Source organism: Candidatus Defluviilinea proxima, assembly GCA_016721115.1.
Lineage (GTDB): Bacteria > Chloroflexota > Anaerolineae > Anaerolineales > Villigracilaceae > Defluviilinea > Defluviilinea proxima.
The window spans coordinates 365,857-1,288,602 of record JADKIW010000001.1; the positions used below are offsets into that span (position 1 = coordinate 365,857).

At 48.9% G+C, this 922,746-nt stretch carries 867 protein-coding genes, 5 tRNA genes, 1 other RNA gene, 5 pseudogenes and 4 riboswitches (2 of these 882 cut by a window edge); of the genes and pseudogenes, 457 read left to right on the forward strand and 421 right to left on the reverse strand.

The window, feature by feature from the left end; all coding sequences use genetic code 11:
• On the reverse strand, positions 1 to 816 hold the 5' portion of the coding sequence (locus IPP66_01745; GenBank protein MBK9923990.1) for a hypothetical protein. Its footprint begins 483 nt before the window's first position; only the first 816 of its 1,299 coding nucleotides appear in the window; it begins with the start codon at positions 814 to 816; the stop codon falls past the left edge of the window.
• Between the two features lie 9 nt (positions 817 to 825).
• Complete coding sequence (locus IPP66_01750) at positions 826 to 1,188, reverse strand: PadR family transcriptional regulator (protein ID MBK9923991.1); 363 nt, start codon at positions 1,186 to 1,188, stop codon at positions 826 to 828.
• A 103-nt stretch (positions 1,189 to 1,291) separates the two neighbouring features.
• On the opposite strand from IPP66_01750, the gene IPP66_01755 reads away from it, so the two are divergent.
• The 17 genes from IPP66_01755 (at position 1,292) to IPP66_01835 (ending at position 15,408) form a co-directional block, all read left to right on the forward strand.
• Complete coding sequence (locus IPP66_01755) at positions 1,292 to 1,768, forward strand: YbaK/EbsC family protein (protein MBK9923992.1); 477 nt, start codon at positions 1,292 to 1,294, stop codon at positions 1,766 to 1,768.
• A 65-nt stretch (positions 1,769 to 1,833) separates the two neighbouring features.
• A complete protein-coding gene (locus IPP66_01760; GenBank protein ID MBK9923993.1) occupies positions 1,834 to 2,295 on the forward strand; it encodes an Rrf2 family transcriptional regulator in 462 nt (153 codons plus the stop codon).
• Between the two features lie 105 nt (positions 2,296 to 2,400).
• A complete protein-coding gene (locus IPP66_01765; protein ID MBK9923994.1) occupies positions 2,401 to 3,399 on the forward strand; it encodes a substrate-binding domain-containing protein in 999 nt (332 codons plus the stop codon).
• 73 nt (positions 3,400 to 3,472) lie between these two features.
• Positions 3,473 to 4,462: a phosphate ABC transporter permease subunit PstC gene (gene pstC / locus IPP66_01770; GenBank protein ID MBK9923995.1), complete on the forward strand. Its 990-nt coding sequence runs from the start codon at positions 3,473 to 3,475 to the stop codon at positions 4,460 to 4,462.
• Positions 4,459 to 5,325, forward strand: a complete 867-nt coding sequence (pstA, locus tag IPP66_01775; GenBank protein MBK9923996.1) for a phosphate ABC transporter permease PstA — start codon at positions 4,459 to 4,461, stop codon at positions 5,323 to 5,325. The genes pstC and pstA overlap by 4 nt, the downstream gene beginning before the upstream one ends.
• 68 nt (positions 5,326 to 5,393) lie before the next feature.
• Positions 5,394 to 6,149: a phosphate ABC transporter ATP-binding protein gene (locus tag IPP66_01780; GenBank protein MBK9923997.1), complete on the forward strand. Its 756-nt coding sequence runs from the start codon at positions 5,394 to 5,396 to the stop codon at positions 6,147 to 6,149.
• Positions 6,150 to 6,310: 161 nt separating this feature from the next.
• Positions 6,311 to 7,576: a nodulation protein NfeD gene (locus IPP66_01785; protein ID MBK9923998.1), complete on the forward strand. Its 1,266-nt coding sequence runs from the start codon at positions 6,311 to 6,313 to the stop codon at positions 7,574 to 7,576.
• A 28-nt stretch (positions 7,577 to 7,604) separates the two neighbouring features.
• On the forward strand, positions 7,605 to 8,543 hold the full coding sequence (lipA, locus tag IPP66_01790; protein MBK9923999.1) for a lipoyl synthase: 939 nt from the start codon (positions 7,605 to 7,607) through the stop codon (positions 8,541 to 8,543).
• A gap of 248 nt (positions 8,544 to 8,791) precedes the next feature.
• Positions 8,792 to 9,544: a hypothetical protein gene (locus IPP66_01795; GenBank protein MBK9924000.1), complete on the forward strand. Its 753-nt coding sequence runs from the start codon at positions 8,792 to 8,794 to the stop codon at positions 9,542 to 9,544.
• Positions 9,545 to 9,705: 161 nt separating this feature from the next.
• A complete protein-coding gene (locus IPP66_01800; protein MBK9924001.1) occupies positions 9,706 to 10,374 on the forward strand; it encodes a hypothetical protein in 669 nt (222 codons plus the stop codon).
• A 190-nt stretch (positions 10,375 to 10,564) separates the two neighbouring features.
• Positions 10,565 to 11,248, forward strand: coding sequence for a hypothetical protein (locus tag IPP66_01805; protein ID MBK9924002.1), 684 nt, complete (start codon positions 10,565 to 10,567; stop codon positions 11,246 to 11,248).
• A gap of 216 nt (positions 11,249 to 11,464) precedes the next feature.
• Positions 11,465 to 12,244, forward strand: a complete 780-nt coding sequence (locus IPP66_01810; GenBank protein ID MBK9924003.1) for a hypothetical protein — start codon at positions 11,465 to 11,467, stop codon at positions 12,242 to 12,244.
• A gap of 148 nt (positions 12,245 to 12,392) precedes the next feature.
• Positions 12,393 to 12,950 carry a hypothetical protein gene (locus IPP66_01815; GenBank protein MBK9924004.1) on the forward strand — a complete coding sequence of 186 codons (558 nt, stop codon included), beginning with the start codon at positions 12,393 to 12,395 and terminating at the stop codon, positions 12,948 to 12,950.
• Between the two features lie 303 nt (positions 12,951 to 13,253).
• Positions 13,254 to 13,616 carry a hypothetical protein gene (locus IPP66_01820; GenBank protein ID MBK9924005.1) on the forward strand — a complete coding sequence of 121 codons (363 nt, stop codon included), beginning with the start codon at positions 13,254 to 13,256 and terminating at the stop codon, positions 13,614 to 13,616.
• Between the two features lie 112 nt (positions 13,617 to 13,728).
• A complete protein-coding gene (locus tag IPP66_01825; protein MBK9924006.1) occupies positions 13,729 to 14,124 on the forward strand; it encodes a RidA family protein in 396 nt (131 codons plus the stop codon).
• A 171-nt stretch (positions 14,125 to 14,295) separates the two neighbouring features.
• Positions 14,296 to 14,916 (forward strand): MBL fold metallo-hydrolase, encoded by a 621-nt coding sequence (locus IPP66_01830; GenBank protein ID MBK9924007.1) that lies wholly within the window; start codon positions 14,296 to 14,298, stop codon positions 14,914 to 14,916.
• Between the two features lie 141 nt (positions 14,917 to 15,057).
• Positions 15,058 to 15,408 carry an STAS domain-containing protein gene (locus IPP66_01835; protein ID MBK9924008.1) on the forward strand — a complete coding sequence of 117 codons (351 nt, stop codon included), beginning with the start codon at positions 15,058 to 15,060 and terminating at the stop codon, positions 15,406 to 15,408.
• Positions 15,409 to 15,491: 83 nt separating this feature from the next.
• On the opposite strand, the gene IPP66_01840 is transcribed toward IPP66_01835, so the two are convergent.
• Together IPP66_01840 and IPP66_01845 are read right to left on the reverse strand one after the other, a co-directional pair.
• Positions 15,492 to 16,505 (reverse strand): fatty acid desaturase, encoded by a 1,014-nt coding sequence (locus tag IPP66_01840; GenBank protein MBK9924009.1) that lies wholly within the window; start codon positions 16,503 to 16,505, stop codon positions 15,492 to 15,494.
• A gap of 27 nt (positions 16,506 to 16,532) precedes the next feature.
• Positions 16,533 to 17,198, reverse strand: a complete 666-nt coding sequence (locus tag IPP66_01845) for an HAD family phosphatase (protein MBK9924010.1) — start codon at positions 17,196 to 17,198, stop codon at positions 16,533 to 16,535.
• Between the two features lie 58 nt (positions 17,199 to 17,256).
• Between IPP66_01845 and IPP66_01850 the strand changes: the two genes are divergently transcribed.
• The 3 genes from IPP66_01850 to IPP66_01860 all read left to right on the forward strand — a co-directional run bounded on the left by IPP66_01850 (position 17,257) and on the right by IPP66_01860 (position 19,983).
• A complete protein-coding gene (locus IPP66_01850; GenBank protein ID MBK9924011.1) occupies positions 17,257 to 17,739 on the forward strand; it encodes a DUF4383 domain-containing protein in 483 nt (160 codons plus the stop codon).
• The gene (locus tag IPP66_01855) at positions 17,726 to 18,862 is read left to right on the forward strand and encodes a hypothetical protein (GenBank protein ID MBK9924012.1); all 1,137 of its coding nucleotides are present in this window, start codon (positions 17,726 to 17,728) and stop codon (positions 18,860 to 18,862) included. The genes IPP66_01850 and IPP66_01855 overlap by 14 nt, the downstream gene beginning before the upstream one ends.
• Before the next feature lie 128 nt (positions 18,863 to 18,990).
• Positions 18,991 to 19,983, forward strand: a complete 993-nt coding sequence (locus tag IPP66_01860) for an alpha/beta hydrolase (GenBank protein ID MBK9924013.1) — start codon at positions 18,991 to 18,993, stop codon at positions 19,981 to 19,983.
• 41 nt (positions 19,984 to 20,024) lie between these two features.
• Here the strand turns inward: IPP66_01860 and IPP66_01865 are convergent, their stop codons facing one another.
• Entirely contained in the window at positions 20,025 to 21,632 is a 1,608-nt protein-coding gene (locus IPP66_01865; protein MBK9924014.1) for an FAD-binding oxidoreductase, read from the reverse strand.
• Positions 21,633 to 21,806: 174 nt separating this feature from the next.
• Between IPP66_01865 and IPP66_01870 the strand changes: the two genes are divergently transcribed.
• From IPP66_01870 to galE, 3 genes are all read left to right on the forward strand, one after another.
• Positions 21,807 to 22,895: a glycoside hydrolase family 43 protein gene (locus IPP66_01870; protein MBK9924015.1), complete on the forward strand. Its 1,089-nt coding sequence runs from the start codon at positions 21,807 to 21,809 to the stop codon at positions 22,893 to 22,895.
• 237 nt (positions 22,896 to 23,132) lie between these two features.
• Positions 23,133 to 23,837, forward strand: coding sequence for a class I SAM-dependent methyltransferase (locus IPP66_01875; protein ID MBK9924016.1), 705 nt, complete (start codon positions 23,133 to 23,135; stop codon positions 23,835 to 23,837).
• Between the two features lie 104 nt (positions 23,838 to 23,941).
• Positions 23,942 to 24,922 (forward strand): UDP-glucose 4-epimerase GalE, encoded by a 981-nt coding sequence (gene galE / locus IPP66_01880; GenBank protein MBK9924017.1) that lies wholly within the window; start codon positions 23,942 to 23,944, stop codon positions 24,920 to 24,922.
• A gap of 93 nt (positions 24,923 to 25,015) precedes the next feature.
• On the opposite strand, the pseudogene IPP66_01885 reads toward galE, so the two are convergent.
• From IPP66_01885 to IPP66_01985, 21 genes and pseudogenes are all read right to left on the reverse strand, one after another.
• Positions 25,016 to 26,471 (reverse strand): annotated as a pseudogene (locus IPP66_01885) (NADH-quinone oxidoreductase subunit N).
• 18 nt (positions 26,472 to 26,489) lie between these two features.
• Positions 26,490 to 27,998, reverse strand: a complete 1,509-nt coding sequence (locus IPP66_01890) for an NADH-quinone oxidoreductase subunit M (protein MBK9924018.1) — start codon at positions 27,996 to 27,998, stop codon at positions 26,490 to 26,492.
• A 44-nt stretch (positions 27,999 to 28,042) separates the two neighbouring features.
• Positions 28,043 to 30,196 carry an NADH-quinone oxidoreductase subunit L gene (locus IPP66_01895; protein ID MBK9924019.1) on the reverse strand — a complete coding sequence of 718 codons (2,154 nt, stop codon included), beginning with the start codon at positions 30,194 to 30,196 and terminating at the stop codon, positions 28,043 to 28,045.
• A gap of 2 nt (positions 30,197 to 30,198) precedes the next feature.
• On the reverse strand, positions 30,199 to 30,501 hold the full coding sequence (nuoK, locus tag IPP66_01900) for an NADH-quinone oxidoreductase subunit NuoK (GenBank protein MBK9924020.1): 303 nt from the start codon (positions 30,499 to 30,501) through the stop codon (positions 30,199 to 30,201).
• Entirely contained in the window at positions 30,501 to 31,022 is a 522-nt protein-coding gene (locus IPP66_01905; protein ID MBK9924021.1) for an NADH-quinone oxidoreductase subunit J, read from the reverse strand. Before IPP66_01905 ends, nuoK begins: the two co-directional genes overlap by 1 nt.
• A 9-nt stretch (positions 31,023 to 31,031) precedes the next feature.
• A complete protein-coding gene (nuoI, locus tag IPP66_01910; protein ID MBK9924022.1) occupies positions 31,032 to 31,550 on the reverse strand; it encodes an NADH-quinone oxidoreductase subunit NuoI in 519 nt (172 codons plus the stop codon).
• Positions 31,537 to 32,661 carry an NADH-quinone oxidoreductase subunit NuoH gene (nuoH, locus tag IPP66_01915; protein ID MBK9924023.1) on the reverse strand — a complete coding sequence of 375 codons (1,125 nt, stop codon included), beginning with the start codon at positions 32,659 to 32,661 and terminating at the stop codon, positions 31,537 to 31,539. The genes nuoI and nuoH overlap by 14 nt, the downstream gene beginning before the upstream one ends.
• The gene (gene nuoG, locus IPP66_01920; protein MBK9924024.1) at positions 32,658 to 35,105 is read right to left on the reverse strand and encodes an NADH-quinone oxidoreductase subunit NuoG; all 2,448 of its coding nucleotides are present in this window, start codon (positions 35,103 to 35,105) and stop codon (positions 32,658 to 32,660) included. The genes nuoH and nuoG overlap by 4 nt, the downstream gene beginning before the upstream one ends.
• Positions 35,105 to 36,355: an NADH-quinone oxidoreductase subunit NuoF gene (gene nuoF, locus IPP66_01925; protein MBK9924025.1), complete on the reverse strand. Its 1,251-nt coding sequence runs from the start codon at positions 36,353 to 36,355 to the stop codon at positions 35,105 to 35,107. Before nuoF ends, nuoG begins: the two co-directional genes overlap by 1 nt.
• Positions 36,355 to 36,861 carry an NAD(P)H-dependent oxidoreductase subunit E gene (locus IPP66_01930; protein MBK9924026.1) on the reverse strand — a complete coding sequence of 169 codons (507 nt, stop codon included), beginning with the start codon at positions 36,859 to 36,861 and terminating at the stop codon, positions 36,355 to 36,357. The genes nuoF and IPP66_01930 overlap by 1 nt, the downstream gene beginning before the upstream one ends.
• Positions 36,858 to 38,087, reverse strand: coding sequence for an NADH-quinone oxidoreductase subunit D (locus IPP66_01935; GenBank protein MBK9924027.1), 1,230 nt, complete (start codon positions 38,085 to 38,087; stop codon positions 36,858 to 36,860). Before IPP66_01935 ends, IPP66_01930 begins: the two co-directional genes overlap by 4 nt.
• Before the next feature lie 3 nt (positions 38,088 to 38,090).
• On the reverse strand, positions 38,091 to 38,603 hold the full coding sequence (locus tag IPP66_01940) for an NADH-quinone oxidoreductase subunit C (GenBank protein MBK9924028.1): 513 nt from the start codon (positions 38,601 to 38,603) through the stop codon (positions 38,091 to 38,093).
• A gap of 96 nt (positions 38,604 to 38,699) precedes the next feature.
• Positions 38,700 to 39,182 carry an NADH-quinone oxidoreductase subunit B gene (locus IPP66_01945; GenBank protein MBK9924029.1) on the reverse strand — a complete coding sequence of 161 codons (483 nt, stop codon included), beginning with the start codon at positions 39,180 to 39,182 and terminating at the stop codon, positions 38,700 to 38,702.
• Complete coding sequence (locus IPP66_01950) at positions 39,173 to 39,526, reverse strand: NADH-quinone oxidoreductase subunit A (GenBank protein ID MBK9924030.1); 354 nt, start codon at positions 39,524 to 39,526, stop codon at positions 39,173 to 39,175. Before IPP66_01950 ends, IPP66_01945 begins: the two co-directional genes overlap by 10 nt.
• 192 nt (positions 39,527 to 39,718) lie before the next feature.
• Entirely contained in the window at positions 39,719 to 41,341 is a 1,623-nt protein-coding gene (locus tag IPP66_01955) for a sigma-70 family RNA polymerase sigma factor (GenBank protein MBK9924031.1), read from the reverse strand.
• 46 nt (positions 41,342 to 41,387) lie between these two features.
• Positions 41,388 to 43,292: a DNA primase gene (locus tag IPP66_01960; GenBank protein MBK9924032.1), complete on the reverse strand. Its 1,905-nt coding sequence runs from the start codon at positions 43,290 to 43,292 to the stop codon at positions 41,388 to 41,390.
• 140 nt (positions 43,293 to 43,432) lie between these two features.
• Positions 43,433 to 44,374 carry a hypothetical protein gene (locus IPP66_01965; protein MBK9924033.1) on the reverse strand — a complete coding sequence of 314 codons (942 nt, stop codon included), beginning with the start codon at positions 44,372 to 44,374 and terminating at the stop codon, positions 43,433 to 43,435.
• A 200-nt stretch (positions 44,375 to 44,574) separates the two neighbouring features.
• Positions 44,575 to 47,622 carry a glycine--tRNA ligase subunit beta gene (locus tag IPP66_01970; protein MBK9924034.1) on the reverse strand — a complete coding sequence of 1,016 codons (3,048 nt, stop codon included), beginning with the start codon at positions 47,620 to 47,622 and terminating at the stop codon, positions 44,575 to 44,577.
• A 180-nt stretch (positions 47,623 to 47,802) separates the two neighbouring features.
• Entirely contained in the window at positions 47,803 to 48,756 is a 954-nt protein-coding gene (locus tag IPP66_01975; protein MBK9924035.1) for a TIR domain-containing protein, read from the reverse strand.
• 40 nt (positions 48,757 to 48,796) lie between these two features.
• Complete coding sequence (locus IPP66_01980; protein MBK9924036.1) at positions 48,797 to 49,009, reverse strand: toll/interleukin-1 receptor domain-containing protein; 213 nt, start codon at positions 49,007 to 49,009, stop codon at positions 48,797 to 48,799.
• Between the two features lie 82 nt (positions 49,010 to 49,091).
• The gene (locus IPP66_01985) at positions 49,092 to 50,612 is read right to left on the reverse strand and encodes an SUMF1/EgtB/PvdO family nonheme iron enzyme (GenBank protein MBK9924037.1); all 1,521 of its coding nucleotides are present in this window, start codon (positions 50,610 to 50,612) and stop codon (positions 49,092 to 49,094) included.
• A 617-nt stretch (positions 50,613 to 51,229) separates the two neighbouring features.
• Between IPP66_01985 and IPP66_01990 the strand changes: the two genes are divergently transcribed.
• From IPP66_01990 to IPP66_02005, 4 genes are all read left to right on the forward strand, one after another.
• Positions 51,230 to 51,685 (forward strand): hypothetical protein, encoded by a 456-nt coding sequence (locus tag IPP66_01990; GenBank protein ID MBK9924038.1) that lies wholly within the window; start codon positions 51,230 to 51,232, stop codon positions 51,683 to 51,685.
• A gap of 15 nt (positions 51,686 to 51,700) precedes the next feature.
• A complete protein-coding gene (locus tag IPP66_01995; GenBank protein ID MBK9924039.1) occupies positions 51,701 to 53,926 on the forward strand; it encodes a tetratricopeptide repeat protein in 2,226 nt (741 codons plus the stop codon).
• Positions 53,927 to 53,928: 2 nt separating this feature from the next.
• On the forward strand, positions 53,929 to 55,638 hold the full coding sequence (locus IPP66_02000; protein ID MBK9924040.1) for a hypothetical protein: 1,710 nt from the start codon (positions 53,929 to 53,931) through the stop codon (positions 55,636 to 55,638).
• Between the two features lie 163 nt (positions 55,639 to 55,801).
• A complete protein-coding gene (locus IPP66_02005) occupies positions 55,802 to 56,767 on the forward strand; it encodes a diguanylate cyclase (protein MBK9924041.1) in 966 nt (321 codons plus the stop codon).
• 12 nt (positions 56,768 to 56,779) lie between these two features.
• On the opposite strand, the gene IPP66_02010 is transcribed toward IPP66_02005, so the two are convergent.
• Together IPP66_02010 and IPP66_02015 are read right to left on the reverse strand one after the other, a co-directional pair.
• Positions 56,780 to 57,205, reverse strand: a complete 426-nt coding sequence (locus IPP66_02010) for a toll/interleukin-1 receptor domain-containing protein (GenBank protein MBK9924042.1) — start codon at positions 57,203 to 57,205, stop codon at positions 56,780 to 56,782.
• Positions 57,206 to 57,339: 134 nt separating this feature from the next.
• Entirely contained in the window at positions 57,340 to 58,137 is a 798-nt protein-coding gene (locus IPP66_02015) for a hypothetical protein (GenBank protein ID MBK9924043.1), read from the reverse strand.
• Positions 58,138 to 58,286: 149 nt separating this feature from the next.
• Here IPP66_02015 and IPP66_02020 point away from each other — a divergent pair, with 149 nt between their 5' ends.
• The 3 genes from IPP66_02020 to IPP66_02030 all read left to right on the forward strand — a co-directional run bounded on the left by IPP66_02020 (position 58,287) and on the right by IPP66_02030 (position 61,905).
• Positions 58,287 to 59,741, forward strand: a complete 1,455-nt coding sequence (locus IPP66_02020) for a hypothetical protein (protein MBK9924044.1) — start codon at positions 58,287 to 58,289, stop codon at positions 59,739 to 59,741.
• Positions 59,698 to 60,906 carry an NAD(P)/FAD-dependent oxidoreductase gene (locus IPP66_02025; protein MBK9924045.1) on the forward strand — a complete coding sequence of 403 codons (1,209 nt, stop codon included), beginning with the start codon at positions 59,698 to 59,700 and terminating at the stop codon, positions 60,904 to 60,906. The genes IPP66_02020 and IPP66_02025 overlap by 44 nt, the downstream gene beginning before the upstream one ends.
• Before the next feature lie 210 nt (positions 60,907 to 61,116).
• Positions 61,117 to 61,905 carry a PHP domain-containing protein gene (locus tag IPP66_02030; GenBank protein MBK9924046.1) on the forward strand — a complete coding sequence of 263 codons (789 nt, stop codon included), beginning with the start codon at positions 61,117 to 61,119 and terminating at the stop codon, positions 61,903 to 61,905.
• Between the two features lie 6 nt (positions 61,906 to 61,911).
• Here the strand turns inward: IPP66_02030 and recO are convergent, their stop codons facing one another.
• The 14 genes from recO to IPP66_02100 all read right to left on the reverse strand — a co-directional run bounded on the left by recO (position 61,912) and on the right by IPP66_02100 (position 77,126).
• Positions 61,912 to 62,676, reverse strand: coding sequence for a DNA repair protein RecO (gene recO, locus IPP66_02035; protein MBK9924047.1), 765 nt, complete (start codon positions 62,674 to 62,676; stop codon positions 61,912 to 61,914).
• Positions 62,677 to 62,733: 57 nt separating this feature from the next.
• On the reverse strand, positions 62,734 to 63,138 hold the full coding sequence (cdd, locus tag IPP66_02040) for a cytidine deaminase (GenBank protein ID MBK9924048.1): 405 nt from the start codon (positions 63,136 to 63,138) through the stop codon (positions 62,734 to 62,736).
• Positions 63,139 to 63,183: 45 nt separating this feature from the next.
• Positions 63,184 to 64,545 carry a bifunctional UDP-N-acetylglucosamine diphosphorylase/glucosamine-1-phosphate N-acetyltransferase GlmU gene (gene glmU, locus IPP66_02045; protein MBK9924049.1) on the reverse strand — a complete coding sequence of 454 codons (1,362 nt, stop codon included), beginning with the start codon at positions 64,543 to 64,545 and terminating at the stop codon, positions 63,184 to 63,186.
• Between the two features lie 143 nt (positions 64,546 to 64,688).
• Positions 64,689 to 64,762, reverse strand: a tRNA-Gln gene (locus IPP66_02050).
• A 27-nt stretch (positions 64,763 to 64,789) separates the two neighbouring features.
• Positions 64,790 to 65,914, reverse strand: coding sequence for a response regulator (locus tag IPP66_02055; protein ID MBK9924050.1), 1,125 nt, complete (start codon positions 65,912 to 65,914; stop codon positions 64,790 to 64,792).
• 22 nt (positions 65,915 to 65,936) lie between these two features.
• Complete coding sequence (locus IPP66_02060) at positions 65,937 to 66,920, reverse strand: dipeptide ABC transporter ATP-binding protein (GenBank protein ID MBK9924051.1); 984 nt, start codon at positions 66,918 to 66,920, stop codon at positions 65,937 to 65,939.
• 24 nt (positions 66,921 to 66,944) lie between these two features.
• The gene (locus tag IPP66_02065; protein MBK9924052.1) at positions 66,945 to 67,967 is read right to left on the reverse strand and encodes an ABC transporter ATP-binding protein; all 1,023 of its coding nucleotides are present in this window, start codon (positions 67,965 to 67,967) and stop codon (positions 66,945 to 66,947) included.
• A 130-nt stretch (positions 67,968 to 68,097) separates the two neighbouring features.
• Positions 68,098 to 70,035 (reverse strand): hypothetical protein, encoded by a 1,938-nt coding sequence (locus tag IPP66_02070; GenBank protein MBK9924053.1) that lies wholly within the window; start codon positions 70,033 to 70,035, stop codon positions 68,098 to 68,100.
• 11 nt (positions 70,036 to 70,046) lie between these two features.
• A complete protein-coding gene (locus IPP66_02075) occupies positions 70,047 to 70,754 on the reverse strand; it encodes a hypothetical protein (GenBank protein ID MBK9924054.1) in 708 nt (235 codons plus the stop codon).
• Positions 70,741 to 71,784: an ABC transporter permease gene (locus tag IPP66_02080; protein MBK9924055.1), complete on the reverse strand. Its 1,044-nt coding sequence runs from the start codon at positions 71,782 to 71,784 to the stop codon at positions 70,741 to 70,743. The genes IPP66_02075 and IPP66_02080 overlap by 14 nt, the downstream gene beginning before the upstream one ends.
• 15 nt (positions 71,785 to 71,799) lie before the next feature.
• On the reverse strand, positions 71,800 to 72,864 hold the full coding sequence (locus tag IPP66_02085; protein MBK9924056.1) for an ABC transporter permease: 1,065 nt from the start codon (positions 72,862 to 72,864) through the stop codon (positions 71,800 to 71,802).
• 133 nt (positions 72,865 to 72,997) lie between these two features.
• Positions 72,998 to 75,058 (reverse strand): hypothetical protein, encoded by a 2,061-nt coding sequence (locus IPP66_02090; GenBank protein MBK9924057.1) that lies wholly within the window; start codon positions 75,056 to 75,058, stop codon positions 72,998 to 73,000.
• Positions 75,059 to 75,150: 92 nt separating this feature from the next.
• The gene (locus IPP66_02095) at positions 75,151 to 76,137 is read right to left on the reverse strand and encodes an ATP-binding cassette domain-containing protein (protein MBK9924058.1); all 987 of its coding nucleotides are present in this window, start codon (positions 76,135 to 76,137) and stop codon (positions 75,151 to 75,153) included.
• The gene (locus IPP66_02100; protein ID MBK9924059.1) at positions 76,134 to 77,126 is read right to left on the reverse strand and encodes an ABC transporter ATP-binding protein; all 993 of its coding nucleotides are present in this window, start codon (positions 77,124 to 77,126) and stop codon (positions 76,134 to 76,136) included. Before IPP66_02100 ends, IPP66_02095 begins: the two co-directional genes overlap by 4 nt.
• 307 nt (positions 77,127 to 77,433) lie before the next feature.
• Here IPP66_02100 and mscL point away from each other — a divergent pair, with 307 nt between their 5' ends.
• The 15 genes from mscL to IPP66_02175 all read left to right on the forward strand — a co-directional run bounded on the left by mscL (position 77,434) and on the right by IPP66_02175 (position 93,596).
• On the forward strand, positions 77,434 to 77,871 hold the full coding sequence (gene mscL, locus IPP66_02105; protein ID MBK9924060.1) for a large-conductance mechanosensitive channel protein MscL: 438 nt from the start codon (positions 77,434 to 77,436) through the stop codon (positions 77,869 to 77,871).
• A gap of 69 nt (positions 77,872 to 77,940) precedes the next feature.
• Entirely contained in the window at positions 77,941 to 80,127 is a 2,187-nt protein-coding gene (locus IPP66_02110) for a UvrD-helicase domain-containing protein (GenBank protein ID MBK9924061.1), read from the forward strand.
• Between the two features lie 61 nt (positions 80,128 to 80,188).
• Positions 80,189 to 80,521, forward strand: a complete 333-nt coding sequence (locus IPP66_02115; protein MBK9924062.1) for a hypothetical protein — start codon at positions 80,189 to 80,191, stop codon at positions 80,519 to 80,521.
• Positions 80,522 to 80,821: 300 nt separating this feature from the next.
• Positions 80,822 to 81,739: an SPFH/Band 7/PHB domain protein gene (locus IPP66_02120; GenBank protein MBK9924063.1), complete on the forward strand. Its 918-nt coding sequence runs from the start codon at positions 80,822 to 80,824 to the stop codon at positions 81,737 to 81,739.
• 368 nt (positions 81,740 to 82,107) lie between these two features.
• Positions 82,108 to 83,511, forward strand: a complete 1,404-nt coding sequence (locus tag IPP66_02125; GenBank protein ID MBK9924064.1) for an MBOAT family protein — start codon at positions 82,108 to 82,110, stop codon at positions 83,509 to 83,511.
• A gap of 37 nt (positions 83,512 to 83,548) precedes the next feature.
• On the forward strand, positions 83,549 to 84,808 hold the full coding sequence (locus tag IPP66_02130) for a hypothetical protein (GenBank protein ID MBK9924065.1): 1,260 nt from the start codon (positions 83,549 to 83,551) through the stop codon (positions 84,806 to 84,808).
• Positions 84,809 to 85,017: 209 nt separating this feature from the next.
• Entirely contained in the window at positions 85,018 to 85,890 is an 873-nt protein-coding gene (locus IPP66_02135) for a dienelactone hydrolase family protein (protein MBK9924066.1), read from the forward strand.
• A 201-nt stretch (positions 85,891 to 86,091) separates the two neighbouring features.
• Positions 86,092 to 86,577, forward strand: coding sequence for a DUF1579 domain-containing protein (locus IPP66_02140; GenBank protein MBK9924067.1), 486 nt, complete (start codon positions 86,092 to 86,094; stop codon positions 86,575 to 86,577).
• The gene (locus tag IPP66_02145; GenBank protein MBK9924068.1) at positions 86,574 to 87,569 is read left to right on the forward strand and encodes an SDR family oxidoreductase; all 996 of its coding nucleotides are present in this window, start codon (positions 86,574 to 86,576) and stop codon (positions 87,567 to 87,569) included. Before IPP66_02140 ends, IPP66_02145 begins: the two co-directional genes overlap by 4 nt.
• 21 nt (positions 87,570 to 87,590) lie before the next feature.
• Positions 87,591 to 88,109, forward strand: coding sequence for a hypothetical protein (locus IPP66_02150; GenBank protein ID MBK9924069.1), 519 nt, complete (start codon positions 87,591 to 87,593; stop codon positions 88,107 to 88,109).
• 145 nt (positions 88,110 to 88,254) lie between these two features.
• Positions 88,255 to 88,860 carry a hypothetical protein gene (locus IPP66_02155; GenBank protein ID MBK9924070.1) on the forward strand — a complete coding sequence of 202 codons (606 nt, stop codon included), beginning with the start codon at positions 88,255 to 88,257 and terminating at the stop codon, positions 88,858 to 88,860.
• 4 nt (positions 88,861 to 88,864) lie between these two features.
• Positions 88,865 to 89,737, forward strand: coding sequence for a CoA ester lyase (locus IPP66_02160; GenBank protein ID MBK9924071.1), 873 nt, complete (start codon positions 88,865 to 88,867; stop codon positions 89,735 to 89,737).
• A 60-nt stretch (positions 89,738 to 89,797) separates the two neighbouring features.
• Entirely contained in the window at positions 89,798 to 91,162 is a 1,365-nt protein-coding gene (locus IPP66_02165) for a hypothetical protein (GenBank protein ID MBK9924072.1), read from the forward strand.
• 172 nt (positions 91,163 to 91,334) lie between these two features.
• Positions 91,335 to 92,657, forward strand: coding sequence for a hypothetical protein (locus tag IPP66_02170; protein ID MBK9924073.1), 1,323 nt, complete (start codon positions 91,335 to 91,337; stop codon positions 92,655 to 92,657).
• 87 nt (positions 92,658 to 92,744) lie between these two features.
• Positions 92,745 to 93,596 (forward strand): DMT family transporter, encoded by an 852-nt coding sequence (locus tag IPP66_02175; GenBank protein ID MBK9924074.1) that lies wholly within the window; start codon positions 92,745 to 92,747, stop codon positions 93,594 to 93,596.
• A gap of 129 nt (positions 93,597 to 93,725) precedes the next feature.
• Here IPP66_02175 and ssb read toward each other — a convergent pair whose 3' ends face one another.
• Together ssb and IPP66_02185 are read right to left on the reverse strand one after the other, a co-directional pair.
• The gene (gene ssb / locus IPP66_02180; protein MBK9924075.1) at positions 93,726 to 94,109 is read right to left on the reverse strand and encodes a single-stranded DNA-binding protein; all 384 of its coding nucleotides are present in this window, start codon (positions 94,107 to 94,109) and stop codon (positions 93,726 to 93,728) included.
• 137 nt (positions 94,110 to 94,246) lie between these two features.
• On the reverse strand, positions 94,247 to 94,450 hold the full coding sequence (locus IPP66_02185) for a hypothetical protein (GenBank protein ID MBK9924076.1): 204 nt from the start codon (positions 94,448 to 94,450) through the stop codon (positions 94,247 to 94,249).
• 78 nt (positions 94,451 to 94,528) lie between these two features.
• On the opposite strand from IPP66_02185, the gene IPP66_02190 reads away from it, so the two are divergent.
• A complete protein-coding gene (locus tag IPP66_02190; protein MBK9924077.1) occupies positions 94,529 to 95,359 on the forward strand; it encodes a pantoate--beta-alanine ligase in 831 nt (276 codons plus the stop codon).
• Positions 95,360 to 95,362: 3 nt separating this feature from the next.
• Positions 95,363 to 96,241, forward strand: a complete 879-nt coding sequence (locus IPP66_02195) for an alpha/beta hydrolase (GenBank protein ID MBK9924078.1) — start codon at positions 95,363 to 95,365, stop codon at positions 96,239 to 96,241.
• A 40-nt stretch (positions 96,242 to 96,281) separates the two neighbouring features.
• On the opposite strand, the gene IPP66_02200 is transcribed toward IPP66_02195, so the two are convergent.
• The 15 genes from IPP66_02200 to IPP66_02270 all read right to left on the reverse strand — a co-directional run bounded on the left by IPP66_02200 (position 96,282) and on the right by IPP66_02270 (position 111,093).
• Complete coding sequence (locus tag IPP66_02200) at positions 96,282 to 97,178, reverse strand: ROK family protein (GenBank protein ID MBK9924079.1); 897 nt, start codon at positions 97,176 to 97,178, stop codon at positions 96,282 to 96,284.
• On the reverse strand, positions 97,175 to 98,407 hold the full coding sequence (locus IPP66_02205; protein ID MBK9924080.1) for a PD40 domain-containing protein: 1,233 nt from the start codon (positions 98,405 to 98,407) through the stop codon (positions 97,175 to 97,177). Before IPP66_02205 ends, IPP66_02200 begins: the two co-directional genes overlap by 4 nt.
• Positions 98,408 to 98,503: 96 nt before the next feature.
• On the reverse strand, positions 98,504 to 98,767 hold the full coding sequence (locus tag IPP66_02210; protein MBK9924081.1) for a cyclic-di-AMP receptor: 264 nt from the start codon (positions 98,765 to 98,767) through the stop codon (positions 98,504 to 98,506).
• Between the two features lie 15 nt (positions 98,768 to 98,782).
• Complete coding sequence (locus tag IPP66_02215) at positions 98,783 to 99,121, reverse strand: cyclic-di-AMP receptor (protein MBK9924082.1); 339 nt, start codon at positions 99,119 to 99,121, stop codon at positions 98,783 to 98,785.
• Positions 99,122 to 99,133: 12 nt separating this feature from the next.
• Entirely contained in the window at positions 99,134 to 100,417 is a 1,284-nt protein-coding gene (locus IPP66_02220; protein MBK9924083.1) for an ArsB/NhaD family transporter, read from the reverse strand.
• A 1-nt stretch (position 100,418) separates the two neighbouring features.
• Entirely contained in the window at positions 100,419 to 100,877 is a 459-nt protein-coding gene (locus IPP66_02225; protein ID MBK9924084.1) for a CBS domain-containing protein, read from the reverse strand.
• Positions 100,878 to 100,910: 33 nt separating this feature from the next.
• The gene (gene nhaA, locus IPP66_02230) at positions 100,911 to 102,083 is read right to left on the reverse strand and encodes a Na+/H+ antiporter NhaA (protein MBK9924085.1); all 1,173 of its coding nucleotides are present in this window, start codon (positions 102,081 to 102,083) and stop codon (positions 100,911 to 100,913) included.
• Between the two features lie 294 nt (positions 102,084 to 102,377).
• Positions 102,378 to 103,970, reverse strand: coding sequence for a H(+)/Cl(-) exchange transporter ClcA (clcA, locus tag IPP66_02235; protein MBK9924086.1), 1,593 nt, complete (start codon positions 103,968 to 103,970; stop codon positions 102,378 to 102,380).
• Between the two features lie 132 nt (positions 103,971 to 104,102).
• Complete coding sequence (ruvA, locus tag IPP66_02240) at positions 104,103 to 104,678, reverse strand: Holliday junction branch migration protein RuvA (GenBank protein ID MBK9924087.1); 576 nt, start codon at positions 104,676 to 104,678, stop codon at positions 104,103 to 104,105.
• A gap of 57 nt (positions 104,679 to 104,735) precedes the next feature.
• Entirely contained in the window at positions 104,736 to 105,218 is a 483-nt protein-coding gene (gene ruvC / locus IPP66_02245; GenBank protein ID MBK9924088.1) for a crossover junction endodeoxyribonuclease RuvC, read from the reverse strand.
• Between the two features lie 50 nt (positions 105,219 to 105,268).
• A complete protein-coding gene (locus tag IPP66_02250) occupies positions 105,269 to 106,024 on the reverse strand; it encodes a YebC/PmpR family DNA-binding transcriptional regulator (protein ID MBK9924089.1) in 756 nt (251 codons plus the stop codon).
• Positions 106,025 to 106,085: 61 nt separating this feature from the next.
• Positions 106,086 to 106,922, reverse strand: a complete 837-nt coding sequence (locus IPP66_02255) for a DegV family protein (GenBank protein ID MBK9924090.1) — start codon at positions 106,920 to 106,922, stop codon at positions 106,086 to 106,088.
• A gap of 135 nt (positions 106,923 to 107,057) precedes the next feature.
• Positions 107,058 to 108,365, reverse strand: a complete 1,308-nt coding sequence (locus IPP66_02260; GenBank protein ID MBK9924091.1) for an MFS transporter — start codon at positions 108,363 to 108,365, stop codon at positions 107,058 to 107,060.
• A 70-nt stretch (positions 108,366 to 108,435) separates the two neighbouring features.
• Entirely contained in the window at positions 108,436 to 109,653 is a 1,218-nt protein-coding gene (locus IPP66_02265; protein ID MBK9924092.1) for an exonuclease SbcCD subunit D, read from the reverse strand.
• 99 nt (positions 109,654 to 109,752) lie between these two features.
• Entirely contained in the window at positions 109,753 to 111,093 is a 1,341-nt protein-coding gene (locus tag IPP66_02270) for a C39 family peptidase (GenBank protein MBK9924093.1), read from the reverse strand.
• 135 nt (positions 111,094 to 111,228) lie between these two features.
• On the opposite strand from IPP66_02270, the gene IPP66_02275 reads away from it, so the two are divergent.
• Genes IPP66_02275 through IPP66_02295 form a run of 5 tightly spaced genes read left to right on the forward strand, consistent with a single transcriptional unit; the run spans position 111,229 to position 114,737 of the window.
• Positions 111,229 to 111,699, forward strand: a complete 471-nt coding sequence (locus IPP66_02275) for a hypothetical protein (GenBank protein MBK9924094.1) — start codon at positions 111,229 to 111,231, stop codon at positions 111,697 to 111,699.
• 9 nt (positions 111,700 to 111,708) lie between these two features.
• Positions 111,709 to 112,035, forward strand: a complete 327-nt coding sequence (locus tag IPP66_02280; protein MBK9924095.1) for a hypothetical protein — start codon at positions 111,709 to 111,711, stop codon at positions 112,033 to 112,035.
• Positions 112,036 to 112,075: 40 nt separating this feature from the next.
• Complete coding sequence (locus tag IPP66_02285; protein MBK9924096.1) at positions 112,076 to 112,975, forward strand: FAD:protein FMN transferase; 900 nt, start codon at positions 112,076 to 112,078, stop codon at positions 112,973 to 112,975.
• Positions 112,976 to 112,992: 17 nt separating this feature from the next.
• On the forward strand, positions 112,993 to 113,736 hold the full coding sequence (locus tag IPP66_02290; protein ID MBK9924097.1) for a hypothetical protein: 744 nt from the start codon (positions 112,993 to 112,995) through the stop codon (positions 113,734 to 113,736).
• 53 nt (positions 113,737 to 113,789) lie between these two features.
• Entirely contained in the window at positions 113,790 to 114,737 is a 948-nt protein-coding gene (locus IPP66_02295; protein MBK9924098.1) for an alcohol dehydrogenase catalytic domain-containing protein, read from the forward strand.
• 11 nt (positions 114,738 to 114,748) lie between these two features.
• Here the strand turns inward: IPP66_02295 and IPP66_02300 are convergent, their stop codons facing one another.
• From IPP66_02300 to IPP66_02310, 3 genes are read right to left on the reverse strand one after another with little or no spacing between them, the layout of a single operon-like run.
• The gene (locus tag IPP66_02300; protein MBK9924099.1) at positions 114,749 to 115,960 is read right to left on the reverse strand and encodes a GAF domain-containing protein; all 1,212 of its coding nucleotides are present in this window, start codon (positions 115,958 to 115,960) and stop codon (positions 114,749 to 114,751) included.
• The gene (locus IPP66_02305; protein ID MBK9924100.1) at positions 115,953 to 116,729 is read right to left on the reverse strand and encodes an NAD-dependent deacylase; all 777 of its coding nucleotides are present in this window, start codon (positions 116,727 to 116,729) and stop codon (positions 115,953 to 115,955) included. The genes IPP66_02300 and IPP66_02305 overlap by 8 nt, the downstream gene beginning before the upstream one ends.
• The gene (locus IPP66_02310; protein MBK9924101.1) at positions 116,726 to 117,892 is read right to left on the reverse strand and encodes a response regulator; all 1,167 of its coding nucleotides are present in this window, start codon (positions 117,890 to 117,892) and stop codon (positions 116,726 to 116,728) included. The genes IPP66_02305 and IPP66_02310 overlap by 4 nt, the downstream gene beginning before the upstream one ends.
• Positions 117,893 to 118,038: 146 nt before the next feature.
• Between IPP66_02310 and ssrA the strand changes: the two genes are divergently transcribed.
• The 5 genes from ssrA to dnaK all read left to right on the forward strand — a co-directional run bounded on the left by ssrA (position 118,039) and on the right by dnaK (position 123,563).
• Positions 118,039 to 118,426, forward strand: a transfer-messenger RNA (tmRNA) gene (gene ssrA / locus IPP66_02315).
• Between the two features lie 43 nt (positions 118,427 to 118,469).
• The gene (locus IPP66_02320) at positions 118,470 to 119,213 is read left to right on the forward strand and encodes a hypothetical protein (protein MBK9924102.1); all 744 of its coding nucleotides are present in this window, start codon (positions 118,470 to 118,472) and stop codon (positions 119,211 to 119,213) included.
• Positions 119,214 to 119,306: 93 nt separating this feature from the next.
• A complete protein-coding gene (locus IPP66_02325) occupies positions 119,307 to 120,989 on the forward strand; it encodes a TIR domain-containing protein (protein MBK9924103.1) in 1,683 nt (560 codons plus the stop codon).
• A complete protein-coding gene (locus IPP66_02330) occupies positions 120,953 to 121,456 on the forward strand; it encodes a hypothetical protein (GenBank protein MBK9924104.1) in 504 nt (167 codons plus the stop codon). Before IPP66_02325 ends, IPP66_02330 begins: the two co-directional genes overlap by 37 nt.
• A 214-nt stretch (positions 121,457 to 121,670) precedes the next feature.
• Positions 121,671 to 123,563 (forward strand): molecular chaperone DnaK, encoded by a 1,893-nt coding sequence (gene dnaK, locus IPP66_02335; protein ID MBK9924105.1) that lies wholly within the window; start codon positions 121,671 to 121,673, stop codon positions 123,561 to 123,563.
• Positions 123,564 to 123,613: 50 nt separating this feature from the next.
• On the opposite strand, the gene IPP66_02340 is transcribed toward dnaK, so the two are convergent.
• Complete coding sequence (locus tag IPP66_02340; GenBank protein ID MBK9924106.1) at positions 123,614 to 124,255, reverse strand: GGDEF domain-containing protein; 642 nt, start codon at positions 124,253 to 124,255, stop codon at positions 123,614 to 123,616.
• Positions 124,245 to 126,020, reverse strand: a complete 1,776-nt coding sequence (gene mutL, locus IPP66_02345) for a DNA mismatch repair endonuclease MutL (GenBank protein MBK9924107.1) — start codon at positions 126,018 to 126,020, stop codon at positions 124,245 to 124,247. The genes IPP66_02340 and mutL overlap by 11 nt, the downstream gene beginning before the upstream one ends.
• Positions 126,021 to 126,085: 65 nt before the next feature.
• Here mutL and IPP66_02350 point away from each other — a divergent pair, with 65 nt between their 5' ends.
• From IPP66_02350 to IPP66_02390, 9 genes are all read left to right on the forward strand, one after another.
• Entirely contained in the window at positions 126,086 to 126,718 is a 633-nt protein-coding gene (locus tag IPP66_02350; GenBank protein ID MBK9924108.1) for a pyrimidine 5'-nucleotidase, read from the forward strand.
• A 59-nt stretch (positions 126,719 to 126,777) separates the two neighbouring features.
• Positions 126,778 to 127,008, forward strand: a complete 231-nt coding sequence (locus tag IPP66_02355; protein MBK9924109.1) for a hypothetical protein — start codon at positions 126,778 to 126,780, stop codon at positions 127,006 to 127,008.
• 163 nt (positions 127,009 to 127,171) lie between these two features.
• Complete coding sequence (locus tag IPP66_02360; protein MBK9924110.1) at positions 127,172 to 128,512, forward strand: S41 family peptidase; 1,341 nt, start codon at positions 127,172 to 127,174, stop codon at positions 128,510 to 128,512.
• A gap of 29 nt (positions 128,513 to 128,541) precedes the next feature.
• On the forward strand, positions 128,542 to 129,279 hold the full coding sequence (locus IPP66_02365) for a zinc metallopeptidase (GenBank protein MBK9924111.1): 738 nt from the start codon (positions 128,542 to 128,544) through the stop codon (positions 129,277 to 129,279).
• 95 nt (positions 129,280 to 129,374) lie between these two features.
• On the forward strand, positions 129,375 to 130,370 hold the full coding sequence (locus IPP66_02370) for a flippase-like domain-containing protein (GenBank protein MBK9924112.1): 996 nt from the start codon (positions 129,375 to 129,377) through the stop codon (positions 130,368 to 130,370).
• Between the two features lie 3 nt (positions 130,371 to 130,373).
• Positions 130,374 to 132,974, forward strand: coding sequence for a DEAD/DEAH box helicase (locus tag IPP66_02375; GenBank protein ID MBK9924113.1), 2,601 nt, complete (start codon positions 130,374 to 130,376; stop codon positions 132,972 to 132,974).
• Positions 132,971 to 133,504 (forward strand): GNAT family N-acetyltransferase, encoded by a 534-nt coding sequence (locus IPP66_02380; protein MBK9924114.1) that lies wholly within the window; start codon positions 132,971 to 132,973, stop codon positions 133,502 to 133,504. Before IPP66_02375 ends, IPP66_02380 begins: the two co-directional genes overlap by 4 nt.
• 49 nt (positions 133,505 to 133,553) lie before the next feature.
• Complete coding sequence (locus tag IPP66_02385) at positions 133,554 to 134,357, forward strand: DUF3298 domain-containing protein (protein ID MBK9924115.1); 804 nt, start codon at positions 133,554 to 133,556, stop codon at positions 134,355 to 134,357.
• Positions 134,358 to 134,437: 80 nt separating this feature from the next.
• Positions 134,438 to 135,226, forward strand: coding sequence for a DUF3298 domain-containing protein (locus IPP66_02390; GenBank protein ID MBK9924116.1), 789 nt, complete (start codon positions 134,438 to 134,440; stop codon positions 135,224 to 135,226).
• Positions 135,227 to 135,295: 69 nt separating this feature from the next.
• Here the strand turns inward: IPP66_02390 and IPP66_02395 are convergent, their stop codons facing one another.
• Together IPP66_02395 and IPP66_02400 are read right to left on the reverse strand one after the other, a co-directional pair.
• Positions 135,296 to 135,973, reverse strand: coding sequence for a hypothetical protein (locus tag IPP66_02395; protein MBK9924117.1), 678 nt, complete (start codon positions 135,971 to 135,973; stop codon positions 135,296 to 135,298).
• A gap of 10 nt (positions 135,974 to 135,983) precedes the next feature.
• Positions 135,984 to 136,568 carry a TIGR00730 family Rossman fold protein gene (locus IPP66_02400; protein ID MBK9924118.1) on the reverse strand — a complete coding sequence of 195 codons (585 nt, stop codon included), beginning with the start codon at positions 136,566 to 136,568 and terminating at the stop codon, positions 135,984 to 135,986.
• A gap of 129 nt (positions 136,569 to 136,697) precedes the next feature.
• Between IPP66_02400 and IPP66_02405 the strand changes: the two genes are divergently transcribed.
• From IPP66_02405 to msrA, 3 genes are all read left to right on the forward strand, one after another.
• On the forward strand, positions 136,698 to 139,184 hold the full coding sequence (locus IPP66_02405; GenBank protein MBK9924119.1) for an ATP-dependent Clp protease ATP-binding subunit: 2,487 nt from the start codon (positions 136,698 to 136,700) through the stop codon (positions 139,182 to 139,184).
• Between the two features lie 120 nt (positions 139,185 to 139,304).
• The gene (locus IPP66_02410) at positions 139,305 to 140,234 is read left to right on the forward strand and encodes a hypothetical protein (GenBank protein ID MBK9924120.1); all 930 of its coding nucleotides are present in this window, start codon (positions 139,305 to 139,307) and stop codon (positions 140,232 to 140,234) included.
• Positions 140,235 to 140,304: 70 nt separating this feature from the next.
• Positions 140,305 to 140,856 (forward strand): peptide-methionine (S)-S-oxide reductase MsrA, encoded by a 552-nt coding sequence (msrA, locus tag IPP66_02415; protein MBK9924121.1) that lies wholly within the window; start codon positions 140,305 to 140,307, stop codon positions 140,854 to 140,856.
• A gap of 59 nt (positions 140,857 to 140,915) precedes the next feature.
• On the opposite strand, the gene IPP66_02420 is transcribed toward msrA, so the two are convergent.
• The 15 genes from IPP66_02420 to IPP66_02490 form a co-directional block, all read right to left on the reverse strand.
• On the reverse strand, positions 140,916 to 142,502 hold the full coding sequence (locus tag IPP66_02420) for a hypothetical protein (protein ID MBK9924122.1): 1,587 nt from the start codon (positions 142,500 to 142,502) through the stop codon (positions 140,916 to 140,918).
• A gap of 158 nt (positions 142,503 to 142,660) precedes the next feature.
• Positions 142,661 to 143,293, reverse strand: coding sequence for a hypothetical protein (locus tag IPP66_02425; protein MBK9924123.1), 633 nt, complete (start codon positions 143,291 to 143,293; stop codon positions 142,661 to 142,663).
• A gap of 135 nt (positions 143,294 to 143,428) precedes the next feature.
• Positions 143,429 to 145,651 carry a 6-phosphofructokinase gene (locus tag IPP66_02430; GenBank protein ID MBK9924124.1) on the reverse strand — a complete coding sequence of 741 codons (2,223 nt, stop codon included), beginning with the start codon at positions 145,649 to 145,651 and terminating at the stop codon, positions 143,429 to 143,431.
• A 114-nt stretch (positions 145,652 to 145,765) separates the two neighbouring features.
• Positions 145,766 to 146,149, reverse strand: a complete 384-nt coding sequence (locus IPP66_02435) for a hypothetical protein (protein ID MBK9924125.1) — start codon at positions 146,147 to 146,149, stop codon at positions 145,766 to 145,768.
• A gap of 68 nt (positions 146,150 to 146,217) precedes the next feature.
• Positions 146,218 to 147,039: an alpha/beta hydrolase gene (locus tag IPP66_02440; GenBank protein ID MBK9924126.1), complete on the reverse strand. Its 822-nt coding sequence runs from the start codon at positions 147,037 to 147,039 to the stop codon at positions 146,218 to 146,220.
• Between the two features lie 234 nt (positions 147,040 to 147,273).
• On the reverse strand, positions 147,274 to 148,053 hold the full coding sequence (locus IPP66_02445; GenBank protein ID MBK9924127.1) for a hypothetical protein: 780 nt from the start codon (positions 148,051 to 148,053) through the stop codon (positions 147,274 to 147,276).
• A 140-nt stretch (positions 148,054 to 148,193) separates the two neighbouring features.
• Positions 148,194 to 149,225 carry an alkaline phosphatase family protein gene (locus tag IPP66_02450; protein ID MBK9924128.1) on the reverse strand — a complete coding sequence of 344 codons (1,032 nt, stop codon included), beginning with the start codon at positions 149,223 to 149,225 and terminating at the stop codon, positions 148,194 to 148,196.
• Between the two features lie 77 nt (positions 149,226 to 149,302).
• Positions 149,303 to 150,274 carry a hypothetical protein gene (locus IPP66_02455; GenBank protein MBK9924129.1) on the reverse strand — a complete coding sequence of 324 codons (972 nt, stop codon included), beginning with the start codon at positions 150,272 to 150,274 and terminating at the stop codon, positions 149,303 to 149,305.
• An 11-nt stretch (positions 150,275 to 150,285) separates the two neighbouring features.
• Entirely contained in the window at positions 150,286 to 150,618 is a 333-nt protein-coding gene (locus IPP66_02460) for a PadR family transcriptional regulator (protein ID MBK9924130.1), read from the reverse strand.
• Between the two features lie 313 nt (positions 150,619 to 150,931).
• Entirely contained in the window at positions 150,932 to 152,590 is a 1,659-nt protein-coding gene (hutU, locus tag IPP66_02465) for a urocanate hydratase (GenBank protein MBK9924131.1), read from the reverse strand.
• A gap of 66 nt (positions 152,591 to 152,656) precedes the next feature.
• Positions 152,657 to 153,487, reverse strand: coding sequence for a hypothetical protein (locus IPP66_02470; protein ID MBK9924132.1), 831 nt, complete (start codon positions 153,485 to 153,487; stop codon positions 152,657 to 152,659).
• Positions 153,488 to 153,582: 95 nt separating this feature from the next.
• Complete coding sequence (locus tag IPP66_02475; GenBank protein ID MBK9924133.1) at positions 153,583 to 153,981, reverse strand: Rrf2 family transcriptional regulator; 399 nt, start codon at positions 153,979 to 153,981, stop codon at positions 153,583 to 153,585.
• Positions 153,982 to 154,186: 205 nt separating this feature from the next.
• On the reverse strand, positions 154,187 to 155,032 hold the full coding sequence (locus IPP66_02480) for a hypothetical protein (protein ID MBK9924134.1): 846 nt from the start codon (positions 155,030 to 155,032) through the stop codon (positions 154,187 to 154,189).
• Between the two features lie 90 nt (positions 155,033 to 155,122).
• Positions 155,123 to 156,577, reverse strand: coding sequence for a DNA repair protein RadA (gene radA, locus IPP66_02485; protein MBK9924135.1), 1,455 nt, complete (start codon positions 156,575 to 156,577; stop codon positions 155,123 to 155,125).
• A 61-nt stretch (positions 156,578 to 156,638) separates the two neighbouring features.
• Entirely contained in the window at positions 156,639 to 157,634 is a 996-nt protein-coding gene (locus IPP66_02490; GenBank protein MBK9924136.1) for a tRNA-dihydrouridine synthase family protein, read from the reverse strand.
• 50 nt (positions 157,635 to 157,684) lie between these two features.
• Between IPP66_02490 and IPP66_02495 the strand changes: the two genes are divergently transcribed.
• From IPP66_02495 to IPP66_02505, 3 genes are read left to right on the forward strand one after another with little or no spacing between them, the layout of a single operon-like run.
• Positions 157,685 to 158,686 (forward strand): hypothetical protein, encoded by a 1,002-nt coding sequence (locus tag IPP66_02495; GenBank protein MBK9924137.1) that lies wholly within the window; start codon positions 157,685 to 157,687, stop codon positions 158,684 to 158,686.
• Positions 158,687 to 158,717: 31 nt separating this feature from the next.
• Positions 158,718 to 159,650 carry a glycoside hydrolase family 16 protein gene (locus tag IPP66_02500; protein MBK9924138.1) on the forward strand — a complete coding sequence of 311 codons (933 nt, stop codon included), beginning with the start codon at positions 158,718 to 158,720 and terminating at the stop codon, positions 159,648 to 159,650.
• A 25-nt stretch (positions 159,651 to 159,675) separates the two neighbouring features.
• A complete protein-coding gene (locus tag IPP66_02505) occupies positions 159,676 to 160,119 on the forward strand; it encodes a dual specificity protein phosphatase family protein (protein MBK9924139.1) in 444 nt (147 codons plus the stop codon).
• Between the two features lie 15 nt (positions 160,120 to 160,134).
• On the opposite strand, the gene IPP66_02510 is transcribed toward IPP66_02505, so the two are convergent.
• Together IPP66_02510 and IPP66_02515 are read right to left on the reverse strand one after the other, a co-directional pair.
• A complete protein-coding gene (locus IPP66_02510) occupies positions 160,135 to 161,049 on the reverse strand; it encodes a homoserine kinase (GenBank protein MBK9924140.1) in 915 nt (304 codons plus the stop codon).
• A 114-nt stretch (positions 161,050 to 161,163) separates the two neighbouring features.
• On the reverse strand, positions 161,164 to 162,228 hold the full coding sequence (locus tag IPP66_02515) for a threonine synthase (GenBank protein ID MBK9924141.1): 1,065 nt from the start codon (positions 162,226 to 162,228) through the stop codon (positions 161,164 to 161,166).
• Positions 162,229 to 162,290: 62 nt separating this feature from the next.
• Here IPP66_02515 and IPP66_02520 point away from each other — a divergent pair, with 62 nt between their 5' ends.
• Together IPP66_02520 and IPP66_02525 are read left to right on the forward strand one after the other, a co-directional pair.
• The gene (locus IPP66_02520; GenBank protein MBK9924142.1) at positions 162,291 to 163,247 is read left to right on the forward strand and encodes a hypothetical protein; all 957 of its coding nucleotides are present in this window, start codon (positions 162,291 to 162,293) and stop codon (positions 163,245 to 163,247) included.
• Between the two features lie 61 nt (positions 163,248 to 163,308).
• The gene (locus tag IPP66_02525; protein MBK9924143.1) at positions 163,309 to 164,148 is read left to right on the forward strand and encodes a hypothetical protein; all 840 of its coding nucleotides are present in this window, start codon (positions 163,309 to 163,311) and stop codon (positions 164,146 to 164,148) included.
• Between the two features lie 184 nt (positions 164,149 to 164,332).
• On the opposite strand, the gene IPP66_02530 is transcribed toward IPP66_02525, so the two are convergent.
• The 6 genes from IPP66_02530 to IPP66_02555 form a co-directional block, all read right to left on the reverse strand.
• Positions 164,333 to 164,575 (reverse strand): hypothetical protein, encoded by a 243-nt coding sequence (locus tag IPP66_02530; GenBank protein ID MBK9924144.1) that lies wholly within the window; start codon positions 164,573 to 164,575, stop codon positions 164,333 to 164,335.
• A gap of 68 nt (positions 164,576 to 164,643) precedes the next feature.
• A complete protein-coding gene (locus IPP66_02535) occupies positions 164,644 to 167,076 on the reverse strand; it encodes an endonuclease MutS2 (protein ID MBK9924145.1) in 2,433 nt (810 codons plus the stop codon).
• Between the two features lie 83 nt (positions 167,077 to 167,159).
• A complete protein-coding gene (locus IPP66_02540; GenBank protein ID MBK9924146.1) occupies positions 167,160 to 168,449 on the reverse strand; it encodes a hypothetical protein in 1,290 nt (429 codons plus the stop codon).
• Positions 168,450 to 168,497: 48 nt separating this feature from the next.
• On the reverse strand, positions 168,498 to 169,235 hold the full coding sequence (locus IPP66_02545) for an ROK family protein (GenBank protein MBK9924147.1): 738 nt from the start codon (positions 169,233 to 169,235) through the stop codon (positions 168,498 to 168,500).
• A 125-nt stretch (positions 169,236 to 169,360) separates the two neighbouring features.
• The gene (locus tag IPP66_02550; GenBank protein MBK9924148.1) at positions 169,361 to 170,581 is read right to left on the reverse strand and encodes a glycosyltransferase; all 1,221 of its coding nucleotides are present in this window, start codon (positions 170,579 to 170,581) and stop codon (positions 169,361 to 169,363) included.
• Entirely contained in the window at positions 170,582 to 171,178 is a 597-nt protein-coding gene (locus IPP66_02555) for a VTT domain-containing protein (GenBank protein MBK9924149.1), read from the reverse strand. It lies immediately after the preceding gene.
• Between the two features lie 518 nt (positions 171,179 to 171,696).
• Between IPP66_02555 and IPP66_02560 the strand changes: the two genes are divergently transcribed.
• On the forward strand, positions 171,697 to 173,373 hold the full coding sequence (locus tag IPP66_02560; GenBank protein MBK9924150.1) for a DEAD/DEAH box helicase: 1,677 nt from the start codon (positions 171,697 to 171,699) through the stop codon (positions 173,371 to 173,373).
• 39 nt (positions 173,374 to 173,412) lie between these two features.
• Here the strand turns inward: IPP66_02560 and IPP66_02565 are convergent, their stop codons facing one another.
• The 3 genes from IPP66_02565 to IPP66_02575 form a co-directional block, all read right to left on the reverse strand.
• Positions 173,413 to 174,984, reverse strand: coding sequence for an ABC transporter permease subunit (locus tag IPP66_02565; GenBank protein MBK9924151.1), 1,572 nt, complete (start codon positions 174,982 to 174,984; stop codon positions 173,413 to 173,415).
• Positions 174,981 to 175,850 (reverse strand): ABC transporter ATP-binding protein, encoded by an 870-nt coding sequence (locus IPP66_02570; GenBank protein MBK9924152.1) that lies wholly within the window; start codon positions 175,848 to 175,850, stop codon positions 174,981 to 174,983. The genes IPP66_02565 and IPP66_02570 overlap by 4 nt, the downstream gene beginning before the upstream one ends.
• A gap of 121 nt (positions 175,851 to 175,971) precedes the next feature.
• On the reverse strand, positions 175,972 to 176,154 hold the full coding sequence (locus tag IPP66_02575; GenBank protein MBK9924153.1) for a hypothetical protein: 183 nt from the start codon (positions 176,152 to 176,154) through the stop codon (positions 175,972 to 175,974).
• Between the two features lie 151 nt (positions 176,155 to 176,305).
• Between IPP66_02575 and IPP66_02580 the strand changes: the two genes are divergently transcribed.
• Complete coding sequence (locus IPP66_02580) at positions 176,306 to 176,644, forward strand: stress response translation initiation inhibitor YciH (protein MBK9924154.1); 339 nt, start codon at positions 176,306 to 176,308, stop codon at positions 176,642 to 176,644.
• Positions 176,645 to 176,690: 46 nt separating this feature from the next.
• Here the strand turns inward: IPP66_02580 and IPP66_02585 are convergent, their stop codons facing one another.
• A complete protein-coding gene (locus tag IPP66_02585) occupies positions 176,691 to 178,148 on the reverse strand; it encodes a hypothetical protein (GenBank protein ID MBK9924155.1) in 1,458 nt (485 codons plus the stop codon).
• A gap of 302 nt (positions 178,149 to 178,450) precedes the next feature.
• Between IPP66_02585 and IPP66_02590 the strand changes: the two genes are divergently transcribed.
• From IPP66_02590 to IPP66_02605, 4 genes and pseudogenes are all read left to right on the forward strand, one after another.
• Complete coding sequence (locus IPP66_02590) at positions 178,451 to 179,644, forward strand: sensor histidine kinase (protein ID MBK9924156.1); 1,194 nt, start codon at positions 178,451 to 178,453, stop codon at positions 179,642 to 179,644.
• A gap of 163 nt (positions 179,645 to 179,807) precedes the next feature.
• On the forward strand, positions 179,808 to 180,452 hold the full coding sequence (locus IPP66_02595; protein ID MBK9924157.1) for a response regulator transcription factor: 645 nt from the start codon (positions 179,808 to 179,810) through the stop codon (positions 180,450 to 180,452).
• Positions 180,453 to 180,512: 60 nt separating this feature from the next.
• Positions 180,513 to 182,150 carry an alpha-D-glucose phosphate-specific phosphoglucomutase gene (locus IPP66_02600; protein ID MBK9924158.1) on the forward strand — a complete coding sequence of 546 codons (1,638 nt, stop codon included), beginning with the start codon at positions 180,513 to 180,515 and terminating at the stop codon, positions 182,148 to 182,150.
• Between the two features lie 67 nt (positions 182,151 to 182,217).
• Positions 182,218 to 182,421: pseudogene (locus IPP66_02605) on the forward strand (response regulator transcription factor).
• A 43-nt stretch (positions 182,422 to 182,464) separates the two neighbouring features.
• On the opposite strand, the gene IPP66_02610 reads toward IPP66_02605, so the two are convergent.
• From IPP66_02610 to IPP66_02620, 3 genes are all read right to left on the reverse strand, one after another.
• A complete protein-coding gene (locus IPP66_02610) occupies positions 182,465 to 184,123 on the reverse strand; it encodes an AIPR family protein (GenBank protein MBK9924159.1) in 1,659 nt (552 codons plus the stop codon).
• Between the two features lie 149 nt (positions 184,124 to 184,272).
• Positions 184,273 to 184,929, reverse strand: a complete 657-nt coding sequence (locus IPP66_02615; protein MBK9924160.1) for a hypothetical protein — start codon at positions 184,927 to 184,929, stop codon at positions 184,273 to 184,275.
• Complete coding sequence (locus IPP66_02620) at positions 184,926 to 185,939, reverse strand: aminoglycoside phosphotransferase family protein (GenBank protein MBK9924161.1); 1,014 nt, start codon at positions 185,937 to 185,939, stop codon at positions 184,926 to 184,928. The genes IPP66_02615 and IPP66_02620 overlap by 4 nt, the downstream gene beginning before the upstream one ends.
• 260 nt (positions 185,940 to 186,199) lie before the next feature.
• Here IPP66_02620 and IPP66_02625 point away from each other — a divergent pair, with 260 nt between their 5' ends.
• Complete coding sequence (locus tag IPP66_02625) at positions 186,200 to 186,412, forward strand: cold-shock protein (GenBank protein MBK9924162.1); 213 nt, start codon at positions 186,200 to 186,202, stop codon at positions 186,410 to 186,412.
• Between the two features lie 94 nt (positions 186,413 to 186,506).
• Complete coding sequence (locus IPP66_02630) at positions 186,507 to 188,150, forward strand: hypothetical protein (GenBank protein ID MBK9924163.1); 1,644 nt, start codon at positions 186,507 to 186,509, stop codon at positions 188,148 to 188,150.
• Between the two features lie 77 nt (positions 188,151 to 188,227).
• Here the strand turns inward: IPP66_02630 and IPP66_02635 are convergent, their stop codons facing one another.
• From IPP66_02635 to IPP66_02660, 6 genes are all read right to left on the reverse strand, one after another.
• On the reverse strand, positions 188,228 to 189,406 hold the full coding sequence (locus IPP66_02635; protein ID MBK9924164.1) for an aminotransferase class I/II-fold pyridoxal phosphate-dependent enzyme: 1,179 nt from the start codon (positions 189,404 to 189,406) through the stop codon (positions 188,228 to 188,230).
• A gap of 10 nt (positions 189,407 to 189,416) precedes the next feature.
• Positions 189,417 to 189,626 carry a hypothetical protein gene (locus IPP66_02640; protein ID MBK9924165.1) on the reverse strand — a complete coding sequence of 70 codons (210 nt, stop codon included), beginning with the start codon at positions 189,624 to 189,626 and terminating at the stop codon, positions 189,417 to 189,419.
• Positions 189,627 to 190,661, reverse strand: a complete 1,035-nt coding sequence (locus tag IPP66_02645; GenBank protein ID MBK9924166.1) for a nucleotidyltransferase — start codon at positions 190,659 to 190,661, stop codon at positions 189,627 to 189,629. It abuts the gene before it with no gap.
• Positions 190,662 to 190,764: 103 nt separating this feature from the next.
• On the reverse strand, positions 190,765 to 191,748 hold the full coding sequence (locus tag IPP66_02650) for an aldo/keto reductase (GenBank protein ID MBK9924167.1): 984 nt from the start codon (positions 191,746 to 191,748) through the stop codon (positions 190,765 to 190,767).
• 198 nt (positions 191,749 to 191,946) lie between these two features.
• A complete protein-coding gene (locus IPP66_02655; GenBank protein MBK9924168.1) occupies positions 191,947 to 193,500 on the reverse strand; it encodes a hypothetical protein in 1,554 nt (517 codons plus the stop codon).
• The gene (locus IPP66_02660; GenBank protein ID MBK9924169.1) at positions 193,497 to 194,018 is read right to left on the reverse strand and encodes a protein kinase; all 522 of its coding nucleotides are present in this window, start codon (positions 194,016 to 194,018) and stop codon (positions 193,497 to 193,499) included. The genes IPP66_02655 and IPP66_02660 overlap by 4 nt, the downstream gene beginning before the upstream one ends.
• A gap of 151 nt (positions 194,019 to 194,169) precedes the next feature.
• Here IPP66_02660 and IPP66_02665 point away from each other — a divergent pair, with 151 nt between their 5' ends.
• The 3 genes from IPP66_02665 to IPP66_02675 all read left to right on the forward strand — a co-directional run bounded on the left by IPP66_02665 (position 194,170) and on the right by IPP66_02675 (position 198,941).
• A complete protein-coding gene (locus IPP66_02665) occupies positions 194,170 to 195,189 on the forward strand; it encodes a fatty acid desaturase (protein MBK9924170.1) in 1,020 nt (339 codons plus the stop codon).
• Positions 195,190 to 195,444: 255 nt separating this feature from the next.
• The gene (locus tag IPP66_02670; GenBank protein MBK9924171.1) at positions 195,445 to 198,219 is read left to right on the forward strand and encodes a hypothetical protein; all 2,775 of its coding nucleotides are present in this window, start codon (positions 195,445 to 195,447) and stop codon (positions 198,217 to 198,219) included.
• Between the two features lie 392 nt (positions 198,220 to 198,611).
• Entirely contained in the window at positions 198,612 to 198,941 is a 330-nt protein-coding gene (locus tag IPP66_02675) for a winged helix-turn-helix transcriptional regulator (GenBank protein ID MBK9924172.1), read from the forward strand.
• A gap of 542 nt (positions 198,942 to 199,483) precedes the next feature.
• On the opposite strand, the gene IPP66_02680 is transcribed toward IPP66_02675, so the two are convergent.
• The 4 genes from IPP66_02680 to IPP66_02695 form a co-directional block, all read right to left on the reverse strand.
• Positions 199,484 to 201,595, reverse strand: a complete 2,112-nt coding sequence (locus IPP66_02680; protein MBK9924173.1) for a hypothetical protein — start codon at positions 201,593 to 201,595, stop codon at positions 199,484 to 199,486.
• Positions 201,596 to 201,762: 167 nt separating this feature from the next.
• On the reverse strand, positions 201,763 to 202,656 hold the full coding sequence (locus IPP66_02685; GenBank protein ID MBK9924174.1) for a GAF domain-containing protein: 894 nt from the start codon (positions 202,654 to 202,656) through the stop codon (positions 201,763 to 201,765).
• A 50-nt stretch (positions 202,657 to 202,706) separates the two neighbouring features.
• Positions 202,707 to 203,585: an HAD family hydrolase gene (locus tag IPP66_02690; GenBank protein MBK9924175.1), complete on the reverse strand. Its 879-nt coding sequence runs from the start codon at positions 203,583 to 203,585 to the stop codon at positions 202,707 to 202,709.
• 8 nt (positions 203,586 to 203,593) lie between these two features.
• Entirely contained in the window at positions 203,594 to 204,232 is a 639-nt protein-coding gene (locus tag IPP66_02695; protein MBK9924176.1) for a thymidine kinase, read from the reverse strand.
• A gap of 231 nt (positions 204,233 to 204,463) precedes the next feature.
• Here IPP66_02695 and ettA point away from each other — a divergent pair, with 231 nt between their 5' ends.
• Entirely contained in the window at positions 204,464 to 206,137 is a 1,674-nt protein-coding gene (gene ettA, locus IPP66_02700) for an energy-dependent translational throttle protein EttA (protein MBK9924177.1), read from the forward strand.
• A 146-nt stretch (positions 206,138 to 206,283) separates the two neighbouring features.
• Here the strand turns inward: ettA and speB are convergent, their stop codons facing one another.
• On the reverse strand, positions 206,284 to 207,231 hold the full coding sequence (speB, locus tag IPP66_02705; GenBank protein ID MBK9924178.1) for an agmatinase: 948 nt from the start codon (positions 207,229 to 207,231) through the stop codon (positions 206,284 to 206,286).
• A 177-nt stretch (positions 207,232 to 207,408) separates the two neighbouring features.
• Here speB and IPP66_02710 point away from each other — a divergent pair, with 177 nt between their 5' ends.
• Entirely contained in the window at positions 207,409 to 207,996 is a 588-nt protein-coding gene (locus tag IPP66_02710; GenBank protein MBK9924179.1) for a TetR/AcrR family transcriptional regulator, read from the forward strand.
• Positions 207,997 to 208,178: 182 nt separating this feature from the next.
• Here IPP66_02710 and IPP66_02715 read toward each other — a convergent pair whose 3' ends face one another.
• Together IPP66_02715 and IPP66_02720 are read right to left on the reverse strand one after the other, a co-directional pair.
• Positions 208,179 to 208,976, reverse strand: coding sequence for a hypothetical protein (locus tag IPP66_02715; GenBank protein ID MBK9924180.1), 798 nt, complete (start codon positions 208,974 to 208,976; stop codon positions 208,179 to 208,181).
• Between the two features lies 1 nt (position 208,977).
• A complete protein-coding gene (locus tag IPP66_02720) occupies positions 208,978 to 209,535 on the reverse strand; it encodes an RNA polymerase sigma factor (GenBank protein ID MBK9924181.1) in 558 nt (185 codons plus the stop codon).
• A 233-nt stretch (positions 209,536 to 209,768) separates the two neighbouring features.
• On the opposite strand from IPP66_02720, the gene IPP66_02725 reads away from it, so the two are divergent.
• The 5 genes from IPP66_02725 (at position 209,769) to IPP66_02745 (ending at position 217,317) form a co-directional block, all read left to right on the forward strand.
• Positions 209,769 to 211,451, forward strand: a complete 1,683-nt coding sequence (locus IPP66_02725; GenBank protein MBK9924182.1) for a hypothetical protein — start codon at positions 209,769 to 209,771, stop codon at positions 211,449 to 211,451.
• A 193-nt stretch (positions 211,452 to 211,644) separates the two neighbouring features.
• Positions 211,645 to 214,065, forward strand: a complete 2,421-nt coding sequence (locus tag IPP66_02730) for a substrate-binding domain-containing protein (GenBank protein MBK9924183.1) — start codon at positions 211,645 to 211,647, stop codon at positions 214,063 to 214,065.
• 45 nt (positions 214,066 to 214,110) lie between these two features.
• Positions 214,111 to 214,557, forward strand: coding sequence for a response regulator (locus IPP66_02735; GenBank protein ID MBK9924184.1), 447 nt, complete (start codon positions 214,111 to 214,113; stop codon positions 214,555 to 214,557).
• Positions 214,558 to 214,596: 39 nt separating this feature from the next.
• A complete protein-coding gene (locus IPP66_02740) occupies positions 214,597 to 216,087 on the forward strand; it encodes a PAS domain S-box protein (protein ID MBK9924185.1) in 1,491 nt (496 codons plus the stop codon).
• A gap of 168 nt (positions 216,088 to 216,255) precedes the next feature.
• Entirely contained in the window at positions 216,256 to 217,317 is a 1,062-nt protein-coding gene (locus IPP66_02745) for a hypothetical protein (GenBank protein MBK9924186.1), read from the forward strand.
• A gap of 97 nt (positions 217,318 to 217,414) precedes the next feature.
• Here the strand turns inward: IPP66_02745 and IPP66_02750 are convergent, their stop codons facing one another.
• From IPP66_02750 to IPP66_02780, 7 genes are all read right to left on the reverse strand, one after another.
• Positions 217,415 to 219,046: a hypothetical protein gene (locus IPP66_02750; protein ID MBK9924187.1), complete on the reverse strand. Its 1,632-nt coding sequence runs from the start codon at positions 219,044 to 219,046 to the stop codon at positions 217,415 to 217,417.
• Positions 219,046 to 219,900: a sulfotransferase domain-containing protein gene (locus IPP66_02755; GenBank protein MBK9924188.1), complete on the reverse strand. Its 855-nt coding sequence runs from the start codon at positions 219,898 to 219,900 to the stop codon at positions 219,046 to 219,048. The genes IPP66_02750 and IPP66_02755 overlap by 1 nt, the downstream gene beginning before the upstream one ends.
• Before the next feature lie 76 nt (positions 219,901 to 219,976).
• Positions 219,977 to 220,858 carry an N-acetylneuraminate synthase family protein gene (locus IPP66_02760; GenBank protein MBK9924189.1) on the reverse strand — a complete coding sequence of 294 codons (882 nt, stop codon included), beginning with the start codon at positions 220,856 to 220,858 and terminating at the stop codon, positions 219,977 to 219,979.
• On the reverse strand, positions 220,855 to 222,090 hold the full coding sequence (locus IPP66_02765; GenBank protein MBK9924190.1) for an acylneuraminate cytidylyltransferase: 1,236 nt from the start codon (positions 222,088 to 222,090) through the stop codon (positions 220,855 to 220,857). Before IPP66_02765 ends, IPP66_02760 begins: the two co-directional genes overlap by 4 nt.
• 49 nt (positions 222,091 to 222,139) lie before the next feature.
• Positions 222,140 to 222,967, reverse strand: coding sequence for an SDR family oxidoreductase (locus tag IPP66_02770; protein MBK9924191.1), 828 nt, complete (start codon positions 222,965 to 222,967; stop codon positions 222,140 to 222,142).
• Between the two features lie 9 nt (positions 222,968 to 222,976).
• Positions 222,977 to 224,572 (reverse strand): phospholipid carrier-dependent glycosyltransferase, encoded by a 1,596-nt coding sequence (locus IPP66_02775; protein MBK9924192.1) that lies wholly within the window; start codon positions 224,570 to 224,572, stop codon positions 222,977 to 222,979.
• Between the two features lie 151 nt (positions 224,573 to 224,723).
• On the reverse strand, positions 224,724 to 226,448 hold the full coding sequence (locus IPP66_02780) for a bifunctional sulfate adenylyltransferase/adenylylsulfate kinase (GenBank protein MBK9924193.1): 1,725 nt from the start codon (positions 226,446 to 226,448) through the stop codon (positions 224,724 to 224,726).
• Between the two features lie 271 nt (positions 226,449 to 226,719).
• On the opposite strand from IPP66_02780, the gene IPP66_02785 reads away from it, so the two are divergent.
• The 3 genes from IPP66_02785 (at position 226,720) to IPP66_02795 (ending at position 232,487) form a co-directional block, all read left to right on the forward strand.
• Positions 226,720 to 228,234 (forward strand): glycosyltransferase family 39 protein, encoded by a 1,515-nt coding sequence (locus IPP66_02785; GenBank protein MBK9924194.1) that lies wholly within the window; start codon positions 226,720 to 226,722, stop codon positions 228,232 to 228,234.
• Between the two features lie 86 nt (positions 228,235 to 228,320).
• Positions 228,321 to 230,354, forward strand: a complete 2,034-nt coding sequence (locus IPP66_02790; protein ID MBK9924195.1) for a hypothetical protein — start codon at positions 228,321 to 228,323, stop codon at positions 230,352 to 230,354.
• A gap of 99 nt (positions 230,355 to 230,453) precedes the next feature.
• Positions 230,454 to 232,487: a hypothetical protein gene (locus IPP66_02795; protein ID MBK9924196.1), complete on the forward strand. Its 2,034-nt coding sequence runs from the start codon at positions 230,454 to 230,456 to the stop codon at positions 232,485 to 232,487.
• Between the two features lie 13 nt (positions 232,488 to 232,500).
• On the opposite strand, the gene IPP66_02800 is transcribed toward IPP66_02795, so the two are convergent.
• The 5 genes from IPP66_02800 to IPP66_02820 all read right to left on the reverse strand — a co-directional run bounded on the left by IPP66_02800 (position 232,501) and on the right by IPP66_02820 (position 237,079).
• Positions 232,501 to 233,529: a Gfo/Idh/MocA family oxidoreductase gene (locus tag IPP66_02800; protein MBK9924197.1), complete on the reverse strand. Its 1,029-nt coding sequence runs from the start codon at positions 233,527 to 233,529 to the stop codon at positions 232,501 to 232,503.
• A gap of 77 nt (positions 233,530 to 233,606) precedes the next feature.
• Complete coding sequence (locus IPP66_02805) at positions 233,607 to 234,635, reverse strand: sulfotransferase (GenBank protein ID MBK9924198.1); 1,029 nt, start codon at positions 234,633 to 234,635, stop codon at positions 233,607 to 233,609.
• Positions 234,636 to 234,653: 18 nt separating this feature from the next.
• The gene (locus IPP66_02810) at positions 234,654 to 235,100 is read right to left on the reverse strand and encodes a hypothetical protein (GenBank protein MBK9924199.1); all 447 of its coding nucleotides are present in this window, start codon (positions 235,098 to 235,100) and stop codon (positions 234,654 to 234,656) included.
• 5 nt (positions 235,101 to 235,105) lie between these two features.
• On the reverse strand, positions 235,106 to 235,576 hold the full coding sequence (locus IPP66_02815) for a DUF3592 domain-containing protein (GenBank protein ID MBK9924200.1): 471 nt from the start codon (positions 235,574 to 235,576) through the stop codon (positions 235,106 to 235,108).
• 45 nt (positions 235,577 to 235,621) lie between these two features.
• The gene (locus IPP66_02820) at positions 235,622 to 237,079 is read right to left on the reverse strand and encodes a hypothetical protein (GenBank protein MBK9924201.1); all 1,458 of its coding nucleotides are present in this window, start codon (positions 237,077 to 237,079) and stop codon (positions 235,622 to 235,624) included.
• A gap of 67 nt (positions 237,080 to 237,146) precedes the next feature.
• On the opposite strand from IPP66_02820, the gene IPP66_02825 reads away from it, so the two are divergent.
• The 4 genes from IPP66_02825 (at position 237,147) to IPP66_02840 (ending at position 249,601) form a co-directional block, all read left to right on the forward strand.
• Positions 237,147 to 239,132, forward strand: a complete 1,986-nt coding sequence (locus IPP66_02825; protein MBK9924202.1) for a diguanylate cyclase — start codon at positions 237,147 to 237,149, stop codon at positions 239,130 to 239,132.
• Positions 239,133 to 239,444: 312 nt separating this feature from the next.
• Complete coding sequence (locus tag IPP66_02830) at positions 239,445 to 243,284, forward strand: PAS domain S-box protein (GenBank protein MBK9924203.1); 3,840 nt, start codon at positions 239,445 to 239,447, stop codon at positions 243,282 to 243,284.
• Positions 243,265 to 243,747, forward strand: a complete 483-nt coding sequence (locus IPP66_02835) for a response regulator (GenBank protein MBK9924204.1) — start codon at positions 243,265 to 243,267, stop codon at positions 243,745 to 243,747. Before IPP66_02830 ends, IPP66_02835 begins: the two co-directional genes overlap by 20 nt.
• Entirely contained in the window at positions 243,713 to 249,601 is a 5,889-nt protein-coding gene (locus IPP66_02840; protein MBK9924205.1) for a PAS domain S-box protein, read from the forward strand. Before IPP66_02835 ends, IPP66_02840 begins: the two co-directional genes overlap by 35 nt.
• A 48-nt stretch (positions 249,602 to 249,649) precedes the next feature.
• On the opposite strand, the gene IPP66_02845 is transcribed toward IPP66_02840, so the two are convergent.
• Both IPP66_02845 and IPP66_02850 read right to left on the reverse strand, forming a co-directional pair.
• Complete coding sequence (locus tag IPP66_02845; protein MBK9924206.1) at positions 249,650 to 250,168, reverse strand: hypothetical protein; 519 nt, start codon at positions 250,166 to 250,168, stop codon at positions 249,650 to 249,652.
• Between the two features lie 113 nt (positions 250,169 to 250,281).
• Positions 250,282 to 250,938, reverse strand: a complete 657-nt coding sequence (locus tag IPP66_02850; protein ID MBK9924207.1) for a YdcF family protein — start codon at positions 250,936 to 250,938, stop codon at positions 250,282 to 250,284.
• A gap of 136 nt (positions 250,939 to 251,074) precedes the next feature.
• On the opposite strand from IPP66_02850, the gene IPP66_02855 reads away from it, so the two are divergent.
• Complete coding sequence (locus tag IPP66_02855; GenBank protein ID MBK9924208.1) at positions 251,075 to 251,650, forward strand: RNA polymerase sigma factor; 576 nt, start codon at positions 251,075 to 251,077, stop codon at positions 251,648 to 251,650.
• On the forward strand, positions 251,647 to 253,158 hold the full coding sequence (locus IPP66_02860; protein MBK9924209.1) for a zf-HC2 domain-containing protein: 1,512 nt from the start codon (positions 251,647 to 251,649) through the stop codon (positions 253,156 to 253,158). The genes IPP66_02855 and IPP66_02860 overlap by 4 nt, the downstream gene beginning before the upstream one ends.
• 144 nt (positions 253,159 to 253,302) lie before the next feature.
• Here the strand turns inward: IPP66_02860 and IPP66_02865 are convergent, their stop codons facing one another.
• From IPP66_02865 to IPP66_02980, 24 genes are all read right to left on the reverse strand, one after another.
• Positions 253,303 to 254,850: a hypothetical protein gene (locus tag IPP66_02865; GenBank protein MBK9924210.1), complete on the reverse strand. Its 1,548-nt coding sequence runs from the start codon at positions 254,848 to 254,850 to the stop codon at positions 253,303 to 253,305.
• Positions 254,851 to 254,928: 78 nt separating this feature from the next.
• Entirely contained in the window at positions 254,929 to 255,924 is a 996-nt protein-coding gene (locus IPP66_02870; protein MBK9924211.1) for a glycosyltransferase family 2 protein, read from the reverse strand.
• A 29-nt stretch (positions 255,925 to 255,953) separates the two neighbouring features.
• Positions 255,954 to 256,805 (reverse strand): hypothetical protein, encoded by an 852-nt coding sequence (locus IPP66_02875; GenBank protein ID MBK9924212.1) that lies wholly within the window; start codon positions 256,803 to 256,805, stop codon positions 255,954 to 255,956.
• Positions 256,806 to 256,895: 90 nt separating this feature from the next.
• The gene (locus tag IPP66_02880) at positions 256,896 to 257,711 is read right to left on the reverse strand and encodes a glycosyltransferase family protein (protein ID MBK9924213.1); all 816 of its coding nucleotides are present in this window, start codon (positions 257,709 to 257,711) and stop codon (positions 256,896 to 256,898) included.
• Positions 257,708 to 259,033, reverse strand: coding sequence for a DUF4910 domain-containing protein (locus IPP66_02885; protein ID MBK9924214.1), 1,326 nt, complete (start codon positions 259,031 to 259,033; stop codon positions 257,708 to 257,710). The genes IPP66_02880 and IPP66_02885 overlap by 4 nt, the downstream gene beginning before the upstream one ends.
• Complete coding sequence (locus tag IPP66_02890) at positions 259,030 to 259,443, reverse strand: hypothetical protein (protein ID MBK9924215.1); 414 nt, start codon at positions 259,441 to 259,443, stop codon at positions 259,030 to 259,032. The genes IPP66_02885 and IPP66_02890 overlap by 4 nt, the downstream gene beginning before the upstream one ends.
• Positions 259,444 to 259,633: 190 nt before the next feature.
• Positions 259,634 to 260,401 (reverse strand): AAC(3) family N-acetyltransferase, encoded by a 768-nt coding sequence (locus IPP66_02895; protein ID MBK9924216.1) that lies wholly within the window; start codon positions 260,399 to 260,401, stop codon positions 259,634 to 259,636.
• Positions 260,402 to 260,552: 151 nt separating this feature from the next.
• Positions 260,553 to 261,698, reverse strand: coding sequence for a glycosyltransferase family 4 protein (locus tag IPP66_02900; GenBank protein MBK9924217.1), 1,146 nt, complete (start codon positions 261,696 to 261,698; stop codon positions 260,553 to 260,555).
• A gap of 12 nt (positions 261,699 to 261,710) precedes the next feature.
• Positions 261,711 to 262,151 carry a hypothetical protein gene (locus tag IPP66_02905; GenBank protein MBK9924218.1) on the reverse strand — a complete coding sequence of 147 codons (441 nt, stop codon included), beginning with the start codon at positions 262,149 to 262,151 and terminating at the stop codon, positions 261,711 to 261,713.
• 3 nt (positions 262,152 to 262,154) lie between these two features.
• Positions 262,155 to 263,222 carry an N-acetylneuraminate synthase family protein gene (locus tag IPP66_02910; protein ID MBK9924219.1) on the reverse strand — a complete coding sequence of 356 codons (1,068 nt, stop codon included), beginning with the start codon at positions 263,220 to 263,222 and terminating at the stop codon, positions 262,155 to 262,157.
• Positions 263,223 to 263,421: 199 nt separating this feature from the next.
• On the reverse strand, positions 263,422 to 264,336 hold the full coding sequence (locus IPP66_02915; GenBank protein ID MBK9924220.1) for a hypothetical protein: 915 nt from the start codon (positions 264,334 to 264,336) through the stop codon (positions 263,422 to 263,424).
• Between the two features lie 227 nt (positions 264,337 to 264,563).
• Positions 264,564 to 264,914, reverse strand: coding sequence for a DUF4260 domain-containing protein (locus IPP66_02920; protein ID MBK9924221.1), 351 nt, complete (start codon positions 264,912 to 264,914; stop codon positions 264,564 to 264,566).
• 39 nt (positions 264,915 to 264,953) lie between these two features.
• The gene (locus IPP66_02925) at positions 264,954 to 265,868 is read right to left on the reverse strand and encodes an SDR family oxidoreductase (GenBank protein MBK9924222.1); all 915 of its coding nucleotides are present in this window, start codon (positions 265,866 to 265,868) and stop codon (positions 264,954 to 264,956) included.
• 15 nt (positions 265,869 to 265,883) lie between these two features.
• Positions 265,884 to 266,666: a carbon-nitrogen hydrolase family protein gene (locus tag IPP66_02930; protein ID MBK9924223.1), complete on the reverse strand. Its 783-nt coding sequence runs from the start codon at positions 266,664 to 266,666 to the stop codon at positions 265,884 to 265,886.
• Between the two features lie 148 nt (positions 266,667 to 266,814).
• A complete protein-coding gene (gene pseB, locus IPP66_02935; protein ID MBK9924224.1) occupies positions 266,815 to 267,825 on the reverse strand; it encodes a UDP-N-acetylglucosamine 4,6-dehydratase (inverting) in 1,011 nt (336 codons plus the stop codon).
• Between the two features lie 117 nt (positions 267,826 to 267,942).
• Positions 267,943 to 268,743, reverse strand: a complete 801-nt coding sequence (locus tag IPP66_02940; GenBank protein MBK9924225.1) for a class I SAM-dependent methyltransferase — start codon at positions 268,741 to 268,743, stop codon at positions 267,943 to 267,945.
• A 1-nt stretch (position 268,744) separates the two neighbouring features.
• Entirely contained in the window at positions 268,745 to 269,566 is an 822-nt protein-coding gene (locus IPP66_02945) for a methyltransferase domain-containing protein (GenBank protein MBK9924226.1), read from the reverse strand.
• Between the two features lie 45 nt (positions 269,567 to 269,611).
• Positions 269,612 to 271,213, reverse strand: a complete 1,602-nt coding sequence (locus IPP66_02950; GenBank protein ID MBK9924227.1) for a hypothetical protein — start codon at positions 271,211 to 271,213, stop codon at positions 269,612 to 269,614.
• 68 nt (positions 271,214 to 271,281) lie between these two features.
• Complete coding sequence (locus tag IPP66_02955) at positions 271,282 to 272,574, reverse strand: ABC transporter ATP-binding protein (protein MBK9924228.1); 1,293 nt, start codon at positions 272,572 to 272,574, stop codon at positions 271,282 to 271,284.
• A 1-nt stretch (position 272,575) separates the two neighbouring features.
• Positions 272,576 to 273,424, reverse strand: a complete 849-nt coding sequence (locus tag IPP66_02960; GenBank protein MBK9924229.1) for an ABC transporter permease — start codon at positions 273,422 to 273,424, stop codon at positions 272,576 to 272,578.
• 22 nt (positions 273,425 to 273,446) lie between these two features.
• On the reverse strand, positions 273,447 to 274,442 hold the full coding sequence (locus tag IPP66_02965; GenBank protein ID MBK9924230.1) for a GDP-L-fucose synthase: 996 nt from the start codon (positions 274,440 to 274,442) through the stop codon (positions 273,447 to 273,449).
• An 85-nt stretch (positions 274,443 to 274,527) separates the two neighbouring features.
• Positions 274,528 to 275,538, reverse strand: a complete 1,011-nt coding sequence (locus tag IPP66_02970) for an NAD(P)-dependent oxidoreductase (GenBank protein ID MBK9924231.1) — start codon at positions 275,536 to 275,538, stop codon at positions 274,528 to 274,530.
• Positions 275,535 to 276,011 carry a winged helix-turn-helix transcriptional regulator gene (locus IPP66_02975; GenBank protein MBK9924232.1) on the reverse strand — a complete coding sequence of 159 codons (477 nt, stop codon included), beginning with the start codon at positions 276,009 to 276,011 and terminating at the stop codon, positions 275,535 to 275,537. The genes IPP66_02970 and IPP66_02975 overlap by 4 nt, the downstream gene beginning before the upstream one ends.
• A gap of 110 nt (positions 276,012 to 276,121) precedes the next feature.
• Positions 276,122 to 276,697, reverse strand: a complete 576-nt coding sequence (locus IPP66_02980) for a TetR/AcrR family transcriptional regulator (GenBank protein ID MBK9924233.1) — start codon at positions 276,695 to 276,697, stop codon at positions 276,122 to 276,124.
• Between the two features lie 134 nt (positions 276,698 to 276,831).
• Between IPP66_02980 and IPP66_02985 the strand changes: the two genes are divergently transcribed.
• From IPP66_02985 to IPP66_03005, 5 genes are all read left to right on the forward strand, one after another.
• The gene (locus tag IPP66_02985) at positions 276,832 to 277,206 is read left to right on the forward strand and encodes a DoxX family protein (protein ID MBK9924234.1); all 375 of its coding nucleotides are present in this window, start codon (positions 276,832 to 276,834) and stop codon (positions 277,204 to 277,206) included.
• 24 nt (positions 277,207 to 277,230) lie between these two features.
• Positions 277,231 to 277,875 (forward strand): NAD(P)-binding domain-containing protein, encoded by a 645-nt coding sequence (locus IPP66_02990; GenBank protein ID MBK9924235.1) that lies wholly within the window; start codon positions 277,231 to 277,233, stop codon positions 277,873 to 277,875.
• Positions 277,876 to 277,890: 15 nt separating this feature from the next.
• Positions 277,891 to 278,517, forward strand: coding sequence for an LUD domain-containing protein (locus IPP66_02995; GenBank protein MBK9924236.1), 627 nt, complete (start codon positions 277,891 to 277,893; stop codon positions 278,515 to 278,517).
• A gap of 23 nt (positions 278,518 to 278,540) precedes the next feature.
• Positions 278,541 to 279,443, forward strand: a complete 903-nt coding sequence (locus tag IPP66_03000) for an SDR family oxidoreductase (GenBank protein MBK9924237.1) — start codon at positions 278,541 to 278,543, stop codon at positions 279,441 to 279,443.
• Between the two features lie 75 nt (positions 279,444 to 279,518).
• On the forward strand, positions 279,519 to 280,436 hold the full coding sequence (locus IPP66_03005) for a VOC family protein (GenBank protein ID MBK9924238.1): 918 nt from the start codon (positions 279,519 to 279,521) through the stop codon (positions 280,434 to 280,436).
• A 12-nt stretch (positions 280,437 to 280,448) separates the two neighbouring features.
• Here the strand turns inward: IPP66_03005 and IPP66_03010 are convergent, their stop codons facing one another.
• Complete coding sequence (locus IPP66_03010) at positions 280,449 to 281,009, reverse strand: hypothetical protein (protein MBK9924239.1); 561 nt, start codon at positions 281,007 to 281,009, stop codon at positions 280,449 to 280,451.
• A gap of 57 nt (positions 281,010 to 281,066) precedes the next feature.
• Here IPP66_03010 and IPP66_03015 point away from each other — a divergent pair, with 57 nt between their 5' ends.
• The 6 genes from IPP66_03015 (at position 281,067) to IPP66_03040 (ending at position 286,377) form a co-directional block, all read left to right on the forward strand.
• A complete protein-coding gene (locus IPP66_03015; protein ID MBK9924240.1) occupies positions 281,067 to 281,834 on the forward strand; it encodes a hypothetical protein in 768 nt (255 codons plus the stop codon).
• Between the two features lie 74 nt (positions 281,835 to 281,908).
• Positions 281,909 to 282,760 (forward strand): MerR family transcriptional regulator, encoded by an 852-nt coding sequence (locus tag IPP66_03020; GenBank protein MBK9924241.1) that lies wholly within the window; start codon positions 281,909 to 281,911, stop codon positions 282,758 to 282,760.
• Between the two features lie 83 nt (positions 282,761 to 282,843).
• Positions 282,844 to 283,665, forward strand: a complete 822-nt coding sequence (locus tag IPP66_03025; protein ID MBK9924242.1) for a MerR family transcriptional regulator — start codon at positions 282,844 to 282,846, stop codon at positions 283,663 to 283,665.
• A gap of 13 nt (positions 283,666 to 283,678) precedes the next feature.
• Entirely contained in the window at positions 283,679 to 284,917 is a 1,239-nt protein-coding gene (locus IPP66_03030) for an amidase (protein ID MBK9924243.1), read from the forward strand.
• Between the two features lie 86 nt (positions 284,918 to 285,003).
• On the forward strand, positions 285,004 to 285,447 hold the full coding sequence (locus IPP66_03035; protein MBK9924244.1) for a hypothetical protein: 444 nt from the start codon (positions 285,004 to 285,006) through the stop codon (positions 285,445 to 285,447).
• A 333-nt stretch (positions 285,448 to 285,780) separates the two neighbouring features.
• The gene (locus IPP66_03040) at positions 285,781 to 286,377 is read left to right on the forward strand and encodes a class I SAM-dependent methyltransferase (protein ID MBK9924245.1); all 597 of its coding nucleotides are present in this window, start codon (positions 285,781 to 285,783) and stop codon (positions 286,375 to 286,377) included.
• A gap of 88 nt (positions 286,378 to 286,465) precedes the next feature.
• Here the strand turns inward: IPP66_03040 and IPP66_03045 are convergent, their stop codons facing one another.
• From IPP66_03045 to IPP66_03075, 7 genes are all read right to left on the reverse strand, one after another.
• A complete protein-coding gene (locus IPP66_03045) occupies positions 286,466 to 287,581 on the reverse strand; it encodes an aromatic ring-hydroxylating dioxygenase subunit alpha (GenBank protein MBK9924246.1) in 1,116 nt (371 codons plus the stop codon).
• A 184-nt stretch (positions 287,582 to 287,765) separates the two neighbouring features.
• Positions 287,766 to 289,256 (reverse strand): NAD(P)/FAD-dependent oxidoreductase, encoded by a 1,491-nt coding sequence (locus IPP66_03050; protein MBK9924247.1) that lies wholly within the window; start codon positions 289,254 to 289,256, stop codon positions 287,766 to 287,768.
• Positions 289,257 to 289,265: 9 nt separating this feature from the next.
• Positions 289,266 to 290,213, reverse strand: a complete 948-nt coding sequence (locus IPP66_03055) for a PD40 domain-containing protein (GenBank protein MBK9924248.1) — start codon at positions 290,211 to 290,213, stop codon at positions 289,266 to 289,268.
• A 146-nt stretch (positions 290,214 to 290,359) separates the two neighbouring features.
• Positions 290,360 to 291,940, reverse strand: coding sequence for an NAD(P)/FAD-dependent oxidoreductase (locus IPP66_03060; GenBank protein ID MBK9924249.1), 1,581 nt, complete (start codon positions 291,938 to 291,940; stop codon positions 290,360 to 290,362).
• Between the two features lie 52 nt (positions 291,941 to 291,992).
• On the reverse strand, positions 291,993 to 293,189 hold the full coding sequence (locus IPP66_03065) for an aminomethyl transferase family protein (protein ID MBK9924250.1): 1,197 nt from the start codon (positions 293,187 to 293,189) through the stop codon (positions 291,993 to 291,995).
• A gap of 425 nt (positions 293,190 to 293,614) precedes the next feature.
• Positions 293,615 to 294,175: a hypothetical protein gene (locus IPP66_03070; GenBank protein ID MBK9924251.1), complete on the reverse strand. Its 561-nt coding sequence runs from the start codon at positions 294,173 to 294,175 to the stop codon at positions 293,615 to 293,617.
• A gap of 15 nt (positions 294,176 to 294,190) precedes the next feature.
• Complete coding sequence (locus tag IPP66_03075) at positions 294,191 to 294,964, reverse strand: fumarylacetoacetate hydrolase family protein (GenBank protein MBK9924252.1); 774 nt, start codon at positions 294,962 to 294,964, stop codon at positions 294,191 to 294,193.
• Between the two features lie 47 nt (positions 294,965 to 295,011).
• On the opposite strand from IPP66_03075, the gene IPP66_03080 reads away from it, so the two are divergent.
• From IPP66_03080 to IPP66_03090, 3 genes are all read left to right on the forward strand, one after another.
• Positions 295,012 to 295,085: transfer RNA gene (locus tag IPP66_03080), tRNA-Val, on the forward strand.
• 420 nt (positions 295,086 to 295,505) lie between these two features.
• Positions 295,506 to 297,383, forward strand: a complete 1,878-nt coding sequence (locus tag IPP66_03085) for a HAMP domain-containing protein (GenBank protein ID MBK9924253.1) — start codon at positions 295,506 to 295,508, stop codon at positions 297,381 to 297,383.
• Position 297,384: 1 nt separating this feature from the next.
• A complete protein-coding gene (locus IPP66_03090) occupies positions 297,385 to 299,877 on the forward strand; it encodes a DUF11 domain-containing protein (protein MBK9924254.1) in 2,493 nt (830 codons plus the stop codon).
• A 93-nt stretch (positions 299,878 to 299,970) separates the two neighbouring features.
• Here the strand turns inward: IPP66_03090 and IPP66_03095 are convergent, their stop codons facing one another.
• The gene (locus IPP66_03095) at positions 299,971 to 300,489 is read right to left on the reverse strand and encodes a hypothetical protein (GenBank protein MBK9924255.1); all 519 of its coding nucleotides are present in this window, start codon (positions 300,487 to 300,489) and stop codon (positions 299,971 to 299,973) included.
• Between the two features lie 166 nt (positions 300,490 to 300,655).
• Here IPP66_03095 and IPP66_03100 point away from each other — a divergent pair, with 166 nt between their 5' ends.
• From IPP66_03100 to gcvT, 3 genes are all read left to right on the forward strand, one after another.
• Positions 300,656 to 301,780, forward strand: a complete 1,125-nt coding sequence (locus tag IPP66_03100; GenBank protein MBK9924256.1) for an LCP family protein — start codon at positions 300,656 to 300,658, stop codon at positions 301,778 to 301,780.
• An 88-nt stretch (positions 301,781 to 301,868) separates the two neighbouring features.
• Positions 301,869 to 302,447, forward strand: coding sequence for a hypothetical protein (locus tag IPP66_03105; GenBank protein MBK9924257.1), 579 nt, complete (start codon positions 301,869 to 301,871; stop codon positions 302,445 to 302,447).
• 126 nt (positions 302,448 to 302,573) lie between these two features.
• Positions 302,574 to 305,702, forward strand: a complete 3,129-nt coding sequence (gene gcvT / locus IPP66_03110) for a glycine cleavage system aminomethyltransferase GcvT (GenBank protein ID MBK9924258.1) — start codon at positions 302,574 to 302,576, stop codon at positions 305,700 to 305,702.
• 104 nt (positions 305,703 to 305,806) lie between these two features.
• Here gcvT and IPP66_03115 read toward each other — a convergent pair whose 3' ends face one another.
• Positions 305,807 to 309,904 (reverse strand): carboxypeptidase regulatory-like domain-containing protein, encoded by a 4,098-nt coding sequence (locus IPP66_03115; GenBank protein MBK9924259.1) that lies wholly within the window; start codon positions 309,902 to 309,904, stop codon positions 305,807 to 305,809.
• Between the two features lie 140 nt (positions 309,905 to 310,044).
• Between IPP66_03115 and IPP66_03120 the strand changes: the two genes are divergently transcribed.
• The 10 genes and pseudogenes from IPP66_03120 (at position 310,045) to IPP66_03165 (ending at position 324,058) form a co-directional block, all read left to right on the forward strand.
• Positions 310,045 to 312,156, forward strand: a complete 2,112-nt coding sequence (locus IPP66_03120) for a hypothetical protein (GenBank protein MBK9924260.1) — start codon at positions 310,045 to 310,047, stop codon at positions 312,154 to 312,156.
• Positions 312,157 to 312,316: 160 nt separating this feature from the next.
• The gene (locus tag IPP66_03125; protein ID MBK9924261.1) at positions 312,317 to 313,036 is read left to right on the forward strand and encodes a hypothetical protein; all 720 of its coding nucleotides are present in this window, start codon (positions 312,317 to 312,319) and stop codon (positions 313,034 to 313,036) included.
• A 271-nt stretch (positions 313,037 to 313,307) separates the two neighbouring features.
• A complete protein-coding gene (locus IPP66_03130) occupies positions 313,308 to 314,432 on the forward strand; it encodes an IS481 family transposase (protein MBK9924262.1) in 1,125 nt (374 codons plus the stop codon).
• Positions 314,433 to 314,692: 260 nt separating this feature from the next.
• Positions 314,693 to 316,498 (forward strand): prolyl oligopeptidase family serine peptidase, encoded by a 1,806-nt coding sequence (locus IPP66_03135; protein MBK9924263.1) that lies wholly within the window; start codon positions 314,693 to 314,695, stop codon positions 316,496 to 316,498.
• A 185-nt stretch (positions 316,499 to 316,683) separates the two neighbouring features.
• The gene (locus tag IPP66_03140; GenBank protein ID MBK9924264.1) at positions 316,684 to 318,681 is read left to right on the forward strand and encodes an alpha/beta hydrolase; all 1,998 of its coding nucleotides are present in this window, start codon (positions 316,684 to 316,686) and stop codon (positions 318,679 to 318,681) included.
• A gap of 164 nt (positions 318,682 to 318,845) precedes the next feature.
• Entirely contained in the window at positions 318,846 to 319,661 is an 816-nt protein-coding gene (locus IPP66_03145; protein ID MBK9924265.1) for a hypothetical protein, read from the forward strand.
• Positions 319,662 to 319,837: 176 nt separating this feature from the next.
• Positions 319,838 to 321,317: pseudogene (gene pap / locus IPP66_03150) on the forward strand (polyphosphate:AMP phosphotransferase).
• A 139-nt stretch (positions 321,318 to 321,456) separates the two neighbouring features.
• Complete coding sequence (locus tag IPP66_03155) at positions 321,457 to 322,314, forward strand: hypothetical protein (protein MBK9924266.1); 858 nt, start codon at positions 321,457 to 321,459, stop codon at positions 322,312 to 322,314.
• A gap of 160 nt (positions 322,315 to 322,474) precedes the next feature.
• Positions 322,475 to 323,194, forward strand: coding sequence for a hypothetical protein (locus tag IPP66_03160; protein MBK9924267.1), 720 nt, complete (start codon positions 322,475 to 322,477; stop codon positions 323,192 to 323,194).
• A 99-nt stretch (positions 323,195 to 323,293) separates the two neighbouring features.
• On the forward strand, positions 323,294 to 324,058 hold the full coding sequence (locus tag IPP66_03165) for a hypothetical protein (protein MBK9924268.1): 765 nt from the start codon (positions 323,294 to 323,296) through the stop codon (positions 324,056 to 324,058).
• A gap of 63 nt (positions 324,059 to 324,121) precedes the next feature.
• Here the strand turns inward: IPP66_03165 and IPP66_03170 are convergent, their stop codons facing one another.
• Both IPP66_03170 and IPP66_03175 read right to left on the reverse strand, forming a co-directional pair.
• On the reverse strand, positions 324,122 to 325,486 hold the full coding sequence (locus IPP66_03170) for a cytochrome P450 (protein MBK9924269.1): 1,365 nt from the start codon (positions 325,484 to 325,486) through the stop codon (positions 324,122 to 324,124).
• Between the two features lie 51 nt (positions 325,487 to 325,537).
• Positions 325,538 to 326,143 (reverse strand): DsbA family oxidoreductase, encoded by a 606-nt coding sequence (locus IPP66_03175; GenBank protein MBK9924270.1) that lies wholly within the window; start codon positions 326,141 to 326,143, stop codon positions 325,538 to 325,540.
• A 197-nt stretch (positions 326,144 to 326,340) separates the two neighbouring features.
• Here IPP66_03175 and IPP66_03180 point away from each other — a divergent pair, with 197 nt between their 5' ends.
• From IPP66_03180 to IPP66_03240, 13 genes are all read left to right on the forward strand, one after another.
• A complete protein-coding gene (locus tag IPP66_03180) occupies positions 326,341 to 327,168 on the forward strand; it encodes a hypothetical protein (protein MBK9924271.1) in 828 nt (275 codons plus the stop codon).
• A gap of 79 nt (positions 327,169 to 327,247) precedes the next feature.
• Positions 327,248 to 327,652, forward strand: a complete 405-nt coding sequence (locus tag IPP66_03185; protein ID MBK9924272.1) for a hypothetical protein — start codon at positions 327,248 to 327,250, stop codon at positions 327,650 to 327,652.
• A 55-nt stretch (positions 327,653 to 327,707) separates the two neighbouring features.
• Positions 327,708 to 328,136, forward strand: a complete 429-nt coding sequence (locus IPP66_03190; protein ID MBK9924273.1) for an NUDIX domain-containing protein — start codon at positions 327,708 to 327,710, stop codon at positions 328,134 to 328,136.
• A complete protein-coding gene (locus IPP66_03195) occupies positions 328,127 to 328,822 on the forward strand; it encodes a Type 1 glutamine amidotransferase-like domain-containing protein (GenBank protein ID MBK9924274.1) in 696 nt (231 codons plus the stop codon). The genes IPP66_03190 and IPP66_03195 overlap by 10 nt, the downstream gene beginning before the upstream one ends.
• 51 nt (positions 328,823 to 328,873) lie before the next feature.
• On the forward strand, positions 328,874 to 329,677 hold the full coding sequence (locus IPP66_03200) for a WYL domain-containing protein (protein ID MBK9924275.1): 804 nt from the start codon (positions 328,874 to 328,876) through the stop codon (positions 329,675 to 329,677).
• Positions 329,678 to 329,780: 103 nt separating this feature from the next.
• Positions 329,781 to 330,305 carry a hypothetical protein gene (locus IPP66_03205; protein MBK9924276.1) on the forward strand — a complete coding sequence of 175 codons (525 nt, stop codon included), beginning with the start codon at positions 329,781 to 329,783 and terminating at the stop codon, positions 330,303 to 330,305.
• Between the two features lie 41 nt (positions 330,306 to 330,346).
• Positions 330,347 to 331,084: a 23S rRNA (guanosine(2251)-2'-O)-methyltransferase RlmB gene (gene rlmB, locus IPP66_03210; protein MBK9924277.1), complete on the forward strand. Its 738-nt coding sequence runs from the start codon at positions 330,347 to 330,349 to the stop codon at positions 331,082 to 331,084.
• Between the two features lie 35 nt (positions 331,085 to 331,119).
• The gene (locus IPP66_03215; protein MBK9924278.1) at positions 331,120 to 332,442 is read left to right on the forward strand and encodes a glycoside hydrolase family 1 protein; all 1,323 of its coding nucleotides are present in this window, start codon (positions 331,120 to 331,122) and stop codon (positions 332,440 to 332,442) included.
• Between the two features lie 283 nt (positions 332,443 to 332,725).
• Entirely contained in the window at positions 332,726 to 333,394 is a 669-nt protein-coding gene (locus tag IPP66_03220) for an adenylate kinase (GenBank protein ID MBK9924279.1), read from the forward strand.
• Between the two features lie 260 nt (positions 333,395 to 333,654).
• A complete protein-coding gene (locus tag IPP66_03225; GenBank protein MBK9924280.1) occupies positions 333,655 to 335,793 on the forward strand; it encodes an RNA-binding transcriptional accessory protein in 2,139 nt (712 codons plus the stop codon).
• An 83-nt stretch (positions 335,794 to 335,876) separates the two neighbouring features.
• Entirely contained in the window at positions 335,877 to 336,326 is a 450-nt protein-coding gene (locus IPP66_03230; GenBank protein MBK9924281.1) for a hypothetical protein, read from the forward strand.
• Between the two features lie 54 nt (positions 336,327 to 336,380).
• Positions 336,381 to 336,809, forward strand: coding sequence for a hypothetical protein (locus IPP66_03235; protein MBK9924282.1), 429 nt, complete (start codon positions 336,381 to 336,383; stop codon positions 336,807 to 336,809).
• Entirely contained in the window at positions 336,806 to 337,795 is a 990-nt protein-coding gene (locus IPP66_03240; GenBank protein ID MBK9924283.1) for a phosphotransferase, read from the forward strand. The genes IPP66_03235 and IPP66_03240 overlap by 4 nt, the downstream gene beginning before the upstream one ends.
• A 49-nt stretch (positions 337,796 to 337,844) precedes the next feature.
• Here IPP66_03240 and IPP66_03245 read toward each other — a convergent pair whose 3' ends face one another.
• Entirely contained in the window at positions 337,845 to 338,006 is a 162-nt protein-coding gene (locus IPP66_03245; protein MBK9924284.1) for a hypothetical protein, read from the reverse strand.
• Positions 338,007 to 338,189: 183 nt separating this feature from the next.
• Between IPP66_03245 and IPP66_03250 the strand changes: the two genes are divergently transcribed.
• Together IPP66_03250 and IPP66_03255 are read left to right on the forward strand one after the other, a co-directional pair.
• Positions 338,190 to 339,980: an ABC transporter ATP-binding protein gene (locus IPP66_03250; GenBank protein ID MBK9924285.1), complete on the forward strand. Its 1,791-nt coding sequence runs from the start codon at positions 338,190 to 338,192 to the stop codon at positions 339,978 to 339,980.
• Positions 339,981 to 340,058: 78 nt separating this feature from the next.
• Positions 340,059 to 341,873: an ABC transporter ATP-binding protein gene (locus IPP66_03255; protein ID MBK9924286.1), complete on the forward strand. Its 1,815-nt coding sequence runs from the start codon at positions 340,059 to 340,061 to the stop codon at positions 341,871 to 341,873.
• Positions 341,874 to 341,922: 49 nt separating this feature from the next.
• Here the strand turns inward: IPP66_03255 and IPP66_03260 are convergent, their stop codons facing one another.
• The 6 genes from IPP66_03260 to amrS form a co-directional block, all read right to left on the reverse strand.
• Entirely contained in the window at positions 341,923 to 344,664 is a 2,742-nt protein-coding gene (locus IPP66_03260; GenBank protein ID MBK9924287.1) for a hypothetical protein, read from the reverse strand.
• 201 nt (positions 344,665 to 344,865) lie between these two features.
• Entirely contained in the window at positions 344,866 to 345,864 is a 999-nt protein-coding gene (locus IPP66_03265; protein MBK9924288.1) for an ABC transporter ATP-binding protein, read from the reverse strand.
• A 6-nt stretch (positions 345,865 to 345,870) separates the two neighbouring features.
• On the reverse strand, positions 345,871 to 346,833 hold the full coding sequence (locus IPP66_03270; protein ID MBK9924289.1) for an ABC transporter permease: 963 nt from the start codon (positions 346,831 to 346,833) through the stop codon (positions 345,871 to 345,873).
• Positions 346,834 to 346,842: 9 nt separating this feature from the next.
• A complete protein-coding gene (locus IPP66_03275) occupies positions 346,843 to 347,922 on the reverse strand; it encodes an ABC transporter permease (GenBank protein ID MBK9924290.1) in 1,080 nt (359 codons plus the stop codon).
• A gap of 60 nt (positions 347,923 to 347,982) precedes the next feature.
• Positions 347,983 to 349,707, reverse strand: coding sequence for a peptide ABC transporter substrate-binding protein (locus tag IPP66_03280; GenBank protein MBK9924291.1), 1,725 nt, complete (start codon positions 349,705 to 349,707; stop codon positions 347,983 to 347,985).
• A 169-nt stretch (positions 349,708 to 349,876) separates the two neighbouring features.
• On the reverse strand, positions 349,877 to 350,992 hold the full coding sequence (amrS, locus tag IPP66_03285) for an AmmeMemoRadiSam system radical SAM enzyme (protein ID MBK9924292.1): 1,116 nt from the start codon (positions 350,990 to 350,992) through the stop codon (positions 349,877 to 349,879).
• A 61-nt stretch (positions 350,993 to 351,053) separates the two neighbouring features.
• Here amrS and IPP66_03290 point away from each other — a divergent pair, with 61 nt between their 5' ends.
• Positions 351,054 to 351,608, forward strand: a complete 555-nt coding sequence (locus IPP66_03290; protein MBK9924293.1) for a molybdenum cofactor guanylyltransferase — start codon at positions 351,054 to 351,056, stop codon at positions 351,606 to 351,608.
• Here IPP66_03290 and IPP66_03295 read toward each other — a convergent pair.
• The gene (locus IPP66_03295) at positions 351,595 to 352,017 is read right to left on the reverse strand and encodes a universal stress protein (GenBank protein ID MBK9924294.1); all 423 of its coding nucleotides are present in this window, start codon (positions 352,015 to 352,017) and stop codon (positions 351,595 to 351,597) included. The two genes, IPP66_03290 and IPP66_03295, sit on opposite strands and share 14 nt — an antisense overlap.
• Positions 352,018 to 352,094: 77 nt before the next feature.
• On the opposite strand from IPP66_03295, the gene IPP66_03300 reads away from it, so the two are divergent.
• Positions 352,095 to 353,351 (forward strand): cysteine desulfurase-like protein, encoded by a 1,257-nt coding sequence (locus tag IPP66_03300; protein MBK9924295.1) that lies wholly within the window; start codon positions 352,095 to 352,097, stop codon positions 353,349 to 353,351.
• An 88-nt stretch (positions 353,352 to 353,439) separates the two neighbouring features.
• Here IPP66_03300 and yicI read toward each other — a convergent pair whose 3' ends face one another.
• The 3 genes from yicI to IPP66_03315 form a co-directional block, all read right to left on the reverse strand.
• A complete protein-coding gene (yicI, locus tag IPP66_03305) occupies positions 353,440 to 355,710 on the reverse strand; it encodes an alpha-xylosidase (protein ID MBK9924296.1) in 2,271 nt (756 codons plus the stop codon).
• A 380-nt stretch (positions 355,711 to 356,090) separates the two neighbouring features.
• Positions 356,091 to 356,165, reverse strand: a tRNA-Arg gene (locus IPP66_03310).
• Between the two features lie 44 nt (positions 356,166 to 356,209).
• On the reverse strand, positions 356,210 to 358,552 hold the full coding sequence (locus IPP66_03315) for a DNA translocase FtsK 4TM domain-containing protein (protein ID MBK9924297.1): 2,343 nt from the start codon (positions 358,550 to 358,552) through the stop codon (positions 356,210 to 356,212).
• Positions 358,553 to 358,726: 174 nt separating this feature from the next.
• Between IPP66_03315 and IPP66_03320 the strand changes: the two genes are divergently transcribed.
• From IPP66_03320 to IPP66_03350, 7 genes are all read left to right on the forward strand, one after another.
• Positions 358,727 to 359,647 carry a ribonuclease Z gene (locus tag IPP66_03320; GenBank protein MBK9924298.1) on the forward strand — a complete coding sequence of 307 codons (921 nt, stop codon included), beginning with the start codon at positions 358,727 to 358,729 and terminating at the stop codon, positions 359,645 to 359,647.
• 129 nt (positions 359,648 to 359,776) lie between these two features.
• Positions 359,777 to 360,073: a hypothetical protein gene (locus tag IPP66_03325; GenBank protein ID MBK9924299.1), complete on the forward strand. Its 297-nt coding sequence runs from the start codon at positions 359,777 to 359,779 to the stop codon at positions 360,071 to 360,073.
• Between the two features lie 167 nt (positions 360,074 to 360,240).
• Positions 360,241 to 360,486 carry a hypothetical protein gene (locus tag IPP66_03330; GenBank protein MBK9924300.1) on the forward strand — a complete coding sequence of 82 codons (246 nt, stop codon included), beginning with the start codon at positions 360,241 to 360,243 and terminating at the stop codon, positions 360,484 to 360,486.
• A gap of 95 nt (positions 360,487 to 360,581) precedes the next feature.
• The gene (locus tag IPP66_03335) at positions 360,582 to 361,232 is read left to right on the forward strand and encodes a hypothetical protein (protein MBK9924301.1); all 651 of its coding nucleotides are present in this window, start codon (positions 360,582 to 360,584) and stop codon (positions 361,230 to 361,232) included.
• A gap of 160 nt (positions 361,233 to 361,392) precedes the next feature.
• Positions 361,393 to 361,722, forward strand: coding sequence for a hypothetical protein (locus IPP66_03340; GenBank protein MBK9924302.1), 330 nt, complete (start codon positions 361,393 to 361,395; stop codon positions 361,720 to 361,722).
• Positions 361,723 to 361,747: 25 nt separating this feature from the next.
• Positions 361,748 to 361,945, forward strand: a complete 198-nt coding sequence (locus IPP66_03345) for a hypothetical protein (GenBank protein MBK9924303.1) — start codon at positions 361,748 to 361,750, stop codon at positions 361,943 to 361,945.
• Positions 361,946 to 362,152: 207 nt separating this feature from the next.
• Complete coding sequence (locus tag IPP66_03350) at positions 362,153 to 362,965, forward strand: hypothetical protein (protein MBK9924304.1); 813 nt, start codon at positions 362,153 to 362,155, stop codon at positions 362,963 to 362,965.
• A gap of 120 nt (positions 362,966 to 363,085) precedes the next feature.
• Here IPP66_03350 and IPP66_03355 read toward each other — a convergent pair whose 3' ends face one another.
• Positions 363,086 to 364,288, reverse strand: coding sequence for a 6-phosphofructokinase (locus IPP66_03355; GenBank protein MBK9924305.1), 1,203 nt, complete (start codon positions 364,286 to 364,288; stop codon positions 363,086 to 363,088).
• Between the two features lie 247 nt (positions 364,289 to 364,535).
• Between IPP66_03355 and IPP66_03360 the strand changes: the two genes are divergently transcribed.
• Positions 364,536 to 366,875 carry a hypothetical protein gene (locus tag IPP66_03360; GenBank protein ID MBK9924306.1) on the forward strand — a complete coding sequence of 780 codons (2,340 nt, stop codon included), beginning with the start codon at positions 364,536 to 364,538 and terminating at the stop codon, positions 366,873 to 366,875.
• Between the two features lie 43 nt (positions 366,876 to 366,918).
• Here IPP66_03360 and IPP66_03365 read toward each other — a convergent pair whose 3' ends face one another.
• Positions 366,919 to 368,598, reverse strand: coding sequence for a methylmalonyl-CoA mutase family protein (locus IPP66_03365; protein MBK9924307.1), 1,680 nt, complete (start codon positions 368,596 to 368,598; stop codon positions 366,919 to 366,921).
• Positions 368,599 to 368,702: 104 nt separating this feature from the next.
• On the opposite strand from IPP66_03365, the gene IPP66_03370 reads away from it, so the two are divergent.
• From IPP66_03370 to IPP66_03380, 3 genes are read left to right on the forward strand one after another with little or no spacing between them, the layout of a single operon-like run.
• Complete coding sequence (locus tag IPP66_03370) at positions 368,703 to 369,230, forward strand: DUF3090 domain-containing protein (protein ID MBK9924308.1); 528 nt, start codon at positions 368,703 to 368,705, stop codon at positions 369,228 to 369,230.
• A gap of 50 nt (positions 369,231 to 369,280) precedes the next feature.
• Positions 369,281 to 369,985 (forward strand): SCO1664 family protein, encoded by a 705-nt coding sequence (locus IPP66_03375; protein MBK9924309.1) that lies wholly within the window; start codon positions 369,281 to 369,283, stop codon positions 369,983 to 369,985.
• A gap of 60 nt (positions 369,986 to 370,045) precedes the next feature.
• Positions 370,046 to 371,083, forward strand: a complete 1,038-nt coding sequence (locus tag IPP66_03380) for a homoserine dehydrogenase (GenBank protein ID MBK9924310.1) — start codon at positions 370,046 to 370,048, stop codon at positions 371,081 to 371,083.
• 55 nt (positions 371,084 to 371,138) lie between these two features.
• Here IPP66_03380 and IPP66_03385 read toward each other — a convergent pair whose 3' ends face one another.
• Positions 371,139 to 371,723 carry a shikimate kinase gene (locus IPP66_03385; GenBank protein ID MBK9924311.1) on the reverse strand — a complete coding sequence of 195 codons (585 nt, stop codon included), beginning with the start codon at positions 371,721 to 371,723 and terminating at the stop codon, positions 371,139 to 371,141.
• A 190-nt stretch (positions 371,724 to 371,913) separates the two neighbouring features.
• Here IPP66_03385 and IPP66_03390 point away from each other — a divergent pair, with 190 nt between their 5' ends.
• The 7 genes from IPP66_03390 (at position 371,914) to IPP66_03420 (ending at position 378,973) form a co-directional block, all read left to right on the forward strand.
• Positions 371,914 to 372,765 (forward strand): ClbS/DfsB family four-helix bundle protein, encoded by an 852-nt coding sequence (locus tag IPP66_03390; GenBank protein MBK9924312.1) that lies wholly within the window; start codon positions 371,914 to 371,916, stop codon positions 372,763 to 372,765.
• A 69-nt stretch (positions 372,766 to 372,834) separates the two neighbouring features.
• A complete protein-coding gene (gene folK, locus IPP66_03395; GenBank protein MBK9924313.1) occupies positions 372,835 to 373,314 on the forward strand; it encodes a 2-amino-4-hydroxy-6-hydroxymethyldihydropteridine diphosphokinase in 480 nt (159 codons plus the stop codon).
• A gap of 10 nt (positions 373,315 to 373,324) precedes the next feature.
• Entirely contained in the window at positions 373,325 to 374,383 is a 1,059-nt protein-coding gene (locus IPP66_03400; GenBank protein MBK9924314.1) for a hypothetical protein, read from the forward strand.
• A gap of 42 nt (positions 374,384 to 374,425) precedes the next feature.
• Positions 374,426 to 375,382, forward strand: a complete 957-nt coding sequence (locus IPP66_03405) for a DUF4129 domain-containing protein (GenBank protein MBK9924315.1) — start codon at positions 374,426 to 374,428, stop codon at positions 375,380 to 375,382.
• On the forward strand, positions 375,379 to 376,524 hold the full coding sequence (locus IPP66_03410) for a DUF4350 domain-containing protein (protein ID MBK9924316.1): 1,146 nt from the start codon (positions 375,379 to 375,381) through the stop codon (positions 376,522 to 376,524). The genes IPP66_03405 and IPP66_03410 overlap by 4 nt, the downstream gene beginning before the upstream one ends.
• Positions 376,525 to 376,625: 101 nt before the next feature.
• Positions 376,626 to 377,582, forward strand: coding sequence for a MoxR family ATPase (locus IPP66_03415; protein ID MBK9924317.1), 957 nt, complete (start codon positions 376,626 to 376,628; stop codon positions 377,580 to 377,582).
• Between the two features lie 80 nt (positions 377,583 to 377,662).
• Positions 377,663 to 378,973, forward strand: a complete 1,311-nt coding sequence (locus tag IPP66_03420) for a DUF58 domain-containing protein (protein MBK9924318.1) — start codon at positions 377,663 to 377,665, stop codon at positions 378,971 to 378,973.
• Positions 378,974 to 378,988: 15 nt separating this feature from the next.
• Here the strand turns inward: IPP66_03420 and IPP66_03425 are convergent, their stop codons facing one another.
• Together IPP66_03425 and IPP66_03430 are read right to left on the reverse strand one after the other, a co-directional pair.
• The gene (locus IPP66_03425; GenBank protein MBK9924319.1) at positions 378,989 to 379,339 is read right to left on the reverse strand and encodes a hypothetical protein; all 351 of its coding nucleotides are present in this window, start codon (positions 379,337 to 379,339) and stop codon (positions 378,989 to 378,991) included.
• 6 nt (positions 379,340 to 379,345) lie between these two features.
• Positions 379,346 to 380,332: a stage II sporulation protein M gene (locus tag IPP66_03430; protein ID MBK9924320.1), complete on the reverse strand. Its 987-nt coding sequence runs from the start codon at positions 380,330 to 380,332 to the stop codon at positions 379,346 to 379,348.
• Here IPP66_03430 and IPP66_03435 point away from each other — a divergent pair, their 5' ends adjacent.
• The 5 genes from IPP66_03435 to IPP66_03455 all read left to right on the forward strand — a co-directional run bounded on the left by IPP66_03435 (position 380,333) and on the right by IPP66_03455 (position 384,614).
• Entirely contained in the window at positions 380,333 to 381,136 is an 804-nt protein-coding gene (locus tag IPP66_03435; GenBank protein MBK9924321.1) for an RDD family protein, read from the forward strand.
• Positions 381,137 to 381,219: 83 nt separating this feature from the next.
• Entirely contained in the window at positions 381,220 to 381,822 is a 603-nt protein-coding gene (locus tag IPP66_03440) for a hypothetical protein (GenBank protein ID MBK9924322.1), read from the forward strand.
• 35 nt (positions 381,823 to 381,857) lie between these two features.
• Complete coding sequence (locus tag IPP66_03445; GenBank protein MBK9924323.1) at positions 381,858 to 382,280, forward strand: STAS/SEC14 domain-containing protein; 423 nt, start codon at positions 381,858 to 381,860, stop codon at positions 382,278 to 382,280.
• Between the two features lie 123 nt (positions 382,281 to 382,403).
• On the forward strand, positions 382,404 to 383,222 hold the full coding sequence (folP, locus tag IPP66_03450) for a dihydropteroate synthase (protein ID MBK9924324.1): 819 nt from the start codon (positions 382,404 to 382,406) through the stop codon (positions 383,220 to 383,222).
• 45 nt (positions 383,223 to 383,267) lie between these two features.
• A complete protein-coding gene (locus IPP66_03455) occupies positions 383,268 to 384,614 on the forward strand; it encodes a hypothetical protein (GenBank protein ID MBK9924325.1) in 1,347 nt (448 codons plus the stop codon).
• A gap of 1,436 nt (positions 384,615 to 386,050) precedes the next feature.
• On the opposite strand, the gene IPP66_03460 is transcribed toward IPP66_03455, so the two are convergent.
• The 3 genes from IPP66_03460 to IPP66_03470 all read right to left on the reverse strand — a co-directional run bounded on the left by IPP66_03460 (position 386,051) and on the right by IPP66_03470 (position 387,522).
• Positions 386,051 to 386,410, reverse strand: coding sequence for a hypothetical protein (locus IPP66_03460; protein ID MBK9924326.1), 360 nt, complete (start codon positions 386,408 to 386,410; stop codon positions 386,051 to 386,053).
• A 4-nt stretch (positions 386,411 to 386,414) separates the two neighbouring features.
• Entirely contained in the window at positions 386,415 to 387,182 is a 768-nt protein-coding gene (locus tag IPP66_03465; GenBank protein MBK9924327.1) for an HNH endonuclease, read from the reverse strand.
• A gap of 67 nt (positions 387,183 to 387,249) precedes the next feature.
• Complete coding sequence (locus tag IPP66_03470; GenBank protein ID MBK9924328.1) at positions 387,250 to 387,522, reverse strand: hypothetical protein; 273 nt, start codon at positions 387,520 to 387,522, stop codon at positions 387,250 to 387,252.
• 270 nt (positions 387,523 to 387,792) lie between these two features.
• On the opposite strand from IPP66_03470, the gene IPP66_03475 reads away from it, so the two are divergent.
• From IPP66_03475 to IPP66_03490, 4 genes are all read left to right on the forward strand, one after another.
• Entirely contained in the window at positions 387,793 to 389,439 is a 1,647-nt protein-coding gene (locus IPP66_03475; protein ID MBK9924329.1) for a penicillin-binding protein, read from the forward strand.
• Positions 389,379 to 390,299: a hypothetical protein gene (locus IPP66_03480; GenBank protein ID MBK9924330.1), complete on the forward strand. Its 921-nt coding sequence runs from the start codon at positions 389,379 to 389,381 to the stop codon at positions 390,297 to 390,299. The genes IPP66_03475 and IPP66_03480 overlap by 61 nt, the downstream gene beginning before the upstream one ends.
• Positions 390,300 to 390,417: 118 nt before the next feature.
• On the forward strand, positions 390,418 to 390,777 hold the full coding sequence (locus tag IPP66_03485; protein ID MBK9924331.1) for a four helix bundle protein: 360 nt from the start codon (positions 390,418 to 390,420) through the stop codon (positions 390,775 to 390,777).
• A gap of 54 nt (positions 390,778 to 390,831) precedes the next feature.
• Positions 390,832 to 391,296: a DUF3592 domain-containing protein gene (locus tag IPP66_03490; protein ID MBK9924332.1), complete on the forward strand. Its 465-nt coding sequence runs from the start codon at positions 390,832 to 390,834 to the stop codon at positions 391,294 to 391,296.
• A gap of 32 nt (positions 391,297 to 391,328) precedes the next feature.
• On the opposite strand, the gene IPP66_03495 is transcribed toward IPP66_03490, so the two are convergent.
• Positions 391,329 to 392,786, reverse strand: a complete 1,458-nt coding sequence (locus tag IPP66_03495) for an MFS transporter (GenBank protein ID MBK9924333.1) — start codon at positions 392,784 to 392,786, stop codon at positions 391,329 to 391,331.
• A gap of 137 nt (positions 392,787 to 392,923) precedes the next feature.
• Positions 392,924 to 393,016, forward strand: a riboswitch (cyclic di-GMP riboswitch).
• A gap of 74 nt (positions 393,017 to 393,090) precedes the next feature.
• Positions 393,091 to 393,179, forward strand: a riboswitch (cyclic di-GMP riboswitch).
• Between the two features lie 31 nt (positions 393,180 to 393,210).
• Here IPP66_03495 and IPP66_03500 point away from each other — a divergent pair.
• The 6 genes from IPP66_03500 to IPP66_03525 all read left to right on the forward strand — a co-directional run bounded on the left by IPP66_03500 (position 393,211) and on the right by IPP66_03525 (position 397,619).
• A complete protein-coding gene (locus IPP66_03500; GenBank protein ID MBK9924334.1) occupies positions 393,211 to 393,852 on the forward strand; it encodes a hypothetical protein in 642 nt (213 codons plus the stop codon).
• Positions 393,853 to 393,997: 145 nt separating this feature from the next.
• Positions 393,998 to 395,233 (forward strand): ribonuclease H-like domain-containing protein, encoded by a 1,236-nt coding sequence (locus tag IPP66_03505; protein ID MBK9924335.1) that lies wholly within the window; start codon positions 393,998 to 394,000, stop codon positions 395,231 to 395,233.
• A gap of 25 nt (positions 395,234 to 395,258) precedes the next feature.
• Entirely contained in the window at positions 395,259 to 395,672 is a 414-nt protein-coding gene (locus IPP66_03510) for an STAS domain-containing protein (protein MBK9924336.1), read from the forward strand.
• A 58-nt stretch (positions 395,673 to 395,730) separates the two neighbouring features.
• Entirely contained in the window at positions 395,731 to 397,008 is a 1,278-nt protein-coding gene (locus IPP66_03515; GenBank protein MBK9924337.1) for a hypothetical protein, read from the forward strand.
• Positions 397,009 to 397,048: 40 nt separating this feature from the next.
• Positions 397,049 to 397,444, forward strand: a complete 396-nt coding sequence (locus IPP66_03520; GenBank protein ID MBK9924338.1) for an STAS domain-containing protein — start codon at positions 397,049 to 397,051, stop codon at positions 397,442 to 397,444.
• Between the two features lie 19 nt (positions 397,445 to 397,463).
• A complete protein-coding gene (locus tag IPP66_03525; GenBank protein MBK9924339.1) occupies positions 397,464 to 397,619 on the forward strand; it encodes a hypothetical protein in 156 nt (51 codons plus the stop codon).
• Positions 397,620 to 397,658: 39 nt separating this feature from the next.
• Here the strand turns inward: IPP66_03525 and IPP66_03530 are convergent, their stop codons facing one another.
• Positions 397,659 to 398,804, reverse strand: a complete 1,146-nt coding sequence (locus tag IPP66_03530; protein MBK9924340.1) for a GGDEF domain-containing protein — start codon at positions 398,802 to 398,804, stop codon at positions 397,659 to 397,661.
• A 106-nt stretch (positions 398,805 to 398,910) separates the two neighbouring features.
• On the opposite strand from IPP66_03530, the gene IPP66_03535 reads away from it, so the two are divergent.
• From IPP66_03535 to IPP66_03620, 18 genes are all read left to right on the forward strand, one after another.
• Positions 398,911 to 399,465 carry a HEAT repeat domain-containing protein gene (locus tag IPP66_03535; GenBank protein MBK9924341.1) on the forward strand — a complete coding sequence of 185 codons (555 nt, stop codon included), beginning with the start codon at positions 398,911 to 398,913 and terminating at the stop codon, positions 399,463 to 399,465.
• 10 nt (positions 399,466 to 399,475) lie between these two features.
• A complete protein-coding gene (locus IPP66_03540) occupies positions 399,476 to 399,652 on the forward strand; it encodes a hypothetical protein (GenBank protein ID MBK9924342.1) in 177 nt (58 codons plus the stop codon).
• 9 nt (positions 399,653 to 399,661) lie between these two features.
• Entirely contained in the window at positions 399,662 to 400,672 is a 1,011-nt protein-coding gene (locus tag IPP66_03545; GenBank protein MBK9924343.1) for a permease, read from the forward strand.
• A gap of 12 nt (positions 400,673 to 400,684) precedes the next feature.
• The gene (locus IPP66_03550; protein MBK9924344.1) at positions 400,685 to 401,425 is read left to right on the forward strand and encodes a TIGR03943 family protein; all 741 of its coding nucleotides are present in this window, start codon (positions 400,685 to 400,687) and stop codon (positions 401,423 to 401,425) included.
• Positions 401,422 to 402,795 (forward strand): Ig-like domain-containing protein, encoded by a 1,374-nt coding sequence (locus tag IPP66_03555; protein MBK9924345.1) that lies wholly within the window; start codon positions 401,422 to 401,424, stop codon positions 402,793 to 402,795. Before IPP66_03550 ends, IPP66_03555 begins: the two co-directional genes overlap by 4 nt.
• Before the next feature lie 85 nt (positions 402,796 to 402,880).
• Entirely contained in the window at positions 402,881 to 403,297 is a 417-nt protein-coding gene (locus tag IPP66_03560; GenBank protein ID MBK9924346.1) for a transcriptional repressor, read from the forward strand.
• A 71-nt stretch (positions 403,298 to 403,368) separates the two neighbouring features.
• On the forward strand, positions 403,369 to 404,307 hold the full coding sequence (locus IPP66_03565) for a zinc ABC transporter substrate-binding protein (protein MBK9924347.1): 939 nt from the start codon (positions 403,369 to 403,371) through the stop codon (positions 404,305 to 404,307).
• Positions 404,308 to 404,359: 52 nt separating this feature from the next.
• Positions 404,360 to 405,169 (forward strand): metal ABC transporter ATP-binding protein, encoded by an 810-nt coding sequence (locus IPP66_03570; protein MBK9924348.1) that lies wholly within the window; start codon positions 404,360 to 404,362, stop codon positions 405,167 to 405,169.
• A complete protein-coding gene (locus IPP66_03575) occupies positions 405,153 to 405,992 on the forward strand; it encodes a metal ABC transporter permease (protein MBK9924349.1) in 840 nt (279 codons plus the stop codon). Before IPP66_03570 ends, IPP66_03575 begins: the two co-directional genes overlap by 17 nt.
• A gap of 43 nt (positions 405,993 to 406,035) precedes the next feature.
• Positions 406,036 to 406,479: an SRPBCC family protein gene (locus tag IPP66_03580; GenBank protein MBK9924350.1), complete on the forward strand. Its 444-nt coding sequence runs from the start codon at positions 406,036 to 406,038 to the stop codon at positions 406,477 to 406,479.
• A gap of 217 nt (positions 406,480 to 406,696) precedes the next feature.
• Positions 406,697 to 407,428 (forward strand): hypothetical protein, encoded by a 732-nt coding sequence (locus tag IPP66_03585; protein MBK9924351.1) that lies wholly within the window; start codon positions 406,697 to 406,699, stop codon positions 407,426 to 407,428.
• 217 nt (positions 407,429 to 407,645) lie between these two features.
• On the forward strand, positions 407,646 to 408,107 hold the full coding sequence (locus tag IPP66_03590) for an SRPBCC family protein (protein MBK9924352.1): 462 nt from the start codon (positions 407,646 to 407,648) through the stop codon (positions 408,105 to 408,107).
• 151 nt (positions 408,108 to 408,258) lie between these two features.
• Positions 408,259 to 409,794, forward strand: coding sequence for a M1 family metallopeptidase (locus tag IPP66_03595; protein ID MBK9924353.1), 1,536 nt, complete (start codon positions 408,259 to 408,261; stop codon positions 409,792 to 409,794).
• A 111-nt stretch (positions 409,795 to 409,905) separates the two neighbouring features.
• A complete protein-coding gene (locus IPP66_03600; GenBank protein MBK9924354.1) occupies positions 409,906 to 411,459 on the forward strand; it encodes a M1 family metallopeptidase in 1,554 nt (517 codons plus the stop codon).
• A 478-nt stretch (positions 411,460 to 411,937) separates the two neighbouring features.
• Positions 411,938 to 412,876, forward strand: coding sequence for a cysteine synthase A (gene cysK, locus IPP66_03605; protein ID MBK9924355.1), 939 nt, complete (start codon positions 411,938 to 411,940; stop codon positions 412,874 to 412,876).
• A gap of 110 nt (positions 412,877 to 412,986) precedes the next feature.
• Positions 412,987 to 413,697 (forward strand): serine O-acetyltransferase, encoded by a 711-nt coding sequence (gene cysE / locus IPP66_03610; protein MBK9924356.1) that lies wholly within the window; start codon positions 412,987 to 412,989, stop codon positions 413,695 to 413,697.
• Positions 413,698 to 414,141 (forward strand): hypothetical protein, encoded by a 444-nt coding sequence (locus tag IPP66_03615; protein ID MBK9924357.1) that lies wholly within the window; start codon positions 413,698 to 413,700, stop codon positions 414,139 to 414,141.
• Positions 414,142 to 414,215: 74 nt separating this feature from the next.
• Positions 414,216 to 415,100 carry an alpha/beta hydrolase gene (locus tag IPP66_03620; protein ID MBK9924358.1) on the forward strand — a complete coding sequence of 295 codons (885 nt, stop codon included), beginning with the start codon at positions 414,216 to 414,218 and terminating at the stop codon, positions 415,098 to 415,100.
• Positions 415,101 to 415,267: 167 nt separating this feature from the next.
• Here the strand turns inward: IPP66_03620 and IPP66_03625 are convergent, their stop codons facing one another.
• From IPP66_03625 to IPP66_03645, 5 genes are all read right to left on the reverse strand, one after another.
• Positions 415,268 to 420,136: a hypothetical protein gene (locus IPP66_03625; protein ID MBK9924359.1), complete on the reverse strand. Its 4,869-nt coding sequence runs from the start codon at positions 420,134 to 420,136 to the stop codon at positions 415,268 to 415,270.
• A 200-nt stretch (positions 420,137 to 420,336) separates the two neighbouring features.
• Positions 420,337 to 421,062, reverse strand: a complete 726-nt coding sequence (locus IPP66_03630; protein MBK9924360.1) for a hypothetical protein — start codon at positions 421,060 to 421,062, stop codon at positions 420,337 to 420,339.
• On the reverse strand, positions 421,052 to 428,362 hold the full coding sequence (locus IPP66_03635; GenBank protein MBK9924361.1) for a M4 family metallopeptidase: 7,311 nt from the start codon (positions 428,360 to 428,362) through the stop codon (positions 421,052 to 421,054). The genes IPP66_03630 and IPP66_03635 overlap by 11 nt, the downstream gene beginning before the upstream one ends.
• A 201-nt stretch (positions 428,363 to 428,563) precedes the next feature.
• On the reverse strand, positions 428,564 to 429,019 hold the full coding sequence (locus IPP66_03640) for a hypothetical protein (protein MBK9924362.1): 456 nt from the start codon (positions 429,017 to 429,019) through the stop codon (positions 428,564 to 428,566).
• Positions 429,016 to 431,484: a hypothetical protein gene (locus IPP66_03645; GenBank protein ID MBK9924363.1), complete on the reverse strand. Its 2,469-nt coding sequence runs from the start codon at positions 431,482 to 431,484 to the stop codon at positions 429,016 to 429,018. Before IPP66_03645 ends, IPP66_03640 begins: the two co-directional genes overlap by 4 nt.
• 307 nt (positions 431,485 to 431,791) lie before the next feature.
• Between IPP66_03645 and IPP66_03650 the strand changes: the two genes are divergently transcribed.
• The 4 genes from IPP66_03650 (at position 431,792) to IPP66_03665 (ending at position 435,185) form a co-directional block, all read left to right on the forward strand.
• Complete coding sequence (locus IPP66_03650) at positions 431,792 to 432,940, forward strand: helix-turn-helix transcriptional regulator (protein ID MBK9924364.1); 1,149 nt, start codon at positions 431,792 to 431,794, stop codon at positions 432,938 to 432,940.
• A gap of 118 nt (positions 432,941 to 433,058) precedes the next feature.
• Positions 433,059 to 433,748 (forward strand): 2,5-diamino-6-(ribosylamino)-4(3H)-pyrimidinone 5'-phosphate reductase, encoded by a 690-nt coding sequence (locus IPP66_03655; GenBank protein MBK9924365.1) that lies wholly within the window; start codon positions 433,059 to 433,061, stop codon positions 433,746 to 433,748.
• On the forward strand, positions 433,745 to 434,503 hold the full coding sequence (gene ribA, locus IPP66_03660) for a GTP cyclohydrolase II (GenBank protein MBK9924366.1): 759 nt from the start codon (positions 433,745 to 433,747) through the stop codon (positions 434,501 to 434,503). The genes IPP66_03655 and ribA overlap by 4 nt, the downstream gene beginning before the upstream one ends.
• Complete coding sequence (locus tag IPP66_03665) at positions 434,496 to 435,185, forward strand: SDR family oxidoreductase (protein ID MBK9924367.1); 690 nt, start codon at positions 434,496 to 434,498, stop codon at positions 435,183 to 435,185. The genes ribA and IPP66_03665 overlap by 8 nt, the downstream gene beginning before the upstream one ends.
• 43 nt (positions 435,186 to 435,228) lie before the next feature.
• Here the strand turns inward: IPP66_03665 and IPP66_03670 are convergent, their stop codons facing one another.
• A complete protein-coding gene (locus IPP66_03670; GenBank protein ID MBK9924368.1) occupies positions 435,229 to 436,365 on the reverse strand; it encodes a galactosyldiacylglycerol synthase in 1,137 nt (378 codons plus the stop codon).
• Positions 436,343 to 436,564, reverse strand: a complete 222-nt coding sequence (locus IPP66_03675; protein ID MBK9924369.1) for a DUF951 domain-containing protein — start codon at positions 436,562 to 436,564, stop codon at positions 436,343 to 436,345. Before IPP66_03675 ends, IPP66_03670 begins: the two co-directional genes overlap by 23 nt.
• Before the next feature lie 183 nt (positions 436,565 to 436,747).
• Between IPP66_03675 and IPP66_03680 the strand changes: the two genes are divergently transcribed.
• Positions 436,748 to 437,299, forward strand: coding sequence for an adenine phosphoribosyltransferase (locus IPP66_03680; GenBank protein ID MBK9924370.1), 552 nt, complete (start codon positions 436,748 to 436,750; stop codon positions 437,297 to 437,299).
• Between the two features lie 35 nt (positions 437,300 to 437,334).
• Here the strand turns inward: IPP66_03680 and IPP66_03685 are convergent, their stop codons facing one another.
• Both IPP66_03685 and IPP66_03690 read right to left on the reverse strand, forming a co-directional pair.
• Positions 437,335 to 437,577 (reverse strand): GIY-YIG nuclease family protein, encoded by a 243-nt coding sequence (locus tag IPP66_03685; protein ID MBK9924371.1) that lies wholly within the window; start codon positions 437,575 to 437,577, stop codon positions 437,335 to 437,337.
• Entirely contained in the window at positions 437,574 to 438,560 is a 987-nt protein-coding gene (locus tag IPP66_03690) for a prephenate dehydrogenase (protein ID MBK9924372.1), read from the reverse strand. The genes IPP66_03685 and IPP66_03690 overlap by 4 nt, the downstream gene beginning before the upstream one ends.
• Before the next feature lie 250 nt (positions 438,561 to 438,810).
• Here IPP66_03690 and IPP66_03695 point away from each other — a divergent pair, with 250 nt between their 5' ends.
• The 6 genes from IPP66_03695 (at position 438,811) to IPP66_03720 (ending at position 444,737) form a co-directional block, all read left to right on the forward strand.
• Complete coding sequence (locus tag IPP66_03695; protein ID MBK9924373.1) at positions 438,811 to 439,338, forward strand: methylated-DNA--[protein]-cysteine S-methyltransferase; 528 nt, start codon at positions 438,811 to 438,813, stop codon at positions 439,336 to 439,338.
• Positions 439,339 to 439,391: 53 nt separating this feature from the next.
• A complete protein-coding gene (locus tag IPP66_03700; GenBank protein MBK9924374.1) occupies positions 439,392 to 440,279 on the forward strand; it encodes a DMT family transporter in 888 nt (295 codons plus the stop codon).
• A gap of 40 nt (positions 440,280 to 440,319) precedes the next feature.
• The gene (locus IPP66_03705) at positions 440,320 to 442,104 is read left to right on the forward strand and encodes a phospholipid carrier-dependent glycosyltransferase (GenBank protein MBK9924375.1); all 1,785 of its coding nucleotides are present in this window, start codon (positions 440,320 to 440,322) and stop codon (positions 442,102 to 442,104) included.
• Positions 442,101 to 443,024, forward strand: coding sequence for a GTPase Era (era, locus tag IPP66_03710; protein ID MBK9924376.1), 924 nt, complete (start codon positions 442,101 to 442,103; stop codon positions 443,022 to 443,024). Before IPP66_03705 ends, era begins: the two co-directional genes overlap by 4 nt.
• 13 nt (positions 443,025 to 443,037) lie before the next feature.
• Positions 443,038 to 443,895: a hypothetical protein gene (locus tag IPP66_03715; GenBank protein MBK9924377.1), complete on the forward strand. Its 858-nt coding sequence runs from the start codon at positions 443,038 to 443,040 to the stop codon at positions 443,893 to 443,895.
• A gap of 176 nt (positions 443,896 to 444,071) precedes the next feature.
• The gene (locus tag IPP66_03720) at positions 444,072 to 444,737 is read left to right on the forward strand and encodes a lysoplasmalogenase (protein ID MBK9924378.1); all 666 of its coding nucleotides are present in this window, start codon (positions 444,072 to 444,074) and stop codon (positions 444,735 to 444,737) included.
• Positions 444,738 to 444,775: 38 nt separating this feature from the next.
• On the opposite strand, the gene IPP66_03725 is transcribed toward IPP66_03720, so the two are convergent.
• Genes IPP66_03725 through IPP66_03735 form a run of 3 tightly spaced genes read right to left on the reverse strand, consistent with a single transcriptional unit; the run spans position 444,776 to position 447,345 of the window.
• Positions 444,776 to 445,513, reverse strand: coding sequence for a hypothetical protein (locus IPP66_03725; protein ID MBK9924379.1), 738 nt, complete (start codon positions 445,511 to 445,513; stop codon positions 444,776 to 444,778).
• A 4-nt stretch (positions 445,514 to 445,517) separates the two neighbouring features.
• On the reverse strand, positions 445,518 to 446,405 hold the full coding sequence (locus IPP66_03730) for a YitT family protein (GenBank protein MBK9924380.1): 888 nt from the start codon (positions 446,403 to 446,405) through the stop codon (positions 445,518 to 445,520).
• A 55-nt stretch (positions 446,406 to 446,460) separates the two neighbouring features.
• A complete protein-coding gene (locus IPP66_03735; GenBank protein MBK9924381.1) occupies positions 446,461 to 447,345 on the reverse strand; it encodes an NAD-binding protein in 885 nt (294 codons plus the stop codon).
• Positions 447,346 to 447,377: 32 nt separating this feature from the next.
• Between IPP66_03735 and IPP66_03740 the strand changes: the two genes are divergently transcribed.
• A complete protein-coding gene (locus IPP66_03740) occupies positions 447,378 to 448,886 on the forward strand; it encodes a phospholipid carrier-dependent glycosyltransferase (protein ID MBK9924382.1) in 1,509 nt (502 codons plus the stop codon).
• A gap of 63 nt (positions 448,887 to 448,949) precedes the next feature.
• Here IPP66_03740 and IPP66_03745 read toward each other — a convergent pair whose 3' ends face one another.
• Positions 448,950 to 449,678: an SIMPL domain-containing protein gene (locus tag IPP66_03745; protein MBK9924383.1), complete on the reverse strand. Its 729-nt coding sequence runs from the start codon at positions 449,676 to 449,678 to the stop codon at positions 448,950 to 448,952.
• 134 nt (positions 449,679 to 449,812) lie between these two features.
• Between IPP66_03745 and IPP66_03750 the strand changes: the two genes are divergently transcribed.
• From IPP66_03750 to IPP66_03830, 17 genes are all read left to right on the forward strand, one after another.
• Positions 449,813 to 450,997 carry a DNA double-strand break repair nuclease NurA gene (locus IPP66_03750; GenBank protein ID MBK9924384.1) on the forward strand — a complete coding sequence of 395 codons (1,185 nt, stop codon included), beginning with the start codon at positions 449,813 to 449,815 and terminating at the stop codon, positions 450,995 to 450,997.
• Between the two features lie 47 nt (positions 450,998 to 451,044).
• Positions 451,045 to 451,638 carry a hypothetical protein gene (locus IPP66_03755; GenBank protein MBK9924385.1) on the forward strand — a complete coding sequence of 198 codons (594 nt, stop codon included), beginning with the start codon at positions 451,045 to 451,047 and terminating at the stop codon, positions 451,636 to 451,638.
• Position 451,639: 1 nt separating this feature from the next.
• Positions 451,640 to 452,449 carry a metallophosphoesterase gene (locus IPP66_03760; GenBank protein ID MBK9924386.1) on the forward strand — a complete coding sequence of 270 codons (810 nt, stop codon included), beginning with the start codon at positions 451,640 to 451,642 and terminating at the stop codon, positions 452,447 to 452,449.
• Positions 452,450 to 452,513: 64 nt separating this feature from the next.
• The gene (locus tag IPP66_03765) at positions 452,514 to 453,911 is read left to right on the forward strand and encodes a hypothetical protein (protein ID MBK9924387.1); all 1,398 of its coding nucleotides are present in this window, start codon (positions 452,514 to 452,516) and stop codon (positions 453,909 to 453,911) included.
• 45 nt (positions 453,912 to 453,956) lie between these two features.
• A complete protein-coding gene (locus tag IPP66_03770; GenBank protein MBK9924388.1) occupies positions 453,957 to 455,663 on the forward strand; it encodes an ATP-binding protein in 1,707 nt (568 codons plus the stop codon).
• A 93-nt stretch (positions 455,664 to 455,756) separates the two neighbouring features.
• Positions 455,757 to 456,446 carry an NUDIX hydrolase gene (locus IPP66_03775; GenBank protein MBK9924389.1) on the forward strand — a complete coding sequence of 230 codons (690 nt, stop codon included), beginning with the start codon at positions 455,757 to 455,759 and terminating at the stop codon, positions 456,444 to 456,446.
• Positions 456,447 to 456,662: 216 nt separating this feature from the next.
• Positions 456,663 to 458,144 carry a hypothetical protein gene (locus IPP66_03780; protein ID MBK9924390.1) on the forward strand — a complete coding sequence of 494 codons (1,482 nt, stop codon included), beginning with the start codon at positions 456,663 to 456,665 and terminating at the stop codon, positions 458,142 to 458,144.
• A gap of 29 nt (positions 458,145 to 458,173) precedes the next feature.
• Positions 458,174 to 458,788: an NUDIX hydrolase gene (locus tag IPP66_03785; GenBank protein MBK9924391.1), complete on the forward strand. Its 615-nt coding sequence runs from the start codon at positions 458,174 to 458,176 to the stop codon at positions 458,786 to 458,788.
• Between the two features lie 1,168 nt (positions 458,789 to 459,956).
• Positions 459,957 to 460,367 carry an IS200/IS605 family transposase gene (gene tnpA / locus IPP66_03790; GenBank protein MBK9924392.1) on the forward strand — a complete coding sequence of 137 codons (411 nt, stop codon included), beginning with the start codon at positions 459,957 to 459,959 and terminating at the stop codon, positions 460,365 to 460,367.
• Between the two features lie 213 nt (positions 460,368 to 460,580).
• Positions 460,581 to 460,904: a DUF4258 domain-containing protein gene (locus IPP66_03795; GenBank protein MBK9924393.1), complete on the forward strand. Its 324-nt coding sequence runs from the start codon at positions 460,581 to 460,583 to the stop codon at positions 460,902 to 460,904.
• Positions 460,892 to 461,104, forward strand: coding sequence for a DUF2283 domain-containing protein (locus tag IPP66_03800; protein ID MBK9924394.1), 213 nt, complete (start codon positions 460,892 to 460,894; stop codon positions 461,102 to 461,104). The genes IPP66_03795 and IPP66_03800 overlap by 13 nt, the downstream gene beginning before the upstream one ends.
• A gap of 697 nt (positions 461,105 to 461,801) precedes the next feature.
• Positions 461,802 to 462,539, forward strand: coding sequence for a hypothetical protein (locus IPP66_03805; GenBank protein MBK9924395.1), 738 nt, complete (start codon positions 461,802 to 461,804; stop codon positions 462,537 to 462,539).
• 475 nt (positions 462,540 to 463,014) lie between these two features.
• On the forward strand, positions 463,015 to 463,629 hold the full coding sequence (locus tag IPP66_03810) for a transposase (protein MBK9924396.1): 615 nt from the start codon (positions 463,015 to 463,017) through the stop codon (positions 463,627 to 463,629).
• A gap of 57 nt (positions 463,630 to 463,686) precedes the next feature.
• The gene (locus IPP66_03815) at positions 463,687 to 465,306 is read left to right on the forward strand and encodes a hypothetical protein (GenBank protein MBK9924397.1); all 1,620 of its coding nucleotides are present in this window, start codon (positions 463,687 to 463,689) and stop codon (positions 465,304 to 465,306) included.
• 48 nt (positions 465,307 to 465,354) lie between these two features.
• Positions 465,355 to 466,443 (forward strand): radical SAM protein, encoded by a 1,089-nt coding sequence (locus tag IPP66_03820; GenBank protein MBK9924398.1) that lies wholly within the window; start codon positions 465,355 to 465,357, stop codon positions 466,441 to 466,443.
• A 110-nt stretch (positions 466,444 to 466,553) separates the two neighbouring features.
• Complete coding sequence (locus tag IPP66_03825) at positions 466,554 to 468,074, forward strand: FAD-dependent oxidoreductase (GenBank protein ID MBK9924399.1); 1,521 nt, start codon at positions 466,554 to 466,556, stop codon at positions 468,072 to 468,074.
• A gap of 124 nt (positions 468,075 to 468,198) precedes the next feature.
• Positions 468,199 to 468,498 carry a rhodanese-like domain-containing protein gene (locus IPP66_03830; protein MBK9924400.1) on the forward strand — a complete coding sequence of 100 codons (300 nt, stop codon included), beginning with the start codon at positions 468,199 to 468,201 and terminating at the stop codon, positions 468,496 to 468,498.
• A 52-nt stretch (positions 468,499 to 468,550) separates the two neighbouring features.
• On the opposite strand, the gene IPP66_03835 is transcribed toward IPP66_03830, so the two are convergent.
• From IPP66_03835 to IPP66_03850, 4 genes are all read right to left on the reverse strand, one after another.
• Positions 468,551 to 468,751, reverse strand: a complete 201-nt coding sequence (locus IPP66_03835; protein ID MBK9924401.1) for an OsmC family protein — start codon at positions 468,749 to 468,751, stop codon at positions 468,551 to 468,553.
• Positions 468,666 to 468,956 carry an OsmC family protein gene (locus tag IPP66_03840; GenBank protein MBK9924402.1) on the reverse strand — a complete coding sequence of 97 codons (291 nt, stop codon included), beginning with the start codon at positions 468,954 to 468,956 and terminating at the stop codon, positions 468,666 to 468,668. The genes IPP66_03835 and IPP66_03840 overlap by 86 nt, the downstream gene beginning before the upstream one ends.
• A 68-nt stretch (positions 468,957 to 469,024) precedes the next feature.
• On the reverse strand, positions 469,025 to 469,291 hold the full coding sequence (locus IPP66_03845) for a zf-HC2 domain-containing protein (protein ID MBK9924403.1): 267 nt from the start codon (positions 469,289 to 469,291) through the stop codon (positions 469,025 to 469,027).
• Positions 469,284 to 469,880: a sigma-70 family RNA polymerase sigma factor gene (locus tag IPP66_03850; protein ID MBK9924404.1), complete on the reverse strand. Its 597-nt coding sequence runs from the start codon at positions 469,878 to 469,880 to the stop codon at positions 469,284 to 469,286. The genes IPP66_03845 and IPP66_03850 overlap by 8 nt, the downstream gene beginning before the upstream one ends.
• A gap of 305 nt (positions 469,881 to 470,185) precedes the next feature.
• On the opposite strand from IPP66_03850, the gene IPP66_03855 reads away from it, so the two are divergent.
• The 5 genes from IPP66_03855 to IPP66_03875 all read left to right on the forward strand — a co-directional run bounded on the left by IPP66_03855 (position 470,186) and on the right by IPP66_03875 (position 473,524).
• Positions 470,186 to 470,575, forward strand: a complete 390-nt coding sequence (locus IPP66_03855; protein ID MBK9924405.1) for an OsmC family protein — start codon at positions 470,186 to 470,188, stop codon at positions 470,573 to 470,575.
• 41 nt (positions 470,576 to 470,616) lie between these two features.
• On the forward strand, positions 470,617 to 471,285 hold the full coding sequence (locus IPP66_03860; GenBank protein ID MBK9924406.1) for a thioredoxin family protein: 669 nt from the start codon (positions 470,617 to 470,619) through the stop codon (positions 471,283 to 471,285).
• Between the two features lie 102 nt (positions 471,286 to 471,387).
• A complete protein-coding gene (locus IPP66_03865; GenBank protein MBK9924407.1) occupies positions 471,388 to 471,963 on the forward strand; it encodes a TlpA family protein disulfide reductase in 576 nt (191 codons plus the stop codon).
• 139 nt (positions 471,964 to 472,102) lie between these two features.
• Entirely contained in the window at positions 472,103 to 472,540 is a 438-nt protein-coding gene (locus tag IPP66_03870) for a DMT family transporter (protein MBK9924408.1), read from the forward strand.
• A 159-nt stretch (positions 472,541 to 472,699) separates the two neighbouring features.
• Positions 472,700 to 473,524 (forward strand): hypothetical protein, encoded by an 825-nt coding sequence (locus IPP66_03875; protein ID MBK9924409.1) that lies wholly within the window; start codon positions 472,700 to 472,702, stop codon positions 473,522 to 473,524.
• A 64-nt stretch (positions 473,525 to 473,588) separates the two neighbouring features.
• Here IPP66_03875 and IPP66_03880 read toward each other — a convergent pair whose 3' ends face one another.
• The 3 genes from IPP66_03880 to IPP66_03890 form a co-directional block, all read right to left on the reverse strand.
• On the reverse strand, positions 473,589 to 475,463 hold the full coding sequence (locus IPP66_03880) for a hypothetical protein (protein MBK9924410.1): 1,875 nt from the start codon (positions 475,461 to 475,463) through the stop codon (positions 473,589 to 473,591).
• A gap of 122 nt (positions 475,464 to 475,585) precedes the next feature.
• Complete coding sequence (locus IPP66_03885) at positions 475,586 to 476,284, reverse strand: hypothetical protein (GenBank protein MBK9924411.1); 699 nt, start codon at positions 476,282 to 476,284, stop codon at positions 475,586 to 475,588.
• Positions 476,285 to 476,335: 51 nt separating this feature from the next.
• Entirely contained in the window at positions 476,336 to 476,872 is a 537-nt protein-coding gene (locus IPP66_03890; protein ID MBK9924412.1) for a class I SAM-dependent methyltransferase, read from the reverse strand.
• A 43-nt stretch (positions 476,873 to 476,915) separates the two neighbouring features.
• Between IPP66_03890 and IPP66_03895 the strand changes: the two genes are divergently transcribed.
• The gene (locus IPP66_03895; protein ID MBK9924413.1) at positions 476,916 to 478,169 is read left to right on the forward strand and encodes an MFS transporter; all 1,254 of its coding nucleotides are present in this window, start codon (positions 476,916 to 476,918) and stop codon (positions 478,167 to 478,169) included.
• 42 nt (positions 478,170 to 478,211) lie between these two features.
• Here the strand turns inward: IPP66_03895 and IPP66_03900 are convergent, their stop codons facing one another.
• The 3 genes from IPP66_03900 to IPP66_03910 form a co-directional block, all read right to left on the reverse strand.
• Positions 478,212 to 480,086: an ABC transporter ATP-binding protein gene (locus IPP66_03900; protein ID MBK9924414.1), complete on the reverse strand. Its 1,875-nt coding sequence runs from the start codon at positions 480,084 to 480,086 to the stop codon at positions 478,212 to 478,214.
• 213 nt (positions 480,087 to 480,299) lie between these two features.
• Positions 480,300 to 481,301, reverse strand: coding sequence for a GHKL domain-containing protein (locus IPP66_03905; protein ID MBK9924415.1), 1,002 nt, complete (start codon positions 481,299 to 481,301; stop codon positions 480,300 to 480,302).
• A gap of 68 nt (positions 481,302 to 481,369) precedes the next feature.
• Entirely contained in the window at positions 481,370 to 482,044 is a 675-nt protein-coding gene (locus tag IPP66_03910) for a response regulator transcription factor (GenBank protein MBK9924416.1), read from the reverse strand.
• A gap of 104 nt (positions 482,045 to 482,148) precedes the next feature.
• Here IPP66_03910 and polX point away from each other — a divergent pair, with 104 nt between their 5' ends.
• From polX to IPP66_03970, 12 genes are all read left to right on the forward strand, one after another.
• Complete coding sequence (polX, locus tag IPP66_03915) at positions 482,149 to 483,876, forward strand: DNA polymerase/3'-5' exonuclease PolX (protein MBK9924417.1); 1,728 nt, start codon at positions 482,149 to 482,151, stop codon at positions 483,874 to 483,876.
• A gap of 4 nt (positions 483,877 to 483,880) precedes the next feature.
• A complete protein-coding gene (locus tag IPP66_03920) occupies positions 483,881 to 484,387 on the forward strand; it encodes a hypothetical protein (protein ID MBK9924418.1) in 507 nt (168 codons plus the stop codon).
• Complete coding sequence (locus IPP66_03925) at positions 484,384 to 484,638, forward strand: hypothetical protein (GenBank protein MBK9924419.1); 255 nt, start codon at positions 484,384 to 484,386, stop codon at positions 484,636 to 484,638. The genes IPP66_03920 and IPP66_03925 overlap by 4 nt, the downstream gene beginning before the upstream one ends.
• A 7-nt stretch (positions 484,639 to 484,645) precedes the next feature.
• Entirely contained in the window at positions 484,646 to 484,867 is a 222-nt protein-coding gene (locus IPP66_03930) for a hypothetical protein (GenBank protein ID MBK9924420.1), read from the forward strand.
• The gene (locus IPP66_03935) at positions 484,864 to 485,334 is read left to right on the forward strand and encodes an isoprenylcysteine carboxylmethyltransferase family protein (protein MBK9924421.1); all 471 of its coding nucleotides are present in this window, start codon (positions 484,864 to 484,866) and stop codon (positions 485,332 to 485,334) included. Before IPP66_03930 ends, IPP66_03935 begins: the two co-directional genes overlap by 4 nt.
• A gap of 40 nt (positions 485,335 to 485,374) precedes the next feature.
• Entirely contained in the window at positions 485,375 to 486,271 is an 897-nt protein-coding gene (locus tag IPP66_03940) for a DMT family transporter (GenBank protein ID MBK9924422.1), read from the forward strand.
• Between the two features lie 134 nt (positions 486,272 to 486,405).
• Positions 486,406 to 487,380: a ribose-phosphate pyrophosphokinase gene (locus IPP66_03945; GenBank protein ID MBK9924423.1), complete on the forward strand. Its 975-nt coding sequence runs from the start codon at positions 486,406 to 486,408 to the stop codon at positions 487,378 to 487,380.
• A gap of 82 nt (positions 487,381 to 487,462) precedes the next feature.
• Entirely contained in the window at positions 487,463 to 487,837 is a 375-nt protein-coding gene (locus IPP66_03950) for a DUF1232 domain-containing protein (GenBank protein MBK9924424.1), read from the forward strand.
• 35 nt (positions 487,838 to 487,872) lie between these two features.
• On the forward strand, positions 487,873 to 488,367 hold the full coding sequence (locus tag IPP66_03955; protein ID MBK9924425.1) for a ferritin: 495 nt from the start codon (positions 487,873 to 487,875) through the stop codon (positions 488,365 to 488,367).
• Positions 488,368 to 488,470: 103 nt separating this feature from the next.
• Positions 488,471 to 489,526 carry a saccharopine dehydrogenase NADP-binding domain-containing protein gene (locus IPP66_03960; GenBank protein MBK9924426.1) on the forward strand — a complete coding sequence of 352 codons (1,056 nt, stop codon included), beginning with the start codon at positions 488,471 to 488,473 and terminating at the stop codon, positions 489,524 to 489,526.
• A complete protein-coding gene (locus tag IPP66_03965) occupies positions 489,523 to 490,632 on the forward strand; it encodes an esterase family protein (GenBank protein ID MBK9924427.1) in 1,110 nt (369 codons plus the stop codon). The genes IPP66_03960 and IPP66_03965 overlap by 4 nt, the downstream gene beginning before the upstream one ends.
• Positions 490,633 to 490,681: 49 nt before the next feature.
• Positions 490,682 to 491,140: an 8-oxo-dGTP diphosphatase gene (locus IPP66_03970; GenBank protein ID MBK9924428.1), complete on the forward strand. Its 459-nt coding sequence runs from the start codon at positions 490,682 to 490,684 to the stop codon at positions 491,138 to 491,140.
• Positions 491,141 to 491,146: 6 nt separating this feature from the next.
• Here the strand turns inward: IPP66_03970 and IPP66_03975 are convergent, their stop codons facing one another.
• Positions 491,147 to 491,977, reverse strand: coding sequence for a pentapeptide repeat-containing protein (locus IPP66_03975; GenBank protein ID MBK9924429.1), 831 nt, complete (start codon positions 491,975 to 491,977; stop codon positions 491,147 to 491,149).
• Positions 491,978 to 492,218: 241 nt separating this feature from the next.
• Here IPP66_03975 and IPP66_03980 point away from each other — a divergent pair, with 241 nt between their 5' ends.
• The 6 genes from IPP66_03980 (at position 492,219) to rsmG (ending at position 497,856) form a co-directional block, all read left to right on the forward strand.
• The gene (locus IPP66_03980) at positions 492,219 to 492,875 is read left to right on the forward strand and encodes a hypothetical protein (protein MBK9924430.1); all 657 of its coding nucleotides are present in this window, start codon (positions 492,219 to 492,221) and stop codon (positions 492,873 to 492,875) included.
• A gap of 11 nt (positions 492,876 to 492,886) precedes the next feature.
• Complete coding sequence (locus IPP66_03985; protein MBK9924431.1) at positions 492,887 to 493,927, forward strand: lamin tail domain-containing protein; 1,041 nt, start codon at positions 492,887 to 492,889, stop codon at positions 493,925 to 493,927.
• 61 nt (positions 493,928 to 493,988) lie between these two features.
• Positions 493,989 to 495,200 (forward strand): bifunctional phosphopantothenoylcysteine decarboxylase/phosphopantothenate--cysteine ligase CoaBC, encoded by a 1,212-nt coding sequence (gene coaBC, locus IPP66_03990; GenBank protein MBK9924432.1) that lies wholly within the window; start codon positions 493,989 to 493,991, stop codon positions 495,198 to 495,200.
• A gap of 1 nt (position 495,201) precedes the next feature.
• Entirely contained in the window at positions 495,202 to 495,933 is a 732-nt protein-coding gene (locus IPP66_03995) for a metallophosphoesterase family protein (protein ID MBK9924433.1), read from the forward strand.
• Positions 495,934 to 496,077: 144 nt separating this feature from the next.
• On the forward strand, positions 496,078 to 497,067 hold the full coding sequence (locus tag IPP66_04000; GenBank protein ID MBK9924434.1) for a DUF4349 domain-containing protein: 990 nt from the start codon (positions 496,078 to 496,080) through the stop codon (positions 497,065 to 497,067).
• Positions 497,068 to 497,145: 78 nt separating this feature from the next.
• The gene (gene rsmG, locus IPP66_04005; GenBank protein MBK9924435.1) at positions 497,146 to 497,856 is read left to right on the forward strand and encodes a 16S rRNA (guanine(527)-N(7))-methyltransferase RsmG; all 711 of its coding nucleotides are present in this window, start codon (positions 497,146 to 497,148) and stop codon (positions 497,854 to 497,856) included.
• Between the two features lie 36 nt (positions 497,857 to 497,892).
• Here rsmG and IPP66_04010 read toward each other — a convergent pair whose 3' ends face one another.
• From IPP66_04010 to xpt, 8 genes are all read right to left on the reverse strand, one after another.
• Complete coding sequence (locus tag IPP66_04010; protein MBK9924436.1) at positions 497,893 to 498,255, reverse strand: cupin domain-containing protein; 363 nt, start codon at positions 498,253 to 498,255, stop codon at positions 497,893 to 497,895.
• Between the two features lie 105 nt (positions 498,256 to 498,360).
• Positions 498,361 to 498,831, reverse strand: a complete 471-nt coding sequence (locus tag IPP66_04015; protein ID MBK9924437.1) for a hypothetical protein — start codon at positions 498,829 to 498,831, stop codon at positions 498,361 to 498,363.
• Between the two features lie 152 nt (positions 498,832 to 498,983).
• The gene (locus IPP66_04020) at positions 498,984 to 500,087 is read right to left on the reverse strand and encodes a serine/threonine-protein phosphatase (protein MBK9924438.1); all 1,104 of its coding nucleotides are present in this window, start codon (positions 500,085 to 500,087) and stop codon (positions 498,984 to 498,986) included.
• Positions 500,088 to 500,096: 9 nt separating this feature from the next.
• Positions 500,097 to 501,998, reverse strand: coding sequence for an FHA domain-containing protein (locus IPP66_04025; protein MBK9924439.1), 1,902 nt, complete (start codon positions 501,996 to 501,998; stop codon positions 500,097 to 500,099).
• Positions 501,991 to 502,887: a hypothetical protein gene (locus IPP66_04030; protein ID MBK9924440.1), complete on the reverse strand. Its 897-nt coding sequence runs from the start codon at positions 502,885 to 502,887 to the stop codon at positions 501,991 to 501,993. Before IPP66_04030 ends, IPP66_04025 begins: the two co-directional genes overlap by 8 nt.
• A gap of 51 nt (positions 502,888 to 502,938) precedes the next feature.
• Positions 502,939 to 504,519, reverse strand: a complete 1,581-nt coding sequence (gene guaA / locus IPP66_04035) for a glutamine-hydrolyzing GMP synthase (protein MBK9924441.1) — start codon at positions 504,517 to 504,519, stop codon at positions 502,939 to 502,941.
• Positions 504,520 to 504,571: 52 nt separating this feature from the next.
• A complete protein-coding gene (locus tag IPP66_04040) occupies positions 504,572 to 504,946 on the reverse strand; it encodes an HIT domain-containing protein (GenBank protein ID MBK9924442.1) in 375 nt (124 codons plus the stop codon).
• A gap of 51 nt (positions 504,947 to 504,997) precedes the next feature.
• On the reverse strand, positions 504,998 to 505,576 hold the full coding sequence (xpt, locus tag IPP66_04045) for a xanthine phosphoribosyltransferase (GenBank protein MBK9924443.1): 579 nt from the start codon (positions 505,574 to 505,576) through the stop codon (positions 504,998 to 505,000).
• 186 nt (positions 505,577 to 505,762) lie between these two features.
• On the opposite strand from xpt, the gene maf reads away from it, so the two are divergent.
• The 5 genes from maf to IPP66_04070 are packed head-to-tail and all read left to right on the forward strand — an operon-like array spanning position 505,763 to position 510,968.
• On the forward strand, positions 505,763 to 506,413 hold the full coding sequence (gene maf, locus IPP66_04050; GenBank protein ID MBK9924444.1) for a septum formation protein Maf: 651 nt from the start codon (positions 505,763 to 505,765) through the stop codon (positions 506,411 to 506,413).
• A gap of 44 nt (positions 506,414 to 506,457) precedes the next feature.
• Positions 506,458 to 508,704 carry a hypothetical protein gene (locus IPP66_04055; GenBank protein MBK9924445.1) on the forward strand — a complete coding sequence of 749 codons (2,247 nt, stop codon included), beginning with the start codon at positions 506,458 to 506,460 and terminating at the stop codon, positions 508,702 to 508,704.
• Entirely contained in the window at positions 508,604 to 509,671 is a 1,068-nt protein-coding gene (rsgA, locus tag IPP66_04060; protein MBK9924446.1) for a ribosome small subunit-dependent GTPase A, read from the forward strand. Before IPP66_04055 ends, rsgA begins: the two co-directional genes overlap by 101 nt.
• 41 nt (positions 509,672 to 509,712) lie before the next feature.
• Complete coding sequence (locus tag IPP66_04065) at positions 509,713 to 510,702, forward strand: DNA polymerase III subunit (GenBank protein MBK9924447.1); 990 nt, start codon at positions 509,713 to 509,715, stop codon at positions 510,700 to 510,702.
• Positions 510,703 to 510,758: 56 nt separating this feature from the next.
• Positions 510,759 to 510,968, forward strand: coding sequence for a DUF2277 domain-containing protein (locus IPP66_04070; protein ID MBK9924448.1), 210 nt, complete (start codon positions 510,759 to 510,761; stop codon positions 510,966 to 510,968).
• Between the two features lie 53 nt (positions 510,969 to 511,021).
• Here IPP66_04070 and IPP66_04075 read toward each other — a convergent pair whose 3' ends face one another.
• The 3 genes from IPP66_04075 to IPP66_04085 form a co-directional block, all read right to left on the reverse strand.
• Positions 511,022 to 511,765, reverse strand: coding sequence for an ABC transporter ATP-binding protein (locus IPP66_04075; GenBank protein ID MBK9924449.1), 744 nt, complete (start codon positions 511,763 to 511,765; stop codon positions 511,022 to 511,024).
• A 101-nt stretch (positions 511,766 to 511,866) separates the two neighbouring features.
• A complete protein-coding gene (locus tag IPP66_04080) occupies positions 511,867 to 512,847 on the reverse strand; it encodes an ABC transporter substrate-binding protein (protein MBK9924450.1) in 981 nt (326 codons plus the stop codon).
• Positions 512,848 to 512,881: 34 nt separating this feature from the next.
• Positions 512,882 to 513,640, reverse strand: coding sequence for an ABC transporter permease (locus IPP66_04085; GenBank protein MBK9924451.1), 759 nt, complete (start codon positions 513,638 to 513,640; stop codon positions 512,882 to 512,884).
• Between IPP66_04085 and IPP66_04090 the strand changes: the two genes are divergently transcribed.
• The gene (locus tag IPP66_04090; protein ID MBK9924452.1) at positions 513,633 to 513,803 is read left to right on the forward strand and encodes a hypothetical protein; all 171 of its coding nucleotides are present in this window, start codon (positions 513,633 to 513,635) and stop codon (positions 513,801 to 513,803) included. The genes IPP66_04085 and IPP66_04090 overlap by 8 nt on opposite strands.
• Before the next feature lie 78 nt (positions 513,804 to 513,881).
• Positions 513,882 to 514,024, reverse strand: a riboswitch (FMN riboswitch).
• A gap of 154 nt (positions 514,025 to 514,178) precedes the next feature.
• Here the strand turns inward: IPP66_04090 and IPP66_04095 are convergent.
• The 3 genes from IPP66_04095 to IPP66_04105 form a co-directional block, all read right to left on the reverse strand.
• Positions 514,179 to 514,370 (reverse strand): 4Fe-4S binding protein, encoded by a 192-nt coding sequence (locus tag IPP66_04095; protein ID MBK9924453.1) that lies wholly within the window; start codon positions 514,368 to 514,370, stop codon positions 514,179 to 514,181.
• 95 nt (positions 514,371 to 514,465) lie between these two features.
• Positions 514,466 to 514,963, reverse strand: a complete 498-nt coding sequence (locus IPP66_04100) for a hypothetical protein (protein ID MBK9924454.1) — start codon at positions 514,961 to 514,963, stop codon at positions 514,466 to 514,468.
• A gap of 105 nt (positions 514,964 to 515,068) precedes the next feature.
• Complete coding sequence (locus IPP66_04105) at positions 515,069 to 515,329, reverse strand: hypothetical protein (GenBank protein ID MBK9924455.1); 261 nt, start codon at positions 515,327 to 515,329, stop codon at positions 515,069 to 515,071.
• Positions 515,330 to 515,496: 167 nt separating this feature from the next.
• On the opposite strand from IPP66_04105, the gene IPP66_04110 reads away from it, so the two are divergent.
• Entirely contained in the window at positions 515,497 to 516,198 is a 702-nt protein-coding gene (locus IPP66_04110) for a hypothetical protein (protein ID MBK9924456.1), read from the forward strand.
• A gap of 48 nt (positions 516,199 to 516,246) precedes the next feature.
• On the opposite strand, the gene IPP66_04115 is transcribed toward IPP66_04110, so the two are convergent.
• Entirely contained in the window at positions 516,247 to 518,931 is a 2,685-nt protein-coding gene (locus tag IPP66_04115) for a valine--tRNA ligase (protein ID MBK9924457.1), read from the reverse strand.
• Between the two features lie 2 nt (positions 518,932 to 518,933).
• The gene (locus tag IPP66_04120; GenBank protein ID MBK9924458.1) at positions 518,934 to 519,398 is read right to left on the reverse strand and encodes a DinB family protein; all 465 of its coding nucleotides are present in this window, start codon (positions 519,396 to 519,398) and stop codon (positions 518,934 to 518,936) included.
• Positions 519,399 to 519,400: 2 nt separating this feature from the next.
• Here IPP66_04120 and IPP66_04125 point away from each other — a divergent pair, with 2 nt between their 5' ends.
• Positions 519,401 to 519,544, forward strand: coding sequence for a hypothetical protein (locus tag IPP66_04125; GenBank protein ID MBK9924459.1), 144 nt, complete (start codon positions 519,401 to 519,403; stop codon positions 519,542 to 519,544).
• A gap of 192 nt (positions 519,545 to 519,736) precedes the next feature.
• Here the strand turns inward: IPP66_04125 and IPP66_04130 are convergent, their stop codons facing one another.
• On the reverse strand, positions 519,737 to 521,329 hold the full coding sequence (locus IPP66_04130; GenBank protein ID MBK9924460.1) for a hypothetical protein: 1,593 nt from the start codon (positions 521,327 to 521,329) through the stop codon (positions 519,737 to 519,739).
• Positions 521,330 to 521,423: 94 nt separating this feature from the next.
• A complete protein-coding gene (locus IPP66_04135) occupies positions 521,424 to 521,849 on the reverse strand; it encodes a hypothetical protein (protein MBK9924461.1) in 426 nt (141 codons plus the stop codon).
• A gap of 107 nt (positions 521,850 to 521,956) precedes the next feature.
• On the opposite strand from IPP66_04135, the gene IPP66_04140 reads away from it, so the two are divergent.
• Complete coding sequence (locus IPP66_04140) at positions 521,957 to 523,243, forward strand: mannanase (GenBank protein ID MBK9924462.1); 1,287 nt, start codon at positions 521,957 to 521,959, stop codon at positions 523,241 to 523,243.
• Positions 523,244 to 523,332: 89 nt separating this feature from the next.
• Complete coding sequence (locus tag IPP66_04145; GenBank protein ID MBK9924463.1) at positions 523,333 to 524,097, forward strand: sulfite exporter TauE/SafE family protein; 765 nt, start codon at positions 523,333 to 523,335, stop codon at positions 524,095 to 524,097.
• A 7-nt stretch (positions 524,098 to 524,104) separates the two neighbouring features.
• Here the strand turns inward: IPP66_04145 and IPP66_04150 are convergent, their stop codons facing one another.
• The gene (locus IPP66_04150; GenBank protein ID MBK9924464.1) at positions 524,105 to 524,458 is read right to left on the reverse strand and encodes a hypothetical protein; all 354 of its coding nucleotides are present in this window, start codon (positions 524,456 to 524,458) and stop codon (positions 524,105 to 524,107) included.
• Between the two features lie 77 nt (positions 524,459 to 524,535).
• Between IPP66_04150 and IPP66_04155 the strand changes: the two genes are divergently transcribed.
• The gene (locus IPP66_04155) at positions 524,536 to 525,072 is read left to right on the forward strand and encodes a YbaK/prolyl-tRNA synthetase associated domain-containing protein (GenBank protein MBK9924465.1); all 537 of its coding nucleotides are present in this window, start codon (positions 524,536 to 524,538) and stop codon (positions 525,070 to 525,072) included.
• Here IPP66_04155 and IPP66_04160 read toward each other — a convergent pair.
• Positions 525,042 to 525,323 carry a hypothetical protein gene (locus IPP66_04160; GenBank protein ID MBK9924466.1) on the reverse strand — a complete coding sequence of 94 codons (282 nt, stop codon included), beginning with the start codon at positions 525,321 to 525,323 and terminating at the stop codon, positions 525,042 to 525,044. The two genes, IPP66_04155 and IPP66_04160, sit on opposite strands and share 31 nt — an antisense overlap.
• 73 nt (positions 525,324 to 525,396) lie before the next feature.
• On the opposite strand from IPP66_04160, the gene IPP66_04165 reads away from it, so the two are divergent.
• The 3 genes from IPP66_04165 to IPP66_04175 are packed head-to-tail and all read left to right on the forward strand — an operon-like array spanning position 525,397 to position 527,025.
• Positions 525,397 to 525,918: a DUF3592 domain-containing protein gene (locus IPP66_04165; protein MBK9924467.1), complete on the forward strand. Its 522-nt coding sequence runs from the start codon at positions 525,397 to 525,399 to the stop codon at positions 525,916 to 525,918.
• Between the two features lie 22 nt (positions 525,919 to 525,940).
• Positions 525,941 to 526,306 carry a hypothetical protein gene (locus IPP66_04170; GenBank protein ID MBK9924468.1) on the forward strand — a complete coding sequence of 122 codons (366 nt, stop codon included), beginning with the start codon at positions 525,941 to 525,943 and terminating at the stop codon, positions 526,304 to 526,306.
• A complete protein-coding gene (locus IPP66_04175; GenBank protein MBK9924469.1) occupies positions 526,303 to 527,025 on the forward strand; it encodes a CPBP family intramembrane metalloprotease in 723 nt (240 codons plus the stop codon). Before IPP66_04170 ends, IPP66_04175 begins: the two co-directional genes overlap by 4 nt.
• Here IPP66_04175 and IPP66_04180 read toward each other — a convergent pair.
• From IPP66_04180 to IPP66_04190, 3 genes are all read right to left on the reverse strand, one after another.
• Positions 527,012 to 528,262, reverse strand: coding sequence for an NAD(P)/FAD-dependent oxidoreductase (locus IPP66_04180; GenBank protein ID MBK9924470.1), 1,251 nt, complete (start codon positions 528,260 to 528,262; stop codon positions 527,012 to 527,014). The two genes, IPP66_04175 and IPP66_04180, sit on opposite strands and share 14 nt — an antisense overlap.
• Before the next feature lie 149 nt (positions 528,263 to 528,411).
• The gene (locus tag IPP66_04185; protein ID MBK9924471.1) at positions 528,412 to 529,113 is read right to left on the reverse strand and encodes an MBL fold metallo-hydrolase; all 702 of its coding nucleotides are present in this window, start codon (positions 529,111 to 529,113) and stop codon (positions 528,412 to 528,414) included.
• A gap of 61 nt (positions 529,114 to 529,174) precedes the next feature.
• On the reverse strand, positions 529,175 to 530,074 hold the full coding sequence (locus tag IPP66_04190) for a hypothetical protein (GenBank protein MBK9924472.1): 900 nt from the start codon (positions 530,072 to 530,074) through the stop codon (positions 529,175 to 529,177).
• Positions 530,075 to 530,109: 35 nt separating this feature from the next.
• On the opposite strand from IPP66_04190, the gene IPP66_04195 reads away from it, so the two are divergent.
• The 4 genes from IPP66_04195 (at position 530,110) to IPP66_04210 (ending at position 531,917) form a co-directional block, all read left to right on the forward strand.
• A tRNA-Pro gene (locus tag IPP66_04195) sits at positions 530,110 to 530,184 on the forward strand.
• Between the two features lie 80 nt (positions 530,185 to 530,264).
• Entirely contained in the window at positions 530,265 to 530,564 is a 300-nt protein-coding gene (locus IPP66_04200; GenBank protein MBK9924473.1) for a hypothetical protein, read from the forward strand.
• Positions 530,564 to 531,316 (forward strand): glycosyltransferase family 2 protein, encoded by a 753-nt coding sequence (locus tag IPP66_04205; protein MBK9924474.1) that lies wholly within the window; start codon positions 530,564 to 530,566, stop codon positions 531,314 to 531,316. The genes IPP66_04200 and IPP66_04205 overlap by 1 nt, the downstream gene beginning before the upstream one ends.
• Positions 531,300 to 531,917: a ribonuclease HII gene (locus IPP66_04210; GenBank protein MBK9924475.1), complete on the forward strand. Its 618-nt coding sequence runs from the start codon at positions 531,300 to 531,302 to the stop codon at positions 531,915 to 531,917. Before IPP66_04205 ends, IPP66_04210 begins: the two co-directional genes overlap by 17 nt.
• A 54-nt stretch (positions 531,918 to 531,971) precedes the next feature.
• On the opposite strand, the gene IPP66_04215 is transcribed toward IPP66_04210, so the two are convergent.
• Both IPP66_04215 and IPP66_04220 read right to left on the reverse strand, forming a co-directional pair.
• On the reverse strand, positions 531,972 to 534,872 hold the full coding sequence (locus IPP66_04215) for a cation-translocating P-type ATPase (protein MBK9924476.1): 2,901 nt from the start codon (positions 534,870 to 534,872) through the stop codon (positions 531,972 to 531,974).
• 267 nt (positions 534,873 to 535,139) lie between these two features.
• A complete protein-coding gene (locus IPP66_04220; protein MBK9924477.1) occupies positions 535,140 to 536,402 on the reverse strand; it encodes a glucose-1-phosphate adenylyltransferase in 1,263 nt (420 codons plus the stop codon).
• Between the two features lie 370 nt (positions 536,403 to 536,772).
• Here IPP66_04220 and recG point away from each other — a divergent pair, with 370 nt between their 5' ends.
• Genes recG through IPP66_04235 form a run of 3 tightly spaced genes read left to right on the forward strand, consistent with a single transcriptional unit; the run spans position 536,773 to position 540,404 of the window.
• Positions 536,773 to 539,304, forward strand: a complete 2,532-nt coding sequence (gene recG, locus IPP66_04225) for an ATP-dependent DNA helicase RecG (protein ID MBK9924478.1) — start codon at positions 536,773 to 536,775, stop codon at positions 539,302 to 539,304.
• A gap of 52 nt (positions 539,305 to 539,356) precedes the next feature.
• Positions 539,357 to 539,875, forward strand: a complete 519-nt coding sequence (coaD, locus tag IPP66_04230) for a pantetheine-phosphate adenylyltransferase (GenBank protein ID MBK9924479.1) — start codon at positions 539,357 to 539,359, stop codon at positions 539,873 to 539,875.
• A gap of 49 nt (positions 539,876 to 539,924) precedes the next feature.
• Entirely contained in the window at positions 539,925 to 540,404 is a 480-nt protein-coding gene (locus IPP66_04235; protein MBK9924480.1) for an ATPase, read from the forward strand.
• Between the two features lie 75 nt (positions 540,405 to 540,479).
• Here IPP66_04235 and IPP66_04240 read toward each other — a convergent pair whose 3' ends face one another.
• From IPP66_04240 to IPP66_04255, 4 genes are all read right to left on the reverse strand, one after another.
• Complete coding sequence (locus IPP66_04240; protein MBK9924481.1) at positions 540,480 to 541,541, reverse strand: hypothetical protein; 1,062 nt, start codon at positions 541,539 to 541,541, stop codon at positions 540,480 to 540,482.
• A 37-nt stretch (positions 541,542 to 541,578) separates the two neighbouring features.
• Positions 541,579 to 541,776, reverse strand: coding sequence for a YwbE family protein (locus IPP66_04245; GenBank protein MBK9924482.1), 198 nt, complete (start codon positions 541,774 to 541,776; stop codon positions 541,579 to 541,581).
• On the reverse strand, positions 541,773 to 544,901 hold the full coding sequence (locus IPP66_04250; protein ID MBK9924483.1) for a transglycosylase domain-containing protein: 3,129 nt from the start codon (positions 544,899 to 544,901) through the stop codon (positions 541,773 to 541,775). The genes IPP66_04245 and IPP66_04250 overlap by 4 nt, the downstream gene beginning before the upstream one ends.
• 91 nt (positions 544,902 to 544,992) lie before the next feature.
• A complete protein-coding gene (locus IPP66_04255) occupies positions 544,993 to 545,442 on the reverse strand; it encodes a dehydratase (GenBank protein MBK9924484.1) in 450 nt (149 codons plus the stop codon).
• Between the two features lie 162 nt (positions 545,443 to 545,604).
• On the opposite strand from IPP66_04255, the gene IPP66_04260 reads away from it, so the two are divergent.
• The 17 genes from IPP66_04260 to IPP66_04340 all read left to right on the forward strand — a co-directional run bounded on the left by IPP66_04260 (position 545,605) and on the right by IPP66_04340 (position 563,449).
• Positions 545,605 to 547,971, forward strand: a complete 2,367-nt coding sequence (locus IPP66_04260) for a hypothetical protein (protein MBK9924485.1) — start codon at positions 545,605 to 545,607, stop codon at positions 547,969 to 547,971.
• A gap of 198 nt (positions 547,972 to 548,169) precedes the next feature.
• Positions 548,170 to 549,054 (forward strand): ABC transporter ATP-binding protein, encoded by an 885-nt coding sequence (locus tag IPP66_04265; GenBank protein MBK9924486.1) that lies wholly within the window; start codon positions 548,170 to 548,172, stop codon positions 549,052 to 549,054.
• A complete protein-coding gene (locus IPP66_04270) occupies positions 549,054 to 550,709 on the forward strand; it encodes a hypothetical protein (GenBank protein ID MBK9924487.1) in 1,656 nt (551 codons plus the stop codon). The genes IPP66_04265 and IPP66_04270 overlap by 1 nt, the downstream gene beginning before the upstream one ends.
• Positions 550,710 to 550,728: 19 nt before the next feature.
• Positions 550,729 to 551,319, forward strand: a complete 591-nt coding sequence (locus IPP66_04275) for a hypothetical protein (GenBank protein MBK9924488.1) — start codon at positions 550,729 to 550,731, stop codon at positions 551,317 to 551,319.
• Between the two features lie 245 nt (positions 551,320 to 551,564).
• Positions 551,565 to 552,164, forward strand: a complete 600-nt coding sequence (locus IPP66_04280) for a hypothetical protein (GenBank protein ID MBK9924489.1) — start codon at positions 551,565 to 551,567, stop codon at positions 552,162 to 552,164.
• A gap of 185 nt (positions 552,165 to 552,349) precedes the next feature.
• Positions 552,350 to 553,006, forward strand: a complete 657-nt coding sequence (locus tag IPP66_04285; GenBank protein MBK9924490.1) for a hypothetical protein — start codon at positions 552,350 to 552,352, stop codon at positions 553,004 to 553,006.
• Between the two features lie 302 nt (positions 553,007 to 553,308).
• A complete protein-coding gene (locus tag IPP66_04290) occupies positions 553,309 to 554,007 on the forward strand; it encodes a CPBP family intramembrane metalloprotease (GenBank protein ID MBK9924491.1) in 699 nt (232 codons plus the stop codon).
• A gap of 86 nt (positions 554,008 to 554,093) precedes the next feature.
• Entirely contained in the window at positions 554,094 to 554,252 is a 159-nt protein-coding gene (locus IPP66_04295; protein MBK9924492.1) for a hypothetical protein, read from the forward strand.
• A 12-nt stretch (positions 554,253 to 554,264) separates the two neighbouring features.
• Positions 554,265 to 555,059 (forward strand): hypothetical protein, encoded by a 795-nt coding sequence (locus IPP66_04300; protein ID MBK9924493.1) that lies wholly within the window; start codon positions 554,265 to 554,267, stop codon positions 555,057 to 555,059.
• Between the two features lie 165 nt (positions 555,060 to 555,224).
• The gene (locus tag IPP66_04305) at positions 555,225 to 555,800 is read left to right on the forward strand and encodes a hypothetical protein (GenBank protein ID MBK9924494.1); all 576 of its coding nucleotides are present in this window, start codon (positions 555,225 to 555,227) and stop codon (positions 555,798 to 555,800) included.
• 173 nt (positions 555,801 to 555,973) lie between these two features.
• Positions 555,974 to 556,663: a hypothetical protein gene (locus tag IPP66_04310; GenBank protein MBK9924495.1), complete on the forward strand. Its 690-nt coding sequence runs from the start codon at positions 555,974 to 555,976 to the stop codon at positions 556,661 to 556,663.
• Between the two features lie 370 nt (positions 556,664 to 557,033).
• Positions 557,034 to 557,612 (forward strand): hypothetical protein, encoded by a 579-nt coding sequence (locus IPP66_04315; GenBank protein MBK9924496.1) that lies wholly within the window; start codon positions 557,034 to 557,036, stop codon positions 557,610 to 557,612.
• Between the two features lie 103 nt (positions 557,613 to 557,715).
• Positions 557,716 to 558,423: a hypothetical protein gene (locus tag IPP66_04320; GenBank protein ID MBK9924497.1), complete on the forward strand. Its 708-nt coding sequence runs from the start codon at positions 557,716 to 557,718 to the stop codon at positions 558,421 to 558,423.
• 322 nt (positions 558,424 to 558,745) lie between these two features.
• Positions 558,746 to 560,176: a carboxylic ester hydrolase gene (locus IPP66_04325; GenBank protein ID MBK9924498.1), complete on the forward strand. Its 1,431-nt coding sequence runs from the start codon at positions 558,746 to 558,748 to the stop codon at positions 560,174 to 560,176.
• A 72-nt stretch (positions 560,177 to 560,248) separates the two neighbouring features.
• Positions 560,249 to 560,755 carry an SET domain-containing protein-lysine N-methyltransferase gene (locus IPP66_04330; GenBank protein MBK9924499.1) on the forward strand — a complete coding sequence of 169 codons (507 nt, stop codon included), beginning with the start codon at positions 560,249 to 560,251 and terminating at the stop codon, positions 560,753 to 560,755.
• 160 nt (positions 560,756 to 560,915) lie between these two features.
• Complete coding sequence (locus tag IPP66_04335) at positions 560,916 to 561,683, forward strand: ABC transporter ATP-binding protein (protein ID MBK9924500.1); 768 nt, start codon at positions 560,916 to 560,918, stop codon at positions 561,681 to 561,683.
• Positions 561,680 to 563,449, forward strand: a complete 1,770-nt coding sequence (locus IPP66_04340; GenBank protein MBK9924501.1) for a hypothetical protein — start codon at positions 561,680 to 561,682, stop codon at positions 563,447 to 563,449. Before IPP66_04335 ends, IPP66_04340 begins: the two co-directional genes overlap by 4 nt.
• A 55-nt stretch (positions 563,450 to 563,504) precedes the next feature.
• On the opposite strand, the gene IPP66_04345 is transcribed toward IPP66_04340, so the two are convergent.
• From IPP66_04345 to IPP66_04475, 27 genes are all read right to left on the reverse strand, one after another.
• Positions 563,505 to 564,335: an alpha/beta hydrolase gene (locus IPP66_04345; GenBank protein MBK9924502.1), complete on the reverse strand. Its 831-nt coding sequence runs from the start codon at positions 564,333 to 564,335 to the stop codon at positions 563,505 to 563,507.
• 147 nt (positions 564,336 to 564,482) lie between these two features.
• Positions 564,483 to 565,088 carry a hypothetical protein gene (locus tag IPP66_04350; protein ID MBK9924503.1) on the reverse strand — a complete coding sequence of 202 codons (606 nt, stop codon included), beginning with the start codon at positions 565,086 to 565,088 and terminating at the stop codon, positions 564,483 to 564,485.
• The gene (locus tag IPP66_04355) at positions 565,085 to 565,705 is read right to left on the reverse strand and encodes a hypothetical protein (GenBank protein ID MBK9924504.1); all 621 of its coding nucleotides are present in this window, start codon (positions 565,703 to 565,705) and stop codon (positions 565,085 to 565,087) included. Before IPP66_04355 ends, IPP66_04350 begins: the two co-directional genes overlap by 4 nt.
• A gap of 15 nt (positions 565,706 to 565,720) precedes the next feature.
• Positions 565,721 to 566,575: a GNAT family N-acetyltransferase gene (locus IPP66_04360; protein ID MBK9924505.1), complete on the reverse strand. Its 855-nt coding sequence runs from the start codon at positions 566,573 to 566,575 to the stop codon at positions 565,721 to 565,723.
• Positions 566,575 to 567,108, reverse strand: coding sequence for a hypothetical protein (locus IPP66_04365; protein ID MBK9924506.1), 534 nt, complete (start codon positions 567,106 to 567,108; stop codon positions 566,575 to 566,577). Before IPP66_04365 ends, IPP66_04360 begins: the two co-directional genes overlap by 1 nt.
• Positions 567,109 to 567,117: 9 nt before the next feature.
• A complete protein-coding gene (locus tag IPP66_04370) occupies positions 567,118 to 567,795 on the reverse strand; it encodes a helix-turn-helix transcriptional regulator (GenBank protein MBK9924507.1) in 678 nt (225 codons plus the stop codon).
• A 40-nt stretch (positions 567,796 to 567,835) separates the two neighbouring features.
• Entirely contained in the window at positions 567,836 to 569,149 is a 1,314-nt protein-coding gene (locus IPP66_04375) for a CpaF family protein (protein MBK9924508.1), read from the reverse strand.
• Positions 569,149 to 569,442, reverse strand: a complete 294-nt coding sequence (locus IPP66_04380) for a hypothetical protein (protein ID MBK9924509.1) — start codon at positions 569,440 to 569,442, stop codon at positions 569,149 to 569,151. The genes IPP66_04375 and IPP66_04380 overlap by 1 nt, the downstream gene beginning before the upstream one ends.
• Positions 569,443 to 569,596: 154 nt before the next feature.
• Positions 569,597 to 570,787, reverse strand: a complete 1,191-nt coding sequence (locus IPP66_04385; GenBank protein MBK9924510.1) for a response regulator — start codon at positions 570,785 to 570,787, stop codon at positions 569,597 to 569,599.
• Between the two features lie 24 nt (positions 570,788 to 570,811).
• Complete coding sequence (locus IPP66_04390) at positions 570,812 to 571,510, reverse strand: response regulator transcription factor (GenBank protein MBK9924511.1); 699 nt, start codon at positions 571,508 to 571,510, stop codon at positions 570,812 to 570,814.
• 10 nt (positions 571,511 to 571,520) lie between these two features.
• Positions 571,521 to 572,711: a hypothetical protein gene (locus IPP66_04395; GenBank protein MBK9924512.1), complete on the reverse strand. Its 1,191-nt coding sequence runs from the start codon at positions 572,709 to 572,711 to the stop codon at positions 571,521 to 571,523.
• The gene (locus IPP66_04400) at positions 572,712 to 573,734 is read right to left on the reverse strand and encodes a hypothetical protein (GenBank protein ID MBK9924513.1); all 1,023 of its coding nucleotides are present in this window, start codon (positions 573,732 to 573,734) and stop codon (positions 572,712 to 572,714) included.
• A gap of 98 nt (positions 573,735 to 573,832) precedes the next feature.
• On the reverse strand, positions 573,833 to 575,413 hold the full coding sequence (locus IPP66_04405) for an amidohydrolase (GenBank protein ID MBK9924514.1): 1,581 nt from the start codon (positions 575,411 to 575,413) through the stop codon (positions 573,833 to 573,835).
• 48 nt (positions 575,414 to 575,461) lie between these two features.
• A complete protein-coding gene (locus tag IPP66_04410) occupies positions 575,462 to 576,316 on the reverse strand; it encodes a ParB/RepB/Spo0J family partition protein (protein MBK9924515.1) in 855 nt (284 codons plus the stop codon).
• A gap of 21 nt (positions 576,317 to 576,337) precedes the next feature.
• Positions 576,338 to 577,111 (reverse strand): ParA family protein, encoded by a 774-nt coding sequence (locus tag IPP66_04415; protein MBK9924516.1) that lies wholly within the window; start codon positions 577,109 to 577,111, stop codon positions 576,338 to 576,340.
• A 32-nt stretch (positions 577,112 to 577,143) separates the two neighbouring features.
• On the reverse strand, positions 577,144 to 578,034 hold the full coding sequence (locus tag IPP66_04420; protein ID MBK9924517.1) for a ribokinase: 891 nt from the start codon (positions 578,032 to 578,034) through the stop codon (positions 577,144 to 577,146).
• A 23-nt stretch (positions 578,035 to 578,057) separates the two neighbouring features.
• The gene (locus IPP66_04425; GenBank protein ID MBK9924518.1) at positions 578,058 to 578,804 is read right to left on the reverse strand and encodes a protein jag; all 747 of its coding nucleotides are present in this window, start codon (positions 578,802 to 578,804) and stop codon (positions 578,058 to 578,060) included.
• 9 nt (positions 578,805 to 578,813) lie between these two features.
• Complete coding sequence (locus IPP66_04430) at positions 578,814 to 579,566, reverse strand: membrane protein insertase YidC (protein ID MBK9924519.1); 753 nt, start codon at positions 579,564 to 579,566, stop codon at positions 578,814 to 578,816.
• 7 nt (positions 579,567 to 579,573) lie between these two features.
• Entirely contained in the window at positions 579,574 to 580,698 is a 1,125-nt protein-coding gene (locus IPP66_04435) for a PQQ-binding-like beta-propeller repeat protein (GenBank protein ID MBK9924520.1), read from the reverse strand.
• Positions 580,699 to 580,713: 15 nt separating this feature from the next.
• Complete coding sequence (gene yidD, locus IPP66_04440) at positions 580,714 to 580,950, reverse strand: membrane protein insertion efficiency factor YidD (GenBank protein ID MBK9924521.1); 237 nt, start codon at positions 580,948 to 580,950, stop codon at positions 580,714 to 580,716.
• Positions 580,951 to 580,993: 43 nt separating this feature from the next.
• Positions 580,994 to 581,344 carry a ribonuclease P protein component gene (rnpA, locus tag IPP66_04445; protein ID MBK9924522.1) on the reverse strand — a complete coding sequence of 117 codons (351 nt, stop codon included), beginning with the start codon at positions 581,342 to 581,344 and terminating at the stop codon, positions 580,994 to 580,996.
• Positions 581,345 to 581,365: 21 nt separating this feature from the next.
• Positions 581,366 to 581,536, reverse strand: a complete 171-nt coding sequence (rpmH, locus tag IPP66_04450; protein MBK9924523.1) for a 50S ribosomal protein L34 — start codon at positions 581,534 to 581,536, stop codon at positions 581,366 to 581,368.
• 102 nt (positions 581,537 to 581,638) lie between these two features.
• Positions 581,639 to 582,331 carry an NAD-binding protein gene (locus IPP66_04455; GenBank protein ID MBK9924524.1) on the reverse strand — a complete coding sequence of 231 codons (693 nt, stop codon included), beginning with the start codon at positions 582,329 to 582,331 and terminating at the stop codon, positions 581,639 to 581,641.
• A 2-nt stretch (positions 582,332 to 582,333) separates the two neighbouring features.
• Positions 582,334 to 582,996 (reverse strand): TrkA family potassium uptake protein, encoded by a 663-nt coding sequence (locus tag IPP66_04460; GenBank protein ID MBK9924525.1) that lies wholly within the window; start codon positions 582,994 to 582,996, stop codon positions 582,334 to 582,336.
• Positions 582,997 to 583,001: 5 nt separating this feature from the next.
• Positions 583,002 to 584,960: an APC family permease gene (locus tag IPP66_04465; protein ID MBK9924526.1), complete on the reverse strand. Its 1,959-nt coding sequence runs from the start codon at positions 584,958 to 584,960 to the stop codon at positions 583,002 to 583,004.
• A 171-nt stretch (positions 584,961 to 585,131) separates the two neighbouring features.
• Positions 585,132 to 587,906, reverse strand: a complete 2,775-nt coding sequence (locus IPP66_04470; GenBank protein ID MBK9924527.1) for a HAMP domain-containing protein — start codon at positions 587,904 to 587,906, stop codon at positions 585,132 to 585,134.
• 2 nt (positions 587,907 to 587,908) lie between these two features.
• The gene (locus tag IPP66_04475) at positions 587,909 to 588,409 is read right to left on the reverse strand and encodes a hypothetical protein (GenBank protein ID MBK9924528.1); all 501 of its coding nucleotides are present in this window, start codon (positions 588,407 to 588,409) and stop codon (positions 587,909 to 587,911) included.
• A gap of 202 nt (positions 588,410 to 588,611) precedes the next feature.
• Between IPP66_04475 and IPP66_04480 the strand changes: the two genes are divergently transcribed.
• From IPP66_04480 to IPP66_04500, 5 genes are all read left to right on the forward strand, one after another.
• On the forward strand, positions 588,612 to 588,884 hold the full coding sequence (locus tag IPP66_04480) for a hypothetical protein (GenBank protein ID MBK9924529.1): 273 nt from the start codon (positions 588,612 to 588,614) through the stop codon (positions 588,882 to 588,884).
• Entirely contained in the window at positions 588,860 to 589,351 is a 492-nt protein-coding gene (locus tag IPP66_04485) for a hypothetical protein (protein ID MBK9924530.1), read from the forward strand. The genes IPP66_04480 and IPP66_04485 overlap by 25 nt, the downstream gene beginning before the upstream one ends.
• 23 nt (positions 589,352 to 589,374) lie before the next feature.
• Positions 589,375 to 590,919: a glycosyltransferase family 39 protein gene (locus tag IPP66_04490; protein ID MBK9924531.1), complete on the forward strand. Its 1,545-nt coding sequence runs from the start codon at positions 589,375 to 589,377 to the stop codon at positions 590,917 to 590,919.
• A 247-nt stretch (positions 590,920 to 591,166) separates the two neighbouring features.
• Entirely contained in the window at positions 591,167 to 591,505 is a 339-nt protein-coding gene (locus IPP66_04495) for a hypothetical protein (protein MBK9924532.1), read from the forward strand.
• 242 nt (positions 591,506 to 591,747) lie between these two features.
• A complete protein-coding gene (locus tag IPP66_04500) occupies positions 591,748 to 592,125 on the forward strand; it encodes a hypothetical protein (protein MBK9924533.1) in 378 nt (125 codons plus the stop codon).
• 196 nt (positions 592,126 to 592,321) lie between these two features.
• Here IPP66_04500 and IPP66_04505 read toward each other — a convergent pair whose 3' ends face one another.
• The 12 genes from IPP66_04505 to IPP66_04560 all read right to left on the reverse strand — a co-directional run bounded on the left by IPP66_04505 (position 592,322) and on the right by IPP66_04560 (position 609,710).
• Positions 592,322 to 593,047: a 1-acyl-sn-glycerol-3-phosphate acyltransferase gene (locus IPP66_04505; GenBank protein MBK9924534.1), complete on the reverse strand. Its 726-nt coding sequence runs from the start codon at positions 593,045 to 593,047 to the stop codon at positions 592,322 to 592,324.
• Positions 593,022 to 593,708, reverse strand: coding sequence for a 1-acyl-sn-glycerol-3-phosphate acyltransferase (locus IPP66_04510; GenBank protein ID MBK9924535.1), 687 nt, complete (start codon positions 593,706 to 593,708; stop codon positions 593,022 to 593,024). The genes IPP66_04505 and IPP66_04510 overlap by 26 nt, the downstream gene beginning before the upstream one ends.
• Complete coding sequence (locus IPP66_04515; GenBank protein MBK9924536.1) at positions 593,705 to 594,388, reverse strand: (d)CMP kinase; 684 nt, start codon at positions 594,386 to 594,388, stop codon at positions 593,705 to 593,707. The genes IPP66_04510 and IPP66_04515 overlap by 4 nt, the downstream gene beginning before the upstream one ends.
• A 227-nt stretch (positions 594,389 to 594,615) precedes the next feature.
• On the reverse strand, positions 594,616 to 596,331 hold the full coding sequence (locus IPP66_04520; protein MBK9924537.1) for a hypothetical protein: 1,716 nt from the start codon (positions 596,329 to 596,331) through the stop codon (positions 594,616 to 594,618).
• Positions 596,332 to 596,470: 139 nt separating this feature from the next.
• A complete protein-coding gene (locus tag IPP66_04525; protein ID MBK9924538.1) occupies positions 596,471 to 598,924 on the reverse strand; it encodes a hypothetical protein in 2,454 nt (817 codons plus the stop codon).
• 40 nt (positions 598,925 to 598,964) lie between these two features.
• The gene (locus tag IPP66_04530) at positions 598,965 to 599,321 is read right to left on the reverse strand and encodes a DUF952 domain-containing protein (protein ID MBK9924539.1); all 357 of its coding nucleotides are present in this window, start codon (positions 599,319 to 599,321) and stop codon (positions 598,965 to 598,967) included.
• Between the two features lie 127 nt (positions 599,322 to 599,448).
• Positions 599,449 to 604,491 (reverse strand): glycosyltransferase family 39 protein, encoded by a 5,043-nt coding sequence (locus tag IPP66_04535; GenBank protein MBK9924540.1) that lies wholly within the window; start codon positions 604,489 to 604,491, stop codon positions 599,449 to 599,451.
• 109 nt (positions 604,492 to 604,600) lie between these two features.
• Complete coding sequence (locus tag IPP66_04540) at positions 604,601 to 606,727, reverse strand: glycosyltransferase family 39 protein (GenBank protein ID MBK9924541.1); 2,127 nt, start codon at positions 606,725 to 606,727, stop codon at positions 604,601 to 604,603.
• A 52-nt stretch (positions 606,728 to 606,779) separates the two neighbouring features.
• Entirely contained in the window at positions 606,780 to 607,493 is a 714-nt protein-coding gene (locus IPP66_04545) for a class I SAM-dependent methyltransferase (GenBank protein MBK9924542.1), read from the reverse strand.
• A gap of 62 nt (positions 607,494 to 607,555) precedes the next feature.
• A complete protein-coding gene (locus IPP66_04550; GenBank protein MBK9924543.1) occupies positions 607,556 to 608,317 on the reverse strand; it encodes a class I SAM-dependent methyltransferase in 762 nt (253 codons plus the stop codon).
• On the reverse strand, positions 608,314 to 608,544 hold the full coding sequence (locus tag IPP66_04555) for a hypothetical protein (GenBank protein MBK9924544.1): 231 nt from the start codon (positions 608,542 to 608,544) through the stop codon (positions 608,314 to 608,316). Before IPP66_04555 ends, IPP66_04550 begins: the two co-directional genes overlap by 4 nt.
• A 2-nt stretch (positions 608,545 to 608,546) precedes the next feature.
• Positions 608,547 to 609,710, reverse strand: a complete 1,164-nt coding sequence (locus IPP66_04560; GenBank protein ID MBK9924545.1) for a glycosyltransferase family 4 protein — start codon at positions 609,708 to 609,710, stop codon at positions 608,547 to 608,549.
• Between the two features lie 211 nt (positions 609,711 to 609,921).
• Here IPP66_04560 and IPP66_04565 point away from each other — a divergent pair, with 211 nt between their 5' ends.
• Together IPP66_04565 and IPP66_04570 are read left to right on the forward strand one after the other, a co-directional pair.
• On the forward strand, positions 609,922 to 611,070 hold the full coding sequence (locus IPP66_04565) for a hypothetical protein (protein MBK9924546.1): 1,149 nt from the start codon (positions 609,922 to 609,924) through the stop codon (positions 611,068 to 611,070).
• Positions 611,058 to 611,489 (forward strand): hypothetical protein, encoded by a 432-nt coding sequence (locus IPP66_04570; protein MBK9924547.1) that lies wholly within the window; start codon positions 611,058 to 611,060, stop codon positions 611,487 to 611,489. The genes IPP66_04565 and IPP66_04570 overlap by 13 nt, the downstream gene beginning before the upstream one ends.
• A 146-nt stretch (positions 611,490 to 611,635) precedes the next feature.
• On the opposite strand, the gene IPP66_04575 is transcribed toward IPP66_04570, so the two are convergent.
• From IPP66_04575 to IPP66_04635, 13 genes are all read right to left on the reverse strand, one after another.
• Positions 611,636 to 612,124 (reverse strand): DinB family protein, encoded by a 489-nt coding sequence (locus IPP66_04575; protein ID MBK9924548.1) that lies wholly within the window; start codon positions 612,122 to 612,124, stop codon positions 611,636 to 611,638.
• Positions 612,125 to 612,741: 617 nt separating this feature from the next.
• On the reverse strand, positions 612,742 to 613,236 hold the full coding sequence (locus IPP66_04580; GenBank protein ID MBK9924549.1) for a hypothetical protein: 495 nt from the start codon (positions 613,234 to 613,236) through the stop codon (positions 612,742 to 612,744).
• Positions 613,237 to 613,409: 173 nt separating this feature from the next.
• A complete protein-coding gene (locus IPP66_04585) occupies positions 613,410 to 613,982 on the reverse strand; it encodes a hypothetical protein (protein MBK9924550.1) in 573 nt (190 codons plus the stop codon).
• A 176-nt stretch (positions 613,983 to 614,158) separates the two neighbouring features.
• Positions 614,159 to 614,638 (reverse strand): hypothetical protein, encoded by a 480-nt coding sequence (locus IPP66_04590; protein MBK9924551.1) that lies wholly within the window; start codon positions 614,636 to 614,638, stop codon positions 614,159 to 614,161.
• A gap of 213 nt (positions 614,639 to 614,851) precedes the next feature.
• On the reverse strand, positions 614,852 to 615,373 hold the full coding sequence (locus tag IPP66_04595) for an exonuclease (GenBank protein ID MBK9924552.1): 522 nt from the start codon (positions 615,371 to 615,373) through the stop codon (positions 614,852 to 614,854).
• A gap of 229 nt (positions 615,374 to 615,602) precedes the next feature.
• On the reverse strand, positions 615,603 to 616,178 hold the full coding sequence (locus IPP66_04600) for a hypothetical protein (GenBank protein MBK9924553.1): 576 nt from the start codon (positions 616,176 to 616,178) through the stop codon (positions 615,603 to 615,605).
• Between the two features lie 10 nt (positions 616,179 to 616,188).
• Positions 616,189 to 616,467 carry a hypothetical protein gene (locus tag IPP66_04605; protein ID MBK9924554.1) on the reverse strand — a complete coding sequence of 93 codons (279 nt, stop codon included), beginning with the start codon at positions 616,465 to 616,467 and terminating at the stop codon, positions 616,189 to 616,191.
• 217 nt (positions 616,468 to 616,684) lie between these two features.
• Positions 616,685 to 617,593 carry a GNAT family N-acetyltransferase gene (locus IPP66_04610; protein ID MBK9924555.1) on the reverse strand — a complete coding sequence of 303 codons (909 nt, stop codon included), beginning with the start codon at positions 617,591 to 617,593 and terminating at the stop codon, positions 616,685 to 616,687.
• Positions 617,594 to 617,800: 207 nt separating this feature from the next.
• Positions 617,801 to 618,286 carry a hypothetical protein gene (locus tag IPP66_04615; GenBank protein MBK9924556.1) on the reverse strand — a complete coding sequence of 162 codons (486 nt, stop codon included), beginning with the start codon at positions 618,284 to 618,286 and terminating at the stop codon, positions 617,801 to 617,803.
• A 26-nt stretch (positions 618,287 to 618,312) separates the two neighbouring features.
• A complete protein-coding gene (locus IPP66_04620) occupies positions 618,313 to 618,462 on the reverse strand; it encodes a hypothetical protein (GenBank protein ID MBK9924557.1) in 150 nt (49 codons plus the stop codon).
• On the reverse strand, positions 618,459 to 619,487 hold the full coding sequence (locus tag IPP66_04625; protein ID MBK9924558.1) for a hypothetical protein: 1,029 nt from the start codon (positions 619,485 to 619,487) through the stop codon (positions 618,459 to 618,461). The genes IPP66_04620 and IPP66_04625 overlap by 4 nt, the downstream gene beginning before the upstream one ends.
• A 161-nt stretch (positions 619,488 to 619,648) precedes the next feature.
• Positions 619,649 to 620,440, reverse strand: a complete 792-nt coding sequence (locus IPP66_04630; GenBank protein ID MBK9924559.1) for a hypothetical protein — start codon at positions 620,438 to 620,440, stop codon at positions 619,649 to 619,651.
• Positions 620,441 to 620,574: 134 nt separating this feature from the next.
• Positions 620,575 to 621,351, reverse strand: a complete 777-nt coding sequence (locus IPP66_04635) for a glucose 1-dehydrogenase (GenBank protein MBK9924560.1) — start codon at positions 621,349 to 621,351, stop codon at positions 620,575 to 620,577.
• 61 nt (positions 621,352 to 621,412) lie between these two features.
• Between IPP66_04635 and IPP66_04640 the strand changes: the two genes are divergently transcribed.
• Both IPP66_04640 and IPP66_04645 read left to right on the forward strand, forming a co-directional pair.
• Positions 621,413 to 622,138 (forward strand): HAD family hydrolase, encoded by a 726-nt coding sequence (locus IPP66_04640; protein MBK9924561.1) that lies wholly within the window; start codon positions 621,413 to 621,415, stop codon positions 622,136 to 622,138.
• Between the two features lie 185 nt (positions 622,139 to 622,323).
• Positions 622,324 to 623,652 carry an NAD-dependent malic enzyme gene (locus IPP66_04645; protein ID MBK9924562.1) on the forward strand — a complete coding sequence of 443 codons (1,329 nt, stop codon included), beginning with the start codon at positions 622,324 to 622,326 and terminating at the stop codon, positions 623,650 to 623,652.
• A gap of 39 nt (positions 623,653 to 623,691) precedes the next feature.
• Here the strand turns inward: IPP66_04645 and IPP66_04650 are convergent, their stop codons facing one another.
• Positions 623,692 to 624,909, reverse strand: a complete 1,218-nt coding sequence (locus IPP66_04650) for a PLP-dependent aminotransferase family protein (protein ID MBK9924563.1) — start codon at positions 624,907 to 624,909, stop codon at positions 623,692 to 623,694.
• A gap of 234 nt (positions 624,910 to 625,143) precedes the next feature.
• Between IPP66_04650 and IPP66_04655 the strand changes: the two genes are divergently transcribed.
• The 8 genes from IPP66_04655 to IPP66_04690 all read left to right on the forward strand — a co-directional run bounded on the left by IPP66_04655 (position 625,144) and on the right by IPP66_04690 (position 632,076).
• A complete protein-coding gene (locus IPP66_04655) occupies positions 625,144 to 625,599 on the forward strand; it encodes a hypothetical protein (protein ID MBK9924564.1) in 456 nt (151 codons plus the stop codon).
• A gap of 41 nt (positions 625,600 to 625,640) precedes the next feature.
• On the forward strand, positions 625,641 to 626,861 hold the full coding sequence (locus tag IPP66_04660) for a hypothetical protein (GenBank protein ID MBK9924565.1): 1,221 nt from the start codon (positions 625,641 to 625,643) through the stop codon (positions 626,859 to 626,861).
• 15 nt (positions 626,862 to 626,876) lie between these two features.
• Positions 626,877 to 627,248: a nitroreductase family deazaflavin-dependent oxidoreductase gene (locus tag IPP66_04665; protein ID MBK9924566.1), complete on the forward strand. Its 372-nt coding sequence runs from the start codon at positions 626,877 to 626,879 to the stop codon at positions 627,246 to 627,248.
• 3 nt (positions 627,249 to 627,251) lie between these two features.
• Positions 627,252 to 627,758 (forward strand): HAD family hydrolase, encoded by a 507-nt coding sequence (locus tag IPP66_04670; protein MBK9924567.1) that lies wholly within the window; start codon positions 627,252 to 627,254, stop codon positions 627,756 to 627,758.
• A 104-nt stretch (positions 627,759 to 627,862) separates the two neighbouring features.
• Complete coding sequence (locus IPP66_04675; protein ID MBK9924568.1) at positions 627,863 to 629,206, forward strand: alpha-amylase; 1,344 nt, start codon at positions 627,863 to 627,865, stop codon at positions 629,204 to 629,206.
• 155 nt (positions 629,207 to 629,361) lie between these two features.
• Positions 629,362 to 629,748 carry a hypothetical protein gene (locus IPP66_04680; protein MBK9924569.1) on the forward strand — a complete coding sequence of 129 codons (387 nt, stop codon included), beginning with the start codon at positions 629,362 to 629,364 and terminating at the stop codon, positions 629,746 to 629,748.
• 113 nt (positions 629,749 to 629,861) lie between these two features.
• Positions 629,862 to 631,280, forward strand: a complete 1,419-nt coding sequence (locus IPP66_04685) for an MBOAT family protein (GenBank protein ID MBK9924570.1) — start codon at positions 629,862 to 629,864, stop codon at positions 631,278 to 631,280.
• 304 nt (positions 631,281 to 631,584) lie between these two features.
• Positions 631,585 to 632,076, forward strand: coding sequence for a VOC family protein (locus tag IPP66_04690; protein ID MBK9924571.1), 492 nt, complete (start codon positions 631,585 to 631,587; stop codon positions 632,074 to 632,076).
• A 154-nt stretch (positions 632,077 to 632,230) separates the two neighbouring features.
• Here IPP66_04690 and IPP66_04695 read toward each other — a convergent pair whose 3' ends face one another.
• From IPP66_04695 to IPP66_04710, 4 genes are all read right to left on the reverse strand, one after another.
• Positions 632,231 to 632,803, reverse strand: coding sequence for an HDIG domain-containing protein (locus IPP66_04695; GenBank protein ID MBK9924572.1), 573 nt, complete (start codon positions 632,801 to 632,803; stop codon positions 632,231 to 632,233).
• Between the two features lie 64 nt (positions 632,804 to 632,867).
• Positions 632,868 to 633,497 (reverse strand): hypothetical protein, encoded by a 630-nt coding sequence (locus IPP66_04700; GenBank protein MBK9924573.1) that lies wholly within the window; start codon positions 633,495 to 633,497, stop codon positions 632,868 to 632,870.
• Positions 633,407 to 633,895, reverse strand: a complete 489-nt coding sequence (locus tag IPP66_04705) for a hypothetical protein (protein ID MBK9924574.1) — start codon at positions 633,893 to 633,895, stop codon at positions 633,407 to 633,409. The genes IPP66_04700 and IPP66_04705 overlap by 91 nt, the downstream gene beginning before the upstream one ends.
• Positions 633,896 to 634,027: 132 nt before the next feature.
• Positions 634,028 to 634,663 carry a deoxynucleoside kinase gene (locus IPP66_04710; GenBank protein ID MBK9924575.1) on the reverse strand — a complete coding sequence of 212 codons (636 nt, stop codon included), beginning with the start codon at positions 634,661 to 634,663 and terminating at the stop codon, positions 634,028 to 634,030.
• A 146-nt stretch (positions 634,664 to 634,809) separates the two neighbouring features.
• On the opposite strand from IPP66_04710, the gene IPP66_04715 reads away from it, so the two are divergent.
• Entirely contained in the window at positions 634,810 to 635,970 is a 1,161-nt protein-coding gene (locus tag IPP66_04715; protein ID MBK9924576.1) for a DUF362 domain-containing protein, read from the forward strand.
• A 60-nt stretch (positions 635,971 to 636,030) separates the two neighbouring features.
• Here the strand turns inward: IPP66_04715 and IPP66_04720 are convergent, their stop codons facing one another.
• The 4 genes from IPP66_04720 to IPP66_04735 all read right to left on the reverse strand — a co-directional run bounded on the left by IPP66_04720 (position 636,031) and on the right by IPP66_04735 (position 641,572).
• A complete protein-coding gene (locus IPP66_04720; protein ID MBK9924577.1) occupies positions 636,031 to 637,917 on the reverse strand; it encodes an ABC transporter ATP-binding protein in 1,887 nt (628 codons plus the stop codon).
• Positions 637,914 to 640,151, reverse strand: a complete 2,238-nt coding sequence (locus tag IPP66_04725; GenBank protein ID MBK9924578.1) for an ABC transporter ATP-binding protein — start codon at positions 640,149 to 640,151, stop codon at positions 637,914 to 637,916. Before IPP66_04725 ends, IPP66_04720 begins: the two co-directional genes overlap by 4 nt.
• 29 nt (positions 640,152 to 640,180) lie before the next feature.
• The gene (locus IPP66_04730; protein MBK9924579.1) at positions 640,181 to 641,044 is read right to left on the reverse strand and encodes an SDR family oxidoreductase; all 864 of its coding nucleotides are present in this window, start codon (positions 641,042 to 641,044) and stop codon (positions 640,181 to 640,183) included.
• A 72-nt stretch (positions 641,045 to 641,116) separates the two neighbouring features.
• On the reverse strand, positions 641,117 to 641,572 hold the full coding sequence (locus IPP66_04735) for a MarR family transcriptional regulator (protein MBK9924580.1): 456 nt from the start codon (positions 641,570 to 641,572) through the stop codon (positions 641,117 to 641,119).
• Between the two features lie 190 nt (positions 641,573 to 641,762).
• Between IPP66_04735 and IPP66_04740 the strand changes: the two genes are divergently transcribed.
• Both IPP66_04740 and IPP66_04745 read left to right on the forward strand, forming a co-directional pair.
• Positions 641,763 to 643,127, forward strand: a complete 1,365-nt coding sequence (locus tag IPP66_04740; GenBank protein MBK9924581.1) for a GyrI-like domain-containing protein — start codon at positions 641,763 to 641,765, stop codon at positions 643,125 to 643,127.
• Between the two features lie 238 nt (positions 643,128 to 643,365).
• Positions 643,366 to 644,493 (forward strand): toll/interleukin-1 receptor domain-containing protein, encoded by a 1,128-nt coding sequence (locus IPP66_04745; GenBank protein MBK9924582.1) that lies wholly within the window; start codon positions 643,366 to 643,368, stop codon positions 644,491 to 644,493.
• A 74-nt stretch (positions 644,494 to 644,567) separates the two neighbouring features.
• Here IPP66_04745 and IPP66_04750 read toward each other — a convergent pair whose 3' ends face one another.
• The 13 genes from IPP66_04750 to IPP66_04810 form a co-directional block, all read right to left on the reverse strand.
• Positions 644,568 to 645,020 carry a YqhA family protein gene (locus IPP66_04750; GenBank protein MBK9924583.1) on the reverse strand — a complete coding sequence of 151 codons (453 nt, stop codon included), beginning with the start codon at positions 645,018 to 645,020 and terminating at the stop codon, positions 644,568 to 644,570.
• A gap of 125 nt (positions 645,021 to 645,145) precedes the next feature.
• Complete coding sequence (locus IPP66_04755) at positions 645,146 to 646,771, reverse strand: GAF domain-containing protein (GenBank protein ID MBK9924584.1); 1,626 nt, start codon at positions 646,769 to 646,771, stop codon at positions 645,146 to 645,148.
• 6 nt (positions 646,772 to 646,777) lie between these two features.
• Positions 646,778 to 647,296, reverse strand: a complete 519-nt coding sequence (locus IPP66_04760) for a GTP-binding protein (GenBank protein ID MBK9924585.1) — start codon at positions 647,294 to 647,296, stop codon at positions 646,778 to 646,780.
• Positions 647,297 to 647,314: 18 nt separating this feature from the next.
• On the reverse strand, positions 647,315 to 648,898 hold the full coding sequence (locus IPP66_04765) for an SH3 domain-containing protein (GenBank protein MBK9924586.1): 1,584 nt from the start codon (positions 648,896 to 648,898) through the stop codon (positions 647,315 to 647,317).
• Positions 648,899 to 648,921: 23 nt separating this feature from the next.
• Entirely contained in the window at positions 648,922 to 649,593 is a 672-nt protein-coding gene (locus tag IPP66_04770) for a hypothetical protein (GenBank protein ID MBK9924587.1), read from the reverse strand.
• A 237-nt stretch (positions 649,594 to 649,830) separates the two neighbouring features.
• Positions 649,831 to 650,502 (reverse strand): response regulator transcription factor, encoded by a 672-nt coding sequence (locus IPP66_04775; GenBank protein ID MBK9924588.1) that lies wholly within the window; start codon positions 650,500 to 650,502, stop codon positions 649,831 to 649,833.
• A gap of 177 nt (positions 650,503 to 650,679) precedes the next feature.
• Positions 650,680 to 651,120: an Hsp20/alpha crystallin family protein gene (locus IPP66_04780; protein ID MBK9924589.1), complete on the reverse strand. Its 441-nt coding sequence runs from the start codon at positions 651,118 to 651,120 to the stop codon at positions 650,680 to 650,682.
• Positions 651,121 to 651,218: 98 nt separating this feature from the next.
• Positions 651,219 to 651,938, reverse strand: coding sequence for a response regulator transcription factor (locus IPP66_04785; GenBank protein MBK9924590.1), 720 nt, complete (start codon positions 651,936 to 651,938; stop codon positions 651,219 to 651,221).
• 6 nt (positions 651,939 to 651,944) lie between these two features.
• The gene (locus tag IPP66_04790) at positions 651,945 to 652,187 is read right to left on the reverse strand and encodes a hypothetical protein (GenBank protein ID MBK9924591.1); all 243 of its coding nucleotides are present in this window, start codon (positions 652,185 to 652,187) and stop codon (positions 651,945 to 651,947) included.
• Positions 652,188 to 652,207: 20 nt separating this feature from the next.
• A complete protein-coding gene (locus IPP66_04795) occupies positions 652,208 to 652,717 on the reverse strand; it encodes an FHA domain-containing protein (GenBank protein MBK9924592.1) in 510 nt (169 codons plus the stop codon).
• Complete coding sequence (locus IPP66_04800; protein ID MBK9924593.1) at positions 652,714 to 654,201, reverse strand: VWA domain-containing protein; 1,488 nt, start codon at positions 654,199 to 654,201, stop codon at positions 652,714 to 652,716. Before IPP66_04800 ends, IPP66_04795 begins: the two co-directional genes overlap by 4 nt.
• A 2-nt stretch (positions 654,202 to 654,203) precedes the next feature.
• Complete coding sequence (locus tag IPP66_04805) at positions 654,204 to 655,112, reverse strand: serine/threonine-protein phosphatase (GenBank protein ID MBK9924594.1); 909 nt, start codon at positions 655,110 to 655,112, stop codon at positions 654,204 to 654,206.
• A 12-nt stretch (positions 655,113 to 655,124) separates the two neighbouring features.
• Complete coding sequence (locus IPP66_04810; protein ID MBK9924595.1) at positions 655,125 to 657,023, reverse strand: serine/threonine-protein kinase; 1,899 nt, start codon at positions 657,021 to 657,023, stop codon at positions 655,125 to 655,127.
• A gap of 133 nt (positions 657,024 to 657,156) precedes the next feature.
• Here IPP66_04810 and IPP66_04815 point away from each other — a divergent pair, with 133 nt between their 5' ends.
• From IPP66_04815 to IPP66_04830, 4 genes are all read left to right on the forward strand, one after another.
• The gene (locus IPP66_04815; protein ID MBK9924596.1) at positions 657,157 to 657,783 is read left to right on the forward strand and encodes a metallophosphoesterase; all 627 of its coding nucleotides are present in this window, start codon (positions 657,157 to 657,159) and stop codon (positions 657,781 to 657,783) included.
• 9 nt (positions 657,784 to 657,792) lie between these two features.
• Positions 657,793 to 658,695, forward strand: a complete 903-nt coding sequence (locus IPP66_04820) for a hypothetical protein (GenBank protein ID MBK9924597.1) — start codon at positions 657,793 to 657,795, stop codon at positions 658,693 to 658,695.
• A complete protein-coding gene (locus IPP66_04825) occupies positions 658,692 to 659,597 on the forward strand; it encodes a dihydrodipicolinate synthase family protein (protein MBK9924598.1) in 906 nt (301 codons plus the stop codon). Before IPP66_04820 ends, IPP66_04825 begins: the two co-directional genes overlap by 4 nt.
• Positions 659,598 to 659,675: 78 nt before the next feature.
• Positions 659,676 to 660,488 (forward strand): lipoate--protein ligase family protein, encoded by an 813-nt coding sequence (locus IPP66_04830; GenBank protein ID MBK9924599.1) that lies wholly within the window; start codon positions 659,676 to 659,678, stop codon positions 660,486 to 660,488.
• Between the two features lie 34 nt (positions 660,489 to 660,522).
• Here the strand turns inward: IPP66_04830 and IPP66_04835 are convergent, their stop codons facing one another.
• The gene (locus IPP66_04835; protein ID MBK9924600.1) at positions 660,523 to 661,194 is read right to left on the reverse strand and encodes a DUF4230 domain-containing protein; all 672 of its coding nucleotides are present in this window, start codon (positions 661,192 to 661,194) and stop codon (positions 660,523 to 660,525) included.
• Positions 661,195 to 661,217: 23 nt separating this feature from the next.
• Here IPP66_04835 and IPP66_04840 point away from each other — a divergent pair, with 23 nt between their 5' ends.
• The 5 genes from IPP66_04840 (at position 661,218) to phnE (IPP66_04860) (ending at position 666,816) form a co-directional block, all read left to right on the forward strand.
• Positions 661,218 to 662,234 carry a PhnD/SsuA/transferrin family substrate-binding protein gene (locus tag IPP66_04840; protein ID MBK9924601.1) on the forward strand — a complete coding sequence of 339 codons (1,017 nt, stop codon included), beginning with the start codon at positions 661,218 to 661,220 and terminating at the stop codon, positions 662,232 to 662,234.
• A gap of 104 nt (positions 662,235 to 662,338) precedes the next feature.
• The gene (gene phnD / locus IPP66_04845) at positions 662,339 to 663,391 is read left to right on the forward strand and encodes a phosphate/phosphite/phosphonate ABC transporter substrate-binding protein (protein ID MBK9924602.1); all 1,053 of its coding nucleotides are present in this window, start codon (positions 662,339 to 662,341) and stop codon (positions 663,389 to 663,391) included.
• 140 nt (positions 663,392 to 663,531) lie between these two features.
• The gene (gene phnC, locus IPP66_04850) at positions 663,532 to 664,293 is read left to right on the forward strand and encodes a phosphonate ABC transporter ATP-binding protein (protein ID MBK9924603.1); all 762 of its coding nucleotides are present in this window, start codon (positions 663,532 to 663,534) and stop codon (positions 664,291 to 664,293) included.
• Positions 664,294 to 664,301: 8 nt separating this feature from the next.
• A complete protein-coding gene (gene phnE, locus IPP66_04855) occupies positions 664,302 to 665,681 on the forward strand; it encodes a phosphonate ABC transporter, permease protein PhnE (protein MBK9924604.1) in 1,380 nt (459 codons plus the stop codon).
• A 1-nt stretch (position 665,682) separates the two neighbouring features.
• Positions 665,683 to 666,816 carry a phosphonate ABC transporter, permease protein PhnE gene (gene phnE, locus IPP66_04860; protein ID MBK9924605.1) on the forward strand — a complete coding sequence of 378 codons (1,134 nt, stop codon included), beginning with the start codon at positions 665,683 to 665,685 and terminating at the stop codon, positions 666,814 to 666,816.
• Between the two features lie 69 nt (positions 666,817 to 666,885).
• Here the strand turns inward: phnE (IPP66_04860) and IPP66_04865 are convergent, their stop codons facing one another.
• Together IPP66_04865 and IPP66_04870 are read right to left on the reverse strand one after the other, a co-directional pair.
• Positions 666,886 to 667,038 (reverse strand): Flp family type IVb pilin, encoded by a 153-nt coding sequence (locus tag IPP66_04865; GenBank protein MBK9924606.1) that lies wholly within the window; start codon positions 667,036 to 667,038, stop codon positions 666,886 to 666,888.
• A 220-nt stretch (positions 667,039 to 667,258) separates the two neighbouring features.
• Positions 667,259 to 667,411 (reverse strand): Flp family type IVb pilin, encoded by a 153-nt coding sequence (locus IPP66_04870; protein ID MBK9924607.1) that lies wholly within the window; start codon positions 667,409 to 667,411, stop codon positions 667,259 to 667,261.
• 228 nt (positions 667,412 to 667,639) lie between these two features.
• Here IPP66_04870 and IPP66_04875 point away from each other — a divergent pair, with 228 nt between their 5' ends.
• The 6 genes from IPP66_04875 (at position 667,640) to IPP66_04900 (ending at position 674,424) form a co-directional block, all read left to right on the forward strand.
• Positions 667,640 to 668,293, forward strand: coding sequence for a YdcF family protein (locus tag IPP66_04875; GenBank protein ID MBK9924608.1), 654 nt, complete (start codon positions 667,640 to 667,642; stop codon positions 668,291 to 668,293).
• A 540-nt stretch (positions 668,294 to 668,833) separates the two neighbouring features.
• A complete protein-coding gene (locus IPP66_04880; protein ID MBK9924609.1) occupies positions 668,834 to 669,094 on the forward strand; it encodes a stage V sporulation protein S in 261 nt (86 codons plus the stop codon).
• A 118-nt stretch (positions 669,095 to 669,212) separates the two neighbouring features.
• On the forward strand, positions 669,213 to 672,845 hold the full coding sequence (locus tag IPP66_04885) for a lamin tail domain-containing protein (protein ID MBK9924610.1): 3,633 nt from the start codon (positions 669,213 to 669,215) through the stop codon (positions 672,843 to 672,845).
• A 61-nt stretch (positions 672,846 to 672,906) separates the two neighbouring features.
• Complete coding sequence (locus IPP66_04890) at positions 672,907 to 673,260, forward strand: hypothetical protein (GenBank protein MBK9924611.1); 354 nt, start codon at positions 672,907 to 672,909, stop codon at positions 673,258 to 673,260.
• Between the two features lie 356 nt (positions 673,261 to 673,616).
• Positions 673,617 to 673,934, forward strand: a complete 318-nt coding sequence (locus tag IPP66_04895; protein ID MBK9924612.1) for a hypothetical protein — start codon at positions 673,617 to 673,619, stop codon at positions 673,932 to 673,934.
• A 184-nt stretch (positions 673,935 to 674,118) separates the two neighbouring features.
• Entirely contained in the window at positions 674,119 to 674,424 is a 306-nt protein-coding gene (locus IPP66_04900) for a hypothetical protein (GenBank protein ID MBK9924613.1), read from the forward strand.
• A 176-nt stretch (positions 674,425 to 674,600) separates the two neighbouring features.
• Here the strand turns inward: IPP66_04900 and IPP66_04905 are convergent, their stop codons facing one another.
• Positions 674,601 to 675,269, reverse strand: coding sequence for a deoxynucleoside kinase (locus IPP66_04905; protein ID MBK9924614.1), 669 nt, complete (start codon positions 675,267 to 675,269; stop codon positions 674,601 to 674,603).
• Between the two features lie 19 nt (positions 675,270 to 675,288).
• Positions 675,289 to 676,116: a DsbA family protein gene (locus IPP66_04910; protein MBK9924615.1), complete on the reverse strand. Its 828-nt coding sequence runs from the start codon at positions 676,114 to 676,116 to the stop codon at positions 675,289 to 675,291.
• Between the two features lie 105 nt (positions 676,117 to 676,221).
• Here IPP66_04910 and IPP66_04915 point away from each other — a divergent pair, with 105 nt between their 5' ends.
• The gene (locus IPP66_04915; protein MBK9924616.1) at positions 676,222 to 676,446 is read left to right on the forward strand and encodes a hypothetical protein; all 225 of its coding nucleotides are present in this window, start codon (positions 676,222 to 676,224) and stop codon (positions 676,444 to 676,446) included.
• Positions 676,447 to 676,517: 71 nt separating this feature from the next.
• On the opposite strand, the gene IPP66_04920 is transcribed toward IPP66_04915, so the two are convergent.
• The 3 genes from IPP66_04920 to IPP66_04930 all read right to left on the reverse strand — a co-directional run bounded on the left by IPP66_04920 (position 676,518) and on the right by IPP66_04930 (position 680,227).
• Positions 676,518 to 677,435: a hypothetical protein gene (locus IPP66_04920; protein MBK9924617.1), complete on the reverse strand. Its 918-nt coding sequence runs from the start codon at positions 677,433 to 677,435 to the stop codon at positions 676,518 to 676,520.
• A 90-nt stretch (positions 677,436 to 677,525) separates the two neighbouring features.
• The gene (locus IPP66_04925) at positions 677,526 to 679,148 is read right to left on the reverse strand and encodes an AAA family ATPase (GenBank protein MBK9924618.1); all 1,623 of its coding nucleotides are present in this window, start codon (positions 679,146 to 679,148) and stop codon (positions 677,526 to 677,528) included.
• A 245-nt stretch (positions 679,149 to 679,393) separates the two neighbouring features.
• On the reverse strand, positions 679,394 to 680,227 hold the full coding sequence (locus tag IPP66_04930; protein MBK9924619.1) for a hypothetical protein: 834 nt from the start codon (positions 680,225 to 680,227) through the stop codon (positions 679,394 to 679,396).
• A 134-nt stretch (positions 680,228 to 680,361) separates the two neighbouring features.
• On the opposite strand from IPP66_04930, the gene IPP66_04935 reads away from it, so the two are divergent.
• On the forward strand, positions 680,362 to 681,894 hold the full coding sequence (locus IPP66_04935) for a hypothetical protein (GenBank protein ID MBK9924620.1): 1,533 nt from the start codon (positions 680,362 to 680,364) through the stop codon (positions 681,892 to 681,894).
• A 6-nt stretch (positions 681,895 to 681,900) separates the two neighbouring features.
• Here the strand turns inward: IPP66_04935 and IPP66_04940 are convergent, their stop codons facing one another.
• The 3 genes from IPP66_04940 to pdxS form a co-directional block, all read right to left on the reverse strand.
• The gene (locus tag IPP66_04940) at positions 681,901 to 682,836 is read right to left on the reverse strand and encodes a hypothetical protein (GenBank protein ID MBK9924621.1); all 936 of its coding nucleotides are present in this window, start codon (positions 682,834 to 682,836) and stop codon (positions 681,901 to 681,903) included.
• Between the two features lie 98 nt (positions 682,837 to 682,934).
• Positions 682,935 to 683,513: a pyridoxal 5'-phosphate synthase glutaminase subunit PdxT gene (pdxT, locus tag IPP66_04945; protein MBK9924622.1), complete on the reverse strand. Its 579-nt coding sequence runs from the start codon at positions 683,511 to 683,513 to the stop codon at positions 682,935 to 682,937.
• Between the two features lie 75 nt (positions 683,514 to 683,588).
• Complete coding sequence (pdxS, locus tag IPP66_04950; GenBank protein MBK9924623.1) at positions 683,589 to 684,476, reverse strand: pyridoxal 5'-phosphate synthase lyase subunit PdxS; 888 nt, start codon at positions 684,474 to 684,476, stop codon at positions 683,589 to 683,591.
• Positions 684,477 to 684,717: 241 nt separating this feature from the next.
• Between pdxS and IPP66_04955 the strand changes: the two genes are divergently transcribed.
• The 7 genes from IPP66_04955 to IPP66_04985 all read left to right on the forward strand — a co-directional run bounded on the left by IPP66_04955 (position 684,718) and on the right by IPP66_04985 (position 690,758).
• Positions 684,718 to 685,134: a GntR family transcriptional regulator gene (locus IPP66_04955; GenBank protein ID MBK9924624.1), complete on the forward strand. Its 417-nt coding sequence runs from the start codon at positions 684,718 to 684,720 to the stop codon at positions 685,132 to 685,134.
• Positions 685,135 to 685,240: 106 nt separating this feature from the next.
• Complete coding sequence (locus IPP66_04960; GenBank protein MBK9924625.1) at positions 685,241 to 686,128, forward strand: slipin family protein; 888 nt, start codon at positions 685,241 to 685,243, stop codon at positions 686,126 to 686,128.
• A 29-nt stretch (positions 686,129 to 686,157) separates the two neighbouring features.
• Positions 686,158 to 686,808 carry an SdpI family protein gene (locus IPP66_04965; protein MBK9924626.1) on the forward strand — a complete coding sequence of 217 codons (651 nt, stop codon included), beginning with the start codon at positions 686,158 to 686,160 and terminating at the stop codon, positions 686,806 to 686,808.
• A 55-nt stretch (positions 686,809 to 686,863) separates the two neighbouring features.
• Positions 686,864 to 687,649 (forward strand): CPBP family intramembrane metalloprotease, encoded by a 786-nt coding sequence (locus tag IPP66_04970; GenBank protein ID MBK9924627.1) that lies wholly within the window; start codon positions 686,864 to 686,866, stop codon positions 687,647 to 687,649.
• A 9-nt stretch (positions 687,650 to 687,658) separates the two neighbouring features.
• A complete protein-coding gene (locus IPP66_04975) occupies positions 687,659 to 687,883 on the forward strand; it encodes a DUF4177 domain-containing protein (GenBank protein MBK9924628.1) in 225 nt (74 codons plus the stop codon).
• 131 nt (positions 687,884 to 688,014) lie between these two features.
• Positions 688,015 to 689,466 carry a glycosyltransferase family 39 protein gene (locus IPP66_04980; GenBank protein ID MBK9924629.1) on the forward strand — a complete coding sequence of 484 codons (1,452 nt, stop codon included), beginning with the start codon at positions 688,015 to 688,017 and terminating at the stop codon, positions 689,464 to 689,466.
• Positions 689,467 to 689,510: 44 nt separating this feature from the next.
• On the forward strand, positions 689,511 to 690,758 hold the full coding sequence (locus tag IPP66_04985) for a GAF domain-containing sensor histidine kinase (protein MBK9924630.1): 1,248 nt from the start codon (positions 689,511 to 689,513) through the stop codon (positions 690,756 to 690,758).
• Between the two features lie 86 nt (positions 690,759 to 690,844).
• Here IPP66_04985 and dnaN read toward each other — a convergent pair whose 3' ends face one another.
• The 3 genes from dnaN to IPP66_05000 all read right to left on the reverse strand — a co-directional run bounded on the left by dnaN (position 690,845) and on the right by IPP66_05000 (position 694,568).
• Positions 690,845 to 691,978 (reverse strand): DNA polymerase III subunit beta, encoded by a 1,134-nt coding sequence (gene dnaN, locus IPP66_04990; protein ID MBK9924631.1) that lies wholly within the window; start codon positions 691,976 to 691,978, stop codon positions 690,845 to 690,847.
• 124 nt (positions 691,979 to 692,102) lie between these two features.
• Positions 692,103 to 693,995 carry a hypothetical protein gene (locus IPP66_04995; protein ID MBK9924632.1) on the reverse strand — a complete coding sequence of 631 codons (1,893 nt, stop codon included), beginning with the start codon at positions 693,993 to 693,995 and terminating at the stop codon, positions 692,103 to 692,105.
• A 99-nt stretch (positions 693,996 to 694,094) separates the two neighbouring features.
• Entirely contained in the window at positions 694,095 to 694,568 is a 474-nt protein-coding gene (locus IPP66_05000; GenBank protein ID MBK9924633.1) for a hypothetical protein, read from the reverse strand.
• 122 nt (positions 694,569 to 694,690) lie between these two features.
• On the opposite strand from IPP66_05000, the gene IPP66_05005 reads away from it, so the two are divergent.
• From IPP66_05005 to IPP66_05030, 6 genes are all read left to right on the forward strand, one after another.
• Complete coding sequence (locus tag IPP66_05005; protein MBK9924634.1) at positions 694,691 to 696,361, forward strand: universal stress protein; 1,671 nt, start codon at positions 694,691 to 694,693, stop codon at positions 696,359 to 696,361.
• Between the two features lie 75 nt (positions 696,362 to 696,436).
• Positions 696,437 to 698,239 carry a M3 family oligoendopeptidase gene (locus IPP66_05010; GenBank protein MBK9924635.1) on the forward strand — a complete coding sequence of 601 codons (1,803 nt, stop codon included), beginning with the start codon at positions 696,437 to 696,439 and terminating at the stop codon, positions 698,237 to 698,239.
• A 6-nt stretch (positions 698,240 to 698,245) separates the two neighbouring features.
• Complete coding sequence (locus IPP66_05015) at positions 698,246 to 698,629, forward strand: rhodanese-like domain-containing protein (GenBank protein ID MBK9924636.1); 384 nt, start codon at positions 698,246 to 698,248, stop codon at positions 698,627 to 698,629.
• 129 nt (positions 698,630 to 698,758) lie between these two features.
• Positions 698,759 to 699,124, forward strand: a complete 366-nt coding sequence (locus tag IPP66_05020; protein MBK9924637.1) for a VOC family protein — start codon at positions 698,759 to 698,761, stop codon at positions 699,122 to 699,124.
• Positions 699,121 to 699,432 (forward strand): cupin, encoded by a 312-nt coding sequence (locus tag IPP66_05025; protein ID MBK9924638.1) that lies wholly within the window; start codon positions 699,121 to 699,123, stop codon positions 699,430 to 699,432. The genes IPP66_05020 and IPP66_05025 overlap by 4 nt, the downstream gene beginning before the upstream one ends.
• 26 nt (positions 699,433 to 699,458) lie before the next feature.
• Positions 699,459 to 700,280 carry a DMT family transporter gene (locus tag IPP66_05030; GenBank protein ID MBK9924639.1) on the forward strand — a complete coding sequence of 274 codons (822 nt, stop codon included), beginning with the start codon at positions 699,459 to 699,461 and terminating at the stop codon, positions 700,278 to 700,280.
• 112 nt (positions 700,281 to 700,392) lie between these two features.
• Here the strand turns inward: IPP66_05030 and IPP66_05035 are convergent, their stop codons facing one another.
• Together IPP66_05035 and IPP66_05040 are read right to left on the reverse strand one after the other, a co-directional pair.
• Entirely contained in the window at positions 700,393 to 701,691 is a 1,299-nt protein-coding gene (locus tag IPP66_05035) for a Glu/Leu/Phe/Val dehydrogenase (protein MBK9924640.1), read from the reverse strand.
• Positions 701,692 to 701,943: 252 nt separating this feature from the next.
• Positions 701,944 to 702,306, reverse strand: a complete 363-nt coding sequence (locus tag IPP66_05040; protein ID MBK9924641.1) for a hypothetical protein — start codon at positions 702,304 to 702,306, stop codon at positions 701,944 to 701,946.
• A gap of 141 nt (positions 702,307 to 702,447) precedes the next feature.
• On the opposite strand from IPP66_05040, the gene IPP66_05045 reads away from it, so the two are divergent.
• Positions 702,448 to 704,556 carry a serine/threonine protein kinase gene (locus IPP66_05045; protein MBK9924642.1) on the forward strand — a complete coding sequence of 703 codons (2,109 nt, stop codon included), beginning with the start codon at positions 702,448 to 702,450 and terminating at the stop codon, positions 704,554 to 704,556.
• On the opposite strand, the gene IPP66_05050 is transcribed toward IPP66_05045, so the two are convergent.
• The 16 genes from IPP66_05050 to IPP66_05125 form a co-directional block, all read right to left on the reverse strand.
• Complete coding sequence (locus IPP66_05050) at positions 704,557 to 705,645, reverse strand: quinone-dependent dihydroorotate dehydrogenase (protein ID MBK9924643.1); 1,089 nt, start codon at positions 705,643 to 705,645, stop codon at positions 704,557 to 704,559.
• A complete protein-coding gene (locus IPP66_05055; GenBank protein ID MBK9924644.1) occupies positions 705,646 to 706,101 on the reverse strand; it encodes a hypothetical protein in 456 nt (151 codons plus the stop codon). It lies immediately after the preceding gene.
• Positions 706,102 to 706,280: 179 nt separating this feature from the next.
• Positions 706,281 to 706,904, reverse strand: a complete 624-nt coding sequence (locus tag IPP66_05060) for an NUDIX hydrolase N-terminal domain-containing protein (protein ID MBK9924645.1) — start codon at positions 706,902 to 706,904, stop codon at positions 706,281 to 706,283.
• Positions 706,901 to 707,446 (reverse strand): NUDIX domain-containing protein, encoded by a 546-nt coding sequence (locus IPP66_05065; GenBank protein MBK9924646.1) that lies wholly within the window; start codon positions 707,444 to 707,446, stop codon positions 706,901 to 706,903. The genes IPP66_05060 and IPP66_05065 overlap by 4 nt, the downstream gene beginning before the upstream one ends.
• A gap of 4 nt (positions 707,447 to 707,450) precedes the next feature.
• Complete coding sequence (locus IPP66_05070; protein ID MBK9924647.1) at positions 707,451 to 708,221, reverse strand: hypothetical protein; 771 nt, start codon at positions 708,219 to 708,221, stop codon at positions 707,451 to 707,453.
• Between the two features lie 26 nt (positions 708,222 to 708,247).
• Positions 708,248 to 709,126, reverse strand: a complete 879-nt coding sequence (locus IPP66_05075) for a GNAT family N-acetyltransferase (GenBank protein MBK9924648.1) — start codon at positions 709,124 to 709,126, stop codon at positions 708,248 to 708,250.
• A 13-nt stretch (positions 709,127 to 709,139) separates the two neighbouring features.
• Entirely contained in the window at positions 709,140 to 709,589 is a 450-nt protein-coding gene (locus tag IPP66_05080) for a hypothetical protein (GenBank protein ID MBK9924649.1), read from the reverse strand.
• Between the two features lie 37 nt (positions 709,590 to 709,626).
• Positions 709,627 to 710,547, reverse strand: a complete 921-nt coding sequence (locus IPP66_05085; protein MBK9924650.1) for a hypothetical protein — start codon at positions 710,545 to 710,547, stop codon at positions 709,627 to 709,629.
• Positions 710,547 to 711,158, reverse strand: a complete 612-nt coding sequence (locus tag IPP66_05090; GenBank protein ID MBK9924651.1) for an orotate phosphoribosyltransferase — start codon at positions 711,156 to 711,158, stop codon at positions 710,547 to 710,549. The genes IPP66_05085 and IPP66_05090 overlap by 1 nt, the downstream gene beginning before the upstream one ends.
• A gap of 156 nt (positions 711,159 to 711,314) precedes the next feature.
• A complete protein-coding gene (locus IPP66_05095) occupies positions 711,315 to 711,995 on the reverse strand; it encodes a hypothetical protein (GenBank protein ID MBK9924652.1) in 681 nt (226 codons plus the stop codon).
• Complete coding sequence (gene pyrF / locus IPP66_05100; GenBank protein MBK9924653.1) at positions 711,992 to 712,861, reverse strand: orotidine-5'-phosphate decarboxylase; 870 nt, start codon at positions 712,859 to 712,861, stop codon at positions 711,992 to 711,994. Before pyrF ends, IPP66_05095 begins: the two co-directional genes overlap by 4 nt.
• 89 nt (positions 712,862 to 712,950) lie before the next feature.
• Positions 712,951 to 713,931: an aspartate carbamoyltransferase gene (gene pyrB, locus IPP66_05105; protein MBK9924654.1), complete on the reverse strand. Its 981-nt coding sequence runs from the start codon at positions 713,929 to 713,931 to the stop codon at positions 712,951 to 712,953.
• A 193-nt stretch (positions 713,932 to 714,124) separates the two neighbouring features.
• Entirely contained in the window at positions 714,125 to 714,535 is a 411-nt protein-coding gene (locus IPP66_05110) for a hypothetical protein (protein ID MBK9924655.1), read from the reverse strand.
• Positions 714,532 to 715,593, reverse strand: coding sequence for a DMT family transporter (locus tag IPP66_05115; GenBank protein ID MBK9924656.1), 1,062 nt, complete (start codon positions 715,591 to 715,593; stop codon positions 714,532 to 714,534). The genes IPP66_05110 and IPP66_05115 overlap by 4 nt, the downstream gene beginning before the upstream one ends.
• Positions 715,593 to 716,693: an amidohydrolase family protein gene (locus tag IPP66_05120; GenBank protein ID MBK9924657.1), complete on the reverse strand. Its 1,101-nt coding sequence runs from the start codon at positions 716,691 to 716,693 to the stop codon at positions 715,593 to 715,595. Before IPP66_05120 ends, IPP66_05115 begins: the two co-directional genes overlap by 1 nt.
• Positions 716,694 to 717,169: 476 nt before the next feature.
• A complete protein-coding gene (locus tag IPP66_05125; GenBank protein MBK9924658.1) occupies positions 717,170 to 718,645 on the reverse strand; it encodes a xanthine permease in 1,476 nt (491 codons plus the stop codon).
• 307 nt (positions 718,646 to 718,952) lie between these two features.
• Here IPP66_05125 and icd point away from each other — a divergent pair, with 307 nt between their 5' ends.
• Complete coding sequence (gene icd, locus IPP66_05130; protein MBK9924659.1) at positions 718,953 to 720,353, forward strand: NADP-dependent isocitrate dehydrogenase; 1,401 nt, start codon at positions 718,953 to 718,955, stop codon at positions 720,351 to 720,353.
• Positions 720,354 to 720,459: 106 nt separating this feature from the next.
• Here the strand turns inward: icd and IPP66_05135 are convergent, their stop codons facing one another.
• Positions 720,460 to 721,725 carry a right-handed parallel beta-helix repeat-containing protein gene (locus IPP66_05135; protein MBK9924660.1) on the reverse strand — a complete coding sequence of 422 codons (1,266 nt, stop codon included), beginning with the start codon at positions 721,723 to 721,725 and terminating at the stop codon, positions 720,460 to 720,462.
• Positions 721,726 to 721,886: 161 nt separating this feature from the next.
• On the opposite strand from IPP66_05135, the gene IPP66_05140 reads away from it, so the two are divergent.
• From IPP66_05140 to IPP66_05175, 8 genes are all read left to right on the forward strand, one after another.
• Positions 721,887 to 723,599: a succinate dehydrogenase/fumarate reductase flavoprotein subunit gene (locus IPP66_05140; GenBank protein ID MBK9924661.1), complete on the forward strand. Its 1,713-nt coding sequence runs from the start codon at positions 721,887 to 721,889 to the stop codon at positions 723,597 to 723,599.
• Between the two features lie 44 nt (positions 723,600 to 723,643).
• The gene (gene sdhC / locus IPP66_05145; GenBank protein ID MBK9924662.1) at positions 723,644 to 724,075 is read left to right on the forward strand and encodes a succinate dehydrogenase, cytochrome b556 subunit; all 432 of its coding nucleotides are present in this window, start codon (positions 723,644 to 723,646) and stop codon (positions 724,073 to 724,075) included.
• A gap of 117 nt (positions 724,076 to 724,192) precedes the next feature.
• Positions 724,193 to 724,549, forward strand: coding sequence for a hypothetical protein (locus IPP66_05150; GenBank protein ID MBK9924663.1), 357 nt, complete (start codon positions 724,193 to 724,195; stop codon positions 724,547 to 724,549).
• 67 nt (positions 724,550 to 724,616) lie between these two features.
• Positions 724,617 to 725,435, forward strand: a complete 819-nt coding sequence (locus IPP66_05155; protein ID MBK9924664.1) for a succinate dehydrogenase iron-sulfur subunit — start codon at positions 724,617 to 724,619, stop codon at positions 725,433 to 725,435.
• 206 nt (positions 725,436 to 725,641) lie between these two features.
• The gene (locus IPP66_05160) at positions 725,642 to 726,130 is read left to right on the forward strand and encodes an SRPBCC domain-containing protein (protein ID MBK9924665.1); all 489 of its coding nucleotides are present in this window, start codon (positions 725,642 to 725,644) and stop codon (positions 726,128 to 726,130) included.
• Between the two features lie 16 nt (positions 726,131 to 726,146).
• Positions 726,147 to 726,596: an SRPBCC domain-containing protein gene (locus IPP66_05165; protein ID MBK9924666.1), complete on the forward strand. Its 450-nt coding sequence runs from the start codon at positions 726,147 to 726,149 to the stop codon at positions 726,594 to 726,596.
• A gap of 56 nt (positions 726,597 to 726,652) precedes the next feature.
• Complete coding sequence (locus IPP66_05170; protein MBK9924667.1) at positions 726,653 to 727,093, forward strand: SRPBCC family protein; 441 nt, start codon at positions 726,653 to 726,655, stop codon at positions 727,091 to 727,093.
• Positions 727,083 to 727,421, forward strand: coding sequence for a helix-turn-helix transcriptional regulator (locus IPP66_05175; protein ID MBK9924668.1), 339 nt, complete (start codon positions 727,083 to 727,085; stop codon positions 727,419 to 727,421). The genes IPP66_05170 and IPP66_05175 overlap by 11 nt, the downstream gene beginning before the upstream one ends.
• A gap of 93 nt (positions 727,422 to 727,514) precedes the next feature.
• Here the strand turns inward: IPP66_05175 and IPP66_05180 are convergent, their stop codons facing one another.
• The 3 genes from IPP66_05180 to IPP66_05190 form a co-directional block, all read right to left on the reverse strand.
• The gene (locus IPP66_05180; protein MBK9924669.1) at positions 727,515 to 728,195 is read right to left on the reverse strand and encodes a hypothetical protein; all 681 of its coding nucleotides are present in this window, start codon (positions 728,193 to 728,195) and stop codon (positions 727,515 to 727,517) included.
• An 82-nt stretch (positions 728,196 to 728,277) separates the two neighbouring features.
• Positions 728,278 to 729,093 (reverse strand): hypothetical protein, encoded by an 816-nt coding sequence (locus tag IPP66_05185; GenBank protein MBK9924670.1) that lies wholly within the window; start codon positions 729,091 to 729,093, stop codon positions 728,278 to 728,280.
• A gap of 65 nt (positions 729,094 to 729,158) precedes the next feature.
• Positions 729,159 to 729,494, reverse strand: a complete 336-nt coding sequence (locus IPP66_05190) for an FKBP-type peptidyl-prolyl cis-trans isomerase (GenBank protein MBK9924671.1) — start codon at positions 729,492 to 729,494, stop codon at positions 729,159 to 729,161.
• Positions 729,495 to 729,705: 211 nt separating this feature from the next.
• Between IPP66_05190 and IPP66_05195 the strand changes: the two genes are divergently transcribed.
• The 19 genes from IPP66_05195 (at position 729,706) to IPP66_05285 (ending at position 744,988) form a co-directional block, all read left to right on the forward strand.
• Positions 729,706 to 730,068 (forward strand): hypothetical protein, encoded by a 363-nt coding sequence (locus IPP66_05195; protein ID MBK9924672.1) that lies wholly within the window; start codon positions 729,706 to 729,708, stop codon positions 730,066 to 730,068.
• A 1-nt stretch (position 730,069) separates the two neighbouring features.
• On the forward strand, positions 730,070 to 730,480 hold the full coding sequence (locus tag IPP66_05200) for a hypothetical protein (protein MBK9924673.1): 411 nt from the start codon (positions 730,070 to 730,072) through the stop codon (positions 730,478 to 730,480).
• A gap of 101 nt (positions 730,481 to 730,581) precedes the next feature.
• Positions 730,582 to 732,375 (forward strand): FAD-binding protein, encoded by a 1,794-nt coding sequence (locus IPP66_05205; protein ID MBK9924674.1) that lies wholly within the window; start codon positions 730,582 to 730,584, stop codon positions 732,373 to 732,375.
• A gap of 8 nt (positions 732,376 to 732,383) precedes the next feature.
• On the forward strand, positions 732,384 to 733,091 hold the full coding sequence (locus tag IPP66_05210; GenBank protein ID MBK9924675.1) for a succinate dehydrogenase iron-sulfur subunit: 708 nt from the start codon (positions 732,384 to 732,386) through the stop codon (positions 733,089 to 733,091).
• A gap of 146 nt (positions 733,092 to 733,237) precedes the next feature.
• Entirely contained in the window at positions 733,238 to 733,831 is a 594-nt protein-coding gene (locus IPP66_05215; protein ID MBK9924676.1) for a hypothetical protein, read from the forward strand.
• A gap of 73 nt (positions 733,832 to 733,904) precedes the next feature.
• Positions 733,905 to 734,747, forward strand: a complete 843-nt coding sequence (locus tag IPP66_05220) for a PhzF family phenazine biosynthesis protein (GenBank protein ID MBK9924677.1) — start codon at positions 733,905 to 733,907, stop codon at positions 734,745 to 734,747.
• Positions 734,748 to 735,014: 267 nt separating this feature from the next.
• On the forward strand, positions 735,015 to 735,899 hold the full coding sequence (locus tag IPP66_05225; GenBank protein MBK9924678.1) for a DUF1003 domain-containing protein: 885 nt from the start codon (positions 735,015 to 735,017) through the stop codon (positions 735,897 to 735,899).
• A gap of 81 nt (positions 735,900 to 735,980) precedes the next feature.
• Positions 735,981 to 736,670 carry a hypothetical protein gene (locus IPP66_05230; protein MBK9924679.1) on the forward strand — a complete coding sequence of 230 codons (690 nt, stop codon included), beginning with the start codon at positions 735,981 to 735,983 and terminating at the stop codon, positions 736,668 to 736,670.
• A 1-nt stretch (position 736,671) separates the two neighbouring features.
• Entirely contained in the window at positions 736,672 to 737,073 is a 402-nt protein-coding gene (locus tag IPP66_05235) for a RidA family protein (GenBank protein MBK9924680.1), read from the forward strand.
• A complete protein-coding gene (locus tag IPP66_05240) occupies positions 737,070 to 738,053 on the forward strand; it encodes a Gfo/Idh/MocA family oxidoreductase (protein ID MBK9924681.1) in 984 nt (327 codons plus the stop codon). Before IPP66_05235 ends, IPP66_05240 begins: the two co-directional genes overlap by 4 nt.
• Complete coding sequence (locus IPP66_05245; protein MBK9924682.1) at positions 738,053 to 738,598, forward strand: 5'-3'-deoxyribonucleotidase; 546 nt, start codon at positions 738,053 to 738,055, stop codon at positions 738,596 to 738,598. The genes IPP66_05240 and IPP66_05245 overlap by 1 nt, the downstream gene beginning before the upstream one ends.
• 16 nt (positions 738,599 to 738,614) lie before the next feature.
• A complete protein-coding gene (locus tag IPP66_05250) occupies positions 738,615 to 739,511 on the forward strand; it encodes an aminoglycoside phosphotransferase family protein (GenBank protein ID MBK9924683.1) in 897 nt (298 codons plus the stop codon).
• Positions 739,512 to 739,574: 63 nt separating this feature from the next.
• Positions 739,575 to 740,180, forward strand: coding sequence for a hypothetical protein (locus tag IPP66_05255; protein MBK9924684.1), 606 nt, complete (start codon positions 739,575 to 739,577; stop codon positions 740,178 to 740,180).
• 2 nt (positions 740,181 to 740,182) lie between these two features.
• Complete coding sequence (locus IPP66_05260) at positions 740,183 to 740,716, forward strand: hypothetical protein (GenBank protein MBK9924685.1); 534 nt, start codon at positions 740,183 to 740,185, stop codon at positions 740,714 to 740,716.
• Positions 740,713 to 741,081, forward strand: coding sequence for a nuclear transport factor 2 family protein (locus IPP66_05265; GenBank protein MBK9924686.1), 369 nt, complete (start codon positions 740,713 to 740,715; stop codon positions 741,079 to 741,081). Before IPP66_05260 ends, IPP66_05265 begins: the two co-directional genes overlap by 4 nt.
• Positions 741,082 to 741,083: 2 nt before the next feature.
• Positions 741,084 to 741,392: a hypothetical protein gene (locus IPP66_05270; protein MBK9924687.1), complete on the forward strand. Its 309-nt coding sequence runs from the start codon at positions 741,084 to 741,086 to the stop codon at positions 741,390 to 741,392.
• A gap of 57 nt (positions 741,393 to 741,449) precedes the next feature.
• Positions 741,450 to 742,685 (forward strand): SH3 domain-containing protein, encoded by a 1,236-nt coding sequence (locus IPP66_05275; GenBank protein MBK9924688.1) that lies wholly within the window; start codon positions 741,450 to 741,452, stop codon positions 742,683 to 742,685.
• Positions 742,686 to 742,719: 34 nt separating this feature from the next.
• Entirely contained in the window at positions 742,720 to 743,097 is a 378-nt protein-coding gene (locus tag IPP66_05280; protein MBK9924689.1) for an STAS domain-containing protein, read from the forward strand.
• A gap of 244 nt (positions 743,098 to 743,341) precedes the next feature.
• Positions 743,342 to 744,988: a diguanylate cyclase gene (locus IPP66_05285; protein MBK9924690.1), complete on the forward strand. Its 1,647-nt coding sequence runs from the start codon at positions 743,342 to 743,344 to the stop codon at positions 744,986 to 744,988.
• A 25-nt stretch (positions 744,989 to 745,013) separates the two neighbouring features.
• Here IPP66_05285 and IPP66_05290 read toward each other — a convergent pair whose 3' ends face one another.
• Together IPP66_05290 and IPP66_05295 are read right to left on the reverse strand one after the other, a co-directional pair.
• The gene (locus IPP66_05290) at positions 745,014 to 745,685 is read right to left on the reverse strand and encodes a cytochrome c biogenesis protein CcdA (GenBank protein MBK9924691.1); all 672 of its coding nucleotides are present in this window, start codon (positions 745,683 to 745,685) and stop codon (positions 745,014 to 745,016) included.
• Positions 745,686 to 745,760: 75 nt separating this feature from the next.
• Positions 745,761 to 746,471 (reverse strand): TlpA family protein disulfide reductase, encoded by a 711-nt coding sequence (locus tag IPP66_05295; protein MBK9924692.1) that lies wholly within the window; start codon positions 746,469 to 746,471, stop codon positions 745,761 to 745,763.
• A 128-nt stretch (positions 746,472 to 746,599) separates the two neighbouring features.
• Here IPP66_05295 and IPP66_05300 point away from each other — a divergent pair, with 128 nt between their 5' ends.
• The 7 genes from IPP66_05300 (at position 746,600) to IPP66_05330 (ending at position 751,912) form a co-directional block, all read left to right on the forward strand.
• Complete coding sequence (locus IPP66_05300) at positions 746,600 to 747,286, forward strand: response regulator transcription factor (GenBank protein ID MBK9924693.1); 687 nt, start codon at positions 746,600 to 746,602, stop codon at positions 747,284 to 747,286.
• Between the two features lie 83 nt (positions 747,287 to 747,369).
• Entirely contained in the window at positions 747,370 to 748,605 is a 1,236-nt protein-coding gene (locus tag IPP66_05305; GenBank protein ID MBK9924694.1) for a HAMP domain-containing protein, read from the forward strand.
• 60 nt (positions 748,606 to 748,665) lie between these two features.
• Positions 748,666 to 749,052, forward strand: coding sequence for a transposase (locus IPP66_05310; GenBank protein MBK9924695.1), 387 nt, complete (start codon positions 748,666 to 748,668; stop codon positions 749,050 to 749,052).
• 20 nt (positions 749,053 to 749,072) lie between these two features.
• Positions 749,073 to 749,477 (forward strand): transposase, encoded by a 405-nt coding sequence (locus tag IPP66_05315; GenBank protein ID MBK9924696.1) that lies wholly within the window; start codon positions 749,073 to 749,075, stop codon positions 749,475 to 749,477.
• An 83-nt stretch (positions 749,478 to 749,560) separates the two neighbouring features.
• Complete coding sequence (locus IPP66_05320) at positions 749,561 to 750,109, forward strand: redoxin domain-containing protein (protein MBK9924697.1); 549 nt, start codon at positions 749,561 to 749,563, stop codon at positions 750,107 to 750,109.
• A gap of 74 nt (positions 750,110 to 750,183) precedes the next feature.
• The gene (gene msrP, locus IPP66_05325) at positions 750,184 to 751,146 is read left to right on the forward strand and encodes a protein-methionine-sulfoxide reductase catalytic subunit MsrP (protein MBK9924698.1); all 963 of its coding nucleotides are present in this window, start codon (positions 750,184 to 750,186) and stop codon (positions 751,144 to 751,146) included.
• 82 nt (positions 751,147 to 751,228) lie between these two features.
• Positions 751,229 to 751,912 carry a sulfoxide reductase heme-binding subunit YedZ gene (locus IPP66_05330; GenBank protein ID MBK9924699.1) on the forward strand — a complete coding sequence of 228 codons (684 nt, stop codon included), beginning with the start codon at positions 751,229 to 751,231 and terminating at the stop codon, positions 751,910 to 751,912.
• A 42-nt stretch (positions 751,913 to 751,954) separates the two neighbouring features.
• Here IPP66_05330 and IPP66_05335 read toward each other — a convergent pair whose 3' ends face one another.
• Positions 751,955 to 753,103 (reverse strand): trypsin-like peptidase domain-containing protein, encoded by a 1,149-nt coding sequence (locus IPP66_05335; protein MBK9924700.1) that lies wholly within the window; start codon positions 753,101 to 753,103, stop codon positions 751,955 to 751,957.
• Between the two features lie 142 nt (positions 753,104 to 753,245).
• On the opposite strand from IPP66_05335, the gene IPP66_05340 reads away from it, so the two are divergent.
• The 7 genes from IPP66_05340 (at position 753,246) to IPP66_05370 (ending at position 758,031) form a co-directional block, all read left to right on the forward strand.
• Positions 753,246 to 753,971: a hypothetical protein gene (locus IPP66_05340; GenBank protein MBK9924701.1), complete on the forward strand. Its 726-nt coding sequence runs from the start codon at positions 753,246 to 753,248 to the stop codon at positions 753,969 to 753,971.
• Between the two features lie 20 nt (positions 753,972 to 753,991).
• Positions 753,992 to 754,606, forward strand: a complete 615-nt coding sequence (locus IPP66_05345; protein ID MBK9924702.1) for a dTMP kinase — start codon at positions 753,992 to 753,994, stop codon at positions 754,604 to 754,606.
• A 10-nt stretch (positions 754,607 to 754,616) separates the two neighbouring features.
• Positions 754,617 to 755,396 carry a hypothetical protein gene (locus tag IPP66_05350; GenBank protein ID MBK9924703.1) on the forward strand — a complete coding sequence of 260 codons (780 nt, stop codon included), beginning with the start codon at positions 754,617 to 754,619 and terminating at the stop codon, positions 755,394 to 755,396.
• 112 nt (positions 755,397 to 755,508) lie between these two features.
• Positions 755,509 to 756,039 (forward strand): hypothetical protein, encoded by a 531-nt coding sequence (locus IPP66_05355; GenBank protein ID MBK9924704.1) that lies wholly within the window; start codon positions 755,509 to 755,511, stop codon positions 756,037 to 756,039.
• A gap of 71 nt (positions 756,040 to 756,110) precedes the next feature.
• Entirely contained in the window at positions 756,111 to 756,794 is a 684-nt protein-coding gene (locus IPP66_05360) for a Type 1 glutamine amidotransferase-like domain-containing protein (GenBank protein MBK9924705.1), read from the forward strand.
• A 13-nt stretch (positions 756,795 to 756,807) separates the two neighbouring features.
• Positions 756,808 to 757,314 (forward strand): ClbS/DfsB family four-helix bundle protein, encoded by a 507-nt coding sequence (locus IPP66_05365; protein MBK9924706.1) that lies wholly within the window; start codon positions 756,808 to 756,810, stop codon positions 757,312 to 757,314.
• Positions 757,315 to 757,356: 42 nt separating this feature from the next.
• Entirely contained in the window at positions 757,357 to 758,031 is a 675-nt protein-coding gene (locus IPP66_05370; GenBank protein MBK9924707.1) for a hypothetical protein, read from the forward strand.
• Positions 758,032 to 758,084: 53 nt separating this feature from the next.
• Here IPP66_05370 and IPP66_05375 read toward each other — a convergent pair whose 3' ends face one another.
• Genes IPP66_05375 through IPP66_05385 form a run of 3 tightly spaced genes read right to left on the reverse strand, consistent with a single transcriptional unit; the run spans position 758,085 to position 761,915 of the window.
• Complete coding sequence (locus tag IPP66_05375; protein MBK9924708.1) at positions 758,085 to 758,468, reverse strand: zinc ribbon domain-containing protein; 384 nt, start codon at positions 758,466 to 758,468, stop codon at positions 758,085 to 758,087.
• Between the two features lie 40 nt (positions 758,469 to 758,508).
• Complete coding sequence (locus IPP66_05380; protein MBK9924709.1) at positions 758,509 to 761,382, reverse strand: PD40 domain-containing protein; 2,874 nt, start codon at positions 761,380 to 761,382, stop codon at positions 758,509 to 758,511.
• Positions 761,379 to 761,915: a sigma-70 family RNA polymerase sigma factor gene (locus IPP66_05385; protein ID MBK9924710.1), complete on the reverse strand. Its 537-nt coding sequence runs from the start codon at positions 761,913 to 761,915 to the stop codon at positions 761,379 to 761,381. The genes IPP66_05380 and IPP66_05385 overlap by 4 nt, the downstream gene beginning before the upstream one ends.
• Positions 761,916 to 762,102: 187 nt before the next feature.
• On the opposite strand from IPP66_05385, the gene lepA reads away from it, so the two are divergent.
• From lepA to IPP66_05500, 23 genes are all read left to right on the forward strand, one after another.
• Positions 762,103 to 763,902: an elongation factor 4 gene (gene lepA / locus IPP66_05390; protein ID MBK9924711.1), complete on the forward strand. Its 1,800-nt coding sequence runs from the start codon at positions 762,103 to 762,105 to the stop codon at positions 763,900 to 763,902.
• 63 nt (positions 763,903 to 763,965) lie between these two features.
• Positions 763,966 to 764,970 carry a flippase-like domain-containing protein gene (locus IPP66_05395; GenBank protein MBK9924712.1) on the forward strand — a complete coding sequence of 335 codons (1,005 nt, stop codon included), beginning with the start codon at positions 763,966 to 763,968 and terminating at the stop codon, positions 764,968 to 764,970.
• Between the two features lie 303 nt (positions 764,971 to 765,273).
• Entirely contained in the window at positions 765,274 to 766,299 is a 1,026-nt protein-coding gene (locus IPP66_05400; protein MBK9924713.1) for a GDP-mannose 4,6-dehydratase, read from the forward strand.
• Between the two features lie 167 nt (positions 766,300 to 766,466).
• Entirely contained in the window at positions 766,467 to 767,255 is a 789-nt protein-coding gene (locus IPP66_05405; GenBank protein MBK9924714.1) for a hypothetical protein, read from the forward strand.
• A gap of 146 nt (positions 767,256 to 767,401) precedes the next feature.
• Entirely contained in the window at positions 767,402 to 768,013 is a 612-nt protein-coding gene (locus tag IPP66_05410; protein ID MBK9924715.1) for a DUF3267 domain-containing protein, read from the forward strand.
• Between the two features lie 306 nt (positions 768,014 to 768,319).
• Positions 768,320 to 768,850 carry a hypothetical protein gene (locus IPP66_05415; GenBank protein MBK9924716.1) on the forward strand — a complete coding sequence of 177 codons (531 nt, stop codon included), beginning with the start codon at positions 768,320 to 768,322 and terminating at the stop codon, positions 768,848 to 768,850.
• Between the two features lie 213 nt (positions 768,851 to 769,063).
• Positions 769,064 to 769,309, forward strand: coding sequence for a hypothetical protein (locus IPP66_05420; GenBank protein MBK9924717.1), 246 nt, complete (start codon positions 769,064 to 769,066; stop codon positions 769,307 to 769,309).
• Positions 769,310 to 769,499: 190 nt separating this feature from the next.
• Complete coding sequence (locus IPP66_05425; GenBank protein ID MBK9924718.1) at positions 769,500 to 769,775, forward strand: hypothetical protein; 276 nt, start codon at positions 769,500 to 769,502, stop codon at positions 769,773 to 769,775.
• A gap of 162 nt (positions 769,776 to 769,937) precedes the next feature.
• Positions 769,938 to 770,222 carry a DUF1905 domain-containing protein gene (locus IPP66_05430; protein MBK9924719.1) on the forward strand — a complete coding sequence of 95 codons (285 nt, stop codon included), beginning with the start codon at positions 769,938 to 769,940 and terminating at the stop codon, positions 770,220 to 770,222.
• 130 nt (positions 770,223 to 770,352) lie between these two features.
• On the forward strand, positions 770,353 to 770,868 hold the full coding sequence (locus IPP66_05435) for a hypothetical protein (protein ID MBK9924720.1): 516 nt from the start codon (positions 770,353 to 770,355) through the stop codon (positions 770,866 to 770,868).
• Between the two features lie 6 nt (positions 770,869 to 770,874).
• Positions 770,875 to 771,243 carry a hypothetical protein gene (locus IPP66_05440; GenBank protein MBK9924721.1) on the forward strand — a complete coding sequence of 123 codons (369 nt, stop codon included), beginning with the start codon at positions 770,875 to 770,877 and terminating at the stop codon, positions 771,241 to 771,243.
• Positions 771,244 to 771,352: 109 nt separating this feature from the next.
• Positions 771,353 to 771,763 (forward strand): DUF1801 domain-containing protein, encoded by a 411-nt coding sequence (locus IPP66_05445; GenBank protein ID MBK9924722.1) that lies wholly within the window; start codon positions 771,353 to 771,355, stop codon positions 771,761 to 771,763.
• Between the two features lie 39 nt (positions 771,764 to 771,802).
• The gene (locus tag IPP66_05450; protein MBK9924723.1) at positions 771,803 to 772,615 is read left to right on the forward strand and encodes a tetratricopeptide repeat protein; all 813 of its coding nucleotides are present in this window, start codon (positions 771,803 to 771,805) and stop codon (positions 772,613 to 772,615) included.
• Between the two features lie 123 nt (positions 772,616 to 772,738).
• Positions 772,739 to 773,080 (forward strand): YrdB family protein, encoded by a 342-nt coding sequence (locus IPP66_05455; GenBank protein ID MBK9924724.1) that lies wholly within the window; start codon positions 772,739 to 772,741, stop codon positions 773,078 to 773,080.
• Positions 773,081 to 773,129: 49 nt separating this feature from the next.
• Positions 773,130 to 774,035, forward strand: a complete 906-nt coding sequence (locus IPP66_05460) for an alpha/beta hydrolase (protein MBK9924725.1) — start codon at positions 773,130 to 773,132, stop codon at positions 774,033 to 774,035.
• 204 nt (positions 774,036 to 774,239) lie between these two features.
• Positions 774,240 to 775,010: a 3-oxoacyl-ACP reductase FabG gene (locus IPP66_05465; protein MBK9924726.1), complete on the forward strand. Its 771-nt coding sequence runs from the start codon at positions 774,240 to 774,242 to the stop codon at positions 775,008 to 775,010.
• A 23-nt stretch (positions 775,011 to 775,033) separates the two neighbouring features.
• The gene (locus tag IPP66_05470) at positions 775,034 to 775,990 is read left to right on the forward strand and encodes an alpha/beta hydrolase (protein ID MBK9924727.1); all 957 of its coding nucleotides are present in this window, start codon (positions 775,034 to 775,036) and stop codon (positions 775,988 to 775,990) included.
• Between the two features lie 347 nt (positions 775,991 to 776,337).
• Positions 776,338 to 776,970 carry a hypothetical protein gene (locus tag IPP66_05475; protein ID MBK9924728.1) on the forward strand — a complete coding sequence of 211 codons (633 nt, stop codon included), beginning with the start codon at positions 776,338 to 776,340 and terminating at the stop codon, positions 776,968 to 776,970.
• Positions 776,967 to 777,359, forward strand: coding sequence for a hypothetical protein (locus IPP66_05480; protein MBK9924729.1), 393 nt, complete (start codon positions 776,967 to 776,969; stop codon positions 777,357 to 777,359). The genes IPP66_05475 and IPP66_05480 overlap by 4 nt, the downstream gene beginning before the upstream one ends.
• 176 nt (positions 777,360 to 777,535) lie before the next feature.
• Complete coding sequence (locus IPP66_05485; GenBank protein ID MBK9924730.1) at positions 777,536 to 778,351, forward strand: hypothetical protein; 816 nt, start codon at positions 777,536 to 777,538, stop codon at positions 778,349 to 778,351.
• Between the two features lie 104 nt (positions 778,352 to 778,455).
• Positions 778,456 to 779,241, forward strand: a complete 786-nt coding sequence (locus IPP66_05490; protein ID MBK9924731.1) for a nucleotidyltransferase domain-containing protein — start codon at positions 778,456 to 778,458, stop codon at positions 779,239 to 779,241.
• Positions 779,242 to 779,300: 59 nt separating this feature from the next.
• The gene (locus tag IPP66_05495) at positions 779,301 to 781,547 is read left to right on the forward strand and encodes a glycoside hydrolase family 3 C-terminal domain-containing protein (protein MBK9924732.1); all 2,247 of its coding nucleotides are present in this window, start codon (positions 779,301 to 779,303) and stop codon (positions 781,545 to 781,547) included.
• A gap of 158 nt (positions 781,548 to 781,705) precedes the next feature.
• Positions 781,706 to 782,644, forward strand: a complete 939-nt coding sequence (locus tag IPP66_05500; GenBank protein MBK9924733.1) for a hypothetical protein — start codon at positions 781,706 to 781,708, stop codon at positions 782,642 to 782,644.
• A gap of 34 nt (positions 782,645 to 782,678) precedes the next feature.
• Here IPP66_05500 and IPP66_05505 read toward each other — a convergent pair whose 3' ends face one another.
• The 7 genes from IPP66_05505 to IPP66_05535 form a co-directional block, all read right to left on the reverse strand.
• A complete protein-coding gene (locus IPP66_05505) occupies positions 782,679 to 783,533 on the reverse strand; it encodes a TIM barrel protein (GenBank protein MBK9924734.1) in 855 nt (284 codons plus the stop codon).
• Positions 783,534 to 783,579: 46 nt separating this feature from the next.
• The gene (locus IPP66_05510; protein MBK9924735.1) at positions 783,580 to 783,972 is read right to left on the reverse strand and encodes a diacylglycerol kinase family protein; all 393 of its coding nucleotides are present in this window, start codon (positions 783,970 to 783,972) and stop codon (positions 783,580 to 783,582) included.
• A 27-nt stretch (positions 783,973 to 783,999) separates the two neighbouring features.
• Complete coding sequence (ybeY, locus tag IPP66_05515) at positions 784,000 to 784,446, reverse strand: rRNA maturation RNase YbeY (GenBank protein MBK9924736.1); 447 nt, start codon at positions 784,444 to 784,446, stop codon at positions 784,000 to 784,002.
• Entirely contained in the window at positions 784,443 to 786,554 is a 2,112-nt protein-coding gene (locus IPP66_05520) for an HDIG domain-containing protein (GenBank protein ID MBK9924737.1), read from the reverse strand. The genes ybeY and IPP66_05520 overlap by 4 nt, the downstream gene beginning before the upstream one ends.
• A 104-nt stretch (positions 786,555 to 786,658) precedes the next feature.
• Positions 786,659 to 787,108, reverse strand: a complete 450-nt coding sequence (locus IPP66_05525; GenBank protein MBK9924738.1) for a GatB/YqeY domain-containing protein — start codon at positions 787,106 to 787,108, stop codon at positions 786,659 to 786,661.
• 123 nt (positions 787,109 to 787,231) lie between these two features.
• Positions 787,232 to 788,185 carry a hypothetical protein gene (locus IPP66_05530; GenBank protein MBK9924739.1) on the reverse strand — a complete coding sequence of 318 codons (954 nt, stop codon included), beginning with the start codon at positions 788,183 to 788,185 and terminating at the stop codon, positions 787,232 to 787,234.
• Positions 788,186 to 788,366: 181 nt separating this feature from the next.
• Positions 788,367 to 789,137, reverse strand: a complete 771-nt coding sequence (locus tag IPP66_05535) for a class I SAM-dependent methyltransferase (GenBank protein MBK9924740.1) — start codon at positions 789,135 to 789,137, stop codon at positions 788,367 to 788,369.
• A 128-nt stretch (positions 789,138 to 789,265) separates the two neighbouring features.
• Between IPP66_05535 and IPP66_05540 the strand changes: the two genes are divergently transcribed.
• Together IPP66_05540 and IPP66_05545 are read left to right on the forward strand one after the other, a co-directional pair.
• Positions 789,266 to 789,835, forward strand: a complete 570-nt coding sequence (locus tag IPP66_05540) for a TetR/AcrR family transcriptional regulator (GenBank protein MBK9924741.1) — start codon at positions 789,266 to 789,268, stop codon at positions 789,833 to 789,835.
• Between the two features lie 14 nt (positions 789,836 to 789,849).
• Positions 789,850 to 790,491, forward strand: coding sequence for a hypothetical protein (locus IPP66_05545; GenBank protein MBK9924742.1), 642 nt, complete (start codon positions 789,850 to 789,852; stop codon positions 790,489 to 790,491).
• A 107-nt stretch (positions 790,492 to 790,598) separates the two neighbouring features.
• On the opposite strand, the gene IPP66_05550 is transcribed toward IPP66_05545, so the two are convergent.
• The 4 genes from IPP66_05550 to moaA all read right to left on the reverse strand — a co-directional run bounded on the left by IPP66_05550 (position 790,599) and on the right by moaA (position 794,583).
• A complete protein-coding gene (locus IPP66_05550; GenBank protein MBK9924743.1) occupies positions 790,599 to 791,729 on the reverse strand; it encodes a DUF362 domain-containing protein in 1,131 nt (376 codons plus the stop codon).
• A 40-nt stretch (positions 791,730 to 791,769) separates the two neighbouring features.
• On the reverse strand, positions 791,770 to 792,402 hold the full coding sequence (locus IPP66_05555) for a LysE family translocator (GenBank protein ID MBK9924744.1): 633 nt from the start codon (positions 792,400 to 792,402) through the stop codon (positions 791,770 to 791,772).
• Positions 792,403 to 792,415: 13 nt separating this feature from the next.
• The gene (locus IPP66_05560; protein ID MBK9924745.1) at positions 792,416 to 793,399 is read right to left on the reverse strand and encodes an aldo/keto reductase; all 984 of its coding nucleotides are present in this window, start codon (positions 793,397 to 793,399) and stop codon (positions 792,416 to 792,418) included.
• 134 nt (positions 793,400 to 793,533) lie between these two features.
• Positions 793,534 to 794,583: a GTP 3',8-cyclase MoaA gene (gene moaA, locus IPP66_05565; GenBank protein MBK9924746.1), complete on the reverse strand. Its 1,050-nt coding sequence runs from the start codon at positions 794,581 to 794,583 to the stop codon at positions 793,534 to 793,536.
• 172 nt (positions 794,584 to 794,755) lie between these two features.
• On the opposite strand from moaA, the gene IPP66_05570 reads away from it, so the two are divergent.
• Together IPP66_05570 and IPP66_05575 are read left to right on the forward strand one after the other, a co-directional pair.
• Positions 794,756 to 795,868 (forward strand): PIN domain-containing protein, encoded by a 1,113-nt coding sequence (locus IPP66_05570; GenBank protein MBK9924747.1) that lies wholly within the window; start codon positions 794,756 to 794,758, stop codon positions 795,866 to 795,868.
• 117 nt (positions 795,869 to 795,985) lie between these two features.
• Positions 795,986 to 797,383, forward strand: coding sequence for a cysteine--tRNA ligase (locus IPP66_05575; GenBank protein ID MBK9924748.1), 1,398 nt, complete (start codon positions 795,986 to 795,988; stop codon positions 797,381 to 797,383).
• A 63-nt stretch (positions 797,384 to 797,446) separates the two neighbouring features.
• Here the strand turns inward: IPP66_05575 and IPP66_05580 are convergent, their stop codons facing one another.
• A complete protein-coding gene (locus tag IPP66_05580; GenBank protein ID MBK9924749.1) occupies positions 797,447 to 797,632 on the reverse strand; it encodes a hypothetical protein in 186 nt (61 codons plus the stop codon).
• A gap of 258 nt (positions 797,633 to 797,890) precedes the next feature.
• On the opposite strand from IPP66_05580, the gene IPP66_05585 reads away from it, so the two are divergent.
• Positions 797,891 to 799,771, forward strand: coding sequence for a DNRLRE domain-containing protein (locus IPP66_05585; protein MBK9924750.1), 1,881 nt, complete (start codon positions 797,891 to 797,893; stop codon positions 799,769 to 799,771).
• 69 nt (positions 799,772 to 799,840) lie between these two features.
• Here the strand turns inward: IPP66_05585 and IPP66_05590 are convergent, their stop codons facing one another.
• The 12 genes and pseudogenes from IPP66_05590 to IPP66_05645 all read right to left on the reverse strand — a co-directional run bounded on the left by IPP66_05590 (position 799,841) and on the right by IPP66_05645 (position 811,786).
• A complete protein-coding gene (locus IPP66_05590) occupies positions 799,841 to 800,611 on the reverse strand; it encodes an ABC transporter ATP-binding protein (GenBank protein MBK9924751.1) in 771 nt (256 codons plus the stop codon).
• Between the two features lie 9 nt (positions 800,612 to 800,620).
• Entirely contained in the window at positions 800,621 to 801,514 is an 894-nt protein-coding gene (gene metF / locus IPP66_05595) for a methylenetetrahydrofolate reductase [NAD(P)H] (protein ID MBK9924752.1), read from the reverse strand.
• Between the two features lie 117 nt (positions 801,515 to 801,631).
• Entirely contained in the window at positions 801,632 to 802,180 is a 549-nt protein-coding gene (gene cobU / locus IPP66_05600) for a bifunctional adenosylcobinamide kinase/adenosylcobinamide-phosphate guanylyltransferase (protein MBK9924753.1), read from the reverse strand.
• The gene (locus IPP66_05605; GenBank protein ID MBK9924754.1) at positions 802,180 to 802,953 is read right to left on the reverse strand and encodes a sugar phosphate isomerase/epimerase; all 774 of its coding nucleotides are present in this window, start codon (positions 802,951 to 802,953) and stop codon (positions 802,180 to 802,182) included. Before IPP66_05605 ends, cobU begins: the two co-directional genes overlap by 1 nt.
• 179 nt (positions 802,954 to 803,132) lie before the next feature.
• Positions 803,133 to 803,855, reverse strand: a complete 723-nt coding sequence (gene cobS, locus IPP66_05610; GenBank protein ID MBK9924755.1) for an adenosylcobinamide-GDP ribazoletransferase — start codon at positions 803,853 to 803,855, stop codon at positions 803,133 to 803,135.
• Positions 803,856 to 804,911 carry a nicotinate-nucleotide--dimethylbenzimidazole phosphoribosyltransferase gene (cobT, locus tag IPP66_05615; GenBank protein MBK9924756.1) on the reverse strand — a complete coding sequence of 352 codons (1,056 nt, stop codon included), beginning with the start codon at positions 804,909 to 804,911 and terminating at the stop codon, positions 803,856 to 803,858.
• Between the two features lie 149 nt (positions 804,912 to 805,060).
• Positions 805,061 to 805,582, reverse strand: a complete 522-nt coding sequence (gene cobO / locus IPP66_05620) for a cob(I)yrinic acid a,c-diamide adenosyltransferase (GenBank protein ID MBK9924757.1) — start codon at positions 805,580 to 805,582, stop codon at positions 805,061 to 805,063.
• Positions 805,583 to 805,629: 47 nt separating this feature from the next.
• On the reverse strand, positions 805,630 to 806,583 hold the full coding sequence (locus tag IPP66_05625) for an iron ABC transporter permease (GenBank protein MBK9924758.1): 954 nt from the start codon (positions 806,581 to 806,583) through the stop codon (positions 805,630 to 805,632).
• A 93-nt stretch (positions 806,584 to 806,676) separates the two neighbouring features.
• Complete coding sequence (locus tag IPP66_05630; GenBank protein ID MBK9924759.1) at positions 806,677 to 807,660, reverse strand: cobalamin-binding protein; 984 nt, start codon at positions 807,658 to 807,660, stop codon at positions 806,677 to 806,679.
• A gap of 109 nt (positions 807,661 to 807,769) precedes the next feature.
• A riboswitch (cobalamin riboswitch) is annotated at positions 807,770 to 807,992 on the reverse strand.
• Positions 807,993 to 808,180: 188 nt separating this feature from the next.
• Positions 808,181 to 809,119 (reverse strand): annotated as a pseudogene (locus tag IPP66_05635) (DUF2029 domain-containing protein).
• Complete coding sequence (locus IPP66_05640) at positions 809,116 to 810,327, reverse strand: NAD(P)H-binding protein (GenBank protein MBK9924760.1); 1,212 nt, start codon at positions 810,325 to 810,327, stop codon at positions 809,116 to 809,118. The pseudogene IPP66_05635 and the gene IPP66_05640 overlap by 4 nt, the downstream one beginning before the upstream one ends.
• Positions 810,320 to 811,786, reverse strand: a complete 1,467-nt coding sequence (locus tag IPP66_05645) for a DUF2867 domain-containing protein (GenBank protein MBK9924761.1) — start codon at positions 811,784 to 811,786, stop codon at positions 810,320 to 810,322. The genes IPP66_05640 and IPP66_05645 overlap by 8 nt, the downstream gene beginning before the upstream one ends.
• A 105-nt stretch (positions 811,787 to 811,891) precedes the next feature.
• Here IPP66_05645 and IPP66_05650 point away from each other — a divergent pair, with 105 nt between their 5' ends.
• A complete protein-coding gene (locus tag IPP66_05650) occupies positions 811,892 to 814,342 on the forward strand; it encodes a ComEC/Rec2 family competence protein (GenBank protein ID MBK9924762.1) in 2,451 nt (816 codons plus the stop codon).
• A gap of 15 nt (positions 814,343 to 814,357) precedes the next feature.
• Here IPP66_05650 and IPP66_05655 read toward each other — a convergent pair whose 3' ends face one another.
• Genes IPP66_05655 through IPP66_05665 form a run of 3 tightly spaced genes read right to left on the reverse strand, consistent with a single transcriptional unit; the run spans position 814,358 to position 816,908 of the window.
• Entirely contained in the window at positions 814,358 to 815,464 is a 1,107-nt protein-coding gene (locus IPP66_05655) for a glycosyltransferase family 4 protein (protein ID MBK9924763.1), read from the reverse strand.
• Positions 815,461 to 815,892: a nuclear transport factor 2 family protein gene (locus IPP66_05660; GenBank protein ID MBK9924764.1), complete on the reverse strand. Its 432-nt coding sequence runs from the start codon at positions 815,890 to 815,892 to the stop codon at positions 815,461 to 815,463. The genes IPP66_05655 and IPP66_05660 overlap by 4 nt, the downstream gene beginning before the upstream one ends.
• Positions 815,893 to 815,900: 8 nt before the next feature.
• A complete protein-coding gene (locus IPP66_05665; GenBank protein ID MBK9924765.1) occupies positions 815,901 to 816,908 on the reverse strand; it encodes a glycosyltransferase family 4 protein in 1,008 nt (335 codons plus the stop codon).
• A gap of 61 nt (positions 816,909 to 816,969) precedes the next feature.
• Between IPP66_05665 and IPP66_05670 the strand changes: the two genes are divergently transcribed.
• From IPP66_05670 to IPP66_05720, 11 genes and pseudogenes are all read left to right on the forward strand, one after another.
• A complete protein-coding gene (locus IPP66_05670; protein ID MBK9924766.1) occupies positions 816,970 to 818,373 on the forward strand; it encodes an aminotransferase class V-fold PLP-dependent enzyme in 1,404 nt (467 codons plus the stop codon).
• Between the two features lie 203 nt (positions 818,374 to 818,576).
• Positions 818,577 to 822,818, forward strand: coding sequence for a DNA-directed RNA polymerase subunit beta' (gene rpoC, locus IPP66_05675; protein MBK9924767.1), 4,242 nt, complete (start codon positions 818,577 to 818,579; stop codon positions 822,816 to 822,818).
• Between the two features lie 101 nt (positions 822,819 to 822,919).
• The gene (locus IPP66_05680) at positions 822,920 to 823,786 is read left to right on the forward strand and encodes an SH3 domain-containing protein (protein MBK9924768.1); all 867 of its coding nucleotides are present in this window, start codon (positions 822,920 to 822,922) and stop codon (positions 823,784 to 823,786) included.
• A gap of 85 nt (positions 823,787 to 823,871) precedes the next feature.
• A complete protein-coding gene (locus IPP66_05685) occupies positions 823,872 to 824,726 on the forward strand; it encodes a hypothetical protein (protein MBK9924769.1) in 855 nt (284 codons plus the stop codon).
• Between the two features lie 45 nt (positions 824,727 to 824,771).
• A complete protein-coding gene (locus IPP66_05690; protein ID MBK9924770.1) occupies positions 824,772 to 825,632 on the forward strand; it encodes an SH3 domain-containing protein in 861 nt (286 codons plus the stop codon).
• Positions 825,633 to 825,772: 140 nt separating this feature from the next.
• On the forward strand, positions 825,773 to 826,672 hold the full coding sequence (locus IPP66_05695) for a hypothetical protein (GenBank protein ID MBK9924771.1): 900 nt from the start codon (positions 825,773 to 825,775) through the stop codon (positions 826,670 to 826,672).
• A 105-nt stretch (positions 826,673 to 826,777) separates the two neighbouring features.
• Complete coding sequence (locus IPP66_05700) at positions 826,778 to 827,875, forward strand: calcium/sodium antiporter (protein MBK9924772.1); 1,098 nt, start codon at positions 826,778 to 826,780, stop codon at positions 827,873 to 827,875.
• 217 nt (positions 827,876 to 828,092) lie between these two features.
• Positions 828,093 to 828,920, forward strand: coding sequence for a hypothetical protein (locus IPP66_05705; GenBank protein ID MBK9924773.1), 828 nt, complete (start codon positions 828,093 to 828,095; stop codon positions 828,918 to 828,920).
• A 203-nt stretch (positions 828,921 to 829,123) separates the two neighbouring features.
• Positions 829,124 to 831,745, forward strand: a complete 2,622-nt coding sequence (gene gyrA, locus IPP66_05710) for a DNA gyrase subunit A (protein ID MBK9924774.1) — start codon at positions 829,124 to 829,126, stop codon at positions 831,743 to 831,745.
• Positions 831,746 to 831,804: 59 nt separating this feature from the next.
• Positions 831,805 to 832,353 (forward strand): annotated as a pseudogene (locus tag IPP66_05715) (transposase).
• Positions 832,354 to 832,536: 183 nt separating this feature from the next.
• Positions 832,537 to 833,148, forward strand: a complete 612-nt coding sequence (locus tag IPP66_05720; protein MBK9924775.1) for a hypothetical protein — start codon at positions 832,537 to 832,539, stop codon at positions 833,146 to 833,148.
• 13 nt (positions 833,149 to 833,161) lie between these two features.
• Here the strand turns inward: IPP66_05720 and IPP66_05725 are convergent, their stop codons facing one another.
• The 3 genes from IPP66_05725 to IPP66_05735 are packed head-to-tail and all read right to left on the reverse strand — an operon-like array spanning position 833,162 to position 836,416.
• Complete coding sequence (locus IPP66_05725; GenBank protein ID MBK9924776.1) at positions 833,162 to 833,941, reverse strand: MBL fold metallo-hydrolase; 780 nt, start codon at positions 833,939 to 833,941, stop codon at positions 833,162 to 833,164.
• 22 nt (positions 833,942 to 833,963) lie between these two features.
• Positions 833,964 to 834,650 carry a hypothetical protein gene (locus tag IPP66_05730; protein ID MBK9924777.1) on the reverse strand — a complete coding sequence of 229 codons (687 nt, stop codon included), beginning with the start codon at positions 834,648 to 834,650 and terminating at the stop codon, positions 833,964 to 833,966.
• 8 nt (positions 834,651 to 834,658) lie between these two features.
• Complete coding sequence (locus IPP66_05735; protein ID MBK9924778.1) at positions 834,659 to 836,416, reverse strand: CapA family protein; 1,758 nt, start codon at positions 836,414 to 836,416, stop codon at positions 834,659 to 834,661.
• 67 nt (positions 836,417 to 836,483) lie between these two features.
• Here IPP66_05735 and IPP66_05740 point away from each other — a divergent pair, with 67 nt between their 5' ends.
• Positions 836,484 to 836,867 carry a hypothetical protein gene (locus IPP66_05740; GenBank protein ID MBK9924779.1) on the forward strand — a complete coding sequence of 128 codons (384 nt, stop codon included), beginning with the start codon at positions 836,484 to 836,486 and terminating at the stop codon, positions 836,865 to 836,867.
• A gap of 77 nt (positions 836,868 to 836,944) precedes the next feature.
• Here IPP66_05740 and IPP66_05745 read toward each other — a convergent pair.
• Positions 836,945 to 837,027, reverse strand: a tRNA-Leu gene (locus IPP66_05745).
• A gap of 68 nt (positions 837,028 to 837,095) precedes the next feature.
• Here IPP66_05745 and ychF point away from each other — a divergent pair.
• The 3 genes from ychF to IPP66_05760 all read left to right on the forward strand — a co-directional run bounded on the left by ychF (position 837,096) and on the right by IPP66_05760 (position 841,572).
• Entirely contained in the window at positions 837,096 to 838,154 is a 1,059-nt protein-coding gene (ychF, locus tag IPP66_05750; GenBank protein ID MBK9924780.1) for a redox-regulated ATPase YchF, read from the forward strand.
• A 91-nt stretch (positions 838,155 to 838,245) separates the two neighbouring features.
• On the forward strand, positions 838,246 to 840,006 hold the full coding sequence (locus IPP66_05755) for a M3 family oligoendopeptidase (protein ID MBK9924781.1): 1,761 nt from the start codon (positions 838,246 to 838,248) through the stop codon (positions 840,004 to 840,006).
• Positions 840,007 to 840,165: 159 nt separating this feature from the next.
• Positions 840,166 to 841,572 (forward strand): hypothetical protein, encoded by a 1,407-nt coding sequence (locus tag IPP66_05760; protein MBK9924782.1) that lies wholly within the window; start codon positions 840,166 to 840,168, stop codon positions 841,570 to 841,572.
• A gap of 67 nt (positions 841,573 to 841,639) precedes the next feature.
• On the opposite strand, the gene IPP66_05765 is transcribed toward IPP66_05760, so the two are convergent.
• The 8 genes from IPP66_05765 to IPP66_05800 form a co-directional block, all read right to left on the reverse strand.
• Positions 841,640 to 842,221: a hypothetical protein gene (locus IPP66_05765; GenBank protein MBK9924783.1), complete on the reverse strand. Its 582-nt coding sequence runs from the start codon at positions 842,219 to 842,221 to the stop codon at positions 841,640 to 841,642.
• 32 nt (positions 842,222 to 842,253) lie between these two features.
• Positions 842,254 to 842,415, reverse strand: coding sequence for a hypothetical protein (locus IPP66_05770; GenBank protein ID MBK9924784.1), 162 nt, complete (start codon positions 842,413 to 842,415; stop codon positions 842,254 to 842,256).
• 28 nt (positions 842,416 to 842,443) lie between these two features.
• A complete protein-coding gene (locus IPP66_05775) occupies positions 842,444 to 842,986 on the reverse strand; it encodes an AAA family ATPase (protein MBK9924785.1) in 543 nt (180 codons plus the stop codon).
• Positions 842,987 to 843,000: 14 nt separating this feature from the next.
• Positions 843,001 to 844,212, reverse strand: a complete 1,212-nt coding sequence (locus IPP66_05780) for a beta-lactamase family protein (protein MBK9924786.1) — start codon at positions 844,210 to 844,212, stop codon at positions 843,001 to 843,003.
• A 196-nt stretch (positions 844,213 to 844,408) separates the two neighbouring features.
• Positions 844,409 to 845,119 (reverse strand): DUF805 domain-containing protein, encoded by a 711-nt coding sequence (locus IPP66_05785; GenBank protein ID MBK9924787.1) that lies wholly within the window; start codon positions 845,117 to 845,119, stop codon positions 844,409 to 844,411.
• A 62-nt stretch (positions 845,120 to 845,181) separates the two neighbouring features.
• Positions 845,182 to 845,766 carry an NUDIX domain-containing protein gene (locus tag IPP66_05790; GenBank protein MBK9924788.1) on the reverse strand — a complete coding sequence of 195 codons (585 nt, stop codon included), beginning with the start codon at positions 845,764 to 845,766 and terminating at the stop codon, positions 845,182 to 845,184.
• Between the two features lie 320 nt (positions 845,767 to 846,086).
• Complete coding sequence (locus IPP66_05795) at positions 846,087 to 846,746, reverse strand: hypothetical protein (GenBank protein ID MBK9924789.1); 660 nt, start codon at positions 846,744 to 846,746, stop codon at positions 846,087 to 846,089.
• Positions 846,747 to 846,929: 183 nt separating this feature from the next.
• Positions 846,930 to 847,556 (reverse strand): hypothetical protein, encoded by a 627-nt coding sequence (locus IPP66_05800; GenBank protein MBK9924790.1) that lies wholly within the window; start codon positions 847,554 to 847,556, stop codon positions 846,930 to 846,932.
• 48 nt (positions 847,557 to 847,604) lie between these two features.
• Here IPP66_05800 and IPP66_05805 point away from each other — a divergent pair, with 48 nt between their 5' ends.
• Both IPP66_05805 and IPP66_05810 read left to right on the forward strand, forming a co-directional pair.
• Complete coding sequence (locus IPP66_05805) at positions 847,605 to 848,147, forward strand: cob(I)yrinic acid a,c-diamide adenosyltransferase (GenBank protein ID MBK9924791.1); 543 nt, start codon at positions 847,605 to 847,607, stop codon at positions 848,145 to 848,147.
• A gap of 124 nt (positions 848,148 to 848,271) precedes the next feature.
• Positions 848,272 to 848,970, forward strand: a complete 699-nt coding sequence (locus IPP66_05810) for a DUF554 domain-containing protein (protein ID MBK9924792.1) — start codon at positions 848,272 to 848,274, stop codon at positions 848,968 to 848,970.
• On the opposite strand, the gene IPP66_05815 is transcribed toward IPP66_05810, so the two are convergent.
• Entirely contained in the window at positions 848,967 to 849,776 is an 810-nt protein-coding gene (locus tag IPP66_05815; protein MBK9924793.1) for a DUF1080 domain-containing protein, read from the reverse strand. The genes IPP66_05810 and IPP66_05815 overlap by 4 nt on opposite strands.
• Before the next feature lie 91 nt (positions 849,777 to 849,867).
• On the reverse strand, positions 849,868 to 850,722 hold the full coding sequence (locus IPP66_05820) for an EamA family transporter (protein ID MBK9924794.1): 855 nt from the start codon (positions 850,720 to 850,722) through the stop codon (positions 849,868 to 849,870).
• Between the two features lie 105 nt (positions 850,723 to 850,827).
• On the opposite strand from IPP66_05820, the gene IPP66_05825 reads away from it, so the two are divergent.
• Positions 850,828 to 851,607 (forward strand): hypothetical protein, encoded by a 780-nt coding sequence (locus IPP66_05825; GenBank protein MBK9924795.1) that lies wholly within the window; start codon positions 850,828 to 850,830, stop codon positions 851,605 to 851,607.
• Between the two features lie 50 nt (positions 851,608 to 851,657).
• Here the strand turns inward: IPP66_05825 and IPP66_05830 are convergent, their stop codons facing one another.
• Positions 851,658 to 852,476 (reverse strand): mechanosensitive ion channel, encoded by an 819-nt coding sequence (locus IPP66_05830; protein ID MBK9924796.1) that lies wholly within the window; start codon positions 852,474 to 852,476, stop codon positions 851,658 to 851,660.
• 117 nt (positions 852,477 to 852,593) lie between these two features.
• On the opposite strand from IPP66_05830, the gene tsaE reads away from it, so the two are divergent.
• The 7 genes from tsaE to IPP66_05865 all read left to right on the forward strand — a co-directional run bounded on the left by tsaE (position 852,594) and on the right by IPP66_05865 (position 859,060).
• The gene (gene tsaE / locus IPP66_05835; GenBank protein MBK9924797.1) at positions 852,594 to 853,067 is read left to right on the forward strand and encodes a tRNA (adenosine(37)-N6)-threonylcarbamoyltransferase complex ATPase subunit type 1 TsaE; all 474 of its coding nucleotides are present in this window, start codon (positions 852,594 to 852,596) and stop codon (positions 853,065 to 853,067) included.
• A 1-nt stretch (position 853,068) separates the two neighbouring features.
• Complete coding sequence (tsaB, locus tag IPP66_05840; GenBank protein MBK9924798.1) at positions 853,069 to 853,731, forward strand: tRNA (adenosine(37)-N6)-threonylcarbamoyltransferase complex dimerization subunit type 1 TsaB; 663 nt, start codon at positions 853,069 to 853,071, stop codon at positions 853,729 to 853,731.
• Positions 853,728 to 854,180, forward strand: a complete 453-nt coding sequence (gene rimI, locus IPP66_05845) for a ribosomal protein S18-alanine N-acetyltransferase (protein ID MBK9924799.1) — start codon at positions 853,728 to 853,730, stop codon at positions 854,178 to 854,180. The genes tsaB and rimI overlap by 4 nt, the downstream gene beginning before the upstream one ends.
• Before the next feature lie 53 nt (positions 854,181 to 854,233).
• Positions 854,234 to 855,559, forward strand: a complete 1,326-nt coding sequence (locus IPP66_05850) for a nucleotide sugar dehydrogenase (protein ID MBK9924800.1) — start codon at positions 854,234 to 854,236, stop codon at positions 855,557 to 855,559.
• Complete coding sequence (locus tag IPP66_05855; GenBank protein ID MBK9924801.1) at positions 855,559 to 856,530, forward strand: GDP-mannose 4,6-dehydratase; 972 nt, start codon at positions 855,559 to 855,561, stop codon at positions 856,528 to 856,530. The genes IPP66_05850 and IPP66_05855 overlap by 1 nt, the downstream gene beginning before the upstream one ends.
• A gap of 77 nt (positions 856,531 to 856,607) precedes the next feature.
• Positions 856,608 to 857,954 carry a lipopolysaccharide biosynthesis protein gene (locus tag IPP66_05860; GenBank protein MBK9924802.1) on the forward strand — a complete coding sequence of 449 codons (1,347 nt, stop codon included), beginning with the start codon at positions 856,608 to 856,610 and terminating at the stop codon, positions 857,952 to 857,954.
• Positions 857,951 to 859,060, forward strand: a complete 1,110-nt coding sequence (locus IPP66_05865; protein MBK9924803.1) for a glycosyltransferase — start codon at positions 857,951 to 857,953, stop codon at positions 859,058 to 859,060. Before IPP66_05860 ends, IPP66_05865 begins: the two co-directional genes overlap by 4 nt.
• Before the next feature lie 37 nt (positions 859,061 to 859,097).
• On the opposite strand, the gene IPP66_05870 is transcribed toward IPP66_05865, so the two are convergent.
• Positions 859,098 to 859,634 (reverse strand): hypothetical protein, encoded by a 537-nt coding sequence (locus IPP66_05870; protein MBK9924804.1) that lies wholly within the window; start codon positions 859,632 to 859,634, stop codon positions 859,098 to 859,100.
• Between the two features lie 108 nt (positions 859,635 to 859,742).
• On the opposite strand from IPP66_05870, the gene IPP66_05875 reads away from it, so the two are divergent.
• The 11 genes from IPP66_05875 to IPP66_05925 are packed head-to-tail and all read left to right on the forward strand — an operon-like array spanning position 859,743 to position 874,078.
• Complete coding sequence (locus tag IPP66_05875) at positions 859,743 to 861,185, forward strand: hypothetical protein (protein MBK9924805.1); 1,443 nt, start codon at positions 859,743 to 859,745, stop codon at positions 861,183 to 861,185.
• A gap of 40 nt (positions 861,186 to 861,225) precedes the next feature.
• A complete protein-coding gene (gene gmd / locus IPP66_05880; protein ID MBK9924806.1) occupies positions 861,226 to 862,185 on the forward strand; it encodes a GDP-mannose 4,6-dehydratase in 960 nt (319 codons plus the stop codon).
• A 38-nt stretch (positions 862,186 to 862,223) separates the two neighbouring features.
• Positions 862,224 to 864,554, forward strand: a complete 2,331-nt coding sequence (locus IPP66_05885; protein ID MBK9924807.1) for a hypothetical protein — start codon at positions 862,224 to 862,226, stop codon at positions 864,552 to 864,554.
• A gap of 25 nt (positions 864,555 to 864,579) precedes the next feature.
• Entirely contained in the window at positions 864,580 to 865,527 is a 948-nt protein-coding gene (locus IPP66_05890) for a glycosyltransferase family 2 protein (protein ID MBK9924808.1), read from the forward strand.
• A gap of 4 nt (positions 865,528 to 865,531) precedes the next feature.
• On the forward strand, positions 865,532 to 866,446 hold the full coding sequence (locus IPP66_05895; GenBank protein MBK9924809.1) for a flippase-like domain-containing protein: 915 nt from the start codon (positions 865,532 to 865,534) through the stop codon (positions 866,444 to 866,446).
• 24 nt (positions 866,447 to 866,470) lie between these two features.
• Positions 866,471 to 868,507, forward strand: coding sequence for a hypothetical protein (locus IPP66_05900; protein MBK9924810.1), 2,037 nt, complete (start codon positions 866,471 to 866,473; stop codon positions 868,505 to 868,507).
• Between the two features lie 29 nt (positions 868,508 to 868,536).
• On the forward strand, positions 868,537 to 869,652 hold the full coding sequence (gene rfbB / locus IPP66_05905) for a dTDP-glucose 4,6-dehydratase (protein ID MBK9924811.1): 1,116 nt from the start codon (positions 868,537 to 868,539) through the stop codon (positions 869,650 to 869,652).
• Positions 869,649 to 870,521, forward strand: coding sequence for a glucose-1-phosphate thymidylyltransferase RfbA (gene rfbA / locus IPP66_05910; GenBank protein ID MBK9924812.1), 873 nt, complete (start codon positions 869,649 to 869,651; stop codon positions 870,519 to 870,521). The genes rfbB and rfbA overlap by 4 nt, the downstream gene beginning before the upstream one ends.
• An 18-nt stretch (positions 870,522 to 870,539) precedes the next feature.
• Positions 870,540 to 870,950: a MaoC family dehydratase gene (locus tag IPP66_05915; GenBank protein ID MBK9924813.1), complete on the forward strand. Its 411-nt coding sequence runs from the start codon at positions 870,540 to 870,542 to the stop codon at positions 870,948 to 870,950.
• A gap of 14 nt (positions 870,951 to 870,964) precedes the next feature.
• The gene (gene rffA, locus IPP66_05920) at positions 870,965 to 872,098 is read left to right on the forward strand and encodes a dTDP-4-amino-4,6-dideoxygalactose transaminase (protein ID MBK9924814.1); all 1,134 of its coding nucleotides are present in this window, start codon (positions 870,965 to 870,967) and stop codon (positions 872,096 to 872,098) included.
• On the forward strand, positions 872,099 to 874,078 hold the full coding sequence (locus IPP66_05925; GenBank protein MBK9924815.1) for a hypothetical protein: 1,980 nt from the start codon (positions 872,099 to 872,101) through the stop codon (positions 874,076 to 874,078). It abuts the gene before it with no gap.
• Positions 874,079 to 874,113: 35 nt separating this feature from the next.
• Here the strand turns inward: IPP66_05925 and IPP66_05930 are convergent, their stop codons facing one another.
• Positions 874,114 to 875,547, reverse strand: a complete 1,434-nt coding sequence (locus tag IPP66_05930) for a methyltransferase domain-containing protein (GenBank protein ID MBK9924816.1) — start codon at positions 875,545 to 875,547, stop codon at positions 874,114 to 874,116.
• A 97-nt stretch (positions 875,548 to 875,644) separates the two neighbouring features.
• Here IPP66_05930 and IPP66_05935 point away from each other — a divergent pair, with 97 nt between their 5' ends.
• The 7 genes from IPP66_05935 to IPP66_05965 all read left to right on the forward strand — a co-directional run bounded on the left by IPP66_05935 (position 875,645) and on the right by IPP66_05965 (position 881,300).
• Positions 875,645 to 876,424 carry a class I SAM-dependent methyltransferase gene (locus IPP66_05935; GenBank protein MBK9924817.1) on the forward strand — a complete coding sequence of 260 codons (780 nt, stop codon included), beginning with the start codon at positions 875,645 to 875,647 and terminating at the stop codon, positions 876,422 to 876,424.
• 29 nt (positions 876,425 to 876,453) lie between these two features.
• Positions 876,454 to 876,765, forward strand: a complete 312-nt coding sequence (locus IPP66_05940) for a hypothetical protein (protein ID MBK9924818.1) — start codon at positions 876,454 to 876,456, stop codon at positions 876,763 to 876,765.
• Between the two features lie 133 nt (positions 876,766 to 876,898).
• Entirely contained in the window at positions 876,899 to 877,495 is a 597-nt protein-coding gene (locus IPP66_05945; protein MBK9924819.1) for a glycerol-3-phosphate acyltransferase, read from the forward strand.
• A complete protein-coding gene (locus IPP66_05950; protein ID MBK9924820.1) occupies positions 877,492 to 878,328 on the forward strand; it encodes a DegV family protein in 837 nt (278 codons plus the stop codon). Before IPP66_05945 ends, IPP66_05950 begins: the two co-directional genes overlap by 4 nt.
• Before the next feature lie 4 nt (positions 878,329 to 878,332).
• Positions 878,333 to 879,445 carry an SGNH/GDSL hydrolase family protein gene (locus tag IPP66_05955; GenBank protein MBK9924821.1) on the forward strand — a complete coding sequence of 371 codons (1,113 nt, stop codon included), beginning with the start codon at positions 878,333 to 878,335 and terminating at the stop codon, positions 879,443 to 879,445.
• A gap of 4 nt (positions 879,446 to 879,449) precedes the next feature.
• Entirely contained in the window at positions 879,450 to 880,406 is a 957-nt protein-coding gene (locus tag IPP66_05960; protein ID MBK9924822.1) for an SGNH/GDSL hydrolase family protein, read from the forward strand.
• 156 nt (positions 880,407 to 880,562) lie between these two features.
• Entirely contained in the window at positions 880,563 to 881,300 is a 738-nt protein-coding gene (locus tag IPP66_05965) for a hypothetical protein (protein MBK9924823.1), read from the forward strand.
• 190 nt (positions 881,301 to 881,490) lie between these two features.
• Here IPP66_05965 and IPP66_05970 read toward each other — a convergent pair whose 3' ends face one another.
• The 23 genes from IPP66_05970 to IPP66_06080 all read right to left on the reverse strand — a co-directional run bounded on the left by IPP66_05970 (position 881,491) and on the right by IPP66_06080 (position 914,097).
• Positions 881,491 to 882,024, reverse strand: a complete 534-nt coding sequence (locus tag IPP66_05970) for a hypothetical protein (protein ID MBK9924824.1) — start codon at positions 882,022 to 882,024, stop codon at positions 881,491 to 881,493.
• 151 nt (positions 882,025 to 882,175) lie between these two features.
• Entirely contained in the window at positions 882,176 to 882,784 is a 609-nt protein-coding gene (locus IPP66_05975; protein MBK9924825.1) for a hypothetical protein, read from the reverse strand.
• 307 nt (positions 882,785 to 883,091) lie between these two features.
• Positions 883,092 to 883,517 (reverse strand): hypothetical protein, encoded by a 426-nt coding sequence (locus IPP66_05980; protein MBK9924826.1) that lies wholly within the window; start codon positions 883,515 to 883,517, stop codon positions 883,092 to 883,094.
• A gap of 30 nt (positions 883,518 to 883,547) precedes the next feature.
• Entirely contained in the window at positions 883,548 to 885,110 is a 1,563-nt protein-coding gene (locus IPP66_05985) for a hypothetical protein (GenBank protein MBK9924827.1), read from the reverse strand.
• On the reverse strand, positions 885,103 to 885,873 hold the full coding sequence (locus IPP66_05990; protein MBK9924828.1) for a GNAT family N-acetyltransferase: 771 nt from the start codon (positions 885,871 to 885,873) through the stop codon (positions 885,103 to 885,105). Before IPP66_05990 ends, IPP66_05985 begins: the two co-directional genes overlap by 8 nt.
• 73 nt (positions 885,874 to 885,946) lie before the next feature.
• Entirely contained in the window at positions 885,947 to 886,804 is an 858-nt protein-coding gene (locus tag IPP66_05995; protein MBK9924829.1) for a GNAT family N-acetyltransferase, read from the reverse strand.
• Positions 886,805 to 886,852: 48 nt separating this feature from the next.
• Positions 886,853 to 887,788, reverse strand: a complete 936-nt coding sequence (locus IPP66_06000) for an NAD-dependent epimerase/dehydratase family protein (GenBank protein MBK9924830.1) — start codon at positions 887,786 to 887,788, stop codon at positions 886,853 to 886,855.
• Positions 887,789 to 887,916: 128 nt separating this feature from the next.
• Positions 887,917 to 891,426, reverse strand: coding sequence for a glycoside hydrolase family 6 protein (locus tag IPP66_06005; protein MBK9924831.1), 3,510 nt, complete (start codon positions 891,424 to 891,426; stop codon positions 887,917 to 887,919).
• Positions 891,427 to 891,612: 186 nt separating this feature from the next.
• Complete coding sequence (locus IPP66_06010) at positions 891,613 to 894,273, reverse strand: cellulase family glycosylhydrolase (GenBank protein MBK9924832.1); 2,661 nt, start codon at positions 894,271 to 894,273, stop codon at positions 891,613 to 891,615.
• 373 nt (positions 894,274 to 894,646) lie between these two features.
• Entirely contained in the window at positions 894,647 to 897,106 is a 2,460-nt protein-coding gene (locus IPP66_06015; GenBank protein MBK9924833.1) for a S8 family serine peptidase, read from the reverse strand.
• A 62-nt stretch (positions 897,107 to 897,168) separates the two neighbouring features.
• Positions 897,169 to 900,027: a CHAT domain-containing protein gene (locus IPP66_06020; protein MBK9924834.1), complete on the reverse strand. Its 2,859-nt coding sequence runs from the start codon at positions 900,025 to 900,027 to the stop codon at positions 897,169 to 897,171.
• Positions 900,020 to 900,628 (reverse strand): hypothetical protein, encoded by a 609-nt coding sequence (locus IPP66_06025; protein MBK9924835.1) that lies wholly within the window; start codon positions 900,626 to 900,628, stop codon positions 900,020 to 900,022. The genes IPP66_06020 and IPP66_06025 overlap by 8 nt, the downstream gene beginning before the upstream one ends.
• A gap of 62 nt (positions 900,629 to 900,690) precedes the next feature.
• Positions 900,691 to 901,272 carry a sigma-70 family RNA polymerase sigma factor gene (locus IPP66_06030; protein ID MBK9924836.1) on the reverse strand — a complete coding sequence of 194 codons (582 nt, stop codon included), beginning with the start codon at positions 901,270 to 901,272 and terminating at the stop codon, positions 900,691 to 900,693.
• A gap of 283 nt (positions 901,273 to 901,555) precedes the next feature.
• Positions 901,556 to 902,857, reverse strand: coding sequence for a lipoprotein (locus IPP66_06035; GenBank protein MBK9924837.1), 1,302 nt, complete (start codon positions 902,855 to 902,857; stop codon positions 901,556 to 901,558).
• A 15-nt stretch (positions 902,858 to 902,872) separates the two neighbouring features.
• Positions 902,873 to 905,224: a hypothetical protein gene (locus IPP66_06040; GenBank protein ID MBK9924838.1), complete on the reverse strand. Its 2,352-nt coding sequence runs from the start codon at positions 905,222 to 905,224 to the stop codon at positions 902,873 to 902,875.
• Complete coding sequence (locus tag IPP66_06045; GenBank protein ID MBK9924839.1) at positions 905,214 to 905,450, reverse strand: hypothetical protein; 237 nt, start codon at positions 905,448 to 905,450, stop codon at positions 905,214 to 905,216. The genes IPP66_06040 and IPP66_06045 overlap by 11 nt, the downstream gene beginning before the upstream one ends.
• 30 nt (positions 905,451 to 905,480) lie before the next feature.
• A complete protein-coding gene (locus IPP66_06050) occupies positions 905,481 to 906,455 on the reverse strand; it encodes a hypothetical protein (protein MBK9924840.1) in 975 nt (324 codons plus the stop codon).
• Positions 906,456 to 906,565: 110 nt separating this feature from the next.
• On the reverse strand, positions 906,566 to 910,015 hold the full coding sequence (locus IPP66_06055) for an AAA family ATPase (GenBank protein ID MBK9924841.1): 3,450 nt from the start codon (positions 910,013 to 910,015) through the stop codon (positions 906,566 to 906,568).
• A gap of 101 nt (positions 910,016 to 910,116) precedes the next feature.
• Positions 910,117 to 911,016 (reverse strand): ABC transporter ATP-binding protein, encoded by a 900-nt coding sequence (locus IPP66_06060; protein ID MBK9924842.1) that lies wholly within the window; start codon positions 911,014 to 911,016, stop codon positions 910,117 to 910,119.
• A gap of 110 nt (positions 911,017 to 911,126) precedes the next feature.
• Positions 911,127 to 911,789 (reverse strand): hypothetical protein, encoded by a 663-nt coding sequence (locus IPP66_06065; GenBank protein ID MBK9924843.1) that lies wholly within the window; start codon positions 911,787 to 911,789, stop codon positions 911,127 to 911,129.
• A gap of 8 nt (positions 911,790 to 911,797) precedes the next feature.
• Complete coding sequence (locus IPP66_06070) at positions 911,798 to 912,583, reverse strand: hypothetical protein (GenBank protein MBK9924844.1); 786 nt, start codon at positions 912,581 to 912,583, stop codon at positions 911,798 to 911,800.
• A 51-nt stretch (positions 912,584 to 912,634) separates the two neighbouring features.
• Positions 912,635 to 913,498, reverse strand: a complete 864-nt coding sequence (locus tag IPP66_06075; protein ID MBK9924845.1) for a zf-HC2 domain-containing protein — start codon at positions 913,496 to 913,498, stop codon at positions 912,635 to 912,637.
• Entirely contained in the window at positions 913,495 to 914,097 is a 603-nt protein-coding gene (locus tag IPP66_06080; GenBank protein MBK9924846.1) for an RNA polymerase sigma factor, read from the reverse strand. Before IPP66_06080 ends, IPP66_06075 begins: the two co-directional genes overlap by 4 nt.
• A 151-nt stretch (positions 914,098 to 914,248) precedes the next feature.
• On the opposite strand from IPP66_06080, the gene mvaD reads away from it, so the two are divergent.
• Positions 914,249 to 915,235 (forward strand): diphosphomevalonate decarboxylase, encoded by a 987-nt coding sequence (mvaD, locus tag IPP66_06085; protein ID MBK9924847.1) that lies wholly within the window; start codon positions 914,249 to 914,251, stop codon positions 915,233 to 915,235.
• Positions 915,236 to 915,316: 81 nt separating this feature from the next.
• On the opposite strand, the gene IPP66_06090 is transcribed toward mvaD, so the two are convergent.
• Both IPP66_06090 and IPP66_06095 read right to left on the reverse strand, forming a co-directional pair.
• Positions 915,317 to 916,993, reverse strand: a complete 1,677-nt coding sequence (locus IPP66_06090; GenBank protein MBK9924848.1) for a DAK2 domain-containing protein — start codon at positions 916,991 to 916,993, stop codon at positions 915,317 to 915,319.
• A gap of 17 nt (positions 916,994 to 917,010) precedes the next feature.
• On the reverse strand, positions 917,011 to 917,367 hold the full coding sequence (locus IPP66_06095) for an Asp23/Gls24 family envelope stress response protein (GenBank protein ID MBK9924849.1): 357 nt from the start codon (positions 917,365 to 917,367) through the stop codon (positions 917,011 to 917,013).
• Between the two features lie 251 nt (positions 917,368 to 917,618).
• On the opposite strand from IPP66_06095, the gene rpmB reads away from it, so the two are divergent.
• Positions 917,619 to 917,804 carry a 50S ribosomal protein L28 gene (rpmB, locus tag IPP66_06100; GenBank protein ID MBK9924850.1) on the forward strand — a complete coding sequence of 62 codons (186 nt, stop codon included), beginning with the start codon at positions 917,619 to 917,621 and terminating at the stop codon, positions 917,802 to 917,804.
• A 51-nt stretch (positions 917,805 to 917,855) separates the two neighbouring features.
• Here rpmB and IPP66_06105 read toward each other — a convergent pair whose 3' ends face one another.
• Both IPP66_06105 and IPP66_06110 read right to left on the reverse strand, forming a co-directional pair.
• On the reverse strand, positions 917,856 to 918,515 hold the full coding sequence (locus IPP66_06105; protein ID MBK9924851.1) for a ribulose-phosphate 3-epimerase: 660 nt from the start codon (positions 918,513 to 918,515) through the stop codon (positions 917,856 to 917,858).
• 9 nt (positions 918,516 to 918,524) lie between these two features.
• A complete protein-coding gene (locus IPP66_06110) occupies positions 918,525 to 919,613 on the reverse strand; it encodes a protein kinase (protein MBK9924852.1) in 1,089 nt (362 codons plus the stop codon).
• A gap of 124 nt (positions 919,614 to 919,737) precedes the next feature.
• Between IPP66_06110 and IPP66_06115 the strand changes: the two genes are divergently transcribed.
• Genes IPP66_06115 through IPP66_06125 form a run of 3 tightly spaced genes read left to right on the forward strand, consistent with a single transcriptional unit; the run spans position 919,738 to position 921,565 of the window.
• Entirely contained in the window at positions 919,738 to 920,682 is a 945-nt protein-coding gene (locus IPP66_06115; protein MBK9924853.1) for a diacylglycerol kinase family lipid kinase, read from the forward strand.
• Positions 920,683 to 920,695: 13 nt separating this feature from the next.
• Positions 920,696 to 921,166 carry a hypothetical protein gene (locus IPP66_06120; protein MBK9924854.1) on the forward strand — a complete coding sequence of 157 codons (471 nt, stop codon included), beginning with the start codon at positions 920,696 to 920,698 and terminating at the stop codon, positions 921,164 to 921,166.
• Positions 921,167 to 921,214: 48 nt separating this feature from the next.
• Positions 921,215 to 921,565 (forward strand): DUF971 domain-containing protein, encoded by a 351-nt coding sequence (locus tag IPP66_06125; GenBank protein MBK9924855.1) that lies wholly within the window; start codon positions 921,215 to 921,217, stop codon positions 921,563 to 921,565.
• Between the two features lie 35 nt (positions 921,566 to 921,600).
• Here IPP66_06125 and IPP66_06130 read toward each other — a convergent pair whose 3' ends face one another.
• Positions 921,601 to 922,746, reverse strand: partial view of a tetratricopeptide repeat protein gene (locus IPP66_06130; GenBank protein MBK9924856.1) — the 3' portion only. Its footprint extends 687 nt past the window's final position; only the last 1,146 of its 1,833 coding nucleotides appear in the window; its start codon lies off the right edge, out of view; its stop codon occupies positions 921,601 to 921,603.

Here is a 922,746-nt window from a genome sequence, read left to right on the forward strand (position 1 = left end):
ATATAAATAAGATATTGGAGTCTGGAGGAAAAACAATTTGATACTTTCCCAATTAGCACCAAAATAAAACACATCTCGCTCATACGAACGGTAAGTCTCTGCGACAAGTTGAAAGGCAAGCAACACACCATACAAAGCCAGCCATGCCCAGGCAGTTCTTGAAAACTGGCGACGGCGCACGCTATACCAGACCAATCCGCATATGAGAATCAAACAAGCAAGTACAGGTACAAAATAATATGGATCAAGTGCAAAGTCAAACACCTTCCATATGACTTTAGAACGGGGCATGAAAGGCAATTTGCCAAGCAGGTAAATTGGACTATAACTTTGTAAAGTCCCGTACAGCAAACCTAGCGGTATCAAACCCCACACCGGGAAACGGCGTGTAAAAGCCCAAACGAACAACACCGGCACGATCAAAACGAAAGCCGCGCGATAGTAAACAATGAAAAACCAATCGTTATCCGATATCACCTGTTCGATCTGGCTGATAAAAAAGACCAAGCCAGGGATCAACACCAACAACACACCCTTCCAAGGTAACGGAGCGTTGGGCATGGCTTCCAACAACCCCACTTGGGCATTGGGGGCGCTAACATGCTCAATCACGACAGTCTTTCCAACATCTACAAGTGTTCTTAACCATAGGAATAACAACCCTAACCCACCCCGTTTTTGATACGCCTCCCGACATTGATCGGTGAAAACGTGGAACATCTCGGTTTCATATGTTGTACGATAAGACTGTGGATATAAACGCAGCAATTGACGATAAATGTGTTGCGAAAATTCTATTGACTGATTCGGTTTCATTATGTCTCCTCAATTGAGCGGGTTTTCAAGCCGCTTGATGCGTGCTACTTTAACGGCTTGTGTCAGCCGTTGGTTCTCCTCCACAGCCAGTTTACGGCCGAGTGCGGTCAGCCGATAATAACGCCGCCGTTCATCGTCCAGGGCGGGGTCGGGGCGTTCGTCCACTTCCACGATCAGGTCTGCGGCTAGCAACCGCTTGATCGTGCCATACAATGTGCCGGGTCCAAGTTTGATTCGCCCGGTCGTTTGGTCTTCCACATCTTTCATGATGGCATAACCGTGTTTATCGCCATCTGCCAACGCAAGCAGAATATGGAATACCGCAGGCGTTAAAGGCTGGCCTGGAACAAAAGCTGAATTGGTGTCGGGCATGGAAACCTCTTTTATATCTACAATGGATATATCTGTTACGGATATATATCAGAAGCAGGGAGAATTGTCAAGCGCCTTAGTTGGGACAAGATATACTTGGCAAATGGAAATTCAACCTCCTGCCAGCATTGCATTGGATTCGCTTGGAATCCCCCATCGCCTCTTTATTCACAGGACGCCTGTCACCAGTTTCGAGGAGGCGGCTTCTGCCCGAGGGCAACGCCCCGAACAGATCGTACGAAGTATCTTGTTTCAAATACGAGATGGAGAATTTGTGATGGTCTTGATGGCGGGACCTGCACAAGTGGATTGGAAGAAATTACGTCAACTCGTGAAAAGGTCACGCTTACGAATGGCGACTGAAGAAGAAGTATTGGAAGTGACGGGATACAGGATCGGGACGGTGAGTCCGTTTGGGTTGAAGAATCAGGTTCGAGTTATGATGGACGCGTCCGTTTTGAGGGAGGAGGAAATTTCCATCGGGTCAGGAGTCCGCAATACGGCGATCCTCATGAAGAGTAGCGATGTCCAAAAAGCATTAGGCCAAGTGGAGATCGTGGAGCTGGCAGAATCTTCTTGACAAAATTCAGTGACTGAATTATAGTAAAGGAGTAAAGTCTATAGAATTGATAGACTTATTAGACTATGAGACTTTCCAAACGCGGTGAATACGGCCTTCGGGCAATGATCATGCTGGCGGGTACCCCCGACTCAGATACCTCCCTGCCTATGGTGCAGATCAAAGAGATCTCGCAACGCGAGCAGATCTCAACGAAGTTCCTTGAGCAGATCCTGCTGACGCTCAAGAATGCAGGGTTGCTCCATAGCAAGATGGGTGTCGGTGGCGGGTATTACCTGGCCAGGCCTGCCAGTGAGATCAGCCTCGGGCAGATCTTCCGCGTGTTAGATGGGCCTGTGGCTCCGATCAAATGCGTGAGCCAGATGGCTTATGAGCCCTGCGGCTGCCCTGATGAACAAACTTGCGGATTACGTATGGTGATGGGCGATGTGCGAAATGCCATTGCTGATATTCTGGATACCACCACGTTGGCCGATGTAGCCAAACGGCAAAGCGCGGTCCGTAAGAAGCTCGGCAGTAAAAAGTAATCACTTTGAGAAAGCCCTGAAATGGGCGCTTTTTCTTGGCTCAAAAGTCTACTAGTACTATAGACATTATAGATTACAAACAAACATAACATAGGAGAGATACACATGCGTAAGCAAACTTTGACAGGGGTGACCATCCTTCTACTATTGGCAGTATTGCTGTCAGCGTGCGGAACTACCGCTCCTGCTGAATCAACCGTCCCTGAGTCTGACGCGAGCACTTCCTCCACTGAAACATTGAGTGGGACCATATCCGTCTCTGGTGCGTTCGCCCTCTACCCCATGATGACCATTTGGGCAGAAGAGTTCACCAAGGTTCATCCCGATGTGCAATTTGATGTGCAAGGCGGCGGCGCCGGCAAAGGCATGACCGATACCATCGCAGGTGCCGTGGACATCGGCATGATCTCACGTAGCATCAAACCCGAGGAAGAATCACAGGGCATTTTCTGGGTGTCAGTGACCAAGGATGCGGTATTCCCCATCGTCAGCGCACAAAACCCATATGCCAACGAGATCCTAGCAAAAGGGATTTCACAAGAAACCTTCGCAAAGATATTTGTCACTGGCGAGATCAAGACCTGGGGTGAAGTGATCGGCAAGCCTGAAGTCACTGACGAGATCCATGTATTCACTCGTTCTGATTCCGCAGGCGCGGCAGAGATGTGGGCAAAGTTCGGCGGCGGCAAAGCACAGGATGATCTCAAAGGCATCGGCATCAATGGCGAACCCGCCATGGTGGATACAGTAATCAAAGACCCGTTGGGCATTGGGTATGGAAACCTGAACAGTGTGTTCGACCTGACCAGCGGCAACGTAATGACGGGCGTTATCATCCCGCCAATCGACATCAACACGAATGGTCAGGCAGATGCAGATGAAGTATACAAGGTCAAGGATGATGCATTCGCCGCCGTAGCAAATGGCAAGTATCCATCCCCTCCCGCTCGTTTTGAGAACCTTGCCACCAAAGGCAAACCATCCGGTCTCACCTTGGCATTCATTCAATGGATCTTGACCGACGGTCAACAATATCTTGAACAGGCTGGGTATGTAAAACTCACACCTGAACAACAAGCAGAGTCATTAGCGAAGATCAAATAGAGACAGTTCAAATTTTTATCACCACAGAGTACACAGCGACGAACTCTCCGTGTACTCTGTGGCTAAGGACCAAATGAGCGAAACACTTTCCCTCAAAACCAAAAACCAAACAGAAGGTCGGGTGATCCGACCTTCCACCCTGGCTCGGGCACGTCAGGATCGAACCGCGAAAAATGTTTTCTTCATTGTCACACTCCTGCCTGTCATTTTGATCGCCATCATCACCATCGCGCTCTTCCTGCGTGCCTTGCCCATCCTCAAAGCCTACCCACTCACAGACCTGCTCTTTGGCGAAGTGTGGAAACCCAGCACGGGGTTATTCGGCTTCAAACCTTTTATCATCGGCACAATTTGGGTCACAGCAGTCGGTGTGTTGTTTGCAGTGCCGCCCTGTTTGCTCGTTTCTATTTATCTTGCAGAATATGCACACGCAAGAACACGCTCCGCCGCCAAACCCATTTTGGATCTGCTTGCCGCCATCCCACCTGTGGTCTATGGCGTATGGGGGCTCCTCGCCATCGTCCCATTTGTGGATGAAGTGCTCGCGCCTCTTTCGGACCGATGGCTTGGTTCTGTTTCGATCTTCTCTGTCAACCAACCGACAGGGTTCGGAATCCTCGCGGCAGGACTTGTGCTTGCCGTGATGATCGCACCGTTGATCATCTCAGTAGTTTATGAAGTGTTCGCCACCGTACCCAATGATTTGCGCAACGCATCGCTTGCGGTCGGCGCAACCAAGTGGCAAACCATTCGCAATATTGTCCTGCCACAAGTTCTGCCAGGGATCATTGCCGCAGTGGTGCTTGCCGCTTCTCGCGCATTTGGTGAAACCATCGCCGTCTTGATCGTGGTCGGCAATGTCACCCAAATCCCCACTTCGATCTTCGACTCAGCGTATCCACTCCCCGCCTTGATCGCCAACAACTACGGTGACATGATGTCCATTCCGTTATACGATGCGGCATTGCTGGGTGCGGCGCTTGTCTTGTTGGTCGTTATCTTGATCTTCAATATCCTTTCCACGATCATATTACAACGAGTAAAGAGGCGAGCATGGGCATGATGAAGAAAAAGCACTGGCAAAGACGTCACCTCGTGGAAACCTTCATGACGACCATCATGCGGGTTTCACTGATAATCGTTGCAGGCGCACTGGGTCTCATCCTTTGGACGATCCTTGTTCGCGGCTTACCCGCCCTCACCTGGGACATGATCTCACAAAGTCCTAAAGGCGGTTTTTACATGGGCAAAGAAGGTGGCGTGCTGAATGCCATCATCGGGTCGGCTTATCTTGCCGTCGGCGGGACACTCCTCGCGATCATCTTCAGTCTGCCCATTGCGCTCTATCTCAAAGCTTATCTCGGTGACTCGAAATGGGGCGAGTACGTCCGTTTATCTTTGGATGTCTTGTGGGGCATTCCATCAATTGTTTATGGCGCGTTCGGTTTCACTTTGATGATCGCCATCGGCATGCGTGCGTCACTGTTGGCAGGCATCATTGTGTTGGCATTGGTCGAACTCCCCATCATGGCCCGCGCCATGGACGAAGTTATTCGCCGCATGCCCGTTGACCAGGAACATGCCGCCCTCGCTCTCGGCTCCACCAAATTGGAAGTAGCACTACGCGTGGTGGTTCGACAAATGTTGCCGGGCATTGTCACAGCCGTTTTGCTGGCGTTCGGCCGTGGCATTGGCGATGCGGCGTCGGTCTTATTCACCGCTGGATACACGGACCGAGTCGTCACATCGTTGATGCGGCCCACGGCTTCTCTGCCACTGGCTGTGTTCTTTCAACTCGGCTCCCCTTACCCTGAAGTACAACAGCGCGGATATGCTTCCGCGTTGATCTTAACGATTATCGTTTTAGCGGTCAGCCTGGGTTCACGCTGGCTTTCATCACGGCTGAATAAATATACGGTGAAATAATATTTGGAATCGGACAGCTTGCTGTCCAATATCCAGAAGCAAGCTTCTGGATTCCAAAAGGAGAATTTATGGACACACACATCCAAGTCAAAAATCTCAACGCCTTTTACGGCAAGCAACAAGCTTTGAAAGATATCAACATCGAAATCCCCAAGAAACAAATCACTGTCATCATGGGGCCATCGGGTTGTGGCAAGACCACATTACTCAAGACCTTCAATCGCTTCTTCGAATTGACAGAAGGCACACAGATCCATGGCGATGTGCTGATCGACGGGCAGGATATTTACGAAAACGATGTGGATGTGACCGAGGTCCGCAAGTGCGTGGGATTACTGGCACAACGCCCCTCGCCACTGCCCATGTCCATTTACGAGAATGTCGTCTATGGCATGCACATTCATAAACTAAAGAAAGACCGCACAGACTATAAAGCGGCGGTAAAACATTATCTTGAAATCGCAGGCTTATGGGAGGAAGTGCATAAGAGATTGCATGATCCTGCCACCAGCCTTTCCATCGGACAACAACAACGACTCTGCCTTGCGCGCGGGCTGGCAGTGGAACCAGAGATCATCCTCGGCGACGAACCTACCTCCGCGCTGGACCCGATCTCATCACAGAACATCGAGGCGCGTTTGTTGGAGTTGAAAAATCAATACACCACCGTGATCGTGACCCACACGTTGCGGCAAGCCAAACGCCTCGCGGACTATGTTATCTACATGTATATGGGTGAAGTGGTCGAATCAGGCCCCGCGCAGGAAGTGTTCAACAACCCGCAACATAAACGCACAAAACAGTATCTTGAGGGATTGTTCTAAGATTAGAGCGATTCGACCCTACGAGATGATTAGCCACAGAACGCTCAGAAGAAAATCCCTGGGCATTCTGTGGCTAACATTTTAAAAGCGTCTTTCCTAAAGCAGTTATAATCATTTGTATGAAACATTTTCGAGTTTTACTTCTGTCTTTGATCTGTTTTATGCTTTTCTCGCAAGTATCTGCGCAATCGGACAAGCCGCTCGCCCTCGTGATGACCGCTGACGGCCCTATTGAGCCCGCGATGTTGGAGTATTTCAAACGGGGAATTAGCACTGCCGAACAGCGCAACGCAGACCTTCTCATTGTTCAATTAAATACCCCCGGCGGGGGCATCGGAACCATGCTCGAAATCGTCAACGCGATTCGTTCGAGCAAGGTCCCTGTGGTGATCTATGTAGCGCCACGCGGGGCGATCGCGGCCAGCGCGGGAGCATTGATCACGATGGCAGGACAGGCTTCTGCGATGGCACCCGAAACGACCATTGGGGCGGTGATCCCGATTGATGGCTCAGGACAAAACCTTGACTCGGATCTCAGGACAAAGGAGATCAACACTCTAAAGGAAAAGATCCATCCCTTTGTGTCACCGCGCGGCGATGCGGCCCTCAAGCTTGCCGAGTCGATGATCGAAAAAGGGACATCGGCTGATGCAAACAAAGCACTCGATGCAAAACTTGTAGACTTCCTTGCCGATGACATTGACGAACTACTGACCAAACTCGATGGCTTGACCGTTCAAATGAGCGATGGACCGCGCACGCTCCACACGGCCAACGCCCGAACAGAACCACTCGATATGAGCTTTATCGAGAGTTTCCTTTTAATGCTCACCAACTCAAACATCGCTTTTCTTTTGCTGGCCATCGGTGTGCAAGCCATACTGATCGAGATCTCGCATCCCGGTGGATGGGCGGCTGGCTTTCTTGGTGTGGTCTGTCTCTCACTGGCGGTATACGGCATGGGCGTGTTGCCGATCAACTGGTTCGGTATGATCTTCCTCGTTACTGCTTTCGTGTTATTCATCCTTGATATCAAAGCGCCCACGCACGGCGCACTGACCGTGGCAGGTGTTGCCTCATTCATCGTTGGTTCGCTGATGTTGTTCAACTCACCGGGCACGCCGCAATTCCAACGGGTATCGGTGCCATTGGTGGTGGGCATGGGCATCTTCCTCGGGCTGATGTTCTTCGGCATTCTACTGCTTGCGTTACGAACCATCCATGGCCCGGTACTGACCGGGGTGGAACAATATATCGGGAAAGCTGGAACAGCCAAAACGTGGAATGAAGCGGGCGGTCAGGTCCAATTGGAATCGGAGCTGTGGAGCGCGGAAAAGGTTGCCGAGTCCGAGCAAATCAGTAAGGGCGATACAGTGGAAGTCGTCGAAGTAAAAGGTTTACGATTGAAAGTCAAAAAGATAAAATAATTGGACGAAAGCGATTCAAACTTAACTTATGCCTGCTACACCTACGAGAGACCGGGTCATCCCCGAAAAAGACGTTCGCCCACTGCGCCGCCCCGAATGGATCAAGGTGCGCGCGCCCGCGGGCGAGAATTACGAACGCGTGCATGGATTGATGCGTTCGAAGGAATTACATACCGTTTGCGAAGAGGCCATGTGCCCGAACCTCGGCGAATGCTGGGGAAGCGGCACCGCAACCTTCTTGATGCTCGGTGACGTGTGCACACGCACCTGCGCCTTCTGCGATATCAAACATGGCAAGCCCGGACTGTTGGACTGGGGCGAAGCGGAACGCGTGGCGCAGGCGGTCAAGTCGATGGAGTTGAAACATGCGGTCATAACGTCTGTGAACCGCGACGAACGACGCGACGGCGGCGCTCCGATCTTTGCGATGGTCATTCGCCGCATTCGTGAATTGCGACCGGGCTGTTCGATCGAAGTGTTGATCCCCGATTTCAAAGGCTCTGTCGAAGCGTTGAAGATCGTGATGGAAGCACGCCCCGAAATTTTGAACCATAACGTGGAAACAGTTCCGCGATTATTCAAGACCGTCCAGCCACAGGATAATTACGAGTGGGCCGCGGCCACGTTATCGAATGCGAAAAAACTCGACCCCGAAGTGTTGACCAAATCGGGCATCATGGTAGGCCTCGGCGAAACCATGGATGAGGTCAAGGCCGTGATGCGTGACCAACGATCGTGGGGCGTGGACATTCTGACGATCGGTCAGTACCTGCAACCAAGCAAAAAACACATGCCCATCTCGCGTTATTACACGATGGAAGAGTTCGCTGAACTGCGTGACTTCGGCAAAGAGATCGGTTTCCAATGGGTGGAGTCGAACCCGCTGGTGAGGTCTTCGTATCACGCGGCGGAACAGGTGAGAGCGTTAAGTGTGGTGCATCGCAAGTTGTATGGGGAGAGTCAGTAGCACTTAGCGGTTAGCTTTTAGCTATTAGCGGATAGCGATTCGTGAGAGTAACTCCTGTCGAGAGGTCGGCGGGAGTTTTTTATTGTTGGTTATTTTCTGCAGGCTTATAATGCTGTTATGGAGTATATAAGATGTTATACAGCAATATTGCTGTATAACATCCCAAATTGGGTGTTTATACGGCGCGCTGTACAAACACTAGTTAGCCGCCTGTCTTTGAAAATTTTCATCTTTGATGTGGAGAAAATATGTATCTTGACATCGTGCTAGTTGATTACCTAAATCCCGATGGGGTATTAACGACCTACCGAATTACTCCAAAAGAGTCTGGTGAGAAAGTCGTTATTGATAGATTGCGAGATATAGATACAAAATTTTCTAGTCATGACTCTATGGACATTGGCGGAGCAAGAATTTACAACACATCATCTTGTTCTATCCAAATCCAGCAAACTAAACTTAGAAAATATAGCCCGATGGATTCAGATGGCTTAATATTCTTTACATTAGAGCATTTAGGCATTCCAGTAGGTTCTCAACGACAGGCGCACGGCGGCTATTACAACTTCATTCTTCCGCCAAGTTTCAGGTTCACAGATTTACATATTGTTGACCCCTATGACAATAACGAACATGCAATCGAAAAGAAAAAGCATTTTCGCAGCGATGTAATTTGGGACACAAGTTGCAACACATCTTTAGCGAAAATGTTTCTTACATCGAGCAGGGGAACTTTTTCCTTTATATTGTTGGGGAGAGCCAAACTTTACGATGGAAATAACAAATCGGAATTTTTGAACGCACAAGAAACCCAATATGCTGTTTCAAGTATTTTTGATTACCATATCATTTCTGCGGATGGCAAAAAAACGCTTACAGACGATATTGCTAAAAAATCTGAATGGTTGGAACTCAAGCCCAATATCATGGGCTTTGGTATTAATCTGAATGCCATTATCAAAGATAGCATTCAAGCATTTCAAAATAAAGTCAAAAAGTAGCCCATAATTGGGGCGGCGGCTAACACCGCGTGCACTGGACAAGTGCGGGCTTTGCCCTCACTTGAAGGGATTCAGCGCCTTTGGCATTTTCTACCTTTGGCTTTTATCTGCTAATTCCCGCACTTGCCAGTAACGCCTGCCGTTAGGCGCTTAGGTATCTAATGGACACAAATCATATTTTCATTCAATTTAAACGACTAGAAAGACATTATCACGTATCGCTAAAACAAAAAGATGTTATTAGTTTTCTTGACTTGTCACATTGTCTGAGAATCTGGGTAGATATGAAAAGCCACATAGATTCTCTTGCCGAAGCCAAAGGTGTTCAACTAAAATTAACAAACACAATCACACAAAAAAGCGTCAAGAATATACTCAAAGGCAGCACATATACATATTTGCCTTTAGGTAGTGGGGTTGAAAGCCCAGGAGTAGAAGTAAGAGGTGTAAGAATTATCAACAAGGCACTCTCACCCGAAGAGGTCAAGAAACTTTATGAAGCGGGACCTCCCATAGCACAATCCACAAAACTTAGATTTTCTGAATGGCTCGCATCTGGCATATACGAAGTGCCATCCAAAGATGAAGCCCACCCACAAATAAGAATTTCGCGTGAAATTCTTATCAAGCGCGTTGCAAATATCTTAGGAGCAAGTCATCCAATTGGGACTGAAGAAGGAGATGAACGGGAAAATAAATTTGACCCTTATATTCTCGAATTGCACAACATTACTTTAGCAGATGGCTACCCAGCTACATACTACCAACTGCTGGAAATAGCAGACGACATATTAAATGCTACTCAGGGTCTATTTGAAAATCGCGCCTAACAAAGCGTGCAGCGGACGGCGGGGAATCTGCGCAAATCTCAAGCAGTTTCCTACGCCTTAGCATTTCTGGCTGGACGGCTTCGCCGTCCCCGCCCCAGCGCAGGTAACGCAAACCATTAGGCAAAAACCTATGCCTTTATTGTGTAAACAGTCATAAAATAGTTATCAAACTAAATTCTAGGAGAGGAACATGCAAACAGATTTTTCAGAATTGCTCCAATTAGTAGAGAACTACCAACCTATGAAAGACTGGGGGTTCACATTGAGTGCAAAACATGAGGGAGACCCAGAATCTTGGCTGGTGTACACATCACAGTGGTGCAAAATTAAGATTTACCATCGCAAAGATTTTCATCAGCAGATGCGTGAAGATTCACTGCACATTTACTATGGTCGAATTCATGCACTGGACGATTCTTCAACAATGGAGCACGAAGGGCAGATGTACTTCTGTTGGTTCAGTCCTAATAACCTTGACTATAGTTTCCTCGATGGAAAATCTCCTGAAGAAGCATTTAAGTCAAGATTTGATACTCCGCAGTTTCTCAGTGATTTATTTGCTCGTGCTAGAGAATCTGAGAACAAAGTTCCTCGGCTGCCAGGCGAATCGCAATTAAGATTTCAGAAGGCAATTTGGGATCAGTATGGACTTCGATTTTTTGAATTGCTGGATATTCGTCGTCCTGATCTATGGGATTCATATATCAGCTTCCTCAAGGAATATGCAAAACTGGAGTTTGCAAAAGAAGAACAAAAAAGAAAAGAGAATGAAGAGAGACTGGAGAAAATGTACTCTGAACGAAAAATAAAAATTTATAGACCCCCATCTAATGTTACTAAAACTCCTGAAATCCCACTTTATAATCGAATATGAAATGATTAGGTTGTTTCATGGTGATTCAATAACGAGTCTTGCAAAAATCGGTTTACCCAACACAACGTGCACTTGACGGGTGGGATTCTGTCGCATTTTCAGGCTTTTTCTGCGCCCTTTCATTTTTCTGGCTGGACGGCTTCGCCGTCCCCGCCCCGGGGCGGGTAACGCAAACCGTTAGGCAGTTACTTGCAAAATTATCACAAGGGAAATCCTATGAAGATCTGTCCTCATTGTAATCAAGAAAATCCAAAAGGCAGAGTTTTGTGTGTTCACTGTGGACGCAACCTGGAAAAAGTAACAAAAACTCGCACAATCATTAATTCGCTTTGGGGAATCATTGGTGGGCTGATACTTGTTTTTTTTGATACAGATATGGTGCTGTCAATTGGACATGTGATACCAATTCCGTACGGATTAAGCTTTATCGGTATTGGCGTTATAGTATATTGCATAGAAAATATCATTAATCAGGTAATGCCGAGTTCGCTACTTTGGACAGATATAAGTGAACAATCTATTCAAACAACCATGGACGAACACCATTTGTCGAAAGCAATAATTTTTGGTTTAATTGCAGGCTTTATTCCTGCTGTCTTCTGGTACAAGATTGCCACTCTAAGTGGATATCATTTCGGCGTTCTTGCAATACTAGTTGGCTGGGCGATTGGCAAATTTGTCACAATCGGTACGAGACAACGGCAAGAGATATCGGTACAAGTCACGAGTGTTATTCTGAGTTTGTCCATGCTGATCTTAACCGAATATTTCATCATCCGCTATTTTTTGGTCCAGTCGCTGGAATTCTCTCGCGTGCCAGTCTTCTTACCTGTGAATACCACAATCTCTTTACTAAGTGAGGTATGGAAAAACGAACCGATTACTATTTTATTTTGGATTATGTCTTTAGGATTGGCGTTTGCTGTTCCCAAAGGCTTGTATTTCAGCAAGCCGTATTCGGAGAGCTATCAAAAAGAGGTAAAGCAAATTCAGTAAAACTGCCTAACACCGCGTGCACTGGACAGGAGGTAGTCTGCGCCATTTACAGGCATTTTTCTGGCTTCGAGTTTATACTGCCCTCAGGCAGAGTCCACGCCCGCCCACACGCAGGTAACGCAAACCGTTGGAGTTCCTTGCAAAATAAATGTTTAGTTCAAAGCAAATTAACGATACTCGAAACCAGCTTTTTGTCCTCGCACAAGAAAAAGACAGACGCGATTTTTTGCGCTATGCCGTTGAGCTTATCGCAAAGATATTGAATCTATATTTTGTGGGAATATATCTTGCAGATGAAAAGAAAGAGTTTATCAATCTACAGGCTGGGAGTGGAGAATTTGGAGAAAAACTGCTCAAGCATGGGCATCAAATCATAATAACTGAAAGCGGAAATTTTAATGAGCAGGCTGGAACTGCCTACTTTCTGAATGAAGTACGTCTGACAGATTTAGAAGCAGGACAAATTTTTGCATGGAAAACCTCAGCCGAGAAAATTTCAGAAGCAAAAGTAGGTGATGGCATAAATTTATTTGGTGGTAGCCCAATATTTCCTCATTCATGGGCGAGCTTATTTTTACCAATTCAACGAAACGGAAATATATTGGGTGTATTGGAAATTACTTTCGATGTCATGCCCAATTTTAGTAATCCAGAAATATTAAAACTACAAGAAATAGCAAATGAAATTGCTTTAAAATTGGCGTAAATATTAAAGGCTCAGTTTCTTGTGGGCAAAAACCTGCCTAACAAAGTGTGCACCTGCCGCTGGGGAGTCTGCGGCAATTTCAGGCAGTTTCCCCGCCTTAGCCTTTTCTGGCTGGACGGCTTCGCCGTCCCCGCCCCAGCGCAGTAAACACCCTTCTGAGTCTTGAAGTAAAACAAGGAGAAGCCAACCATGAAACAAAAACCGCCTTCACAACCGATAAGCGCAAATAAATTAGGTGTAGGAGTTGTAATCGACGCCACCCTCGGTATGGCACTTAACGATAGTGTACCAGGAGCGGGATAAATGCAAGACACCATTATTGTCTACGGTCACCCAACCTGCCCAAACATCGGTCCAGTCAAAGGGCTACTAACACAATCGAAGGTCAAGTTTGAATATATTGATATTCATCAAGATAGCGTTGCCGCTGCTTGTGTTCGCACTATCAATAATGGCAATGAAAGTGTACCGACGCTTGTCTTTCCCGATGGTAGTACTTTGACTGAGCCGACTGTTGGAGAGCTCCAGTCTAAATTGAGATCCTTGGGATATAAAGTTGGTCTTGTCGCATGGTTGATTGGCAACATACGGCTTATTTTCTTTATAGTTGTTGGTGTTCTGATCGCCATTCTGATCACCGTGTTGCGCTCTTTCGGAGTTTTTTAGAAATGCCTTTTGCGAATGATTGGCAATCACATACTCCCACGCCGCCCAACACAGCATGCAGCAGAAAAGACCACCCCTATTAAGCATTACCACAAAGTTGAGAAAAGAAAATATGTCACCTAAAGTTGAAACTTTCACGCCACCCAATACCCCCAATCCTATTGGGCCATATAATCACATAGCAAAAGTTGGCCAATTCATTAGCATAGGCGGCACCGCTGGGGTAAATCCTCAATCAGGACAGCTTGCTGGGTCCGATGTGTATTCACAAACGAAGCAAATCCTTGAATCATTTCAAGTAATGCTCGAGTCTGTGTCATCAGACTTAGATCACATTGTCCACGTAAATATATTTCTCAAAGACATGCGGGATTTTGAAGAGATGAATCGTGCCTATGTTGAAGTGATGAGAAGTCACAGGCCAGCGAGAACTGTAATAGGTGTTAATGAATTGCCAAAACCTGGGGTATTGTTGACAATGAACTTGACGGCGGTTACAAAAGAATAAACATTAAGGCTAGTCTGCAAAAGCAGGCTAGCAGAGTGTTTCCAAAAGATAACGGGGAAACGGACGATCCACGGATGCAAACGATTGGTCGCTTCGCCAATTTCTAAAAAGTGGTTTTTCACCTTGACACAATAGAAAATACGTTCTATTATTCCACAAAGGAGAACAGCCATGAAAAAAGAAATCACCATCACACCCATCCACATTGCAGATCTACTCGCCGAGGGCGAACGGATGCCGGTCTACGTACACATTATTGACCATCCCGATGCGCGCGTGTTGGTTGACACTGGCATGACAGAACTACACCCGGCCGTAGCCGATATGAATCCCCGCCTCTTTCCATTGAACAAGCAGGACCTAGACCTCACTAGCATTGACATCGTCGTCAATACGCATCTGCACTTCGACCACTGCGGTGGCAACCACCTCTTCGCCGGTAAACCGATCTATGTCCAACGTCAGGAACTTGATGACGCGCACAGTAAGGACGATTACACGATTCGCGAGTGGGTTGATGCGCCCGGCGTGCAGTATGTGCCGGTCGATGGCGAGTTCGAACTGCTTCCCGGTCTACGGCTTGTCCCAGCCCCGGGCCATACAGATGGAATGCAAATGGTTGTCGTCGAGACTGACAGTCGTCCGATCATCGTCGGAGGTGACGTGGCGGTGTGGTTCGGCGAACTTGACGAGCCGCACACCGAAGGTCAACTCCGAGTACTCGCACTCAACCCCAAACAGGTTTGGCTCACCCACACAGATGAGCCGTGGCGACCTCATCATGAGGCTTAACTCCCACTGATACCCTCACAGACAAACATCCCTCCGTAGGGAAAAAATACCCCATTTGAGGCATAAAATTCAGATGGTTTTACTACGTTTTGGTGTATGATTGCGCCAATTAATTATTTCCCTGCCTCATGGAGGTTGAGTATGGCTGTAGTAGATATCTCACAAGCAAGCGGACGCGTCCCTGTCACTATATTTCGGTTCCGCGAACGTATCCATTTGGGGAATTTTGCCGAGTTGGAGAATACGGCAAAACAGGCGTATGAAAATGGGACCCGTGACCTTATCATTGACCTGGACAACTCCAACACGCTCACCAGTATCGGCTTACGCGCGCTCGTAGTGATCCACAAGATCATGGCACAGACAGACAATACAAAGCGTCTCAAAGTGGCTGGCGCGACCGCCATGATCAGCGAGATCATGCAAGTGACAGGTATTGCCGAATTTATAGATATTTACGATACGGTAGAAGAAGCCATCGCCTCGCTTTAGAGATTGAATCCTTTCAAGAAATCATATTGAGCGTCCTCCAACGCACAAAAAAAAGGGACTGGTTTTCGCCAGTCCCTTTTTGATTACATATCAACCTTTACGGTCTGTCTCTTATACCTTTTCACTGCTTCCCACCCTACCAACATCTTTTGTTTCTCATCCCACAACCTGAAGAACAACGACTTCAAACTATCCTTGAACGTCAACGGTTCGATCTGGAATTCAGGGTTCTCTGCGTGACATTCCTCAAGCTTGTAGTTCGGGATGCGCGGGCTAAGGTGATGAATATGATGGAAGCCGATGTTACCTGTGAACCACTGCAACAACTTAGGAAGTTTATAGAATGAACTGCCGTCCATGCCTGCGTTGAAGAACTCCCAATCGGCATGACGTTCCCAATACGTGGGATCGAAATTGTGTTGTACATAGAATAACCAAACACCCGATCCACATGCGATCAATAGAATAGGGACTTCCACCAACAGGAAATTCACCCAGCCAACCTCGATCATCAACCATGCGATCACGGCCGCCAACGCAATGTTCGTCCATATCACACTGCTACGTTCGCGCTTGCCAGCGCCCTTCTCCCAGAAGCGATGCGTCATCGTAAAGACAATAAAGGAACCGATGGTAAACAAGATCATCGGACTGCGCATGATGCGATAACCGATCTTCCTATACCACGGCGCGGCCAGATATTCTTCAACGGTCATCGTATACACATCACCGATACCACGACGATCCAGGTCACCGGCAGTAGCGTGATGGATGGCATGGCTGTGTTTCCACTGATAGAACGGTGTAAACACGAACACGCCCAGCACCAGTCCCAGCCTGTCATTTGCCTTTGCCGTTTTGAAGAACGATCCATGACAACAATCATGGAAAATAATGAACAGCCTCACCATAAATCCCGCTGTTGGCACAGCCAGGATCAATGTCAGCCAGTACCCCACTGTAAGACTGCGAACCATCAAGTACCATCCCAGAACAAACGGAATAAGCGAATTTGCCACCTGCCATGCACTCCGCCACGTTTCAGGAAACGCATATTTTGAAACGATCCCCTGCCATTTGAATTTTTCAGTTGCCATAGACATACCTCCAGTTGGAATGTCCGTCTATTGTACTTGATGAATTAGCTCAACTAAGGTCAATTCGGATAATGAACGCAGGATTAAATTTGCGCCTTCGATCACCAACAAAGAGGTAACAGGATTTGGGACCGCGACAACGAAGACCCCGGCTCGATTCGCCGCCTTCACACCGTTGGGAGAATCCTCGAAAATGATCGCTTCATTCTTCTGGACCTGTAACTGTTCCAGCGCCAATAAAAATAGATCTGGGTTTGGCTTGGTTCTACCAACACCCACATCGTCACGACAGATGACCTTGTCAAAAGAATCGAAGATACCAAGCCGTTGCGCGTGAACATCCACCCATGAGTGCGGTGAACTGGAGGCAATGGCAAGCTTGAGGCCAAGTCGCTTTGCCTCGCGGATGTAGTCCACTACCCCAGGCAGAATCGATTCACGCGCAATAGCGGCATGACTCTCCAGCCGATGACGGGAGCGCAGGGAAACAGAATCCAACCGTCCCTTCGAAAGAAGCGAAAGATGTTCCGCCGGGTCAAAGCTTGAGATGCCGTATCCGCCAATGATGCTTCCCCACTCCGAGATGGGGAGATCAAATCCAAATTCCTGATAAATATTTTTCCAAGCAAGGTATTCAGGGGTCTCTGTATCAAGGACGAGACCATCGAAATCGAAGATGAGTGCTTTGATCATAGGGTGCGATTATAAGCGGATAGATGGAAGATAATGAACGTTGATAATGGCCAGCCATATGGCTATAATATCTTCACCAAAGTTGTCCACTTTAAAAATTCAAGGAGCTTTTATGAAAATCAGTTTGATCCAAAAACTCGCATGGGTGTACGCAATTATGTTCGCCATTCTCGGTTCGTTGAGCTTTATTCCGTTTATCAATGATGTGCAGGGATATACGCTTGGGATATTCAAGTTGGAATGGTACGACAACCTTCTACATTATGTGTCGGGCGCATGGGCGGCATGGGCGGCATGGAGGTCACTCAAGGATTCAACGTTCTACTTCAAACTATTCGGCATTATCTATGGGTTGGATGGTGTGACAGGGTTTCTATTTGGGCAGGGATATCTGGATTGCGGCATCTTCCTCTTCGGTTACACCGCGCTGGATTGGAAACTCAAGTTCTTTGCCAACATTCCGCACATTGCCATCGGTGGCATCGCTGTACTCATCGGCTTTGTGTTAAGCAAACGTCTTGCATCAAATGAACAAGCGTAATAGAAAACCCGTAAGACGCGGGCTTGCCATCTTTTTCTGGCTCATTGTTCTCATTGCATTGGGGCCATCTCTCATTAATTTGCCACGCGCATTGATCGCGTGCAAGGTGTGGGAAAAGGTTGAGGAACCAGAATCAACTTTAGACGACGCGGCGATGCGTGATGCAATTGCAAAGATTCCCGATTATTATCGTCCTGAATCCAAAACGTATCTTACGCTTCCTGAGTGGTATATCGTCTATAGCACGGACGAATACGCGGCCTTCCTGCAGAAGAATAGTTCCAGTAATTTTCCATACTTCAAAGCTGTAGGGCAGTATTGGCAAAGTTATGTGGATGTGTGTCATGAGATCAAGGGACGTTATCCGTTCAATGGCGATTCGCAATTCACCGACGCTTTTATCGGCATCAGTTTCACCGCCGAGAATATGTTGAAGGGCGCCTACGAGGGCACCATCGGGCGCGTGACCGATTGGGTCAGTTCCGATAAGCCAACCGAAGAGGAAGTGTACGCGGCGCAAGTGGCGCAAGAGTATGGCGAGTTCCTACACACCACGCCGTGGTATTTCTTCCCGTTCAAAGAAAAACTTCAAGGTGTATGGCAGATCGATCTGTGGGGACAGGACCCGATCCGCAAATGGGAACGCAAGATCGCATTGACCATCGAATATGGTGGCAAGATCTTGTATGCAGGTCTGACCAATCTCGGCGCGCAGGCAACCTATGGTGGCGCAGATGTGGAGAAGATCTATGCGGTCACTTCGGGCATTACAAAGGACATGTTGAACGACAATCTTGAACTGACCGAACAGATAGACGATCAACGACAACTCATTTACATCACCCGCTTCGAATATTTTTCAGACACGGTTCCTGGCTTGCTGAAACGTGGGGTGCGTTTCATTGAGATTGCAGGCAATGACGAAATTCTCTTCACATTGATCGGCTCACAAGATGCGGACTATTCCTTCAAGCACGGAACGTATCTTTTCGATCTCCCGATTCTGACTCAAGAGGGGCTGACTCGTGTTGCAGTGAAAGTCCCCGTCGCTGACATGGCTTCGTTTTTGGATGAGTTGAAAGGGAAGAAGAATATCAAGTTCGAGCATATGTACGATTATTGAAAACGATTAACCACGAAGGGCACAAAGTACACAAAGGTTTAAGGGCTTTGGGCTCGTCTCCTTTGTGACCACACCTGCACTTGCATGCAGGTGCAAGTGTTGTGTCCTTTGTGTTTAAAGGATTTGAAATGAAAAAGATTCTGAGCTATCTTCTCAAAACAATCGGTTGGATATTCGGTCTACTGGTCGCTGTGATTCTGATCTTCACAGCGTTGGCAGGCTTGCGTGAAACAAAGACGCGACAAGAAGCCGCTCCATCTACTGGCAGATTCGTCCAAGCGGGAGATGTGGAGCTCTTTATTCAAGAGATGGGACCGGAAGACGGCCAGCCCATTCTCTTCATCCACGGCACTGCCGCATGGAGCGGACTCTGGCGCGAGACGATGACTCCATTGGCAGAGGCAGGCTATCGCTGTATCGCCATTGACATTCCCCCATTCGGCTTTTCCGAAAGGCCATCCAAGCCTTCCTATGACAACGTTTCTCAAGCAAAACGAATCATTGGGCTGATGGACTCATTGGGAATTGACCATGCCATCCTGTTCGGTCATTCCTTTGGCGGTGGTGCAACACTGGAAACCGCATTGACCATCCCCGAGCGAATCGATGCGTTGATCCTACTGGATGTTGGCGGGTTGAACCTCAATCTTCAGCCTACACCGCCAGACCGCAAGCCCACAGCCATTGATATGTTTTTAGGAACGCCTATTGTACGAAACCCTGTCATTGCCGTCACAGGGACAAATCCGCTATTCACGAAGACATTGATCTCTGCAATGGTTCTCGACCCCGATGATGTTACGAAAGAGAAGATCAAGATATTGCAAGAGCCACTTGTATTGAAAGGCGCAACAAACACATTAGGCGATTGGCTCCAGTCTGTGTTGGGAGTACAGAAAGAGTCGCTAACAATCAACCCCAAGAATTATGCGTCACTCACCATGCCCACTTTGATCGTTTGGGGTGACAGCGACACGGTCATTCCCATCAAAGAGGGAGAATACTTGCAAAGTCTTATCTCAGACTCTGAACTGGTAATGATGAAGGATGTGAATCACATCCCACATCTGGAAGATTTGGATGGATTGATGAAGATCGTGTTAGAGTTCCTGGCAAAATAAAAGACCTCGGAAGTCTTTGAGGCTTCCGAGGTCTAAGTCACTCACTTCCCATACTTCTCGTAGAACGTATTTGTGAACAAACCATCGGGGTCATAGGCCCTCTTCGATGCGAAGAAATCGCCGATCATGGGGTAAGCGCGTTGGAGTTGCTCGGGGGTATAGTGCAATTGATACGGCAGGAAGAAACGTCCGTTCACTTCGGCAGTCAGGTCGATCAATTCACGAGTCACAGTTCCCATCTTCTCGTTGCCTTCAGGCGTCGTTGACTGATTGATATACAGAACGATGGAATACATCTCACCAGGAGCGTAGTTCAGGAAATTACTCTCAGGGTGGATCACTCTCACCGAAGCATTGAGCAGATTTACATCATGTTCCTGAACGATACGGCGAAGCCCATCCACAAATGGAATGAACTGCTCACGAGGGATGAAATACTCATGCAGGATATCCGTCTCGCCTTTCAGATTGTTGAGGATGTATGGAACAGAGTCATGCATCGGCTCGTTGCGGGATACAAAACACGCTTCGCCCTCCGCCATGGCCTGTGTACGTGGCACGACCGTGCAAGACTCCAGCTTTGGCTCGATGTTTTTCTCCATGTACCATTTGATGTTCATCGGCACAGCACCAAGCTTGGAAAAGTTAAAAACAAAACGACGCAATTTGATACCAGACACTTCGCCCAACGGAGGCACGTCTGCTTCACCGATATCCACCTTGGTGTATTTGTAAAAGATCATCTCCTCGAGCAATGAACTCTTTGCTGTGGAAAGATGTCCGTAGAACAGACCCAGATTCGGGTCAGGTAAGATCTCGTTCTCAAAGATCTGAGGAAAATCCTTGTAATTCACAAGTTGACGTTCGGTTTGATAGATATCATTATCCACGATCTCAAGTTCAACATCGAGAATGACCCCGAAGAGACCGTATCCGCCAACGACGAGACTGAACAACTCAGGGTTCTCCTCACGGCTCACATTGACGATGCTTCCATCCGCCATCATCACACGCATCGAACGGATGCTACTCCCCACCGAACCTGCGAGATGGTCCATGCCGTGTGCGTTGACCGAGATCGAACCACCCACCGTGAAAATATCTGATGATTGCATAGCCTTCACTGCATATTTCGGATGCAGAAAACTTTGAATATCGTGCCAGGTTGTTCCACTTTGTACGGTGATGGTCTTCTCCGCTTCATTCAACTCGATCTTATTGAAGCCTTTCATATCCAACACGAGGTTATTCTTGAAAAAAGCATGTCCACCCATGCTATGCTTTACGCCCGCCATCGAGACCTTGAGTTTATTCTCGCGGGCAAAATGCAAGGCATTCTTGATATCTTCCACGCTTGTGATCTTGATAATGCCATACACCGCTGTCCGATTCAAACAACTCACATCATTGATCGTCCCACCCTTCTGTTCCCATTGCAGGCGTTCCCCAGCAGATAACGGCTTGATCTCCACGTTGGTCGGAGAATCCACCACCGCATACTCTGCAAACAGAGGTGGACAATCCTTTACACCCACAGGGTCAGCAGAAAGTCTGTTCACCTGATAGCCCGTCCCAGCAATGGCAGAGATCGCAACGATCGAAGCGACCATTTTTTTCTTATTGATAGGCTTGCCTTGTTCTTGAGTCATCCCTTATGTCCTTTAGAATAATATAGTGAATTCGGGTCCATAATGACGATTTTAGGGCTTGGAAGTGTCAGTGTCAAGCAAGTATAGTAAACAGTCCTTACAGCGAATGCATGAACAAAAAGGGACATAGATAACAGACTTATCTTATAATGGGCGCTTGGAAAGGACAAAAAAATGAAACAATATAAAAATTGGTTGGTTTGTGTGTTCCTACTCTTATCTGCCTGTGCTCCAGCAGTAACAGCAACAGACACGCCGAAGCCAACCGACATCCCACCCACCCCCACAGAGGAAGTCATGGACATTTTCAAAAAGCCGCTTGTCACGAACATGTATACAGCCGACCCTTCGGCACATGTCTTTGACGGCAAGATCTATATTTATCCATCGCATGATCTGGATCACAACAAACCAGAAACAGATCAGGGCGACCAGTTCGACATGGAAGACTATCATGTCTTTTCCATGGAGAATATGAACAGCCTGCCTGTGGATCATGGCGAAGTGTTGAACGTGAAGAACGTTCCCTGGGCCACGATGCAAATGTGGGCTCCCGATGCCACCTACAAGAACGGCAAATATTATCTCTACTTCCCCGCTCGCGATAAGGATCACATCTTCCGCATCGGTGTAGCAACCAGCGATTCACCTGCTGGTCCCTTCACAGCCGAGCCGAATTACATCCAAGGCAGTTTCAGCATCGACCCAGCCGTCTTCATTGACGATGATGGGCAGGCTTACATGTACTTCGGCGGATTAATGGGCGGCCAGCTCGAAAAATGGAGAACGAACGAGTTCAACCCCGAAGGCACAGGCCCGCGAGGCAGTGACGTAGCCATTGGCCCGCGTGTTGTAAAACTCTCAGCAGATATGTTGAACTTCGATGGCGCTCCACAAGAGATCACCCTCCTGGATCAATATAACGCCGCCGTACTGGCGGGCGAAGATGACAAACGTTTCTTCGAAGCCGCCTGGATGCACAAGTACAACGGCATCTATTATCTCTCCTATTCCACAGGTACTACGCATTATCTTGCATATGCCACTGGCGACAATCCCATGGGTCCGTTCAAATTCAGAGGATATATTCTCACCCCGGTCCTCGGCTGGACCACACATCACTCCATTGTCGAGTTCCAAGGCAAGTGGTATCTCTTCTATCACGATGCCGAACTTTCAGGCGGCACCACACACAAACGCAACATCAAAGTCGCCGAGTTGACCTACAACGAAGACGGCACGATCCAGACATTAGACCCGTAAAAAATCATTCTTATAAAACTAAACAAAAATTGGACTGAGTTAATACTCAGTCCAATTTTTGTTTACTACAGAGCGTATAATTCACCAAGATAGTATCTCTGATGGTCACATATGAAAAAACTATACAAGAAACTTATTCCCTACCCCTTACAACATCTATTTAAGAAGATCGCCTATTTTCCCAGCGATTTCATCCAAAGGGTAATCAATCCAAATAGTATGTTGCCGCCCAAGTCTATGATGATGGTAGGGCCTAAGAACTTTATCAAGGTTGGGCAGGAGTTCAGGGGATATTTCGTCGAGATGGCAGGCCTACAACCAGATCACAAAGTACTCGATATCGGTTGTGGCGCAGGGCGAATGGCAATCCCTTTGACGGAATATTTATCTGACCAAGGTGGCTACTGGGGCTTTGATAATAGACCTGATGTGATCGAGTGGTGTCAAGATCATATCTCGGCAAAACATAAGAACTTTCATTTTGTGCATGGCGATGTATATCATGAGCGTTACAATCCAGACGGGAAGTTGCAGGCTCAGGAGTTCAAATTCCCATTCGATGATGGATCTTTTGACCTTATCTTTCTCATTTCCGTTTTCACACATATGCTCCCCTCAGATACGGAAAGCTATACACGCGAAATCTCCCGCGTTCTCAAACCAGGTGGTAAATGTTTCATCACCTATTTTTTGATAACAGACGACCCGAAAAGCCTGAACCGCTCAAGTGTCTCAAATCTCGACTTTATTCATCAAGGAAAAAACTATCGAACGCCAAACAAATCCAACCCTGAATCTGCAGTTGGGTATGACGCGAAATATATCGAGCATATATACCAAGCCAATAATCTAAAGATTGACAAGTTTATCAAATACGGAGACTGGTCTGGCAGGGACGATTATTTGGGGTCGCAGGATATTGTCATTGCGAAAAAGAAATAATCAAAATGATAACCAAAACCCTACCAACCCGTCATGAATCCAGTTTGGGAAACCCTCAATCAGGTACAATTCCAAAAACAAATCTCTTATAAAAAGGTGAAATCATGAAAGTATTTGTAACAGGCGGGGCTGGGTATATCGGCAGTACCGTCGTCCATGAACTAATCCGTGCAGGCGACTCAGTAGTCGTCTTCGACAATCTCCAACAGGGACACCGCGCAGCTGTCCACCCCAAGGCTGAATTCATCCAAGGCGATTTGAAAGATCGCGCTGTCATTGATGCCGCTCTTGCCAAACACAAACCCGATGGCATCATGCACTTCGCATCCAACACGCTCGTCGGCGAGTCGATGGAAAAGCCTTTCCTCTATCTCTCTGACAACGTCCGCAACGCGCTCAACCTCATCGAAAGCGCAGTGGAACATGGTGTGCGCCGCTTTATCCTTTCATCCACGGCCAACTTGTTCGACGACCCTGAAGAAATGCCCATCAAAGCCACCGAGCGTATCGTGCCGGGCAGTCCGTACGGCGAATCGAAATACATTATCGAACGCTTCCTGTATTGGATGGATAAGATCTACGACTTCCGCTATGCCGCCTTACGTTACTTCAACGCCTGTGGCGCGGCTCATGAGGACCTAGGCGAGATGCATGATCCTGAGACTCATCTCATCCCGTTGGTTTTACAGGTAGCGCTCGGCCAACGTGAAAAGATCACTGTCTTCGGCGATGACTATCCCACGCCCGATGGAACCTGTGTCCGCGATTATATTCACGTGCTTGACCTTGCCAGCGCGCACATCCTTGCGCTCCGCGCCCTCGATCAGGGCAGTCGCACGTATAACCTTGGCAATGGACAAGGCTTCAGCGTGGCCGAAGTGATCGAGACCGCCCGCAAAGTGACCGGGCACCCCATCCCTGCCGTGACAGGTGCCCGCCGCCCCGGTGACCCTGCTACCTTGATCGCCAGCAGTGACGCAATCATGGAAGAGCTCGGTTGGGAACCGCGTTACCCGAACCTGCAACAGATCATTGAGATGGCCTGGGCCTGGCATGTGAAGCATCCGAACGGGTACGAAGAATAGCGATAGAAAAACGGGACTGTGATAATCACAGTCCCGTTTTTGATTTTATTTATAGACTTCCGAAGTCTTAAAGACTTCGGAAGTCTGCATTATCTAGAACAATTTCAACAACGCTTCGCTTGCCCATGCGAAGAGGGGTTTCGGCACGAGGCTGATGAGTACAGTAAGAACCGCGGTCAGGCCGGTGGCTAGGCTAAGCCACGTTTCACGTTCGATGGCAGGATCGCCGTCTTTCATGTACATGGTGACGACAACGCGCAAATAGTAAAACGCGGATACAAGCGAGGTCAATACGCCAATGATGGCAAGCCAGATAAAGCCACCATCGATCACGGATCGGAAGAGGTAGAACTTACCGACCATGCCGAGCGTGGGAGGAAAGCCGATCAACGAAAGGATGAAGACTGTCATTGCAGCAGCAAGAGCAGGATATTTCTTGCCCAAGCCAGCATAATCTTCAATTGCAAGCCCTTTACCTTCTTTCTGTTCAAGAGCAATGACCACACCCCATGCACCGAAGTTGGTCACGGCGTAGGCTACGAGATAGAACAAGCCAGCGGCAATAGCGGTGGATGCGATCTGAGAATCAGGATTACCATATGGCACGAAGGCCATGAGGATGTAACCTGCATGCGCAATGCTGGAATATGCCAGCAGGCGTTTGATGTCTGTTTGGGAGACGGCGATGAGATTGCCAACGATCATCGTCACAGCGGCCAGACCCCAGAGCACATCGGTCATATCTGTGGCAATGGATGGGAAAGCTGTGGCAAAGACTCGGAGCAATGCGGCGAAGCCTGCGATCTTGGCGCCAGATGACATAAAAGCGGTGACGGCTGTCGGCGCACCTTGATAGACATCAGGCGTCCACATGTGGAAGGGAACAGCCGCGACCTTGAAGCCAAAGCCCACAAGGAGGAGAGCAGCCCCAATGGTCAGGAGCAGGCCTGAGGTCCCGTTTGAGGCGGATTCAACGATGGCGGCGAGGCCGGTAGCACCGGGTCGCTCCAAAGACCAGGGCAGTGCCGTAGACGACGAATCCCGTAGCAAAGGCACCGAGCAGGAAGTATTTCATGCCTGCTTCTTCTGATTCCACTTTGGGGCGGGCAAACGCCGCGAGAACGTAGAGCGGGATGGAGAGCAATTCAAGCGCGAGGAAAACGATGATGAGGTCGGCGGCTTGCGCCATGAGCATCATGCCTGTGACGCTGAAGAGCAGGAGCGTGTAATATTCGCCGCGTTCGATGCCCATGCGTTTGACATACCCATAAGCAAGGGCGATACCAAGCAAACCGCTGACGAGGAGCAGGGCGTTGATGAAGGTCGAGAAGCCGTCGAGCACAACCATGTTGTTGAAACCGACTTCTTCTTTACCGATCTGTGCCAGAGTAAAACCGAGTGTGATGGCAAGCCCAAGTACAGAGAGTAATGCGGTGATACCTTTGCGGCCCTTCGGAATGAAGAGGTCTACAAGCAGGAGGACACATGCCCAAACGGTGAGCAGGAGATAGGGTGTGAGTACTTCGTAATCAGTTGGTGTTAGGGTCATGGCATTAGCTCTTGGCGGTTAGCCAATGGGTAACATATCAACGAGATGTTGCACGGCAGGGGCCATGAGGTCGAAGAAGGGTTTCGGGTATAGACCGATCCAGAAGATGAAGATGAGCAGGGGCAGGACTGTGATGATCTCGCGCACGTTGAGGTCGCGGATGGCGTGCCCGTGTTTCTTGACTTCTTCCACAATCTCGCCTTGCGGACCGAGGAACATCTTTTGGAACATGTAGAGGATGTACACGGCCGCCATGATGACTCCGAGTGCGGAGAGGATGGCATATACATTATTGTTAATGGCTTTTGAACCAAATGCACCGAGCAAAATGGTGAACTCACCCACGAAGCCGTTCAAGCCAGGGAGGCCCATCGAGGAGAGCGAGACGATCAACATGATCGTACCGAAAACAGGAGTGATCTTCCACAGACCACCATAGACCTTGATCTCACGGGTGTGAGTCTGTTCGTAGATCATACCGACGAGAAGGAACAACGCGCCGGTGCTGAGACCGTGGTTGATCATTTGCAAGATGCCGCCTGCAATACCTTCAGGATTCATCGCAAAGAGGCCGAGCATCACGAAGCCAAGGTGACTGACGGAGGAATACGCGACCAGTTTCTTGACGTCCTTTTGAGCGTAGGAAACCATCGCACCATAGATGATACCGATGGTCGCGAAGAGGGCTATATAAGGAGCGGCTTTGACAGCGGCTTCAGGGAAAAGCGGCAGGTTGAAGCGGACGAAACCGTAGGTACCCATCTTCAGCAGGACACCTGCAAGAATGATGGAGCCAGCAGTCGGAGCTTCGACGTGGGCATCGGGCAACCACGAATGTAACGGCCACATTGGGACCTTGATGGCGAATGCAGCAGTGAATGCAAGGAAGAGCCACATCTGAACATCAGATGGAACACCTTGTGCGATCAGTTGAGGAACAGAAAAAGTCTTTCCGTAAATTCCCAGGTACAGAATGGCGAGCAACATCAAGATGGAGCCAGCCATTGTGTAGAGGAAGAACTTCACTGCGGCATAGATGCGGCGAGGTCCGCCCCAGATACCGATCAGGAAGTACATTGGCACGAGTGTAAATTCCCAGAAGATGTAGAACAGGAACAGGTCCTGCGCGAGGAACACGCCCATCATGCCTACTTCCAAAAGAAGGAAGAAGATCATGAAATCCTTGACGCGGTCTTCAACAGCTGTCCACGTGGAGAGGATCGAGATCGGCGTCAGGAACGCGGTGAGCAAAACAAGCAGGATGCTCAAGCCATCCAAACCGAGATGGTATTGGATGTTCCAGCCAGCGACGGTGATCCAGTCATATTTGGCGACCAGTTGCAATTCCACGTCTGATGCGTTGAATTGTGTTAGCACCCAAAGGGAAATGGCAAACGTCACCAGTGTCGCGCCGAGCGCAGTCCAGCGCAATGCGGACTTTCGGTCACTGGGAATGAAGAACAGGACCAACACGCCCACGAGGGGGAAGAAGGTCAGTAGCGTTAGCGGTTGCAGGAAAAAATTCATGTTCTATCCTCATTACGCTCTTTCAGGGTTGAAAGAGCAAGAGATTACTTCAAAATAATATATCCAACGATAAGGACGACGCCCAACAATACAGACAACGCATACGAGCGCACGAATCCGTTCTGGACCTTACGCATGGTCGCCGATAAAGATTGCGTTGCTGTGCCCAGCCAGTTCGCAATACCGTCAATGCCTTTTTGATCGGCATACTCATTGAGGGCAATACTGCTTACCCAACTGTACGTCCCCGCAATGACCGTCTCATGGACAAAGTCATGCCAGAACTTCCAGTCGATCACATCCGCAAGGAATTCGGATAATTTCGCAAACGGAGTGATGATGATGGCTTGATAGATCTCATCCACATACCATTTGTTTTCCATGCCTGTGAACAAAGCGCCAAGCGGTTTCTTCAATGGGTCGATCTGACCAACCTTGAGTGGGTTGCGTCCGTAGATGAGCCATGAAATAAAGATAGCCGCAAGAGCAAGAAGAGTAGAGATCACAGCGACGCTCATCACGAACTCACCCGGATGGATCTCGATGGTGTGTTCCAGCCATGCTGTCAAAGTATGCAGACCGGGCAAGTTCAACGCCCCACCAACAACGGACAGGAATGCCAGCACCATCAACGGTACCGTCATCACTTTGGGACTTTCCTCTGCATGTGAGGCCGCTTCATGACGCGCCTCGCCAAAGAAGACCATCCAAATCTGACGTCCCATATAGAAAGCAGTGAAGAACGCAGCGATGGTCAATAACACATACACACTGGTGAAACCTTCCTTGAAGGCATCCGCAAGGATTTCATCCTTCGACCAGAAACCAGCGAACGGGAAGATACCAGCGAGTGCCAAAGTCCCGATCATATAGAGCCAGAACGTGACGGGCATGGTCTTGCGAAGCCCACCCATGTTACGCATATCACCAGGGTCGAACACTTCATGATGCTCTTCTTCGTGGTGTTCTTCCTTCTTATTATTTTTCTTTTTGCCTTTTCCATGGTCATCATGATGGGCATGTGCGGCGTGATGATGTCCGCGTTCCATACCGAGGATGACAGAACCAGCTGAAAGGAAGAGCAAAGCCTTGAAGAAGGCGTGTGTAATCAAGTGGAACATGCCAGCGGCAAATGCACCCATACCGACCGCCGCCACCATGAAACCAAGTTGTGAAATGGTCGAGTAAGCCAGCACCTTCTTGATATCATATTGACCGACGGCAATGGTCGCGGCAAAAAGCGCCGTAGCCGCGCCAACCAGCGCAACGATATTTTGCGCTTGCGGTACGAGCGTGTACAACTCCGCCGAACGTGTGACGAGGTATACGCCTGCGGTCACCATCGTCGCGGCATGGATCAAGGCTGAGACCGGTGTTGGGCCCGCCATCGCGTCGGGCAACCAAATGTACAGCGGGATCTGTGCTGATTTACCAGCCACACCCACGAGCATACACAGTGTGATCGCGACAATCACATTCTGACCTTGCTGGGTAGCCGCCAATTCCTTTGCAGCTTCAAAGACATGATCAAATTGGAAACTGTGACCGAGGAACCAGTACATCAAAAAGCCAGCGATGAGGAAACCAAAGTCGCCGACGCGGTTGGTGATAAAGGCTTTCTTCGCGGCATTTGAGTTTGCCCATGAGGGTCGCGCGAGCGTGTCCATCTCATACCAGAAGCCGATCAAGAGGAAGGAGCAAAGCCCCACGCCCTCCCAACCGACAAACAACATCAGGTACGAGTCACCGCTCACGAGCACCATCATCGCGGCAATGAACAGGTTGAGAAAAACGAAGAAGCGGCCGAACCGACCTTCGTCATGTTTGAAGCGGACGTCTTCGTGCATGTATCCGATGGCGTAAATGTGGATGAGAGTCCCAACGCCTGAAACGACCAACATCATCGTGGTGGATAATGAGTCGACGCGGAAAGTCCAATCGAGAGCAAGGTCGCCGATGTGGATCCACTCTGCGAAAGGCACGCTCACAGCGTGACCTCCGCCCGCCGCGACCGAATATGCCAACAGCACGCTGACAACGAAAGCCGCGCCCGAGGCAACGCTTGCTACGGTTCCGATGATTGTTTCACTGAACCTGCGGCCAAAGATGATGTTGATCAGCAAACCAATGACCGGAAAGAACACCAGCCACGGCGCTAAAAAGAAAAATCCTGAAGGAGTTGCTTCGCTTAAGAACATACCTATCCCTTCAAACTGCTCATCTGGTCCACGTCAATGCTGTGCTTGGACTTGAAGATCTCAACGATCAAGGCCAGCCCCACAGCGACTTCCGCCGCGGCAACAGCAATAACGAAGAACACGAAGATCTGCCCGCTCAATGATTTGATGGCACTGCTGAACGCAACGATCGCCAGGTTGGATGCATTCAACATCAACTCTACAGACATGAAAATGATGAGCGCATTGCGGCGAATAAGAACACCGAGCACGCCGATGCTAAATAAAATAGCGGAAAGAATGATGTAATACTCAACAGGGACCATTATTTCTGCTCCCCTTTCTCTTTTTTGGTCAACACAATAGCACCCACCATTGCGACCAGCAACAAAATGGACGTCACTTCAAAGGGCAGAAGGAATTGGCCGAAGAGAGCTTTACCCAACTCAACCAACGCCTCCGGTTGATTCACCGCATCACTTGGCGCAAGGACGTCACCAACAGGGCGGGCCTTAGTCAAAAGGAGGTAGGTCGCTTCGGCAACGAGGATGAGGGCCAGAGATGCAGGGAATAGTGTTTTTCGCCACTCAAATTCGCCAGAAAGTTTCTCGGCGCCGAGCAACATAATGACGAACAGGAACAAGACCATGATCGCACCGGCATACACCGTCACCTGCGACATGGCAATGAACGGCGCGCCAAGCAACAAATAGAAGACTGCCACTGTGACAAAGTTCAACACAAGGAACAACGCAGAGTAAACGGCATTCTTACTAAGCAACATACCCATCGCAGTGGCGATGGCAACGAGGGCAAGAATAAGGAAGAGTATCAGATCACCAGACATGGGCACTCACTAATCCTGTGGATCCTTCATTTCAGGCACCGACCGTGTGAATACACCGGCTTCCACTTTGCGAGGTGTGGTCATATCCACGGTGGGGACGGCTTCCAACAGACTCTCTTTGGTGTAAATGGCAGAGCGTCGGCTCAAGAATGAAAGTTCGTAATTATCACCGAGCACGATCGCTTCGGTGGGACAGGCATCTTCACAAAATCCGCAATAGATACAGCGGAGCATATTGATCTCGTAGGTCGAAGCATACCTCTCTCCAGGAGAGAAGCGTTTTTCGTCCGTGTTCTCAGAGGCTTCCACGAAGATCGCATCCGCTGGGCAGGCTGCGGCACATAGCGAACATCCAATGCACTTTTCGAGGCCGTTGTCATACCGTTTCAAGACATGACGACCACGGAAGCGCGGACGTACTTCGCGTTTCTGTTCGGGATATTGATATGTGACCGGCTTTTCCAAAGCCAGTTTGAACGTGGTACCCAAACCACGCAATAACTCAACAAGGGGATCAAGCACGCTCATGAGGCAGTCTCCTCAAAGTACGATAGATCATTACAACAGTAAACAAACCGATAATGGTGGAAAGGACAGGGATCGCCCAGTAATACACTGGGTTACCATATGTTTCGTAAAGCAGAAGGCCGGTCGCAGTAATGAATGTGATCGCCAGCGAAAGCGGAAGCAATATCTTCCAACCGAACGACATCAAGCGGTCATAGCGAATGCGAGGCCAGGTGGCGCGTACCCAGATCATGACACCCAACAAGATGATGATCTTGATGATCATGTAGATCGGTCCCAGCCACGGGAGTTTGTCAATGAAGGGGCCAAGATAGCCACCGAGATACAGTGTTGCCAAAATAGCGCTGACTGCGATCATCTTCTGATATTCTGCCATGAAGAACAAAGCGAACTTCATGCCGGAATATTCGCTGAAATAACCAGCTGTCAATTCCTGCTCGGCTTCGGGCATATCAAACGGCGAACGGTTTACTTCTGCAAGTGTCGCGATCCAGAAAATGACCGCTCCCACAGGCTGGAGGAAAATATACCAAAGCTTCTCCTGCCCTTCTACGATCTTCGTCAAGTTCATCGAGTTCGCCATGATGATGACAGTGGCAAAAGAAAGTCCCAGCGCAAGTTCATACGAGATCATCTGCGCCGAGGAACGAATACCACCGAGCATCGCATACTTATTGTTCGAAGCCCAGCCTGCCAACACAATGCCATACACCGCAATGGATGCAATGGACATCATGTACAACACACCTACATTGATCTCGGCCACAGACAACTTAACCATACGGCCGAACATCTCGATTGCAGGTCCCCACGGGATAACCGCCGCAATGATGATCGAGGGCACCATTGTGATGACCGGCGCCCAGAAGAACAACACCTTGTCCGCTTTGGCGGGCACAAGTTCTTCTTTGAAGATCAACTTGACCGCATCCGCGATCGGTTGAAGCAAGCCCTGCCAGCCCGCGCGGTTCGGGCCAATGCGCGCTTGAATGCGTGCCAGCCCGCGGCGTTCATACCACGTCAGGTAGGCAAACCCGGTCAGCAATCCCAAGATCACCACCAGCGATTTGATAAACCATTCCAGCCAGAGTGTCCAATCCGATAACATCATTTCACCTTCACCGCAACAGGTTCGCGGATCGCCAAGCCCATCGAACGCGGGATCAACGCCACACCAACCGAGATCGTATCGTCCAGCTTCACAACCACTTCACCGCTCACACCGTTGAAGCTCACGTTCACGGTCTGCCCAGCTTCCACACCCAGATCTTTCGCGGCATCAGGATGCAACGAGATACTCGCATCGCCGATGCGTTCGTGCAACAATTCAGCAGGCAGGATTGTCGTACCACGGTCATACAACTTTGTGACAGGTACCGCCAGCAATTCATTTTCTTTCGGACGAGGAGCCGCTTCTTTCTGGACCTTCGGTATGCTCAGCTTTTCTCCGCGCGTTGCCGCCGCTGACAGTTGTACGCCCATGCCTTGTGTGTTCTCATAGGTCGTGCCGCCGTAATATACATCACCGCGCCCAACGATCGGCCATTGCGGTTTCACTTCAGCGAGTCTTGCATAATTCAAACCTTCGAACGATTTGACCGACTCGGACAAAATATCGAAAACGGCAGAAACCGCTGTCCCTTCGAGGATGACACCCATATGACGCGCGATCTGCGAGGTGATCGAGAAATCAGCCTTCGCGTCGCCCGTCACAGGAACGGCAGGATAGTAGCGTTGTACACGTCGTTCGCCGGAGGTCATTGTCCCTTCGCGTTCGGTGAATGCCTGCGCAGGCAGAACCACATTCGCGATCTCAGTCGTCGCGGTTTCCATCACATCCTGCACAGCCACGAACTCAGCGCCTTCAAGGGCCTTCGCCAGTTTCGGGTCGTCCGCCACTGGGTCAGCACCGACGATATACACGGATTTGCCCTTCAACACCTTTGCGAGGTCTTCTTCCACTTCGAAGCCCATTTCCCATGCGCCCTGATCGTTCGCACGGCTCCACACACCGATGAGCCCGTTGTTGGGTTTACCGATAAAGTTATTATCTTGCAACAACTTCGCACAGGCAGAGGCAACTGCGGCAGAACCTGAAACACCGAGTCCATCACTTCCATAAAGGATGACGGCATTTGCGGCGTTCAGGAATGTATCGCTGATCTTGCTCTTCTTGCCCAGGTCTTGAATGGTCTTGACTTCATCGCCGTACGCATAGCGCACCACATAGGAAGCATATCGATCAAGTTTGGTCTCGCGCGGATTCATCACGATCAAATTCGCGCCACGCTCCGCCGCCTGCTTGACACGCAGATACCAGATCGGCGCTTCTTCATATAAATTGGAGGCCACCACGACAATGGTCGTGCCTGCACCCATCTTGGCGAAGTTCGTCCCCTCCCCCACACCGACAAGCGATGTCAATTCACCGCCAGCCATGTGAGAGTACAGGTACGCCTTGCCTTCCGAATGCTCAGAAAGCGATTTCAAATTGAACAGGTCTTCATTCGAGAGTCTGCCCGAAGCCAGAATGACAAAATTCTTCTTCGCGGCGAGGAAGTTCTCAGCGGCAAGTTTGGTCGCGGCATCCCATGAAGCGCGCACCAATTTGCCATCTTTACGAACCTGCGGGCGAGTGAGGCGTTCCTTACCTTCGGCGTAGTGATACGCGAAGCGGCCTTTGTCACACAACCAGATCTCGTTCACTTCTTCGTTCTGGCGAGGCATCACACGTTTGACAACGATCTTGCCGTCAGCCTTGGCTTCACGACGAGTGTTCAACGTGGTGTTACATCCCACAGGGCATTGCGTACAGATGGAAGCCTGTGCCTGCAATTCCCATGGACGAGCGCCAAAGCGGAAGTCTGCCGTGGTCAACGCGCCGACAGGGCAAATGTCAGAGGTATTGCCCGAGAAAACCGAATCAAATCCGGGGTCCGATAAAGAGACGATCTGGGTGGAGCGTCCACGCTCATCGAAGCCGAGGACCGAGTCCCCAGCGATGTCCGTTTGAAAACGGATACAACGCGCACATTGGATACAGCGTTCGCGGTCGAGATAGATCAATTCGCCCAGCGGCACCATCTTATCCATGTGTTTCTTTTCATCGTAAAGATAGCGGCTCTGGCCAGGGCCGTGCGCCATTGTCAGATTCTGAAGCGGACATTCGCCGCCTTTATCACAGATCGGACAATCAAGCGGATGTGAGGTCAGCAGGAACTCAACCGTTCCGCGTTGCCCGGAAGTTGCCTTTTCAGATTTTGTGAGGACCACCATGCCATCCTCGACCCGGTTGGTACAGGCGGTTTCGAGTTTGGGCATGAATTGGATCTTCGGCGCACCGTTCTCCATGACGAACTGACCGGTGGCGCGGTCGCGCATGGGGCGACCGATCTCGACCAGACACATACGGCACATGCCGACAGGTTCAAGTTTTGGATGATGACAAAAAACAGGGATGTCGATACCGACCATCTTTGCGGCATCAGCCACATACGTCCCTTCCGGGACCGTGACCTGTGTTCCGTCAATTGTGAGCGTGACTTGTTTACTCATTATGCATTCACCGCTTTATCAAAATCTTTTCTAAATCGCTCGATGCCTGTGACAACCGCCATCGTCGAGAATTCTCCGAGCGCACACAGACACTTGCCTTGCATTTGTTTTGCCACATTCAACAACAGATCAACATCCTGTGGCTTGCCATGACCTTCATGGATGCGCTCCGTAAGGTGAGACATCCAGTACGTGCCTTCGCGGCAAGTGGTGCATTTACCGCACGATTCATGGCGGAAGAAATGCATGGTCTTGTTGATGATCCAATCAATCGAGATGGTTTCGTCCACCACAATTACAGAGGCAGACCCAAGGTCTCCACCAATTGTGCGAACGGTGGCATAGTCCATCTGTGTATCAAGGACCTTTTCATCCTCTACAACAATAAGGGAGGATGATGCACCCGCAGGCATGATGGCTTTCACTTTTTTATCGTCAACCACACCACCGCCGTGAGTGTAGATCAATTCACGGAAGGTAGTGCCGAACGGCAGTTCATAATTACCAGGCTTCTTCACGCGGCCAGAAAGTGAGAAGATCTTCACGCCAGCACTGTCGGCAGTTCCGAGACCTTTATACCAATCTGCTCCCTTTTCAAGGATCATTGGTACATTGGTAAATGTCTCAACATTGTTGATAATGGTCGGCTTGCCATACAAACCATACGAAGGCGGGAATGGAGGACGCACACGAGGCTGTCCGCGTTTACCTTCGAGCGATTCGAGCAAAGCGGTCTCTTCACCGCAGATGTATGCACCTGCGCCGAGATGGGTATAGATCTTGAGCGAGTAGTCTGTGCCGAAGAGTTCCTTACCGAGGTAACCTGCTTCTTCCATCTCCGCGATCTTTTCATCGAGGATGGCGGCCACCTGCCAGAACTCACCACGCAGATACACATATGCGGCATTCGCGCCAACCGCATACGATGCGATGGCAAGACCTTCCAAAAATTGGAACGGATTGCTTTCCATGATCTCGCGATCTTTGAAAGTGCCCGGTTCGGACTCATCCGCATTGGCCACCACATAATGAGGCCAGTTCTTGTTGTCAATGAACGACCACTTCATACCGGTCGGAAAGCCTGCGCCTCCGCGACCACGTAAACCGGAGTTCTTGACCACATCGGTCACTTCGTTGGGCTTCATCTTGGTGACCGCATTCTTAAATGCGGCAAACCCGCCGTTCTTCTTGTAGACTTCGAGCTTGTTGATATCGGGGATATCGCGATGACGTAACAGAACGTGTGCCATTACTTCACCTCCCCTGCTGATTTCTTGAGCGCGGCAACCAATTCCATCGTCTTATCCACGGTCATGTTCTCGTGATATTTGATGCCATCCGGTCCCTGTGTTTGGAACATGGGAGCCTTATCGCACGCGGCGAGACAAGTTACTGCTTCGAGGGTCACAACGCCATCGGGTGTCGTCTCCCCCACCTTGATACCAAGGCTGGAGCAGAGATTGTCCATAAACTGTTCAGCACCACGTAATGCACAAGGCAGATCGGTGCAAACCTGCATACGATACTTACCGGCCTTCTCATCATGATACAGGGTGTAGAAGCCAACGATGGCCGCAACATCCGTCTCGGTGATATCGAGTAGTTTGGCAATATCCTGCATTGCAGTTTTCGTGATGTAACCTTCCTCACGTTGAGCAAGGTATAACAACGGCATCACCGCTGAGCGTTTATGCTCTGGCGGATATTTTGACAATATTTGTTTTACTTCTTTAGGGTACGTTTTCGCAAGGCTCATCGGTCAATATCTCCGAGCACAATATCAATGGAAGCCAGAATGGCAACGAGGTCGGCAACAAGAGTTCCCTTTACGATCTTGGGAAGGACCGACAGATTATCGAAGGAGGGCGTGCGCATGTGAACGCGATACGGCTTGGGGCCACCATCACCTTCGAGGTAAACACCCAACTCACCACGCGGTGACTCGACCGCGCTATAAATGGACGCCTTCGGCGCAGGGAAACCTTCCGTCCACAACTTGAAGTGATGGATGAGCGCTTCCATGCTTACACCGATCTCGGAACGTGGCGGGGTGACGAACTTGCGGTTCTCACTCCGCACCGAGCCCATCGGCAGTTTGTTCAAAGCTTGTTCCACGATCTTCAACGATTCGCGCAACTCTTCCACATGGACGATATACCGTGCATAGGTGTCACCTTCCGTGCGGACAGGCACATTGAAGTCATATTGTTCGTAACCCATATACGGACGAGCTTTGCGCAAGTCCCAGTCCACACCAGAAGCACGCAACGTCGGCCCGGTCACACCATGTTGAAGGGCAGTAGCGGCATCCAGATAGCCGATGCCAACCAAACGGTCCAGCAAGATCGGGTTCTTCGTCAACAAAGCTTCGTATTCGTCAATACGCTTCGGGAAGATCTTGATGAAATCGCGCACTGCGGCTTCGAATTCCACAGGCACATCGCGCCAGATACCGCCGGGGCGGATGAACGTGGTCATCATGCGTTGGCCCGAGCACAATTCCAAAATATCCAAAAGCATTTCACGTTCGCGGAATGCATACATGAACATGGAGGAAGCGTTCAAGTCGAGACCAAAAGTACCGATCCAAACGAGATGCGAGATGATGCGTTGTATTTCGGTCAGGATCACACGAATGGCCTGCGCACGTGGCGGCACATCCAGGTCAACCAGTTTCTCAACGGCCATGCAGTAGGAAAGGTTGTTTCCAACTGTGTTCATGTAATCGAGGCGGTCAGTCATCACCTCCGCCTTGATGTACGTCTTGTACTCCATGTTCTTTTCAACACCCGTATGCAAGTAGCCGATCTCTGGGATGGCGTTGACAACCGTCTCGCCATCGAGTTCAAGTAACAAGCGTAATACACCGTGTGTAGACGGATGTTGAGGCCCCATGTTCAATAACATGGTTTCACCGGTAAATGCACGTTCTGAAACCAAGTGTTTATATTGTTCGTAATTGGCTTCTTCTAATTGAGTCATTCCCTATTCCTTTGCATACGGCTTGCGAAGGTCGATCTCTTCGAAGTTGAAGGTAAATTGCGGTTCTTCATAACCAAGCGGGAAGTCCTTGCGAAGAGGATGTCCTTCTGTATCCTCAGGCATCAAGATACGGCGCGGATCAGGATGACCTTCGAACTCAACGCCGAACATATCAGCGATCTCACGCTCACGCCAATTCGCCACTTCATATACACGCGTCGCAGTCGGGACTTTGGGCTGGTCACCGTTTACTGGAATTCTCAACTGTAACGTTAGATTCTTTGCCAGAGAGGACATCTGATAAATGACATGAAAACGCGGGGACTGTTGAGGCCAATAGTCCACCGCGGTCATTGCAGATAACAATTCAAATTCATGGTTGTCGCGCAGGAGGGTTAACGCTTCGATGATCTGTTCAATTGTAAGAAATACATGCACTTCCCCACGGAACTCTTCATAGGTTACGTTGAACTTATCCTGCAAAACCTTTACGATTGGTTCAAGTCTCTTATCCATAATCACTACCCCGTCATTGCGAGGAGGGCGTAGCCCGACGAAGCAATCCCATCATTATCTTGGAGATTGCTTCGGGCTATCGCCCTCGCAATGACGCTATTCCTTCACGATGAACTTCTCGCCCTTGACCTTTTCATGCAAGGTCACCACTGCATGAATCAATGCTTCCGGACGCGGAGGACAGCCAGCTACATACACATCGACAGGGACGATCTCGTCCACACCCTGCACAAGGGCGTAATTATTGAATACACCACTGCAAGAGGCGCAATCGCCCATGGCGATCACCCACTTGGGTTCGGGCATTTGGTCATAGAGGCGGCGGAGCACCGGCGCCATCTTCTTTGAAAGGCGACCGGCCACGATCATCAGGTCCGATTGACGCGGGCTGGCACGCATGATCTCCATACCGAAGCGGCTCATATCATAATGAGCGGCCTGAGCGGCCATCATCTCAATCGCACAACAAGCAAGTCCAAACAACATGGGCCACATCGCGTTCGTGCGAGACCAGTTGACAAGGTCTTCCAGTTTCGCGGTCACGATGCCCATATTGCCAAGTTTTTCTTCTACTCCCATTCGAGAGCTCCTTTCTTCCACGCATAAAAGTATCCAACCAATAAGATAGCGATAAAGACGATCATTTCGATCAATCCAAATATCCCAAGCTTACGGAACGTCACTGCCCACGGCAGGAAGAACACTACTTCGATATCGAAGAGGATGAACAACACAGCCACCATATAAAAACGCACAGGCATACGACGTGTCCCTTCACCGAAGGGAGTAATACCTGATTCATAAGGTGATGCTTTAGCTTCAGACTGTTTTCGTGGACCGAATAAATACCCCAAACCGATTGCTATCAGTGCAACGATGGTTGCCAGCGCGATCATAAGTGCAATTGCAACGTATTCGAGCATTAAAATACCTCAAAACGCCCGCAATAGGCGTGTATTTGTACTTCCTTGCACAACGTGGTCGGGAGTATAACATAAGAGGTTTTTGAGGGCTAGAGAAAGTGCCTCTTTTCACAAAATTGGTAATAATTGTCGGATTGTGTTTTTTTACAAAAAATAAAAGCAGGTCGCATTTGAAACGCGACCTGCTCTTGGTTATCCTAAATAATCCCGCAATTCTCTGCTCCTGGAGGGATGCCGTAATTTACGGAGCGCCTTCGCTTCAATTTGACGGATGCGCTCACGCGTCACATCGAAGTAGCGGCTTACTTCTTCCAGCGTATGGTCCTGCCCATCAAGCAGGCCGAAGCGCATTTCCAGCACTTCACGTTCGCGGTCGGCCAGGGATGTGAGGGCACTGCGTATCTGTTCCCGGAGCATCTGACGGGCGGCCGCATCCATGGGGGAAAGCGCATCTTCATCTTCAATGAAGTCGCCGAGCGAACTAGAGTCCTCATCCCCCACCGGGCCGTCAATAGAGACCGGCTCCTCCGCAGAGCGGAGTACGCGGTCTATTTTTTGCGTGGCCGTATCCAGTTTATGTTGCAGGTCTTGCGAAAGGGGCTTCTCTTCAGAGTGTGCGCGCAAAATGGCCTGCACATCAGAAGCGGGAAGATACCCCACTTCGAGCGCGAGTTCTTCGGCGTTGGGGTCACGCCCCAATTCCTGTGTCAATTGTCTTTGCACACGCAGAATACGGGTAATAGACTCGAACAAATGCACCGGAATGCGGATCGTGCGCGCCTGCTCTGCGATCGAGCGATTAATGGACTGACGGATCCACCACGTTGCGTAGGTGCTGAATTTGAAACCTCGGCGTGGATCAAACTTGGTGACCGCACGCAACAAGCCAATATTCCCTTCCTGTATCAGGTCAAGGAAGTTAATGCCGCGCCCAAGGTATCGCTTGGCGACACTGACCACCAAACGCAGGTTCGCACTGATCAATGCCTGGTTGGCCTCGGTAGCGCGAGCCTTGACCACTTCCATTTGTGCGAGCAATTCCTGTTCATCGGGGAGATGTTGATACATCGTCCGCAGATTGGGCAGTTGATGTTTTTGGTTGATCAGGCTGAGGAGCCACGTCGCATAATTGAACGGGATCAGATAAAAGCTTAGAAAGACCGAGTAGGATTTTCGCGCAAAGTCATCCCAAAGAGGGTCGCTCCCCCATTTGCCGTTGTCCAAGAACGCACGCAAATACGAAGGCACATCCGATTGCCCGCCAGCACGCAAGGCTTGCGCTTCAGTCAACATCAATCCCAGATCGGGCGGCTCGTGATGAATGCGATCAGCATCCTCAAGCAAACGCTCCCACGAGGTATAAAGCTCAGAAAGAATCGCGTGATGAATGGACCCCGCAGGTGTAAGCCCTTTGCGGATGGGATGACGACGAAATACACTCAAGAGACGATTGGCCTCGATCATCGTTGCCAGTCGGAACTCGCTATCAGAATCAAGCAACTTGACCTGCCCGATCTCACGCAAGTACAAGCGGACAGGATCTTCCGATAATTCGGCAGCGATCTCTGGGCGCTTGATATCTAATTCATCATCTTCTAAAAGTTCTTCTTCCTGCGCAAGGGCATTGACATCTGGATCCCCCAACTCATCCCCCGTCAACACATCATCCACCAACCCATTCATTCTGATCAAGAGGCCGCTATCCCCTTTTATCTTTTTACCCGACAACTCCTCATGAGCCTGCGGTGAATGCGGCTCTTGAGGTGATGTAAGATTTTTCTTGGCCAATGCAGGTTGTTTCTTTTTTTCAGCCATAAACCCTTTATTACCTTGACGTTGTACCAAATGAATTGTTACGTAATTAGACCAGTCGCTTCATCGTCATCTTACGCGATGCCTGATCCAGATCTCGCAATAAGCGCGTATTCTGCAACGCCAGTTCTTGATAAGAAGTTGCTCGCAGGTCATCACCTTGCTGTGCTTCTTCTTGTAAGAAACGCAACTGGTTCAGGTTCTCGCCCGCGGCCACGCGCCGCAACTTGATCACACCGCGCAACAACTCTTCCATCAATTTATCTTCCATGCGCTCCACTTTTTCGGTCTCTTTCACCAACTCCAGTGAACGCGCCTGCAAAGATTCGGGCAATGCATCAACGACGAACTCGTGATGCTCCGTCTTATACTGCTCCACCGATTCGCGGATCAACCCAAACAACAACTTATGGTCAGTATAGTCGAAATCCTGCACATCCAACGCTGTCAATCCATATTCTTGCAACAGACGGTCAAGACGGTACAACATCTCAGGTTTATTGAACAAGGCACCGATAACATATTCCTCGACCTTCTTGCTGGACGAGACAGCCACCGTCACTTTAGGCGACTCTTGAACTTGTGCCTGTTGAGTGGCCCTCGGTCGCTTCACCTTCGGACTTTGAGCCTGCGTCCCGGTTAATGCGCTTTCATTTACCCGTAGCATTCGCGCCAACGCCTGACGATACGTATCGCGTTCCAATGGGTTCGGCAGATCCTCGATCAACGGAACGATCTGCGCCGCGATCTGATTCTTCACCTTCGGGTCGTTGACGTTTTGTCCTGCAACGAGCGTTTCCATCACATGCGTAACGATCGGCTTGGCGCTTTCAATGATCCGCGCCCACTCATCTCTATCGCGCGCGACAATTTCATCAGGGTCAAGCTCATCAGGGATGGATGCAACTCGCAGATCGGCCTGCAAACGAGCCTCGTTACGGAGGAGTCCGCGTGCATCGAAGGCAAGTTCACCTTCCTTATCCATCGCGGAGCGCGCTGCATCAAGCCCACGCAACACAGCTTTTTGGCCAGCCACATCTGGGTCGAGCGCAAGGACGATCTTGCGTGTGAACTTCTTGAGCAAACGTAACTGGTCTTCCGTCAACGCTGTGCCCATCGGCGAGACAACATTCTCATAGCCCGCCTGATGCAAGGCAATAACATCGAGGTATCCTTCAACGATCACGGCTTGGTCCGCAGTACGGATCGGCTTGCGCGCTCTATCCAGCCCATAGAGCAAATGTCCCTTTGAAAAGATCGGGGTCTCAGGTGAGTTCAAAAATTTAGGGATATCGTTCGGATCGACGATGCGAGCGCCGAAGCCCGCCATCTTTCCATTCTCATCACGGATGGGGATCATGATACGATGACGGAACTTATCGTAACGTTTGCCATCTTCCCGTTCGGTCAACAGGCCCGAATCGATCAAATCCTGTTCTTTGTAACCGCGTTGGGTAAAGTGTTTGAGAGCATTGTCATAGCCTTGAGGGGCATACCCCAAGCCAAAGGTCTCGATGGTCGCGTCGGTCAGTCCACGCTTCTCGCGTAGATACTTCAGAATTTCTTCATTGGCGAAAAGATGACTGCGATAAAAAACGACAGCATCTTCCAACAACTTACGGAGGTTCTCAAACGCTTCCTTTTGTTGTGGGGTCTCGCGCTGGTATTCCTTGATCTCCACACCTGCGCGCAAAGCCAGCTTCTGCATGGCTTCCTTGAAATCAAGGTTCTCGCGCTTCATCACGAACTTGAAGATGTCGCCGCCCTCATTGCATTGACCAAAGCAACGCCAAGTCCCAGACTCAGGCCAGACCACAAAGGCAGGCGTCTTCTTGTTATCGTGGAACGGACAAAGCCCCGTATAGTTCTTGCCTGCATGGCGCAGTTTTACACCGGCCTCAGAGACGAGGTCGACGATATCAATGCGGGCTTTGATCTCATCAATAGTGGACATAGGATGGTTGAATTATAGACTTGCTTGCAAAGATTAGCAAATCACCCACATCTACCCTATTGAATAGACCTTGATAATCAGCTCATGCTTGAGAATATGAATTTAATGCCTCATCAGATGAAAGGTCGTTATGCCGCTCTTTATAAGCCGCAAGACAAATTATAGATCTCGTGTATCTCGGTCCCTTTCACCTCATACGCAAGAACTCCATTCCCTTCCCAACGGGTAGCTCCCACCAGAATTTCAAGAATGCCATCGTCATTAAGATCTGCGACAAACAGGCTTCGATATGTTAGGGGGAACTGATTCTCAACGTACTGGTCATAATAGTCGCCAACAACGGGAAGTGTCTCTACGGTATTACCAGTCACTTTTCGCATCACAACCAGTGAATAATCTCCGAGCTGAACAGTGTGGCCCGTTGGTTCAACAAAATTAGATGCGCTAATCAACACTTCATCAGTCCCATCCCCCTCCATATCAACACGCAGGATCTGATTGATCTTGATGGTTGGTTCCGAAAAGCCTTTCCCGATCAACCACTGTCTGATCTCTTCCACATAGAGATCTTGGTTGTTTGAAATATCCTGTGGAGTACGAGGCACTGCATTCCAGCCCCCGGTGATCGCTACCGCCCGGCCACCAGCTGGATACGAATCTGTTTCAACCTGATATTGACGACAGGGAGGATTAAGTTTTGGCAAATTTCCTTTGATCGTACCCGTCGGTCCAGTATCCATGAAACCTTGATACGTTTCACCGCCCGACAGGCGCGAAACCGTAGACTCCGGGCTCAACCATTCGCCATTTTCTGTCCCACCCAACAAAATGAACGGACCTGTAAACATTCTCACAAGAGTGGCAGAAAAGGGACGGTCCTTAACCTCCGTAGCAGGAGGAGGACTGGCAGGCGGTGAAGTCGGCAATGCAGTCGCGGTTGATTCGGGGGGTACCGTTGCAGTTTCCGTGTGAACAGGTGCCAATGTTGATTCGGGCATCGGCGTGAATTCCGTGACGGGGGTCCCAACAGGAGCGTTACATGCGGTTAATATCAATAAACAAACTATAAGTATGTATCTCATTGTATGTCTCCTACTAAACTATAACGGAACAAAACAACACAAGGTTCCTATTTTACACAGCAGTTTCGAGATGGTCACTGATAAAAATAAAAGAACGCTGATCTTTGCTTTTTACACCTGCACCGAATTACCAGTGTGAGTGTCGGCATACATCAGCGTTCTTCTGCATCCCAAATTAAATTCGGGGGTAATTACGTCTTCTAGAAACCTTCGAGCTTGCTGAGATCCGCCACACCATCGGCAAGGCTGGCAATCCTCTGCAACAATCCCAGACGAGTTTCGCGCACGTCTTTCTCATCGGCCATGACCAGGATCTTATCGAAGAAGGAAGTGATCGAGGGGATGAGTTTGACGACAACATTAAGGAACGCATCCACTTCCCCGTTGAAGGTTGTGTTCTGAAGGTTGAAGACTTCGAACAGTGTGCGTTCTTCCACTTCGCGCAGGGATTTTTCTTTGACCTTGAAAGTTTCTTTCTGATCGCGCGTGATGCGGACGCATCTTGCGTACCCGGCCAATATCGTGGGCCAATCTTCGCGTCCTACCCAAGCGGACAGTTGCTTCACCGCCCGAGCCGATGCCGCAGGGTTGGCCGCTTTGCGTTGCTCCGCAAGGACAGCATCTACAACATCATATTTATAGCCCATATCATTCAAGACAACTTTCAAACGGCCTGCAATGAAATCGAGAATTTGCTTTTGCACATCGGCAGTGACTTCGATAGGCTGTGTCTTCGCTGACTTCTTCACGGCTTCAGCAAGGTCAAAATCAACATCATGCTCTATGAGGGGTTGAACAACACCAATGGCGGCGCGGCGTAGACCAAATGGGTCTTTTGCGCCAGTGGGTGCAAGACCTGCCGCGAATAAACCAACAAGCGTATCAATTCGGTCAGTTAAGGCAACAATCAAACCAATATCGCTAGGAGGAACTGGGAGATATTGCTCACTAATAGCACTCGCAGTTGACGAATGGATATCAGGAGACCTTCGTGCATACTCGCCACCAATAATGCCTTGCAGGGAAGTCATCTCAGTAACCATCTGCGTAGCCAAATCTGCCTTAGCAAGAAACACAGCACTTGCAACATCTCTCTTCTCCACCTTAATTCCAAGCATATCCGTGAGTTCAGGTGCTAATTTAGTCATGCGCTCAGATTTATCTAACATCGAGCCAAGTTTCGTGTGAAAAGTCAATGTGGAAAGTTTAGGACGATAAGCTTCCAAAGGTTGCTTCAAATCTTCGCGGACGAAGAAGTTCGCATCGGCAAAGCGCGCGCCAAGGACGTGCTCATTCCCTTCACGGACGGTGTTGATGCCAATGTCATCACCGTTTCTAATTGCGATAAATTTCGCCAGTAGGGGCGACCCGCCACGGTCTGACGATGCGCCAGATTGCGAAGAAGCCTTGCCTGACTCATTTCCCGACCCCGCTTGTAGGGTCGCCCCTACGCGTTGTACAGGGAAGTATCTCTGATGTTTCTTCATCACTGAGATGAGTACATCACGAGGCAGAGCAAGGAATTCTTCGTTGAAACCACCCATCACAGCCGTGGGCATCTCAACAAGATTTGCTACTTCATTCAACAAACCTTCTTCAATGATGGCTTCGCCACTGACGAGAGATGCGGCTTGGTTGATTTGTTCAATGATGGAAGCTTTGCGTTCTTCTTTATCTAATGTGATTCCAGCTTCGCGCATAGTGTCGAAGTACGCGTCAGCCGAAGGGATTTTGATATCAGGCGAGCCGTATGGGCGAAGTCCGCGTGAGATATTGCCACTCACAACACCCGCATATTCAAACGGGATGACCATGTCACCGAGCAGGGCCACGTACCAGCGGATGGGACGAGAGAAGGCAATGCCAGATTCATTCCAGCGCATGGACTTCTCGAACTTGATGCTCTCGACGAGTTTGGGCAACGCGTCCACGAGGACTTCGGGGGTGGGGCGTCCTTTTTGCTTGACGACAGCCGCCACGTATTTTCCACCGTCGATCTCACGGGCTTCGAGTGTGGCAGGGTCGAGATTATTTTTCTTGGCAAAGCCGAGCGCGGCTTGCGTGGGCTTGCCGTCTTTGTCGAAAGCTTTATCAGCGGGTGGACCTTTGACGAGGTCTTCGCGGTCTGGCTGATTCGGGGCGAGAGAGTCAATTGAAACGACGATCCGCCTCGGGGTTGTAAAGACGCGCACGTCGCCATGAGCAAGATTCAATTCTTTGAGGAGAGTCGGCACACGGGTAGATAAAAGCGTGTGAGCGATATCCACATCAGAGGCAGGGAGTTCTTCGATGCCAATCTCTAGTAAGAATGACGATGGACCATTGACGGTGGACGATGGTTTGGCTGTGGTCGATGGTCTGTTGTCCGTGGTCTTTTTGAGCAACGGATATTCCAGTCCCTTGCGCTGTTCACCGTAGGAGACTGCCACGCCCTTTGCCAATTCGCGGATGCGTCTAAAAAATGCCTGACGCTCAGCAACAGAAATCGCGCCGCGGGTGTCGAGGATATTGAAGCAGTGCGAGCATTTGAGGACGTAGTCGTGCGCGGGGGCGATGAGACCTTGTGCGAGACAGGCGTCGGCTTCGGCGGAGAAGAGGTCGTACATGGCGCGGACGCGTTCGACGTCGGCGGTCTCGAAATAATATTTGGAGTGTTCGAACTCTTCCTGACGGCGGATCTCGCCGTAGGTGACGCCTGCGCCGTATTCTTCATTCCAGATGGCTTTGGCGTTGTTGAGCGCGATCAGGATGCGTTCGAGCCCGTAGGTGATTTCGACCGAGACGGGGTCGAGCGCCACGCCGCCCATCTGCTGGAAGTAGGTGAACTGCGTGATCTCCTGCCCGTCGAGCCAGACCTCCCAACCCAAGCCCCACGCGGAGATGGCGGGCTGTTCCCAGTTATCCTCCACGAAGCGGATGTCGTGCTGGCGCGGGTCAATGCCGAGGGCTTTGAGCGACTCGAGATAGAGTTCCTGCGGGTTGCCTGGGTCGGGCTTGAGGATGACCTGATACTGGGTGTGCAGTTGGAAGCGGTTGGGGTTCTCGCCGTAGCGCCCGTCATCGGGGCGGACAGACGGCTCGACATACGCCACGTTCCACGGCTCGGGTCCGAGCACGCGCAGGAAAGTGGCTGGGTTCATTGTCCCTGCACCGACCTGGGTGTAGTAAGGCTGTGTGATCAGGCATCCGTGCGATGCCCAGAAGTCTTGTAGTTTGAGGATGATTTCTTGGAAAGAAGATTTCTGCATTTACGATTTCCGATTTGGGATTGAGGATTGTGCGGGGAGATTATAACTGATGGTTAATGGAAGATGGAGAATGGGGTGATGTCCATTCTCCATCCTTTTGCGCTTCATGCGGCAGGAAAAGTTGCTTTTTATTGAATCATTAAGAGGGTTTCTTTTGTTAGTTGTCCAATATATTATATTTTACTCTTCATTCAAAAAATCAGGAAAACCACCTAATGGCGGAGGAGTAGCATTTTTCCTGTATAAAGTCCTCAATAAATTACGATAGTTTTCGCCAGCGTTTATGCTATCACTCAAATCAACATAAAATTTACTTGACGCCCAAGATGGAGCAGCCAATTGCCAAGGCCCCTTATACAAAACAGGGATAAACTTGCGGTGATTATTTTTCGCTAATAATTCACCAGTGATAATATTTCCCTCATACCCTACTCCACCCTCTCGACCATCTGATTTATTTTTATATTTCGGCGTACAGACAACAAGCACATATTCACTTTCACGTAAAGATTTCTCCATAAAATCAGACAAAGGATCTCCTGGCACTGCCGACCACTGATCTAATATTGCATCAACTCCATCAGCCCTCAAACGTGCTGCAAAATTACGTACCCACTTTATAACATCGTCTTCCCAAGCATAGGATATAAATACTTTTGGAGGATTCTCTACACCTAATTTTGGAAGTTTCTTCTTAGGTTCTGTCGTAATTTTTTGCAGAGGAGGCTTTGATGTTTCTTCTACTGGTGGAAAGATAGTTTGATTAAAACCTAAGAATCTCTCAACCGCATCTAAAAAATCCGCAAGAGGGATCGGCTTAAAAAAATAGGCGTCCACTCCAGAATTTCGTATCTCTTCAAGCACTTTGCGTTCAGCCCAACCTGTAATAATGACAGACTTCATAGAAGGGTATCGAATACGAATCTTTCTCATTGTCTCAACACCAGAGATACCAGCTAATCCATAATCCACTACTAGCAAATCAATTTTACGACGAGATGCTTCCAGCAATGCTTCCTCGCCCGAAGGGGCTTCAATGATATTCATTTCATGCCCAAGTGTATTTAAAGTTGCACGGAGGAGGCGAACTACATCACGCTGATCGTCAACTAAGAGAGCACACGGAATAGTCATAGTAACCTTTTTATTTTAACAAGATGATCAGAACTTAGCTTCAATATCCAATGATCTCCAATTCCCAATCTGGTAGGTTGAGCCTGTCGAAACCCTGTCCTGAGATGAGTTTGGCTTTGTCGAGCCATGCGTCCACGCCGTCTTTGATCAGGCGGGAGTAGAGTCCGCGCATATCATCCCCTTGTGGGACGGGGTCACGGTCCGCGTGTGCATGGCAGAGAAAAACCTTCAATGGGCGTTTAGGTTCGTTCATATCCGTCCCGTTTTGGTGATGATGGAAAGATTATACAACCAAACATATGTAGATACTCTCAGCGAGTCCGTACAGTTCTATCTCACGGTGTTGTAAATGATCTTGCACAACGAAAGCCAGTTTCATCATCATAATAATAGTGAAGATCTGCACTGCGATTTGAAACACGCATATAATATTGCACGCTCAAGTACGAGCCTCCGCGTCTGATTCGTCTGCCATCACCAATCAAAGGTCCTTGTGGATCAGGTTCAGTTACGGGAGTAAAGTAATAATATTTTTGATATAGATCTGCAACCCACTCCCAAACGTTCCCTGCCATTTCATAAGCTCCATAAGGACTCTTCCCTTTTTCAAGACTTCCCACTCTAACCGGATCCAAAGAACAGAACTGGTTTAAGTACTGAGAGTTTGCATATTCACACCCTAGAGCATCGCCCCAAGGATAGGAATTATTTGTTTCACCCCGCGCAGCCTTTTCCCATTCAGCCTCAGTTGGCAACCGTGTTCCATTTCCACGCCATTTGCAATAAGTGTCTGCCATATCCCAATCTACATTAATCACTGGATAGTCTACATAATTGGGATTATCGAAATAGTAGCCTAATACATTGGAACCAATATCTTTTGGCTGACGGCAAACCCCGGAATTTACACATTCTTTGTAATGGATATTTGTAACTTCATATTTATCAATATAATATGTGCCTAATACTACTGCATGAACAGGCTGTTCATTTTCATCACCAAACTCTGACCCCATCATAAAAGATCCTTCTGGAACGAGCACCATTTCCACACCTTTATCATCAGTAATCTCTAGCGGAAGAGGAGTCGGCCCCGGCGGGGTAATGGTTAATGTTTTGGTTAATGTCGGTGTAATGGACGGTGGAATTGGGGTATTAGTCCTTGTTCTTGATACAACCGGGCTAACCGTTGTACCAGCAGCGTTAGCCTGTCGACTGGAAAGAACACTTCCTCCATACCAAAGCCCAACAATAGCGAAGAGACCTACTATTGAAACAAGTATTCTTCTCCTGACAGGTTTGACTGCCTTTTTCTCAGCAGATAATGGTTCCTTCGAATTTGATTTCCCATCTTCACTACGTCTATCAACATACCCCGGAGGTCTGCCAACCGGCGGTGGAGCCTCTCGCACATTATGCAGGGTTCTAAGTAAATTATGATATGAACCTTCATCATAAGGGTCACCGCTTAAGTCTATATAATACTTACCTAGCAGCCATGAGGGAGCAGATTCATTCCAAGCCCCCTTACGAAAAACCGGAATGAATTTCCGTTGATTACGGCTCGTATATAATTCACTGGAAATAATATCCCCTTCATATCCCACACCACCTGTTCGGTTATCTGATTTACTTTTATATTTAGGGGTACAGATTACAAGGACAAAATCACTTTCGCGAACAGATCGTTCCATAAACTCTGGCAGTTGATCACCAGGAACTGCTGCCCACTCATCTAATATAGTTTCAATTCCATCTCTTCGCAGACGAATCGCAAAATCACGTACCCAGATCTTTACATCATCTTCCCAAGCATATGAGATGAATACTTTTGGTGGTGTGATTATTTTTTCCATTTAAATCCCGTTATGAGGTGATGTGAAATTATAAGACGGATTTTATCTTTTTACCCTCATTTGGCCAATTGCAATTTATTACTCACGTATAGCTTTACAGATTTCCAATTCCCAATCGGTTTCCAACGGACTCTATCACGGACTCACAGACTTGAGCGGACGGCGTCCGTTATTGTCCGCGAGTCCGTTTTGAAGTCCGTTTGCAGTCACGGGCCGCTTCGCGCGGATTGGAAACGGACGTGTCCCCTTTTGTCAGTGAGGCCGATATCAAGTCCGTTTATGAACATGTCTGTTTTCAAGCAGTGGGGTGATTTGCAAAAGGTGTAAAAAGCGGAGGAAAAGTAAATTTCCCTTCCCATTGCGGGTTTATATTACTGAATCACTATAGGATCAGTACAGGATAACTATAGGATTATTGAACACAGCAAATGAGACGTCTTACCAAGGTGCTCGCATGGGCATTTCAAACAGGGGAGGAAAAAGGCGCTGGAATGGGCGAATTTGCCGTGACCGTGCCACCCTGCCGTGAGGTCCATCCACGCTAGTTAACGGGTTTGATAGGGGGTAGTACCCTGGTATCCGCTTATGCTATACTCGTTTCATAGAATGGAGGAGCCATGATCGAAGCTATTCAACTTCCAATCCTTTTAAAGGCCATCGACTTCATTTTTGATGAAGGACGCAAGATTTTGCAGGAACGGCGCGAGCGTAGGCAAACGCCTGAAGCTACGCCAACAGATGAAAAGGTCCAGGAGAATGAGGCGAAAGAGATCGTGCCTCTCGAGCCTGAACAGGCAGTAGAGATCAAAGAGGAGTTGTCCACTGCCAAGGTGGATGAGTCGCTGTGGCAAAGCCATGAGGCCGAGGTCCAGCACCTTGTCCGCTTGCTGGAAACGTATTCTCGCAACTATCACCTTGCGAAGGAACAATATGCAAAATGGGGAAGTGCGCTCGTCCCTCCCATTATTATGCACAATATGACAGAAGCCGAAAACGCAATGATCGATACCATCAAAAAGCTTGAGGGTGTTTTGTCAAAGGTCTATAAAAAAGACATTCAAGCCACCCAATAGAATAAAGGGTACAACATGGACAAGGAAGAAATCTCTCATCTCGAGAGGCTGATCGAGCTACACAAGAGAAATCTGTATACTCTCGAGGAGATGCTGGCAAAGTTTGGTGTGGATCAGCCATTGCATCTCATCAACAGCGTCACCATGGAACGCGAGGCAATCGCCAGATACACCAAACAACTCGATGGTGTCGCATCAGAGGATAGAGAACGCGAAAAGCCAAATCTACGGGCAAGCCTTCCGAGACGCCCCTATTTTGTAGGCAGGGAGATGGAAGTCCGTACCATCCTTCAGTCTTTACATCCCAATAGCCGAACCTTTATCGTGGGGATTGAAGGACTGGGCGGGGTGGGCAAATCTGCATTGGCTATCGAGGTCAGTCATCTGTGTGTGGAGAACGATCTTTTCGAATCCGTGATCTGGATCTCGGCCAAGGAAACTGTTCTTACACTGCATGGGATCGAGCCAATCATCCCAGAAGCCAAGTCCCTTTCCGATATTCTCATCACGATCGGCACCAGCCTCGGCAGTCCCACGATCGGCAACCTGTCCATTCAGGAACAGATCAAGAAGGCTTATGGGCTTCTCGCCAAACAGTCCACGCTCCTCATTCTCGATAATTTCGAATCGCTCTCAAGGCTTGAGCAACGCGATATCCTCGACTTCCTGCGAAGGTCGCCCATCACTCTGAAGGTGATTGTCACATCGAGAGAAAGAGTCACCGAAGGACAGATCATCCGCTTGCAGGGATTGTCGTTTGAAGAAAGCAACGCCCTGCTGGAATGGGACGCACGGCAAAAGAACATCCAACTCACAAGAGATCAAAATAAATATCTGGTTGATCTGACGGGTGGGCTCCCTCTCGCACTGCTATGGGTACATGGACAGATCGCGGTGTTGGGATACTCGGTCACACAGGTGCTGGATAAGTTAAGCCTCGACGCAGATATTCCCATTCTGCAATACTGCTTCAATCACAGTTGGAATCTCCTGCAACATCACAATGAGAAAAAGTTATTGTTCATCCTCTCGTTACATCCCGAGGCAGTGTCACGAGACGCGCTCAGAGAAATCTCCGGGATCGAGGATGACGACCAATTCGAAACTGCCATCAGCGACCTTCTGCAATTAACCTTGATCGAGCATGAACCCGATAAGGATTACTTCAGCATCCTACCGCTGACACGTCGTTACATCCGCACACAGTTCTCCACCGATAGAAAATTCATCCGCCAAGCCGAGATGAAAACGGCACAATATTATGTGGATCTTCTATCCGAAAAAAGCGACTTCAAGGAATGGCGCGAATTCGACGAGTTGTTGCGAGACCGCAACAACATCCTTGGCGTGGCACAGTGGTGCTACAAGTCCATTCAAAAGAAACCCACGGGCGCCTTGACGAAGAAGACCCAGGATATCGCCGAATCCCTTGTGAAGATCGGCATCCAATTTGGGAGCGTGCTGTGGCAACGCGCCTTCTGGTATGACCGCCTGACTCTGGCACATGCATCCCTGAGCGCGGCCAATCTGCTCGCAGATTGGAAGTCCGTAAGCACATTTGCCCGCAACATCTGTTGGATCTACTTTTATCAAGGGGATTATTTGCGGGCATTGCATTGGGCAGAGGACGCACTCTCCGCGACAACCAAGACCAACGATGAGTTGCTGATCGCCGCCGCAAAACGGTCACTCGGGACCGTGGAACTGCGTCTTGGTAACTTTGACCGTTCCGAAACCCTGCTCAAGGACGTGCTCGCCACAAGTGAAAAGTTCGCCGGTGACGATTATGGGATCTACAGCAAGGGGTTTGCAGAATACGGTCTCGGCGATCTGGAATATGAGCGCGGCAATATTGAAAAATCCAAAGATTGGTATCAAAAAGCCTTGGATACCTGGCAGGACCCAGTCCGCAAAGACCCGATCCGCCACATCAGTCTCGCGTTGAACGGTTTGGGTTTTATCGCCTTGAAAGAACAACGTTTCGCTGATGCAAAACGACTTTTTAGTGAAGCGGTTCAGTCTGCTGAAGAATTTGGGAGGATCGATGAACTTGCAAAAGGACAGCTTGGTCTGGCCTCTGTCAACATTGAGACAAATGCCGATCTAAAGATCGCTTTGATCCTGATCATTGAGGCAATCGAAAGTTTCCAACAACTAGGCATGCAATATGAAATTCAAAAGGCCCAGTCGCTCCGTGAACAGATCCTGAAAAAACAACCTCAAATACTGACCCCTAGCTGAAAATGGATAATGAGCTAAAGATATTTCTACAGTCTTTCAAAGAATTGGAGAATCTGTTCCAGGCCCTTCCAATCGCTGAAACTCAGGTACAACAATTAAAAGCTTCCGTTTCAGGCATTCTAAAGAATGCCAAGAATCTGGCATTGTACGATACGATCACGCACGCCTTGAATGCGCGGGCCGGTAAATGGCTGATCCCCGATAGCCATATCAAAGGTATGGCAAAGGTCGATATTTATGATCTGCGGCAGGCCAATAAGGTCTATGGAGCCTCGGTCGTAGACAGGGAACTGCACAAGTTGGCCTATCAGTTCATGTCGATCTTTACGCTGGATACGGGGGATTTTGTCCGCAGGTCACCGGGCAGTGACGAATTCAGGATATTTTCTACAACCAAAACGCCCCAGGAAATGAAGCGCCTGTTATCGAAACTCTATGTCAAACAGGAAGTGGATTCCCTGCTCACCTGGGACTATGGCACAGGTCTCACAGAAACGGAGGCCGAAAACGAACTACAAAAACAACGAAAGACATACAGGCCGATCGTGCTTCGGCAGACTATTTTGGAAAGTCACTCTGAAATTCCCAGGCGAATCGAAGAAAATAGTAGTCGCCAAAGTTGGAATGAGTTTAACACACCATATGAAAGGCTTATAGATAAAATTCGTTTACTGAAAATGCCTGAAAGGCTCGAACAACAGGCCATTACACAAGTTCAGGTTACGAAAGATATAGTCGAAAGCATCGTAACCAAAGAGGCGCTGACGGGAGCGCTTAATGGTTTGGGAGCAAAATGGTACACCGACAATACAGCCATCAAATGTGTAGCGTTGACCGACATGCTCAATATGCACGAAGGGAATACCCGTTATGGAAGCGCCGCCATCGACCAGGATCTCAGGCGTTTTTCCAATATGCTTTCGACACGCTTTCCCAAGAGTGAAGGTTTCTTATTGTTTCGATCGGAACGAACAGGTGACGAGTTCAAGATAACATCAACGAAAGATAATGTTGCAGAGCTTGAAACCAGATTTCGCAAAGTCTGGCAAAGCGACTTGTACCGAGGTTTGCTCGCATGGAACTACGGTGTCGGAAAGAACGACAGCGAAGCACATGTTGATCTTTATAGGAACAGAGTCAAGGAAACGGAAAAAATGAACGCTTCAACCTCAAACGGCAAATCAACCTTTATCATTGTCCGCCCAGAAAGTGAAGATTACACAAAACTGTTCAGGCTCTCAGAAGAAAAGGCCCGTGTTGTGGAAGGTGACCCCATCATCGACCTGCATTTAACCATACAAGCAATTCGAAACGTCGAGGATTTCGTCACACTGAAAAAACGCATTGAAGAATACGCATCACAACTATCTCCTTTCGAGATCAAGGTTGGCAGTATCGCCCGAATGAACGTGAACAACCAAAAAGGCAGATTATGGTTGTTGGCAGAAAAAAGTCCAACCTTGGAAGGCATCTACAGCGACCTCGATAAGATCGCACGCGATATGGGATATGAAAGCTATCCATATAAAGCTCAGAATTGGTTGCCACATATCAAAATCGTGGATCTATCAGAGAACACATCCCCACAGATCAAAGACCCAACCTTTGGTGCAGGCAACGGGATCACTTTCACGGTTAATCGTTTTGAATGGACCGTGCAAAAGGGGCCCGAACATTGGGATCTGCTGGAACGCTTCGAGTTTTGTCATTGATCGCCTGACGCATCACCCATCGCCTCCTTTCTCGACCGAAAGGAGGTTTTTGTTTTCTATAAATCTGATCTGCCCCACATCTTAATTTCGATCTACGCCCTATAAAAATTGTGCTATTATCTACAGAAGCACCAAAACCAAAAGAGGAATAGGGCAAATTAAAATGGCAACTATACTGGTCGTGGACACCCGCCCGACTGACCGTCAACTTCTTGTCACACTCTTAAGTTCCTTTGGGTATCGTATGCTGGAAGCCAGCGATGGTTCTGAAGCATTGGAACTCGCACGCACCGAACTCCCCGATCTAATCATCACCGATATCGTCATGCCCAATATGGATGGCTTCACACTTGCACGCCGCCTGCGCGCAGAACCTCTTTTAGCGGGCGTGCCAGTGATCTTCCAAACTGTTCATTACCTTGAAGCGGAAGTGCGAAAACTTGCAACATCCAGCGGCATCCGACACATTCTCGGAAAACCAGCCGAACCACAAGAAGTATTGCGTGCTGTACATGAATCTCTCAAACAACCCACTGTGCCCACCAAACTTCCACAAACCGGGCAACTTCAACGGGAGCACCTGCAAATATTGGCAGACAAGCTTTACCAAAAAAATCTGGAGCTGGAAAGCGCCAACGAACGTCTCCGCAACCTTTCATTAACTGACGACCTCACCGGTCTCAACAATCGACGTGGCTTCACGGTTCTTTCTACTGGTTTGTTGAAATTCGCCCGACGATCCAGACATCCCCTTTGCTTGCTATACATTGACATGGACAGTCTAAAAAGTGTCAACAATAAATACGGTCATGCAGAGGGTGATATTGCGCTGACACACTTTGCCCGCATTCTGACAGAAACCTTCCGCGACTCTGATGTGATCGCCCGCATGGGTGGCGATGAATTTGCCGCCCTCACCATTGACTCAACAGAAAGAGGCATCTCCACCATCCAGGCACGCCTGCAAAGCAATGTAGATGCTTACAATCTTGTTTCCGTGCGAGGCTATGCCCTATCCTACAGTCTGGGCGTCATTCAAGTTGACCTCAATACAACCATTACTGTAGAAGCATTACTTTCACAGGCAGATAAAGCCATGTACGAACATAAACATAGTAAAAAGGGATAAGCCTGCGGGAAATTACTGATCCATTCCCCGCTCACGCAAAGCATCAACTAATTTTTTATACCCACCCGGCCGAAATAGATCCACACGCTGAAGATGGCGCAGAGACTCGGGCATATCGCATTGTTCTAACCTTACGGGGATGATAAAGACTTTATCAGTGGGGAAAAAGTTTGCCTTCTCAAGAGCGAGCTTGAGTTCTTCGTGGCGATAGCCTTGTTGTTTTTCGAAGCCACGCGAAAGACAGACGATGACCACATCACACTGGAGAAGGGCATTGCGGATCTCTTTCTGCCAATCCTGCCCGGGTTGAAGTCGCTCCGCATCAAGCCAAACGTTCAGCCTGTCTCTGACCAAACGTTGATACAACTTATGGACAGTGTTCCTATCACTGTGTGCGTGGATGAGAAAGATGTTCGCTTTGTGTATTGACCGCTTCATTCATTAACCAGTTCCTGATCCATGCCATAGCACAAGACCAGATAAAACCACTACGAAAGTGGAAGGGAACAGGCTGAATATTTTATTAGAACACGCGTTCTAAGTCAACGGTACTTAACTCCCCCACAAACTCTCTACGACGAGCGCAATATATCCAGCGGATTTCCTCCGCGTAGGATCATGCGTCCATGTAGAAACAGGCCGAACTGAGAAAGACCGAACCACAGGAGAAAAACAGTCAGGCTGATCGAGGCGCGGTCGATCCACACAGGGACTGAGTCGATTAAATCCGTTATTTGCACACGCCAATCTTTCACTTTAGTTTGATACTCTTCCACAGCAGTGATGAAAACTTGCAGGCTGTTACGTGTTTCGGTCAAGTCGCCACCAAGGAAATAAGATGTGTCATTGACGAAGGTTGAAGCGCGTTTGGCCACATCTTCTGCATTGGCGATCTCGGCATCAAGCGTGCTGGCCGATGCAATCAGATCTTTCAGAGCTTGATCGGGAGCACTGATATCAATAATAGAAAAAGAGCCAAGGGTTTGGAGCGCACTACGTAGACTTTCAAGAGCAGTGCGGGCACTGGTCAATCGCTCGCGGGTGGTTTTCAATTCGGGGAGCAATTTATCATCGAGTGAGCTTTGAATGCCATCGAGAAGATTCTCAGCGCTGGTGGATTGCGCGGCCAATTTTTCAAGCGCAGTTTGCGCCGTATCTACAAAACGCAGAGCGCGCTCAAGCTCTGCACGCGTGGACTCGAGCGTCGTCTCGGCCTGTGCGAGTTCGTTATCAACCATATTTAACTGGGAGACCGTTTCGCGGGTTAATGGTTCGTTATAGATCCATGCCGCACCGATGCCCACCACACTGGCAAGAAGAAATATCGAACTCAGAACGATCAAAGTCCATGCGAGAATTTTTCGAGCCATGCTAACCTCTTTCACTTGCATAACGAACTAGAAAACCTTCTTAAGAAACTTGAATCTCTGTAGCTTGTTCACGAAATTATACATGCACAACCAAACATTCACGCTATAATTCAAATACCGACAATCAGCTCCACCTAAAGGAGATTCTCATGCTCGTGATCATCAGCGACCTGCATCTTGGTGACGGAACGACCGCCGAGTCGATTCCTGCCAGTGCATTCTATTTATTCGCCAAACGCCTGCGGCAGGATGCCCATTTTGCGTCCATGCACTTTGGAAAATATCGCCCAATCGAGGAATTGGACATCATCCTGATGGGAGATATTATTGATCCACTTCACTCAACGAAGTGGCTGTTCCCTCCCAAGGGACAGGAAAAATACGTTGAGGTCAACGGGCAGAAGCACATCAAGATCACGGAAGAGGGCGAGGCAAACTACGTCCGCCCATGGAGCGACCCATCACATCCGTTGTTTGCACCCAAATTACTTGAAGTTACACGCTCCATTTTTGAGTACAACAAAGGCGCATTGGAAGTGATGCGAAAACTCGCCAGCGGTGAATTCATCGAGTTTGACCCCACCGATGAAATGGGACTTCGCAAAGCAAATGGCGGAAAAAGGATTCCGCTTAAGGTCCGCTTTCATTACATGGTTGGCAACCACGATTGGTATTACCACCTCAAAGGTGATGCCTTCGATCAGATCCGTCAAGAGATCATCACAGCCTTGGGGTTGAGCAACCCGCCTACTCCCTTCCCCTTTGACCTGCGCAAGATCAACCCCGATTCGCCCTGGGAGCAGGATGAAGCCCCTGCCATCGAAAAACTTTTTAGAGATTACCAAGTCTTTTGTCGTCATGGTGATTACTACGATTCTTTCAACTTTGATTCTGAACGCGGACGTGATATGGCCACTCTTGGCGATGCCTTCACCATGGAAGTCTGCAACCGCTATCCCGAAGAGTTGAGGCGTATCCCCGATCTCAATGCAAAGATCATTACCAACCTGCAACACATCACCAATGTCCGCCCGTCGTTGGCTACACCTTTGTGGATTTCGGGCCAAATCCAACGGCTTTCCGAAGAAAACATTTTACAGAACGTCAGCGAAAGAGATCTCAAAAATATCTGGGACGGTCTTTCTGATAAGTTCCTCAATCTGCACTTTGTAAGAAGCAAAGATCGCCCGTACCAGATCGATATCGTAGATAAAATGCAGGCCGCCATCAAGATCTCGAAATTGATCTCGCTCGAAACGCTTGACAACTTGATCTACAGAATACAACGAAGAAGGATCTTCGGCGGCGATAATTCCTTCGCGGAGAACGCCCTCAGGGAACCTGCTTTTCTCGATGACACCGCACGGTACATCGTCTACGGCCACACGCATCATCAGGAAACCATCCCTCTCGACTACGACGACCGTGGCGGTAACCAGATCTACTTCAACTCCGGCACATGGCACACCTACTTTGATCTGGCCCGCAAGAACCCTAAAGAAAAAAAGTTCGTACCCTACAAATCACTGAGTTACATCACATTTTATAAAGATAACGAACATGATGACCGCAAATTCGAAACATGGACTGGAGCATACGCCTGACATCCTCATCATCGGCGGCGGCCCCAGCGGACTCTCCACTGCCCTGCATTTACAACGGATCGCTCCGCATCTTACGCCCCGCATCCTGATTCTTGAAAAAGAACAGTATCCACGCTTCAAACTTTGCGCTGGCGGTCTCACCGTCGACGCCGAATCCATCATCGAACAACTGGATCTCAACTTAAACGAAGTACCTCACGTTCTGGCAGATGATGTCCATCTCGATTTCGAGGCACGCGGACTCAACGTCCGCATGCCAAAACGACACGCACTACGCATCATCCGCCGCGATGAATTTGACAATTGGCTGGCAGATAAAGCAAAAAGTAGAGGGATCGAAATCAAAGAAGGGGTAACAGTAAAGAACGTTGTTCCACAAACTGACAAAGTGATCGTGGAAACCGATCAAGGAACCATCTACGCCCAGATCGTCGTCGGCGCGGATGGCTCAAACGGCGTCACAAGGCGCTGTATTTTCCCGAAAGAACCCGTTTACACAGCGAGGGTACTGGAGGTTTTAACTCACCCCCACCGCCCTGCGGGCACCTCCCCCATCCCGCAAATGCGGGATGGGGGAGGACGGGAGGGGGTCGCCTTCTTCGAATTTTCTCCCGTTCCCTATAACATTGCGGGCTACATCTGGGATTTCCCTACACAGGTCAAGGGCGAGCCTATGCGTTGTTGGGGCATTTACGACACAAATCTTCTAGCTGATGGGAAACGTCCGCAACTCAAGGAACCGCTGGCAAATGAGATGCAACGCTTTGGCCTTGATTTAGACGATTACGAGATCAAAGGACATCCCATCCGCTGGTTCAGCCCAGAGAATGAGATGTCTGTGCCGAGGGTTTTGTTGGTGGGTGATGCCGTTGGCGCTGACCCGATCTTTGGCGAGGGAATCAGCATCGCATTGGGGTATGGCAAGTTGGCGGCGCAAGAAATCAGTGAGGCGATTCAGCGTGACGAAGTATCTTTTCGCCGATTCAAGCGTCGGGTAGTAAGAAGCGCTTTAGGTCAGGCATTAGTCGCACGCTGGCTGATCACGTATATCATCTATCCTATGAAGTGGCGCTGGTTCCAGATCCTGTTATGGAGAGTGATGAAACCTGTCGTCTTGCTTGTCGCATGGATGTTTGTGTTGAATTGGGGAAGGCGGTTAAGGTAAATTTACCAAGCCTTTGCCTGTTGTTAACTCAACTATATTTTGTACTTAATGTCGCTTGTTTACAATCAAGAATTAAAAGTAGTGAAACCATATATTGGGTTCATACGTAGACTAAAGTAATAAAAGAGGCATGCAATTACTTACCTTTTTTCTTAAAAGGTTACAAACTAATTGCGCACTCAGGATAAGCCGCTATACTAAAAAAATATTATGGGATTTGCAGACGTTCATATTCACACTATTTATAGTTATGACGCAACCACGACCGTGCGAGGGGTTCTCAAGCAGGCGTCGAGTGTTGGGTTGAATGTCGTCGCGATTACAGACCACGATGATATTCGCGGTGCATTTGACGCGCGTGAGTTGGCTTCGCAATATAACGTGGATGTGATCCCTGGTGTGGAAGTCAGCACACACGATGGTCATTTGCTGGCACTGTTCGTGGAGAAGGTTCCGAAAAAGGGACGATCACTCGAGGAAACTTTGAAGGTCATCGGTGACCTCGGCGGCATTGCTGTGGCTCCGCATCCGTTCAATCAACTGCCTGCCAGTTTGAGTATGGACAATGTGGTCAGCATCCTGACGAAGCCTCATGTTAAAGACGTATTGAGAGGCATCGAGGTCTACAACATGACCACCCAGCCCTTCGACGAGCGCGTGCAACGTCTTTCTGCGTACCTGCCATTCGCGAAAACAGCTGGGAGCGATGCACACGTTTACTGGGCCATTGGCACGGGCAAAACCGAATTCAAAGGCACCACTGCCAAAGAACTCAGGAGTGCACTCGAAAAGGGCACAACCATTCCTCATCCTTATCAAGAGGAAGACCTGATGAGGAAATATATCTTCAATTGGATCAGGCGCATCACGATGCGGCGTTTGGGAGGCTACGTCACTGATGTGGCGGCCACGAACGAGATCAGCACGCAACGGCTGGACTTGAAGTTCACAAGAAAACAGCGAGAGAAACTGAAACAAAAAAAGAGTAGTGCCAAATAATCAGCACTACTCTTTTATTTTCTTCAAAAAGCCCGGGGTATTCAACTCACGTTCCAACAAATAAGTGAAATATCCCTGCATCAGGACTTCCGCCTCTTTCTGGACCTCGGGGCTGGGCCGTGCACGAGAGGCATCTGCGTAGCTCGATCTTTGAAAATGGCGCAGGTACTTGAGCATATCCAGTGAGATGTTCTTTAGGTTGGGAAGTCCATGTCCACATCTTGGACAAATGGCTCCACCCGCGCTAAACGAGAAGAATTGATCTTCGGCTTTGATCTCACGTCCACAATTGGCGCATTCGAAAAGTTGCGGACGAAAGCCAAGATGGTCGAGCAGACGAATCTCATAGTAACGGATGGCCAGCCACGGGTCAGAGCCTGAAGCGAGGCGGGAGAGAGTCTCTGTCAGCAGACGGAAGATAGCTCCATTCTCGGTCTCATCTTCGTAGGTGAAACGATCCAGCAACTCCATCACATACGCGGCTTGGCTCGTGAGAACAAGGTCATCGCGTAGGGACAAATATGCATCCACGGTATCAGCTTGTGTGACGATCAAGGTGTCGCGTCCCTTTGCCAGCTGTAAGCGGACATGTGTGAACGGTTCGACATGCCCGGCCTTGCGTGAGGCGATCTTGCGTGCACCTTTCGCGATGGCGCGCGCCTTCCCGAGTTGACGCGTGTACAGGGTCAACAATCGGTCGGCTTCGCCATAGTCACTATGGCGGAGCACAACGGCATCCACACGAAAAGAACGGAATTTGTTTTCAGGCATGGGGTTCTTCTGTAGGGGCGAGGTCTTCTCGCCCTAGTGGGCAGGGAGACCCTGCCCCTACTTTAACTTCTCCGGCGTGAACGCACCCGGTAAAAGTTCGCTAACTGTTGTTTCCAGGGTAATCTTCCCTGTTCCATCCGCTAGAACGACAATGGTATCAAGGCCGAACTCCGCCATCACTTGGCGGCATCCACCACAGGGCGAACCACCGTTGTTCGTAACTACAGTGATAACTTCAAATTCTTTTTCGCCTTCGGAAACGGCTTTGAAGATGGCGACCCGCTCGGCGCACATGGTTTGTGGGTACGCGGCGTTCTCCACGTTGACGCCGGTAAAGATGCGTCCCGTTTTGGTGCGGAGCGCCGAACCGACTGGATAATTCGAATATGGAACGTAGGCACGTTGACGAGCTGTGTTCGCAAGGTCAACGAGGTCCTGTTTTTCCTGTTTGGTAAGGGTCATGGTTACCGCCTGTCATTGCTTCGGGCTGTCGCCCTCGCAATGACGCTAGTTTTTATTCTTTCTTTCCAACTTTTTGATCGCACGAGCGGGCATACCAACTACAAGCGTATCGTCAGGGACGTTCTTGGTCACGATCGCACCTGCACCGGTGCGAGCACCATCTCCCAAGGTCAACGGGGCCACCAACATAGTGTCCGAACCGATGAACACATCTTCGCCAATGATGGTGGGATGTTTCTTCTCGCCGTCGTAATTGCATGTGATCGTGCCTGCACCGATATTCGTGTTCGCGCCAATGTCCGCGTTGCCGATGTAGGAGAAGTGCCCCATCTTTACACCTTCATGAAGAACCGAATCTTTCACTTCACCGAAGTTCCCCATGTGGACGTGACTCTTCAAGTGCGCACCCTTCCGTAGTCGCGCAAACGGCCCCATATCCACATCATCTTCCAGTATCGCCCCTTCCAGCACAGAGGCGAGTATCTTGCATCCGTTTCCAATGGTCGTATCGCGGATGATCGAGTTCGGTCCGATCACATTCCCTTCGCCGATAACAGTATTGCCGTGAATGTATGTATTTGGCAGGATTGTTGTATCTTTTCCGATGACTACACTTGTTTCTATATAAGTCGAGGCAGGGTCGGTCATACTTACGCCGTTCAACATGTGTTCGCGATTGATACGCATCCGCATGGCGGCTTCTGCTTCGCTGAGATGTACACGTGTGTTGATACCGATGGTTTCGACAAAGTCATCATGCACAACCGCTTGAACAGGCAGACCGTCTTTCACGGCGATCTCGACCACATCTGTTAGATAATACTCGCCCTTTTTGGGATTCTTTTCAATGCGTTTCAACGCATCCCACAACCATGCGGCGTTGAAACAATACGCACCGACGTTCAACTCTTTAATCAGTTGTTGTTCCGGTGTGGCAACGTATTCCTCGACAATGGCTTCCACTGTCCCATCCACTTTTCGGACGATGCGCCCAAAGCCACGAGGGTCATCTGCTCGGACGGTGAGCAGGCTAAAAGGTCCAGAATTGAGGCGTTGGGTCTCCACGAGGCGCTTGAATGTTTCACCACGCAACAACGGCATGTCGGCATATGTTACGATGACCATGTCCGTTTTGCCTTTGAGCAGAGACTCAGCCTGCATGGCCGCATGTCCCGTGCCGAGTTGCGGTTCTTGTAAAACGGTCTCTGCGGAATCAGCGAGGTACTTCGTCACTTCCTCCGCGCCATGGCCAACAACGACAACGGGTTTCTCGGTGGTCACTTGCTTCAACGCTGTGAGCACGTGCCACAACATAGATTTGCCACATAAGGGATGTAAAACCTTGGGGAGGTTGGATTTCATGCGGGTGCCCTGACCCGCGGCCAATAAAACTGCAGTGACTTTCATATCATCTCCTGCCCCCACCCTGCCTCCCCATTTTCCTATGGAAAATGCGGGAGGTGTCACGAAGTGACGGAGGGGGAAATATAAAACAGGCTTCCGTGGTGCGAAGCCTGTTTTAGAAAAGAAGCCCCGCATTTGCGGGAAATTGGCAGGGGCGCCTGGATTCGAACCAAGATCCACAGCTCCAAAGGCTGGTGTGCTGCCCTTGCACCACGCCCCTGTACGGCCGCTATTGTATCATAAGAAATTATTTCTTCTTCAAGGAACCCGTAGGTCGTAATGAGCCTGTCGTCTTGAGGGGTGCTTCGCCCGGCTTCAAGCCTAATTTTTGCGCATCAGCAAATGTGATCACATCTGGGTTGATCGGAAGGTTGCCTGTTTTCTCGACCGCGTTATCCCAGAAGGCGTCCAAGTCTGTAATGGTCTTCTGTTCGCTCGCGGCGGCAAACAATGCATCGACATCCACTTCCGGTTCAGGCTCGGGCACTTCTTCAATAAATGATTGGATAGGCATGGACTCGCCCGCTTCACCCTCAGAGACACCTGATTCAGCGGCATCGGGCATGGTCGTCACCCCAAGCGACTTCAATACATTCTCCACATCGCCACGCACGAACAACATACCTTCCACCGTTTGCATAATGCGATCTGAGTTGGCAAGACCTTTACCAGCCAACAATAAAGCATGTGAACTATCTACAGGGATCAGAAGCAGATCATGATCGCCACCACGGAAGACGTGATAGTTCTCCATATGTTCCTGACGAATAATACGAGAAACCTTGAACGCGGCGGAATAAATTCCCATTAATGCCGCAAGCAGTGAAACTTCCATACTGCTATCGTACAAGTCACCGGCACGCGCAAGGACACGTCCACGATCATTGATGAGGAAAACCGCATCTGCCTTGATCTTCTGTCGGAAACCACCCAACAACTCAGAAAGCGATTGGCGTTGTACTTCAGCATCTTTGCTGGTTTCCATCGGGAAGATCGTACGCACCAATCCAAGAGAGCGTTCCACGGCATCCAGGAAATCAGCCAGCGGAATGGGCTTATCAAATATGGCCACAGCACCAGCGCTCAGCATTTCATCGCGCGCCTTACGTTCCGTCATACCGGAGATGAAGATCACCTTCATATCCGGGTTGCGTACCTTGATCTTGCGCATCAATTCAACACCTGAAATGCCCGGCAGAAGATAATCTGCCACAAGCAAATCTACCTTGCGGCGAGAGGCTTCAAGTAAAGCTTCTTCACCCGAGGGTGCATCGACAATATCCAGTGTGTGCCCCAACGTTTGCAACGTGGAATGGAGCAGGCGGACAATGTCGCGTTGATCGTCAACAAGGAGTACGCAAGGAGCGGTCATATATGGCCTATCTTATCACTTTTTACTCTGCCAACCAGCAAGCAACCCAGTGTTCCGGGTTAGCTTCCTTGAACACAGGCTCCTCCTGCGAACACTTCTCTATTGCCACCGGGCAACGGGGATGAAAGCGACACCCTTTCGGAGGATTCAAAGGGCTGGGTACATCACCTTTCAAAATGACGCGCTGTCTCTTGAGGCGCGGGTTCGGAACAGGGATGGCAGACATCAAAGCCTTGGTGTATGGATGTAAAGGATTACGGAAAAGTTCCTCGCGTGTGGTCAACTCAACCATTTTGCCAAGATACATCACTGCTACGCGGTCTGACACATGTTCGACTACAGAGAGATTATGTGCAATGAACAAATACGTGAGGCCGAACTCTCCCTGCAGGTCTTTTAGGATATTCAACACCTGTGACTGGATGGATACATCCAACGCAGAGACCGGTTCATCACAAACGATAAAGCTGGGGCGCAAAGCCAATGCACGAGCAATGCCGATGCGTTGACGTTGACCACCGGAGAATTCATGTGGATAGCGGCGGGCATGATAATCTTCAAGGCCCACCTTCTTCATCGTCTCGATCATGATGTCCACACGTTCTTTCGGCGTGCCCACTTTGTGAATGTGCAACCCTTCCATAATGGATTCGCCAATCGGCACGCGCGGGTCGAGAGATGCATACGGATCCTGGAAGATGATCTGCATTTCGCGACGGGCCAACTTCAACTCGGAAGGACTCATGGAGAAGATGTTGTTTCCACGGAAGGTTGCCGTCCCTGATGTTGGTTCGATCAAGCGGAGCATGGTACGCCCTACTGTCGTTTTGCCACAACCAGATTCCCCTACCAAGCCAAGCGTCTCGCCTTTGCGTACGACAAAAGACACATCGTCCAATGCCTTGACCTGATTAACCACACGTTGAAGCAGGCCAGCACGCACCGGGAAATACTTGACCAGATTTTTTACTTCAACGAGAACATCCCCTTTATTGTTATTTTCCATTCGCATGCTCCAATGAGGGGATAACTAATTGACCTTTAACGGAGGAGTATGTCCCTCCGCATCTTGATACAACCAACAACGCACTTTGTGTGCGGTCTTTACTTCTGTGAGTTCCGGCTTCTGTTCGGTGCAGATGGTCAGGGCATGTTTCAAACGTGCCTGACAACGCGGTGCGAACCGACATCCGGGCGGGAGGTTGACGAGATTAGGCACAGAACCGGGGATCACATCCAGTCGTTCTTTGATCTCACCAAGAATGGGAATGGAACCGATCAGCCCCTGTGTGTAGGGATGCATTGGTTCATCAAAGAGTGAATTGACATCGGTCTGTTCGACGATCTCGCCTGCATACATCACCGCAACACGCTCAGCCATCTCAGCCACCACACCCAGATCGTGTGTAATGAGAATGACGGAGGTGTTCATTTCCTTGCGCATATCGCGCATCAGATCAAGGATCTGTGCTTGAATGGTCACATCGAGGGCGGTGGTGGGTTCATCTGCGATCAAAAGTTCAGGGACACATGCCAAAGCCATGGCAATCATCACACGCTGTGCCATACCACCGGAAAGCTCATGCGGATATGCTTCCACGCGGCGTTCGGGATCGGGCACGCCAACCATTTTGAGCAGGTTGATAGCACGTTGCCAGCCAGCTTCACGGCCAAGCCCTTGATGGACGTCCAATACTTCGGCCAATTGTTCGCCCACTTTGAAAACCGGGTTCAGTGCAGTTTGTGGTTGCTGGAAGATCATGGAGATACGATTGCCACGCACCTTGATCATTTCATCTTCAGGGAATTTCAACAGGTCTTCGCCATCGAGAAGGATCTCACCTGCATCTACCCGACCGGGCTTTGAGATGAGGCGCATGATCGAAAGGGACGTGACACTTTTGCCACACCCAGATTCGCCGACGATCCCCAACACTTCTCCGGGATACACTTCAAAGTCCACACCATCTACAGCACGGACTACACCTTCTTCGGTGTAGAAGTATGTTTTAAGACCTTTGACTTCTAACAAGGGTTTATCGTTACTGGTCAATTCAAATGCTCCATGTTCGTTAGTGAACGCATTATAGCAAAGTTTTTACGAAGGGCACCGCCTCCCGCTTTCGGGGAGGCGATGTTGCTCGAAACAGAATCAGGCGTCGGGTTGACAGGAAGCGTGCATGTTACTGGCAGGTGCTTCCGTAGTCGAATAATTCCAAGTCCGCCAGAGCGTATTGTGAGGAAGCATCCAAATCGAATCCACAAAAGCCGGTGCGGGCCGCTGCAATTCGGAGACGCATATAAAGCGGAATCGACGGGATCTCGGATGCAAAGATGGATTGCGCTTGTTGATGCGATGTGTACTCAGGCTCGTTCGGCAGAACCTGGAGCGCCTGCGTACATGCGGCGTCAAACTCGGGATTGGAGAAGCCGCTGACGTTGACGCCAACCCAATTGTTGGAGGCTTTGGGCGTCTGCGCGGTGGTGAACCAACTGCATTGCGGTTCTGTCGTGGTGACGCTGATGGCGTACTCGGCAAGATCAAATTGGCGGCCAAAGAGAGGACCGGCCGGGCCTTGTGCGTAAAGATCAGAAGCCGTGAGATAGACCGGGTTCAAGCCAATTCCACATTCTGCCAATGACTGCGTGAAGATCTCAACCACCTGCCTGCGTTGTGTGGCAGAGGTTGTAATGTAGTTCAACACGAGAGGTACGCCGCTGGGAACTTTTGAAACGCCAAGCGATTGACGTGGTGTGGACGGGTTGTTATCGTGATCGATCCAACCGACTTGTTCAAGGATCTGGTTGCCGGAGGCGGGGTCGAATGCATAGATTTGGATATTGCCGTTGTGCAATGGATGATCGAGAGGTAGATAATCATCAGGCACTTTGGAAAGACCGAAGAGAACTGTATCCACCACTTTCTGGCGGTCAAGACAGTAGGCAACAGCCTTACGTGTGCGTGCATCGCCGAAAATATCGGGGCGATCGGCATTGAAACCAGTGGAGTTGTATCCATCATCATATGAGGCAGGGACGATACCCAAGCCGAGCCATTCCATGGTGTTGGTTTGGGCTGTGATCAAACTGGCTTGCCCATCCTTCTGCATTTGTTGCAACAAAGAAACCTGCCCATCGAGGTTGATGGAAGGATCAAGCACATCACAAGTCCCATCTACGAGGGCGGTCATGGCTGTATTCGCGTCGGGCATGAAGAGATAGGTCAACTCATCGAATTTGGGAAGTCCGCTATCGGCGCGGAAGTAATTCAGGTTCTTGACAAGGTGAATTTTTTCACCGGGCTTCCAGTCGTCAATGATATATGGCCCCCATCCGAGCGGAGCACGTGAGGAGACGTCCACTGTGAGAAGGTCAGTTGAGGAGAATTGTTCCCATGCATGTTGCGGCAAGGGTGCCCAGAAATTAGTGTAGTAATCAGCGTCAATGAAACCGGGAATACCCCACCATTGAACGGTCACATTGTCGGCGGCGGCTTCATAGATCTGCGTGCGGTCTGTCAGATATTTGCTGGTCGGTGTGTTTTCGTCTGATGCAAGTTGGAATGAATAGACCGAGTCTTTCGCAGTCAACGGTTCGCCGTCAGACCAGGTGAGTCCTTCAAGCATTACAAAGGTAACGGTCATCTGATCCATTTGAAGACTGCTCGAACCATCATAGGTAACAGCACAGCTATCATTGCGACAAGTGCTGGGGCGCACACGAGTCCCTGCGGCGAGCGACACAACTGCGCCAGTTGCATCCACAACAAAGTCACCGGCTTTCACGGTCACCGGGTTGACTTGCGCATCGCCATCCGCAAGATTGGGTATTTTTTCGAGAATGACCGGCTGATATTCATAGCCCGCCACATCGATCGGCCCATCATACACAGCTGAAAGAACACTACGACCGGCTGAATTCAACCCGCCATACAGATACAACGTAGACGGCTCGGCACCAAGACAAACTGTCAGTGAACGGGGAGCAGGCGTCGCTGTAGGAAGAGGCGTGGGCGCCTTGGTAGGCACATCCACCACGGCAGGGGTCTCCGTGGCCTGCAAACTACACGCCGAAAGGATCAGAACGAACAATATCAACGAACAAACAATTCGAATCTTCATAAAGCCTCCCTCTAGATTGTAGCCTTATTTTGGATTTTTTTGAGGACGAGGAACACAAGAAACAGGATGGACACACCACCAATCCCCAACAGCCATATATCTCCCCCGCCTCTTTTCTGGACCTGAGTTTGATGAGGCGTTACAGGCATGATCTTCACTTCAGCCGCATTTGCTTCGTTCAATACAACATCACCTTTCCATAATCCGCTTTCGCGCAAAATAAAAGCCGTCACTTGCCAGGATTCGTCTTCTGTCAAACTGCCGGGTTTCCAAAACGGCATCGCCACACGAATATAGGCATTCAGTTGTGCCGCGCTGGGAAACTTGCTAATAGACTCGAAACCGATCACAGCCGGAATAGCCGTGGGGATAGTGAAACCATCTTCATAGGGTCGCTTGCCGTGGCATCCACTCTTCCAACAGTTCTGGTCTTCTGCCGGGTAGACCGCGCGAAACTCATCGGTCAACCCTTGTCCCTTATCGCCATGACAGGGCAGGCACGATAGCCAATACACCTGTGCGCCAATATCCGCCTGCGAGGGAGATGCAGGCAATGTCGGTTTGATGAGTCGATCGGGGGTGGCCATGGCAGGCTGAGACGAGGGAGGAGCCGCTGTTCCCATATCGAAGACTAGCCCTGCCAAAAGCAGGGCTAGTCCAACAGGTATCAATACAAAACTAAAAAGCGATCTGGCGCGCACAGACCTACGATTTGCCACGCATACGCGGATCGAGCACATCGCGAAGCGCATCACCAACAAGGTTGAAGCCCATCACATACAACACGAGGGCCAGACCCGGCCAGACGATGATGTACCAATAGGTGCTGAGGCTGGTGATCCAGTTGCGAGCGAAGGAAAGCACTTGTCCCCAATCGGCATACCCTACATCTGTGCCGATACCGAGGAACGATAGCGCCGCAAACGATAGCACCACGTCACCCACTGCAAGTGAAGCCAGCACGAGGGTTGGGAAGATCGCGTTCGGTATGATGTGACGGAAGAGGATACGGCTATCTTTCACGCCGATCACACGGGCCGCCATTACATAGTCGCGTTCCTTGATGGAAAGGATATCGCCGCGAATGATGCGGGCGTATCCCATCCACCCGAACGCTATCAAGGCAATGACAGCTGGATACAAACTCTTTCCTATCCTAGGTGTGAGAATGGTGGCCAGGATCAAGGCCGCAAGGATGAATGGTAAGGTGAGGAAAATATCCACGATACGCATGATGATATTATCCACGGCACCGCCATAATAGGCTGAGACGGAGCCGATGATAATACCGATCAGGAAAGTGGTAATGGTAACGATCAAGCCGGTGCGGAAAGCCGTACGTGTGCCCCATATAACCCCGTAGAACACATCATACTGGCCTTGGGATGTTCCCATGATATGCACCCATTTCTCGGTCCCCATGACTGTCTTCCACCAGAATGGCAGAGGCGGGGCTTTAGTCTTCCATGGAGAACCCATCGGCTGTGGTTCCGATTTGAACCCGTCACGAGGAATCTTGTAAGGGTCGTTAGGGTTGACAGGAGGGGCGATCAACGGAGCGGCAAGAGCGATCAATATAAAGAACGTGATCAGGATAAAGCCCGCGATCGAAGCCGGTGTCTTAAGTAAACCTCTGACGATACGATAGTTTTCGGGGCCAAGAAAGCGTTCCAAACGACCGATCTCGCGTACAGCTACTGTCTCGCGCAAGAGATTATTATCGCCAGTGGGGGCGGTAGTTTCTGACATGATAAAGCTCCTTTATTACGAAAGGCGAACGCGTGGGTCTACCACTGCGTACAAAACATCAACGACCAGGTTGGCAACAATTAAGATAAAGCCGTTGAAGAGGGCGAAACCCAAAGTTGTAACCACATCCAACCGCGCGGCAGCTTCAGCCGCGGCCTGCCCGATGCCCGGATAGTTGAAGACGGTCTCGGTAATGACCACACCGCCCAACAGGCCAACCACTGTAAAGCCAGCCAATGTGACAACCGAGATCATGGCATTAGGTTGGGCATGCTTGAAAATGACATCCCGCTCTGGCAAGCCCTTGGCACGCGCCGTTGTGACATATTCCATACGCAACGTTTCGAGCATTGAGGAGCGCGTTACACGCAGGAAGGTTGCCCAACTAATGTAGGAAAGCGTCAAGATCGGCATGAACATATGGCGAAGGGCATCGATAAAGATATCGAAACGTCCGTTGAGCAAGGCATCAATGGTTAATAACGATGTATAGCTGTGGAACTCTTCGCTTCGTACGATTACATTTGCCCAGTCCGATATCTTCCCAGGTGGGAACCATTGCAAGTTCACGTAAAAGAACATCAACATCAACAGGCCAAATACAAAGGTCGGGAAGGATGTTCCAACAATACTAAAGACACGAGCCGCCTGATCGATAATGCTATTCTGATGAACAGCGGCTTGTACCCCCAGCCAGATCCCTACCAGGATCACTGGACCAACAGCCCAGAGAGTCAAATCCAGCGTATTGGGGAAGCGATGACTGATCAAATCTGAAACTGGCTGTGATGTGGTACGAGAATAGCCAAAGTCTCCATACAGAATGCCGCCTGTTCTTTTTCCAGTGGCGGAATCCACAGTGCCGGTCAACCAAAGCCAATATTGTTCGTACAAGGGGCGGTCAAGTTTGTATTTCTTGATAATCCCTTCGATCTGTTTGTCGTTCTTTGGCACATCACGAACATATAAAGCAGAACGTTCGATTGGGCTCAACACTTGCAACATGGCGAAGATCAAAACTGTTACCCCGAACAACAATAAGGGAACCAATAACAAACGCCTTATGATATACGTAAGCATTATTTCACCTCAAAGGTTTTGTCTTGCGGGGTGCACTGAATTTCAATTCAATTCACCCGGCACGACAAGACATCTTTAGAAGGTGCGGGGAGCAAATTGCTCCCCGCACCTAACTATCTAAAAACGAAACTTATTATTTGATCGTGAAGTTGTAGATGATCACGGCCTTGACGATGCTCGGGCGGCCGATCAGCAAGCGCAGGGCGCCGCCGGTACCGGCTTCGCTACCTTCACAAGCGATGAACTTCGCAACGCCAGTTTGGGCTTCGTCGATCGAGCACAATTTCTTGGCAGGATCATACGAGTTCGTTTCTTCGTTGAAGAAGCGGACCTCACCGACTAACTTGTCAGCCTGAGGTTGATCTTCAGGATTCACAGTTACGATGTCGGCATCACCAGCCTGTAACATGGCGAAGCGGGTGCCCCACTCGTTCACGTTCTTGATATTGACGCGTTCGAGCTTGGCAGGTTCGCGCCAGTAGTTTTCATTGCGGACGAGAACAATTTCTTCACCTGGAGTGATATGGTCAAGAACGAACGGACCAGTACCATTTTCAATCGAGTTGAACTGATTGACATCAGGCTCGTTGGTGTAGAAGTTCTGCCATGTATCGCAGGAACCATCCCAAGCGCCCTTCTCAACAGCCCACTTCTGATTCATCACAGAGCCCCAAGTTTGGGCAATGGTGGCGAGGAAGGGACCCCAAGACTGAGCGAGGGTCATGGTTACGGTGCCAGCGGCATCGTCAGCCACGATCGCGGCCTTGGTCTTTTCGCAAGCTTCCTTGAGCTTGGCGGGATCAAACGCCTGCATCGCGGCGCGATCATCATACACACTGCCGTTTTCAGGATCAACTAAAGCGGCAACATCATCCACGCCGTTGCCGAAGAACGGTTCGGTCAAGAGCCATTGTGGGGAGGAAGTACCACCTTGCAAGATACCGCGTTGGAAGGACCAAGCGACATCGCTGGGGGTCAATTCTTCACCATTGTGGAATTTCACACCCTTGCGGATGTTGAATGTCCAGGTCTTGCCATCTTCAGACACAGTCCAGGATTCAGCAAGCATGGGGACGAACTTATCGGTAGCGCCACCATCGTAGAACACGAGGGTTTCGTAGGTGTTCTGAACGATCTCACCGCTGGCGGTGTCATAGACACGAGCGGGATCGAGGGTTTCAATATCACCATAGGTGACGTTGTTGAAAGTTGTGGGATCCTTGGCAGGGGCAGCCTTGGTGATGGGGTAGTAATAATCACCAGGGAAAATAGGATTGTAAATACGGCCTTCTACCCATTGCTGTTCGTAACCATGGCTGATGCCGCTGGTGAGAATAGCGCCTGGAACCAGGTCATAGTACAACTGATTCATTTCCTTGTAGATCGCATCGCGTTTGGCGGGATCAACTTCGGCAACGCCCTTGTCCAACAAAGCCTTGAATTGTTCCTTCATTTCAGCAGGCATGTTCTGGCGACCACCATAGGAACCGGTGGTGTAGGGTTGGTACCAGTTATGGGGATCGTGAATATCTTCCTGCCAACCAGCGGTCATGATCGGGATCAAGCCAGCGCGTTGACCAGCGAGATAAGCAGGCCACGGCAGACCAAGGATTTCAACTGAGAACAGTTCGTTCACTTCGGCCAGGTTGGAAGCCAAAATTTCGGCAATCGCCTGACGAGTGGTATTGCCCTGGTTGTACAACATCTGGAGGCGGAAACCGGTGGTCCAAACATCGCCTTCGGGATCGTCGCCAGCGGCTACGCCGTCATGATCGAGGTCGGCCAGCTTGAATTCTTCAGCAGCCTTCTCAAGATCGAAGGTGTAGTGAGGGGCATTGAGATCGAAGCCAGGCATACCAGCGAGCGGCAACTGGAGGGCTTGAACACCTTCACCCTGCAAAACGTCGGCGATATAGGTATCCCAATCGAACGCATAGCTGAACGCTTTGCGGATGTGGACATCTGAAAAGAAGTCGGAAGGAATACCATTACCGTCCAACTGGCCGGAGCCAATGTACGGGCTGGTGGGGCCTGAAGGGGCGGCTTCTTCAGTCGCTACAGCTTCGGTAGCAACAGGAGCGGCAACATCTTCAGTTGCGGCGGGGGCCTCGGTCGCAGGAGCAGCGCTGCCGCAAGCGGCCAGCATCATGCTGAAGACAACCAGGAGGCTAAGTAAAGCAAAAATTTTACGCATTGTTTCTTCTCCTCAAAAGTAGTTATTTTGAATACGACACAGTGGACAACTTACATGACATTTCTGGGGGAACATCACCTCCTTTACAAGTATTATGCAACCATATGACAGGCCACAAAATGGCCTGGTTTTACTTCTCTAAAGTCGGGGCGCGATTCAGCACAGATCTTATCGGCAATGGGGCAACGCGTACGGAAGCGGCAACCAGAAGGCGGGTTCACCGGAGAAGGCACATCGCCTTCGAGGATGATTCGTTTCCGGCTTGCATCCGCAAGTGGATCTGGAATGGGAACCGCTGAAAGAAGCGCCTGTGTATACGGATGCAAAGGCTCACGATACAAATCATCGCGATCAGCCAATTCCATCAACACACCCAAATACATCACTGCAACCCGCTTACTGATATGACGCACCATCGAAAGATCATGGGCAATGAACAGATACGTCAAATTGAACTCTTCCTGCAATTCCTCAAGAAGGTTAACTACTTGCGCCTGAATGGACACATCCAAAGCAGAAATGGGTTCATCACAAATAATGAGAGATGGTTGAAGAGCCAAAGCGCGCGCCACACCAATACGCTGACGTTGTCCGCCGGAGAATTCATGTGGGTAACGATTGGCAAACGCAGGATTCAATTTAACCAAATTAAGCAAATGCTCGACGTAATCATCCAATTCCTTGCCCTTGGCCGCGTTATGAACCATCAAAGGTTCACCAACGATCTGACCAACGGTCATTCTTGGATTTAGGCTTGCATACGGGTCCTGAAAGATCATCTGCATCTGACGGCGCATCCAACGCATCTCTTCACTTTTGAGAGATACCAGGTCAGAGCCTTCAAAGACAACTTTACCCGATGTGGGTTTATATAATTGAAGAATGGTGCGGCCAGTAGTGGATTTACCACAACCGGATTCGCCCACAAGGCCAAGCGTCTCACCGCGTTTTATATCGAACGAAACGCCATCTACAGCGTGAACAGCACCCACCTGCCGCTGGAATACACCACGGTAGATCGGGAAGTGCATGACAAGTTCTTCAACATGAAGAATGACATCGTGATTTGTTGCGTTCATGAACGGTTTCTCCCTGTCTTGGTATCCACCCAGCAAGCGACACGATGTTCCGGCGACACATTTTCAAGCACGGGATTTTCCTTCCAGCAACGCTCCATCGCCCAGCGGCAACGCGGAGCGAACGGACAAGCAGTTGGTTTCTGCATCAGAACAGGCGGCAAACCTTCAATGGAATACAACTTGGATCGCTCCGTTCCATCCACACGAGGCAAGCTACCCAGCAAACCGATCGTATAAGGATGCGATGGGTTTGCATAAAGATCGTTCACCATCGCTTCTTCAATAATAAAGCCACCGTACATAACAAGTACGCGCTGGGCTAAACCAGCGACAACGCCAAGGTCATGTGTGATCCAGATGATCGCCATGCCTAGTTCTTCGCGCAAACGTTTGACCAGATCTGTGATCTGTGCCTGGATGGTAACATCCAAAGCAGTGGTCGGTTCATCTGCGATCAAGATCTGTGGGCTACAAGATAACGCCATCGCGATCATCACGCGTTGACGCATACCGCCTGAATATTGGTGGGGATAATCACCGAGTCGTTCCCGAGCTTTCGGAATACCAACCATCTCCAGTAATTCTGTAGCACGGTCACTGGCCTGTTTTTTGGTCATTCCTACATGCAACATCAACGGTTCTTCCAATTGACGACCAATTGTCAACACAGGGTTAAGCGATGTCATCGGGTCTTGAAAAACCATGCTGATCTGTGCGCCACGTATGTGACGAATCTCTTCGTTCCCCATTTGAAGCAAATCTTTCCCGTCAAAAATAGCCTTCCCTGCAGTCACTTTTCCGGGAGGAGATTGCACCAAACCTAAAACAGAAAGCATGGTTACGCTCTTACCGCATCCGCTTTCACCTACCACCCCCAGTGTTTCCCCTTCTTTCAATCCGAATGAAACTCCGTTCACTGCATGCACCGTGCCATCCGGTGTTTTAAAAGTCGTTTCGAGCCCCTGCACATCAAGGATGAAATCGGGCATTATTCATTATTCCTTTTGTAGTGGAGTAATTAGAGAATTCGTTCCAAGTACCAAGCAAACAAATTATACCTACATTCTCCATCGATAGGGCCGTACGGACAAGTTTTTAAAGTTTAAACCTATAAAAACAGTACCCCGGTATGCCAGGAAGCAATACTCCAGTAGGGTATTAAGGAAATGGGGAAAATCTTCAAACACAAACTGTTAAAGCAAATATTGATGAGCGTATCGAAGATATGCTTTGTTGACAGCCCCCTCCCCCAACGGTAGAATAACTTCGTTCGAAATTTTTTCATTGGAGGCATCCATGTTAAAGGAATTCAAGGAGTTCATTATCCGCGGTAACGTGCTTGATCTGGCCGTGGCAGTTATTATCGGCGGCGCATTTGGGAAGATCGTTACATCATTTGTCAATGATGTTTTGATGCCACCTATCGGCCTATTGCTCGGAGGCGTGGACTTCACCAACCTGTTCATTGCGCTGGATGGGAAAACATACGAATCACTTGAAGTTGCCAAAGCCGCCGGTGCCGCTACTGTGAATTACGGTCTCTTCTTGAATACGGTGATTGACTTCCTGATCGTTGCTTTGGTGATCTTCCTTGTCTTAAGAGCTGTAAACAAGTTAAAGAAGCCAGCTACCGTTGAGACGCCTGCCGCACCGACAACAAAAGAATGTCCTCAATGCTTTAGCACGATCTCGATCAAAGCCACGCGTTGCCCACACTGCACATCACAACTTTAAAAACCACTTCATTCAAGGAAAAGTAGAGAGTAGGTTTGTGATAGACTACTCTCTACTTTCTATTTCTCTATGGACTTTCTAGATAAACTCAACACGCAACAAAAAAGCGCGGTCACAGCGGAGAATGGGCCTGTTTTAGTCGTAGCAGGACCGGGGTCCGGTAAGACGCGCGTATTGACTCAACGCATCGCATATCTTGTTGCGGTCGAGGGAGTCCGCCCATGGCAGATTCTCGCTGTCACATTCACAAACAAGGCCGCGAAAGAAATGCAAGAACGAGTCAAACGTTTGCTTCCCGATCAGGCTATTGAGGGAATCATGCTCGGCACGTTCCATTCGATCTGTGCGCGCATCTTGCGCCGTGAAGCGGAGCATCTTCCCATCGAATCGAATTTTGTGATCTTTGATTCGGACGATCAAGAACGCATCGTCAAAAGCGTGATCCGCGAGATGAACATCAACGAAAAGTTGTATCGGCCTGCGAGCGTGCACGCCGCGATCTCACGCGCAAAGAATGAACTCATTCGAGCAGATAATTATCCCACCCCCACGTATAAAGATGAAGTGGTGAAGCGTGTGTATGGCGAATATCAAAAGCGACTGATCGCCAGCAACGCGGTGGACTTCGATGATATTCTCGTGTATACCGCGCGCTTGTTGGAAGAACTACCTGCCGTGCGAGACAAATACGCACAACGTTTTCGTCATGTATTGGTGGACGAGTTCCAGGACACGAACCTTGCGCAATACGCATTGGTCAAGGAACTTGCTTCGCATCATAAGAATATTTATTGTGTGGGCGACCCCGATCAATCGATCTATGCCTGGCGCGGCGCGGACTGGCGCAACATCCAACGGTTTGAGCAGGACTTCCCTGATGCAACGACAATTCTGCTTGAACAGAATTATCGTTCACGGCAAACCATCCTTGACGCCGCGATGGGTGTGATCAACAAAGCACGCAACCGCAAACAAAAACGACTCTTCACTGACCGAGGCACGGGCGATAAGGTCTTCTTCTATGAAGCGCCCGATGATTATGCAGAGGCATCGTTCGTTGTAGATACCATCGCGCAACTTGTCGCATCCCGTCAATATGAGCCGGGCGACTGCGCAGTGATGTATCGCACCAATGCCATGTCACGTTTGTTGGAAGAAGCATTCTTGCAAGCGCGCCTACCCTATCGTTTGGTCGGCGCACAACGCTTCTATGGACGCCGCGAAGTCAAAGATGTGATCGCCTTCCTGCGGCTCGTCCACAACCCTGCCGATGAAGCCAGCCTTGACCGCATCATCAACGTCCCACCGCGTGGCATCGGTGACAAGACGCTCACTACATTACATATGGTCGCGCGTCAAAACAACTTGCAACCTGGCCATGTGCTTCTCGATCTCGCACGCGGCGCGGACTCTTCGTACTGGCCTGCGTTCACAGGCCGTGCAGCACTATCACTTGCCGATGTGGGTGGCATGCTTGCCACGTGGCGTATCGCCGCACAGACGCTCACCATCCCTGAACTCTTCGATCGCATCGTCAACGATATCAACTTCAAAGAATACATCGACGACAACTCCGAGGAGGGCGAAGATCGTTGGGAGAACGTGCTTGAGCTCAAACGTCTCGCCGAGGAATATTCCACGCGCACGCTCGATGAATTTCTCGAGAACATCGCGCTCATCTCCGATCAAGACACCATCGCCGAGGGCAACGTCCCTACGCTTCTCACGCTCCACGCCGCAAAAGGACTCGAGTTCGGCGCGGTCTTCATCGTTGGGCTCGATGACGGCATCCTGCCACACAGCCGTTCGTTCGATGAACCAGAACAAATGGAAGAAGAGAGGCGGCTCTTTTACGTCGGCATCACACGCGCGAAAGATAAACTTTATCTCGTGCGTTCCATCCAACGTGGCGGACGTGGCATGGCCGAAGAGACGTATCCTTCACGCTTTTTAGATGATGTGCCTGCCGATCTGCTTGTGGGAAAGACGCGCACTGGACGCTCCCCATCCTCTTCATTTGGATCGAGCCGCACATCATCCTCCGAATCAAAGTGGGCGCTTCATAACAAGCCGACAACTGCTTCTGTTATCGAATCAAAGTTCCGCGCTGGGACTCGTGTCAAGCACCCGAGTTGGGGCGAAGGCATCATCCTCGACAGCAAGATCCAAGATGACGATGAGATCGTGGATGTGGTCTTCAACAGCGTTGGCATCAAACGCTTATCGGCCAGCCTGGCGAATTTGAAAATACTATAGCAATTCACCCTGGCGGTTTCGATACCTTCGCAATCAACCACCGGAAATAAAGGAAACATCAATGACCGACTCTCCCACCCCTCAACCCAAACGGACCGGCCTCATCATCTGGATGATCGTGTCTCAAATTCTGGCCCTCGGCTCACTTTTGATCTGGGTAGTCATGGCAGGACTCTCCGTCATGGCATTTGACTCAGGCGAAAGCCCGCAAGCATGGGCCTTCGTCATCGCGGTCTGGTCGTACCCCATCATTCCGCTGGTCCTTGTCATTATCGCGTGGATCGCATTCGCCAAACGCAAGAATGTTCTTGCAGGTGTGCTCTCAGGCTTATCCTTCGCCCCACCCTTTTTGTTATACATTTTCATCTGGGCGGCCAACCTGGTCGGCCCCTAATCACAAACGGACGGGATATCCCGTCCGTTTTGTTTTAATCCGAGCGAGTTGTAACCTATTCGTGACAAGTGCTAGTTGACATCACAAAAAAAATTCTATATAGTGATATTGAGTAAACTATACTCAGTGTGATCACAACTTGCGCTTTTTCGAAGATGCAAGAACACAATTTGTGATCGTGGGTATTATATCGAACGGCCGATATGATCCAAGTACATGCAATAAAACGGGTGGAATATGGGCGTATTCTTTCTCGCGCTGTGCTCCGAATCTATCTGCGGTTCCAAATGGAGAACTATCATGTCACAAAATGCCCAAACCGACCTAAAGCCCGAACATCCCAATCTGGCGCAGGGATGCTTGGACAGGATAACAAAAAATGCGCTGACCATTCTGGTTGTCATCGTCGTTGCGGGAATTCTCTTTTCGCTGGCCCGAGCGGCGGTGTATAAGATCCGTCCCTACGAGAGGGGACTCCACTTGAGGGGCGGAAAGTTTATTAATGTAGATGAACCCGGATGGCACGGTCAAATCCCCTTTGTAGATACAGTGATTATCGTAAACGTCATCGAACGCTCAGGGACAATTGACAGCCTGGCCGCGATGACCGCTGATGATGTCACGATGGATGTGTCCCTTCTCTACACCTATAAAGTCATTGACCCTGTACGATATCAACTTGAAGTGTGGGACCCGGACGCGATCGTCGCAGGCTATGTGCAGGGCACGCTCAGAGATGTGGTCAACACCCGCCACATGGACGAGGTGATGCACAGTCGCGCAGAGATCAACGCAGAGGTCATGTCCATCCTGAAAGAGAAACAACAACAATATGGCGTTGAATTCATCCTTGTTCAAATTCAGAACGCCGCGCCGCCTGCCGAAGTGGTAGGAGCGATCAAGAACAGGATGGTAGCCGAACAACTGCAAGAACAGGCGGCGGCCGAGGCCGATCAACAACGGACTCTGGCAGACAGTCAGTTCTACACAGCACAGAAGCAAGCGGAAGGGGAAGCCTATCAAACCACAAAACTAGCAGAAGCCCAAGCCGAAGCCTTGCGGATCATACTTCAAGAATTGGAAGATAAAGGGGCTCTTGGTGAACAATACATCCAAGTGCTGATCGCGCAGGAACTCAAGGACAATAGCAAATGGATCATCAGCGACGGCGATTCAATGCCCGTTATAAACCTTCAAGAACCCACTCCTGCCCCTTAGCAAATACAACATTTCTCAAACGGACGGGACATCCCGTCCGTTTTGTTTTAAACTATTCTATGCCATGTGCGAAGGCCATCGTATTATTGCAAGGCGATGTATGAGGAGATCGAACGATATCTTAAGTGTTTTAAAGTAACACAGTGTTTTTGTAGAGGCGTGTCCATCAAGTCAAAGCAATATCTTAACAACAAATAACGCAAGTTTCACATGGCTATCATTATTTTTCTCAACAAGATAGCATATTTATCATATCTTCGCATACCAGACACAAAAACTATGCTAGACTCGGCGCATCCTATGACTATTATTCCACCTCATACAATAGATGGGGCGTTGAAAAACCGTGAGTATCTGGAGCAAGCCTAATGTTTTTTGCCAGTCATCTTTTTATCCTGATCTTTTTACCTTTGACGTTGCTGCTATATTATCGGCTCTTCAAGTCATCCCGCAACAAGCTATTGTTCCTACTGGTTATCAGCTTGCTTTTTTATACTGCCGCCGGTTGGGAATTTGGACTACTATTGTTTGCCATTTCGCTCCTAACCTACCTATCCGGACAAAAAGGCTGGTACCTGCCCGGGGTTATTCTCAACCTAGGAGCACTATTCGTTTTTAAGTATCTAGATTTTGGTATAACGACTTTTAATCAATTAATGCACGCAGCCGGTTTCGGGCTTATCGCACCACTATTACAATTAGGGTTGCCTCTGGGAATTTCATTTTATGTTTTCAGGCATATAGGTTACCTGCTGGATGTAAAAGCTGGGCGTTATCCTGCTGCGAGTGAAGTCTGGTCATTCCTAACCTTCTCGTTCTACTTCCCCCAAATTAGCGCCGGTCCGATCAGCAGTTACAAAGAGATTACCGTGCAATTTTCCAATTTACCGGAGCACCTCGAACAAGAGCAGGCCACCGCGGGGTTGGTTCAACTGTCCTATGGTTTGGTTAAAAAAGTGTTAATCGCCGATCAACTTGGTTTACTACTGACATCAAACATCAATACACCAGGAAATTTTCCTGGTGTAATCCCAGCATTGTATATCCTGATCACTTACACAGCCCAATTATATTTTGACTTCTCAGGTTATACAGATATGGCGCTGGGCGTCAGCAGTCTATTCGGAATCAAGCTACCAGCGAACTTTAACAGTCCATACCTAGCTCAGGATATTTCTGAATTCTGGAAACGCTGGCACATTTCCCTTTCAACTTGGTTTCGTTATTATTTGTTTTCGCCTATCAGTCGCTTACTTCTAAAAAAATGGGGTCCAACCCATCGCGAATGGGCTCAGTATGCTACAAACTTGACGACCATGGCGTTGATTGGTATATGGCATGGCGCAGGTTGGGGTTACTTGCTATGGGGTATATACCATGGAGTGCTACTCAACTTAAATGTAAGATGGAAACAAAGTCAGATTAAAGTTCCAAACTGGCTCAGTCGCTCAGTTCTGCTTATCAGCCTCTTGTTTGGTTGGGCGCTGTTCATGAGTCCCAGTTGGGCATATTTCCGCCACTTACTAGCTGGGCTAAGTGGTATGCACGGTCTGGGAAGCCCTGATTTGCTTTACCAACTCTGGCAGCATAACGCGACCCTCGTGCTTCTCGCAGCTATACCATTAGCCTTTTCCGGTTACTCTGAAGCCGCCACGTTACTCGCAGATGACCACAGATTTACTTGGTGGCAAATGTTAACCTGGGGACTGCTGACCGCGCTCGCTTTGCTGGCAATTCAGCACGGGTTCGATTTCCTCTACGCCCAATTCTAAAGTACCAAGAAAATATTAGCAGTGGAGAAATAACACAATGAACAAGAAAAAGATATATTGGGTTGTGGCGGCCAGCGTAGTAATCGAAAATCTCTTGGTAACCACGTTTTTTGGAAAAGATCTATCGCGTATAGGATGGATAGATTTCACGGCATTGTTCAATCGAGTTTACCTCGGTACAGTTTTATTAATTCTGCTGATGCTTGTTTTGGATTCAAGTCTGAAGACACATAACTTCTCTATAAAAACAACTCGGTTCTGGTTAATCGGTTTTACCTCAATCTTATTCATTTCATTCTCAATGACTTACTATGCCAATCCGCATGATCGTTTCTCTGTGCAAAGATATTTGTTTTTAGACATCCGTGCTCGCAATATCAAAACTGCCTTATATGAAAAAACCAACTACGACCCGCAAATTATCATTCTCGGCTCATCGCGCGCTTTTACGTTTGCACCTGAATATATCTACCAGAAAACAGGTTACAACGCCTTCAATTTTTCTGTAGAAAGCGCGACCTTATTTGATTATTTTTGGCAACTAAAATATATTCTAAGCAAGAAAAAAGAAGGACAGCGGTCACCACAAGTCTTGGTCATTGATCTTGCCGCCTACATTCCTTCCGGGTTAAACACGGCAACAGCAGCACAAAAAACCTTCGCAAAACAACCTCTTGTAGCGCTACCGTATCTATCTTTGTCTCAGCAAAAAGAGGTTCTTTTCGCATACGGTGAAGATACTATGTCAATCCAATCGGTTTCGGACTCTTTATACTTAATAGCACATCCGTTTTTGACACCCAAAGTACAAGCAATAACCTTTCAGGCAGATGGTTTCGGCATAAGGAAACCCGTCACCCCGGAGGAATATCGCACTACCCTGCAATCGGATTTGAAAGATTACAAATATTCCGGCGCTGGAAATTTTTGTACCGAGCTAGATAGACAGGGAGTAGACCTGTTGGAACAGTTGGTATCCACCGCTGAACAAAATCATATCGGTGTTGTATTGTACCAAAGCCCACTCAACGAAGCCGTTTTACAGAAAATAATCTTAACCGATGATCGCTTTTATCAATGTCAAAAATTATTGACTGATCTCGTGAATCGATTGAAAAGCTCACATAAGAACGTCTGGTTCATTGATCTAATTACCTACCAACCCATTACAAGCATGAAAGAAGATGGATTTTACGATACCATGCACCTCAGGGAAAATGCTTCGCAGGCAGTCATAGACCAATTGCTTCCTAGTATCCAGATGGCGTTGCAATGGTCCAAGATACAAACGAAGTAAGTATCTAAGGATAGATGTGTTTTTTCAAACACTTTGTTTAGAGTTTTAGATACTGGAATAAGACATACTAATCAATACATGCTCAGTTCATCATAAACAATTTTCTGTGTCTCCGTGACAAATTATGCTAAACTCTTGACGCATTTCCCTGAATTCAAACAACTCATTACACAATTCCATAAATACATGGAAACCAGAAAAGGACGATCTTGAAAAAACTCTTACAGCTCATTGTTCTTCCATTATTTATCAGCATCCTGATTGGATGTACATCCCCCACCCCAACACCACAAAGCACATCATCTCCCGCACCTGCTTTGATTATTGAGCCCACGGCAACTTCGGCACCCATCCCAACGCCTGAACTTGTGGAGAGCCCCACGCCTACAACATCCAATTTCACTACGGGACAACATCCATTTACTTCCGAGAAGGCGGGGCGGAGCTATTTACTCTTCCTGCCTGCAGAATACGGGAAGGACCCTCAAAAACAATGGCCGTTGATCCTCTTCCTGCACGGCTCAGGGACGCGCGGCACGAAAATAGAATACCTCAAGCTTGAGGCTTTGCCACAAATTCTCGAGTTCACGCCTGACTTTCCTGCCATTGTTCTCTCCCCACAGTTGAATGATACAAACGCAGAAAGTTATTGGACGCGTGAAAAAGTAGAAGAGTCAGTTTTCACTTTGCTTGATGAAATCCAATCCACCTACATGGTGGACCCAAAGCGCGTCTATCTGACGGGCGTCAGCCTCGGTGCAAACGGGACCTGGGAATATGGACTACGTCACCCCGGTCGCTTTGCCGCACTGGTACCCGTGATGGGCTTCATCGGTGACACATCAGGCTTTCGAGTTCCAGACAATCTATGTGACTTGAAGAATGTCCCTATTTGGGCTTTCCATGGAGCGTTAGATTCCATCGTGCCGATATCAGCGGAACAGGGGCTGGTCGACGCGTTGAAAACCTGCGGAGGCAATGTCCAATTTACTATATACCCAGATGGCGACCATGACATTAGCGGACGGGCCTACACAGAGTCCGAACTTTTTCCGTGGTTATCGTCCCAGTCTCTAAAGTAAGTATCCATCCTAAAATTGCTCTCGCCGCCGTCCTCGGCGCCGAGGACGGCGGCGAGAGCAGAGGTTATCGTCTCAATCTCTAAAGTAAGTACAGTTTGATTTTGTACGGGCTGTTTTATGCTACACTCGCCACATGGAAACACTACTTACCCGTAACGGGCGTTTTATCTTTCCAACATATCCCACACATGAGGATCAACCATGACTTTCCCTCAATCATCCACCCCCCATCATTTCCTCGCCCAACTTGCAGGCGGCTGGACCGGCACATCCAAACTCTGGCTGGAGCCAGATAAGCTCGCGGGTGAAGCGCCGCTCGTCGGCACCATCCAACTCGTCCTCGACGGACGCTTTGCGCTGTTCCTGTATCAATCTGCCATTGATGGCGAAGCGCAACACGGCATGTTCACCTTCGGATACAACACCACCCTCGAACAATACGAAACCAGTTGGGTGGATTCATTCCACAACAACACCGGCATCATGTTCTGCATTGGCTCGGCCCGCGAAAATGGATTCGTTGTCCTGGGCGCTTATCCCGATCCCACCGGCGGGCCGGACTGGGGCTGGCGCACCGAAGTGGAACTGCTGGATAAAGATCATCTCACCATCACTGCCTACAACATCACCCCCGAAGGCGAAGAGGCCAAAGCCACCGAAGCGAAACTCACCCGAGTCAAACAATGAATATCCTTGTTTTAGGTGGCACGCGCTTTCTTGGACGTCACATCGTAAACTCTGCTCTTGCACGCGGACACCAAATCACGCTATTCAATCGCGGCAAATCGAACCCGAACCTGTTTCCCAACATCGAAGTCATTCTCGGCGACCGCGAACATGACATTGACAAACTTTCCGACCGTGCATGGGATGCCGTCATCGATACTTGCGGGTATGTTCCGCGCATCGTCCACGAATCAGCTGTCGGCTTAGAGCGAAGCGTGGGGCGTTATGTGTTCATCTCATCCATTTCGGTATATCCTGATTCCATTTTGAGCAAGATCGGCATCGATGAATCCGATCCTGTTGGTAAATTGGAAGATGAAACTGTCGAGGAGATCACTGGCGAGACCTATGGTCCACTCAAAGCGTTGTGCGAAAAGTTAGTGTTTGACATGTATGGTGACCGTGGATTGGTCGTGCGCCCTGGGCTTGTTGTGGGTCCGAATGATATAAGCGACCGCTTTACCTATTGGCCTGTGCGAATTGCCAAAGGCAGAGATGTGCTCGCGCCTGAAAAACCTGATGTACCTGTGCAGATCATTGATGTGCGCGATTTATCTGATTTCGTCATCAAGTTGATCGAAACAGAAGCCACAGGCATCTACAACGCAACAGGCCCCGAGTACGAATTGACCTTGGGCGCGATGCTTGAAACATGCAAACAAATCAGTGGAAGCGATGCGAACTTCAAGTGGGCTTCCGTTGAGTTTTTGAAACAGAACAACGTCGCCGAGTGGAGCGACATGCCCGTGTGGATTCCAAACAATGAAGAGAGTCAGGGGTTCTCACGCATGAACGTATCAAAGGGGATCAAAGCAGGCCTAAAGTTTCGGCCATTGGAAGATACCGTGCGCGATACGCTCGCATGGGCGAATACACGTCCTGCAGATCATGAATGGCGTGCAGGATTAAGGTCCGAAAGAGAGCAGGAATTACTCAACCTGCTAAATCAATAGTCAAGGAAAACACCTCGCTATATGAACATCTATCGCACAAAACTTCTTCTACTTGTGTTCGTCATTCTCCTCTCTGCTTGCTCCAAATCACAGCCCGTTGCACCGACTACCACTCTCCCACCTCCCACCGCAACCAGCATACCGACAGAAACACCCACTGCAACACCGACCGAAGTTCCGACTGAAACTCCCATCCCTGCGCCAACACAAGACCCGCTCATTTTTGGCGCGATCCTGCAAACCGAAACTCAAGCCTTCTCCCTTGAACCCGTCGCCAATGCCATCTTCACCAAAACCATGGACGGCTTCATCGCAAGCGGCATCATCACGGAATATCAGGTCACACACGTCACCATCTTCCCCGGCAATGGCGGGCTACTCGCCGAGATCTACTTCAACGTCCGCTCGGCCAACGCCATGTGGCTCGAAGATGGCGGCACGCAAGCCGCCGATAATTGGATCAACGACAAGTGCAATCGTTTCGACTTCATCACCACCGACACAGAATTCCAACTCAAAAATCGCAGGATGTGCAGTTGATGTTCAATATTTCATGGGGATGCGATATACACCAAGAGTGAGATCGTCAAGATACGCGAAGCCAAGCCAAGGCCCAATGCTGTTCAGAAGGTACAATTACGGTCGAGTTCGAGAGAACGGCGATGTTTCTTAATAAGGATGAAATATGAAAGCTAAACCCATTCAATTTGTAATTTCAATTATTGCAATTGTTTTAGTTATAGTACACATTGTTTGGCCAGACCTAACAATAGACTTAATCACAGTGGCTTTACTTGTCATTGCAATTATCCCCTGGCTTGGTTCCTTATTCAGAGCTATCGAGTTACCCGGAGGCGTTAAGGTCGAATATCAAGAGTTAGAAAAGGTAACTGACTCAGCTAAAAAGGCTGGGCTTATTAAGCCATCAACAATTAAGAGCGCCAATCGGAAAAAAGGCACGAAAAAGCCTGTTTATGAGGAAATCGCATTTGAAGATCCAAATCTTGCCCTCGCAGGATTAAGAATTGAAATCGAAAAGCGACTTATTGAGATAGCAAAATCACATAACATCAATTCACATCGAACTGGTGTTGGAACACTATCAAGAATTTTGATGGAGAATAATATTCTCACCGGTTCAGAATACTCCGTACTTTCAGATATGGTTGTAATGCTAAATTCAGCAGTACATGGAGCAAAAGTAGATGACCAAGCTGTGAAATGGGCACTGGATAGTGGGAATCAAATACTTCATTCTCTTGATGAAAAGATGGCTGAAAAAGGGAAGTAGTTTTATGCATTCACGACGCGCACTACTGTACATCCCCGGCGATGACCGGCGCAAGATCGAAAAATCAACCACGCTTGGTGTGGACTCTATTTGCATGGATATGGAAGATGGAACCGCTCTCAGCAAAAAGGCGGAGGCTCGCCAGGTCATTGCACAGGCGATGAAGGAATTGAACTTCGGCGACTCGGAGCGATGCATCCGCATCAACAGCATCGGGTCAGGATTCGAGAAGGATGATCTGGCGTCCGCGTTGGCGGCACAGCCTGATTCCATTGTCGTGCCGAAGATCGAAACGGCAGAACAGGTGAAATGGGTCAGCGAGCAGATCGAATCGTATGAACTCTCGAACAAGTTGAATCTCGGGAGTATCCGTTTGTTGATCGGAGTGGAGACCGCCAAGGGAATTTTGAATCTGCGAGAAATCGCGAGCGCAGACAAACGTCTCGAAGCCATCATTTTTGGCGCGGAGGATTATGCCGCGTCGATCGGCGCGATCCGCACGAAGGAAGCGACCGAGGTGCTCTATGCACGGCAGGCTATTGTCACTGCCTGTGCGGCGAACGATCTGCAAGCCATCGACATGGTTTACATTGATTTCAAGGATGCCGAAGGTCTCCGCGCTGAGGCGGAGCAGGGAGCAGGATTCGGTTTCAGCGGGAAACAGATCATTCACCCGAATCAGGTTCAGGGTACGCAAGAGGCGTTCACTCCATCCGATGAAGCGGTTGCCTACGCAAGAAGAATTGTCGAGTCATTTGAAGCCAGTCAAAAAGAAGGCAAGGGTGCATACGCGCTCGATGGCAAAATGATCGACATGCCGCTCCTCAAGAACGCGCAAAAAGTTCTTGATCGTGCAAGGTCTGCAAGGAAGTTGTGATTTAAGTAACTTGTCAGCTATGCGGCGGCTCTGGTAAAGTGAGACCAATACAGGAGCCCTATGCACCAGTTCGTTCAATCTGCAATCGAAGCCGCCAAACAGGGAGATAACGCCAAGGCCTTGGCTTTTCTTAAGCAAGTCTTGAACGCCAATCCAAACGATGTGGATGCGTGGCTGGTATTGGCCGCAGTTGTCGACGATCCTCAACGCAAACGTCAGTGCCTGAAGCGCGTGCTCACACTGGACCCGGTCAACATGGTGGCGCGTGAAGAGTTGGAGGATATGGACCGCGCCGAGATGGGATACCCAGCAGACACCTTCGGTCTGACTCAAGATGGGTCTGCTCCTGTTTCAACAGAATCATACGAGCCTGAAAAATCTTCATCCTACTATTCATACGATCCATCAGCATTCGAACCTGAACCAGTTAAACAAGCACCTCCCCAAACAAAGGCCCCACCGCAAACGCCTGCTCCAAGAAAATCCCAAAAGAAACAGGGAAACGAAAAACCACAGGTATTCCAATATTCGCTCGTCTGGCGTGTTTTCATGTACATTGCCACAGCACTTTTCGGGGCTATCGGTTTGTTGATGCTCTTCAGCCGTGAGTTCAGCGTTGGCATGTCCTTCATTGGCATCTCAGCCTTATTTTTGATCGTCATCATGTTCGTTCTACCAACCGTGGAAATGACCAGCACAGGCATTCGCACTTCGGGCTTGTTCTCAAGCGGTGAAGCCAAATGGGATGAGATCGTCAAGATGAAATCGAATACCATGAAGAGCAGGATGGAACTGACCAAACGAAACAAACAAATGGTGTATGTTTCCTCTCAAGTGACTGGGTATTCGCAAATCGTGGAAACCCTGCGGCAGAAACGCCCCGATCTATTCGGCATGGCACCACGACCACAAGCACAAGTCAGCGCCAGCACTGACGATGGAGCAAGTTATGACAATGGTGCAAGAGCAGCAACATGGTCTGCCCCTGCATTCAAAGGCACAAGGAATTTCAGAAAAAGCTTTTTCATGCAATATGGCATCCTCATATTTATTATTCCATTATGCTTGTTCGCCGTATCCGCCGGAGCAGCCCCATCTGCCGACAATAAAACTTTTTTGGGCGGCATGCTCGTGGCACTTATATGTATCTATCAGTTCTTTGCCACGTTTTTCCAGACCAATAGCGTCAAGATAGCCGGGAACAAATTGACCATTGGATCGCTGTTCACAGAAAAATCATTCAGTGCAAAAGAGATCCGCGATATTAGATTGCAGGCAGTGCGTAGAAGGTACGGCAGTGTTGTGAATTACGTAAATATCACCACGGCCAATGGCAAAAACTACAGCGTGCAGGGATTCACGGACGGCGAAGAGGCGATCTATGGTTCGCTGACCAACTGGTGGGAAGCCTATCGAAATGCATAAGCACTTCTGAAATGGTCCAGGGGATAAGCCTGGAACAGGGGTTTAGATCTCGATCTTGTCATTACAAGGGTGATGATTAGGGAAACAACAATCCCTTAATTTAGAAAGACGACAACGCGTTAACAAAATGTCACATTGACATATGTAATTCATCGTAGAAGGGAATCTTAGAATGGATCAACTCATACAAGCCGCAATGGATGCCGCCAGGCAAGGCAACAAAAAACAGGCTACGGAGTACCTCAGGCAGGTGCTGATGGCCAACCCCAACGATCTGGAAGCGACTCTGTTACTTGGGAGTCTTGTCGATGAACCAGATCGCAAACGACAAATCTACAATCGTGTACTCTCATTAGACCCGGTCAACAAGGTTGCCCGCGAAGAGTTACTCAAACTGGACCGTATGGCCATGGGGAGTTTTCTCGCACAGATGGAACCTCCGCCGCCAGTCGCTCAGCCCAAACCTGTCTCTCCTCCACCAGCACCAGTGCAACAGAAGGAGATAACACAGCCCAAAAAAGCTACGGCGTCAGCACCCATACAGCAAACTGCAAAGCCAATAGAATCATCTCTACGAGAACAAGTTACGTTCGAGACACCGAAACCATCAATCCTTCGCATTCAAAAACCAATCGTATTCAAATATCCAATCGTTTGGCGTATTGTGATGTACCTATTTGTCATAGTTTTTGGCTGTGGAGGGCTCTTGGTCGCATCTGAAAGCTTTTCCGCTGGTCTACCGCTTCTTGCATTAGGTGTATTATTTGGCCTCACGACTTTATCGTTGCCACCCGGTATTGAAGTCAGCGATAAAGGAATACGCGTTATGAAGATGTTAGGCGGCTCGGAAATGCGCTGGGGCGACATGGCTCAGATCAAACCCAACGGAGCAAAACGCAACTTAGTTTTGGTGTCAAGCAAAGGTGAAACACTAAAAGTTTCCACGCAATTAAAAGGATACCCCGCCATTGTTGAGATACTACGCCAAAAGCGCCCTGACCTTTTAGGCATAAAAGATAACCAAGTAGCATCAAACGATCTTGGCGGACCTTCATTTACATCAACACAGATGCCGAAAGAAACAAAGGTCTTTAGGAAAAATTTCTTCGCGCAGTATTCCGTATTCTTCTTGTTAATTCCCCTCTGTCTGGTTGGCGCGTGGGCAACCATTACCATGGAAGAAAAGTTTGCTGGCATAGCCATCGGCCTGATCGGAGCAGTCTTCATTGCATTTGCCTTGTTCAGCACCAACCAGATCACGGTTAAACCCAACAAACTTGTCTTCGAATCCTTTATGGGCGAAAAGACATACACAGCGAAACAGATCAAAGAGATCAGCATGAAAACCGTCCGCGGCCGCTATGGAAGAGCGACGAATTACGTCAATGTACAACCTACTGAAGGCATTGCAGTCGCCGTTGCAGGTTTCTCTGAAGGTGACGAGGTGATCTATGGGTATCTGGTAAACTGGTGGGAAACCTATCGATACAAGTAAAATTGCCTTCCAAGAACTTTGAAACCCATATCGCCCTGAGCCCAATCCTCAGGGCGATATTTTTATCTTCTAACAAGGAAACCTAACTTGATCTCCCTCCTCTACGGTCTGCTTTCCTCTACATCATGGGGCACGGCAGATTTCATCGGCGGGCTGGCAACCAAAAAGACCAGCGCGATCCGCGTTCTCTATCTCGCCGAGATCGCGGGATTCGTTCCATTTCTATTCCTCGCGATCATTTTGCGCGAACCCATTCCCCCCATCAATGACCTGTTGATCAGCGCGCTTGCAAGCATCGTCGGCCTGGCGGGGCTTATCTTTTTATACCGCGCCCTCGCCGAAGGCCAAATGACCACATCCGCACCCGTCTCTGCGTTATTCGCCGCGCTTATCCCTGTCCTCTTCGGCATTTTCACACTGGGACTCCCCTCCCTCGCCACCCTGATCGGATTCGGACTCGCCTTTCTCGCGGTCTGGCTTATCTCCCAAACGGACTCCACAAACTGGCGTTTTCCCCTTCGAGGACTTCGCACCATCTCCAACCTACGCCTGCCGCTACTCTCAGGGCTTTTCTTTGGCTGTTACTTTATCCTCGTCCACAAGGCCACGATCAACGCCTTCTTCTGGCCATTGACCGCCGCACGCTTGGCAGGCTGTATCGCACTCGGACTCTTCGCGCTCATCACACGTCAACCTGCCATGCCCCCGCGCGAAACATGGACGTTCTGCATCCTCAACGGTGTGATAGACATTATGGGCAACGCCTTTTACGTTCTCGCCACCCACACCGGCCGCATCGACGTGGCCGCCGTTCTAGGTGCGCTGTACCCCGCGTCCACGGTCTTGCTGGCCTGGATATTCCTGAAAGAAAAGATCTCTGTAGTGCAGGGAATGGGAATCGTACTGGCATTTATCGCCATTGTGTTGTTTACGCTATAGTTTTCCGCTCTAAAAAAGTAAAGGCGTCCCGCGCATATGCACGGGACGCCTTTTATTCAATTGTACTTTTTGGAGTCGGGAGCTTGCTCCCGTATATACCGCCAGCGAGCTGGCTGACTCCAAAAGGAATTACGCCTCGTAATCCACGGCATCCTCTTCGATGGTCATCATCGGCTCATCTTTGTCTCTCTTGTCGAGGAACTGGAGCGTCAACGCGACCACTTTGGTGAAGTACTTCGTGTCGCCGTCCTTGCCCTCGAACTTCTCCGTTTTGAGCCTGCCTTCGAGGTACACCAGACTTCCCTTCTTGAGGTATTCCTGGCAGACCTCTCCGAGCCGTCCCCACGCTTCGATGTTGACCCATTCGGTATATTCCTTCATCTCGCCGCCAGTCTTCCAGCGCTGAGAAACAGCAAGGCTAAAATGGGCCACCTTCTTACCTGTGGGTGTGTACTTGCTTTCGGGGTCTTTACCCAAACGGCCGATCAGTTGCACACGGTTTAGTGCTGGCATGATCCCCTCACTTTCTGGTTACAGGTTCTTTTAGATGCAGTGTTAAGTGTCATATCAAATCTCCTTTTTTATCTAAAAGCGCATATTTTTTGTCCAGCCATCGAACAGGCTGGATTACGAACAGGGTTATACTTTGATTACGATTGACCCTCAGCAGGCTTCTCAGCCTCAGCCTGGATCTTCTTCAGAACGAGCATGCCCGTTTTCATCTCGACCACGTTGTATCCAGCGGGTAGAGCATCAAGCGCGTTCTCTTTGACCTCTTTCGAGAAGAAGAACATCCTGCCGTTGGAATGCAGGTAGTAGGTAGTACCTTTTGAATTAGTATGTGCGTAAGCCATTTTTTCTCCTTGTTTGAATTAGTTGGAACTTGAGTTTAGCACATATTTTCTATATCTGTCAACACTGGAGAATGGACTATGCGAAACGTCTCAACCTTGGATGAACTACGCTCCGCCCGCCTCTCTTTCTCAGGGACGGTTGGTCTGGTGCCAACTATGGGGTTTCTACACGAGGGGCATCTCTCTCTGATCCGCCGCGCAAGAGAAGAGTGCGACCATGTTGCCGTCTCTATCTTCGTCAACCCGACCCAATTCGGGCCAAAGGAAGATCTCTCGAAGTATCCGCGTGATATCGAACGCGACTTACGCCTGATCGAACCCTACACAGACCTGGTGTGGATACCGTCAGCGGAGATCATGTATCCGAAGGGGTATCAGACCTGGGTGGAGGTAGATGCGATCACAAGTCCACTGGAAGGCTCTATGAGGCCGGGCCACTTCAAGGGTGTGACAACCATCGTCGCCAAATTATTCAATGGAGTTCAACCGCATAAGGCTTACTTCGGCCAAAAGGACGCGCAACAGGTGGCAGTTATCCGCCAGATGGTGAGAGACCTAAACTTCCCGCTCGAGGTTGTGGTCTGCCCCACGGCCCGTGAAGCGGATGGCTTGGCGATGTCGAGCCGCAATGTGTACCTTGACCCCGAACAACGCAAGGCCGCCACGGTGCTCTTCCGCTCGTTGAGTGCGGCAAAGGGTTTATATGAAGGCGGCGAGCGTGATGCCGAAAAGATCAGGGGAAAGATGAAAGAGGTGTTGGCGAGCGAACCGTTGGCAGAACCACAATATGTTTCCTGCGCCGACTACGACACGTTGGAAGAGTTGGCCGAGGTCAAAGGCAAAGCACTGCTCTCGATGGCGGTATTTATCGGGAAGACGCGCTTGATCGATAATTTTGTGCTGGGGTAAGGTATGAAGGCCAATTACTGGGTTCGTCTCGGCATCATGACGGTAGTTTCACTATTGGTCATGTTCGCAGTGACTTTGGTGTGGTTCAGCTACCAACAAACCCAGAACTATCTACACCCAACACGGCAGGCTGTATCGGAAGGCTTGTTGAATGCACAGGGAATGTACCCTCAGCACGTGACTTTGACCACAGAAGATAACGTCAAGCTGGCGGCTTGGTATACGCCCCCGCAAAACGGAGCGGTCATCCTTGTGGCACACGGATACGGCGATAGACGCTCTGAAGAGTACTTTTTGTTGTTTGCCCAAAAGGGATATGGTGTGCTCGCATGGGATTTCCGCGCCCACGGCCAAAGTGAAGGGGATTTTTCCTCGCTTGGATATTATGAAGTCATCGATACCAAAGCCGCGCTGGATTTTGCGCTTTCTCAACCGGGCGTGGAACACATCGGCGCGTGGGGCGGTTCGATGGGCGCGGTGACGATGGTCCGCGCGACGGCCCAATATCCGCAGATCGAGGCGCTCGTAGCAGATAGTCCCTTTGCGGCATTGGAAGATGAAATGAATTTACGGGTCACACTCCCGCCCATGCGACCATTGATCCGCTTTTTCGCTGAAAGAGCGATTGATGTAGGCTTTGATAGGGTTCGGCCGGTGGATGAAATCGGGAAGATCAGTCCGCGCCCGATTTTTCTCATTCAAGGCCTGGCCGATTCCATGGTTCCACTCGATTCAGCGCAACGGTTATTTGATGCGGCGAGTGAACCACGTCAGCTTTGGCTGGAGGAGGGCGTCGGTCATTTGGGGATGTATGGGACGTATGAGGAGAAATATACCCGGCAGGTGATCGGGTTCTTTGATAGGTATTTGTTGGGGAAATAAGAGCATTCCGCCGATAACAAAGGGCGGGGAGACCCCGCCCTTACGTTATTGCTTTTTCTGCTAATGCAATTGCCCCCAACATGCCGGCACGGCTACCAAGACCGGGCGGGACAATATACTGGTCAATGTTCTTTGTAATCGCTGGCGATTGAACATACCCGTTCAGGATCATTTGCACATTCTTGCGGATCAATGGGAGAAGTTCTTCCCGCCCACCCACGCCGCCGCCGATGATGATACGTTGTGGCGAAAGGGTCGTGACGAAGTTCGCGAGTGCCAATGCCACGTAATGCGCTTCCAATTCCCAGGCGGGATGATCGAGCGGAAGTGTCTCTGCCTTCTGGCCCCAACGTTTTTCCAATGCGGGACCAGATGCCAACCCTTCGAAACAATCCTTGTGAAATGGACATGCACCTTCGAACGGGTCACGTTCTCTATTGTGCGGGATCATGATGTGTCCCATTTCGGGGCAGAGCAATCCATGCAGGAGTTTTCCATTCGCAACCACACCGCCGCCGATGCCAGTGCCGACCGTGATATAGATGAATGTGTCGAGTCCCTGCCCTGCTCCCCACGTCCATTCGCCCATTGCTGAGCCGTTTACGTCCAGATCAAAGGCAATGGGAATATCAAAGTTCGATCTCAACATGCCCAACACATTCGCGTTCGACCAGCCGGGTTTGGGCGTCGGGAGGACAAAGCCATAGGTTGGCGAAGCAGGCTCCGGGTCGACCGGACCGAACGTAGCAACGCCCAAAGCGGAGAGTCGGCCAAAGTCTGCTTCTGCTTGTTTGAAGAAGGAGACGGCTTGTCCCAATGTTTCTTCAGGAGTGGTTGTGGGAATTCGGGCTTCGCGGCGAATATCATCGGGCGAGGTTCCCACCACACAGTTGAACTTGGTACCGCCACCTTCGATACCGCCAAAGAGTTTGTTCATGGGCCCCACTTTAGATCTTGTGCATAGGTTGTGAGTATCACTGGCGGGCGACCATCATAATACGTGACTTCTGCCTGCCCACCCACGTACACATCCTGCATGGGCGCGAAGACAATGATGACGAAGCTGGCATCTGGTGCCCAGAGCACTTCGTTGATCAGTTGTAGGCCTTCGGGGTTGAGAACAGTTCTCCCGGTTACACCATCGGGCGCCGAGCGGACGATTTGCAACGGGGCACGGTTGATAAAGCCATCGGGTGAGGGTGCGGCAGAAAAGAAATAATACAACTGACCATCAGGTGCGAGGTAGGGTTCATCGGGCAGGTTGTACGCGCCGCTTCCAGCATCGCTGGGAATCAGAGTGGTGATCGCACCAGTTACAGCATCCACACGCCAGAGACCCGAGCCAAACATACCCAAACTTGGGTTGGCAGAGAATAACGCGGCGCTATCGGGGGTCCATCCCTGTTTGGCGCAACAGAAGATCGCCCCTTCGCCACTGATACGGACCAACGAGTTTGTAGCAGGGACATAAATACCGGAAGAGATACCATCACTATTAGGGATGGCAACTGTAATGAGAATCTTTGTGCCATCGGGTGAATAGTTCTTCGGCACATACATTTCACGTGTCATCCCTGTGGATGCGTCCACTTGTTGCGGCAGGACGGTCGTTGGTGTACCGCCAATGATGGAATAGAGGTTCAAGCCACGCAGACCGTAGGCAATGGTCAACCCATCGGGCGAGAATACAGGATTACTAATGCTGGTGGACATCTGATTGTTCGGGTCTACCACGCCTCCATCCACCAACAGACTGCGGCCGGAGCCATCCGCATTGATGGACAGAAGCTGATTGTTCGCTACGTAAGCCATACTGCCATCGATAGGCGAGACATCAAACGAACTGACATTACTCGGTTCGAATGTGATCTGGCGCGTTGTCACACCATCCCGCTCCACACGAAAGACCTGCGCCAGCCCGGAACCATCGGAGCCGATGTAATATAAACTGCGAGGCAATATCCCAGCGGGTGCAGGGGTGGCACTTGGTGCGTCAGGCACAACCGTGGAAGAAACCGGGGTGAGCGCCTGCAACGTACCCGCTACAATGGTCGCCACTTGATCGGTTGTCGGTTCGCTATCACCTGTTCCAATAGGCAGGGCGCAGGCAAGAGCAGTCGCTGTTAAAACCAAAAGAGAAACAATAAAACGGAAATTTTTGTTCATAAGCACCTCATCAATAATGATTTAACCACTAAGACACGGAGACACAGAGAGTTTCATTTCTCAGTATGTCCGTGTCTTAGCGATGTAAAGAAACTATTACACTTGTTCGAAACGTTCCACAGGGACAACAAAGAGTGTGGCGCGTTTTTCGCCCGAAGGCAATGCAGGCAGTTTCGCACGGATCAATTCAAGGCAGGTTTCCAAGCGTTCATCCACCACGCCCAACAAAAGCGTAACAATACCGCTCCGCATGAATCCACCTGTGGATGCAACACGCGTTACGCGATATTGTTCGGATGTCAACGTCTGTGTGACTTCATCAGCGTCATGGTCTTTCAGAATAAGGACGATCATTTTCATGGTATAGGCTCCACGTTAGAATTCTTCAAAGTGTTCCACAGGCAAGGCAAAAATGGTAGCTCCACCCACAGTAACAGGAACAGGCGTCGGCATGGGAAGAGGCGAACCGTCCAAGGGCATGGTCAGATACTCGATATGCTGTTTACATGTTTCCTGCAAAACCCGAATTGCCATCTCTTCTTTCCCATCACGCAGACCGATCAACAGAGTCGCGTTACGACGGCCGAGAAATCCACCTGCGCTGAAAAGATACACCACAGGCAGGTTTAACTTCTCCAGTGAGCGGGTTGCGTCATCGCGGTCCTGCTCCTGAACAACAGCAAGCATTAACAATTTGATCCCCGGAACATCCATACATCCTCCAAATTAAAACCAATTATATAGGATAGTATACAGGATACTGGCAATTGTACAAGCCAAAAGCATTACAGGCAGGCCACGTTGCATCCATAACTTTGCAGTGATGGGCTTGCGTGTTTTTTCAGAGAGGGTCACAACAATAATATTGGCAGTCGAACCAATGATCGTGCCGTTACCACCAAAGCCCGCACCGAACGCCAGCGCCCACCACAACGGCGCAATATTGACTCCCGTTTCGCCCAAGCCTTGAATGATGGGAATTAAAGCAATCGTGATCGGGATGTTATCCACGACCGCCGAAAGGATCGCCACCATCCAAATCATGGCTACGCCAAACAACACCGGGTTGACATTGGATGCGCCTCGAAACAACCCGACAATTGATTCAAAGACCCCGGCTTTTTCCAACCCGCCAACCATTACAAAGAGCGCTCCGAAGAAGACAAGCACATTCCATTCCACCTTTCGAAGCGTTTCATGCATATCTGGCTGTACTAATAATAGGGCAACAGCGGCGGCCCCCAGTGCCACAAAAGCGGGTTCAATTTGCAAAAGATGATGCACAAAGAAAAACAAGATCGCCGCTCCCAACACGATCAAGAGTTTTTTTGCAGTTTCAGGTTCATTGAGCGATTGCGCTGGGTTCAGTCTCATCACCGCCCGCACACTGCGCGGACGTTTCGACAATTCCTTTTTGAATAAATAGCGCAATAAGAACAACGCTCCTGCCCACACCACTGCGACAACTGGCAGAGAATGGATAAGAAAATCATTGAACGAAAAGCCAGCCGCAGAGCCGATCAAAACATTGGGCGGGTCGCCCACCAAAGTTGCTACGCCGCCAGTATTGGACAGGATCGCTTCTGCCACAAGATAGGGAATGGCGCTCACGCCTAAAATTTCACTGATAAGCAAAGTCACAGGCGCGATCAATACAACTGTTGTCACATTATCGAGGAACATCGAAAGGAGGGTTGTTACACTTCCAAGCAATATGAACAACCGCATGGGCTTCCCCTTGGATGCGCGCGCGGCCAACACGGCCAGATACTGAAAGAAACCCGTTGGCTCAAGCATGGCTACAATGATCATCATGCCCATCAACAAGCCAAGCGTCTCAAAGTCTATGGCTTCGATGGCAGACTTCATATCATAAAAATGGAGGACCTGCCCCAATGTGATCATCAACATGGCCCCGGCAAAAGCAATGATGGTGCGATTGATCTTCTCAATAAAGATCAATGCAAGGCTGACAACGAAGATCAAACCCGCGAATACGGGAGCCACCATCTCAATCCACCTTCTCCCATGCAGAGAGGATGGCTGAGCCAATATCCACGCGAGAGGCCACCCCAACCAAAGTGCCATCCTGGGAAACGACCGGTATATCGTGCAGGTTATGTTGCAACATCAAGGCATAGGCACGTAGTAAACCGCACTCTTCATCCACAGTGACCGCTTCTTTTATCAGCGACTTCACAGACTTAGCCAACGTCTTCGCCGCAGGGCGAGTGGTCTCTACTGCCCCAAAATCATGGACGAAGTCAACATCTTCGATAAATTGCACGAAATCGGGTAATTCCAGGTTAAGAAGATCACGCAAGCTAACCACACCGACCAGTTTATTATTTTTATCCACCACCGGCAAAAGGCCAATGTGCTTTTTGACAATGATCGCGGCGGCTTCGCGGATGGTCGCTGTTACAGGAATGGAAACAACCTGACGTTTCATATGTTTGCTGATATTCATGAAGTCTCCTTGTTTGTCGACACGCCTGATGAGTTAATTAGCCTTGTCAAATGGCCGTATGTTCAAGATCAGAAATCCTGTGATGCCGGCCAATAACGAACTAAGCAGAATACTGATCTTGGTACTTTGGATGACATCCGCTTTATCGAATGCCAGTAAAGTAATAAAGATCGACATGGTAAACCCGATACCACCTAAAAAGCCTGCACCAATAATATGTTTCCAAGTTATATCACTCGATAGCTGGGATATGCGTGTTTTGACTGCCAAAAAACCAGCCACGAAAATACCCAAAGGCTTACCAAAGAACAAACCAGCAAAGACGCCCAGGCTATTGGGAACTGTCAGACTTTCAAACCACCTTCCGCTTAATACAATACCGGTATTGGTCAATGCAAAGATAGGCATAATAATAAAAGCAACCGGCCTATGCAGGAAATGTTGCAATCTATAAGAGGGGGAAGTCTCACTACCATCACCAAACGGGAGTGCAAATGCCAAAAGGACTCCCGCTGAGGTAGCATGGACGCCCGACTGAAGCATAAAGTACCACATCACAGCGCCGGGGATCAGATAAAAGGCCAATCTCTGCACACCAAGACGATTCAAGAGCAATAATCCCGCGAACACAGCCAAAGCCAAAATGAAATAGATGAGCGAAAAGTTCCCCACATAGAACAGGGCAATGATGAGAATCGCGCCCAGATCATCGATGATGGCTAACGCGGTGAGAAAAATCTTCAAAGAAGGAGGTATCCTTTTTCCAAGCAAAGCAAGCACGCCCAATGCAAAGGCAATATCAGTTGCCATGGGAATACCGATTCCATTCTGTGTTACGGTCCCTCGATTGAGCAGAAAATAAAATAGAGCTGGTACAGCCATGCCGCCGATCGCCGCAACAATAGGCAAAGAGGCGCTTTTCAAATCGGACAATTCGCCGATATAGATCTCTCGTTCGATCTCAAGGCCGATCAACAGAAAAAAGATCGCCATCAAGCCATCGTTAACCCAATGCTCAATGCTATATTTCAAAACAATGCCACTGTAATTAAACCCAAGTTTCTGATGCCAGAAATCTATAAAGCTTTTCCCGAATGGCGAGTTGGCAATAACAATTGCCGTGATCGTACAAAGAATCAAAACAATTCCTGAAGATTTCTCGCTCTCAAAAAATTCAACAAAGAGCTTCGTCAACCTTCGATTCATTGGTTTGATGATGGGTCTTATTTTCTCTCGCATTGAAAACACTCCTTTGGCATATAAGTAAAAGATACAATAATCTTGATTTTCATCCAAAGGGTTTACAGATAAAGCATATATCATACAGATATATCTTCCATTCTCCCTTTTACTTCCCCTCCTTAAAATGACCTTCAATCCCACAAATTTTTATACCATAGATGTTTTCGGCTTTGATTAATTCCAGCAGTGACTGTGGTCAGCATCTGCTGGAATTATCATGAAGCGTTTGATTTATCCAAGTCTCCCTTTTGTCCCTGTTTATTTATAAGATGCTTCACAACCATGGCGCAAAATGGACAGGCCATGTGATGCTTCGGGCTCGATCACAGCAGTAATACGCATGTTGGCTTCCAAACGAGTATTGGCCTTGGGAACCCATTCGCGCCGTCCATTTGAACAACGAACGAGAATACAACCAGCAGGCAAGCCTAATGCATGAACGGGTTTTCCATCAAATGGGGCTCCCTCCTGGATCGTAAAGTCCATGACGATGGGCTGTGTTGGATTGGCCTGATCCCCCTCGTGTAAGAGGTCACGTTCCAGTAACACTTCATAGATCGGCAAATCTTTGAGATATTCTGCAACAGCATAGGCAAAGAAACAACTGATCAACAACGGCAACATTTGTTCATAATTACCGGTCATCTCGATAATGAGCACAACGCCTGTCAACGGCGCGCGGACGATTGCTATAAAGTATGCCGCCATCCCAACCACTGCGAACGCGGCGGGCGTCACATTGGCAGAGGGCACAACCAGCACAGCGACCTTCCCCACTGCAAGACCGATCAATGCTCCCAACACCAATAACGGAGCGAAAATTCCGCCCGGCACGCCTGTTCCATAACTGGATACTGTCAACAAAAAGCGGACCGTGAACCACAACGGAATGGCAGTTAAAGCAATCTTGCCGCTCAAAGTCATTTCTGCGAGCGGATGCCCATTACCAATTGCCATTGGAGAAAACCAACCAATCAAGCCGATCAATGCCCCCGTGACGGCCACAGCAAGATATTTATTCTTCATGCGACCATACAACTCAAGCGAAGCAACAAGACTGCGATTGAAAAAGACGCCTAATACTCCTGCAACAATTCCAAGGATTGCGAAAGCAGGCAATGTCTCTATAGGCTGAGGTAAATATTTAGGGACAGAAAAAACAGGAAACGGGTCTGCACCGATGCGTGCAACAACATCCGCTACTGCCGCGGCCAAGAACGCCGCGCCAAACACAATGGGATGAAAGTCGCGTTGTACTTCCTCCAAAACGAACACCAAGCCAGATAACGGTGCATTGAATGCGGCAGCGAGACCGGCGCCTGCTCCCGCTGAGATCAGAGTCAGGCGTTCACGAGGTGACACCTTCAAACCATCTGCGATCGCGGCGCCTACAGCACCTCCCATTTGAACGGTCGGGCCTTCACGTCCCAATGCCAGACCACTACCAATGGCAAGAATTCCGCCAAAGAACTTAACGGGCAGAATACGTGACCATTTCAATTCCCGTATGCGTTGTAATACTGCTTCAAGAAAAGGGATGCCGCTCCCTTTGGCTTCAGGCGCATAACGCCGCACAAGGACGAGGGAAAGAGTGGCGCTAGATACACTGAACAAGATGGGAAATATCCAACCCCATATCGGTTGTTCATGTGATTTTGTTATCAGAAGATTCCGCAAGGTATCTGCACCAGATAACGCACCTCGAAATAAAATAGCGACAATACCAGCACACAACCCCACCAGCGCGGCGAGTGGGAATAAACGACGTCTTTGTTGTCGAAGATAGAGATACTCTTGAATTTCAGAACGCACCACTTCTTCTTCTACTTCAGTCGACTTTTCTTTTGTCATATAAATATCCTTTAGAAAAAATTCTGCTCAATTTTTATACCATAGAACAACATGGCCTTCGGTATCCCCCCGTAAATAAAAAGAGACTATCACCTTGTAAGTGATAGCCTCTTCGCAACAACAAAATACTTCTTATTGAAAATACTGTAACGCCAGCCGCAAACGATCTTCCACATCATCGGGCGCATCTTTCGCAATGGACTGGATCGCGGCTTGTGCCTCGACCACCGAATAGCCCAGTGACGTCAATGCCGCAAGGACTTCGCCATCCTTATCGGATAGTGTTGCAATCTTTCCAAGTGCATCCGTCGGCTTGAGTTTGTCTTTGAGATGAAGCGCCATCTTTTGCGCGGTCTTCTTCCCCACACCAGGAACACGGCTCAACAAGTCGCCTTCGTCGGCAAAGACAGCGCGTTGCACGGCATCCAATGTCATTGTGGATAAGACCGATAATGCAACTTTCGGGCCGACACCATCCACACCAAGCAAGGTGAGGAAGAGTTCCCGGTCAGCTTGTGATTCAAAGCCGTACAACGTCAACGCATCCTCGCGGACAACGAGATGGGTATATAAAAACGCCGCTTCACCAGCCTTGAGCTTGGTCCGCATTGGCGCAGGGACAAAGACTCGCAGTCCCACTCCACCAACTTCAAGGATGAGGGCGTTCTCTTCGATCTGTGAAACTTCACCGCGTAATGTTGCTATCATGGTTTTGATTTTACCGTAAATAAATACTGTAGGGGCGCAGCAATGCTGCGCCCCTACTTATTCGTATCTCTTTGTATTCAAATGTGTAATCGCGATGGCTAATGCATCGGCGGCATCATCGGGCTTGGGGATGGAGTCGAGTTGGAGCAAGGCGCGCACCATTTCCTGCACCTGGCGTTTATCCGCGCCGCCATAACCAGCGACGGCGTTCTTCACTTCTTTGGGGGCGTATTCAAATGCTTCGACCCCCGCTTTTTGTAATGCCAGTAAAACTACACCGCGTGCCTGTCCCACCGCAATACCGGTGGTGACATTACGAGCAAAGAATAATTTTTCAACGGCGGCGGTATCGGGTTTGTATTCCTCGATCAGGTCACACAACTGATCGTAGATCATTTCGAGACGTGCAGAAGCGGTGTCCTCTTTGGGGGTGGAGATCACTCCATAGGAAACAGCGACCAGATCCCCGTTACGCGCGAGGCGCACGAGTCCGTATCCTGTTGTGGCGGTGCCGGGGTCAATTCCTAATGCGAGGGTCATTTAAATAATTGTAGGGACGACCAGTTGGTCGTCCCTACATGTGATCGTTATTAAGCAGTTTCGAGTGCGGCTAAGGCTTCATCCGAAACCTTGAGGTTCGAGTACACGTTCTGCACATCATCGAGGTCTTCGATGGTCTCGAGGCCTTTGAGAACTTGCATCGTATCTTCGGCGCTGAGTTCCATTTCCTGTTTGGGCATCATGCGCAGACCGGCTTCATCAGGTTTGACGCTGGCCTTGTGCAACGCATCGGCCACCAACTTGAACGATTCCACTGGAGCTAATATTTCAATGTTGCCGTTCTCTTCGAGCACATCGTTCGCACCGGCTTCGATGCCAAGCTCGAAAGCTTTATCGAAATTCATCGCCGTGGAAGGGAACGAGAAATATGCGATGCGTTCGAACTGCCAACCCACTGCGCCGGGCTCGGCCATGCTACCGCCCGCCTTCGAAAGAGCGTGACGAAGGTCCGACACGGTGCGATTGCGGTTATCGGTGACAGCTTCAACCATCACAGCCACGCCATGCGCCACATACCCTTCGTATGTGATCGACTCGAACACCACACCGTCTTTATCCTCACCGGCACCGCGTTTGATGGCACGCTCGATATTATCCTTGGGCATGTTCTCAGCCCGGGCTTTATCCACTGCGAGGCGCAAGCGGAAATTAGAATCGATATCACTGCCGCCCTCACGCGCCGCAATGACGATCTCACGCGCCAGGCGTGTAAAGATCGCGCCGCGTTTGGCATCAGCCACGCCTTTTTTGCGTTTGATGGTAGACCATTTTGAATGTCCAGACATTGGAACTCCTTACGTTTACAACCACTATTGTGGAAAATTTACTTGGAGAAAAATTATACCATTACAGGAAAAAGCCCACCCCCAGCGCCCCAGGGCCGGAATGGACAACGATCGCAGGAGGCAACCGATAAATTGGGATCTCGGATACGGGCACTTTGGATTTTAATTCCTGGACCAAAATCTGCGCTTCTTTCTCCGCTTCAACCTGAAGCACACACAAATGAGCATCATCTCCACCTTTGCATTGTTCTGTCGCCACTTCCACGAGACGTGCCAACGCCCGTTTCTTTGTCCGTTGTTGTTCAAAGGACTCGACCTGTCCATCCTTGATCTGAAGGATCGGCTTGATCTCCAATAACTCTGCCAACAATCTCTTCGCCCCGCCAATGCGACCGCCCTTGGCTAGATATTCGAGAGTATTCACAAGGAAGTAGAGCCGTCCGCGCGGGATCATATCGTTGAGTTTGGCAACGATCTCATCTGCAGATCCGCCCGCCTTCGCCATGTCATCTGCCACCAACACCAACGAAGCGAGATTGCACGAGATCGTCAACGTATCCACCACACGGACATCCAACCCCGGGAATTCCTGCGCAGCTGTCTGCGCCGAACGGACCGTCCCGCTCGCTTTACCCGTCGGTGCAACAACGACGATGCTTTCACCTTTCTTCTTTGCATCTTCAAAAATCGGAAAATATAAAGACGGCTCAGGGGCAGATGTTTTAGGAAGGGCTACTGATGCTTTCAACTTCTGCAAAAACACAGCCGTATCAAAATCCTTGTCATCATGATAGGCTTCTTCCCCAAACACTACAATTTGCGGAATCAAAGGAATCCCACGTTTTTCAAGCACTTCATGCGGTAATCCGCAGGTTGTATCAGCGACAATGATGGTCATGGTAGTCTCCAGACTTTATTGTATTCCCCATTAGGCCGGAGACAAATTGTCAAAAGAACTCAATTTTTTATTACAAATCACAGAAGTTTATCTAAATCAAGAAGGGGCAGGTCTGAAACCTGCCCCTTCAAAAAATCACATTGCTTTTGCGCGTTCCGCTAATTGGGTCCGCAATGACTTGATATCTCCATCTACAAAATATAACGCACCGAGATAAAGGAAGAAACACAAGATCCAGGCCGAAATACAAACCACCGTAATCGCAAATTGTTTACTGCCCGTTGAAAAGGCAATCGCACCTGCCAGGGTCGGAGCCAATGCCGCACCGCTATTTTCAATAAAGTATTCCACCGCCTGTGCCGAACTGCGGACCTCAGGCAGGCTGATATCAAAAACTGTGGAAGTAACATTGGGCGAGGAGAATGGCATGAACAACGCAGTGAGACTCATCAGAATGAAGAAAGTGGTTTTATCTTCAATCGGCGTTTGCATGGCGAAGAAAAGAAAGATCGCGCCAAGGATCACGCCCACACTGGAAATGATGATGCGACCTTTGAGCGTGCGTTTGAAGAGCCAGTCGCCGAGCGCACCACCGACGAAGTATCCGCCTGCGAGGATCAACACAACCGGTCCCATTGTGAGCAGAACAGAGTTGTTGTCATAGCCACGTTCGGTCATGAGATAACCGAAGAAGAAGAACGTAATCACATTCCACGGAAAGACTCCCGCAAATCCCTGCAAGAAAACGAACCACATGGTCTTCTTTTTCAGCACATCCTTCAGTGCATCCCAATTGAAGCGGAATTGTCCCATCTCTTCCATGTTCTCGAATTCCGGTTCCGATTGACCGCGCGGCACATCCTTTACGCCAAAGTAGATCAGCGCCGCCATCACGAGTCCCAACACACCTGTCCCAATGAAGATCGTGCGCCAACCTTCCAAATGGAACAGTTTACCGTCCAGGTTGGGCGCGACCATCAAGGCAAGGATCATGCCGAGCAAATAGCCAATCGGCTGTGCCAATTGCAAAACACCATAAATCTTCCCTCGCATTTTGGGGCCAAAATAATCAGCCACCAAACTGTACAGGCCAGGGTAAGACGAGTCATCGATGCCGGTGGAGGAACGGGTCACCAAGAAAGCGGGATAGGATGTAACAATTGAACTCAACCACGTTGTTGCGCCCCAGATAAACGAAGCAAGTCCCAACAATTTAGCGCGCGCATAACGATCATACAGATACCCCCAGATCGGATAGAAGATCGTCCCTACGATCAACGCACCGGTATTGATAAAACCCCACTGCAAATCGTTCAATCCAAATGTTTCACTAACAGGGATCTGCAGTGAACCGATCAGCAGTTTATCGGTCTGATGTAAAAGGACGAAAAAGAAAAACACGACAACAATAAATGTAGGGGACGATACGCGCTTTTTTTCCATGGGTCAGCCTCGGTGTTACAGGGTATGTACTACGAGTTTACGACAAAGAGCATTGCGTGTCACGTGCTAATTATCCATCAATTGTTTCTTCCGAAATAATTTCCTGCGCGAGTTTTTGCAAGGCATCGGCATCTTCGATCTTTGCCGAGTCAAAATACTGTCCCAATAATTCAAGCGGACTCATACTACTGACCACCTGCCCCTCGGGAATACGAACACGCGATTCGATCTGCGGACGTTTAACCAGATGAAACTCAAATGCCTTCTCAGCATGTTTGCGCAACGCAGATTCATCGATCAAAGTATCCAATTCTCTTGGATATTCCACCACGAGCTTGACAATCGCTTCGGACATATCTTTGGGCAACGCATTTTTCAAGATCGCGGTCACGTTCTCGCCGGACGTTAGAACTGCTCTGCGCTCAATGAACGGACGCGTCTCTGTGAGCTTTCTCCACTCAACTTTTGTATCCAGGCCTTTTTCCACATGAGCCATGACATAGAAGCGGTCTTCATTCGCTTCGCCAAAGTCCACACGTTCGATGGAGCCGGGATAAATGACGGGCGGTTGTTGATCCTTATTCACATCCTGTGGCTTGTGGATGTGTCCCATTGCTACGTAGCTGAACTTCGGGTTCTTCACCAAACTTCCTGAAAGCACGAGGTCATTGCCCAGCATCACGAGTCGCTCGCCGCCATACTTCGCGCCTTCAATGGACGCATGCGCGGTAAGAATCACCGGCAATGACAGGTCCGCTTCTTCCAACCAGCCTTCGATCAACTCGCCGATATTCTCTTCAATATGCGCAAACGCTTCAGTGGAGTTAGTCTCTCCTGTTGCGGCCATTAAACCTGAGCGCGTGATCCACGGGATGGCAATCACTTGGACGGGCAATCCCCATAATTGTTCGGGCTTCAAAAAAGACGGTTCATCCAACACCTGCACAAATGGGACTTGTAGTGTCTTGAACTCCTGGATCGCATGCGCACGCCGCGTAGCTGGCGACATATCATGATTACCAACCAAAAGCAAAGTTGGTATCTTTGCCTGCGAGAGTTTCATAATGCGCTTGCCCCACTCGCGTTGGAATGTCGGTGCAGGAGAGCGGTCTTTGTAAGCGTCACCTGCAAAGATGACCATGTCCACTTTTTCAGCAATCGCCGCATCGACAATCGTATCCAACGACTTGAGAAAATCAAGGACGCGTAGAGGCAATCCAGTTTCGGGATCGTGGCGGCCGTAGTTGGCCATGTCAATATGGGCGTCAGCGAAGTGGAGGAGTTTCATATCCCCGATTATACGTCACAGATGGTAGGTCACGCTTTCAGCGTGACGAATTCGTGGCAAAGCACCTTATAAGCAATATGCGTGACCTACAAACAATCTCTACGGTTGAACTCCCAAATCTTGCAACGCCTGTAACCCAGACGGCCAATTGGGATGGAGGCGGAGCGTTTCGCGGAAGTCGTCTATCGCAGACTTGGTATCGCCGATCATGTAGTAGGCACGCCCGCGCCAATAGAGACTTTCCTCAAGAGTTGGCTTGGCGATGGTCTCTGTTAATGTGACATTCGCGAGGTTGATCACATCTTGATAGCGGGTGGAATAGAAATATGCTTTATAGGGGCCTGTCTGGTACCACATCATACGGTACGGGCGTTGGACATCATCCTTGCCAAGAGAGTTGTAAATGGCAAAGGCCTGATCATAGGCTGTGGCCGCATCCACGTATTCAAATAGGTCCACATGGCTTGTCCCTTTGGCGAACCATGCGAAGAACTGGTCAATGCCGCTGGTGTTCTTGATCCGCTCATTGGCAACCTTGAGCGCAGTTTGCGAGGCCCAGGTCGAATCGGCATAGGGGCCGAGAACTTGCAAGAGTTCTGCTTCCCGTTCGGGGGCATAGACTACGATGAAAATATTATTGAAAGAGAGCCATGCTTCTGGTGCCATGAACTCTTCATATTTGATGTGGAAGTTGGGACCGTCGTTCCACGTATCTTGCACGACCACTTCGCCGCGCTCATCATCATACCCAGTGACAAATTGATAATGTCCGAGCCAGGCTACTTTACCGGCGTAGTCTTTTTCGTAATAACCTTTTTCGGCAATGAAAGGGAAGCCAGCCGCAAGAAGATTCTTCGCCAGATCAATATTGCCACCCAGCCGCGACAATGCACGGAATTCGGTTTCGTCATTGACGAAATCCACCAACTCATACGGCATCACATTGACATCGCTTCGTCCCTGTTGGATGAAGTCCAGTTTGGGGTCTGGGATACCGGGTTTGATGGCTTTGGCGATCACATCGCGATCGCCTTTCCAGTCGAGATAACTGAGCGCCATACTCAAGTTGGCAGGGCCGCAATAATTCCAGCGATTGCGTTGGTCAACGTATTTGAAACCTGTCAGCATAACCGAAGCAGGCAAAGGCGTAGATGTGACCGTTGGCATCAGCGTAGGACCGGCTTTGGGAGTTGGAGTCTTCGTGAGCGTAGGCAAAGGCGTTTGAGTCGGAGATGTCCCACTGACAACTGTTTCGGTGGGAGATACGCCCGAAGGTTGAAAGACAGCCTCGTCGGGAGGCTTGATCCAATATTTGATGCTCGACCGCAAACTATCGATGCGCGGCATAACGCGTGAATACACAGGGGGAAGAAAAAAGACGCCAATGCCCAATAGCACAACAATGGGAATTAGCCACTTACGGTTAAAGTATTTTTGCATAGGAAAATTATACTTTCTGCACAATGCGATGTAAACAAAACATGGTGCGGATTCTCAGCAAACGCTCATAAAACAGGCAGTAACTTATCCAGCCCATCAACGACATTTCCCAAAAGACATACAAAAGGAGTTCTTATGCGAAAAAGCACTATTTTCATTTCTTCTGTTCTTACAACGTTTGCTCTGGTCGTTTTGTTTGGGGTGGTCAAGGCCTATCAGAACAACACAATGACGCAGGCTGCAGAAGCTGTAGCTCAACCACCTGCAGTTGTTAACGTGGCAGTACCAACAGATGTTCCCACACAGGTACCGACGATCATTACACCGGAAGAAGCCGCGCAATTGGCCGTTCAGGTTGTAGGGCACGACAATCTCTACAGTGCAGAAACATCCACCTTCAACAATGTGCCAGCTTATCTGATCACATTCACAAATAAAGATGTAGTTTACATTGGCATGGATGGCCAGGTTCTTTCTGTTCAGATCGCGCCCATCATCGTCAATGTGGTATCAGCCCCGCAAAACAATAACAACGGTGGGGGTGGTGGCGGAGGCGGTGGCGGCGAAGACCATACCGAGCACGAAGATCACGATGATGACGATTAAGGGATAACGATGCCTTCCAAACCCAATACTCGTAACTGGAACGATGTGCAAGTGGCCATCGCAACTGGCGCTATTGCCGTAACGCTCGGCTTATGGAATCTGTTCGCCCAGCCCGCTAACACGGTCAACGCACAGGCCGTGCTCCCCACCATCACGCCGCCACCCACCGAACCGCCCATGGCAGTCGGGCCAAGCACCATACCTCAGGCCAAGATCATCTTCACACAAACCGCGCCGAGAAATGTTGTCATCACACAGCAACAACAAAGCCCCAAGAAAAATAATAACAACAACGGTGGCGGTGGCGGGACGGTTACACAAACAAAGACTTCCTAACATGTTACATCGACTTGAATTTCGTGCCATGGGCTGTGAAATGTTGGCGGTCGTGGATGGCGAGTCCGCGCCCCCAACGCTTTCGCATGTGCCCAACTGGTTTGAAGAATGGGAGCAATCTCTCAGCCGCTTTCGCTACGATAGCGAACTCACACGGCTGAATCAAATTCACGAGCAACCTGTCCGTGTGAGCAAAACACTGTGGGATGTGTTCCAATCCGCGCGCAAAGCCGAAGAGTTGACGGATGGACTCGTCACGCCAACCTTGCTAGATGCGATCATCGAGGCAGGGTATGACCGTCCATTTGATATATTGCCGCATCTCTCTTCACCGACAATTGCTTCAGCGTTGACAATTTCTCCTCCGCTGAAAGCGATTGCCTTCGATGAATCCACGCGGACGATCACCCTGCCATTCGGCATGGGACTCGACTTCGGTGGCGTGGCAAAGGGATGGGCGGCGCATCAAGCCATGCAACGGCTGCAAGCCGAAGGCGTTGCCCTGAGCGAGTCGAAGGGTCCAACATTGATCGATGCAGGCGGCGACATTGCCATCAGCGGTCCACGTGCTGATGGGAGTCCGTGGCCGGTCGGCATTGCCGATCCATTCCGCGCGGGTGAGAATATCGAAGTGTTGCATCTCAAATCATGTGGTGTCGCTACATCAGGCAAAGACCGCCGCCGCTGGTTGCGCGACAGCATCTTTCAACATCACATCATTGACCCATCCACCAGCCAGCCTGCTGAAACGGATTTATTAACCGTCACAGTCATTGCGCCCACCGTAATGGAAGCCGAAGCCGCCGCGAAAGCCGCGTTCATCCTTGGCAGTCGCGCTGGCTTGGAATGGATCGAGGCACACCCTGCGTATGCAGGTGCCTTCATTCTCGATAACGGTGAAATGCTATACAGCCAAACCATGGAACAGTATTTACAGTAAGTCGAACGGAGAACTACATGAATCCAAAACAACCTGTTGATAACGAAACGTATGAATCATCTGTCAATATCCAATTTTTTCTTCTAGTCATGCTCGCCATGACGGTCGGCTTGCTAGGCGCGACCATTATCCTGCCCATATGGATGCCCAACATGGCGGGCTCGCTCGCTGGTGAAAGCCCCAAGGTCTATTGGTATCTCTCACGCGCCACAGCATTCGTGTCACTGACCATCCTATGGATCTCGATGGCACTCGGCCTTGGCATGACGAACAAAATGGCGCGCTTGTGGCCGGGTGCACCCGCCGCATTTGCCATTCATGAATATGTCAGTTTGCTAGGGCTGGCCTTCGCGTTATTTCATGGATTAATCTTGCTGGGCGATCACTACATCAACTTCACAGTCGCACAAGTCTTCACGCCCTTCTCAACTGTGGACTACCGCCCCACCTGGGTGGGACTTGGTCAAGTCAGCTTTTACATCTGGTTGTTTGTCGCCTTGAGTTTTTACGTCCGCTCAATGATCGGTCAAAAGACATGGCGCGTCATCCACTATCTGAGCTTTGCCATGTACATCATGGGTCTCGTCCACGGCCTGTTTGGCGGAACCGATAGCTCTGCAAATTGGGCACAATGGTATTACTGGATCTCAGGCGGCAGTCTTTTATTCCTGTTGATCCATCGTATCGTCAACAGTATCTTCGAAAAAGCGACATCTCGCTTGAAGCAGGCGCCGATCCCAGTACAACGAACACAGCAATAATGCGGATGTTACAATTGCCTCGCTCGATCAATATACATCAGCGAGGCAATTATATGAATGCACTCTGGCTTGAAAATAATCAAATTTCTTTGCGAGATATCCCACAACCACGAAAAACCAATGAAGCGTTGATCAAGATCCGCAAGGCCGGTGTTTGCAGTACAGACCTGGAACTTGTCAAAGGATATTATCCCTACACCGGCGTTCTCGGACATGAGTTTGTCGGCGATGTCATCGAAGCAGATGATCCTTCGTGGATCGGTCAACGTGTAGTGGGAGAGATCAATGCGGTCTGCAATCAATGTGAACAATGCTTGAATGGACGTCCCACCCACTGTGAGAGTCGCACTGTATTGGGAATCGTCAATCGCGATGGGACGTTCGCCGAATACACAACTCTTCCGTTCGAGAACCTGCACATTGTCCCCGCTTCTGTGCCGGACGAGATGGCTGTGTTCACCGAACCCCTCGCCGCCGCACTGGAAATTCAACAGCAGATACAGGTCAAACCGACAGATCGAGTCTTACTCGTCGGTGCAGGGCGGCTCGGTCAACTCATCGCCCAAACATTGGCATTGACTGGCTGTGGTTTGCACGTAGTTGCACGGCATAAGTATCAACAAGATTTATTGAAAGCTCGCGGGATCCGAATCATTTCTGAGGAAGAGATACAGCGCTGGAGATGGGATATCGTGGTGGAAGCGACCGGGTCACCGAGTGGCTTTTCTTTAGCGAGGCAGGCCATTCGTCCGCGCGGAACGCTGGTTTTAAAGTCCACGTATAAAGGCGAGATGAACGTCAATTTTTCATCCATCGTCGTGGACGAGATCAACATCGTCGGGTCACGTTGTGGTCCATTTGCCCCAGCATTGCGGTTGATGGAATCCAAACAAGTGGATCCAACTGTTTTGATCGATTCAGAATTTTCACTGGGAGATGCATTAAAAGCATTTGAGCACGCGGCAGAAACCGGCGTGCTCAAGGTGTTAGTGCAACCGTAAGAACTACGGGATTAAACGTTCGCTTTGGGTAAAGTGCGCGGGGCACGTGGGAAGAAGATGGTAAAGGAAGTGCCCACACCCATTTTGCTTTTCACTTCGATACGTCCGTTATGGCCTTGAACGATCTGTTTGCAGATGGAAAGTCCCAGCCCGGTACCAGAGGCTTTGCCTTCGTGTTCGCGCACACGATAGAACTTTTGGAAAAGGTGAGGAAGAGAATCTTCTGGAATTCCCAAACCGGTATCCTGAATACCAATCGAGATCTCATCATCTGTAAAATTACCAGCGATGATCACCGAACCGTTCGGGCGGTTATATTTGACAGCGTTGCTCAACAAGTTGAGCAATACCTGCTTGACCTTGTCACGGTCGGCTTCCATCAACGGCATATCAGAGGGAACATCCACGCGGACTTGAACGCTCATCTCTTGTGCTTTCGACATCATCACATCGCGGGTTTCATAGATCAGGTCCGCTGAGCTGAAACGTGTCTTGCGGAACTGCACGCGTCCTGATTCGAGACGGGCCAGATCAAGGAATGATGATGCCAACGAATTCAAGCGCAAGGTCTCATTATGAATATTGTTGACGATTTGGTCGCGTTGCTCACGAGACATTTCGGGGCGGAGCAACAGATAGGTGGCCGTGCTGAGCGATGCCAATGGCGTGCGAAGTTCATGCACAAACTCAGCGATCAAGTCTGATTGTTGGAACAAGCGAGCATTCTCGATGGCAACTGCGGCTTGCGCGCCTAACACCGTGAGCATGGACTCGTCGGGGTCGGTGAAACGTCCACGCTTTTTGTTGACCACTTCCAACACACCCACCACTTTGTTCTTTGTAATAAGCGGAATGCCCAACAATGACTTGGTGGCATATCCAATGCTCTGTTCCACATCGCTGAAGAAACGCGTGTCTTTGTGCGCATCGTCAATGCGGACGGATTGGCGGTTGGTGACGATCCAGCCTGCAATGCTCTTTTCGAGCGGGACAATGAGTCCGCGCATGGTAGGTTCGTCGATGTTCGTGGCAACCTGAAAGTAGAGTTGACGCGCAGTGTCGTCATAGAGGAGAATAGAAGCGGCCTCTGCATGCGTAATATCCGCCGAGGCGTGCACGATATCATTCAAGAGGGTGTCGAGGTCGAGGGTAGATGCAAGATCGCGGGCAATCTCGATCAAGCGCAGATAACCATCAAGGGTTTGGGTTTTTACTTCAGCCATGTAACGCTCTCTTCACTAATTCAGGTAATATGGTGGCGACATCGTCCATAATGACGACATCAGCTCTTACATTAATATACGTGGGCGAGTTATTGATAACGATCAGGTGTGCGCCACGGTCAACAGCCTGCATGGGCAGGCCAGCCACAGGCAAAACCTCCAATGATGAACCAGCAACAACCATAAGGTCACATTGACGCGCCGCACTTTGTGCTTCGAACCATGCGGTTTGCGGCAATTGTTCCCCAAACAATATCACATCCGGTTTCAAAATTCCATTGCAATTCGGGCATACCGGTATGGTCCCATGATCGATAAAGGGTTGAATACAAATTTGTGACTCAAATCGTTTATAACAACTCGTGCATGAACTTGTTTTCAATGTACCGTGCATCTCGATCACATGTTTCGACCCTGCCTTCTGATGCAGGAAGTCTATGTTCTGCGTAACAATGGTTTGAGGAAAACCAGCCTTCTCTAATTCAGAGAAGGCAAAATGTGCGGCGTTGGGTTGTGCATTAAAGATCCGTCCCGCCAATGGGCGGAACCAGAGAAAAAATCTTTCGGGATGTGTGCGGAACGTACTGAGGGAAGCCACCTCCATCGGTTCATCACGGGACCACAAGCCTGTCCCTTCTGAACGGAAGTCTGGTATGCCTGATGGAGTGGAAATACCTGCCCCGGTCAACACGACCATACGCTTGGATCTGCGGAACAACTCTGCCGCATCTTCAAGCGCATTCTGTCTTGCTTCAGACGAGGAGGTCATCGAGGCAATGCTTCGCGCTCCGATACAAAATCAACAAGCTTGCCGATCTGGCGCGCCGTCAGGCTTTCGGGCTGACACAGGATCGCAGGGGTTTGCATACGTGCGGCTTGCACAAAAAGTTCCGGCGCAGGGGTCAACGTGCCCACGATCTCATGATCGAGTTTGCTTTGCACCTGGCTGGAAGGAAGTTGCGTATCCGAACGGACACGATTGTTCAACACCACATTGACATTCCGCTTATTGACCCCCAATAAAACAATATCTTCGATCAACGCCTTTGTATGGATGATCGTATTTGGAACACCTTCAAGCATAATCAACACTTCATTGCACAACGGAAGGATCTTTGTAGCGAAGGGTTGAATGCCCATACCAAGATCCAGAATTGTAAAGCGGGCAAGCCCAGCAAGTCTGGAAACCAACATTTCGTAATTTGAGATCTGGCTGACTAAATGCATATCCCGCGGACGGTCGGAGGAAACCAAGACCTTTAATCCTGAGGGATGATGCGTCAGTGCTTCACGCGTACGGTCAATTGTCAATTCACTGGCCTTTGAAAGGCTCAATAAATCGACCAACCCCTTGGTAGGCGTAAGACCCAACTCCAGTGCCAAAGCGCCCTGGCCGGGAAGCATCTCAGCCACGATCACTTCACTGCGAGTCTTGTTGAGCAGACCGGCCGCCAGGTTCGCCGCCATGGCAGTGGTCCCCAAACCACCACGGGCGCTCAACACTGCAATCACATATCCCTGATTGGCCACAGGCGTGGCCGCGGCCTTTTCTTTCTTATCACCGGCGCGAGCCAACAATGTCTTTACACGTGCCTGTAATTCAGAGGGATGTGTCGGTTTGGTCAGATAATCGTTTACGCCCACTTCAAAGCCAATCACTTTATCATCAAGCTGTGATTTGGCGGTAAACATCATGATCGGTGTTTCAGAAGTAGCGGGATTCTGGCGCAGGCGACGCGTTACTTCGTAGCCGTCCATATCGGGCATCATTACATCGAGTAGGATCAGGTCCGGGTCTTCTTCGAACGCCTTATCCAACCCCTGCTGGCCGTTGGTAGCCGCACTGATCTGATAGCCCTGACGTTGAAGCATCAGGCCCACCAAACGAAGGGTATCAAGGTCGTCGTCTACAATGAGGATCTTATCAGCCATATTAGGTATTCCTTGTAAAAGTCTTTCAACAGTCTAGCATAAAGCCGTCCCAAGGGCAAGATAAAGTGCATTGCAACACGCTATTATGATGCTATAATGAAATCGCAAAAAGGGACACACCCATATTTGGGGTGCCTCCCAAGCCTGGGGATGACAGGCTTCGACGGGAGAGGCTGGTTCCGGAATGCGAGCCGAGAGGCGCCGAACTCGTAAACTCAGCGCAAACAATCAAGTGCCAATCGCACTTCATACGCTGCTATGCCCCTCGCCGCCTAGTGTGACGAGAACATAACAGTCGGCCTCCATAGATGAGGCCGCGTCCGCCGGCACCGCTCTCCACCGGGTGACGGATCGGGCGAGACAAAGGTGGAGTGCCGCGCATCACGCCGCTACGTGCGCGAAAGACTAGCGGCTGATCGCAGAGAGTTCTTGTCGGACGAGACCTCTGCGACGACTAACCTCGACCGACTACGCTCGTAGATTTCCGAGGGTCGAATCTTTCGGACCCGGGTTCAATTCCCGGCATCTCCACTAACGTACTGCCACAAGGCAGTACGTTTTGCTAATAGGAATCGATATGAAAAAACATCTTCTCATTGGACTTCTCCTCCTGATCTCTGCCTGCCAAACAGCTACTCCTACACCTGAGCCTACTTTTACCCCAACGGCCACGCTTCTTCCTCCTACGCCCATACCTGCTACAAACACCCCCGAACCGACTCCCACCCTCGAGCCAACCGCAACACCACTCCCACGTTTCTTCACCACACAATTTGACTCATCCCTCACGGGCTGGGTTATCTTACAGGCGGGCAATAACGCTGTACCCAATGTTGAAACAAAAGATACCACCCTCCGCCTCCAAATGGACTCTCCGTACACATGGGCCTATGCGTTATATGGCGCCCAAGATTATGGCAACGTACATGTGGAAACAGAATTCATCAACAGCGCAAGCAGTCCGGCGTCTATTGGCTTGGTCTGCCGTTACAGCGACAAAAAGGGATGGCTGGAATACAACGTCTCGACAGACGGAACATACCACGCCCTGTATGGCCGATGGCTGGATACCGGCATCGCCGATTATCTACCCATCGTAGATGGCACATCCAATGAGATCAAACAAAGCGGCGATGTTCAACAGATCGGCATGACCTGTACCGATACAGCCATTCAACTGTACATCAGCGGAACACTCGTCCGCAACGTGGATGTATCCCGTTACGAACTCACCGAAGGCAAAGTAGGCCTCACCGCATCATCATTTGAGAACACACCCGTCATCGCTGTGTTCAATTACGTGACCGTCAGCGAGCCATAGACTTCATTGCTTAGCATAAGATTGATTGAACACAAACATAAGAGTAAAATATCCGGCATAGACTGAGATAGCGCAAATGCATCGGGAGGGTATATGACACGTATTTTTATATCTTACAGACGGCAGGATAGTGGCACTTTTACTGGAAGGATCCACGATCAATTAAAAGCTAGTTTTGGGGTAAGTAACGTTTTTCGCGATGTATACAACATTCCCGCCGGGAGTGATTTCCGGTCTGTATTAAGCAAAGAAGTTGGCAAATGTGACATCTTCCTCGCCATCATCGGCCCCCATTGGGTAAATATCACTGATTCATCAGGCAATCGCCGATTAGACGAACCAAACGATTTTGTTCGCATTGAGGTTGAATCGGCATTAAAGAATCCAAAAACTCTTGTTGTCCCAGTTTTAGTAGATAATGCCAGCATGCCCACAGCGGAGGAATTGCCAGCAAACCTGAAAGAATTGGCTTATCGAAACGCTGTAAAAGTACGGACAGACCCTGATTTTCCACATGACATGGAAGTGCTTGTCCGCCAATTGAAACATTCGAAACCTCGACCAATCTCGCATGCTCTTTGGCCGGTGCTAGTTGCTATTTTGTTACTCTTTGCAGGATTGGTTTTGTTTCCGGGCTTTAAAAATGTACTTACAGCCATTCCCGCTATAACAGATAAAGCAACCGCGATTGAACCACTTTTGTTCACGGCGACAGCACAGGCTAAAAACACTCTTGAAATCGTAGAGACAGCAACTCCCGCCTCGCTGGTTGAGCATGTTGGGGATGGTGAGATACTAGTGGTAGTTGCACAAATTGAACAGACTGGCTCTGAAAATAGAGATATAACCCGTACAATAATAAACGATCTGGGTCAGCGCTTTGAAGTTGAACTTCCTATGGCAAATATCCAGAATATCCGTATTCGGGAATACAAGGATGTCATTAAATCCAAGGAAGAAGCATCGCAAATTGCCGAGCAAACCCAGGCAGTCATTTTGATCTGGGGTGATTACGACAACGATGCAGCAAGAATAACTGTGCAATTGGGATCATTGGCATCCCGTCCCGATCTGCTCATTGACCGCGAAATACTCGACCGTACAGTCACGGTTCGGGTAAAAATGATAGACGAGCACGAGGAGACCCTGGCTTACCCGGTTTTGACCATTCTCTCTTTTTTGCACAGTTCTGAGAACAACTTCGTAGAGACGATTCGGTTGTTCATGGCATTTGATTTATTGGATGCAGTCAGCCCGGAAATGACCGGGAATACGGTCGCTGCACACGTTCACAAGGCATCACAAGCGTTCCTCTCGGAAAAGGAATATGCGATAGCGGAGACCGAACAGGCAATCAAATTGGATGCAAATAATCCCTTGCTTTACATGTTCCGCGCGTTGTTGTGTCAGGAAACAGGTGATTTTCTCCAAAGCAATCTAGATCTGGATTTCGCGTTGCTACGGGCTCCTAAAGGTTGGATCATGCCCTACCATATCAAGGGGGCAGAAAGTTTGATACTGAATGACCCCCAAAAAGGCATAGAAGCCTATTCAAACATAATCGAAGTAAAACCCAACGATTGGCTTCCCTACAATCAACGAGGTTATTTATACATGCTGGCAGGGCAATATGAACTGGCTTTGGGGAATATTGAAAAATCCACCCAAATATATGAACTAGCGCGGCAGGATATCAAAAAATCTATTGAACTGGAACCCGATGCAGAATGGCCTTACATGTGGGCAACATTGATCGCACTGCGACAGGGCGTGTAAATGACATACCCGCCTTAATGCAGCATATTAGTCAATCCAAACAATCTGATTTCATCAAGAATCTGATGACCACAATGTATGGCGAAGAAAAAGCAACGCTGTTAGGGGCATCCATGTCAACAATGGAACAACTTTCCAAGAGACAATTTTTGTATGCAATTGGGAACGCAGATGCTGTTCTTACTGCCATGCCAACTTATGCAGAGATGCATTTACTGAAAGGTCTGAGTTATTGCAACCTGGGTGATTACCAAAATGCAGAGAGCGCCTATACACAAGGTCTGAAAATCGATCCATCATTTACTGTGCTTCACCTCTTGCGTGCAGAAGTGCGCAGTAAAACGGGAAATTCTAGTGGGGTAACTGAAGACGAGGAATTTGTGCAAGATAATGACCTGAAAAACTATCTCTCTTCGGCAAAGCTTGGACTATCTCCTTGTAAGCAATTGGTTCCACCACCCAAGTAAACTTACCAGTGACTGGCTATACAAATTGCCAGCCTGTTTTTTTGATTCGATCACTCCGGCAGGTTAATCCAATCGAATTTCTATATCCTGTTAACAGTTTTCTTGCATTGGGCAGGTAATATATACCCATTGAAAATTATCATCTCGTCATTGCGAGGGTATCAACCTAAAGCAATTTCCAACAGGCGCAATGACAAAATGCAAGGAGCACCCTATGGGCAAAATCATTGGTATTGACTTAGGCACGACCAACTCTGTCGTCTCTGTTATGGAAGGCGGCACACCGACTGTTATCTCAACTGCAGAGGGTGGCAGACTCTGCCCTTCGGTAGTAGCGTTCAATAAGAACGGGGAACGACTCGTCGGTCAGACAGCGAAGCGACAGGCCGTTGTCAACTCAGAAAACACAATTTACTCCATCAAGCGCTTCATCGGGCGTCACTTTGAAGAGACGGATGCCGAGCGCAAGATGGTTTCTTATAACGTTGTACCAGGACCATCCAACGATGTGCGCGTGAAAGTGCCGATCACAAACCGCGAATATTCACCGCAAGAGATCAGCGCGATGGTGTTGGGCAAGTTGAAGGCGGACGCCGAAGCGTATCTGGGCCAGGCTGTTACACAGGCAGTTATCACTGTCCCTGCATACTTCAACGACAGCCAGAGACAAGCCACAAAGGACGCTGGCAAGATCGCAGGTCTCGAAGTGATGCGTATCATCAACGAACCGACTGCATCTGCGTTGGCATACGGTCTCGATAAGAAGAAAGATGAAACGATCCTTGTCTTCGACTTGGGCGGTGGTACGTTTGATGTCTCCGTTCTGGAAGTCGGTGAAGGCGTGATCGAAGTGAAATCCACCAATGGTGATACACACCTTGGCGGCGATGACTGGGATCAGAAGATCGTCAATTGGGCCGCAGATGAATTCAAGAAAGATCAGGGCATTGACCTGCGCAATGACCGTCCCGCGCTACAACGTTTGCGTGAAGCGGCAGAGAAAGCCAAGATCGAGCTCTCGACCGTAATGGAAACCGAGATCAATCTGCCATACATCACTGCCGATGCCAGCGGGCCGAAACACTTACAGTTGAAACTGACCCGCTCCAAATTTGAGCAAATGACCGAAGACCTGCTCGAGCGTTGCCGTAAGCCATTTGAGGCCGCACTAAAAGATGCAGGTATGGACTCAAGCAAACTCAACGAAGTTGTGTTGGTCGGCGGTTCATCGCGTATGCCGATGGTGCAGGATCTGGTCCGCAAGTTGACCGGCGGCAAGGAACCGAACAAAGGCGTAAACCCCGATGAAGTTGTAGCGATCGGCGCCGCTATTCAAGGTGGCGTGTTGGGCGGCGAAGTCAAGGACATTCTGTTGCTCGACGTGACCCCGCTCTCATTGGGCGTTGAGACGATGGGTAGTGTCATGACCAAGATGATCGAACGCAACACGACCATCCCCGTCCGCAAGACAGAAGTGTATTCCACGGCCGCGGACAATCAAACTGCGGTAGACATCCACGTTCTACAAGGTGAACGTCCGATGGCCGGTGACAATATGTCGCTTGGACGTTTCCGTCTCGATGGCATCCCACCGGCGCCACGCGGCATCCCGCAAGTGGAAGTGACATTCGACATCGATGCCAACGGCATCCTGCATGTGACTGCGAAAGACAAAGCAACAGGCAAGGAACAGAAGGTGACCATCACCGCGTCCACGAACCTGAGCAAGAACGACATTGACCGCATGGTGCAAGAATCCAAAGCCCATGAAGCGGAAGATAAGAAACGCCGCGAATTGATCGATGCGAAGAATACAGCAGATAGTCTGGTCTATCAAACTGAGAAGGCTTTACGCGACCTTGGTGACAAGGTCCCATCTGCGGAACGTGGTGAGATCGAAACCAAGATCAACGATGTAAAATCCGCTACACAAAGCGAAGACATCAGCCGCATTCAGAAATCGTCTGAGTCTTTGCAACAAGCCTTCCATGCGTTGAGCCAACAGCTCTACGCACAAGGACAACCTCAGCCCGAAGCACAGGGCGGCCCATCCACACCGCCGCCTTCAAACAATGGTGACGTGATCGATGGTGAAGTGAGAGAGTAAGTAAAGCAAAACAGGCGACCAAATGGTCGCCTGTTTTTTATTGGTAAGAATTATTCTTCTGCCACTACCCACTGATCTCTGCCGTTATCTTTCGCCTTGTATAACGCTTCGTCTGCACGGCGGAGGAAACTTTCCCAATTTTCCTGACCCACATTGAATTGAGCAACACCGATGCTGATCGTCACAGACAGCACATTGTTATTCGCTTCGATCTGCATCTCACGGACTTCTCTACATAAACGAGATGCCTGTTCCGCGGCGGCCTTGGCTCTGCTATTCGGCAATACGATCAAAAATTCCTCTCCCCCGTAACGTCCAATCGTATCTGGTTGACGAATGTGATCGCGCAGTTTTGCGGCCACACTTCGAAGTGCTTCATCACCTGTAGTATGACCGTAGGTATCGTTGATCTTTTTGAAGTGGTCAATATCTAAAATGGAAACAGAAAGTGGCGTCCCATAACGATCCGAGCGGATGACCTCTTCCTGTAATTCCACAATGATCCTGCGGCGATTAGGCAAGAAGGTCAGCGGGTCGGTGTTAGAGACCTCGTCCGCTTGTGCAAGGACGGCCTTCAGCTCAACACCGCGGATTCTCAACTCTCGCTGTGCTTTCTCGTACTCTGCTTCCAACCTTTGATAATCTGCCAGCAGTTTTTGATACTTATCCTTGAATTCATTATTAGCGGGCACCACGCCTCCCAAATTGACGTTCCAACAGATCCACCGATAAGTGGATCATTGTCGGCCGCCCATGCGGACAAGTGCGAGGAGAATCACAGGCTTCAAGATCAGTGAGTAATGCGCGTTGTTCGTCAGTCGTTAGTGATTGTCCGCCTTTGACCGCCATTCGTTTGCAGACACGCGCCGCAAGTTTGGCCTCGATCTCGTTCTGCCACGGAGTTTCATCCTCTTCAAAATCTTCAACCAATGCGCGCAATGCAGTCGCAGGGTTACTTCCCATGAACAAGGTCGGCATTGCCCGCACCTGGAATGTATTCGGTCCGAATTCTTCCACATCAAAGCCAAAATGATTTAACACAGATAATTGCTCAAGCAATAACTTCGCGGATTGCGGAGGCACCGTCACAACTTCAGGGTTCAACAACGCCTGTGACGGAATGTTCATCATTTCGTGTTGCGTCATCAACTTCTCGAACAACACGCGTTCATGCGCGGCGTGTTGGTCAATGAGATACAACCCGTCGGGGCCTTCTGCCACCAGATACGTCCCGCCGATCTGACCGATGAGTCTCATCAGGGGAATACGTTCAAACGACTGTTGTGCCGAACTGACCGTGGACGGTTGACCGTCGGCCGATTTTCCATCGTCTGTGGTCTGTGGTCTACGGTCAATGATTTCTTCATCATGCCCAATCGCCCAATCCAACCCAATGGAAGATTGTCTAGGTTCTTCTGATGGCACTGTCCTCGTCGTACCCCACAGGCTTGGTGCCACGTTCGGGACAGGGGAATATGCAAGCAACGCTTTACGCACAGAGCGCTGTACAAAACTAAAGACCTTATCCGAATCTCTGAACCGCACTTCAGCCTTGGCAGGATGTACATTTACATCCACGGCATGCGGATCAATTTCAAGGAACAATGCAGTTAAGGGGTAACGTCCCACCATCAGCAAGGTGTGATACGCCTGCAACAAAGCCGTGTTGAGCGAGAACTCATGTACCCAACGACCGTTGATGAAGAACGTAATCTCTTTTCGATTGGACCGGGTCAATGAAGTGGGACTGATAAAACCAGTTAAACGATATCCATCTTCTTCGGCCATCACTTCAAGCATTTGTTTGGCAACATCCACACCGTAGAGCGCGGCAAGGATGGCACGACGGTCGCCGTCGCCCGAAGTTTGCAGAGTGGTGTTCTTGCCTTCAGATAATTTGAATCGTTTATCAGGGTATGCCAATGCATAACGTGTTACTAAAGAATCGATTGTGCGTCTTTCGGTCACATCGGTCTTTAAAAATTTCAAGCGGGCAGGTACGTTATAAAATAAATCTTCCACTCGAACGGTTGTCCCCACCGTAGTGCCGACTTTAGTCGGCGTCCCCGCATGTCCGCCCTCTACTTTGATGCGTGCGCCTTCTTTTTCTTTTTGCACGCGCGAGGTGATCGTCATCCGCGAGACAGAGCCTATTGATGCCAGCGCTTCGCCGCGAAAGCCAAGCGTTGAGATGGAAAAAAGATCATCGGAGCGAACCAGCTTCGAGGTCGCATGACGCGTGGCGGCCAGTTCAAGTTCCACAGACGGGATGCCCGATCCATCATCCGCCACTTCGATCAATTTCTTGCCCGCATCTTCCACTGTGATCGTGATCATCTTCGCGCCTGCGTCCAAAGAATTTTCGAGCAACTCTTTCACGACCGAGGCAGGGCGCTCGATCACTTCACCTGCGGCAATCTGTGATGCAACTTCAGGGGCAAGTAAACGAATAGGCATGCGGCGATTATACCCGTCCTTGCTCGTTACAATTCACATCGAAAAGTGCGGGTTATAATCGGCGGATGCGATTTACCACCATCTTCTTCGACCTCGACGACACACTGTATCCAAGTTCTGTTGGCTTGTGGAACGCCATCAAAGAGCGCATGAATCTGTACATGACCGAACGCATGGGCATACCCAAAGAGGATGTTCCCGCCCTGCGCGAACAATACTTCAAAATGTACGGCACAACCCTGCGCGGATTACAAGCCCGCCACAATGTGGATGTGGAAGATTACCTGGCTTATGTGCATGACCTGCCCCTGAAGGATTACCTGACTCCCAATCCTCTTCAACGCAAGATCATCGCTTCGCTCCCGACCCGCAACCTGATCTTCACAAACGCAGACGTTCACCACGCTCGAAGAGTGCTCACGGCTCTCAACCTCAACGATCTCTTCGAGACCATTATTGATATCAATGCAGTTGCACCCTACTGCAAGCCCATGCCCGAATCCTTTGCCATCGCGCAGGAACTCGCCGATGAACCCGATCCGCGCAAATGCGTAATGATCGATGATCTTCCACACACCACCCGCGCCGCATTGAGTGTGGGTATGGCCAGCATCTTATACGGCACCGAGGAGCCCACACCCAATGCCAGCGGCGTCTTTGCAGATTGGAATCATCTGCCGATATTATTAGGCGATTGATATTCAACTGTAGGGGCGAAGCAATGTTTCGCCCCTACAACATAAACAGGAAAAACAAAATGGAATCAAACCGTGTCGTCATCGCCGCTTTGTTATTCATCGTTGCCATCATTGCCATCAACTTTGCCATGATCGTCATTGCGCGCAATTGGGCCAAAGGCGGAAACTCGCGCTGGATGTCAGCAATACGCGATTCGCTCAATAAAAGTACACAAAGCTCCTCGAGCAAATCCATGGATGAACTACGGCAAAAGATGGAAGAATTGGAAAGCAAAAAAAGAGAAGAGTAGCCCGTACATCACTCGCTTTGGGCCGTGCCGTACCAACGTACCACGGTAAGTGTTCTTTCTAACATTTCTCATACGGGGAATTTCATTATTCTTTAATCCCGTCATAGTATCTTTTATCAGCGGTCAGATCATGAGATGTGACCGCCAATTACTGGAGGCATTCGTGAGTAAAACAACAAAGGTCATTTTCGGCATCTTCGCGGCATTTATCCTGTTGACAGGGTCATTTGCGGGAGGCTTTCTAACACGGCATGTACTGGCGCAAGCCAATATTTTTCCCGGCTTTAGCGATACACAATCCGATGTGCCATTCATCCACCCACCCATATCACTAACCCCACAGACAGATAACCCGACCCCATCAACACCGGGTGATACACAGACCGCATTCAAACCATTCTGGGAAGTGTGGAACCTGATCCACTCGCAATACGTGTCGCAACCCGTGGATGATGCCAAGCTCATCGAAGGCGCCATCAATGGCATGTTGCGGACTCTCGATGTAGGCCTTAACTATTACGAGAACCCCGATCAAGTCAAGACAAGTGACGAATACCTGAATGGCAAGGACTACGAAGGAATTGGAGCCTATGTCGATACCAAAGGCGAATACCTGACCGTCATCAGTCCGATCAAGGACTCCCCTGCCGCCAACGCAGGTCTTCGTCCGCGCGATGTCATCATTGCTCTTGATGGTGTGGATATGACCGGCACCCCGCCTGAAGATGTGCGTCAAAAGGTGCTCGGTCCTGCAGGCACAGACGTAACTCTCACGATCGTACGCAACGGCGAACCCAAGCCCTTCGATGTAGTAATCACACGCGCCAAGATCACCACGCCGTTGGTTGAATCAGAAATGCGTGATGATGGCATTGCCTACGTTCGCTTGAATACGTTTGGTGATACTGCCGATAAAGAATTGCGCAACGCGCTGAAAGAGCTCCTCGCCAAGAATCCCAAAGGTCTGATCTTTGACCTGCGCTATAACGGCGGCGGTTACCTCGATCAGGGTATTGCCGTGGCATCCGAATTCCTGCCGTCAGGTAAGGTGGTTGTCTACGAAAAATATGGAGATGGCAATATCATTGAAAGTAAATCTACCGGCGTTGGTGTTGCCACCGATATCCCAATGGTTGTGCTCGTCAACGAAGGTTCTGCATCCGCTTCTGAAATTGTGGCAGGTGCCCTTCAGGATTATAGCCGCGCCAAATTGGTTGGAGTCATTACCTACGGTAAAGGTTCAGTACAAAGCGTGAACATGCTCTCTAACCAGGGCATTGCTGCCATCACCAGTGCTGAATGGCTCACCCCAAACAAGAGACTCATCCAAGACACCGGTCTCACACCGGATGTGTATGTTGAATTCACACAGGAAGATTTCGACAAAAACATCGATCCACAACTGGATGCCGCAGTGGAAACCATCAACGCCATGGTGAACAACACAGCCATTCCAACTTCACAGCCCATTCCAGCCACGGCAACCGCAACCCCGGTCCCGTAATACGCGTAGAGTCAAAAGAAGGAGAAAAAATGTTTTTCTTTGACCCAACCTATCTCATATTCATGGTCCCTGCCTTCATTTTGATGGGCATCACATCATGGTACGTAAGACATGCCTACAACAAATGGAGCAAGATCCGCGCCATCAGTGGTCTGACCGGCGCCCAAGCCGCACAACAACTGGTCTCACGCGCCATCTACACCAGCGAGGGAAGCGCCGATCTCCGAAACGTCCGCGTGCTTGGCATTGGCGGTAACCTCACTGACCACTACAATCCGCAAGACAAAACGCTCTATCTATCCCCCGGCGTTGCGAATACACCCTCCGTTGCGGCGGTTGCAATTGCCGCACACGAACTCGGTCATGCATTGCAGGATGCAGAGGGATACTTCCCGCTTCGTCTTCGATCCATGATGGTGCCTATGGTGAGCATCGGTTCCAACCTCGGTTGGGGTCTCATCATGGTGGGTTTACTTCTTCGTGCCACCAACATCGGCATCGGTCTCGCATGGCTGGGCGTTCTTTTCTTCGCAGGCGGCGCGCTCTTCGCACTCGCAACTTTACCTGTCGAGTTTGATGCATCCGCACGTGCAAAATCGATGCTCACCCAAAGCGGTATCATCCGCACCGATGAAGAAGCGAGTGGAGTCAACGCCGTACTCAACGCCGCCGCACTCACCTATGTTGCCGCTCTCGTCACTGCCGTACTGCAACTTCTTTACTACGTCTTCCTTGTCGGCGGTCTCGGCGGGCGCCGCAGAGACTAATCTTTATCTTTAAACTTCTTGCAATCTCGAAGTTGAAAAGCTATACACAAACACCCGCGAGAAAAACTCGCGGGTGTTTGTGTATAATCCTTCTCATGCGGAAATTCATCTTCATCCTTGTTATCTTTCTTGGCGCCGCGTTTGTGTATCTGAGCTTTGGGGAAATCGAAACTATTCTAACAACCCTTCAAAAGGGAAACGTATGGTTTGTACTTCTTGCTATTTTCATTCAGTGCTTATGGTTCCTTGTATCGGGACTAACGTATCTATCTCTATATCGAGTCCTAGGTATGGACGGCACAATTTATGAACTCTCGCTGATGTCGGCCGCCGCGAATTTCATCAACGTTGTTGCTCCCAGCGCAGGCATGGGCGGTATGGCTGTTTTTATCAGCAACGCGAACCGCAACAACCAATCCGCTGGCAAGGCCACAGTCATAAGCGTGTTGTATATCCTTTTAGATTACATCGCATTTCTCGTTGTCCTTGCACTGGGCTTATTCGTCCTCGCCCGCCGTAACAACCTTAGCCCTACAGAGATCATCGCATCTTTCGTCATGTTGGCAATTGCAGCCACACTTGGTTTTTTTCTATACCTTGGCTCAAAGTCAGCACAGGCACTGGGAAGTGCACTAGCCGGGATCGCACGCTTTATCAATCGTATTGCCCGCCCGTTCATCCACCGCGAATACCTCAGCGAAACACGAGCTTATGAATTTGCTGAAGAAATGGCAACAGACCTCAAATCACTGCCCGAACGTTGGCAGAGTTTGGTCAAGCCATTGGCGTATGCTCTTCTAAACAAAGCCATCATGATGAGCATTCTGGCGGCATGTTTTCTTTCTTTTGCTGTTCCCTTCACGGCAGGCACCATCATCGGCGGCTTTTCCATTTCGTATTTATTTCTCGTTGTATCCCCTACGCCATCTGGCATAGGTATCGTTGAGGGCATCATGCCATTGGCGCTTTCATCACTTCTCGTTCCGTGGAGTCAGGCAGTGATCGTCACACTTGCTTATCGCGGCATCACGTTCTGGCTTCCGTTGGGCGTGGGAGCAATTGCGCTTCGAGTTTTGGAACACGAGAAATAACCCATGCCTATTGTTTCTCTTTTGGATTTCTGGAAACGTGACCCTGATACAGCCCCCAATCTTGTTGCCTGGCAGACGCTTCCCTCTCGCCCCGCACAAACGCATCCTTTTCCGACCGATCTGCCTGATCCCGTTAAACAAACCTTGATCGCCGCTGGGATCCATACTCTCTACTCCCATCAATTCGAAGCATGGACTCATTCCCGCAATCGCGAAAATATTATTCTCTCCACCGGCACAGCCTCGGGAAAAACGCTTGCTTATAATCTGCCAGTCATCGCTGAACTGATTTCCAATCCAAACTCTCGCGCACTTTATCTCTTCCCCACCAAAGCCCTCACGCAAGATCAATTGAATACGTTGACAGGTTTGAACGTTGAAACGTTCGAACGTTTTAACCTGCCAACGGCAATTTATGATGGCGACACTCCTCAAAAAGATCGCTCCCAGATCCGCAAGAACGCGCGCATCGTGTTATCCAACCCCGATATGCTCCACACGGGAATCCTTCCCCATCACACTAACTGGCTTGAGTTCTTCTCCAATCTCAAGTTCATCGTCATAGACGAAGCCCACACCTATCGCGGCGTCTTCGGTTCACATGTTGCCAATGTCATTCGCAGAATTAAACGTATCGCGAACTTCTATGGTGCAAAACCACAATTCATCCTTGCATCTGCCACTATCGGCAACCCCAAACAGCTCGCTGAAAAACTCATCGAAGAACCCGTCCACTTAATTGATAACGATGGCTCTGCACGCGGACCACGTCACTTCATCATCTACAACCCACCGCTGACAGATAAAGCACTCGGTTTGCGAAAATCATCCTTGCTCGAAGGTGTGCGGCTGGCAAGGGAATTGGTCAACAGCAATGTGCAAACGGTGGTATTCGCACGATCCCGAAGAAGTGTTGAGATCATCTTGAGTTATTTACAAGGCGAGCTCACTCCAGACTCCAGCATTGAGTCACCACTGATCCCTTATGATGAACTGCCCAATCCACGATCTTTCGTCCGTGGGTATCGAAGCGGATACCTCCCCAATCAACGCCGCGAGATCGAAAAAGGACTCCGCGATGGCACGATCAAAACTGTCGTGGCCACGAATGCCCTTGAGTTGGGAATCGATATCGGCGGGTTGGGCGCGGCAGTCCTCGTCGGCTACCCGGGAACTGTCGCTTCAGCGAGACAGCAAGCAGGTCGAGCAGGACGCGGTCTTGAATCCGCAGTGGCAGTAATGGTCGCATCGGCGAGTCCGCTCGATCAGTTCATCGCACATCATCCAGAATATTTTTTTGATCGTTCACCCGAGCAGGCATTGGTCAACCCCGATCATTTGTTGATTCTGCTCGAGCATTTGCGTTGCGCGATGTTTGAGTTGCCGTTCCAAAAAGGCGAAGGCTTTGGCGCGTTAGCGGGCGAAACCATTGATGAATATCTCGAGTTTCTACTTTCCAACAACGAAGCACACATTTCACAGGATAAATATTTTTGGATGTCTGATTCGTATCCCGCCGCGAATATCTCGTTGCGCTCGGCATCTCCACAAGGCGTTGTGTTGCAAGCAACCACCGAGGACGGTAGACCATGGACAGTAGGGACCGTGGATGGCGAAAGCGCGTTATGGATGGTTCATCCCGGCGCGATCTATTTGCACGAAGCGCAACAATATTTTGTGAAGGAATTAAATCTCGAGGATCACATCGCACGCATCAAGCCTATCGAGAGCGATTACTATACTGAGCCATTGCGCGGCACAACGGTTGAAGTGTTATCTGAATCTGCACAAACCACTGTTCCCGGGTGCGAGAAAAAATGGGGCGAGTTGCAAGTCACCACGCAAGTGACAGCCTTTCTTAAACGACGCTGGTACACGCATGAGACGTTGGGGCAGGAACCACTGGACTTACCTCCCACCGACTTGCAGACCACTGGCTATTGGCTTTTCCTCTCCGAAGAAACAGTGACGCGTCTGCGCGAAGCTGGAGCCTGGACCAACGACCCGAACGATTACGGCCCTGAATGGTCAAAGATCCGTGAGAAGGTTCGCACGAGAGATGGATTCAAGTGTCAGGTATGCGGAACACCAGAAGCAAAAAAGCAACATGATGTGCATCACAAGATTCCCTTCCGTTCGTTTATCCGAAGTGCCGTAGGTGAAGGTCTGGCGCTTCAACAAGCAACGCAACAAGCCAATCGACTTGACAATCTCATTACGCTCTGTCCTTCCTGCCACAAACAAGCGGAAGCGAACGTGCGCATGCGAAGCGGGCTGGCTGGGCTGGCCTATGTGCTCGGCAATCTTGCGCCGTTATTCTTGATGTGCGATGCAGGCGACCTCGGCACACACATCGAACCTGTCCAAAACCAAGTATTCGGTAGCCCAACAGTTGTGTTGTACGACTCCGTCCCTGCTGGGATCGGGTTCAGTGAAAAGCTTTTTGAGTTACACGACGAACTGGTCGCACGCGCACTTGAACTTGTCGGCGAATGTGCCTGCGAGGATGGTTGTCCCTCATGCGTGGGGCCGGGCGGCGAAAATGGATACGGGGGAAAGCAGGAAGCGCTGGAAATATTGAAGGAACTTTCGAAGAAAGAATGAACATCCGTTTTCTAGTACGCGATGAAATTCCCTTGATCTGGCAAATTGACCGGCGCGAGATCATCAACAATGTCTACTATTTGCGAAACGGGAAGTTGGTGCTTGTCCCTGAATATTATGATATGCAAGGCTGGCCACCCGGCGAAGCGGAACATTACACGCCCATCCTGTTGGACTGTTTCGATCGTGGCGGTACATTTTGGGGAGTGTTCGAAGAATCGAAACTTGTCGGCACGGCAATATTGGAAAGCAAATGGATCGGATCGAAGCGTGACACATTGCAATTGAAATTCCTGCATATCAGCCGTGGACAGCGCAAACAAGGGCTGGGAACAAGACTCTTCCAGTTGGCAGTTGACCGTGCAAGATCGCTTGGCGCAAAGAAATTATATATCTCCGCCACCCCATCGGAAAATACGGTCAATTACTACATGAGGCTGGGATGCGTGCTCGCAACCGAGACAGACCCAGACCTGTTCGCACTCGAACCGGAAGATATTCATCTGGAATATATTATTCTGAAACAATAATCCCCCTCGATGCGTTCTATACAATGAATCACAAGAGGAGAACAGCATCATGAGTCGAAAAACAATTTTGGCGTTTACAGGTTTTATTATCCTGGTCACCTTAGCCTGCAATGCGACCTTTAGTATTGGTAACCCAACGCAGACCGCCCTTCCCCCCACCCCAATCCCACCAACCGCTACAGCCATTCCGCTCAGCGGACAGGTAACCTTGGTAAACATGCCGTTCGTCGAAACTGATCCGGGATCCACTTTCCCGCAGTATACGCTGACCACGTCCACGCCCCAGCTATCGGGTAGTAATGATCCGCGCGTTGTGGCGTTCAATCAGCGACTTTCTGCCCTCGTCCAAAAAGAGGTGGACCAATGGCGACAGGATTTCCGTCAATTGCCTATTACACCTCTTTCCAACGGCAGTTCACTTCAAAACACTTACACGCTGATGGCACAGACAGGCGATTTGTGGAGTTTCAAATTCGATTTCTCCTTCTACGCTGACACGGCTGCGCATCCTGGCTCTTACAGCATCACGGTCAATTATGATCTTGCCTCAGGGAGAGAACTTGCGCTGAGCGATCTTTTTCTGCCCAATTCAAATTATTTGGAGACGATCTCAGCCTACTGCATCACTGAATTGGGAAAACAGCCATTTTTCGACGGCCCATTCACAGACGGCGCAAATCCCGTTGCGGAGAATTACCAAAACTGGAACATTTCCCCGGATGGCTTGATCATCACCTTTGACACTTATCAGGTTGGCCCCGGCGCGGCAGGCCCGCAGATCATCCTTGTACCCTATGAACAAATAAAAAGTTTGATCGCACCACAAGGCCCGTTAAGCAATTTCATTCGGTGACAATTTTGTAACATGAAATTTGAAACGGAATCCCAGCCTCCCACGTTCTACTCAACAGAACAACAAAGAGGAGCAACAAAATGGGATACGGAAAACAGATCGGGTTACTTGTGTTCATAACCATGTTCGTTATTCAGGCGTGCGGGACGACCGAACCAATGCTCGCTAATGCATCCCTACCGGCATCGCCCACTGCAACATCTATCCCACTTGCACAGCAAGTCACGTTAACATCCATCACCTTCAAAGAAGAGGGGCAGGTCCCCACCTATATCATTTCCGCCCAAACGCCCAGATTTACAGGAAGTGACGATGCGCGCGTACAAAAATTCAACGAAAAGGCTGCCGAGCTTATTCAAAACGAAGTCGAGTACTTCCGTAAAAACATTCTGGCACAGGCACCAGCCGTGTCAACGCCAACAGGAAATCTATTTCAGGAAAATTACACGGTTGTTTTTCAAAACGGACGGATATGGAGTCTCAAATTTGATTTTACCGGCTATGCCGACGGCGCAGCACATCCCTATCACTACAGCAAAATATTTAACTATGACATCGAACAGGGAAAAAAATTATCGCTGGAGAATCTATTCCGCCCCGATTCAAACTACCTTGAGGCTGTTTCCAGTTACTGCATCTTTGAACTATCGAAAAGAGACATCGGCTTCTACGGAGGTTTCGAACAGGGAGCCGCACCTACTGCCGAAAACTACCGCAATTGGAACATCACACCCTCTGGCCTACTGATCACCTTCGACGAATACCAAGTCGCACCCTATGCGGCAGGGACACAATCAGTCATTGTGCCGTACGAACAACTCAAGTCAATAGCCGAACCTAAAGGTCCATTAGCAGGGTTGCTTCCGTAGCTTTCCGAAAAAAAGTATCCGATTTAAAAACGAAACTCATCCAAGATCGGATGAGTTTCGTTTTTAGTTTCAAGGCAACAATCGAAAGGAATAGGGAAATCCATGTACTTCCCATTGTCTGCCCTGTATCTCCACTTTCACTTTGACAGGCAATAACTTTGCAGGCACTCCCGTATTGGGAAACCAGATGCGATCCTTGGTGGGCAGGATGAACAATCCATTGTCATCACCAACAGGCGTAAATGTCTCATTGGGTTCCTGCACAAAAACGGACAAGTCCAACTTTACGCAAAGTTCGTTCGCAAGAGCTATAACATCATCCGATGATAGACCGATCTCGCTCACATTCAAGATTTGGTCGCTATCAAATTCACCAAAGACAGCATTCTTCAGATTGTGCCGCGCGATGAATTCAAGAATATTCCCCACCGCATCCTTGAAGTAGATGGATTGTGAGTTCCAGGATTCGGACACAAATTCGTCTCCGCCTTCCGTATCCTTGATGAGCGGAACACGGGATGCAATCCATTCTTTCGATGCGTGGAATTGGTTTTCGGGAATATTGAACGCAAAATGATAAGCGCCATCGAAGTCCGCATCCGCTTGAGTGAAGACTAACGCAGTACTCCCAACTTTTACTTCCAATCTCTCGGTTGACAACTCAACAGGCAATCCGAGCACATTGGAGTAGTATTCTTTTTGCGCGTGCAGGTCTTTTGTGGGGAGTTCAAGGTAGGTTATATCCATTTTTTACCTTTTATTCATCGCTCCTCATCCACCTCTTTACTGCTTCATGAGGATGTTCGTATTTGAGCATGGTATCCAGTAATTTGTTCGGATCTGATTCGCAAAGCAGGGCTTCGCGGTGTTCCTTGAAGATAAAACCTTCGGCAACCGCATGGTCAATGGCGGCAAGCAAGGGAGCGTAATAGTTCTTGATATTCAGCAAGCCAACAGGTTTTTCATGGGCGCCGGTTTGTGCCCAGGTGACGGTTTCAAATAGTTCGTCGAAGGTGCCGTATCCGCCAGGCAGGACGATATATCCATCAGACAATTCGTGCATACGGGCCTTGCGAGCATGCATATCGAGTGGAACATCCATGCGGGTTAACCCGTCATGTGCGAGGGACTTGGTATTCATGGACGGGATGATGACACCGATCACTTCGCCGCCCGCTTCGAGTGCGCCGTCAGCCACTGCGCCCATGAGACCGGTCTTTCCGCCGCCGTAGATCAGTTGGAGCCCTCTTTCAGCGAGGATTCGGCCCATTGTCCGGGCGGCAGATATATAGTCGGAGTGAACCGTATCGGAAGATCCGCAAAAAACGCATATCGAGTTCATAATCCATCCTTTGTATGGGTAAGATTCTTTGTAATTATTGTAACAGTCTTGTAAATAAACTCTAATTATTTTCCTACACGGAGTCTTAGCCCTTTTTGGTACAATGACCACACTTAACAGGAGATAACAATGGCAGGTATGGAGCGTTTTACACAGCGAGCAAGGCGAGTTCTCAGCCTCGCACATCAAGAGGCAGAACGCGCTCGCAATAATAATATTGGAACTGAGCATCTTCTACTTGGATTAATGGAGGAAGAAGGCGGAGTTGCAGGTCGTGTTTTGCGCGAATTGGGTATGACGTCAGAGCGCGTACGTGAAGTGGTCAAGCGTGTTACGAACCCTTCGAGCAGTTTTGATCCCGACCGTGTGGAACTTGCAACCGAGACCCAACAGGTACTCGAGCATGCAGTTGAGGAAGCGCGCCGACTTGGGCATCACTATATTGGCACTGAGCACATTTTGCTTGGGCTGGTGCGTGTGGATAGTACTGCGATGGAAGTCCTTCGGAGACTCGGTGTGACAGCCGAACAGGTCCGCAGGCAGACCCGCCGCGTACTGAACGAATCCGCTTCACCTTCCTCCCCGACGCCTGCGGGCGCAGGAGCGCAGCGTGGTGCGGCGCCGAATCAGAAAACCCCGTTGGTCGATCAACTTGCGACCGACTTGACCACCAAAGCCGAGGAAAAGAAACTCGACCCGGTCATTGGCCGTCAGATGGAAATCGAGCGCGTGATCCAAATTTTGGCACGCCGCACAAAGAACAATCCCGCGTTGATCGGTGAGCCCGGCGTGGGCAAGACCGCCATCGTGGAAGGTCTCGCACAACGCATTATAGATGGCGACGTACCGGCGCCTTTGATGAACAAACGTCTCATGCAATTGGACGTGGGTTCTTTGGTGGCTGGCACGATGTATCGCGGTCAATTCGAGGAAAGACTCAAACGCGTTATTGATGAGTTGAAACAATCAGGCGCGATCCTGTTCATTGACGAAGTCCACATGCTTGTGGGCGCAGGAGCCGCTGGTTCATCTGTAGATGCGGCGAACATTCTCAAGCCCGCATTGTCACGCGGTGAATTACAAGTCATCGGCGCGACCACGATGGATGAATATCGCAAGCACATCGAATCAGATGCCGCTCTCGAACGCCGCTTCCAACCTATTCAGGTGGATGAACCATCTGAAGAAGAGACAATTGAAATCCTCAAGGGAATCCGTGGTGCCTACGAAGAGCATCATCACCTTGTCATTTCCGACGAAGCGCTTGAAGCCGCCGCGCATCTTTCGTCACGCTATGTGACCGAACGCTTCCTTCCCGACAAAGCCATTGACTTGATCGACGAGTCATCCTCACGCGTGCGCATGTACAAGAGTCCCGCCGCAAAAGAAGCAAAGGACTTGTTCGGGCAACTACGATTAGCACGTCAGAATCGTTCGCTCTCGCAAGAGGAAGGCAACAGCGAAGATGTAAAAGAATGGGAAGAACGCGAAGTCGAGCTTGGTGAACAGATCGAACGTCTGCGCACCGGCTGGGACCGCGCGACCAGTCCCGTTGTTTCAGCAGAAGATATCGCCGAAGTTGTGTCCATGTGGACCGGTGTTCCGCTGATGCAATTGGCAGAAGCAGAATCACAACGATTACTCAAAATGGAAGATGAACTGCGTGGCAGTATCATCGGGCAGGAAGATGCCATTGTGGCAATCAGCCGTGCAGTTCGCCGTGCACGTGCCGGGTTGAAAGATCCGCGCCGCCCAATTGGTTCGTTTATGTTCCTCGGCCCCACAGGTGTGGGCAAGACCGAGCTTACCAAGACACTCGCCAAATTCATGTTCGGCAGTGAAGACGCCGCCGTGCAATTGGACATGTCCGAATTCATGGAACGTCACACCGCATCTCGTTTGGTCGGTGCGCCTCCAGGATACATCGGTTACGAAGAAGCCGGTCAACTGACTGAAGCTCTCCGCCGTCGCCCCTACTCCATCGTTGTGTTCGATGAAGTTGAGAAGGCACATCCTGAAGTGCACAACATGTTGTTGCAGATCATGGAAGAAGGTCATCTCTCCGATGCGAAGGGCCGCAAAGTGGACTTCCGCAACGCGATCATCGTGATGACATCCAACATCGGCGCCGATGTGATTCGGAAACAAACCGCCTTGGGTTTTGCGCTCAAACGCGACGAACTGACCGAGGAAAAAATCTCGTATGAAGACATGCGCAAAAAGTTGAACGAATCGCTCAAGCGCGCCTTCCGCCCTGAGTTCATCAACCGTCTGGATGCGACCGTCATCTTCCGTTCGCTCAACAAGGAAGACATCCAAAAGATCGTCTCTCTCGAACTCAACAAGGTTGCTTTACGCCTCACCGAACATGACCTTGTCCTGACGGCTACACCCGATGCTTTGTCCGCGCTGGCAACTTTGGGCTACGATGCAGAGTTCGGAGCGCGTCCTCTAAAGAGGATCATCCAGCAAAAAGTGGAAGACCCGCTATCAGATAAGTTACTGAGCGGCGAATTCCAAAATGGAGATACGATCCTTGTGACGCTTGATCCCGATCATGAGATCGTTCTCGAACGGGAAAACGAACGCGAGCTCGAAGAAGCACCCGTAGTGTAAAAAAGACATAAATAAAAAGAGAGCAGAGATTAATCTCTGCTCTCTTTTTATTTGACCTGTTCTTCAAGTCGGATAGAATCAAACCATAGCCAAAGGAACATCACACAAAAGGAAAACAACATGAAACGCATACACAAATTCATCTCCTGGGCCATCCTTCTTTCCACCTTGTTCGTTGGTCTTACTTCGTGCAATCAAGTCTTTGCTACGCCCACACCAACACCTGTACCAACCAATACCCCTACGCCTACAGCAACGCCCCTCCCCACACTGGTGCCCGGCAATATAGAACGCACCGTAATGGTCAACGATGTGAAGCGTTCCTACATTCTCCACGTTCCATCTCGCATGGACAATAGTCAACCTGTGCCAGTTGTATTTGTCTTCCATGGGTATTCCGACGATGCCCCTACCATACAAACAATGACGGGATTCGATGAGACTGCCGATAAAGAAGGCTTCATCGTTGTTTACCCAGAAGGGGTAGCCTTCTCATGGAACGCTGGTGGCTGTTGCGGAAGTGCAGTCGACAGAAAAATAGATGAGCAGGCTTTTGTTCGTAAAATGCTATCCGATCTGGGAACGATCATTGAAGTGGATTTAAAGCGGATATACGCGACTGGTTTCTCGAACGGAGGAATGCTTTCGTATCGTCTGGCATGTGAGATGCCTGATGTATTTGCCGCTGTTGGGCCAGTGGCAGGAGTACTAACATTCAGTCCATGTGAACCGCAAGAGACAGTATCCCTGATCCACATTCATGCACTGGACGACACAATTGTTCCCTTTGCACGTGCGACCTTTCCCAATTTCCCATCTACAGAAGCTGACATAACAAACTGGGCACGGCTGAACGAATGCGCTGAACCAGCAAAGACCGAGAAACTTCTCAACAATATCCTCACGCATACTACTTACAATTCCTGCAAAAACGAATCAGCTGTGGAATTGTATACCTTTGAAACTGGCAAACATACCTGGCCATCCAAATATGTATGGGATGCATCTCAAGTGTTATGGGATTTCTTCGCCGCACACCCCAAACCGTAAGCTTGTAATACTTTCTTAATAAGTTTCTGCATTCACGTGTTGTCTATCGCTTTAGAAAAGGAGTACTCTTATGAATACAAATCTTCAAACTGCAACACTGGCTGGTGGATGTTTCTGGTGTCTCGAGGCGGTCTTCGATGATGTCAAAGGCGTGCATGGTGTTGAGTCTGGCTATGCAGGCGGCCATACCAATAACCCCTCATACCGCGAAGTCTGCGACGGAAACACAGGGCACGCCGAAGTGGTGCAAGTCCATTTTGACCCGAATGTTGTCTCTTACCGTGATCTGTTGAATGTCTTCTTCGCCATCCACGACCCCACCACTCTCAATCGTCAAGGCGCAGATGTGGGCACGCAATACCGCTCGGCCATTTTCTATCACAACGACGAACAGAAGATGGTTGCCGAAGAACTCATCAAAGATCTGAACTCACAAAAGATCTGGGATAAGCCCATCGTCACAGAAGTAACCCCGCTTGAGAAGTTCTACATGGCTGAGGACTATCATCAAGAGTACTTCGCACGCAATCCATATCAGCCGTATTGTCAGGCAGTGGTCGCGCCGAAGGTATCCAAATTCCGTAAACATTTTCTTGAGCTGCTGAAAAAAGAAACTGTATAAAGGCAGGGGCGACCCTTCATGGTGGATCGAGCAACTCTATCTTGCCAGACGGGTCGCCCCTACGAAGCACACCCGATTACTTCATAGACCCTTGTTTTTGACATCATAAACAAGGGTCTATACCATTCAGGGCGGGAATCCAATTGAGCCACATCAAACGTCTGCCCAACTTCACCGACAAAAATATGATCAACGCTATTCTGACAAAGCATCTCAAGAGCAGGGCTTTGACCAAAATCCATATCATACGGTAGAGACATCGTTTCCCTACCCGTCAACGGCGCAATCCAGATTCCTGCATCGCTTCCCGCAATCCCCTCGATGACATCCGATATATTTACTTTCATCACAGTGGATGAAATTCCGATTCTTGATTTAACTGGAAGCTGATTCGACACCCAATCCATTGCCACTACGTCATCTCTTCCTACGATCACACAGCAACTTGACGGGTACAGGTTGTAGGTAAAGAATGCATTCAGCGCAACAAGGCCGATCATCAATAAGCCAACATAGCGACCCCATGGAAACCGTCCGTGTAATTTCTCTTCCAAGCCAGCCAACCCCAATCCACCCAACAGAGATAGATGCAGGAACAAGATCATTTCTACAAAAGGCCTATCGAGCAATGTCAAGAAATTGCGGGAGGGGAACAGCCACGCTACCGGGACAAATAAACTAACCAGCAACAGACTCACTGAAAGTATGCATGCAAAGATCAATTGAGTGTGCGCTTTCAACGCAAACACAGCCAAGGACAAAACAAGAACCGTCATCCAAGGACCCTTGACTAGATAGGGGTCAAAGACGAGAGTTAATATCTCTTGCTTCTGAACAAAGAGTATCAGCACTACGGTCGCAAGGGTGATCCCAATGAGAACAAGGGTTTGCCATCGTTGCGAAAGTCTTTTCTGCAAACTTGAAGTGATCCACGAGAGGAAGATGATGCCAAAAATGATCAACGATCTGCTATGAGTAAAAACGGTGAGCAGGATACTTAATCCAAGCAAAGGATAAAGTACTCTGCGTTTCTTTACATCTTGAGTTTGCGAGAATAGAAATGCCAGGTTGATCACAAATATGATCAACCCCAAGCTCATCAAGGCGGGATATTTCCCCCAGTCTACGGCATGGGCAGGCATGTACCAACCAAACGCGGCAAGAATGACTGCAAACCAGGCCGCCATGTCTGATCGAGTGACACGTTTGACAGGAAAGAAAAGAGAAAAAGGCATAAACGCCAAAAAGACCTGCCCAAGAACCAGCATGGTTTGTGTGATTTCTATGTGAGATGTTGAAGAAAGAAACGCAGTAAGGAAGTGGAAATTGATGTGGTACTGATTCACGGTCAACCATTGGAAAATCCATGCCGCGTTGTGTTCCATGATATTTTTTATGACCGAGAAATGAAACGCGGAATCAAAGTACGCTGGGAATACTGCATCTGAAATGGATGCGAGTCGGAGAAGAAGAGAGAAGAAAATTGTCAGGGTGAAAATAAGGACGGTTGAAACAGAAGCAGGCTTGAGGTCCGACCGGGTGCGAAGGAGGGAGAAGATGAATATCGCAAGCAGAAGAAGCCCAATCCATATTGTGATTTGAGTCCCCAAAAAGATATACAAAATGGATAATACGGATGCAGGCACGAGCCACCCAACAGAAATGAGGGAAATGTACTCACCTACAGACAGGTTGTTTCCAAAGCTGATTCTCAAGAATAAATAAAATGTAAACGCCCCTATGAATACATAAACCAGCAATTGCCAATGAGCAACAAATATCAGTAAGCCATCTAACAATACGTTCATGGATAGGATGGATTAGGATAGGATGATTGTGTTGAGGTAGGCGTGAGTGTTGGCAACGGAAATTGCGGGGGAGTAGGAGTGGTGAGGAGAAAATCTGGGAATTCTGTTGGCGTCACTGTTGTATCGAATTCCTCAGGGGATGGGCTTGGTATCGGTGTTACAACGCTCAATGTTGGGAACGCCATACCAACCAATGACAGATCACCTACGGCAAGAAGGGTATCATCTTTGATCGTAACAAGCATCAGGTGCAAGATTTGACCGGGCGGCATCATTGGGCCAACGCAATAGACGCTATTGGGAGTGGATGCAACCTTACGGCAAGAGTAGTTACTAACCTCTCCAACATTGTTTTGTGTGATCTGCAAATAATAGACCGGGTAATGATCGGGCAAGAGGAGATTGACCAACAAGTTGCCATCGTTATCGGAGCCAAAAGAGACGACGCACGGTAGGGTCTGGTCATCACTGCAATACGCCAATTTCGCAATGGAAATACTTTGGCCCAGTTTCTGTGAACCCTTTGTCAACCTGCCCCAAGCGAACACAAGTGAGGTAACACAGAGAATCAGCAATACGGCAAATGCGACCAATACAATGCCCCCGGCGGCTAATCGTTTTCGATTCACAGAAGCCTCTGAATTTGCGATGAAAGAAATAAGTGTACAGGCATACGGAGTATTTTATACCAATCGCGGTCACAAATTGCATCTTTATGAAAACGCAATTTGTGACCGCAGATATTAACTGTTGTGATTGGGTGATTACTTATCAGCAGGTTTTGATCTGGAAAGTAGGTTGGCCATGTCCTTCAACCCCATCCACCATTGGTCTTTGGGACGTTGGTAATCGGCATTAATCATACGGTCAAAGTCGCGCATATCATGGAAACGGATCTGTCCGTTTTCAATGCCGATAAAGGCGCTGTTATGTTCGCCTTTCCCGCATTGTTCCACCAAATGCCCCAGACACATGCCGGAGAGACGCGATGCCTGAATACGATCAAAAGGAGAAGGATCACCACCTTGTTGCAGGTGACCAAGGATGGCAGGACGCACATCAAACACATCCTTGCCTTCTTCTTCAAAGAGCGAGCACATGAATTCTGTGGTGTATACCGCGTTGGCATACTCACTGCGGATCACCAATCCCAACCGTTTGCCGGAGTTGAAACCGTTCAACAATTTTTCAACATCGACTTGCATATCGTGGAGTTTGACGCCTTCCTCATGCATGTACACACGCTCTGCACCGGTGGCAATACCGCCCATGAGCGCCAGATAGCCGCAGTAATGTCCCATGACTTCCACGACAAAACAACGCCGCGTGGCTCCAGCCGATTGCTTGATCTTATCCACGGCATCGACGATGCTGTTCAGAGCAGTATCAGCGCCAATGCTGAACTCGGACCCGGGCAGATTGTTGTTGATGGATGCGGGCAAACATATCATCGGGATGTTGAACGACGGGAAGTTCGGGCGATTGTTCCACATCAAGAAGGCTGTTTCGTAGGCGGTCCAACCACCAATGATCAGAAGAGCATCAATACGATTATCTTCAATGACGCGTGCAATGGCATAGAGATCACGTCCCTTTGGAATGTAGCGGGTGGTGCCCAACATGGAACCGCCACGTGTGGCCCAACCACTGACCCGCATCCAGTCCATGTTTTCCACTTCCCCTTTGACCAATCCCTCAAAGCCATTGTGCACACCCAACATGATGTGTCCCTGATCCAACCCCAAACGGACAGCCGCACGCGCCGCTGTGTTCATACCGGGAGAAGGAGCACCGGCGTTCATCACCGCAATACGGAATCGTTGCTTTGCAGGGTCAACAGGATGCGGCAAGGCACGTACCATCGTTTTGAATGTAAGAAATGCATCTTTGAAAGAGCCACTTCGTAACAACATGGCGCCTTCAAAGTCTTTTGCTTCCACTGCTTTGGCTACTGACTGTGTATTTCTCACGCTTTCCATCAAAGGCAAATGGATCATGCGGTTATTGCGGATACCGATCACAACCGGTTCATCTTTTGGGTTGGCAGTGAGGATCGTATTGACAGCTTCGTATCCCATGCGTGTGCCGAGAATACGATCATAGGCGCTGGGTCGTCCGCCGCGTTGGACGTGACCCAACACGGTCACACGTACTTCCTCTTGCAACCGTTCTTCGAGCACACGTTGTACATCACTACTACCGATGTAGTTACCGTCTCTATCGCGTGCGCCTTCAGCCATGATCACGATACTATCGCGGCGACCAGCTTTCCGTCCGGCTTTGAGGCGTTCGATCAGAACATCCTGCCAATTTTCCACATCGGGTGGCGCTTCAGGGATGAGCACCCAGTCTGCACCACAAGCCAGTGCTCCCATCAAAGCGAGGTAGCCGCAGTTACGTCCCATCACTTTGACGACGAACGTGCGTTGATGGCTGGCGGCGGTGCTTGTGATGGCATCCACTGCCTCCGTGATACGATGTAACGCCGAGTCGGTGCCGATGGTCATATCAGTGCCGGTGAAGTCGTTGTCGATCGAGCCAACCAATCCTACGATCAACAGGTTCGGGTATGTGGCGGCCTCTTCAGCTGTGATCTCGCCACTTGCGGCCAATTCGGATACAAGACTCGGCCATTCCTGACGGAAGATATTGGCCCCGGTCAACGAACCGTCACCGCCGATGATGATCAAGCCGTCGATGCCGACCTTGATCAAGTTCTTCGCGGCAACCTTGCGCCCTTCGCGTTGACGGAAATCATCGCATCGCGCGGACCCGATCACTGTTCCGCCAAACTGGAGGATGCCCCCCACTGAATCCCAATCCATCTTGCGGATGTAGTCGCCGTCATCCACCATGCCTTGATAACCTTCATAGATCGCGAAGACTTCCAAGCCTTTATCCAATGCGGTACGCACAATAGATCGTACCGCCGCATTCATACCTTGGGCGTCGCCGCCACTGGTGAGTATTCCAATTCGTTTTGTCATAAGTTCCTGCCAAATATAAGTATAGTCGCGCTGAATTCTACTTCAAAAACGAAAAAGCAAAACGCGACCGTGAAAAGTCGCGTTTTGATGAGTTAGATTTAGGAAAAAACTGAATTAATTTTCAGTCTGTTTGCGTTTGAAAGTTAACAGTGAAACTACACAAATCGCGAACCAACTAGTGACAAGAATAATAATGGATGCTTTTGCGAGCGAAAACCCGAGCAGGGGCGTGCTCTTGAAGGTAGCAAGGAAGGTGAGAAGGAGTAAATCGAGCAAACCACCGATGATGGAAAGGATGCACAAAGTAACCTTCAGCCATCGAACAGAGAGTTTAAATATGAGAAGTGAAACCGGAATGGCCCAAAAGAAGAATCCCCATTCGTCAGCATATTGAATTTTATCGGCTGCGGATCGATAAAAGGGTAGAAAACAAGATGCTCCCAAGCCTATTGATGCAACGATCTGTATAAAACCTATCCATCTTTCAAGCTGTCGCATTTTGTTCCTTAAGCTTAATCTTCACGAAAACATATGAAGTGCGCATCAGAATACGACCCTGCACAGTATCAAGATCGAAGCGGCTTCAATTCCGCAGGTAATGGCTGATCATTAATCCATGCGCGCGTGGTCTGCGTGAATAATTCTGGCGCGGTCAAGTTCCAGTTGTGTTCTTCGGCCAATGACATCTTGCGGTTGTGTACCACCTCATAGGCTTGCGCACCGAGGATGGCGCTTGCCAGATCACGTGCAGATCGACGCATAACGGAATGCTCGTTCTTCCCCACGAGCACCAAAGTGGGAGTCTTTACTCGTTCCAATCCCTGTGGCAGACGGAAGCGCTGGTTTTCAACCATGCAGTTTGTAAATCCAGTTTCGGTCAACTCCTTGAAGGTCTGACTGAATTGTGAGTAATATTTTTCAGGAACCCCTGCTGCGTATTTCATATTTATACGGATCCACCACTCACTGTTTTTGAATGGCGTTACGGACCAACGATATGAAAGCGCAATCAACTTTGGCGTCATTAGGCTTGCACCAAAAATGGGATGCACCAGTGCGCTGCTGATGACGGCATGATCTACCAATTCTGGCGATATGGCAAGTAATGCGACAACGATCTGCGCCCCTTCCGAAAGACCGATCACACTTGCCTTCCTGTCGTGTGCCCGTGTCTGAATGAGTTCAGCGATCCGCTCGGCGCTGTTTTGAATGGTAAAAGGCTTTTCATTCACACTCTTTCCATGTTCTGGCAGATCAGGGACGAGACAGTGAAAATCGCTGAGTTGCTCTACCTGCGGTTGCCACATCCATCCCCCGCCACCGCCGCCATGTAGAAAGATAAGAGTATGTGCATTAATCGTACCGGTTTCCTGAACATAGAGAGCCACGGGATATTTCCTTTCTGATAACCTTAAAGATGCTTTACCGATTTATGCGAACGCAAAAAACAGTTTGCGTTGCATACACTGGACATGTCTCACAGACTCCACAACCAGGCACGGATTCTGCTTGGGAGCAAAGAAAACTCAAAGCCACGCATTCGCGAAATTCTTGTGAATTGCGCGGAATCCCTCACGCTAGTTGCTACACGTTTTGCTGAGTTGCGCATATTGCTGAAGGGATTATTGGATTGAGATTCCATTCTCTTGTAGCCAATGTATTAAGTCTGGCGCAAGGAATTTTGCATTCCCGTTTCCATAGCTATATATGCCAGGCTTTACCAGAACAGCACCTACAAAAATGGTATTCCCTTCGTCACTCATTGTATAACATTCAATCTCAATCGTTGAGTGCTGAAAACCAAAAGCCAACTTAGTTACCCGCCAAATTTTTATTCTCACTACATAGTTTGGGGATGGATGATTTGCGTGATATTCTTGAATTGTTTTTAAAGCTGAAGAAAATTCACTGATTTTTTCTTTGTCATCTATCGTAATAATGTTGCCAATACCATTGCTGTTTTGGTCGATTCTTTGAATTTCGATTTTCTCAATTTGAGAAGGTGATGATGTTTGAGCGAAATTCCAAAATATTTTTGTGTTTTGTTCAACCATTGACGCCAAGATAAATCCAAAAAACAAACAGGCTATTACAAAAAGCCCTATTAGTGCTCTAAAATTATTGAATGGACTAAGATTGAAAAACGGTTCTCCAAGCCTTTCATTATCAGGAAGTCTTATTTTCTTTATTGGGGCAAACTTAGTTTCTTTTACTGTTTTTTGTGTGGGTAACTTTCCAACACGTTCCAACAATATGCTTTGAATAGCATTAAATTCTTCTTGGCTCCATATTTTCTGGTTATTCTCTACCCAAATCGAGATTAATTCTTCGGTGGATTTCTCCCGCATTTTGAGAACAATTACTTGAGAATGTAAGGCATTGATGTTAGATGAATCTTTCATGGTTTCTCAGAATATTTCTATTTGCAAGTCGCCAGCCCAACTATGATTAATATAGTCTGCAGTCTGTACAGCCGTCCAAAGATTGGTATCAAACTCTACAATTATTCCTACACCAGCCCATCGTGAGTTCACACATCGGCTCATTGGCATTGCACCGACTGCTTCACTACCGGCAAACCAAATGCTTCGTAGACCGGTACACCGTCCCATTCGGGGGGGATGGGGAGGCCAAGGGCAAAGGCGGTGGTGGCGGCTGTATCCATGGTGTGGACTTGGGTGGTGAGCACTTTTGGTTGTATGCCCGGACCTGAGGCGGCCCAGGGGATGGTCATATCTACAGGCATGGAGGAGCCGTGTGTTGTATCGTGCCCGCCGTGATCGGCTGTGACGATGACGAGCGTTTCATCGCGCAGGCCTTTGGCATCGAGTTCGGCAAGGATCTTGCCCAAGGCTTCATCGGCGCGGAAGGCCACACTGAGTTGTTGTGGCGACATCCAGCCGTATTCATGTCCCATACCATCTACCAGCGGGAAATGAACAAAGAGCAAACCAAAATCCTGTGGGAAGTCATCGAGCAGACGTTGCGTTACGATCAGGTCGCGGTCATTGACGTAGGTGAAAATATCGAGGCTTGAAGGTTCGGTGATCTGTTGAAGTTTTTCCTTGCCCACGTGCATCACCGTTTGCAAACCTGCCGCATGAGCGAGGTCGAAAATGTCCGTGCCAATGGCAAATCCATTTTTGGGGATGTAATCGTTCCAGTCCACGCCGTGTTTGGAGGGGCAGACACCCACCAGCATGGAAGAATGAGATGGCAGTGTGGAGCTTGGATAGATCGTCTGTGCGTTGAGTGTATAGGCCGAGTTCTGCATGAGGGCTAACAGGTTCGGCATGGGGGCGGCAGAGATGGCGTCGGGGCGGAGACCGTCAATGGACAGGATCAGCACGCGGGTAATTTGAGGCGCGGGCGTGGGAGTTAGAGTCGGCGTTTCGGTGGGAATCGCTGTGGGGGTGGATGTCGCTGTTTGAGTCGGCAAATCCGTATTTGTTGGAAATGGTGATGGGCTTGGAGGCGCAAGGACTGGCGCGGTCACACTTGGGATCTGACAGGCAAGGATAACGATAAGAACAAACGGCAGGAGAATACGCATGTGGGTGTGTAAACGATTCATGCGGTTAATTCTATCCGATTGCATGTAAAAGTCGGAAAATAAAAACGGAGCGGACGATTTGTCCACTCCGTTCATTTTTAGCGTTTCATCCTTATTAGTCCGTACACTGCCTTTGCCAGTTCGATGCCCTGAATGATCAGAGCTACCACAAGCGCAATCGGGACGGAGACATTGAAAATGCCGATGAGTTTTTCGAGGTCAACCGAACTTTCCGGGGGAATGTATCCAAAGACATCAGATGTGAAACCGATAACACCCGGTGTGCGGAGGAGGATAACCGTGATCGCCATGCCGGCTGCTTCAATGAAGATCTTTGCGACGCGGGTGATGAGTGCCCACCTGGCAGTGTAGAGAAGATAGACATCCAAGGCGATCTCAGCGAGGAATACTGCATTGATCCACGGGATGAACTTGGTGAACGTCTCCGAAAATATGGGAATCTGGAACGCGCCGTTCAAAACCGCAAGACCGATAAAGGTAAAGACGATCTCGGCGATCAGGTCACCTCGTTTAACAGTATCGGGATTGGGTTCCTTTGCCAGCGCGGCAGGGTCCCAATCATCTCCATCAGAAAAGTCACCGATCTCTTTCTCAGGCAGAGTGCGTTCAAGGATGGCGAAGACCAATGTCACATTTCCAAATACAGCGATGGCGGCAGAAAGAGCGTTACCCAGCCCCTTGCCTACCACTTGCACAAAATCTGCACCCATCATGGGATAGATCGTTGCGGCCCGAATGCCAGTCAGGATCAGAAGGATGGAAACGACAACTGCCACCACGATCTTCAAAACCATCAGGTACAGCGGGAATAAGCGTGGACCGATCAAAAAGGGATGCAGGTTGTATGTGGATGCGACCTTTTGGGGCGAACCATATTCCTTCAACAATTCGATCTCCATCGCTTCATCACGCGGACGTCCGGCCTGCGTCGAGCGATCCTCGAGCATATCCTCCAGCGTCGACTTCAATTCCTTCTCGATATCTTCACGTCCTTTGAGAAGCGGCAGGTGTTTGCCAACTTCTGCAACATATTTTTCAATAAGATTCATTTTCTCTCTCCTTACGACAACATTTGACTCATGGTCTCGGCCATCACAGACCATTCTTTTTTGAGTTTTGCCAGCACAGCCTTGCCCTGCGTGCTGATCACGTAATAGCGGCGCGGACGGGCTTCATCCACAATACGCCAATCGGACTGTAACAGTCCCTGCGACTCGAGCCTGCGGAGCAATGGATAGAGCGTGCTCTGATCCACCTCAAGCCCTTTGTCAGACAGCGCCTTGAGCAGGGAGTAACCGTACTCTTCCTTGCTCAACTGGCTGAGCACCGCAATGGACAATGTCCCGCGTCGCAGTTCCAACAACATATTCTGTACAAGTTCATCATTTTCCATATTTCACCTATTGGTCATACTATACTGTATATCATACAGTATGTCAAGAGTAAAAGTATAGGGTGATATAAACAAAAAGGCGGACTTTCGTCCGCCTGATCGGGTTATCTATCTTTTCGTCTTCGGTAGTTTTCAAGCCTGCGAAAGAACCTATATATGGGCGGGCCGATCAAGAACGCCGCAAGCACAAACACAAACAGTATTTCCCTCCACCCAATGGCAAAGACAGGTTCGCAGGCGAGTGTGCTGAACACAAGGCTAGACACACCAATCAACAGTTTGTACCTGCTTACCTGCCTCCTTGTATACATCCTCACTTCCCCAACATCGGCATTTTTATTCCGTAACGCTTTGCCGCCTCAATAGCGATTTCATATCCCGCATCAGCGTGTCTTACTACGCCCATGCCTGGATCTGTCGTCAACACTCTTTCCAACCTTCGAGCCGCTTCAGGAGTCCCATCTGCTACGATGACTTGTCCTGCATGTTGCGAGTATCCCATGCCCACCCCACCGCCATGATGGAACGAAACCCAAGTCGCACCTCCGACGATGTTGATCATCGCATTGAGGATCGCCCAATCTGAAATTGCATCTGAACCATCTTTCATCGCTTCGGTCTCACGGTTTGGCGAAGCGACCGAACCCGAGTCCAAATGGTCACGTCCGATCACAATCGGCGCTTTTACTTTTCCACTCGCAACCAATTCGTTGAACATCAACCCAGCTTTAGCGCGTTCACCATATCCCAGCCAGCAAATGCGCGAGGGCAATCCTTGAAACGGCACTTTCTCACGCGCCATCTTCAACCAACGATGCAAATGTGCGTCTTCGGGGAATAACTCCATGATGGCTTGATCGGTCACGTAAATATCTTCCTTGTCACCTGATAACGCCACCCAACGGAACGGTCCCTTGCCTTCGCAAAACAACGGACGAATATACGCGGGCACAAAGCCCGGGAACTCGAACGCGTCATTCACACCGTTATTGAATGCCTGTTGACGGATGTTATTTCCGTAATCAAACACTTCCGCACCTGCACGCTGAAAATCCAACATCGCTCGCACATGCTTGGACATTGAGTCCATTGCCATCTTTTTATATTTCTCAGGGTCGGACTTTCTCAATTCATCTGCCGCAACAACCGATAAACCTGATGGCACATAGAATAACGCCTCATGTGCAGACGTTTGGTCTGTCACCACATCGGGAATGACTCCACGCTGAAAGAGTTCACTGTACACATCCGCCGCGTTGCCGATGAGCCCAATGGACTTGGGAACTTGCTTTTCTTTAAATTCCTCGACAAGCGTCATTGCCTCTTCGAGATTGTCCACCACCATATCCACATACCCAATCGCACGGCGACGCTCTGCGCGTTCGGGGTCAACTTCCACGATCAACCCCACTCCTTCATTCATCGTAATGGATAACGGCTGAGCGCCGCCCATCCCGCCGAGACCTGCTGTTAAAACGAACTTCCCTTTCAACGAGCCCCAACCTTTGAGCTTTGCTAACGCGCCAAAAGTTTCATACGTACCTTGCAAGATTCCCTGCGTGCCGATGTAGATCCACGAACCCGCAGTCATCTGCCCGTACATGATGAGTCCCTTTTTGGCGAGATCATCGAAGTGTTCCCACGTGGCCCAATGTGGAACAAGGTTGGAATTGGCGATTAACACTTTCGGTGCATCTTTGTGACTCTTGAACACAACTACAGGTTTTCCTGACTGCACGAGAAGCGTTTCATCTTCTTCCAAGTTCTTGAGCGATTCAAGGATCGCATCGAACGCTTCCCAATTACGCGCGGCTTTACCTCTCCCGCCATAGACGACGAGGTCTTCGGGCTTCTCCGCCACTTCAGGATCAAGGTTATTTTGGATCATACGATATGCGGCTTCGCTGAGCCAATTCTTGCAGGTGAGACTTGTGCCTCTTGGGGCACGGACAGTTCGAGGTCCAGACATGATACGTCTCCTTATCGAAATAAAAAAATCCTCCCGGCAATTATACGCCGGGAGGATTTTTAGCTAATATTACGAGTCGATCTTTGTCAGACTATTTACGATCTGATCAAAGTCCGGAAGAATATTATCTTTCAATTTATTATTGGTATAAAAGTCAAGCACAACCGTACCTGTGGGCAGGCTGAAAAATACGCCGCGATAATAAATAGTATTTACCTGACCTGATTGCCAACTCTGCTCAATCACTAAAACCTTGGTTCCATTGGCTATCTGTGGATAAGTCGTTGAAATAAACTTAAAACCTTCGAACGGGTTCTTCTTTTTCTTTTCTGCTACAGCCCAATCCTCCAAGCTCCGCATATCACCTTCTTCAAAGATAACATTAAACATAGTAAGGATACCATCCTGGATATGTCCATCGCGAATATCAATTACATCAAGCCGAAAAAACTTGGGATCTATCGACTGGATACGCGTCAAACGATTGGAAATTTCCTGATTTCTCAGAGTTACATCCAAAGTAAATGCTTTGTAATATTCATCTTCATTAGGGCGTACCGGCAACCAACCAGCCGGGATAGCCAATTTGATCTTAGCTTTGTGATCAATGAACTCTGCACTTTTATCTTCATGAAAGATCAGAGATGTCCCTGACATAGATTCTTGAAGAGTAGGAGTGGGAGTAGGCGTCTCCATCGGAATGGTAGGCGTTGAGGTGACAAGACTTGCCTGCTCAGTCTGGCTTTTTGCAACCTGAGCGGTACCAACAATGGATGTTTCGATCGACCCTTGATTTACAACCGGCGCAGGTGATATTGTCTGACCAGGAATAACACAGGCCATAACAGTCAAGACCAGGATCATTCCATATAGATGGATTCGTAACTGGGTGTTTTTCATTTTCATTTCCTCCGTATGACATGAATTTATACTAAAAAGGATTCCTCTCATGAAATCACTGAGAGGAATCCTTTTTAAGAATGCTTATTCCAAGTCTACGCGAGCATTTGGGCAAAGTTGGTGTTCTTGAGTTTGCCCACCAATTCATCCTGAGCATCACACCAAACTGGTTTGATCGGGCAATCATGATCGAACGTACACGCGCCGTTGTTCCCAACACATTCGTTCAACTGGATCGGGCCGTCGATGGCCTCTACAACTTCCAGCAGGGTAATGTCTTTGGGTTCACGAGCCAGTGTTACGCCACCGCGCGCACCGCGCGATGTATGGAGCAAGCCCGCAATGGAAAGCTGGGAAATGATCTTTGCCAAAAATGAAGGCGGGATGTTCTGTTCCTTTGCAATCGTGCTGGTTGCCGAGCGCTCCGAGTTCCCCACGCGCGCTAAATGTAATACAGCACGAACTGCATAGTCTGCCTGACGAGTGATCTGCATAATAAACCTTCCTTCCCATCTGTGAAAAACAGATAATACCTGTCTCTATTACACGATTTTAGAGCCTGTCCAGAACACTGCCAAGTGATAGAGGTCACGGACGAATTATGACCTTTTGCTCCAATTAATGTGCACAGAAACAAAAAAGGTGGGGTATATACCCCACCTTTGAGTTACTAACGGGCCATTACAAAGGCGTGTGGAACTAGTCGGTAATGGTCAGGTTGCCTGCCGCCATCTTGACGATGATCGTCAGTGTGGGGCCTTCGCCGCTTTGGCTGTAGATATTGCCGCTTTCATCCCAATTCGAGCTGTGATTGACGCTGGCGATCGCACTTTCGACCGTCACAGTAGCATTCACACCTTTGGGGATGATTAGTTGCACATCACCTGCACCCGCTTCAACGTTCACAATCCCGTCATTGGCCAGTTTTCCGCCAAAATCGAGTTCGTAACTGCCAGCGCCGCCGGAAAATATCAGCGTGGAAAAGTTTGCGTTGGCGAGCCCGCTCAACGTTACGTTCGAGGCGCCGGTCTCATAGCGCAGGACAGACATCTTGGTGATGTTCGGTTCAGAGAAAGATAAGTTCACATCCGAAGCGCCGTCCTTCACAGTGAGGCTTGTGAGCGAAAGCCCGCCCAACTCGAAGTTGCCGCTGTAGGCACCGGCTTCGATTCGTAAGTCGATGGGCGATGCGCCGAGTTTCAAGTCCCATTCGTTCTTGATATCTTTGGGATTGATCAAGTTCTTGAAATCGCCCTGTTTGATCTCAACACTTCCTTCTTCGTTGACGATCTCGGGCTTGAGTTCATCGAAATTATAGGCGGCTGTACCATCTACAAGATTCTTCGCACCAGCGGACAAGTTCAAACTGCCCGCGCCAAACGAAATATTCAAGCGCGTCTCTTCATTGGACTTTGGGGCTGGTACCGTTATGGATTCCTTTACCTCCGGCCCCGGCTCTGCCTTCTTGGGTAGGTCAACTGTAAATCCACATGCCATGCTTGCGAGGGCAAGCACAAGTATTGCTGAAATGATCTTTACGTTCATGGTGTATCTCCTTCTGTGTCTAATTACGGGGTTGAAGGAGATTGGTTGCAAAAATGTAGGGACGGGCAGTTGCCCGTCCCTACGAAATCATTACGCCATTTTTCTAGGAGGTTTCGACGGCTCGGACGATTTGAGCGCCGCATTTAAAGCATCATGAATGGACCGCACTTCGATGATCTCGATCCCTTTAGGGTAGCCTTCGCCTTTACGAATCGCTTTGGGGACAATGGCTGTTTTGAAGCCAAGCTTGGACGCTTCTTTCAAACGGGCAGGCATTTGACTTGGCATACGCAATTCACCTGCAAGACCAATCTCACCGATCAACACCGCTTCCGCCCGCACCGGGACATCCTTCCACGAGGAGGCGATGGCGGCGGCGATGGCAAGGTCGGCGGCGGGCTCGTCAATTTGCAAACCACCCACCACGTTGACGAAGATATCCTGTTCGCCAAGTTTAAATCCTGCACGGCGCGTGAGCACAGCTGAGATCAACAAGAGACGGTTGAAGTCCACGCCGTTGGCGGTGCGACGTGCATTGCCGAATTGAGTCGGGGATGTGAGCCCCTGCACTTCGACAAGGATTGGCCGTGTGCCTTCCATTGTCACTGCAATGGAGGAACCTGCGGCATTGATCATGCGCTCTGCTAAAAATGCTTCCGATGGATTCGTCACTTCGACGAGGCCGCCTTCGCGCATTTCGAACACACCGACTTCAGCTGTGGCGCCAAAACGATTCTTGACCGAGCGCAACAAACGATACGCCTGGAAGCGGTCACCTTCGAGGTAAAGGACAGTGTCCACGATGTGTTCCAACACACGTGGACCAGCAATTGCACCTTCTTTTGTGACATGCCCGATGATAAAGACAGAAACGCCACTGGTCTTGGCTAGTTCACGCAAATGCGATGAACTTTCACGCACCTGTGAAACGGATCCCGCGGACGAATCCAACTCAGAGAGATAGACTGTTTGAATGGAGTCAACAATTAACAGATCTGGTTTGGTCTCATTGACGTGGTTGAGAATAACTTCGAGGTTGGTTTCAGTAACGAGCAAAAGGTTCGCTGGCAGGGGCACAGCGGAACCCTTTGATGATTTGGGCGGTTGATCATCTCGCTGTGCCCCTACGAGACGTGTCGCGCGCATCTTGATCTGTCGTTCTGATTCTTCACCAGAAACATACAACACGCGTTTAGAGGCCGCCATCTCCATCGCCATCTGCAACATCAACGTGGACTTGCCTATACCAGGATCACCACCAATCAAGACAATGGAACCCGGCACGATGCCACCACCAAGCACGCGCGCGAATTCGCCGATGGGCAAATGAATGCGGTCTTCGCTATCAGAGGAGACATCGCCGATCGGACGGGGAACAGACCGGCCCGTAAGTCCGCGAACCGTTTTTGTCTTCTGCGCTGATTCATCGTGGACAACTTCCTCCACCATGCTGTTAAACGATCCGCATTGAGGGCATTTTCCCATGTATGAAGCGGCAACGCGTCCGCATTCCTGACAGACATATCGTGTTTGTGTTTTTGCCATTTAAACCTCGTAGGGACGACCAGCTGGTCGTCCCTACAGTATAACAGAATTTATGTTCTAATCATGCTGTCATTGCGTAGACTTGATTCAGCAACTCCAAAAATTCCCCCGTAGGACGTTCCTTCAAGATTTCCTTGCGCGAGTCGCGGTCGAGCGTTTTCAACAAAAGATATTGCACAGCATACTTACGGAAGAGACGTTGGCCGTCTTCCTCGCCATAGAACTGAACGCTCTTTTGCAAATGTTCATGGACGGTTTGCTTCAACAACTCAGCAGGGACTTGTTCACGATCCATACGCATGAATATCCACGGATTGGCGATAGCGGCGCGACCAATCATGACGCCGTCACAGTTCGTATGCTGTTTCATGCGCTGGATATCTGCGACGGTTCGTACATCGCCAGAACCGATCACTGGAATCTTGACCAATGACTTCACTTCGGCAATCGCGTCCCAATCCGCATTACCACTGTAACGTTGTTCCTTGGTACGACCATGCACCGCGATCAGTGAACCACCTTCCTCTTCCACGATGCGGGCGATCAACTTGTAATTCTTGTTTCGATCCCATCCCAAACGGATCTTGCCGGTGACCGGCACCTTCAACGCGGACGTGAGCAACTTGAACGTGCGCGCGATCTTTTCCGGCGTTGGCATCATCCCTACACCCGCACCCCGGTCCGCAATGGATTTAGCGGGGCATCCCATGTTGATATCAATAATGTCGGGATTCAACGGCGCGATCTTCAACGCAGCCTTGAGCAATAATTCAGGGTTATCGCCGTAAATTTGAAACGTGATAGGGCGTTCCGCTTCTTCGAAATACAGTCGCTTGGCGGGTTCCTTTGAACGGCTAAGGATCTTTTCCACTTTGACGAACTCGGTATAACTCATCGCCGAACCCAGCGCACGGCAAATGGAACGGAAAGGCCAGTCCGAGTAGCCATCCATAGGCGCGAGAATCGTATCCCCATAGATGGGAACATCACGCACAACGAAGTTAGGAGTCCGAGTTTCGATCATAGAGACGAGAAGTATAACAAAGATTTTATTCAAAAAATCTTTTACAACTGTATAATTCACACATCAAAATTCGGGAGGAACATATGCCAGATGAACGTCTTGAACGCGCCGTTAAATTGGTGAAATCCGGGAAAGTAGACGAAGCCCGTACTTTATTAGAACTCATCATCAAAGATGACCGTACACTCATCCCTGCCTGGCGTTGGTACGCAGAAACCATGCAGAAAAAATCAGACAAAGTGCGCGTTTGGGAGTATTGTCTCCGTTACAACCCGTCAAGCCAAGAGGCGCAACAAGCTCTGGCAAGTTTGAATCCCAACCCACCCACAAAAATACTGGAAGACAAGAAAATCCCTTCCAGTGTTCGCCATACTCCTGTAAGATCACGTTCATCCCAGTGGTTGGTATGGGGAGGCCTGGTACTTTTCATAGCCTTCGCTGTTTTTGTCGCAGTTTCCATAAAAAATTTCACTCCGAAAGACCCCGCAAATTACAAGCACACCCAACCAGTGGAATATTATTTATACGTCCCAGAGAACTATTCCGCAGACAAAGAATGGCCGCTCTTTGTTGGCGTTCATGGAGCAGGCGGTTCCGGTCTGGAATGTTGGAACTTATGGCAATCATCCGCAGACAAAGAGGGATATATCCTCTTGTGCCCTACCATACCGGGCGATTCCAGCGGGTATTATCAGGATGTTGGGGAGAATACAGTCTGGAATGCGATCAACGCAGTAAAAAGAGAGTATCGTGTTAAACCTCGAATGTTCTTGAGTGGCTTTTCAGCAGGAGCATTTTTCATACAAGGATTCGCCTTGCACTACCCGGAATATGTAAACAGTCTCTCCATTCTGTCTGCCGGGGTTTACCTCAACCCCAGGGAGTTTCCATTACTGATCCCAATGCTGGTTGTAATCGGAGATCAAGATGATGGAATAGCAGTTCAAACAAGTAAACTCTTTGTCAACGATCTACAAGCAATAGGGTTTGACATTCATTATGAAGTCCTCCCGAATGTGGGCCACACGGTAACCCAAAAAGGCGTTGACTTGACAATTGACCTCTTCAGGAAAACATCCAGGTAAGCAACGCAGAAGATAAGGAAAACTCAAACAAATGAAATACGCTACAACTTTATGCGCCATCGCTGTACTCTTAATAGGCTGTACTTCAACCACACCGACCCCAACAGCGACACCCGAACCAACACAAATACCCGCTCAAATTCTATTTGATGACTTCTCTTACTCGAACACAGACGAGATGACAGCCAACGGCTGGTTCGTCCGTGATGGAGGCGGATTGCCCGGCGTAACCGGCGCAACCTTCAGCAAAGACAATGTCACCTTTATGGATTATCCAAACCAAACCGGCAATCGTTTTCTCCGCATGACGTCTTCCACCGATGGCACAGGGACGAACACATCTCAAGCGCAAATTTGTCACAGCCGAAAATATCTCGAAGGGACATACGCCGCACGCGTCCGCTTTAACGATGAACCTGTCTCAGGCACCGACGGCGACCAGATCGTTGAAACCTTCTACATGATCACCCCATACGATAGACCTTACAACCCCGACTACAGCGAACTGGACTTTGAGTATCTTGCCAACGGAGGCTGGGGCGGCGCACCAACCACAATGCATGTCACCACCTGGGAAACGGTCCAGATCGAACCGTGGGATGCAGATAATGCCAGCAACGCCACAACAGAAAGTCTATCGGGTTGGCATACATTGGTCGTACAAGTCACAGATGGAACCGTCCGCTATTTTGTGGATGAACAACTCGTCGGACAACACGGCGGCGAATACTATCCTGAAGCGTTGATGTCCATCAACTTTAATTTATGGTTCATAGAGGGCGGCCTACAAAGCGACGACACATTCCGCGAATACGAAGAGGATATTGATTGGGTCTTCCACGAAGCAGGTACTTCGCTCATGCCCGATGAAGTCACAGCAAAAGTTTCTGAGTTACGAAATGCATCCGTCAAATTTCAAGATACCGTCATGACTGGTATCTACGTATCGCCTTGTGACCTCTAAAAAAAAATGTGATACCATGTCGCTTATGAACTTATCACAAATCACAAACGACTTATTTATCGGCAGTATGCCTTCAGTCGATGACTACGATCGACTGCGTGAACTCGGCGTTCGTCTTATCATCAACATGCGCTTCGCACGTGGACCTCAGCCTGATTCTCACCATCAACCCATGTCCACCCTTTGGCTTCGTTCGATAGATAGCCCCTTTTTCCCGATCTCCGTCAAAAAATTAATTCATGGCGCACAAACCGCGCTTGAAACAATTCGCAATGGCGGCAAGGTCTATACCCATTGCGCCTACGGGCGTCACCGTGGCGTGGCCATGGGTGCATGCGTTCTCATCGCGCAAGGACATGCCCCGCTCGAAGCGATGAAACTCATCGCCGAACGACGCTCTGTTGCCGACCCATTCGCGTATTACATCCAACCGCGAATTTTAAAATTTGCAAATGAATGGAATTCGTAGAGACAGACCCCGCCCCTATTTCACTTGGACTTCCGCACCTTTACGACTGATCTTCAATTTATAGACGCGCGAATTTAATCCTGCCTCGGCAAACACTCGCTTCGCCGCCTCCCCGATAGCTGATTCAGCCTTCGAAGAAAATGCGATCAAGCTGGGGCCTGCTCCCGATAATGCCACGGCCGAAGCGCCCGCTTCTTTCATCGCATGCATCGCGTCCTTCGCGCCCGGTATCAACGGGATGCGATACGGTTGGTGCAATTTATCTTCCATCGCTTCGCCCAGCATGGCAAGGTCACCATTACGGAAAGCTTCGGTGACGATCACGGCACGGCTGATGTTATGGATGGCATCCTTGCGATCAATTTGAACTGGCAAAATGGCACGCGCTTGCTTGGTGGGAAAATCAAAATCTGGCAATACCACAGTCACTTGAATGGACGAACGTTTGCTTGTCAGCGTCAACCGCAACGAGACGACGCGATTCTCATGGATGATCGAAGCAACCAATCCGCCGAGCATGGCCGGTGCAACGTTATCGGGATGTCCCTCTGTTTCGATGGCGATCTTGAGGATCTCATCGCGCGAAAACGGATTCCCCAACAGTGCATTCGCCCCGAGCATCCCGGTCAACATCGCCGCCGAACTGGAGCCAAGTCCTGACCCAAGCGGCACACGATTTTTACAGTAGATCTGCATCCCTGTGCAAGGCTTGCCTGCCAACTTGTGGATCAGCAACGCCGCTTCTGCAACAGAATTGGTTTCATCTTTGGGAAGTGTATCTTTCCCATCGCCTTTGATCTTTACACTGATCTTTCCATCCTGTGTAGAGACGAACTCAGTCTCATTCCAAAGGTCGAGCGCAAGACCAAGCGCATCGAACCCGGGTCCAAGGTTGGCTGTTGTTGCAGGGACTTTGACATTGATTTTCATAATATTTTTTTTACCACGAAGGACACAAAGCACACAAAGGAAAATCTGTGGGAAGGCTTTTCGCTCATCCTTCTCCCCCCTTAGTGATCTTTGTGCCCTTTGTGTTTAAATCGTTTATCCCAGAATGACCTCTTCCAACGCATCCAATTTCGGCGGGACGATCTGAGGCTTTTGCATATCCTTCGTGATGATATCGGGGTCTTTCATCCCATGGCCGGTACAAATGGCAACAATGCGCTTGCCTTTCACGTTCAACTTTCCAGTTGCAAGTTGATTCGCCAACCCAGCCAGCCCAGCGACAGAGGCAGGCTCCACCCAAATGCCTTCGAGTTGGGCAAGCAGTTTTTGCATATTCAGGATCTGTTCATCCGTCACTGCCATCATCTGCCCTTTGGATTCTTCCGTGGCTTGCAAGGCTTCTTCACCACGCGCAGGTTTCCCAATACGGATGGCTGTTGCAATCGTCTCAGGGTTATCAACGGGATGCCCCAACACTAACGGAGCCGCACCCGCCGCTTGCACGCCCAACACCTGAGGCAAACCTGTGGACTTGATCTTGTTATATTGTTTGAAGCCCGCCCAATACGAAGTGATGTTACCTGCATTGCCCACCGGCAAACATAACCAATCGGGTGCCGATCCCAACACATCACAGATCTCAAAAGCAGATGTTTTCTGTCCTTCAACACGATACGGGTTGATCGAGTTGACCAACGCAATAGGATGCTTATTCGTGATCGCGACCACCATCGTCAACGCATCATCGAATGAACCATCGATCTGAATGACTTGCGCACCGTAGGCGATAGCACCTGCAAGCTTTCCTGCGGCAACTTTCCCCTGCGGGATCAACACAATGGATTTCATCCCTGCACGGGCCGCATACGCCGCGGCCGATGCCGCCGTATTGCCAGTGGAGGCACAGATCACAGTCTTCGCATCACGCCCCAACGCTTCGCTGATGGCGGCTGTCATACCGCGATCTTTGAAAGAACCTGTCGGGTTGAGCCCTTCATATTTGATGAACAACTCAAAGCCACCGCCCAATTGGCGGGACAAGCTGTCCGCTTTGATCAAAGGTGTATTGCCCTCGAGCAGGCTCACGGTCCGTGTGTGAGGCGGGAGGTCGAGGAGATGTCCGTAACGATCTAAAAGTCCAAGGTAAGGTTTGTCTGTCATAGTCGCCTAGTTTAACATAAAACTTCAACAGCGCTTTAAATTTGTGGATATACTTTGTCGAAATGAAACAACTATTATTTATCGTAACAATTAGCTTATTGGTATCGGCGTGCGGCACAAGCGGAATGCCCACCCTAACATCAACCCCATCCGCAACTTCATCCGTTACCATCCGTGAATCCGTGACAGAGTCCGTTTACCTATCTGCTACTCCCCATCCGCTATCTGTTTTGCCATCCACTACCCCACCTGTCACTCCGTCCGCTACAGTCCGTGAGTCCGTAACAGAGTCCGTTTATCCATCCGTCTGGAAGGAATGGCCCGTCATTCCAGTTTTAATTGACCCAAGCCTGCAAAAAGTCTACGAACGCGGACTGTCTCTCGGCAACGACCCGCACGCCTTCTCCATCTTCGGCGATTGCCAGACACGGCCCGGTGAATTTTTCGGCGTATTCGAAACGGATTCGTCTGTGGTGCAAAGCCTTTCGCCAGAGCTACAAGAAACAATTGCCTATTTCAACGGGTCATTCAACCGCGAATCATCCACCGCACAAGATGGTACAACTCCCGGCGCGCTCTTATGGACTCAATGGCATCGTGGCGAATACGGATGCACGTTTGCAGAGACGCCAGTCGAATGTGAAATTCGCACACATCATCCATCGTTCGTCATCATTCAGATCGGGTCACATTTCGAATCGCGCAACACAGAATACTTGCGAAAAATAATCTTGCAATTGTTGGATGCAGGCGTTATCCCCATCCTTGCCACCAAAGCCGATAACCGCGAAAAGGACGAACGCATCAACCGCGACATGGCCTTGCTTGCTTCTGAATATGATTTGCCTTTATGGAACTTTTGGGCCGCCGTATCCGACCTCCCCAATCGCGGACTCTACACCCGCAGTGACCGCCCGCAACAAGGCGATATTTATCTCACAGAAGAAGCCGCACAAATCCACCGCATGACCGCCCTCGAAACTCTCAACATCGTCTGGCGGGCCGTTACAGGAAAATGAAAAGGCAAGTATTCATTAACATTATACGATTGGGTACAATTGGGATTGGAGGACATGACATATGAAAAACAAAATCAGGGCTTGGTTTAGGGAAACATCATTCCATTACTGGTTGACTGTTATTTTATCAATTCTCGATTTATCTGAAGTCAAGGATGACATTGTGAGTAACGGTAGAGGTCTCCTTGTGGGTTTTTTGGCGGCTTTGTTTAGTTATATTTACAGGGGCGAATATATTGACATTGAGAATATATCATATTACGCGCTGGTCTTTTTTGGTTATTCCTTAGTGTTTTATATAGGGGAAAGGATAATCTATGTGCCATTCAAGATGTACAAAGAGGAAAGGACAAAGGTCTTACAAGATTCGTGGCGTGATATTGAAATCAAATCCTTTCCATTTGGTAGCGACAGCGGATTTTCTGCTGGGATTGAACTAATTAGCCATAAAAATATTGTTGACTTGATGTTTATGAGAAACAATAATACTATTGAAGTTCTCTACAAATACCAAAACGGAACAGAAACCGCTTTTCAAAACAGAGAAGAGCATATGTATTTACCTCTATTGAACATGATAGACAATTCTCTTTTCCTGCCTACTGAAAGGATAAGAAACGTAAACGATAAAGATAATTCTTTCAAAGCTTCGGTTATTCCATTGGTGAAGTGTAATGAAAATGGTGCTTGGATCGTGTCCAATGATGGGAATAATCCAAGTAATATTAGCATCGAGCAAGGAACAAAGTGCAGGTTAATAATCAATATGACGGCAAGCAGGAATCTCATGGGCTCAATGGATTGCGGAATAACCTGTGATTTATTTTATGATAAAGATGAAAAAGGGAACCAGTTTGTAACTGTCGAAGTAGTAAAGCGCAATCCACCATACGAATTATAGGAGATTATTGGTCTTGAAATACACAATCGGATAACTAAATATAACAAAAAGAGAAGCCATCTTTACCAAAATGGCTCTTGAAAAGACATCGTATTATTCAATATGATTTCAAGGGATATTCGGTGTTAAAAATTATAGGGACGACCCAATGGGTCGTCCCTATTCATCCTTCATAACTCCTACTTCATCCTTTAAGCGGCGGTGCATCCTTATCGTACACGAATACCTGAATATCCAAGCCGTCGTTATTCAACAAGTCAATGGCGGGTTTGAAAGTCGCATCTTTGATTCCCTGAATATCCCCGGCCGGCGCATACACGCTCAAACGTGCCTCTTCGTCAGACATCTTAACCGTCTTAACCTCGGCACTTGTGCTTACACTCTTAACCACATCAGTCATTTTTTTGATCGCATCATCCAAAGACATAACTGCTCCCTTATTCACGGCATTATACCCGTTCAGCCATAACTTGTGGCTTTGGGCATTACTTATGGTTACTTCGCCATCTTGGCAACTGTCACACCTGCGCCGCCTTCATTATCCTTCGGTTCCTCGAAAGAAGCCACGTACGGGCTGGCCTTCAACGCTTCCCGCACCGCATCGCGCATTCGGCCCGTCCCCTTGCCATGTACAATCCGTACGAACAGCAACCCCGCAGAAAAAGCCCGTTCCAAATAGCGCTCCAATTCCTCGAGCCCATCATCCACCAGTTTACCGCGCAAGTTAAGCTCCAAACCTGGTGATTTTGTATTTGCAACGATTCGTTCACCGGGCTCTACGTTTTGCCTTTGCGGTTCCTGTTTTTCTTCTGGATTCACCGCCTCGCGGCCTTTTCTCACCAATTCAGACATCCTCGCCCTAATACGCAGGCTCCCGATCTGGACTTCCGCCTCAGACTCACCCAAAGCTGTCACCACCCCTTCAGCCTTCAACGTGCTGACAGTGACTCGTTCTCCCAGAGACAATGGACGATAAACCGTAGACGACCCACTGTCTTCGACCCTCGGTCGTCTTTCCACCGGCGCTTCCACTTTCTCTTCGATCTTCTCCATCTTCTCTTCGATCGAGTTAATGGCATCGAGCGGTTGCTTCGCCTTCTTAAGTTGAGACTTCAACGAGTCGATGTTCCGTTTGAGAACCGCAACTTCGAGTTCGCCTTCTGCCCGGGCTTTTGCCAGCACATCACGACGCTCATCCTCAAGCTTTTCAAGTCGCTGTTGCAATTCGGCGGTTTGTGCTTCCAACTTATCGCGGGCCTTCTCCAGCTTCTGACGTTCTCGCGAGGTACGATTGCGTTCCTTGCGAATATCATCGAGAAGTTTGTCGGCGCGCAAATCGTCGGGGTTGATCTCTCCTTTGGCTGATTCAATGATCGGCTGAGAAAGACCGAGGCGCTGGGCGATGAGGAGTGCGTTCGAGCGACCGGGCAATCCCAACGTCAGTTTATACGTCGGGCGGAGAGTCTTGATGTCAAATTCCAACGACGCATTGACCACAGCTTCAGTAGAATGCGCGAACGTTTTGAGTTCGGGGTAATGCGTAGCGACAAGCGTTGTACATCCCGTTTCGAGCAGATGATTGAGGATCGCACGCGCCAATGCCGCACCTTCTTGCGGATCAGTGCCTGCGCCCAATTCATCAAAAATGACGAGCGAACGTTCATCAATGTATTTGAGAATGCGAATAATGTTCGTGATGTGACCGCTGAACGTGCTAAGCGATTGTTCGATGGATTGCTCATCGCCAATATCCGCAAAGACATTGTGAAAGAACGGCAACTCCGAACCGCTTTGAACAGGGATATGCAGTCCGCTTTGCGCCATGAGAGCCAGCAAACCAACAGTTTTCAACGAGACAGTTTTGCCACCGGTGTTTGGACCAGTGATGACGATAGCACGCGTGCCGGGCTTGGGGTCAATGTCCGTGGGGACAACGGTGCTCGGGTCAAGCAAAGGATGACGAGCACGGATCAAGCAAATGGGCGCCTGACTCTTAGCCTTTGGCTCTTGCTTCTCAGTTTTAGCCAATCGCTGACCGCTAACCGCTGAAAGCTGATGAAGTTTCGGCTCGCTTGCCTTCAACTCCTCCGCATATTTTGCCTTCGCGAAGATCAAGTCGAGCATCGCGAGATTCTCAATGCCATAATTGAGTTCTTCACGATGTTCCCCAACCTGAGCAGAAATTTCATGCAGAATGCGCCGTTCTTCATCGCGCTCCTGCAATTCAAGTTCACGAACCGTGTTATTGAGTTCCACCACCGGCAACGGCTCTACAAACAAGGTCGCGCCGCTGGAGGATTGATCGTGGACAACCGCCTTGATCTGTCCCTTGAACTCGGCTCGCAATGGAATCACGTACCGTCCATCACGTTGTGTGATGATCGGTTCTTGTAACTTGGAGGCTGACTCGGTCAGGTATTTTTGTAAACGTGCCATCAAACGATCATGCGCGATCTTGATCTCACGTCTCAGTGTGGCAAGTTTGGGGGAAGCAGAGTCCAGCACTTCGCCACGATCAGAGAGGACGCGTGTGATCGCATCCACAACTCCATGCGATTCAGGCAGGCCCGCCGCGATCTGGGAGAGACGCGGATACTCATCCGTTTTGCGCTCGAACGTTTTCTTCAAATCACGGCACGAGATTAGCGTGGACTTTACATCCAGCAGTTGTTGCGGGTCAAGGACGCCACCGCGCGCGGCCAGATCAGCCGCCGCACGGATATCGTGTGCGCCACCGATGCCAACATCCTGAACTGAAAACAACTTGCGCGCCTCGGTCGTTTCCGCAAGGCGGGCAAGGGCAAGATCATAGGAATCGGTCGGCTCCAGTGTGCGCGCCAATTCCATCGAAGCGGAAAAATCGCAAAACGACTTCAACCGCTCGCGTATCTTCGGGTATTCCAAAACCTGCAAACTTTTTGCGTCCATTAGATGAATTATAAACCAGAGGCGTTTTTAAACAAAAATGGCAGATGTACCATAGCCATTTGTCATTTGTATTCTTAATTTCCTTACTCGTCTTTTACTTCTTCCAATGATTCAAGCCATTTTAGAAGGTTGAGATGGGCTTTTTCGTTTACACCTATGAACCTCGTCCCCTTATTCATCCAGCCACTGTCCCCTCGCAACTCGTCTATAGTGTCTCTATCACCTTCTGCAATTACAACTATCCACAAGCCAACCTCTTTTTCTAAAATCTCAAGAAGCAAACCGCGATATGGTTCAATACTTAATTTAACTGCATCTACTTGTCTTACGTCTTGAACGATATACCATTTATCTCCTCTTTGAGAAATTGCACGCTCCATATCGGATCTTCTTTTCAAGAGCAACATAACCGGATCACTAAGTACTTCCAGATTCGATTTCCCTTGTTTAGCAAAGTTCCATAGCTCGTTTACGAACATGGATTTTGTTTGACGGATTTCGAATGGTTGTCTAAACTGATCTAGTGAGAGCTTTGTTTCTTTTTCATATAACCTAATAACCGGAACAATAGAAGTGTTATCAAAACCTCGAGTGTGTGATTCCAAGAAAAAGCCAAGCTGTAGCTTTTTCTCGGCCCACACAGTTTTTGTTTTAGCCTTTTCTTGTATATCACCTTCTATACGTACCGTTACGTAATAGTATCCTTCATCAAGGTTTTGTGGTTTCCTTGGAATATAAGAAAAACCGAATTTTTCATATCCTTCTTCAATCTGGTCCCAAACAGTATTGAAATCTTTTGTCCAAGCCAAGCTTAAGTCTTCTTGCGCGTCTTGGCGAATTGAGATGAAGCCATCTTTTGATTCTGTGCTATACCACTCTAGTTTTTGATTTGTTACAGGGAATGATTCTTTCTCATTTTTATTGTTATTACGAAATCGTCTTAAATTAATGTGTACAATCTTTGCATGACAATTTTTCAGCTCGTATGAATAGTCATTTTTGACTGTTAAAATCACCTGGCTTTTATTTGTCAAAGGGGATATTGAAATCCCGATTTTAGAAAACTCACTCGCCTGCGCTTCTTTCGCTTTTATTGTCTTCGCATAAACGAATTTATACAACTTTTTAATTCCGTGAATTATGAGAGCAACTATTATCAGGGATATGACAAAAAAGCCAAAGAACATTCCAGTTATAGCTATATAAAAAGAGATGTCCGTATTTGCCAATCCTTCTGATAAATTTGGGGTATAGAGTTTCCAGACGACAACGAAAGATGTGACACCCGCCGAAAGTATGCGAATAAAAATCTCTCCAGCAATGTTGCCGATCATCCATGACAAGATTTTTTTGAGCTTACCATTTGTATCCATGTTGGGTTCTCCCAAGAACCTATTTTACCCAATACATGATAATAAAGACTATGTACCTTTCCTCGCCGCCAATGTTGAGCCAACGATCCCTGCTTCGTTCAGGAATTGTGCGGTAATCACGGGGGTTTCGATCTTCAACAAGGGAATGTATTTTTCCGAATATTTGCTAATACCACCGCCAATAATGAAGAGGTCTGGCCAGAAAAGTTTTTCCATCTCGGCGAGATATTTGTTCAATCGTTTGGCGTATTTCTTCCACGAGAGGTCTTCGCGTTGACGGGCTGTATCAGATGCACGGTGTTCCGCATCTGTGCCTTTCATTTCTAGATGACCAAATTCGGTATTGGGAAGTAATTTTCCGCGATGGAAGATGGCAGTGCCAATGCCGGTCCCCAAGGTGACGAGGATGACTGTCCCGGGCTGGCCTTTGCCTGCGCCAAATTCCATTTCCGCCAGACCGGCCGCATCCGCATCATTGGTCATGGTACAGTCACAACCCGTGACTTTGGTGAACAGATCATCTGCGTTAAGCCCCACCCATTTCTCTGAAACATTTGCCGCCATCATAACAACACCTGCTTTGATCGGTGCTGGGAAACCAATGCCGATGGGACCCTTCCAATTAAAAGAGCGAGCGATCTCAGTGACGATCTCTGCCACAGGTTGAGGTTCAGCTCCCTTCGGAGTCTTGATGCGGAGTCGTTCCGCGAGCAATGTCCCAGTGGAGATATCCACCGGTGCACCTTTGATGCCCGAGCCGCCTACGTCGATTCCGAGAATATTCATTTTGATCTCCTTGGCGAGGATTTAAGCCAATTTGATTTAACCACAGATGCCTTGGAGGGACAATGCAAATGATTACATTCCATTAACAATTCACATTTAACTATCTGTTAGGAAGGTTATGCAAATTAATAGGATTTACGTAACGCTTTCCGCGAAACCGTGCCTGGGTGCCTGACCGGGATATTCTCCATGATCCATTTATATTGTTCTTCATAGCGGACAATAGTGTTTTGCAAGTTATGGGTCTGAACACGTTCAAGGCTAGCCTGCCCCATTCGATGCCAATTTTCCCTATCCATCAAAAATTGTTTCAGCATGTGCGCCGCGTCAACAGGGTTATTTGATTGAAACAAATATCCATTCTCGCCGGGAACAACTAACTCCGGCAAGGCCCTTGCATTTGCGGCGATGATGGGCTTTCCACATGCCATGGCTTCGAGGGTGGCAATGCTCTGAAGTTCTTCCGGGCTGGGCATGACAAATGCATCTGCACTATTCAATAAAAGAGGCAGATCATCCGGTGTAACGTAACCGATAAAGTTTATACGCTCTTCCAAGCCAAGATCGTGCACTTGTTTTCGCAAAGTCGTTTCATAGAGTCCATACCCGCCCAAGGCGACCTGAAAATCCATATCGTGTACATGGCTCACTGCTTCGATAAGAACATCCAACCTTTTTTCACCATCTAAACGGCCCATGTAAAGTAAAAGAGGCTTTTCGGGGTGAAGATTATATTTTCGGCGAATGCCGATGCGATCAGTTTCAGGGTCCGGGTGGAAGCGGGTTGTATCCACACCATTTGAAATTGGACGAACCGGTATATAAATCTTCTGTCCACGCAAAATTCTGGCGGCAGACTTGGATGGTGTGGTTGTCAGATCAAGGCGATTGAAAACATCCAACATCATCTTCCATAATGGAATTGCTGCAATGCGTTGCAATGCAGGAAAGTCTCTGAAAAACGGCAGGAGATTTTCGGGCAGGAAGTGATTGGTCCCCATGGCTGGGATACCACGACGGCGCGCTTCATTCACAACGGCACTGGCGAGGAAGTAATGGTCCTGAATGTGAATCAGGTCCGGTTGGAATTCATCAAAGAGTTGCTTGACACGCGGCGCAGGAAAAGGAGTGAGATATATGGAAGGATGCAGAATGGAAAAATGAATCGCAGGGACTCTTTCCACGCGGACCCCATTGATCGTTGTGCCATATGAATTCATTTTTTCCGATGGCGTTACAACCATGACCTGATGCCCGCGGGCCGCCAAATTTTCAGCCAGACGAATGGTGAAGCTTGCCTGACCATTTCCATAAGTATAGGTTTGTGAAGCAATGAGGATACGCATTTACATTTCACTTTCCAGATCAAGTTTTCGATGAGACAGATAATAGATCACTGCAATTAACAGAGCTACAGCGCCACCCAATGCCACCCATCGTAAGTTGGTTTCAATGCTTTGGATCAAGGACCCAAAGTAATAACCTGCCAGAACCAGTCCACCAGTCCAAATACATTCTGCCGTGAACAATATGCCAAACCAGAGTTTAAAGGGAACACGTGCCAACCCCGCCGCGACCAGAGTAGGGATAACCAACCCCATCGTCATCTTGGCTACGAAAAGGACTTTATGGATATGAGTATGGATATCTTTTTGAATGCGGGTGATAAAACTTTCTTTAATCCCAAAACGGATTCCATACCGTGTGACCAATTCCATCTTGCCAAAATATCCCAGCAAATACCATAATATGTCAGCTGTCATATTCCCAAGACTGGCAAAAATAAAAACCCAAACCGGGTTCAATAACCCGGCAGAGGCCGCTGCGGCGCCCGTCAGTGTGATGATGGGACCTTCTATGGCCACCATCAGTGCAAGCAAAATATATGCCCAAATACCGAGGGGTTGTGGAAGGGTCTGCGCAATGCCGTAAAAATAATACATATGGGTGAATATAAATGGGAAGGAAACCCGCCCGTAGTGATATACGCTAACAATACTTAAAGTTGCACCAAGAACACAATTTATGCAAAAAAATTCCTTATCTTATGGAAAATAACATCGAATTGTAAAATTCAGATTAACAAGTTATGTGTTCTTGGTGAAGATCAGGTTTTGAGATGTATCTGCTGTATAGCCGACAAAATTGTGGAGCAACGCAGATATACGCACCCGACCATAAATCTGTGTTATACTCCCGCCGCTCTCAATGGAGAGCAATTTTTGGGAAATTGTTTTGATCACTCTGAACGAACGCCCGAAGTACTCTTGATCGGGCTTTTTTGTTGGGCGGACGAGTCTGCAAAGACGAGTCCTGATTGGCAAGAAGGAAGTTAAACAGAGTCATCGGAACATCCCGTATTAGTCTTCTAGTCACTAGTCTTGTAGTCCCTTGTCAAAGCCGCTTTTGCGACTAGTTGACAAGCGACCAGCGGACTAGCAGACTGGGAAAAAGGATAAAGATGACAACTGAATTTACTTCCCTAAACCTGCGTGACGAGGTCATGCAGGCCATTACCGAACTCGGCTATAACGAGCCGACGCCCATTCAAGCGGGCATGATCCCCCTCATGCTCACCGGCGTAGACGTGATCGGCCAGGCCCAAACCGGCACTGGTAAGACCGCCGCCTTCGCACTCCCCATTCTCAACAACTATCAACCGCAAAGAAATATACAGGCCTTGGTGCTCGCGCCTACGCGTGAACTTGCCTTGCAGGTTGCTGATTCCATGGTCGAATATGGCAAGCACCTCAAGGTACGCGTGCTGGCTGTGTACGGCGGCCAGGCATATGGTCCACAGATCAGTAGCATCAAGCGCGGTGTGGATATTGTCGTAGGAACACCGGGTCGTTTGAACGATCTGCTCGAACGCAAAATCCTGGATCTGAGCCACGTCAAAACCGTTGTGCTCGATGAAGCCGACGAAATGCTCAACATGGGCTTTCTCGAAGAGGTTGAAAAGATTCTTGCGACGATGCCTGCGGAACGACAGACTGCGCTCTTTAGCGCCACCTTGCCCCCGCGCATTCGCTCCCTTGCAAACCGCTTCATGCGGGACCCTCAATCTGTCACCATTAAACGAGACAACACCAACGCTTTAGCCATTGAACAGCGCTATTATCTCGTTCACGATAGGGACAAGACCAATGCCCTGACACGTCTCTTCGAGATCGAACCGATCAAGAGCGCATTGATCTTTGCCCGCACCCGCGCAGAGACCGCCACCCTCGCGAACGAACTTGTCGTGCGCGGCATCCCAGCTGAGGCCATTCATGGTGACCTCGACCAGAACGCCCGCGAACGTGTGCTTGGACGCTTCCGTGCCAATCAACTCAAAGTGTTGGTCGCCACCGATGTGGCCGCGCGCGGACTCGACATTGACGACATCTCACATGTCTTCAACTATCACCTACCCGATGACGCTGAAGTGTATATCCATCGCATTGGACGTACAGGCCGCGCAGGGAAAACCGGCGTAGCCATCACATTGCTTTCCCCGAAAGAAAAGCGCCGCCTGCGTGAAGTGGAAGCGCTCACCAAACAGACCGTGACAAAGATGGAACTTCCCACGATCGGCGAGATCCATCGTCATCGCGAAAAAGAGGTTGTTGAAAACCTCAAGATCTGGCTTGGTCGCGGACGTTACAAACGCGAGCTTGAAATGGTCCAAGAGTTGATCGAAGCCGGGCACGATCCGTTAAACATCGCCGCCGCCGCCATCAAGATCGCGCGCGCCGACGAGAAACAACGCCCCATCGACGAAGTGGCCGACGTCAAGGCTGACTTCCCTCGCAAGTCGGAGAAAGAATTTGGTCGTGGCTCGAAGCGAGAAACGTTCGGGCGACGCGATATTCCGATCAAGAGCCCCAGCAACAAGCGTCGTGGTGACTCGTCACATGAAGAGGGCATGATCCGCTTGAAGATCAATAAAGGCAAGTCGAGCGGAATCCGCCCGAATGATATTGTCGGCACGATCGCTTTTCATGCAAACATCCCGGGGTACACCATCGGCAAGATCCGCATTGAGGACACGATCACCTTTGTGGACATCCCCGAAGAATTGCTCGATCAGGTGATGACCCATAACGGAAATTACCGTATCGGCAAAGAAAAGATCAGCCTGACAAAGGCCAAGTAAATCAAAATCCCCGAGACATTCATCTCGGGGATTTTTTGTTTAATTCTGTAGTTGTCTCGCTCTGCCAATGAAAGCGGCTGCGATCAACATAACGGAAAATGGAATGTAGAACGCAATATAGCCATCGCTGTGTGCGCCGATGTAATCCGTGCCAGGGACGTTGTTCATCGGTCCGAGATACCACAAAGTAATGTACAGTATCTCGAAGAGTTTGTGACTGTTGCTCCATACACCAGATGCCAGCGCAAAGGATGGAATGAACAGCGCGGCGGAACACCATGCAAGCAAAGCAACACCGTCACCTGCAAACATCAACTTCAACAAGGCTCCGCTTCCAGCCAATACTGTGACGATAAATCCTGCCAGCCATGTGGCGGGGAGTTGTCGCATCAGCGGCGCAGCGGAAGAGAAGACCATTTGCTGTGTGTTGTTGGTCATCTCGCGGTTGCCCATGCCAGACCAAATGAGGACCGGCCAGACCCATGCCAACGGGAGGATATACGTCCGCACACTTTCGACGGGGCTGACAAGGCTTGCGATGAATAGTCCAGCCGCACCTGCATACCACCACCAACGCTGTCCTTTGAGGAGGAGTTTGAGTTCGGAGATGAGAACACGTATGAAAACGAATCCGCTTTGGGATGGAGCTAGAGGAGTCAAATGCGCAGGCTGAGGCAAAGCTTGAGATGTTGTAGCAACTTGCGGCTTAAGAGTTGAGGCGGTGCTTTTCATCTGCACACTGCGCGGCTTTGCACGTGATGGATCGAAGCGATCGAAGAAGAGCGCACCGAGCAACGTTACAAGGATCGCGAGACCGATATAACCAAAACGCATCGCGATCACGGAGGAAGTCCAGTCGATGCCCGTCCATGTGAATGTGTCGATGATCGTGGTGTCCATGCCACCGAGCATGAAACTGCCATCGTAATCGGGGAAGACTTGTAAGACTTCGCGCGACATGTCCTCTTTGAGCAATGCCATGCCAAGCGGCTCGAGCGCGGGATATGTTTTGACAATTGCTGAATCCATCGTGAACGGGATGATCATGACGAACGCAAAGAAATATACGACATTGCCGAAGCCGCCCGATAAGAACGGGATAGCTTCGAACAACACAGCCACAGCAGCAACCATCGCCATGAGCGGTGTGACGATGAACACGAATGGAGGAAGATAGGTATTGAGATCAACTTGTATGCTTTCGCCGCTGATGAGTTGAATGACGAAACCGAAGATCACGAGGATGACGATCATCGTCATCAAGACCACAAAGTTGCTGAGCCATTTGCCGAGCATATAGAGTGGGCGTGACATCGGCGTGGTTGCCATGATCTGCCCGACGCCCGTTTCACGGTCACGCGCCACCGAGCCTTTGACCACATAGAAGCCGAACCAACCGAGAAAGAACGTAGCGATGATGGACATCATGCCAGCGATCCATGCAGAGTTAAACTCGCCACGGTATTGACCGAGTTGCAGACGCACATTTCCAGCGGCGGTTTGATACCCAAGTAAAACCACCAATCCCAACACGACCAGAAAGCTATAACGACGCACACGTTCTAAAAAATCGGCGCGTGCCAAATGGTAGATGATGCGGATCTGTTTCATGCATTGCCTCCGATGAAATACAGGTAGGCATCTTCGAGGTTCGGACTCACGCTTCTTGCCCCCGCCTCAGGCTGATTCGCACTTACCACTCTGACCGCCACCCCATCACTTCTCCTGATCGTCCCGCTGACGATGTGCGTTTGTTTGAGTGTCACGAGTTCATCACTGGAGACTGTCCACTCCCAGACTTTGCCTTCGAGTTCCTTGAGCAGATTTTCAGGCGCGGACTCACGCAAGAGTTGACCTTTATTCACGAGGGCGATGTGTGTGGCAGTCGCTTCCACATCTGAAACAATGTGCGTGGATAGGATCACGATTCGTTCGCCCGATAGGTCTGACAGCAAATTTCTAAAGCGGACTCTCTCTTCGGGGTCGAGGCCCACAGTGGGCTCATCCACGATGAGCAGTTGCGGGTCGTTGAGTAACGCCTGTGCAATTCCGACGCGTTGTTTCATCCCACCCGAATAGCCACCAAGCGGACGTTTCGCCGCTTCAACAAGATTCACAACTTGCAACAATTCATCAATTCGTCTTTTCGTTGCCTTTGCGTCCAGCCCCTTGATCGCCGCCATGTATTCGAGAAACTCAACCGCAGTCAGATTCGGGTACACACCAAAGTCTTGAGGCAAATATCCGAGCACGGCGCGCATCGTATCTGGTGATTTGACGATGTCCACATCGTTCCACAAGATTTTCCCATCTGTTGGCTTAGTGATGGTCGCCAGCATCCTCATAAACGTGGACTTGCCCGCCCCGTTCGGTCCAAGCAAGCCGAGAATCCCAGGCTTGATCTCAAGGGAAAAGTCTTTCAATCCCCAAAAGTCACGGCGGTATTGTTTGCCGAGGTTTGTAGTAATTAGTTTCATTGAGCATTCTCCGTAAAAGATATTCGTAGTAGTTAGTTTACGGGAAACATGCCGATACGTTGCCTGTCCGAGTGGCTGGTTTTTACTTTCGAGGGATCTGCGCTATTTCACAAGATACCTATTATTGCTTCAGCAGTTGACGTATTCTTCTGTTCTGCCAAAAGACAACAGCAATTAGAATCAGCGTGACAATAGGCCAAATGATGACGAAGACCCACACATTGATCTCTTTGTAGGTGATCCCCAGTATCCCAGCCCAATACACCAACACATCCACACACCAATCGAAGATTTGATCCATCATTATTGATCTCCTTTACAAAGTTGATTAATCAGAGTGTAGACATGTTTCACTTGCAAAGTCTCTCTCGAACTCTCAGGCTTGATAAAGGTTTGACATCTTTTGCTATTTCTTCTAAACTTCCCACACTTCAAATCAACAATGAGATGAAACAATGAACAAAAACAACGCTCGTACAGTTTGGTCATCCAATGACGGAGACCAACGCAAGAAAGAACAACGACCGACAAACACGAAGTCCCTGCCACCCCAGCAACAGACCGCCTACCTGCATCGTGACTCGAAAGGGCGCGGCGGGAAGTCTGTCACATTGATCAAAAATCTCACGCTTTCAGAAGATGACATGAAGTCTCTGGCAAAGAGGATCAAACAGGATTGCGGCGTGGGTGGGACGGTTAAGGATGGAGTGATCGAGATCCAAAGCGAGCAACGGGAAAAGATCGCAGGGATTCTGGAGAAGTTGGGATATAAGATCAAGATCGCAGGTGGTTAAATGAAAAACTCGGAAGTCTTGAAGACTTCCGAGTTTTTTTGTTTGTCTACTTTTTTCTCGTAAAGAATAAACCTACGAACAACCCAACCAGCCCGATCAACATCACGCTACCAACCGCATCGCCAATGGATGGGTACAACGTATCCACAGATCCGATGGGGGTGGTGACCTTTTGCACGTTGGCGAAGCCTGTCGTGTTCCCACCGAACGAGTCAACGCGGTTATATTCCTTGCCATACGCATCCACGACAATGGATACGCCTTGACCTACCTGACGATAGATGCTCATTCCGTTTTCTATGGCTCGGAAAGTAGCCATGCCTGCATGGATGTCTTTCACACCAAGCCAATCTTGTGATGGGACGAAGAGTAAATCCACGTTTTGGGCGCCAGCTTGTTTGATGATATTCGGGAAGTCGGCATCCCAACAGATAACGGCGCTGAGTTTTCCGTAAGGTGTATCCACAGTTTGCAGAACACCATCGCCTTTGAGTGTGCCTTCGAATTGGTTGCCGCCGTACTTGATGTGCGTCAGGAGAACTTCGCCGTTCGGGCCCATAATGTGGACCTTGTTCTCGGCAGGCGATTTGCCCAAATCAAAGGTCGGCAGGACGATGTAGATGTTTTCTTCTTTTGCAATGATGGACACATCGCTCATAAATTGTTCGACTTGATCGCTCATGCCCATCACAGCACCTTCCTGCAAGCTGACAATGTTCGCGCCATCTTTTGCCAAGGCGCGGATCTGGGTCAACTGTTCCGCATGAAGTTCGTTCAGGGCCTGACGAAAGCCTGCTTCATCGTCTTTTAGAAGATTCATCAACTCGGTGAATCTTCCTGATGGGAAAGAGAAGCCAGCAATAACAGCGGTCTGTTCGGGCTGGGGCTTAAGCAGAGTTCGCCCGAAGCCGAAGAGAAAGACAATAAGGAGCAGGCAGGCTGAAGTGAGTGTGAAGCGGGTGAATTTGAATCCGTTTTCCCAAACATGATTCACAAGCCCTGCGAACCATCCCATCACAAAGGTGATTCCCCATAATCCTGTAATCGAGGCGAGTTGCATGATGGGAAGGAAACCGCGTTGGGAATAGGCCGCCGCACCGAATGTTCCAAAGGGACTGCCACTGGAGGAGAAGAAATCCACGGCAGTGTAGGCGATGGGAAAAACGAGGCTAACCCATGCGGCTTTCGGGAAGCGGCGCGCATAGAGACGATCCACCACATAGGGAAGCAAGCCAATGGGCGTGGTGAGGATAAAAAAGATAGGCTCGGCTACGGGATTGATGAGCGCCATCGCGGTAGCGCCATTCCATGAGATGATGGTGGGAATGGCAGATGCGAGCCATAACAAAAGAAAGTTGCGACCGGCTTTGTCGCTATCGCGGAAGAAACGGATGACGAAGACGGGAGTGATCCACGCCGCGAGCGGGATGTTCCATTTGCCGCCGATGAAGAGGCCGAGAACGATGGCGATTGCGAGCCAGAGGTAGCGCAGGTTTTTGTTCATGAGGGAGTCTCCTGGTTTGATAATTCGGTGGTTGAGTAGCCCTGAGCGGTTGTTGCGGAGGGTGGTTCGAAACCACCAGTAAGTAAAGCAATTCTTGTAACAAGATTATTTTGGTTATCTGTTGGTTTCGATACGGGCGGAGAAGCACCGCCCTACTCAACCAACGGAATTGCTTTTGATATTTGGAGTTTATTCATTCCCCTACCCTCGCACATCGGCCATTCCATGCAGAAACGGCAGTCAGGTGGACATTGTCCAGTTGGACAATAGGCCGCGAGGCCTGGCTACAGTAGAATAGGCGCATGGAACAAAACGCAAAGACTGAATCCTTCATTGCCCAACCGTTCTATATCTTCATTTCCATTCTGCTCGGCGCGATCACATTCTTCGGCATCAGGGAATTATGGATATCGGGTTCGCCTGCAAATGCCGCGCTCCTTCTCACGCTCTTTCTTTTTCACATCGGTCTATTCTGGTCGAACATCCGCAATTTTGAAAAACCACGCTGGTGGATGTTCTACTATCCCGTCCAGGTTGTGTTGATCCTCGTGATCGTGAACCTGCCGTTCACCAGCGACATCAACCTGACCTTGCTAGGCTCATCCATTCTGTGCCTGATCGGTGAATCTTTGGGGTTATGGGGCAACACGCGCCGCGCCTTGTATATCGGGCTTTTTCTCTTTGGCTTTATGCTGATCATGTTGTATCTGTTGGTGGGGCGCGCACAGTTTCTTTTTGCTGTTGCCAGCATATTGGTCAACGGTGGGTTCATCGTGTTGTTGATGGTGATGTATAACCAACAGATCGCCGAACGTCAGAAAGCCGTGGATCTGGCAGAATCACTCGAAAGTGCCAATGCGAAACTTGTCGCTTCTGCCGCGAAGATCGAGTCGCTCACACTACAAAATGAACGTCAGCGTATGGCGCGTGAACTGCACGATACGCTCACGCAAGGTGTGGCGGGACACGTCCTGCAATTGGAGGCGGTCAAAGCACACCTCGCCTCGAATCGGATCGAACGGGCCTCTGCCATTGTGGAGCAAGCCATCGTCCGCGCCAGAACGACGCTTGCCGAATCCCGTGCCGCCATTGACGACCTGCGCTCCATGCCAACGGACCTCAAAGAAGCTGTCCGTGAAAAGGTGGAACGCTTTCAACAGTCCGCAGGGATTCCGTGTGAGTTGGAGATCACGGTGAGCGAGAACCAACTTGCCTCGCAAACAACAGAGCACGCCCTAAACATCTTGAGTGAATCGCTGACCAACATCCTGCGTCACGCACAGGCCACACAAGTGCATGTAAAGTTCTTCATCCAGAAACAAACCCTCGAACTCGAAATCCGCGATAACGGCGTAGGCTTCGACGTCACACAACAACCGAGCGGACACTACGGCCTGGTCGGTATGCACGAACGCGCCCGTCTCACAGGCGGAACGCTCGCCATCGAATCAAATCAAAATGGCACGCTCGTTCAATTTGTAGTGGGGAGGTCGTGATGATTTCCAGAAAATCAACCCAGATAAACCAATGTCAAAAAAGCTTTGAACCATGGAGTCACCGAGATACGAAGAAATCAAAAAATCTCTGTGCCTTCGTGTCTCCGTGGTTAGCCAAAACACCTCGTCCGAGTTGTGGGAATGTGTTTGTGAGGACTGCCCCATGATCCGTGTGCTCATCACCGACGACCATCTCGTTGTGCGCGAGGGGTTACACCTCATCCTTGAAACCGCCGACGACATCGAAGTAGTCGGTGAAGCCATGGACGGCGCCGAGTGCTTGCGCCTCGTCCCTGAACTCAAACCCGACCTCATCCTCATGGACCTGCAAATGCCGCGCATGGATGGCATCACCGCCATCGGTCACCTGCGCAAAGATCATCCTGAGATCGCCATCGTTATCCTCACCACCTACAACGAAGACGACCTGATGATCCGCGCCCTGCAAGCGGGCGCACGCGGATATTTACTCAAAGATTCAAGCCGTGAAAATTTACTGGATGCGATCCACGCCGCCGCACGAGGTGAGACGTTGCTCAAGCCAGAGATCCTCGCCCGCGTGCTCTCGCATCAAAATCAACCCAAGCCTGCCTCCACCTCCCAAGCCGACTCTACACTGACAGAGCGCGAGCTCGAAGTTCTGCAGGCCCTATCACGTGGAGAACGCAACAAAGAGATCGCCTACAACCTCGGCATCACCGAGCGGACAGTCAAAGCCCACCTGCAAAGCATCTATCAAAAGTTCGGAGTCGATTCAAGAGCCGCGGCAGTTGCAGTCGGTGCACAGAAGGGATTGTTGGGGGAATAAAAAGCATCTCATCACCAAACGACTTGCTATAATAGAAAAATACTTTTATAGGAGTCTGCCATGCCACATCCACTTGCCGGTCAACCTGCACCACGTGAACTATTGACGAACATCCCGCGCCTTGTATCAGCGTATTACACAGAAAAACCAAACCCAGAAGAAACCGCACAGCAAGTCGCATTTGGGACTTCGGGACATCGCGGCAGTTCCACGCTCGCCAGTTTCAATGAAGATCACATCCTTGCGGTTTGCCAGGCGTTGGTGGAATACCGTCAGCAGGCAGGCATCACAGGACCGCTGTTCATCGGCAAGGATACGCATGCGTTGTCCGAACCTGCAGAAGCGACAGCCATTGAAGTGTTGGCTGCCAACGGACTTGAGATCCGCATTTCGGATGCGTTCATCCCCACGCCGCTCATCTCGCACGCCATATTGACCTATAACCGTGGCCGCACAAGCGGACTTTCCGATGGCGTGGTCATCACTCCCTCCCATAACCCTCCCGAAGATGGCGGCTTCAAATACAACCCGCCAACCGCTGGGCCTGCCGGACCAGAGATCACGAATGTTGTTCAGAAGCGTGCCAATGAGATCATGCGCGATGGCTTGAAAGCGGTGAAACGGATTCCGCTCAAGCGTGCACTTGCAGCACCAACCACGCAGAAGTATGACTACGTTACGCCCTATATCCGTGACCTGATCAACGTGATCGAGATGGACAAACTCGGCGGACTGCGCATTGGCGTGGACCCGATGGGCGGCGCGGCGGTTCACATGTGGGACATCATCGCTGATCTCTACAAACTGAACATCACGGTCGTCAATCGCGCCGTGGACCCAACCTTCTCGTTCATGACCGTTGACCACGATGGCAAGATTCGCATGGATTGTTCGTCGCCGTATGCAATGGCGGGATTGATCGGTTTGAAGGACCAGTTCGATATCGCCTTTGGCAACGACCCGGATGTGGACCGTCATGGGATCGTGACTCCTTCATCAGGTTTGATGAATCCGAATCATTTTCTAGCAGTGGCGATCGATTATTTATACAGGAGCCGCTCCGGGTGGCGTCCAGATGCGCAAGTCGGCAAGACGCTCGTTTCATCGTCGATGATCGATCGTGTCGCGAATGATCTTGGTCGCACGTTGAATGAAGTCCCCGTGGGATTCAAATATTTTGTGGATGGACTCGTGGATGGGTCGTTCGGCTTTGGCGGGGAAGAGAGCGCTGGTGCATCCTTCCTGCGTAAGGACGGCACGGTCTGGACGACCGACAAGGACGGCATCCTGCTCGATCTGCTCGCGGCAGAGATCACCGCGTTGACCGGGCGTGACCCGGGTCTGCATTACAAGGACCTGACCGCGAAATTCGGTGCACCGGTTTATCAGCGCATCGATGCCAAGGCGAACCCCGCGCAAAAGAACGTGCTGAAGAATCTCGCGCCCGAAGATGTGAAAGCGGATATGCTCGCCGGTGAGAAGATCATCGACCGCCTCACGAAGGCTCCGGGCAACGGCGCTTCGATCGGCGGATTGAAAGTAGTGACCGAGAATGGTTGGTTCGCCGCGCGCCCCTCTGGCACGGAGGATGTGTACAAGATCTACGCCGAAAGCTTTGTAGACAAGACACACCTGAACCGCATCTTTTCTGAAGCACAGGAGATCGTCAGTGACGCGTTCAAAGCGGCGGGAGTGTAGACACTACAACGATAAGGCCCCAAGAAAAGAAGATAAAAAACACCTCCTTTTATTTGGAAGGAGGTAAATCGACTCTACGCTGACGGAGCGCGAACTCGAGGTTCTGCAAGCCCTCTCGCGCGGCGAACGCAACAAAGAGATCGCATAAAACCTCGGCATCACCGAATGGACAGTCAAAGCCCACCTGCAAAGCATCTACCAAAAGTTCGGAGTCGATTCAAGAGCCGCGGCAGTCGCCATCGGCGCACAGAAGGGATTGTTAGGGGAATAAAAAAAGGCGGCTGTTACGCCGCTTTTTCATATATCACTGGGTATTATATTTTCACATGACCATTTTCAAGTTGCTTGACCACATATTCTCGAATTAGAGAATTGGTTTGAGTTTCTTTGAAGAATTTGTCATGAGTGTACAAATCCTTTCGCTTTTTTCTTTCAGTTTTTGTTACATCACCAATTAGTGAAATTGCTTTATCAACAACTTTCTTAATGGTTTTAATATCAGTTAAATCTAGTCCATGGAATTCACTGATATATCTAGCAACATTCAAAATATGGAAGGTCGCCCTTGAAACAAATGCGTCTTTCTCGCTTATCGGAAGCTTTTTGCGTTTTTTCGATTGAATTTCGGACTTCATCTGATTTACAGGAAGAAAAAGCTTGTATGGTAAAAGCATTCTTTTTGAAGAAACAACTTTATCATCAAATATTACATCATAATAATCCCCGAAGATCAACGATTTAGTATTCTTTGCTTCGGATGGCTTATCAAGATAATAAGCAAGATAAATTTGGCCAAGAAGTTCGTTGTCCAATCTAAGTTCTTTTGGCTCATATTGGTATTGGTTTTTCTTGCGTTCATAATAATAACCAAGAGACGAAAACTCTTCTTCTAACTTTCTTTGTATTTCATCGTTAGCATGTAAATCCCGTGTATTAACTGGGGTTTGGCTGTTAGTTGTCTCGCTAATTTTCTCCGAGATTTTATTGTCCCGTGTTTCGCAAATCCTTACTAGAAGTAGGACATTCTCAAGCTTTTCTTTATTTTCTTTATAAGCATCAAAAAGAGTATGGGTAGTTTGACCACCGTTAACTATTTGAAAATTTGTCAGCGTTACTCTCGGGGATCTGCTTGGAACAAAATCACATTTTTCGCATACTATTGTGATTCCATTATTCAAATACCAAAATTCGTGATTTGTCTCAGATAAGGCTGTTGCGCGAATTCTTTTATTTATTTTATTTCCAGGTTGGTAAACACGCACATTTTCATTAAACACATCATCAATAACGTTATTTTCATCGCTTGGGTCTTGAATTAATTTAACCAAATCAACTGCTGATATTGTCGCAACAACACCTTTCAATCCTGCATCGCTACGGTCAAAATACTGCTTTTCCACGAAGGTTATTTTTCCATCAACCTTGTTATATTTTCGCTCCAAAATCTTGTTGACAATATCCTCTAAATCCAGATAGTACACTTCGACAACTCGGTGCTTCTCTAAAGATCTCTCAAACCTCTTCTGAGCTGTTTCATTGAGTTTTTGCTTATTAGAACATAAATAAATTTTAAATTTTAATGGCCCCTTTCTAAAGCCATCCCAAATTTCATTTATTTTTTCCCACAAGGCATCGTTCACATCTGTCTTATTCATTTGACCAGAGAAAATACTATCAATTGTTGTAAGGATCTTAGTTAATTCTGTTTCGGGAAATCCTTTGTTAGTGTGATCAAACTCAGCTGTATATTTGTTATTAAAAATATGAACTGTGGTATCGGCAATGTGCACAGAGTCTAGTCCCCCATCCATTGCACCGTCAGTTATTGCTTCTTCTATTTCATCGGCTCCTAAGCCAAGGATTGCATCAAGAGCAAGCCAATCAAAGGCATCGCCATAATCTTCCAGTTCATATTCAGTTTTGTATTTAGTGACTTTTTCATGCAACAGACTGAACGATGCCCAATTTGACATATCTATCTCCCTGCCAGTTTTATATGGCATTAAGTTTTTTACACGGTCGTAAATATATCACTTTTATTATTTATCACCACTACACATCCATCTTTTCTTCTTCCCTCGTCACCTCACCCATTTCCCACAGAGAGAGGGGAACCATACAATTACTTATTCACCTTCCGAAACCGCTGAATACGGGTTTCGATGTCTGAAACGATCTTTTGGGCTTCTGCCATATCGTCTGTGTTCAGGTGTTTGCCTAGTTCTTTGAATAACGGCTCCATTTTCGGGTTGAAGGCATACATCAATGTGGCAAGATCGTTTTCATAAATCCCCACACGTTCAAAACTTCCCTGACGGTATAACGATGGCAATGCAAACAACTTCAACAAGATCAACCCTTCCACGCTGGCACAATGAATTGTGCGATCCATGAATTGCTCGGTCGTAGTGTAATCCGCTTCCACTTTGGCAAACAGGGGATTCTTCGTGAGCAAGATGTCAATTTGCAGTTCTCCGAATTTCCCCCGCGCAAAATACATGTCCTGACTTTCGATCTTGATCTCAGGCAACTTTGTGAGCGAAGGCAATGCCATGATAAGGTCAATATCCTGTGTGTTGCGCCCTTCCACGTAGGTGAGCAAGGCAATGCCGTTTACCAAAACAAAGTCGGTTTTTCGCAGTTCAAGCAAGTCGAAAAACTTCTCAACCTGTTCTGGCAACTCGTCCGCACCACGCATGATATCAGGCGGATTCTTAAAATCAAAAATAACCGCATTACGTAAAACACCACCAATCTGCGGAACACTGTGTATCGTCATTGCGAAAGCATCCCCTCATACACCATGAACTCCCGCAACACCTCAGGCACGATCCACGCGTATTCCTTGCGGAGGTCCGTGTTCATGCGGGAAATGGTCGTGTGCCACGAAAGTGTCTTGACGATGGATGCGACAGGGCGGGAGAGGGCGTAGGCTTTGAGCAGGTCCTCTTTGGAGGCAAATCCCTGCCATTGCTCGAGGTAGCGATGCAGAAGGGCGGTCATCTCAGGCGTAGGCGGGACGTAATCATCCAACCCAAGCGCAATCTCCATGCTCACAAAAAAAGTTCTCAGCGAAACAAAAGGATGGGTCACATCGGCATCACCCCAATCGAAGAAAGTGACGCGTCCGTTTTTGAGGAGGACGTTGCCATCGTGGAAGTCACCGTGGTTAAGCGATTCGGGAATCCCATATGCGGCGAGGTCCATGCAAATTTGCTCGAAGCGTGGCGTCAGCTTTTGGAGTTTGTCGAACTCTTCGGCGGTCAATCCTTTTTCCTGTCCGATCATCAGGCTTTCTTCCTCTCGAAGCAACTGCTGATACAGCGGAGGCAAAACCGCAAGCCGATGATCGGGAATTCCCAAGGCGAGAATTTCCTCCACGTGTTCGGCGAGTCCAATTTGAAGCTCGGCATACTTGACGATCACAGGCTCCCACGGACGGACATCCTTTGTGGGGCGAATGGACGCGCGCAGTTGTTCGCCGCCATCGCGCATCAACATCCACCCGCGGGCTGTATCCACAGCAACGAGCTCAAGCTGGCAATCAGGAAACCATCCTGCCAGTTTTTCGGTCAAAGCGATCTCGTGGAGCGTCTCTGGCGCGGTGGCTTTGAAATACAACTTCCCTGCACTGGTGGGAACATGCAACACCGTTGACCATGAGTAAGCGTGCGGCTGTTCGATCTCACCCGTCAGCTGAATGGATCGGCGTGCGGTCTCAGACCGAATCCATGCGTGGGCTTGTTCTATCCAAGTGGGGTCATGCCAGGGGAGTTGAGGGTTGTTCATTAAAGTTAAAGCTCCTGTTTCATAATTTTACATCTCGAAAACCATGTCCATTTTAAAGGATTTTTCCCGTAAATTCATTGACGCTCACAACACCTCATGTTATCCTTGCCGCAGTAGGATACCAGTAGTTTGCTTTGGAAGTACCAGGTCGGCTCGCGGTAAGTCCGTGAGCCGATTTTGTTTCACCGCCGTTGAGGCGGCTCCGATGCAACACCCAATGAGTACCCTCCAAATTTTTTTCTTGCCATAAGGAGGCAAAAATGTCGGATCGTATCAACGGTACAGTCAAGTGGTTCAACGGAACAAAGGGCTACGGCTTTCTCGAACGCGAGGGCGGCCCGGATGTCTTCGTCCATTTCTCTGCGATTCAAGGCGAAGGCTTCAAGAACCTGCAGGAAGGCCAGAAGGTCGAGTTCACTGTCGAACAAGGCCCCAAGGGTCTTCAGGCCGCTAACGTCGTCGTTATCAGCTAATTGACTGCTCTCTGACAAAAATCCCCGGAACTTTCGTTCCGGGGATTTTTTATCTCCATTGTCGGCACACAAGGCACCCTCTATAATTGCATCAATGAACCGCATCGTCAAACACGCACTCTTCCCCATTGTTTTTTATCTACTCGCCTTCAGCCTGCTCACCTATCCGCTCATCATCGATTTCTCCACACGTTTTCTTACCGATGCCGGCGACGGCCTGCAAAACGTCTGGAACATCTGGTGGATCAACACAGCCGTCGCACAACCGGGCGTCCACCCGTCCATCTGGCATACAGACATGTTGCACTGGCCCTTCGGCACCACGTTGCTCGGCCAAACTCTCAACCCTTTCAACGGTCTCGCCGCCGTGCCCCTGCTCCGCTTTCTCTCGCTGACACAAACTTTCAACACGCTCATCCTCTTTGCCTTCGTCATGGGTGGCGTAACAGCCTACTGGCTCGCATACTACATCACCCGTTCTTTTATCGGAAGTCTCACCGCAGGATTCATCTTCACCTTCTCCAGCTACCATTTCGCACATTACTACGGGCACATGCAACTCGTCTCTTTGGAATGGATCCCTCTCTTCCTCCTTTGTTGGATCTTCCTACTCGACCGCCCACACATCCTCACCGCTCTCACCTCAGCACTGACCTTATGGCTGGTCCTGCTATGCGATTACTATTACTTCTTCTACTGCATCCTCGCTGGCGGGCTGATCGCCCTGTGGCGTATGTTCACTGCAAAGGATGCCCGCCTCTTTTTGAAGAAGGAATATCTTGCATCCTTATCCGTATTCATTGGGATGTCCCTGTTTCTTGCAGGTCCCATTGTCTTCCCGTTGATGTATCTCTCACGGATTGATCCACTTTTGGGCGCCCACAAAGCAACCAACTTCTCCCTAGATCTGTTGTCACTCTTCATCCCAGGTGAAGGCTGGCGCTTCGGCCATTTGACAGAAGCCTACTGGTCCAAGCTCCCGGTGGGTCTAAGCGAAGTCAGTGTCTATCTGGGATACTCGGTCATTATTCTTCTCATTTACATCTGGCACCAACACCGCAAAGTAGAAACCACAAACCAAATTGGCTTATGGTTCATGTTGCTGGGGTTCTTCTTCCTCATGGCCTTAGGCCCCGCTCTTCAAATCAATGGGAAGATCATCTACAGCACATTGATGCCATATACACTACTTGAAAAGATACTCCCCTTCTTGAAACTGTCCGGAGTCCCGGTCCGCATGGTGGTGATGATCACATTGACCGCATCCGTGTTAAGCGCGATAGCCCTGCAAGAATTATTAGCGGGTACGCCACAAAACAAAATCATCGCCACGCTCCTATTGCTCTTGCTCGCTTTCGAATCACTACCGGCAAGACTGCCATCCACTTCAACAGAGGTTCCTGAGTATGTCTCTGCGCTGGCAAAACTTCCCAATGTTGGCGGCGTGCTCGACTTAACATCATCCACAAGATACGTACAGTTATATTATCAAACCGCACATAGAAAACCGTTGGTCTTTGGTTATGTTTCGCGCATTCCTACCAGCCTTGATGAAAAGGAAGCAGACATCAGAAAAGCGGTCAATAAAGAAGACTATGCCCACCTGTGGGACGAGTATCACATCCGCTATATCGTCACGACCAAAGCGATCGAGTACGAAAATCCGTTTGTTTCTGTTAAGTTAGTCTATCAGGACGATGATACAAATATCTACAGGCTCAGCCTAAACGGGGAATAAAAAAAGCGGACATCCTCAGGACATCCGCTTGACCACTTACCCATTCCGCATTCAACATTCCGCACTCTGCATTTGTATTACCCATGCCTCGTCATGAACTTTTCCATGCGGTGCAGGGCTTCTTCGATCTTGCTGTATTCGGTCGCATAACACATGCGTGCAAAGCCTTCGCCACCGGGACCAAACGCATTACCCGGTACGACAGCCACTTGTTCTTCACGCAACAAATTCTCAGCGAAGTCTTCGTCGCTCATGCCAGAGGCCTGGATGTTGGGGAAGGCGTAGAAAGCGCCACGCGGCTCAAAGGTCCGAAGGCCGAGGCGATTGAGGCCCGTAACGAGAAGTCTGCGGCGACGATCATATTCTTTCACCATTTCGTCCACGTAGGAATTTCCATTTTTCAAGGCTTCGAGCGCGGCATCCTGCGCAGTGGTCGGCGCAGACATGATCGTGTATTGATGGACGCGCACAAGTCCTTGAATGATATCGGAGGGACCACAAGCATAGCCGATGCGCCAGCCGGTCATCGCGTAATCTTTTGAGAAACCGCCGAGCAAAATGGTGCGTTGCTTGAGGCTTTCATCGAGCGAGGGGAAACAAACATGCTCGAAGTCATAAACGAGGCGGTCATAAATTTCATCAGACACGACTAGAAGATCATGTTCTTCTGCGATCTTTGCGATCTCGAGCATCACTTCACGGGTGGCGACGGCGCCAGTTGGGTTGGAGGGATAGCCGATGAAGATACACTTGGTACGTGGTGTGAGCACCTTGCGGATGTCGTCAGGGTCCACCATGAAATTATTTGCTTCGCGCGCCATCACTTCCACAGGCACACCGCCTGCAAGAATGACTTCAGCCTGATATGAAACGAAACATGGGGTTGGGATGATGACCTCATCACCGGGGTCGAGGATCGCAACGAACGTGAGATACAACGCTTCTGAGACACCAACCGTAGCAACGACTTCGGTCGCCGGGTCATATTTCACTTTGTAAAAACTCTGGAGATGATCGGAAATCGCCTGACGCAATTCCATCTTGCCCCAGTTCGATGTGTAATGAGTCTCACCATGTTGCAACGAGCGGATGCCCGCATCGAGGATCGGTTTTGGCGTTGTAAAGTCTGGCTCACCGATGCCCAGCGAGATGACGTCTTTCATCGTCGCGGCAATATCAAAAAACCGTCGAATACCCGATGGCTTGAGTCCCGCCACTCGTTGTGAAAGTCGATTTGTATTTGTCACTTCCTGCATTGCGCCTCCATTAGATTGGTTGTACGAACCATTCATCGGGAATTTCCCGGTATGTAATTTCAAATGCCTGTCCATTCGTGGTCTTCACACGAAACCCTTTTTCGTCAGGGCCACGCCAACGTGCAAAGATCTCAGCCACTTCATACTTGCACCCCATCCACGTAATGGAAAGCGGACGCTCCGCAAAAGTAGAATCAGAGCGACACTCAACGTTGTTCATTTATTTTGATACCACCGAACTGTTATCGCCGATGTTCAAGCACAGCGCTTCTTCCTTGTTCGGTTGCCCTTCCACATAACAGTTACTACCAATCAAAGAGTTGATCAGGGCAGTACTCTTTATCTCAGTACCTTCATCCACGATGCTTTCCTGAATAACAGACTGGCTGATCTTGCAATTGGCTCCGATGGATGCATGAGGCCCAATGACCGCATCTGTAATCTCTGCACTTGGGTCTACAAAAGATGGAGCCAGGATCTTCACACTGCCACGCGTCTCATCCTTCGTTATGTTTGCCGCGCCACGCTCTAAAAGGATCTTATTCGTTTCAAGAGTTGCATCGATCGTGCCAGTATCAAGCCAGGTATCGATCTGATGCACACGGATCTTTGTCCCACGCTCGATCATAATGGACATCGCATCGGCAAGAAAGAACTCGTTCTTGATCACAATGTCACGTTTCATCTGCTCTTCGATGGCGGCGATCAGGTCTCTGCCTTCCCTGAAATAGTAACAGCCCGCGATCACGAGGTTATTTTCCATCGTTTGCGGTTTTTCGATGAAACGCTTTACATACCCATCCCCGTTGAGTTCGGCCACACCAAAGCGACGCGGGTCCTCGACAGGCATCACCCAGGCGACAGAATCAGCTGTCTCTGTGGCAAGAAACGAGAAGTCAGTTTCGATCAGGGTGTCTGAAAAGACCATTTGCATTGGCCCACGCAAATACTCACGGGCCAACCACATCGCATGAGATTGTCCCCTCATCTCACGCTGGATGACAAAATGCGCTTTGATGTTCGGATATTTCTCTTCAATGAAAGCGGGGATCTGTAGTTCGCCGAGAAATGGGCTAACAATAAAAACATATTCCAGATTTTCGGGGTTTGGCATGGTCTTGAACATATCAAGCAGATGTTCAAGCGTTGTTTTACCCGCCACACTAACGAGCGGCTTGGGCTTGCTATACGTGTGAGGTCTCATACGAGTCCCCCAGCCTGCCATAGGAATCACGATTTTGAATGTTTCAGCCAAGTTAAAACTCCATACTGCCAAATTTGCCCTGCTATTTTACCAATGAAAAGACGGTAAACAGGTATTATGGTTACCTATTCACCGTCTTTGGTCAGTGGAGTATTTAGGAATGCCCAAGGATCGGATGAGGTCTGTAAGGCTCTTCCAATTGCTTGATATCCTCGTCTGAAAGCTTGATATCGAGCGCGGCGATGGCCTGTTCAAGGTGGTCCATTTTTGTCGCGCCAATGATCGGGGCCGTAATATGAGGCTTGTTCAGCATCCATGCCAACGCGATCTGTGAGGCGGTCAGGCCGCGCACCTTTGCGATCTCCCATGCACGGTCTGCCACTGTGAAATCCTCCTCGCGGAAATACAATCCGTTGGCAAACGGATCACTCTGTGCGCGTGACGTTTCTCCGCCACCTCCGCGTTTGCGATCACCGGCAAAAAATCCGCGTGCCATGGGGCTCCAAGGGATCAGCCCAACGCCCTGATCGATACACAACGGGATCATCTCCCGCTCTTCTTCGCGATAGGCGAGGTTATAGTGATTTTGCATGGAGACGAAACGGCTCCAACCGTGACTTTGAGCTGTGTACTGCGCCTTTAAGAATTGCCACGCGAACATGGATGAGGCTCCGATATAACGTGCTTTGCCCGCACGCACCACATCGTTCAGCGCTTCCATCGTCTCTTCGATGGGAGTGTTGTAGTCCCAGCGGTGGATCTGGTACAAGTCCACGTAATCCATCTGCAAACGCTTAAGTGACTTATCGATCGAATCCATGATGTGCTTGCGAGAGAGGCCGCGGTCATTGATCTCATCACTCATCGGGCTATTGACCTTGGTTGCGACCACAACGGTTTCGCGCTTGACGCCGAAATGTCTGAGAAGATTCCCAGTCACCTTTTCGCTTTCGCCGAGGGAATATACATCCGCTGTATCGAAGAAGTTAATGCCCGCATCGAGCGCACGTTTGATAAAGGGTTTTGCATCTTCTTCTACCAAAATCCAATCACGCCATTGCTTGGACCCGTAGCTCATCATGCCCAAACACAAACGCGAGACCATTATTCCTGTTTTGCCGAGATTGACATATTGCATGAAGACTCTCCTTGTAAAAGTAGTAACGACTCTGCGAGGCATCCTTGTGGGACAGTCGTTTTGCCAAAAAGCGACATAAGCCGCCACTACAAAAAAATCCGCTCATAACGGCGGTTGAATAAGCGCCAGAAGCAAGTGTCGCCACAGCGTCACAGCGATGCTTCTGGATTCCAAAACGAATTGTACTACCGTGATCTACTAGGGAGTGGAATCTTGCAAGGCGAACAGGATCTCTTCGCGGGTGTTCGAGAAGAATCCAAGTGGAAGCTTGAACGGGGTCACTGGTCCAGTTCCATCCACAGGCATGTAATATAGGAATGTTTCGCTCTCAGCACCTTGGTTCTTATCCTGAAAGAGGAACAACATATATGTACCATCAGGGCTTAGAGTGGCGTTGCGATAACAACAGTCACCCACTGGATTGAGATGGGTGGATTCACCTTTGGACATATCATACAGGTACAGTTCGCCATATCCGCTGTTGCGGATGAAGGTGTTCAACAGGAAACGTTGACCGCCATCCCAATGGAAGTAAGGCAAGGCGGGTGTTTTTTGATAGCCTTCGGGAGAGAAATGTTTGCCGGGGAATTCATCGATCACAAGCGGGTCAACCGACTTGCAACGGACGAGGTCCACATCCATGATACGGACGGTATCCCCGACTCGTTGATTGACAATGCTTTGATACTTGACCGCCAAACTTTTACCATCCGCTGACCATTGTGCACCTTTCACAGCGACATCGGCATAGTTAACGCAGGTCTTGTCCCAATTTTGCAGTTCAAAAGCTGTCTTAGCCGTGGATAGAAATTCTTCATCAAATGGCAGGATGATAAGTCTGCGTTCGATGCTGATGGCAACATGACTCCCATCGGGTGAAACACGGAAGCCTTCAAAGTATTCGCCGCTGAAACAACCGACTTTTTTAGGGACAGGCTGGGCTTCTTCGACATTCACTGTGTACACACACTTCCCTTCAACATACAGAAGTTCTTTACCACCGGGCAGCCATTGCAGATCCAGTTTGGGGATGTTGGTGTTGGTCAGTTGCGTGATGTTTTTGCCATCTATGTCCATCAAGTACACTTCGCGATTCGTAGTGAGTGCAATACGAAGTGCACCGCCAACACCGGAGACAACTGGGATGGCAGTTGGCTCAACTGTAGCTTCTATCGTGGGCATGACTGTCGCAGCTTCGGTAGCAGGGGAAGTTGTCGGGGAGGGAAGGTTAGTTGAGGCTGTGGCAGTTGTCAGTGTAGGGGTTGAGGCGTCTGTCTTATTGAGGCCGAAATATCCCCAGAGGGAAAGCCCAATGAGGGCCAGTGCAATGAATCCAGCGATCATCCAATTGCGTGTTTTGGGATGTGGTGTAGGAGCTGGAGAATGTTCGGTAGGCAACTCGTTCTTTATAGGAACGCGAGGAGGAAGTGGCGTGATAAATTTTGCATTCATCACGGTGTCGGCGGGAAGGGCTTCAAGGAAAGCATTCGCAAATTCGGCGGTGGTGGCGTAACGATCGCGTGGATCTTTCTCGAGGGTTTTCTTGAAGATATCGCCAACCCCGGACGGGAGGGTTGGGTTGACATCGAGAATGTTTGGCGCAGGTTCGGTGGCATGCTTGAATGCCATCGCAAGAGGCGTGGTGGCTTCAAAGGGCGCATGTCCGCTCAACATTTCGAACAGGATGACGCCGAGTGAATACTGGTCACTGCCTCCATCCACTTCATCACCACGGGCTTGTTCGGGACTCATGTAGCGGGGAGTGCCAATGATGCCAGAGTGTGTGATACGTGTGGCGGCTTGTGCGAATTTGGCAATGCCGAAATCAGAAATATAGGCGTTATCGTTTTCGTCGAAGAGGATGTTGCCAGGTTTGAGATCACGGTGAACGATGCCTTTACGATGGGCATAATCGAGCGCGTCGGCAAGACGCAGAAGGATATACGCGATCTGTTCAACTGTGAGTTTCCGCTTTGGATGCGCTCGGTGAGCGAGCCGCCCGGCATATAGCGCATAACGTAGAACAACTGGTTGTTGTCAAACCCCACATCATACACAGGGACAATGGCCGCGTGCTCAAGCTTCGCAACGATCTTGGTTTCACGTTCAAAACGTTCGCGCAACATGGGGTCTTCAAGCAATTCGCGTTTAAGGATCTTGAGCGCCACATCCCTTTCAAAGGATGGGTCATAGGCACGGTACACCGTGGCCATCCCCCCGACGCCCAATTCTTCCTTGATCTCGTAACGCTTAAAGGTTTGTGTCAGCATGTCAACTCGTTATGTAGATGCCAAGTATCAGTATAACGAGCGATACGGGGTGTAACCGATACATTTGGATTACAGAAATAGAGGCAAATCCTTTCTTTTTTAATTCAACCCTATGTGAAATACTGTACAATGGGATTGGAAAGGAGTTCCAATGAATATTTCAACTAACACGGATGGGAAAACCTCGTGGAAAAAGATCATCGCCTCTTATTCGACCCCTGACCTGCCTCGCAGTATCTGGCAGTTGGTCAATACGCTGATCCCTTTTTTCGCGCTGTTCTACCTCTCAATACGAAGCGTGGATATATCACTCTGGCTGACGCTTCCTCTCACTCTGCTCACGGCGGGATTCATGGTACGGGCATTCATTATCTTCCACGATTGTGGACACGGTTCATTCTTCAAGTCACAGCGCGCCAATGATCTTGTAGGGATCATTACTGGCATCCTGGCGTTCACTCCCTATTACCGCTGGAAACATGAGCACGCCATCCACCATGCCACAAGCGGTGACCTCGATCGGCGCGGCGTGGGTGATGTGTACACAATGACCGTAGAGGAATATCTCGCCTCCCCCTGGTGGAAGAAGCTCGGATATCGCGTAATGCGCAACCCGATCATCTTGTTATTGATCGGGCCAACCTTTGTATTCGTTGTCGGCGAAAGGATTCCACCCGCTACAGGCAAACGTGAGATCGCCAGCGTCTGGTGGACAAATCTCGCTCTGGCTGTGATCGTCACAGTGATGGGGCTGACCTTCGGCTGGAAGAACTATCTGATCACACAGTTGCTCGTCCTCTTCTTTGGGACAAGCGCAGGCGTATGGCTGTTCTACGTTCAGCACAATTATGAAGGCGTATACTGGGAGCGCCATTCTGAATGGGATTACTTTACTGCCAGCATAAAAGGAAGTTCATTCTATAAATTACCTGTCCTATTGCAATGGTTCACAGGCAACATTGGTTTCCATCATATCCATCACCTTGGCTCAAAGATCCCCAACTACAAACTGCCTAAAGCCTATAACGAAAACCCGATCTTCCACGTAGAACCGTTGACCATCCTCTCCAGCTTGAAATGCCTGAAATGGCGCGTTTACGACGAGGCCAATCGCAGGCTGGCAGGCTGGGAAGCCCTGAAACAGTACCGGCAAAAATCCATGACATCATGAACTCAAGAGCGACCTACAACAGGTCGCTCTTTTATTATTGCTTACATGGGGTTCAAGAGAAAAGAACTCTGATTTCTCCCAAAAACTTTAAATCAACTCGCGGCCACTGTACTGGTCATACTTAAGTACCGCAACAATATAAATTTGCAAAAATGCAAAGCAATTGCAAAAGCATTGCTTCTCAAAATAACATCCGGTCGGTACTATATGAACAGAAGGTTTCCATACTATTATTTTTTTTCAGGAGAATTCAATATGCAAAAAGCACTCAATCAATTCATGCTTTTGTTGGTGATCGTTGCTGTGGTGGCCACCAGCGCCATCCGTACGACAACGGTCTATGCCGACGATGGAAGCACAGACCCCGTAAGCGAAAGCACGCCCACCGACGGAGAACAACCCGTCGCGCCTACGGAAGAGCAATCGCCCGTTGCTACAGACCCCGTCACGGTGCCCGAGATCCTTGAACAACTACCGGAAGACACAGAACTGGTGGTCGTCAATGAAGAAGGCGACGTTGAGCCTCTGGCAACAGAAGCCGCCGCCGAGATCATCGCCACTGCCGACCCGATGTGGTGCCCGGAAGGAGCAACACCCGGAGATGCTAGCTGTACCAGCAGTTACAGCGACTTCGCATCGCTCATCGCCGCGCTCACTGCCGATGCGGCATCCGCCACTCCTGTTTATACCGGCAACGGTGTGATCTGGGTCGAGGATACCTACAATGGCAACGATGATTCGCAGATCATCCTCGATGGCGCAGTACTCACCAACCTCAACAATCACAACCTGACCGTTCAGGGCGGTTGGAGCGGAGGCAATAACACCACGGTCACCGGCACATCCCTCGCCGATGTCTCCATGGTCTTTGTAAATTGGACCGGCAACATCACCATCAATGACTTTGACATCACCGCAGGTGACGATGCAGGCTTTGGCCTGTCCATTCAAAACACTGGGACCGTTACGTTAGACAACGTTTCAGTGAACGGCACTACCGCAAACACCTATGGATTTGGTGACGGCGCTGTGATAGATAGCACCGGTAACGTGGACATCACCAACAGTGAATTCGATAACAACGCAGGCAACGGCCTTACAGTCGCTTCAGGCGGGACCATTGATCTGGATACTGTTTCAGCAAGCTCTAACACGCTGACAGGTGCTTTCCTCGATAGTTGCGGTTATGGCGATGTCACAGCCGGTTTGTGTGCAGGTGCTGGGGCTGTTACCGTCAACTCAGGCGCAAGCATCTTCAATAGCAATGGCTTCAATGGTCTCGTCATTGACGCAGGTGGCGGCATTGACGTTGCAAATATTCAAGCAAACACCAATGGCCTGAATGGAGCCGTGCTAACCAGCGCAGACGAAGACGGTACCGGCAATGTGACCGTTGACCAAAGCGAATTCAATGGCAAGTTCAATGGCACAGGTTTGGATATCCTCACAGACGGAACCATCACCCTGACAAACGTTGACGCCTTCTCCAATAACACTGGGGCTATTCTCGATACAACGTACGATTTTGGCGCGATCAACGTCAGCGATAGCAACTTCGGCACAGACGCCACCACCGGCAACGACTGGACTGGCTTACATGCTGAATCAAGCGACACGATCACACTTCTCAATGTAGTTTCCTCGTACAACGGATCTAATGGCGCCTACCTTGAAGTAGAAGGCGATATTACGATAACCAATAGCTCCTTCGACTCAAATGTCAATTCTAATTTCCCCGAAGATCCCGGGCTTTATGCCAACAGCAATGGTGGCGACATCACATTAACGGATGTCAATGCTGATAACAACATGTATGGTGCAGGTGCTGTGTTGAGCACCGGCGGCAATGGCGCGATCACTGTCACGGGCGGCCACTTCAACGGCAATGGAAGTTTCGGCGTCCTGGCTCAAAACGAGGATGGTGATATTACGCTCAACAATGTCACCGCATCTCTCAACAAGATCAAAGGCGCGTACTTAAATTCCTACGGACTTGGCAATATCTTTGTCAACAACAGTGTCTTCGTTGAGAATGGTTCCTTCGGCATCTACGCTGGCACATTTGAAGGTAACATCAACCTTGACCAAGTCACCGTCACCGGCAATGATGTGACCGGTATCGGCGCGGCTCTGATCACAGAGACCGGCAACATCTTCGTCAGCGACAGCACTTTCAACCTCAACACTGCGGTTGGTTTGTGGGTCGCCACAGGCGGACAGGTTGACCTCGTCAACGTAACCGCTGACGGCAATGGTGTTGAAGTGTATAGCACATCCACTGTTGAATCCATGTGTTTGGGAGATGAAGTTGTCAATATCGTCGTCAATGTAGATGGCGGCGTATTTACCAACAATGGCGAATACGGTCTGATGGTCAAGCCCGGACCGCTGGGCACACTGACCTTTGTCACTCCATCTACTTTCAGCGGAAACACCCTGGGCGATTACCTGCTCGACATCAGTGACCCTGAATCGAAAGATTGCACCCCGGTAGAAGAACCACCCACTGAGACGAAGGAACCGCTCGTTGTGGAAGTCCCCTCCAATGGCGGGACCCCTGTTGAACAGGATTGTGAACTGTACTCCGGCACGATCTTGAAACTGCCGAATGGCACATGGATGAAGGTTGGTTGTCCGTATGAAGGCTTTAGCCTGATCGAAGATCTGTCAGAGGCGGAACTGCCCGGGCAACTGGGAGCAGGCACGAACTTCGCAGGAGGCGTTACTGTCAGCTTGTTGGATGGTGAAGGCAACGTCATCCTGAATGAAGACGGAACGGTTACCATCAACTTCCTGATCCCCGAAGATTCACGAGGCCGAGGATATTCCATCCTGTTCTGGGACCCGACCTTGAATGACGGTGTTGGCGGCTGGGTGACATTGCCACTCTTTGAAGAGGGCACCAGCTTCATGCTCAACCCGGATAACCCTGAAGATACCCGCACGATCATCTCTGGCGTGAAACAGGTTGGGAACGTTGTAACGGTCACGGTTAATTTCTCTGGCGCGTTCATTCTCGTTGAACGATAAAACGAAACGATAAGATAAAAATCCCCACGGCTATACGTCGTGGGGATTTTTTGTATTAATCATATGAATGCAAATTTTCAATAAAAAACGCAAAAACAAAACATGATTAAAAATTACTCATGGAAGAGTTGTGCAATCGTTTGTGTGACGTAGGGGATGCGTCCAGCAGTCTGCGGAGGCACATGATACAGTTGACTTTGTAAGGTGATTTCTCTTCTCCTCCTTGGAAAATGAAAGAGCCGGTCTGGAGGCCCGGCTCTTTCATTTTAAAGTGGCATTGATTATTTTTATCACTGTGAACCGCGCATCCTCATGCCTTGCATTCTTGAACCATGTTACAATGACGTCAATTAGAAGTCATACAACGTCAAATAGACGTCAGGAGAAATTTTATGATCGAAGTGCTTCTAGGTTCCAAAAATGCGGAAAGGGTCTTGTTATACATCTTTACTCGTGATGAAGGTTACGCGCGAGAGATTGCCAGCTTTTATGGCACGGACTTAAAGCCCATCCAAATGCAATTGGACAAGTTCGAAAAAGGCGGCATCCTCGTCAGCCGTTCTATCGGGCGGACACGCCCGTATGAATTCAATCCGCGTTACCCGTTCTTGAATGAGTTGAAAGCATTACTTGAAAAAGCGCTCTCGTTCTACCCTGCTAAGGAGCAGGAAGAGCTTCAAATGAATCGACGCCGTCCACGGGCGAAGGGGAAGACGCTATGAAAAAGATCAAGATTTATTTGAAATAAATTCTTTGATCTTCCTCACCACCACGGACAAATTCTTCAAGACCTTATCTCTCCCAAAGCGGACAGTGCCTTCTTCCACTTGGACTTATCACATTCCCAAACACCGCCCTGACGTAAACGTCTGGGCTACACCTACAAAGCCCGCTCAAGCGGACTGGGAAAAGCCCATCGCCGAGTCTCCACCAAATCCGACGATTCAACTGTTCAATTCGCATCCCAAATTTTCCTTGTCGTATTTGGGGGAGATGTCCAACGGACAGAGGGGGTCAAAACAAACCCCTCTCCCGTCTCCCCCAAGGGGGAGAAGCCCAGACTTCCTCGAACAAAATTATCCTTGGAAGACCGCCATAACCATCAATCGACCAGCCCCCTTCCCATTTGGGAAGGGCGGGGGGATAGGTCACTCGACACGCCGATCAATCACCACCTTCTGGGTGAGGTCCGTTCTCGTCCGCGGATCCGTGACACGAAGCGGTCCGTTGACCAACTCTTCCCTCCCCCGTTTGGATTCTAAAATTAAACAGCTTCTTCAAATGCAACTGTCTCTAGCGCCGCATCGAATATTTTCAACCAATCATTTTCATCAATCACAAGTAACGAATAGCCTAACTTGTTTAGCAGCATCTGAATTGAATCAACAACTTCTTTCCTAACAGCATTAGGAATAGATATTCCTATAACATCAAAATCGGCATCACCTTTGAAAACCTGATAGGCAGAATAGAAAGCCTGCGTATATAAAGATTTTATTGGATAAACGCTCTTTCCTAATCCTTTGGGACGTGATGTTGTTCGACTCTTTAAATGAATGCCTAAGCTAATTGCTGTGCCATCAAGCGAATCCTCATACTTAATATCTGCAATCTCATAACCATGATGAATGCCATCGAATTTTTCTTCGATCGGTAATCCAAAGATTCTTGGCAGACAGATCTCTTTCCTTTTGCGAATCTGCTTTTCAGTAATCATAGTGGCTTTACAATCCTCACAACCTTGAATAGTTGGGGGAGAATCATTACGGTAACATTTTTCCTTGGTTACACCTAACAACCCTAGATATTTTTGATAAGTTCTCCTGCTAGAATACTTGGCTTTTTCTTGCCATAGACCTAGTTGATCTAATCTAATCAGTCCAGGCAGTTCCTTTTTAGGAGATTTTTTCTCGAAGAGCTTTAGAACTAATCCGTTAACAACAAACACTCCACGCCAACTAAATTCATCAAGATTTTGACTTACAAAATCTTCGATTGACTGCAACAGATGATACCCAGGGTAAATTTGAACATGGTTTTCTAATTCAGCAAGTTCTACTTCAGTTCCACATTCGCAAATCAATGGTTCCTCGAACGAAACTTCACGCTTACATCTAGGACAAGCAACACTAAGAACATCATCATCAAATTTCACACTATATGGAAGAAGACAATCTGGACATCTACCTAAACCGCCGCCACAATTCGGACATTCAAATTGAAAAGATACTTGCAAATCAAGCTTTGATTGAAATTCAATCAACTCATGGATAAAATCTAAATCAATTACTGCCTCATTCCGATGTCGATGTGAGTTTAGGATTTCACCTAGGAGTTTTTGGAATAATTCTCTGGCTTTACCATTAAGAGTTTTATCACCCACTATTACATCCACATTTGAGAAATAAGATAGATAACTCAAATAGTTATTTTCAAACTCTGCTGATAGCTCTTCATTCGTTTTACTAATAATGTCTTTGCCTGCTGCTACAAGTAGAGACTTGCTGTAATGCCATGGCGTCCAAATTCTTGCGTATCGTCTTGAAATCCCAAAGCTAGCAAAAAGCTCGCCGTTATCGTTTCGGAAAAATCCAGCAGTTTGCTCCCTATCGGGATCACCTTCAAGCTCTTGATATAAATCAGACTGATCAACATTTCTTGCATATACCGTTACGGTCGGAATATCCAACGGTAGACCAGAAAAAGTTGCACTGCTGGTCTCGCTTTTTTCAATCAGGCGAGTGAATATATCGGCAGTCATATTAGGCACAGCTAGACGAAGTGAAAGCTTTTCCCGAAAATATTTTAGGATTGCTTGTAGGGCAGCCAAATCTGAGCAACATACTATTCCGTGAGAGTACCCATCCAACAACCAAACAAAAGCGTGTTCAAGAGAGTATGTTTGTTCAAATTCTGCATAGCGTTCCGATTCTGGTGGATCCCCAATTTGATATTCAAGCTTACGTTCGTATGCAAAAGGCACTTCCAATAATCCCCAATCGCCAATAATATTCCCATCATCTTCCAAATACACTGCTCGAATCTTTGAGTTAACAAAGATAGCATTTTCTCTTTCTTTTTTAGCTAGTTTTGAAACAATATCTTCGAGTTCATCTGTATATTTTCGTGGAGGCAATTTGACAAGGAAAAACGTTCTCGGCATATTTTTTGGAAATCGTTCTACAAGGTCTTTGAATAAAGCGGACCCCCTAGTAGATGATTTTAAAAACTCCTCTAACGAGTCTTTTCTCATATCCGAAAGACGTTCAACTACACTTGTTGTCGGCAACAAATGAAAGCCAGAGCGTATTCTAGCCTCAGAAAAAGTATCAAGGATTGCTTTTACGAGACGTTTTTTAGGAATTCCAGACGCCATTTTCTACTCCTCTGATAGTACTCTCGAGTACGCCAATCAACTGGTGTTGCAATTTTACCCCCAGACAATAACACTTTATAGCTGTGCATCTGAAAATGCGCTCCTAGTTTATTCGCCCATTATTTCTCTTTGCTATGCATTTAAATTGCAACGACAGAATTCCCTTCCTATTTTGGAAAACCATAGTTAACTAGCAATCCTGCAATAGCCTTTGCTATTTCCTCTAGATAGGATGTGTCATTATCCGAAAAACCATCCTTTTTTTGAGATTCTATACTGAGTACTCCAATTGCTTTGTTATTCCAAATAATTGGCAAAGCCATGAAAGCAGCATATGGCGTAATAGGTCTATCAAGTCCGAAATTATGAAATGATGTATCGTCAGCCATACCTTTTTCTCGGTCAACAATCTTCACAATATGGGGTTTTTGCATTAAGTACACTTTCCCAGCCGTACCTCTTGGCAAATCGATCCTTTCAACTTTTCCAATATTAAATCGTTTTGGGCTTAAAGGTTGATCTGGACTCATAAACCAAAACTTTAATACATCCTTATCTTTTTCATCTGGTAACATTATTGCGCCACCCTGAAATATCTTGACATCCAAATAAACAAACAGTGACTTGAATATTTTCCCAACAACATCTTCTATTCGGTTGCCGTTCTTGTCGTCTAGAGCTCTTTGACATATTCTATTGATTTCCGATAGCATCTCCCAATACAACCTTGCTCGACCTTCTTCTAACATATTAGTAAACTCATTCAATTCTCTTATTCCAAACAAACGTTTTCGCTGGTTTCTAACAAGGGCTATAACATAAGCTAATAAAACAACTATTACCAAAAGCAGGGAAACCAGTTCATAATAGTTAAATTTGATATTCGTTAGCAAAAGCGGGTGTACAGTATTCTTATATAGGTCATACACAAAATTACCAGCCGCACCTGTAATCAACTCCCACCCAAAAGTAACGAGAAGTGCAATCCCAACAGCAGTTCTTAAAGATACTTTTTTCGATGGGTTAAATAAATACCGAAGTTTGTCTAGAAAAGATTCCATAGAAAAATTCCTTCCAAAAGAGGGCTGCTTCAATGAGGTGACTCGAAGTCTTAGAAGTTAAATGACAATTGATTTGAGCCAATAATATCTTTAATTTCTGCAAAATTACTTACAGTAAACTTTGGCTTTGTCATTTCACGTAGTTCCAAATTCCTTTTTCGATCTTGTTCCGATATAGTTGATATTCGCTTTATTGTCTCAATATCCTTAGGGTTATGGTTAATTGTGCCATATTGAGCCCATATATCAAAAATACCAGCTTGCTGCGCCATATACACATCATTTTCAATGCTATCGCCTATAAGATAGGTCTTTGCAGCATCCAAGTGATGTTTCTCAATTAGTGAATAGATTGGTCGTGGATCGGGTTTCTTTAAATTATCAAATCTTTCCTTGCAACGAATTGAAGATTTTGGTTTGCCTGATTTGCGAGCTTCTTGTACATCACTTGGAACGTCTTTAGGTATTTCATAATCGTAAAAAAAGGCTAAACAATCAATGTAGGTGTCTATTTGAAGTTTCTTTAAACGCCTCTCTGCAATATAGCCTGGTGAATTAGTGTATGCGATTACAAAAACATTTTCACTCTTAAGCCACTTGAGTGTATCTCTTACTCCATTATAAAGTGCAAAGTGATGAGACCTGACCCTGCTGACCGCTCCTCTTGCATCTTTAACTGCATCACTAATGACCTTCTCTTTTGACCACCCCAACTCTTCCCAAATATCAAGTTCTTGTATTACAAAACTGTAGTCCAATGTTTTTCTTTTGTTGTAAACTTTTCTAAACGACTCTATTAATTTTTCTTCTTCAATTTGAGTTTTTTTGTGTAACACATGCACCATTGCTCTAAAGCTAGGGGCAAAAGAGTCTATCCAGCTATACAATGTATCGTCTAAATCAGTGAACAAAGCCTTCTTAGTGTTCATGATTACTTTTATTCTGGGTGATCTTCCACTTTGTAGTTTTTTGATAAATCATCTGGCGTTTCAATGTAATGATGTTCTCGGCATACTGCTTTGTATATATCGTGACCACCGACTACATAAATGGTTTCATCCCATTTCGCTGGTCTATCATCAATGAATCTTTGGGTCATTGATGCTGTTTCACCACAAACTGAACAGACTGCATGAAGCTTATCTATTGAATCGGCATAAGCCAAAAGAGCAGACATTGGACCTCGGAATGGTAGTCCTCTAAAGTCTAGGTCAAGACCAGCGACAATCACTCGCTTGCCCAGATTAGCCAGATGGTTACAAACACCAGCCATTTTCTCATCAAAAAATTGTATTTCATCAATAGCAATTACATTGAAAGAATAATCTATTAACTTTAAGAACTCCTCGGAAGATGTTGTTTCTTTGTGAGGGTCTTTGGGTACAACTATGGCATTTATTTTTTCTCCTGTATGACTTATAACCTCGTATTTCGAATACCTTGTATCTCTATGGGACTTAAAAACCTGAACTTTTCTTTTCGCTATTAGAACTCGTCTTATGCGCCTAATCAACTCTTCTGTCTTTCCGCTATACATACAACCACAAATAACTTCAAGGTGTCCGCTTTGTTCCATAGATATCAATTCCCTTAGGTTTATTATATAGCATTTTACGGCATTACTAAGTAAGAGTCATCAGCGGGCTAACAGCCAAAGACAATGCTCCTCGAAACCGAACCCGCCTCCAGTTAAGAATGAGGCGGGTTTTCATCATCCAAAAAAGAATCCATCTGTGCGCTTCGCGGTTAAATCCTTTGTGCCCTTAGTGTCCTTTGTGTTTAAAACATAGAGTAAAATCACCCCACTATGTCAAACGAATCCCTCGTAATCTACTCCATGAACAAAGTGGGGCGACTCATCCCCATCAGCAACAAAATGATCCTGCGCGATATTTCGCTCGGCTTCTACTTCGGCGCCAAGATCGGCGTGCTCGGTCTTAACGGCGCGGGCAAATCTACCCTGCTGCGCATCATCGCGGGCATCGACAAAGACTACATCGGCGAGATCTCGCAAGCCAAAGGCTACACCTACGGCTACCTCGAGCAGGAACCCAAACTCGATGAAACCAAAACAGTCATCGAAGTCGTGAAAGAGGCGGTCGCGCCCATCGTCGAAATGCTCGCGCGCTTCGATGAGGTCAACGCCAAATTCGCCGAACCCGATGCCGACTTCGATGCCCTCGTCGCCGAGCAAGCCAAATTGCAGGAACAACTCGACAAGCACGACGCCTGGAATCTCGACAGCCATCTCGAAGTGGCAATGGATGCGCTGCGCTGTCCGCCAGGCGACACGCCTATCAAAATTTTATCGGGCGGAGAAAAGCGTCGCGTCGCGCTCACCCGACTCCTGCTCACTGAACCCGATGTGCTGCTGCTCGACGAACCCACCAACCACCTCGACGCCGAATCTGTGGCGTGGCTCGAACATCACCTGCGCGACTACAAAGGCACCGTCATCGCCGTCACCCACGACCGTTACTTCCTCGACAATGTCGCAGGCTGGATCCTCGAACTCGACCGCGGCTACGGCATCCCCTACAAAGGCAACTACTCCTCCTGGCTCGAACAAAAACAAGAGCGCCTGCGCCTCGAAGAAAAAGCCGAAAGCCAGCGCCAAAAGACTCTCAGCCGCGAACTCGAATGGATTCGCATGGGAGCCAAGGCGCGTCAGGCAAAGGGACAGGCCCGCGTCACCGCCTACGAAAAATTATTGGGGCAAGAAGCCGAGGCACGCCGCGAAGAACTGGATATCTACATCCCGCCTGGTCCGCGCCTCGGTGATCTCGTTTTTGAATTTGACAAGGTGACCAAGAGCTACGGCGACCGCCTCATTCTCGACGGGTTTTCTGCCTCTATTCCTCCAGGCTCTATCGTCGGGATAATTGGTCCCAACGGCGCAGGCAAGACCACCCTGCTCAAAATGATCACTGGCAAAGAGACTCCCGATAGCGGCTCCATCAAGATCGGTGACACCGTCAAGTTCTCCTACGTCGACCAAACCCGCACCCTCGACCCTGAGAAAACCGTCTACGAAGAAATTTCAGGCGGCGCAGAAAATCTTGAGCTTGGCAAACGCAAAGTCAACTCACGCGGCTATGTCTCATCCTTCAACTTCGCAGGCTCCGACCAGCAAAAGAAAGTCGGCATCCTCTCAGGTGGTGAACGCAACCGCGTCCATCTCGCCAAAACCCTCACCGAAGGCGCCAACGTCCTGCTCCTCGATGAACCCACCAACGACCTCGACGTCAACACCCTGCGTGCCCTCGAAGAAGCCCTCACCGAATTCGCAGGCGTCGCATTAGTCGTCAGCCACGACCGCTGGTTCCTCGACCGCATCTGCACCCACCTCATCGTCTACGAAGGCGACTCAGTGGCAAAGATGTACATCGGCAACTGGTCCGATTACGAAACGATGATGACCGAAAAATTCGGCAAAGATCTCACTCCGCATAGAGTCAAGTATAGAACGTTGAAGAGATAATGTTTCCCGTAGGGGCAAGTCTGAGACTTGCCCCTACATTTTTTCAATCCTGTCGACACCGTCCAGCGTATCCCCCAAACAATCACCAACAACATAATAGTCGTTTACATACAAAATATTCTCGCAGCAGAACTGCTTGCTCAGGATCAGCTTCTATTTTTGTACGCACTTCCAAGTAAATACAAAAGATCAATAGCAAGAAAAGCTGCCGTGATCGCTGTCGTCTGCGACGGATCGTAGACAGGACTGACCTCAACAATATCAGCCGCTACGATATTTAGGCCATCGAGAGCCTTCAAAAACCGACGGACATCGGCAGAGGTGGGTCCACCTGGGACCGGCGTCCCTGTGCCAGGTGCAAACGATGGGTCGAGTGCGTCGATATCAAGTGTTAGATAGACCGGCATATTTCCGACACGCGCCTTGATTGTTTCGGCAAGCACTTCAGGCAGGAACTGCAACGCCTCATTCGCATAAAAGATTTGATAGCCATCACCGGGTACCGGTGGCATATGAGTCCGAATGTATACCTGTGATGAATGAACAGGGTCAATACAGCCCTCTGTTACTAAATCACTGGCGAATGTGCCGTGGTTAATGAAACGAGAACCAGGTGCAATCTGATCGCTACCTATACTGTCTTGGTGGGCATCCAAATGAATCAGCGCCAACTTGCCATGGTGTTTTGCAGCTGCGCGAATGGGGCCGTAAGGTATGGTATGGTCTCCGCCAAGTGTTAGCAAACCAGCCCCTGCTTTAAAGACATCCTGTGCAACAGCCTCAGTCAGTTCCAGCATAAGTTCCATACCGCCGCTAGCCGGTAGTGGGGCAATATCGCCAAAATCAATCAAAGTGAAACGTTCTGTCAGGGAATAATCCCATGGATACACTGGCTGAAATTCGGAGGCATAAACCGATTGCTCCCGAATGGCGCGAGGCCCAAAACGCGCTCCCGGACGGTAGAATGTGCCACCATCGAACGGCACGCCAGCTATCACAAGGTCAGCACCTTGAAGGTTACGCGTATAAGGCAGATTCATAAAGGATGCTATGCCGGCAAAAGGAAGGGATTTTTCTAGTAAATCGAGTACCATCGTGGCTGGTGGTACTGTGTCAGAATTTAGCAGAGAGTTTGACATAATTAACCTCATATTGAAAATTATCACTATTGACAATCTATTTATCCCACTATAAAATAGAACACATAGATTGTCAATAGTGACAATCTATTTTGTAGACATGAGTTCTAGCAACTTCACAAACCGGAGAAAATGATGAGCCGAAAAAGTCTGGTCGATGTTCGGCGCGAGGAAATCTTACATGGTTTCGCCCGTTGCATCGTCAAATATGGACTGGATGTATCGTTAGAACAGATAGCCGCAGAAACAGGTGTAAAGCGAAGTATCATTCGCCACTATATCGGGAATCGCGATGACCTTGTCGAGGCGTTAATCGAACGCATCACACAAGTTTATTTAGAAGATGTACGTGTAAAGTTCGAACAGATTGGCAAAACGCATAGTGAAACGGCATTGCTGGATTACCTGTTCGACACCGAAGCAAATTATGCGGATTGGGATAGGGTAATCATAGATGTATTGGTAACAGCCAGGGAACGTTATCCAAGTGCCAAACAAAGTTTGCAGAATATGTTTAGAGAATCGGTTCGCTTACTGGCAAAGACCCTAAGAGTGTTTTATCCCTCTGCCACACCTAAACAATGCGACAACACTGCTTACACATTATTTTGTCTCGTGACCACACACGAAGCTATGCGGTGGGTAGACTTTGACAAATTCCATGGCACGGCAATTCGAGAGAGCGCTTTGACATTGCTTGACAAGCTAAAAACGGGCTAAATCACTCCTTTCTTTCGATGGCAACAAGCAAGACAAGGTAACAAACAGGCAACTGGTTCGGCTATGAAACGATGATGATGGAAAACATGCCAAAGATTTGTCTCCGCACCGTGGCAGGTAGAAAACATGAAGAGATAAGCAGTGACAGTCACCAAGGTGACTGTCACTTTTTTATTTCACAACTAACGAATACTTTCCGCCAGTTTTACAAGATCATCCTGTGTCTGGTCAATGCCGCCGACCAACTCGAAGATCATCGTATCGTTTTTCCAGCGCAACGTCTTTAGGTAAGGCGTCGGCTCCCAAACGGGACCGTTATCCGTCAGATTCCAAACACCTTCCACATACTCACCTGTCAGGTCACCGATTTGCACGGTTTGAATATCGGCGCTGGCACCTGCAAGATTGCCACCGAGCATATTGTCACATCGTTGGCTGATATCGCCGCAGGGTTGGTAATATTCGAGCGGCTGTTGCCAGAGCGAGAATTCAATATAGTTCGCATTTTGACCAAATGCCTGCGCCACGATGTGATACTTCTCGTCGTAAGAAGCGCCGACAAAAACTCTGCCAAATGGAATCTCCACAGGGCTGAGAACGTCATAGCCTGCAAGTGTCTCCGCTTCCTGAACCGAATATTTGAAAGGAGACTCGGTCGATGTTTGAGCAGGCGGCGTCATTTGCCACGTTTGAAGCGGATAACGATCCTGATCGGCACGAACGAAGAACTGGAAAATGTTTTGTGCGAAGGCACGTCCCTGCGGGGTGAGGAAAGTCAGTGCCAGCAGGATGGCAATAGTCAACATCGTGAATGCAAGGCGCGGTACCCTGCGAGATTTGATTGTGTTCATTTTTACTCCTTGTTGATATTGTTTCTCAACAAGGCTGGCTTTCACGGTCTGCCAAAGATCAATTTGTGAAGCGGGGATTTCATCTTCCACCGCATCTTGTATGATGGATTGGATTTCTTTGTTATCCATGTTAGCTCCTGTCGTAAGTAATTAACTCATTCAGGCGTTTGCGAGCATCTCGTAGCCACCATTTGATGGTGCTGAGCGGACGATCCATTTTTGCGGACATATCCGCCTCACTCATGTTCAGGTAGTACCGCATCACAACAACAGCGCGTTGATCTGGAGAGAGACTATGAATGGCATTCAGGATATTTTCGCGTAGTTCTTTTTGTTCCAACACCTGGTCGGGTCGTGGACTCGGATCAGTCAACCACTTTGCGATTCTCTCGGTCGGCTCATCCAGTTCTTCAAGAGACACACTATGTTGCCTTTTATTCACAGCCTTCAGAGCGTCGTTGACCACAATACGAAAAAACCAGGGATGGAACTCACGCTTCTCATCGAACTGATGGATACGTTGCGCGACTTTGACAAACGCCGTCTGTACCACGTCCTCTGCCAGAGCGCGCTCATTCGTGATCAAGTATGCGGCATGCACCGCCTTTGCCTGATAACGAATTACAAGAGCTTCCAGACCGTTCAAGTTGCCTTGTTTGAGTAAAGATATTGCAATTTGATCTTCCATGCACGGACCTTTCAGGAGAATTCTCTATACTATAATATCCGCCGGCAGGGAAAAAGATAGTAACCCGCCTGCCCTAGCTCCATTAGAGACGGAAGAGGAAGTTGGGAAAGATATAACTCAACGTCAGGGGCAACTCTACAAGTCGCCTATTTTATATCCCCCCAATGTCGCATATAAACATAACCTGTAATTTCGGTATAAACAAGCACTACATAAAGTATGGAAGGAAAATCATGTTTAACAGATTCATCCGTATATTCCTAATCGTATGTTTCACCTTGAACCTGCTGGCTTGCACAAACTCCGCATCACCCACAACATCACCAGCCACTCCAGATGAGGCACCAGTCACATCATCAAACACATCGATTCCCATCAAAAGTACAACAACTGTCGAAACAACAGCCACTACCGTTACTACTACTGAACCAACTCTCACTCCTACGCCGAAGCCGCTATCTGCTCACTGGTACTGGGCATCCAACACTGAAGATATAGTCTTCGCGGTCAACCAGGACGGTGAAGTGCGCGAGATCGGCAATCTACCTGGCTACCAAAAGGAATTTGATGCTTTTCCAGTGGACACCGAACGAGCGATCCTATTCACCGATGAAGGTGCCCAACTCCACGCCTATATGCTCACTCCCGATGGCATACAAACGATCGAACTCCCATACCTGCCAGTGACAGATGACTCTTCCCGTTCCAATTGGACTGTACCTGCGGTATACGGCAAGTATCTCGTCTTTGCTTACACCACCACATCAGGCAGTGCCGGTGACAACGGCACCCAAGCAGACAGCGGACCTCTTGTGTTGATCAACCTGGAGACTCTCACAGCGGAGATCATTGATAAACACGTCAACAACGATGCCTATACAGGCGCATTCCGTGAAATCCGCTCTTGGGCGCACCTTTCGGAAGATGGGCGTTCTTTGCGTTATCTTAATGGTGACAAAAATAGCATGTCCCTGCGTGAACTGGATCTGTCAACAGGAACGGCACGCACGATCTACACTGGGATCAAGCCTCAAAAAACTTCATCAATCCTGGGTTCATTGACAGGTGACCTGTGGTACTTCCGGGGAGACAGGACCCTTATCAATATCCACGGGGACCAAACTCAAGTGCCTGTTGAAACCACGACTTACCACCCCCTACGAGGGGGCAAAGCAATGACATATTCTTACGAATGCGAAGATCGCTGTGAGGTCAAAGTTGTTTCGCCGTTCAATGATAAAGAAGAACTTAAATACACGATCCCATGGTCAACTGCAATAACATCTCACAACCCATTGATGAACCTGCTTACTGAAGACCAAAGTCTGATCTTTACAGCCGTACCACTCAATCGTTTTGTGAATACGCCGTCTATTGTGAATGATTATCCTTCCTTCCCACAATCCGACTCACCAGTCTTTCGTCTTACACTCGACGGTAAGGCACGTCTGATCGGCTTTTACACGAGTGAAACATCTTCAGACATTGTGCCCGCATCCACCGACGGGCGATACCTGTTCCTCAAATCTGTAGACGGATCGTCATACTTCGTCTACGACACAAAAAAAGACCATCCGGTCGCCGAGATCCCCATCGATCCAAATATGAAGGACTACTTCGGCGGTTCAATCTATTTCCGAGAAAACGGCTTCATCATCAAAATTACTGCATCAACACCCGATGGTTCTTATCGCGATTCCTATCTGATGTATTCTTTCCAAACAGAGGAATCATTCTATTGGGAATCTGACACTGAAGTTTTCGATTACTTTCAAGACATCCTCCCAGACAATACTATCATCTGTGAATCGGCTGACATGAATACGTCGGCCAACAGGCTGATACGATATGATCCCCGAACACAAAAATCAGAGACCTTGCTGGAAAACGCTTGGAATCTGATCACAGTCCGCTAGTAACAGTGCAGGCGTCGATTACTTTTGCATCCACATCATCTCAATATGTATTGTCATTCACTTTGTCCAGAGTGAACTCATTCTGTTCTTACGATACACAAGGATGAGAAAGTCCATTCTCACATATTACATAATATAATCACAATGAGTTGAACGCAAGATATGTCAAAGTTCTCAAGAACCAAAGGATGATATGAGCATAGGTCAACTTGCCAGGCCTGGCACCATAGGCTTGTTGGGGAGTGGTCTAGTAAATACAGTACAGAACCAGCTATGGCAGGGTGCCGTAAAAGCCGCCCAGGAACAAGGAGTACGCTTGGTATATTACCCGGCGATCAGCCTCAGTTCCATTCCACCGTTTGATCCTCAATCTAAAGTTCTATTCGATCTGGTAGATGCCAGATATGTTGATGGGCTACTTGTCTGGTATGCCGGGATCGCAGAAGGCATAGGCATAGACCGGGGCGAGTCTGTTCTAGAACGCTATAAAGACATACCGCTTGTGACGATTGGCGGGGGATTCAAAAATTATCCCAACCTTTCGATCGATAACTATCGAGGGGTGTATTCAGCAGTTGAGCACCTGATTAAAGTACACAACTACCAAAATATCGCCATCGTTCGTGGACCAATAGGTCACCCAGATGCCGATGAGCGCTATCGCGCCTATGCTGATGCGTTACAGGCTTACAGCATTCCGATAAATCCAGAGTATGTAGCCCAGTCATTGTTTGAGTTGACAACTGCCTATGAAATGACAGAAAAGGTGATCGCTCAATGGTTTGATGATTCGCATCTCAAAATCGACGCCATCGTTGCATCTTCAGACTACATAGCATTCGGGGTGATCAAAGCTATCGAATCACGTGGTCTACATGTACCCGAAGACATTGCAGTAGTGGGCTTTGACGGTGTCGACGATGCGCAGGCAAACATCCCATCCATTACAACTGTCTATCAGTCATTCTATGAATTGGGTCGCCAGGGCGTGGAAATGCTCCTGAACTTATTGGGCGGACAAAACTTACCCGCCCAATCGATTATGTCCGCACCACTTCTTGTAGGAGAGTCGTGTGGCTGTATTGCAAAATCGCTATCACTATCTAATACCGAATTGGAGTCCCATCCAAAATCCGACAGAAGCGATTCAAACATTCCAGAAGGAGGCGTCCCGGTCACCTTGACTGTTGTTGCGCAAGATTTAAAAATTCCTCTTTCAGAGTTGGAAAATCTGTCAAAACTCTTCAAGAGTGACCTTACATCAAAAACATCAAATCAATTTCTTTCTGCGTTGAGGCAATCTCTTATCCAAACACAGAGTACGCACTTTGATGCAATTGCCTGGCAAAACGCCATCTCTGTATTGCGACAACAGGAACTATCAAACGGTGATATTGGATGGCTGGGAGAGACTCTATTCAATCAGGCACGTGTGCTGGTGACGGAGATCCATCAACGGGTATTCATTCGACAGCAACTTAAGATCAAGCGGCAAGTAGAAAAACTAATGCAAACATCAGAGACATTGATCACATCCTTTGGAGAGCAACTATTCGTAGACACCCTATATGAACGGTTACCCGAGCTTGGCTTTCCAAGTTTTTATCTGTCTTTATATGATGATCCAGATCAACCAGCCATGTGGTCCCATATACTCCTTGCGTACGATAACGGCAAGCGCTTGGATTTACCGCCAGACAAGTTGCAATTCCCAACAGGTCGATTATTTCCCGAGTGCGTGCATCCCGCTCATTCTGTAGCTCCCATTGTTGTGGAACCGCTCTATTTTAGAAACGAGAGACAAGGGCTCTTAGTGCTTGAAGTTGGTCCCATGGAAGGTGTGATCTACGAAAACTTGCGCGCACAAATCAGCAGTGCTCTGCAAGGATCACGACTCACCCAACAGGTATTAACACGAACACATCAATTGGAATCAGCCAACAAAGAGTTGGAAGCGTTCTCCTATTCTATTTCGCACGACTTGCGAGCACCTCTACGGGCAATTGACGGTTTCTCTCGAATGTTGATGGATGACCACGCATCGGTTCTTCCGACGGAAGTAGTGCGTTTGCTGGGGATTATTCGAAACAATACGCATCAAATGGGTCGCTTGATCGATGATTTGTTGACATTCTCCAGGCTGAGTCGTCAACCGGTCAACAAGCAGGTTGTTAACACGGTTGACTTGGTCAAGCAGGTAATGGAAACGCTACAAATCGATGCAGAAAAACGAAAAGTGGAAATCAAGATCGAAGAACTTCCGATCTGTCAGGGTGACCCCATTCTGCTAAAACAGGTTTGGATGAACTTGGTATCCAATGCAGTCAAATTCACACGAGAACGAGATATAGCACAGATACAAATAGGCTGTATACAAGAGAATGGCGAGCAAGTATTTTTTGTAAAAGACAATGGCGCAGGTTTTGATATGCGATATGCAAATAAATTATTTGGTGTATTTCAACGCCTGCATCACAGTGACAAATTCGAAGGGACAGGGGTGGGACTGGCTATCGTGCAACGGATCATCCTCCGCCATGAAGGGCGGATATGGGTTGAGGCTGAACCGAATGTGGGAGCCACCTTCTTCTTTACAATCCAAGCTGTGCCTTAAGGCACACGAACCTGATTATTGAAAGATGGTCACATGATAGAAAACATGGAAGGCGTCGAAATTTTGCTTGTGGAAGATAACGCGAATGACGAGGAATTGACTCTCTATGCCTTAAAGAAAAACAATATCACCAATCAAGTTCAGGTGGTGCGTGATGGGGCAGAGGCATTGGAGTATTTATTTTGCACAGGTGCCTTTGCCAATCGTCAACCCAACAATCACCCCAAAATCATCTTACTTGATCTCAAACTCCCCAAAGTGGATGGGCTGGAGGTTCTGGAGCAAATCAAGGCAGATGTACGCACTCGGACCATTCCTGTTGTTGTTCTCACATCATCTCGGGAAGAACGTGATATAGTGGAAAGCTACCAACTGGGTGTCAATAGTTATATTGTTAAACCTGTTGACTTCGAACAATTTGTTGAGGCTGTACGACATATGGGTCTCTATTGGGTGTTACTTAATAAGACACCCACATATAAAAGTTCTTAACACAATGACTTGTAATCCATTCTTTGGCAGGATAAATACATGCCGCTTCCCTTGCGGGTCTTGATACTTGAAGATTCTGAAACGGACGCCGAGCTGATTTTATATGAGTTGCGCCGTGCAGGATACGAACCCGAATGGCGTCGGGTAGACAATGAGACAGATTATCTACGTTGTCTATCGAACGATCTCGATGTCATTCTGGCGGATTATTCCATGCCGCAGTTTAGTGCACTGCATGCATTACAACTGATGAAACAACAAGGCATGGATATGCCAATTATTGTTGTCACAGGCACCGTTGGGGAAGAAGCGGTGGCAGAGTGCATGCATCAAGGGGCACGGGATTATTTGCTCAAAGATCGTTTGGGGCGTTTGGGTTCAGCAGTCGAGCGTGTTTTGCAAGAAAAGCGTTTGAATGATGAAAAAAGGCAGGCAGTAGCCGCATTGCGCGAGAACGAGGAGAAATACCGTAGTCTCTTCGAGTCATCACCAGAGCCGATCATGCTGATCGGATTGGATGGCACGATCTTGGACTGTAATAAGGCGGCTGAGATCATTGCCAATAACCCCAGGCAGGAAATGATCGGGAAATCATTTCTAAACCTTGGTGTGTTGGATAAGGCCGATGAGCCCATCATCATAGAAAGGTTTACAAAGGTCATAGGGGGGATGTTGTATGACCCATTTCAGATCAAGGTCACCCGAAATGACAATAAGATTCTGTGGCTCGAGATCCATATTGCATTACTAAAAAAGGATGATGCGATCTACGCAATCCAAGTGATCTCTCGTGACATCACGAAGCAAAAACAATTCGAGCAGGAACGTGAGAAATTCATCGCCGACCTTGAAGCCAAGAATGCTGAATTGACTCAATTCACCTACACCGTTTCTCACGATCTCAAATCCCCACTTGTCACCATCAATGGTTATCTTGGCTATATCGAACAGGACGCCGCATCCGGCAACATGGATCGTCTCAAAAAAGATACACAACGTATTCGAGACGCTACCAATAAAATGCACACGCTCCTCACCGAACTGCTGGGACTCTCACGCATCGGACGCATGATCAACGCGCCTGAAAATGTTCCATTTGATGATCTCGTGCAGGATGCCATGGATATTGTCCATGGGCAGTTGGAAGCACGACACATCACGGTTCGATCTCAGCCAAATCTGCCCATCGTCAATGGAGATCGTCAGCGTCTGACGCAGATTCTACAAAACCTGATCGATAACGCCGCCAAATATATGGGCGATCAAACTGACCCGCGCATTGAGATCGGTCAACAAGGCGAAGAAGGAGATATGCCGATCTTTTACGTCAAAGATAACGGCATCGGCATCGACCCAGAGTTTCACGAACGCATCTTCGGCCTCTTCAACAAGTTGGACGCTCAAAGCGACGGCACAGGCATTGGCCTTGCCCTCGTGAAGCGCATCATCGAAATCCATGGCGGCAGGATTTGGGTGGAGAGTGAAGCAGGCAAGGGTTCCACATTTTATTTCACTCTGCCGCGCGGATAACATCAACTGCGGTGCAACTGGTTATAGTGCGGGGAAATTCGGCAAAGACTTCATAATCAGCCAAGGGATTGCAAAGTTACATCATATAGTGTTATGTAACAAAAATCATCTTGCCTTATTGATCGAAACCTGCAATAATCCTAACCATCAAACCAATGGAGGGTATATATGCCGCTTTCAGATCTTTTCAAGAAGCCATCCAATCAACAGTCTCCCAAACAACCATCACAAGAGGAAATATTTGGTTCTCCAGCATTACAGAAGAATCGTGCTGACGCCGCTACCGAGGTGATGGGGATTTTTGATAGGAATTTTCGAGGCCCACAAGGGATACATGCCGGAACAGTTCTATCAACAGGAGCATGGCTGGCAGGCACAAGTCTCCAACGATCATTTGGGCAGGCGCACAATTCTGAGCCAGGAACCATACTGCTTTCAGAAAAGGCCAATCAAGAATGGCCCAAGCTACTGCGCTTGTTCGTATATTACATCAATAAAGGTGGAGTGCAATTAAAGCCAGATCAATTCGCCAGACAGATCCCTGATAACTATAAGCCGCAAAAAACGATCTTGCAAATCCAGGAGGCACATCAGGAAGAATACAATGCGATCATGAGGCACCATGGCTTGGACTACCGAGATGGTGCGCGCGCAGGGATCATCGTTTGCTCGATGCTGTTCAATTATCATTGTGTAAAAAGACAGGATATTGAGCCTCAATTCGCCGCAGGAATTATTTCAATAGGCCTTATTGAAGGGACGAAAACCAGCCCGATGCCGCTGAAAACAGAAAGCCCGAAGGCTCCAACTCCTGTTCAAAACAATGCTCAACAAAATAATCAAACATTTGAATTACTGAAAAGCATTGCATCCAATTCGACTGATGGCTCGGGAACAAGGTTTGTAATCGGAGATGGGATGGCCGCCCTGGAAGAGGCAGAAACTCGTGGGGGACGATATACGTTGGTTCATCCACTCGTAGAAAGTCAGCTTAAGCAGAAAGGCATGGACCCTTACCTGATCTACGAAGCCGCCCTACGCATCGAAATCGAATCAAAGATTCCTCGCATTGATGTTATCGGTGGAAACGTAAATGACTTGATACAAACCTGGAAAGGCAAGCCAGAAGAGCGCATCCCCATTTATGTACGGCTGGCGTTATGGCTGAACACAAATGCAAACAGTCTTGGGTATGAGAGGAATGGGAACAGTTGGATATTGAGACGTTAATTTTTCTTCGTTCAAAATAATATCCATCGAGGCTGAATCAGACCAAGGTCCAGCAAGAAGCGAAAACGGGACGAGGCGAAAGCCCATCCCGTTTTTTTTATTCTTTCAAAAGAAAATCCCCATCGTTGAGTACGCCATCTATGATGGCTTTGATTGCATCCGATTCCAATAACGCATCCAACTCAAATGATTTCAAACGGGTTTGCGTTGTGCGCACCGATGGTTCAAGAAAATCGCCAAACGGCAAGGACGTGCGATACAACTGGTAATACAAAAACCTGCGTGCGTTGCGTTTGAAATCTGCGGGCACTGCAATATTTTCCCCGTTCAAGAACTTTTCGAGTTCAACTTGATAGGCATCAACACTTTGAGGGAAGAACACCGTTGGGTACTGTGTGAAACGCGCCTTGCCTGCACACAACACCGCCGCTCCCATAATAGATGCTTCGAGGCCAATCGTTGAGTTATAGATCATCACAAACTTGGACTTCTGGATCAACTCGTATGAGCTCAACGTTTCAGTGGGACTCACAAAAACGACATTCGGCTCTTTCTGTACATCGCGGCTGGTCACCCATCCCTGAACCGTCTCGCGGCTGGACTTTCGCACACGCAGTTCATCAGGGTGTGCACGGATGACAAACAACGTCTCACGGTGTGACTTGATGACTTCAAGAGCCAGATCCAACCACTCAAACATATCTTCAAAAACCGTGTTGGCATGTGGTTGACTGGTATCAAAGATAACATTCGTAAAGATAGGGACGATCTGTTTGAAGCTCGAAGCTTTTTGCAAAAAGGACTCGTCAAGTCCTTTCATATCAGCCCAGAACTTGACGCCCGCCATCGTGAAGTCACCTTGAAAGCGTTTGGCAAGATAGGCATCGAGTTTGGTGTTTTGTTCTTCGCTCAATTCAAATTCATCAGTGATATGGATGGGATATGCTGTCGCTTCGCCTTCGGTGAAGTAAGCCGTAGCAGGTTGTAATCCCACTTCGTGTGTGATGACTTTGAGTCCGCGTTTCTGGGCAATGTAACGTGCCGTCGCTTCAGGGAAGAATTGTCCGTTGAACACGATCACCGCACGCGGATTTGTCTCATCGAGAAACTTTGTAAATTTTTGCGCCACATTCCATGCGGACAAAATATATTCGCGCAAAAGATAACGAGTGTTTTCATCATCGTCCAAGTGATGGATACGGAGAATCCAACGAAGACCGGGAAGGCATAATGCACCGAGAGGAACGCCTTGCCATTCGAAGGTCGTCAATTCAGGGACAGACAATTTCGCAACGGCATTCGCAATTTCTTCATCACGTTGAAAATCGAACCATTCAGCGCCCGAAGTTTGAATGTTTGAACGTTTAAACGTTTCAACGCCGGTATATAACGCCATCGACTGTGCCACACATGTCTTACACGGCATCGCGTTCTGCGGATTATCTCTGTTGGTTCCCAGTACGCATTTGCTCATACCGGAGTTACACGCGAAATACGCAACAGGGATTCCCTGCAAGCGCAATGCCCACGAGGCCAGCAGGTGAAATCCGCTGTTCCACGAGAGGTCGTCAATACCTGTAGATGCCTTGAAGAAGACAACCGGTGCGCCCGTCGGTTTGAGTTCCTTGCGCGAAACCTCACGCGCAACAGATGCGACCTTTAAATTATTGAGCCTGCGGACGAGTCCGCGCTTGATACGTTGAGTATAGAGTTCGTTCAGTGATTTCATTACCAGTCGTTGTTCTTTTCGTATCCAAGCCGCACTACCAAATCCCCCGCTACATCTTTGAACAATTTCTTATGTTCATCCGTGAAGTGATTCTTCCAGCCGCCTGTTTTCCCTGAGCGGAAGGTGCGACTCTTTTTCGGTTGGATGGTCTCGATCAAGATTGCCAATGCTTTTTCACGTGGCATGGGGATCTTGTAGCCGGTCTTTTCCACTTCATCAAGCATGGCGCTCAACGTGACATCGCGGTTGTTGACCATATCCTCAAAGCGGATGCATAGCACATTCTTTTGCTCGAGCCATTGAAAGACGCCATCGTACCTTTCATGGACGGAAACCATCTTCAAGCCGTCTTTTTCGATACCGGTGATCGCCACCTTGAGCCGTTCCCCAAGATCGGGCAGGGAGTTGTAGTATTCGTACATTCCATGTCCCTCGTGCATATCGGTGGCGAAGAACACTTGTGAGATGAGCAAATCCCTTGGGTCACGATAAATGAAATAGTTGACGCGCCCAGCCCCGGTTAAGAAAGAGGCGTTCTCAGGCGTGGCTTCCACATATCCCCAGCCGATCACACCCGCAGGCACGTTCTTTAAGTCCGCAAGGATTTCCTCCGCTGTGCGCCTTCGTCCTTGTGCCGTGATAGTCCGAACAGGGTCAGCTTCCACAAAGCGATACGGCATGATCTGTGAAAAACCACCAAGGACCTGCAACAACAAATGAGAGCCGCTCTTGGGTTTGGCATTACCAAATACAGGCGGTGCTTCATGAAAAGAAAACCGCTTCCATCGTAAAATGGATTGAGCGGTTTTCCCGAAGGGACGAATTGTGCGGCGGATATTTTGAGAGAGGCTCATAATGTTCCATGTAAGGGCACAGCAGATTATCAAAGTGATGAGGGGCGGTCATGCCGCTGTGCCCCTACATTATATGTTATTCGTTCACAACCCTGCGCAATTTCTTCATCGAACCTTTTTCAGAATCGTAAACTTTTTTCACGCCGTCGCCCAAAGAAGCTTCGGTCACACGGATGTATTTGACAAGTTTCTCAAAACCGCCGGGTTCCACAGAGGCGGCCTGGTCACTGCCCCACATGGCACGGTCGAGGGTGATGTGGCGTTCAATGGAGGTAGCGCCCAATGCGATGGCAACTGCCGAAGGGACAAGCCCTACTTCATGGCCTGAATACCCAATGGGGTTGTTCGGGAATTCCTTGCGGAGTGTTCCGATCATGTTGAGGTTCAACTCTTCTGGTTCGCACGGATACGTGCTTGTGCAGTGCATGATGACGAGGTCATCCTTGCCAACCATTTCCACGCCGCGCTTGATCTGGTCCATGGTGGACATACCCGTTGAAATGATGATGGGCTTGCCCGTCTTGCGGACGTGCTTCAACAAATTGTGATCGGTCAACGAAGCGGACGGAACTTTATAGGCAGGTGTATCGAACTTCTCCATAAAATCTACCGAAGGTTCATCCCACACCGAGACCATCCAGTCAATTTTCTTTTCTTTGCAATAGCGGTCGATCTCGCGGTATTGCTCTTCGTTGAATTCAACCTTGTAGCGATAATCGAGATACGAGATGTAACCCCACGGCGTCTCACGCATTTGTTTCTGCTGATCGAGTGGTGTACAAACATCAGGCGTACGCTTCTGGAACTTGACCGCATCCGCCCCCGCATGCACGGCCGCATCGATGATCTTCTTTGCAATATCAAGGTCACCATTATGGTTGATGCCCACTTCCGCGATCACATACGTGGGATGACCATCACCCATCATTCGATTTCCAAATTTTATTTCACGTGTCATTTGTTCTCCTGTAACTTTTTCAAAATAATTTCGCACAGCTCACGGACTGCTCCGTGCCCCCCGGGTTTACTCAAAACATAATCCGCCTTGCGGATGACCTCCGGGAACGCATCTGCCACAGCCACAGACCAGCCTGCGACTTCGAAACATGGCAGATCATTGAGGTCATTACCCACGTAAACGACGTTCTCCGCTTTGATCTTTTTCTGCTCGAGGACTTCGCGCATCACACGCCCTTTATCCTGCAAGCCCACCCCATGAATTGCCTCCAGCCCCATCTTTTTCGCACGCGCCGCTACAACAGTGTTCGGCTCCGAAGAGAGGATCATCACATCAACGCCATACTGACGTAACTCTTTAATGCGCGGGCTATCACTACGATACGCCGCAACCATCTCCCTGCCATCTTGGTCGGTCCACACATGGTTGTCGGTGATGACGCCATCAAAATCAAGGATGACAAGCTCGATCTTGCGAGGCATGGCCCGGCGACGTTTGTTATCGGGCGTGACCATATCCAGCCCGCCTTGATAGACCAGCGTTTCATACTTGATCCAGTCAGCAGGCGTATCAATATCTACTGTGAAGCGCGGATCAATAACCAACGGATACACTACATCACCCGTGAGCGACTTTTTGTGTGTAATGGTCTTCGTGCGGATCACATCAATGTGCCCCGTTTGCCAATAAGCAGGTGGAAGAATTTGACGTGGCGCATTATAGGGCTCGGCAATGCCTTCCACTTCGAGCAAAGGTTTCATCGGCCTGTCATAGCCTTTGAAACTCCACATCTTATACGGATTTTGACCGGCCGGCACGATGCCACGCACACAATCAGCATCCGAATGATCTGTTAATATTTTGACCGCTTCATCGATCATTCCCACCGGACGAATGGGTGAAGTGGGACGCAATTGAATCACAATATCAGGTTTGTAGCCTTCGATGTCTTCAAGCCACTTCAAAGCATGCTCAAATGCAGGCAGGTCAGGAGTGCGGTCTTGTGCCAGTTCCGCCGGGCGCAAGAAAGGAGCTTCTGCGCCGTGCTCGCGTGCAACTGCCGCGATCTCTTCATCGTCAGTCGAAACAATGACACGCGAAACGCTATTGGCCTGCAGACCTGCCGCTATGCTCCATGCGATCAGTGGAAAACCTGCAAAGTCACGGATGTTCTTACGCGGGATTCCCTTGGAGCCACCGCGTGCGGGGATAAGAGCGATGATATTAGTCATGGTTTTTGTAGACAGGTAGGCAGGTATACATGTTCATGCGTGTACTTGCTCACCAAGCTGTCCAACCTCCATCAACAACGACATTGTTACCGGTCATATACGATGACGCGTCAGATGCGAGGTATAGCAACGCACCATTCATTTCATCCTTTTTAGCCATGCGCCCCAAGATCGTCTTGGCAGAATAATTCTTCACAAAATAATCTTCGTGGTTATTGAATACACCGCCGGGAGTCAACGCATTCACGCGGATTTCTGTTCCTGCATAATAAGCGGAGAGGTATTTGGTGAATCCCATCACGCCTGCTTTAGATACGGTGTAATACACTGGCTTGAACGCTACGCGCTTCCCTTCCTTGACGTAGATACGCTGATCGGGGCCATTGAGTCCGTATGTGGAACAGATATTGATAACACTCCCCTTTTTACCTTGTGCGATCATCGGCTTCACACATGCCTGCGTCACAAGGAACATGCCGGTCAAATTGACGTTCATCGCGGCGTCCCACTGTTCAAGCGGATAATCTTCAAACGCGCCGGGCGTAATTCCTTTGTTCATTGCATCGGGGTCGAACTTAGGGTCGAGTGCAGCACTGTTCACGAGAATATCCAACCGCCCAAATTCGGATAACACTTTTTCCACCATCGCATTGACCGATTCAGGCTTGGTAATGTCGGTGGGAACGGCCAAGGCTTTGTATCCGCTTTTCGTAAGCGTATCCGCTGTCCCTTGCGAAGCTGAAGCGTTCAAGTCCACAACGGCAACCGCCGCGCCAGCCTCAGCCAACGTTTTGCAAAATTCCACGCCGAGCAAGCCCACTCCACCTGTTACAACGGCCACACGACCGGTTAGGTCAAACTTTTCCTGTATCTTCACTTTTGCTCCCTATGGCACCGCAGTATAAATTGAATCTTCTTGAGATTTGTGTGCCACATATAAATTATCTGTCAGTATCTTCACATTGCTCGCGACATTGCCACCATTATCAAACATCGCGAGAACAGCCTTACCATCGTTGATCTCTCCGTGCATTTTCGCCACGCCCTCTTCGAAACCGGGGCGTTCCTGCGCTGTGGCCGAGTCGTAACGATCGGGCAACACATACGCACCACGTCCAGTATACAGATATACAGCGGCAGGTTCGTTGGTATAGATCTTTATATCGTCTGGCAGATCGCGCAAATATTTCATGGCTTCTGAATCGTACCACTGGAAAGATGCGTACCCAAGCCCACCCTTCGATAATTGCGCCACCGTGATGGATTGTTTGTAAATTGAAAAACAAAGCAGTGTGATCGTTGCAATAACCACAAGTACACGTTGTTTGTTCCGCATCCAAATACCGAATGCCACCAGTAAGATCAACAACCCAACGAATACGGGGGAGAGAATTCTTAATTTGAATTTTGTCGCCGCATCAAACATCATCATGGATGCGACGATGGATGCAAGATATGCAAAGATGTACAAGCCGGTCGTGAACGAGATCACCTCACGCGACTCTTTCCCGCCTCTTTCCAACACCGAAGCCTGCCTCGGCTTCGAAATATATTTCCACGACCGGAAGATGGTCCAGGCCAACACAACACCAAGGATAATGACGATCATCCAATCAACGACACCCGCCTTGAGCATTTCCCTGCGCCATGTCTCAACCGGGATAAGAAACTCGGAGAAAACTCGTCTGCCAATCTCGATGTTCTCGGATGTAATCGGATGCCATGCAAAGGTACGGTTCGTGGCATTCTCTGCAACAAACTTGTTGCGCAAGGTCCACGCAAGCGCAAACGGAAGAAAGCCCGCGAGGAAGATCATCGTATTTCCGAAGCGATCGCGCCAGAAGGGATACAAAATAAACAAGGCGGCAATAAACACGGCAACTAAAGCAAGACCTGCATAACGGGTGAGATATGCCATCCCAGTAAAAACCGCGCAAAATACCAACCACCAACGCCCTTTCACACTGCCCTGCCATCCAAAGCGGGCAGGAGGACGTTCAAAGTAAATATCAAACATCCATAAGGCAAATAGGGAAAAGGATATGAACAGCGGTTCGCTCATTGCAGCGGTATGGACTTGTAGCATCTCGCTATTCGTGACAAACAATGCCGCCAGCACAAGACCAGCCATCAAAGAGGGCGTCATACGCCAGACAAGAATCCCCAGCAAGCCGGCATTTAATCCAAACAACAACGCATTGACGAGGCGTGCGCCACGTAATGGGTCGAGGCCGAAAAGGCCAAAGAACGCCAGGACAAGTGAGAAACCGGGGGGGAAATGTGTGACAGGCTGGTTACTGGCTAAATACGCCTCGCGATAGCCGTCCCCTGCAAGGATACTACGCGCACCAGCCACATATGCGATGGAATCATCAGAAAGATTCAAGCCTTCGGGAGTCGCTTTGAGGACGAGCAATGTCCCTAGTATAGCGAGAAAACCGAGGGCAATAACAGAAATGAGACGGGGGTTTAGACGGGTCATTTTTTCAACAGGAGTTACAAAGTATCGCGAAACTGGATAAACAACAACTTTAATAATAACTATGAAAGTTTACTTGCTTATAAGTTGAGCGATAAGAATGAAGAACGCGAAGGCTTTTATTATACACTTCGCGTTCTTCATAAATGCCCTGTTAGTTACTGTTCAAATATCCCTGTTCTTCGAGATACTTGATGATGATATGGGCGTTCTCTTCAGGGGTGGCACCAAATCCCTTGAGCGTGATCTCAGGATCGATCGGCGGTTCGTACGGATCATCTACGCCGGTGAAACCCATCGGCTTGCCATCTTCCATTGCCTGGCGCGCCTTGGCATACAATCCCTTCACATCACGTTCTTCACAGACCTCGACGGGAGTATCCATGTAAACGGTGATAAAGTTATCGCCGACCATCTTACGGGCTTCGTTACGAGTGGAACGATACGGGCTGATCGCGGCACAAATGACCGCGCCGCCAGCATGGACAATTTCGCCAGCCACAAAACCAATACGAAGAATGTTGGTATCACGATCTTCCTTGCTGAAGCCAAGTCCCTTTGAGAGATGTGTGCGGACAACGTCACCATCGAGGATGGCAATCTCACGTCCACGTTCGAGCATCAACGAAGTGAGCACCTGTGTAGTCGCGCTCTTACCGGACCCACTCAAACCAGTGAACCAGATGCAGAAACCCTGTTTATTCTTGGGCGGATACATCTGACGCAAGATCTCAGCGGTCTCTGGGCGGGTGAACCAGTCGGGCAATAACTTGCCCTTTGCAAGATAATCATCGCGCACCTGTGTGCCGGAAATATTGGCGACTTTGGCACCCTTCGGTACGTCTTTTTCTTCCACATAGCGATCTTCATCAGGAAGATAAACCAGCATTTCGAACGGAACCATTTTGACGCCGAGTTCAGTCTCGTGCTTGGTCATCAGCTCTTGCGCGTCATACGGACCGTAAAACGGTTTGCCCGCCGAGTTATTGCCTGGCCCAGCATGATCGCGTCCTACAATGAAGTGGTTTGCGCCATGATTACGGCGAATAATGGCATGTAAAATCGCCTCACGTGGACCGGCCATACGCATGGCAAGCGGTAGAAGGCTGAGCATTGTGTTTTTCTTGTCGTAGTAGTTATCGACCAATGCTTTATAAGTGCGGACACGAGTATAGTGATCCACATCACCGGGCTTGGTCATACCAACAACAGGGTGAACGATCAAAGAACCGTTGACCTGTGCGGCAGCACGTTTGGTCAATTCCTCGTGGATACGATGCAAGGGGTTACGAGTCTGGAAAGCGACCACATTGTCATGTCCCATGTCTTCGAGCATTGTACGCACCTGTGCAGGTGTATGGCGAAGGTTCACGAAATCATGATATTTCGGAAGGTTGATCACCTTCAACGGGCCAGTGATACAAACCTTGCCCCAACGTTGCATCTCAGAAACCATCGGATGACGCGGATCATTGGAACCGTACGCATGTGTGGCTTCTACTTCAGCGTCCCAATGATAAACTTCTTCAAGCGTCATGATAGCAATCGTGTCGTTGTTTGAGTTGCGCAAGACAAGATCCTCGCCAACAGTCGGCAGTTCCTTGGGATCAGCTGTCAGTGTGATGGGAAGCGGGAAGAGAGTCCCATCTGCAAGTCGCATTTCCTTAAGTACGCGCTCATAGTCAGCTTTGCCCATGAAAGTAGTAAGGGGCGAGAATCCGCCAGTGGCAAGCAACTCGAGGTCACAAAGATTACGCATGGTGATCTTGATGGAGGAAAGTTTCGGCGCACGAGCAAGAAGCTCTTCACGTTCTTTCCCTTCTACAACCAGATTCACCAGTTTTCCCCCGTATGGGGTGATCAGTTTTGCTTTTGACATTATTTCTCCTTTATATGGCACAGAATACTTCTGTGAAAATTTCAAACACAAGACGCTATTATAACCCAAAATTCAACAACTGAATTTTAGAAAGGATTTAAAACTAATTTGACGCTCTGCGAAAAACGAATCGCTCAATATGTATCCTACACTATCATGTAACTGATACATACGAACGGGTCGAATATTCCCTGATGATATAATCTATTTTAATAAATATCTTCTCAACTTCACGATTTAATCATCGTATTTTCTGGACTCTCTTCTCAGCATGAAAAACCAAACTACGGATAAAGCACGGTGGGGCACATTCAGCAATTCTCTTTTGCCGATTTTTATCGCCTTAATCTTCTTTGCTTTTACATTCTCCTACTACCCTTTTCGAGAAAAACTTCAGTTCGATACCGACGAAGGATTGAATTTGATGCGCTCGATGTTGGTTGTATTGAAATATCCACTATACAGCGAAATTTCTAGCGACCAACCACCGCTATTTACCCAGGTTTTAGCTCTTGTTTTCCGCATTGTTGGATTTGAAGTAAACCCTGCCCGCATATTGGTCTTATTGTTTTCCACCATGCTCGTCTGGGCGGGCGCTCAATTCTTACAACTCACATCAGGAAAATTAGCTGCTCTTTTATTTTTACCACTTATCATCATAGTGCCTCGATACCTGGGACTTAGCGTGTCTGTAATGATAGGTGTGCCTTGCATTGCATTAGCAATGGTATCCATGCTCTTTATAACACTCTGGCATCTGAAAAAAAATAACGTATATCTGGTAATTTCTGGCTTTGCGTTGGCTTTATCAGCACTTATCAAACTCTTTACCGGTTTCCTAGTCCCTATTTTCTTGATTGGCATTACTATCTCCGCTTTTCTCGAGGAAAGAGAAAACGGGCTCTCATGGAAGGTGTTCCGACCGGCACTCACCTGGACATTATGTTTCGCAGGTTTGGGAACATTGCTTGGATTGATCTTAGTTGGGCCGCAAAATGTATGGTCCATCATTTTTCCTCCTCTTACTGCACCTACTAAAGACATATTCCAAAACGAATCTTTCGCTATCAATACCCACCTTCAAGCCGCTGTTCCGTTATTATTTTTGGGATTTGGCGGCATATTGATCTCATCTCTTAAGCGAAACTGGCTCATCCTATATCCGTTGACATGGGCAATATTAGCTTATAGCCTATTTAGCTTTTACTCACCGGTTTTTTATCATCACCAGTTATTGATCACGATCCCAGCCGCAATGTTGGCCGCTGCAGGTCTTGGAGAAGGGATATATGCGCTCGCTAGCATAAGGCGTTTTCCGGATGTCATAAATATCCGCACCCTATTGGGCGTAACCATCTTGATAGGCTTCGCTTTTGTCTCTATCCATTACACGCCAGTACTGGACAAGGAATTGATGAACAAGCCCCGTATCAGTAACTTCACTTTAAAAGCCACTCTGGGCAAGTTGAAAATCCTTCGTGCAATGAATGAATATGCTGACCAAACAAATTGGGTCGTAACAGATACGCCAATGTACGCATTTCGCATTCACCGTCCAGTTCCTCCTAATTTAGCAACTTTCTCACAAAAACGATTATCCACCGGCAGTCTAACAGAAGAGGATATCCTTTTGGCAATGCGCGAATACCACCCCGAGCAGGTACTCATAGCACGTTTTGAGATCCCTGCCCTTGAAGACTACCTAAAAGAAAATTACACTCTCGTAGCCTCTGAAGAGTTTCTTCGTCTGTTCATCCGCAACGACTTAAAACCGCTCACTGAGTAGATCAACTATATTAGTTTTTTCTCTCATCATATCTTTTTCATGCATCAAAACAACTTTCAAATAAACCCTTGCTCCGGAGATGAAGGATGAAACAAGCAATACAAAAGTTATTTAAAAACGAGACCTTCACTTCCACTTTACTGATTCTCTTCACGACTATCTTCACGTATGGCATCAGCATCCCCAAGCTCGGATACTATTACGATGACTGGTATTTGCTCTGGTCGGGACAGATACGTGGTGCAGAAAGTATTATCTCGTTATTTTCCACGGACCGCCCATTTATGGGTGTTGTTTATTCGTATGTGTATCGTCTTTTAGGGGACAGTATTATCAATTGGCATGTATACGCGCTCCTCTGGCGCTTTATAGGCGGGATGGCATTTTTCTGGATTCTCCGTTTGCTTTGGCCAAAAGAAAAATACATTACTGCCCTGATGACAGTACTTTTCATCGTCTACCCGGGCTTTCTTTCTCAGCCAGATGCAAACACAAAACAAAATCATCTTTACGGGTTTGGCACAGCGCTTCTCTCCATTGCCTTGATGCTTCAAGCCATGAAAACAAACTCCCGTATATGGAAGATCGTCTTCAGTATCCTTTCTCTTATTCTGACCGCAAATTATTTATTTATTTATGAATACATGATCGGATTTGAAGGCACACGCTTATTACTAATCGGATATGTACTATTCCAGTCTGGAGTTAACAAATTCCGTCCGCTAGCCATCGAAAGTATCAAACGCTTCTTACCTTACGCCACAGTCACCGCCGCATTTTTATATTGGCGCATTTTCATCTTCGATAGCAGTCGCAACGCCACTGATGCATCTCGATTGGCCGAGGATTATCTCAGCAACCTGCGCTATATGTCCCTTCGGTTGATTCTGGAAACGACAAAGGATTTTTTAGACACGTCGATTTTTGCGTGGTTTGTAAAACCCTACCAATCATTGGCAGGGGCTACCTATTCGAGTTTAGGTAATGTACTTCTCATTGCATTGCTTGTTATTGCATTGGTTTTGTTCTATAATTCTTTATTCAAAAAATGGTGGGGCTCAGAATATAACGAAGTTGACGCCCCTCGGCTCACAAAAGAATTGCTCGTAATCGGAATCCCTGCCATCATCTTTGCAGTTGTACCGGTCATACTCTCTGGCAGGCAAGTGGACCTGAACGACGCGTATAAAAGCTATGGCCTTCACCCGATCAGCGGCGTAGTGTTGTTCGTTACAGCCATCTTATTGATGCTCAAGCCGGGCTTCCGTAAAATAGCTTTACTGGCCCTTATCGGGATTTCCGTTACCACCCAAGCACTGAACGCAGATTACTGGGCACAATTTTGGACTTTACATCGCAATACCTGGTGGCAACTGAGTTGGCGCGCTCCCGATATTCAAGATGAAACTCTCATTATGGCCTATACGCCAGAAGGATTCCGTACACAACAGGATTACGAAATATGGGGCCCAGTGAACCTGATCTACAATCCTGAACCAGCCAAAGTACCAGCTATCACTGCTGAAGTACTCACTTACGATACCGCCTTCAATGTGCTAAAACACGAGACGATTGGTAATCGGGTTCGTGACATTAGAGTCCGCAGACAATTCGGCAACCTTCTTTTGATCAGTGTTCCTTCAACTTCTTCATGTATGCACGTAATCGACGGATCATTGCCAGTCTATGCCGAAAACGAACCTTTACTCACACAACTAATCGGCGAGAACTCACACATCGACCGCATCATTACAAGTGGAACATCACCAGCCCCTTCCCCTTCCATCTTTGGTTCAGAACCTGAGCACGATTGGTGTTACTACTACCAAAAAGCATCCCTAGCCCGTCAACAAGGCAATTGGAAAGAAGTCAGCAACTTATACGATGAAACTGTTTCCCTCCATTTGAGCCCCAGCGATAAATCTGAGATCATCCCCTTTATCGAAGGGCTTGTGAACGACAATAGATACGATGACGCCTTAGTGCTCTACAATTCAGAACTGCGCGGCTTGATCAAGATCCGATTCCCCTTATGCAAAGCATTCGATAAAAATCCATCCTACAATCCCGCGCCCGGTTATGATTACGAAAAGATATACACAATCTTATGTAACACATAATCGGACGATGTCTGGGCTATTTCAACACAATAGATATTTGCTACACAAAAGTTGTGTACAACTACAAATTGCAAAACGAAACTAAAGGTATCAAAAAAGATGAAGCAAGCTGTGCAAGGTTTCCTTAAGAATGAAAAAAATATTTCCATCCTGTTAATCTTTTTTACGACGGTGATCACATATGGAATTAATATTCCCAACTTAGGGTATTACTACGACGACTGGTATGTACTGTGGTCAGGCCAAATACGAGGTGCGGCCAGCCTTATTCCATTATTCAGCACGGATCGTCCATTCATGGGGGTTATTTATTCTTATTTGTACCGGCTTCTGGGCGATAATCTCCTTGGCTGGCACTTGTATGCATTGTTGTGGCGCTTCATATGTGGATTGGCATTCTTTTGGATTCTTCGCTTGATCTGGCCAAAACAAAAATACTTCACTACTATGATGACGGTGCTGTTCATCGTTTACCCAGGCTTTCTCTCTCAACCCGACGCAAACACCAAACAAAACCATCTCTTTGGCTTTGGAACAGGATTGCTTTCCATAGCCTTCATGTTACAGGCATTGAAAGCAGAAGCACGTCTCCAAAAGTATATTTACAACCTGATCTCCATTACCCTGACCGCAAACTACCTATTCATCTATGAGTATATGATCGGGCTGGAAGGTATGCGTCTGGCATTGCTTGGATTTTTTCTCTTCCAAAATGGACCTACTGAACTACGCCCATTAATCAAGGAAACAGCAAAAAGATGGTGGCCATATCCCATTATCATGTCTGGATTTCTGTACTGGCGTTTGTTCATCTTTCAAAGCAGTCGCAATGCTACTGATGCGTCGCAACTGGCATCCGGCTATCGTAGTGACATTGTCGGCATGTCACTACGTGTAATCTTTGGTACGTTCAAAGACTTTTTGGATGCTACAGTCTTCGCCTGGTTCGTACAACCCTTCCGCTTATATACCAGTGGAACATATACGAACCTTATACTGGCAATCTTGGGAGCATGTCTTGTAATCGCCCTAGTCTGGGCATATTCCCGTGTTTTCAAAAATTTATGGGAAAACGAATCTCATGAGAAGGACACATCCACTTTGATTAGGGATTTCGTATGGCTGGGTGCTTTCATAACGGTGTGCGCTATTACCCCTGTGATCCTCTCAGCACGAGAATTTGACCCCACTGATGCTTATAAAAGTTATGGTCTTCACCCAACTGCTGGAGTAATCCTATTGGGGATGGGTCTCATCATAATGCTCCAGCCAAATTTCCGTAAACTGGTTTTGTTTGTACTTATTGGTATCTCTGTATCAACTCAATTGTTAAATTCCATGAATTGGGCAAAGTACTGGGACTATGAACGTGAATCTTGGTGGCAACTTACCTGGCGCGCTCCTGATGTAAAAAGCAACACGCTAGTAATGGCATATTTCTCAGTTGGTTTTTCGTTTCAACAAGATTATGAGATCTGGGGGCCAATCAACCTTATCTACCGGCCAGATACAGCAAAAGTCCCGTTGATCTCGGCCGAAGTTCTTAACCCGGATACTGCGCTCAACATTTTACGGGGTGACGTCCTTGGTAGAGGCATGCGTGACTTCTCCATGCGACGCGATTTTACAAAATTACTTCTTATCAGTTTGCCATCAGAAGATTCCTGCGTACATGTAATCGATGGCACCTTACCCGTTTATTCTGAATCCGAGGCGTTGCTCGTCAGGCGCGTTGGCGCACACTCAGTGATCAATCGAATTGAAACTGAAGGCATGGCACCCACTCCACCTTTTGCCATCTTCGGAAAAGAGCCAGCGCACAATTGGTGCTATTACTATCAAAAAGCTTCCCTTGCCCGCCAGATCGGTGACTGGAATGAAGTTGGTCGGTTATACGATGAAACGATCAACAAAAAATTTACTGCAAATGACAAATCAGAATGGTTCCCCTTCCTGGAAGGGCTTGTCAACGTGGGCCGTAGTGACGATGCGAAAAAACTGATAGAAACTGAGATTAAAGGAAACGATGCGTTAAGTTTTGAATTATGCGAATCACTTACCAATGACCCCGGTTACCCACCAGAATTTCAGTACAATTACGCTAAACTCCACCAGCTTTTATGTGAACCATAAGGTCACTTTACCATTATCCTGACACATCCATGGATTTTCCATTCATCGCAGATTGACGTGCCGCTAATGCGAGACGTAACGCCATAACACCGTCTTCGAGACGACAAACCGGTTCAGACTCCCCCCGGGCTGTTTCGATGAAGTGACGCGTTTGACTCTCGAAGAGTTGATTCCGCTCGAAGCCTTCGGGGGGAGAAAAGGTTTCGATAACAGGAGCAGGCGGAACGTCCGAATAAGAGGCGAAGGGGGCGGGGAATTTCTGGAGTTGCAGAATACCGTCCGCATTGTCCCAACGAAGCGTACCTTGAGTCCCGACAATTTCCAAAGTGTGACGGGGAGGCCTTTGTACATAGTTGAGATGTACACCACCGATGGCTCCGTTTGAAAATTTGAGCCCGATCTCAGCAACATCTTCAACATCCAGATCAAGCGGGGAAATGTGACCGTTGAATGACCAAAGCGAATCGACTTCGCCGATCAGATAACGCAAATAATCGAGCGGATGTGTGAGCGTGCGAATGACGCCGCCGCCAAGATCGGCACGCGCCGCATAACTTGCACGATAATCCTCCCATGGATGCCACTGCGGAAGATACTCACCCCAATGCGCATGGACAGTTAATACCTTGCCAATGGCGTTCGCTTGAATAAGCTCACGTGCCTTGTTGAGCGTAGGGTGATAACGGAATTGAAACCCAATAAGGATTTTGCTCCCACTTTTTTGCGCGGCTTGTTGGAGAGCATCAAGACGATCAAGCGAATCAGAGATGGGCTTTTCGAGGAGAATGGCACATCCTGTTTGAGCAGCAGGGATCGCAACATCAAGATGCAATGCAGTGGGATTTGCGACTACAACAGCATCAGGTTTGTGTTTATTTATGGCTTCATGAATATCGGTTTCAACGGGATAGCCCGCAAGTTCATCATCGGGCAATGTCGCCTTGCGGGTGCGAAGGAGAACAATATCCTTCTCGCCAAGCGCGATCAGGTTACGAAAGTGACGACGGCCAATGGAACCAAGACCTGCAATTAAAAATTTCATATGTATCCTCTGTAGGTCACAGCGAATTCCAAATGGTCTTTGATAATTAACCGTTTCGCTGTACCCCTATCAATAATTTACCAATTCAAATCCTTTTCATATCCCCACTTGACCAACATCTCACCCGCAACTTCCTTGAAAACAGATTTGTCACGGGCTGTAAATAATCTTTGCCAGTTACCAGCCTGTCCCTTTGGAAGAAAAGATGCGATGCCTTCATTTCGTTTCGCCTGCCATTCCTCATCGGGATTGGATGACATTTCAGCTTTGATTGCCTTCTCAAGTGTTTCGCTGATTTTCTTCACGTTCAAGAACTTCCAGAGTTTTATCATCTCTGCAAACGGACTTGCAAGCAGGTCTTCATAACGCAGGGAATGATAGTTTTCGCCGTACAGTTTTTGGGATTCGGCGTCGGTTTCGGTCAAATCGTTGACCCAGCGCGAGGCAATGTTGCGGATGAAGGTTTCAGTGAAGATCGAGCGAGTCCCATTTGTAAAGGGAGTTTGATCCTTTCGCAAATCGTCAATGATGCGTTTATCTTCTGATGTCAAGAATTTGGATTCTTCCACGAAGTTACGGAAACGTTCTGAGATGAGTACATCCCTCCCGTCACGGACGATGTTGACGATCTTCGCATCGGGATATAACGAATGCATGTCTCGCACAACCTGACCATGAATCACGCTGGAGGGGCTCTTATCCCCCACAATGCTCTTGCCTTCTCGTGCGGCATCACGTTCCATAATGAAATCAGCAGAGGCACGCAAAACCAACGGTGAGAGGTCACGGCCGTGATTCCAGCGGTTGGACTTGCGCGTCAGCCATTCTTCGATCTCAGCAGAATCCACTAATGATTTCAACAACGGCTTACGTGTGAAGAAGTGCGCCTGATAGTTGCAATGCACTTCGGGGTGCAGACGCACGAGGCGCATGAGGAGTGTTGTCCCTGAACGGGCATGGCCGAGGATAAAGAACTTCTCGCGCGGGAAGAACTGCTTGATCTCCGCCACTTCTTCGGGCGTGATGGCAGGAATGGGGTTGCGGGTTTTATTCTTTGATTCGCCCTTGAGGAGAATACGGGCGGCGGATTTAAGGCGGGAAAGCATCAGTAACGAAACTCCAAGTTATCTCTTCCAATTCAGCATGATCAACCCAACTAAACAGACAAATATTCCAACAATATTGATCCATGAGATTTTATTTCTAAACAGGAAAACCGCTACAGGGAGCAAAATCAACGATGCAACTACATTGACCAACACTGCAGCGATTCCCAAATTCCAGCCTGCGCGGTAGGTGAGCAGGAATCCGTATTCGATGCCGACGACGGCGATGGCAAGTCCGATGCTGGCCCAGTTGAGTTTGACAAGCTCGGCTTTGATTCCGTTCGTGGCAGGGAAGAAAAAGAATCCGAGCAAGGTGACAACGAAGGCAACGGCATAGGTTACCAACAAGGAAACCGTAAAATTGACATTCGACGGTGTACTCTTGGCTGTAAAGTGATAGAGTGCACTGGAGCAGATGGCGAGGTGATGGAAAAAAAAAGAGGGCATATTTGATCGTTTATTCATACGTACTACTTATTAATCGTTGTCAATACAAAATAGAATAGCAAAAACGTCAATGACAGCAATAAAATTCCAGAAATAAGGTTGCCAGTGAAGTTTTCAGGAACTTTTCTTTCAAGAAATGAAATTTCGGGCCTTGTAGGGTTATAGAAAACAACTAGAGACTTATTCTTAGGATACTTATCAACGACAGCGCCTGACTTTTCAAAATTAGACGCAAAAGAATCTTGTCCGACATAAATTTTTTTAGACATAAAAGTATGACCATCGACATGATATTCATAAGAAGGTCCCTTACCGCCTAAAGGAATAGGGACACTAACAACATCAGAGGATATTACCCGCCCAACTGTTTGAGGCCAATCCTGGCTAGAAGCCCATTCAAAGAAACTACGAGTTAGTAAAATAGCACGGCGAACAACATGATAGCCAAGTACTGCCAAAACAAAATATAGGTACAAAGAAGCATTACGAGGCATATAATCTCTTAGTGAATTTATTATACTAAAGTATGCAATTGGCTCTCAGAGATCAAATATCCTTGAAAGTGCTTTTAAAATAAATTCTGCTGTTCTCTTTCCAGAGCTTGCGTCGGTAAATGTGATTTCATCTTCGATGAACTTCCTTCGTTCCACCGAATCAATGGTGCGGTCTTTCAGATACAGATTCAACGCATCACGCAGTTCAGTTTCATCCGTTGCCACACGGCCAGCCTTCGCCCAGCGGAAACGTTGATGCGTAGGCCAATCACCGATCTCTTTCAGCGAGAGCGAGAATTTGTTCGGTTTATTCCACCCGCCAGGGACGTCGATCGTCGCGGCGATCATGGGGGTATCGTGCACCGCTGTTTCCACTAACATCGTTGAATAGACCGTGACAACCACATCGGAGTACGCCATCATGGAGGATTTTTCGTCCATGTCTTCACCGCCGTAATAACCAAGTGAACCACCCAATGCCACAGGCTGGACAACATGCACATGCGGGTATTTCTTTTCTAACTCAAAGACCTGCGCACGTTCATCTGCAAAGATCTTCGGCTTATCTTGAAAATGACTCGGGTGTAAGCGGATCAATAACTGCGAAGGCTCTGCCAATGCATCGGATGAGACCAATTTCGCTAGCGCCTCGATGTTCGGGAAGTTCGGCGCAAAATGGACAAAACTGCTGGCGTACGAAATCAACTTGCGCTTGGGGTCAAGCCCATGCAACTTGAAATATTCATCGCGCGGCATGAGCCATTGCTTGCGAAAGTATCCGTCATAGGATGGGATGCCGCCAATGTTCACATGCTCGGGGTTCCAATCTGAGCCTTTGACAAGTTCCTCTTTTTGCAACTCAGACCAACAGGTCGCCCATTGTACGTCCGCACCTGAGACGTTATACGATGATGAATTGTCCCAGCCGACGATGACGGTCATGTTGGGGACACCCTGACGGGTGGATTCGCGCAGAAGGTAGCGGTCCATGCGCCAGCCGGGGGTTGAGGCGATGACCATGTCAGGGTTGTATTTTTCAAATAGATCAGTGTACAGGCCCGGGGTAGGCGTGAAGCGGTTTTGCATCCGCACTAAAAGTTTGCGGGCGAAGGAAAAATTCCGCAAAAGAAGAATCGCCAACGCGGAGGGAATCCAAATGCCTAAACGAAATTTCCAACCGTTCTCTGCCCAGACTTCCCAAATGTGACTGTCCATGGCTTCAGTGTTGATGCGGCGCGAACCGCCGACGCGGCGCAAGTAGGCAAGCAACCATTGCCAACGCGGACTGACTTTGCGGGCGTAGTCATTCGCCTGTTTGAGGCGTAGACCTTCGAAGGTTAAGCCAGGTCTCGCAAAGCGTTGTGCTATTTTTTCTTTGGTTTCATCGTCGGTGAGGACGATAACTTCAATACCCGCATCGAGCAAGGTCGAGACAACGTCGCTTTGTAAAAAGTAGATGATTGCCATGCCGTGGTCGGCGGAGATAAAGATACTTTTGGCCATAGGGCTTGTATTGTAGCATGAGGAGGAAAAGATTGATTTTTGATTTTATAAGGTATAACATGTCAGTATGTTCGCGATTACGCCGATTGTCATCTCTGCCTTTATTTCGACTGTAATCTTTGCAATAATTACCATGATCGCCTGGCGACGCAAGCAGGAGCAATTTGGTTTTTATTTTGCAATGATGGCCACTTGCGACACATTCTGGACAGCAATGGTCACACTTGGATATGCAGCGGTGCCAATTTCGCTAAAAGTCTTTCTGGCAATTTTGGACGCATGGGGATATATCACATCTCAAGCATTTTTACTTTTGTTTGCCTTATCCTTCGCAGGGTACGAACGTATTGCCGAAACGAAGTGGATGAAAGCCATAGTAGTATTTTATTCCATCTCCAACATATTGCTGGTTTCCACGAATCCCTGGCACGGGTTATATTGGACAGGCTTCATCCCCCAAGCAGACAATATCGTTGTTTTTGTGCATGGGCCTATGTTTGCCTATACTGTGGTCTCAGGCTATACATTGATCGTATCGGCTCTTGTCATTGTTACCGTGGGTACCTCTCGCGGATCAAGCATTATGAAACGCCAGGCACGGTGGTTGGTAGCCGCACTCCTTGTGGATATTTTTTTAAACATCGCTTACCTTACCAATATCATTGGTTTACCCGGGGTGGATTGGAGCTCTGCAACGTCTTCGCTTTTTGGTCTCTTCGTTTTATGGGCTCTGTACGGTGACAAGTTACTGGATATCACACCCATTGCCCGCAACAAGTTGATCAACAATTTGAGCGATGGCATGATCGTACTGGATCAACAAAACCGTATCACTGACATTAATCGCTCAGCGGCAGAGATGTTTGGCAAAACCGAGGGCACTTTGCTTGGCAAGAGGATTCAAGATGTTCTACCACTCATGCAAACACATGTTGAACAGCCTCTCGGAAACGAAGTGAAATTTGAATTGCATTTTGACGACGGAAGCCAACGTTACTACGACGCGCTCCTTTCACCGTTAAAAGAGACCCTGCCAAATCGAATCATCGGGCGTATGATCATTTTTCGCGACATTACCGAACGCAAGATGAACGAATTACGCCTACTACAGCTTCACAAAGCCGTGGAACAGAGTCCCGTTTCGGTAATGATCACAGACACGCAAGGCAACATTGAGTACGTCAATCCGCACTTTACGTATTTGACCGGGTATGAGCTTGAAGAAGTGCTTGGTAAAAATCCGCGCATCGTGCAATCAGGGAACACTTCGTCAGAAACGTATAAAAATATGTGGGGAACGATCCAGTCTGGCAAAATCTGGCGCGGTGAAATATTAAACAAAAAGAAAAATGGCGAACCGTACTGGGAGGCTGAGATCATTGCCCCCGTTGTGGATGGTATAGGCAGGATCATCAACTACATTACGATCAAGGAAGATATCACTGCCCAAAAAGAATCAGATGCCAAACTGCGCGATGCCTATACCAAACTTGGAGAACAAATGAAAGAAATCCAGGGGCTACAAGGGGATCTGCGCGAGCAGGCGATCCGCGACTCGCTTACCAGGTTACATAACAGACATTATCTAAACGAGACACTCAAACGTGAATTATCGCGTGCCATGCGTGAGAGCTATCCAATCTCCTTCGTGCTATTGGACATTGATCGATTCAAAAACATCAACGATACGTATGGGCATGATGTGGGAGATATCATTTTACGCAAAACCGCAGACCGATTTTCAGAGTTCACGCGTACAGGGGATATCCTTTGCCGTTATGGAGGCGAAGAGTTCCTCGTGGTATTACCTAATACACATGAGCAGGATGCGTTTATCATCGCAGAGCGTTTGCGCTATTCAATTCAGGAATCGACGATCAATGTTGAAGGAAAAACCGTTTCAATCACAATTTCCATTGGCATTTCAGAATTCCCTGCCCACGGACAGCATGAGAATCAAGTGCTTCAAGCCGCAGACAAAGCCATGTATCATGCAAAAAACAGCGGCCGTAATCAAGTGGTGCTCTGGTCAAAAATAAAAACACAGAGCTAGTCATTTAAATTGCCGTGATACATGCGTTTCGTCACAAATCCATTTTGATAAATAGGCGGGTAGAAAATCTTTATGCTTTAGCGATCGGGAATGGGGTATGTTTCAACAACTTAGTTTCATGTGTAGACTAAAATAAATAGAACTAGGCAATTACGGTCAGCTATTACATTTGTCAGCTTAAAGTCACTTTTCAGTAAAACAGTTCAACATATAATGTATAAAAACGAGATTGAAGGTTAGAACAACAAAAGGTGGGGCGAACAATAACCTTCAACAATTAAATGCCGGTTCTTAGTAGATCTGGGAGATGTTATGGATAGAAAAAAAAGCACCCCACGCAAAACCGATCTGAACAAACAGGCAGATAAAGAGGGGCAACTAAAGCTCATTGAACGTCTCAACCTTGCCACCCATGCCGCCCAGATGGGCATTTGGGATTGGGATATTCAGAAAGATCAATTGGTTTGGGATGAACAGATGTACAGGCTTTACGGGCTTAAGTCGGGTGCTTTTGGCGGTGCCTATGAAGCCTGGCTGAAGGGGGTGCATCCTGATGACCGTGCATCAAGCAATGAGGTATCTCGAATGGCGGTGCGCGGCGAGAAGGAGTACGATACTGAATTCCGCGTTGTATGGCCGGACGGAAGTATCCATTGGCTGAAAGCAAATGGTCAGGTTGTTCGAGATCAAGAGGGAAATCCGATTCGCATGGTGGGGGTGAATTACGACATCACTGCCCGCAAGCAAACTGAGGAAAGACTCAAAGAAAGTGAAGAATATCTTCGTTTGGCCTATGAAGCCGGCAATTTGGGGATATGGAAGAATGATCTGCAAAGCGGGGCTTTGGAATTTGATGAACGTGCCAGAATTCATTATGGTTTTGATACTCGCCATACTACCTTGTTGGAGGTGACGAACCGCATCCATCCGGATGATCTGGCACGCGTGGGATCGGAAATTCAATCTGCCACATCCCCTGATGCCAGCGGAAAATTTAACACCGAATATCGGGTTGTCCATGCAGATGGAAGCGTACATTGGCTGTCCGTGGGTGTGAAGGTGCTGTTTGAAGGGGAAGGTGCACAGCGTCATGCTGTCGTTGGATATGGAACCACCCAGGATATTACCCCCATTCGGGAAGCCACTGAACAAGTGCGCAAGAGCGAGGCACAGTTAAGGGCATTGATAACTTCCCTGGATGATATTGTCTTTGAGGTCGATGAACATGGCACCTATCTCAACGTGTGGACCGGCGATGAGGCTAGCCTGTTTCGCCCGCGTGAAGAGGTGATCGGCAAACGCTTCGACGAGGTCTTCGGCGAGGAGGCCAGCCGCCAGTTCTTCGAATATCTCAAACGTACCTTGAATAGCAATTCCCCTCAGACTTTGGAATATCCCGTGGAGATCCACGGGGGAAAGCACTGGTATGCCGCCCATTACAACATCATCCAAGCCCAGGCGGAAACGCCACGGAGTGTTTCCATTCTGGTGCGAGACATCACCAAGCACAAGCGTCTGGAAGAAAGCGCGAGAGAGAGCGAGCAAAAATATACGCTCCTGTTCCAAAAATCTGCCGTTCCAACCATATTGATCAAATTGCCCGAAGTGGTGGTCTTTGATGCCAACGAAGCCTATGAAACACTGACAGGCTTCACCCGCCAGGAAATGTTCGGGAAAACCTCGGTGCAATTGGGACTGTTCAAGCCGGAGCAGCGCAAGGAACTGGTCGCCCGTTTTGACCAAGAGGGAGAATTGAAAAACCGCGAAGGGCGTCTGTACTCCAGAAATGGGCAAGAACATATCGTGGTCATGAATACCACCCCGGTCGAAATTGGCGGAAAGACGTATGCCATCACCACCATGCAGGATATTACCGAACGTAAGCAGGCAGAGAAAGCCCTGCACGAACGTGAACAGAAGCTCAACACGTTACTAAATCTTTTACCCGTGGGGATTTCCATCCTCGATCAAGATCGGAAAGTAACCTATACCAACGATGCTCTTTGGAAAATTCTGGGAACTACCAAGGATGGGTTGGTCCGGGGAGAGTATCGTAATCGGAAATATCTCAGTGCTGATGGTTCTGAGAAACCTATAGAGGAATTTGCCAGCACACGCGCATTTAACGAAAGGATCGAAGTGCACGATGTCGTTACCGGTGTTATAAAAGAAGATACCCAGACGATTTGGACCAGTGTAAGCGCCGTACCTGTGGATTTCCCGGATTGGAAAGTAGTTCTTGTCACGTCCGATATTACCGAGCATAAACAAGCCGAGGAGTTGTTGGAGCGGATGCATAACACAATGGCGGAAGCCCAGAAGATCGCACACATGGGCAGTTTCGAGTACATCGCCGCCACACAGACGACGATATGGTCAGAGGAGGAATACCGTATCTACGGTTTGGACCCCACCGGCCCTTCGCCAACATATGACCAGATGCTCGAAAAGTGCATTCATCCTGATGATGCAGCCTTATTAAATGAGACATTCACGAAAGCGATGCAGAACCATTCGATCTATGAACTCGAACATCGTATCGTGCAACCCAACGGTAGTGTGCGGTGGGTCTACGATCGCTCCCATCCTTATTTTAACAAGCAGGGGGAACTTGTTCGGTACATCGGCATAACGCTGGATGTTACCGAACGTAAAAAGTCAGAGGAGGATCTACGCCAACGCACAGAGGAATTGGAACAACTGCTGGATATGTTGCCAGAAGCGATCTGGATCGCCGATGACCCGGAATGCAAATTTATTCGAGGCAATCGTTTTGCCAATGACCTGCTTGGTGTTTCGGGACAGGAGAACATTTCCCAGTCTGCCGAAGCGCCTGCAGTGGTTTTACGTCAGTTCACAGAAGGACGGGAGTTGAGCCCCGACGAATTACCCATGCAAATGGCGGCCAGGACAGGCAAGCCGCAACTCGATTTCGAACTACGCATTGAGCATCCCGATATAGCCCCCCGCACACTCTTGGGTGGAGCAGTCCCTTTGTTCGATGCTCAGGGCAAAACGCGCGGTGTCATCGCAAGTTTTCACGACATCACCGAGCGTAAACAAGTTGAAGAAGAACTGCGTGCCAACAAAAAACTCTTGCAGGATGTGATCGACAACACAACAGCGCTGGTTTATATCCTCGATCTCGAAGGGCGCTTTCTACTGGTCAATCATAAGATCGAAGCGCTCTTTGGTCTTTCTAACGCGCAAATTATCGGTCAAACGCGCAGTGCGTTCATGCCCGCTGAATTTGCGGTACAGCACCGCAACAACGATCTGGAGATCATCCAGACCGGGCAGGGGAAATTATTCGAGGAAGAAAATCCCGAGACGGATGGACAGCATGTTTACCTGACCAACAAGTTCCCCTTGTTCGATGCACATAATCAAGTCTATGCTGTCTGCGGTATTTCGACCGACATGACCGACCACAAGCGTATGGAAAATGAACTGCGCCGTTCAAACACCGAACTGGAACAATTTGCCTACGTCGCCTCCCATGACCTGCAGGAACCCCTGCGCGCGATGGCCGGCATGGTGCAGCTTTTGGGCCAGCGCTACAAAGGCAGTCTGGATGAACGGGCGGATGAATATATCAATCATGCAGTCGAAGCCTCCCAACGCATGCAAAATCTTATCAATGACCTGCTGAATTACTCACGTGTGGATCGCCGGGGGAAACCCTTTGAGCCCACGCATCTCGAGAACTCTCTAAACACCGCGCTGATCAATTTACAGGGAGCCATTCAGGAAAGCGGTGCACAGATCACACACGAACCATTGCCCATGGTGATGGCGGATTCCACGCAGATGATACAAGTACTGCAAAACCTGATCGGCAATGCAATCAAGTTCCGCGGCGAACAAACACCGCAGATCCATATCGCCGCAAAGAAAGACGGCAGCCGCTGGCAGATCGAAGTGCGCGATAACGGCATCGGTATTGAACCGCAATATTTTGAACGCATCTTCCTGGTCTTTCAACGCCTGCACACGCGCGTTGAATACCCCGGCACCGGCATTGGGCTTTCCTTATGCAAAAAAATAATCGAACGGCATGGCGGGCAGATCTGGGTGGAGTCAAAGCCAGAGCAGGGTGCCACATTCTATTTCACACTACCGGAGAAAAATCATGAACACAGAAAGTCTTAAGCATGTCGAGATCCTGTTGGTGGAAGACAGCCGCGCGGATGTGTTGATCACCCGCGAAGCCTTCGCAGAGTTTAAGCTTCTCAACACATTGCACGTAGTGGAAGATGGCGTGGAAGCACTGGCCTTTTTACGCCGTGAAGGAAAATATGCGTCTGCACCGCGACCGGACCTGATCCTGCTTGATTTAAATCTGCCACGCAAGAACGGACGCGAAGTGCTGGCGGAGATCAAAACGGACCCGGAACTTAAAGCCATCCCTGTAGTGGTGCTGACCACCTCCCACTCCGAACAGGATGTACTGCAAGCATATGACAAGCACGCCAATTGCTATATTGTCAAGCCGGTGGGGTTTGACAATTTTGTCGAGGCTATGAAGACCATCCGCCAGTTCTGGTTCAGCGTTGTTACTCTCCCATCCGAGGTTACCAATGGAAAAGACTCAACTGAAAATCCTACTCATTGAAGATAGCCCTACCGACGTACTCTTACTGCGCGAAGCTCTGGAAAAAGATCCGCTAACGTCTTTTATGTTGAGCGTGGCGGATCGCCTGAGCACCGCGAATGCCTTACTTCAAAAAAGTAGATTTGACCTGATCCTGCTTGATCTGGGATTGCCAGACAGCCAAGGATTGGCGTCATTCACCCGTGCCCGAAAGTTCGCGCCTGAAATTCCCATCATCATCCTTTCAGGGCTCAATGATGAAGTCTTTGCCTTACAGGCCATGCAAGCCGGCGCGCAGGATTATTTAATGAAAGATGCGTACAACCTTACCTCGTGTGCGCGCGCCATTCGCTATGCCATTGAGAGAAATAAGTTGCATAGCAATTTGCGAGAATCGGAACAACGCTTTTCCACCCTGTTCCAATTGAATCCTGTTCCATTGGGGATTACCCACACATCAGATTACAGTATCTTGGAAGTGAATGATGCCTGGATCAACCTGACAGGGTACACACGCGATGAAGCGATCGGGCATACAGCCACCGAGTTGGGGCTTGTCAAACCCGAAGTATTGCAACAAGTCCGCGAAATATTGAGAGACCAGGGGGATGTCAATCAATTTGAAGTCTCACTGCACAAGCGCTCCGGTCAGGAGCGGTTCGTGCTGGTCTCCTCCGGACAGATCCATTTGGGCGGCGAAACGTACATCCTAAACAGCCTGCTGGATATTACCGAGCGCAAGCAGGCAGAAGATGCATTGAAAGAAAGCGAAACACGGTTTTCAAAAGTATTCTTCACCAACCCGGTATCACAATCCATCATCTCACCCAACACCGGGCAGGTTATGGAAGTTAACGACGCCTGTTGTCGCCTGTACGAGTACAGCCGTGAAGAATTGATCGGTACAGCCCCGGAAAGCCTTGATCTATGGGCAAGTCCTGCCGACCAATTGGATGTCTTTGAAGAACTGCAAAAGACCGGTCGCCTGCTCCCAAGAGAAATCATGATCCGCCCAAAATCAGGTGAGATCCGTACCATCCTTTTTTCGATCGAGCAGATCGCCTGGAAAGGAGAGCCGTGTCTGATCTCATCATCCGTCGATATCAGCGAGCGCAAACAGGCGGAGAAAAAATTGCGTGAAAACGAAGTGCTTTTGCGGCAGGTACTGGACAGCATTCCAGATTCAACTTTTGCGCTGGATCGGAACTACCGCTTTTTGATCGGTAACCAGCGCCATCAACAAGAGCTTATCGCCAGCGGCAGCCATCCGTTCCAAGTAGGTGAACAGATGCTTTCACCCGATTACCCGGCAGAAGTCTTGGAATTCTGGCGCGCTGCATACGATCGCACATTTACTGGTGAGACATTCAGTCTGGAAAGTTCATGGGTGGACAATACCGGCCAGTTACACGTCCATGAAAACAGGTTTTCGCCACTGTGTGACGCAACCGGCGCGATCATCGGCACTTTGGTGATTGCCCATGACATTACCGAGCGCAAACAGGCGGAGCGAAAACTGCGTGAAAGCGAAGAGAAATATCGCAGTCTTGTGGAAACGGCCGAAGATGGAATTCTGCTGACTGACCTGAGTGGCAAACATCTTTTCGTAAACAATGCGTATTGTTCTGCTTTGGGATACGAAGCGGAAGATCTGACCAATATGGAAAGAGAAAAAATTGTTCATCCAGACGATCTGCCTCTCCTCAAAGAAAAAATGGCTGAACTGCTTGAACGCGGCACTATTGCTACCGAATACCGTGTGCGTCATCGAGATGGACGTTGGATGTATCGATATACCAAATCCGCGCTGGTCTATGGGGAAGATCAAAAGCCATATGCCTTCCTCTCCATCGTGCGTGATATCACTGAGTTCAAACGGGCAGAACAAGCCCTCAAGGATAGTGAAACCCGTCTCAAGAGCATGCTTGAGACCGCCATGGACGCCATCGTCTCCGCTGATCAGGATCAACGCATTGTTCTCTTCAACGGCGCCGCCGAGCGAATGTTCGGTGTTTCCTCGAAGGAGGCATTAGGACAAACGATCAGCCGCTTCATACCGGATCGTTTCCACGACTATCACCTCCAACAAATGATGGGACTCACTCCCGAGATCGCCCGCCAGATTCCAGCCAACAAGGTCTTCTCGATCAAGGGGTTGCGCGCCAATGGAGAGGAATTTCCCGCAGAGTCCACCATCTCGTATGTGGAAAGCAACGGCGAAAAACTTTTCACAGCCATCCTGCGTGACATCACAGAGCGACAAAAAGCTGATCAGTCCCTACGTGAAAACGAGGAGCGCTTGCGCAAGATCCTGCAAACCACATCCGATGGTTTCTGGCTTGTCGACCTAAATCACAGATTCCTGGATGTCAACGAAGCCTACTGCGCCATGACAGGATATTCGCGCGAGGAATTACTACAGAAGAGCATTTCAGATGTAACTGCTGATGATATTCATTCACGGATCAATACCATAGTGCAGGAAGGCAAAACCCGGTTCGAATCTCGTCACCGCCGCAAAGATGGCAGTATCTTTGATGTTGAGATCAGCGTGAATTCTCTCAAGCAGGGACCCACCATCCTGGTTGGTTTCTGCCGTGATATTACCTACCGCAAAAAAGCGGAAAGAGAGATCGCCATGCTGGCGAGATTCCCCGGTGAGAACCCCAACCCCGTTCTAAGGGTAAACCGTGATGGAATAATTCTAAACGCCAACCAATCCAGCGCATCGATTTTGAAAGCGTGGGGCAGTTCCGCCGGCGAAAAGGTTCCTGAAAATTGGCATTCCCTACTACTGCACACCATTCAAGGCCAACAAATTCAAGTACAAGAGCTCAAATCGGATGGCAGGGTATATATCATGCAGGTCACGCCCATTGCCGGTGAAGAGTACGTCAATATTTATGGAAACGACATCACCGAGCGCAAACGCGCCGAAACCCTGTTAAATCAGCGTCTGGAAGACATGGCACTCATCAATAAATTGAACAACGCCGTCAATCGCCGCGAAAGCCTTGTAAATATAACGGAATTGCTTGCGCAAGACGCTAAAGAAATCTTTGGGAGCCAGAGCACCAGCATTTACCTATTGGACCCCGACAAAAAACGTCTTCTCCTCCAGCACTACACCATGCCACGCGAAACCATTGCCAAGCTCGAGAAGTTGCTCGGCAGGCCGGTCCCTCAAGTTGACCTCCCTGTTGGAGGCGACGATCACTTTAGCCGGGTTTTGGAATCTGAGGATGGTTTTCTCATCACCGGCTTCGAGGGTATCAGCGCATGGCTGGTAGATTTCAGCAATACCAGTTTTCTCCCAGTCAAAGTTCGTCCGCTACTTCGAAAGCTTATTCCAGCTGTGGTCAAACTGTTGAACATAAATTCAGTCGTCACCATCCCATTGAAATCCGGCGAGGAAGTAATAGGGCTGATCGAATTCATCGCAGAGGGGGAATTTACTGAAGGAACCCTTGAAAGACTGCGGAACTTTCGCCACCAATTGACCGAGGTCGTCATCCGCAAACGAGCAGAGGAAGCCCTACGCGAAAGCGAGGAGAAATATCGCAGTCTGGTGGAAGCCTCCGATGCACTGGTGGTCATGATGGATGAAGACGGGCGGATCCACTATCTAAATGAAAAAGCCGCGCACATACAGGGACTTATAGCTAAAGATGTACTCGGAAAGACACTGCATGAGTTGCTTCCCAAAGAGATTGCCGATCTCAACCTGGAACGGGTGCAACATGTCATTTCAAAGAATCAGAATTTGCTTGTTGAGTCGCCTATTAATGGCGGGGTCGCCTGGTACCGCGTCAGCATACAACCCATCCATGATGTAAATGGAAAGGCGGTTAAGGTATTACTCAGCGCAATTGATATCTCGGAGCTCAAAGCCGCACAACAAAATCTACTGGAACTCAACAGCACACTGGAAGCCCGCGTAGAACAACGCACTGCCGAAGTGCTCGACCTGTATAACAATGCGCCAAACGGTTATCACTCACTGGATGCAAATGGCAAGATCATAATGATCAACCAGACCGAGTTGAACTGGCTGGGATACACGCGTGAAGAAGTAGTGGGTATCAAGTCCTTTTCAGACTTGGTTACCCCATCAAGCCAGAAAGCTTTCGCAGAAAATTTTCCGCGCTTCAAAAAACAAGGCTGGATCTCTGACCTAATATTTGAAATGATTCGCAAAGATGGCAGCACTTTCCCCATATTATTGAACGCCACCGCTATTCAAGATGAACATGGCAAGTTCATCATGAGCCGCTCAACATTGGTGGATATCACCCAGCGCAAACAATCTGAAGACGCCTTGCGCGAAAGCCAGGCCAGATTGCAATACTTCTTCGATACCGCCAGCGACCTGATCCAAAGCATGGATGAAAACGGGAAGTATCAATACGTGAACAACGCCTGGTGCCAAACCCTCGGCTACACAGCCGAGGAGGCTATGCACTTGAGCATGTTCGATGTCATTGACGAGAGTCATCACGAACACTGCCGTTCCCTGCTGAATCTTTTGATCACCAACCAACAACCTCAACAATTGGAGGTGCTCTTCAAGACAAAATCCGGTGATACGGTCATTGTGGAAGGTAGTGTCGGCAGCCGCAAAGATATCAACGGACACATCGCCACGAACGGCATCTTCCGGAATATCACCGAGCGTAAAAAAGCAGAAACCGCCTTGCGTGAGAGCCGTGATGAACTAGGCTTCGCCAACGCCGCACTCGAAAAAGCATCACGCATGAAAGACGAATTTTTAGCCAGCATGAGTCACGAATTACGCACCCCGTTGACGGGTATCCTCGGGCTCACCGAATCCTTACAGCTCAACACGTACGGGCATCTAAACGAAAAACAATCGAACGCCTTGAAAAATATCGAGGCAAGCGGGCGTCACCTGCTGGAATTGATCAACGACATCCTTGATCTATCGAAGATCGAGTCCAGCAAGTTCGATATATACCCGGAAATGATCAGCATCGAAGAAACATGCCACGCATGTTTAGCATTCGTCAAGGAACAGGCCACAAAAAAATCCATTCTGCTGGAATATCAAAATGCCAGGGATGCCAAATCCGTATTTGCAGATTCACGTCGCTTGAAACAGATCCTTGTCAACTTGCTGAGCAACGCGGTCAAGTTCACGCCTGATAAGGGGAAGGTCACTCTTTCCGTACGCACTAACCCCGCAAAGGGACAAATCCACTTCGCTGTGGCCGATACCGGTATCGGTATCGCAAAGGAAGACTTGGGTCGTCTATTCACACCTTTCACCCAAGTGGATAGTCGCCTCAACCGTCAGTACGAAGGCACTGGTTTGGGACTGGCATTGGTCTTACGCCTGACAGAGATGCACGGCGGTCATGTTCAGGTGGAGACCGAACCTGGTCAGGGCAGTTGCTTCACTGTTTCTCTTCCCTGGCAATCACAAGTCATGCCGCCTGTTGATACCAATCAACCCCATGCAGATTTGTCAGCAAGGTCAGAACCTAATACACGCGGTGTAATCCTGTTAGCAGAGGATAATGCATCCAATATTGAAACCATCGGTGACTATTTGCAATTCAAAGGCTACACCCTGGTGTTCGCATTAACTGGAGTTGAGGCATTACTCAAAGCCAAAGAAAGTAATCCGAATTTGATCCTGATGGATATCCAAATGCCGGTGATGGATGGGTTGGAAACCATGCGCCGCCTACGGGCTGATCCGCGCTTCACATCCACCCCGATCATTGCTCTGACCGCCCTGGCCATGGCCGGCGACCGCGAACGCTGCATGGAGGCAGGGGCGAGTGAATATTTAAGCAAGCCTGTCAGCTTGAAGGAACTTACAGAAAAGATCGAGAAGCTGCTTCAGCCATAAGAACAAAAAAGCTCCGCTGTCATCGTAGCGGAGCTTTTTATTTTTCGCTTACTCTTCCCCAACACCCCACGTATTGGATATATTCTTCATCAGTAGATCATAATTGCTTATATTTTTATGTATTAAAACTGCAGATTGATATGCGCCGCCATAAACACGTCCATATATGCGATGAATAAATGTTAATTCGCTTCTGACGATAAGAATATGTGAATGCTTGTTTGTAAAAAGACCAAATGGTCTTATATGCTTAATGCTCAAAACTTCACCCCATGGGATAAAAAACTTTTTCCATAAAAACTGGAAAGATAAACCATTCTCATCTGCGTCAATATCTGTTAACAGGTACGCCATAAAGATAAACGCTGGCGGTGACCAAGCTATGCACGCAAGAAATATACCAACAGCAAACAGCACAGACGAAAGGGCAAATTCTCTGCCAACAAAAAAATAAGTGATGTATATGTAAAGAAGAAACCACCCTACAGGAATCGAAATAATCGACATTACCACAAAGAAATAACTGCTAATTCTATTAACAAGTCCGTAAGTATGTTTCTTTATCATTTTCAATTTTTAAGAATAAAACCAACTAAACATCTCGTTATAAACTGCTAACAAAATCTTCTTGATCATCCCAACTTCCAACACCCGCTTCTCAAACGGGACAGCTTTCTATTTTACTTCATCGCGAATATTGGTTCTGGTTCACCCAGCACAGGGACAGGATGTTGCACGTACACATCCCACACAGCCTGCGTAGTCGCTAGGGTTTCCCTGATATACCAGACCAAGCGCAGCCGTTTGAGGTAATAGTAATTGTCTGCCCCTACCCCAACCGATTCCACGCCAAATGAATTGCAGAGAAACAATGAACGCGACAGATGAAATCCCTGCGTGACGAGGATGGCGGAATCCACTTGAAAGATTTCTTTTGCACGATAGCAGGTGTCATACGTGCGACGACCCGCGTAATCAAGGACGATTGCTTCATCAGGGATGCCGAGGCTGACCGCGTACTGCCGCATCGCTTCTGGTTCGTTGTAATCCACAAAGCGATTATCTCCGCTCATGAGGAGCTTTTCCACTTTGCCGCTTTTATACAACACAACAGCAGTCTCAATACGGTCACGCAACACAACGGAGGGCGTACCGTCCTTTTTCACTTCCGCACCAAAGACGATGGCAACCCGTTTGGTTGGGACATCATCAACTGAAAATGTTTTTGGTTTCGCGACAAGGATGATAACAATGCGGACAAAAGCCAACACAAAGAGCCCGAATAGGCCAAGTCTCACAATGAAACGAAACGTTTTCTGTATCAAATTCTTAGACATAAAAGAGATTCTACATCATCACATACGGCAGTCAAAAATCGGTATGGACAACGTATCGCATGTACAAATTTGTTGAGAGCGGGAAACATTCTTTCTCTACCGAACTTTCGGCCATCCTATCGTGTATAGTATCTCTGTGAAAGAAAATGACCTAAAAACAACCTTGCAACTCATCGAACGGGCGCAGGCAGATGACCGAACCGCTTTTGCCGCCTTATTCGAACAATACAAGAATCTTGTTTACAAAACCGCCTATCTTGTGCTTAACGACCCCGCCGAAGCGGAGGATGCGCTACAGGAAATCTTCCTATCCGTGCACAAATCGCTAAATAGTTTCGATCCACGCAAAGGTGCGTTCACTACATGGTTGCATCGCATCACACTTAACTACTGTCTGAATCACCGCCGCAAACGAAAGTATTCTTCGCTGGAAACGATCTATCCGCATCCATCCACGGATTTTCCCAGCACACGTTTAGCCAATGAGGATGCCATCTGGCAGGCGACTCGTTCTCTAAGCGACAAATTACAAGCCGTTGTGATTCTGCGCTATTACTGGGAACTCCCCTACACTGAAATCGCTCAAATTCTGGACCTGCCGCTTGGTACTGTCAAATCGCGGCTGGATCTTGCCCTGAAAACTTTACGAAAGACCATCGAGGCACAGGAAGCCCACGAAGCGCCTGTTTCTCAATCGGAGGTGTGCGAATGAACTGCGAGTATATTCAAGAACTCTTGGTCGCTTATTTAGATGGAGAAGTCACTCCTTCTGAAAAGAAAACCATTCAGTCACATCTCTCCACCTGTACCGTTTGCCAGCAGGAATATAACCTGCTGTTCACGGCTCGAGATCGAGTCCGTGCGACACTGCAGAGTCGCACTGTCCATGCCAGCCCTCAAGCAGATGCGTGGAATCGATTAGAGGCTCGCCTGACGGAGTCCGCGCAGACTTCGTCCGTACGATCTACAACCAAGCTTTCGCGTCTGGCGCCGGACGTAAAGCAAATCTTCACTCAACTCTTTTCTGGAGGCGTAACAATGCAAAAACGATCCATCCTGGCAACAGGCGTATCTATTCTGACGCTTGCTTTAGTTGCCGTACTAGTCTTCAATAACGTCACTGCTGTTTCAGCGGAGCAAATTCTCGAGCGGGCCTCAGCCGCCCAAACGAAGATCGAAGCGGGGCAAGGGATCATGCACACCCTGATCGAAATCTACGAGAACCCTCAGGCCATTGAAGGTACTGGGACAACGGTCATCACGGAAATGTATGCAGATCCATCTGCAGGTTACTACCGCTACATTGATATGGATGTGAACAGCAAGGTAATATCTATTTCAGCGAACGATGAAAATTATGAATATCTCATGCTCGAAACAGATACAGCCATCCATCGCACACCTAGAATAGATGAACCGGAAAAATCTTATATACCCGTTTCAGTTCGCGAAGAATCATCTGTCTTCGAACAATTCCGCGCAAGTTCTCATGTGGAGTTGGTAGGGAAAGAAAAACGGGATGGCAGAGAAGTCTACATCTTAGCCAACCGTAACTTCCAAACCCAACAACTACCAGACGGCAAGGAAGAAAAGAACTACACTGGTACAGTGACCATGATCTTCGATGCAAAAACGTATGAATTGCTCGAAAGCGAAACGACCGTGTATAAGAACGACCAGGAGATCGTCATTGAACGCGTCCGCTTCCTCACGGATGAAATCCTGCCAACAGGTACCGTAGTAGATTGGAGTCTCGGTGATTTGCAAGATCTTTCCTTCATCGACAATGCACCACAGACAGAAGAGGCAGAAATCCTGCCTGCTCCCATTACACGTGAAGAGTTGGCCAAGCACCCCGACACCTTTGTTCTGAAGAACATCCCAGACGGGTTTACAGAAAGCATCATAGCCGCCCCCGGCCAAACAGACGACCAGCCATTCACGTACGAGATCAACTACGACAATGCTTCTAAAGAAAACTTTGGCCTGTTAGCCATTGGCCTGCTGGACGCAGGGTTTGTCGAAATGAACTTCTATGATGGCAGTTACAAAACATCTAATGGAATGGTTCTGTACTACAGCATAAGCAGACCTGAAAATTCAAGTGACGGCACATCCGCCATCCTCGCCACTCCTGACGGCGCAAGCTTCCTACTCATCAGCACCATGTCACGTCAACAAGTACAGATGTTGGTGGAAGGCCTGGTACAACTCAAATAACAATATAAGACCGAAATAAAAACTCCGATGCCATCAAAGCATCGGAGTTTTTGATAACTGAAAGCTACCTATCTTTCTCAACTACTAATCATTTTTAGTTTGAGCAGAATATTCTTCCATCAGCCAACTTCGCAGGTATAGAAGTTACTTTATACAAGTAGATGGTGCTTCCTGTAGAACTCTATCTTGGTTGGAATATCTTGAAACATCCGGCAGGAGATCGTATTGCCCGCCAAAATATTTATTTAAAATAATACGGAATGTGTTCACTGGCGTCACCGTAGGGTAGAGCATATTATCTCCCCCATCAGGGAGATAATATGCGTTCAATATCTTTACACGGTCGGCATCTGAAAAATAACTATGGTCGCCTTGAATCACAATGATTGGGGCAGGATTTGATTTCTCCAATATTGCCTTAACGATCTCCAGCAATCTCGTATTGGCATAAATGACCTGATCACGATAGGCAATGGAGCCTTGTCGCAGGAAGGGATGAAATCTACCATCAGGGTAAAATACATATGGCTGGTGTATAGTGAACAGGTGGGCATAAACAAATTTTCTGCCTGGCAAGTCAGGTGTTTTCTCCAAAGAATCCAAGGCAAATAGATTTTGTTGATATTGCAAATATTCACGACTATTTAAAACATCACCAGATGGTATCCATGTTGTTACATAGGATGGTAGTTTTATGTCCGGATTTCTCTCGATGAATTCCATCAGCGGACGTATAAGAGTCGTTTTCAAAAAGAGATATTGAAAATTCAGCGCCGCCTGACCCGTCAGGGCTGACTTATCTTTAAAATAATCAAAATAATAGGTCGCTTCAGGAAAGTCAAGTAATGGGTGAAGGCTCTTAAATGTAACGGTAGCATATCCCATGCTTTTAAATTGTTCTGTTATCAGATTCTTTTGGAGAAAGGGCTTGTAAATAGCCTTGTCGCCGTAATAATCAAGCCCAATGGCATCCAGATAATTCATGTTTAGAGTCGCTATCATGGATGACGCTGTGGCATCGTAATTACTTTGTGTACAATCGGGAATGTAAAACCCCAAAGATTTCAGCTCAGAAATAAAACCACTCGTATCAAGGTCAAGTTTTTCCTGAAGAAGATCCTGACGGCTATAAGCATCTACAAGGATATAGTAAACATCTGGTCCTATTGGGTCGGGTGAAGATGCGCTTTGGGATAAATCAGGCTCAACAACAGGATTCGGTTTAGCGATTCCAAGTTGGACTAAAGGAGTTAAAACTTGTATAACGAGAAAAACGGCTAGAAATAAAGACACTGAATTCAGCATCTCATTCAGGACAGTATTCTGTGATCGCAGTAAATACACCTGGCCAACAATAAAAAGAATGATCCAAACGGGAAGCAAAATTCGATCACGGCCCACTGTCATACCAAACAAACTGAACTGCTGAGCAAAATCATATACATGCCCATAGGAAAAGAACAATAAAAGAGAAAAGCTTGCTGGAGCCGCAACTTTCTGCCATGACCGAAACACAATCAAAAACAAGGATAAGACAACAACAGCAACAAGCAGGGACGTAATAACCGCCTGTTGAATTGCACTAACAACAATCTCGTTACGGTTAAAAACGTACAACGCCAAGACTGGATACAAACCAAACAATACAGGATGGAATAAAAAATTTTTTTTCGCTTTACTTTTTGTTTTCATTCGATTTTCCGTTATTTATATTAAATAGAAAATATGCTTATCAGAGAAATAAACAAAACACAACGAACTGGTAGAAGATTAGGAATAATACCAGCTAAAAATTTTGTTATAGACCGCCAACAACATCTTCTTGATAAATCCAATTTCAAGAATTTTCCTGCTGACAGAAACCCGCCTCTTTCTACCCCCAGCCTGCTTCAACTCCCCGCGCAGATACCCCAACGTATTGGACATATTCATCGCCAACGGGTCAGAGACCATCAGGCGCAGTAAACCTGCATCGTTCATGCGTTTGTCCAACTGGCGGACTTGTCCCATGGGCTTGTCCATGTCAAAGGGCAGGAACTTCTGAAGCGTGGACTTATACGCCGTGAACTGCCAATGACTTGCACCTGCAATTGCAGTCACGTCCTTCGACTGCGCTCCCCCTTCGGGGACGATGCCGCTCCGCTCAGGACGATAAGTAATGCGCCAGTCTTTCGTCTCGGTATATACTTTTTTATTCTCTTCTTCCGTCTGCCCAAGTGACAAGTTAAATTCTAAAAATGTTTCCCATGGGATGAATTGACCATCCTCTAGCTTTGCATTTTCTCTTGCCCACTTCAATGTGTTTTCATAAAACTCAGGCGGCGTGCGAAAGGGACGCGCGGTCACCATGCCGACATTCGGAAAGGTTTCGAGAATCTCCACGGAACGCGAGAGCCACTTCGGGGAAAATAAAACATCCGCGTCGGTGTAAGCAATGATCTCGCCTGGCGCACCTGCCAGCATTACATTCCATGCACCACCCTTACCCATGTTCTTCTCGGAGAGGATCAAATATTGGATTCGTCCTTCTTCTTTTTCTTTCACGAGAAAGTCACGCACTTCAGCACACGAGCCATTATCAAAGACCATCAAGTCGAATGGTAGACCCGCATCCTTGCGCATGGATTCGAGCGAGACTTTCAGCACATCGAGGGTCTCAGCATAAAATCCACTGAGGAAGGGAATGTAATTCAATAGCGCAACCGTTATTCGTTCGGGCTTGGCTACGTCTTTGACGAACTTGGCAGGGTTTTGACCTTTACGCATGTGGCGATTTCCGATTTTTGATTTTGGATTTACGATTTGAAAAACTTTGCGATTCGCTTTTTCCATCGTTTTGGACGGGCGATGTTTTCGATCATGTTTTCGGGCAGAAAGAAGAAGATGGCTCGTAAGAATAATTCCAGCTTGCGTGTCAAACGCAATGACGTCATCTTCGGGCGAGAAAGTTTACCATTCGCCAACTGGTGAGTCGAATCAAGAATCGTGTAGCGAATGTTGGCTTGTCCGCCCGCGAGACGGATGTTTTCGTTCGTTTCGGGGTGTTCGTAGTGAGGTCTGCCATTGGGCAAGTGAGAGTAATCATGGTTTTGATGGACGATCATGATGGATGGCGTGCAGTCAATCACAGCCCAGCCTTCCTTGCGGGCTTTGTAAATCATCCAATTATCCCAACCTGCCCGACCGATCGTGAAGTTGGGAATATCAAGGTAAGAAGAAAGAGGAAAGAGAAAGAAATCGGAGCCAGCGGGGCGATGAAGGAAGCCCTGACCGTGGACCGTAGACCGCAGACGATTCTCCCAACCGTTTGTGAAATCGAGAGGCTGAGTTATGTCCAAATCCCATCGCTGACTAAGTAAAACGAATTTATCTTTGAGTTTGACAGCCTGTTTCGCCGCTTCGACAAAGTCGGGCATGAGGATCATATCTGCATTGATGATGCAGAGGAGATCGCTGTTTGAGTTTTCACGGGCAAGCTGAAACATGGACGAGATCAACGGCACACCCGATTCATTCCGCGCTACATTGGGGATGTGCCTGACTCCAAGTTCCCTCGCAACTTCGGCGAGACCTGTCTCTTCGCCGAGCAAAACAACATCAACATCAGGGAGAAGAATCCACGACTTGATCGCGTTGCGTTGGATCATCGCGATGTGAGGGTCTGTGAAAGGTTTGGGGCGGAGAATAAAGTGATAAGGGGCATGAAATTCGTTGGTAGGTTGAAACGTTTGAACGTTCTAACGTTTCAACGCCCTTTTGTCGATATCTTTCAAAGTTTTGTGTTGCACACCTGCGTTGATCTTCATCAACTCAGGATTGTCGTGAACCAGATCGAGGACTTCTTTCCAGGTGAAATCATCTCTTCCATCGAAATGACCGTATACCTGACGCATGAATTCCAGGTCTTCAGGGGTGTCGACCGTCCAGCGGTAGTCGCCGAAGTCGGTGGTGTGATGGATGAGAGCGATATTATATCCGCGTGGAGATGTTCCTGTTTCGAGGGTTCGGCTTTGACGGGTGAGTTCGACGCCTTCGTAGAAGTAGGGCATGGCGTGTTCGCGGTGTTGGGGTTCTTTGGCTTCCTTCCATGCCTTGGCAAGGACTTTGAACGTGCAGGCTTCCACATCCAAGCCAATGGGATAGGTGCGAGGATAGGGTGGAGGGAGACGGTTGCAGACGAAGTCGTATTCGTCTTCTAGGAGAGTATTGACCACATTATCGATCAGTTCAGGGTCAATGACGGGACAATCCGCAGTGATGCGGACAACGTAATCCGCCTTCGCTTGTTTGGCGGCTTGATAGTAACGGTCGAGCACATCATAGAGACTGCCGCGCGTGAAAGGGATTCCGTTGAAGTCGCAGTATTCGGCGACGGGATCGTCGGAGGGATCGGTTGTCGTGGCGAATAAGGTTTGGGAAACAGAAGCAGACCGCGAGGTCCGAATGAAGACGCGCTGCAACATGGGTTGACCCGCAATGTCTGCGAGGATCTTGCCAGGCAAACGCGATGAGGACATGCGTCCCTGAATGATGGCTACTACTTTTTCAGTCATTGAGTCTGCCCTTCGGACGGGATCGGCTGAGGAGTCACAAATCCTTTTGCTTTAAATTTTTCAACGTAATCGCGGACGGTCTGATAATCGAGACCGACCTGCTCGGCGATGTCGAAGATCGTGTGCTCGCCTTCGAAGCGCATCATGATCTTTTCGATGGCACGGTTGAGCGCCCAGTTATCGCGCCAATCGACCCATAGACCGTGACCGCTGAGAAACACGGGACCGCGGAAGGTGCGCTTGGGAATGTAGTTGCTGGCGTAGATGCGGATGATCTCTTCAGCAGTTTGCGCCGCACCGATGAGCATCTCTTCGTGCATGATGTCGAGATTGTCGTCGGTGGTGTGATACTCGTCGTAGGGGAAACGGTTTAGCGAAATGCACGGCACATTGACGCCAGGTCCGTTGATGACGCGTTCATCGTTGGCGGGAGCGGCGGCGAAATCACGTTCGTCGTGAGGTGTATCGCGCAAAACATAATTCGTGATGCGGTCGAGGAGATGATCGTGTTGACGTGTGTGATGCCACGCAATTTGATTTTGATTGCCCGTCATCTCCATGAAGATGCCACCGCGCAGATTCGGGATGAGCGACTCGTTGTGCGCGAGCCAGGCGATGGTGCCGATGGTCTCAGGTCCAAACCAAAAACGGACGCTCATCGAGCCAGGGGGAAGCGGATTCACCGCAAGTCGCCGCGCCAACTCGATGGTGCTGACCACGCCTGCGCCATCGTCATTGGCTTGCATGGGATGACAGGTATGCGCCTGTACAAGGAACTCGCCCGCCTCGGGATTGGGTCCGCCCTCGGGGTGGATGATCGCCGTTGCGACTTTGAATCCCTGTTTGGGGTCGGTGATGAATTCACAGTTGATTACCGCGTGATATTTTTTGTTACGCGGGAGTTTATCGAAGGTGTTCTTCGGCAGACAGAATCCCCAGTCACGTTCGTAGTATTTGAAGACCCACGGCACGGTGTGCGGACGTTTCTCGTTGAAATACAAATGTGGCTGGAGTTCTTCAAAGGTCAGAACTTTATCGGTTGGCAATGAATACGAAACGATGTGAAGCGGATTGTCCTTGAAGTCCACGATGCGTTCGCCATCTTCTGTTTCGAGGTACGCCTCATGGACAATATAGCGCTCAGGCACTTTCCATGTCCAGACGGGAGTCAGCGGGGCGTAGGTCTCGATGGTGTAGTTGGATGAGTCGGGCATGTACGAGCCGACGATCTCCAACGTTTTGTCGTGGTCGTCAGAGGCGAGGGTGCGGTGCAGGGGAAAGAATTCCGCGAGGATAAATTTGAGGGATGGGTAGGGTTTCATAAGGGAGAAATATTTTCCAGAATAGCACAATTACCTGCAAGTATCTGAATATTGAAAGCAGGTTTCCGAATAGTAAAAAGTTCATGTTGTTGTGCAAAAGCATCAATCATATTGTCTGCAACTTCTACGATACCCTTTTGGAGCAACTTTTTCCGTTCCCCAGTATCACTCAATTCAAAATCTACACTTACCCAACTCATAGGTCCTTGGAAATACCAAACTGATTCAAAGCTCAAGCAAAATGCAGGCTTAGGATTATTTACTTGAGCATGAACGGCCACAATTAAATGTCGAAGGCTTCGTGTGTATCGAAAAACAGCACAGTTATATAAATTCGGATCACTTATATTGAAATCGAGTTCATTATGGACTCGGGGATGCGGAGGTTGCCAAATAGAGTTTGATTTCATAGAATTATTTTGCCACGAATTTACTCTTCGAGTACGATATCACTGATTATCACGGAAAAACCAATTTTGAACCACTGAGTCACAGAGACACTGAGAAAATTTAGAGCTCCGTGCCTCAGTGTCTCCGTGGTTAAGGTCTTGAGTCTTTCAGAAGAAACGAAAATCAGTGCAAATCTGTGTCAATCCGTGGCTAAGAATCCTTCTTATCAATGTAATACAACAAAAACGGATCGCGCTTCATCTCACGCGCCGTGAACTCATAGACTTCATTCGCCTTCATCAACTTTACATCCGCATCACCGACCTTGCGACTCTGGATGATCCCCGCTTCCTCCATCAACGCACCCATCGGGTCGACCATCGTCATCACGCCCTTATCAATGTCACGCACCAACATCTCGAACGTATCCGTGTACGTAACCCCGTTCTCGTCCGTCACTTCGCCAGTGAACTGTTTCAGGAAACGATAGTCCACGCCTTCCATTTGCTCGATGTGGTGAAAGAACGTCATGCTGTTGTTATACGACAACCCGATCACCATGATCTTCCCATCCAGGTCGCGCAACTTCCCAAACACCGAGTTCCGTTCATACGCACTCTTATACCGCAGGCTCCCCAACATATCGGCGTGCTTTCCCAAGATCGCAAACGAATAGAACGGATGAAACACCCGTTTCGCCCTCAGGTCCATCCGCACCACTTCCGTCAACGCGCCCATCTTCGACCGCGTCTTACGCACATCCCACGGCTTGCCCTGATTGAAATCAAAATTGAACGTCGGCATGATCAGCGTCCCATCGCCGTCCGTGCCCAGAGCCGTCTCCAACGCTCGCACCACCGTCTGCGGTCCGCCGTCCACCTCGCCCAACGACTTATATGAACTATGCACCAGCAACGTATCCCCCTCCGCCACCCCCAACTCCCGAAACCCCTCGACCAATTCTTCAAATGTGTACATATCACCTCTATGTCATTGCGAGGGCGATAGCCCGAAGCAATCTCATGATTTTTGGATAAATTCCAACTTTATAGCATTTCTCTTCACTGACACACGCTTCATTCTTAACCGAAGCCTGATACATCTCAAAAAGCCTTCTCTCCCCTCAGCCTTATCTCTGTGAACTCTGTGGCAATATCCTTTCGTAAGCATCAAGAAGTTTACCAAAATTCTTCTTCCAATCCGCTCGTTCTTCTGCCACTTTCCTTGCCACCTTCCCGATCCTCCCCCACGACCGTCGACTCTTTATCGCAAGCAGAATCTTCTCTGCCAAATCATCCACATCCCCATCACGGAACAACCAGCCATTGACCCCATCCTCGACCCATTCCTTATTCGCCGCAATATCTGAAACCAGACACGGCATTCCACATGCCAACGCCTCCAACAGCGACACAGACGAACCGTCTACATGTGAGGGCGAGATGTAAATATCTGCCATGTGATACCAACGCGGCAAGTCACGTTGACCTACCTGTCCCCCAAAATGGACTCGCTCCATCACGCCGCCATTCATCAATATCCGACGGATATTCGCTCCCTGCGAGCCGCCCCCCAGCAAAATCAAATTCACATCGGGATTCATTTGCGCCACTTTGACAAACGCCTTCGCCAACACATCCACACCGTAGATCGATTCCCACGTACGACTACAAAAAAGCGTAATCGCTTTTGACCGTTGCCCACCGACCGTCGACCGTTTTTTACCGTCTACGGTCTTTCGTCTACTGTCGGCTTTCGGATGGAACCGCTCAATATTCACCCCCCACGGAAACACAACAATATTCTCAGGGTTCATCCCAAAAGAAACAGCCTTATCGCGTGTCACATTGGCGTCACTCGTAAAGAACGCACTTCGCTTCAACGTATATCGCGTCACCCACTGCATCCACTTGCTCGAATCCGCATCCTTGACCAGATCATATCCCCACGACTTCGTCAGTATCGGACGGAATCCACTCAACACGGCGATGAACGCACAAGTCTGTATCGGTCCCGCATGGACGATGTCAGGTTTGAGTCTCTTCACCACGCGACGAAAATCCAATACCAAACGCGGAAGGTCACTCCAACGGAACTCGCTCTGCCCGCCCGCCCAAAGGACTTGCTGAACATTTTCAGGGACAGGACGGTCCTCCACCTGACGTTGGTTCGTTTCAAGCTTTAAATAAAAAATCTCGTGTTCGGTTTTCGATAACGAATTCAAGAACCGAAAATCATGAGGGGTATAGTTTCTGGAAAAATAGATGATCTTCATTTCGAATTATGTTTACAGGCGTTTTCTGATTGCAATCTTGATTTGAATCAATAAATCTTTATCACGTTCACTATCAAACAATGTTGCTTCCATTATCTCTGATGGATATGTCCAAGGGTTACTCATGCGAAATTCATCTGGTTCAGTCAAATATCGTGGCACAATGTGTGAATGCAATACCTGATCAGAATTGCCCATGATGGCATAGTTGATCCGATATGCTCCTGTTACTTCCAACAAGGCATCACCAATGATCGCCATGTCATTGAGATAGGCTGTCCGCGCTGGCGGCATCAAATCATTCAAACTTGGAACAACAGGGTCAGGCATTTGAATACAGTAACCGCGTAGGAATTGCCAATTAGCCAGTACAACCCAACCAGATGGAACCTGGCAAATTAGAGCAGGTTCAACACCTGCCCTTGCTGCCTCTACTTGTTTGGTAACAGACATATATCACGCGCCGAGGTCCGTCCAGCGCAACTCCTTGCCCATCGGCATATCAATCAACGCCTTCGTGCCAAGGACATTCTCGATCTCGTATGGCTTGATCGCACCGATCGTGGCAGGACGTAACACATCGATCATGTCACGGATAAAGACTTCACCAGCCTTGACGTCCCGTGCCGCACGCAGACAGCGACGCTGAACTACTTTTGTTTGTTGTTCATTGCCTGTGATGAATTTATCGGCTGAGCCAAGCGCCCGCTCGAGTTGACGTGTCTCTTCGACCATGTGCGCCCAGTCTGCGGGGTTCAACGCAAACTTGTGGTCGGGACCTTCGCGGTCGTTGCTGTCCGTGAAGTGACGCTCGATCATGCGCGCACCAAGCGTCACTGCGCCCAGAACCGTCGCGTTTCCGTGTGTGTGATCGGAGAGTCCCAGCACCACGTCAGGGAACATGGTCGCATACGTCTTCAACACATTCAAATGGATGTGGTCATAGTTCTCGAGGCTAGCAGTGTAATTGGTGTTGCATTGCATCAAACACAGTTGCTTGTTGACCTTGAGAATCGCACGGACAGCGCGTTGCACATCGGCAATGTCCGCCGCGCCGCTGGCGATGATCATCGGCTTGCCTTTGGATGCCATGTGCTCGAGCGCTTCGATCCAGTCAATTTCGCCTGAACCCGCTTTGAAGGCAGGGATGTATGGATTCACGTGTTCGATGGATTCGTAATCATACGGCGAGGTGAAAAAGTGAATGCCAACCTTGTCACATTCCTCTTTCAGAATGGGCGTCCAACTCTGCGAAACGGACGCCGCCGCATACACCTCGGTCACAGACTTCTTCCACGTTGCCTGATGGCTGACCTTTGAGTCCATGTGGGTGAAGCCGTAATCCGAAACGATCTTGGGAGCCTGAAAATGCTGGAACTTCGCCGCATCTGCGCCCGCTTCCTTGGCAAGTTTGATGAGCATCTTCGCCCGATCCAGGTCTCCATCGTGGTTCGCCGCAATATCAGCGATGAAGTATGTCGGGTGGTTCGGTCCGATCCATTGGTCTTGAATTTTGAATTCCATGAGATTCTCCTTTTGAGTAGTTCAAGGGTTGTGAATATTATCAGTCCAAACCTGTCAGGTTTTATCGTGACGGTTGTCCATCGGACTTCTTCATCTGGCTAAGATATGGTCGGTCACGGTTCTGCGGAGACCTGTCAGGTATTTAGTTTTTGGTTTGAAAAGTTCAAGAGGCATAGATTCTTTGGAAGATACTGAATGTTTAGCCTCTATACTGCGGGAACTTACTGTAAATCGTTTCTAAAATCGTTTGAGCATCCGCCAAATCAATTGCCCTACCAAAAGTGCGATACCGCTTTAGCCCATGATTGTGCCACATCATAAAAGCAGGCATATTTTGGTTTACAAACGGCGCACGTTTGAAAGCCACATTATTTACGCCATAGGAGAACATAGTGGTTATTCGCTTGATATTTTCTGCAGGATATTCTTTTATGTCATTAAACCTTGATCCAGATTTCTCAATCCTCACTACAAAGCCATCAATTTCAATAACTTCTTTATCGAAAATGAATTCAAGTGTTTCTCGGAACTTTGTATAAATAAGGTATAGCACTAGCCCACCTACTAAAATCCAAACAGGAATATTCATGTATTTTGGCAGGTAGTTTTGCAATGCAGAAATCACAATAAAACCTGCTATGGGTAAAGCACAAAACCCGAGAATGACCCACTGAGATAACGACATTACAAACAAAACCCAACGTTTTTTTGAGTTGACAGTTATCTTTACAGAGTTCAAGGTGTTTTCTAATAAAAGGTTTTCGGGGAGCATGTTAATTTGATCTGACAATATTCTATTTTCATTCGGTGGCAAAGCCCTCCCCCAACCCAGGGTAACCCCGTAATAGTAACTAAACGTAGCAAGCAGAAACAGCAGAGCACCAATAAAAAGTTGTTTGGAGAATTCCGCTGAAACCGAAAGGATTATTGTAAAAACAATGCTAATGAATACACCCATAAGCACGCTAAAAAGAAATCTGTACTTAACGTATATCAGAGAAAATATTTGAACGTTTTCGAATGGGCGAAATTGTCGGGCTGCGAAGAAACCAGTAGAAAACATGGTTAGTGGAACAATGATAAGAAATAGAATATATATGTTGTTAGTCGGCATTGTACTTCTTTATCTCCCAATCCTTCCCAAATGAGAGTTCTGGAAAGCATCTTCGTGCTTCAGGTCGTAGCCAAACAACTCCGAAGGAGTGAAATGATTATAGTTTCGGGTTCGGCGTTTTATAAACCCCGAAGGGGTGTCATTTTTTGCACACATATAATGCCATCCTTTCAGGATTTGGGTACGGGCTTGCGAAAAACCTAGAGTCATCTCATCCCTTCGGGATTTTACTTCCCAATCCTACCCAAGTGCGTGTTCTGGAAGGCATCCTCATGCTTCAAGCCGTAGCCAAAGATGCGGTCGAAGCTGGAGTGCCCGAACAGGATTGTCCCTGCAAACATTAGCCACGGGATGGCGAGTAGGTTGCCAAAAACATACAGCGTAATCGCAAGCCCTTTGTGGTGGATCAGGTTATAGGTCCAGGCGCCGAAGCGGGGATTCGCCAAATAGCCGATCATGCTCAGGTCGGGAGCAAAAAACAGGAGTGCGTACCAGCCCCATCCGTAATCCAATTTCGAAAAAAGAAAAAGAGCGAGACCGAACATAAAGAGTTCTTCGAGTTTGAGCAGGTTTTTCATGTGGACATCCTGTGGATAACTTTTGGGTTTTACGCTTAGCTACTGTTGATAACCCCTGATTTTTTGTGGATAACCCTGCTGGTGCTGTGTGTAAAACCCGTCCAAACCAGTGGAGAACTCGGGGAGAGGACGCCCCAAATCTGTGGACAGTTTGTGGACAGATAGCCATAAATTGTGGGAACGTTTGGCGGTCAGGCTGGACATTTCGACTGACTGCGGCGCAATGAGGCTTTCTCTCAGCCCGAACTTGCGCGCCACTTCGACCCCGAACTGATACTTGTTCATCGGCTGTGCACCAACGACGTGATACAAGCCGTGCAAATCCTTCTCGAGCATGGCGATGAGCGTCTGCGCAAGGTGATTGACCCACATCGGGCAGAAGATGACATCGGTAAAACCGTTGACGTTCTTGCCCTCGCTCAGATTGTTGACGAAGAATTCACCGAGACTACGCCGTCCACCCAGCGACCAACCAAAAAAATTGACTCTCGCAATGATGGCTTGCGGATTCGCCTCTTGCACGGCTCTTTCTCCTTCAAGCTTGGTCTGTGAATAGATGCTTTGGGGCGCAGGGACGTCTTCTTCTGAATACGAGCCTTCTTTCGTGCCATCGAAAACCGCATCGGTGGAGAGATGGATGAATTTGATATTTCGCTTTGCACAGGCAACAGCTAAATCATGAGGTAAATCAGTGTTTAGAATCTGCGCCTGATCGGGATGTTTTTCGCATTCATCGAGATTTGCCAACGCCGCACAGTTGATAACCCAATCGGGCTGAACCGAATCCAACGTAGGAACGAATGCATTGCTGTCGAAAAAATTCGCCTTGCTGACAGGGAATGGCGGCGACTTCAACTTGCCCCTGTCTACACCAATGACTTCATGCTCGCTCATGGCTTCCATGGCGAGGTTGATTCCGAGGAGTCCGCTTGCACCAGTGATTAAGAGTTTCATGTTTCAGGTTCCAAGTTATAAGGTTTTTGATTGTATGGCAACCACGTCGCTTCGGCTTTGGTCTAGTAATTTATTCGAGGCTTCTGACAAATCGAGCTCAACACGCAAGATTTCCAATTCTGCTGACACAATTTCACCCATCACCAATCCATCGGGAGCTACGACAATGGTGGGACTACCCTGCTTGATCGCGGCATTATTGGCGCTTAATACAAACCGTTGTGTTTCTGCCGCTCTGCTAACAAGATGACTCTTCCAAACGGATTGAAATCGATCTTCGCCAACGGCATTGTTCAAGTGCAGGATGATCTGTGCGCCACAACGAGCAAGCCAGCCCCATTGTTCAGGGAAGCGCAACTCCCGACAGATCTGAATACCGATCTTAACTGTCCCATCGGGTGTGTTCACATCAAAGGTCGGAAGTTGATCGCCCGTCGAAAAAGTACCACGTTCCTGATTGGCTAAATTGATCTTGCGATACATATGGGTTTTACCATCGGCAGTGAAACCGTGTGCCGTATTGAACCATTTGCCATCCACATTCATACAGGCGCCGACCCAAACGTTGATCATCCTTTGTTCTGCTATTTGTTGAATGTGCCTCAGCCCTGCGATCAATTCATCGTGGTCGATGTGCTGCAGGAATGACATATCAGGCGAATAGCCAGACAAGGAACCTTCAGGGAACAACACCCAATCTCCAGCCTTTGTCTGTTCCAACACAGAATCAATCATCTCCAGATTATTCTGTATGGACAATGTTATCGGAAACTGGGCGACAATAGCAGAGAGTTTCATATGCATCTTGTTATGTCACCCTCCCGAGGGACACACCGTACTTGCGCTCGGTGCAAGTGTCGGGACGATGTGAGCAATAGCGAAGGGTCTCTGATGTCGTGGTAGAGATTCTTCGCCGCTTCGCGGCTCAGAATGACATAATAAAGAATTATCCTTCGAGTTTTCCTTGCTTGAATAATTCTTCAAATGGCGCAACAAATTCTTTGATACCTTCGATGTCGAGCCATTCAGAGTTATTATCGCTGGTGTAGGTAAAGCCTTCAGGGAGAGCTTTGCCTTTATCCTTCCACGAGTAACCAAACCACGTCGCTTCGGCGGGTTGGATGACATACATTTTGTCGAGCTCAATGGTGTGACGGGCTTCATCGTCCGAGATCAAGTCTTCGTGCAGTTTTTCGCCAGGGCGAATACCGATGATGTTGACCTTTGCATTCGGCACGATGGCTTGTGCAAGGTCAATCACTTTTGTGCTGGGGATCTTCGGCACGAATACTTCGCCGCCTTCCATTTGTTCGATGCAATCGATCACGAATTGGACTCCCTGATCAAGCGATAACCAAAAGCGTGTCATGCGGTCATCGGTGATGGTGACACTTCCGCTCTCGCGTTGCTTGAGGAACAGCGGCACGACTGAACCACGTGAGCCGACTACATTTCCGTATCGAACGCACGAATAACGGGTCGATGAACCTGCGGCGTAGGCGTTGCTTTGAACGGTCAACTTTTCGGCAGCAAGCTTTGTCGCGCCGTATAAATTCGCAGGGCTGACAGCTTTATCAGTGCTGATGGTCATCACTTTCTTCACGCCCGCATCCAACGCGGCTTCGACCACGTTCGCCGTACCCATGATATTGGTCTTGATGGCTTCCATCGGGTTGTATTCACACGCTGGCACCTGCTTCAACGCCGCGGCATGAACAACGATATCCACGCCATGCATCGCGCGGACGAGACGCTCGCGGTCACGGATGTCACCGATAAAATATCGCAGTGACGGATGATTGAATCCGCCCACTTGCATTTCGTGTTGTTTCAATTCGTCGCGGCTGAAGATGATGATCTTCTTCGGTTGTTTTTCCGTGAGAAGTCTTTGCGTAAATTTTTTACCAAACGAACCCGTTCCGCCTGTGATAAGTACAACTTGATTTTTCCAGTCCATGATTGCTCCTTGTAATGCTCGTAGGGGCGAGGTCTCCCCGCCCAACGGTATCATTCAAACAAAGTTATTGATGTGATTTCACTTTGCTCTATAAAATGGGGCGAGACGACCTCGCCCCTACTTGCTCGCCTTGAACAAACCCGAATCTTTTGTGATAAAGATCTCGCCGTTCTTTTTCATCGCATCTGTGAGTTCGCGCTCGATAGCTTGAAGTGCGTCCTCGTGAAATTCTTTGGTGGATGTCATCGAACGGATGTATGCCATCATCACAGAAACATCCGTCACGCGTAGATTATCGATGTAATGGGCTAATTCTATACGCGAAAAAAACTCCTGCAATTGTTCCATCCCATTTTCGAGCGTAAACGCAGATGTGATCGTCTCTCTGGTAATCATACTGCCCGTGCGTTCGAGCCAACCCCACATCTCGTGCATATGATTCTTCCCAAGAGTGGCGGTAAACAGAATGCTGTCATTTTTCAAGACACGCCGCATCTCTTTCAATGCCATCTTTCGATCAGGGACATGGTACAGCATGTGATTGGCGATAACCGCATCGAACGTCTCATCTTCAAATGGGATGTCCTGCGCGTCGATCTCTTTAAATTTGTAGTTGCGTCCAGTGACGACCAAATTTCTCCACGTTGAATCAAGCATCCCCGAAGAAAGATCCGAGAGGGTGATGTCCCAGGTGGCGGGGATACGAGTCACATTCTCTTTCCACAAATATCCAGGGCCACACCCCAATTCCAATATCCTTGCGTTGGCAGGTAGCTTCACCAGTGCATCAAAGGCCCAATGCATCCAACCGTATGGATTGGTGCTAAAGCGTTGATGGATGGCGACCCGTGCATCGAGATTGGACGAGTCCTTATATTGTTCAGTCTTGAGATATTGCTGGTCGGTGAATTTGGGCATTCTATTTTTTGATAACGATCAACGGATATTGTCCGTTCTCGCCGAAGAAACGTGGGAAAGTTTCCTCGAGCCAGAAAATAAAACGTAAGAATACTTTGCCGCCCAGTTGTGCACGGACAAAAGTTTTGGTGAAGCCTGTGCTCAAACTGCGCCACGGATAAATTTCGAGTTTGAGATCATGGAGTTCTTGTTTGAGCCAGCGCGGGGTCATCTTGGCGACGAAGGTTCCATCGGGGCTGGCAAGTTCTTCCCATTGTTTCTTGCGTTTCAATCCGCGCCCAGCGAAGAGTCTCGCCAACTGCATAAACGGAGTTGCAAGCCGCATAAGCAATGGATTATCCCAGCCATTGATGATGGTCATGGCACGATTCGGTTTCATCACACGGTTTAATTCAAGGTAGGCTTTGCGATGTTCGCTCATTGGCAGGTGGTGAATCGTGTGCATGGACACCACCCCATCGAACACATCAGGCTTGAAGGGCAGGTTCGCAATGTCGCAGACAACGAACAATCCTTTTTCACCGAGGCGGGTACGTGCTTCTTTCAAGGCTGTTATTGAAATATCTGCACACAGACGATAACGATACTTTTCGGAAAAGGTCAAATACTCGGGCCACTGCACGGGACCAGAGCCCGCATCAAGCAGAATGTCTCCGCTGGGGGCGAGATGTCGCTTCACGCGCATGTGACAGTTGTGAATGTACTCGCGCGCAACGGGGCGCAGGTCTTCATAACGGGCGTTTTGGTATAGCCCATCACCAACATGCGACCAACCGATCTGGTCATAAAATTCGCGTACTTGTTGTTTTGTGTTTTCTGCCATAAATTATTCCGTAGGGGACGGCAGCTGCCGTCCCCTACAATAAAATTATTTCCACGTAAAGGGTTCACCGACCAGAAACTTGAACGTATCGCCAAAATGTGACATACCTTCTTCGCCAAGAACTTTATCCAATGGCCACACATCAAGATCATCCCAGAAATTCATTAGGCGCCACGGGAATGGGCGGGGATATTCGAAGAAGAAGCGGTAGGCGTAGTTCCATGCTTTGGCAGTTTGCTCTTCACTCAAACGATGAGCGGGCAAATCAGATAGAACGTTTTCGAGCGTGGCGAAATACTCATCCCAAGTATTTGGTTCAATCGTAAAACCGCGAGCACGGTAATGGGTTTGTCCGCATGAGATGACGGGTATGCCGTTCATGGCGGTTTCGACGCCGACTGTCGTTGTGTATGCAAGCCCCAAGTTAGCGATCTCGATCAGGTCATACGTGTTGACATTGTCCAACGCGCCGATAACATGAATATGACTTGGGAGTTCGGGTAGCGCTTCGCGGACAACCGTCCCCATGGATTTTGCCTGCGGGACGATCTTTTCTCCGGGATGAATGCGAACAACAAGTTGTACGTCTGTCCGTTTGGCAAAGTATTGGACAGTCCTTGTGATCCATTCACTCATGGATTCGGCAAAGATGTTTCGTCCGAGTGTGAGGCTGTCGCCCAAGACGTTCGCGGCGAGCAGGACAACGGGGCGTTCATCGAGTCCTAATGCCTTCTTTGTTGTCTCGGCCCCTTGTGCTGAGACATATTGCCAGAGCCGCTTGGACTTACCCCATACACGCGCACCACGGCGAGCATTCTCCAGGTCGGCAAGGCGTTCGTACATTGTATCGGTCATGGGCAGGGAACAGCGATCACGCACGAGATAGTCCGTATCCTGTTGCATGATGGACGTGTTTTGCGCGAGCCAGATCTGTTCGCGTTGGTCGTTGAATTCAAAGGTCACAGCGGGGATGTTGAGAAATTTCGCCACACGGAAGACGATTCCCATTTCGAGGATCAAGCCGTTGGGGATGAGAACTACATCCGGTTTGTTGACTTGCATCCATTCGAGAGCGGCGAGGGCGGCAAAGGTATTGCGCTTGATGCGCAGATCGTACAACGCTTTATCTTTCGCATTCGACATGTCCACTTCTTCGCGCATGAGCGTGTACTGCGCGTCCCACGGGGAGACCTCTTCGATGTCAGCGCGGAGAGATGCAGGTAAGTCCGAAGCAGGCTTGAGGTCGAGAAAAGAGGCGTGCTTCACATAAGGAGCAAGCGACGAGAGCGCGTCCCGTGTGTGGAGTCCGCGTTGCTTCTGAGTCAGTTTGTCCATTTCTTTGTGCCATTCAGAGTATGGCAAAGTCAACAACGTGACCTTGTGACCGAGGCCCGCGAGCGTGAGAGAAATGTACGCGGCTTGTTCGATCCAATAGTGAAGCGTGGCGAAGAAAAGAATCTTTTTACCGTTACCCGCCTGCTCGATGAAAGGCTTTGCCTGCGCCACGCCATGCGGCAATGATGTATGCAGGCGCGCGAGATTGAAGTGGTCTTTGCGGGCGCGTCCCTTTTGCCGAAGCGAATAATCGAGTTCGGCGGCAAGAGGCAGTTCGCCTAAAAAGTTACGGAGGGAGTTTTTATTGAGCATGATTCTTTTACCACGGAGCCACAGAGACACGGAGTTTTTATTTTCTCAGTGTCTCCGTGGCTCAGCGGCTAATCTAATTTCTCGATCTTCCAATCCAAACGCGGGCGAATGGGTCCTTGACGAAGTTCAGGCCATTGCGTGCCGGGCGCGCCGGTAATATCCACATTGAACGAGATAGCGTTTTCATCCATGAAGTAACGCTTTACACCGAATGAACTCGCATTGACACCAAGATAATAGCGACCTTCATTGAAGAAATCAGCAGGGATGGTACAGCGGCTAATATAACGCCCCGATTTGCGCGCACCGAATTGTTCAAACTGCGCGGCATCATCGGTATCAAACGCGGTGAACACATATTCGCCACGCATCGTGTTGAGATACATACCCACACGCAAACCCGTGATGGGCGCATTGATCTGATATTCCCACTCGACGGTGACAGACTCAGTGGAACGGACAGTATCGACGACGTTCCCGCCTCTATCTTTAATTCGAATTGCTACGGGTCTAAAGGGTTCGCTCGCCGCTGGGATTTCATCGGTCTCCCAAATGCGCTCACCCGATTCCGCCTGCCCCGACGAAAGATAAAAGTCAACGGCTTCGGGTGTGGGCGCGCGTTTGAGAAGTTGTCCCTTTTTGAGGACGATGGCTTCCTGTGTAAGACGAAGGATCGCAGACATGTTGTGACTCACGAACAGGACCGTACGTCCCTGCTGTGCCACGTCACCCATCTTGCCAAGACACTTGCGCTGAAACTCCGCATCCCCCACCGCAAGGACTTCATCCACGACAAGGATCTCAGGTTCGAGGTGCGCGGCCACGGCGAACGCAAGCCGCAAATACATACCCGATGAATAGCGTTTCACAGGCGTATCAATGAACTGGCCGACTTCAGAGAAATCCACGATCTCATCGAACTTGCGGTCGATCTCTGCGCTTTTCATTCCGAGGATCGCGCCGTTCATATAAATGTTTTCGCGCCCGGTGAGTTCAGGATGAAAGCCCGTGCCCACTTCGAGCAACGAACCAACACGTCCACGCACAGAGACGGTTCCAACGGTAGGTTCCGTCACACGCGAAAGGATCTTCAATAAGGTGCTTTTGCCTGCGCCGTTACGTCCCACAATACCAAGCACTTTGCCTTCTTCAAGGTCAAACGAGACATCGTTCAACGCCCATATTTTGGCTGTGTTCGTCGCGCCACGCATGCCTTGTCCGCGCAAGGCACGGAAGACACGCACGGGCGTCATAAGCGTATCCACGATCACATCGCGGAACATGTTGTATTGGAACTTCTGTTGTGCCGCGCCGATCTTATATTGTTTACCGAGGTTTTTTACACTAATGGCTACTGTCATATTAAATCGTGTCCGCGAAAGTCTTTTCCATATTGCGGAAGTAGAACAATCCGCTGATCAAGATGAGCAAGGCGATCCCTACTGAGATCCAAAGCCCGGCATCGGGACCATTTCCGACTCCCAGCAATGCCCAGCGGAATCCGTTCACCACTCCAGCCATTGGGTTCAACGAATAGACCAACAGCCATTTCTCTGAGATCAGGCTGGAGGAATAGGCAACAGGAGTAGCGAACAGCCAAAACTGAGTCAGAAACGGAAGAGCATAGTTGACATCACGATACTGCACGTTGATCGCTGAAAGCCACAATGCTACGCCCAAGGCCGTAATGATCGTCAACATAAGGAATAACGGCAAAGCCCAGAGCACATTGATCGAAGGGGCGATCCGGTAGTAGATCATCAGACCGATCAAAATGACAAACGCAATGACGAAATCGATCAAGCCTGAAAGCACCGAGGCTAATGGCAAAACCAAACGTGGAAAATAGATCTTGGAAACCATGTTTTGATTCGATGTCAGCGAACGCGAAGCCTGATTCAACGCGGCCACAAACAGCCCCCACGGAAGAAGCGCCGTGTACGAAAAGATCGGGTACGGAATATTCCCATCCGTCGGCAATTTGGCGATACCGTTAAAAAGGAATGTGAACACGGTCATCGTCAACACCGGCTGGATAATCGCCCACGCCGCTCCAAGCATCGTCTGCTTGTAACGCACTTTGACTTCGCGCCAGATCATAAAGTAGATCAGTTCGCGGTACATCCACAAGTCACGCAAATTGAGCGCGGCCAATCCTTTGGATGGCTTGATATAAATGGTCGTTGGTTCGTGCTTTACTATTTCGTTCATAAGTTGATCGGAGGTCAGATACCTAGTGCTTAGCCTTCTGATCTCTGCTCTCTATTAGTTTCTTGTTTTCCTTGAACCACTCGATGGTGCGGCGCATCCCTTCTTCAAAAGGAACCTGCGCGCTCCAACCGAAATATTCTTTCGCGCGGCTGACGTCGAGTCCGCGGCGGGGTTGGCCGTTGGGCTTATCCGTTTGCCAAACAAGTTTGCCCTGGAAGCCGGTCATCTTTACGATCATCTCACTCAAATCCTTGATCGCGATCTCATACCCAGAACCCAAGTTGACAGGTTCGTCGCCGTTGTATTTTTCTGCGGCAGTGACAATGCCATCGGCGGCATCTTCCACATACAGGAATTCACGCGTCGGTGAACCATCGCCCCACACGGGAAGTTCCTTATCACCGCGCTCGCTCGCTTCCACAGCCTTGCGGATCAAAGCAGGGATGACATGCGATGAAGCAAGATTGAAGTTATCGCGCGGACCGTAGAGATTCACAGGCAAAAGGAAGATGGCATTGAAGCCATATTGCTGGCGATAGGCCTGTGCTTGCACAAGCATCATCTTCTTGGCGAGGCCATACGGAGCGTTGGTCTCTTCGGGGTAACCGATCCACAAATCATCTTCTTTGAAGGGAACGGGGGTGAATTTGGGATATGCACAAACGGTTCCAATGGCAACAAACTTGCCAACACCATTCTTATACGCCTGGTGCATCAGTTCCACGCCCATCATGAGGTTGTCGTAGAAAAAGTCTGCGGGGTGCTCGCGATTGGCACCAATACCGCCCACGTTGGCGGCGAGGTGAATGATGACCACGTTCTTCGGGTCAACGCCTTTCAATTGGTCCGCATACAGCTTGCGAATGTCGTTCGGGTCGACGAGGTTGTAGTTCTCAATGCGCGGAATGAAAATGTCCGTTGCGCCACGCGCCTTGAGTTTTTCGATGACGAATGAGCCAAGAAAGCCTGCTCCGCCGGTAACGATCACTTTTTTGTTTTGCCAAAAATTTTCAGACATGGTTTCTCCTTAATTTGAAAGAAGTAAATAAGTAGGCATGTAAACGAGCAAACAAAGCAATTCGCGTGTTTACGTGTCTACATTCTCATTGCACTATAAATTGTGCATTACGATAATGTGCATCGGTTGGGTTTTGGATGAGTCCCGTTTTCAGGGCAAACAACAATTCACGGACGCCATCGTTTACGTCCAATGTTGTATCAAAGCCAAGGGTATTCTTGATCTTTGCGAACGAAACGGTGATGTCACGCATATCGCCACCGAAGGTCAGGTCTTTGTATTCGACGACAGTTTGCGGCATGCGCTTCAACACCAGCCGCACAATATCGTCTTTTGAATAGTTTCCGTTATCAGTACCAAGATTGAAAACCTGCCCACGGATCTTTGACTGCTCGGCTTCAAGCCCCATAATGACGCCGCGTGCTACATCCCGAATATGGACGAACGAACGCGAATATCCGCGTTGGTAAATGATCAATGTGCGTTTCGTGAATGCTTCCAACACAAATTGGTTCACGATCAAGTCAAAGCGCGTACGCGGTGAAAGCCCATACAACGTCGCAAAACGGAACAACAAAGGCGCACACGAAGCATCTTTTTGCGAAAGCAAAAACTCTTCAGATGCGATCTTTGTCTCTGCATATAACGATTGTGGATTTAGTGGGGATTCTTCGGTGACTGGCTTGCCATTTTCAGACAAACCATAGTTGCTGTATGTGGACGCGAACACGAATCTTTCCACGCCCAAATCTGATGCCTGCTCAAAAACACTTTTCGTGGCCTCAACATTGTACTTCCACGCCACCTGTTTGCCGACTGCCTGACATGCTGGGAAACCTACAATGGCGGCGAGATGAATGATCGCATTTGGTTTTTGCCACTGGTCTTTGAGCGAGTCTTTGATCGCGCGCGGTTCGGTCACATCCGCTTTGACGAAATTAAAGTTGGGATGATGCAAAAAAGGCACCAGCGACTCTCCGCCGAAGAGGAGAGAGTCAAGGACAGTGACCCGGTAGTTAAGGCGGAGCAGTTCCGAGGTCAAGAGTGAGCCGATGTACCCGGCGCCTCCTGTAACAAGGATATGGCGGTCTGTCATACTGAATCCTCCATCCGTAATTGCACTTTGAACCCATCCACTTGCAGGACGGGGACATTCTTATCATTTACAACGGCAACACCCTGTTCAATACAGGTCAGGCGACAAATATCCACCACATCGCCTTTACCAGTAATGCGGACCTGGTTGTAGCCTGCGTCCTGCACTTTGGTGAGATGATCTTTCACACGCTGACGAGTTTTACGATAAATAGAAAAAGAGCGCTCGACGTAATCAACTGCCAGGCGAGCCCGCAGGGCAATGCCTTCGGGGGTGATGATGTAGCGCAACTTCTTGCGCTCAGCGCGCATGGCTTTGACATAGCCTTTCGCAATGAGACGCTTGAGATGCCAATTGACTGTTCCCACCGCCACACCAAGTTGCGTAGCCAAAACAGATTGATTTACATCGGGATCATTTTCGATTTTTTCGAGCAGGGTAAGCTCGCGGAGTTCGTCGTTGGTTGATTCCATAGGTTCAAAATTCAGTGACTGAATTATAACCGGGAATAAGGGGCTGTCAAACAGGTGAAATAAAAACTTCCGAAGTCTCGCCGTTCTTTGGCGCTTCGGAAGTTTGCTTGCTACGCAAATTGTTCCAAATTGACCGCTACCAACGGAAATGCATCGTCTACAAATTTCTCAAGAGTGGGACGTTTTTTCATATGGCTATAGTGAGATGCCAAACCATAGATCGCCCATGTTGCCACGGTGGCAGGAATATCGCTGGAGATTTTTGATTTTGTTTGAACCAACCAATAGGTTAACAAATCAAAGATCTGTTTTTTGATCGTGCCTTCGATCAACGATTCAAATTGTTGATGCGGCTGTGCGCATTCTCTGTGAGTCTTGGAAAGAAATTCACACACAGCCAGGATCAGGTTCCGTAAATTGTCGGGGGTGTAGTGACAGGCGTTCAGCGTGCGCTTCTCGATCTCATGTGTGAACATCTCGCTGATGGAATAATCGAGCAAGGCATATTTATCGGGGAAGTGTGCATAGAACGTGGCACGGTTGATCTCAGCTTTGTCGGTCACATCTTGCACGGAAATAGCTTCGAATCCTTTTTCAGCGAGGAGAGACTCAAAGGATGACAGGATCAGGTTTCGGGTCCGTTTGACGCGAGGATCGAGCTTTTCTTCTTTCAGGTTAGACAACATTTTCACTCCAGTGTTGTTTATCCAACAGATCAAAGTCTTTGTTGGTTGACTTTCATGGAAAGATTGATACACTACACAACATCTGTTGTTTAGAGCACAACTGTATATTATCATCACTCCCAAGGAGAGTCAAGATGAACATCGCATTATGGATCGCACAAGGATTATTAGCCGCCATGTATTTGATGGCGGGCAGTATGAAGACTTTTCAACCCGCCAATGTACGCACGAACCCACAGATGACCTGGGCACATGATAAACAGGATGGTTACATCCGCTTCGTTGGGATATCAGAACTGCTTGGCGCACTTGGGCTGATCCTCCCCCTCGTTACCGGCATCCTGCCGTGGCTAACAGTCATCGCCGCAGTTGGTTTGACGGTTATTCAACTACTGGCAATCTTTAGCGTGCATTTGCCCAAGAAGGAATTCAATGTAATTCCTGTCAACATCGTATTGCTTGCACTCGCTGTGTTCGTAATCATCGGGCGCTGGACACTTTTTTCATAAATCAATTTCAAGGAGAAATATAAAATGAACGTAACAATTATTGGATCAGGCAACATGGGGCGCGGTATTGGAACACGTGCGGTCGCGGGTGGGCACTCGGTCACATTTGTGGATGCAAATCCCGAAGTGGCAGAAAAGACCGCATCCGATGTACGGTCATCAGCAAAGAATGGTGCGAAAGTTTCAACCGCCAGCATCGGCAATGTTGAACTTGGTGATGTCGTGGTATTTGCTGTGTGGTATGGCACAAATATCGATCTGGCAAAACAGCTCGGCTCCAAACTTGCAGGCAAGGTCGTGGTGGACATTGCCAACCCACTGAATTCGACTTATGACGGTCTCGCCACTGCGCCCGATTCATCTTCTGCGGAAGATCTGGCAAAGGCAATTGCAAACGGTGCGAAAGTAGTAAAGGCTTTCAACACGACATATGCAGGCACGCTTCTTTCTGGACAGGTGGCTGGTCAGCCACTCGATGTCTTTATCGCCGGCGACGATGTGGACGCCAAAGCCAAGGTCGCGCAGATCGTGACCGATGGTGGTATGCGCGCCGTGGACGCTGGTCCATTGAGCCGCGCCCGCCAGATCGAAGGCATGCAACTCCTACACATCGTTCTACAAGGCACCCTCGGTACAAATTGGGGTAGTGCATTGAAAATTCTCAGCTAAACAAGGAATCAATTTATGTTAACCGTACAGAATACGAAGTTTAGTTCGCCCGCCAGCGACGACCAGATCGAACGCACAGCCCAAGCATTGGAAGCCAATGGCATTCACACACTTGTCGCTGAAAACGGCGAGGAAGCCAAACGCCTCTTTTTTGAACTGGTCCCCGATGGGGCAGAAGTTTTCCTCGGCGCATCTGTAACACTGGAAACGCTTGGCATTAAAGATGAAGTTGATCAATCAGGAAAGTACAATGCTCTGCGCCCGAAGATGTTCGCCATGGATCGCGCAACGCAGGGACGCGAGATCCGCAAGCTGGGCGGCGCACCAGATTTTGCCGCAGGTAGTGTCCATGCTGTAACGGAGGATGGACACGTGTTGATCGCATCGAACACGGGCAGTCAGTTAGGCCCCTATGCTTCGGGGGCAGGCAAGGTGATCTGGGTGATCGGCGCCCAGAAAATCGTCAAGGACTTTAACGAAGGAATGAGCCGTATTTACGACTACATCGTTCCGTTGGAAGAACAACACATGCAAGACCTGTACAAGGTCAGCACAAATGTCAGCAAGGTGTTGATCGTTAACAAAGAAATTCGTCCCGATCGTATTACAATGATCATCGTAAAAGAATCGCTTGGTTTTTAAAATTTCTGTTTTAGGAGACTTGGATGTCATCGAATCAAAAGAAAACTTTACTCGTCACAGGGGCTTCCGGTCACCTGGGGCGTCGAGTTGTGGAATTATTGCTGGATACCTATAAAGGAACGGTTATCGCCGCCACTCGTACGCCGGAGAAACTTGCCGATCTCAGTAAGCGCGGCGCAACCATACGTCAGGCCGATTTTGAAGACTTGAATTCTTTGTCCCAGGCATTTCAAGGCGTTGACAGGCTGTTACTCATCAGCACAGATGCTGTGGATGTGCCGGGCCGCCGTCTCAATCAGCACCGTAACGCCATCAAGGCGGCTGAACAGGCAGGGGTAAGTCACGTCGTGTACACATCCATTATCAATCCCGGGCCTGATTCACCAGCCTTCGTTGCCCCCGACCATCGCGGCACAGAGGAAGCGTTGGCAGAGAGCAAAATGGGATGGACATCATTACGCGAGAACATCTACATGGAAGTTTTGTTGATGTCTGTGGCTCGGGCCGCTCAGTCTGGTAAGTTGATCAATGCCATCGGTGAAGAGAAAGCCGCGTACATCTCACGAGAAGATGTGGCTCAAGCCGCGTTCTCAGCGTTGACATCGTCCTTTGATGGGCGTCAGACGCTGGATATCACCGGACCTGAAGCTGTCTCGCAATATGATATAGCATCCATTGCCAGCAAACTCACTGGAAAAGAAATTACCTATGTTCCGGTGGCATTGGAAGATCTCATTAAAAACATGACGGCTGGCGGGCTTCCTCGCCCACTTGCCGAGGCTTACTCGTCATTTGACGCTGCCATCGCGCAAGGCAAATTCAGCATCGCAACCAATACGGTCGAAGAATTGACCGGACGTAAACCGATCAGCGTCGCCGATTTCTTGTCCAGTCAGCGCGAAACTCTGGTGAAGGCCGCGCCATAACCGAAAGAAAATGTAGAGACGGTTTGTCAAAGTGACAAATCAAGTAATGCCGCAACAAACGGCAGGAGCTATTGAATGAGTCTATTGCCCAATTCAGAAACAAAAACCGAGTTTTCGATCCACCCCAAAACCTTGATGGGACATATTTCCCTCACGGTGGCAAACCTTGAGAACCAGATCATGTTCTATCAGCAGGCCATGGGATTCAAACTCCACTGGCGCGAAGGGAACAAGGCAGGGCTCGGTGCAGGCGGCAAGGACTTATTGTTACTGACCGAACAACCCAACTTGAAGAAATATCGTGGTGTAACGGGTTTGTATCATGTAGCGTATGTTTTCCCAAACAAACGTGAGTTGGCGATCGCGATGGCGCGTCTGTTTGCCATCAAATATCCCAACTCCCCCACGGACCACATCATGACCAAGACCACCTACCTCGATGACCTTGAAGGGAATGGAATTGAGTTGTATTGCGAGTCACCGGAAGATGGCACATGGAAGTTTGCCAACGGCAAATACGAATCCTATCGCAAGGATGGTTCGTGGAGCAATGGCCGTGAGGCGCTGGATGTAGAAGAATTATTCAGCCACATCCAGGAGGATGACAAGTTGGATGTGCCCATTCCACTTGAAACGCGCGTGGGACATGTCCACTTGCATGTGCGTGATGTAGCAGAAGCCGTCGATTTTTACCACGGCATTATCGGCTTCGATATCATGGGCATTGCAAAAGAATTCCAAATGGGATTTGTGTCTGCGGGCGGGTATCACCATCATCTTGGCCTGAACACCTGGCAGGGTGCAGGCGCTCCGCCTCCGCCTGCTGATGCAGTGGGCCTGCGCTATTTCACGATCGAGTTACCAGATCAAAAGGCTTACGATGAGGTAGTGGCCCGGATCGATGAAGCAGGCATCCCGTCGAATATGACCGAGGCGGGTCTGTTTCTGCATGATCCGTCACAGAATGGCGTAGTCCTGACCGTGACAAAATAAATATATCAATATCTACGGGCTCAACGGCTGAAACTTTGAAATTTGAAATTCATTGCAACAGTCGTTGAGCCTGGGTCTTGCCAATCCATAGCCAACATAAATACCAAACTTAAAGTGAGACACAAATCCGTATAGCGGATCAAACTCTGCCTGCATGATGGATGATGGGAAGTTTCTCAATGTGATATCAACCAAGTCAAAGATCTGCGGCATTGTATAGTGGGAATAACTGCATAAAAAAACTTCTTCGCCCCAACTGGGATCAGCCCAATATTCAGGAGACAAGATCGCTACAGGATCTTTTGTTTCCACCTTCACTACAACTCCTTCACGGACTTCAATGGTCGCATATGGCCTACAGATCGAACGACCATCACCCTGAATCTCGAATGTGTAGTTTTTAATTCCCAACGCATCCCATTGAGCACGCGCCCGTGGCAACTCAGCACGGACGCTGGCAACCTTCAGCGTATGTCTTGCAGATGCAATAGGGTCATACAAAACTTGAATAAGTATCACAATCAACAGAACACTGCTCAGCAGTATGGTCATACGGGTTTTAGAAAAATTCATGCTGAAAATATAACACGCCGATCAATCAAATCTGTGGGGATATATAATAAGCGGCTCATGAACATATTCATTCTGAAGTTGATCCTTGCTCCCCTCATTATCGGTTCTGCCAGCCTGGCCGGCCGTAAATGGGGACCGGCCGTCAGCGGCTGGATCGTTGGCCTGCCACTCACATCGGGGCCGGTGGTGTTCTTCCTTGCCCTTAGTCACGACACAACTTTCGCCACAAACGCCACACTGGGCGTTATCAGCGGGGGAATCTCGCTCGTGCTCTATTCGCTTTCTTATGTATGGCTGGCGAATCGTTTTCGCTGGCAAGTTTCGATCATAGGAAGTCTGATGGTCTTCACGGCTTGTACAGCAATACTACAAAACTTCACCTTTCCTTTAAGACCGATGTTCTTTATCGTCTGTGTTGCAATACTTGCCGCATTGCGATTGATCCCCAACGATATCGTAGAAGAAACAGATGCTCAACCAGGGGTCTGGGATATTCCCTTGCGCATCTTGATCGGGACGAGTTTCATTTTATTGATAACAGGCATCGCACCATTCATTGGTCCACACCTGACCGGGCTGTTGACCACCATTCCACTGTACGTGTCCATTCTGACGGTCTTTGCTCATCGTCATCAAGGCTCTGCCGCCGCCGCACATGTATTGCGCGGACTGTTATACGGTCTCTTTGCTTTTGCAGGTTTCTTCTTGACCTTGAACTTGCTACTCGAACGAACAGGGATTGCGGTAGCATTCATTAGTGCCATCATGGTCGCACTGGCCGTGCAAGGGACTTCCCTCTGGTGGTTGCATCAGCCACATTCATAAAACAAATATCCAAAGCCTAAATAGATTTATTTCGCTCTTGACTCTACCCCATGGGAAGATTGTATACTGCCGATATGAATCAACCAAAGGAACTCTTCTCCATCGGCGGCTTTGCCAATTTGACCGGACTCTCGTTCAAGGCCTTGCGATTGTACGATCAGTTAGGCATTCTACAGCCGCATCACACCGACCCCCAAACTGGATACCGCTACTACGGGGTTGACCAACTCCCGAGCGCACGCATGATCCGGGTCATGCGTGAAATGGACATGCCGCTCGCCACGATTCGCCAAGTGCTTGATTCGGTGTCTGCAGACGCCGCTTCTCCGCTTGAAACTGAATCATTGGTGAAGGAATATGTCGAAATGCGCGAAAGACAGGTGGAACAGATCCGTGGGCAGGTTCACCAACTCGTTCAACTAATCCATCAGGAGGTACAACCTATGAGTCTGAAAGTAGAGATCAAAGAACTTAAAGCGCAACAGGTGCTTAGCATAACAAGCCATGTCAAAGTGGATAAGCTCGACATGGTCATCAAACAATCGCTGGATACATTTCAACAATTATTGGATGACCAGCATGTGGAGTCGTCAGATTCGCCCTTCGGCATTTTCCACGGTCAGGTCAATGAACAGCAGGACGGCCCGATCGAGATCTGTTTGCCAGTCGATGGAAAGATCAAGGCAAAGGGAGATGTAACCGTAAAAACTCTGCCGGGTGGCAACGCCGCAACCGTAATGATGGTCGGCGCACAATGCGACTTTCCTGCCATCCTCGGCGCATATGATGCGGCCGCGGATTGGATCCAAAAGAACGGATATGAAATGGCTGAGCCTCCACACGAGGTTTGGCACAACCCACCCGTAGGGAAGCCAAAGATGGAAGGCCCAGAAATTCGAATGGAAATCGTCTGGATGTTCAAATAGAAGCAAGTAAAACAGCAAACCAAATCGGTTTGCTATTTTATTACCCTTGACTCTCCCCTTTGTGGAGACTGTATACTGCTGCAATGAGTGAGCCAAAAGACCTGCTTTCCATTGGGACCTTCGCCAACATGACCCGGCTTTCGGTCAAGGCGCTGCGATTGTATGACCAGCTGGAGATTCTACAACCGCTTCACATTGACCCGCAAACTGGGTACCGCTACTACAGCATTGACCAGGTCCGAACAGCGCGCATGATCCGGAGCATGCGTGATATGGATATGCCTCTTGCCGATATTCGGCGGGCATTGGTGATGTTGCCTGTTTCGCAAGCACAGATCGAGTTGTTGATTCGTCAACACCTCGCAATGCGGGAACGACAACTTGAGCAGATTCGCAGGCAGGCTCGTGAATTTTCAAAACAATTAAGACCGGAGGCAAATAAAATGAATCTTGAAGTCGTTGTAAAAGATATCCCAACCCAGCAGGTTATCAGCATCACACGTCACCACACTGTAGATGGTCTGGGCAAACAGGAGGAACTGGATGCTGGAGAGTTGTTCGGACTTGTAAATGAACAAGGCGCACAGCCGATGGGAGCACCATTCGGCATTTATCATGGGCCTGTCAGTGAAACCGAAGATGGTCCCGTCGAGATTTGTATTGCAGTGAATGGTAAGGTGGAAGGCAAAGGTCACATCGAAGTGAAGCAGCTGGAAGGTGGGAAAGGTGCGTCTGTCCTCATCACCGGAGACCAATGCCACTATCCCGAACTGTTGGCTGCTTATGATGCCGGTGCGGATTGGATCCAAAAGAATGGCTTTAAAATGGTCGGGTCACCGCGCGAGATTTGGTACACAGGCCCGGGTCCCGATGCAAAATGGGAAATTGTCTGGTTGTTCAAGTAGGAAACAAACCATCATGAATGTAAATTCTTATTACTTGAGCATTAATGAGTTAAGCAAACTGATTCGTGAACAACAAGTTTCGCCGGTGGAAATTGTAAACTCCTGCCTTGAGCGAATAAACACTCTCAACCCCAGGTTGAATGCATTTATTACCGTGTTGGGGGATCAGGCGCGGGAACAAGCCAAACTTGCCGAAGTCGAAATAAAATCCGGCAAATGGCGGGGTCCATTGCACGGTATCCCGGTTGGCATCAAGGATTTTTATGACACGGCTGGCATCAGAACAACCGCTGCGTTTAAGTATTTTAAAGACCGTATACCCGCAAAAGACGCTGTCGCAGTAACCAAATTAAAAGATGCAGGAGCGATCATCATCGGGAAAATGAATATGCATCAACTGGGCATGGGCACCACCGGGCTTGTGAGTCACTATGGGCCTGCAAAGAACCCATGGAATTCTGATTACATTCCCGGCGGCTCGTCCAGCGGATCTGCGGTTGCTGTTTCCAGTGGCATGTGCTTTGCCACACTTGATACGGATGCAGTTGGCTCCTGCCGTTTACCGGCCTCCGTTTGTGGCGTAACCGGTTTTAAAGGCACATATGGTCTTCTAAACGGCGAAGGAATCCTTGCAGGGGAAAAGGCAGATGAGATGATCTTGTGGCTGTCGCATCCCGCTATTACCACGCGCAACATTGAAGATACGGCGCTTGTACTGAATGTCCTTGCTGAACGAAATGAAAACACAAAAAATGTTGACTTTTTTGATGGGTTGGCAGTCAATACTGAATTACGAATCGGCGTAGCTGAGAATGTCAAGGCAGGGCAGGAGGTACTTGCAACATTCGAAAAAGCTGTTGAAGCAATTCGTGCATTAGGTCATAATACAATCAACACTCTTGCCCCATTTGGTGACCCAAGCAAGGGCATAAAGAATATTGAGGCCGATAGGAAGTCCATCGCTGAACAATCGTTCAAGAATATTGATGTTTTGTTGCTACCCACCTGTACAACTACTGTTCCGCTCATCAAGAACGCCAAGTCCAATGAGCAGACGCTGTCACCTGAAAATACTGCATTTGCAAATTACTATGGATTGCCCGCTGTAAGCATTCCATGCGGTTTTGATGCAAAAGGTCTCCCATTGGGTCTACAGATTGTGGGCAAACCCTGGGATGAAATCACTGTATTGCGACTGGCATATCAGTATCAAATGACGAACGAATATGGAAAAAGGCATCCGATTGCATAAAACTCATCTTGATTGCGTAATAGAAAAGGATTTCCAGTGATAACCATTAGAAAACCCAAAATTGAAAACGTTCGAAGATCACCTATATGGGCATTCGATTTATTGCGCCATTCAAGGGCATGTCGAAGGAAATCAGGAGAAACGCAAGTCAGTTGAATAATTGGTTCGAAGAAAAGAAGATCAAAACTGCAGGCCCCTCCTTTCTGCGCTATCACGTCATCGATATGAGCGGCTTCATGGATCTCTCATATTGTATTCCTGTAAAAAAGGCGCTGCCCAATGATGGGAACGTCAAGGCGGATTTCATACCCGCCGGACAATACGCTCACCTCATCTATTCCGGTGGCGGCATCTCCGGCAATCGCGCGTTGATCGAATGGGTGCGTGCTCAAGGTCTGGACCTTGACCGCTGGGATACCGATGAGGGTGATAACTTCCGCGGACGCTACGAGACCTTTCTGACCGATCCAAAGATCGAACCGCGCAAATCGAAATGGCAGATCGAAGTCGCGATCAAATTGGCGGAATAATAATTTTACGTAGGGGCGCAGCAGTGCTGCGCCCCTACTGCATCCCTGCCCAATACATACCAAACTCTAATATACACGCCACATTGCCCATGCTACAATTTTGTCATCATGAACACAGCAAGACCCCCTTGCTAATTTAATACCCACGCAAAATACACGCGCCCCCAAAATTATTGGGGTTGTTTTGCATTCCCCGTAACCCGTAAAAAACCTACACCCGACGATCTCGATGGTGCCTGACATAGCTGCCATCTATTTTCGTTTAAGTCCAAGGCGCGTGCCCCGCCCTGCTCCGATTTGTCTTCCCACTAAATCACAAATCGGAGGTTTCAAATGGAAACAATTCAGGGCAAAAAGCCCTGCACTTTGGATTTAAACAAACTGCATGCACGACTCACAAATCATCAGCGCGTCATTCTGGACCTCGGAACTGGTGATGGCAAATTTGCCTTTCATCACGCCCGAACCTTTCCCTGTCACTTCGTTATCGGCGTGGACTCGTGCCGTGAGAATTTGCATGAATATTCTCGCGCCAAAATATCAAATCTGCTCTTCGTTATTGCCAATGCACAAAACCTGCCACACGAACTGAATGGATTGATTTCACATATCACCATCAACTTCCCGTGGGGAAGCCTGCTGGAAAGTTTACTGAACGGTGACTCAGGGTTGACGTGCGGGTTGAAGTCCATTGCATGCCCTAACACAGCGATAACGATTCGGCTGAACGGTGGAGCGCTGTCAGAGGCGGGAACGGCTCTCGAAGCCGGAGCAGACCGAATTCAAGAAGTGATGCGAGAGTCGGGTTGGCAAATGAAAAACCCCAGCCGAATGGGAAAGTCTGATCTGCAAACCTTTCCCAGTACTTGGGCAAAACGTCTCGCTTTCGGGCGTGACCCACGTGCCATCGAATTGACTGGGACGTTATAACAAAGCAGGTCACGTTTGGTTTTGATACGGACTTCATCCTACTCAACCACCAAGCGTGACCTGCAAGTTATTTCACTCTTTAGGAAAGTCACTCCATGATGCGCAGATATTCGCGATCGAAGGCAGCGAGCAAACTTTCACGCGGACTGTACCAGCCGGGCGTGTATCCTTGTGAAGTTACGCCTTGCTGACTTAACTCGCAGACTTGCCAATCCTGTAGGTTGGTCTCATGCCAAAAATCAACAGCTTCTTGCGGACGAAAATCCGGCAAGCCAAACGACTCTGGGTTGAATAGCCACTCGCTGACAATGGTGGTGTGACCCGGCGCAACAGGCAGAAGCATGTGATACATCAAATAATCGGGATGAATATTGATCAACAGATTAGGCAACATGGTGTAATAAAATCCGCGCTTCTCGATACCTGAACTGAGATCGCCCAACGGCAAGCCACATAGCCTTCCAGACATGGTCATGCTGTCACCACCGGTGATATTCATAAATCCGCCAAGCATTGAGCCGTCGAAGAGATCGTTCTCGGCGCTGGTGTAGTTCGTATATTTGTTCAGCATGGGATGAATGGTCGGGCAGTGATAACACTCATTGAAATTTTGAAAGACATACTTCCAATTGGAGGCGGCTTCATATACATGGCGGGTATGGACTTTGAGGCCGCCGACGTTCCAACGTGTAAGACGGTTCAGCATGGGTTCGTACATCGTTTCAAAAGGCTCGGGCGTATCCATGCTCAGGTTGATAAAGATGAACCCTTCCCACACGTGGACGTGTACCGAGCGCAATGGGAATTCTTCCCAACGAAAGCCTTCCACTTCCTTCATGAACGGCGCGCCGATGAGTGTGCCGTCCAAACCATAGGTCCAGGCGTGATACGAACATTGGATACTGCCTTTGAACTGTCCCTCGTTCTCTTCGCAGATACGTGTACCGCGATGACGACAGACATTATAAAAAGCGCGGATATTATCCTGTTTATCGCGCAAGACGATGATGCTTTCATCAAAAACACTTGCCAGAAAATATTCACCCACATGAGCGATGCGGCTCTGATGCCCAACACACATCCAGCCATGCTTGAAGATGCGTTCTTTTTCCCGCTGGAATACATCATGGGAAGTGTAGTATTCCTGCGGAAGGGTCATCGAGCCTGCGACATAGGTATCTGCGGTTTTGAAATAAGTTGCCATAAGATTCTCCTTATTCATAAAAAGGTTGGATAAAAAAAATAACCACGGGTATCAAAAGATACCCGCGGTTATTTGACTCGGTCACGGAAACGTTCCGCGCCGAGAGGTTACCTGATGCGATCTACAAGAACTTCAGGAACTGCACTGCGTTTTGCTTGAGCGAACAGATTTACAAGCATCGGAACTACTTCAACACCTTTACTACATTTCGTCCCGCCGTACCACTGACTCCCCCTCCGCCGTGGACTCCGCTTCCGCAGAGATAGAGATTATCGAGCGGGGTCTTGTGATTCGACCAGCCAGGGATCGGACGCATGAACATGAATTGATCGAGCATGAGTTGACCGTGGTTGAGGTCACCTTCGGTGAGACCATAGGTTTGTTCGAGGTCAAGAGGCGTGAGAGATTTACGATTTACGATTGATGATTTTAGATTTACGAAATATTCCGCGAGTGTATCAATTGCCAACTTTTCAACTTTTGAACCTGCAACCTGCCAACTGTCATTCTTCAGTTCGTACGACGCAAATTGAAAATGGATGGAAACCACATTCCCCGAAGTTGTGACTTCGAGATACGGTTTTTCAGAAATACTATGATACTTCGCCGCATCGTAGGCTTTCTCAAGATACTTAATAGAAGGAGCCAAAGCAACTGTCCCATCAGGGATGCCGTGTTTGCCATCCGTCAGCAAATGGATTTTGGCCACCGAGCCACGCATTTTGATGGATTGGACATTCCACACAAATTCAGGCGGGAGGTTGACTGCGCCAACAAGAGACAAGAATGTCTGCTTCGGGTCAACGGCGGAGATGATGTTGTCCGCGGAAATCTCTTCGCCGTTCTTCAACACAACGCCTTTACAGGTAAATGTGTCTACCTGTATGCGTTCTACTTCTGCCCCTGTGCGGATTTCACCACCAAATGACTTCACTGCGTTTGCAAGTGCTTCAGTTACCTTTCCGATTCCGCCTTCAACAGAAACGTGCGACATGCCACCACGGTTCGCCCAGTTATGCATAAGAGTGTAGCCTGTCCCTGCGCCCATCGGACCAAGCGTGAAGCCGTGGATTCCAAGTGACGCCACCGCCGCCTTGACCACATCGGACTCGAACCATTCGTCCACGAATTCTTCGGCGGTCATGGGAATGCCACGGATGACACGCATCATATCCTTGCCACCCATCAGGCGGAGATCGAGACCAAGTTCTGCGAGACCGAGGCCTTCGTCGAAACTGAAGTTCTTCGGCAGGCGCGGCATGATGGTTTCGTTGGCAAGATGGATGAAACGCGAAGCTTTCTCCATGAAATCGAGGAACGGTTGCCAGTTCGCTGCATCCTTTTCGGAGAAGCGTTTGATAGACTCTGCCGCTTTGACAGGATCAGGGTCAAGGACGAGGTGATCCCCATCCGCTTGAAGAGAAATAAAAGGCTTTCTCTCAGTGACCGCAGGAAGCGAGAGTTTCAAATCCTTGACGATGTCAGGACGTAACATCCCGCCCGCGTGGAGCGAGTCAACGGTGAAGCCGTCGCCGAAAGATTCGGTGACAACCTGCCCGCCGACGATGTCCCGCCGTTCAAGGACGAGAACCTTCTTGCCTTTCTTTGCAAGATACGCCGCGGCAACCAAGCCGTTATGTCCTGCGCCGATGATGATGTAATCGTAGTTTTGCATTCATTCTCCTTACGGATATAAAGCTAGATCATAGGCATTTTTCACGCCCAATGAATATATCCTTTTTGTATTTACGTCCATTGCATAATATGTTTCGCCAGCGATAAATGTTATGTATCCTCTTGAAGACGAACGCGCAAGACCTGTTTCCATAATTTCATCATCAAATACATTTGGAATGAATTGAGTTACTTCTCCGCTTGCCAAGTCAAGGAACATTAATTTTGGAGGACCAATAAAGCGCATAAAAATGATACAAGATGAATCAGGGCACCAAACAGGGCTATCTTCAAAATGGTCAAGATCATAAGGGGTCATTTGTCTCACGTCTGAACCGTCTGCGTTCATGATAAACACCTGCGATCTTCCATCTCGTTTATTTTCTGAAGAATTCGAAACAAAGGAGAGCTCGCTACCATTTGGTGACCATTTAGGTGCAAATCCGCCCAGCGTATCGCTTGTTATTTGCATAGTTTTCATTGTCTGCAAATCAAACACATAAATATTTGAGATACTATCCTCATCTGAAACTACATAAGCAATTTTTCTTCCATCAGGCGACCAGTCGGGCACAAGTTCGTTAGCAGGAGTAGAGATGATTGGTCTTTGATTACCGCCACCTTTATCCATGATGTATATGTCAAAAAGATTTTCCTTTGTCCACGACACATACATGATTTGCGTGCCATCGGGAGACCATCTTGCCCAGCTATTATTTCCAGAATTTGTAAGTTGTCTGGTCTCATCTGTCTCCAGATTCTTTAGAAATATCTGAGTCACAAATGGTTCACGGCTTACTAAAACACTATAAGCAATCCATCCAGAAATGTGCTCTGTAGTTAATTCTGGCTCAGCAAAAGTTGGCAAAGGGGTTGCTGTAAATACCACTTGCTGATTTGCGCAAGCGACAATTATCAAACACCACAAACTCACAGCTAAGACTCTTTTCATTTGCATAAATTCGTTTCACTCAACTCAAAGCGTAAACTAAACTTCCTCGGACAGAATCAAACATCCGTTAAGAACGAAGCGGCTCTTTGTCGGACGATAGACCATAGACCATTGACCATTTTCCATCGTCCATAGTCCACGGTCTATCGTCATTAAATTCCATCCTTCAACGCGATCTCTGCCGCCAACTTGCCAGGCGCGCCCATGATGCCGCCGCCAGGATGTGCGCCTGAGCCAGCGAGATAATAGCCATTGATGGGCGTGCGGAAGCTTGACCATTTGGTGGCGGGGCGCATGAAGAAGAGTTGATGCAACAGCAGTTCGCCATGGAAGATGTTGCCACCCGTGATGCCTGCGATCCGTTCGATATCGAGGGGCGTAATGACCTGTTTGCCGATGATGGCACGGCGGATGTTCGGCGCGTGTTTCTCGATGGTCGAGATGACCGTTTCACCGAAGGCTTCGCGCTTGGCATCGTCCCAGCCGCCTTCGATATCATACGGCGCATATTGCACAAAACACGACATCACATGTTTTCCGGGCGGCGCCATATCGGGGTCGATCTTCGACGGCACGATCATGTCGATGTACGGCTCCTTCGCAAAGCGCCCATACTTCGCATCGTCGTAGGCGCGCTCGATGTAATCAATGCTCGGGCTGATCGAGATCGCGCCGTTGTGCAACGCGTTCTCGCCAGGCAGTGCGGTGAAGTTCGGCAGTTCGCTCAACGCGATATTGACCTTGCCCGACGAACCACGTGTGCGGAATTTCTTGATCGAATGGATAAGATCATCGGGCAGATATTTTTGCTCGACGAGTTTCAAGAACGTGACGAACGGATCGGCAGACGAAAGGACTGCCTTGCCGTAGACTTCATCTCCGTTTTCGAGCGCCACTCCAACAGCGCGTCCATTCTTGACGATGACCTGTTTCGCGGTTGCGTTGAGCCTGATCTCAGCCCCAAACGCTCTCGCCGAACTCGCGATGGCTTCGGCGATTCCGCCTGTACCACCTTTGGCAAAACCCCACGCACGGAACGCGCCGTCAATCTCGCCCATGTAGTGATGCAACAACACATACGCCGTGCTCGGCGAACGCGGACCAAGGAACGTGCCGATGATCCCGCTCGCGGACTTTGTCCCGAGCAACGCGGGAGTCTCGAACCATTCTTCGAGCATGTCCGCCGCGGATTGGGTCATGATCTTTGCGAGACCATACAATTCTTTTTCGGTTAATGTCGAAGCGAATTGACCGAGCTTCATCAAGCCCATCAAATCTTTTGGATGCAACGAGGTTGGGTCAGGAGGCAGAATACTCAGAATCGGCTTGATGGCTTTTGCCAGGCGCGCCATGCGGCGGGAATATTCATCGTAGGCTTCGGCATCCTTGGGCGAATGACGATAAATTTCGCGGCGCGTCGTATCGTGATCATCCCAACCTGCGATGTAATCGCCTGTGCCTGTGGGCGTGAAGGTGCTCGGCAACGGCAGGATTTTCAACCCGTGTTGCGGCAGTTTCAAATCGCGGAGAATCTCAGGCCGCAACAAACTGACCACATACGAGAATTCTGTAAACTTGAATCCTGGAATAATTTCTTCGGTAATGGTCGCCCCACCGACCAATTCCCTGCGCTCAAGCACAACAACTTTTCGTCCTGCTCTCGCCAGATACGCGGCGGCAACGAGTCCGTTGTGCCCACCGCCGATGATGATTGCGTCATAATTTTGTGTCATAGTTTCTCCGTTTACACGTTTTTAGGTTTGAACGTTCCAACGTTTGAACGTGCTAACGTTTTTTCCATTCGGGTTCGTAGAATGGAAGTTTAACAACGCGGGCAGGCGCATACTTGCGATGATGTTCCACCGTAATTTCCATTCGCACATCCGTGCCAAGTTCATAATACGGTCTCTGCAAATGTGCGAGCGCAATGTACTTCTTCAACAACGGCGACCAACTTGCCGTTGACGCGTAACCAACCTGCACATTGCCAACCAGAATCGGCATACTTGCACGGATCGCAGACCCAGGCACTTGCGGCGGCAAACCAACCTCGGCATACAACTGCTCCATGCCAACCCAATCGATCTCGATGCCCACCATCTTCCATGCTGAGCCTTCACGTTTTTCTTTTTCCAATGCCTTACGCCCAACGAAATAACCAGGCTTATCGAGAGCCACCGTCCAATCGAGTCCCAACTCAAACGGCGACGACTTTTGCGCTTCGATCCACGCGTGCCCCGCGGAGGTGTAATCCACGTCGAGCATGAACAGTCCCGCCTCCACGCGCGCCATATCGAGCGCGAGAATACCCACGGGCAAAATCCCGTAATCATGTCCCGCTTCCATGATAGCATCCCATACTTTGACGCCATCCTTCGCGTCCATCCAGATCTCATAACCGAGATCGCCTGTGTATCCCGTTCTTGAAATGGTGACTTCGACTCCGCCAAGTTTATTCTTCATCAAGCGGAAATACTTCAGCCCATCGAGATTGGATTCACAGATGCGATTCAAAATGACCCGTGAGTTGGGTCCCTGCAAACTGAGCGACGCCACGCTGTCAGTTTGATCTTCGAACTGCACGTCGAGCCCGACTGCGTTTAGCATCAGCCAGCGCAGATTCGGTTCCGCAGCAGTCAGGCGGAAGGTCGATTCATCGAGGCGTGCAACAGTGCCATCGTCGATCATCTTGCCTTCGTCATCGCACCAGCCTGTGTAACAGACTTGTCCCACTTTCAGTTTGTAAATATCGCGCGTGGTGACCTTGTGCAACAACGCCGCCGCATCTTTCCCTTTGACAATGTATTTCATTAACGGCGATACATCGATCAACGCCGCCGCATTGCGGATCGCCCAATACTCGCGGTCGATCGTATGCTCATACGAACCGACAACATAATAGCCCGCCCACTTGCGCCAATTCTGCGGCAGGCACAACGCGGACGTCCGTTCATGGAAGGGGGTGTTTTTGAGTTGAAACATAAAAATCCTCTGCGAAACTTGCTAGTTTTTCTTTTGTATTTTTAATTAGTCTTCCAACAAAGATAAACTTGAATACTTCACCAGCACAAAGAACTCGATTCGTACTCTGTACGTAGTAACGATAGGCGGGTACCAACGCAGAACCCCATACTGAAGTCTGGAGTTTTAAGGAAAGCCAAGATAAAGTTTGTCGACGTTCTTTTATTGAAAAAGCAGGTTGGTAATTTCAAAACTTGTATAGCGGGAGGAAACGGCAATGAATAACGAAACTGTCTTCTCGTTATCGCCTTGCAATGAAGGATATTGTAAATTATATATAATTTTTGAGCAATGGATATTTGTCACTTTTTATCATAACTAAAAACGGACAAAACGCGTCGGGGTGACGTATCTTGTCCGTTACAGGCTCTTGTTTTGTGAACGATCTACTTCCAGTCGCTTAGTTCATCTTCCAACGACTCGATCAATTTGATGTACTTGTCTGCATCGCCTTTCATGCTAAGTTCAAATGCGATCTTGTTCAACCCCTCTGAGATCTTGTGTTCATCATCAGGCGAGATATTCTGCTCTAACAACGGGAAGACGCGGGTCTTGAGTCGGTCCAGGTGTTGGCGCAGTGTGGATGTCACTTCGCTGGCCGCCCAGCCTACTTCGCCACGCGCTTCCTCGTCCCCACCTTGCCATCCCTTCGCGGCATTCAGCATATGCTCCGCGGCATCGTGAGTTTTCACCTGCTCAACAAGCATTGAGCCCACAGGCCCGTCATCAAGAGGAAAGCCATTGTCTTCCAATGCTTTGATCAGTAACGCCTCTTTTTTGAAGAACCCCTCTTCAATAAATTCCTGAATGAAAGTATGCGAGACAATGAAAAAACCTGGCCGCGCATTTTTATTACCAGAAAGGATTGCCAACCCACCGCCAAGCACATCCAAAAAACGAGTGATGACTTCCTGATCGACGCGATAATTTTTCGTGATGAGCATCATGCTCTCCTTTATTGCCTAACGGCTCTCTGCCCTGACCTTATTCTTGATCTCGCCCAGCCCCTCGATCTCCACTGACACTTCATCGCCATCCTTCAACACACCGACACCGGAAGGGGTGCCCGTAAAAATGAGGTCGCCCGGCTCAAGTGTCATCACAGATGAAATGTAGGCAACCAACACACCTACATTAAACACCATATCGCGTGTCGATGCCATCTGTCTCATCTGTCCATTCACACGCACGGTGACAACAGCATCAGCGGGGTCAAACTCAGTATCGATCCACGGCCCAAACGGACAGAATGTATCGAAGCCTTTGGCACGTGTCCACTGGTCATCTGTTTTTTGCAGGTCCCGCGCAGTCACGTCATTACCAACGGTATAACCAATAATATGATTCTTTGCTTTCTCAGCCGTGATGTGACGTCCGCGTTTGCCAATGACGATGACTAATTCACCTTCGTGTTCCACCTGCGCCGATTGCGGCGGCAAAATGATCGTATCATTAGGATTGATAATGGACGAGGGTGGCTTCATAAAAATGAGCGGCACCTTCGGCAGTTCATTGCCCATCTCTTTGACGTGTTCCACGTAGTTGCGTCCCACGCATACGATTTTGCTCGGCTCCGAGGGGGCAAGCAGGTTCACGTCCGCAAGGGGCGTTTCGGCTTCTTGACGACGGTAACGCCCAAAGATATTGCCTCCGATCTCACCCACCTTGTCTCCCAACAACCATCCGTATTTAGGTTTTGACTTTCCTTCTTTTAATTCGTATCGAACAATTCGCATGCTTCCTCCAACCCCCCAAGTGTAACATGATGTATAATAGCGGACGCGGGCGCTTAGCTCAGTTGGTTAGAGCACTTCTTTTACACAGAAGGGGTCAGGGGTTCGAGTCCCTTAGCGCCCACAAAAAGTCTCACGAATGTGAGGCTTTTTTCTTTCTAGGGTCAGGTGTTTCCCTCATGGGGATGATACGAGTCCTTTAGCGCCCACAAAAAGTCTCACGAATGTGAGGCTTTTTCTTTCCAGGGTCAGGTGTTTCCCACAGGGGGATGATACGAGTCCCTTAGTGCCCACAAAAAGTCTCACAACAAGTGGGACTTTTTCTTTCCAAGGTCAAATATTTCCCGCAGGGAATCTTCGAGAAACCAAACAACCCATTCGGGCGGGGCTTTTCTTTGCAGAGAGACCTGTTTTGGGCCAAATCTTTACACATAAGATAGTCGCATTGTAAAAATCTTTCAGTATTAGGGGATTTGTGATATTTTTCAGTGAACTTTCGTATAATGTAGAGAGCCCCTTTGTAAGATAGGGGTAAAGGTATTTTGTGAGCATTCGTTTTAAGGTCATTCTGCCATATTTGCTATTAACGCTCCTCGTCGCAGTGACAGGCGCTTATGTAGTTACACGTCTTGTCTCCAATTCTCTTGAAGAACGTCTTTCGAATCAATTGCTCGAGGCAGGACGCGTCGTCTCCGATTCCATGGCGCGAAAAGAAATTGACCATTTCCAGGATGCACGTGTCATCGCCTTTACACGCGGACTGGGCGAAGCGTTAAAGAATGGGGATACAGAAAAGATCATATTACTGGCAAAGCCAGCCGCGGGTGGGCTGAACGTCGAAAGTCTAATCCTATTTGATGGTCAGGGACGTGAAGCGCTTCACATCATCAAACAAACCAACAATTCAATTCAGGATGTCACCATGCTAGGGGCTCAGACCAAATTTTCAATGGTCAACGAACTGCTTGGCGAGAACAATCCTGAGAGTCTCCCTCGACGCGTTTTATCAACTGACCCCGTGGATGGACGTCAATATTATTTCACAACCATTCCCATCGCCTTCGAAAATAATGTTGTCGGTGCGGTGATGGTAGGCACATCGTTAAACACATTGATGCCCGAATTGAAAGCCACATCATCCTCTGATGTTATTTTCTATGCCAACAACGGACAGGCGATTGGATCTACATTCGGGGTCAGCACTACAGATCCTCTCCTTCTGCAAACTCTTTCCATCGGAACAGATTTCTTCAACGAAGTCATCAACCAGGATAATTCTGTACAAGGCAAAAACTTCCAAGTGGATGGGCGCTATTACCGCAATGGGTTTGGCCCACTAAAGATAGCCAACGACCGCATCGCCGTGTTCGCAGTTGTCCTACCTATGCAGTTCGTTGTTGAACAAAGTTCAGTCAACCGCAACAACTATATCTTCCTATATTCAGCCGCAATGGTCGCCGTGATCTTGGTAGGCTATCTCATTGCCCGCATAATCATCAATCCACTTTCCTCATTGGTAAAAACTTCGCGCGCCATCGCAGATGGTGACTTGACCAAACGCACTGGCGTCAAAACCAACGACGAGATCGGCAAACTAGCCGACACATTCGACGAAATGGCCGAAAGCCTGCAACAACGCACTCAGGATCTGGAAAAATCCAACGAGACTCTCGCACAAATGGATCGTACCAAGATCCGTTTCATTCAAGTCTCTGCACATGAACTGCGTACCCCTCTGACTCTTGTGCAGGGGTATGCACAAATGGTCCAGCTCAAAGCCAAAGACAACAAGGCCTTTGAAAAATACGCCAAGGGCATCATGGATGGCACAACACGCATGGTGGACATTGTTGACAACCTCCTAGATGCTTCGAGAATAGATAGTCACCTTTTGGATATTTCTCCCTCCGATGTTCAAGTCATAGATCTAATCGAAAAAGCACAAAAAGCATTCGGTGAATCTCTCAAGGAGAGAAATATCGCCTTCTCCACCGATGGCATAGCAGAACTTCCAACCATTCAAGCCGACAAAGGTTTGCTATACAAAGTCTTTTATCATGTCATTATGAACGCCATCAAATACACACCCGATGGCGGTTCCATTGCCATTAGCGGCCATGCCTTTCACGATGGCAATGGTCAATCGGAAGTTGAAGTCCAGATCAAAGATACCGGCATCGGCGTGGACCAGCAAGACCATGAACTTGTCTTTGAAAAGTTCTACCAGACCGGCGATGTGCTCCTGCATTCCTCAGGTAAAACAAAATTCAAGGGAGGCGGACCCGGTCTTGGTCTCGCCATCTCACGCGGCATCATGGATGCCCACCACGGTCGCATTTGGCTGAAAAGTCCCGGCCACGATGAAGAGACCAATCCCGGTACGACAGTCTTCATTCGCCTGCCGGTAAGCGGAAACGCATAAGATGAGCGAAAGAACGGCCCCACCGAAACAGCGACGGCGTGATTGGGTCATCATCCTGATCATCCTCCTGCTTGGATTCTTATGCGTGATCATCGCAGGACAATGGGCCATCCGCTTCTCCCCTACCTGGAAGCTGGATACCAATATGGCGTCGAATCTCGACCCCAACAGTGACTTCCTCACGAACCGACCTGTCAACTACATCGAACCCCTTGACCCATCCATTCTCACACAGCCGGTATGGGTCAATGTCTTTCTAACCCCGGGCGCATTGTTCGATACCCGCACACCTGCGCCCACTGTTTCAGCCGCGCCGATCACACCACAGACAACCATAACAGCAGCAGTACCTACACAAACTTCAGCAACCACCACCATTACAGCAACTCTTCCAGTTGCTACTAAAACATCTCCCTATATTCCACAACCTACACTAACACCTACTCCCATAAAATCTGTTGACCTACGAATCACAAAAACAGACGGGGCCACAACCTATACCGATGGTTCAACCATCACCTACACTATCGTAGTCAGCAATAACGGACCTAGTAACGTGACCGGTGCAACCGTGAGCGACGGTCCCAAACCATCTCAAATAACAACTTGGGGATGGTGTGTTGCACCATGTACCCCCACGGTAAGCAGCGCCACAAATCTTAGTACCACGGTCAACATTGCATCAGGGGCCAGTGTTACCTATACAGTGCGAGCCAACATCAGTCCTAGCGCTACAGGGACTTTGACCAACTCTGCTTCCGTGAATGCGCCTCTCAGTTACGTAGAGACCGACTCAAACAATAACTCAGCGACAGATACAGACAGTTATGTCCCATCCACTATTTCTGTGGATTTGGGAATCACAAAAACAGACGGGGCCACAACCTATACCGTAGGCTCGACCGTCACCTACACTATCGTAGTCAGCAATAACGGACCTAATAACGTGACCGGTGCAACCGTGAGCGACGGTCCCAAACCACCTCAAATAACAACTTGGGGATGGTGTGTTGCACCATGTACCCCCACGGTAAGTAACGCCACAAATCTCAGCACTACCGTCAACATTGCATCAGGGGCCAGTGTTACCTATACAGTGCTAGCCAATATCGATGCCAATGCAACAGGAAATTTAAGCAATACTGCTTCCGTAAATGCGCCTCTCGGTTATACAGATACCAACTCAAGTAACAACATTGCGACCGATCCCGATACCCCTGTCTTCAATTTGGACTTGCAAATCACAAAAGATGATGGCGTCACGACTTACATACCCGGCTCATCGGTCACATACACCATTATCGTCTCCAATGCCGGCCCCGCGAATGTGACCGGTGCAACAGTAGCTGATACATTCTCATCCTCCATAACTGCAACTTGGACCTGTTTGGCATCCACCGGTGCAAGTTGCACAGCAAGTGGAAGCGGAAGTATCAACGATATCGTGGATATTCCTGTTAGTGGTTCGTTGACATATACAGTCAATGCCAGCATCGCATCATCGGCAAGTGGGGTCCTGTCCAACATGGCAACAGTCACAGCCCCCAGTGGATACACAGATACCAACCCCGCTAACAACTCCGCCACAGATAATGACAACCAGAGTTCATCGGCAGACCTTGAAATCACCACCCATACAGATAATTCATCACATTATGTTCCAAATGCCGTGAAAACATATACCATCGTCGTTGCCAATGCAGGGCCATCCAATGTCACTGGTGCGACATTTACAAATAATTTCAACCCAACACTTAACGCAAATATCACCAGTTGGACTTGCTTAGCGACAGGATTGGCAACATGCACGACAAGCGGCGGAGCAGGCGATATCATTGATGTAGTTAACATTCCCGCTGGCGAATCCATAACCTACGCTGTTTTCGCGACGGCCATAGGGACGCCTTCCGGCGATCTCGTGAACACGGCCTCAATAAATTCAACTCTTGATGTTGATACCAGTACTGATACAGATATTTTGTTCGTCTCTTCCGGCACATCAAACGGAGGAAATATCGGCACAACACAAGATAGCCAAATTGATGTTCTGCCTTCGGGAGGTTCTCTCATCCTCACCTTGAGTTCCCCAATTACAATAGGAACACACCCAGGAGATGACCTGATCTACTACGAACAGGACCTTGGCGGCTATATCGCCATGGACTGGATCATTCTGGAGGTCAGTGACGGTTCCAACTGGTATACAATATTCAATTGGGGAGATGGCTCTCCAAACCCCGGCACGAACGTAAACGTTGTAACGACACCGGCAAACACAGCGGATTGTTCTGGTGAAGCCGATAACTGTAATATCGATGGCGCATTCCCCTTGGCGGACTACCTTAACAATAACATTTATTCAGGCATCACTATCAACATAGATAATTTCGGCATTCCTGCCGGTACCGTGATACGATACATCCGTATCACTGCCCCTGCAAGTGATGTGCCCCCCGATGGCGCTGGCATTGATGGTATTTATGTAACCCCATAACCACTCTATTTAAATCAAAACAGGTAAGTCGGAGGAGTCGACTCACCTGTTTTGATTTAACCGTCCCGAAGATCTATCGGGGCGTTCCACCTACTACTGATTATTCTGTGCCGGGGGTTGTCCATTCATCGGGCCATTACCGAAACCTTGTCCGTGATGGCCACCACCGAAACCCATGCCAAAACTACCGGGCTTCCCGATGTAACCCTTATCGAGCCCTTCCAATAACCAGTCGGCATTCGCTTGCGTGATCGTGCCGTCTTTGACAGCCTGCGCAATATTGTCACGCATCTCGGTCACATGCACAGCCTGGATCGCCGCCTGAACATCTTCGATCTTCACACCAGCCGTTGTAGCGAGGTCTTCAAGCGTTTTGCCTTCCTTCAATGCGGCAGACACTTCATCAGCCGTCATACCAAGCACCTTCGCGGCGGCTTCCAATTCAGCGGTGCCAAGCCCAAAGCCACGACCATCACCGGGTCCACGGCCCCCACCCAAAGGTCCAACAGGAGGCGTTTGTCCCTGTGCATACGCCGCAGTGGCACCGATCACACCCACTACCAGTAAAGCGGCAAGCAATCCACCGATCACGATCAAATATTTTTTAGTCATTGTTATTCTCCTTATTTATTGGCTGAACCACGTTCAACCTTGACCCTATGATATTGGATGGGTGTTATGAGCCTGTGATGCAGATATGTGGAAATTATGTGGAACGAATTGACCACCCTGCCCGTCCCAACTACAATCAAAATATTCAAACAAGGAGAGGAAACGCATGGGATCTATCAGAAAATTTATACCGGGGATTTTTCTACTCATCTTTTTGATCGCTGGCTTTCAACTTTTTCGCATCTATCGGCAACCGCTCGGGGCTCCCATTGGCCTGCCTACGCCTACGAAAAACCTTCAACCTACACTGACAGTTTTTCCGCTGGAAACTCTCAACACGCCCACCGAAATTCAATCGACAGCCACCGCCACTCCACAGCCTTTGTGTGGCGGGCCAGCCGTGATGAACCTTCTGGCCATCGGCTCAGACTCGCGCGGCAACCATTATCTGTATGGGCTGGCGGATATCATCCGCCTCGTGCGCGTGGACTTTGTCAATGCGCGTGTGACCATCCTCGAAGTGCCGCGTGATCTGTGGGTGGATATTCCCGAGATCGCGGAACACTATGGCATCACGCAAGGAAAGATGAATCAAGCATATCTTTACGGCAACGAGGGACTTGGCTATTACGATGGTCCCGGCGAAGGCCCCGGCCTGTTAGCCCGTACGTTGAATCTCAATCTTGGCGCGCAACCCGATCACTACATCGCGGTCAATATGAAGACGTTCGAAAACATCGTCAACGCGGTCGGCGGCATTGACGTGTACCTGCCCTATGAGATCACAACGCGTTCCAAAGAGAATCCTAAAGGCTTTGCCATTCCACCCGGCCAGCATCACGTGGACGGTGAGACTGCGTTATGGATCGCACGTGTTCGGCAATACAACGTCTTCACCCGCGCCGAAAACCAGAACATCGTCATGTGCGCACTGCGAAAGAAACTCCTCAGCCCGTCCACTATAACGGCTGTCCCTGAATTGATCTCCACCTTTCAACGGTACGTTCAAACCGATCTCAGCCCCGAACAGATCAACCAACTTGCCTGCCTCGCGACCCAAATGCACGGACAAAACGTGGTCTTCGCCAGTTTCCCCATCGAACTATTCAAAAGCGTCAAACAATTCGACCCACAACTGGGCGACACCACATCCATTCTGGATGCGGACAAGAATGTTCTACGCGATTACATTGACCGTTTCCAACAAGGCACGTGGCCCGATCCCAATGTCATTGTTGATGCCACCCCATCACCCGATCAAACGAACGCAGAATTTTCGTGTGAGGATTAAGATGTTATGTAGGGAACGGCAGCTGCCGTCCCCTACGGTGCAATGGTTATATAATCTCTACATGAGATCCCGCCGTGAACGAAAACCCATGCGTTTGCCAGAATATGATTATTCCTTGCCCGGTGCATACTTCGTCACGGCCTGCACAAAGGACAGGGGATTTCTATTTGAAACATCAGACTCCAAACTGGCTGTTGAATCTGCATGGCAATCTGTTTTGGATGTGTTCGCCAACATTGAATTGGATGCGTTTATCGTGATGCCCAATCATATTCATTGCATTCTTTGGATACTAGGGGAAGGTTCGTATCGTTTGCACCCCGGTACGTGGAAGAATGATTCCATTGGTAGGGGTGGGCAGCTGCCCACTCCTACGGAAGCAGACACAAAATTTGAAACATTGAGCAATATCATCGGGGCATTTAAAACAACAGCGGCAACACGCATCAACAAATTACGTGGTCTTGTGGGAGTGTCTGTCTGGCAGAAGAGTTTTTACGACCGTATCATCCGTAATGAATTCGAGTTGGAGAAAATTCGGGAATACATTCTCTATAATCCTGTGAAATGGGCAGAGGACCGCGATAACCCAGCCAACGCAAAATTTGGGGTGCCGGCGAAATCCATTAATGATTATTGGAATGAGATATTCGATTTACATTCGTAGGGAACAGCAGCTGCTGTTCCCTACGAGGTTATGACCTTGACCCTTCCCCCCTCCCGTTCTACAATTCAAATAGATTGACGACAAAGAGGGTGCGCCGCACTCTTATATCCCCAGGAGACAAAAACAATGTCCGATTATTTATTTCGCGGAAACCTTGCCAAGCTCGACCCTGATGTGTATGAACTGACACAACTCGAAGCCGAACGGCAGGCCCGCAAGTTGATTCTGATTGCGTCCGAATCCACTGCGCCGATGGCAGTGCGTGAGGCGTTGGCTTCTGCCTTCCAAAACATCTATGCGGAAGGCTACCCCGATGAAGAGACTCGCTGGATGCACGAGGAAGAGATCCTCGATTACCCGATGCGGTTGGCACATTATCGTCGTTACAGTGACCCGCGCTACTACAAAGGCGTTGAATACGCGGACGTGGTCGAGGCGCTGGCTCGCCGACGCGCGGCAGAGACTTTCGCGGCGAACGGATATTCCGCAGATCAGATCTATGTCAATGTGCAGGCGCTTTCGGGCGGACCCGCCAATAATGCGGTGTATCACGCGTTGATCGACCTCGGCAGTACCGTGATGGGACTTAACCTCTTGCACGGTGGACACCTCTCACATGGTTCATCGGTGAATCGTTCAGGGAAATGGTTCAAGGCGGTGCATTACACCATTGATGAGAACGAACGTATTGACTATGAAGCCATCCATGAATTGGCGATGGAACACAAACCCAAGTTGATGATCGCTGGCTACTCATCCTATTCATGGATGCCCGATTGGGAAAAGTTCAGAGCGATTGCCGATGAAGTGGGCGCGTACTTGCTCACAGACATCTCACACATCGGCGGGCTTGTTGCGGCGGGCGTTGTGCCTTCACCGATTGGACATGCGCATGTAGTGATGTCCACCACGCACAAATCGATTGACGGGCCACGCGGGGCAGTCATCATGACCACGTACCCGGAGATCGCGAAGAAAATTGACAAAGCCGTCTTCCCCGGTGAACAGGGCGGACCACACGTCAACGTGTTCGCGGGGTTGGCATTGACGTTCAAATTGACGCAGACAAAGCAATTCAAGCAATTGCAAGAACAGACTCTCAAGAACGCCAAAGCGATGGCAGACCAATTCACCAAGCGCGGACTGCGCGTGCCATTTGGTGGTACGAACACACACCTCGTCAATGTGGATTGCACGAGCATCGTCGGTGAAGATGGCACGAAACTCAGCGGTGACCAGGCCTCACGCATTTTGGATATCGTTGGTGTGGTGATCAATCGCAACACGATCCCCGGCGACAAGAACTCGATGGACCCGAGCGGAATTCGTTTGGGGACGCCGTGGATCACACAGCGTGGCTTCGATGAGAAGAAGACTCGCGAGCTGGCAGACATCATGGCGGATGTACTTCTCGCATGTGCACCACACAGCGTGGACACCGTCCGCAAGGGCAAACAGCGCCGCGCAAAGTTGGACTTCAAAGTATTGAACGATGCCAAGTTGAAGATCCGCAAGCTGACGGAGAGCGCAGGCATTGACTTTAAGTACAAGGCACATGGGTATCCGCACTTCTATTACATTGACGATAAATCCACGACTGGCGTGTTTGAGATCACCGGTTACCGCGTGCGGCAGATGTTGGATTTCGCTGTGTCGTCTGACCTGAGCGCGTTGAAAGAAGGCGAGTCACAAGCAACGACGATCGCTACTCCAAAAGGAGTTGTGAAAGGCACGCTCACTTGCGTGGACATGGGCGCATACTTGTTGCAAGTGCCCGTTGCAAAAGCTGGTGTCGTTGCTACGTGGTTGCGCGATCTATCTGATGGGTACACATCGTTCAATTTGGATGGCAAAAAAGATTTCAGTGCAAAGAGAATGCCTGGCCCTTCGTTGGTCACGGATTGGAAAGCGGACAAGCGCATCGGTAAGAAGATAGCGGTCAAGGGTGAAGAAAAAGTTTGGTATGTTGGCATCGACTCAAAGTCCAAGAAAGAGGCGCTGCCGCCCTTTGTGTGGAATGAGGTCAGTGAGGTAGGGGCGGATGGTCATCCGCCCTTACAGAAAACAGCGCTGAATCAAGTCCATCGAGACCTCGGCGGCAGGATGGTCCCCTTTGCGGGTTGGGAAATGCCTGTGCAGTATTCGGGTATTTTCGAGGAGCATCTTGCCACGCGCAATGCGGCGGGCTTGTTCGATGTTTCGCACATGGGCGTGTACGATGTGCGCGGCGCGGATGCGGCTTCGTTTTTGGATGCGGTCTGCGGCAATGACTGCGGCGGGCTGAACCCTGGCGAGAGCCTTTACACGCATTTCCTGACGCCCGATGCGGATGTGATCGACGATACGCTCGTCTATCGCCGCGGCTGGGATGATTATCTCGTGGTGGTGAACGCGTCGAACGATGACAAGGATCGGACGTGGCTCGAAAGCGTGCGCGATGGAAAGGTGCGGATCGATAACGCGCGTCCTTCTGCGCGGACGTTTGGGTACAACGCCGAGATACGGAATCTTCGGGACGCCTCTTCTGGCGACGCCATGCGCGTGGACATTGCCCTGCAAGGACCGAAGAGCCGCGACATTCTGTTAGCGATGGGCGTGGACAGTGAATCACGTGAGCGCATCATGAAGTTGAAGCGGACCGAGTTGTGCGATGCGGTTGTTGGCGGATTTGACTTGATCGTCTCACGCACAGGTTACACGGGCGAGAAGATGGCGTTCGAGTTGTTCGTGCATCCCGAGCGTGCCGTGGACTTTTGGAATGCGGTCTTGAAAGCAGGCGAGCAGTACGGAGTCAAGCCGATCGGTTTGGGCGCAAGAGACTCATTGCGCACCGAGGCGGGACTTCCGTTGTATGGTCATGAGATGGGATTGGGTTCAGGTAAATTTGACGGCAAAGATTTAGGTGTCGCCGAAGGCGGATTCGGTTCGTACGTCAAAACATACAAGCCGTGGTTCATCGGTCGCGATGCGTATGTGGCGCGCGAGAAAGAGCGCAAGGGAGTCGTCATCCGCTTTACGTTCGACGAACAACGCACGCGTATGGCGCACAACGGTGACCCTGTGGTCAACGAAAAAGGCGAACGCATTGGCTTCGTCACCTCCTGCGCCATTGACGGACAGCGCTTCATCACAGGCCAGGCATACGTGGACTTGGCGTACACGAAGATCGGCACGCCCATCGGTATCCATCAAGGCGGGAATACGGAACGTCCCGCTGGGATGGCGAAGGTGGTGAGCAGGTTCGCGAAGTTGTAATAAATTGGTATAAATAATAAATGGGACAACCTGATATATGTAGGTTGTCCCATTTATGTTATCTAAATCCCACGTTAACTAGATCGAATTTTGTGATGGTTTTTTCATGGGGTGCTATATACCTTCACGCTTGTGATGTCGACTGTGAATGGACCCGAATACCAGAAGCGTGTATGGAGGGTGCCAACTGAAGCATTGGAGTTGAGCCCGGGGAAGTTCGAGAGTGGAATGCAAGCTGTCTGCACTCCATTCAAGCCATTCTGCCCATAGTTGGACAAACTGACATACTTCCAACCTGACTGGTCAAAGATGATCGCTGATGCATCGCCACCAAGAGCATTCAATCCATGCAAATCATAGGTGGCACAAACCCTTACCTTACCTTGCAAGGCATTAGAACTAATACTCTGGTAAAGCTCTGCAGCGCCATTGTTCCCAACCAAATGCCAGGGTTGAGTCAGTAATTCAGTCCCTGAGCTAGCAGTGGTAGATGTTGGCGTTGCAGTCTTTGTAGGGCTGGAACTTGGAGTTGGAGTTCTTGTTTTAGTGGGACTTGCCACTGGTGTTGGTGTCTTTGTTTTGGTAGGGGTCAGTGTTGATCCAACAGTTGCAGTTGGCAACGGAGTATTGGTCTTTGTTGGTGTGAAAGTCGGAACAGGTGTAAAGGTGCTGGTTGGCACCAGAGTGGGCGTTGATGACGGTACCAAGGTTGCAGTTGGCAATGGAGTGTTGGTCTCTGTCTGTGTAAAGGTTGGAACCGGTGTAAGCGTATTGGTTGATGCAAGAGTGGGCGTTTGGGTGGAATTTACTTGCGAGACAATATTCACGCTGTCGATGTAAACACATCCTTGATAAGGACTACTGCTTCCAATGTGGAAACCAAACCGATGTGTGGGTGTAACAAAACCTAAACCTGACAAATCCCAAGTCAATGTTGTCCATGTTCCAGGTGTTAGTCCAGTGAAGGAAGATTCATACCATCCCCAGTTAGCATCCAGAAGATAGATTGATGAACTAATATCATTGTATCCGGCAGGCACATACAACCTTGCTGTAATAGTGTCGCCTGCGGTTACCTCCTTGTCCACAAAAGCATAACCATCATCCCATCCTCCCCCTGGAAAGTTGGATGTTGCGCACAGTGAGTGGGTGCCCAAAAAGGCATTGCTGGTTGTGTTGGTAACACTTGTGATTGATTCTACGCTCGACCAGCCTTGTGTAGTTCCTCCTTCAAAACTGTACAATGAAGAATCGACTGATGGCTGATTTACTGTTCCAGTCGCAACTGGCGTTGAAATGGCTATTGGCGTAGGTGTGGAAATCAAGGTGTTTGTTGGGGTCGGAGAATTCACTCCAGAGGTGACATTCACACTATCAATGTAAACACATCCTTGGTAGGAACTACTGCTTCCGATGTGAAAACCAAACCGATGTGTGGGTGTAACAAAACCTAAACCTGACAAATCCCAAGTCAATGTTGTCCATGTTCCAGGTGTTAGTCCAGTGAAGGAAGATTCATACCATCCCCAGTTAGCATCCAGAAGATAGATCGATGAACTGATGTCAGTGTACCCAGCAGGCACATACAACCTTGCTGTAATAGTGTCACCTACGGTTACATCCTTGTCCACAAAAGCATAACCATCATCCCATCCTCCCCCTGGAAAGTTGGATGTTGCGCACAGTGAGTGGGTGCCCAAAAAGGCATTGTTGGTTGTGTTGGTGACACTTGTGATTGATTCTACGCTCGACCAGCCTTGAGTAGTTCCTCCTTCAAAACTGTACAATGAAGAATCAGTTGACGACTGATTTACTGTTCCAGTCGCAACAGGTGTTGAAGTCGACATTATGGTTGGCGTCAATGTCGGAGTTGGGGTATTGGTAACGGGCAAATTGAGTTCTTCTGCTGAGGGTGAAATGCCTGTTTTCACATTGCCCCAACTTTTCTGAAAGTAATTAGCCGGGATGATTTGATTCCCGAAGCCGGGTCCAGACATGGCTAATTTCCATGGACCACAATTAACCCACATGTTGCGAGCGTCCATCCAATGCCAGCCTGCTTTCAAGTCCAGCGAACCTATCGTCGCCCAGCGTTCTCCAGTGTAACCATCAAAACGTCCTACTTCGACACCGTCGATGTATAAGCGATATCCGTCGTTGGTATATACATTAAAGGTCCAGTTACCTGTCGATGGTATATAGATGCGACCTCTGTACTTGTCTGAATCGTCAAAAGAGCTATTAAGTTTGGTATTGTGATTCAATGGTGACTCACAACTATTATTGAAATCTATAGCCTGATTGTATTCCCAAGTTCCGCCCCACGACTCCCACCACTTATCACGGTACATATCAACATACCAGCCATTTGGCAAACTGAAAGTTGGTGGAACACCTGCGCTTGGGTTTCCATAATACAGGTAATATGACGTATCAGTTCCGGGATAAATATCTGAGAGCAATTGGAACTCGACATCCCAGCTAGACGCATAAATACGCTGCACTTCCTGCCATGTATTTGCGGAAAGACGTCGAACAACTCGTAGGTCATTGTGATCCGCGCGTATTTTCCCTTCTGCGACCAGAGTTTCTAGGTCTATCCCGTCAACTTTAATGAGCATCCCAGCTTTCAAGTCATCATTCGTCGTAATTACCAATGGGCGTCGGTATAAGTAGGTGCTATCCCATGAATATCCTGTTTGGATCGGAAGTGCTGGAATAGACTGAGGAACGGATGTAGGCTGTTGAGGATCGTATAATGGTGGAGACAGAGTAAAGTGTATGGTATTCCCGAAGCCACTCTCTGCACCACGGCTATCTCTAGCCTTGACATGCCACTGATAACCAAAATATTGACCATAGATAGTAGTTGGACGCCAACAAGTTCCGTTGATCCAACCACTATTATCTAGCACGGCACTCTGATAAATCTCAGCATAATATTGGACCGAGTCACCATCCGGATCGCCAACAGCACTCCAACATAATTCGGGAGCTTGTTGGCTGTGAATTTCAGCCCAATCGTTGGGGGCCAGTGGTGTGGGGGATGAAGGGGCACGATTCGGCATCCCCACACTAATATGAATAATCGCTTGAGGTCCAATATGGTTTCCGCCAACCCGCAATTGCCAAACAACTTGATAATTGCCAGGTGAATTCGGCGCCGTCATTTGAAAGCCAGCATCATTACTTACATTAAACGTATAAGTCTGTCCCGTGCCAACGTAGCTCTTGACAGCTTGAACCGGCCAGGCACCAAGTGTATTGCTCTGATCTTCAGGCGTAGCATGGAGATGGTCGCCACGTGCAGGGTCAAGATAGCCAGAGGTTACACGAATTGTTACCGATGGGTTGAATTTTTCTCCAGGCTGAACATTATGATTGGAAACACTTACCAACTCAATACCGTTTTGAGCAGGCGGTGGTGGGTTTCCTACGTTAAGCCATATAATTGATGCTTGTTGGGACTGTCCAGCAGTCAGATTGGCTGATACTTGGCCAGAAATGCCATTGATGGTAGCAGAGATTGTTACTGAACCAGCAGGCACACTATCAAACCCATAAGCTCCCGATGTATCTGTAGTAGTTGTAGATGTAAACGCACCATTTGAAAGGGTCACATTAGCGCCGCTAACCAACTGGCCTGAAGAATACTTAACTAATCCTCCAATTCCTCCGCCTAACCAACAATGTAACTGTAACAGATTATCAGGGTGTTCACTTATATACAGATCGGAAAAACGAGAATCTAAAGGGTCTAGTAGCCATCGTTTCTCAACAAGTACACGATAAGTATTTGCTGGTACTATATTTCCATTCCACGTGTCTGTCCCAGGTTCCTGAACCACCCAATCGTCTACATCAGATTGAGGAAGCCAACTTTGATTAGTAAATACATGTATGGTTCCATCTTCTTTTCTAACAAACATAGGTGCAGGCGAGGGGATATGCAAATCAATAAAATAATGAGGTTCGGGGATATTTAAAAAGTTTGGTATCCGTACCGAACCTTGTCTAGCGGAGTCTACCAGGCAAGTGCCTTCATATTGAGTTTGGATAACTGGGTTTACTGGCAAAGGTACACCTGTCATTCCAAGTGTAGAAAATAACATTCCTGTGAGTACAATTCCTTCCATGAATTTACGCATCAGAGAAACCCATACAACTTTTTTGCTAGGCTTTGATTTATTAGATATGTTCATGTTGTTTCTCCTTCAAATGTTATAGCTGGACAATTAGTAAATTATCATCAGTTGCATAGTACTCCTAAAAGTTTTTTTGTGATGCAATTACACTGTAAAAGCACTGTATAATCACTGCAATTCGCTATCAGGGCTGTACAATGAATTCTATTCCTATACCTGACGAAATAATAACCGACATAGGTGATGCTTTAGCCAATTTGAATTCGCCGCTTCAGCTAGGTGAATCCAAATTGCTTTCATTCAACATAGTTATCAAGTATGAACAAGAAAATCCAGCGGCATTGCCGTATCAAGCCTTAAAAGCTGTACTGGCTAATATTCTAGAAACACTTGAAAAAGAGAACCCAGACTATGCTGATATTCTGCGTGGTAGATTCTGGGAAGGGTTAAGCCCCAAGGATATGATAGCAAAAGGACGCCCGAAACGATGGGCAGAAAGGACTTTTTATAATTACCTGAGGAAAGCTAAAGATGAGTTCTTTTCTCTTTTCTGGCAGAGGGAGCAGAGCATCACACAAAATATTCAATCTGAATCATCAGTTTCTTTAGATGTAAAGGAAATGAATTCTGAAGAAAATAATAACAATGGAGAGCCGAGAGTATTTAGTCGTTTAGTGCTGATCCTTCTTTTGGTTGCTTTTGCTGTTGGCGCATTATTTTTTATCATTTCAAATAGCGGCAAGAAATTACCCGTACAAACTTCAACGTCAACATTAACAGAAACATCAACGCCGGTAACATTGTCTCCAACAGCTACAGATGTTATTCCCGCTCCTACAAGCCAAATTTCAGTTTGTGGTGAAGCAAGCCAAACGCCGGTGGATTTAGGGCTTCCTAGGTTCATCAGAAGCCAAGGACTTAGCAACTTCAATACTGAAAATACACCAGGCATCCTGAATAACACTGTCCGCGCATTGGCTATTGATCAAACAGGGCTTTGGATTGGTTATTTTGCGTCTGACAATAATTCAACAACAGGGGTAGGACATTATGATAAGAAGAACTTGTTCAATTGCGATTTTTCGAAAATCGCTGGAAGTCAAAATATCAATTCAATCGTTGTAAGTCAATCAGGTACACTTTGGATAGGCACAGAAAAAAATGGGGTGTTGTCATTTGATGGTAAAGAATGGCACCACTATACAACCAATGACGGACTACCAAGCAATGAAGTATTCAAACTAGTTTTTGGTGATCAGGGAATTCTATGGGTTGGCACATGGGAAGGCGTGGCAAAGTTTGACGGGAAATATTGGAGTGTCCCATATCAAGTACAAAATGACACAATATTTAATAACCATGTGAGCTCAATTGAGTTTGATAGCGAACAAAACATATGGGTTGGACATATACGTGATGGGGTAAGTGAGTACCGACAGTCGGACAATAAATGGATTTACTATACAGTAACAACTGAAAACGGGTTGGCAGGAGATGAAATACGGAGTATCGTTATCCGTCGTGAAAACGCAGAAAATCCTGAATCAATTTGGTTTGCAACCATAGATGGTGGCATTAGCCGTTTCGAACAAGGAAAATGGACAGTTTATCGAGTGAAAGAAGGTCTCCCTAGCAATGATGTAAGAGCCTTAGCATTGGATCGCTATAATCGCATATGGGCTGCAACAGCAAAAGGCGTTGTTTATTTTGATAACAAAGTTTGGAAGGTCTATAATACTTTGGATACTTCCGTCATAGCAATCGGAAGCAGTTGTCCAGATGCTCCATGCCCGTTCGATGATGATCACGTTTGGACAGGTACACAAACAATGGGGCTTACTCATTCCCGCCTGCCTTTGCCAGACTCTGTCCTTAAAGTGACAAGTATTTGCTTTGTGACATTTGAAAGAGAGCGGACATGCCCATCACTTTCATTTGACACTTCATCGTCTACACCAATCGTAACGGCTGTGTATCCCACATCACTTAAAGTTGGAAATACTTTACGTTTTGAAATTACTGTTTCTCCTGAAGGAATATATGAACTTAGAGAAGATCGTGGCGATTTCATGTCCAATGCCGATGATAACGATTTCAATTTGTTTGGAGCCTGGCCAGTCATTGGGGTAAAAGGAACTATTGAAACAGGACAACCTTACACATTTACAGACTATGATAATCCGTTAGTTGCACCTAATCTACCTGATGGGGTACAAGAAAAGCAATTTGTTAGCACTTGGAGAATGTGGATGCATACAAGGTATGTAGGACCTGTCATTCAATTGATATTTACTGTAAAAAATAATTAACGCTTAGGAGAGATTGCCATGAGGAGGAAGGGAGAGAGCGGCGGACCTAACCCCGAGAGTGGTGATTTTTCGGTGTGATGATAAATCCCGCTATCAAAATACTAGCGAGTTTCCCAGTAAAAGCGCGGTATAGTAGATGCGATCGAACAGGAGGTTCATTGTGAATATCTGGCAGAAAACCCAAAAGCGAATCAGAGATGGGTTCAATATGTTCTCAGGCATACTTGGATCTATTCGAAACGATCCAAACGCCTGGGAGGCGAGCATCCGCAGTTTTGAGGCACAGGATCGCCTTACCCCCGTTGCCCCCAATCAGAAGATCGTGTTTGTTGGTAGTTCCAGCTTTACGCTTTGGTCCACCATGGAACACGATTTGTCGCCTTTGCCGGTGCTTAACCGCGGGTTTGGCGGCGCAAAGATCAATGATGTCCTCAGGTATATGGATCGGATCGTGACTCCGTATCATCCACGCGCCGTTGTTCTATTTGCTGGGACAAATGATATCGCTCCACCTACACCGGCAACAGCCCAGCAGGTCTTTGACGGATATCTAGCCTTTGTCAAACATATGCAAGCAGCCTTGCCTGATGCGCCCATCTATTACGTGGCGATCACTCCTTCCGCCTCCCGCTGGAAACTCTGGTCCATTGCCAGTGAAGCCAATCATCTGATCCATGAACACACAAAGTCTGACTCGCGCCTGCGCTTCATTGATCTGACCGATCACCTGCTTGGTCTAGACGGAAAACCGAATCGCAGTCTCTATCGCTTCGACCAGCTGCATCCCAACCAAAAAGGCTATGCCCAATGGACGGCAGTCATCAAGCCGCGGCTTATCAGCGATGGGTTCGGTGCTGACCATCCTGAAAGACACAAGTAAATCCCCTCCTCAATGCCTGGCTCCGCAGGGACTTCACCCGGGTAATGGTTATGCTCGGTGGGATGACTTGTCCCTTCGCGAAGCACACCTTTGAGGCTCCCACGGGAGATGGCATTTTATTGTCCGCTTTTCGACCCCCACCCAGCCTCCCCCAAATCCGACGATATAAACTTTGAATCCGCATGTATGGACTGGGGACATGGTAAACACACGTTCGGAGACATAGTATACATATTTTGTAGAATCGGCAGATGGACCAGAGGAGGTCGTTATGCCGTGGAAAGCGAAAACAACTATGTCTCAACGCCAGGAATTTGTTGAATTAGCCTTGAAAGAAAATGCAAACATACGAGCCTTATGTCGAGAATTTGGCATCACTCCACGGACAGGCTACAAGTGGATAAAGCGCTACCGAGAAGAAGGCGCTAATGGATTGTATGATCGTAGCCGCCGTCCACAGCATAGCCCGCTAAAAAGTAGTTCTATCCTTGAAGAAGCAGTGCTTAAAGTACGACGTGCTCATCCAACCTGGGGAGGCAGAAAGATCCAATGGAAGTTAGTTCAGGACGGGATCAAACTACCACCCGCTGCCAGTACCATCACTGCCATCTTGTCTCGCAATGAAATGTTGGATTGTAAGGAGAGCATCAAGCATAGTCCTGTCCAAAGGTTTGAGATGGAATATCCAAACCAATTATGGCAAATGGATTTCAAAGGTCATTTTGAAATGGCGAATGGTTTATTGTGCCATCCCCTCACGGTGATCGATGATCATTCTCGGTTTCTGATAGGGCTGAAAGCATGCCCCTATCAGCATTCCAGAGCCGTGCGGGAACATTTGAAAGATATTTTTAGTTGCTATGGGTTACCCGAACGAATGCTGATGGATAATGGTGCAATTTGGAAAGGGTTCCACACAAAGCTTACTTCTTGGTTGGTACGTTTGGGTATTCAGGTGGTGCATGGTCGTATTCATCATCCCCAGACACAAGGGAAGGACGAGCGATTACATAGAACCCTAAAGAATGAGTTGCTAATTCGTCAGCCATTTTACGACTTGGACGATTGCCAATACAAATTTGATGTTTGGAGAAATAGTTATAACTACGAGCGTCCTCATCAAGCCTTGGATATGCAGCCCCCCGGTTCACATTACCAACCCAGCTCCCGAACTTTCACAGGAAATTTTCCGCCTATTGAATATGAAGCAAACGATATCCTTAGAAAAATAGATTGTCTTGGAAAGTTGCAATACCTGGGCCGGAAATTTCGTATTGGAAAAGCATTTAAGAAAACGCTTGTGGCTCTCCGACCCACCGAGATGGACGGCGTTCTTAATGTGTTTTTCTTCAAACAAAGGATTGCTCAAATTAATCTTTTGGCAGATAATCCTTAACAAATCAATGCGTATACCATCTACCCGAACACCCGTATACCTTCTACCCAGTCCATACACCGCATTCAGACTTTAGCTTGTCGTATTTGGGGGAGGTGCCCGAAGGGCGGAGGGGGTCGGGGATACTTGGCGATGGGCATTATGTTGTCCGCTTTTCTACAGCAAAGGAATTCACCATTTGTATTTCATGAGAGAAAATGCTACACTCAATCCGAAATTTCCAGCCCGCATAAATATCCGTACCCATCCAAAGAGGAAACATGAAAGAATTGGACCTACGCCCCGATGCCCCCTGGCGTCAGCGTTTTCGCGCGACCGATATTCTTTCGGCAGTGGTTGCCCGGCAGAACCCAGACCGTGGTCTTGTTTGCACCAACAAAGATGGTGCCTATCAACTGTACGCATGGGATATTCCCTCCAACGAGTTGACACAGGTCACACATCAACCAGCGGGGGTTATGCTGGGAATCATCTCTCCAGACGGCAAATCCATTTATTATCTGAAGGATGAAGGTGGGAACGAGATCGGCCACTATGTCAAAGTTCCATTTGAAGGGGGGAACGATGAAGATATTTCTCCCAATATGCCTCCATACAGTTCATACGTCATCTTCCAAAGTTGGGCGGGAAACGTGCTGGGCTTCATCGCCGCAGGAAAAGATGGTTTCAACATCCATATAAAATCCAATGACGGAGAACCCGAACCAATTTACCATAGCGAAGACGTTATCGGGTCGCCTGTCCTTTCAAGTGATGGAAAATTCCTGGCGTTTCGTTCCTCCGAACGCACAAAGAGTATGGATAGATCCCTGCTGGTTCTCAACGTGGAAACCGCTGAAAAGGTCAATGAACTATGGGATGAAAACGCAAGCATAGGAACCCCGATCTTCTCCCCGGTCCGCGGAGATGCGCGATTGGTTTGTACTACAAGTCAATCAGGATTTGAACGTCCACTGATCTGGAATACATCCACTGGTGAAAGAATTCCGCTTCAAGTGGATGAAATTCCCGGTTCCATCTTCCCCCATGCCTGGTCCAACGACTCCAAACAGATACTACTCTGTCAGATCTATCAGGCACAATATCAACTATATCGTTACGATGTCGGCATGCATACCGTCACCAAACTGGAACACCCGGTCGGTACCGTTGGTGTTTTTACCGGTGCCTATTTTGCCGGGCAGAATGAGATCTGGGTTACCTGGCAAGATGCGGCGAATCCGTCCTGTCTGGTCGCGCTGGATGCAAAAACAGGGGCCCAAACCCGAATCATATTGGAAGCGGGCAGTGTGCCGCAGGGAAAACCCTTCCGGTCCATCACCCTTGTCTCTGAGAACGGAGACACCATTCAAGGGTGGCTCACCGTCCCCGATGGCGCTGGCCCCTTCCCCACGATCCTTGATACCCACGGCGGCCCAACATGGGTCATGTCATCCCTGTTCGATCCGGGCGCGCAATGTTGGGTGGACCATGGCTATGCCTACTTCACCCTCAATTACCATGGCTCGACCACCTTTGGAAAGAAATTTGAGAACTCAATTTGGGGTAATCTCGGTGACCTTGAGGTGCAGGATATGGCAGCTGCATGCAAATGGTTGACGGAAAATAAGATTGCCCGCCCCGATGCGATCTTATTAACCGGCATATCGTATGGAGGCTACCTGACCTTACAGGCGATCGGTCGGCGCCCAGAGTTGTGGGCGGGAGGCATGGCAGTCATCGCGATCGCTGATTGGAAAATCTCATATGAGGATGAGTCTGATGCCATGCGGGGAATACAGCGTGCTTATTTTGGCGGCACCCCGGAGGATGTACCGGATGCAATACGGAAGGGTTCTCCCATCACCTATGTTGAACAGGTCAGGGCTCCGCTTTTAGTGATCCAGGGTGAAAATGATACCAGTTGCCCTCCGCGCCAGATGAAAGTGTACGAGGAAAAATTGCTTGCCCTGGGCAAACAGATCGAAGTCCACTGGTTCAATGGCGGTCACAGTTCGCTAGATCAGGAACAACAGATCCAAAACCAGGAAAAAATGTTGAACTTTGCTTATCGTATTTTTGGGTAAGAAAATATAATACCCACGGTTATGATTGACATAACAAAATGTTCTCTCCTTTAAGAGAGGACATTTTGTTATGTGTTTTTCTGCGCTGAGGGGAAGGGTTAAAATAGAACATCGATCATCAAGGTCAATTAGATGATCGTTCCAAACCTATTTACAGCAAGATACATATTGGAGCAGGAGAAAATATGAAAAAGACGCTGGTCAGTCTGGTGATTCTGGTATTGTTTGTCGGGGCGTGTGCCGCACCTACTGCCGTCCCCACGGCAACCACTGTTCCCACCGAAACCGTCTCCGCACCAACTGAGTCGGTGGCCACTGAAATTCCGCAGGAGGATACAGCCTCCCGTTTGGAAAGACTCGGTGGGTATCCCTGCCCCGATAACAGCTTCACCTGTATCAACGTCACTGTACCGCTAGATCATTTTGATCCGCAAGATGGACGCACGATAGATGTGGTTTTTGCCGTCCAACCGGCGTCAGGCGAACGCAAAGGGATGTTCGTTACCGTCATCGGCGGGCCAGGTGGTTCGGGTCTATTAAGTGCCGAAAACTACACATCCTATTTCGATCCGCGCATCACTGAGAACTTCGATATTGTGTTCTTTGACCAACGCGGCATCAACATGTCCGGCGGGTTATTCTGCGTCAACGCCGCGACAGAATACTATCGCACTGATACTGATGCAACCACACCGGAAGGTGAGGATCAACTACGTGAGGTCACACAAAAGTTTGTGGATGACTGCGTTTCAGAAATGGGCGAGACTGACCTGCTACCCTACCTTGACACCGTGCAGGCGGTGGAAGATCTCGAATCCTTCCGCGAGTTGATGGGCGATGAAAAGTTCTGGCTGTATGGCGAAAGCTACGGGACGCAGTTCGGGCAGATCTACGCCAAAGCGCATCCCGATCACATTGCGGGTCTGATCCTTGACGGGACAGTTGACCTCACCCAAACCGACATTGAATTTCTCAAAGGGCAGGCCGCCGCTTTCAATGATGTATTGGTCGCTACACTCGAAGCCTGCAACGCAGATGAAGCCTGTGCCGCCGATATGGGGCGCGATGCATTGACCATTTACGATGAACTGTCAACGCAGTTGAAGCAGGCGCCTGCTACTTTCGAATATACACTTCCCAACGGTGCGGTCGAGCAACGTGAGTTTAACTTCGCCGACCTCGAGTCCGCTTCGGGCTTCCTGTATTCTGAGACTGCCCGCATGATCTTTCTGCGTGCCCTTGCCTCCTACGCTCGCGATGGGTCGCTCGTGCCACTGGCCCGCGTAGTCTACAATGCACTGTACATCAACCCGGATACACAGGATGCACTGCTGGATCCATCCTGGTCAGATGCCATTTACTATGGCGTAACCTGCCGCGACTATGCTGAACCGGGCAAGACACCTGAGGAACAAGCCTCGATCTTCATCAAGGAGGGTGACGAGGTAGATACCGGCTTGTCGCATTTCTCCTCGGTCTTTTACGGCGACTTTCCCTGTGTGTATTGGCCGTACCCAGCAGATGATTCCAATCCGGCGCCGTTTGCTGAACCGTTCACAGGTGATGGACATCCAACGCTCGTTCTCAATGGCACTACCGATCCTGCCACACCATATGAAGGCGCGAAGAATGTATTCACGCATCTTTCGGATGGATATATGGTCACCGAGACCGGCGGTCCGCATGTCATCTTTGGCTGGGGTAACGAATGTGTGGATACCCTTGTGACGGATTTCCTCGTCGAGGGCAAACTCCCTGCAGAAAGGGAAACGGTATGCGAGGGTGTTGTGGCAGATGATTTCGTTCCACTTGCTTTGGCAGATGCCTCCGGTTACAAGAATCCGCTCGATGCACTCGCAGATGTAGATAACGAAATCTACTACCTGCCCGAACACTATTACGTCCTTGACGGTAATACCCAGTCCTTTGCCTGTCCCTATGGCGGGACATTTGCTTATGAATCGAGTGACACCGCTAACACCTATCAATTTGACAACTGCGCCTTCTCAGACGGCTTTGCACTTACTGGCAACGGCTCATACATCTATGATGATAGCCTGCTCACCTTTGAGGTGGATGTGACTGGGCTAAAAGACGGCTCCCTCACCTACACGCGTGATAGTGAGTGGGCGATTACGGTCGCCGGCGTATACGATGGCGAAAAAGTAGATCTTTCAAAGTAATTAATAAGCCAACTCCCAGATCTGTGCAATTGATCGAGTTCCAAATGCCCTCTCTGTTATGGAGAGGGCATTTTATTGTCCGCTGTTCTGTGTGATAATTTCTGGAACTTCAACGGAACACATTCCGTTTATAGATGTAAATCCATAGAAAAGGGAAATAAAATATGTCAAAACGATTTGCTCTAATTCTTTTGTTGATGGTCCTGACCACAGCCTGTTCCAGTCAAGTTACCGTGTTAACACCGCAGGCAGAGGAAGTTCAAAGCACATTGCCTGTTCCATTGAACACGATGGAAACCGCCCCGACAGCCACCGCAACGCCATTAACCCTTACGGCAACTGAACAAGCCCTGCCAATACCGACACTTGACTTGATCTGTCTGGGCGCACCGCCGCCACATATCGGAGTTGGTCAGGAAGTCCAGGTCATGGTTGAAGATTCGGACAAGCTGAAGTTAAGGTCTGAGCGCAGAACTTCGTCTGACGCAGTGAAAATGGAACTGGCCCAATTTACCATGCTGAAAGTTCTGGAAGGACCGTACTGCGTCCATTCAGATGAGGCGGGAACTTCCTTTTGGTTTTGGTCTGTAAAGGTTATTCCCAGCGGAGAAACTGGCTGGGTGGCTGAAGGCGACTTATCTCATTACTACATCGAAGCGTTAACTCCTGTGACAACGGCGATACCTACAGCGTTAACCTGTGTCGGTGTAGATGCCCCACGTATTGCGATCGGCCAACAAGTCACTGTTGTGACAGAAGATACCGACAAATTGAAGTTACGAGAAATCCCCGTCATGTCTCCCGACACAGTGGTAAGAGATTTGGATAAGTTCACCAAGCTGAATGTTTTGGATGGCCCTGTTTGCGGCTATTCCAAGGAGACGTCGATCTATTACTGGTTATGGAAAGTGGAAGTCCTTCCGAATGGAGAGATCGGTTGGGTTGCTGAAGGAGACTTTTTCCATCACTTTGTAGAATAGGTAACGACGAAAGATAACTAAACCTGACCCTGCTCAAAGCAATTAACTGCCATCTACCCTAACGGACACATCCCAAATGGTAGATGGCAGTTTGTTGTCTATTTTTCTGCTCACAATCAACCACGAATGAAAGGGTAAAATAACAAGTGTGACAACCCATCCCACCGGAGCTCTCCATGCTTGAATACGTCAATCTCGATCTGGCTTTAGGGCAAGAGGAATACAAAAAGAAATTAGGGCCGCTACAGCAACGTCTCTATGAATTGGAACACGCGGTCTTCAACGCGAACGTTCCCGTCATCATTGTGTTCGAGGGCTGGTCCGCCACAGGCAAGGGACGGCTGATCAGTTTGCTCGCTGAGCGCCTCGACCCGCGCGGCTTCCGCGTTGTCCCGATCACGCCGCCACGCACGGCCGAACTGCGCTACCCGTGGATGTGGCGCTTCTGGCGCAAGATCCCTGCCCGCGGACAAATGGTCGCGTTCGACACATCCTGGTATCGCAGGGTCTTAATCGACCGCCTGGACAAAACGATCAAGAAAAATGAACTCCGCACTGCGTATCAAGACATCGCGGAATTCGAAGAGATGTTGACCGCCGATGGAACTGTCATTTTGAAATTCTGGTTGCACATCGCTGAAGAGGACCAGAAAAAACGCATCAAGAAATTGCGCAAAGATAAGTTAACTGCCTGGCAGGTGGATGAAGAGGACATCCTACAGAACAAACGCTATGAAAAATATGCTGGCTTTGTCGAGGACATGATCGCACGGACCGATTCGCCTCATGCCCCCTGGACGATTGTTGAGGCATCCGATCGATATTACATGCGCATCAAGGTTTTTGAAACGATCATCGCTTCGCTCGAAGCGCGTCTGGGATTGCCATCTCCATCAGAGACGAAAGCCAAACGTCCGCGTGCGGCGAAAGAGATGAAAGGAGCCGTCAATGCTTGAGCGCCTTGATCTTACACTGGCACTTGAAGGCGATGAATACAGCAAACAGCTCAAAGCGTTGCAGGCTGAATTACATGAACTTGCCTTTCAAGTTTATACACAGAAGCGGCCTGTGGTCATCGTTTTCGAAGGCATGGATGCATCAGGCAAAGGCGGCACGATCAAACGTCTGACCGAACGCATCGATCCGCGTGGCTATGTGGTCTGGCCCATCGCCGCGCCATCGGGCGAAGAAAAGGAACGTCATTACCTGTATCGCTTTTGGCGGCGCCTGCCCGAGCAGGGACAGATCGCCATCTTCGACCGTTCCTGGTATGGGCGCGTATTAGTGGAGCGCCTCGAAGGCTTTTGCACCGAAGCCGATTGGCGCCGCGCGTATAGCGAGATCAATCAGTTCGAGCGTCAACTCACCGACTTTGGCACCATCGTCTTTAAATTCTGGATGCACATCAGCAAACAGGAGCAACTGAACCGCTTCCGTGAACGCACGCGCACCAATTACAAAACCTGGAAGATCACCGATGAAGATTGGCGCAATCGTGGCAAATGGGAGGATTACATCACCGCCGCAGAAGAGATGCTCATGAAGACCAGCACCCCCGCTTCACCCTGGACGCTGGTGGAAGCCAACGATAAATATTTCGCGCGCATCAAATCCCTGCGCACGGTTGCAGAGAAATTACGGCGCGAGTTGAAGTAAAAAAGGAATCGCTTGAGGCACCTGCATTACACTACATGCAGGTGCCTCAATTTTTTACGCTAGTTCATTCGGGGGTTGGTGAGTTTCAAAAGATGAAGTGACAATCAAAGCATTATCCGTATGAAAGGAATCACATCCAATGAAACTGAGTGGTAGTGCATTATCTTTGATATTTATCTGGTCCATCTTCATGGGAATCACGGCGATCTCCATCGGCTTTGGAGCCATGTTCCCATCCATGAACAGAATCGCCAAGCCGTTTATTTGTCCGCGAGGCGAGATGGAATTGGAAACGCAAACATATCGTCCCTATCCCGGTTCAACGATCACGACCCTCACATGGTATTGCGTCGATCAGGAAACAGGCGAAAGGACGGAGTTGGGGATCTTTCCGATGAGTTTGTATGCTGGGGTGATCTATGGTCTCTTGTTGTTCGTGGCGATCGTCATTGGTGCGTCTCTGTATCAAAAATGGAATGCCTATCCTAAAACCCCCGAAGCCCAGAAGTGGGCTGGCTGGATACAAAACGGGCTTCTCCTCCTGTTCGTCGCTGGCATGGTCTTGTTGGGAATGAAACCCTTATTCAGTCCAACTTCCCAGACTGTTTCCACTTCAGCCCCGGCGCATGACCCAATATCCGCGCCAGATGCTACAGCCACGTCCATCGCGCTCACCTTGTATGAAATGAGTTCAGGGACTCCCGTTGCTTTTACATCAACCGAGAAACCGCTTACCATATGGAACGATATTCCCATCATGCCACAGGCAATCGCGGGACAAAGAGCCGATCCGGATCGTTATTCCTTCAATGTCCCTGTAGATTCAGGCACGATCGAAACATTCTACAGCGACACGCTGAAATCGCTGGGCTGGGAACTTGTAGACCATCCATGGCTGGGTATGGAGTTCATGAAAGATAAACAGATTCTATTGGTCACGTACGCACCCAACTCAAACCTGCAAAGTTGGATCGTGACCCTCGTTCTTGTTCGATAGATCGATCACTCTTCAATCAGTTCTCTGGAAAACTCCAAGCCACGTGATGCATGCGTAAGACAGGCAGCTGTACGTATGGCCTAAAAAATCATCACAGGCACTTGATATAATCAGGGAACAGATTTCGTTTGACAAATAATTTCAAAGAAGCGAGGGCGCCATGGCAAATGAAATAGTCCAAGTTGTAACAGACCATTATCAAAAAACTTTCGAACTCACCTATGAAACATGGAAGGAAAGGAATAGGCTGTTCGTCTATTTGGTGCTCACTACGAGTGTCGGGCTCCTTTTCCTGCTCCGTGTCCCTGAATTCGATAAATTACTGGTCGAGGCCATCGCCAGCATTCTGAAGATCGGTGATTCGGCTCGCGTCACACAGCTCTATACCAACTTCCCGTTTGATGTGTTGCTTAGCGCTGTCCTTGTCATCATTTTCTACCTGATGCAGAAACTCTACGCCACAAATCTATCCGTGTTTCGCTATTACCAGTATCTAGGCGCTGTCGAAGACGAGATCCGTAAATCATTGAGCTTGACCGACGACAGTGTTGCTTTTACCCGCGAGGGAAAATTTTATTGGGGTGGCCGGACAGTCGCACAGAATATCTCCAAGTGGCTGTACGTTTTAGTGCTTTTGATCACCCTGTTGCCATTTTCCGTGCTCAAGATCGCAGGTGATATCGGATCAAAGAGTAACATTCTTATCGTTGTAGATATTGCTGTTTCTCTGATGACGTTTATATTTCTATTTGAATATACCCGCTCGGCACTACGGCTGGATACTCAAAAAGCCCCACTTGAAGATCCACAGGCAGGGAATGACACAAAGACGGGACAAGTCGCCATCAGTGATGGAAAGAAAACAGGCAGGAAGAAATAATCCACCACACACCTCTCGCAATGAGAGGTGTGTTTGCTTTCATTCAACGAAACACAATTACAGTCACAGAGTTAACTATAAAAACCTGGAGGTGCTTTCATGAAAATCATTCGTACATTCATATTCATTGGCGGTCTTGTCATCCTGATATTGGGGTTGGGCTTCATCTTTCGCGATCCAACAGCACTTAGCGTCTGGCCCTGGCAGGATGGGCGTTACTCCTATATCTTTATTGGTTCCATTTTGGCGGCGGTCAGTGCCGCAGCTATCTGGATCGGCTGGACAGGCGAACTGGCCGCACTCCCAGCCGGTTCGTTGAATGTCTTTGTCATTGCATTCACGAGCTCCATTTATTTCTTTCGCCTTGTCACACAAGGCCGTGCCGATATGCTCATCTTCGGTATCGCATCCATCTTCATGGCAATTGTCAGTGGCGTGGCTTTCTTTTGGAGTCGCGGCTTGTCTCTTACCGATGAGCGTCCCACACCAACAGTCGTCCGTGTTTCATTTGGGATTTTCATCACCGCACTCTTTTTCGCCGGTGGAGCTTTGGTTCTGCATCAACAGATCTTCCCCTGGGATTTGAACCCCGATTCATCCGTCATTTTTGGCTGTATCTTCCTCGGTGATGCTTTTTACTTCATCTATGCTTTGCTCCGTCCACGTTGGGGAAATGCAGTCGGCCAACTGTTGAGTTTCCTCGCTTATGACTTGGTGCTTATCGTCCCGTTCGTCTTTTTGTTCAATACAGTCAACCCCGAGCGCATGCTCAATCTGATCGTCTACATTGCCGTGCTGGTATATAGTGCCGGCCTCGCCGTGTATTATTTATTTATCAACACACAAACACGGCTTGGCTCATGAATAGCGTGAATCAAAACAGGACTGGCAAATTTGCCAGTCCTGTTTTGATTCGTATCGGGTATTTTATATCTTCCGATGTTCCACTACACGGAGTTTGAACTTCGGGTCTGGCCCGGGGATGGGCATGAGTTTGGTCTTGATCTCGTAATCGGGCGTTTCCAATTCCAATTTGACGGCACGCAGTAAGGCACCTACGGTCACCATCAATTGCACTTCAGCTACGCCTGCGCCAAGGCATGTATGCGGACCTAATGTATACGGCGCGAAGACGCCTTGTCCCTGTTTGTGTTCTCTGCGTGGTTCAATGTAGCGGGTAATGTCGAACTTCCAAGGTTCAGGGAAGAACTCTGGCAGGTAATGTGTGAGACCGTTGACAATGATGATCTCCTGTCCAGCCTCCACATGATGCCCGGCAAAGTCAAAGGGTTGACTCACTCCTCTCGGAGTGAATGGAGCTACCGGGTAGCGACGAAGCGTCTCTATTGTGGCGGCGTATAAGGCCTGTAGTTTGGGAAGATCCTGATAGGGAGGAATGCCGTCAGCGAAGTGTTCATCCACTTCTTTTTGGATCGCTTCATACACTTCGGGATGTTTGATGATCGCATACACCATGAAGCCCATCGTGTTGGCAACAGTATCCATGCCCGCAAAGAACGGACCGATCGTAGCGGCCAGCAGATCATCTTCGGTGAGTGGGTTACCTTTCCAATCCACAGCAGCCAGCAGATCATCCACGAGGTCAGGGGCTTCGGGGTTCGGCGATTGGCGATGTTCCTCGAGCACTTGCCTTGCGAATTCTGTTACTTTTTTACGCGCGTTCAAATAACGCGGTAGAGAAAGCATGAGACGCGGCTGGCGCTTGATGGCAAGTACGTTGAGCAGAGTGCCCAGGTAAATGCGAATGGCTTCGAAGTGTTCACTGGAAGAATGACGGGTGAGCGCTGTACCTAATTGCTCAGTGACAAGACGTTGGAATGCATCGCGTGCAAAGATGGTTTTGCCGGGCGTCCATGAGTGGGCGGCCTGATAGGTGAGGCTTGCCATGTTGTTGAGGTGCGGAGCAAGTCCGCTTTTGGAATAGCCGCGTTGCATCACCTTGCGCATATGACGATGCGGAGCGCCATCGATCGCCACCATGAAATTGGCTGAACCCATCTGTTGAGCAAATTCACCGAACAGCGGTTCGCTCGAAAAGATCTCATCCTTATCCTGTGAAAAGAAACGATTCGCTTCGAGGCCCGCGATCACTACATATTTTTGATTGGCGGCCGTGATGCGAAAGATCGGCCCGTACTTGTGATAACAATCAAGGAAAAACTCCATCGGGCGATTGAGGAAATCGAGCGCACTGCCCAATAGCGGCAGGCCTGGCACCAATGGAGGCGGGGGTAATTGCGTGTTCGCTTGTAAAGTATCCAGTGTGGTCATTTTGCTCCCTTTATAAGATCATCGTTTATCAAACTCGTTTTAGATAAAGAACTACTTTTGATTCATGATCTGCGCCAGCGCGTTTTTGAATACTTCATACGGCTGTGCGCCCACCAGTGCATACCGGTCATTGATCACATACGTTGGCACGCCGGAGACTCCGACCTGATGTGCCCATTGTACCTGTTCCTTCACCGGCTCTGTATATTTCCCACTTTCCACATCCCTTTGCATCGCTTCGCCATCGAGACCTGCTTCCTGTGCCGCGCTTCGAAGGACATCCCACTGGTTGGGGTCTTTTCCTTCCACATAGACAAGGCGAAATACGATCTTGTGGAACTCATTCGCTTTGCCTTGCTCTCTCGCATATTCAGTTGCTTCGTGTGCGAGGCGCGTATTATAAATTCGATCTGTGGATCGGAAGCCCATACCATAAGCACGTGCGATAGAAGCCAGTCGCTCCTCTGAACCGTTCGCCCGCGCCTGCTGAATATAGCTGGGGAGTTCCAGTCCTTCCGGCGGTGTATCGGGGCGTAAATAGAAAGGACGCCACTCTACATCCACATTATATTCTTCTTTCAACCTCTCGACCACACCCTGGCCGACATAGCACCATGGTCATATATAGTCAGAGAAAATGGTTAATTTGAAATCCATACATGTCCTTAATAGTTGACAGTCACTTTTGCGAAGCACTCCACAAGCAGAGCGCAGGGAGCAAAGTGACTGTCAACTTGTGTTCGATAAATTTATAAAAGCTAGACATCCGTCATTCAATAATTCTTACGTATGGGGGATTGAGCCAGCCTCATAAAGTGTGGAAAATCTGATATCCCAATTCAAGGAGAACTTTTATGTCTCGTCGTCTTTTCCCTGTTCTATCCATTATTGCATTGATCGTATCTTCATTGGCATGTAGTCTTCCGGGCAATTCCGTTTCCTCGGCGGCCCCTGCACCAACTGATTCATCTGCAGTCACTTCGTCGCCATCAGACTCAGCAACGGCTACAGAACCGCCAGCACCAGCCGTAAGTGAATCCGGAAGCGGCGCTTGTGCAAATCCCTTTTATCCCATAGCCGTTGGCGTATCGTGGTCTTACTCATTCTCAGGTGCGGCGCCCGGCAACTTCACTCGCTCCATCATCGCCGTCAATGCAGATGGGTTCACCGATCAGGATGCGTTCGATAATGGCGTCACACGCACCGGCGATTGGAAGTGTGATGCAGGCGCGTTGATCGCACTCCAACCGGATGGCGGTCAGAGCGGGACAAGCAATGTAGAATCAAGCAACGTGAGCGTGTCTTTTCAAACCACGGAAATGAGCGGCGTCACAATGCCCGCAACACTTAACCCCGGCGAAACCTGGACGCAAAACTTCATACTCGAGGGAATCGAAACCATCAACGGACAGGAAATCCCGGCCAAAAATGAGACGGCACACTCCTGCACAGTGGGCAACACCGAGTCTGTGACCGTGCCTGCAGGGACTTTCGATGCCGTCCATGTGGATTGCACCACCGATATGAAGATCACCATCACGCTCAATGGCTCAGAGGTTCCCACAGCCATAACCAGCACATCCACAGTGTGGTACGCATCGGGAGTAGGGATGATAAAAACAGATAGTCAGGTCAACGGCGCAACAAGCGTCATTGAGTTGACAGCCTACACAATTCCATAAAGGCCGCATGTTTGGCTTTCCTTATGCTACAATGCAAACCATCGTTCAGTAAAATTTATCATTATCAAGAGGAGAAACCATGGATCCTACAGCTTTAATCGGTTTGGGTGCTTCAGGCTTCACGATCGCGATCATTTGTATCAGTGTTCTCTGTATGCTAGTCACCACGGCCGCGGCCGTCGCAATTCCTATTTATTTAATGCGTAAGAATCAACAGAGAGCAGAAAACCTGATGGCAAGGGGCACGCAGGGCGAAGCGACCATCCTTGCACTTCAAGATACAGGTATGTTCATCAATAACAATCCGCAGGTCAAGATCACGTTGGAAGTCCGCATGCCGATGTATCCTGTTTATCAAGTTACAAAGACCATGACCATTCCGCTTATCAGACTGGCACAGGTGCAAACGGGTGCCGTGGTTCAAGTGATGGTGGATATGTCTGACCCGACCAACCCTGAAAAAGTAGGATTACTTTTAAAGTAAAAAGAAATCCGCCTTATCGGCGGATTTTTATTAGACTCCAAGAAGGCTTCTGATCATGCGTGCAAAGTTCCCTGTCACAGTACACTTGTTTTTCTTTCGGGAAAAACAAATTTTGTTGTTGCGTCGCTTCAACACAGGCTATTGCGATGGTGAATACAGCGTCCCTGCGGGGCATTTGGATGGCGGTGAAACTGTCAGTGGCGCGGCGGCTCGTGAGGCAGAGGAAGAGATCGGGGTCCGTATTGAGGCGGGCGATCTTCGCTTCTCCTCCGTTATGCATCGCATCGAAGGCGATGAACGTGTGGACTTTTTTGTCCAAGTCCAAAAGTGGAGCGGAGAGCCGTTCAATGCTGAGCCTGATAAATGCGACGAACTGCGTTGGGTGGATATGAACTCATTGCCCGAGAATACAATCCCCTATGTGCGGCGCGCAATTGAGAATTATTTGAATGGTGTTACGTTCAATGAGTTTGGATGGCAATGATGGGACATTTACTTTTAGAAGGCGGCGCGGAATTTGGCAGGCGGATGCGTGACCCTGATCTGCGCGCCATCGAACTGGCGGGCGGATTCGACGTTCCGCTTCGCATCATCCCGACGGCTGCTGCGCCAGATCATAACTACGACAACGCTGGAGGTATTGGCACGCGCTGGTTTAGGGGTCTCGGCGTCAGGGATGTGGCCTCCCTCAAGATCATAGACAAGCCGAGCGCAAACAATGAAGAGTTCGCAAGTTCTTTGCGCTCGGCAAAAATGATCTACATGCTCGGGGGCTTCACTCATTATCTCGGTCAAACACTCAAAGACAGCATCACATGGAAGGCTTCGCTTGATGCTTACAAAAACGGAGCCGTCATCGCAGGCTCAAGCGCGGGTGCGATGGTGATGTGTCAGTTCTATTATGACCCCAGTTCAGGGACAGTTGTAGAAGGGTTGAATCTCATTCCCAATGCACTCGTCCTGCCGCATCACGATACTTTTGGTAAACGCTGGGCGCCCAAACTTATGCAAGAAATCCCAAATGTGACCTTGATCGGCGTCGACGAACAGACCGGCATGTTGGATGATGGCCCAAACAACACATGGACAGTTCACGGGCGCGGCGGAGTGACACTGTATAGAAATGGTCACACAGAAACACACAAAGCGGGGAAAGCGTTTTCGATCTAGTGTAGGTGACAGTCACTTCAAAAGTGACTGTCACCTTTATAATTAGCCATTATGTTCGATATCTCAAACGCACGCTTTACCTTTTTAGACTTGGAGACCACCGGTCTCTCGCCGTGGTTCGGCGACCGTATTTGCGAGGTGGGGATCGTTATCACCGAGGGGAAACGCATCAAGGAACAGTATCAGCAACTCGTTTATCCTGAACGTCCGCTTTCGCCGGGCGCCGCCAGCACGAACGGCCTCTCCGATGAAGATTTGAAATCCGCGCCATCGTTCGAAGAGGTCGCTGATGAAGTGTTGGACTGGCTGAAAGGTGCGGTCGTGGTCTGTCACAACGCACAGTTCGACATCCAATTTCTCGACAGTGAATTCAAACGCATCGGGCGCGAGATACAGATCCCCAACTTGATCGACACATTGAATCTGGCGCGTCAATTCTATGATCTGCCGTCTTACAGCCTACTCTCCATCGCGGAAGCGTTCCACGTGCCGGTCACAGCCGCCCATCGCGCCTTGGATGATGCCCACACCGCGCGTGGTATCTTCTTCGGCATGATGGATGGGTTGAAGCAATACAACAAACCGCTCGATGAGTACATCGGCATTTACAACTCACCCGTCTGGCCCAACGAAGGGATCCAACTCCCGACCGAATTGGGCGAAGCCATCTACAGCACCAAGCGTCTCCACATCCGCTACGTGGACGGAGACGGTCAGGAGACTCAGCGTTGGATCACGCCCAAGCAAGTGATGGGCTTGGCCGATTATGTCTACTTGCAAGCACACTGTCATCTGCGCAACGCCGAACGCAATTTTCGGCTGGATCGAATCGTAGAAGTGAAGGTGGAAGAATAAACCCCAAGGTTTCGTTAGGGGCATAGCGGAACAAAAAAGGATTCTGACGGTTTATCGTCACGCTGTGCCCTTACCTGTAGCTTGAGTACACTTTAGAGGAGCCATGTACGAATTTACAGAAGAAGACCTGAAATACAACAAACGCGGACAGCTCAGCCCCAGCCAGAAAGAATGGCTGAAGATGATCGCACGCGGCGCCCGCAGTTTCTCGTGGAAGAATTCATTCATCGCGATCGGTTTTGCGTTTCTTGGGCTTTGCATCATCCTTGCCTTGAACCTGCAAAATGAACGTACACGTGCCGCATTATTTTCTGACCCTATAAATCTGATCGTACTGGCTGGCTTAATCCCTCTTATTGTGGGAATCCTTGCCTTCTTCATTTTTCTAAACCATCGCAACGCAAACAAACTGGAGAATGCCGTGATCTCCTCCGCATCAGGCGCAGTTCGTCATGACAGCGATTCATCAGGCGAAAGTGGGATCACCACCTATTATGTGATCGTTGGAAAAAAGAAATTCAAATTTGCGGACGATATGAGTTCGAAATTCAAAGAAGGCGAGAAGTACAAGTTCTATTATTGCAAAGCAGGGGTGTATGAATTTGTGATGTCATACGAAATAATGTAGGGGACGGCAGCTGCCGTCCCCTAAGGTACAATCGGGGGCATATGAAAGAATTCATCTACTCCCGTAATGCAGTCTACGAAACCTTGCGTGCCAAGCGCAGGGATGTGTTCAAGATCGAGTTGGGCGATAACGTTCAAGTTAAAGGCAGGCTGGCCGAAATCGTGGCGCTGGCTGGACAACGCAAGATTCCCATCGTCAAAGTGAAGCGCGCGCAATTGGATAAGGTCCACGAGAACAATCAGGGCATCATCGCCGAGGTTAGTGCGTATCCGTACAGCGACGAAGTCGATATCCTTGACCATGCCAAGAAACAAAGCGAACAGCCTTTCATCCTTTTGCTCGATTCATTGAATGATCCGCAAAACTTCGGCACGCTCATCCGCACCGCCGAGGCGGTCGGTGTGCACGGCATCATCATTCCACTGGCGCATACGGTGGAAGTCACACCGTCCGTGGTCAATGCCTCGTCGGGCGCGAGTGAACACATGCGCATCGCGCGGTCGAATCTCGCACAGTCCATTGATGCTCTCAAGGCCGAGAACATCTGGGTAGTGGGTCTTGATCAAAACGGAGAAACGGTCGGGGAGAAGACAAAGCGTCATTTAACGGGAGCAACTGCCGTCGTAGTCGGAAGCGAAGGCGAAGGCATCCGTCAACTCACGCGCGCGAAATGCGACATCATCCTGCAACTTCCCATGCGCGGTCAGATCGAGTCGCTTAACGCGGCTGTCGCTGGTTCGGTCGCGTTGTATCTTGCGTACCTGAATCGAAATTCGTAAGGGCGGATCGCGATCCGCCCCAACAAGGAGCGTAAATGCCTCAAGCAACTTATCATTTCCCACGCGGATTTTTATGGGGGACGGCGACCGCCGCGCATCAAGTAGAAGGCAACAACACCAACAATCAATGGTGGAAGTGGGAACAAGACGGTCATACCAACGGGACATCTGGTCTGGCATGCGATTGGTGGGGAGGCCGCTGGAAAGAAGACTTCGACCGCGCCGCAGAGGGCGGACAGAACGCTCATCGCTTCTCGGTAGAGTGGAGCCGCATCCAACCGACGCCCGATACTTGGGATGAAAACGCGCTCGAACATTATCGCAACATGTTGCGCGGACTGAAAGAACGCGGCATGACCGCGATGGTCACATTGCATCATTTCTCCGACCCGTTATGGTTATATGAACGATGCGGCTGGGAGGAAGAATCGGTTGTGCCTTTGTTCGAAAAGTTCGTACGCAAAACAGTGGATGCATTGAAGGAATATTGCACATTGTGGTGCACGATCAACGAACCGAATGTGTATGCGTTGAGCGGTTATGTAGTGGGGACCTTCCCCGCTTGCAACAAGGGGGTGAACATCGCTGTGAAGGTGCAAGCCAACATGTTGCGCGCTCATGCTATTGCGTATCGCACCATCCACGAGATACAACCTGAAGCGCGTGTGAGCTATGCTTTGCATTACCGCCCGATGGTGGCACACAGCAAGTCCCCGTTGGATGCGTTAATGCGCAACATTCAATACAATGGGCTCAACATGGCGTTCCCAAGCGGTATCAGCACAGGCGTGATGAAATCTCCATTGGGAAGTGTCCGCATCCCTGAAGCCAAAGGCACACAGGATTATGTCGGCCTCAACTATTATTCCGTGGATACCGTGCGGTTCGATATCACCAAACCGCAGGAAGTATTCGGCACACGCTATTACCCCAAAGATTCTGATTTCAGCCCGACAAAGTTCATCGCCAACATCCCCGAAGGTATCTTCGACTCGATCAAATGGGCAATGAAGACATATCCCGATACGCCGATCCTCATCACCGAGAACGGAGTGGAAGATGCGGAGGATAAATTGCGTCCGCGGTATCTCGCGCAACATATTCATCAGATATGGCGCACGGTCAACTTCAATTGGCCTGTGAAGGGATACTTCCACTGGTCCTTGGTGGATAACTTCGAATGGGAACGCGGCTGGACTCAACGCTTCGGCCTTTGGGGCTTGGATGTAGAAACACAAAAGCGCATCAAACGTCCCAGCGCCGATTTCTACGCCGAAATCTGCAAAGAGAACGGCATCTCAAGTGAGATGGTGCAGAAGTATTGTCCCGAAGTGTTTGACAAGTTATTTCCCGTGTAGAAGATAACTACGAATTACTTTATTAGCAGTGACAGCTACGCTTATCGCCACTCATTTCTGCGGACTTATTCGATCATCCCAAGGTGTTCGACAAACATTTCCGTAATTAAGGTTGTACTTGATTTTTTGAAAAGCTATTGGGTTTAGGAGTAAAATACAGAAGCAAACTTATAAGCATGCTCAAAGGGTGGATTTGACAAAGTGTCTTGTGAACTTTAGATGTACTGAGGATAGGTCATCCAATACAAACCTTGTTCAGCTGTAAGAATTCAAGAGGTGATTTATGCTTACGTACATCGTATTGCTGGGTCCTCCTGGAGCGGGAAAAGGTACACAATCTAAAGTTTTGGAAACCGAACTCGGTTTGCCACATATTTCCACGGGAGGTATTTTCCGTGAGAATATAAAAAACGGCACACCATTGGGCAAATTGGCGAATACATATATAAGTAAAGGTCATCTGGTACCAGATGACGTAACAATCGCCATGTTACGTGAACGCTTCACACAGCCAGATTGCAAAACTGGAGCCATCTTGGATGGCTTTCCACGTACACCTATCCAGGCAGATGAACTTGAAGTCTTGTTGAATAGTTTAGGGGGGCAGGTCAACTTCGTCCTTCTTATCACCGCCCCCGTAGAGTCCTTGATTGACCGGTTGGCGGGAAGATGGATTTGCAAAGCATATGGTCACGCTTTCCACGAACACTTCAATCCACCCAGAGAAAAAGGAATATGCGATATCGATGGCTCTGGTCTTTATCAACGCGAAGATGATAAAGCTGAAACGATCCTAAACCGTATTGAAGTCTATCAAAACCAAACAGCCCCTCTGATCCAATATTATCAGGAGCGTGGACTTCTGATCGAAATCAATGGTACTGCGACAATTGAAGAAGTTTCCAGTCAAGTGATGTCTGTATTACAAATGGAGAGGTCTTCTGGTGATTAATGATGTAACTTAAGCGCTTACCCCGCTTCGATTTTGCTCTTTTGTGACCCAAAGCATTCTCAAATTACTATCAGGCAAACCTTTTGAAATCGCCAAGCACTCAAAGGTTGTAGATAGCCCAAAAGCCTAGCCACAGAGACACTGAGGCACGGAGTTTTTTAAATCCTTTTTCTCAGTGTCTCTGTGGTTAAAAGTTTTTGAATAGAACGTTCAAGCATTTCAACCTGTAACGAATTTCTCCGTGATAAAATCCTGTCCCTATGACACACGCAGAACAAATCGCATCCCAACTTAACGTCAAACCATCGCAAGTGACCGCCGTCATCAACCTGATCGACGAAGGCAACACCGTCCCATTCATTGCCCGCTACCGCAAGGAGATGACAGGTTCTCTCGACGACGAACAGATCCGCATCATCGCCGACGAACTTGTCCGTTTGCGGGCGCTGGATGAACGTCGCACCGCTATCCTTGCCTCCATTGAAGAACAAGGCAAACTTACTGACGAATTACGCGCCAGCATCAATGCCGCCGTCACCATGACTGCACTCGAAGATCTGTACGCGCCTTATAAAAAGAAACGTCGCACGCGTGCCATGGTCGCCCGTGAAAAAGGACTGGACGCACTGGCAGAATTGATCATCGAACAATCGGGCAAAGGTTCACCCGAAGAGATTGCAAAGCAATTTCTCAACGACCAAGTCACAAATATCGAAGAAGCCTTGCAAGGCGCACGTGACATCGTCGCTGAAACGATCAGTGACAATGCCAACGTCCGCGCCGCGACTCGCGAGAAGGCTCTCAAGTTCGGCAAGATCCGTGTGGAAAAGATCAAAAATGCCGTGGACGAAAAAGCCGTTTACGAATCCTATTACGCGTTCGAGAACCGCGTTGACCGCCTCATGCCGCACCAGATCCTTGCCATCACACGCGGCGAAAAGGAAGGCATCCTGCGTGTGCATGTGGATGTCGCTGAACGTGATTGGCTCGATGCCATTCAAGCTGAATTCGAAGAAGATATCATCAGTCCCTTCGCTGAACAACTTGAGCTCGCTGTCCGAGATTCAGCCGAACGATTATTGCTCCCTGCCATTGAACGCGATGTCCGCCGCGAAAAAAGCGAAGCCGCTGATAACCATGCCATCCAAGTCTTCGCCACCAACCTGCGTGCGTTGCTCGGGCAAGCTCCACTTGCCAATCATGTTGTGCTAGGCATCGATCCTGGCTTTCGCACAGGTTGTAAGGTCGCTGTTGTAGATGCCACAGGCAAACTACTCGATACAGGCACGATCTATCCGCACGAACCGAAGAATGATTGGAATGGCGCGATCAAAATTCTCGAAGACATGATCAACCGTCATCATGTCACGCTCATCACCATCGGCAACGGCACCGCCTCACGCGAAACCGAAAAATTGGCGGCTGAACTCGTAAGGGCGACTCGCGAGTCGCCCCAACCAACCAAATATCTCATCGTCAACGAAGCAGGCGCATCGGTCTACTCTGCATCACCCCTCGCACGCGCCGAATTCCCCGATCTCGATGTCACCATTCGCGGCGCGGTATCCATTGCCCGCCGTGCGCAAGATCCGCTGGCCGAACTTGTGAAGATCGATCCCAAGTCCATCGGCGTGGGCATGTATCAACACGATGTCGATCAAACCGCCCTCACACACGCCCTCGATGGCGTTGTCGAAAGCGTGGTCAACCGCGTCGGTGTGGATGTCAACACCGCCAGCCCCGCTTTGCTCACACATGTCGCGGGCATCGGTCCCAAACTCGCGAACAACATCGTCGCTCATCGCGATACCAACGGTCCGTTCAAATCACGCACCGCGCTTCGCAAGGTGGCAGGGCTTGGACCCAAAGCGTTCGAACAAGCGGCAGGCTTTATGCGGATTCGAAACGGGTCGAACCCGTTGGATGAGTCAGCGATACATCCTGAATCCTACACAATAGCTGAATCCATTCTCGCTCTTGCCGGACTTTCAGCTGGTTCGCCATTAAGTGACCGTATCTCCGCCTTGGAATCTCTCACATCAAAAACTTCAGTTGAAGAATTAGCCAAGCAATTGAACTGCGGTGTTCCAACACTAAAAGATATTCTCGAACAACTCGTCCGCCCAGGACGTGACCCGCGCGCCGACACACCCGCACCCATCCTGCGCTCTGACGTACTCAAAGCCGAAGACTTGCTGACCGGCATGCAACTCAAAGGGACAGTCCGCAACGTGGTGGATTTTGGCGCCTTCGTGGATATCGGTGTCAAAGGTGACGGCTTGTTACACCGCACCCAGATCCCCAACGGTACCGTTCTCAAAGTTGGTGACATCATCGATGTGGAGATCCAAAAGATCGAACCCGAACGTGGACGCATCAGTCTCGGTTGGGTAAAGTAACTCGATATTCAAAAGTGGTCATCGTATAATAAAACGATGACCACTTTTTATATTCAAGACATCTCTCAAGTAAAGGGCAGATAATGAAACTGAAAGCAAGGCAGATAGTTTACTCGATCGTATCATTCGTTATTCTCACGGGTTGTACTTCTAAGCCATCTCAAATCCCAACTGTTGAATTTACATCCACTCCAAAACCAACTTTCACCCTTATCGCCGAACCGACAGGTACTCCCAATCCAACAAGCACACCTGAAGCAAGGATATATACACCTGAAGACAGTACATCCCCAAATGGCGAATGGAGAGGAGTAGTCACTATTACGACTATGGGGGAAGATATAAATATACTTTTTGAGCTTTCAAACATTAACAACGGCCAAGTTTGGCAAGTCGAACACAAGGATATTAAAGAGCCAGAAAATCCAATGGAAGGTTATTTATATCCTTATATATTCAAGTGGTCCGATAACGGCAATTTTCTGTATTATTCGCATCTTACAACAGGCGGCGATGGGTGCTACATACCTTAGAAACCGGGTGGTTATGATTTCAGGAGATTCGACCTGTTAACAGGTGAAGACACCTTGCTTCAAGAGAAAAGGGGTACTTGGTTTGCATTATCGCCCGATGAAACCAAATTGGCATACATTCATGGATGGGATGGAAATGTTACTTTGCTCGATATAGAAAAGCAAACATGGGAGGCAATTCCCCTACCACCTATAACCAATGTAGACGGAGCGGTCGATACAACCGAGCACATATTATGGTCACCCGATGGTAACTCCTTCGTTTATGCGGTTCTATGGGGAGACTGTGGTTGGTATTTATTTAGTTATATCATGCAGTTCGATATCAATACTCACACACAGACTGTCCTTATCAACAATGATGAACATGGTTATCTCCCGTTAGAGTGGAATGAGCAAGAAAAAATTTTGTTACTGGATAATGAAAATCATAACTGGTGGCTTGACCTAACCACAAAAAAAATCACTCCTATAAACCAATGAACCTTCCTTCTGAATTCATTTCCAACATACAAGGCGTTTTCAAGGAAGAGGGACATGCCTTTTTGAAGGCATTACCCAACCTGATCACAGAGGCATCCGCGCGCTGGGGCTTGACCGATGTTCGCCCTGCGCCAACGCTTTCTTATAATTTTGTGGCATTTGCACGTAGGGGCAAGGTCATCTCGCCCTATGACACGATTAGCCCTCAAACAAAAGGTCGGGGGGACCCCGCCCCTACCGATGTTGTACTCAAAATGGGTGTGCCGAACGACGAAATGAGAAGTGAAATGGCAGCGTTACGTCTCTTCGATGGGGAAGGCGCATGTAAATTACTCGATTACGATGAAGAACGATGTTGGATGTTGCTGGAGAAGTTGAATCCCGGTGTGATGCTATCCACGTTGGAGGATGATGAGGAAGCAACTCATATTGCGGCGGATGTGATGAAGAGGATATGGGTGCCTTTGGAATCGGACAGCTTGCTGTCCGTGCGGGAGCAAGCTCCCGCATTCCATAAATTCATTCAACTCACCGATTGGTTCGATGGGTTGAAACGATTACGAAATATGTACGATGGAGGAACAGGGCCATTGAACGAGAAACTTGTGGAACGTGTAGAAAGTTCGGTGAAGGATTTCTTTGCTGAGAATCACAGTCCCGTTTTGATGCATGGGGATTTTCATCACTTCAATATTTTGTCTTCGGAACGTGGATGGTTGGTGATCGATCCAAAGGGAGTCATCGGGCCTGCAGGGTATGAAGTAGGACCGTTTATGATCAACCCGTGGGGAAAGCTTTCGGACGGAATCAGCCGTCCCTTAATATTGAAGCGGATCGATATCCTGCATGAGCATTTGGGATTTGAACGTGAAAGAATCCTAGAGTGGAGTCTGGCACATGCAATCCTATCTGCATGGTGGGGCGTTGAAGATCGTACAGGCTGGGAATATGCATCGAATTTCGCAGAGATGCTTGCATCTCTTTAAAACTGAAACGGCCTCCCAAACGGGAGGCCGTTATATTCAACAAGGCAGACTACATTCCAAGCAGGCTGAGGATGGCATAGGCCAACGCCAATGCTGGGGCTACGAACGCGGGGATCAACCCACCGATGGCAGGGATCACACCGAGGCCAACAACAAGGAAGAACAGCCACATGCACCAACCGGAAATTGTCTTGGGTGTTGAAATTTTCATTTTATATTCTCCTTCAAGGAATTAAATACAAGCTCCACAGCTTGTTGACTAAGAAAACACCGGCACATAGGGGCGGTTACGAAAGTTGTGACATGTTCACCTAAACCCGATGTTTGATTTTGGTAAGAGGCAGTTCTTCAGGGTCTCCAGAGAATATAAACACGGATGATAGAATGGACGACTATGACTACGATTACATCCCCTGCTGAATTTTCAATGCAACGCCCAGTGCAATATGACCGCACTGGCCCTGTTGCCTGGGTTTGGTCACACGCGCGGCGTCACTGGTGGATCATCATTATGATGGTTATTGGCGCGGCGGGCAATGCGGGGCTGGCCGCCGTGGTGCCCGTGCTGACAGGCAATGCGTTCAATGCTATGTTGCAACCGAAACCTGATACCAGTGTATTGTTACCGCTCGCGTTGATCATCGGTATTTCACAAGTTATTCGCGGCGCTCTGCAGTTTGGGCGCAACTTCGGCGCAGAACTTCTGGCACAAAATATGGAACGTCAGGTGCGCGATGAGCTGTACCTTTCCCTGCTTGGCAAGAGCATGACCTTTCATAACCTGCAACCCGTTGGCGATACGATGGCACGCGCTACGAACGATGTACGCGAACTCAACTATATGTTCAGTCCGGGCGTCAACCTCGTTGTGGGGTCGTTCATCTTCATCCTGATGCCCATCTTCGTGGCCGGGCGATATCATCCGTCGCTGGTCATCACGCCGGTCGTGTTCATCATTCTGTATTTCTTTTTCCTCGTCCACTATCTAAAAACGCTTTCACCGGTCACAGACGAAGTACGTTCCTCGTTCGGCGAAATGAACACGCACCTTTCCGAATCATTGGACGGTGTGGAGGTGGTAAAAGGCGCTTCACAGGAAAATGCTGAGGTGGATAAATTTGTGATGAACGCCAGCCGCGTGCGACATGCCTTCGTCAAACAAGGTGACCTCGAGGGACGTTACGTCGCAATGCTTCTGCTCGGTTCCGCCTATGCTTTTGGGCTGTTTCATGCTCTTCTGCTTTTCCGCAGCGGACAAGTTGATCTCGGTGGCGTGGTGGCATACTTCGGCTTGTTACGTCTACTTGAGTTCCCCACTTTCACTGCGACCTTTGCCTATTCACAAATATCTTCGGGTATCTCCGGCGCGCGCCGCATTCTGGAGTTGATCAACCGCGAGACCAACCTCGACCAAAATGCACAAGGATATGCCGAACCAATGCGAGGCGAGATCGAGTTCCGGGATGTGGAATTTGCCTACCCAACAATGAAAGAGGAAAAAAGCAAAGGCTCCACTGAAAACGTCTTGAGCGGTATCTCCTTCAAAGTCAAACAGGGACAGACCGTTGCCATCGTTGGGCAAACCGGTGCGGGAAAAACTTCCCTGGTGAAATTATTGAATCGTACCTACGATACAACACGCGGACAAGTCCTTGTGGATGGCGTAGATGTACGCGATTGGAATCTCGCGTCGCTCCGTTCGCAGATTTCGATGATCGAACAGGATATTTTCCTCTTCTCACGTTCTGTCAGCGATAACCTCGCTTTCGGGAAACCGGGAGCAACTCAAAGTGAGATCGAAGCGGCGGCCAAGTCCGCACAGGCCGATGACTTTATCCACTCGTTCGATAAAGGATATGAGACTGTGGTCGGTGAACGCGGCGTCACATTATCGGGCGGGCAACGTCAACGCATTGCGCTGGGACGTGCCTTCCTGACCGACCCGCACATTCTGATTCTGGATGACTCCACATCCGCCATCGACTCGGCCACCGAGGATAAGATCCAACGCGCCATCTCCAACGCCGCCCGAGGACGAACGACCTTCATCATCACGCATCGTCTCTCGCAGATCCGCTGGGCCGACTTAATCATTGTGCTTCGCAAGGGCAAGATCGCCGCGATAGGCACACACGACGAATTGATGAAAACATCCGAGGCATACTCGAGAATTTTTAGGGAGTAGTTCTTAGCGGTTGGCGATTAGCTCTTAGCTTAAGAGCTAACTGCTAAGCGCTGATAGCTAACAGCTAAAGGCTAATCTATGGGTTTCTTTGCAGGACTTAACGACGAAAAATATGACCGACAATACAGCGACCGCGATCTGACGCGTCGGATTTTCGGGTACTTCAAACCACAGGCAAAACGGCTCACATCGGTGATGGGCTTGGTGATCGTGATCGCGGTCATCGGCGCGGCATTACCGGTGGTAGTTGCACGCATGGTGGATCTACTTAAAGGCGAACCAACATTTACAGCCATTAGCTTAGTTGGGTTGGCAGTGTTGTTGATCGGCATCGGCACATGGGGTTTGAACTGGGCGCGTCGTAGTTTGGTGGTGCGTGCCGTAGGCGATGTAGTGCTCGACCTACGTACACGTGCCTTCCGTGCGGCGGCAGAACATGATCTCTCGTTCTATGATCAATTCTCCTCAGGTCGTATCGTTTCACGCATCACATCCGACACAAACGACTTCGGCCAGCTCATTATCATCATCACCGATGTTGGTTCACAATTTGTACAAGCCTTCATCCTTGGTGTGGTCTTGTTTCGCACCGACCTGAAACTTTCGCTGATGCTCATGGCTTTTCTGCCGATCATCTTCGCAATCGCATCAGGCTTCCGCGTGCTGGCACGACGCGTCACCAAACGCGGCATGAAGGCCATGTCCGATGTCAACGCGGCGATCAAGGAAACGATCAGCGGCATCAGCATCGCCAAGAACTTCCGCCAGGAAGCAAGCATCTTTGAATCGTTCGACGAATCGAATCAACAATCGTATCGCGTCAACGTACAACGTGGGTTTGTGCTTTCTTTGGTCTTCCCCACGCTCAATGCACTCGGTGGAGTTTTTGTAGCCATCCTCGTATATGTTGGTGGCTTCAACGCGGCGCAGGGTATCCTTGCGGTTGGCGCATGGTATCTTTTCATCATGAGTCTTGATCAGTTCTTCTTCCCCGTGCTAAACCTCTCCGCATTCTGGGCACAGATCCAGGCAGGCCTCTCCGCCGCCGAACGTGCCTTCGCTTTGATCGATGCCGATCCCAATGTGATCCAAACGGATAAACGGGACGTACCTGCCCTCAAAGGCAACATCCACTTTGATGATATTCACTTCCGCTATACGGACAACGAACCGATTCTGACTCACTTCAACCTGCTCATACAGCCCGGAGAGAATCTTGCCCTTGTCGGACACACCGGTGCAGGCAAGTCATCCATTGCCAAGTTGATCGCTCGTTTCTACGAATATCAGCAGGGACGCTTGCTCATCGACGGTCACGACATCCGCACATTTGATCTCGCGCAATATCGCAAGCAACTTGGCATTGTGTCACAGGTCCCGTTCTTGTTTTCGGGGACGGTGGCAGATAACATCCGCTATGCCGCACCAAACGCATCTGAACAGGAAATGCTAGAGATGGCACGCAAGATCGGAGATGGAGAATGGTTGGAAACGCTCCCGAACGGGATCCAGACCGAAGTTGGGGAAAGAGGCGCGCGGCTTTCAATGGGACAACGTCAACTTGTAGCGTTGATGCGCGTCCTGATGCAGAAGCCCGCCATCTTCATCCTGGATGAAGCGACTGCGAGCATTGATCCGTTCACAGAGTGGCAGATCCAACAGGCGCTGAATCTCATCCTGAAAAATTCGACAAGTATTTTGATCGCGCATCGCCTATCGACAGTGAAGGCGGCAGATCGAATTGTTGTGATGGAAAAGGGAACGATCATCGAGGAAGGCAATCACGAAGGCCTGCTCGCACAAAGCGGACATTACTCAACGCTATACAACACGTATTTCAGGCATCAAAGTCTGGCGTATGTGGAAAAAGCAAGAGAGATGATCAACAAATGATTTTTATAAAACATCCCGAAGGTTCGTGAACCTTCGGGATGTTTTTGTTTTACGGCAGTCGCGCGTAATAAAGAGTTGGAGTTTCGTACGGCGTTTTGAAGAAAATGAACTCAATTACTTCCGGACGGTTGAACCCAACCACAGACCATTTGACAGAAGGACTGGCGTCAAAGGAACCTCCACTGGGATGCTCCAAGAACAATTTCGGACCATCCCAACTTCCATTGGCATTCTTCTTGTTCGTACATATGCTATCCATCGAATCTGCCGAGCGGCACAAAGCATCGCCAGTCGTGTTCTTAGGATGACCATGCCCAATAATGTAGATCTGTCCGGCGGCATCGATCGCAAGAGCCGGGTCATGGGTGAAAATGCTCAAGGCAGTATCCACCCAGGCAGAGCCGTTATTTGTAACGTAATGGACTCGTCCGTAATCGCCTGAAACACAACAACTTTCTATATACGCCAAATGTTTTACACCTGCTGAGTCGATAATCAGACTGGGGCCTTGATCGACATTGATACCGTTGTCATGAAAAGTCCATACAGAGGATGTGCTGGCACTATCGACACTGCCCCAACTTCCATTACTGGTTCGCGTGCGAGTACGGATCTTTGCCGGGGAGTCCGCTTCAGAAACCCAGGCGATCGTGAGCGAATTATCCACTGGTGAAACTGCCAAGGAGGGATGGTTCGCATTTCCCGATGTATCCACTTGCGTAAATGACGCTTCGACCGGTGTAAGTGCATTGGTCGAACTCGTGTATGTATAGGAACGGTGCATGATATGGTTTGTATTTGTCCAATAGGCAACATGCAACTTGCCGGTCAAATCCACCATTCCAGTGACGCCGCTTGTACCCACATACAAGACCGAACTTACTGTACCGCCATCTGTAGCAAGAGAAACGGCTGGTTTGAAGGTATTTGTGGTGGTGTCGAATGGATAATCTTTTACCTGACCGGAACGTGTATTAATGATCGCATGAACAATGGTCCCGCCATCATATATCGCGTCAACTGAGAGGATCTCACTGGCCTCTGTGAATTGAACTGGGGATACGAAGTCTGATGCACTATTGGGTAAGCCGGGATTTAACGTTCTATACACACGCAAGGTTCCTGAGCCTTGCTGATTCGCAAAAATATATAAGTGATCGGCATTCGTGCGGACAACCTGATGCGGGATAACATCGGAACCGCCAAGACCTAATGGAAACGTAACAGAAGATACAGATGAAGTCGGCACAATAGGCGTTATTGTGGCCGTTCTCGTTACAGTGGGAGAAGGGGTTTGGGTGGCAGGTACGCCTGGCGTATTTGTCGGCGTCCTGGTCGGTGTGTTGGTCGGCGTTGTGATAGCACTGGTCGCTGTTCTTGATGGGGTCGCAACTGAGGCAACGGTTCCTCCACCAAAGTCATCCAACACGGAATTGCTTGCGCTGGAGAACCATAAACCTATATAACCCGTGCTTGCAGAGTAAGTCCAACTACTGGCATCGCGCGAACCGATCAACGAGCCATTACGATACACTTCCACGGTTCCATTCGCTTTTGCACGTGCACCTAATCGATCTCCATTCGCCATGGTCACTGAGATATTCGTACCACGTTGAACCCATCCCTGCGCACTGGAATACGTCCACACTTGAACCCACTTGCTGGCCGCATTGTATAAAACACCGATAGCACCACCATTCCAGGAAGTCTGGCTTTGCGATTTAAGAAGCAATGCATGTTGGGTGCCCGCCGCATCAAGAGTGGAAATAGTCATGAACGCTTCTTGTTCAGCCCCATATAACGTTGTCCATAGTACTGGTCCGCCAGAGCCAACATCCAAACGGTTGGAAACGATGCTATATCCTGAAGTCGTACCATTCCAACCTGCTCCTACCGCTCCATTTGCACGATTGAAATTATCCAACACAATGGACACTGGAAACGCTGACGTCGGTGTTCTTGTCGGCGTGAATGATGGTGTGTACGTTGAAGTGAATGTAGGTGTACTTGTCCGGGTATTTGTTTGTGTAAAAGTAGCTGTATTGGTTGGAATAGTTGTTGGTGTAAAAGTAGACGTTTCTGTCTGGGTTGTTGTATTCGTCAAAGTAAACAGAGGCGTACTAGTAGAAGTTGATGTCCTGGTGGAAGTAGGTGTACTGGTGGAAGTTGATGTCCTAGTTGCTGTTGGGGATAACGGAGTATTCGTTGAACCTGCTACTACATTTCCTCCACTAAAATCATCGATAACCGCATTACCTGAACCGACAAACCATATTCCCGCGTAGCCTCCACTGGTTGTATAGGTCCAAGTGCTGGCGTCGCGTGAAGCAATGCTAACCCCATTGTGATATATATCTATTGTCCCATTTGCTCGCGCACGCGCACCTAATTGATCTCCATTGGACATGGTCAATGAGATATTTGTGCCGTGTTGGATCCATCCCTGTACACTGGAGTAGCTAAAGACCTGTACTCTCTTGTTAATTGCATCATATAACACCCCAATAACACCGTTGTTCCATGATGTTTTACTTTGGGATTTGAGCAATATCGCTTGTTGTGTGCCTGCAGGGTCAATCGTAGAGAACGTTGTATAAGCATCTTGGTCTGTGCCAAATTGTGTTCCCCAAAAAATTTGGCCGCCGGAGCCAATATCCAAACGATTCGATACGACACTAAATCCTGAAGTGGAACCGCTCCAATTAGTACCAGGGGCACCATTGGCTCGATTAAAGTTATCCAATACACTTGTGGATTGAAGCTTAACAGGGGCAGTAGATGTGAAACTCATATTACTCATCAACAAAAGACCCATCAAAGCTAAAGACAATATTCTGTTTATTTTCGTTTTAAGTTTATTTCCCATAGTGATCGAATTATAAACGATGCTGTAATCTAGACAAATCCGCCGATTAGGGGTGATTGGCATCCGCCACTTAGGGGAAATGCACTAGGAACATTATTTGGAAAAAGCAAGAGATTTGATCAAGGATCAACCTGCCAGCCAACAAGCCACCCAATGACCGGGTCGCACTTCGCGGAAGGCTGGTTCATCTTGCGAGCACAAGTCTACAGCTACGGGACAGCGTGTATGAAAGCGACAACCTGACGGTGGATTGAGCGGGCTGGGGATATCGCCTTTGAGAATGGTGCGTTCGCGTTTTAAGTGTGGGTTGGGAATCGGTATGGCAGACATCAACGCCTTAGTGTATGGATGTAATGGACTGCGATAGAGTTCATCACGCGTTGTCAATTCAACGATCTTGCCGAGGTACATGACCGCCACACGGTCTGAGATATGTTCGACGACGCTGAGATTATGGGCAATAAACAGATAAGTGAGATGGAATTCGCTCTGGATCTCTTTCAGGATGTTCAATATCTGCGACTGAATGGAAACATCCAATGCGGAAACGGGTTCGTCGCAAATCACGAATCTGGGCATCAATGTCAATGCGCGCGCAATACCAATACGTTGACGTTGCCCGCCTGAAAATTCGTGAGGATAACGGCGGGCATGATATTTTTCCAAGCCCACCCACTTCATCACTTCCATCATGATCTCAAAGCGGCGCTCCGGCATACCGATACCGTGGATATTCAAGCCTTCCATGATGGATTCGCCAATCGGCACACGTGGGTCAAGCGAGGCATAAGGATCTTGAAAAATGATCTGCATCTCACGCCGGATATCTTTCATCTCGCGCCCTTCAAGGTGTGAAATATCCCTGCCATCGAAAATAACAGCACCAGAAGTAGGCTCAGTCAAACGAAGAATTGTGCGTCCAACAGTGGTTTTACCGCAACCCGATTCCCCCACTAAACCCAACGTCTCCCCCTCGTTGATCGTAAAGCTGACATCATCAACTGCGCGGACATGGTTGGCCACTCGCTGGAGCAACCCTGTCCGCACAGGAAAATATTTCACCAAGTTTTCAACACGGACCAACTCGCGATTCGAGTGTTTCTTTCCGTATTGATATTCACTCATAACAGGTTAACTTATATGCGCCAGTCTTGGGTCAAGCGCGTCACGCAGGCCATCGCCCAACAGATTGAAGGCCAATACAGTCAACATGATCGCCAAACCGGGATAAAAAACAAGATGCGGCGCAGTGAAAACTTGATTACGTTCCAAGCCAAGCATCGAACCCCATTCCGACATGGGTGGTTGTGCGCCCAGCCCGAGGAAGGACAATGCCGCTGCATCAAGAATGGCCGATGCAATGCCGAGCGTCCCTTGCACGATCAAGGGTGTCAGCGCGTTCGGCAAAATTCGCTTGAAGAGAATCTCGTACGTATTACCGCCCAACGAACGTGTAGCAGAGACGAAATCCATTTCGCGAACGGACAGTACACTGCCACGCACCACGCGTGCATAGGCCGGAATGGAGACAATGCCAATCGCAAGCAGAGCATTAACAAGTCCAGAGCCAAGAACCGTAACAATAGCGATCGCTAACAGTAATGAGGGGAAAGCCAACAACACATCCATGATACGCATGATGATGTTGTCAGTCCAACCGCCGAAGTAACCAGCTAAAGCGCCGAGCACCGTTCCGATGACAATGGCAAAGGTCACAGTAGCGAAACCGATGAATAGACTCAGACGAGCACCGTATAGGATACGGCTAAATTCATCGCGGATATTGCCATCGAGCCCCATAATATGTTGGGGATTACTTTCAGGGCAACCAAGCAAATGAATACAAGGCGCGAGTCTTTTCTTGGCATATTCTTTTGGATAGCCCTTTGTATCCAACATGGATGTGTTCGGATTGTAGGGGGCAACCCATTGCGCAGTTAAGGCGATCAATACCAACATCCCCAGAATGATTATTCCAACAACAGCAGAACGACGTTTGAAAAGTCGTCGCCATGTGATCTGCCAGAGACTGACAGACTTGAGCGAGATAGCCTCAGCATCAAGGGTCACAACTTTGTTTTCAGCGTTTGTCATAAGTCAGCCCTAATCCAATCTGATGCGCGGATCAAGATACGCATAAGAGATATCCACAAGCAGATTCAAAGCCACGAAGAAGATGGCGATCACTACAGTAAAACCCTGTACGATGCCATAATCGCGAGCTGTAATACCATCATACAAAATACGCCCAACCCCGGCCAAGTTAAAGACCGTTTCCGTTAGGACCGCACCACCCAACAGACCTCCCAACGAAAGGCCAATCACTGTGGAAAGTGGCAACAACGCATTACGGAAGGCATGTTTTAAAACAACCGCACGCCGCTTCAAGCCCTTGGCGTGAGCCGTGCGAATGTAATCCTGTCCGAGCACCTCCAACATGGAGGAACGAGTCATACGCGCAATGAGAGCCATGGGAATGGTTCCCAGTGCGAATGCAGGGAGGATCAAATGAACGACCGCGTCTTTAAGCACTTCCCAATTTGCAGAAAGGATGGAGTTAAGAACATTCATGCGGCTGATAAAGTCCGCAAGAGTAAAAGAAAAAGTTCCTTCCGTTAATTCCAATCCCCACACTTGAAAAAATGGAACAGGTATCACACCCGCCGTCAAACGACCTGAGGGCGGCAATTGTAAGAATGTATCCTTGAACGTAAGCGAAAATATATAAGCAAGCATCAACCCCAACCAAAAGACCGGCATCGATACACCGATATTGGCCCACAGCATGGTGAGCACATCTGCCCATGAGTTATGCCGCACTGCGGCGATCACCCCCAAAGGAATACCAACGATAATACTCACTAGCAACGCGGCAAAACTTAATTCAAGCGTCACTGGCAAACGCTCAGAAAGGATCTCAGTAATGGGTTTGGAAAATCGGAAAGAAGTTCCAAAGTCGCCGCGTACAATTTCACCAACATACACACCGAATTGGACAGGGATCGACTTATCCAATCCATGGCGATGATTGAACTCATCACAGACCAACTTCGTAGCCTTTTCACCCAACATGGCGCGACATGGATCACCAGGGATCAGACGAGCCAAAGCAAATGTGGCAAACAAGATGCCAAACAGGACAGGAATACTCAGAAGAATTCGTCGTAGGATATAAGATACCATGTGGGATATAAGGGCATCCCCCCAACAACGAATTGTTGGGGGGATGAAATAACACTAGATTTACTGGGCAGGCGCGTTCAGGTAAGCGCCAAACAAAGCGCTGAAGTAGGTGAATGCGCCGGTATTGCCGGTGTGCAAGGGGTTGTTAGCATCCCACTGCAAGGCAAGTGATGTGATCACATCCTTGGCATCGAGCGCGGAACCGTCATGGAACTTGACGTCGGGGCGCAGGTGGAAGGTCCACTCGGTCAGGTCGGCGTTAGGCTCATAGGATTCAGCCAAGGCGGGTTCTACAGCGGTACCACCGATCTTGTAGCTCAGCAAAGCTTCGGTCACTTGTTCGCAAGCGCGGAAGGCTTCACCATCGGTCTCGTCTGCGCAGTACAGTGACGGGGGTTCGCCGTTCTGCATCCAGACAAAGGTATCACTGCCATTGGACATAACAGAGAATTTCTCGTTGCCAAGCGGGCTGGAGTGCGCGCCGGTGACGCTGGCCTTGTATGCTACAGCGGAAGCGCCGTGAGCAACAGGGATCATCGGAACATGCTGTTTGACCAGGTTGTTCGCCTGTTCATACAGAGGCTTGCGGGCATCATCACCAGAGGTGGAGGCGGCCTGCTTGAGGATAGCGGTCAGATCATCGAACTTGGTACCAAACTGCTTGGAAGCACCAGCACCAAAGTGGTAATCGAGGAAGTTGGTCTGATCTGGGAAGTCAGCGCCCCAACCGAGGATATACATACCGGTCAATTGGCCGGAGTCAGCCGCATCGAGGAAAGCGCCGGATTCCATCACTTCGATGGTGGCGTCGATGTTCAAGTTCTCTTTCAACTGGGCCTGCAAGTCAGTGATGACAGCGGTCTGGCCGGAGATGTAAGAGCGATCCTTATCGCGGTACTGAAGTGTGGTCGAGAAACCATCGGGGTAACCGGCTTCGGCAAGAAGAGCCTTGGCGGCGGCAACATCGAATGCATACCAGGGTTCACCCACACAACCGTTCGGGATGGCACAGGGTGTGAAGTAATCAGCCACGGTGGAACCAACGGGGTAGAAGTTATCTACGACACGCTGGCGGTCAATACCCATGGCAACAGCCTGGCGTACTTTTTCATTGGCGAACGGATTCTTGGTGTTATCCCAACCATCAACCTGCGGGTCGGTGTTGAAACCAAAGTACATCACGTTCAAAGCTTCGCGGCCGATCAACTGCAGGTTTGCATCTTCTTTTACAACGGCGATATCGTCGGTGCCGACATTGTCGATACCATCAACGGTGCCGCTTTGAAGTTCAACCAAGCGTTGGGCAGACTCAGCACCCCACTTGAAGACGAGGGTTTCAGTCTTGGCCTTCTCACCCCAATATTCGGGGTTGGCTTTGAAGACGATCTGGCTACCGCGTTCCCAAGCTTCCACTGAGTAAGGACCGGTACCAACAGGCTTCTCAAGCAAATCACCATTACCACCAGTGGACTCAAGATATTCAGAGGGCTGAATGGCGAAGGATGAAAAAGCGATCTTCGACGGGAAAGCAGGATCAGGAGTACAAAGTGTGATCTTGACAGTCAGTTCATCCACTGCTTCGATAGACTTGAACTCACCACCGTAATCACAGCTATCGGCGGAGTAGCTGGTGTCAGTAATAACCGCATGGTCTACAAAGGGGACTTCGGTGGGGGCTTCGGTAGCCGCCGCAGGAGCTTCGGTCGCGGGGGCTTCAGTCATCACGGGCGCTTCAGTGGCAGGCACTTCGGTTGTAGCAGCGCCACCGCATGCTACCAGCACCATGCTGGCAAGCACGAGCAGGGAAAGTAAAGCAAATAGTTTATTTTTCACGTTTCTCCTCCAAGAGAATTTAAGTTAGGGGAACAATAGGGGGACAAGTTGAAATTAAATGAATATAAGTGGCGAAACACCTCCATCCAAGTTGTTGGCAGATTATACAGCAAAACATTTCCTAGTAAACAGACCTGGGCATACCCAACCCATTTAACGCTACTTGAGAGGGGTTTTCTGGCCAAAGACCTGCCACTTTCTCTTTACATTGCGGACATCTCCCATCATTTGTGACGTGGTACTCCTGAATAACGTACCCGCGTCTCTTAATTAACTGGAAGTTGCATCCCGCACAATACGTATTTTCATACTCTCCAACCTGACCCGGTAAATTTCCTGCATAGACATATCTCAGCCCAGCCTCACGTCCGATCTCAGCCGCTCGTAAAAGCGTTTTGACATCCGTGTTATCAGGGTCGGTCATTTTGTAATCTTTATGGAATGCCGTCACATGCCAAGGAATATCGCGCGACACTCCGGCGATGAAGCGTGCCGCATCCCACAATTCTTCATTCGAGTCATTGAAACCCGGTATCGTCAATGTGACGATCTCCACCCACAAGCCTAATTCATGGGCACGTTTGATCCCATCCAACGTGTTTTGCAACACACCACCTAATGAGCGGTAATTCTTGTCGCTCATGCACTTCAGATCGATCTTGTACGCAGAAAGATACGGGGCAAGAAATTCCATCACTTCGGGCGTATTGTTCCCATTGGAAACATACGCACACATCAACCCCGCCTTCTTCGCCTCTTTGAAGATCTCCACTGCCCATTCACTCGTGATCAACGGTTCATTGTAAGAAGATACAACCACCGAAGCATTCGTCTTGCGCGCGTAATCCACCATGCCTTGCGGAGAAATTTTCCGAATGTAATTCACCGAAACATCCGACTCCGGGTCACGCATCGCTTGAGATGTCAACCAATTCTGACAATACCCACAGTGATAATCGCAACCCAGCATCCCAAACGTCAATGCATTCACGCCGGGTAATACATGGAAAAATGGTTTCTTTTCGATTGGGTCACTTTGTAATGCGGCCACATACCCATACGGCACGCGCAACTCGCCACCTTCATTGAACCGCACCTGACAAATTCCCCGCTTCCCCTCACGGATCACACAACGATGTCCACACGCAACACAACGCACTGCCCCGCCATCCAATTTCGCATACAACGCCCCTGTCACAGTCAATTGATCGAGCAAATCACCAACGGGTTTCACCATACGCGCCTATAATACACCCATGCTCAGCGTTTGTGTGCAAGCCGGAGGAAAATCTACCCGTATGGGCGAGGATAAGGCACTCAAGCCTTTCCTTGGGCGTCCCCTCATTCAACGCGTAGTGGATCGACTTACTCCTATTGCGGATGAACTCATCGTGACGACGAATCACCCCGAGGAATATGCCTTTCTCCACGCACGCCTCGTAACGGACCTCAAACCTGATCGCGGCGCCCTAGGCGGACTCTACACTGCAATCGCTTCTGCCTCACATCCCATTGTGGCGGTTGTCGCTTGCGATATGCCTTTCGCGAGTACAAAGCTGATCGAAGGCATGAGCAGGCTCATGGTCCAGCATGAAGCGGCTGTTGTCATCGCAAAATCAGAAGAGGGATACGAACCTCTCCACGCTGTCTATCGTCGTGACACTTGTCGTCCCGCCATCGAATCTGCAATTGACGCGGACTTGTGGAAAGTGATCGCGTGGTTTCCGCAGGTCAGAGTGTATGAGTTGAGCACCGATGAAATACAATCACTCGACCCAACCGGGCTGGCCTTTTGGAATGTGAATACACCGGAAGAATTTATCGAGGCAGAGCGAATCGCTAACGGACAATGAGCACCGGGCACGGCGCGTGACTAACGACCTTTTGGCTGGTGCTTCCGAGAAGCAACCCTGCCAAACCACCCAAGCCGCGTGACCCCATAACGATGATATCGCTGTCGCGCGTCTTCGCCACATCAATGATCGCGTCCGCAGGATTCCCTTCGATCAATTCCGTGTGAATATCCAGGTGTGTTTCGCCAACGGCCTCGATAGCCTTTTGCAAAACATGTTGCGCTTCTTCGAGGCGGGTATCAATGGTTAATTGGAGATTGGGTTCACCCAAATACGGTGGGATGGGATCGTAGGAGACCACGATCCTTAATTCAGCCGATTCGACACATTGCCCCAATTCAGCGGCGATCTTTGCGGCATGTTCCGCGTGTTCTGATCCATCTACGGCAAGCAAAATACGTTCAAACATTGATGGCTCCTTTCCGCAGAGTTACAATTAAAGTATAGTACTTTCTCATTCTGTTTTCAATTTTTAGGAGCTATGAAATGACCCTTGACCTGCACGCCATTCGCAATCAATTCCCCAGCTTGAATCGCCCCGATGTTTTTTTTGATAATCCCGGTGGGACACAAATCGCAAAACCTTCCCTTGATCGAGTCAATCGCTACTTAATTGAAAGTAACGCCAATCATGAGGGCGCATTCGCTACCAGCATTGCGTCAGATGCAGTTCTGGAAGAGGCGCATCATGCAATGGCCGATTTCTACAATGCGGCATCTCCTGAAGAGATCGTCTTCGGAAACAATATGACCACATTGACCCTTCACATTAGCCGCTCGATCTCACGCGAATGGAAAGAAGGCGACGAAATCGTTGTTACACGTTTGGACCACGATGCCAACGTAACTCCCTGGGTATTAGCGGCTCAAGACCGTGGCGTGAAAGTCAACTGGGTGGATTTTGATATTGAAGACGGCACTCTACAATTGGATGGTTTACAAAAATCACTTGAACGGAAGCCCAAGCTTTTGGCAGCAGGCTATGCGTCAAACTCTCTGGGCACGATCAACCCGGTCAAGAAAATGATCGACATGGCTCATGATGCAGGCACTTTGGTTTACATTGATGCCGTTCAATACGCTCCGCACGGCCCCATCGACGTTCAACAATTGGGTTGCGATTTTCTCGTCTCTTCTGCTTATAAGTTTTTTGGAACGCATGCAGGGATCTTATATGGAAAACATGATCTGCTTGAAAAGCTGTTTGCATACAAAGTGCGCCCCGCAACAAATAAACTCCCAGGAAAGTTTGAAACGGGCACCCAAAACCACGAAGGTATTGCGGGAGTCCTTGGTGCAATTGAATACTTTGAATGGGTGGGGAAGACCTTTGGTGCTGAATACGCCGGAGGCTTGAGCAAGTATGAAGGTCGGCGGCTGGAACTCAAAAAAGGAATGGCCGCCATTCACGCTTATGAGCTTGACCTGGGACGCGCACTGCTTTCCATGTTAGGCTCCATCCCAGGGTTGCATATTTATGGTCTCACCGATGAGAACCGCATGATGGATCGTGTGGCTACATTCTCTTTCCGTCTAAAGGATATACATCCACGAACTGTCGCTGAAAAACTAGCACAAGCTGGTATTTACGTATGGGATGGAAATTATTACGCGCTCAATGTCAGCGAACGACTTGGCGTCGAAGAGAGCGGCGGCATGGTCCGCGTGGGAGCGGCTCACTACAACACGTTGGAAGAAGTAGCACGGCTAAAAGATGCTTTGAGCAAAATTGCCGCTCAATAAATATATAGCTGTCATTTGCTTTTATAGTTTCATAAAGAGAAGGCTGTCATAAAATATGACAGCCTTCTCTTTATATATTCACTGTATTCTATGGATAATCTACGGTGACCTCATTCCCATCTACAGAAATCGGTTTCGATTTAGCGCCACGAATTAACACATTCCATTTACCGGGCACACCTTCGCGGATGACCTTCAGCTTGCCGCCTTGACGTTCACAGTGGAACACAACGCGGACGTTACCTACCGTATCTGGAATCGTGACATCCACCTTCGCGCCATCTTTGAATTGGAAGACGTGCAAAGTCACATCCTGTTCATAATCGTAATCAGGGCGATCATCACGCGCACCAACCGGGATGACTGAATTCTCAGACACCCAAAGCGGAATGGACAGATAATCCACTTTGTCACGACGCCAACCGCCACCATCGGCAACTTCATTCGTCAGGAAGTTGGTCCATTTGCCAGCAGGCAGGTAATAGTCCACGATGCTATCCTCGCGGAAAACCGGAGCGATCAACAGTGAATCACCGAGCATGTATTGTCGGTCAAGCGTCTCACAAGTTGGGTCACCGGGGAAGGCGAGCATCATTGCACGCAATGTAGGCGTTCCAAATTTGTGCGCCTGAACAGCCGTCTGATAAACATAAGGCATCAGGCTGGCTTTTAGACGCGTAAACTTTGCCAAGACATCCACCGCTTCTTCATCATAGACCCACGGCACACGATAGGATGAACTGCCATGTAAGCGACTGTGCGAGGAGAGAAGACCGAACGCCGCCCAACGTTTGTATACATCTGCTGATGCGGTCTGTTCAAAACCACCGATGTCATGACTCCAGAAGCCGAAGCCTGAAAGATGCAGAGACAATCCGCCACGCAAACTCTCCGCCATTGATTCAAATGTAGCTGTACAATCACCACCCCAATGCACAGGGAATTGTTGTCCACCTGCCGTTGCCGAACGAGCAAAGACCACAGCGTCGCCTTCACCACGCTTGGCTTTGATGGCATCGAACACGGTCTTGTTGTAAAGCTGTGGATAATAGTTATGCATCTTCTGCGGATCGGAACCATCGAACCAAACCACATCGGTTGGGATGCGTTCACCGAAGTCCGTTTTGAACGCGTCCACACCCATATCCATCAATGCATCCAATTTTCCAGCGAACCACTTACATGCATCTGGATTGGTAAAGTCCACGATGCCCATGCCAGCCTGCCACATGTCCCACTGCCAAACTGAGCCATCGGGACGCTTGAGCAAATACCCATGCTCCATACCTTCATCGAACAACACGGAGCGTTGTGCAATATAAGGGTTGATCCAAACGCAAATGTGCAAACCGTATTGTTCTTTCAAACGTTTGAGCATCCCAGCTGGGTCGGGGAAGGTGCGCTCATCCCAAACGAAATCACACCAATTAAATTCACGCATCCAGAAGCAATCAAAATGAAAGACATGCAGCGGGATCTTGCAAGCCGCCATATCACGGATAAAGCCAGTGACCGTTGCCTCATCATAGTCAGTGGTGAAAGAGGTCGAGAGCCACAGACCAAACGACCATGCAGGAGGAAGCGCAGGGCGGCCGGTCAATGCGGTGTAGCGTTCCAATATCTGTTTGGGCGTCGGTCCATAGATCACGAAGTAGTCCAGGCTCTCCCCTTGCACGCTGAAATGCACCCGCTCCACCTTCTCTGAACCAACTTCAAACGAAACTTTCTCCGGCTGGTTGACGAATACCCCATACCCGCGATTGGTCAGATAGAACGGGATATTCTTATAAGACTGCTCACTGGCCGTACCGCCGTCTTCGTTCCAAATATCAACCACCTGGCCGTTCTTGATGAACGGGGTAAAACGCTCGCCCAGGCCATACACATATTCGCCCACACCCAAATTCAATTGTTCGTGGATGAACCGTCCGTCGGGCGTATCCACAAATCCCAAAGCTCGCCATCCGCTCCCGGTCAGGATCTGCTCCCCGGCACGGAACGTGACTCCCCACGAGTCGCCTCGTTGGACCTGAACCTTTAACTCCCCTGATGCAAGTTCCGCCATCGCTTCATTGATCGTGACCTTGGGATTGGCCTGCCCTTCAAATATCTCGAACTGTGGCTGGGGCTTTTTCCCGCCCTTTAGATGTGTGACCTGCACACGGATCACACCATCCATTGGCGATGAATAACGCACCGTCAACATCGGGAGGTTGAGCGTATGTCCACGATGAGTGATGACTCGCGTGGGCGCATACACGGTCAATGATTGATCATCTGCATCAACATCATAAGCTTGTGCGGCAAAGTTGGGTACACACCCCGGGCGCATTTGCCAATAACCATCCGTAAATTTCATAAAAGTATCCTTTCATAGAAATTCCCGATGAGCAATTCTTTTTCCTGCTCTGGGCAAAGTATTAGTTTTACTTCCTTGTTCAGAAAGCAATTATCCCATCACTACAAACATTGTAGCGTCCACTATTTGCAACAGAGAGAAAATTATCAGATTACAAAAACAGTTGAGAAGAAACAAGTTGATACCCCGTTAAATGGTTTGCTCCCATCGAATTTGATGGGAGCACTTTTATTGATCCAGTAGTTTAAATGATAACCGCCAGAGTGAGGGGGGCACCCTAGCGGCCATCTTCTATATATTACTACACTGCGTCGTAAAATTCAAGTGTTTTGTATAAACATTTTATATGAATCGAATGGTACTTTATAACCACTCACATGTGGTGCCCTGAGTAGGAATCGAACCTACATCTAAGCCTTAGGAGTGCCTTGTTCTGTCCATTGAACTATCAGGGCGATGAGAAAATTATATCATCTGTAGTGCAAGATGGTATCTTACGCTATGCCCCATCATCCTTGGGCGGTGCAGTAGGACCATAATCCAATATCGAGCGCATTTGTGTTCCACCCTCCGGCGGACCGACAATCCCTTGATCTTCCATCATGTCCACAAGGCGTGCAGCACGCGTATACCCGATACGCAAACGTCTCTGCAACATGGATACGGAAGCACGTCCTTCCTTACGGACAAGGTCAATGGATTCTGCAAGCAATGGATCAGCATTGGTATCGGCTGGCGCCATTTCATCGAACATGGCTGTCTGCTTGAGAGGCGCATCAGACTTGGGAATATCAACAGGTTGTGATGAAGCCGCATAGGGACTCGACTCGCCCAATTGTGCCTTCCAAAAGTCCACAAGTTTTTGGATCTCGTGATCAGATACGAACACACCCTGCAGACGTGCCGCCGCTGGAGCATCGGGTGCTTGAAAAAGCATATCACCACGGCCGAGCAAACGTTCCGCGCCGGGTTGATCGAGAATAACGCGGCTATCAGTGTTCGATGCAACTGCAAACGCGATACGTGCAGGGAAGTTGGCTTTGATCAGGCCAGTTACCACATCCACAGAGGGGCGTTGCGTGGCAAGGATCATATGAATGCCTGTCGCACGTGCCAATTGTGCAAGGCGTGTAATGGTCTGTTCTGTTTCGCCGGGCGCGATCATCATCAAGTCTGCGAGTTCGTCGATCACGATCACCAACAGCGGAAGTTTCTTCCCGCCCTGTAATTTCATTTTAGCGTTGTAATCATTCAGGTTGCGTGAGCCCACCTGTGCGAACATGTGATAACGCTTATCCATTTCGCGCGTCATCCATTGCAGAGCGCCGATCACGCGATCGATCTCAACGACCACCGGCGAAAGCAAATGCGGAATGCCGTTGTAACCGGTTAACTCCACGCGCTTCGGGTCTACAAGGATCAAACGCAGATCATCTGGCGTGTTGTGTAAAAGCATACAGGTAAGAATGGAGTTCACACAGACCGATTTACCGGAGCCAGTGGTACCGGCGATCAACAAATGCGGCATGTTCTCGATCGTGTTGCTCACAGGATGACCGGTCACATCACGGCCGAGTGCAAACTTCAATGGATTCTTGTTGCGCTGAAATGGTTCGCTTTCGACAATATCGCGCAAAGCAACCAGTGTCATTTCCTCGTTTGGCACTTCGATGCCTACATAACTATGGCCCGGCACCGGCGCCTGAATACGGATGCGCGGTGCGGCGAGCGCGAGAGCGAGGTCATCTGCCAGGGACGCGATCTTGTTGACACGCACTTTCGTGCGCCCGTTTCTCGTCTCAACGAAAAGCGGCTCCACTCCGAATTGCGTGATCGAAGGCCCACGGTTGATCTCCACTACTTGAACCGGCGCACCAAACGATGCCAATGTTTCCTGGATCAACCTCGCACGTTGTTGAATGAATTCTTCATTCACCTCCGGCGCGGAACCCGAATCCAAAATGTCTTTCACATCCGGCAACTGCCATTGGATGACAGCCTCTGCCGGTTTCACTTTGGTCACTGGTGTACCCGTTGCCGGTACTTCCTCTGCGACAGGCTCCGGTCGATTCATAGGAGTGAAACCGTTCGATGCCACTTCGGCCTGATCGGGAGATAATGAAGTTGATGTTTGTTGCGAAATACGTTGAAAGATCATGTCACGCAAACGCGCATATAACGGATTGACCCACTTGAACAGATCCTGTATGGAAATATCAAATGTCATACTGACGGCCATCAAAAGCCAGGCCATCAAAGCAACGATTGCACCACCTGTACCAAAATTGATGAACAAAAATTTCTCGAAGATACTACCAATATATCCCCCACCGTCACCGTTCATGGCGGCCTCTTCAGCCCTTGATGGTGCGGCGATGAACGAATGCATAGCCGTCAACAGCCACAAGAACAAGACGATAATTCCTGTAGCGCGTTCTAATGTCAGTGGAGGAAGTTTCTCGATGCGGCGAAAGACAAGCCAAAGGCCCATCAGAATCAAGCCAGCCGGTAGAACGTAAATGCCCCATCCAAATGAACGGCTCAACAGGCTTACTGCACCTTCAAAATAAATACTGCGTTGGGCAGAGACCAAAATGAGGATCGTCAATATGCCAGAGACAGCCATAATTACGCCGACCACATCCAGCTTGCGTTCAGCGGAGAGAGAATCCCAAAAGGTCAAAGAAACAGGCTCGGGTGGAGGGGGAGGCGGCGCAGCCTTCCCTTTTTTAGAAGGCGCCTTTTCCGCATCCTTCCCCGCTGCCGGTTTGGATGATTTCCCTTTCGCTACTTTTGCGTCGGGCTTTTTGGATGGCAAAGAGAATGGGGTCTTCAACGGCATAGTGTTTTTTGGAGTATAGCACAAATGGTCTGGTTTTCATTTGTCGCTCGTTATGTGGTTCGTAGATTTACCGTGTGCGGTAAAATTGCATGGTCATACAATACAATGGATTCGCCGCGGTCCCACAAGGGGAAACCAAACACGTGGCAGATTTTGTCCGCTTAAGGATTCAACTTGTTCGAAATACTTTTTCTTGGCACATCTGCTTCTGCCCCCTCTGCAAAACGCGGACTCTCCGCACAGATCGTCAAACACGATGAATATCGTTTCCTTGTGGATTGCGGTGAAGGCACACAACGACAGATCCTGCAATCTGGCACGGGGTTCAAGAATCTCACAAAGATATTGCTCACTCACGGGCATCTCGATCACATCCTTGGGCTGGGTGGTTTGCTCAGCACCTTTCTCAGATGGGAAGCCATCGAAGAACTCGATATTTACGCCGGGCGTTCCACGCTTGAACGCGTGAAGGCCTTGGTCTACGATGTGGTCTTGCGCGGCAATCAACCTCCCATGCCTTTGCGCCTCAACGATATCAAACCCGGTACTTTCTTCGAAGCAGACGATTTCACCATTTCTGCATTCCCCGTCACGCATCGCGGACCGGATTGCCTAGGCTACATTTTTGAGGGCAAAGCACGCCGTCCGTTCCTTAATGATAAAGCGACTGAACTCGGCGTCCCGTTTGGACCGGAGCGAAGAAGCCTTGTCAATGGCGAAAGCATTATCCTGCCCGATGGCAAACGCATCGAACCGGACGATGTGCTGGGTCCGCTTACGAAAGGCACTAAACTCGTCGTTGTAGGGGACACTGGAAGAACGGACAACCTGCTCGAAGCCGCACAAGATGCGGATGCATTGGTGATCGAATCCACGTATATCGAAGAAGAAGCCGAAATGGCACGTCAGTTCTCGCACATGACCGCACGCGGAGCGGCGGAGTTGGCCGTCAAAGCGAGAGTTAAACAACTCATCCTGACGCACATCTCACGCAGATACCGCGAAAAGGACGTACTGAAGGAAGCCCAGTCCATTTTCCCTAATTCGGTTGTGGCGAGGGACTTCGATATGTTTCAAGTAAAGAGAGAAGGATAATCATCACATCATGGCGACGGCAATTCAATAAACCAAAAGAAAATTTCGCCTTCTCCACTGCCTATATATAATTGATGGAATATCCCAGCATCTATACATTGGGGTCTTTCGCATCAATAGAATAACAGAATGAACAACATCCTTACCATTCTTATACTAAGCATATGTTTTTTGGCCCCTTTCATTATATTAATGGGAACCATTATTATTGTTTCTTATAAACCAAAACTAACTTGGGCTACAAAACAGCTTGAACAGTATCAAGCAAATCTATCGAAAAACAAGGGCGAAGCAAAACGCTTTACACATCAAAATATTTTTATAATTATTTCCTTAGCAGCAATGTGTTTGTTAGGTTGTTTGATAATTGCAATAGCCTTAAGTTACTTACCAATAACTGCTTGGCCAAATATGTTTTTATATTGACGCACATCTCACGCCGCTACCGCGAAAAGGACGTACTGAAAGAAGCCCAGTCCATTTTCCCCAATTCGGTTGTGGCGAGGGATTTCGATACGTTTCAGGTCAAGCGGGAGTAGGTTTCACTTTTCATCTTAAGGTAGCAACTTCGGTTAATTAAAATCATTGGAGAAATGATGATGAATAATTTGTTTTCTTGCGCCTTTCCCTTGTTGCTACTCACTGTTGGAGTGAGTGTGGGCTTTGGAGTAAATTTAAAAAAATGGTATGGATGGATCCAAGTATTAGCAGGTTTCCTACTTGGATGGTTAATGGGATGGCCAATGCAAAATATGGCTGGAAGCATAATTTTGGGGATTTTCTTTGCTGTAATAACAATCGTGCTTGGGCCAATAGCCTTGAAGCAACGGCAATTGTAACGAGGGATTTTGACACATTTCAGATCAAGCGCGGACAAGGAAACGGATTCGCCGTTCTCATACAAGAAGGGTAAACAATCCAAAGAGCGTTAAAAATGGAAAAAACTAACGATGTCGAATATGTATTTTGGTTAAGGAATTGGAGAGATAAGTCAATTTCGTTTTGGTCAAGAGTCGGTCGATTTAAATGCATCATTACTAAAAAAGAAATAAGTATCACATCTATTGAAAACAGCCCAGAAAAGAATTTGAATGTGGATTTTTCCATAATTTACAAGTGCAAAGTATCTCCTGAGGGGGATTATTCAAGTCAAAACGTGGAGATATTTTCAGGTGACAGAAAAATAACTTTGTATCCGGTCGCTCCGTTTGATCCAAATCAAGCTTTAATTGGGAACCATGCTGAAGCACAGGCATTAGCAAATACAATTAATGCTATTAAATCAAACATAGACCCTCAGACCGTATCTAATCCTTATGTGCGTCAACTGGAAGCGATTGATGATATCAAAAAGTCTAATACATTTGCCCAATTTATAAAGGCTGAATTCGTAAAATTTGAAACAATTACCCAAAATTGGAGTGCTCACACATCGCCATGGGACTATAGCGACCTTTATGGGGACAAATTCATCTACTTGAAAGCCCTCGGGGGAATTTTCGTCTACAACATATTGCTGGCTATTGTGGTAACAGCAGTACTACTCCTAATTGTGTATTTACTTGCCTTATTACATGTTATTTGACGGAGCACATTAATATACACATCTTCCTCGACTCAACTTTCACGTCAATCTTTGACACATCAGATTAAACGCGAATCTTAAACTATCCCAACCGAACGAGTTGGCAACAGACAACAAAGCCACCTGCACCTTACTTATCTCGTTTTGAAAGGCACACCACATGGACAAAAAATTTACAAGCAACTTGAGAATATATGCAATGCTGGCTATAGTTGTTGCTCTTGGCTTTGGTACTGCATACTTTATTTCAAAAACAAACACTTACATAACCAGAGGTGTCTTAGGATGTGCGGTTCTTTATTTGATTTCTCGAGAAATCAAATTCTCATTCGGAAAAGATGAGCCAATAGAAACTCTTTATAGCCTTTTTCGAAACATCAAATTTCTACTATGGTTTTTTACCTTGTCATTAATTCTATTCTGGAGCATAAGTGATATCTTTAATTTATTCTTATATGTGATAGTAAACTTGTTTGTGCCTGGCAAATGATCGTCATCTAACATAAGAAGCCGAAATGGCTCGTCAGTTCTCGCATATGACCGCACGCGGAGCCGCGGAGTTGGCCGTCAAAGCGGGAGTCAAACAACTGATCCTGACCCACGTCTCACGCCGCTACCGCGAGAAGGATGTGTTGAAGGAAGCCCAGTCCATTTTCCCCAATACAGTTGTAGCGAGGGATTTTGATACATTTCAGGTGAAAAGGGAATCTTAACGGTTAGTTGCCTATGACGGAAGCACGTTAACAAGATAAAGAAAACTCGCCTTATCTTAATTTTCCGTGAGGTAATAAGGTGTAAACGTGAAACATGTTACGCTATTAACAATTTTGTTCTTCACTGTAAGTTGTAGTGTAGCCCCCTCAGCTACAGTCCAGTCGGCGACGACTCGATCATCGCCCCTCCCGCATCCAGCAACAGCGATGACCCAGTCGTCATTGACGCCGCCTCCGCTGACAATAGCGATACCTACATTACATACGGAAGATGCAGAAGATGCTTTATTAGGACTGCTTCAAAGGAATGCTGATTGTTTATTTCCTTGTTGGTTCGGTATTACGCCTGGTGAAACTAATGCGCAATTAGCAAAACCCTTATTGGAAAAGTTGTCAGCAATTTCTTTGAGAACCGCCTTCCATGAAAATCTGGGCAGTGCACATTGGCGTATATACGAAGATGAATTACTGATTGATACTATTGTGAGTTTTACATACAATAAATTACCTTCAGGTAATGTGGAGTACATTCGAGCAACAATTGATGTGAAGAAACAATTGGAAGAGGGCGGTTTTGAAACAGTATGGGAAAATCCCCTCAACGAACGCTACCTGCAATCTTATAGCCTATCGCAAGTTCTGTTGACTTATGGTCAACCCAAAAATATTCTTGTTTTTGCAAACAAAGGCTGGATGTACTTCAATTTGATATTGGATTATTCCGATCGAGGTTTTGTCATATGGTATTCAGCCCCACTAGAATCCTCAGGCGATAAATATCTTGGATGTATGTCAAAAGCATTTACGCAGTTGTACCTTTGGGCGCCCAAATTCTCATACACTTGGGCAGAAGGCGTGACGGGGACAGGAGACGAATCAGAAATAGATGGATTGAATAGAGATTTTCGGTTGCTGGAAGAAGTGACATCTATAACATCTAAAGAATTTTATAGCACCTTCGCAAATACAGATCATGTGGGATGTGTTGAAACATCAAAAGAACTTTGGCCAGAACCTTGATATTTTTTCAGTGAATATGTATACAAAACAGGCTGACCCATTTCAAGGCCAGCCCGTTGACTTCCACTTCTCTGTTCGTACAATCATCCCACAGATTTATTTCTACGGGATGATTTGTTTTTAGATCGCATCACTCGTCATGATGAACAACGGGGTCATCTCAAAGCTTTCGAATTTCGGGCGCAGGCGTTCGGTATTATAGAAGCGGTCCACGTTGACCGTCTTCTTCGTGCTGGTCACAATATCCACAGGGATGTTGTCGTAGCGTCCATTTTTGAGGACCACCAAACGTCCATGCACATTCTTGAGAATAAGATCAAGCGCGAGGTTGCCATACGCCATCGGCACAATGGAGTCGATCGCATCCGGGTCACCGCAACGGACGAGATATCCAAGCTTCTGGTTGACGATATCCACCGAACGACCATTGTTGTATTTGGCTGTATAGTCCTTTAAATTGGCCGAGACAAGATCGCCGATACCACCTAGTTTGGCATGACCGAAGGCATCGGTCGTTTGATCCTGGAACACCATCTCACCTCCCTCGAACATGGCTCCCTCCGAAACCAGCACGACCGAATAATGGCTCGGGTTATATTGCCTGTCCATCATCAATAACTCGGCAAGCCTTTCGATGCTGAACTTGAACTCAGGGATCACACAACGATGTGAAGCGCCAGCCATAGTCGGAAGCATGGCCGTGAACCCGGCATACCGGCCAAAGACTTCGAGAACCATCAAGCGTTCATGTGAACCTGCCACAGTGCGCAGGCTGTTCGCCATTTCAATGGTACGCGTAACACAGGTGCTGAACCCGATGCAGTAATCTGTACCCGGCACATCGTTGTCCATTGTCTTGGGAATGGCAACAACCTTTACCCCTTCCTTATACATGCGGACACCATAACTAAGCGTATCATCACCACCGATGGGAATGAGATAGTCTATGCCCATGAAGTCAATATTCTTGAGGATATCATCGGTCACATCGTTGACCTTGTCCTTATATTTATCCTTCAAATGCGCTGGAATACGATCCAACTTGACCTTGCTTGGATTGGTACGCGAAGTATGCAGGAATGTCCCACCCGTTCGGCCCGCTTTATTCACGATCTCCTCTGTCAAAATCTGGAAGTTGTTGCTGTTATCCGCATCCTTCTCGCGGACGATATCCACCAACCCTGCCCACCCTCTACGGATACCGATCACCTTATATCCTTCACGGAGCGCGCGGATGGTCACCGCGCGGATGGCGGGATTAAGTCCCGGCACATCACCGCCCCCCGTCAAAATTCCAATCACGCCCGTTTTCTTTGAATTCATATGACCTCCAATGAAGTTCAGATATATGGCCTGACAAATCTATTGTACAACCATCCATATATTTATGGGACGCCACTTCAGTATATAAAACGTATACTTGATGAGTTGAGCGGGCTAAGATCAAAAGGGGCAAAGGTGTAACCTAAGTTAATATTTCTCGTCAGTGTAATCAGAGTTATAAGCAAATACCCTTGTGCTACAATAAAATTAGTGTTTACAAATATCCACAGATTGGGAGTTCGTGGTAATGAAAAAAATATTCTCCATTCTTCTTTTATTATCTTTGATCGTTATACCGTTCACAGAAGTCCACGCTACTCCAACCGGCATTGGAGTTATTGGCGATAGTGCCACTCAGCCATACCGGTGTATTGGACGCGGGAGCTCTACGTCATTTACATGGACAGAAGTTCTTGCGCTGGTTCGCGGAATTAATTTTGGCGGCGAACCATGTGAACCATACAATCAGGCATGGAGCGGGGAAACGATTGCGCTCAATATGACGTCACAAACCGAGGACGTTGTAACCGATTTCCAAAATGGCAATATTGGAAGAGTCATCATCATGTTGGGGCACAACGACCTATATGCCAACACCGGTACGCCAAACGTCAACAACTTGCTTTCCATTTATAGAACAAACCTAAATACTCTCATCAATGCAGGAATCGCGCCCAGCAATATCCTAGTCATCGATGTTTCACAGGAAAACTGGGATGGTCCCATAAAACCTCTTGTCGACTCATTCAACGCCGGGCTCAGAAACTTATCTACTGAAAAAGGTACAGCATTTGCATCCTGGGCAGCCTTCCACATTGAGGCGGCCTGTCGCTCTACCAACGACGGTATGTCCTATAACATCGGCGGACAGATCATCAACAATGCATTCGGCGACGAGTATCACAATTGGCGTGTCACTGATGGGCACTTGGGAACGCTTGCTAATGGTGTATTCGCTAACGCTTTGATGTCCGATTTCCTAGGTATTCCTCGAATGACTGACGCAGAAATGTTGTCCATCGTCGGCGGCTCGGTTGTGCCATCGAATCCCCCACCAAGCTGTTCTCCTGCTCCCACGCTTACGCCACTGAAAACTCCTACTCCCACAGCGACATTCTCTGGCACATTGATGCCAACATCCACATTTACATCAACTGTTGTCCCTTCCGCTACATCAACCTTCACGCCAGTATTGACTGCAACACCATCCAACACACCCATTCCGGGCAGTTCACCAACACGAACAGCAACCGCATCAGGTAACATCATAACCCTTGGCGAAACAAATATCTTGAGCATGAGCTATTCCGGGGTGGGGAACCGACTGATCGCACAACAAGTCACTCTTTCTCAAAGCGCAACCATCCAAAGCTTGAGCTACTATGTATCCACAGCAAGCGGACAACTTCGACTTGGCATCTACAATAATTCAGGAAGCAATCCCGGAACCCTTGTTGCCGAAACAGCCGCATTCACGCCGGTCACAGGTTGGAACACTCAACCGGTTCTCACACAGACCGCACTAGCTCCCGGCACCTATTGGCTGGCATTTCTTCCACAAAACGACAGCTTCGCCGGCCGGATTACCCTTTCCGGTACAGGGCGACATTACAGTTACACCTTTGGAGCATTGCCATCGGCATTCGCAAGCTCAGTAGCAAGTGACTCATTCCATTTTTCGCTGTACGCCACCCTATCAACAGGTGCAGTACCCAGCAACACTGCAACATTTACACAATTACCGAACAATACCCCAACTCGAACTAACACACCTCTGTCGACCAACACCGCAACAGTTACGCCGCCCCCAAGCAGTACTCCAACTCAAACTAGAACACCAGTGTTGACTCTCACGCCAACCAACACATCGTTACCCAGCAGTACGCCAACAAATACTACGGCACCCAGTATCACACCGAGCAAAACACCGACCAATACACTGGTGAGTTCCACGTCAACATCCACAATAACTCGGACTCCAACTAGAACAAGAACGCCAACCAGAACTCCAACTTCCAGTAGAACACCCACCAGTGTTCCGGCTTCAGTCACACCAAGTAGGACAGCAACGAACGCCCCTATACCGAGCGCCACAACAAGTAGTGTCGTGACGCAAACAGCAACGGCACCGAACAGCCTCATAACCCTTGGTGAAACAAATATCTTGAGCATGAGCTATTCCGGGGTTGGGAACCGACTGATCGCACAACAAGTCACTCTTTCTCAAAGCGCAACCATCCAAAGCTTGAGCTACTATGTATCCACAGCAAGCGGACAACTGCGGCTTGGCATCTACAACAATTCAGGAAGCAATCCCGGAACCCTTGTTGCTGAAACCGCCGCATTCACACCGGTCACTGGTTGGAACACCCAGCCGGTTCTCACGCAAACTGTGCTAGCTCCCGGCACCTATTGGCTGGCATTTCTTCCACAAAATGACAGTCTGGCCGGTCGAATCACCCTTGCCGGTACCGGACAACATTATAGTTACACCTTTGGAGCATTGCCATCGGCATTTTCAAGTTCAGTAGCGAGTGACACATTCCACTTCTCGCTGTATGCCACCCTATCAACAGGCACTCCGTAGATAAAAAGACATCCGAGTCTAAACAAAGCTCGGATGTCTTTTTTTATATCATCGTCGGCTCTTCGTACACACCGAACACTTCCTTCATCACCTGAATGATCTCTCCCAATGTCGCATACGCATGGACAGCTTCCATGATATGCGGCATTGTGTTCTGCGTCCCATGCAATGCGATTCGTAGACGATCCAAAGCCTGACCGACTCGTCCACTATCGCGCGTCTTGCGGACTTCTTCCAGTCGCCTCACTTGCCTTTCATAACCAGCTGGATCCATTTCAAGGAGCGGGATACTCAGCGGTTTCTTTTCTGCGTAAGCGTTCACCCCGACGATTTTCCGCACACCCGTATCGATCTCACGCTGATAACGATACGCCGCATCGGAGATCTCACTCTGGAAGAATCCCTTTTCAATAGCAGGGATGACTCCTCCCAACTCTTCAACTCGACGGAAATATTCATATACCTGCGCTTCAATGCGGTCGGTCATCGCTTCGACGAAGAAACTGCCACCCAGCGGATCAACTGTATTCGTCACACCCGATTCTTCCGCGATGATCTGTTGTGTACGGAGAGCAATGGTCACCGCATGTTCAGAGGGAAGAGCGAGCGCTTCATCGAGCGAATTGGTGTGTAACGATTGTGTGCCGCCGAGGACGGCGGCAAGAGCCTGCAGTGCAACACGCACGACATTGTTCTCTGGCTGTTGTGCAGTGAGTGAAACTCCAGCCGTCTGCGTGTGGAAACGACACAACCACGAACGCGGATTCTTCGCCCCGAACGTTTCCTTCATCTCCCTCGCCCAAATGCGACGTGCCGCACGATACTTGGCGATCTCTTCAAAGAAATCGTTATGTGCGTTGAAGAAGAACGAAAGACGCGGCGCGAACTCGTCCACGTCCATGCCACGGGCGATGCCCCAGCGCACATATTCAAGGCCATCGCCGAGAGTGAATGCAAGTTCCTGTGCCGCAGTCGAGCCCGCCTCACGGATGTGGTATCCGCTGATCGAAATGGTATTCCATTGCGGCACTTTCTGCGAACCGAACTCCATCGTATCCACAACCAGTCGCATGGACGGTTCAGGCGGGAAGATATATTCCTTTTGCGCGATAAATTCTTTGAGAATATCGTTCTGTATCGTGCCGCGCAGTTGATCGAGGCGTATTCCGCGATTCTCTGCCGCCGCAAGATACATGGCCCAAGTGATCGCGGCCGGCGAGTTGATCGTCATACTCGTGGACACTTGATCGAGCGGAATGCCATCGAGCAGAATTTCCATATCTTTCAATGAAGAGACTGCCACACCACACTTGCCGAACTCTCCCAACGCTTCCGGTTGATCAGTGTCATAACCCATCAATGTTGCGAGATCGAACGCGATGGATAGACCTGTTTGTCCCTGTTCCAGTAAATATTTGAAGCGTTGATTTGTCTCTTCGGCAGTGCCGAAACCTGCGAACATCCTCATCGTCCAGAGTTTGGACCGGTAAAGCGTCGGGTGGACTCCTCTTGTGAAGGGGTATCCGCCCGGAAGTCCAAGAGAAGAGGCGTGATCGTCATCCGCAACATCGAGCGGAGTATAGAGTCGGTTGATCGGTTCGGAGGAGGTCGTGATGAATTCTTCAGATCGTTCAGGTAATGATTTGAGTGCTTTATTCAGGCTGGTTTCTTCCCACTTGTTCAGCGCGTCTTGCAATTCGTCGAGTTTCTTTTTATCGTACATGAGAACTCCTTTGGCTGTGACAAAATTATACTGTAGACCATGGACGATGTTCCTGCCTTTGTCCATCGTCCATGGTCAATTGTCTATTCTGGTATACTCGCCGCATGCCACGATTTGAAATTGACGTTGACCCTTGCGACCATCTGACCTCCGATGCCATTGGCAGGCCCGGTCAGCGGGTCTTTTATTTACAGGCCTATCAAGACCAGCGTACGATCACTGTGATCATCGAAAAGGCGCAGTTGCAATCGCTCGCCATCGGCATCGAACAATTCCTTTCGCAACTTGATGAGCAAAACCCAGACCTCACCGAGGCATCTGGCGATTATGTCGAAGACATCATGCGCATCAACCCACCCGTAGACCCGCTTTTCCGCGTCGGCGAGATCGGCCTTGGCTACGATAAAGACCGCGACATGGTCGTGTTGTTCGCCAAGGAATTATTGACCGAAGAGGAAGACCCCGAAAGTGCGGCGGTTGTCCGCTTTTGGGCAACACGCTCTCAAGTGCGGATGTTGGCACGCTGGGGCGTTGAAGTCGCTGCACGTGGACGTCCCGTCTGCCCACAATGTGGTCAACCCGAAGAACCCGAAGGTCATTTCTGTCCGAAGAAGAACGGGCACATGCACTAACGTTGAAATGTTCACACGTTTAAACGTGCAAACCTGCCAACTTGCAAACGATGGCAAATCCCCACCCTCTTCAAACAGTTTTTCAACACGGCAACCTTGAGATCAAAGGTCAATTTACGCTCGGGTCGAATTACACCTTCCTTGTAGAAGTCACTCACGAAGATCAGATCATTCCCGCTGTGTACAAACCCACCAAAGGCGAACAACCTCTATGGGATTTTGAAGAGAACACGCTGGCCCTGCGCGAAGTCGCCGCGTATATCGTCAGTGAGCGGCTTGGCTTTCACATCGTCCCATTTACGATCCTGCGTGAAGACGGTCCGTATGGCGCAGGCTCGCTCCAACAATTCATCGAGCACGATCCCAACTATCACTACTTCACCTTCTCGCCTGAAGATAAACTTCTCCTCAAACCCGTCACTCTCTTCGACCTGCTCATCAACAACGCAGACCGCAAAGGCGGTCACGTTTTCTTCGAGAACGACACGCACAATCTCTTCGCCATCGATCATGGCATCTGCTTCCACGAAGATGACAAGCTCCGCACCGTGCTTTGGGATTTCAGCGGGCAATCGATTCCAGACGACTTGCTCTCGCTTCTTTCTTTAAACTCAAGCCTGCTCGCTGACCTTGAGCCGTATCTCAGCCCAAACGAGATCACCGCACTCCAATCCCGCGCGGACTCGATCCTCGCCAAGAAAATTTTCCCCCGCCAGCCGCGTGACCGTCGCGCCATGCCCTGGCCGCCGTTATAAATCCTATCGTAGTGAAGGGCAGCTGCCCTTCACTACGATGATAATTTTAGGAGAAATAATATGCCTCATTACAACCTCGCCTTCATCGGATTCGGAAACGTCGCACGTTCATTAGCCCGCCTGCTTGAACGCAAAAGCGACTTGATGAAATCCAAGTACAACATCACGTATTCTGTCACCGGCATCGCAACGGGAAGCCGTGGTTTTGCCGTGAACCCCAACGGGCTTGATGTGAACAAAGCCATCGAACTTGTGGAGAGTAAACAGTCCATTTCATCGCTTTCCACGATCAAGGCCGAGAGCTCACTGGATGTAATAAAGAACTCGAAAGCTGATGTCATGTTCGAGAACTCACCCGTCAACACCCAAACAGGACAACCCGCCCTCGACCACATCCGCACCGCGCTGAATTTAGGAATGCATGTCAGCACCGCCAACAAGGGACCGGTTGTCCACGGTTATCGGGAATTAACCGCGTTGGCAGAATCGAAGGGGAAAAAGTTCAGGTTTGAATCCGCAGTGATGGGAGGCGCACCAGTTTTCTCGGTCATGCGAGAGGCGTTTCCTCTGGCAGAGTTGGTGTCGCTTAAGGGAATCTTCAACGCTACGACCAATGTCATCCTATCCAGAATGGAAAGCGGAGAGTCTTACGAACAGGCTCTACAGTTTGCCCAATCCATCGGCCTGGCAGAGACTGACCCCACCAACGACGTGGATGGTTGGGATGCAGCGATCAAGGTCGCGGCGCTGGTCACCGTGTTGATGGATACGCCAATGACGCCACAAGATGTCAACCCGACCGGCATCCGCGGCATCACAAGCGAAATGATCGCCAAGGCAAAAGCCGATGGCAAACGTTATAAGTTGGTGTGTTCGGCTGAAAAAGTTGGAGATACTGTGAAAGCCAGCGTTGCCCCCGAATTGGTGGATGCCACATCGCCGTTATACGGCATGATGAACTCCAGCACCGGCGTCACCTTCCGCACCGATGTGATCCTCGATTACTCGATCACTCTCTCCGAGAAACCCGGTATGCAAGGCGGCCCCGTCGAAACGGCCTATGGTCTGTTCGCAGACTTTGTGAACATCGCGAGGTAATGTGTAAGTGCTATCAAGGTGACAGTCACTTTTGACGTGACTGTCACCTTTTTGTTTAACTTGGCGTTGGCGGTTCGTATGTCCAACCGTTACTTCTTACCCACCGTAATACATCGTCACAGGTTTGCTCAGGGGTTTTATCGTTTGTGTACACAATATGCTTGGCTAGATCATAGTTTGAATGATTACGTACGAAGAGCTCATTGACCGCCCGTTGTTCTTCAGATGCATACTCGTTACGTGCATGCAAGGTTTGGATCGATTCGTCCTGATCGGGTGAAGGCAGAAGCAATATCACATGCGGATACGGCTCGAAAAGTGCACGGACTCGTTCGAAGAGGTCATCCTCTTCATATACAGTCTGGCTTCCGCCGAAATCGTAGATGCATTCTCGGAACTCTTCCAGCATCCTTTTGACGGCGTAGGCTTCGAAGGGCTTCCAGTAATGGTAAAGTCCCCAAAACCCGCCTTCTGTATATTTTTCGCGAGCGTTTTCTCTCTCATAACCAAGTTCGTCAAAATATTTCCAACGCAACAAGTCCATGGAACGGTGCGGCAACATGGTACGTTCGTAGAGCAATTCAGCGATGGTGGTCTTGCCCGAGCCAATGGGACCTATAAGGAATATCTCTGATTTCATACCGACAATTCTTTCGCAAATAAAAGGGTGTGATGATGAGCATACTAATCATACTTGATAAACTCTGCGACAGGTCGGTTGTCGCGCAATTGCAATCCGGTCTTTGCAGAAATTCATTGGGGTACAATAAGGCCATCATCACAGTCTATTTCACGGTAGTACCGCGTAGAGCCCATTCGGGAGGTTTTTGATGTCCATCACAAAAGAGCGCACACTTTCCTATGTTGAACAGGAATGGGGAACCTATATTGAACGTTTCCGTCATCTGCCCCAAGACGAGCAGAAAAAACGCGTCAACGCTCAAGGCTATGAACAATTCCGCGATATGCTGGCACACATCCTTGCCTGGTGGGAGGAAGGAATGGGCATCATCCTTGCCATCGCCGAAGAACGCGAATACGAACGCAAAAAGTATGATTTCGATGTTTTCAATGCAGAGGCGATTGCCCGCCACAAACCATGGAACGAAACCGAGTTCTTGACTCACTTTGAGAAAACGCGTCAGAAAATGGGAGCAGACCTAAAGTCGATGAATGAGGCGGTTTTCGAGAATCGACGGGTCAAAGGCTGGTTGAACGGAATCATCTTCGGTCATGCGCGCGAACATCTCGTCGCGCTGAGTCGCTTTCTCGTTGTCGATATGCTGGAGAACGAATGGGCCACCTATATCGCCGATTTCAAAGCGCTTGATGATGAAAAGAAAAAAGAATTTCTTGAGAAGCAAGGCTTTGAAAAATTTCATGACCTGCTTGCCCATATCGTCGGCTGGTGGGAGGAAGGTGCACGCATCATTACCGGCATTATGGACAGTCCGTCCTTCACATGGGAAGCGCACGACACCGATGCGTTTAATAAGGAACTGACCGAAAAATTTTCAACATGGACAGACGCAGACCTGTTCGCACATTATGAATCTGTGCGGCTTGCCCTGATAGACCTCGTGGCCGAATTGCCCGAAGATGCCTTGTTGAATAAGGACATCGAAGGCTGGCTCAAGGATGATGTGGTGGATCATTACGAAGAACACCCCATCCCCGCCTGACATTTCGCTTTGTTTCGACTAAGCTCAACACAAGCTTTCTTAACTGATACCTGACCCAACACCCCAAACATGAATCACACCGTTTACCTTTCTCTTGGCTCCAACCTTGGCAATCGTTCTGCAAATTTAAAAGAGGCCATCTCTTCCCTCTCACCTCAAATGGAAGTGAAGAAAAAATCAAGCGTTTACGAAACGCCGCCCTGGGGATACACTGAGCAGGAAAAATTTCTCAATCAAGTGTTGATGGCAAAGACATATCTTGATCCTGAACCTTTGCTCAAGCACCTCAAGCGATTGGAAGTGGCACTGGGACGCAAAGCCACGTTTCGGTACGGTCCACGCTTGATCGACATTGATATTATCTTCTACGATGAACTCGTCATCGAAACACCTTCGTTGACCATTCCACATCCGCAACTGCCCGAGCGCGGATTCGTATTACTGCCTATGATGGATATCGCACCAGACCTGATACACCCCGTGAACAAGAAAAGCATCCGTGAAATGATGGCGGCATGCAACGCAGGTGAGATCAAGAAGTTTGCATAAAGGAGCAAGCATGGAAGTTCAAACATTACCGTCCCTTCGCCCACTGCGGCTTGGTGAACTGCTCGATCAAGCCATTCGTTTATATCGCCGCAACTTTCTAACCTTCATCGGCATCATCGCAGTGGTGTACGTACCCGTCACAATCTTGCAAACCGCTGCAGCAGCGCTATTATCCAATTCTATGCTTGACAGGTCTTCACTTACATCACAGAATATTTTTCAAAACTCCGGCTACTGGATTGGGCTACTTTCGATCTTCATTCTTGCGTTTGTGCAGGTCTTCCTCGTACAGGGGGTTGCCACAAGTGCACTGGCACGCGCAATGGGAAATAACTATCTCGGTCGAAAAGTCGGTATTGTGGACGCCTACGTAGGTATTGGTAGATCCTGGCTGTCTTTGTTTGGCGCACTATTATTTCTTGGTATCATCTTCTTTATCATCGTATTGTGGTGGGTTATCGTTCCCTGTGTTGGATGGTTCACCGGGTTCGGTATGATTGTTTTTCTCACAGGAGCGATTGCGCCTCTCGTAGCACCTGCTGTGATATTAGAGGGACAAGGAGCAATCGAAGGAGTCCGCCGCGCATGGAGTTTGGCACGCCGCCGTTTCTGGCCATTGCTCGGTTATATCTTTGTGCTGTATTTGTTCAGTTTCATCATAGTCAGGGGACCGGCGGCAATCGTAAGTGCGGTGTTGTCAAGCACAATGCAATCATTCGACAACACGACCAATTATGTGTTGATCTCGACGATCGTTCAATCGTTTATTACGCTGATCACTACGTTACTCTATTACCCACTTCAAATGTCGGCCTTCACCTTGATCTATTTTGACTTACGCGTCCGCACAGAGGGATTTGACATTGCCCTTTCCACCATGCAACTGGACCCAGCAAACGACACGCAAACGTTGCCTGCCCCTCCGCCAGCGACAGAAGAACGCTTCATGACGGGAACCGACCTCGGCAACTTCGCCATCTTAACGCTTGGTGCGGCGGGCGTTTACATTCTCTTTGTTTCGCTCATTATGGGTAGCGTATTCTTCATCTCCTCCTTGTTTGGGAGATAACGTTTTACAGGAATCAATCTTCAACTGACCATGCGTTCCTTTTTGGCAATTTGGCTGATCGCGATCCTGTCACTGACGAGTATTTCGGCAGTACGGCAGGATGAAACGCCCATGCCGCTATCAGAGTATTGGGAAACCATCCGAAGCACGAGGCAGGCCCTCGCGCAGATGGAGTCGTCCCCTGAGGGGCAGGTCAAGCAACAGTTGAGTGATCTGGCCGCAAAGTGGGAACGAGTCACAGCGGTAGAAATATCCAAAGATAATGTAGTTGCGATTGATCCGTCTTTTTTGGTGGCGGAGTTAAAAACTAATCCACCCAACATTGCGCGGCTCAAATCACTGTTGGATGCATTGCTCGCGGCACATCAACAATACCCACAGGAAGTTTTCACTGTTCAAGATATCGAACCGTTGCGAGGGATTCTTGCACGGCCGGAGTTTCAATGGGAAAAGCAGGCGCAAGCAAGTGAAAGCCCAGCTTGGTTGCAAAAGATATTCGACTTCTTCGATAAGTTGATGGAACGACTTTCATACGGAGTGCAGAATACGATCTATTATGGGCGCGTACCATTGATCGTGGCGGCGGTGATCATCTTCTTGATTAGTTTGTATTTCCTCTCTCTAAACCTTTCTCGCAACCTTGTGCGTGAGGCGCAACTCGCCATCGAGAGCGAAGATGCCGATGCACTACTCACATCAAGTGGAGCGATGCAACGCGCACAGTCGCTTTCGAGTCAGGGTGATTATCGTAACGCCGTGCGCTACTTGTATCTTTCCTCGTTACTCGTTCTCGATGAACGCGGATTGTTACGGTATGACCGTTCACGCACCAACCGTGAATATTTGCGAAGCATCTCATCCAAGCCTGAACTCTCGAAGCCTTTAAGTGATGTGATCGACGTGTTCGACCGCGTCTGGTATGGATTCGAGTCTGTGGACGAGAACACATTCCAATCCTATGTGAAGCATGTAGATGAACTACGGGAGAAGAAGGAATGAAGCGCCTCTCTCGTGACACAAAGCTGGGTATCGGAATCCTGATCCTTCTCATCGCTGTGACCGTTTTCGCAGCGACTCAAAAGAAGACGGCGCAGGTATATCCGCGCTTATCGAGCATTTCATCAGCGCCCAATGGCGCACTGGCTTTGAAGTTGTGGGTGGAGAAGTTAGGGTACGAGGTCAGCGACAACGTGTTGACCAAGTTTGCCCCTCCTGCAAACGCATCCATTGTCTTTATGTTGGAACCATCTTTCCCCACTGAGGATGATATGAAGGCCATCGATAAGTGGGTGGAGGCTGGCAACACGTTGATCTTGATCGGCGAGCAATATGGTATGTTTTCCGCCGCAGACCATTACGACTTTACATTGAATTACCGTCCCAATGCCGGTATTGCTTTAAAGCTAGAGGCGCCAATCCTGCTTTCACCCTCGGCGTTCACCCCGAACAATGTCAATACAAACTTCACACTCGATTCAAAGCGTGATGACTACGTAGTTGAAATGACATCTCAAGGATTGCCTGTGCTGGTGTCCTTTGAACAAGGGCGTGGTCGTATCATTCTCGGAACGATTTCTGATGCTTTTACCAATGTCGGTTTAAAGCAAGAGGGCAACCCCGAACTGGTTTTGAACATCCTGGCGCTTGCAAAGGATAAAGGAACTGTCTGGTTCGATGAATGGCATCACGGTGTGCAAAGCGGCGAGGAGATCCTTGGCCCGACTGAATTTTTGCGACGCACTCCAATCGGACGAGCGTTGGTATTCATTGTCATCGCTATTGCCATTGTCTTCTTCATGCAAGGGCGCGGCTTCGGCAGGCCAGTGCCCCTCCCACAAGAGATCAGACGCCGTGGCGCCATTGAGCATGTGACTGGTATCGCCAACCTCAGCCGTCGCGCCGCGCATCGCTCAGTGGTAATGATGAATTATCATCAGCAGATCAAACGCAAATTGGGCCAACGTTATCGTCTCGACCCCGGCATGGATGATGCAGAATACGTGAACAAGTTATTTGAATACAATCCTGCGATTGATAAGAACGAACTATTGAACCTGCTAAAACGTTTGCGACGCAAGGATTTGAATGAAACCGAAATGGTGCATCTCGCTGGCGAGGCATCGAAATGGATTGATGGTTAATTGGGACACGGATTTCACGGAGAAAACGGAAACTTTGTGAAAAGAACGGAATAAAAATCCGCTCGTTCCGTGTGTTCCGTGTCCAAACAAAAGGAGCTTTTATGAACCCAACCGAACTCAAGAATATCTTTGAAGGATTACGCACCGAGGCGAACAAAGTCCTAGTGGGATTGCAGGAGCCGTTCGAACTGCTCGCGGTTGCGCTCTTTACCGGCGGACACGTTCTCTTGGAAGGTGTACCGGGCACAGCGAAGACGTTGATGGCGAAGACTCTCGCGCACATGGTGCAGGCGACGTTCACCCGCGTCCAATTTACGCCGGACCTGATGCCGTCCGATATTCTTGGTACAAGCATCTTCGATGTGCGAACTACCCAGTTCCACCTCAAAAAGGGACCGGTCTTCACGCAGTTGCTCCTCGCAGACGAGATCAACCGCGCTCCCGCCAAGACGCAATCTGCTTTGCTCGAAGCGATGGAAGAGAAACAGGTCAACCTCGAAGGCGAGCGCCATCAACTGGATGCGCCGTTCATGGTGGTAGCCACACAGAACCCCATTGAATACGAAGGGACTTATCCGCTTCCCGAAGCGCAATTGGACCGCTTCATGTTCAAGGTGCTGGTTCCGTACTCGCCGCTCGAAGATGAAGTGGAAGTGTTGCGTCGCTATCATCAGGGATTCAATGCACATGACCTCGATGCCGCTGGCTTGAAGCCGGTCTTGACCGCGAAACAAGTGGTCGAAACCCGCGAAGCCATTAAACAGATCGTTGTGGAAGAAGGCATCTTGAACTACGTTGCGAAGATCGGCGTGGCAAGCCGTCAGTCACCAGACATTGTGCTCGGTGCCAGCACACGCGCCACAACACATGTTCTTCTCGCCGCGAAAACCTTCGCTGCCTTACAAGGACGAAGCTTCGTCATCCCGGATGATGTCAAATTCGTGGTGCCGCCGGTGTACAGACATCGTATCTTGTTGAAACCCGAAGCCGAGATTGAAGGCTTGGATGCAGACTCTGTAATTCAGAGAGTTTTGGGTTCTGTCGAGGTACCGAGATAACAAATGCAGAATAGTGAATGGTGAATGATGAATGCAGAATAAAATTCATCACTCATCATTCTGTACTCATCATTTTCATTATGTTTCCTACCACTCGCTCTCTTCTCTTGATTCTCATTACCGCTCCTCTCATGGCAGTGGGTGCTTGGATTCCATTCATGGAGTGGATCGCTTGGGGATATTTCATCATCGTTCTTTCGGCCATGTTCATCGATTGGCGCATGGCGGGAAAGATCGATCAATTCGAGTTGAGACGTGAACACGATAATAAGTTATCGCTTGGCGCGGAGAACCCGATACGCGTCAGCTTGAGAAACCGCTCGTGGCGCGGAGTCAGCTTCACGGTCCGTGATGAGGCGCCTGAGAAGTTCAAGATCGAAACGCGGACAATGGAAGGTCGGGTGAGTCCGCGCGGCGAATGGGAACATATCTATCACGTGCATCCGTTACGGCGTGGCGATTATCAATTTGGCGATCTGACGTTGCGTTGGGTGGGTCCACTGGGATTGATCGTGCGGCAGGCAAAGGTGGAGGCGAAAGAGCCGGTCAAGGTGTATCCGAATCTGTTGGATGTGCGGCGCTATGACTTGTTGTTGAAGCGCAATCGCTTGCATGAGATGGGCTTGCGGACAACGCGTCAGTTCGGCGAAGGGACGGAGTTTGAGCGTTTGCGTGAGTATCTGCCCGATGACGAATATCGGCGCATCAATTGGAAGGCGACTGCGCGACGCAACTTCCCGGTGACGGTGGAGTATCAAACCGAACGAAGCCAGCAGGTGATCGCAGTGCTGGATGTGGGACGCATGATGCAAAGCCCGGTGGCTGACATTGCAAAGTTAGATTATGTGGTGAATGCGGTGCTGTTGTTGACGTATGTGGCAACGGGCAAAGGTGACCGCGTGGGCATGATGAGTTTCGCGGACGATGTGCAACATTATCTCAGCCCACGGCAGGGACGTGGTCAGTTCTATCGCATGTTGGAGTTATTGTATGCGGTGGAGCCGCAACCCGTGGAACCGAATTATCGCAAGGCGTTGGCGTATCTGGCCGTGAAGCAGAGACGGCGTGCATTGGTGGTCGTGTTCACGGATCTGACCGGCGGCGCGAGTTTGAATTCTTTGGTCGCACAGATGGCGCTGTTGGCGAAAAGCAGTCTGCCGTTGGTGGTGACGATCAGCGATCCAGACGTGGTGGATGCTTCGCAGATGAAGCCAAATGATTCATTGGGCGTGTATCAACGCGCGGTGGCAAATCAAATATTGGACGAACGCAAGGTGATCCTTGATTCGCTCCGTCAACGCGGGGTGTTGACGTTGGATGTGCCTGCGAACCAATTGTCAATGTCGGTAATCAATCGTTATCTGGAGTTGAAAGGGAGAATGCAGTTGTAGGGCTGAGAACCTTGTTCAACCTTCTTTATGAGTCTGAATATATTCACGTATATGAGAACGAGCATGTGAAACCATAGTTTGAGTGTAAATTAGACCGCCAATAAGTGCACCGACACCTGTGCTAATAGCTACACTAAAATGTTTCAATCCAATCATAGAATCGAAATCAAATTTGTCTTGGAGTGTGACTCCAATCACTCCAAACAATCCTGCAATTACCGCACCTAACAAGAGGCTTCCTCTAACTTGCCAATGAAGCGATGCTTGATAACATCCATTGTTCCAAAATTGTCGGGCCACTTCGGGTTTCAGGTTAGTTAATTCAGGAATTGACTTATATGACTTATATGACCAATATATTTTCATAAATTCCTACTTTCGTCTCTTCCACTCTCTTCCCCCCAGCAACAAATACCCATACAAAAATATCCCGCTGACGATACCCACACCCCACTTGACGGGGATGGCGATGGTTTCGGATGGAGAGATGAATCCTTCAATTGTCCCTGCAATAACCAACCACGGAACCGCGCCTAATAACAAATACACCGCTTTGCGTGCAGCGATGGCGAGAGAGTCTCGGCGGCGGAGAAGGCCGGGGCGAAGAATGGACCAGCCCAACATGAGTCCTGAACCGCCAGAGATGAAGATGATGGTCAACTCGATGACGCCGTGCCCGATGACGAAGGTCCACAATTCGAAACCGATGCCGTGAAAGGCTGTAAGCCCCGTCAATGTGCCGATCATCAAACCGTTGAAGAACAGCACCCAGAGAGTCATGAGTCCCACCGTCACACCGCTGGCAAATGCCATGAACGAAACCCTGATGTTATTCGTCATAATGAACGAAGAAGTGTAAGGGCGTTCCTCTACAGGGATGTCGATCCACAATTTTTTATCTTCCACAATGCCGATCATGGGATGCGCTTCAGGCGGAAGCAACAATTTGGCATCCTGCGGGCGGAGGTATGTGTCAACACCCGATGCGATGGCGGGCACTACAAAGAACAACGTCGCGATGAAGGTGAAGATCCATGTTTCGCGGAAGAGACGCGGGAAACCCGTTGTGGCAAATCGCCACAGACGTTTCAATGCCAATGGCTCGCTGTGATACACCACCGCATGCGCGCGCGCCACGAGTTGATTCAAATACGCCGTGACCTCGTTACGCGGAAAATCGCGCTTGGCCAACGCAAGGTCTGAGGTGGCGGCGCGATACAGGCGCGAAATATCACGCACCTGCGACTCGCTGAGTCCGCGCATGTTTTTATGGCTCAACTCAAGGAGGTGACTTAAAGCCTCCCAATCAGCTTTACGGGACTGGTAAAATTCATCAACTCGCATACGGATATTATACACATGAGCATCCCAGAAGAAACCCTCAACATTCACACCCCCGAGAACGTAGCCTTCGATTATCAGGTGGCGGGCATTGGCTCACGCTTCCTCGCCGCATTGATAGACACATTGCTTGTGGCGGTCTTACAAGTGGTGGTCATCGTCACATATCTTGTCATCCTCAGTGTATTTAGCATTGATTCCTCCGGCAGTGCAGAATCCTGGGTGACGGCCATCTTTATCTTGATCATCTTCGTTTTCTATTGGGGATATTACATTCTCTTTGAAATTTTCTGGAACGGGCAAACGCCTGGTAAACGCTGGACCAGTTTACGCGTTATTCGTAACGACGGTACGCCCATCACCATCTCCGAAGCGCTCATCCGCAACCTGATCCGCATCGTTGACTTTCTGCCCGCCATGTACGGCGCCGGTATCGTCACCATGTTCGTGGACCCACGTTCACGCCGTCTCGGTGACATCGCCGCGAGCACGCTCGTCGTCCATGATCGCGCGCCGATCTCCATCCAGTCCCTTTCGCTGAAACGTGCCGTCAACTTCAAGCCACAAGGACTCACCAAGGTCTCGCTGGAGGGCTTCCCCATTGAACGGCTGACCAATGACGATCTGAACCTGATCGAGGACTTCCTCACCCGTCGCGATCAATTGACTCACCGTTCCCAACTCGCCATTCAAATTCTCAACACGCTTCATACGCGCCTCGGCCTGCCTCTGCCTTCGATCAACCGCATCGAAGCGGAAGATACTCTCGTGGCGATCATACAAGAAATTCAAAACCGAGATAACGAAGGCAATGGTACATAACATGTTGAGCCACAATGGGCTCCGCATTCTCGGTGATTAAGAAGTGCTTTTCACTGTTCCTATACAAATCACAAGAGGTCATAATGAATACAAACGAACAAGGCAGTAACAAGAACAATAAATGGATGTGGATCGGTTTGGGGGCGGCGGCATTGTTATGCTGTTGCGCCGTGATCGTTGCCGTACTAGTCTTCAGGCAAATGGGCAAGACCATACAAGAGGGCGTCAAGACCGACCCTGCCAGCGCCTCTAAAGCTGCGCACGAGATCGTGGACTATACCCTCCCTGAGGGGTATCAAGAACAGATGACGATGAACTTCATGATCTACACATTCGTGATGATCACTCCCACATCCAACGCCACCAACGAACCCATCATCATGCTGGCTCAATTCCAGGCGGGGGTGGATGAAAAACAAATGGAGCAACAGATCCGCCAGTCTTTCGAACAACAATCTGGCAGACGCGGCATGACGCTGGAATTGAAAGAGGTCAAGCAGATGACGATCCGTGGCGAGGAAAGACAAGTTGCCATCTATGAAGGCACCGATAGCAACGGCACGTCCATGCGGCAACTGGTCACTTCTTTCCCGGGCAAGAACGGCACCGCCATGCTCATTGTCATGGGTTCGCCCAGCAATTGGGATGATGACAAGATCGACAAGTTTATCGAATCCATTCAATAACATGAATGCACTATAATCAAAGCGGAGGAACTGACATGACCGAAATTAAACCCTTGAACTGGACCCCCAAACCCGGCGTCGGCCTGACCGTTGTGCGCCGTGGCGATGGTGGCATGACATTGACCTTCACCGACCTCTCTGATGCCACGCTCAGCGATTGGCGCGAATTTGCCCTCGATCATCTACTCGGTGCCGCAGGCCGCACACGCAACCTGTATGACCTGCGTGCAGTCAAAGATATCTCCGAGAAAGCCATTCGCATGGCTGTCGAAGCGAACAGCGATCCATCCGCACGCAACATCCGTGTGGCGGTGGTGGTAGCAACGGAAACTGCGGCAAATGCCATCCGTGATGTTGCCTCACTCGCAATCGCTGGCGCCGCTTCAGCCATGAAGATCTTCACCGATATCAACGAAGCCGAAGCCTGGCTCGCCCGCCCGCTCGATCAAATACCGTAGTACCTTGAGTCACAGAGACACGGAGTCACATTCTCCGTGTCTCTGTGGCAAATTCTCCTCGTGAAATCTTCCTCCCTCCAAGTCGCAAATACAATCTTTCATTGGGGTTCCCGCACCTACGTGATGGGGATTCTCAACGTAACCCCTGATTCATTTTCAGGGGATGGATTGATGTCACATGGGAAGAGGGTCGAACAATCATTGCAACAGGCGGAACACTTCCTCAAACATGGTGCGGATATTCTCGATATTGGTGGTGAGTCCACGAGGCCTGGCTCGCAACCTGTCAGCGCAGAGGAAGAGATCGAACGAGTCATCCCGGTGATTCAGGCCATCGCAAAACAATTCCCCGAAGCTATCATTTCCATAGACACGTACAAGGCGCGCGTTGCGGAAGAAGCATTCCAAGCGGGCGCTCATATTCTTAATGACGTGTGGGCGCTTCGTGCGGACCCTAAGCTTGCTTCTGTTGCGAAGACGTTTAACGTCCCTGTGATCTTGATGCATAACCGCAGTAACCCCGCCAGCGTGGAAGTGCGCGAACAACTGGGCAATGCCTATATAGGCTCTGAATACGTGGACCTGATCGAGGATGTGAAACGCGAGTTACTCGTCAGCGTGGAGTTGGCGAAACAGGCTGGGATCGAGGAAAGCCATATTATTCTGGATCCAGGCGTCGGCTTTGGAAAGAAGCGTGAGCATAATCTCAAACTCATCAACAGACTCGGTGAAATCCGTGCATTGGGATACCCGGTACTGTTGGGGCCATCCAGAAAATCATTCATTGGCTTTACACTTGACCTGCCCGCGGACGAACGGATCGAAGGCACAGCCGCGACAGTGGCCGTGGGCATCACGCGCGGCGCAGACATCATCCGCGTGCACGATGTGAAAGAGATGGCACGTGTGGCAAAGATGACGGATGCGATCGTGAGAAAATAAATGTTGTAGCGGACGGCAGCTGCCGTCCGCCACAGATGAGGGATCATGTTCGATACTTACGGCAAAGACTTATTACGCACGGGCATCATCGAAGCAAAGGCAAAACATAACGATAGCGCGCGCCGCTACCTGGACCGCGCCATTTATTCATTGAGCGATCACGATGAGCTTGCCGAAGCCTGGTATTGGATGAGCCAGGTTGTGGATGATGTAAAAGAAAAACGCAACGCTGTTGAGAATTGTCTCGCGCATGATCTACAACACGCGCGCGCACGCAAGATGCTGGCGATCCTCGATGGAAAGCTCAAGCCCGATGAGATCATTGACCCCGATCATTTGCCACTTGCCCCAGAGGGACTCCGCGCCGCAGATGCGGACCGCTTCATGTGTCCCAAGTGTGGCGGGCGCATGGCATTTTCGCCAGATGGCAGTTCACTGGTATGCGATTACTGCACACGCGGACAGGCCGTCGGCTTTACGGCACAACCTGCCGACGAAAAAGACTTTTTCACGGCCATGGCCACCGCACGCGGACATGGCAAGCCGCTCAACCAACAAGTCTTTCATTGTGAAGGATGCGGTTCCGAGTTCATTCTTCCGCCCGATCAAATTTCAGCCAACTGCATCTATTGTGACTCGCCGCATGTCGTCAATTGGGAACACACCAAAGACCTGCTCGCTCCCGATGGCATTCTGCCGCATAAGTTCAATCAAGAGCAGGCGATCCGCTTGCTGGTCAACTGGGTGGAGGGGAATAAGATCCGCCCCGAGAAAAAAGTAGACCTGCCGCGCGGACTGTACCTGCCCTTGTGGACGTTCGACATCGGCGGCGAGATCGATTACACCGGCGAAGTGTATGAGAATAACAATGAAGAGATTGGGCTCGACCTCATCATAGGGAAACAGGGACGAGGTCAACGTCAGGTACGACGCGTTTCCGATTCCTATCCCGTGCTCGTGGATGATCTACCGGTTCCTGCTTCCCGCAAACTGTCTGCTGTTTTTCTGAGGCTCATCCCCACCTTTGAGTTGAAATCCACCAAGCCTTATGATCCGCGTTACCTAGCGGATTGGCCTGCGGAAGTGTACGACATCCCCATGGCTGAAGCATCGCTCGATGCTCGCGGACGAGCCTACGCAAAGTACAAAGAGGAACTTCCCTACAAACTCTCACCGATGCGTATCGTACATTCCTCCTCTGCGAAGATGGCGATTGAGTCGTTCAAGCTTGTGCTACTTCCCGTGTGGATGACCGAACTGCCCTTCGATGGCCGCGAGCATCTCATCCTCATCAACGGGCAGAACGGAGTCGTCGCCAGTGACCTGCCCACCAAGAGCGATAAGAAGGCTGGCGGGTTGATGGAATGGCTGGGCGATCTGTTGGATGAGTAGGTAGACCTGCGAGGTCTTGTATCTCAAACCTTACCTAAAAATGGACAAGCCACATATGAGGGCGGTTCGGATAGTAAAAATATACCTTCCACAGGGGGAGTGCCTATATAGCTCCTATATGGAAACTGTATGGTTCCAAGCTGGTGCGTATACATCGCTCAGGGCTGAAAATACCCCCATATATGGATTCCTTTTCCCAGCCTAAGGGACGTGTTTTTTTAGTTTGATCGCCACTTTTGACGGCTCTCTCAACTCACATTCCCACACGCGGACCACGCTCCACCCCAGCTTCTGCAATTCCCTGTTCACGAATTTATCCCACCACCATCACCCGCCCCGACGTAAACGTCTGGGCTACTCCTTCAAAGTCCGCTCAAGCGGACTCGCGTCCCCGTCAGGGGAGTCGACTTTTGCGAAGCACGCCCGAAGGGTGCAGTCGGCTTCGTACGAATAGCATGGACGTTTATATCATCCCAAAATGGGGGCGTCCATGCGGGATAATTTCCTCGCGACCTTCCTCAGCTCTCGCAACTCACATTCCCACACGCGGACCACACTCCACCCCAGCTTCCGCAATTCCCACACATCAGACCTGACAGGTCTTCGGCGACTCTTTCTCAACCCAAGTCAAAGTCCACGCAGATGTGATGAATGGCTGAACCACGATGAGACCTGTCAGGTCTCGTAATACCTCCTCACCTTCACAGCGACCTTCCTCGGCTCTCTCAACTCACATTCCCACACGCGGACCACGCTCCACCCCAGCTTCCGTAATTCCCACACATCAGACCTGACAGGTCTTCGGCGACTCTTTCTCAACCCAAGTCAAAGTCCACGCAGATGTGATGAATGGCTGAACCACGATGAGACCTGTCAGGTCTCGTAATATTTCCTCACCTTCACAGCGACCTTCCTCGGCTCTCTCAACTCACGAAGTCCCACACGCGGACCACACTCCACCCCAGCTTCCGCAATTCCCACACATCAGACCTGACAGGTCTTCGGCGCCTCTTTCTCAACCCGAGTCATAGTCCACGCGGATGTGATGAATGGCTGAACCACGATGAGACCTGTCAGGTCTCGTAATATTTCCTCACCATCACAGCGACCTTCCTCGGCTCTCTCAATTCACATTCCCACACGCGGACCGTACTCCACCCAGCCTTCGCAATTCCCTGTTCACGAATTTATTGCCAGAGTAGAACGTCGCCAGTTCTCCCCTAAATACGACGAACCAATTACTGAGTCCGCATACCAAAATTAACTTGTCGTATTTGGGGGAGATGTCCAGCGGACAGAGGGGGCCCACACTCTCCTCACCTTCACAGCGACCGTCCTCGGCTCTCTCAACTCACATTCCCACACGCGGACCATGTTCCACCCCAGCTTCCGCAATTCCCTGTTCACGAATTTATCCCTGTCTTTGTTCGCTTGTATCAAGCTCGATCTAAAACATAAAACTCTTTCCAGCCTTGTTGAGCAATCAACTCAACGTCATTCAAAAAATATGAGATTGAACGGTTTAGATTATCAGTTGGCTTTTCCTTGCAAAACTCAACATGATCATATTCGTGATAACAGTGATCAACCTTTGTAAATTTTCCATCTAAAAACAAGAACTTTTCTGGTATCGAAATTTGGTGGGCAATGAACAACCTGTCCACAAGAAAAGCGGCATTCAATCTGTCTTCGATTTCTTCCAAAGATAATTCGTCGGGGTTTGGGAAAACTATATCACCCCATGATTTGTAGTTTGCACCGTCACGATAAAGATAAACAAATTTGATATTACTCATGAAATCAAGTCCGGAAAACATTCTTGTTATGGTATTTCAGAAACTTTATGTCTGGCAAGAATCGTGTTGGCTTGTTAATTTCTAAACCGTCATATCGTAAAAGGAAATCTTGAACCGCATCACTTACTTTTCCCTTCTTGACCGATTTAGAAACTTTTATTATCAAGTCAGGAGTGATAGTTAGTAGCCCTCTATCGAAAGCTCTGTCGTGAATTGCATTTAGACATAACCCATTTCTCGGATTTATGCGATTGGCTTCATCTTTCGACCAAGGAATAATATGGCTCGCATTCAATAATTCAGGAAGTTCCAAACCTGTTACACAACATTTAAAATCATATGCAGCAAGCACAGCTTTTCTAAAGAAACTTTGATTAACACGAAGTTTGACAAGCGCTTCTCGTTCCTTACCCACTTTTGGTAAATCAATTGTTTCAATTTCTGTTATGTCTTCAACTGGTTTGTCAGTTCTTTCTGCTAACAATCTCTCACTCTCAAAAGCAAGTCTGTCCCAATTTCCAACAAATTCATCCCAAACTTCAACATCTAATTTACTTCCATGCGAGGCACCTGCAATATTCCTATCTTGCAACGAAGGATCAAGCCTTGCAAAGTTTGCCAATTTCCATGAAACAGCCGAAGGAGTGCGACCCAAAACCTTTGCAAGCGAAATGATTTTTGGATTACGGATGTGGATTGTTCCAAATGGAATTTTGCAGTACAGATTGAAAGCAATTATCAATTCTTCGCGCGTCCATTTTTTAGATTGCATAGTTCCTCACTTTAGATGTAAACGATTTTACACTATGCAATCAAACTTGAGTTTTAACGCTATGGAATCAAAATGGCATTATTGGAGTGCGCGGCATTGGCGGAAGAGTTTCTATAAACTCTATTGCTTCTTCATAGGTTTCGTGGTCACTTATACATTCCAGACCACCTGTTTTCAAATGGCCAAACACACTCCAAAAGGCAATATCTGGATATTCAACATCACATCTATCAAATCGAGTAGGGTCATAAGGACACAGAAGAACACAAGCCCCTATCTCATAATTATCAAAATGTTTGAATATTTCATCGGTTGGTTTGATAAATATATATGCAGACATAAGACATCCCATAATGTAACGCCTTACAGGCAATAAATCTACACACTATGAGTAACATTGTTCAACTCGCTGGTTGAGTAGTCCCGCATGCTCGTCGCGGGACGTATCGAAACTAGCAAATAACCAAGATTACTTTGCTTACTGGTGGTTTCGATACGGGCGAGCAGACCACTCGCCCTACTCAACCACCATTGTCTTCTTTACTTTTTTATCTCTCCTCCCCATAAATCCCTGTTTACTTGTTACCCCGTCTACCTGTATACTTGCCCCATGCCCTCCATCATCCCCATCCTCCGCACGAGACGTGAACGGCGCATTGCCAAACAGCAAAAGGACGAAGCCCGCACGCGCAACGCCCTTCTCAGCGCGGGGATGATCGTATCCCTGCTCATCGCCGCGCTTATCATCGTCACGGCCTTCAGCTACGTGGAACTCACGCGCGGCCTGCCCTCCGTGCAGATCCTGCCGTCCCTGCTCAACCCGCCCAGTGGACTCCTGCTCCAACCCACGCGCATCTACGACCGCACAGGCGAGAACGTCATCTATACCTTCGCTCCCAACGACTCACCGCGCCGTTACATTCCCCTCGGCGATAACAATCCGCAATACCTGCCCAAGTCACTGGCCGATGCCGTCATTGCCCGCAGTGATCCGCGCTTCTGGAGTCACGCTGGCTACGACCTCGCCTCCCTTGCCAATTACGAAAGCCACCCCACCCTCGCACAACGTCTCGTCTACGAACTTCTACTCTTCAACGAACCGCCCACCCTGCAACGCGCCCTGCGTGAACGCATCCTTGCCGCGCAGATCACCGCCGAGTTCGGGCGCACGCAGATCCTCGAGTGGTATCTCAACTCCACACACTTCGGACGCTTTGCCTTCGGCGCCGAATCGGCCGCGCAACTCTACTTCGGCAAATCGGCCGCGCAACTTTCCACATCCGAATCCGCCATCCTCGCGGCCGTCAGCGATTCCCCGAGTCTGAATCCATACGATGCACCCGGCACCGCCCTTGAACGCGGCAAAGAAACCATTCGGATGATGTCTACGCTCGGGCTTTTATCAGATCAAGGGGTTTCCAACGCGCTCGGAGAATCTCCCTTCTTCCAAACTCCGCCTCTTCCTACAACACAACCTGCTCCGGCTTTCGTCAACCTTCTCCTCGCCCAACTCGATTCACAATTTCCACGTGCCCGCATCGAACGCGGCGGCCTCAACATCATCTCCACGCTCGATTTCAACCTGCAACAACAATCCTCATGCGTCACTGCCTTTTATTCCGCACGCCTCGCAGGCCTGCCCGATCCGCTGATCGAATGTGACTCCCTGCGCTACCTGCCGGCACTGCCGCCCGCGCTCAACGTCCCTGATTCATCGGCGAGTGCCGTCATCACCGATCCCAAAACGGGGCAGATCCTGACCGTGGTCGGAGAAACGCTTCAGGCGCAAGAAACGCCTTTAGTCGGCGCACACAACCCCGGGTCCGCGTTGGACGCGTTCGTTTACTTAACAGGATTCACTCGAGGCTTGAGTCCCGCCTCTTTGATCTGGGATATCCCCAGCAAGACATCCATCCAAAACTTTGATAATGAATATCACGGGCCGATGCGTCTGCGTGTGGCGCTGGTGAACGATTACCCTGCGCCCGCCGCACAGGTCCTTTCGCAAATGGGCATCGAGAATGTGACGAAGATCGAGAGCTCGTTCGGCGTTTCGAATGACGCGCAATTATCTTTGCTGAACGCCGCAGGCGCGTATGGGGTCTTCGCGCAGAACGGCGTGTACTTTGGGCAGAATGTGAACGATGCCTTTACGCCTGTCACGATCTTGCGCGTGGAGGGCGGCGACGGAAGTGTGTGGCTCGATTGGTCCACGCCGCAAGCCAAACCCGTGGTGACTCCGGGCTCGCATCCCTGATCAACAACTCACTCAGCGATGATACGGCACTGGTGGGCACACTGCGCACCTCGAATGTGCTGGACGTGGGCCGACCCGCCGCTGTGAAGTTGGGTCAAACACCCGATGCGCTCGATACTTGGGCCATTGGGTATTCGCCTTCGCGAGTCGTCACCACATGGACGGGCACACACAACACAAGCGAGCTATCGCCCCGTGCACCCGCCACACTGTGGAACGCGCTCATGCAAATTGCATCGAACGACCTTCCGCTCGAAGATTGGTCCAAGCCTGAGGAGGTTTCGGTCATCAACGTTTGCGATCCCTCCGGCATGTTGCCCACTGCGGAATGTCCGAACCTTGTGAATGAAGTGTTCCTGAACGGCAACGAACCCATCCAGGCCGATAACATGTATCGCAAGTTCTCGATCAACCGTGAGACGAATTTACTCGCGACCGTATTTACCTTGCCTCAACTCATCGAAGACCGCGTGTATCTAGTTGTTCCTCCAGAAGCACGTTCCTGGGCTGAAAGCGCCGGGCTGGCGATCCCGCCTGCTTCGTATGATGTGATTCAAGCCCCGCCTGTGAACCCTGATGTGAACATTACTTCTCCTGAACTCTTCGCCGAGATCAGCGGTAAAGTCAACATCACCGGCACCGCCGCAGGAACAGACTTCGTCTCATACCGCATCCTCGTCGGTCAGGGATTGAATCCGCAAGAGTGGATCCAAGTCGCCGAAGGGACTACATCCGTGACCAATGGTTCACTCGCGAATTGGGATACCACTGATATAAGTGGGCTCTACGCTGTGCAATTACAAGTCGTGAGGTCAGATCAACGAGTGGATAGTGCAATCATTCAGGTGACAGTTAAATAGCTATGAGCGATTAGCGTTTAGCAATTAGCCAAGAGCTAAAAGCTAGTAGCTAACCGCTAACTGCTAACTGCTAATCGCCAACAGCTAATAGCTAACCGCTAAACACTACGGAGGAAGGATGAAAGATTTCAGAACCCTCAAAGTTTGGGAAAAGGCTCATACACTGACACTCGCAATTTACAAATCCACGGAAGGTTTCCCCAAGCAGGAAATGTATGCATTGACAAGCCAGATCCAACGAGCGGCGGTTTCCATCCCAGCCAACATTGCCGAAGGTTGCGGAAAAGATTCAGATGCCGAACTCAAACGTTATTTCCTGATCTCAATGGGTTCATCAAGCGAATTGGAATATCTTCTTTTGCTCGCGCATGATCTTGGCTATCTCCCCAAAGATACTTTTCAATCCATGACGGATGATCTCGTCGAAATCCGCAAAATGCTCAACGCCTTCATCCAAAAACTAAAAGCCAGCCGCTAAAAGCTAATCGCCAACAGCTAATAGCTAACCGCTAACCCAACCAAAGGAGCCCCCATGAACACCAATTTATTGTTAACCACCGGCATCATCGTCTTTGTTCTATTCATCTTGAACGTCATTTTCCTCGCCATCATTTACTTCATGCGCAAGAAAATGGCGGAGGTGAGTCAGTGGCCGTCCGCGATGGGTGTGGTGCAAATGTCCACCATCGAACGCAGGTCATCGGATGACGGATATACGGATTACCCCGTTGTGCAATATTCCTATCAGGTCAATGGGCAGGCTTATCAAAGCACGAAGCGTGCCCCTGGCCCCGAGGTGGGAGGTTCAGGAGCAAGAGGTGTCATCGCCAAATATCCGGTCGGTGCGCAGGTGATGGTGTTCTACAATCCACAAAACCCATCTGATGCCGTGCTGGAAAGAAAAGCACCCGCCATGTGGTTAATGTGGCTGTTGCTGGTTATATTCGATTGTGCTTTGTGTGGGGCAATACCGCTCGTGTGGTTCACAACAAAATAAACAGTTTACGGGCGGCCTGTCGGCCGCCCTTTTTATTCCACAGTGCGCGCTCTTCTTTGTTCCAACAACTTTTGGATCCGCGTGTATTGCTCACGCGAAAGTGGAAACAACCACGCGAGAATGATCGTGCCAGATAAGATCATGGCACCCAACGGGGAAACCAGCAAACGGATCATGCGTAACGCCGAATCGGATTGCGTGAAGTGAATAGACCCCTCGGAAGGAGAAACATATCCCGATGCGCCCAGTAATTGAAGAGTAATAAAAATGACCAGCGCCCCGGTCAACTTACGGATCAATGTGCGTATCCCGTAAAAGATACCCTCCTGCCTGCGGCCGGTGCGCAGTTCGTCCCATTCGATCACATCCGCAAAGATGGAGTCGGGCAGTGTATACGCGGCAGAGACGCCGATCCCTGCAAACGCAGCGATAAAGAGCAGGTACATCGTCTGCCCGGGTTGGATGGTGTAGATCATCAACGTCGCAATCACCCAAACCGTCATGCCAAGCCTGTAAGCGGTCCGCTTGTCAAATCGTTTTGCCATCTGCAACCAGAAGGGGATGAACACAATACAAACAGACATAAGGATGCCAAAGAACGCAGACTCAGAGGCCAGGTCAAAGCCAAAGACACGTATCGTGGCGAGCAGGTTTCCCTGCGCGATCCAATACAGGAGGAAGTACGGGAACGTCACAGCGATCATGTCCACGGCAGACCAGTTGAGCATGTGGATGCCCACCGCAAAACGAAAAGGGATATTCTCCCAGGCCGCGCTCAAGGTCTCACGAAAAGGCAGGCTTTGCTGTTGCTCCGGTGTGGAGGTTTCGCGTATGAAGAGCCCAATAAGAAAAAGTGGAATGGCACCAATGGAGCCAAAGATCGCGCCGACCAACATGAATCCCTGTTGCTGTGTGCCACCGGAGGCAAGGACCATATCCACGATAGCGGGCGCGGCAATCACAACGGACAACGCACCCACGAGTTGGAAGAGCGAGCGAAAGCTTGTCAGCGTGGTGCGCTCATCGTAATCAGGAGTCAGCTCTGGGGTTAAAGAAAGAAACGGGACAGAGATCAGAGTCTGCAATGTGTCGGCGAGCATGAAGGCCAACGTCACATAGATCATCAATGCAGACTGATTGTCCCAATTCGGTGCCGACCACAAAATGACGAAACTCAATCCGAAGGGGATCGCAAACCATAACAAAAAGGGGCGTCTCCGCCCCCAACGTGTATGCAGACGATCTGTCAATATACCAATGATCGGGTCGTTCACGGCGTCCCACACGACGCCGGCCAGCGCGCCGAACGAAGCGATGCGCGGCTCCAACCCAACAACATCAGTCAGATAGATGGCATAAAAGATCGAACGCATCATGCCAATGCTCGAAATTCCCCAATCCCCCGAACCGTAAAGGAGTTTGAGCCATAAAGGAAGGCGGGGCTTGGAAAGGGTATTCATGGTTTCGAAGAGGCCGTAAGTGGAATACATATACAACCTATTCGCAGGCAAAAAGTGACGTTCTATTAACAGACCTTAACCCGAAAACCCGTTGCATAAATGCAAGGCGTTCTTGCTGAAATGAAAAGTGAAAAACTGTAACCTATTGCTATAATGCAATTAACAAAATCCGATAAGAGCAAACCCGTTGAAAAACGGGGACGCAAAGCCGATGGGTCTACCATCCTGCATCACAGGATCATGACAGCCAGGTTGCCGAAGAAAATCATAGGGATGATCTTGGCGAGCCTGGTAAATAACCAGGCTCGTTTTATTGGAACCTTATCATTAGTTCGTTCGATAAAGGCAAAACCGTCGAAAGACGGTGACGCAAAGCCAAGGGTCTAAAACTGCGAAAGCGGTCATGACAGCCTGGTTGCCGAATTTTGAGTGTCTTTATCGAAGAGGAGAAAGCATGACACTCAAAAATCGGAACATTCTACAAGCAAGTCTTTTACTGGCGCTCTTTGTTTCCCTGTTCTTCAACCCCATCTCTGCACTGGCAATGGCGAACAATGCCGACCTGCCATCATTTGCAGATTTTTCCCAATCCGTTCAGAACGGTGATGCAACCGCATTGCGCGGTGTATACGTCCCCAATGTGATGGCACTGCCCATCGTACAACAACCGTCCAACAACGCCGGGTATGTTTCCAGCAAAGACGGCGAAGCCACCCAATTCCGCATGGCATCCCAGTTCGGCAACATCGGTCTTCTGGCACACAACCACCTCGCTGGAAAATCTTTCTCCCAATTGGCAGTCGGTCAGGAGATCCGCCTCATCTACGGTGACGGACGCGTTGAATACTTCACAGTCACCGAAGTCCTGCACTATCAAGCCCTGCAACCCAACAGCGCCTACAGTTCCTTCAGTAACATCGATAAAAAAGAAACCCTCTCCGCCGAAGGCATGTTCAAACGTGTTTATTTCGGCGACCGCCACCTCGCCTTCCAAACCTGCATCGAAAAAGACGGCGAACTCAGCTGGGGACGCCTGTTCGTGATCGCCGTTCCCCAACCCGAATCCACAGCCACCAACCGCCCCGCCACTAAATAGGATTTGCATCCGCTTCTTTCTTAACTGAAATCTGGTTCTGCATTACAAACATTCTCTCTCCTGAATCGATCAGCCCGCCAATACTTGGCGGGCTGATTTTATTTTGTAACAGTGGTTTGGTTATAATCATCCAATACAGGCTTCGATGACCACAGATAAAAAACCGTCCATTTCAGATAAGCTCAAATCACTTGGTGTGAAGAAGGGCAATGCGCTTCCGGCTCCGCAGAAGCCTGATTCTCATTCCATTGATTCCGTCGTGGCTGGGAGATTTTCACCCACCCCGCGCGGCGATGTGTTCATCGCGGAACAAAAATATCCTGCCGATCACATTTACGGTTCATCCCCTCTGATTTCCTCTTTCCCATTTTCCTTTATTTCCCAATGGGCAAATGACTCACAGATCACTGAACTGCCGCTCTCGAAATTTGCCTTTCTTGATACTGAGACATCCGGTCTCTCCGGCGGCACAGGGACGTATGCTTTCCTCGTCGGTGCGGCGCGTTTCATTGACGATACCTTCGTACTGCAACAATTCTTCATGCGTGACCCGGCCGAAGAGCCAGCCGTGCTGGAAGGGTTGGCAAAGTTCCTTGCGCCGTGTGAAGCATTGGTCACCTTCAACGGCAAAGCCTTTGATGCGCCTTTGCTTTCCACGCGGTATCGTCTTCATCAGATCCCTATTCCCTACCAGGACTATTCCCACCTCGACCTGCTTCCCCTTGCCCGCCGCCTCTGGCGCGACCGGCTCGAATCACGTGCGTTGAAGTATCTCGAAGAACACGTGTTGGGACTCATACGCTCAAGCGAAGAAGTGCCAGGCTTCGAGATCCCCTGGCTATATTTTGATTATTTGCGAACTGGAGATGCACGTCCGTTGGGAGGCGTGTTCTATCACAACGCCATGGACGTGGTGGCGATGGCCGCATTGCTGGCGCACATGAACGACATGTTGGAAAGTCCGTATGAGGGGAAAGTGCAACACGGACTTGACTTCGTCGCGTTGGGAAAGTTGTTTGAGGACCTCGGTCACTGGGATGATGCGGCAAAACTGTTCGAGCGTGGACTCGAGTTCGGGTTGACTGAATCAGATTTCGGGGTGGCAGTGAAGCGCTTGTCCATCCTACAGAAAAGACGCGGGGATCTGGATGAGGCCGTTCGCTTGTGGGAGGCGTCGGCGGAAAGAGGTCATCTATATGCGTTGATCGAACTGGCAAAACATTATGAGCACAAACAACGCGATGTGGCATCTGCACTGAAATGGACGCGTTCTGCATTGAAGAGCGTGGAAAAGACCGACATGCCTGCTTATATGCGTAAGTACTGGATGGGCGAAATCGAACATCGCCTGGAGCGTTTGGAGCGCAAAGCGGGGATATAATTAGACAACCTGTTCACCCGGAGGAATGATGAAAATCACCTTGTCAAAGGAAGTTGGACGTGTAGATGTTACGGTTCTGCGCATTGAGGGTCAACTGGATGGTCAGACATATCAGGAGTTGATTGAAAAGGCTCAAAGCGTATACAAGGCGGGGTCACGCAATTTTTTACTCGACCTTTCAGAGTTAACCTATATCAGTAGTGCCGGGCTGGTGGCCTTGCACACGATCGCGTTGCTGGCAAATGGTGATGCGCTTCCGGATACAGAAGCTGGTTGGTCTACCCTTCGCTCCGCTGGACGGGCAGGAAGCGGCGGGGTACAGGAACATGTCAAACTATATAACCCGCAGGAAAATATAAAGAACGTGTTGGATATGGTCGGCTTCGGAAATGCGTTTGAGATCTTCACCGACCTGGACAAAGCTGTGAAATCCTTCTGAGTTTCAAAAGCGATATGGATCGTGAACTCATGTCGCTTTTTGATTTAATGGTGACACTATGAAAAAAAATCTCGGCAACATTAGCATTATTGTTCTTGTGGTATTGACCATTCTCGTGTGGTTCGTGTTCCCGCCTGAGAATGATGGTCGCTCGAACTTCACGCGCCAGTATGCAGGCGAGATCATTGGTTCGATCAACATCGTTCTGATGGCTTCTGCGTTATTTCTGGCGGCGCGCCCCAAATGGGCTGAACCGTTCTTTGGCGGCCTCGACAAAATGTATGTAACCCATCGTCGCGTTGCTACAACAACATTCCTGTTGATCTTCGCGCATGTATTGACAGTTCCCATCTCGGCCCATTGGGTGCTTGGCAACTATCTCGCGGTCATCGCATTCACGGGAATCGTCGCCCTCGTGTTGATCAGCCTTGCACCACGCATCCCATTTTTAAATAGCTTGACGGGCGGCACCTATGAAGGTTGGAAAAATCTCAAACGGTTTATCGGCATCTTCTTCATTATTGCCTACATCCACGCGTTGACGATCGATGATCCGCTCCATGCATTCATCGCCATCAATTGGGTACAGATATTCTTCATCATCGGTGCGGTCTCGTATCTGTACACAGAGGTCTTTGGCCGCTTCTTTAAAAAGTATGTTCCTTACAAAGTGGAGGAGATCGACCATCCTAACAGCATCACTACAGAGGTGGTGTTACGCGCCACTGGCAACCCGATCGAGAAGCAACGCGCGGGACAATTCCTCTTTGTGCGATTCCCCAACACTGCGACTCTCAACGAATCCCATCCATTCACCATCTCAAGCGCGCCTCATGAGGACGTTTTGCGGTTGACCATCAAAGCAAGCGGAGACTTCACCCGGGCCTTGCACACCGATCTCAAAACCGGTACGGATGCAATTATCGATGGAGCCTATGGCATGTTCGATTACAAGGCCGGTGGTCCCAAACAGATCTGGATCGCTGGCGGCATCGGGCTGACGCCATTCCTTGCCTTCATCCGCGATATAGGTGAAACTCTTGACCGGGATGTGACCTTCTACTACACCATCCGCCATCGGGATGAGGCGCTTTTCTACAATGAGCTCGTGGCGGCGGGAATGAAACATCCGCGCTTGAAATTGCACATTCGCTTTTCGGCCACCAGTGGATCATTGACCTTTGACGAGATCGTGAGAAACGCGAACGGCGATGTAAGCAAGTATGATATATACATGTGTGGTCCGTTCGCGATGGTGCAGTCGTTCGAGAAGAAATTTCTCTCAGCAAATGTGCCAGCAAGCAATATTCATTTTGAAGAATTCAACTTCCGCTAAAGTCGAGTGCGGCGCACCTGGTGGTCATAAGGAGAACTACATGCAGATCATAGTATCCGTTCAACAGGGACGAGAACCCATTGCCGTTATGAAGCTGGAAGGCGATATCAACGCATCGAACTTTATGGAGGTTGTGGATAAGGCTCAGGATATCTATAAAAACCCAGCGCGCAATCTCATCATTGATCTAAGCGATGTAACCGGCATCAGCACTACAGGACAGGTCGCCATTCACAAGATCGCTTTGCTCTATAGCGGCGTGGATCAGGATGTCGATGAGAACGAGAATCCTGATTTCACACACAGCAGTAATGCGCGCAAATATGTCAAATTACTGAACCCCAAACCTGAAGTAGATAAAACCCTTGAGAAAGCTGGGTTGAAACTTTTCTTCAAAACATATACCGATCTGGAAAGCGCGATCCAATCTTTCTAACCCCAAGGAGTTTTCATTCATGCCCAGAAGATATCAATATACCCCTCGCCGCCGTCGAAGGGACCCGGACTCCACCCGCCGTCGGTCTGTGTTTATGCGGCCCAGCGTGCAGATCACAATTGTCCTTGTGGCGGCGTTGATCATATATGTCATTTTGCAAAGCGCAGGGAAATGATCGTAAATAAAAACTTCCTCTCAAACGAGGAAGTTTTTATTATGACATCACACGATTACGACCCGTCTCTTTTGCTTTATATAACATTCGGTCAGCACGGCGGAGGATATCTTCAAGAGATTTGTCTTCTGGAGCGGCTTCAGCGAGGCCAATGCTCATCGTCGAATGGATCAGATCTCCGTCTAGATTGACCGGCGATTGTTCCCACGTCTTACGAATACGTTCCGCAACGATCAGCGCATTATCAATGGTCGTCTCAGGCATGAGCAATCCAAACTCATCACCGCCCAACCTACCGAATGTATCTTGTGCGCGTTTTTGTTCCATGGCTACCAACGAAAGGCTTCGCAAGGTCAAGTCACCGGCATGATGCCCGTATGTATCGTTGGTCTCTTTGAAGCGATCAGCATCGAGGATCAAAATGGATAGAGGCCTGTGATAGCGGATGTGTCTGCGGAACTCGCTCTCAGCAATGTTTGTAAATTGACGCCGCGTAAGGCTTTTGGTGAGTGGATCGATATTCGCCAGATACGCCACCATCTCTTTGGCATCCTTTTCATCAATGAAGGCCTGATACGATTTGCGACGATACGAATGGATCTGGAGTGCCGAGGTTACCCCCAACACATGCACAATGATCTGGGCGGATATGGCTACGTTCAGAACAACAGGATCAATGCCCGATTTCAAGAAAAAATATACACCCAGCGTACCGATGGAAAAACTAGCAGCCAGCCCTATCGTCCGTTTGATCGGAAGCGGAGAGAGGATATAGATCGCAAATGGGACAATGATATCGAAGGATGTAGAAAGGTAATCGGCAGGGGTCATAAAGTTGAATATCAACATTAAGCCCACAACTAAAGCTATCCACGCAAACGTCAAATGATCAAAGACCCGTACCTTGTCCACTCGATATAGAACAACCCCTAGCATGATCGAGATCAATACAAACAAGATGCGAGAGGTCGTTACGATTATGAGCACATCTGGGGCGGCAACAAACAATTTTTTATCTACTTCCAGCATCGCCAACACGCCAATACTGACAATGAACATGTAAAGAAGGCTTTGTGTGATATCACTCTTCAACTGTGCAACGCGGTAATCCCCCTCCAGGTTGCCGAGGTCGGTCAAAATATCTCCAAACACTGTCTTGAACAGATCGCGAAACATTACCCACATGATAACCTATTCCTGCTCCCTCCATACCCTACAAATAGGCGAATTCATCTCCAAGATGTAATTTACCGGAGTGATACAATACAAAAAACTTTACTTGGAGGAAACCATGGCATCCCAGATCGATGAACTTGTAAAAATGCGCGATATCGAAACCCTTCACGAACTTATGACCGAACATGAAGACTGGTTCACCCAACTCGAAGCGGCAGAAGGACTTGTGCAACTCGGTGACCGCCGCGGCTATGATTTTCTCATCACTGCCACCTTGAGCGATGATGAAGAAATATTGGATGTAGCTAATGAAATCCTCGACTCGCCAGAAATAAAAAGAATGAAAGAACAGATCGAAGCGGATCGCAGAAACGAGCACCGCGTCCACATCGAATCGGCGAAAAAACGCATTCAGGTTGGCGGTAAGGTATTTCGGTACAAGATGGTCTACCTCACTGCGGCCGCACTGATGGGCGATGATCCACACAGCAATGAATACAATCTGCCATCACTCGATAGCCAGGGTCTGCAAGGCTGGGAAGTGGTGACCATCATCCCGCAACGCCGCTCGATGATGACCGCTAGTGTGGACGATCATTTCACCGGCGCATACTTTCTACTGAAGAAAGAAGTTCTCCCGCACGAAAGCGCTGAACTCGACAAGGAATAAAGGAGTCAACATGTGCATGATCTGTGCCGCAATCCCGGCAACGGCCGCAGTGGGGGCAAGGTTGAATGCCAATCAATTGGATAAACCCATTGAACAACGTAAACCGATTTTCAAACTGACAGGGTTTGTGATCGCATTACTTGTTCTTATATCCATTGTGTATCACACACTTATTTGGAGAAACTGACACACCCATATGACATCTGTTCGGCCCCGTCCGCTTTCGCGTGCTGTTATCTGGGCAATACTGGCAGGCACGCTTTTATTTGTATTAGCCAGTATTACCCCATGGAGCTTGTTTCTTGAATTTGTTTCAAAGCTCAACCTGTTTGCGACCGTTTTTTTGGGGATATTTATCGAGGCGCTGCCGTATCTTTTAGTTGGTACGCTTATTTCAGGCATCGTGGAGGTCTTTCTTGACCGCGAGTTGATGGCACGCTTTATCTCAAAACGATCTGTACCCGCCGCAGTGACAGGCGCGCTTATGGGATTGATCTTTCCCGTTTGTGAGTGCGGTGTTATTCCCCTAACAAGACGATTATTTCATAAAGGACTGCCGTTACCGGCGGGTATTGCCTTCCTTTTGGCCGCCCCTGTCATGAACCCCATCGTTATATTCAGTACAGCGGCGGCATTCGGATGGGGTCCCATGTTGGTATGGCGCATGGGCATCAGCCTATTGATCGCCTTTATCGTTGGTCTTGTTTTTTCGGTTGAGAAAGACCCATCCACTGTTCTGCGCGACCTGACCCTATCGCATGAGCACGAACATTCCCACGAAACATTAAACCCGTCCTTCACCAGCAAAATACAGCGGGCATTATTGATCTGCGCCGATGAATTCTTCGAAATGGGACGCTATCTCATCATAGGTGCCATGCTTGCGGCCGGGTTACAAACCTTTGTCTCACAAGGGGCACTTCTCTCAATTGGGAATGGCCCTATTCTCTCTGTTCTCGTCATGATGGTATTGGCTATCATACTTTCCATTTGTTCCACTGTAGATGCCTTTGTCGCACTGGGTTTTGTAGGTACATTTAGCTTTGGCTCCATTCTCTCATTTCTAGTCTTCGGCCCGATGGTGGATATAAAGAGCATTTTGATGTATTCACAGGTTTTCCGCCGCAAGCCGGTTGCCTACCTCGTTTTGTTACCCTTCCTGATGAGCTTGCTCGCAGGTATTGTGTTTAATTATTTTGTGCCCTAACCAGGAGGCCATGTGTCCAAACAACGTTATCGCATGTTTCAATCCCTTCTGTTATTTGGTCTATTCCTGTTCTTGATCGGCAAGGTGATTAATAACCAGCTTAACTGGTATATCAACCTGCGCTTCATTACGTTGACGCAGATCGGTATCGTTTTCCTTGCTATTCTCGCTCAACGACTTTTTCTGGAAGCACGTCTACCCCGTTCACAAGCACAGGATGAAGAACACGATCATGACCACACGCCTGCTCCTGTTAATTTATGGATTATGCTCGTCCCATTGTTGATCGGTATTCTGATCCCTGCCAAGCCCTTAAATTCATCTGCCGTTTCTGCAAAAGGACTGACAACATCTTCGCCGCTGGTCAGTTCCAGTTCAACCAGCCGTTTACTCGAAACAGAATCGGAACAACGCGATGTCTTAGACTGGGTCAAGTTATTCTATTTCGAAAAAGACCTCAATCCCTATATCGGCCAACAGGCATCAGTAGTCGGGTTTGTATATTTCGACGACCGCCTGCCACAGGGACAATTCTTCGTCAGCCGCTTCATTGTTTCCTGTTGCTCTGCGGATGGCTACGCCGTTGGCGTAATCGTGGATTGGCCCAATGTAGCCTCCCTCAAAAAAGATACCTGGGTACAGGTCAAAGGGCCAGTGGACGCAGTCTCTTTTAATAATGGGATCAGTCCTCTCATCCATGCAGAAGCGGTAGATATCGTACCCCAACCCGATCAACCATATCTATATCCATGAAGTTACAAAACAGATTTCCGATCAATCTTGACTCCGTTGCCGGGCTGGTAACAGGCACCCTTCTTCTATTGATCATGTTGGCGGTCTGGTTAGGCGATCAGGCTGGGATTCGTGTTACATCACAACTGCCTGCAAATAGTATCGTTGGTCCATTGGAAACACTAACGCTTACCTTCTCTGAGCCTGTAGACGGAGATTTAGCAATACAAAGCTTTTCCATCCAACCGCCGGTCAATGGCAGTTTTACATTCCCTGATTCAAAGACCCTGCAATTCATTCCACGGGAGGCATTTCAACCCAATACCCCCTACACACTGACTTTAGCCTCCGGTGTTTTGGCACAAAACAACAGAAGTCTCAAAAAAACGATGATCTGGGGTTTCCATGTCCGCTCTCCACTGGTGGTTTACCTTGTCGCAGAGCAAGGCAAAGGCCGTTTATGGACAGTGGAGCCTGCAAGCGGAACTATTAAACCACTCACCGATGCATCGCTCAGTATATTTGGATTTGATACCTCTCATAACGGCGAATTCGTAATCTTCTCCGCATTCAATGAACAAAAGGGATCAGATCTATGGCGCGTGGAACGTGAAGGAGGAAACCCAGTTCTTTTGCTTCAATGTGGCGCAGACCGTTGCTCAGTGCCTGCTATTTCGTTCTATGACCGACAGGTGGCGTATGTGCGTGAAACGGCCGGGCCAGCCGCCGACTTGGAATTTGGAGCGCCACGTATTTGGGTATTAGATCTCGAGACAAAACAGGATTCCCCTCTATACGAAGATAGGCAAATTATCGGCTACAACCCCGTCTGGTCACCAGATGGCACGCGCCTTTCATCGTTCGATGGTATCAAAGATGAGATCCGATTGCTCGATATTGTTACAGGTAACCAATTAATTATTCCAAGCCAAACAGGCAGCCCTGTTTCATGGTCGAGAGATAGCAACACTTTCCTGTTTACAGATATCGCTGAAAGTGAAGCCGGTTCATTCACGCAAATTCGAGAAGCAAAGCTGGTCACAAGTGAGATCACTACTTTTTCCGGCGAAAGCGACAAACAGGACTATCACTATAATTCGCTGGCATGGTCGCCTACAGCAGATATGCTCGTCATCGGTTTACAATTCGAAGAAAATGATCCATCACAAGCCTTATGGTTGGTAGATATTGCAACATTGGGAGGGCAGGTCATTGCAAACCAGGCCAACTACACCTATGGAACCCCACAATGGGATCCATGGGGAAAGGCGTTGGTATTTCAGCAATTTAAATTAAAAGGCGTCTATAAACCCGAGATCGGATTTTGGGAAGAAGGTCTCCTGGAACCACGTATCCTGGCCGAAGGCTTGATGCCCCACTGGTTACCTTAAACGGGGGAGGCAGATTAATACCTTGACATCATGTTTTTTTTGGTTATACTATTGAAAATGATTTTCAATAAAGAAATGATCTCTTATGCTTGCTGATACCTGGCTGGAACAATTGCACGATAACGGATATCGCATCACTGCCGCTCGCCGTGCAGTGGTGGATACTGTGTTCGGTTCCACACACGCGTTGACGCCTATTCAAGTGTACGATACAGCCCGCAGGAAATATCGCGCACTCGGCTTGGTAACTGTATACCGCACGCTCGAAAAACTTGAAGAGCTTCACCTTATTCAACGTGTACATCAGCCGGGCGGATGCCAGGCGTTCATTTCGGCCGGTATCGGTCACCAACATTTGCTGTTATGCCAGAACTGTGGAGAGGTAGAGTTCTTCGAAGGCGATGACCTCGGTACGCTAACCAGCTCCATTGCTCGTAAAACAGGCTACCAGATCAAGGAACACTGGTTGCAATTATTTGGGCTTTGCGAAAAATGTAAATAATCGGGAAATCTACGTCTCGATTCAAACTATCAATCCCTCATAAAATGAGGGATCAATTTCAGGAGTCTTAAATGAAAAAGATTTTCAATACCATTATCTTAATGATGAGCATTGCGGCTCTTCTCTTAACTGCATGCGGCTCTGCCCCTCAAAGCGGACGCAACGCTTCAAGCGTTCTAGCCTCCACTACCTTTCTGGCAGATATTGCCCAGCATGTAGCCGGTGACCGCTTGAAAGTTGAGTCACTCCTGCCGGTTGGCACGGACCCACATTCGTATCAACCGACACCACAGGATGTGGCCAAGATCGCAGACAGCCCACTGCTTATCGTCAATGGTCTGGAATATGAACACTTTATCGAAGCTTTACTGGAAAACTCCGGTGGGGAAAAAATTGTCATCACTGCTTCTGATGGACTGGAACCACGTCACATGGAAGAACATGCAGATGAAGCAGGATCAGGCGAAGGTGACGAACATGAAGCGGGAGATCCGCATATGTGGCTCGATCCGAACAACGTCATCACCTACGTGCAAAATATCCGCGAAGGGCTCACTCACTTCGACCCTGATGGCGCGGCAGTCTATCAGTCAAATGCAGATGCATACATTGCTGAACTACAGGCTCTCGATGCATGGATCGTCGAACAGGTTTCACAAATCCCGCAAGAGAAACGTCTGCTTGTCACAAACCATGAAGCTATGGGATACTTCGCCGAGCGATATGGCTTTACTATTGCAGGCACCGTGATCGAAAGTTTCAGTTCAGACGCATCGCCATCGGCAGGCCAAATGGCAGGCTTGATCGATCAGATCAAAACAAGCGGCGCGCGTGCAATATTTTTGGATGCATCGGATAATGAATCATTGGCAAAGCAGATCGCCGAAGAGACCGGCGTAAGAGTCGTGACGAATTTGCATCTTGAGTCATTGACCGAAGGCGCACCCGCCGCGACGTATATGGATATGATGAAAGATAACGTGACGCTGATCGTTGATGCGTTGCAGTAAGGAACGGCAGCTGCCGTTCCCTACTGCAACGTTCCCTACAAGAAAACAACCTATGTACCCACACACTGACCACGAAACCAATCAACCTGTTCTCGATGTGCAACACGTCACCGTCCGCTATAACGGACGGGTTGCGCTCGATGGTATCAATTTCCATCTTCATGAGGGCGAACGTGTCGCTGTTGTGGGGCCGAACGGTGCGGGCAAAAGCACTTTGTTCAAAGTTGTAGCTGGGGTGTTGACGCCCACTTCAGGCGAAGTCAAGATCTTTGGCTCACGCCCTGGAGCACACGTATGCATCGGCTATATCCCGCAAAGATCACAAGTGGACTGGAACTTCCCAGTTACAGTTGCAGACGTGGTGATGATGGGACGCTCCGCAAAACTCGGCCCACTGAACTGGCCTCATAAAAAGGATTGGGAACACGTTCACCGCGCGCTCGAAACTGTTGACATCTCCAATTTGGCGACACGGCAGATCGGTCAACTCTCTGGTGGACAACAACAACGCATGTTTATTGCGCGTGCGCTTGCTCAGGAAGCAGAACTGATGTTAATGGACGAACCGCTAACCGGTCTCGACACACCGTCACAAGAAGGAATTCTCGATCTACTGGATCGCCTCAAAAAAGAAAAAGTTACCGTCATGGTCGCCACACACGATCTCGATCAAGCCGCCACACATTTCGACAGGATCATGTTGTTGAATCATGGCATCGTGGCCTTTGGTCAACCGAACGAAGTGTTACATACAGACAATCTATTGAAAGCCTACGGCGGCAAACTCAAACCCGTTGATGGGCAGAACATTCTGAACACAGACGCGTGCTGTGATGAAGGGGAACATGACCACGCTCATTAATTTCCTATTGCAACCCCTCCAATACGAATTCATGCAACGCGGCATGATCGCCGCAGTGCTTGTCGGCATTGTATGCGCAGTCGTTGGCACGTACGTTGTATTACGTGGCATGGCATTCTTCGGTGACGCACTCGCACACACCATTCTGCCCGGCATCGCACTGGGATATCTCATTACCGGCGGCGCAAGGGACACGTTGTTCTGGTGGGCGCTGGGAACCGCCATCGTTGCGGCGTTGGGAATCGGCGCGATCAGCAAGAACGCCGAGATCAAAGAAGATACATCTATCGGTGTGATCTTCGCAGGGATGTTCGCACTCGGCATCGCGTTGATCTCCACTGTCAAAAGCTACGCCGTGGACTTGAGTCACTTTCTCTTCGGGGATGTGCTCAGCGTCTCTCCCCATAGCCTGTGGCTGATCATCATCTTTGGCGGACTCGTGCTTCTGGCTATCTTTGCTTTCTACAAAGAATTCATGACGCTTTCTTTCGATCCCATCCTCGCCGCCACATTGCGACTTCCCGTTGGCATGCTCAACAACTTGCTATTAACCCTCATCGCCGTGACCGTTGCCGTCTCGCTTCAAACAGTTGGCGTATCTTTGATGGTCGCCATGCTCGTCACTCCCGCAGCGACAGCCTACCTGTTGACTCACCGTCTCTCCACGATGATGCTCCTTGCCGCGATCTTCGCCTCGTTATCCGGTGTGATCGGCTTATATTTATCGTTTTATTTGAGCATTGCCTCTGGCGCGGCGATAGTACTTACGGCCAGCGTATTCTTCCTGATTTCATTTGGATGGAAAAAAATGAAGGGGCTATAATCCGCCTCGGCGTTTATCCATATCAACTTAGAGGAGAATATTTATGGCTACGATTGAAACCAGTGTCAGTATCAGCAAGCCCGTTGAGAAGGTTTTTGAGTTCATCACCAATCTCGAGAACCAGAAGAAATTAAGTTCATACATTACCGGCGTTCAAACCAGCGGACCTGTAGCAGTGGGAATGAAATACGTGATCGAGACCACTTCCATGGGCAACGTTATCAAGACCACCAACGAAGTCGTTTCCCTTGAACCCAACAAGAAATTCGGCGTGAAGACCCTCGCCACCCCGCCCGCCTCCGATGTGACCAATACCTACATTCTCGAAAAGGATGGCGCTGGCACAAAGCTCATCCTGCAAATGGACGCGGTCCTCGTCCCCGCAGGGATGCCCTCCATGCCCGGGATGGAAGATATGATGAAGAAACAAATGCAGACTGGGTTGGATACCACAATGCAGTCCTTGAAGAAGTTGATCGAAGCATAACATTTTTCAAAAACAAGCCTCCCTTGAAAAAATTCACGGGAGGCTTTTCACTATTCAGGTAAAATCATTGAATAATCCTAATGGAACTTTGTGTGCTACACTCGAACTGCATACAAAAGTAATCGCTACTAACCTTTGCTAATTATGAGCAACGCACAAAAAACGTCGGGCATACTTGTAACATCACGATATGCGACAGGATGTATTGAGGTTTATCATGAAAAAAAATCTAAGGTATTTTCTTAGTATATGCGGTATCTTTGTATTAATTTTCGTTTATGCACTTTTTCAGGCGCAGGCATTAGATACTAAGTTTATCGTTTCTCTTTATACTATTTTATCTGCAATCATTTATGAATTATGGAAGCTAATCTCCAATCCTACTGTTTTTATTGCACTATTAATATTAGTTGTTATTAGAATGTTTAGAGAAAATATTGAGAATATATTTCCTGCAATCAAGGAACTTTCAGCTGGAAGTCTCTCAGCAAAATTTGAATTTCCAGAAGTAAAATTCCCGCTGTCAAACACAACGCAAAGCATATTAGATAAGACATCAGAAGCAGAAAATGTAGTTGCAAGAAGAATAATAGACACCTTGGGAATAAGCAGTTGTAATGTTTTATTGAAGATCGACAATCTCCCACTTAATGTCTTGGAATTTATTAGTATATTAAGTGACGAGAAACTTTTTTCTGTTAATTATGAGTTCTATAGTAAAAGAGTAGAAATTGACATAACGAATATTTATTATGATGGAATTCTCAGATCTTTGTGGGTATATGTTATACCGCACTTGATGGACAAGCAGTATATTGAAGGCAATAAAATAGTACGCATGAATTTTAAGCCAGGGATTAGAAAATTAATTAAAGATCATTTACAAGAATTAGAGCGTACCGTGACCGAAGAAGATCGCGCATCTAATTCAGCTAAAGTATTAGGCTGACAACTTCATCCAGCATCCAAGGCTTTGCTTATCTTATAACAGTTAAGTTTTTGTGTGCTTGATTATGAGCAGTAAAGTGAAAGGTGTATCTCAATAGATACTCGCTTCACAACCCGCTAGATACCTAGTTCAAGTTCTGCTGAAAGGTTCAGTATAAAACAGAGCATCCTGCGCTGAACACCACGGGAGGCTTTGTAATAATAAGAGACTAGCAAACATGAGCAAATACTTTGTAGAAGAACATATCACCATTGACGCCGATATCAATACGGTCTGGGGATACATGATCGATTGGGACTCGTATCCGCGCTGGAACCCGTTCATCGTGAAAGTTGACTATAGAGCGAGCAAGAACGGTCAAGGCGACATCATGAAGTTCTCTCTGGCGTGGCATGATGGCAGAACAGGCACATCGCTCGAGCAGATGATATCAAGTACACATCCTCAGAATGGATCAGCGGAATTGAAATACAAATATGCTCATCCAGTTGCAAAGCTGGGACTGTTACGAGCCACACGAGTTCAGACGTTGCAGAGTAAAGGAAATCAGACAGAGTATTCTACGAGAGAGGAATACCATGGCATTTTGGCGCGCTTTGTGCCATTCGCCGATGTAAAGCAGGGATTTGCCGCTCAGGCTAAAGCTCTGGCCCGTATCGCTTCGGGGAAAATGGAATAGAATTCGATAGCACACCTATGCATGTATAAAAACAAAGCCTCGTGCACGGAACTCTGCAGGAGGCTTTGTCGTTAAATAAAAACCTTGACTTCCCTTCGCGATTTTTAGCGAAAGTTTACTTAATTTTTGAGACAAGCGATAAAATCCACCCATGCACAAACACGCCGCAACACAAGTTCCTTCGCATTCGCTCAGGACAAGTCTGCTTTCTGCATTCTGCATTCTTTTCCTCATTTCCTGCTCCTCCCCAACCCCTCAAGCAATTCCCGCAACTGAGACACCCGCTATCCCCACAAACACGGTCGCGCCATCGGAAACGCCTCTTCCCACCGAAACACCGACCGCCACGCCAATACCCGTCCCTACGCTGGAACGTCCGCAGTATGTGATGGATGTGCAGTTGAACTACTCGAACAAGTCCGCGACTGTGAACCAGACCATCACCTATCCCAACTGGACCGGTGAGACGCTGAACAACCTCGTCCTTGCGGTGGAGCCCAACCTATGGAGCGGTGGATTCAATCTCAGCTCACTCACAGTAGACGGAACACCAATTACCAATTACACATTGGAGAATCAGAGTCAAAAACTCGAAATCCCATTGGCGCAACCCATCCCTGCTGGTGGAACTACCGTCATTACCATATCCTATGGTCTCATCCTTCCGCAAATGCAGGCATATAGCAACCCAAACGAGATCCGTCCGCAGATCTATGGCTTCTCAGAACGACAACTCAACCTCGTGGATTGGTATCCGTTCGTGGTGCCTTACGTCAGCGGCGAAGGATGGATATTGCACAACCCGTGGTATTACGGCGAGCATCTTGTCTATGATGTAGCTGACTTCGATGTGACCGTCACATTCACCGATGGATCGAGTCCGCAGATCGCGGCGTCAGGGGCAGAAGAAGTTTCAGGAACAGCAGGCAGTCGTCGGTTTACGTTGGAAGCGGGGCGCACGTTTGCGCTGTCCATTAGCACGTTGTTCAAAGTCGCCACGCGTCAGGTCGGCGATGTCACAGTCTATAGTTATTACTTCGCGTATTACGATGCACCCGGCGAAGCGATGTTGCAAACAACGGTCGAAGCGATGCAGGTCTATAGTGAAAAGTTCGGGCCCTATCGTCACAAAACGCTGACCGCTGTGCAGGGCGATTTCAACGATGGCATGGAATATTCGGGTTTTTATTTCATCAGCCGCGATTACTTCAACTTGTACGATAACACGCCCAAGAATTATCTCGTCATCATTGCGGCGCACGAGACCGCGCACGCGTGGTGGTTCGATGCGGTTGCCGACGATCAGGCGCTTGAGCCGTGGCTCGATGAAACACTCGCCACCTACAGCGAACGTGTCTATTATGAAACGGTACACCCCGACCTTTTGAATTGGTGGTGGGGCTATCGCTATTTTGAATTTCAACAAGCGGGCTATGTCGATACGCCCATCTACGATGGCGGCGGTCAACGTCCGTATTGGGACAAGACCTATCTCACAGGCGCGCGTTTCATCGAAGCGTTGCGCGAAAAAGTTGGCGATGAAATTTTCTTTGCGTTCCTCAAAGATTACTACACTCAGTTCGTCGGCAAGCGCGCCACAACCGCCGATTTCTTCCGCGTCTTCCGCGAACACTCCAACGCAGATATTTCTGATCTGATGAAACAGTATTTTCAGAACACATACTAACACCACATCATCCGTCATTGCGAGGAGGGCGTAGCCCGACGAAGCAATCTCCGTCACCGTGTTGGGGATTGCTTCGGGCTGTCGCCCTCGCAATGACGGGGGAACTCTATTATGCGACTCCATCTTCGACCCACCTTCCTCTTCCTTTTACTTCTCCTCACATCTTGTAATTTGACCAACCCGGCGCAGGCGCTTCCTCCTACGCTCGTGCTTGTTACTGCAAACCCCAATGCATCACCCACCCCGACGCCTTTTCAACCGTCCGATTCAAATTACATCCCCATCGATGCACCAACTCTCATATCCACCTACACTCCGCTCCCGCCCACGAACACCCCATTACCAACTCTCGCATTTACAGCAACAGCACTTCCTCAACCGACATCACCATCGCAATCATCGCGCACGCAATATACGCTCTATGCTTTGCTCGATTACTACGGACGTCAAGTCGCTGCGGACGAGACAGTCGTGTACACGAATCAAACTGGCGTGGCATTGAATGAACTCGTCATGGCCGTAGAGTCCATGCATCGCGGCGGGTTCACGATGGAACACATCCTGCTCAACGGCAATCAACTCAACTATGATCTCAACTCGCATCGGCTCACAGTCTATTTGCCGCAACCACTTCAACCTAACTCACAAATATCACTGGCAATGCGTTTCCGTATTGCCATCCCTGCCAAAGTCAAGGATGCGCCCTATGGCTACGATGTGGACCAGGTCAACCTGACGGATTGGTATCCGTTCGTAGTGCCGTACAGTAACGGCTGGGGCTTGCACGATGAGTCGTATCTTGGCGAACACCTCGTCTACGATGCCGCGGACTTTGATGTGAACATCAAAACCGTGGAAGGTGCCATCACCCTCGCCACAAGCGGAGTCGAAGAAGCCAACGGCGAATGGACGCGATATCGTCTCTACGGCGCGCGGACGTTTGCACTGTCAGCCAGCGACCAATTCCAAGTGGTGGATTCAACTGCGGGCGGGGCACAGATCCGCGCGTACTATTATCCAGGATATGAAGCGGAAGGCTTGGCGATTCTGAATGCGGCGGTCCGTGCAGTGAATCTGTATTCGTCACAGTTCGCGCCGTATCCGTATGGGAGTCTGAGTGTCGTCCAAGCAGACTTGAACGATGGGCAGGAGTATGACGGTCTCGTATTTTTGGCGACCAAGTTTTACAACGAATACAACGGCACGGCACGCAGTAACCTTGTGACGATCGGTGTGCATGAGATTGCGCATCAATGGTGGTTCGGTTTGGTGGGGAGCGATCAAGCGATGGAGCCATGGCTCGATGAGGCATTGGCCGCGTATAGCGAAGCCATCTTCTATAAATACAGCTATCCCAACTCGCTCGATTGGTGGTGGCAGTTCCGCGTCAATTACTTTGGCCCCTCGGGGTATGTGGACACGAACGTATATGATGCACCGACATTCCGCGCGTATGTCAACGCGGCCTATCTCAATGGCGCCAACTTTTTAGAATCCCTAAACTACCGCATGGGCGATGATGCCTTCTACGCTTTTCTACAGGATTATTGTTCACGCTACGGACGTGGTCACGCCACTGCGTATGATTTCTTTGCCGTCGCAAGGCAGAACACCACGGCAGATATATCCGATCTGATCGCAGCGTATTTCAAGGGAAGTTATTAATCGACAGTAGGGGCGACCCGCTTGGAAAGATGAAATTACTCAACGGTCCTGATGGGTCGCCCCTACGATATACAACCTGATTCATTATATGGTTGGCAATTCCCCCACTCCGCTGTATAATCCGCCAGACTTGAAGTAAGAAAAACCAGTCTGACTCTTTCAATAAGGAAGCATGAACAATATTCTGAACTGCATGTGTATACGGCGGGGTCGCTAAACCACCGCCTCTGAATTTCCCGTAAACAAACGGCTGAATGCCGCAGACGGTGGGCTTTGACCCCGCATATTCACGAAGTCGTCCATGGACGACTTTTTGAGTTAACTCCACCGCTTGCAAACGCTGGAAAATTCCAGCTGGCAGACAGCCGTTTTATTTATTTCAAGAGTAGGGGCGACCCTTCAGGATTACCGAAGGCTTTGACCGTGCCAGGCGGGTCGCCCCTACTCTAACCACAAGCAAACCCAAAGGAGCAATCGTATGAAAATCGCAAGCAATGTCACAGAATTGATCGGCAACACCCCGCTCGTCAAACTGAACCGTGTCACCGAAGGCGTCGGTGCAGAAGTGGTCGCCAAGCTGGAATTTTTCAATCCAGCCCACAGCGTCAAGGACCGCATCGGATTCGCCATGATCGACGCCGCTGAAAAAGCCGGTCTCATCAACAAGGACACCACCCTCGTCGAGCCCACCAGTGGCAACACCGGCATCGCGCTCGCGATGGTCGCTGCCGCACGTGGATACAAACTCATCCTGACCATGCCCGAGACCATGAGCAAGGAACGCCGTATGTTACTGCGTGCTTATGGTGCCGAGTTAATCCTGACCCCCGGCCCCGATGGCATGGGCGGAGCGATCCGCAAGGCTGAAGAGATCGTTGCTTCCGACCCGAAAAAATACTTCCTGCCACAACAGTTCAAGAACCCGGCCAACCCCGAGATCCATCGCAAGACAACCGCCGAAGAGATCTGGAACGATACCGATGGCAAAGTAGATATTCTCATCTCTGGCATCGGCACTGGCGGAACCATCACCGGCGTAGGCGAAGTGCTCAAAGCACGCAAGCCCTCATTCAAAGCTATCGCGGTTGAACCCGATGCATCCCCGGTTCTTTCCGGCGGGACAAAGGGTCCGCATCCCATTCAGGGAATTGGCGCAGGTTTCGTACCCGATGTTCTCAACACAACCGTCTACGATGAAGTCATCCGCGTAACAAATGAAAATGCTTTCCAAACCGCCCGCCGCATGGCGCGTGAAGAAGGTCTGTTGGTGGGCATCTCCTCCGGCGCTGCAACATGGGCCGCATTGCAAGTAGCCGCCCGCCCTGAGAATAAAGGCAAGCTCATTGTAGTCATCATCCCTTCGTTCGGCGAACGCTATCTCTCCACTGCTCTCTTCGCCGATCTGGTGGATGGTTAATTTTTTACCGCGAAGAGCGCGAAGAACGCCAAGTTTTTAAAGGTTTTCTTCGCGCTCTTTGCGGGCTTGGCGGTTCAAATTCGCCCGCCAAAAGTCAAGTAGGAGTAAGTATGGTATTCAAAACAATTCATGACGATGTTCAATCCGTTCTTGAGCGCGACCCAGCCGCCCGCAATGTGCTCGAGGTGCTGATCTGTTACCCCGGTCTACATGCCATCTGGGCACACCGCTTTTCACATAAACTTTGGAAGAACAATATCAAGCTACTGGCACGCGGAATCTCTCAAGTCATGCGCAGTATCACCGGCGTCGAAATTCACCCAGGCGCAACGATCGGTCACAACTTCTTTATCGATCACGGTATGGGCGTTGTCATTGGCGAGACCGCTGAGATCGGCGATAACGTCACCATCTATCACGGCGTCACGCTCGGCGGAACCAGCCTGCACAAAACCAAACGTCATCCCACCATCGAAGATCACGTCGTCATCGGTGCAGGCGCAAAAGTTCTCGGCGCCATCACCATCGGCGCGAACAGTCGCATCGGCGCGAACGCAGTAGTGGTCAAATCCACGCCGCCCGATTCTGTAGTGGTCGGTGTACCAGGTCAGGTCGTTGTGCGCGAACATGCCAAGCACACACCTCAAGAAAAAGTTGACCTCGAACATGGAAGCCTGCCCGATACCATCGGTGAGACTCTTGCCGCCCTCATTGAACATGTCGAGTCGCTTGAGAAGCGCGTCAACGGCGGAGAGAAGTATGGTCCCGTCTTGCATGCGCCCGAACACGGAGTTTGGAAAGCTGTGGACTTCTCCATTTAAATGAATATTTGGGACTTTCAAACCCGCCTCACTCGTCGACTTTTTGTCTGGTCCGCGTTGAGTGTAGTTTTTTCCACGCTGACAGTTTTCTCTGCAGACACCTTCCTGCGCGGACTCGCGATTCAATGTTTCGTATGGGGAGTCATTGATGGAGCAATCGCTTTTTTCGGTGAACGTGCGTCAGCGAAGAAAAGGCTGATCGTTCAAGGATCAAATTCGGCTGAGGATGAAGCGAAAGAGTCGCGCTGGTTGCGTCGCATCTTGTGGGTCAACACCGGCTTGGACGTTCTCTACATCCTTGGTGGAGTCTGGTTGATGAAAACATGGGGAGCGGAGAATCCACTTTGGCGTGGTCATGGAATGGGAATCATTCTGCAGGGTGGATTCCTGTTCTTATTTGACTTTTTCCATGCGGTTTCCCTACGAAGTGTACGAATAAGCTAAACGTTCACTAAGAAGTTTCATCGCGTTCGGTTTCTCTGGTAAAATCCCGCCTCGATTTCGGAGGCAGTAAAGAAATGGATTTGGAACACAGCACAATCGAAACGAACGGCGTTAAATTACACGTCGTGCAGGCGGGGCCTAAAAGCGGAATACCTATCGTACTTTTGCATGGCTTTCCTGAATTTTGGTATGGGTGGAGAAACCAAATTCCCGCGTTAGCAGAGGCGGGATGCAGAGTCATTATCCCTGACCAACGCGGATACAACTTGAGCGATAAACCCAAAGGCGTGAAGAATTATGATGTATTTACTCTGGTCAAAGATATCATCGGTTTGATCGACGCACTTGGTTATGAAAAAGTAAATCTGGTGGGGCATGATTGGGGCGCTGTGGTTGCATGGACACTAGCGATCAAATATCCCGAACGATTGCATAAACTTAGCATCATGAATGTCCCGCATCCCACCGTGATGCGACGTTTTCTGATGCGCGACTTCGAACAGATGCGTCGCTCGTGGTATGTCATGTTCTTTCAATTACCATGGATCCCTGAATTAGGAATGCGCATCAACGATTGGCATAACCTGATCCGTGCGACACATGGCACAAGCAAGATCGGTTCGTTCATCAACGAAGACATTGAGAAATACAAAGAAGCCTGGTCACAACCCGATGCAATGACGTCCATGATCAACTGGTATCGCGCCATTGTCCGCAACCAAACATGGGCATCCAACGAAAACATGCGCGTCAAAGTCCCAACCTTGATGATGTGGGGCATGAAAGACTTCGCGCTTACACACCGCATGGCCCGTCCCAGCATGGATTATGTGGACGAAGGTAACCTGATCCTCTTCCCCGAAGCTACACACTGGGTGCAACACGATGCCGCCGAAGAAGTGAATCACTATCTGACTGATTTTATTTTGGACAAGGCGAGTCAGATCGCGATTCGTTGATGTTTCAAAACGTCACAGTACGACAAAACAGAATTCTTCTCTGATATTTACATTGTTATAGGTTGGAAACCAGTGAGATCAGTTAACAAGCAAGAGAATACATTGAATGTATTCTCTTGCTTGCACAATAACATACTCTGCTAACCACAGTATATGTTAAATTTACCCTACGGTGCAGCGATCACCAACTCCGTGGTCATCCCCACATCATCCAACGAGGTGTACCAGTAGTCGGTCGTCAGACTTTCGGTCGGGATCCCCAGGATCTCGTTGAAACTGCTCAGGTACTTCGTTCTCTCACTTGTGAACACCTTCACCCCGTTCGTGCTCACCACTCGCACTGGTCCTCCGTTGATCCCATACCGCGGGAACACTCTCTGCCCCGGCAGGATCGAGTACGGTGTCGTGTTCTTCTTCACCCCTCCGATGTACACATCCACTTCCGCTGTCTCTGTCTCACTTGGGTTCCCGATCACCAGGTACGTGATCATGCTGGCATCATCCAATGAGGTGAACCAGAGCTCGGTCGAGGTTTGAGCTATCGGGTACCCCAACACTTCATTGAAACTGTTCCCATACTTCGTTCTCTCGCTCGTGAACACCTTCACTCCGTTCGTGCTCACCACTCGTACCGGTCCGCCGTTGATCCCATATCGCGGGAACACTCTCTGCCCAGGTAGGATCGAGTACGGTGTTGTGTTCTTCTTCACGCCTCCGATGTACACATCCACTTCCGCTGTCTCCGTCTCACTTGGGTTCCCGATCACCAGGTACGTGATCATTCCCGCATCGTCATAGCTCGTGAACCAGAACTCGGTGTCCAGTTGGGTCGAGGGGAACCCCATCACTTCGTTGAAGCTGTTCCCATACTTCGTTCTCTCGCTCGTGAACACACTCACTCCGTTCGTGCTCACCACTCGTACCGGTCCGCCGTTGATCCCATAGCGCGGGTACACTCGCTGCCCAGGCGGGATCGAGTACGGTGTTGTGTTCTTCTTCACTCCGCCGATGTACACATCCACTTCCGCTGTCTCTGTCTCGCTTGGGTTCCCGATCACCAGGTAGGTGATCATGCCCGCATCGTCCAATGAGGTGAACCAGTATTCGGTCGTCAGTTGATCCGCGGGGAACCCGACGATCGAGTTGAAGCTGCTCCCGTAGATCGCTCGTTGACTCGTGAACATGTTCACTCCGTTCGTGCTTCTCACTCGTACCGGTCCGCCGTTGATCCCGTACCGATTTGTTATACGTCCGCTTGGTGCAACGGTGTAGTTCTTTGGCGGGTTGGTGCCGATCGTTACATTAACTTTGGCATGTTCGTATTCATATGCCCCAATATCACAGTGACTCCCAAATGGACGTGTCACTCCACGCTGATCCGTCGCGGAGCAATTCGTGTCGTTACCTGTGTCAATCGCGGAACTTCCTACCTGAAGAGGTATGGTTTGAGTGAAGCCACCATAGTTCCCTAAAGTTCCGAGCTTAGGATCGGCTACGATAATGTTCGTACCACCGGCATATCCGCCTTGGATTACGCTGTCAGTGATGACAGGAGTGCTAGATACATTATAAATTTGTGCCCCATTAGGAGCGGTGTTTCCCCATAAGATCATATTATGGATAACCGAAGTACTATTACCAGTATTGTAGATACCACCACCAAGCGAGTGGGCCACATTATCACTAAGGGTTACATTCGCCATCGTCGGATTACTGGTAGAGTTATATAAGCCACCTCCCTCCCCCCCAGCAGGTATTCCGTCTACTTCATAGTAAGCCAAGTTGCCGCTGAAAGTGACGTTTGTTAAAATCGGATTATTACCAGACCAATTCATCATTCCACCTCCACTAGAAGCTGTGTTGTTAGTGAAGGTGACGTTCGTTAGAACAGGATCACAATAGTTAAAGTTTTCCATCCCTCCTCCGCCACGACCTGCGGTATTGTTGTCAAAAATCACGTTTGTAAGGATAGGACTACTATAATAATCGTTGCGTATTCCCCCGCCTTCAAGCGCAGAGTTGTTGCTAAATACAACATTGGTTATTGTTGGGATGTAATATTTTCCCTGATTGTAAAATGGATTGCCATAGTTATACATGCCACCACCATATGTGGCATGATTTCCAACAATGATCAAATTTTTCACGCTTGGGCTTCCAAGGTTATTATAAATCCCCCCCCCCTTGCCTGCATCGCCTGCATATGTTTCACTATCTGCGTTCCCACCTGTAACTGTGAACCCATCCAGCAAAGCAGTAGTATCTGTGTTGCTCGCAACCACAACATGATAGGAATTATCAGTGGTATTCCCTGCCACACCGATATCCCCACTCAAGGTTGTAACATTTGTTTGTACATTGCGCTGACTGCGGAGCGTCTCATTGCCTGCAAACCCGCCATAGACTGCGACACCGTTCTTGAGATTGAAAGAAATCGTACGGTCTGTATTTGTGGTTGGCTTGTACGCCCCTGCCGCGACCCAAATCTCATCATCGCTTGAAGCGACGGACAAGGCCGATTGCAAGTCGGTGTAGGCGTCGGTCCAGGAGGAACCGTTGTTCAATCCCATCGCGCTCCACTTGACATAATAGGTCATAGGCACATATTCATACGCCCCGATGTCACAGTGACGCCCCTGTGGACGGGTCATCCCTCGCTGATCCGTGGCAGGACACGCCACATCATAACCCGCATTAATGGCTGAACTACCAGCTTGTAAGGGGATGGTTTGTGTGAAATCACCATAATTTCCCAACGCGCCTAACTTAGGGTTAGTTGTAATAATATTTGTTCCACCTGCATACCCACCTTGCACTACACTGTCACTAATTACTGGAGTACTCAGAGAACTGGAGATTTGTGCACCTGCGGGGGCATTATTTCCCCATAGAATTGTATTTCTTATAACTGGATAACTCTTGATAACATTATATATTCCACCGCCACTGGATGTAGCAGTATTATTTGCGATGGTAATATTCGTTATGGTAGGAGACCCTTGGAAGTTGTATATCCCACCACCAATGCCAGCTGTGTTCCCTGTAACAGTAACATTTGTCAAATTAGGATTGCTAATAAAATTCCCGATCCCCCCGCCTGAAGATGAAGCTGTATTATTCACGAATGTAACATTCGTCAGGTTGGGAATGCCACTACTATGATTGTACATTCCACCGCCAGATACTTCAGCAATATTTGAGTCGAAAATAATATTGAGCAGGAAGGGGCTGCTACCGTGAAGATGATTCCCTATACCGCCACCCCAGTTAGCTTTGTTGGCAATAAAAAATAAATTTTTCAGACTTGGGCTGCCCATAAGATTGTACATTCCACCACCTACGGCATGGGGGTCTGAATTGGCATTCGCATTTCCCTTTGTTATTGTGAATCCATCCAATATTGCAGTGTTATCTGTGGCTCCACCTATGACAACATGATACGAATTGTCACTATCATCGTCTGTAGCTCCAATATTCCCACTTAAAATAGAGACATTTGTTTCATAATCTCGTTGAGAGAGTAAAGTTTCAGTGCCCGAAAAGCCGCCATAGACTGCCACGTTGTTCTTGAGCGCGAATGAAATTGTTCGATCAATTCCAGATGTAGGATAATATGTCCCCGCAGCAACCCAAATCTCATCGCCATAGAACGAGGCAGAAAGGGCGGATTGTAAATCCGTGAAGGCATCTCCCCAAGAAGTGCCATTATTCGACCCAGTTGCATTCCATTTGACATGATGAATCTCATGGCGATATTCAAATGCCCCCATATCACAATGTGATTGTTGCGGACGAGTCAGTTCTCGCTGGTCGGTTGTTGCGCAAACTGCATCATTACCAGCATCAATTGCAGGTGAACCCGCAAGGAGAGCCATTGTTTTAGTAAAGCCTCCATTGTGTGACAGCCCAGAAAGCAATGGATCCACATTCAAATTGCCTGCACCTGCATATCCACCTTGTACAATGCTATAACTGACAGTAGCATTTCCATTAACCAATTCCCCGCCAACATTACTCCATAGAATGCTATTCTTTATCATTAAGTTGCTACCAATATCGTTGGACACCCCTCCACCGCTCATGGCTGTATTTTCACTCATCGTTACATTCAATAAGCTAATACTACTGTCTGAGTTGATGATACCGCCCCCAAGGTTAACAGCCGTATTGTTATTGAAGGTCACATTTGTTAAACTCGGATTACTATTATTGTTGGCCATTCCGCCGCCACTGCCTGCCAAGTTGTTGCTGAACAATACATTCATTAGATACGGGCTACTACCTATATAATTATATATTCCACCACCAATGGCTGTCACAGCGTTTGTATCAAAAGTCACATTCTTTAGTGACGGACTGCTCATATAATTCATCATCCCCCCTCCTTCATCTGCTGAATTACCGACAAAGGCAACATTCGTTAAACCTGGACTACTACTAGTGTTATATACTCCACCTCCGGAAATAGCTGAGTTATCACTAAAAGTGATATTTGCCAAAGTTGGATTACCATTGCTACTATACATCCCCCCTCCACTATCATTGGGATATACCCCATTGGCATTTCCATTGGTGATAATAAATCCATCCAATACTGCTGAATTATCCACACCACTTCCAATTACTATATGATACGAATTATCACTATTATCTTCGGCAACACCGATGTCACCGCTTAAAATTGTTTCCGGGAATTGTGGAAATCGATAATTATGAAAATCTTCGCCTATAAATCCACCATAAATTGCTACACCATTCTTAAGCACAAAAGAAGCGGCACGATCTGTTCCAGCAGTTGGTTTATACGTTCCAGCTGCAACCCATATCTCATCTCCGCTAGATGCAGTTAAGAGTGCAGATTGTAAGTCTGTATATGCATCCGACCAAGAAGTACCATCATTTTTCCCAGCTGCGCTCGATTTGACATAAATGACTCCTAGGCTTGCCTGTACAGGTGTCACAATTATTACACTCGTGACCAATGCAATTATAAGAATGAGCCGGATGCCTAATATATTATGAATTTTCTTAAACATACTTTCTCCCCGGGAGTACTTCCTCCCTAGTGTTTGGTTTCGAAATTACCCCACAAAGGTAACTTCATCGAAATCATTATAGACCTCCAACTTTCACAAACACAAGGTGATGGATGTCACAGTTTGGTTACAACCAAACAGTCCGCCTCGTACGAGGCGGACTGTTTTACTGTTTTGTGGCTCTTTGACTATCCCCTACTCTACGGTGCGGCGATCACCAACTCTGTGGTCATCCCCACATCATCCAACGAAGTGTACCAGTAGTCGGTCGTCAGACTTTCGGTCGGGATCCCCAGGATCTCGTTGAAACTGCTCAGGTACTTCGTTCTCTCACTCGCGAACACCTTCACTCCGTTCGTGCTCACCACTCGCACTGGTCCTCCGTTGATCCCATACCGCGGGAACACTCTCTGCCCCGGCAGGATCGAGTACGGTGTCGTGTTCTTCTTCACTCCTCCGATGTACACATCCACTTCCGCTGTCTCCGTCTCACTTGGGTTCCCGATCACCAGGTACGTGATCATGCTGGCATCATCCAATGAGGTGAACCAGAGCTCGGTCGAGGTTTGAGCTATCGGGTACCCCAACACTTCATTGAAACTGTTCCCATACTTCGTTCTCTCGCTCGTGAACACCTTCACTCCGTTCGTGCTCACCACTCGTACTGGTCCTCCATTGATCCCATACCGAGGGAACACTCTCTGCCCAGGTAGGATCGAGTACGGTGTTGTGTTCTTCTTCACGCCTCCGATGTACACATCCACTTCCGCTGTTTCTGTCTCGCTTGGGTTCCCGATCACCAGGTACGTGATCATCCCCGCATCGTCATAGCTCGTGAACCAGAACTCTGTGTCCAGTTGGGTCGAGGGAACCCCATCACTTCGTTGAAGCTGTTCCCATACTTCGTTCTCTCGCTCAGAACACACTCACTCCGTTCGTGCTCACTACCCGTACCGGTCCGCCGTTGATCCCATAGCGCGGGTACACTCTCTGCCCAGGCGGGATCGAGTATGGTGTCGTGTTCTTCTTCACCCCTCCGATGTACACATCCACTAACGCTGTCTCTGTCTCACTCGGGTTCCCGATCACCAAATACGTGATCATCCCCGCATCGTCCAATGAGGTGAACCAGTATTCGGTCGTCCGTTGATCCGCGGGGAACCTGACGATCGAGTTGAAGCTGCTCCCGTAGATCGCTCGTTGACTCGTGAACATGTTCACCCTGTTCGTGCTTCTCACTCGTACTGGTCCACCGTTGATCCCGTACCGATCCGTTAGTCGTTGCCCTGTTCCTATTCCGTAGTTCCCTGTGTGTTCCCACCGATCGTTACATTGATGTTCGAACAACCTATTGAGGTGTTGAATGTGCTGGTGTAGTTCTGCCCACTTGTGTTGGCTCCCAGGTTGCTGTAGCTGAGGTTCAGCGGCGCAAAGGTGTGACAGGTGCTTGTTGGGGTTACTGTTCCACTCCAGCCACCTGGCACTGTGATCGTGTAACTCCCGTCTCCTTTGGAGTGTCACTGTCTTGGCGCCTCCATCCGTGTAGCTTAGGGTCACTCCTCCTACCCCTACATTCCCACTGATGGTGTACATAAACGTCGCGATGTAGTTTTGTGCTGTTTGGTTTGTTGTTACATTGCTATAGCTTCGGTTGAGCGGTGAGAAGAAATAGCCTGCCTTCGAGGGCGTTACCGTCCCACTCCAACCGCTTGGTACTGTGATCGTGTAGCTCCCATCCCCTTGCGATACAACTGTCTTCGCCGTCCCATCCACATAGCTCAGCGTCACGCCCGGTGCTCCTGCATTGCCGCTGATGGTGGGAAGCAACGTTGCAGTGTAGTTTTGGGTTGTTTGATTTGTGGTTACATTGCTGTAGCTGCGGTTGAGCGGTGAGAAGATATATCCTGCCTTTGACGGTGTTACCGTCCCGCTCCACCCAGGTGAAACATAGATCGTGTAGTTTCCACTCCCGTCTGCTGTCACTGTTTTGAACCCACCATCCGCGTACTGCAGAACTACATCACCCGTACCTGCATTACCAGATATTGAACGGGTGTTTTCGACCAGTGATACATCATCCAGGTTAAAGTTGACTACCTGCCCGCTTGTCTCCGTGTAAAACTTTATTGTATGTAGAGCATTGGTAGCAAAACCACTAACATCCACACTTACCTGTTTGTAGCTCGAATATGAGTTCTTCTGTGTTGCGTTGGCTGAGAACACGGGCACGTTATCAATCAGAACAGTAAATTTGTCATTGGCATCACTACCTGAGCTAGCTCTGCCAATCCAAAGATAGAACTTGAGTTTGAGCGAGGGGTAACCATCGGGAAAATAGACAACTTGGGTAAGTGAAGCTGCCTCGTTATTTGTAGTCCCACCAAGCCAACCCCAAACAGATCCCGTACGTGGTCCCGCTGTTCCAGCGCTGTCTCCACAATCTGCAATCGTACACAAAGGCGACCCGTAATTTGTTGAGTATTGCGCCCAATAAGGATAGGTCGCGTAAGAATACTCAAAGCTGGGATCTTGAAGATCGCCAAATGACTGGCGTTTGTTCATTTCTACTGCATCCAGAGCAGTCTTCACTTGTGTACAATTCCCTGTTGTAATCTCATGTTGACCAATCAGGTTGGAACAGGCTTGCTGGAGAACAAGGTATAGATCCGAGTAATCTGAGGCGGATGTCAGCAGGTTCGTCTGCGCTTCATAATAGATCGCTCCCACCTTCTCCCAACCCAAAGCGGTCACTGTCTTCCCGTTGAACGACCCTCCATCTACCATCAGGTAGACCGCTTTGTTATTTACACCACTGTTGGTATGTACACCGCCACCGTCACCATCGCTGATGTAATAATTTGCGCTTGACATCTTATCTGGGTCGCCAAAGGCTGGCGGATTGCTCATACTGCGGAAGGCACCCAATCCAGTGACATCTTCTCCGATCTGCCATTTGACTCCGGCCGTGTCCGTCCCCTGACCGTTGGTCTGGTCGTAGTACTCCCCGAACACATCCGACAGTGATTCGTTGATCGCACCCGATTGATAATAATAAAACAGGTTCGATTCGCGTTCTGTCACACCGTGTGTCAGTTCGTGTGCCACAATATCATCTGCCAAGGCAAAACCGTAGGCACTACCGTACACCATCTGCGTACCATACCAGTAGGCATTCCCAAATGGACAGGCAAATCCCGGCTCACAGTACTGCACCGTCGAGATGATCGTCATCCCATTATTGTCGATGCTGTCACGGTTGAAGTTGGCCGCATAAAAAGTGTGAGAGCCAATCGCATATTTGTGCGCCCCATCTCCATGCGGATTGCTCCCATTCGTGCAGTTTGGTTGTGTTTGATCACAAAGAAACGTACCGGGAAGCGATGAAGTATTATTGGCAATGTAAGTCTCTATATGTTTACTTCCATTAGCCAAATTAAAATCAGTAGTGTCAACCATACCAATGGCTGTTGCTTGCACTTTATAAGCTCCATATACTGCATTGGCAGTAAAAGAGCTGGTGGTAGCAACACCATCGAAACCTGTAACGACTGTTGTTTCATTCGTACCCGTATTACTAAAGACCCCACTTGGACCTGATAACGGCGCCGTGAAAGTTACTGTTACACCTGGAACACCTGCTCCTGTCCCATCAGTCACCACAACAGCAAGATTCGAACCAGCTACTTCCCCTACCATAATAAACTGCGGAGAACCTTGTAAAACAGAGATTAAAGATGGGATGGATCCCGGCTGATATTCAACTGCGCCTATATCACACACACTTCCCTGCGGGCGAGCAACCCCACGTTGGTCTGTAGTTAGACAAGTAGATGAATTACCAGCATTAATTGCCGGGCTGCCACCCATAAGAGCATGTGTCAAAGTAAGTCCACCATTATCCTGTACAGGTGTAAGGCGAGGATCAATTGATTTGGCGCTCGTACCAACAAGATCGCCGGTGGTTGGGGTAAACGTGCAACCTGAACTATTCCCGATCAAGTTGTAGCCAGCCGAGATTATTGGACCTGAGCAATCTGGTCCTCCGCTTCCAGACGAATTACCTGCGACCAGCGTATTTTGGACCGTGATGGTCCCGCTATAACCATCACCATTATAATAAATACCGCCGCCAAGACCTTGGTTGGCCCTATTGGCAGTGATAGTACTATTATTTAGCACGATCGTGCTACCAGACATCATGAATCCGCCACCATACTGTGCTTCATTACCACTAATAGTACTATTGTTCACTGTGAGTGTTGCGCCGTTATAGACTCCACCACCATACTGTGGAGAGTAATTATTTATAACCAGACTGTTATTTAGAGTCAGGACCCCTCTATTATCAATACCAGCACCATACTCACCAGTATTGTTTTGGACGATGACATTGTTCAAAATCAACTTTCCACTATTATTGGAAATACCGCCAGCAGAGGCGCCTGCCGATCCATGCTGGATAATAAATTGTTCAATTGTAGATTGAGACTCATTGACACGAATCCCTACCCATTTATTTTGACCATCAATCACAGACCACCCATCTTGAGTAGTGAACGTGGCATCCCATCCACCTGACAAGTCTACATCTTTATCAAGTAGAACTATCCAGGGTCCATTACCAGTATACGTGCCAGCGGCGACTAATACCCTATCACCATCAAAGAAGTCAGGTTTAGCCAACACACCATTGATCGTCGCACAGGGCGTGACAGGGGCATGGCAATCATTACTATCATTGCCTGTAGGGGCAACATACCAAAGAACATTGCTGAGAGTAAAATTAGCTGATTCAATCCCATTTGCCGAAGCAACTACCTGATATGAGCCCACTATAGCATTTGCAGTGAATATTGACGTGGTTGCGATACCGTTTACATCTGTGGTCACTGTCGTTGTTCGTGCGTTGGTGTTAGAAAATGTCCCACTCGCCCCATTGTTTGGGGCCGTAAAGGTAATATTTATGCTGGAAACCGGACTCCCCAGACTATCCAAGGCCACAACTTTTAGTGGCTTGGAAAAGGCTACTCCAGGAAGGGCGTGTTGGTTGTTACCACCAATAATTGAAAGACTTGCTACACTACCTGGAACGGTATATTCATAGGCACCAATATCACATTTTGAGCCTTGCGGACGTGATATACCACGCTCGTCAACAGACAAGCAAGTAGATGGGTTACCTGCATCAATGGCCGGACTATCAGCCTGTAACGAATGATAACCGGGCGCCCCAATCAACTCGCCCAATTTGGGGTTGACATTGGTCAAGTCACCTGTACTCGCTACAAAAGTACAGCCTGCTGTATCACCGATCAAGTTATAGCCGGCCGAGTTAATCGAGCCATAACAATCCGACCCACTTGTTGCTGCAGAGTTTCCTGCAACGATTGTATTTTTCACGGTGATGGTACCACCCGATGTATAAATACCGCCCCAACTTGTGGACGTATTGCCGGTAACAGTGCTGTTGTTTAAGGTTGCCGTGCCACCACTATTACTAAGGCCTCCCCTCAAATTTCCACTTATCGTGCTGTTATTTAGGGTCAATGCCCCTGATTGATTGCTGATCCCTGTTTCCACATTATTGTTTATAGTGCTACTATTCAACGTCAATAAAATCGACGAGCCAGTGTTATAAATGCCATGTCCACTATTATCACTGATGATACTGGTATTTAAGGTTAATGTACTTCCAGACTGGTTCCTAATGCCGAAACCTGAACCACTAGCATCCTTTGTGCCACTTACAATACTACTATTTAGTGTTAACGCACCACCATCGTTAAAGATACCAACATAATAACTATTCTGAACCTTGCTTCGTTCGATGTTTGCAGTAACCCCACTGTTCAGAGTTACACCCCGTCGTGCGCTCTGCCCATCGAATATTGACATGCCAGTTTGCGCCGCAAAACTTGCATTCCACCCACCCGATATACTAACATTCTTATTAATTAACACCACTTCTGTTCCAGTACCGGTATACGTTCCCGTTGCAACCCTGATCTGGTCTCCTCCCATAGCTTTGCCAATCGCGCCATTGACAGTGGCACAAGGTAAAAGGGCAGTTGAACATGAGTTATTATTTGAACCTGTCGCAGCAACGTAAAATATTCCATTATTAGTCAGTTGAAAAACTGCAGTGCCTGGAACACCGCTTACTGTGGCATTGACCGAATACACCCCCCACTGACTGTTCGCGGTGAAAGCCGATGACACTGCGTCCCCATTGCTATCCGTAATAGCGGTTGTGGTATTTGTTCCGCTATCCGTGAATATTCCACTGGCGCCGGAAGCAGGTGCCATAAAAGTTACAGTTACACCAACTGCCGGATTTAAGGATCCATCCATTACTCTTACTGATAGAGGCAATGCAAAGGGAGATCCTGTCATGGTTGCTTGCTTGGAGCCATTCAGCACTTTCAAATTCCCATTTGGGGCGTACTCGTATGCCCCAATGTCGCAAGAACTGCCATAAGGGCGGGACATACCACGCTGATCGTCTATCGGACAGTTCCCATTATCGCCTGAATCGATTGCCGGACTTCCCGCTTGAAGGGAATGAAGTGGAAGACTTCCACTTAATGAAGGATCAAGTTTTGGATCCACATTAAGTATGGCACCTGTCCCACTCGTAATCGTGCACCCTGCTGCATTGCCTAAAATAGAATAAGGTAAGCTAATGGTATTGGAGCCGGAACAATCAGGACCACCTCCAGAGGCCGTATTTTGGGCAAGAATAACATTTCTGATGCTGAGAGTGAGGGTCGTAGAGTTGTTAAGAGCCAGTCCACCACCGGACCCGTTTGAATTGTTATACGCGATGGTGGAGTTACGGATCCCGACATATCCATTACCGGCGTACATCCCGCCACCAGAAAGACTTGCTGTATTACCGCTGATAGTACTATTAGAAACACTAAAATTGATGCCTGCCGTATAAATTCCTGCACCCTTTGCCGCAGAATTATTAATGACTGAACTGTATTTTAAAACCACAGAGGTGTTATTACCAGCATAAATGCCACCACCATTAGCTGCACCCCGTGTACAATCTTGGATTACAAAATGATCAATTACCGTATATGACACCCAATCGTTTACAAAAACACCACTCCTGACACCACCTCCGTCAATGACAGATGCTCCATTTTGTGATGTAAATGTATCATTCCATCCTCCAGAGAGAGTTACGGATTTTGAAATGGTTACTACACTGCCGGCTGTTCCCGTATAAGTGCCGCTTGCGACCTTGATGATATCATCTGCCCCAGCCTTGCCAATTGCGCCATTGATGGTAAGGCATGGCGAAGCGGGCGCAGTACATGAATTCGTATCATTTCCTGTAGGGGCCACATACCAGTTCACACCGGCAAGCAAGGGCATGTTCTCTTCAGATGGCTGAACGGTCACTGGCTGCACATCCTGTTGCACTTCATTGGTAGTGCCCACCTCTCCCCAAGCATTATCGACCTGATTGAAGTGCAGGCTGATATCCCCCCTCTCCGCATTGACCAACACCAACTCACGGACTGGCAAGTTGTTCTCTTTCGCCGTCACTTCCATGCGCCAGACAAGTTCAATAGGGCGCGTACTCGGCTTCAATAGGCTTTCATCATAGATCCACAACTCAGGTTCGGTTGTCACAAAATCTACAGCCTTCTTATCATATTGTTCTGCAACAACTTGAAGGGCGCTTTCGACCGCTTGTGTTGAATCAATCTTCGGGTCAGTTTGAAGCGAGAGTTCAGACGATACTTCCCCGTTCATTGAATACAAATCGCCTTTATCGTTTGTGTTCACGATCAGCTCGCCACCCATCACAGGAATACCGTTGTATTTCTGCTGATAATGGACTGTCACACGTCCATCATCCGAACGAATAGATTTGATTTGGGACAGGTCACGCGCAGGGTTCTTTACTCCAAATTCAGGAGCATACCGATTCGCCAATGCCATGGCTGGATCTTGTGGGCGGGCATACGTACCCAAAGCTCTCTCTGCAGAAAGCGCGCGTCCACTTTCTGGACCGATAAAACTGACCCTACCTGTTTGGGAGTTGATCTGGCGTTTGGCACCGTCACTGTCTGTTTGGACTATAACTTTGCGCCCACTCCCATCTCCGCCATCCTGTGCATAAGCAACAGGCGGTTGAGTTGAAGAAAATATCATTGTAAATGCCACAAGGATAGTAATAATCTGGTGATATCTATTTTTGGTAAACATGTTTATCTCCCTGGGAGTGCTCCCTCCCTAGTGTTTGTTTTCGAAATTACCCCACAAAGGCAACTTCATCGAAGTCATTATAGCCCTCCAATTTTCACAAACACAAGGTGATGGATGTCACAGTTTGGTTACAGTAAAACAGTCCGTCTCTCATGAGACGGACTGTTTTACTGTTGTGTTGCTCTTTGACTATCCCCTACTCTACGGTGCGGCGATCACCAACTCTGTGGTCATCCCCACATCATCCAACGAAGTGTACCAGTAGTCGGTCGTCAGACTTTCGGTCGGGATCCCCAGGATCTCGTTGAAACTGCTCAGGTACTTCGTTCTCTCACTCGCGAACACCTTCACTCCGTTCGTGCTCACCACTCGCACTGGTCCTCCGTTGATCCCATACCGCGGGAACACTCTCTGCCCCGGCAGGATCGAGTACGGTGTCGTGTTCTTCTTCACTCCTCCGATGTACACATCCACTTCCGCTGTCTCCGTCTCACTTGGGTTCCCGATCACCAGGTACGTGATCATGCTGGCATCATCCAATGAGGTGAACCAGAGCTCGGTCGAGGTTTGAGCTATCGGGTACCCCAACACTTCATTGAAACTGTTCCCATACTTCGTTCTCTCGCTCGTGAACACCTTCACTCCGTTCGTGCTCACCACTCGTACTGGTCCTCCATTGATCCCATACCGAGGAACACTCTCTGCCCAGGTAGGATCGAGTACGGTGTTGTGTTCTTCTTCACGCCTCCGATGTACACATCCACTTCCGCTGTTTCTGTCTCGCTTGGGTTCCCGATCACCAGGTACGTGATCATCCCCGCATCGTCATAGCTCGTGAACCAGAACTCTGTGTCCAGTTGGGTCGAGGGGAAGCCCATCACTTCGTTGAAACTGTTCCCATACTTTGATCTCTCACTCGTGAAGATGTTCACTCCATTCGTGCTCACTACTCGCACCGGTCCGCCGTTGACCCCATAGCGCGGGTACACTCTCTGCCCAGGCGGGATCGAGTACGGTGTTGTGTTCTTCTTCACTCCGCCGATGTACACATCCACTAACGCTGTCTCTGTCGCACTCGGGTTCCCGATCACCAAATACGTGATCATCCCCGCATCGTCCAATGAGGTGAACCAGTATTCGGTCGTCAGTTGATCCGCGGGGAACCCGACGATCGAGTTGAAGCTGCTCCCGTAGATCGCTCGTTGACTCGTGAACATGTTCACCCCGTTCGTGCTTCTCACTCGTACTGGTCCACCGTTGATCCCGTACCGATCCGTTAGTCGTTGCCCTGTTCCTATTCCGTAGTTCCCCTGTGTGTTCCCACCGATCGTTACATTGATGTTCGAACAACCTATTGAGGTGTTGAATGTGCTGGTGTAGTTCTGCCCACTTGTGTTGGCTCCCAGGTTGCTGTAGCTGAGGTTCAGCGGCGCAAAGGTGTGACAGGTGCTTGTTGGGGTTACTGTTCCACTCCAGCCACCTGGCACTGTGATCGTGTAACTCCCGTCTCCTTTGGAGGTCACTGTCTTGGCGCCTCCATCCGTGTAGCTTAGGGTCACTCCTCCTACCCCTACATTCCCACTGATGGTGTACATAAACGTCGCGATGTAGTTTTGTGCTGTTTGGTTTGTTGTTACATTGCTATAGCTTCGGTTGAGCGGTGAGAAGATATAGCCTGCCTTCGAGGGCGTTACCGTCCCACTCCAACCGCTTGGTACTGTGATCGTGTAGCTCCCATCCCCTTGCGATACAACTGTCTTCGCCGTCCCATCCACATAGCTCAACGTCACCCCCGGTGCTCCTGCATTGCCGCTGATGACCGGTAATGTGGCTGAAGAACTCTGTATCCTGCCGTAATACAAGGTAGGATTGTCATACGGAGTCATAAAGAAAATAAACTCAATTGTTTCGGGTCGATTAAAACCAACAACTGACCATTTTACAGACGGACTACTATCAAACGATTTTCCGCTAGGGTGTGCCGCAAATAGTTGTGGATTTCCCCATGTTCCATTTGAATTCTTTTTAGCTGTACACATGTCATCCATTGAGAGACATGTTGCATTCTTAGGGTGGCCATGCCCGATAACATAAATTTCTCCAGCACTATTGAGTGCAAGCGCTGGATCATGCGTAAAGATACTTAATGCCTGATCTGTCCAACCAGATCCAGTATCTCTAACATAATGAATCCGCCCATAATCACCAACAGTCACATCAAAACTTTGAATGTAAGCCAAGTGCTTTACGCCTGTCGAGTCGATAATGAAGCTGGGACCTTGATCAATATTGATCCCGTTATCACTACTCGTCCATACAGATGCAGTGCTGGCACTTTGTATACTTCCCCAAGTCCCGCTACTTGCCCGAGTACGAGTGCGGATTTTTGTGGGGTTATCCGCTTGAGACACCCAGGCAACGGTCAGCGAATTGTCTACCGGAGAAATTGCCACAGAAGGATGATTGGCGCTTCCTGCTGTATCTACTTGAACAAAATTCCCCGATGGGGAAAGGACATTTGTAGAGCTATTATATGTATAAGCTCTGTGTAAAATATGATTACTGTTAGTCCAGTATGCTATGTGGAGTGTTTGATTCAAGTCCACCATACCGGCCACCCCGCTGGTGCCTACATACAATACGGAAGTTACTGTGCCACCATTAGAAGCAATAGTAGTTGCAGCGCTAAATGTATTGGTTGTTGTATTAAACGGATAGTCTTTCACACTGCCATTTTGCATATTGACAAGTACGTGAATGATGCTCCCTCCATCATAGACGGCGTCAATACCAATCACTTCACTCGTCTCTGTTAATTGAACAGGTGCCGCAAAAGATGCCGTTCCGCTTGGCAATCCAGTTGACGTTGTACGGTATACACGAATAACTTTAGACGACTGTTGATTCGCAAATATATACAAACGATCATTACTGGTGCGAACGATCTGATGTGGGATCACATCTGTGCCCCCGGTGCCAACCGAGAAAGATGAAAAAGTAACTGCATTGGCAGCTTTTGGCAGAACACTCCGCCCAGGGTATAAAGCGGCAGTAGCAATAAACAATGTTACAAAGGCAAGAACAAGTAAAAAGGGCGGGAAAGTTTTTTTGTTTATACTCATATCGGTCTCACAATAGATTTTGATATGTCGACCATTAAATCCAAATCAATAAAGTCAAGATCGAATATTGCTTTTGAATTAAAGCCGACAGAGGGGATATTAGTAGATCGGAAAACAACTTAATATTGCCGACACATTAAAACACATCTATTATAAAATAACAGATCAAAAAAGGATTATACAATCTTGAATTAGAAGCCGTTATTACTCCAAAGTACTGGAAGTTATTGTGTTTTTATCAGGGAGGCTCTATAATTTCGTCTGACACAATCAAACAAACAAAATCATCCCCTTATCGAAAGCAAAAATGAATATTCACAACGGCCAATTCAGCACACGAGAAAAAGAAGTGGTGGACCTCCTCCTGCAAGGCAAAAGTAACAAGCAGATCGGCCTTGCGCTTAATATTTCCGTCCGCACAGTTGAGTTCCACTTAAAAAACATCTACAACAAGCTTCAGGTCACATCCAGAGCCGAAGCGATCCTACGACTAGGGAAAACCACAGCTAGTAGTAAAAGTACCGTGGAACGAGTGGAAACCACAGTTGACCGGGGTAGTTCCTCCGCCGAAAATGATGGAAACATTATTTCAACTCGGAGGATCTCTATGAAGCAACGGTTTTACATCATTATCGGAAGTGTACTGGCGATTGTTCTTGTCGCAGGGCTGGTATGGGTCAAGTTAAACCCCAATATTGTGACCAACCCGCCAACAGAAACAGCTACAAGCGCAGAAACTGCGTCGGTCACAGGTACAGAAATCAACTATTTGGGAACGGACTTTATCATCCCATCTGAATTGGGCGACAGGGCATTGAATGAAGTCATTCAACAGTCCACTGATTTTGCCAATACTTGGCCCGCACACACACGGTCCATCTTGGAAAACTACCCGCTGAAGGATACAACCTATCAGCCACAGATACGCGTCTTTTCCACGCAGGACTACGTGCAAATGAGCCCTGAGGCAGAAGCAATGGTCAATGAACTTCAGGGCATTGTGAAGACACAACAATTCCAAGCTGACAAAATGCTCCCATTCCTACCCATCCAACGCGCGGCGCAGGTCATGCATACACAGGAAAAGTTCGTATCCTTCATAAATGGAAAAGGCGTTCGTTACATCACTCTCTATAGTCAAGCCGCATTTCCCATTCAGAACCTTTCACACATGGAATTGCTGTACACCTTTCAGGGACTTTCCAGCGATGGCAAGTATTACGTATCGATCGTCATGCCCGTCAACCTCAAATATGTGACAGTGGACGAAGCCACCGATTCTCCCTTCCCCGAACACGGCATCCCGTTCAACTGGGATAATCCCAATCCCGAAGATTATCCAAACTATCTGGAAAAAGCGGTTGTCATGCTCAGTCACAAGAACAATCCCTTCAATCCATCCCTTGAAGTGCTAGACGAGCTGGTTCAATCCCTGGCAGTTGGCGTAGAACAATAAATATAGAATTTCTAATCGTGCATCATGCGGACCCGTTATCCGCATGATGCACGATGAACCGGGGGAGAATAACTGTTATTCGCAAGATAACAAGCACTTTTGGAATTACAATTGACGTATGAACCGTCCGTTCGTGTTCATCAATGTAGCAATGACAGCCGATGGCAAGATCGATACGTTCGCACGCAAAGGAGCGGCGATCTCATCCGTGCGTGATAAGGAACGCGTGGATAAACTCCGCGCCGAGGCAGACGCCGTCATGGTTGGGGGAAGGACACTGCTCGACGAAGACCCAAAACTTACAGTGAAATCAGAAGCGTTACGCGAAGAAAGAATCAAACGCGGACTCACGCCAAACCCAGTCAAGGTGGGGATTGTTTCAGAAGCAAAGTTTGATTCTCATTCAAAATTCTTATACGAGGGGAATGCACGCATCGTAATATTCACAACGCATCGCACATCTAAAGATCAACTCACGTCACTTCGTGCGCTCGGTGTGGAAGTATTCATCCACGAGGGCGAGCGGGTGGACTTGAGAAACATGATGCACACCCTCAAAGAACTTGGTATCAACCGCCTCATGATAGAAGGCGGAGCAACACTCAATTTCGAGTTGCTCAGGCTTGGGCTGGTGGATGAAGTGTCCGCGTATGTGGCGCCGATGATCTTCGGGGGAGAAAAGGCCCCTACGATGGCATCAGGCCTCGGCTTGGAAAGAGGCGAAGCCGTCCCTCTGAGACTAATGAACGTGGAACATTGGGACGATGGCGGTGTACTGTTACATTACAAAGTGGAGAGAGAACTATGACAACAACAATGCATGAACAATTTGATCTGTTACTTGAAAACGATCCTGAACATAATTGTCCGGGGTTGGGTAAAGATAATATTTGCGTCCGCCTTGTGGCAATGGCTGAATTGCCCACACGGTTTGGCGATTTTCACATCATTGCGTTCGAGAACAATCGCGACGGCAAAGAGCATGTGGCCATCACAAAAGGCGATGTGATCGGCGCGAAAGATGTGCCTGTGCGTTTACATTCGGAATGCTTGACCGGTGATGCCATTGGTTCATTACGCTGTGATTGCCGAGACCAGCTCGAGGCATCGTTGAGAGCTATCGGCCAGATGGAACGCGGCATGGTCTTGTATCTCCGTCAGGAGGGACGTGGCATTGGTCTGATTAACAAGGTGCGTGCCTACAGCTTGCAGGATGATGGACTGGATACCGTTGAAGCGAATCTCGCATTGGGCTTCCGAGACGATGAACGTGATTATGCAGTGGCCGCACACATGCTCATGTCGCTCAAGATCGAGTCGGTACAACTCATGACCAACAACCCAAAGAAGATCGACCAGCTCACACAATATGGCATCAAGGTGGCGCAACGCATTCCGCACATCATGGAAGCCAACGACCACAATCGTTTCTATCTCGAGACCAAGGCCGCCAAATCCGGTCACATGATCGATTTTCACGGCAAGGAACATCTGCCCGAACAAAGCGATCTTCCCATCGTGGCCGGCATGACCCACGAACAGATCGGGGCCATGCATGAATAAACCTTCGGCTTCGCAGGGCAGGGTCGTTGTCATTACCGGCGCCACCGGCGCGCTCGGACGAAAGACCGCTCATGCATTCGCCGAAAGCGGTGATGCACTGGTATTGCTCGATAACGATCAAAGTAAATTGGATTCTCTGATCAAAGAATTGCATATCCCCGAAGATAGACTCCTCGCATCTGTCGTTGACCTGCGCGATGCACAAGCGGTTCGTGACTCAGCCGAGGCTGTTGCAAACAAATTCGGCCGTGTTCACGCTTTGATCCATCTCGTCGGCGGCTGGACCGGCGGCAAGACCCTCTCTGAAACAGGCGAAAGCGACCTGACCTTCATGCTCAACCAGCACGTGTGGACGACGTTCCACTTGTTCCAGGCCTTCACTCCCAAACTCGCCGCGAATGGATGGGGGCGTGTGGTGGTTGTATCCAAGTCAACGGTGAACAACCCAACCGGCAAAGAAGGCGTGTATGCCGCCGCTAAAGCCGCACAGGAGAACCTTGTGCTTACGCTCGCGGCCGAACTCAAAGAGAGTAACGTCACCGCGAACATTATTCAAGTCAAAGCCATCGACGTGGATGATAAAGGCACCGGCACAACGCCCGATGTGATCGTCGCCGCGATACAGTATTTATTCTCCGATCAGGCGGGCAAGGTCAGCGGGGCGAGGATACCTTTATATTAAAAAGCAAAACTTCCGAAGTCTTAAAGACTTCGGAAGTTTTTATTTACAACCCTAACATATCCCCGATCGTTTTTGCAATTGTCCGTGCGGCTTCGGGTTTTCCTGCACGGCGACAGTTCTCGATCACTTTCTGTCGTTCGGCTGGGCGCGAGATCCATCGCGTCAACGTGCGGACAACCTCACGCGGCACCGGTGCCCAAACCCCTGCACCTTCCTCCTGCACGAATGTCACGTTCCCATCTTCCTGACCGGGTAATTTTGAATACAAAATAATTGGCAGTTCAGCATTGAGTGCTTCAGCGATCGTGCCGGGCCCAGCCTTTGTCACAATGTAATCGGCCGCGCGCATGAAATCTGGTACGTTATGTGTAAAGCCATGAATGAACGTGGGATTCTCCCATTGGTGCGCCTCGAGAGCCGCTTTCAGCTTTTGATTCCTTCCAGCAATGATGACCAGCCCAAGGTCCAGACCGGAGGCGTCTATTTCGTAAGCAGTCTTCGCAAGAGGGCCCATCCCATCGCCGCCGCCCATCATCAACACAATGGGCTTATCCACAGGCCAACCAAGTTTTTTACGCAGGTTGCTTTTACGTCCTTTGGGTCTACAGTATTTATCTGCAACGGGAAGCCCAACCACTCTTACCTTTTCTTCAGGCATCTTGTATTTGATGGCACGTTTACGCGCGTTCTCGGTAGGGACGAGGATAAGGTCGGCGCGGTTGTCGTACCACAGGGCATGTGTGGTGACCATGTCTGTGACGACATTAACGAAGGGTGGACGGTCCTTGCCCAATGCACGCAGAGCAAACGAATTGGCAAACGGATGGACCGTGACGATCAGATCGGCTGGATGACTTCTCACAAGCGCTTTTGCCGCATGACGCGCAATCGGCCAGGTGGTGGTTGTGATGAAGCGTGCCTGAGCGCGCCCATCCGTGGCATGGAAGCTGGCGCTCCATAACTGCGGAGCTTTGACCATGTAGGGATACATTTCGCCCACCCGGTTAAAGGGACGTGGTGCGTAATCCTTGAAAAAATCCACCATCTCCGTGGTGACCTTGTTTTTATATTCGATGTTAATGGCCTCGATAATAGCCTCTGCCGCGGAACGATGCCCGCCGCCGGTATCGGAAAAGTAGAAGACAATGTGTGGTTTTCTAGGAATCGTGTTTTGGTCCATGGGGTTCTTCTTCGTGTTTGGTGAGATTGGTCTTGAGGCGCTTCGCAAGTTCACGCCGGGTAAGCATAACACGCCGCCCACATCCTTTGCATTCGAGGCCAATATCCGCGCCAAGACGGGTGACGGTCCATTCGTAGGAACCGCACGGGTGTTGCTTACGCAGGCGCAGATGATCGTTGAGGTGCAGGTCGGGAAGCATAGTTGAAAGAATGAAGGCGGATCGTGAAGGATAAATATCAAACATCATTATAAATGAATCGTGATAAACTACGGGCGAGAAATTTATTTCCAAGAATATGTCATGCTGAGCAAAGCGAAGTAATCTCCCTACAGGAGTAAAAACCCTTTGCTATGCTCAAAATGACAAGATGAGAGAGGGAACATGTCCCAGAACGAAACACATACCGTTGAAGTTGCAGGTGTCAAACGTGACCTGCGCCTGTTCGAGGTTAAGCCAGGTTTGAAGATCGCCATTTTGAATATTCTAGGGGATACAGAATTTGTGCAAGTCTGTGCCAAGGAACTGGCGACCAAGCTCAAGGACGTTGACTATGACGTGCTGGTAACTGCAGAGGCCAAGTCCATTCCGCTGGCGTATGCCGTGTCCGCTGAGACGAAGAAGCCGTACGTGGTATTACGCAAATCGTACAAGCCTTACATGGGCGATGCGATCAGTGCCGAGACGTTATCCATCACCACCGGCCAGCCGCAGACGTTGATCCTCGACGAAAAGGATCGTGACCTTATCAAAGGTGGTAAGGTCGTCATCGTGGACGATGTTATCAGCACCGGGTCCACACTGCAGGGCATGCGGATGATCCTCAATAAGGCTGGCGCAAACGTGGTAGCCGAAACCGCCATCTTCACCGAAGGTGACCGTGCGCAGTGGAACAATATTATTTCGTTGGGGCATTTGCCGTTGTTTACGGATTAAACGCCGCAGGGAAGGGCAGCTGCCCTTCTCTACGATTATGTGAACAATTTTTGTTTTTGCAAACGCGTCATCTTTTTGATGGCGCGTTCTCTTTTCATAGCCGTGACACGGTCTGGCTGTTCCTCCATGTAGACCAATTTCACAGGACGGCGTGTTTTTGTATATTTCGCGCCGAGTCCCTTGTTGTGGACGGCGACTCGTTTCTCAGCGTCCACCGCCCAGCCGGTATAGTACGTTCCATCGGCACATTCGACGATGTAACAATAACATTTACTCACTTGCTTTTATTGCGGCCCATCAATGCAGAACCAAGGAGGCGATCGCCCATAGAAGCGACTTCGATCTTCTGCGTTTCCTTATTTAACCATTCGGCCTGTGTGCGTTCTTCCAGCCACTGACCTCGTCCTCTCCAAGCTTTTTCAAGTCGTTGACCAAGCGCCTCACGGTCGCCATCTTCAATATCATCACGAAGTTGAAGCAGTGATGTAATGTACGCGTTCAAAAGACGTACCGTATTCTCACGGTCATTCAATATCGCTTCGCGCAGGGAGACTGCATCATCGTGATACGCAAAGCCTGATGTCACAGAGGCATACGGGCGGCCTGCCAATTTCTTTGCTTCCTGCCAGCCGGGCTGATCGAGCGTGGAATCTAACAAGGCGGCGGCGGCCAATTGCGGAAGGATCTGCACCTTGCCCAATAATCCGTCTGCTTCGGCAGTATCCATCAGCAAAGGCATGGAACCAAGTAATGCGACAAGGTCAGTCGTTAGTTTGAATATATTTTCGGGGGTTCCGTGTGGCGCGGTGATGCCGGTCACACCCTTTTCGAACAGGTCGGCACGAGCGGCCTTGAGGCCGTATTCAATTCCATGGAGTTGATCGGGGTGGATGGTCGGGAAGAGCCCCACATAAAACCGTCCCTGAGGAATAAGCTCTTTGACCCACGATTCAATCGTCCCTTTAACAAGAGCCGTATCAAGGATGAGAGTCCCCTCTTGCAGGTCAGGCGCGATCAGTTCCAACGTCTCACGCACTTCTGAGAATGGCAGGGCCAGGATGACAATGTTGGAATTTTCCACCGAGTCGTGCAGGTTGTATTTGAAATCGTCCACGGCGCCGGCGGTTTGTGCGGCTTTGCCTGCACGTGCATCCTTATCGTGCCCTACAAGACGAGCATTCGTGCCGTGCGCTTTCAGGGCCAGCCCCATCGAAGCGCCGATCTGTCCGAGACCGATAATGGTAATTTGTATTGGCATCATATCCTCACAGGTTGAAGTAGTGTCATTATACCCATACGCCCATCAGTAGGAAACATACCTGGGTAGTATATAATGCGATTACTCCGTTAAAGTGCGAGAACCGCGGACGCCGACCGCGGTTCCCGTGCGAAAGGAGGAGAAGAGAAATCACCTTACTGTCCTTAATTTATCATAGTAGGAATAATAGTACTTGACGTAAAACCTACGATTACCCTACGACTGTTAGACAACTTACAAGGATGTAATCACCATGGCAAACAAAATAGTTTCTCCCATCTTCACTGGCGAATTGAACGGGACTCCTCTTGGGGACCTGCGCCTCGCGGCCTCGGACCTTGGTCTGGTCGCCGTTGAATGGGCCTCTGTCTTGCCCGAATTTGATTCGTATCTCGCACGCCTCAAACAGCCTATCCAACCCGATCCGAAAAAGCTCAAGCCTTATGCAAAAGAAATTGCAGAATACCTGAACGGTAAACGCACTGCCTTCACCATCCCCGTGGACTGGACGTTCTTCACTCACTTTCAGCGCGAGGCCCTGCAGGCCGTCTTCCGCATCCCATACGGCGAAACGCGGACATACATTGACATCGCGCGTGAGATCAACCGTCCGCATGCCTACCGGGCGATGGGCGCGGCCAACGCCATGAACCCCATGCCGCTGGTCATTCCGTGCCATCGAGTCATTGGCACAGACGGTAAACTCCACGGCTACGGCGGCGGAGATGGGTTACCCACGAAGGAATGGTTGTTAAAACTTGAAGGTGCGGTAATGGCGTAATATTTTTAGGTTGCAATTCATCGTAATCACGTTCTACTACTATAGGAGTCACATTGAAACCTAAACAATGGTTTGCTTTTATTGCCCTCGGCCTGATCTGGAGCTCGTCCTTTTTGTGGATCAAGATCGCCGTTCAGGAAATCCCGCCGATCACACTGGTCGCGTATCGCGTTCTGTTCGGGCTTTTATTCGGCGTGGTGATGATCCTGATCCAACGCGTCAGCCTGCCGCGCGATTCCAAGGTCTGGATCCCTGTGCTCGTGTTGGGAATCACCAATGTTGCCGTTCCCTTCTTCTTGATCTCATGGGGTGAGCAATCCATCAACTCCGGTGTAGCGGCGATCCTTGATGCGACTGTCCCGCTATTTTCTCTGGTCATTGCCCACTTCACACTTCCCGATGACAAGATGACCGTGCCCAAAGTAACGGGGTTACTGATCGGCTTTGCCGGCGTGATCATCTTAATGAGCAAGGATATCGGAGGCTCACCCAGTTCCTTACTTGGCCAGGGAGCGGTGATCCTCGCCTGTGTTTTCTACGCCATAAGCGGAATCTACGCCCGCAAGAACACGGAGGATACACCAGCCGTTTTGCGTAGCGCGGGTCCGCTAATCTCAGCGACAGTTGTGATGTGGGTGGGAAGTTTTCTACTGGAGAGTCCGGTCAAAGTCCCGCATCTACAGATCACATGGATCGCCCTGCTGTGGCTCGGCATTCTCGGTTCAGGATTGGCATTTGTCTTAGTCTATTACCTCATCCATGAGATCGGACCCACACGCGCATCCATGGTTACATATACTTTTCCATTGGGTGGTGTTGTGCTTGGTTTTATCTTTCTTCACGAGAGTTTGTCATGGCAGATCATCCTTGGCGGGGTTTTGATCATCGCCAGCCTGGCGGTGAGTAACTGGAAACAGGCAGATATACCAGCTACAACATAAAGAAACAACAGCTACAACGCTGATGATGGCGTGATAAGATATGGGCATCTTATCACCTATGACAGTATCCACACCTCAAACACAAACCTTTCTGCAAAAACACGAATGGCTTCTCCCTCTGGGGTTGTTCATCCTGTTCCTCGCGCTGACATTGCCCGGCATTTCATGGGGCGCCCCAAGCGTTTGGCACCCCGATGAGATCGTAGTACGTTCGCTCAACGCTCTGTTTGACAACTACAAATTCAGCGAAACCAATTTCGATTATCCTGACCTGCCCCAATATGTGATGCTCTTCCTTGGGAAACTGATGCTGGCAATAGGGCAAGGTGACAATATCCTTGTCGCGGCACGTGTTCTTTCGGCAGTTCTTGCAGGGATGGCGATTGTCTTCACCTATATCATCGCACGTCGTATCGGAGGGAGTCCATACGTAGCGGCGCTGAGCGGACTTCTCCTCATCAGCGTCAGCGAAATGCCACACAACGGACGTTTTGCCCACAACGACACATATTTGATCTTCTTCGTAACGCTGGCTGTTCTTTGTTTACTCAACTATGTTCAAAGCAAGGGCGTAACTGGCGCTCCCTATGCTTCGACTTCGCTCCCACCTCAAGAGAATTTCCGTCCTGAGCGGAGTGAGGAGCGTTCGATGCGACGAGCGAAGTCGAAGGACGCTCCGCTCAGCAAGGAAAACAATAAAATCTGGTTATATGCGGCTTTCTTCACGGTGGGATTGGCCACCTCCAGCAAATTCACCGGCGTGAGTTTGATCCTGGCTCCGCTGGCAGTGTATCTCATCGAAGAAAAAGACAACATCAAGAAGAACTGGCTGGTTTCACTTATAGTGCTTTCGGTGGGAGGTCTCATCGCATTTTGGGGTTTTGGACTTGGTACACCTAAAGTGTTAGTCGCGCCATACTTTTATCTCAAACATTTATTACCCACCCTGCAATGGCAAACCACCTACGGTTATCAACCCGATAGTATCCGCGGTATTTTCGGTCAATACGGCGTGACGGCAAACGGACTCGGCCTCGGGCTTATGTTGTTATTCGGCATCGGACTTGTTTGGGCCATCTGGAAAGTCATCAAAGCACATCGAGAGCATACTGCTTCCGAACAGCCACAAATCAAATCTTTCACGGTCATCCTCATCGCGATCCTCGCGCTCGACCTGCCGATGATGATCTCATACAACTATCAACTGCGTTACTTTCTCACATTGATGCCGTTCCTTGCGATCTTTTCTGCACTCTTCATCGAGCAGGCATATCAATGGGCAAAAGCAACGAGCAACAAAGTCTATCCCGTCGCAGTCAGCGTGACGGTCTCAGCGATCATCTTGTATTCTCTCGCACGCATTATTAGCCTGATGCTATTGGTGATGCACGATGCCCGCATCCCTGCATCTGCCTTCATGGACACATTGCCAGCAGGCTCATCGCTCGAGCACACGTTCTATCCGCCGACCTTTGATGGGCCCCGTTTCGAGCGCGAATATAACTATCCCATTTATTTCACACGCGACCCGAACGAACCACTTCCACAAAGCAAGAAGTTTAAGTACAACGTCGGTGAAGAAGGACTCAACAAACGCGAAACAGATTATTTCATCGTTGACAGTTTCACTTCTAGAAAATTCAACAACATCTATTTCTGCGAAGCGATGCCCACCGAATGTGCATTCTTCAAACAACTTGAAACAGGCGGGTCAGACCACTATAAACTTTTAAAAGAATTCAAATACACACTGCCACCTTACCTGCCACAGATCCAATTTGAATTTATCAACCCCAGCATTCGTATCTATGAAAGGATCCCATGAACGATTTTCGTTCCGGTTATATCGCCATTATCGGCCGCCCCAATGTCGGCAAGTCCACGTTGGTCAATGCATTGCTTGGCCAAAAGATCGCGGCCGTTTCCCCCAAGCCGCAGACCACACGCAGACGTCAGCTTGGTATTCTCACAGAGGAGAAGTATCAGCTCATCTTCGTGGATACGCCCGGCATCCATACTCCCAAACACAAGTTGGGGAAGTTCTTGAATCAAGAAGCGGAAGAATCGCTCGAAGGTGTGGATGTTGTCCTTTGGCTTGTGGATGTATCTGTCAAACCGACGGATGAGGACAAACAGATTGCGCTCCTGCTCGACAAACTTCCTCGTCGGACTCAACTGGTACTTGCCGCAAACAAAATGGACCTGATCCCCGCTGAGGCATTGACCAGGAATCTCGAAGTGTATCAGGCCTCGGTTAGGAAAGAGACGAGCGTCCTATCCATATCCGCCGCAAAGAATGAGAATCTCAATGAGCTGGTCGAACTGATCGTTTCGTTCTGTCCATTTCGTGCACCGGAATATGATGAAGACCAGGTCACGGATTCGTATGAGCGCGATATCGCCGCGGACTTGATCCGTGAGGCGTGTTTGAATAATCTGCGCGAGGAAGTACCGCATGGCGTAGGCGTGCGCATCGATGAGTTCAAGGAACGCGAGAATGGGATGTTGTATATCGGCGCAACGATCTTTATTGAACGCGAATCGCAAAAAGGAATTCTGATCGGCGAGGGCGGAAGTATGATGAAGACGATCGGGAGCGCGGCCCGTAAAGAGATCGAAGCGATGGGCGGACGCCCCGTGTTTTTGGAGTTGCGCGCCAAGGTGCTGAAGGATTGGCGCAACGACGAGAACGCGATGCAGAGATTTGGCTATCGGATTGGGAAGAAGAAAAAGGGGAAACGGTGATTAGGGGTTAGAAATGGACAAAATTATCCATATCTTTAAATGGGTACGCTCTAATTTCTTCTATCTTACATTTACAGTCTTTCTTCTTTTGTATATTTGGTGGTTTAGGCTAAACCCCATTGTATTTGATCCAGGCGAACAAGCTAATGCCCCATTGATTTTTGGTCTTATATTACTATCAATATATGGCTTCATCATTGGCCTATTAAGGTTTTTGCAGAATTATCTTTTCATAAGGGTGGCATTCTTTATAATGGCAATATTATTCTTGACGGCGAACTCACTGTTTGTGTTTTTTTGTATTCCACAGCCTATAGCTAGTGCAAGATTCGGGAACGATACATATTACGTAACTTCAAACCCACCTTTTCTTGAGTGTTGTTCGTATTATCAATTTACGAAATGGGAAGGTATCTTTCACTACGAATCGAATTTCTTTGGATACCATGTGCCACAAGTAAAATTTATCCACGATAAGAAAACGAATGAAGTTAGCCTTGTAGACGTGTCGGAAGGTTTTGAAAAGCTTTATAAGACTCTTGAGAAATCCCATCAAAGTTATGAAGGGTATGCGAAATTAGAAAATCACCTATACTACTATTCAGTAACTTGTAACAGCAGTGAAGACTGGATTTGTGAAACTAGGACGTATATGTTTTATCAGTGCGAGTTGGACAACACATCATGCAATGCACTTCCAATAGAATATACAACAGGAATGAATGGCCAGGGAAATTTGCAGGCGAACGAATCATCTAAAGAAATCAAATTTTATTTTATGTCTCCTGTTTCAGGAGATGATCGGATACTGATTCTCTCTTACGGAGAATCTCCAGCCTGTTTTGTGGATGGCTGTTCTGTTGTTCGATAACAAGAGTAAGGTTAGGGCCTTGCGTCTAATACAGTGTGCGGCACATTTAAGATTTAACGCCCTGAATCCTTCACTCGGCGCTTCGTGTGCATACCAATGCCATGAACGCACGAACGTGTTGAAGGGCTGGGGAACGATGAGAACGCTCGCAATGATATATATTTCGGGAGGCACAATTGAATATTCTGATCGTCCTTGCTTTGGTTTTTGCGGGGCTTGAATCGCTGGCTTTATGGAAAAAATTACCGAAGTTGGAATATATTGCCAAACCAGCAGTTATGGTCTGCCTGTTTGTGTGGTTGTACTTGAGCACCGGTTTACAAGGGACCACGTTCTGGTTCGGGTTGGGACTCATATTTTCTCTGGCAGGGGATGTACTGCTGATGCTTTCACTTGACCGCATGTTCATATTCGGATTGATCGCATTTTTGCTGGCACATGTTTCCTATTTGATCGGATTCCAAAATGAACTAATGAAAGTCACGGCATGGTCGGTCATTTTGATTGCGTTACTTTCCGTTAGTGCGATACGTATAATGCAAAGAATTGTCTCGGCAATTCGCGAAGGGGGACAGGCACGGATGGCTTATCCTGTCATTGTGTATTCAACAGTCATCACCGTGATGTTGTATGCAGCAATGACAACAATCTCAAACCCCGAATGGACAGCAAACTCTTCCCTTCTCGTTGGAGTGGGTGCGTTTCTGTTCTATCTTTCAGATGTGATCCTTGCATGGAACAAGTTCGTTTCCCCCATCAAGAACGGACGGATCATCAACATCGCCGCGTATCACCTTGGGCAGATCGGTTTGATCGCGGGAGTGATCAGTCAGTTTGGGTAAAAATAAATGAGATAATTTGTGACTGCCCAAAGTCCGTTTCAAACAGGCTTCAAGATCGTTATCCTTCGTTTTCCCACTTGGAATCGTTCAATTCGTTCATAACCTTCATGCATTGCTTTTTGTCCTTTGTCAGACACTACAGCAACAATACTCGATGGGGACAATACTGCAAGCAGAGAATCAAGCATTGACCACAATGGGTCCCGTTCACTAGAGTCGTGCCAACTGGAATGTTGTCCGTAGGGAACGTCGGTAAAAACAATGTCTACGGAATGTGGGGATACCTTCTGCAACAGATCGGCTCTATCCAGAACATTTGCCTGAAATGTTTTTGTCGTAAGCAAATCTCCGGGAAGTTTCGTTTTCAAAACAGTTGCGCTTTTCAAAGCATCCTGGTGAGAGTCCTTGCCATATTGTTCAAGCATGGATTTGATCTCAACGATCCGATTTTCTAGTCCCATCGTGCTCAACAAACTGAGATTCTTTTCAGCCAGTTCAACAACCTTTTCGTCCACGTCAGAAGCGACAATCTCTCGGATCAACTGTCCATGGATGTAGGCCAACACACTGAGGTGATAGGCCGCACCACAACATGGATCATACAACATACAAGGGGATGCAATTTGATAGATGGCTTGACGATGCGCCACACACCGCTGGAAGATCTCACTCGCCAATCGAACAGGGAAAGCAGGGTGACCCGGAACGCTATAAAACACCCTGCCACTGGCATAGTCAGAATAATCTGTTTGTTCTTTTGCGTATTTATATTCCATGGAATTACGACTTCAGCGGCCTGAACCCTTCACCCAATGCTTCATGTGCATACCCAATGACCATAAAGGCACGCGGGTCCACTTCATGGACGATGGATTTCAACGTTACGACTTCCGCACGCGAGATGACAATATAAAGGACTGGGCGGTTGGCCCCCGTGAAAGCACCGGTCCCTTCCAGAAAGGTGACACCACGTAACAGTTCATCGAGCACACGCTTGGCAATTTCGTCCGGTTTGTTCGTCACCACCATCGCTGTGCGGACCGTCCCACCGCCTTCAAGAACCGTCTCTGCCACGATGCCGCTGACATACAAGGCGATCATCGCGTAGAGCGCTTCCTTCCAACCGAAGACAAATCCCGCACCGAGGATGACCGCTGTATCCACGATGAGATAACTCTGAGTCATCGGAATGCCGCGCCAATCATTGAGAATGCGGGCAAGGATGTCCGAACCGCCGCTGGAACCGCGCGCGCGATAGATCAGTCCATAACCAATGCCGCTGACGATGGCTCCGTATAACGAGTTGAGGAAGATGTCACCTTGCAGGTCATTGATGAGCGCAGTACCTGCACCGTGGGGAGTGAAAAGCGGTGTCTTGAGAAGCAAATCCGTAAAAAGAGAATACACAAGGATGGCAATCGCTGTCCGTATGGCAAAACGGAATCCGCCCAGGAACCGCCAGCCGATGAGAAAAAGCGGAACATTCCCGATCAATATCATCAAACCAACAGGCCAGTTTGTATAATAATTGATCAATTGCGCGATACCGCTCACACCTCCCGATGCCAGTTGTGCAGGGATAAAGAACAAACGCAACGAAAGCGCCTGCAATATGGCCGCGATGATAATGAGAGCATAGTCACGAATGGTGGGGAGATATTTTTTCATAATGTGTTATCACGTTTACAGGTTGGAACGTTCAAACGTTTAAACCTGCAAACCTTTAAACGATTTCCACCCCCGCCAATTTTTCAACCACTCCCACCACCGCAGAGTTGTCCAATTCGCCCATGCCAGAGTCGATCATCTGTTGGAAGAGTTCGGTATTTGTCACTGTGCCAGAGACAGGAACACCATATTCCTTTGCCGTATCCAACACGATCTTCAAGTCCTTTAATTGCATATGCGCCTTGAAGCCAGGGTTACGATTCCCATCGAACAAACGCGGCGGCTTGACATCGAGTGTCCAACATTGAGCCGCACCACCTTTGATGGCATCAACAACTTTCTTTGGATCAACTCCTGCCTTCTTTGCAAATACAAGAAGTTCACCCATCGCCACCATCTGTGCGGCAACCATGATCTGGTTCGCGGCTTTGGCTACCTGGCCTGCTCCCGCCTCGCCTACATGCGTCACTGTTTTGCCCATGGATTGAAACACCGGCATGACCTTCTCCAACGCGGATGCATCACCACCGACCATAATGGTCAGCGTCCCATTCTTCGCGCCAATGTCGCCACCGGAAACTGGTGCATCCAAAGCAAATATGTTCTTCGCTGACAGCTTTTCTGCGATCATGCGAGCCGAGGCTGGTTTGATCGTCGAGTTATCTACTAGGATCAGTCCATCATGTGCGCCTTCGATGATCCCATTTTCGCCCAGCACAACTTTTTCCACATCAGGCGAATCAGGCAAATTGGTGAAAACCACGTCCACTTGTGACGCAACCTCTTTCGGCGAGTTCGCGCGGATGGCACCCTCCGCGATGAGTTCATCCACGGCGGCTTGGGAACGATTATGAACTACAACGGTAAACCCCGCTTTGAGCATGTTACGAGCAATGGACTTGCCCATCAACCCAAGTCCAATATATCCAACTTTAAGCATGAAAGACTCCTTGAGAATAGTAAAATCAACCAATGTCGATGATACAGGAAGCACTTGAAAAAATCCATATTAAACAACAAATGAAAGCCGAATGGTTGAATTTTTTCTTATTTTTCCTGTTGGCTTTGTTTATTCTATCAGGTGTATCGATTGTTCCATTTCACGGGGATGAAGCGACTTTCATCTGGTTAAGCCGCGACTATGACACTGTCATACGACGGGGACTAGTGAAGGATATCATGTTCGAACCCGATGGTGATGCCAAAGATGGTCAGAACACCCGCATGACAACGGGATCGATCTTCCCATTTTCGGTGGGGTTACTATGTGATATTGTAAACATGAATAATGATGCAGTAGTTAACAGGTGGGATTGGGTCTATCCGCCCGACGAAGGCGACCGTATGTGGAGCGAGAATATCAGGAATGGCAACCTGCCAAACACAACCCTTTTGCTTTTGGCGCGTTTTGTTTCGGCATTCGCAGGTGCCTTAAGCCTTGTATTCATTTTCCTTTCTGCCAGACGGCTATTATCTTCACAACTCTCAGCATGGATGGCTGTCCTATTGCTCGCCACACACGGAGATTTTTTAGTGAACGTCCGCCGAGCCATGCAAGAGGGCGTCAAGTTTCTTTTCCTGTCCATTGTGCTGTATGTTGCATCAGTTATGTTGACAGAAATAAGTCAACACAGACGTGTGTATGTATGGCTGGGTGTTGCCAGCGGCCTGACCCTCGCCGCCAAGCAAGATGCTGCACCAGTATTGGTGGCAATCTATATTGTCCTTGTTCTTATACCGCTCTGGAAAAGAGAAACGCAGTATGTGATCCTTTTAAATATCCTTTACATTTTTGCGTCTACCCTCGTTGCATTTGCTGTCTTTTATGCTTTGATGCCGGTCTTATGGCATTGGTTCTTGAACGTACCAGTATTGATTGGTATTGCCCTCCTTCTTTTTCATATCCCATCCATGCAAAATAAGAGGATAGCATTAATAGGTATTACTGTCTTACTAGCCATTACTATATGGATGGGAGCATACCAACCGCTTGGCGCACTAGTACACGAACGACAAAGAACTTTGAACGGACAGGTAGGGTATAGGATAAAGTACGATTTGTTTTATTTAGATACACCCAAAAAACGAGCCTTGTTCACCTTAAAGTCGCTTTTCAGATCAAGTGTGATGTATATGGAATCCCCTCGCTTTGATATTGGCCCGATCAATGAACAGATCGCGACGTATGAGGCATCACTCGTACATGGACGCATAAATTCGCTGGCTTTGGACACAATCACTGCGATACTGTTCTTTACAGGTATATGGACATTATTAAAACATTTCGGCATTAGGAGCTTGCTATTCTTCTCATTGCTTCTTATCCCTACGATCATTTTATGTATTACAGTTCCACTTGCATTTCAACGATACTTCTTGATCCTGCAAATCCCATACTCCCTTATCGCGGGGGCAGGAGTTGGGCAGGCTTGGGAATGGGGAAAAACATTAACTGAACAGTCAATAAGACAGAAAAGCTAAAAGCAAAGAGCCTGCTTCTCTTTCGAGGAGCAGGCTCCAGTTAAGAACGATTCGAGCGGCGGGTTATTTGATCTCGTACGTCATGCTGACGGTCACATTGAAGGTCAACTGCCCAGGTTGGATCGGCACAGCCGCGTCCATCACTGCTCCACCACCGCCACCTTTACCAGCATAGACGGGGTAAGGCTGGCTATCGTAGAAACCGACGGATTGCACTTCGCCAAGTTTGACGTTGGCGGCATCGGCCAATTCCTGTGCCTGTGTGGAGGCATCCTTCACAGCATCGGCACGAGCTTTCTTGAGAGCATCGCTCTTATCGGCCACGTCGAACTGAATGCTGTTGACGGTATTCGCGCCAGCGGCCACAACCGTATCGAGCAGGTCGCCGAGTTTGCCGAGGTCACGCACGGTCACATAAACGGTGTTATCCACCATATAGGTCTTTTCGCCGGTAGGGGTGCCAGTCTGCGGATCGTACTTATCTTGAGGATAGATGCTGAAGTTGGTGGTGCGAATATCCTTTGCATCGATGCCGAAATCTTTGAGCGCCTGGATCATCTTTTGAGTCTGGGTATTATTTTCAGCCACAGCCTCAGCCGCACTCGGCTTTTCGGTGTGAACACCCACATAGATGTAGGCAATGTCTGGCACGAGGTCTACAGACCCATTGCCTGTCACATTGATCGTGCGCAGGGGCGGTTGTGCCGCCTGATTGACGGTAGTCGGCCCGCACGCGCTAATGACCAGCGCAAACAAAGCCAATGCAGTTACAAGTAAAAATTTGTTTTTCATCGTGATTTTCTCCTTTGTTGTATATCTTGCACATTAGACGCCCCCAGTTCCAAAAAGTTCCTGCGATACAAGGTTACAGTACTTGAATTTTAGTCCATTTGCCTGTACAATTCTTGCACATTTGTTCTAGTGACATGCCAATAGACTACCAGCAAATCTACGCAAAGATACAAGAGATCGGCAAAGGCGCACGCGAACGCAAGAAAACACTGGACGAAAGACGTTCCAAAGCGCGCGAATTGCTGAATGTATACGCGTCTGAATTGGATGCGCTTCGCTCCAAAGTGGACTCGGCCAAAGCGATTGACCCAAACATCCGATGCGCGTTACCGCTTGATGAACCACTCGCCTCATCCTACCCCCCGCCTGATTCAGCTATCCAAGCCACCTTAATCGCCGCTGACGGTTCGCAGATCAACCCAGACCGTCATGCCGCGATCCAGTTTTCGTTGGTCAATGTCGGTGCGATCACGATGCGTCTCAATTCTGGCGAAGCGCCCAAGATCGATACTGAAAGCGAGTTGCTCTACGGCGAAGATCTTCTCCCCAATGGCATTCCGCTTTCAGATGGCATGGTGGCCCTCAAACGTGATGTCGCCGAACGCACCAAACTGGATGAATTATCCAAAGGCATCGAGGGACCCGTTGTTACATTTACAGATGGCCCTGTTGAATTGTGGGGTGCAAAAGGCGAAGACGCACAATCCTATTTTGATTACGTTGAAAAATATAAGGGCGTGCTCTCACGCTTGCAATCCCGTGGGGTCATCACAGCTGGATATGTAGATAAGCCGTCCGCTGATCTGGTTGTACGTTTGATTGAAATCATGATGGCAGACAATGAACAAATTCAAAAGCTACGTGAATTCCATCCGTTGCGCGGGGTGAGTGACCGTTGGTTGTACGGCGAACATACAAATCCGCTTTTGCCACCGGGGCATCGCTCGGCCATATTCCAAATTCAATCAAGTTCAGAGAAAAGCTATAAAGGCACCTTATCTTTACACTTCTTCTATCTCAACGTCGGCACAGAGGGACATCCCTGGCCTGTGCGTGTTGAAATCCCCAAGTGGGTGGTGGATGATAAGCAGAAACTGGACTTATTACATGGTGTGCTTGTTGAGCAATGCCGCATGATGGGAAGTAGACCATACCCATATCTATTGCATCGTGCGCATGAGACCGCAGTAGTAAAGAATGAAGAGAAACAACAGATCGAGCAGTTGCTGACTCTGGAGTTACGCAAGAACAACGAAGACGTGGACGACGGTTCGTACAAACAGTCCGCGAAGGATTTGCAGGGAAGAACGAAAAGATAATTTATCGTAGGGGCGGGTCTGAGACCCGCCCCTACGGAGGAATGAACATGACACAACAACCAATTGAAATCGGACGGTTACTCCGCGCAGGGACAACAGGCTTCATCGCGGGATGCCGCGTGAATCAGTTAAATGCCCCATCGTTTGGAGCGCTCGTCCGCGCGCCGCTGGGAGATGGGTATCAGATCTTCGGGCTGATCCATGATATTCACATTGACGATGATGGGCTGGTGCGTCAACTTGTGACGGCGGACAACGTCAGTGAGGAAGTGATGCGCGATAACCGTGAACGGCGAATCGTGCCTGTGGAGATGTCTGTGTTGGCAGTGGGATACGAGCAGGATGGGAAGATATTCCATTTGTTGCCGCCACGTCCGCCATTGAGCTTGGATGTGATCTATAAGTGTGAAGCAGAAGATATAGCACGGTTCACGCAAAAGTTCGGGTATTTCAGGCATATCATCAATTCAAAGGATGTACCTGTGGGCGAAGTGGTCGCGGCACATATTTTGCAGGCACAGTCCGCGCACAAGGATAAGGGATGGCAGGAACGAGCGACGCACGAGGTCATCACTTTATTGCGAGACGATTACCCCACATTGATGTCTGTGTTGGGCGCGTTGAGTGACGTGAGCGTTTAAGATGACAGGCTTTTCGTTCGTCCAGATCACGGATCACCACCTGCTCCATTCAGAAGAAGCACTACGAGGCGCACTTTGTCCCGGCTATACATTTCGCACGGTAATGCGACATATCTCGGAACATGTCGCTGACAAAATCGATTTCATCGTTTCAACGGGCGATCTCGTCGAGCCAGAAACAGACGCAAACTATCAAGGCGCGATGAAGTTGCTTGGCATCAATTCGTCTGCGGCATTGCCGGGGCCACAGGAAATCAATATTGAGGGCTTGAAAGATTTCCCGTTCTATTTTCTACCGGGGAATCATGATGACCGCGAACTCGTGACAAAGTATCTATTTCCCGAATCGACAGCACCAAAGCTATATAACTTCACCTTTGAACATAAAGGCACGCAATTCATATTCATGGATTGGGGCCCTGATACCAAAGCCTATCTATTCCCTGAGACACGTGAGTTTCTGGCACAGGCACTGCAATCGGAATTACCGTCAGTGATCGTATGTCACCAACACGTGAAGAAGATCGGCAGTCGCTGGCTGGACAGCTTCATAGCGGATGACATCCGTGAGTTCTGGAATGTTGTTGTCAGCCCCGACGTAAAAGAGAAAGTATTGGCGATCTTGTGCGGACATGCGCACATTACATACGAGGATGAATATCGCGGCATTCCAATTCTGGGATTACGATCCACGGCGTTTCAGTTCGCAAAAACAGATGAACCGCTAGTGGTTCTGGAAGATCCACATTATCGGTATATTCACATTCAAGATGGGATTTTGACTTCGAGAGTGTATAAGGTTTCGTTATAGAAACTATCTATTCAATATCCATTGAAAATGAAAACCCTCAAGTTATCTAGGGCATAAACATTACATGCAAAACAAACGGCTGTTTACATTTCTTTTACTCGCATCTACAAATATTGGGCTTGTGGTTCTTGCCTATATAGGCAATTTCACTCGCATGCTTGCTGACGATCTGTGTTCCATCTACTACGCCAATCGCTTCGGGCTTTTTCGTTCGATGTGGTATTGGTACATCAGTTGGAGTGGACGATATACAGCCTTTGCTGTGGATTGGTTGATCCTCGATCGTACTCTTGGCCCATACAACATGCATTACATCATACCGGGCACTGTTTTGATCTGTGTGATCCTTTGCGCATCCATACTGTATTTGCATTTGAAAAAAAACAACAAGCAAAGTTTTGCTATCGTATGGGCATTTGCCAGCATTTTTGTGTATCTTATTTTTCTCCTTGCACCAGATATTCGACAGGGATTTTTCTGGTTTAATGGAATGCGCTCCTATACCCTTCCACTAGTTGTCATAATATTCTATACGTTATTATTTCAAATCATCGTGGTGGATATCAAAGCACATGTAGCTATCAGTTCCATTCTGGGTTTTATTCTTCTCTTTATAAGCGGTGGTCTGAGCGAGACATTTGCAATTGCACAATTGGTCTTTCTTTTATTTATCATCTTTCTTCACATACTGAAAATACCCAGTCGTCCAAAAACGGACCTTATTATCTTATCTGCCAGCCTGGCGGGAGCACTCTTATCGTTAATCGTGATCGTCATGGCGCCCGGCAATGCAATACGACAGGGAAATAACCCAAACCCCAACCTAATGGAGTTAACGATAATTTCCCTGCAAAGCTATGTGGAATATCTGGGTATATTTTTCGTGAAGCCAGAAAAAGTTTTGGGGTTGATTGGAGGCGTCCTGGCATTTCTTTGGTACGGAAATCAACATAAGGAATTGGCACCTGCCAAAATCCATATTATTCCTGCCTATATTCTCGGTGGGTTTACGGTTTCACTGGCATGTTTTCCTCCGGGCGTGTACGGTTATTTTGACTCCCCGCCGCCCCGGACCATGACGATTCCCACATTCTTCCTTATAACTTCCCTGCTTTGTGCAAGTTTTCTGCTGGGCGCCTGGCTGTCTGCAAAACGTGAAATACCCTGGCTGGAATCAAAATTTCTACTAATCGCAATCTCTGCAACGCTAGTCACATCATCATTCCTTTTCTCATGGAAGTTGTTTAATGAACGGGGTATCTTCATTGAGTTTGCTGAAAGATGGGACAAAACTGATGCACTCATACTTGATGCTAGAGCTCGTCACATGGATTCAGTAAACGTCCCCAATATGAATAACTGGACAAATTTGGGAAGCCCAACAGACAACCCGAAATATTGGCAAACGGAATGTTACTCACAATATTATGATATTCAGGTGATTGGTCCACCGTTTCAATAACGTAAGTTTGTTTTTAGAATGACACGTAAAATAAAAAGGTGACTTATGGAACAACGTACAAAAATTGGTTATTTAGTTGGTGGCGGATTGAAGGAAAATTTTCGGGTGAGGCTTGTTGTCTCGCCGCAGGAGATTCAGGAGGGGGCGTTTGTGGTGATTCAATCGGGCGAGTGGAATTATTATGGCATCGTGACGGATATCGTCCTTGGTGCGACGGATGAACGGTTTGCGTCGGAGCAGATGGATGGACGTTTCCCTGCGCATATTGCTCAGGCGTTGCATGGACAGACTCTGTATGCCAATTTAGAGGTGTTGCCGAATTTGATGTTGGAGGTGGGTCCTGCATTGGGGACACCTGCATATAAAGATTGGCAGGGAAAAATAGATGCGGGCTTGAAAGATGAGCCGCGCATTTTGCCCGTCAAGAATGTGCCGCCGCATCATGCGCAGGTGTTTCTCGCAAATGAAGGCGATATCGCGGAGATATTTGGAAGCCCTGATGAGAAAGGTAACTTCATCATTGGATATACACGCGAGCAGAATCATCCTGTGTGCATTGACATGGAGAAGTTCGTGCAGAGGTCGTCGGGGGTGTTTGGGGCGACGGGTACGGGTAAGTCATTTTTGACGCGGTTGGTGCTGGCGGGGTTGATGCATTACAACAAGGCGTCCGTGTTCGTGCTGGATATGCACAATGAGTATGGCTTTGACGATGTGGCGTCAGATACAAAAAAAGCCGTGACGGGACTGAAGACCAAGTTCAAGTCGAAGGTACGAATCGTTGGCTTGGGAGCAGGATCCACCATCAGAGGGCAGGTCCCTGATTTTAATTTGGAAATCTCAACAGGAGACATTTCCACAAGTGACATTGAAACGTTGACGCGCGAATTGAATCTGAAAGAGACCACACCGACGACGTTGAATGCGTTATATGGATCGTTTCGAGAGGAATGGTTTGCGAAGTTCAAGGTGATGAACCGTGAAGAGATCGAGGTGGAAGACGAAAAGGGGAAGATGAAGCGTGTGCCGCATCCTGATAGTGTGGCAGCGTGGGCGAATGCGAACGGTGTGAATGTGGCGGCGGCCGAGGCGTTGCACGATAAACTGCGACGGCTGTTCGGCAAGCCGTATATCGTCGAGAAGCCCGCGGCAGACAGCGTGAAGGAGATCATCCAGTCGCTGGAGAACGGTCAGCATGTGGTGCTATCGTTCGGCGAACACGAAAGCGACCTGGATTATTTGCTGGTTTCAAATTTGTTGACGCGAAAAATTCGTGCGGCTTGGGAACATAAAACAAATGCGTTCAGAACGCACGGCAAGGAAGAGCCGCGTCCGCTGGTGATCGTGGTGGAGGAGGCGCACAAGTTGTTGAACCGCGAGATGGCGGCGCAGACGACCTTTGCGACCATCGCGCGCGAACTGCGCAAGTATTATGTGACGCTGTTGATCGTGGACCAGCGCCCGTCGCAAATCTATGACGAGGTGATGAGCCAGTTGGGGACGCGCATCTCAGGCTGGCTTGGCGATGACCTGGATATTCAAGCGGTGCTCTCGGGTCTTTCGGGACGGGAGGCTTTGCGCGGCATGCTGGCACGACTCCAACCGAAGGAGGAGGTTCTGTTGCTCGGCTGGGGAGTCCCGATGCCGTTGCCTGTGCGCTCACGCAGGTATGACGAGGAGTTTTGGAAGGAGTTGCTGGGTGGGAAAGAGAAGAAGAGTAAGGAGCAGAATTTGAAGGAGTTGGGGTTTTAGGAATGAGGGCAGAACTAAATTCTGCCCTTTTTATTTATCTACACGTATAGCATTTTGATCTTTTTTTTTGTACAATGGTTTTAAGGGAAAATCATGGCTTCACTGAGAAAATATTTCAAGTTAATGAAAGATCATCCGCATTTGTTTGAAAACCCCAAGGAGGAAGGGGTTATTCAAATTATTACCAACCCAAATAAAATTAAAAGTCTTCAAGCGAAGAAGAAGCTGGAATACAAAAAATCAGGAAAAAAACCAGAATGGATCGATATAGGGGTCTTATCAGAAGACCCCTGGTTCTGGGTATTACGAGATTTGGTGAAGTTCCCTGACGGAAAAATTGGCGGTTACTTACGGATATTGAATAGGAAAAGCCTTGAAGGCGGGACAAATGTAGTTATGTTTCCAACGTTGGATGGTAAAGTAGTTCTACTGAAACGCTTCAGTCACGACAACAGGGATTGGATTTGGGAAATTCCGCATGGTTTTGGAGAACCCGGGCTTTCTGCTGAAGATTGTGCTCGAAAGGAACTTGAAGAAGAGACTGGGCTTATCGCTAAAAGTTTGATTGAAATTGGTCGCATGGAGGGAGCTGATGGTGCGACAGCCTTTTATTATGCTGAAATGTTGAATGGAGAGTTGAAACCTGAAATTGGAGAAGCAATTTCAAAATGCGAACTCCTTTCCCTGCCTGAATTTGAACAATGGTTGTTTAGCGGAAAAATAACGAATTGGTTTGCAACTATTTCTTATCTGATGTGTAAAAGTAAGGGTATTTTTAAATAGACTAAGAAATGGCTATCTTGGGTTTCAATATGTAGAACTTGAAACCCCGAATACCAATAGATGATGCATTTCAAAAGATTGAACTTATAAGCTTGCATGGATTAGATAATTGGATAGTCGGTGGGAAAATTACAGATTGGTTTACGACTATGGCGTCTCTTATGGCAAAAAGAGTAAAAGTCGCCAATTGAGAACATATCTTTGAAAGGAGAAAACATGTTACCAGACAACCATATTTTTCTAGGAGAGAAGGATCAAAATATTAGGTTTCTAGGTCTCCTGGACAGCGCTAGGACTGCTCATGCCGTCTCGTCCGCCACTAGCATCAACAATTGGTGGATGCCAGAAGAAAATAAAACGCATCGTCTTCACTCAATAGCAGCTGACGCTGTTACGATAAAACAGATTCTATGGGGCGAGATAATTCAGTTACCGCGCAATCAGTATTTAGATTCCCCTGCATGGCTTAATTTAGGATACTACTTTGTCAAGTCAAAATTACCATTGTTTTCTATTTGTATACTCGGAGCAGATCCGACACCGCAGAATTTTGTGCAAGATTGTGCTAATCAATTTGGCAATTTATCTGGATTTGCAATGTCAGCCTGGCCCGATTTGGACAACAAAGAAAGAACTATTATTTCAAACAACATTCGGGCAGACGGAAATTTCAAGAGGATGTTTCGTGGTATTAGGCTAGATAATAAGTGGAAAGATATTTTCAAATATCAGCGTGAAGTATTACAGAGCATTTTGAATTACTTGGAAGATAATTGTCGGACAAATTCTGCAGTTATCAGAAAGGTAATAGGGGGGAAAACATCCATGTGGCAGAAAATAGAATCCGACTACAAGAATCAAGATTTCATCTCGACCCTAAACAATGAACTTGGAGATAATCTTGTGCAAGAATACACATGGGCACTCAAAGAGACTAAAAACAAGGCAGACACCGATTTTCAAAATAATGAACAAGAAAAAAACAAATGGCTTAACCAAAGAACAAATTTATATCACCAAATATTTTCATATAGTAATGAAGCAAGGGAACTTTTGAGGTTTCATATCGATAGCCGTTATGAAGAAACTATTAGCGAATCTACGACAGGCGTTGGGAGATTGGCATCAGCTGACACATCAGATTCTAATCTTGATCTGGAGGCCAGAATTAACCATCTTGATACCCTTGATTCTGTAAATGATCCTGACGGATTGGCGGAAAAATATATTATTGATTTTGATGACGCCACAGCACAATTCTCTCTTAACGAGACTGCTCTTGAATTGCTAAATGATGACCAGTTTCAGGAGCAGATAAAGCGTATAAGAAGAATGAGAAATAGAAATGACTTGCCCTTTGATTTCCTTCGCGATGAAGAGGAATCGCATTTGGATTTGCTGACCAAACTCATACCAGATGCGGTTATCAAAAAAGACCGTCAAACATTTGAGCTGGTGTGTAATGGGATTGATTTTTGTGCCAAAATTACAATAGGCTATAAATTGGGGTCAGCGCTCTCTAATCTAGCTAGCGCCGTGACTGATGAAGCTATTGGTAGAATTATTGATAAGGTGGCACCGCCAGTAAGGGAAAAAATTGCAAATTTCACTTTGAACAGAAAAAAGGAGAGACTCGCAGGTAAAATAAGAGACTGGCTAAAAAAACCAGTTTATGTTTCGGAAAATAATAAAAATTGACTTTCAGATAACCAATAGGCGTTTAAACCATGAGTATTAATGTTCCCATTAAAAAGAAGGAAATCACAAATGGCGCCACTATTTCTTTTAATTGGCGATTTGGTGAAAACAACTCAAATGTTATTTTAGAGAATTCCAAACTTAATGTAAAGCTCTTGCGATATATCGTTACATCGGCAGATGGGGAATTTCTTTATGATGCGTTTTCAATCAGAGAGTCAAAGAACAATACTGTCGTTTTGATTCGAAATCAGGAAAATGAAATCGGGCTGGTGTGGGAATGGCGTCCCATTCCAGAGAAATGGTTTTGGGCTTGTCCGAGAGGTTTTGCCGATCCTAATGATGAAGATAATCTTGCTACTGCCAAAAGAGAAATGATCGAAGAGATCGGCAACTGTAAAGTTATCAACAGTAAAAAAATAGGAAACTTATATTCAAATACAACGTTCTTCGAAAACCCTGTTGGGCTGGCTCTTCTTGATGTAGAGGAAGCTGAAACACATGTTGTCCAAGAAGAAGAAGGCATAACGGATTTCAAGTTTTATTCCAAAGAAGAAATACTCAAGATGATTCGGGAAGATAAAGTTGAAGATACATTTACGCTTAGTGCGCTTATGAGGTATTTTGCGCTTGAAGGGTTTTAGCGGGTAAAGATTCACTGACAGGTACGTAACGAGAAAACACTGAGCTGAGAAAGGTCAGTGTTTTTTTGATTGTAAATGACCTCACCCCCGTCCCCTCTCCGAGCGGAGAGGGGTGCCTTTTGGCGGGAGGCGCTGTCCATGGTTGTGACGAATGAGGTTGAACTGATCTTCTGAAATTGCCAAGTCGTGTTCGAGTCCCAGCGCAGGGAGTCCGTGTGATGAACGGAGGAGTGGGTCAGCCGTGCGGGGTTCTGTCCCAATTGCGGGAGGGCGTTGAGTCAACGGGAACGCCCGTGGGTAAACCCAACGGGCTGATAGCTTAAGGACGCTAAAGCGCCCTAGCCCCAGCAGGGCTTCCGCTTTGAGCACGGGGATTTATTCCCGTGCGGATAGGGTGGGGAAGCCGAATTTGTGTTGTTTGATGTCCGCCCGACGGTAAACCATCGGGCTCATGGCTGAAGGACGCTAAAGCGCCCTAGCCCCAGTGGGGCTTCCGCTTTGAGCACGCGGCGTTTACGCCCGTGCGGATAGGATGGGGAAGCCGAATTTGTGTTGTTAATGATGTCTGCCCGACGGTAAACCATCGGGCTCATGGCTGAAGGACGCTGAAGCGCCCTAGCCCCAGCGGGGCTTCCGCTTTGAGCACGCGGCGTTTACGCCCGTGCGGATGGAATTGCTGGGCAACAAAATTCGCGTGGTCGATGATGTCCGCCCGTGGGTAAACCCAGCGGGCTGATGGCTTAAGGACGCTGAAGCGCCCTAGCCCCAGCGAAGCTTCCGCTTTGAGCACGCGACGTTTACGCCCGTGCGGATAGGGTGGGGAAGCCGAATTTGTGTTGTTATTGATGTCCGCCCGACGGTAAACCATCGGGCTCATGGCTGAAGGACGCTAAAGCGCCCTAGCCCCAGCAGGGCTTCCGCTTTGAGCACGGGGATTTATTCCCGTGCGGATAGGGTGGGGAAGCCGAATTTGTGTTGTTATTGATGTCCGCCCAACGGTAAACCATCGGGCTCATGGCTTAAGGACGCTAAAGCGCCCTAGCCCCAGCGGGGCTTCCGCTTTGAGCACGCGACGTTTACGCCCGTGCGTACAGAATTTCAAGGGTGGTTTCCATTTCATTTTCAAATCCTATAACGATATAATCACGACATTCCAAAGGAGGTCAACATGCCATATTGGAGACTCTTTTATCATGTCGTGTGGGGAACGAAGAATCGATTGCCGTTGATCGAGTCCGCGTGGGAGGAGGATTTGCATGGGTATCTTTGGGGAAAAGCTACAGCATTGGAATGCATTCCTCATGCGATCAATGGCATGTCCGATCATTTGCATGTTGTCATTTCCATTCCGCCAAAATTATCGGTTGCAACATTGATTGGTCAATTGAAAGGGTCGAGTTCGCATCATGTCAATGAGAGATATATGGACAGTGCATTTGCGTGGCAGGCGGAATATGGAGTTTTAAGTTTCTCTGAAAGATCATTGTCGCGAGTGGTGGATTATGTGAAGAACCAAAAGAAACATCATGCAGAGAATACGCTCAACATGAGCATGGAGAATTTTGGGATTGTTGAGTAACGAGAGAACGCTGGGCTGAGGAAGGTCAGTGTTTTTGTTGGACTTCACCCCTGTTCCCTACCACTCGCTTCGCTCGGGTATGCTCCGCGATCTCCAAATGGAGAGGGGTGCCTTTTGGTGGGAGGTGTCTTGCATGGTTGTGACGAGGGTATGTTGGGAATAAAACGACAATGAATTAGGGTTGGAAAAAAGGTAAAATAAGACCATAACATCATGTCTGACGAAAAAGACATCCTCTTTGAAGCCGTTACCCCACTTGGGTTTCGTATCCGCGTGACAAAAGCCTATTGGGAGTTGATTGTCAACATCAAGCACCCGATCATGATCGGGCGTGAAGATGATGTTAAAGACACACTGGAGAATCCAGACGAAGTCCGTCGCAGTAAATCGGATGAAGATGTTTATCTGTTTTACAAGGCAGAATATGAAAAACGATGGATTTGTGCAGTCTCTAAACAGACAGATGATACAGGATTTTTGATCACGACCTATCCTACAGACGCGATCAAGGAAGGAACGCAGGTATGGCACAAGTAAAAGTTTATTACGATAGAGAAGGAAATACACTTACTGTGTGGTTTGGCGATCCTGCCAATGAATATGTCTCGGAAGAAACAGGCGAAGAGATCATCTTGATGAAAGATAAAGATGGCAAAGTTATTGGCTTTGAAAAGCTAAACTTTACGGCTCAAACAACGGATGCGATGAAGGTCGCTTTTGAGACGGTCACTGTGTAAGCAAAACAGTAAATGAGTAACGAGAAAACACTGAGCTGAAGAAGGTCAGTGTTTTTTTTGTTGTAATGGACCTCATCCCCGTCCCCTCTGCACACATCTTAAAGGAGATGGGCGACTTGCATGGTTGTGACGAGGGATGTAGGGGCGACCCGTCAGGGCAAACGGGATACGTGTCTGGCAAAATGTCTCTGCGGGATGTGATGACGATCCGAGTCCATTGCGGGAAGGGCACAACCCAGATATGGGGGATCTTCAGTCCTAGACGGGGTATACGCACTAGCTAGGATCCATATAGGCACTATATAGGCACCCCATGTGGAAGCTATCATTTCCCTATTTAAACCACCCCCATATATGGCCGTGTCCATTTTCAGTTTTTGAGGCCAGTAAAGTGTGATAAGGGAGGAGTGAGAACCCCCACCCATCCTCCCCCAAATACGACGAGTTAAAGCTTGTATACGAATAAAGAGTTTACATCGTCGGATTTAGGGGAGGTGCCTTGCATGGTTGTGACGACGATAGGCATTGGTGAGTCGCCCTTACAATAGATGAGATATAGTCCTAACACATATGTGATGACAAAGAAGTGGGTCAACGGTGCGGGGCTGCGGTTGAACTGTAGAGGCAGTCCCATAGAGCCCAGAGATGTTATGATCGGTCGTTGGAACCAAAAACCCACACAGACTTTGGAGATCCTATGAACATTGCAACGCGGCTCTTTCTCCTTATCGGTATTTTGCTCCTGACCGGGTGCAACTCACAAGTAAACTCAGCAATATCCAATAAAGATCTTTTTGCATTCGACGAAAACGGACAGGCGGTCATTCGCGGCGACATCACCGGCGACTGGGCATGTTCCACGGTCGATGGGAAGTTGCGGGCAACTCTCAATATCGATATCCCAGTGTTGGTGGATGGTGTCGAATCCAGTGTGGAGTTGTTGTTCACACTCACCTTTGATACACAACTCGCCTCTGACCAGACGCCCTACACCAACTTGCGCGACTATCTCGCTGCCAATCCCGACTCATCCACCTTCGACGCCTTTCCGCTCTTTCAGACGGTGGAGGTCACCTTCACCAAAGGGCAATGGGATTTCGAAGCTCTTTCCATTCGTCAGGTGGATGCGGTCATCGCCACGCCTGAAATGAATCATATCCTCCCCACAGGCATTTCTTCACGCGGAACGCTGGATGGAACGATCCATGGCAGTAGCTGGGGTGACACTATCACCTGGACACTGGCTGTGCCGGTCACGGTGCAGAGTATTCAGGCATCCCTGCTCATCCCTATTCAGGCAGATGAGGACACGCAGGTTGTCTCCAACGGAAGCAATATTCCCATGGACATGTATCATCCCATCGGAAACGTGCGCGTGGAATACAAGCGTACCGACGATTCCCTGAAGGCTCTGCGATTTACCGAGATGCCCTAGCTACGAGATAAGGGTGTGATCGAGTTTTTGGGGAGAGGATAGAAAGCATGGTTGTGACGAGAGATGTAAGGGCGACCCGTCAGGGCAAACAGGATACGTGTCTAGCAAAATGTCTCTGCAAGGTGTGATGATGTTAGGCGTTGGTGGGTCGCCCTTACGATAGATTAGATATCTCCAATTGCAGAAGAAGCTTCAAACCCAGCACAGCGAGTCCGTGTAAGCCCCCACCCGTCCTCCCCCAAATACGACGAGTTAAAGCTTGTATGCGAATAAAGAGTTTACATCGTTGTATTTAGGGAATGTGCCTTACATGGTCGTGACGAGGGATGTAGGGGCGCCCCGTCAGGGCAAACGGGAACGTTGTCAGGCTTGAGGTCATTGCAAATCGTGACGACGGTGAGAATTGGTGGGTCGCCCTTACACAGGGATAGAAGGATAACCCGGTCATACACAGGCAACGATTTATAATTATCCCATGCCAAAATATGATCCACAAAAGCATCATCGACGATCCATTCGATTGAAAGAATATGATTACGCCAGCGCGGGCGGATATTTCGTTACGATCGTTGCATGGCGGAGGGAATATCTGTTTGGGGAGGTGGTGAATGGGGAAATGAAGTTAAACAAGGTCGGGAAGATTGTTGAATGGGCATGGTTGGAATTGCCGAAACGATTGTCTTATGTCACATTGGGCGCGCATATGGTCATGCCAAATCATTTTCATGGAAATTTATTTATCCATGAAAACATAGGGGCGACCCGCCAGGGTCAAACAAGGACAAGACCAAACGAAGGACCTTTGCAAATCAATACAACGGCAGGCATTGACGGGTCGCCCCTACCTCATGGACCGCAACCCGCATCTCTCGGTGCCATCATTGCGCAATTCAAATCACGTGTGACAAAACGCATTTGGAAAATCCCTGAATTCAAAGGGACGCCTATCTGGCAACGCAATTACTACGAACACATCCTCCGCAACCACAAAGACCTGCAAAACAAAACGGAGTACATCAACGCCAATCCGTTGTTGTGGGATAAAGACGATGAAAATCCGATCAACGCATCCAGTCCCATCTCAGAATGACCTTTGATAATATCGGCTACAATTGCGGGGCATTTTCCAAATAGAGATCACCGTATTATGAACCCTTTCACTGAATCAATGTTCGTCCTGTTTGCCATTCTCACATTCGGCGCGTGGCTTGGTCAATGGACCTGGCGAGGCATCTCGCTCGGCACCGCGGGTGTGTTGTTTATCGCGCTGGTCTTCGGTCACTTCGGCTTGAGCGTCCCCAAAGAAGTGATGGACTTTGGCCTGCTTTTGTTCGTGTACTCGGTCGGGTTGACGGCAGGGCCCAGCTTCTTCCGCACCTTCCGCCGCAGTGGGACACAATTCTTCGTCATTGCACTTGTCACCACCGGCACCGGAGCACTCGTCACGGTGGTGATCGCATTCCTGCTTCAGCTATCCCCCGCTCTCGCCGCAGGGTTATACACCGGCGCCCTCACTTGTACCCCAGCCCTCGCGTCATTGCTGGATGTTCTGCATCGCGTCTCGCCAGATGCCGCTCCCCTCGCCTCAGTCGGATACGGTATCGCCTATCCCTTTAGCATGGTCAGCATGGTGATCTTGATTCAGTTTTTGCCACGCCTGCTCAAACGTCCAGTAAGAACCGAAGAGCAGAAATGGCTCAAGGAAAAAGCAATTGAAACTCCGGGGCTGGTTGCACTTCAATTCCGCATCACCAATCCGAATTGTGAAGGACGAACCGTGGCAGAGGTCAACCCACGCAGATTGGCAAAAGTCAATCTCTCCCGCATCAAGCATGGAGAGCGCGTCTTCGCCGCAACACCAGAAACCATCCTGCACATGGGCGATGTTGTCATGGCCGTCGGCACAGCCGATGAACTCGACAAAATGACTCTCCTGCTCGGTGAACGCACCTCTGAACGCATGGATGTCAATGCCGAAGCCTTGAGCATGGATGTGGAAGTGATGGACGAATCGTTGACCGGCAAATCGCTCGCACAAATGCGTGTTTGGGAACAGTACAACGTGGTCATCACCCGCATCCGCCGCCAGGGACTCGAGATCGCTCCGCACGGTAACGTCACATTGGAGATGGGCGATGGCATCCGTGTGGTGGGCGAAAAGTCAGCCGTTGAGGCGTTTGTGGGACGCGCACAAGGTTCACCGCGCCGCGCCAGTGAAACCAGCATGACGGCCTACCTCGTTGGCTTGTTGCTTGGTGTTTTGATCGGCCTGATCGCTGTGCCACTCGGCAACGGTGTGACCGTGAAACTGGGCATGGCTGGCGGAGTCTTTCTCGTTAGCCTCTTGATCGGCCACTTCGGACGCGTCGGCCCGCTTCGCATCTACGTTCCGCCTGCCGCAAAAAACCTGACGCGTGAACTTGGCCTTATGCTTTTTCTCGCAGGCGCTGGTACGAACGCAGGCGCACACCTGATGGATGTTTTACAGAATCAAGGTTGGATACTTTTGCTCGCAGGTGCAACCATCACCCTGCTTTCTGCGCTGGCTGGGCTTGTGGTGATGATCCGCTTCTATAACGTAAATCTGCTTTCCGCCATGGGCTCGCTGACCGCCTCCATGACCAACCCACCCGCGCTCGCCTCTGCCAACAGTCAGACCGAAACCGACCTACCATCCATTGCTTATGCCAGTACGTATCCTGTCGCTCTGATCCTCAAGATCCTGTTAGTGCAAATGTTGATCGAAGTTTTAAGAAGGTTGTTGTAACTCGATTGTTAGCTCGTGATTACGCAACTGCTCGTATAATCTGTACACATGTTCACGTATCTGAGTAACCTGCTTAAACTCACACGCGGCGATTTCACCCTCGACCCGCATATCGCGGTCTATTACGTGACAATGCAATGCAACCTCAACTGCGCCTACTGCGAAGACTTCGGCTCACGGCGCAATCACCTCGTCACACCCGCTCCCTCGCTTGAAAACACAAAACACATATTGAAAGTCATTCGCACCGGAATCGACCGTCTCTGGCTGACAGGTGGCGAGCCGTTGATGCATCCGCAGATCCTTGATTTGCTACAGTATGCACGACAGGATCTGAAGTTCAAAGACATAAGCTTAATCACGAATGGGACGTTATTATCGGAACGTTTGAAAGTTGACAAGTTGGCACATTCAAACGGTCCAACCTTCAAACCTTCCAACCTTCTAACCCTGTTGGATAACTTGATCATCAGCCTCGACTCAACCGACCCGCAAGCGCTCAGTATGGTCAGCGTGCCCGATGCCTATGCAGAGACTGTCATTGCCAATGCGCGCGAAGCCGCGTCCCTGCAAAAAGAATATAACTTCAAGCTCATCCTCAACGCGGTCATCACACCTGAGACCTTGCCCAGCATGGACAAGCTCATCGTGTTCTGCACCGAGAACAACGCGCACATTTCGTTCTCGCCACAGTCAGTCAACAACTTACCGCGTTATGAACTGGTCACATCGCCTGCGTATCGTGCATTTATTGAAAAGGTTATTGAGCTAAAGGAACAAGGTGCGCCGATCGTTGGCAGTTACTCTTACTTCAAGTCACTGCTCGACCAGACTCCCTATGAATGTTATCCCACCCTCGTCCCGCGCATCATGCCCGACGGCTGGCTGGCCTATCCCTGCCGCCCGATGGAAAAAGCTGGCGGCGAACAAGGCGGACGTGCGGTCAACTTGCTGAGTGTCAACACATGGGATGAAGCGTGGACGATCTCAAAGAAAAGATACGGCGAAGCACCGACCTCATGCGTCTCCTGTTTTCAACAGTGCTACGCGGAGCCATCGCTCATGCAGGCACATCCGTTTGAATATCTATCCGAGAAAGTACGCGGGAACGAACTTATTGCTTATGTTCCAGGGTAAGAGAATTAACCACAAAGGGCACAACGGTCACGAAGGAGAAAGGTTTGAAGGCTCTCGCCTTTTTCCTTCCTTTGTGTACTTCGTGTCCTTAGTGTTTAAAGGGTTTCTCAATGAATAATCCTGATGTCATCATCATCGGCGGAGGCGTGGCGGGACTCAGTGCGGCATTGCACCTTGCCGAGCGCGGACTCACACCACTCATTCTCGAAGCGGATGAGAAGTTCATAGGCGGTAGGTTGGCAGGCGGCGAAACGATCCAAGTTGGGAATCATTCTTTTCGTCTCGAACATGGCGTGCATGGCATCTGGTCACAATATCGTAATTTGCAAGCGATGCTGGCGCGGCATAATTTGCGTCCCGTGTTTGTCCCTGCGCAGGAAGAAAATTGGATCTACAAAGACGAATCGTTCATGGGCATGGCGCCTGTCGGTTCTGCGATACGGCGTTCGTTCATCCCTGCGCCGTTCCATTATTTGCAATTGTTCCTACGTGGAAAATTCTTGTGGATGCTTGACCTGCGTGATTGGGCGGCATTGTTCGATGTATGGTCAGGGTTGATCATGGCTGTGGGCATCGATCCGTTCGCAGAGAATCAACCGATGGAAGGGATCATGCTCAGCGACGTGACGATCAAATGGTCGCCTGCGCTCAAAGCCTTTTTCCTCGGCCTGGCCCGCAACGGACTTTCAAGCCATCCGAATGAAGTATCCATTTCAGGGTTTATTGCCTTTCTGCGTTTCTACACGTTGATGCGCCGCGATGCGTGGATGTTTTCTTATCTCCCTGAAGATGGCGGGACAAGCGTCTGTGAACCGCTGGCAGAGAAGATAAAACAACTCGGAGGCGGAGTCAGGCTTGGGTCACGTGTGAAGCGGGTTGAAAGGCGGGATGAGAAATGGCTGGTTGAGTGGGAAATGGCCGAGGGCGAAGAGTCCGCTTTGGTGGATGATGTCATCCTGGCAACCGATCCAAATAATGCAAAGAAAATCCTGGGCGCAAGTTTTGGTGAAAGCGTGGATGAATTATTTTTTCCGCGCGCGCTGGCGAACGCGGTGATCCGTTTGTGGTTCGATGCCAAGCCAAAGAAAAGTGCAGAGGCAGGAATCTTCACAGGCAATTTCACTGTGCACAATTATTTTTGGCTCGACCGTTTGTATGACCCGTATCGGCGTTGGGCGCGTGAGACAGGTGGAAGCACAATCGAGGTGCATGTGTACGGCCCGCCTGAGGTGCTGGCATTGCCCGATGCCACGTTGCTTGCGCAGGCAATCGGCGATGTGCAACAGGCGTTCCCTGAATTGCGCGGTCATCGTGTGAGCCAGCACTTGCAGAGGAACGCCGAGGTGCATACACTGCCGCAAGTTGGCCCGAAGGAAAAATATTTGGGGATCGTGACGCCGTGGAAGAATTTGTTTTGTGCCGGTGATTGGGTGCGTCATCCCGCGCCCGCATTCTTTTTGGAACGGGCATGTTTAACTGGCATCGAAGCCGCGAACGCCGTGTTGGAATCGCGTGGGCTAGAGAAATTTGCGTTAATTGAGTACTTGCCTGCTGAACCGTTCGTGGCATGGATCGAGAAGTTGATGAAGAAGGGTAGAGAAAAACGGCGGGCGAGGAAGTTGAAGAAGTAAACAAAAGCGGGGCATTACAGGTGCAACTTTTTTCACATCTCTGCATCTAACAACTAACATCAATTTACATGGAGAGATCAAAATGAGCTTATTACAATCTTTGTTTGGAGCGCCCCTGCCATCTGTGAGTGCAGATGAGTTGAACGAGAAGTTGAAGTCACCGAAACGCCCGTTCGTGGTGGATGTTCGTCAGCCTGAAGAGTTTCGGACGGGTCACATTATCAACGCGAAGTTAATTCCACTTGGAGAGTTGAAAGAACGCATGAACGAATTACCCAAGGATAAGGAGATCGTCTGCGTTTGTGCTTCGGGAAGCCGCAGCAGGTCTGCAACGAAGATGCTTGTGAGCGCTGGTTATAACGCGATCAATATGAACGGCGGGATGATGGTTTGGTCTGGCAAGGGATTTTCGACGAAGAAGTAAAGTTGCTAAAACAAAACTCCGAAGTGTAGGCTTCGGAGTTTTTGATTCTCAATTACGGTTCCATCACTTCAAAATCGTGCGTGATCTCGATCGCATCTTTGAGCGTGGCATAGACCGAGCAGTATTTCTCTTCGCTGACCCGTATCGCTTTGGCGAGTTTATCAAGGTCAATGCCTTTGCCGATGGCTTGATAATGGAGGTGTATCTTGCGAAAACGCCAGGGTGGGGGTATCGTCCTGTGTGCTTTCGGCAGTCACTTTGAGTTCGCGTAAATCCTGCCGTTGCTTTTGAAGGATCTCGACCACATCCACTGATGAACAACCGATCAATGCCATCGCAAGCATGTCCGATGGTTTGACGCCGCCGGGTCGCTTCATCTTGATCTTGTAATTTTCTTTGTCGCTGAGAACGAATTGTTCTTCGGGATTCCAATTGAGTTGTACGGTGTCAGATGCCATGATGTCCTTGTCACTGCTGTCCTGAGCGTCCTTCGACTGCGCTCAGGACGAGGATGTAGTGTAGAAAACTATTTGGGTTTAGGAGCCAGGTAATTATCAAGATTGAGACGTTTGAAGAGGCGTTCGCGCACGTCATCGGGCAGGTCAGGCTTTTCGATGGGAGCATGCACGAGGTCAATGGTCCGCTTGGTGGTGTTCAAAACGACCTGACAATCGGTGCATCCTGCAAGATGCTTTTCGAGTTCGTCACAAAGATCGGGGCTGAGATCGCCATCGATATACGATGACAATGATCCCAACAACTCTTTACAATTCTTGTGGATGTGTTCACTCATTCTCGTTCCTCACTGATAAACGGTCGCCATAATAAAAAGATAATTGTTCGCGCAGGTACACACGCGCACGCAACAAGCGGGTCTTGACATTAGTCTCGCTCAGATTCAACGCGTCGGCGGTCTCTTTGATGGATAAGCCCTCGACATCGCGCAAGAGAAAAACAATGCGCATGGATTCGGGCAACGTGCCGATCGCTTCATCGAGGAATTTTTTTCCTTCGCCTGAAAGCAATTCATCCTCTGGAAGAGCGCTCCAATCGACAAATTGGGTTGGTCGCAGATCTTCATCCTCATCCCCGCCCTCGACATCATCCAGATTAATCTCAGGCCTTTTCTTGCGGATCAACATCAGCGCTTCGTTCGATGCGATGCGGTACAGCCATGTGGCCAGACTGGAGCGGCCTTCAAACTTTTGGATATGGGTGAGTGCATTGATGAACGTGTTCTGAAGGACATCTTCGGCATCCTGCGGGTTACCGAGCATGCGCAAGCCAAGCCGATAAATGGGACTGGAATATGCGTCCACAAGCCGAGCAAATTCGGCGCGGTCTCCAGCGATGAGGGCTTCCAGTGAAATTTCAGTCGACATTGTCTTGTTCATTAGATGCAGTCCAGGTCAAAAAGTTGCAAAGTGTTTTCCGTAGGGGCGGGTCTCCCCGCCCTGTAACTGAAATAACAAGATTTGCTTTGCTTATACAAGGTGATCTTGATATGGGGCGCGAAGACCGCGCCCCTACCCAACACCGTACACGTTTGCAAAGTATACATCCATTACTTGTAAATCTTGCAACTTTTTCGAACTCTGTGCATCCAAAGGATGTAAACAGCAAAACAATGTGGTTTCGACTGCTTGCGGTCAACCACCAGATGAAACAACAAGGAGAAATAAATCACATGGAAATGATCATAGACTTCCCCGGCGGCTCCCGCGTGGACGCACACTTCCGCGGTCACACCATCGCCACCGACCAACCACCCGTTGACTCTGCACCGATGCCCTTTGAGGTATTCCTCGCATCCATTGGCACGTGCGCAGGCATTTATGTTCTAGGGTTCTGCAAACAACGCAATCTGCCCACAGAAGGCATTCACATTGTGCAACGCAATCATGCGGGCGCTCACGGCATGATGGAAAAGATCGATCTCGAGATCCAGGTTCCATCCACGTTCCCGTCACAGTATTACGATGCGCTGGTCCGCACAGCGGAATTATGCAAAGTGAAAAAGACGCTTGAGAACCCGCCCAAATTCGAAGTGACCACCAAGGTTGTCGAACCCGCCTAACCATAAAGATTGTCATATTTACAGGTAAAGGAAGATAAAACATGGAAAAAGTGCTCAACGACCAGATCGTTAAACAGATCGAAGAAGCTTTCGCAGGAGTCAAAGAACCTGTACAGATCTTGTTCTTCGGCTCAAAAGATAACTGTGACTATTGCAACGAGACCAGGCAACTTCTCGAAGAAGTGATCGCGCTCAACGACAAGCTCGAACTGAGTGTATATGACATGCAAGAGAACGCAGATGTGGCTGGTCAATTCAATGTGATCAACGCGCCTGGCATCGTCATTGCCGCAAAGGACAATGCCGAAGTAAAGAATCTCGGTATCCAATTCTCGGGTATTCCTTCGGGACACGAATTCAGCACACTTATCAATGACATCATCATTGTTTCGAAGCGGGAGTCAGGCCTTGATGCAAAGACACGTGAGTTCTTGAAGAATCTCACACAGCCACTGCATTTACAGGTATTCGTCACACCGACGTGTCCATACTGTCCGCGTGCGGTGTTGTTGGCACATCAGATGGCGATGGAAAATCCGCAGATGATTACCGCTGAAGGCGTCGAAGCGACTGAGTTCCCAGAATTGGCCAACCAGTTCAACGTCCGTGGCGTACCGCAGACTGTCATCAATGCAGGCAAAGGCATGGTCGTGGGTGCAGTCCCTGAGCAGAATCTTGTTGCAGAGATCATGAAGGCGTTACAGAATTAATTTTTGGGACACGGATTACGCGGAGAACACGGAATTTTTTAAAGTGACGGAAAGATCCGTAAAGTCCGTGTCTTCCGTGTCCAAAGAAATTAAGGCGTTGACATGACACAGCCAAAGAAGAAATATCGCCGCAAAGGACAAAATCAATTTCCCGTCGCGCCCATTGCAGTGGGGCTGTTACTGATCGGCTTTGCTGTTCTACTCGCGGCTTTACCAAAAGCGGAAAGTAATACGGAATCGCTCAATTCTGTCGTACCGATGAAAGTCAACTATGCGGCGCCAGAATTGTCCTTGCAAAATATTGAGGGCAAGACCGAAAGATTGACAGATTATCTTGGCAGTGTCGTGTTGGTCAACAATTGGGCAACGTGGTGTCCACCCTGCAAAGCAGAGATGCCAACTCTTGTGGCGTATCACAATGAACATACAGCTGACGGTTTCTCCGTCATCGCCGTGGAAGCAGGCGAGCCATTGGAAGAGGTAACACCGTTCGTCAAAAGTTTTGAAATGACCTTCCCCGTTTGGCTTGATCCGAACAGCGCTTCACTGAAAGCTTTCGGCAATGGGACTCTCCCCAACTCGTACGTGATCGACCGCACTGGGACCGTCCGTTATGCGTGGACAGGCGAGATCAGCAAGGCGATGTTGGAGAAGTACGTCACGCCGTTGATCAAGTAGGGGCGACCCTACTTTACATAAAAATGAGGAAACCGTCTGGAGGAGGGCAGGTTCCTTACTGAAAAATCCGAGGCTTTGGCCTCGGATTTTTTGTTTTCCATAAATCAGGTATCATCAAATAAAAACAAAGGACAACAACATGGAATCAATCATCCTCATCATTCTGATCGGTTTGGCGGGCGGAATCGCAGTGGGACTGCAAAGCCCGATGGCAAGCATGCTCACACAGCGACTGGGAATCTTCGAAAGCATCTTCATTGTTCATATTGGCGGGGCGTTGATTGCGTTGGTCCCATTGTTGATCTATAGCGGTGGGAAATTGAGTCAATGGCGGAGTGCGCCATGGTATACGCTCGGTGCAGGGATATTCGGTTTGGTCGTGATTGCGGCGATCAGTTATATGATCCCGCGTGTGGGCGTGGCGGCAGCGGTTACAACGATTGTCGCGGGACAAGTCCTTGCAGGTGCGGTGATCGATCACTACGGCATTCTGGATGCGGCTGTTCGTCCATTGGATGTGACACGAATCATCGGACTGGCTGTTGTTTTGTTCGGGGTTTGGTTGACCGTTAAATAATACAAAGGCACGATAATATGTTTTGAGCGCCAATTGGGTACTTGTTTGCTCTTTGGAATATACAGTCATATAATCTGTACATAAGTTGTTATGTAGAATAATTCTGTATAACACCCCATATGGGGTAGTTAGGCGTTTCATTGCACAAAAGAGTGAATTATGGATGATGACAAAGTACAAGTAGATCGTGAGTCCATGCGCAAACGTGTAGACGAAATGATACGTCATCGACTCAGTCTCTTGCCAAAAATCAGAAGCCAGATACAAGATTATCTAAAATTGAGCCAAACGAGGATGCAATCTGCCAGACTGCAAAAAGCTCTTTCCCTCGTGGAAGAACTTCCAAATGGTCTTGAGATTTTGGAAGAAATTGACATAAGAAAAATTGATACGGATTTTGGAAAAATGGAGGCAGCAAAGTCGATTGCTCGAGTAGAAATTTTAGCGATCTGCACAGACCTTGCAGTAGATCTAAAAAATTGGAATGCTGTCGAGCTACTGAGGAAAGACGAATCTGATCCCGTTGATATCTGGGCAGCAAATATCATTCCAGATACCCATTCGCTTGAGTTCCAATTGCCCGCCAGAATCACAGTCGTACACTATGGTTCACACTATCAAGTTGCGTTCGGCTTATGTTTGTCCCTTGATGATTTCTCAACCTCCATAATTCAAATAGAACTGGCTGGAAATTGGATAGACCCCTTCGTTGAATCTCTTCAGCATTTACACCTCTTCGATATTCAAGGTCAAAAGGAAATCGGTCTAAATGGCATTTTTTATGAGTTATATACGCATTCCTGGGTAGGTAAAAGCTTCATCGAGTTCTGCAATCCACACATAACCGTGAGCAAAGCCTTTGCCGAAATAGAAATGGCGCTTTATTCTGTTGCGAAGGCGGTTGTTGACGAAAAAGGGGAAAAAGTTCAAAAAGATTTCCTTTCCGTTTGGCAACGATGCCTTGTAAATTCAAAAAACACCTAACACCGTGTGCACCCGACAAGTAGGACTCTGCGCGATTTAGAGGACAGTCGTGCCCCTATACTAATTATTCCTTCGTCACGATCACATCATGGATCAAATGAGCATAGCGGTTCTGTAACCGAATGAAGTGACTTTGGATCGCGTCGGCTTCGGAGCCTTCGGGGGCGAGGAACTTTCCGCTTTCGACGCCTTGACGGGCGATCTCACGGCAGACGGCTTCGGTAATCAATTCGGCGAGTAGCACTTGTCCCTGCGTGGATGTGTCGAGGCGATGGGAACCATCGAGATAGCGCTTCACGGATGGAGCGGCAGTGGCGACCACGATCGTTGAGTTGACTCGATCCAGATACACACGTTGACGTGGATCCATGCGATCGTCGAAGCGGATGTCGGTGAAGAGTCCGTGATGTTTGCGGGGTTGCGTCTCTTCCACTTCCTCTTTGCGTGAACGAACCTGCACCACCGCTTGCGCTTTTTGGTCACCTAAATAAGCGGTCACGATGCCCTCGTTGCCCACTTGTTTCCCTTCCACTTGGATCTTGGCAAACCCAATATGCGGATGCTCTTCCGTCGCTTCGATCTTGACCTTGGGAGTCAACACGTCCACTTCAGGGTTGTTCGATACGACAAAGACCTTTGCGCCATCGTGAATCTTTTCGGAGAGATGCGCTCTTAAAGTAAGTGTGACCATCTGTCCCGTTTGCACATATGCTCGGACGGGAGCAAACTCAAGTCCAGAAGGAGGCGGTTCTGGTTTTCCATCTGATGTGCGTCTCTCACTTAATTCAGAAGATGCGATCACGTTCAATTCACGGACGGTCTTATCGAGTTTCTTGCGCAGTTGCTTATCGAGTTTGATCTGCTCATCCTGGACGGCATGCTCACGTTCGATCTGGACGAGAGGTTCGATACGGCTTTCGACAGCCTGCTTCAACGCTTTGGCAAACGGCAATGACCAGTTGATGCCGTCACGAGTTGCGGTGAGGACGGGCTCGTCTTTTTTGAGGAGATCGTGGAGATAATCGCATTCGAGTGAGCCGTAGAAAAAGGACGCATACGGATCATTCTCAAATTTGAGCATGGTCAGCGATATGACCGTGCCCTGACTGATAACGAGTAGACCCGCATCGGCGTAATCGCCCTCTTCGCCGCGCGTGGAAAGTTGAATATTTGATCTTAGTAATTGCAAATGCGCCGAAGCAGGATAGCCCTCGATCTCAAAACGTTCATCGAGAACCATCTCACCTTTGGGCGGCTTATACGAAAGGACGTGTTCATCTTTGACCTTATCGACGCCCATGAGATGACGCAGGATGATGAGGCGCGATTGGTTCGCCATGATGGTACGCAATTCGAAATGTCGTTGCAAATAATTGCGCATGTTCTCGAACTGCGGGATCTTTACATCTTCGCGTGAGACAACGATCTCGATGACGGTTCCATTGCCTTCGGGGATTCCATATTTGGTTCTAAGTTCTTCTGTGACAGGTGTGGGCTCATCAAGATCGAACGTGGGCACACCTTCTTTGAGGAGCAGTGAACTGCGATAGAGTATTTCATCTCGTATCGAAATGACGTAGCCATAACCCAAACCAAAAATGGCATCTTTGAGTCCACGCCCCCACATGCCACGCACATGCAAATCCTCTTTCATGCCGCTGGTCGCTTCGCCATACGTGCCAACGACTTTGTCCATGCGCTTGTCGTCCATGCCTTCAGCGAAGTCACGCACACGGATGATGGAGTTCTTGTGCTTTCTCCAAACGTCGATCATGATCTCACCGCCAACTTTGTGTCCCTTATCTTCGAGACGGGAGTAGCTATCGTTGCTGTTGGTGATGATCTCAACCAAGGCGCGCAAAACATCCTTGCGGATCGCTTGATCCGCCTGTTGCAGGGCGACCCTGTCAGCATATTGGAGTTTGCGGCTGATTGACATTCATACCTTTCTTTTTTGAACCACTGAGACACAGAGACACGGAGTTTTTTATTTTCTCAGTGCCTCACCTGCACTGCACCAAACGCAGTGCGGTGCAAGTGTCGTGTCTCCGTGGTTAGAGATTACTTTTTAGTCTTTGAAGATTTCTTTTCAACTTGTTGTGACGCTATACCAAGCAAGCTTGAAAACTTACTTTCACAAAATTCCAAGAAGGACGATAAATCTTTGCGGTTGTGGATGTCCACGTATTCTTTGAATTGATTCAAATTCCGTGCGAGAGTCGTTGACGGGGATTCCATGGTGCAGAGCAACATGCTCCTGAAATCGAACTCGTTGAACGGTTCGCCCTTCTTGAAATGTTTGTATGCATCAGACATTTCTATCGAGCGGACGTACTTCTTCGCATGTGCTTTGAGTTCAGGATGAACCGCTTCTTTCTCAGAAGCATCTGGTTTCTCCACTTTTACCTTTTCCACGCGGACAGGTTTCAGCGGTTCACCGAGTGACTTCTCTACTTTCTCAGCACGCTTGATGCCTCTGGCAGTTAGCTCAAATCCCTGGCTGGCATTGCCTTTCAAATAGCCTTTGCTTTTGCAGTCGCTCCAACGCCTGCTGACGATGCCCGAATCAGGATACTGCGGATACTTCCGCATCGAGAAGCGCTTGGGGAACAAGGCAAAACAGGTAGCGATGATATCTTCGGATGAGATCTCAAGTCCCTGCTTGTGGAGGGTATAGACGGAATAAACGACCAGATCGTTCAGAATGATCTTTGTGTAAATCTCAGAATTGAATATGGGAGAAGTGGATGGTTTTGGCACGGTGGTTTTCTCTGAATAGAATATTACACCAATTTCAAGGGCAGAAAAATTTCATTTCTGTTCCCGATAGGCTACTGCAGAATAGAACTCGTTCAAAAAACGTGACGGTGTTTTCGCCAACAATTTTGGCTCCGTAAAGCCTACGCGTTTCACCAATACACGGCAGACATTGAACGAGATCGGGTAAGGGACCCACATATTGCCCACATCCACGTTGTATTCGACCAACAACAACGCGCCATTGGGCTTGAGGTGTGCGCGCACGTGGCGGAGGATCTTTTCCTTGTCCTTGAAGAAGTGCAGGGAATTCGCCATCACAATGCCATCAAGCAGAGGCATGCTTTGAGAGAGGGAAAAGTCATCTTTGAGCAGGATCAGGTTGCGGGTCGTATTGAAGCGGGCACGGTGATTGGCTTCCAATTCCTTGAGGGAGGAGCGGTCTTTGTCGATGGCATAGATGGTTGAGTCGAGTCCAACCAATTCACGCAGTGCCAGGGTAAATGCGCCGCTTCCCGCGCCGAAGTCCGCATAAATACCTTGTGATAAATTCGCAGGACGCAAAAGTTCAACGTGGTCAGTATGTTCCATGCGAGAATGGTATCATACAGCATCCCATAGAGAACAGGTATATATGTCATCGAACACACGGCACGATCCTTACGCGGCTCTGCGCCACAGAGATTATCGGTTATTGCTTATTGGTCGCTTTATCACAGCGTTCGGCAACGAAATGCTCACAGCTGCCATCAGTTGGGAGATATGGATTCGCACAAATCAAGAACTCGCACTCGGCATGGTGGGGTTGGTACAGGTTATCCCCGTCATTTTGCTTTCACTTCCCGCAGGCCATGTAGCAGACCAATACAACCGCAGGCGTATTGTCGTCACTACAGAAATCATTATCGCGTTATGTGTTTTAGGCTTGGGTTGGCTTTCTTATACCGCAGGACCGTTGTACTTGATCTATACGCTTCTGTTTGTGATCGGCGTTGCGCGTGCCTTTCATGAACCAGCCTCTTCGACTCTCGTCCCCGAGACAGTTCCGCCACATCTGTTTGCCAGCGCCGCTACATGGAATACCAGTGCCTGGCATGCCGCATCGGTCACTGGCCCTATGCTTGCAGGCGTCTTAATTGGTTTTTTCAACGCTGTGACATTTATCTACATCTTCGCCGCATCTGCGGCCATCATCTTTGTGATTTTATTGTCCATGATCAAGGGACGTAATCTGGCATTGGCAGAAAAATCAGCCACGTTGAAATCCCTGACCGAAGGTCTCAAATTCATGCGTGACACAAAGGTGATCCTCGCCGCGATCACACTGGATATGTTTGCTGTGTTGTTCGGCGGTGCAGTCGCGTTACTCCCTGTGTACGCAACGGATATCCTCAAGGTCGGTTCACTGGGATATGGCATTATGCGCGCCGCGCCATCTGCTGGTGCGCTCCTTATGGCGTTTGTCATTGCCCACGTCCCACCGATGAAGCAGGCAGGCAAAACATTGTTGTACGCAGTTGCAGGCTTTGGGATCGCAACCATTGTATTCGGGCTTTCCAAATCGATCTGGCTCTCGGTACTCATGCTCGCCAGCCTCGGCGCGTTGGATAACATCAGCGTTGTCATTCGCGGCACGCTGTTGTTGACTCATACCCCCGATCACATGCGCGGACGCATCTCATCGGTCAACAGTATTTTCATTGGCGTATCCAATGAACTAGGTGCATTCGAATCGGGTGTAGCCGCATCGTTACTGGGACCTGTCGGTGCTGTAGTATTCGGAGGCATCGGTACGATCGTTGTAGTGCTGACGATTGCACGTCTCTTCCCCGAGATGCGAAAGCTGAAAACTTTGGATGTGCCAGAAAAAGTACTAGCCGCAAATTGATATAGAAGAACTCCCGACAGTTTATGTCGGGAGTTCTTCTTGTTAGTCTCCACCAAAAATGGTGCTGAGAAGTCCTGTTGGTCTTTTTTGGGCTTTTTCTTCTTCATACCGACTTTGTGACACAGATTCTTTCGCTTTTAGTGTCGAGAGTTCTTCTTCAGGGTCACGGAATTGCATGGAGTAGAGCTTCGCGTACAGCCCGTTGAGTTCCATCAATTCATCATGCGTCCCCAATTCCACGATGCGGCCTTTGTCCAAGACTGCGATACGATGCGCGACTTTGATCGTGCTCAGGCGATGCGCCACAATGACTGTCGTGCGGTTCTGCATGAGACGATCCAACGCTTCTTGCACCAGACCTTCTGATTCGTTATCGAGTGAACTGGTCGCTTCATCCAATAAAAGAATGGCGGGGTCTTTGAGAATGGCACGCGCAATCGCAATGCGTTGACGTTGTCCGCCGCTGAGATTCATGCCGCGCTCACCGACGATGGTTTCGTATTGCTTCGGGAATGCCATGATGAATTCATGGGCGTTTGCAGCTTTGGCGGCTTCGATCATTTCTTCTTCGGTGGCATCCAAGCGACCGTACAAAATATTTTCGCGGATCGTGCCGCCGAACAAGATCGTCTCTTGCGGGACGATACCAATTTGTTCGCGCAAACTTTGCTGAGTTACTGAGCGGAGATCCAGCCCATCGAGACGGATCAGCCCATCGGTCGGGTCGTAGAAGCGCGGGATCAGATTGAAGATAGTGCTCTTACCTGCGCCGCTGGGTCCAACCAGCGCAAGTATCTCACCGGCTTTGACATCCAATGAAACGTTATGCAAGACGTGTGCTTGTCCATCATAGGTAAACGAGACATCTTCAAAACTGATGTGACCCAACGCAGGCGGCATGACTGTCGCATTCGGTTCATCCTGGATCGCAGGTGTGGTATCGAGAATTTCGAAGACGCGCTGTACACCACCGATCGCAGAACGAAGTTGGGCATAGAGCCCCGCCATCCCACCGAGACTGGCGGCGATGGAAATGCCGTACATGAGAAAGCCAGTGATCATCGCCAGCGTGAGATGACCCGAGATGACTTCACGCCCGCCGTACCACATGATGGCGGCAATGGTACTGAAACCGAGGAACATCATCAAGGCTTGAAAGGCGGAACTATATACTGCCATGCGCAAGGAAGCCTTGAAAGTTTTTTCCATGGCATTGCTATAGCGATTGACTTCGTAGGTTTCACGCCCAAAACTTTTTACGACGCGAATGCCTTGTAAACCTTCTTCGGCAACGACGGTTGAATCGGCTAATTCATCTTGAATGGTGGTACTGGCTTTTTGCAAACGACTGCCAAACACACCAGCGACCACGATCAACACAGGGACCAGCGCAAGGATAAAGAGCGTAAGACGTGTATTCATCGTCAATACAATAATGATGGAACCGATCAGAGCTACTACCTGGCTAAGAAAACCAGTCAGATTGCCGGTTAACATTGTGCGCATTTGCGTTACATCGCTGGAGAGGCGCGAGACGATATCTCCCACGCGGCGTGACGAGTAAAAACTGAGCGAGAGTTTTTGCAATTGCGCGTACAGCGATGTGCGCAAGTCATAGACGATATGCTCGCCAACGTACGAGAGCAAATATGATTGCACGGATGTAAACAGCGCTTGCAACAAAAATATACCGATCAACAACAGCGCCAGATTATTGAGCGGGCCAAACGTTTTGGCTTGAGTCACGGAATCCAGTAGGCGCACGATCACCAACGGGAAGGCGAGACCAAATCCGCTGGAAGCCAGTAACGCCAGCAGAGCCAGCCCCATTTTGCCCCAATAGGGAGTTAAATAACCAAGCAGACGCTTCCAGTTGATCTCCTTGAAAGATATTGTCTGTTCTTCTTGATTGAACATCGGGTGACGTTCACGTCCACGATGGTTGGAACGATTTTCCATTTTATAAAATTCCTTTCAGAGACTTTGCTTACGAGCATATTTATTATTCTTCGTACATCATAAAATGTCTCTGTAAACTGAGTGTGAATTGACAGAGAAGAAAAAAACGACCTCGTTATATTTATTCAACGAGGTCGTTCTGACTTTTATTCGGTCAACTCTTTATATTTGTTATATATGTGTCTGTGGTAAATTGACAATAAAGGTTGTTCCTTTATCTTGCTCGCTTTCTACTTTAATCGTCCCATTGTGCAGGTCAACTATCTTTTTGACGATGGAAAGTCCAAGTCCACTGCCGCCACTGGCACGCGTGCGAGATTTATCAGCTTTATAGAAACGCTCGAAGATGCGTTCGCGGTCTTCTTCGGAAATGCCGATGCCATTATCAGAGATTCGGATTTCGGCAAAAGAGTCACGGGGAGATAAGGTCACTTTGATAAAACCAGCCTGCGGCGTGAATTTGATCGCGTTGTGCAGGAGGTTGATCCACACCTGGCTGAGCAGGTCTTCATCGGCTATGATCTCCAACTCGTCGAGAGAGACGTCCATTTGAATGGATTTTTCGCTCCATTGCGGTTCGCAGACAAGGATCAGACTTCGAAGTTGTTTATCCAAACGATATGTCTTCGGCTCAAACTCAAGATGATCTGATTCTAAAGAAGCCATCTTGAGCAAATCTTCTGTGATACGCGAGAGACGCATACTTTCATCTTCGATGATGTTGAGATAATGATGACGCTCTTCGATAGTCAGTTCATCGTTTTCCAATGCTTTCGCAAACCCACGAATGGATGTGAGTGGCGATTGGATCTCATGCGACACATTGGAGATGAATTCCTGTCGCGTGCTTTCCCATTGGTGAAGTTCGCTTGCCATTTTATTTACGCTATCTGTCAATTTACTCATCATGGGATTATCTCTTGCTTCATCGGGTGACAAACGTACGCTGAAATCGCCACGGGTAATTCGTTCGAGTGCATCAAGAATGGGAGCAAAGATATTCATCTCTGGGAACCAACCGCGTACACGAGCAAACTTACCGACAATCCCAAATAGCAAGCCAGCAAAAAATAAGCCTAACAGCGTGTTGGCGATCTGAATAAATAATGGAGGAGCCTGCCAGTGAAGCAATGTGTAAACATAGCCAGTCAGAAAAAAGGTAACTGTCACCATAACACTGACAAACGTCAGCACAAAAAGGAACCAGAGAAACCCCAAGAAACGTTGCTTCGGACTTCTTTTCACGCAGCTACCTCCAGGCGATATCCGAGACCACGAATGGTGGCGATCTTGAAAGAATATTTCTCTTCAGGAAACCGTTCACGCAAACGATAAATATGCACGTCCAATGTGCGGTCGTTGCCGTGAAATTCATAGCCCCAAATATCTTCGATCAATTGCTCACGTGAAAAAGTGCGCCCAGGGTAACTCGCCAACTTGAACAGTAAATCAAATTCTTTGAGCGGCAGTGTTATATTTTCACCATCCACAACGGCCTGATAACTTTTTTGATCCAACATCACTTCGCCCAGACGGACTGTTTGCGATGCTTCGATCTTGTATCGCTTCAACAAGGCTTTGACACGCGCCACCATCTCCAACGGCTCGAATGGTTTGACCAAATAATCGTCCGTGCCGAGTTGGAATCCCTTCAATTTTTGGCTGGTCTCGCCTTTGGCGGTCAACATCAAAACGGGAATATCAAAACTGGCTTTGATCTCCTGACACAATTCCCAACCGTCCATTTTGGGCATCATGATGTCAATGACAGCCAAGTCCGCTTTGGTGGAATCCAAAATGGACAGCGCTTCCACGCCATCTGCGGCTTCAAAGATCTCAAAGCCATCATTCCGTAAAAAGACCCGCACCAATTCACGGATATGGGCATCATCGTCTACAATTAATATCTTGCTCATAAAATTCTTTTCCAACAAAATCATACTTTACTTTTGTAAACTGAACATGAACTAAAGAGCATACAGGTTCAGCGTATAATCTACACAACGAAAGGATTATCGTTATGATGAACAACCGTCAACTCGCAGATATATTTACTCTTATTGGTAACTTGCTCGAGATCAAGGGCGAGATCATTTACAAAACACTTGCGTATCGCAAAGCATCCGAAAGTCTCATGAGCCTGGGGCGTGAAGCCTCCGAATATTGGAAAGAGGGCAAACTTGAAGATATCCCCGGCGTGGGCAAAGCCATTTCAGAAAAAATTGATGAGCTACTCAACACAGGCAAGCTTGAATTTCTGGAAAAGCTCAAAAAGGAAGTGCCTGAAGAATTAGCAGGATGGCTTGCCGTCCCTGGCATGGGACCGAAGAAGATCGCGATGATCTGGAAGACATTGGGCATCACGGCTCTTTCTGACCTTGAGTCTGCCGCGAAAGACGGAAAGCTTCGCGACCTCCCCGGCATGGGCGCCAAGTCCGAGAGTGCCATCATCGAAGGGATTGCATCCTTATCCCGCAGGTCAGGGAGGATTTCCATCGGGCGAGCGTATCCACTTGCACAGGAGATCGTCAAGACTCTCAAAAAGGTGAAGGGAGTCGTCGCCGCTGAACCAGCTGGCAGTTTAAGAAGGATGCGTTCGACAGTCGGTGACTTGGATATTTTAGTGGCAGCAAAAGATTCCGCTCCCGTCATGGAGGCGGTTGTCAATCTACCCGGTGTGAGTCGTGTATTGGGAAAAGGCGAATTCAAATCCAGCATCGAATTCACGGACGGAGTCCGTGCGCAAGTGTGGGTGCATCCGCCGCAGGAGTTTGGGACGGCGTTGCAATATGCAACGGGCTCGAAGGATCACAATGTGTTGTTGCGGCAACTCGCGCTCGATAAAGGACTGTCGCTTTCGGATCATTCGTTCAAGAAGGTCAAGGGCGGCAAGGAAATTTTCTGCGCGACCGAAGAGGAAGTGTACGAGACGCTCGGCTTGCAATGGGTGCCACCTGAACTACGCGAGGGACGTGATGAAGTGGCGTTGGCAAAGGCGGGCAAACTGCCGAAGTTGATCGAAGTGAAAGACATCAAGTCCAATTTGCACATGCACTCGAATTACAGTGATGGCAAGTTGAGTATGCTTGATATGGCAAAGGCCGCGATCAAACGCGGCTTGAAAGTGATCGTGTTCTCAGATCATTCGGTGAGTCTGGGCGTGGCGAACGGCTTATCCATTGAACGGCATAAGCAACAGGCGGCGGAGATCAAAAAGATTCAAAAGCAACTCGGCGACGAGATCCTTATTTTGCACTCCAGCGAAGTGGAGATCAAAGCCGATGGCTCGTTGGATTATCCTGATGAATTTCTGGCTTCGCTCGATCTAGTGGTAGCTTCGTTACATTCCAGTTTACGCCAGCCACGTGAAAAAATTACGGAACGTTTGTTGAAAGCCGTGAACAATCCACACGTGGACATCATCGGTCACCCGACGGGACGTGAGATCCCCAACCGCGAAGGCGCGGATTTGGACATGGAAGTCATTCTGCAAGCCGCGGCAAAGTCAGGCGTGGCAATGGAAATGAGTGCCAGTCCATATCGCCTCGATCTCGATGATGCCCACGCCCGCCGCGCAAAAGAGTTGGGTGTGCTATTGAGCATCAACACCGATGCTCACTCTGAAGAGGATTATGATCTGCTTCATTACGGTGTTGCCATCGCAAGGCGCGCCGGGTTGACGAAGAATGACGTTATCAATACCTGGTCAGCGGATAAGTTGGTGAAGTGGTTGAAGAAAAGAGGGTAAAAAGTTGAACAATATAAAATACACCTATAAGTTTTTATATAAACTCACTCATTGGATGTTTATTGTTTTTTCATTATTGTTCGCTATTGTAGGCTTGATATCTTTTATCGGCTTCATTTCCCATCTTATTGATAATAAGATTTCAGAAGCCATCACTTTATTTTGGAAATTTATTGGTTTTGGGGTATGGTCAACTTGTGTTTTTGTCTTTTTTTCTTATCTGTTCCCAGAAATCAGCGCAAATGATGACGGCATCCAAACTACTTTTTTCCTCAAGAAGCTAACTGTAAATTGGGAAGATATTGTTGAGATTTATTCATCCAAGCCTTTTGGGCTTCGTGTTGGAGAAAGAGCCAGTATCATAGTCACACGAAACAAGTTAACATTCTTTCACAGAATCTATGGGATTATTTATGGGCAAACCCATCAACCATCCTTATTAATCTGGTCAAGTATCAATGATTATGCTTCTTTGATAAATAAAATCAAAAAGAACAGGAAAAAGAGATGAAAAATCCTTTCGGCGATCAACAGGTCCCTGGCTCTTATGAAAACCTGAAAGAGCGCATGTACAAAAAAGTTTCAGCAAATGTCAACGAGCAGATTTCCGAAATCATGATGAAGGCTTTTGAAAGTGCGCTGAACGAAGAGAATGTTGTCCTGTCCCGCCCAGAAAGACAACGACTACTCGCACAGGTCTCTGCGTTGACACTAAAAGATATACTCAAGAAATTTGACGTTTCACAGAACGATTCTGGATAGAAACAAAATGGACTCCAAGATCAACAAACGCAAGCTCCTTATCATCGTCAGCGCCGTGGACGCTCTTTTGAGCAGCTTCGTTCTCTTGATCTATTTCGGGTTCTTTCCCATCGACATTTTCGGTTGGGTGATCCCGCGCTGGGTCATCGGGTTGGGCGGCGGGATATGGTTCCTCTCGGCGATTGCGGTGCTTGTATATCAAGTGACAAGAACAGATACGCTGGAATGAAACTCTTAAAATCCGTTCTCTTCCTCGTTCTTGTGCCGGGGTTGTTGATCGGTTATTTCCCTTACTGGCCTTCAATAACTGACGTAGAGGTGTTTGCAACTGGATCATTCCGTTATCTCGCCATCCCGTTATGGGTCGCCAGTAGCGTAGGGATGCTTTGGTGCTTCTGGAATTTTCTTGTCAACGGGAGAGGCACACCCGCTCCCATTGACCCGCCAAAGGAATTGGTGGCTGTCGGGTTGTATCGTTACGTCCGCAACCCAATGTATGTAGCAGGATTAACAGGCCTGTTCGGCTGGATACTCTGGTCACCTTCACTGCCGTTGATCGTTGCACCACTCATCTTTTTCATCGCAACACATTTATTTATAACCCTATACGAAGAATCGACTCTCAAAAAGAAATTCGGCGCGACCTATGAAAGTTATTTAAAACAAGTTCCGCGTTGGATCCCGAAATTCAAGTAAACTTTCATCCCAGTATTTTTTCAACTAAAGGATTCCCCATATGGACTTCATCGGTGAAGCCGCCGCATTGGCGACATCGTTCTTTTTTGCTTTTACATCACTGATCTTCGCCTCCTCCGGGCGCAAGGTCGGCTCACACGTGACCAACCGAGCACGCCTTCTATTTGCTTTGATCTATCTTTTGATCTTGAATCTCATCCTCTTTCGCGAGCCATTGCCATTTTCAGCAGATCCATCACGTTGGATATGGCTTGGGCTCTCCGGCATCATCGGACTTTCGCTAGGGGACGCCTTCTACTTTCAGTCGCTTGTCTCTGTCGGGCCACGCCTCGGAAGTCTACTTTTGAGCCTGGCTCCCATCTTTGGCTCGGTCATCGCCTGGATCTTCTTCCACGAAACTTTAAGCGCGTTGCAGATCACAGGTATTGTCCTTGCATTGGCGGGAATCGGTTGGGTGGTTATGTCGCATGCAGAGCCGCCCGGCACCCCACATGGACACACCAAACGCGGTGTACTTTTTGGTGTGTTGGCAGGTCTTGGTCAGGCAGTGGGACTTGTCCTTTCGAAACAAGGAATGTTCGATGGATTCTCACCATTTCAAGCGAATGCCATCCGTATGTTTGCGGCGACGCTATTCACCTGGGCATGGACCATTATCCAAGGTCAGGCCGGGGAAACCATCACTGTCTTACGGGAGAAGCCTCGCGTCATAGGTTTGATCGCGCTTGGTGCAGTGGTAGGACCGTTATTGGGCGTCTCGGCATCCCTGCTTGCTGTGCAACATGCAGAGATCGGTGTGGCCAGCACATTGATGGCATTGCCGCCGGTGATCGTCCTGCCGTTCAGTTATTTTGTGTTCAAGGAAAAGGTTGGCTGGCAGGCAGTAGCAGGGACAGTCCTTGCCATTGTGGGAGTAGCCGTATTATTTACAACGTAATGAATGTATCTTTGCATTTATGGTAGTATGGAAAACTCTAACGTAAGTGTATTGAACATCATCTTTCAAATCCATGGAAGTAGGTGTAAGATGGGACGTCTTTACCCAAAAAATATTGTAACGAGGATTAATGTATGACAAATTCTTCTATTCCCGCAGAGGAAGTCCGTTTTTTTAGTGGCAGTTCAAACAAAGCACTTGCCGCAAATATCGCAAGCGATCTTGGTGTTCCACTGGATGACACCCACATCACCCGCTTTAGCAACGACAACCTTTATATCCAGCTTGGCGCCACAGTGCGCTATCGCCGTGTGTATATCGTGCAGTCGCTTTCACAACCGGTCAATGACCATTTGATGGAACTGTTGATGATGCTCGATATTGCGCGCGCCGCCGCGGCCACAGAAGTCCATGCTATCATCCCTTATTATTCATTCGGCCGCTCGGACAAAAAAGACGCCGCCCGTATTTCCATCACAGCCCGCCTCGTGGCAGACCTGTTGAAGACCGCCGGAGCTACGCATGTAATGAGTATGATGCTTCACTCGCCTCAAGTGCACGGCTTTTTCTCCGTTCCGACCGATCCGCTAAGCGCTCGCCCGGTCTTTAGCGAACACCTTGAAAAACGCGACCTGAGCAAGCACATCGTCGTAGCGCCGGATATGGGCTCAGCCAAGTCTGCGGCACGTTTTGCAAAAAGCCTGAATCTGCCGATCGCGGCAGGAAACAAGGAACGCATTTCCGATACACAGGTAAAGATCAGCGGATTGGTGGGCAACCAAGTCAACGGGCACAAAAGTGCATTGATCTATGATGACGAGATCGCCACCGGCGGCTCCATTGACGAATTAAGCCGTGTCTTGATCGAAGAAGGCGTGGAGGATATTACTGTCGTCTGCACACACGGCGTATTCACACGTGGAGGTCTGGAGAGACTGGCGGCTCTCCCAGAGATCACCGAGATCGTCACAACAGATACGGTCCACATCCCGCTGGAGAAACGCCATCCGAAGTTAACCGTGTTATCCGTTGCGCCAGTCTTTGCGGATGCGATACGACATAACCTCAATCACGAATCCATCAACGATCTATTTGTATTTGGAGATTGATCATTGATTGTAGGGGCGAGGTCTTCTCGCCCCACGTGCGCCATTCAACATAATGGGCGGGGAAACCCCGCCCCTACAGAACATGTTCGAACAATTAAAATCCCGCGCACGCGCGTTGAAGAACGAAGCCTTCGCAGTGTACCTTGCGGCGAAAGATCCGCGCACACCCTGGTATGCAAAGGCTTTGATCTTTTTTGTGGTGGCACACACGTTCAGCCCCATTGACCTAATCCCCGATTTCATTCCCATCCTCGGTTATCTCGATGATCTCATCATCACGCCAGGCGGATTATGGCTGGCTGTGAAGTTGGTCCCTGCTGAGGTGTTGGAAGAAGCCCGGGAAAAAGCGAAGCAGGCCAAAGGTCCAGAAAGAAGCGTAGGGTATATCGGAGTCGCTGTCATCATTCTGGCGTGGATCATTGTCCTGATCGGTGTCCTTCGTCTTATAAAATTCTAACCCTGATGCATATAATAGAAGTAACGGAGGCTCACATGATTGGAAAACCTATGCAAGATGCAATGAACGAACAGATCAACAAGGAAATGTTCTCGTCGTACCTGTACCTTTCGATGGCGGCGTACTTTGAGGACAAGAACCTGCCCGGCTTCGCGAATTGGATGCGCACCCAAGCGGACGAGGAACGCGAGCACGCGATGAAGTTCTATGATTTCATCCTCGAGCGCGGCGGACGTATCCAACTGAAAGCTATTGACGCGCCGAAGACAGAATGGACCTCGAACCTAGAAGTGGTTGAAGAAATTGCCGCACACGAGGCCAAGGTGACCACATCCATTTATGCGCTGTATGAACTGGCGTTGAAGGAAAAGGATTACCCCGCGCAGGTGATGTTGCAGTGGTTCATCAGCGAACAGGTGGAAGAAGAGAAGAACGCGGCAGAGATCGTTGCCAGTCTGAAGATGATCGAAGCACGCGAAACCGCTGTGTTGCAACTCGACCATCGTTTGTCGAAACGCAAAGGCGAGTAGCTTACAATTGACCCTGAGGATTTCCTCAGGGTCTTTTTATTCTGCCTGAACGAAACATGGCGCTTCGACTTCGCTACGCTCCGCTCAGCGCGAGAGACAGTCTATGAAAACATTTCTCATCTACGGTTCGTATGGATACACAGGTCAACTCATTGTGGAATTGGCAACGAAAGAGGGGATGCGCCCCATTCTTGCCGGGCGTGATGAAAAGAAATTACGCGCACAGGCGGAACAATACAACCTCGAATGTCGCGCGTTCTCACTTGATGAAACAGACAAATTGGATTCTGCCTTGCTCGAAGTGGATGCGGTGCTTCATTGCGCCGGTCCGTTCGTGTTGACGTTCCGTCAGATGGCGGAGGCATGCATTCGCACGAAGCGTCACTATGTGGATATCAGTGGAGAGATTGAGGGCTTCGAGGCATTGGCAAAGATGAATGATGAAGCAAAGCAGGCAAACATCATGCTCATGCCCGGCGGCGGGTTTGATATTGTCCCATCTGATTGTCTCGCGGCATATATGCATCAACAATTACCCACAGCCACACACTTCCGTTTGTTCATTCGCGGTGTTGGTGGTGGAGTCTCGCGCGGCACGGCGCTATCGGGCATCGAGAACATGCATCGGCAAGGACGTATCCGCAAAGATGGGAAGATCGTGCAGGTACCACCCGCATGGCAAGTCCTTGAACAGGATTTTGGACGCGGCCCCACAAAATGTGTTTCGATCGGATGGGGCGATGTCTCCACTGCATATCACAGCACCGGCGTGCCGAACATCGAAACATATTTCGCAGTAAAGCCCAGTGCCATTTTTGTATTGCAATTAACACGCGTTATCGGACCTTTGCTCTATACCCGAATCGCACGCAACATTCTACAATGGGTCATCCGTTGGGCGAATCCGCACGGGCCTACGAAAAAGCAAAACGAAACAGGATTCAACCTGATGGTCGGAGAGATGCGTAACGCAGATCAAGTTGTGCGTGCAAAGTTGCGAGTCCCTGAAGGTTATCGCATCACTGCATTGACCACCATCGAGATCATGAAACGCATTTTGAATGGCAACTTCAAAACAGGATTTCAAACTCCATCGCTCGCGTATGGCGCAGACTTTATCCTGCAATTCGATGGAGTGGAACGAGAAGATTTAACTTGAGACGAACAGATCGACCTACACAATCAACCACCATATCGAACTCGCTCATCCAACGCGCATTCAAAGATGGCAACCCGGTTGTCGATATCGACCATGCTGTTTTCATTTGGGAGGGCGACTCCGCGCCACATCTGATCGGGGACTTTAACCAATGGGATTCGGAGCCCAAACGATTCAAACGCGTCTCTCCTCGACTGATCCCTGATACAGCGAAATCGATCTGGTCTTGCACCCTCAGCCTTCCGCGCGATGTGTATGTGGAATACACATTCCATGACCCCGTTTCACAGAAGAACTTCCTCGACCCTCTCAATAAAAAAAGTGTCAACAACGGCCTGGGCGGGCGCAACAATTATTTTTACATGCCCGAGACCATGCCATCTCCATTCGCCATGCGCCGCGCAGATATTCCCATCGGCGCGTTGACGAGTCATGTTGTGGATACAGGCATGCTCCGCGATGATTACGAGCGCACCATCTATTTGTATCGCCCGCCGGTCAAGGAGCCTGTCCCATTGTTAGTTGTCTACGACGGACAGGATTATCTTCAGCGCGGGAAACTTCCCACCATCGTGGCAAACCTGATCGCCGATAAACGCATCCGCCCGATCGCGATGGCATTCCTTCCCAGTGGCGGACGCTGGCGCAGTGTGGAATATGCCTGTTCCGATGCCACACTCCATTGGGTGGAACAGTTCGTTCTACCTGTAGCGAAAGAACAACTCAACTTATTAGATATAAAACAATATCCCAGTTCCTACGGTGTGCTGGGAGCATCAGCCGGTGCATTGATGTCCCTATATACAGGCTTGCGCATGCCGGATATTTTCGGGAAAGTATTGAGCCAGTCGGGCGTCTCTTCAATGGATGGTCGCGACTTTGCAACTGTGGATCTCGTGCGCCACAAACACGCACATGAGCTTCAGATCTGGATGGATGCCGGCAAACTGGAATTTTTATTGGAAGATAATCGGCGCATGTCCGCTTTATTGAAAGAGAACGGATACAACGTCACATACCGTGAGTTCTCTGGCGGTCACAACTACACCGCATGGCGTGATGATATCTGGCGCGGATTGGAAGTGATGTTCCCGTCGCAAGGTTAGCCTATAAGCAGCTGGTACTTTTTTCAAAGCCAACGTACAATGCATGGATATGATCCTTGCCACACTTTGTTACGTCAAACACGAGGGGAAGACCTTGATGGTCCACCGCAACAAGAAACCCAACGATATTCACGAAGGCAAATGGAATGGTTTGGGAGGAAAGTTCGAGGCGGGGGAAACGCCTGAGATGTGTGTCAGACGTGAGGTCCAGGAAGAGGCGGGGCTTTTCATCCACAAACCCCAGTATCATGGATTGCTTGTCTTCACGAATTTCAAAGGCAACGATTGGTACGTCTTTGTTTTTACGGCAAAGGATTTTGAGGGGGAACTGAGCGCATCTTCTCCTGAGGGGAGGCTAGAGTGGGTGGACGATGACAAGCTCACCAGTTTAAACCTATGGGAAAGTGACCACATCTTTTTGCCGTGGCTCGAGGAGGGAAAGATCTTTTCAGCCAGGTTTGCTTATGACGGGGATGTAATGGGCGAGTACGAGGTTGTTTTTCACTAAACGGTTTTACGAAACTAAAATCGCCTCAGCTTCCACTGGGTTGAAGCCTTCAGGCCAGATGGTTTCAGCCGTATAGGTGGCTTTGCCGAGGTCGGCATCGGAAAGATTGGCTCCGCTCAAGTTAGCATTGCTTAAATTTGACGAATATAAAAAGGCTCCGCGCAAATCTGCATTGCTCAGGTCGGCATTGCTTAGGTTGGCGTTGTTGAGATCAGCCTTGGAGAGTTTCGTCTCACTGAGGTCTACCCGGATCAAGATGCATTTGTTCAAGTCTGCGCCGGTCATGATGCTTTTGCTCAGGTCGGCATCTTGCAGATTGCTTTTGTTGAGGTTGGCCCCAGTCAATATCACCTTGATGAGTCTGGCTTCACTCAAGTTCACTTCCACCAGACGGGCATCACTCATATCAGAGCCGCCCAGGTTCGCCCTTTGAAGGTTGGCGCGGCTGAAATTGGTTCGGATAAGTTTTGCGCCTCTCAGGTTGGCATCGCGCAAGTTGGCGTCGCTTAGATTTGCCTGCCCCAATTTGGCGCCACCCAGGTTGGTGTCGCTTAAGTTGGCACCTTCGAGGCTGGCCCCGGTAAAATCTCCGCGCATCATATTACTTTTACTGAGATTGATCTCTGTCAGGGTGGCTTCGCTCAAGTTGGCGTCGCTCAGATCTGATTCGATCAATTGCGCACTGGAAAGAACCGCTCTGGTTAGGTTGGCTCCACTTAGAACGACCCCTCGCAGGTTTAAACCACGCAAGTTCGCCCCGCTCAAGTCCGCATTTGCCAGCCATAGTGGGCCAGGACGATTGATCAAATCATAGAGTTCATAGTGAGAAAATTTCATTTTGCACCTCTAATGCCAGCATATGTTACCCAACGGGTTGATTATAGACTCTGTGCCAGCATGAGACAAGTTCCAATTTAGGGCAAAACCCATCTGCGAAAATCGAATACCGGGCACAATTTCGATGTAACTCACATCATACACCTTACTAACTTGCAAGATTCGTTCTTTTGTTAAGTCCCTATAAAGTATGGCGGTTAACTCGGTGACTATAATCCGTGTTACTTGTAATGAGATTGTTATGAATAGAAAACGCGAACCTTTCGAAATTCTCCGTGGGTTGGGCCTGATGTTCGTTTTGGGGGTGGCGGCATTAATGGCTGTGCGTTTGCAATTACTCTTCCCTCGTTCGGTCATTGTATGGTTGGGTGAAAGCCCTGACCCACAAAAAGCTCTAATCGCTTTCAGCGCAGTGTTCAGCAGTGGACTTTTGGCACTCCTGCGGCTTGGAATCGAAGTCCCGCCGTTCAAACCGATCGTGGCATCTGAAACAGTGCGGACTTTCATTACCGGTATCCCACTTGGAGTATTGGCTTTAATCTTCAGCATCTCACTCGGCGCGTTGGTGATCGTCTTCCCAGCCTGCCAACCACCAAACCTCGTAAATTTCAGCGTGCAGGGACGGGACCAAATCTACCGCCCAAACGATACACTCACAGCATCGCCTGATGAGTTTCTTGCCGTCACTGCCGCACCATTTGAGAAGGATGCCATCCTTTCTTGCAAATGGCAGTACATTGGAGAGACGTTCGAAACGATCGGCTCAAGCAGTGGCTGTGAAATCATTGTCAAGTTGTCAGGAGAGCCCGGGGTCGGCATGTTGACCCTACAAGCCTCCCAGGATTTCTGTAATCAGAGTTCTGTGTTTTCACTCAACGTGCAAGTTATAAAGCCATAAAGGGGCATCGAATGTCAAGCAAAATCGCTTTACTCCTTTTCGCCTCGTTGTTCCTCGTGGCCGCCTGTGGAAACGTAGCAACGCCCACGAACACAGTGTCCATCCTGCCCAAGGATTGCAAGATGCAGGTCAACCAGCAAATGCCATTCACCTTGGATGGCGTTATTTCACCGAATGCGGTTGTCAGTTGGGAAGCAAGCGCAGGAAGTATTTCCTTTGCCCCTCCTGGACTGAATGCTTTCTTCACGGCTCCTTCTCAACCGGCAGTTGTCACTATTTCAGTGACCATTTCTTCAGGGACGCCCAGCGTACAGATCCCCATTACACATCAATGCATTGTGCTGGACGATAGCGCATCAACAGGGAACAATACTGTACCAACAGATGTTTCCGTCATTCCTATTTCTGTAGTGACCACTCAACCGACCATCATCATTAGCGAAGTGATGGCAAACCCATGCGGCGGTATCGAGTTCAAAAAGTGGAATGAATATGTTGAACTTTACAACTTCGGCGATCAACCCGTGGACGTGAGTGGCTGGTGGCTTACCGATACCGGCGGAACTGGCTCCCCCGATCAGATCGTATCGTGGGCCCAACGTAACCCTGCCAAGCCTCTGGCGGGCAGTCTCATTTTGAGTTCAACCATCATCCCTTCAAAAGGATATGCCTTGATCCTCTCGCCAAGCTATGCCGATGGCGAATTCCCTTACGCACAACCGTATGCGATCTCTGCCAACACTGTCATCCTGACAGCGGCAGAAAGTCGTTCACTTGGCGACGATGCATCCAGCATTGTCGGTGACGGAGATGGGCGCGACGTGCTTGTCCTTTACAAGGGTGGCCCCAGTGTCATCCAAGAGACTATCTCAACATATGGCACACCCAAAGCGGCGCAGTATGTCACAGATGTGAAAGATAACTATCTTGACAACCTGCCTCTCGACCTGCACGAATGTTCTTCCATCGAGCGCATTATTCCTACGGTAGCCGATAGCGAAGATAACTGGCGTGAGGTCCCGTATGGATCGCCAGGAGAGGCTCCATACTAAACATACGGCAGTCACCGTAAAAGTGACTGCCGTTTTTTGTGAAGATGTATATAATGAACCTATGACAGTACTTTCTGGTAAACATATCGTGTTAGGCGTAACAGGGTCCATTGCCGCATACAAAGCTGTAGACCTGGCATCCAAACTCACGCAGGCTGGCGCACAAGTAGATGTGATCCTTACAAGCTCAGCACAAAATTTCGTCACGCCGCTCGCCTTTCAATCTGTTACGGGACGACGCGCATATACTGACAAAGACTTGTGGGGAAATGAAGCGCATGTTTTGCATGTAAGCCTCGCTCATCATGCCGACCTGCTTGTCATCGCCCCATGCACCGCCAACACGCTTGCCAAACTCGCGCACGGACAGGCGGATACGTTACTTACTGTGACAGCGTTGGCGTCCACGTCTCCGCTCTTCATCGCGCCCGCCATGGACGGTGGTATGTTCGATCACCCTGCGACTCAAGAAAACCTGGACACCCTCCGCAAACGTGATGCAACCATCATCGAACCTGCAGAGGGACATCTCGCGTCAGGGCTCACGGGAATCGGACGTCTGCCCGAAACATCTGAACTCATCGGACACATCCGCCTCATTCTTGGACGCCGAGGCCTGCTCGCCAATAAAAAAGTTTTAATCACCGCTGGAGGGACTCAAGAACCACTTGATCCCGTCCGCGTAATTACCAATCACTCTTCTGGTAAGCAGGGATATGCTCTCGCTCAAGCCGCATTGGACGCTGGCGCAGAAGTTACATTGGTTACAACTCCCACGAAATTAACACCACCAGTTGGTACAATGGTCGTCCACGTGCAGACCGCAAAGCAAATGCTGGATGCTGTGTTGAAGGAATTTCCTGAAAGCGATGTGTTGATCATGGCCGCGGCAGTGGCCGATTTTCGTCCAAAAGATATTGCGGAGAATAAGATCAAGAAAGAAAGTGGTATTCCGCAGATAGAGCTTGAAGCGACAGAAGATATTTTGAAAGCAGTGGCAGGCTTACGGTCCAAAATGAAGCGAAAACAGGTTGTGGTTGGGTTCGCGGCAGAGTCCCAGAATCTTCTTGAAAACGCTTCAAATAAGTTACAATCCAAGAAACTGGATTTGATCGCCGCAAACGACATTTCCGCCGCCGATGCCGGATTCTCTGTCGAGACCAACCGCATCACACTTTTATTTGCCAATGGGCAAAAGGAATTATTATCCTTGATGAGCAAGACCGAAGCGGCCGAGATCATTGTGGAACGCGTTGCGGCGCTGTTGGAGTGATATGCGCATTTTGGTAATATCTGATATTCATGCAAATTACACCGCGTTAGAGGCCGTGCTCAAAGATGCAGGCCCGGTGGATGAGACGTGGTGCTTGGGGGATATGGTTGGGTATGGGCCTGACCCAAACGCTGTGGTGGAGGAGATTCGGGATATCCCCAACCTTGTTTGTATTCTCGGCAATCATGATATGGCCGCCATCGGAAAAATTCCGCTGGATGTGTTCAATGGTGATGCACGCCGTTCGCTTGAATATCATGACAAGGTACTCACCGCCTCGAACATGGACTTTTTGAAATCATTACCTTCCAACTTGAAGGTACGTGGCGATGTGAGCATTGTGCATGGAAGCCCGCGCGATTCGGTTTGGGAATATATCTTGAACACGCTTTCGGCGCGTTTGAACTTCGATCATTTCACAACGCCTTGGTGCTTTGTGGGACACTCGCATTTGCAGTGCATGTTCCAATTGGACACGAACACAGACCGTGTGAGTCTTGCTCCGATCCGCTCGGGCGAACATTATATGTTGCGTCCTCGGGCGATCTTGAACCCTGGCTCGGTGGGCCAGCCACGTGACCGCGATCCACGTGCCGCGTATGCCATTTACGACACAGAGGGAAATATCTGGGCACCGCGTCGCGCGGCATATAACATCCCCGAGGTACAACAACGCATCCGCGATGCAGGCCTGCCTGAGAAACACGCGATACGGCTTGCTGAGGGGTGGTAGCCTCTACTTGCTTTCGACACATCCCCATTTTCTGCTGAAATTCTTCAGAAAATGGGGATGTGCTGTATATGGGGGTTAGGAACTTTCTTTTGGACGATTCGTCTATAAAGTGAAATCATCTTATATTCATGAAGGAGTAGAAAAATGAAAAGGACTTTGATCACGATCGCACTGACAACTGTGGTTGTATTATCGCTGGTTGGCATTGCATCCTATGGGGTCTTCATGCCAATGGGTGGTAGCTCTTTTAGCAGTGTTTCCCGCAGTTTGGATGGAGGCTATGGCGGAGGTTCACCTGAGATCATGATGGCTGAGGCGCCTGCCGCTGCCCCAGCGATGGACTTCTACGCTACAGACTCTGTTGCTTATGAGGAAACAACTGCCACATCCAACTTAGCCGAGGGAGAACGTCTCATCATCCAAAATGTGGACATGAGCATCGTTGTCATCGACCCGAAGACTCGCATGAAAGAAATTTCGGATCTGGCTCTCAAGATGGGCGGCTTCGTTGTTTCATCGAACTTGTATCAATCCTCTTACGGGCCCAATGAGATCGAAGTACCGGAAGGTAGTTTGGTGATCCGTGTGCCAGCAGATAAACTTGATGAAGCTTTAGCATCCATCAAGGAAGGTGCGATTGACGTCAAATACGAGAATCGTTCCGGACAAGATGTGACCAGCCAATATGTGGATTTAGAGTCCCGCCTTTCGGCCAAGAAAGCCGCTGAAAAGAAACTGCTTGAGATCCTTGACCAATCTGAGACCACAGAAGATACGTTGGCTGTTTATACCCAGTTGCAACAGATCCAAACTGAGATCGAAGTACTGGTTGGACAAATGAAGTACTACGAAGAATCCGCTGCCCTTTCAGCGATCAGCATTACGCTGGTAGCAGAGGAAAAGGTCAAACCGATCGAGGTTGGCGGCTGGAAGTTACAAGGTACAGCCAGTGACGCCGTGCAGGACCTGATCAGCTTCACGCAAGGTTTCGCTCGTTTCCTGATCCGCTTTGTTCTTTCCTATCTTCCCGCTATGATCTTAATCGCCGTTCCATTTTACGGAATCTTTATCGGTGGACGCGCAGTGTATCGCAGGGTCAGAAAATCGAAGGCATTTACGAACGACGAGAAGTAGTAAGTTCACAAATTCATCTGAAAGACCGTCAGAAATGGCGGTCTTTTTTATTCCGTTCTGGGCGGTATAATCCTCGTAATGGAAAAACTCATTCACGATGCGCTGGAATTATTCAATGTCCATGTGACCGGGCGACAGGTGATGTCGCTCATCACATACGAGAAAGAATTAATGGAATGGAATCAGAAATTCAATCTGACCGCCATCCGTGACGTGGAGTCCATCCGCACAAAACATTTTTTGGATTCATTCTCATGTGTTCAGGCATGGAAGGCCAATCCGCCAGGTCGCTTAATTGACGTGGGGACTGGTGCTGGTTTCCCGGGGCTGGCGCTCAAGATCCTTTACCCGAACATGAAATTGACATTGGTCGAGTCGGTGGGCAAGAAAGCCATGTTCTGCCAGCACATCGTCAGCACGCTGAAGCTGGAGGATGTGGATATTGTCCACAAGCGTGCAGAGGACTTGGGGCAAAACTCAAAGCACCGTGAACAATACGATTGGGCGGTGGCACGCGCAGTGGCGCAACTCAATGTATTGAGCGAATACTTGATCCCGCTGGTCAAGATCGGCGGACGGATGCTCGCGCAAAAAGGCGAAACCGGACCCGCCGAAGCGCAGTCCGCAGAGAAGGCGATGAAATTATTGGGTGGGAAATTGGAGCAGTTGATCCCGGTCAATTTACCGGGGGTAGCCGATGATCGTTATCTTGTGATCGTGGAAAAGGTTGCGGCGACGCCGCCGAACTATCCGCGCAAGCCGGGGATACCGACGAAACAGCCGTTATAAATTCTGTAGGACTGGCAGCTGCCAGTCCCTACGTTATCAACAATTTTCTTCTACAATCGTGATCGTATCTTCCTTGTTGGGGATAATGCAAAGGAACTCGAACGGTTCTTCGCCGGTATTCTCATACGAATGAATCGCGCCTTCGGGGATAAAGACTACATCTCCTGTTCTGACGAGATGGGTCTCATCGCCGATGGTGATGGTCGCTTCGCCGCGCAGGACGTATTGCTCGTGTTCGAGCGTGTTGGTGTGGCGCGGCATCCCACCTCCCTTTTGCATGGAGAACTTCCGCAAGGCGAAGTTGGGACCTTCCTGTGATGAGATGAGGACTTGAATGGTCGTGTCTTTACCTGCGGCTACATTTTTTGATTCGACATCTTGGGAATGTTTAACGGGCATGGGATAACTCCTTTTAGAGTTCGCTTCGATTACGCTCAACTTGTAACGGTTATCGGCACTGACAGATGGGAAGAAACTGGCTCGGAATTAGAATAAAGGCAACCATCATCCCATCTGATTCCAAGATTTTCTCAGAAGAAAAGCAATGGTTGCGGCACCCGCTAATCCTAATATAGCTGACTGATTGTTGATATAAATCGAATTGATAAAACAAACGATGATTGATAATCCAACCAGACCATACATTCCCCATTTTTTCCATTTCCAAATCGCCATGGCAAATATAAACTGAGCAATACTTCCTATTCCCAAGAGAAAAATGATCCATGCTGGCATATTGGACAAGGGAGGACCAACTGTTGTAGTGATACTAATGAAATAAACAATTGCCACGAGTGGGCTAGTAATAAGCATACTAATAAGCATAAAAAACAAACAATTACCTCGTACAAGCTCTGTAGGTTGGGAAATTTCTGTCCTGTCAGTTTCTAGCTCCAATGGAAAACTACATTTTTGACAGAAACGATCTTTAGGTTGGACAACATTTCCACAATTCCCGCAATAGATTTCTGACAATTTTACCTCTCAATAGCCCTTCAAGAATTGAAGACCCTATTCTGGCAATACGGCCAAATAATTTATCACAATATGCGCCTTTTTAGTTTTATCTATTTCAGAGTTTAATTTTCTTTTGCAAAACTTCCAAAGTGCTAAACAAAACCACCCAACTATGGTGCAGTCGTATTTGTCGGCCAGGGAGTGATGGTAGGAACCACAACATCGGGTGCAACGGTTTCAGTGGGAGTAATAGTTGGCAAGGGTTGAGGTGAGGGAGTCTCTGTCACGAGCGGGGCGGCAGGAACGGCTGAGGTAGCGGTCACGGTTCCGTTGCGGCGAAGCAGGCCAAAGGTCATAATGGAGCCGAGAACGATGATGATAAACAGGGCCACAACTATACCGATCACCCACGGGAACCAGTCAAAATCTTTCTGGTCTTGCTGGTCGGCTTTCGATTTGAAATCCGCAGGCGCACCGATCAACACAACAGTCGTATTGTCATGTCCGCCACGGGCATTGGCAAGATCGACCAATGCACGGCTGGCCTCTTTGAGGGTTGCACGAGTGCGCACCACTTCGAGGATCTCATCGTTCCACACAAGGTCGGTCAGGCCATCGGTGCAAAGGAGCAACACATCGTTCGGTTGTAGTAGTGTGCCTTGATTGTTCTCTGAATGATTCGCGCCTTCGCCATCGAAAAGGTTGAGGCGGAAATCAGGCTCAGGCGGCACAGGCGAACCTAGATAGCGACGAATAACATGCACGTTCGGATGTTCGCGTGCCAATTCAGGCGTGAGGATGCCTTTCTCGATGGCTTCCTGCACCCACGAATGATCGGTTGTCAGTTGTTGAATGCGCCCGCCGCGCATCAGGTAAATGCGCGAGTCTCCCACATAAGCGGTGTAAAGTTTATTGTCGATGATCCATGCAAGGGCGCAAGTAGCCCCCATGCCTTTGAGATCTTCATTCGTTGAAGATTGTGCGGCAATGGCACTGCTGGCTTCATTGACCGCCCCTTCGACCATGTTGCGCGAGAACTTTCCATCACCTTTGGCAATGTTCTGCATGATGTGGTTGACGGCAAGCTCTGCCGCCACCTCACCACCCTTATGCCCGCCAATGCCATCGGAGAGCACCGCGAACAATACAGGCGTGCGGTCCTTTTCGCTGACGTGGAACGAGGCCACAGCATAACGGTCTTCATTGTTCTTGCCCGTCATGCCCGGATGGGTATGTGCTTCAACGTTCAGATGAGCGCGTGATGTACGGATCATAAAATAGGATTATTTTTGCGGAATAACTTTCGGTTCAGACTCAACTGGAGGCTGATTCAGATCAAAGCGATAGGTCAAACGCCCAAAGTGGATCCTATCTCCATGCTTCAAGCGGACGCCTTCGCGTGTAACCGGTTCATAATTGACCCATGTGCCAGCGATCGAGTTCTGGTCAATGATAACAAAGTTTCCGTCACCTGTCTGTTTAATGCGGGCATGTAACGGCGAAATGGATGGGTCATCAAGCACATACATCGATTGTACTGGGTCTGTGCCAAATGTCATATCCTTTTCCACAATGGAAATTGGCGCAACACTGGCAGGTTCGCCTCCATTCGTCAAGCGGATGAGATAGGCAGGAGCTAAAGGCACACGGCTTTGTTTTGGGGCACTCATCCAAGTAAAGCGTGGCTGTGATTTCACTCTTTTTGTAGCGGCGGCAGAAGGCTCCGTCAAGGCTACAACAGGTTGCGTCAACGGGTCTTCTTTTGCCTTACGCGCCTTCTTACGTTTGCTCTCTGGAACATTCCGTACTCGGCTTCGCAACAAAATGATCAAGAGTGCCAGCCCGGCAAATACGATGGCACCCAGGATGAGTTGCGTGCTATACCGCATGAGGAAGGCGCGCAAACCACTGGGCGGATGAATAACCATGAACGAGACGGGGATGCCGATGCTCGATTTTTTCAGGCCAAGCACATCCTCCGCTTCGACGACGATCTCATGCTGGGCACTATCGTTATAGGTGCTGAGGTCCCACAGGAATTTATCGAAGGGCGCTTTGGTATTCTCGGCAACGACTTGTCCATCCACATATAAAGTAGTGCGTTTGAGGTCGCGTTTGTGCCCATCGGGGAATTCGATGATGATATCAATAATCTGCTGCGAAGGCGACAATGCTTCGTCGTTGTAAGGATCATCGGCCGGAGCCTGACGCGTGATCTGCAAAGGCGGTGCAATGAAGATCGGGTTGGGCGGCTGGACATCTACACTGAACGGTTTATCCAGTGCGGGAATGGTCACATCTTGTATTTTGACATAGAGACCCAGCGTGTGGTCACCGGGGGTCGTCAACAGGGATGAATACGTCAATTCGTAGATATGACGCAATGGCGCAAGATACAAATTCAGGTCTGGAAAGATTTCGTTTCGAGAGAAGGAAAAGAACGCACCATCTGTTTGTTGCGCAAGTGTTTTGAAGGCATTCGCACTGGCAGTGACATTGAACTCTTCTGCATCAATGAACCAGACAAAGACACGCACCTTCGAATCAATGGCCCGCTGAATGAGCGGAGCAATGGTGTTATCAATGTTGGGATCATCCATGTGCGGGGTGATGAACAACACGGCGCGCTTCATACCAGGAAGCGGCGTGGAGGCACTGGCAGTATCCAATGCAATAGACAGGGTTTGCAGATTGGGCGTCGAGTTGCGAAAATCGGGTTTGAAGGAATTCAAACTCACGAACCAATCTTTGATGCTCGAATGGTTAATGAGCGAACCGGACAAAGAGACAAGGCTTAAGTCATCTTGTGATTCGGCAGGCTGGGCGTTGACCCAAGTGCTTAACGCCTCCAGTACACGGTCAAAGCGCGGGACGGCGTTCGAGTCACGGACAGACATGGGCGGACCCGGATTGATCGCCACCACCATCTGCACCGGCACGCTGGATTCGGTAAGTGCGTCCACTCTATTTTCCTGACCATCTTCATAGACAGTGATATCAGAGGCTTGAATGTCAGAGATGAACTCACCGTTCGCATCGTATACATCCACAAGTGTGGAGATGCGCGGGAATTCATCAGCATTGATCTGCAAGATCTCTGCCGAAGCGGCTGTCTGGGCGTGGACAAAGGTCCAGGTTCCAGCAAGCAGGATAAAGGTCAGAAAGAGGCGGGCGAGTTTAGGCATCCACACTCGTGGGGAGAGGAGTAGAACGAGTCAGACGTAAATAGGTCACCGTAAGTGCTGACTTCATAAAAGTAGCGATGATGCCCTGCACGAATGCCATGATGGGGATGAAGATCAGCATGAAGAGACCCATCATCCACATGGAGGAGCCAAAAGGTTCATTGGATGAAAAACCGATGAACGAAAGCCCCATGAACGGAACCATCAACGGGACCATGATAACGCTCGAAATGAGCATCGTCCCAAAATACAAAATCAGTGTGATCAACACATATTTCCAAACATGGGCTTTCACGAGATCGAGGGCATACTTGATGGCATCCATCACCGACTTATTATCTGCGATCACCGCGGCTTCCGCTTGTTCCATGAGAGCCATCGTCAGAAGTGAAACAGGCATCATCAACAACATTAGAGGTTGGACGCAGATCGCTCCCATGCCCATCGTCATCAAAGAAAAGGCCATGATACATCCGAAGATCGCAAAGAAAGCCAACCCTATTGTCAGCGAGATCAAAAGCATCACGCCGAAGAGCCGCCAGAAATAGGGGAGACCGTCACGCAGAAGTTCCGTGAACGATACAGCGGGGTTCCCCTCCTCGGCACGCAACACCCCCACGGTCGTGGCCGAACGAGCAATGGCGCTCAATATCCAACTGCCGAGAACGAGCATGAGCTCGAACAAGATGATCAGCACAACAAAAATGGGGTTGGAAGAGATGCCCGTGAAACCATGCGGATTCTTTTCCGCATAAAAGATGAAGACGAAAACAATTGGAAAGATCAAAAACACAACAACCATCGGCAAGAGGTTCAACAGCCACAAAACCTTGTGCTTCCACGTAATTTGACCCGCGCGGGTCAATACTTCCCCAAAATCAAAGTTCATTGTTCCACCTCAATCGCAAATCGAAAATTGACAATCGTAAATCAGAAATCGTTACTCCCACTCGATCGTGCCGGGCGGTTTGCTCGTAATATCATACACCACGCGATTGATGCCGTCCACTTCGTTGACGATGCGATTCGCCACACGCGCCAAGAGATCATCGGGCAGGCGCGCCCAATCGGCAGTCATAAAATCTTCGGTGGTCACCGCGCGGATCGCAACGGCTTCTTGATATGTGCGCTGATCGCCCATCACACCCACCGAACGGACCGGCAACAACACAACGAACGCTTGCGCAATGGCAGGCGGTTCTATTCTTAATTTTCCCGTCACCGGCGTGCCGCCAGAGAATTTTCGATTCAGCAAACCGGCTTTGGTTAATTCCTCTACAAGGATCGCATCCGCCGCCCGCAAACGGGATACGCGCTCCGGCGTCACCTCCCCGAGACAGCGCACGGTCAAACCCGGACCCGGGAATGGTTGCCGCCAAACCAGCTTTTCCGGCAATCCAAGCGCTTCACCGACAGCCCGCACCTCGTCCTTGAATAGATAGCGCAATGGCTCGACCAATTCGAATTGCATATCTTCCGGCAAACCACCGACATTATGATGTGATTTGATCTTCTGTGCTTTATTGCGATCTGCCGCTGACGACTCCACTACATCGGGATAGATCGTCCCTTGTACGAGGAACTTTGGTAAGCCAAGTTGTTTGGCTTGCCCTTCAAAAATGCGGATGAATTTTTCACCGACCGCTTTACGTTTCTGCTCTGGCTCGGTCACACCGCTGAGCGCGGCAAAGAATTCGTCAGCGGCATCTACAGTTATAAGTTCAGCATGCAGGTTATCCCGAAAGGCTGAAGCGACTTGTCCACTTTCATCTTTTCGCAGTAAACCGTTATCCACGAACACAGCTACGAGTTGATCGCCAATCGCCTTATGGACAAGCGCCGCCGCCACTGATGAATCGACTCCGCCTGAAACCGCCGCAAGGACACGTTCCTTGCCAACCTGCTTGCGAATGCGTTCGACCGCGTCTTGAATAATGGAACCGGGCGTCCACGTGGGTTTGGCTCCGCAAATATCGGTTACAAAATGTTTGAGTAGTTTTTGTCCGTTTGGCGTGTGATGCACCTCAGGGTGAAACTGCACACCAAAATATTTGCGTTTCATATCTCCCATCGCCGCCAGCGGACTATTTCCACTGCGGGCAAGTGTGATAAAGCCTTCAGGCAATTTGGTAATGCGGTCACCATGTGACATCCACACTCTGGAGATCGAATCGAGCATCGTGCCATCAATAGTCGGCTCGATCACTGCAGGACCGTACTCACGCTTGGCAGATGGATCCACTTGACCACCGAGGGCATAAGTGAGCGCCTGCATTCCATAACAGATGCCAAGGATGGGAAGGCCGGTGTTGAAGATGAACTTCTGGATGTAAGGCGCACCATCTTCATATGCGGACCGAGGTCCGCCGGAGAGAATGAAGCCCTTGGGTTGTATTGCGAGGATCTTTTCCATGGGGGCATCCCACGGGAACAACTCACAATACACTTGCGCTTCACGTACACGCCGTGCAATGATCTGCGCATATTGAGAACCAAAATCAAGAATAGCAATAGAGTCCATAAAATTATTTACCTTATGTAGGGGCGAGGCTGCGTAGCGTCTCGCCCCGTATTTACGATTTAACAACAGGGCGGGGAAACCCCGCCCCTACATCTGATATCAAATGAAAATGCAACTGCGGAAAATCCTGATACTCTCCACCATTGACGATCAACCGCCAGGCGGAAAGCTGAAACTCATTTACAAGACTCTGTACGGTCGTATACAGTTCCGTGAGAAAGGCTGAGTCTTTCGGGTCAAATTCCTGTAGCGAAGCGACAGCTTTCTTGGGCACCAGCAGAACATGAAATGTGTAAGAAGGCTTCGGATGATAAAACGCCATCAATGTATCGGTCTCTCGCAATCGTTGTACAGGAATGGCAAAGCTCATATGCTCAAATATCCAACCGATCAGAGGTGCAAGAAACCAGAGTATTTTACGGAGCATTACGTATTACGAAATACGGATTACGTAATGCATACTACGTAATCCGTAAAATCAGGCCGGTTCTCCAAACACAACCTTGTCATCCACCATCGAAGTAATGCACGCCAACGAGTGGATCGGCACACCGAGCGGCTTGAGGGAGTCACGACCGCCTTCGAAGAGTTTCTCAATCAAGGCGCCGATGCCTACCACCTTCGAGCCTGAAGCTTCTGCCAAACGGACAAGCCCCAGAATGGTCTGTCCGCTGGCGAGGAAATCATCAATGATCAAAACCTTCTCGCCACCCGCCAGATATTCGGGTGAAACGATCAGTTCCACCATGCGGCCCTTGGTGTGCGAGGGCGCAAGGGTCAGGTACACCTGATCAGGCATCGTCACCGGCTTGTGCTTACGAGCATACACCACCGGCAAACCGAGATGCACCGCCGTGGTCACCGCCGGGGCAATGCCCGAGATTTCGGCGGTCAAGATCTTCGTTGCACCAACCGAAGCGAAAAGCCGCGCAAATTCCCTTCCGCAGGCATCCATTAAAAGGGGGTCCACTTGATGGTTGACAAAGCTATCAACCTTCAAGATTCCCCCGCTAAGGACGTGTCCGTCCTTCAAAATACGATCTTCGAGTAACTTCACAACTGCCTCCAGAGCAGACAAATTTCGGACATTGTACAACGCCGGGGGTGTAAACGCAACCGGCAACAAATTCCGGTAAACAGACTCTGTAACAAACTCACAGGATAGAGCAAACGCGTCGCTTTTGTACGCAAATCCGCGAAAGAGGCCGTTGATAGGGCTGTGTTAGAATCTTCACCCGTGAACCTGATCCTTGCTTCCAACTCACCCCGCCGCAAGCAATTGCTTGCACTCACAGGCTGGAACTTTATCGTCTCTGCCGCCAACGTGGACGAGAGCGTAGTGGAGAACGAATCGCCCGCGAATTACGTCTTAAGGCTTGCAGAAAAAAAAGCGCGCGCCATCCAAGCGAATACAGACCAGATCATTCTCGCATCTGATACCACCGTGGTGGATGGACTCACCATCCTCGGCAAACCCGAGGATAAAGACGAAGCCATAACCATGTTGACTCGCCTGCGCGGACGTACGCATCAAGTCTACACCGGGGTTGCCCTGCTTCGAGTGAGCGACGGCCACATCCTGACCGATCTCTGCGTTACCGACGTGCCCATGCGCAACTACTCCGATGAAGAGATCCGTGCCTATGTTGCCACCGGCGACCCGCTCGATAAAGCCGGCGCATATGCCATCCAACACCCAGACTTTCGTCCCGTTGCCAGTATGGCAGGTTGCTATGCTGGCGTCATGGGCTTACCATTGTGTCACGTCGTAAAAATGATGCGTCAACTGGACATCCAGCCTAATGCGGATGTACCATTGAACTGTCAGAAACTATTGGAATATGATTGTCCTGTGTTTAATACAATTTTGGAATCCGGGAGTTCACTCCTATAGTTCGGCCAGCAATCTGGTCGATTCCAAAGCATGAAAGGTAAAGAATGAAATTATTACATTGGTTAAATCTTTTAGTGATCATGGCATTCCTGAGCGCATGTGGATCAAGTGGCTCAGGAGGCAATAATCCTCTCCCCATTATTCAACCCACTAGCACATCCTCCCTGCCAAATCCCGGCGTGACAATCGTCCCTGCGCCAGACCCGATTGTCGCATTGAAATCCTATCTCGATGCGTATAAGGCTGATGATTACAACGCCATGTATGCGCTCATCAGCAAGGTGACACAGGATACCGTCACTCTCGAAGATTTTGCCAAACGCAACCGCGATGCCCTGAACTCCATGAGTGCCGGTTCATTCGATTACGAAGTCTTGTCATCACTGGTCAACCCATATGCCGCAGAGGTCGCCTACAAAGTGACCTATCACACCGCACTGGTCGGCGATATTACACGCGATATCATCGCTCGTTTTGCACTGGAAAATAACGAGTGGAAACTGCAATGGGACGACTCGCTCATCCTGCCGGAACTAGCGGGTGGCAACGTCCTGAAAATGGATTACAACATCCCATCTCGCGGCAACATCTACGATAAAGATGGCGACGTGATCGTAGCACAGACCGATGCCTACGCATTCAGCATCATTCCAGGCAATATCACCAACGACAGTTACAACACCATCCTATCCGAAGCTTTGAGATTGTGTGGCACAGATCCACAAGTGTTGGCAGAGAAGATCCAAAACACACCGGCCTTATATCCCATCCCTTTATGTGGAGCTTCAGAACAAGAATCAGCCCGCATCCGAACCATTTCTCCCGCAGGCCTGCAATGGACCACCTATAATTCGCGCTACTATTTCGATCAGGGCGCTAGTTCCAACATCGTAGGGTATACACAATTGATCTCACCAGAGAACGTCGATAAATATCGCCGTCTTGGGTACGATGGCAGTGAACGTGTAGGTTCAGCTGGTATTGAACAGTGGGCCGAAGACTATCTCGCCGGTCAACATGGTGGCACCTTATATGTTGTCAAACCATCTGGCGAGACTGTCACACGTGTGGGTGAAAGCGCCCCCAAGCCATCAGATTCCGTTTACCTGACGATCGACCAAAACCTGCAATACTATGCAAAACAGGCATTAAACGGTTTCACCGGCGCAGCAGTTGTGATCGAGGTCAATACAGGGCGCGTGCTTGCCATGGCATCCTCTCCTGGATATGATGCAAATATTTTTGATGCAAATAACCCAAACGCTTCCATCACGGAGTTAGTACCTGGATCACTTCTCAACCGCGCCGCACAGGGACAATATCCGCTGGGCTCGGTCTTCAAGATCATCACCATGGCGGCTGGTATGGAAAGCGGATTGTTCACCCCGGAAACCGCTGTCAACTGCGAATATACATGGGACAAATTACCAGACCAGATCCGTCACGATTGGACATGGCAACATTGTCAGGATCGTCTTGCCTCTGGCAGAGAATGTAATACCAGCGACAGCCAACCATCCGGACTTCTCACTTTACCGGAAGGACTCATGCGGTCCTGCAATCCCTATTTCTGGACGATTGGTTTAACACTGTACCAGAATAACCGCTCCAACGATATCGCCAATATGGCGCGCAACTTTGGTTTGGGCCAACCCACCGGCATTACGCAGGTCCCCGAAGAAGCTGGGCAGATCATTGACCCACCAACCGACATTGACGTGGTCAACATGTCCATTGGGCAGGGCGATATGAGAGTCACTCCTTTACAAGTAGCATCTTTCATCGCGGCATTAGGCAATGGCGGGACGTTATATCGTCCACAACTGGTGGAAAAGATCGAGCCAGTGGATGGAGGCCCAGTTACTCAGATCTTCAAGCCAGAAGCCCGCGGCACATTGAATGTTCAACCCTTCCGCTTGGAAACCATCAAAGAGGCTATGATCAACGTTGTACAGGACTCGCGTGGTACTGCTAACTTCCGTTTGCGCGGAATGTCGATCCCTGTGGCAGGAAAAACCGGCACAGCTGAATCCGGCAATGGTTTGCCTCACGCCTGGTTCGCAGGCTATACCATGGCCAGCGACTCTACCGGTCTACCAGATATTGCTGTTGCCGTTATTCTGGAAAACCAAGGTGAAGGTTCAGATTGGGCGGCACCGGTCTTCCGCTCCATTGTTGAAACTTATTACTATGGCAGTCCGCAAAGTCGTCCGTGGTTTGGACCTATCGGCGGCCCGCTGTACACACCAACCCCGCTGGGCGGCATCCCAACCAAGACGCCGAAGCCATAATCCTTACAAACAAACTTCGGAAGTCTTGAAGACTTCCGAAGTTTATACGGATACTTATTTGACCAACGAAACAACATTACAAGGCCTGATCATCAAAGCCCAGTCTGGTTTCTTTACAGTAGAGACCCGGCAGGGCTTTGTTATTTGTCAATTACGAGGCAAACTCAAACAGGGACGTGCCACCGGCGACATCGCCGCCCTTGGGGATAAAGTTAGGATCACAGTTTTAGAGGATAAGAGCGGGGTGATAGAAGAGGTCGAAGAGCGCAAGCAGGCTATCGTTAGGTTAGACCCGAGGCCACAAGGCATCTATCAACAAGTCTTGCTGGCAAATGCTGATCAAGCTGTCTTCGTATTCGCATGCGCACATCCGCATCCCAAGTTAAGAATGCTGGATCGTTTCCTTGTCATCGCTGAGAAACAAAAAGTCCCGCCGATCATCGTGGCAAACAAAATTGATCTTGTTGAAAACGCAAAAGAACTTTTTGGTTTATACGAATCGATCGGGTATCGCGTCATCTACACTTCAACACAAAACGTCACAGGCATTGAAGAATTGCACGACACATTGAAAAATAAAATTTCGGCGTTGGCTGGGCCAAGCGGCGTGGGTAAATCGAGTTTATTAAATGCGATACAACCCGGGCTCGGGCTGGCTGTGAACGAGATCAGCAAAGTAATGGACAAGGGCCGCCATACAACCGTCACGCGTCAACTCTTTCCACTGGTAGATGGCGGATATGTGGCCGATACGCCGGGTTGGAAATCGCTTGCGTTATGGGATACAGAAGCAGTGGAAATGGAAGCGTATTTCCCCGAACTGCGTGAGCTTGTGCAGGGTTGTCAATTCAGCGATTGCACGCACACACACGAACCCAAATGTGCAGTGCTTGCGGCAGTGAAAGATGGGCGCGTACATCCCGAACGTTTCGATTCGTTTTTGCGATTGCGTGCGGGCCAAGAATAAAGTCACTTCAAAAGTGACTGTCTCCTGTTAGAATTAAAAACATGAATTCAAATTGGGATTTGATCGGGCACGAGTGGGCAGTGGACATGTTGAAGAAACATGTTATCCACGAGACAACGCGCCATGCGTATCTTTTCTGTGGACCTCCCGGCCTGGGCCGCCGCACATTGGCTTTACGCTTCGCCCAAGCCTTAAACTGCACGACCCCAGCTGAAGCAGGAATTCCCTGCGGAACCTGCCGCGATTGCAAAGGGATCCAATCCATGCAACACGCGGACCTGACCATTATCCAAGCCGACTCCGAAGGTGGGACGTTGAAAGTGGATCAGATCCGTGATTCACGCAAAACGTTGATCCTCAAACCGTACATGTCAAAGTTCCGTGTGGCGATGTTCCTGCGCTTTCAAGAAGCGAACGATAACGCCGCGAACGCCTTATTGAAAACTCTCGAAGAAGCGCCTTCGTATGCGGTTTTGATATTGACTGCCGATAACCCCGAACAATTATTACCGACCATTGTTTCAAGATGCGAAGTGTTACGATTGCGACCATTATCCTTTGACGAAGTGCAAAAGGGATTGGAAAATAAAGGAATAGAAAATAGCAGGGCGAAATTGATCGCACATATCTCGGGCGGACGGTTTGGGTATGCCTTACGCTTGATCGAAAACGATGATCTTCTGGAAGCACGTGAAGAACGCCTGAACGATTTACTTTCCTTACTCCCTGCCTCACGCGTGGAAAAGTTCAAATATGCCGACAAATTATCGAAGGATAAAGACACCATGCGCCAGACGATCCTATTCTGGCAGTCCTATTGGCGTGATGTAATGTTGCGCACCGCCCAAGCCGATACTCCCCTCGTCAACGTGGACCGCAACCTTGAGATCGAAGACCTGGCCGGGCAATTGGACTTATCCTCCGCACGCAAAGTAGTGGGAAATCTCGAAGATGTGCTCGAAAAAATGGACAAAAACGTCAATCCGCGCTTGCTGGCGGAAGTGTTGTTGATGGATTTACCGAAGGTGTAAACGTCAATGTAGGGGCGGAGCAGTGCTCCGCCCCTACACGATTTAAGGAGAAATCTATGTGCCGAAGCATCAAAACATTACGTAATGCAGAAATCCCTGCAACGGAGGAAGAGATCCGCGCGGCGGCGTTACAGTTCGTGAGAAAAGTGAGCGGGTATCGCAAGCCTTCCAAGGCCAATGAAGCGGCGTTTGAGAGGGCGGTGGAGGAAGTAACAGCAGCGACACAAAAGCTATTAGAGAACATACCTGCAAAAGTAATTGCGTAAGTTTATTTTTATCTGAATCAAAAAAGTGGATGGCACGAGCCATCCACTTTTTGTTACTCAATCGCCTCACGCAACTTTTTTGCAAGTACCCCGAAGTGCGGTGTATATCGAATATCATCTTTGCGCGGACGTGGAAGATCAACTTCCATGTCCATTTTTATTGTACCGGGGCGTTGGGTCAACACAAGAACACGGTCTGCCAGGAACAACGACTCGTTGATCGAATGGGTCACCATGATGACCGTCTTCTGTCGCATCTGCCAGATGCGCGATAACTCTGTCCACATGCGTTCGCGGGTGAGAGCATCCAGCGAACCAAAAGGCTCATCGAGCAGAAGCAGGTCAGGGTCATGGATGAGGGCGCGCGCAATTGCCACACGTTGCGCCATCCCACCTGAAAGATCACGCGGAAGCGAGTCCGCGAATCCTTGTAATCCCACAAGTTCGATCATCTCTTGTGCTTTGTCGCGCGCAGTTGCATTGTCCACATTTTTTACTTCAAGCGGAAGCATAATGTTCTCGGTCACGGTGCGCCATGGCATGAGGTTGGCCTGTTGAAAGACCATGCCCGTGGATGGTTGTTCCCCGTGGCCGAATGTGAATGAACCCGATGTAGGTTGAATGAGTCCGGCAAGGATGCGCAAGAGAGTCGTTTTGCCTGAACCGGATGGCCCTAACACACAAATAAACTCACGCGCCTGCACATTGAACGAGATATTTTTCAACGCGCGAAGACCGCCGTTCTCATCTGGGAAGACGGTGTTGATATTATGGACGGTGAGGATGGGAGATGTCATTTCGATTTTAGATTAAGGAAGTCAACAGGTACACAAGGAAACATGTAAACAGGTTCACAAGGAACTTGTCTACATGTCTACGTGCCCACTTGTCTACATTCTCACGGAACAAATTGATTCGTAAACGCTTTACTCAAATCCTGCTTCTCTGGGATCAAACCCATATCGAGCAGAATATCCTGCATGTTCTCCCATGCTTTCGGGTCAGAATAACCAAGCCGATCCCCTTTCCACTGCTCGCTGGATGTAGCAAGGATCTGTTTTTGTAAATTCGCATCGAGATCAGCAAAGTTCGGAATATGCGCTTCGCTTAATTTAAATGCTTCGTCGGGATTTGCGATCGTATCGGCAACGCCTTTCAAGAACGCTCCCACAAACGCACGCACGAGCTCGGGGTTCTCGTTCACAACTTTCTCACTCGCTAAAACTCCATTTGCCGCAAGGTGGGCATAATCCGCCACACGGATCTCGGTCACGGGGATGCCACGCGCATGCAATTGGATCGGCTCGTTCGCTGTATACCCAACCACAATATCCTGCCCACCAGAAACCATCAACTCCACCTGATTGAAACCGATCGCTTCGAGCGTCACATCTTTTTCGGTCAACTTGCCTGCATTCAACAGCGCGCGCAAACCGATATAGTTCGCGCCAAACAAACCGGGCAAACCGATCTTTTTTCCCTTCAAATCCTGTGGCACGATCACATTCGCATCACTCTTCGCCACCACTGAAACAGGGTATTGTTGATACCAAGCCATCACATACGTCACAGGCAAGCCTTGCGCGCGCGCCAACAACACCTGCTCGCCAGAGACCACCGCGAACGGCAACTCACCGGCCCCCACCAGCGCAACACCATCGGTCTCGAATTTGTAATCGAACTCAACTTCGATACCTGCATCCTTGAAATATCCTTTTTCGACAGCGACATATAGCGGCGCGAATTGGATGTTAGGGATATACCCAAGCGGTAAGCGGATCTTCGTCAACGTGCCCGCTTCATTCGTGGACTTCGGGCTGGTACACCCCGAAAGAACGAGTGCCACCCCAAGCATGATCAAAACTATCTTACGAAACATGAAAATCTCCTTTATCGTTTTCACGTTCGAACGTTTAAACGTTCGAACGTTCTTGCCACTTCAAAAACTTATTTTCCAACAATCGCACAATCCCATATAACATCAAGGCCAAAGCGACCAGAGTAAATACGGCCACGAACACCATCGGTGTATCGTATTGGAAGTCACCCAACTGTAACAGATACCCCAATCCCTCGCGTGCGCTGACGAGTTCGCCCACGATCGCACCGATCACCGAAAGCGTTGCGCCGATCCGCAAGCCACCGAGGAAAACCGGCAAAGAAGCAGGCACCTCGACCTTCAATAAAATTTGCGTCCGCGAGGCATGGAGTGAGTTCATCAGATCATATAACGCTATCGGCACGGCTCTCACACCAACGATTGTATTCACCAACACCGGGAAGAACACGATCAACGAACAAATGACAACCTTCGAAAGGATTCCATCTCCGAGCCAGATGACAAGCAATGGAGCAATTGCCACTACCGGTATCGCCTGGCTCGCCACCAGATACGGCGATACGGCTTTCTCCAACGAGCGCGATTTAGCCAGTACATATCCCACACAAGTCGCGAATAAAACCCCAACGAGAAGCCCCAACACGATCTCAAGGAATGTTACCCCGGCATGATAGGGCAGGCTCCCGTCACTGATGGATTTGAGGAAACGCGTCCATACGCTGAGCGGAGATGGCAGAATGAAGTTCGGAATGCCGCTATAACGCGTGAGTAGAAACCATCCGAGTAGGAAGGTGATGGTGGAGAGGAGGATGGGAGTGTATCGTTTGATCATAATTGTTAATTCGTCATTGCGAGCGAACGGAGTGAGCGAAGCAATCTCCACCCGTGTGATGGGGATTGCTTCGTCGGGCGAGGCCCTCCTCGCAATGACAGGAGTGGCAGAAAAACAAAAAGCGCCTCGAAAATTCCGGGGCGCAGAATCAGGACTCGGTTAAGTCTGAAGCGTATTAAAAATCCCGAAAACACAAAGTGCGTTTTCGGGACATACGTCAAATCAGACTCACGGTGAGCCTATCATCCTTCTTCTATCCAGACTATACTGTCGGCCCCGGAATTACACCGGATCATGCACTTGCGTGCTCGTGGGCTGTACCACCGATCGGGAATTCACTCGCAATTTGTTGAACACAAGTGTCACCCTGCCCCGAAGGTAAATATTCAGTTAAACGGATTATATCACCACTCAATACTGACAGTTGTTCCTGCGACAGCAAAGGCTTCCAATCATATAATCCACTTCGCACGAGATACAAAAAGAGGCCACACCATTGACGCAGCCTCTTTTCTTCTACTATGAGCGTGAATTTGTCTTACGCTTGTACGATGCACTCCACCGGGCAAACGGCAACGCACTTGGGTGAATCGTGGTGACCAACACATTCAACACACGTGGCCTGATCGATCACATAAGTAACACCATCACCTTCGCTGATGGATTCGGTCGGGCATTCGGGCAAGCATGCGCCACAGGCGATGCATTCTTCAAGGATTTTCATAGTCATGGTTAATTTTCTCCAATATTGATATTTTGGACTATAAATTAACCGATGCTGAATGGCACGTCAAATGACGAATGTCTCTTATTTGATGGATTTTGTCATCCTTCTGCTGAAAGCCTGTTGATGTCACGGCGTATGAACCATAATGGAACAATACCAAAAACACCAAAAGACATATCGATCATTTGCCAAAAGAAGGGGATATTTCGAATATATCCAAAGATCAAAGCCCATGGGATGATGAGAAGGCAGGTAAGCATCCCAAATTCCACCACCCAAATATTTTTAACCGGGTCACGGAAAACGCCAAGGAAAGCAATGGCAATTGCCACATGGCCAAATGCCAGCCAATCCGTTCCATAAGCGAGAAATGGGTATTGTCCATATCCATTTTGGACGCCTTCGTTTATATACTTCAACCAATTCGTCAACGCGGGAAATATAGATGACAACACGGTTCCATTCTCAAAAAAGGACATCATGATCTTTAATTCCCACTGTAAAGGGATTGCCGTCAGACCACTTACTGCAAGCGCACACATAAAAAAGACAAGCAGAATTCTGATGCGGCGATGTAAAATATTTTTTGTATTCATTTGGCCTCCTGAAAGTGAATTACCCCCATAATAACAAGCCGAAAGTCTCAAAGACTCTCATGAGACTTTCGGCTTCTATCATTAAGAATACAAGAAGTTGTTTGGCTAATTATTCATCAACACCCGAAGGAGAGCCAATCCACCGCAAAGGCAGAACACAAGCACGAACGAAATGACAAAGTACAGAATAATGTTCGTCTGGTTCGATTTACCGGTCTTACCGTTATATTGCGTACCACAACTTTGGCATTTAACATGGGTGAACATGGCAGGCCCAAGCGCGCCTCCCCACCACGTGTAACTGACCTTGGTTGCATTGCTTTGTCCGCAAGTGGGACAGGGGGCATATTGAGATTGTGTTTGCATAACTCCTCCGTGTGTATAAATAAATGGCAACAACAAGTTGCGCACTATATTTTACATGATGCTTTCCACAAAAGTCGTTTAAAATTTAAGAAAATATTACGCACACCTATCGCCATCCAACTAATTTGGGATATAAATATCGAGGCAAAGGCCGTATAATTTCAACCATGAAAATAGAATCTATATTATTAAATGGGCACGGAACACCGACCGTGAATCCAGATGCATTTGAGGAACTCCGGGAAGCATGGCAGCTTCTTGGGTTTACCGGTGAGCGACCCGCTATTGTGATCGTTGGCGGTGCAGGCGGCATGAGCGAAGAGGACATTGCCAAGGTAGAGCTATTCTTCCAGCAACACTTACTCCCTTTCGCTCAAACAAAAAATGCCGTCATCATTGATGGCGGCACAGACTCAGGTGTGATGGGAGCGATCGGCCGTGCCCGCCATTTGACCGGCACCGATGTCCCATTGATCGGCGTCGTTGCGCGTGACGTGGAAGGTATCAGGTCCATGCTTGAACCACACCATACCCATTTTATTTTTTGTCCAGGCAGTAATTGGGGCAATGAATCAGAATGGATCGCGGCGGCGGCCAGTGCACTTGCAGGTTCCCAACCTTCCGTCGGGATTGTGATCAACGGCGGGCAGATCACATGGAACGATGTCGGCCTGAACATTCATTACGGCCGTCCCGTACTGATCGCGGAGGGAAGCGGACGCACAGCGGATGTCATTGCGCTGACGAGCACCGGTCACGCCTTTGACCCTAAAGCCATCATTTTGATCCGAACCGGTAAAGTACACATTGCGAATTTCTTCAAAGACCCCGGACACTTTATCAAGAAAATAAACGACCTGATGAAATAGTAGTTTCAATACATATAAAAAGGACGGATTTTCATCCGTCCTTTTTTGTTATTTCAGTTGCGCCTTGATCTTCTCGGCTGTATCTTTATACCCAGCCAACTTATCGCGTTCCTTTTGAACGAGCGCGGCTGGCGCTTTATTGGCAAAGTCGCCGCCCAGCAAGTTCTCCAAGCGTTGAATATGTGACTCGGCCTCTTTGAGTTCCTTTTCGAGGCGGGCCTTTTCACCAGCCAAATCCACCATGCCTGCCAAGGGGATATAAATTTCCACAGAACCGACCACAAGCGATATAGAGTCTTGGGGTTTGTCCTTGAGAGATTCGAGAATGGAAATTTGCGTTTGGTCCAATCCGGCAAGAGTGGCGATGGTTAAGGATTGTTCCTTCAACAGGTCGATTTTGTCGTTGCTGACAATTGTTGCGGCAATTCGTTTGGATGGAGCCACACCTTTCTCTGTTCGCAGGTTGCGGATGGCGCGCACGATCTCCTGGATCAACTCAAAGTTGGCGATCTTCCCATCTTCCCACCCCTCAAGCGGACGAGGTTCGGGCCACTTCGCCACAATCAACGCGGCAGGGGCATCATCAAAGATGTGTAATGCGCCCGCATCCAAGACAGCACGGCGCAAGTGTCCCCACACTTCCTCAGTGATGAACGGCGTGAAAGGATGCAACAAGCGCAAAGAAATATCCAATACGCGTGCGAGGGTATCTACGGTACTTGCCTTTGTAGCATCATCTTTTAGTTGTTCTTTCGCAACTTCCACATACCAATCCGCGAAATCGGACCACAAGAAATCGTAGATCTGTTGACCAGCCTGCCCGTATTGAAAGTTCTGTATCTGGCGTTCCACATCACGGATAAGTTGTTGGAGTTTGGCCCAAATCCATGAATCAGCGAGAGTATATTCTGTCTTTTCGCTCACAGCGAGTGGCTGACTGCTGATCGCTGAGATCACAAACCGTCCCGCATTCCAGATCTTGTTGGCAAAGTTGCGGTTGGCTTCCACTTTCTTAAGCCCAACGTTCGTATCGTTACCGGGTGTGGAACCAACCAAAAGGGTGAAACGAAGCGCGTCTGTGCCAAGCTCATCCATCACAAGGAGCGGATCCATCACGTTGCCTTTTGTCTTCGACATCTTGTGTCCATGTTCATCGCGCACAAGGCCGTGCAAATAAATCGTGTGGAAAGGAATCTTGCCGGTGTATTCGAGTCCGCTCATGATCATGCGCGCCACCCAGAAGAACAAAATATCGTAACCCGTCTCCATGTAGGAAGTGGGATAGAAATATTTGTAATCGGGCGTTTCCTCGGGCCAGCCAAGTGTGGAGAATGGCCAAAGGCCAGAAGAGAACCATGTGTCCAGCACATCGTCATCCTGATGAATATCTTTCGAGCCGCATGTCGCGCATTGGGTGGGGTCTTCGCGCGCCACGGTCATATGGTTATCGGGGCAATACCACACAGGGATACGATGTCCCCACCATAACTGACGGCTGATACACCAGTCCTTGATGTTCTCCATCCAGTTGTAATAAGTCTTTTCGAATCGCTCGGGCACGATCTTGATGCGTCCATCCTTCACAGCATCAAGCGCGGCTTTGGCCATCGGTTCGATGGTCACGAACCATTGCTCAGAGATCATCGGCTCGACAATTTCTCCGCCGCGTTGTGTACGCGGGATGGTCGTACGATAGGGATCTGTTTTGATGACAAGACCAGCGGCTTTCATATCGGACCAAAGATTCTTACGCGCCTCGAATCGATCCTGACCTTTATATTTGCCTCCGTTTTCGTTGACCTTTGCCTCGCGATCAAGCATGGAGATGATGGGCAGGTTGTGACGTTGTGCGATGGCATAGTCGTTCGGGTCGTGTCCCGGTGTGATCTTCAATGCACCGGTACCGAATTCGATGCTCACGTATTCATCAGCAATGACAGGGATCTCACGACCAAGGATCGGCACGATGACTTTCTTGCCGATGAATTTCTTGTAGCGTTCGTCTTCAGGGTGAACAGCCACAGCCGTATCGCCAAGAATTGTCTCAGGGCGAATGGTTGCCACTGGAATAAACTCTTCCGAATCCTTCAACATATATTTGAAGTAATACAGGAACGCGTCTTCCTCCTCGTATTCCACTTCCAAGTCAGAGACGGCGGTCTTGAGTCCCGGCGACCAGTTGATGAGACGAGGTCCGCGATAGATCAGTCCCTTTTCATAGAGGGAAACAAAGGCTTCTCGAACTGCCCGGCTCAGCCCATCGTCCAGAGTGAAGCGCTCGCGATCCCAGTCACAGGAGGCACCGAGGCGACGGATCTGATTGGTGATGAGCCCACCGTATTTGCGTTTCCATTCCCATGTCCGTTTGAGAAATTCTTCGCGGCCCAATTCTTCGCGCATGACCTCATCATTTTTGAGCAAGTCGCGCTCCACCATGAGCTGGGTGGCGATGCCAGCATGATCGGTACCGGGAATCCACAACGTGGAGTAACCCTTCATGCGATGGTAGCGAATCATGAGGTCTTCAACGCTGACGAACATGGCGTGGCCGAGATGGAGCTCACCTGTCACGTTTGGCGGCGGGATGGCAATAACGAACGGCTCGATGTTCGGGTCGAAATCGGGTTTGTTCGGGTCATTGTGTGGCTTGAAGAACCCACCTGCTTCCCACATCGCATAAATACGCGGCTCGGTGGATTTGAAATCGTATGCCTTTGGTAATTCTTTAGTCATTCTTACTCCTTATTATGGCTGAAACCTTCCCAGCCAAGTTCTATATTTTCAAGTGTTCCTAATCGTTCATACAGTTCACCCGCATGTTGTTGAATGTGCCTGATGTTGATTAACTGTAATTCCAGTTTATCCACCGGATACCAGTAGAAGCCTGATCCAGCATCCAGATCTGTGAGTGGAACTCGTTCCATAACCTGCTTCTCGACGAAAGTCAGATATTCCAGCACTTCATCTTTTGTAAATGGCACTGCGCCATCAGGGTCATGATGCTTTTCCCATGGGACGAAATCCTTTTCGGCGTTCTGCAAATATAAATGGACGTAGAAAAGTGTGTGATAGGACTTTCTCCAAAATTCATCCTGATTGCCGGGGGCATCCCATAATGCATCCGGGCACTTAACAATGGCCTGTTTTAGCATTGCCAGCGCGGCCAGATATTGTGATTGAATTACTTGTTTCGTATCCATTCTTGTTCCTTAAACAAAAACGCCTCGTCCAACAAGAGGACGAAGCGTTGCTCCGCGGTACCACCTCGATTCGCCGTTTTATCGGCGCACTCGGTAACTGGCTAACACCAGTCTCTGCTGTAACGGGCAATCCCGTGCCGTTCTAGTTTCCAGCTAACTGCTAAAAGCTATCAGCTAATTTCTTCGGCAAGTGTATCAGACGACTTCGGCATTGTTTCCCTGCGGAGACTTCCACCGTTCGTCTCCTTCTCTATCAGGTCGCTTCATGCGTACTACTTCTGAATAGCTGAGATTATACAGAGAGATATGGGGAGAGTCAAGAAAACAAACTGAAGCTATTATTTCTCTTGAGGTTCCCAGACGCCAATTATCCAAGTCTGATGGACTTGGGGCATATCGACGGTAAGGGTGTCTACTTGAGTATAATGTCGACTAATCACTTCCAGGTTAATCGCGTTACCATAGCCATTGGTTGTAAAAATTCTGTCAAATTGGCGGCTAATAACAGCCTGTTGAATTATCTTACGATAAGCTGCGCCATTCGCCTCGAATGTTTCATAAACCGGACCAAATAATTTATTATTTGCATACGAGTCGACATTGTAATAATATTCAGTTTGCCCAGAATCAACCGGTAGAACACCCGCCTCAATTAGCGCAGATGTAACCACAGGCGAATTAACAGCGCTCCGGGTGTTTGCCACGTAAGTATACAGGGCGCGCCATGCAGCCGAATCCCTTTGACGCAGGAAGGCTGGTTTTAACAAAATATTTTCGAGTATGAGTAGGTTGACCAAAAGCAAACCAAACGCAATGATCGAAAACCTATTTTTTGAATTTAACTTGTGGCAAACCCACAAAATAAACGGGGGCAACATAAGTTGATAAGCATAAGTCATGTAATTCCCGGTGTGTAATCCCAGAACAGATATGAAAGCTGAAAAGCAAAAGAGGAAGATAAAGGCAAAATAATTGAAGTCAATCTTCAAGAGTGGCGCATCGAATTGTAGAAAACTTAAACGCGAACTGAGGCCCTTCAGAAATGCATGTGCGGCTGAAAAATTAGGGAAGTTAAAAAACAGCAGCAGACTAATCAACAAGATGACCGGATAAAACTCTACGCCAATTTCAATCAATTGCCCTAGCAAACGCGCTGACGACCGACTGGCATTGGACAAGTTGCTAAGAACAGTATTAATAAAGTATAGTTTAAAAACATATCTGACCCCTAAAAACAATATAGTAAAGATAGTTATAAAAAATAAACTATACCCTATCGCCTTGCGTTTGGAAACAAAAACAAAGGTGTACATCGCCACCACTCCAAACCCGATAACGAAGTAAGGCTTGGTGTAATAAGCCGCGATGGATAAAAACGCGCTGATGATCAAACTCGAATTGCTAAACGAATAGATACAGGGAATTAATATTGCCGCCAGAAATAAGAACGCTCCCATGGTCGAGGGAAAAGCCCCAAGCCCGCCACGCCCAGCCAATATCACAGCAATCAACAAGCCGCCCAAAACGGAAATCAAGACATCCTTTTTAATCGTCCAGAGTGTCCTTGTGATCAGAAACAGAGAAGCCAAAAGGAAAAAGAAATTGACGCTTCGATGCGTGCTCAACGTATTGCCAAACAACTTCGCGAATGGAAACACAACCAGACTATACCCAATTCCATAATTATTCATGCCTAGGGGCTGATACTCCAAAGAAAATGGGTTACCGCCCTTCAGCAGGATTTGTGTCATGACCAGTGCGGCCCCTTCGCGGTATTCAATTTGATACGGCATGATGATCGTAGAAACAGAAAAGTATAGAAACCACGCAAACAGAATTAGCGCAGTGCCAAAGAAAAAGAGACGAATGACTTTAAAAGCCCTCGCATCCTCTGGCTCAAAGGAAAAGTATTGATAAATGCTTTTTAACAAGAAATTGCACTCCTATCTTTATATTATAAGGTCTGAGATAGCATCTTAAAAGTGGCCAGGTAAACTTGTCACCATGAACAAATATGCTTAATTATTAGCCAGTAATAGATTGCGCACTGGGATTCAAGATACTAACGACAGCATTAATAACCACTCCTACTCCAACAACCATGTATGGCAATACTGGGAATATGTAAAACAAAATTGAAACATTTTTTGAAAGAAAAACTTCTCCTAAAAGCATAATAAGTGGAAGTATCCCAACAAGAGTGCCCCAAACGATCATAATGAACAGAAACACTGGATTACGCGTTATCAATTTTCCGGTAAGCAACCAACGGATCATAACGCCCTGCATGTGCGCCAACTCAGCTTGTGTTTCCATATATCCTAAACCAGATTTATTATTTGATGTTCGATAGCCAGGCCAGCCAATCAAGTATTTGGCATTATCATCATAGTCTGCAATCTCGATAGGACATGAGTGTTTCGCCCGAAATCTCTTTTCTAACCCGTTCATGCTTCCTCCTTAGCAAGTGACTTATTTTGATTATACATTTATTTTTTAGAAGACATAACTCATATACTGAGCATAAAATCAACAATGCTATACTTGACCAACCCAGCATGAACAAGAAAATCATCCTCAGCATTATCGCCTTGCTTTTATTCGCCTGCACTCCGGCGACATCCACCCCAACACCAACCCCTATAACAGACTTAATCATCCCGCCCGGCTTTGTCACTGCTCAAGACGGCAAGTTCATCCTTGATGGACATCCCTATTATTTCGTGGGCGCAAACTTTTGGCAGGGCATGAACATGGGCGTGGACGGTATCAACGGCGACCGAGATCAACTTGTGGCGGAGTTAGACCGTCTGCAACGGATCGGGGTGACAAATCTTCGGGTGATGGCCTCGTCCGAAGGTCCAAACACGGAGCCGTATCGCATGGTCCCGGCGTTGATGGAGTCACCCGGCGTTTATGATGAAGCTGTCCTTGATGGGCTCGATTTCTTTATGTCCGAAGTAAGTAAGCACGACATGAAAGCCGTAATGGTCCTCAACAATTATTGGCAATGGTCAGGTGGCATGGGTCAATATGTTTCATGGAGCAACGGCACATCCATTCCCTACCCCGGTGATTGGGGCACGTTCATTTCGTATGTATCAAGTTTTTACAGTTGCGATGAATGTCAGATGTGGTATCGCGATCACATCAAGATGATCATCACGCATGTCAATCCGTATACGGGTCTGGCGTATCGCGACGACCCAACTGTCTTTGCATGGGAGCTGGCAAACGAACCGCGCAGGTATCCATATGCATGGGTCACTGGTACAGCCGCGTATATCAAGTCGCTTGATCCGTATCACATGGTCACCACAGGTTCTGAGGGAACGCCGCCCGGCGAGACTCTCAATTTCAAACGCACGCACGATAGTCCCGATATAGATTACGCCACCATTCACATCTGGCCGCAGAATTGGAGTTGGTATGATCCAGCGAACCCAAACAGCTATGATCGCGCCGAACAGAATGCGCTCGCATATCTTCGCAGGCACGTGTACGACATGAAAGTGCTGAACAAGCCGCTTGTGCTTGAGGAGTTCGGTCTCGCGCGCGATTGGGAGCCCGTGCATGATATTTACGACCCACAGTCGTCCACGCTGTATCGCGATCGTTTTTATAGAGCGATGTTCGGCGAAGTGTTCGACGTTATCCAAAAAGGCGGGACGCTGGCTGGAGATAACTTCTGGGCATGGGGCGGCGCGTCACGCCCCGGCGACGGCTGGCTCGGCGATCCTCCGCATGAGACTCCTGGCTGGTACTCTGTTTACAACACCGACGAGTCGACGATCGCGATCATCTCAGATCACGCAAAGGACATGATGCGAGTCACAAATCCATAGTAAGGGCGACCCGTTGTGATCGGCAAGGTGTTCGACATTCGCTGGGCGGGTCGCCCCTACACCAATGATCAAGGAAGTCTCATTACAGTATGCTTACTCCAATTAACTACATCCTTGTTGCTTTAGCCGCCCTCGCCGCAGGCGCAGTCAATGCCCTCGCTGGCGGCGGGACGCTCATCACCTTCCCTGCGCTTACATTTCTAGGTATTCCTGCTGTTGCCGCTAACGTGACGAATACTGTTGCGCTTTGCCCCGGCTATTTGAGCGGGACTCTGGCACAACGCAATGATCTGCGTGGACAAGGCAAACGCCTGTGGTTCATCATCCCTGCCGGGGCAGTTGGCGGAATCATTGGCGGATTTCTCCTTTTGCAAACAGGTGAAAAAGTATTCAAAGAACTTGTGCCGTATCTCATCTTATTGGCATCAGGGTTGCTTGCTATTCAAGACCCGGTCCGTGCGTGGTTGACACGTCGCATGTCACAGGGTCAAAGCGGTGCTCTCGAAAAGTGGACGTGGTTACCCGTCAGCGTGGCATCGATCTATGGCGGGTATTTCGGCGCAGGGTTAAGCGTGATCGTTCTATCCGCTTTGGGGTTGACGATTGAAGATACTTTGACACGCCTCAATGCACTCAAACAAGTCGCCGCGTTCGCGGTCAATGTGGCCGCGGCAATCTTCTTTTTGTTTTCAGGGAAAGTTATTTGGCCCGTGGCGTTGGTCATGGCAATTGGCGCGCTCATCGGCGGCGCATTGGGCGGACGACTGGCAGGCAAAATCAAACCGTCCACATTGCGGTGGACGGTTGTGACCATAGGCGTGATTATTTCGATCATTTATTTCGTGCGCGGGTAAATTTCTCTTACGGGCTTTTACTTCCCGGTATCGGCATCACAGCAGTATCATCAAAAAGAGAATCGTTATGTGCTCTTTCTGATGCAGACGATCTCGGTTTAGGAAGACGCCAATTGGTAACCACGTGCTGATGAACATCGGGTAGATGATGGTTCAATAAAGCCATTGCCTGTGCGTAACGTGCATATGCAACCCTATCCATTCCCTGTGGGTTTCTCAACCCGGCATGGATCGCACCTGCGAGAGCCAGGGCTTCCTCCGGCTGAATATCGAGCGCATCCAACAGGGATTGGAACATGGAAATGATCTCTGCAATTGTAGTTTGACGGAATAATTCTTTTTTATTTTCAACAGTGGACATATCTACCTGAAATCATACCCCAAATATCTTGAGCATGAAACATGAAAAGTATAATGGCTTAAGAGTAAGGAGCCAACATGGAATCTAACAACTCAACAACGAACATCCACGAACAGTTGTGTGCCTTGCTTGATGCAGAAGGGGCGATCTATCGCGTCATCGAACATGAAGCGGAAGGACGCACAGAACTTATCACTCAAATTCGCGGCAACAAACTTGAGCAGGCGGTCAAGTCCATGGTGGTACAGGTGCGCTTGAGCAAGAAAGAGAACATCTACTGCCTTGCCAATGTACCGGGCGATTGCCGCGTGGACCTGGATGCGATCAAGGCTCACTTCAATGCGAAAAGCATTGGCGTTGCTCCACGTGAGAAGGCTGAAGCGTTGACCGGATGCGTTGTCGGGTCGATTCCGCCTTTTTCGTTCAGCGACCAGCTTCAAGTTTTGGTCGACCCGCTGGTCAAAGAGAATGAAGAAGTTGTGTTCAACGCCGGGCGTCTTGACCGGTCCATCTTCATGAAGTTGGACGATTATATCCGCATCGCAAAGCCATTACTTGTCAACATCGCATTGCGAAGCACAGATCAACAGGTTCCGCCGTTATCATCCACATAACAAGAATCGCTCTGGAACAAACGCCAATCATAGACCAGCCTCGTAAGTTCCTTGATGTAGGCAGGGATCTCATCGCCGCTGACCACACGCTCGTTGTTTGTGATCACAGGCAGGGCAGTTTCTGTGCCAAATAATTTTACGGCTTGATCTGGCCCGATTACGATACGGTCATAACCTAAAACCAATTCACGGAACTCCGCTTCAATAATATTTGCCTGCGCACTATTCTCTTCACGATAAAGTTTTATCATCTCATACCTTTCTGCGTTATGATTATACCGTTCAGCGCAAAAAGTTCGTCAACCCAAACTTTAGAGGTGAATTATGGACAACTTCGAGAAGAACTACGAACGAGCCGTGGACAAAACAGTGAATACCGTTGAAAAAGTTGGCGGAGCCGTCAACCGATTACAGCTCGGTTGTTGGATCATACTTTCCAACTTGTTCTTCATGGGTTTTTGTCTATGGGGAGCGTACGCCGGTTACACAAGCTGGAAACTGGACACGGAAGGCAAGACGGCCATCGGCACGGTTGTCAGGCTTGAAGAAAGCAGTGACTCTGACGGCGGTTGTTGTGTATATTCGCCTGTTGTCGAATTTACTGCGAACGATCAGACCTATTCTTTCGAAAGCGGTAACGCCTCCTACCCACCTGCTTACGAAGTTGGTGAAGAAGTGAATGTGATCTACGATCCTGCTGATCCAAACACCGCACAAATTAACAAATGGACAGAGCGTTGGCTGTTCCCGATCATTATTATCCCAGTCATGATCTTCACATCCTTGATAGTAACTTTCATTTTGGTCCGTGGCTTCTGGCGCAATGATCCGCATCTTATAGAATGAACGCAGAAGATAAGTAATCAATATGGATTTCTCGCCCATCCACTTTCTCGATCAACCCATCGAACCCATCTTCGACACCCCTCCCGCGCTTGAGAAAAGCCCCGATTGCCCAAACGGATTCATCTGGGGAAGTAAAACATATCACATCATAGAAATGCTCTCTTCATGGAGCGACTTCACGCGCCGCGGCAAAATGGCGCGCAATATGCGTTCTGCCCACGCGGCAACCGCATCCACACGCGGATCGTTGAACGTAGGCAGATTCTACTTCCGTGTAAAAGTGGATACAGATCAGATCTTCGATATCTATTACGATAGAGCTATGAAAAATGTAGACGACCGCAAGGGTCAATGGTTGGTTTACCGAGAAATGAGAGAAGGATCATGAATTCAGAGATGCAAGGAACCATCACAACACCTGAAACGCCAAGTTATTCCGTTCCGTGGAAACCCATTGACCATTGGATCGGCATCTTTCTGCTGGCCTTGATCGATGTGGGTCTGCTCTTCGCCGCATACAAAGGACTTGGAAATCAACTTGCGCAAAGCGCCTTGCTGGTCCTCGTTCAACTCACGTATCTTCTGCCTTTAATTGTGATCTTCACTTACAGACGCGCCAATCCCAAATCTCTTGGCTTCGGCACATTCAAATGGGAAACACTCGCACTTGGATGTGGTTTGCTGGTCGTATGCTTTATGGTCATCTTCTTACACAACAGCATCCTTACCTTGCTGGGTATCGGCACCCAAGGCGAAGAGGTTCTGCAATTATTCAACTCCATCGACTCGCCAGTATGGTTCATGCTGGTGGGTGTCATCTTTGCGCCATTCGTAGAAGAGTTATTCTTCCGTGGCTTCCTCTTTCAAGGCTTCCGCCAAAAATATGGATGGATCAACGGCATGATACTAAGTTCCCTGATCTTTGGTGCGGCGCATCTCGACCCAGTAGCCTTCATCCCAACGTCCATTTTAGGAGCCTTGCTGGCCTACATGTATCACCGCACCAACTCAGTCTGGCCGGGTATGATCCTGCATGTACTGGTCAATGCCATGGGGTTATTCACCGCCTACGCCGCCACACATATGCCCAACCTTATTCCCGTGTAATTAACCGCACCTGATTATCATAGAAGAAGTAATCCCACGCCCAGTTGATAAGCACCACCAGCCGGTTGCGAAACCCGATAATGCGATAGATATGCAACCCAACCCAGATCAACCACGCGATCAACCCGCTAAATGAAAGACCCCAGATCCGCGCCACAGCCGCATTCCGTCCGATCGTTGCGAGCAGGCCCGGGTCCTTATACTGAAATCGTTTTTGCTCCACACCCTTGATCGCGCGTTGGATATTGTCCGCGACAACTTCTCCCTGCTGGATGGCTACTGTTGAAAGCATCGGAAGCGGCTGACCGTTCCCATTCTCAAGATAGGATACATCGCCCAGAACATACACTTCGCGATGACCCGGTAACTGCAAAGTCGCCTCGCTTCTCACTCGACCTGAACCTGCCACCTGAACCCCAAGCCGATTCGTGATCCCGGCCGCTTTCACCCCGGCCGTCCAGATCAGCGTATTGGCTTTGATCTCTGTCCCATCAGCCAAAGCAACACGTTGACCGTTATAGTCCGTAAGCTGTGCTTTGAATAAAACTTCCACGTTTTTCTTTTGTAACAAACGAAGTGTAGCTTTGCGCAATTCATCGGGATAACTCGCGATCAAAGCATTACCTGCCTCCAGCAAAAGGACTCGCGTCTCACGGATATCCAGTGTAGGATATTCACGTTTCATCACATGCGTGATCAGTTCGGCCAAAGCACCGGATGTCTCTACGCCGGTCGGGCCACCGCCCACGACAACGAAAGTTAACATCGCTTTGCGCTTGTCTGCGTCCGCTTCACGGCTGGCACCCTCGAACATTTTCAAGAGGTGATTACGTGTGTTGACAGCGCTTTCAATATCCTTGAGTTGAAAGCCATTCTGTTGCACAGACTCCAGACCGAAGAAATTCGTCTCTCCGCCCACAGCAAGGATCAAATAATCATATGCAATAACCGAGCCATTGAGTTTCACATAACGAGACTCAAGATCAATGGACGTCACTTCGCCCATTTGGAAAGTGAGGTTCTTCTGGTTACGAAAGATCGTCCGCAAAGGATAAGCCACCTGTGAAGGGACAAGCCCTGCGATGGCAACTTGATATAGCAACGGCTGGAAGAGATGATAGTTGTTTCTGTCTACAAGCGTAATGCGGACAGGGGCATTTCGCAGTTTCTTTGCGGCGGTCAGCCCGGCAAAGCCTGCTCCGATAATGACAACATGGGGGAGTTGTTTGGCGTTCATGGTTTTCCTATGCTTTCTATGCTTATGCTTAATTGTGAAATATTACACAATTATTATAATGAATAGGACAATATTTGTCAACTTAACCCAAACAAAAAGGCGACAAAGAAAACTGTCGCCTGAGTAACGCCCCATTGAAACTGAATCAGCTATCGGCTTGGGTGGAGGCGGTCAAAGTCCGCAACTTCTTTTTGCATCACGTCAATAGAAAAGTCCATACCATGCGCGGGATGGACTCGCTGAATCCCCATTGGCAAAATTTTCTTCCAGCTTTGAACGACCATGTTGATATCATCGGCCAGCACGGGCAGGCCGGGTGTAAGGCGCAGATACCAATCGTTCATCGCCATATCACCGACGAAGGCATTCCCTGAATCAAGCAGGATGCTGACATGCCCCATCGAGTGGCCGGGCGTGTAAACAACCTTGCCGGGAATCCCGAACTCCGCCAGCGACAGTCCATTGTCATCGAGAACACGATCTACTTTGACCGGAGGAAGATTGGGGTTGAGAAGACGTTTTGCTGCGGCGGACATGATACGTCCATACCCATTGGTGCCGTTCGGGAAATCGGGCTTACCGCTTTCCACCCAGGCCTGATCGCGATGATGCACTGCGATCTTTGCACCTGTGAGTTGTTGAATGGGATGTAGTGTGCCGATGTGATCCCAGTGTCCGTGCGTGAGCAGAATGAGGGAGATTTCTTTCGGGTCAACGTTTAATTTTTGCAGGGCCTTTGTGAAAGTTTTCTGTTGCCCAACGGCGCCAGCATCGATCAAGATCGTCTGTTCGCCGCGCAGGAGGAAACAATTGCATATGCCGAGCGGAATGCGATGGAAAGAGAATGACATGAGCTATATCCTTTCGGGTGTACTGATGTGATTATAACTGCGCTTTGAGTACACTGGCCTTTTATTGGGCATTCCACTGGCTGGCATACCATTCGATATATTCGTTCACATGTGCGCTCCAATATTCTTCGGTGTGAGCGCCACGGTAGAGATGCCATTCATGAACGATGCCTTTTTCGGTAAGGCTTGCTTCCACAGAAATGGCCATGTTCAATTCTTGATCGTTGTCTCCGATGTCCATAAAAATATCTGGGCGTGAGGAATCCGGTATGTTGGCGATCCATTTATCCAGCCGCGAACGATCACCCTGAAGAATGGCAAGGGAATGTAAGCCAACCACACTGAACAGGTCCCAGCGGCTGAGGCCCAATTCAAATGCCCAGCCTGCACCTCGGGACATGCCGCCAATGGCACGATGATTCCGATCGGGCAAGGTACGATAGGTTGAATCAACGTATGGGATGAGGTTGTCTATGAGTCTTTGTCCAAAAGCCGCACCGGGTGGCATATTCCAATAGCGGTCATCGGGAAAGACAATGATGAAAGGTTGTGACTCGCCGGAGCGGATCAGGTTATCTAGAACGTTCGCCGCACCGAGGCGGACCCATTGGTCGGCGGTGTAGGTCTGTCCATGCAGGAGGTAAAGGACAGGGTAGCGCTTGTCCGCTTGCTCATCGTAACAGGGAGGCAAGTAGATGAAATATTCCTGGAAAGGTGTTGTCGTTTCGAGCGTACCGGACTCGATACGGCCAGGTTGAGTGAGACAGGTCAACGGCGTGGGAGTCGGTGTTTCTGTGGGCGACGATGGCGTGAAGGTGCTTGTCGGCGCAGGGGTGGAGGTTAAAGTAGGTGGAACCGCCGTAATAAGGCGGATAGGCTCTTCGGACGGGGCACAGCCGGACAGTCCAGAAAGAAGCGTGAGCAAGATTATTGACAGTATTGTAGCTTGACGGGTATTCATCCCACGCATTATACTCACAGACCTTGATACAGTATCGGGGCGTAGCGCAGTCCGGCTAGCGCGCTTGCTTTGGGAGCAAGAGGCCCCGGGTTCGAATCCCGGCGCCCCGACTCAACTATAGACCCTAAAGGTTTTAAAAACCTTTAGGGTCTTTTAATTGTTTATGCTAAAATCCATATGGAGAACAATCATGGCAAAGAAATTCGATGGAATTATAGAAGCAGTCCGTTATAAGAACGGACAGATCGTAATCGTACGTGCTTATGAACGACGCGGTGCAACATTTTCAGATCGTGTACTGATCGAACGCAAGGATCTGCTTGAACGTATCAAAAGCGGAAAGAAGTTTCTGACGGGGGTGCGCAAAGAATTTTGGGCGGGCACATTCGAAGAAGGAAAACCTGTACAGATCGTGAGCCGTGACGGTAAGGATTTCATTTCAACTCGCAGTGAATCAGATCGCGATGAGTTGGAAGTTCCTGTTTTTTAATTTGGGGTTCCCGAATAAACGCCTTGTCTACATTTCTGTCTGTCATCATTCCTGCTTATAACGAAGAGAGTCGCCTGCCCGACACACTGGAGCAGATGATTCGTTTTTTCGAAAAGCAATCTTTTACATTCGAGATCGTCATTGTTGAGAACGGTAGCGTAGATCGCACACTCCAAGTTGCTCAGGAGTTTGCACAGAAACACAAGGCCATCCGCGTGATTCAAAATGACCAACGTGGTAAGGGACGCGCCATTCAACGAGGCGTAAAGGAAGCCCAAGGCGAGTATTTATTTATGTGCGATGCAGATCTTTCGATGCCTATTGAAGAGATCAGCAGATTCATCCCGCCACAACTCAATAAAGTGGATATTGCCATCGGCTCACGCGAAGCACCCGGCGCTGTTCGTTACAATGAACCTCCGTATCGACATTTTACCGGGCGCGTGTTCAACACTTTGATCCGTTGGTTGGTGTTGCCAGGCTTACAGGATACACAATGTGGCTTCAAATGTATTCGTGCAGATATTGCACGTGATATCTACCCCTATCAAACTCTCACAGGTTGGGCCTTTGATGTAGAACTTCTCTTCATTGCGCGCCACCACGGCTATCAGATTGTTGAAGTCCCCATTCACTGGTATTTCAATGCGGACAGTAAAATAAGTGTCGTCCGAGACTCCCTTCGCATGTTTCTCGATTTGCTCCTGATTCGGCGCAACACGCGCCGCGGATTGTATGATCCAAAACCCTGATCTCTCGTTTGAAACAAATCTTTGGGATAGCGGCCTGTTGTATATCGCAGGCTTGGATGAGGCCGGACGTGGTGCATTGGCAGGGCCTGTTTCTGTTGGGGCAGTGATATTACCGAACGATAAAACGCTTCTTTCCTCGACTTTGGTCGGGGCACGTGATTCCAAGCAGATGACTCCCCTCAAACGTGATTCGCTTGCGCCTCGCATTCGAGAGGTTGCGTTGGCATGGGCAGTCGGTTTTGCTACGGCCGATGAAATAGACGCGCAAGGTATTGTGCGCGCCACACGTTTGGCGGCCATTCGCGCATTGCATCAGTTCACGATCACTCCTCAATATCTACTGACCGACTTCCGTCTCGAACTTCCACAATTGGATATCTCTCAGACATCCCTCGTCAAAGGCGATGCACGATGTTTGAGCATTGCCTGTGCATCCATCCTTGCAAAGACAGAACGTGACGCACTCATGCGCGAATTGGATTCGCAGTATCAAGGCTACGGGTTGATAAAGCATAAGGGATACGGCACACAGGCTCATCGGTCCGCGATGAAGCGATTGGGGTTGTCCGATATACATCGCAAAACATTTCGAGTTAAATAATTACGGATTACGCAGTGCGTAATCCGTAATTGATTCAAACGGGGAAATTTAAGTTTATCCGTTCCCTCTTCGCAGGAAGAACTTGGTGATCTCTTCAGAAATGGCAGGGATCAGCGCCAAGCCCACTACCAAACTCCATTCGCGCAAGCTGAGGAAGTGCGTATTGAAGATCGGTTGCAGGAAAGGCACAGCACACACGATCAGCAACAAAGCAATCGAAAGGCCAACTGCGTATTGCATGTAGCGGTTCGAGAACATGCCAATGCTAAAGAGCGAGGCGCGTTCAGAACGGACGGTGTAAGCGCGGAAAAGCTCACACAAGGAAAGTGTGACGAACGCCATCGTTTCCGCAGATTGCACATCAACGCCGATCCAGTTATGTTGAAGAATGTAAGTAAGTGGATTACCTACAACCACCGCATTGCTTTCAAGATGCCAAAGCAAGCCAAACCCGAAAGCAGTGAGAACAGCTGCTGTCTGTGTGATGGTTTGGATAACCATGCCAACTGCCATACTGCGATTAACAATAGGCTCGTTCTTGGCACGTGGCTTCTGTTGCATGATGTCGGGGTCGCCTTTTTCAACAGCGAGAGCAAGCGCAGGCGCACCGTCTGTGATGAGATTGAGCCAGAGAAGTTGGATCGCCGTCAGCGGAGCGGGGAGCCCAGCCAGGGTGGCAAGGAAGATGATCATGATCTCCGCAATGTTAGAGGAAAGCAGGAAGAACACGAACTTGCGGATGTTCGAATAGATGATACGTCCCTGTTCAACAGCGGCGACGATGCTGGCGTAGTTATCGTCAGTAAGGACCATGTCGGCAGTTTCTTTGGCAACATCCGTACCGGTAATACCCATCGCCACGCCAATATCGGCGCGCTTGATGGCAGGCGCATCGTTGACGCCGTCACCGGTCATGGCTACGATCTCGTCGTTGGCTTGCAGAGCATCGACGATGCGCATCTTGTGTTCGGGGGAGACACGAGCGAACACATCTGTGACTTTGATTTCCTGACGCAACACATCGTCAGACATGGCGTCTACATCCGCGCCGGTGGCAACTTTATGGCCAGGTTGTAGTAACCCGATCGACTCTGCAATGGCACGCGCGGTATTGGGATAATCCCCGGTGATCATCACCGTGCGTATGCCTGCTTCACGGGCATGTGCAAGCGCAGGTTTTACTTCATTACGCGAGGGGTCGATCATACCGACAAGGCCGACAAATACAAGATCCTTTTCTAGTTCATCGGCTTTGAGTTCATCGGGGTTATCGGGCACATTCTCCACCACGCGATAGGCGAGGCCAAGCACACGCAGAGCATCTTTTGTCATGGCGTCGTTGGCGGCAAGGATACGTTTACGAGATTCTTCATCCAACGGCTTTGAGTCGTCATTCATCGTTTGATAGTGCGAGCACAATTCAAGCACTACATCGGGCGCGCCTTTCACGGCGATCACATCCCAATCCTTCATTTTGTTATTGCTAAAGGGAGAAATGTCGTTCACACGCGGTTCGCGGACGTTATGAATGGTGATCATACGTTTGCGTTCTGAGTCGAATGGCACTTCATTTTCACGAGGATACGCTTTGTCAATTTGAAGGTGCTCAGCACCTGCTTTGGTGGCGGCCACGATCAACGCACCTTCGGTTGGGTCACCAACAATGCGATAGGTCTGCTGGTCTTCACTTGTACCTGTAGTTTCGATCTCGGCATCGTTGTTCAACACACCCAGCCAAAGCGTTGTCGATGCACCGGGATATTGAGCGATGTCCACAGGTTTGCCATCTACATGGAATTCACCTTTAGGCACATACCCCGTACCCGTAATATCAATGAATTGACCATCCGTCCACAAACGTGTGACCGTCATTTCGTTTTGCGTGAGTGTGCCAGTTTTGTCGGAACAGATCACAGTGGCAGACCCAAGCGTCTCAACAGAAGCCAGCTTACGGATGAGTGCGTGGCGTTTGATCATCTCCCGCATACCAAGCGCGAGAGAAATGGTCACAACAGCAGGAAGGCCTTCCGGCACGGCGGCAATCGCAAGGCTGACGGCGATGATGAACACTTCTGTGATCTCAGCCGCATATTCTTTCAAATACGCCAGCGGACCGGTAAAGAGCCCGTTGATGTTTGTGTAGTTAATCAACGCCACAACGAACACGATGGCCACAAGGATAAGTGAACCAATGCTTAGGGATTTCCCGAGTTGATCGAGCCTGCGCTGTAACGGGGTTTCTTCTGTTTCCACATTTTGAAGCATGGTTGCAATCAAGCCCAACTGTGTGCGCATGCCGGTGCCCGTCACAACACCGCGTCCGCGCCCATAGGATACAAGAGTGCCCATAAATGCAGTGTTCTTGCGATCACCGAGCGGGACGTTTTTATCGAGAACCGTTGCGGCATTCTTTTGAACGGGGAGTGACTCTCCCGTAAGCGATGCTTCCTCCACACGCAAGTTGACCGCTTCTAACAGACGAATATCGGCAGGGATGAAATTGCCCGCTTCAAGGAAAACAACATCGCCGGGTACCAGTTCATACGAAGGCACAGACCGTCTGTGCCCATCGCGCATCACCTGTGCATCGGGCGCGGCAAGTTTCTTGAGGGCGGCCAGCGCCTCCTCCGCACGTCTTTCCTGCACGATGCCTAACACTGCATTCAAAACTACAATGGCCATGATCGCCGCGGCTTCTACATAATCGCCGAGAAGGGCAGAGATCACAGAAGCCACGATCAACAGGATCACTACAAAATTATTGAGCTGATCCCATAACATTTGCAGAAATGTTGTACGTGGAGCCTCCTTCAACTGGTTCGGGCCATACTGCTCAAGACGTTTCTTTACATCTTCTGTTTTTAGTCCGCCATCCTGCACCTCGAAATGTTCGAGGACCTGTTCAGGGGTAAGTGAGTGCCAATCATGTTCGTGGTTGTTAGCTACAAGCGTCATTCATGTATTCTCCAAAGTAAATTTACCGTACAAGTCCTAAAAAAAGAAAAAAGACCACCACAGTACTGTGGTGGTCTTGCCAACGCATAAGTGCGCATGGATCGCCGATGACCTTTCGGTCAATGGTGTGACGACGATCCAATGGCGCTCCGGTATTGAACAAAGCACCACGGCTACTCCCCAACCAAAGGTAAGTGTATTCTTCCGTTACAAGGGTGTCAAGTCACATAACCTGGCAGGAGTGTCAGGCCGAGGACGTCTCGTTCGTTATTCCGCAGGTGCGATTCTTGTGCCTGTGGGAATTTCAGTATCCTTCGCGATCACCACAATACCATCGCGCACAAAATAGAAACCGCCATCCATATCCTTGTGATTGCGCGGGAACGGCAGGATCGTTACGTTATCACCGATGCGCACGTTCTTATCCAAGATGGCTGACTCGATATGACAATTCTTCCCGATCCCGATCGGGGTGTTCCCGCCCGGCCTCTCCGCATCATAATAATCAGCCCCCATGACAATGCTATCCTTGATGACCGTTCCCTCGGCCACCTGAGAGCGAACCCCCACAATCGAATGGGTAATATCGGCCTTGCTAACGCGGCACCCCTCTGCGATCAACACATCCTGCAATTTGCTTTCTTCCACAATGGAACCCGGCAAGAAACGCGCATGAGTATAGATCGGTGCCTTCGTATCATAGAAATTGAATGGCGGGTTTGAGTGTGTCAACTTTAAATTGGTTTCATAGAACGAACGGATCGTCCCAATATCTTCCCAATATCCATCAAAGTCATAGCCGTACACCTTATGCGAGAGGATCGCCTGCGGGATGATATCGCCGCCAAAATCATCACTTCGCAAATGATAGTTCAAAAGATCGCTCAACACCTTTGTCTTGAACATATAAATGCCCATCGAACCAAGGAACGGTTGGTCAGCATCCTTGCGGCTGATGAATTTGTTCTGGACTTCCGGGTCTTTCGGCTTTTCAATGAAAGCGGAGATGCGATCATCCTCTTCCACTTTCAATATCCCAAAACGGGACGCTTCGCTTCGCGCTACGGGTTGAACTGCTACTGTTATATCGGCTTTTTTCTCCCAGTGGAACTCGGCCATCTTCTGATAATCCATGCGGTAGAGGTGATCGCCAGCAAGGATCAACACATAATCCGCGCCCGTTGCCTGAATCTCGAACAACTGCTTGCGGACGGCATCTGCCGTTCCCTGGTACCAATCTGCACTTTGAGGAGTCTGCTCGGCGGCCCAGATCTGCACCCAGCCGGTATGGAACACGTCAAAGTTATACGCTTGTGAAATATGTCGATGCAATGAAACAGAATTGAATTGAGTTAGAACCGCAACACGATAGATCCCCGAATTGATACAGTTACTGATGGGAATGTCGATCAACCGATATTTTCCCGCAATAGGCACAGCCGGTTTTGAACGCATCTGGGTCAACGGATGCAGGCGCGACCCCCGCCCTCCTCCCATGATTACACCCAGAACATTGTTCATTGACGGCATAACAGCCTCCTATGCAATAGATTGTATTACTTGGCTATTATCCCTTAAAACCGAAATATTTGCGTACTTTTGATGCAATAAAAACAAATGGGTACGCCAACAAGATCAGCAGATCGATCAACGCAAAGAACAAGTAAAGCTTCATTTGTCTCTCCTTTACCAATAGCGGAAAAAATCAAGAACGCGAAACCACCTTCCACTGGCAGTCTCGCGACATGATCAGGCGCTATCTCCTGATTACAAATTTATTCTACGACTTCAAATGACCCAAGTCAACAATCCTTTATATCTATCTAATGAAACACTTATGATTCAATGCAGTTCCAGCCATAAACAATCCCATATTCCTCCCGCATGATAAAATACTCTCATGCAACAATCATTGGAAAAACTACGCAAATTCTTCCGTCTCGAACACGGGAACGGATACGAAAACACCGCCATCATCGGCGGACTCGCCAAAATGCTCGATTATTGGGAAGGCGAAGCCCGTGCCGATGGGATCCAAGAAGAAGTCATCCAAGCTGTCGTGCAGAGACTCCGCTCATATGACGGACTCAGCCCCCAGTCTCGGGCTGACGCGTTAAAAGGGTTGTGGAAGCGCATCGGGGACGCATATCCCGAAGCCCAGCAAAAGCCCCAACAGCAACCGCGTCCAACCCCGCCACCACAAGCCCAACAACCGCAACCCGAAGTGCCTGCCAAACAGGAAGTACAACCTCGAGAACCCCGTGAGCAACGTGAACAACGCGAACCGCGCGAACAACGTGAGTTTAAACCACGTCCACCCGTTACACCACGTTCTGAAACCGTGGCAGGTGCAAAGAGCTCGGCCAACCCCGCCGCGCTCAATGCAAAATTGACAGTGCTTCAAGGCGTGGGGCCGCGCAATGCTGAATCACTTGAAAAGCTGGGCATGCAAACGCTCGGCGATATGCTCTATTACTTCCCGCGCCGCTACGACGATTACTCACAACTCAAACCCATCAAAGACCTTTTCTATGGCGAACAGGTCACCGTTATCGGAACGATCCAAAGCGTGCATTCACGCCCCATCCGTGGCGGCAAATCATCCATCATCGAATGCGTCATCAGTGATGGCACGGGTGCCTTGCGGTTGAGTTACTTCAATCAACCCTGGCTCGCCAACCGTTTCAAACAGGGCGATGCCATTTCCGTTTCGGGCAAGATCGATCAATACCTTGGCCGTCTCATCATGAACAGCCCCGATTGGGAATCGGTGGAAGTGGAAAGTCTACACACAAATCGCATCGTACCTGTTTACCCGCTCACCGAACGCATCACACAAAAATGGCTTCGCAACCAAATGAAGCAAGTCATCACCTATTGGGCACCAGCCGTTGTCGATGCACTGCCAGAAAGTGTCCGCAACTCGGCGCGTCTCATGCCGTTGGGCGAAGCACTGCTACAAGTTCACTTCCCTGACTCGCAGGATAAACTCAAAGCCGCGCGTGAACGACTTGCCTTCGACGAGATCTTCTACCTGCAAACAGGAGTTCTCCGCCAGAGACGTGACTGGAAAGCCGTGGAAGCCAAGCGCTTCACCATCTCAGACGAGAAGCTGGATTCGCTTACGAAGAGCCTTCCCTTCACCCTGACATCCGTCCAGCAAAAAGCCATCACCGATATTCGCGCCGACTTCGACTCCGGTAAGCCCATGAACCGACTCTTACAAGGCGACGTAGGTTCTGGTAAAACCGTCGTTGCCGCGATGGCCGCCGCGATGATCACAGTGAACAATGCGCAAGCCGCGATCATGGCACCTACATCCATTTTGGCGGAACAACATTATCGCAACTTCACGAACCTTCTCAAAGATGTTCTCAAACCCGAAGAGATCCGTTTACTGGTTGGCGACACATCTGAAGCAGAAAAAGAAGAGATCCGCAACGGTCTCGCGAACAACTCGATCAAGATCGTGATCGGTACACATGCGGTCATCGAACCGAACGTCCAATTCACTGATTTACAATTCGCTGTCATCGACGAACAGCATCGCTTTGGTGTGGAACAACGCGCAGAGTTACGAAGCAAAGGTACGAATCCGCACCTGCTGGTGATGACCGCCACTCCGATCCCACGTTCCCTCGCCCTCACCCTATACGGCGACCTCGATCTCTCCATCATGGACGAGATGCCCGCGGGACGCATCCCTATCAACACTTTCGTGCTTCGCCCACAAGAACGTGAGCGCGCCTTCACATTATTGCGCGGCCAGATCGCAGATGGCAAGCAGGCTTTCATCATTTATCCGTTGATCGAGGAAAGCGAAAAGATCGAAGCCCGTGCCGCAGTGGACGACTACGAGACTCTCTCGAAGGAAGTCTTCCCCAATTTAAAACTTGGCTTGTTACACGGCCGTATGCGCCCCGACGAAAAAGATGACGTCATGTTCAAGTTCCGCGATAAGCAATTCAATATCCTTGTTTCAACAACCGTCGTCGAAGTGGGTGTGGATGTTCCCAACGCAACCGTCATGCTCATCGAAGGCGCAGACCGATTCGGTCTCGCACAGTTACATCAATTACGTGGGCGTGTCGGGCGCGGCGCAGATCAATCCTATTGTCTGCTGATCCCCACCCACGAAGACAAGGCCGAGAACGAACGTTTGCAAGCCATGGCAGAGTCCAATGATGGCTTCGTCCTCGCCGAACGTGACCTGCAACAGCGCGGCCCTGGTGAATTTCTAGGCACACGTCAATCAGGTTATGCGTCCAGCCTACGCATGGCAAGCATCACCGATGTAAAACTCATCGAAAAAGCACGCGCACAGGCACAAACAGTATTCGAGAAAGATCCTGACCTATCCCAACCCGAACATGCCTTGCTCGCCGAAGCCCTTGGAAGATTCTGGGGTGAAGGCAAAGGCGATGTTTCGTAAATCCGTAGGGGCAGGTCTGAAACCAGCCCCTACTACAGCAAATGGAGTTTAAATGGTTCGAGCACTATTCCCGGGGACATTCGACCCCATCCACTACGGTCATATTGACATTGCCACCCGCGCCACACGTGTATTCGACGAAGTGGTGATGGCCGTGTACGATAAGCCGTTAAAGTCATTGATGTTTCCTCCCGAGGAACGCATCACGTTAGTCAAGGAAGCATTCAAGGATAATCCGAAGATCAAAGTTACCGGCTACAGCGGCCTGACCGTTGACTTTGCTCGCAAGGTTGACGCCAAAGTTATCGTACGCGGCTTGCGCGTATTCTCTGATTTCGAATTCGAATTCCGCATGGCACTGGCGAATCATCGTCTCGCCGATGATATTGAGGTCGTAGCGCTTATCACCGCCGAGGAGCATACCTTCCTTTCCTCCACCACAGTCCGCGAGATCGCCATGTTGAACGGAGATGTCTCCAGTATGGTGCCGCCATTCGTGGAACTGGCATTCAAGAAGAAGATCGCAGAACAGGGCGAACAGCAATCCGTTCCCAACTCTCTTCGCGATTAATCTGTGCTAGAATTGCCGTTAATCATTCCTTCACATGAAGGAGACCTTTATGGACATTCTTCAACTCATAGACCGCCTCGAAGAGCTCTTCAATGAGAGCAAGACCATCCCCCTCACTCGCAATGTGATGGTGGATGAAGACCGCATGCTCGACATCATTGACCAGATGCGCATCGCCATCCCTGAAGAAGTGAAGAAGGCTCAGCAATTGCTCGGTCAACGCGACCGTGTGCTTGCCCAGGCGCAAGAGGAGGCAAATCGCACCCTCGACCTGGCCCGCCAAAAAGCCGATCAACTGGTGACAAAAGATATAGTCGCGCAGGAAGCCGCGCGCCGCGCGGAGCAGATCCTTGCACAGGCGCGGAACGAAGCCGAAAATATCCGAGCTGACGCTGACGACTATGCAATGAACAGCCTCGAACAGCTTCAAGAAGAACTTGAACAGATCACCAACCAGGTCTCCAACGGCATCCGCCTGCTGAAAGAAGAACAATCCAAACGGACGCCGGTTTCAAAATCAGCAGAATAAAAGATTATCACGATAAACAAAAGAGCCTTCCTAAAAACCGGAAGGCTCTTTTTATTCTCCGTTATCTTACATACATTACGGTGGCGGAAGAGTCTGCATACTCCATGATGTGAGGAATTTACGTTTCGAATATAGAGCAACCCAACCCTCTCCCGGTATTCTAGCCCACACACTAGACCCGGAAGGCTTGTACTCAATGATCTGTACCTGTTGGTTTTGTTCCACGGTCTTGCCGGTTTCTTTTCCTTCCAGTGATGGGTCCACGCGGATCGGCTGTGGAGTATAGACCGTGACCGTCATTGGCAGCCGAGGAAATGGCTCCAGCCACTTCAATGGCATCCAAACGGGTTCATCGGATACAAGCGGCCAATACATGGGTCCTTGTGGAGCATATCCCCATACTGTGGTCTTTGTTTTCTTATCCCATTTCACAACAACCATTTTATGGATGATATCCGGGTTGGTGACGTAATTTTTGTCTTTGAGTGATCCGGGGTTCTTGAAATCGATGGTGTGCACCCTGACCCAATCGCCTTGTACCTGATCCACAGAGATGACATTGCCACCCATGGTTTTACTTTCAAGGTAAGGGAAGCCCTGTCCATCAAACAGTGCAGTCCAATCCGCTTTTAGATATTGAAGTACTTGTTTATCGTTACCATTCAAGGCGTTTAAGTACTGTTCCCAAGAAGAGTCTAATTCTGTCCTATTTGTGCCGCTCCCCATTTGAGGCTTAAGAAACATATTGAAAACTTCCGGAGTTTGATATCCCCATGAACTCACAGGCCAGCTTTCGGCAGCAGTACGTGATTGGTAGTTAAATTCTTCAAGCTGGGTATCGTGCTTCACACGAAAGAGTTGGAGGCGTTGTGCCGGCGTGGATGTGGGAAAGACAACGATTGGAACGGTCGTGGATGTGGGTTCCGGCGTGAAGGTACTTCGAGGTGTGGATGTAAGGGTCGGAGTAGGAGGGATGGCAACGAAGGTCTGCGTGACCGCGGCGGCAGATGTCAACGCAATGGATGTGTTGATCGCGTTCGGGTCTAGAGGAGGGATGGGTGTTGCCATCGTCGGCACACACGCCATCACCAGCGCTAGCGTTATCAGCCAACTAAATATCTTTGTTCTACGAGACAATGAGTTTCTCCGAATGACTAAAGCTATTGCTACAGATTCAAGAATCGACGATCTCTTTCACACGTCCCACCTGCCCATCCTGCAAGCGGACTTTGATTCCGTGCGGATGGTTCGGGGATTTGGTGAGTATATCCTTCACAATGCCACGGGTCAATTTGCCTGTGCGTTGATCCTGTTTTAGGACGATCAATACCGTGATACCGGGTTTTATGTTTGCGCGTGTTTGTCCGTTCATGGTGTTGCCGGAGTGTCCGTTGGCGGGACCGGTGTATCCGTATCCGTGGGAGGGGGTACTACTGTATCCGTCGGTGTTGCAGGGACAGGTGTATTCGTCGGTGTATCGACTGGGACAAAGGGAGTCAGAGTCGGGGTGAGGGTCGGCGCTTCGGTTGGCTGAGGCAGATTGAAGGTCAGAGAGACGCGTTTTTCAGCGTGGAAATCATCTCCCTTCATGAGATAAATGCGAAGGGTGATCTTCGATCCTTTGACGTCGCCCACATCCCATTTGTAAATGGTATCTGATTGTTCGAATTTTTGGCGGCCCTCTGCAAGCACTGTCCAATCGGAAGGGTCATCACCTACACCATATTCAAGACGCCAGTTACTGAAATCACCACCGGTAACGTTGATGACTGCTTTGACTTCGAACGGCGATGTGGTGATGACATCTGTATCGTTGAGGTTGGTGAATTTCAAAATGGGACGCGGATCGCTTGAACTACATTCGCGTTCGGGTCTGTAATAGGGATTACGTGGCAAGTCATGGGACTCAAGCCAATCACGGCCTGCACCGGTCTTGAACCATTTGCGTGCCCATTCGTCAGTAACGTTCAAGACCTTTTCTTCTTTGGCAAAATCTTTACAAGCATCGCCGGCGATCAACCCCGTCCATGTATCAATGGTGGTTTGAACGAGAAGGTCCTGATTGCGCGGCAAGGGAGGCTGACCACTGGCAAAGAATTCACTGCGTTGACCACCTCGGCACCACTGCGAAGGTTCAGCGCCACCCATATTACAAACTATCGTTTCAGAAACGCCAGATGGGATGGAGAAGGGAGTTGGATTATTGTTGGTGAGGTACGGCACAGCGAATTGCATGAACTGTGACCAGATCGGTGCGGCGCCGCTAAGACCCGTAGTATTGACCATGGGTGTGTAATCGGCATTGCCAACCCAAACGCCAGTGACAAGATCGGGAGTGTAGCCCATTGTCCAGTTATCGCGGAAGTCGTTGGTGGTACCTGTCTTTGCGGCCACTTGGAATGGCAAATTGAGCGCGGAGTTGGGACCGAACATCAGCGAACGCGCATTGTTATCAGAAAGGATGGAAGAGAGAAGGAAAGCATGGTCAGCCCGAATCACCTGCTCACCTTCGAGCGGTTTATATTCGTAAACGACAGTGCCTTCAAAATCAACGATCTTCAAAATCGAAACAGGCGGGACTTTCTTGCCTCCGTTTGCGAACACGGAAAAAGCAGATGACATTTCCAATAGGCTGACATCGCCTCCACCCAGCGTCAATGCGAGGCCATAATCGGGGCGCGTGAGGCTGGTGATGCCCAATCGTTCAGCCATGGCGATCATGCCATCTTTTTCCGGCGTGTTCGGGTCATCATACACGCCAACAAATTGCAGGGTTTTAACGGCCGGGATGTTGAATGAGTTCGATAACGCCGTGCGGACGGTCATGCCGCCGTGAAAACGGTCATCATAATTTTTGGGCGTATACGGCGGGTTGGCGCCATCAGGAAACTCGGTAGGCACGTCCCATATCCACGTGGCGGGTGTCCATCCTTTTTCAAAAGCGGCAAGGTAGGTAATGGGTTTGATCGAGGAGCCCGGCTGGCGTGTAGGGCTGGTTGCCATATTGACCTGGCCAGAGATGGCATCATTGTTGAAATCGGGCGACCCCACCATCGCCAGTATTTCACCCGTAGATGGCTTGATCGCAACCAGCGCGCCGTTGTGGGCATTCTTATCAGTCATCAACGCGATCTGGTCAGTCACCATCCGTTGCGCTTGATCTTGAAGGTTCGGGTCGAGAGTGGTGTAAATAATAAAGCCCGAGCGATAGATGGTCTGTGCATCGTATTGCGCTTCCAACTGCGAGCGGACATAGTTAACCCAATGCGGATAACGGGAATTGATGTTCGGTGAATTGAACGTGCGATTCTTGATCTCGTTCGCGGCTTCCACAGCCGCCACCTGATCCACACAAATGGGAACTTCACTGTTGCTGACGGCGATACATCCCTTCTGTTGACTGCGGGAAAACATCAACACGAGGACTTGTTGTTGACGTCCGAGGGTGACTTCGCGGTTGGTATAGATATCGTAGACCGCCGGTGATTGCGGAAGCCCCGCAAGGAACGAAGCTTCTCCAAGGGTCAATTGATTGGCTGTCTTACCGAAATACGTTTCTGATGCGGCTTCAATGCCATAGGCTAGATTGCCATAATAAATTTCGTTGAGATACAACTCAAGGATCTCGTCCTTGGAGTATCGGCGTGTGATCTCTGTGGCAAGGATGATCTCACGCGCCTTGCGGAGGTACGTCCGTTGGGCACGTTCTTCTGGAGATAACAACAACGCACGCGCTAATTGTTGTGTGATGGTAGATGCGCCACCGCCCTGACCATCTGTGCGATAGTTGACCCACAAGGCGCGGATGAGCGCCCATGCATCAAAGCCGGGGTGTGTATAAAAGTCCTGGTCTTCCGTAGCAATCGTCGCTGCGACAAGAGCCGGGGAAATTTTATCGAGCGGCACATAGGTGCGACGTCCCGCGTTCGGGTCGAGGATCTCGTAAAGTGAATTCCCGTTGCGATCCAAAATACGAGTGGTCTCAAATTGAGATGTGCGATCTTTCAAATCGTTGACACTCGGTAGTGTGCGCGCGATCCGATAATATGAAATCAAAAGGGCAGAGCCACCAAGGATAGCAATCACAACCAACGCAAACAATGAAAAGATAAAACCGCGCACAAGACAACTTCCCCATCCGTTCTTCCAATCGAACGTAATTGGTGTTGAAGGAGGTGGCGGTTGGCTGGGCCGTGGTGCGGAAGTAGGCCTTGCCTGTGCAAGGCGCGGACGGCTGGCCGGTTCATAGGCCGCTGGCGAGACCTGCGTACTTCCCATATCCACTTCGTGGACGCGGCGCGGCAAAGGCATGTTGTCTTTATCAAGCGCAATGGGAGGCGGCGGAGGTGTGGGTGTACGGCGTGGCGTACCGGCGCGTGTAGTGCCTTCTTTCGGCGCATCGTTCTTTGCAGGTTCAACGGCAGGCTCGGCGTGAGTCTCTGCTTCAGAATCCAGCAATCTTCTAACTCGGTGTTTATTCTCTTCTTCGTTTGTCATAATAATTTCTGTAGGGGCGGGGTTTCCCCGCCCGATTGTGTACCTTCCATAAAACAGAGCGAGACGCTACGCGGCCTCGCCCTACGTATTATTATTCTTTCGGTTTACTTGCGATCAGCACAACCCATGTGCCACGATGACACACTTCATTGTTTTGGTTCTTCACTTCGAGGACAATTGTCACAGAGCCGCCGCCGATACGTGGCAAGGCTTTGGTTTCAACGGTATCCAATTCCACATAGATCGTATCACCGATGAACACCGGCTTCACAAACTTCCATTCCTTCACTTCACGAAATGCGATGACGGTTCCATCCATGAGGCCGGTCTGCCAGGCGAGGCCTGAAGCAATGGACAAGCCCAACAATCCGTGTGCGATCTGTTTACCGAAAGGAGTCGTCTTGCTGAATTCAGGATCGGTGTGGATGCGGTTATCGTCGCCGGAGAGTCTGGCAAAATCCATAATATCGGCTTCGGTGATCGTCCGCTTTTCAGTGACGGTTTTCTGCCCAACAGTAAATTCTTCAAAGTAAAAGCCCATGGTGAGTCTCCTCGTCTTGTAGTCTTCTTGTCTACTGGTCATCTCGTCTTCTTGTCACTTTGCCATCTGGTCTTGACTAGCAGACTAGTGGACTATTTGACAAGAAGACAAACTAAATTATACCCTTTGACCTCCAGCCGTTATGCTCGTACAATACGGGCCATGCGTGACTGGTCCCTCGCCACCGGCGACCCGCTTTATCTCACTCTGGCGGCCGATTCACGCCTTTCCATTCCTGATTACCTCAACGATCATATTTGGGAACTGACCCTCGGCGGCGGAGAGCCTTCTGCCCTCTCGCTTCGCACTACCTTCGGCCTGCGCGCCAAGGCAATGCGCATTTTTCCGCGCTTCAGCGAAAACGGCAAATCGGTCAACAACCCGTCTGATTTTGCACTGCCCCCCAAGATACGCCGTTTTTACCCAAATCTCTTCGTCGTTGACTACTCGCCACTACCCAACATAGACGCTTCCACAGAATACTGGGTTCCACAATCCAATGCGGTCAGCGGACGCGTGACCCTCACGAACAAATCCAACGCCACGCGCAAAATCCGCATGGAAGTGTGCGCCCTGCTCGCTCCCATTGACGGCCAAAGCATGACGTCCAAACAAATACAGATGGTCAACATTCTGGCAGGGCACACAGGCGGACTTTTCCCCGTTCTCTTTATGACCGGCGGCCCCGCACATGGTACCGGCCCTCATCCATCGCTCTTTCTGGACCTCGAGCTTGGTCCCGGCGCGACGCGTCAACTCACATGGACGCAAGCCGCGACCGACACATTACAAACCTCATTCGATCTTGCGCGTCAGGTAGCGGCCCGCCCGTGGGAAGCGGAACGCGCAAGGCTTGAATTACTCAACACCAGCCAGTGCATGGACATCCACACCGGCGATAAAGATTGGGACGCGGCCTTCGCTTTGAGTCAATGCGCGGGATACGGATTGTTATTCCCGCCGAATCAACATTTACCGAATCCATCCTTCGTTTCTGCGTGCCAACCCGATAATGGATACTCACCCAAAGGCGATGGCACAGATTATCCATCCTCATGGAACGGACAAACTCCGCTTGAGGCGCATTATCTCGCGAGTGTTCTGCCCGCTTCGCAAACCGCGCAAGACCTACTCAAGAATTTTCTCATGCTCCAAAAACCAGATGGGACGATAGACGGTAAACCCGGCTTGGCCGGTCAACGCGGACGTTACCTTGCCGCACCCATGCTTGCCAGCCTGGCCTGGAAAATTCACGAAACAAAAGAAAACACTGCCTTCATCAAGGAAGTCTTTCCGTATTTATTGAAATTCTTCCAATCGTGGTTCCTCGTTGAACAGGATGAAGACCGCGACGGCCTGCCGCAATGGCGACACATTCTACAAACAGGTTTCGACGATAACCCACTGTTCGATGCATGGCACGAATGGTCATTGGGCGTGAATATTTCACAAGTCCATAGCCCGGCGCTCGAAGCGATGTTATACAACGAAGCGGCTTGTCTCATCAAAATGGCAGAAGCCATTGAACAGAACGACATCCTGGCGTTGCTCCATGAACATGCTTCGATCTTGCGCAAGTCCATCGAGTCCACGTGGCAGGCGCGGACCGGGTTGTATCATTATCGTGACCGCGAAACAGGTTCGAGTTTGGCTGGCAAAGTGTTGGTCAAGCAAACAGGTTCAGGCACGATCACGCCGAAGTTAAAGTTCGAGGCGCCGATCCGCTTGTTGATCGAGGTGCAGACCCAAAGTCCAGCCGCGACGCGACCCGAGATCAAGATCCATCAGTTCGCCACAAAAGCCGCAGACGAAGTCATATCCAGCAGTGATTATCAATGGCGCAACAACGGCTCGGTGTACACCACCAAAAATGTATATTCAAAGATCGCAAAGATCGTGGTGAAAGACTTGGGCGACGAAGATACCGTGACGATCAGCACGCTCGATTTCACGACCGAAGACCATACGCTTTTCATGCCGCTGTGGGCGGGCGTGCCCGATGAGGGACATGCGCAGATCATGATCGGACGTGCACTGTTAGACGCGAAACGCTTCCACCGTCCATTTGGGATTCCCGCCTGTCCGTCTCTCACTCAGCCTGAGGCTGAATCAGTTTCGCAAGCTGTTCACTTGCCTTGGAACTTATTGATCGGCGAGGGCCTGCTGAAATACGGATTCCGTTCCGATGCGGCGCGCTTGGTGGCACACATCATGACGGGCATCATCCAAAACTTGAAACAGAACCGCGCCTTTTATGCGCGCTACCACGCCGAAAAAGGGACAGGCATCGGCGAACGCAACGCCCTGAGCGGACTCGCGCCCGTTGGCTTGTTCTTGAAAGTACTGGGTGTTGAGATCCTTTCCTCCACACGCGTGAAACTCGAAGGCACGAACCCTTTCCCGTGGGATGTGACGATCCAATATAGAGGCTTGAAGGTGATACGGGGGACAAACAAAACAGAAGTCGTATTCGCGAACGGCAAGTCGGTGACGGTGACGGGGATAGAGTCCACGATGGTGGAGTTGTAAAGGGCGAGGGGTTTATAAGTCGTTCATCTGATTTTAACTGAAGCCGCATAAAGCCCGAAACGGTTTTGGGGAATTACGCGGAACAGTTCCGTTCATAGCTTATTATGAGGAAGTGTTCCGTATATTCACTAGTTAGGCTTCCTAACAAACAAGTGGTTAATCTAACCATCCAAACACAACAAGAAGGGATGATGTTTTATGGAAATTCTTATCGAGAACGTGGGGAAACAATATCGGCGCGATTTTTGGGGATTGCGCCAATTTTCGCTTAAGCTTGGCTCGGGTGTGTTGGGACTTTTAGGGCCAAACGGCGCGGGCAAATCAACCTTGATGCGCATTCTAGCTACCATTACAGATGTGACGGAAGGCAAGGTCATCTGGAACGGTGTGGATATTGCCCGACAGCCAAATGAACTTCGCCAGGTACTCGGTTATCTGCCACAGGATTTCGGCGTCTATCCCAACCTGAATGCTATCGAATTCTTAACGTATATGGCCGCCATTAAAGGTCTGGACGAACGGGTGATGCGGCGTCGCATTGACGAGCTTATCCAACTGGTTAACCTGGCTGACATGGCCAAACGTCCGTTGGGTGGGTATTCAGGTGGGATGAAACAACGTGTCGGCATTGCCCAGGCGTTACTCAACGATCCGCAACTGCTCATCGTGGATGAGCCAACAGCGGGACTTGACCCCGAAGAACGGATGCGCTTCCGCGCTTTGCTGGCAGAACTCTCCGGGGATCGAATTGTGATTCTCTCGACTCACATCGTATCAGACATAGAAGCCATCGCAACCTCGATTGCAATCGTCAATAAAGGAAAACTTGTCATCCACGATTTGCCCGAACGGATTTTGCAGACTGTGGAAGGCAAAGTCTGGACATGGATCGTCTCCAGCCAGGACTTAGCTACCATCCGCCAGAATCATGTGATTAGCAGTACAGCCCGACGCAGCGACGGTGTCCATGTGCGCGTGATTGCCGAGCATATGCCAGATCAACAAGCCTTGCTTGCACCAGCCACATTGGAAGATGCCTACCTCTATCAGGTTAATGCCGCACTAACAAGCCAGGGGGCGTAATGAAACAACTTCGCATTGTCTATCACTTGATGTTGGCCGATTTTCTCGAGCGGATACGCAGATACGACTTTCTGCTGATGTTGCTCTTTACGGTTTTCATCACCTATCTCTTTATTCCAGCGCTGGATTCGTTCCAAATTGTTGGTTTGCAACTGGGCGGCTATCGATCAGTCTACAACTCTGCCTGGATCGGCAGTATGACCACCCTATTGTTGGGGGAATTTTTCCTGATCTTTGCTTTTTACCTGCTCAAAGGAACGATCGAGCGTGACCGTAAAACGGGTGTCGGCCAAATCATCGCCACCACACCGATCATCCGATCCGTCTATATGCTTGGCAAGTGGCTTAGCAACGTGGCTGTTATTACCGCAATGGTAGCCATCATTATTTTTTCAGCGGCCATCCTGCAATGGATGCGTGGCGAAGATCTTTCGCTCAATGTTTGGTTGCTTAGCGCGCCTTTCTTGATTGTTTTATTGCCCGCGCTCAGCATAATTGCTGCCGTAGCCATTTTATTCGACAGTATCAACTTCCTGCGCGGCGGACTGGGCAGTGTGCTTTTCTTTTTTCTGGCCTATCCAATGGTATATTTGCTATTTGATTTGCCCGGGAACACCATCATCTATCCAAGCATCTTTAGCGCCTGTTCAGCACAATTTGCCGGTTGCATTCCCAATCGCCAAATTGACGGCGGGTTACCACCCCTTCAGGACTTACCTACTTTTCATTATGAAGGGGTTGCGTGGACGGCTGAAATTGTGTTGGGGCGGCTGGCACTCATATTGGTTGGCGCAGTCATCGTCGTGCTTGCCGCGGGATTATTTCATCGCTTTGACCCCGCCAAAGCTGACCAAAACTTGTTTGGAAATTGGTTGGTTCAAATCAAACAAATGATCTGGTCGTTCATCACCGTGAAAGAAGATGGATCTGCGCAAGAGGAAACCATCATGCCGACCATCACCGAACACGTTCACCTGACGCCGCTTTCGAGCGAATTACACTCAAATCCGGGTTGGCTGCGCCAATATTCTCAACTGTTCCTGGCCGAATTGCGGTTAACCCTGAAAGGCTTGAATCGGTTCTGGTACCTGATCGCCATTCTCTTGATCGGCGCACCATTATTTGCACCCAGCCTTACCATTGGAGATACGCGACTTGGGCCGGCAGAAGTTGCCCTATCCTTATTTCTGCCATTGGCGTGGATATGGCCGTTGACCATATGGTCAAACATTGGCTCGCACGAGGCACGTTACCGTGTTGAACAGATCGTATTTTCCGCGCCTTACCCACTTCGACGGCACTTGCCCGTTACGTGGCTGGTGGGCATCAGCATTGCGTTGGTGATGGCGGGTGGCGTCATCGTACAATTAGTTTTAGCAGGACTGTGGGTTAATCTGCTGGCAGTATGCATCGGTGCGTTATTTGTGCCGACACTGGCGCTGGCAATGGGCTGTTGGAGCGGCGGCAGTAAATTGTTTGAAGGCCTGTACCTTTTTTTCTGGTATCTTTCCTCAATCTATAGCATACCTTACCTGGACTTCATGGGGCGTGTTCCGGTTGCGTTGAGTTGGGGCATGCCCTGGGTTTTTGCTGGACTGACTTTCCTATTGATCGGTGCAACGGTAATAGGTCGCCAACGCCAAATCAAGCTGTGAAGCAATAAAGGAGCTGATCATGAAGCAAGGCAAAATATCGTGGAAGCGAGTATTCATTCTGCTTGGCGCGTTGGTGGGGATATGCTTAATAGCCAGTGTTGCGCTGTTTATCTTTGGTAGACCTGTGGCGGATGCGTTGCGCGCTCGGTTGTGGAAAACCGATCCGAAGCTGGCCGCACAAGTGGCGCACCAAATGATAGATTACGATCTTCCACCCGCCTATCAAGAACTCAAGTTTCTGGATATGGGAAGCAGCGCTGATACGGTGATGATCGCGAATCTTGAACAACCAGCGGATTTTATCCTCATTACTCAAGTGCCTGACGGTATTCTTGCAACAGAATATCAGACCGGGGTGGAGGAAAAGTGGTCCCGTGAGATTTCCGAACATCATTACGATACCCACACAGTCAGCACGCAGGCAGTGACGGTGCGTGGTCTGCCCACGACGCTCCGTATCATGGAAGGGACGGATGAAAATGGCCGCCCGATACGCCAGGGAGTATGCATGTTCACTGGTAAAAGCGGCGATGTTCTGCTCGTACTGGTGGCAGGCCAGGATACGTGGGATCAAACGATGGTTGAACAGTTCCTGCAATCCATTCGCTAGATAATGGCAGGTTGGTGGCTTTGATGTTGTGTTATCGTTGGTTTTAATATCGATTGCGTCAAGGCAAATAGTGCCCAACACAGCGGACGTGTGGGGATTCTGCGACACGCTTCGCAGTCAAGCAGTTTCCTACGCCTTAGCCTTTTTCTGCTTCGCTGTCCCCGCCCCAGCGCGGGTAGCGCAACCCATTAGGCTGCTGGCACAATAGTATATTGAGAAAGACAATAACGTCAAAGGTATTAATCATGGGCTATACCGTAAAATGTCCGCAATGTAATGAGATAAATTCAGGAAGTCGTCTAAATTGCGTTAAGTGCCAAACCAATCTCATTGGTGTATCAAGAAAACACGAAGAAACAGCAACGGAAGTTTCTAATATCAAGATAGGCGATGGGCAGGTTTCGAAGGCGATAGAAAAAAACAGTAATGCCCATATTAACATTGGTTTAATTGTTGGAGCAATTGGTTTTTTTATCATTAGTTTTTTTACATTCGGCGGAAGTTTTTGTGGTGGTTTGTTTATCTCAATTGGTATGGGTGTTATATCTGGTCTTCTAACCGCCCGTTACGCAAACACTGGAACAATAGATAATGCGTCTCGTTTGGGCGCAATATCTGGCGGAATAGCAGGGGTATTTGCTTTATTAGGTCAAGTATTTGGTGGAATACTTCCGTCAATGATTTTTGGTATGTTTCAAACATTAGGTACGTTTCCTGATGCAAATGCGAATATGGGCAAAGAAATATTCTCCGCCTTTTTTATGCCAAGTGTGCTTAATGGCATAATTGGATTAATTGCATCTTCAATTGCTGGGTCAACCTCAGCCAGCAGAAATTTTCGCTAACTCATCAAAAAGCTATAGTGCAAAACGCAGCCTAACAAAGCGTGCACCTAACGCTAGGGATTCTGCGCAAATCTCAAGCAGTTTCACACACTTTATCATTTTTCTGGTTGGACGGCTTCGCCGTCCCTGTCCCAGCGCGGGTAACGCAATCCGTTGGGTAAGAGTCTTTAACGGGAAACATTAGAATGAATGCAATTATATCGATTCCAAATCCTGAAATAAGCAGGCGCAGGTGGTCAACTTGGATACTATTGGCTGGGTTGTTAGGTGTTGGTAATTTTTTAATTGGCTGGTGGAGTCTCCTCCCGCCAGGTAAAGGTTATACAGTTTACTTTTGGTTGGTCGAATTCTATAGTTACGTTATCATACCTACGCTGATCCTCTTCCCAGTGAGCATAATTATTGTTGCTCTGTGGTTTGCTCATTTACCCAAAAGATTGTGGTCACAAATCACAATCACGATAATCGGTCTTATCGTTGCATTGGTCTGCTTCGTGATAGCTCTAAGTGGCATGTGGTTATCAACTCTCAGAATAGTCGGACATGTCCAGCAAAACGATCAGGTTTATTATCTTGTAAAGTATTATGATGATCGTGCGAGTAATTATGCTTTTTGTGTAGCCGATAAATTCGGTTTTGCCGGGCAATGTAGATATATTGGCTGGAAAGGCGATGATGACGATCCTGAAATCTATATTGACCGAAATACGAGTTTAATCACTGTCGAATCGAAAAACCCATCATTCACTTGGATGAACAGTTTTCCACCAAGCTGTACAAACGGCCCTGACGAGAGTGATGGCAGCGAATATCCAGTATATGTTGGTGGATGTACACCATGATTTGTTGTGAATTGCCCAACACAGCGTGCACCTGACGCTGGGGATGTCAAACGCCAATGCGCTTTGACTGGGCGATGCTCACTGGATGCTCGCTCGCCCGATCTACGGCACGCTTCGCAGTCAAGCATTTTTCTGGCTGGACGGCTTCGCCGTCCCTGCCCCAGCGCGGGTAACGCAATCCATCGGCCCGTTCATCACGCAATAAATTCAAGCAGACTTAGAGATGTCCATCATGTTCAAATGGAAAGCCAAAAGATCGAATCCGCTCTTTCTGTATGAATGCACCAAGCTGATAAATGACTATGAAGTGGTCTGACCCACGCTCGTTACAGTTGTTTGGTATATTTTTGATTCTATGCTTATGGTTGTATTTTTTCATTTACGCTTGGCGACATAAGCTCCCAATTCCCTGGGGAATGAGCTTTGTACTCGTTGGAATATTAGTCACGGGATTCGGTATCACCTATCGTCCTGATAACCTCATTATTTTTAGCCTGCAACCCAAGTTGGTCGTTTGTCTTGTTGGATTGGTATTGAATATCGCCAATTTGAAAGAACAATTTAGACTGAGAAATGTTACAGAGTTTCTCCACTACATTGGGATAGGGATGGTAGCGGGTTTAGTCCTAACATTTGTTAGTCTGTTGGCGCAACTACCCGATAAGGATTACTTAACTGCATTTAATTACACAAAGTTTGCAATCGTTACTCTATATTTACAGACAAGCATTGCCGAAGAAATTTTGTTTCGAGGGTGGTTTCTAAGTTATCTTAGAAAATCCAACATTGGATTCTTTTCTGCCAATTTCATTCAGTCAGCGATCTTTGCCATCTTGCATATTACAGTTTTTTATGACAACTGGGGACAGATGTTTTCAATATTTTTGCTTGGGTTTATTGGAGGATATATGACATGGAAACACAATAATATTATTTCAGCAACTGTGTTGCATGTTGTATTCAATCTAGCTATAATCTTAGTTTCGGCCGTTCTGAGTTAATTGAAAAGGTATAAAAGTCAAATCCTTGCCAAGACTTAATACGGGCTAACAAAGCGCGCACTGGACATTGGGGATGTCAAACGCCAATGCGCTTTGACTGGGCAATGCTCGCTCGCCCGATCTGCGGTACGCTTCGCAGTCAAGCAGTTTTCTACGCCGCAGCATTTTTCTGGCTGGACGGCTTTGCCGTCCCTACCCTAGCGTGGGTAACACAATCCGTTGGGCGCTGGCGCACAAACAATTGAAAAAGGTTAAAAATGTCTCCTGAAATTATTTCTGCCTTAATTGGTTTAGTAGGGGTAATACTTGGTGCTATTCCCACGTATCTTTTCATGCGTCAAAAGGGATTGGCTGAAATCGAAAAGACTAAAGCCGAAACAGAGAAAATCAAAGCGGAGTCAGAGCAAATTCGGAAATCGATTGTTGCTGAAAAAGGGACTGCAAGTGAAAAAACAAGGATTTTGTTTATTGCCGCAAGTCCCAGCAATTTAAGCCACATACGATTTGATAAAGAAATCAGGGGCATGAAAGAAGGCATCCAAAAATCAGGAAACAGAGATGCATTTGAATTAGAACAAGTTTGGGCTGCCCAATGGAATGACCTTCAAAATTACCTGCTTAAATTTACCCCGGATATTTTGCACATCTCATGTCATGCGACAGATAATGATAAAGACGGGGCTAGACTTATCTTTGAAGACGAAAAGGGATTGGATTACAGAGTCTCATCAGAATCCTTAAACAATCTACTGTCTCTATTTAATGACAAACTCCGCATGGTTGTGCTAAATACGGTTTACTCTGATGAAATATGTAAATTATTAGCAAATAATATCGACTTTGCCATTGGTGTTCACGGCTTACTTGGAGATGACGAAGCAAACAAATTTGCATCGGCGTTTTACGAAGCAATCGCCGAAAACAAAGATGTTAGAACAGCCTTTGAATATGGACGGGCTAGAATTGAAAGTGGAAACGACAGAAGTGACTATCGTCTCTTGACAATGAAAAAGCCTAAAGAGACTTTTTCATTTCTTAAAACAAAATCATGATTTCAAACAATGCGCCCAACATCGCGTGCACTAGACAAGTGCGGGCTTTGCCCACACTTTCGGGGATTCAGCCCCAATGGCAGATTCGGCGCTTTGGCTTTTCCCGCCACATCCCGCACTTGCCAGTAACGCCAGCCGTTGGGCGGCTGGTCATAGGGATCAAAGATGAAGAATAAAATTATCGTCAAGGCAGAAACAACATCGTTTGCATATGTGACACTGCACAATGCCGCCTATTATTCCCTTCAAGCAGCTAAAGAATCTGTGGATGGTCGCTTTTTCAACTGTCTCACAGCAATGGTCTTTTCAGCATTTTCACTTGAGGCTTACTTGAATCACTTAGGAACATCAGAATTTCCCAATTGGACAAAGTTTGAAAGAAGCAAGAGTCCAAAGCAGAAATTGGAAATGCTCACAGCAAAAATAGCGTTCTCATCAGATTTCTCCAAACCACCATTTGAAACTTTTGATAAGATTTTCAAATTTCGCAAACAAATTGCTCATGGCAAGACTGAACAAGTAAAGGTTGAAGAAGTTCAAGATGGAGTACTCGGCGACAAACCGAAACTTCCACATACCTTATGGGAAATCGAAACAAATCTTGAAAATGCAACAGCTTTTGTTGAAGATTCAAAATCAATAATCCAAATACTTCATACAAAATTCGGTTATCAAACCGATGCTTTTTTTACGGAATGGCATAGTTCTTGGGAAGCAAAACCGTATGAGTCTGATCAATAATACGTTTCAAGTCAATGGCCGCCCAACAAAGCGTACACCTGAAGCTGGGGATTCTGAGCAAATCTCAGGCAGTTTCCTAAGCCTTATCATTTTTCTGGTTGGACGGCTTCGCCGTCCCTGCCCCAGCACGGGTAACGCAATCCATTAGGCGGCTCTAAGGAGATAAATCACATATGACGCCAAAGAAAAAACGTACGCTGACTCTCATTTTTATTTTCGCTATTGGAATATGGCTTTTGTGGATTGGACTCAATGGTTGGCGCATAAGTGGTCTGCCTGCTTATTATGTTGGTGCCTTATTTCTTGTAGCAGCCATTGCGGGTGCTCTTGGAGTAAATATTTGGTACGGAGGGGTATTAGATCCAAGACTTGACGATGCATCAATCAACAACAAAGCAGGTGGCGCAAAAACAAATGAACAGGATGCGCCGTGGAATCCATATCAGGTTTTAGGGTTTGTTGTTATTGCCACATCCATTTTCGTCGGAATCGCATTAGGACTTAACTGGAAACGGTTAAAGAAACCAGAATGGCAAGTTATAACTATTCTGCTTTCGATCATCGTGCCAGGGTTAGCAATTGCATTAGCCTTAGGATGGGTCAGTTTTCTTTCAACCAACAAAAATGTACCAATTCAACTTATCCTAAGCATTCCTTATTTAGCGATGGGAGTGAATTTTGGCTATGCTTGGGCGTTAGCTCGATTACAGAATGGAGCTTATAAGGCTTATCAAGCTCAAGGCGCTGAAGCTCTTTCCAATTATGAATATGACTTGCAAGGTGCAGTTATTTTTGGCATAAGTGTTGCAATTTTCATCGGACTTGGGTTCACACTAATTTTCCCCTTGCTCATGGGCAGATAGAATTGTGGTAGACACACACACTATCCATTACAAAAACAGCTACCCAACACAGCCTGCACCTGACACTGGGGATGTAAAATACCAATGCGCTTTAGCTGGGCGATGCTCACTGGATGCTCGCCTGCCCGATCTACGGCACGCTTCGCAGTCAAGCATTTTTCTGGTTGGACGACTTCGCCGTCCCTGCCCTAGCGCGGGTAACGCAATCCGTTAGGCGGCTTTTGATCTTAAGTGAACCGAATAAATCTCTCTTTCCATTCGTACACATAGCGTGAAGGGCCAGAGTTTGAATGTACACAGCAGTAGTTTATATCAACTTCAAAGCACTATTCTTTTGGGCGTTTTCTCTATCTTCTTTATGGCAATCGGCATGCTGAATCAAAATTTTGTAATCATTGGCACCTTAATTGGTACTGCTGGGGCCTTTGCGTATTTATGGGACACCATCAAAGGGCGCGTCAAACCCAATAGAGTCTCTTTTTTATTATGGTCAATCGCTCCGATGATCGCCTTTTCCGCCCAAATAAAGCAAGGAGTAGGCTTGGAGTCATTAATGACTTTCAGCACGGGCTTTCTCCCTCTTTTAACTTTTATCGCATCCTTTACCAACAAAAAGGCTGAATGGAAAATAACAAGGTTTGATTTAGCCTGTGGCTTTTTGTCTCTGATAGGTTTGATGCTTTGGTTGATAACAAAAGTTGGTAATGTGGCAATTTTCTTTAGCATCCTGGCCGATGGCCTGGCGGCACTACCAACACTGGTTAAGGCTTACAAACATCCAGAGACAGAGATCGCATGGCCCTGGCTCGCAACTTGTATTGGCGTCACTTTAACACTGCTAACACTAAAAGAGTGGACATTTACCAACAGCAGTTTTATTATTTACATCTTTATCGTGGACTTAATAATTTTTATCTTTGTACAATTCAAGCTAGGGAAGCGCGATTAAAACGAGTTTCCTGTTCCAAAGTAACTGACACCACGCGCCCACAGACTCAAGTTATTAGTCCGCCACTTGAAGTCATAATACATCAAGAAGGGCATGACCCTACATGAAAACATTACCTCGTTTTTTGTGGTTGGTTTTACTTTTTTCAATACCCCTCTGGCTAGCCGCCATCTTCTTCGACGCGACAAAAATTATTCCTGTCAAATTGCCTTTTAGCGCACTTCAATTTCTTTCTGTTCTCCTGGCAGCCGTAATTATCACCCACCAAAACGGCGCATCCATCCGTGATTTGTTACTACGCGGCATTGACATTAAGCGTATCAAGAATCCCGTATGGCAGATCGGTATTTTTCTATTAATGCCGCTTACTGTACTACTATCGTACTTTCTAACAGTATGGAGTGGCGCAGACATTCCCGACAAAATGACGCCGCTCCTAAACATCCCTATCTTTTTACTCATTTATGGAATAAGCGGTTATTGTGAAGAAATTGGCTGGACGGCTATAATGACCGACATCTTGCTTGAGCGCCATACCATTATTATATGCGGGCTTATTGTTGGCATTACTGGAGCCCTATGGCACACCATACCATTCTTTCAAACACATAACTCTACTGTTTGGATTTTCTGGCAATGCATGTACTCCATCATCTATCGCGTACTACTTACAAAAATTTACGTTCTGACAGACGAAGTGTTTTCAGCGCAATTGCAACGCACGCAACATACAATGTTGCTTTTTCGCTTATGCCATACTATGGCTCGTTATACAACCCAATGTATATGTCATTCGCAACATTATTCATAACTGTTATCACTTTTACTTTTCTCAAGACGCCTCGCTATGAGCACAAGTCCATTCCAAATAAAGCGGGCTGACAAAGTGTATAACAATTGTCATGAACGCAGGTCTTATGACAATTTCTCGTTTGCAACTTTCAGAATATACAAACGGCAACCATGCAGCATCATATTCTGTTTGGTCAACCGATGAGAACAATATGGGCAAGAAGCAAATTCCACAAACATGGCTTCCATTGACATAAAAGAAATATCGTCGATTTCAAACTGGTGGAAATCGCCTTCGCTTTTGATAGTTCCAAGCCTTATGCGTTTATGGAGATAACCTAATGAGACTCTTTGAGATGCTTGTGATTCTTACAAATTTTCTGGCGTTCATTATCTTCAGCTTCCCACAATTCAGTGTAGTGCGTCAAACCGGTTACATATCAATCATATTATTACCCATGATTGCTCAGTTGCTCTTTGAAGAATCACGTTGGCAGATGGTCCCTGCCTATATGCTAAGTGCATTGTTTTTCCTGCTCTGGCTTTTAAATCGTATCGTTACCACACCGATGGTTCCCCATCGATTTTTTATTAACCTGGCGATTGTGTTGGGCATCATTGTTTTCACTATCTCCGTCACATTGCCGTTTCTTTTCCCGGTCTTTCGCTTCCCACAGCCCAGTGGACCTTATCAAATCGGCACGATGACCTACCATTGGGTAGATACAAACCGTCAGGAGTTTTTCAGTACAAATCCTCAGGCCCGGCGCGAGGTTATGGCGCAAATCTGGTATCCCGCCAAGACCGATCCATCAGCGCCTCACACATACTACTTACAGCATCCAGAGGTTCTTGCCGCTACTTTGCGCATACTCCATCTGCCAACTTTCCTCTTCGAGCATTTTAAGTATGTACCCACACATGCGATCCTATCCGCCCCTCTCGCAGAGGATAAAGCCAGCTACCCAGTGTTGATCTTCTTGTCCGGGCGTGGAGGATATCGCCAGTCGAACACCTTTCAAATCGAAGAGCTTGTTTCCCATGGATATATCGTCGTTGGGATTGATCAGCCCTATGCGGCATCCGGAGTCGTATTTCCCGACGGACGTTTGATAGCCATGGACTCCCGCATGTATAACCCCAAAAATGTTGGGCATGATCCATTCACTGATCTGGCCGTTCCTTTCCTGGCTCAGGATGTCACCTTCACACTCGATCAACTTACACTCTTAGATAAAACCGACTCGGGGGATATCTTAAGTGGACGAATGGACCTGCAACATGTGGGGATTTTCGGTGTCTCATTGGGCGGGATCGTGACAGGCGAAGCTTGCCGGTTGGATTCGCGCTTGCAAGCGTGCCTTGTGATGGATGCTTTCATGTCAGCCAGCGTTGTGCAGGCAGGCTTGCAACAACCTGCCATGTGGATCAGCCGGGACGCCCAAACTATGGAACTTGAAGGTTGGGCCGAGTCCGATATTGATGAGACCCAGAGTACTATGCGTGCAGTGTATGCGACTCTGCCTGGCCCCGGATATTTGGTATTGATACCGGGACTATTCCATCCAGACTTTACTGATGCACCTCTCTTCTCACCACTTGCATCGCAAATGGGCCTATCCGGGCGAATACCCGCTGAGCGAGCACACCATATCATCAACGTCTATTCATTGGCATTTTTCGATCAACATCTCAAGGAAGTTCCGTCAGATTTGCTCGCCGGGCCGGTGAAGGAATATCCTGAAGTGTTATTTGAGACACGTCAACCTTAATTAGTAAACATGTGACCTGTGATGCACATAAACACAGACCATTGGTTAAATTCTCGTTGAGAGATTGATATTATGCCAAACGTAATCGTGAGACGATCAGGGATTCAAGGAAGTGGAGTGTTTGCCGCAAAGCACTTTCGCAAAGGCGAAGTTGTTTTACAGATTGACGACTCCTATGTTGTCACGGGTGAGACTACGCTCACTTCAGATGATTGGGAATTCAACGCAGACTTCTTTGACGGCAAGATTGTTATCATGCAAGAACCCGAACGATGTATTAATCACTGTTGCGATCCAAACACCTACGTAAAAACGATCGAAGGTGTTAGAAATGTTTTGGCCTGTAGAGATATTACAGAAGGGGAAGAGATTACCTACGACTATGCCATCAATGGCGACAACGAAGGTACCTTCCCTTGTCACTGTGGCGCAAAGAGATGCAGAAAGACATACATTGGGAACTACTTCAAACTTCCGATGGAATTTCAGCTTGAATATTTGCCTTATCTGGATAAGTGGTTTCAACAACAATACCAGAAAGAGATTGCTGTACTTAAAAACTTTGGGAACCCACAATAAACCACCACCAATAAACAGCAATCTCAACGTTGAAAAGAAAAACAGACAAAGAAGGTCCTATCTAACATGGACCATCCTCTTATTTTCATACACCCTTTTCCAGACGGTTGCGTATTAACTCAATATGGTGGTTTAATACTTTCTACCGATTGGAGACATCATGCCACAAACCCTCATTGAAACTCGTAATCTGATCAAACGCTACGGCGATAAGATCGCTGTGAACGATGTCAGCTTTGATGTATATCAAGGTGAAGTATTCGGCTTTCTCGGTCCGAATGGAGCCGGGAAAACGACTACGATCAAAGTCATCGTGGGATTGCTCCAGCCAACCTCAGGGTCCGTCAAAGTGGCTGGCTATGACATCCAGAAACAATCCATGCTTGCCAAAGCCTCGAGCGGATACGTCCCTGATACGCCAAATCTATATGCCAAGTTGAGCGGGCGCGAGCTATTGCGCTTCGTCGGTGACCTCTACAGCGTCGATCGCGGACAAGTCGCGCATCGTATTGATGAGTTACTGCGCATGTTCGATCTGACCAACGCCGCAGACGATACAGTTGATTCGTACAGTCACGGCATGCAACAAAAGGCTTCGTTAGCCGCCGCATTGATGCACGACCCCAAGGTCTTGATCCTCGATGAGCCCACGGTCGGCCTCGACCCCAAATCGGCACGGCTCATCAAGGACATTCTCCGTCAACTCGCAGACCGCGGCGCGGCAGTGATGCTCTCCACGCACATTTTGGAGATCGCCGAGCGCATGTGTGATCGCATCGGCATCATCAACAAAGGACAACTCATCGCTGTCGGCACCATGGACGAACTGCGTACGCTCGATAAAACAGGACAAGCCAGCCTTGAAGATATCTTCCTTGGTCTGACGGGCGGCGCAGAAGAAGCTGAGATCGCAGAAGTCTTGAAATGAACACAGCATTCCCATCTCCACATATGCCAGATGCGCGGGTTTTACCCGGCGTATGGAAATTACTCTCACTACGCTTGCGCATCACATTTAACGCTTTTCGTCACGCCAAGCTCAGGCGCAAGATCGGCACCATATTCGTCTGGCTGGGCTTGCTGGCGTTTGCATTCTTTATTTTCTCCATGAGCCGCTTGTTGCTGGGTTTCGTACGTTCACCCGCACTTCACCAATACGCCGGTGTCGATGCAGGGCCCTTCCTTTCCGCCATCCCTGTGTTGACTCTCAGCGCCTTATTCATCGGCACACTGTTGACCAGTTTCGGTGTGTTGTTGCAAGCCTTATATCTTTCGGGCGATATGGACTTCCTGCTCGCATCACCGATTCCCATCCGCTCGGTGTTCGTTGCCAAACTTTTACAGGCGGTTCTTCCTAACTTCAGTTTGATCGCACTCTTCGGCATTCCCATCCTCTTTGGGCTCGGTTCCTCCAGCAACTACAACTTTATCTATTACCCACTTGTTGTAATTATGATGGTCGCACTCGCGCTTGCCGCCGCAGGGCTTGCATCCTTATTGGTCATGCTCGTGGTACGCATCATGCCACCACGCCGTGCCGCAGAGATACTCGGTTTCATCGGCGCCATCATCGGTTTTACTTTTTCCCAAATGGGAAACTTCGGCCGCACTGTCGGTAAAAGCATCAACGTCTCAGAGGCACAGTTCACCGGTTTTGTCACGCGCGCCAACACACCCTGGCTCCCGCTCAATTGGGCTGGGCAAGGTCTCGTCGCTTTAGGTGAAAGCCATTGGCTTTCTGGTCTTTTATTGGTGACCCTCACTCTTGCGTTGGCATCCCTCGCATTTTGGTTTGCCCTCGTCACCGCCGAACAACTCTTCTATTCTGGTTGGGCTGGCGTGCAGATCGTCACACGCAAAAAAGCGACTCAAGTCCGAAGAAGGACACAACCCGAAAAAGCCAATCTTGCATCTGGACTGCTCCGCCTCATTCCGACCCCGGTGCTGGGCATTGTTCAAAAAGATTTTCTCACCCTGACGCGTGATCTGCGCAATCTCTCCCAGTTGCTTTCGCCGATCATCCTCGGTGTGATCTACACCTTCTCCATCCTCCGCAATGGAAGTAATCTGCAGTCCGGTCAAAGCGATGCCCCCCTTTGGCTTGAAGATTCGTTCCGCGTTATGTTGGCGTATAGCAGTGTGGGCATGTCCCTGTTCGTGGGCTGGATGATCCTCTCACGGCTGGCAGGCATGGGCTTTTCACACGAAGGCAAAAACTATTGGATGCTGAAAGTATCCCCGGTCCGCGCCGGTCATTTGCTTACGGCGAAATTCATTGTGTCCTATCTCCCACCGTTGGGATTAGGCTTGGTCTTTCTAACAGTTATTTCCATCGCACAAAAATTATCGCTTCTGGAATTTTTCTATAGCCTGATCGCGATCATCATGTGTCTGGCAGGGAGCGCAGGCATTCTGCTTGCCTTTGGCGTACTGGGAGCGAACTTCACCTGGGACGATCCGCGCCGCATGAACGCTGGAGGCGCAGGGTGCCTCGGGCAACTCGTCACAATGCTGTATTTGCCGATCTCTTTCGGAGCGTTCGTAGCTCCCATTGGTCTAACCGGATTCTTCGACATTCCCACTCCATATGGATATTTGATCGGGTTACTCCTTGGTACAAGTATCACTTTAGCAAGCGCCCTTGCTCCCCTCTGGCTGGTTCGTAAAAAAGTAGAGCGGTTGAACGAAGACTAGGTTTAAAAACAAAAATCCCGAAGAGTTACCTCTTCGGGATTTTTATATGGGTGGGTTATAAATGTTTATTCATCCACTCGATCATCATCTTGAACACATCAGCTTGCTCGGGTTCGTTGTGAGGTTCGTGATAGAAGCCATCCAACAACTTTAATGTGACATCCTTGTTCGTTTCGCTGGCGAGCTTGGCAAAGTCTTCACTTCCACTGGGATAAGTCAGTTTGTCAGCTGTGCCATGCAGAATGAGCAAGGGCGGTTTAAATTCTTTGGCACGTGAAAAGCACAGGTCAATAGCATCCAAGGCAGCTTTGCCGAGTCCCATACTGGTTTTGTCGTGTACCAACGGATCGTTGACATATTTTTCCACAACGGCGGGGTCACGTGAAATGGTCGTTGCATCCAACCCGCTGGGGATGGTCATGGCCGGTGCAAGTGTGCCAAGCAGTTTCGCCATGGCAACTTTCAATTTTTGTTCTTGCAAAGCAGAACGCAAAGCTGAGTCTGTGACGATCACACCTTTTAATCCATCGGGATATTGAAGCACATAGGTAAGAGTCAGCAATCCGCCCAGGCTGTGACCATAGAGAAAGACCGGGAGACCGGGGTTGTTCTGCCTTTGGAATTCAACGAACTGACGGATATCCTGTATCACCACATCGAGCGAGGGGAAGTGACCGCGTGGGCCGGGGGTTTGTCCGTGGCCGCGCAGGTCAAAGCCATACAGGGCATACCCCGCATCGTTGAAAGCCTTACCAACGTGCGCATATCGTCCAGTGTGCTCCCCCAACCCGTGGACAAGACATACAATGGCTTTAAGTTTCCCTTCCGGTTCCCAGCCTTGCATGTAGATGGTGACATCTTCGTGTGTATTTGATTCTGTATTCATGTAGTCTCACAGTATGGATTACGTTGGTTATGATCTGCGCGCTTCGACTACGCTCTTTCCAAGAATATTTTCCATCCTGAGCGGAGGGCTGAGCGATTGTTGCGAAGCCCGTAGTCGAAGGACGCTCCGCTCAGCGAGGAAAACATTCTACTTCCCGCCGGTGATCGTGAACTCACAGGCATCTCTGCCCATTGCTTTGCACGATGTCTCTTCCACATCATAACTCTGGCCAGTGGCCCAGAAAAGACTTTCACGGATGAGTCCCTGTGTGACGTAGCAGATCGGCGCGGAAGCGGTCTGACCGTCAGCGTTGGGAGAGGCATGATCTGCAAAAAGCAGGTCAAGGTCTAAAGTATGAATCGTGATGTCGCTTGATTGAGTCCCGACAAATTTACCGAGCATTTCCAGCGTAGGTTTACGTCGTGTTGAAAGAGGCAATCGCTTAATAATGGCGGCCTGCGCTTTGCCTCCGAGAGCGGCGTCATCTAAAAGATGATTCCACAGGCGTTGCCCCACACGGGTGAGAATGCCGCGCGCGCCACGACCGTAATACGTGCGCATGGCGGCTTGCAAGGATGCATAGGCTTTTGCGGCGTCGACAGGGTTTGCCTTGGCAAACGTTTCATGCTTTGCCCATTCGGCAGGTAATTGCGAAAGGGCCAACATGGCATTGAACTGATCGCTTCCCAATTCTTTTACAATTGTTTCAACAAAACGACTCAGTGTACGGTTCGGAAATTTCACTTCACTCACGCTTTTACTTCTCCCACTTCGAATCTACAATATTCATCGCCTTTGGCAAGGCAATGTGTTTCAATGACTTCATATTCTTTACCGGTTGCCCATTGTACAGCTTCAGAGACCGAGCCAACATAAAGATGACAAATGGAGTGATCGCTGTGGCGACTGTGGCAAATGGCACAGGTGGATTCAACATAAGCGAGTTTGTCACCACTTTCATCCACCCACGCATTGACCTGTGAGTTACTCTTCTTCAACGCATCGGCCATACCGTTCAAGATGAATTTGATACGTTGTTTCTCGGGCAATAATTTCAATGCAACGCCCGCCACGCCCAACAAGGCCGCTTGTTCGCGCACGCCATATTGGAAGGAGGCCTTACCGATGCGCCGTAACATGCCCTTGCCGCCGCGACCGTAGAAATCCTCAATGGCCTGATTCAACTGTGCATACTGCGAAGCCTTGATCGAAGGCTCCAGATCGTTCGGCGGTAAATTACCAACAAATTTTTCAAGACCACACGATTTGAGAACGGCATTCAGGCCGTTATCACCCATCACTTCCTGCATTGAGGTCAATGCCTGACGCACAAGTGAGTTAATGATCACTGCATCTTCACGGGTTGTCATACTGCCTCCTTATCGTTAAGAATATGCCGGTACATCGAAAGTATACACGGGATATGCCTCGCCCGTGCGGAGAAAACCCATTTTTTTGTATAACGCAAGTGAAATGTTGTTATCGTTCTGCGTGTTGACGGAGAGCCTAAAATATCCAGCCTGAGAAAGCGTATCGAACAAATTCCCCAGCAACATCCTGCCGACACCACGTCCCTGCACCGCGCGATGCACAGCCAGCCGCGCAAGATGTGCGCGAGAACCTGACCCCGTAGTCACCTGATACCCAATGATCCCATTCGCATCTTCTGCAACCGTCGCGAACAACGATTGTGCATGTGCCCTGCTGAGTGTATCCAGCGAGTTATGCCATAACGGATCGAACGCCTCGCCATCCACGGCTGTGACCTGCGGAAGGTCTGCCTCGGTCATCTTGCGGATGCGGACTCCCGCCGCTTCAAACGAAGCTCGAGGCTGATACTGCCACTCAAGCATCACAATATTCTGACGGTTTTCAAACCCGCTTGCTTCCAATACTTTTGTGAACCATGAATATTGCACAATGGCGGCAACTTGTGCACCACCTGCACGCGCAATCTCGTTTTTGGCCACATCCCATAAAAGGGACCATGCATTTTCTGCTGACCAATACCCCGTATGAACGAACAACCGCACCCAGGCGATCCCTTTAGCTTCTTCGGGACATGCCAGTGCGGCTGTGAGCTGTGAGCCTTCCTCCATCGCCCAGAAATATTTATCACCCAGCCATTCCAATGGTGAGCGCCAATCCAGATGACGGTGGGAGCGGGTCTCAAAAAAAACCAGGTTCGATAATCGTTGATGGTCTTTGAGGTCCGCGAGACGAACCTGTGTATTGATCACTATCGAATGAATCCAATACGTTTGAAAAACTTCATGATGCGCTGGGTAAAGTTTGGCTTTTCCACAAGTCGCAAGGAGTCGTACACATCCATTTGTGCGGCAGTGACACGTCCGCGCTTGAGGTTGAGGTTTGCGGCGGCTTTACGCACAATGGAGTGCATATCACCTTCACCGGCTTGTTCAAGAAGATTGGCGGCACGCTCATATTCAGCCAAAGCCTCATCAACCTTCTTGAGCCCTTCCAACGCGGCGGCGCGATTACTGACAGCAATACCCTGCCGTCTCACGTCGCCTGCTTTTTGAAAGATCACCTCGGTGCCATCGGTTGCCTGTAAGGCATCCTTTGCTTTTCCCGCCTGTAACAGAGCCACGCTCTGGTTATTCTTCATCTCTGCCGCGTTCAGTTCATCCTGTTTGTCTGCATAGGCTTGTGCGGCCTGTAGAAAAAGGCCTGCCGCGGCGACATAATTTCCATTTCCATATTCCTGTTTGCCTTGTTCAGCAAGCACAATGGGGTCAAGAGTAGATGACACGTCAAAGTCCTAAAAGGTAATGTCCAGCAGATCTTCCGCTACGGAACGCAGTTTATCACGTGACATATTGCTTAACTTCATCGCCAATTCCAAATACGGGCGGTTGACCGGCGTTGAAACGAATTGTCGTAGCTCATCCGGTAATTCAAGGAAGTTTTGAATGGCTTCCTGATTGGTCAGCCACTGACCAACAGGGCCGCTACGATCAAAGAAGTTCTCAATACGCCCGCCCAGCTTGGAAACCAGCACTTCCAGTTCTGGCAATGGGATCGGGCGCTCGCCCAATTCATACGCCTTGATACGGGCACCGGAGATCTCAGTCTCGTGAGAAAGATTACGGATCGAAACACTGGCACTCGTTCGTTCCTGCCTCAACAATGCCCCGATCTTGCGCTGGCGCACAGCTGCCAATTTCTGCAGATCAAGGTTCTCAATGGGCTGGGGTGTGTTCGACTTTACTTCCTTGCTCCAAAAGTGGTCGATCGGAAGGCCCAAATAATAGACCAACGTTTCTAATTCAGGGAGAGAAGGCGCGCGCCGTCCCTCCTCATAGGCACGAAGAATGCCAATCTTCACGCCAATGGCATCAGAACATTCCTTGATGCTTCTGCGTGCGGTCATACGGGCATCCCGCATGAGCAGGCCAAGTTTTTTGGAGCGGATGGTGATTTGGGTCTTTAGGTTCATGGCGCCTCGATAGTCTGATTATAGCAGAGGCTTTTATCTTCTATCGCCTTGTTCCAGCGCCAATTCCACCGGGAGGCATGAAAATATCGCCGCTCAGTTTGAAGCCAGCCGCCTCCAAGCGTGGGCCAAAGATCGGGCGGATGCCGGTTGCTTTCAGATCACCCAAAATTTTTCCATCCTGGCTCATGCCGGTTTGCTCAAATTTGAACACATCGGTCAAAACCACTGTTTCGCCTTCCATGCCTGCCACCTCGGTAATGGCCGTCACCTTGCGGGAACCATCTTTGAGGCGCGTTTGCTGAATGATCAAGTCAATGGCGGAGGAAATCTGCTGGCGCACCACTTTGAGCGGCAAGTCCATACCAGACATCAACACCATGGTTTCCATGCGGGACAGGGCATCGCGCGGGGAGTTGGCGTGGAGCGTGGTCAACGAGCCGTCATGGCCGGTGTTCATGGCCTGCAACATGTCCAAGGTTTCACCACCTCGGCACTCACCAACCACAATCCGATCTGGACGCATACGCAGGGAGTTACGCACAAGGTCACGGATCGTCACTGCACCCTTGCCATCGATATTTGCCACCTTCGTTTCCAAACGCAATACATGATCCTGTTGGAGTTGTAATTCTGCGGCATCTTCAATAGTGACGATACGGTCATGTTCAGGGATAAAGCTGGAAAGCACATTAAGTAATGTGGTCTTACCTGAGCCGGTACCGCCCGAAACAACAATATTCAAGTGGGCATGCACGCAAGCGCGCAGGAACTCTCCCATGTTTTTGGTAAGAGAACCATATTTGATCAGGTCTTCGACCTGCAATTTATCTTTTTTAAATTTACGGATGGTGATACACGGACCATCAATAGAGACAGGCCGGATCACCGCATTGACGCGGGAACCATCCGGCAAGCGTGCATCCACTGTCGGGCTGTCGGCATCCACGCGGCGGCCAAGGGGCAGGATAATGCGGTCAATGATCCGCATGACATGATCGTCATCGTCAAACGTGACACCACTCCTTGTCACGCGTCCGCCTTTCTCCATGAACACTTTTTTGGGGCCATTGACCATCACTTCGCTGACATCGGGGTCATCGAGCAATGGTTGAATGGGACCAAAACCGGTAAACTCATCTACGATCTCATCGAAGAGATGCCGACGCATATCGTCCGGCAAATTCACGCGGGTCTGGGCATAGACTTCGTTCAGTTGTTGTCTGATAGCCTCAGCACGGTCACCCAAGATGAGAGGTTGTCCCTCCATGGTGCGGCTAACGTTTTCAACAAGGTAACGTTTGAATTTGAGCAGGTCGGCTGATGTCAGCCGGTTGGAATTGATCGGGGCGGCCATTAGGAATTATCCTCCCCTGTTGTTTGTTCGGGAATCACCCACACAACATGTTCACGGCGTGCCGCCAGAAATGGCGCTTGAAAGAGCGTTTGTCCATCCGGACCCAGAACATGCACATCGGTCAGGGCCAGAAAACTTTCATCCCGGTCCAACTCATCTTTCACGCGTTGGTCACGGCGCACATGTAAACGTCCACGTATCATATGTGTGGTCGTTTGCATGGTCACGTTAACGGAAATCTTGGAAACGATATCCGTGAATATCTTTCCGTGTTCATCATATTCAATGGTCATGACACCTCTCTTTATCTCAATGACTGAAACATTCCTGACATCTTGTCTTCATGGATGAGCAACGCTCATAAATCCAGGCAATTTCAAGTTCAATCAGATCAGTATTAAAGTGTAGTCGAACACGACCAAAAACGGCCTTGCACTTTAATTAAGGTTAGCGCATGCTCATATTGTTGTGACGGGCCACTTTCACCATTTCGGTGGCAGTATTCTTGATAACAATCGTGGCGGTATCCTGTGGATACTTGGTGATGATCGGTTGGTTTTGGTTGTTTGCCAATGAAAAATTACTCCCCATATATGGCAATGTTGTCTTGATCGGGAAGCCAATGATCGCTTCCGCTTCGGTTTTCGTCAAACCTTCGAGCCCCACGGCACGGTTCAGAATCGAGTAGATCTTTTTCATATCGATTCCCTGTGCCTGCATATATTCCCAAACAGTTTTAGTCAATTGGACAGTGCTTTGGTCATTGGCAACGATCAAGGGGATGAGATCCGCCTGTTGGATCAGAGGCAGGCTGATGCGAGAGAGAGAACGTCCTATATCGAGGATGACAAAGTCATAGGCATCGCGAAGCACACTTACGATCTGTCCGACTCTTTCGCCTTTTAGGTTGTTCCCTTGTTGCGGATCAGGAGACCCAGCCAACAATTGGAACTGCCACAGCTCCGGCTCAGGCAAATTCTTTAGGAAGTAATCCCGGTTCGTTTCTCTGGACGGGAGGTCTGATACTGTTATCAGATTTAACGGTCCTTCATAACCGACGATCTGCGCAATGGAGCCAATCGGCAAGACAAGGTCAGCGACCACCACACGCGCTTCCGGTTGTTGGGTCTTGATGGCCATGGCGAGGTTGGCGCACAGAGACGATGTCCCCGTCCCGCCTTTAGCGCTTAGAAAGACGAGCAACATGCCTTTCCCTTTTCGCTCGCCGCCATCATTAGATGAGGAACCGCCCGATGGCATGCTGGCTGCCCCAAAGACACGGTCAAGGGCCTGCTCCAACACTATGAAAGCTTCGGCAGATTTGACAATATATTCATTCACCCCGGCGTTTAAACACGCCTCTTTGCGCGCAGGGCTGGAGTCGCTGGAAAGCGCGATAATAGGCGTTTTATTTGTGCGCACATTCTGGCGCAATTTTTGAATAAACTCTATGTCTTGAATATCGGAAAATATCGGATCAAACAGGATCAAGTCCGGCTCATCACGCCAGGCTGAAATCAAAGCTTCTTTGCCGGAACCAGCTTCAAGAATATTGAAATGTCTTTCCCGCAGAGTATTCGAGATGTAGGCCCGGCTGGTTTGATTTTCATCCACGATTAAGATCGTTTTTTCAACCATTCCAACCTCTTTTATTTGTTGTGTTTACTCTTCACCGGGGGGCATTAAATACCCAAGGCCAGAACGAGTGACAATGTGTTTCGGGCTATGGGCATCATCTTCCAATTTTTGGCGCAGACGTGCAATACTGACCCACAGAATTTCCTTGTCCGCTTTATATTCAGGTCCCCACACGCTGGTGAGAAGCTCTTCAGATGACATGATCTTGCCAATGTGATGGGCAAACTGTAATAACAAGCGATATTCTGTCGCAGAAAGCGAAACAGGAACTTCACCGCGCCACACTTCAGCACGGGCAAAATCGATCTTGAGGTTGCCGTGTGTAAAGAAACGAGACTGTCCGCCAACCTCGCCCGGCGCTTGCGCACGGCGCAAAACCGCACGGACGCGTGCCAACAATTCGGTAGCCGAGAACGGCTTCACGAGATAATCATCTGCGCCGAGATCAAGACCACGCACACGGTCCTGCTCATCGCCTTTGGCTGTCAGAATAATAATGGGAGTTGTCGAAAATTCACGGATACGTTGGGTTGCGCCGAAGCCATCCAACTTTGGCATCATCACATCCATCAACACCAGATCGATCGGTTGATTGGAAAAAACGTCAACGGCCTGTGCGCCATCTGATGCTGTGACTACCTCATATCCCTCCGTTCTCAGATTCGCTTCCAGCAGACGTAGATAGCGGGGTTCATCGTCTACAATGAGAATGCGTTTTGCCATACAGCCTCCTTCACGTTATGCTACTAGTGTTGATGGGCAGTTCAATGAAAAACGTGGTTCCCTGACCCGGGGTTGATTCTGCCCAAATCTTACCACGATGTGCCTCAATAATTTGCTTGCAAATATAAAGTCCGAGACCTGTACCGGTGGCCTTTTCATTACGGACACGATAGAACCGCTCGAAGATTAAGGGCAATGATTCGGACGGAATACCCGGTCCACGGTCTGTAAACGTCACGATCAATGAGCGTCCCACTTCCGTGAGGCCTACAACAATCGGCGAACCCGATGCATACTTCACAGCATTCGTGAACAGGTTTTCAAATACCTGCGCAATACGCACACCATCTGCCTGCGTGGCAGTGGAAGATTGCAAATCGAGGCTCACATCCAGGTCTTTATAGCGGGAGCGGATGCGGGCAGAAACATCTCGTAGAACAGCATCCAGCCTGAGGGGTTGGAAGCGAAGCGGAAGCGTCTTGCTTTGCAGGCGAGCAGACTCGAGCACGTTTTCGATCAATAAGGAGAGGCGGTCGGCTTCTTCGTCAATGATCGTGAGGAATTCTCTTTGCGTTTCTTCATCCCATTGTGTATCGTCGCGGAGAAGACTGGTGCTATATCCCTTGATGAAACCCAACGGAGTACGAAGCTCATGTGAAATGGTACTTACAAAATCATCCTGCAATTGAATATGTTGCTTGAGCTCCTCAAGCTCCTCGCGCATTCTTCTCCATGTTCTGCGTTCAAACAGGAGCGAGAGCAATTCAGCGCCAAGCGAGGCAACATTAATATGTTCATCAGAGTATGCCGGGCCGCCAAAGCGGATGAAGATCAGCGCCCCATTCACTTTCCCATCAGACCGCAAGGGGAGCCCCAACATAAACGCCTGCCGAACACGGTCATCGGATGTGGATGGGGTATCAGGTTCCTGTACCAGAATATGTTTTTTGGCCATCACCTGGCTGGCAATGATCTCGCCCCATGCGGCATCGGCTTCGGCGTTCTTTGCGCGACCTAAAGCACGCGCATACACAATATCGAGGGTGCCGGTATCTTGGTCTTGCAAATAGGCGGCAACATTATCAAACACAAATTCTTTACGAAACGCAGTCAGGAATTTTTCAACAACACCACGTGTTTCCCCTCTTTCGGTGATGATCTTCATCAACCCATTAACATAGGAAAAAAGTTGAGCGTCCATTTATTTTGCCACGGCAAGCAGGGGGAACTTGAAAGTGGTGCCACGTCCTTCCACAGATTGCACTTCGATCATAGAACCATGTGCTTCAATGATCTGCCGCACAAGCGAAAGTCCAAGTCCTGTTCCGCCATAACGCCGTGTGGATGAACCATCGAGCTGATGGAACGGTTCAAATATCTCATCCATGCGGCTGGGAGCGATGCCAATGCCGGTATCTGTAACGGAGACAATAACCAAATTCTCACCTTCACGCTTGACACTGACCACTACGCGTCCTCCCGTGGAAGTGAACTTGATTCCGTTATCGATGAGTTGAACCAACGCCCAACCGATCTTTTGCGAGTCCCCTTGCACGAAAGGAATATCCTCGTCAAAGACGGTGTGCAGGTCAATGCCACGGTCCTGTGCCTTCCCTAAAAAGGACTTGACCGCCAGATTGGCAAGACGGCGAATGTCCATATCATCGAGCTTGATGCTCATCTCACCGCGTGAAGCCAGCGAGACCATAATAAGGTCTTCGATCAGCCCTTCGAGCCTATTGGAGGATTGCTGGCTGACTTGCAATGCATGCTTCTGTTCATCGGTGATCGGCCCCAACGATTCGGTCACCAGCAATTCAACATATCCTTTGATGTGTGTAAGGGGGGTTCTTAATTCGTGCGAGATATTGGCAATGAAGTTAGCCTTCAATTGGCTAAGTTCAGAAACACGCTCAAGCGCTTTCTGCAATTCAGCAGTACGTTCCTCGACACGACGTTCGAGTGTTCGGTTAGCGGCTTGTAACGCAGAGCGTAATTGAAGGATTTGTTCAGTAACGGCCTGATCGAGGTCAGAACGATCCACGAATTTCATATCGATCAGGGCCTGACCCAAAAGGATCTGATTCCCCTTTTCTGTTTCTTTGATTTGGTAATCAAGAGCCTGTTGCAAGTTCTCAACCGTGATGAGACCCTTCTGAACCAAGTATTCCCCCATGCGAGGGACAAGCATTTCAGGCGAGAGTTTTGGCAATGTTTGCGTCATGAGAATACCGGGATCCTATAAGTGTCCTTGATACGCGGATTCGTTCTTTCGGCAACTGTCTTGCAACAACTGAGAGGCGGGTTGGCGGGAAACCCTGATTAGCTTTCCCAAACCCATTCTCCACCCACCATTGTAGCCGATGATTGCATGGTAAGCAATTCATCAGGGTTGCAGGTAAATGGGTCTTTTTCGAGCACGATCAGGTCAGCAAGCCAGCCCGGGGCCAGTTTGCCAAGGCGGTCGTCCATGTTCGCGGCGTAGGCAGGGCCGAGGGTGTAGGCTTCCCAGGCTTCAGCCATGGACAATTTCTGTTCGGCGTACCAGCCTTCGGCGGAGGGAGAACCGTCGGTGCGGCGGCGGGTGATGGAGGCGTGCAAACCCCAGAACGGATTCGGTGATTCGACCGGCGCATCCGATCCAAAAGCCAGCCGCGCACCGTTGTCCAATTGGGTGCGCCATGCGTAGGAGAGTTTGGCACGTTCTGGCCCCCAGAAATCATCGGCCATCTTCATATCGGAAATGGCATGGATGGGTTGCATGGAGGCGACGACATTCAGCGCGCCGAGGCGGGCGGTGTCATCGGGGTGAAGCACCTGCACATGCTCGATTCGATGTCGCGCATGAGGCAAATGATTTTCGCTTTCATATTTGCGGAGTTGTTCGTAGGCATTGAGCACTTCGTGATTGGCGCGGTCGCCGATGGCATGAACCGTCATGCCAAGTCCAACTTGTGCGGCTTTGCGGCCGTGTTCAAAGAGTTCTTCGCCATCCATGTTAAGAATGCCACGATTATCTCCTTCGCCAATATAGGGCTGGAACATCGCGGCCGTATGCGGGCCCAGGGCGCCATCCATGAACACTTTGATGTTGCCGATGCGGAGCATATCATCACCAAAGCCTGAACGTAAGCCGAGTGCATGCGCTTCATTCAGAAGTTCAACAGGCATGTTCTTCAACACACGCAGTTTGAGTTTGCCTTGCGCATGAAGTTGTTGCAATGCCATGAACGATTCGCGACGATCAAAATCGTGGACGCCTGTCAATCCCAATTTCCATAAAATGGTTTGGGCCTTTTCCATCGCGTTCGCAATGTCATTGACCGTGGGCGATGGGATGGTGGCATTCGCTAATTCCATCGCAGTTTCCAGAAGAACACCAGTGGCAGTGCCTTTTGCATCGCGCTGAATCTGTCCGTTTTGAGGATCGGGGGTTTGCGAAGTAATGTTCGCAAGTTTCATCGCGGCAGTGTTGACCCAGCCAGCGTGCAATGATTTCGCCGTGAGATACACTGGGTTATTCGGTGCGATGGCATCAAGTTCCGATGCAAGCGGCCAAACATTCCATGTGTTGTGATTCCAACCGTGACCGAGAATCCATTCGCCGGGTTTCGCGCTCTTCACGCGTTCAGCCACACGGCGTAAACATTCCTCTTTCGTATCGGTCTCACATTCAATTTTTTGCAAGCCCAACGCATAATATTGAAAGTGAATGTGTGCATCGGTAAGGCCAGGCAAAATCATGCGCCCGCCCATATCCTGTTTTTCAGCGTTCGGATATTGCGACAACAAAACATCCGCTTCTCCCACTGCGACGATTCGTTCACGGTCAATGAGAAGAGCGGATGCTATAGGCTGAGTTTCATCCTGCGTGTGGATGTGCGCGTTGTAAAGGAGTTTCATATCATTTTCCTGTAGGGACGGGCAGCTGCCCGTCCCTACAATTATTTCTTATGTCAATTTTTCCAGAAGCGAATCCAACTCTTCATCGGAATAATAATAGATGGTGACGGTGCCGCCTTTTTTGCCGTGCTTAAGCGCGACTTTCGTTCCCAAGCTGGCTCGGAGACGACGTTCCACATCGTTCACATCTGCACCCTTGGCTGTTTTCTTCGCAACGACCGGTTTCTTCCCGGAATATTTCCCTGCCAACGCTTCGGTCTGACGGACACTCAAGTCGAGGTTTATCACCTGATTCAAAAGGGCTTCCTGCGCTTTGGCAGAGGTCAATGCAAGCATGGCACGCGCATGGCCTTCGCTGATACGCCCATCTACCACAGCCTGTTTGACAGCGGCGGAGGCATCGAGCAAACGCATGGTGTTCGTCACAGCTACGCGGCTCTTGCCGACACGTTCAGCGATCTTCTCGTGTGAGAATCTAAATTCACGCGCCAAGTGTTGATAGGCTTCCGCTTCTTCGATGGCGTTCAAGTCCGCGCGTTGGACGTTTTCGATGATGGCAAGTTCAAGCAATTGCTGGTCAGTAGCGTGACGAATGACTACCGGGACTGTCTTCAAGCCCGCCTTGCGTGAGGCCTGCAAACGACGTTCACCCGCGATCAACACATAGACGCCATTCTTGCCCGGCGAAACGATGAGTGGTTGGATGACTCCATGCTCTTTAATGGACGTGGCAAGACTCTCCAACTCTTCAATGTCAAATTTTTCACGCGGTTGGCGCGGGTTGCGTTGGATCAAGTCAACGGAGATCTGTGTAACGCCGTTACCACCGCCACTTGGTTTCGATTCGCCGCCAGGGATGAGGGCATCAAGTCCTTTGCCGAGGCCACCAGTTCGTTTTACCATTTAACTCTCCTTACACATAATCTATTTATTGCTATCGCCCTTTAGCAATTCCTTCGCAAGCGCGGCATAGGCGGTCGCACCGACAGAGGATGGAGCATACGCAGAAATGGGAAGACCATACGAGGGCGCTTCCGCGAGGCGGATACTGCGTGGAACTACACTCTTGAAGACCAGCCCCGGGAAATGGTTGTTGACTTCCGCAACCACGTCATTGGAGAGATTCGTCCGTGGGTCAAACATCGTCAAGACCACGCCACGCACAATCAGGTCTGGGAAAAGGATCGACTTAACGCGATTGATCGTCTGCGTGAGTTGCCCAAGACCCTCGAGCGCAAGATATTCGCACTGCACAGGGACGATCACTCCTTGCTTTGCAGCAACCAATCCGTTGACGGTTAGAATGCCGAGCGATGGCGGACAATCGACCAGGATATAGTCATATTTTTTATCCACCGTTTCGAGCGCAGTTCTGAGACGGAACTCACGTCCCATTTCATCCACGAGTTCCACTTCTGCGCCAGCCAGCGCAGGGGAGGAAGGCAAGATCGCCAGTTGAAGCCGTTCATTGTAGAGGATCGCCGATGGTGAAACTTCACCATTGAGCAGGGCTTCATAGGTGCCGGTTTGCACTGTGCGTTTATCCACGCCAAGGCTTGAGGTGGCATTGGCTTGTGGATCAAGGTCAATGACAAGTACACGCTGTCCAAGTTGGGCAAGGTAGGCGGCGAGGTTGATGGTGGTTGTGGTTTTGCCAACTCCACCTTTTTGGTTGACGAGGGTATAGATACGAGTCATAGGGTTTACGATGTCCGATTTCCGATTTTAGATTACGGTATGACAACCATCATGGATTGTTCGATCTCAAGAGGCGTGGGGATGCCGTTCAATCCAATGCGTGCTACAGAATGGGATGCGATCAGCGTCGCAAAACGAGTCGCTTCCCATGGGTCACGTGTGTTCAATAAACGTATAAAAAATGCAGTGGCAAAGATATCGCCCGCACCGGTCGCATCCACTTCATCGACTGAAGGAGCGTAGAAGCGACGGCGATCTCCATTCCAATATAAAACTGCGCCTGCCGCACCTTCAGTGACGACGAGTATCTTGGTCTGTTGGGCCATGTGTTCGATGAGTTCATCATCGCCATTCACATCCTCGCGACTGAGAACTACTGCTCCAGCGTGAGGAAGAGCCGCTTCGGAGCCGGACCAGTTACAGGTCGAGACGAGACCGTTGGAGTCCCATTGGCGCATCCAACCTTGAGGGGTCAGACCAAGCAATAAAGGTGAAAAGCCTTGCGGTAAGACCGAGTCCACTTCATTTGCAATGGGGCCGAGATGAATGATCGAAGCCATTCGCCAGGCCTTAGGGACATCGTTCAGGTCAATACGAGAAGCCTGAGCACGCAGGTATTGTACACGTCCGTTTTCGGTATAAATGTTTTCGTATGTAGTGCTGGCTTTGGATTTGGTCGAATGGACAGGAATTCCATTCAGCGATTCCAATGAAACATCAGAGCTTGCCGCGGTCACGATCCCCACACGCAGGCCAAAAGCACGAGCCGTTAGAGCTGAGTACGCCGCCGTGCCACCCAACAGTGAGCCTTCGAGAATCAGGTCACGAGCAACATGACCGATCACAAGATAATCCACCGGTGCAAGCAAAGCAGGGTCTGGCATGAATGAATTATACCGTGAGAAAAAAATAGAGCGAGACACTTTACGTATCTCGCTCCATATGCTTAGTCTTCCTTGGGAAGGATCACCACTTTGCGATAGGGTTCCTCGCCAGCACTTTCGGTCTTCACGGCGGGATTTTCGCGCAGTGCAATGTGAATGATGCGACGTTCCGCAGAGGGCATCGGCTCAAGTGTCTGCTTGCGGCCGGTTTTAGAAACCTGGTCAGCCATGCGCTTTGCCATTTGTATCAATTGTTTTTCACGGCGGTCGCGATATCCTTCCACATCCACCGTCAATTGTACAAATTGCTGTGTATCCTTGCCAATGATCAGTGACGCCAAATACTGAAAAGCGTTGAGCGTATCAGAGCGACGTCCGATCAAAACACTCAGGTCACTGCCACGCACATCCACGTTGATGTAGCGTCGGTCGTCACGGTCGGTCTCGCCATAATGCGCGGAGACCTGTGCTTCCAATCCCATCATATGAATGAGTTTGGAGATGACGGATTCCGTGCGGTCGAGCAGTGGATCATGCTCCAGAGTGGATTCCACTACTTTTGCAGGAACAGGTTTCGGCTCCGTCTTGGAAGCGGCTGGTTTCTCTTCGACAACTTCTACGCCACCCGGTCCGTTCACTGTCAAACGGACTCGTACTTGCGGCTTTCCCAATCCGAACAGGCCTTTGTTGCCGGTATCCAATACTTCGACACTGACCGCATCCGCCGTCAACCCCAGTTCTGCGAGGCCTTGTGCGATGGCTTCTTCAACAGTTGGTGCAATGATCTCCAGCGTGGTTTTTTGAGTCATACCCGCCTCCTATTGTTTTTGCATACTCTTCGGTAAAAGATTGCTCCAGTTGGCTTTTCCCTGCGCGGCATATTGAATAATACCAAGCAAGTTGCTGGTGATGAAATAGACTGCCAGCCCCGAGGGGAAGGTCAGTGCAAACCATCCCAACATAAGCGGCATGGTGATGGCCATGGATTGGCCCATGGCGGCACTCTGGTCATTGGGGTCCACAGAGGGCGGCAGGGTAAGCTTGGATTGAATATAAGTAGTGGCCGCCACAATGACCGCCAAAATGTAAAACGGTTCAGGCTGTCCCAAATTCATCCACAAGAATTTGCTATTGAGCGGGATCAGGTCTGAAACATTGAGGAAGGGGAAGATGATGCTCTTCGAAAGTTTCAGAAGATCGAGCGGGGTGGATGCCAGTGCGCGGATAATGCTTTGATACAGCGCGATGAGGATCGGGAATTGAATGAGCGTGGGCAAACAAGAACCAAAAGGATTGATACCCTTTTCGCGATACACACGCATTTGCTCTTGCGCAAGTTTTTCCTTGTCCTTGGCGTACTTCTTCTGAATGGCTTGCCATTCCTTATCGTTTTGCATATCCTGCATTGCCTTGGCGCCCTTCATTTGCTGGGCGTTCAGCGGCCAAGTGATGATACGAATCAAGATGGTAAACAGGATGATCGCAACACCGAACATGTGCGGTCCACTGCCAAGAAAGTTATAGATTGTCAGCAGAACATTGATAAAAATGTTAATAAAAAGATCCCACATGGTTCCTCTACTTTCCAGGGATGAACGTCCACACCTGGCGGCCGTTCGAATCCAACGCGGCGAGATAGTACTCGGTTTCCAACGAGGCAACCAGAATGTTATCGCCAGCAATTACAGGGGTGGTGTAAATCTTACCGGCGTCGTCCTTGTTGTCGATCTGCTCGAACCACAGGGTCTTACCCGTCTCTTTTTCAATGGCATAGATATTGCCCGATTCAGTCGCAAGCAGGAGATGGTCGTTTTGAAGAATAGCGCTGGCTGTAATAGCTCCATCCGGCTGAATACTCCAATTCAATGTACCAGTGGACGTATTGAAGGAATAGAAATTCCCGTCCAAATCTCCAAAATAGAGCATGTCACCATCAGCAACAGGTGTGCTCCAGATCCAGTTCTTGGTGGCAAGGGCAGATTTATGCTGTCCGGTTTTAGGATCAAACTGCTCAAGTTGGGGATCAAGCGAACCAACATACAACATGCCGTCTGAACCAATTGCGGGTGAACCCGGGATAGCTCCTGCCACATCTTCATGCCAAAGGATGTTATAGGTTGCAACGTCTACGGCATAAACACTATGATCCAGAGATGTGATGAATACGCGCTCACCGTCCGTTACAGGTTGTGCCCACAAACGGCCAGCTAATTCAACAACTTTAACTGCCTGTTTTTGGGATTGACCGTCATTCAAGTTCAAAACATACAGGTTGCCGTCTGAGTTGGGGGCGAAAAGAAGGTCGCCGATCACAAGAGGAGCAGCCACCCACGGACCTTTTGCGCCAGTAAACATCCATTCAATGGCAGGGTTTTTGATATCTTTGTTCGTTACAAGATCAGCGGGGTTAAGCGCATATAAGATATGCTTACCAGCAGCGCTACCAACAATAGCCAGCCCGTCAGGCGTGATGACCGGCGTGGAGTAGAACTGGGCTTTGTTGTCATCAGGGTCTGCAAAACGCCAGACTTCCTTGCCATCGCTTAGATTGATACCGTATACAAAGGTCAGGTCAGATAAATAAGCTGTCGTTTCGTCCACAGCCAGGCCGGGCCAGGTGGTACCGCGTACAGAACCTCCACACGCGCTTAAAAGAACAGCGCCAAGCAGGACCATGCTAATTAACAAAAGTTTCTTACTCATTGGAAAATCGAACTCCTATGGAACGGGGTCGTAGCCCCCGGGGTTGAACGGGTTACATCGCAACACCCGCCACGCCGCCATGGCTGAACCTTTAAACACACCATATTTGTATACCGATTGATATCCGTAATGTGAACAGGAAGGATAAAAGCGGCAAGTGTTCGGCGGCAGGCCTTTTGAGAGTGTCATTTGATATAGGCGGATAAGGGAAAGTTCCACAATGCGCGGTAGATTCCAAAGCGTACGTGGCATATCACGCAAACGCGGTTCATTGGAATAATCGTGCAAGTGAAATTCAGGATTCATGTAGAGGGGTGATAATCTTTGCGCGCTTCAACAGGTTGGTAACTGTTTCGCTGACTTCTTCAAGGGTGGCAGATGCCAGTCCGGCTCGAGCGATCAGGATCAGGTCCAGATTTGAAGCGATGGTTGGGATGATGGGCCGCATCACCTCGCGCAAAAGACGTTTGGCCCGGTTGCGAATTACCGCTGTGCCGACCGTCCGCCCAGCAGTGATGCCCACACGTACGTGAGGCTCATCACTTTCCTGGACTATCAACACAACAAGCGGGTGGGCATAGGACTTGCCAGAACGCCGCACCCGCTTGAAATCATCAGACCGGGTCAGACGGAACTTTCTCTGCACCCGCGCCTCTTAAGCGCTGACTTACCAGCGAACCTTTTTTACGTGTTCGTTCATTGTAACGGTCAATTGATGGCGACCACGCAGACGGCGGCGCTTGAGAACAGCACGCCCATCAGCAGTGGACATTCGCTTGCGGAAACCATGTACACGGACACGGCGTCGAATTTTCGGTTGATACGTTCTTTTTGGCATTCTTTCTTCCTCGTTTCAAAAATAATAGCTGTCCCTATTTGAGGGGCACGGAATTATACCGTAGGGATTTCGATTCGGTCAATTCAGAGTCAGGGCAAAATGCTATTTTTTCCCGTTTCGCGTCGGGTAAACAGGAAAAGCAAGCAATTCCGACAGCTTTTGCACGCCTTCCGGGCTTGCAACTGCGATAATCTCATCATTTTCCTGCAATGTGCTGTCACCACGTGGCAGGGTCATCTCCCCGTCTCGGATGATCGCCGCAATTAGACAGTGCTCAACAAGTCCTAGGTTCCTGATCTCGACACCTATGGCTTTAGCACCCGCGGGCACCTTCTCCTCCACCACTGAATAACGTCCGCGGCGGATCTTGAAGAGTGTCATCATATCGCCCAATGACATTTCTTCCTGGATCATGTGCGCCAACACATCGGAGGAATTGAGTGCAACATCCACCTTGAACTTCTCGTTGAAGAGCCAGGCATTGTTCGGGTTGTTGATGCGCGCAATCGTACGCGGCACATCGAACATTGTTTTGGCAATAAAACATATCGCCAAGTTGAGAGCATCGTTACTTGTTACTGCCGCAAGTACATGGGCATCCTTGGCACCAGCTGCTTCCAACACTCTTGGCTCAATAGGATGACCTTCATAGATCACTTCTGTGGGAAGTTCCTGGTGTAAATGCGAAAGTAATTCATGGCGATTTTCAATCAGACGAACCTTCTGATTCTCATTAATCAACAGGTTGGCAAGACGTGCCCCCGTGCGCCCACCGCCTACAATCAGTACAAACATAGTTACGCCTCCGCCTTTACAGATAGACGTGCTGTCAGCGCTCCAATACCATCGAACGTAGAACTGACATTCAGCAAGTCGCCGGTGTGAAGCTTCGCACCCATATCAGGCAGGCATGAGCGACCTGCCCTTGTCAAAGCGACCGGACAGCACTCTTTAAGCGAATCCAATAACTCGCCTAAAGTACGGTCGTTCCATTCTTCAGGGATACGAACCTCATAGATTTCTACTTCACCGTTCCCGGCAGAATAAACAACTTTTTCTTTGGGGTTGATCAACATTTCTTCCACACGTTGCGCTCCCCAAGTGGTGGATCCAACGGTCTGCAATCCAAAAGCCTCGATCACACTGCGCAAACTGGGATCGTAGTTCCGCGCGACCACCACAGGCACATTGAAAAATTCACGTGCCGCATGAGAGACAACAGCGTTTAACGCATCCGAATTTGTGACAGCCGCCAACCCATCCGCTTCACGGATACCGGCGCGTTCGAGCACGTTTTCAGCCAAGCCTTCACCTTCCAAGGTGCGCCCACGAAAATCGGGGTGAAGACGATTGAAAGCCTGACGATTGCTATCCACAACCACAACCTGATGACCGCTACTGAACAGATGGTATGCGAGTTCCGCGCCAACGCGGCCGCAACCAACAATAATAAAGTTCATAAGGTTTACTCCTTCTCTTCTTTGTGTACATGATAGGGCACGTCTGTGACGACGACCCCGTGTTTGTTTAATAGTTCTTGACGTAACACATTAGCCGTACGCATGTGCAAAGCATTATGCCAACGTTTGGATGGCATGAATTGCGGAACAACGATGGTGATCGTCTCATTCGGCTGGCGTTGACCTATGATCTCTTCCAGATATTCCAACAATGGTTCGATAAAAAGGCGGTATGGGGAATCGAGAATAACGAGACGGGTACCGTCTCCCCACATTTTCCATTTTTTCTGAACCTTTTCCGTCTCTGCAACATCCAGTGAAATATGCACAGCCGTCACATCATCAGAAAGAAGCTTGGCATAACGCAACGCATCCAATGTTCCCTGATGCACGCCAGCGACCGGCAAGATCACACGATGACGAGTCTGCCTGGTAGGCAAACCTTTGAACTTATCGAGGGTAAGGTGCTTGGCTACATCTTTATAATGGCGGTGGATCGTAAAGAACAGTGAAACCAATAAGGGGATGATGATCAGGATGATCCATGCACCCTCACGGAATTTGGTGACAGCAAAAACAACCATCACAATAGCAGTACAGACAGCGCCAAATCCATTGACGAACATCTTAAAGCGCCACTTCTTGTCAGGATGTAAGACCGATCCTGTTTCAACGATCTTCTCGCCTTCCTTCAATTGACCGATCTTCTTCCAGCGAATTGCCATACCCGTCTGGGAAAGGGTAAAAGAGAGGAAGACACCGATCGCATAAAGCGGAATCAGTAAAGTAACACTTGCTTTGAAGAGGATGATAAGAATAGACGCGATAATGGAAAGTGTAACGATACCGTTGGAATAAACCAAACGGCTCCCACGGAAAGTTAACTGTCGGGGAAGAAACCCATCGGAAGCTGCTAATGCACTCAAACGAGGAAAGTCAGCAAAGGCAGTATTAGCGGCCATGAGAAGGATGACTGTGGTCGCGGCAATAGTGGCAAGATACATCGGTCCTCGCCCGTCAAATATGGTACGGGTCAATTGCGAAACGATCGTCTCTTCCTCGGAGAATACGCCTCCGATCTTGCCTGTCAGGAAGGAGATGCTGATAAAGAGCGTTCCTAAAATGATGGACATCCAGATCAAAGTAATACCGGCATTGCGACTGCGCGGTTCTTTGAATGCTGTAATACCATTCGAGATGGCTTCCACGCCTGTTAGTGCTGTGGTTCCATTTGCGAAAGCATGAAGCAATAAGAACGCACTAATGGGCGCAAGCGTTTCGGTAAGATGCATCATTGGTGGGTCAATAACCGTCCCCAAGGAGCCAGTGAAATAACGGAACAAACCGGTGCCCACTGTAATGAACATCATCGCGATAAAGAAATAGGTAGGAATCGCGAATGCAGTCCCTGATTCTTTTACGCCACGCATATTGATAATCATAATAAGGAGGACGGCCGCTACAGCGATCTCTACACGGTATTCATCCAGAGACGGATAAGCTGACACGATCTGCGCGACACCCGAAGAAATGGACACCGCTACGGTCAGGATGTAATCCATCAACAGCGAAGCGCCAGCCACCTGAGCGTACGATTCTCCCAAATTATCCCTGGAGACAATATACGCGCCGCCTCCGCCCGGGTAGGCATGGATCGTCTGTTCATAAGAGATCGTTACGATCATTAACAGGATGACAATCGCGATTGAGATGGGGAAGACATAGCCGAATGCCGCTGTGCCTGCCACAGTCAACACACCTAATATTTCTTGTGTGGCATAGGCAGTCGACGATAATGCGTCAGACGCAAAGACGGCAAGGCCGACTCTTTTACCAATCGTCTGATGTGGCGCATCGGCTGTGGATAGGGGGCGCCCAATGAGCCAATGACTCAAGGAGCGCGGCGGCTGATAATCGCTCTGCCGCCGCATGATTTCGGTTTGATTGTTTTCAGGGGTTAGCATTTTTTCTCTTACTGCTTACAAAAATAGCCCTCGCAAAATGCGAGGTGTGACGGTCATTATAGTCCAAATTCTAAAAACAGGATTAGCCTAAAAAATCTGATAAGCAAATTTGACAACAAAATAACATACAGCATAAACCCTTAACAGCCACCAAGGGTTCGCTGTTTTTTGTTATCCGGGCTGGTTTTCTTTCGTCTGCTTAAGAGGAATGAGCAGGAAGAACGTGCTTCCCTTGCCCAATTCACTTTCCACCCAAACCTTGCCGCCGTGTCGCTCCGCAATGGATTTCACGATCGCAAGGCCCAAACCTGTGCCGCGTTGCGCCAACGCTTCACGGTTCGTACCGCGATAGAACTTTTCGAACAAACGCTTCATATCATCTTTCGGGATGCCGATACCGCTATCTTTGATCGCGAAGGTCAAGGTCTCCGGTGTGGACAGCAAATTGACCATCACCTCGCCACCATTGGGCGTGTACTTGATGGCATTCTCAACCAGGTTGTACACGGCTTGATGCAACAAAGCCTGGTCGGCCTCCACCGCGTGAGGCAAATCTTTGGGGAGTTCCACAGAAAGGGAAATCTCTTTCGCCGTCGCATGCAGTTGCAAACCGCCGGTCACACGCTCGATAATATCAAGCACAGGGATACTTTCCAACTGTAAGCCCACGCCAAATTCGATGCGCCCGAGGTCAAGCAGGTTGCTGACAAGTTTCGCCATGTTATCCACACCCTGCACGATCATCTTGATGTAAAGTTGTTGATTCTCGTTCAGCTCACCGGCCATCTCCAGCATGGTGGCGTACCCGCGCATGAGAGTCAACGGCGAACGCAGATCATGGCTCACCGTGGACACGAACTCAGATTTCAAGGTGTCGATCTCTTTGAGTTGCGTCACGTCGCGCATGATGCACACACGTCCAACCGTGCGGTCTTCAGCGACCATGGCAGAAGCCGTAGCAAGATAGGTCTTGCCGTTCGGCATGTTGATCTCGGAGGTGCGTCCATCCTCGGATGACGCTTGCAACAAGTCATACAGCGGCTTGATCTGAATCGTCCTTTGCAGGTCTTGACGTTCGCCACGACGGATCGTGATGCCAAAAATATGACTCGCAGCCGGGTTCGCCAAAATCAAACGGTTGGACGCGTCGGTCACTAACACCGGGTCTGGTGTGGAGTTAAGAATTGTTTCCAGCTGACGGCGACTCGCTTCGACCGCCAGGAACAAGCGGATGTTGGCAACAGCCAACGCCGCCTGAGATGCCAGCGTGGTGATGAAACGGATATCCGATTCAGTGAAGACACGTTGTTTTTTATACGCCACCCACAACACACCGAAGTAACGGTTCTCATGCCGCAAGGCAATGGCGGATAAGGATTCGGGGTGAGGAAGATTGGGGTCAATATCCAGGCCGCGGTTACGGGAAAGAGCCGCCATCACGAGTCGATCCTGCTGTTGCGTGAGGGCAAGGATCTGATGGTCCAGATGCATGTACGAATCTTTTTCAGGCCCACTGGAATACCGGAAGGGGATCTCAACCAAGCCGGGGATCATATCGCGCGAAAGGACAACACGTGCCGAACTCGCTCCGCTCTCCACGAGGGCCTTGAGGACGGCATCGAGTGCTTCATCGAGTTCGAGGGTGGAGGCAACTCCCTGACTGGCAACCAACAATCGATTCAGTTCATCGAGGCGGCCTTGCAAGCTGACACGCATCTGTTCGAAGGCACGACGCAACTCACCGACCTCATCCACACCGCTGGTGGTCTGAAGCGGACGATCTAATTTACCTGCGGCGATATGTTTGGCTTCGGTGGCAAGGTTTTGTAATGAGCCGGTCACAACGCGCAGACTCAAACGCAACGAGAACAACGCGAACAAACCGAGCAACACGATCATAACTGAGATCGGCCACGCGATCTCAATGGCGATCTGTTGAGTCTCTTGCGCAGGGACAGTCAATACAATGGACCAGGGGTGACCGGGCACCGGTTCAAAGTAGACCAGTTGTCGGGTCCCATTTGCGGCGGTTTCTTGAAAGAAACCTTGTTGTTCGGGGCGGCCACCTTGATATTGAGTCATCACCTGCGATGTTTGTGGGTGATAGAGAATGAGTCCCTGCTCATCGATGAGAATCCCTGAGCCGTTCACTTCCTCCAAGCTATTCAAACTACTGACAAGGGAACGCATATAAGGATTTGTTTGCAGGTCTGTCCGTGCGACCAACACGCGTGTATCTCCCGGCAATACAGCGAGGAACGAAATCCGTGCGGCACCACCGCTGGCATCAGGCGGGATCGAATACATTTGATTCGGTACGCCTTGTGCGGTGAGCACAACTCCCGTCTCTTCCTGTGCGGTCAACTGTGGAGAAAAGTCAGCGGGATAACTTGCAATGATAGAACTGGCTTGCAGGTCATACAAGATCAATTGATTGAAATAAGGGATCGACTGCATCTGCTGACCCAGCAACGCAGAGACATCAGTCGTAGAAGGATCATTCAACTGCGGATCAGAAGCGATCTGACTCGCGAGATTCTGCCCTGCTTCGAGGAAGAATGGGACACTCTGTGAGCCGACCTGCGCTACGCTGGAGAGACGTTCCTCCAACAGGTTGCGCGCAGCGCGGCCAGCGATGACCCAGTCACCGAACAACAGCGTGACCAACAAAATGGAAATGATGGTGCCAGTGCCGGAGAGGAAACGTGTCTCTATGCTTTTTTCTGCGGGCGAGGGTTGCAATGACCCCAAGCCACCCCATTGCACAGGGAAAGCAACTGCAACGATCTGCGCCACGAGACCTGCGATCAACATCTCGCCGCCGAAAGCCAACGCCACCACACCGGCATTGCTGATCGCGTAATCCAGTCGCTCCGTCACAGACGCAAAAGAGGACACGGTAAAGAACGCGCTCACCACGAACAACAACACGTGTGGGATGATCAAACTCAACGCGCCCACGAGGGCTGTCGCATTAAACGATAGAAGGGAGTACGATATCGTTGCCGCGCAAAGACCGAGAACAGTGCGGCCATCAAACCGAAGTCAAGAAGTGTGAAAAAGTTGTGTGTATCCCACACTCCGCGCAACAACCCACTGACCATGCCCAATGCCGCCGCGGCAATCGGTCCCAGCCAGCCGCCCGCAAGGATCCACGGGATGGCAGAGAAGAGCATCAGCCGCGAACCGGGGGGTTCCTCGGGCAAACCCGGCCTGGGCAACATGGGCGTTGAAAATTTCAAACCAAAGAACAATGCACCGAAAATAGCCGTCACAAGCAATGCGACAAATATCCCCCATGTCCGTCCAGTCCACTCCACCTGATAATTTCGCCAGCCGTATAGCGCCAACCCAAGTAGCCCTGCGAACCCAAACCATACCAGCCACCCCGCCAATGGAATGGGATTCAAGTAAGGCAGGTTGGTCAACAACGACGCAATGAACTGCATAGAGGGAGATTATAGCGTTAATCCGTACAGGGAGAAGGTGGACTTAACGTTTTGACAGGTTTTTCAAGAAGTGACAAACGACACGTGAAATGGACCGGGGGATGGTTGTATTATTTCAAAGGTGGTTTAGTTCTTTACTCTTTATTTACTCAAATTCTAAATGTCGATTGCTTCTTTCCATGTGTTCAGAAAAGGGTATATCGTGAGAAATTCCAAATCAGGCATTATTCTGCAGGCAAGTATTTTGTCACTGCTATTCTTTCTGGGGGCATGTGCTCCTGTGAAGGTAACCCCAACTGCCGCTCCCGAGGCAGACAAAAGCCGCTACACCACAGACCTGGAATTCATTGCCCAAGCTCCCCGGACGATCATGGATACTCATCACAAGGCCGTTCAGGATCTGTGTGTTGAACGGCTAACTCAACTAGGTTACAAGATGGAGACACCAACATGGAATCGTTTCACGAATATATAGATGAATATAGAAAGCAAATGAAAAAAGGGGTGATTAGCAAGGCGTATAAAGGGTTAATGGAGTACATCCTGTATCTAAAGACATATTTCCAAAACAAATACCCTGACCATTTTGTGTCGGGAAGCATTTATTTTGGATACATGGACATGACCTATTTTTCTTTTTACCCAAAATCATTGGGCGATAAAAAATTAAAAATAGCGGTCGTATTCCTTCACGAGTCAATGAGATTTGAAGTTTGGCTGGCGGGAGCCAATAAACAGGTCCAATCCAAATATTGGAAGCTGTTCAAGGAAAGTAACTGGAATACCTATCACCTCGTACCAACCACAAAAGGCGCCGATTCAATTCTGGAGCACATAGTAGCAGACAACCCCGATTTTCATGACTTGGACACATTAACAAAGCACATAGAAAAAGAAACCGTGAAGTTCATCAAGGATGTTGAGAACTTCCTGTCAAAGTAAACCTTTCGCAATGGATAAATGGTATGCAAGAACAAAAGCGCATCTTCGGATTGTCGTCCATCAACTTCGTTATTTTCCTTGCCGCCTTGGTGAAATTCGCTATTCATCTGTATAGTGCCCCAGGATATGGTTTCTTCGGTGACGAGTTTTATACCATTGCATTGAGCCGTCATTTGGCTTTCGGGTATGTGGACCTGCCGCCGCTCGTTCCGGCATTGATGGCACTCAGCCGCGCAATACTGGGGGAATCATTGTTCGCTATGCACATCGTTCCAGCGCTCGCTGGAGCAGGGACATTGGTGTTCATATGCATGATCACAAAAGAGTTCGGAGGCAAAACATTTGCTGTGACGCTGGCCGCGCTGGGGTTCATCGTCGTTCCCATCTGGCTCAGCGTTGACTCGGTCTTTTGTTACGACAGCATCGACCAGTTGATACTGTCTGTTTTTCTGTACACGCTTGTTCGATTTCTACGCACAGGGAATCGCAAACTCTGGATCCTTCTGGGGATGATCGCAGGTATCGCCTGCATGACCAAGATGACCATCCTGTTTTTAGGGCCGGGCTTTTTGGTCGCATTGTTGGCTTCGAAATATCGAAAGGATCTGTTGACGCCCTGGCCGTGGCTGGGAGCGGCGCTGTGCGCGATCATCGTCTCTCCCTATTTGCTATGGCAGTATGCCAATGACTGGCCCACGCTCGAATATTGGACAAACTATGGGACGCACCGAGTCTATCAGGCGTCTCTTCCCCAATATCTGGTGAACGTTCTTGTTTACATGCACACGCTTCTTTTGCCCTTATGGCTGGCCGGACTATATCGGATCTTTCGCCGCCTCGATGGTGTGGACTACAGCTTCTTGGGAGTATTCTTCGTAGGTGCATTGGGGACGTTGTTTACCATCCACGCCTCCGCAAGAATGCTCGCGGAAGTGTTCATGCCACTCCTTGCAGCAGGTGCCGTATTTATAGAAGAGTTATCTGATCGTGCCCAATGGCGAAAGTGGATGCGAGTCAGCGTCACGATGTATCTGTTAGCCGCAGGCGCTGTCTCCATCCCACTCTGTCTCCCCATACTGCCGGTAGAACAATTACTGTCCTTCAGCGACTCATTCAAGTCCATGATCCCGCCGGTGAAAGAATTCAACGGTCAGACGTTCCGAGTCTCACCAGCCATCTTTGGCCGCCTGGGATGGGACGAAATGATCCGTGATGTAGCCGATGTATACAATGAACTTCCACAGGAAGAGCGCGCAGTAGCGGGCATCTACGCGGAATGGTACATGCCCGCCGGTGCGATAGATCACCTGGGACCACAATATGGCCTTCCTCACGCCGTCAGCGGATCGTTGACCTACTATCTCTGGGGGCCGGGGTATTCCTGGGACACGATGATCATCGTCGCAGGCAAAATAAACTATCTGGATCTCTTTTTCAAAGAATGTGAAATGAAGAGGGAAGTGCAATACAAGTATGACATGTCATTTGGCAAACTTTATATTCATGTGTGCAGAAAGCCTGTCATTCCCCCCGATAGGATTTGGCCCACGATGAAATCGTATCGGTAGGTTTCTATAGTGACACAATGAATTGCTTATAATAGATTTTTTCGAGAACAACTATAGTTTAGTAAATTTTTATTTTTAGCCGTATAACACTCCATTTTGGGGATTAGGCGGCGGCCGTCTATAATCCGTTATACTGCGGCCGTATAATCACTAGTTAGCTGGCTTGAGCTAGTATGTTGTGTTGTGAGGGCAAAAAACCGTATCGCTTTGCAAATCACACTTTACTTTTCGTAGATAAGAGAACTCAGTGAAGAAGACACGCGAGATAGATTTTTTCACGACCTTGAAAAGAATTTATGCCTCTGGTTGGCTATTTTTCTTTAGCCTTCTCTTGTCGTTCATCGGTGGTATTTTGGTAGTTAATTTTCATGCTGCTATAACTCCAGAACAAGCGCCAATGCAGGGATACCCCCCGCTGCCCATCGGCTGGGAGGCTGGTGTATTCAATCATGGCGAGTACATTCATTGGCTTACAATTCAAAAGCATCCGATTCTCTACGCGATTTGTTTGGTCATACAATGGGGTCCAGCGATCATTTGGGCACCAATGATGATAAGATTCTATATTAAATCAAGACGAATGTGAAAATATTGGTGCACACATACAGAACCATGCACGAAATTCACTGGCTGAGTATAGTGAAGACGCCAGCTAACACAGCGTGCAGCGGACGGCGGGGAGTCTGCGCCTTTTCAAGCATTTTTCTGGCTTCGAGCTTTTTCTACATCTCAAACCTTTTCCTGCCCCGCCCGCGTCCGCCGCTAACGCAAACCGTTAGGCGGCAAAGCCAACAGCATCTAACCAATAAAACAGTAAACTAGAGAAACATGCAAATAAAATTATCAACTTCGATACGCCGTTTTATTCTTTTAGTTTTAGGTGTGTATATTTTCTTGGTAGTATTGGTTATAAGCATTTCAGCATTATCTAATTCGCTTAACATCCCACAAGTGGGAAATCGATTATTACAAGTGGGACTTGCTCTCTTTGTGATTAGCTGGCTTATCCTTGGCTCAAGCGCCGATAATGCCAAAGATGTTTTCAGAAGTCCACAGATCCGAAATGATAGTCTTTTCAAGCAACGTCGTAAGCGGCAACGCCCACTTGAAATGGCGCTCTGGGCGATAATAATCGCTACAGCTCTTGTCGCTCTTACAGGCTTTCTATCAGTATATGCTGTGAATCTAGGTTTACTTTTGGCCTAGTTTTTGTTGTGATTTTCAACTGGAGATTGGTATGGTTCGTTCAAAGTTGCACAGAAAATAAGGCTTAAACTCGTGGAGTTGTAGGGTTTGTCAAAGTCAGGAGTCTTCCAGTTGTAAGAGACGCCGAACAAAGCACCCCGTAAAAGCATCGAGATAATGCAACAACTGCCTTGAATCTCAAGGCAGTTGTTTTTATTTACCCACCCCTATACTTCCCTCGATACCCCTCCGGCAACAACACCGCCAGGGACTCCATGATCTGTTCCGTCCCTTCTTTCAGCATCAGTTGACGGTTATCGTTCTCTTTTAGATAAAACGGTTTTCCTACCGTCAATGTGACCTTTGCACGCTTCCACTTTTTCATCGAACCATAAATATTTTCGTTCTCCGTTCCGGTCATCGCCACAGGGACAATGGCCGCACCGGACTTCATCGCGAGGAAGGCGGCGCCCTCCGTCCCATCTTCGAGGCCGCCGGCCACAGATTGACGTCCTTCCGGCGCGAGCGCGATAAACCGTCCCTGAGATAAACCTTCGAGCGCGGCGCGCACAGCTTTACGGTCCGGCCTGCCGCGATGCACCCAGATGACTCCGTAGGCACGTAGGGCCGGTCCCGCCAGCCAGTCTTCATTCAATTCGATCTTGCCCATCCCATCAATGTTGGCAGGGATGGATGCGGCCAACAGAACAGCATCCGCATCGCCGAGGTGGTTGATGGTTATTAAAGCCGGTCCATGTGTGGGGAAGTTTTCCACTCCGCTCACTTTCGCATTCGTCAAAACGAACACAATCAGTTTCGCGAACCCGCGCGCCAAAAAGCGAAAGACCCTGCGAGGCAGGGTCAACTCTGGTAATTTGACGAGGTCGGGCCGCCACCAATCAGTGACGGGTTTCGGCTCAGGGGAGGATGACGGAGTCTGCATACACGCCGCGATATTCTTCGGGCAACAGCCCGGCCAGATGACGCATCACAAGGTCTGCATTTGCCTGACGTGCTTCGTGTTTTTCTTTCCCCTTGGCTGTGTTCTCCGGCAAGGTGATGGGCTTGCCTATATTCATGACCAACGAGGGCCGGTCACCATGTGTAGCACGATGCCAGAAATCCTCGGTCGTGCCGATCAAGCCCACCGGCAGAACAGGCACGTTCGTTTGTTCAATGATATAAGCCACGCCGGGTTGGGCACGTCGCATTGCAGTGACGTGCGAACGTCCGCCCTCGGGCGCGATCAACAACGGATACCCGGCATTAATGACCGAAATGATCCGCGCGAACAAGGTGCGGTCATATTCGCCGCGATGCACGGGGATGACACCATAGATCTTCAACACCTGTCCTTGAACAGGTTTGCTGAACACATCTGATGCACCAATGATCTCCAACTCTTCAGGCCAGAACGAGCCCGCAAACGGAGGATCGAAGATCGAGACGTGATTCATCGCGACTACATACGGTTTTCCATACGGGATATTTTCTTTGCCTGTGATCTTTACATTTGCCAATACATGAAAAATCCCCCGAAAGACCGCCTTCACCACCGGGCGGCTCAACTTGAACTTCAACGGAACGCGATACACATCACTCATTTGCACAAGGCCAACACCTTTTCAAAGACTTCGTCCGCGTTCATTTTATCAGAGTCGATCACCACCGCATCATCCGCCGCACGCAACGGGGCCACATCGCGCGTCGAGTCGATGCGGTCACGTTCGATCACCTTCGCAAGAATATTTTCATAGTTCACGTCCGCACCACGCGCGCTCATCTCATCAAAACGCCTCTTCGCACGTTCCTCGGCGGAGGCATCGAGATAGATCTTCAAATCCGCTTCGGGCAACACCACTGTGCCAATATCACGTCCCACCATCACAACCTTGCCGCGCTGACCGATGCGTCTCTGTTGTTTGCTCAACGCCGCCCGCACACCGGCATATGCTGAGACGACTGACACGTTGGCATCCACTTCCGGCAGACGCGTTTCCCACGTGATATCTTTTCCTGCCACAAAGACATCGCACGCGCGTCCATCCGACTTTGAAGCTGGTTCCACATCAATGGGCATCGATTCCGCTAAAGCTGTGACCGCGTCTTCATCCTTCACATCAAGGCTGTGATCTAACGCGATCCACGTCACAGCGCGATACATCACACCCGTATCGAAGAAGAGATAACCAAGCGTTTCAGCCACCTTCAACCCCAAAGTGGATTTCCCCGAAGCGGCGGGGCCGTCTATTGCGATAATGGCTGGTACAGATTTATTTGTCATATATATTTTTCGTTTCCATTCAAACGCCGAAGGCGTGAAATGATTGTAGGAATAAAATGCCGTGTGATGAACCCTGAAGGGGTGTCATGGCTTTGCACAAATCATGTCATCCCTTCGGGATTATTCGCCGGTGTCATCTGGTCTACAATCCTGCCATCCCTTCGGGATTTGACCATTTTGCAAAGATTTTTTCTTCGCGCCCTTGGCGGGCTTTGCGGTTTAGAAATTTACGGTTGTGTGTCTTGACGTGCGTCAGGGAACATGTCATCACGTGCCCAAAGGATGATGGTCTCTGTATCGCGCGGGAGTTGACGATATACGGCCCAACCAATCCAAGCCTGAGGTTGGATCGTATCCCACAACGGAGCCTGTCGCCACGTGAAATCCTGTCCGCGATAGGCAGATGGTAAGCCCAACTCATTCATCAATGGCGTGATGACGATGGGCGGCGCATTCAACGGGTCAAGCACGGAAACGACTTTCACTTCATGGTTCCGCAGTGCCCATTCAAGCGCAGGAGATTGAATGCCCATGATCGTCACCGGCTGCGAGTCGATGTGTCCACTGCTCAGCATGGAAATATCGTTCACGGAGGCGGTCAGTAATTTAGCCTGGGTGGGCGGTTGATCTGGGGACCATAATTCCACACCGGTCGGCAAGCGGACTCCGCTTGCACTCCAGGCCGCGCCGAGGGCATAGATACCGAGGAACAACGAGAACGACCAGGTCGTACCGAGCCGAGCCGTGCGCGCAGACCATCCCAGCGCAACAAGGATGATACAAACGGCAAGGATCAACGAAGCCCCGATCAACACGATATAGCGTGGACCCAAAGGCAGGTTAACGCTTTTGTTGAAAAGGTTCAACGGTGTGGTGGTGAACTGTTCATAGGGGTTCAATCCAATATTCGCAACATTGAACCAGATATAGATCAACAGGATCAAGATCGCCCCGGCCACCACACTGACTTCCACGCGTTCATCGAGGAAAATATCAAAGCTTTGCGAAAGTTCACGCGCGGCAAGCACAAGCAGCGGAATGATGACCCACGCCAATTCACTCGTCTGACGATAGAAGATAGCCACCAACAAGGAAACTCCCAACCAAATACCCCAGCGAATGTAGCGCAGGCTTTGCAAACGAATGCCGCGGATCAATGCGAAGATGGCGAGGAAGATCCCCAATATTTCATAACCGACGAAGGTAATGAGCATGCGCGATGGAGTGAAAACAGAGGGGGCCGTCCAGCCCTTGAGGTAGGCCGGGATCGAGTTGAACAATGCGCTGAGTCCATGTGGAGTGGTGAGGAAGAGCGTGCCAGCAAGGATGAGCGTGGAAATGAGTGCAATGATCGCGCTTCGTATATCGGGCATCACATCTTGTTTTGCGTTGCTCTTCATGCCCTGCCAAAAGAGGAAGGTTATACCAAGCATCAGAACGCCGGACCAGATCGAAGGTCCAGAGAGAAGCGCAAGACCAGCGAAGATACCGGCTGGGATGGCGCGTCCATTAATCCACATGCCCCATGCAAAGAGCAGGAAAGTCACAGCAAAGATGGTGCCGCTGGCTTGACGTGAAAGGGCGGTCAGGCCGGGGTCGAATGCAAAGAGAAAGGCAAGAATAAGTGCGGGACGAGGGTGAAGTCTTTCACGGAAATAGTAGGGCGCGAAAACGAGTAAGCTCCCCACAAGAGCAGGGGCGAGGCGCGCCATAAAGTTCGTGCTTTCAATGACGAGGAAGAGAATGCTGGTAAAGAGTATGTACGCGGGTTGTGGGCCAAGCAGGGTTGCCTTACCTTGCGCGATCTGCAATGCCTGCAACGCGAACTGTGCTTCTGAATCGGCAAGGGGAGCGGCGCCGAGTTGAACGAGGCGAAAACCGAGGGCGAGAAGAAAGGCCAGCCCATATAGCCAGCCTTCGTATTTGAGTCGGGAGGAGTTCATAAGGGTATTTTACCTGTATTTATTCTATGCGAGACGGCGCTTCGACTTCGCTCTTCCCTATCAGAGTTTCCGTCCTGAGCGGAGGGCAGAGCGATCTTTGCGAAGCCCGTAGTCGAAGGACGCTCCGCTCAGCACGGTGTTACGGCACTTCATAAATGGTGATACTACCCTGTTGAAAAACAGGTTTGAGGAAGTTATTGAACTTCTCTTCGTTGACGCGGTAGGAGGTGCGCTCGAGGTTACCCACAACAATATAGCGGATGTTGTAGCGTTTAATAATCTCCTGCGTAACAGACCAGTCCGGCGTGACATACAGAGTTTCAATATCCTGATTGCGTGAGCCTTGTAAAGAACCATCGCGCCATTGTCCTTCATGCCCAGGCCAACCAAGCACAGTGGGCATACCGGTAAATGTTGCCATACGTGCATACTCACTATATTGACCGCCAACCGCCTCTGCGATAACACCGAACTCCAGACCCTTCATAAATTGAATGGCTTGATAATCATCCGGCATAACATTGGCAAGGTAAGTTGAACCGTCCAAAGTGCGTTGTTCGGGATGCTCCACTTTAAAATCGTCTGTTCGAGTTGGGAAGGCAAAAACAGGAAATGCCAACCCCACTACGATGACCAGGACCATCACCAATGTGTATACAGCAAGAGGCCACTTCGGCAGTTTCAAAAACATCACGGACACGCCAAAAGCCGCCGCCAGAGATAACAATTCCCATGCTTGAAAATAAAACTTGAAGACGCTGTTGATGCGATAACCAAATCCATCACGCAGATATACAAAGTCGATGCCAAGGATGAGAAGAACACCAATAACGATCATCAAGAGAACGAACGATGAAGCAGGCGAGTCAATTTGTGTAGGTTGTGATTCGTAGTCAACTGGTTCCTGTTGTCGGTTTGAAAACAAGAAGGATAAGGCCATGGTCAACAAGGCCATTAATGTAAGCAGGCTCCCAACATAAGACAACCTGCGTTCCATGCTTTTGGAAATCAACGTACCGATATTAAGTTGTTGTTCATCAAGCACATATTTGACAATGTCAGGCGTAAAGCGTGTTGCCAAAAATCCAACTGTGAACAACACCGTGAAGAGCGCCAACAGAACACCCAGAGATGTTAGAACACCGGCGCGCCAATTTACCGGGGCTTTCGTTCCCCACAGATAGATCAAAAAGGCGAATAACGGGACGAACAACGTACCCCACATCACCCACAAGTGTGCGCCACGAGTGGGGTACATAAAATTGGGCACAATACCACTCGCCTGAGAATCAAAACTTATAAAGAATGGGATATACAGTACAAACGCCGTGATCCCCAATGGGATACCAAACAACAGGACATCCTCGAGTCTTTCCCAACTCCAGCCTGATTCACGGACCCGAGCCATTGCATAGCTGAGAACCATGAGCACACCAATGAAGAGTACATCCCATGTGTTCAGGAACGCCAAACCACCTAACACCAATGCACTGACGACAAGTCCCTGTTTATTGATCTTGAGTTGACCGAAATACAGGTTGATATTCCCACTCCATCCGCCGAGGAAAATGTTCAAGGCGACCGAGATCGCCAGCAACACGAACGGCATCGCCAACACATGTGGATGCAGATCTCCGAGCACGAAGGAGAAGGCGGGGAATTCGTCAATTGCTTCACGGAATGTTCCGTTCAGATCATAGTCCTGGACCACACGAGAAGCACGCCACCACCAATAAAATCGGTCCGGCGCCAGCCCAAGAACTTGCGATGGAGCCTCACGCAAATCTGGAATGTCGAGCCATTTCCAGAAATTTGGTCCGTCCTTCCAGAACAGGCCAAGCCTATGGAGCGTTTCGAGAAAACCTTCGACATTGGAAATAAGCAGAAGAAACAGAGGAGCAAGCAAGGGTAGACCATGGACAACAGACCATGGACGATGGTTATCATCATCAGTCTTTGGTCCATGGTCGATGGTCTTCAACAGGTTATACAAAATCCCATACGCACCAATCGCGCTCAAAGCGAAGACAAGTGAAAGCATCAAGTTATGAGCAATACTGGCAGGCACAGAGGTGAACTTCGCCAGCATGGCAGTCATTACATAACCGAAATAGTAATAGGATATGGCGTAACCAGACAACCACGGATCGTGTGGCGGAAAAACAGGCGAGCGAAGAATGGCATTAATGAAAGCGACTTCCATCCATTTCTCGCCACCAGCCGTTGTGATCTCCGGGTTACTGGCACGGACAAATGCCATAAATCCGAATGTTACAAGAAAGAGAAGCTCGGCTGTGATAATCAGACCGCAATTCTCGCCAAGCCAATTTTGGATTTCCGATTTCCGATTTACGGTCAAATATGCGCTTGCCCCTCCCACTACGATCAACCCCAGCAACAGTCCGCCTAGGTCATTTTGTGCGATGCCGAGGGAGGCGAATAGCCAGAAGATGAATGCCCAAACCAGCAGGCCGAACGTGCGCGAAAGTGTGTATCCACGATCTGCCAGTGCCGGGAAAAGATGATATGCCAGCGGGAAAGTGATCCAGCCGAGCAGGGTGATGAGGATGTACCAGGAGAAAAAGGAAGTCATTCGATTTACGGTTTTGGATTTACGATTTTAGATTCTGTGATTAGATCTTCGGCATTTTGAAGGCGCCGTTGGAATCCATCACGAAGCTGAGTGTATTGACCACGGCATCAAGGTTGATCGGACCATAGATATGTGGGAAAGGTTCACCCACAGCAACACCGGGCGGAGGCGCTCCGCCGGAGGGGTCTTCCCATTTCAAGGTCGAGGAAAGAAGCGTAGGGTCTATCACAAGTAAGAGAAGACCATTTTGGCCCGCATAATATTTTTCAGCAACGGGCAAGACCTGTGTCGCCGTCGAACAATGGATGAAGCCTTCGGTCTCGAGGCTTTCAACCGTGTATTCGCCTTTGGCCTGCGCGGCCTGCCAGGCGGTGCGAGATGTTATGTGAAAGATCATGGTTTTCTCCTATCGCTTGTTTCATAACTTAGTAAAATCCCTGTTGAAAATTACAAAGGGAAATTGGCGTTCTTGTTTACCAAATTATGCGATACTCTGTAAACGCATCCTTCGCTCAGGGCGGAGGTTACTTCATCACTTCGTAGATCACTGTGCTTCCATCGCGATAGACCGACTTCCAGTAAGTGCCGTCGAATTGCACAAACTTGGCAAGACCATCCGGAGTGTAAGCGGCTCGTTCCAGTTGACCGACGATAATGTACTTCACATCGTATGTTTTGAGGAAGTTGCGGGAAGCTTCAACGTCTATATTGTTGTAGAACGCACCGACTTGATCCACGCGTTCCTGCACTTGCGTAGAAGTGAAGGCTCGTTGTTGGCGCTGATGCCAATTCCAACCGACAACACCGGGCAAACCGGTATAAGTAGTGAAGCGCGTACACCAGTGATATTCAAGACAGTTCGCTTCAACAATAACGGGTGAACCCTGCACATTATCCTGCATCCAGCGGATGGCACGATAGTCTTCGCTCAGATCGAGGCGCTGGCCAAAGTCATCGTAGTTGGCATATTGCATGTACTTCATAGAGTCAAGCGTGCGCGGAGCATCCACGATCCAGCGATCACGGATCTTGCCATTCGTGGCGGTAATCGTATAGAGAACAGCGCCCGAAAGAAGAAGGATCATCATCCCTTGCCAGAATGCACGCCAGCCGGGAAGCCACTTGAAGAAGGGAGGCAACGTCCATGCCAGTGCGGCGCCCGCGCTCACGCCCAACATGAGCCATGCCTGCAAATAGAATTTGAAAATGGTATTCTGGCGGCCGATGTCACCGCGCACGGCAACCACTTCCACCATGATCGTGATGAATAACGCTGTACCGATCAAGAACAACACAAAACGTTTTGCATCGGTCAGGTTGGGGTTCAACAATAACACACCCGCCCATGCCGCAAGAGGCAAGGCGATCCATCCGATACTCATGCCGCCGTAATCGGTGGTTGATTGGTGATATTGTAAATAGAACAACGCAAGCACGAATCCAACCAAGGCGCCTTCGATCAGCACCTGATAGGGTTTCAGTTTCTTCAACGCAGAGAGCGGGGTCGAAGCCATCCACTCACGCGTTTCCCACGTCATCCACGAGACCACGATGAACAGAAGCACCAGCCACATCGTCAGGTATGAAGCGATGGGAGTGAACGGTCCCTTCCACGGGTCAAGCGCGCTGTAAGCCTGGCTGTACCAGATGCGATACGGCTCATACAAGAAACGCGAAAGGATGTACAACGCAGCAATGGATCCCACCGCAAGCAACGCGCGTTTGATAAGTGTCCCATCCACATATCGCAAAATGGAATATCCCAACGCAATGACACAGATCAACAAATAGGTATATGAGTCGGATAGATTGGTAGGATACGCCGCGCCAACGATCAACCCTCCAACGAGGAGCATGAAACCAGATAACGCCCACGCCTCGGCCGGACGGGAGGTCTGATTCAGTTTTCTGAATCCTCCAGCCACCGCTGACAGCGCCCAACTGATCGCGAGCAATGCAATCGGCATGACGATCATGTGCGCGTGCAGGTCGCTATAGAGGAATGTAAAGAGCGGGAATTCGGTGATCGAATTGTCGGGGCCTGGAGGGACGACACGGCTTGGATCCCAGTACCAGTCTCCAGGTCCGATGGGAAGCGCGGCGCCTTTGAGTGTTGCCATGAAGCCATTCCAAGCCCATGTCAGGCGTTGGATAAATGTCGAATCCCAACTGAAGGCGCCCGCACCGAGTTGTTGCAGTTTGTTGTAAATGAGTTGAAGAGTACCGAGGTTACCAAGCAAGATCACGAGGGAAGTAGCGGCAAGACCGGCGACAAAGGCTGAAGGCTGAATGTTGAAGGATGAAGATTCTCCCTCACCCTCCGCCCTCTCCCGCTGGGAGAAGGGACCTAAGAATAGATTCCATCCAATTGAAAAGGCGGAGATCCCAACGAAGGCGAAGAGCGTTGGGAGGATGAAGTTATAAGCAATGGACGGGACGATGCCGAGCAATTTAACCGGCGTGCCAACCAACAAGAAACCATAATAGTAATAGTTGATGTATCCGCCTGCGAACCACGGGTCATACGGCGGGAAGGAAGTGCTCTTGATGACCGCGTTGAAATACGAGAAGTCCATTGGGCGCTCGCCGCCTCTGCCGGGATGCCACAAGTCAGGGTTGCCCATGCGGATGAGCAGGTCAATGAGGAAGTAGACGAGGAAGAGTCCCTCGATCATCAGGAAATATTTACGTTTGGTCTGCCATTCTTCGCGCAATTCATCGCGTTGATAGTAGGCAAGCAGGATACCGATGATAACAATGATGCCAAACACAATCGCAATCGTTGTGCGTGTGTATGGAACGCCAAGCGAGCCGCCGATCCACGAGAAGTAACCGAGAATGACGAGCCCCAATGCACGGCTCAGGGGATACCCTTTATCGCCCAATCCGGGCATGGCAAGGCGAGTGATGGGATAAACCGCCAGCCCAAGGATAAAGATGAAGATATACCAGATGAGCAAACCAACAAACGGATATTTGTTTTGCAACCAGTCGTAATCAAAGAGTTGTGACCATGTGCCACCTGCACGTTGACTTGCAAGTCTATCGGCGGGGAGCAACAGGGTGGAATAATCTTTGAACTGTCGAGGCGTTAGATGGACCGCCGTGGAAAGGTCAACGGCGCTGAGCACAGCACGGACTTGCCCCTGATTGAAGTTTGCGTTTTTCTTGAAAACAAAGACCTTGGGATGATCGTAAAAGGTGAAGGCTTCTTCTGCATATTGATCGTTGATCTCGATCGGGCCAAGTTTCGGGAAAGTCTCAAACACTGCTACAAGATCATAGCCAAGCCTGCCTTGGTAATCACCCGGTTTGGCCTCGTGATAACACGGGATGATATCGGCATCCAACGGGCACCCCATGAGTTCACGGTAATACACCGTTGTAAGCGGATAACGTTCCGGCAGGCGGGTGATCTGTGCATACTGGTGATTGGTAGGAATGAAAATGTAATCACCCTGTGCGAGTGTGGATATGAACCGTTCGAGTTTTTCCTGATTGTCGTCCCAATACACTTGCAAATTGAGGTCACCACGATAGATACCGCCGAACGCATCATAACCGTCAATGCGGAAAGGCAAGCCATAGTCATAATCCGTTTCGTTGATAACAGCTGCACCGCTGATAGCAAGCGAACCAGCATCCACTGTGAAGCGCAGGTAGTATTGTTTTCCCGCCGTGACGGGAATAGGTTTATCGAGTTTGATGGTCTGGAAATCGCCTTGCAGGTTGGTCGTTGTGGCAAAGCTGGATTTAAGTGAGCCAGTAGTGAGAGCCTGCTCGGGTGTTGGATCAGGCACCTCGGACAGAATCAGGCTAAGCGTTAAGGGAGAGGCGGCTTGGTTGGCGGCGTGTCCCAATGTGATGCTATCCACGATCCCATCAGTTTGCGCGACAAAGGTCGTGTCGTAGGGAATCCCCGCTTGTATAAAGCCACCGGTAGGGAATGGCAGAGGCTGGTTATAAGTCGCGTCACCCAATTTTTGTATCTGAACGTTGATCGGGCCGGGCACGTTCTGGAAGATCCAACGCGAGGCGGCCATACGAGGTTCTTCGCGGATGTAGATACTATGGAAAGCAAAGGCCCAGATGGTGGTAAGAGCAATAACAGTAATACCAAGAACACTTGCAGAAATCTTTCGCAGGCTTGAACGTTTCAACGTTTCAACGTTGAAACCTGCCAACTCAAATATAAACCACGCTGCCATCATCGCAAACAGCGGATAGACAGGCAGTTGATAACGCATGGTTGGGTTGAATTGAAGCGATTGCCAGAAGAAGTACAGCCCCGTCCAACCCCAGAGCAAGGCATGACGCCATTCGCCTTTGAGGATACGCCAACCCATGTAGAGGAAGCCGATCCATGCAAGGATGCCGAGCGGAAGACCAAGACCCCAAGTGGTTAAATTTATAAATGAATAGAGGTGTGAGCGTCTTGCCCATTGCAAGTTCCAAGGCAGGTCAGCATCACCTTTGGCCTGATTGCGTTGTTCCTGAATGTTAGCAACCCATTGTTCGTTGGGCATGATCCCGCTGAAGGCATACGGTTGGAAGATGCGGAAGGATGCGAATGCGGCAAGTCCGCCAATGATGAGGCAAGCGGCGACAAAGAGAAGGTAATTGTTAAGCGATGATTGAGTGTTGGTAATTGGTTCTTGAGGAGTTGCGGAGACTTCGTCGTTATCGTTAAGATCAATCTCGATGGGAGACGAGTCGACTACAAGGGTTTCGCCTTCACCCTGTTCTACTTCAGGGAGAACAGTTTCGGTTATTTGTCCATCGTCCACGGTCAACGCATGACGATCTGCAATCAAATATCGTAATGCAAACGCACCCGGCAACAAGATCGCAAGCGGATAGATATTGACTTTCGAGGCCAAAGCCATACCGAAGGCCACACCAAAACCAATACTTAAAAGGAATAGCGGATGAGTGAATAGGCGGGCAGAAAGCAGTGACTTGAAGTCAGCAGTTTCTGGTTTGCGATTGACGATCACCACCGCAAAGTAGATCGCGAGGAATGCAAAAGCATTGACGAACAAATCAGTCGTAAAGAAATGCGATTGCTGGATCTGCATCACAGTCAACGCGGAGAACAACGAGGCGAGCAAACCCACTTTGCGCCCATACATGCGCGAGACGAGTAAATACAAAAAGACGATGCTGAACAAGTCGGCTAATGCAGAGAACTGACGTCCCAACAATTTCGGGTCGGTACCCGGACCAACAGCATCCACGGCAATGCGCGTGATCACCATTGGCAAGTTGCCGTAGACAAAGAACGCATATCCGCGGTTATAGGGATTCAACGTGGATGTTTCGCTGTCAAAATATTCGCCGATGGTCATCCAGCGTTGTTTTTCTGATGGGCAGGCTTCCACAGGGACAGCCTCATCGATGCAGGTTTTTGCATGCAAATTACTGAGAACACCGGAAAGAAAGTTCTCATCGGGGTGTTGGTGCTGGGCTTCGCCCCAGCTTACACCCGTCAAACGCAAATAGCCTGCCAGTGCAAAGACCAACAGGAAAAGAACATCATAGATCCAGAAGTATTTTTCGCGTTTCATAAAATCCCTCGCCCTGAGCGGAACGACGAGTGCAACGAGGAGTGCAGTCGAAGGGTAAGGTTACATACAACCCTGCGCTTCGACTGCGCTACGCTCCGCTCAGCGCGTATTATTGGTTTGGTACAGTAAAGATCCAAAAATCGTGACCCGATACATCCGAGTCAAATAAACGTAATTGTCCGTTCGGGTACAGCGATTTCAACTTATCGAGCGAAACCTGATCGTTCGTGGAGAGGTCTTCCAGGTTGGCTTTCACAATGAACATCTTCGGGCCTTTTAATTCTACCGTGCCCTGTAAATTATCCGTCCACATCGCCATATCGCGATTCGGGATGCCTGCCCACACCGCAGGCAGGCGCGTGTCCACCCAATGCGGGAATGGCACAACCCAAACCGTATCGGTACTGCCATAAGTCTGTTCGAATTCCTTAATGACCTTGCCCATATCCGATGTGTTCCACGATCCCTGACGGAACGATGCATAAAACTGATTGAAGACCAGATCATAATTTTGAGAGGCGGAGAGGAATAACAAAAGACCTGCGATGCCATACATCAGGACGCTTCGCATCTTTCCACGCCCGAAGCTGGTGAGGAGACCATCAAGCGCCATCGCCCCGACAATGAAAGCCGGGATATATGCGCCACCTGCGCGATTGAGCGCCGGGTTTTCACCGGGAAACGCCAGCGACAGAATGGACGGCATCTGTAACAACGGAATGGACACGAGCAGGAACAAATCCAGCCAGTGACGGTTGCGAAGGTATCGCACCAGCACAAGGACAATTCCCAACGCAAACAACGCAGCTGTAACCACATCCAACGCGGGACGATGAGGCAGGGAATTAACCCAGATCTCGCCATCATCGAAGTTGAACATGCGCAGGGCCTTCCAAAGGTTTGAGAAAAAGATCTGATAAGCCGGGCCCGGCAAAGGCGTTTCAATATCGCTCAAACGGGAAAAGGCACGGAACCCGAACTCCATTTGGTGATCCTTCCAATAACTCAACAATGGAATGAAAACAACCAACGCTGTGACCCCAAGCATCGTCAACCAGATCGGAATATCTCTGCGTGCACCTTTGGATTGTGAATGAAGCCAATACAACACGAACGCCGTCACAACCACGAATGGCACAATGCGCATGGGACTATACCCATGCAGGCCGAGTCCTAGAAAGAGGCCGGAGAGGAGAAAATCATTTCGGTTCCGCGTCCGCAGGCCTCGGATTAAGAAAAAGAGCGTGGGGGCGGCGAAGAGAGGATACAGAGGAAAGCGAAGTCCGATACGACTGATGACGTTGGGCCAGTATCCAATCCCCGCCAAAAAGAAGGCGAAGAGGCCCACACGTTTCCCGCCGATCTCCTTGCCGAGCAAATAAATGAAGGGAAGAGTCAAAAAGCCGAAGATGGCCGTGCCAAGTTTGAGACTAAGAAACGAAAGCCCCGTGCCAAAGACTTTGGCAATGAGGAGGGTCCAATACATTTGGATGGCCTCGCGGCCGGTGTTACGTGGGAAAAAAATGCGCGTTTCCCCAATAGAGACTTCGTACACATCGAGGAGCTTTTCCGCATGATCGCTGAACGGTTCAGGTGGAACGCTGACAGTATGATAAAACCGGTAGAAGAAAACAAGAGCGGTAACTGCTACAAGAAGCAATGACCAACGTGTGAAAGTGATCGTCCACGCATCACGTTGGAAGAAACCGACAATACCTGAAAACCGATCCTTTGAAACCATGAGCCAAAAGGAAAATAAGAAGAGGAGAATCGCGATCACCCAAACTGTGATGTTGATCAGCGTGAACTTGTTTTCGGTGAACAGGGCAAAAGACACAAATGCCAATGTGATGCTGACAAAGAACGCGAGCCGACGATACGTGAGAGGGTCGGCGCCCTCAGATGTGGGCTTGTATGCTTCGATGTTCCATTCATTCAGGTACATAGCCCAACCCAACATGACAACTGCAGCAAGGTAGAGAGCATATCCAAACGGAGCTGACGTGGCGGGTGGTTCAAAGGCTCTTTGCCCGATCAACGCGAAGAGAAGAGCAAGAAGAGAACGCCAGGGGAAAGGTTTGTTTTGCAAAGGTTCATCGTCAACCGCAGAATCGTCATCAAACTCCGGTAGTTGAATCCGTCCACTTCGCCCGAATCGAAAGAGGAATTTTACGTAATCGAGAACACTGGGTTCCTGCTGAGGCGCGGGGTCTGGTTGTTGGGGGGTATCCATCATGATTTCTCGTTACACTATAGAGTTATATAAATGGTATTTCGTACTCTGTGTTTCAGTTCTTTTTCGCGATCACAATAACGCTTTCACCCCATGTGTAGGGCAGAAAGACCAGGCTTGAGATCGCTTGAAAACCACCGAGCGAACCGAAAAATAATTTTTGGATCTGTTTGGGAATAAGAGGAATATACGGAACGTCCCAGAAACCGTCTGCAAACGTGCGCTGGATCGTAAAACCAGCATCTTTCACGTAGGAAAACCATTCAGCGGGACGTTTGAGAGAAATATGGGTTGGGTCTTGATAACCGATCCACTTATCACCCTTCCACGGTTTGAGCAGGGAATCAAGGTTCGGCGTGGCAAGGATGAGCGTTCCGCCCTTCTCGGTGACACGGCCAATCTCGTTAATTGCCTTTTGCGGGTCAGGCAAATGTTCCACGATGTGCTTGATGATCACGACATTAAAGACGCCGTCCGCGTACGGAAGTTCCTGCGCGCTGGCCGTTTGTAAATGGGATTTCTCCACAACCACCTTGGATTGCTTGACCGCCCAGTGGTTGAGGTCACAACCGAACGTTTCAAACGTATCTTCAAGCTGGCCGGTGAGATGCCCCATGCCTGAGCCAACTTCCAGAAAACGTGTTCCGCGTTTACCGTATCGGCGCGCGAGCGTGGCATAGAATCGATTGGACCACCAGTACATGCTGTACTTGGCGAAGGTAATATTTGCGTACGTGTGGGAGGAGAAATAATTTTCGTCGAAGGGCATAATTAGACAATGGACCGTGGACAATGGACGATGATCAAGACCTATGGTCTATGGTCCAACGTCTACGGTCTCTTGCGTGCAATATAGAATGTGAACGTCCCGTTATCGAGCGGTTCAGGGGAAGCGTACCTGCTTACATAGTTCTTCGTCAGCCACAGATTCCATTCCGTACGAGAGAGAATCCACTTACCGGTGAGAACACGGGCAAAGACAGAAGGGACTCCAAAATAGTGGCCCCATTCTAACACGCGCATCGAAGCGGGCGAAAAGTAATGCCACCAACGCACCAACTCAAAACCTGCACGCTCCAAACGTTCCTTCCATACGTCGGGTTCGTCCGCATGTTCCACACGCGAGATCTTGCGAAACCATTCTTCATACGGCTTGCCCAAAACTTTTGAAATGGACAACTCGGTAAAGTATCTCGTGTTCGGCACACAGAAATAGAACGGCGCATCCTTCTTCAACACGCGTGCGGTCTCTTTCAAAACATCGTCGATGTGCGGAATGTGTTCAAGCACCGAGTTGCTAAATCCACTGGCAAAATGTTCCGAGGGGAAAGGTGATTTCGCTCCATCCGACTCCACCAGCGATTTATACGCGCCGAACTTCTTCGCCTCGTGGATGGGTCCATGCCACGGGTCAAGACCCACATCAATTTTCTGGTCGAAGGTCAACGAAGCGAAATGGCCGTCGCCGCATCCTACATCATAAACAGGCGCGGGCAATGGCAGGTCTTGATAATACGAACTCTCCACCGCGCGCAAAAACGCACGGAAGTAGGGCAGGTCACGCAATTGTAGAAACAGAAAATCTTTTTTCAAATTTTACTCTCAGCAGTTGGTTTAACGATCCAATACGCCACCGCCCCCAATACTGGAATGGCACAAATAATAAGCACCCACAAAGCAAGCGGAACACCACTCATCTTTTTCTTTGCAAGGCCGATCAATGCAATAAGTGGCAGACCAACGAATGGCAGGCCAACGAACAAGACAAAAAATATCACTTGAGCGAATAGCAAACCTAAATTGATACCCAGCGATTCCATTTTCAAACTCCTTTTTTCATCAAACGCCCGAATAACTTTTCGTATTCTTGCGCGATCGAATCAGGATTATAGGACTTTTTGATCGACTCAATATCGCCCTTGAACTTTTGCGGTTCGCTCAGGACCTCGAGAATGGATTCGGCCAAACTGGCCGCATCTCCGATTTTAGCGACTCTCCCCATTCCATGCATAGTGACCGGTTGCCGTACCCCCGGCAACGCAGACGGGACACACGGTACACCGTTCATCATCGCTTCGATCTGCACAAGACCAAATGCTTCGGTGGAGTTGAGTGATGGGACGGTCAACACATCGAGGTTGGGGTAGAAGGCGGCCATTTGAACAGGGTCGAGGTTACCAAGGAAAGTCCAATGTCCTTGTATTTCATATTCTCGAATGCGAGGCATAAGACGAGCTGAATAAGCTTGCTCGCCCATCACATCTTGATATGTCCCTGCATAAAGGACTTGTGCTTTCGGGTATTTCTGCAAAATGGCAGGCATTGCATCGATGAGAACTTCGACACCCTTTTCAGCGGCAAAACGTGCAGCCATGCCTATCACGGGTTTACGTTCGTCAATATGATGTGCCTTTGCGAATGCTTCGACCGCTCCGGGGAGTGGATCAGGCATTTCGACGGGAGGCAGGATCGGGGTCAGTTTGGAGGCGTAGCGTGAGAGGAAGGGCGAATGATCTGCATAATCCTGTGTGTACGTCACGATGTGACTCGATAAAATCCCAGCCATGTTGTTTTGAAAATCCACAACGGTGTTGACGATGCGGTTGAAGAACCCAGGCGGCAAAAGCAGGTCGCAGTGATACGTGAGGACAGCAGGCTTGCCGAAGAGACGTCCGCGCAGAGCAACGCCGGGCGCATCGAATTGGGGCAAATGCAATTGGACGACATCATGCTGTGCGACAAGTTTTGTAGCCACCCAACCGAACGTGGGAGCGATGACGCCTTTGCTGACGCGTGCCGCCACAGGGATGCGGATGACTTTGACGCCGTCCATCATCTCTTCGCGAGGAAGCGACGGATCAAACTGCGTGGTCATTACAGTGACTTCGTGTCCGCGTTTGACAAAGGCACGTGCCAAACGTTCGGCGTAAATGGTGAGCCCCGAGGTGTGCGGGCGGTAATAGGTGAGGACGGTGAGTATTTTCATAAGGCGTGGGGATTATACCTAATAGGCATTATATAACAACGGATCGGAAATCTGTAAGTTAGAGAGATTCAGGATGAATAAAATACACAGAGAAGGGGATGTGCTTTATTCAAAGGGAAGAATATCACACAAAATCAATGATTTCTCTTTGGTGGTGACGGGTTGGTTTCTTGTATACTTTTTATGTTGAATCATTATTCGGGAGGAAACCATGAAGGCGAGAATCGCGGTGTGTGTTTTGTTGATCACTGTTCTGCTTGATGGATGCAACATGGGGGAAACTTTCAAAGCAAAGGAGGTTCGTCCGGGGATATACATGAGTAACAACACGGCTGATTTCCCATTTCCAACATCAGGCTATATGGTCTATATCGTGGGTGAAACACATGGAAACCGGGAAGCCAAAGGGGTTTTTGATGTGTTTTTGCATAACCTTTATAAAAAGGCAAAATTACGCGATATCATTTTGGAAGAGGATCAAGCCTATGAGACCGAGGCTAATGCATACATCCATGGATTGAGCGACACATTACCTGATGGTCTTTGCCTACGGACGGATATTCTGGGACAGATACGCGAATTCAACGTTGACCTTCCAACAGATAAAAAGGTGACTGTCCACCTGGTGGATGTCGATTCGTCATTCCCGGTTGTGTATAAACATTTGGTTGAGCTTCATTTACAGCTCGGGCCCGCAGGAGAATCCATCCAAATCCCAGAATTATCAGAAATTCAATATGCAAGTTCAAAAAAATTATACGCATTGGTTGATGAACTTCGTGCTCTATCTGCAGAGAAACCTGATACTCTCAACGGATTAGATACTGTTAAATTGTCGCTTGAATGGTATTACCTTGGTAATGATATGGAAACAGGCACAGGTTCAAAAAGAAATTTCGCCCCGATACGGGAAGACATAATCACAAAGAACATCAAATATGTTTTGTCGCAGACGAACGACAAACCTATTCTGGCATTTTTCGGCGCGGCTCACGGGATGAAAACACAAGGAGACCCTAATCCTCCCACTAAGGATTTCAAGACGTGGGCACAAAGGCTTGTCGAGGATGATGTGTCTGTTTACTCAACGATCATCGATGGTGTATCAGGAGATGGATACTGGCGTGGAGAAGCTTTCTCTTATCAAGGCTGGATGGATGGTTTTCAATTTAAAAATGGAACGCATCTAGCATCGCTGTTCAACACAGATCCAGACTCTGGGATTGCCTACATTGATGCACATACGGATGAAAACGCGGAGATCCGCTTACTCCCCATTGACGTTCCCTTCGGTCAACTTTATGATGGGATGATTATCTTTAAAGAATTCACACCAATGGAAAACGCATGTCATCAATAAATATCTCTCTCACAAAAAGCAAATTTACCAACTGGGTTACTTCCACGCTCCGTGAAGCCGCCTGGGCTCCGTTGAGCGTGGTCGGGTTTTATTTACTTGGTCTCGCTCTGCATCTTTTTGACCAGATTCCCCAAATGGATATTCCCACGCATTTCTTCGGCGGAGTCACGATCACATATTTTTATCGTGCGGCGATTCGGAACTCACAGGATTTTTTAGGCGATATTCCCCTCCCGGTCCAGATCCTGCTGGCTTTCACCGCCACAGGGACGACGACTGTCTTCTGGGAATTTTATGAGAACATCATGGATTATTTCTTTGGTTTCCATATGGTGTTGGGATTGACCGACACGATCAAAGACATGGCGATGGGATTACTAGGGGCACTCGTGTTGTTATTGTTTTATAGAAAGAAATAGTTGTTCCTGATACAGCAGAGGCTATAAAAGATTTCGAATCTTTTATAGCCTCTTTATTTTGAAGTATGAATCAAGGTTGAAATATTTTAGACAATCACCTTCAATATTTCTAAAGCTTCCACAAACATCAATCTATCAAACATTGATCAAATATCAATTGCTTGTAGTCCGTTCATACCCAGGATCAACGAGACATCACTACCATGATATATATCGTGTTCCATCACATGATATATCACCCAACTGCGTGACACCTCATGTATTTGGCCATCCCACTCATCAGGGAAAGTCTTGGCACAGTCAGCAGGAGTCCAGCGTTGTAAACGAGATTCAATGAATGCCCAAGTTTCGTTGAGTCCGCACACCAGTTCTGTTGCACTGCGATCCGGCGAATCACGTTGACCCCATAACATGTACTCATCCATCACACTGTCAACATCCTGTAGAGTACCACTGAACCATCCTGCCCTTACCGAAATAATGTGTTGCACAATCTGACCTAAGGGCCACATACGCGGGGCGGGTTGCAATATAAGTTGCTCCTTCGTCAAAGGGGCGATACAGTTCTGCAACTTTCCGTTATACCCTCGCCAGTTTTCATAAATCACATCTAATGTTGATCGTGTATCCTGCATATATTACTCCTTAAGGGATGCTGTTATCGTTGTGCTTGTTTCGCTGGACGTTTTGATTGTGTTAGTCACTAAATGACATGCCTAGATCGTACACTTCATTACAGTTAGGACATTTTGCTGTGGCGTTTCGAAGTCCACCATTACCAGAGTCAATCCATTCAAGCCGTGTTTTACATATGGGGCATGAAACGGTAAGGCGATCGTAAACAGGATAAGAAATCATTACAAAAATCGACCCCAAAAATGTTAGTTTCATAAACCATGTTGGAAATGGCGTGTCGATTACGCCTCTTGCTGACAACATCACAATCCCAACTGAAATTACAGACAAAATGAAACAGATAAGAAAAACACGTTTATTATTCCTTCCAAAAGTCGGGTGTTTCATTCTCGTGAAGCCTCCAATAATTACCAATCTACAGACCTATGGTTTGCGTTAGCAAGCTTGTGTCGCTACCCCGTACATGTACTCTGCCCAGAAACAGAAAATTCTCAAAGCCAGTTCATCTCCAAATACGACTTGGGTACTTCCTATCCATGTCCTAATTTCAATGTCGTATTTTGGGAGGCGGAGTGGGTCACTGCATGCTGTGTTGAGCGACATTGCCTTTCATCCACTACTTCATCTGTTGTATCCAAAGTTCGTCATCCTCTGCCTTCACTGCTCGCTCTGCCTCGTGGACGAGAGCATTCAAGCTTCGTCTGCGTCGGAAAGGGGCATTGGGTGGCAAATAAGAATTTGGCACAGAGGTTGGCTGACTATTCTGCGACACATTGAAACAGGGTGTCCATTGCTGGATCAGCAACCGCTCAGAAGCATTCAATTCATTCCCGACAACATCGAATTGTTCGAGTTGAGAACTCAACAATTCAATCGTGAATTTCATGGATGTCGGCCAGTTACACCAAACAAAGCGCCCCACGATCGAGTGTCCCTTGAAACCGCTTAAGAGATGTTCCCAAACCCGCGCAAAAGCCAGATGGGATTGGCCGATATAGAAGACCACTGTTTCATCTCGAAACAGATACAAATCCAGGTCTTTCCAATCCGCTGGGCATTGTTCAATCAACAGGAATCGTTTGAGAGAAATGACAACTTTCTGGTGGCTCATGGGATGGTTTTATCACAAATTGATTGAAGCTCGTGTATAGCGATTTAACGGTTTGCGTTCGCGAACTTATGCCGCTGACCCGCACGTGGTCTCTACATGGGAGTAGTATAAACCCGAAGTAGAATCCCACCCGTCAAGCGCACACTATGTTGGGCGCTTTTTGGGAAGCAGATTTACCTCTTTTCCAACATTATCATTTTTTCCAGAATCATGATCTTTACTTCGTTTCCATTGATCTGAATCGTTTTTCTGGGAACACTATCATTGTTGTATGCTTCATAAGCCGTGTCGAATATTTGCTGGGATGAAAATCTGTAAGTCTTGTATCCTTCTGCGTCAATTTGACAAGTAAATTTGGGTCCTCCCATGCGAATTGGAATAATCCAGAATAAATCCCACCCAGAACCACCAAATTCTAAACCTCTTGGTAAGTGGGTGAGCACAATCTCGCCTTCATCGTTACTAATTAGAGTGTTTTCAGAGAGGTAATTATCAAAAGGATATTCGAATGCAAGAGTTTTGCCTTGATAGATATTCAAAGTCGCGCCTTTGACAGGATCGCCTGCTTCATTCAAGATTTGCAGGTGATATTCACCAGATGGAAAAGCGCCATCCCAAAACACCGCTGTTGTAATGTAAGATGCAAAAGTAAGTACCAACACTAGGGCAAAGGATGCAACAAGGATATACCTTAATCGCTTTTGGCTTGCCATTTTATTTGGTTCGCTCATTGCAGAAGTAGCCATGAATATTGAATCCATTCTAGTGTCAGTGTCCAATCAAAGCCCATTGGAGCTTGACATCCCCAGCACACGTTATTGGGCGCTGAATGAACGCAAGATTTGTCAATCAATGCAAATCTCACATACCTGCTATTCTGCATCCAAGATCAATGCACCTTGGATGCAGAATATAGTGGTCATCAGATATATAAATCTCGAATCAACGCACGTTTGGGTTGATTGGGATCAATTAGCAAAACAACTTGATCTCCAGGGGAGAATTTTTGTGTTTGATTTGTTTTCATAATCGAGCTTGCGCCTAGAAACTCCTGCCCCTGATAGGTGTATGTGTACTGAACTGCTCCCCTATCTTTCTGAAAGTAGAGGTCTTTAATCACAGCTGTGACTTCTACACCCGTAGAAAATAGTTGCTGAACCGTGCGTATACGCCAAATAGCAAGTGGAACCCCGATCACTAGCCCTCCCAAGAACAAATACAAAAATAAAGGTGCCCCATCGGACCCCTGAATGGGATCATGTCCGCGCAGGCCAGGGAAATAGCCAAAATAGGCAACTGCGATATACATGATCAAGGATACAACTGGAATTAAGATTCCCAAGAGCACTAAATAATCTGACTGGACCATACGAACAAGGGACGGTTTGCTTTTTTCGATCATATTGATTTCTCCTAATGTAAGTGTGATGATATTGTTGATGAAATTACCAACCACCTAATGGTTTGTATTCACAGCATCTGCTCGAAAGCAGAAAGTCTCAAAGCCAGTCCATCTCCAAATATGACCGGTGTACTTCAAATCCCTGCCCAAGTTTTCCTGTCGTATTTTGGGATGGTTGGGCCAGTGCACGCTTTGTTGGGCGGCGGTTTTGCATCATTTCAAGTTAATCTTTAGACCCATGCTCTGAGACATTGCTATAAGGGCTTCAGCATTTCCTTTAGCGTCATCTATTGGATTGTGTGTATGTCTTGTTTTTCTTAAGTGTTTGAAGTTTGGTGACGTATCTTTAACAAGCCCTTTATATAAAGAACCAAGATTGAACGAACTATGTCCAAAAGGGTTATTTCCAATAAAATGATGGAAGTACCAATTAATAAACTGCCAATCAAAACCATTGTTATCTGAAATAAAAATAGGTTTTCCTTGGCTATGAATAGAAAGCCAATTGGAAAAATCAGACATCACCAACTTGGGATCATTAAATGATAGCGTCTCATCACGAGAGAAACCGCTTACATTGAGTGCTTCTGGGATCCATTTTTCAGAAATCGGTTTCAATTGACCATAGAAAGAGGTGTTTAATGAAGAATCTACTTTAACTGCGCCAAAGCAAATCATCGAAAAATCACCAGGAATTGGCCCATCTGATTCTATGTCAATCATAAAGTAACTCATTGCAATCCCTCAATATTCTAAGTTCTAATTTGAGTTCAGCCGCCCAACGACTTGCGTTACCTACGCCAGGGCAGGGACGGCGAAACCGTCCAGCCAGAAAATGTCAAGGCTTGTAAAACTGCTTGACTGCGAAGCGTGCCGCAGATCGGGCGAGCGAGCCTCCAGCGACCATCGCCCAGTCAAAGCGCATTGGCGTTTGACATCCCCAGCGTCAGGTGCACGCGCTGTGTTAGCCCGCAGTTTGGGTTTGAGATATTTTGAGTGTGCAAATAACCTTTTCTGGGTCAACTCGATATGGACTATCAACACCTTCAAAAAAATGATGAGCACGAATTAGGTGAACAACAAGGGCTGGCGCTGTAAAAGATTCGCCTGTATTGCGGTTGAGTATCATAAAGTCAAAACCTCCTACTTCTCCACAATCATTCCACGGACAAACTTGAAAGCCACGATATTGAAGAATGAAAACTTGAAAACAATCAACAAGATAGCCAATGTTGAGGTCAGGCAGATTATCTTTTGAGAAAAGCGGATTTTTCTCAGGATGGTACAAATCAGGAAAATCAGTTTGTTTTTCACGGAACTTATCGAAAGGAAGTGCTTTTTCTTGTTCATGAACTGCTGCGATTACTTGCTCTAAAGCACCAGCAATTTGTTCGTGACTAATTCCGAATTTTTCGATGGTTTGTTCATCTTGTGCAATTACAAATTCCAGAGACTCGTTCAAACCCAAGAAGCCGCCCTGTGAAGATTGCCCAGGGCGCATTCTGTTCTCCAATTGCTCGATGATGATAGATTTATTCATTCTTAGTACGTTATTGATAATAGATTCGAACTATTTCTTGGGCTTTCTCCCAAGCCTTTTCTTCGGCTTCTGCCAAATTTGAAAACATACCATCAAAATGTATATAATCTCCAGCTCCAGGATTAAAGGTTATGATCTGGGCTTTCCAATTTGGTGGTTCTGATTCTATCTTGGCGAGAACTGCCATCAATGACACCACAACTTTTGAATTTTCAACATTTTTTGCCAATAGTAACTCATAGCTTTTGCCACTGTTAGTGTCTGTATGTTTTTTCCAGCCATCCCACATTTGATGTCTCCTGCTCTACGCTTTCTTTAGCATTATGCGGGCTAACGGTTTACGTTACCTGTGCCAGGGCGGGGACAGCGAAGCCGTCCAGCTGAAAAAATGCTGAGGCGTAGAAAACTGCTTGGGAGCAGTATAAACCCGAAGCAGAAAAAAACTCGAAAACGCCGCAGAGTCCCCACCCATCAAGCGCACGCTGTATTAGCCGCTGGTTCTTTAATTACAAAAACCAAGGCGGACTCGTTAATAGATAATTCTCGAATTTTCCAAATGGTTTATTTGACAAAATAGTACCCATGAATCCTTCGAGACGATAACTGCGCTTCATCAGATAATCAACAACAATAGTATTGAGGCTGGGGGTCTCAAAGCCAACACTTCCTGCGCCAAGCAAGTGGGCTTGCGTTTCCGCATGTGCGAGAACAGCAGGGAAATCTGTGTTGTCCAGTAACGCGAATGGTCCGTAGTAATCTTTTTCGATATAACCATATCCAACTACTTGTCCCTTGCGCTTATAAAAATATAAAGTACGGTCTTGCATTAGAAAGTTATGGTCTACATCACGACGATAACCGAGAATTACCAAATCAATTTCGCCAATTATTTGAATCGCCGAATGTGCGCCGTTGGGTTTCTCGATAGCAAGGTCAGTTTCCACAGAAACTAATTCAGGAACGCGTTCGAAATAGAGTTCAGTAATAAAAGGATAGACTCCTGCTTTGAGGTAGCGCGACATGGCGCGAAAATCAGACGTGGCAACGATGGAACGGTGAGGCGTGTCATTTGGAAATGCACGCAAGATTAATTCCTTCCCAACTCCTGCCGATTGACTATCTGGCATGACAAAAAACTCAGTCAGTTCACGATGATGATCGCGTAAGATACTGCGTGCATAACCGATGGCTTCCCCATTATCCTTTTCAGCAAGCCAATATTGGTCACTGGAATCTGTAAGATGTTCCCAAAACAATCGGCGGCGCTCCCAGAGTTGTTTCAATTTCTCAGGGTCGTTTCCACCCGTGATTGCCATAACCCCTGTACGTTGACCATAATCTTCCAGCGACTTACGGAAGATGGAAAAAGCGGTGAAGTTGTCTTTGTGTGTGGCTTTTCGGTAAGTAATGGGCATATCATTCATCCTATATATAAAGTGGTAGTCTCTCAACGCCAATGATCCGATAAACACCCAACGGTTGGCGTTAGCCGCTTGGGGTGGGAGTGTGGACTCGCCATCGAAACGGAAAAAACTCCAAGCCAGACAATCGCTCAAATAACGCGGTGTTGGGCGGCGTTCTCTGATGACGAAATCGACATTCCCACGGTTGCGCCCTCAAAACTACAGTGCCTTGACGTAATTATCTTCCGCTTCTCCATTTTTACTTTCATTCAGTAACGAACTCAACTCGCCAAGATGATAAATACTGTGTTTCAGCAGGAAAATGACTAGCCCTAATTTTGTTTTCCCAGCCCATTCAAAAGCTGTATTGAGAGAACGGAAATCCATCTCCATGAGCCAGCATTCCGTTTTGTGTGCAAATTCCTGGATGCAAGAGATGACATCGCTTCTCGACGGCAAGGATTCTTCCTCTGCGGTTTCACAATTAATATCAAATGACTTTCCAGAGGCGAATTGGATGACGGATGTGTCTTCCAAATAATATTTGGTTGCTTTCAAGATATGAAAGGATAATCTTGCTGGGGTGGTGGCTTTTCGCCCCGTGCAGAACCATGCAGTATCATCAAAATCATGGACTAACCGTTCGAATACTCTCCAAATGTGAGCGTATTGCGAAATCAACTCCGTGTTCATTGTTTGTTCCATGTTCGCCTCAGAGTATTGTAAGTCGATTATACAGCCGCCCAACGGCTTGCGTTACTCACGCAGGGGCGGGGACGGCGAAGCCGTCCAGCCAGAAAACTGATAAGGCGTGAAAAATGCTTGGGATGTGTGCAGAATCCCCACATGTCCGCTGCACGCGGTGTTGGGCAGCTATTCATGAATTGTCCTTATCGCTTAGTACTTCATCTAGAATATCTACTCCCATATTTAAACTCGATTTTGCCCCTCTAAAAACCCCAAGTATGTGACCTTCGAGTAGTTCTAAGGAAAGCAATAAGTGAGCAAAATAAATACTCTTCATATCTTTGCTGACTTCTCCAACACCGACAGCAGAAAATAAGTTATCTAGCAATTTCCCGATTCTCTTTTCACTAAAGAAAGTAAGGTTAAAGTTCCCGTGTGCAATAGTAGATCGCAAATCGTAGAGAAGTCGCAGGATGTTCTTTATCTCTGTGTATGTAAACTTTCCTCTCTGGTTGATGTCATTTCTTTGCAGTGAACTTTTTTGGAAGTATTTGGTGTAAAAAGCAGCGCCAACTGTTCGAAACTTAAATGATATATCGGCATGCGAGTCGGACCCATGCGTGAAAAGGCTCTCTAACCCAGAGACTAATAAGAGAAGCACTGTTGACAATTCGGTAAAACTGGTAATGCGCAAACCAGCGTACAATTCATGAGCCAATCCAAATGACTCTTGAATTAACGCTAGGCTTGCAGAAATATGCGCGTTTTGAGAGAGAAAGTTGAACCATGACTTAATATCAGATTCAGGTGGAACAAAATCAACATTTTCCAAAGGGCTTTGGGTAAAATGCCCCAGTCTGAAAAAGGATTTTGTGTGAATAAATTGTTCGCTTTCAAAGTGTGCGCGTGGTTGCCCAAATACTCGTAAGAATTTTAGACGGTCCGCGGCAGAGGAATCGACTGTGTACTCAAAGTAGTATATTTTTCGGGGAACAGAGTCGCAAAGGAATAAAGATAGGATTATTTTCTCTAATTCTTCAATGGAACTTAATAAATTCGAGTCGTTTTCAAATTGCTCAAACTCTCGTGAAAACAATATAGTTCTAGAGTTGTCCGATGGTTTCCATAAACTAAAATCAAATTGATATCTGGCATTGTTAAATGAGCCAGGCGCTACAACTGCGGTTACCAGTGTGCCTTTTGATGAATTATCTACCATATGATTGAAATAGACTCCTGAACTGCCTAACGGTTGGCGTTACTTGCGGGTGGGCGGGCGTGGATAAAACTTCGAGAGCAGGATTCTGTTTGGGCGTAGAAAAACTCGAAAATGCCGCAGAATCCCACCCGTCAAGTGCACGCTTTGTTAGCCCGTTTTTGTTAGGGAAGAAGCTCGACATAAAAAGATGTAAAAAGTCTATCACTTAATTCTTCCTGCTGTTCACTATTATTGGGATGAAGCAATATGTAAACCACAACTTTTACTTCAACATCTGAATCTCTCAAGAATGTAGTGTAACCTCTAAGAGCGCAGTATCCACCTCCGCAACCTTCTGTTTTTACAAAATAGTAGCGTTCTCCAAATTTTTGAATTTTGTAATTTTCGTAATCCTTTATACTGCTAAATGCTTCTTTTTGCCCGTAGTATCTGCCAAGTAAATCTGGATCACCGTTCAGGAAACAAGGGACTTCATGCAACGCTTGTTGGTCACACCAATCATAAAATGATTTAATGGCTTCTAAAGTATGAAACTGGATTTCGTAAAAATATGGTGGCTGGGAAGTAAAATAGGGATCATCTGATTTTGTAAATTCTCCCACTTGAACAAAGTCATAAGAAACAAGTGACCCAGCCCGGTAGGTTTCATCTCTTTTTGACAAGGCATAATTGCCAGGAAAATAAACGGCAAATGTTTTTTGAAGTTGGTCGATCGTAATGTTTGTCGGAATGCTAGGGACAAATGGCGTATAAGTGGGAAAAGGTGTATAGCGTGTATCTGGAGTGTAAGTAGGATAGGGTGTGTAAGTTGGATACGGCGTGTATGTAGGATAAGGCATTTGAGTGGATACTGTGAATGTAGGGACAGATTCGTTTGAGAATTGCCCACATGCGGCTAATGGAAGTAAAACCATGATGCTGACCCAAAACAAGAACCGCCTTTTTGTTTTCATATGCTTCTTTCAAATTTCATCAAGAACGGGCTAACTATGGTTTATACAGCCATCTGTATAATCCCCCGATTTGGGGTGTTATACAGCCTACAGACTGTATAAATACCTTTTATCTTTTATTTATTATACTCCCCTCACTGAGCCGTATTTCCTCCATCCACCAGCAACAAATGACCCGTCACAAAGGATGAATCGTCCGAAGCAAGGAACAACACCGCGCTCGCGATCTCTTCGGTTTTCCCAAAGCGCCCCATCGGGATGTATGCACTCGACTCCTTGATCGCCTCCTCAATCGTCACCGGGTCTGAGCCCTCAAAATATCCCTTCTCGATCCACCTGTCCACAAACGTATCGCCCGGGCACACCGCATTCACACGAATGTTATCCCGCGCAAAATCCAGCGCCATCGCCTTCGTCATCAACCCCACCGCGCCCTTGCTCATCACATACGGGAACGCATTCCTGCCCGCCACCACCGACCAATCGGACCCATTGTTCACGATCACACCCCCGCCCTGTTTCTTCATCGCTGGGATCACCAGCTTGCTCATTCGCCAAACCGCCGTCACATTCACCGCCAACGTCTCGTTCCACACATCATCAGACGTTGTCTCCGCCGTCCCTTTTGTGACGATGCCCGCATTGTTGAACAAAATATCGACTCGACCGAACGAGGCAAGAGTCTGCTCAAGGACGCTGGAACAGGCCTCGGCTTGAGAATGATCCGCGTCGACAAATACGCATCGGACTCCCTTCTGCCTGATCTCTGTTTCGACAGCTTTCCCCAACTCCACGCGTCGTCCCGTAATAACAAGATCTGCACCCTCCTCAGCAAACAACAACGCTGTCGCCTTCCCAATCCCCGAAGTCGCCCCCGTAATGATCGCCACCTTACCATCTAATTTTTTCATGTTACATCCTTTGTAGGGGCGGAGCATCGCTCCGCCCTAATGATTATGATATTATATTCTCATGCCCCCCAAACATTCGATCAAAGCCATCTTCTTCGACCTCGATGGCACACTTCGTCACAGCGTCCCATCGGGCGGTGACGTATTCAGCGATTACGTGCGTTCGCTCGGCCTGCGTGTCAACTACGAAGACCGACTGCGTGCCGCGCGTTGGGAACATTTCTACTGGGCCAGTTCTGTAGACCTGCGCGATGACCTGCTCGCACACTCCGGCGAGACCAACACCTTTTGGATCGAATACAGCCGCCGTCGACTCGTTGCGTTGGGCCTATCGCCCTCGATGTCTGTGGACCTTGCGCCCAAAGTCTCCGCGCACATGGGCGAGATGTACAAACCCGAAAGCGTTGTCACTGAAGATGCACACGCCGTCCTTGCACAACTCAAACAGGCGGGCTACATCATGGCCGTCATCTCGAATCGCGATCATCCCTTTCAAGAAGTGCTCGTCAACCACGGCCTGACAGAGTTCTTCCACTTCTCACTCGCCGCCGGTGAAGTGAACAGCTACAAACCAGAGCCCGCCATCTTCGAACATGGCTTACAACGTGCGGGTGTCACCGCACAAGAGTCGGTCTACGTAGGCGATAACTACTTCGCCGATATCGTAGGCGCACAACGTGCCGGGCTTTACCCTGTGCTCTACGACCCCAACGGCATCTTCCCCGAAGCCAATTGCACTACGATCAAATCTTTCAACAAGTTGATTTCCGTTATCGAAACCTTATAATGTAAATATCTTTGCGATATTACAAATACAGCGACGCTTCGACTGCGCTCTCTGTAGAATATATTTCCGTCCTGAGCGGAGGGCGGAGTGGTCATTGCGTAGCACACAATCAAAGGACGCTCCGCTCAGCGCGATGTTTATTATTAGTCGAAAGGATATAAACCATGGCATGGGAACGTAAGATCATGCGGACCGTACGAGTCCGCAACGAACGACGAGCGGGGGTATTGGCACGGCTATTGACCGCCATTGCCAACTTGGATGCCAGCGTCGGTAGCATGGACATGATCACCGAGACCGCACAAAGCGTTGTGCGCGATATCACTGTCTACGCCGATGACGCCGAACACATGGACAAGATCATCGAGACGATGCGCGCCAATGAAGGCTCCAAAGTGCTTGCCGTCCGTGATGAGGTCCTTCAACTGCATCAAAAAGGGAAGATCGCCATCCGTTCGCGGTATCCCATCGATTCCATTGCCACGTTACGAAGAGTCTACACACCCGGCGTAGCTGAGGTTTGCTTGAAGATCGCAGACGACCCGGCCATGGCACGTTTATACACAAGTGTGAGTCATATGGTGGCTATCGTCACTGACGGAACGGCCGTATTGGGGTTGGGGAATATCGGTCCGCTCGCGAGCATGCCCGTCATGGAAGGCAAAGCCATGTTGATGGAAACATTGGTTGGCTTATCGGGCATGCCCATCTTGCTGAGCACCACCGACCCCGATGAGATCGTCAAGACCGTGGCGAACATTTCACAAACCTTCGCCGCCATCCAACTCGAGGATATTTCCGCGCCGCGTTGTTTCGAAGTGGAAGAAAAGCTACAAGCATTACTCGATATCCCCGTCATGCACGATGACCAACACGGTACGGCCGTCGTCAGCACCGCCGCCTTGATGACCGCGGCCAAACGTGCGAACGTGGATATTCACAAAGTTGTCATCGGTCAAATTGGCTTGGGCGCGGCTGGGAATGCCATCGGGAAGATGCTGATGGGGATCACCGGCAACCCAGTTTACGGGTCCGATCTGAACGAGGGCGCAGTAGAAAGATTTGTTCGTGATGGTGGGAAAAAGTCCAACTTAAAAGAGATCATGGCCGAATGCGACATTGTCATCGCAACCACCGGCGCCCCGAACCTCATCAAACCAGAGATGGTCCGCAAGGGACAGATCATCTTCGCGCTCTCGAATCCGAACGCCGAGATCGACCCCGATGTGGCGTTGGCGAACGGTGCAGCCTTCGCGGCAGATGGCAAGTCTGTCAACAACGTGCTTGGTTTCCCCGGCATCTTCCGTGGCGCCGTAGATTCGAACGCACCGCGCATCACGCACGAAATGTTGAGCGCGGCCATGAATGTGCTCGTCAATATGACGCCCGCCGGTGAATTGTTACCGAACCCGCTCGATAAAAAAGTCCACCACGAGGTGGCCCGCGCCGTGGCAGAGACTGCGATGAAACAAGGCATCGCCCGCGCCGAATATGTTCCGTATGTAGAGGGTTAAAACAACGTAGGGTCGGGCAGCTGCCCGACCCTACGTTTGTTATATCTTTTTGTTTATCAATTCCTTCAACGTCGTTCCCATCCGGGTAATACCTTCGCGAATCGTCTCCGGTGACGAATACGAGAAGTTCAGCCGCATCGTATTCGCGCCTCCACCATTGGGGTGAAAGGCCGCGCCCGGCACGAACGCAACCTTCTTTTCAACAGCACGCTTCAACACTTCAGCCGAATCCATTCCCTCAGGGAGAATGCTCCACAGGAACATGCCACCTTGCGCTTTTATCCATGTGACATTGGATGGGAACATCTCCTCCATCATCTCGATCATCACATCGCGTCGTTCTTTATACGTAGCGCGGATCACCTTGACGTGCTCATCGATAAATCCATCCTTCGCAACTTCATACGCAACATACTGATTGAACGAGGAAGTGTGCAAGTCTGCGGCCTGCTTGATCATCACGAACTTGCGGATCACTTCCGATGGCGCAACGATCCATGCCAAACGCAGACCCGGCGCCAGTAGTTTTGAGAACGTGCTCAAATAGATCACGTTACCGTTATAAGGTCCATTTGTAGAACCGCGATAGTCAGCATCCAGACTCAACACCGAAGGCAGATCCTCTCCTTCATATCGCAACCGCCCATACGGATCGTCTTCCACAATTGGCACACCATAACGGTCTGCCAACTCCACTAATTTCTTGCGTCGTTCAAGAGTCAATGTAGAGCCGCCGGGGTTTTGAAAGTTCGGGAGCACATAGATCAGTTTCGGTCCCACACGAAGCGCTGCTTCCAACTCATCCACGAGCATACCGTTCTCATCCGAACGCACAGAAATATATTGCGCTCCATACGCATTCCACGCCTGCAAAGCACCAAGATACGTGGGCGATTCCACTACAACATAATCACCGCGATCGATGAACAATCGTCCAATAAAATCCAACGCCTGTTGTGACCCCGAAGTAATGAGCGTATTCTCCACCGTGATCTTGCCCGTGGAGCGCACGATCAACTCACGCAAGGGTACATGTCCCTCCGTGGTGCTATATTGCAACGCTTGCGGGCCATGCTCATCGAGCACAACCTGACAAGCCGCGCGAAATTCCTTTACCGGGAAAACTTCCGGCGCGGGTAACCCGCCTGCAAATGAAATAACATCAGGCTGTTCGGTCAACTTCAGCAATTCGCGGATAACGGAACTTCCCATTTTCTGCGTACGGTGAGCGTAACGATATTCCCAGGGTGTCTGCATTCATGCTCCTTTTGAAAGTATGTTTCGGCAATTCAATCTTACTCAATTTTGTCGCTCTCTACAAATGACAACTGGCCTGTTCTTTTCATGATTCCGTTGGACTTCCTACACTTACATCCTTCCCAACACGGACGCACGCTTCTTTCCTCACTCCAACCTGATTCCAGGACAACAAGCTTCATCTCCCCTTTACTTTTTCAATCACTAATCCAGTAAAATGGCCGTGGAGTATGTATGCATTTCAAATTCCGAATGCCAGGCACCAGCATCCTTCTAGCCGCGTTTTTCGCCCTCATGGTTGTAGCAACCACAGAAGTCTTCGACGCATTGCGATACATGCAATGCACCCAATGGACACCCGGCACCATGCCATATTCCGCCTTCACTCCGACACATGCACGAGACTGGGTCCGCTCACAAGTTCTCGATGGAAAGCCGGTCCAACTCATCCGAGGCGGGTTTCCAACCAGGATCGCCTATTACGCAGTTATGGAAAATGGGAACGTACTCTCCTGTTCCACAGACATGAAGACCGAACTGGAAGGTATCCTTAATTCATGGGTGATCACCTTGATTCTCATCCCCATCGGGCTTGGCATTTGGTCTGCAGTCGCCTTAATGAAAATGTTCATCGAAAATGGCCAGCCCACGCTGTGGGATTGGTCTGGCAGGGGCACAGAGGTCAAATAAATTAATTGCTGGTATGATGTGCCTCGTTCAAGGAGAGAAGTATGTCCCTCTTCCATTTTCAATTCATGGGGATCTTTCTTGCTATACTGCTCATGTGGGCCGGGAATAGAGTCCGTATGCAGGTAACAACAGATGAAAAAGCGGGGAAGCGTTGGTTATGGTTTCTTATAATCGGACTCGGAATATCAATCATCGCATCTATTGTCGCAATTTTGATCGGTGACAAGGCATATAGCATTTCCGTGTTTTTGCTATTGCCGGTCACTCTTGGTTTTATTGCTACGCTGGTCATTCATTTTGCTCAGGATCGAAATGTTAGCACGAGCAAAATGGCTCTCCTCTTCCTGGCGATCACGATTTTGCTCCCATGGGTTTCTTTTGCAAGCGGTTGGACCATTTCATTATTTTTCATCCTGGTCGCAATCCTCACTGCCATTGCATGGTTGCTGTGGAGCCGTTATGAGAAACTGTATCTAGTTTTTTTCATCATCGAAATGATCCTGCTTGGAATCAGCATCCGGGTCATAGATATGCATCGTGCACCAGCTATTAGCCCTGAATGGTTAAGAGCCCCGGTATTCATGGGCTCATTTCTATTTATACCCGGGACAGGTGTCGTGCTCTCGGCGTTATTGCTTCGAAGACTCTTCTCGAGCGATCAACCTGTCCAATGGCGTGCTGTGACTTCCACTTTGCTCATGATTGCCGTTCTATTTTCAATGATCGGGTATCAAGCCGCGTTAACGAGCATATGGGACGATGCCACAGATGGATTGGGGTGGATCATGATGTGGATGCTAACAAGCATTATTGGTATTGGTTCAGCCATCCTCATAGCCTGGTCTTTGCCGCGTAAACGAATTTGGGTTGCCATCTTGTTCGCATTGGCAGTACCTTCCATGTTGGTCGGGGCAAACAATCTGTCACATCTTGATGCAAGTTTTTCAAAGCCAATTATCGTAACCGCACAACGTGCCGATATAATAGATAAAGCCATTCAACGGTATTACGAAAAGAATAACGAGTATCCTCAAGCATTAAGTGACCTGACACCCTGGTACCTCCTATACATCCCTAACCCGATCATCATCCCCGGGCAGGATTGGTGCTATCAAGGCGGTGCAGACCATTACCGATTTGGATACGTTTATCGTCGGGTTTTTTCAGTACCAGCCTCCGTGAAGATTCATTCATCTGTGGGCGAAATGTCCGATGCAAATTGGGAATGCCAGAACGAAGCAAACAAATATTCAGGATTTTAGGACTCATGACAATTTATGAACAATAAATTTTTACCAAACCTAAAAACTGAAGAATACTGTTACCTCACCACAACGGGACGTGTCAGCGGCAAACCACATGAGATCGAGATCTGGTTCGGGCTCAACGAGAACACACTCTACCTTCTCTCCGGCGGCATGGACAAATCGGATTGGGTAAAGAATCTGCTCAAGAACCCAGCTGTGAGTGTGCGAGTGGCAAGCCACACCTTCAAAGCTACCGCGCGTGTCGTGACAGATGAAAAAGAAGAAGCGATGGCACGCAACCTTCTTGCGGACAAGTACAACGAGCGCAAAGTAAATGGCTCGCTCAGTCAATGGGCACGGACAGCTTTACCTGTAGCAATAGACTTAACTCAAGGAACATAGTTGATGACAACAAACAATCCATACCCCATCGTTCTCTTCGATTGGGGTGATACCATCATGTACGATCATCCCGAGCGCACTGCTCCAGTAATTGAATGGGAAACGATCGAGCTCATCGAAGGCATTGCTGACCTGCTTGCCTATCTCCACACCAGCGGACGGCGGATCGCCCTTGCAACGAGCGCCGATGTTTCAGATGAAAGCCAGATCCGTGGCGCATTGGCACGCAACGGACTCGACATCTACTTTTCCTATGTCTACTGTTTCAAGAATACAGGCCTAACAAAAAGCGAAGCCTTCTATCGTCACATTTTGAGTGACCTGAATATCCCCGCATCTGACGCTATGATGATCGGCGATCACTTCGTAAAGGATGTTCAAACTCCAAATGCAGTAGGAATGTTTGCCGTGTGGTTCAATCCGAAGTCAGATGAGATTCGCAAGAGTGATCTACACACCACCGTCTATTCGATGAAAGAGTTAATGGAGTTCTTCCAGTCACTGGGTTGAACTTTTACAATTTCTGACAAGTTTGATTCTTGCAAGGCTGGCGCACCTGCCAGTCTTTTTCTTTCTCGCGGTACAATTCTCTCAACATATTCAGGAGAAATTACATGGGCGTCATACTACAATCTTTCTTTTGGGATTGTCCACGCGTGGACAATAAGGAATTTCAATGGTGGGACTACGTCCGCCAGCAGATACCGACGTTAGCAAAGGTGGGGTTCACATCGCTGTGGCTTCCGCCAATTCATAAAGCCGCAAATCTTTCTGGTCCATCGATGGGCTACGACCCATATGATTATTACGACCTCGGCGAGTTTGACCAGAAGGGAAGCATCCCAACTTGGTTTGGAACCCGTCAGGAGTTGGAGTCGCTCATTGACGAGGCGCACAGGCATCAGTTAAGTCTGATCGCGGATATCGTCATCAACCACAACAGCGGAGCGGACGCGCAGGAAGTCAATCCGCTTATCAATCAATCACGTTGGACGAAGTTCGATCCAAAGAGCGGAAAGTTCGTGCGCAATTGGGAATGTTTTCATCCGAGCATGTATGAGAGTTGGGATGAAGGTACGTTCGGCGACATGCCCGATCTTTCACATCGCAATCCGTATGTATATGCCGAAATTTTAAAACTCGCGCGTTGGCTCATTGAAGAAGTGGGCTTTGATGGTTTTCGTTATGATTATGTGAAGGGTTATGGCGCAAACACGATCACTGCCATTCAAGAATACCGTTACGTGCGCGATGGCAAACCGTTCGTGCCATATGGCGTTGCCGAATTTTGGGATTCAACCAGCAACACATTGCGCTGGGTGGAGGAGGCGAACTTCTCCAACTCGAACCCTGTGGATGCATTCGACTTCCCATTGCGTGAAATGCTCAAGGCGTTGTGCGATCAATTCGGTTTCAGTTTAAGGAGTCTGCTCACATGGGAATCAATTTTGCAAAAGCAACCGCAGACCACTGTGACCTTCGTTGAGAACCATGACTTGCGCGATGAAGGACGCCCCATCGTCAACGATAAATTACTCGCCTACAGTTACATCCTCACGCACGAGGGCTATCCGTGTGTGTTCTGGCATGATTACTTCAATCATAATCTCGCACTCAACGATACACCAAATGGCATCGCCGCACTTGTCACTGCTCATGAAAAATATGCAGGCGGCAACACCGAAGTCTTATACGTGGACGATAACCTCTACATTATGCAACGCACAGGCTACGGCGACAAATCCGGGCTGATCTATGTGCTCAACAATCGCGGCGACAACTGGAACGGACGCATGGTCACGACGAAATTCCAGAGCGCCTCTTTTCAACCCGTTGCCTGGTGGAGCAAAAATGACCTTTCCCGCCCGATCAACCAACCCACCGACCGCGATGGCCGCGCACAGTTCTACGCTCCCCCGCGGGTATGCGGTATATGCAGTGAAGTGACGTTACAGTAAATTTTGTACACGGATTACACAGATTTCACGGAAAATATATTTATCAAGGCTCTTTTCCGCGTTGTCCGCGAAATCTGTGTACAAAATGTTTAACGCAACAAATTCATCCTTCATCATTTATAATCCCCGTTCTCAAACCATTATCGGAGGCTCCTTTGCGAAAACCTATTTTGATTCTTTCTCTCGTACTTACAACGATCATCCTTGCCGCATGCGCATCGAATGGTGATGCATCTGTGCAGGCAGTTCAAAATTACCTCAACGCACTCGTCAACAAAGACTCAGACAAACTCTCCACCCTCGTCTGCGGCGACTGGGAACAGGATGCCATGATCGAACTCGACTCCTTCCAGGCTGTCACAGCGAGTCTCGAAAACGTTTCCTGCTCGCAAACTGGAACAGATGGCGATACCGCCCTGGTCCTTTGCACAGGTGACATTGTCGCATCCTATAACGGCGAAAACCAGAAACTTGATCTTTCGACCCGCACCTATCAGGTCGTTCAACAAAACGGTGATTGGCTCGTATGCGGGACGCGTTAAAACGCATCTTCACGCCCGAAAATATTTGGGCGCTCATAGTATTCTTGATCGTGGTCGCATTAGTCATCGTTACAACCGACGACAGCCCCAATTGGATCTATCAAGGCTTCTAAATGGGACTCACCCAGATCGCCGCATCCATTCTGACCTCGATCCTAGTCGCCGCACTGACGCGTGGCATCACACGGACATACTCCCTGCTCACGCTCAGTGTATTGGCTATTTACTGGTTTCAGCCTGTCGTTCCACTTCGTTATTTTGATTTCCTATTTCCGTCGCTGTCACTTGCACTTGTCATTTTGACATGGCTGATCACATCAGCACAAGGCGCATGGAAATCCAAACAAAACGCCATCGGTTTACTCATTATCGTTGGGGGCATCACTCTCGTTGAACTCACCCGCTATATCTTCCCTGAACCGATCCTCACAGCCACAACCCCTCCGAACATCTTTCAATACATCATCTTCCTCGCAGCGATCATTCTCATAACCCTGCTTTACACCACCATCTCCCGTCGCTTCCTGTGGGCATTATCACTGCTCACTATTCTTCTTATCACTACACTTATCATCCTCAAATCCCCAACGCTTTCTCTCCAAATCAGCGTCTTCTTTCGTACACTGGCAAACCGTCCTGTTGAATCCGCGTCCGCATTGGACCTGCGCTGGCTGGGCTTCTCCTACATCGCCTTCCGTCTCATCCATGTTCTGCGCGATAAGCAAATGGGACGCTTGCCCGAACTCTCCCTGCCAGAGTTTGCCACCTACGTTGTGTTCTTCCCCACGCTTTCCGCCGGCCCCATTGACCGGGCCGAGCGTTTCGCAAAAGACTTACAAAAAGAGTTTGCTCTCAATCAAGATGAACTGCTACAAGCCGGTCAACGTATTGTGATCGGATTGTTCAAAAAGTTCGTGGTTGCAGACTTGCTGGCCTTGATCGCGTTGAATGATGCGCTTGCAACTCAAGTCCACAGCACAGGTTGGATGTGGCTTCATCTCTACGCCTACACCTTCCAAATTTATTTTGACTTCAGCGGCTACACCGATATTGCCATCGGCATCGCAAGACTTGTCGGCATAAAACTCCCCGAAAACTTTTTATCGCCGTACACCAAACCCAATCTCACTCAGTTCTGGAACAACTGGCACATGACTCTCACACAGTGGTTCCGTTCCTACTTCTTCAATCCCTTCAACCGCTGGATACGCGGCTACAAATCCATCCCTGCATGGACGATGATCCTCATCGGTCAACTTGCCACGATGCTGTTGATCGGTCTCTGGCACGGCATCACCTGGAACTTCATCCTGTGGGGCGCATGGCATGGACTCGGTCTCTTCGCCCAGAACCGTTGGAGTGATTTTGCAAAGACACGAATCAACCCAACCGATCCACGCGTACAAAAAGCGTTACAGGTCGGTGGTGTGTTGCTCACTTTTCATTTTGTCGCATTGGGGTGGGTATTCTTCGCGCTCAGCGAACCGTCCCTTTCGGGAACTGTGTTTATGAAATTGTTTGGGTTGTACTAACCACGAAATCACCGAGCTTTATTTCTTAGTTAACTATCCCCTGACTTCATGGAAGTCATAATACAAAAGTTAAATTGATCAGGACTGTAGGCTAAAGCTATACTTTATCCGAAGGACTATGTCTTTATGTTCTTCTGGATGCGCTGCCACACATGGGTGTAAAGACCAGATTCTGACACTATCAAAATCCTTGACACAGAACAAATGTTCGGATATCCTTTTTTAGCACAATGATCGAAGAATACTCGCGAATGCCAATCTTGTTATCCTTATTATAGTAACCAATCTAACGAAGGAGTTTCGAATGCAAAAAATAGTGACTTTTCTTTGGTTTAACGATCAGGCAAAAGAAGCCGTAGATTTATATGTATCGCTATTTGAAGATGCAAAAATAACAAACACATCGTATCTTACAGAGTCAGTGGCAAAAGCAGCCGGAAAGAACCCCGGAGATGTATCAACAATAGACTTTGAACTGAATGGCCAAAACTTCACTGCGCTAAATGGTGGTCCGATGTATACTTTTAGCGAAGCTATTTCTATTTTGGTGTATTGCAAGACCCAAGAAGAACTTGACAAGTTATGGGACGCGCTAGCCGAAGGCGGCGAAATACTTTCTTGTGGATGGCTCAAAGATAAATATGGCATAACGTGGCAGATCACCCCGGAAAGCCTAGACATCATGATGCGTGATCCAGACACTGCTAAAGCGGATCGGGTTAGCGCTGCTATGCTGAGCATGGAAGGCAAACTGAATATAAGCGAGCTTGAAAAAGCTTATAACAACGTACAATAATTTAATGAAATAACTATTTACTAGACAAACCTATTCGATACGCCAACCAACTGACGTGACATCAAGGATAGTCACTATTTTATTCTCGGTGCATCCACGCATCAGTGATTACAGAGAAACAAAAAACGGGACACACAGTGTGTCCCGTTTTGATTTACGGCTTTGGAATATTCCCTTCCAAGTCCAACTCGGGTGCGATACGCCGCATCGCAGTGATGACATTCCCTACATGCTCCCACAACTCGATGCCGAATTCTTTTGCGGCATGTTCCATTTCGGGGCGGGAAGTACCAGCGGCAAAGGCTTTATCCTTCCACTTCTTTTTAACAGACGAAGGCTCAAGGTCATAGAGTGAACGCGAGGGGCGAACCAATGCAACGGCGGTGATGAGACCAGTCACTTCATCACACGCACAAATCGCTTTGCGAACCATCGTATCACGTGGCAGGTTCAAGTGGTCGGCATGGCTCAAGATATCTTGAATGATGCCTTCATCCACGCCACGTTCCCGTAACATCGGCGCACCATCTTGCGGATGCTGTTCAAGCGTTGGGTGAATTTCCCAATCAAAATCGTGGAGCAGGCCGATCAATCCCCACCGTTCGACATCTTCGCCAAACTTCTCGGCATAGAAACGCATCGCGGCTTCCACCGAAAGCATGTGGCGTACCAATCCTTCGTTCTTCACATATTCACGCACAAGAGCTAAAGCTTCATCACGGGTCATGGTTTTCCTTTTGGAATCGACAACTTGCTGTCGAATACACGGGAGCAAGCTCCCGCCTCCACAATCAAATACTTGTCGATGTCTCCAAACCATATTGCGTGGAGAGATCATCGAGCAGGCTTTCCACTTCATCGAGGAAATGGTCGAGCGCATCCACGCGTTCTTCGATGCCCACAACCGTCAGGCCAAGCTGACCACACGCCGCACGCCATGGGTTGACCGCCATATCAGGCAGAACATCCACAGCCAAAGTCCACGTTTGCAACAAAGGCCACAACGCGGCACGAGGCTTACTGGTTTCAAGCATCGCAAGGATCGCTTTTTCATAATAGTTCACACGCACAGAATTGATGCGCGGATCTACGCGATTACTTTCTGTTGCGGCTTCAAAGGCTTGTTTCCAATCCGGTAACCATGCCTGTATTGCGGACGCTTCCAAAGCGGATGCGCCCAACAGACCGATGAGCGCCGCGTCCATGCCGGGACGTTGGGCTGTTTCGGCCCTCGATTCAAAGTCCATCATCAGACGGCGTTCCTGCAACGGCGGACCCGATAACTCTGCCACCGCATTGACCGCATGATACAACGACTTCATGTACTTGGTCACATCTTTCGGGGTGACCGTGTCACTGATCTCCAACAGGTCGCGCCAGATCTGACGTCCATGTGCAAGCAGGGAGCGGGAACGTTGCAACGCGAGCGCAGGGAGTTGAACTCAAAGCCCGCACGCAAACCAGCCTGCACGAACTCGAAAAACTTCTCGCGCTCGAACAGCAGTTGCGGATCGTACATCTCCCATCCCAGCCACGGGTCAAGCCGTAACTCACGCGGACGTTTGAACTCTGCCTTCGCGCGGTTACCAATGTCCACGTGGAAATCGGGGGTCAGGCGCACGAATTCGCGGCGGTGTTTCGGTTCTTCTTTGTGGACGAAGATGATGTCAATATCCGCAGTGCCGCCGAGCATGGGGTCAAGCTCATCGTTCGCAAGCGAACCCGTCAGGTACGCGGCGATAATTTCCTTATCGTTGAAGGCGCGTTCCTGTGCGGTCTCTTTGGCTATTCGGATGAGTGATTCTCTTGTAACTCGCATAATTTATTTCCTCTCGCCCTGAGTGGAACGAAGTGAAGTCGAAGGGCGGGGTTCAAAACAGATTCTGTTGCTTATGATACTCACGCTTCGACTACATTTCTCGCTTCGCTCGTCATTCCGCTCAGCGCGATGTTACGGCAAAGGTAAGGCTTGTTGGAACGGAGGCAGGCTCAGGCTTTGTCTGATGCGCTCTTCCACAAGTTTCAGATGTTCAGGGTTTTGGATAATGTTCAAGTCGTTCGTGTCAATCGTCAAAACAGGAGTATGGTCAAATGGCTTTGAAAAGAAATTCTCATACGCTTTGTTGAGTTGATCGATATAGGCACGCTCCATCTGCCTTTCATACGGACGGTCGCGCAGGGCGATGCGTTGCATGAGGGTTTCGGTGTTGGCTTGCAAATAAACGAGCAGGTCGGGCTTTTCGATCTTTTCGGCGAGCGCCTCGTGGACCTTGTAGTACATGTCGAGTTCGTCGCCTTGCAGGTTGATCTGTGCGAAGAGCGCGTCTTTGGCGAAAGTGTAATCGGCGAAAAGATTTTTACCTGTGCCAATGATCTCATGTACCGTGCGACGCTGTTGATGATAACGACTCAACAAAAAGAAGATCTGCGTTTGAAAAGCATACCGTTCGCGGTCGCTGTAGAAATCAGAGAGGAAGGGGTTCTCCTCAAAAACTTCCAAAATAATTTCAGCATCAAATGATGACTGAAGAAGGCGGGCAAGGGTGGTCTTACCGACTCCGATCACCCCTTCGATGGCTACGTACATGGATTGCGCTCCATATGGGTAAGTTATTGTAAGGATACCATAAATAAAGTATCAAGTGACAGGTTTTGATGTGTCAGGTGTCCATTATAAAAAGACCGCGCTGGTGCTAGACTCTGGCCGATTCAAAGACTGAAAGGACACAAAATATGTCATCCAAAGTATTTTTCGGTACAGCACGTCAGGCACGGCTTGAAGCAAAAGAAACTTTGCCCGCCAAACTGGACTTGATCCTCGACCAACTTCACCTGCGCGACCGCGTGAAAGGCGAGACTGTTGTCATCAAGATGCACACGGGCAACAACATGATCTATTCGACCATTCATCCGGTGTTCATACGGCGCGTAGTGCAAGCCATCAAGGATGGAGGCGGCAAGCCTTTCGTGGCGGATGTCAACTGGGATACGGAGGGAGCCGAGAAACGCGGCTATTCCAATGAAGTGATCGGTTGTCCCGTGTATCCTGCGGCGGGACCGGACGAGAAATATTTCTATGGACACGAGCGGCCGTTTAAGAATATCCAAAAGTGGAAAGTCTCCGGGTTGATCCAGGACTCCAGTTTCATGGTCAACTTCGCACACGTAAAGGGACATCCCAGCTGTGGATTTGGCGCGGCGTTCAAGAATATTGCTTTGGGTTGCATGGCGGGCAATACGCGCGGACAGATGCATGATGCCATGCACTATGACCCATACTGGTTTCCCGAGAAATGTCCGGATAAGAGTCTGATGCAGAAGATCGTGGATGTTTGCCCGCATGACGGCATTGTCATTGATAAGAATGACTCGAACCAGTTGCATATGCACTTCGAGCAATGCAACCAATGCGGGCGTTGCCTTAAGGCGGCGCCAGAAGGCAGTTTGAAGATCGATGCTGTCAACTTTCACACCTTCCAGGAAGCGTGTGCGATCTCGACTGACATTGTCCTTTCGACGTTCGCGCCGGGCAAGGCCGTGCATCTCAACCTCGCCACGCACATGACCCCGGTCTGTGACTGCTTCGGGTTCACGTCCATGCCCATTTTGCCGGATGCAGGCGTCTTCGGTTCGGATGATATTGTTGCGCTAGACAAAGCCACATTGGATGTGATCTCCAAAACAAAACTGATCGAAGACAATATCCCCACCACCATGGAAGTCCACACCCGCGAGGGACATCCCTTCCGTTGGTTACATGGCCCGCACAAGGACCCGTATCTGGTCACAGAGTATGGCGAGAAACTGGGCCTCGGTACGCGCGATTACGAATTGGTGGATGTGATGCCGCTGGAGTTCCCGGAGCGCTCAACCTTGACGTATATTGCGGCGTAGTTAGATTGAGAGTTAAAACAAAAACGAGCGGCGAGAAAATCTCGCCGCTCGTTTTATTTATTAGTCAGCCGCTACAGGTTCCTGCACCAGCAAATGTTCAAACTGGCTGTTGTGCAGTTCTGCATAGAAGCCTTTCTTCGCAAGCAGTTCTTCGTGCGTACCTTGCTCTACGATATCACCGTGGTTCATCACGAGGATCAAGTCCGCATTGCGGATGGTGGACAGGCGATGCGCGATGACAAACGATGTTCGGTTCTTCATCAAACTATCCATGGCACGCTGGATCAAGATCTCGGTTCTTGTATCGACCGAGCTTGTTGCCTCATCGAGGATCAGGATCTTCGGGTCGGCCAGGAACGCGCGCGCGATGGTCAGCAATTGCATCTGTCCCTGTGAAATGTTGGTGGTCTCTTCGTTGAGCACCATGTTATAGCCATCCGGCAGGGTGTGGATGAAGTGGTCCACATGCGCCATTTGCGCGGCGGCGATCACTTCTTCATCGGTGGCATCCGGGCGGCCATAACGGATGTTTTCCATGATGGAGCCGTTGTAGAGCCACGTATCCTGCAAGACCATACCGAACATCTTGCGCAGATCCTTGCGGGTGAAATCGCGGATGTCGTGCCCATCCACAAGGATGGAGCCACTGTTCACATCGTAGAAGCGCATCAGCAACTTGACCATAGTGGTCTTGCCCGCGCCGGTCGGACCGACAATAGCGATCTTATGACCGGCTTCCGCTTCTGCGGAGAAATCGTTGATGATGACCTTGTCTTCGCTGTAACCGAAATGGACGTCCTTGAATTCCACATGTCCCTGCACGTTCTCGAGCTTAATGGGACTTTCGGTCTCAGCGACTTCTTCCTCTTCTTCAAGGAATTCGAACACGCGCTCTGCCGCAGCCGCTGTCTGTTGCAAAACATTGGAGATGTTCGCCAGCTGTGAGATGGGCTGGGTGAATGAGCGCACGTATTGAATGAATGCTTGAATATCACCGACGGTGATGGTCCCTTTGATGGCGAGATAACCACCGAGGATCGCAACCGCCACATACCCAAGGTTACCGATGAACATCATGATTGGCATCATCAAGCCAGAGAGGAACTGGGACTTCCACGCCACGTCAAAGAGCACGTTGTTCGATTCATCGAACTTCTTGATGCTCTCTTCTTCGCCGTTGAAGGCCTTCATGACGATATGTCCGCTGTACATTTCCTCGACGTGGCCGTTGACATGACCGAGGTAATCCTGCTGTTGCTTGAAGTACTTCTGTGACTGACGCACGATCAACATGACCGTGATCATCGAAAGCGGAATGATGACCAGCGCCACCAATGTCATCAACCAACTGATCGAGAACATCATGATCAACACACCAACTACGGTCACCAGTGAGGTGATAATCTGAGTCATGCTCTGGCTGAGGGTCTGGTTGACCGTGTCCACATCGTTGGTGATGCGCGAGAGCACTTCGCCATGCGTGGTGCCGTCGAAATAACGCAACGGCATGCGATTCATCTTCTCCGAAATATCACGACGGAAACGATAGGCAATGTTCGTGGAAACATCGGCCATGATCCAGCCCTGGATGTAGGCAAAGAGCGTCGAAAGCAGATACAGGCCGAGGGTTATGAGAGCGATGCGTCCGATCGCGTCAAAGTCAATGGAACCGGTACCGGCCAGTTTGGCCATCACACCTTCGAAGAGCTTTGTCGTCGCCTGACCGAGAATTTTCGGCCCATAAATATTTGCGGCCGTGGAAGCAATGGCAAAGATGAAGACGACAACAATCGCTTTCCTATACTCACCAAGATAGGCGATCAGTTTCTTCATCGTACCTTTAAAATCTTGCGCCTTTACAACGGGGCCTCCCATCCCGGGGTGACCACCCATCATTGGGCCGCCACGACCTGGACCTCCGGCGCCGGGTCTACCTTGCATCATCATGCTAGTTCCTCCTGAGTGAGTTGCGACGTGGCAATCTCACGATACGTTTCACAATTTTCCATTAATTCGCGGTGTGTGCCTTTGCCGACAATACGGCCTTCATCGAGCACGATGATCTGTTCGGCGTTCTTGATGGTGGAGACACGTTGAGTCACGATCAACATGGTGCTGTTCGCGGCATGTTCTTTGAACGCACGGCGCAATGCGGCATCAGTCTTGAAATCGAGCGCGGAGAAACTGTCGTCGAGGATATAGATCGGTGGTTTCTTGACAATCGCACGCGCTATTGAGAGGCGTTGTTTTTGTCCACCAGAGACGTTTGACCCGCCCTGAGAAATCTGCATGGCCATTCCTTCAGGGCTGGATGTCACAAATTCTTTCGCCTGTGCGATCATAATGGCGCTTTCCAGCATTTCAGGTGTGGCATTCTTATCGGCATACAACAGGTTGCTTTCGATGGTACCGGAGAACAGCGAACCTTTTTGCGGAACATACCCGATCTTTTCGCGCAGTTCGTGTTGGGTCACCTCGCGGATATCCACACCATCCACCAAAATAGAGCCACCGGTGACCTCATAGAAGCGCGGCAACAAGCTGATGATTGTGGATTTACCGGAGCCGGTCGAACCGATGAACGCGGTCATTTGTCCCGGTTGGGCGGTAAAGTTGATATCGTGCAAGATGTCCTCGTCGGCACCGGGATAACGGAATGACACGTTACGGAATTCCACCATGCCCTTGAAGGGTTCGGGGAATTTCTTCGGCTCTTTCGGATCGTGAATATGGATCTCGGTTTCGAGAACCTCAGCGATGCGTTCAGCGGATACGGAGGCACGCGGAAGGATGATGAACAACATGGACATCATCAAGAACGCGAACATGATCTGCATGCCATATTGCATGAAGGCGATCATGTCACCGACCTGCATGTTTGCATCAGCAACCTGTCTGGCGCCAAACCAAATGACACCCAGCATCAACAGGTTCATAATGAACATCATGAGCGGCATCATCACAACCATTGTTCGGTTGATGAACAACGAGATAGCGGTCAGATCTGAATTGGCTTTATCGAATCGTTCTTTCTCAAAGCCTTGCATGTTGAACGCACGGATGACCATCATGCCCGAGAGATTTTCACGAGCCACCAGGTTTACACGATCCGTCAACTTTTGAATGATCCTGAACTTGGGCATGGCAATAGTCATAACGATAACGATCAAGCTGACCAGCATCAAAACTGCCACGACGATAAGCCACGCAAGAGGCGAATCCTTGGAAAGCACCTTGATGACACCACCGACACCGATCAAGGGCGCGTAGAAGATCATGCGCACCATAATCATGACCACCGTCTGGATCTGGGTGATGTCGTTGGTGGTGCGGGTGATCAAAGAGGCTGTTGAGAAATGTTCAAACTCGGTGCTGGAGAAGGATTCCACTGTTTTGAAGGTATCGCGACGAATATCACGCCCCATACCGGCGGCGATCTTCGCAGAGAGATACCCCACAATGATCGTACAAAGGGCAGAGAGTAACGTCAGCCCAAGCATCCATGCGCCAAGATTCATGATGTAGCGGTTTTGCAGTTTGGCTGTATCCATGCCAAGTGCTTCATATTCTGCCTTGACCGCACTGACCGCCGCCTGTGCGACCATGCTTTCGCCCAATGCATCAAATTTTGAATTGACGCCATCCTTGATCTTGGTCAATGTTTCAGCGGGAAGCTTACCAAGCACTGAGAACACATCGGTACCGGGGGGGAGTTTGCTCAAGTCACCAAATCCACCACCCATTTGCGCGGCTTTGGATGGGTCGGCTGCGGCTTGTTCAATGGCCGAAACCGTTAGAAGTGACTTCGCCATGATGGGGCTGAGCTTGTCGATCTCAGCCTGATCCACCTTGTTCAATACATAAATGGCTTCTGTTTCCAGGATGGGATATTCTTTTACATATGTTTCATAGTCGGCAGAATTCTTATCCACCAACGTATAGTCTGCAAGGACTGTGTCTTTATCTTCCGCGCTCATGAAGATGAATACACGGTTCATCTCACTTTCACGAATGGCCTGCGGCACGGCATTTTCCACGCCGCCCTGTTGAATACCGGTATTGACGATGCGTGAAAGATAATCTGGCAACGCCAGGTCAAAGTTTGCCTGCGCAAATAAAAGCGCTATCGAAACAATGAGCATCAATAAATAAGGTTTTGTATATTTTGCCAATTTAGTCATGGCTATTCTTATTCCTTTCTCTAAAACAGTTAATCGCCGCTGATGACTGGTTCAACGGATGTGATATTTAATTTCATTAACTCTTGCGGTTGTTTCTTTAGTCGTCCTAAAAGAACAACGAGAATACGTGAGAACTTGAACCATGCGGTCAAAACGGTAACCTGCATGCCGCTTTTTCCATCCGTTGCAGAAGATGCCAGCCAGAGAGCTTTCTCTGCAGGTACATTTGCATCGTTGCCCCATAATAGGACAACATATCGCAATGGGTTAAGTTTGTCTTCGTATCCATTCAACGCATGGACGTTACTCAACATCTCGGTCTTTACAAGCCCGGGGTTGAAGCCGAACACATCCACGCCGCTATCTTTGTATTCTTTTGCCAGAGCCATCGTGAAGTTACGCACCCAAACTTTGCTTGAGCTATAAGCATTCTGAAAAGGGACCGCGCCGTTATCGCCACGTCCAAGCAGGTTGATCAACTTTCCACTTTTCTGTTTGATGAAATAACGCATGGCAACGAATGATCCGTTATAAGTTCCGGTGATATTCGTATCGATCACACTCATAAAATCGCCGCTGGGGATATGAGCGGTCGGCCCATAGGGTGCTGAAAGGCCGGCGTTGTTGACCCAGATGTCCACACGCCCGAACGCGCTGATGGCGAACTCTGCCAACGCTTCCACCTGTTGGATGTCAGACACGTCACATGCCAGACCCGCGGCCTGCATTCCGTTTTCTTGAAGTTTTTTCACCGCTTCATCGACTGCGCGTTGTGTGCGTGATGCGATTACAACTTTCGCGCCCTCTCGAGCATATGTTTCCGCGATGGCATAACCTAACCCGCGTGAGCCGCCGGTGATCACGGCAACTTTATTTTGTAAAATACCTTTCATTCTCTTTCCTTAATCCTATAGAGTGTATATCGTGTTTGTGAATTGAATATGTATAAGCTGGGAATATTCTGCCTAATGGACAGGTTCAGCTTCAACGTCCTGTGCGATGCGGGTAAGGATATCAAGCGCTTCGATGATTTTGGCCCGTTCACCATCGGTCAATCGTTCTTCGAGCTGGTCCATCCAACGATAACGTTCTTCAAGTCCCTGCTGAATGACATCCCTACCTTTATCGGTCAAGTTCAACAACTTGGCACGACGATCATTCGGGTCTTCCTCACGGAGGATAAATCCGTTCTGAACCAGCTTATCTACAAGTTGACTCGCCGCAGCAGGTGTGATCTCAAACCGTTCGCTGACCTCAGACATGCCGAACGCGCCTCGATGATGCAGTTGCATCATCACACCGAACTGTGGCATGGAAAGGCCAATAGATTTGGCAAAGAGCCCCCAACCGCGCATGGAACGATGCATAAACACGTCCATCCATGCGTGGATGGATCTGGTAAATTGGAGTGAGTTGGTCATTGTTAAGCCTTCTTTTTAGTTAAGCTGACTTAACTTTATGCATGAGACGGGTTTTGGTCAAGAGGCGGGAGATAAGAGATCTGTTAGAAATTCGGACCGTGTTCCAATTCATGTTTTCTTCTTGACTCGTACCTTACGGGAGGGTCTATACTATGCACGCTGATGGCCATCAGTGTGAAAAGGTAGGCTTATGATCAAGATCGGTGACTTCTCCAAACTGGCACATATCTCCATCAAGACCCTGCACCACTATGGGTCTCTCGGACTCATCAAACCGGTTCATATCGACCGATATACCGGCTACCGTTACTACGAGCTGGAACAACTCGGACAACTCAACCGCATCCTGGCCCTGAAAGAGTTGGGCTTTACGCTGGAACAGGTTGCACAACTGATGAACGAAAACCTGTCTGTAGCCGAGATGCGCGGGATGCTGCGTCTGAAACAGATGGAACTAGCTGAAAAAGTTGAAGAGGAGCTGGCCCGTCTGGCACGTGTCGAAATGCGTCTGCGTCAGATCGAAGTGGACGGTTCTCCGCCGCAACGCGAGATCGCGCTCAAAGATGTCCCCGCACAGACAGTGTTGTCTGCCCGGGTTGTGGCAGCCAGTGAAGAGCAGGTGTCCCCTGCACGGCAGAGTTTGCAGTACCTGCTCCAAAACTATCTGGAACAGGCACGGCTCAAACCGACAGGTCCCTGGTTCGCATTGCTGGAAAACATGCCCTATAAAGAGATGGATAACGAAGTCTCTCTGGCAGTGGGCATAGACCTGCGCAACGGGCAGCGTGCCGGAGACTGGGAAGGGACTCCCGTCAAGTTACAGGAGTTGGATGCGGCCCCCATTATGGCCAGCGTGATCCACACCAGTGAGGCTGGCCTTCTACCGCAGACGTACTCATTCTTGTATGGCTGGACACAGTCCAACGGATACCAAATCACCGGTTCGTGTCGTGAGATCTACCTGTCTGAAGATGGAGCGAATATTGCTCTGACGTCTGGCCCGGAACCTGACATGATCGAAGTTCAATGTCCTATTGAAAGGACCAGGGTTCCGGCCTCGATACTTTCACCTGATAAAAAGGAAAATACAATGGAACCAAAAATTGTTACCAGACCGGCTTTCAAAACCGTGGGGCTGTCTTACGTTGGCAAGAACCAGAATGGCGAGATCCCGCAAATGTGGGGTGTCTTCAATCAACGCATGGGAGAGATAAAGGCCAGCAGTGAAGAAGAATACTTTGGCCTTTGCTTCAGCGAACCCAAAGGGGCCAAAGAGGGCGAATTCGAATATGTGTCCGCAGCCTTGGTTGCTGATGCGAAGGACATTCCGGATGGAATGGTATATCGGGAAGTCCCCGAACTTAAATATGCGGTCTTCACCCATCATGGCAAACTGGACAAGCTCGGTGAAACCTATGAGTACATCTATAACACCTGGCTGTCGCAATCCGGACATAAACTCCACCCGAGCAAGTTCGACATGGAAGTGTACGACAAGGATTTCGCCTCCGATAAAGATGAATCGAAGTTCTACATTTATGTAGCCATTCAATAAACAAACCATCCTCACCAATATGACTATTGACCCGGCAGACCTTTTGCCGGGTCAATTATTTTCAATTGGCACATTGAAGAAACGGGGTTGATTATGGTAACGAGTGAAGTATGTCTAAAATCTAACGCCAGAAGTACCTCACATTTCCCAAAAATCGTACGGGGATGGTATTATGTCTGTCATCAAATCTCAATGCAGGTATGCGGAACACAATTGAGATTCCCAACGTTGGGAAAATATGTCGAAGATATTCATCAGCTACTCACGTAAAGACATAGACTTCGCCCGCAAACTGGCAGGCGACCTCGAAACGGCAGGCTACGATGCCTGGTGGGATATTACCGACCTGCAAGGCGGTGACGATTGGGTCAAGACCATCCCCAACGCCATCGCTGAGAGTCAATACGTCATCGTTGTCCTCACGCCAAACTCCATCGCTTCTGAATGGGTACAAAAAGAATACACACAGGCCCTCACACTTCACAAGAAGATCATTCCGATCATGCTTGTTCCATGTAGCGTACCCTTTGCACTGAACACCATCAACTTCGTTAACTTCGCCACCGGTGAATACCCCGATAATTTCAAAAAACTTCTCACCCCACTTGGCTTCACAGGCACACCACCCGTTGTCGCCCCGTATCAAAAAGCCATCGCATCCATCCCGCCCGCAGTTCTTAAATATGGGATACCCTCCCTTATAGGCTTGATCCTCCTTTTAGCATTTATCTTCATCCCAAAACAGACTCCACCTGAGACGCCAACGGTCACACCTACGTTTCCGCCTGTGATCTCCCCAACAGCATCTGTCACACCCGAGCCTTTCACTGCCACATCTTCACCCACGCTTGCTGATACAGTTACAGCCAGTGCCACACCCACAAAACTTACATCCACTCCCTCGTTGACCAAAGAAGCCTTTGAAACGATTCGACTCTGCATCAATGTAAAAGCCGATGTCAGTAACATCAACGTGCGTTCTGGTCCCGGCACATTCTATGCTGTATTAGGCAAACCACTCGATGTAACGGATGCATGTCTCACCTTCCGCGCTGTTAGTGAAGATGAAATGTGGTTCCTGATAGCACCCAATCAAAAAGATGCAGACCTCAAACAATATGAAGGTGGCTGGATACGTCACGACCTGCTCGGCCTCGAACAAACTGGTTCAGTGAATCTGCCCATCGTCACATTGACTGCCACACCCACACCCAGCGACACGCCCACCGTCACACCGACTTTTACGCGCACACCAACGCCCACCAGCACAGCCACATTCACTATCACGCCATCCGCAACGCCGTCATCAACTCCAACTGACACAGACACACCCGAGCCGACGGCGACAGACACGCCCGCTCCATAAACAAGGATGTGATCCACAAAACTAAAAGAACTTTGTAGATTATTCTGTTGTGTTCAATTATGCAAGAGGTTTATTCAGTCTTTTTTTCCAAAATAACTAAACGCTATCAAAGCGGCTGCGACCACTGATATTGCAATTGCAAAGAATAGTAAATCATTTGGATTCTTCCACTCTACCAACCGCTCCAGAAACTTGACTGCCATAACCAAAACGATCACACTGCTTAACTTTGTTTTGAGTTCGTGCAAATTATGTGCCAACATCCAATCAGGCAAATTCAATTTGCCCACAAAGAGTTCGTACATGCTCACTGAAAAAATCTGCAAAGCAATGGCGATCAAGAAACTATCCACGATTTCTATCAACGAGACGGCAATAGAAGAGTCTTTGCCGTAACTCGTAATGATTAGCATTATCGCATTGAAAGTCTTCACGGCTCCCCATCCAAACGCCACAACAGAGGCCAGAAGCAAAGAAATAATGCCTATGTATGCCAGGTAACCTGTTTTTTCAAGGAGTCTTCCCATGTGCGTTATGCCTTTCCAAGTGAGTTAGTCAAGTGTAATGGATTAAAACGTCCGTATGGATCATGTTTCTTGAGCCGGACCCGGTTTGAGGTCCAGAAAAAGAAGCGCGGGGTTTGCATCCTGTATTATTGATCGTTGAGCTTTTCTTTGTCTATTTCTTCCATCACGCGTAGAAAAAGTTCTACAGCATTCGGGTCAAAATGTGTGCCCGCCTGCGAGAGGATGTAGTCGCGCACTTTTGTTTCATCCCAACCTTTGCGGTAAGGACGGTCAGAGCGCAGGGCATCCCAGACATCAACAATGGCGAAGAGGCGTGCCGCCAACGGGATCTGTGCGCCAGCCAAGCCACGCGGGTAGCCGGAGCCATCCCATTTTTCATGATGGCAATAGGGGATATCGAGTGCTGGGCGCAGGTACTCAATGGGAGATAACATTTCATATGCATAGATGGGATGCCTGCGCATGATCTCCCATTCTTCGTTGGAAAGGTAATCCTCTTTGAGAAGGATGGCATCGGGGACGCCCATCTTGCCAATATCATGCAGAAGCGCTCCGTGTTTGATATGCATCAACTCAGTATCTTTGATGCCAGCCAATCGGGCAAGGCGGAGAGTCACTTCAGTTACACGGAAGGTGTGATCTTTGGTCTCTCGATCACGCAAGTCCAACGCATGCGACCAACCTTCGATGGTACGACTGTATGCGAGGGCAAGTTCAAAGTTGGAACGTTGCAAGTCTTCAAACGCTTTGATACTTTCAATAGCCATGGCCGCCTGCCCCGACATGGCTTCGAGAAATTCAAGCCAATCCTGATTCGGCTCGAATGGGGAGCGATGCCCCAAGTACATGACGCCCACTACATTACCTTTAGCGATCAATGGCACCACAAAGCAAGAAAGGAACCCTTCCATCTTTCCCACCAGATCGGTTTGCGGATCCTTTTGCAGATCGGGGATGATGAGAACTTGTCGCTCCAATGCCGCCCGTCCCACAAGTGTTTCACCCAGCCGGATGCGTACATTTTGAATCTCAGATGTTTGCGCACCAACCACCACCGCCTTCTCAACTCTGAGCGAGTGCGAATTGAAAAGCAGAATAGATGCAACATCCACGTTCAATTGTCTGCGGGTTTGTTCAGCAATGGTTTTGAGCGCCACACGCAAGTCAGTGGTGCCAAGGATGGCAAGGTCATTCATACGCAATGCCTGAAGGCGATGCAACTGTTTTTCGATCTGCTGATTTGCTTCTGCCAGTTCGGCAGTGCGCCGCTCCACACGTTTATCGAGTTCCGCATTTGTGCGAGCCAACGCATCCTGAACGAATCGCAATTCGTTACGGCTTTGTAGCAAGCTGTGTTCGATCAAACCAAAATGGCTGACGTCCTCCACGATCACCAAGAGCCCTGCGGCCGTATTTTCCACATCCAATGGTACCGCCCGAAAGGTAAGATATCGTATGGAACCATCGGGCTGGACACGGTTCACGCGCTCAATTTGAAAAGAGGGCAGAGATTCACCCCGCATGATGGACTTAAGCACATCCTCCATGCCGACGAATTCACCGAACGCGTCTTCCAAAAGGATGTTTGATCCCGTTAAATCGACCTCTGCCAACTCTGCCGGAAAATTCGGCGAAACATAGATAATACGCAAGTCCGCATCCACGTGCACATACGCAAGCTGATACAACTCGCTAGCTACCTGAGCAACGCGCGCTGTTAACTTCGATAAGTCGTTATTCTTTGGAAGCATTCGTCGTTACGCCCCAGCGTCAATTTTTTCTGCAAGCGAGAAGAAAACATCTTCTACGTATTCCCCTGTTTTGGCGCTGGTCATAAAATAAGTCCCATCCCCAAAGGTGGATGAAACCTTGCGCAGGCTTTCCTCAGAAATGGAACTCTGATCGGTCAGGTCTGTTTTGTTACACACAAAGACAAGGTGTATCCTCGGGTTGATAATACGTGCTTGCCGGGCATATTCAGCCACAATGGAAAGTGTTTCGCGGCGGGTGACATCACAAACGATCACGGCACCGGCAGTTCCCTGCATGTACGATGGATTTGTGAACGTGTCGAAACCAGTACTGCCGGCCAAATCCCAAACAAGCATGTTCATCGAACCATAAGGACGTGAAATGGTCTTACGCGATATCTTGACACCAATGGTGGTGAGATATTTTTCATCGAATCGGTTTTCTACAAAACGACGGATGAGACTGGTCTTACCCACACCAAAGTCGCCGAGTAAGCATATTTTCTTTTGAATGATTGTACTCATAATATCTTCTTTCCCATCTCACGGAACAAATGTAGGTGTGATGCGGTCCGACCCAACCGGCTCAACAAGCGTGATCCATTCAGCCGGTACCCAACCATGATGGAAACCATCACTCGCAAACCATTCCACTTCCATCCAAATTCCATATACTGACAATACAGTCACGGGTGTCCGTTTAAATAACACTTCAATGTGCGGAGATTCAAACTTTGGTGCGTTACGTACCCAGACATGTCCACCTGCAAACGCTGTGTAAGGAGTTGGTGTAAAGGTCGGAGTAAATGTGGGCGTAGGCGTAAATGTACTTGTCGGCGTGGATGTTGCCGTGGGTGTCTGTGTAGCTGTGTTTGTTGCAGTCGGCGTAAACGTCCGTGTTGCTGTCGCGGTCAGCGTGGCCGTCGGTGTGCCAGTGCTTGTAGGTGTTGGGCTGGGAAAGGCAATGGGATATAAAGCAACCGTAAATTGCAAATAAAAACATGCAAGAGCGATCAAAAGAATTCCAAACAAGACTCCAAAAAACACACCGATCTTTGCATTTCTGCTCATAGGTGGCTTCGGCCCTGTTCCGCCAGTTACATCTGCTACAAGCCGCGCAATCTTTGGCTGTAAATTGGGGAGCATGGTCGGGTCACCAGTGAATTGACGAAGCGGCTTTTCGTACTTTACATGTAAGTCTGAAATAAAGGTATGCAAGCGAGCCCGAAAGCCTTCCGGCTCGATACCACTTGTTACTACTGCAATATATGCCACCCTTCCACTTTGGATGATAATGCGTTGATCCCCGTATTGCACTTCATCCAGCTCTTCCTCCTGGCTTCCATTCCCGAACGAATCACGCACAAAGTCACGGATAGCCGTCAGCATGGCACTGATCAAATCTGAATCGGTGATCTCTGCACTACTGTGATGACTGTGCGCGATCAACAAACCGGAGCCATGTTGAATAAGGAATATTTCACGTATCGCAAAGGGAAGCGAATCGCGCATCGCCAGTTGCGATGCTGAAACGCCTCGCATACGCGCCATGGTTGTCCGCAACATGCCTTGCGGACCAAATGTCATTTTCAAGCGGGCATCGATATTACGTTGGAACTCACGTGCAAATTCGCTGACCGCCTTCTGCACCGTCTCACCAATGACCGGATACAAAGCTTCGACCATATCCTTGCGCGAATCACGGATCTGCACACGAATGGCCTCGCCCATGATCGGGCCAAGTGCCTCTGCCATCTCATCACGCGAGTCGCGGATGGTGCGGCTGATCATATCGCCCAACACTGGCGTGACGCGCGCGATCAAACCTTCAGAGTCAGCTTGTGCTCTGCGGCGCAGGATCTCGATCTCAGCTTGTAAATCACGGGAACGGTCATCGGCCTCACGGGCGAGGCCATGAAGGCGGTCAAGTTCTATCAGCAGTTCTTTTAATTGCCGGTGTAGATCATCATCTTCTGATTGGGATCGGTCTTGAACCAATTCAATCTGACGTTCGATACCACGCAGGCGGTCACGCACGTCAGACAATAGTATCGAACGAACGTAGACTAACGGATCTACATTCTCGCCAACTTGATTTTCTGGAGTTTCATTTTCTTTCTGGGTCATGCAGGCTCATGTATCAATGATATTTATGAGGAAGAGTCGGAATCCTGACGCAAGCGGAGCCCCAATTCCATCAACATTTGCCCCAGATCATTACGAGATGCTTTCTTGCCATCTAAAGAATCCGCCATGGAAAGAAGTTCCTGTCGCAAGTTATCATCACGCTGGCGCGTCTCAGCCTGCAAGTTGCGTATACGCTCCGCCTGTTCTGCAGACGCTTTATCCATGCGGTCGCTTAATTCCTTGTGCGATTCGCGGAGTTGACGGGCAAAGTCAGCGGCAAGCTTTTCAATGGCATCGCTTAATTGCTTTTGCACCATACTAAGTTGGGTGGCTTGTTCCGCAGTTTGCCTTTCGATCCGTTCAGAAAGGTCTTTTTGAGTCCCTCGCAGTTGAGAAGATTGGTCAGCGCCTAATTGCCCCAATTTTTCATTGAATTCACGGCGCGCATCAGAAAACTGCGATGACGTAGAATCAGAAAGAGCGTTGACCTTTTCACTCAGCAAATCGGTGAGCTCCTGGCGGGTGGTTTTCAAACCAGTTTCAAGGTCACTCAAACGTTTTTCAAAAGTGCGTGATTGTGAGCCAAACAAAATATCACGCAACCGGCCTAGTTCATCAGGACTCACATCTTCTGATACGGGAGGTGTTACTTGCGGTTCAACGGGTATATTTTGTACAGTATTTTTCTTAAGCATGATTACATCCTCCTATAGAATAAAAAGATTAGTACCAGAATTATACTCCTGCCAATATGTAAACGTTTACAGTTGCGTCATAAAGCTTTCAGAGTTGTCCATATAACTCTCAGCGTGAAGCAGGTCACTTGTTGGGCAAACAGGCTCCCGTTAAGTTTGAAGCGCTGTGAAGGGTCCACTTAAACAAAAACACGGAGATGTGAATCTTACACCTCCGTGTTGATTGAAAAAAGGGGATTACGTCGTTATATATTCGCGCAGATTATGTTCCACCGCATACGCGGCGGCTTCGGCGCGATTGTTCACACCTAATTTTGAAAGGATACTTGAGACATAGTTACGCACAGTGCCTTCGCCGAGAAACAATTGCTTGGCGATCTCGCGGTTGGTCTTGCCTTCAGAGACAAGCAACAACACATGCTTTTCCTGTTGGCTCAAGTGTTGGAAGGCCGAAGCCTCCTCCTCTTTCACCGCACGACGCACCTGCTGGAACACGCGTTGCGTGACAGCCGGGTCAAGCAATGCCTCACCGCGTGAAACCGCTTCGAGCGCTTTGATCAGGTCATCGCTCCCGATCTGTTTCAGGATGTATCCCGAAGCGCCCGCACGGATCGCAGAGAACAACATCTCATCCTCCGCATACGAAGTGAGCATAATGACTCTTACGTTCGGGTATTTCTCCACAATCTGTTCACAAGCTTCAATACCCGATGTGCCCGGAAGGCGAATATCCATAACCACTACATCAGGTTTGAGAGTCTCCGTTTTTTCGATGGCTTCTCGCGCCGAGGCGGCTTCACCAACTACATCAAATTGTGGATGTCGCTCCAATAAAGACTTCAAACCCAGGCGCACGACCTCATGATCGTCCACCAAGATAATACGTTGTTTTGCAGGTTGCTTTGGCATAAAAAGGATTTTACCCCAAATCACCCCTTTTTCGATAAAAAAGCTATTGTTGGACAACTTGCCCGCCTCATTCTTACTTAACTGGAAACTGATTCCACGTTAAACAGCATTTTCTCCCCTTTGGCTTTTTCCATTAAACACAGAAGGGACGGAGCAATGCTCCGTCCCTTCATCAAATTACTTTGCCTTGACGGTAATGGTACGGGGCTTGACCTCTTCTGCTTTCGGCAGGGTGATGGTCAGGATACCGTTCTCGAACTCAGCTTTGGCCTTATCGGCGACCACGTCAGTGGGCAGGGCCACGGAACGTTCGAACGATCCATAGCGTTGTTCGCGAATGTGCCAGGCTTTATCTTTGCTCTCTTCTTCATGCTTCACCTCGCCTTTGAGGGTCAGCACTTCGCCTGTGACGTTGATCTGCACCTCTTCAGCCTTAATGCCAGGCAACGAGGCTTTCACAACGATCTCATCATCGGTCTGGTACATATCGATCGCAGGCACAGACCAAGCGTCCCTGATGGAGAGCGGGCGTGTGAACGCGTCATCAAAAAGACGGTCCATGGCGTCACGCAGGGACATCATCTCACGAGCGGGTTCCCAACGAATTAAGTTTGACATAGCGACCTCCTTTTGGTCATTGAATTTATGCCCTTAATATAAAAAGCCTGCGTTAGAAAAACGCAAGCCGTTTATAAAAAATCTGTATGAGGTTTTGGCTATTCTTTTGGTCGCTTGAAATCTACAAAGCGGTAACCAACACCCCGTTCCGTGAGAACATATTTTGGGTTGGCCGGGTCTTTCTCAAGTTTCTGCCGCAGGTAGTTGATATATAAGCGGACGTAATGCGGTTCGTCGCGATATTCGTATCCCCATACCTTGATGAGAATCTGGTCGTGGGTCAACACCCATCCGGCATTCTGAACAAGGTGATAGAGCAGGCGGTATTCAGTTGGGCGGAGTTTGACAAGCTTGCCTTCGAGCCATACTTCACGGCGGTCAAAGTCGATCTTGAGGCGGTCATCTACTTCAATGATGTCATGCATTGAGCCACCAGCGCCCTCTGTACGACGAATGACAGCCTTCACACGGCTGACCATTTCACGCGGGCTGAACGGCTTGGTAATGTAATCGTCAGCGCCCAGTTCCAGACCACGCACACGATCATCCTCTTCACCTTTGGCAGTGAGCATAATGACCGGCACGGTACTCCCTTCACGGATGGTCTCAAGCACATCGAAACCGTCAATGTCGGGCATCATCACATCAAGCAAAATTAGGTCGGGGGTTGCGTCACGCAATTTTTGGATGGCTTGTTTGCCGTTAAAGGCTTCAGCCACCTGGAAACCGTCATGCTCCAGGTTCATGCGGATGAAGCGCACCATACGCTCTTCATCATCCACAACGAGAATGCGGCGTCTTTCAAACTCTTCGGTCATCTAGAACTATTCCCTCACGAAACCGATCAGGTTTTCTTCTTCTTCGCTTTCAAGGAGTTCAATCAGGGCCACTTTGGCAATGGGCCATATCACTTTTGTCACATTTGGTTCGATGTAATGGACATCCTTCCCATCGCGCAGGCGCGGGTTACTGACCATGATGATCGTATCAGTGCTCTTAGGAAGTTCCTCGATCTCACCGACAACAGACGGTTCACCTGCAATGTGGATAATCACTGAGTATGCCATTACGTTCGCCTTTCAATCCATCAATTATTGCGGAGCAATACCTGGATCTTCAACTTACCCAACGCAACAACATCGCCGTGTTTGAGTCCTTCTTCAGCGTGCGGGTTAAGGCGGCGTCCATTCAAATACGTACCGTTAGATGATCCCAAGTCCATGATGACAACACGACTGGTTTCGCGTTTTACAACAGCATGCAAACGGGAAACCCCAGATGCATATGCCTGATAGGGAGTTAGATCGATATCGGGCATGATGGGCTGACCCTCGCTTAAACGTCCAAGCGTGAATTCATTCCGCGTTGCAAGCGGAAGGATTTTGCCACTATCCATCAAGTGGAGGGATAGCCAGCTGTTGGTCGGAGAGGAAGGGGGCTCAACACTGGCAGAATTTTTCTTAAGATCATCAACGATCTGATCCTGATTGATAGACTGTGTTGTAAGAGCCTCAGAGCCATCCAATTGCGCCCCACACTCAACGCAAAACAAAGTACCGGAAATATTTTCGTGCTGACAATTTGTACAAAGAATCATGATGCCAACTCCTTTTTAGGCGGCGCAAGGAACAGGGCGCGCGTGCCATATTTTATCTTTTTTCTGCCTTCGTTTGAAATACCTTTTTCCTGTTGTATGCGATTTACTTCAAGGTTGATCGTATGTGCCAGACTACGCTCGCCCTGCGTTAGCAGGTTTGCCGCAAGGGTTTGCAACTGACGAGTACCAGCATCTATATTTCCTTTTTCAATTTCGACACGCGCCCGTTCCTGCATGCGATACAACATTAACCGCGAAAGAGCTTGAACAATCTCTGGTGCCGGTGAAACATCGTCAGGCACATCCGACACTGGACGTTGAAATTTTAACCGATTAGGAGGCACAGGAAGAGGATTCGATGAAATTGAGACTTTAAGAGTGCCATCCAATATGCTTGCCAAGTCTGATTTTACCGCTGTTGGCTGAATTATGTATTCGAAAATAACACGTGTGGACGTATCCTGCAATATTGGTCCGATTCGTAAAAGTGGGTCATCCACTGTAATCGGGGCAGGATCAGGTTGCAGGCGAAAGGCGTAGGAAAGATTAATTCCTTCCATGGGCAGGACATCTAGGGTCGCTTCCTCGGCATAAATCTGGGCTAGGGCATTAAATTTTTCGAGCAGTAGTTTTTTTATTTCTTGTGGCTCGGCTATATAAGCACTGCTTCCGCCTGTACGGCTTGCGATCAAGTCAAGAAAAATATCATTCCATTCCTGGCCAATGCCCATGGCACTGATACCAATACCACTTTGGGCAAGCTTGGAAGCAAGCTCAAGGCATTGTTGTTCATCCCCATACGTTTGCCCATCTGTCAGAAGAACAATGTGGTTTACGCGCTTGGCATCAAGACTTCGAATGACCTCTCTAGCACCAGCCTCAAGTCCCTGAAATATTTCAGTACCACCGCCGGGTTGTATCATCTGAATACGCGCTTCCAAACGAGACCGGTCTTGTTGATAAGAAGCAGGGATGATCACTTCTGCACGATCGCTGAAGGTAACAACACTCAAAATATCCTGTTGGCGGATGTTTCGTAACACCTGAATGGCAGTGGCCTTGACCACGTCCATTTTTTCGCCCTTCATGGATGTAGATCGATCCAAAACAATACAAACATTCAAAGGTGGTGAAGGAGCCCGCCGTGATTCTGCAGGAGCTTGCAAATCCAGAATCAAATACAACATTTGCGGCTCGTCCATTCGCTTTAATGTGGACCGGCTGTATATAACCTTCTGTTCGTAGGGATAATGAGGCTTGATTTCGGGAGGCAGGGTAGCATCGTATTGTGCCCTGCGCTTGGGGTTCGAAAGAGTTTCGTATGCCTGTTGTGCCCCCAAGAATAGTTCTGTTTCGCCCGCGGCTTTGTTCTTATCAGGATGAAGTTTCTGGGCGGCTATTAAATAGGCGTGTTTAATCTCCTCTTGCGAGGCATTTCTCGAAACACCCAGAATCGAATAATAATCCTGTTGTCGTGGCGACATTACTACCCAATTAGTTGAACTAATAAGACACTTATATTATCGGGACCGCCTGCCGTATTTGCGGCAGTAACAAGATTTTGGCATGCTCTTTGCAGGTTGGGAGATTCATTAACAGCACGAATAAGATCCTGCTCTGCTACTACACCCCACAACCCATCACTACAGATCAACAATGTACCGGGCTGAGGAAATGCGAGTGTAAAAATTTCTGGATCCAGAATGTCACCCTGACCAAGCGCTTTATACAATACATTCCGATGTGGATAATTTTCTGCTTCTTCCGGGGTGATATGACCAAGTTCCTGAAGGCGCTGGACCAGTGAATGGTCACGGGTGATCGCTTCGATCCTTCCATCTGGATAGATGAAGTAAGCTCGGCTATCCCCAACATGCCCAATCGTGATCTGTTGACCCAACACAAGTGCGGCCGTAAGTGTTGTTCCGCTTCCTGGCGCTTCACGCTGGATAACCCGTTGCGCTTCATTGACCGCCGCCGACATAATCTCTTGAAAAGATTCGTCCATCGTATCGGTCTTGACTTGGAACAGGTGTGAATGAAATTTCTTCAAAATGTATCCGGCAACAGTACGAATGGCGGCGTTACTTGCGACCTCTCCGAACTGGTGTCCCCCCATCCCATCTGCCACAATATACAATCCAAATGGCATATTCCCTGAATTGCCGCCCATAGTCGCTGTGAGGGCAAGCACGCTATCTTCATTTAATTCACGTTGCTTCCCAACAGATTGACCTGCGGCCGCGATCAATTGTTGCATATCAAATTGTACATTTTGATTGCTTACAATGGCTTTTAGTTGTTCTTCCGTGAGAGGAGCGGTATTAGCAATGTCCACCGTAGTAGTGGCTGGCTTTGACCGATTTTTGAACAACCAACTGAATAATTTATCCACAAGAACTCCTTATCACGCAAGCAGTGCGTATACTTGATGGTCGGTGGAACCAAAGTAAACAATATCGTCATACACCAAGGGGGTACCAGTGATAGCTCCCTCTGTGCCAAACTTCCATCGTAAACGTCCAGTACGATATTCAAGGCAATAGAGACTACCATCCACTGAACCGAAATACACAGAATCTTTATAAATCACAGGCGAACCATTTACTTGATGTTCTGTGCGGAAACGCCAGGCTTCTTTCGAGCTTTTCATTTCCACAGCGTATACAAAACCATCTGACGCCCCAACAATAACCAGGTCGTCAGCGACGCATGGTGTACTGATGGATGCTTTTCCAAGACGGAACCGCCATAACGTCCAGCCGTTTCGTGGATCTAATGCATAAAGAGTACTGTCCACCGATGTGAAATACAAGGACTGACCCGTGCCAACAGTTGAAGATGTAATACTTCGTTTTGCACGGAAGCGCCACTTCATTTCACCACGGAAATTTACAGCATAATAATCACCGGTCTCGCACCCAAAGTAAATCATTTCGTTCATAACGAACGGTGTGGCTCGTATGGCGTCAGCAGATTCAAAGCGCCAGACCATGCGTCCGCTATTGATATTGACGGCATGCAAAAACTTATCGTCAGACCCAAGAAACACATGCCCTTCAGCAATACTCGGAGATGAACGGACAGGGCCATCGGTGTAATACGTCCACACCACTTTGCCGGAGCGAGAAGAAACTACATGCAAGCGTTTATCTTCAGAGCCTATGTAGATATTTCCATCCACAACTACGGGGCGCGAAACGATACCGCCATCAGTCGGGTATTTCCATTGGAACTTCCCTTCGGCGGCATCCAATGAATACAGATTGTTGTCATAAGAGCCTATATAAAGAGAGCCCTGTGAAATGGTAGGCGTACCACGTACCTCATCTTCACACTTGAACTTCCAAAGAGGCTTGATACCATCAGACTTTACCGGCCCTGTTTGATGGCCCATACGAACAAGAATACCGGTCTTGCGTGCCACAGACAGAAGAGCTTCTTTCATTTCCGCGGCGCTTTTGAACCGGCTGGCAGGGTCATATTCCAATGCGCGATTGACGATCACATCTAGTTCGGCAGAGACAGCAGGGTTGATACGGCGAATCGGACGCTCAGCAAACGAAAATGGAGGTTCGAGGCGCGGGTCACGTCGCGTCAACGCATGATGGATGGTTGCTCCCAGCGAATAAATATCCGCCATCTGTGTGGCTTCACCGCGATATTGCTCGGGAGGAGAATATCCCTCAGTGCCGATCATCGTGCCTTTGATACCGGTCTGGAATGCCTTCGCAATTCCAAAATCAACCAACACCACCTCACCATTCGAATTGATCATTACATTCGAGGGCTTCATATCACGGAAGATGATCGGGTCAGGTTTATGTTTGTGTAAATATTCAAGAACATCACACAGTTCGACTGCCCAAGTTAAAACCTGGTCTTCCGGCAGGAAACCATTTGTGTCATTGATAACCGTTTCCATATCCTTGCCATGGATGAATTCCAAGACAAGATAAGAACGACTTTCCAAAGTAAAGTAATCGTAGATCTTGGGAATAGCTGGATGATGGAGAGTCGCTAGCAGGTTCGCTTCACGCTCAAAATTCTGTACGATGGTCTCACGTACTAAAGGATCTGGAGCGCTGTTGATCATTTCTTTGACTGCGACCAACTTGGTCACATTCGGGAAGTGCATATCGCGGGCGCGATAAACAGACCCCATTCCACCAAGACCAACCACTTCTTGAATCGCATATCGCTTGGCCAGCGTAACGCCAGCCTGGAGTTGGCTCTTGGGAGCAGAGTTTTCATCTCCCTTGTCATCATCTGAAAGATCAGGGAATATTCGAGTTTCCAGCGGCATTCTCCTATCTAGCAGATTATAGTTTGCAGTTCATTGTTTGACAACAGCAATACAGGAGTGTTTCTGATAATTTTGTCGGTTTAATCGCTTAAACCTTGCCGAGAACCCTTTTCTACGGCAAAATACCCGTACCGTGAAAATACTTACAATCAGTGATGAAGTTATAGAACGACTTTACAGTCTTTGTAGCAACGGTCATTTCGACGATGTAGAACTGATCATCGGGTGTGGTGATCTTCCTTACCCTTATCTTGAGCACATTGTCTCTACACTTAATGTCCCGTTGTTATACGTCCCGGGAAACCACGATCCCATTCACCAGGAAAACGACCCCAAAACATATGCCGAGGGGGGGATGAATCTCGACCTGAATTTTACTCGTGTGAAAACTTTCCTGGTCGCTGGATTTGGTGGATGCATTCTCTACCGGCCCAATGGGACGAATCAATATTCACAAACAAGTGCTTACTTCCGTGCATTCAAAATGCTACCGCGACTGTTGCTTAATCGAATCCAATATGGTCGTGCTCTGGATATTTTGATCACCCATTCCCCACCCTTTGGCATACATGATGAAGATACCCAAGCCCATCAGGGATTGAAAGCGATCAACTGGTTAATTCAAATTGCCAAACCACGGTATCATTTCCACGGGCATGTCCATTTCTACCGTAGAAATTTAGACGCTTCCGAGACAGATGTCAAAGGAACAAAGATCGTTAATGTTTACCCTTATAAAGTATTGGATGTTCACCATTAATAATTTACTATGACAGATAACACTTTCGAACAAGCACGTGCTGATTTTCAACGCGCACGTTTCAAAGCATTTTTAAACAGCGTTTGGGCTACCATCTCCGGTCAGCCAACCACCTTGCTTTCTTATGACGAGATCAAGGAAAAGCTTCACATCGGCGGCCCCATTTACCGGGGCATACAAACCGTGCGCGTTGATGAGATCGCAGGAAGCCTCAACCGCTATCAAGAATTTGACCGGGTCTTCCTACCCGCTACTGACAAGCTTGCCGAACGTTGGCAAAGTGTCAACCGTGCTTTCTATAAAGAGATTAGTCTTTCACCTGTAGTGCTTTATAAAGTAGGACAGGTCTATTTTGTCGTGGATGGACATCATCGCGTTTCAGTCGCCCGCCAACAGGGACAGATCTTCATCGAAGCCGATGTTCGCGAATGTGCCACGCGCGTCAACCTGACAGCCGATATCAAACCCGAAGACCTCGAAATACTTCACAGCAAAGTCCATTTTCTCGAACGCACATCTCTCGACACATTGATTCCCAAAGCCAACATCAAAGTCACTGTCCCCGATGGCTTCGAGCGTATGCTCGAACATATTGCCGTGCACCGCTACTTCATGGGCATCGACTTGGAACGTGACATTACTGAAGAAGAAGCTGTAAAGCACTGGTACAAAAAAGTGTATATGCCGATCATCAGGGTTGTCCGTTCAACAAGTATCCTCAAAGAATTTCCCGAAAAGACGGAAGGCGATCTTTACCTCTGGGTACTCGATCACCAACACTACCTTGCATCGGAAGAAGGGCTTCCTCTTCAACCTCCCGAACTCGCCGCACAAAATTTCGTCAACGATAAAGACAAGAAGAAAAAAGTGATACGTAAAAAAAGCGCGCCAAAAGGATCGGGGAAGAAGTGACATCGTCACATCCTCTTGCTGGAGTCTACGCCGCAGCTGTGACTCCGTTAAAGCACGATTCATCTTTTGACCTTGATGCTGTTCCTGCTTTATTGGCCTTTCTCTCCTCCCGAGGTTGCCATGGCGCATTATTCTTTGGCACTACCGGTGAGGGACCATCCTTCTCCCCAACAGAACGCGAAACATTCCTTCGTTCCGTCCGCGCTTATCGTCAACTTGTCCCTGGCTTTCGCCTGCTCGCTGGCACAGGGACGCCCAGCCTTTCCGAAACCATAGACCTGACAAAACTCTCCTTCGAACTTGGATATGACGGTGTCGTTGTGTTGCCTCCCTACTACTTCCGCAAAGCAACGGACGAAGGATTATTCAATTGGTTCAGTGAGCTGATAAAGAAAGCCGTCCCTCCTGATAAATACCTGCTTGGTTATCACTTCCCTAACGTTGCAGGGATTGGATTATCGGTCGAATTGCTTTCACGATTAAAGGATGCTTTCCCCGTGCAATTTGCAGGCATCAAAGACTCATCACATGATGATACTCTCGCAAAAACGCTCGGCGAAAAATTCGGTTCCGATCTCGTTGTCCTCACAGGCACAGATTCATATCTGCAACTTGCCATGCAAAACAAAGCCGCAGGGTGCATCACCGCCGCCGCCAACCTCATCTCACCCGACCTGCGCGAAGTATGGAACTTAATGCAAGAAGGCAAGGATGCAACTGAAGCGCAAGCACGCGTAACAAATCAGAGACATATTCTCGAAAAGTATCAGCCCTTCCCGCCGGTGCTCAAAGCTCTTCTGCATCGCATGTATGAACTTCCAAGTTGGTCTGTCAAACCACCGTTGGAAAACATATCCGAAGAACTGGCACAAATCATTGAAGCCGAATTAGATGCGATATAAAGAAAAACTCCCGCTTGGTAACGGGAGTTTTTTCTACATGATAAACATCATAAGTTGACTCCGGGTACAATACCGTCCATGAACACTTGGCGACTTCTAATTACCCCTCCTGCGCGCGGCGCGTGGAATATGGCACTCGATCAATCCATCCTCGAACACATCGGACGTGGCGAATCACTTCCAACGTTGCGGCTGTATGCATGGACCCCGGCCTGTCTCTCGCTGGGATATGCCCAACCCTTCGCAGACGTTGACGTAGCCCGCCTCAGATCACAGGGATGGGAAGTTGTCCGCCGCGCGACCGGTGGGCGCGCGATCTTGCACACAGACGAAATCACCTACTCAGTCATTGCCCCATCAGATGAACCACGTGTGGAAGGAAGTGTTCTCGAAAGCTACAACCGCCTTGCACAGGCGTTATTACTGGCAGTAAAAAGTTTGGAAATACCCGTTGAGATGAAAGAAGGAAAGTCAAACGATGGCACTACACCCAACCCGGTTTGCTTTGAAGTCCCTTCAACGTATGAGATCACAGTGAACGGAAAGAAGTTGATCGGCTCGGCACAAGCCCGTAAAAAAGAAGGCGTCCTTCAACACGGATCACTCCCACTAACCGGCGACCTCACACGCATTTGTCAGGCATTGGTCTTTGAAAATGAAGCGGCAAGAGAAGTTGCATCGAAGCGGCTGTTGGAACGGGCAACGACAGTTGAGTCCGCTTTGGGGCGTGGAGTCAGTTGGGAGATGGCCTCGCAGGCTTTGGTCCAGGCATTTGAGGCGCAATTAGGATTAAGTTTCGAGCGGGGTGAATTGTCTGAATCCGAATCAAAAAGAACTGATGAATTGGTCAGAGAAAAATACGATCATCCATCATGGACAGAACGGGTATAAAAAAAATCCGAGTTCAAGAACTCGGAACTTTTTATCATCCTGGGTCTTTCACAAAGATCGTGTTCGGAAAACCCAGTGCAGCAAAAAATTTCAGTAGATACGCCTCGGCATTGATCTGTGCGTTTTCGAGAATGCCATCTTCAAGCGCAGCTTTGAGAATTTCCTGCTCAGCGCTTTGGCGCACAAGCGTTTCAAGATTGGGGTCAGGTTTGGTAAGCAGACCTGTATCACGGTTGTACACATAGGATTTTTCGTTATCGAGTGTAGCGATAAAGATTTCAGCGGGAGGTAATTTCACATTCAAAACGCCGTTCTCATAGCGCATGTTCTCAGGAGTAAGCTTTTCCATATCGATTCCCGCGATCACGGTACCATGGCCTACGAACAGGATCTTATCTCCAAATAAAGTGTCAAACGTACCGCCGCCGGTTTCGCCGGTTACAACCTTTTCGATGCTATATTGAATTGTCTCAAGCCGGGCCAACGCACGGATCTCATTGATATAAGTCACCGGGTCGGGGATAATGGTCGGCGTTGGATTCAAAAGATTCGCCATCTGAGTTTGCACAGCATGGTTCTGCTCACTCAACGATTGAAATGGAGCAGTCGCGGCTTTTGAAGTTTCGCGCACGGCTTGTACAACCATTACTGCCGCAACAACGACCACAACCAGTATCAAAAAGGAAAACAGGTTATTGTTTTTCATGGGCGTATTATAATCTCAAAGATATGACGAAACGCGTATACCTTTTATTCATCATCGCAATATTGGGGTGTTCTTTACCAAACGTTACGATCACACAGCCGGCGACCGAGACACCCTTACCTCTCTCCTCTCCAACTTTGGATTCCGCTCCGCTTCCTCCCACAGCGGAGCTTGGTCTGGCGGAAAATCCCTTGATCCTCGCTCTGGCCCCCTCTACCAATACCCCAGAACAGATCACCGCCGCGAAAGCGCTTGCTGACCAGTTCATGCAACGGACTGGGTATGTGGTCGTGACGACTATCCCTGATTCGTATTCCGCGCTGATAGAGGCGTTTGAAAAGGGAAATGCTCACATGGCATTGCTTGACCCAACATCATACGCGCTTGCGTATCAAAAGGGTTTAGCACATGCTCAATATGCTGTTGTGAAAGAGAAGAAGATCAAATATGGGGCGCAGTTTCTTGCGGGCCGAAAGGGTGGTTTCACATCCTATTTCGATGATGATGCCGGGGAAAATACAGCCGATGCGACTGTTGCGCTTGCACAATTCAGCGAGAAGAAACCGTGCTGGAGTGAGGAGACTTCGCTTTCAGGGTATGTGATTCCGCTTGGGGTGTTGAATCAGGCTCAGGTCCCATTAAGACCCGCGGCATTTGTAGGTGGACAGACAACAGTCGTACGGTCCATTTATGCGGGCGGCATTTGTGATTTCGGAGCATCCTATGTGGATGCTCGCAAGTTCCCGTCACTTGAAGATGAGTTCCCAGATTTAATGGAGCAGGTGCTTGTCATCTGGCAAGTGCCGGAGATCATTCCATATGAAGTGTTTGTATTTTCAGATCAAATGTCACAATCCATGCAAACTCTTTTTTATGATCTCATTCCACCCATTATGCAAACCGATGAGGGAAGCGCGGCATTCAAAACAGTCTATGATATCGATGAATTACAAGCCGTGAATGACGGGGATTTCGTTGAATTTCAGACCCTTATTGACGAATCAAGAGTTGATCTGTACTCTCTATTAAGACAACAATAACCTAAATATTACACAAATGTCTCTTGTTTAATTTCCATGAAGGTTGTATTATCATTTTCGTAAGGTAGAGTTTTCCAATACCAAATTCTAAGAGGAGAAGAGTTATGAAGAAATCACTAAGTTTGTCCTTTGCCGTGATCGTGGTTCTTGCGTTGGCACTGGCTGCCTGCGCGCCCGCCACCCCGGCACCCACCGAAGCACCCACAGCCGTTCCCGCCACTGCCGTTCCGACAGATGTGCCGGAACCCACAGCCACTGCCGTACCTGAATTAGGCACTGCTGACAATCCGCTCGTTATGGCGCTTGCACCTTCAGCCACCACCCAAGAACTGCAAACTGGTGGTCAGGCTATCGCCGATAAATTGAGCGAATTGACCGGTTACACCATCACAGTTACCGTGCCTACAAACTATGCCGCGATGATCGAGGCCATGGGCGCAGGCAATGCTCACATTGGTTGGCTTGCTCCTGTCCAATACATTGTTGCACATGGTAATGGCTACGCAGATGTTGGCCTTGCGACCGTCCGCAATGGCTCCAATCACTATGGTGTTCAGTTTGTTGTCAACTCCGATTGGAAAGACAAAGATGGCAATGGCTTCACACTGTATTACGATGCCGCCACCGGCAAAGATACCGCTGATGCCGCGACCGCTTTGGCGCAATTGGCCGATAAGAAACCCTGCTGGACCGACCCGCTTTCCGCTTCCGGTTACATCATTCCTTCCGGTATTTTGAAGAAGGAAGAAGTCAAGGCCAAAGCTGGCGCATGGGTTCAGGGACATCCTACCGTCATCAAATCCGTGTATCTCAGCCCAAAGGGTGAGATCTGCGATTTCGGTGCAACCTTCATCGATGCACGCTCCAATGTCGTTGCTGACTTCCCCGATGTGAACGATAAGGTTCAGATCCTGTGGGTCACCGATCCGTTCATCCCGAACGATAACGTTTCTTATGCCAGCAACGTACCTGCTGATATGCGCGACAAGCTTTCTCAGGCTCTGCTTGACCTGGCCAGCACCGAAGATGGCATTACACTTCTCAAGAACGGTGGATACAGCATCCAGGGTCTTGAAAAAGTGGATGACACTTTCTACGATGACTTCCGCGTTTACCTCGAAGCATCTGGTGTGGATCCCACAACGCTCTTCAAATAAACTGCCCTAATAAAAGAGGGAGGACGAAATGTCCTCCCTCTTTTATCTTCTGCCACGCTGAGTGCAACGAAGCCTATTTTGTACGACAAACTCTTCGTTTCATTCAGGGTGACATAAGATATCATTTCAGCGGAGAAACCATGCTCAAAATCCAAAACATCACAAAAACCTACCCCAACGGCACGAAGGCGTTAAAAGATGTATCGTTTGAGGTAAAGGATGGCGAATTTCTGATCGTCATTGGGTTGTCAGGTTCAGGCAAATCCACCTTGCTTCGGTGCATCAACCGTCTCATTGACCCTACTGAGGGCAAGATATTTTGGGACGATACCGACATCACCGCCGCATCACCATCTGAGTTGAGGAACATTCGCCGCAAGATCGGCATGGTCTTCCAACAGTTCAACCTGGTCAAACGATCCAGCGTAATGGCGAATGTGTTATCAGGCAGGTTGGGATATGTGAATCCATGGTTGAGTTTGGTCGGCATCTGGCCGGAAGAAGAAAAACAAAAAGCGATCAAATCTTTGGAACGCGTGGGAATCGCCGACAAGGCCTTCAACCGTGCGGATGCGCTCTCCGGCGGACAACAACAACGTGTGGGAATCGCACGCGCGCTCATGCAGGACCCGAAACTGATCCTGGCCGATGAGCCGGTAGCCAGCCTCGACCCGGTTCTGTCACATTCCATTTTGCAGTATCTTGAACAACTCAACAAAGAGGGAATCACCGTCATTTGTTCTTTGCACTTTTTGGATCTTGTCCATCGGTATGCCACACGTGTAGTGGCTCTGAAAGATGGCATCAAGGTGTTTGAAGGTTCGGCCAAAGAGATTGACCGTGCCAAGTTCAAAGAAATTTACGGGGAGGAGGCGCAGGAAGTCCGCGCCGCGTCGCTGTGAGGGTAGATATGGATGATCGTCCAGCGACCAACTTTCAGTTAAGCATGAGCGGGGTTTTGTCCGCATTGATACCCGGGTTGGGGCAAATCGTCCGCGGCCAACGGTATCGCGGTGTTTCCATCCTACTTGGATTTTTGGTGATGCTTTTCACCGTGATCTGGTATGGCGAACCACTTTGGTATGCATCGCCCATCGCCATTTGGTTATGGAATATTTGGGATGCGGCAAGCCTTCGTTCACGTTCGATATTATTACCAATCTTGTTCGGCTTGTTAGCGGCGTATAGCATCGGCTGGCGTGTGGTGGGAATCGATTTCAGCAAAGCCGATATGAACCGTGCCAAGATGATCGTGCGCCCGATGGCAAGGCCAGATTTTATTCAAGCCAAACGGGAGCACAATCAAATGTGGGTTCCGGTCCAGGTCCCTTGCGCGCCAGAGCCTCCGACGGCTGTTCGTGAAGACAATGGGAAAAAGGCGACGGTCATCCCCGATTGCGGCACTGTCGGCGAAACAATGATCGTTTCAGTCAGTGGCTTGTGGCCTAACGCCGAGACGAATGTGGTTTGGAACAATCCTATCGGCAACCCAATGATGCTCGGTGAAGGCGAAATCTCGATGTTGGTGTTGACCACCGACGAGACCGGCTCGTTGACAACCACCATCCATGTGCCGACCACCGCACTTGTTGCGGCGCCCGACCCCACATTGCCTCAACTCCATCGTGTGTACTTCGATCAATATCGTCCGATCGGCGGCTACGAACTATCTTTCATCGGTAATGAAGTATTAAAAGGCGCTTTCACAACGGTTGCCATGGCGCTCATTGCTACAGCAATGGCAGTCGTTTTTGCAATTCCAATTTCTTTCCTTGCGGCCCATAACTTAATGAGTGGTAACCCAATTTCATATTTGATCTATGTGTTGGTACGCACTCTACTCAATATATTACGCTCCATCGAATCGCTCATCATTGCGATCATATTTGTGGTGATCGTAGGGCTTGGGCCATTCGCTGGTGCCCTAGCGCTGGCAGTACATTCCATTGCCGCGCTGGCTAAACTATATTCTGAAGTCATCGAAGGCATTGACGCCGGTCCCATTGAGGCCATCCGTGCAACTGGAGCCAATTGGATGCAGACCGTCCGTTACGCGGTCATCCCTCAGATCATCCCACCTTTTACAGCATTCACCATTTATCGTTGGGATATCAACGTTCGCTCAGCAACTATCATCGGCTTTGTCGGAGGTGGTGGTATCGGCTTCTTGTTGATCGAACTTACCCGCGTCAACAACATGCGCGGTATAAGCTCGGTCTTCATTGCTATTGCAGTCATTGTAGTAACACTCGATTACATCAGCGCAAAAATGCGGGAGAGGCTTGTATAGCATGAACAAATCCCGCGTTATTCGCAATGTTCTTTTGTTTGCACTATTGGTAGCCGCATTTGGGATTTCCTACAATGTCACCGGCGTGGACTTTCCGCGCCTGATCCGTGATTTGCCAAAAGGCGGCCCGATTCTCAAAGAGTTTCTTTCGCCAGATATTTTCACACGGGATATAGAAACTCGCACCATCGAGATCGCTTTCCCAATCCCTTGCGGCTCTGCTCCAAATGAAAGCCTGGTCCCGTCCGAAGGGCCTCGCCTTGTCCCAAGCGTCAACTGTGCCGACCCACGCCAAAAATTTACCCTTGAAGGCTTCGACCTCGAACCCAATTCCGAGGTGGTCATCCGTTGGGATTTTCCCGATGAGCGGGTGATGACCGCCATCCGCACACAAACAGACGAGAACGGCTATTTCACATCCCCGGTGGAGGCACGACCCATCGCTGTCTCTGTAGATAATGTTGCCAGTCAACTTGAAGTGGATACCAATACCCCAGTCGGCAAGCTAAAACCCAGTCAGGCTGTAAAAGATGTTCTCGATGCCATATTCATAACCATCTTTATGGCATTGCTTTCCACAACCGTCGCTACCCTCATCGCCGCGCCTTTGAGTTTTCTTGCCGCAAGCAACATCACGCGCAAGGGTGCCCTAGGGACAACAGTTTATTACACCTTCCGCTCTTTCTTCAATTTGATGCGCTCGTATGATCCGCTTTTGATGGCGTCAGTATTCGCATTTTGGTTAAGCTTCGGTGCATTCCCTGGCGCCCTTGCTTTGACAGTGGTCACCATTGCCTCACTCGGCAAATTATTCTCCGAAGCCATAGAGAACATAGAGGCTGGTCCAATAGAAGCTTTGCAGGCAACAGGGGCAAACCCAGTGCAAACTGTTGCCTATGGTGTTGTTCCACAAATCATCCCTGATTTCATCTCGTTCATTATCTACCACTGGGATATCAATATTCGCATTTCAACCATCATAGGCTTTGTAGGTGGAGGCGGTATTGGCTTCTACTTGAGCGAACAAATCAACGGATCCCATTATGATAGAGCTGGCACAGCCATTTGGGCCATCGTCATTGTTGTGTGGGCAATGGACTTCTTAAGCGCTGAAGTTCGGAAGCGGCTCACATAAAAATCCCTGTAATTGAAAACAAAAAAGCCCCGTCAAATGACGGGGCTTTTTTGTGCTCTTTTGAGCGAATTACACGGTCAGGGAGTTGTTGATGGAGCTGAAAGTGTTGCCGATCTTGGGTCCGAGCAAGCGCATGACAGCGATAACAACGATGGCGACGAGAGCGAGAATGATCGCGTACTCGACGAGGCCTTGACCTTTTTCCTTGGGAGCGAATAACATAATGGTAATTCCTTTCAAATAAAAAGTTTTCCTGAGGACCGTTCCTCAGAACTGTTTATATTTTATCCATCCCTCCGGATATTTCAAGCCCCAAAAAGCGAATTCCGCTTACATCCTTGTTAGGCTGAGAAGTATGTAAAGTGTTGCTTTTTTATCATTTATCCAGAAAATAAGCAAAAAGCCCCATCTTTCGATGGGGCTTTTTGCTGTTAGAAGCAGATTACAACGTTAGAGAGTTGTTGATGGAACTGAAGGTGTTGCCGACTTTCGGGCCCAGCAAACGCATGACAGCAATCACAACAATGGACACGAGTGCGAGGATAATCGCGTACTCGACAAGTCCCTGGCCTTTTTCTTTCGGAGCAAATAACATAGTAGAAATCCTTTCAAAATAAAATATTCTGAGGACCGTCCTCAGCTTACTAATCATTCTAGTCTGTTCCTATTTTTTTTCAAGCATTAACAAAATGGTAAATTTTACATTCTTGTAAGAAATTTACGTTAGGTACTAGACAGCAATAGCCAAAATACGTTACAGGTTTCTCTTAGCGGTTTATTATAAATACCCACCCAATAACCCCATATCCATTAAAATGGTCGCATGTTAAAACGGATATTAAAATTTCTCTGGCGGGTAATTCTTTTTGCAGGAGCCGTCGGCCTGCTGGGATTACTCCTGCCACGCCTAATCACTACGCTATACGCATGGAATAAGATTTACACAGCCGATAGTGCGCCATCAGAGCGTGTTGCGATCGTCTTTGGGGCAGGGTTGCGCTATGACGGAACCCCAACTGCTGTACTACGTGACCGGGTGGAGACAGGGGCCGCCTTGTATTTCAGCGGAAAAGTTGAAAAACTCTTAATGAGCGGCGACAATAGGGTTGTGGAATATAACGAGCCAGAATCGATGCGTCAATATGCCATCTCGCTCGGGGTTCCGAATGAGGCGATTGTCTTGGATTACGCCGGTAGGCGTACCTATGATACTTGTTATAGAGCAAAAGCTATTTTTGGGGTACAAAACACCATTTTAGTAACGCAAAAATTCCACCTAGCACGGGCTTTATTTCTTTGTAATTCTCTGGGAATAAAAGCTGTTGGGGTGGAGGCAAATAATTTGACGTATCGAAAAAGTTCCCTCCTCATTTGGAATATTCGTGAGCAACTAGCCACATTTACTGCCTTTATGGATGTTTATGTAGATAAACCGCTCCCAGTTTTGGGACAAGCAGAGCCGATTTTTACAGATTGACCCGTAAAATTTATCCACAGTACCCTCTTTCACGCTTTGTAGACCCCAAAATATCCCCTTCCGGTACTAGATTCATGCCCATATTTGGGGGGGGATACCTTTCATGCTTGTTTGTTCAGACAACCAATTTGTGGATAAGTGCCGGTTATTTGTGGATAAGTGCCTCTCCTTGTGGACAAGTGGGGAAAAGTGCCCGTTATGAAACTGTAATGCACCCCCATATATGGGGGAGGCCGGTAGCTCCAGTCAAAATATAGAATTTGCTAAAACACCACCCAACATGTGGATAGGTTGTGAGTAGATTATCCAGAATCCTTCCACAGGTGAGGAAAGGCTGGTTTGTTGAATCAAGCCTACATCCAGAGTGATGCGTGGTTAGGGCCCCCATATCTTCGGTTTGTACGGGTTTGTCCACACTATCCACACCCCCTACTACTATTACGAATCCATATACTCTATATTAAGTTGCTTGAATATAAAGGGTAAATCTTGTACAATGCTTTTAAGTACAGCCCCTTTTTCATTGTTGGGAGGTTCCCCATGGAGATGATTAAAGTTTCTGCTAACTCCCGTACTTCTGCTGTTGCTGGGGCAATTGCGGGTGTCTTCCGTGAAAATAAACGCGCGGAAGTGCAGGCGATTGGTGCCGGAGCGGTTAATCAGGCGGTGAAGGCTCTGGTGCTGGCAATCGGATATCTGAAGAATGATGGGTTGGATGTAGTGTGTGTACCCGAATTCGCAGATGTGACGATTGATGATAAGGTTCGGACGGCGATCAAGATGGTGATCGAGCCACGATAGTTCGTCTGTACTTTGGACATTCCACCATCGGGGGGCTATAATGTAAGAACTTCTCTCGCTTCTTGCGCAGGGACATCTGCCTCAGCGTTCTGATACCATGCCTTCTCTGAAACCTATTATGCGCCTTCGCCAGCCCTTTTCCCGCTCTTTATTCTTTCTTTTTCTCTTAACCTGCCTGTTGACTGGGCTGGTCGGGGTTGTGGATAATTCTGTACCTGTAAAGGCGGCGTCTTCGAATATTGTTATTAGTCAAGTTTATGGCGGTGGGGGAAACTCAGGTGCGACTTATACGAACGATTATGTGGAATTGTTCAATCTTGGTGCTACTACAGTCTCTCTTTCAGGTTGGTCAATTCAGTATGCATCAGCAACGAGTACATCATGGGCTACAACAAACCTTAGCGGATCGATTGCACCAGGTCAATATTACCTTGTTCAACTGGCTGGCGGGGCGAATGGTAGCACTTTACCTACACCTGACCTTAGTGGTTCGTTAAATTTAAGTTCCACAGATGGCAAGGTGGCATTAGTAAGCTCAACAACGGCCTTAACAGGGAACGGTTGTCCGTTTGCAGGGAGCGTTATTGATTTTGTTGGATATGGTACTGCTGATTGTAGTGAAACAACAAATGCTCCTGCACCAAGCAGTACTACAGCTGATATGCGAGTTGATGCATGCAGGGATATAGATAACAACAGCGTTGAGTTTTCAGCTAACCCAACAAATCCTCACAATTCAGCTACACTTCCTGTACCCTGCCTTCGGGTAATAAATGTTGACTCGACAAGTGCTTCTCCATGGACATATACAGCAGGAGCCAATATTACGATAGCTGTAACATTTAGCAATGCTGTAACAGTAGATCTGACGAATGGTTCACCGACACTTGCCCTTGAAACTGGATCAACAGATACAAGAGCGACTTATGCGGGTGGAAGTGGAACTTCTACGCTAACTTTTAATTACTTAGTAGCATCAGGAGATACTTCTGGGGATTTAGATTATGTTGCAACGAACTCACTTTCTCTAAATGGCAGTACTATTACTGGTGCGGCCGGTGATGCTAGTTTAACTCTTCCCACCCCAACTGTAACATGTCCATCTCTAACAACACCATGTTCTCTTGGCGCCAATAAAGACATTAGGATTGATAATGGAAATGGTGTTGCTCCAAGCATACTGTCTTTTGCTCGCCAGCCTGCCAGTTCTTTGCCTACAAGGGCAGACAGCCTTGTTTTTCGCGTTACTTTCAATGAGGCTGTAATTGGCGTAGACACAGGTGATTTTATTGTGACGGGAACAACAGCAACTCCACCAGTCTCTGTAACATTGATTAGCAGTGGAATATATGATGTGACGGTTTCTGGAGGCAATCTAAATAATTTAAACGGAACCGTTGGCCTGAATTTGAATGCAGGCCAAAACATAACCGATGCTGTTCTTATTCCCCTTCCCAACGGGGAGCCGACCATAGATGAGACCTACACATTAGACAATACACCTCCAACAGTGACAATTGATCAATCATCAAGTCAAATGGACCCAACATCGGTTACGCCGATCAATTTTGATGTTGTGTTTTCTGAAGACATTGATGTTAGCACTTTTACTGCTGCCGATATTTCGTTATCTGGAACTGCGACTTTTGCAACTTGGGGTATAGTTGATTCAGGTAATCATCGAAACTTCACCATATCAGCCACATCGATCTCTCCAAACGGAACGGTCATTCCCCGGATTGTGGCAAACCGAGTTTCAGATTTGGCAGGTAATCTTAACGCTGTAAATAGCACGACTGTTACAGATGGTTCCGTTACTTTTGGAGATACAACTGCCCCTACCGTTACTATCAACCAAGCAAGTGGACAAGCAGACCCTACCGCATCTTTTCCTGTTAACTTTACCGTCGTATTTTCCGAGCCCATCAGCTCCAGTATATTCACGTCATCTGATATCACACAAAATGGAACTGCAACCGGGGTCTCATGGAGTATTACGAATTCAGGTGATAACAGAACTTTCACCGTTTCTGCTACTGCAGCAATAACAGGAACGATACAGCCTTCCATTGCGGCAAATCGCGTCACGGACTTGGTAGGAAATAATAACACTGCGAGTACAAGCACAGATAATACAGTTGTTTATGAAACTACTCGCCCCAGTGTTACTGTAAATCAGGCAGTTGCGCAAGCCGACCCAACCAGTGTCTTACCGATCAACTTCACAGTGGTATTTTCCGAACCTATCAATACTAGTACCTTTGCAGTGGCGGATATTACCCAAGCCGGAACAGCAACAGGTATCACTTGGGTGATTACTGATTCAGGCGATCATAGAATGTTCACGCTTTCTGCAACTAATCTGGGCACTAAAGGAACTTTAATCCCAGCTATTGGCGTGAACAAAGTGACAGATCTTGCTGGAAACAATAATCTTGCTAGCACAAGCACTGACAACTCGGTCACTTCTACAGCTGTACTCCCAACACCCACGCGGACTCCAACACGGACGCCAACAACGACCCCTACACTGGGTATCATTATTAGCGAGGTAGCTTGGATGGGGACATCGTCCTCTACTTCTGGTGATGAGTGGGTTGAGCTTTATAACGGCGGTTCAACAGTTGTTGATCTGAGCAATTGGACGCTTGAGTCGACCGATGGCGCAATCGACATTACCTTTTTGTCTACTGACCCGAATCACACCATTAATCCGGGGGCATATTTTATATTGGCCAAGGCAGGTACTTTTACAGACGTGACCATCAATAAGACTATCACCGCCTCATTCAGCGATGGTGGCAAGTCTTTGGAATTGAGAAATAGTGCAGGTGTTCTGATCGATACTGCCAATTCAAACGGTGGAGCATGGCCTGCTGGCAAAACAACATCCACCATATATGCCACAATGGAGCGCCATGCAGGGACTACACTCGATATAGATGCCAATTGGTATACCTTTGCGGGAACGCCTACAACACACGCTCGTGACGGTATAAAATTGGTGTATGGTACGCCAGGATATGCTAACTGGGCGGCTTCTGTCACAGCTACACCTTCACCTATCCCTACAGGGACGCGTGCACCCACTAAGACTGCTACATTAGCACCTCCCCCGCCTCCACCTCTCCTTGCGATCAACGAGTTTGTTCCACGTCCCGGACATGATTGGAACAACGATGGTGTGGTCAACACCGGTGACGAATACATTGAATTGCTCAATCACGGTGTGATCGATGTGAATTTGAGCAACTACAGGCTAGATGATGAAGCTAATGTTGGGTCGCCACTTTACAGCCTTCCATCTGTCACATTGAAACCCGGCGAACGGGTAGTCTTCTACGGCAAAGAGACAGGATTACTCCTTGGCGATGGCGGTGACGGAGTCCGTTTGCTTAAGTCAAATGGGCAGTTGGTGGATGCTTACAATTACTCTGTCGTAGATTTCCCCGATCAATCGTATTGCCGCTTGCCGGATAACGGCGGTGCGGATGATTGGAATACGAACTGTTACCCCACACCTGGATTGCAAAATTCGTTAAGCGGCACAGTGCTCAGGCCTCCCACACAGAACGATGAAGATAATCCGTTATGCCCCATTGCGGATACACTCCCGCAAGAGTTTGTCCTTGCGGAGTGCTCCCCCTTTGGCAATAACATCTGGAGCCGATATTATTGGGATAAGTTCGGTTGGTACGGCGAAAAATCCCTATTGAATGTGAATAGCAAGTGGGATGTGTACGCGGATTAAACTGTTGAATGTCTTTGTGATTTACATAAACAAGAACTGTCGAGAGCAAGCTGTAACTTAAATGAGACCAAAAGAATTGTTCAAAGCAAGATTCTCACGATTGCGAATCAAATTAAGCGCGTCAAGTTCTGCAAAGACTGCCTTCATTGTTGGGCTATTATCTCCATTAGTAGCTTTTGGGGGGCTGATGACAGCATTTTTGGCTGCATTATATAATGAAGAAAGATTCGAGCCTCTAGCAATCATGACACCGATTCTGCTAATTGGCTTAACTGTTCCCGTTATCTTTTGTCTTGTTGGTATTACACTCGGAATTATCGGAGTAAAATCTGAACAACGAAATACCGCTATTGCTGGAATTGTTATTTCAGGACTAACATTATTTTTCGGTTTTGGTTCATTATTTTTCCGCTGACTACTAAGGGAACAAGTAAATCAATCTTCGGTATTTGGCTTCGAATTTATCTTGCTTTCAAGCAGAGTCCACACCAGCCCAGCGCGGGTAACACAGATTTTTAGAAAGGATACTGAAAAATGTATTCGAATAGGACTTGACCCGTTAACCGCTAGGTTCCTGGTTCGAGTCTAGGTTGAGAAGCTTTTGACCAAAAAAATTGCCTTTAGCTTTTTAGCTAGGGGTATTTTTATCGTAAAATATCTTCGTACAAAGCTTTACCTGTGCCCACCCACCCGTAAGTAACGCTAGCCGTTGGGTCGCCGTATACCACAAATAGAAATTTGAAAACCTGAAGATAAAAAGGAATTGAAATAATGACAGTAAATTATGAAGATTTATACATAATTAGAATGCCTCTAGATCAAACCCTTCAATTGACGCAGAAAGTATTGTGGATGATGGGATCTACCATATCTCAGGTAAATGGCGAACAAGGAATAATAAAAGGTAAGATGGGCTTGACATTTAGATCTTGGGGGGAGGAAATCAGTGTAAGGGTAATAGTCATAGAAAATGGTTGTCAGGTCAATGTTAAGAGTCAATCGTCTTTGTGGACGACCATTTTCGATTGGGGAAAGAATGCCGAGAATGTGATGCGATTTGAACAAGGATTAAAAATATTTTCTAATTAATCGCTTTCCAAAAACGTTGGGAAGAACTGATGTTGAAATATATGTATACAAAGTTGTTTTTATCTCATACTGCCTGTAATCCATTAGGCGATAAAATGGCGGCTGAACATTTGGTTGGGCGACTCGTTGCAAATACAAGAAACTAAAAGAACAAATTGTTTTGATAAGGATTAATATGGGTATTATGAATTTGAAGATGCTAAATCGGCTGTTTGGTGATGATGAGGAATTCTGGGCAAAAGTGAAAAATCAAAACAAACACGTTGAGTATCTAAACGAACTCTTTAAGAGACAGGCAATTCAATCACTATTATTGATTCTTTATTTCATTCTCGCTATGGTAGGAGCATTTATGAGAGATACTTTTTTGATGGCAATGGATCTCTTCTTTTTGTTTGGATTTGGAATGTTATATATAGATACCACGTCAAAAATAAGAATGATCAGACTTTATGAATTACTATCCACAATCGATGAAAAGCCTATGTAAAGACAGGTAGCCACTCAGTAAAGTGTGTAGCGGACGCTAGAAATTTATACTGTTAGAGATAACATTTGAAAACGTACTTGAATAGGACTTGACCCATTAACCGTCCAGGTAAGGCAGAGTATTGTTTGTAACAAAAAGAGCCTGTCACTTCAAAGTGACAGGCTCTTTTTTAACTCTCAATCATCTGCGGCGGCGCGGGCTACTTCTTCTGGCTCGAAGACCACTTCTTCTTTACCAGTCAACTTATCCTGTACTTTTTCGAGGATCAATTTCAAGTGCCCAGAGTGTGAGACGTAGTCCAAGTCATCGGCAGGGACGGCGAGGACGGGGCAAAGCGTGAAGTTCTCGATCCATTGTTCGTAGAGGGTGTTTAGCCCCTGCAGGTATTCGGCTGAGATGGTCTGCTCGTAGCCGCGTCCGCGGTTGGAGATGCGATTTTGCAAAGTGGGGACAGAGGCCCGTAGATAAACGACCAGATCCGGGGGCGGAAGGAGGCGTGATGTCGTTTCGTAGAGTTCACGATAGGTTTGATAATCCCGCTGATTGATGTGTCCTTGCAGGAAGAGGTTGTGAGCAAAGATCTCGGCATCTTCATACACGCTTCGATCTTGCACAACAGAGCTGGGGTGTTGTCCCAATTTGTAATGTGAACGTAGACGGTGTGTGAGGAAGAATACTTGCGAGTGGAAGGCCCATGCCCCCATATCCTTATAGAAATCTACAAGGTAGGGATTCTCAGTGACTGGCTCGTAGAATGGTTCCCACCCTAACCGCACACACAGCATTTCCACCAGTGTGGATTTTCCGACGCCGATGTTTCCTGCTACCGCAATGAATTTTTTCATGCGACCCTCCAAGATGTGTTTACTGCGGAATTTCACCCGCCAGTTCCTTATCGATGATCTGCTTGAAAATATCGAGTGGTTGAGCGCCCACGACCGCAAGCCCATTGATAAAGAATGTGGGTGTTGAGCTTACACCGAGGTTGAGAGCAAAATCACTATCTGATTGAATATCGGATGCATATTTGTGGTCTGTAATGCACGCTTCGAATGAAGTTGTATCCAGACTAAGTTCCTGTGCATATTGCAGATAGACTTCCTTGCTCAACGCATCACTGCTGAATAACTTTTCGTGGAACTGCCAATAGGCATCCTGTTCACCGGCACACAAGGCGGCTTCTGCGGCAGGTTGTGCATCAGGGTGAATGGACGTAAGCGGCAGGTTGCGATAGACAAATTTGATCTTGCCCGGATACGCGTTCAGCAGAGGTTGATAAACTTCCTGATGCCAGCGTCTGCAAAACGGACATTGGTAATCACTGAATTCAATGATGGTGATGGGAGCATCGGCGGGTCCGATGGATGGGAAGCCTTCGGATGCGACTTTATAGCGTGTGAATTGCGGCTGTTGTGTGACAGGCGCCTCCACTACTGGACCTCCAGCCTGCGCGGCCACAACAGGGATTTCTTTCCCTGAAGCATCGAATCCCCAAACTACATAACCAAGGATCACGCCTGCGGCAAAAGCGAAAACGGTAATGATCGCGTAAAAATGACTGACCTTGAAAGAGAACATTTCAGCTGGTGCTGATTCTGTGATCACAGGTTCTTCAGCATATTCCGGCGTAATCAAAGGCTCTTCGATAAGAGGTTCTTCATCCATTAAATTTTTTGTTGATTTTGTGGGCATGCCGGCATTATAACATGTGGCAGAGTTTTGCTACTTTAACATTCGATAAGCGTATTTATAGGTGACAGTTACTTACAAAGCATAAAAATTAATTTGGAGGTCGAAATGACAACACATGAAAAGCATATCCCCTGGTATCTCTGGCCCTTCGCGGCGATCTGGAAACTCCTCGCTGTGATCGTCGAAATGACGGGCCGCCTCGTTGCGATGATCCTTGGTATCGTCCTGATGCTTGTGGGCGTACTCGTCAGCCTGACGGTTATCGGGGCCATCATCGGCATCCCGTTGGCGATCGTGGGTTTGCTGTTGCTGCTGAAAGGGATATTCTAGCCACAGTCAAAGTGCATATAACAAACGAAAAGGGACAGGTCTTAACCTGTCCCTTTTCGTTTTTGCTTGTGTTATTGTGCTTTTGGCATCTTCATTTCAGATGTTAGAGCAAAACGTTCTGAAGAATTTAATATTTGTGCAGTGAATAACTTGCTCTGAGTCTGGCCCTTATTTCCAGCCGAGATCGCAAAGCCTGTTAGATAAAAAGGAAATGTGCTACAGGTTTTGCATGTGCGTGTATAAAATTCGATCGACGGAATAACGGTGTTGTTTTTAAGTACCCCCAATAACCCAATAAAATCCCTGCTCTTAATAAACTCCACGGCCTGATTAACAGATTCAAATTGTATGCCACCGATATGATCTCCCTGTGCAACCCACGTGCCGCAGTTCTCGCAGAAAAGATCTTGTGTCGCTTTATAAGCAGATTCGATACTTCCATAAGCAATAATGCCCATTTCAACCAACCAGTACACCCAGGTAAACGCACCAAGGTTTAGGTCTGAGCCACTACTGCCAACACCTACATGAGAAATTGAAACACCGTTCTTAGCTTCCAAAAGAATGAAACCAACAAAGCCAGACAAACCAGTTTCTTCAGTCAACAGATAGTCAATGAATGCCTGTACTTTGTCTTTGGGAGCAGGCTCACCATACTCAGCAATTGCCTCTGTTTGTATCTCTTTTGCCAGAGTACTGCGAAAGTGAATGTAATCAAAATAATGCATGCTTCCATAAACAATTACGGCGGCAATTAGACCAGCAATAACAACAACGAATTTTGAGCGGATTTTTTGAGATACAACTACAGACTTAATGACAATCCCTGATGCGAACCCCATGAAAATAGGGAATAAAAGAATTAGATAAATAAATCTCGAAATCAGCGAAGCTAGTCCGCCAATTACAATTCCCGCGCCGAGAACGGAGCCTAAAAGTAATACTACACCTTTGAATGATACTTTACGATTGTTGAGTTCTTCTTGCATTCTATCCTCTCCTTTTTAGAACTATCAAATAAGCAGGTACACAAAAGAACTTTATCTCGTGTGTACCTGCCTATTCGTTTGTACATTATTTTATTCCCTAAATATCCTCACATGCCTGCGCGGCTCTTTCCCATACGAGTGACTGACCAACTCAGCGCCTCGCGCCATTTCGTGTTGGAGCCTTCGCACGAGTGACGGGCCCGGGGGCAGGTCCACCCAGCGTTCGCCGTTGAGGACTGCGGCTATCGCTTGTTGTGTTTCGTTGCGGATGTCGTCCATGTTGTCGCGGATGGGTTGCATGGCGCTCAAGTTATACAGGTCGCCAAGGAATTGCTCCACTTGCGCCACGGTGTTCGCGCGCAATACATAGATTGGCATGCCGCGTTGTTCGGCTTCGATCACTGTCTGTTGGCGGTTGCGGTAATACGTTCGCAATGTCACCAATGCATCGGCCTCACTTACATCGCGCACGATGACGGCTGGTAAGCCAAGTCTCTTTGCGGCTTGTTGCAGTCTGTTGCGTGCCACACCGTACGGATAGACTTTCACGGGTTGCAATGCCGCGCCCGTTGATGACGGAACGGCTCTGGGTGTTTGATAAGGCTCTTCGGATGCTGGAACAGACCGACCCTGAGTCTGATCGAGCGGCGTTACGCGTCCACGGCGGGGCGTTTTCGTTTCCTTCGCATCCATGCGGGACTTGTCAACTGCTTCCGCTTTCTCAACCTTGATCTTGCCCTTTTCATCGCGCGTCCGCACTTCGGGAGATAACGGATAGCCGCGCAGGAGCGCATCCACAGACGCCATGATATCGAGATGGACTGTGAAACGATCGCGGGTTTGAATTTCGATGAGGACATCGAACGTTGGAGGCGCGCGTCTTTCGAGGACTGTTTTCTGGGTGCCGCGTCGACGGGCTTCCTCATCCGACAATGTGACCGCTTCGATGCCACCGACAAGATCACTGAGCGTTGGGTTGAGCAAAAGATTATCGAGTGTCTGACCGTGCGCCGTGCCGATGAGCTGCACGCCGCGTTCTGCGATGGTACGCGCGGCAAGGGCTTCGAGTTCACGCCCGATCTCGTCAATGACGATGACTTCGGGGTTGTGATTCTCAACGGCTTCGATCATGACTTCATGTTGCAGGGTCGGCACTTTGACTTGCATTCTGCGTGCCTTGCCCACGGCGGGATGCGGCACATCGCCGTCACCGCCGATTTCGTTGGACGTATCCACAATGACCACGCGTTTGCTTTCGGCAAGAATGCGCGCGGCTTCACGCAGGAGCGTGGTCTTGCCCACACCAGGGCGACCGAGAATGAGGACCGATTTGCCTGACTCGATCATATCCTGCATGATGTCCACCGTGCCATAGACGGCGCGACCAACGCGAAGCGTGAGGCCAACCACTGCGCCGCGTCGATTACGGATGGCGGAGATGCGGTGTAGTGTGCGTTCGATGCCTGCACGGTTATCTGCGTCGAAATCACCGGTGCGCTCATCAACGTAATCGAGCTCGGCACGTGTGATCTCGGTGTCGCGCAAATTGACCTCGCCATCCACAAAACGGACAGTGGGGATGCGTCCCAGATCTAATATGATCTCGAGCAGGTTGTCGCTGTTATCTGCTTTTTCCACCGCACGGCGAATATCAAGCGGAAGGACATCGAGCAACGCGTCGAGGTCGTCAGTTATTTGTAGTTTTTTACTCATAGGGTTATATACGTCAGTGCCACGTTTCTGGTTCCATAGCGTGACAGAGAATATTGGTAAATTAGAAAGACGAAGCGGGGATACTTGCGCCGTGCGGGTCGTCACGTCCACGGCTTACGGGGATTTAGATGTGGTTCACCATCGGGAGTTTACCTCCTGTTCTGGAATTTTTGGTTGCATGTCTATTATACGGGAAATCGGCTGTCCCCGCATTGGAAAGTGATTGTAGAATTTATTGCTCAAAACTAGGTGGATTTGTATTTTTCATACCAGTGTTGGAACGTTGTTTCAAAAATAAAAGTTCCTTCCCGTAAATTATTAAAAACAAGTGCCTTTCCGTTTTTAAGCCTTACATAAACAGGATAATAAAAAGCATTTTTAATCATTTTTTGCTCAAGAAAAAATCCATCTATCTCACTTATATGAATCCGTCTTTTCCAAGCTAAATGGGTTATTACTAAAAAATCCTGCTCAAAAGAACTTTTCAAAGGTGGAATGACAGCAATCCCTAGGCATAACAATCCTATTAGTAATAGTGCAATATTGGTTGTTACATCATCGTTGCCAGCTATAAAACTAGTCATAGATATATATAATATTAATACTCCAAACAAACCCATCCCCGCAAAGACCATCAAGGAGTACAGACTTGTATGAAAATCAGTCATTGTTTTATTTTTCCAAAGCGTTTCTGTCTTGCTTCTTAGTACATCAACGATTTCTAAAAAATCTACAACCTGAGAATTTATAGACAACTTTATATCCCCATCATGGTTTATTAAAACAAACCCTGAATCTTTAAATCGAATATTAGAAACCTCATGCCAATGCAAATGATTAGTATGAAAAAACGAAGTCACTGCAATTTCTGTGTCATTCACTTTGATAGTATAAAGGCTCCATACAAACCCTATCAAACATACTAAAGCAAATGGGATAAAACATGAGAAAGACACTATTTCTTCTTTATCAGCATAAGACGCAACAGATGCGAACCCAAAAAAAATGACCCCGACCCCCATAATGATTCGAACAAAAAGTGGCAACCGATAAATTCGCTGTTCTATTGAGTTTGGCATATTCCACTCCTACACTTTTTACTTCTTCCTTTCAATTATACGAGAAATAAAAATTCCCTTAGACAATTCAGATGCAGTTAATTGGTTATGGTAATATCTTCCCAAATTGTCAGTCAAACGGGAGATATTTTCAAATGGAAAAGAAACTGATCTGGCCTATTTATATAAATTCCATCTTGTTGGTTGCGTTGGCTTTTTACTTTTTCTTTTACCCGGCTGTAACCATCCTTCGTGATTTAAATGACCCTGGTTTGAAGACAGGCGATACTCCACCGCGATTTGCCTACAATTGGCATCGTTCCCTTTCGACAAAGTATGAAAAGTGGGCCCGTGAACGTATCGCTTCGGGCAAAGCTGCTGAAATGAGCCTTCAGGATATTTCAGGAACAGAGTGGCCTGTCTTTGGTACAGTCTTTTATCTGTGGGCAACCGAGTCGTTGCAGGAAGCCTGGGAAAAAGATCCTTCGTTATCGCGGACAGCGCCGAAAGAATATGCCCGCGGAGCAATCGAAGCGTCTGCCGCATTGGTCAGCGACCCGAATCATGCGGGTTGGGTTAAGAAATATTGGGGTGAAGATTATCTTTCACGTGAAAATCTTTTCTATCGCATGTTACTGATTAGCGGGTTGACCAGTTATCAGAAACTTACAGATGACAACAAATACGAATCATTATTACGAGAACAAACTAATTCGCTTGCGAATGAACTTGACCAATCTCCTTACGGTTTGCTGGATGATTACCCTGGTCAATGCTACCCAGTGGATATTCTGCCTGCCATCGCGGCAATTCACCGTGCTGATGCAGTGCTTGGTACAGATCATTCTGAATTTGTCCGAAGGTCTGTTCGTGCCTTTCAAGGTAATGCTGTAGATGAACTTACAGGATTGCCCACCTATACAGCGAACTCACGTACTGGTCAGGGATATGGTCCTGCGCGTGGCGTAGGTATCACGTTCATGCTGATATGGGCGCCACAACTTTGGGAAGATACGGCAAAGGATTGGTATACAAGCTACGATTATCACTTCTGGCAAAGGGAATGGGCAACGGCTGGCTTTCGCGAATTTTCAAAAGAACTTCTCAACGGCGATTGGTTCATTGATGTGGATGCGGGTCCTGTTATGGGCGGATATGGAACTGCCGCCAGCGCTTTTGGTATTGGCACAACGCGAACATACGGCCGCTTCGATCAGGCTTATCCTTTGAGTGCAGAAGCGCTTGCCGCTTCCTGGCCATTGCCAGATGGTACGCTATTAGGTCCACGCATGTTTTCAAATCTGTCCGATGCGCCATATGTGGGAGAAACAGCTTTGTTGTTCAGCTTGACGCGTCAATCGATCGTTGAAGACGAAGTTCCTACAGGTGGATATATCCCTGCTTCAGTATATTTTGGAATTCTGTTCTATCTTGTTTGTGGAAGTATATTGATTTGGCGAGCTCGTTTTACACTTAACCGTTGGAGAAAACTATCTGGTAGCCCCATCCCTCAGCCGTATTTGCAATTTGTTCTATGGTTGATGTTTTTCACAATAGGATTGACCATGCTTATCTTTTTCAATAAAGCCATTGGCGCACTCCTTATATTTTTAGCGCAAACCCTTCCTGTTCATGGAAAAATTTGGTCATGGTTGATAGATTACGATATGCTAAAACCCGATCATTAAATTGATCTATTTCTTCCCATCAATCTTGCTTACCCTACTCGGTTGGATACTCACTCCCGCAGGCTGAGTGGCACGTGCCAATGATGCATCTTTCACCATGTGAACCAAATGCTTTACCATCACCGCCTGTCGTTCTGCGGCCTTGGCGCCAAGGTCCGCAAGGACAGGTTCGAGCCAAGCCTGATACGAACGCACGCAAATGTAAACAGGTCTATTGCGGCGATCTGGAAGATTACTGATCAACGCTGAAAGTTTTTCGCTGACATTTGTTGCATCAGGATGAATGAGCGGGGTCAAGACAATTCCATGCACTCCATGAGTCACGCTCACGTAACATTTTGCACCTTCATTACACATCCAGCCAATGGCGGCTTTAGGCTGTGGTTCTATTGGATGCAACAATGGCGGGACGATTTGACTATATAGACTCTGCACGGAAGGCAAGTGAATGGATTTGACACGAGTCCAATTTGATATTGAACCTGTTTCAGCTATTCCAGAGATATCCCACATCCTTTGCCAGGCATACACTGAAAAACCAGACTTTCGTAATGCGATGAATGCGTCGTTGGTCTCGTCCACTTCAGCAAGGACGTGAAATGCGCCCCAAGCCCCTGCCTGAGAGGAAAGCTCATCGATCAGGGACGGAAGTTCAGGATGATTGAGCTGAGAAGATGGAGCAAGGTAATACAATTTTGCGAACGTATCGTCCCGTGTATGGATAACTCCCCCGAGAATTGAATCCTTTTCGCCGTTTGCAATCGCAGAATAGATATGACGTGCAGGGTTTACGTAAGAGAACAATCCTGCCGCTCCCAACGGGTTACCGCGAGTCAACATCCGCGTGGTATCAAGTCCCACGGCTTCATCGCGGAAGCTGTAGATATAGGGTAGATCCAAAAGTGCAAGCGGACGAATGGACATGTTTAAATTATATGTCATTGCGAGCCCAAAGGGCGAAGCAATCTTCTTGCATAGTTCGAGATTGCTTCGGGATTTCGATGCTGTCGCATCTCAACCCTCGCAATGACGGGATAGTGTTAATCAACCAATGTCAAAAAGTATTCATGGAAGCGCGTATCGTTTGTCAACTCGGGGTGAAAGGATGTAGCGAGGAGATGCCCTTGTTGAGCGGCAACAATCCTCCCGTCAGAAACCGAGGCGAGAATCTTTGCGTCTCCGCTCACTGATTCAATGATCGGTGCGCGGATGAAGACTGCATGATATGGTGAATCCGAATTGGTGGCTTGTTTGAGTTCAGGAATATCCAGATCTGTTTCAAACGAATCGATCTGTCGACCGAATGCATTGCGCTGAACTTTAATATCCATCAACTTCAATAGAGGTTGGTCGCGGCTTATATCTTTTGAAATAAAGATCGCGCCCGCACATGTTCCCCAGATCGCATGGCGTTGACCGAACTGCTTCAACGGCTCCATCAGATCGTATGCAACTGCCAGCTTACCGATCGTTGTGGACTCGCCACCAGGAATGATAAGGCCATCGAGACCGTCTAAGTGTTTGGGCAAGCGTACTTCGGATGCATCCACTTTCAATTTCTTGAGCATCGCGATATGTTCGGAGAAATCTCCTTGTAAAGCTAAGACACCGATTTTCATAAGTTAGCTGTCAGCATGTAGCTGTTAGCGATTAGCAGGCTAAAAGCCAAACACTAATCGCTAACAGCTGAATATTTACCAGCCACGTCCTGCAAGTTTTTCCGCTTCAGGCATCGCCGATGTATTGCGCCCAACCATTGCCTCACCGAGATTCTTGCTCACCTCTGCGAGAATGGATGCGTCCTTGTAATGCGTCACTGCCTTGACGATGGCATTCGCGCGTTTGGCAGGGTCACCGCTCTTGAAGATGCCAGAGCCAACGAACACACCGTCCACACCAAGTTGCATCATCAATGCCGCATCAGCAGGAGTCGCAACGCCGCCCGCGGCAAAATTAACAACAGGCATACGTCCAAGTTCCTTTGTCTCTTTCACGAGTTCATAGGGCGCGCCATTATTCTTAGCGAACGCCATTAACTCTTCATCGCCCATCGTTTGCAATTGGCGGATCGAACCGATCACCGAACGTGCATGACGAACCGCTTCCACTACATCGCCTGTGCCTGCTTCGCCTTTGGTGCGGATCATCGCTGCGCCCTCACCAATACGACGTAATGCCTCACCGATATTGCGGCATCCGCATACGAACGGAACTTTAAAGTTGTGCTTCAAAATATGATGCTCTTCATCGGCAGGTGTCAACACTTCAGATTCGTCGATGTAATCAATGCCTAACGATTCAAGAATCTGCGCCTCAACAAAATGTCCAATGCGGCATTTTGCCATCACAGGGATCGTCACCGCATCAATGATCTTCAAGATCATATCGGGGTCAGACATACGTGCCACACCACCATCCGCACGAATATCAGCAGGCACACGTTCCAGTGCCATCACCGCACACGCACCCGCATCTTCCGCGATCTTAGCTTGCTCGGCATTCACCACATCCATGATGACGCCGCCCTTAAGCATTTGCGCCAACCCTTTTTTCTCAGTCCATGTACCAGTCTTAACTTCCATTTCTATCTCCTTGAATTTCTTTCGCATGGAGTTTTATCCACGCGCTGACTTGATCTTTACGCACGAGATTCTACCACGCTGATACAACGCCTCATTCCCAGCCGAAAGTTGATTCTGTTTCGATGAGCGAAGCGCCACTTTAGGCTTTTACTCCTTATCTGCAAGCATCTTGACAAAACCACCTTAAGGGATACAATTCAGTCAATAATACAATTAGTACAATAATCCCAAAGGACAATGTATGGCAAATAAGAAACTGATCCTTCAAACAGATTTCCGCTCGGGGTTACCCATCTATACACAGATCGTCAATCAGGTGCAGGCTCAGGTCGTTAGCGGAATTCTCAAGCCAGGTGACCAGTTGCCAACAGTCCGTGCATTGGCAGAAGAGTTGAGGGTTAACTTCAACACAGTGGCTCGTGCCTATCGCATACTCGATGAAGCCCGCATCATATCTACACAACAAGGACGCGGTACATACATCACTGAGATCCCGCCGCCGAATGTCAGCGATAAATTACGTAAAGAAACTTTGGAAGCGTTGACACAAAGATATATAAGCGAAGCCATGCGATTGGATTTCTCAAAGAGTGAGATCAGGCAAATGGTTAGCGACCAACTCAAAGCTTGGAGCGAATCGAATAAGTCCGCAGAATAAAAATATAGTGATGGTTATGGTCCATCAATAGAAATAAAAGGAGAAAGCAATGGATACAAAATTTATAAAGTCATCGATGGAAAAGAAAAAAACACAACAGGCTGATATGCACATTCCGCCGATTGCTGGAACCATGTTCAGTGTGACGATGGTGATCGCCATACTTGGAGCAATTTTTGGTGATGGCAAACTCAGTGATGCAGTGCTTGGTGCCTGGGTGCTCGGTTGGACACTGATCGGCTCGTACATTTTGTTTGCCTTGAAAGTGGCGAATCAATGGGAAAAGGCCGTGGTGCTGAGATTGGGAAAATTCCATGGGTTGAAAGGTCCAGGATTGTTTTGGATCATCCCGCTGGTGGATACGGCTTCCTCATGGATCGATCATCGTGTGATCGTTACTTCGTTCTCAGCAGAAAAGACTCTGACGAAGGATACGGTTCCTGTTGATGTAGATGCTGTATTGTTCTGGGTTGTGTGGGATGGGGAGAAAGCTGCGCTCGAAGTGAAAGATTATCAATCTGCGATCTCATGGTCAGCGCAAACCGCATTGCGGGACATTATTGGACGAATGATGCTGGCGGATATTCTTGTGGGACGCTCGGCGATTGACGAAGAACTTCAGCACATCATTGATGAGCGTACAACGCCTTGGGGAATCACTGTGCAATCGGTCGAGATCCGTGACATTGTCATTCCGCAAGTGCTGGAAGATGCCATGTCTCGGCAGGCACAGGCTGAGCGTGAACGCCAGGCACGCGTCATTCTCGGTGAGTCGGAAGAGCAAATTGCTGCATCGTTTTCAAAGGCTTCAGAAGCGTATATCAATAACCCCACAGCCTTGCACTTGCGCGCAATGAACATGCTCTTCGAAGGCTTGAAAGAAAAAGGCGCGCTTGTGATCGTGCCAAGTTCTGCAGTGGACACGATGAATCTCGGCAGTTTGAGTGGTATGGTCTCACTGGCACAGAACAATTTGCCGAAGCAAGAGTCGTGATGAAAGAATATAAGTAATAAGGAGAATGAATGTCTACTCGTAATACTACTGTTATCGTTTTGATCCTGATCGTAGCCGCAGTGCTTGCAGGATTATTGCTCTGGAACAAACTTCCTGACCAAATGGCCTCACATTGGGACATCAATGACCAAGTGAATGGTTATATGCCCAAGTTCTGGGGTGTGTTTCTGATGCCGCTTATCGTGCTGGGAATGTCTGTGTTATTCCTTGTTACGCCAAACATTGATCCGCTCAAGGCAAACATCGCCCAATTTCGCGAAGCGTTCAACCTGTTCGTTATTTTGATCGTGGTGTTTATGCTTTACATTCACGGATTAACTTTAGCCTGGAGTCTCGGTTATACCGATTTCAAGATGAGCACATCCATGTTACCTGCGATGGGACTTCTCTTTGTGTTTATTGGCTTCATGCTTCGTAAGGCAAAGCGGAACTTCTTCATCGGCATCCGCACACCATGGACTTTGAGCAGTGACACTGTCTGGGACAAGACCCACCAGCTAGGTGCTGTGCTTTTCATGGCTTCTGGCGTGCTGACGTTTATCGGAGGAATTTTTGGTGGCGTAACGGCCTTTTGGTTCCTCTTTGTCCCACTAATTGGGTCGACGATTTTTCTGCTCATCTACTCGTATGTGTTGTATCAAAGAGAATCAAAGGCATAACCAAAAACGGAGCAGGCTCCCCCTGCTCCGTTTCACGTGAAACAAAAGAGACAATATGAAAACATTCATTAACTGGAAAATCTTTTTTATCTTATGGCTTGCGGCGATTCTCGCCACATTAGCTGTACTACCTTATTCGCTGGAATTGCAATCGGGACTTATCACACAACTTGACCTACCCATATCACTTCCTGCGCTGATTGCACTTCAGACTCTTCAAACTGGCATTCTCTTTGCCGTCCTCATTTTCATTGGATTGATTCTGATGGAGCGCATCGGTCTTTCATCACCGATACTTGACTCAGTTGCGAGCGGCGAATCCTATGCTGACAAATTCTCTGCCATCCTGCCCATTAGTGTTGGACTTGGAATCGTCGCATCGCTCTTTATCATCGGTTTAGGTTTTATCTTTCAACCCATGTTGGTACAGGAACTTGGTGATAAAGCCAACGCGCTAAATCTAACTACACAACCCGCAGTGTGGAAAGGATTCCTTGCATCATTCTACGGCGGCATTGGCGAAGAGATTCTGTTGCGGCTGTTTGTCATGTCTTTGCTGGCGTGGCTTGGTTCATTCATCAGCAAGACATCCGAAGGCAAACCGACAAATACCATCTTTTGGGTTGCTAACATTCTCGCGGCAATTTTGTTCGGTCTTGGGCATTTGCCTGCTGTATCAACACTTGTTCCACTTACAACGCTTGTTGTGGTTCGTACCGTGGTGCTGAACGCAGTTGGCGGCGTCATCTTTGGCTGGCTCTATCAAACTCGCGGACTTGAATCTGCGATGATTGCGCATTTCTCTGCTGATATCGTCTTACATGTATTACTCGCTTTATAGGAGATTGAAATGAACGATGAAATCAAAAAATGGGAATATCGTGTTCAAACGATTGGTAGCATGTTTGGAACAAAAGATGAAATCGTACAGTCTACGTTGGATGAGTGGGGCGAAGAAGGGTGGGAAGTGATCAATGTGTTTACGCCTGAAGGTAGTGGCAAAATCACCATCGTTGCTAAACGACCTTTAACAGAACAAGCACGTCGTGCACGGTCTATGCCTCAGATGGGATAAACTTTGTCGTAGCTGTATCAAACAACAGATAAGTTCGAAACGTGTTTTATATCCGCTCGTAAATGGGCGGATATTTTTATTTGCACAAAACAGAACATATGTTCTATTTCCATTAACGATACAATTGAAACATGCAAACAATACGCAATCCAATTTTGATTGTCATTATTCTATTGAGTCTTGCGCTTGGGTTGGCAACACTTACCCGTGGACAGGATTGGGGCGATGATTTTGCATCTTACATTATGCAGGCGCAAAGTGTTTCTAATGGCACGATACAAACGTTTATGCAACACAATGCATTTACCGTGAATAAATCTTTTGGATATATTGGGCCAATTGCTTATCCATGGGGATATCCACTAATCCTTGTTCCCGCATATCTTTTACGCGGTGTACACCCCATTGTTTTGAAATTGCCCGCATTGTTCTTCTTCGCTGGTTTTTTAGTTTGTTTATATTTTTGGATGAAGAGCCGCTTCACTCCGACCGAAAGCCTGCTCATTGTTTCCTTATTCGCTTTCAACCCGATGCTGATCGGCTTTCTCGATTACATTGTCTCTGATATACCCTTTCTGTTTTTCTCAACATTGACATTGTTGTTCCTATCAAGGGACAAACGATTCACAGTAGCTGGTTCCATCTGGATCGGACTCTCTATTGGTTTTGCTTTCTTCATCCGCAAACAAGGGATATTACTTTTGCCTGGCTATATCGTAGCACTCACGTGGAATGCAAGAAAGAATAAGAGTGACCTGAACAACATTAAGATGCTTGTTCAACATGTACTCGTTATTACGTTTACATTTGCGTTGGTGTGGTTGACCACGGCCTTGTTGTTTCCCGGTGAGGGCGGATCTTATTTTGCGCAATACGGTGCATTTCAATTAAAGACTGTTATAGAGTTTGTCGGGCGGTATGCAGTTTTATTTAGTTCTTTTTTCGGTGACCATTGGGCTTGGCAAATATTGTATTGGGTCACTGTTATCTTCTTCTTGATCGGCGCATGGACAACATGGAAGGATGACAAGCACTTGCTCTTTTTCTTTGTTATCTGGATGCTCTTTCTTATCACCTGGCCCTTTTGGCAGGGAGAGAGGTTTATCTTTCCGTTGTTGCCCATATACGTGTATTTTGTGTTTTCGGGAATGAAGACATCGATTGCCCGTCTGCCAATATCTCTTCGCAAAACCGGGACAACGATCTTTTATACTTTTTGGATTGTTGTGTCCGTTGTGTTCCTCTTTATATCAAGCGTAGGTGCATACACAAACCTGCGAGCAAACAGGGATAGCGCTGGTCCGTTCGATGCATACAGCGATGAAATGTTCAACTTCATCAGAGACAATACATCGCCTGACAGCGTCGTTGTTTTCTTCAAGCCACGCGCCATGAGTTTGTTCACGGGGCGATATTCCATGCGAGTGATCGAATGTCGTTACCTGCGTGATGGAGACTATGTATCCCTTCATAAAAAATGGGACAATAGCCAAATCTTGCCCGATCAAATAGATGAGTGTGGGATTCCTCTAAAGAACGTTTACGAAAACCGAAGATTTATTGTTTACGAAATATTGAAATAAAACTGATACTTGAATATTGTCCCTAAAATCGGTAGACTATATCCATGAATACAAACACTGGAAAACTTCGCGATTTGGAAGGGCGGCAGAATCAATTATTACGTCTTGTGGAATTGAGTGTCACGCTCAACTCCACACTTGACCTCGACCAATTGCTTCAGCAAATCACCGCCACCGCAACGGAACTTCTCGATTGTGAAGCGTCATCTATCTTGTTGTATGACGAAAAGAATCCGCGTTTGTATTTTGCCGCAGCCACGGGTTCAGACCCGGCGGAGCTGGCAAAGATCCCTGTGCCTATCGAGAACAGTCTGGCAGGGACGATCTTCCGTACGAATCAGCCGATGATCCTAAATAACGTGGAGCAGGACCCGCGCCATTATTCCCTCGTTTCCGATCAAGTCAAATTCCAAACACGGACGTTGCTCGGTGTTCCCATGCCTATAAAAGATCGGACGATGGGCGTGTTGGAAGCGATCAATAAACGTGAAGGTGAATTCACAGACCGCGATGTAGCGATCCTTTCCGTCACTGCCGCGCATGCTGCCATTGCGATTAATAACGCGCGGTTATTACGCCAAACAAAACTGGCTTTGGAAAAGGTCAGGGAAACCAATAACATCAAGAGCAACTTCCTTGCTTTAGCTTCACACGAACTGCGGACCCCATTAGGTATCATTATCGGGTATGCGACCTTTTTACAGCAGGATGCCCAAGGCGAACTTTCTGATCACGCGCAACAAGTGCTGAATGCGGCATCACAGATGCGGTCGTTGCTCGACCAAATGAATAACCTGACTCTCTTGCAAGCAGACGAGATGCAGTTACGCCCGCAAAAGATTTCTATTCAGGATGTTTTGAATTTCGCCTGTGATGAGATTTTGTATTCTGCCGCAAGACGTAATCTGGAATTGACCTATGCTTTCGGCGATGATCCCATCTACGTGAACGTGGATCAGGAAAAGACAACATTGGCATTTGTAAATCTGTTGAACAACGCCATCCGCTTTTCGCCTGAAGGGAAAGCGATCGTTATTGGCGCAGTGCAACAAGGTGACAAAGTTATGGCTTGGGTACAAGATAATGGCATCGGCATTCCCACGGACAAACTACAAAAAGTGTTCGAAGAGTTCTATCAAATCGAACCTCCTAACACACGTCACTATGGCGGCCTTGGCATTGGTCTCACCATCGCAAAAGGTCTGATCGAAGTACAAGGTGGAAAGATCTGGGCCGAGTCTGAAGGTCTTGGTACAGGGACAACCCTCAAGGTTATATTGCCAAAAGCGTAGAGAACTAGTTACAGCACAAATCAAAAGCGCCCTGTCTTTACGACAAGGCGCTTCTTCTTTTGACTAACAGACTAACGACTAGTGGACTAACCTAGATGCATCGGCATGATCACGTGCAGGTAATCATCCTCACCTACAGGTTTGACCACACCTGGCGCATTCGGCGCGGACGTTTCCAGCGCAACGTTGGGGGTTCGAATCACTTCCAACGCTTCGCGCAAGAACTTCACGTTGAACGCGATCAGCAACCCGCCGCCATCCACTGTTGCTTCGACGATGGTTTCGTTCTTGCCGGTCTCTTCGGATGTAGCAGAGATTTCTACTTCGCTGGGTTGTAATTCGCCCTGCGCGCTCTTGATATTGAAACGTGCCACATTCGAGCCTTCGCGCGCAAAGATCTCAGCCTGCTTGCATGCTTTCAGCAACGAAGCGGTTGAGACCAAAGTGCGTGACTTGTAAGAGCGAGGGATGATCTGATTGAAATCAGGGAATGTACCATCGATCAACTGTGACACAACTTCCACATCTTTCACGCGGAAGACCACCTGACCACGTCCCTTGGGTAACACCATGTAGATCGGCTCTTCGCCATCACCGGCCACGCGTGCCAATTCTTTCAAAGCTTGAGCTGGGATGATCGCCGAAACCGGAGCAGGCACGGGCGTGGAAAGAACCGCTTTTCGGACGGAGAGTCTAAATCCGTCTGCGGCGGCCATTGTCAACTTGTCTTTTTCTACTTGCACGAGTACACCCATCAACACAGGGCGTGCCTCATCGGTTGATGCGGCGAACACCACCTGATGGATCATCTCGCGAAAGTCACCAGAATTGATTTGCACCGCACCATCGAGATCAGGCACGGGCAACGGCGGGAATTCTTGTGCATCAATGCACTTGATATCGTTTGTGGATGTACCACCGCGCACATTCAAGGTTTGTGTCTTTACATCGAGCTTCAACATCACCTGATCGCTCGGCAGTGTGCTCACCAGGTCGTTGAACGTACGCGAAGGCACGGTCGTTGAACCTTCCTCGTCAATACGGGCGGGAATCCAGCAGGTGATTCCCAATTCAAGGTTCGTGGCCGAGAGGCGCAGGCGTCCCTCGTCTGATGCGATCAACACATTCGCCAACACAGGCAATGTACTGCGCGGCGAGACGGCTTTTGAAACGGTTCCCAAACCACGGGCTAAATTTTCTTGAAGGACAGTCACTTTCATGGTGCGTCTCCTCGTTAATGAATAACCCTCTTATTTTACATCATTAAAACAAGTAGGTCACGCTTCGGTGGTTGAGTAGTGGCGCAAAGCGCCACATACCGAAACCAAGCGTGACCTACTGAATTTAGAACCCAGTAACCAGCGAAATCCCAAATACCAGCAACAGGAATAACAGTTGCAATGTGAACAACGCCGCGAACACATATACCACTATTACCCACCCTGAACGCGTTTGTTTCTTTATTTGGACTTCCTGCCCCTCGGCCATTCTCTGCGCTGATTCTGCCGCCTGCGCCGCATCCTCTGCCCACACGAGATTCTGCGCTTCATTCTGGACGATGATCCTGTTCCCGCTAAATGACCTGATCCACGCTGGGGCATCTACTGTCACCGCACCGCTCACGATCATTGCGCTGAAAGTCCCTTCCGGTTGTTTGTCAGGAGTTGTGACCGTCACCTGAACTTTCGCTCCAGATTTTATCAACGCGGCTTTGATCGCATCCACGATCCCATTCCCTGAGTCGACGATCAATACCGAGAATGCACTTTGTTTTTCAGCCAACGTATTCGCTGTGGATGTGCCATCTGCTCGCAAAACATTCCAGTGATAGATGAGTACCACGACGAACAGGAACAACACCTGAATAAGATTGAGCAGTGTGTTTAGGAAATCACTTCCTGTGTTACCGGTTAACACAACGCGGATGAGTTGATAGACTAAACCCACCGCTGTGCCCATCCCGCCAATGACAGAGGTAAACAACGCAAGATATAAATAAGTCTTGCGAAGCACTGACCTCCGCGCGTGATCGCCCAATTCACCTTGTGCCAAAGCTTCAGCTTGCATGGGCCGCCAGGTTAGCAACCAAAGCGGTAAGCCAACCACCAACATCGAAATGGCAAAAGCCAATCCAGAGCGGGCTCCAGCGCTTATCAAATAGGACTCGCTGGTTGTCATGTCGATGATGAACGCGAGCAGGGTTGCAACGCCGATGAACGAAACGACCAACCCAATAAACGCAAGGATGTAGTTATACAAGCGCTTCATCCCTGACTGACGAACCTTATCACCAACCGCTTCGATGTGACGGTTCAGCCAATATCCATAGTATGCCCAGATCATTCCTAGCGGCACACCGACCGAGATGGGTCCACCAAGTTGTTGCACGAAGTATTGTGCGGTCCAATCTGCGCCGAACAAGCGTGTGACAATGGTATCTACCACCAGCACCGATGTGGTTACAACGGTGATGACACCACCCAGGGCAAGGACGTAGAGAATGCCGAGGCGTAGGTTCGAGCCCATTTCCGCTGGATCAGCCAACGAGTCCTGAATGATGCGCCACGAGTACACCCACACCGGAGTGCCAACGAGGAGCAAGGCAGTTCCGTTGACGACCACCTCACGTCCCATCTCTCCCAAAATATCACCGGGGATGTAAAAGAGGAAACGCAAAATTTGTTGTGCACCAAAGATTGTCATCAACAGGCCATAGAGCATCCAAATGTAGCGATATAAACGGCGAACTTCAGAGAAGTTCTTTTTATCTTGTAGTGTTGTCCATTCACCGCGCAGAACATTCCAGAAATAGGCCGCGACCACCAGATTCATGAGAATGGCGATCAGGTTATCGGCGAGAGTCTGTTCACGGAAGATGCTAAAGGCGCGCGCTATACCAAGCCCTGTACTTTGCACGAGAGCACGGTCGATGAACGACAAAAAGTTTTGTACAACGGGAATGAGGGTGCCAAGCAATATGGCATACAGAAAGACCGCGCGAATGGCGGCTTCTTTCTCTTCCTCTTCACGCGCAGAGACGCGTTGCGCCCACAGCCAATGAATAAGGAAGATAGGTACACCTACAAGGATCAATGCCAACGCTGTTGCTAACGCATCGGCCCCACCTGAAATCGTTTGATCCACAATCGAGCGAAGCAAACCGACCAGCCCCCACACAACGATCTCAATGCTGATGAACGCAACGAGGTAAAAGTAAAGACGACGAATAGATTTCATAATATTTTTCCTTCCGCCCTGAGCGGAGCGTAGCACAGTCGAAGGGCATCAACTATGTTCATGGCGTTACGAGTGCCATTTACTCCGCTCAGCGCGGAATTATTTCGGCACTTCTTGATACCAGCTGTAATCCCAGAAGTTATAGGTGGGCATCGAAGACAACTTCCATGAGCCGTTCTGTTTTACGAGAATAGCGCGTTGTGTATCACGATAACCAGAGGAGAATGGGTCGCTTTGGTTGTAGATCTGCGAAACTTCCACCGAGGCGTCATCGCCGCTGATCTCTGATTGGCCTACATCTACAGCTGTGGTGTCCGGATTTACGTACCCGTTCAAAAACGGACGGTGGAATTCTTCGTAGGTTGGCTTGTACTCAAGGTCGGCGAGGTAGCCGTAGGCTTTCTCGTAGTCCTTGTTCAATATGGCCAACACATAGTTATGCACTACGCCCTCAGGTGTATCTTCTCCAATATATGTTTGGGTGTCTTTCCTTGTGAAGAAGACTACGAGAGCGATCACTACTAATGCCCCGATTCCTATCAAAATACCTGTCAAAAACCGATCTTGTTTCATGAGTACCTCCGATGTTCAAAATCATTGTATAGTTTTTATGACGAAAACACAAGCGGAATAGTTTCCCGCTTGAATAACAGTTACATTACCAGTATACTCATTCCAGAAAAGGTCTATCTTTCATGCCCGATAATCCTTACCGTCTCCAGGCCGCCATTCAGGATTTTCAGTCCGCACAACAACGCGCTTCCATACAGGAAGTGCTGGCACGTGTCACCGGCAAGTCGAATCAGCTCCTTTCTTATGAAGAAGTCGCCGAAAAATTGAAGTTACGTGCCCGCACGGAGCGAGGTATTCAGCATATTCCCCTCAACGCCATTGTGGGAAGTGTGGGCCGTTACACTGATTTCACACGTACCTTTCTGCCGTGCCGCATGGAAGATCAGGAGCGCTGGGTGCGTGTCAAAGCCGCCATGGAAGATGGCTCTGGATTGCCGCCCATTGAAGTATATAAAGTGGGGGAGGTGTATTTCGTAGTGGATGGCAACCATCGCGTATCCATTGCGCGGCAGGAGGGCTTCCCATCCATTGAAGCGCATATCATTGAATTTCAAACCGACATTACACTCACGCCCGATGTCAAACCCGATGACCTTATCATCAAGGCCGAGTACGTCGATTTTCTAAGTGTTACACGTTTGAATGAGTCGCGCCCAAATGTAGATTTAAGCGTCACATCCTGTTGTCAATATGACAAGTTGATCGGCCAGATCGATGTATGTCAGTACATGTTGCAAGAGCAAGGCAAACAGGATGTGACAGTATCGCTTCAGGACGCCGCCGTATACTGGTACGACACAATGTTTATTCCCCTCGCTGAAGCCATTCGTGACCGAGGCCTGTTGCATTGGTTCCCCGGTCGTACCATCACAGACCTATACATATGGATCTCGGAAAACCGCGCCGCCATTCAGGATGAGCTTGGGTGGGAGGTCCAGTCTGATATCGCTGCAACAGATTTGATATTAGAAAGAAGCGTCAAGACCGAACCCGGCAATTGGCGCAAGGCCCGTACTGTTACACGTTACACCGATCACCTCTTCGCTGATATTCTCGTCCCTTTGAGCGGATATGCAGAGAGTTGGGATGCGTTCGATCAGGCCGTTGTCATTGCCCGGCGTGAGGATGCCAAATTGCACGGCTTGCACATTGTGTCTACAAAAGATGACGCTGAAGGCGAAGATGCACAGCGCATCAAGGTGCGTTTCGATCAAGCCTGCAAGGATGCCGGTGTGGAGGGAAGCCTTGCCATAGATATCGGCGATGTTACACAAAGGATCTGTGAACGTGCCGTGCTGACGGACTTGATCGTTGTGAAGATCATGAACCCGCCGGGCGCCGGTGTTTCAGCATTGACATCCCCATTCCGTACGATCATCGCGAATTCATCGCGCCCGTTGTTGACTGTCCCGCAGAAGGCTACGCAGTTTGGGCGTGCTTTGCTTGCGTATGACGGCACTGACCTTTCTAAGGAAGCGTTGTTCATCGCAACGTACCTCGCAGAAATGTGGAAGACCGAATTGATCGTGTACACCGCTCTCGATGGTTCCAAGGTCAAAGCAGATGCGCAGGATTACGTCCGTCGTTATCTTGAATTCCATGAAGTGGAAGCGGAATATATTCTCAGCGAGCAAGGCGCCATGGACTCTTTGAAGCAAACTGCCGGCGAAAAGAAGGTGGACTTGGTCCTTATGGGAAGTCACGGCGGTTCCATTTTGGAACAAGTCTTTGTGGGGAGCGCGCTCGATTACATGTTGAGAGAGTCGAACATTCCCACATTTATCTGCCGTTGACGAACAATACTCCAGCGGGGTGTCGAACATATTGATTTTGATATACTTGCGCTACCCCATGTATAAGGAGTTTATATGTCCATTCCAGCCCCACGTTGGGACTTAACCAACGTTTATCCATCGCTTGATTCCAAAGAATTCAAAGCCGCAGTGGAAGATTTCAAAAAGCAAGTCGCTGATTTAGGCGATTACTTTGTTGAGGTTGTCAGCAAGACCGATGTGAACACCCCGCCAGGCCATCTTGGTACGATCGTTGGCGAAGTGGTGGATCGATTCAATTCAGCGTATGTACTGTCCCTTACGATTGACCCGTACATCCATTCTTTCGTTTCCACCGATTCACGCGACCAACTCGCCGCGCGGACCAACTCCGAATTTGAACAGGCCAACCTGCCCTTGCAAAACCTTGATGTGCAACTCAAGGCCTGGCTTGGAAAGATCGCGCCAGCCTTGGATGCATCTCTGGAATATAGTGCATCTGCCAAAGCGCATAAGTTCATGTTGAAGGAAGCCGCTGAGCAAAGCAAATATTTGATGAGTGAGTCGGAAGAGGCGTTGGCGGCGGAACTCAGCTTGAGTGGTGGCAACGCTTGGAACAAACTGCGCAGTAAAACGGTTTCACAGGTCTCCGTGAACTTTGAACTGGATGGTAAAGCCGAGAAATTACCCGCGCCTGCCCTCATCAACTTGCGGACTCATGCCGACGAAGATGTTCGTCACCGCGCGTATGATGCCGAGATCAAAGCCTGGGACTCTGTCCGCGATACGTTGGCGGCTTGTCTCAATGGGGTGAAGGGTGAAGTCATTACGCTGAACAAGCGTCGGGGTAGAAAAGACGCGCTCCATTCGTCACTGGACAGTGCCCGCATCGACCATCAAACTTTGGAAGCCATGCTCGGCGCGATGGAAGCATCCTTCCCATTGTTCCGCAAATACTTCAAGCACAAGGCGAAGTTGATCGGCAAGGACAAGCTGGCTTGGTGGGATGTCTTCGCTCCGGTTGGCAAGGCGGACACTCGTTACACCTATGAAGAAGCGCGTGACTTCGTTTTGAATGCGTTCGAAAAATTCTCACCTGAACTCCGCAAATTCTCAGAACGTGCCTTCAATAACAATTGGATCGATGCCGAGATGCGCGAAGGCAAAGGCAGTAACGGCTTTTGTATGGAAGTGCAGGCTGTGAAGGAAAGCCGTATCTTTGTCAACTTTGATGGTTCGCAGGATCAGCTCTCGACCATTGCGCATGAACTTGGTCACGCCTTCCATAATGAGTGTGCCTATCAATTCGAGAAGACGCCGTTGCAACAGATCACGCCGATGACATTGGCCGAAACCGCATCCACGTTCTGTGAGACCATCGTCACAGAAGCAGTGCTTGCACAGGTAAAAGATCCACAAGAAGAATTGGCCGTGTTGGAAGGTCTGCTCAACGGTGCATCGCAGATCGTAGTGGATATTTACTCACGTTACCTGTTCGAGAAGGAAGTCTTCGAGCGGCGTGAAAAAGCTGAACTCTCCGTTGACGAAATTTGCGAGATCATGGAGTGCGCACAAAAAGCTACGTATGGTGATGGCCTCGATGAACGCTATCTCCAGAAATACATGTGGACCTGGAAACCTCATTACTATTACACTGGTCTCTCGTTCTATAACTATCCATATGCGTTCGGTTTGCTCTTTGCCACGGGCTTGTATGCCATTTACCAGAAGCACGGCGATGAATTTGTGAATGATTACAAAGCCTTGCTTGCCTCCACTGGTGAAGCCAGTGCGGCTGACCTCGCTGAACGATTTGGCATTGATATTCGCAAGCGCAAATTCTGGGAAGATAGCATCGCCATCATCGGCAAGCGTGTGGAACGATATTGCGAGCTATAGCGCATCATGAGAAAAACACAAAGTGTTCTCCTGGCGTTCGTTATGTTTTTTGTGACAGCTTGTAGCGTCGCAACTGCTACGCCCGCACCGGATACAAACTTTATCCCAACTCAGATAGAAGAACTAACTCTTCCGTCTACAAAATTGCCGACTAAAGCACCGGCGAACAACCTGCCTCTTACTGATGCCGATGTGCCGCGCGTCACCGTGGAAAACGCCAAAGCCGCGTTTGATGCCGGTGTTGCGATCATTGTGGATGTGCGAAGCCAGGAAGCTTATGATGCTCAACACATTGCTGGGGCGATCTTCATTTCGCTCGCCGATATGTCGAGCAATACGGCAAACCTGAAACTCGATAAGAACAAATGGATCATTACGTACTGTACCTGACAAAGTGAACATACAAGCGCCCGTGCGGCGTTCGACCTTTTACATAATGGATACACTAAAGTCACTCCTCTTCTCGGCGGCCTGCAAGCCTGGATCGATGCAGGGTATCCAGTAGAACCATAAGTAAATATGAAGATCACATCCATTGACCACATACAGATCGCCATTCCCTCCGGCGAAGAGGATAAGGCGCGCTCGTTCTATGTCAACGTGCTTGGCTTTACCGAAATCCCCAAGCCGCCTGCGCTTGCCCAAAATGGTGGCGCATGGTTTCAATCGGATGCTGTGCAACTTCATATCGGCATCGAAAAAGATTTTCATCCCGCGCGCAAAGCGCACACCGCATTCATTGTGACCGACCTCTCTGCGATGCTTGAAAAAATAGAACGCGCGGGTTTTGAGATCGATAACTCTCAACCTCCTTTAGATGGATACAACCGTGTGCACATCTTTGACCCATTCGGAAACCGAATTGAGTTGATGGAACAGATATGAAAACGCCTCAAGTCACCCCCTGGCCTGATTCAGCAACACCGACCGAATCCACGCTGAGACAATTGTATGCAAATGAAGGCATGGACCCGTATGTGTGGTCGAACGGCCCTCATGATGTGTATGCGGCACACACGCATTCCTTCGATAAGGTCATTTATGTTGTGCGTGGTTCGATTACATTTGGCCTCCCCGAACTCGGACAGAAGTTGACGCTCAAAGCCGGTGACCGACTCGATCTGCCCGCTGGCACTGTCCATGATGCGACGGTGGGGCCGCAGGGAGTCGTCTGTTTGGAAGGACATAAGTGAAGTTGTCCCAGACGATTCTGCTCACAATGTTGACGATGATCGCATTTGCATCGAATTCGTTGCTGAACAGGGTGGCATTGGGGCAAAACGCTATTGACCCGGTCAGTTACACCACGGTGAGACTGGTATCTGGCGCGATGATGTTGTTCATCATTGCCAGCTTGCAAAGAAAAAATGAACAGCCTGTGTTGCGCGGCAGTTGGTTTTCTGCCGCGTTTTTGTTTTTATATGCGCTCACCTTTTCGTTTGCGTATCGAAATTTGAGCGCTGGTACCGGAGCATTGATCCTTTTCGGAAGTGTGCAGATCACAATGCTTGTCTTTGCTTTGCGATGCGGCGAACGTCCACAGCCATGGGAGTGGGTAGGGTTGTTCCTTGCCTTGGGCGGGTTGGTGTATCTTGTATTTCCCGGTATCAAAGCCCCTTCATTACTTGGTTCTACACTGATGACCATCGCTGGGATTGCGTGGGGCTTCTACACTATACGCGGTCGTGGGTTACAAAATCCGCTGGCGGTTACGGCTGGGAATTTTGTCTATGCAGTGCCAATGGCTTTGGTCATATTGGCGATCTCTTTCAAGAATATTCTTATCTCTTCAAATGGAATTTTTTATGCGGTAGTATCTGGTGCATTGGCATCAGGTGTAGGTTACGTGATTTGGTATGCGGCGCTGCGTGGTTTAACAACAACACGTGCGGCCATGGTCCAACTCTCTGTGCCGGTGATCGCGGCGTGGGGTGGTGTATTGTTCCTTGCGGAGCATGTCTCTGCGAGGTTGTTGATCGCTGGCGTATTGATATTAAGTGGGATCACAATGGCGTTGTTGAGCAAGCAGAAAAAAGCTTGAGAGTGGAAAATATTTTTTGAGACTGAATCAACTTTCCGTTAAGTGTGAAGCGGTTCTTTATCCAAATAAAAAGACGCGCCCGTGATGGACGCGTCTTTTTGATTCATGAGTCTTACCAACTGCCGTGGAGCCAGCCGCGCAATTCCATGGCTTTGACCACACGCATGATCGAGACCATGTAGGCCGCGTCGCGCATGTAGACATCTTTTTCGATGCTGGTTTGGAGGACCGCATTGAACGCAAGAGTCATTTTGGTGTCGAGGCGTTCGAGGACGGCGTCGTGAGTCCAGTAGTAGTTCATATCGTTCTGGACTTGTTCAAAGTAGGACGTTGTCACGCCGCCAGCGTTGCACAAGAAGTCTGGGATGTTGAAGATCTTGTTGGCTTTGAAGAAGTTGTCGGCTTCGATGGTGCAGGGGCCGTTCGCGCCTTCAGCAACGACTTTAACGCGACTCGACATCTTCTGTACGGTCTCTGCATTGACATGACCTTCGATGGCGGCCGGGATGAGCACGTCGGCTTCTTTGGTGATCCACGCTTCGCCGTCTTCCACAATGTAACCTGCTTCTTCAGCGGCTTTGCGATTGATGGTGCCGTATTGGTCAGTGATGGAAAGCAGGTAGCGCGGGTCAATGCCGCCCTTCTTGCTGTAGGTGTACGATTTCTTATTGTGGCGATCCCAACAGGAAACGCAAGCCACTGTGCCGCCCAATAATTCGATAAAACCGATCGCGGCATATTGCGCTACGTTGCCAAAGCCTTCAATGGCCGCAATGGATTTTGTGGAATCGATCTTCAGGTGTTTGAGCGCCTCACGGATGTGATAAATGACGCCAAAGCCTGTGGCTTCGGTTCTGCCTTCAGAGCCGCCACTGCCGACAGGTTTACCGGTAAATACACCCGGCGAATATTGGCCAACAAGGCGGGAGTATTCATCCATCATCCAGCCCATCATTTGCGGAGTGGTACCAACATCAGGTGCAGGGACATCGTTGCGTGGGCCGATATTTTTCCACATGGCACCGACCCAGCCTCGGCAGATCTGTTCCTTTTCCACATCGGATAAGGTAGCCGGGTCACAGATGACGCCGCCTTTACCGCCTCCCAAGGGGATATCGGCAACGGCGCATTTCCAAGTCATCCATGTGGCGAGGGCGCGCACAGTATCGAGGGTTTCGGCCGGATGGAAACGAATGCCGCCCTTGTTGGGTCCACGCGCATCGTTATGTTGGACGCGGAATCCCTGAAAGACCTTGACGGAGCCATCGTCCATGCGGATGGGGATGCGGAAGGAATATTCCCGCATCGGCCAGCGTAAGGCCTCCCGTACGCCCGGATCGAGGTTGAGCATTTCGGCGGCTCGATCAAACTGCTTCTGCGCCAGTTCAAACGCATTGATTTGACCTATCATTTTTATTTTCTCCTATAAGTGGTTGATTGAAGGTTGGTGAAAATATAAACGGGCACTCCGGAACGGGTGCCCGCTTTTGCCTGGATTTATGTCGTCCACAAAACCATTGCAATATTTCCTATAAGATTGAAAACCGCCTCTTAACGTTATCATAGTTGTCAGACATAAGTCAATATGATGAATGACTACTATTTTGTAAACTTTACAAGCTTGGATAGAAAAGAACAGACCGGGGGTTGCCCGGTCTGTCATCTATTCTGTATCACTTTCGTCAGTATCGTCTTCGCCTGTATCCAGTTCGTATTCCACCTTTTCGTGGTCGAGGTAGACCCACAGGAGGAGTACGTGCCCGTCAGGGGTTTCCACATTCCGTGCCGCCAGAATGGGGGCCGATTGCTCCATACCCATGTCATTGCGGTAGGAGAGGTGGATCGGGGTTTTTGCGTTCCATGCCCGATAACACCGTTCCACCAGAGCGGGGCCGTTAAAGGTGCGCAGTCGTGTTAAAGCGGGAACCGACAAACTTGCGCTCTCGTTCAAACCCAGTGCCCAGCCGTCATTGACGGCCTCAAAAACAGGGGGAGGTCCTTCAATAATTGTGATCTTGTCGTCCATAGTGACCGGGAATATACCACAAAAGGAAAAGGGAGAGTATTACGAAACCATTAGCCTAAAAGTACCTTGTGGTCTTTGATTGTAAATTGCCATTCTTTCCTTCTTGCGTTCGCCCCAGCGGATAGGTATACTAGACATATTATGATACCGGAAAAAATTGGTCGTTACGAGATCAAGTCAGAATTGGGACGCGGAGGCATGGCAACTGTCTACCGCGGATACGATCCCCGCTTCGAGCGTGAAGTGGCCGTGAAGGTCTTGCCTTCCGAGTTGTTACATTCAGACCCTCAATTTAAGTTGAGGTTCGAGCGGGAAGCAAAGATCATTGCTTCGCTTGAACATCCGTCCATTGTGCCGGTGTATGATGTGGGGGATGAAGGTGGGCAACCTTACTTTGTTATGCGTTACATGAACGGTGGCTCACTTTCTGAACGCATCAAGAACAAAGTGATGAGCATTCAGGAAGCCGCAAGGATCTTGGGGCAGATCGCGCCTGGCATGGATGAAGCGCACGCCAAGGGAATTGTCCATCGTGATTTGAAGCCAAGCAACATCCTTTTTGACTCTAAAGACACTCCGTATATTTCCGATTTTGGTATCGCCAAATTATCACAATCTCAGGCTAGCAGTGTGACCGGCTCCGGCATCATCGGTACACCTGCCTACATGGCGCCTGAACAAGCATCCGGCGAAGGCGTGGATGGACGTTCGGATATCTACGCACTTGGCATCATTCTTTTTGAAATGCTAACAGGCCGTCAACCGTACGAAGCAGATACCCCGATGGCAGTCGCGATCAAACATATTACCGATCCAGTGCCTCGTATTCTTGATGCCAACCCCAACCTGCCTCCAGATGTGGAGAACATCATCCAGGTGGCGATGGCCAAGAGCAAGAACGATCGTTTTGCCACCGCTGTTGAAATGGTGGATGCTTTACGGAATATCGATAAACCAGAAACCAAAACGCAGATGCGCACACGGGCCATGAAGGCCAAAACTGCCGCTCTGCCTGCCACGCGGATTGGTGCTCAACCCGTAAAGAAATCTTTCAATGTGTTGGCAATCATCATTCCGCTTGTTGTAGTGTTGGTGCTCGTTGGAGGTGGATACTTTATTTTTAACAGTATCAACCGCCCCGTAGAAACAGAAGCGCCGGTCCTTACATCTACAACGGCGCCTGTTACGGCAACATCCGAACCGTCAACAGAAGCTCCAGTTGTGCCTGTCGAGCCGAGCGTAACTCCTACAGACACTCCTGTTCCAGCTACGGATACGCCGGCTGCCCCGCAACTACCTGTTCTGGGCGGCGCGGACAAGATCGCACTGGTTTCCAATAACGAGATCTGGCTGATCAATGTAGATGGTTCAGACCCCAAGCAACTGACCTTTGATGGTGCCACCAAGAACGACTTGCAATGGCTTGACCATGATACGATTCTGTTCCTCAGCGGAAAAGTGATCAAGTATTACAAGTTATCAACCGATGTGGTGGATACACTTACTAGCTTTAACTCTGCGGCTTCGTTGGATGCCTTCCGCGTTTCACATGATGGCAAACAAGTGATGATCGCCATGAGCAATGAGATCTTTGTTGTACCGTTCGATCTCGAACGCATGAAGACCATCAAATCACGTGGTACATTTTTTGACCCGGCAGAGAAGGCTTGCATTCTGCCGCTTGGTGGTACCAAAGCCGCGTTTGCCGTGCGCGAAGCCCGTTGGTCAGCAGACGATAAACTTGTTGCATGGTTATACAAGGGTGTGAGTGGCGATACATTGGTTGCCGCCGAACAGATTATGGTTCTTGATGTGACCGCCTGTGATCCATCAAAGATCGATCAGAAAGATAATTTCCCCGGTTCTCGTTTTGTACCAGTGGGATATCAGACCCGCGTGCTGACGGATTTTGACTGGGATGGAAATGATCTTTTCGCGTTCAACACAGAAAGAAGGAACAGTGGTTGGGGAGAGTTCTATCTCTATAACTGGATCACGCACAAGCCGACTCTTCTTTACCCCGTCAACAAGACCTGTTGTTACCGTGATGCACGCTGGAGCCCGGATGGCACATACATTCTCTTTGCCTTCCAGGATCTTGGCCTTGGCCCCAACGCAAAGAACCAGTTATATTATGTGCCTGCAGGCGAATTGGGAACTGGCGCGATCTTCAAGCCGCTCCCTCTGCCGGGAGATTTCTTCAAGAATCCTAAAGAAGCTCCGCAGCCTGCCCTGCGCCCCGCACAGTAGTTATAAACTTTTTATAATCTCGCGAACCAAGCCGGGCCCACGATAGACCAACCCCGTATACATCTGAATGAGACTCGCTCCCAAGGCGAGTCTTTTCTTTGCATCATCGGGACTCATGATGCCGCCCACGCTGATGATCGGTACTTTTCCATTGACCAGTTTTACAACGCGACTCAAAACCGCTTCACTCTTAACTGTTAGCGGACTCCCGCTTAACCCGCCTGTTTCACTCTGATGTATGGACTTCAACCCCTCGCGGGCCAGTGTTGTGTTCGTGGCGATGACTCCGTCCATGCCGGTATCGATGATGACGCCGATCGCATCATCCAATTCTGATTCGGTCAGATCAGGCGCGAGCTTGACGAGAAGCGGGAGTTTCTTTTCCAGTCTTTTCTCTTCGAGTTGACGTTGCGCATGGAGTTGAGTCAGCAATCCGTTCAAGGCTTCGCGTCCCTGCAATTGACGCAGGCCGACGGTATTCGGTGAACTGATGTTGATAGCGATGTAATCAGCATAGGGTGCAAAGTTTTGTAACAGTTCAAGATAATCTAACACAGCGGATTCGTTGGGCGTCTCTTTGTTCTTACCGATGTTGACCCCCAGAACTACATCACCTTTGCGAACGACAACCTTTTTATATTTTTCACTGCGGGGTTGAATGCCAAAGGTTCGTTCGAACCATCCCGCGCGTAAGGTTGGGTTCAATTGCATTTGCACAAATTCCGAACCACGGCTGGGAAAACCCATGCGATTGATAACGCCCTCATCCTCTAACAGCCGAAAAGAACGCGGTTTCGGGTTCCCAGTTTGTGGTCGAGGTGTGACCGTTCCCACTTCCACGTGGCCGAAGCCCATAGCCGAGAGACCATTGATGGCGAGGGCGTCCTTGTCATACCCGGCGGCGATCCCCACCGGATTCTTGAATGTTAACCCAAATATCTGCACAGGTTTGGGTGGGGCTTGGAATACTTTTTGCAAAACCCAACGGGAAGGTGGAAAGTTCCCCGCAAGACTCAATGCATTTAAGGTAATGTGATGTGCATCCTCGGGTTGGAGGCGGAAAAGAAGGTTACGGAATAACGGGTACATCTATTTTGTTTTGTGAATGGCGATGAAGCGTTCGCAATCAAGCGCGTATTTTTTTGCGCGTTTCTGTAAATTGGGCATGAGGGAGAAATCCCCTTTCATGAGGTCACTGCCATGCTCGATCAATTGCTGGACTTTTTTCTCAAGTTCGCTTGCCAGTTGGTCGTCTGCTAACTGTGTGGAGCGGAAGGCATCGGACGGTGCAGGTGCTTTTTGTACGCCGCGCTCGACCAGCAACCAACCCAATGTGGATTTATTCTCGGCGTTCTTGATATCTGAGATATCAAGCCAAGGCTCTCTGCCCAGTTCGTAATGCAAAGTCACATCGGTGGTGGCGTTAAGATACTGGATCATGCAGTTTTTTGGGGAATAAACAGCTGACCCCATCTTAAACCCGTGTTTCGACTCGAGACTGCGAAAAGCGCCCGTCACAATACGTTCAAATTCTGATTTTTTCATGTTTTCACTTTCACTAACAGAGGGGATGTACCAAATCTATATCTTGTTATACCACCTAATTCTGTCTCTCGGGCTATATTTGGTTGATCCGCTACGCCCACCAAATACGCAAAGATAACCACTAGACCTTTGCGAGATTAGTGTTCTTATTACCTTACGAGACGTAAATTTTTATTCGATCAATCAAATGCCGTCGGGCGGGACGGGTCTTTGACGTGCGCGAACACTTCCTGCAACATATCCTCGTTCGTACGAAACAGGGATAGCGGAGGCAGATCGTTCATGTCGAAGAAATCCACGGCCAGTGTTTCATAGCTCACTTGTGGTTCGCCGCCGATGAGTTTGCACAAAAAGATGATCTTGAACGCGTGATAGAACTCCATCGGTTCGATGCGGTTGGCATCAATAACAGCCACAACCTTTTCCGCCTTCACGCGATACCCGCTTTCCTCCCATACTTCACGTTCTGCCACAGACGCAGGCGCATTGCCAAGGTCTGCCCAACCGCCGGGCATGGCCCATCGGCCATCCATGCGTTCCTGGATAAGAAGTATCTTGCCTTCATGCACCACCGCACCGCGGACGTCGATCTTCGGTGTGGCATAACCTGTTTGCATCGAGAAACTTTTGAGGACGGTTTCTTTCGAAACATCCGATTGACTCTCGATCATCTCAGCAGTAATTTCCTGCAAGCGTTTATAGCGTTCAATATCGAATTCATTCCCGCTGTACGCCAACCCTGCCTGACTCAGCGAAAAGATCTCGCGTGCCCATTCGATCCACTTCGGTGATCCTTTACTCATGCTTCACCTACTTCCACAACTTCGTTGACCTCTGCATTTGTGATTCGCCCCAAATAAAATTGTTGACGCGTTAATCCAGATCGGTCGCGCGCTTCATACAATTCCTTGCGGGTGTAATTTGTTGTATCCTGCATTTTGATCTCTTGCCGAACAGACATGCCGCTTCTATCGTTGATCGCATCATTGATGCGTTTTTTGTGCCCGAATAGCATTTCATTGGGCAACTTGTCAAATGGAAAGTACACAACTTCAATTGTTTCATTCGGCTGTGTCATCAATGTCCCGCCAATTGGTTTTGCGGCATACAACACTGCGTGGACATCATGCGGGCTACCACCCATCCTTGAATAGACCCCGACCAAGCGCGTCAATTCTACATCCACGCCTGTTTCTTCCTTCACTTCCCTGATCCCCGCTTCAGCCAGTGACTCACCTTCTTCCACGCCACCACCGGGCAGGCACCATACTTCAAAATCTTCACGCTTTGTAAGAAGAACCTTCCCATCCTCGATCACGGCAACGATCACAGCAAGACCTGGCATTTTTTTATTTCCTTCCATTCTTTGAGAATCTTGTCAGCATTTCGATCATGGGTAGGACGTAGTTCAGGCGCTTGTTTGTTTCATCCAAACTACTCTCGCGTTCGCGTTTGAGTTCCTGTGCATTTCGACCAAAAATGAACGGATCTTCCCATGCCAGCCAGTCCACTTCACGGGTTTTGATATCCGCTTGCATGTGAAGGATCATCTCTGCCACCATGCTGATATCGGGTCTCGTTGTGAGCGGAATCACCTCACGCAATTGTTTTGCCTGCACCACGAGATGACACCATGCATAATCCAATCCCTTCCCGAAGAGATTCATGCCAACGGTTGTGACGATTCCTTCAAGTTTGCGATAGTTCTGCGGATGCGTGTCCCATGCCAGTGGAGAACGATGAAAGATCAACGGCAGGTCGTCAACTATCAGCGAGTCAATATCTGCGAGGAATGAGTCGCGGTATGCGCCTTCCAATGCAAACGCCATGCGGTCTGGATAACAAAGATGGACGATCTGTTCGGGATGTGCATCTTCCGCCGCGCGTTGATACACGTACGCAAAACGTTCGCCGACACTTTTCTCTCCGTCCACAGGGTAGACGGTGAAAAAATCGTCGGCGAGGAAAAGGTTCTTTTGTTGAAGCCACTCAAATGTAGAACGAGGCGGGGAAATATAGGCGTGGTCAAAATGATTTTTCAAGTCAGGCAAAATGGATTGTAAGTGCGGGAGCATTGTCCCATCGGGGTCGTTGTAGGGGAATGCGAGGGCGGGTTTCATGTTTTCTTTTTCAACATCTCCAGTGGTTAAGCAATCTGTTTGCGATACCCGCGCATGACTCTTTCGGTGATAAAGCCAAACTTTGTATACAAACTTCGTGCAGGGACATTATCCGCATTAACCGTCAGGTCGATGCGTTTTGTCGAAGGCGTGGACAGCATCCAGTGTATACCTGATGCGAGCAAGTCGGCGCCGATGCCGCGTCCGCGTGCGGAGGAGTCTGTGCCGATGAAATCCACGTAACCCGATTCCGCTTCGGGTTCGATCTTGCAGAAGTGGTATCCGAGCGGGTTGTCGTTTTCGATTGCGAGAAAGAGTTGATGTGTCTCGTTTATTTTTTCGACCATCTGGCGGGCAGTGAAATAAGCGTTGGGGAAAATTGTTTTGTGTAACTGCTCAAGTTGACCGAAGAAACTCTCGTCAAATGAAATGATCGTTGACTGGTTCTTTGCAGTCGGTGTGTAGTTCTCTCGCAGTAATGACATCACCGCACCTTCAGAACGCAAATGGAAGCCATGCCGCTCGGCGAATTCCTGCAAATGAATATTTTGTTCGTCGCAGAATAGATCGTAATCCCGAATGCCTGCGGGAATGATGGACAAGACCTGCTCATACAGTTTGTCTGCGACTGTGTGCCAGTCCTCATATTCCACAAGCGGACCGAACAGCCAAACGCGGTTGATCTCTGAGTCAGCATCCACGCCGAATACGCCGATGAGTTGATCGTCGTCATAGGCCAGCATGAATCCCTCAGCAGTTGGGATGAGACATTCCGCCAGTGAGGCGCGAATATCGGCTTCGCCTTCGCCGAAAAAGCCAATGTGATGTGTCCCGTCACTGTTGAGGCGGGTGACAAAGCGGACGAGTTCTTCAATGTGATCTTTGCACGGGATGATTTTTAGCATCGACTCTCCAGTTTTATTTTTCCAATTTTCTAGGGATGAAATTCCTTCCGCTTACGAAGGCGCCGACTGCTGTTCCCAAAATGGACAGGAAGAAGCAGAAGAACACAGCTGTCTCAAAGCGACTCAGAGTCAGCGCATCGAGCACGGGCATGCCTTGTGTGTTGGCGTTCATTCGTAGGGACGTGGGGATCAAGATACCGATCATCCCGCCCAGGACCGCGCCGAATCCCATGCCGGTGTAAGTGCCAATGCTGACACCGCCGGTTGTCCCCGCTGTCTTAACGGTCAATGCAGCGGTGAGTGTGCCGGTGAGTATCCCAAGCACAACCCCGATTGCCAGGCCGATAAGAATACCATTCATAGTTTTGGTGATGGAACCAAGTCCGCCACCGAGCAGGCCGCCGAAGACCAGCCCTAGAAAGCCGCCGAAGATAACACTTTTTTGCATAAGAGAATTGTTCATAGATGCCTCTGGTAAAAAATAAAAGTTTTCTGTCTTATCAATCGTAATAACCTACAGTTATGAGCTTTGATACCATTCCTCCAAGAAGAAACGCTAATCCAAAGACCATTAAAGCTCCATATACAAGGGTAAACCCTATGGTATGTATATTTTCCCCATATAACATTCTTAAAAGACCACCATTCCCAACTTTGCCACCAAAGAGAAGTATTAACAAGATAACGGGGATGGTAATGAGCCATTTACTCGCATTGATATAGTTAAAAGCTTTTGCAAAGAAATGAGGAAATATATATACAAGTGTCACGCAGGTGAATTGCAAAACAAGAGTTGTAAAAAAGTACACATAAAAATATTGTCCTAGTGATGTTGTGACAAACATCGCGTCAAAGTAAAGGGTGGCAATCAGAATTAAAAACTCCACACCTAATAACCTCCCCAAGATTATTGATTTTGTTCTGGCATCATATAGCATAATCGCTAATGCTAAAACAATTAAGGAAACTGCCGCTAACAAAAACAAATGTTGACTGTTTGATATAAACCCCAAGATCGTGCAAGGGGAAAATATCAAGAGAAGAGCAAAGAGTTTGATCTTGGAAATTCGTCTTTGCTTTTTAGTGTCTCGTATATCTCTAAATGCCGCCTGAACGGCCATTTCTTGAAATAAGTCTTTTGGAAGAGTAAAACGCTGATATGCTCTTTGTCCATGTTCGGTTATTCGCCAAAATTTGGCTTTTCTCAGCCATTCTGCTTTAACGCACATTGTTGCAAGTGTCTCAACTTGCTCAATGCATTCGTCTTCCTGTAGACCTAACCGCAGTCTTATTGGCCTATTCATAAAATATTCGAGTACATCATCTTCTTTTGCCTTTCCATTCTTTGACAACAAGAAAGATAATAGTTCTCGAAGCAGAATACCTTTTTGCTCAACGGTTAATTTCTTTGCTGTATCCATTAATGACTTTCTGTTAAAAACTTCCTCGTTTCTTCAATCTTGTTCTTCTCCACTTTTTCATTTTCTTCCCAATACTCCAAAAGCTGACCGATCGTCAGCACCGCATGCATGGAATAGCCCGCCTGCGCCAGCGATTCTTTCGCGCCGGATTGACGGTCCACAAGCACAACGACATCTTTCACGACCAAGCCTGCGCCTGTCAATTTTTCAATGGCCTCGAATTTACTTCCGCCGGTAGTGGCGAGATCATCAATGACGACGACCGTTTCGCCTGCGTGATATTCGCCTTCGATCTCGGCCTTCGTGCCATAGGACTTGGCTTCCTTGCGCGGGTAGATCATGGGATAGTTCCCAGCGAGGGAGATGGCAGTCGCAATGGGAATTGCCGCATAAGGTAAGCCAGCGATGCGGTCAAATTTCAAATCTTTGAGCAAAGGCAAATATGCCGCACCGATCTGCTCCAGTAGTTTGGGATAAGTGATGATCTGGCGCAAGTCAATGTAAATGGGACTCTTGAGTCCCGACTTGAGGGTGAATTCTCCGAATTTGATACAGCCTGCGGAGAGGAGCTCATCGGCAAGGGATTTTTGTGATTGGGTAAGTTTAGTCATTGAGTTTTCCTTTATGTGTTTCCATCCATACTTCAATCGCGTTAAGTAAAATGGGATTCCCTTCTTTTACCTTTTCAATTACAAGTTGTTTCCCATTTTCGAGTTTTATATGCACAGGATAAGAAACTTCATTTTTTCCTAATTTTTGTTCAAGGGTTACCGAAAAATTTCGCTTACATGGACTCGACGTTCCCAAACAAGATATTTTGCAACAAGGTAATCCATATCAAATGTAATTTCTCGAATTTTTATGCCTTGCCAAATTAATACGCCACCCATTAGCGATCCCAACAAGACAGTTAGCATATCATCACTGAAAGAAAAACCGTTTTCGAACGAAACTGCTATGGTTATATAGATGATAGGCAATCCCAAAATCCCAAAAATTGTTGCTTCGATGATGTTTTGATGGAATGTTTTGGCGTCATCAAGTTTCCATAAATCGGGACGTTGCCGTTGGATAAACCTAATAACAACAAGATAATCATCTATTTGTTGATTTACAAAAACTTTTACATCGCCATCCTGATTTGCCAAGAGAAGTCCACCCTTCTTAGTTGTAACTTCAGCGATTTCATTCCATCCAAGTGTTTTTGCTCCTAAAAGGTTTATGGATGATATAGCTTCGTCAGAAACGATGAGCTTGTATGTAAAAGGGAGAAACAAGTAAATGGCAAGCCCAGCAAGAGGAGCGAAGCAAATTGGAGTGAATGGGACTTTTTCAAAAATAAGCCCTCCAAAAATAAAGAGAACTGCAAAGACAGCATAGTATAGTCTTGCCTTTGCAAGACTATAGGATTTAGGTTCATCGAAGTTGAGATGCTCTTCTTCTGTCATTTTCGCAATTCTCTTTTGATATGCAATATTTCGTCTCGTATTTCAGCCGCGGCGAGACCAGGCTTTTCGGCACGTGAGATGCCGCGCGAGATGGGGATCAACATCCCTTTGCCGTCTTTGCGGAGACCAGCTTTGAGCGCGGCTTCCAACTCTCCGCCTTGGGCGCCGACGCCGGGCGCAAGGAACCACAGATCAGGTGCAGCGGCACGGACACGCTTGGTCGCTTCCACATGTGTTGCGCCGACAACCAGTCCAATGGTGTTTTTGGTATTCCATTGTTGGGCAAGTTTGGCGACGTGGATGTAGAGAGGGATTGAGGACGGAGGACGGAGGACGGATGTCTCCGACTCGGTCGTCAGTCTTTCGTCCTCGGTCACAAGAATGTCTTGTAAATCTCCTGAACCAGAGTTACTTGTCTTACAAAGCAGGAACACGCCTTTCTCTGGATAACTGAGAAACGGATCGATTGAGTCTTTTCCCAAATACGGACTCAGCGTGACACAATGCGCGCCTAAAGTCTCAAATACAGACTTAGCGTACGCCTCTGCTGTCGAAGCGATGTCGCCGCGTTTGGCATCGAGGATGACAGGGATCAGTGAACCGAGGCGCTTTGACTCTTCGTCAATGGCTTCGATGACCTGCTTGAGCGCTGTCCAGCCTTCGGCGCCGAAGACTTCGAAGAACGCGGCGTTGGGTTTGAAGGCCGCAGCGTAGGGCGCGGTCTGTTTGATGAGATTCAGGCAAAAGTCCAGAGCAGAAGCGGCGGTGGGGGCAGATAAATCATTGACATGTGGATCAAGCCCAACACAGAGCAATGACGAACAGTCATCCACCCGCTTTTCCAAAAAAGAGAAGAAAGTTTCCATTAAGATTCCTTTTACCACGGAGACACTGAGTCACGGAGATTTTTTAAAAAGGTTTTCTCAGTGCCTTCGTGTCTCCGTGGTTAGATAATTTACGCCTTACCCAATACCATTGCGAGAAGAGCCATTCTCACATACAACCCATATTCCATTTGACGGAAGTATGCGGCGCGGGGATCATCATCGAAATCCACGCTGATCTCGCCTACGCGCGGGAGCGGATGCATGACCGCCATCTCTTGCTTGGCGGCTTTCATGATCTCGGGGTCGATCACATACGCGCCCTTGACCTTTTCATAATCGGCGGGGTCTTCGAAGCGTTCTCTCTGCACACGCGTCACATACAGGATGTCGGTTTCGGGCAGGACTTTTTCAAGCGTGCTATATTCCGCCTGTGGCACGTTCTTCTCCGCCACTTCGTCCATCACTTCTTTGGGCATGCGCAGAATATCAGGCGAGACGTAATTCAACTTGATGTTCGTGAACTGCGAAAGCAGACGCGCCAGCGAATGGACGGTGCGTCCGTATTTCAGATCGCCGAGCATGGTCACGGTCAGGTTATCGAGCCGTCCCAACTCTTCCATGATGGTGAACGTATCGAGCAGTGCCTGCGTGGGATGTTCGCCGACGCCGTCGCCCGCGTTGATCACGGGTTTCTTCGCCGCCTTCGCTGCGATCGCCGCCGAGCCTGTTTCAGGGTGGCGCAACACGATCACATCGGCATAACATTCAAGCGTGCGGATGGTGTCAGGCAGGCTCTCGCCCTTCGACACCGAAGAATATTTCACTTCGCTGATCGGAATGACCGAGCCACCGAGTCGTTCCATCGCCGCAGTGAACGATGAAGAAGTACGCGTGGACGGTTCATAAAAAAGATTGGCAAGAATTTTGCCTTTGAGCAAGTCGAACGTCCCCACGCGTTCGACCATGCCGCGCATCTCGTGCGCCACGCCGAACACATACTCCAGGTCGTTACGGTTAAACTGCTTGACGGATAGAATGTCCTTGCCATACCACTCGGCGTTTTTATTCTCGCCGAACGGCAGATGAGGGGATGAAGATTGAGTTGGCATAATTTAGTCTCCTTGTTGATTTTTCGTTATCCGATATTTGTTACTCGATAATTGTCTTTCGACATTCTTTTATGAGATCGGGACCTGGTTCACACCTTAGCCGAATCTCGAATATCCAATTTTATTTTTGCCTCAACTTTTTTCTGTTCGCTTCTTTCTTCGGGTGAGGCTGATTCTGTTTCAAGGCAGCTTGCTATCTCCTGGTTTTGTCCAGTCCCAAAATACTCACAATAACTCCGCTGACTGAAATTGCTAACCAAATTAGTACGAAGAAAAATAGTGAACTTCCACTGATAATAAATAAATTTCTTCGGCATATTAAAGCTGACGCGTTTAAGCAAAATATACTGTATGCTGTAAATTCGACAATCGATATACATAGAATAACTACAAGACTCGCTTTAAATCTATTTCGAGAAAGAATAAATACAAAGTATGCAAGAAGCATTTCTATGCCAACGCCATCCCCAGCCTTTTTGACATTCAAATATATTGAGATGGCAATAGCTATAATGCCCGCAGTCGACCAAAGCAAATAATATAGCCTTATGCGATTCTCTTTCGCCTTTTGCTCTCGAATAATTTGATTAATATCTTTCTTCAATTCTTCTCCTCATGCCCATGCCTGTGATGAATATCGGGCATGTGATCGTGCGCATGTTCCTCAGCAGGATGCTCATGTTCATGCGAATGGACTCCCTCCGCGTTCGCGTCATCGTGTCCGTGCGCGGGGTCGTCATGCCTATGGCTGTGCTCATGAAATAAAACCGTGTGTGCGTGTGGATGTTCATGTTGTTCATTGATCAGTAACAACGCGCCGCCGATCATCAAGATTGCGGCGATGATAAACAAGAACGAAGGAAATTCTCCAAAGATAACAATCGATAACAACACACCCGCCAGCGGAGCCGTGCCATATAACGCACTCGTCCGTGCCGCGCCCAGTCCACGCATGGAGCGGATAAACAACATCGTGCTCAAGCCATAACTGACAAATCCCAAGATCAACGTGGCGAAAATTGTCTTCACTGCTGGAAACGGATTACCAAGGAACCACGCGAGGAAGAACGAGAACGTGCCTGCGACCAATCCCTTCCAAGCCACGATGGCAAGCGGGTCTTTGCCTGAGATGTTACGCGTGAAGTTATTGTCCGCGCCCCAGAGCACGCACGCAAGAATGATGCCCAATGCGCCGAGCGAGAGTCCGAATCCGCTTTTGAAATCAGTCGAGAGAAAAATGCTCGCGAGTGTGATGACGATGATCGCTGTCCATGCGCGGCGACCGATGGCTTCCTTGAAGAACAACAACGCGATGAGTGTTGTCCCTACGCCTTCGAAGTTCAACAACAACGAAGCGGTCGAAGCAGGCGTATTCTGTAAACTAACCATCAACACGATCGGCGCCAGAATCCCGCCCGAGATGATCGCACCCGCCAGCCACTTGATATCGGGCGGCTTGATGCCTGCTTCCACTTCTTTGGCGCGCATGCGTTGAGTCAGCTTGACGAGTGCAATCCCTGTTCCGCTTCCAATATACAAGAACGCCGCGAGGAAGATCGGCGCAATGTCACCTAACAATAATTTTGCAATAGGTGCACTTGCCCCGAAAAATATCGCGGCGAGTAAGGCTTGGAAAATGAACGGTAGATTGGATGATTTCATTAGCATCTAACGTTCTTCCCGTATCCCTGCTCCGCTAAAACCTTTCCATCCTCAAAAGCGACTTGTCCGCGTAACACAACTTTTTTCACTTTACCTTTGACCTTCCAGCCTTCGAACGGAGTCCAGTTACAGCGCGTGAATTGATCATCTGCTTTGATTTCATAGACGGCATCTTCGTCTACTTCGATCCATGTTTCAGGTTGTTCGGGGATGCTGAATATCTTTCGCGGATTAATAACTGACTTTTGAATAACATCGTCAATGGTCAATACCCTTCGGGCACGATGTCGTCCATCGTCCACCGCTGTGAGTAATAAAGGAAGTAATGTTTCCAGCCCAGGGAATCCGGGCGGGGGATTGTCGGAGTCTTTTTCTTCGATTGTGTGCGGGGCGTGGTCGGTGGCGAAACAGTCGATCACGTCCATGTTTGCCCATAAGGCATCTACATCTTCTTGCGTGGCGAGGCGCGGGCGGACTTCACCGCGTCCGGGATGTCCGTGCGAGATGGCGGGAATATCTTCTTTTGTAAGAAACAAATGATGCGGACATACTTCACACGTCACTTTAATGCCACGTTCTTTGGCGGCTTTGATGAGCAGAACTTCTTCTTTCAATGAGATATGTGCGATGTGAACGGGACGATCATAGATGGCGGCGAATAATATCCCTGCCGCCATGGTCCGTGATTCGGAATGAAGGACAACAGGAAATTTTTTAGGGAAGTTTTGAAAATGTGGCATCCACAGAGTCATGTCATCAAGGCGGAGTTCGCCAAAGGTGGAGTCAAGGTACATTTTCAGGCCAGCGGTTTTATGTGCAATCTCATGTAAGGGACGGCGGCTGCCGCCCCCTACGGCATTATCTGGCCCCGCGCCGACGTATTGTCCGTAGTCACAACGGGCTTTGCTTTTTGCGGCATCGAGCGCGAGGTTAAGAGTCGCTTCATCGAAGATGGGAGGTTTGGTATTGGGCATACCAAGGATCGTTGTCACACCGCCAGCGAGGGCAGCTTGGGTGACGGTATCCCAATCTTCTTTATGGGTTTGTCCGGGTTCGCGGACGTGGACGTGAGGGTCAATCAGGCCGGGGAGTTTGAGCATGTTATACTCTCTTAATTCGAATAAAAACGTTAACTTGATTTTAGCAGGCTATTAATACCTTGATGTTACATTTACTATATGGCTACTATAACAATGTCACAATATAAAAGTTCAAAGGATGCATCTGGCTCTTGGATAGTGATTCTGCTGCAAGGCGTGATCTCTCTCTTCAAGAATATCGTGTCTGTCATCCTGCTGTTGATTACTACAATATTTTTTCGATGGGTAAATGGAAAGCAGTCCGAGTATGATGATTTGGAAGATAAACCAAAACATTGAGTAAGTACGTTGTTAATTTGGCAGACAGGTATGCCAAGGCATTAGCGGGGAGTTTGATCATGGTATTAGGTTCCAGGTGAAATAAAAGTTGTTGAGCAGGGTCAGCTTCAAGTTAAGAAAGATGCGGACATGATAATGGGGATCGAATGCGTGAGTCACATCCAATCCCCATTGTACAACGTTGAAGAGCGAGTCTATTAGTCGCCGCGGACTGCCGGGGCTTTGAAGATCAAGAAGATCGTGTTGACGAAGATGCCGAGAATGGCGGCGAAGACGATGGCGGGGATGCCACTGGGGAAGATGTATGGCACGTTGAAGGGGAATACACCATTGGGCAGAGCAAGGTTACCGCCGATACCGCAGACGAGAATGATCGCGCCGACTGCAAGTTGTTTCGGGTCGAAGAGGTTGACCTTCTCTGATTGAATGAGCGCAACGCCTTGCATACCGATCACACCGAAGAGATAGATGCTCAAGCCACCGACAACTGCGGCAGGCATGGTGTTGACCAGCGCCACGAGTTTGCCGAAGAAGCCAAGCACGATCGCCATTGCACCAGCGGTCATGAGGACGGCGGTGGAGTAGTTGCGTGTGATCGCCATGAGCGAGTTGTTCTCACCATAGTTTGTGCCAGCCGCGCCGCCCAATAAACCGACGACGATATCATCTGAACCATCAGCGACGAGGTTAAGGCCGATGAGTTCTTTGATGTTGTAGGGCTTGCGTCCCATTTCGGCGGCGAGTTCATCAATGTAAAGGCTCATCTGATACAGATGCGCAGTCGACTCGGGGACGGTGGCGATGAAGATGAGCGCAACGCTCAAAGCCATACCCCAAGCCTCAGGGTTGTTGAATGCAGGGAATGTGAACTTGGGAAGTTCGAGCCAATTGGCACTCGCCACATTAGCGAAGCTGACCAACCCGAAGAAATACGCAACGATATAACCAAAGATCGCACCGAGCAAGATCGGCAACATACCGAGCAAGCCTTTGCCTTGCAGATACACGGAGAACAAGATCGTAGCCACCAAAGTGATGAAGGCTACTGTCCATGTTTTGGCGGCGATTTCAGGAGCGGCCCAGTTACCAGCGTTGCCAAGCGCGGCACCAGCCAGCGCCACACCGATGACCATCGCCATGGAACCAGTGACGATTGGAGGCAGAACGCGATCCAATGCGGCTTTGCCGATGCGCATGATGAGCAAGCCGACCAGAATTTCGAACACCGCGGTGAGGATAATACCAACTTGAACGATCTTTACGCCCTCAGGACAATACACTGCCGTAGAGTTATAACAATCGGGTGCAAATTTGCTCATCACTGTGATGACCACAGCGATATAAGAAAATGACGAACCGTAGTACATGGGGATCTTGCGCTTCGAAACCAACAGGGCAACGATGGTTCCGAGACCAGATGCCAGCAATGTGATGCCCACATCGAACTTGGTCAGGATGGCGACCAACACCGTGGCGGGGAACATCGTCAGGAATTGTTGGAAGCCGAGACTCAACATCGCACCGACAGGTGGATTGTCATCGGGCAGGTAGCCGAAGACTTTCGGCGCTTCTTTCTGGACCTCAACCTGCTGAGGCTGAAGCGGAGCTTTTGTCACCGCCTTTGCCTTTTCCCCTTTCGGGGATTTTGAATTGGACTTGCCTTTTGTTGCCATTTCACATTCTCCTCTCTGTGTAGGTTTGCCCACGCTGGGGCAAAGTATAAAAAAAGAGAGCCGCTAAAAGCGACTCTCCAAATTCAAAAAGTAGAAACAATCATCCCGAAGAAGTGGTGGTGCAATGATCGTTTGCGGTGTGGATGCCTGTACATTGGGCGGAATTTTACGCCGATTCAGTCAAGTGTCAAGTGTTTGAAAAAATTTCATTCGAAACAGGATCCACCAACCTTTAAGAAAGAAGCGGGTGTTATAGAATGCCTGTGAAGGGTATAATCCCGCCATAATTTTCGTAAGGAGATGGAAAATGTCATATCAGAATGTGAAAGTCCCTGAAGGCGGGGCAAAGATCTCAATTCAAAATGGGAAGTTGAATGTTCCCGATAATCCGATCATCCCGTTCGTGGAGGGTGATGGCACTGGGCGCGATATTTGGCGTGCTTCGGTGCGTGTGTTCGATGCGGCCGTGGAAAAAGCGTACGGCGGCAAACGCAAAGTGCATTGGATGGAAGTGTACGCGGGTGAGAAATCTTTCAAGTTGTTCCAGAGTTGGTTGCCTGATGAGACAACCGAGGCCTTCAAGGAATTTCTGGTTGGCATCAAGGGACCTCTCACAACCCCGATCGGCGGCGGCATCCGTTCATTGAATGTGCAACTCCGCAAAGTGTTGGACCTCTATGTTTGTCAGCGTCCTGTGCGTTGGTACAAGGGCGTGCCCTCGCCTGTGAAGCATCCTGAAGACGTGGACATGGTCATCTTCCGCGAGAACACCGAGGATATTTATACAGGTATCGAGTTCGCGAACGGCACAGAAGATAATGAGAAGTTCAAGAAGTTATTCAAGGAAGCCTTCCCGAAGGAATATGCCAAGATGCGCTTCCCTGATTCCTCTGGGATTGGTTTCAAGCCTGTGTCTGTTGAAGGCACTGAAAGATTGGTACGCGCCGCCATTCAATGGGCGTTGGATAACAAACGCAAGAGTGTGAACTTTGTCCATAAGGGCAACATCATGAAGTTCACGGAAGGCGCGTTCAAAGACTGGGGTTATAAACTTGCCGCGCGCGAATTCCGCAATCAAATCGTGACCGAACGCGAAACATGGATCCTTGGCAACAAGGAAAAGAATCCGAATTTGAGCGTGGAAGATAACGCTAAGATGATCGACCCTGGCTTCGATATGATGAGCCCCGCACAACAGAACGACATTAAGGGTGAAGTAGATGAAGCCCTTAAATTATGGGCCACGCACGGCGAAGGCAAATGGAAGAAGATGCTCCTCATCAAAGATTCCATCGCCGATGTATCTCTACAGTTCACGATCATTCGCCCGAAGGATTATGATGTCATCGCCACGATGAACTTGAATGGCGATTATCTCTCCGATGCTTTGGCCGCGCAGGTGGGCGGTATTGGTATCGCTCCGGGCGCGAACATCAACTATGTGACCGGTCACGCCATCTTCGAAGCGACTCATGGTACGGCTCCGAAATATGCTGACCTCGATAAGGTTAACCCGGGTTCAGTGATTCTCTCCGGTGAGATGATGTTCCGCTACATGGGCTGGACCGAAGTCGCTGACTTGATCGTCAAAGGCATGGAAGGGGCCATTGCCGCGAAGACAGTCACTTACGATTTCGCCCGCTTGATGGACAACCCGACCGAAGTGAAATGCTCCGAGTTCGGCGATGCGATCATCAGTCATATGTAAGTAGCGATCAGCGTTTAGCTTTTAGTGAGTTCATGAAAAAAGTCGGGACCTTCACGTCCCGACTTTTTGATTCTTAGAAGTTGCTTCCCATACGGATATTTTATTGTTATTCACCGGGTTGTGGCGATTTGATCGCCCAGAGCGCCAGATCCAGGAAGGCTTTGGCAAATTCCGGTTGGAAGGTCCCCTCTGCGCGAGGCGGATAATATTGAAAGCCGGCAGGAACCGAGGCAAAGCGTCCGCCGCAATCCACGGAGGGGCGGCCGGAATGTGTAGCATCATCCATGTTGCCGGTTACCTGCCAATCACGCACACCATCTGCGACAAACCCATATTGCATTTTTGTGCCGCGCAACGTATTCCCTTCCACAACTCCGCCATGGAGTGTTTTGTCTGTGTCGGCGGGCCAGCAACCCCAAACCCTGACGCCCATGCCCAACCCAATTCGAATCACTGCACCAGAAGCATCAATGCTGTTATTTCGCACGATGGTCCCTGTGTAATCACCTTCATAGGGATCGAAATCCACCATGTTGATGCCGCCTAGTAGTGTACGCGTCTCAGCACGGATCGTGTTCCCTTCGATGATGGAGCCGGGCGCTCCGAAGATCACGATCCCGCCATCGGTGGCATCCACGATCAGGTTGTTGCGCACAATGGTATTCATACAAGCCAACGAGATACCATCTGCCCAGGTTGTATCGCTACTGCCGGCAGGACCAATCTCGTTATCTTCCACTAAAGCATTACTACAAGGTTGTGCTGTAGAATGTCCTTGGATCAGGTGCAAAGAAGACCAACTGCGAGTCTCCATGATCTTAACGGAGCGAATAACCTGTCCTTTAGCGAAACCACCTGCATAGATCAAAGCATCCCCACCTTTGTAACCAAGCTCGGGACGATTCCCATCCACAATGACATTGCTCAGAACAACATCAGAATAATCTCGCATGACGATGGCGGTTGTTAGGTTGGGAGATGCGATCCGCAAAACGGCACGACGGTCATCGGTGGGAAGACCCTCTGTGTAGATCTGCTGGCGGTCTGCATTGATCACGACTGAGCTTGTCAGGTTGAACACAGCACCCGGACATAACACAGCGATTGCTCCCGGCCCGCGCAGTTTTTTGTTGATGTCGGTCTGATCACCGGAAGGGATGCAAGGTTCTTTTGTTGGCGAGGGAACAGGCGAAACGGTTGGCGTTGGAGGCACTTCGGTGAGAGTTGGTGTAACTGTCACCGCGACCGGTGTGGAAGTTTGCGCTTGCTCTCCACATCCTGCTACCAGAACCATTGTTATCGTTAGAAAAATGACAATCATTGTTCTATATTGAATATTTTGGTAAGCTCTATTTTGATTTGTTTTTATCATACCCAACTCCATATGTAGTTTGACGATCCCATTTTAACCTCTTACAACATTTAGTCATCCATCATCCCATTCCATGACAAACATCACTAACCAAATGGGTGAGGAAATCCTACAATGAAGTCTAAATTGGCGTTTTTGTATCCGAATTGATGGAGATGCAGATGGAAGTCTATACTCATGATCTGATCATTCTGGGTTCGGGGCTGGCGGGGCTACGTGCCGCGCTCGAAGCCTCCATGCAAAGCAAGGGGGAGTTGAACATTGCGCTCGTTTCGAAACTACAACTGATGCGCGCCCACTCTGTTGCGGCTGAAGGCGGGACCGCCGCCGTGATGCGAAAGGATGAGGGCGACAGCTACGAACTCCACGCGTGGGATACGGTCAAAGGCTCGGACTTTTTGGCTGACCAGAACGTTGTGGAGTTTTTCGTTAACGAGATGCCTAAGGAAATTCTACATCTGGATCATTGGGGCATTCCCTGGTCTCGGACGGAAGACGGACGCATCGCTCAACGACCATTTGGCGGACACACCTATCCCCGGGCCGTTTTCGCCGCTGACAAAACGGGCTTCCTCGAGATGCAAACGTTGTACGACACGTTGATGAAGCACACGCGCAAACTCAACCGTTATGACGAAGTCTTCGTCACATCCATTCTTGTGGAGAATGGAAAGTTCGCTGGCTTGACCGCGCTCGATATGATCAACGGCAAATATGTGTTGATCCGTGGCAAGGCATTGATCCTTGCCACAGGCGGCGCAGGCCAGATCTTTGGTTTCACTACGTATTCTGAAACTGTCACGGGCGATGGGCTGGCGATGGCGTATCGTGCGGGTCTTCCGCTTAAGGATATGGAGTTCGTGCAGTTCCACCCCACGGGACTCATCCCCAGCGGTATCTTGATGACCGAAGCCTGCCGTGGCGAAGGCGGAACTCTCGTCAATGCCAATGGTGAACGGTTCATGGATAAATACGCCGCCAAGTTGATGGAACTCGCGCCGCGAGACATTGTCTCGCGTTCAGAGATGACCGAGATCGAAGCAGGCCGCGGCTTTCCCGGACCTGATGGCTTGGATTACATCCATTTGGATCTGACTCACCTCGGACGTGATCGAATCATCGAACGCCTGCCACTCATCCGTGAGGTGACGATCAAACACATTGGGCTTGACCCCATTGAAAAACCGATTCCCATCCGTGCGGTGGCGCATTATTCGATGGGCGGTGTGCATACGGATATCAAGGGACATACCCCGATTGAGAATATTTGGGCGGCGGGTGAAGTCTCTTGTGTGTCGTTGCATGGAGCGAATCGACTCGGGTCGAACTCCACGGCGGAATGTCTGGTGTGGGGGCGAGTCACAGGCGAAGAAGCGGCGCGCTATTGCGCAGAAAATGTATCAGACAAGAAAGTATCCATTCAGGCAGAGCAGGAATGGTCGAAGATAGAAGCGTTGATGTCATCCAATGGAAAAGAAGATCATTATGTGATCCGCAAAGAGTTGCGAAAGACTCTCGATAAGAATATGGGTGTCTTCCGCACGGGCGAAGAGATGCAGGCGGGGCTGGATAAGATCCGCGAGTTGAAGGAACGATATAAGGGGATTTCGTTGAAGGATAAGGGACTGCGCTACAACACGGACTTGATCCGCGCGGTGGAGACGGGTTTCATGCTCGATGTGGCGGAAGTGGCGACGCTCGGTGGTTTGAACCGCACTGAGTCACGTGGGAGCCATGCACGCCGCGATTTCAAAACGCGCGACGATGAGAATTGGTTGAAGCACACGATGGCGCATTACACAGAGAAGGGTCCACGATTGGATTATGGCCCTGTGGATATTTCGATGTGGAAGCCGGTGGAACGGAAATACTAGCTAAAAGCTAATAGCTGTTAGCTTTTAGCTTTGAAGGAGTTGATATGAACACGAAACCATATCCAAACAGGCTCGGTATTAAGGGGTGGGTGTATGCAGGGAAGTATTCGTTTGAACGTTACCTGTATTTGGGACATCGCATTTCGGGTTTGGGTTTGATCGCGTATATGGTGTTACACATCGTTGAGACGGCCAACCGCATCCGAGGCGAGGAAGCCTGGGCTGGTTTGATGGCGCTGTTCGCTTCGCCGCCGTTCAAGGTGATCGAGTATTTGTTGTTTGCGATGGCGGTCTTCCATGCGATGAACGGTATACGCTTGATCCTGGTAGAGTTGGGATTTTTCCTCGGCAGGCCGAAAGAACCTGTATATCCGTATTCGACATCGGTATTGCGTCATCGCCCGTTGACGTATGTCATGATGATCATTACGTTCGTAGTCATCATCCTTGGCGGTTCTAGTTTTTTCTTTGAGTAAAAATCTTCGCCCTGAGCGGAGGGACTGAGTGTAAGTAGAAGTCCCGTAGACGAAGGGCGGCGTTTCGACTGCGCTCGCCTATCGGCTCACTCCGCTCAACGCGAAAGGAGATTTATCATGCGCGAATCAAAGTTATGGTCTCTGCACATTCTTGCCATTCCGATCATTGCCGTGTTGCTGGGAATGCACTTTGCAGTGATGCACTATGCGCCCGTTTTCTACGGCATGAGCGTGGACAAGGCTCGTGAGTTTTCCACGATGATCGAGCGCGGAAAAAGCGTTGCACAGTTCGTGATCTACATTCTGTTGCTGATCACGGGTCTCTATCACGGGTTGTACGGTCTGCGCGGAATATTGCGTGAACTGCCGCTGACACCGACTCTCGTAAAGGTTGTTGATGTTGGCATCCTGTTGTTCGGGTTGGCGATCTTCGCGCTCGGCTTTTATGTTACGTGGTGGACGTTCAGTTATTAGACAATGGACGATTGACCATCGACCGTCATGGTTCATTGTCAATGGTCAATTGTCGTTTGGAGTAATAATGACTAATACAAAACAAATCACCTTCCGCGTTCGTCGTTTCGATCCCGATAAAGAATCCGCGCCGCATTGGGACGAGTACAAGATACACGTCCACGATGGGATGACCGTGCTCGAAGCGCTTCATGAGTTGAAAGCCAAACAGGAACCGACTCTTTCATATCGTTCCTCCTGCCGTATGGGAGTCTGCGGTTCGTGCGGGATGTTCATCAACGATCTGCCGCAACTCGCCTGCCAGACTCAAGTCCTTCATCTCGGCACGGACGTGGTCACTGTGGCGCCGCTTCCCAATTACCCGAATGTCAAAGACCTCGTCCCGAACCTTGAGCCGCTCATTCAGAAGCATGCCGCGATCAAGCCGTTCATCATCCACACCAACAGCACGGAGGTGGATAACCCAACAGGTGAATTCATCCAATCTGCGGAGGAGCGCGAAGCGTTCAGTCAATTCACCTACTGCATCAAGTGTGGGATCTGTCTCGCGGCATGCCCGACCGTTGCAACTGATCCGCTTTTTCTGGGGCCTCAAGCTTTGGCCCAAGCCTATCGCTACACCGCGGACAACCGCGACTGCGGTTTGCAGGAACGCCTCTCTGCCATTGACGCCTTCCACGGACCGTATCAATGTCACATGGCGGGTGCATGTTCACAAGCCTGCCCCAAAGGTGTGGACCCTGCTTTCGGAATCCAATTGCTCAAACGCACGTTGGTGCTGAACAACATTGGCATCGGCAGAAATAAGAAGACTGCTGAGGTTCGTCCGTTGGCAGATGTGGTGAAAGAGATCGAGAAGTTCGCTCCGCCGCCGAGGACCGTGTAATAACAAATTATGAGGAAGCGACCTTTATGTTCAAGGTCGCTTTTTTGTCCATGTAGGTAGTCAAGTACGTAAAACACCATTTAGAAAATAAGAATCTCCAAGATTTGCGCAACAAAAAGGTTGCGTAATGTGATGTGTCGTGATATTATGCAACTTAAAGGTTGCGCAAACCGTTTACAACATTTAAAAATAAGGAGTTACATATGATGCAGAATAATATTAATCAAAGTTTTACCATTACCCTTACAGTCGACCAAACCCCTGCAGAGGTCTTCGATGCCATCAATAACGCCCGTGGATGGTGGTCACAATTAATTAAAGGCAGAACCGACCAATTGGGTGCTGTGGTTTATTATCACCATCAAGATCTTCACCGTTGTACCCTCGAAATCACGGAATCTGTGCCTGGCAAAAAAGTTGTCTGGCATGTTTTACAAAACTATTTTTCCTTTGTTGAAGACAAGACAGAATGGACAGGAACAGATATTGCTTTTGAAATTTCCAGGCAAGGTGATAAAACCGAGCTTTGCTTTACACATGTTGGCTTGGTTCCACAGTTTGAATGTTTCAATGCCTGTTCAGATGGATGGAGCACATATATCAAAGGTAGTTTGTATAGTTTGATCACCACCGGGAACGGCCACCCTAATATGGGTGAGGCGATCACCGAAAGCGAAAAAACACTTGGCAAATAAAAAGGAATTGGATGACATGAGCGATCAAAATTACACCGTTACCCTTGTGGTCGATAAAACTCCGGAAGAAGTCTTTGCCGCCATCAACGACGTACGCGGATGGTGGACCGGAGAAGTTGAAGGGGAGACTGATAAACCCGACGCTGAGTTCACGTACCGTTATGACGATGCACATCGAAGCACTCACAAGATCACTGAATTTATCCCGGGCGAGAAAGTTGTATGGCATACAATAAATAGTCATTTGAACTTTGTAAAGAACAAGACGGAGTGGAATGGCACAGATATTCTCTTTGAGATCACCAGACAAGGTAATCAGACAGAACTTCGTTTTACACACTTTGGCCTGACCCCTGCAATTCAATGTTATGGTGATTGTTCCGGCGCATGGGGCTTTTATATCAACGAAAGCTTGCACAACTTGATCATGACAGGAAAAAAGCAACCCAATACACAGGAACCGTAACCCACGGGCTGCGTATTTTTCAAACCTGCGATATGATTACAAACAAGGACATGGTTATGGAAGAGAACCGCATTGAAAGACATATTGACCTAAAGGCATCTCCTTCTAGGGTTTGGAAGGCATTGACCGATTACCGGGAGTTCGGCCAATGGTTTGGTTGCGAATTCGAAGGTCCCTTTGTTGTCGGAAAGACAGTTCGCGGGAAGCTAAATCACGTCAGTTATGAACCGTGGGAGATCGATGTAAAACAAATGGAACCCGAGCGATTGTTCTCTTTCACGTGGCACCCGTATCCGGTAGACCTGACAGTGGATTACTCCAAAGAAACACCGACACTAGTCGAGTTTACGTTGGAGCCAACCAGCAACGGGACTCGCCTCACTGTGACTGAATCGGGTTTCAAAAATATCCCCGCAAATCGACGGCTCGAAGCCTTCCGCAAGAACAATGAAGGTTGGGTCGTACAATTGGAGAATATCGCCAATTATGTCAGGTAGTGTTTTGTCCCGGGGTTTCACTCTCCAGGCAAATACCTTTGCCGCCTTGGGTGATAAAACCCGTCTCTCGCTGATCGCCAGACTTTGCCAGGTTTCGCCACAATCGATCTCCCAGTTGGCTGAGGGGACCAAAATCACCCGGCAGGCTGTGACAAAACACCTTCATATCCTGAAGAAAGCGGGGCTGGTGCATAGCATTCGCAAAGGGCGAGAGACATTGTTCGAGTTCGATGCCACCCCGATCGAAACAATGACAGAATACCTCGATCTGGTATCCAAACAATGGGACAAGAAACTTATCGATTTGCAAAACTTCCTTGAAGAATAAAGTGGAAAGTTATGGGTATAAAAAAGAACGCCTTTCGGCGTTCTTTTTTGTTTCTAATGTAAAATGCCGCAAACCTCACTTGTTGGTGTAACGTTAGGCGTTTCTATCGAACAAAATTTTCATAGCATCTAATATGTTCTTGGCTATTTCTAATAGTTGATAATATGTGGCTGGGTACCCCCCTGCCAGTTTAATATTATGTAGTTCGAGTATATAAGGATCAAATCGATTTTCTCGTTCATCATCATCTTCGGATCCGATAGGATGACTTGCTCCGAGTATGTTTGCAACTCGTTTTATTATAATTTCGCGAGAGATTCTAATTTGGGGATGAACATCATCTTGAGATGGTACTTCATAAACACCAGATGCGAGCCACTCAGAATATCGAAGTAACACAGGTCGCGCTGTTGATGGCCCCGCTTCATAAGATTTTTTAGCAAGTTCTTTCATTTTATCTAGCGATAATGTTCCTTTAATAAACATAACATCTTTTACTTTAATTTCTGGGCTTTCAACTCCGCTACCTAAAGGTAAATAGGAGTATTTGTTTCCTTTCAGTGCATTTTTAGCACTTTTTGACATGGTTGTGTTTGTTAATTTTAGTTGTACCCCTTCAGTTTCCACAAGAGAATCGACTTCTCTTTTCATATCAACCCAGATACGAAGACAATGCGACAAATCGAGAAAACTAATATTGTCTTTGTGCTCCAATGACTGACGGTAATGTCTTTCTAATCGATTGTATTGAAGAAGAATATGATCGATAGCCATATATAGATGCCTCACATCTAGTATAAACCTATTAGCAACCAAGTATAGAAAACAGTCCCGCAACTACAGGACTGTTCGTTTACTAGTTCGTCTCTTGATGTTCCGCTATCAACCACTTCAAGATATTCTCAAGATGCTCGTCAGTATATTCTGCCCCATGGTCGCCGGGACTATGAACGAAGGTGTAGGGATATTTTGACTGATCTAAAACATCAGTGAGATAGGTTGTCAAAACGAGGATGGCATCCTGGTCACCGACATCGAGCATCACCTGCGGGTGTTGATCGGGCGGCATGGCGGAGATCCAGTTCGTAAATTTCTCCTGCTCGCCACCGGCGATCCCGCCGCTGAGAACTGCTACACGGCTGAACACATCCGTCGCTCGAAAAGCAGACCGGATGGCGATGGCCGCTCCGTTCGAATACCCGGTGATGCTCCGATGCAAACGATCTGGTTGCGTACGATAATGAGAGTCGATGTAGGGCACAACGTAGTTGACGATCTGCTCGTCAGCGCCGAGTCCTTTATTCGGGTCAATTTGGATCAGTACCTGGATGAACGCAGGGACGTCCCCTTTGTCTGTGAGACGATCTGATACATCGTATAACTGCTGCCACCATGTTCTGGCATTCGTCCAATACAACACAGGATATGTGGCATCCGTATACTCTGCATAACAAGGCGGCAGATACACTGCGATGATGTGATTCTCTCCGGTATCTGGAAACAAAACCTTGTCCGTAACCAACTTGCCGGGTTCATGGCATTCAGGCAACGGAGTTGGCGTCAGGGTTGGCATGGGTGTTGCGGTGGATGGCATCAATGTTGCTTCTGGTTGAGCGCACCCAACCAAAAGCAACACCATGACCAGCATTGCGCTGGTGAGAGAATGTTTCATTTTGTCCTTATCCCTGGACGCGAAGAAGGATCACACTGACGGGGTCTTTGGTGGATGCTGTCCGTTTACTTCACGTTCACCAGTTCAACATCGAATATGAGTGTGGCATTGGGTGGGATGACTCCGCCTGCGCCACGTGCGCCATAGCCAAGGTCTGGCGGGATGACGAGTTGAGCCTTGCCACCGACTTTCATGAGGGCAATGCCTTCGTCCCAGCCTTTGATGACCTGTCCGATGCCTAGTTTGAACGAGATCGGCACGCCTCGTGAAACGGAGCTGTCGAAGACCGTTCCATCCTGCAGCCTGCCTGTGTAATGCACGTCAACGGTCTTTCCCGCCTCCGCTTGCACGCCAGTGCCTGCTTCCAACTCGATATATTCCAGTCCACTTGTTGTTTTCATATTGTCTCCGTTTCTTGAAGTAAAGATAAGGTTGATGCAATTGACTTCCTGTAATGATTATATGCGAAACATACCTGACCGAAGGCTTGGGACCGTTGTGTCCATTATGTTCTTACAGGCATTCCTGTTTACCAAACCCACAAATTGTTAGCAATTCAGAGTGTCAAGGGGTAAAATAATGCCGTTTCAACTATTTCTTTTGGAGGTTTCCATGGGCTTGAAAAGGAACGTCAGCCTTTCAACGGCTCTGGGGTATAAGGGGCAAGGTCCGTATTTGACCTTTATCCTGCATCGCATTGGTGGGAGCGCATTGTTCATTTTCTTCACAGTTTATATTTTGTCGCTGGTGGGAGTGCAGTCCATGCACGCTCTGATGAGCAACTGGCTCTTCCAGGTGGTCTTTCTCGTTTTCGGGTTGTTCCACGCCATCAACGGCTTGCGTATCACCATCCTTGACCTGTCACCGAAACTGATCGAGCATTTCCGTACTGCCATCAGCATTGAGTGGGTGGCATATGCGCTTGTGGCTGGGTTCGCGATCATCGTTGTATTACGAAACGCGTTTGGAGGCTGATATGGTGACGAGAACACTTCCCATTAAAAAGCGTGGCTTCAATTTTGAAACGTTCATGTGGGCCTTCACACGCTTCACTGTCGTAGCGATGTATGGATTGATCCTCGCAGGCATTCTCGGTGCCTTGAGCCTTAGTGCGCAGACCGGCGCCAACGTTGGCGACATCTTGTACTGGGCATTCTTCCCGAACATGACGGGAAATCCGCTTGGGCAGGTATGGATGGTCATCCTTGCCAAGTTGATGGTTATTGCCTTCGTGCTCACCGCCTGCGGACATGGCGTCCATGGCGTGTTGGAGATCTGGGATGATTACGTCACTAATGAAGGTGCTCGTCGTTGGGCGCGGAATATTGTCATCACGTATGCAATTGTGGCATGCATCATTGCTGTCTATGTGATCTTGAGTGCGTAAAAATAATTAACCGCTAAGAGCGCAAAGAACGCAAAGATTTCTTTATTGGTTTTCTTAGCGATCTTAGCGTGCTTCGCGGTAAAAATGGTTCAGGAGTTTTCATGGCAAATGTTCATCAGTTTGAAGTAATCGTTGTTGGCGCGGGCGGAGCGGGACTCATGGCGGGTCTCTATGCTTCCCGCGGCGCGAAGACGGCGGTCATCAGTAAGTTGTATCCCACGCGTTCACATACAGGTGCTGCGCAGGGCGGTATCAGTGCGGCATTGGGTAACTACGAAGAAGACAAACCCGAATGGCACATGTACGACACCGTCAAAGGTTCGGATTATCTTGGCGATCAGGATGCCATCGAATTCATGACGAATGAAGCGATCGATGCTGTGCTTGAGCTTGAGCATATGGGGCTTCCCTTCGACCGCACGCCACAGGGCAAAATTTCACAGCGTCCGTTTGGTGGGCACACCAATAACGAAACAGGCAAACCCGTCCGTCGTGCCGCACACGCCGCAGACCGCACAGGTCACATGATCTTGCAAACGCTGTATCAACAGTGCATCAAGAACAAGGTCACGTTCTTCGATGAATATCAAGCGCTTGACTTCATCATGGTGGACGGTAAAGCCGCGGGTGTTGTGGCAGTTGAATTGGCCACGGGCGAACTGCATACCTTCCACGCGAAGGCTGTTATCTTTGCCACGGGTGGATACGGCCGTATCTTCGAAGTCACATCCAATGCGTATGCGTATACCGGCGACGGCGCTTCTATCTTGTTGCGCAAAGGCATTCCGCTCGAGGATATGGAGTTCTTCCAATTCCATCCCACGGGTATTTATAAACTTGGCATTCTCATCACCGAGGGTGCGCGCGGTGAAGGTGCGGTGCTTATCAACGGCAACGGCGAACGTTTCATGCCGAAGTATGCGCCCACTGTGAAAGACCTCGCTTCACGCGATGTTGTCTCACGCGCGATCCTCACAGAGATTAAAGAAGGCCGCGGTATCAACGGCAAGAATTATGTCTATTTGGATATTCGTCCTGAGACGGTCAACAAGTTTGCCGCAGAAGATGGACGCACTAACCCCGACGGCTCTCCCTTAAAGATAACTGGTGAAACGGTACTGACGAAGATTCCTGACATTGTGGATTTCTGCCGTGTCTACCTTGGAGTTGACCCTGTTACTCAAATGATGCCGATCCAGCCGACGGCACATTACGCGATGGGCGGCATCCCGACCAACAAGTTTGGTGAGGTGGTCACTGACGATAAAGGCACAACCGTCCCTGGGTTGTTTGCGGCGGGTGAATGTGCGTGTGTATCTGTCCATGGCGCGAACAGACTTGGGACGAACTCCTTGCTTGATCTGGTTGTGTTCGGCAAACATGCAGGTCTCAAAGCTGCGGAGTATGCGAACAAGGCTGAGTTTGGGAAACTGCCTCAGAACGCTGAAGCAGACGCAATGTCCGATTTTGAGGCGTTGAAGAATGGGTCGGGCAAAGAGAATGTGTACGATATTTCCAATGAGTTGAAGTATGTCATGTTTGCGGATGTCGGTATCTATCGCAATGAAAAGGATATGGCTTCAGCTTTGGAGAAGGTCCGCGAGTTGAAGAAACGTTTCAAGGATGTGAAGGTCAGTGACACGGGCAAGGTGTTTAACACCGAATTGCTGAACGCGTGGGAACTTGGCAACCTGCTCGATATTGCGGAAGTGGTTGCGGCGAGCGCGTTGAACAGAAAAGAATCGCGCGGCGGACATTCACGCGAGGATTACCCTGAACGCGATGATGAGAACTGGTTGAAGCATACGTTGATCAAGAGGAAGAACGATAAACTTGAGATCAGCTATAAGCCTGTGGTCATCACAAAGCATCAGCCGAAGGCAAGAGTGTATTAGAGGTACATATGGAAGTCACAGTCAAAATCTTTAGATACAACCCCGAGAAGGACGAACGCGGACACTACGAAACGTATACAGTGGAAGCGCAAGAGACCGACCGCATTTTGGATGTGCTTGAGTTGATCAAAGGTCACAAGGATGGTTCGCTGGCGTTCCGTCGTTCGTGCGCGCATGGTGTGTGCGGATCGGATGCGATGCGCATCAATGGCCGCAACATGCTGGCATGTAAAACCCTCGTGCGTGATGTGGGCGCAAAGATCACAGTTGAGCCGATCCTTGGCTTGAAAGTTGCCAAAGATCTGATCGTGGATATGGATCCGTTCTTCGATAACTATAAGAAGATGCTTCCGTATCTCATCAACGACACCCCGTTACCTGCAGATGGACGTGAGCGTTTGCAATCTCCCGAACAACGTGCACGCTTCGATGAATCGACCAAATGCATTTTGTGCGCGGCTTGTACGACTTCGTGCCCGTCGTTCTGGGCGAGTGACGAGTATTACGGTCCCGCCGCGTTGGTGGCCGCGCATCGCTTTGTCTTTGACAGCCGTGATGAAGGCGCATCACAACGCTTGGAAATTCTGAGCGAAACAAACGGAACCGTGCGCTGCCACACAGCCTATAACTGCACGAATGCCTGCCCGCGTGATATTCACATCACCAAGGCAATCGGTGAGTTGAAGTTGGCGATGGTGACGGGGAAGTTGGAATAAATTCAGAAGTTAGAATGTAGAATGCAAGCCGTGTCCATAAGGATGCGGCTTGTTTATTGTATTTATAAAGTTTGTCTTTTAGTGCTTAAGAGCCAGTCATGAAGTGCCAATTTTAGGGCTTATAATCCACCAATTGAAGAAAGTATATGTGGAGTTCCAAGTCAAAAGCACTTAACGAGAACACTCAAAAGATCACCTTATACAGTTGGGGGAGACAATTAACGTACGGAGATGTGGTCTCTTTCTGGATGTCCAATGCGGGCTTCAGGAAGTTTTATTTTTCCATTTTGCAGAAATCGACTTTCAATGCGTTCTTTTGGGAAAATCCGCCTGTTACAAGAGCGACGCTTAAACAACCCTATGAGTTTGTCTTGATCAACAGCGCGCAGCTTTCAAAGATCGCCGCGGATTCGAGCCCATTTCAAGATCGATTTAACCCAGGTCAAACTGATGAAAGCGTGATCACCTTTGGCAATTTAGGACGCGACGCGGAGTTGATCGTCCCTTGCCCCATTGCTCCGTATCGTATCTACACTCACTTTGCATCGTTTGTCCGTAATGCTCCCGACGATCAAAAGCACGATCTATTCATCTCTTTAGCGAATGCGCTGATGGACAATATCAATGACAAACCACTTTGGGTCAGCACCTCGGGGCTTGGAGTATATTGGCTTCACATCCGATTGGATGTAAGACCGAAGTATTACACCCACGAGCCGTATCGTAAGTTTACAGAATAACGGTAATAGAAGAACGAGAGGGGACATCAAAAAGGATGTTGTTTATTATCCACACAATTTTGGAGGAACAGATATGAATGTTTTAAAGTTAGCCGCGTTTTCCCATAACGGACGTGGCGGTAATCCTGCGGGTGTGGCGTTTTGTGATGTGATGCCCAGTGATGAAGAGATGATGAATGTCGCCAAGGAAGTTGGGTATTCTGAAACGGCTTTCCTTGTGAAGCAAGCGGATGGCTGGCGCGTGCGATATTTCGCGCCGGAGTTGGAAGTTCCGTTTTGCGGGCATGCGACGATCGCGTTGGGCGCAGCGCTCGGCGAACGTTTTGGCGAAGGCGAATATAAGTTGACGTTGAACGACAGCCAGATCACGGTCCGTGCGGAGAAATCGGGAAATGGATTGGTTGCGACGCTGCAATCGCCGGGGACATCTTCAGAAGATGCGCCGAAGGAATTTGTGGCTACAGTTCTCGCTTCTTTCAACCTTTCAGCTGTGGACTTGAACCCGGGCTTTCCCGTCCGTTTTGCTTCGGGTGGTGCCAAACATTTGATATTGGTCGTGAAAGAACGTAAGACTTTAGCCGAGATGAACTATGACTTTGACAAGGTCCGCGCATTGATGATGGAACAGGGCGTCATTACGATCAGCTTGTTGTGGAACGAGTCCGACTCCGTGTTCCATTCGCGCAATGCCTTTGCGGCGGGCGGAGTCTATGAAGACCCGGCCACAGGCGCGGCGGCCGCGGCATTGGCAGGGTACTTGCGCGATATCGGTTGGACAGGGAGCCGCAACTTCACGATCTTGCAGGGAGAAGATATGGGCGTGCCATCCCGCTTGTTAGTGAGATTCAGCCCGAAGGTCGGAGAGAGCGTATCTGTCAGCGGTGAGACAAGGCATATTGAGGAGAACGAGGCGTAAAGGCGAGCCCGGCTGATGGTCGAGAGTCCCATTTCTAAATTACCCATTTAGGGAATGGGCTTATACCAATGCCGCACCTATAATGACGGACGAAACAGAGCTACGAGAAAAGGCCAACCAGATGAACAGGCACACGCCACCCTGTTCAGGCCGAGACATCTTCTTGGACTGTTACACTCCTTATGTATGTCCCTACAAGGGACGCAAAAATGGATGGGAGGTTTATCTCCCATCCATTTTTGTTATTTCAAACTCAATGAGGGACACATGGCTGCTCCTGATCTTATTAATAAGGTTGAGTTCTTTTCAGCATTAGGCGTTAAAGAACGCAACACACTGACGACCATGTTCAAAGTGTTCCCGGCCCGCGCGGGGCAAGTATTGTTCCGTTTTGGCGATCCCGGCGATACGTTTTATGTTGTGAAAACGGGATTGGTGGAGTTGTTCACACACGATCACGGTGGGAACAAGATCACATTGGCGAAATGCGAACCTGGGCATTTCTTTGGGGAACTTTCGTTGTTCGATGGGGGCGCACGCACGGCTACCGCAGTGGCTTTGGAAGATTCAGCGTTGTTGGTGCTCAGCCGTGAAAAATTGATCTCTTTCCTCGAACAAAATCCATCTGCCGCCATTGATATGTTGACTGTGATGGGACAGCGCATCCGCAACACCGGCAACCTTCTACGCCAGCGAGTGACACGCAACGCTAACGAGGAGTCGGAAGATAGGCGCACTCTTTCTGAAAAAATAGCTGATAACATCGCGAGGATCTGCGGAAGCATGTCCTTTTTGTTTCTGCATGTTCTGTTGCTTGCCTTTTGGATCAGTTGGAATGTGGAGCCGGTCTATCACTCTGGAGTCAACAGGTTGGGACTTTCAGTGTTCGATCCATTCCCCTTTGGTTTGCTGGCAATGAGTGTTTCAGTTGAAGCGATCATCCTTTCGACCTGTTTGCTTATCAGCCAGAACCGGCAGGCCGCCAAAGACCGCATCCGCTCGGATATTGAGTATGAGGTCAATTTGAAAGCCGAGTTGGAAGTGGCGCACTTGCATGAAAAGATAGACCACATGCACGCCGAAATATTATCAAGATTGCACAAGAGTAATTCCACTAAAGGGAAACGCACTTCAAACAAACCGCGCAAATAAGCGCGGTTTGTTTTGTGATGTTCACACGAAAACAAAACTGTAGAGGGTGGAAAGTTTAGACGCCTACTTTATAATCGCGGCATGAACCAATTCCTCGATAATTTCATCCTTGGCATCCCTCGGCTGTTCATCAAACAATTCCCATATGCATGGATCGTCTTCATCGCATTGTGGAGCTGGCCGCCCAACTTCTCGATCATTTTCCTTTTGGTCATCCTGCTCGGGCTTTCGATGTTGCGATGGCAATCGCTTGCATGGCTCTCGCACATGCGGCGTGAACACGCGCCGGGCGATGGCAAGTTTTATGTGGACCAACCGCCCATTCCGTGGAAAAAAACTGCGCGGAATCTCTCGATCTTGGTTGCGATCAGCGTTGTGCTCGCTTATTTGTTGAAGGGTCAGCTTGGCTTGAATGGCTGGCAGATCTTTTTCATCCTTGTGGGCTTTTCGATGATGTACCGTGATGCGCTATTCTTCGGCGCACCTGTTAAGTACGTTATCACGGCTGACGGCATCGCCGTCCATTATGCGCCGGGACATCTTGATTACCGTCTCTTCCTCACTTTCAAAGAGATCAGCCGCATCGAACGGACTCAGTTCCAAAAAGACAAAGGCTGGGATTTCTTCGCGCGTATGCACGAAGGCAATGACGGTTTGTTGCTCACCCCCAAGGATCCCAAAGGTTTCTCCAAACGTTTGGAAAGATTATTTATTGCCCCCGCAGACATCGAAAAGTTTTTGGAACAATTACCCTATGGATATGGAAAGTAAAATGACTCACAGACTCAATATCTCTTCAGGCGCAAAATGGGAGGACATCGTCGGTTATTCACGTGCGGTGCGGATCGGCAATGTCATCGAAGTGGCGGGGACAACAGCCGTTGACGAAAATGGCAACGTCGTTGGAGTCAACGATCCGTATGAACAGACACGATGTGCCCTTGCGAAAGTAGAAAAGGCATTGGCGCAGGCAGGCGCATCCATGAAAGATGTGGTGCGGACAAGAATGTTCGTGACCGATATTTCCCGTTGGGAGGAAGTAGGCAAGGCACATGGTTTATATTTCCAAGAGATCAAACCTGCCGCATCCATTATCGAAGTGAAAGCATTGATCAGCCCAGAGCTGATGGTTGAGATTGAAGTGACGGCAATTCTCGGAGAAAAAGACGAATGACAAGTCCTATTCGAATTGGCGTTTTGGGTGCGGCAAAGATCGTGCCGATGGCGCTCGGCATCCCTGCACGGAGCGTACCGGAAGTGCAAATAGCCGCCATCGCCGCACGGGATCCCAAGCGGGCAAAAAGGGTTGCTCGTTTGTTTCGCATTCCGCGAGTACATGCGACCTATGATGAACTCTTGAATGACCCAGAGATCGATGCGATCTACAATCCATTGCCTAACGGCTTACACGCTGAATGGACGATCAAAGCGTTACGTGCGGGCAAACATGTTCTGTGTGAAAAGCCTTTTGCGTCCAATGCAGAGGAAGCCATGGAGATGGCGCGTGTTGCAAAAGAAACAGGCAAGGTGTTGAGCGAAGCGTTTGCGTATCGCAATCATCCGCTCACGGCGCGCATGAAGCACATCATGGAAAATGATCTCGGCAAGATTCAACGTATTGAAGCGCGCTTTCGTTTTATTCTGCTCAATTTTTCAAATGTCCGTTATCGATATGATCTTGCAGGCGGCGCACAGATGGATGCAGGTTGTTACCCGGTCAGTATGGTCCGTTATTTGATGGGTGCTGAACCCAAAGTAGTGGACGCAAAAGCGCGTCTCTTCAAGCCTGAAGTTGATTCGGGTATGGAAACAAATTTAGAATTTGCTGACGGAAGTACGGGGCGCATCCTTTGCGATATGCTTTCTCCGCGATTGTTCGACTCGTTCCTTCACGTGAAAGGCGACGCAGGCGAAATGAAAGTGTTCGGTCCGTTTCAGCCGCACTGGTTTCACTTTATGACGGTTCGTACATCCGAAGGCACAAGGCGTGAACATGTCAAAGGCGGGGATATTTACGTTCTGCAATTACAAAATTTTGTAAAAGCCATCCACGGGGAAATATCCTTGAGTACAAACCCCGAGGATGCCGTCAACAACATGCGCGTGATCGACGCGATCTATGAAAAAGCCGGGCTGAAGAGAAGAGGAACTTAATGCGAATACTGATCGATATGGACGGAGTCATCTCTGACTTTGATGGAGAATTTCTCAAACGCTGGCAAACACGGCACCCTGATAAGTTTTACATCCCCATGGAAGAACGGACGGTGTTCTACGTCAAAGACCAATATCCGGAAGAACTTAAACCCTTGGTGGCTGAGATCTTGTTGGAGCCCGGCTTCTTCCGTGACATGATGCCAATGGATGGAGCAAAAGAAGCCCTGCTCGAAATGGCCGCGATGGGACTTGAAGTGTTCATCTGTACCAGTCCGTTGACCACGTATAAGAATTGCGTGTTGGAAAAATTTGAATGGGTGGACCAGTTCCTCGGTCCAGAGTGGGTGAAGCGCATTGTCCTCACGAAGGATAAAACGCTTGTAAAGGCAGATTACATCATCGACGATAAACCAGATATCACAGGAGTCGAATCCAAACCGGATTGGGAGCATATCCTGTATGATCGTCCGTATAACAAAGGCGGGAGCAAGAAACGGTTGACCTGGGAAAATTGGAAGGATGTGTTGAACCTTGGCGGCTGATCAAGCCACCCGCAAAATGCACGATGATGAAGTGATCACGGACGCATCACTCGTGCGACGATTGCTTGCGGTGCAGTTTCCGCACTGGGCGAATCTTCTGATCGAGCCAGTCCCTTCGGCTGGCACAGACAATGCATTGTATCGTCTCGGCCATGATATGGCCGTGCGATTGCCTCGCATTGATTGGGCAACTGGACAGGTGAAAAAGGAAATGGAATGGATGCCCAAACTTGCCCCGCATCTGCCGCTTGCAATTCCCGATCCGCTCGCGATGGATGAACCAGGAGAAGGTTATCCGTGGCATTGGGGAATCTATCGGTGGCTCGAAGGTGATAACCTGACCCTCGAACACATCGCTGACCCAGTGCAAGCGGCTGTTGATCTGGCGCAATTCATCAATGCCTTGCAACAAATTGATACTGATGGTGGACCGCTTGCTAAAGAACACAACTTGCGTGGCGAACCATTGATCGGTCGGGATGAAAATACACGTGAAGCGATCAACTCCATGCGCGATATGATCGATGCTGATACTGCGATAAAAATATGGGAAATTGCTCTGAAAGCCCATGATTGGAATCGTGCACCTGTTTGGTTTCACGGAGACCTGCTCCCCGGTAATCTTCTGTTCACTCAGGGCCATTTAAGCGCAGTGATCGATTTCGGCGGACTAGGCGTAGGTGACCCCGCTTGCGATATGATGATCGCGTGGGGTTTGTTCACCGGGAAGAGTCGGGATGCATTCCGCGCGACGCTGGAAATTGACGATGCCACATGGGCGCGAGGTCGCGGACATGCCCTGTCTCAAGCGGTGATCTTCATTCCATATTACTTGAACACCAACCCCATCGGTGTCAGAAACGCGATGCACATGATCGAGACTGTTTTTGCTGACTATCGAGAAAATGGCTGAATAGATTTATCGTTCAGATTGATTCACAAGTCATATCAATAAAATGCAATAGGAAACATCGTAATGGTTGAGATTAAACGCCCGGTCTTTTTCAGTGGTGAAAATCCCGCAATGACTTTATATGTGCCCAATACGGAACAAGTCACAGCGGTGGCGAGTTATTGGCATTGTACGGATAGTCCGCATGGAGTGGGGCACGCGCTCATCCTCTGGCTTGTCGACACAGCGACCGATGTTGGTCACGGAGGCATTTTTACAGACAACCTCGAACTCGCAAAAGTATTGGTAAATGATCTTACACGACATTTCCCTGAATTTGAAAATGTACCCACTGAAACATTGATGTATGCAGAAGCCCATTGCGAACATATCTACAATGGGACTTCTTATCGTGTGATCTGCAAATCAACAGATGTGCGAGTTGAGTTGGAATGGGTTGACGTGCTGGATCGCAAGCAGGTTGTGTGGCCTGGCTTCCCAACAGGCGATACAACTTATGATCTAACAACAATCATTTGTCCATGCAGGGAAGCGCGGATTCTAGTCAACGATAAAAGAGTGGACGGCGAAGCCCAAACCCTTAAAGCAGATGATGGCTTTTTTCGAAGCACAGCCTTCTTAGCTTTTGCAGAAACGTGGATCGGGCCACTCAATAAAACTGAGACTTAACCTTGCCATCGATTCGAACCTACCCTTTGCCTGTTGACTCCCTCTTAGGCCGTTATCGCAGGGACGATGGCGCCTACACTGATTGTTATGCAACGGAAGTCGCATTTCCTGTCTCACACGCGCAATACGTCAACGCCTTTTACACGACATTCGTATTCAAGATCGAACGATTCATCCTCACATGGACAGTGAATAAACCATCCACAGACTTGCAAGCAAAGCAACTCTCCGATGGCACACGAGACACTTTTGCGGCGTGGACGGTCGAAGCGCGGACGGAGAATCAACTGTTGATGTGTGATTTTGTCAGTCGCACGCGATCATGGCTGATGGTCCTCCCTTTGGAATCAGGCGGCACACGTTTATACTTTGGGTCAGCGATTGTCCCGATGGTAGATCCGCGAACAGGAAAGTCAACGCTCGGTCTTGTATTCCGCGCCCTGCTTGGGTTTCACAAGATCTATTCGGTGGTGCTTTTGTATGCCGCGAAACGGCGGCTCGAAGCGCTGTACCCAAAGGAGATGACATCCATATGAGTCCAGCACGTATGTCAAAGATAGAGTCGGCGATTCGTGTTGTCCTTGCATTTAACGAAGCGTTCAATCGCCACGATGTAGCTGGGATGATGGAACTCATGAGTGAGGATTGTGTCTTCGAAAACACAAACCCCGCTCCCGATGGAACCATCTATTCTGGGAAAGATGCAGTGACAGAATTTTGGAAAAGCTTTTTCGCAGAGTCTCCCAATGCCCATATCGACATTGAGGAGATCTTCGGTTTTGGCTATCGTTGTGTGATGCGCTGGAAATACACATGGGGCGCTGGATACGTCCGCGGGGTGGATATCTTCAAGTTAAAGGATGATCTCATTTGTGAGAAGTTGTCTTACGTAAAAGGATGACCATGAGATTTCAATACGATGATAACGCCGGTGACGATGATAAGCTTTTTATCATTGAGTCGGATTCGGGTAGATACGAATGGACGATCCACGGGACGACCAGCGATTTCAACTCTGTCTCGCGCCACATACGGGAAGGTAAAGACTACATCACAGCCGGTATATCAAGTAACCTACCTGTGTTTTGGGTGCTGGAACACGGTAGCCTGTGGATCCTTCATGGCGATAGAGACTCGTGGGATTTTGGGCTTAATCTCAAGCCTATTGATGTAGCCTTGCTGTTAGATGCGATTGAAGCTGGACCGAAATGACACATCAAAGCGTTATAATCATTAAGTCGTCGTCTTCAACTGCCAAAGGAGGCAAACGTGTCGTTCAAGCTCGTGTATCTGTCTCAACAAGATCCGCAATGGAAGAATGACCTGCTCGGTTTCGGTGACCCGGGCGACACCATCGGTTATGTAGGTTGTGCCCTCACTGCCACCGCCATGCTCCTAAGTGGACATGGGTATACGGAAACTCCCAAGACCCTCAACCAAAAACTTAAGAATGTGAATGGCTTTGCCAGCGCCGGTATCGTGTGGAGCGCGGTTACCAAACTTTATCCGAATGTTTCGCTCAAGGCTTTTATTCCATGCTCCACCAGCGATGCACCTCTCGCGCAAATTGATGCGGCCATTGCAGCCGGTCAACCCGCGATCGTGCAAGTGGACTCATCCCCTGCGACTGGCATCCAAACCCATTGGGTGGTGCTCTATGCTCGCAAAGGGGATGATTACCTCATGCTCGACCCCTGGCCTTACAACCCCGGCACCGATAAAGAAGATTACCTGATGAAACGATATGCGCAGGGACGCACCCTTCAACGTGCCATCTCGCATGTGATCCTTTTCGAAGCCTATGGCTCAGGCGGACCGATCTCCACCCCGTCTTCCTCGACAACAAGTACAACGCCTCCTTCTACACCGACAACTGGTTCCACAACTTCAAGCGGAGCCTACGCCCGAGTCCGCGCTGATGTAACTTGGGGACTCAATGTCCGTTCGAGTATTGATACATCGAGCATGGCCAATGTTGTGGATACCGTCACAGCAGGCGCGGAATTGTTGCTACTTGAGTTAGATGGTTTATCGAGAGTGGGTGGCGTAAACCAGTGGGTACGAGTCCGCACGCCGGATGGCAAGGAAGGCTTCTGTGCCGCATGGTATTTGGAAAAGGTTTCAGTGGAGACAAAGCCGGTTGAGACCACACCAGTTTCAAGTCCGAGTAATGAAGCGCCGGTCTCGAGTCCGACCCCAAGCACACCTGTAACTCCATCACCTGTCCCATCCACGCCGGTACCTTCTACTCCTTCGCCTTCTGCACCAAAGAAATTGATAGTGAAAGTATCCAGCACTGTTGGCTCAAGTGGACTGCGCATGCGCAAGTATCCATCGCTTGGTGGCGCGTTGGTTATGAGTATCAAAGCCGGTACCAAACTCACAGTAGTGGAACCGGAAGAGAAAGCAAAGACGAAGATCGGTGTGGCGAATAAGTGGATCTATGTGCGTGAACTAGGTGGTAAGCTCGGTTATGTAGCGGCAAATTATGTGAGCGTGGTTTGAATCTTTATTGGTACTACCGAAAGCGAGTGTATTTATGGAAGGTGATTTCGAGATTTCTTCTGAACAAAGACAGGTGAAGGTGCCTGTCACCGTGTTGCATATTCATGGCTGGCTTGATGGGCAAAGTGAAGACCGTCTATTGGAAGCGGCGCGTGACGTGTATGAATCTGGTACGCGTTTTCTGTTGATCGATATGAAAGAACTCAAGACGCTCACGAGTGCTGGTATGCGCGCTTTGCAAAAGGTATATCGAATGTATACGCCGAAGGAGGATCGCTTCAAGGATCCATATGTGCGTGTGTGTCAGGCTCCTCCGCAGATTTACGATATCCTCGGCATCACCGGTTTTCTGCAAAACATCCCCGTTCATAAAGATATCGATTCGGCTCTCGAAGCATTCGGAAAAGATTAATGATCAAATGCAAAGGCTCGTTGTTCTATGATGAGCTTTTGTGTTTAACTATCACAAAGAATGTCGGACACGTTGGGGACGCTTCATTATTCTTTGTGAAAATTCATGGTTGACCTTGTTGCTTTTTGCCATTCTTGAAATGTAAACATTTTTCATTTTAAGGAAATCTGCAAATGAAACAAAGGAAAAGTAATATAAAATTGGCGTTGCAACCTGTACCGGGCATACAGGTTATTGTTTGATTATGATTCAATACCATCCTTATTCTCTTTTTCTCGCGATCTCTGCCCTAACCACATTGATCGTATTGTTCCTTACCCGTCGGCACACTGCTCCGGGGTCTTCTGCTTTAAGGGTGATGTTTCTTGGCATGTTCATATGGAGCTTTTCCTATGCGCTGACCTGGGCGCTTGTGCCATTGGCGCAAAAGATATTCTGGTTAAAGGTCATGTATATCGGCGTGGTGATGATCCCAGGTCCCTTCCTGGTCTTCACACTGAATATCACGCATCGCAAAGAATGGCTCACGTTTTACAGTATGTTGTTGTTGTTACTTGAACCGATCATCATGTTGATTATGGTATGGGGAATACCACGCCTTGTTTTTTCATCCATTGCGCCGGTGACGAACGAAGACTACCGCATCATGGAAGTTCTACGAGGCACATGGTTTTGGGTGAACACCGCCTATTCATACACCATTATTGCATTGTCCTTTATTCTGTTATTGCTCAGCTATCGAAGTGCAAACCAGATTTTCAAGCGACAGTATCTTTATATAATATATGGGTCGGTTCTCTCTTTTGGGTTTAGCATCTATACACAAACTGCCGATACTGCATTTAACAAACTTGACGTCACTCCCATCGCATTCGGCGTTTCAGGGATGGTGTATGCGTACACGATTTTCCGTCACCGCTTCATGGACCTTGTCCCTATTGCGCGAAGCCGCCTAATCGAGAATATGAGTGATGGCGTACTCGTACTTGATGCACAAGGTCGTATCGTGGATGTCAACCCTGCCATGAAAAGTTTCTTGGATGGGGAACCCAAATCGTTCCTTGGTAAACATATTTCAGAAGCGCTCAATATCTGGACCGATAGCACTGAATACTTGTTAACCGGCCTGGAAACTCGCACTGAGTTGAGACTCCCTAATAAATCGTCGCGTTATCTCGATCTGCGTGTGACGCCTCTATATGATGAAGATCAAACCTTGAATGGACGTTTGATCATCTTTCGCGATGTCACAGACCGCAAAGAAGTGGAAAAGGATCTGCGTCATGCCATGGATCGCATGCAGACTCAACTGATTGAGATCGGCTTGTTGCAGAGTCAACTGCGCGAACAAGCCATCCGTGATGCGCTCACCAATCTCTTTAACCGTCGTTACCTTGAAGAGACCCTTGAACGCGAACTGGCGCGTGCCTCACGTGAGGTCTATCCGTTGTGTATTGTGATGATGGATATCGACTATTTCAAGGATGTGAATGACACGTATGGACACGAAGCAGGCGATCTTGTCCTCAAGACATTGGCGAACACGGTGACAAACCAGAGCCGTCAGGGAGATTTCGTTTGTCGTTTTGGGGGCGAAGAGTTTGTGTTGGTCATGCCCAATATCAACATCGATGTTGCAAAAGACCGGGCAACTGTGTTGCATAGGTCTATTACAACACAGTTCATTCCCTTTGGGCGTGTAAACTTGAATATCACCATTTCAATGGGAATATCCTGTTTCCCAGCCCACGGCGAAAAGAAGGAAGACTTGTTGCGCGCCGCGGATCGAGCGCTTTATGCCGCTAAGAGAGCGGGTCGTAATCGCGTATATGTATATCGCGATTCGGAAAGCACTATTGAACAAAGAGATGATAGTGCGTTAAATATTTGACTTGATAAACGCGCTTTATTGTCGCCTAAAGAAAATAAGCCTGTAGCAGGGGCCAGTTAACGCTCAGATCGTAAATTCCAACCCCCAATAACAACAATCCGCTGATGACATTGATCAAACGGGCGCGCATTGCAAATTGACGCGTAATCCAGCGTTGTGCCGCACCGGAGAGAAATGATAGTAACAATAGGGGCATGCCAAATCCCATGCCGAACCAGAAAAACACATTCAGTTGACTGAACGCCTCTGTAGCGGTTAGCGACAAGGCAAAGATACTCACCACCAAAGGACCGGAACAGGGTAATGCGATAGGTCCGTACAGCAACCCATAGATGAACGCATTGACGAATGGATGCGATAACACCGGCACCTGTACTTGCGGCAGACTCTTGAATGGGTTGATATTCAATAACAATAGAATGCCGAAGACAATGATAAGCAGGTCAGCGATGGGAATCAGGATGGACAACGCTCTGCCTATGGAAATGGACAACAATGCAATGATACCGCCCAAAGCGAGCATCATCGTAAGTACGCCTGCCAGTACAAAGAAGCCGAGGAAATAGCGACCTGCTTTGTTTTGCATCCCTTCCTGCCCGCCGCTGATATAGGCGAGAAAGCCGGGATATAACGGCAAAACACAGGGACTGGTCGTTGCCAGCAAACCGAGTGAGATGGATGTGATGATAGTTTCCATAAAATGACCTCAGACAAACGACCGTAGACTGATGCAGATTATATCTGTTCTCGGTCTACGGTCGTCGGTCAGTTATTACATCGCCTCATCCAGATACGGTTGAAGCGCTTTCATCAGGTCGTCTGCACTTTTGATGCCAAAAGGAAGCGGGTGTGCAATGCCATGTCGGTCGATGATCAACATCGGAGTGGAAGGTGGGTTGAGGAACTGTGCGCCATATAAAGAAGAGAGATCACGAGAGACATCTGTAGGGGAAATCACGTACTTCCATTCAAAGCCGTTCGTTGTAGCGAAATCCTTGAGTTGAGCCGCATCCTCGTTCGGGTCAATATCAAAGCCGATGGTTACAAGGTCATCGCGCATACCGAGAGATTCGTGCAACGCTTTCACCTGTGTCTGTTGTTTGAAACAATTGGAGCACCACACTGCCATGGTCTCTACCAATACCACCTTGCCCTTCAGGTCATTGATGGTGAAGGCTTCACCGCTATGGACGTCCGTCAACGAGGCCGAGAACCACGCAGGTGCTTCCATCATGGCTTCTTCGGTAGGCTTGACCATTGCATCTGGGGTCGGTGTTTCTTTCATCATCATGGCGTCGGCCGTAGGAGTCTCGTGTGGCATCATGGCTTCCTCGGTGGGCTTGTCCATCATAGCCTCTTCCGTCGGCTTATCCATCATTGCATCTTCGGGCTTTTTCATCGTGTCAGGGGCGGTCCCGCTGCAGGCCGCCAGCACAAAGGCCAGTAACAACATCACATTCAATACAATATTTTTCTTTTTCATTTGGTTCTCCTTTTTGAATTCTCTGTATGGTATCGGCTTGCGCTTACGAAACGGCTGTAAAATTATTACGAAAGTCTGAACATATTCACTGTTCTATAAAACCATGGAGTATGATTTCACTGATGAACATAAAGAACATTCTCGTCGTGGAAGATGAAGCCAGCATCGCGGAAGTGGTGAGCCTATACCTCAAACGTGCGGGCTTTAACGTGCAGATCGCTTCGGATGGGAAACAGGCGATGAATATCTTCGAGCGCCAAATGCCTGACTTCGTGATCCTGGACTTGATGCTCCCCGAAGTAGACGGTCTTTCCCTTACCCGCTGGCTGAGAGACCGTTCCGATGTGCCGATTATCATGCTGACGGCCCGCCGCGAAGAGATAGACCGCATCGCTGGTCTCGAAATGGGCGCGGACGATTATGTGGTCAAGCCATTCAGTCCGCAAGAGTTGGTGAGTCGTGTTCGAGCGGTGATGAGGCGTCTCGGACGGGATCAGGCCGAAACGGAGTCTGAACGCGCGCTGTCGTTCGAGAATCTTGTTATCGAGCCGATGAGTCGCGTGGTCACAGTCAAAGGAAGTCCCGTTGAGTTGACAGCGAAAGAGTTCGATATGTTGTATCTGCTGGCGCGTCATCCGAAGCAGGTGTTTACGCGCGAACAATTGTTGGAACGTGTGTGGGGCGGCGCGCAATACATTGACCCAGGCACTGTGACCGTGCATGTGCGGCGCCTGCGTGAAAAGATCGAAGATGATCCGTCGAAACCCGCGCGGTTGTTAACCGTGTGGGGTGTTGGTTATAAATTTGAACCTTAGTGATATATCGCGCTGAGCGGAACGAAGTGAAGTCGAAGCGCCCTTCGTCTGCATTTCACTCCGCTCAGGGCGAAAAGAAAAATATGAAAACAACCCTCTCCCAAACTCCCCTGCTCGCCCGATTTACGATGGGCATTGTATTGATCGTCGCGGTTTCGCTGGCGATCTTTATGCTGGTCATGTTTCCGCCCATGAACGAGTTGGGATTGATGGCTTTATATCTCGGCATCACGGCATTGGTCTCGGCGTTAGCTGGGTATGCGGCCTATCGTTTGGGTTGGATCAATTACTCCCCAACCTTACGTTGGACGTTGTTGGGTGGGTATGCACTGGCAAGTGTGCTGACATTCTTCAACGTCTGGTTCTCGGCGCAGATGATGTTCGCCAGCCCGCATGATCTTTCGCTCGCCATTGTGTTATTGATCTTTGCCGGTGGCATGGCCATGGTGATGGGGTATTTTCTTTCGACCACAGTCACAGAACGTATTCATGGATTGAAAGATGCGGCTGAAAAATTGGCGCAAGGTGACTTGAACACGCGCGTCCCAATAAAAGGGAAAGATGAAGTTGCCATGCTTGCCAACGCGTTCAATCAAATGGCCGGACAACTGCAAGCCGCCGACCAGAAACAGCGTGACCTCGATAACATGCGCCGTGACCTGATCGCATGGGTCAGCCATGACCTGCAAACTCCACTGGCTTCGATGCGTGCCATCCTTGAAGCCGTATCCGATGGCGTGGTGGATGACCCCGAAACCGTAAAGCGGTATCTCAACACAGCACAACGTGATGTGCGGAATCTTTCTGCGTTGATCGATGACCTCTTCCAAATGGCGCAACTGGATGCTGGCGGTTTCCCGCTCAGCCGCGCACAAGCATCTTTGAGCGATCTCGTTTCCGATACGCTCGAAAGCTTTACTGAACTTGCCAAACAACAAAACATCACGCTCGAAGGTAACGTGGAACTCGATGTTGACCCTGTCACGATGGACACACAAGCCATCGGGCGTGTGCTCAATAATCTCATCGGCAATGCGTTGCGTCACACAACAAAAGGCAGGGTCAGCGTTTGGGTGCGGCGCTCGGCTCAAGGCGTTGAAGTGACCGTCAGCGATACGGGCGAGGGCATCCGTGCGGAAGATATTCAACATATCTTCGAGCGTTTCTATCGCGGTGACGCTTCAAGGTCCCGCCATCGCGGCACTGGCGCGGGGTTGGGGCTCGCCATTGCACGCGGCATTGTCCGCGCACATGGGGGCGAGATCAAAGTGGAAAGTCAGGTCGGTAAAGGCACGCAGTTCACCTTTCATATTCCATAATCAAAACCCTAAGAGGCTGTTTAATAAATAGGAAAAAGAGGAAAAATCGGGCAAACTTGGATGATGACCAAATCAAACCAAGAATACCCGACTAACCTGAATGATACCGAATGGAAGCAAATTGCGCCATACTTGCCCAGAGCAAAGCGCAAAGGCAGACCACGAGAAATACCTTGGCGAGCGATTATGAATGGCATCTTTTACATTGTCAAAAATGGTTGTGTTTGGCGAGATTTACCACATGAGTTTCCTGCTTGGCAAACAGTCTATTATTATTTTAGACAGTTTGGGAAGAACCGCATGTGGGAAAAGCTTAATACGATCATTCGAGAGCGCGTTCGAATTCAAGCAGGGCGTAGTCCACAAGCGAGTGCAATGATTCTGGATAGTCAAAGCATAAAAAGTGCAGAAGGTGGTGAAAAATTGGTTTTGATGGTGGCAAACTGATAAAAGGACGAAAAAGAAATGTGATTACAGATACGATGGGGCTCGTAGTTCTGGCCAAAGTCACTGCCGCTGATGTACAAGATGTTTATGCTGGCGAAGAAACTCTGGTGAAATTGAAAAAGGGGAAGTCTCTCAGAGCGCGTTTGCAAAAAATCTTTGCTGATGGTGGTTATCGTGGGCACCTCGTTGATTGGGTCAAAAATGAACTTCAAGCTGAGATCACCTTCATCTTGAAGGTAGGCAACCAAAAAGGATTTCAAGTTCTACCCAAACGCTGGGTCATTGAACGAACTAATGCTTGGATCACGCGCAATCGTCGTATGGCTAGAGACTATGAGCGCTTGGTGCAATCCAGTGAGTCTTTTATTTATATCTTGATGATCCGGCTTGGGCTACGACGTCTTGCTAAATTTAAGATTTATTAAACAGCCTCTTAGGGTCTCTTCATTCTTATGTAATCTTTTCGTAAGGAAGTTTCCTTAGAATAACAACATCAAGGAGACTGACCATGAAACGTTATGCGTTTGGATTACTTGCCTTAATTCTTTTTGGATGTGCTCATCAGGCCGCCGTCCAATCACAAGCGGATTCTGCATCCCCAAAAGCCGCCTCACTGCCGGACCTCGGGCCTGCTCCTGAACTCACGAACGATACCTGGCTGAATGTTGACTCTCCTTTACGCATCGCAAGTTTAAAAGGAAAAGTTGTTATTGTCGAAATGTGGACGTTCGGATGTTATAACTGTCAGAATGTGATCCCCTCGTTGAAAGACTGGCATGGCAAATACAAAGATCAGGGACTAGTCATCATCGGCAATCATTACCCCGAGTTCTCATATGAACAGGATCTGGATAATGTAAAGAACGCAGTTGCGAACTTGGGAATCGAATATGCGGTTGCACAAGATAACGACGGAGCGACCTGGCAGGCTTACAAGAACCATTACTGGCCCACGTTGTATCTGATAGACAAGCAGGGCCATATCCGTTATGTGCATATTGGTGAAGGTCGATATGAAACGACCGAAGAGAATATCAAAGCATTGCTTTTGGAATGAGGAAGCTTGCTTCCGTAACCCGCCAGCGTACCCTTTCGGGCACACGAGCTGGCTGAATCCAAACTGGAGAAACTATGAACAACAAATTCAAATCCGTCCCTGTGAAATCATCTGAGATCACGCCGTATTCACAATATCTTTCACGCCGCGATTTTCTCAAAGCCGCGGGCATTGTGACCGGATCCGCGCTTCTCGCGGCGTGCGCGCCGTCGGTGGCAGGGACAGTCGTCCCTGAGAAAGAAGCGCCGCAAAATCTCCCGACCGGGTTGACCGATGAGTTGGGGAGTCCTGCCAATTCATACGAAGACATCACTCACTATAATAATTATTATGAATTCACCACGGACAAGGAAGGCGTTGCGTCATTAGCGACGAAGTTCAATCCATCGCCATGGACAGTGGAAGTATACGGTTTGGTCAACAAGCCCATGACCTTTGGCATGGAAGACCTGCTGAAAAAATACACACAGGAGGAGCGCATTTATCGTTTGCGTTGTGTGGAAGCGTGGAGCATGGTCATCCCGTGGACCGGGTTCACGCTTTCGAGTTTGTTGAAGGAAGTGGAGCCAACTTCAGATGCGAAATATGTGCGCTTTGAAACGGTCAATCGCCCCGAGGAAATGCCCGGCATGAAAAGCCCGTTTTACCCGTGGCCGTATCAGGAAGGTTTGCGCCTTGATGAAGCCATGAACGACCTGACCATTCTTGCCACCGGTTTATATGGCCAGCCTATGCCGAACCCAAATGGCGCGCCAATCCGTTTGGTGGTGCCGTGGAAATATGGATTCAAGTCCATCAAGGCCATTACCAAGATAGAATTGATCGCGGAGCAACCGACTACACTTTGGAGCCAGGTTGGACCTAATGAATATGGTTTCTATTCCAATGTGAATCCGCAGGTGCCACACCCGCGTTGGTCACAGGCCAGCGAGCGCCGCATCGGTGAATTGGGCCGCCGCGAAACATTGATGTTCAATGGGTATGCTGAGCAGGTTGCGCATTTGTATGATGGCATGGATCTGGCTGTAAATTATTAATGGATGATGGATGGGCTGGGTTTCCCCGCCCATGTGTCATTATCAAACCAGGGCTGCAGGACGCCGCCCCTACGGAATACTAATGAAAAAATTCTTCACGCGTTTCACCCCTCTTCAAGTTGCCATGCATATCTACGGCTGGTCAACGCTTGTGATCTTGATCTTTCAATTCTTCACGAATAACCTGACCGCCAATCCCATTCAAGCATTGGAACAACGCACAGGGCGGCAGGCATTGGTGTTCCTTGTATTGTCATTGGCGTGCACGCCGCTCAATACGCTTTTCAAATGGAGCGAGCTTCTCAAACGCCGCCGCGCGCTTGGGTTGTATGCCTTCATGTATGCCACCATTCATGTGTTGATCTATCTCGATCTTGATTATGGCCTCGCGTGGAGTTTCATTGTTAGGGATGTGTTCGAAAAGCCTCGTCTGATCGCTGGCTTGATCGCGATCCTCATCATGATCCCTCTCGCGTGGACGTCCTTCGATATTTGGAAGAAGCGCCTCGGTAAAAATTGGAAGCGTCTGCATCAAAGCATCTATATATTGGCTCCCATCGTGATATTGCATTATATATGGAGTAAAAAAGGTAATCTCTTTGCTTTGCAAGGAGAAATCATCCGCCCGTTGATCTATGGACTGATCGTCGTCCTGCTCCTGATCTTCCGCATTCCATTTGTGAGGAAGTTCATCGCCTCTTTACGTGACCGAGTCCTGGCTCTGTTTCGAAAGCGGACTCTGCAACCGAAAACAACCCCGCAATAAATTGCATCGGGGCGGACGATCAAATCGTCCGCCCCGATTTGTTTAAGTATGGTTTGCCTCCCCCAATGTGATCTGTACTTGCATCTCTTGTCCATTCCGCATCACGGTCAATGTGACCTGGTCGCCGGGCTTGAAGGCGAACAATGTGTTCACGTAGGAATGTGTTTCGTCTAATGCTACATCACCGACTTTCGTGATGATATCTCCCTGTTGTAAACCTGCTGTACTGGCTGGGCTGTTTGCCGATACTTCCATGATGTACACACCCCACTGGGCAGACAGGTTATACCGAGCCGCGATGTTGGGATTGATCGGTTGAAAATTGATGCCGATATACGGGCGGGCAAAATATCCCTTTTGAATGATCTGTTGCGCAATCGCCTGTGCTGTGTTCACAGGGATGGCGAAACCAAGCCCCTCGGCCACATCACCACTGTTCGTGTTACGGACAACGAGTGTGTTGATGCCGATCACTTCACCGGCCAAATTCACAAGCGGACCACCTGAGTTACCGTGATTGATCGCGGCATCAGTTTGGATCAGGTCTTCGATTTGGTAGCCGTTACCCGTGTCTATGGAGCGACCTGTTGCACTGACCACACCAACAGTGACGGTATTCTTGAAGTTCCCAAGCGGTGAGCCGATGGCGATCACCGATTCACCGGGGTCGAGTTTGTCTGAGTTTCCAATGCTGGCAATGGCGGGGACCTTCGCATCAGTTTTCAATACGGCTATATCTGAATATTGATCCGTGCCGACGATGGTCGCTTGTTCTTCTGTGCCGTCCGAGAGGACGATCTTCACTTGCTTTGTGCCTTCCACAACATGGTTGTTGGTGAGAAGGTATCCGGTATCACTAATGAAGAATCCACTTCCGCTCACGGTTTGATCGCCGGTCAAACCGAAGACTGTCATCTGGCCGGGGACAGTCCCAACAACAGTAACAACTGCTGGGCCAACCCGCTGTACAGATTGGGTAACTGCGGTCTCGATATTTGTGTTGTTGAGTACCAATGTCTGATTCGGATCGGTGTTGTTGGCCGGTATGATCTGTTGCACAGAAACAGGCAGACTGCTCCGCTGTTGAACCGCTTGGTACACAGCGAATCCGCCTGCGATGGCGCCAGTTAATGCAGAGACAGATGCGACGGCGATGATGAGCGCTATATACAAAACTCTTTTAAAAGACATTTTGAAACTCCTTGGTTTGTATCAGAAAAAATTCTAGTACCCGATTATGACAAACGAATTAAAAGATTGTGTATTTAATGTATGAAATAGTTAAATATAAACTTATAATTACGCCAAATTTCACCTTCTGGAGGTTGTTGATATGGATACTGTGCTGACCTTTATAAGCAATAACTGGATGCTCCTGGCCGGTGGTGCGTTAGGCGGCTTGCTTGGGTTGCTTTTATCCTATAAGACCCTTGAGAAAATGCTTCGCATGATCGGTACATCCACCGGCGATATTGCATCGCTTCCCTCAGGTGAACAAGTGGAGGTCGTTGGCAAGGTGAGTGGGGAAATAAATTTGCAAAGCCCGATCACAAAGACGCCCTGTGCGTTGTGGCAGGTGGTTGTCTCAGAGCGGCGCAGTTCAGGGAAACATTCCCATTGGGTGACGGTGTATAGCAACACATCCACGGCGGCTTTTGATGTATATGACGCAACTGGACGGATGAAAGTGTCCCCGGGGCCGCAAACGGAACTTATATTGCGTGATGATGTGAACAAGGCTTCGGGTTTGTTCCGCCCTCTGGATGAACAAACGCAGGCTGCTTTGAACGAAATGGGCGTGAACACGCAAGGCTTTCTAAGTCTGAATAAGACCATGCGTGTGCAGGAACGATTTATCGAACAAGGGGATGAGATCTATGTGCTTGGCAAAACATCTGCTAATTTTGGGGCACGCGCCATGGATAGCGCTTCACCATTGATCGTCAGTGACCACAGTGAAATGCAGTTGCTGGGCAGGTTTTCCTGGCAGGTTATTATCACCGTCCTTGTCGGGGTTTTTGTTGGTGCCATGTTGTCTTTCTTCTTTACGAATCGATAGATCATTTTTTCGGAGCAATGATGTTCATTACACTTGAAGGTCCCGAAGGCTCTGGTAAGACATCTCACATCCCTTATCTTGTGGAGTACCTCCGCGAAAAGGGTTATGTTGTATTCCCCACGCGTGAACCGGGCGGCACATCCATCAGCGAACAGGTACGCGATATTTTGCATGACCTGAAGAATGCGGAGATGCATCCACGTACGGAGACGTTGCTCTACCAGGCTGCGCGCGCACAAATTGTGGAACAGGTCATCAAACCGCGTCTTGCTGACGGGGAAATTGTGATCTCCGACCGTTACTATGACTCAACGATAGCTTATCAAGGCTACGGTCATCAACAGGACCGGGAGCAGGTCCGTGCACTGGTGAAGTATGCAACGGGAGGCCTTGTCCCTGATCTGACGATCCTGCTTGATCTTGATGTGGAAGTGGGCTTACAACGCAAAAAGAAAAACGGCCTCGAATGGAATCGAATGGACGCACATGAAGTGGCTTTCTATGAACGAGTCCGTGCGGGATATATGGAGATGGTCAAACAGGAACCAGATCGCTGGGTGGTCGTGGATTCGGGCCAGAAGTGGGATGATGTGCAAGCAGAGTTGCGGAAGGTGATTGTTGCAAAATTGAAGTAGGGATATCAAAATGAAAACTAGAGCGCAACTTGAAAAACTATTTAGAGATTTTACAAGGCTAAGCTTTACCCTTTGTGATCTATATCAAGATGTCACATATTTGTCGTATGCAGAGGATAGAGATATAAAAAGGGATAAAGCAGATGTTTTAAGTGATGTGGATGAAATTCAAAAACAAGTCTACGATTTATGTCAGTCTGCTACAAGAAATGATTTGCAGTTAGACCCCCAGGGAGTCAATGATGCAATTAACAACATAAGGAATGAATTGGGAAAAATGAATTCTCTAGCAGATATTCAAAATTATGTGCGTTACCATCAAGATAGACTACATGAAAACGACTTGATTGATAGTTTAGCTTACAAACTTCTTATGGAAATTTCACATCTTTATTCACAATTATGTGAAATCATTACTGATCAAGCTGTCTATCCATATAAAACGCAACTGTTTTTAGCAACTTATGATGATGTAAAGTTAAATCCACAATCTGCAATTCAGCAATCCTTTATATTTTTTGAAGATTATCTACGATATAAAATTGGGGTAGATGCAAGTTCATATGGTGAAGATTTAATAAATAAGGCTTTTGGTCGAGATGGTGTTTTAGTGTACAGTGATATACCAGCAGAACAAAATGGTGTCCGAAATCTTTTTTCAGGATTTTATGCAACTTTTAGAAACCCGCACATGCACCGCTGGATTCCAGTGGAAGAAAATCAGACCATAGCAATTATTTCTACATTGTATTTGTTACTCGGCATAGTAGATAACTCTAAGAAGCGATAATTTTATTCCCGGCATAATATTGCAACCGGTTCATGGTAGCCGACTCCCATAAGACATTTCAAGTTATGGAAAGCGATTCTGAATAAACCGATAACTGGTGGATAAACAAATTATGAACGAGAAAGAATACTTCACTATCCGAATCCCGAAAAAGATTTTTGTATATATTTATATTCTGTTGTGTGTATTTATAGTCGTCATTGCTTATAACAATTGGCCAAGGTACGTTGTGCTCAATCCACCTGTGCCTGAAAAAGGGTTTGTTATACGTGAAGAGAAGGCGATTTACAATCCATACACGGATAGCGCTGTGAAGTTAAGTGGCCACAACACTTGGACGTGGAGAAGAGAGTATGGCTTTCTCCCCGCCGGAGACGAGCTATACACATCGGAATCGGTCATGGCATATTTTGACACGTGGTTAGGCGGGCACGGCTGGAAAAAGTTTGAAGGGCAGGGGACTCCTTGTGATGTTATGACAAAAGTCGGTGTTATGGAGAAGGACGCAAATTCATTTGCTTATGTCCCTGAAAATACTTCAGGCTCCTATTATTCATCGGTTGTATGTTTGGCGACACAGCCATATACTTCGGCAGACGGAAACGCAGGTTTTAAAGTCTTATTATTTACGGCCACCAAATAACTTGTGGCTCTGGAATCTTGATTTTCAACGGGGGTTGTCGTACACTTGTTCTATAAACGATTAGGTTCTTTATGCCTGTTGATATCCATCTTTTTTCTGATCCCGGTGAAAACATTCGCCATATCGTCGAAGCGAGCCGACCTTATCTTGAAGATAAGGATGACTCGTTGGTCGCTTACTTGCCATTGGCTTCCTTATATGCAGAGCGATGGTTGGAATATACCGAGGAAGCTTTCAAAGGTTTGGCGAAGCTGGAATCGGTCAATGCTGAGTTGATGACGCAAAGGGAGATCGAGGAAGTCATCCGTCGCGCTTCGTTGGTGTATATCCCGGGTGGAAATACATTTCTATTGAATCATCGTTTACAGGTCAGCGGGATTTTGCCGTATTTGCGAAAGAAGGTCCAGGCGGGATTGCCGTTGATTGGGTTCAGCGCTGGGACAATGGTGTGTGGACCGAACATACTCACTTCGCAAGACATGAACACGGTGGGGACAAGTCATTTCGATGCTTTGCACGTGTTGCCATTTAATTTTGTGGTGCATTATCCGTTGGATGGGCATGGACAGTCCGTGAAGGATGCATGGTTGGCGGATTATCATTTCTTTCACGATAACCCGATCGTCATATTGAGCGACGGTGCGTATGTGAGAGTCGATGGGAAGAAGACGACTCTTGTGCGCGGTGATGCCTGGATTCTGCGAAAGGATTCAGAGAAAGAAAAACTCGAAGAGGGTCGAGCAATCGTCCCTTAAGAAAGAGGCGAAAATGTCCGATGATGAAGAGTGGGTTCCCGGTAGTAAACATGAATTGTTGGCTGTGATCACACGTGAGTGGAGTCAGCTTATGAATGTCGTCTCGAAACTTGAGAAGGCAAACTTGATGACGACACGCGATGCGGGCGGATGGAGTCCGAAAGATAATCTCGCGCATTTGGCGGAATGGATGAATCTGTTGATGGGGTACCACATTGACAAACGCCCAGCGCATGAAGTGTTTGGGGTTTCAGAAGAGGTGATAAAGGGTTGGGATATGGAAGTGGTCAACCCGGTGTTGTTCAATCGTAACAAGGACCGTTCCACCGAAGATGTGCTGGCGTGGGTGAAGCAGGTGTATGAGGACGTGATCAAGAAATTGGATGCAATGTCTTTTGATGAGTTGATGGCGCCACGCCATGCAGATGACCCGGAGAAACGTCCGTTGTTGATGTGGGTTATAGGGGATACGAGCGATCATTTTGCGGAACACCGCGCGACAATTGAAAAATTGTTGTAGCGTGCTATACTATTTTCATCAATCTTTTGGAGGAGAATATCCATGAATCTCGATATCAATAATCTTTCAGCAGTTATTGGTGTGTTGGGCGCGTACTTTGCGATCCTGCTTGTGTTATCGGTCAGTGTGGAAAGCATCCTTGAACCGTTTTCATTTTTCAAAGGCTTGCAAAAGCAGGCCAGCCCGGATGATGTGTTGAAGGTAGTGGAAGAATGGCTCCCGGAAGGTTCAGGAGAGGCCGCCAAGGTGGTTGCCATTCAGACCTTTGCTGAAAAGACAAATACCAACATGGAAGAAATAAATAAGATCGCCAAAGAAGTGAGTGCAAGCGCGATCAAGACATTGACAGAACTGGGCTACGAAGAACAGGTGAATGCTGCTCAGAAGGAGATCGCCATCAAGTTCTCCACATTGCGCGAACAGTATGCCTCCAGCCAGAAGCGACGCATCACGCTCCTGCGGTTTCTCTCGGCTGTGATCGGTATCATCATTGCCTTCGCCCTGCAACTCAACTCTTTCGAGATTCTTGGCTCGTTGTTCTCCGCAGAGATCATGAGGTCACTTTCCACGCCGGTTGGTCAATATGGCGGCATCATCCTGACTGGTCTCGCCGCCAGCGCGGGCAGTTCTTTCTGGCATGATATGATCGGTCGTGCTCGCAATATCAAGGATACGATCAAACAAGTGGAAGTTATGACCGGCGGTAATAACTCTTAACCATAGGTTTAAGATAAAAGAGCCGACCAAATTGGTCGGCTCTTTGTTTTCATCTACTCGTCATCGCCCGTGCCTGCGTTCCCCAGATCAGGGATGGCAGACTCGATCTCTTCGGGACTTTGGCCTGATTCTAATCTATCGACGACTTCATTGAACTCGGACGGTAACTCTTCTCCCATTTCTTTCCCCATCTTGCGCATCATTTTTCCCATCGCTTTGGGATCGTCCTCCAGACCTTCGAATCCGCTGAAATCGTCCGCCATGGATTCCATGCGGCTCTCCTCCGATTTGGCGATGCGGACCTTCGTCATGCGGCGGCGCACATCTTTGCTCTTGCAGTGTGTGCAGGAGACTTTCTTCTTGCCATACTCGGCAAAGGTCAGGAACACATCGAAGCGTTCGTTACAACTGTTACAGATAAAATCATACGTTGGCATGTATGTATTTTAACGGAAAAATTTATCCTTTGCGTAGTTGTCATGGTACTGGTTGCCAGATTGGACTGTAATGCAGAGAGACATTACCTATGGTCATGTGAAAAGGTTGATGTGAAGGGTTTTTCTGGGCATCTTTCACATTCACTATGTACATATCTGTCTTGCCGGCTGAAAACAGGTTAAATGCAATGTATTCATCATTGGATGACCAGACGAAATCTGGCGGTGCCCATAAGTTCATGGCATTTTTAGGGGCACTTTGAATATGAATCGGTGAATTCAATAACGGTATGATCCTCCCTTTCGAGTTCGCTAGGAATAGCCACTTGTCGCCATTGGGACAATAAGCACCAATCACTACATTCCCGTTGTATGATTGTTTGAAAGAAGAGTAACCTGTAACATAGTCGCCGGTATTGTCATCTACAACTCTTTCACATTTTTCAATGGGATTTATCGTTGTGGATGTGCCGTCTGAACGCACCCATTTATATTCAGGCGATGAGGAGATTACTGCAGAGCCTGAAAGGAAATAGGTTCCATCCCAATAGCCTCCCATTTGCGAATTTGCTGAAGCATTGACAATGAGGGAATTGTCGTTCAGGTTGGCTTCATAAGCTGTCCACTTATAATTTGAAGTGGTTCCATACCCTCTACCCAGCAGATAATCCCAATTGGAAGCGACAAACGAAATGGATTGACCGTCTCGAGACCAGGAATACCTACGTGGATAGAGGGTCTCATCGGAAGGCAGTGCCTTTGTAACGTTTGTGAGAGTACTCCCATTTGCGTCAGTGATATAGATGCGAGCCATATTATTTTCAATGGTGATAAAAGCAATATGTTTTCCGTCAGGTGACCAGGATGGGGATGCATACTTGCCCTTTTTATAGACGAGCGGTTTCTTGTTTTCTCCATCGGCATCTATCACATACAGCATTCCATCCTCATCGCCCGGAGCTACTTCGTAAAAGATCAGTTTGTTTCCATCTGGCGACCAAATATTCAGGCCCAAGTCATATGGTTCACCAATCCATTGATCGGCTTTATCTTTATTCTCATTTAGCAGGACAAGATCAGTACCATCCACATCCATTAGGAATATCTGCCGGAAACCGTTACGGTCGCTTTCAAAAGCGATTCGTTTGCCATCCGGTGACCAAGATGGGGAAACATCCTGTGCGGGGTTGTCGGTGATATTGGTTAGCCCACTGCCATCAGCATGCATTGTGAAAATATCTAAATTTCCATTCTTTGCGGATGATGTAAATGCTATAAGGCCGTCATAAAGCGGTGTTTGTGTTGTTTCTTCAACAACAATTTCCTCGGGAATCACTGGCTGCCAGGAGGGGCCATCAAAATAAACCGTCTCAATTTTCAAAGGTTGAATACTTGAGTCGCTGAGTGATTTTTCAAGATTTAGAATATATAAGTCGTTGAAGTTGGATGATTGCATAGTGACTGCAATAAATTTATCATCCGGTGACCATGTAATTTCGCTGAGTACATTCTCCTTTGCAAATATAGGTGAATTAAGAAGTTGCTTGGTCTCTGTTCCATTTGCATTTGCCCAATAAAACCAAAGGTCTCTGTTGGCACAATAGGACGCGGTCACCCAATTGCCTCCCGGTGATGGTTGTATAAAGGAGCCAGAGCGAGTTGTATCGGCCTGTTTGCAATTCTGGTATGGATTTAAAGTGCCGCTGATTTTGTCCATGTTCAACCAGTTGAAAACCCCACCCGAAGCAGTGATAACAGCAATGCCATCATGCCATTCATTCAAAAGGGAGTTTGTTGAATATTTCTTGTTGATTGAGCGATTGTCCATGCTGGCTTCATAAATGGCCCATTCAGGGTTTGTTGTCTGCCAAAAAGCTTCAAAGATTATGGCCTGTCCATCGGGTGACCAGGTAAAACCGTTGTCGGAAAACTGCTCGTTTTGTTTAAGGAATTCTGTCGCCCTCCATGGAACGCTTCCATCTGTGTTGGCAACATAGATTTCAGGCACAAAATCGTTTTCATTTGTGCTTTGTGAACCGTTGAGAATAAACCCGATATGACTCCCGTCCGGTGACCATGAAATACCGTTGAGCTGGATCTTGCCTGTGGCAATCGATCTCTTGTTTTTCCCGGTGATGCTTATTGAACTGAGTGTCCATGTGCCGTCGCTTGGATTTTGTTGCAGAAATAATAATTTACTTCCATCGGGTGACCATGGATTGGACCCACCATCATTAACATTCATGGGCAGTGAATAAGCATCTTCGTCATCGGTGATCTGAGTGATGTTGGAACCGTTGGCATCCATTACATACACCTGCGGAAGTCCTGAGCGGTTACTTTCAAATGCAATGTGCTTTCCGTCTGGCGACCAGAATGGTTTGCTATCATAAGCTGGATTGTTCGTGATATTGGTTAAACCACTTCCGTCAGCGTGAATTGTGTAGATCTCGGTGTTCCCATTTTCCATCTTTGTGAATGCAAGCAGACGTTTATTTGCGTTTTCGGAATTGACGGGCATATTGTTATCAGGGATGGCTGTCGAGTTTGACGCAACGGAAAAATTCCGTAATTGTGAGATCAAGATATTCATTCCAAATCCCAATACGATCAATGCGGCAATTCCTGCCAGCGCTCTTAACCCAAAACTGACTTTGTTCGACATTGCGATCCTCCGTGTTTGTGATTGGACATTTGTAATCACGTTTTGAGAAGGACCGTCTTGTGCATCCCAGCGTTCATGAAATTCGCTTTGCAGGCGCGTTGTCAGCGTGGAGAAGGATTCAGATTCGATGCGACAGGCTTCACATCCGGCAAGATGCGTTTCGAGGGCGAGGCGCTGGGCATCGTTAAGTAATCCATCCAGGTTCGCATGTATATAACGTCTGGCTTGTTTGTGCGAAAGTCCATTCATGATTGTTCCTCCTTCAACCACGCATGCAATCGTCTGCGCGCATGATTCAGGCGGGAGTGCACCGTTCCCACGGGGATGCCGAGCATTTGGGCAATTTCGTTCACTGGCAGGTCGTGATAGTAGCGCAGGATGACAGGGATGCGGTGTTTCTCATCCAGCGCGTGGACCGCGTGCCAGAGTGCAGAGTCTGCCTCGTGTTGGACCGCTTCAGCTTCAGGGCGGGGCTGGTCACTGCGGAAGACACTTTGCAACATCTGCTGTAGCCGCGCGCGGCTATTATTGCGTTGGTAGCGGGAACGGCTTACGTTGATGGTGATGCTGAACAGCCAGGTCTTGAGCGATGAATCGCCGCGAAATGAATCAAGCGAACGTAACGCAGCCAGGAAGACCTCCTGTGTTACGTCGTCAGCTTCATCGGGGTCGTCGAGGATGGAGAGCGCCAGCCGGTACACATCCTGTTGATGTGTTTGTACCAAGCGTTCGATAGCCAGAGAATCTCCCTCCCGACATTGCGCAAGCCATTGGCTGTCCATGACGGTCATTCTACAAGATTAGACATGACTCGGGTTGAAAACCTTCACGCCCATTTGCCCCAAAATGTTGGATTCTAGGTGTTTAAAGCTATATTTTGCGAGAGAGTAAAGAATGAATAACGTTTAAACGTGTGAACGTTCGAACGTTTCAACGTTGAAAATCTCGGTTATACTTCCGCACGCAACTATGACAGACCATATCCGTAACTTCTGTATTATCGCCCATGTAGACCATGGCAAATCCACGCTCGCTGACCGCTTGTTGCAACTGACAGGCACGATCTCTGAGCGCGACATGTCTGCGCAGATGCTTGACACGATGGACCTTGAACGCGAAAAAGGTGTCACGATCAAGGCATCTGCGGTGCGCATGTATTACACCGCCAAAGACAATCAAAAATACGAGATCAACCTGATCGACACACCGGGACACGTGGACTTCGGTTACGAAGTCAGCCGCGCGCTCAAGGCGTGTGAAGGCGCTGTCCTTGTGGTGGATGCTACGCAGGGTATCGAAGCGCAGACGCTCGCGAACCTTTATCAAGCGCTTGATGCCGACCTCACGATCATCCCCGTCATCAACAAGATCGACCTGCCCTCCGCCAAGCCCGATGAAGTAGCTGAAGATATTGGCGCGTTGCTGGGCATTGACCCCACCGAAGTGATCCAAGTCTCTGCCAAGGCGGGCATCAATATCGAGGCGATTCTCGAAGCCATTGTCACGCGCGTCCCGCCGCCTCAAGATGCAGACAGTGTCCCTTTGCGCGCGCTCATCTTCGACTCGCATTACGACTCGTACAAAGGCGTTATCGCCTACGTCCGTGTGGTTGAAGGCTCGCTCAAATCCACCGATATTTTGCGCATGTTCGCCACCAAAGTGGACATGCGTCCCGTTGAGATCGGCATCTTCGCGCCCGGCATGAAACCCGTGCAGGCATTAGGATCAGGGGAAGTGGGCTACATCGCAACAGGATTCAAGACCGTGCATGAGTGCCGCGTGGGCGATACGATCACAAGCGCATCGGCTCCCGCCTCGGACCCTCTGCCTGGGTACTTCCACCCCAAGCCTATGGTCTTCGCTGGTATCTATCCCGTTGAAGCTGACGATTATTCCACGCTGCGCGAGTCGCTCGATAAACTGCAACTCAACGATGCATCATTGACGTTCCAACCCGAAACATCACAAGCGTTGGGTTTTGGGTTCCGCGCGGGTTTCCTCGGTCTCTTCCACATGGAGATCATTCAGGAACGCATCGAGCGCGAATATAACCTCGACGTGTTGTTCACTGCTCCTTCTGTGGAATATCAAGTGCTGATGATCAACGATGAAGTCATCCCTGTGGACTCCCCTGCAGAGTTACCCGATGAATCGAAGATCGTTGAAGTGCGCGAACCATGGATGACGATCGAGATTATCACGCCTACCGATTATTACGGTCCCATTATGGAGATCGTCACCAAGCGGCGCGGTATTTTCAAGAAACAGGAATACCCTGCTCCACACCGTGTGCAACTTGATTTTGAAATTCCGCTGTCTGAAATTATCGTTGACTTTTTCGATGATCTGAAATCGCGCACCAAAGGCTATGCCTCGCTCGATTATCAATTCCTCGAATACCGCGTGGACGAATTGCAGAAGCTCGAGATCCTCGTCAATGGCGAACCGGTCGATGCGCTGGCAACAATCGTCCACAAGAAAGACGCGTTCCATAAGGGACAACGTCTCATCACGAAGCTGAAGGACTTGATCCCACGTCAACTATATGATGTGGCTGTCCAAGCCGCGGCGGGCGGACGAATCATCTCACGTGCAAACGTCAAAGCCACACGCAAAGATGTGTTGGCGAAATGTTATGGCGGCGATATCACGCGTAAAAAGAAATTGCTCGAGAAACAAAAGAAGGGCAAGAAACGTTTGAAGATGGTTGGCAATGTCGAGATCCCGCAGGAAGCATTCATGGCGGTCTTGAAATTGGATGATGAATAATTTTTTATATTTATTTGTAGGGAAGGGCAGCCGCCCTTCCCTACAAATAAAAGAGGAATCATTATGAAAGATTGGAAACGTTGGCTTCCCGGCACGCTTATCAGTGTTATTTTTATCGGCGTCTTTTTATATTTCGTCGACTTCGGCAAAATGGTCAATGCCATCCGCAATGCAAATTATGTTATGTTGGGAATCGCATTCGCCTTGGGCTTTATATGGATTGCCATCCGCGCACAGGTTTGGCGCGAACTGCTTCGTAATCGTGCATCTTATAGCGCAGTCTTCTGGACGGTTGGTGAAGGGTATTTTTTGAATAACTTCCTGCCGTTTCGCCTTGGTGAGATCGGGCGTGCCTTTCTCCTCAGCCGTAAATCTGATTTGAAATTTCTGGAGATATTGCCCACCATCGTCATCGAGCGTGTAGTGGATTTAGGCTTTACCGCCGTTGTTTTGCTTGCCTCCTTGCCGTACGTTGTAAAAGCAGAAGGGGCCGAACGCGCTGGGATAATCGTTGGCGTTGTAGTTGTGATCGGGCTTGTGCTCATGTACATTCTTGCCCGTAGCAACAAATGGGCGTTGGATATCTTTCACAAACTCAGCGCACGTTGGCCAGTCTTACAGCGTGTTGGAGGAAATTTCCTTGAATCGTTCTTTGCCGGTTTGAGCGTGCTTACTGATGGCTGGCTCTTCCTGCGCTTTATCTTTTGGATGGCTCTCAACTATGCTCTTGCCGTGGTCTCTTATTATTTCATCATACGCGCTTTCTTCCCTGATGCGACCCTTGTGTGGGCAATGTTTGGTTTGGGAGCGGCGGCATTGGGAAATGCGATCCCTGCCCTGCCCGGCGGAGTAGGCACGCTGGAAGGTGCCTTTGGTGGTGCGTTAATTATCTTGACGGGCAATCAGTCTGTTTCATTCGCAACCGCCTTGAGCGTTCGTTTATATAACTATATCAATAGCACAGTGATCGGCGGCATCGGTCTTGCACGCGAAGGACAGACGCTTTCGGGCGTGTACGAGCAACTCAAGAATTTGCGGGTCAAGCAACAGGAAGAGCCTGCCAAGTAATATCTATCCGATATTCTGCTCTCGCCGCCGTCCTCGGCGCCGAGGACGGCGGCGAGAGCGATTTTGTAATCCATGTTTCTGTTTTACGTGCCGTTCGTCCGCATACATCCCTATTTATCAACTCGACCGTTCTTGCTATACTTACCGCCATGCTTTTTGCATGGCGGTATTTTTCAGCTTGAAACAGTCTCTCTTACAGAGTACCTGAAAAATTTTGCAGTTGTCATTTCATTTGCGGGAACAATGTCTTTGTTGTACTCGTCGAAATGACAAAGTAACCCATATGAATCATAGGAGAAACCAATGACTCGAAACTACCTTGTCACCGGGGGGGCGGGATTTATCGGCTCGAACTACGTCCACAGACTGATCCAGCGGAATGAGCATGTGACCATCTTTGACAACTTGTCCCGGGCGGGTGCTCCGCGCAATGTGGCCTGGTTGAAAGAAAAGTTCGGGGACGACGCATTCGGGCTCATCGTTGGAGATGTGCGAAGCGCTGAAGATTTGCGGGAGGCGGCTTGGGACGCCGATATCATCGTTCATTTGGCGGGGCAGGTCGCAGTGACGACATCCGTAACAGACCCACGCAATGATTTCGAAGCGAACGCCTTGGGGACGTTCAATGCGCTCGAAGCCGCGCGTCTTTCAGGACGAAATCCCATTTTCGTTTATGCATCTACGAACAAAGTGTACGGAGGTATGGAGGATGTGGAGTTGTTCGAAGAAGCCACGCGTTGGCGCTACAAGGATTTGACGCACGGCTGTCCCGAAACGCAGCCGCTCGATTTCCATTCGCCATATGGATGCAGTAAAGGTACGGGCGATCAATACGTGCGCGATTATGCACGCATCTACGGTCTACGGTCCGTCGTCTTTCGTCAGTCGTGCATTTATGGGCCGCGCCAGTTCGGCATCGAGGATCAGGGCTGGGTGGCGTGGTTCGTCATCGCGGCAGTGACGGGACGTCCCATCACGATCTTTGGCGATGGCAAACAGGTGCGCGATGTGTTGAACGTGGACGATCTGTTGAACGCCTACGATGCGGCGGTGGAGAAGATCGATGTTGCCGCGGGCAAGGTCTACAACATGGGCGGCGGCGCGGAGAACGTGATGGCGGTATGGGCGGAGTTTGGTCCGATATTGGAGAAGTTGCTCGGTAAAAAGATCGAGACCGCGCACGGCGATTGGCGTCCCGGCGACCAGCGCGTGTTCTACGCCGATATCCGCAAAGCTGAACAGGAATTAGGCTGGAAACCGAAGATCGGTGTGAAGCAGGGAATTGAGTTGTTATTCAATTGGGTGAAAGAGAATCGGGAGTTGTTTTAGGGTTGATGGTCGTATAATGCTGTGCATAGGTATTTATACAGAACAATTCCGCATAATACCCCAAATTAGGATATTCCACAGAAAGTGTACGCGTAAGCCCTCGTACAAGGGTATTATACGGAAAGTTTCTGTGGAATACATAGCTGGGCGCTTTCAAAGGAAAGATTATGAACATTGAAGATGTGGAAAAAATAATTATCCAATGGGTAAAAGATGGCGCAAAAACCGAATACTCCAATTATGGATATGATGTTTATCTTCCAAATGTGATCAGATCACTGCTGGCTAAAGAAGGTATTGATGCAGAACGAGAGGGACAAATTCGAAAACGCGAGCTGTCGCCATACTTTTACGCAGCCGCTTGGGAACTTTGTCGCAGAGGGATTATCCGACCTGGCGTGAAAATAATGGGCGAACAGGCAACTGTTGATGGAAGCAGCGGAAACGGTTACTCAATTACGCCGTTTGGAAAACAATGGATTGATGAAGGTAATAGAGATGCCTTCATTCCTACTGAGCCAGGTCGCTTTGCTGAAATGCTTGCTCCGTATAAGCAAAGGTTTGGTCCAGGCTTTTATGAAAGAGCGCAGGAAGCGATACGGTGTTATGGAGCACATGCTTATTTAGCTTGCTGCGTTATGTGCGGAGCAGCTACAGAATCCATTCTTCTTGCATTGGCCATCGAGAAAAAGGATGATGAACAGAAAGTTATCATAGAATACTCTAGTGCTCGTGGCCGTAGCAAGATTGAGAATATTGTTGTTGGTCAGGTTAAAGAGAATATTCGCAATGAATTTCACGGTTATTTAGGTTTGCTCAAGTACTGGCGCGACGAGGCAGCACACGGTAAGTCATCTGATATTTCTGACAACGAAGCTTATACGTCGTTGGCTCTCTTGTTGCGTTTTGCTATGTTTGCACAGGACAATTGGAAGGAATTCATAAATAGCGGCTAACAATGCGTGCAGCGGATGGCGGGGATTCGGCGGCATTTTCAAGCATTTTTCTATGCCTCAGCATTTTTCCAGTCGGACGGCGCTCCACCGCCCGCCCCAGCGCGGGTAACGCAAACCGTTGGGCGTTTGAAACATCAAGGAAATATATGGCAAAAATAAATAATGCTATTCTTGTAGCAGGGGCATTACCCAATGGTTATCAAGAAGTCCTGTCTTGGAAAGTGACAGAAAAACCTATCCGCGCTATTTCTCTAAATATAGCTGGCTTATTCCTCTTTGTCATTTTTGGCTTAATTTTTTCCAGTATAGCCAGCAGTCTGGGAAAGTTGCCGTTGGAAAGCCATTTCAGTTTCGGTTTCGGCAAAATCAGTCTGGTTATCGCTGGGTGTCTGCTGACATTGGTATTACATGAATTAACACACGGTATGGCAATGCAGATATTTGGCGCAAAGCCAAGGTATGGCATTATCTGGAAAGGGTTGATGTTTTATGCCACTTCTCCCGAGTATGCTTATCATCGAAACAACTACGTAGTCATCGCGCTTGCGCCGCTAATTTCCATAAGCATCCTGGTCGTTCTGGGAATGTGGTTATTACAGGGAACGTTATGGGTTGTCTTGTTAGGAATATGTGGAACCATCAATGCGAGTGGAGCCGTGGGAGATATGTGGATAACAGGGATCGTCCTGCGTTATGCAAACACAGCCTATGTTATAGATGAACGAGAAGGAATACGATTGTTTTTACCGAAGTCCTGAATATGATTAGGATTAGCTTTTGGTCATTACCAACAGTTAAGTTATGTGTAAAATCTGATCGTGTTAGCAGTGGCGTCTTTCTTAGCCAGCGAGTCTGCTCAACAAAACGCCCACCGATGAACAGCAGTGTCAACCCCAAAGGGGTGCTTCGCGAGGCTAGGATGGAAAATGGATGGAGAAAGCCTGATGCCATGCAAAAGGCATTGGGTTTTTCTGTGCTCAAGCAGAGTCCAAGCACGGGCCAGCGGTACGAGTCCGCAAACCGTTGGGCGCTGAATTTGTAAAAATCAACCAGTTGGATTGTTTATGAAAGATGGTGAATTCGCTGATGTCGAGCTAAAACTGCCTGTAAATCAGGCAGTGAGATGGATAAGTATTTTTGGAATTCTGTTTTTTCTGTGGATGGCATTTCTGTCCAAATTGAACAATGAAGGAATCGGCTACATCATAGCCTTTATTGGTTGTAGTTTATTGCAAGTGTTCGGGGTCCTTTTGTCCTTTTCGACTATTCAGGTCAGTAGAAAATCCATTAGAGCAACTATACTCTACACAAAATACACAATTGATTGGGATGAAGTACAGACAATCGAAACCGACATTGCAAGCATACTGGAACTGGATGGGTTGAATGAAACCGATTGGGACTTTGGTAGCACAGTTGCATTTCTAGGCAACGAAAAGTGCTTCCCAGTGCAATTAGCAATGCTTGGAAAAGGAAAAGCAGCATTTCTGAAATTTCTTGAAGAAATAATCAACGAGCGTCAAATTGAAGTGAAACCATTATCAGCTGCATGGATGAGACACAAAAACACTAAAGTTAAAGCCTATGAATCCTAAAGAAGCGCCCACCGATGAATAGCAGTGTCAACCCCAAAGGGGTGCTTCGCGAGGGCTAGGGTAGAAAATGGATGGAGAAAGCCTGATGCCATGAAAAAGGCATTGAGTTTTTTCTGCTCCCAAGCAGAGTCCACGCCCGCAAACTGTTGGGCTGCCATCGATAAATTTCTGCTATGTGTCTGATCTTCAATATGTTAGATATGGAGGTTTACTATGAATAAGTCTCTGTTTGTGATTACTTCGCTGGTGTTGTTTGTTGTTGGCTTGTTGCTAATCCTTAATAGCGTTAGTTGGGGGCATGAAGCTGCAAATGGCTACCTTCAATCACAGGGCGGAAGTATGGATACAGCACAATTTGTCATCGTCCTGCAGGAATATATCAACACTTATAGATGGATTGGCGGCATATTGGCTGTCATAAGTGGGTTAGGTTTTATTAAGGCGATTGAGCTTAGGTAGCGTGGATTGGCAGGATTCGGGTTCCCCCTATTCCCAGGCAGAGTCCATTCACGGGCTGGCGTAATTATTTCTTCCCGTAAAACAACGCATCCAATATTCCTAATATAAAATCTACGATCGTGTTTTCCAATCCGCGGACCATGAATACAGCCATTGTTATCTGAGTTTTTACAAATAGAAAGGGCATTCAATGGAGATCACAGAAACGGACTATGAAGAGATCAACAGAGCTCTCATAGATCTCGATTCGTTTTATAAGAAAACTTCCGAATTTTCTGATGACATCATAGAGAAGGCCAGATATATTTGCTACGATGCCTGTGATCGTCCCGAATTTTTCGAAAACGGATTCAATATGGATGCTGGATTGAAGGCTGTCGAGATATATGTCCGTGAGAAATATCCGTGGCTGACGGAACACGCCGTTTGGATGGTACGTCACTATTGCATGATGAACATGAAATAGATAAGTCCCCGCTCCTTATATTTTCCACATCCTAAAGTACAGAGCCAGTTAATATCATTTGCGCCTGACGTTGGAACATCTGCATTTTATAGATACGTCTCTGTATCACAAGGCCACTTGACGAGATAATGTAAACTGTTGGGGTTTTGATATACTGTAATAATGGACATCGAGTTTAGTGGCAAAATTTGGTATTGGCGTGGCCCTGCTCCGTGGTACTTTGTCACTGTTCCAGCGAAGCAAAGCCGCGAATTGAAAGCCATATTGCGTCTGGTGACGTATGGATGGGGGATGATCCCGGTGGATGCTCGGATCGGCAAAACCAACTGGAAAACTTCCATGTTCCCTAAAAATGACCGCTACATTGTCCCTATAAAAGCAAGTGTTCGAAAAGCAGAAGATCTTGAAGTGGGTAACAAAGTGACCGTATGGATCGAAATTCATTGACCGACCTATGAATTCCGAATGAAGTGCATTCAGAAGTGATACGTCCGCTTGTAAAAGATGGACCTTGACCTCACTGGAAGTAAAACTAAAATGTTATACAGATACCTATAACAATCGGAAAGAACAAAATATGAGCCAATACAACCGCACTACAAGAGAATGTACTGTAAATCAATTACGCCCCGAGTTATTCCTGGCGGTTCGAAATTATTTTCAGGAAAATAAACTGGGCGATCTGGAAGCAACTCCCATTCTATGCTACGAAACTACATCCAGAAAAAAAGCTACTAACAAGTTGATTTCCTGGATGAATGATGGAATGGATACAACGATCTACATGGGGGTGCTTTTTACGCCCGATTGGCTGATTTGGGTACGAAGCGGAGATAAATCTGGTGTTCAGTTGTCTTCCGCTGACCTGAAACAAATTGCAGTGAGAATATATATTTCCCTGCTCGCGAAAGAATATGGATTGGAAATTTCAGGGCACATTGAAGGTTCTAAAGGCATGATGCGAGGGGTCATAGCGATGGAGTCGTCATCCATTGCGCAGAAGTTTTGCGATGAATTAAATAAAGCGATCGACAAGGTGAATCCGCCTGCCCAAAAAGGTCTGTCCAAGTGGTGGGGTGGGATACCCAGGTAAGCAGGTATGGAATGGACCGTATCCTTTTTGTCAGACCAGCAGATCGTAGTTATACAAACACAAGGTGTCGCGGATGAGACAGATTCCCTCAAGATGGCTAAAAGCATCGCGGAAACGATGGCTGAATATAACGCAGAGCGATGTCTGATCGATCACAGTGCAATTCATTCGGTCACAGGCGCCGTAGTTAAAATATATTATCGTCCGCAGGAATTACGTGAAGTTGGTATTCCTTCCAAAGTCAGGATAGCCGAAGCCGTGTTGCCAGCTCATAAAGCGTACTTTGATTTTTTTGAAACGGTCTGCCGCAATCGTGGCTTTGACTTCCGTATTTTCAATGAGAGGGAATCGGCTATTCAGTGGTTGGTGAGCTGAACTGCAGACAAAGCATCGTTTTGATCTCCTTATCAAGGGGGGAGATGTTGAATTAGAACAAATATGCTAAAATATCTCTTGTTTCATACTAACCGAAAAGGAGATAACCATGGCTGAGCTAAAGACTAAAAAGACCGAAGCAAGTGTGGATGACTTCCTAGGCCGCCTCCCGAGCGAAGAAACAAGAAAAGACTGTCTCGAGATCGCCAAGATCATGAAACAGGCGACCAAGGAAGAACCAAAGATGTGGGGTCCCAGCATTATTGGATTCGGCACCACTCACCTCAAATATGCAAGCGGCCGCGAATTGGATTGGATGGTGATCGGCTTCTCCCCTCGCAAACAAAACTTAACCTTATACATACCGGGCAGTTTGGATACCTACGCCGATCTTTTTGAAAAACTAGGTAAACATAAAACAGGCGGCGGATGTTTGTATATCAAGACATTGAAAGATGTAGACACCAAAGTCTTGAAAGAGTTGATCCAGCGCTCTGTGAAGACAGTGGCTCAAAAATAAACCTGTGTCGCGCCGGTAACCAAACTTGGAAAACAGTTTATGACGATCGATGTTTCAAAACTTTGGGATTTCGGCAATCCTGAGCTGAGCGAACAACGCTTCCGCTCTGCGCTCGCTACTGCCTCTGCCGAAGATGCCCTGATCCTTCAAACACAGATCGCGCGGACCTATGGAATCCGCCGCGATTTTTCTCGTGCCCAACAGGTCCTAGCCGAGATCGAGCCGCAAATTCAGAATGCCAGTGCTGAGGCGAAAGTTCGTTATTTCCTCGAACTCGGGCGGACCTTCGCCTCAGCTACCCATCCTCCAGAATCACAGACCAACGAAGCGAAGGAATCGGCGCGCTCCGCTTACATGCATGCTTTCGAACTCGCGCAAACTGCAAAACTCGACGGTCTGGCCATTGATGCGCTACACATGATGACCGTTGTAGATACTGCACCCGAAGAACAGGTGAAGTGGAATCGCAAAGCGATTGAGCTCATGCAGTCATCGTCACAGCCTGAAGCAAAAAAATGGGAAGGCTCCCTTCACAACAACATGGGATATGCACTGCATCTTCTTGGCAGGTATGATGAAGCGCTTGAAGAATTCAAGCTGGCGCTTGCATCACATGAACGGGACGGGAGTCCGCAAACAATTCGCATTGCCCATTGGATGATCGCGTGGACACTTCGTTCTCTCGGTCAATGGAACGAAGCACTTGCAATCCAATTACGACTCGAAAAAGAATGTGATGAGGCCGGGGAACCTGATCCATATGTTTTTGAAGAGCTTGAGTTGATCTATCGAGCGCTCAATGATGGAGAACGCGCTGATCTTTATGCGGCGCGTCATAAAGCATCTTTGTAATATTCACTTAACGGGGGAATACGATCATCTTATCAGGATACATTTTTGATTTTGATTATTTTCTATTCACTCATATAATATGTTTGGGTTCATTCATCACATATAAAGGACTAAAAAGCTTTTATGGAAATGTTGAAATTTCTCAATTCTGCTTTGGCTTTTTTTCTTGAGCTTGCCATGTTGATCGCTTTTGGGTATTGGGGCTTTCATGGCGAAAGAAGCGTTTGGTTGAAATGGCTTTTAGGGATCGGCATCCCTGTGTTGACTGCTGTCATTTGGGGCTACTTCTTCGCTCCAAATTCGGCACATCGTTTGAATATGATCGCTGGGGCCTTGCTCTCGTCGCTCTTGTTCTTGATCGCCGCGGCGGCCTTATATCAAATTGGTCATACGGTTTTGGTTTTGACCATGACAGTGATCGTCATTATTAATCGAGTTCTGATGCTGATTTGGAAACAATGGTAATTTTTCAAATCAGCATCAGGGGATTACTTCACTTCAGATCGGAGGCATCATGTTTCGGAAATATACACTCGTTAGCTTTGTGCTGATATCCCTGCTCCTCGCCTCATGCGGACCTCAAAATTTGGTCACAGCGACTTCAACTGTATCCTCCGCCCCAGCTTTGACTCTGACTTCAACCCCGAATGTGACTCCAACCTTGCCGTCTGTCACTCTCGCTGGGACGGAATTGAGAAGTATTCAATCCAAGAATACCGGTCGCGATTACGATATTTACATTCTGCTCCCGGCCGATTATGCACAGAGACAAGGGAAGACATATCCTGTGCTGTATGTACTCGATGGACAGTGGGACTTTAAATTGTACGACTCCATTTACGGTGGTCTGCATTACGATGCATTTGTACCCGATATGATCATCGTGGGGATCACGTACTCCGGCGCAAACCCAGACTACGAAGGTTTGCGCGCCATGGATTTTACGCCTGTGCCGGCAGGCTATCATCCTGGTTCCGGTGATGCGCCCAAGTTCCTGTCCTTCATCAAAGATGAACTTACTCCTTTGATCGAATCGAACTATCGTGTGGACCCATCCCGCAGGATATTGACGGGTAGTTCATACGCCGGGTTGTTCACACTGTATGCCCTGTTCTCTGACCCCAGCTTTTTCAGCGGATACATATCTGCCAGCCCGGCTGTGACGTATGGAAGCTTTGTGATACGTGACTTGGAAGAGGCATATTTTGCACAGCATCAAGACCTGCCCGTCAGGTTGTTTGTTTCTGTTGGTGGGATCGAGGATTTGAATCAACCCGTGCAGGATTTTGTGCAGATCATTCAGGGACGCAACTACAGTGACCTCATTATGGAATCACGGGTGATCGAAGGCGAACGACATGCAGGCAACAAACCAGAAGCCTTTAACCGCGGGTTGAGATTTATTTTTCAATCAAAGTGATCGGTAGGGTAAAAGAGCAAAGCGTTGTTAAACCTGTCCGTTTGGGCAGGTTTTTAACTATATGGATGGTGAATGCAAATTTGCAAAATAAGGCGTATAGTTAGATGGGGATCGCTCACGTATCAAGTAAATAAAAAAGTTGGCAGGTTCAAGGAGATGTAGCATGATCAGTACACAACCTATAATTCAACTGGGAAATAAAAGATGACAAAACAAAAAGAATCATTACCATTGCACGGACAAGTCGCACTCGTCACCGCATCATCGAAGGGAATCGGTAAAGCATGCGCGTTGGCGCTGGCTGAATCAGGGGCGGATATTATCCTCGGACTGAGACAGGTTTCGGCTGGGAAAGGACTCGTGAATCAAATCCAGAAGATTGGGCGTGAAGTGTTGCCGGTCCAGATGGACGTCTCGAAGATGGATGAGATCACGGCGGCTGTCCAAACGGGATTCAAGCACTTCAAGCGCATTGACATCCTAGTGAACAATGCAGGGATCGGCGCGCCGAACCTGGCGGAGCGAGTCAACGAAAAAGATTTTGACGATACGCTGAACGTGAACCTAAAAGGGACGTTCTTCACTTCGCAGGCTGTTGGAAAGATCATGATCAAACAGAAACGCGGACGTATCATCAACATTTGTTCGCAAGCTGGGTTCGTGGCACTGCCGACCGAGTCGGTCTATTGCATGACGAAGGCGGCCATTGCACATTTGACGAAGTGCCTTGCATTGGAATGGGCGTCGTATAACATCACGGTCAACGCGGTCGCGCCGACGTTTATCACCACGCCCGGAACAAAAAAGTGGTTGGATGATTCTGCGTTTCGTGACTCCGTTCGCAAACGGATTCCGCTTGGACGCATCGGCAAACCCGAAGAAGTGGCGGGACCGGTTGTGTTCCTGGCATCACCTGCGGCTTCGCTCATCACCGGTGAGACGATCATGGTGGACGGTGGCTGGACGATTCAGTAGGATTGTTATTTAAGGAGAAAGCAATGCCAAATTTTAAGCAGATTACTTTTGTAAGCTTAGTAATGCTAACTGCATTGATGGCCGTTGCCTGCACGACAATTTCGCAACCAACAACACCAACACCGGAAAATACCCCATCGCCAACAGTGGCACCCACACTGGAAAACACTCCATTGCCTCAGGTTTTATCTACCACTCCTCCTACAATGAAGGGGCATATTGACGTGAATGGGTATAAGCTGGCTTATCAATGCTTTGGGGAGGGATCCCCAACAGTGATCGTTGAAGCCGCGCTATTTGATCAGCCAACAGTGGCTATGACCTGGAAACAAGTTACCGAGAGAGTACAAACCGTCACGCGTATTTGTATTTATAATCGTGCCGAAGTCCGCACCAGTCAGGATATTGCGCAAAATTTACACATGCTTCTCAGCAGAATCCCATTGCCAGGACCCTATATCCTTGTAGGGCATTCGATCGGTGGTTATCATGTGCGTGTGTTTGCGCATCTCTACCCACAAGAGGTGGCAGGTATGGTCTTGGTGGATACTACATATCCGGATCCGATGAAAGAATTTTTGAAGGCGTATCCGACCTACACGCCAAACGAATTGCCTGCCCTTACGAGTGATCGGGCTACGATGGTGGCTCCCACGCCGACAGTCAATGTGATTGCCGGAGACTTTGATGTCGCGGCCAGTACTGAGCAAGTCATCCAGGCAGGCTCACTCGGGGATCTGCCACTGATCGTTATCAGTCAACACCCTGATCCAACCCCATGGATGTCTCCGGGGTTTTCTTCGGAAGATGCAGAGCGACTTTCCACAGCCTGGCAAAATCTTCAAGCGGATCTGGCAACTTTATCATCGAAGGGTGTATTCATGACCGCCAAATATTCCGGCCATTACATTCCTGTAGAAGAGCCACAGATCATTATCGATGCGCTTACCCAGATGGTGAAAGAAATCCGAAGCCAGTAACGTGTGATGGCAGAAGAAGAATATGTAGAATCATGGGGGGCTCATGACGGGCGAGACGATCATGGTGGACGGCGGTTGTAAGATTCAGTAGTGGCAAATTGTCTTTTCGTCCCGCTGGGCATATAATTTGCTCATACAGTTTTAACTTGTGATCACCTAATACCCTAATTGAATTGGGCGTTTAGACAGAATTCGCCGCCCATAGGTAGTTATGTGAAATTGACCTGCTAAACACTATTGGGGATTCTGTTAGAGATTGGAAGATACTTGCTAATTGACAACGGTATGTGACTGTAAACTTAATGAATCGTGTTGGTATAAAGTTCTTTATTTGAAATGGTGGTGACATGTCTAAAATATTAAGAAAAATATTACAAATCACTTTATATGTTACATTGTTTCTTGTATTCATTTTTATAGTGGGGTCATCTCAAAAGTATGTACGGCGACTATTTCATCAGCCTTTGACAAATATATCTGTAGAAAATCCAAATTCTGCATTACTAAGTATGCTGATCAACAAATCGAAATTTTCTGGAGATTGGTGGTGGAATATTATTACTACTCATCAAGGCGATCACCCACAATACAACGCAAATATTAATGAGTTTGCCATACGGTTTCTCGTAGGTTACTATAGAGGGCATGATGTGCGGTTTACTCATACCCTAAACAAATATATTACTGCATCAAATGAAATTAACACTGATCCTATGTGGACGTCCATTGGTGTAAGTAACCCTGTAGACCAAGTACTCATTCCAATACCCGAAAGCTCCACTTTTCTAGATCCTGTATGCTATATTGGGATTGACAAAGCTGACCGAAGAACGACCAGATGCGTTTTAATAAGAGAAGATAGAAACATCCAAGAAAGAATAGAGTTGGATATTTATGGTGAAACTAGTGTAGAAGTAATGTCCCCGCTTGTGAATAATATAGTGATGTTTTTTGACGAAAAGGAATCGATCATAAAATGAAAAAACTCATTAGCGCAAAACTCGCGGGCAATATCCTTCTCGCTTCACTGGGACTGTTACTCGTCTTCCATCTTCTCGCCCTATTCAAAATCATTCCTGCGGATATCATGTGGGGCGGACAAGCTACATCCGCGAATATCATCACACTTGAGATCATTGCCATTGTCGTAACACTGTTCTTTGGCTTTGTTATTGCTGCAAAGACAGGTTATATCAAAGCTGGCAGGTTCGCTGTTATGGTCAATGTCCTTGTTTGGATTATTTTCACCTTTTTGTTGTTGAACACTTTGGGAAACCTTGCGTCGGGTGTCTCTGCTGAAAATTTCATCTTTGCTCCCATCACGATCGTGCTTGCTCTTTGCGCATTCAGGCTGGCGATTGAAAAATAATACAATTTAACGACACATAGCGTGTAAGAGACAGCACTGGCATCAATTGCAAGCCCTCATTTGATAAAGTGAACGAATTCAAACATATGAATCTGCGATCAATAGAAACCTGGATACAGCGACAATTGCTTGTAAATAGATCCAAAAATTTGTTTTTTGAAAACGTAAAACAAATTATGGATGTGGACCCGGGATTTCTCGTCTCTTTGGAAAAGCTGTTGCATGCCAGCACAGAGACTACACAGGGCGATGATCATTCAAAGATCGTTTCATTTGCCGCCAATGAATTGGCGAAACGATTGCTGTCTGTTAATCCATATTTGGAACTGAACAGCTCGCAAATCGAAAAATTGGAGGGTATCTACCGCAGAACCTGGCAGGAGATGAGAAGAACTGGAAATATAAAAATAACTCTTATGGATATTCACTATCCTGAATTATCGAAATGGCTTGCTTCCCTGTACCCGTCGAAGTTTCAAAAAATCCTCAAAACCGTACCTGTTGTAGGAAGTGTTGTGTATGAGGAATATTCGGCTGAACTGCAATTGGAATTGCTGGGGATTGACATATATGACATCCAACAACCTGTACTCGATATCGGCTGTGGCGGACAGGCCAACCTCGTAAGATATTTACGTTCGTTGGGGCTTGAAGGATATGGTGTTGATCGACATTTGGATGTTCATGGGTCATATCTTACAGAGGTGGATTGGTTTGCATATCGTTTCGAACGGGGCGCCTGGGGGACGATCATATCCAATATGAGCTTTACGAATCATTTGAACTATGCGTATCTACATGATGTCTCTCAGCTCGAACGCTATCTTTTGAGAATGAAAGATATCCTGTCCTCTTTGTTTATTGGTGGTTGTTTTTATTATGCGCCGAGTTTGCCTTTTGTTGAAGACAAGCTGTCCATAAATGAATATCGTGTAGAAAGAGTGCAAAAGGTCAACAATATATTTGTGAGCAAAGTGACCAAGGTCGCGTAGAAATTTACGATATTCTTCTACCTTTTGACGGCTTGTCTTACGATGAATGACACCTGCCTCAGAAGAAGAATCCTTGTACAATGCCTGTCACAGACAGGCATTGTATGTATACCCACCACACCCAATCCATTCAAAATGTAACTGAATATTTCCAGCGCGACCCCGAAGTACTGGCTTTGCTTCTCGGCGGTTCCATCGCACACGGATTCGAAACTCCGACCTCCGATGTAGACATTATGATTTTTGTCTCTGACGAAGTGTACAAGAAACGCTTTGCGGAGAATCGAGTCCACTTTTTCAACATGGAACTCACCACCTATGAGGGCGGTTACGTGGACGGGAAATACTCCACGCAAAGTTTTGTGAGGCAGGTTATCGAAAAAGGAAGCGAACCCGCTCGCTTTGCGTTTGCAGGTGCACAAGTTTTATTCAACAAGATAGACGGGTTTGAAGAGGATGTCCGTAAGGCGGCGGAATATCCCGTTGCCGCTAAAGCCGAAAATATCAAGCGCTTCTATGCTCAATTCGAGGCGTGGCATTGGTATTGCGGCGAAGCACTGCGCCTCAAGAATCAGTATTTGCTCGGCACATCAATCAGCAAGTTCATTTTATTCAGCGGACGCCTCATCCTTGCCCATAATGAACTGTTGTATCCGTATCACAAGTGGTTTCTCAGAGTGTTGGCTGGAGCAAAAGAGAAACCCGCAGGTTTATTGGAAAGTATTGATCGATTGAACACGTCAGCAACAACAGAAAATATAGAAACTCTTTACGAAACGATCAAAGGATTCCGTACGTGGATCGAAGGTAGCGTCAATTGGCCCACGCAATTCATGCTTGATAGCGAACTTAACTGGCAGGATGGCAAAACGCCGGTGGATGATCTGTAAAAAACAAACAAGAAATAGAGGAACAAAACATGGCAGATATCGAAGCCCTGATCGGGCAAATGACCCTTGAAGAAAAAGCCGCTCTTTGCACCGGCGCGAGTTCATGGACGACAACGCCCGTTGAAAGGCTCGGTATTCCAGAGATGGTGGTTTCCGATGGGCCACATGGTGTTCGCCGCGTGGTGGACGTCCATGCACTGGGAGCGGAGAGTCTGCCTGCGACTTGTTTCCCCACTGCATCTGCACTCGCATCCACTTGGGACGTTGACCTGATTCATCAAATGGGACAGGCTCTTGGCGAGGAATGTATCGCTTTGAATGTAGATGTGTTGCTTGGCCCCGGCAACAACATGAAGCGCACGCCTCTTTGTGGACGCAACTTTGAATATTTCTCCGAAGACCCTTTCCTCGCTGGTGAAATGGCGGCGAGTCTCATCAACGGTATACAAAGCAAAGGCGTGGGCACGTCACTGAAACATTTTGCAGCGAACAATCAGGAGTATGAACGTTTCGTGATCAGCGCCGCCATTGACGAACGCACATTGCGCGAAATTTATTTACCTGCGTTTGAAACCGCAGTTAAAAAAGGAAAACCCTGGACTGTCATGTGCGCGTACAACAAGATCAACGGCACGTATGGTTCTGAGAATCACAAACTGTTGACCGATATTCTCAAGAACGAGTGGGGCTTTGAAGGCTTGGTCGTCTCGGATTGGGGCGCGGTGCATGATCGCGTTACCGCGTTGAAAGCCGGGTTGGATTGGCAGATGCCAGGTCCGCGTGAGATGGATGTTCGGGCGGTGGTCGAGGCAGTTCGAAACGGAAGCCTGCCTGAGGTCCAATTGAATGAGGCGGTTCGTCGAATCCTGAAAATTGTCTTCAAAGCGGCTGAGACTCCCAAAGGCGGCGAGTTTGATGTTGATGCACATGATGCGTTGGCTCGACGTATCTCTGCAGAGAGTGTTGTCCTGTTGAAGAATGATGGCATCCTGCCGCTTGTGAATCCGCAACAAATTGCTGTGATCGGACGTTCGGCGCGCGAGGCACATTTTCAAGGCGGCGGCAGTTCGCACATCAACCCGACAAAGGTTTCTGTACCGTATAAGGAATTGCAACAACTTGCAGGCAATGCCGAGTTGACGTATGCCGAGGGGTATCCCAAGGATGATAGTTACCAGCCCGCGATGATCGACGAAGCTGTGAAGTTGGCGCAGGATGCGGATGTGGCGTTGTTGTATATTGCGTTGCCGTCGTTCAAGGAAGCCGAAGGGTATGACCGCCCCGACCTTGATCTCACGGAGCAACAAGTTGCACTCATCAAGGCAGTGGGAAAAGTGCAACCCAAAACGATTGTGGTTCTCAACAATGGTGCGCCTGTGGATATGCGTGCATGGATCAACGATACGGCGGCTGTGCTTGAATCATGGATGATGGGTCAATCTGGCGGCGGCGCGATCGCGGATGTGTTGTTCGGCAAAGTGAATCCTTCGGGCAAGCTTTCTGAAACATTCCCAATGAAACTCTCCGATACGCCCGCGTATACGAATTTCCCAGGCGAGAACGGTGAAGTGCGTTATGGCGAAGGTCTCTTCATTGGGTATCGTTGGTACGATGCAAAAGAAATTCCTGTGCAGTTCCCGTTCGGGTATGGTCTCAGTTACACAACGTTCCAATACAGCAACCCAAAAGTTTCTGCAAAACAATTCAAAGATGTGGATGGCATCACCGTCTCTGTGGATGTGACCAACACCGGCAAACTCGCTGGCAAGGAAGTGGTGCAAGTCTATGTGCATGATCGCAAATCAAAGTTGGTGCGGCCACCGAAAGAGTTGAAGTCTTTTGCAAAAGTGGAATTGCAACCCGGCGGAACCAAAACAGTCAGCTTCTCATTGGACTTCCGCTCCTTTGCCTATTACGACCCTGCATATAAACAATGGGTGACCGAAGACGGCGACTTCGACATTCTCATCGGTTCATCCTCCGCCGACATCTGCTTCAGCGAAACTGTGACCTTGTCCTCCTCCCTGACCTTGCCCTGCCTGCTTAACCGCGAGTCCACGATCCGTGATTGGAGGAATGACCCGCGCGGTAAAGATATGATCCAACCGATGTACGAAATGATGGTGCAGGGAATGCGGTCTGCAATGGGCAGTGGTGATGACGGCAGTGAATTCATTGGCATGGATATCGAGAAGTTCTTCCTCGAAATGCCTTTGCTCAGCATCCTGCAATTTCAGGAAGGTTTCCTCCCCAAACCCGCCATTGAGATCGTTGACGAATTACTTCAACAAGTACACAACAAATAAAAAAGTGTTTGGTAATGAAACGCCCTTTTTCGAAAGGGCGTTTCATTACTTTCATTCATTTGGATATCTGCTATACTTTTTGCAGGACTTTTCCATAAACAGTTATACGGAATTAGCCGTCTAAATCATAGTTAGGTGCTTTATTCAGGAATAAAAAAATGCTTCAAGAATTAAGTGAGCGACTTTCCAGAATTATCGAACAAAAAAGACTCAAAGAAAAACTTGAGCAGGATTTTCGTGCCGTTGAAACAGAATTACGAGACCAATTACTCCGCCTTGATACACTCAATGCTCAATTGGATAAAGAAAGAGTTGATGTTGAGAAATTAGAAAATGTTAGCCTGATATATTTGTTTTATTCGGTATTAGGCAGTCGTGAACAACAATTAGAAAAAGAGCGGCAGGAATTACTTTCCGTCCAACTTCTTTATCGACAAGTCAAGAATCAAGTAGAGTATTTAGAGCAAGAAAAAAGCAGGCTTTCAACTCAACTGGAAAAATTAGCGAGCACAGATTCTGAATACGAGTTGCTTCTTTCTGAAAAAGAAAAGTTTATTCAACAATCAAACCAAACAATCGCAAACCAGCTTTTTGAAACTTCGGAGAAGTTAGCAAATCTAAATTCGGAACTACGAGAAATTATGGAAGCCGTAACCGTTGGAAATAGTGTTATCGTAGATTTAAACCAGGCAATAAAGTCACTGGGGAGTGCCGAAGGCTGGGGAATCTGGGACATGCTAGGCGGCGGTTTTATCACCGACATGATAAAACATTCACATATTGACGACGCTCGAATTAACGTCACTAATGCTCAGAATAAAATCAGTCAATTCAAAAGAGAGTTGGCTGATGTACAGAAAAGTGCAGAAGTTCAAATTAACATTGGAGAATTAGCATCCTTTGCGGATTTTTTCTTTGACGGCTTGATTTTTGATTGGATAGTTCAGTCAAAAATTGAAGACTCATTAGAGCAATCTAATAACGCAAAAAGTATAATTACTCAAGCAATAAAAGAACTTGAAACGCTGAAAGAAAGCACTCAAAGTGAATTTGACAAAATAAAAGAAAGGCGAGTGCTATTAATAGAACGCGCCTAACAAAAAACTGCGGACGAGTGTCCGCAGTTTTTTGTTATTCCTTCTCGCCGCTTACTTGCATCCACGCTTGTTTCATGTTCTCGGCGTCCGCCTCCATGATCGGGCTCTCGCACAAGATCCTTCCGCCGCAACCAAAGTCCCGCAACACTTCGAACAAGAAGATCACCTTCAGGTCTGATTCGCCCAACGCCAGATGATTCTTCTCACCTTTGGGACCATACGCGATCCCCGAAAGATGGATGTGCAAATTTTTCAACGCCTCTTTCCCAAGGGTTGACTGATACATCTCGAGGATTTGAGTCCATTCTTTGGCCGAATTCATCGACCCATCGCCGGGGCGCGCGTGCAGATGCGCAAAATCGAGACACGGCTGTACACCGTCAATGGCTTTGCTCATTGCCAATGTATCTTCCAGTGAACCCAGCATCGCTGATTTGCCCATTGTCTCCGGCCGCAATATGACCGGGTTCTTGGCCTTGCGTAATTCCTTTACGAAATCTTTCAGACGCGGGATCGCCACTTTCAATACTTCTTCAGGTGATTTGCCAAAATAGGAACCCGGATGAAAGATGATATCCGTTGCACCAGCAAGGTTGCCATAGTGTGCCGCATCCATCAAACGCTGACGCGATTTGGGCCATTCCTCCTCGGTCGCATTCAAGTTGAAGAAATAGGATGCATGAACGCTCAACGCAACACCTTGTTCCTTGCTTGTTTTCTTGATCGCCGCACAAGTCTCTTCAGAGACGCGCACCGATTGCACCCAGCCCAATTCGAATGCGGTCAGGCCAAGGGATTTACTGAACTCAATGGCTCCCACTGAACCGCCCGGTTTCTTGGGCGTGCCAAGCGGTGAACCTACCGTGCCAAATTGAAAAGACAAAGCCATGTTTTCTCCTTTGCGCAATATGTAATTCGTATTGCGTACTACGTAATTACTTCCCGAACAATAGAGTCAAGCGTTCCCACAACGGTGGGCCTAAGATCAACAGTCCGATCAGCACGGCCGCCAATGCCGAGATCAAGACGGCACCCGCACCCACATCCTTGCCTACTTTTGCCAGTGGATGATGCACCGGGCTTGCGAGGTCCACTACAGCTTCGATGGATGTGTTGATAAATTCAGCAGTAAACACCATTGTGATCGCTAATACCAACACGGCCCAATCGCGCGGCGGCAATCCCAGCCATAACCCAACGATGACAACCAGAGTCGCGACAATGGAATGGATCCATGCATTGTGCTGAGTTTTAAGGACATATCCCCAGCCGCGAAACGCATGGCCGAAAGATCGAATGCGTGAATAGAAGAATTCTTTGAGAGTCATGGTTTTTACGGAGTACGTATTGCGTAATTACTCCTCACGGATTTTTATATCACCCAGTCCCAGTGATTTCAATATCTGGGCTTGCGCTTTCCACATCTTTGCTTTTTCTTTTGGTTCAGCATGGTCGTGACCGAGCAAGTGCAACACGCCATGTACTACCAATAATTGCACTTCAGCCTCCACAGGGTGACCGGCTTTCTCTGCGCTTTTCGTAGCATACGGCATTGAGATGATGATATCGCCAATATAGGTCGCACCAGTTTCAGGGTCCGATTCGGAGGCGGGGAAGGAGAGCACATCGGTTGGCGAATCGATTCCCAGATAGTCCCGATTCAGTTCCTGGATCTGTGCGTCATCTGTCAACACAATCGTGAGTTCAGAATCCAAATCTGTGGTTTGATTCTCAAGCGCGGCCTGTACAGCGTTTTCGAGCAATTCATTGGGGAAGGGAAATTCAGATTCGATATTGATCATAATTTTCTTGGTGCGGTAATAATGTTTTCGGTTGCATCCTTGGGGTAGGCAATGCGCGGATGATGCGTGCCTTTCAAAATGGTGACGAAGGCATCGGTGATGATACCGAGGTCTTTGAGAGTCAATTGTGTGTCATCAAGCTGGCCTTGCTTCTGCGCAGTCTCGATCGTGGAAAGGACCAGCTTGCGGATGGCTTCTTCATCCTGCGGGCGTTCGGCGCGTGAACGAGCTTCGGTACCATCGGCCAGCATGAGTAAGGCTGTTTCGCGCGAATGTGGACGTGGCCCCGGATAACGGAATTTTTCAAGATCCACTTTCGATGCATCGCCACCCGCGGCTTTGACAGCGAGACTGTGTTGATAGCGTGTGATCATCGTGCCGTGATGCTCGAGGATGAAATCATCAATGCGGCGCGGCAATCGGTGTTTACGGGCTAAAGCCACACCATCGGGAACATGCGCAATAATAACGCTTGAACTATCTTCCGGGCTGAGTCTATCGTGTGGATTGATACTTCCCGCCGCCTGATTCTCGATGAAGTAAGTTGGGTTCAACGATTTGCCAACATCATGGAACAACGCACCCACGCGTGTGAGCAGTGCATCTGCACCGATCAACTCAGCGGCTTGTTCGGCAAGGTTGGCAACCTGTAAACTATGTTGATATGTGCCGGGCGCGTGGCGTAAGAAGAATTGTAATAAGGGGAAATCGGGTCTTGATATTTCGATGAGCTGTAATGCAGTCGTGAGACCAAGCGTTTGCGCAAGGAAATATTGTAGTAACAATGCTACGCTCGATGCGGCCAACCCGCTAAAGACGGAAGCACCCGATAACTGCAACAACGCGATCCCATCCGTGATGGAGAGTGGCAAGCGGAAAGCCAACAGAACAACAATACCTGCCGCCGCAATTCCCATACCTGCACGGAAGAACGTCCACACACGGCGGGCCGAACCCAATACCAGCACACCCGCCATGGATGAGATCAGATAGTACGGCATTAGATCGAGTGCATTGGGCATGCCATATGGCACCAACAACGCGATCAATATGGATAGGACAATGCCCGCTTCGATGCCAAACAACGTGGCGATCAACAAGCCCACAGCAGGCAGAGGAAATGCGTAAGGTAACACGGTACGGTCAGGAATAATAAATCGCGCGCCGGTAACGAATATCAGGAACACCAACGCCACGATCACAAGACTGCGTGCATCATATAGAAACAATAAATGCCGTCGTGAGAAATATAACGAGGTCAAGGCCGCCAGCATCAACACCAACGCACCTGCCCCGGCATATTCCTGCCACGGGCTGGATTGTTCGATCAGCCTGAGTTGTTGCAATGCTTCCAACTGCGATGGGCGGATGATCTGTCCACGCAGAATGATGATCTCACCGGCTTTGTATTTTTGGGTGATGGGTTGCACCGCGTCTCTTGCCGACTTTTTAGCTGCTTCCGTCAGATCGGCCGAATACACGCTGTTAGCTGTTACAAAAGCAGAAGTCAGTTCCACAACTACGGCGGCCTGCTCTTCGGTAAGAGCCAGACTCACCAGCGAAGGAACGCTCCTTCGGACGGAATCCAGATCAGTGTCCCGAATGACGCGACGCATGACCTGTTCCAATACGCTTAAAGACTCCTGCTGGATCGTATCCCATCGTGCGGAGGGCAAAGCCAGTATCTCTTCAATCGTTTGCGGTTTGAGGGCGATATCGCTAAGGGATGTAATGTCGGCTATCTTTTGTTCCGGTGTTGCGTTCTCATCTTCGCGCACGAGTGTGATGTATTGCAGTGTTGCACGTAGACGTTCGAGTTGTTTGCGCGCAATGGCTTGATCGGGCGAGGCATACACCGGCGAGACGTTGTTTTCAGCCGCAAGACGTGCGTCATCGGTACGTACTTCACTGATATATTCTTTATCTTCTGGCGCTTGAAAATCGCTGGGTGATACATCCCCTACTTGCAAGGACACTGCGGCTGGCCCCGTGAGTGATGGCAATACTATTGCCCCATAGGATATGATGCTCACGAGACTGAGCAAAATGACCTGAAGCGTGCGGATGCGCGGCGGTATTGGACGATGCCGCGCAGGTACGATAGTCATCCTGATCTAAAAACTTTGCCACGGAGACGCAGATGCAAAGGGATTCTTTAAAAGAATCTCTCTGTGAACCTGTGTCTCTGTGGCAGATAAATTGAATGTCATGGTTACTTCGGTTGAAGCAGTTCCCGCACAGCGGCGCTGATCTTATCGTTGGGGGCCTTGCCCGCCACCTTACCCATCACGACTTTCATCACCTTGCCCATATCGGCTTGCGTGGATGCACCGGTCTCTGTGATGGCGGCCTGCACAATGGCGCGCAGTTCTTCATCAGGCATGGCTTTGGGGAGGAAGGCCTCGAGCACTTTGATTTCGGCTTCGTTGGCTTCCATCAAGTCTGTGCGGTCGGCTTTTTTGGCCTCTTCGAGAGACTCGCGGCGGTTCTTGACCTCCTTTTGGAGTAACGCGATCACTGCTACATCGTCCAGTTCGGCACGTTTATCCACTTCCGCTTGTTTAACGGCGGCCAGTGCCATCCGCACCGTGCGCTTGCGGATCTCATCGCCAGATTTCATGGCGTCTTTCATGGAATCGTTAAGTTGTGTTTTGATTGTCATGGGGATGATTATACTAGAGAAGAAAATGTCACGAGCATTCGTATTAGCAAACAGCAACTAACTCAAGGTCAGTTGCTGTTTGCTTTACAGGGGGTGTTTGCTCACCCAATAAGCAGATGTCAGTTATGGAAGGTTATATTTGACGTGGTACAGCGGAATTAAAGCCGCTTCTGTTTCACATAAAAGGCGTTCTGCTTGCATATACAGTTCCTGGCGTTCTGTAGGGTCACTGCTCCCAGATGCACTGTCAACTAATTGATCGAATTCAGGGCTTGAGAAACTTCCATAGTTATATTCTGAACCAGAGTGAAAAAGCATGTTCAAGAAATTATCGGGATCATTGTAATCAGCCGCCCAACCCATCCAGAACAGATCGGGCGTATTAGATTCGAGACGATTATTATAGTCACTGAAAGATTGAATGGCTTGCACTTCAACAGTAACTCCCAAATGAGTTTGCCACATATCTGCCATGGCATTTGCTATATTAAAGCGTGCGCCGGGAGCAGTGTCACCAGATGCGCTGACTAGAAATACAACCTTGGGGAATGCCGATGTGTCGGAATATCCCGCTTTCGTCAACAGTTCTTTGGCCATTTGAGGGTCGAACATTGCTCCAACTTCACCATATAGGTCACGTCCCAATGTTTCTGGCGGTGTAAGAGTGGTGGCATGGACAGGGTTTTTCGACTTATATTTTATTGCCATTTCAACCAGAACATCCCGGTCTATGGCATGTGCGAATGCCTGTCTCACGAAAGGGCTATTGAAGGGAGGCTTAAGGGTATTGAAACCAACGTAGCTAACCCCGGGACGTGCCGTTTTGTCCAAGGGTAACCAGGGATTACTTTTTCCAAGTGTGTCCACCGGCAGAACAACCAGCCCCGGCAAAGGTGTTGGCGAAGGGATTGTCGTAGCGGTTACAGTTGGTTCCGGTGTCGATGTAGGCGGTATGGGGGAAGGGGTGGGTGTGGGTATTGACGTTGCTGGGACAGGTGTTGAAGCAGGAGCGCATCCGCTCAACAAAACAACAAGTACAACAAAAGCAAGAAATACTGGCTGAACTGACTTTCTCATAACCCAATCTCCTTAGGTATTTACATCACAAGAATCTCTGGCTGTGACGATTGGTGACAATACTATATTAGTCCCCGGTTTATTACATGTGTCATATGTCACCGAATAGGAGATACAAACTTGTCCCCATAGAATAAGCATTAGCATCAATTCTCTGTAGACCGTCTTCCCCAATTTCCTACTATTTCCTCCCGTAAATGATCCCCACCTTCCCGAATATCTTGGGATGATTCAACAAGGATGGTATGGCGATCAGGTCCCTGAGTGATTTGTACTCGAAGTGTGTCAGCCCCATGCCTTGTAAATACTTTTTGAGTTCACTGCTAGCCCCATAATATTTTTCTTCGTAGAAATAATCCACGAAAGCAAACGCGCCACCAAGTTTCACAACGCGTAGAGCTTCCCGCAACACCAATCTCTTATCCGCAACGGACCGCACTTCGTGGAAGGTCAAATTGCTAACGGCTCCATCAAATTCACCTGTTGCAAAGTCCAGCGAGGCCGCATCCCCTTTTTGAAAACGGACTCGGCTTTCCACGTCGCCTAGTTTGGCATTCTTCTCACAGATACTCTTTGAATACTCCCAGTCCGCTCCCCAATAGTCCATGCCCACAATCTCGGCTTCCTTGTTTTGTTGGGCAAGTTTCACTGTCAACACACCGTTCCCTGAACCTATATCAAGAATCCTGCCTTTGACGTTAGTTTCCAAACTTTGAATGATCGAGTTGTAAATCTTCTCTTGAAGTTTTCCTCCCTTTTGCGAGAACATCACATACGCATACAACGGGAATAGGAAGCTAATAAAGATGGCTGCAAACAGGATGGTTGTAACAAGGCGATACAAAGACCCCAATGGAATAAAGGTCAACGCGCCCATTCCGAGTGTACATAACCCCAAAATAACCAAGTTCTTTTTTCGGATCCAGTTCCCGTAGTCTAATTGTGTTTCCATGATTTCCTCAAAATCGAAATTGAGCCTAAAGAAAGTAAGGGGTGAGTGAAGCTTATAGTTAGGTTATATTGACAAAATAACACGTGTTATTTTATAATAATAACATCTGTTATGTCAAGGAGATTTTTATGCCTTCAAAAGTTGTATTTACGCCAGAAATTATTCTGACTCGTGCGTTCAACATAGTAAAACGGGAAGGTTTGGAGACCTTAAGCGCAAGGCGGATTGCGAAGGAATTAGGTTGTTCCACACAACCTATCTATAAATCTTATAGCTCAATGGCAGACCTTCAAAGCGCCGTAATAGAAAAGGCAAAGGCATATGCGTTGGCTTATTTTTCTCAGGAATTAGCGACAGCGTCGCCCTTCTTATCGTTTGGATTGAGATATTTTCAATTTGCGCGAGAAGAGCGGCCGTTATTCGAAATTCTTTTTCTAGAAGGATTAATTGGAATATCTTTGGAAAACATAGGACAACCATTTAGCTCATTACTTGATAACTTGAAGACTGACCCTAATCTACAAGGTCTATCAGATGCGAGCTTAAAGCGTCTTGGCACAAATATGTGGATCTACTTACATGGGCTAGTAACGTTAATCCATAAGAATCCTACGGATCAAGCAAAGAACTTTGTCCAAGAAAAACTACTTTTAATGGGGAAGACACTCATTGAGGCGGAACAAACTCTAAACAGTTGAAGGGATTGATATTTATGAAAAAACGAATCGGGACAACTCTAATCATTGCCGCTTGTCTTTTTTTCTGCAATGCCATTTTAGGACGGTATATTGTATTGCCTGGTTATCTGGAAAACTTGGAAACAAGTCGAGCAGGTACAGCTCTTGCCGGACAGAGTATAGAAGGTTGGAAAATAGCTCGGTATTTATTGTGGGCATATTCATTCAAACTTGGGGCGTTTCTTTTAATCGTTGGAGCGTTTCTGCAAACATCGATAAAATCTGCCAGGTTCTGGTTTTTTACAACAGCAGGATTTATATATATTGCTTTTGCATATATCCCCCTACCTACTCCCAAATCCATCGTATTTGGTGTTGCAGGTGCTGTTATGACTGTATTGATCGTTTTGATCGTTCTATACTGGGCCAGGGAACGTGATCGTTTGCCAACTACGTTACAAGATGCTAGTGACTACCGCATGGCGGGATATTTCTTTTTTGCCATGGCTACCTATACACTATGTGGGTTGATGGGAGTGAAAACATTTGCTCTGCAACCTGAGAAAATGATCAGATATGGGTTACAAGCCGAAGCGGGTTCTTTCGCGTTCCATTTGCTGATTGAGTTGGTGCTAGGTTGGACGTTTTCCTTCCTAGCCAGCAGAAAGCATAGTTAAAAATAATATAACCACCTATCAGAGTGGTTATATTATCAACATAAACTAAACCAGCAAAATCTCCCCCCCTTTGAAGCTCAGGATTCCCTGTAGCTGTACGATTTACCTCACATGTGGATTTGAGTCTGTTCTCCCAAAATCCCTTCCTTTTGATAACGAGTAAAGAGCTGACCCCACGGTGTTGTTTCTTGCCATGTTTCGGCGATGTGCTTAAAACGCAGAGGCCATTGAAGATGGTCGTGACCGAATTCCGAGACAAAGATCGGAAAAGCTACAAGAGGGGTATGCATGATCAGGGGTTGTAGAAACTTGGTCGGTCCGTACCAGGCCAACCATGCCAAAAAGCCATGGAAGTTACTGCCCACTTTGAATCCCCAGTTTTCATTTGCAACATCGATATCGCCCACGATCTCAATCTCACGCGGATCGCCCACACCCAATCCTTTTTCATGTGCCAGACGGATATATTTGATGCTGAGCGGGTCGATGCCCATGATCTTGGCGGCAACCGCGTCAATCGCCACCTGGTCTGCAGAGGCGAGAATAACATTCTTTACCTCGGGTAGCATGGTACGTGGACCAGGTCCGTTGCCGGCAGTTGTCCCGTCCATCACGGCAAACAAACCTGGATGAATTTCTTTTTGGATGGTAAGCAAATCCACCAAGGTTTCGTGGATCCAGCTATGAGTGTAGTGTCGATGCGTGTTCAGTAATCCGCCAAAGGCATTCTTCATGGCGCCTGTGGTGGTGGTGTAAAGGTGACATTTCATCGTTGGTAAGTGGACGACATTTTTCCCCTCAAAGAAATCAGGGATATGGAGTCCCTCGCGGAAGATCTCGTTGAGTACCAGTAACTCGCCCTTGGGTTGGAAAGGAATCCACTTCATATCCTCGGGCTTGAAGTTGTACTTCACAGGGATCTGATAATGTTTGAAGATAGGGACGTAACCGTTGAGGTCCTCACCTTTGAATGTGTCTATTACGACGGTTTTATTTTGCACACAGACCAGGTCGTTAAAGCCGGATTGTTGTAACGCCTGCACAGTCCCTTCGAGTTGCCAGGGCGTGGTATTAGCGCTGGGCATGGGAAAGTGCCATGAGATATTGTCTTTAATGATCGTGGGTGTATTGGGTGCCAGTGCCTGCGGTCCGCCGCCCAATTCGAACAGGCGTTGGTAATCTTCCAGTATGGTTTCAGGCTTTGTGCGCAAGATGGCAACTTTGGACTTTGTGGTCATATGACGATCCTTTCTGTAGTGAAGACAAACTTCTCTTATATTACTTCCTCGACCCCGTCAACGCAGTCGTGATTCCTAAACCGACATAAACCAACCCCGCAAAATACCGCCCTCCTTTTTGAAAGCGGACATTCCCGTTCAACTTCGAAGCGAGGGAGCTGGCAAGCAATGCATATATGCTATCTGTAATGATCGCCATGCCTACGAAGATCGCGCCGAGTAATAAATTTTGTGCAGTCACATTTCCTTTTGTGGGGTCAACGAATTGTGGCAGAAAGGCAAAGAAGAACAACGCAGTCTTTGGGTTAAGAATGTTGACCGCGAATCCCTGCCAGTAAATGCGCGAGAGACTTTCCTTCTTCATTGCTTCTGCTTCTGCGCTATTATCCGATGATAATAGTTTTCGCACGCCAAGATAAATGAGGTACGCCGCGCCGAGATATTTCACAATGTCAAAAGCCAATGCAGATGAAAGCAAGATCGCCGAGAGTCCCAGCGCCGCCGCAACCGCTTGAATGAAATTTGCCGTCTCGATCGCAAATACTGAAACCAACCCGGCCATGCGTCCCTGACTGGCACTACGTGCCGTGATATATAACACCGCTGGGCCGGGAATCAATAACAAAGCCAGCGCGGCTCCCATGAACAAGAAGAGTTTTGATGGTTCGATCATGATTTGCTTTCTCCTACCACCGATGATGCACTTGTGGACTCACGAGCCGGTCATAAATATCACGGATCTTTCCCATCGCTTCATCCGACAATTGAGGCTGGTCCGCCGCACCGACATTTTCCTCCACCTGAGCCGGGCGCTTCGCACCGGGGATGGCGCACGTCACCGCTGGTGACATCAATATCCAGCGTAAAGCCATTTGAGTCATAGACATCTCCGCAGGGACGATGGAGCGAAGTTCCTCTACAGCCTGTAGGCCTGTTTCGTAATTTAACCCAGAGAATGTCTCGCCACGGTCAAACCATTCACCATTCCTATTACCCTGACGATGATCGTCTGATTCAAAAGCGGATTGTTTGCTCATCTTCCCGGTCAACATGCCAGAAGAAAGTGGCAAGCGCGCCAGAATACCGATCTTGCGTTTTTGTGCTTCGCGGAAGAACAGATCCAAAGGACGCTGACGGAAGATGTTGAAGATGATCTGCACCGTTTTTACATTTGGATATTCGATGGCTTTCAAAGCCTCCTCCACTTTTTCAACGCTCACACCATAGTTGAGCAACTTGCCTTCTTTTACAAGCTCGTCCAACGCATCGAACGTTTCGGGCATGTAGAATACTTCTGTTGGTGGACAATGTAATTGTAGAAGATCAAGCGCATCCACTGCGAGGTTTTTCAAACTTCGTTCCACATATGATGTCAGATTCTTTTTATTGTAAGAACCTGCCACATGCGGATTCGCCCGCCGTCCGGCTTTTGTGGCGATGTAGAACTTCTCGCTTCGTTCCTTGCGGAGCTTTCCCAGTAGTTGTTCGCTGTGCCCATCGCCATAGACATCGGCCGTGTCAAAAAAGTTCACACCGAGGTCAAGTGCGCGGTTCAATACCGCATAGGATTCATCATCCTTAACATTGCCCCACGTCCCACCGATGGCCCACGCGCCAAAACTAATGGCTGATACTTTCCAGCCAGTACGTCCAAGTTCACGATATTGCATAATAACCTCTTAGTATTTGATTTTTGTTCCCCCGGTAGTGCGTCGCACCACACGGGTAAGTTTATCGAATAAATAGGCAGAATCCACTTTGACGGCTAGTCATTATCATAAAGGTGCGACGCACCCTCATGCAGTTATCCCCCGATATGTGACATTTCCACTTTTGGCAGGTCAACTGTATTTTCAGAGCGGATCTCGGAATAACGGTCTGCGCGTTTTCCCCAAATGCGTGCGATCTCTTGCGAAAGTTCGTCATCCGATGCGCCATCCCGTATCAGGCTTTTGAGATCATGTCCCTTGACCGCGAACAGACATGTGTAAAGCTTTCCCTCCGCAGATAATCTTGCGCGGTTGCAATCACGACAGAACGGTTGTGTCACCGAAGCGATCACACCGACCTCGCCTTTACCGTCTTTGTAGCGCCAACGTTCTGCCACTTCGCCGGGGTAGTTCGGGTCAATGGGCTCAAGCGGCAATTCATCACTGATGATCTTAACAATCTCTTTCGCGGAAACCACATCATTTGTGCGCCAGCCATTGCTGTGACCCACGTCCATATATTCGATGAAGCGCAGGATGTATCCCTTTTCGCGGAAGAAACGTGCCATTGGCAAAATGCTGGATTCATTGACTCCACGCTTGACTACCATGTTGACCTTGATTGGCTCTAACCCGACCTTTTGGGCTGTTTCCATTCCCTTCAAAACTTTTTCTACAGGGAAGTCTACATCGTTCATGGCTTTGAACACATCGTTATCTAGTGAGTCCAGGCTGACGGTGACGCGCTTGAGCCCGGCATCTTTTAATGCTTGTGCATTGCGGGTAAGGAGGGAACCATTGGTGGTGAGAGTCAAATCGAGGTTGGGGATCTTGGCAAGCATGCCGATCAGCAGATGCAGGTCCTTGCGGACAAGTGGTTCGCCACCGGTCAACCGAATCTTTTTCACACCATGCGCTGTGAAAATGCGAGCCAGACGGGCGATCTCCTCAAAGGTCAATACTTCGTTCTGTGGCAGGTAGGGATAATCAGAACCGAAGATCTCCTTGGGCATGCAATACACACAGCGGAAGTTACAGCGGTCGGTGACGGAGATCCGTAGGTCGCGCAAAGGACGATTGAGAGTGTCTGTTAGGGTCATGGTTGGGTCTTTTCTGGGTAAGCCGTCCGGGGGTGGAAAATGCATGTTATGCTGTATCAGGCCCGGGCGGAGAAAGAAACGGGGCTTTTTGTCCAAAAAGCTTTAGGAATTATAACAATACTATATGAAGATGGATTGCTTCAATTGACTAGGGTTTTCAGCCATGCTATGATGCATGTATTATTCTTTTATTTTGCACGTTACAAAGGAGTTATTCATGAATAAGAACAGCACTTCTTTTCGCATTGTCGAATTTATTGTCCGTTTCATTGGCTTGTTCATTTTTGGTCCGTTGGGGTTTTCGCTTGGGGCGACCATCGCAAAATTTTTTGAACCTTCTGATACAGCTGAAACTTTCCTCTATCAAATCGTTTTTGCTTTGCTGGGTGGTTTATCAGGGTTTATTCTGATCCCATATTTCACCACTCGGCCAGCACGTGCCATTCGCAGATCGCTCGGACATCTTTCCGCAGAGACGTTGTTCGCCGGGTTGATCGGTTTGATCATCGGCTTGTTGACCGCCGCCTTGCTGGCATTTCCTTTATCTCTGCTTCCCACTCCGTTCGGACAGATCTTGCCATTCGTGGGCGTTGCAGGGTTTTCGTATTTGGGTATCTCGCTATTCGTGATGCGGCAGGGTGACTTGTTAGGACTGGTTAGCGCCCTAAGCGGACGCGGCGGTGATGGTGGTACTTCCTCTTCATGGACAAACCTCAACCGCACCATCTTACTGGATACCAGCGTGATCATTGACGGCCGCGTGGCCGACATCGCCAAAACGGGATTTTTGCCCGGCACGCTTCTCATTCCGCGCTTTGTATTGAACGAACTCCAATATATCGCAGACTCCCCTGATGGCTTGCGCCGCCAACGCGGCCGCCGTGGCATGGAAGTGTTGGCCGAACTACAGAAGATCCCCAGCATCCTCGTGCGCATCAGCGACATCAACGCCGAGGGCGTGCGCGAAGTGGACGATAAACTTGTTGTTCTCGCGCGTCAGTTGAAATGCCCGATCCTTACGAACGATTTCAATTTGAACAAGATCGCTGAGTTGCAGGGTGTGACCATCCTCAATATCAACGAACTTGCGAACGCGGTCAAGTCGGTTGTGTTGCCTGCTGAGCGCATGAACTTGAACATCTTCCAGGAAGGTAAGGAACATGATCAGGGCGTGGGCTACATGGACGACGGCACGATGGTCGTAGTGGAAAATGGACACAATTACATCGGTGAATACAAAGATGTGGTTGTCACCAAGGTCTTGCAAACTGCGGCTGGCCGCATGATCTTCGCCCGCGTGGATGAAGAGAATGGGAAGAAGAAAAAGTAAGTAAACGTTCGAACAAGTAGACAAGTACATACGTAGACAGGTAGCAGGTTGTAAAACATGGCTGCCTGTCTATTTTTATACCTGTAAACCTTTTCATCTGTGTGGTAAAAATAGGCCATGATCCGTTTATACAATACTCTCACCCGCAAAAAAGAAGACTTTGAAACCATCGAGCCAAACCTCGTAAAACTTTACGTCTGTGGCGTCACGGTATATAACGACGCGCATGTTGGGCACGCCATGTCTGCGCTTGTGTTCGATGTGATGCGGCGCTATCTTCAATATCGCGGTTATCAAGTCAAGCACGTCATGAACTATACTGACGTGGACGACAAGATCATCAATCGCGCCAATCAACTTGGCGAAGACCCACTCAAACTGTCACAGCGCTATATCGAAGATTATGCAAATGATCTCAAAAGCCTGAACGTTCTGCCTGCTACTTCCAATCCGCAGGTGAGCAAGACCATGCCGCTCATCATCGAGTTCATTCAGGGACTCATCCAAAAGGAAGCTGCGTATGCCGCGCCGAACGGCGATGTTTATTTCAGCGTGACCAGTGACGATGACTACGGCAAACTCTCTGGCCGCAGACTCGACGATATGCAGGCAGGCGCACGTATCGAAGTGGGAGAAGCCAAAGCCCACCCGATGGATTTTGCCCTCTGGAAAGCCGCGAAACCCGGCGAGATCTCATGGGATAGCCCGTGGGGCAAAGGTCGCCCCGGCTGGCACATTGAGTGCTCGGCCATGAACCTCGCTGAACTCGGTGAACAAATTGATATTCACGGCGGCGGCAACGATCTCATCTTCCCACATCACGAAAACGAGATCGCGCAAACTGAATCCTACACGGGCAAACAATTTGCCCGCTACTGGATCCACAACGGCATGTTGCAACTTGGTGGCGAGAAGATGTCCAAGTCTCTCGGCAATATCGTCAGCATCAAAGACTTCCTTTCGAAACGCGATGCCGATGTTATGCGGATGCTCGTTCTGGCTGGATCGTACCGTGCGCCATTGATCTTCAACGATGAGACTCAAGACGCCGCAGAAAAAAATCTCGAGCGCCTCAAAGCCGCCCTTCGACCTGCCTCCACCTCCGCAAGCGGACTCTCCGCTGAGGCCGTCTCTGCACTCACATCCCAAGCCGCGTCCACCAAGCAATCCTTCACCGACGCCATGGACGACGATTTCAATACTCCACTGGCCCTCGCTTCCTTGTATGAACTTGTCAAAGCCATCAACACTGCGCGTGATAACGGTGCGAACGATGAGCAGCTCAAACCTGCTCAATCCACCTTGCGTGAATTAGCGGATGTGTTCGGCCTTCGTCTCGCTGAAAAGCAAGGCTCCAGCGATGCCGAAGCACAAGTTATTGCATTGATCGCCGAACGGACCGAAGCCCGCAAACAAAAACAATGGGCACGCTCGGATGAGTTGCGAGATCAACTCAAAGAAATGGGCGTGACCATCGAAGATAGCAAAGATGGCACGAAGTGGAGATGGTCGTAATTACAACGTAGGGTTCGGCAGTTGCCGAACCCTACGATTTTTATTTTCCTGCTTACGGCAACACTAACGGCACAGGCAGGCGATAAGGTCCGCGTAATGGGCGGCAAGATTGAGATCGTGTAACGCGACCAGCATAAAAAGATAATCTTTTGAATATCGTCCAATAACTTGCATCCCCCAAGTGATGGATATCAACATCCCCTGACCGTAGGATGTAGATGAATAGTGTCCTGCGTAAAATAAATACATTGATCCTGGTTGTTTGACCAGGTATCTGTCCGTTTAAATTTTAGCCATCTGCCAAAGTTGCGCGACCCAGTTTCGACAACTTCCAGTTTATTAAAAAGTTCCACTGAACACCAGTTGACTTTTTAAATCTTCATTCGAATTGCTGATATGCTCACACATAATAAGTACCCCTTAAATTACACACCTTCCTGGATAAAAACGAATATCTTCTCTGTGATTATCCTGATGCTATTACTGTCTGTCAGTATCTTGCCTATTATGGGCACTACACCAGCGCAAGCCTTACCCACTTCTCTCACTTTCATCGCTGAAGCTGATTCGCAAGTAAAGGAGTCTAGCCCCACCACGAACTACGGGAACTTTTCCTCTTTGCAGGCGGACGGTGCGAGCGACCCGGACGTGGAAGGTTTCATTCGTTTCACAGTCACCGGAATATCTGGCACAATCCAAAGCGCTACATTGCGCGTTTACGATACAACCAATGGTTCTGCCAATGGACCAGTTGTATATGGAACCGGCACTTCGTGGACAGAGACTGGTATTACCTGGAATAACCGTCCGCCCCGTATCACTGGTGCACTCGATAACAAGGGCAATATCAGTGTAGGCACCTGGGTGGAATACAATGTCACTTCGTTGGTGACCGGGGACGGAACATTCAGTTTTGTACTCGCCGCGGACAGCAACGATGCGGCCACGTTCTCTTCTCGTCAGGGAAGTCAGCCACCTCAATTGGTGGTCACGACTGATAACATTTCAACCCCAACACTCGACAATACTCCAACGCAGACACCTGTCCCATCTGTAACACTTACCAATACGCAAACATCAAGCTCTGTCCTCACTTTCATTGCTGAAGCTGATTCGCAAGTAAACGAATCCAACCCATCCACTAATTATGGTAAAAGCACCTATCTACAAGTAGACGGTGCAAGCGACCCGGACGTGGAAGTTTTCATTCGTTTCACAGTCACCGGAGTGTCTGGCGGAGTCCAAAGCGCTACATTGCGCGTTTACGATACAACCAATGGTTCTACCAATGGACCAGCTGTATATGGGACCGGCACTTCGTGGACGGAGACCGGCATTACTTGGAATAGCCGTCCGCCTCGTATCACAGGCGCACTCGATAACAAGGGCAATATCAGTGTAGGCACCTGGGTGGAATACAATGTCACTTCGTTGGTGATCGGGGATGGAACATTCAGCTTTGTGCTCGTGGCCGATAGCAACGATGCCGCCACTTTTTCTTCCCGCCAAGGCAGTCAGCCGCCTCAATTGGTGGTCACGGCTGATAACATTTCAACCCCGACACCGACTTTGACCATTGCCACAGATACTCCTACTCCAAGCCCCATCCCATCCGATAGCGTTGTTCTGGTTGGCGCTGGTGACATTTCAACATGCAGTAATAATAACGATGAGCTCACTGCACGGTTATTGGATAACATCCCCGGCACGGTGTTCACCGCTGGGGACAATGCCTATGTTAACGGTACGTATACTGAATATGTCAATTGCTACGATCCAACCTGGGGACGACACAAGTCCCGCACGAAACCGGTACCTGGGAATCATGAGTACAATACAGCAGGCGCGGCAGGCTATTTCCAATACTTCGACAATATTGATTCCTACTATGCCTATGACTTGGGTACCTGGCGTATTTATGCCTTGAATTCCGAGATCGACGTGTCAGCTTCAAGCCCTCAGGTGACCTGGTTGCAGGCTGATCTCGCCGCGCACCCCAGTCCCTGTGTATTGGCGTATTGGCATAGACCGCGCTGGTCATCAGGTCTCTCGCATGGCAGTGATCCTGAAATGCAGACATTGTGGCAGGTACTCTATGAAGCTGGAGCAGAGTTGGTGATTTCCGGCCATGAGCACCATTATGAAAGGTTTGCACAGATGGATACAGATGGCCTGGTGGTTTCACAGGGATTACGTGAATTCGTAGCTGGCATGGGAGGTGGTGCAGGCCACTATCCATTCGGTTCCATCTTGCCGGCCAGCGAGGTTCGTGATAACTCAGCCTACGGCGTGTTGAAATTGACCTTGAATGTCGGCAGCTATGATTGGCAATTTGTGCCCGTTGCCGGAGCAACATTTACTGATAGTGGTAACAGCATCTGCCACTAATCGATATGAATGAAAATGCTTTTGTAAAATAAACGCCAGTCTAATTAAACTGGCGTTTATTCTTTGACATTACTTTGTATCGGGTAATACCAGCGGAATATCCAGGAAGGGATGCTTGACCACTTGCACCGGCAGGCAATATGCATCGCGGATCAAATCCGGAAGAAGTACCTGCTCCGGTTTTCCTTGGGCTTTTATCTCCCCTGCAACCATGAGGGCGATACGGTCCGCATAATGGGCGGCGAGATTCAGATCATGAAGTGCAACGAGCACCGCGAGATTATCTTTGTGGGCAAGTTCAGATACCAATTCCAATAAACCAACTTGATATTGCAGATCCAAATGCGCGGTGGGTTCATCGAGTAACAGGATCGGCGTGGACTGGCACAAGGCACGAGCGAGTAATATGCGTTGTTGTTCTCCGCCAGAGAGTTCGCCCACGCGTCTATCTGCGAATGATAGTGCACTCACACGTCCCAAAGAATACCGCGCGAGTTCTTCATCCTTTTGTGAAGGCTGACCGAGAAAGCCCAGATAGGGCGTGCGTCCCATCAAGACGGTTTCCCACACGGTAAAGGCCGGGGGCATGGCTACGGCTTGGGGAACAGTAGCAACATATCGGGCGCGTTGAAGCGTCGAAAGCGAAGCGAAGTCATCGCCATTCGTGCGGACGTGTCCTGTATAAGGAATGACTCCGCTTGCGGCGCGGATGAGAGTCGATTTGCCTGCGCCGTTCGGGCCGATCAATGCGAGGACTTCTCCGCTTTTCACATGGAGAGAGACCTCATGCAAGATCTTGCGAGAGCCATACGAAACGGAAAGAGATTGAATATCCAGCATGGAGTTACTTTATTGAATTGTCCACTTTTCGCCGAGGCTCATGCCCAGCGTTTCGTAAATTTTTAAAGTAGCTTTGGAACGATTCAGTGTGTAGAAGTGAATGCCCGCCACGTTTTGATCGTAAAGGTCAAAGGCTTGCTCGGTGGCCCAATGAATGCCGATCTTTTCAACGGTCTCATCGTTTTCTGCGCGCAAGACCGCGCGTAATAACTTGGCGGGAATGCGAGACCCCAGCGATAACTCGGCCATGCGCTTCATTCCTTGCAGTGAAGAAATCGGCATCAAACCTGCCAGAATGGGAACTTTGATCCCGGCAATTTCACAACGTTCACAGAAATCATAAAAATCGCGGTTCTCGAAAAAGAGTTGCGTGCAGATGTAGTCTGCGCCTGCATCCACTTTTTCTTTGAGGTAATCCATTTCTTTCAAACGATTGGGCGTACCGGGATGTCCTTCTGGAAAACCTGCGACACCGATACCCAATTGTGGAAAATATTTTTTTACAAAGGCCACCACTTCAGATGCATATGCAAAGCCATTTGGTGACGGTTTGAAGTCAGTGCTTCCCTTGGGTGGATCACCACGCAAGGCCAGAATATTTTCTCCGCCCGCTTCCACATATCGTTCGAGTTGTCCCTTGATCTCATCGCGACTGCCGCCAACTGTCGTGAGGTGCATGACGGTGTTCAGTGGAGTCTCTTTCTGTAAACGGATCACCAGATCGTGAGTCAGATCTTTAGCAGAACCACCGGCGCCATACGTCACGCTGACAAACGATGGGCGGATGGGAGATAGATCGCTGATGGTTTGAAATAATGTGTGCGAACCTTCCTCTGTTTTGGGTGGGAAAAATTCAAAACTAAAGTGAACGCCTGGTTGGCCGAGTATTTTTGAGATGTGCATCGTATGGTTCGATCCTTTCAAAACAAAATGATGATTGCCTATTCTTTTTTGCGAACAAACAGACTAACTATAAATCTGTGGACATTGTAGCCGAGACATAACGAAATGCGACATACTTTAACTTTTTGATTTGACCTTCATCGGAATACCTGCCACCATGAACAGGACTTCATCCGCTTCTTTTGCCAACCTTTGATTTGCCCAGCCAATCCCATCACGGTATACACGCCCCATCTGATACGGCGGGACAAGTCCCAGCCCGACCTCATTCGAGACGATGAGCCAGTGTTGATTCGTTTTACGAGTAGCAGAAAGCAAATTGTCGATCTCGGTATGAACAGCTTGTAGGAACGGCTCTTCTTCCACGCGATCATCTTTCACGAATTGCATGATCAGATTGTTCATGAGCAACGTGATGCAATCCAGGATAACGATCTCCGAATGTATCCCCTCAACATGTGAAGCGATACCTGATGGAATCTCCAACGTTCCCCAATGTGCAGGGCGTTCTGCCTTATGCTTTTGAATCCGCGCGGACATTTCCTCGTCGAACGCCTGCGCCGTGGCAAGAAACGTAACAGACTTGCCAGTCTCTTCTGCCAGTTGCAACGCATACGATGATTTCCCACTGCGCGCACCGCCAAGGATGAGAGTGATCGCCGCCATTAAGAGAACCTCTCGAGCATTTCCATCGAAGAAAGAAAATCTTCTTCTGAAAAGATCTCAAGTGTCAACACGCCTTCGTAATTTGCACGGATCAATTCATCCCACACCGCACGGACCTTTTCTTCGGGCATATTGGCCAGCGACTTATGGTCACGTTCGGCCAGTCCGTGAATGTGGATGACGCGTGTACGTGGCAATGCGGCTCGCAAATAGGGAATCGGGTCGTGTTCATCCAGCCATAAATGACCGATATCCACACAGCGGCTGACGGGGATACGATCCAATACGGGCTGAATAAAACCAAGCGGATAGGTTTCTAAATTTTCAACCGCCAGTTTATCTGCGCCACCGGCCCACTCTGAAACGATCCCCAACGCACGGACGGAATGATCCTGCCAGCGTTTGATCGCATTTGCATCTGTGGAAGTGCGCACGGACTTTCCATCCAGATGCAAAACATACGCCCACGGATTCAAATCACGCACGCAATCAATCACGCGTTTGGCTTTCACCAGTGACACATCGCGCTCATCTCCATCCTCGCCCAACTTCAAATCGAGCGGCAAATGGACAGTGAAGGTCATGTCATAGTCGTGCGCAACCTGTTTGAGTTCGGCGATGGTTTCGTTAGATGGAAGATTGTTCGGACCATCGTCTACTTCAAAAAGGATCAATTCAATATCCCGAACCTTGCCAGCCAAATAACGCGCATTGGGAAGGATGTCATCGGGAATAATATAAGAGGTTGTGCCAAGCCGAAAAGGATATGTCATTCTGTCCTATATACCTCGGTGGCTGAACGCAAGCAGTCAAGCCACTTGTAAAGAAATGTTTTGAACCACTGAGACACGAAGGCACAGAGACAAAAATAAACTCTGTGTCTCAGTGTCTCCGTGGTTAGACTTTTGTGTTCTTCCAAGAGCTTATTGCTCCATTCACTACGACAGTGAATTTACAAACTTACAAATACCAACAATAAAATCACTTCAACAAATTCAACGATCATGCCGAACACGTCGCCTGTCACACCACCGATACGTGACTTTGCCAACCATAAAATGAAAGCCATTCCGAGTAACCCAGCAAGCAAGGCAATGAGTCCACGTGTTCCGAGCAGAATAGCAATTGCCAGTGGAATGATCGCGCCCCACCAGATGAATGAACGACGAAACCCTGTAGCAAAGTCCGCACCCATACCAGAGGGGCGAGCAAGAGGAAGCAGGCCTGCGGGCAAAATGCACCAACGTGCAAAACTTGCTGCGAGCAGAATGCCTAAACTGGAAGTGGGAGAAAGTGAAGCAAGCGTTGCGGCTTTGAGAAATAAAATCAACACCACTCCGATCACACCGAATGCGCCCATGCGTGGGTCTTTCATGATCTCAAGTCTGCGCTCAACTGATGCGCTGACGAACAAGCCGTCGCAACAATCTCCCAAACCGTCGAGGTGTAATCCGCCCGTCAACGCGACCCAAACGATCAGCGTAACAATACCGGCGACCAATGGCGGGAATACCAGCATCGAACCTGTCCATGTTAGCCATGTCAATGCACCGACAACCAACCCCACCAACGGAAACCATACAGCGGCACGTCCGCTATCGCCCGCCGACCAATCGTCGGGGAGCTTGAAGCGCAGAGTCGTCATCAATCCAAAAGCGATTCGCAGACTTCGCATTTATTCCTTCTCGCTCACGCCAGCCTCGCCAAACGTCGCCATCTCGTTCAACACTTTGCACGCGGCTTCGGCCATTGAGATTCCCAACGCCGCGCCTGTGCCTTCGCCGAGTCGCATGTCCAGATCAAGCAAAGGCTTCAAGCCTAGCCAATCTAGCATTAGTCCATGTCCATGCTCCTTCGAGCGATGTGCCGAGATCAAATAATCCCTGCATTGCGGCGCAACCGTCACTGCGATCATCGCGGCGGCGGTGGAAATGAATCCATCTACCATCACAGGCACACGTTTTGATGCCGCGCCGATCATCACACCCGCCAGCCCGCCGATCTCAAAGCCGCCTACCTTTGACAGCACGTCGAGTCCATCGTTCGCGTTCGGCTTGTTTACACTCAACGCGCGTTCGATCACTGCGATCTTTCGTTTCAAACCTTCATCGTCCACACCGGTGCCACGCCCTGCAATGTCTTTCGGATGTTGCTTCAACAGCACGCATGCAATCGCCGCAGATGGAGTCGTGTTGCCGATTCCCATATCGCCGGTGCCGATGATGTCTGCGCCGTGAGCGATTTCTGCTAATGCAATTTCGATTCCGCTTTGAATTGATTCTTCTGCCTGAGCACGCGTCATTGCTGGACCTTGAGCCAGATTCGCCGTCCCCGAAGCGACTCTACGCCGAAGCAGATTCTTATCATCCGTTGGAATGTCATTGGCAACGCCCATATCCACTACAACGACTCTTGCACCAACATGACGTGCCAACACGTTGATCGCCGCGCCACCCGCGAGAAAGTTCAATACCATTTGCGGAGTCACTTCCTGTGGGTAGGCGCTGACTCCCTCCGCAACGACGCCATGGTCACCGGCCATGGTGATGATAACCTTCTCTTTGATGGATGGCCTTGCGTTTCCTGTGATCCCCGCCAGTTGAATGGATAACTCTTCAAGCCTGCCCAAACTACCAGCAGGCTTGGTCAACATGTTTTGTCTCTCCCGTGCCGCCTGCATGGCAGACTCGTCGAGCGGTTGTATTTGTTGGATAACTTCTTCAAAAGACATTCTGTATGTCATCCCTTCGGGATTGGAATTGATATTGCTTGTTCTATAATCATTTCACTCCTTCGGAGTTGTGTAATCCCAATGGAATGAAATGGCAGTTCATCTTTTTTTCTGCCGATCTCTGATAACTGATCACTTTTTATTTCTTCTTAAAATTCAACACCAGCTTGTGCGACGATACCCTGGTCAAAGGGATGTTTGATCGGAGTGACCTCGCTGACGAGGTCAGCTTGTTGGATCAAGGCGTCAGGGGCAGAACGGCCGGTGATAACAAGATGCAGGTTCGATGGGCGATTGAGGCGGAGCCAGTCCAGCACTTCATTTGTGTCGAGCCAGTTGTAAGTCAGTGTGTAGGTGAATTCATCCAGCACGATCAAGTCATAGTTCCCGCTGGAAATTTTTTCTTTTGCGATCTCCCAACCGTGATGTGCCCGCGCAATGGTTTCATTCATATCTTTGGATGTCCATGTGAAGCCATCGCCTGTGGCGTGCCATTCGATGCCGAGCTTTTTTGCGGCTTTGATCTCGCCCCATTGACCGGTTTCTGCTTTGATGAATTGAATGACACAGATGCGGAAGTCGCGCCCCCATGCTCGTAAAACCATACCAAAGGCGGCGGTGGATTTTCCTTTGCCGTCACCTGTATTGACGATCAGTAATCCTTTTTTCATAGTTGTTTCCTTTTGGAAATGTCAGGAGCAAACCCCTGATTCCATATTCACCACAAGCCTTGATTCTTTGCGCGTCGCAACACCCACAAAAAGAACGGCGCGCCTGCCAGTGAAGTGACAATACCCACGGGCAACTCTTGCGGTGCGATGATGATGCGGGAGAACACGTCTGCAAATAACAACACAGAGGCGCCTCCGAGAATGCTAAGAGGAATGATGCGGCGATAGTCCACGCCCCACCACATGCGCACAACATGCGGAACGACCAACCCCACGAAGCCGATGATGCCCGCGAACGATACGGCAGCGGCTGTGACCAGTGATGCCGCCAGAATAATAATGACCTTGGTGCGCCTTACATCCAATCCCATTTGCTTGGCCTGGTCATCGCCAAATTGTAGAAGATTCAAGGAGTAGCCGCTTAAGACCAATGTTGTCAGGCCAACGGCAAGATAGGGAATGAGGACGAGCGTTACATCCCAGCCGACCAGACTCACACCTCCCAATAACCATCCAATGGCACGACGCACTTCGTCGGTGGAGCGAAGCATTAGAAATGATGTTAGCGATGTAGCGAAGGATGAAACTGCCACACCCGCCAGGATCAAGTTGGTGGTGGGCACTGTGCCACCTACATGGGCAAAGGTGTAAACGATGTACACGGTCAATAGACTGGTGATGAACGCCACCAGCGGCACGGCCAGCAATCCTAGTGTTGTATAGGGCCATTTGATCGACATCGCCATGATCGCACCCAAGCCTGCGCCTGAAGCTGCGCCGATCAAAAAAGGATCGGCCAGTGGGTTGCGGAAGAGTCCCTGATAGGATGCGCCACTCCCTGCCAATGCCGCGCCTACCATTGCGATCAACAATGTGCGAGGCAAACGGATATCCCACAAAATGGTGCGGAATGTATCATTGGTCGAGACACCGCTCAACGCCCGCCAAACTTCCGTTGGAGGAATGAATACGGAACCGATCCCCAAACTTAAGAGGAGCATGACCGCTAATACGAAAATGGAAATAAGGAGAGGCGTGCGCATGGAATATATGGGCCAACAGACAGCTTATCCGTCTGTTGGCCATCTTTTATCTTATTTGAATAGATCGGGACGCATCAACTTGGCGAATTCTTCGAGCGCATCCACCAAGCGCGGACCGGGGCGACTGGCGAGGTCATCGTTGAACGGTAGGACTTGTCCGTTCTTGACCGCGCTTAAATTTTCCCAGCCGGGGCGCTGTGCGATGGATTCAGCAGTGACGCCATATTTCGAATCACCGAGGAAGATGAAGGCCGGGTCCGCGGCTACTACCTGCTCAAGACTCAATTGAGGATACCCTTCAATATCGCTGGCGATGTTGTAACCACCTGCACGGTCGATTAGTAAAGTAATGAATGAACCCTTGCCTGCGGTGTAAGGCTTGGCCGGGTCGCTACCATCGATTTCATAGAACACGCTGAAGCGGGAACTCAGTGGCGCGATCTTTTGATCCACAGCTTCCACACGTGCCTTGAGTGACTCGATCAAAGTGGCGGCTTCTGTCTCACGCCCGGTCAGTTGGGCTACGATCTCGAGATTCCCGTACATTTCCTCCAGAGTCAAAGGGTTTTTGAGGTAATAGACCGTGAGGCCAAGATCTTCGAGTGCCTTGACCTGTTCGGGTGTGTTGATCTCAGCCGCTAAAACAAGATCGGGCTTGAGAGAAACGATCATCTCTGTATTCAGTGCTTCAAAAGCGGAGCCAATATCGGTGACGCTGGCCGCTTCGGCAGGATAATCGGAAAGCTGATCGCGCCCAACAACCTGTGTCCCTGCACCGACGGCAAACAAGATTTCCGTGTTCGATGGCGCAAGCGAGATCACGCGTTGAGCAGGGCCTGCGAGTTTGACCTCACGTCCCAGGCCATCGGTGAAGGTTAGACCTGTTGATTCAGTTGGCGCTTCGGTAGGGGCAACAGTGGCGGGAAGAGCATCGGGAATTTGTGTGGGAACAGAAACAATTGTCGGTGTGGCTTGAGGCGCACATGCCGTAAGAAGCACGATCAATAAAGTGATCAGTAAGGTTTTACGAAACATCTTTTCTCCTAGAAATTTTGTATATAAGAATCAAAATCCCCAGACAATGCTGGGGAGGTTGGAGAGGCAATCCGATTGGCCGTCATCCACCTCCTTTTCGCGAGAGTGTGGCGAACCGACCAGAGCGGGCGACCTGACTTCATTAGCTAGTAGCTGTTAGCCGTTAGCTTTTAGCCCAGAGGCTAATCGCTAATAGCTGATCGCTAAACGCTAACTCACAGTTGCGCGACAGTGCTGGAATTACACCAGCTTCGCCGCTTGCTGATCGTATTTAATTGTTGGTATTGTATGTCGTGACGGCAGGAACGTCAACCTGCGATTTGGCATGCAGATAAAGAACGATAGTAATGATGATCGTTACCGCGTTCAATGTGATATTCCCATTGCGCGAATAGAGAATGATCGCAAACGATGGGATGAGGTAACTCAACACAACAGTGATCTTTGCGAGAATGCCTTTTGAATTCACCAGAACCGCGAATGGCACGAGCAACAAAATAAAATCATAGTTATAAAGATACGGGCTGACGAGCAAAGTGATAAGCAATGCCGATGTGACCAATACATCTGGTGACTTTATCAGCGACTTTCGGATCAACCAAAACAAAACCATGAGCGCAATTAACAAGACCAACGCGATTATGGCGGCTTTTCTTAGCGAACCATCGAACAGCCAACGTGACATCCACACCGGTACACTGGAACATTCGGAGCACGATGAAACGTTACCTTCGCCCTGATACCCCAACAACATCTTCGGATAATTGATGAACCACAACGGGTCCGCGATGAGACTGACGACTCCCATTACGATTCCCGTGATGACGATGGAACGCATCGCTCTTTGTCCATAGTTGCTTCGGCCTACGATCAACCATCCCAACACTGACAATAGAATCAGCCCGCCGATGTGTGGCTTGAACGTGAGAAGGACTGCTCCCAGTGTGGTGAGTAGAATATTTTCTTTTCGCAAAGAATAGATCAATAACGATGTGCCAAGCAATGCAGGGAAGCCATACTGCCCTACTGCCAATGCGCCAATGACCGGCAAGAAGAACAATGCCAGCGCGAAAGAGACCAAACGCAAGCGGCCATTCCATCCATCTGTAAGAAACCACGCGGATAGGAACAACATCACGAGATTGATCTCAAACCATAGGGCACCCGCTGATTGAATTGGCATCATCCCCAAATAGAATGTGCTGAGCATATACCAAGGCGGATATGGAAAGCGCGGCATGAAGAAACGATCTGAGGGTGGGTTGACGGTGGAACGTGCGAGCGCCTCCATGCTGGGAATATCGTACACATGCACGCCGTGGACAAGAGCCATATCCGCGTAATAGATGGCGCTGAAGTCTGACCCAACAGGCAGGGTGTTGGGCACATAGATCGCCACAGCGAATAGGATGATGACTAAAAGGAAAGATGCAACGAGAAAGATGATGAGGCGTTTCATGCTGGCTTCGCTATTTTACGCAATAAGATGTGAAAACGTAACCAATGGAATGGGTAAAGCAGATACCAATATAGAAAGCCGGGCAGTCCGCGTGGAGAGAAAAAGAGAGTCTGAGATGTATCGTCCTGCTCAAGCCAGAGTTCGCCGAAGAAATTGCTATCGTGTTCACGTATGGAGTCAGCCAGCTTGCTGGCGGCGGGAGCAAGCTCCCTGATTCCATAAGAATGAAGAATAAAACACCCCTCATGTTTCAGGGATTTTGGTTTCGAGTCACCATCCACCCAAACGCGTTCGATGTGATCGGGGTGTGTGAAACCAAGCGCTTTTTGTGTGGCGGCGTCGAAGTCTATGAGTTGCACTTCGGGGAAGATTTTCAGCGCATCGGGATGTTTGACAACACTATCTGAGGATAGGCCACCGATTAATGCGTAGGCAATGGTGTAAGGGACGGGAGTCATGAGGCCCACACCGAAAGCCATAAACCAGAGTGGGACGCCGGGGATGAGAAACATGAAGCGTTTAAGTCCGCGGGCGCGGGCGTAGCGGACCATCAATTCGCTGTATTCATGAACATCAGGACCGCCGATCTCGAAAACGCCTCCACGGCCGTTGGGGTTGGTGAGTGCGGCGAAGAGGTAGTCGATCACGTTCTGTGTAGCGATGGGCTGAGACTTGTTCTTCAGCCACATGGGACCGGGCACAATGGGACATAGCTCGGTCATGAAGCGGATCATTTCAAAAGAAATGCTTCCTGAACCGGTGATCACCCCCGCGCGGAATTCTGTGACCGGTACTTTGCTTTCGCGCAAAACTTTGCCTGTTTCAATGCGAGAACGCATGTGAGGCGCGATGTGTTGTTCGGGGTCAGCGAGGCCACCAAGATAGATGATGTGCTCAACACCTGCACGTTCTGCGGCGGATGTGAATGCACGGGCGGAGTCTAGCTCGATGGTTGTGTAACCATGTCCATGCGACATGTTGTGGATGAGGTAATAGGCAGTGTGAACACCGTTGAGTGCATTGGCTAATGTTGAGGGGGAAGTGACGTCCGCTTGGACAATGTCTATTTTGTTGAACCAGGCCCGCCCTTTGAGGCGAAGCGGGTTTCGGGCGAGGGCACGGACAAGATAGCCGTGCTCCAATAAACGGGGGATGAGTCTGCTTGCAATATATCCTGTCGCGCCGGTGACGAGGATAAGTTTATCCATATGAGTGGGCTAGGACGCGCGCGCGCGATGCCAGCCGGTTTGTGAGACCATCGAAGATGAAGCGATGAGGAATCCACATGGCGTACCAATATAGAAAACCGAAGAGGCCGTACGAAGCAAAGTAAGCAGTGACGGTGAAAAGAGTTTTTCCATCCTGTGGTTCAGATTTGAATTCAAGCCATGCTTTGCCGGGTAGTTTCATTTCAGCACGCAAACGTAGAAGACGATCTTGCTCCACTTCCTCAACGCGCCAAAAATCAAGTGACTCGCCTGCACGCACTTCATCGGGATGACGACGACCGCGCCTCAATCCCACGCCGCCAACTGCTTTATCCATCCATCCGCGCATGGCCCACGCCCAATCCATATACATCCATCCGCGTGTGCCGCCAATACCCATATAGGAACGAAACACAGTTTCGGGTTTCAGATCGAGAAGCACCTGACGTGTTTCGATGTACATGCCATCTTCGACCGTGAACTTGTATGGTTTGATGTCGCCCGCAACCGTGACAAGCGCATCGGCCCAACTGGTTTCAACATTATCGCGTTGGATGCGTCCAAGCGCGAGGTGGACGGCGGTTTGGAAATCGATCGGCTTGATCTGTGGGAATAATTTCTTCGCCGTTTCATTTCGGACGATGAGGTTGGCTCGCAGACCTTCGATCAATGGCAACACGAGACGCCAATGAATGGGTGTGATCATGTGCACCCAATACGCGGAGAGACGCGGTGCATTGAATGGCAAGCGAATCTGATATCGTTTGAAGCCACGTTCTTTTGCGTATTCGAGGAGCATTTGTGCGTAAGTAAGGCGAGTGGGACCGCCGATCTCGATGAGACGGCCATTGCTTTCGGGTGTCTCAAGTGCGTCAATGAGATAGGACATGACATCGCGTATGGCGATGGGTTGTGCTTGTGAGTAGAACCATGCGGGGCACATCAGTAATGGTTCGCGTTCGGAGAGATAACGGATCATCTCAAATAACGCGGAACCCGAGCCGACGATCATACCCGCGCGAAATTCGGTGACGGGTACACTGCTCGAACGCAGGATGTATCCGGTCTCGTGGCGGGAGCGCAGATAAGGAGAAAGATCGGCAATGGGGTCAACGAGTTCGCCGAGATAAATGATCTGCTCGATACGTGCTTCATCTGCGGCGTTGGCAAAGTTGCGTGCAACGGTCAGGTCGCGGTCAGCATTGTCTTTGCCGCCCTGTTTGCCATGGATGAGGTAATATGCAACATGTACACCCTTCATAGCTTCGGTCAGTGTGCCTTCGGCGAGTGCATCGCCGGTGACAACTTCCACCTTGTCGAGCCAGGGGCGTCCATGCAAGCGGGCCGGGTCACGGACGAGGACACGCACGCGGTAGCCCGCTTCAAGCAGACGCGGTACGAGCCGTCCGCCGACGTAGCCAGTGGCACCAGTAACGAGGATGAGTTTGGGTGTAGGCATAATAATCAGAGTGTATTGGTGGTTTCGATACCTTCGTACTCAACCACCGGGTGATACAAAGATTGTATCCCACCCATCAATTCCATGCTATGATAAAAGGCATCTATGCAGGCGGCGAATCCTCCTACATCTTTCCGTGAACAATTGACCACACAGCCTCCGCTGATGTGGTTTTCGCTTGCTTTTCTCTTGGGGATAGTTATAGGGAAGTTGATTCCCCTTTCCCTTTTGGTTTGGCTGGGACTGGCTGTCATCTTTATTATTCTTGCCATTGTCGCACTCATTGTTGTTTCAAGACTCAAGCTTTCCTTTCTGGGACGTGCTCAAGATACTGCCTTTTTCTTTATTCTATTTTTTGGTTTGTTTCTAGGCGCCGCACGGTATCAATTTTCGGTTCCGCATTTCGATGCCTTCCACATTGCCTTTTACAATGACCGTGATTACGAATTACTCGTCACCGGAACTCTGGTTGAACCTCCTGATTACCGCGATAGTTATACAAATTTGCGCGTAAAAGTTAATGCAGTGGATACGGGCGACGGCGATTTGAACGTGGGCGGCTTGATCCTTGTCCGTGCATCGAACAATCAACTCTTCGAATATGGCGAGCAGATCCGCTTACGGGGCAAGTTAAAGACTCCGCCCGAGGACGAGGAGTTCTCATATCGTGATTATCTGGCCGCAAAGAATATTCACTCCTATATGACCGGTGCAGAGATCACCGTCTTGCCGGGCAATGGTGGGAATCCGTTCGTTCGAGCATTGTATGCTTTCAAACAGAAATCCCTTGATAATATTTATCAACTCTTCCCCGACCCTGAATCTTCGTTGCTCGCGGGTATTTTATTGGGTGTAGATGCAGGCCTCACAAAGGAATTACAGCAAGCCTTCAAGAATACAGGCACGGCGCACATTATCGCCATCTCAGGTTTTAACATCAGCATCATTGCGGGGATCTTCTTTGCGTTCTTTAGCCGTTTCCTTGGTAATAAACGTGGTGCTGTCGTCGCAATTGTTGGCATTGTGTTGTATACATTTATTGTGGGAGCAGATGCGGCAGTGGTGCGCGCTGCAGTCATGGGCATTCTGGCGTTATGGGCAAGACAGCTTGGACGTCGACAAGTAGCATTGAATACCTTGCTCGTCGTCGCATTTCTGATGTGTATGTGGAATCCGCTCTATGTTTGGGATGTGGGATTCCAGCTTTCATTCTTTGCTACGCTCGGTCTCATTTTATATGCCACACCATTTTCAGAATTTGCGAATAGAATCATCACAAGATATTTCCCAACGTCCACGGCTGAACGTGCGGCAGAACTTTTTTCTGAGTTTGTTTTGCTCACGCTTGCCGCGCAACTGACAACTATTCCGATCATGGCTTATCACTTTCAACGTATCTCTCTCGTTTCGTTCATTGCCAACCCGTTCATCCTGCCTGTGCAACCGGCGGTGATGATCATCGGTGGGCTGGCCGTGTTGTTGAGTCATGTGTGGTTTTTACTCGGTCAACTTGTGGCGTGGATCGCCTGGCCATTTGTCGTATACACGATCCGCATGGTGGAGTTGTTTGACAAGGTGCCGCATGGGACGATCTTCCTTGGGGATTTCTCCATCTGGTTCGTGATCCTGTTCTATGCAACGCTCTTTTCTTTAACGGCTGGCTGGTCCAGTTTCAAAGAGTGGATTCGGTCCATTGGGCAAAGAGCAGGCTCGATTGGAGTCGGAAGCGGGATCATCATCCTTATCATCGGTTTGTTGTTGGTATGGCGTGCGGCGATCGCTATCCCAGATGGACTCTTGCATGTCACGTTCTTAAATGTAGGTTCGGCGGATGGCGTGTTGATCAAAACGCCGTCGGGTAAAAACATTCTGGTCAATGGCGGAGAGAATGTAACAACACTATCAGACCAACTTGGCAGGCGGGTTTCCTCGTTCGATAGAAAATTGGATTGGTTGGTCGTTGCCTCGCCGAACGAAGAACAGGTGGCCGCGTTGCCACGTGTGCTCGAACGATATCCGACAGATGCGGTGTTGTGGAGCGGGAACCGACAAGCTTCTTTTTCAGTGGGTGTGTTGAATGAGTATTTGGTCCTGAAGGGCGTGCCTGAGACAGAAGCAAAAAAAGGCGATGTGCTTGATCTAGGCGACGGCGCAACATTAACTGTATTGACAGCCGGGCCGCGCGGTTCCGTGTTGTTGCTGGAGTATCAGAACTTCCGCACTCTATTGCCAATCGGCATGAGCTTTGAAGCGCTGGATGAATTGGAATATGGGAAAACCGTTGGACCTGTGACCGTGCTGTCGTTAGCCGATGCGGGATATGTCGCATCGAATCCAGAAGAGTGGATCGTAAATTTAAACCCCGAGCTGGTTGTGTTGAGCGTATCCGCTGCTGACTCGAACGGCAGACCTGATGGTGAAGTGCTTGATACCGTGAAAGGGTATTCCCTCTTACGCACGGACGCAAATGGGTGGATCGAGATCGCGACGAACGGCTCGCAGATGTGGGTGAATGTGGAAAGGTCCGTGACAGCGGAGCCAACTGTCGCTCCGTGAGCTGCAACATCAAGCTTATTTGCTAGTCACTGCGTTTAACGCGTTCACGAACGTCTCTACCATTTTCTCTGTATTGATCTCATCCTTCACGATCCGATACGATTCTTCTCCCATCTTTCGCAGGCGCGCTACATCCGAGAGCGCGTCTTTCATTGTAGAGACCAGTGCATCGAAATCATCGGGCGTGATCTGCCACCCATTTCCCTCGCGGACAAGATCATCCTGTGTGCCATCTCCTTGAGCAACAATAATGGGAAGCCCGTAGCTCATCGCCTCTTGGACGGCCAAGCCCCCGGTTCCGGGCAGGACGAACAGGTCTGCTTCTTCAAAATAGGTCTTTAACTCCGCTCCATGCTTTGCCCCAACAAACTCTGCTGACGGATAGATTTCCTGAGCCAGCATTTCCAATGACTCGCGTTCCGGTCCATCTCCAACAATGACCAGTCTCACATTTTGAATTTCAGCACAAGCGCCCAGAAGTAAATCCACATTTTTGCGAGCCTGCAAGCGTCCTACAAAAAGTACGCAAGGTTGGTTCACATCTGAATCGATCAAAGGTTTAAAGGTGTTGGGACGTTCTGGCATTGGCCAGGTTGGTGATGGAGAGACAGAGTTATGCGCGACAAACAGGTAATCCAATGGGAATCCTTGCTCAGCATATTCGTTCGCTCCACGCTGACTATATGCGATCATGGCATTGAATTGTCCGAGGAAAGCGGCTCTTTTTTGCTCGCGGAATCCACTGGCACGTGGCGCACCCAATCCCCAACCGATGACTGGTTTGCCCTGCTCGCGCATCCACTTCACGGCCGCAGGTGTGGAAAGATAACGCGGATTGGCTTCAACGATCAATGCATCGGGATTTTGTTCTTCAAGCCATTCTATTAATCCACGTTGGTGACAGAGATACAGCGAACCACCAAGTAGGTGAATATTATTTCCTATCTTGTAATCGGCAACTTGCAACTTGTCTGTTGTCGTGATCCCCTCTGATGGGCGTGGTAACCCTGTGAACAGACTCATCCCACCGTCACAAGCGGAGGCGAGCAGATCAAAGAACGGGGCGCGATAATTGGGAAGTACGCGTTGTTGTAATGCGAGTTTGCCAGGGAAATGTTTCATGATGGAATATGCGGAGCCTGCCACGCGGGTGATTTATGCACATGGACAACTTTCCACGTGCCATTGAGTTTTACGATCACACGGCTTTCATTGTGTGATGCGACCTTCACGCCATCTGATGTCGCAGTGCTGATCAAAAGCGTATAGCTGACAACAGCTGTGTCGCCGTAATTTTGAACATGTACATTCGAGAGATCGAATCGTGTGGAAGATTTTCCTTTTCCCTCTGCGCCAAAAACTGTCCCTCGTTCAGCATTGGACGCCATCATGAACTCATGAAAGGGAAGTCCATCAATACGATGTGGCGTGACCCACCATTCGTATAGCGTCAGATCCTCTGCAGTTGTCTCGTTGTAGGTTTTTGTGTCATTTTCCTGGATCGATTGCAAATGTTTTTTCAGAAAATCAACTATTTCATCATCGTTCATATCAACTCCTAGCCCAACAAAACTTCCAAATATTTATCCACCATCATGTCCAGCCCTAAATTTTTCTCTGCCTGTTTCCGCGCAGACGTTCTGAAATGTGACTGGTTCCGCAGAACTTCCACAGATGCATCTGCAAGTGACTCGACATCCGGTGACTCAATCTTCCACGGGTTGCTTCCATACGAAACAACACGACCTGAATCACCGAGTACCAATTCTTTCAACGCGCCGGTGTCGAATGCCACAACCGGGAGCCCGCAAGCCATTGCTTCGATCACAGAATTGGGGCAAGCCGCGTTTAGATCTGCGGAAAAGAATATATGTGCTGAACGGTCGATTTCTGGAATTTGTTCCCGTGGCACACTTCCAACCCATTGGATGGAAATGTGAGTTTTAGATTCCACTTGTTTTCGATGTTCATCTGATATCTTGCCTACGACCATCAGTTGTACAGGTAAAGTATGTTTCCCTTGCAGAATTTCAGTGAGACGAATGGCATTGTCGAGCCCCATTTCGTAGCCATCGCCAAGATTCCCTTCCACGAGGAGCAACTTGTATGGTGGGTTTGCTGGCGTTTCGCCTGACGAATACGTTTTCAAATCCACACCATTATGGATCACGCTAAACGGTACGCGTGTCTTGCCATACCAATCCTCCCACCACTTGCGGGAGAATTCAGATTGGTAAATGATCTTTGTGGCAATGCGCGAACGGATGAAGGCCAAATTCAAGTTGCCGTATTCAGCACGCAAATAATGTTTAAGCCCCGTGTTGCACTTCTTGTGAACCCAGTTGATCCCGTCGAGGCGTTGCACGATTCGCTGTCCGCGTGAACGAGCTTTCCATAACGGAAGCAGGTGTCGGGTTCCAGCGAGAACGAGGGTTGCATCCGCTGGTTCAGTTAGATCACGAGTCACATCTACACCGCGGGCACGTAATCCATCTTCAAATTTAAGTCGAAAAGATGCGCCTCCTGCGAGGCCATCTACTTTGGGTATGATACGAATTTTGGACATGAGTTCATTATAACGTTTGTGCCGAAGTCATATCTGTGGTTAAATTGTGGCGGAGGCCGTGATGACCAAACCCGATCCTGAATTTGTCGCGTTTCTGAGGGATTATCCTACCTATCCCACAACACATATTATTGATGACCTGCGCGCGGTTGAATATGCACGCCTTGATCTGGGTGGACATATTTATCTTGATTACACGGGTGGCGGGTTATATGCTGAGTCTCAATTGCGTCGTCATCACCGCCTGCTTGCCGAGCATGTGTTCGGTAATCCACACTCGACCAACCCTACATCACAGGCCGCCACGCAACTCGTTGAACATGCGCGTGAATATGTGTTGAAATTTTTTAATGCTGACCCCGATGAATACATTGCAGTCTTTACTTCGAATGCCAGCGGTGCATTGAAGTTGATCGGCGAGTCATATCCGTTTGCGAATGGTCGTTATCTTTTGACGTTCGATAATCATAATTCTGTAAATGGGATTCGCGAATTTGCACATGCGCGTGGCGGGACAGTTTCCTATATTCCCGTTGCTTTGCCAGATATGCGCGTTGACGCCTCACAACTGGACCGTGAGCTGTCTCAGCCTTCGAAGAACGGATACAACCTTTTTGCTTATCCCGCTCAATCCAACTTCTCATCTGTAAAACATCCACTCGAATGGATCGCGAAGGCACATGAAAACGGCTGGGATGTTTTGCTTGACGCCGCCGCATTTGTCCCCACCAATCCGTTGGACTTAAGCAAATTCAAACCGGACTTTGTGCCGATCTCGTTCTATAAAATGTTTGGCTATCCAACAGGTATTGGTGCATTGCTTGTGCGCAAAACAGCGATGGGGAAGTTGCATCGTCCGTGGTTTGCAGGTGGTACGATCACTGTCGCTTCAGTACAGGGCGATAAGTACTACATGGCTGACGGTGCATCTGCTTTTGAAGATGGAACGATAGATTACCTCAATATCCCTGCTATTGAGATCGGACTCAAGCATATCGAATCAATTGGTTACGATGTGATTCGTGAACGTGTCCATTGCTTGACGGGTTGGTTGCTCAATAACCTTGTGTCGCTGAAACACAGCACCGGAGTTCCGTTGGTACGACTCTATGGTCCAACTCAAATGGGCGAACGAGGTGGCGCGGTCACCGTCAATTTTTACGATAAGAACAATAACGCCATTGATCATCGTTCCATTGAGGAACAGGCGAACAAAGTCAACATCTCCTTGCGGACGGGATGCTTCTGTAATCCCGGCGCTGGGGAGGTGGCGCTTGAAATTTCCCGCGTAGAATTGGATGTGTGCTTTACCCAGCCAAGTCACGAAGACCGCTTGAGTATTGACGATTTCCGTCTGTGCATTGACGGCAAATCAAGTGGGGCAGTCCGCATTTCGGTGGGGATGGTCACAAATTTCAACGATATTCAGGGCTTTTTGGCCTTTGCGAAGGGTTTATTGGCCTGATTCTCGGATTCTGGCTGTAGAATCTACTTGACTCTCAATTTTTTCTGCGTATAATTCTTCCGTTGGATGAAATTAAACGAGTAAACACTGCAAGCGCTTGAGAAAAACTCTCGAAGCGCTTGCCTTTGTTTGTCTCTTGAACACATCGACTATACGATGCTCAAGATGAACTCGAAGCAATCTATTTTCAAGGAGAGTACCCAGTGGAAACCAAAGGACTGACCGCACTCCGCATCAGCCTCGCATCGCCCGCGACCATCATGTCATGGTCATATGGCGAGGTGCTCAAGCCAGAGACCATCAATTATCGCCGCCTTCGTCCTGAAAAGGATGGCCTGTTTTGTGAAGCCATTTTTGGCCCTCAAAGAGATTGGCAATGTTACTGCGGCAAATACAAAAACCCCCGTTACAAAGGTATTGTTTGTGACAAGTGTGGTGTTGAAGTAACACGTTCTTCCGTTCGTCGTGAACGCATGGGGCACATTGCATTAGCTACACCTGTTGCACATATTTGGTATACCCGCCGCATCCCTTCCTATTTGGGTATGTTGTTGGATATCTCGCGCCGCAACCTTGACCGCGTGTTGTACTTCGCGCAATACATCGTAACCTATGTAGATGAAGACGCCCGCAATAAGGCTCTCAAGCGTCTCGAAGATGAGATCTCTGTTTCAGAGCGTGAGCAGGCCGCCGGAGTCAATTCCAAGATCGCCGAGATCAAGACCAAGCGCGATCACACCATCAGCGACATCAACCAGAAACGCACAAATCTCGAACAAAATTACGACGAAGTCATTGCCGAAAAGCTTGACCCGGTCATCAAGGAAGGCCAGAAACTCGAGAAGGTTCTCCAGGACCAGATGGGTGAAGCCGCCAAGAAAGCGATCGTCTTTGAATTGACGAGCGAGAAGATACTTGACGCTGGTGACAAGGTTTCCACCAAGCATATTTCCCAGGTGCAGAAGATCGTTAAGAGCAAACTTGAAGCGCTCGAAAACGAACTGAAGGATCAACGCGCCAAGGAATTGGAAACGCTTAAGATGGAAGCTGGCCGCGTCAAAGCGGACGCTGAAATGCAGATGGAAGCTCTCCGGTCTCAACTTGAAGAACAGACTTCCGTTTCATCCAATCAATCCTCCCGCCAACGCGATGAGCTGTTGGAACTCCGCCCCTTCACCTTTATCAGTGAGATTCGATATCGTGAACTCAAGCAACGCTGGGGTCAGGTTTTCCGCGCTGATATGGGTGCTGAAGCGTTCTACGATATTCTCGAACGCCTCGATCTCGACAAATTGGCTGAAGAACTCTGGCACGAAGTAAAAACCACCAAGTCCAAGCAGAAGCGCAAGAAGGCCACGACTCGTCTAAAGGTTGTGGAAGCGTTTAAACGCTCGGGCAACCGTCCTGAGTGGATGATCCTGACCATTCTTCCGGTAATCCCTCCGGACCTGCGCCCCATGGTGCAGTTGGATGGTGGCCGTTTCGCTACATCTGACCTCAACGATCTGTATCGCCGTGTGATCAACCGCAACAATCGCTTGAAGAGACTTCTCGAACTCGGCGCGCCGGATGTCATCATCCGCAACGAGAAGCGTATGTTGCAGGAAGCTGTTGACAGTCTCATTGATAACTCACAGCGTGGTAAGGCTCTTTCCCGCCGTGGACGCCGCGAACTTAAATCCTTGAGCGATATGCTCAAAGGTAAGAAGGGTCGCTTCCGCCGCAACCTGCTCGGTAAACGCGTGGACTATTCCGGCCGTTCCGTGATCGTGGTGGGCCCGCAGTTGAAGTTGAATCAATGCGGCTTGCCCAAGAGCATGGCCCTTGAGTTATATCGTCCGTTCGTGATCGCACGCCTCGTGCAGAATGGATATGCCGCCAACGTGAAGGGTGCGCGTCGTTTGATCGAACGCAACCGTCCCGAAGTTTGGGAAGCGTTGGAAGGCGTGATCGGCGAACGTCCCGTTTTGTTGAACCGCGCTCCGACCCTCCATCGTTTGGGTATCCAAGCTTTTGAGCCGATCCTGATCGAAGGTTCCGCGATCCAATTACATCCGCTTGTGACCACCGCTTTCAACGCGGACTTCGACGGCGATCAAATGGCTGTCCATGTTCCGCTTTCACAGAAGGCTGTGAATGAAGCGCGTTCTCTCATGCTCGCCTCCAAGAACTTGCTCAAACCGGCTGATGGTGAGCCGATCATCTCTCCGTCCAAGGATATGGTTCTTGGTGTGTACTATTTGACCATGGCACAGAAGGCACAGCATAAAGGTGACGGCCGTGCATTTGCAACCATGGATGAAGTCGAAATGGCGTATGCGTTGGGTCAGGTGGAAGTCCACTCTGAGATCAAGATGAACGCTTATACGTGGTACGCGCCTAATGGCGACCGCTTGTCCGAACCTGAAACTCGCATCATCGAAACAACAGTTGGGCGCGTGCTCTTCAACCGGGTTCTCCCTGAAGAAGTTCAATTCGTCAACGAGAAACTCGATAAAGGTGGCGTGAAGGACCTGATCGCTGAAGTCTATGAACTTTGCGGACAGGAAAAGACAACCGATGTGGCCGATAAGATCAAGGCCATTGGTTTTGAATATGCTATGAAATCCGGCACGACCCTCGCGGTAGCCGATATTTCCATCCCGCCGGAACGCAAAGCCATCATCGACGAAGCCCTTAAAGCCGTCGAGTTGGTACAACGCGATTTCCGCCGCGGTTTGTTGACTGAACAGGAACGCAACGAACGCGAGATCGAAGTCTGGCAACAGACCACCGATAAGGTCGGTGATGCTGTGAAGCGTCACATGGACCCCGATGGGAACCTCTCGACCATGGCAACCTCCGGCGCGACCAAGGGTGGTTTCTCCACCATTTCGCAGTTGGCTGGTATGCGTGGTTTGATGGCTGATCCCTCCGGTCGTATCATCCCGATGCCGATTCGTTCGAACTTCCGTGAAGGTCTTACAGCGCAGGAATACTTTATTTCCACGCACGGTGCACGTAAAGGTTTGGCCGATACAGCTCTTCGTACAGCGGATGCAGGTTACCTCACCCGCCGTCTTGTAGATATTGCACAGGACATCATCATCAACGAGCATGACTGTTTCACCACCGATGGCGTGATAATCCGTCGTAAGGATGATGTGGCAGGTCAGGCCATGAGCAGTCGCTTGTACAGCCGTATCTTGATCGATAATGTGATTGACCCGACCACCGGTGAAGTGATCGGTGAAACCGGTGACATCATCAATTACGAAATGGCGCGCAAACTTGCTGCGACCGGTATTGCAGAGATCAAAGTTCGTTCGCCGTTGACATGCGAATTACAGCATGGCATTTGTTCCAAGTGTTACGGCATTGACCTCGGCCGTGGCACCATGGTGGAACTTGGTTCCGCAGTCGGCATTGTGGCCGCGCAGTCCATCGGTGAACCCGGTACGCAGTTGACCCTTCGTACCTTCCACACAGGTGGTGTTGCCGCCGGCGGCGCAGACATCACTACCGGTCTCCCACGCGTGGAAGAAATCTTTGAAGCGCGCAAACAGCCCAAGGGTGAAGCCTTCGTAGCAGAGATCAGCGGTACGCTCCATGTGGACCAGTCTGAAAAATATGCCGACCTTCGCGAAGTGACCATTGAGAACAGCCAGCTCGTCAGCGACGAATACAGCGTCCCTGCGGATTGGAAGTTTGAGGTCAAGGACGAGGCGGAAGTAAAAGCCGGTGACGTGTTGGCAACTTTGGACGACGCAAAGATCGTTGCCCAACATGCAGGTCGTGCCCGGGTCGAGAAAAAGGACCGTAAGGTCATCGTCTCCTACGATCAGAAAGAGTCCGTTACTTACGATATCCCGACCACCTCACGCTTGCTCGTCAAGAGCAATGAAAAGGTGGAAGCCGGTCAGCCTCTTACAGAGGGTTCGCTCAACCCGCATCGTGTGTTGAAGATCCAGGGACGTGAAGCCTGCCAGATGTACTTGATGGTTGAAGTGCAGAAGGTGTATCGCTCACAGGGCCAGAACATTCACGATAAGCACTTTGAGACCATCATCCGCAAGATGTTGAGCAAGGTGCAAGTGACCCGCCCCGGTGACGCCAAGTACTTGCCCGGTGATGTGTTGGATCGCCTTGAGATCCGCAAGGTCAACGAACAATTGCTGGCCGAAGGCAAACAACCGGCTCGCTTCTCCGAAGTGTTGCTCGGTGTGACCAAGGCTTCTCTCAGCACAGACTCATTCCTCTCTGCATCATCCTTCCAACATACCATCAAGGTGTTGGCAGGTGCGGCCATCGGTTCAACCACTGACCCGCTTATCGGTTTGAAAGAGAACGTGATCATCGGTAAGTTGATCCCTGCAGGAACCGGCTTCGTTCACGGACGGTTCACGGCAGAAGCTGAAGCAGGTGCCAGTGCCGAAGAACTGCCCGATGCTGAAGCGGGCGACTAAATCCAAAACGTTGTAGTACACAAGGGCGACTATCAATAGTCGCCCTTGTCTTTTATTATGTATATCTCTTCGCAATATCCAATTCTTGTAAGGGATGATATATGAAAAACAAAAAAATACTTTTCTGTCTGTTTGTCATCGTTGTGCTTCTCATACAAGCCTGCAATCTACCTAGTGCCAATGCGACCGAAGTAGTTGACCCGATGGTCGCCGCTCAGTCGACCATTACAGCTCTGGCCCAGACGCAACAGGCACAACTTGCGGCTATTCCCACCAATACAGCCCAACCTACTTTCACCGCGCTACCCACACTTTCACCTACACCTGAAGCAACATTCACGCCGGCCTTTACCTCCACGCCCACCTTTGCTTATGTCACGCTTTCAGAAGCGACGAATTGCCGCGTGGGCCCGGGTACTGCCTATTCATTGCTGGATACCTTCCTGGTTGGACAGACCATCGAAGTGGTTGGCAAGCATCCCTTCGACAATTACTGGTATGTTCGCAGTCCGAAGAATGCCAACGTGTATTGTTGGCTGTGGGGCGCTTACGCTACCGGTGCGAACCTCAACAACGTACCCGTCCTTACTCCGCCTCCATCACCTACACCTGCGCCTACCGGAACCTTCACCGCTGAATATGTGAACTCTGGAAAGTGTGTCAGTTGGTGGACGCGCATCAACCTGACCAACAAGGGAACTGTTCCCTTCAAATCCATGTCTGTCTCTATTAAAGATACAGTGACAGATGAAACGCGCAATTCCTCCGGTGATGGCTTTCAAGATGTAAATGCCTGTGTGCTTTCGGCCAAGGCGCCCATACTGGGACCCGGCGATGCCTACACCATTGTTTCGCCGTCCCTCTCTGCTGATCCTGCCGGACATAAATTGAGTGTCACCATTACCCTTTGTCCCAACACTGGTCAAGGCGGGGCCTGTGTTTCGCAGACCATCGAATTCAAACCATAAAAACAATATCGCTACAAAACTCCCTCGTGAAAATACTTCATGAGGGAGTTTCTTTTTATCCCATTGGCATTTTATAATGGAATGAATGCCCCGCTCAACCAAACCACTGGGACTTCCCACCCGAGGCAAAACGGCCTCAAATCGCCTTCGTCGAGTCGATAACTTTATCCTGCTCTATGAACCATCGCTTCTCACGCGGACCGATGGCCTGTTTGCTGATTCAATGTTCCTTGATCTTGGCTATGGCTTTGACCCGCGTACCACGCTCGAATCTGCCGAACGCTTTCGGCGAATGAATTCGCGGTTGAAGATCCTTGGCGTGGAGATCGATAAGGAACGGGTCGAAGCCGCGTTGCCTTATGCAGATACAAAGACATTCTTCCGCTTGGGTGGGTTCAACGTGCCGTTACAGGGTGGGGAGCATGTCCGCTTGATACGTGCGTTCAATGTGTTACGTCAATACGAGGAAAAGGATTTTGCTCCTGCGTATGAAACGCTTGCGCAATGCATATTGCCCGGTGGGTTAATGATCGAAGGGACATCGAATCCGTTCGGGAGTATCTGGTGCGCAAATCTTGCAAGGCGTGTGGAAGCAGAAAGCTTAATCCCGAATTCCCAACAGCAAGCTGTTGGAATCCAAACGCAAAAATGGAAGATGGAAGCCCTTGTGTTCAGTACCAACTTCCGGCTTGGGTTTGAGCCGGGCGATTTCCAGACGATCCTGCCAAAGAATTTGATCCATCATGTTTTGCCGGGCGAGTCCATTTATGATTTTTTCGAAGCGTGGAAAAGTTCCGCCGCAGAGATGTCATCGATGAAAACGTATGGAGCGAAGCAATGGTTCATCTCAACCGCTGAACGAATGGCGCAACGAGGCTATGAAATTGAATCTCAACGTAAGTGGCTAACAAAAGGATACTTGATCTGGAAACTCTCTTGATGCCGACTTTGGTATTATGATTGAGTAGTATTCCAAAGGAGAACTATGTTGAAGAAGCGTCCCGCCAGTATTGCCTTTCTTGTTTTGTTGATCGTATCGCTTGCTTGCAGTCAGTCTGGTAACCCTGCTCCTGTACCGCTGGACCCGAATATACAAAATACTTCCATCGCGCAGACCATTGTTGCCCGTCAAACGGAGGTGGCGCTTACGAATCCACCAACGGCAACGCTCACGGCTGTGCCAGCTTCTCCTACGGTAACTGCCGGGCCAACCTTTACATTGACTCCCGATTTCACACCCACACCCTTGACTCCGCTCATCACTGTTTCAAAGGATACGAATTGCCGCACCGGGCCGAGCGCGATCTATGAACGAGTGGGTATGTTACTGGTGGGTGAAGTCGCTGAAGTGATTGCTCGCAATAATAGCGGGGAATATTGGTACATCCGCAACCCTGATGTAGAAGGTGGGTTCTGCTGGGTCTGGGGCAAATATGCCACACTGACCGGCAATGTTTTTACCTTGTTGTTATATACGCCGGCGCCAGCACCTTCTACAGTATTCAGCGCAACTTTCGCCAGCATGAAAACCTGCACCACCTACTGGGCCAACTTCCAATTGGAAAATCCCAGCGATGCTTTGTTCCAATCCATTTCCATTGAGTTGACTGATTCTGAGACGAATACTGTGGTCACCATGAAAAGCAACGACTTCATCGCCAATGACGATTGTAAGGCCCCCACGATCACGGATTATCTGGTCTCCGGTGGGACGACCACTGTCAGCTCAAGCCCGCTGGTGTATAACCCGAAAGGGCATTCTCTCAACGCCCGCATCAAACTGTGTACCCTCGTGAATGAGGGCGGAACCTGCGTGACAAAGGATGTTCCCTTCAAGGCAAAATAGAAAGCTCAAGCGGATAGCTATCAAACCACAGTCGAACGCTCGGCTGTGGTTTTTGTTTGCGGGTCATTTGCAGGAACATACTTAAGACACTTGGCGTCCCTACAAATAGGATTATGATTGTTTTTGATAAAAGGAGTACCATGTTCAAGCGCAACCCGATTTTTATATCGGTCATGATTTTAATAGTGGCATCCCTCGCGTGCAGTTCTTCAGGGCTTGTTGCCACACCCGACCCCAACTTCATCAACACATCGGTCGCCCAGACCTTTGTGGCCCTTCAAACTCAAAATACCCAGCCGGGCATACCGGTCACCGGTGTGGATACTCTCGTGCCTACACTCACCTTCACCCCTGAGCCTCCCACAGTGACACCTACGGCCACGCTCTCTCCCACTGTCACATTAACTCCAACCCCGATCTTTACAGACACTCCATCTGTTCCACAGATCAGCGTGTCTGTTCCTACGAATTGTAGGGTGGGACCCGGTAAAGCCTACGACCGTGTCGGTGCATTACTGGTCGGCGAAGTGGCGCAGATCTACGGACGTGATCTGGCCGGCAACTATTGGTACATACGCAATCCTGATAACAGCGGGGACTTCTGTTGGCTGTGGGGCGAATATGCTATGTTCGGCGGAAACATCTCTGCCTTGCCGATCTTCACGCCTCCTCCCACACCGACGCCTGTTCCGGCTTTCGAGTTATCGTATGATGGCCTTGAGGCGTGTAACAATGCCTGGTGGGTGGAAGTTAAACTCAAGAACATTGGTGGCACGGCGTTCCGGTCGATTTCCATGTCTGTAAAGGATAAAGACACCAACATAACCGTCTCCATGACCGATGATAGCTTCAAGAACACCAACGGCTGTAACTCATCCGATTCAAGGAAGATGCTCGATATTGGCGATACGATTGTAGTCAGCGCACCTTCCTATGCATACGACCCCACGGGGCACAAACTTCAGGCAACAGTTACCTTATGTTCTGAAGATGGGGTCAATGGTTTGTGTATGACCGAAACAACAAGCTTCACGCCATAAATAAAAAGCGGGCAGGTCTAAGGGCCTGCCCGCTTTTTCTGTGAAAAAAGGGGATACAATAGGCCCCAATGTCGGCCGGGGGATGGCTGATACGGGAGCAACTACATGACATCCACAATTATTTATTTCATCTTTGGGCTGATTATCCTTATCATTGGAGCCGACTTGCTCGTGCGTGGCGCCTCAAAACTGGCGGCCGCAGCGGGAATTCCTCCGCTTGTTATCGGCCTCACCATTGTTGCCATTGGGACAGCTTCACCTGAGATTGCTGTTTCACTGCAAGCCGCCTCTCTCGGACAGGGAAGCCTGACTCTTGGCAATGTGTTGGGATCCAACATCTTCAACATTCTCTTCGTACTTGGTGTGACAGCGCTTGTTGCCCCGATCGTCATTGCAGAACAGATCATTCGTTTTGATGCGCCGATCATGGTGGGAGTGTCCCTGCTGGCATTTGCCCTTGCTGTTGATGGAAAATTCGGTGCTGTTGACGGGTTGATTATGATCCTTGGTTTTCTGGGATATACATTCTTTGCATTACGTCAGTCTCGTAAGGAAAGTGAAAAGGTGCATAAAGAGTATGCGCAGGAATTTGCAGATACGGAAAAACACACAGCTCGTAATACTGCCAAAAATATTTTGTTCATAGTTATTGGGTTGGGCCTGCTTGTTTTAGGTGCTCGCTGGCTCGTGGACTCTGCCACCTCCATCGCAAAGGCCATTGGTATCAGCGAATTAGTTATCGGTTTGACGATTGTGGCTGTCGGTACTTCCTTGCCTGAGGTAGCCACATCCATTATTGCCACGCTCAAAGGCGAGAGTGATATTGCTGTAGGCAATGCCATTGGAAGTAATATCTTCAACCTGTTGGGTGTAATGGGGCTCTCAGGTATCCTTTCGCCTGGTGGCATCGTGGTTACAAACCATGTGTTGACTTTTGATTTCCTCGTGATGGTCTTTGTTGCGTTGATCTGTATCCCTGTCTTTTATGTGGATGACAACGTCTCACGTGGTGAGGGGATGTTGTTCCTTTCCTATTACGTGTTGTATACGGCGTATCTCATTCTTGACTCTTCGCACAGTTCGATATTGCCGGTCATTACTTTGTTCGTCTCTTTCTATGTTCCTCTCACTTTCATTGGGTTGATCATGTTCACAATTCGAGCGCGGAAAATAAAAAAGAGCAAACGGCTTAACTCAACCTGACCTGACGCCAAATCGAAAAGGCAGTCCACGTGGACTGCCTTTTCGATTCATCCATAGTTTGATCACTGTCGCATTTAGCATGCGATCAAAGCCTCAACATTGAAGCCTTCTTATAGGTATGATCTCCTGCAAGGGATTAACCATGATTTCTCCCTTGTGTAAAAATGATTTCTGCAATATTGTTATATCAACCATTGGATAATCAACAAGAGGACATATGAACACAAAATTCTTTCCACTTTTTTGCATCGTATTGACCATTGCATTGATCCTTTCAGCGTGTAATGTGCCGGGGCTGGTTGCTCCCACAGCCACACCAACCCCTACATCCACCAATACACCCACGGCCACGGCAACGGTCACGAACACTCCCACCATTACCCCCACCGCCACCGAAACATTGACGCCAACCCCGACCTTCACGTCAACACCTGCGGTTATAACGGTCAAAGTACAGCGTGAGAGCAACTGCCGCATTGGCCCGGCAGGGAATTATGACCTGGTAGCAAAATATCAGGTGGGGCAGGAACTTGAACTCGTTGCGAACGATCTGGGAGCAGGATATATCTTCGTGAAGAACCCTGATAAGCCCGAAGAGCAATGCTACATGTTGACGCAAAATCTCAAGATCGACAAAGATGTGGACACATCCGTCTTACCGAAGTTCACGCCTTTGCCTTCGCCAACAGCGATGCCCTATTTTGATATCAAGTTCAAACGTTGGGACAAGTGCGGTAGCAAGAGTTACGTGGTCTTCGATGTCACGAATGTTGGCAGTATTGCGTTCCGTTCTGTGTATATCAAGGTGGTGGATGACAAGGCCGATAAATCGGCAGAAGCCGCATATAACGCCTTCGATTTGCGCGTGGGATGTGTGTTGGCAAAGAATATCGCCCCCTTGGAACCAGGCGGCAGTGGTTACGTTCGTAGTGAAGAGATGGACTGGAACGCACGCGATGGTGAGATACGAGTGATCGTCATGGCCTGTACCCAACAAGCCTTGAAAGGCACATGTATCACACGTACCGTAGAACTAAAGCAGTAAGAATATCAGATCAACTTATCTTCTGCCTCTTTCGTTCTTGTAAAAGGATGAAAGAGGCAGGTTCGTTTTGGGATACTTGACGCATCTTCTTTTTCCCCGTAATATTGTCCCCGCTATAGAACATTCATTCGGTAAATTTAACCGCCAAAGCGCAAAGATTCAAAGTACTTTCTTTGCGCCTCGCAGTTCAATAAGGATTTCAAATGGACCTTGGAACAATACGCAAAATAGACATTGACACTGAAATGCAGCAATCGTATCTCGATTATGCGATGAGCGTGATCGTGGCGCGTGCCCTGCCCGATGCGCGCGATGGGCTCAAGCCTGTACAACGCCGTATCTTATACGCGATGTATGACATGGGCATCCGCGCGGACTCGGCATATAAGAAATCCGCTCGTATCGTGGGTGAAGTGCTCGGTAAATATCATCCGCATGGGGATTCGGCGGTGTACGAGGCAATGGCGCGCATGGCGCAGGATTTTTCGATGCGCACACTGCTCGTGGATGGACAGGGTAACTTCGGTTCTGTAGACGGTGACCCACCCGCAGCCATGCGTTATACCGAAGCGCGACTCACGCCCGCTGCGCTCGATATTTTGTTTGACCTCAACAAAGATACAGTCGACTTCACCTCCAACTTTGACGACACACTCGAAGAGCCCGGTGTTCTGCCCGCCGCGTTGCCTAACTTATTGGTCAACGGTGCAACAGGTATCGCGGTCGGTATGGCAACCTCCATTCCGCCGCACAACCTGGGTGAGATCATCGATGCCATCATTTACATGCTCGATAAATGGGAAAAGCTCGATGACATTGACGTTGAACAATTGATGAAGTTCGTGCAGGGACCGGACTTCCCCACCGGCGGCATCATCGTTCTGGATAACAAGGAAGAGAATCCGATCGAGTCCGCATATGGTTCGGGGCGTGGACGTGTGACCGTGCAAGCCAAGGCGCATGTGGAGGAGATGGAACGCGGCAAGAGTCGCATCATCGTCACCGAATTGCCGTACATGGTCAACAAGTCCAGCCTGATCGAGCGCATCGCCGATCTGGCGCGTGACGGTTACCTCGAAGGTCTTTCTGACCTGCGCGATGAATCGGATCGTCAGGGCATGCGCATCGTGTTGGAAATGACGAAGAACGCTGACCCCGATGTCGTGTTGCGCGAGTTGTATAAACGCACACCGATGCAGACCACGTTCAGCATCAACCTGCTGGCGCTCGTCGATGGCGAGCCGCGCACGTTAACTCTCAAACAGGCACTCCGCGTCTATGTGGAGCACAGGCTCGAGGTCATAAAGAGACGCGCTGAATTTGATCTGGATAAGGCTAAGGCGCGGGCACATATCCTTGAGGGATATATGGTCGCATTAAAGAATTTGGATGAATTGATCGAACTCATCCGCTCCGCCTCGGACGTGGAGACTGCGCGCGCCAAACTGATGAAGCGCTACAAGCTGACAGAGTTACAGGCGACAGCGATCCTCGATATGCAATTGCGCAGGTTGGCCGCGTTGGAACGCAAGAAGATCGAAACTGAATACAAGGAAGTGACCGGCCTCATCAAGGAATTGACCACGCTGTTGAAATCGCCGAAGTTGATGCGCGGTGTGGTGGCGGACGAATTGCAGAAGGTCAAGTCGCTTTACGCGGACCGACGCCGCACCCAGATCGTGGATGTGACGAAGGGCGGCAAGACCGGTAAATCGTTGACGGCTTCGGATGTGTTGCCGCAACAACAAGTATGGATCGGTGTGACCGCAGATGGATTGGTCTCGCGCACCGTGGATGAAAAGGAACCGAAACATTCAGGCAATGACGCGCCGCGTTGGTTGGTGAAAGCCTCGACCACCGACACGATCTACTTTGCCTCGAAATCAGGCCGTGCCGCGGCAGTGGCCGTGCACGTGATTCCACAGGCGGAGAAGCTATCGCAAGGCTCGTTGTACTACAAGGTCTCGCCGTTGCAGGAAACGGACTCGCTCGCGGCAGTGTTCGCTTTGCCTTCGAGAAAATCGGCCTTGCCCGAAGAGACGTGTGTTATCACAACGACGCGCTTCGGCATGATCAAGAAGAGTCTGGTCAGTGAATTGCCCGGGCCTTCAGCGCAGACGTTCGTGTTGGTGAAGGTGAACGAAGGCGACCGCTTGATCGAAGTAGGCCTGACCGATAACAAGAAGAAAGAAGTATTGCTCGTCACTGCGGCGGGCATGGCGATCCGCTTCAAGGAAGATGACGTGCGCCCGATGGGACTCGTGGCGGCGGGCGTCAACGGTATGAAATTGGACGATAAGGATGAAGTCGTTGGCGTGGAGATTCTCCCGACCGATGGCGAGATCTTCCTGCTCACGAATGACGGTAAAGCCAAACGGCTGGATCAGAAAGAATTCCCAACACAGGGACGGTACGGCAAGGGCGTCATCGCCTGGGAACTCTCGGGCAAGACCAAACTCGTCGGTGTGGTTGCGGATAAACCGAGTCACATGGCGACCATCCACTTGAGCAAAGGCGCGCCCAAGTCCACACGGCTGGATGCGGCTGGCTTACGCAAACGCGCCGCCTCGAAGGGGGATGTGGTCGTGGAAGTGAAACCCGGCGAGGAAGTCCTCTCCGTCAATGTGAATTGGACGGTGGAGAAGTTTGTGGAAGGGGAGAAACCAAAGGCCGCCCTTGCAAAAGCAAAGGCGAAACCTGCGGCGACATCGTCCCCGAAGGGGAAGGCGAAAGCGAAAGTGCCTGCGAAGAAGCCAGCAACTAAAAAGCCTGTTACAAAGAAGGTTGTGAAGAAAACAAAGTCCCCGAAGGGGAAGAAGAAATAAGATTGTGCCTAAAATCTCCGAGTTCTTTAAGAACTCGGAGATTTGATTTGGAGGTCCCTATGCCTCGCAGATTCATCCCGTTCGTTCCTGAATTGCATTATCACATTTACAACCGCGGCAACAACCGTGAGCGGATCTTCTTTGAGTCTGAAAATTATCTGTTCTTTCTCAAGAAGATCAAAGAATATCTTGTCCCCGTTATGGATATTCTGGTGTATTGCTTGATGCCAACTCATTATCATGTTGTGGGGCGTGTAAAACTGACGCCACAGACATCCGAGATTTTAAAAATCTCGGATGTCTCTTCCTCCATGATGAAACTCTCTGTTTCATACACTAAGGCTATCAACAAGCGGTTTCAACGTGTTGGTGTTTTATTTCAGGGACAATTTCAGGCCAAACCGATTTTGACTTCCTCTTATTTGCTAAACCTATGCCGCTATATTCACGGCAACCCTGTCAAAGACGGGCTTGTTGCCGATATTGTCCAATGGCCATATTCGAATTATCTCGAATGGATCGGTGAACGTGACGGCAAACTGGTTGACAAAGCCTTTGTTCAAGATAACTTTGATACTGCTGATGAGTATCGCAAATTCGTTTTGGAGTATTTGCGTACACGACAATTGCCTGATGATGTTCAGAGCTATCTGGATGCACTTGATACTTAATGGCAAAGACCTCCGAGTTCTTTAAGAACTCGGAGGTCTTGTTTACATCTTTTTGGAACATCCATAGGGGAAACAAGCGTCTCCTTGTATAATTCAAACCGTTATTAAGGAGATATCCACATGAAACGTTTTTCAATTCTCATCCACGCACTCGCCTTCACACTGATCGTCAGTGCGTGTGGTGCGCAGGCAACACCCACGATCAATGCGGCTGATATAAACAGCACGGCGGTCGCGGCGGCGCTCACATTACTGGCACAGACTCAAGCCGCCATCCCAACCGCTACATTGCCTCCGCCAACAGCGGCCCCTACGAATACCTTGGAGGTCTTCGTCACCCCGACTCCCTTGCCAACTTTGGAATTCACATTGACCCCGGCGCCCACCGAGAATCCCAGTGCAAGTGATCCGTGCATAAATAGTGTCCTACCCGATTCCCTGACGGGAAAGCCCATCAAGATCCGCATCGACAACCCAACCAAAGGGACCATCAACCTCACGGTGTATCTACAGTCCGGTAATCCACAGGGTGTCTGCGGTTACCGTGCCTATGTTCTTGGTCCGCAAGACTCGCTTGTCATTAATGATCTGGTCGAAGGTTGTTATAGTCTTTGGGCGTGGAACCCTGATCCTAAAGACTATTTCATGGTGACGAACGGAACCAGTTGCTTGAACAGTTCCAGCAGTGCGACGTTCGACATTACAGACCACGGCATCAAATATAGAAACTAGACTTCTCTCAGAATTAGATTTCCACATCCACTGACTTTCCCTGCGGAAGCCAGTGGATTTTTTCTTTGATATCTGACGCTTCAAAAACTTTCCTTGCGGCTGTTTCTGTTTCCTTGAAATGTTTCCACCCTTCGTAATGGATGGGGATCACCGTCCGTGGGTTGAGTGTCTGTGCGATCTGTATCGCCTCATGGGCATTGAATGTAAAACGGATCGGCCCCATGATCGGAAACTGCACGCCGCCAATATGCACGATCGCTGTCCCGATCTTGAATCGTTGCCCAATCTCGCGCAAGCCATTGAACCAGACCGTATCGCCAGAGATGTATAACGCCCCGTGTTTTTGTCCCTGCCATTCGAGGACGAAGCCGGTCGTCTCGCCCACGAGAATGTGACTACCCAATGTGCCATGTCTTGCTGGGACGGCTGTCACTTTGATCTCTACATCCTGCGCTTTGAGTGTTGTGCTCTGCCATGGTCCCAGCCCGAGGGCATTGCCATTCAATCTCTTCTCTCCTGCGCGAGTGGTGATAACTTTCCCTGCCTTGGGTAACAGTGCACGACCTGCACGGTCGAGATTATCTTCATGATGGTCATGGCTCAAGAGGACGGCATCAATTTTCCCGAGAGCATCTGCAGGTGTGGCAGGCTCGGTCAACTTAACGGAGCTTGTCCCGTAGCCAAACGCATACTGTCCGCCTGCTGGGTCAAAGACCGGGTCGGTCAGGATACGCAGCGAGCCGATTTCCATGAGTAGTGTGGCAGTGCTAATGTGTGTCAGTTGAATGTTCATTATGCAATTCCCGTTATAAAGTTTAGATGCCAAGAATCTTGAGCAGTCTCTCGTCTTTCAAAAACATCACTCTGTTTTTCTTCTTTGAAGGTTCCAGCCCTGTTGCCTTTTCCAGTTTTTCTGCAAGTTCATACACGTCCGCTTCGTATTTGTCGAGCGGTGTCGAGATCATAACTGTGTCCGTGTCCATGTGAATGCCCAACCGTGATTGGAGTCTGGCAAAGCCTGTGGAACCGTCAAAGATCGGGAAGCCTTCGTAGAATCCCAACAGCGTGGACGGTTCCGACATCCGCGTCAACAGTTCTTCGGGCAGAGGAAGCGTTTGCGGGTTTGATGTGAGGAAGTCCACGGCTTGGCGGATGACCGGCTCACGTTCGGTGTAATCCAATTCATCGGTGGAGTAGCGATTATAGAACGCCGCCAATTGAGAAGGCTTCCAATAAAAGGTAATATCGTTCTGAGACTCTACAACAGGCCGTTCGTCAAAGTAAGAAGCGTAAGAAATCCCCAATGCCCTCAACGCAGGGATCAACGTACTCGTATTCGTAGACATCTGCAATTCGACAATGTCTGCTGTTACATCGCGAGTCTTATCATAGATCAAAATCCCATCCCTTCCGGAGAGATAGTCCATGCCGTTGATGCGCAATCCATGCAGGTCTGAATCGAAGAGCAAACGTTTGGGGCCAAGTTGAATTTCAAATTGCATATCTTATTCTACCGCCACCCACTTGCGCCAAACAACACTTGAAAGAACTCATTCTCTTCTTCCAATGTCATCGGGCGGGAGCGGGCATAATCCACGAACTCGATAGGCAACAGCTCTGTGCTGATGTAACGCCCATTATAAAAAACATGCAGGTCAATCATTCCCTGACGGCAGGCATCGCAATAACTATATTGATCGAAGAATAGATTTCCCAAACCATAATGGATGAAAGAGCCGTTTAGAAACTCCATCCCTTGTGGCTGGTGTGCCTGGCTTCCGCTGACGATATCTGCGCCCGCTTGTGCCATCTGACGAAAATCTTCCTGTTGATCGGGTTGTGCATAGTACGTGTAATATTCTAAATGTTGGAATGTCGCGATCACAAGATACCCTTCTACTTTCAGACGTTGTATCTCGCTTGCCATCCAATCCATATCACAGACTGCGGCACCCGGTTGCGTGTCACTGGCTTGAGCGAAGGAACCTCCCTTTGCGTTACAACCGATGAACGCGATGCGATTGCCGTGGTTCTCAAGTAGCAATGCCTTTCGCCCCTCTGCAAGATTTGTCCCGCCGCCGTAATAGGGCCAATTGCGTTGCTTGTACATCTCGAGTGTGTGAACCATAGCCTCTGTGCCCCAATCGGAGAAATGATCGCCGGTCAATTCAACTACATCCGTGCTGACATCTTCCAGCAATTGGATATATTTATCTGCGCTACAAAAGCGGATCTCTTCTTGTGTTGGGTTTGGGTACGGGCAACCGACAGCGAACGGCACCTCATTGCTGATGTGTGTGATGTCCGCGTTGATCAACCAGTTGCGAATATCCTCGGCAGGATAGAGAATGCCGCGTCTTTCCATCGTGAAGGCAGTGGCCCGCACCAACGCTGTGACGCCGGTCATTGCAACGACTGTCATCTTTTGTGGGTCATAGTTGGAGGCCGGGATGGCGAAGTTGCTTTGGATGAGCGCGACCAAGCCCGGGTCACTGATCAGTGAAATCGGAATCTTGAGGCGGTACTGCCCGAGATCAAAATTCTTATGGATGGGCGAGAGTCCATCCACAGGTAGAACCTTCCAACGCGGGTCAAGATCATCAAAGGGAACGATTGCCAATGATGGTTGATGTGCCCAGGCATAATCGATCAGATCATTTTTCGCAACGACTTGTACATTTGCTCCAGCCGTTCCCCACAAGGCAGTAAACATGCCGTGGGTGTTTTGGTCCATGAGCAGTGGTGTCCCTGTAGTTTGTCCTTGCCATTGTGCAAGTAGGTCACTGCTGGAGCGTCCTTGCATAATGGAGGAAGAAAAGGGAGTCACCAAGGCATACACCCATTGACTGACCACATTCACTTCACCTACTTCGAGACGAATGTTTGCTGTCGCTTCATTGCTCACGAACAGACTACGAAACGAATCGTCGAGCGCTTTGCCCATTGTTTCCGAAAGATATGGGGGGACCCACATGGCGATGTTGAGAACGTCAGCGTTGGGAATGTTTGGGGTGTATGTAGCAGGTGCAACGGTCGGAAGATGAAGCGTGGATGTCGTCGGAGAGGACAAAGGGATTGTCTCGCCCGGACGCGGCTTGGGAATGTCAACATACGCCATCGGAGCAGGAACAGGCGTTGCTGGTTTTGCACTGTTGGGTACGCAGCTGGTAAATATCAGTGTGCATACGATCAGAAAATATAAAACACGGTGTGGTTGATGGAACTTGAAAATGGAGAATTCCTCCTGCAGTTTGTATTGTATCGCCAAAATTGGGTATATAATCCGAGAACGCACAAGTTGTCTGGCAAACTCCTATTCACGACGGAGGAAATCCATGAACTACAGCATTCAGTTATTGGAAGAGCCGAAGATAGCCCAAGTCATCACCTCGGGCGCGTGGGAACGCGAAGTGGACAATGCGATGGGGTTAGAGATCATGAAAAAAATGGCCGAATGGAAAGTGAACAAGGCAGTGATCGATATGCGGGAACTGCAATTCGAATTGCGGGTTCTGGAGATCTTTCAACGTGCTGAGACCTTGCGTGACCAACGTCGTGAGGTCAAACCACCCAGCTCAAAGGTTGCACTCGTCTATAACCCTGTCAGCCCAAAAGTGGATGAAGATTTTATCTTCTTTGAAAACACTGCACGCAATCGTGGTTTGCCATATCGGGTTTTCAAACAGATGGAAGACGCCTTAGTGTGGCTTTCGGAATAACAGATGAAAACAGAACGCCCTCCAAATGATGGAGGGCGTTCTGTTGCGGAGTACCCTTGGGAGGGTATAATCGGCTGTGCCGAAGGAGGGAATCGAACCCTCATTCCCGGAGGGAACACGATTTTGAGTCGTGCGCGTCTGCCTATTCCGCCACTTCGGCTCTTGTTGAAGAACCCGCTCTGCGGGGCGTTCGCAAGTATACCACTCCCAACACGAAGGTCAAGATAGATGAAACTCGGAATTATCGGATTACCCCAGTCAGGAAAGACAACTATATTCAACGCCCTCACACGAGGCAATGCCCCCACAACCGCATCGGCCGGTCGCTTTGAAGTTCATACCGCAGTAGTGGACGTCCCCGATCCGCGCGTGACCAAACTCTCGGGCATGTTCAACCCGAAGAAAACGATCTATGCCAAAGTGACATACGCGGATATTGCCGGACTGGAAACTGGTTCGGCCAAAAGCGGCATCTCTGGGCAACTGTTGAATCAGCTTGCTCAAATGGATGGCTTTCTCCTCGTTGTGCGTGCTTTCGAAAGTGACCTGGTCATGCACCCCAGCGGAAGCGTGGATGCGAAACGTGATGTCGAATCCATGTTGAGCGAGTTGCTCCTCAACGACCTTGTTGCTGTTGAGCGCAAAGTGGAAAAGCTCGCTGATGAGAAGAAAAAAGGCGGCACAGATAAGGTCTTGAATGAACGTCAGACCGTGTTGTTCACTCGTTTGCTCGAAGCGTTGAACAACAATATCCCACTCCGCAAATTGGAATATTCTCTCGAAGACCAAAAGGAACTTGCTTCCTTCGGTCTGCTCTCACGCAAACCGGTCTTAGTGGTGTTCAACACCGGCGAGGCACAATCCGCACCGCAGATGGAGTTGGATGTGCCGTCCGTGGCGTTGATGGGTAAACTCGAAATGGAAATGGCACAACTTCCCGCTGAGGATGCCGCCATGTTCATGGAAGAATATGGTATCAAGGAACTTAGCCTGAACAAAATGATCAGTCTCTCGTATGAGTTGCTTCGCGTGCAATCGTTCTTCACTGTCGGTGAAGATGAAGTCCGTGCATGGGAGACGAAGATTGGCGCGACCGCGCAAGAATCAGCGGGCGAGATCCACACGGATCTTTCACGCGGATTTGTCCGGGCGGAGGTAGTGGCCTATGAAGACCTCATCAGCCTCGGGTCCATGGCTGAGGCGAAAGCAAAGGGCAAGTTCAGGCTTGAGGGCAAAGAATATATCGTCAAGGACGGAGACATCGTCCACATCCGATCCAGTTTGTAATTTATTACGTAGGGGCGAGGTCATCTCGCCCCGTGTTAGGCAATTACACAAGGGCGGGGTCTCCCCGCCCTTACAATATACAGGAGGCTCTATGGCATACGAATTGACCAAATGGAATCTCGGTGAATTATTCCCGAGCTTTGAAAGCGCTGAATTGCAGGGCGCGTTCGATAATGTTGAAGAAGAAGTCACATCGTTTGAGGGCGTGCGCAACAAGCTCAACCCCGATATGGATGTGAAAACATTCCTCGATGTAGTGCGTGCCTCTGAAACGACAACACGCACGGTGAACAAAATTTATGCGTTCACGGGTCTGTCGTTTTCATCAGATACACAGGACCAGACCGCGCAATCGTACATGGCGCGTGTACAACAGTTCGCGGCCGAGATGGGGAATCGCACATTGTTCTTTAGCCTGTGGTGGAAAGAATTGGACGAAAAGAATGCTGAACGTTTGATGGCTGAAGCGGGTGATTATCGGTATTACCTCGAAGCGATGCGCAACTTCAAGCCGTACACATTGGGCGAAGCGGAAGAGAAGGTCATCAACATCAAAGATGTGACAGGTTCTGGCGCGCTCGTTACCTTGTATGACGCCATCACCAATCGCTATGTGTTCAAACTTGAAGTGGATGGTGAAGTAAAGGAATTGACGCGCGGACAACTGAGTCCTTATGTGCAGGGACCCGATGCAAACCTGCGCGAGAAAGCGTATCAGGAGTTGTATCGTGTCTTTGGTGCAGATGGCCCGATCCTTGGGCAGATGTATCAAACCCGTGCACGTGACTGGCACAATGAGAATGTGGGTTTGCGTAAATTCCCCAGCGCCATGTCGGTGCGGAACCTCGTCAATGATATTCCCGATGAAGCGGTCACCACGCTATTGGAAGTGACGCGCAAGAACGCGAAGATCTTCCAGCGCTATTTTAAGATCAAGGCCAAGGTGCTTGGCATGGACAAGCTCCGTCGTTACGATATTTATGCGCCCGTTGCCAACTCAGACAAAAAATTCGATTACAACGACGCCACCAAAATGGTCTTTGACTCGTTCCGTTCGTTCGACCCACAGATCGCTGAGATGGCACAACGCGTCTTTGATCAGGAACATGTGGATGGCGAAGTCCGCAAGGGCAAACGGGATGGCGCGTTCTGCTGGTCGGTCCTGCCTGACATGACCCCATACGTATTGTTGAACTTTCAAGGTCGTGCGCGTGATGTGGCGACGATGGCGCATGAACTTGGACATGCCATTCATGCGATGCTGGCTTCGCACCATTCCACGTTCACCTTCCACTCGTCTCTTCCTTTAGCCGAAACTGCTTCCACCTTCGGAGAGATGATGCTCACCGACAAATTGCTCACTGAAGAAACAGACGATGCCGTTCGCCGCGATATCCTCTTCAAACAAATGGACGATGCCTTCGCGACGATCTTGCGTCAGGTCTATTTCGCGCTCTTTGAACGTGATGCGCACAAGAAGATACAAGAGAACGCATCCGTGGATGAACTTTCCGCGTTGTATATGGAGAACTTGAAGGAACAATTCGGTGATTCTGTGGAGATCAGCGACGAGTTTAAGTGGGAGTGGGTCTCCATTCCGCATATCTATCACACCCCGTTCTATGTGTATGCGTACTCGTTCGGCCAGTTATTGGTCTTCTCGCTCTATCAACAATACAAAGCAGAAGGTGACTCGTTCAAGCCGAAATACCTCAAGATCCTTTCGGCTGGCGGTTCCGAAGCGCCCGCCAAGATCCTTGCGGAAGCTGGTATCGATATTCGCTCGGCGAAATTCTGGCAGGGTGGGTTCGATGTGTTGAGTAGAATGGTGGATGAGTTGGAGAAGTTGTAGAAGTTGTAGGGTATCAGTTTGAAAGCAACAGGTGGTCAAGTTGAAAAACTTGACCACCTGTTTTTGGTTAGGAGACAAGGGCTCATGTGGTTTTAGGGCTATGGTGGTATATATGCTTCATTGAAACTTTATCTTGTAATAAATGAGGACACCTTGAACATGCCAAACAAATTCAACTTTAAATTCATCCTGATCCTTTCCCTGATTTTGTCGGGGTGTGTAGCAGAGACTGGTACTGCATCCCCAACAACCGTAGTAGAAGCGACAATTGCTCCTTCTGCGTCCCCTGTGCCTATGTCAACTGATATTCCAGTGTCCACCCCAACCAGTGCACCTGTGGAAACATCAACTCCTGTTGGTACAAGTGGCCCGGTAACATCTGCTGTGTTCCCGGTGGGGCCCGGTGGAGCAGATGTTATTCCGCATCAGATCGTTCGCACGAATACAGATCATCTTTACATCTTTTCGAGTTCCCAAGGTTCAAAAGTTTTACGCACATATCGGACGTTAAACCCCGGGTTCCCCAATGGCGCTTCGGATTTTGCGCCTGCGATTGAATTTACGGAGACCCGCGACATTATGTCTGTAGATGCTGTATATGATGGCAAAGAGTTTATCCACGTTATCATCAACACACTTGCCGGTGAAGTCAAGGACTATCCGTTTGATACAACGACCAATAGCTACAAGCCTGCCATTACGCTTGCAAATGACAGCGGTGTGATCGATTCGGGCTTGTACATCGGTACCAGTGGTGTATCTGGGATGGTGGACTTGAACGGAAATATCCACCTTGCATATTGGAAGAACGATGATCACATTTTGCATCGTGCCTATACATACGATGGCACGGCCAATTCACTCACTCCATTGGGAGATTTCGTTCAGGTAGATACTGCAGGGAAGGCAAATCATCCTGTCCTTGTGGTTTCACCAGCGGATAATACAGTCACTGTTGCATGGATATCTGAGTCGGACAACCCAACCCTGATCCGTGCGCGGACACGTACTGTCGCTGGCGATTGGGGAGACGTTGAGATCGCAAGCACGTTCCAATTCCCATCTGGCGTGTCAGTGTGGACGAGTAAGGATAATGGACTCAACATCGATCAAGGTCCAAGTTTGCTCATTGATTCAAGTGGTGTTAAATATATGGTTTACATTGAAAGCTTCAATGGCGCCATCGGTGATTATGGACGGTCCCATTATGTTATGAATAACGGTTCTGGCTGGGTGGATACAGCTTTAGATTTTCTCACACATGACCCTGCTCTGGCGTTAAACGCCTCCGGTGAGATCTATATCATCGGCCACGGACATCACAGGAACCCTGCGGCTGAGGAACCTTGCTATTCGATGGATACCATGTGCTACGTGAAAATGAACGTGGATGGTAAATGGGGTATTCCTACTTCTTTGATCCAAAAAACGGATCAGGGTTCCTTTGATTCAAGCCCGTCGGTGAAATGGTCAGCTGTGGGATTCAATCGCCCGGAGGTGACCGAATTTATTTTTTTCATGACGCCTTATGACAACCCAACGGTTTATTACGCACGATTGCCATAGATAAAGCAAGTGGATGAACAAGTAGAACAACTCGTTCATCCGCTTTTATTTTGTAGGTCTTATAAAACTATTTGACCTGCTTCAGAATGGACTTGTATTCCATGATCCGTTCTTCAGCTTTGGCGATATCAACTTTTTTACCGTCAATATCAGTTTTGCCCTCGCCCAACTCGCGGATGAAGAACAGGTCGCCCAAGTCAGCAAAACGCATTTCGTTAGCTGTTTTGACGTTATTCTCTTTCAGGTAACGTTCGATCCCTTTATCGTTCAACCAGTTGAAAGAAAGTCGACGTTTGAACGCTTCTTCGTGGGGGATCATGGGCCCTAGAACCTTGTCGATACTCTTTTGAACTTTGGATTTCTTACCCTGTTCGCGATATATTCTCGCTTGTAAGAGCAGGATTTTTTCGACGGGAGTCCAGATATTGAAATCTCCCTTGAATTCGAGCTCATCAATGATCTGTGTCGCTTTCAAGGCGTGATTATCATACCCGTAGACATACAACCACATCGCCAGATCAAGTAGATTGGACAGGTCTGCGGATGATTTGAACGATAACTTCTTAATGCACTTCTTGAGAGCAGGAAGGATCTTTTTCTCTTTGAAGTTGATACTTCCGAGTTGTTGAAGTGTAGACTGGGGATCCATGTGCGTTTGTCAATAAAGTAACTCAGAGACGCCTATATCTTTTGGTTGCGAAAATATTCAACGATGAAGAGCACGAAACTGACCAGGATGATGACGATGCTAACATTCACGTTGATATTACTGGTGTTTGCAAGGACACCGCCTGCCAAAAGGGCTATTGCTGAAGATATCAATCGAGCTTGTGAATTAGACATGGCTGAAATTTCCTTTAGGTGTGTTTTCCTAGGTGACTTTATTGCTAGAGCCTGGAACTATATGGGATATCACTTCCTTAACTGTCTGCTCAATAGTCCATTCGCTTGAGTCTAATACGACCCAGCCGTCTTTTGGCATGGAATCGAGGAAAGCATAGATCACAGGGACGTAATCAATATGTTCCATAGGGCCGCCTCGTTGTTTGATCCGTTCGATCACGGCAGATGCTTTAGGATACAGCAAAACGCGATGGACTTCTGGAATTTCAAAAAGCTTTGCATACTGCTCAACAAAATTGGATGGAACACAGACATCGTCAATGATAACGTCCACGCCTTGATCGGCATATAAGCGCGCCATATAGATTGCGGTGGACCGCGCCATTTGGAATTGTTGTATTACTTCGTCTGTAAATACGCCGCCTTCTGGTCTCGCATAACCTTTCACCATCTTTTCACGCAGTTCATCCACTTGAATAAAAAGGCTTTTGGGGAAATACCGGGCAACCCGACGCCCGACCGTGCTTTTTCCTGCCCCAGCCATTCCTGTGATGAAAATAATATTATTCATAGTATGCCGCTTGTTTATCGTAGTAAAGTCGAAGCCTGAGCTTGGAACTGGGTGATCGCATCGTACGCACCAAAACCGATGCCATTCAAGAGTTGATCCAACTCGAGCATGTTGTGTGTCAAGAAAATCAAAACAGAGTTATTACTGGGATCTGCTCGCCACCAACCTCCGAAGGCACCAGGCCAGCCAACGGACCCCATCCCACCGCCACAAGGTTGTGGGCTTGCTATCGATGGATCAATCACCACCGCGACACCCAACCCGAAACCATGACCCGTGTTGAGAATGTGTTTTGCATGTACCCGTTGTTCATCGGTTAACTGGTTCGTGACCATTTGTTTAAGCGTTTCAGGTTTTAGAAGTCGATAACCGTTCACCTCACCGTCATTTAAGAATATCTGTGCAAAGGTAAGGTAATCATCTACTGTTGACCAAAGCCCTTGCCCGCCAGAGACATAGGTCATCCCTTCAGGTCGTTCAGGCAGGAATGAGTTGCCCGGCCCAACGAGACGCTTGCAGAGTTGACCAGCATCGTCAAAGCCAAACGCATCAGCTTGCCGTTGTCGCTTCTCCGCTGGAACCGTAAAGCCGGTATCCTTCATTCCAAGCGGATCGAAGATTCGGCGCTTGAGCACATCGCCCAGTGGCGCATCTTCCATGCGTGCAATGAGCAAGCCGAGTAGATCGGTTGAGTGACCGTAATGAAACTCCTTTCCGGGTTGGTCGATCAAAGGGAGCGTGGCGAGTCTGGCGATCCAATCATCGGGAGATATTTCACTGTCGATATCGCCGCCCAATGCCTCTTTATACGCCTGCACAATGGGACCAGAATGCCAGTCCGCATACGTCAACCCGGAAAGGTGAGTCAACAGGTCTTCAAAGGTGATGGGACGCTCTGCAGGGATAGTCTGATCAAGCGTGGCGGAGGGGGAACGCAGGACTCGCATTTGCGAAAACTCCGGTGCCCAACGGCTGATCGGATCGGTCAATGCGAACCGACCTTCATCCAGTAACATAAGCGCCGCCGTTGATGTAATTGGCTTTGTCATGGATGCGATGCGAAACAACGTATCTTTCTCCATGGGCAATTTGGATTCGATATCCCTCCAGCCTACCCCTGCCGACTGAATAATCTTGCCATCCTGCCAAACTAGGGTTACCGCTCCAGCAAGACTGCCATCATCGACTATTTTACGGATAGCGTCTGTAATTTGTTCTTCTCTCATACATTCTCTCTTTTTTCGTATTTGCAAGTTTTTCTTCAAAACCACTCTAAGAAGAAAGCCCTATGCCAAAGCAAAAGACATAGGACCTTCTTCTTTCTGTTGTTCTTTGCCCCTTGCCGTTGACGTTTATCGGCGGGGGCAGGCTGGTGGGATACGTCTGTTCTTTATCTACGACGCACGTGACACCCTGTATTCATCATGCTGGATGTGCGTCTTCCTGGAGTGGACTCGTTGGTGGTTGTGCCCACAAAATCCCCAGCATAATGATGCCAGCAACAGGAACCAATAGGAAAAACTGCCACCATCCGCTCTTACCGCTATCGCGAAGTCGACGTGTTCCCACTGCCAATAATGGTAGCAGTACGGCAATCAGAAATATACTGCTTAAATTCTGGCTTAAATATTGTAATGCCCCACTAACCAGGGTGATGAACAAGGCAAACCACCAGAACTCTGACCGTGACGCTCGACCATTAAACTCTGCGTATTTGATGAAGCACACACGAATTGCTTCATAGAATGTCCTAGCCTGCCCATCGTCGCTGACATTTGAATTCAAAGAATCTTTCATCATTAACTCCTTGCTGAATTTAGAGACTGCTTGTCTCAAAGATGTAGCCCAATTCCATAAATTGAGCGCGTCTCTATTTTCAGCGACTCCCCCATCCCCCGCAACTGTGGAATGCCCTAGTTTTTCAGCTTCAAGCGAAGCTGTAGCTTTTCCTAGTTTTAATACTAATTCCATTCTTGAATTCACTTGAAACTTGGTGTAAATATTCTTCAAATGAAATTCAACTGTGCGGTCAGAAACACTAAGAGATGACGCAATCAACTTGTTGCTTTTGCCTTCAAGCAAGAGTTGCACAACTTCTTGTTCACGTTTGCTCAATTGGGGATTTTGTGTCACAGTAAATTTTCCTTTTACAGTATTGTACCGATTGTCAGCTAACGGTTTGTGTTTATGAATGTTTAGTCGGTTAGCCCATGTAGTTTGGCATATTGTAGCAACATAATAGTCTTTCCATCAATGATTTCTCCCGTCTCTATCATTTGAAGTGCCTTGTGGAGCGTGATCTCAAGCACTTCAATATCTTCCCCATCGCTTATGTCACCGCCGCCAGTAGACAGTTTCTTTTCAGGGGAATACTCGGCAACGAAAAAATGGAGTTTTTCTGTAACAGAACCTGGACTCATATATGCCTCAAATATTTTTCGCACATTATCAACGTGGTAGCCAGTTTCTTCTTCGCTCTCCTTTTTTATGGCGTCCTCTGCACTGTTCTCTTCTAACAGACCGGCACAAGCCTCAATTAACATTCCATCTGCCAGCCCATTAACGAACGTGGGAAAGCGAAATTGTCGGGTTAGTATGACCGTTTTTCTTTCACTGTTATAAAGCAAAATAACGGCGCCGTTGCCCCTGTCGTAGGTTTCCCGGCTTTGGGTTTGCCAACTGCCGTCATTACGTAGATACTCAAAAGTTGTTTTCTTTAGAATATACCAATCATTAGAAAGGACCTCTACATTTTTAATCTGAATACGATGATTTTCCATCACTGTGGTCTCCTGAAAATAAATTTTGGAAAATTGAAAACCTTTAGCGACCACCTAGATTCACGTTTTATCTCCCTAAAATGAATACATGGCGCTGCGGTGGTATGGACTCTGCTTGGAAGCAGTATAAACCGAAGCAGAAAAAAAGTCTCCTAATGGCACAATGGATGATTGCCTGTAAATTGAAAACTCGGCGTTGCAAGAACTCCTTTAAAAAGAAAAACCCAATACCTTTTTCATGGCATCAGGCTTTCTCCATCCGTTTTTCATTCTAGCCCTTGACACTGCTGTTCATCGGTAACCCGCTTTTGACTTTAGAACTATACCAAATAAGATTCAAATTCCTTTGCAGAGTTTAGATTATCTAAAAACAACTTATTCCCAGGCTCAATTGATTTTGGATTATCCCAACTTCTATATATCGTATTCGTGAAATCAATAACGGTTTTAGATAACCTTTTTCTCTGCTCAATATCATTCAAATTTATTCGCCTCATAATGGGTATCAACTCTTGTTGATAAAAAGCAACTGTCATAAGGAGAAATGTTTGCAAATTTAACATATCGCCATTTCCCAATTTATCTACAGCAGAATATAGGAAATTCATCAAAAGGCGTTCGATGTCTGTTTGTAAGGGATTGTCATCATATACTGGAATACTTCTACTATATAAAGGTTCAAACTGATTATACAAAAGTCTCCCATCACCTTGAAAAACTTCAAGTTTAAATCCTGATACATAGCTGGTAGATTCAAACTTGGTTTGCGGATTCTCGACAAATTCAAGCACTTTTCTTGACAACGAACGAGGGTGACGAGACGACAAAATTGTTAATTGACTTCCTATGAGAGAAATACAACTAAAAGGAAATAAATGGAAAGACCTACTATCTTCCTTCTCTATTTGAAGTTTCAATTCTCCCGACGATACTGAAGATGCATTTAATCTGAACAAAAGTTTGTCGCCAAAAAGTCCCATACAACACCTTCCTTTTTTATGCTATACAACGGGCGGGCTAACTAGGGGTTATGCGGCCGCCGTATAATGTCCAAAATAGGGTGTTATACAGCGAAAGATTAGAAAATGTTGAACCGCATTGAAAAAATAATACATCACCAATGCATTCCTTGCACGTGTCATTTGTCATATCTTGATTCCCCATCACCGATCCAAAAACAATTTACTCATCTCCTCTGAAAATCCCTCGGTGGTTTTCTCGAACTCAATGACTGTCCGTTTGATGGCAGCTTGCATGGCATAGTCAAATTTGATGCCTTGCTCGGGAGAATCGAGGTTCATCCATGCGTGCGAATCATGGGGTAGGTAGCGCAATGAGAAGGCTCGTGTCTTGCGAATGAAGTACAACAATTCCAATGGGTAATACACTTTGCCTGAATGCAGGTCGGGGCTGTGGATCAGGCTTGGGTTCATGGGGTCAACTTCGGGCGGGGGAGGAAGCGTCTGCCCATCGAAGAGAGAAAGCCACATCGTGATGTAATTGCTATGGGCGTAGAAATCCTGCGCGGAGTGGAGAAATCTCCCAAAGGCTTTCCATGCAGAGTTTGCATCGCCTGACCGCAACGATGAAATTACGAGAGCACGTTGTTGCTCGATGTACGCATATGTTTTTTCGAAAGCGTTGTTGTCGCAATGAAATTCGTCGTGGCCGAACTGCCCTGTGATACGGTCCTGATTGATGTTTGCGTATGTGATGACAGACATGGCACGCGCGCTGAAGCGGTTGCCGAGTGAAGTAAGTAGGATCTCGATATGGTATTGGGTCAACATTTGTCCGATTATACACGGCCGTATTTTGCAAACGGTTATAATGCCCGCATGAGTTTTTACACAGCCAAAGGTGACGATGGGACGACCGGCCTGCTGGGCGAGGGACGCGTGATGAAATATGACGCGCGCATCGAAGCCATTGGGACAGTGGACGAATCAACCGCCGCCCTCGGGTTGGCGCGAGCGCAATGCCTTGATCCACGCTCAGGCGGAATCCTGCTCGAAGCCCAACGAGATTTATACAAGCTAATGGCCGAGGTGGCCGCCACGCCTGAGAACGCCGAACGTTTTCGCGGCATTGACGATTCGCGTGTGAAATGGCTCGAACAACAAACGGACGAATTGTCCAAAGTGGTCAAGATGCCCAAGGAATTCATCCTGCCTGGCGATTCGTTGGCAGGTGCGGCACTCTCGCTGGCGCGTGCGATCATCCGGCGTGCGGAACGTCGCGTGGTGGAAATGTTCGATACAGATGGTCTTTCGAACCCCGATCTGCAAAGATATTTGAATCGTTTGTCGTCCTTGTGTTTTGTGCTGGAATTACTCGAGAACGAAGCGGCAGGACGCAAGACAACTTTGGCGAAAGAATAAATATAACAACGTAGGGGCGAGGTCATCTCGCCCCTGTTTACAGGTGGGAATTTATCGCATCAATAATAATTATTACTTGAAAGGTTACATGGGCGGGGAGACCCCGCCCCTACGGGATAATTAAATGACAGGCACATTTCTCAACATCGTAACCGTCATCGTTGGCGGGATCATTGGTATGATTTTCGGCGCACGCATCCCAGATAAATTGAAGTCCACTGTGATTGCAGGCATGGGGCTCTTTACGGCCGCAATGGGAGTGCAGATGTTCTTCAAAACGGAGAATCAGTTGATCGTGCTGGGGGCGCTATTAATCGGAACCCTGCTCGGCGAGTGGTGGCGCATCGAAGACGGTTTACATCATTTGGGAAAAATACTGGAACAGCGTTTTTCAAAGACAGAAGATGATGGCTCGAACAAATTCGTGCGTGGATTTTTGACCGCGTCCCTTTTGTTTTGCATAGGCCCCATGGCGATCATGGGCTCCATACAGGATGGTTTGACGGGCGATTACAATCTGTTAGCGGTCAAGTCTGTGTTGGATGGGTTCGCTTCGCTGGCATTCGCATCCACGTTGGGAGTGGGTGTGATGTTCTCTACGGTCATTATTTTGGTCTACCAAGGTGGGATTAGCCTGCTGGCCTCGCAGTTGAATGCGATCGTCACCCCTGCCATGATGAACGAGCTCACCGCAACGGGCGGCGTCATGTTGATGGGGGTAGGGATCAGTAATCTGCTGGAGATCAAAAAGATCCGCGTGGGAAATATGTTGCCCGCGTTAGCGGTCGCACCGTTGATCGTGTGGGTGTTGAGTCTGTTTTAGCGTTGAAGTCCAAAGTTATCGAATAAAACTTTCACAGGGACCTTCTCGTTCACTTCTATAACCAGCGCCAGACCGCCTAATTCCTGCCGGTCATCGTCCATTTCATAGGCTTGTGTCCCGTTGATAAGGAATTGGAAGTTGGTGCCTTTTCCTATGATCTCAAGACGATTCCATTCATTGGCATATCCGAGATCGAAAAGCCTTGTTATATTTTCCCATCCATCTTTTTGCGTGTGATAACTGATCGTTGCGGTTGAATCATTACACAAGCTAAAGTAATAGCCACCTTTGTCCCAATCTTCTTCTGCTACACGGAATAAAAAGCCACTGCAAACATCACCGGGTGTGTTTGCGATCAATTTGGTGTCTACATATACATGAAAATCTTTCATGTTGTTGTTGAAGGGGAAATCAGCCCAGTAAATGAAAGTTTTCTTTACTTCTTCAATATCCCAAATGTACATTCCATCTTTGACTTGTATATTGCTTTTTGCGTACTCATCTTCATCTTTTTCTGTTAGCCAATTTTGGTTGTTTGAATCGAACTTTTCTACGAAACCAAATTTTGCCTGCTCGGTAGTGCGAACGATTGCTGTTGCAGTTGCGTTTGCATCTTGGGTGGCAACGACCTGTGCAGTGGATGTTGCATTCGCTGATATTTTTCGATTCATTTGTCCCAGCCAGAGGAACGTCCCTGCGATCAAGCCAACGATACAAAGACCATAAAACGACAACATGCCACATACAAGCAGTTTGTCATTTTGCCAAAAACTTTTTTTGTTTTCACTCACAACTTGGTTGTCCATAATAAGTCCATCTCCCACAGGTGTTTTCGCTATTTTACTCTCTTCCCAACTCATTTACCTTATAAAATCGGTCACGTGTTTATAAACGAAATTATCCAAATATCGCAACCAATAGGATGCCCGCGAAGATGATAAAGGCACCGATCAAGCGGACACTTCCCATCTTTTCGCCGAAGAAGTGCCAACCTGCGAAGGCCCCCATCACCACACTGACCTCACGTACCGCGCCGGAATAACTGAGCGGCGCAATACGATATGCAAAGGTAACAAGTAAGTACGTGGTAATGCCAAGCACGCCGGGCCATAAGAGGCTGAGACCCTGCGTCTGCCAGGGTTGTTTCAATCTATCCCAACCGTATTTTTTGAAAATAAAGGGAATCATGGGGATGGGCGCGAGACAGAAGATCGTGAGAACATAAGGCACTGGAGGAACTTGTTTGACTGCGGCACCATCTATGACCGTGTAGATTGAGATCAACAAAGCAATGAACACAGCGACAGCAAGTCCACGGATGTGTAGTTTCGCGGTCTTTGCCTCCAGAAGATTGCTGAAACCGATCACGACCAATCCAATGACGATCATGAATAACCCAATCAACCCGCCACCTGTCAGCGTTTCATGGAGAAAGATAACGGACCAAGCTGCCAGAAACGCAGGGGCGGCTCCGCGTGCGATCGGGTAGACCAGCGAAAAGTCATTGTCTTGATAGGCATACGAGAGCGTGATGAAATAGGCGGCTTCAACAAGAACACTGAAAAAGATAAAGGTCCATGCTTCGCGTGGAGGTAATCCTGTAAAGAACAGTGCGATCAAAGAAATGACGCCCCCGTTGAACACCATCCACCAGATGGCGATGTATTTATCATCTGAGTTTTTGAGGAGTAAATTCCATGTGGTGTGAAGAATAGCCGCGGTTAATAGGAGGAGAAGGGCAAGTATAGACATAATGCCGCCTACTTTACCATAGTACTAATTATTTTGTTCTAGACTTCTCCGCTCCATAAAACACTGCTATACTGTGAAAACTAATTTCCAAAGGAGAATGAAGATATGAAAAACTTCCGTCCATTATTTTTGTTCGTAGCATTGTTGCTTTTGGTGGGAATGGCTTGTAGTGCCCTTTCAGGGGGCGGTGATACGCCATCTCAGCCCTCTCAACCGGAACAACCGATACAAGTTGAAACAGAGGCTCCACCTGCCGTCGAAACAGAAGCGCCTACTGCGGAACCTGTTCAAACCGAACCGCCAGCGCCTGCCGCATCGGAACAATATTTCACCGAGGAATTCGATCAGGATCCAGCTTGGGATTACTTCTTGACCGCCGGTGACGAAGACAAGATCACTCTTACGTTCGAAGATAGCCTGGCAAAATTCGACATAGAGGATTTGGATATTTATGCGTATTACATGTACGAAGCACAGGAATACGATAATGTCCGCATTGATATGCGCGCGGAGAACCGTGGCAAGAACAATAACAACGTCAGTTTGGTCTGCCGTGCATCTGAAAAAGGCTGGTATGAATTCAGCACGGAAGGTGGTGGTCTATGGTATCTGTATGCCGTAACCATCAACGATTCAAAAGAAGCCGTGTACAAGCGCATTGACAAAGGCGGCGCACAGTCCCTCAAGCAAGGGAAAGAGACCAACGAATATGGCATGGTCTGCGAAGACAATGAGATCACGTTGATCATCAACGGCAAGGAACTTAAGAAGATCAATGATAAAGACTATTCGTTCGATAGCGGATATGTCGGCTTCAACATTTCCTCCCTCAATGTCACCCCGATCATTGTGAACGTGGACTGGTTCAAGATCAGCGAACCGTAGTCGGTAGAAAAATGAGAACTCCGATGCCATGGCATCGGAGTTCTTTTTGTTTAATTTGCTTTCTTTGTCAAGCGTGGCAATCCCCTCATGGGGATCGGTATTTCAACACCCTGTTTATCGAAAGCGTTCTTAACTAAGGTGAATGCAGTATCTTTTGCCGCCAGTGGATTGGTCTTGGATGTATCGATCCAGAAGTAGATGTTTAATTCCATCGCCGCGTTACTGAAATTTGAAAAACCAACTATCGGCATTGGCTCGGCTACAAAGCCGGGGATATCATGAAAAATCCCTGAAACTGCTTTACGAACCAGCTCTGTATCGGTGTCATAATCCACGCCTACAACTAGATCGACACGACGACGGTCGGCCCTCGTGTAGTTGACGATGGGATGCGCCAACAGATCAGCGTTGGGCAACGTTACGATGCGGCCATCCAGCGCTTTCATTTCGGTGGTGCGTAGATTGATCTCCGTGACCGTCCCATCAAATCCCGGTACGCCGATCACCTCGCCGACCACAAAAGGTTGCTGGATCAATAAAAGCACACCTGCCGCGAAATTCTTCATTACATCCTGCAGGGCAAAGCCAACCGTAAAACCGATGATCCCCAAGCCCGTCAGAAAGGCGGTTACGTCAAAGAAACGTTGCAAAGCGGTGATCGTGCCGATCGCAATGACCAGCCAGCGCGTCATATCCACAAGCAGTTTGGTGACGCTGATCGGCGCTTTGCCTCTTTTCAGCCCGCGTTGTAACAACCCGCTGACAAAACGCGCAAAGTAAATGCTGAAAACGAAGATCACCAGCGCGGTGAGCAGGTTCGGCAGTCCCTTGATGAAGTTATCAACAAATGTGTCTAAATATTCCTGCATGGTAGCTCCTCAAAATTTGCAATATCTTAACCCAAAGCGGGGCGTGCGTCCAACGTGGAGCGGAAATCCCGCGCCTGATATATAATACCTGCGATGCCCATTTTGGATTCCCACTTCATGGATTTTTTCAGCCGAAGCCCCGAACAGACGCGCCGTATCGGTTCGCGTTTGGGCGCCATGTTACGTCCCGGCGATGTGATCTGCCTGCAAGGTGACCTTGGCGCCGGTAAAACGACCTTCGTGCAGGGCGTAGCGCAGGGATGGGGCTCGCTGGATTCAGTCTCCAGCCCAACCTTTATCATCGTCAACGAATACAGACATTCGAAAACAGGCAGTCTTTTTCACATGGACGCCTATCGCCTCGACTCGACCCCCGAGGCTGAAGAGCTGGACCTCGACTCGATGCTGGCTGACGGCGCTTTGCTCATCGAATGGCCCGAACGTATGGACGGGATCATCCCCGAAGAACATTTGTGGATCGCGCTTGACTATGTGGATGATGAAGAACGCGAGATGAAGTTCAAGGCTGTTGGCAAACGGTATGACGAGTTGCTCGAAAGCCTGCGCCATGCCATTGCGGGAGGAGACTGATATGTTACTCGCTGTCGATACTTCCACCACACAGGTGGGCTTGGCACTGTATGACGGGGCACAGGTCATTGCTGAATACGCATGGCGGAGCGGTCAACGTCATACCACCGAGTTGGCTCCATCCATCCATGAATTGCTCACGCACTGCGGCCTCACAATGGATGATGTCACTGCCTTGGCTGTGGCACTTGGACCGGGTTCGTTCACAAGTTTGCGAGTTGGGTTGGCATTGGTCAAGGGATTGGCTTTATCGAAACACATTCCTCTCATCGGAATTCCCACACTGGATATTCTCGTGAACGCGCAACCGGCTTCGAAACATCCGTTGTTGTGTGCCATCCAAGCCGGACGAGGACGATTCGCTATCGGCGAGTATAAAAGTTCAAAGAAGGGCTGGCAGGCTCAAGGTACGGCAAGAGTCGCGACTCTCGAAGCGTTAATGGCTGAGGTGCAGAATCCGTTTATTGTGTGTGGAGAGTTCTCAGCGGAAGACATCCAAAAAATGAAAGAAAAAAATATTCAACTTGCCTCACCTGCTCAATCGGTTCGGCGCCCTGCTGTGTTGGCAGAGTTGGCTTGGGCACGCTGGCAGGCTGGCGATGTGGACGATGAAGCAACGCTTGCGCCGATCTATTTACACACAGAAGGTTCGCCGCCTGCATGAGCATTCGCCGCATGACGCTGGAAGATATTCCCTCTGTCCTTGAATTGGATAAGTTATCGTTTGCACTGCCCTGGCCCGAAAGATCGTTCCGCTTTGAGTTGACGGAAAACACGGCTTCACGGTGTTGGGTTTTCGATGTGGATGGAAAGATCGCGGGCATGATCGTTGCCTGGCTGTTGGTGGATGAAGCACACATTGCTACCATCGCTACGCATCCCGAGTATCGCAGGCAGGGTATTGCGCGGAAACTATTGACGTATGCATTACGTTATATGTCGAAGGAAGGCGCGGTCACATCCTTTTTGGAAGTGCGCGAGAGCAACACGGCCGCACGCGATATGTATCATCAATTTGGATACGAAGTTGTGGGCCGCAGAAAAAGATATTACAAAGATACAGATGAAGATGCGATCTTGATGACGCTGGGGGAATTGGAACACATGTCCTGAGTGTATCGAAGGGCGTTCAAGATTGAAACGTTGAAAGGTTGAATAAGGAAAACATGACTACTACAAAAGAAACTCTCATTAAAAAGTTGAAAGACAAAAAAGCACGCATTGGAATTCTCGGCCTCGGATATGTGGGATTGCCCCTGGCAGTCGTCTTCGCTGAAGCCGGGTTCCACGTCACAGGCATCGACCCCGACTCACGAAAGGTTGATTCGCTTTCAAAAGGCATTTCCTACATCCCGGATGTAAAGACCGAAGTGATCGAGAAGATCGTCAAGTCGGGGCACCTCACTGCCACGACAGATTTCTCCATACTGAAAGAGATCGATGCGGTCAGTATCTGTGTGCCAACTCCTTTACGCCAAACCGGTGACCCGGATATGTCGTTCATCATCTCGGCCACGGAAGAAATGGCGAAGTACATGCACAAGGGCATCGTCGTTGTGTTGGAGTCAACCACGTACCCCGGCACTACACGCGAATTGCTCCTGCCGAAGCTTGGCATGGAACATGGTCTCACCATTGGCGAGGATTGGTTCCTTGCCTTCTCTCCGGAACGTGTAGACCCTGGTCGTGAAGATTTCACGACCATCAACACGCCCAAAGTGATGGGTGGGATCACTGAAGCCTGTGGCGAAGTGGCAACTGTTTGGTATGAGGGCGCGATCAAAACCGTCCATCATGTCTCTACGGCTGAAGCGGCGGAGATGTCCAAACTGTTGGAGAACACCTTCCGCATGATCAACATCGGTCTGGTCAACGAATTGGCGATCATGTGTGAACGTCTTGGTGTGGATGTGTGGGAAGTGATCGATGCGGCGGGAACCAAGCCGTTTGGTTTTATGAAGTTCACGCCGGGACCGGGCTTGGGTGGTCACTGTATTCCGATTGACCCGCTGTATCTTTCGTGGAAGATGAAATCGTTCAACTACAATGCACGCTTCATCGAACTGGCCTCTGAGATCAACACGAACATGCCACGTTATGTGGTCAGTCGCATTCTCGATGCGATGAATGATCGCGGCAAGACGCTGAAAGGTTCGAAGGTGTTGGTCCTTGGCGCGGCATACAAACCTGATATTGACGATGTGCGCGAATCACCCGCATTGGACGTGATCGGTCTCTTACAAAAGAAGGGCGCGGAAGTCGAATATCACGATCCGTATATCCCGCACATCCATCACGAATACGATGGCTGGCATATGGACAGCGTGACGGACTTAATGAAAGCCGTCCGTGAGGCAGATGCCGTGGTGGTTATCACCAATCACAAAGCGTATGATTATGAGGCGATTGTCAAAGAGGCGAAGTTCGTCTTCGATAGCCGCAATGCCACACGCAAAGTCGCAAAGAATAGTGAGAAGGTCGTGGTGTTGTAATGGGTAATTATCTTGTCACCGGTGCGGCAGGCTTCATCGGCGCACGGACATCGGAACTGCTCATTCAGGATGGGCATACCGTCTCAGGCATCGACAATATGAACGATGCGTACGACGTCCGCATGAAAGAATATCGCTTGAAACGATTGCAGGCGATGGATGGATTTACCTTCCATAAACTGGATATTTCAGAGAAGTCTGTTATTGAACATTTCAAGGGACAGAAGTTCGATGGCGTGATCAATTTAGCCGCACGCGCGGGTGTGCGCTTCAGTGTGGAAGATCCGTGGGTGTTCGTACAAAGTAATATGGTCGGCACGCTGAACATGTTGGAGTTGAGCAAGGAGACAGGCAGGGGAAAGTTCATTCTCGCGTCTACTTCCAGTATCTATGGCGAAGACCCTCCGTATCCAACGCCTGAGACCGCCTCCAGCAGTGAACCGCTTCAGCCGTATGCCGCAAGCAAAAAGGGGGCAGAGGCGATGTGTCACGCGTATCATCATTTGTATGGGATCGATGTCTCTGTCTTACGCTTCTTCACGGTCTATGGTCCAGCGGGTCGTCCCGATCTGGCGCTCTTCCGTTTTGTGCAATGGGTCAGCGAAGGACAGCCCGTCCGCATCAACGGCGATGGCGAACAATCACGTGGCTTCACCTACATTGACGATATTGCGCGTGGAATCATCCTTGCGCTCAAACCTGTCGGGTTTGAGATCATCAATCTCGGCGGGCATGAAGTTATCACCATCAACGATCTGGTCACGCTGGTGGAAGATGTGGTCGGCAAAAAGGCGATCGTGCAACACGGTCCGCCCAACCCTGCCGACATGCGCTCCAATTGGGCGGACGTGAACAAAGCGGGCGAGATGCTCGGTTGGGAACCGCAATATGATATGCGTGCCGGGGTAGAGAAACTGGTTGAATGGTATAACGCCGAACGCGAATGGGCGAAAGATGTGTTGACGCCATAAACTGTAAGGGCGACCCTTTATGGACGATCAAGGCTTCTCGATCTCTAAGGGCGGGTCGCCCCTACGATGTATAAATAATGTTCCTCATCGAAAAAGCAAAAACCTTTTTACAGAATGACCCGCTGATCCGCCGTGTGTTGCGCAACAGCGGGTATCTGTTCAGTAGCAGTACGATCTCCTCTGCACTTGGACTCCTGCAGGGGATTCTTGTTATCCGTTTGCTGGGGGATTCCAGCTTTGGTCTGTTGGCGGTCATCATGGACTTTCCATCCAACGTCAATCGTCTGCTTTCCTTTCGCATGAGCGAAGTGACGGTCAAGTACATGGGCGAAGCGTTGGCACAAAACGATAAACAACGTGCATCCGCTCTCGTCAAAGGGATCGGCCTGACCGAAGCGGCCACATCCGTGCTTGCGTATCTCGTCTTATTGTTGCTCTCTGTATTGGGCGCACAAATCTTTGCCAAAGACTGGCCTGCGGATTGGGTTGCGTATCTCTTCCGCTTTTATGGATTGTTCCTGCTTGCTAACATTGTCTATGAAACATCAGTTGGTGTGCTTCAGGCTTTCGATCACTTCAAGAAGGTGGCGCTTGCCAATTTTTATCAAAGTATCGCATTGACCGCCCTGATCGCCGCCGCGTTTCTTTTCGAGTGGGATATCTTCGGCGTGTTGACCGCCTATCTCATTGGCAAAACGATTGCAGGTTTCTTGATCGCTGGATATGCAATTCATGATCTGAACGACAAACTGGGACGCGACTGGATGCGTACTTCGCTCAAGCTTGTCCCTGACTGGAAACCCATCCTGCGCTTTGCCTTCAGCACGAATCTTAATGGGACCGTCAACTTGTTTGCCCGCGATAACATCCGTCTCTACCTTGCGGCCTTGCTCACCACCGCCGACGTTGCCTACTTTGCTCTTGCAACTCGCCTCATCAACCTCGTCATGACCCCGCTTGAGCCATTCATCTGGCCCACCTATGCTGAGATCACAAAAACCATCGCGCAAAAACAATGGCAGGCCACACGCAAACTTCTTAAACAAGTCAGCACCATCGGTCTCATATGGACTCTCCTTGCAGGCGGCGGGCTGGCGCTCATCAGCTGGTGGCTCATTCCATTCATGTATGGTGCAGACATGGCTCCCGCTTATGCGTGTTTCATCATTCTTCTCATCGGTTATGGCGTTGCCAACGTCGCCAACTGGAATCGTCCGTTGTTATTAGCATTAGGCAGACCGAATTTCCCGCTCATCGTGTCGGCAATCACAGGAGCAATTGAGGTCGCGCTTATCTTTATCCTCGTTCCTGCTGGCGGATATTTAGTTGGCGCGGCCGTTGTTTCAGGTTACTTCGTCATCTCCATCGGCTGGACAGCCTTGCGCGGTATCTCCATCATCAAACATGAAGAGGCCCTCGCATGAAGATAGTCGCCATCGCTGGTTCACAAATCCCCTCAGATACCGCTAACAGCTTGCAAGTGATGAAGGCCTGCAATGCCCTCGTCCAACTCGGCCACGACCTCACTCTCATCGTTCCTGAGTTTGACGATAGATCATCGACCATTGACCTTCAAAAGCACTACGGACTTCAAACCAATATACACATCGAATATCTTTCCGCTTCCAACCGCCGTCTCTTCACGTGGCAATCTGTCCAGCGTGCTCGCGCTCTCAAGCCCGATCTCCTCTATGTTTGGATGATCCAGTCCGCAGTCTTTGGTTTGCTCTTCAAACTCCCCACCGTTTTCGAAATTCACATACAGCCTACCGGCACGCTTGGCCCTGCATGGCATCGCGCCTTCGCAAAACTTCGCGGACGTAAATGCCTTGCCTCCATCACCCAAGCCCTCGTGGATGTGCTCGAACGTAAACATAACATTCGCTTTCAACGGGACGAAGTGGTTATCACTCCTAATGGCGTTGACCTAGAACGCTTCGCCTCACTACCGGACCCGGTCACTGCCCGCCAACAATTGAACTTTCCCAATGCCCCAACCGTGATGTGCACGGGTCACCTCTACGCCGGTCGTGGCGCTGACCTATTCCTTGCCCTCGCAAAAGAACTGCAGCAAGCACACTTCATTTGGGTCGGCGGTAAACCGGAAGATGTCGAAACATGGAAAGCCCGCGCCCAGTCGGACAACGTCACCTTCACCGGCTTTATCCCCAATCAAGATTTGCCCCTCTACCAATCCGCAGCGGACGTTTTGCTCATGCCCTACAGCCGCTCCATCAGGGGCTCCAGTGGCACGGCAGATTCAGGCAGCGTAGCCAGCCCGATGAAAATGTTCGAATACATGGCGGCAGGACGGGCAATCGTCACTGCCGATCTGCTTGTGATTCGGGAAGTGTTGAATGAGAAGAGCGCAGTCTTCTGTGAGCCAGATGATTTGAGTAATTGGAAATTGGTAATTGGGGAGTTACTTACAGATGAACCGCGCAGAGTCACATTGGGGAAACAGGCGATGGATGATGTGCAGGGGTATACATGGTTAGCGAGGGCAGAGAAGATTATGAGGGTTTTTTAGTTATCTAAGAAATGATGGAGATACAACTTCTTTGATTTTATCGAAGCGTACCGTTCTTTTTAAGTCTGTTCAATTCAAAACCGAACCCAATCATAAATATGAGAATCATAATATCGATGGCCGAAAATTTAGTGGCGTTAACCAACCACCGGTTGATAAACACCCAGATTGAGGTAGTAAAGCAAAATGCCATGAAAACCCAGAGCGATGTGGCCTCCTTTTGTTTCAGCAACCGAACACACCAATATAGAATTGCTCCAGATAATACAAATCCTAAAATGTTTAAAAGTGCAGAAGAAAGTACACTTTCTCCTTTTGAAATGATGCTCGAGATATTAAATATAATGCCGATCCCACATGAAACTACCGAAACTGATAGATAATTGGTTATGGATTGAAGCGATTTGATCGATTTTTCATCAATTACCTGATTTTTTGCTTGCGACTGATGTTGAGCGACGGTAGTTTTAGACTCTGCCGATTTATGATTAACAGATTTTTTGGGAGTAGATTTTGATTTTTTTGATGGTGTTTTCTTGACTGTTGGTTTTACAATATCTTTTTTTGCAATCATGATTTCCCTTCCTTTCAAATTTTGCATTGAACTATTTAGCTAACAAGTGAAGGGATTATATCCCCAACTCACGAATGGACAAATGCAAGTAGTGTAAAATCACCCCGCATGAAACACAATAAGAAACTATTTTGGATCATAGGTATCACCTTTGCCTTGCGTCTGTTAGTCGGCTTGGGCATTCACTTCGGCCTTCCCATCTACGGTCACGAAGACTCTGAAGATGACAAGGCGGGCTACGTCTTCACCGATGCCCATCGCCGTGACGATCAGGCTTGGGAATTGGCGAGTTCGGACCGTCCCATTTTGAGCGCGTTCACCGATAAGTTCGCGTATGACCAATACGGTGGTTTGCTTGCGTTCAGCGCGTTTGTATATCGCTATTTGTCACCCGATATACATCGTCCATGGTTATTGATTCTGATCTCGGCTGTCGTGGCCGCATTTGGCGTTCCGTTTTTGTGGAAAGCAACGAATCAGGTGTTTGGAGAGAAAGTTGCTTTTGCCTCAACTTGGATATTTGCGTTGTACTCTGAGAGCATCCTGCTAGGTGCGTCCGCGATGCGTGAGCCGTATTTGCTCATGTTCAGTGCGATGGCGTTATGGGGATTTGTGGAATGGCGCGGCGTTGGTCTCGATACGAGCGAGAAAAGCACTCGCTCTACTCGACCAGCAATGGTTTGGCTTGGCATCGGTTTGCTTGGCCTATTGCTTGTGTCCCCTCCCGTTGCGATTGCTGTGCTCATTATCTTCGCGGGTTGGGTCTTCTTTACGAATGAGAATAGAACTCTTTCGTGGAAAACGATTTTGATATTCGCGGCTGTTTTCGTTCTGGGACTGCTTTTTCTCTCCGCATCACTGAACCGCTCTGGCGAATTTGATTCGTCATCCCCGTTGCGTGTGGTCAATGATTGGTTGAAGCTTGCGGTCAAATGGAATGCCTATACCATCGAACGTGAATCGGGTTGGATACAAAAGCTATTCGACGAAATGCCCGAGTGGATGCGCCTCCCGTTCGTGGCGATTTACGGCATCCTTCAACCTGTCCTGCCTGCGGCGTTAGTCGCACCGACAAAGCCGATATGGAAAGCTATCTATATTCTGCGGTCACTGGGTTGGTATGTAATGCTTCCAGCGATGATCATGTCATTCGGAGCCGGAACAGGCAACGGGTCAAAAAAGAAGCGGAACGTCATCCTATGGTTTGCGCTTCTATCTTGGACCTGGATCCTGCTCTCTGCACTACGAGCCGGAGGCGACTCTTGGGATAATCCGCGCTATAGAACGATCCTGTTCGTGTGGGAGGCGATCCTTGTGGGGTATGTATGGGTTTGGTGGCGTGAGACGCGTAACGCATGGTTCACTCGAGTGATTGCTTGTGAGGTTGCTTTTCTGGTCGTGTTTACACAGTGGTATGCGAGCCGATATTTTCATTGGGGTGGGCAGTTGCCGTTCCCGGTGATGGTTGGTTTGATCATTGGACTGTGGGGTATCATCATTGGTGTGGGGTGGTGGCGGGATCGAAAACGTGTGGACGAGATAAAAATGTGAGTTATAATTCAGCGACTGAATTTTGAGTTTAGGAGAATATATGCCTACTGCATTAATCACAGGAATTACAGGCCAGGATGGATCATACTTGGCAGAATTATTGCTTTCAAAGGGGTACCGCGTTGTTGGGGTTGCACGTCGCTCAAGCACAGTAACCAATGAACGCATCAGTCATCTTTTGGATGATATTACCGTTGTGCAGGGCGACCTGCATGATCAGGGCTCGTTATTGGGGTTGCTTGAGGAATATCAACCTACCGAAGTGTATAACCTTGCGGCGCAATCGTTTGTGCCAACGTCATGGAACCAGCCTGCACTGACAGGTGATATTACAGCCATCGGTGTGACGCGTATTCTTGAAGCGATTCGTTTTGTGAATCCAAAGATCCGTTTTTACCAGGCATCTTCCAGCGAAATGTTTGGGAAGGTATTGGAAGTTCCACAAAAGGAAGATACACCGTTCTACCCGCGCAGTCCGTATGGTGTGGCTAAGGTGTATGGGCATTGGATAACCGTGAACTACCGCGAGTCTTTCGATATGTTTGCGACATCGGGTATTTTGTTCAATCACGAAAGTCCGCGTCGTGGTTTGGAATTCGTCACTCGCAAAATCACAAATGGCGTGGCAAAGATCAAACTTGGAATGGCGAAAGATCTTCGTCTTGGTAATCTTGAATCTCAACGCGATTGGGGTTTTGCCGGTGATTATGTGGATGCCATGTGGCGTATGTTGCAACAAGATAAGCCAGATAGTTATGTGATCGGTATGGGTGAGACACATTCCGTGCGCGAGTTTTGCGAGATCGCATTTGGACGTGTTGATTTGGATTACAAAGAGTTCGTTGTACAGGATGAACGTTTCTATCGCCCTGCTGAAGTGGACTTGTTGATCTCGGATCCAACCCGCGCCCGTACCGAACTTGGCTGGGAGCCGGCTGTTAGTTTTAAGGAACTGGTCACGATGATGGTGGATGCAGACATGGAACGTTTAAAAAAGTAAGTAGGTTTGATGCCGGTTTTGTCCGAGAATATATATATATGAAATTCTGTGTTGAAGGAAAACTAAATATTTGGAATCCCCGATTCTATGTTTCCATTCTTCTTGGGATAATTTTCGGACTTGCTGTTTATAGTTATTGGCTGGTCAACATTTTTCCGTTGACCAGCCCTAAAATTTTTGTTTTTTCAATTTTTGCAGGTTTAATGGGGACATTTGGGTATTTTGCCCTTTTGGATCTGTGGATTATTCCATATTTTATAAAACTTCAAAAAACGGAAAAACAAAAACTCATACTTTTGGGGATATTAATCGGATTGGTGTTGATGTTTGCTGGCACGAGTGCTTGGACATTGCCAACGCAATACTTGAACTTTCTGTTGCCCAGTCAAAGTTTGAAGATTACAGTTCCTGCTTCGGAAGGTGGCATTACACCTGAAGTTTCCATCCTTTGGATGACGACTTCTTTGGGGGATGTATCGTATGACAAGATGAATCTCGATGGTTGGGTAAGGGATAAAGATCACCTTATACTAAAAAAGAGGCTGAATAATATTACCTGGCAGGGGCAAACTGGTGATGAAACACTGATCCTATTTCGTAAGTCCCCGGCCGGCGGGCTGGTCACAATTTCATGGAATGGGGAAACAGAAACTATTGATCTTAGCTCTTCAGCGATTGGAACATTCCAATATAACCGTCAACTTAAAGTTCCGTTTTATGCATCTTTTGCCGCAGTTTGGCTGGTTGTTTTAGTGAATTTCGTCATGATAGGGATTGCTATCTGCATCCTGTTCTTCACTAAAAAATCTGTAGTGGAAGAAAGTGTCAAGAAGTCTGTCGAGGATGCTTCTGTTTCTGCTACTCAATGGAAACCAGCGGTTGAGATATCTATTGTTGTTATTATATTTTTTCTGGCATTTCTTTTGCGGGTACTCAATCTGGGAAATCTTTATCCATATGCGGACGAGTACCTTCATCTTATAGCGGCAAAGGGGTTGTTTGCTGGCGCGCCTTTGAATTCTGTTTATCAGCGTAGTCTTTTTGTTGTCACATTGCCAGTTGTGGCATCTTATTCAGTATTGGGGCAAAGTTTATGGGCAGCACGTTTGCCAGAAGTGATCTTTAATACTTTGGGGATTGTTCCTCTATTTTTGATCACACGCAGGATAAATCGTCAAGTTGCCATTCTCTCCTGCCTTTTATTTGCAGTTAGCCCTTACGTTATTGCTTTTTCCCGAAATATTCGCGAATATGCGTATACACCCTTTTACTTCTATTGGGTGATATATCTTATGGCGTTATTTTTGCATGGCTTTCCTGACAAATTTGTGCTCTTCAGGGATTGGCGTAAGTTACAGTGGAAACATGTTGTTTTAGCATTACTTCTTACCTTTCCTGTGTTGTATGTAGTGGTAATTGACCGTCTTTCAACATTGAAATTAATCTTGATCGCTTATGCAGTCTTCGCTCTGTTCCTGTTTTCCAGGCTTGACCTGCGCAATCGGATTAACAAGGTTATGCTCGTTGCAAGTTCGATTATTTCCTTCATGGTAATAGCTAGAGAGATTCGACGTTTCTTGACACTTTCAGAAGTGGATTTACGATCATTTGAATATTTCTTTCTAAACCCGCTACAACAATGGTATTTTGGCCGCCTTGTAATTTTGCCGGTAATAGCTGTACTCGTTAGTTTGTATTTTGCTTTTCTATTGCGCCGCATAACACTCATTCCGATCTTGCTGAGCGTTTTATATATTGGTTATATGTTGTTTTTCATTTTCTTTTTCAAGGAAACAGGCTATAACCTACATCCTCGATTTGTTCTTGCCGCACACTTGTGGTTCGTGCCCATCCTTGCTCTGGGTATGGACGTAGTTTGGAGATTTTTGTATTTTTTATTAGGTGAGAAGCGAGCGTTAACTAATCTTTCAGCCTGCATCTTTATTTTGATAACCTTTAATCCCCGCCAAATTCTCTTGCCTACTTTTTTTCAAGGCGAATTGATGCCAATCACCAATCTAATCCATGACGATCTAGGTGCCGCGGACGAATATATGCGTACCCATGTCAAAAAAGATGATGTGCTCATTGGAAGCATGTATGCAAGTTATGTGCAATGGCAGGGGAATCTTGAGTTTGACAAAATTTACCCTTACTCAAATGAAATATTAAAAAAATACAAAAACGGCTTCTCATATATCGTTTCGGTTGTTGACCAATATCCATCAGGATGGATAGTTATCGATGAACAACGTTTGGATTATGTACCCCCTTCATTGCCAAAGAAACAGACTGTCATTCATGGAAAAACAGTGGAGTATGTGGGTAAATTCTTGAATCAATATATTTGGCGTTGGAGTGTAAAATAGTACGTATTGGAGTCTACTAAACTATATGGACCTTTCTCTCGTAGTACCTGTATATAACGAAAAAGAAAACCTGCCCCTGTTGATGGACGCGATCAATGCGGCTTTGAACCCTCTCAAGAAAACATGGGAGGTGATTCTCGTAGACGATGGTTCCAAAGATGGCAGTCTGGAAGTGTTGGAAAGTCTCGTAAAACAAGACCCTAAGCACGTCCGTGTGGTGGTATTTCGACGTAATTTTGGGCAGACGGCCGCTATTGCCGCAGGGATCGATCATTCAGAAGGGGATGTCATTATCCTCTTGGATGCGGATCTCCAAAATGACCCCGCTGATATTCCCATGCTTCTCGCCAAGCTGGAGGAAGGCTACGACCTCGTCAGCGGTTGGCGCAAGGATCGCAAGGACAACCGCCTCACGCGCACGATCCCTTCCAACATGGCGAACGGACTGATCTCATGGGCGACTGGTGTGCACCTCCATGATTATGGATGCACGCTCAAAGCATATCGTCGTGAAACGCTGAAGGGATTCCGATTGTATGGTGAGATGCATCGTTTTATTCCAGTGTTCGCCCATTCTGTTGGAGCGAAGATTGCAGAACTCCCTGTCCGCCACCACCCACGCAAATTTGGTGTAGCAAAATACGGCTTGGAAAGAACCGTGAAAGTCGTCCTCGATCTATTCACAGTAAAATTCTTGCTTGATTATTCCCACAAGCCCATGCGTTTGTTCGGCGGCGCTGGTGTTGGTCTGATCGGCATCAGTATCCTGACGATGATGTATCTGTTGATCCGTAAAATATTCTTTGTCATTCCTGTGCTTACTTCACCGTTTTTCCAGATCAGTGTCATGCTTTCTATTTTGGGTTTTCAATCCATTCTTATGGGCCTGATCGCGGAACTGTTGGCGCGCACATATCACGAATCGCAGAGTAAGCCTACATATACTGTTCGAGCGGTTTTGGGAAAGAAGTAATCTAGTGCCTGTATGGTGGTCAAAGAACCGTCAAAAGATATTCCAGTTGGCGGGAACAATATTGGCGGTTGTATTGTTGGCCTTGCTGTTGAAAGATGGCGGGTGGAATGAAATCATCTCGGCTTTTAGGCGCATCAAAACATCTGATCTGCTTTGGGTGGCAGTTCTCTTTGCGATCTCGCGCATGGCGGTTACTGCAAGGTGGCATGTATTACTGCGCTCCGGTGGCATCGACATCCGTTTCAAAGATAGTGCGGCGTTGACTTTTACCGGCCTGTTTGCTTCCAACTTTTTGCCCAGCACCATTGGCGGTGATGTGGTACGTCTGGCGGGCGCGATGCAAATGGGATATGACCGGGCAGTCTGCCTCGCATCTATTGCCGCCGACAGGTTGGTAGGTATGCTGGGGATGACGATGACGCTCCCGATCGGGCTGGCATATTCCTGGAATCTTTTACAGGACCCCGCGTCTCTTCTTTCCTTTGGCCTATTTCAAAAACCCTTTGCCTTTCTCAAGCGGACATTTTCCGTCTTCGGTCTCTGGCTCAAGAAACCTGCATCTCTTGTGCAATCTTTAGCCTTTTCGTGGATCCACATGATCTGCCTGTTCGGTGCGATCTATATCTTTGTAGATGACCTCGGCACGCATGTCTCTTTTTGGATGATTGCAGGCTTGTGGAGCCTCACATATTTCATCACACAGATACCGATCGCGATCAACGGCTATGGCTTGCAAGAACTCTCATTCACGTTCTTTATGTCTAACGTGGCCGGGTTGACCCCGGCGATTAGTTTGAGTGTGGCAGTATTGCTCCGCGCATATTTCATTCTTTCGAGCCTACCGGGGGCGTTCTTCCTGCCGTCCATCATGGCGGCAATGGTGAAACAAAAAGAGGAAATTTCCTCGAACGAGATGTAGGTATACTGCTGTAAAATTGGGGCGATGCGTAATACAACAACTACCCCCCGTTCTTTTTGGCTGACCCTTCTTGCATTTAACTTTATCGCCAACTTGGTCATGGCGCGCTTAATCTGGTTGCGTCAGGTTGAGCTCAAGTCAGATATGCTGCGCTCCTCCTGGAGTGGTGTGATTCTGTTTTGCCTGTTGCTATCTGTTATCAGTGTTTGGATGGCGATACGTGTAGTGGGAAACAAAGCCGTCGTTTTTGATCGTCTTGACACCGTTCGCTTTAATAATCCTGCATTGCATGTGATCGGCATAATTGTGTTTGCTGCCATTGCCTTCTTAATCCCATATCTCAAGTTCACTCTCAAGATTGGGCAAGATCCCAAAGAGCCGGTCTATGACATGGTTCTTCTATCGTTGCTATACTACTGGATGTGCTGGTGGCTTATCTTGATAGCCTCGGCATCCCTCAAGATAGGTTTTCAAACATCATGGGAAGGCGGCTTCGCAACCGCTCTTGTGATACTTGGGGTTGTATTTGAGGTGATGGTCCGCATTAATTTTGTAACAAGTTACCCGCTTTCAATGGGATGGTCGGAGGGGAGCCGTTACTACTACGCCTCATTGTTTTTCTCCAAACAGATTTATGGAGAGACGTTCCCCCTCTCTACGCTTCATCCTACCCGTTACCTGCTTCAATCGTTCCCGTTCCTTTTTCCCAGCCTTGGCATTTTCGCGCATCGCTTCTGGCAATTCCTCTTGTGGATCGGCCTGACGGCCGGTGCATCCATTGCAGTGACGAAGAGGGTTTTTAAACGCGAAGAAAAAGCATTAATGTGGTTAGCTGCTGGTTGGCTCTTTCTGTTTCTTCTGCGCGTGGGTGTTTATTATCATTTGGAAGTCATGGTGATTCTGCCTATGTTGTTCGTGACGAGTCAGAAGCCGCGGCAATCACTCATCGCTGTGATTTTTGCATCGCTTTGGGCAGGCGTTAGCCGTGTGAATTGGTTTCCAGTGCCAGCCATGATCGCGATTGCGGTTTACCTGCTTGAAACACCATTCAATGTAAAAGTAAGGGAAACCAGATCATTCAAACAGTTTGCAGGCTACCTCTCGCAACCAACACTTTGGGGTATTGTCGGACTAGCTTCCGCTTTGTTCTCTCAGTGGGCATATGTGTATATTTCTGGCAACGCACAAAACGCAGACGCCTTTACATCCAGCTTTACATCTGACTTGCTGTGGTACAGGTTGTGGCCAAATCCAAACTTTCCATTAGGAGTTGTCCCTGCGATCTTGCTCATCAGCGGGCCGTTGCTTGCGATCATTATCTTTGCGATGCGGCAATGGAATTCCCTTCACCCAATCCGTTGGATGGGCTTGATTCTCATGCTACTTGCTTTGTTTGCTGGTAGCGCTGTAGTTAGTACAAAAATCGGCGGTGGCGGTGACTTGCACAACATGGATACCTATACCGCATTCATCGGCATTGTGGGGCTTTATTTTGTTGGCGGGCGCGTTGCAACAGAGTCTGGCATGAGCCTTATACAGATTCGTATGTCCCCTGTATCTGCGATTGCTCTGGTTATTCCCCTTTTGATCCTTTTGCCAGCATTGAGTCCGTATCCCAAATATAAGGATGGACTCGCTCAACGTGCCCATCACCAACTGGTGGATGCTGTGAATATAGCTGGGCAAAAGGGGCCAGTTTTGTTCATTAGCGATAGACAATTGCTCTCTTTAGGCGATGTAAAAGTTCCGCTTGTGTATGATTATGAAGTGGTTACCATGATGGAAATGGCCATGTCTGGCAACCAAGCGTATCTAAATCGGTTTTACGATGATCTGGCTAACCACCGTTTCGCAGCGATTGTGTCTGGCCGTCAAAGCCTGAATATTAAACTGGATGGCGAATTCGTGGAGGAGAATAATGTGTGGAATACCTACGTCGCGCCTTACATTCTCTGTTCCTACGAATCCAGCCAGACGATTGGGGCAGACCAAACCCGCCTTGAGATCTATGTACCCCGTATCCAATCGGAAGATTGTCCGTCTAGAAATATAATTAAGTAAAGCTTGAGCTTTATATTGGAAGGATGATTATGGCTGAAAAACAAACCGTACTTATCACAGGCGGATGTGGCTTTATCGGTTCAAATTTTGTGCGTATGCTTGTTGCGGATGGTAACTATCGCGTAGTAAATCTTGATGCGCTGACCTACGCAACCAATCCGCTTTCTCTCAAGGACTTGGAAAGCAATCCCAATTATGTTTTCGTAAAAGGCAATATTACAGACCGTGAACTGGTCTCGTCGTTGTTCACACAGTATCAGCCAATTGGTGTTTTTCATTTTGCTGCCGAATCTCATGTGGACCGCTCTATTGTCCATGCGGAGGATTTTGTGCAGACGAATGTACTTGGCACCTTTACCATGCTTCAAGCCGCACGCGTCTATTGGAGCGACCTGCCTGATGACAAAAAGAAGGCTTTTCGATTTCTGCATGTTTCCACGGATGAAGTCTTCGGTTCGCTCGGACCCGAGGGCTATTTCACTGAAGAGACTCCTTATGCACCCAACTCGCCTTACTCTGCGTCCAAAGCATCCAGTGATCATTTTGTGCGCGCCTTTCATCACACGTATGGTTTACCGACTGTTATTACAAATTGCTCCAATAACTACGGTCCCTATCAATTCCCTGAGAAGATGATCCCGTTGATGATCTTGAATGCACTTTCTGGTAAGCCTTTGCCTGTATATGGAGATGGCTCCAACATTCGCGATTGGTTGTATGTGGAAGATCATTGCACAGCGGTCAAACTGGCTTTTGAAAAGGGCGTGCCGGGCGAAGTGTATGTTATTGGTGGAAACAACGAGCAGAAGAATATCAACCTTGTGAATAAGATGTGCGATATCCTCGATGATATTGCGCCGCCTGTAGAAGTGCCGCAGTTGAGAGAACAAGGGTTGAAGAGTTATAAGGATCTTATCCGTTTTGTAACGGACCGCCCGGGACATGATCATCGTTACGCAATTGATTCAGCGAAGATACGGCGCGAGTTGGGCTGGCAGGCTGATGTCGGGTTTGAGGCGGGCTTACGCCGTACGATAGAGTGGTATTTGTCGAATCCCGAGTGGGTGGACCAGGTCAGCAGTGGATCATATGGCGAATGGGTCAAAAAGAATTACGCTTGGCGTGCAGAGAAGGAGACCAAATGAAGGGAATTATTTTAGCGGGCGGTAAAGGTACACGTCTTTATCCATTGACGATTGCCATCAGCAAACAGATCTTGCCGGTCTTCGATAAGCCAATGATTTATTATCCTCTTTCGACGTTGATGCTGGCAGGCATACGTGAGATCCTTATCATCAGTACACCCGATGCCTTGCCATTATTTCGTGATTTGTTGAAGGACGGCTCGCAGTGGGGTTTGAAATTTGAATATGCCGAACAAGCGGAACCACGCGGACTAGCCGATGCATTCTTGGTCGGACGTGAGTTTATTGGTGATAGTCCAGTTTGTTTGACGCTGGGTGATAACATCTTCTACGGCGAAGGGATGATATCACTACTACAAAGTTGTGCATCGCTTAAAGATGGCGCGATGATATTTGGTTACAAAGTACATGATCCGGAACGATACGGAATCGTTGATTTTGATGAACAAGAAAACGTTTTGAGCATTGAGGAAAAGCCCAAGAAACCGAAATCGAATTGGGCTGTTCCAGGGATTTATTTTTACGACAACCAGGTTGTAAAGGTTGCTGAATCACTCAAGCCTTCTGTGCGCGGTGAGATCGAGATTACAGACCTGAATAAAATTTATCTGAACCGAAAACAGTTGAAGATAAAGTTATTTGGTCGTGGGGTCGCATGGCTGGATGCCGGTACACATGAATCTTTATTGCAGGCGGCTTCGTTCATCCAAACCATTCAGGAACGACAGGGATTGATGATTTCCTGCCCAGAAGAAATTGCCTTTCGTATGGGATTCATTGACCATGAACAATTGTTGAAGCTCGGGCAAGCACTTTCCGGCAACAGCTATGGTCAATATATTTTGAATGTTGCGAATAACCCGGGATAGCACGGAGTGTATGTATATATGACAGCCGATTTCTCTTTTCAAGTGGGTGATGGATTTTCATTTGAACGATACATCTCTGCGGATGATGTGAAACAGTTCGCGGAGATTGTCGGTGACCTTAATCCTGTCCATCTTGACACAGCATTTGCTGAAGGTTCATTCTTCAAAAAACGTATTGTGCATGGGGCCTTCCTTGCAGGTTTGCTCTCGAAGGTCCTAGGTATGGACTTTCCTGGACAGGGCACTATTTATATTTCGCAAAATTCTGTTTTCAAACGGCCAGTATATGTGGATACAACGGTCAAGGTTCAGGTGAAGGTTACTGAAGTGTTGACCGAAAAACGCCGCCTCGTCTTGGATACAACTATCCTGAACGAGCAGAACGAAGTCTGTCTTGCAGGTTCCGCTACTGTGTGGATCCCTGAATAAACTTGGAGAACATCATGTCCATTTCATTCAACAAACCGACCAAGATTGGCAAAGAGGCCGAATATATGCAGGAATCTTTGCAAAGAGGTCACATCTCTGGTGATGGGTACTTTACTAAAAAGGTTCATGTTTTGCTCGAAGAAACCGTTGGTGTTCCTAAAGCTTTGTTGACTACATCCTGTACACATGCATTGGAAATGTCTGCCCTTCTTTTGGATTTAAAAGATGGGGACGAAGTGATTGTCCCCTCGTTCACGTTCGTCTCCACGGTCAACGCCTTTGTTTTGCGCAACGCCAAGCCGGTCTTTGCCGACGTTCGACCTGATACACTCAACCTTGATGAATCCAAGCTCGAAGCTTTGATTACACCGCGAACACGTGCCATTGTCGTTGTTCATTACGCTGGTGTTTCCTGTGAAATGGACGCGATTATGGAGATTGCAAATCGTCACAATATCCCTGTCATCGAAGATAATGCGCATGGTTTGTTCGGTAAGTACAAAGGCAAACAACTCGGAACATTTGGAGTGATGGCGACACAAAGTTTCCATGAAACTAAGAACTTCACATCTGGTGAAGGTGGCGCGCTCCTTATCAATGATTCAAAATATATTGAAGATGCTGAGATCCTGCGCGAGAAGGGAACCAACCGCAGTCGTTTCTTCCGTGGGCAGGTGGATAAATACACGTGGGTCAACGTCGGCTCGAGTTATCTTCCCTCCGATATGCTTGCGGCATTTCTGTTAGCACAATTGGAAGAGCGTGAAGAGATTCAATCATCACGCCAACGGATTTGGGAAACCTATTACAAAGAACTCGGATCATGGGCTGAGGAAAATCACATACAGATGCCCTTTGTCCCTGCGCATTGCAACCAAAGTTACCACATGTTCTACATTCTTTTTCCAAATCTCGAAAAACGACAAGCCGCCATCGCTCATCTCAAGGAGCGTGGCATTCAAGCTGTCTTTCATTATTTGCCGTTGCACCTCTCGCCCATGGGAGAAAAATTCGGCGGCAAGGAAGGCGATTGTCCTGTTACTGAACGCGTCAGTGACCAACTCCTGCGTCTCCCGTTCTATACCAACATGACCGATGAAGAACAAAAGAGTGTGATCGCCGCCCTCAAGGAATTCTCTGTTCAATAAATGAACATCACTCTGCCCTCGCGCGAAACCTTTTGGAGAGCCGTCTTCCTCGCAAGCGCGGCTCTTCCGTTTCTCTCTATTTGGCAATCCATTAACCTTGGCCGTTCATTGGAAATTGACGTCTTCACTCGCCCATCATGGATTGGCCTCCTCGCGGGGCTATTCTTATTGGGACTCACCCCGCTTCTTGCCTGGACCTTGTCCTGGTCTCGCCTCAAAGAGCGACTCCTCGCTGTTGCTGAATCTTCTGAACGCTTCGCAGAAAAATTTCGTTGGGTTGGTTGGCCTCTTCTAGTTATATCCATTATCGGATACACAGTTGTCTTCATGCTTCCATCCGTCCGAAACTTGTTTGGCGATGAAGGCTGGATCCGTTTCCTTATCTTTTGGTATTTCAGCCTGCTTGGGTTGTTTGCAATAAAAACTATTCGGCGTGATGTTGCGTGGTTTGCATCTTTACTGGCTGTTGTGCTGTTCCAGACAGTTTTTCATTTGTTGGCTGTGCAATTCTCTTATGTGACAAACTACCCCTTTGCAATGGGGTGGTCTGAGACCAGTCGTTATTATTATCCGTCACTCTTTTTCTCCAAACACGTTTATGGACAAGAATATCCATGGCCTATATTACATCCCACATTGCATCTGTTGCTATCATTTCCATATCTGGTCGAAGCCCCGTTATGGGTTCATAGACTCTGGCAGGTAGTGCTCCGGCTTGTTTTGGTTGCGGCAGTTGTCCCTGCAATGATGAAGCGTTTGTCAGTGACAGGAAAGGTGATTCGATGGTTTGTCGCTTTGTGGATGTTCCTGTACTTGTTCATGGGTCCGTTGTATTTTCATCTTGCCATCCCAGTAATCCTTTTGTTATATGGATTCTCGAGTCAGGATGATCGAAAGAATTGGCTTGTAGTTTTGATCGCTTCGATCTGGTGCGGATGGAGTCGTGTAAATTGGTATCCCATGCCCGGTGTGATCGCGGCAGTTTTGTATTTGTTAGAGGTTCCCTTTACGGGCAAAAATATATGGGGATATTCACTCAAGCCCACTCTTTGGTTTATTGTCGGCACTTTGACAGCATTTATTTCGCAAAGAGTATACATTGTGATTTCCGGTGTTTCTGCGGAGCTTTTTTACACAAGTCTTTCATCAAATTTGTTGTGGTACAGGTTGTTGCCGAATGCTTCCTATTTTCTTGGCGTTTTGCCAGCGGCTGTATTGGCCTCGTTGGCAATGTGGCTGGTTCTATATTTGGCTTTGCGGGGCCGAAGAAATAGCTGGCACCCGATCCGGTTACTCGCTCTCTTTGCCGCCCTACTTGCGTTATTTATCGGTGGGCTTGTTGTGAGTCTCAAAATCGGTGGCGGAGCGGATTTGCATAACTTTGATGGTTATTGGGTTTTGTTGTTACTCGTAGCTGGATATTTGACTTTTGCACGTTATCGCCGTGAAGACGGACAGTTTGATGAGCCTGTCTATTTGCATTGGTTGGTTGTTGTATTGCTGTTCATCGTGCCTGTATGGTCGCAGTTGGGCTCCAATGCAGGGATAAAAACATACGATGTTGTCCGAACCCAATCTGTACTTTCTGCTTTGCAAACGCATGTGGATGATGTCAATGCCAAAGGTGGAGAAACCCTGTTCATCACGCAGAGACAATTGATTTCCATGCACATGTTGAAAGACGTTACACTTGTCCCTGAATATGAGCGTGAAGACCTGATGGAAATAGCAATGGCAAACAACACGAAGTATCTGGCTCTTTTTCAGACAGATATGGAGAAACAGCGTTTTGCCCTTATCGTTGTAGACCCCTTGAATTACAGTATCTATTCACGCAGGCGTGAATTTAGCGATGAAAATAATGTATGGGCAAGGCACATCATGAAGAGTATCCTGTGTAATTACCGATTGGATAGTTCTTACCCTGAAGACGGAATTGCTTTGTATGTGCCACAGGAAGGCGAACGGCAATGCCCGTAGAGAAAACAGAGCGCCGATTAGCGCTCTGTTTTGCTTTATATGAACTTAATTCGCCTAGCCGCAAAGGTGACCATGCGAAGGAGTAAAAGTCCGTGTTTCCAGCGGGAGATGTTGGTGGAGCCGTAAGTACGTTCGCGGTAGCGGATGGGGAGATCGACAATCTTTAGGTTAAGTTTTGCCGCACCGAAGATTAGGTCGAAATCACCAAAGGGGTCGAAGTCTCCAAAGTAAGAGCGGTTGGTGGCGATCTTCTCATACTCTGTTTTATACATAACCTTTGTACCGCACAGTGTGTCTTTGATGGGTTGCCCTAACAACCATGAGAATGCCATGCTGAAAAATTTATTCCCAAAGAAGTTCAGGGTTTGCATGGCTTCTTTTTCCATTGGGTAAATAAGGCGTACACCATTGATAAATTCGCCGGTGCCAGAAACCAGCGCTTCGTAGAAACGTGTCAGGTCTTCGGGCGGGACGGTCATATCTGCATCGAGGATCATGAGGATATCGCCAGTGGCTTTCTCGAAGCCGACGCGAATGGCGTCAGCTTTGCCAACGCCCGGTTGTTTGAGAAGCAGGCTTGGGGTGGAAGGATGCGCGGCGATCTCACGTTCGATTGCGGCGTACGTGTCATCTTTGGAATGTCCCTCTACAAAGACGATCTCGGTCTCACGTCCCATTTTGGGAGTTCGCTCGAAAAGGGCTTTGATGTTGCCCGATTCATTTCTTGCCGCAATGACAACGGATACCTTCGGCTCTTTCGCCCGAACTGGCTGTGGACGTGCGATCACGAGGTTGGACAACGCGAAATGATTGAACGGCCATAAGCGAACAAGGAAGCGATTCCCTAATCCACCTAATGGGAGCGGCCAAAGAACTTCTTGCGAAGTACGGATGGTTTCAAAGCCCGCCAGTTGTAGCAGTGAATTGACATCTTCCCGTGTGAGCCAGTTTTGGTAGAGATTAGGTGTGGCGAGATTCAATGCCTGTGCGGTGCCAAGTGTAAGTTGCCAGAGACGGCTGTAAAAATTGATGATGACACGTGTACGTGGATGTGAGAGGCGTTTGATCTGCTCAAAGACGCGTTGTACATCCCACAGATCATTCACAAGGTCGGAGAGGATGATGACATCGAATGTTTCGTTGAGTGCAGAAAGGTCGTGTGCGTCTGCATGGATGAATTCGAGGTTGGGATGCTTCTTCTTTGCGCGTTCGATCATTTCTGCGGAGAAATCAACACCCACACCGCGCGATGGGTTTAAGTTAGCGAGGAGCTGTCCATTGGCGCAACCGATCTCGAGGACGCTCGAATTGGGGGATACATAAAAACGATAGAGTTCTGTCAGGCGGCGGTGATACCAAATGCCAAGTCCTTCCCAGGAATCGCGCTTGCGGGCGATAGTGTCCCAGTGGGAAATACGGGTTTGCTGGTAGGTTTCACCTGCCGGGTCAAAGGGTGGATTTATCTTCATCATGGGCACGATTTTACTGGAAATATGAAGTTTTGATGTGAACTCACAAACTGGAAAAGTGCGTAAGAAACCCCGCCGTTAACGATTCAAAAAATATATGAAAAAACTAGTTCTAGATTACGATAAGATCGCATCCGATTACAACCAGCGTTATCCCACTTCCCAGAATTGGGAACGTGGCCAGGCATTGCTAACGCTTGCGGGCCAATACAAGGACGGAATCTTTCTTGAAGTGGGAAGTGGCACAGGCCATTGGCTCAATTTGCTTCATCAAGTAACAGCCAATTTATTCGGCTTGGATTATTCGTTAGGCATGATCCAACAGGCGAAGAGACAGCCTGCTTCGTTGGAATTGACGCGCGGTTCGGCTGTACAACTTCCGTATCGGGATAATACGTTTGATCTGCTCTATTCTGTAGATGCCATTCACCATTTCGGCGATCATCGTGCGTTCATCGCAGAAGCGTTCCGCGTATTGAAACCGGGTGGCGCTTTGGCAACTATTGGACACGATCCACACAATGGGACAACGAATTGGTATATCTACAATTACTTTGATGGTGTGTATGATACCGACCTACGCCGTTATCCTGCTGGAAGTTCTGTGCTCAAGTGGATGCATGATGATGGTTTTGAAGATATCTCATCACGGACTGTAGAGCACATTTTAAATGTCCATGTAGGTGGAAGTGTTCTGCATGACCCGTTCTTGAAGCAAAATGCGACTTCACAACTGGCACTGGTCAGTAAAGAGGTTTATGATACAGGCATCGAAAGAATTAAGCAGGCGCTTGCAGACTCGCTGAAACGGAACGAAGCAATCGTGTTTAGTTCCGATATTCAGGTCAAAATGCTCCTTGGATATAAACCTGGGTAAATACATTCAAGTAAAAGATAAGAGGACCTATGCCTGAAACATCACGCCCAATTCATTACGTTGTGTTCCACAGCCCTGGCCCTAAATGGGAATATGGTGTTGACTTTAGAGAACAGGATGGAATAGGCCAACACGTTCAGCATTATTTGAAACTCCATGAGCAGGGGAAGCTTGAACTGGGCGGACCCTTCCTGTTGCCCGATGCAGGTGGGATGATGGTTGCGACAAAAGACGTATCACAAGAAGAATTGGATGCGTTTGCCGCTTCAGATCCTGCGGTGCAATCTGGTTTGCTGATCTATGAAGTTCGCCCGTGGCTGACAGCTATGGAGCGCGAATAAGAAGAGCCTTCCATATTGAATTAATGGAATAGGCGCATCCAGCTTGCAACTAGCGGATTCGTAAGCTGAAAAAATCCTGCCCGATGATTTTTCATCGGGCGTTTTCTTTTTGTCATGCTATACTCGCAAATCCATGAACGTGCTTTCCTTTCTTTTCCCAGTTCTCGGCTATATCTCAGGTTCACTTCCCTTTTCTATTTGGGTGACACGCTACGTCAAAAACGTAGACGTGCGCGATGCTGGCTCTGGTCATGCTACAACGACGAATACAATTCGACAGGCTGGTTTTGGATGGGGCGCATTGGTGTTGATCCTTGATGTCGCAAAGGGATTTATCCCCGCGTATCTTGCATTTCGATTTACAGACACAACGTGGCTTGTTGCCATCACTGCCGCATGTGCGGTCATTGGTCATTGTTGGCCGCTCTTTGCGCAATTCCGTGGTGGCATGGGGCTGGCAACTTTTGGCGGGGCGCTTCTCGCAGTCAATTGGTTCGCGTTCATCATCGGCCTTGGTTTGTTGCTTCTTCTCACGATCGCCATTCATCATGGTGCGCGTGCCAGTATTTTTACAGGCATCCTCATTACACCCCTCTTTTGGCTTTTCAATTTGCGTGGCATTGAACTTTGGGTTGCGTTGGTGGGTGGCATTGTTATTGCCTTCCGCTTCCTCATCGATTGGAATCGTCAATATCGGGAACTCTGGCTCGACCGGGAGAAATCAAAATGAAGATCGGTATCGTCACAGATTCAACATCGGATATCCCATCCTTTCTCGTTGAGCAATACGAACTCGAGGTGATTCCGTCCGTTTTAGTATTGGATGGAAAAGAATACATAGATGGCATTAGTATCTCGCGCGATGATTTCTACAAACGACTTCCCTCGCTTCAAACCCCGCCGACAACTGCCGCGCCCTCAATAGGCGATTTCTCAGCCCGATACGATTCTCTCCTCAAACGTGGCTGTGACCACATCCTTTCCATTCACCCAGCAGGACAGTTAACCACCATCGTCAATTCGGCCCGTCAGGCCGCACAGGATTTTCTGAACAAGGTCACAGTGATTGATAGCGGTTCTCTTTCTCTTGGACTTGGTTTTCAAGTCCTTGCCGCCGCCGAAGCCGCAGAGAATGGATTGCTAGCCGCCCTAAGCGCAGTAGAATCTGCACGCAAACGTCTCAAGGTCTATGCCGCTTTGGATACTCTGGAAAACCTCAAACGAAGCGGACGTGTCCCCGGTGCGGTTGCCGCGTTGGGAGGTTTGCTTTCCATCAAGCCATTGATCGAATTGATCAACGGAGAAGTCAAGCCCATTGCCGCTGTACGCACTACTAAACAAGCTAACGAACGGATATTGAATCTACTCATACAGCAAGGTAAACTCGAAAAGTTAGTGATCCTTCATACAGGCGCAGAAGCCCGTGCAAAGGAATTTTTAAATGCCCTTATGCAAAAAGCCAGCCAATCCGTGCCGCGCGATATCCTCATGGTCAATGTGACAACTGTCATTGGTACACATGTTGGCCCGAATGGGCTGGGGTTTGCCTCAATACGAAAATAAACTCATGGAACAAAATAAGTCATCAATCAATATATTCAGGGCTATTCTCAAGGCAGGTATCTTGTTCGCCTTGTTCAACTTTGCATTCATTTTTGTGAAACCTGAAGCACTGGGACAGCTATCGCTATACAACAAAGTGTTTCCCGGGCGCGAACGTTTCCCTTTTGGTGAAACACGTGAGTCCTATAACATCAGCCTGTACAATCTTGATGCGATGTTTGCATCCCATATCATTTCAGGTACCAAAAAAGCTCCAGATGAATATCGTGTAATTCTTATTGGCGATTCATCTGTGTGGGGTACACTGCTCACACCTGAACAAACCTTGGCAGGTCAGCTCAACGCAAACTCGATCACTGCCTGCAATAAAAACGTCCGCACCTATAACCTTGGGTATCCGACCATCTCGTTGACCAAGGATTTGATGCTGTTCGATCAGGCTCTGCAATATCAGCCTGATATGGTCGTTGTGTTGACCACACTCGAGTCCATGCCGCGCGACAAACAACTAACCTCGCCTTTGGTTGCCAATAACGCCGAACGAGTCCGCCAACTCATCTTTAAATATGAGTTGAACGCCGATACAAACGATCCAGTGTTGGTCAAGCCGTCGAAATGGGAGCAGACCTTCGTGAGTCAGAGGCGCAATATCGCTGACCTGCTCAGACTCCAGATTGACGGTGCATTGTGGGCATCGACCGGCATCGACCAGGTCTATCCAGAAAAGTATGAGCGCGCGCAGACTGATCTCGGCAACGAGCTTGAGTATCACGGCCTTATACAAAAATCGAATTTACGCGATGCTTTGGCGTTGGACGTGCTCGACGCGATGATGTCTGCTACACAGGTTCCAACTTTGCTCGTCAACGAACCGATACTTATCAGTCAAGGCATCAACAGCGACCTTCGTTATAACTTCTTTTATCCGCGCTGGGCATATGACGAATATCGAAACGTAATGAATGAATATACTTCGGCGCATGACAAACTGTATCTCGATCTTTGGGATATCCTCCCTCCGAGCGAGTTTACCAATAGCGCGATCCACCTGACACCTCACGGCGAATCACTGCTTGCGAGCAAGATCGCCGAGGCCATTCAAATACATTGTAAATAGGACTATGAAACAAAAAACTTTATTCCTCTTATTGATATTGACGTTGTTGACAGCTTGTTCCAGTGGACAAGTTTCGACAACAGCCGAGCCTGTGGCAGATACAGGCGTTTCGCTTCAAACCCAGCCGACAGTTGACTCTGTCCAACAAGCTGTGACTGACACTGAAACCATTCCATCCACACCAACAACGACCGTTACACCCAAGCCACCCCTCGAGAAAGATGCATGGATGAAAATGCCTGTTGTTCCGTCTGGTGTGAGTGACGCCATGCGCGATGTGTATCAGCGTGGCTTGGAGCTTGGTACCGACCCCAAACATTTCTCCGTGATCGGTGATTGCCAGAATGTATCTTCGTATTTTCTCTCAGTGTATGAGAAGCCAGATGAATACAGCCTTGGCACAGAGTACGCCTACTTGCAACCGACCATTGATTATTACCAAGGTTCTTACTCGCGTGTTAGTGTGGCCGTGAAGGGAGGCTTCAATGCCGCGGCGGTGATCTCCCCTCTACGCGCGGACCGTAAGGTATGCAACGCCAACGAATCACCTCTCGATTGTGAATTGCGTTTGTGGAAACCATCCATTGTGTTTGTGAGCATGGAAACCTGGTGGTCGCAAAAGCCCGAACAGGAATATGAGAAGTATATGCGTATTGTGCTTGACCGTATTATTGCATCAGGCGCTGTGCCGATCATTGCCACCAAGGCCGATAACCTCGAAGGCGACAATGCCATCAATGCGACAGTTGCCAAGCTCGCCTACGAATATGACATCCCCATGTGGAATTTCTGGGTGGCGGTTCAGCCTTTGCCTGATCACGGCCTCAGCAAGGACGGTTTTCACTTAACCTTCGCCCGCAATTTCTTCGATGATCCTCACCGTATGAAGAGCGCATGGCCGTGGCGCAACCTGACAGCCTTGCAATCGCTCGATGCGGTTCATAACAGCTTAACCAAATAATAAAGACGGCGACCGCCTCATGAGGCGGTCGCCGCTGTAAAAGGGGGATTATGAGATTTTAATGGTTTGCCTCTTGACAAAATAGAACATGTGTTCTATTATCTAACTATCGTTACTTGTTGTTGTTCGTGGTTCCCAGAACCACAGGAGGCTCAAATGAACCGTTCTGTATCCATCAATATGTCACCTTTGCTTCAAAAGGCCGCCGTTAAACGGGGTTTGATCTTTGGCGGGATCATCCTCACTGCCCTTTTGGCGTTTGAGGCATTTAATTTCTCCAGCACTTCTTTTGCGCTACACGATGTGCTTGGGGATTTGTCCTTTGGTCCGTTCAAATGGGCCACTATCCTTGCCTTTGCCTTCTGTGGCATTGACTTTGCCGGGATCGCTCGTATCTTCACCCCCGAACAGGGACGCAACGAGCCCGCCGAGGTCTGGTACCTTCTAGGTGCCTGGTTCCTCGCGGCAGCGTTCAATGCGTCGCTCACCTGGTGGGGAGTCTCTGTGGCGATCATGAAGCATAGCGCTGAAGGTGGTGTGTTGCTCGGCCAAGCCACCATGACCAAGGTTGTACCGATCATAGTGGCCGTGATGGTGCTTGCCATCCGCGTTCTTCTTATCAATACCTTCTCGGTGGCTGGCGACCGCATCTTCTCGATGGCGGATGAACGTCAGACCCAATACCAAAACAAACCAGCGTACAACAAACCTGCTTACACCCCTAATAACGACGCTTACCGTAACCCCACCCCGTCGTTCCCACGCCCAGCGCCCAAGCCTGTGGCCGCTGCTCCTGCCCGTCCTACTTACAACGAGCCGACGTATCATCCCATCGGCATGAACGCGCAGGGACAGGGACAAAACAACAATCGCAACAATACCTATATGAGTTAACCTTTCAAAATTTCCTCGGGTCTCCTTACCCGCCATCCAACACACAAAGACGCCTGAAAAGGCGTCTTTGTGGTTTATCGATGTTTTGCAGTAGCGGTTTCAGTAGCTTGTTGGCAGAATGTTGAGACCTTTTTCTTTCTGTTTTTCTCTTACCCCTTGACACTGCTATTCATCGGTAGGCAGTTTTTTGCTATCTATTAGATATTTCTTGACTCATAAATTCTTTTAACCAAGACAAATCTTGCTGTTTAAGTTCGAGTGACACATTCGCCAAATGCACTAGCCCTAACTTTAACACATCAAATACTTTATTGTCTGCCTCTTCTGATAAATGAATAGACGGAATCTTTTCGCAAATAACATTACTTTGAGAAATGATAGGGACTAACTCCAGCAAGATGCAATTACATATCTCAATCATATTACCAGCAGAACTTGAACAATTAGTTTCTATTGTTCTAAAGCTTTCTTCCCAAGCCGAAGTTGTTAAATAACAATTCTGCGCCCAATTCTGTGCTTCTGGATATAGCGCAAATGCCCTGCACATTATCTCCGACCCACTTAAAACTGTGCCAGTATAAACACGGATGGCATACAGAATGAAACTAGGTATTTCGTTTGATGGGATTTCTTTTATTGCATATGTTAGAAAATCATTCAAGGTTAGCATGGTAGCAAGTTGTAATATTATGTGAGTGGTGTAAAAATCGTTACTTTTTTTCAATCGCTCAACTAAGCGCTTAACGGCTTACGTTAGCGGAATTTGGGTGAGGCGGACTCTCCGGTGAGCAGAAAAACTCGAGCCGCAGAATTCCCTATTACCCCTATGATTTTCGGTGATGCTTTGTTGGGTGGTTTTTATTTTGCGCACTACTTTATCTTTCTTGCTTCTTAGATTCTTCGATAATAGATTCGCGGAGTTCTACAAGTTTTTTGGCCCTATCCTTTATCGCTGTTGCCCATTCTCGTTGCTCTGTTGTCAATGTGTTGGGTGTATTTTCTTGTAGAAGCAATTCCGAAAACCCAAGAATAGAATGAAGTGGTGTAAGAAGTTCGGAAAACAGCGCGTGAAGCAATTCGGTAGCTTTGCGCTCACCAGTCCATTCGTCAACCCAAATGATAAAACCACAATCTTGATTCTGCTCATCATGCATTGGTATAGTGCAAAAGTTGAAAAAATGACCATTGACAGTTGTTGACCATTTTTGTTCATCGTTAGGTTGTGGAATGGGGGTCTTATGTGCTGAGACTTCGTTTACGCGATTGTGATAATCGACTCTCTGTAAATAAGTCGTTAACCCCGAACCACCAGGAAAAGAAGAAAATGAATTTTCTAAAAAAGTATCAACATTTGAAATTTGGAAAAGACGAACAGCAGCAGGGTTTATGAATTTGATGATGTGATTTTCATCAACTAGGATGATTGCTCCTGGAAAAACATCCAGCGCAAATTGGCCGTTTTGGCGGAGATAATTATTACTCATGCAAATTTACATCATCATTTCTTAATTATTGGTTAGAAGGAACCACACAACGGTTTCTGTTAGCGGACTTATGGCCGTGCGTGGTCTCTGCTTGGGGGGCAGGGAAAAACTTGAAGCCAAGCATACCCGTGTTCAGGCATGATGCGACTTTTTTCTTCTTGGTTTTTTTTCTTCACCTTGATAGTGCTGTTCATCGGTGGGCGGGTTTTCCTAACTACTGGGAAAATTAGCTAAGTTTGTATGATTCCTTAGTGTATATAGATGAGCATAAAGCTATGAGAATCATTTTGCTTTTTATGCTACTTCATTAATCTTTGTTTATAAGTAATACATATTTTTCACCAGTAAAATAATAAATATTCGGGAAATTTTCAATAATTTTCTTGAGATGTCTTCCATATTGACCTGAAGAGAGATTGCTCTTGTCGGCTGTAATCATTCCAAGTAATTCTGGAAGCTTGCTCTGATAGTCGATTTGCACTAAAGATTTCATTTCACCTTCTTCAAATTGATAAAAAATGCACCTTTTTTGAAATTCGATTTTGAGCGTTGCAAAGATGCTTCGATAGACAAACCCAGTAGTTCCTTCTTTGAGTGGATAAGTTTTCCATCCGTCAGCGGTTAAGAAATCATAGAGCAATTTGGTATCGTCGTTTTCCAACTGCGTGTTAAGTGAATCTGTCATATGCTGTTTCCCTGAACCGCCCAACTGTTTATGGGCGCCGACTTCCATCTACGAAGTTCCCGTTAGGTAAATCGTCAACTATCTCTTCAACAAAGCATCCACCACAATGAGATCCCCTGATGCATTATAGGTATGCACGGCAAGGATGCTTTCATCAGGCGGTTCGATGCGTTCGACGAGTTCCTCTTCGTATTCGTGGGTCGTCAGCTTGGTGATGCGGTTAAAGTTGACCGCGTACCCATATCTCAGCGAAGAATCCTGTGAAGGGCGAATGAGTCCGCCGTCTCTGCGAAAGATGCGACCGGCTGGGCGGGCAGAGCGCACATCCGAGACAACGGGATTCATCGGGTGTGGAGTCCAGTTGTTCGTCAGAGGGTCATCCGAATAGAACACATGCAGTTCATCCCACGTGGAGCCGCCCTCGTGCGCGATGTTCACGAACATCCACCAGCGCATCGCATGTTCGAGAAGCGTCGTGTCCATGGCCCGCACATCGGGCATGAGCGTTTTGTGAAACTCCCACTGATCGGGGAAGCGCACGCAACGATAAGCCTCGATCGCGCGGTTCTGCGCTGTTTCGGGGATCATGTAAAACTCGCCGCGATGTTCGAAGAGGAACGGATACGAAAGATGATACGGACGTTCCAACGCGACCTGCGGCTCGCCGATCTCACCATTTTCGTCAATGAGGGCATATACGATGCGACCGAGATCGGTCTTGCGTACATATTCTTCGAAAAATAAATAGGACTTATCCTGCTTCTTCAGGATGAACGGGTCTGCCCAAAACACGTCTCCGGGCGGAACCTTGAGTTTGAGTCTGCCCCAATCGAATGACTCTCCCTCCGCTCTTTTGCCTGCCATCAACGACCAGGGTTGATGAATGATGCGGCGGTATATTTTATTCTCTGAGATTTGTAACGCTTGCTTCTGTGCAAGTACAGTGCATTGTGCGTTCGTGGGTATCTCTGCTTTCTGAGCAGGAACGGCGGGTTTGGTTTGGGCGAAGAATTCTTGTTCGCCTTTGGTATGCAATTGACGGAAGGCGCGTGGTATCACGTGTGATGCGCGCCAGAAAAATGTCTTTTGATTCAAGGTGATCGAGGATGGGTTCGTGGCAATGACCGAGCCTGTAAATACGTGCGTGGTATCTTCATGCGAGATCTCGATACCGCATTCCATCACAGGGACATCATTTAGCACTTCCAGCCAGCCGATCTCACTACGGGCCGTCACGCGGACGTCGTTACATCGCAATGACCAGGCACCGAAGCGTGCCACATTGAGCAGGGACTTGGGCATATCCTCGAGGCTGAGGTTGAGCAATAGATCGAGGCGCATGGCGCGGAAGCGTGAGATGCGTTCGTGCAGGTCTGCGCCGAGGGCCTGCGTGTTTTGCAATATCTTGCGGACGTCGCTGGGCTTCCACGGGTTGGGTTCGGGGTTGAAGAATTTCTTGTCGAGGCTGAATTGCAGTTCGTATTGTTTGTTGGTGGGGATTTCTTCACGGCGGGATGGGTCGGCAAATGCCAGCCCCGCGATCTCGGCGTGATGTGAGCTCTTAATACGCTCCAACATGGAACAGATCCATGCGGGGGCCATTTCGTCCGGTAGGATGACGCCGATGCGTAATTTATTCATGCCAACCGCCGCTGGGACGAAATGCCGTGAAATATAGCAATGGGCTGTAGCCCAAACGTCGGTATAAGTGCATGGCTTGGTCTGAGGGGATCAATACCATATGTTTCAGTCCGTGTTGGATGGCAAATGCGTGCGCGTGCTGGACGAGCGCCGTGCCGTATTTGCGGTTGCGATAGTCTTTAAGAACATATAGTTGGTTAATATAACCGATACCGGGCTTAACTGTCACCAGTTGGAGCCACCCAACAGACTCGCCTTCATGTTCCACATAAAAGGAGTGAATGTTTTTATCGAGCAAAGTTGGCACGTAGATGCGCTCGCCTTCTGTGATGAGGTTGTGATTGGCGATTTCGGCATCTTGTATGGTTTTGGCCTCGTGTACGTTGTTGGGAATAGTGGTGGCTTTGATGGGGAGTTCCAGCCCGAGGATGGGGCCAGTACGCACGAACTCGTAAGAAGACTTTGAATATTGTTCTTTCAAGGTCGCGCTGGAAGGCGTGGGATGAAATACGTCGATGATGTATTGTTTGTCGTCGGAGATGGGGTAGTCTTGTACTGCTTTGATCACGGATGCAGTGTCTGCGCTTAGGGCGAGGAACTCGTATTGAAAGGACGCGATCGGTGCACCATCATAGATCGATACGCCGATGGGGCCGAGTGCTTTGTATTTTGTCTTGTAGATGACGTGATACACATGATTGTAGGATGCGATCATCGCCTCAACAGCCCACCAGTTTTCGATATCGGGTCTCGGATTCTTCATGCGTTATTAAGACGGAATCCTTTTCGGTTGGTTACTGAGTTGCCCACTGCCTTTGGGCGGGAGTACCCCGCCCCTACTCTAATGTGCTTTCCCCGTTGGTGAGCACGTAGAAACTTCGGCCATTTTCATAGATGAAATCGGTGATGATGTAGTTGGCATCGAAGGTGGTTTCGAAAACTTCGCGCGAGAAGAACCGCCAATCGCGTGCAAGGGCGAAGTCTGCTTCTTTGATGGCGTTGAAATCAGATGGAATCTCAGCGAGCAGAAGTGGGCCTTCCAGCGTGGAGAAATGTTCGGGTGGGCGGATCAGGTTTGGAGTTGAACGAAGAGGCGTGTAGAAGGGGTGGAGCTCGGCCTTCGAGAAGTGGTCCAGTTTCAGTGGGCGGCGCGCTCGTTTGCCGAGTCTCGTTTGAACGCGGCGGGTGTTGACCCACCAATCCACTTGCAGGCGGTCAGAGGGCAGGCCAGCGTTCAATCCATCGCGCATGTCACCGTATTCAGCGCGACGATAGGTGTTACAGACCGCACCAAGCTTTGTGATGTTGAGATACGCATTACGACTCAAAAGCGGATCATACGTCCACGTGATGTGATCGATGCCCTGCTTGCGGACCATTTGCCATTGGGCGCGCTTCAACATAAAGCCGACGCCTGAATCGCGGTGCTCAGGGTGGATGCCTAGCATGTGAGAGCAGTGCTTGGGACGTGGGCCATCGGGTATGAAATCGAGGCCGGGGAAACCAAACACGAAGCCAATGAGTTCTTCTTCGACGAATGCACCAAGGACAAAGCCACCATTGTGAACGGCTGTGATGAAGATATGCGCGGGGACAACGTCGGTTTCACTGCCGGGCCAGACGGCACGTTGCAGTTCTTCGACGAGGGTCATGTCTTCGGGAGATTCAAGTAATCGGATGAAAGGAGCAGGCATAAGGTCAGATTAGATGCGAATTTCTTAAACACGAAGGTGATTTTGAATTTAACGCGAAGGGCGGAAGGTTTCTGGACTCCTGTGTGCGCGGGGTTTGCGTTCGAGGTAATTTAGGCGATAGGCAAAGCGTGCGGGCATGAGGCCGAATGTGCGCGGCAAATTTTCAACGGGACAGGTGCGATTGACGGCGACATAATCGAGCCAATAGGTGGACGCATTGAGGTGATGTGCAAACGAATCCAGTAATACGACGAGGACACGCATGTAAGGCGGTGGGAGCGGCACGATCAGCCGACGCGTATGTGTAACGCTCATGATGGTTTCAACGACTTGTCGCAAAGTGAAATATTCACCGCCACCGATCTCGTATGTCTGATTGACCATCTCTGGGTTTTGCAATGTCCAGATCAAACAGGTGACAAGGTCTTCCACCCAAAGCGGTTGGAGCAGTGTTTTTCCTCCGCCTGGGAGTGGGACGATACCGGGTGTGTAACGAAGAATATATGCCAGTGAAGATGTGAAGCCATCATCAGGGCCAAACACAACGGATGAGCGGATGATGGTGTGGGGAACTCCGCTCTTGCGGATGTGTTCCTCGGCAATGCCTTTTGATTTTTGAACAGGGAATGCGGATGCACGGTCTGCACCGAGATGACTGAGGAAAACGAATCGTTCCACATCTGAGCTTGCGGCAACTTGTGCGAGCGTACGCGTGCCTTCGATATCTGCAGTGAGAAGATTGCCTCGGCGTCCCTGAGATGCGGCGCTGGCGAGATGATAGACCTGATTCACACCGCGAAAGGCAGCGCGCAGACCACGCTCATCGTTGAGACTCACCACTGCCACTTCCACGGGAACGCCTTTGGGCAGGCGTGGTGACTGAGGGGATGGACGAAGCAATACGCGGACTTGTTGTCCTGTTTCGGTGAGGTGGCGCACGAGGACGCGTCCGATAAACCCGGTAGCGCCGGTAACGAGAATCATAGATAAGATTATAGCAGAGGCGAAAAAAGCGGACACGGCTGAAAACCATGTCCGCTTTTTTGTTGCTTTGCAGTGTGTTGTACTACAAGATCACGAACGTACAACGTACTGTGTCAAACGAGATTGACCTATGGGAATGGCGGGTAGGCGTTGGCGACCAGTTCTTCGAACTGTGCCTCGAACCAGCGACCGGAGACCGGCGCGTTGGGCAGGGCATTCGTCAATGTGTTGCCATTCAATGTGTTGCCTGTATAGGTCGGGTCACACATGCGGTCGAAGCCCTTGCCGCCGGGGTTATCTGGGCCGATGGGGATGAGCGAGCTTGAACCATCTGATTCACCTGGAGGCTTGACCCATACATACGCTTCGATGCCAGCGACCGGATTGACGGTCGGGCGTTCGCCGATACCGGCGCCGCTTTGATTACACCAGTTACCTTTATGGTTGCGTTTGTCAACGCGGGTTGCCATGACGAAGGTCTTCAAGTCTGTGGAGGTGCTGGCGGCAGTAGGCCGGTTCGGGCCACCCCAACCGTTGCGGGATGTGTCGATCAACATGCCGATATCTGACGGGTAGGCATTGGCTCCGGTGGTGAGAGCAGTTTTCAGCGCGGCAAGATACGGGAGTTCATCGATGTAGATGTTCCAATCGTACCAACTCTGCAGTGAGCGGACGGGCTGTCCACCGACTTGTGTGTTCGCATCCATGAACGGCTCATCGACCGGGTTGTAGTTGGCTGTGTTGCTGATAAAGCCATCAACCTTGCTGTTACCGCCGGAGATACCAGCGCCCATATCCTTGATCAAGTTGACGAAGGGAGTGAAGTTGCTATCCCAACCAAGCCATGCGGCATGGGCTACGTCGATATAGGCGTAGGTATTGCTTATGGAGCGCAGTTTGCCGATGGCATACTGCACGCCTTGAACGTATGCGCCAGTGGATTGTGCTTCAGAGCACTTGGCGAAGCTCAAATTGGTGATGAGGTTCGGCAGAGAGTCTGGTTCGATCACCATCACGATGCGCAAGTTTGCGTATTTGGCCTGACTGACGGTGGCGTAGATCGCGTCAATATATTCGGTCTTGTAACGATTTAAGCCATTGTTAGCGATCAGCAATTCACCATTGGAAGCCAGAGCAGAACAATCGCGATTGGGCAGATCGTAGACAACGATGCCGATGGCGTTGGCACCCTGCGCGAGAGCCTGGTCCAAGTGACTGGCGAGACTGCGTGCGTAGCCGTTTGTGCCGTTGACCGCGTCAATGCTATCGAGCCAGACGAAGGTCGGGTAGTTTGCGACCTGTTTCATCTTGGCGCCGAGCGTGCCGCCCACTGTGTTTCCTGCGGCGGTAACCGATGCGACATAGTCCACGTTCTTATAGAATGTTGCACCAACAAACGGGTTTGCAAGATGCGTTCCCGCTGGTGGGTTGGTGGGAGTCACCGATGCAGTCGGTGTGAATGTGGGCGTATTGGTTGGTCCACCCGGGGTATTAGTGGGTGGGATCGGTGTGTTTGTGCGTGACGGTGTGGCTGTTGGTCCGATGGGTGTATTCGTGCGCGAAGGTGTAACCGTCGGGCTGATAGGAGTGTTAGTGGGACCGCCTCCGCCACCGCACGACGATCCATTGACCGCAAAGTTGGTCGGGTTGGCGTTTGTGCCGGTGTAGTTGGCATTGAAACCAAAGCTGGTATTGCCACCGACAGGGATGTTGCCGTTATAGCCCAAATCCTTTACAGAGACGGACGCGCCACTTTGTGTGTAAGCTCCATTCCATAAATTGGTAATTGTTTGGTTACCTCCGAATGTCCATGTCAATGTCCAGCCATTGATCGCGGACGAACCAGTGTTGTTGATCGTGACATTCGCACCAAAGCCGGTTCCCCAATCATTGGATTTGGTATACGTCACTGAACAGATGCCACTGCCCGAGGATGTAGCCGTGGGTGGTACGGATGTGTTCGTGCGTGTTGCTGTGGGGCCGATAGGGGTGTTCGTCTTTGTAGCCGTTGGTCCGACCGGGGTGTTGGTCTTTGTTGCAGTTGCCGGGACCGGTGTGTTAGTCGAGGTCGAACCACCGGGTTCAACTCCCCAGATACGTGTACCGCTTACATACGCGGGAATATTGCTCCAGTCGGTATAACTGGTGGGCAAAGTGCCGGTGGAACGCCACCAATCATTACTGGATGAATAGTTACTGGCCCAGTTATTCAAATGCAGGGCCGTATTGAAATCCCAAGCGGCACCGGCCGCAAGTGAAGCAGTACCATAATTGACAGTGAAGTAATAAGTGGAACCGCTCAATTGGGTGGGCCCGCTGATAGTCGCTGCGCTGGATTGATCGTAATACTTTTCAAGCACATAAGTGGAAGCGGCTTGTGAACCATCAAGCGTGAAATAGACGCGCATTGAGATGTTAGAGACGGCACTGGCGCCCGTGTTGCGCACGCGTAGGTTGAAGCCAGACTGCTGGTTATTATCAGTGCCAGATCCACTTAATTGCACTTTTATAGCGCCGCCGCTGACCGCTGTATTGGTCGGTCCCGGCGGGGTATTCGTGCGTGATGCTGTGAGTGAGGCAGGTACCGGTGTGTTCGTGGAAGTTCCACTACCAGGCAGGCCGTTGTTGCGCTTGTCGAAGAGCAGTTGCTTGGTGTACTCACCCATGTAGTTTTCGCCGCCCAACAGGTTCCAGTTCTCATCCCACATTTTGGGATCCCAATACTGGTCGAAGACCCAGGCGGTCCAGCTCAAGCCTTTTGATTCCATATAGTTGCTGAACGGAATGCCATAGCCTGAAAGTGTGCCGCTCGTTGGGGTGGCACCGCCCTGTATCCAACCCCACTCAGTGACAAAGAACGGAACAGAGTTCGCGGCATTGCCGAACCACGAATCCCAATTGCTTTGTCCGCCGTGTTCTGGGTAAATATGGGCAACATATACGAGGTTGTTTCCAACGAATGGACTGCTTGCCGCGCTGGAAAGATTCTGCGACCAACGTGGCCCGCCGATCAAGATCAGGTTGTTCGGCGCATGCGAACGGATGATATCCACCCAGGGTTGCGCCCATTGCTTCCAGGTTGTCCAGTTATCAGGGTTGACCGGTTCGTTATACAACTCGAAGATCACATTCGGGGTATTGGCATAGCGTGGTGCCACATAGTTCCAGAACGCCCGCGTGGCCGTATCAACGGTGCTGTTGTTGTAATCGCTGATATAGTGCCAGTCAATGATGCAGTAGATCTGGCGTGCCACACAGTTCTGGATGGCCGGGTTGAGATGGTTATTGAAATAAGCATCCGGGTTCGCGAGCCAGCCGGGCGAACTATCGATCGCATTCGGATAGACCGGCAAACGCACCACACGTGCGTACCAGCCATCCGATTCATTGGTGGCCATATTGATCAACTGGACGGCATTGCGCGTACGTCCAAGGTTGACCTCGCCAATATCGACCAGTGAGACACCGCGCAGAACGACATTATTGCCCTGCGGGTCTTTGATATACCTGCCCGAAACACTCAGCCACGGTGTGCTTATGGCCTGCACGGTTTGTGTCGGGAGGAACATGCCAGCGATCAACACGGTGATCGTCAGCAATGTCAGAAACAACGAGCTTGTTTTCATCGTACGAGACATATTCTTCTCCTTGGGTTATCTTCCTGCCCCGCGCCAGGGGGCAATATGGATATAACAGGCGGTGGTTACATGGACATCATCTGGACGCTTCGATCTCCTTTCGAATGATCCGCCTCTTCGATGCGATTCTTTTCGGACCTTTCAACTGGTCCAGCATCGAAGAGGCTTAATCTTTGTTGAATGCTGTTACTGACAAGCCGTTCCGTTAAGCGAGAAGCTGGTCGGGTTGGCGTTCGTGCCGCTGTAGCCGGCATTGAAACCAAAATTGGTAGAGCCGCCATTGGCAGGGATGTTTGCGTTGTATCCCAGATCCTTTACCGAAACGTTCTTCCCACTTTGGGTGTAGGAACCATTCCACAGGTTTGAGATGGTTTGATTGCCAGCGAACGTCCAAGTCAATGTCCATCCATTGATTGCTGACGTACCGTTGTTCTTGATGGTCACATTCGCCGTAAAGCCACTTCCCCAATCATTTTGGTTGGTGTATGTCACGCTACAAGTAGCCGTTGTCGGAGTGGTGGGTGTATTGGTAGGCGTATTGGTGCGTGATGCGGTCGGTGTGATCGATGGCGTATTTGTGCGAGATGGAGTTGCGCTTGGCGTATTGGTCCGCGAAGCCGTCGGTGTGATGGAAGGCGTGTTGGTTCGCGTGGGAGTATTCGTCACAGGTGTATTTGTGAACGTGGCAGTGGGTGTACGTGTGAAGGTAGCAGTCGGGGTCACCGAAGTATTGGTGGGTGTGACCGGTGTCACAGGACTGCCGCCTGGTTCCGTGCCCCAAGAGATGGAGCCATTCACATAGGCTGGTATGGTTGCCCAATCGGTGTAGCTGGTGGGCAATGTACCGGTGGCGCGCCACCAGTCATTGCTGGATGAGTAATTGCTGCCCCAGCCACTCAAATGGATGGCCGTGTTGAAATCCCAAGAACTGCCAGCCGCAAGAGAGGCCGTCCCGTAGCTGATGGTGAAGTAGTACGTTGAGCCAGAGAGAAGGGTTGGCCCACTGATCGTTGCCGCGCTCGATTGATCGTAGTATTTTTCAAGCACATAGGCAGATGCAGGTTGCGAGCCATCAAGCGTGAAGTAGATGCGCATCGATACATTGGATACTGCAGTGGTGCCGATGTTTCGAACGCGAAGGTTCACTGCCGACTGCTGAGTGTTATCCGTGCCACCAGTGAGTTGTACTTTCAACGTACCATTGACCGGGGTCATGGTGATCGTATTCGTGATGGTCGGGCTTGGTGTGCGCGTTGGCGTGTTCGTTGGGCAACTCGGGCAGGCAGTTGGAGTGAACGTTGGGGTAAGTGTGGGCCCGGCAACAACAGGAACATTCCACAGTCTGCGTACCAGGGTCATTTTTCTAGCATCGAGAGGACCCCATGCACCCCAGCCGCTGGTGTTTGAAACCGGGTCGTAGGGGGTTGTGTAAAGGCCGCCGGTATCGCCAGATTCCGGGTTGATGGACCAGTAGATCGTATCGGCAATGCCTTTTTCGATCAGGTAATCCACAAAGGCGTTTTGCCATTGTTCGTCGGTCGTATTATCTGTCAGATATCCGTAGCGGGCTTGGTCACGCAAGTTAGCTTTGCCTTTTGGCCAATCCATATTGCCGCCGAATTCACCGATGACAACCGCATATCCTTGAGCCTTCAGGTAACCCCAGTGGTCATCCCAACCCTGGCGGAGCAGTGTCGGGTTGATCACGATATTACATTTCGCATCACCGAAAGCATCGCCTTCCAACCCTGCGCATGCGGGTTGAGCCGGGTCCGCGAACTGTTGACCCACGAACACAGATGGTCCATACACATGCGGTGAAAATACCAGACGGTCTTTCGGAATGTTAGGCGGATTAGCGCCAGCTTCATACAGGTTTCCACCCCAGTTGGGAACAATACGGCCGCCATACGGTACCTGAGTGATGGTGGTGGGCGTACCATCCTGATTGCCGGCTGTGGCTGAAATACCTTCGACGAAGATCAGGATATTGGGGTTCACTTCATTGATTGCAGTATAGGCATGTTCAGAGAGTGTCTTCCACTCTGTCCAGGTGTAATCCCAAGGCTCATTGAAGATATCAATGCCTAGGATGTTACTGACACCAAGTGATGAGCTCAAGCCCGCCAGTGTTCGCAGATCAGCTAACCACTTCGTCTCGTCATATGCCTGAATACGAGTGACAGTGCTCGGGTTGTTTGTTGCCGCGCAGGATGAGTCCTCGCGTTTGAAATCATAGTTCTCGCGGGTAGCGTCAACCCACGGCGGACGCGCATCCAAGCGACCCTTTCTCCAGTCCACATAGTTGGAGCAGGAGTGAATATCAAGCAGTACGTAAATGCCAGCCGCGTCCAACTCCTTGATGACTGTCTCAAGTGCCAGCCGTGAATTGGCAATACGAACCGATTCCGTATTCTTTAGGTATGGGGCCATACCTTGCGGGTCGGTGCCGGTCAAGGTTTGAGTAACCAATGGAAGTCTTACTACATTGATGCCCATGGCTTTGAACTCGGCCACATCCCCTGCATATGTGCGCGTGCTAGAGTTCCAAAAAACATTGCCCATATACTGTTCCATCGGGGCGCCGCTTGGATTGGTGGGGTCAGAAGATGGTTCGTGCCGCCCCTGAAGCCCAAACCATGATCCACCCTTAACGCGAAAAGCCACACCGTTTGCGGTGAGGTTCCCATTCGCATCCACTCGAAATACCACAGGTGTGCCAGCCGCAGCGACAGAACTCCCCGAAATGCCCAGGGAAGATACCAGGATCGAAGCAAGCACCAGCACCCCTAAAATTGAAATTGCCCTCTGTTTTACATCAGACATTCGAATTCGATTGTGAGTCATATCAATCTCCTCTATTGATCAACTAGAACATGCAAGGCTGGACCGATCAGATAAGTAATATTTTGAAAACGCTTTCTCCTTTCCAATGATGCAACTGTATGGGATGACAGCCGCATCTTCTCTACCATTGAAGTTGATTCGCCCAACCAAACTTAAATCTCCTCTGAATCTTTTTATGGTTTATCGGGCGATGTGTAGTAATTGGCTTTATGTAAATGTTTCTTGAATTACCCATAAGGGTACTTGTATATCTATAGAGAGTCCCGTATAAAAATAAATACATTTGATAAGTCATGAATCATTCCCGCAAAATAAAAAGCCGCCTGGTTCTTACCAGGCGGCTTTTGTGTTTCTGATACGAGCAGAATATTCTCTACGGTTCAACACCCCAGATCAATACCCCATTTCGATAGACAGTGATGTGATTCCAATCTGCAAATTGGGTTTTGGATGCGTCAAAGGAATAGTCGCCGGTTTGGGTGTAGTTGCTCCAATCATTCTTGGAGAAGCGGTTCTGTATTTGACCTGTGTTTGATCCGGCCGCGAGGGAGCCTGCTCCACTCGTGAAGCTGATCTCAAGATAATGACTCGCGCTGGCCTTTGGGGTTTGCATGGTCACAAACTGGGCTGAGATATTTGCACAGCCGACGATTGCAAAGTCGCACCAATAGCTTTGCGGTTGTGCGCCATCGGCTGTATACCAATAGCGAACCTTTAGCTCATTAAGCGGGATACTGGTGTTGCCGGTATTGAACAGGATCAGTTTGGGTGCAATAGCTGGACTGGATGCTGTTGTCGCGCCTGACATATATTGTATTTTGACCGTATCGCTGGATGCTATTGGTGTGGGCGGGACCGGAGTCGTTGTCTTTGTAGCCGTTGAAGGAATAGCCGTAGCAGTTTTGGCGACTGTTGCGGTAACAGCAATTGTCGCTGTTGGAGGGATGGCCGTAGCGGTTTTAGTAGCTGTAATAGCGGCAACGGTTGCCGTTTTGGTTGCTGTTGAAGGAATAGTTGTTGCGGTCTTCGTGACTGTATTAGTGGCAACCGCACTTGCAGTTTGAGTGACACCGGCTTGACCATTCGATGGCTGGACACCCCAAACCAGAGTCCCGTTGCGATATAGCGTAATATGATCCCATCGTGACAAGACTGTCTTCGTCCCGTCGAATGAGTAGTCGTTTGTTTCTACGTAGTTCGACCAGTCGGTTTTGTTGATACGCAGATATAAATCAGCCTGTCCGCCAGCAGAGAGGTGCCCGGCGTCAGTAGTGAAACCAACTTCAAGGTAAGTATCTGATGCGGTTGTCAGGTTGGTGCTTCCACTTGGGATGTTGACGAAAGTCCCAGTAACACCTCCACATCCGATCGTTGCATAGTCACAATTAAGAGTTTGTGACTGATTGGCATCCACTGTATACCAATAACGTGCCTTGAGCTCACTGAGTGGAATATCTTCGGGTGTGTTGTTGACAAGGCGGATACGTGGTTTGATGTTGTTGTCATTGATGGACCCGTAATCGCCGGCCAAGTAGTCTGCCTCAAGCCCGTTGTTCAGGGCCTTGCTGAGGTTAACGCGACCGACAGGGCTTCCACTAATGGGATTGGTTTTGGCTATGATGCGTTGAACAATCTGTGCAGGAGCCCACTCGGGGTAACGGGACATGAGAAGGGCCGCTTCACCGGCAACAACGGGTGCCGACATGGATGTACCGCTCGCAATTGCGTAACCGTTGTAGGGATAAGCGCTATAGATGTTTGCACCGGGAGCATAGATATCTGTATCGGCCACCTGCCCACCGGAGAACCAGGCGAGAGCGTCGTTCTCATCGGTAGCTCCCACTCCGAGCGCAAGTGAATTGGAATATGCGGCTGGATAGTTGGGGCCTGTGCCTGTGCCTGCGGCGGATACAACGATCACGCCGTGTGATGCGGCATAGTCGAGCGCATCTTTCAGTGATGGCGTAAGGCGTGGCGCGCTCATGCTCATGTTGATGATATCTGCACCATGATCTACCGCGTATTTAATGCCTGCTGAAACTTCCCAGTAGGTTCCCACTCCTTCGGAATTAAGCACGCGGATCGGCATGATCTGGATGCCCGGCGCTTCTGTGACAAGAATGCCGGAAACATGTGTGCCATGTCCGACGAACCCATCTGTCATGCCGTCACTGTCATCGTCAATGCCGTTGCCGCGATCATAAATTTCGGTATTCATGCTAACAAAGTTATATCCCTCTGTGATATTGCTGTTGAGGAACAAATGGTCGGGCGCCATGCCGGTATCGAGAACAGCGATAACGATGCCCTGTCCGCGGGAGATCTTTTGTGCATCGGGCAAACCGATTTTGTCCCATGCCCATTGATTAGCTCCTCCTACTGGGGTGGCAGTCAGATCACCGCGTGCGCCAAACATAATGGCCTCGGCTAGAGGAGCCATACGCGCCCCAAACATGATGGCTCCGCCACCAGGCGCACCATCTATGTAGTAATTAGGTTCGGCATAAAAAAGATCTTGATCAATATTTAAACTGGGAAGTAATTGATTGACAGTTTGTCCACCAGAAAGATGTAGAAAATAAAGGTTGGTTTCGGGAATCGTTCCGAGAAGAGTAGCGTTGTAACGAGTCAGGACTGTGCCGATCGCTACACCGGGTTTGAGCTTAACCACAACTTGATCCAGCGGCGGGTCAGCTAATTGCATATGACTTGCGCCAGCTAATCCAAAGGATGAAAAGACTAGCACAAGCATAATCAGCAAACTGATGCCCCCCCACCAACACCTACGAAAATCCGTTCTTTGCATGGCAACCTCCAGATTTACTTCAGGCATTTTGTTTAAAACTCTGTGTTTTGGAACGCATTGCGTGGATGTTCCAGAAACAAAGGGAGAATTTACTTTTCACTTCCTATCAGTATCAACGGTGACCAATAATATGGATGTTCATATTCTTTGAGCAATGAAATCTGCGCCTTGCGCAAAGCCTCAACTTTGGAATGCCCAGACAGCCACTGAAAATAAAATTCTGTGACCAGGCGAGTCATTGCTTCATCATTAACTGTCCAAAGACTCACGATCAGGGAAACAGCTCCAGCGTATAAAAAACCTCGTACCAACCCAACCAGATCATCTCCTCCGGCATCATGACCAAGCCCGGTCTCGCAAGCACTTAACGTGACAAGGGTTGCTTTCAGGTTGAGGTTGTAAATATCCTGTACTGCCAGCCACTGGTCGAAAAGACGAATGGATGAAAGTAAGGGTGCTTCGGGACGAAATAATCCATGAGCAGCGAGATGGAAAACACCGCAATCTGATATGGCTTGGTTGACATGCTCAAGAGTTGCCTGTTCGCCAAGCAAGATGTCTGCTTCTCCAAAGATGTTGGCAATGGTATTGACCTCAGTAGTCACATGAGAAATACGCTCATCTGGGACCCCTACAAGTAAAGGTTTGCCGGAGTATGGATGTTGTTTTGTAAAGGGAGTGGATTTTTTCCAGCAAAATTTCAGCACAGATGCACTTGGTGCATAGGATACGGCATGCGTCTCGATAAGATAACGGTTATCCAGACGCAAGGATTGGAAGGGTAAGGCATGCAATGGGCCATGTGGAATAACAATGATGGCACTTGCTTTTGATAATTCGTTCCAAAAAGGCCCGATCAATTTTTGCCCCAGTTCACTCAATATATCCTGGGTGTTTTGTAAAAGTACAGTCTTATGTCGTTGATAATAGCCTGTGCCATACTGAAATTTGGAAAACTGGAACGACAATTTTTCCATCAAGTTCAAAACTTCGGCGGTTGAAGCGATCGCTGGGTAAGACCGAACTTCAGATGGAGTAATGAGAAATGCAGTGATCTGGCCACGAGCAATAAAGTACTCTACAAGAAGTGTATCTTTTGGAAGATCAGGTTGAACATCTGCAGGTGTTAAGGGTGCTTCTCGAATCAGAGAAAGTTCTTCAGTATGGCGGCCTCGCAAATTACGCCAGATGGAAGTGGCTTCTTGTTCTCGTTCATCAATTTTGGCCCAGGTTTCCGGGCTAGCCGCTGGGACACCAGTCTCCCCTGGTGCAACGCCACGAGTCAAACGTGTATAAAGCCAGTTCAACTCATCTCGAATCTCTTGTAAGCGTTCCGCCCGATGGGCATCCATTTCATCGGAAATCCGCAATTTGGGACGAACCCCAGCAGATAATAAATTAACCAATGCGCGCGATTTGGCTTGCTCTGCCCACGTGAAGGCCAAAGATGGGTTTGCTGGTGCATGAAGAGTCACAAGTGCTTCATAGGGAGCGAGTTTATCTGCCACAAATGCAGTGCGATGTTCTTCTATTGCTAACGCTGCTGTCATTTGCTCAATGTTGCCCACGGCTTTTTTATAATACGCAATGGCTTGTTCGATTTTTCCCATCCCCTCGTAAACACGTCCCAAACCAGTATCAATACGTTGAGTTAACCAGGGAGCAGGCATATCTCCCAGTATCTGTTTTGCGATTTGTAACTCTTGTAAGCTCTGTTCCCATTGGCGGTTATCTGCCCAAAAAGTAGCTGCAAGAATGTGTGCGTAAGCCTGCCGGGTTTTCATACCGAGCTTCTCATATGATTGGGCGGCTTTTGTAGTCAGGCTTCTCGCCATGTCATACTGACCATCCTGCCCAAGGACTTCTGCTCGCTGGATGTCAGTATGTGCCCCCCACGCGTCATTTCCCAAGGAAAGAAATAATTTCTGAGCTTCGGCCAATAAGATAATGGCTTTTTCACGTTGTCCTAAACGCGCAAGAGCCAGTGCATGATTTGCTTTGCTACGAGCAAGTTCATATGTTATGCCCAGCTCAGCGAAAGCTTGCTCTGCCTGTCGAGCGAGCCGTAAAGCTTCATCAGGCAAATTTAAATCCAAATACAAATCACTTTCCCCATAATCGGTCATAGCCAGATTTACTTGCGAATTTAAACTGGAAAAAGCGGCGCGTGCTCTCTCGTAAGTCTGAAAAGACTTTGCATAATTCCCGCGAGCATACTGGAGCAAAGCAAGATCATAATCCACTGATGCCGCGGCGGTGCGGAGGTCTGCCTCCTCAAATACTGGTCTTGCCTGTTCGTGTAATTGTTCGGCTAATAGAAAATCATCCAGTGGAAGCAATGAATTCGCTTGGTTGATCTTGCTCATTGCCGCATAAAAGTTTTCGCCAAGAGATGTGAATGCTGTAGTTGCACGCTCGAAGGATTCCACTGCTAGAGCATACTGTCCTTGACTGTAATGAATGTTGCCTAGATTCATGTCAAGTTTGGCGAGATATAGTGTGTCTTGTTGTTCGATAAATACAATACGGGCGGATTCAGCGAGGGCTAACGCTTGATCAAATTGCCCAAGTTTCATCAAAGTAAACATGTGACCGATACTTATGCGAGCGGCATCCAGGGGCTTCCCTGCGGAATTAAAAAGCTGGGCCGCGCGTTCGTAACATTGCACGGCGGCTTCAAGCTCGGCAAGAGAATCATGTGCGTTAGCTTGTGCCCATATTGCCAACGCACAGGCCTCATCGTCATTAATATATTCGGCTACTTCTTCTGCGATTTGTCCGATTTCGAGCGAACGACGAGCATCGTCACGTTCGATCGTATCCGCTTGTTCTTTGAGCGCGTATACGATGTCCACATGCACGGCATCAGGATTCCCCTTTAGAAGAAAAAGCCGCGCCTGAATATCGGACGCGGTGAGTAAAGCTTCTAATAATTCTGTTTTATTCATTCCGGAACTCAAGCCCCGTGACAGCGATCTCTTGATCCTCAAGATCGAACACAAGGTCGTAAGTGCCGGATACAACCCCATGAAAGGCGAATTGACCGAGTGAGTCTGTTTCAGTTGCCTTCTGCTGTCCATCATTGTTTTGCAAACTTACAAAAGCGGGAAGGAAACCTCCTGAATGTTGGGTATCGAGTACCTGCCCGCGCAATTCGTGATCGTTGCGGCTCGATTTGATCTGCAGGTCAATATCCACTTGTTCGGTAGTAAATAGCATTTGATGTGTTCGCCCGGCGCCTCGTGTGGCGGCAAACGATAATTGTGTGTGGCTATCGAAGGTCAGCGACGCAACCAGTCGATTCAAAAATTTGGGCGAGGCCTCTTTCATCTGGCCTTTCGCCCTGTTAATTGCCTGCTGAAGGATATGGGATGGGGGAGCTACCGTGTGGTCCGTCGCAACAGTTTCCAGAACTTTTCTTACAAGAGACATGCGCCGGTCACATTGAGGACATGTTGCCGTAAGGTGCTCATCGACCATGCTTCGTTCCTCGGCAGGGAGTCGGTTTTCCAAATAGTTGAGTAGGGTTTCGTAGGATATGTGAGTCATGGGATTCCGCTTTCTTATTTAGAGCGTTCCATTTGCCAAAAAATACATCCTAATCGCTGTTCTTAGGCATCTGCAAAGCCCATGCCTTCCAGTATTTTCATCAGTTTTTCCAGGCAACGGTAGCGGGTAGGGCCGATGCTCCCCTCTGGGACATTCAAACTTTGGGAGATTTCGCTGTAGGCCGGGCGCGGATCAGAGTAGAAGAGTAGAGTCAGCAGATCGCGGCAGGGCAGTTCCAGGGTCCCGATCGCCGCGTGGACCACAGATTGCTTCTCCAATTCGAGAAATACATCTTCCGACCGTATGCCTCCGCTTAAATTCTCATCCAGCATTCCTGCATCAAGGGAAGATTCTTTTTGTTTGACCTGACGGAGCATTCGCCAACATTCTCTGCGAGTGGTGATCACGAGCCACGCGCCCAAGCGTTCACGATCACGGATTTTTTTCAGGTTTTCCCATAACAGGACACACACGTTTTGGAAGATGTCGTTGGCGTCATGCTCGGGTAGACCATAACGCAAAGGGATGCTGTAGATCAGACGCTGGTACCGTATAAGCAAGGTTTCCCAAGCCTGGCCTTCCCCCTTCAAGCATGCTTCAACAAGTTCTGTATCCGGCAAAAGGGCAAAAGGCTGGATGCTCATTGTGTTGAATTGTATACATACTCACCCATAAGTGTCAACAAAAAACGACTTTCGGTTTGTTTTATGTGCTTCTATTGACCCTTACATCCTCTTATGAGTTGATTTAAGATGCCTTTGAGGCGCTGTTATCTCTCTATTACAACAATAAGATGCAACAAACGATGCGTATGGTGTATCCAGATTGGATATAAAAAGGCCAACCGTTCGACACGGTTGGCCTTTTTATAAGTCATTTCGTGATGTTTATATTTCTTGAACCTGTGTGTAAAATTTTATTAACGGTTTACCCGGGGCAATAAAGCAACTCACCAACTTGATCGTTGATCGTGGTGGTGTTACCGGCGTTGTCTTGTGCTTGTACATACCAGCGGATGAAGCCGTTTGCACCTTGCAATGTGTTGTAGGCTTGGTTACTCGCGTTATTATCAATGATTAGCTCGTAGGTTCCATTTCCGATGGGTGTGCCAGATATTGTGTTGTATCCGCTTGTGGAACTGCCTTCGTAACGGTACCCAAAGATAACTGATGCAATACCAGATGGGTCGGTAACACCCAACGCCTGCATGGTGAATGTGCTTCCACAACTTCCATAGTAGACGGGCGCACTGTGATACAGGTTCTTTATGTCTGGTCCTGTCGTATCGGCTGGTGGCATAGCTGTGAATGTGGGCGGAACTGCGGTCGGTGGAGCAATTGTCGGCGGGGGAACTGTAATTGTCGCTGAATCAGACGAGGTCACGGAGGAAGCGCATTTTTCTACAGAGATGCGATGGGGCGTAGCCGCTGTAACAAGATTCCCTAAAACATCCAAGCCTTCCGGGGTAAATTCGAGTTGTGTGACAAGGGCTCCAATTCCGGCTGTGGCTGTGTTCATATCCAACGACAGAAGATAATTGGTGGGACCACCCACGCCCGGAGATGTAGTTTCCACGCCGCCTGTGGTGATCACAGTTCCGCTAGCATCGAGCAGGGAATAGCCGACGCGAATCGTCAACACGGCTCCGGGATCGGCAACATATACATTGAAGTTGACCAACGTCGGATTGGAAGGCGGGCAAACCCCGTAGTAGACGTAACTTGGCGATGCTTCGGCTTTCATCTCTACAAACGGTGCACTGCCCGGAGTTGGGGTTGGTCCATCTTCGGTGGGAACTGGGAAGGCGCCGAGGATCGGGTCTGCGCAAGAGCCGCTTTGGTATGTTGTTGGCGCTTGGACCTTATCTGAAACACAGACGCGAACTGATGCGCTCTCGGTGGATTCTGCACCTGCATAGGCGCGCGAGGAGATGAGATATTCTCCCGGTGTTGATGCATTCCATGTGGTTTCGGCATACACAATGGGCGCGGCGGTGTCGGTATCCACAGCGCCGATACTGATGCCGTTGACAAGAAATTCAACTTTATTCACGCCGCTACCGGATGTGTGACGTGCATGAGCTTTGAGCGTGAATGCACCCAAAGGTAAAACTGTTCCGTTAACGGGCTGGTCTAGCCAGGCTTGTACGCCGCTGGATGAAGTTTCAGCTCCGGCAGAACACGCCGTAAGAAGTGCGGCAATCAAAGCAAGAAGAATGATCCGTTTCATGGTTGATTCCTTTTTTTAGTTTTGACCGCGCACAGTGATCTGGAAACGACACTTTGCTTCGCCAAAGTCGCTTTGCAGGATCACGGTTTCATTGGCGCGTGACCATTCTTGTGGGGAGCGCGGTGCAAGAACTGCGAGGGCAGTACAGAATAGGTCTGGAGCGTTTTCAGTGTCGTAATCATTGATCGAAACGCTGAAGGATAACGGTCGATCATTGATCGGATGATTCATCTCTATCCACCAACCGGAATTGGTTGTAAACGTTCCTTCGTTATGACAGATGGTATTGGTTGGACAAAGTCCAAATACCAGCGTGCCTGCTCCGTGACTGGGCGGGTTCAACATGCCAATTGAACTATTTCCATCTGCGAGCGTCATCATGCCGAACATTTCAAAGCGGCGGTCGTCGCACAGGATACAGATGTCGCCGCGATCCAACACTTGTCCAGTTGCCGCGCTGGGGCTGACGGTGAGCGAGTCCACGCTGATCCACAACTGTCTTGAAGCACGGCAGGCTGGCATCCGTACTTCAAATGGTTGACTGGGTTCAGACATACCAAGGTCGGTGATGGTGCGCACGCTGAAGCGTACGATTGCTCCACAGCGCCAGCGTTGAGAATAATTTGGAACGCGAGAGGAACGTGCAGTTCCCGGTGTGATGGGAGTGGCGATTCCCTCACCAGACGGTGTGGTGGATAGGGTGTCTTGAATCGAAGTGATCACCATGAACCCTGTCACTGCATTTTGTGGAACTATAGCTGTAGGTGACCAATCCCAGGCGAGGCTACGCATGATCTGTTCCTCGCATAATATTGTTCCGATGTTTGGGTCACCTTCTGGAAGCGTATCGCACATGCCGAGACTACGATTGACAATACGCACATTGGTTGGCGGTGGGATGGAAGGACGATCCCTGCGAAGTGGTTCGAGAATGATGGGTGGGATTTGAAGGACACCGTTATACAAGGCAGAAATGTCAAAGCGACTTGTAGGTGGGGCGATGCGATAACGTAGGAAACTTGCTCCACCAGTGTTGAGCGGAAGATCGCTCAATGAGGCGACCAAAAACGGCTCGAACGCCAACTCACTGGTCAAGTCGCGTCCATCCCATTCAGGGCTGGCGTGACTTCCAGAGAAATGCCCGATGCGTTGGCTTTCCGCACCACGCCTGCCCCAACACTCGCCTTCAAGCATCACCAACCCTGTAGCAACAGGAGCAAGGGAATACTGTCCGCGGTTAGGAAGTTGTAGTGGCAGATCATAGAGCAGGTCACCGGATGTGGCGCGTAACAATCCATCCCCGGCAGGAATGCGCTCGTAGCGTGACCCATTGACCGAGACATAACAGTACACGCCATCGTAGCGTTCCTGTGTGGTCAGACTGATGAGTGAGAGTCGCAGATCCGGTGAGAGGCTGGCAGTGCCAGAGGGAGAACAGTCAGGCGTGATTTCCACGGCCAACATGGATGTGATGCCTTCACCGCCAGAACGAATGGGCGCGAGAAAATAACGATACGTTCCGATACGTGTGACCGGCGTGTCGTTATATGTTGTTGTGTTAGCGGGCAGAGTGGCGAGCAGGCTCATCATCGATTCACCGGGCGCAACACGATAAATGCGATACGCCGTTTCATTGGGCGAGTCGCTCCAACGTATGGCGATTTGACTGCAAGAATGCGTTTCGCCTTCAAAGTTCGGATCGCTGTCAGAGAGGGGAGCAGTGCCGGGGGCACCAGGAGCAGGCGGCGGGATGGATGGTGCGCCGCTTCCACTGGGAGTAGGTGCCGGACGCGGCAATCTGACCGTTGAGCTGGGTGGCACGCTTCCACCTGATTCCAGCCCGGGGTTTAATCGCACTATTTCTTCCGGTGTCGTTCCTACTGCGGCGGCAAGATCGTTCACTGAAACTTGAGTCACACCATCGGCGCGAGGAATATCATCAATGTTGACTTGAATCGGCAGTGCGCTCATATCGAGGCTATCGACAAAGACCACTTCAGAGTCAGCGAACTGTTTCTCACTGAGAAATGCTCGTGCAACCAGAACATGCCGACCCGGCGTGAGAGGCGTCCATGTCTGTGAGAGCATGATAACGTTTTGCCCATCACCATTGGATGCGGCGATCAACGCACCATCTGCGTACACTTCCAGCCGTTTGATGGTTTTATCCGCCTCGGCAGATGTGACCAGAGGCAACGGTTCATTGATATTGGCGAGCATCGTGCTTTGTGGGTCGCGAATTTCCACAAGGATACGAGGTTCTTTTGTGTTGAAACGCCACAACGCCCAACCTCCTGCAACGGCGCAGACGGCGAGCATTCCCAGCAGTACGGAAAGTAAGCAACCTAATCCGCGTTTATTTTTCATTTCCTTCATCTCCTTCTACATTTGGCAAACGAGATACATCAATTGTTTGTGAAGAGTTTCCTTCACTTGTAAGAAAGTTCCATAAGTCAGCGGCAGATTTGAAAAGGTTTTCACTATCTCCATTCAGCGAGCGGACACTGACGCGCCACTCGCCCGGCGGTTGCCATTCGCTAGGTTCCTGCCATACCCGGATAAAAAACGAAGCGGTCTTCCGTTTTTCGTTCATGGCGATTCCTTTTCCATATGGTTTGCTGTCTTAGGGTGCGAATGAACAAGTCCACGATCCCTTTACTTGCCCTGGAACTTCGAATGTGCCTGATGTCCCGTCACCAGCAACTGTGACTGTCCCTTCCCAATTGGTGACTTGTGCCACATCCGATTGGCCGGTGCCAATGGAAATGAGTGCAGTCGCAGGCTGACCAGCGTTCACGCCATTTTCCACGGTGATGGAAAATACACTTACGGGTGTGGGTGGATTGGTGGCAGGTGGCGCGCTAAATGCCACAACAAATGGTTTGGCGATGGGTGTGGAACACAGAGAGAAGCCCATAAACCCAATGGACTTAAGCGCCTCGAGTGTCGTGACGCCAGCCATTTCGGCAGGGCTTTCAATGGTCACTTGCATATCGATCAAAGATCCAGATAAGGGAGAGGCAGTCGGTGCAATAGGATCTGTAGCAAGCGGATCTGTACTCGCATCGGGTGTGAATGGCGTGAAACGGGATGCAAGCCACTGTCCCAGCGCAATCTGGGATTCACGAGAGAAGCCATACCCTTGTAATGAAACATACCAACCGTTCAAGACCATATCGAAGTACACCATGCCATCTCTTTCTTTGATCGCTGCAATTTCACCCAAGGGGACAGGCTCTGTGCCTTCCGCGACATCAATGAATTGCATAACATTGTCGTAGACCTGGCGACCGGGTGTATGCACAGTGATATTAAGAGCTAGGCTCTTCCCGCTTGTGAAACTGTAAGAGCAACCTACTATGCCAACGGATGCATTGGGTATTTTGTCGGATGGAGTTTCACTCAAAATGGCGGATAACTCTGCATCTGAAACGACGGTGCATTCCTCCATGTCCGCTGTATCCAACGTACGCGGATCAATTTGTGTTGTGGCTGGAGGAATCGCGATGGGCGGGTTGGCGACTGGTGTGGCAACACCGGGCACACTACAAGCCAAAGAAGCAAGAATTAATAGAACTGGAAATAGACGAATACGCATTGAACACTCCTTTTTTTGTTATCCCACATCTTACAAAGCGAGCGTCCTAAAAACATCCTAAAACAGGTAATTTTAGATTTTTAGTACTAAATACCTACTGATAAGGCGCTTTACAACAGACTTTTGATAAGTGTATCTCGCAAGGAGTGATCTTCTGTTTCTCTTACCCCCAATCGCAATGGAGCAAACGCAGATTTCGCTAATGAACAAACTTCAGCATAACAAGCATCGGCTTGAGATTGTTCACCAAGTTTTGTGTGTAAGCGCGCTATCAAAAGAAGGCTTTCTCCAATCAACGGCTGATCTGGGCAGGAACGTGCCAACGTCAGTGCGTGTTGGGCAACGGAAAGCGCCTCGGCAAAACGCTCAATGCGAAATAATCGGGATGCCTCAGTCAATCGTGCCAAAGAGCGTCCGGGCACCTCACCAGAATTGATTGCCACCTGATGCAGAGCTTGTAATTCTTCCTGATCAATTTCATTCCCTTGCGAAGATTCGCTCAAAACACTTTGGCTGTATAACCCTTGTAATCTTGACCATTGAATGAATTGTGGCACATTGCAGTTGTGGGCGGCGGTCAACGCACGTGTATGAGCTTCATTGGCTCGTTCTAAATCTCCGAGCAAACGCCAGAGTTGAGCCTGTACATTGCAAGCAAGTAGTACCACCGGATACAAATTCAATAGAACCGCTTCCGCTTCCAAAGCAGGGAGTGAAGCGGCGGGTTCCCCAGCGGCAAGGGCTGTGTATGCCAGATAGATTTGTGTCAACAACTGCCCATATTGACTTTCGACGCGACTCGCAATAGTTAACCCACGTTCAAAATCCGCTTTTGCCGCAATAAGGTTTCCGCTTAATGCATACGTCCAGCCGCGCCCTACAAACTTTCCCCACATTCCCGGCAGGTAGGATTCACCTGCCACTTCTATTGCGCGGTCATAGATTCGGATGGATTGCTCGTACCGTCCACAATTCAATGCGATCTGACCAAGCATTGTCAGGGCGGCGGCTTCAATACGGCGCATCCCACCTTGACCTGCAAGCTGGGCCGTCCGATTTAGGATTTCCTGCGCTTGAACATAGTTCTGCGAAAAAACCAATGCTGTGCCAAGATGATTGAGACTTTGCACCGTTTGTGCTGTAGCTATGATCTGATGTTTTTCCAAAAGGGAAAGTGCTTGCTGTAGATCATTTACAGCTTCACTTGATCGCCCCAGCATGAGTACGCTCATTGCTCGAATATTGAGCGCGCGCACGGTATTGGCAATATCGTTCAATGTCATGGAAAGGTCAACCGCCTGTGAGGCTGAACGATATGCGGCTTCGTTGTTATCTCGCGTATAGAGGGCATACGCTTGCATGGAAAGGGCATTTGAAAATAAAGATGGAAAGGGGCGTGCCTGAAGAACGGCTTGTTCCATCAACGAGAGCGCGGATTCTCCATGACCTTGATATAGTGCAATCACACCTCGTTGCAGGGTCGCCTGAGCGCGGATTTCCTGCGTATCAAGCCCAGTGTCACCGAGAAGTGATTCAGCGCGTGTGATCGCCTCAAGTCCGGCATCAAAGGCGGCGAGATCTATACTTTCCTGTGCATGTTTCAACCAGAGACGTGCGGCAGGCAAGGATACTCCGGCTTGTTCATAGTGTCCGGCAATCTCTGCGGCAAAACCGGTTTCATCCACATGGACCCGTTCGAGTGCAAGAGCAACCTGAGCTTGCAGAGTTGTTGCTCGAATAACAGGGATTTCGTTCAGAATGATCTCGTGGATTAAATGATGAGGAAACGAATATTCATCTTGAGTGGATGATACAGTTTCCAGTAAAAGATTCTCCGATTGCAATACATCCAGTGCCGCAGCATAGGCTTCAGGTGACCATTTCAAAACTGTCCGAAGTTCATTGTCTGAAAAAGAAACGCCTAGAATGGCCGCCGCCTCGATCATCTCCCGTGTTGCAGGGTCAAGTTTATCGAGCCGCAGACGAAACGACTCGCGTAACGATGGCATCTTATCTGTTGATGGTTGTACCCGGCTTTGCTTGCGCAAAAGTTGGGCGGCTTCTCGTAAAAGGAGAGGCAAACCTTGGGCATATTGAAAAACATCGGTCGCAGTTTCTGCAGGGAATGTGATTAACCCCAGTGATGCTTCAAGAAACTGGCGAGTCTCAATGGCTGTAAATGCCTGTAGCGAAATGTCAACCGCTGACCGCTTGCGGCGTAGCATACGTTTGATCTCTAGTAAAACAAGCGGCGGGTTTTGTGTACGATGCGTTATCAGAAAAAGGATCGGCGAATTTGCAGTGGCTTTCTCTGCCAGTTCGCGCAAGAAGTTGAGCGAGTCGATGTCCATCCAATGCGCGTCTTCGATGACTATGATTAACGGTTGGTTTTCCGCGAGAGCATATAGTCCTTGCCACATGGCTGTGCGTAATTCAACCGCATCAGAGCGAGTGGGCAAAATAAGATCGCGACGTAACAAATGCAGGTCAGGCGCTAGAAGCAAAAGATGATTTAACCACTCTGCCGAAATATCAGTGCGACGTGCCAACAGGGGTGCTGTGGCATTGAATATCTGTTTCCACAGCGAATAGGGATGTTCTGTATCCGTGATCTGGCAATTCCCCCAAAACAACCGCACGGACTTGGGATTGTGCGAGCGATGCAAGGCTTCACGAGTGAGGGCAGTTTTCCCTACGCCTGCCGGTCCATTGATAAAGACGAAGCCCCCATGTCCCTCTTGAATAGCATTTAAAGCATTTGACAGTAGAGTCAATTCGTTTTCGCGGCTGACAAATGGCGGCCATTCAACCTGTTTTTTGCGCTGAGTGTGACGTGGAAGATGGTTATGTAAGATGTCACGGTATAGCGCAATTGTCTCCGTCACGGGCTGAACGCCGATCTCACGGAGTAGCTTATCTTCAAGGGTTTTGTAAGTTGTCAGGGCTGCGGCACGGTTCCCTAAAAAGGACTCAGCCGTCATGTACAGCCGAACCGCTTCTTCATCCCATGAGTCTTGATTAATTAATTTATGTGTCCAGCGAACTGCAGATTCATAGTCTTCAGCTTCAAGGCTGGCTTGCCCCAAATTTTTTAGAAGGGTCAGGTAGCGAGCGCGCAGTTCTTCACGGCGATGAAAAAGAAAATCATCGGTTTCGAGTTCTTGTGCCAGATCGCCCACATATAATTCTGCGGCGGCTTTCATCTCGGGCAATGATGTTGTCTCTTTTTCAAAAGCGACCACATCGACCCAGGTTCCCATCGGTAATTGCAGAGATACGGTTTGGGTTGTGATGATCAGAGATTCCTGCAATGACTCGGGCAGGGCGTTTCGCAAAAGATAAAGATGTCGCCTTAGGTTGGCTAGCGCATCCGATTCGCTTTCTTCAGGCCATAGTGAAAATGCAAGACTCTTACGAGGGATGGCCGTGTCTGCTTGAAGTGTTAAACGTACGAATAGACGTAAAAGCACTTCGCGTTGAGGAAGGGGAAATGACTTACCTTCAATTTCCAGGCGCGGAGAAGCGAATAGGAAAATTCGCAAGGCATGAGCAGAAGGCATGACGAAATTATAACGACTCAGGCCATCCCTTAGGTTAATGCAAGGCAAAAGTAAATATCAAATATGTATTGTTCCTGGTTGTGTAGTGATCTTATATTGGATCATTCATTGACCATTACCAAGTTCGATTGTTTCATCAGCCAGACATATCCATCTTCCAAACCGGGTTGGGCAGGCTGTGCGGTTGTATATCCATTCACATCACTCCCTACCAATCGATACTGTGTTCCATCAGCTAAATGAAGCATAGAAACGACCGTCAAATCATGGTTGGGCTTCTCCATGCCAGACATTGTCAATGTCCACACATGCCCTTCGGTAGCCTTGAGCAATTCAACAGGGCTTCCCCGAAAGATGATTCTTCCTTTGGCAAGGACAGCCAAATCACGGCAGGTCTGACCAATGTCTTCAACGATATGAGTTGAAAGTAACACCACACGTTCTGACGCTAGATTGACCAACAAGTTGCGGAAACGAATCCGCTCTTCAGGATCAAGCCCCGCAGTAGGCTCATCCACGATGAGTAACTTTGGGTCGTTGACCAAAGCCTGGGCGATGCCGACGCGGCGCTTCATTCCGCCTGAAAAGCCTTTGATCTTGCGTTGAGATGAATCTCCCAACCCGACCATATCCAGTACCTGACCGACGCGCTGCTTCCGCTTTTGAGGATCATCCAAGCCTTTGAGGATCGCCATGTAGTCCACGAATTGTTCGGCGGTGAGTTCGGGATACATGCCGAGTTCCTGCGGCAGATACCCCAGCATGGACTTTACCGCCTGCTTGCCTGATTCGGTCGTCAGGTCATGTCCGTCCACGTGGATCGAGCCGCCGCTAGGATTGACGATGCCTGCGAGGATGCGCATGAAAGTGGTCTTGCCTGCGCCGTTCGGACCGAGCAAGCCAAACATGCCAGAGCCGATGTTGAGGTCGATGCCATTGAGAGCGTGGACAGCTTTTTCGCCGACGCCATAGGTTTTTGTGAGTGAGTTAATTTTGATCATTGTATTTTCCTTTTCATTCCGTCATTGCGAGCCCACGTAGTGGGCGAAGCAATCCTCATCTAGTATGAGATTGCTTCGTTGGGCTGGCGCCCGCCTCGCAATGACATGGGCTAGATATATCTTTCCTGTCGCTGGAGCAACCTCCAGCCGATGAGGAAGAGAACGATGGAGAGCGAGAGCAACGTCAACTGGTTGGCGATTAGGTCGGGATGATCAGGCATGAGCGGAGTCATGAAGACAAGAAAATATTTACCGCTGTTACGGGCGAACCAACCGCGCGCCACCAGTTGGACGATCCAAACCAAGCCGACAAGGACTGCACCTGTGGTGGTTTGTGCGGCAACGAAGGCGGTCAAACATCCCAACGCCATCAACGAGAGAGTTGGTACCAACCAGATCAGTTGTACGTTGAGCCAGTTTCCAAACATGGGAGTGAAATCTACGCTGAGGGTGAGAGCAAAGACTTGATAGGTTAGCGCGCACAGAACTTGAATGATGAAAGTCGGACTGATACGTTCGAGCAGAGTCTGCGCGGCGGGAATGGGCGTGGCAAAGCGCAGTTCGAGTGACGGGTCGTCGAGCACGGCATACGCCGCCATGATTCCGCCGACCAGCGGCAGGGCTGCTCCGAGATAGGCGCGTGAAGTGTCGAGGATGTATTCGGGTCCGCGCATGATGCCGATGATCACAAACAGCGCCCAGAATGCAAGCGGGAACCATAACTGGTCAAAACGGGAGGTGAGTAAAGTGTAGCGAAGTGAAAAGCGTTTCATGAGAAATCCTAAGCGCGGCGTTCCTGCCAGCGCAGGTAACGGTCGAGAACGAAGAGGGCGGCTGCGATGCAGGCAGTTAACACGATCAGGTTGGTGATCGCTTCGGGCACGGTGAATCCCATCGTGACTTTGTGAGTCGAGTCGTTGTACACACCGAAGAAGGCTTGCAGTGGATATTGTCCAACCGCGTTGAGCATTGTGTCGCTGATGGTTGGGAAAACCTTCGGACTGAGCATGTTGCCCCAAAACCAATAGCCAGTGAACAACACCTGATACACCCGCAGTGGCATCACCAGTGGACAAGCCAGCGAAAACGCGACGACAAAGGCATGTGCTGGGACTGCGATGCTGAGAAATGCCAGCAACAACGGAAACAAAATATCTGGCGTGGTGAGTTGCTTCATCACTAGCGCAATCCCTGTGGCGAAGACCAAAAGGAACATCGGGACCAGTGTGGACGCCAACACACCGAGATACTTCGCAAGGATGTACTGTGGAAGTGAAAGCGGGGTACTGCGTTGCAACTCGCGGACTCCACCGCGGAAGTCACGCTGCATTCGGTCAGCGGAGAGGATGCCCGCCAACAACGGAAAGAAAAGGTTGAATAGAAAGACGATATGCCCTGCCATGGGGACGGTTTGATCGGGCAGAATTTTGTCGCTGGTTCCATCCATTTGCGGAGAGAGAATCGAAGCAAAATAAAATAGACTGATCAGGGCGTATGCAATCCAAAAGCCAGGGCGGCGGATGGACATGGTGAATTCATGGCGTGTGACGCCGAAAAATTGAGACACGGGTTACTCCAATGATGGTGTAGGCGCGAGGTAATCTCGTCCCTACATGGTTTATGCAGATAATCGAAACACAGGACGATTGGCAGACAACAGAGCCACAAACAGTACAGGCACGGTCAGTGCAAGCAACAGCATTGGGCTATGCCAGAACTCACGGTAACTACGCAGGAAGAACGCCCACGCAGGTGAGACCGTCCATGCTCCAATAGATTGAAACGATGTGGACTGTGCCAGCCAGAGGATGTACGTGATGATGATGGCGTTGTTGGTGCCGAGCCATATCGAAAGCAGGAGAGCCAACGCGGAGAGAAATGCCATCGGCGCGAGCAGACCCAATGTCAACGTGCTGATCACATCTACAGGGAAGGCGGTCATCAAAATCAACATCGCGGCGAGCGCCAGAAACATGTTGTAAGCAGAGACAATGCTCAAACGTGCAAGCAACAACTTCCACGATGAGGTGGGAGTGGAAAGCGCTAGTTCGTGTGCGGGGTCGTGTTCAGGTCCGAAGAGGATGCTCAAACTGGCGGCAGCCATCAACGGCGCAATGAAGTAGATAAACTCGGCGTGTTTCGAGATCACAGCAACGATCACGCCCAAAGCCATCACCGCAGCGGTGGCGGGAAACATCTCGCGTTGCACGAGAGGAGCCTGCGAGCGTAGCAATTGAATCACGCGACGGAACGCCAGTTGTGGGGCGGCGGGTTGATGGATTCGCTCGAGGGCACGATCAGCTAAATGGGGAGGAGCAACTTCGGCTGAGTCTGAAGCGTGAATTTCATCCGCAACGCTTTGCCAGAGAAGCAAATCTGTTTGGCAATCGGCGCACTCCGCGAGATGGTGTTCAAAATCCGCGCGTTCGTTTTCGGTCAATTGATTTGCGGCGTAGCGAATAAGTTGTTCTTCGTGGTTCATCGTTCCTCCGTGCGCGTCAACACACCACGCAGATGAGTGCGGGCATAACTCAAGCGGCTCTTGACCGTGCCAATCGGGACTTTCAATACTTGCGCAGTTTCATTGAGGGATAGTTCTTGATAAAAGACGAGTTCGAGCACGGCGCGATGTTCTGGCGAAAGGCTCTGGATTCCCTGACGGACCCAACGCTTCTCTTCTTTGACCTGTGCCTGCTCCTCTGGCGACGGTTGGTCTTCGCTGACAATTTCTTCCACGACATCATCGAGATAGTTTGCGTTGTTTCGAATCGCTTTCATCGCCGTGTGATGGACGATGCCCAACAACCACGCGATGAGGCGTCCCTCACCACGAAAGGTGCGAGCGGTACGCCAAGCCGTGACTAATGTGTTTTGAGTCACATCCTCGGCAGTGGCGGGATCGTTCGTGAGGCGCAAGGCATACGCATGGAGTCGTTGACCGTACTGCGCGTACAAATCGCGCACAGCATCGTCATCGCCTGCTTGCATGCGACGGATGAGATCGAGGTCGTCAACGGATTGCGTCATGGTGGCTTGCGTCTCTTGCGATTTCCAGGGAAGTGCAAGGTCAGCTATTTGCATTGTATCTGCTTCTCGATAGTATGTACCGGAAGAAGGCAAAAAGGTTCAAGATTGCTGACACCCGTAGAGAATGGTAAACTGAATTTGTTTCCCGTATTTACGGAAAAGCCAATATTTCTCAAAACCGACTGATTTTTGCGGAAAAACTTAAATGAACACTCAAACTATCACCGCCCAAGCCCATCCCAATATTGCCTTCATCAAATACTGGGGAAACCGCGACAATGCGCTTCGCCTTCCTGCGAACGGGTCGATTTCAATGAACCTTGATGGCCTGTTCACGCGGACCACGGTCAGCTTTCAACCGACGTTGCCGTTCGATGAACTCATCATCAACGGACACGAAGTGAACGGCCCAGGGTTGGACCGTGTTTCTTATATTCTCGATATTATTCGCAGTATGGCAAATGTGACTGAGCGTGCTAAAGTGATAACTGAGAATAACTTTCCCTCTGGTGCAGGGATCGCTTCCTCAGCATCCGCGTTTGCGGCATTGGCATTGGCAGGGAGCAAAGCGGTGGGACTTACCCTGAGCGAACCAGCGCTTTCGCGTCTTGCCCGACGTGGGTCTGGTTCTGCTTCGAGGTCTATTCCCAGCGGATTCGTGGAGTGGCAAATAGGATCAACAGAAGAAGACTCATATTCCTTTTCTATCGCTGAACCAAATCATTGGAACTTGGTAGACTGTGTTGCTATTGTCAGTTCTTCGCACAAAAAGACTGGCTCCACAGAAGGACATTCCATTGCACCGACCAGTCCGTTGCAATCGGCTCGTGTAGCAGATGCGCCACGTCGGCTTGAAATATGCCGTAATGCCCTCCTTGAGAAGGATTTCGACACATTTGCTTCGATCGTTGAACTTGATTCGGACATGATGCATTCTGTGATGATGACTTCGACCCCTGCGTTACATTATTGGAAACCTGTTTCGTTGAGTGTGATGAACGCCGTCCGTCAATGGCGAGGAGATGGGTTGCCGGTTTGCTACACCATGGATGCAGGCCCAAATGTGCATGTGCTATGCCCTGAAGCAGAAGTACATATTGTTGATAAACAACTTAGGGAGATCAGCGGGGTAAGCGACGTGCTGGTGGCACGTGCCGGTGGTGCGGCGAAGATCGTGAATGGCGATTCTTAAACACAAAGGACACGAAGGGCACTAAGGTTTAAAAAAAACAAAACCTTTGTGTACTTCGTGTCCTTTGTGGTAAAAAAAACTTTATTCCACTGAAATAATGAACTGATAGTGCGGTTGCCCGCCTTCTTGCACTTCCACTTCCAAATTGGAATATTTTTCCCTTACAACATCAGCAATACGATTTGCTTCTGCGTGCGGCATATTCTCGCCATAGAAAAGTGTTGTGATTTCACAATTATCAGCGCCCGCTTTCTCAAGGAAACCTAAAACACCTTCCTCCACCGAACCTGCTGAGATCACAAGTTTGCCATCGAGCAGGGCGATGACTTGTCCCTCTTTTACGTTCACGCCATCGATCTCAACATTGCGCACAGCGACAGTGATCTCGCCGGTCTTGACGGTGCTCAAAGCTTTGATCATTTTTTCGGCGACCGAATTAACCTCCCCGTCGGGTTGAAGCGAGAGCATGGCGGCCAATCCTTGTGGGACGGTGCGACTCGGCACAACGGCCACGTCCTTCACTGTCACTTCCTTTGCTTGATTCGCAGTCATGACAATGTTTTTGTTGTTCGGCAGGATGATGATCTTATCCGTCGGTAGATTTTCAAATGATGCGAGAAGATCCTGCGTGGAGGGATTCATCGTTTGCCCGCCAGAGACAACCGCCGCCGCCCCCAAACTCGCAAAGATGCGACTCAAACCAGCGCCAGGAGAAACGACGACCACTGCGATCTGCCCGGCATCCACAGCATTGAACTTGATAGGCTGTTTATGCGCGCTCTTTGAAATATCATCCATTTGCGCGAGCAGGTTTTCCATTGCCACTTTTGTGATCGTGCCAATGCCCATGATGTAATCAATGGGTTCATATCGTTTTTCGAGCGGCACATGGATGTGCATGCGATACATGCCATCGCCTTCACCCACCTGAATAGAAGTCCCCATTTCTTCAAGCTTGCTATAGAACGATTGCAATTGGAAACCATCGTTGGGGAAGAAGTCCACAACCACTTCGTAATCCTGTCCCTCTTCCACTTCTTGCATCGCGTTATCGAAATTCATCGCAGACAAAGATTGCACAGTCGCCAGCGGCATATCGAGCGGTTCGCCATGCACATGTCGCAACATGCCCTCTAAAATAAAGAAGAGACCCTTGCCGCCTGAATCCACTACACCTGCCTGTTTAAGAACAGGAAGATATTCGGGCGTCTTTTGGACAGTTTCATCAGCCGCCTGCACAGCCACTTCCAGAATGTCAATCGCATCTCGCTTCTCAGCGGACCCGAGGCCTGCTTCTGTTCCAGATGCAATTCCTTTGGCGACAGTTAAGATCGTGCCTTCCACAGGTTTGACCACACCTTTGTAAGCTGTATCGCGCATTTCAGCGAACGCTTTGACGAGAGTCTCTGCATCGAGTGTTTCATGATCTTGTACGCCGCGTGCAAACCCGCGCCATAACTGTGAAAGGATCACGCCTGAATTGCCGCGCGCTCCCATCAATGCGCCTTTTGCCACCAGACCGGCCATCTTCCCAAAGTGTTTCTCTCCTGAATCTTTTACTTCGTTATATGCGGCTGTCAACGTAAGGAGCATATTCGTGCCGGTGTCCCCATCTGGCACCGGGAATACATTTAACGAGTTCACGATCTGCTGATTTGTGCGAAGCCACATCAAACCGGCTTCCACCAGCCGCTTCAGGGACTGGCCATCAATTTTTACCTTGCGGAGTTTCTCTACGCGCGTGGGGTTTACTGCCATCAGTTTTTTCTCCGCTCTTAGTCTGTATTGCTAACCCGTAAGCCTGCTACATGAACATTGACACTGTTCACTCTGAGACCGAGTGCTTTTTCTACATGGAATCGAACCGTGTTCTTTACGCTCTCTGCTACGCTATTAATACGCGTGCCGAATTCAACGATGATCTGTACTTCAATATCGATCTCGTCTCCGTTGTAATGTACAGATACGCCTTTCAATGGCTCGCGCGTGATCGTTTTGACGATCCCGTCTGCGATATTTTTTGGCGCAAGCCCAACCACACCATATGATTCGAGTACGGCGCGATGAGCAATGGTAGCTACTGCATTTGGGGATATATGAATCCCGCCCAAAGATGTTGTTTCTTCGCCCATGGTTTCCTCTCAGATTTTTGTTCAACCCGAAGGCCCCGTCGGCATAGTTTTGGCCGGGAGCACATAAGGGACGTTTATTTTACTTCTTCTTTGATCCCTTTTCCTTGATTTTACCTTTGATTGGGGAAAAATAAGCCTGTTGTTTTGATATGACGATGTCTTGCCTGCAATCAGGTCACGTGATAAAATGTCGTGCCTTCGGGAAAGGCATTCGTAATCGGAATTATAGCAAGAAAGGAAGTTATACCAACATGGCCAAATGCGCACATTGTGGAAAGTCCACAACCTTCGGACACAGCCGCTCCTTCTCTCAACGAGCCACCAACCGCACGTTCAAACCGAACCTGCAGAAGACCCTCGTGATGGAAAAGGGCCGCGCCGTGAGCAAGGTACTTTGCACCAAATGCATCAAAACGATGGCGAAGTCTGCCGCGTAAGTATCGGTTTTCCGAAACAAAAAATCATGGTCACACCATGATTTTTTTGTTTTAAAGGTGGGAGCGCAAGGCTCTGATGCCTGCTTCTATACCTTGTGGATGTTTGAAGACGGATGTCCCTGCCACAAAAGCGGTTATACCCGCTTCCTTCAATGACGAAATGGTCTCCACGCTGACTCCACCATCTACTTCGAGCCATGCGGAGGAACCCAAATCGTCCAGCTTTTTACGGATCTCTCTGATCCTTGTAATGGCCTCAGGGATAAAGCCCTGCCCACCGAACCCGGGATTCACGCTCATGACCAACACTAGGTCTGCGAGGCCGAGAACCGGCTCTATCGCCCCGACAGCTGTCCCCGGATTCAACACCACGCCTGCCCGGCACCCCAATGACTTGATGTGTCCCAACGTCCGGTGCAAATGTGGACAGGTTTCCACATGGACGGTTAATCCACTGGCACCGGCTTTGGCAAATGTTTCAAGGTGATCTTCGGGTTTCTCGATCATCAAATGCACATCGAGCGGAAGTTTTGTCACACGACGGCATGCTTCCACGACAAACTGCCCCATCGTGATGTTCGGGACGAATCGGCCATCCATCACATCCACATGGATCCAGTCTGCGCCTGCGGCTTCGGCGGCGGCAATTTCTTTGCCAAGTTGGGTCATGTCTGCGGCAAGGATGGAGGGAGCGATAATATATTTGTTCATTGATTGAATTTATCGAGGGTTGTACAAAATAAAGATATAGATCCAGAAAAGGATCAACCCACCGACGGAGAGAAGAGCCATCAAACCGAGGCCAATGCTCAACCAATCTATCTCAGGGAGATAAACTTCGGGTATGGTAATTTCCGGGATGGTAATCGTAGGTTGTGTTCGCGGTTTTGATATGTTTACAGGTTGAGATGGCTGTGAGACCGGCTCTTGATAGGTTGAATTTGCTTCAGGAGTCAAACTGAGCGCAGGCGAGGGCGTTGCTTCGCGTTGTGTACCAAAACGCAATAGGACTCGTCCGAGTTGGTCTGCGGTACGGTAACGTGCGGCGGGTTCCTTGGAGAGAACCTTCAAAATGATCTCTTCGAGTGCGGGTGGAATATCAGGGATGTATTCGCGTGGCGGAATTGGGTCTTGCTCAAGATGCAATCTGGCAAGCTCATCGCTTGAAGGCGCATTGAATGGAAGCGCACCTGTGATGGTCTCATAGAGAACGATACCCAGCGAATAGACGTCGGATGCAGGGGAAGGCGCTTCACCCATGGCTTGTTCGGGCGAGAAGTATTGTGGTGAACCCCAAACTACGTCCGCGCGTTCATCAGGCATGATGGTTGAGAGGGCGCGTGCGATACCAAAGTCTGTGACCTTGAGGCGGTTATCCGGTGTAACGATCATGTTGTGCGGCTTGATGTCACAGTGGACCAGGCCGGCGCGGTGGGCGTAGCCGATACCTGCACAGGCTTGCACGATCAACGGGATGGCATCCTCTACACGATACCGTCCACGTTGGCGGAGGATGGTTTTCAGATCCTTGCCGGGGAGATATTCCATGACGATATACAGTTGTTCATAATCGAACCCGAAATCATGGACGGTGACAATGTTGGGATGAGAGAGATTAGCCGCGGCACGCGCCTCCATACGGAAACGCTCCTGGAAATCTGTGTCATCTGAATATTTTTCGTGAAGTATCTTGATCGCGACCGAACGTTCGAGCATTAAGTCGCGCGCGCGGAACACATCAGCCATTCCCCCGGAGCCGATGCGTTCGAGTAATTGATAACGGTTGTTGAGTACTGAACCTTCTTCCATAACATCGAAGATTATATCATTTGGATCGACCCCTACCGCCGCTATCGCGGCACCTCCCCCATTTTCTAACGAACTTCAGTTGGAAAATGGGGGAGGCTGAGAGGGGACGGGTATAATCTCGCCCATGCGAAGTGCTGTCATCATCTACAACCCTGCGGCGGGACGGTATTCTGTAAAGCCGTTCATCAAATCTGCTGTCAAGGAATTGGAGATGGCCGGTTGGAAAGTGGATGTAGAAGAAACTCAAAGTGGCGCACACACTATCGAGTTGGCGAAGCAGGCTTCGGCTGAGAAAAGAGACGCGGTGTTTGCCGTCGGGGGAGATGGCACGATCGGGAATGTTGTCAACGGATTAATCGGCACACAGACCGCTTTGGGAGTCCTGCCTTCAGGAACAGCCAACGTGTGGAGTATCGAATTGGGATTAAGCCCGTTCGCATGGACTCGTCCGTGGGTGTTGCAAAAGAATGCGTCCATTTTGGCAAATGCGCCGTGTCATTCCATAGACGTTGGAACGTGCAATCAATATTCGTTCATGATGTGGGCGGGCATTGGGTTGGACGCGCTGACGATCCATTCAATGGAGCCGCGTATACGGCTTGAAAAATTTTTCAACATGCCTGAATATGCGGCGCGAACGATCTGGCAAGCCGCACAATGGAGTGGTGATAAATTGCGTTTATGGGCCGATGGTGTGGAAGTGGAAGGAACCTATATTGTTGCGGTTTCTACGAACATCCGTCATTACATGGGCGGGCATTCCAAACTTTCGCCCGATGCGTATCTCGATGATGGCTTGCTCGATATCTGGTTGTTCAGCGGGAACAATCTTGGTGATGCATTGCGTCATGCTTATAACATGTGGCGTGGGCATCATCTCAACGCCGAGGATGTGCGGCGTATCACGTTCAATAGTTTGCGTATCGAAGGTGCTGAGCCATTTTGGATCCAGACAGATGGCGAGCCACGTGGTTCTGCACAAAGCGCCGAGATCAATATCCAATCGCGCGCATTGAAAATGCTTATGCCTCCGCATGGTTTGGAATTATTGAAATATAGTAATGGATGAAATATAGGTGAATATGAACGTTCGTCAACTTTTTAATCGATGGGTCATTCTAGGTGCTGTGGTTGTTGCTGGACTTTTGATCCTCATTACAATCATTGCCATTGGAATAACAACCGCGCCTCGATCTTTAGACGTTGGGTTTGCTCCTGCTGATTTGACCGTGATCCCCGCCCCAACCGCTACTCCCAATGTCACAGCGACAGCTACCATTGATCCCTTTGCGCCATCCCCTGTCCCAACAGGACTCGCGATTGGCAATTACGCACAGATCACCGGCACCGGAGGCGAAGGGTTACGCATCCGCTCTGAACCGGGCCTGAACGGCAACCCCGTCTTTCTTGGGTTTGATTCAGAAGCCTTCCTCGTGAAGGATGGTCCGCGTGAGGCAGATGGATATGTGTGGTGGTATATCGTTGCGCCTTACGATGAAGCGCGCGCTGGCTGGGCCGCCTCTGATTTTTTGACCTACGTCCCCTCACCGTAAACTATTGTATGTTGTAGGGCACAGCGGGGCGCCTCTACAGGAGAAATTATGAACGAAAGACCAACTGGTATTACAGCAAATAAAAAAGAGAAAGAATTTCAAGTGACTTGGAACGACGGTCACGTAAGTGTGTATCCGTTTGAACTGTTGCGTGCGGCCTGTCCCTGCGCCTCATGCCGTGGCGGACACGAGAACATGAAGTCCGAGCCTGATGCGGAAGTGTTCGAAAAGAAACTTGGCGACTCTCCCTCTACAAGAATAGCCAATGTTGTTGCCGTGGGCTCCTATGCCCTGACCATCGTGTGGGAAGACGGTCACGATTACGGCATTTTCAATTGGCATTATCTGCGGGCGTTATGTCCATGTGAGGAAGACCGAAAGAAATATGGGAAGGCGTAACAAAAAGGCGACTGATTTCTCAGTCGCCTTTTTTATTATGGAGCCGGTGTCTTTGTAGGTGTCGGCGTTATCGTGGGACTTGGTGTCTTCGTTGGTGTGACCGGTTTGGTGGCGGTCACAGGCTTGGTTTTCGTCGGAGATGCTGTCGGTAATGGTGTACGAATATCCAGCAAATGCTCTTCAGCCGTCTTGCGCATTTCAGCGGTCATAGCGCTTGCAGGGAGATCTAAAAGCTGTTGCCAATACTCTGCGGCATCTTTGGGTTCTTTACGTGTCTCATGGACGATGGCCGCCCAGTAATAGGCTCTTGCCTTCTGTTCATCGGTTTCGGCGAGTTGAAGGGTCAGAGCCAGATCAACTAAAGCGGTGCCATTACGGTTGTTCAATAGGTGGGTACGGACCAGTCCCAGATTGGCTTCGAACAAATCAGGATAGGCGTTCAGTGCACGTTCGCGGTCTGCATCCGCTTCTGGACCGTTGCCTAATTCCACGTTCGCGAGGAAACGATAGAGATACGGTTCACTGCGGTTACGATCTTTCTTGATGACTTCATTCATCGCTTGGATGGCTAGTTCGTAATTGCCGAAATTGAATTGAAGTTTTCCAAGTTCAAGGTACGATGCGGCATCGCCTGGACCATATTTCAGGTAAATATCAAAGTTCTTTGTGGCTTCATCGTTGTTGCCCATCGCCGCGTTGATGCGCCCGAGCAACAAATAGTTTTGCAGGTTGGTTACGTCAAGTTCTGTGACGGTATTGGCCGCGTCCAGTGCGGAATTCAAATCGCCTTCTTGTAAGCGGGCCAGCGCAAGATAATAGAACACAAGTGGTGACCCCGGCATGAGCCTGTTCGCTTCGCCCAAGTCTGCTACGGCACCTGCGATATCGTTGTCTCGTATCTTGACGCGACTGCGTTCGAGATAGGCCTCACCGAAGTTGGCATCATATTGAATAGCCTGATCCAATATCGGCAGGACGTTTGCATTCGGGTCGTTCATCAATTTGACACGCGCAAGTCCCACATACGCAGGCCCGAATTCTGCTTTCTTGGTGATAGCTTCGTTGTAATATCTTTGGGCATTTCCGGCGTCGTTCTTGAAGCGATAGGATTCACCCAGATAGTAATAGGCAAACACAGCGTTTGGATCGGCTGTAATAACCTTATTAAGCGCTTCAATGGC

Bases quoted from the DNA above. Each gene is read 5' to 3' on its own strand.
- IPP66_01750 (MBK9923991.1), bottom strand. From the start codon at position 1,188: ATGCCCGACACCAATTCAGCTTTTGTTCCAGGCCAGCCTTTAACGCCT.
- IPP66_01755 (MBK9923992.1), top strand. From the start codon at position 1,292: ATGGAAATTCAACCTCCTGCCAGCATTGCATTGGATTCGCTTGGAATC.
- IPP66_01760 (MBK9923993.1), top strand. From the start codon at position 1,834: ATGAGACTTTCCAAACGCGGTGAATACGGCCTTCGGGCAATGATCATG.
- IPP66_01765 (MBK9923994.1), top strand. From the start codon at position 2,401: ATGCGTAAGCAAACTTTGACAGGGGTGACCATCCTTCTACTATTGGCA.
- pstC (MBK9923995.1), top strand. From the start codon at position 3,473: ATGAGCGAAACACTTTCCCTCAAAACCAAAAACCAAACAGAAGGTCGG.
- pstA (MBK9923996.1), top strand. From the start codon at position 4,459: ATGATGAAGAAAAAGCACTGGCAAAGACGTCACCTCGTGGAAACCTTC.
- IPP66_01780 (MBK9923997.1), top strand. From the start codon at position 5,394: ATGGACACACACATCCAAGTCAAAAATCTCAACGCCTTTTACGGCAAG.
- IPP66_01785 (MBK9923998.1), top strand. From the start codon at position 6,311: ATGCTTTTCTCGCAAGTATCTGCGCAATCGGACAAGCCGCTCGCCCTC.
- lipA (MBK9923999.1), top strand. From the start codon at position 7,605: ATGCCTGCTACACCTACGAGAGACCGGGTCATCCCCGAAAAAGACGTT.
- IPP66_01795 (MBK9924000.1), top strand. From the start codon at position 8,792: ATGTATCTTGACATCGTGCTAGTTGATTACCTAAATCCCGATGGGGTA.
- IPP66_01800 (MBK9924001.1), top strand. From the start codon at position 9,706: ATGGACACAAATCATATTTTCATTCAATTTAAACGACTAGAAAGACAT.
- IPP66_01805 (MBK9924002.1), top strand. From the start codon at position 10,565: ATGCAAACAGATTTTTCAGAATTGCTCCAATTAGTAGAGAACTACCAA.
- IPP66_01810 (MBK9924003.1), top strand. From the start codon at position 11,465: ATGAAGATCTGTCCTCATTGTAATCAAGAAAATCCAAAAGGCAGAGTT.
- IPP66_01815 (MBK9924004.1), top strand. From the start codon at position 12,393: ATGTTTAGTTCAAAGCAAATTAACGATACTCGAAACCAGCTTTTTGTC.
- IPP66_01820 (MBK9924005.1), top strand. From the start codon at position 13,254: ATGCAAGACACCATTATTGTCTACGGTCACCCAACCTGCCCAAACATC.
- IPP66_01825 (MBK9924006.1), top strand. From the start codon at position 13,729: ATGTCACCTAAAGTTGAAACTTTCACGCCACCCAATACCCCCAATCCT.
- IPP66_01830 (MBK9924007.1), top strand. From the start codon at position 14,296: ATGAAAAAAGAAATCACCATCACACCCATCCACATTGCAGATCTACTC.
- IPP66_01835 (MBK9924008.1), top strand. From the start codon at position 15,058: ATGGCTGTAGTAGATATCTCACAAGCAAGCGGACGCGTCCCTGTCACT.
- IPP66_01840 (MBK9924009.1), bottom strand. From the start codon at position 16,505: ATGGCAACTGAAAAATTCAAATGGCAGGGGATCGTTTCAAAATATGCG.
- IPP66_01845 (MBK9924010.1), bottom strand. From the start codon at position 17,198: ATGATCAAAGCACTCATCTTCGATTTCGATGGTCTCGTCCTTGATACA.
- IPP66_01850 (MBK9924011.1), top strand. From the start codon at position 17,257: ATGGCTATAATATCTTCACCAAAGTTGTCCACTTTAAAAATTCAAGGA.
- IPP66_01855 (MBK9924012.1), top strand. From the start codon at position 17,726: ATGAACAAGCGTAATAGAAAACCCGTAAGACGCGGGCTTGCCATCTTT.
- IPP66_01860 (MBK9924013.1), top strand. From the start codon at position 18,991: ATGAAAAAGATTCTGAGCTATCTTCTCAAAACAATCGGTTGGATATTC.
- IPP66_01865 (MBK9924014.1), bottom strand. From the start codon at position 21,632: ATGACTCAAGAACAAGGCAAGCCTATCAATAAGAAAAAAATGGTCGCT.
- IPP66_01870 (MBK9924015.1), top strand. From the start codon at position 21,807: ATGAAACAATATAAAAATTGGTTGGTTTGTGTGTTCCTACTCTTATCT.
- IPP66_01875 (MBK9924016.1), top strand. From the start codon at position 23,133: ATGATGATGGTAGGGCCTAAGAACTTTATCAAGGTTGGGCAGGAGTTC.
- galE (MBK9924017.1), top strand. From the start codon at position 23,942: ATGAAAGTATTTGTAACAGGCGGGGCTGGGTATATCGGCAGTACCGTC.
- IPP66_01890 (MBK9924018.1), bottom strand. From the start codon at position 27,998: ATGAATTTTTTCCTGCAACCGCTAACGCTACTGACCTTCTTCCCCCTC.
- IPP66_01895 (MBK9924019.1), bottom strand. From the start codon at position 30,196: ATGTTCTTAAGCGAAGCAACTCCTTCAGGATTTTTCTTTTTAGCGCCG.
- nuoK (MBK9924020.1), bottom strand. From the start codon at position 30,501: ATGGTCCCTGTTGAGTATTACATCATTCTTTCCGCTATTTTATTTAGC.
- IPP66_01905 (MBK9924021.1), bottom strand. From the start codon at position 31,022: ATGTCTGGTGATCTGATACTCTTCCTTATTCTTGCCCTCGTTGCCATC.
- nuoI (MBK9924022.1), bottom strand. From the start codon at position 31,550: ATGAGCGTGCTTGATCCCCTTGTTGAGTTATTGCGTGGTTTGGGTACC.
- nuoH (MBK9924023.1), bottom strand. From the start codon at position 32,661: ATGATGTTATCGGATTGGACACTCTGGCTGGAATGGTTTATCAAATCG.
- nuoG (MBK9924024.1), bottom strand. From the start codon at position 35,105: ATGAGTAAACAAGTCACGCTCACAATTGACGGAACACAGGTCACGGTC.
- nuoF (MBK9924025.1), bottom strand. From the start codon at position 36,355: ATGGCACACGTTCTGTTACGTCATCGCGATATCCCCGATATCAACAAG.
- IPP66_01930 (MBK9924026.1), bottom strand. From the start codon at position 36,861: ATGAGCCTTGCGAAAACGTACCCTAAAGAAGTAAAACAAATATTGTCA.
- IPP66_01935 (MBK9924027.1), bottom strand. From the start codon at position 38,087: ATGACTCAATTAGAAGAAGCCAATTACGAACAATATAAACACTTGGTT.
- IPP66_01940 (MBK9924028.1), bottom strand. From the start codon at position 38,603: ATGGATAAGAGACTTGAACCAATCGTAAAGGTTTTGCAGGATAAGTTC.
- IPP66_01945 (MBK9924029.1), bottom strand. From the start codon at position 39,182: ATGGGAGTAGAAGAAAAACTTGGCAATATGGGCATCGTGACCGCGAAA.
- IPP66_01950 (MBK9924030.1), bottom strand. From the start codon at position 39,526: ATGCTCGAATACGTTGCAATTGCACTTATGATCGCGCTGGCAACCATC.
- IPP66_01955 (MBK9924031.1), bottom strand. From the start codon at position 41,341: ATGGCTGAAAAAAAGAAACAACCTGCATTGGCCAAGAAAAATCTTACA.
- IPP66_01960 (MBK9924032.1), bottom strand. From the start codon at position 43,292: ATGTCCACTATTGATGAGATCAAAGCCCGCATTGATATCGTCGACCTC.
- IPP66_01965 (MBK9924033.1), bottom strand. From the start codon at position 44,374: ATGAGATACATACTTATAGTTTGTTTATTGATATTAACCGCATGTAAC.
- IPP66_01970 (MBK9924034.1), bottom strand. From the start codon at position 47,622: ATGCAGAAATCTTCTTTCCAAGAAATCATCCTCAAACTACAAGACTTC.
- IPP66_01975 (MBK9924035.1), bottom strand. From the start codon at position 48,756: ATGACTATTCCGTGTGCTCTCTTAGTTGACGATCAGCGTGATGTAGTT.
- IPP66_01980 (MBK9924036.1), bottom strand. From the start codon at position 49,009: ATGAACGAACCTAAACGCCCATTGAAGGTTTTTCTCTGCCATGCACAC.
- IPP66_01985 (MBK9924037.1), bottom strand. From the start codon at position 50,612: ATGGAAAAAATAATCACACCACCAAAAGTATTCATCTCATATGCTTGG.
- IPP66_01990 (MBK9924038.1), top strand. From the start codon at position 51,230: ATGATCGAAGCTATTCAACTTCCAATCCTTTTAAAGGCCATCGACTTC.
- IPP66_01995 (MBK9924039.1), top strand. From the start codon at position 51,701: ATGGACAAGGAAGAAATCTCTCATCTCGAGAGGCTGATCGAGCTACAC.
- IPP66_02000 (MBK9924040.1), top strand. From the start codon at position 53,929: ATGGATAATGAGCTAAAGATATTTCTACAGTCTTTCAAAGAATTGGAG.
- IPP66_02005 (MBK9924041.1), top strand. From the start codon at position 55,802: ATGGCAACTATACTGGTCGTGGACACCCGCCCGACTGACCGTCAACTT.
- IPP66_02010 (MBK9924042.1), bottom strand. From the start codon at position 57,205: ATGAAGCGGTCAATACACAAAGCGAACATCTTTCTCATCCACGCACAC.
- IPP66_02015 (MBK9924043.1), bottom strand. From the start codon at position 58,137: ATGGCTCGAAAAATTCTCGCATGGACTTTGATCGTTCTGAGTTCGATA.
- IPP66_02020 (MBK9924044.1), top strand. From the start codon at position 58,287: ATGCTCGTGATCATCAGCGACCTGCATCTTGGTGACGGAACGACCGCC.
- IPP66_02025 (MBK9924045.1), top strand. From the start codon at position 59,698: ATGATGACCGCAAATTCGAAACATGGACTGGAGCATACGCCTGACATC.
- IPP66_02030 (MBK9924046.1), top strand. From the start codon at position 61,117: ATGGGATTTGCAGACGTTCATATTCACACTATTTATAGTTATGACGCA.
- recO (MBK9924047.1), bottom strand. From the start codon at position 62,676: ATGCCTGAAAACAAATTCCGTTCTTTTCGTGTGGATGCCGTTGTGCTC.
- cdd (MBK9924048.1), bottom strand. From the start codon at position 63,138: ATGACCCTTACCAAACAGGAAAAACAGGACCTCGTTGACCTTGCGAAC.
- glmU (MBK9924049.1), bottom strand. From the start codon at position 64,545: ATGAAAGTCACTGCAGTTTTATTGGCCGCGGGTCAGGGCACCCGCATG.
- IPP66_02055 (MBK9924050.1), bottom strand. From the start codon at position 65,914: ATGACCGCTCCTTGCGTACTCCTTGTTGACGATCAACGCGACATTGTC.
- IPP66_02060 (MBK9924051.1), bottom strand. From the start codon at position 66,920: ATGGAAAATAACAATAAAGGGGATGTTCTCGTTGAAGTAAAAAATCTG.
- IPP66_02070 (MBK9924053.1), bottom strand. From the start codon at position 70,035: ATGAAGATTCGAATTGTTTGTTCGTTGATATTGTTCGTTCTGATCCTT.
- IPP66_02080 (MBK9924055.1), bottom strand. From the start codon at position 71,784: ATGTCAGAAACTACCGCCCCCACTGGCGATAATAATCTCTTGCGCGAG.
- IPP66_02085 (MBK9924056.1), bottom strand. From the start codon at position 72,864: ATGCTTACGTATATCATAAGGCGTTTGTTATTGGTTCCCTTATTGTTG.
- IPP66_02090 (MBK9924057.1), bottom strand. From the start codon at position 75,058: ATGCGTAAAATTTTTGCTTTACTTAGCCTCCTGGTTGTCTTCAGCATG.
- IPP66_02095 (MBK9924058.1), bottom strand. From the start codon at position 76,137: ATGAACGCAACAAATCACGATGTCATTCTTCATGTTGAAGAACTTGTC.
- IPP66_02100 (MBK9924059.1), bottom strand. From the start codon at position 77,126: ATGCCCGATTTCATCCTTGATGTGCAGGGGCTCGAAACGACTTTTAAA.
- mscL (MBK9924060.1), top strand. From the start codon at position 77,434: ATGTTAAAGGAATTCAAGGAGTTCATTATCCGCGGTAACGTGCTTGAT.
- IPP66_02110 (MBK9924061.1), top strand. From the start codon at position 77,941: ATGGACTTTCTAGATAAACTCAACACGCAACAAAAAAGCGCGGTCACA.
- IPP66_02115 (MBK9924062.1), top strand. From the start codon at position 80,189: ATGACCGACTCTCCCACCCCTCAACCCAAACGGACCGGCCTCATCATC.
- IPP66_02120 (MBK9924063.1), top strand. From the start codon at position 80,822: ATGTCACAAAATGCCCAAACCGACCTAAAGCCCGAACATCCCAATCTG.
- IPP66_02125 (MBK9924064.1), top strand. From the start codon at position 82,108: ATGTTTTTTGCCAGTCATCTTTTTATCCTGATCTTTTTACCTTTGACG.
- IPP66_02130 (MBK9924065.1), top strand. From the start codon at position 83,549: ATGAACAAGAAAAAGATATATTGGGTTGTGGCGGCCAGCGTAGTAATC.
- IPP66_02140 (MBK9924067.1), top strand. From the start codon at position 86,092: ATGACTTTCCCTCAATCATCCACCCCCCATCATTTCCTCGCCCAACTT.
- IPP66_02145 (MBK9924068.1), top strand. From the start codon at position 86,574: ATGAATATCCTTGTTTTAGGTGGCACGCGCTTTCTTGGACGTCACATC.
- IPP66_02150 (MBK9924069.1), top strand. From the start codon at position 87,591: ATGAACATCTATCGCACAAAACTTCTTCTACTTGTGTTCGTCATTCTC.
- IPP66_02155 (MBK9924070.1), top strand. From the start codon at position 88,255: ATGAAAGCTAAACCCATTCAATTTGTAATTTCAATTATTGCAATTGTT.
- IPP66_02160 (MBK9924071.1), top strand. From the start codon at position 88,865: ATGCATTCACGACGCGCACTACTGTACATCCCCGGCGATGACCGGCGC.
- IPP66_02165 (MBK9924072.1), top strand. From the start codon at position 89,798: ATGCACCAGTTCGTTCAATCTGCAATCGAAGCCGCCAAACAGGGAGAT.
- IPP66_02170 (MBK9924073.1), top strand. From the start codon at position 91,335: ATGGATCAACTCATACAAGCCGCAATGGATGCCGCCAGGCAAGGCAAC.
- ssb (MBK9924075.1), bottom strand. From the start codon at position 94,109: ATGCCAGCACTAAACCGTGTGCAACTGATCGGCCGTTTGGGTAAAGAC.
- IPP66_02185 (MBK9924076.1), bottom strand. From the start codon at position 94,450: ATGGCTTACGCACATACTAATTCAAAAGGTACTACCTACTACCTGCAT.
- IPP66_02190 (MBK9924077.1), top strand. From the start codon at position 94,529: ATGCGAAACGTCTCAACCTTGGATGAACTACGCTCCGCCCGCCTCTCT.
- IPP66_02195 (MBK9924078.1), top strand. From the start codon at position 95,363: ATGAAGGCCAATTACTGGGTTCGTCTCGGCATCATGACGGTAGTTTCA.
- IPP66_02200 (MBK9924079.1), bottom strand. From the start codon at position 97,178: ATGAACAAACTCTTTGGCGGTATCGAAGGTGGCGGTACCAAGTTCAAC.
- IPP66_02205 (MBK9924080.1), bottom strand. From the start codon at position 98,407: ATGAACAAAAATTTCCGTTTTATTGTTTCTCTTTTGGTTTTAACAGCG.
- IPP66_02210 (MBK9924081.1), bottom strand. From the start codon at position 98,767: ATGAAAATGATCGTCCTTATTCTGAAAGACCATGACGCTGATGAAGTC.
- IPP66_02215 (MBK9924082.1), bottom strand. From the start codon at position 99,121: ATGGATGTTCCGGGGATCAAATTGTTAATGCTTGCTGTTGTTCAGGAG.
- IPP66_02220 (MBK9924083.1), bottom strand. From the start codon at position 100,417: ATGGTGGCTCCCGTATTCGCGGGTTTGATCTTCGTTGTCAGCCTTGCA.
- IPP66_02225 (MBK9924084.1), bottom strand. From the start codon at position 100,877: ATGAATATCAGCAAACATATGAAACGTCAGGTTGTTTCCATTCCTGTA.
- nhaA (MBK9924085.1), bottom strand. From the start codon at position 102,083: ATGAATCGAAGGTTGACGAAGCTCTTTGTTGAATTTTTTGAGAGCGAG.
- clcA (MBK9924086.1), bottom strand. From the start codon at position 103,970: ATGACAAAAGAAAAGTCGACTGAAGTAGAAGAAGAAGTGGTGCGTTCT.
- ruvA (MBK9924087.1), bottom strand. From the start codon at position 104,678: ATGATAGCAACATTACGCGGTGAAGTTTCACAGATCGAAGAGAACGCC.
- ruvC (MBK9924088.1), bottom strand. From the start codon at position 105,218: ATGACCCTCGCATTAGGAATTGACCCCGGCACCGCCACAACAGGATAC.
- IPP66_02250 (MBK9924089.1), bottom strand. From the start codon at position 106,024: ATGTCTGGACATTCAAAATGGTCTACCATCAAACGCAAAAAAGGCGTG.
- IPP66_02255 (MBK9924090.1), bottom strand. From the start codon at position 106,922: ATGACCATCATTGTCGCTGATACAACCTGCGGATTACCGCATGAAGTG.
- IPP66_02260 (MBK9924091.1), bottom strand. From the start codon at position 108,365: ATGGAAAAAAAGCGCGTATCGTCCCCTACATTTATTGTTGTCGTGTTT.
- IPP66_02265 (MBK9924092.1), bottom strand. From the start codon at position 109,653: ATGAAACTCCTCCACTTCGCTGACGCCCATATTGACATGGCCAACTAC.
- IPP66_02270 (MBK9924093.1), bottom strand. From the start codon at position 111,093: ATGCAAAAATACTTTAACCGTAAGTGGCTAATTCCCATTGTTGTGCTA.
- IPP66_02275 (MBK9924094.1), top strand. From the start codon at position 111,229: ATGCGAAAAAGCACTATTTTCATTTCTTCTGTTCTTACAACGTTTGCT.
- IPP66_02280 (MBK9924095.1), top strand. From the start codon at position 111,709: ATGCCTTCCAAACCCAATACTCGTAACTGGAACGATGTGCAAGTGGCC.
- IPP66_02285 (MBK9924096.1), top strand. From the start codon at position 112,076: ATGTTGGCGGTCGTGGATGGCGAGTCCGCGCCCCCAACGCTTTCGCAT.
- IPP66_02290 (MBK9924097.1), top strand. From the start codon at position 112,993: ATGAATCCAAAACAACCTGTTGATAACGAAACGTATGAATCATCTGTC.
- IPP66_02295 (MBK9924098.1), top strand. From the start codon at position 113,790: ATGAATGCACTCTGGCTTGAAAATAATCAAATTTCTTTGCGAGATATC.
- IPP66_02300 (MBK9924099.1), bottom strand. From the start codon at position 115,960: ATGGCTGAAGTAAAAACCCAAACCCTTGATGGTTATCTGCGCTTGATC.
- IPP66_02305 (MBK9924100.1), bottom strand. From the start codon at position 116,729: ATGACCTCCTCGTCTGAAGCAAGACAGAATGCGCTTGAAGATGCGGCA.
- IPP66_02310 (MBK9924101.1), bottom strand. From the start codon at position 117,892: ATGGCTGATAAGATCCTCATTGTAGACGACGACCTTGATACCCTTCGT.
- IPP66_02320 (MBK9924102.1), top strand. From the start codon at position 118,470: ATGAAAAAACATCTTCTCATTGGACTTCTCCTCCTGATCTCTGCCTGC.
- IPP66_02325 (MBK9924103.1), top strand. From the start codon at position 119,307: ATGACACGTATTTTTATATCTTACAGACGGCAGGATAGTGGCACTTTT.
- dnaK (MBK9924105.1), top strand. From the start codon at position 121,671: ATGGGCAAAATCATTGGTATTGACTTAGGCACGACCAACTCTGTCGTC.
- mutL (MBK9924107.1), bottom strand. From the start codon at position 126,020: ATGCCTATTCGTTTACTTGCCCCTGAAGTTGCATCACAGATTGCCGCA.
- IPP66_02350 (MBK9924108.1), top strand. From the start codon at position 126,086: ATGCGATTTACCACCATCTTCTTCGACCTCGACGACACACTGTATCCA.
- IPP66_02355 (MBK9924109.1), top strand. From the start codon at position 126,778: ATGGAATCAAACCGTGTCGTCATCGCCGCTTTGTTATTCATCGTTGCC.
- IPP66_02365 (MBK9924111.1), top strand. From the start codon at position 128,542: ATGTTTTTCTTTGACCCAACCTATCTCATATTCATGGTCCCTGCCTTC.
- IPP66_02370 (MBK9924112.1), top strand. From the start codon at position 129,375: ATGCGGAAATTCATCTTCATCCTTGTTATCTTTCTTGGCGCCGCGTTT.
- IPP66_02375 (MBK9924113.1), top strand. From the start codon at position 130,374: ATGCCTATTGTTTCTCTTTTGGATTTCTGGAAACGTGACCCTGATACA.
- IPP66_02380 (MBK9924114.1), top strand. From the start codon at position 132,971: ATGAACATCCGTTTTCTAGTACGCGATGAAATTCCCTTGATCTGGCAA.
- IPP66_02385 (MBK9924115.1), top strand. From the start codon at position 133,554: ATGAGTCGAAAAACAATTTTGGCGTTTACAGGTTTTATTATCCTGGTC.
- IPP66_02390 (MBK9924116.1), top strand. From the start codon at position 134,438: ATGGGATACGGAAAACAGATCGGGTTACTTGTGTTCATAACCATGTTC.
- IPP66_02395 (MBK9924117.1), bottom strand. From the start codon at position 135,973: ATGGATATAACCTACCTTGAACTCCCCACAAAAGACCTGCACGCGCAA.
- IPP66_02400 (MBK9924118.1), bottom strand. From the start codon at position 136,568: ATGAACTCGATATGCGTTTTTTGCGGATCTTCCGATACGGTTCACTCC.
- IPP66_02405 (MBK9924119.1), top strand. From the start codon at position 136,698: ATGGCAGGTATGGAGCGTTTTACACAGCGAGCAAGGCGAGTTCTCAGC.
- IPP66_02410 (MBK9924120.1), top strand. From the start codon at position 139,305: ATGAAACGCATACACAAATTCATCTCCTGGGCCATCCTTCTTTCCACC.
- msrA (MBK9924121.1), top strand. From the start codon at position 140,305: ATGAATACAAATCTTCAAACTGCAACACTGGCTGGTGGATGTTTCTGG.
- IPP66_02430 (MBK9924124.1), bottom strand. From the start codon at position 145,651: ATGACAAAACGAATTGGAATACTCACCAGTGGCGGCGACGCCCAAGGT.
- IPP66_02435 (MBK9924125.1), bottom strand. From the start codon at position 146,149: ATGCGACAGCTTGAAAGATGGATAGGTTTTATACAGATCGTTGCATCA.
- IPP66_02445 (MBK9924127.1), bottom strand. From the start codon at position 148,053: ATGAAAGATTCATCTAACATCAATGCCTTACATTCTCAAGTAATTGTT.
- IPP66_02450 (MBK9924128.1), bottom strand. From the start codon at position 149,225: ATGAATCGTTTACACACCCACATGCGTATTCTCCTGCCGTTTGTTCTT.
- IPP66_02455 (MBK9924129.1), bottom strand. From the start codon at position 150,274: ATGAATCTTATTGAAAAATATGTTGCAGAAGTTGGCAAACACCTGCCG.
- IPP66_02460 (MBK9924130.1), bottom strand. From the start codon at position 150,618: ATGGAAAATGATGAACTTGTACAGAATATGTTGTTGGAACTGCGACGC.
- IPP66_02470 (MBK9924132.1), bottom strand. From the start codon at position 153,487: ATGAAAAACACCCAGTTACGAATCCATCTATATGGAATGATCCTGGTC.
- IPP66_02475 (MBK9924133.1), bottom strand. From the start codon at position 153,981: ATGCAGATCACTCGTCAGGCAGACTATGCAGTTCGTGCTGTATTACAT.
- IPP66_02480 (MBK9924134.1), bottom strand. From the start codon at position 155,032: ATGAACGTAAAGATCATTTCAGCAATACTTGTGCTTGCCCTCGCAAGC.
- radA (MBK9924135.1), bottom strand. From the start codon at position 156,577: ATGGCAAAAACACAAACACGATATGTCTGTCAGGAATGCGGACGCGTT.
- IPP66_02495 (MBK9924137.1), top strand. From the start codon at position 157,685: ATGCCAGATGAACGTCTTGAACGCGCCGTTAAATTGGTGAAATCCGGG.
- IPP66_02500 (MBK9924138.1), top strand. From the start codon at position 158,718: ATGAAATACGCTACAACTTTATGCGCCATCGCTGTACTCTTAATAGGC.
- IPP66_02505 (MBK9924139.1), top strand. From the start codon at position 159,676: ATGAACTTATCACAAATCACAAACGACTTATTTATCGGCAGTATGCCT.
- IPP66_02510 (MBK9924140.1), bottom strand. From the start codon at position 161,049: ATGAAAATCAATGTCAAAGTCCCTGCAACAACAGCCAACCTTGGACCC.
- IPP66_02515 (MBK9924141.1), bottom strand. From the start codon at position 162,228: ATGACAGACAAACCTTACCTTGGACTTTTAGATCGTTACGGACATCTC.
- IPP66_02520 (MBK9924142.1), top strand. From the start codon at position 162,291: ATGAAACAACTATTATTTATCGTAACAATTAGCTTATTGGTATCGGCG.
- IPP66_02525 (MBK9924143.1), top strand. From the start codon at position 163,309: ATGAAAAACAAAATCAGGGCTTGGTTTAGGGAAACATCATTCCATTAC.
- IPP66_02530 (MBK9924144.1), bottom strand. From the start codon at position 164,575: ATGTCTTTGGATGATGCGATCAAAAAAATGACTGATGTGGTTAAGAGT.
- IPP66_02535 (MBK9924145.1), bottom strand. From the start codon at position 167,076: ATGGACGCAAAAAGTTTGCAGGTTTTGGAATACCCGAAGATACGCGAG.
- IPP66_02540 (MBK9924146.1), bottom strand. From the start codon at position 168,449: ATGGATACAAATGGTAAGCTCAAAAAAATCTTGTCATGGATGATCGGC.
- IPP66_02545 (MBK9924147.1), bottom strand. From the start codon at position 169,235: ATGAATATTCTCGGAATCGACGTAGGCGGCTCGGGCATCAAAGGTGCA.
- IPP66_02550 (MBK9924148.1), bottom strand. From the start codon at position 170,581: ATGCGTATCCTCATTGCTTCACAAACCTATACTTATGGAAATGGTCAG.
- IPP66_02555 (MBK9924149.1), bottom strand. From the start codon at position 171,178: ATGTATTATTTTTACGGCATTGCGCAGACCCTTCCACAACCCCTCGGT.
- IPP66_02560 (MBK9924150.1), top strand. From the start codon at position 171,697: ATGACAACTGAATTTACTTCCCTAAACCTGCGTGACGAGGTCATGCAG.
- IPP66_02565 (MBK9924151.1), bottom strand. From the start codon at position 174,984: ATGAAACAGATCCGCATCATCTACCATTTGGCACGCGCCGATTTTTTA.
- IPP66_02570 (MBK9924152.1), bottom strand. From the start codon at position 175,850: ATGAAACTAATTACTACAAACCTCGGCAAACAATACCGCCGTGACTTT.
- IPP66_02575 (MBK9924153.1), bottom strand. From the start codon at position 176,154: ATGATGGATCAAATCTTCGATTGGTGTGTGGATGTGTTGGTGTATTGG.
- IPP66_02580 (MBK9924154.1), top strand. From the start codon at position 176,306: ATGAACAAAAACAACGCTCGTACAGTTTGGTCATCCAATGACGGAGAC.
- IPP66_02585 (MBK9924155.1), bottom strand. From the start codon at position 178,148: ATGAACAAAAACCTGCGCTACCTCTGGCTCGCAATCGCCATCGTTCTC.
- IPP66_02590 (MBK9924156.1), top strand. From the start codon at position 178,451: ATGGAACAAAACGCAAAGACTGAATCCTTCATTGCCCAACCGTTCTAT.
- IPP66_02595 (MBK9924157.1), top strand. From the start codon at position 179,808: ATGATCCGTGTGCTCATCACCGACGACCATCTCGTTGTGCGCGAGGGG.
- IPP66_02600 (MBK9924158.1), top strand. From the start codon at position 180,513: ATGCCACATCCACTTGCCGGTCAACCTGCACCACGTGAACTATTGACG.
- IPP66_02610 (MBK9924159.1), bottom strand. From the start codon at position 184,123: ATGTCAAATTGGGCATCGTTCAGTCTGTTGCATGAAAAAGTCACTAAA.
- IPP66_02615 (MBK9924160.1), bottom strand. From the start codon at position 184,929: ATGACGATACACAGTGTTCCGCAGATTGGTGGTGTTTTACGTAATGCG.
- IPP66_02620 (MBK9924161.1), bottom strand. From the start codon at position 185,939: ATGAACAACCCTCAACTCCCCTGGCATGACCCCACTTGGATAGAACAA.
- IPP66_02625 (MBK9924162.1), top strand. From the start codon at position 186,200: ATGTCGGATCGTATCAACGGTACAGTCAAGTGGTTCAACGGAACAAAG.
- IPP66_02630 (MBK9924163.1), top strand. From the start codon at position 186,507: ATGAACCGCATCGTCAAACACGCACTCTTCCCCATTGTTTTTTATCTA.
- IPP66_02635 (MBK9924164.1), bottom strand. From the start codon at position 189,406: ATGCAGGAAGTGACAAATACAAATCGACTTTCACAACGAGTGGCGGGA.
- IPP66_02640 (MBK9924165.1), bottom strand. From the start codon at position 189,626: ATGAACAACGTTGAGTGTCGCTCTGATTCTACTTTTGCGGAGCGTCCG.
- IPP66_02650 (MBK9924167.1), bottom strand. From the start codon at position 191,748: ATGCAATATGTCAATCTCGGCAAAACAGGAATAATGGTCTCGCGTTTG.
- IPP66_02655 (MBK9924168.1), bottom strand. From the start codon at position 193,500: ATGAGTCCCGAACAAGCCCGTGGTGATGAAGTGGATGGAGGCAGTGAC.
- IPP66_02660 (MBK9924169.1), bottom strand. From the start codon at position 194,018: ATGCTGACACAAACCTTTAAGCGTTACGAGATCAAGGAAGAATTGGGC.
- IPP66_02665 (MBK9924170.1), top strand. From the start codon at position 194,170: ATGAATATTTCAACTAACACGGATGGGAAAACCTCGTGGAAAAAGATC.
- IPP66_02670 (MBK9924171.1), top strand. From the start codon at position 195,445: ATGCAAAAAGCACTCAATCAATTCATGCTTTTGTTGGTGATCGTTGCT.
- IPP66_02675 (MBK9924172.1), top strand. From the start codon at position 198,612: ATGATCGAAGTGCTTCTAGGTTCCAAAAATGCGGAAAGGGTCTTGTTA.
- IPP66_02680 (MBK9924173.1), bottom strand. From the start codon at position 201,595: ATGGCGTCTGGAATTCCTAAAAAACGTCTCGTAAAAGCAATCCTTGAT.
- IPP66_02685 (MBK9924174.1), bottom strand. From the start codon at position 202,656: ATGGAATCTTTTCTAGACAAACTTCGGTATTTATTTAACCCATCGAAA.
- IPP66_02690 (MBK9924175.1), bottom strand. From the start codon at position 203,585: ATGAACACTAAGAAGGCTTTGTTCACTGATTTAGACGATACATTGTAT.
- IPP66_02695 (MBK9924176.1), bottom strand. From the start codon at position 204,232: ATGGAACAAAGCGGACACCTTGAAGTTATTTGTGGTTGTATGTATAGC.
- ettA (MBK9924177.1), top strand. From the start codon at position 204,464: ATGTCAAACGAATCCCTCGTAATCTACTCCATGAACAAAGTGGGGCGA.
- speB (MBK9924178.1), bottom strand. From the start codon at position 207,231: ATGGTACTCGATTTACTAGAAAAATCCCTTCCTTTTGCCGGCATAGCA.
- IPP66_02710 (MBK9924179.1), top strand. From the start codon at position 207,409: ATGATGAGCCGAAAAAGTCTGGTCGATGTTCGGCGCGAGGAAATCTTA.
- IPP66_02715 (MBK9924180.1), bottom strand. From the start codon at position 208,976: ATGGATAACAAAGAAATCCAATCCATCATACAAGATGCGGTGGAAGAT.
- IPP66_02720 (MBK9924181.1), bottom strand. From the start codon at position 209,535: ATGGAAGATCAAATTGCAATATCTTTACTCAAACAAGGCAACTTGAAC.
- IPP66_02725 (MBK9924182.1), top strand. From the start codon at position 209,769: ATGTTTAACAGATTCATCCGTATATTCCTAATCGTATGTTTCACCTTG.
- IPP66_02730 (MBK9924183.1), top strand. From the start codon at position 211,645: ATGAGCATAGGTCAACTTGCCAGGCCTGGCACCATAGGCTTGTTGGGG.
- IPP66_02735 (MBK9924184.1), top strand. From the start codon at position 214,111: ATGGAAGGCGTCGAAATTTTGCTTGTGGAAGATAACGCGAATGACGAG.
- IPP66_02740 (MBK9924185.1), top strand. From the start codon at position 214,597: ATGCCGCTTCCCTTGCGGGTCTTGATACTTGAAGATTCTGAAACGGAC.
- IPP66_02745 (MBK9924186.1), top strand. From the start codon at position 216,256: ATGCCGCTTTCAGATCTTTTCAAGAAGCCATCCAATCAACAGTCTCCC.
- IPP66_02750 (MBK9924187.1), bottom strand. From the start codon at position 219,046: ATGAAATCACTGAACGAACTCTATACTCAACGTATCAAGCGCGGACTC.
- IPP66_02755 (MBK9924188.1), bottom strand. From the start codon at position 219,900: ATGAGCCTCTCTCAAAATATCCGCCGCACAATTCGTCCCTTCGGGAAA.
- IPP66_02760 (MBK9924189.1), bottom strand. From the start codon at position 220,858: ATGACACGTGAAATAAAATTTGGAAATCGAATGATGGGTGATGGTCAT.
- IPP66_02765 (MBK9924190.1), bottom strand. From the start codon at position 222,090: ATGACTAATATCATCGCTCTTATCCCCGCACGCGGTGGCTCCAAGGGA.
- IPP66_02775 (MBK9924192.1), bottom strand. From the start codon at position 224,572: ATGACCCGTCTAAACCCCCGTCTCATTTCTGTTATTGCCCTCGGTTTT.
- IPP66_02780 (MBK9924193.1), bottom strand. From the start codon at position 226,448: ATGTCAAAAGCAAAACTGATCACCCCATACGGGGGAAAACTGGTGAAT.
- IPP66_02785 (MBK9924194.1), top strand. From the start codon at position 226,720: ATGAAAAACCAAACTACGGATAAAGCACGGTGGGGCACATTCAGCAAT.
- IPP66_02790 (MBK9924195.1), top strand. From the start codon at position 228,321: ATGAAACAAGCAATACAAAAGTTATTTAAAAACGAGACCTTCACTTCC.
- IPP66_02795 (MBK9924196.1), top strand. From the start codon at position 230,454: ATGAAGCAAGCTGTGCAAGGTTTCCTTAAGAATGAAAAAAATATTTCC.
- IPP66_02800 (MBK9924197.1), bottom strand. From the start codon at position 233,529: ATGAAATTTTTAATTGCAGGTCTTGGTTCCATTGGCCGTCGTCACTTT.
- IPP66_02805 (MBK9924198.1), bottom strand. From the start codon at position 234,635: ATGCTTTCCCGCCTTAAATCCGCCGCCCGTATTCTCCTCAAGGGCGAA.
- IPP66_02810 (MBK9924199.1), bottom strand. From the start codon at position 235,100: ATGAATAAACGATCAAATATGCCCTCTTTTTTTTTCCATCACCTCGCC.
- IPP66_02815 (MBK9924200.1), bottom strand. From the start codon at position 235,576: ATGCCTCGTAATGCTTCTTTGTACCTATATTTTGTTTTGGCAGTACTT.
- IPP66_02820 (MBK9924201.1), bottom strand. From the start codon at position 237,079: ATGGCCAAAAGTATCTTTATCTCCGCCGACCACGGCATGGCAATCATC.
- IPP66_02825 (MBK9924202.1), top strand. From the start codon at position 237,147: ATGTTCGCGATTACGCCGATTGTCATCTCTGCCTTTATTTCGACTGTA.
- IPP66_02830 (MBK9924203.1), top strand. From the start codon at position 239,445: ATGGATAGAAAAAAAAGCACCCCACGCAAAACCGATCTGAACAAACAG.
- IPP66_02835 (MBK9924204.1), top strand. From the start codon at position 243,265: ATGAACACAGAAAGTCTTAAGCATGTCGAGATCCTGTTGGTGGAAGAC.
- IPP66_02840 (MBK9924205.1), top strand. From the start codon at position 243,713: ATGGAAAAGACTCAACTGAAAATCCTACTCATTGAAGATAGCCCTACC.
- IPP66_02845 (MBK9924206.1), bottom strand. From the start codon at position 250,168: ATGATAAAGAAACATACTTACGGACTTGTTAATAGAATTAGCAGTTAT.
- IPP66_02850 (MBK9924207.1), bottom strand. From the start codon at position 250,938: ATGTCTAAGAATTTGATACAGAAAACGTTTCGTTTCATTGTGAGACTT.
- IPP66_02860 (MBK9924209.1), top strand. From the start codon at position 251,647: ATGAACTGCGAGTATATTCAAGAACTCTTGGTCGCTTATTTAGATGGA.
- IPP66_02865 (MBK9924210.1), bottom strand. From the start codon at position 254,850: ATGAAAACAAAAAGTAAAGCGAAAAAAAATTTTTTATTCCATCCTGTA.
- IPP66_02870 (MBK9924211.1), bottom strand. From the start codon at position 255,924: ATGCGTAAAGGTCAAAACCCTGCCAAGTTCGTCAAAGACGTAGCCAAG.
- IPP66_02875 (MBK9924212.1), bottom strand. From the start codon at position 256,805: ATGATCCAACGCAACGCGATCAAGTCGTGGATTCTTCTCCCTGATGTT.
- IPP66_02880 (MBK9924213.1), bottom strand. From the start codon at position 257,711: ATGACTGAAAAAGTAGTAGCCATCATTCAGGGACGCATGTCCTCATCG.
- IPP66_02885 (MBK9924214.1), bottom strand. From the start codon at position 259,033: ATGAAACCCTACCCATCCCTCAAATTTATCCTCGCGGAATTCTTTCCC.
- IPP66_02890 (MBK9924215.1), bottom strand. From the start codon at position 259,443: ATGAAATCAAACTCTATTTGGCAACCTCCGCATCCCCGAGTCCATAAT.
- IPP66_02895 (MBK9924216.1), bottom strand. From the start codon at position 260,401: ATGTACACATTTGAAGAATTGGTCGAGGGGTTTCGGGAGTTGGGGGTG.
- IPP66_02900 (MBK9924217.1), bottom strand. From the start codon at position 261,698: ATGAAGATCATCTATTTTTCCAGAAACTATACCCCTCATGATTTTCGG.
- IPP66_02905 (MBK9924218.1), bottom strand. From the start codon at position 262,151: ATGTCTGTTACCAAACAAGTAGAGGCAGCAAGGGCAGGTGTTGAACCT.
- IPP66_02910 (MBK9924219.1), bottom strand. From the start codon at position 263,222: ATGGAATTCAAAATTCAAGACCAATGGATCGGACCGAACCACCCGACA.
- IPP66_02915 (MBK9924220.1), bottom strand. From the start codon at position 264,336: ATGCCGACTAACAACATATATATTCTATTTCTTATCATTGTTCCACTA.
- IPP66_02920 (MBK9924221.1), bottom strand. From the start codon at position 264,914: ATGAAAAACCTGCTCAAACTCGAAGAACTCTTTATGTTCGGTCTCGCT.
- IPP66_02925 (MBK9924222.1), bottom strand. From the start codon at position 265,868: ATGAAACTCTTAATCACTGGTGCAAGCGGACTCCTCGGAATCAACCTC.
- IPP66_02930 (MBK9924223.1), bottom strand. From the start codon at position 266,666: ATGAAACTCTCTGCTATTGTCGCCCAGTTTCCGATAACATTGTCCATA.
- pseB (MBK9924224.1), bottom strand. From the start codon at position 267,825: ATGGACTGGAAAAATCAAGTTGTACTTATCACAGGCGGAACGGGTTCG.
- IPP66_02940 (MBK9924225.1), bottom strand. From the start codon at position 268,743: ATGCCCAAATTCACCGACCAGCAATATCTCAAGACTGAACAATATAAG.
- IPP66_02945 (MBK9924226.1), bottom strand. From the start codon at position 269,566: ATGGCAGAAAACACAAAACAACAAGTACGCGAATTTTATGACCAGATC.
- IPP66_02950 (MBK9924227.1), bottom strand. From the start codon at position 271,213: ATGCTCAATAAAAACTCCCTCCGTAACTTTTTAGGCGAACTGCCTCTT.
- IPP66_02955 (MBK9924228.1), bottom strand. From the start codon at position 272,574: ATGACAGTAGCCATTAGTGTAAAAAACCTCGGTAAACAATATAAGATC.
- IPP66_02960 (MBK9924229.1), bottom strand. From the start codon at position 273,424: ATGAACGAAATAGTAAAGCACGAACCAACGACCATTTATATCAAGCCA.
- IPP66_02965 (MBK9924230.1), bottom strand. From the start codon at position 274,442: ATGTCTGAAAATTTTTGGCAAAACAAAAAAGTGATCGTTACCGGCGGA.
- IPP66_02970 (MBK9924231.1), bottom strand. From the start codon at position 275,538: ATGACAGACCGCCATATCCTTGTTACAGGAGGCGCCGGGTACATCGGC.
- IPP66_02975 (MBK9924232.1), bottom strand. From the start codon at position 276,011: ATGGAATCAACCAACGACGAACTCCGCGAGCTTACCCTGCTCGAAAAA.
- IPP66_02980 (MBK9924233.1), bottom strand. From the start codon at position 276,697: ATGTTGTCTAACCTGAAAGAAGAAAAGCTCGATCCTCGCGTCAAACGG.
- IPP66_02985 (MBK9924234.1), top strand. From the start codon at position 276,832: ATGAACATCGCATTATGGATCGCACAAGGATTATTAGCCGCCATGTAT.
- IPP66_02990 (MBK9924235.1), top strand. From the start codon at position 277,231: ATGAACGTAACAATTATTGGATCAGGCAACATGGGGCGCGGTATTGGA.
- IPP66_02995 (MBK9924236.1), top strand. From the start codon at position 277,891: ATGTTAACCGTACAGAATACGAAGTTTAGTTCGCCCGCCAGCGACGAC.
- IPP66_03000 (MBK9924237.1), top strand. From the start codon at position 278,541: ATGTCATCGAATCAAAAGAAAACTTTACTCGTCACAGGGGCTTCCGGT.
- IPP66_03005 (MBK9924238.1), top strand. From the start codon at position 279,519: ATGAGTCTATTGCCCAATTCAGAAACAAAAACCGAGTTTTCGATCCAC.
- IPP66_03010 (MBK9924239.1), bottom strand. From the start codon at position 281,009: ATGAATTTTTCTAAAACCCGTATGACCATACTGCTGAGCAGTGTTCTG.
- IPP66_03015 (MBK9924240.1), top strand. From the start codon at position 281,067: ATGAACATATTCATTCTGAAGTTGATCCTTGCTCCCCTCATTATCGGT.
- IPP66_03020 (MBK9924241.1), top strand. From the start codon at position 281,909: ATGAATCAACCAAAGGAACTCTTCTCCATCGGCGGCTTTGCCAATTTG.
- IPP66_03025 (MBK9924242.1), top strand. From the start codon at position 282,844: ATGAGTGAGCCAAAAGACCTGCTTTCCATTGGGACCTTCGCCAACATG.
- IPP66_03030 (MBK9924243.1), top strand. From the start codon at position 283,679: ATGAATGTAAATTCTTATTACTTGAGCATTAATGAGTTAAGCAAACTG.
- IPP66_03035 (MBK9924244.1), top strand. From the start codon at position 285,004: ATGGGCATTCGATTTATTGCGCCATTCAAGGGCATGTCGAAGGAAATC.
- IPP66_03040 (MBK9924245.1), top strand. From the start codon at position 285,781: ATGGAAACAATTCAGGGCAAAAAGCCCTGCACTTTGGATTTAAACAAA.
- IPP66_03045 (MBK9924246.1), bottom strand. From the start codon at position 287,581: ATGGCAACTTATTTCAAAACCGCAGATACCTATGTCGCAGGCTCGATG.
- IPP66_03050 (MBK9924247.1), bottom strand. From the start codon at position 289,256: ATGCAAAACTACGATTACATCATCATCGGCGCAGGACATAACGGCTTG.
- IPP66_03055 (MBK9924248.1), bottom strand. From the start codon at position 290,213: ATGCAAATGAAAAGAGTCTTAGCTGTGAGTTTGTGGTGTTTGATAATT.
- IPP66_03060 (MBK9924249.1), bottom strand. From the start codon at position 291,940: ATGACACAAAATTATGACGCAATCATCATCGGCGGTGGGCACAACGGA.
- IPP66_03065 (MBK9924250.1), bottom strand. From the start codon at position 293,189: ATGTTTCAACTCAAAAACACCCCCTTCCATGAACGGACGTCCGCGTTG.
- IPP66_03070 (MBK9924251.1), bottom strand. From the start codon at position 294,175: ATGATGCTCATCACGAAAAATTATCGCGTCGATCAGGAAGTCATCACT.
- IPP66_03075 (MBK9924252.1), bottom strand. From the start codon at position 294,964: ATGCGAATTGTTCGATACGAATTAAAAGAAGGAAAGTCAAAACCTAAA.
- IPP66_03090 (MBK9924254.1), top strand. From the start codon at position 297,385: ATGAGCGAAAGAACGGCCCCACCGAAACAGCGACGGCGTGATTGGGTC.
- IPP66_03095 (MBK9924255.1), bottom strand. From the start codon at position 300,489: ATGACTAAAAAATATTTGATCGTGATCGGTGGATTGCTTGCCGCTTTA.
- IPP66_03100 (MBK9924256.1), top strand. From the start codon at position 300,656: ATGGGATCTATCAGAAAATTTATACCGGGGATTTTTCTACTCATCTTT.
- IPP66_03105 (MBK9924257.1), top strand. From the start codon at position 301,869: ATGCGTTTGCCAGAATATGATTATTCCTTGCCCGGTGCATACTTCGTC.
- gcvT (MBK9924258.1), top strand. From the start codon at position 302,574: ATGTCCGATTATTTATTTCGCGGAAACCTTGCCAAGCTCGACCCTGAT.
- IPP66_03115 (MBK9924259.1), bottom strand. From the start codon at position 309,904: ATGAACATATCTAATAAATCAAAGCCTAGCAAAAAAGTTGTATGGGTT.
- IPP66_03120 (MBK9924260.1), top strand. From the start codon at position 310,045: ATGAATTCTATTCCTATACCTGACGAAATAATAACCGACATAGGTGAT.
- IPP66_03130 (MBK9924262.1), top strand. From the start codon at position 313,308: ATGCCGTGGAAAGCGAAAACAACTATGTCTCAACGCCAGGAATTTGTT.
- IPP66_03135 (MBK9924263.1), top strand. From the start codon at position 314,693: ATGAAAGAATTGGACCTACGCCCCGATGCCCCCTGGCGTCAGCGTTTT.
- IPP66_03140 (MBK9924264.1), top strand. From the start codon at position 316,684: ATGAAAAAGACGCTGGTCAGTCTGGTGATTCTGGTATTGTTTGTCGGG.
- IPP66_03145 (MBK9924265.1), top strand. From the start codon at position 318,846: ATGTCAAAACGATTTGCTCTAATTCTTTTGTTGATGGTCCTGACCACA.
- IPP66_03155 (MBK9924266.1), top strand. From the start codon at position 321,457: ATGAAACTGAGTGGTAGTGCATTATCTTTGATATTTATCTGGTCCATC.
- IPP66_03160 (MBK9924267.1), top strand. From the start codon at position 322,475: ATGGCAAATGAAATAGTCCAAGTTGTAACAGACCATTATCAAAAAACT.
- IPP66_03165 (MBK9924268.1), top strand. From the start codon at position 323,294: ATGAAAATCATTCGTACATTCATATTCATTGGCGGTCTTGTCATCCTG.
- IPP66_03170 (MBK9924269.1), bottom strand. From the start codon at position 325,486: ATGACCACACTGGATACTTTACAAGCGAACACGCAATTACCCCCGCCT.
- IPP66_03180 (MBK9924271.1), top strand. From the start codon at position 326,341: ATGTCTCGTCGTCTTTTCCCTGTTCTATCCATTATTGCATTGATCGTA.
- IPP66_03185 (MBK9924272.1), top strand. From the start codon at position 327,248: ATGGATCCTACAGCTTTAATCGGTTTGGGTGCTTCAGGCTTCACGATC.
- IPP66_03190 (MBK9924273.1), top strand. From the start codon at position 327,708: ATGCGTGCAAAGTTCCCTGTCACAGTACACTTGTTTTTCTTTCGGGAA.
- IPP66_03195 (MBK9924274.1), top strand. From the start codon at position 328,127: ATGGCAATGATGGGACATTTACTTTTAGAAGGCGGCGCGGAATTTGGC.
- IPP66_03200 (MBK9924275.1), top strand. From the start codon at position 328,874: ATGTTCGATATCTCAAACGCACGCTTTACCTTTTTAGACTTGGAGACC.
- IPP66_03205 (MBK9924276.1), top strand. From the start codon at position 329,781: ATGTACGAATTTACAGAAGAAGACCTGAAATACAACAAACGCGGACAG.
- rlmB (MBK9924277.1), top strand. From the start codon at position 330,347: ATGAAAGAATTCATCTACTCCCGTAATGCAGTCTACGAAACCTTGCGT.
- IPP66_03215 (MBK9924278.1), top strand. From the start codon at position 331,120: ATGCCTCAAGCAACTTATCATTTCCCACGCGGATTTTTATGGGGGACG.
- IPP66_03220 (MBK9924279.1), top strand. From the start codon at position 332,726: ATGCTTACGTACATCGTATTGCTGGGTCCTCCTGGAGCGGGAAAAGGT.
- IPP66_03225 (MBK9924280.1), top strand. From the start codon at position 333,655: ATGACACACGCAGAACAAATCGCATCCCAACTTAACGTCAAACCATCG.
- IPP66_03230 (MBK9924281.1), top strand. From the start codon at position 335,877: ATGAAACTGAAAGCAAGGCAGATAGTTTACTCGATCGTATCATTCGTT.
- IPP66_03240 (MBK9924283.1), top strand. From the start codon at position 336,806: ATGAACCTTCCTTCTGAATTCATTTCCAACATACAAGGCGTTTTCAAG.
- IPP66_03245 (MBK9924284.1), bottom strand. From the start codon at position 338,006: ATGAAAATTTCAACACCCAAGACAATTTCCGGTTGGTGCATGTGGCTG.
- IPP66_03250 (MBK9924285.1), top strand. From the start codon at position 338,190: ATGACTACGATTACATCCCCTGCTGAATTTTCAATGCAACGCCCAGTG.
- IPP66_03255 (MBK9924286.1), top strand. From the start codon at position 340,059: ATGGGTTTCTTTGCAGGACTTAACGACGAAAAATATGACCGACAATAC.
- IPP66_03260 (MBK9924287.1), bottom strand. From the start codon at position 344,664: ATGAGTTTCACATCTACTGCCCCTGTTAAGCTTCAATCCACAAGTGTA.
- IPP66_03265 (MBK9924288.1), bottom strand. From the start codon at position 345,864: ATGAGTGAATATCAATACGGAAAGAAACACTCGAATCGCGAGTTGGTC.
- IPP66_03270 (MBK9924289.1), bottom strand. From the start codon at position 346,833: ATGACAAACGCTGAAAACAAAGTTGTGACCCTTGATGCTGAGGCTATC.
- IPP66_03275 (MBK9924290.1), bottom strand. From the start codon at position 347,922: ATGGTATCTTATATCCTACGACGAATTCTTCTGAGTATTCCTGTCCTG.
- IPP66_03280 (MBK9924291.1), bottom strand. From the start codon at position 349,707: ATGGTGCTGGTAGCATGCGGTGGCGCTGCTACAACCGAAGTGCCTGCC.
- amrS (MBK9924292.1), bottom strand. From the start codon at position 350,992: ATGGTGAAACCCGTTGGTGATTTGCTCGATCAATTGACTGTGACAGGG.
- IPP66_03290 (MBK9924293.1), top strand. From the start codon at position 351,054: ATGGGCGAGGATAAGGCACTCAAGCCTTTCCTTGGGCGTCCCCTCATT.
- IPP66_03295 (MBK9924294.1), bottom strand. From the start codon at position 352,017: ATGTTTGAACGTATTTTGCTTGCCGTAGATGGATCAGAACACGCGGAA.
- IPP66_03300 (MBK9924295.1), top strand. From the start codon at position 352,095: ATGACCCTTGACCTGCACGCCATTCGCAATCAATTCCCCAGCTTGAAT.
- yicI (MBK9924296.1), bottom strand. From the start codon at position 355,710: ATGAAATTTACGGATGGTTATTGGCAAATGCGCCCGGGGTGTGTACCC.
- IPP66_03315 (MBK9924297.1), bottom strand. From the start codon at position 358,552: ATGCCGTTGAAGACCCCATTCTCTTTGCCATCCAAAAAGCCCGACGCA.
- IPP66_03325 (MBK9924299.1), top strand. From the start codon at position 359,777: ATGAACAACATCCTTACCATTCTTATACTAAGCATATGTTTTTTGGCC.
- IPP66_03330 (MBK9924300.1), top strand. From the start codon at position 360,241: ATGATGATGAATAATTTGTTTTCTTGCGCCTTTCCCTTGTTGCTACTC.
- IPP66_03335 (MBK9924301.1), top strand. From the start codon at position 360,582: ATGGAAAAAACTAACGATGTCGAATATGTATTTTGGTTAAGGAATTGG.
- IPP66_03340 (MBK9924302.1), top strand. From the start codon at position 361,393: ATGGACAAAAAATTTACAAGCAACTTGAGAATATATGCAATGCTGGCT.
- IPP66_03345 (MBK9924303.1), top strand. From the start codon at position 361,748: ATGGCTCGTCAGTTCTCGCATATGACCGCACGCGGAGCCGCGGAGTTG.
- IPP66_03350 (MBK9924304.1), top strand. From the start codon at position 362,153: ATGACCCAGTCGTCATTGACGCCGCCTCCGCTGACAATAGCGATACCT.
- IPP66_03355 (MBK9924305.1), bottom strand. From the start codon at position 364,288: ATGAATTCAAAGAAAACGGGCGTGATTGGAATTTTGACGGGGGGCGGT.
- IPP66_03360 (MBK9924306.1), top strand. From the start codon at position 364,536: ATGAAAAAAATATTCTCCATTCTTCTTTTATTATCTTTGATCGTTATA.
- IPP66_03365 (MBK9924307.1), bottom strand. From the start codon at position 368,598: ATGTACGATAAAAAGAAACTCGACGAATTGCAAGACGCGCTGAACAAG.
- IPP66_03370 (MBK9924308.1), top strand. From the start codon at position 368,703: ATGCCACGATTTGAAATTGACGTTGACCCTTGCGACCATCTGACCTCC.
- IPP66_03375 (MBK9924309.1), top strand. From the start codon at position 369,281: ATGGCAAATCCCCACCCTCTTCAAACAGTTTTTCAACACGGCAACCTT.
- IPP66_03380 (MBK9924310.1), top strand. From the start codon at position 370,046: ATGCCTCATTACAACCTCGCCTTCATCGGATTCGGAAACGTCGCACGT.
- IPP66_03385 (MBK9924311.1), bottom strand. From the start codon at position 371,723: ATGAAATCAGAGATATTCCTTATAGGTCCCATTGGCTCGGGCAAGACC.
- IPP66_03390 (MBK9924312.1), top strand. From the start codon at position 371,914: ATGTCCATCACAAAAGAGCGCACACTTTCCTATGTTGAACAGGAATGG.
- folK (MBK9924313.1), top strand. From the start codon at position 372,835: ATGAATCACACCGTTTACCTTTCTCTTGGCTCCAACCTTGGCAATCGT.
- IPP66_03400 (MBK9924314.1), top strand. From the start codon at position 373,325: ATGGAAGTTCAAACATTACCGTCCCTTCGCCCACTGCGGCTTGGTGAA.
- IPP66_03410 (MBK9924316.1), top strand. From the start codon at position 375,379: ATGAAGCGCCTCTCTCGTGACACAAAGCTGGGTATCGGAATCCTGATC.
- IPP66_03415 (MBK9924317.1), top strand. From the start codon at position 376,626: ATGAACCCAACCGAACTCAAGAATATCTTTGAAGGATTACGCACCGAG.
- IPP66_03420 (MBK9924318.1), top strand. From the start codon at position 377,663: ATGTTTCCTACCACTCGCTCTCTTCTCTTGATTCTCATTACCGCTCCT.
- IPP66_03425 (MBK9924319.1), bottom strand. From the start codon at position 379,339: ATGAAAATATATTGGTCATATAAGTCATATAAGTCAATTCCTGAATTA.
- IPP66_03435 (MBK9924321.1), top strand. From the start codon at position 380,333: ATGAGCATCCCAGAAGAAACCCTCAACATTCACACCCCCGAGAACGTA.
- IPP66_03440 (MBK9924322.1), top strand. From the start codon at position 381,220: ATGAATACAAACGAACAAGGCAGTAACAAGAACAATAAATGGATGTGG.
- IPP66_03445 (MBK9924323.1), top strand. From the start codon at position 381,858: ATGACCGAAATTAAACCCTTGAACTGGACCCCCAAACCCGGCGTCGGC.
- folP (MBK9924324.1), top strand. From the start codon at position 382,404: ATGGGGATTCTCAACGTAACCCCTGATTCATTTTCAGGGGATGGATTG.
- IPP66_03455 (MBK9924325.1), top strand. From the start codon at position 383,268: ATGTTCGATACTTACGGCAAAGACTTATTACGCACGGGCATCATCGAA.
- IPP66_03460 (MBK9924326.1), bottom strand. From the start codon at position 386,410: ATGAGTAATATCAAATTTGTTTATCTTTATCGTGACGGTGCAAACTAC.
- IPP66_03465 (MBK9924327.1), bottom strand. From the start codon at position 387,182: ATGCAATCTAAAAAATGGACGCGCGAAGAATTGATAATTGCTTTCAAT.
- IPP66_03470 (MBK9924328.1), bottom strand. From the start codon at position 387,522: ATGTCTGCATATATATTTATCAAACCAACCGATGAAATATTCAAACAT.
- IPP66_03475 (MBK9924329.1), top strand. From the start codon at position 387,793: ATGCCCTCCATCATCCCCATCCTCCGCACGAGACGTGAACGGCGCATT.
- IPP66_03485 (MBK9924331.1), top strand. From the start codon at position 390,418: ATGAAAGATTTCAGAACCCTCAAAGTTTGGGAAAAGGCTCATACACTG.
- IPP66_03490 (MBK9924332.1), top strand. From the start codon at position 390,832: ATGAACACCAATTTATTGTTAACCACCGGCATCATCGTCTTTGTTCTA.
- IPP66_03495 (MBK9924333.1), bottom strand. From the start codon at position 392,786: ATGTATTCCACTTACGGCCTCTTCGAAACCATGAATACCCTTTCCAAG.
- IPP66_03500 (MBK9924334.1), top strand. From the start codon at position 393,211: ATGACACTCAAAAATCGGAACATTCTACAAGCAAGTCTTTTACTGGCG.
- IPP66_03505 (MBK9924335.1), top strand. From the start codon at position 393,998: ATGACCACAGATAAAAAACCGTCCATTTCAGATAAGCTCAAATCACTT.
- IPP66_03510 (MBK9924336.1), top strand. From the start codon at position 395,259: ATGATGAAAATCACCTTGTCAAAGGAAGTTGGACGTGTAGATGTTACG.
- IPP66_03515 (MBK9924337.1), top strand. From the start codon at position 395,731: ATGAAAAAAAATCTCGGCAACATTAGCATTATTGTTCTTGTGGTATTG.
- IPP66_03520 (MBK9924338.1), top strand. From the start codon at position 397,049: ATGCAGATCATAGTATCCGTTCAACAGGGACGAGAACCCATTGCCGTT.
- IPP66_03525 (MBK9924339.1), top strand. From the start codon at position 397,464: ATGCCCAGAAGATATCAATATACCCCTCGCCGCCGTCGAAGGGACCCG.
- IPP66_03530 (MBK9924340.1), bottom strand. From the start codon at position 398,804: ATGTGGGTAATGTTTCGCGATCTGTTCAAGACAGTGTTTGGAGATATT.
- IPP66_03535 (MBK9924341.1), top strand. From the start codon at position 398,911: ATGGCATCCCAGATCGATGAACTTGTAAAAATGCGCGATATCGAAACC.
- IPP66_03540 (MBK9924342.1), top strand. From the start codon at position 399,476: ATGTGCATGATCTGTGCCGCAATCCCGGCAACGGCCGCAGTGGGGGCA.
- IPP66_03545 (MBK9924343.1), top strand. From the start codon at position 399,662: ATGACATCTGTTCGGCCCCGTCCGCTTTCGCGTGCTGTTATCTGGGCA.
- IPP66_03555 (MBK9924345.1), top strand. From the start codon at position 401,422: ATGAAGTTACAAAACAGATTTCCGATCAATCTTGACTCCGTTGCCGGG.
- IPP66_03560 (MBK9924346.1), top strand. From the start codon at position 402,881: ATGCTTGCTGATACCTGGCTGGAACAATTGCACGATAACGGATATCGC.
- IPP66_03565 (MBK9924347.1), top strand. From the start codon at position 403,369: ATGAAAAAGATTTTCAATACCATTATCTTAATGATGAGCATTGCGGCT.
- IPP66_03570 (MBK9924348.1), top strand. From the start codon at position 404,360: ATGTACCCACACACTGACCACGAAACCAATCAACCTGTTCTCGATGTG.
- IPP66_03575 (MBK9924349.1), top strand. From the start codon at position 405,153: ATGACCACGCTCATTAATTTCCTATTGCAACCCCTCCAATACGAATTC.
- IPP66_03580 (MBK9924350.1), top strand. From the start codon at position 406,036: ATGGCTACGATTGAAACCAGTGTCAGTATCAGCAAGCCCGTTGAGAAG.
- IPP66_03585 (MBK9924351.1), top strand. From the start codon at position 406,697: ATGAAAAAAAATCTAAGGTATTTTCTTAGTATATGCGGTATCTTTGTA.
- IPP66_03590 (MBK9924352.1), top strand. From the start codon at position 407,646: ATGAGCAAATACTTTGTAGAAGAACATATCACCATTGACGCCGATATC.
- IPP66_03595 (MBK9924353.1), top strand. From the start codon at position 408,259: ATGCACAAACACGCCGCAACACAAGTTCCTTCGCATTCGCTCAGGACA.
- IPP66_03600 (MBK9924354.1), top strand. From the start codon at position 409,906: ATGCGACTCCATCTTCGACCCACCTTCCTCTTCCTTTTACTTCTCCTC.
- cysK (MBK9924355.1), top strand. From the start codon at position 411,938: ATGAAAATCGCAAGCAATGTCACAGAATTGATCGGCAACACCCCGCTC.
- cysE (MBK9924356.1), top strand. From the start codon at position 412,987: ATGGTATTCAAAACAATTCATGACGATGTTCAATCCGTTCTTGAGCGC.
- IPP66_03615 (MBK9924357.1), top strand. From the start codon at position 413,698: ATGAATATTTGGGACTTTCAAACCCGCCTCACTCGTCGACTTTTTGTC.
- IPP66_03620 (MBK9924358.1), top strand. From the start codon at position 414,216: ATGGATTTGGAACACAGCACAATCGAAACGAACGGCGTTAAATTACAC.
- IPP66_03625 (MBK9924359.1), bottom strand. From the start codon at position 420,136: ATGTTTAAGAAAATTCATAATATATTAGGCATCCGGCTCATTCTTATA.
- IPP66_03635 (MBK9924361.1), bottom strand. From the start codon at position 428,362: ATGTTTACCAAAAATAGATATCACCAGATTATTACTATCCTTGTGGCA.
- IPP66_03645 (MBK9924363.1), bottom strand. From the start codon at position 431,484: ATGAGTATAAACAAAAAAACTTTCCCGCCCTTTTTACTTGTTCTTGCC.
- IPP66_03650 (MBK9924364.1), top strand. From the start codon at position 431,792: ATGAATATTCACAACGGCCAATTCAGCACACGAGAAAAAGAAGTGGTG.
- IPP66_03655 (MBK9924365.1), top strand. From the start codon at position 433,059: ATGAACCGTCCGTTCGTGTTCATCAATGTAGCAATGACAGCCGATGGC.
- ribA (MBK9924366.1), top strand. From the start codon at position 433,745: ATGACAACAACAATGCATGAACAATTTGATCTGTTACTTGAAAACGAT.
- IPP66_03665 (MBK9924367.1), top strand. From the start codon at position 434,496: ATGAATAAACCTTCGGCTTCGCAGGGCAGGGTCGTTGTCATTACCGGC.
- IPP66_03670 (MBK9924368.1), bottom strand. From the start codon at position 436,365: ATGGACCAAAACACGATTCCTAGAAAACCACACATTGTCTTCTACTTT.
- IPP66_03675 (MBK9924369.1), bottom strand. From the start codon at position 436,564: ATGCTTCCCGACCTGCACCTCAACGATCATCTGCGCCTGCGTAAGCAA.
- IPP66_03680 (MBK9924370.1), top strand. From the start codon at position 436,748: ATGTCCCAGAACGAAACACATACCGTTGAAGTTGCAGGTGTCAAACGT.
- IPP66_03690 (MBK9924372.1), bottom strand. From the start codon at position 438,560: ATGATGCCAATACAAATTACCATTATCGGTCTCGGACAGATCGGCGCT.
- IPP66_03695 (MBK9924373.1), top strand. From the start codon at position 438,811: ATGGCAAACAAAATAGTTTCTCCCATCTTCACTGGCGAATTGAACGGG.
- IPP66_03705 (MBK9924375.1), top strand. From the start codon at position 440,320: ATGGGCATCTTATCACCTATGACAGTATCCACACCTCAAACACAAACC.
- era (MBK9924376.1), top strand. From the start codon at position 442,101: ATGAACGATTTTCGTTCCGGTTATATCGCCATTATCGGCCGCCCCAAT.
- IPP66_03715 (MBK9924377.1), top strand. From the start codon at position 443,038: ATGGACAAAATTATCCATATCTTTAAATGGGTACGCTCTAATTTCTTC.
- IPP66_03725 (MBK9924379.1), bottom strand. From the start codon at position 445,513: ATGGAATATAAATACGCAAAAGAACAAACAGATTATTCTGACTATGCC.
- IPP66_03730 (MBK9924380.1), bottom strand. From the start codon at position 446,405: ATGAAAAAATATCTCCCCACCATTCGTGACTATGCTCTCATTATCATC.
- IPP66_03735 (MBK9924381.1), bottom strand. From the start codon at position 447,345: ATGCTTAAAGTTGGATATATTGGACTTGGGTTGATGGGCAAGTCCATT.
- IPP66_03740 (MBK9924382.1), top strand. From the start codon at position 447,378: ATGTCGATGATACAGGAAGCACTTGAAAAAATCCATATTAAACAACAA.
- IPP66_03745 (MBK9924383.1), bottom strand. From the start codon at position 449,678: ATGAAAAACAAATTTTTACTTGTAACTGCATTGGCTTTGTTTGCGCTG.
- IPP66_03750 (MBK9924384.1), top strand. From the start codon at position 449,813: ATGCCAATAGACTACCAGCAAATCTACGCAAAGATACAAGAGATCGGC.
- IPP66_03755 (MBK9924385.1), top strand. From the start codon at position 451,045: ATGACACAACAACCAATTGAAATCGGACGGTTACTCCGCGCAGGGACA.
- IPP66_03760 (MBK9924386.1), top strand. From the start codon at position 451,640: ATGACAGGCTTTTCGTTCGTCCAGATCACGGATCACCACCTGCTCCAT.
- IPP66_03765 (MBK9924387.1), top strand. From the start codon at position 452,514: ATGCAAAACAAACGGCTGTTTACATTTCTTTTACTCGCATCTACAAAT.
- IPP66_03770 (MBK9924388.1), top strand. From the start codon at position 453,957: ATGGAACAACGTACAAAAATTGGTTATTTAGTTGGTGGCGGATTGAAG.
- IPP66_03775 (MBK9924389.1), top strand. From the start codon at position 455,757: ATGGCTTCACTGAGAAAATATTTCAAGTTAATGAAAGATCATCCGCAT.
- IPP66_03780 (MBK9924390.1), top strand. From the start codon at position 456,663: ATGTTACCAGACAACCATATTTTTCTAGGAGAGAAGGATCAAAATATT.
- IPP66_03785 (MBK9924391.1), top strand. From the start codon at position 458,174: ATGAGTATTAATGTTCCCATTAAAAAGAAGGAAATCACAAATGGCGCC.
- tnpA (MBK9924392.1), top strand. From the start codon at position 459,957: ATGCCATATTGGAGACTCTTTTATCATGTCGTGTGGGGAACGAAGAAT.
- IPP66_03795 (MBK9924393.1), top strand. From the start codon at position 460,581: ATGTCTGACGAAAAAGACATCCTCTTTGAAGCCGTTACCCCACTTGGG.
- IPP66_03800 (MBK9924394.1), top strand. From the start codon at position 460,892: ATGGCACAAGTAAAAGTTTATTACGATAGAGAAGGAAATACACTTACT.
- IPP66_03805 (MBK9924395.1), top strand. From the start codon at position 461,802: ATGAACATTGCAACGCGGCTCTTTCTCCTTATCGGTATTTTGCTCCTG.
- IPP66_03810 (MBK9924396.1), top strand. From the start codon at position 463,015: ATGCCAAAATATGATCCACAAAAGCATCATCGACGATCCATTCGATTG.
- IPP66_03815 (MBK9924397.1), top strand. From the start codon at position 463,687: ATGAACCCTTTCACTGAATCAATGTTCGTCCTGTTTGCCATTCTCACA.
- IPP66_03820 (MBK9924398.1), top strand. From the start codon at position 465,355: ATGTTCACGTATCTGAGTAACCTGCTTAAACTCACACGCGGCGATTTC.
- IPP66_03825 (MBK9924399.1), top strand. From the start codon at position 466,554: ATGAATAATCCTGATGTCATCATCATCGGCGGAGGCGTGGCGGGACTC.
- IPP66_03840 (MBK9924402.1), bottom strand. From the start codon at position 468,956: ATGGCATCTGACACCGTACAACTCAATTGGAATCCCGAAGAACAATTC.
- IPP66_03845 (MBK9924403.1), bottom strand. From the start codon at position 469,291: ATGAGTGAACACATCCACAAGAATTGTAAAGAGTTGTTGGGATCATTG.
- IPP66_03850 (MBK9924404.1), bottom strand. From the start codon at position 469,880: ATGTCGACTGAAATTTCACTGGAAGCCCTCATCGCTGGAGACCGCGCC.
- IPP66_03855 (MBK9924405.1), top strand. From the start codon at position 470,186: ATGGAAATGATCATAGACTTCCCCGGCGGCTCCCGCGTGGACGCACAC.
- IPP66_03860 (MBK9924406.1), top strand. From the start codon at position 470,617: ATGGAAAAAGTGCTCAACGACCAGATCGTTAAACAGATCGAAGAAGCT.
- IPP66_03865 (MBK9924407.1), top strand. From the start codon at position 471,388: ATGACACAGCCAAAGAAGAAATATCGCCGCAAAGGACAAAATCAATTT.
- IPP66_03870 (MBK9924408.1), top strand. From the start codon at position 472,103: ATGGAATCAATCATCCTCATCATTCTGATCGGTTTGGCGGGCGGAATC.
- IPP66_03875 (MBK9924409.1), top strand. From the start codon at position 472,700: ATGGATGATGACAAAGTACAAGTAGATCGTGAGTCCATGCGCAAACGT.
- IPP66_03880 (MBK9924410.1), bottom strand. From the start codon at position 475,463: ATGTCAATCAGCCGCAAACTCCAATATGCTGACAGGGTCGCCCTGCAA.
- IPP66_03890 (MBK9924412.1), bottom strand. From the start codon at position 476,872: ATGGAACATACTGACCACGTTGAACTTTTGCGTCCTGCGAATTTATCA.
- IPP66_03895 (MBK9924413.1), top strand. From the start codon at position 476,916: ATGTCATCGAACACACGGCACGATCCTTACGCGGCTCTGCGCCACAGA.
- IPP66_03900 (MBK9924414.1), bottom strand. From the start codon at position 480,086: ATGTTCAATCAAGAAGAACAGACAATATCTTTCAAGGAGATCAACTGG.
- IPP66_03905 (MBK9924415.1), bottom strand. From the start codon at position 481,301: ATGGTGACAGTTACCTTTTTTCTGACTGGCTATGTTTACACATTGCTT.
- IPP66_03910 (MBK9924416.1), bottom strand. From the start codon at position 482,044: ATGAGCAAGATATTAATTGTAGACGATGATGCCCATATCCGTGAATTG.
- polX (MBK9924417.1), top strand. From the start codon at position 482,149: ATGATGAACAACCGTCAACTCGCAGATATATTTACTCTTATTGGTAAC.
- IPP66_03925 (MBK9924419.1), top strand. From the start codon at position 484,384: ATGAAAAATCCTTTCGGCGATCAACAGGTCCCTGGCTCTTATGAAAAC.
- IPP66_03930 (MBK9924420.1), top strand. From the start codon at position 484,646: ATGGACTCCAAGATCAACAAACGCAAGCTCCTTATCATCGTCAGCGCC.
- IPP66_03935 (MBK9924421.1), top strand. From the start codon at position 484,864: ATGAAACTCTTAAAATCCGTTCTCTTCCTCGTTCTTGTGCCGGGGTTG.
- IPP66_03940 (MBK9924422.1), top strand. From the start codon at position 485,375: ATGGACTTCATCGGTGAAGCCGCCGCATTGGCGACATCGTTCTTTTTT.
- IPP66_03945 (MBK9924423.1), top strand. From the start codon at position 486,406: ATGACAAATTCTTCTATTCCCGCAGAGGAAGTCCGTTTTTTTAGTGGC.
- IPP66_03950 (MBK9924424.1), top strand. From the start codon at position 487,463: ATGTTCGAACAATTAAAATCCCGCGCACGCGCGTTGAAGAACGAAGCC.
- IPP66_03955 (MBK9924425.1), top strand. From the start codon at position 487,873: ATGATTGGAAAACCTATGCAAGATGCAATGAACGAACAGATCAACAAG.
- IPP66_03960 (MBK9924426.1), top strand. From the start codon at position 488,471: ATGAAAACATTTCTCATCTACGGTTCGTATGGATACACAGGTCAACTC.
- IPP66_03970 (MBK9924428.1), top strand. From the start codon at position 490,682: ATGATCCTTGCCACACTTTGTTACGTCAAACACGAGGGGAAGACCTTG.
- IPP66_03975 (MBK9924429.1), bottom strand. From the start codon at position 491,977: ATGAAATTTTCTCACTATGAACTCTATGATTTGATCAATCGTCCTGGC.
- IPP66_03980 (MBK9924430.1), top strand. From the start codon at position 492,219: ATGAATAGAAAACGCGAACCTTTCGAAATTCTCCGTGGGTTGGGCCTG.
- IPP66_03985 (MBK9924431.1), top strand. From the start codon at position 492,887: ATGTCAAGCAAAATCGCTTTACTCCTTTTCGCCTCGTTGTTCCTCGTG.
- coaBC (MBK9924432.1), top strand. From the start codon at position 493,989: ATGACAGTACTTTCTGGTAAACATATCGTGTTAGGCGTAACAGGGTCC.
- IPP66_03995 (MBK9924433.1), top strand. From the start codon at position 495,202: ATGCGCATTTTGGTAATATCTGATATTCATGCAAATTACACCGCGTTA.
- IPP66_04000 (MBK9924434.1), top strand. From the start codon at position 496,078: ATGAAAAGGACTTTGATCACGATCGCACTGACAACTGTGGTTGTATTA.
- rsmG (MBK9924435.1), top strand. From the start codon at position 497,146: ATGGAAAAACTCATTCACGATGCGCTGGAATTATTCAATGTCCATGTG.
- IPP66_04010 (MBK9924436.1), bottom strand. From the start codon at position 498,255: ATGCCCGTTAAACATTCCCAAGATGTCGAATCAAAAAATGTAGCCGCA.
- IPP66_04020 (MBK9924438.1), bottom strand. From the start codon at position 500,087: ATGATCCGTACATCACGCGCTCATCTGAACGTTGAAGCACATACCCAT.
- IPP66_04025 (MBK9924439.1), bottom strand. From the start codon at position 501,998: ATGCCTAAACTCGCCCGCCTCTTTCTGACCTTTATCCTGCTTGCTGGA.
- IPP66_04030 (MBK9924440.1), bottom strand. From the start codon at position 502,887: ATGAACTTTGATTTTGGGGAAGTATTGACCCGCGCGGGTCAAATTACG.
- guaA (MBK9924441.1), bottom strand. From the start codon at position 504,519: ATGGACTCTATTGCTATTCTTGATTTTGGTTCTCAATATGCGCAGATC.
- IPP66_04040 (MBK9924442.1), bottom strand. From the start codon at position 504,946: ATGCTCCGTAAAATACTCTGGTTTCTTGCACCTCTGATCGGTTGGATA.
- IPP66_04055 (MBK9924445.1), top strand. From the start codon at position 506,458: ATGAAATTATTACATTGGTTAAATCTTTTAGTGATCATGGCATTCCTG.
- rsgA (MBK9924446.1), top strand. From the start codon at position 508,604: ATGGCAGTCCGCAAAGTCGTCCGTGGTTTGGACCTATCGGCGGCCCGC.
- IPP66_04065 (MBK9924447.1), top strand. From the start codon at position 509,713: ATGAATTCAAATTGGGATTTGATCGGGCACGAGTGGGCAGTGGACATG.
- IPP66_04070 (MBK9924448.1), top strand. From the start codon at position 510,759: ATGTGCCGAAGCATCAAAACATTACGTAATGCAGAAATCCCTGCAACG.
- IPP66_04075 (MBK9924449.1), bottom strand. From the start codon at position 511,765: ATGACATCTCCCATCCTCACCGTCCATAATATCAACACCGTCTTCCCA.
- IPP66_04080 (MBK9924450.1), bottom strand. From the start codon at position 512,847: ATGTTTCGTAAGATAGTTTTGATCATGCTTGGGGTGGCACTCGTTCTT.
- IPP66_04085 (MBK9924451.1), bottom strand. From the start codon at position 513,640: ATGATCAAACGATACACTCCCATCCTCCTCTCCACCATCACCTTCCTA.
- IPP66_04095 (MBK9924453.1), bottom strand. From the start codon at position 514,370: ATGACTATGAAAATCCTTGAAGAATGCATCGCCTGTGGCGCATGCTTG.
- IPP66_04100 (MBK9924454.1), bottom strand. From the start codon at position 514,963: ATGAATACAAAAAATATTTTACATCGCCGCATCAGAATTCTGCTTGTC.
- IPP66_04105 (MBK9924455.1), bottom strand. From the start codon at position 515,329: ATGCAAACACAATCTCAATATGCCCCCTGTCCCACTTGCGGACAAAGC.
- IPP66_04110 (MBK9924456.1), top strand. From the start codon at position 515,497: ATGAAAATAGAATCTATATTATTAAATGGGCACGGAACACCGACCGTG.
- IPP66_04115 (MBK9924457.1), bottom strand. From the start codon at position 518,931: ATGACTAAAGAATTACCAAAGGCATACGATTTCAAATCCACCGAGCCG.
- IPP66_04120 (MBK9924458.1), bottom strand. From the start codon at position 519,398: ATGGATACGAAACAAGTAATTCAATCACAATATCTGGCCGCGCTGGCA.
- IPP66_04135 (MBK9924461.1), bottom strand. From the start codon at position 521,849: ATGAACGGGTTAGAAAAGAGATTTCGGGCGAAACACTCATGTCCTATC.
- IPP66_04140 (MBK9924462.1), top strand. From the start codon at position 521,957: ATGAACAAGAAAATCATCCTCAGCATTATCGCCTTGCTTTTATTCGCC.
- IPP66_04145 (MBK9924463.1), top strand. From the start codon at position 523,333: ATGCTTACTCCAATTAACTACATCCTTGTTGCTTTAGCCGCCCTCGCC.
- IPP66_04150 (MBK9924464.1), bottom strand. From the start codon at position 524,458: ATGTCCACTGTTGAAAATAAAAAAGAATTATTCCGTCAAACTACAATT.
- IPP66_04155 (MBK9924465.1), top strand. From the start codon at position 524,536: ATGGAATCTAACAACTCAACAACGAACATCCACGAACAGTTGTGTGCC.
- IPP66_04160 (MBK9924466.1), bottom strand. From the start codon at position 525,323: ATGATAAAACTTTATCGTGAAGAGAATAGTGCGCAGGCAAATATTATT.
- IPP66_04165 (MBK9924467.1), top strand. From the start codon at position 525,397: ATGGACAACTTCGAGAAGAACTACGAACGAGCCGTGGACAAAACAGTG.
- IPP66_04170 (MBK9924468.1), top strand. From the start codon at position 525,941: ATGGATTTCTCGCCCATCCACTTTCTCGATCAACCCATCGAACCCATC.
- IPP66_04175 (MBK9924469.1), top strand. From the start codon at position 526,303: ATGAATTCAGAGATGCAAGGAACCATCACAACACCTGAAACGCCAAGT.
- IPP66_04180 (MBK9924470.1), bottom strand. From the start codon at position 528,262: ATGAACGCCAAACAACTCCCCCATGTTGTCATTATCGGAGCAGGCTTT.
- IPP66_04185 (MBK9924471.1), bottom strand. From the start codon at position 529,113: ATGTCATTCTCTTTCCATCGCATTCCGCTCGGCATATGCAATTGTTTC.
- IPP66_04190 (MBK9924472.1), bottom strand. From the start codon at position 530,074: ATGAATACCCGTCAAGCTACAATACTGTCAATAATCTTGCTCACGCTT.
- IPP66_04200 (MBK9924473.1), top strand. From the start codon at position 530,265: ATGGCAAAGAAATTCGATGGAATTATAGAAGCAGTCCGTTATAAGAAC.
- IPP66_04210 (MBK9924475.1), top strand. From the start codon at position 531,300: ATGATCCAAAACCCTGATCTCTCGTTTGAAACAAATCTTTGGGATAGC.
- IPP66_04215 (MBK9924476.1), bottom strand. From the start codon at position 534,872: ATGACGCTTGTAGCTAACAACCACGAACATGATTGGCACTCACTTACC.
- IPP66_04220 (MBK9924477.1), bottom strand. From the start codon at position 536,402: ATGCCGTCAATGAACAATGTTCTGGGTGTAATCATGGGAGGAGGGCGG.
- recG (MBK9924478.1), top strand. From the start codon at position 536,773: ATGCAACAATCATTGGAAAAACTACGCAAATTCTTCCGTCTCGAACAC.
- coaD (MBK9924479.1), top strand. From the start codon at position 539,357: ATGGTTCGAGCACTATTCCCGGGGACATTCGACCCCATCCACTACGGT.
- IPP66_04235 (MBK9924480.1), top strand. From the start codon at position 539,925: ATGGACATTCTTCAACTCATAGACCGCCTCGAAGAGCTCTTCAATGAG.
- IPP66_04245 (MBK9924482.1), bottom strand. From the start codon at position 541,776: ATGAACGGACAAACACGCGCAAACATAAAACCCGGTATCACGGTATTG.
- IPP66_04250 (MBK9924483.1), bottom strand. From the start codon at position 544,901: ATGACAAACGAAGAAGAGAATAAACACCGAGTTAGAAGATTGCTGGAT.
- IPP66_04255 (MBK9924484.1), bottom strand. From the start codon at position 545,442: ATGGGCTTTTACTTTGAAGAATTTACTGTTGGGCAGAAAACCGTCACT.
- IPP66_04260 (MBK9924485.1), top strand. From the start codon at position 545,605: ATGCGTGACTGGTCCCTCGCCACCGGCGACCCGCTTTATCTCACTCTG.
- IPP66_04265 (MBK9924486.1), top strand. From the start codon at position 548,170: ATGGAAATTCTTATCGAGAACGTGGGGAAACAATATCGGCGCGATTTT.
- IPP66_04270 (MBK9924487.1), top strand. From the start codon at position 549,054: ATGAAACAACTTCGCATTGTCTATCACTTGATGTTGGCCGATTTTCTC.
- IPP66_04275 (MBK9924488.1), top strand. From the start codon at position 550,729: ATGAAGCAAGGCAAAATATCGTGGAAGCGAGTATTCATTCTGCTTGGC.
- IPP66_04280 (MBK9924489.1), top strand. From the start codon at position 551,565: ATGGGCTATACCGTAAAATGTCCGCAATGTAATGAGATAAATTCAGGA.
- IPP66_04285 (MBK9924490.1), top strand. From the start codon at position 552,350: ATGAATGCAATTATATCGATTCCAAATCCTGAAATAAGCAGGCGCAGG.
- IPP66_04290 (MBK9924491.1), top strand. From the start codon at position 553,309: ATGAAGTGGTCTGACCCACGCTCGTTACAGTTGTTTGGTATATTTTTG.
- IPP66_04295 (MBK9924492.1), top strand. From the start codon at position 554,094: ATGCGCTTTGACTGGGCAATGCTCGCTCGCCCGATCTGCGGTACGCTT.
- IPP66_04300 (MBK9924493.1), top strand. From the start codon at position 554,265: ATGTCTCCTGAAATTATTTCTGCCTTAATTGGTTTAGTAGGGGTAATA.
- IPP66_04305 (MBK9924494.1), top strand. From the start codon at position 555,225: ATGAAGAATAAAATTATCGTCAAGGCAGAAACAACATCGTTTGCATAT.
- IPP66_04310 (MBK9924495.1), top strand. From the start codon at position 555,974: ATGACGCCAAAGAAAAAACGTACGCTGACTCTCATTTTTATTTTCGCT.
- IPP66_04315 (MBK9924496.1), top strand. From the start codon at position 557,034: ATGCTGAATCAAAATTTTGTAATCATTGGCACCTTAATTGGTACTGCT.
- IPP66_04320 (MBK9924497.1), top strand. From the start codon at position 557,716: ATGAAAACATTACCTCGTTTTTTGTGGTTGGTTTTACTTTTTTCAATA.
- IPP66_04325 (MBK9924498.1), top strand. From the start codon at position 558,746: ATGAGACTCTTTGAGATGCTTGTGATTCTTACAAATTTTCTGGCGTTC.
- IPP66_04330 (MBK9924499.1), top strand. From the start codon at position 560,249: ATGCCAAACGTAATCGTGAGACGATCAGGGATTCAAGGAAGTGGAGTG.
- IPP66_04335 (MBK9924500.1), top strand. From the start codon at position 560,916: ATGCCACAAACCCTCATTGAAACTCGTAATCTGATCAAACGCTACGGC.
- IPP66_04340 (MBK9924501.1), top strand. From the start codon at position 561,680: ATGAACACAGCATTCCCATCTCCACATATGCCAGATGCGCGGGTTTTA.
- IPP66_04345 (MBK9924502.1), bottom strand. From the start codon at position 564,335: ATGAATACAGAATCAAATACACACGAAGATGTCACCATCTACATGCAA.
- IPP66_04355 (MBK9924504.1), bottom strand. From the start codon at position 565,705: ATGACAACCCGTGAAGATGCAGTGATCATTAACTCACTTGTGCGTCAG.
- IPP66_04370 (MBK9924507.1), bottom strand. From the start codon at position 567,795: ATGAACCTAAAGACCCAAATCACCATCCGCTCCAAAAAACTTGGCCTG.
- IPP66_04375 (MBK9924508.1), bottom strand. From the start codon at position 569,149: ATGGCCGCCCCGATCAATTCCAACCGGCTGACATCAGCCGACCTGCTC.
- IPP66_04380 (MBK9924509.1), bottom strand. From the start codon at position 569,442: ATGACCATTGAATATGATGAACACGGAAAGATATTCACGGATATCGTT.
- IPP66_04385 (MBK9924510.1), bottom strand. From the start codon at position 570,787: ATGGTTGAAAAAACGATCTTAATCGTGGATGAAAATCAAACCAGCCGG.
- IPP66_04390 (MBK9924511.1), bottom strand. From the start codon at position 571,510: ATGGCAAAACGCATTCTCATTGTAGACGATGAACCCCGCTATCTACGT.
- IPP66_04395 (MBK9924512.1), bottom strand. From the start codon at position 572,711: ATGGACGCTCAACTTTTTTCCTATGTTAATGGGTTGATGAAGATCATC.
- IPP66_04400 (MBK9924513.1), bottom strand. From the start codon at position 573,734: ATGACGCAAACATTGCCAAAACTCTCGCCTGAAATGCTTGTCCCTCGC.
- IPP66_04405 (MBK9924514.1), bottom strand. From the start codon at position 575,413: ATGAAACTCCTTTACAACGCGCACATCCACACGCAGGATGAAACTCAG.
- IPP66_04410 (MBK9924515.1), bottom strand. From the start codon at position 576,316: ATGGTAAAACGAACTGGTGGCCTCGGCAAAGGACTTGATGCCCTCATC.
- IPP66_04415 (MBK9924516.1), bottom strand. From the start codon at position 577,111: ATGACTCGTATCTATACCCTCGTCAACCAAAAAGGTGGAGTTGGCAAA.
- IPP66_04425 (MBK9924518.1), bottom strand. From the start codon at position 578,804: ATGACTCAAAAAACCACGCTGGAGATCATTGCACCAACTGTTGAAGAA.
- IPP66_04430 (MBK9924519.1), bottom strand. From the start codon at position 579,566: ATGTGGGATCTTTTTATTAACATTTTTATCAATGTTCTGCTGACAATC.
- IPP66_04435 (MBK9924520.1), bottom strand. From the start codon at position 580,698: ATGAGTAAGAAACTTTTGTTAATTAGCATGGTCCTGCTTGGCGCTGTT.
- yidD (MBK9924521.1), bottom strand. From the start codon at position 580,950: ATGCCACGTACGCTTTGGAATCTACCGCGCATTGTGGAACTTTCCCTT.
- rpmH (MBK9924523.1), bottom strand. From the start codon at position 581,536: ATGCCAAAAAGAACGTATCAACCGAAAATTCGACGCCGTGTCCGTGTA.
- IPP66_04455 (MBK9924524.1), bottom strand. From the start codon at position 582,331: ATGTTTGTACTGATTGTAGGCGGTGGGCGCACGGGGGCACGTCTTGCC.
- IPP66_04460 (MBK9924525.1), bottom strand. From the start codon at position 582,996: ATGAACTTTATTATTGTTGGTTGCGGCCGCGTTGGCGCGGAACTCGCA.
- IPP66_04465 (MBK9924526.1), bottom strand. From the start codon at position 584,960: ATGCTAACCCCTGAAAACAATCAAACCGAAATCATGCGGCGGCAGAGC.
- IPP66_04475 (MBK9924528.1), bottom strand. From the start codon at position 588,409: ATGCAGTTCATTGCGTCGTTGTTGACCAACCTGCCTTACTTGAATCCC.
- IPP66_04485 (MBK9924530.1), top strand. From the start codon at position 588,860: ATGGAATCGTTTCACGAATATATAGATGAATATAGAAAGCAAATGAAA.
- IPP66_04490 (MBK9924531.1), top strand. From the start codon at position 589,375: ATGCAAGAACAAAAGCGCATCTTCGGATTGTCGTCCATCAACTTCGTT.
- IPP66_04500 (MBK9924533.1), top strand. From the start codon at position 591,748: ATGCAAATAAAATTATCAACTTCGATACGCCGTTTTATTCTTTTAGTT.
- IPP66_04505 (MBK9924534.1), bottom strand. From the start codon at position 593,047: ATGCAGACTCCGTCATCCTCCCCTGAGCCGAAACCCGTCACTGATTGG.
- IPP66_04510 (MBK9924535.1), bottom strand. From the start codon at position 593,708: ATGAGTGATGTGTATCGCGTTCCGTTGAAGTTCAAGTTGAGCCGCCCG.
- IPP66_04515 (MBK9924536.1), bottom strand. From the start codon at position 594,388: ATGACAAATAAATCTGTACCAGCCATTATCGCAATAGACGGCCCCGCC.
- IPP66_04520 (MBK9924537.1), bottom strand. From the start codon at position 596,331: ATGAACTCCTCCCGACTCAAATACGAAGGCTGGCTATATGGGCTGGCC.
- IPP66_04525 (MBK9924538.1), bottom strand. From the start codon at position 598,924: ATGACTTCCTTTTTCTCCTGGTACATCCTCATCACCCTGCTCGGCTGG.
- IPP66_04530 (MBK9924539.1), bottom strand. From the start codon at position 599,321: ATGATCTTTCACATAACATCTCGCACCGCCTGGCAGGCCGCGCAGGCC.
- IPP66_04535 (MBK9924540.1), bottom strand. From the start codon at position 604,491: ATGAAACGCGAAAAATACTTCTGGATCTATGATGTTCTTTTCCTGTTG.
- IPP66_04540 (MBK9924541.1), bottom strand. From the start codon at position 606,727: ATGATGGATACCCCCCAACAACCAGACCCCGCGCCTCAGCAGGAACCC.
- IPP66_04545 (MBK9924542.1), bottom strand. From the start codon at position 607,493: ATGCCCTTCGACGAAAATTATTTCTCCTCCCACACGTACGCAAATATT.
- IPP66_04555 (MBK9924544.1), bottom strand. From the start codon at position 608,544: ATGGAATCGCTGGGTATCAATTTAGGTTTGCTATTCGCTCAAGTGATA.
- IPP66_04560 (MBK9924545.1), bottom strand. From the start codon at position 609,710: ATGAAAATACTCACCGTCCTCACCTATTACCGCCCGCACACCTCGGGG.
- IPP66_04565 (MBK9924546.1), top strand. From the start codon at position 609,922: ATGAAGGCGAGAATCGCGGTGTGTGTTTTGTTGATCACTGTTCTGCTT.
- IPP66_04570 (MBK9924547.1), top strand. From the start codon at position 611,058: ATGTCATCAATAAATATCTCTCTCACAAAAAGCAAATTTACCAACTGG.
- IPP66_04575 (MBK9924548.1), bottom strand. From the start codon at position 612,124: ATGCAGGATACACGATCAACATTAGATGTGATTTATGAAAACTGGCGA.
- IPP66_04580 (MBK9924549.1), bottom strand. From the start codon at position 613,236: ATGAGCCACCAGAAAGTTGTCATTTCTCTCAAACGATTCCTGTTGATT.
- IPP66_04585 (MBK9924550.1), bottom strand. From the start codon at position 613,982: ATGGCTACTTCTGCAATGAGCGAACCAAATAAAATGGCAAGCCAAAAG.
- IPP66_04590 (MBK9924551.1), bottom strand. From the start codon at position 614,638: ATGATCGAAAAAAGCAAACCGTCCCTTGTTCGTATGGTCCAGTCAGAT.
- IPP66_04595 (MBK9924552.1), bottom strand. From the start codon at position 615,373: ATGAGTTACTTTATGATTGACATAGAATCAGATGGGCCAATTCCTGGT.
- IPP66_04600 (MBK9924553.1), bottom strand. From the start codon at position 616,178: ATGAATAAATCTATCATCATCGAGCAATTGGAGAACAGAATGCGCCCT.
- IPP66_04605 (MBK9924554.1), bottom strand. From the start codon at position 616,467: ATGTGGGATGGCTGGAAAAAACATACAGACACTAACAGTGGCAAAAGC.
- IPP66_04610 (MBK9924555.1), bottom strand. From the start codon at position 617,593: ATGCCCATTACTTACCGAAAAGCCACACACAAAGACAACTTCACCGCT.
- IPP66_04615 (MBK9924556.1), bottom strand. From the start codon at position 618,286: ATGGAACAAACAATGAACACGGAGTTGATTTCGCAATACGCTCACATT.
- IPP66_04620 (MBK9924557.1), bottom strand. From the start codon at position 618,462: ATGAATAGCTGCCCAACACCGCGTGCAGCGGACATGTGGGGATTCTGC.
- IPP66_04625 (MBK9924558.1), bottom strand. From the start codon at position 619,487: ATGGTAGATAATTCATCAAAAGGCACACTGGTAACCGCAGTTGTAGCG.
- IPP66_04630 (MBK9924559.1), bottom strand. From the start codon at position 620,440: ATGAAAACAAAAAGGCGGTTCTTGTTTTGGGTCAGCATCATGGTTTTA.
- IPP66_04635 (MBK9924560.1), bottom strand. From the start codon at position 621,351: ATGAAAAAATTAGATGGTAAGGTGGCGATCATTACGGGGGCGACTTCG.
- IPP66_04640 (MBK9924561.1), top strand. From the start codon at position 621,413: ATGCCCCCCAAACATTCGATCAAAGCCATCTTCTTCGACCTCGATGGC.
- IPP66_04645 (MBK9924562.1), top strand. From the start codon at position 622,324: ATGCGGACCGTACGAGTCCGCAACGAACGACGAGCGGGGGTATTGGCA.
- IPP66_04650 (MBK9924563.1), bottom strand. From the start codon at position 624,909: ATGCAGACACCCTGGGAATATCGTTACGCTCACCGTACGCAGAAAATG.
- IPP66_04655 (MBK9924564.1), top strand. From the start codon at position 625,144: ATGCATTTCAAATTCCGAATGCCAGGCACCAGCATCCTTCTAGCCGCG.
- IPP66_04660 (MBK9924565.1), top strand. From the start codon at position 625,641: ATGTCCCTCTTCCATTTTCAATTCATGGGGATCTTTCTTGCTATACTG.
- IPP66_04665 (MBK9924566.1), top strand. From the start codon at position 626,877: ATGAACAATAAATTTTTACCAAACCTAAAAACTGAAGAATACTGTTAC.
- IPP66_04670 (MBK9924567.1), top strand. From the start codon at position 627,252: ATGACAACAAACAATCCATACCCCATCGTTCTCTTCGATTGGGGTGAT.
- IPP66_04675 (MBK9924568.1), top strand. From the start codon at position 627,863: ATGGGCGTCATACTACAATCTTTCTTTTGGGATTGTCCACGCGTGGAC.
- IPP66_04685 (MBK9924570.1), top strand. From the start codon at position 629,862: ATGGGACTCACCCAGATCGCCGCATCCATTCTGACCTCGATCCTAGTC.
- IPP66_04690 (MBK9924571.1), top strand. From the start codon at position 631,585: ATGCAAAAAATAGTGACTTTTCTTTGGTTTAACGATCAGGCAAAAGAA.
- IPP66_04695 (MBK9924572.1), bottom strand. From the start codon at position 632,803: ATGACCCGTGATGAAGCTTTAGCTCTTGTGCGTGAATATGTGAAGAAC.
- IPP66_04705 (MBK9924574.1), bottom strand. From the start codon at position 633,895: ATGCGAGTTACAAGAGAATCACTCATCCGAATAGCCAAAGAGACCGCA.
- IPP66_04710 (MBK9924575.1), bottom strand. From the start codon at position 634,663: ATGTACGTAGCCATCGAAGGGGTGATCGGAGTCGGTAAGACCACCCTT.
- IPP66_04715 (MBK9924576.1), top strand. From the start codon at position 634,810: ATGTCATCCAAAGTATTTTTCGGTACAGCACGTCAGGCACGGCTTGAA.
- IPP66_04720 (MBK9924577.1), bottom strand. From the start codon at position 637,917: ATGATGATGCAAGGTAGACCCGGCGCCGGAGGTCCAGGTCGTGGCGGC.
- IPP66_04725 (MBK9924578.1), bottom strand. From the start codon at position 640,151: ATGACTAAATTGGCAAAATATACAAAACCTTATTTATTGATGCTCATT.
- IPP66_04730 (MBK9924579.1), bottom strand. From the start codon at position 641,044: ATGAAAGGTATTTTACAAAATAAAGTTGCCGTGATCACCGGCGGCTCA.
- IPP66_04735 (MBK9924580.1), bottom strand. From the start codon at position 641,572: ATGACCAACTCACTCCAATTTACCAGATCCATCCACGCATGGATGGAC.
- IPP66_04740 (MBK9924581.1), top strand. From the start codon at position 641,763: ATGATCAAGATCGGTGACTTCTCCAAACTGGCACATATCTCCATCAAG.
- IPP66_04745 (MBK9924582.1), top strand. From the start codon at position 643,366: ATGTCGAAGATATTCATCAGCTACTCACGTAAAGACATAGACTTCGCC.
- IPP66_04750 (MBK9924583.1), bottom strand. From the start codon at position 645,020: ATGGGAAGACTCCTTGAAAAAACAGGTTACCTGGCATACATAGGCATT.
- IPP66_04755 (MBK9924584.1), bottom strand. From the start codon at position 646,771: ATGCTTCCAAAGAATAACGACTTATCGAAGTTAACAGCGCGCGTTGCT.
- IPP66_04760 (MBK9924585.1), bottom strand. From the start codon at position 647,296: ATGAGTACAATCATTCAAAAGAAAATATGCTTACTCGGCGACTTTGGT.
- IPP66_04765 (MBK9924586.1), bottom strand. From the start codon at position 648,898: ATGACCCAGAAAGAAAATGAAACTCCAGAAAATCAAGTTGGCGAGAAT.
- IPP66_04770 (MBK9924587.1), bottom strand. From the start codon at position 649,593: ATGCTTAAGAAAAATACTGTACAAAATATACCCGTTGAACCGCAAGTA.
- IPP66_04775 (MBK9924588.1), bottom strand. From the start codon at position 650,502: ATGCCAAAGCAACCTGCAAAACAACGTATTATCTTGGTGGACGATCAT.
- IPP66_04780 (MBK9924589.1), bottom strand. From the start codon at position 651,120: ATGTCAAACTTAATTCGTTGGGAACCCGCTCGTGAGATGATGTCCCTG.
- IPP66_04785 (MBK9924590.1), bottom strand. From the start codon at position 651,938: ATGACCGAAGAGTTTGAAAGACGCCGCATTCTCGTTGTGGATGATGAA.
- IPP66_04790 (MBK9924591.1), bottom strand. From the start codon at position 652,187: ATGGCATACTCAGTGATTATCCACATTGCAGGTGAACCGTCTGTTGTC.
- IPP66_04795 (MBK9924592.1), bottom strand. From the start codon at position 652,717: ATGATTCTTTGTACAAATTGTCAGCACGAAAATATTTCCGGTACTTTG.
- IPP66_04800 (MBK9924593.1), bottom strand. From the start codon at position 654,201: ATGTCGCCACGACAACAGGATTATTATTCGATTCTGGGTGTTTCGAGA.
- IPP66_04810 (MBK9924595.1), bottom strand. From the start codon at position 657,023: ATGCCGCTGGAAACTCGAATATTCCCTGATCTTTCAGATGATGACAAG.
- IPP66_04820 (MBK9924597.1), top strand. From the start codon at position 657,793: ATGACAGATAACACTTTCGAACAAGCACGTGCTGATTTTCAACGCGCA.
- IPP66_04830 (MBK9924599.1), top strand. From the start codon at position 659,676: ATGAACACTTGGCGACTTCTAATTACCCCTCCTGCGCGCGGCGCGTGG.
- IPP66_04835 (MBK9924600.1), bottom strand. From the start codon at position 661,194: ATGAAAAACAATAACCTGTTTTCCTTTTTGATACTGGTTGTGGTCGTT.
- IPP66_04840 (MBK9924601.1), top strand. From the start codon at position 661,218: ATGACGAAACGCGTATACCTTTTATTCATCATCGCAATATTGGGGTGT.
- phnD (MBK9924602.1), top strand. From the start codon at position 662,339: ATGAAGAAATCACTAAGTTTGTCCTTTGCCGTGATCGTGGTTCTTGCG.
- phnC (MBK9924603.1), top strand. From the start codon at position 663,532: ATGCTCAAAATCCAAAACATCACAAAAACCTACCCCAACGGCACGAAG.
- phnE (MBK9924604.1), top strand. From the start codon at position 664,302: ATGGATGATCGTCCAGCGACCAACTTTCAGTTAAGCATGAGCGGGGTT.
- phnE (MBK9924605.1), top strand. From the start codon at position 665,683: ATGAACAAATCCCGCGTTATTCGCAATGTTCTTTTGTTTGCACTATTG.
- IPP66_04865 (MBK9924606.1), bottom strand. From the start codon at position 667,038: ATGTTATTCGCTCCCAAGGAAAAAGGTCAAGGCCTCGTCGAGTACGCG.
- IPP66_04870 (MBK9924607.1), bottom strand. From the start codon at position 667,411: ATGTTATTTGCTCCGAAAGAAAAAGGCCAGGGACTTGTCGAGTACGCG.
- IPP66_04875 (MBK9924608.1), top strand. From the start codon at position 667,640: ATGTTAAAACGGATATTAAAATTTCTCTGGCGGGTAATTCTTTTTGCA.
- IPP66_04880 (MBK9924609.1), top strand. From the start codon at position 668,834: ATGGAGATGATTAAAGTTTCTGCTAACTCCCGTACTTCTGCTGTTGCT.
- IPP66_04885 (MBK9924610.1), top strand. From the start codon at position 669,213: ATGCGCCTTCGCCAGCCCTTTTCCCGCTCTTTATTCTTTCTTTTTCTC.
- IPP66_04890 (MBK9924611.1), top strand. From the start codon at position 672,907: ATGAGACCAAAAGAATTGTTCAAAGCAAGATTCTCACGATTGCGAATC.
- IPP66_04895 (MBK9924612.1), top strand. From the start codon at position 673,617: ATGACAGTAAATTATGAAGATTTATACATAATTAGAATGCCTCTAGAT.
- IPP66_04900 (MBK9924613.1), top strand. From the start codon at position 674,119: ATGAATTTGAAGATGCTAAATCGGCTGTTTGGTGATGATGAGGAATTC.
- IPP66_04905 (MBK9924614.1), bottom strand. From the start codon at position 675,269: ATGAAAAAATTCATTGCGGTAGCAGGAAACATCGGCGTCGGAAAATCC.
- IPP66_04910 (MBK9924615.1), bottom strand. From the start codon at position 676,116: ATGCCCACAAAATCAACAAAAAATTTAATGGATGAAGAACCTCTTATC.
- IPP66_04915 (MBK9924616.1), top strand. From the start codon at position 676,222: ATGACAACACATGAAAAGCATATCCCCTGGTATCTCTGGCCCTTCGCG.
- IPP66_04920 (MBK9924617.1), bottom strand. From the start codon at position 677,435: ATGCAAGAAGAACTCAACAATCGTAAAGTATCATTCAAAGGTGTAGTA.
- IPP66_04925 (MBK9924618.1), bottom strand. From the start codon at position 679,148: ATGAGTAAAAAACTACAAATAACTGACGACCTCGACGCGTTGCTCGAT.
- IPP66_04930 (MBK9924619.1), bottom strand. From the start codon at position 680,227: ATGCCAAACTCAATAGAACAGCGAATTTATCGGTTGCCACTTTTTGTT.
- IPP66_04935 (MBK9924620.1), top strand. From the start codon at position 680,362: ATGGAAAAGAAACTGATCTGGCCTATTTATATAAATTCCATCTTGTTG.
- IPP66_04940 (MBK9924621.1), bottom strand. From the start codon at position 682,836: ATGACATATAATTTAAACATGTCCATTCGTCCGCTTGCACTTTTGGAT.
- pdxT (MBK9924622.1), bottom strand. From the start codon at position 683,513: ATGAAAATCGGTGTCTTAGCTTTACAAGGAGATTTCTCCGAACATATC.
- pdxS (MBK9924623.1), bottom strand. From the start codon at position 684,476: ATGGAAGTTAAGACTGGTACATGGACTGAGAAAAAAGGGTTGGCGCAA.
- IPP66_04955 (MBK9924624.1), top strand. From the start codon at position 684,718: ATGGCAAATAAGAAACTGATCCTTCAAACAGATTTCCGCTCGGGGTTA.
- IPP66_04960 (MBK9924625.1), top strand. From the start codon at position 685,241: ATGCACATTCCGCCGATTGCTGGAACCATGTTCAGTGTGACGATGGTG.
- IPP66_04965 (MBK9924626.1), top strand. From the start codon at position 686,158: ATGTCTACTCGTAATACTACTGTTATCGTTTTGATCCTGATCGTAGCC.
- IPP66_04970 (MBK9924627.1), top strand. From the start codon at position 686,864: ATGAAAACATTCATTAACTGGAAAATCTTTTTTATCTTATGGCTTGCG.
- IPP66_04975 (MBK9924628.1), top strand. From the start codon at position 687,659: ATGAACGATGAAATCAAAAAATGGGAATATCGTGTTCAAACGATTGGT.
- IPP66_04980 (MBK9924629.1), top strand. From the start codon at position 688,015: ATGCAAACAATACGCAATCCAATTTTGATTGTCATTATTCTATTGAGT.
- IPP66_04985 (MBK9924630.1), top strand. From the start codon at position 689,511: ATGAATACAAACACTGGAAAACTTCGCGATTTGGAAGGGCGGCAGAAT.
- dnaN (MBK9924631.1), bottom strand. From the start codon at position 691,978: ATGAAAGTGACTGTCCTTCAAGAAAATTTAGCCCGTGGTTTGGGAACC.
- IPP66_04995 (MBK9924632.1), bottom strand. From the start codon at position 693,995: ATGAAATCTATTCGTCGTCTTTACTTTTACCTCGTTGCGTTCATCAGC.
- IPP66_05000 (MBK9924633.1), bottom strand. From the start codon at position 694,568: ATGAAACAAGATCGGTTTTTGACAGGTATTTTGATAGGAATCGGGGCA.
- IPP66_05005 (MBK9924634.1), top strand. From the start codon at position 694,691: ATGCCCGATAATCCTTACCGTCTCCAGGCCGCCATTCAGGATTTTCAG.
- IPP66_05010 (MBK9924635.1), top strand. From the start codon at position 696,437: ATGTCCATTCCAGCCCCACGTTGGGACTTAACCAACGTTTATCCATCG.
- IPP66_05015 (MBK9924636.1), top strand. From the start codon at position 698,246: ATGAGAAAAACACAAAGTGTTCTCCTGGCGTTCGTTATGTTTTTTGTG.
- IPP66_05020 (MBK9924637.1), top strand. From the start codon at position 698,759: ATGAAGATCACATCCATTGACCACATACAGATCGCCATTCCCTCCGGC.
- IPP66_05025 (MBK9924638.1), top strand. From the start codon at position 699,121: ATGAAAACGCCTCAAGTCACCCCCTGGCCTGATTCAGCAACACCGACC.
- IPP66_05030 (MBK9924639.1), top strand. From the start codon at position 699,459: ATGTTGACGATGATCGCATTTGCATCGAATTCGTTGCTGAACAGGGTG.
- IPP66_05035 (MBK9924640.1), bottom strand. From the start codon at position 701,691: ATGATAGGTCAAATCAATGCGTTTGAACTGGCGCAGAAGCAGTTTGAT.
- IPP66_05040 (MBK9924641.1), bottom strand. From the start codon at position 702,306: ATGGACGACAAGATCACAATTATTGAAGGACCTCCCCCTGTTTTTGAG.
- IPP66_05045 (MBK9924642.1), top strand. From the start codon at position 702,448: ATGATACCGGAAAAAATTGGTCGTTACGAGATCAAGTCAGAATTGGGA.
- IPP66_05050 (MBK9924643.1), bottom strand. From the start codon at position 705,645: ATGTACCCGTTATTCCGTAACCTTCTTTTCCGCCTCCAACCCGAGGAT.
- IPP66_05055 (MBK9924644.1), bottom strand. From the start codon at position 706,101: ATGAAAAAATCAGAATTTGAACGTATTGTGACGGGCGCTTTTCGCAGT.
- IPP66_05060 (MBK9924645.1), bottom strand. From the start codon at position 706,904: ATGAGTAAAGGATCACCGAAGTGGATCGAATGGGCACGCGAGATCTTT.
- IPP66_05065 (MBK9924646.1), bottom strand. From the start codon at position 707,446: ATGCCAGGTCTTGCTGTGATCGTTGCCGTGATCGAGGATGGGAAGGTT.
- IPP66_05070 (MBK9924647.1), bottom strand. From the start codon at position 708,221: ATGAAACCCGCCCTCGCATTCCCCTACAACGACCCCGATGGGACAATG.
- IPP66_05075 (MBK9924648.1), bottom strand. From the start codon at position 709,126: ATGCTAAAAATCATCCCGTGCAAAGATCACATTGAAGAACTCGTCCGC.
- IPP66_05080 (MBK9924649.1), bottom strand. From the start codon at position 709,589: ATGAACAATTCTCTTATGCAAAAAAGTGTTATCTTCGGCGGCTTTCTA.
- IPP66_05085 (MBK9924650.1), bottom strand. From the start codon at position 710,547: ATGGATACAGCAAAGAAATTAACCGTTGAGCAAAAAGGTATTCTGCTT.
- IPP66_05090 (MBK9924651.1), bottom strand. From the start codon at position 711,158: ATGACTAAACTTACCCAATCACAAAAATCCCTTGCCGATGAGCTCCTC.
- IPP66_05095 (MBK9924652.1), bottom strand. From the start codon at position 711,995: ATGACAGAAGAAGAGCATCTCAACTTCGATGAACCTAAATCCTATAGT.
- pyrF (MBK9924653.1), bottom strand. From the start codon at position 712,861: ATGGAAACTTTCTTCTCTTTTTTGGAAAAGCGGGTGGATGACTGTTCG.
- pyrB (MBK9924654.1), bottom strand. From the start codon at position 713,931: ATGCCAACTCAATCTTCATCCCCTCATCTGCCGTTCGGCGAGAATAAA.
- IPP66_05115 (MBK9924656.1), bottom strand. From the start codon at position 715,593: ATGAAATCATCCAATCTACCGTTCATTTTCCAAGCCTTACTCGCCGCG.
- IPP66_05120 (MBK9924657.1), bottom strand. From the start codon at position 716,693: ATGCTCAAACTCCCCGGCCTGATTGACCCTCACGTCCACGTCCGCGAA.
- IPP66_05125 (MBK9924658.1), bottom strand. From the start codon at position 718,645: ATGGCAACAAAAGGCAAGTCCAATTCAAAATCCCCGAAAGGGGAAAAG.
- icd (MBK9924659.1), top strand. From the start codon at position 718,953: ATGTCATATCAGAATGTGAAAGTCCCTGAAGGCGGGGCAAAGATCTCA.
- IPP66_05135 (MBK9924660.1), bottom strand. From the start codon at position 721,725: ATGATAAAAACAAATCAAAATAGAGCTTACCAAAATATTCAATATAGA.
- IPP66_05140 (MBK9924661.1), top strand. From the start codon at position 721,887: ATGGAAGTCTATACTCATGATCTGATCATTCTGGGTTCGGGGCTGGCG.
- sdhC (MBK9924662.1), top strand. From the start codon at position 723,644: ATGAACACGAAACCATATCCAAACAGGCTCGGTATTAAGGGGTGGGTG.
- IPP66_05150 (MBK9924663.1), top strand. From the start codon at position 724,193: ATGCGCGAATCAAAGTTATGGTCTCTGCACATTCTTGCCATTCCGATC.
- IPP66_05155 (MBK9924664.1), top strand. From the start codon at position 724,617: ATGACTAATACAAAACAAATCACCTTCCGCGTTCGTCGTTTCGATCCC.
- IPP66_05160 (MBK9924665.1), top strand. From the start codon at position 725,642: ATGCAGAATAATATTAATCAAAGTTTTACCATTACCCTTACAGTCGAC.
- IPP66_05165 (MBK9924666.1), top strand. From the start codon at position 726,147: ATGAGCGATCAAAATTACACCGTTACCCTTGTGGTCGATAAAACTCCG.
- IPP66_05170 (MBK9924667.1), top strand. From the start codon at position 726,653: ATGGAAGAGAACCGCATTGAAAGACATATTGACCTAAAGGCATCTCCT.
- IPP66_05175 (MBK9924668.1), top strand. From the start codon at position 727,083: ATGTCAGGTAGTGTTTTGTCCCGGGGTTTCACTCTCCAGGCAAATACC.
- IPP66_05180 (MBK9924669.1), bottom strand. From the start codon at position 728,195: ATGGCTATCGATCATATTCTTCTTCAATACAATCGATTAGAAAGACAT.
- IPP66_05185 (MBK9924670.1), bottom strand. From the start codon at position 729,093: ATGAAACATTCTCTCACCAGCGCAATGCTGGTCATGGTGTTGCTTTTG.
- IPP66_05190 (MBK9924671.1), bottom strand. From the start codon at position 729,494: ATGAAAACAACAAGTGGACTGGAATATATCGAGTTGGAAGCAGGCACT.
- IPP66_05195 (MBK9924672.1), top strand. From the start codon at position 729,706: ATGGGCTTGAAAAGGAACGTCAGCCTTTCAACGGCTCTGGGGTATAAG.
- IPP66_05200 (MBK9924673.1), top strand. From the start codon at position 730,070: ATGGTGACGAGAACACTTCCCATTAAAAAGCGTGGCTTCAATTTTGAA.
- IPP66_05205 (MBK9924674.1), top strand. From the start codon at position 730,582: ATGGCAAATGTTCATCAGTTTGAAGTAATCGTTGTTGGCGCGGGCGGA.
- IPP66_05210 (MBK9924675.1), top strand. From the start codon at position 732,384: ATGGAAGTCACAGTCAAAATCTTTAGATACAACCCCGAGAAGGACGAA.
- IPP66_05215 (MBK9924676.1), top strand. From the start codon at position 733,238: ATGTGGAGTTCCAAGTCAAAAGCACTTAACGAGAACACTCAAAAGATC.
- IPP66_05220 (MBK9924677.1), top strand. From the start codon at position 733,905: ATGAATGTTTTAAAGTTAGCCGCGTTTTCCCATAACGGACGTGGCGGT.
- IPP66_05225 (MBK9924678.1), top strand. From the start codon at position 735,015: ATGGCTGCTCCTGATCTTATTAATAAGGTTGAGTTCTTTTCAGCATTA.
- IPP66_05230 (MBK9924679.1), top strand. From the start codon at position 735,981: ATGAACCAATTCCTCGATAATTTCATCCTTGGCATCCCTCGGCTGTTC.
- IPP66_05235 (MBK9924680.1), top strand. From the start codon at position 736,672: ATGACTCACAGACTCAATATCTCTTCAGGCGCAAAATGGGAGGACATC.
- IPP66_05240 (MBK9924681.1), top strand. From the start codon at position 737,070: ATGACAAGTCCTATTCGAATTGGCGTTTTGGGTGCGGCAAAGATCGTG.
- IPP66_05245 (MBK9924682.1), top strand. From the start codon at position 738,053: ATGCGAATACTGATCGATATGGACGGAGTCATCTCTGACTTTGATGGA.
- IPP66_05250 (MBK9924683.1), top strand. From the start codon at position 738,615: ATGCACGATGATGAAGTGATCACGGACGCATCACTCGTGCGACGATTG.
- IPP66_05255 (MBK9924684.1), top strand. From the start codon at position 739,575: ATGGTTGAGATTAAACGCCCGGTCTTTTTCAGTGGTGAAAATCCCGCA.
- IPP66_05265 (MBK9924686.1), top strand. From the start codon at position 740,713: ATGAGTCCAGCACGTATGTCAAAGATAGAGTCGGCGATTCGTGTTGTC.
- IPP66_05270 (MBK9924687.1), top strand. From the start codon at position 741,084: ATGAGATTTCAATACGATGATAACGCCGGTGACGATGATAAGCTTTTT.
- IPP66_05280 (MBK9924689.1), top strand. From the start codon at position 742,720: ATGGAAGGTGATTTCGAGATTTCTTCTGAACAAAGACAGGTGAAGGTG.
- IPP66_05285 (MBK9924690.1), top strand. From the start codon at position 743,342: ATGATTCAATACCATCCTTATTCTCTTTTTCTCGCGATCTCTGCCCTA.
- IPP66_05290 (MBK9924691.1), bottom strand. From the start codon at position 745,685: ATGGAAACTATCATCACATCCATCTCACTCGGTTTGCTGGCAACGACC.
- IPP66_05295 (MBK9924692.1), bottom strand. From the start codon at position 746,471: ATGAAAAAGAAAAATATTGTATTGAATGTGATGTTGTTACTGGCCTTT.
- IPP66_05305 (MBK9924694.1), top strand. From the start codon at position 747,370: ATGAAAACAACCCTCTCCCAAACTCCCCTGCTCGCCCGATTTACGATG.
- IPP66_05310 (MBK9924695.1), top strand. From the start codon at position 748,666: ATGATGACCAAATCAAACCAAGAATACCCGACTAACCTGAATGATACC.
- IPP66_05320 (MBK9924697.1), top strand. From the start codon at position 749,561: ATGAAACGTTATGCGTTTGGATTACTTGCCTTAATTCTTTTTGGATGT.
- msrP (MBK9924698.1), top strand. From the start codon at position 750,184: ATGAACAACAAATTCAAATCCGTCCCTGTGAAATCATCTGAGATCACG.
- IPP66_05330 (MBK9924699.1), top strand. From the start codon at position 751,229: ATGAAAAAATTCTTCACGCGTTTCACCCCTCTTCAAGTTGCCATGCAT.
- IPP66_05335 (MBK9924700.1), bottom strand. From the start codon at position 753,103: ATGTCTTTTAAAAGAGTTTTGTATATAGCGCTCATCATCGCCGTCGCA.
- IPP66_05340 (MBK9924701.1), top strand. From the start codon at position 753,246: ATGGATACTGTGCTGACCTTTATAAGCAATAACTGGATGCTCCTGGCC.
- IPP66_05345 (MBK9924702.1), top strand. From the start codon at position 753,992: ATGTTCATTACACTTGAAGGTCCCGAAGGCTCTGGTAAGACATCTCAC.
- IPP66_05350 (MBK9924703.1), top strand. From the start codon at position 754,617: ATGAAAACTAGAGCGCAACTTGAAAAACTATTTAGAGATTTTACAAGG.
- IPP66_05355 (MBK9924704.1), top strand. From the start codon at position 755,509: ATGAACGAGAAAGAATACTTCACTATCCGAATCCCGAAAAAGATTTTT.
- IPP66_05360 (MBK9924705.1), top strand. From the start codon at position 756,111: ATGCCTGTTGATATCCATCTTTTTTCTGATCCCGGTGAAAACATTCGC.
- IPP66_05365 (MBK9924706.1), top strand. From the start codon at position 756,808: ATGTCCGATGATGAAGAGTGGGTTCCCGGTAGTAAACATGAATTGTTG.
- IPP66_05370 (MBK9924707.1), top strand. From the start codon at position 757,357: ATGAATCTCGATATCAATAATCTTTCAGCAGTTATTGGTGTGTTGGGC.
- IPP66_05375 (MBK9924708.1), bottom strand. From the start codon at position 758,468: ATGCCAACGTATGATTTTATCTGTAACAGTTGTAACGAACGCTTCGAT.
- IPP66_05380 (MBK9924709.1), bottom strand. From the start codon at position 761,382: ATGAATGGACTTTCGCACAAACAAGCCAGACGTTATATACATGCGAAC.
- IPP66_05385 (MBK9924710.1), bottom strand. From the start codon at position 761,915: ATGGACAGCCAATGGCTTGCGCAATGTCGGGAGGGAGATTCTCTGGCT.
- lepA (MBK9924711.1), top strand. From the start codon at position 762,103: ATGACAGACCATATCCGTAACTTCTGTATTATCGCCCATGTAGACCAT.
- IPP66_05395 (MBK9924712.1), top strand. From the start codon at position 763,966: ATGAAAGATTGGAAACGTTGGCTTCCCGGCACGCTTATCAGTGTTATT.
- IPP66_05400 (MBK9924713.1), top strand. From the start codon at position 765,274: ATGACTCGAAACTACCTTGTCACCGGGGGGGCGGGATTTATCGGCTCG.
- IPP66_05405 (MBK9924714.1), top strand. From the start codon at position 766,467: ATGAACATTGAAGATGTGGAAAAAATAATTATCCAATGGGTAAAAGAT.
- IPP66_05410 (MBK9924715.1), top strand. From the start codon at position 767,402: ATGGCAAAAATAAATAATGCTATTCTTGTAGCAGGGGCATTACCCAAT.
- IPP66_05415 (MBK9924716.1), top strand. From the start codon at position 768,320: ATGAAAGATGGTGAATTCGCTGATGTCGAGCTAAAACTGCCTGTAAAT.
- IPP66_05420 (MBK9924717.1), top strand. From the start codon at position 769,064: ATGAATAAGTCTCTGTTTGTGATTACTTCGCTGGTGTTGTTTGTTGTT.
- IPP66_05425 (MBK9924718.1), top strand. From the start codon at position 769,500: ATGGAGATCACAGAAACGGACTATGAAGAGATCAACAGAGCTCTCATA.
- IPP66_05430 (MBK9924719.1), top strand. From the start codon at position 769,938: ATGGACATCGAGTTTAGTGGCAAAATTTGGTATTGGCGTGGCCCTGCT.
- IPP66_05435 (MBK9924720.1), top strand. From the start codon at position 770,353: ATGAGCCAATACAACCGCACTACAAGAGAATGTACTGTAAATCAATTA.
- IPP66_05440 (MBK9924721.1), top strand. From the start codon at position 770,875: ATGGAATGGACCGTATCCTTTTTGTCAGACCAGCAGATCGTAGTTATA.
- IPP66_05445 (MBK9924722.1), top strand. From the start codon at position 771,353: ATGGCTGAGCTAAAGACTAAAAAGACCGAAGCAAGTGTGGATGACTTC.
- IPP66_05450 (MBK9924723.1), top strand. From the start codon at position 771,803: ATGACGATCGATGTTTCAAAACTTTGGGATTTCGGCAATCCTGAGCTG.
- IPP66_05455 (MBK9924724.1), top strand. From the start codon at position 772,739: ATGGAAATGTTGAAATTTCTCAATTCTGCTTTGGCTTTTTTTCTTGAG.
- IPP66_05460 (MBK9924725.1), top strand. From the start codon at position 773,130: ATGTTTCGGAAATATACACTCGTTAGCTTTGTGCTGATATCCCTGCTC.
- IPP66_05465 (MBK9924726.1), top strand. From the start codon at position 774,240: ATGACAAAACAAAAAGAATCATTACCATTGCACGGACAAGTCGCACTC.
- IPP66_05470 (MBK9924727.1), top strand. From the start codon at position 775,034: ATGCCAAATTTTAAGCAGATTACTTTTGTAAGCTTAGTAATGCTAACT.
- IPP66_05475 (MBK9924728.1), top strand. From the start codon at position 776,338: ATGTCTAAAATATTAAGAAAAATATTACAAATCACTTTATATGTTACA.
- IPP66_05480 (MBK9924729.1), top strand. From the start codon at position 776,967: ATGAAAAAACTCATTAGCGCAAAACTCGCGGGCAATATCCTTCTCGCT.
- IPP66_05485 (MBK9924730.1), top strand. From the start codon at position 777,536: ATGGATGTGGACCCGGGATTTCTCGTCTCTTTGGAAAAGCTGTTGCAT.
- IPP66_05490 (MBK9924731.1), top strand. From the start codon at position 778,456: ATGTATACCCACCACACCCAATCCATTCAAAATGTAACTGAATATTTC.
- IPP66_05495 (MBK9924732.1), top strand. From the start codon at position 779,301: ATGACCCTTGAAGAAAAAGCCGCTCTTTGCACCGGCGCGAGTTCATGG.
- IPP66_05500 (MBK9924733.1), top strand. From the start codon at position 781,706: ATGCTTCAAGAATTAAGTGAGCGACTTTCCAGAATTATCGAACAAAAA.
- IPP66_05505 (MBK9924734.1), bottom strand. From the start codon at position 783,533: ATGGCTTTGTCTTTTCAATTTGGCACGGTAGGTTCACCGCTTGGCACG.
- IPP66_05510 (MBK9924735.1), bottom strand. From the start codon at position 783,972: ATGACTCTCAAAGAATTCTTCTATTCACGCATTCGATCTTTCGGCCAT.
- ybeY (MBK9924736.1), bottom strand. From the start codon at position 784,446: ATGATCAATATCGAATCTGAATTTCCCTTCCCCAATGAATTGCTCGAA.
- IPP66_05520 (MBK9924737.1), bottom strand. From the start codon at position 786,554: ATGACTATCGTACCTGCGCGGCATCGTCCAATACCGCCGCGCATCCGC.
- IPP66_05525 (MBK9924738.1), bottom strand. From the start codon at position 787,108: ATGACAATCAAAACACAACTTAACGATTCCATGAAAGACGCCATGAAA.
- IPP66_05530 (MBK9924739.1), bottom strand. From the start codon at position 788,185: ATGAGAAAGTCAGTTCAGCCAGTATTTCTTGCTTTTGTTGTACTTGTT.
- IPP66_05535 (MBK9924740.1), bottom strand. From the start codon at position 789,137: ATGGAAACACAATTAGACTACGGGAACTGGATCCGAAAAAAGAACTTG.
- IPP66_05540 (MBK9924741.1), top strand. From the start codon at position 789,266: ATGCCTTCAAAAGTTGTATTTACGCCAGAAATTATTCTGACTCGTGCG.
- IPP66_05545 (MBK9924742.1), top strand. From the start codon at position 789,850: ATGAAAAAACGAATCGGGACAACTCTAATCATTGCCGCTTGTCTTTTT.
- IPP66_05550 (MBK9924743.1), bottom strand. From the start codon at position 791,729: ATGACCACAAAGTCCAAAGTTGCCATCTTGCGCACAAAGCCTGAAACC.
- IPP66_05555 (MBK9924744.1), bottom strand. From the start codon at position 792,402: ATGATCGAACCATCAAAACTCTTCTTGTTCATGGGAGCCGCGCTGGCT.
- IPP66_05560 (MBK9924745.1), bottom strand. From the start codon at position 793,399: ATGCAATATCGTGAACTTGGACGTACTGGCTGGAAAGTATCAGCCATT.
- moaA (MBK9924746.1), bottom strand. From the start codon at position 794,583: ATGCATTTTCCACCCCCGGACGGCTTACCCAGAAAAGACCCAACCATG.
- IPP66_05570 (MBK9924747.1), top strand. From the start codon at position 794,756: ATGAATAAGAACAGCACTTCTTTTCGCATTGTCGAATTTATTGTCCGT.
- IPP66_05575 (MBK9924748.1), top strand. From the start codon at position 795,986: ATGATCCGTTTATACAATACTCTCACCCGCAAAAAAGAAGACTTTGAA.
- IPP66_05580 (MBK9924749.1), bottom strand. From the start codon at position 797,632: ATGTATTTATTTTACGCAGGACACTATTCATCTACATCCTACGGTCAG.
- IPP66_05585 (MBK9924750.1), top strand. From the start codon at position 797,891: ATGGGCACTACACCAGCGCAAGCCTTACCCACTTCTCTCACTTTCATC.
- IPP66_05590 (MBK9924751.1), bottom strand. From the start codon at position 800,611: ATGCTGGATATTCAATCTCTTTCCGTTTCGTATGGCTCTCGCAAGATC.
- metF (MBK9924752.1), bottom strand. From the start codon at position 801,514: ATGCACATCTCAAAAATACTCGGCCAACCAGGCGTTCACTTTAGTTTT.
- cobU (MBK9924753.1), bottom strand. From the start codon at position 802,180: ATGGCGGCGATCACTCTCATCCTTGGCGGTGCGCGCAGTGGGAAATCA.
- IPP66_05605 (MBK9924754.1), bottom strand. From the start codon at position 802,953: ATGACATATCCTTTTCGGCTTGGCACAACCTCTTATATTATTCCCGAT.
- cobS (MBK9924755.1), bottom strand. From the start codon at position 803,855: ATGCGAAGTCTGCGAATCGCTTTTGGATTGATGACGACTCTGCGCTTC.
- cobT (MBK9924756.1), bottom strand. From the start codon at position 804,911: ATGTCTTTTGAAGAAGTTATCCAACAAATACAACCGCTCGACGAGTCT.
- cobO (MBK9924757.1), bottom strand. From the start codon at position 805,582: ATGAAAAAAGGATTACTGATCGTCAATACAGGTGACGGCAAAGGAAAA.
- IPP66_05625 (MBK9924758.1), bottom strand. From the start codon at position 806,583: ATGCTCCTCTTAAGTTTGGGGATCGGTTCCGTATTCATTCCTCCAACG.
- IPP66_05630 (MBK9924759.1), bottom strand. From the start codon at position 807,660: ATGTTTCGTAAAACCTTACTGATCACTTTATTGATCGTGCTTCTTACG.
- IPP66_05640 (MBK9924760.1), bottom strand. From the start codon at position 810,327: ATGGATAAACTTATCCTCGTCACCGGCGCGACAGGATATATTGCAAGC.
- IPP66_05645 (MBK9924761.1), bottom strand. From the start codon at position 811,786: ATGCCTACACCCAAACTCATCCTCGTTACTGGTGCCACTGGCTACGTC.
- IPP66_05650 (MBK9924762.1), top strand. From the start codon at position 811,892: ATGCAGGCGGCGAATCCTCCTACATCTTTCCGTGAACAATTGACCACA.
- IPP66_05655 (MBK9924763.1), bottom strand. From the start codon at position 815,464: ATGAAACATTTCCCTGGCAAACTCGCATTACAACAACGCGTACTTCCC.
- IPP66_05660 (MBK9924764.1), bottom strand. From the start codon at position 815,892: ATGAACGATGATGAAATAGTTGATTTTCTGAAAAAACATTTGCAATCG.
- IPP66_05665 (MBK9924765.1), bottom strand. From the start codon at position 816,908: ATGTCCAAAATTCGTATCATACCCAAAGTAGATGGCCTCGCAGGAGGC.
- IPP66_05670 (MBK9924766.1), top strand. From the start codon at position 816,970: ATGACCAAACCCGATCCTGAATTTGTCGCGTTTCTGAGGGATTATCCT.
- IPP66_05680 (MBK9924768.1), top strand. From the start codon at position 822,920: ATGAAAAACAAAAAAATACTTTTCTGTCTGTTTGTCATCGTTGTGCTT.
- IPP66_05685 (MBK9924769.1), top strand. From the start codon at position 823,872: ATGCCCCGCTCAACCAAACCACTGGGACTTCCCACCCGAGGCAAAACG.
- IPP66_05690 (MBK9924770.1), top strand. From the start codon at position 824,772: ATGTTGAAGAAGCGTCCCGCCAGTATTGCCTTTCTTGTTTTGTTGATC.
- IPP66_05695 (MBK9924771.1), top strand. From the start codon at position 825,773: ATGTTCAAGCGCAACCCGATTTTTATATCGGTCATGATTTTAATAGTG.
- IPP66_05700 (MBK9924772.1), top strand. From the start codon at position 826,778: ATGACATCCACAATTATTTATTTCATCTTTGGGCTGATTATCCTTATC.
- IPP66_05705 (MBK9924773.1), top strand. From the start codon at position 828,093: ATGAACACAAAATTCTTTCCACTTTTTTGCATCGTATTGACCATTGCA.
- gyrA (MBK9924774.1), top strand. From the start codon at position 829,124: ATGGACCTTGGAACAATACGCAAAATAGACATTGACACTGAAATGCAG.
- IPP66_05720 (MBK9924775.1), top strand. From the start codon at position 832,537: ATGAAACGTTTTTCAATTCTCATCCACGCACTCGCCTTCACACTGATC.
- IPP66_05725 (MBK9924776.1), bottom strand. From the start codon at position 833,941: ATGAACATTCAACTGACACACATTAGCACTGCCACACTACTCATGGAA.
- IPP66_05730 (MBK9924777.1), bottom strand. From the start codon at position 834,650: ATGCAATTTGAAATTCAACTTGGCCCCAAACGTTTGCTCTTCGATTCA.
- IPP66_05740 (MBK9924779.1), top strand. From the start codon at position 836,484: ATGAACTACAGCATTCAGTTATTGGAAGAGCCGAAGATAGCCCAAGTC.
- ychF (MBK9924780.1), top strand. From the start codon at position 837,096: ATGAAACTCGGAATTATCGGATTACCCCAGTCAGGAAAGACAACTATA.
- IPP66_05755 (MBK9924781.1), top strand. From the start codon at position 838,246: ATGGCATACGAATTGACCAAATGGAATCTCGGTGAATTATTCCCGAGC.
- IPP66_05760 (MBK9924782.1), top strand. From the start codon at position 840,166: ATGCCAAACAAATTCAACTTTAAATTCATCCTGATCCTTTCCCTGATT.
- IPP66_05765 (MBK9924783.1), bottom strand. From the start codon at position 842,221: ATGGATCCCCAGTCTACACTTCAACAACTCGGAAGTATCAACTTCAAA.
- IPP66_05770 (MBK9924784.1), bottom strand. From the start codon at position 842,415: ATGTCTAATTCACAAGCTCGATTGATATCTTCAGCAATAGCCCTTTTG.
- IPP66_05775 (MBK9924785.1), bottom strand. From the start codon at position 842,986: ATGAATAATATTATTTTCATCACAGGAATGGCTGGGGCAGGAAAAAGC.
- IPP66_05780 (MBK9924786.1), bottom strand. From the start codon at position 844,212: ATGAGAGAAGAACAAATTACAGACGCTATCCGTAAAATAGTCGATGAT.
- IPP66_05790 (MBK9924788.1), bottom strand. From the start codon at position 845,766: ATGGAAAATCATCGTATTCAGATTAAAAATGTAGAGGTCCTTTCTAAT.
- IPP66_05795 (MBK9924789.1), bottom strand. From the start codon at position 846,746: ATGGGACTTTTTGGCGACAAACTTTTGTTCAGATTAAATGCATCTTCA.
- IPP66_05800 (MBK9924790.1), bottom strand. From the start codon at position 847,556: ATGTTGACCCAATACCATATCGAGATCCTACTTACTTCACTCGGCAAC.
- IPP66_05805 (MBK9924791.1), top strand. From the start codon at position 847,605: ATGAGTTTTTACACAGCCAAAGGTGACGATGGGACGACCGGCCTGCTG.
- IPP66_05810 (MBK9924792.1), top strand. From the start codon at position 848,272: ATGACAGGCACATTTCTCAACATCGTAACCGTCATCGTTGGCGGGATC.
- IPP66_05815 (MBK9924793.1), bottom strand. From the start codon at position 849,776: ATGGACAACCAAGTTGTGAGTGAAAACAAAAAAAGTTTTTGGCAAAAT.
- IPP66_05820 (MBK9924794.1), bottom strand. From the start codon at position 850,722: ATGTCTATACTTGCCCTTCTCCTCCTATTAACCGCGGCTATTCTTCAC.
- IPP66_05825 (MBK9924795.1), top strand. From the start codon at position 850,828: ATGAAAAACTTCCGTCCATTATTTTTGTTCGTAGCATTGTTGCTTTTG.
- IPP66_05830 (MBK9924796.1), bottom strand. From the start codon at position 852,476: ATGCAGGAATATTTAGACACATTTGTTGATAACTTCATCAAGGGACTG.
- tsaE (MBK9924797.1), top strand. From the start codon at position 852,594: ATGGATTTTTTCAGCCGAAGCCCCGAACAGACGCGCCGTATCGGTTCG.
- tsaB (MBK9924798.1), top strand. From the start codon at position 853,069: ATGTTACTCGCTGTCGATACTTCCACCACACAGGTGGGCTTGGCACTG.
- rimI (MBK9924799.1), top strand. From the start codon at position 853,728: ATGAGCATTCGCCGCATGACGCTGGAAGATATTCCCTCTGTCCTTGAA.
- IPP66_05850 (MBK9924800.1), top strand. From the start codon at position 854,234: ATGACTACTACAAAAGAAACTCTCATTAAAAAGTTGAAAGACAAAAAA.
- IPP66_05855 (MBK9924801.1), top strand. From the start codon at position 855,559: ATGGGTAATTATCTTGTCACCGGTGCGGCAGGCTTCATCGGCGCACGG.
- IPP66_05860 (MBK9924802.1), top strand. From the start codon at position 856,608: ATGTTCCTCATCGAAAAAGCAAAAACCTTTTTACAGAATGACCCGCTG.
- IPP66_05865 (MBK9924803.1), top strand. From the start codon at position 857,951: ATGAAGATAGTCGCCATCGCTGGTTCACAAATCCCCTCAGATACCGCT.
- IPP66_05870 (MBK9924804.1), bottom strand. From the start codon at position 859,634: ATGATTGCAAAAAAAGATATTGTAAAACCAACAGTCAAGAAAACACCA.
- IPP66_05875 (MBK9924805.1), top strand. From the start codon at position 859,743: ATGAAACACAATAAGAAACTATTTTGGATCATAGGTATCACCTTTGCC.
- gmd (MBK9924806.1), top strand. From the start codon at position 861,226: ATGCCTACTGCATTAATCACAGGAATTACAGGCCAGGATGGATCATAC.
- IPP66_05885 (MBK9924807.1), top strand. From the start codon at position 862,224: ATGAAATTCTGTGTTGAAGGAAAACTAAATATTTGGAATCCCCGATTC.
- IPP66_05890 (MBK9924808.1), top strand. From the start codon at position 864,580: ATGGACCTTTCTCTCGTAGTACCTGTATATAACGAAAAAGAAAACCTG.
- IPP66_05900 (MBK9924810.1), top strand. From the start codon at position 866,471: ATGCGTAATACAACAACTACCCCCCGTTCTTTTTGGCTGACCCTTCTT.
- rfbB (MBK9924811.1), top strand. From the start codon at position 868,537: ATGGCTGAAAAACAAACCGTACTTATCACAGGCGGATGTGGCTTTATC.
- rfbA (MBK9924812.1), top strand. From the start codon at position 869,649: ATGAAGGGAATTATTTTAGCGGGCGGTAAAGGTACACGTCTTTATCCA.
- IPP66_05915 (MBK9924813.1), top strand. From the start codon at position 870,540: ATGACAGCCGATTTCTCTTTTCAAGTGGGTGATGGATTTTCATTTGAA.
- rffA (MBK9924814.1), top strand. From the start codon at position 870,965: ATGTCCATTTCATTCAACAAACCGACCAAGATTGGCAAAGAGGCCGAA.
- IPP66_05925 (MBK9924815.1), top strand. From the start codon at position 872,099: ATGAACATCACTCTGCCCTCGCGCGAAACCTTTTGGAGAGCCGTCTTC.
- IPP66_05930 (MBK9924816.1), bottom strand. From the start codon at position 875,547: ATGAAGATAAATCCACCCTTTGACCCGGCAGGTGAAACCTACCAGCAA.
- IPP66_05935 (MBK9924817.1), top strand. From the start codon at position 875,645: ATGAAAAAACTAGTTCTAGATTACGATAAGATCGCATCCGATTACAAC.
- IPP66_05940 (MBK9924818.1), top strand. From the start codon at position 876,454: ATGCCTGAAACATCACGCCCAATTCATTACGTTGTGTTCCACAGCCCT.
- IPP66_05945 (MBK9924819.1), top strand. From the start codon at position 876,899: ATGAACGTGCTTTCCTTTCTTTTCCCAGTTCTCGGCTATATCTCAGGT.
- IPP66_05950 (MBK9924820.1), top strand. From the start codon at position 877,492: ATGAAGATCGGTATCGTCACAGATTCAACATCGGATATCCCATCCTTT.
- IPP66_05955 (MBK9924821.1), top strand. From the start codon at position 878,333: ATGGAACAAAATAAGTCATCAATCAATATATTCAGGGCTATTCTCAAG.
- IPP66_05960 (MBK9924822.1), top strand. From the start codon at position 879,450: ATGAAACAAAAAACTTTATTCCTCTTATTGATATTGACGTTGTTGACA.
- IPP66_05965 (MBK9924823.1), top strand. From the start codon at position 880,563: ATGAACCGTTCTGTATCCATCAATATGTCACCTTTGCTTCAAAAGGCC.
- IPP66_05975 (MBK9924825.1), bottom strand. From the start codon at position 882,784: ATGAGTAATAATTATCTCCGCCAAAACGGCCAATTTGCGCTGGATGTT.
- IPP66_05980 (MBK9924826.1), bottom strand. From the start codon at position 883,517: ATGGAAGTCGGCGCCCATAAACAGTTGGGCGGTTCAGGGAAACAGCAT.
- IPP66_05985 (MBK9924827.1), bottom strand. From the start codon at position 885,110: ATGAATAAATTACGCATCGGCGTCATCCTACCGGACGAAATGGCCCCC.
- IPP66_05990 (MBK9924828.1), bottom strand. From the start codon at position 885,873: ATGAAGAATCCGAGACCCGATATCGAAAACTGGTGGGCTGTTGAGGCG.
- IPP66_05995 (MBK9924829.1), bottom strand. From the start codon at position 886,804: ATGCCTGCTCCTTTCATCCGATTACTTGAATCTCCCGAAGACATGACC.
- IPP66_06000 (MBK9924830.1), bottom strand. From the start codon at position 887,788: ATGATTCTCGTTACCGGCGCTACCGGGTTTATCGGACGCGTCCTCGTG.
- IPP66_06005 (MBK9924831.1), bottom strand. From the start codon at position 891,426: ATGTCTCGTACGATGAAAACAAGCTCGTTGTTTCTGACATTGCTGACG.
- IPP66_06010 (MBK9924832.1), bottom strand. From the start codon at position 894,273: ATGACTCACAATCGAATTCGAATGTCTGATGTAAAACAGAGGGCAATT.
- IPP66_06015 (MBK9924833.1), bottom strand. From the start codon at position 897,106: ATGCCTGAAGTAAATCTGGAGGTTGCCATGCAAAGAACGGATTTTCGT.
- IPP66_06020 (MBK9924834.1), bottom strand. From the start codon at position 900,027: ATGAATAAAACAGAATTATTAGAAGCTTTACTCACCGCGTCCGATATT.
- IPP66_06025 (MBK9924835.1), bottom strand. From the start codon at position 900,628: ATGACTCACATATCCTACGAAACCCTACTCAACTATTTGGAAAACCGA.
- IPP66_06030 (MBK9924836.1), bottom strand. From the start codon at position 901,272: ATGAGCATCCAGCCTTTTGCCCTTTTGCCGGATACAGAACTTGTTGAA.
- IPP66_06035 (MBK9924837.1), bottom strand. From the start codon at position 902,857: ATGAAACGGATCATTCTTCTTGCTTTGATTGCCGCACTTCTTACGGCG.
- IPP66_06040 (MBK9924838.1), bottom strand. From the start codon at position 905,224: ATGAAAAATAAACGCGGATTAGGTTGCTTACTTTCCGTACTGCTGGGA.
- IPP66_06045 (MBK9924839.1), bottom strand. From the start codon at position 905,450: ATGAACGAAAAACGGAAGACCGCTTCGTTTTTTATCCGGGTATGGCAG.
- IPP66_06050 (MBK9924840.1), bottom strand. From the start codon at position 906,455: ATGCGTATTCGTCTATTTCCAGTTCTATTAATTCTTGCTTCTTTGGCT.
- IPP66_06055 (MBK9924841.1), bottom strand. From the start codon at position 910,015: ATGCCTTCTGCTCATGCCTTGCGAATTTTCCTATTCGCTTCTCCGCGC.
- IPP66_06060 (MBK9924842.1), bottom strand. From the start codon at position 911,016: ATGATCAAAATTAACTCACTCACAAAAACCTATGGCGTCGGCGAAAAA.
- IPP66_06065 (MBK9924843.1), bottom strand. From the start codon at position 911,789: ATGAAACGCTTTTCACTTCGCTACACTTTACTCACCTCCCGTTTTGAC.
- IPP66_06075 (MBK9924845.1), bottom strand. From the start codon at position 913,498: ATGAACCACGAAGAACAACTTATTCGCTACGCCGCAAATCAATTGACC.
- IPP66_06080 (MBK9924846.1), bottom strand. From the start codon at position 914,097: ATGCAAATAGCTGACCTTGCACTTCCCTGGAAATCGCAAGAGACGCAA.
- mvaD (MBK9924847.1), top strand. From the start codon at position 914,249: ATGAACACTCAAACTATCACCGCCCAAGCCCATCCCAATATTGCCTTC.
- IPP66_06090 (MBK9924848.1), bottom strand. From the start codon at position 916,993: ATGGCAGTAAACCCCACGCGCGTAGAGAAACTCCGCAAGGTAAAAATT.
- IPP66_06095 (MBK9924849.1), bottom strand. From the start codon at position 917,367: ATGGGCGAAGAAACAACATCTTTGGGCGGGATTCATATATCCCCAAAT.
- rpmB (MBK9924850.1), top strand. From the start codon at position 917,619: ATGGCCAAATGCGCACATTGTGGAAAGTCCACAACCTTCGGACACAGC.
- IPP66_06105 (MBK9924851.1), bottom strand. From the start codon at position 918,515: ATGAACAAATATATTATCGCTCCCTCCATCCTTGCCGCAGACATGACC.
- IPP66_06110 (MBK9924852.1), bottom strand. From the start codon at position 919,613: ATGGAAGAAGGTTCAGTACTCAACAACCGTTATCAATTACTCGAACGC.
- IPP66_06115 (MBK9924853.1), top strand. From the start codon at position 919,738: ATGCGAAGTGCTGTCATCATCTACAACCCTGCGGCGGGACGGTATTCT.
- IPP66_06120 (MBK9924854.1), top strand. From the start codon at position 920,696: ATGAACGTTCGTCAACTTTTTAATCGATGGGTCATTCTAGGTGCTGTG.
- IPP66_06125 (MBK9924855.1), top strand. From the start codon at position 921,215: ATGAACGAAAGACCAACTGGTATTACAGCAAATAAAAAAGAGAAAGAA.